Genomic DNA, 672260 nt, shown 5'->3' on the forward strand with positions numbered 1-672260 from the left:
GGCGAGGTAGCGGCGTGCGATGTATGTGACGGCGTGTCCTGCATGAATGTCTCCTGACAGTTCCAAAACGACAAACGTGTGATGACCTGTACGGCAAACCGTTCAGCAGGACGACGTGAATCGCGAGACGCGTGGGGAATTACAGGGCAGGCGGGCGGGGTGCGCAAGGGCGCGGGCGGGACTGCCGGGTCCACGTGGCTATTCCGTCGCTCAACTGACGGAACAGCACGCTCCGGTCAGTTGAGCGACTGTTTTTTAGCTTTGACGAACGCGCCCGGCTGCCGCGTGGCGGCAACGCTTACTGCGTTCAAGAGAAGGGCGCTGAAATTCGTCATGCGGTGACTCTATACGCAGCGCGCGTGTGACGTCAAGCGCGTCGTCTTAAAAGATCACCGTGCGCGACGCGTCTCCCGGCAACCAGCGCCGGCACGACCCGGCATTGAAACTTTGTAGCGGCGGGCGGCACCGCATAGAAAAGTTCGATCACGTGATGACGAACGGTGCCGTTGAATACGTAGTCGAACGGGCATCTATCGTCGCCATCCGTTGTCGTCAACCTTGGGAGGACAGAATGCAGACACGACACCTCAACATGTCCGGCGCGTGCCTCGCCGCCGCAACCTTGTTGTTCAGCACATGGACGTTTGCGCAGGAACTACCGAAAGGAGAGCCAGCACAGGGCGGCGGCGATGAGATTGGCGTCGCTGGTGGCGGCGTCGACGTAACACATGCCGCCGCACAAGCCCAACGCACCGCCCAGCCGCCTGCCGGTCTTGACGCCGAGTTTGTCGACAAGGCGCAGCAAGCAGGCAAGGCCGAAGTGCAGGCCAGTCAGGTCGCGGTGCAGCGCTCCACTAACCCCGCCGTCAAACGTTTCGCGCAGCAGATGGTCTCCGACCATAGCAAGGCGAATGAAGCGCTGCGGCAACTCGCCGCGAAGAAGGGCGTGAGCGTTCCCAACGACACCGCCGTCAATCCCGACATCGAGGCGCTCAAGCAGAAGAAGGGACACGCGTTCGATGTGGCCTACATGGCGCTTGCGGGGCCGGATGCGCACGAGCAGGCCGTCCAGCTTTTTTCGCTCGAAGCGGATAAGGGACAGGACTCAGACTTGCGCGGATTCGCACGTCAGACGTTGCCTACAATTCGTCACCATCTCAGCGAAGCCCGCGAAGTTTCCGCAAAAGTCGAAATGGGGAAATAAGGCGATGTCGCTGCGTCAGACACCCCGGGTGGCCGCCAGCAACTGCCCGCACAGCTGCATCGCGACATCGCGGCCGGTGATGTTGGTGAAGCCGAGGAGCAGACCCGAGCGCGTCGGAAGACGGGCGCGTGAGGTCCCTGATACCGCACTCATCTGCCAATTGCTGACAGCCTGTACCGCGAGTCCGTGTTGCTGTGCGGCGGCCACCAGCGCCTTGTCATTGCGCCCGCGTGGCAGGCTGGCCAAGGCATGGATGCCGCCCGCTTGCGGCGCAACGCCGAGCGTGTCGTCAAACACGTGCGACAGCGCGTCGACGAGAAAGCCGCGCCGCTCGCCGTAGAGCGCACGCATCTTTCGCAAGTGCCGGGCGAAGTGGCCTTGTGCCATGAAGTCGGCGACAGTGGCCTGCAACAGAATCGAGCCCGGGCCGGGCAGGTGCCTCGCCGCATCGCGAAACCGGTCGATTTGCGATGCAGGCACAACCAGATACGCCAGCCGAAGCCCCGGGAACAACACCTTGCTGAAGGTGCCTGTGTAGAGCACACGGTCGTCGCGGTCCAGACTCTTGAGTGCGGGCAGGGGGCGGCCGTGGTAGCGAAACTCGCTGTCGTAGTCGTCTTCCACGATCCACGCGTCGCGCTGGCTGGCCCACTCCAGCAGTTGGAGCCGACGCGGCAGCGACAGCGTGACGCCCGTCGGACTCTGATGCGTGGGCGTGACCACGGCAAAGCGCGCGTTGCCCGCGTGCTTGAGGCCTGCGGCCACGTCGAGACCTTCCTCATCGACCGGTACTGGCGCCAGACGCATACCGGCGCGTTCGAGAAAATGCCGCGCGAATAAATAACCGGGGTCTTCATACCAGCCGGTATCGCCGGGGCTCAGCAGCGTGCGGCAGACCATTTCGAGCGTGCCAAGGTGTCCTGCGGTGACAAAGACCTGCTCATGTGTGCAGGCAATGCCACGCGAGATGCCCAGATAGGTGGCAATGGCGCGGCGCAACGGATCGTAGCCGGTGATATCCGGGTAGATCAGTGCGGCGGTATCCATGACCCGCGCATTGCGGGCTGCCAGTCGTGACCACGTCTTGCGCGGAAAGGCATCGAGCGCGGGCAAGCCCAACTGGAACGGGCGGGGTGTCGCGACCGCCGGTGCGTTCCGTGACGCGGTGTTGGCAGCAGTGGCGGGCGGCGGTGGCGCGGTGGCTGGCCCGGGCTCGCCAAGGCTTTCAAGGCGGGGCGAGATGAAAGTGCCTGCGGCGCCGCGCGCGGTGAAATAGCCTTCACTGGTGAGCATCTGATAGGCCAGCTCGACGGTGCCCCGCGCCAGATTCAGTTCGCTGGCGAGGCTGCGCACGGAAGGCACGCGCTCACCCGGACGCAGCTTGCCAGCCGCAATCACGTCGAGATAGCGCCGGTAGAGTTGCAGATAAATCGGGGCGTCCTGCTCCCGGCTCGGCGTCAGCTCAGTCAGCTCATGCAGTTCCATGTGCGATGTCCTAGTCGATCAGTCAATTCTTGTATCTGTTCGATGGGACATGATTTTCCTAAAGTATGGGTACCGCGACAAGCAAATTCCACTTGGAGTCAGTCATGAGCACCCTTCGTTTGCCGTATTACACCCTGTCCGCCGAAGCCTATCAGGGGTTCGCCGCCACCAAGAAAGCGCTGGCGAAAAGCACGCTGGGCAAGCCGCTGGTCGAATTGGTCTACCTGCGCGTTTCGCAGATCAACGGCTGCGCGTTCTGTCTGGAGATGCATTCGAAGGCGCTGCGCTCGGACGGCATGGCCGATGCCAAGATCGACAGTCTGGCCGGCTGGCGTGTGAGTTCGCATTTCGACGCGCGCGAGCGTGCCGCGCTGGCGTGGACCGAATCGCTGGTGGATGTGGCGCATACCCATGCGCCGGATGAAGATTTCACGCCGCTCAAGGCACATTTCAGCGATGCCGAAATCGCCGATCTGAGCTTCGCCGTTGCGCTGATGAGCGCGTTCAACCGTCTGGCGATCGGTATGCGCCAGTAAGTGAGGCGGCTTACCCCAGCGTCTGCGTCGGCCAGACCATCTCGATCTCGATGGCGATGGAGCGGGCCAGTCCGTCGAGATCGGGGAATAGCGAGGCGTTGGTGACGTTCATGCGGTACAGCCACTTCATCGCTTCGGCCCGTAGCGCAACGGGCAGCACGATCTTGCGCAGCAACGGCTCTTCGCTCTCGTAACCATCGAGAATGCGATGCAGCGGGCGGTCGATCACGCCGGGCACGACGAACGTGCCCGATTGCGCGATCAGCCGTCCATCCATCTCTTCGGGCTCGCCGAACCACACCACCTCGTTGTCGTTACTGAGGAAGTACTTCTCCATATTCCCCTTCACGCGCGGGTCGATCGTGTCGCGGGTGAGCCACGGGGCATGACGCGGCCGGGCGCTGTCGTCATAGAGCGCGGGCGTGTTCAGGGCGAAGATGGCCGCGTCGCTGGTGGCGCGTTCCAGTGCAAAGAAGGCCGCCACGAACGGCGATTTGGTGAAGTCGAGCATGCGTGTCGGCGCACCGTGGTGCTGCATCAGGCCGAGGCAACGCAGGTCGTCGTGCAGCATCTCCGGCAGCTTGACGTGGTTGAGCGCCTTGCGGCGGAAGATGCGAATCGCCCGGGCTTCGCGGCTGCGCCATTGCTCCTTGTCGGAGACATAGGCGTGCAAATAGCGCGACAGCGAGCTTTGCGGATGCCAGCGGGCGTCCTGCTGGCCGCGAAAGGCCCACCCTTCGAAGCGGGAGGACAACTCCATGAAATCCTTCCAGCTCGAAATGACGGTGGTTTCCATGGCGGACGCAATCCTTGTAGTGGCTTTCTTATTGGGGTGAAGCGCCATGCCCCCGGCAAGCGGGACATAGCGTCGGCCACTATAGTACGGCGCGTGTGACAGCTCAAGCGCGTCGCCTTATTTCGATGCGGCGCTCTCCCATCAGTTGCCCGCCACGACCGAAACGATTTGCGCCCCAAGATACAGCCCGACGCCAAATACGCCGTGGGTCATCAGGCTGCGCAAACGTGCCTGCGCAGGGGCGGGTGTCTTCGATGCGGCCACGCCAGCGCCGAAGGCGGGTTGCATGACGAAGAACGGCACGGCGACGGTAGCGATGCCGAAAGCCAGTGCGGGCAAGATTGTCGGCGCCTGAAGCCAGCCCGGCCCGGTCAGCGCAACGAGGCACACGCCAAAGCCCGCGCCGATGGCGTAATGCGCGAACCAGCCTAGCGCGCGTTCCCCGGCAACCGGTGTAGCCCGCCCGATACCCGCGTGCGCGAATCGCCCTGCGGGCATGTGCCCCAGCCAGCGCCCAACCATGGCGTAATCCAGCGATGCCATGCCAAACAGGCGACGCAGCAGCCATGCCCAAAAGTCCACCGCCACGGTGGCGAGCACGCCCATCGCTGCGGCTTGGACGGCCAGCGCAAGCCAAGTTGAAGTCATGTTTGAAATCTCTCTCTCGTAGGCGTTGAGACGGCGGCAACCTGCGCGCCGTGATTGAGGCACTATACGAACTCAAGTCAACTTGAGGTCAAGCGGAGTGACTGACATGACACTGGACATTGGGGAAGTGGTCGAGCGTGCGGGCGTGCCGCCGTCGACCTTGCGGTACTACGAAGAGAAGGGATTGATCGCCGCGACGGGCCGTCACGGCTTGCGCCGTCAGTACGACGACTCGGTACTTCAGACGCTGGCGCTGATCGCACTGGGCCGCACGGCGGGATTCTCGCTGGACGAGATTTCAGGCATGTTGATGCCCAAGGGAAAGGCGAGCATCGACCGGATACGGCTGCAAGAGAAAGCCGAAGAGATCGACCGCAAGATCCGGCAACTGAGTGCGTTGCGCGACGGCTTGCGTCACGCCGCGCAATGCCCGGCGACCGAGCATCTGGCGTGCCCGCAGTTCCGGCGGTTGATGAAACTGGCAGGCACGCGGCGCGTGGCACATGAGCCGCAGGTACTGCCACGCGCCAAGCCCCGCGTTTCCTCCCGGGCGACAAGCACCAAGGGCGATTGATCGCCCCGGTGCTTGCATCCTTATTGCATCGGGCAGACCGCCGAGAGACTCCCCGGTGCTTCCGGCGCGGCATGCAATGCCGTTTGCGTGGCCGGTGTGCCGATGAGCGCCATCAACCCGCAGGCCAGCGACCCCCGCCAGTGGAAATAGTCGTGGCCCGTGGGCGTCGAGGCATACATCACGCGATAGCCCTTGGCGCGCAACACGTCGCGCATGTGCCGGCCTGAAGTGCCGATGCCGGTCGGTCCGCGCCGGTCTTCGAATTGCCCCGACTCCAGATAGAACGTCACCGGCAGCTTCGGCCCATTCGCATACTGACGAATCAGCCAGCCCGTCTCGCGCGTGGCCGCATCGCCCTGCGACGGCGCCCACCAGTACGAACCCGACTGCGACAACACGTTGCCGAACCACCGCGGTGCCTGTGACGCCGCCCACGCCGATGCGAGGCCGCCGTAGCTCGATCCGGCCACCACCGTGCGCGCTGCGAGGGCCGACACGCCTTGCGCTTTCGCCCACGGCATTAACTCATCGGCGAGAAAGCGGGCAAACGCCGGGTTGGGTGGCAGTTCCTTGCCGCGCGTGTTGCCATCGATGACGCCGACAATCAGTGCGGCCGTACGCGGAATCCGGCCTTCGGCAATCAGGTTGTCCAGAATCACCGGCGTGGGCACGGTGTTCACATAGGCGTGCGCATCGAAGACGACGAGCAGGCCTTGCGCCTCATCTCCGGCGCGATAGCCTGCCGGCCGATAGACGTAGACGTCACGCGTGTTGCCGAGTGCTGCGCTGGTGAAGCGTGTCGCCTGCACCGTGCCGGCCGGCACGTTGTCACGCCGTGCGATCCACGGTTGCGGCGGCGCGCCGGGCAGGGTGACCGACGACTTGGCGTTGCGCTTGCCGTCAAAGCTCTCGACTTCGAACGGATGACGATTAAGCGGATCGACCTGCAAGGTCTTCAGGATGGCGCGACGGCGTTCCATGGCCGTGCCCTCGATGTCCGGCACGTCGGGCGCGAGCTGATACGAGAGGCGTGTGCTGGCGGGCACGACGTAGCTGCGATACCAGACATCGCTGTTGCCGAGTTGACGCATGTCGTCGTAATCACCCGACGGCGCGCCGAGAATGCGCACGCTGCGCGGGCGGCCGCGCCAGAGGAACGTGACCAGCGATGTGTTCTCGGTCTCGCGGCCGAGCAGCGAGGCGGGTTCGTCGCCGGTGACTGCACCGGCAGGCACGGTCTCGATCAGTGGCGTTTCCTTGATGCTCACGTCCTGCCAGAAGGCATCCGTATTGGCGCCGGAGCCGCCGGAACATAGCGTCGCATTCAGTGCCAGCAGACGCGGGCTCACAAGGCCCAGACGGTATTTCGGCGCTGCCGGATCACCGGCGCAGGCACCTTGCGGCGAGGCTGGTGCCACGTTCACTGGTGCCGCGAGCGCCGCATGGACGGCGAGCGAGAGGAAGAGTGCGGCAGCGGCGCTGGCGGCCAGCGCAGCACGAGGTGTCTGAGGTGTCGAAGGTGTCGGATGAGTCATGTCGAACCTCAGAAGTCGATGCTGGTCGAGAGCTTGACCGTGCGGGGGGCGTTCTGAATCACGTAACCGTCGTTGAACGTGCCCGACCACGCGATGCGGTTGGTCACGTTTTCAACGGCAGCACGGAACACGACGGCCTTGCCGTACACGCGGGTGGCATAGCGCGCGCCGATGTCATAGCGCGTAAAGCCACCGATGCGCTGTGTGTTCGACGAGTTCACGTATTGGGCGCTGGTCGTGATCATGCGGCCCGAGACCGTTACGCCGGGCACCCACGGCAGGTCCCATTCGGTGCCCAGGTTTGCGGTCCACTTGGGCACGCCGTACGGGGTGTTGCCGTTGTAGAGATTGCCGGCCGTCTTGGTCAGCTCGCCACGGGTGTACGCCACGCCGCCCAGCACACGCCAGTGCGGCGTGAATTCTCCGAACAGATTCCATTCCACGCCCCGGTTGCGTTGTTCGCCGTCCGGGTTGTAGGTGTTGGTCGCCACGTCCTTGATCATGCTCGGCTTGGTGATCTGGAAGAACGACAGCGTGTTCGAGAAGCTGCCGGCATCCCACTTCACGCCGACTTCCGCCTGCTTGCTGCGGTACGGCGCAAAGATTTCACCGTAGTTGGCGGCGCTCACGTCGGTGACCATGCCGCCTTGCGTGAGACCTTCGATGTAATTGGCGTAGAGCGACACATTCGGCCCGAATGGCTTGAGCACAACACCGAACGCCGGGGTGATGGCGTTCTCGTCATAGCTCGACGTCTGCTTGCCGGTAGCGGCCGCAAACGCCTGCGCCCGCACGCGCTGACTGCGCACCCCGGCGATCAAGGTGACGCGGTCTTGCCAGAACGACATCGTGTCGGCCAGCCCGAAGCTCGACAGCGTGGTGGTCGACGTCTTGGGCGCACTGCCCGGGTCTTTGGCCAGCGCCGGATTGACTGGCGCGTAGATGTTCGAGTTGTAGTTGGCGCTCGTGGTGAAGACGTTGCCGCTCGTGATATCGAGCGAGGTCGCCGAGAGTGTCAGTTCGTGCTTGACCGGCCCGGTGCGGAACTTGGTCCGCACACCGGCATCGAGCGAGAGCGTGTCGGTCCAGCCGCGTTGGAAATACGTGGCGCCGGTGTAGCTGCCGTCAGGTTTGATCGGGCCCGTGCGCGTGCCGGTAATGAACCCGGAGTAGCGGTAGCTGAGCGCACCCACGCCGGCGTAAGCCGTAATGGCGTCAGTTACGTCCACTTCGCCGCGCAGTTGCACACCGGTGCTTTCGATATCGCCGAACTCGCCGCGCAGCACGTTGGTGCCGGCCGCGGGCGGGGCAACGACTTTGGTCGCGAACGTTGCCATCCATGGGCTGCCGCCCCTGAATTTCTCGGTGTCGGTGTAGACATCGAGGCCGAAACGCGCGCGGTCGGTTTTCAGGTCAAGGGCCAGCGAGCCGAACTGGCGTTGCTTGTTCTGGCCGTCGAGCGTGGTGCGTCCGTCGCGCAGCGAGCCGTTGAAGCGGATGCCGAACTCCTCGTTGTTGCCGAAGCGGCGCCCGACGTCGGCCTGCACGCCGAACTGCGAGTCGGACAGGTAGTCGGCCGTGATGCGCGCCAGCGGCGCACTCTCGGCTTTCTTCGTCACCACGTTGATGGCGCCGCCCACAGCGCCCGACGGCGACATGCCGTTAAGCAGCGCGTTTGGGCCCTTGAGCACTTCCATGCGTTCGATGAATTCGACCGGCAGGTGGCCGTAAGGCGACACGCCATACATGCCATTGAGCGAGACTTCGTCGGCCGTCAGCGGAAAGCCGCGAATGCTGAAGTTCTCGTACATGTGGCCGCTCGACGTGGTGAAACGCACCGAGGGGTCGTTATCGAGCACATCGGCGAGCGTGGTCGCCTGCTGGTCCTGAATCGTCTTCGCGGTGTAAGACGTGATGCTGAACGGCACGTCCATGTAGTCCTTGTTGCCGAGCAGGCCGAGGCGGCCGCCACGCGCGACCTGACCGCCGTCATAGGCTTCCGGGAGTCCGACCGCCTGCGCCACGACATGAGTGGTCGGCAGCAGCACGCCGCCTTCGGCACCGGGCGTCGCGGCGGCGTTGTCTTGCGCAGCGGCGCGCAGCGTGTACACGCCGTTGCTGCCGCGCATCGCCTGCAACTGATGCGGCGCGAGCAGTTGATGCAGCGCGTCGTTCAGCGTGTAGTCGCCGTTGATGCCCGGGCTTTGCCGTCCTTGCGTGAGTGAGGCGTCCACGGCCAGTTCGATGCCGGCTGCGTTGGCGAAGCGGTTCAGCACCGCGTCGAGCGTGCCGGGGGCGACTTGCCAAGCGCGTCGCACCTCGGAGGCGGCTTGAGCCGACGGCGCCGCGGCGGGGGCGGCGTTTGCGTGTGAGGCAGCACCGGCGGCGGCAAAAGCGATGAGCAGAGCAATCGCCGGACGCAGAGCGGCGGCAGAGGCGGTAGGGCGCAAGGGAACGGCTTCGGAAATCAACATCGGCATGCCTGTTGGTTCGGATCAAGGGATACCGGCGGCGGTTGCGGTGACACGAAGTCACACGTTGGCGCCGGTGCATGCTTGGTATTCCGAACGAGATCGGCAAACCCGCAATCGAAAATGCAAAAAAGTTGAAATATTTTTGAGAGGCGGCGCTCCCGCTGCTGCACCGGCTCCTGCACCCACTACTTCGCCTTGACGGTCACCCAGTAGCGGGTGCGATACACCGTTTCGACCGGCAGGCCGACAGCCAGACTGGCCAGCGCGCGGTCGGTGTCGGCCAGCGAGAACACGCCGCTCACGCGCAGGTCGGCGACGGCGGCGTCGCAGCGCAGCACACCATGCCGGTAGCGGGCAAGCGTGTCGACGAGATCGCCAAGGCGAATGCGCTCGACGATGAGCTGGGTGCGCGTCCATGCGGCTGCATCGGCGTTGGCGGCTTCGGGCGGGTCGATCGCATCGGCCGAGAACCGTGCAAGCTGTCCGGCATCGAGTCGCTGCGTGCGACCGGTCTCGGCGGTACGCACGAGCACGATGCCGTCATAGACGGCGACCTGCGTGCGCTCGCCTTCGTCGCGTACCGAGAAGCGGGTGCCGATGTCGCGGATTTCGCCTTGGCGCGTCGCGACGATCAGTGGCACCTGCGAAGCGCCGGAGGCGGTTTCGATGCAGATTTGTCCGCGTCGCAACGTAATACGCCGTTCGCCGGGCGTCATGCGAACGTCGACCGCCGATGCAGTGTCGAGCCACAAACGCGTGCCGTCGGCGAGCATGAGGCTGCGAACTTCTCCAACCCCGGTGGCGTAATCGGCGGCGGCGTATTCCCAGACGGAAGACCGCTGGAGCGCATAACCGGCGCCCGCGAGCGTGAGGAAACCGCCGAACACGCGCAGTGCCCGACGGCGTCCGGCGGGTGAGACGCGCGGCGTGGGGCGGGCGGTCAACGTGTCGAACGCGACGCGTGACGGCACCGTATCAAACTTGCGGCCAATGGCGCCGAGCCGTTGCCAGGCGCGCTCGTGGTCGGGATGCGCGGCACGCCAGCGGTCGCACGCGGCAACATCGTCGGCGCTTGCCGAACCGGACCAGAGCCGCGCCAGCCAGACACTGGCCCGTTCAATCACTTCGGGGGAGAGCGGTGTCTGAGGTGCTTGCTGCGAGGCGGATGCTGGAGAAGCCGGGCGGCCTGCGCTCATGTGTCACTCCCGTATTGCACGGCATAGCATTCGCGCAGGGCGTGTGCGATGTACTTCTCCACGGAGGAAACGGAGACCTGCAACCGTTCGGCAATCTCGCGGTATTCGAGCCCTTCGAGCTTGCACAGCAAAAAGGCACTGCGCGCCTTGGTCGGCAGGCGGTGGAGCAGGGTGTCGATTTCAATGAGGGCTTCGAGCACGAGCGCACGGGTCTCGGGCGAGGGCGCCACTGGCTCCGGCAGGGCGGCCAGCGTTTCCAGATAAGCCGCTTCGATATCGCGACGGCGAAACAGGTCGATCACCAGACAGTTGGCGATGCGGGCGAGATAGCGGCGGGAGTCTTCGGGTTGCGGCGCGCGTCCGCTCGAGAGCACGCGCAGATAGGTGTCATGCGCCAGATCGGCCGCGTCGAGCGTACTGCCCAGTTTCTTGCGTAACCAACCACGCAGCCAGCCGTGATGATCGCTATAGAGCGCACTCACCTCGCGCTGAAAATGACTTTCCATGATTCCCCGTGTTCGCATGGCGCGAATGCCTCGGACGACGCCTTAGCGTGCTCGGGACAGACCGCTTGCGCGGCCAGCCAACGGCGGGATTGCGCTTCTCTGCGAATGATAATGATTCTTATTTATTCTAATCGGGAATGACGGGGCGACGCAATAGGCGTGACAGGCGATACGGGTGAGGCGGGCGCGGCGCGTGGGACATTACGGCGCGATCAGGCCAAGCCCGATGGCGCGGGCGACGGCGGCGCGGCGATTGGTGGCGCCGAGCTTCTTGACCGCATTGGTGAGATGAAAGGTCGCCGTGCGCTCGGAAATGGCGAGAATGCGCGAGGTCTCCCAAGCGGTCTTGCCCGCAGCGGCCCATTGCAGACATTCGGTTTCGCGGGGCGTGAGGTGGATCGCGGGCGGTGCACTGGCGCTGGAGCCGATCATGTCCTGAAGGCGAACCAGCGTGAGGAGAGCGAGTTGTGCGAGTGCAAGGGCGGGCGCGTCAGCGCTATGGGGTGCCTCGGCGACGCCGGACGTTTCACGCGCCAACGCCGCGATGGCTTTGTCGATGGCGGTGTCGAGCAGGCGGTATTGGGGTTGTTGGCGAAGCGTCTTGCGAAGGCCGTCGGTCATGGCGTCTCACGAATCAGAGAGTGTCGATACCCTCTATTCGGCGTGCCGGGAGAAAAGCGGAAGAATTTTCGCGATGAATGTTTCGTTTCTGCGCGTCACGCCGCCCGCGCCGGTGCCAACTGCTGCGTGAGCGTTGCGAGCACGTCGTCTTGCGAGAGGTCTGACGTATCCACCGTGACATCGGCCAGCCGGTACAGGGCCTCACGGGCGTCGAGCATGCGGTGGATATGGTCGAGCGCTTCTTTGCGCAGGGCTTCGGTGGCAATACGGGCGTCGTTCTGCTGCATCACGCGCTGGAAGTGCACTTCGGGACGGGCCTTCATCCATACCGTTCTGAATGTTCGCAGCACCCGCTCGTATGTAGCCGCTTCGGAGACGATGCCGCCGCCGGTGGCGAGCACCACATGCTCGTGCCCGGCAATGATTCGCTCGATGCACTGGCGCTCGATGCGGCGCATGGCCGCCTGACCGTACAGCGTGATGACTTCGCCGATGGCGATGCCCGCTTCGCGCTCCACTTCTTTATCCAGTTCGATGAACGGTGCCCCAATGGACGCTGCCAGTCGAGGCCCGAGTGTGGATTTGCCCGCGCCGCGCAAGCCGATCAGCGCGATACGGTGGCCGCGTGCGGGCACGCCGACAGCGCCGGGCGTCACAATCTGGCGTCGCAGGCGGGACAGTGCCTCGGGTGATTGCTGGCGAAGATACTCAACCAGCATCAACAGATCGCCGTCGTAGGCCATGCGCTCGGCGACCAGCGTTTCGACGGCGACGTTCAAGGCGTCGGCCAGCTTGTGCAGCACGGTCAGCGACACATTGCCCGTGCCGGCTTCCACGCGCGCGAGATAGGGCAGCGAGACGCCCGATTGCGCCGCGAGTTGTTTGCGCGTCATGCCGCGCTGGGCGCGCAACGTGCGCACCCGCTGCGCCAACGAAGCCAGCCGCGACGTGACGGTGGCGTCGACAGCGGCGTCACTGGCATCAACAGTTTCGGCAGCGTCGGACAGGCGTTTGACCATGGCGAGAAAAGGGGGCGATAGCCCCTCTGGGAATTTTCGATAAATATACTATGAGATATCACGCTGGCGATGCGTGATGTTGCCAACAGGCGTGCATACGTTGCCTGAAAATGCATTAAATTGCCTAATATGCGAAATTATCCCTGTTAACCCTGAATTGCATTGCACAAGTCGCGCAAGATGAAAAATATCTTATAAGATACTTTTCACGATTTGGAGCTGATGCAAAACATGACCTATCCCCACCTGCGAGTGCGCGTCGACGACGCCATCGCGTATGTCGAACTCGACCGCGCCGCCAAGCGCAACGCCTTGTGCAATGCCGCCATCGATTCGCTGGAAGCGGCCTTTCGCGATTTCGACGACAGCGTGCGTGCCGTTGTGCTGACGGGCGCCGGCGAACACTTCTGTGCCGGGCTCGATCTGGCGGAGAACAGCACCCGCGATCCGCTTGACGTACTGCGCGTCTCCCAGCGCTGGCACAAGGTCTTTCACGACATGCAGTTCGGTGGCCGTCCGATCGTCGCGGTGCTGCAAGGCGCGGTGATCGGCGGCGGCCTCGAACTTGCGCTGGCCGCCCATGTGCGTGTCATCGAGCGCAGCGCATTTTTCCAATTGCCTGAAGGCAAGCGCGGCATCTTCGTCGGCGGCGGCGCGTCGGTACGCGTCGCGCGTATTCTTGGTCCTGACCGGATGACGGAGATGATGCTGACCGGCCGCCGCTACGACGCCGTGGACGGCGAACGGCTTGGTCTCGGCCACTATCTGGTCGATGCGGGAGCAGGACTCGCGCTCGCATCGCAACTCGCCCGCGAGACGGCGGCCAACAGCCCGCTGTCGAACTGGGCGACGATTCACGCACTCTCGCGCATTCACGACATGTCGATGGCCGACGGCTTGTTCACCGAGTCGGTCACCAGTGCGCTGATGCTTGCCACGCCGGAAGCGCGCGAGCGGATGGAACGATTCCTCGGCGGCGCATGACGCTGACGCCTGCCGAGCCGCCCAAACCCGGGCGGCATGCCTTCAGGAGACGAATGTGAAATACGACAGCATTGAACAGGTCGCCGTCATCGGCACCGGTGTGATCGGTGCGAGCTGGGCGGCTTACTTTCTCGCACGCGGCCTGCGCGTGTCGGCTTGGGACCCGGCGCCCGGCGCGCGTGAGCGGCTTCGCGAGACCGTCGACGCGCATTGGCCGACGCTGGTTCGCATCGGCCTCGTCGCCGACGCGTCACGCGACGCCCTGACGTTTCACGACACCCTCGAAGAGGCGTTGCAAGGCGCGGACTTCGTGCAGGAGAGCGGCCCGGAGCGCGAAGACCTGAAACAGGATCTCTTCCGCCGCATGGACGCGGCGTTGCCGCCGTCGGTGGTGATCGCATCGAGTTCGTCGGGCTTGCTGATGAGTCGCGTGCAGTCGGTGTGTCAGCACCCCGGGCGCGTGGTGCTGGGCCATCCGTTCAATCCGCCGCATCTGATTCCGCTGGTCGAGGTCATTGGCGGCGAGCAATCGTCGGCCGAGGCTATCGCAACGGCGATGGAGTTCTATCTCGCGATCGGCAAGCGTCCGATCCATGTGCGCAAAGAGGTCAAGGGCCACATTGCGAATCGCTTGCAGGCGGCGCTCTGGCGCGAGGCGATTCATCTGGTCGATACCGGCGTGGCGTCGGTGGCCGACATCGATGACGCCATCGCCTACGGCCCGGGGCTGCGCTGGGCAGCGTTCGGTCCGTTCCTGAACTTGCATCTCTCGGGCGGCGCAGGCGGCATCGGTCATCTGCTGGAACATCTCGGGCCGCCGATCGAATCATGGTGGGCTGATCTGGGCGAGCCAACGCTGACCGACGAGCTCAAGGCCCGCATCGTTGCTGGTGTCGACGCCGAACTGGCCGGACGCGGCAACGCGCGCATCGAAGCGCAACGCGACGCGGTCATTCTCGGCATTCTCGCCAGCAAGCCATAAGTCGCAAGTCGAACGTCGTCGGTCAAAAAAAGATAAGCCATAAGCCGGGCTGCCTCGCGAAGCCGTCGCGCCCGTACACCTCAGGAGACAGGCATGAGCAAACCGAAGGTCATCGTCACCATCGCGCCCACGGGCGGCATGGCGTACAAATCGCAGAACCCCCATCTGCCCACGCAGCCCGACGAGATCGCGCGCGATGTCTACGACTGCTACAACGCCGGTGCCAGCGTCGTGGCGATTCATGCGCGGCGTCCGGGCGACGACGGCGCTACCTGCGACCCGGCGATCTATCGCGACATCAACCGCCGCATTCGCGACAAGTGCGACATCGTCATCAACAACTCCACCGGCGGTGGCGTGCACGGCGACATGATCGGCCAGCGCGACAGCGGCTACTGGGAAATCCTCTGGGAAGAGCGCCTCAAGGGCATGGATGCCGGCGCCGAGATGTGCACGCTCGACGCCACCACGATCATCGCGAGCTTCGGCGGCAAAGAGCTGCTGATGCATACCTCGCCCGAGCGCTCGAAGCATCTCGCCATCGAGATGAAGAAGCGCGGCATCAAACCCGAGTGGGAAGTCTTCAGCCCGACGCACATCGTGCAGGATCTGGCCACGCTCACGGCGGCCGGCTTCGACGACGAGCCGTTCTTCGTGAATCTGGTGCTGGGCGTGCATCGCGGTTTCCAGAACGCCATGCCGTACACGCCGCGCGTGTTGCAGTCGATGGTCGATCTGTTGCCCAAGGGCAGCATCTTCTGCGTGAGCGGTATCGGTCCGGCGCAACTGCCGTCGGCGATGAATTCGCTGCTGCTCGGCGGCCATGTCCGTGTGGGACTGGAAGACAACCTGTACTACGAGCAAGGCGTGGTCGCGACCAACCAGCAACTGACCGAGCGCGTCGTGCGTCTCGTTCGCGAGATGGGCTATGAACCGGCGACCCCGGCCGAAGCCCGCGAAATCATGGGCCTGCCGCGCAATCGCGAAGTGTTGCCGGAGTTTGCCGTGCGTTGATGTTTCGTCGCGCGTCGCACGCTGTACGGCCCCAAAAATACAAGACAAGGAGACATGTCACATGGCGGCAAACAGGTTCACACGCAGTTATTCGTTTTCGTCGGCGTTTTCGTTGGCGTTCTCGCTGAGCGCACTGTCGCTATGCGTCGCCGCGTTGGCTGCGCCGACGCTGGCGCATGCACAACCGGCCGCCGTCACCATCGGTGTGACGTTGTCGACGACGGGGCCGGGCGCATCGCTGGGCATTCCCGAGAAGCAGGCCATCAGCATGTTGCCGCAGACATTGGGCGGTGTGCCGGCGCGCTATATCGTGCTCGACGACGCCACCGATCCGACCATGGCGACGAAGAACGCGCGCCGTCTGGCGACCGAAGACAAGGCTGACGCGATCATCGGCTCGTCCACGACACCGGCGTGTCTGGCGGTGGCGGCCGTGGCGCTCGACACGCGCACGCCGCAGTTGGGGCTGTGTCCGTTCGTGCCGAGTGCGGCGCAGATGCGCTACGTCTTTTCGCTGCCGCAGTCGGTGGCCGTGATGGCCGATGCCGTGCTCGACGACATGAAGGCACACAAGGTCAAGACGCTCGGCTTCATCGGCTTCTCCGATTCGTATGGCGAAGCGTGGCTGAAGGACATTCAGGCACGGGCGGCGGCCCGCCAGATTCAGGTGGCGCCGGTTGAGCGTTATGGCCGCAACGACCAGTCGGTCACGGCGCAGGTGCTCAAGCTGCAAGCGGCCAACGTCGATGCCGTGATCATCGCCGCGAGCGGCACGCCCGGCGCGTTGCCGATGAGCACACTGCGCGAGCGCGGCTACAAGGGACGGATCTATCAGACGCACGGCGTCGCCAATAACGACTTCCTGCGCGTGGCGGGCAAAAGTGCCGAAGGCGTGATCCTGCCGGTGGGCAATATCCTTGTCGCCGAACAACTGCCCGGCAATCACCCGGGCAAGGCCGTGGCGACCGATTTCGCCAAGCGCTACGAAGCGCAATACGGGGCCGGGTCGCGCAACCTGTTTGCGGGCTACGCATACGACGCTTATCTGGTGCTCGATCACGCGGTGGCCGTGGCGGCCAAGCAGGCGCAACCGGGCACGCAGGCGTTTCGCGATGCACTGGTGACGGCCATCGAACAGACGCGCGGGCTGGCGGCCACGCACGGCATGATCAACATCAACGCACAGGACCACTCGGCGTACGGCCAAGACGGTCGCGTGCTGGTTACGGTCAGGGGCGGCAAGTGGACGATCGACTGAACGTACAGCAGCGCCGTCTCGCCGCGCCGGACATCGAGCGCGACATGCGGGCGGACGGCAGCTTCGTGATCCGCTCACGCGCCACGCTGGGCGAATTCTCGCGCAGCCCGGCCGACTGGCTCGTGCAATGGGCCGGGCGCACGCCAGACGCGACGTTCGTGGCGGAGCGATGGTTCGGCGGCGCTGATGCCGCGCGTGGGTTGTGGCGGCGGGTGACGTACGGCGAAGCCCTCACGGCGGCACGGGGTATCGGTCAGGCGCTGCTCGATCTCGACGTGCCCCGCGACCGGCCGGTGGTGATCCTGTCGGACAACAGCGTGAACCATGCCCTGCTGGTGCTGGGCGCGATGATGGCGGGGCGCCAGACTGCCATTGTGTCGTCGGCGTACTCGCGCATCGCCCGCGACATGAGCAAGTTGCACGGTATTCTGGCGCGGCTCGACCCGGCATTGATCTATGTCGAAGATGGCGAGACGTACGCCCGTGCGCTCGACGGCGCACCGGTGCGCTGCCCGGTGGTCGCCACTCACAATGCGCGCCCGGGGTGGCTGCGCTTCGACGATCTGTCGTCGACGCACGCCACTGCCGCACTCGACGCCGCCTTCGCGCAAGTGACGCCCGACGACACCGCCAAGTTGTTGCTGACGTCGGGCTCGACCGGCAAGCCGAAGATCGTTGTCAACACGCACCGCATGCTCGCGGCGAATCAACAGATGATTGCGCAGTGCTGGCAGTTCATCGACAACGCCGCACCGGTGGTGGTCGACTGGTTGCCGTGGAGTCACACGTTCGGTGCGAATCACAACTTTCATATGGCGCTGCGCAATGGCGGGGCGTTCTATGTGGACGATGGCCGCCCTGTGCCAGAGTTGATCGGCCGTTCGGTGGAGAGTCTGCGCGACGTATCGCCGACGCTGCACTTCAACGTGCCCAAGGGGTTTGAGGCGCTCGCGCCGTATCTGGAAAGCGACGACGATTTCGCCGCGCTCTTTTTCGATCGCCTGCAAGTGTTGTTTTACGCGGCGGCGAGCCTGCCGCCTGCGGTGTGGCAGCGTTTCGAGCGGCTGGCGGCACGGCATTGCCGCGAAGGCAGCGCGTTGCCGTTCTTCACCTCGGCGTGGGGCGCGACAGAAACCGCACCGCTCATCACCAGCGTGCATTTCCCGATTCCGGGGGCGGGAAACATCGGTGTCCCGGCACCGGGCAATGAACTCAAGTTCGTGCCTAATGGCGACAAGCTGGAAATGCGCGTGCGCGGCCCGTCGGTGTTTCGCCGCTATGCAGGCGACGAACAAGCCACCGCCGCCGCGTTCGACGACGAGGGCTTCTATCGCACAGGGGATGCCGGGCGTTTGAGCGACCCGGGCAATCCAAACGCGGGCGTGATCTTCGATGGCCGCGTGTCGGAAGACTTCAAGCTGACGAGCGGGACATGGGTGTCAGTGGGCGCATTACGGTTGCGCGCCGTGACCGCACTCGCGCCGTTTGCCTCGGACGTCGTGATCACCGGTCACGACCGCGACGAAATCGGTTTGCTGATTTTCCCGTCCCCCGCGCTGCGCAAGACGGCAGGCGATACGACGGCGCAGCACACAGGCAAGTCGCTGGCGTCGCACGAAGCGGTGCGCGCGCTGGTACAGCAGGCGCTTGCGGGACTCGCCGAGGACGCCGGCACGTCGCAACGTGCCGCACGCGCCGCCATTCTTTCGTCGCCGCCGTCGCTGGAGCAAGGGGAGATTACCGACAAGGGCTACGTCAATCAGCGCGCGGTGCTGAATCTGCGTGCCGAGGATGTGACACGGCTGTATTCCGATTGCACATCGGTGATCCATCTGCCGGTGCCACTATCGGTGTGAAGCAAGGTTGGGGGAAGCGGGGCAGAAGCGGCAGCGCGCCGGCGGCAATCTGAGCCGTCGGCGCGCGAAGTCGCTTGAAGTTGAATAGACGAAACTTGTCAGGCCAAGGCTTCGCCGTGACTTTCCGGCAGGAAGAAGTAGACGATGATGGCCGCGAGCAGGAAGAACCCGGCCGTTGCGCCGAGGGCCGCACTCACGTTTTCACCCCGTGACAGCAGACCGACGGCAGCCGGCGCCAGCGCACTGGCCGCGCGCCCGGTGTTGTAGATGAAGCCCTGCGCCGTGGCACGCACTTGCGTCGGAAACATCTCCGCAAAGGTCGGTGCAAAGCCGCTGTAGAACCCCGTTCCGAAGAACGCCACGACCGGGCCGAAGGCGAGCAGCAGGATCGGTTCGCGAATCGCCACGTACAGCGGCACCGTCACCGCCGACACCAGGAAGAAAAGCAGAAACGACTTGCGGCAACCGATGCGGTCGGCGATGTAGCCGAAGCACACAAAGCCCGCCGCCGCCCCGATCTGCATGATCACGATCCACGTGGTCGAGCGCATCAGGTCGAAGCCCGGGCCGCCCTGATCGATCGGCGTCGACAGATACGCCGGAATCCACGTGAACAAGCCCCAGTAGCCGCACATGGCAGCCGCCGTGAAGGCGAGTCCGACGAACGTGCTGCGTGCATAGGGGCCGAACAACATGCTGAGCGTCTGACCGAGCGTGAGACGCACGCGCTGTTCGCGCCAGATCGCGGGCTCTTCCACATGGCGGCGCACCCAGAACGCGAGCACCGTCGGCAACAGACCGAAGGCAAACACCCAGCGCCAGCCGAAGTGCGGCAGGATCACCGCCGCGACGATGGCCGCCACCGCATACCCGACGGCAAACGCGCTCTGCACCCACGCCATGACTTTGGCGCGATGCTCGGCAGGCCACGTTTCGGTAATGAGCGCTGCGCCGGCCGACCATTCGCCGCCAATCCCCAATCCCAGCAGAAAGCGGAACACGAGCAATTGCGTGACCGAATCGGCGAAGCCGCACAACGCGGTGCCGATGGAGTAGCAGAGGATCGAGAGAATCATCGAGCGCGTGCGGCCGATACGGTCGGCGAGAAAGCCGAAGAACAGGCCGCCGAACGCTGTTGCCAGAAGCGTGAGCGAGGCAATCATGCCCGCGACGCCCTTGTCGAAATGCAGATCGACGCTGATGTAGCGAATCACCATCGCGAAAAGCATCAGATCCATGATGTCGAGCATCCAGCCGATATAGGCCGAACCGAATGCCCGCCATTGCGCCGGGCTAGCGCCGCGATACCACGCCCGGCCCGCTGCGCCCGCCGGTTTCAGGGCGGTCGTACCAGTGTCCATTCTTGTCTCCTTCATGAAACTCATCCTAATGTCATGTCTCGTGTATCGACTATCGATACGCATGGACATGATTTCGTTTGAATGGTAGCAGGTCGCTTCGAAGCGGTGTCTCGTGGTAAACCATAAATAGTGCTTTGCGTATCGATAGTCGATACTAAATGCGAAGATTGTTCCGGTAGTGGGGCAGTCAGGGTTCAGAAGGATTCAGCGCCACGCGGACGGGTTGTCTTGCGGGCAGGTCTTAGGAGATTGAGAAGTGAAGCCGTTTCAATTGCGTTTGTATGAAGATGTCATTGCGCCGAACCATCCCCCGGTGTATCTGCCGGCGGCCCGTCGGGCGATTTACGTCGTGCGTGGCGATGTGGCGATCGAGTTCGACACGGGCGCGCAGCATCACGTGGCGGAAACCGCGTGGCTGGGTGAGGACGATGTCGCGCTGATCGCGGGTGGCGAGGGTGTGACGTTGTGGCGTTGGGAGTTGATGTCGGGCGACGCGCCGACACCGGGAGAAATCGCTTCGGCACCGGGCGCGTCGTCGACGCTCAAGCTCGATGCGCCGATCGAGCTGGACCCGCGCCAACGCTGGCTCATGCGCTGTGACAAGGTACAATTCCCCCCCGGCGGCGTGGCACATACGCACGTGCATCAGGGCCCCGGTGTGCGATGCACGCTCGAAGGCGAGATCACGATCGAGACGCTCGGTGCGTCGCACACGCACAAGGCGGGCGAGGCTTGGCTGGAACTTGGCCATGCACCGGTGCTGGCACCGACGACCGAAGCGCGCGATACGACGTTCATCCGCTGCTTCATCCTGCCGCGCGCGTGCCGCAATCGCAGTTCGATCCGGTACGTGCGCCCCGAAGACGCGAACAAGAACAAGCCGCAGCGCTATCACGTGTTCGGCGAGCGTTTCATCTCGCTCGACGCGCAATAGCCGCTACGCGACAGTGACAAAGGACACGCAGTGAAACGATCGAAGGACACTCCGGCAGACGTCATGTCGACGCCGCGCAGCACGCAATCGACGCGCCCGCCCGAGCAGGGCGGTGCGATGACGGGTGTTGCCGGCGATGAACCCAACACGTCGTCGACTTCGGTCATTTCGCTGCGCATTCTGGAGTTGCTGGCCGAGCGCAACGCCGAGTGCGGCGTGACGCATCTCGCCGAAGCGCTCGGTGTACCCAAGGCGCGCGTGCACCGGCATCTGACGGCATTGCGGCAAGAGGGTTATGTGGTGCAGAACCCGCGCTCGAGCCGCTATCGCATTGGCTGGCGTCTGTTCCTGCTGGGTCAGAAACTGGTCAAACAGTTCGACGTAGTCGGGCTGGCGCGTCCGGTCATGGAGGAATTGCGCGATGCGGTCGGCCAGACCATCGTCATCAGCTCATTCACCGAGACCGATGTGGTGGTGCTCGACGTGATGCGCGGTCGCAGTCCGCTGGAGATTCTGTTGCACCCGGGCACGCAGTTCAAACTGCACAGCGTGGCGCAGGGCAAGATCGCGCTGGCGTTTGGTGCACCCGAACGGCGTGATGCCGTGTTGGCCGGGCCGCTCGATGCTTGCACGCCGCATACGATCACCGACACGATGCGGCTCTCGCATGAGCTGGCGTTGGTGCGCGAGCGCGGCTGGGCCGATGCGCCGGAAGAGGTTTTTCTGGGCGTGAATGCATTGGCCGCGCCGATCGTGCAGGACGATGGGTCGCTATTCGGCACGCTCGCGATCGTGGGCTCGATCCACTATCTGCCGGCGCACCCGAATCCTCAGACGGTGGCCGCGTTGACCGACGCCGCCAAACGCATCTCGCGATTGCTGGGTGGTGAGCGGGGCGGTTGAAGATACGGCAGTGATGCGGCGCGCAGCTGGCGCCGCTGTCGCTTACATCCGCAGCAGGGCAGCGGCGGCGATCGTCAGCACGAGCAACATCATGTGCGTGAGTTGCAGCCCTTCCTGACGAATCCAGTACCCGAACCACAGGCCGCCGATCATCATCAGCAGCCAAGCGGCAGCCAGTGCCGTGAGTCCGAACATTCCCCAATGCATTCCAGCGGCGTCCGACCCTCCGGACGCCAGCGCAATGGCCAGCTGCATGCCGCCATAGGCGAGGCAGATCGCCGCCATCCCCTGCAAGACAATCATCACGATCAGGGCCATTACGGCCAGCCCTTTGGCATCGACTGCGCGGCGCACTATGGGGATGTCGATGGCGGGCGCCTCGCGCAGTGGCGCCATGCTCAGGGTTCTGCCGATGGCCCCGCTGGATGCGCCGAATGCGACGAGATTATTGAGTGCCGCGATCGCTGACCAGAGCGCGAGGCCGAGGATCACTACGCATTTGAAGACGACAAAGGCATCGACCGAATCAAACATCCAAATCACTCCTGCGGCGGAAAAGGCTCGGCTTTTGTGGGTAGGCCAAAGCATAGGGGAGTGAGGAAAATTATGCAATATGATGCTTGGATAATTGATGGGGAGTGAATATCGGTACTCAACGAGCCTGTGCCGGCGAATCGAGTACCGCCTTTGTACAAGTGCGTCTGAAGATTCAAGCGGCTGCCGACCGGTGATTCTTCGGCAAACACCCCAACCCCTTGAGCGTCGCATGCACCGCTTCATCGAGCGGGGTATGCGGTTCACGCCCAAGCGCATTGAGAAGGTGCGTGTTGTCCATGCGCACCGGGCGCGACCACAGGTAACGCATCTCCAGCAACTCGCGCAGCGTCGTGACGAACGGCGCGGCGGCCCACACGACCCACCACGGAAAGCGGCGTGATTTGACGTCGACGCCGTACCGTCCCATCACGCGTGTAATCGCTCCCGCCATTTGTGAACCGTCGCTATCCCAATGGCCGGCCATATGGAAGTTGGAAAACGTCGGCAACGTGTCCCGGCGCTCGATCAGCGCAACCATCGTGCGTGCCACGTCCGGCAGATACGACCATTGATGACCCACACCCGGCGCGTTCGGCACTTGCACGATCTTGGCTGTCTGCCCCGGCTTGACGAGCCCCTGACCAAACCAGCTATTGCCTGCGTGCGGCCCGAAGAAGTCACCGGCGCGTACGATGATCGTCGCCACACCCTGACGGCTGGCAGCCCGCAGACGTGATTCCATTTCCACGCGAATCTTGCCCTTGCGCGTCAGCGGGCGTTGCTCCGCATCTTCACGCAACACTGGAAAGGCGTCCGGCCCGAAGTTGTAGACGGTACCCGGCAGCACGATCGTCGCGCCATGGGCCGCGGCAGCCGCGATGGTGTTGTCGAGCATCGGCAGCACCTGCGTCGACCAGTTGCGGTAGCCCGGCGGGTTGACGGCATGCACGATCACGTCGCAATCCCGCGCGGCACTCAGCACGTCCTCGGTACTCATGGCGTCCCCATCGGTCCATTCAATACCGATATTCGGCGCATCGTTGCGCGGCGCACCGCCACGGCGCATGGCCCGAACGCGCCAGCCGGCCGCCAGCAATTGCACGGCGACTTCGCCGCCGATCCCGCCCGTTGCCCCCAACACCAACGCGCGTGACGCTTTCTCGTGGTTCATGATGCCGCTCCCAAAACGTTGTCGATGAGGCCATTCTCCGCGCGAACGGATTCGAATAAAATTGCCTAAATCCGTCCATCGGCTATACATTTTTGTATGACATCAAATCTCAGTTGGGATCTCTGCCGGACGTTTCTTGCCGTGCTGACCGAAGGGTCGCTCTCGGGCGCGGCACGCGCGCTGGGCATAACACAACCCACTGCCGGCCGTCACATTGCTGCGCTGGAGGAGGCACTGGGCCAGACGCTGTTTACGCGCTCGCAAACGGGGTTGATGCCGACCGACGCGGCAGAGTCGCTGCGCCCGCACGCGCAGGCTATGCAGCACACGGCGTCAGCTTTCGAGCGCGCGGCGGCCAGTCGCGACGATGGCGTGAACGGGGTCGTGCGAATCTCCGCGAGCGAAGTGGTCGGGGTAGAAGTGCTGCCGCCCATGCTGACGGCGCTGCGTCGCGCCCATCCGCTGCTGTCGGTCGAACTGGTGCCGACCAACCGGATACAAGATCTGTTGCACCGCGAGGTCGACATTGCCGTGCGCATGGCGCCGCCGCAGCAAGATGCCTTGATTGCGCGTCGCGTCGGCAGCATCGACATCGGCCTGCATGCGCGCGACGACTATCTGGCCCGCTACGGTGCGCCGGCCACGCTGGCCGATCTGGCCAACCACACGCTGATCGGCTTCGATAGCGTGACGCCGTTCATCCGGGCGGCGACGGCGGGGGTGCCGGAATGGTCTCGCGACGCGTTTGCATTTCGTGCGGACAACGATGTGGCCCAACTGGCCATGATCCGGGCAGGGTATGGCATCGGTGGCTGTCAGGTGCCGCTCGCGCGGCGCGATACACGACTGGTGCGCGTGCTGCCCAACGCCTTCCGCTTCAAGCTCGTCACTTGGGTGACCATGCACGAAGACCTGCGCCAGAGCCCCCGCTGCAAGGCCACGTTCGACGCACTAGTGGCCGGATTGTCTGCCTACATGGCCGTTTGAGCCTAAATATCGCGTGTCAGCCGTTAAATTTGATGATATACAATATATCAATAATTTTAACGATCACGAGACACTCACTGCGCCATGTTCGATCCCGCATTGTTCGGTCGGATGTCGCCCGGGGTATTCACGCCCGGGCGTTCCTTGGCGGCGTCAGCGCAAGACGACGCCACTTCAGCCAATTCAGCCACCCCGGCGCCGACACTCGCCGCGTCGTCATCACCCTCTGAATCATTACCGCCCGGGCGTCATCCCCTTGGGTTGAGCGACGTGCGTGACGCGGTGCTGTACGTGCCGCCCAATCTGCCGACGGACAAGCCCGTCCCGCTGTTCGTCATGTTTCATGGCGCGGGCGGCTTTCCCGAGAAGGTGTTGCCGTTCATCGAGCCGCATGCCGACCGCCACGGGTTTCTCGTGCTCGCGCCGCACTCCACGTTTCCCACATGGGACATCGTGATCGGCGGCAACGGCCCCGATCTCGAGCGCTTGCAACAAGCCCTCGGCCTCGTCGCCGCGCGCTATTCGATCGATACCTCGCGCGTCGCGTTTGCGGGCTTTTCCGACGGGGCAAGCTATGCGCTGTCCATCGGCGTCACCAATGGCGATATCGCGAGTCACGTCATCGCGTTCTCCGGCGGCTTCATGTCGATCTTCGTGCAGGAAGGGCAGCCGCGCGTGTTCATCGCCCACGGGTTGATCGACGAACAACTGCCGATCGCCACGAGCGGGCGCAACAACGCCAATAAGCTCAAGGCGTCGGGCTACGACGTCGAGTATGTCGAGTTCGATGGCTTGCACATCATCGAACCGGGTGTGGTGGCACGCGCCATCGACTTCTTCCTCGCCTGATCGCACGCGGCCGTCAGGCCATGCGGGCGCGGGCTCCACGCATTACGGGGAGTGCCGTACATGGATTTCGAAATTCCGGAGTCGTTGATTCATCCGCTGTTGCAACTGATCGGTACCGACTCACCGCTCGGCAAACAGATGACCGCCTATGGCGTGTGCCGAGGCAACATTCTGGTGTCGAGCGAATGGTTCGACGCCAAGTCGCTCAACACGCTCTACGTGCTCTGCAAATCGCAGAACGAGCGCGCCCTGATGTTCCAGATGCTGGCGCTCGATAACGTCTACAACGCCCCGCAGGCACGCGTGATTCCGAGCCTCGACAAGTTGGTGCCGGGGCTCGTCGCCTATCTCGCACGTGACGTCATCGACGGCTGGTTGTATCAGCGGCATCGAGACGGTGCGCTGTTGCCGTGGCTGGTGCGCCGCCTGCGTTATGTCGAGCCGGAGCAGGGCTCGCCGTATGTCGTGTTGGACATGCTGGCCAACACGATGCAATCGGCCAATTTGAATGCGTCGGAACATCGCCCGCGTCGCTCGGGCATGACGACCTCGCTCGTGTTCACGCGCGACGACATCGTTAATCGAACCATTCCCGAGTTGCTTGCCGAGTTCGGCTTCTACAAGGAATGTGCGGAGTTCAAACACGAATACGAGCAGCACGCGCAGCGCTTTCTCAAGTTGCAGCGCGCATTCGGTGCGCAGTTCGTAATGCGCCGTGCGGCGTTTTCCGTCGATCCGAAAGGCGTCACCGAACTGGTGCGTGTGGTCGAGGGCGTGACGGCCAAATGCGTGAATGACGAGGAGCGGCTGGAGCGGAATTTCGAAATGGCCTGCGATGCGGATTTCTGGCGCAATGCCGAGATCGCCTCGGCGTTCGAGACCATTCCGCTGCACTGCTATGTGCACGTCTTCCATCTGGACTGGCACCGCAATCTTTGGGTGCACGTGCAGAACATCACCGAGTACGAATACCAGCCGGCATTGCGCGACAAGCTGGTCCTGCCCGCACATCATCACGATCTGATCGACATCCTGACGTCGAATATGGACACGATGATGCCCGACTTCGTGCCGGGCAAATCGGGCGGCGCGACGATCCTGTGCCAAGGCGCGCCGGGGCTGGGCAAGACGCTCACCGCCGAGATCTATTCGGAAGTCGTCGGCAAGCCGCTGTACCGCGTGCATTCGGGGCAATTGGGCACGACGGCGGCGTCGGTGGGCGCCACGCTCATGGGCATTCTGCGGCGCGCCATGCGCTGGAACGCGATCCTGTTGCTCGATGAGGCCGACGTCTACATTCGCCGCCGCGACAACGACCTCGAACACAACGCCATCGTGGCGGAGTTTCTGCGCTCGCTGGAGTACTTCCATGGCCTGCTGTTCATGACGACCAACCGGATCGGCGACGTGGACGACGCGATTCTCTCGCGCTGCATCGCGACGATTCACTACGAGACACCATCGCCCGCCGACGCGCGGCGTTTGTGGCGCATGCAGGCGGATCAGGTCGGTGCGTATCTCGACGACGGGCTGATTGAAGTGCTGGCCAGCCGATATCCCGATGCGAGCGGGCGCGACATCAAGGAACTGATGAAACTCGCGAGCCGCTATTGCAAGGTCCGAGACCTGCCGTACACGGAGGATGTGTTCCGGCTGTGCGGGCTGTTCCGGGGATATCCGGGGTAAGGATCCAACGGACGAGAGGCGCGTGAGTCTCGCTGACCGCGCATCAGGCCCGCACGTCCGCCTTCGACCGGTCAGCCTTTCGCGGGCGTCTGTCGCCGAAGCACGACGTGCGTGGCCTTCTCCGAGGCGACAGATTTCACGCATTCGTATCCCAGCGTTCGCAAATCAAGGCCTTCGAACAGCGCCTCGCCACGGCCAAGCAAGATCGGCGAGATAGCAATGTGAAGCTCGTCGATAAGGCCCTCGCGAAGATATTGTCGAAGGGTGTCCGCGCCGCCGCCGATGCGCACGTCCTTGCCGCCTGCGGCCTCGCGTGCGCGATCCAGCGCCTCGTGAATGCCGCCCGTGACGAAGTGGAACGTCGTGCCGCCGGCCATCTCGAGCGACGGGCGGGCATGATGGGTCAGGACGAAAACGGGCACGTGATACGGCGGACTGTCGCCCCACCAGCCTTGCCAGTTCAAGTCGGGCCAGTCGCCACGAATCGGGCCGAACATGTTCCGCCCGAGAATCCATGCGCCGACATTCTCGAAGCCACGGGCGGCGAATTCATCATCAACGCCGGTGGTTCCGCCGTCTTTGCCGAACAACTTCTGCTGGAAGGTGCGTGTCGGCAGCAGCCACTGGTGCAGGTCGGTCCCGCCGATACCGAGCGGATTGTTGATGTCCTGATCGGGCCCGGCGCCGTAGCCGTCGAGCGAAATGGTGAAACCGTTAACGCGAACTTTCGTCATCGTTTGCCTCCGTTGGGCGTCTGGCAATGCATCGCCAGCGGTGATTGGATACCGTTTTACGGCTCATGACAATAAGTCATGAAACACCGCAACATCCTGATATGCGGGAAAACTAGAGGCGCGCGCGAGCGCGGGTCTGGATATATTGAAGCCAGACCGGCGCCGGCATGACGGCCAGCTCTCGCAAGCCCCTCAGCCAGCGCCCGGACGCTCCCACAGGAGACGAGTGGCCGCCATGACGGCGGCCCGGCGAGGAGACGCAGTGGAAACGCATGGCGAACTGCACCGGGCGATACTGAACAATATCCCGGATCAGGCGTGGCTCAAAGACACCGAGTCGCGCTATATCCTCGTGAACGACGCCTTTATGGCCGCTTGCGGCCGTCCCGAGAAGGACATCATCGGCAGCACCCCCGACAAAGTCTGGTCGTCCGACTGGGGGCGCGTCTATCTGTCGACCGACCGGGCCGTCGTCGTGAGCGGCGTGCGGCGCCGTTACGAGGAAAGCCGCCCCGGTGCCGACGGTGCCCCGCGCTGGTTCGATACCGTCAAGATGCCCGTGCGCGACGAACAGGGCCGCATTGTGGGCACCGTCGGCATCTCGCGCGACATCACCGACCGCAAGCGCTCCGAAATGGCGCTGCTCGATTCCCGCGCCCAATTGCGGCAACTCTCCGCTTATCTGCAATCGGTGCGGGAAGCCGAGCGCACCCGGCTATCGCGCGAGCTGCACGATGAACTTGGGCAATGGCTGGGCGGACTGCGTCTCGGCCTCAATTACCTCGAAGCCCAGCCGGGCACCGTGCCGCCCGATCAACCGGCCCATGTGCAGATGCTCAAGGAACTGGTCGACGCCACCATCGACGCGGTGCATCGCATTGCCGCCGACCTGCGTCCGGCCGTACTCGACGAACTCGGCCTGCATGCCGCGCTGGAATGGCTCACCGAATCGTTCACGCAGCGCCACGGCCTGCCATGCGCGCTGCATATGGCCGAAGACGTGACGACCGGGCTCGACAGCGAATGCAGCACGGCCATCTTCCGCATCGTGCAGGAGTCGCTGACCAACGCGAGCCGCCATGGACAGGCGTCGCAGGTGACGGTCACGCTGGATATGCGCGACGGCCACTGTCACGTCACCATTGCGGACGACGGTCGCGGTATGGACACCGCTCTCGCAGGGCATGGCCAGCGACTGGGCCTGATGGGCATGCGTGAGCGCGCCCTGATGCTCGGCGGGGCGTTCGAGATTGACAGTCAGCCGGGGCAGGGCACGCGTGTAGTTGCGCGCATCCCGCAGCATCCGGCAGGCGCTGACGGAGTGCCACGGTAATGCGCATCATGATCGCCGACGATCACGCGATCATTCGCGACGGCCTGAAAAAGATCATCTCGACCTCACCCGACATGTGCGTCGTGTCCGAAGCCGTCGACGGTGCCGACGTGCTCAATCGGCTTCGTCTGACCACCGTCGATGTATTGCTGCTCGATATGTCGATGCCCGGCAAGAGCGGCATCGCGCTGATCCAGCAGATCAAGGCGACCTATCCGGCATTGCCGATCCTGGTGTTGAGCATGTACCGGGAGTCGCAATACGCGGTGCAGGCCATCCGGGCGGGCGCCGCCGGTTATCTGACGAAAAACGCCGAGTCGGAGCAACTGATGGGAGCGATCCGGCGCGTGGCACGCGGTGGCACCGTCGTCTCGCCGCTGGTGGCCGACAAGCTCGTGCGCCAGTTGCAGCAACCGGCGGAAGTGCTGCCGCATACGCGGCTCACCGCGCGTGAATTCCAGATCTTCCAGATGCTCGTCGAAGGCAGTGGCATCAACGACATTGCGCGTTGCCTGTCGCTCTCCAGCAAGACGGTCAGCACCCATAAGGCGAACATCCTGACCAAGATGGACATCGCCTCCACCGCCGGGCTCGTGCACTACGCCATCGAGCACGGGCTGATCGTCGCCGGCACCGACGCCTGAGGGCGTTGTTCGTACGTTTCCAACGCATTGCTACGTTGCCCCGACGCTCGTCGGCGGCCAGCGTATGCACGCCCATTTCCCTCGCAAACTCCCTCGCCAACCAATGCTGCACCGCGTCTAGGGAAATTCTTAGACGAAAACCAGCAAATCCCGATGCCCCGCGTCGAGGCACTCCCATAACCTGAGTATCAGTACAAACCAACCAAGGCCAGTCCAGTCCCGCCCCGCGGGGCGAATGCCGAATGCCACCCCGGCCGCCGTTACACCGCACTTGCATCCCTATCAACAACAACATCGACAACATTCGAGACCTGAGGAGACCGCACCATGCATGTGGACCTGCTGATCAACAACGTGTGCGTGCGCGATGAAGCGCCGCTCGTGGACATAGCAATCAAAGGCGGGCGCATCGTTGCGCTGGAGCCCGGTATCGACGCCTCGGCGGACGAGATCATCGATGCACAGGGGCGGGCGGCGATCCCCGGTCTCATCGAAGCTCACCTGCATCTGGACAAGGCGCTGCTGCACCGCCGCCTGCCGGCGCGCTTCGGCACGCTCGACGAAGCCATTCGCGTGACCGGCATTCTCAAGAGCAAGCAAGAGCGCGAAGACGTGCTCGACCGCTCGCGTCAGGTGCTCGACATGGCGGTGAAGCACGGCACGGTGGCCGTGCGCGCTCACCCGGACGTCGATCTGATTCAGGGGCTGATCGGTGTGGAGACGCTGCTCGCGCTCAAGGACGAGTACAACAGCCTGCTCGACTTGCAGATCGTGGCGTTTCCGCAGGAGGGCATTCTCAAGTCGAAGGGCACCTACGAGTTGATGATCGACGCGCTGCGCATGGGGGCGGACGTGGTCGGCGGGTGCCCGTACAACGAACTGAACTGGGACGACACCAAGCGCCACATCGACATCGTGTTCGAGCTGGCGCAACGCTTCGATGCGCCCGTCGACATGCACGCCGATTTTGCCGACGACACCAGCGATCAGCGCTTCGCCGCCATCTCTTACATCGCGCAGAAAACCATCGAGACGGGCTATCAGGGGCGCGTTTCACTCGGGCACGTGACGAGTCTCGGGGCGCTCGACAACGACACGCTCGCGCCCGTCATCGAACAGATCCGGCTCGCCGGCATCAGCATCGTGACGCTGCCGGCCACCGACCTTTATCTGGGCGGCCGCAAAGACCAGCAGAACCAGCGTCGCGGGCTCACGCCGGTCAAGGCACTGCACAGCGCAGGCGTGAACGTCGCGTATTCGTCGAACAACGTGCGCAACGCGTTCACGCCGTTCGGCAAGGCCGACATGCTGCTCATCGGCAACCTGCTCGCCCACGTGGCGCAATTCGGGGTGCCGGAGCATCAGCAGGCCATCCTCGACATGGGCACGCATAACGCCGCGCGCGCCATCGGTCTGTCGCACGACTACGGCATTGCCGTGGGCAAGCAGGCCGACCTCGTCATTCTCGATACCTACAAAGTTGCCGACGCACTGCTCGATATCCCGCCTCGCTCATGGGTGATCAAGCGCGGGCGCATCACGGTGGTGACAGAGCATCGCTGCGAAATCCACCGCCATTCATGTTGTTGTGCGCAATGAAGTGCTTATAAAACTCAAGGAGACAATCATGAAGAAGCTGCCTGCGGAAGTTGTTGCCTCGCTACTTGCTGTCACGACCATCCCGATTGCCATGCTGCCGCTGCACCTGCCGCCGTGGGCGATCTTCATCAGCTGGGCCGCCACGTTCGCCATGGGCGGGCCGAGTCTGGTCAATCTCAAACGCATCTGGGCCACGTTGCCGGTCGGGTCGTTTTTCGCGTTCCTGATCGTGCTCGGTTTCAAACAGGCCTCGACGCAGTTCACCGGCAACACGCTCGTGCTGGCCGAGATGGTGATTCTCTTCACCGGTAACGGCACGATGATGGCGCTCGCTCGCGTGTTCCCGGGCCTGAACTTCATTCCGGGCATGTTCTTCGGCTTTGCCACGTACTTCGCCACGTTGTTCGGCGGCTTCGGTCCCGTGCCGCAAGACCCGATGGCGGCGCTCGGTGCGGCCATCGCCATGAACGCGCTCGGCCCGGTGTACGCGTGGGTGAAGGAGCGCTACTCGGCCCCGGAAGTCACGCATCACCGCAACTGGAAGGGCTGGAAGGCCGAAGTCTGAAGCCCACGACTGAGGCACACGGCTGAAGCACATCAGTCTGCATGTCATCGCATGTGGCGGCGGGGCGCTTGCCGGTGTCGGGCGCGTCTCGCCGCGAGATAACACCACGCAGGGAGGGGGTATGACGTTCGCAGGAAAAACGGCCGCCAGGCCGTCGACGACACAGGCAACGGCCGCAGGGCTGTCAGCGACACATTCGGGCATGACGGGGGACGGCGGGACCACGCGCCGCGATTTTCTGATGAGCACGGCGGCACTGGCCGGCAGCGCAGTGTTGCCCGTCGCAAATGCCGCAACTGCCGCAACTGCCGCGACCGCTGCGACCGCCGAGGCGGCTACGGCAGCACCGGCAACTGCGGCGTCCGCAGCATCCGCCACACGTGGCGATCCGCGTCTCGCGCAGTCGACGCGCGGCATGGTTACCAGCCCGCACGAACTGGCCAGCGAGGCCGGTCTTGAAGTGTTGCGCGCAGGCGGCAACGCCATCGAAGCCGCCATTGCCATCGGTGCCGTGCTGAGCGTGACGTATCCGCATTTCACCGGGCTGGGCGGCGATGCGTTCATGGTCATCAGCGATCGCGATGGCAACGTGCGCACGCTGTCCGGCATCGGGCAATCGGCGGCAAAGCTGCCGGCCTATCGCGGGGAGATCCCCGTGCGCGGCCCCGGCGCGGCACTGACGACGGCCGCCACCGTCGCGATCTGGGAGAAGGCGTTCGAATTCGGCCGCACGCAATGGGGCGGCAAGCAGGCGTGGTCGTCGTTGTTCTCGCGTGCGACTGAATACGCGGCCAATGGTTTTCCGGTCACGCCGTCGCAGCAATTCTGGCAGACGCTGCGTGCGAACGAACTATCGGGCTGGGAAGGCTTCGCCTCGGTGTACATGCCGAATGGCCGCATTCCTCAAGCCGGAGAACAGTTTGTCCAGCCGGCATTGGCGCGCAGTCTCGACAGCATTGCGACCCACGGCGGACGCGAATTCTATGAAGGTGATCTGGCCGCCCGTGTCGCGGCGGGACTGAAGCGGGTTGGCTCGCCGCTTACGCTCGACGATATCGCCAAGACGCAGGCGCGCGAGGAAGTGCCGTTGCGTGTGCCGTATCGCGACGGCGAGTTGATTGGACTGCGTCCGCCCACGCAAGGGGTGACGACGCTCGAGATCATGGGCATTCTCAATCGCTTCGATCTGGCATCGATGCCGGAGGGGAGCGCGGACTATTACCACGTGCTGGTCGAAGCGGTGAAGCTTGCCTTCATCGACCGCAACCGGTATGTCGCCGACCCGGACTTTGTCGATGTGCCGGTCGATCGTTTGCTGGCGAGCGCAACGCTCGACGCCCACGCGAGAAGCATCCGCATGGATCGCGCGATGCCTTGGCCGCATGTGTACAAGACGGGTGATACGGTCTACATCGGCGCCACAGACAGTGAGGGCAACTGCGTGAGCATGCTGCAAACGGTCTATTTCGACTGGGGCAGCGGCGCGGTGCTGGGTGACACGGGCGTGCTGTGGCACAACCGGGGCGCGTCGTTCAGTCTCGACGAGAGCAGTCCGAACGTGTTGCGTGCCGGCAAGCGCCCGTTCCACACGCTCAATCCGGGCATGTATCTCAAGCAGGGGCGTCCGCACCTGCTCTATGGCACACAGGGTGCCGACGGTCAGCCGCAGACGCTGGCCGCGGTGCTCACCCGCCTGATCGACTACGGCATGGACCCGCTAACCGCGCTCGGCCGTCCGCGCTTTCTGCTGGGCAAAACGTTCTCGGACAGCCGCGATAGCCTCAAACTGGAACAGGATGCCGGGGCGGCCGTGTTCACGGACCTTGCTGCGCGTGGGCATGAGATGAGTCCGTTGCCCGCGCAGAGCCAACTGGCCGGGCACCCCGGCGCCATTCGTATCAGCGCGCAAGGGCAGATGAGCGGGGCGCACGACCCGCGCAGCGACGGGCGTGCCTTGGGGGTGTAACGCCGCACGATTCGAAATTCAGCGGAAATCGCAGGAAAGGGTGCCCGACAACGCCGTGAAACCCCAGTTGTCGGGCACCTGTCGCGCGTGATACAAGATCGACTGCCCATCGACAATTCAAATAGTAACTATGGCCGGCAGTGCGAAATCGAATCGACCGCTTTTCGATCTGGATCTGTTGCGCTCCATCATCATGGTGGCTGACTGCGGCAGTTTTACGACGGCTGCCGCACGGCTGCACTCGACCCAGTCCACCGTCAGTCAGAAGGTGCGCCGGCTCGAAGACATGGTCGGACACAAGCTGCTGGATCGCGGCAACCGCGAAGTCCACGCCACCGATGCCGGTGAAATGCTGCTCGGCTACGCGCGTCAGATGCTTGCGCTCAACGATCAGATGTTCGAAGCGCTCTCGGGGGCCGTGGTTGCCGTGACGGTGCGCCTCGGCGTGCCGGAGGATTTCGTGACGGGGGCGACGACGCAGGTACTTGCGGGTTTCAACCGGCAGTATCCGCAAGTCAAACTCGAAGTTACGAGCGGCCTGAGCCGCGATCTGCTCGGCAGCTACGATCACGGCGAGCTGGATCTCGTGCTCGTCAAACAGCGGCGCAACAGCCGGGAATCGGTGGCATGCCGGCCGGAAAAGCTGGCGTGGATCGACAGTGCGACCCATCCCTCGTTTCAACTCGACCCCGTGCCGCTCGTCACGTTTCCGACGCGTGGCCTGTATCGCGACGACATGATCAACGCACTCGAAGCCATGGGCCGCAACTGGCGCATCAGCTTCACGAGTTCGAGCCTGAGCGGTATTCAGGGGGCGGTGGCCGACGGTATGGGCGTCAGTCTGGTGCCGCCGCGCGCGGTGTTGCCGGGCCACGTCGTGCTGGGGCGCGCACAGGGGCTGCCGGTGGTCGACACGTTCGAGCTGGCGATCTTTCATCGACCCACGGCGGACGCGATGGTCAAGGCACTCGCCAAGGTGCTGGTCGGTATGCTGGAATCGAAAACACGATCCGCGAAGTCGTGCCGCAATGCATGAAAAAAGGCCGGTGCGGCGTGTCGCCGACCGGCCTGATCCATCGCGATGTGCCGCTAATTTGCGACGGCTCCATCCTGCATGATCCTTAACGCGGCTGTGCGCCCAGCGTCAGATTCATGTGGCGATTGACATCCTTGTACAGCAGGTAGCGGAACGGGCCGGGGCCGCCGGCGTAGCAAGCCTGCGGGCAGAACGCGCGCAGCCACATGAAGTCACCGGCTTCCACTTCCACCCAGTCTTGATTCAGACGGTAGACGGCCTTGCCTTCGAGCACATACAGGCCGTGCTCCATGACGTGCGTCTCGGCAAACGGGATCACGCCGCCCGGCTGGAACGTGACGATGTTCACGTGCATGTCGTGGCGCATGTCCTGCATGTCGACGAAGCGCGTGGTGACCCAGCGGCCGTCGGTGCCCGGCATGGCAATCGGCTCGACGTCCTGCTCGTTCTTCACGAACGGCTCCGGATACGGCAGACCTTCCACGGCTTGATAGTGCTTGCGAATCCAGTGGAAGCGCGCCGTGCTCTGGCTCTGGTTGCGCAGTTGCCAGTCGGTGGCGGGCGGAATGAACGCGTAGCCGCCCGGCGTGAGCGTGTTCGCCTTGCCCTGAATCGTCACCGTGATCTCGCCTTCGACGACGAAGAGCACGCCTTCGGCCTTGTCGTCCTGCTCCGGCTTGTCGCTGCCGCCGCCGGCGCCCACTTCCATGATGTATTGCGCGAACGTCTCGGCGAAGCCCGAGAGCGGACGGGCCAGCACCCACAGGCGCGTGTTGTCCCAGAACGGCAGATGGCTCGTCACGATGTCGCGCATCACGCCCTTGGGGATGACGGCATACGCTTCGGTGAACATGGCGCGGTCGGTGAGCAGTTCCGTTTGAGCCGGATGCCCGCCGTGCGGCGCGTAATACGTGGTCTTCGACATTGCTAGTGACTCCTGATAACGCTAGTTTTTCTCCCCATCGCTCGTCTTCGACTGCCTCGGCTACACCCTGCGCCTGGGGGCGCGCGCAGTGTGCTTCACCTCGGCGCGACGAACGCCAACGGTGCCATGACCTCGCGCAGGCCCGGCACCGCGCATGACAGTCAGGTCGGGGTGGACCCTGCTGTGTCCTTCAACAGGGCGGCGTCCAGCGCGAGTTGCGCCGGGCCGCCCCAATAACGTCCGTGACGAATCACCGCGCGGGCAGCCGGTGCGGCAGCAACGGCAGCGGCAGCGTTGGGTGCGTCGAACACGACGAAGCTCGCTTCACTGCCCACTCGAAGACCGTAGTCGGCCTTGCCGATCACGGCGGCGGCGGCATATGTGCCCATATCGAGTGCGACTTGCAGGTGTTCGTCGGTATAGAAGCCCGAGCGATAGCCGATCAGCATCGCGCGTTGCAGCATGTCGCCGTTGCCGTACGGCCACCAGCTGTCCTGAATATTGTCGTTGCCGGTGAACACCCGTACGCCCGCTTCGCGCAGCCGCAGAATCGGCGGGAACGCGCGGTCGCCGGGGGCGTTGGTCATGATCGAGACACCCGCATCGGCCAGCGCACGGGCGATCACGTCGAGTTCTGCGGGGCCGATATCGCCCAGCCCGTAGGCATGACTCACCGACACACGGCCTTGCAAGCCTGCCGCCTGCGTCCGGGCGGCGATGCGGTGCAGTTGCGCGAGGCCCGTCTCACCCGGTTCGTGCAGATGAATGTCGATCTTCGTGCCGTGCTTCTCGGCAATGCCGAACACGACGCTCAGTTGCCCTTGAGCGTCGCCATCGAGCGTGGTCGGATCGATACCGCCCACGACTTGCACGCCTTCGCGAACGGCGGCTTCGAGAACCTCGGCCGTGCCCGGGCAGGTCATGACGCCCGCTTGCGGGAAGGCCACGAGTTCGATGTCGAGCAGATCGCGCCATTGATCGCGCATCGCCATGACGGCGTGCAGATGCGTGAGGCCCGTGCTGGCGTCGACATCCACGTGGCAGCGCATGGCCACGGTGCCGAAGGCGACGCACTGGCGCATGAGCGCGTCGGCCCGTTGGGTCATCGGCGCGGCGGCGGCGATTTCCTCTTTTTCTGCGGCCAGCCGGTCGCGCAGCGTGGCGGCCGGACGATGCGGTCGCCAGCGGTCACCGAGAAAGCTCTTGTCGAGATGGATATGCCCGTCGACAAAGCCGGGCAAGACCAGCTTGCCTTGCAGATCGATGACTTGGGCACTGCCTGTGTCGGGGGCTTGAGGGCCGACGTACGTGAAGCGTCCGTCGCGCGTGGCGAGGTAGAGGGGACTGCCGTCGGCACCAACGGCGCCGACGAAAACGCGGTGAGTCATGGAGCGGCCTCTAAGCTGCCCGGGGCCTCGCTGGCGCTGCCTTCCTTCAGGTTGGCTGGGGTTGGCGCAATAGCGCCGCGGGGTCGCGTGGGGGCGTGAAGTGCGGGGAAAGACTTACAAGATAGCGAACGGACCGCGCATCGACAAATTAAATATCAAAATGCATGGCATTCGATTTCTAAATAGTTGAGTGATGCCCGGACCTCCCGGGCGATGACCTCAGCCGACGACGATGCTCAGTGGCCATTCGAACGTACCGGCGATTTCCGCGTCGCGATCCGTCACGATGGCCTTTAGCGTCAATTCCACGCTGCCTTCGGCGGCGACGTCGAGTTGCCAGAACGCATCGTGTGCGGGACGCGCTTCAAACTCGATCGGTTCTCCCATCTGCGGCACTCGGACGGTGGCCTCGGGGTGACTTTGCAGTGTCAGATTCGTCAGCACGTCCTCGTTGGCCAACTGCAAGTTGAGCAGTACGGCGTGCTCGCCGCGTACGGCGGTCGGCGACCACCTGACGCGTACCTGCCCGCCGGCCACGGCATTGAGATGAAGTTGCCCGTCGTTGCTTGTCAGTAGCGAGTCCAGGCCGTTGCATAGTGCGTAGCAACAAGCGGGCTCGGATTCCCCGGCGAGCAGCGCGCCGGTATCGATGACGAGCAATACGTTAGCACCGGCGGCGCTCGCCTCGCGCGCGTGGGGCGGCTTGTCTTTGGTCATCGTGAATTCCTTGCCGTGAGGCGTGAGGTCGCGCGATCCACCGAGCGGTGGATCGCCGCCAAATGAGGAGCGGGGGTTCAGTCAGCGCGCTCAGTCGTTACGAATGCTGATGAACGGATCCCATTGATAGCAGCCGCAGAGATTGCCGCTGCGATCCAAAATTTGAAACTGGAAGTGATACGTCACGCGGCCGGTCTTGAGCGTTTCGCAAGACCAGAAGTAGTTCGAGACCTGTTGTTTCTTCGGCTTGGACGGGTCGTCCGGATTGGGCACGGGAATTTTGACTTCGGCCTCGCGCGGCGAGGGATCGGAGATCAACTTGACCTGAGTGCTCACGAATTTGTAGAAAATGCACGACTCTTCGAAGCCCAGCGAGAGCGAATTTTCCCGCCAGCGAATCACGTCGCCGATACGTGCGGCGACATCAAGCTCGCCGCCGGCTTGGCCGCTGACAACGTTCTTCTGCGTGACGATCATGAACACGTGCTTGGCGTCGATCAACGGCGGATTCGACATGCTGCTGTTCCGGCCATACCGATCGAGAACCGCCTTGGTGTCGATCGCGACGAGTACATCAGTAACTTCAGACATATAAGTCTCCACAAATGGGTAGAGCGAGATGCCGTCAGTCCGAGAGGCGACGGGCACGACGCGCGGCGAAAAGCGATGCCTCGCGTTTCATTTGTGGAAGCTAGAAGGCGGGAAAGGGCGCGACAACCTATCGGCGTTGCACTGCGCTGAGACTCATAGGCGACGTTTGCGAGCAATACGTTGAGAACGTTGGCTTCGCGCGTCGTGCGGTGCGATCCGTCAAAAACTACAAAACGGCGGATTGAAACGACGCCGCCCGGACCGATGCGGCCCGGGCGGGTATGGATGAAGGCTTACGAATTACGGTTGTGTTGCAGGCGGTCGAGCACATGAATGCTCAATCGCGCGGTGTGGCTGCGCATGGCGTTATAGGCGCCCTCGGCATCGGAGGCGAGCACCGCTTCGACGACTTTCTCGTGCTCGTCGAACGACACGGTGAAACGTTCCTCGACATCCGATTGCGCGGCGCGGAACGGCGCCAGACGTTCGCGATGGCTGTCGATCAGTGCCATCAGCGTCTTGTTTTGCGTACCGGCGCTCAGCAACTGGTGAAACTCGCGGTTGAGCGCGAGGTACCCGGCTTCGTCACCGGCATCCATGCATTGCTTGCTCTGAACGTGGAGCATTTCCAACTGCTTCTTCTGCATGGCGCTCATGCGTTGGGCGCTCAGACGGCAGCACAGCGCGTCGAGTTCGCACATCGCTTCGAGCATGTCGGACAGATCGTCGACGCTGATGCTGGCGACGACCCCGCCCTTATGCGGCGTGAGTTCAATCAGGCCGCGCGCGTTCAACTCGCGCAGGGCTTCGCGAATCGGCGTGCGCGAGGCCTTGAAACGTTCGGCCAGCACAACTTCTTCCAGCTTCCGTCCTGGCGGCAGGCGACCGTCGATGATCTCGTCGGTCAACTCCCGGCAGATTCGGGCGGCAATGGTTTCGGCCATGGTTAGTTATCTCGTTGCGTGGACGTGCATTATTTTTTGAATCGACTTGAATTGGCTCGGATTGTATACATGCGGATTATAAGGGTATTTTTTCCCGAAGTTGTGGCCTGACGCCCCATTCGAAGGGAATGGCAGGAGATTTTGTTGATCGGTATCGCAATGTTGTATTCAAAAATGCATTTTGGAATGCAATTCACTGAGATAGTATACATGTGAGTTTGCCGGCCCCCGGCAAGCCTCTGTTCGTCACACACGTGACCTATCGATACGAAGGAGACATTCCATCATGGCCAAACTGCGTCATATCGCGCTTTCCGTGCCCGACCCCTGGAAGGCGGCCGAGTTCTACATGCAGGCGTTCGACTTCAAGAAAGTTGGCGAAACCGACTCGTCGCTCGCCCGTGGCGTGTACCTGTCCGACGGCGTCATCAACCTCGCGTTGCTCAATTACAAGAACGATGAAGCCGCCGGCGACCGCGGCCGCGAGTTCGTGGGCCTGCATCACATCGGCATCTGGGTCGATGACGTCGAAGCCACGCGCGCCAAGATCGAAGCGGCCGGCGGGCGTTACTACATGGGCGAAGTGCCGGTGAAAAGCAACATCTTCTACGAGGTCAAGTTCTTCGACACGAACGGCGTGATCTTCGACGTGACTGCCCACGGCTGGGGCGGTGCATCGAAAGACGGCACGGGCAACGATGACGCGCCCAAGCTGCGTCACGAGGGTCTGCAAGCCGACCGCAAGGGTCTTTGACCCGCATCACGCGCCGCTTGTTTTGGGGCGCCATTTCCCCGCCGGCCACGGTGTGCCGGCGGCGGACACCGCATATCAGGGGTAACCCGCTATAAAAAAACAGCCCGTTTGTATAAACAAATAGCGGTAGAAATTCAATTTCTTTGCTATGTATAATCATTCGAAAGATTGTATACATACAACGGGCGAGCGGCAGACACCCAACAAGGGGCGCCGCAAATAAAACGAGAATTCTGAGGAGACGGCATGAAGAAGCGAGTGTTAGGTGCATTGCTACTGGGCGCAATGCAAGGGGGCGCATACGCGCAATCTTCCGGAGGCGTCACGCTCTCGGGTTTTGTGGACTTGAACATCGAGCAGTTGTGGCAATCGGGCGCTAATGGCGGCAAGGTCACCCGCATGTCGAGCGGCGGTCTGAACAACTCTCGCTTCAATTTGAGCGGCTTTGAAGAACTGGGCGGCGGCAATCGCGCCTTCTTCACCTACGAGCCGATGTTCTCGGCGAACAACGGCACCCAATCGGCACAGGCGCGTCAGTCGTTTGTCGGCCTCAAGGGCCCGTGGGGTGAAGTCTCGCTGGGCCGCCAATTCACGCCGTCGTACTGGATTGCCGGTTATGCCGACCCGAGCTGGGCGGCCGACTTCAGTATGGTCAACAACATGGAGTTCTTCTACGCGTCGTACCGCGTGGACAACGCCATTTCGTACAACACGCCGCGCTGGAACGGCCTGATGGCGCGCTTCATGGCGACCACGGGCGTGGGCGATACAACGCGCGCCGGGCGCTTCCTGTCGGCCGCCGTCGAGTACCGCAACGGCGGCATCTTCCTCGGCGCCGTGAGCGAGCTGCAATACACGCGCGACATCTACTCGCCGAGCCAGATTCACTCGTCGCGCGACAACTACTTTGCCGCGACCTACAAATTCGGCAGCGTCGAGCCGACCCTGATCTATCACACGTACAACGGCTACTACGCGTACCCGCCGTACGTCGCGTTCAACGTGCGCGGCTGGGACGTACAGGCCGGGGTTCGCTACGCGCTGACCGACCGTCATCGCTTCTACGCGAGCTTTGTCCACCGTCAGGACGACGACAACAAGGCGCTCTCGAACGCCAACGGTTTCGTGATCGGCTACATGTACGGCATGTCCAAGCGCACCACGCTTTACGCGACCTACGCGCACGTGCAGCACAGCAACGACACGACGGTGCATTACCCGGTGACGTTCCAGGTCACGCCGAACGGCAATCAGAATCCGTCGGGTGTGCAACTGGGTATCCGCCACGCATTCTGATCCACGTATCTGAATTCACCAGAATCCACGCCGCCGGCACGCGCTGTGCCGGCGAGAAGACTTTGAAACGAAGGAGGAAGACATGTTTCGCAAGCCCACACTCGGCGTATCGCTCACCGCCACGGCGGTACTCGCTGCGCTGACGATGACGCTCGCTGCCCACGCATCGGCACCGGAGTCCGAACCTGCCGCGACCAATGCAGCCCCCGCAGCACAAGCCGACGCGCAACCGTCGGGCACGCCCGGCACGCCGAACGTGAAAGACCCGTATCTGGCCGGCTGGCTGCGCCTGACCCCGGATCGCTCCCCCAAGCCGCTCAAGCCCGGCGTCGACTACGGCATGGACCCGGCCACCGGCAAGTTCATCTGGCCGAAGGCCACGCCCGAAGTGCACACCGGTCAGAAATTCCCGGGTGAACTGCCGTACTGGGACAAGAAGAGCTACACCAAGAACGTGAAGGTGCTCGCCTTCTACCCGGGCGTGGATTCGCCGTTCCATGCGTGGAACAACATCGCCGACTTCAACGGCAAGCGCTATCTGTACATCCACGACCGCGACTACCTGCGCATCATGGACGTGACCGATCCGGCCAACGGCAAGGTCGTGTATTCGAAGGGTGGCGTGTGGGGCCCGAAGGGTTCGAGCGAGAAGTTCGACCCGAACAACGTGCACGACTATCTGGGCGGCGCGACCATCGTCTGGAACAAGAAGCTCGGCAAGCCGATTCTCGTCGCGTCGTTCGAAATCGGCCGCTATGGCCTGATGACCGACAAGTCGAAGCAGCCGGACAAGGTTGCCGCACAGCGCAGTTACAACGATCTGAAGGGCTTCAAGGTCTTCGAGATGAACGGCCCGCTGCCGTCCGACTGGAAGCTGATCGCCACGCGCACCACCGACTACACGCGTCCGAATGCGCCGGTGGGCGAGCAACGCGGTTCGGGCTCGCTCGATTCGCCGGAGTTCTACGGCGGCAAGTACATGATTCTGTCGGCGGCACCCGACGACAGCTACGCGCTCTCCGAATACCCGAACTATCTGTATTCGCCGGGTTATCAAGTGTGGGATATGTCGGACCCGGCCAACCCGAAGTTCGTCTCGCAGATTTCGGTGCCCGGCCAGATCCTCGGCAACGCCGAGCATGAGCAGGCATATCTCCAGAACGCGCGCGCAGGCAATCGCACGTCGTGGATGGGCTCGCGTATGCCGATCTTCCTGCCCAAACCGCTGGAGCAGGGCGGCAAGGTGGGCTTCGGTGCGATGGGTGGTCTGGGACTGTGGTCGTTCGATCTCGCCGATCCGGCGCATCCGAAGGTACTCGGCAACGTGAATACGGCCCCGAGCTTCGCAGGCACCGAATACGACAACGCGGACGTCAGCCAGTACGAGCGCACCGGTTACGTGCTCACCAGCGGCTACCCGATGAACCGCGATTGCTACGAGCCGTACAAGGACATCTTCGTCGTCGACGCGCGTAACCCCGCCAAGATGAAGGTCGCGGCCAAGCTGCCAGAGCCGGAGGTGCCCGAAGGCGCACCGTTCACCAGCTTCTGCCAGCGCGGCGGCAACTACGGTCCGAAGCGTTCGAACTCCATCGGGCAACCGGGGACGTGGCGTCAGGGCATCGTGCCGTACTCGTTCTATAGCGCGGGCGTGCAGATCTTCGACGTGAAGGACCCGGCCAAGCCGACCATCGCGGGCTACTTCGTGCCGGGCCTGGCCGATGAAACCGAGCTGCCTGTGTACACGTTGGGCAAGGGCGTGTTCGCGATGTACACCGAGTACGACCGCAACATCATGTGGGCTTTCACCGAAAACGGCGCATATGCACTGTCGAGCCCGCTGCTGGGCGAGCCGGTGATGGGTGCCCCGGCCAAACCCTGGCCGGCACGGTAAGCGCAGTTTGATTGAATTGGTGTGATTTGGCGTGACGCTGCGGCACGCGCTGGCGAAGTCTGCCAATGCGTGCCGCCACCGCTGGCGACTTCACAGGACCTCCAAGGTGAAGTGTTGAGGCGGGCAACCTCCGATGGTCTCCCGGTTGCCCGCTTCTTTTTTTATCCGGACGTTCTGTTACCGCGCACGGTGTTCACCGCAGCAAACAACGGCAGACGAGAGAGATGGGCGCGCACGTTGGCCAGCAGGACGTCGATCTGCGCTTGCAAGGCGGCAGGTGAGCGGCCTGAGATGTGCGGCGTGAGCACCACGTTCTCGAGCATGCGCAGTGCCGACGGCACCTCGGGTTCGGTCTCGTAGACGTCGAGCGCGGCACCGGCGATGACGCCGTCGCACAGCGCTTCGATCAGCGCCACGGTATCGACCACGCTGCCACGCGCCACGTTCACCAGAAAGCCTTTCGGGCCGAGTTGCGCCAGCACCTCGGTGCTGACCAGATGATGCGTGGCGGGGCCGCCGGGGCAGGCCAGTACGAGGAAGTCGCTGTCGCGGGCCAGTTCACTGACGTTGGCGTAGTGCTGCCATGCGTGGCTTGGACCGTCCGTGCGTGGCGTGCGGGTGTGATAGCCGATCGACATGCCGAAGCCTGCCGCGCGCAGGGCGATCGCCTGACCGATGTTGCCGAGACCGACGACGCCGAGTCGCGCGCCGTTGAGCGTCGGACGAGGCGCGCGATGCGACTCCCAGCCACCGGCTTTCACGGCGCGGTCGAGGGTCACGAGGCCGCGCGACACGGCGAGCATCAGGGCCAAGGCGTGATCGGCCACCGTCTCGCCGTTGGTGTTGGGCGCATGGGCGACGGCAATGCCGCGTTCCGTGGCGGCGGTCACGTCGATGTTTTCGAACCCAGCGCCAAAGGCGCAAACGAGTTCGAGCTGCGGCAGCGCCTGCATCTGTGCGGCGGTGAGTCCGGTCGTGCCGTTGGTGAGCACCAGACGCGCCGAGGCGATGGCAGCGCGATCGGCGGCATCGGTGGCGTGGGCGAGCGCACTTGAATCGGCCAGCGCGCGCGGGTTCACGTCGTGCATCCGCACGCCGGCGGCCAGCAATTGCGCGCGTGCCTGCGGGGCCAGTGCGATGAGATTGAGCATCAGGGGAGCGTCGTTCATGGGTGCCTTGTTCGCTGGTTGATCGCTGTGTTAGGAAGGATTGAAAAATAAAATACAAATTAATTGCCATGTATACATATGCTATGTATTGTATGTTCATAGAGCAATCAAAAAGACAACCGATGCGCGTAAGCGACATCGAATTTCAGTAAAGAGATAGGAGGAAGGTGTGACTTGGTTTGGTATCGCAACTTATGAATCGCTGGCACCGGGAGCCGGTGCTGATCGCCGTACGGCACTGGTGCAACATGGCCGCCTGTACGATCTGGAAGCCGTGCTGCGCCACACGGGCGCAGGTAACGACGACGGCGCACTGGCGGCGCAGAATCTGACGGCGCTGCTCTCCGACTGGTATGTGCATGGCGAGACCGTGATGACGGCCGTGCGTCAGGCGCTGGATGCTGGTGTGGTGAACAAGGTCAGCGCGTTGGAAACGAGTCAATACCGCCTGTGCGTGCCGTATCAGCCGGGCCGGATCTTCGCCACGGCGTCGAACTTTTACGAACATGCGGCCGAAATGGGCACGAAGCTCGCGCCGCGCAGCGAAAGCTCGCCCTACATGTTCATGAAAGCCGAGACCAGCGTGACGGCCACCAACACCGACGTGGTGCTGCCGCCCAATGCCGAGCGCGTCGACTGGGAGGTCGAACTGGCCGTGGTGATTGGCCGTCCGGGCCGCCACGTACCGGTGGAACAAGCCCACGAGTGGATCGCGGGCTACACGGTGATCAACGACGTGAGCGCACGAGATCTCAACCGCCGCACCGACTATCCGTTTACGCACGACTGGTTTCGCGGCAAGAGTTTCGATACCTTCGCTCCTCTGGGGCCGTGGTTTGTGCCGCGCGATGTCATTCGCGATCCCCAGAACCTGCGCATGACGCTGTCGGTCAACGGCGAGTCGATGCAGGACGACACGACGGCAGGGATGATCTTCAACATTGCGGAGCAGATCGCTTACCTGTCCGGCATCCTCACGCTCAAGCCCGGCGATCTGATCGCTACGGGCACGCCGACCGGCGTGGGCATGGGGCGTGGCGTGTATCTCAAGGCGGGTGACGTCATGGTGGCGGGCATCGAGGGCATTGGCGCCATCGAGAACCGCGTCGTGGCACAGCGCAAATAACAAAGGCCGCTAGAGCGGCGGCCAGGAGGAGGCAGCAATGCAGCAGTGGCAGTGGGCAAAGCGTTGGTGGACGGCGCTCGCGTGCGTCGGAACTCTCGGATCCATCGGAACCATCGGCGCCGTGGGCGCTGGCGCCCTGTGGGCGACGCCGGTCGCCGCGCAGGAGAAAGTGAAGTTCAACCTCTCATGGCTGCCGCAGGGCAGTACCGGTGGCGTGCTGGTCGCCATCAACAAGGGCTTTTACCGCGAGGCCGGGCTCGATGTCTCGGCCATCGCCGGTCATGGCGGTCAGCGCACCGTCAACGAAGTCGATCAGGGACTGTTCGACTTTGGCTATGGCGACCCGATCAGTGTGATGCTCAATCGCGCGCAGGGTGGCAAGACGGTAATGGTCGGTTCGGTCAACGTGGCTTGGCCCGGGGCGATCTGCTATCTCGTCAAACCCGGCCGCACGATTACCAAACCGGCTGACCTCAAGGGCCTGACGATGGGCGGCGGCGGGGCATCGCCGCTGCAAAATATCGTACCGGCATGGCTGAAGGCCAATGGCTTGCCGCCGGCGTCGGTTAAGCTGCTGCGCCTTGATCCGTCGACCATCAATCCGTCGTTCCTGCAAGGCCGAATCGACCTGACCGAGTGCTGGGAAGGGGCGAACCTGCCCGTGCTGCGCGCGTTGGCAGCCAAACAGGGCCGTGAGATCGGCATGCTGCGCTATCGCGACTTCGGTCTCGACATGGTCGGCAACGGCCTCGTGACGACCGAAAAGCTGATTGCACAGAAGCCCGACGTTGTGCGCCGTTTCGTGCAGGCGACGTATCGCGGCTACGCGTGGCTGCGTGAGCACCCGGAAGAGTCCGCCGGCATCATCGCGTCGCAATACCCGATGCTCGACAAGCAGGTCATGTTGGAACAGGTCAAGCAGATCAACGGCTTGGGCAGCGACGCGGAAACCAAGGGCCATAAGCCCGGCTGGGTGCCCGTGCCGCGCATGGAGGCCACCGCGAAGTTCGTGCGCGACGCGTTCAACCTGCCGCCCACGCTGAAGGCCACCGACATCTACACCAATCAGTTCGTCGAGTGAGGCGCCGCAGCAAGCCTCTCGTAACACCGTAATACCCTTCGCAAGCCCCCGATTAGAAGCAAAGCAAGGAGTGGAGATGACAAGCCTCAAACCCAAGCGTCTCGGCCATCTGGTGCTGGTCGTGCGCGATATCCAGAAGTCGGTGAAGTTCTACACCGAAGTGCTGGGCCTGACCGTGTCCGACTGGATCGACGATCAGATGGTCTTTCTGCGTGCCGGCAGCGATCACCACGATCTGGCGCTCTCGCAGATTCCGAAGAACTCGCCCGACATCGATGACCTGCCGCGCTACAGCCGCCCGGGCATGGAGCACTTCTCGTACCTCGTCGAGAGTGTGGAAGAGATGGAGAAGGCGGTCGACGTGCTGCGCGCGCGCAACGTCGAGATCGTGCGCGGCATTGGCCGCCACGGCCCGGGCGCGAACTACTTCCTCGTGTTCAAGGACCCGGACGGCAACAACGTCGAGCTGTATTGCGAGATGACCCAGATCGACGCCGAGCACCCGTACGAAGCGAAGGTGTGGGAGCGCAATATCGAGAGCTTCGACCGGTTCCGTTTCGAGCGTTTTGTGGTGCCGCCCCCGCCGGGGATGGTCAAGGATAAGTCGGGCGGCAAGTCGTAACGCGCCGGCAATCTGGAGGAGACATCACATGAAACGCATCGCACAGACGATCGTATTTTGGGGCGTACTGCTCGCCCTGTGGGAACTGGCCGTGTCGTACTTCAAGGTGCAGTCGTACCTGATGCCGCCACCGTCAGCGATCTTTCGCGCCGCCTGGGAAATCCATCCGCAGATGCTGGCCGATACGTGGGTCACGACCGTTGAAGTGCTGACGGGCTTCGTGGCGGCGGTGGCGGGCGGCCTGCTGATTGGCGTGGTGATCAGCTACAGCGCCTTCGCGCGCCGCACGCTTTACCCGCTCGTCACGGCGCTGCAAAGCATGCCGAAGATCGCGCTCGCGCCGCTCATGATCGTGTGGTTCGGCTACGGCTTCGCGTCCAAGCTGGCGTCCACGTTCCTGTTCGCTTTCTTCCCGGTGGTGGTCGCCACCATGGGCGGCCTTGCCTCGGTGGCACGGAACCTCGACGAGCATTTCCGGGCGCTGGGTGCCAGCCCGTGGGACACCTTCTGGCGGCTGTATCTGCCGGCGGCGCTGCCCGCGTTTGCGGACGGTCTCAAGATCGCCATGCCGCTCGCGGTGATCGGCGCCATCGTCGGTGAGTTCATCGGTTCGGAAGAAGGGCTGGGGCATCTGATCGTGTTCGCCTCGGCGGCGGCCCGTACCGATGTGATGTTCGCGGCGATCCTGATGGTGACGCTGCTGGCCGTGGTGCTGTACTGGGTGATCGAGCGTCTGGCACGCATGGTCTGGTGGCGAGGAATCAACGTATGAATACCGTGACGAAACTGCACTCGGCGGCGCAGGCCGCCCCTTCGGTGGATGCCGGTCACGCACCGGCGGCCCAAATCGATGAGGCGATGATCGAGATTCGCCACATCGACAAGACGTTCGCGGGCAAGGCGCGCAAATCGGCACCGGTCCGAATTCTCGACGACGTGTCGTTGTCCATCGCCGATCAGGAGTTCGTGTCGATTCTCGGCGCGAGCGGCTGCGGCAAGAGCACGCTGCTGCGCATTGTCGCGGGGCTGGTGCCGCACGACGGCGGCGAGATTCGCGTGGCGGGGCAGCGCGTGACGCGCCCGGTGCCGGAGATCGGCGTGGTGTTCCAGACGAGCAACATGCTGCCATGGCTGACCGTGCGGCAAAACATGTTGCTTGGTACGAGCCTGCGCAAGATTCCGAAGGAGAAGAGCGAGCCGCGCGTGGCCGCGCTGCTGGAAATGCTAGGCCTGTCGCAGTTCGCGGATCACCATCCGCACGAACTGTCGGGCGGCATGCGCCAGCGTGCGTCGATTGGCCAGATTCTCGCGCTTGAGCCGAAGGTTCTGCTGATGGACGAACCGTTCGGCGCGCTTGACGCCCTCACACGCGACAACCTCAACGTCGAGCTGCTGCGCATCTGGCAGGAGCACCGGCAGACGGTGCTGCTGGTCACGCACAGCATCGAAGAGGCGGTATTCCTGTCCGATCGCGTCATCGTGATGTCGGCGCGTCCCGGCAAGATCGTGGAAGAAGTGACGATCGATCTGCCGCGCCCGCGCGCACCGCAGACGATCAAACAGCACCCGCGCTACGCCGGCTACATCGCGCAGCTCTCGCAATTGATGGGAGTCTACTGATGTCGCAGGCAACGCCCCCGGTGGCCGACTGGCAGATCGCGCGCGAGGTGATGCGCGCGCTTGGGCGTGTGTGGACAAACGATATTGCTGCCGGCCGCCGCGCGGTACTCGACGCTTACACGCCGCTGCTTGAAAAAGCCGACGCCGCAGCGACCGATGGCTACGACGTCGTACGCGACGTCGCTTACGGCGCGCATGCCCGGCATCGGCTCGACGTGTATCGGCCGAACCCGATGCCCGATGCGCCGATGCCGATCGTCGTCTTCGTGCACGGCGGCGGGTTCGTGCGAGGGGACATGAGTGCCAACACGCAGATCTATGGCAACGTACCGCGCTATTTCGCGCGTCATGGCTGTCTGGCGGTGAATGTGGAATACCGGCTGGCGCCGGAAGCCGCATTCCCGGGTGGCGCGCAGGACGTGGCCGACGCCATGCGCTGGGTGCATCGTCACATCGGCGAGTACGCGGGCGCAGCGGGTGCCGATATGTCGCGCATTCTGCTTATCGGCCATTCGGCGGGTGGCTCGCATGTGGCCAGCTATCTGTGCGATCCGCGTCTGCGTCCGGCCCAACCGGAAGTGGCGGGCACGGTGTTGATCAGTGCGCGACTGCGTGCCGATGTGTTGCCCGACAACCCGAATGCGCCGGGTGTGGTGGCGTACTACGGCGCTGACGCGGCGCGTCATGAGGCGGACGCGCCCATGGCTCATGCCGATGCACTGCCGGTGCCCGTGATGGTCGTCGTCGCGGAATTCGAGAATCCCCATCTCGATACCTACGCGCTCGAGTTCTGCCATCGACTGTCGCAACGTGACAAGCGCGCACCGCGTTTTGTTCAGGTGCGCGATCACAACCACACGTCGGTCGTTGCCCACATCGATACGGGGGATGACGCCCTCGGTCGCGAAATTCTGCAATTCCTGCACGAACTCAACCCATCGCCTTGATGCGGTCCGCGTCTGCCTGACGTGATGAAAAAGCGGTAGCAAGCACACAGGCAGCGCAACACCTCTCTCCCTACCTCCAAGGAACTGTCATGGTCGATCAAGCATTGACCGGGGCGTTTGCGCCCGTCGTCACGCCGTTTCACGCGGATCTGACGCCGGATGCCCCCCGTTTTCTCGCGCATTGCGCATGGTTGCTGTCTCACGGCGTCGGGCTCGCCCCGTTCGGCACGAACAGCGAAGCGAACTCATTGGGCACGCAAGAGCGTATGGCCTTGCTCGATCATCTGATCGATGCGGGGCTGGATCCGCGACGCATGCTGCCGGGCACCGGCTGCTGTGCACTGCCGGAAACCGTGGCGCTGACGCGTCATGCCGTGGCGCGCGGTTGCGCCGGCGTGCTGATGCTGCCGCCGTTTTTCTACAAGGGCATTACCGACGACGGTCTGTACAGCTACTACGCACGCGTGATCGACGCCGTGGCTGACGACCGTTTGCGGCTGTACCTGTATCACATCCCCGCGCTGTCGGGCGTGCCGATCACGCTGCCGGTCATCGAGCGCCTGATTCGTGATTTCCCGAGCACAGTCGTCGGCATCAAGGACAGCTCGGGCGACTGGCAGAACCTGAGCGCGATGCTCGATGCCTTCCCGGGCTTCGGCATTTTCCCCGCGTCGGAGTCGCTGGTCTCGCGCGCTTCCGCGAAGGGCGCGAAGGGCTGCATCTCGGCAACGGTCAACTTCAATCCGGCCATCATCGGTCAACTGTGCCGCGAATGGTCCGGCGACAACGGCCCGGCATTGCAGGCGCAAGCCGATGCCGTGCGCAGCGTGGTGCAATCGTTCCCGATGATTCCGGCGCTCAAAGCCGTGCTCGCGTCACAGCGCGACGATGCCGCGTGGGCCCAACTGCGCCCGCCGCTCTCGCCGTTGAGCGAAGCACAACACGCGGCCTTGCACGCGCAATTGGCGGCGTGCGGTTTCGCGCTGCCGGGCTGACCGGCGATGCGCGGCGCGTTGCGGTTTTCTCAAAGGCCGGGCCGGCAGTCGACGCGGCGACGGACCATGGCCGGGCACGCGGGGGCGCGTGTGCTGGGTGTCGTGCTCGGCATGAGCGTGTATGAGATGTCGCACGCGCAGGTGCAGATCTACGGGCTACTCACGCCCATGACCGATGGGGTCAGCGTGAGCGGGCGCCATGTGCCCGCCGGGACGCCACGTCCGACACAAGCGCCGGCGGGCGCCATCAATGTCGGCGAGGCGACCAGCACACGCATGATGTCGAGCATTTCGTACTTCGGCATGCGCGGCAAGGAAGATCTTGGCGACGGGTATTCGGCGATCTGGCAGATCGAGACACCGGTCGCCATCGATGGCAAAGCGGCGGGCGTCTCCATTGCGGGTCGCAATACGAACGTGGGGCTGGCGGGGCCGTTCGGCACGGCGTTTCTCGGCAACTGGGATACGCCGTATCAATGGTCCACGCTGTCGGTCGGCTCGCCCGTGCGCAATCCGTACACGGGCGATCTGAGCACGATTCTGAGCAACCCCGGGTTCAACGTGCCCAACACGACCACGCAATCCGGGCGCGTGAACAACGCGGCCGATGCGACGTTCAACCGTCGTCAGGGCAACAGCATTCAGTACTGGACGCCGGATTGGGCCGGGCTGCATTTGCGGTTCTCGTACTCGCCGTCGCAGGGCAAGGTGACGACGCCTGCGGGCGATATCTCGCCACAGGTCTTCGGTGCGGGTCTCGAATACCTGAATGGTCCGCTGCGTGTGCGCTACGCCTATGAGCTGCACAAGGACTATTTCGGGCTGGCATGGCTGGGCGCACCGGCATCGGGCAATCCGTCCAACGCAGGTTCGCGCGCGACGGGCTCGACCGACGACGCGCACAAGGTGCTCATCACGTTCACCTATGCGGGAACGAAATGGGTGGCCGGGTGGGACCGCCTGACGTATCGCACCGACGACGGCACCGTCGGCAACCTGAATCGCTACCGGCGCGATGCGGTCTACGCGATGGTGCAGCACTGGTTCGGCGGCGGCCAGCATTCCGTCTGGATCGGCGGGGGCTATGCGATGGACGGCGCGTGTTCGCGCAGCGGCGGCGGGGCGTGCAGTACCGACGGGTTAGGGGCCACGCAAATGAATCTGGGCTATCGCTACGACTTTTCGCGTCGTACCGATGTGTACGTGGCGTATTACCAGGTGATCAACCGCGCGTGGGGCAGCTACGGATTCTCACCGAGACCGATCTCCGGCAACGGCGGCAACGCACCGCCGGGCACGCATTATCGCGGCGTGGGTGTGGGTATCGAGCACAGCTTCTGATGGCGGAGTTTCATCCACGAAAACCATGGCGTTCAGCTATTCCCAAACCCCATACCCACCGATGATTTCTTGATTGTACATAGCGAAAACGGCTGACTAGACTTGCCAGCACGGTAGTGGGTGAATTTTGTTCGCATTCCTTATCGATGATGCGACAGCCCGCCACGCAACAACCTGACGCCGCACTGGCGTGAGTACTGAAAGACAGAAGAACAGGAGACGAAATTGAGTACAACCAAACCGGGCTTCGACAGCATTGTCGAGCGGGAGAAGGGCCTGCACCGCGGCCTGACGAGCGGCCAGTTGTCGATGATCGCCATTGGCGGCGCCATCGGCACGGGGCTGTTTCTCGGCAGCGCGTTTGCCATCGGCTTTGCCGGACCGAGCGTGCTGCTCAGTTATGCCATCGGCGGTGCGATTGCGCTGTTGCTGATGGGATGTCTGGCGGAAATGACCGTGGCGCACCCGACGTCGGGCTCGTTCGGCGCTTACGCGGAACACTACATCGGGCCGCTGGCCGGCTTTCTGGTGCGTTACGCGTACTGGTCGTCGATCGTGTTCGCCGTGGGCACGGAAGTCACGGCGATCGCCGTGTACATGAAGTACTGGTTTCCCGCAGTGCCGGGCTGGTACTGGATCGTCGGTTTCTCGGCGGGACTCATCGGCATCAATGCCGCCAGCGTGAAAGTGTTCGGCGCGGTCGAGTATGCGTTCTCGATGCTCAAGATCGTGGCCATCGTCGCTTTCCTGATGCTGGGCGCTTACGTGGTGTTTCACGCACCGGCCGAGAGCGGCATCGGTATCGCCAACTACACGTCGCACGGCGGGTTCTTCCCGAAGGGGGCGTGGGGCATGTGGGTTGCCGTCATCGTGTCGATCTTCAGCTATCTGAGCATCGAGATGATTGCGGTGGCGGCGGGCGAGGCGCAGGACCCGCAGCGCGCGATCACGCAGGCATTTCGCGCGACGATGTTCCGCCTGGTGTTTTTCTATCTGCTCACGCTGGCGTTGACGCTGGCCATTGTGCCGTGGAGCGCTGCGGGCGAAGATGGCAGCCCGTTCGTGAAGGTGATGGCCGCCACGCATATCCCGGGTGCCGCCGGGGTGATCAATCTGGTGATTCTGGTCGCGGCGCTCTCCGCCATGAACAGTCAGCTCTATATCACCACGCGCATGATGTTCAGCCTGTCGCGTGCCGGTTATGCACCGCGCCGCTTCGGTGAAGTCAGCCGCAACGGTGTGCCGGTGGCCGCACTCCTGCTCTCGACCATCGGTATCGCGCTCGCCGTCGCGCTTAACGTCATGGCGCCGCAGGCATCGTTCACGCTGATGATGTCGGTGTCGATGTTCGGCGCGATGTTCACGTGGCTGATGATCTTCGTCACGCACCTGTACTTCCGCCGCCGTCATGAGGCGAAGACGCTGAGCTTTCGCATGTGGGGTTATCCGTATGCGAGTCTCACGGGGGCGGTGTTGATGCTGGCGACGCTCGTCACGACGTATTTCACCGACGAGTTCCGCATGACGCTGGTCTACGGCGTGCCGTTCATCATCGCGCTGTCGGTGGTGTACTTCGTGTGGTATCGCGGACGTGCCGTGGCAGCCGCGCCTGCTGCGGAGATTCAAGGGCAGGGGAACTGACGGAAGTCGATTTCCGTTCCCCTGTTTTCCCTTCGTCCGCTACTGCATCAGACAGACCCGGCAGGTCTTACGAGATCTTCGCCGGGTCGATTTCCAGCGAGATGAGTGCCTGAGCTGCCCGACGCGAGGCGTTGTCATTCTCGACGTTGGCTACGTCATTAGCCGACTTGCCCGCCTCGCGCTGCATGGCCGATTGCAGCAACGCCGTCAGGTTGCTGATGTGCGATGCCGATGCGGGCGTGGTCACGTCGCTGACCAGCTTGGCCAGCTCATAGCGTTTGACGTTCTTCGACTGGCTGGCCGAGCGGCTGGCCGTCGCGTGGTCGAGCAAGCCGTCGCGATAGCCGATGTCGGTGACGCTCTGCGCCGAATCATTCACCGTCACGTATTCGTAATTCTGCGTCTTCGGGTCCGTCGTCAAGTTCAGCGGCACGCCCACCCACAACGAGCGATGGTAGCTCGCGCTCAAATCGGCCTGTGTCTGCTGCTTGATCGTGCGGTTGAGCATGTCCTTCCCGCCGATCGCCGTCTGCTGAGAGATCTTGTAATCGAAGCCGTCAACCTCGTTACGGTGCAGCGGGTTGGGCGAGTGCTGCGTTTGCGAGATCGATGCCGTGAAGTCGGCCAAGCCGCTCAATGTGGCGCGGTCGGTGCCGCTCAGGGGAATGCGCGGCAGGGGCGGGGCGGGCGGGTAGTTGCTGTTCATGGCAGAGAAGGCCGACTTGAACATGGCCATCGTGGCCGCGTCGCCGTTACCGCGCGTCTGTGCCGTGTCGAAGCGGGTCAGCCACGCGTCGATTGCTTCGGCCTGTGCCTGCTTGCTGCCGATCACCTGAAGATTCGTCAGGTCGACCTTCACATCGAACGTGCCCACTGCGCCGCTTGCGCTGAGCGAGCGCTGCGTCGCGTCGGCATGAAACGCGAAGGTTTGCGGCGTACGGTTCGCGTCCAGTGTTGCGTTGAGATCGACCGACGTCAGCACCGAGGTGTCGAAACCCGTCAGTCCGCTGAAATCCACCGTAGGCGGTTGCTTGGCCAAACCGGTCACGGCGTTCTGGAACGCGTCGGCGAGTTTGCCGATGGCATCGCGCTCCGTGTCGGTCAGCGTGCCGTTGGCGACCGAGAACGTCGCCGACAACCCGTCGTCGTTGCTGCCCAGACTTACCGAGACCTTGGCGCCGCTTGCGGTCGTGATGGTCAGCGCGAACCGATTGTCGGCGTTGGCCTGCAATTGCGCTTGCTGCACGGCCAGATCGGTGTCGCTCGGCGGTACGGCCGAGGTCGAACGGATCACCGTCTGCGTATAGGACGTGCTGCCCTTCGCAATGGCATTCAACATTCCCGAACCCAACTTTTCGAGGCGATTGCCCAACGCGGACGTGGTGACGTTGCCCGACATCAGCAGGGAAAGCGAATCGGAGGGCACCTGCTGCCAGAGCAGCGTTGCGCCATTGGCAACGGGTTGGCTGTAGGTCGGCCAGTTGGCCGCCGACGGGGGAGGGGAAATCGTGACGCGAGTCGATTCGGGCACGGAAGACGCGTTGGCATCCTGAGTGCCCGCCGTGACGGCGGCCGTGTTCGAGCGGGAAGCGACTGCGCCAGTATTCAGGGTGTTCAGTGCATTCGTGGCATTCAGCCCCGAAAGGGAAGTCAGTGACGTCATCTGGGGGGATCGTCGGAAGCGCCTCGTCTCAGCGCGCCTCACCGTGATGGTGCGGTTTTCGTAAGCTCCGGTAAGGAAACGGAGTGCCCACACGGTTTATCGACATCTCGCAGTCGTTATTTAGGGTTCGCCTGATGAAATCAATTCACTTGCGCGTGAATCCTTTGCATGACGTTTGATGGACGGCGCGCTTGCTTCGGATGATCGGTGCGTGGCATTATGCAACATTAGAAGTTACGTAAACCGCACGGCGAGGGCGAAATGGACCAGACAATGCAGCAAGACGTGGATCACAAGGCCAATCAGGAAGCGACGATTGCGATGTTCGACCAGCACGCGGCGAACTACGACAACACGTGGCGCGCCATGTTGCCGCTGCGCGAGGCGATGCAACTGGTCATCGGCTACGTGTTTGCCGGGCTTCCCGCCGATGCGCATGTGTTGAGCGTGGGCACGGGGACTGGCGCCGAGATTCTTCATCTGGCCGAGCGCAATCCCGGCTGGCGCTTTACGGCGGTCGAGCCGTCTGGGCCGATGTTCGATGTGTTTCGTCAGAAGGCGGAAGCGGCGGGCATAGCCGATCGATGCGTCTTTCACCGTGGCTATCTCGACACGTTGCCGCCGAGTGAGCCTTTTGACGCGGCTACATCGTTGTTGGTGTCGCAGTTCGTGACTGACCCCACGGCGCGGCAGGGGTTCTTCCGTGGCATTGCCGAGCGGCTGCGCCCGGGGGGCTATCTGGCCAGTGCCGATCTGGCTTGCGACATGACCACCGACCCCGGCCGAAGCCTGCTGGATGTGTGGTTCAACATGTTGTCGGTGGCGCCGGAGATGCGTGAGCGCTCGCGCGAAATGTACGGCCGGCAGGTGGCGGTGGTGCCGCCGGATGTGGTGAGCGAGATCATTGCCTCGGGCGGCTTCGACGCGCCGGTGCGGTGTTTCCAAAGCGGCTTGATTCACGGCTGGTACGCCCGTCAGGCACTTGACGCGTGAGGGCACGATGAGAAGCGATAGCCGACTCTCCCGCATGTTGCACGTGCTGTTGCACATGGCACGGCACGACGCGCCGTTCACGTCCGAGCAACTCGCTCAGATGTTGCGCACGAACCCCGTGGTGGTCAGGCGGACGATGGCAGGTCTGCGCGACGCCGGTTACGTTCGCTCGGGCAAAGGTCACGGCGGCGGATGGTCGATTGCCTGCGACTTGCGCGACATCACGCTGCTCGACATTCATCGCGCCGTGGGCGGCCCGCACCTGTTCGCCATCGGCGTCGAGAGCGACAACCCCGAATGCGCCGTCGAGCGTGCCGTGAATGCGGCGCTCGACGGGGCATTGCGCGACGCGGAGGCCATCCTGATTGCGCGCCTTGGCGCGATCACACTGGCCGATCTGGCGCAGAACTTCGACGCCATGTGCCGAGACGGGGGCTGGACAGCCGAGGGACCCGCCGCCTGACCATCGGTGCGGCGCGACTTACTGCGCCGCGCTGAGTTGCGCCTTGATGGCCGCCTCGGTCTTGTCGTAATCGCCTTCGCCGAAGTGCGTGTAGACGATCTTCCCCGTCTTGTCGATGAGGTAGAAGCCCGGCCAGTACAGGTTGTCGTAGGCTTTCCAGGTTGCATAGCGATTGTCTTGCGCCACCGGGTACGTGAGGCCAAAGCGGCGAATGGCATCACGCACATTGCCGGTGTCGCGCTCGAACGCATATTCCGGCGTGTGCACGCCGACGACGACCAGCCCCTGATCCTTGTACTTCTGATACCACTGCTGCACGTGCGGCAGCGTGTGGATGCAGTTGATGCACGAGTAGGTCCAGAAATCGACGAGCACGACCTTGCCGCGCAGTTGCGACATCGTAAGCGGCGGGCTGTTGAGCCATGTGTCGATACCGGTGAACTCCGGCGCGACGGTGTTGCGTGCGGGGCCCGCAACCGAGGGCGTGCAGGCGGCGAGGCCGGTGAGGGCGAGGGCGGCAAAGGCGCTTCTGAGCAGGGATAGCATGGCGTGAGTCTCCGGGGTAAGTCGGGATGAGGTGACTGCCACCGTGGATGGCAGCGCATCGATTCAGAAGAATCAGTGACGCCATTTCACCGCCCGGGCGTATCCGGCATGTGTGCGCCAGACCACGTTCCTGCAATGTCATGTATCGGGGTACAGGCCAGATACACAGAGATACAAACCGGTTTTCCGATTGGGCTATAAAGCAGACATCGAGTGCGCTGCGAGCGCACCTTCCCCATTCAATGTAAGGAGGCAAGAGATGTCGTCCCAACCGCTGCAAGGGTCCTGCCACTGCGGGGCCGTCCGTTTTGAAGTCCAAACACCGGTCGAGCCGGCCGCCCGCTGCAATTGCAGCCTTTGCCGTCGCAAGGGCGCTCTGATGTCGCCGACGTTTCCCGAAGCGAGCCTGCGCATTCTCAGCGGCGCGGATGCATTGACCTGTTATCAGTTCAACACCCGCGTGGCCCGTCACTATTTCTGCAAGCACTGCGGCATCTACACTTTCCATGCGTCGCGCACAATGCCCGGCATGTGGCGGGTGAACATCGGATGCTTGGAGGGGATCGATCCGTACGCGCTCGATGCGTCCGTAGCCGATGGCCAATCGCTTTCGGTGGTGGGGGACGCATGAGACGCTTGCTGAGTCTGTTCGCGTTTCTGGCGGGTGGCGTTTGCGCGGAACTTGCGCATCCGCTGCAATGTGACCTTGCGCCTGCGAGCCGGGGCATGCAGCCGGTGCCTGAGCGCAGTCGTCGGCGTCTGCCGCTGGATCCGACCGGTGATGCCGACGGCAACCCGGCCGAAAACTCGTCGCTATAATCGCCCGCATGGACAAGATCGATCATGTGTTGATCGTCGACGACGATCGCGGTATTCGAGAGCTGCTCGCCGACTATCTCGAAAAGAACGGCATGCGCGTGAGCGTCGCCGCCAACGGGCGCGAGATGCGCACGGTGCTGGCCGATGGCGCTCCCGACCTCATCGTGCTGGACCTCATGCTGCCCGGCGAAGATGGCCTCGTGCTGTGCCGGGAACTGCGCGCGGGCAAGTTTCGCGCCGTGCCGGTGCTGATGCTCACGGCGCGCAGCGAGGAGACCGACCGCATTGTCGGGCTCGAGATGGGCGCGGACGACTATCTGGCCAAGCCGTTTGCTGTGCGCGAATTGCTCGCCCGCATCAAGTCGGTGCTGCGCCGCACGCGCATGCTGCCGCCGGGCATGCAGATCACCGAGACGGCTGAAGTGTTGGGCTTCGGCGAGTGGCAACTCGACACCACGGCACGCCATCTGCTCGATACCGACGGCACGCAGGTGGCGCTCAGCGGCGCGGAGTACCGGCTGCTGCGCGTGTTGCTCGATCACCCGCAACGTGTGCTGACGCGCGACCAGTTGCTGAACCTCACGCAAGGGCGGCAAGCCGATGCCTTCGACCGCTCGATCGATCTGCTGATTAGCCGTTTGCGGCAGCGCTTGCGTGACGGCGCTCGTGAGCCCCGCTATATCAAGACACTTCGCAACGAAGGCTATGTGTTCTGCGCGAACGTCACTGTAGTTTCTGCCCCGGAATGACCCAAACGACTTCGATTCGCCAGGCCGTCTGGCATTGGCCGCGTTCGCTGTTCGCGCGCCTTGCGCTGATTCTCTTTGTCGGGCTGGCGTTGGCGCAGGGGCTTTCGTTCTGGCTGACGATGACCGAGCGCAATCGCGTGACGAACAACATGATGAGCATTTACATCGAGAGCGAAGTGGCCAGCTCGGTGGCGCTGCTCGATCATTTGCCCCCGGCAGAGCGTGCGAAGTGGTTGCCGCGACTGGCTCGCCGCAGCTATCAGTTCGAGTTGGGGCAGGGTGTCCCGGGTGGTCATCCGGATAGCGAACTGGCTGCGCAGGTCGCGCGCGTCATCGACGATGCGATTGGTGTTTCGTATCCGCTGACGGTCAATAGCGTGCCCGGCGACCCGGACCGGCTGCAAGTGCATCTGCGTCTGACGGATGGCTCGCCGCTGACCATTGACGTGCTGCCGATGCCAACGATGCCGCTTTCCGGTTGGTTGCCTGCGGTGCTGGTGCTGCAACTGCTCATGATTGCCGCATGTTGCTGGATGGCAGTGCGCGTAGCGACGCGCCCATTGAACGCGCTCGCAAAAGCGGCGGACACGTTAGGGCCCGATTTGCGCGCGGACCGATTGAGCGAGAAGGGCCCATCTGAAGTCGCACGTGCGGCGCGAGCGTTCAATGCGATGCAGGACCGCATAGGCAGTTACATGACCGAGCGCATGCAGATTCTCGCGGCGATCTCGCACGATTTGCAGACCCCGATCACTCGCATGCGCTTGCGTGTGGATACGATGGACGATCAGACGTCAGCCGTGCGATTGCAGCAGGATCTGCGCGAGATGGAGACGCTGGTCAAGGAGGGCGTGACGTATGCGCGCACGTTGCATGGTGCGTCGGAAGCGCCGTGCAAGGTCGACCTCGATGCGTTGCTGGAGAGTCTCGTGTACGACTACGTCGACGCGGGGGAACCTGTCACGCTCACTGGCCAGATCGGCCGGCCGATGGTGACGCGGCCGCAGGCGTTGCGCCGCATCGTCGGCAATCTGATCGATAACGCGCTGAAGTACGGCGGTGACGCGCAGATGGAAGTCTCGACGCATGCGCAGGGTGTCGACATCGTAATCAGCGATAAGGGCCCCGGCATTCCGGACGAGATGCTCGAAGCCGTGTTCGCGCCGTTCGTGCGGATCGAGACGTCGCGCAACCGGAGTACGGGGGGCACCGGGCTGGGACTGGCCATCGCCCGGCAGTTGGCGCAGGCGATGGATGCAACGCTCACGTTGCGCAATCGTGATGGCGGCGGACTTGAGGCGCGGCTTTCGTTGCGTTAGTCAGGGTATTAGCGGTGGTCGGGGCGTTAGCGTTTGCCGCGGCCGCCTGCGGGTTTGCCAGCCGGTTTGCGTGGACCTGCACCCGGCTTGCGTTGACCCTGACCAAGTTGTGGGCGCGGCTTTTTACTCGGCGCCGGTTTGGCGCTCGGCAGGGGTTGCAGCACCTTGGGCTTCTTCGGCTTCTTGGGTTTCTTGATGATCTCGCCCGTCGCGCTGGTTTGCGGCACGCGGTGTTCGGCTTCAAAGCCGGGTTCTTCTTCGCGGGGCAGTGTCTGCCGGATCAATGCTTCGATCGCAGCCAGTTGCGGCGCTTCATCGGCACACACGAGGGACACCGCCACGCCGCTGGCGCCCGCGCGGCCGGTGCGGCCAATACGGTGCACATAGTCTTGCGCGACGATGGGCAGATCCACGTTGATCACCAACGGCAGGTCATCGATATCCAGACCGCGCGCGGCCACATCGGTGGCCACCAGCATCGACACTTCACCTGTCTTGAAGCGCTCCAGCGCGCGCATGCGCGCGGGCTGCGGCTTGTCGCCGTGGATGGTGTCCACTGAATAGCCCGCCTCATCCAGAATGGCCGCCAGATAATCCACGCCATTGCGGGTTTTGACGAACACCAGCGCGTGCTGCCAGTTGTTCTCCGCCACCAGATGCATGAAGAGGTCCGGCTTGTTCTTCTTGTCGACCGGCACGACCCATTGCTTGATCTTGCTGGCCGTTGCATTGGGCGGACTGACGCTGATGTTGATCGGATCGCGCAGAATGCCGGCCGCCATGGTGCGAATTTCGTCGCTGAACGTGGCGGAGAACAACAGCGTCTGGCGCTTCGCCGGCAGGCCAGCGAAGACAGCGTTGAGTTCGCGCTCGAAGCCCAGATCCAGCATGCGGTCGGCTTCGTCCAGCACGAGTGTTTGCACCTGATCGAACTGCACGGCGTTCTGGCGGTTCAGATCCAGCAGACGGCCGGGCGTGGCGACGAGCACGTCCACACCTTTACGCAGCTTCATCATCTGCGGGTTGATGCTCACGCCGCCATAAGCCGCCAGAAATCGCAGATCGAGGCCCTTGCCGTACTCAACAAAGCTTTGCAGCACTTGTTCAGCGAGTTCGCGCGTGGGCACCAGCACGAGAACACGCGCGCGGTTGCTGGCGACCGCCGGGCCGTGTTGCACCAGCCGTTGCAACAGCGGCAGTGCGAAGCCTGCTGTCTTGCCCGTGCCCGTCTGTGCCGCAGCCATGACATCACTGCCACTGAGCACAGCCGGAATCGCCTTGGCCTGCACCGGCGTAGGTGTCTGGTAGTTGCGTTCCCGCAAATTGCGCAGCAACGGATCGATCAGGCCAAGTGAGGCAAAAGACATGGACGTATTTCCGGCTAAAACCGTAATTCTAGCGGTTAGTCGTGGGGGCGAGCGCTCCGGCAGCTTCCACCCGGAAGCTGCCAGCGGCGTGATAACTCAGGCGAGTGCTGCCTCTTCGCGCATGCGGCGGGCTTCGTCGCGCAGGAACTGCTGGTAGTCGTCCAGATCGCCGTCGAAGGGTTCGACGCCGCCCTTGGTCACGAGCCAGAACTCATCGCACACCGCACGCAGCAGCGACCGGTCGTGGCTGACCAGCAGCACCGTGCCTTCGAATTCGTTGAGTGCCATGCCGAGCGCTTCGCGGGTGGCCAAGTCGAGGTGGTTGGTCGGCTCATCGAGCAGCAGCAGGTTGGGGCGCTGCCACACGATCATGCACAACACGAGGCGTGCCTTTTCGCCGCCACTCATCGTGCCGACCGCCTGATGGACCATGTCGCCACTGAAGTTGAACGTACCGAGGAACGTGCGAAGCGATTGCTCGGTACCACTCTGGCCGGGGGCGCGCATGTGCGATGGCGTATCCCGGGCGAGGCGGATCATGTGTTCCATCGGCGTGTCGAGCGGGCGCAGCACGTCGAGTTCCTGCTGGGCGAAGTAACCGATGTTCAGGCCCTTGCCTTCACTGATTTCGCCGGCAATCGGTGCCAACTGGTGCGCCACCGTCTTCACCAGCGTGGACTTGCCTTGGCCGTTGGCACCCAGAATGCCGATGCGCTGCCCGGCCAGCACGGAGCGGTTGATGCCTTTGACGATGACCGTCGGCGGCGTGTTGGCCGGTGCGTCGGTCGGTGCCGGGTAGCCGAAGCTCGCGTCCATCATCGACAGCAGCGGGTTAGGGACGTTGAGCGGTTCCTTGAACTCGAAGGTGAACTCGGCGTCGGCGAGCACCGGCGCGATCTTCTCCATGCGTTCGAGCGCCTTGACACGGCTCTGCGCTTGCTTCGCCTTCGAGGCCTGCGCCTTGAAGCGATCGATAAACTTTTGCAGGTGGGCGATCTTCTCCACCTGCTTGGCCATGGCAGCCTGCTGCAACACCAGTTGCTCGGCGCGCATGTCTTCGAACTTGCTGTAGTTGCCGCCGTAACGCACGAGTTTGGCGTTATCGACGTGCACCGTGACTTGTGTCACCGCGTCGAGGAATTCGCGATCGTGGCTGATCACGACCAACGTCCCTTGATAGCGCTTGAGCCACGCTTCCAGCCAGACCAGCGCGTCGAGGTCCAAGTGGTTGGTCGGTTCGTCGAGCAGCAGCAAGTCGGACGGGCACATGAGTGCGCGCGCCAGTTGCAGACGCATGCGCCAGCCGCCGGAGAAGCTGTTCACCGGCTGGCTGAGCTGCGCATCGCTGAAGCCGAGGCCAAGGATCAGTGCTTGGGCGCGTGCGGGCGCATCGTGTGCGCCAGCGTCGTGCAGCGCCATGTAGGCGTGCGCCATGCGCATGCCGTCGTCGCTGGCTTCCGCCTCGGCGACTTCGGTCTGCGCGGCCAGCAGTACGGTATCTCCCTCGATGACGAAGTCCGTCGCGCTCTGCTCGGTCTCGGGCATGTCCTGCGCGACCTGCCCCATTTTCCATGCGGCGGGGATCGAAAACTCGCCACCTTCCTCGTGCAGCGTGCCGTTGAGCAGGCCGAAAAAGGACGATTTGCCGGCGCCGTTGCGGCCGACAAGGCCAATCTTTTCCCCGGGGGTGAAGGTGACGGACGCGCGGTCGAGCACGACGTTGACGCCGCGGCGCAGCGTGACATTACGGACGGAAATCATAGGGGGCTACTTCGAAGAGGATAGGCATGATAGCCGACTGGACGTGCAGGGCGCTGCTTTTGTGGTCGTGCGAGTGACGAGCCGGGGGGTATTTTGCGCTGTCGATCGACCGGAAGGCCCCGTGGAGACTGGCGCACCGAGTGTTCCGTCTGTTGACGCCTACCGTCGTCCGGATCCTCGGTGCGCTGGTTTCGACCGGTTTTGGATCGAATCAGTGGTTCTCTTTACAGCCCCCAGTGCCCCAAGTCGGGATTGACCGGCCCCGGAGCTTGCAATGCGGGTGCCAGCGCGGCGGCGACAGCCAGCAACTGACGGTCAGCCAGTGGCGGTGCCATCAGTTGCACGCCGACGGGCATGCGGCTGTCGTCAAAGCCCGCGGGGAGCGCAATGGCGGGCGTACCAAGGAAATTGCCCGCGCGGCAGAAGCGGCCGATGCTGACGTGGGCGCTATCGGCCGGGTCGAGTGGCAGGGCACCGTGGCCAGTGGCCGGAAGCAGCAGCCTCCCTTCGGGGCCGATGGCCTCGGTGAATGCAGCAACCACCCGCGCGCGGCGGGCAAGCGCCTGTTCGTACTCGGCGCGGGGAATCTTCCCGCCCGCCAGAATGCGCTGGCGTACCACGTCCCACAGTGGCTGCGTGGCGTCTTCCGCCAGATGGCCGTGCAGTTGAAAACCTTCGTAGCCGAGGATCACCGAGTTCGCTTCGGAGAGATCGCCGATGTCCAGACCTGCCGGTGGCGTCCAGAATTGCAACGTCCATCCGTCCGAGGTCAAGCGGGCGAGCGCATCGTCCCAGACACGCTGCGCACCACTCGACAGCGTTGCCGGGAAGGCGCGTGGGTCTAGTACATACAGCACGGGAAGCGTTTGTGGTGTGACGATGGGCAACGCGTCGCGCAGGCCTTTGCTGATGGCTGAGGGAATCTGCTGCGATAGCGCATCGTCGGCGTCCGGGCCAGCCAGAATGGCGGTGAGTGCGTGTGCATCGGCGACGCTGCGTGCGATCGGTCCGAGCACGTCCAATGTTGGTGCGAGCGGCACGACGCCCGCACCGCTGATCACGCCGCTGGACGGCTTGAAGCCAACCAGATGATTGAGCGTGGCGGGTGCGCGCACTGAGCCGCCAGTGTCACCGCCGACGGCAATGGGCGCCAGACCCGCCGCGACTGCGGTACCGCAGCCGGACGATGAGCCGCCCGGCGCGCGATGTTGTGTGGCGTCCCACGGGTTCCACGGCGTGCCGCGTGTGGGATTCTGCCCGGCAAGACCAAAGGCGAACTCGGTCATGTGGGTCTTGCCCAGAATGACCATGCCGGCGGCGCTCATGCGCTGCACGGCGGTAGCTGTGATGTCGCTGGTAATGTTCAATCGGCTGAGCGAGCCGGCCGAGGCCGTGCTGCCAGCGACTTCGATGCTGTCTTTGATCGCGACCGGTACGCCGTGCAGCGCGCTGCTCGGGCCGGGGCCGCCGGGGCGCAGCGCTGCGTCGGCGGCATCGGCTTGGGCCAGTGCCTGTTCGGCGAATACCACCGTGAAGGCATTGAGTCCGTGGGCGCGAGCGATGCGATCAAGGAAGTGCTGTGTAACTTCACGCGAAGTGACTTGTCCGCTGGCGATTTGGCTGGCGATCGACAGGGCGCTTTGGAAATGAAGGGGGGCGGAGGTTTCGCGCATAACAATTGGCATGAAATCGGAACCCGCCGCCCCGGTGTAGCGGGGCGACGGGCGGAAGGCTGGCGTCGCGATATTCGCGATGGTCGCGTTACTTCAGCGGCCGGCCATTGGTTTCCGGCATGCGGATGAACGTGAGCAGCGTGATGACTGCGCCTGCCAGCACGTAGTAGAAGAACCAGCGTTCTTGGCCGATGCTTTGCAGCCACGTCAGCAGGTAAGGCGTCGTGCCGCCCAGCAGGGCCACCATGAAGTTGTACGGGGCGCCAATACCGACGGCGCGCACGCGGGTCGGGAATTGTTCCGACATGATGGCGGGCGCGATCGACGTATACAGTGCGTACAACACCAGACCGAACAACTCCACCGCCAAGATCGAGGCGAACGTCGGCTGCATGCTGGTGATGACCGGGTAGAAGAACAGCAGGTAGCCAGCGGCGAACACGATGAGCTGCGGCTTGCGGCCAATGCGGTCGGAGAGCATGCCGAGCAGCGGGTGCAGCAGCATGAACACGATCATCGCGATGGTGTTGGCACCGAAGGCGACCCGGGAGTCGGCGTGCAACGCGCGGATCGCATAGGTCGGCACATAGGCGACAAACAAGTAGAACGCGAACGTCGTCAGCACGGAGAAACCGATGATGCGCAGCGTTTCGCGCGGGTACTCGCGCAGCAGCGTGCGCAGCGGTTGCTTGACGGGTTGCTGCTTGAGTTGCTCGGCGGAGGCTTCCGTCTCAGGGATGGAGGTGCGCAGCCACATGCCGGCCAAGCCACCCAGCGCGCCCAGCAGGAACGGGATGCGCCAGCCAAACTCCTTCATCTGATCGACGGAGAGATAGGTGGTGAGCGCCCAGCCGATGGCCGAGGCAATGAGGATGCCGGCTGCCGAGCTGAAGAACGCGAAACTGGAGAAGAAACCACGGCGGTGGTTGGGCGCCATCTCGGCAAGGAACGTCGAAGCCGATGCATACTCACCGCCCAGCGACAGACCTTGGATCAGTCGCGCGATCACGAGCAACACAGGCGCGGCGAGGCCGATGGTTTCGTAGGTCGGCGTGATGCCGATGATCAGCGAGCCGCCGGCCATCATTAGAATGGTGGCCGCGAGCGCAGCCTTACGACCGTAGCGGTCCGAGAAGATGCCCAGTGCCCAGCCGCCGACGGGGCGCATGAAGAAGCCCACGGCAAAAATGGCGAAGGTTGCGAGCAGCGAGGCTGTCTCATCGGTCTTCGGGAAGAACTGCCCGGAGAAGAACACTGCGAAAGACGCATAGATGGTCCAGTCGAACCATTCCACGGCGTTGCCGATGCTGCCCGCGGCAATCTTGCGTGCGTTGGATGCCTCGGCCCGCACCGGGGGAGCCATCGAGGTTGCTTGGGTCATGGAAGGAGCCCTTGTCTCTGTTCGGTTGTTGAATTTTGTCTTTGAAATGCCAAATTACGTTTAATATCGACATTTAGTATGAATGCTACATCGAATATGGACAATCGTGTGGAGACTTTGTCAGAAGAAGGGAATGTCGAGATCGACGCCACCGATCTGGCGTGTCTGGCGGCGCTTCAGGTCAACCCGCGCGGGACGTGGCGCGATCTGAGCGCTACCTGCGACGTGCCGGAGCGCACGCTGTCGCGTCGGTTGCAGCGACTGATGGAAGGTGGCTATGCCAAGGTGATCGGCGAACTGGACCCGGTGGCGGGCGGCAGCGGCCCGGTGCTGCACGCTTGGTTACAGGTGGAAAACGGCAAGGAGCAGCAGGTCGCCTGCCATCTCGCGAGCCTGCCGCAGACGCAGGTGGTGCTGGCGACGACTGGCGCGTCGGACTTGTTCGCTGAGATCAATACGCAGAGTCAGGACCAGTTGTCAGATCTGGTGGTGCGGGTGCTGCCGCAGGTGCCGGGATTAAGGCAGGTGGAGTCCCGCATCGTGCTGCGTTCGTTCCGGCGCGCGAGCCGCTGGCGCATTGACGGCTCGGTACCAGTGGAACCTGTGCCGCCGGGTGATGGACGCTTCGAACTCAATGCCGAAGAGACACGTTTGCTGGCGGTGCTGGCGTCAGACGGACGGGCCAGTTTGGGCGTGCTGGCGGAAGCTTGCGGTGTTAGCGAGCCCAAAGTGCAGCGAATGATTAGCGGGCTGGTTGAACGCCATGTGCTGACGTTCCGTGTTGAGCTTGAGCCTTCGCTTGTGGGTTACGGTGTTGAGGCAATTCTGTCGGTGCAGACCCGCCCGGGACAAGCCGAATGCATCGCGATGGAACTGGCGAAGGACAAGCACACGCGCTGCCTGTTCGGCACCAGTGGCAACACGCAGTTGTTCTGGCACGTGTTGTGTCATGACATCCATGACCTGTGGATGGTTTCTACCGAGCGAATTGGTGCGCTGGAGGGGGTGCTGTCTTGTGATGTGAGTACGGTGGTTAAAGCGTATAAGCGCGCCGGGCGGTTGAGGCACGGGTTGCGGGTGGAGTAGGGGGCTGGACGTTTCTTCTGACGCCAATGGCGACACTCATCAACTCGCACCAGTATCACTCGCTAGGAAGCGAGCATAGTTTTCTGCCAATTTCTTTCTGGCGGACTTAAGTGTTTTGGTCGGTTCGGCGATTTTCTTCAATCGTTCTAGCCGCCTTATTTCTTTTTCGGGTTGGGTGATATTTTCTTTTTGCCTCAACCACTCAAGATTTGATGCACGATTGTCTGCCGGATTCCCATTCTTGTGATTGATAACAACCTCGTGCGAATTTCCCGGCGTGACCCACGCTTTTGCAACCAAACGATGCACGTAATGAGATTTTCGTTTTCCGTTCTTGTTAAATAATCCAACTTGTCTGTGGCCTGCGGAAAGTACGGACTGAGACAGCATTTTTCCGGTTTTTTTGTTAGTGATGTTCCCAAGATTGGAAACCTGATATAGGTCTTTATATCCCCATATGTCTTGCCACTGCTCTGGCTCGGTTTCTTTGCTCAAATCAAAATCGGGAAATCTTGCTCTCAGTGCAACTTGGCTCGTATCTTTGGCCGCATAAAACTCAATGGCCCAGTCCAATAGCTCGTCACGCTCCTGAGAGCTGAGCTTATCCAAGAGCTTTTCGGAAAGCTTGGACTGCTTAACGGCAAGTTTGTCGTTGTTAGTTTTTCTTTGTTTCATCACGTGCACTCTGTTCCGTAAGGCGGGTTCTTGACCGAGAGGGGGAATCATAGCGTCCTGCTGTCTGATTTGTATCCCCATGTGTCCCGCACCCCCACCGCTACATCCACTAACACCCGACACCTTCCCAGACAAACGGCAGATACCTCCCGAAGTTTAAATAGCAACAACGGCGGATCGATGCGGTGGTATCGCAAAGCAGCCCACGATCCGGGCGTTGCTCTATTTGAACCTTTTGGAGAATCACCATGAAAGCACTGATGATCGCTGTTACCCTCGCTACCCTTGGCACCGCAGGCGTGGCGTTTGCTGCTGGCACGAACGACGTACTCACGAGCACTGGCAATGCTGTGCAAGCGGCACACTGGACGCCGGAAAACGGTCCGGCACTGAGCGCTTCGCAGGTCCACAACCAGCTCGTCGCAGCTGAAACGTCAGGTCAGATCGATCACCTGAACATGACGCTGTACAAGGGGGCGTGAGCAACCACAAGTTTCGAAACGCAGGAAACGGCTGTCGCTCACGCCGCGGCAGCCACCCGAAACAAAAAAGGGCGGGACGACATGAAAAATATGTCGTCCCGCCCTTTGTGTTTCCAGCAACGCCGCAATAAAGCCGTCCGGTGCCACCTCCCCATCAACCACTCAACGGGAAACAGCACCGAACGATCCCACATCACACCAGCGTAATCGTCACGCCAATATTCCCGCGCGTGGCCTTCGAGTACGGGCAGGTGTTATGCGCGGCATCCACCAAAGCCTGCGCCGTGTCTCGCGGCACGCCGGGCATGCTCACATTAAGACGCGCTTGCAGCGCATACCCATCGCCCACACGGCCAAGGTCGACCTCGGCATCGACCGACAAATCTTCCGGCAGCGCCACCTTGGCAGCTTGCGCCGCCAACCCGATGGCACCAATGAAGCATGCCGACCAGCCAGCCGCGAACAATTGCTCGGGATTCGTGCCGGTGCCCTTGGTGCCGGGCGACGACAGGGCGATATCGAGCCGTCCGTCGTCGCTGCGTGCAGTGCCGTCGCGTCCGCCCGAGGTGGTGTGGGTGCGGCCGGTGTAGAGAACTTTGTCGAGTTGGGTCATGAGGTGCCTCCGCTGAGTACTGAGTAACGAGTAATGCGCCATGGATCGACGCGAAAACGATGTCCGTGCCGGGAACGTCCCGGCCCTTGCAACATCGACTTCTCGCATTGAACTAAGCGGCTGTATCGGCCATGTGTCTGCACAGCGCTCGCAGGCAACGCTTTGTGTCCGTGCCCGCGTCAGATACATGGCGATACAAACTCAGCAGGGTCAGCGGGGCTGCCTCACAGCAGGTCGGTTACTTGCGGGTGCGATTTGACCGGCGAAAATTCGATAACGCGGTAGTCCGCCAGACCGTGAATGTGGAACGGGTCCTGCGCGATGAGCGCATCGAGCTCGGCGCGAGACACCTTGCCGGAGACGACGATCACGCCGCCGTCGCGCGGGTTCTTGGGGCCGGACGCGATGAACAACCCGCGCGCATATTGCGTGGCAAGAAACTCACGATGCGCTACGAGTTGCACGTCGATCGCGCTCGTGGGTTGCAGGTAAGTCAGTTCGACGATGTACATCCTGTGATCCTGTCCGAGTGGGGAGTGAAGTGCGCCATGGCGCCGCAGTCGGCCAGTGTATCAAGCCGGGTTGCAACGCGTGCAACCCGGGGCGTCATCCACCCCATGAGCCGGTTGTATCGTCCGAGCCATCGCCTCAGCACCCCGAACCACCTCGCCTTGTTACCTTGTTAATTACTTGGCATGCCTGACGACCGTCCCGAAAACCACTATCACGGCGAATGAATGATGAACATAGGTCGTCATTCGCTTGCCAAGATTTTTACTTTCCCCTACGCTGCCTCCGCCGTTGTTTGTTTCATACGGCGCAACCGCGTCCGCGCGATCCGCTCCCGATTTGCCACCACCGGACCCTGAAGGGTTCTGGCGCGTCGTTTCGCGTCCGGCATTTCGCGCGACTATCGTTATATAAGTCGATATATAACGACTAACAACAAGACGAAGAGGGGACAAAGCAGTGCGTTTTACGATGAAGAAGTTGTCGAAGCGTAAGCTTCCGTTGATGGTGGCGGCAGCGATGTCGTCGACCATGGGGTATGCCGTAGAAGAACCGGTATTCGAGTTGGGCCGCGTCGACGTGACCGCGAAAAGCGATCGCATGCCGATCGGCACGCAAACGCTCGACGCCGACCAGATCGAGCAGGCCAACCGCGTCACGGTTGGCGCCGCCCTCGACATGATGCCCGGCGTGAACATCTCGAAGGTCGGGCCGCGCAACGAAGAGATGGTGTACGTGCGCGGTTTCGACATGCGTCAGGTGCCGGTGCTCATCGATGGCATCCCCGTCTATGTCTCGTACGACGGCTACGTCGATCTCGCGCGCTTCACCACCTTCGACATCGGCGCGATCGAAGTCCAGAAGGGCTACAGCACGGTGCTGGCCGGTCCGAATACGCTGGGCGGCGTGATCAATCTGGTCGGACGCCGTCCGCAAAGCACCTTCGAAGGCAACATCGGCGGCGGCCTCGTGTTCGACCGCAAGTTCGCCAACAACGGCTATCAAGGCAACTTCAACCTCGGCAGTAATCAGGGCCTGTGGTACTTCCAAGTCAGCGGCTCTTATCTGGAGCGCGATTTCTACACGCTGTCCGATGCGTTCAAGGGTGCCCCCGCGCAAGCCCCGGGGCGACGCAACAACTCGGACAACCGTGACAAGAAGATCAACGTCAAAATTGGCTTCACGCCGAACGCGACCGACGAATACTCGCTGAACTACATCAATCAGGTCGGCAGCAAGGGCAACCCGCCTTACGCCGGCACTGACCCCACGCAGAACGTGCGCTACTGGCGCTGGCCGTACTGGGACAAGGAAAGCCTCTACTACATCTCGCGCACGCAACTGGGCAGCGACAGCTACCTGAAAGTGCGCGCCTATTACGACCGTTACAAAAACGGTCTGAGCATGTACGACGACGCCACGTATTCGACGCAGCTCAAGAAGTCATCGTCCAACTCGTCGTATGACGATCACACGTGGGGCGCAAGCGCCGAAGTCGGCACCAAGCTCTTCACCGCCAATACGGTGAAGTTCGCGGCGCACATCAAGAACGACTTCCACCACGAAATCAATCCGGGCAAACCGGACCAGCATTTCGAAGACGCCACGCTGTCGTTCGGTCTGGAAGACACCCACGAATTCACCGACCGGTTTGCCGTGCAAGGCGGCGTGAGCTACGACAAGCGCATCACGCGGCGTGCTGAAGACGTCAATGCCGCGAACCAGATCATCGGGTTCCCGAAAGACAACGTCGACGCGTGGAATCCGCAACTGGGCATGGTGTACAAGACCTCGCCGACCGGCAAGCTGCACCTCGGCGTCGCTGAGAAGAGCCGCTTCCCCACGATCAAGGATCGCTACTCGTATCGCATGGGCACAGCCATCCCGAACGCCAGCCTGCGCCCCGAGCACGCCACCAACGTGGAAATCGGCTACAGCGAGCGCATCGCGCCGGGCACCACAGGGGCGGTGAACCTGTTCTACAGCGATATCCGCAACCTGATTCAGGCCGCATCGCTTCCGGCCAGCGCTTGCAGCAGCCCGCCGTGCACGCAGATGCAGAACGTCGGGCATGTGGTGGCGCAGGGTATCGAAGCCTCGGTGAATAGTCAGATCGGCGACGACATCGAAGTCGGCGGCAACTACACGTACATCAATCGTCAGAACCGCAGCGATCCGTCGATTGTGCTGACCGATGTGCCGCGCCATAAGCTGTTCCTGTATGGCAAGTGGAACATCACGTCGAAGGTCGCGGTGAGCGGCGATACGGAATTCACGTCGTCGCGCGTCAGCTCGAGCGACGGGCGTCGCGTGGCCGCCGGGTTCGGTATCGCCAACGCAAAACTCGCGTGGAAAGTGGTGCACAACGTGACGGCGGAATTCGGCGTGCGCAATATCTTCGATCGCAACTACGCCTACACCGAGGGATACCCGGAAGCCGGTCGTAACTACTACGTGAATCTGAATTACGCGTTCTGATGGAGCAGGGTATGCAGGCAGTGGCAGGCAAGACGATTCGAACGTTCGCATTGGCAGCATTCGCGGCGATCACGGCATTTTCAACACTCGCGACTATGACCGGCGTCGTGGCAACGGCCCGTGCGGCCGATGCCCCGGCGACAGTCGCGCCACCGAAGGCCGCGAGTGCATCACAACGCGAAACCCTGACGGTGCTCACGAGCTATCCGGAGGAGGTGGTCGCGACCTTCGAGCGTGCATTCGAGAAGCAGCATCCGGAGATCGCGCTGCAAATTCTGTGGCGTCAGCATCGCGATGCCTACGACTACCTGCAAGGCCCGAAGCAGGGCGGGGTCGACGTTTATTGGTCGCCCGCCGTGCGCAACTTCGCCGATCTCGGGCAGGAGGGTTCCCTGCGCAAGCTCGACGTCGATCTCACGGGCTTGCCGTCTCACGTCGGCAAGTTCCGCATCTCCGATCCGGACGGGCGATTCGTCGCGTCGGAAATTGCCGGGTTTGGCTTCATGCTCGACCCGGCGGCGCTCGCCCGTCAGGGCCTTCCCGCACCTAAAACGTGGCAGGACCTCACGCTGCCGCGCTATCGCGGACACATCATGTTCCCGGTGCCGAGCCGTGTGGGTTTCGCGCCCACGTTGCTCGACGTCGTGCTGCAAGCCGAAGGTTGGGACAAGGGCTGGGCATTGCTCTCTGAGGCGGGGGCGAACTTCGTGTTCGCGGAGACAGGCGGCGCGTTCGCCAGCTTGTCGCATGGCATGCGTACGCCGATTTCGGTAGCGGTCACCATCGATTTCTTCGCGAGTTCCGCCATTGCGAATGGTGCGCCGCTGACCTTCGTGTACCCGCCGGGCACGGGCTATTCACCGGCGCACATCGGCATCTTGCGCGATACGCCGCACCTCGGCGCGGCGCGCACGTTTGTCAGCTTCGTGCTATCCGACGCCGGGCAACGGCTGCTGTTCGCACCGGACGTGCGCAAGCTCCCGGTACGCCCGAGCGTGTATCGCGATGCCCCGAAGGGGACGTACGACCCGTTTGCCGCCAACGCGGCCACAGCAGGCGTGACGTATGAGGAGACGCTGGGCCTCGCGCGCTATTCACTCGACAACGCGCTGTTCGACGTATTCCTCACGCGTCGCAAGGCCGAACTGACCGAACTCTGGACACGCTGGCATCAACTCGCTGGCACGGAAGGCAACGGTACCGTGAAGCCGGTGGCGGGCGTCGATGCCGTGTGTCTCGAGAAGGCGCACGCGTTGCTGACGCAGCCGCCGATCGACGCCAGCACGGCCGCCGATCCGGCGCTGCGATCAACGTTCGACCGTAGGCGCCAAGACCCCGCTGCACAGACGAAGGCCAGTGCGCTGGAGACGACTTGGTCGCAGGCATTGAACGCTCGCACGGCACACGTGCGTGAATGGCTCGCCGACGGGGCAGTATGTTCAGGCAAGTAGCGCAGGCAGGGCAACGCCGGTGGCGAGGACGTCTGTCGGCAATTGTGGCGAGCATGGTGAGTGTGACGGGCGTTGCAGGCGGTCTGACGCCGCTCGATGCCGCGTCGCAATCCGTTGCCGCGCCCATCACAGCGCCCACGACAGCACCCGTGACACGCGAAGCGTTCGGCATGCCGATGGCGTCCGTAGTGGACGACGACGCGTCACTCGCGCAATTTGCCGAAGGACGTTCGCTGTTCCGGCAGAGTTGGGTGGTGTATCCGTCAGCCGACCGACGTATTGCCGGACTCGGTCCGGTCTACAACCAGATCTCGTGCATCGCGTGTCACGTGAAGTTCGGACGCGGCAACGCGCCGCTTGGCCCGGACGAAGCGCCTCGTGGCCTGCTCGTACGTTTGAGCGTGCCGGGCAGCACGCCGACGGGCGCCCCGCGCGAGCATCCAAACTACGGCGATCAACTCGGCGACAAGGCCATTCCGGGCGTACCCGCAGAAGGGCAGGTGCGCGTGCGCTACACAGAGCGGATCGAGCGGCTGGCTGGCGGAGAAACGGTTCGCCTGCGCGTGCCGCAACTCGTGTTCAGCGATCTGGCGTTCGGACCGCTCGGGCACGGCACGACGACATCGGCGCGGGTGGGTTCTCCGGTCTACGGACTCGGCTGGCTTGAAGCCATCGACGACGCGACACTGCACGCCTTGGCCGCTCGCCGTTTGCCGGATGGCGTGCGTGGGCGCGTCAATCGCGTGTGGGACGTGGCCGCCAAGCGGCAGGTCGTCGGGCGTTTCGGCTGGAAGGCCAATCAGCCGTCGATACGTCAACAGATCGCAAGCGCCTTCGTCGGCGATCTGGGCATTACGTCGCCACTGTTTCCCGAGAAGACTTGTCCCGCAGTGCAGACCGCGTGCCGTGCGGCCCCGACCGATGGCCAGTCCGATCTGAGCGCCACGCAACTCGACGCCATCGAATACTTCCAGCGCACGTTGGAAGTGCCACCGCGTCGCGATATCGATGACGTGCAGGTCAAGCGCGGCGAGCGGCTCTTCGCGCAGAACGGATGCGCCGCATGCCACACGCCCAGCGTGCGCACGGGGGCGTTCCCGCCGTTGGCTGCCATGGCCAATCGCGAGATATCGCCTTACACCGACCTGTTGTTGCACGACATGGGGCCGGGGCTGGCAGATGGCCGTCCGGACTTTCTCGCCGGGCCGCGTGACTGGCGCACGCCGCCGTTGTGGGGGCTGGGATTGGCGGCGCTGGTGAATCCCGACGCGACCTATCTGCACGATGGCCGCGCCCGTACGGTGCAGGAAGCCATCCTGTGGCACGGCGGCGAAGGGCAGGTCGCACGAGAGCGGTTTCGCGCCATGTCGCCGCAGGCACGCGCCGATCTGTTGCGATTCCTGATGTCGCTATAAGCGATCCGGTCGCGAAGCCTTCAGGGGGTGGCGACCGGCGCCCGGTTGGCCTGCGCCATTTCCATCGACACCGTCTTCGCGACATCGATGAATGCGCGCAGTGCCGCCGGCATGCGCACGCGGCTCGGGTGATAGAGATAGAAGCCCGGCGTCAGCGGCGACCACGCCTCAAGCAGCGGCACCAACCGGCCGGACTGCAAATGCGGTTTCATCCAGTCTTCGGTCCAGACGGTCACGCCAAGACCGTCGAGCGCCGCTTGCAGGGCGACCGCGCAGTCGTTAACGATTAGCGTGCCTTTGACGGAAATGTCGAACCATTGCCCGTCCTTCGCAAATTCCCAGTTGTACACACCGCTCTGACCCGCGCGACGCCAGTTGATGCACTTGTGCCGGTGCAGGTCTTGCGGCGTTTCCGGGCGGCCATGCTTGCTCAGATACTCGGGTGAGGCGACGGCAATTTGCCGCAGGTCCGGGCCAACGCGCACCGCGACCATGTCCTGATCCACGTGCCGGCCGAGTCGAATCCCCGCGTCGAAGCCGCGCGCAACGGTGTCGCCGAGGCTCTCGTCGCTGGTCAGATCGAGCACGACGTCGGGGTACTTCTCCTGAAACACGCCGAGCATCGGCTGAAGCAAATGGATGATGGCCATTTGCGGCGCGCAGACCTTGAGCGTGCCGGCCGGGCTGTCGCGATAGTGATTCACCTCATCGAGCGCAGCGTTGAACTCGGCCAGCAACGGTTGCATGCGCTCGAACAAGGCGTTGCCCGCCTCCGTGAGGCTGATGCTGCGGGTTGTCCGGTTGAAGAGACGCACGCCCAGACGCTCCTCCAATGACCGGATCGTCTGACTGAGCGCCGACGGCGAGACGGCCAGCGCATTCGCCGCACGAGCAAACGCGCCTTGCTCGGCGACCGTCACAAACGCCCGGATGTCCGCAAATTCGCTGCCTCGCATTATGTATTCCCAGCTTCACAAAGTATGAAAAGTATAGGTGATTGTCGCGCCACACGCCGGTCTTTACATTGAACCCTGTCGCCATCACGGGCCGCCGTCCGATTCCCGGTGGCGCCCTGCCTCAAAGGCAAGACAGGGTTTCGCTTCCGGCAGGCCGCCACCAGTCACACAGGGTGCCACCGCCTGACGATGAAATCGCTCTCGTGCCGATTATTCGCTCAGGAAGAATAATGTCAGCCAATTCGTACCCTTCGACGTCGTGGGATGTCTTGCGTCACATCGTGGCACCGCTTGCGCCGGTCGCTGCCGGTAAGCGCCTTCTGATCAAGGGAGCCGCCATCGTCAGCATGGATGCCGCCGTGGGCGATCTGGCGCGCGGCGATGTGTTGATCGAAGGCGAGCGCATCGCCGCCATCGGCGCCGAGTTGAGCGGGGAGGCGGTCGAGGGCGCTGAGGTCATCGACGCGTCGAACATGATCGCGATGCCGGGTTTCGTCGACTCGCACCGCCATGCGTGGGAAGGCCAGTTGCGTCGTCTCGATCCGAACTCACCGACGCTGCTCGACTATCTGCGCTCGACCCATTTCTCCGTGGCGACGCATTACCGCCCGGAAGACATGTACGTCGGCAATCTCCTGACGGCGCTCGGCGCACTCGACGCAGGCATCACGACGCTGGTCGACAACTCGCACAACGCGCGCAGCCCGGCGCATTCCGATGCGTCCATCGACGCGCTTCAGGATGCGGGCATTCGCGCCGTCTATGCCCCGGGCAAGCCGTTAGCCGGGGCATGGGCGCAACACTGGCCGCAGGACCTTGCACGACTCAAGCAGGAGCGCTTCGAAGACGACAACGCGCTGGTCACCATGGCGATGATGTCGCAATGGGATCGCGACACATGGGCCGAAGCGCGCCGTCTGGGCTTGCGCATCGTCACCGAGTTTCTGGGGGCGGACATGGGCAAGTTGCTGCCGGAATTGCGTGACGAAGGTCTGCTCGGGCCGGACAACATCTTCAACCACTGCACCGGGCTGACCGACGAAGAATGGGAAATCTTGCGCGAGACCGGTGTGAACGTGAACGTCTGCCCGCGCTCCGACGCACAGTACGGTCTTGAAGAAGGGCTGACGGTCTATCAGCGCGCCATCGATCACGGCATCGCGCCCGCCATCAGCATCGACGTCGAGGCGTCGTACGGTGGCGACATGTTCGGTGAAATGCGTGCCGCCTATGTCATGCAGCGCGGCTTGGCGCAGCACCGTCGATATCAAGGCGATGCCTCGGCGCCGGCCCCCGTGTCGGTGCGCAGCATTCTGGAGACCGCCACCATCAACGGCGCCCGCGTCGCCGGACTGTCGCACGCGACCGGCTCGCTCGCGCCGGGCAAGCAGGCGGACCTTGTCCTGATTCGCGCCGACGACATCAATCTCTATCCGTCGAACAACGCCATCGGGACCATCGTTCACGCGGCGGAGCGCAGTAACGTCGACACGGTCATCGTCGGTGGCCGGACTCGCAAGTCGGGCGGCAAGCTGCTGGGACTCGACATGCAGGCACTCAGGCACGCGACGGAAGCGTCGCGCACGCACTTGTTCGCACGCGTCGGTTACGCGCCGGACATCTTTGCCGATACGCCGCCGCAACTGGTGCAGGCATGAGCGTCAGGCAAACGAGTCAGCGACTATGAACCTCATTCTGTTTCTTCTGGCGTTTGCTGCGGGCTCTGCCATTTCCGTGCAGGCAGCCGTCAACAGCCAGCTTGCCGGCGGGCTTGGCGGCAACGTGGTAGCAGCGGGGCTCGTCTCGTTTGCCATCGGCACGGTGGCGCTGGCCGCGATTGCGATTGGCAAAGGCGGCCTTGCCGCTGCCATTGCGAGCGTGCCGTCGCAACCCGTGTGGCGTTTCGCGGGCGGGCTGTTAGGCGCGGGGGCGATCTTCTGCACCGTGCTGCTCGCGCCGCGCATCGGGCTGGCGAACATGCTGGCGCTCGTCATCGCCGGGCAGTTGTTGTCGTCGCTCGCCATCGACCACTTCGGACTCATCGGCGTGGTAACGCGTCAGGTGTCGGCGATCAAGCTCGCGGGCGCAGCGTTGATGCTCGTCGGCGTATCGCTCACGCTCTTCGGCAACGCCTTAGTGCAGGCGCTGAGCAAGTCATGAAGCTCCCGCAGAAGTGCGCGTCGGACCCCCGTGTCTTTGCCGAGGCGAAAACACAAGCGAGCTCAATCGCGAACGCGTGCGAATCACCTTACGATGGGTTGGGCCTACTCCAACATATCCGATCAAATCCATTCCCCTGGCGGCGCTCATTCGCAATTTGGACGCCCAATAACCTCCGGTACATCGCATAAACTCGCTCGTGCTGGACGCGTCCGACCAAGACAATTTCTGCCCCGTACACATGACTGAGTCTAGTAACGGTCCATCGCAGAATGGAGGAACCCGCGCCTCGATGATCGGGATGAACAGCGAACGGTCCAAGCCAGAATAGATGGCTGCCTACTGGCACCGCGCTGAGAAAGTGTCTCTCCGCCGGCAGAGGGTAGGGGATCTGTTGAATCCCCAGAAATGCCGCAATTTCGCCATCGACCTCCATCGAAGAACAAAGTCCTGATAAGACCATTTTCTCTATGCTTGATTTGGTCAATATTTCAGGAAGAAATCCGACCCCGCATCGGCGATCGATCGAGTCAATCGGCATTATATAGCGTTCGCATATCGAAAAAACAGCATCGCAGTCTTCTTCGACTGCTAGGCGGATATGCCTCACGGGGCCCCCGATTTCCGGACGACTTCCCCACTGGCTACACGATTGACGTCATCAATTGACAGGTCGAACGTATCCATCAGAAATGCCACCCCGATCCAGTGCTTAGCCGACGCGGCCGTCTGCTCGCCAAAGTGGAGATAGTAGTATTTGAGCCACCACACTTGCTCATCCGCCGCGGCGTCCGCTCCATAGCTCATTACGTGCTCCGGGTACCCGCCTGACAATGAACTGTGATGGATAAAGGATTTCCCCGGGAGGCGTTCACATAGAAGCGCGTAGTCCTGAGTTTGAAGAATACATTCGTGCCATACTTCGTCAATCAATCTACTCACGACAGCATATGTATTTTTATATTGTTTTATTCGAATTGATGTGAGAAATAGAAATTTCAAGCATTCATCAATGCGAATATTCTGCTCAATATCAGGTAGATGCGCTAGCTTGGTGTGAAGATGATTCGTAAGAGATGTTGGGGCAAACTCTCGAACATTTTGATTGGGCGCCATAGATTAATTTTTTGATAAAAAATAAAGGCTGCCATTTTTGGCAGCCTTTATTGTCTATATTATTTGGAGGTGTAAGGCATGCACAAGACGGACCCACACTCGGACATGCTGCGGTATTCGAAGATCTTTTGGAGAACTTCTTTTTTGGCTAGGGCCGAACGTAGAGTGTCAAGGGAAATAATTCCATTCATAAATCACCTCATAGAATAAAAACCATGATCCACCATCAATATCGACAGTGGCGACCGCCAAATCGCACCAGAAGCTTATTGCCTTAGATAGATCCGGCGAACTCAGGCTACTGGAGTCCGGTTGACTGAGTCAATGCGGTATCGGGGTTTCGATCTATCTTGTGAAATTTGCCTTTGTAATTTCAATGATTTGGCTGGAAACGTGGTGGAAACTATATGGGAAAAGTAGTGTTATAAAGAGGTCGGAATTTGGCGGAGGGAATTAACGTTTCGCTAAAAGAGGTGCCGGCGAGACGGTCGCCAATCTGTGCGGAAAACGCGACATTTCGGACGCAACGTTTTATAACTGGCGTAACACTCACTTCGGCCTGGCGGTCGCGCAGGCCCGGCGATTGCACCCATGGGAAGAAGCGAGCAGGGGACTCAAACGGTTGGTCGCCGACAAGGCGCCCGACATCCGGGGCGTGATGGCTGTTCGCGGAAGAGCCGCTCCAGCAAGGCGGTAGTCCGGACTTGTTGCGGGCGGCGACGGCCCGGAATTCATCAGTAACGCACTTACGCATCGGCGCACTGACACCGGGCTAGGTTGCGATTCATCCGGCCAGTCGGCACGATGGCATCGACGTCGACTCAAGGAGCCCGAAGAATTTGCTGCCCGCAATCACGCTGCCTTGGCCAGCTATTTCGACGAAAGCGGTTGCCCCGTTCGGGCAACCGCCGAACGCCAATGCTCGATTACCGCTCCAGCCCGGCGCGATGCTTCTGATACTGGATCGCCGAGACAATCGCCACGCGCCGGATCGGCTCGGGCGGCAGCCACGAGGGGCGCTCGAACCCCAGCGCGTCGGCAAGCTCAGGCGATTGGTGTCCGCACGCCATCTCCCCCAGCAGCTTGCCGAACATGCTGCCCTTGAGCACGCCCGCGCCATTGCAACCCAGCGACGTGAACAACCCCTTGCGCACTTCGCCGAAGTACAGCGCACCGTTGCGGGTGAGCGCTGTCACGCCGCCCCACACGTGTTCGAACTTGTGTGATGCCATTTGCGGATAGCGGCGACGATAGGAATCGGTCAGCATGGCCGTCACATCGGCCATCGGGCGTTCCTTCTCGTAGGAATAGGCACTGCGCACAACGAAGCGGCCGCCGAGCGTCTTGCGCAAGGTCGTGCCCAGACGATTGGCCGGAATCACGCCCCATTCCTGCGCCGGACCGAGCTTTGCCAGTTCGTCTGCCGCCAGCTCCGGGGTCATCGCGGCATAGGTGTAGATGGTGAAGACACGGTCGCGCGCCAAGCCCAGCTTTCGCGCAAAGCCGTTGTTAGCCACGATCACCTGTCCCGCGCTCAACTGGGTCGTTGCTGTGGTGACCGTGAACGGCCCGTTGCCATCGAGCGCCACCACCGGCTCGTTCTCCCACAGACGCACATTCGCGGGCAAGGTGTCGGCCAGCCCGCGCACCAGCGCCGCAGGCTGCACGAACACATTGTTCTCGGAGTGATAGCCGTAGCCGTAATAGTCGGTGCCGATCTCGCTTTGCAGTGCGTCGCGAGAGAGTTCGCGAAACGACACGCCCCACTCGCGATACTGCGCCAGCGTGTCGCGCAGACGTTGCTCGCCGTCGGGCGTCGCTGCCGCGTGATATTTGCCGACCGGGTTCCAGCCGCAATCAATGCCGTGCGTGGTGATCAACTCGTGCAACCACTTCAACCCGATGTCGTAAAGCCGGATCTGCTTGCGCGCCACCTGCACCGGGCTGCCGTGGCCGCCCATGCCGGTGTTGTGCGGCAGGTTGATGAGAAAGCCCGAGTTGCGCCCGGACGAACCGTTGCCGGCCGTGGTGGCGTCGATTACCAGCACGCTGGCCTCGGGCCGCAGTTCGGCCACGCGCCGGGCAGCCGCCAGACCGGTGAACCCGGCGCCGATGACGATGACGTCAAAACTGCGCCCGACGGGCGGTTGCGTGCGCGGGACACGGGCGGGAAGCAGAGCATTCCAGCCGGCACCCGCCTGATAGGCGGGAAAGCTGCTGCGAGCGGATCGGGAGGCGTTGACTTGATTAGACATGACTATACGTATGCGGGCATGCATGGGGATTCTCGCGGCAGGCCAGACTGGCAGGATTGGCCGGATAGGCCTGTGAGGGTAGGCCGCCTAGGCGGCGCGACTCTCCAGACTGCGCATGACCTCCGTTTGCACGGTGTTCCAGATTTGTGATTTGAGTTCGTTGTAACGGGGCGAAAGCTGCACCTGCGCGTTGCGCGGCATCGGCAGGTCATTGGTCAGATCGCAAGCCACACGCCCGGGGCGCGCGCTCATGATCACCATGCGCGTCGAGAGCATCAGCGCTTCGTCGATCGAGTGCGTGATGAACACGATGGTCTTGCCGCTCTTCTGATAGATCTGCAACAGCTCTTCCTGCAACACCTGACGCGTCATCGCGTCGAGCGCGGCAAACGGCTCGTCGAGCAGAATCACGTCGGGGTCGTTGGCGAGCACGCGGGCAATCGACACACGCTGGCGCATGCCGCCAGACAGCGCCTTGGGGTAACGATCTTCAAAGCCGGTGAGGCCGACCATTTCGATATAGCGACGCGCGGTGGCATAGCGCGTGGCCTTGTCGATGCCCTTCATCTTCAGGCCGAACGCCACGTTGTCCAGCACGCTGAGCCACGGGAACAGGGCGTATTGCTGAAAGACCATGCCGCAGTGCGGATCGATGCCCTTGACCTCACGCCCGGCGACGACGATGCGCCCGGTGGTCGGTTCGTCGAAACCGGTGATCAGGTTGAGCAGTGTCGACTTGCCGCAACCCGAGGCACCGAGCAGCACCACGAACTCGCCGCGTGCAATGTTCATGTCCACCCGCTCCAGCGCCTGAAAGTCGCCATAGCGCTTGGAGATCCCTTCGATGGCGATCATCGTCTGCCCTTGATCGATGGCGGGCGAGGATGGGGACGGGGACGGAGAAACCTTCGAATCGATGCGATCGTTCATGCCTGCCACCTCAACACTTTGCGCTCGATGGCGCGAAACACCACGTCCGTCACCAACACGGTGACACTGATCATCACCATGCCGAGCACGACGACTTCCGTCTGGAAGAACTCCTTGCCGTTCATGATGAGAAAGCCCAGCCCTTCGCGCGCGGCGACGAGTTCGGCGGAGATCACGCACGTCCACGACAGGCCGAGAATGATCTTCATGCCCGAGAGAATCTGCGGCAGGCTCGCGGGCAGAATCACTTCACGCATGACTTGCCAGTTACCCGCGCCCAGATTGCGGGCCGCACGAATCAGCAGCGGGTCGACGTTGCGCGTCGCTTCGATCACGTAGACCAGCGCCGGGGCGAACGTGCCCATGAACACGATGCTGTACTTCTGCGTCTCCGAGATACCGAACCACAGCAGCGAGAGCGGGATCCAGCTCATCGACGGCAGCGGGCGCAGGAACGACAGGATCGGATCGAACGCGGCGCGTGCGTACGTCGACGTGCCGAGAATGATGCCCAGCGGAATGGCGACGACGGTGGCGGCGATAAAGCCGGTCATCACGCGACGCGTGGAAGCGAGCACGTTGGCGACGAGGGTGCCGTCGCTGAGCATGGCCATGATGCGTTCGCCGACAGCGGACGGGGGCGGCAGGAACAGGGGATCGATGGCCCCGGTGCGGCAGGCGAGTTCCCAGACCAGCAGGAACACCACGATGGACGCAAACCCCACGCCGAGCAACGTGGCGCGGGACGGTTGACGATGATTCACAATCAGACTCCTCGAACTTGCGCCGGCCTCGTGAGGCTCACGAACACCGGCGCGACGGCACAGCCGCAGGGCTTACAGATACGACGTGTTGATCCACTGGCGCACGGCCGGCGCCTTGTCGATCTGCTTGTACGTCACGAGCATTTCCGCCAGACGCTGAAGCCCGTCGACATAGCTGCCTGGCGACTTGAGCAACTGCGTTTGCTGCGCGAGGGTGTACCACTCCGCGCCCTTGATCGTTTCGATCTGGTCGAGCGCCGACATGCCGGTCAAGCCGATCAGCGAACGGGCGGCCTCATCCGGTTTGTCGCGCAGCGTCTGGCAGGCGTCGAAGTAGACCTTGAGGTACTTGCGCACCACATCGCCGTTCTTCTCGGCCCACGCATTGCGCACGATCAGCACGTCCGGACCGGGCGTGACGTTGTAGCGCTTGTAGAGCGAGAACTGCGTGTCGTCGGCAAGCAGCTTCATTCCCGACATGGCGCGAATGCGGTTGAACTGCGGCGTCCACGCGGCGGCGGCATCGATCTGGCCCGACTGGATGGCGCCGGGAATTTCCGGGGCGGGCACGTTCAGCACCGTCACGTCGTTCGACAACCCCGCGTTGCCCAGCAGGTCGAGCACCAGCAGATGCGCGCTCGACGCGAAGGTCACGCCCAGCTTCTTGCCCTTGAGGTCTTGCAGCGAATTCACGCCCTCACGCACGAACAGACCTTCAACGCGGCCAAAGCTCTCCGGCACGGCCACGATCGAGAAGTGCTTCGAGCCACGCGCCATCAGCGCCAGTGCCGAGACGATGCCCGTGCAGGCAATGTCGATGCCGCCGGAGAGCACCGCGCTCATGCGCGCCGACGACGTACCGAACGACTGCCATTGCTGATCGATGCCGGCAGCGGTCAATGCGCCCGACTTCATCGCGAGATAGGCAGGGTAGTGACCAAGCCATGCCGAGCCGCCGTACTGGACGGTGGCGGCGTCGGCCGCGCGGCCGATACCGGGCACGGTCAGACCGGCGGTGGCGGCAACGGCTGACATGGCGGCGCTGGTGTGAAGAAACTTGCGTCGTGACGGGTTCATGCGTGTCTCCTGTTGGATATGTGTTATTTCGCGGTGAACGATGCGCGCGGGTGTTGCGGTGATGGCGGTATGGGATTAGCGGGCGATGGGGGAGGAACGTAAGGGGAAATCAGCACAAGGCGAGCCGCTCGCCCAGCCATGGCATGAGGCGTTGCAACTCGGGGAATGCCTCTTGCGCCAGCGCGAGACGCCCGGCAAGAAAGCACTGCGAGGCCATCTCCGAGACTTCGCCTTCGCGAGAGACCTGATAAATCGTGCGCGATAGCGCTGGGCCGGGCAGCGGCAGTGCGGCCACTTGAGAGAGCGACGCGCGTCCCTGCAACAGACACAGCGGCGTGGCGATCGTGAAGCCCAGATCGGCGGCAACCATCGACATGACCACGTCGGATGTGTCGATCTCCAGATGCATGCGCGGCGAGTGACCCGTGCGGCGCAGATGGCGCTCGATGACGGCACCAAAGTGCGAGCGTCCCGAGAACCGGATCAGCGGCAGGGTGCGAATCAGTTCGCTCAGATCGGCCTGGGCAAGCTCGGCCTCGCGCGCCTTGGGCACCACGACGATGAACGGCTCGGTGAAGATCGGGCGGCGTACCAGCCGCTCCATATCGTGCATGGGGTCGCTGGTGACGATCAGGTCGAGCTGGCGGGCGAGCAGCGCTTGCGCGTGTCCGTTGGCCAGCCCGGACCAGAGCAGCAGTTCGCTGGTGCTGCCCGACATCTGCCGCACGATCGACGGGCCGACGGTGGCGGCAAACGAGTCGATCATGCCCACGCGCACGGCGGCACGGCTGGCGACATCGGCGTCTTGCACCTGCGCGATGAGGCGGTCCATGTCGTCGACGATCTGGCGGGCATGACGCGAGAGCGCCAGACCGGCCGGCGTGAGCTTGAGCGGACGGCGCGACCGGTCGAGCACTCGCGTACCCACGGTTTGCTCGATCTGGGCGATGGCCTGCGAGATGGCCGATTGCGTGACGCCCAGCGTATCGGCGGCGCCCGAGAGGCTGCCGGCCGACGCGACGGCTTCAAAGATCCGCAACGATCTGACGTCGAGGTCTGCACGCTTTTTCATCAACCTGTCTCCGGTCGGGCGGTGCGTGCCGGTGGCGCGAGAGGGCGTTTTCCGGTGCGCAGCGATGCATCGATATAAGAATTTCTGTGGATTGTAGGGATTCAGGCCCTAAAAACAAAAACGAATTAAGTAAAACTAATACTTTGTATTAGCCCGTGAGAATCCGGGTAGGGGAAATCGCTTAGGGGCAGGGCTGAGGGTGTTGACGTGCGGAACGAACGCGTTCGCAGATGGGGGCGAGGGCAGGGACGCGGGAGGTCAGGTGAATCTGGCGAGGGCGCCTGTTGAGGGAATCTTATTATTTCCTTTACGCGCGCACGGGAATAATCGGTGCCGTGCATGCTGCACGAGCGCTTGGTGATGACGATGCTGGACTTCGAACGCGACACGAGTTTCGCGAGCCTTTTACCCCCGATGCTGCCCAAACTCTGGACGTTCGCTTTGCGTCTGACGGGCGACCGGCACGACGCGGAAGACCTCGTCCAACGCGCCTGCGTGCGGGCGCTGGAGCGGGCCGATGCCCACTTGCGTCCGGACAGTGCGCCGCTGAACTGGCTGTATTCGATCGTCCACTCATTGTGGGTCAACGAATTACGTGCCCGGAACGTGCGCAGCCGCAGCGGCGTGGCGTGGGACGACGAGATGCTCGAGAACGTGGCCGATGGCGTGTCGGGGCTGCCCGACGAGCACGCCAGCCATCAGCAGATTGTCGACGCGGTGGAACGCTTGCCGCAGACCCAGCGCATTGCACTGCTGCTCGTGGCAGTCGAAGGGTTCAGTTATCGCGAAGCTGCCCAGATTCTCGATGTGCCCGTGGCGACGGTGACCGGCCGCCTGTCGGCGGCGCGTCAGGCCATTGGTGTGCAGTTCGGCATTGCGCCGCGTCGCTTGCGGCCGGCGCTGGCAGAGACATCCAAATAATGGTGATCAACGACCAGACGCTCCTGTCCTATGTAGAAGGGGCCTTGTCCGACGATGCACGTCTACAGGTCGAAGCCGCGATTGCCCGCTCGAAGGACATGGGCGCGCGCGTGGCGGCGTTGCGGGCCTCGGCGTTGCCGTATCGCGAGGCGTTCGACGATCTCGTGGCTCCCCCCGTGCCACCGGGGCTCAAGGCGAGTGTGCTGGCGCTGACACGGGGACGCACGACGCATGGGTTGCTGCGCAAAGCGTCCAGCGCCAACGACGCCAGTTTCGTGCGCACGCATGCCACTCGTATGTTCGGCGGCGAACTCGCGGCGGGTGCCATGCCGGGCGTGGTCCATTTCGCCGCTCCCCGTGCGCGGCCGCTGGTGTGGTGGTCGGCCGGCACGTTTGCCGCCGCTGCTACAGCGTGTGCCGTATTGTTGTCGTTCGCCGGTGCGCGCTTCTTGGCCGACGAGCCATCCTCTTCCTCGTTGTCATCGCTGCTGCTGACGCCCTCGGTCAGCAACGCCGCGACGACCATGTGTAGTGAAGGACGCCCGACACGATCGCAGTCCGAGGATTCATCCGGTCGGCGACCTGGTTATGGCGATGTGCCGATGGCACCCGGTGGGCGCGACACATGCGAGGTATGGCGATTGCCCTGACGCTCCAGCGTGTAGCCGCCACCGTAGACCGTGCGCAGCGTCAAGCCATGATCGCCTCGCAGACCCAGCCGGTTGCGCAGCTTGTAGACGTGCTGTTCGATACTGCGGGCCGCTACCTTTTCGTCGCTTCCCCAGATGGCTTCGGCAATCTGCTGCCGGCTGATGCGCATCTCCGGTTGGCTGAAGATCAGCCATGCCACGGCGAACTCGCGTGCAGTCAGCGGTACGTCGAGACCGTGAATCGCGACGGTGTCGCGGCCACGATCGACGACATAGGCACCCACTTCCAGAATCTCGTTGCTGCGCGCCGCGGTTGACGTCGCGCGGCGCTGCATGGCGAGCGACAGCCGGACGCTAAGCTCGCCCACGTCGACCGGATACATCACGACGTCGTCGCAGCCTGAGCGAAACGCGAAGTCGAGCATCCATGCCGGCGTGCCGAAGCAGATGACCGGCGCCCCGTCACCCCGCGCACCCCGGCGACGGGCCAGTACGCCCTGCATTTCATAAGGGCCGAGCGCGGCGTCGATGAGGACCGCCGAGTAACCGATGCGCGTCGCGGCAATCGCGTACTGCGCGGCGTCGTCGAAGTGCTGACAGGACCCGTCCGTGTTCAGGCTGGTGCGAATGGCTTCGTAAAGCGCGACGTCTCTCGTCAGAATTGCAAACTTCACCGGAATCTCCAATTACCCGTCTTAAATACGTTCTTACATGCTTCGAGTCACCGTGCTGTCTTGCAGCGCTCCCTACATAAACACCTGAACCGGCGATATGAAAAGTGAGGATTTCGCATCAGGTTGTTGAGAATTCAGCAGGGTATGGCGTTCTACCTTGAGTTACCTGCCACTCCCCCCGAAAAGCGAACCTCATGAACGCACGGATCTACTTCGCATTGATCGCCAGTGCGCGTATGCGTAACGCTATGCCACGCTGCGCCGATGCCTTGCTCGCCGGCGATTGGCCGCGTGCCTATGCGGCCATTTGCGGCGCTGCCGACCAGAACGAAAAGCACTGGCAAGACGTGCAAGGTGCCAATCTCGGCGCGCTGGCCGACGTTCAGGTGCTGCGCGAACTTGAGGAAGAAGCCGAGCAGAGCTATGCGAGAGCGCAGCGCGGTTGCCGCGCCGGTGGCGATGCGTTGCGTCTGATGTCGGCGCGTAATGCGGGTTGGCAGGCGTTGCTGCGCGACCGATTTGCCGTGGCGCGCAACTGCTTCATCAGCATTATTCGTGATCGCGCGAGCGATGCTGCGCAGGAAATTGAGGCGCGTGTGGGGCTGGCTATCGTCGACTATCGGCTGGGGCGGCCGCATGCGGCCATGCAAGTGCTATTGCAAGCCGACCGGTCGGTTAATGAGCTTCTTAATGCGCTTCATCCGATCTGGGAAAGCATCGTTTCGCTATTGCTTTCGGACATCACGCTGCATTCGCGCATTCGCCGCTCGTCGGCATTGTCCGATCATGTGTTCTGGCAATCCGCGTGGCTGAGTGCAGAGTCAGCGCCGGGCGCTACGCATCAATGCGAAGCCACCGATGGGCTCGATGTGTTTGGCAATCGTGTCGCAGCGGCAGACACCAGCTCGGCCACCGACGGGGTGCTGGTGTGCCGGTATCGCACCTATATGCGCCATCTGGGCGAGTTGTCGGATGGCGGCCGTGTCCATGCAGGTGCATTGAACGACTTGATCGACGGCTTACGTGCGTGCGGCAGCCCGCAGGTGCTGATGAATCTGAGGCTTAACGCCGTGCTCGCGGCATTGGCGGGCGGGCAGGCCGACGTCGCGGTGCGGCTCTTCGATGCCATCGGCGCCCGCGACGTGCATCATGCCGCGCGGCACTCCGATCTCGAATGGCTGTACGTGAGCGCAAAGCTGGCGTTCCAACGCGGCCAGATCCATCAGGGCATTTCGCTGTACACCAGCTATTCGTTGCAGGCGTTGTTCTGCCTGCGTTCGCAGATCGCCCCGACGCGCAGTCTCGACCCGCAGGCGGATGCGGCACAGATGGCACGCGGCGACGATATCGCCACGCGCTTGCCGGCCAAATATCGCAAGGCCTATCGCTACATCATCGAGCACATTGCGCACAGCGAACTCACCACGCGTGAAGTCGCGGCACAGGTCAACGTGACGGAGCGTGCACTGCAAATGGTGTTCAAGCGCTCGCTGGGCATGTCGCCGGGCGCACTCATTCGCAAACTGCGTCTCGAAGGCATTCGTAATGAACTAATGGACGACGCACGCGTCATGGGGTCCGTACTGGGCACGGCAAATCGTTGGGGGGTGACGAGCCGCTCGGCGCTGGTCAAGAGCTATCGCAAGCAGTTCGACGAATCGCCCTCGGAGACGATCAACGCCTGAGCGTCATCAACGTGGGGGATGTGCACTGGTTTCGGCGTTGCAGGGCACCCCATTGGTGCGTGTAAGAGGACGTAATATGACGCGCTGTTGAGATTTTCGGCGTGTCCGAGGGCCTGAGGCAGACTCGCCGCTGTTTCCCTCGAAAGGCCCCGGCATGGTCATCGTGCTTCTGTCTCGCAGCAAAGCGCTTCGCGCCGTCTTCTCTGCACTTGAACAAGGCTCAGGCAATTGCCGGGTCATCGATTTCGACAATCGCGTGGAGCTGATCCGTTATCTCTCGGTGCGCGCCAATGCCGATCTGGTGGTCATCGATGCCGATACCGACGCCGAGGCCATCGCGTTTCTCGCGACGTGGCGCACCTGCCACGCGCGCCACGATCTCCCCATTCTCGTCACCGGCCACTATCTGAGTGCGGCTGCCATGCGCGATGCGCTGGCTTGCGGCGGCGACGACATCGTCGCGGGTGCGCTATCGCTAGACGAGTTGCAGGCGCGGGCGTATCGCTGCGTGGCGCGGCGGCGCACGTCGGAGCTTGAGGCGACCGTCATCGAATACGGCGGCTACCGGCTGGATAAGCTGAACTGCCGCTGCACTCGCGAAGGTTGTCCGATTCACCTGACAACCCGCGAGTTCGCGACAGCATGGCTGTTCTTCTCGCATCCGGGGTCGGTGCTGAGCCGCCCGCGTATCTCCGAAAAGATCTGGGGGGAAGCCGCACAGGCCCGTGAGCCGGGTGCGCTGACGCGCTATATCAACCAGATACGCCGCAAGCTCGGGCTTTCGGGAGGCGGCCCGGTGGCACTGCGCGCCGTGTATGCCTCGGGCTACCGGCTTGACGGTCCGCAGCCCGCGAGGCTGTAAGCTTTGCTATTCGGGCACATGGCCCATGACAGTTCCGGAGAACCCATGAAAAAGATTTGGATGAGCGGCGCGGCGGCGCTGATGTTGACCGGCCTGACGAGCGCCTCCGCGTGGGCTGCCGATCCCTGCGACAACCCGCAGGATCAGACCACCATGAACGCTTGCGCGGGCAAGTCGCTTGCTGCATCTGACAAGAAGCTCAACGAGACGTACAACGCGCTGGTCAAGAAGGTCGGCCCTGCGGGCAAGAGCAAGCTCCTGAGCGCGCAACGCGCATGGCTCGCGTGGCGGGATGCCCAATGTGCGTTCGAGACCATGGGGACCGATGGCGGCAGCATTCACGCAGCAATGTACGCCTCGTGCGCCGATGAACTGACGCAGGCGCAGACCAAGCGACTCGACGGTCAGCTTCACTGTCAGGAAGGGGACCTGTCCTGCTCGAAGTAAGACGCGCCGAGTCAGCTCACATCTGCCGGTCAAAGCAGGCGGTAGGCGAGCCGGGCCGCGACACGGGCCCCTGACCCTTGGGGATCGAAGTGCGGGTTGTATTCCGCAAGATCGGCCACGCGGAGTTTGCCCGAACGGCGCACGTGCGTGGCAATCGCCTCGACCACAGTGATGGGCACACCATAGACAGCCGGTGCCGACACACCGGGCATGACTGCCGCGGGCAGGACGTCCAGGCAGATCGTGAGGTAGACGTGCGACACCTCCTCGATCAGCGCATCGATCTGCGCGAGACGAGCGTCCAGATGCCTGTCCTGCATCTCAATGTCTTCGGCGTATGTCACCCCCAACTCGTTCGCACGCGCAAATAGCGACGCAGTGTTGCCCAGACGGCTGACGCCAAGGCAGACGTAGTCAAAAGGCAATCCGGCTGCCTCACTGGCTTGTGCAATTTGATCGAAGGGGGTCCCGGACGTGCCGGGCCGGGCAGTTCGCAAATCGAAATGCGCATCGAGATTGAGAATCAGCACCCGGCCGCGGTCGCCTTTTGCGTCGAGATGTGCGCGCAGCCCCTGCCATGTACCCCATGCAATCTCATGACCGCCGCCGAGCACGACGGGCCTTGCACCGGCGTCCAACTGATGGCGGACAGCGGTGGCGAGCGCGGCTTGCGCGGCTTCGAGCGCGTCGCCTTCACAGGTCACGTCCCCAGCATCGTAGAGCGGGGCGATGTCGTGGGCAGGGAGGTTCGCGAGCGCACGGCGAATGGCTTGCGGCCCTTCGGACGCACCCACACGCCCTTGATTGCGTTTGACGCCGGCGTCGCATGCGAATCCGAGCAGTACGGGAGCGCCCGGCACTGCCGAGTGTGCTGGGCCGTCGAGCACTTTCACGACGTTGAAAAGCCGGCGGGTGTCGCCGCGCTCGTTCGCGTCGGTACGACCTTGCCAGACGGTGGGCATCGCCGTCTGCGCGGGGAGGGCTGTCGCTGAAGTGGGCATGGGAGCGGGTACCGTGAAGGGGTTATGCGTCGACGGACACGTCGCGCCATTGTCCGTGGCGGATGGTCCGGCAGGGCAGTTCGCCGCCAAGCCAGTACGCCAGTTCGGCAGGCCGTTCAATTTCCCACGCGACGAAGTCGGCTGTCTTTCCAATTTCGATCGTGCCGTGGGTATCGAGCATGCCGAGGGCTTTGGCGGCGTTGCGTGTCACACCTGCCAGCGCTTCTTCAGGCGTCAGGCCGAACAATGTGCACGCCATGTTCATCATCAGACGTAGCGACAGGGCAGGCGAGGTACCCGGATTCAGATCGGAGGCCACGGCAATATCGACACCGTGCTGGCGCAGCAGGTGCACCGGCGGCCGGCGCGATTCCTGAAGCATGTGGAATGCGCCCGGCAGCAGCACGGCCACCGTACCGGCCCGGCCCATCGCAGCCGCGTCTTCCGGCGTCATGTATTCGAGATGGTCCGCCGACAGTGCACCCAGCTCCGCCGCAAGGCTGGCACCACCCAGGGGCGAGAGTTGCTCGGCGTGCAGCTTCACGGGCAGCTTCAGCTTCTGCGCACGCAGCAGCACGCGCATGACCTGTGCGGGCGAGAAGGCAATCGTCTCGCAGAACGCATCGACCGCATCGACCAGCCGCTCTTCGGCGAGCGTCGGCAGAATTTCGGCGCAAACGTAGTTCACATACTCGTCCGCCTTACCGGCAAACTCCGACGGCACGGCGTGCGCGGCCAGACACGTCGTCTTGACGGTAACCGGCAGTGCTTCGCCAAGGCGTCTGGCCACGCGCAGCATCTTGCGCTCGCTGTTCAGATCGAGTCCGTAGCCGGATTTGATCTCGACCGTCGTCACGCCGTCACGCATCAACGTGAGAAGCCGCTTGCGCGCCGACTCGAACAACGCGTCTTCGGTCGCATCGCGTGTGTGCCGCACGGTGTATTTGATACCACCGCCCGCTGCCGAAATCTCGGCGTAACTCACGCCTTGCAGGCGCTGCTCGAACTCGAGACTGCGGTTGCCGCCGAACACCAGATGCGTATGACAGTCGATTAGCCCCGGTGTGACCCACGCGCCTTGCAGATCGACACATTCGTCGGCTGCGGTGGCGGAGCGCTCGCTGCGCGGGCCGACCCATTCGATTTGCTTGCCGTGCGTGACGATCACGGCGTCTTCGATCGCGTGGTAGCGGCCGTCGCGCATCGTGGCGACACGGCAGTGCTTCCAGTGGATACGTTTCATGAGAGGCTCGTTTGGCTGGTGTCGTCGCGCGCTTCACGCGACGCCTTGGGTTTGACGCCGAAGCAGTAGGCCGCCGACATCAGCGCGATCCAGCCCGCGCCGACATACAACGCCACCCGCGTGTCTTCCATATAGCCCAGCACGCCGATCACAAACAGCATGAACGCGATGGCGAGCGCCGGGCCGACCGGCCACAGGGGCACCTTGAACTTGAGCGCAGCGACTTCATCGGCCGACAAGCGACGACGCATGGCGACCTGCGAGAGCAGAATCATCAGCCAGACCCAGACCGTCGCGAACGTGGCGATCGACGCGATGATCAGGAACACGCCTTCCGGAATCAGGTAGTTCAGCACCACGCCGCCAAGCAACGCGCCGGTCATCACCAGCACCGTTACCCAAGGCACGCCGTGGCGCGACGTTGCGCTGAATGCCGCCGGCGCCTGACCGTGCTCGGCCATGCCGAACATCATGCGGCCCGCGCCGAAGATATTGCTGTTGATGGCCGAGATGGCTGCCGAAATCACGATCACGTTGAGGATCGCTGCCGCCGACTTGATGCCCAGACCCGAGAAGATCTGCACGAACGGGCTGCCCTGATTGCCGATGCCGGTCCACGGGAAGATGGCCATCAGCACGCACATCGTCAGCACGTAGAACAGCAGAATGCGCAGCGGCACGGCGTTGATGGCACGCGGAATCACCTTCTCGGGGTTCTTCGCTTCGCCGCCGGTGATGCCGATGATTTCAATGCCGCCATAGGCAAACATCACAACCGCCAGCGACGCCATCAGGCCACCCCAGCCATTCGGCAGGAAGCCGCCGTGCGACCAGAGGTTGCTCACTGCCGGGGCATGTTCGCTGTGGATATGCACGCCGGTGAACAGGATCACGGCCCCGCCGACGATCATGGCCACGATGGCGAGAATTTTCACCAACGCCAGCCAGAACTCCATTTCGCCGTACACCTTCACGTTGCACAGGTTCAGCCCGCAGATGACCATCACGATGCCGAGCACCCAGATCCATTGCGGCACGTCGGGAAACCAGAAGCCCATGTAGATGCCGAACGCCGTCACGTCGGCCAGACACACGATGACCATCTCGAGGATGTAGGTCCATCCGGTGAGAAAGCCGGCGAGGGGGCCGAGGTTGTCGCGGGCATAGCGGCCGAACGAGCCCGATACCGGTTGGCGAACGACCATTTCACCGAGCGCGCGCATGACCATGTAGACGGCGGCGCCACCGATGATGTAGGCGAGGATGACGGCCGGACCGGCCAGTTGAATGGCGGAGGCCGAGCCATAGAACAGGCCGGTGCCGATGGCCGACCCGAGCGCCAGAAAGCGGATGTGCCGCGCGCTCAGATTGCGTTGCAGGTTTTTCAAGCTGTCTCCTGAATATGCGTAATTTGCGCAATGAACCGGCCCGCCCATGGGGCAGGCGGTATGACGATTAGCCCGCGATCAGGCGGGTTGCCGGTGCGCGAATCGCTGTTCGTTTCGCACAGGCAGGGCGCGAATCAAACGCGAATCAAGCGCTCGGCAGAGTGCCGGAAGGCACGAGGGCAGTCAGGTGGCGCTGCGCGATCAACGCGCTTGCCCCTTCGATGTCCGGTGCGAAATAGCGGTCCTTATCGTAGAACGGGACTGCGGTGCGCAACAGGGCGCGGGCACGTTCGAGCACCGGCGTCGTCTTCACCCCTTCGCGGAAGTCCAGGCCCTGACAGGCGCTGAGCCATTCGATCGCGATGATGCCCTTGACGTTATCGGCCATCTCCCAAAGCCGCTTACCGGCGTTGGGGGCCATCGAAACGTGATCTTCCTGATTTGCCGAGGTCGGGAGACTATCAACGCTGGCCGGATGTGCCAAGGCCTTGTTTTCCGATGCGAGTGCGGCGGCGGTGACCTGCGCGATCATGAAACCGGAGTTGACTCCCCCGTTGGCGACCAGAAAAGCCGGCAACTGGGACATATGTTGGTCCATCATCAGCGAAATGCGCCGTTCGCTCAAGGCACCAATCTCAGCCAGTGCCAACGCCAGATTATCGGCTGCCATGGCCACCGGTTCGGCGTGGAAGTTGCCGCCGGAGATGACGTCGCCCTGTTCCCAGAACACCAGCGGATTATCCGACACCGCGTTGGCTTCCACGCCCAGCACGTCGGCGGCTTGGCGAATCTGCGTCAGGCACGCGCCCATGACTTGGGGCTGGCAGCGCAGCGAGTAGGGGTCTTGCACCTTCTCGCAGTTGGCGTGCGATTGGCCGATTTCGCTGGTTTCGCCGAGCAGATGGCGATACGTGGCGGCCGCATCGATCTGACCGCGCTGGCCACGCGCTGCGTGAATACGCGGGTCGAACGGGGCACGCGAGCCGAGCATGGCTTCGACCGTCAAGGCGCCGCACACGCTCGCGGCGGCGAACATGTCTTCCGCTTCGAACAAGCCGCGCAGGGCATAAGCCGTGGAGACCTGCGTGCCGTTGAGCAGCGCGAGCCCTTCCTTGGCAGCCAGCGTCAGCGGTTCGAGCCCCGCGACGGCCAGTGCTTCGCGGGCGTCGAGCCATTGGCCGCGATAGCGCGCATGGCCTTCGCCCAGCAACAGCAGCGACATATGGGCGAGCGGTGCCAGATCGCCCGAGGCACCCACCGAGCCTTTCAGCGGAATGCGGGGATAGACCTCCGCGTTGACCAGCGTGACCAGCGCATCGATCACCTTGCGGCGGATACCGGACAGGCCACGGGCCAGACTGTTGATCTTGAGCACCATGATCAGGCGCACCAGCGCGTCGTCGATCGGGGCGCCCACGCCGGCGGCATGCGAGAGCACGAGCGAGCGTTGCAGGTTTTCCAGATCTTCGTGGGCGATGCGCGTTTGCGCCAGCAGCCCGAAGCCGGTGTTAATGCCGTAGGCCGTGCGGCCTTCGGCGACGATGCCTTCTACACAGGCGACGCTCTTATCGATGGCTCCGTAGGCCTTCTCGTCGAGCGTGACTTTAGTCGGCTGCTCGAAGACCGCGCGCAGTTGTGCGAGCGTGAGCGTGCCGGGCGTGATGAACAGGGAATTCAGGGGGGCGTTGTTTTGATTCGACATGGTGAGGTTCACTTCGAGGTATTCAGCATCGGCAGGTTCAGGCCGTTTTCGCGGGCGCAATTGATGGCGATGTCGTAGCCGGCGTCGGCGTGGCGCATGACGCCCGTCGCCGGATCGTTGTTCAGTACGCGGGCGATGCGTGCGGCGGCGGCGTCAGTGCCGTCGCACACGATCACCACGCCCGAATGTTGCGAGAAGCCCATGCCGACACCGCCGCCGTGGTGCAGCGACACCCACGTCGCGCCGCTGGCGGTGTTGAGCAGGGCGTTGAGCAGCGGCCAGTCCGACACGGCGTCGGAGCCGTCGCGCATCGCTTCGGTCTCGCGGTTGGGGCTGGCAACCGAGCCGGAATCCAGATGGTCGCGGCCGATCACGATGGGTGCGGAGAGCTCACCCGAGCGCACCATTTCGTTGAACGCCAGACCGAGCTTGGCGCGCAGGCCGAGGCCGACCCAGCAGATACGGGCGGGCAGCCCTTGGAAGCTGATGCGTTCGCGGGCCATATCGAGCCAGCGGTGCAGGTGCGCGTCGTCGGGAATCAGTTCCTTGACCTTCGCGTCGGTCTTGTAGATATCTTCCGGGTCACCGGACAGGGCGACCCAGCGGAACGGGCCGACGCCACGGCAGAACAGCGGGCGGATGTAGGCCGGGACGAAACCGGGGAAGTCGAACGCCTTCTCCACGCCTTCTTCCAGCGCCATCTGACGGATGTTGTTGCCGTAGTCGAACGTCGGCACGCCCATCGCCTTGAAAGCGAGCATGGCTTTGACGTGGACGGCCATCGATTGCTTGGCGGCCTTCACGACTTCGGCGGGCTTGCTGCGGGCGCGTTCGCGGTATTCGTCCCATGTCCAGCCGATGGGCAGATAGCCGTTGAGCGGATCGTGCGCGCTGGTCTGGTCGGTGACCATGTCGGGGCGTACGCCGCGACGCACCAGCTCCGGCAGAATCTCGGCCGCGTTGCCGCACAGGGCGATGGACACGGCCTTGCCTGCTGCCGTGTACTTGGCGATACGGGCCAGTGCGTCGTCGAGATCGGTGGCTTGTTCATCCACGTAGCGCGTGCGCAGGCGGAAGTCGATGCTGGTTTGCTGGCATTCGATGTTCAGCGAGCAGGCACCGGCGAGGGTGGCGGCGAGGGGTTGCGCGCCGCCCATGCCACCGAGGCCGGCGGTGAGCACCCAGCGCCCGGCCAGTTTGCCGCCGTAGTGTTGGCGGCCGGCTTCCACGAAGGTTTCGTAGGTGCCTTGCACGATGCCTTGGCTGCCGATGTAGATCCACGAGCCGGCGGTCATCTGGCCGTACATGGCGAGACCCTTGGCGTCGAGTTCGTTGAAGTGTTCCCACGTCGCCCAGTGCGGCACGAGGTTGGAGTTGGCGATGAGCACGCGCGGTGCGTCGGCGTGCGTCTTGAAGACACCGACCGGCTTGCCCGACTGGACCAGCAGCGTTTCGTCGTCGCCGAGGGTCTTGAGGGTGGCGACGATGCTGTCGAAGCATTCCCAGTTGCGGGCGGCACGCCCGATGCCGCCGTAGACGACGAGAGCGTTCGGGTTCTCGGCCACGTCCGGGTCGAGATTGTTCATGAGCATGCGCAGCGGCGCTTCAGTCAGCCAGCTACGGGCATTGAGTTGCGTGCCGCGCGGCGCGCGGATCGTCACATCGCGGTATCGGGTAGGTTGGCTCACAGCATTCCTTTCGTTCAGACCAAGTAGTGACCGGTACAGTATTGTATATACAGGTAAGTATGTATTAGGGTTTGTACGAACGGTGGGCGTGGGGAGGTTGGCGGGAGTATGCGAGTGCGGCCGATGAAAGCGCCGACTTCACCGAAGGACAAAGCGATGACGAAATACCTTATCTCGTTTCCTGCGCGGGCGATGGTCGTCCCCGTCGAGGACTTTGCCGCCGTGGGCGAAGCGGCGCACCGAGTGATACGCGAGGCGAAGGCTGCCGGTGTGTACGTGTTCGGTGGCGGAATCAACGGGGGTGTCGCTCCCCTCATGGTCGCCGCAGACGGCAGGACCACAAACGACACATATCCCCAGACGAAGGAGTTCGACGGCGGCTTCTGTGTCCTGCAACTCCCGTCGCGCGAAGCCGCCATCGCGTGGGCGGCGAAGATCGCACAGGCTTGCCGCTGCTCGCAGGAACTCCGCGAGTTTGGAGATGACCCCGAGAGTTGATGGCATAAAAAAAACACACCACCGCACGAAACAACGTTGTGCGAGGGTGTGCCAAGGGTGAGCCGGGCCATTACGCAGTGCCACGCCATGTCGAAGGCCGAGCGCAAAGTACCGGTTCTCGCGAAGTCTCCGAGATGAGACCGATGAAACTCAAGCACCCCCTCGGCGAGCGAGGGGGGAACAACCGAAGATCAGAACGTCTGACGAATACCCATGCGGACCAGCGTCTGCGTCGAGGTGGCTGACGAGATGCCGTTGCCCACGTCGCCGACCGATGCCGTTGCCGACACCACGTTGCCGAAGGTGTCGAGCGTGTTACCCGACGCCTTCTGATAGCCCACGAGCGCGTACAGCGACGTGCGCTTCGAGAACGCGTAATACGTGGCGAGGTTGACCTGCTGATACTTCGGACCGCCGGCACCCTTCACGTCGCTGCCTTGCGTGTAGTTGTACGCGGCGGCCAGTCGAATCGCCGGCGACCATTGATACGCCACCGTGGCACCGATCGAGTTGAACGTCATCGCGCTGGCGAACGTCGAGAACGAACCCGGCGTGTAGTGCACGTTGCCGTACGACAGACCCACTTGCGTGTTGCCGAACGTGTACGTACCGGCAGCAGCGAGAATGCGCTGGCTGGCGGCCGAAGCGAAGCCTTCGTTGATCGACGACGCGAACGTGCCGTCATACGCGCCGCTCCACGTGCCGCCCGTATTGCCGTAAGCATTCGTCGCTTGCAGGTAAGCCACGCCGAGGGCGAGCGGGCCGCTGGCATATTGACCGCCAAGACCCCATGCGTTCTGGTTCTTCACGCTGCCCGGCTGGCCGCCAAAGCCATAGATCGCGCCGAACTGGAAGCCGCCGTACACCGGGCTGGCCCACTTCACCGAGTTGTTCACGCGTGCCTGGTTATCGATGTTGTCGATATCGCCCGGGTGCGCACCCATACCGGTGACGAACGTGCCCGCGCTGATCGCGCCCACATAGTCGACGATCGGATCGTACTGGCGGCCAAACGTAATCTTGCCCAGCGTGGCGCTTTGCAGACCCATCCACGATTGACGGCCGAACTGGCGGCTGCCTTGGCCCGACTGACCTGTACCGATGTTGAAGCCATTCTCGAGCTGGAAGATGGCCGCGTTGCCGCCGCCCAGATCCTCAGTGCCTTTCAGGCCCCAACGGTCGCCCGACCACGTGCCGCTGGCAAAACCCCAGTTCGAGGCGTTGGAGTAGACGATCGGGGTGCCTACGCCACCCTTTGTGGTGGCGGTGCGTTGACCGCTGGTGTAACCCACACCGGCGTCGACGATGCCGTACAGAGTCACGTTGCTTTGTGCTTGTGCCGCGATGGCGAAGCCGCCGAGCCCAAGCGCCGCGAGAAGAATACGCTTCATAATATTAGTAATCCTAAATATATGTGACAGGAACGTCACGAGAACGCGCCGTCGATACCCCGTTGAACCGTGTTTTTCCCGATCCTTTTCCCGATATGGGGCGGGGGGGGGGAGGGTACCGCTGGCGTGGCTTACCGGGGGGCGTCACCTCCGGGAAGTCCGGTGACGCTGAGCCAGGTCGCAACCGCCACGACCAGCGCGTCGATATCGTCGAAGTTCTCGGCACCCGGCACGGCCGGCGCGTCGAGTACCGTGAACACCGGCTTGCGCCATTGCAGGCCAAGCGCGATTTCCGAGAGCGTACCCAGTCCGCCGCCAATGGCGACCAGACACACCGAGGCACGCGCGATCAACGCGTTGCGCGTGATGCCCAACCCCGTGGGCAGCGCAACGCTCAGATGCGGATTGGCGTCGTTCGCATGGTCTTCCGGCAACAGCCCGATGACGATGCCGCCGGCCGATGCCGCCCCTGCCGACGCCGCTTCCATCACGCCGCCCTTGCCGCCGCACACAAGCGCAACACCGGCGGCTGCCAGTGCTTCGCCGACACAGTGCGCGGCTTCGAGCTGCGCCGCCGTGGCTTCGCGCGGACCAATCAGCCCGACCGGCGTCACGTGCCGGTGCGTGCTTTCCTGGCGGGCGGCCAGACGATCGAGGGCGTGGCGGGCCGCAGCCGACCACTCATTGAGGATGACGCCGTACAAGACACTCTCCGAGAGCGAGCACACCGCTGCATACCGCCATCAATACGAGCGACAGCGCGGCGGCTTGTGGGAAATCCGTTTGCCCGTCCGACATCTTCAGGAACATGAGCAACGGCAGAATATTGATTTGGGTGCCGGCCAGCGCGAGCGCCGTGCCGTACGTGCCCAAGGCGATAGCGCTAACGAGACACCACGCGGCGGCCAGCGTCGGCCAGAGTTCGCGCAACGCCACGTCCGCGATGGCCCGTAGCGGGTGCGCGCCCAGCGTGAGCGCAGCTTCGAGCGGCCGGCGGTCCAGATTGGCAATTGCCGGATAAACCATCAACGCCACACGCGGAATCAGGTAGTACGCGTAGGCTGCGATGAGCCCCGGCGCCGTGTAGATCAGCGCGCCGACACGCGCTGGGTCGGCACCGAGCGACGCCAGCCCGAGCGTGACGAAGCCTGCACGGCCGAACGCCAGAATGAAACCGTAGGCGATCACCAGCCCCGAGAACGCGAGCGGAACACCCATCGCGGCCAGCCAGAAACGGCGACGACGCGGCGTCTGACGGGCGAGCGTGACGGCGAGCAGCGCACCGACCACCAACGACACGGTGCCTGCGCCGACCGCCAACGCCAGCGAGTTCACCAGCGCGTCGCGCACCAGCGGGTCGATGGCGATGGCGAGGAACGCTTCGCCATGACCGTCGAACGCTGCCACCACGAGCGCGCCGAGCGGCAGTCCGAAACCGAGGGCGAGCAACACGGCCGCAGGCAGGCCGCCGAAGCGCCGCACCCAGCCACGCGGGGCGAGCGCCCCACGGGGGCTTTCGGCGGCGATCTCGTTAGCCGGGACCGGAGTGGCGCGGACGGAAGTCATCTCGTGCGATCTCACTTGGCGAGTGCGGCCGCTGCCCACAGGCGATCGACTTCCGCCTTTTGGGCCGCTGCGCGCACGACGTCGAGCGGGTGCACTTGCGGCGCGTCCGGCATGCGCGCACGCATTTCCGGCGAGAGCGGCACGCCAGGCACTGCCGGACGCACATAGCCTTGTGCGAACAACGCCTGACCGACCGGGCTCATGATCAGGTTCAGCCACAGCTTGGCGGCGTCCGGATTCGGGCCGTTCTTCACGAGACTGATCGCGTACGGGGCCGAGACACTGGCTTCCTTCGGAATCACGACTTGCGCTGCGTCGCCCATGCCGTCGGTGTACTTCGCCTTCAGGCCGTCGTTCTCGTAACCGATCAGAATCGGGATCTCGCCCTTCACGAACTTGGCATAGGGCGTGGTGCCCTCCACACGCATCACATTGCCGGCCTCACGCAGCTTGCCGAAGAACTCGGCACCCGGCTTCGGGTTGTCCACGTTGCCACCGAACGCATACGCCGCGGCAAACACAGCCACCTGTCCCTGACCCGTCGAACGCGGGTCGAGATAGACCACCGCGTTCTTGTATTCCGGCTTGAGCAGGTCGGCCCACGACTGCGGCACATGCTTGACCAGCTTCGTGTTCACGAGAAACGCGATGTTCAGCGAGTGAATCGTGAACCAGCGGCCGTCGTTATCGCGAAACACCTTGGGCAGCGTGTCGAAATTGATCGGCTTGAACGGGGCCACCACGTCTTTCTGCACGGCATCGAGTGCGGAACCGGCGAAGTAGTAGGCCGTATCGGCCTGCGGACGGCGGCGTGCCTTGTCGAGCGAGACCACCGTGGCGGCCGAACCGATGTCGTTGTAGGTGATCTCCACCTTCGGATACCGCTTGCGGAACTCGGCGAACAGCGCCTTCCAGTTGGCCCACTCGGGGCCCGTGTCGAACGACACGACGAGGCCTTCGTCGGCGGCCTTGGCGTACAACTCCGTTTCACCGGGGTACAGCGGCGCATTGCTTTGCGTTTGCGCATGCACGGCAGCGGTCGTGCCGGCGAGCAGCGCGAACGAGACGGCCAGCGCGGAGAGTGCCGGCAGGACGGCACGAGACAGCAGGCGCGGCGAAGAGGTGAGGCGAATCATCGACATAGCTCCATCGGGGGCATGGGGTAAGGAAATCAGGGAAATCATTTCGACGCCGGGGGCAGCACCCGGAGCAGTGCCGGGTCAAGCGCCACCGCGTGCGTGGCTGGCCGACGGTGCTCGCCCAACAGCGGCGTGGTGGCGCCGTTTGGCAGAAAGTCATAGCGGCAGGTGGCACCGAAGAAGCGCACTGCACCTGCACGGCCAGCCAGCCGGTTGATCGCATGCAGCGGCGGATCGGCGTCGATGTGCTCCGGGCGAACCAGCAAATTGACAGCGTCACCGGTGCGCCACGCACCGGTATCGGCGAGCAGTTCCGCGAAACCGACGTCGACCGCACCCGGGCGCACCACGCGTGCGGGCAGTACCGTCGACAGGCCGGTGAAACTGGCGACCGTGGCACAGGCCGGGGCATCGTAAAGACGTTGCGGCGTATCGATCTGCAACAAGCGTCCGCCGTCGATGACCGCGACGCGATCAGCGAGGCTCAGCGCTTCATCGCGATCGTGCGTGACGATCAGCGTCGTGGCACCACTCGCCTGTTGCAGTGCGCGAATTTCATCGCGCAACTGCTGGCGAATGCCGGCATCGAGCGCGGCAAGCGGTTCGTCGAGCAGCAGCACACGAGGTGACACGGCTAACGCGCGCGCCAGCGCAACACGCTGTTGTTGTCCGCCCGACAGCGACGCCGGACGGCGCAAGGCACAATCCGCCAGTCCCACGCGATTGAGCATTTCCAGCGCGACGCGCTGACGCTCGGCGGCGATGATGCCGCGCATGCGCAGGCCGTACGCCACGTTATCGAGCACGCTGAGGTGCGGGAACAGCGCGTATTGCTGAAACACCATGCCGACCTGACGTTTCCAGACCGGCACGCCCGCAACGTCTTCGCCACCGATAGCGATGCGGCCGCGATAGCCGTCGAGCAGCCCCGCGACGAGCCGAAGCACCGTCGACTTGCCCGAGCCGCTGCGTCCCATGACGGCAAGCAGTTCGCCCTGACGCACTTGCAGGCTGACGTCGTCGAGCCCTTGCGGCGCACCGGCGTAACGGAAGCTGACGTTTTCGAGAGTAAGACTCATGAACTGACCTTCTGGCGGGACGCCGCAACGATCGATGCACCGGTCGCGATCAACGCGAGTACGAGCAGCACGACGGTCGCGGCGCAGGCAAAACCGGTGGCGCCGTAAAACGCCTGGAGCAGCACCACCGGGTAATTGCGATAGCGGAAACCCGCGATGAGATTGGAAATCTGGAACTCGCCGATCGACAGCGCCGCGACCATTACCAGCCCGGCGACGAGGCTATGCGTGAGGTTCGGAACGGCGACGGTCAGAAACTGCTTGAGCGGCGAGGCACCGAGCGTGGCCGCGCAGTCTTCGAGACGCGCGATGTCGAGATGGCGCAGATCGGCGAGGAGCGTTTGCGTGAGATACGGCAGCGTCAACACGGTGTGGGCCAGCACGAGTAACCAGAGCGAGCCGAGCCACGGCAGCGTATCGCCGCTGAACACTGCGATGTAGCCGAAGCCGAGCGTGAGGGCCGGCACGGCCACCGGCAGCAGTGTCACGAGGCGGGCAATCGCGCCCCGGCCGGTACGCGACCGATGATGCAGCGCATACGAGAGCGGCAGACCGACCAGTGCAGTCATCACGCAGCAACTCAGGGCGACGATGAGACTCGTGGAGAAGGCTCGCCGGAACGACGGGTCACCGGCCAGTTCGGCAAACCAGTGCAGCGTGAAGCCGGTCGGCAACACCGTGTTGGTCCATGCCTGACCAAACGCGCCCACGAGCAGCAGAAGCACTGGCAGGCACAGGTAGATGAGAAACAGGGCGGCAACGGCGCGCACGATCCACAGCAGTACGCTGGTGCGTGAGCGCTGCGGCGCACGTCCCGCCTGGCCGGCGTCGGCAGGGGCGGGGCTGTGCCGGGATGGCACAGATCGGGCGAGGCGCTCAATGTGGACGTCGGACATCGGGTGAACTTGATCGGCGGGTAACGACAAAAGGGTTGCTGCGACGCTGAAGCCTTTATTTCCCTTACAAAAAGGGCGGGCGATACGTTTTGCATTGGGCGCCAGTGTCGCGACGGGACGTGTCATCGTCATGAAGAAAACACACAAATCGGGCATCGTTCTGTGCGAAAACGGAACAGTTGACGGCCTCGCAGCCGCCGCTGTCATCTCTCTTTATCGCCCGCTGTTACCCGGCAAACCCACGCCAGCCCTATGCCTGCGCTACGTCATTGCTATCCCAATGTTGCGGAACTTCTCGCGTTCGCGAGTGCCGCGCGACACTTGAATTTTTCTCGTGCTGCCCGTGAGCTGGGTCTGACGCCGAGCGCCGTAAGCCGCCAGATCGCGGCGCTGGAGGCATTAGTGGCCACGCCGCTGTTCGTTCGGGAGGGCAGAAATCTGACACTCACCGATGCCGGGCGTCGCTATCATGAGCGCGTGGCCGAGCCGTTGCGCGAGATCGGCAATGCGTCGCTGGAATTGATGACCTCTCGCGGGGAAAGCGACCTGCTGACGATTGCAAGCGTGCCGACTTTTACGACGAAGTGGCTGATTCCGCGACTCCCGGATTTTCTGGAGAAAACGCCGGGGGTGACGCTGAGTTTCAGCCGTCATTTGTCGCATGGCGACGCTTTTCCCTTCTCGCTCGATGCCGCCATTCGTTACGGCGACGGCACGTGGGATGGGGTGGTGAGCGACTATCTCGACGGGCGTTGCTTCGTGCCGGTCTGTGCGCCGTCGTTTCTCGAGCGTTACCCGCTGGTGGATGTTGCGGACGTCGCGCGTGCGCCGCGTCTGGTGCACAGTCAGGCGGAAGATGTCTGGGGAACGTGGGCGCGTCGTCATGACGTAGGCGAACAGGCGCAGCGCACCGGGCCGCGCTTTGAGCAGTACTCGGTGCTGCTTCAGGCGGCCGAGGCGGGAATGGGCGTCGGCATGGTGCCCGCGTTTCTCGCGCGCGAGGCGCTGACGGCCGGGCGTCTGGTCGAGCCGGTGGACGCCGGGGTCGACGTGCCGCATCACGGTCACTACCTGTGTTACCCGCGAGAGCGGTTGCAGCAACGCACGGCCTTGCAGCACTTTCGCGAGTGGATGCTCGCGCAGGCAGGGCAGAGTCAACGGTAAAGGGACGCATGAAACATCAACGCATCAGTCAACGACGCCTGCTCACGGCGCTCATCGCAGGCGCATTCACCATGACAGTTCACCTCAGCGCTTTCGCCGCGCCGCACGAGTGTCCCGCGCCGCCGCCGGGCAATCCCGACATCCGGGCGCTTGGCTACTACACCGACAAGGCCAGTTCGCAAATCGACCCGCAGCTTCAGGCGCAGAACGAGGCGGCCGTGAAGCCATTGAACGACTTCACGGCCCATATCGCCAAAATGACCGACGCCTATGCCAACGCGGCAGGCAAGGGGGATGAGGCGGATGGGCGCTGCACGCTTTCGTGGCTGGAAGCATGGGCCAACAGCGGTGCGATGCTCGGCCAGATGATCCATGTGAATAACGACCAGTCCGACTACATGCGCCAATGGACGCATGGTGCTGCCGCCATCGCCTATCTGCGCACGCAGGCATTGGCCACGCCTCAGCAGCGGCAGGTGATCGAATCGTGGCTGCGCCAGTTGTCGAGCGCGAATCTCGCTTACTGGAACAACTCGAAGCACAAGCGCAACAATCACTACTACTGGACGGGCGTCGGCATCATGGCGACGGCGCTCGCCACGCACGACGATGCATTGCTGACGACGGCCCAAGGTATCTACCGCACCGGTATCGACGCTATTCAACCCGATGGCAGCCTGCCGATGGAGATGGCCCGCAAGCGTCGCGCGCTGCACTATCACGACTACGCCACGGCGCCGTTGGTGCTGATGGCGGAAATGGCCCGGCTTCATGGTGACGACTGGTATGCGTATCGGCAAGGCGCGATCGAATTGCTGGCGGCACGTGTGGCCGATGGTTATCGCGATCCGGTGTGGTTCAACGCGCAGTCGGGCGCCGTGCAGGAAACCGCCCAACCGCGTGGATCGAGCGGATGGGTGGAGTTTTACCGCCTTCGCTCGCCGCATCCCGAGCGCTACGATGCCATGCACGCTTTCGCGCCGTTCAAAGACCCGCGCATGGGCGGCAATCTGACGCTGATGGCGCAACACGGTATTGTGCCGACGCGCTGAGGCATACCAAAACGTCCCCGGGCGCAACGCTAGGGGACGCTTCAGCAGCACATCCTCCGCACCTAATGCGGCGCAGTGCTGGCGACGATCAAATCGTAAAGCGCCTGCGCCGCTGGCGATAGCTGCGCCCCCCGGCGTGTGACGAGCACGAGCGTGCGTGCAATCACTGGCTCGACCAGATCGACGACGCGTATGTGTGGATACGCCCCTTTCTGGATCGCCAGCCGCGGCACCACTGCCGCCGCTACACCTTCCGCCACCATCCCGACTGCTGTGGAACTGCGCTGCACTTCGAAGTGCGGTTGCAGATTCACGTCCGTCAACGCGCCATCGAGCAACGAACGATTTGCGCTTACTTGTCCGGCAAAGATCAACGGATACGGCGAGAGACTGCGCCAAGGCACGCGCCGGCGACGGGCGAGCGGATGTTTTTCGTGGCAGATCAGCACGAATTGATCTTCTGCGACCGGCAGACCTACCAGATCGCTGTGCCCCGGTCCCGCGATATGAATGCCGAATTCGACCTCTCGCCGCAGGATGGCGTCAGTCACTGCCACTGACGAGTGATCGAGCACGCGCACGCGGTTATGCGGAAATCGCTGCGCATACGTCTGCAAAATGCTCGGCAGAAACTGCACACCCGCCGTCGGCACGCATGCAATCGACACGTCGCCACGCGCGGCTTGTCCGCTTTCCTTGATTTCGGTGAGTGCGTCGGAAAGCTCATCGAGCAAGCGTCGCGCCTGCGGCAGAAAATCCCGCCCGATCTGTGTGAGCGACACCGACCGTGTGGTGCGCTCGAAGAGCATGACGCCCAGATAGTCCTCCAGCTTGCGCAGCCGCTGCGTGATGGCGGTTTGCGTCACCGAGAGCACGTCGGCTGCGCTCTGAAAGCCGCCGCGATCGGCAATCGCGACAAAGGCCTGCACGCCGAGGATGTCGATTTTCATAAGAAAAATTGAGTAATCGGACAGATAAATTCATTTTACGGGAATTGCCGAGGGTTTCAGAATCCGTCCTGCGATCGCACCCACCCACCCCACAAATGCAGTCAGAGAAGTTCAGAAAAGGAGTGATCGATGTCTCAATTCATTTCTGCGGAGACGCTCACGCGTCTCTATGCGGCCATGGACGACAAGCTTGCTATCGTCCGTCAGCGGCTTGGCCACCCGCTCACGCTGGCCGAGAAGGTGCTGTTCAGCCATCTGGCCGATCCCGACAGCCAGCCGCTCGTACCGGGCAAGAGCTATCTCGCGTTGATGGTCGACCGGGTCGTGTTTCAGGACGTGCTCGGGCAGACCGGCATGCTCCAGTTCATGCAGACAGGACGCGACCGTGTCGCCGTGCCGGCCAGCATTCATTGCGACCACCTGATTCAGGCGCGGGTCGAAGGCCGCGCTGATCTGCGGGCGTCTATCGATGAGAACCGAGAGGTCTATGCGTTTCTGCGCAGCGCTGCCGCCCGCTATGGGCTGGGCTTCTGGGAGCCCGGTGCGGGCATCATCCATCAAGTGGTGCTCGAAAACTACGCGTTTCCCGGCGCGCTCATCATCGGCACCGATTCGCACACGCCCAATGCCGGTGGCCTCGGTGCTTGCGCCGTGGGTGTCGGCGGTGCCGACGCCGTGGAGGCGCTGGCTGGCCTGCCGTGGGAAGTGCTCTATCCCAAGCGCATTGCGGTGTATCTCACGGGCGAGTTGAGCGGCTGGACCGCACCGAAGGATGTGATTCTGCGTGTGGCGGGGGAGCTGACCGTATCGGGCGGCACCAACGCCATCGTGGAGTACATCGGCCCGGGTGCCCGCACAATCAGCGCGACCGGCAAGGCGACCATCACCAACATGGGCGCTGAGCTGGGGGCGACGACATCGATGTTCCCGGTGGACGAACGCATGCTGACGTACCTGCGTGCGAGTGGCCGTGCCGATCTGGTGCCGGTGATCGAGGCAAATCTGTCGTTGCTGGCACCGGATGCTGCGGTCGAAGCCGATCCGGAGCGTTTCTACGACCGTGTCGTGCGCATCGATCTGTCCACACTGGAACCGCACGTCGTTGGCCCGCATTCGCCGGATCGTGCACGCACCGTGTCGCAACTCGCGGCGCAAATGAAGCAGGCGAAGCCGGGCGACGGACTGGCCGCGCACGATGTCGAAGCCGACGCCCTGTCGGCGGCGCTCATCGGCAGTTGCACAAACTCGTCGTATGAAGACATGAGCCGTGCCGCCGATGTGGCGAAGCAGGCGCACGCGCATGGCGTGAAGGCGGCCGTGCCGTTCATGGTCACACCGGGGTCGGAACAAGTCCGCGCGACGATTGCGCGCGACGGCCAACTCGATACACTCGCCGCGATGGGCGGGACGGTGCTCGCGAATGCTTGCGGCCCGTGCATCGGCCAGTGGCGGCGCGAGTCGGCGGCGGTGGCGGCACCGAACACCATTGTTACGTCGTATAACCGCAATTTCCCGCGCCGCAACGATGGCTCACCCAATACAGTGAACCTGATCGCCAGCCCGGAAATCGTCACCGCGTGGGCACTGGCGGGGCGTATTTCGTTCGATCCGCAACACGACACGCTGACCGGTGCCGACGGCAAGCCATTCCGTCTGACGCCGCCGGCCGTCGCCCCCGAAGTACCGTCGCAAGGTTTCACCCGCGGCGCGACGCATTACATTGCGCCGCCCGACGATGGCACGAGCGTCGAAGTGAGTGTCGATCCGAAGAGCGAACGCATTCAGGTGCTCAAGCCGTGGCCGGCTTGGAATGGCCACGACCCGAAGGGCATGCCCGTGCTGATCAAGACGCGCGGCAAGACCACGACAGACCATATTTCACCCGCCGGTCCGTGGTTGAAATTGCGCGGTCACCTTGAGCGCTTCAGCGACAACCTGCTGAACGGCGGAACGAACGCGTTCACCGGTGCCACCGGGCGCACGATCGATCTGCTGAGCGGCGCACAGGACGTCACACCCGCAGAAGCGGCGCGCGCGTATCGGGCGGCAGGTGTGCCGTGGGTCATCGTGGGGGACTTCAATTACGGGGAAGGCAGTAGCCGCGAGCATGCGGCACTCTCGCCAAGATTGCTGGGCGGCATGGCCGTCATCGCACGCAGTTTCGCGCGGATTCACGAGACGAACCTGAAGAAGCAGGGGCTGCTGGCGCTGACCTTTGCCGACCCTGACGACTATGAGCGCGTGCGTGCCGACGACCGGATCGACTTGCTCGGGTTGGCCGACCTCGCGCCCGGACGAAACGTCGAGTGCGTGCTGCATCACGCTGACGGCAGTCAGGAGACGGTGCAGTTGAAGCACAGCTACAGCGACGTGCAGCTTCAGTGGTTCAAGGCGGGTTCGGCGCTGAACGTCGTGCCGAAGGCAAGCAAGTAATACGGAAACGGCAGTCGTGGGTAGCGCGGGGCATACGGCATGAAGCAGGTGCTGCATGCCCCGCGCTTTTTCTATCGAAGCCGAGTTCTTGCGCCCGCACCCGCAACCTTACGCGCGGTAGTACTCCGGCTGCGCCAGATCATCCAGCAGGCCGGGGGCTGCCGGTTGCCACCGGAGTGCGGCGCGGGTGGCGTCGCTGGATGCCGCCATATCCGCACTTGCGAAGTCCGCGAACCAGCCGAAATGTTCGCGCTCGCACGAGGCGACGGGCAAACCGAGGCCACGTCCGATGGCTTCGGCGATGGTACGCAGGGTCACGCCTTCCTCCGCGACGGCGTGATACACCGATGCCGGTGCAGTTTGTTCAATCGCTAGCCGGAACACTTTCGCCGCGTCGAGGCGATGCACTGCCGCCCAACGGTTGCTGCCGTCGCCGGGATAGGCAGCCACGCCCGTCTCACGTGCCAACCGAATCAGGATCGGAATGAATCCGTGATCGCCGATGCCGTGCACCGTGGGCGCAAGACGCACGGTAACGGCGCGCACACCGCGCTCGGCCAATGCCCTCGCTGTAGTTTCAGACTTGCGCACGAAATCCGCGCTGGGGATGTCCGCCTCGCTGGCGAGTCGGCCGGGCGCAAGGCGTGCGAGCCCGGATGTGACAACTAGCGGACGTGCCGAACCGAGCAATGCCTCGCCCAAGGCTTCGATGGCGCGCTGGTCTTGCGCGGCGTTCTCCGCAAATTTCGAGAAGTCGTGATTGAACGCGGTGTGGATGACGGCGTCGGCGGCACTGGCTGCGGCGCGTAAAACATCCAGATCATCCAGCGATGCGCGCACCACTTGTGCGCCGGTTGCCGCCAGCGCGGCAGCCTTGTCGTCCGAGCGCGCCAGACCGGTCACATGATGACCCGCAGCGAGCAATTCCTTCACAACCGTCGCGCCGACCCAACCGGTGGCGCCTGTGACGAAAACGTTCATTTGATGACCCTCATGCGCCGAGGCGCTGTGATAACTCCACGTCGCCACCGAACGGCACGGAGAGATAGCCATGCTCCGGGGAGCGCACGCGCGCCAGATACTCAGGGCTGGAGTCCGCGTTATCCGCAACGATCAACGCGCCGGGGCGCAGTCGCGGCTCAAGCAGGCGAAGTATGTCGGGGTAGAGCGGTTTGGCCCCGTCGAGCAGCACCAGATCAATCTTGCCGGGCAGGTCGGCACTCAGCGTTTGCAGCGCATCGCCCGCGCGAATTTCCACCAGATCGTCGAGGCCACCCGCCACGAGATTGGCCTGCGCACGCGCAATTTTCGAGGGCTCGAACTCGCTGGTAATTAGCCGGCCGCCGCCGTTGTCGCGCAGCGCCGCAGCCAGATGCAGCGTCGAGATGCCGAACGATGTGCCGAATTCCACGATCGACGTGGCACGGCAACTCCGTGCAAGCATGTAGAGCATGCGCCCGGTCTCGCGCGACACCGGCAGCGGGAAATCCTTCATGCGCGAATACAACTCGAGATACTCGGTGCGGCTGCTCATCAAGCGGGAGATGCTGCCGTCGGGCCCATCGAGGGCGTCCCAGTCAATGGCCCGGGCGGTGGCGTCGGCTTCCGTAAAAAGCCGCTCCAGCAACGGTGCGAGCGGGCTTTCAGTCAGTGTCGTCATGGCAAACCTTCGTGTGAGAGACAGTGCGTCTATAATGCGACGAATTCGTCACATTTTCTATTCGCATTGCGATTCCGCTCATGACCGAACCCCGAAAAGCCCGTATTTCCTCGCGAAAACAGCCAAAACAGGCTCGCTCGTCGCAGCTGGTTTCTGCGATTCTCGAGGCGGCGATTCAGGTTTTGGCGAAGGAGGGTGCGCAGCGTTTCACGACCGCGCGGGTCGCCGAGAAAGCGGGGGTCAGCGTGGGGTCGCTGTATCAGTACTTCCCGAACAAGGCGGCGATTCTGTTTCGCCTGCAAAGCGACGAGTGGGAGCAGACGAGCGGCATGCTGCGTCGCATTCTCGAAGACCGGGCGGTGCCGCCGCTGGAGCGTCTGCATGTGATGGTGCATGCGTTCATTCGCTCCGAGTGCGACGAGGCGCAGGCCCGTGTCGCGCTCAACGACGCCGCGCCGCTCTATCGCGACGCACCGGAGGCGCATGCGGCTCGCGCGTCGGGCGAGCGCCTGATCCAGACATTCATGGCGGAAGTGCTGCCGAAAGCGTCAGATGAGACGCGGGCGTTAGCGGGAGATTTGATCGGCGACACGTTGTCCGCCGTGGGCAAGCAATTTTCCGAGACTCCGAGAACGCCGGCGGAGATCGACGTCTACGCCGGCGGGGTATCGCGCATGTTCTGCGCTTATCTCAAAGATCTTGGTTGCCGGTGAAAAGCATGCACGTGGGCTTCAACGCGCCGCCGTCTGACGCGAGGCTTGTCCCTGCGCTTGCAGCACCTGCGTGAACGACGTATCGACCACCTTGCTCACATCGAAGCGGTTAGGCAGCGCGCCGGTTTGCGTCAGGAAGTCGCTGGTGCCCTGATAGTCGGCCACGGCTTGCTTGTCGATCGCTTCCACGGTCATGCCCGCTTGTCCGATCCAGTGACGGGCGACATCGCGATCCAGCCCGGCTTTCTTCGCCCACTGATCGGCGTAAGCCTCCTTGTGTGTCTCAACCCACGCCCGTGCTTTTTGCAGACGCACCAGAAAGTCGGCGATGGCTGCGCGTTTCTCGGTCACTGACGGCGCATAGGCGGCCACGCTGCTCAGACCCGGCATCAGATTGCGCGCGGTGATGACGGCGCGCGCGCCGTTATGCACCACTTGCTGCGAGATGTACGGTTCCCAGACCGGGAAGGCGTCGATGGCGCCGTTCGGCAACGCCACGGCCGCATCCACCGGCATCAACTTCACGAACTGCACGTAATCCGTCGGCAGGCCTGCTTTTTCAAGCGCGCGCAGCGTCAGTTGCTGACTCCACGCACCGGGCCAATAGGCAACCTTCTTGCCTTTGAGATCCTGAATCGACTTGACCGGCGAATCCTTCGGCACGAGCAGCGCGATGGTATCCGGGTTCTGGCGCGAGACGGCAATCAACTTGACCGGTGCGCCCTTGGCGGCGAGAAACAGGAAACCGGAATCACCGAGAAATCCGAGATCCAGTGCGCCGGCGTTCAGCCCTTCAGCGACGGGTGCGGCCGACTGAAAGTGTTTCCATTCGACCTGATAGTTCGCGCCTTCCAACGCTCCGGAGGCCTCGATGGAAGCGCGCACGTTGTAGTAGTTCTGATCGCCAATTCGCAACGTGACCGGTGGCGCGGTCTGCGCGGTGGCGACAGACGTATGCATACCGGCGAGCGCGACTAACGAGAGTGCGGGGAGGGCAAAGCGGGCGCGGCGAATCCAACGCAACAGCATCATGACACCTGTATAGAGCAAGAGTGGGGGAAGAAAATCAGGCGGCGCGACGCACGCCATCTGGCGCGCCGAGGCTTGCGATGTGCCGGCGAATTGCCGGAATCAACGTTTCGCCGTAGCGGATCGTGTCGCCCAGTGGGTCGAAACCGCGAATGAGGAACGTGTCGACGCCGAGTTCGTAATAGCGTCCGAGTGCATGCGCTACCTGCTCGGGCGTGCCGACCAGCGCCGTGGAATTCCAGCGTGCACCGGTCGCTTTGGCGACACCCATCCACAGGCGTTCGTCGAGCACGTTGCCTTGTTGTGCGGCAGCCAGCAGGCGTTGCGAGCCCACGTTCTCGGGGGCCTCCACATGGAGTCCGAGACTCGCACGGGTGGCTTTGACCTGCCGCAGCACTTCGTCTGCGCGTGCCCATGCCTCGGCTTCGGTGTCGGCAACGATCGGGCGGAACGAGATCGAGAAGCGCGGCGTGCGGCCGTATTTCTGTGCGGCCGTGCGCACGCGGCCGATCAACTGTTCAACGGCGTCGAGCGGTTCACCCCACAGCATGTAGGTATCGGCATGGCGCGCAGCCACATCGATGGCCGCTTCGGACGCGCCGCTGAAGTAGATCGGAATATGCGGTTGCCGCCATGTTTTCACGGCAGGCGAAGCTTGTTCGAAGCGGTAATGCTTGCCTTCGAAATCGACGGGCGAATCGGCGGTCCAGATGCGCTTCAGGGCGTCGAGATATTCGTCGGTGCGCGCATATCGCGCATCGTGTTCGAGGAAGTCGCCGTCGCGGCGCAGGTCGGCGTCGTTGCCGCCGGACACCACGTTGAGCGCGACGCGTCCCCGCGAGAATTGATCGAGGGTCGCCAGTTGGCGAGCGGCCAGCGGCGCGGCAATCACACCGGGGCGATAGGCCAGCAGAATGCCGAGGCGCTGTGTGGCAGCGGCCACATAGCTGCTCACGATGGACCCTTCCGGGCCGTTGGAGAAGTACCCGATGAGGGCCCGGTCGAAGCCGGCAGTCTCGTGCGCTTGCGCCATGCGTGTGACGAAAGCCGGGTCGACGGCAGCGCCCGACGGCTGGTCGACTTCGGAGCCCGGGGCCGCCGTGATCATGCCGATGATTTCTACGCTCATGGGTGCGCTCCAGTGCAAGCAGACGAAAATTGGCCGCGCGTCATACCGGTGGGCACCATCGTTTGACGATCCGGTATGAGGCGAAGCCGTTCAGCTTGGCATTGCAGGGCAGCGTAGGGAACGAAGCAAATCGGGAAACGTTATGCGGGGTAGTCGCATAAGCATCCCGATTCGCTTGAGATTACCAGCCGTGAAGCCGTGACCATGTGCCGGTATCGGCGTGAGGATCGATGGCGTGATAGCCCGGAAATTGCGCACCGGTGGCGCAGGCGTGATTCGGCAGAATGCGCAGCAACGTGCCGATGGGAAAGCGCGACACGATATCGGGATCGGCGTCGCCTTCGCGCGAGAGTACGCCATGCTCCTGATTGGCGCCACTAAGCACATAGCCCGGCACGACCGTGCCGTCGACACGGCACACCTGTCCGTAGCCGAAGTCGTGCTTCTGCTTTGACGTGCCCCGGTCGCGGCTCATCGCCATCCAGCCCGCGTCGACGATCGCCCAGCCCTTGTCAGCCTGATGACCGATCACCGTGGTGAGCACGCTGAGCGCCAACTCGTCGGTCGTGCAGACGCCGATGTTGTGCATGACGAGATCGAAGAAGACATACACGCCTGCGCGCACTTCGGTCACGCCTTCCAGATGCGTGGCCGCCAACGCCGTGGGTGTCGAACCCACGCTGACGACCGGGCAGGGCAGGCCCGCATCGCGCAAGCGGGTAGCCGCGAGCACACATCCGGCGCGCTCCTGTTCCGCCATCGCCGCGAGGGCTTCGGGGGTGTCGAGCTCATAGCTTGAACCAGCGTGCGTCATCACGCCGCCCAGCGTTGCGCCGCCTTCATGCAGCACGCGGCCCACGTCGAGCAGGGCGGCTTCGTCCGGACGGATGCCGGAGCGGTGGCCGTCCGTGTCGATCTCGATCCACACTTCGAAGGTCTCGCCGTACTCCGCACCGAACGCGACGATGGCCTGTGCCGACGCGACGCTGTCGGTGATGATCTTCAGATCGCAACCACGGCGACGCAATGCCAGCGCAGCGGGGAGCTTGCTCGCCACCATGCCGACGGCATAGAGAATGTCGGTGACGCCGTCGTCAAAAAATTGCGCGGCTTCCTTGAGCGTGGAGACGGTAATGCCCGCTGCACCAGCGGCGATCTGCGCCTGCACGACTTGCGAACACTTGCTCGTCTTCACGTGGGGACGAAAGCGCACGCCGAGTGCGTTCATCCGGTCTTGCATGCGACGGATGTTGTGCTGCATGCGCGGTACGTCGATGACAGCCGCCGGTGTTTCCAGCGTCTGCAACGTGAGCGCCGAGGCCGTCGTCTCTTGAATGGTCGTCATGACGGGTCTCCTCAAGCCGTTGCGCCGAACGTGCGCAGCCACGGCAACACGGGCTCGAGTGTGGGGGCTTCGCGCTCGGGCGATGGCGCGCCTTCGGGCAAGGTCAGGCCGATGCGGTTATGCCAGAACGTGCGCATGCCGACCACCGAGGTGCCGAAAAGGTCGTAACCGGAGCCCGCAACGAAGGCCGCTTCGTCAGCCGATACCCCCAATTGCGCGAGGGCCAGCCGGTACGGGCGCGGATCGGGTTTGTAGAAGCCCGCTTGTTCGGAGGTCACCACCACGTCCCAGTCGATACCGAGCAGGTCGGCCGCTTGTCGGCCCAGCCGCTCGGAGCAGTTCGTGACCACCGCCAGCTTGCAATGGGGGCGCAGCGCCTGAAGCAATTCGCGGGCGCCGTCCCAAGCGGGCAGCGTGGCCCATTGCGCTTCGAGGGCTTCAGGTGCAGATGCGGGCAGGCCGACGTGTTCGGCGGCCTCACGCACCAGTTGCTCATAGCTCACGTAAGCCCCGCAGCCGTAGGTGCGGCGCAGATACTCTGCGCGCCACGCGCGGCCGGTGGCTTCGCTGCCAGCGGCGGTGTTCCACACGGTCCATGAATCGAGCAACGCGGTGAGCAGGTCGAACAAGACGGCACGCGGCCAAGCGGCGGGAGCGGAAGCGTCGTGAGTGGGCATTCGGGGGCCTTTTGTCGTTGGGTTTTCGATGAGGGAAGACGGTTGACGGCATCGTCACTGGCCTTAAGTGTAGAAACGATACCGTTACCCGTGGTTAAATTCCGGAACATCAATGCTTAAGCACAGGTTAATGATCCAGATCGAAGACCTACGGCTCGTCGAAGCGCTGGCACAGGCGCCATCGCTCAGCGCAGCGGCCCGATTGCTCAATGTGACACCGCCTGCGTTGTCCGCGCGCTTGCGCAAGCTCGAAGCCACATTGGGGCTTGCGCTCGCCACGCGAACGTCGCGCCAGCTGAGCCTGACCGCAGAGGGCGAACGCTTCGCTCGCGAGGGGGCGGCGCTGCTTGCGCAGCTCGACGCGTTACCCGAATCGTTTCGACGTGACGACAGCCGGCTGACCGGTACGTTGCGCGTTGCAGCACCGTTCGGTTATGGACGTCATCACGTCGCCCCCGCATTGGCGCGTTTTGCCCAGTTGCATCCCGATTTGCACTTGCAACTGGATTTGCGCGAGACGCCGTGGCCTGACAAGCACGATTCCGACGCCGTCATCCATGTGGGCGCGGTGCGGGACTCGTCATGGATTGCACGTCCGTTGGCACCGAACGCGCGCTGGTTGTGCGCGAGCCCGGCGTATTTGCGCCGCTTCGGTATGCCCGCCGAGCCGCACGATCTGCTGCGTCATCGATGTATCTGCATTCGGGAGAACGATGAGGACGTAACGCTGTGGCGTTTTCGGCGACCGGGCGTGGCGAAGGGTGTGCGTGGCAGTCGAGCCACCGCACGCGACAGTGTGCGCGTGGTGCCTGCCTATACGAGCAACGACGGGAGTGTGGCGCGTGAGTGGGCGGAGCAGGGGCTGGGACTGGTGCTGCGCTCAGAGTGGGACACGCGTGAGGCCGTCGCGGCCGGCACGCTGGTTCGCGTGCTGGCCGACTGGACCTTCGACAGCGCGCCGGTCACCTTGCTGGTGCCGACCCGGCGTGGCCGGACGGCGCGGCTACAGGCGCTGATGGCATTCCTCGACGAGACGCTGGGTACGCCGTCAAGGCGTTGACCGACGTCGGCGGCTGCCGCCAGCCACTGAGGGTTTGCGCGTCTCGGCCACGGCTTCGAGCAAGTAGTCGACAAAGACTCGGGCGCGCGACGGCAGCGTCTTGCCATGCGGATACATCAAGCTGACCGGGCGTGACCGGCCGCCGATGCTGGCGAGTACCTCCACCAGCCGTCCGGTAGCGAGATCGTTTTCCACGATGAAGCGGTAGGTCTGGAACAGTCCGGCACCGGCCTTCGCAAGCGTCACGCCCGAGAGGACGTCGTCAGCACATCGATAGCTGCCTTGCGCGGCGTACTCCACGTCATTACCCGCCTCGCGAAACAGCCACGGAATCGGCCGGCCAGTGCTCGGCAAATCAAATTCGATGCAATCGTGATCGGCAAGATCGGCGAGCGTCTTCGGTGTGCCCGCGCGTTTCAGATAGTCGGGGTGGGCGATGACGACGAGGGTGGCGTCTTCGAGATGTCGGGCGACCAGACTCGATTCGGGCTGGGCACGAAAGCGAATCGCAAAGTCGAAGCGCTCCTCGTGCAGGTCGACGTTGTGGTTACTGACCTGCACGTGCAGCTTGATAAGCGGGTATTTCGCACGAAAGGCCGGGAGCAGCGGCAGCAGCCGGTAGTGGCCGTAGGTGGTGGGCACGCTGATACGTACCGTACCGGAGGGCTGGACCTGCGCGCCGGAGACACGGCGCTCCGCCTCGGTCAGCAGGGCGAGCGCGGTACGGCATTCCTCGAAATAGGCGCTGCCGCCCTCGGTCAGCCGAATGCTGCGCGTGGACCGCACGAACAGGCGCACGCCCAGCCGTTGCTCGAGCCGGGCGACGGAGCGGCTCACGGCAGCAGGTGTTACCCCGGCCAGATTGGCAGCCGCCGTGAAGCTGCCTGCCTCGGCCGCCAGACAGAACAGTTCGATGCTGCCGAGCAGGACGTCGTCGAATTGCCGCTGCATATTGATTACACGATGTAAAAAGACAAGTGTAGCGGCATGTGTTTTTCGCGTCTTGATTCATCAATAAAGTGGCTCTCAACCCGCGGGGCGTTCGCAGAGGGCGATGCACTGGCAGGGCAATTTTTACGAGAGGGTCATCATGAGCAAATCGGACAAGACGGTTGTCATCACGGGCGCATCCAGCGGCATCGGGCTGGGGCTGGCGCAACGTTTTCTGAAAGACGGCTACAACGTGGTCGGCACGGGCCGCAGCCAAGCGCGGCTTGACCAGACGGCCGCGCTTCTGGATGCCGGTGAGCGATTTTTACCGCTGGCAGGCGGCGTGGCAGAGCCGGGCGTGGCAAAAGCGGTGTTCGCCAGCGCCATCGCGGCATTCGGTCACGTGGATGTGCTGGTGAACAACGCCGGCATCTTCGCCGCGAAGCCGTTCGTTGATTTCACGCCGGAAGAGATCAACGAGCAGATCGACACGAACCTGAAAGGCACGCTGTATTTCTCGCAGGAAGCCGCACGCCACATGAGTGAGCGCCGTGCCGGGCGGATCATCAACATCACGGCGGCGGTGGCGATGCAAGCGAATACGGCGGTGCCGGCGCTCATGGCCGCTGTCCTCAAGGGCGGGCTCAATCAGGCGACTCGCGCACTAGCACTCGAACTGGCGCCGTTCGGTGTGACGGTCAATGCGGTGGCACCGGGCGTGGTCGATACGCCGATGCACCCGGCCGCGACGCACGAGGCACTGAGTCGCATCCATCCGCTCGGCCGGATTGCGAAGGTCGAAGAGATTGCCGACGCCGTGGCTTATCTGGTGAACGGCGCATTCGTGACGGGCACGGTACTGCCGGTCGACGGCGGATACAGCGCAGGCCGTTGAGACAACCGGGAGCCAATCATGCCATTCGTGAGCATTCGTATTACCCGTGAAGGGAACACCGCCGAACAAAAGGCGCAGGTCATCCGTGAAGTGACCGAAACGCTGCAACGCGTACTCAACAAAGCACCGGAAAAGACGCACATCGTGATCGAGGAAGTCGACACGGATAACTGGGGTTATGCGGGGGAGACGACGACCGAATTCCGGCGGAAGTCGGGCGGTCGCTGAGGCAGCGGGCCGCCGCGTCGCGCGCTCACGACAAGCGAAGCGACAGCGGCGGCGTCACACTCAGAACGGCTTCGACATTGCGAGATAGAAGGTGCGGCGCGGCCCGAACTGCGGCGCGCCTACGCCGATGCCCGTGCCGTCGCGCAGTTCATACACGCGGTCGAACAGGTTGATGACCGAGAGCTTCGCGTCGAACCGGCCCAGACCCGGCAGGTCGATCTTCTGGCCCACGCCAAGGTTGACCTGAAAATACGCTGGCAGGTGCCCGGTGTTGGCAAAGCCGCTGCGCAGGCCCGAACCGAACAGGACATCCGTCGACAACAGGGTCTTGCCCCATTGGTACGACGCACCGGCTGACGCCGTCAGTTGCTGGTCGTGATCCAGATGCACCCAGTGGCTGTTGATGTAGGCAAGCTCGTCGGCGCCGAAATTGAATTGCCCGGTTTCGATGCCTTCACCCATCGCGCGCGACACCGACACATTCAGATACGCCCCCACATTGCCCTGATGGAAGTTGACCGTACCTTCCACGCCGTACACGCGTCCCTTGTCGTAATTGAACGTCGAATAGATCAGCGCATTGCCAAACTGCCCTTCGTCCTGAAGATGGCGCACGTGCCGGTAGTACGCATCGAGCCCCACGGTGATCGACGAGGTCAGTTGATGCGAAATCCCCAGATCGAAATAGTCAGAGCGCTCGGCCTTCACCGCCGTGTTGGCATCGGACGGCAGCGCGTTGGTCGTGTTCAGAAATTTGGCGACTGACGTCGTATCGATCTTCTCGGTGGCCGGCGGCGTGAAGTAGCGCGCATAACCGGCGTGCACCCGGGTTCGGCTCGACAAGTCGTACGTCAGACCCAGACGCGGCGAGAGCTGCCCCTCGTCGGTCACCGTGTTGACGTGGTCGTAGCGTGCGCCGTAGTTGATCGTCAGGCGCTCGGTGGCCTTCCACTCGTCTTGCAGGTAAAGCCCGTAGGTGGTGCCGCGATCGCTCGCGTTGTCCACGATGGTGAAGGGGGTGCCGCTCGATTGCTGACCGTCCACGGCCGGAAACACGCTCGACGTGTTGTTCACGCTGAACTGTTCCTGCTGCACGAACAGACCGAAGCGCAGCGTGTGGCGGTCGTTGAGCTTGTAGCTGCTGTCGGCCTGCACACCATAGGCTTCATTGCGCCGGGTAATGTCGGACGCGACGCCGTTGTACGCCAGATCGCCGAGCGGGTCGGGGGTGTAGTCGACACGGGTCGTGCGGTGGAACAGCGAAATCTGTGTGTCCAGTTGCGGCGACAGATGACTCTGCCACGACAACACCTGAAAGTCGTTACGTTCCTGCTGATGGGCGTTCAGGCTGGCCGAGTCGGGGATCACGCCACTGTCGAGCGTGTACGACGGTGCGACGCCCGGCAGATTGGGAATCTGAAAGCGATTATTGGCCGTGCCGAACATGAACGACACACGGTTATCGGCGTTGAGCAGATACGACATCATGCCGAACGCGTTGGTCTGGTTCGTGTGATCGTGAATAGCGTTGCGATCGCCGGTCGGATTCTCGATGCCGAGGTCGTTGGCCGACACGCGCGCGCTGAAGTAATACGACAACGCCCCCTTGGTGCCGTACAACTGGGTGTTGACCTCGCGGTCGGCGTGGCTGCCGAAGACGACGCCGACTTCACCGCCGAAGGCCTTCGGCGGCTCGCCGCTGTCGGCGGCCTCACCGGGCGATCCCTTCGTATGGATATCGACAATGCCTGCGGTGCGATAGCCGAACTGGGCCGGTAGTGCGCCTGTAATCAGGTTGATCTGCGAGGCAATACGCGCATCGATCGCCTGACCGAAGCCACTGATGGCCTCGGGAATGATCACGCCGTCGATCCGGTACTGCAAGTTGGCATGGTCGCCACGTACGTGCAGTTGCCCGTAGGAGTCCTGCACCACGCCGGGCGCTTGCAGCAGGACTTGATTGAGCGGCGTGTTGGCGCCGAGCGGCAGCGTCTCGATGTCGGTGCGGTCGAAGTTGTAGACCGAACTGCCGGTGTCGGGGGAGAGCGCGTTGCGCGCCGCATCGAGCCGCTTGGCCGAAATCGTGGTGCCGGACAGCGAGACGTTGGGGTCGCTCTTGGCCGCGTCGTTTCCGGCGGGGGCCGGTGTGCTTTGCGCGTGAACGTTGACGACGAAGGCCGAGGCTGCGGCGGCAGCAATGGCGTGGCGGGTGAGCGCGGCGAACCGCGCGCTTCTGAAGCTGGTTCCGGAGTTGGCAATCATGCCGATCCTCAGTGTGCGTGACGTGTGGACGCCGTGCGGTCGAACGCGGGCGCAGGCAGGCGCTCGCGCGGCATACCTCGCGTTATCCACGAGTTACCGGTGAGTTATCGACGACGGCGAATCTTCTGGTTCAGGCGAACAACACTGAGACGGCGGGCGGGTCGCGGTTACGGGTAGGGCCCGGGGAGATCGAACGCACGCGCACGGGCGGCGCTGGCGGGTAATGCCATTCACGCACGGCTGCCATCGGTGTGATGGCAGGGACGCTGGTCAGGGCGACATCGACGGCGATGAATGCCAGACATTCTTCACAGACACCATCGTCGTGCGGGCTGGCGTGCTGATCGGCGCGTGGACTACCGGCGCTGGCTTCGAAGGCATTGTCGAGCGCGTTGTCTAGCTGAGCGCGTGCGGCACTGATGCCCAGCGCCACGGCCGTGTGCGCCACGATATGGCGTGCGAGCGCGGCCTGCGAGACAAGCAGGCAAACGACGAGCCAGAGGGGAAGCCAGCGGCGAAACATGGGCCGGTGCGCGCAATCGAAGACGAAGACGGTGACAGGAGGGTGCTGTCCCAAGCAGGACGCACGCGATAATGCAACTCAATTACAATGCAACTGAGTTGCGAATTCTGTCACATTCGCACCGGCTTTGCCAAGCGGAAAGCCGTTTTATCGGGGATGTCAGCCGATGGCGTTGGGAAGTGTCGCATCTGCGACACGGATCGGGCGGGGGATGAGTTTGAGTTGCAGGAAGGTGTCGGCGATGCGCTGTTGCGCCTCCAGCACCGGTTTCGAGACGGGTTTGTAAATGTGGGCGTAGTGCCGCAGTCCCTTCTCGATGATCTTCGCGTCCAGCCCCTGAATCGGCGCGAGCTTGGCGGCGGCCCCGGCGTAATCCGCGCGAATCTGCTGACCGGTTTCACTCAGCGCGTCGAGCGTTGCCTTGATGACATCGGCGCGCTTCTCGGCGAAGGTCCGCTGGCTCAGGAAGAACTGATGGTGATCGGCCGCGCCCTCGGCATTGGCCAGCAAGCGCACCGGACTCTGTTCGAGCACGGCGGAGAAAAACGGATCCCAGATCGCCCACGCGTCGACCGAGCCACGCTCGAGCGCGGCGCGCGCGTCGGCCGGGGCGAGATAGACCGGTTCGATGTCGCCGAAGTCGAGTCCATGTTTGCGCAGCAGGGCGATGATGAACCAATGGACATCCGAGCCCTTGTTGAACGCGACCTTGCGCCCCTTGAGATCGGCGACTGTCTTGATCGGCGAGGTGTTGGCGACGACGACCCCTTCGGCCAACGGCGTCGGAATCTCATAGGCGCTGTAGACGAAGTCGGCCCCGGCGGCCTGTGCAAACACCGGCGGCGCTTCTCCCACGTAACCGAAATCGATCGCGCCGACGTTCAGGCCTTCGAGCAACTGCGGCCCGGCGGCAAACTCGGCCCATGTCACCTGCACGCCCAGCGGGCGCAGCCTGGCTTCCAGTGAACCGTTTGCCTTGGCGAGCACCAGCGTGCTCGCGGCCTTCTGATAGCCGATACGGAATTTGCCCGCTTCGAAGGCGGCGCGTGCCGGCAAGGCTAAGGAGGCGGTGCCGGCCGCAGCGCATGCGCCGAGCAGCGTGAGAAATTGTCGACGAGTCGGATTGCCGGAGTGCGCCATATGCGTTGCCCGTATCAGAAGAGACTGTGGACGTCCGATTATCCATACCGGTCTCGCACGGGCAACGAAGCGATAGTGCTTTAGATATTCAGCGCTGCGGCGCAATGTAGGCAACGCACATCGTCACCGGTTCTGCGCCGCCGTGATACGAGAACGGCACCGTCTCGTACGCGTCGATTTCCAGATCGGGCCATTGCACCAGTGTCTTGCCGAAACCGGCTCTGCGGCATGGCCGCCCCGGGTGGCCCAGCAGCATTGCGCCGTGAGCGCGCACCTCGGCGGCGTCGATATCCTTCGTATAGATGTTGGGCCGGTGTTCGGGTGACCAGCGCATCAGCAAATGCGGATTACCCCGCGCATAGAACGTCACCCACTTGGCGACATTGTCATGACCGACGTAGCGCAGCGGCGTGTGATAACGCGTCTGCCAGCGCTGTTCCAACGCGAGACTCGCGGTCTTCAATCCCACGAATTTCTGCCCGGCGTTGCGGAAATTGGCGCTCAGGAATATCGCGTAACCCGCGAGCACCAGCACCCCAGCCGCAGGCAACCAGCGCGTGGTTCGCCACAAACGCGCATTCGTGCCGGGCCACACACACGCGGCCAGCAGCGCTGGCGCGGGCACGGCAAATGGTTGCAACCATTCGGAGATGCGGCCGCCTTCGTGCCATGTGAAGTAGAGCAGGATCGGCACCAGCGGCGGCAACAACACGCACGCGGCAATGGCGACCGGTGAGCAGGCGGGGCCCGTCGTATTCTGCGAATCGTATGGCACTCGCCAAGGCCAGGTCAGGCGGCCGCCCGTCAAACGCACGATCAGCGCAAGCACGATCAGCGGATAAAACGCGCTCAGTGCCCCGCACAGCGCACGCGAGTTCAGGCGCGGCTTGATCTGATCGTCGACCCAGCGAAACGCGGCGAAGTCGTGTTGCGCTAGCCAGACGATATTCGGCAGGACGATCGCGGCGAAGAGGGCAAGGCCCAGCAGAAACGCCGGGTGCCGGTAGTGTCGGCGTGTCTGCGGTGTACAGAGCGTGACGATGAACATCGTGCCGAGTAGCGCGAACGTCGAGTATTTCGTCATCGCGGCCAGACCGGCGACGAGTGCAAACACCGGCCAGAGGCGCGGCGTGTCGTACAGCGCCCGAATGAACAACCACAGCATCCATGGCCAGAGCATGACCAGCAGAAAGTTGTCGTTGTACGGGAGGATGTCGATGTTGATGGCTCCCGAGACATGCAGGGTCAACATGGCGAGCCATGCGAGACGCCGGCTGCCCGACAGCCGGTGCGCAAGGTGCCAGACACCGAGCATGCCGATGGCGACACCCGCAAAATGCGACGCGTACCAATAGAGACTCAGGGCATTGCCTTCCAGTCCCAGCGCGGGCCACATCGAGAGGCCGACGAGCCACGGATTCTTCGGCGTACCCCATTCGGCATTGCGTGCCCAGTTGAACGCTTCGACGGCGTCGAAGGGCACCGTGGGATCGAGCATCGCGCTCACCAGCGACCAGATCACGGCATAGAGCGCAACGTAAGCGGCGGGCGATCTTATGGCCGCCGCCGCGAATCGTCTGATGCGGCTCGGGCGGGCGGCTATTGGCCGGGGGCGTGACGACAGATCGGCGAGGCCTCCCGACGCAAAGCCGGCAGCCATCGAGGCCGAAGGGAACACGGGTTCCGAAGCGGAGATTTGGGTTTTTCGCATGGGCGCTTGGACTCCGCGCGCGAGAACCTGTTCGTGCAGTTATGTCGCAATCCGAACTAGATGAATCGGATGATGAATATTGCGAAGCGCCTTGTTCTAATTGGATTTTTTGACGCTTCGTTTGTCGCAGATTTGCTGTTTTCGTTCATGCTCGTTCACAAACGAAAACACATCAAAACGAATGAAAACCAATGGCAACAATTCTGCGCCGGGTTTTGCCGCCCGTGTGGAATTCAATGCGTGTCGTCGGCGTCGACGAGGGCGTCGACCATCAGCGAAGGATCGACGAGTCGTACGCGCTGATCGACAAAGTAGCCACCGCCTTCCTGATAGCGAAGGTACAGACGATCGCACTCGCGGCAGCGGCAGACTTGGCTTCGGTTGTAGGGGAAATAACGGGGTGCGATCGGCGCATCGACTGCCCAGTACGACGTGCCATTCGGATGAAACTCGGCGAACGTCGGTTCCTGTGTGTCGTTCGGCGCCATGAGTGTTGCGATGGGTTCCAACTGGGCATCGGGCAGCGAATTTGGCAGGCTGGCCCAGCCGTCGAGCGGGGTCCGGGTGCACGAGCAGGGGGCTGTCGCAGACGGGAGATTCGCCGCCGATTGGGCGAGCGTCAGCAACGCCGTGTAATCAAGGTAGGGTAGATCGCTCATCAAAATCTAATATATGATATTCGTTATATAACAACTTATATAACGGAGTTCCGGCTGTGAAGAAGAAGTGGTTTTCTGCGCGCGTCGTCGCGACGATGAAGCATACCCTGTGTCTCACGGCGGCGGCACTGGCTGTCGCACACGCCAAGGCGGACGAGACGTTCCGTGTCGCGTACGCCGGGTCGATGGGTGTCGTGATGGACAAGGCCTTGGGGCCGGCGTTCGCGCAGCGCGAACATGTGACCTATCAGGGGCAAGGCGAGGGCGCCTATGGGCTGGCCCGTTTGCTGGCGTCGGGACGCTCGACGGCCGATGTCTTCGTCTCGATCACCCCCGGGCCGATGGCCATTCTCAAAGACGCGGGGTTGATCGACGAGGCGGTACCGGTCGCCAGCACGCGCATGGTGATCGCGTACAACCCGAAGGGCCGCTTTGGCGACGCGTTGCGGCTTGCCGGCAGCGACGCTGCGCACCCGGCTTGGTGGAAGGTGTTGCAGACGCCGGGGCTGCGCTTCGGCCGGACTGACCCCGCGACCGATCCGCAGGGGCAGAACATCGTGTTCACGCTGATGCTTGCGCAGAAGTACTACGACCAGCCGGGGCTGGCCCAATCGGTGCTCGGCGATATTCGCAACCCGCAGCAGGTGTTCGGTGAAGGTGGTCTGCTCACGCGGCTGGAAGCGGGGCAGGTCGATGCCGCCTCAGGCTATGAGAGTGCCACGCGTTCGGCCAAGCTGCCCTACATCGCGCTGCCGGACGAAATCAACCTGAGCAATCCCGCGTTTGCCAAGGCTTGGTACGACACAGTCGATTTCTCGCTGCCCGGTGCCGATGGCAAGACCAAGACCGTGCGTCCGCAACCGCTCGTGTTCTACGCCGCCAAGCTGAAGAATTCGCCGCACCCCGAGGCCGCCGAGCGATTCATCGCGTTCATGACGTCGACACAAGGCCAGCAATTGTTTGATGCGAATGGATATGGCAAGCCGAAGGGCGACGCGCTGTACCCGCAGCACAACTAAGCGGCGCACAAGCACGTGTTGAAGTGGATCCGTGGTACGCCGCGCGCCGTGGCGCGTCTGAGCGATGGCATCACGTGGATGTTGCTCGCGATTCCATTTGTCGCGCTGGTGGCGCAAACGCCGTGGCGTCATTTCAGGCTTGCTTATGGCGACTGGGATGCCGTCGCGGTGTCGCTCGGGCTGTCGTGCCTCTCGACGGCGATCGTCGTCGCGCTCGGCACACGTGTGGCACTTTGGCTGGCTACCACGCGCTCGCGCATGGCACGTGTGGCAGAAGTGCTGGTGCTCGTGGCGCTGATGACGCCACCACTCGCGATGGGCATTCTGCTCGCGTCCGCCTATGGCCCGGTCGGCACCTTTGGTTCGCTGCTGTCGCGCGCCGGCATTCTGCTCGGCAACAATGCCCCGGCCTTTGTGCTGTCGCAGGTCTACGGCGGACTGCCTTACTTCATTCTCGCGGCGCGCGCAGCCTTCGAGGCCGTGCCGCCCGTGCTGCCGATGGCCGCCAGCACGCTCGGTGCGACGCCATGGCGTGTGTTCCGGCACGTGACGTTGCCACTCGCGCGCGGCGGTCTGACCACCGGTCTGGTCATCGCGTGGGTGCGTGTCATCGGCGAGTTCGGCATCGTGATGATCTTCGCGTACTTTCCGCAAGGCATTCCGGTCAAGCTCTACGTCAACCTGCAAAACGACGGGTTGGGCGCTGTCTACGCGTTGCTCTGGTTGCTGCTGGTAGTGGCGTTGCCGCTGCCGATCGTGGTGTTGATGCGCGCACGCCGCAGCCACCGGCGAACCACTGGCGAGGATGACACGGTGTACTGAACATGCGCGCCGGCCATCGATTCCATCCCCTGAAAATCATTTCAAATGTTAATCTTTCGGGCGCCCGGCATTCAGAGCCGGGTGTTCTGGATAACTAGACAGCGTCACGATTTCCCCCAGGAGGGTATGTGTTCAAGATGTTCGGTCAAACCGGTGCGAGCTTCGCACGACAAGTGGCGACGGGTGTCATCGCCGCAGCAGCACTGAGCAGTTCGTTCGCCAACGCGAGCGAGGTGCTTTCCAGCGAGGTGTACAGCAAGAACCTGTCGCGCCCGCTCACGTATAACGTCTATCTGCCGACGGGCTATGAATCGTCGGGCAAGACCACGTACCCGGTGCTGTATCTGCTGCACGGCAACGATGGCGTGCGTAACGACTGGGTGGTCAAGGGCCATATGCAGTCGACGATGGACAAATTGATCAGCCACGGCGACATTCCCCCGGCCATCGTGATCATGCCGGACGCCAATACCAACTGGTATGTCGATCTGAAAGAACGCATGGAGACGGCGTTCTTCAGCGAGTTGATTCCCCACGTCGAGAAAACGTACCGCACGATCACGACCCGCGATGGCCGTCTGATCGGCGGCCTGTCGATGGGCGGGTATGGCGCGCTGCGTTACGTGCTCAAGTACCCGGAGAAGTTCAAGGCGGCGGCGCTGCTCAGTCCGGCGATCTACAACCCGGAACCGCCCAAGGATTCGTCGGCCCGCTTCGTGAAGGTGTTTGCCGAACCCAATACGGGCGGCGAGTACAGTGCGCGCGTCTGGCAGGCGAACAACTATCCGGTGTTCTTCGACGCGTTTCTGAAGAAGGGCATCAAGGTGCCGATGTACATCAACTCGGGCGATGACGACGACTTCAACATCGAGTCGGAAGCCACGCGTTTTTATGAATTGCTGCGCGCCAACAAGCAACCGGCCGAGCTTCGCATCGTGGATGGCAAGCACGAGTGGCCGGTCTGGTCGAGCACGCTGCCCGACGCGCTGAAGTACATCTTCCGCGACGTGCAACGTCCGCAACGTCAGGACTAAGCTAGCCGTCAATCGCTGGCTGAAGAAAAGCCCCGTGCGCTTCGATGAAGCGAATCACGGGGCTTTTTTACGACTGAAGCAACGCGTCAGAGCGATCGTTCGATAGCCTGCCCGAGCAGTGACAGGCCGAGGTCGATTTCCGCTTCGCTGACGGTGAGGGGCGGGGCGATCCGGAACACGCCGCCCATGCCCGGCAGTTGCACGATGTTCATGCTCAGGCCGAGGTTCATGCATTCGCGTGTGATGCGCGTGCCGAGGCCATCGGCCGGTTCCTTGGTGCGGCGGTCCTTCACGATTTCCATGCCCAGCAACAGGCCGCGGCCGCGCACGTCGCCGATGCATTCGAAGCGTTCCATCAGGTCCAGCAAGCCGGTCCGCAGGCGCTCGCCGATGACGTTGGCGCGGGCAACCAGACCATCACGCGCCACGACATCGAGAACACGCAGACCCACCGCAGCGGGTAACGGGTCGGAGACATGGGTCGTGTAGAACAGATAGCCGCGTTCGTGCGCACGTTCTTCGATCTCTGCGGACGTGACCACGGCGGCGAGGGGCAACCCGGCCCCGAGCGTCTTCGACAACGTGAGGATGTCGGGCGTGACGCCGTGGTGCTCGAACGCGAACATCGTGCCGGTGCGGCCCACGCCGGTCTGGGCTTCGTCGAGGATCAACAGCATGCCGCGCTCCTCGCATTTGCGTTTGAGCGCGGCCAGATAGCCCGGCGGCAGTTCGATGATGCCGCCCGAGCTGAGAATGGGCTCCGCGATAAAGGCGGCAAGATTGCCACTTGATTGCCGATCGATCAGGTCGAAGGCGTAGTCGAGTTCCGCGAGGTAATCGTACTGACCGTCGCGCAAAAAACGCGGGCGATACGTGAACGGGGCGGGGATCGCGAACGAGCCCACCGCCGCAGGCCCGACGCCCTTGCGGCCTGCGCTGTAGGTCGCCGACGCCGCCGCGCCGGTCATGCCATGCCACGACTGGGCAAACCCCACGATTTCGTACTTGCCGGTCACGAGCTTGGCCATGCGAATGGCCGCTTCGTTCGATTCCGCACCCGTGCTGAGCAACAGCGCGCGGTCGAGGCCCGGCGGCGTAATTTCCGCCAGCCGAGTGGCCAGATCGACCACCGGACGCGACAGCATGCCGCTGAACAAGTGATCGAGCTTGCCAACGTATTCCGTCACGACCGACACGATATCGGGGTGGCTGTGCCCGAGCACAGCGCTCATCTGTCCCGAGGTGAAGTCGAGAATCGCTCGGCCGTCGGCGTCGTAGACAAAGCTGCCCTGCGCACGCTCGATGATCGCGGGTTCGAACGTGCCGCCGTAGCGGATCAGATGTTGCCGGGCGTTCTGCCAAAAGGCAGCGTCTTGGTTCTTGGACACGCGGGATCTCCGGTAGACGAACGACGAAAGCTCAAGAGAAGGGCATCAACCGCTTGCAGTCTAAGCAGCGCTCTGCTTTCATAGAAGCGAATAATGCTAATGAAAGATAGAAGGGAATCTAATACCTTGAGCCTCTCACTGGACATCGATCTGCTGCGCTCGTTTGTCGCCATCGCGCAAGCGGGCTCGCTGAGCCGTGCGGCGCAGCGCATTTCGCGCACACAGTCGGCGCTGAGCCAGCAGATGAAGCGGCTGGAAGAAGTGGTCGATCAGCCGCTATTGCAGCGCACCGGACGTGGCGTGGTGTTGACGGGGGCCGGCGAGCGCTTGCTCGGGCACGCCCAGCGCCTGCTTCGGCTGCATGACGAAGCGCTGGCCGATATGACGGGGAAGGGCCTGAGCGGCACCCTTCGGTTTGGGTGTCCCGACGACTACGCCGCAGCGTTCCTGCCCGATCTGCTGCGGCAGTTCGCCAGCCAGCATCCTCAGGCGCTGGTGGAAGTGATCTGCGAGCCGACGCCCCGGTTATTGGAGCAATTGGCGCGCCACGCACTGGATCTGGCGCTGATTTCGCTGCCGGACACCTTGCCGCCCGGCGCCGTTGGCGACGACATCATCCGCCGCGAGCCGCTGGTCTGGATCGGCAGCCCGGGGCTCGAAGCGGCACTTTTCGATCCGCTGCTGCCGCGTGAGCCCGTACCCTTGGCGCTATCCGATCCGGACACGCTGGACCACATCGCCGCCTGCGAGGCCCTGCAAGCGGCGGGCGTGCCTTACCGAATCGCCTATGCGAGCAGCAATTTGGCGGGACTGACGGCACTGGCACGTTCCGGGCAGGCGCTGGCGGTCATGACCCAGACGGCGGTGCCATCGGACCTGCACGTGCTGAACGGTGTTCCCGGGCTGCCGCCGCTGCCGTCGGTCGGGATTACGGTAAAGTTCGACCGGGCCCGCCCGAATCATCTGTCGCAGGCGTTTGCCGATCACATCCGGCACACCCTGCCGATGTTGTAACCGAAGGTAAAAGACGCCGGTGATGGCCCCGGCGGACGGCATTTGTTGGACAATTGCGGGTTGTTTCAGCGCGCGTCGGCGCGTCTGGCTGTTTTGTTGAAGCGCGAGCGTCCGCTATCCGGAAACTCGTTCCCCATCAGTTCTGTATCGAAGAGGTCGATATGCTGTCGCGTTGCCTGGCGTTTTTCTTGTTGGTCGGTTCGTTGTTCGCGCTCGCGGGCTGCAACACGGTGGATGGCGTCGGTCAGGATATCTCGGGTGCTGCACGCACCGTGAAGAAGGCCCTCTAAGCCGTTCCGAAACCGTTGTTGTATCTGGCGGAACGGCGATTGCCAACGTGAATATCTTAATGAAAAGCCGTTGGTTCCGTTTCGCTGAACGCGTGCCTATAGTCGCTGCCACGGTTGCGCAGACGAATGCGCGAACCCGCCGAGGTGCGGGTAGCGTCGTCTTGCTGCCGGCATCGGGCCGCCCGGCCCGGTGAGTTCACCGACGGCAGGCACGATGGCAAAACGCGTTCATCTCAATTTGTTCATTCACGGCCGCGGCCACCATGAGGCCGGCTGGCGTCATTCGGGCGCGACGCGCCTGCCGCTGACCGATATCGACTATTTCGCCGGGCTTGCGCAAACCGCGGAGGCCGGGCGTTTCGATTCGGTATTTCTCGCCGACGCGCTGGCGCTTGCCGAAGCCGCCGAGCACGTTGCGACCGCGCAACTCGAACCCATCACTACCCTCGCTGCGCTGGCCTTCGCCACGCGGCATATCGGGTTGATTGCCACGGCGTCGACCACCTACACCGAGCCGTTCAATCTGGCGCGTCAGTTCGCGTCGCTCGATCACATCACCAAGGGCCGCATTGGCTGGAACATCGTCACGTCGTGGGTCGGTGCCGCCGCCAAGAACTTCGGACTCGATCAGCCGATCAGCCATGCCGAGCGCTACGCCCGTGCGAACGAATATCTGGAGGTCGTGACCGGCCTCTGGGATAGCTGGGCCGACGACGCCATTGTCGACGACGCCGCCACCGGCCGTTTCGTCGTGCCCGGTAAGGTGCGCAGCATCGATCACCGGGGCGACTACTACCGCGTGGCGGGGCCGCTCAATCTGCCGCGTTCGCCGCAAGGCTGGCCTGTGCTGGTGCAGGCAGGGTCGTCGCCTGACGGCAAAGCGTTCGCCGCGCGTTTTGGCGAAGCGATCTTCACCGCACATCTGACCAAAGCCTCGGCCCGCGACTTCTATCGCGATCTGAAGTCGGCGGCCGAAGCGCGTGGACGGCGTGCCGATCAGGTCGTGATCCTGCCCGGTTTGAGTGCCGCGATTGGCGCGACCGATGCCGAAGCCGTGGCGCTGCTCGAAGAACTCAATGGCCTGACCGACATCAGCGTTGGCCTTACCCGGCTTTCCGACCGCTTTGGCGGCTACGACTTCTCGCGTCTGCCACTCGACCAGCCGCTCTCTGTCGATGACTTCCCGAATCCCGCCACCGTGCAGGCTGCGAAAAGCCGGGCGGAAGTCATCGTCGGTCTCGTCGCTCGCGAGCGGCCGACCCTGCGTCGGCTGCTTCATCAACTCGCGGGCGCGCGTGGGCACTTCACATTCGCCGGATCGCCGGAGCGCATTGCCGACGTCATCGAAGACTGGGTCGACGATGGTGCGGCGGATGGCTTCAATCTCATGCCCCCGGTATTGCCTGCCCAACTCGATCTGTTCGTCGAGCACGTGGTGCCGATCCTGCAACGTCGCGGGCGGCTTCGCACGGAATACGACACGCACACTTTGCGCGCGCACTACGGGCTCGAACGCCCCGAAAACCGTCACTTCTCACGCTGAATTCATGAAACACCCCGTCTGCACGGGGCGACGCAAGCATTTCAAGGTTTGACATGGCAATCACTCGACGTACCGCACTTTCCTGGCTGGGCGCTACCACCGCCGCCGCGCTCGCAGCGGGGCAGGTGCCGCGCGCATTGGCCGCCGAAGCATGGCCCGGCGCAATTCGTATCGGCATTCAGAAAGGCGACCCGCTGGTGGCGCTGCGCGCGTCCGGCAAGCTTGAGGCGGCGTTGCGACCACACGGTGTGGCAGTGAAGTGGATCGAGTTTGTCTACGGCGCGCCGATGGTCGAGGCGATCAATTCAGGCGATGTCGATGTCGGTGTGGTGGGTTCGCCGCCGCCGATTCTCGCGCAAGCGGGTGCCGCACCGTCAGTGGTGTACGTCGCTGCCGGCAGCCGTTATCAGAATGGTTACGCCATCGTCGTGCCCGCCAATTCCACCGTGCGCACGATCGGCGATTTGCGCGGCAAAAAGATTGCTTTCGCGAAGGGCTCGCAAGGCCATTTGTTCGTGCTGCGTGCGCTGGCAGACGCGGGCGTTTCGCCGTCGGAGGTGCAGTTCGCCTACCTCTCGTATAGCGATGCGCGCGCGGCCATCGAACGCGGTTTCGTCGATGCGTGGTCGGTGCCGGACCCGCGCTATGCCGACGCCGAGATCGCGAGCCACGTGCGCACCATTCTCAAGATCGGCGAAGTGTCGGTGCCGCAGTACGCCTTCTACATCGGCGCGCGTACGTTCGCCGAGAAGTATCCGGCCACGCTGCGCACGCTGTTCGACACGCTGAGTACCGACATTACGGCGCGTCTGGCAAAGCCGGACGAAACGGCCGATTTACTGGCGCAGAACACTGGCGTGCCGCTCGACGTATGGAAGCGTGCCATCCCGCGTCTGGAATGGGGTGTGCAATACCCAATCACCCCTGACGTCCTCAAGGCACAGCAGGCGAACGCCGATCTGGCCTTCCAGACCCGTCTGATACCGCGCGCGGTCGACGTGCGACAGGCGGTCGTGGACATTCGTAAGGGCTGAACCCGGCAGGAGATAACAAAAGCCGGGTCACCCGGCATCGTCAAACACACTTCACGTCATTTGAAGGGGAATGCAGTATGGAGCAAGCCTCAACCACACCAGAGGTCTCGGCCGCCAAGCCGGTGAGCGAAGACTGGCTCGCCGTCATCATCGGCCTGATCATCGTTATCGCCGGGCTCACGGGCGTATCCGGTGCCGACCCGATCGGCTGGGTCGTCACGACACGCGTCTGGACCGACCCGGCAACGGCACTCGCGCCCGCGGCGTCGGGATACGCCCGCCTTGGCGGATTCACGGCCTTTGTCCTGACATGGATCGTTCTGAGCGCCGTGCTCTCGCTAGGCGTGGCCGCGTTACAGCAAGACGTTCGCCGCTTCGTCGTGCGCTTTTCCGTGTTGTTCTGGCTGGCGTATGCGAGCTGGTTTCTCGGCAGCTACGCCTATCTGGCGGCGGTTACGCCCGCCGAGCAAACCAAGTTCGGTATCGACTGGTCGCTGCGCCTCACCAACGAGGGTGGCTATATCGTCGCGCTGGTGGTCGGTCTGATCATCGCCAATGCCTTCCCGCGTGCTAGCGCGTGGCTCTCGGATGCGGTGCGTCCCGAGTGGTACATCAAGACAGCGATCGTCGTGCTGGGGGCGTTCATTGCTGTCACGGTGGCCGACCGGCTGACGTTCGCGTCGTCGATTCTGCTGCGTGGCGTAGCCGCCATCGTCGAGGCGTATCTGATCTATTGGGCGGTCGTCTATTACATCGCGCGCAAGTGGTTCCGCTTCCCGCGCGAGTGGGCGGTGCCGTTGGCCTCGGGCATCTCGATCTGCGGCGTCGCAGCGGCCATTTCAACCGGCAGCGCCATTCGTGCGCGGCCGGCGATTCCGGTGCTGGTGTCGTCACTGGTCGTGGTGTTCGCCGTCATTGAACTGCTGATTCTCCCGTTCCTCGCCCAGCATTTCCTCGCAGACGATCCGCTGGTCGCAGCGGCGTGGCTCGGGCTGGCGGTCAAGACTGATGGGGCGGCAGTTGCGGGTGGCGCGATCACCGAGGCGCTGATCAACGCGAAAGCGGCTGCGGGCGGCACGCACTACGCGGCAGGCTGGATCGTGGGCACGACGGCCACGATCAAGGTGTTCATCGACATCTTCATCGGCGTGTGGTCGTTCATCCTCGCGTACATCTGGACCAATCACATCAACGTCACCGACGCCTCGCAACGGGCTCGTCCGCGCGAGATCTGGGAGCGGTTTCCGAAGTTCATCATCGGCTTTGTCGTGACGTTCGCGCTTGCACTGGGCCTGTCGCTCGCCGCCGGACCGGAAGCCGCAGCGAAGATCAAGGGCGCTGTGGGGGAGGCCAACAACTTCCGCGTCATCTTCTTCGTCCTGACGTTCTTCTCGATCGGTCTGCTGTCGAACTTCCGCAAGCTTTGGTCCGAGGGCATCGGCAAGCTCGCAGCGGTGTACGTCATCAGCCTGTTCGGCTTCGTCATCTGGGTGGGCCTGTTGATCTCGTGGCTGTTCTTCCACGGGGTGAAGCCGCCGCTGGCGTAAGTCTTGCCGCCCCAACGTTCTCACATCACAGGAGTCTCACCATGTCTGACCTCGACAACCTGTCGAAAGCCATCGCGCAAGCGCCGGAGGAGCCGCTGCTGCCGATCGAGAAGAAATTGATCGGCTGGAGTCTGGGCATCGGCATCGCGCTGCTGGTCGTGCTCGGCATCATCAATCACTACCTGCCGGTGGCGACGGTATAGCGTCGCAAGCGTGTTTCTGTTTGTGTGAATTTGCTTAGCAGATATTCGAATTTGTCATCAGGCAACCGAACTCTATACTGGGTTGCGACTGCGTGCGGGGCGGCTTGTGCCGCCCTCGCCGCCGTCACTGTGGTCCGGGAAGACAACTGAGCAGGCGCTGCCAACGAAGTTACCCGCGCCGGTCTCTTACTCCGTTTTTCCGAATACCTCGCATGCCTACGAATGCCCCGCGACAAATGAACCTGGCCGCCTACGTCATGGCGGGCCCGGTGTCTGGTCACCATGGCGGCTGGCGCTATCCCTCGGCGCAGCACGACATTCTCAACGTCAAGTTCTATCGCGACATCGGGCGTCTGCTCGAAGCCGGCAAGTTCGACATGATCTTCCTGCCGGACATTCAGGCGTTGCCGCGCCGTCTCGGCGACAGCCTCGACTCGCAACTGCGTCACGGTGCACTCGGCGCGCTGCGTCTCGATCCGCTTGTCGTACTGTCGGCGCTGGCCGCCAGCACCGACAAGCTCGGGTTGGCCGCCACGATTTCAACGTCCTACTTCACGCCGTTTCATGTGGCCCGCGCACTGGCATCGCTCGATCATTTGAGCGCCGGGCGCGTAGCGTGGAATATCGTGACGTCGTTTCAAGATGCCGAAGCGCGCAACTTCGGCTTGGCCGAGCAACTGTCGCGTGAAGACCGTTACGACCGCGCCGACGAGTTCGTGGAAGTGGCGTGCAAGCTCTGGAATAGCTGGCACGACGACGCCCTGACGCTCGATCGCGCCACGCCGCAGTTCGCCGATCCGTCGCGTGTGGCGCCCATCTCGCACCATGGCAAGTGGTTCGACGTTGAAGGGCCGCTGAACGTGAGCCGTCCGCCGCAAGGCCGCCCAGTGTTTATTCAGGCGGGCGCCTCGGCCCGCGGCAAGGATTTCGCGGCGAAGTGGGCCGACGTGATCTTCGTCACACACTCATCGCAAGAGTCTGCGCAAAACTTCTATCGCGATATCAAGGAGCGTGCGGTGCAACACGGCCGTAACCCTGACGACGTGAAAATTCTGCTAGGCATGGTGCCCGTCGTAGGCGAGACCGATGCCATCGCGCGCGACAAACAAGCGTTGCTCGACGAGTTGTGCGATCCCGAAGCCGGACTCTCCACGCTGTCGTATCAGTTGGACATCGACCTGTCGCCATTCCCGCAGGACGGCGTGCTGCCCGATCTCGAAGTCGGCGGCGTGCAGGGTCACTACAAGGAAGTGGCGGAGCTCACGCGTAAGCAGGGGCTGTCGCTGCGCGAGATCGGCAAGCGTTACGGCATCGGCCCGCTGCGCGACTTCAACGGGTCGGGCGCTGCCGTGGCCGACACGATGCAGCAATGGTTCGATGCGCGCGCCTGCGACGGCTTCATGGTGCAGATGCCGTATCTGCCGGGCGGCGTGGAGGACTTCGTGCGCCTCGTCGTGCCCGAACTGCAATCGCGCGGCAGCTTCCGTGCCGAGTACGACGGCGCGACGCTGCGTGACCACCTCGGTCTCGCGCGCCCCGCGCACTAAGCCATTTGCGCCATTTGCGCCATTTGCCAACGCACACATAACAACGACTTCTCGCACACTGCCATGTCTTCCCATTCCTCTTCGCGTGACTCGTCGGTCAATGGCCGACGCAACTTTATCAAGCAGGGCGCCGCAGTGGCTGCGGCCTTATCGCTACCGGCATTCCCGATGATCGCCCGTGCGGCACCGCCCGTGATTCGCTATGCCAGCGCTGGCGTCGTGGGGCCGGGTGAGCTCGAAACGGTGATCTTCAGCGACTGGTTCAAGGCGAACGTGCTGAAGCGTCACGGCAAGGAATACGTCATCGAGACGACCACCGCGCGCGGTACGCCCGGGGTGGCCACGCTGCTGGCTGCCGAGCAGGCCGATCTCGGCACGCTCGCGTTCACGAGCCTTGCCACCACGGTTGCGCAGGACGCTGTGCCGGGTGGCGTGACGGCCGTTGCCGAAATCCACCGCGATGCCGTGCAGGGCTATGCGTCCAATCCGTTTGTGGTGCTGGCCGACAGCCCGATTCGCACGATTGCCGATCTCAAGGGCAAGACCGTGGCCGTGAACGCGTTCAACGGCAGTGTCGACATCATTCTGCGCATCGCGCTTCAGGCCCACGGTCTGGACCCGCGCAAGGACGTGCGTGTGGTGGAAATGCCGTTCGGCAACATCGGTCCGGCATTGCGTCAGAAGCGCATTGACGCCGGTGTACTGGCCATGCCGTTCCAAGTCGACGAGGCGAAGAAGGGTGGCATTCGTACGGTGTTCGATGCCGTGGGCGTCGTGCCGCCGTACCCGGTCCTGTTCCAGAGCGCCCGTACCCGTTTCCTGAAGTCGCAGCCCGCCGCCGTGCGCGCTTGGCTGGCGGACTACGTGGATGCACAGCGCTGGATCTATGACCCGGCCAATCGCAAACAGGTCGTGGCGCTCACAGCTGATCTGGCGAAGACACCTGCGGCGTCGCTAGACGAGTATTTCCTCACGGCAAAGGATTTTTATCGCGACCCGAACGCGACGATCTCGGCGGCGAGCTTGCAGCCGCCCATCGACGCGATGGCCAAGCTCGGGTTGCTGCCCAAGCCCGTGACGATTGCGCCGTACGTCGACGCGTCTTATCTTCCGCATCGCGTATGAGCGACGCAGCCTCCCACGACAGCCTGCCGGCGATTCACGTCGCCGGATTGTCGAAGTCGTTCGACAAGGGCGGTGAATCGGTGCTCGCGCTCGATCGCATCGATCTGGACGTGCCGGCGGGCAAGCTCGTGTCGTTGGTCGGGCCTTCGGGCTGCGGCAAGAGCACGTTGCTCTACATCCTCGGCGGCTTCGTTCAAGCCTCACAAGGGGTTTGCTCGACATTCGGCAACGCCATTACCGGCCCGGGTGTCGACCGGGGCATCGTGTTTCAGGAATACGCGCTGTTCCCGTGGCTCACGGTGTACGACAACATCGCCTACGGTTTGCGCCGCAAGGGCGTGGATGCCGACACGGTGGCCCGCACCGTCGAGCGCTATATCGCACTGATCCATTTGAAGGGATTCGAGCGTCGCTTTCCCCGCGAACTGTCGGGCGGCATGCGTCAACGTGTGGCGTTGGCGCGCACGTTCGCGAGCGATCCGAAGATTCTGCTGCTTGACGAGCCTTTTGGCGCGCTTGACGCACAGACCCGCGAGTTCATGCAGGACGAACTGCTGAGCTTGTGGTCGGCGTCGGGCAAAACCGCCGTATTGGTGACGCACGATATCGACGAGGCCGTGTACCTCTCGGACACTATTTATGTGATGTCACGCCGTCCGGGGCGGATCGTCAAACGCATCGACGTCGATCTGGACCGCACGCTGGGCCGCGAGACCACCATGCTTTCCGAGCGCTTCGCGGCGTTGCGCAACGATGTCTGGCTGACTGTCCGTGAGCAAGTGCGCGGCACCGAGCATGAGGAGATCGCATGAGCGGGGCAACGCTACCGGCGCCGGTCGTCCGCCGCTTGCCCGGCGCGCGCGCGCTGACGGGCGTGGTGTCGGTCGCATTGTTGTTCGTCCTGTGGCACGCCGCGACGCGCTGGCAGTGGTTGCCGGAGGGTTTCGTGCCGCCGATGGGTGACGTCTGGCGTGCCATGCTGCATCTCGCTCGCACGGGTGAACTTTGGGACAACCTTGCCGCGACCCTTCGCGCGAGTGTCTGGGGGCTGGCTGCCGGGTTGCTGATCGGCGTGCCGACGGGCTTGCTGATGGCAACATCGAGCGTGTTCGAGCGCATCGTATCGCCGGTGGTGCGCTCCACTTATGCCTTACCGAAGACGACGCTGATTCCGTTGCTCGTGCTGTGGTTCGGCGTGGGCGGCTTGACCAATATCGTTGTCATCGCCGTGACGACTACGCTGCCGCTGATCGTCTACACCTTGCGGGGTGCGCAAGAGGTGCCGCACGTGCTGCTGTGGAGCGCACGTTCGCTCGGCACGTCGCGGGCCGAGTTGCTCTGGCGTGTGGTGTTGCCGGGGGCGATGCCGCAGATTCTCACGGGCGTTCGCGTCGCGTTCGGCTTCACGCTGCTGGTCGCCATCTCGTGCGAGATGATCGTGGCGAATCAGGGCATCGGTAAGTTGATATCGCAATACGGCGACCAAGGCAGTTACGACTATCTGTTTGCCGCGCTACTGGTGACGACAGTGATTGCCTATCTGGCCGATCTTGCACTCCGGCGGGCCAGTCAGTTCTGGCTGCGCTGGCATGAAACGACACAACATCATGACTAAGGCGACCATATTGAATGGTCCGGTGGCGGCACAGGCGGCACAGGCGGCGCAGAAGGGCGACGCCCCGGGGCGGAAGCGCCCCGCGGGCCTGCTTCACTGGATTGAGCGCTGGATTGCGCTCGCTGTGCTTTTGGCGCTCTGGCAAATTGCGACGCATTACGGCTGGGTGAGGGCGGTCTTTCTGCCGTCACCGTCAGTCGTGTTCGGCACGCTGTGGCAACTCGTCTCGACCGGGGAGTTGTTCTCCACGCTGGGCACCAGTCTCTGGCGAGCTTTCGCGGGCGTTGGGCTGGCGGCACTCGTGGGCATTCCGGCGGGCTTCCTGATGGCGGAGTCCCGGTTCTGCCGCTGGTGGCTCTCGCCCTATGTCGCGTTTGGTTTTCCGTTGCCGAAGATTGCACTGATCCCGGTGCTGACCGCGTGGTTCGGCATGGATAGCCTCTCGAAGGTGATTCTGGTGTTTGCCACCTGCGTGTTCCCGTTCATCGTGGCGGCGCAGTCCGGGGCATCGCTGATTTCGCAGAAGCTGCGCTGGGCGGCGTTTTCGCTCGGCACGAAGCGCAGCGAATTGTTCTGGCTGATTCTGTTGCCTGCCACGGTACCGTCGATGTTGTCGGGGCTTCGTATCGCGCTGCCGATCGGACTCATTACGGTATTTACCGCCGAGATGGTCACGGGAGGAGGGCTTGGCGAGGCGATTGTGCAAGCGCAGCGATACTTCCAGTCGCCGCAGGTATATGCCTATGTGATCGTGACGATGGTCGTCGGTTATTTCGCCGACGCGGGCATCGCGTGGTTGCAACGGCGGTTTGCCGCATGGGCTACCGAGTGAATTTTCGGTCCGCCGCGACCGCATTCTGACTTTCGATTTGAAAATGACTGCCACATCCCTAACACCGGTCATTGAACCGGGCTATCTCGTGAACACGGCGTGGCTCGCCGAGAATCTGCATCGTGCCGACCTGCGTTTGTTCGATTGCAGCGCGACGATGGTAGTCGATCCCGTCATCAAGCAACGTGTACAGCCGGAGCGTGCGGCCTTTGAAGCGGCTCACATTCCGGGCGCTCAGTTCATTGACATCGATGCGCAGCTGTCGGATCGCAATCACCCAATTCACCTGATGCTGCCGCCGCCGGAAGCCTTCAAGTCAGCAGTGGAAGCGCTGGGCATTCGCAACGACAGCCTCGTCGTCATCTACAGCACCGGCACGCCGTGGTGGGCCACGCGTGTGTGGTGGATGCTGCGTGTCTATGGATTTACCAATGCGCATCTGCTCGACGGCGGTCTGGCCACGTGGCAGGCCGAGGGGTATCCGGCAGAGCGAGGCGCGGCGGCTGCCCCGGCGCGCGGTGAGTTCACGGTGGCGCCGCCGTTGCCCTATGTGGCCGAGCGTGCCGACGTGGTGCAGGCACTACATGCAACGGATGTTCGGCTGATCAATGCGCTGCGCCCCGCGCAGTACAGCGGCGAGGAAGTGCCGCGCAAGGGCCGTCCCGGTCACATTCCCGGCAGTATCAACGTCTCTGCGGCGAGCCTGCTCGATGCTTCGACGGGGCAGTTGCTTGACGACACCGGGTTGCGGGCGCGCTTCGCTGCGGCAGATATCGGGCCGGAACGCGCCGTCATCGCTTACTGCGGCGGCGGTGTGTCGGCAAGCCTCGTCGTCTTCGCGCTGATGAAGCTGGGGCATCCCAATGTGCGCCTGTACGACGCGTCGCTCGGCGAATGGGGGAGTGCGCCCGAGTTGCCGATGCAGGTCGACGTTTAAGAGCAGCCTGGCGCGAGTGTGTCGTGAGCTTGGGGGCGGTCATCGCACCCCGGACTCGCGCGTTCACAACATTGCGTCCGCCGGGCGTGCAATCCCTAGCTTGCCGATATCAACCGCGCGGCGGCGGGCAAACTGCCGGCATTCCTGCAAGAGCCATGCGTTGAACACGCTGGCCGCCGGGGAATTCGCACTGCGTGAAATCATCCAGTAAGAGGCGGGCGAGCGCACCGCGACCGGTACAACCGGCACCAACCGCCCGTCACGCAACTCATTCGTCAAGAGCGACACCCGGGCAATTGCGACGCCCTGATGGTTGAGCGCCGCGCTGAACGCCATGCTCGCGAGATTGAAATGGGGCCCGTCCACGTGGCGAATCGCTGCGGGCTGCACCGCCGTCATCCATGCCCGCCATTCGGCAGAGGCATCCGCCCCGGTCCACGCGGCGGCGTCATGCAACAACACACACGACTTGTCGATGCGCCCCTTGGCCGCTGCCGGATTGCGTTGCAGATAGGTCGGCGTGGCGACGGGCAATAACCACTCGTCGAGCAACAGCGCATGCACGTCGGTCAGCGGGAAATCGTCCACCGAGTAACGAATGGCGACGTCTACGCCGGTCGTGTCGTCGTCAGGCATGCCGACCGCAGTGAACTCCGCGTTGAGCTGCACCGGGTTTCGCTCGAAGTGCTGATGAAAATCCGGCAGTCGCGACACGAGCCAATGCAGCGCGAACGACGGGCAGCAACCGACGCGCACCGGCTCGTCCGTGCTGGCAATCCGCACGAGCGTGGTCTCGATCTCGTCGAAGGCCCGCTGCGTGCCTTCCAGCAGCATTTCCCCCTCTCGAGTGAGCGTCAGGCTGCGATGGCCGCGCACGAATAACGCATAGCCCAGCCGCTTTTCCAACTGCCGGATCTGTTGACTGATAGCGCTTTGGGTCAGGCTGAGCGCATCCGCCGCGCGGGTGAAGCTCAGCAACCGGGCAGCAGTGGCAAAGCAACGCAGGGCGCCGAGCAAAGCGGCGTCGATGGGTTTTCGCATTAGCGTGATTAATGCCTGAGTAAGGAAATATCGCTTGTCCGTCGCCCGGCGCTTCGCAGAGTATGGCTGCCGGGTCTGGCTGATTCTTGGCGATTCATGCGGATTGTAGAGCACCTCTCTCGCGCTCGTATGGCGTGCCATCGGTGTTCTCGTGACATCCATACATTAGCCAGACTTGTCGATTGGTTCGGTTATTGAAGGAATGGTTCACGGATGAATGAAAGGAATTTCGACGCGCACGCGCAGGGCCCCGAAGGCGGTGGCCCCACGCCACCCCCGGCGCGAAAGGCCCGGCGTTGGCTGAAGTGGTTGTTGTTCGTGATGGTGGCCGGAATCACGGCGTTCGGTGCGCTTGCGGCCTATGTGATCGTGGTTGTGTACCCGGAACTGCCGCCCGTGGCCGTGCTTGGCGAATATCGCCCGGCCCAACCCTTGCGCATCTATTCGGCGGACAACCAGCTGCTGGCCGAATACGGCATCGAGAAGCGTATTCCCCTGACGTATGACCAGATTCCCGCACATCTGCGCGATGCGCTTCTGGCCACCGAAGACGCCGATTTCTTTGCCCACGGTGGCGTCGATTTCCCCGGTCTGATTCGCGCCAGTGTTGCCAACGCGATGCACGGCGGCAAGGCGCAGGGCGGCAGCACGATCACGATGCAACTGGCACGTAACTTCTTTCTCACGCGAAAGAAGACCTACGCGCGCAAGTTGTACGAAATTCTGCTCGCCATCAAGATCGAGCGCACGTTGAGCAAGCCGCAGATCCTGACGCTGTACATGAACCAGATTTATCTGGGCGAACGTGCTTATGGTTTCGGGGCTGCGGCGCGCGTCTATTACGGCAAGCCGGTCGAAGCACTGACGCTCGACGAATGCGCCATGCTCGCAGGGCTTCCCAAAGCCCCGGCAGCGTTCAATCCGATCGTCGATCCGGCGCGGGCACGCACGCGGCAGCTTTACGTGCTCGGCCGCATGTTGCAATCCGGTGTGATTTCGCGCGAAGACTTTGCCGCTGCGTCGGCTGCGCCGCCGTTCTCGCCACGGGCCGTGACCGGCCGCGATATTCCGGCCGATGCCGTCACCGAGACGGTGCGCAAGATGATCGTGAAAGATTACGGCGATGAAGCCTACGAATTGGGGCTGCGCGTCTGGACAACTGTCGACACGCAACGTCAGCGCGCTGCGGCCGATGCCGTGTTGCGCGGCGTCGAGGCATATCAGGCGCGCCAGCCGTATCCCGGCGCAGAAACGCGGGTGCGGGAAGACCTGCGCGCACAACTCGACCTTCGCGCCGGACTGACACCGGCGCTCGCGGCGTACCTGAAGCAGCGGCCCGACTACCCGGGCTTGAGCGTTGGCGTGGTGGTCCATGTCGATGGCGCGGCGAAAGGCGCGAACGCTGGCCGCGTCACCGTGCTGATGGAAGATGGCCGGCACGCCACCGCTGCGCAGGCTTCGACCAAGCAACGTGTCCATGTCGGCGACGTCGTGCGCATGCGAACGCTTGCGAACGGCGCCTTCCAATTGAGCGCGATGCCCACCGTGCAGGCGGCGCTCATTTCGATCTCGCCCGAAGATGGCGCGATTCTCGCGATGATCGGCGACAGCGGCATGTCGGGCCAGCATCTCAATCACGCGACGCAGGCGTGGCGTCAGCCGGGCTCGGCGTTCAAGCCGTTCCTGTATGCGGCAGCGATTGCCAAGGGGTACGGGCCTTCGACGCAGGTCTTCGACTTGCCGCTGGAGATCCGGCCGGCGCCCGGTGCACCGATCTGGCGACCCAAGGCGGGCGGCGCCCCACTTGGGGAACTGTCGTTGCAGACAGCGTTGGCCAAGTCTCGCAACCTCGTCGCGATTCGTCTCGTGCAGGCGATTGGTCCGGCTTACGCGCGCGACTTTGCCGTACAGACCTTCGGTTTCGACAAGGACAAGATTCCGGCCAACTTGCCGATGGCTTTGGGGGCGGGGGCCGTCACGCCGTTGCAGATGGCAGTGGGCTACGCCGTGTTCGCCAATGGTGGCGAGCGCGTGGCGCCGTATCTCGTGTCGCGCATCGTCGATAGCCGCGGGGCAGAGCTGTTCCATGTGCGTCCGGAACGTGTGCGCGTGATGTCGCCGGCGACCAGCTATCTCACGTCGCAGATGCTGCGCGAAGTTGCGCAACACGGCACCGCGTCGGCCACTCGCGTGCTTGGCCGCAGCGACATTGGGGGCAAGACCGGCACCACCAACGACTATCGCGACGGCTGGTTTGCCGGTTTCCAGCAAAGCGCTGCGACGGTGGTCTGGATGGGGCACGACACGCCACGCTCGTTGGGGCGCAGCGAGTGGGCCTCGCGCACGGCATTGCCGGTGTGGATCGATTACATGAAGCAGGCTCTCGATGGCGTTCCGCAGGCAACTGTCGTCGTGCCCGATGACATTACCGTTGCCGGCGATGTCGCTTACGACAAGGCGTTTCAGCCGGGCAATGGCTTCGTGGAGAAGCTGAGTCCCGACGGCGTGGCGCTGTCGCAACCGGCTAGCGGGGATGACGAGGAGGGTGACGACGCTCAAGCCGCGACTGCCGCGAAGTCCGAGCGCGATCGCATCTTGCAGTACTTCATCAACGAGTGAATGACGCGTCGCGGCGAGGGTGCCGCCGGACCACGGAGACAACATGATCAACACAAGCTCGCAAATCGCCAGCCACTTTCCTACCGTTCCATTGATCGAGGGACCGACGCCGATCCGGCGCTTGTCCCGGCTCGAAAGCCAGTGCGGCGCGGACCGGCAGGACATCGCCATCTACGTGAAGCGTGACGATCTGGGCGAGATCGGCGGCGGGGGCAACAAGCTGCGGAAACTGGAACTCCTGTTGGGCGCAGCGCTGGCAGACGGCGCAGATACCGTCATTACGATTGGCGGCATTCAGTCCAACCATGCGCGGCTCACAGCGGCCGCCTGTGCGCGACATGGTCTTGCCTGCGAACTGATGCTGGCGGACATGGTGCCCCGGCATGACGTGGCTTATCGCAACAACGGCAACGTCATGCTGGATGATCTTTTCGGCGCGAAGGTGCATCGCCTTGCGCCGAACGTCGATGCGCTCGCGGCGGCGCAGGACCGTGCGGTGGCGTTACGTGAGCAAGGGCGGCGGGCGATGGTGGTCCCGTCAGGTGGCTCGTCGCCGCTAGGTGCGCTGGGCTATGTTCGCTGCGCACTGGAAGTGATTGAGCAGGAATCGGTCCTCGGGACGACGTTCGATCGCGTGGTCGTGCCGAACGGAAGCTCGGGCACGCAGGCGGGGTTGGTCGCTGGGTTTCATTCGGCAGGGCGGGGCGCGCAGACGGTCAACGCGTATTCGGTTTTGGCAGATCGAGACGCGACACATGCGCGCACGGTGCAATTGGCCGGGGAGACGCTGGCGCTGTTGGGGCATTCGGCATCCGCCCTCTCAGTGGACGATGTAGTGATCGACGGTGCGCACCGTGGCGCGGCCTACGGCATTCCGACGCAGGGGATGCTCGACGTCGTGCGCTTGCTGGCGCGCAGCGAAGGGCTGCTGCTGGATCCGGTCTACTCCGGCAAAGCCTTTGCCGGACTGCTCGCCGATATTCGTGCCGGGGCGGTGCCCGCGGGCACTAGCGTGCTTTACGTGATGACGGGGGGCACGCCGGGATTGTTCGCCTATCGGGAAGCGTTTGCCGGGTAAGTGACAGTGAAGGGGCGCGCGAGTGCGGCCCTTTTCACTTCAATCACCTCACTCTGTTGTTGCCGACGTCGAGAAAGCACGCCATTGGTTCAGGTGGCGATAGACGACGGCGCACAGGCCTTCGGCGTCGCGTTTGCGCAGCGTGTCGAGCATGGCGATGTGATCGGCATTGCTCGCGCGCAGCGAGGCGACGGTGTCCCACGTTCCCGTGCGTCCCGGAATACCGCGCTCGCGGTTCTGACGGATTTCTTCGGCAAGCAACGTGTTGCCTGCCATGGCGTAGAACGCCTCGTGCAGGCGGAAGTTGATGACGCGCAGTTCCTCGCGGCTGCCCACCTCGACGGCCGTGTCGAACTGCGCGACCAGAACGCCAAAGCTGTCGATTTGCTCCGGAGTGGCGCGCACGACGATCAAGCGGCACGCCGCCAATTCCATGATGGTGCGGACTTCATAGAGCTGGTCACGTTGAATCGACGAATGGCTCGCAATGCGATAACCGCGGTTCTGAATGTGTTCCAGCAGGCCGCGCACCGCCAGCTCGTTGAGTGCCATGCGCACTTCGAAGCGATTGGCCCCGTACCGCTGCTCGACATCCGTTTGCTTGAGCCAGTCGCCGGGCGAGTACTTGCCTGCGAAAAGGTCGCTCCGGATCTCGCGGCTGAGATCGTTGAGGGAATCAAATGTGAGCGGGGTCGTTTCCATTCGCCTTTAGTAGCCAATTTTGTTCGCGGATTATAGCATCGGGCCGATGCCGTTCCGATGTCGGTTTAAACGTTTTGGTGTGCCAACAACGTGGCACCTTGGCGCAGAAATCCGACGTCACAGCCCAGCGTGACAAAAGCGTGCCCACGGGCGTACGCGTGCGCCGCCAACTCGTTCGGGCGCAATGCCAAACCCAGACAGGCGCCACTCGCGCGCACCTGTCGCTCCACCGTGTCGATGGCAGCCTGCACCGCGGCACTCGCCATGTCGCTGCCGCAGCCGAGACTCTCGGCGAGATCGAGCGGGCCGACGAAGATCATGTCGAATACCTTCTCGGCGAGGATCTCGGGCAGGGCGTCGACGCCACGGAGGCTTTCGATCATGCCGATCAACAACAATTCCTGCTTTGCCCGAGCGCGATAGTCGGCGGCTTGCCCACCCCATGCCGCCGCGCGAGACACGGTGTAATGCGCTCCCCGTGTGCCGTCCGGCGGATACCACGCCGCGTTCGCCAACGCACGCGCTTGTGCCGCCGATTCCACGTTCGGCAGTAGCAGGCCTTCGACCCCGGCGTCGAGCAATGGCTTGATCACATGGGCGTCATGGGCGGGCACTCTCGCGAGTACCGTGCTCGCCCCGGCAGCCCGAATAGCGCGGATCTGTTCAACGGTGGTCTGAACGTGTCCGGCCGTATGTTCGTGATCGATGATGAGCGCGTCGTAGCCCAACGTGCCGAGAATCTCGGCGGTGTCCGCGCTGGGGACGAAAAGCCACGCGCCCGCACACGGGTGTCCTTCGGACAGGCGCTGCTTCAAGCGGTTGGAGCGAAACATGAGGGATTCCTTGAAGAAGATAAATAGTAGCCAAAATAGTAGCCTTTAACAATTCGCTCGTCTATCCTTGGAAATTCCTCACACCGGAGATTTCCATGTCTGTGCTTTCCTCTGCGCTCTCGACTCCCCCTGGCGGCCCGGTCGCCGAGCGCCTGCGCGTTGCCTGCGTGCAGGTTTGCGCCCGCAATGACGTGAAAGAGAACGTTGCCGATACCCTTGCGTGGATTCGTCAGGCAGCGCTCGGCGGCGCGCAACTCATAGCGCTGCCCGAAGCGGTCGACTATCTCGATGCCGACTTTCAGCGCACGCGGGACTACGCCCGGGTGCCGTCCGAGCATTTCGCGCTGGCGGCTTACAAGGCCGCGGCGCTCGATCTCGGCTGCTGGATTCTCGTGGGGTCGATCACGACGCGCCACACCGATGGCGAACTCGTCAATCGCAGCATGCTGATTTCGCCGCAGGGCGAGGTGGTGTGCCATTACGACAAGATCCATCTCTTCGATGCACTGCCGGGGTCGTCGAGTTTTACCGAATCCAACCTGTATAAACGCGGCGCCCGTGCGCAGCTTTGGGACGGTCCGTGGGGCCGTCTGGGGTTCTCGATCTGCTATGACGTGCGCTTTGCGCAGTTGTATCGGGCGCTTGCGCAGGCAGGGGCCAACCTGATCGCGGTGCCGGCGGCCTTCATGAAAATCACGGGAGAAGCGCACTGGCACACGCTGCTTCGCGCGCGGGCCATCGAGACCGGCTGTTATGTCATCGCGCCGGCGCAATGCGGGCATCACTATGGCGGGCGGTATAGCTACGGGCACTCGTTGATCGTTGACCCGTGGGGCGAAATTCTGGCCGATGGCGGCCTTGCGCCGGGCATCGTGATGGCCGACATCGATCCGGCGCGGGTCGATTGGGCGCGCACGAGTATTCCGAGTCTCGGGCAAGACCGTAGTTTCGATGTGCAGGTGGGTGCATGACGCAGCCATTCGAAACGGTGCGCGTGCGCCTTACCGAGGGGTATGACGTTCAGGCTTACGTTTGCGGCGATGTGTCTGCCGCTGGCGCGCGCATATTGTTCGGCCTGAACGGCGGACCGGGCCTGCCCAGCGAGTATCTGCGCGAAGGCCATGCGTGGTTAGCCGACGAGGGATTTGCGCTGGTTTTCTACGACCAGTTGGGCTGCGGCGCGTCGGATCGTCCGGACGATGAACAATTGTGGACGTTGGCCCGCTATGTGGAAGAAGTCGAACAAGTGCGCGCGGCGCTGGGCATTCAGAGGTTCCACCTGTTAGGGCATTCGTGGGGCACGTGGCTTGGCACCGAGTACTGCCTGACGTATCCCGAACGCGTCGCCAGCTATATCGTTGCCGACGGGGCCTGCGACATCCCGCATCTGCGCACGGAACTGGAGCGCCTACGCGCAGCGCTCGGTGCGGAAACGGTCGCGATGATGCGGCATCACGAGGCAGCGGGCACGCTGACCCATCCTGAATACGCCGCCGCGTTGACCCTCCTGAACTATCGCCACGTGTGCCGGCTGCCCGTCTGGCCTGAGGCACTGACGCGTTCGCTGGCGCAGTGGAACGAAGGCCCATACCGCACGATGCAGGGGCCGAACGAGTTCACCTATACCGGCAATATGCGCGAGTGGAACCGGGTGCCGGACATGCACGGCATCACGGCGCCGGCGCTGGTGATCTGCGGCGCGTTCGACGAACTGACGCCGGCGTGTTCGCGCGCGATGTATGAGGCGATGCCGAATGCGCAGCTGGAAGTGCTGGAAGAGGCGTCGCACATGCCTTTCTACGAAACCCCCGAGGTGTACCGCCACGTGGTCGGTACGTTTCTGAAGGCGCAGCGGGAGTAAGCATATCGGGGCCGTCGATTGACGGCCCCTTCGGTCTTTGCCGGAAGGGGCCGTGAAGCGAGGCCTCGATGCGTGTGTCAGCGCGAGACCGTGGCGAAGAATGCCTGCGCCGCGTCGACCAGTGGTTCCATTTCATGGCGCACGCCGGGCAGCGCTTCGTATCGCGTGTCGACGCCGAGCGCGACCATCGCGTCGTACAGGTGGCGCAGTCGTTCGACGCGTGTCTTGCCGAGCGCATCGGCACCCGGCATCCAGTAAGGATGCGAAGGACTCTGAATCATGCCCTGCGGGTTGGTGTCGTCGGCGCCGACGACCAGATGCATGACGATGCTTTTGAGCGCGGCCCAGTCAACGGGCCGGCCGAAGCGTTTTTCAAAATCCTGCAAGCCGATCCACCACGGATGCTCCGCATCGGGCAACGTGATCCCGCCGGGCGCTGCAATCGACGCAGCCCGCACGCGCGAGGCGTGCCCATACAGAAAGCGATGGGCGAAATGCGCGCCACCGGAAAACCCGAACACGAGCATGCGATCCGCCGACACGTCGTAGGCATAGGCCACCTCGTCGATCATGTCTTTGGCGATGAGGTCGTAGCGAAGGTCGCCCTGCGCCAGATATTTGTAGGCATCGATGTTGTCGTCGCCCGTCATGCCCGCAGGGAACAACGGCGCCAGCACGATGCAATTGTCGCGCTCGGCAAAGTCGGCAAATCGATCGCGCAGCCGCTGGTTAGCGCGCTCGGTGCCGTGCACGGCGAGCAAGATCCGGCAGCGCGGCCGCGCCGGGTCGGCATAGCCGCGCGGCACATACAGGCAGTATGAAAAGCGCGGGTCCAGGCGGCACGAGAACGACATCGTCGGCCCGACGTGATATGGCGTGATCTTCACGAACGGTGATCCTTTCCGAGGGAGGGTGAAGGAAAAACAGGGCAGCGTCGCCGAAGCATGGCCATACGCGTCGTCACGTATTAGGGATACCCCGGGGTCGCATCGCTTATTGAACGGTTGTGAGTGTATCTCAAATTGGCTACTATTTGCATCAAGGTGATCTTGCGGTGAAATGGCAGGGTCTCGAAGTTCTGGGATGTTCTGGAATTTGGCTGGCAATCGATTGGAGGAGCAGTTGAAAGCGAATAACGAAGGTAAGAACGGCACGGCGCCGGAAGGGCTTGTGCAGGAGGCAATGCCCGATGTCACGCGGCGCCGTCTGTTGGCGGCAGGCATGGTGGGCGTGGCGGGCACGGTCAGCGGATTCGGCTGGGTGGGCACCGGCACGGCATTTGCAGCACCGGCCGCCCCCGATCTGGAGACGAAGGCGCGCAGCGAGCAGGGCGTGCTGATTTACTCGAATTTGTCGAATGCCAACATGGCGCCGTTCCTCGCCGGATTGCGCGCGAAGTATCCGTGGCTCAAGGTCGATGCGCTGCATCTGGGACCGGCCGAGGTGTTCGAGCGCTATTACAGCGAGTCGTCGGTCGGACGCCGTAGCGCCGACCTGATCATCACGGCCGCGCCGGATGCCTGGCTGCGCTTTCATGAGAAAGACGGCATCGAGCCGTACAACGTGCCTGACGCGGGCGCATTGCCCGCGTGGAGCAAGCCGCTGCCCGGGCTCTACACGTTCTCGACCGATCCGCTGGTGATGGTCTACAACAAGCTGCTGTTGCCGCCGGACAAGCGTCCCCAGTCCATGGCCGATCTCGCACGCCTGAGCCAGCAATTCCCGGGGTTGTTCAATCGCAAGATCACCACGTACGACGCTGCCAAGCATGCGTTCGCCTACGTGTTGCAATGGACCTATGCTCGCGAGCGCGGCTGGCCGGCGCTGGAAGGCGTAGCCCGTGCCACGCAACTGGAGAGCAGCGGGGCGACGATGATCGAGAAGGTGACCACCGGCGAGTACTCGGCGGTGTACTTCGCATCAGGCGCCACCTTCTTCGAACGGTTGCGGCAGGAAAAGCGCGGCGACATTCTCGGCTGGAACCTGATCAAGGACGGCACACCGCTCATGCCGCGCGGCATGGCGATCACGCGACGCTCGCAAAGCAAGGCGTCCGCGAGTCTGGTGATGAACTGGCTGCTGTCGCACGACGGGCAGGTGAGCATTGCGAACGGCGGCCTCGTGCCGTACCGCAGCGACGTCAAGCCGAATGAAGTGCCCGTGATTACCTACGCGCAGATCGTCGAGCAACTGGGGGCGAAGAACGTCATCCAGATTGGCTACCCGCCCGAGATGTTGCGTGAGCAGCCGGCCTTCATCGCCAAGTGGCAAGCCACGTTTACCGGCGGGAGGAAGTGAGCATGGCATCGCTCGCCAATGTGTTGCCGGAAGGCAGCGCACGCCGTCGCGTCGACCCCGAGCGCTGGGTGCCGCGATTCGTGTTTGTCGCCGTCTTGTTGCTCGTGGCAACGCCGCTGTGCCTGATCGTCTATCAATCGCTGATCGACCGCCCGTTGTACGACGGGCACGGCGTGCTGACTTCGCAGAACTACAGTGGGTTGCTGACCAGCCGCGCATTTCTTGAGGCGGCGGCCAACTCGTTCTATCTAGCGGTCGTGTCGACGATAGTCGCCACGGTCGTGGGCGTGCTAGGCGCGTTCTGTTTTACGCGGCTCGAACTGCCCGGCCAGCGCTGGCTGCGCGGCGTGATGTCGCTGCCTGTCTATTTGTCGCAGCTTGTGTTGGCGTTCGGCTGGTATGTGCTGTACGGGCCGTCGGGCTATGTGACATTGGCTGTGCAGCGCTGGCTGTCAGATACGCCATGGAATCTGTACTCGATTCTCGGCATGGGCGTGCTGGCCGGGGTGTCGCAGGCGCCATACGTCACGGTGCTGTGTTCAAGCGCGTTGTCGCTCTCTAACGGGTCGCTGGAAGATGCCGCCCGCACTACGGGGGCGAAGCCGTGGCGCGTAATGACCACGATCACGTTGCCGCTCATGCGTCCGTCGATCTTCTACAGCGCGCTGCTGGCGTTCGTGGGCGGGCTGGAGCTGTTGTCGATTCCGCTGATCTTCGGCGCACCGTCGAATCTGGAGTTCTTCACCACGTTCCTGTACCGCGAAGCGCTGGGCCAGACGTCCCCAAATTACGGCATGTTGGGCGCGGCGGCGGTCTACATGCTGATCTGTGTGGCGCTGCTGGTCATCGTGCAGCAACGCATGCTCGGCAACACGCAGCGCTTTGTCACCTTGCGCGGCAAAGCGCAGCGTCACCGGGCAACGCGCGTGGGCGGCTGGCGTTTCGTGATCGCGATGCTGTGGTGGCTGTACCTCGCCATCAGCGTGCTGTTGCCGATTGCCGGGCTGGTGGCACGCTCTGCCGTGCAGTTCCTGAGTCCGTTGGTGTCGCCGCTGGATTATCTGACGGCGTCGAACTACCAGCAGCTCTTCACGCAGTCGGAATACTGGCACGCCATCACCAACAGCCTTTTCGTGGCCGGCATCGGCGCGGCATTGGCGACGGCGTTCGTGGCACTGGTGGTGCTTTGTGTGCAGCGCTCGAACTTCCGCTGGCGCCGGTCGCTGGAAGTGTTGTGTCTGGCGCCGCGCGCCGTGCCCGGCATCGTGGTGGGCATCGGTTTCCTCTGGCTCACCTTGTGGCTGCCCGGCATGGGCGTGCTCTACGGCACCCTGTGGCTGCTCATCATCGCGTTTTCGATGCGCAACCTGCCGACGGCATTCGCCGCGATGGCGCCCACGTTCATGCAGATCGGTCGCGAACTCGATCAGGCCTCGCGCGCCTGCGGGGCGACGTGGTGGCAGACCAGCCGCAACATCGTGCTGCCGCTGGGGCGCCGCGCGATGGCCAGTAGTTATCTGTTGCTGTTCGTGAGTTTTCTGAAGGAGTACGCCGCTGCCGTGTTTCTGGTCGCGCCGACGAGTCAGGTCATCGGCCCGACCATGTTGCGGCTGTGGACCAATGGCGATTTCGGACCGGTGGCGGCGCTGTCGATCGTGCAACTGTTGCTGACCTTGGCGCTGGTAATGGTCGCCAAGGCGCTTGGAAAGGGTAAATAACATGGCTGCATTGCAAATCGACTCGTTGTGCAAGCGTCACGGCGATGTCGACATTCTGAAGAACGTTTCGCTGGAAGTTCGCGATGGCGAATTCCTGACGCTGCTCGGCCCCAGCGGCTGCGGCAAGTCCACCACGTTGTTCTCGATTGCCGGGCTTGAAACACCGACGAGCGGGCGCATCACGCTTGGCTCAGTGCGGCTTTTCGATCGCGACGAGAACATCGAGCTTGCCCCGGAGGCACGCAATTGCGGTCTTGTCTTTCAGTCGTACGCGCTTTGGCCTCACATGACCGTGCGGGAGAACGTGGCGTATCCGTTGCGCTTACGCGGGGTGCGCAAGGCCGTGCTCGATCAGAAAGTGGACGACGCGCTCGGGCTGGTCGAAATGCTGCCGTTGGCCCAGCGCTATCCGCACGAACTTTCCGGCGGGCAGCAGCAACGCGTCGCACTGGCCCGCACGCTGGTCTACGAGCCGACGTTGTTGCTGTTGGACGAGCCGCTCTCTAATCTCGATTCGACGTTGCGACTGCGCGCGCGCGGCTGGTTGCGTGAATTGCAGCGCCGGCTGCGGATCACGACCGTGTATGTGACGCACGATCAGGACGAAGCGCTCTCGTTGAGCGACCGCATCGCCGTCATGAGCGCGGGCCGGATCGTGCAGATCGGTACGCCGCGCGATATCTATCAAGCCCCGCGCAACCCGTTTGTGGCGGACTTTGTCGGGCACAGCAACCTGCTGTCGTGCACCGTCGAGTCGGTCGGTGTTGCGGGCGACCGGACCGTGCGCTTGGCTGACGGGCAGTTGTTGCGCGCGCAGACCGGCGCGGTGGCACTGGGCAGTGCGGCACAAATCGCGATCCGGGCCGATCACGTGGAGATCGTCGATACGAACGACGCGCTGCCGAACGTGATTCGCGGCAACGTGCTGCAACGCGACTTTCTTGGCACGCACATGGAGTATCTCGTCGCCATCGGCGGGGCCGAGGTGCGTGTGCGCGCGGCGCGCGAGATTCAGGCAGACAGGGTCTGGCTGCACTTGCCGCAGGACCGCTGCATGCTTTTCGATGCACCGGCCGTGCCTGCCTAGTGGGCACGGACGTGATCTCGCAACCGAAATTCGCGCTTGCCGCCAGCGATGGCGACAGGCGCGGGTAGGGTAGGGGTAGTTGTTTTGGCAGTAGGTGCCGCATGCCTTCGCTCCCGACATCAGGGCGCCCTGTCGGGGGCGTTGGCAGGCGCATTTCTCTTCTCGCTCGTGACCCGTGGTGTTTGCACGGCGATCGATTGTTTTTATCAATTAGGACTGCGTATTATGAAAAAAAGAAGTATCGCGGCTGGCGCTCTGCTCACATTCAGCGGGTATGCGGCGGCGCAGAGTCAGGTGACGATCTACGGGATTCTGGACAACGGCGTGAACTACACGACGAATCAGGGCGGGTCACACAATGTTCAGGTGGCGGGCGGCGCGCTTAACGGCAACCGCTGGGGACTGCGGGGCACGGAGGATCTGGGCGGCGGGCTGCAAGCGATCTTCCGTCTGGAGAACGGGTTCGACATCACTAACGGCAAGCTCGCCAACAACAGCCGGGAGTTCGGCCGGCAGGCGTTCGTCGGGCTGTCCGGTGACTTCGGCTCGGTCACGATCGGCCGGCATTACGACTCGCTGGGCACCTTCCTCGGGCCGCTGGCATCGAGCAACAAGCTGGTCGGTTTCATGAGCTCTCACCCGGGCGATGCCGATAACGTCGATTCGACCGCCCGTGTGAACAACTCGGTGCGCTTTAACAGCGCCGACTACAAGGGCTTCACGTTTGGTGGCGTGTACAGCTTCGGCGGCGTGGCCGGGTCCTACCGCACGAATCAGATCTACAGCTTGGGGGCCAGCTATCTGCGCGGGCCGCTGCATCTGGGCTTCGGTTACCTGAATGCACAGAACCCGCTCACGTCGATGTACGACGGCAGCATGACGAGCCCTGTCACTAGTGGCTATTCGAACGCGAAGTCGTTGCAGGTGATCGGGGCCGGGGGCTCGTACCAGTTGGGGCCGGTCAAGTTGGGACTGCTCTACACGAACACGCAGTTCAAGGACGTCAGCTTCTCGAGCACGACGCCGTTCAGGGGCACGGCGAAGATGAACAACTACGAGCTGAACGCCCAGTACACGTGGTCGCCTGCGGTCGTGATCTCCGGGGCCTACACGTACACGCGTGCCGAAAACGCGCGGTATCAGCAACTGAGTGCCGTGTACGACTACTTCCTGTCGAAACGCACGGACGTCTACGCCCTGGCGATTTACCAACGCGCCACCGGCCGGGATTCGACGGCCGGGCCTGCGGTTGCGCAGATCTATGGCGTGGCAGCGTCGTCGAGCAATGGGCAAGGGCTGCTGCGTGTTGGTGTGCGTCACCGCTTCTGAGTGCGCGTGTGACTCGTGGCGGCACCTTTGACTCTTGAGATCACGGGTGCCGTCCCGCGGGTCATCAATTTGCGGGCAACTTCGCGATTACCTTGATTTCGAACTGAAAGCCGTACAGCCACGTCACGCCCACGGCGGTCAGTGTCGGGTGGGGCGCCTCGCCCCAGTACTCGGGCACGATTTTCCACACGCGCTCGAACGTCGCCGCCGGGTCGACCATGAACACCGTCACGTCGACCACGTCGTCGAAGGTGCAGCCGGCCGCTTTCAAGATGGCGTTGAGATTATCGAAAGCACGGCGTACCTGCGCTTCGAGATCGGGCTCCGGCGACCCGTCTTCCCGGCTGCCGACCTGTCCGGAGACGAACAGGAAACCGTCGGCGCGAATCGCCGGGGAGTAACGGTTGCGGTCATACAGGGCCTGACGGCCGGCAGGAAATACCACGTCACGAATCGTCATTCATCCACTCCATCGATGGGCCGCAGGCGGCCCGGGTTATGTGATGAAGGCACTCTAAGCGGGCAGGCGAACGCGATAAACGGGCAACTGTATCCTTCACTGTTTGTAAAATGCAAACAATCGAAAGTCCCGAATATCTCGATCCCGATCGCTCAGGAGGTGCCTTTGGACCGATTCGACGCCATGCAGGCGTTTGTGCGTGTGGTGGAGGCGGGCAGTTTCACCAAGGCCGCCGAGACGCTGCACATGAGCAAGACCAGCGTGACGCAACTGGTCCAGCAACTGGAAGCGCGGTTGCGCGTGAAGCTGCTCAACCGGACCACGCGCAAGGTCAACGTCACCGCCGACGGCGCGGCCTATTACGACCGTGTGGTGCGGTTGCTGGCGGATATGGACGACGCGGAGACCAGTCTGTCCGATGCGTCGACGCTGCCACGCGGACGTTTGCGTGTCGATGTGCCGAGCCCCTTTGCCAGCCTGATTCTGATGCCCGCGCTGCCGGCGTTTTACGCGCGCTATCCCGACATTCAACTCGATATGGGCGTGAGCGACCGGATGGTCGATCTGATCGGAGAGAACGTCGATTGTGTGGTGCGCGGTGGCGAATTAACCGACCAGTCGTTGATGGCGCGCCATGTTGGCGACTTGCGGCTGGGGGTTTATGCCGCACCGGACTATCTCGCGCGCGCCGGTGCGCCGCTTCACCCGAGTGATCTGGAAGACTCGCACCATCGGATCGTCGGCTTCCGCTGGTCGCGCATCGGCAAGCCGCTGCCTTATGCCATGCACCGAGGTGCCGAGCAGGTCAATGTGCATGGCAAATACGCGTTGGCGGTGGATGACGGCAATGCCTATCTGGCCGCCGGATTGGCGGGCATGGGGGTGTTGTGGCTGCCGGAATACATGGCGAGGGATGCGGTGGCGCGAGGGGTGCTAGCGCCTCTTTTCGAGGACTGGACGCTGGAGTCCATGCCGATGTACGTCGCGTTTGCACCCAATCGGCACGTCAGCGCCAAGCTTCGGGTGTTCATCGACTGGATCGTCGAGGTAATGGAGACCCATGGGATGGCGCCGGTCAGGACGGTGCGAGTTTGACGACTCCACCCCCGAAATAAGGAGGTTTGTACCGTAACCGGCTGTTTTCTCAAGTTTTTTACGTTTTCGCCGTTGGAGCCCTTAGGGGCCTTTGCGGCCCTTTGACCCGTCATGTCAGCGCGGCGACGAGGCCGTCTCCGGGCTAGCCCAGACAACAATGACACGCGTGCGTTTGTCACGCATTTCGGGCAGCATGACGGGCGGCGGATTCCGGGGTCGGATACCGCCATTCCGAAAGAAAGGCGAAAGCGCAAATGTTGAAGAATTGGACGATTCGGTGGCGGTTACGGTTGGCTGTGGCGGGGCTCGCCACGCTGGTCGTGGTGGTGGGCGGCCTGACACTCGCGGGGTTGCGCGAGACGGTCGGCAGTCTGCGAGAGGTCTACAACAAGGAACTGGCCAGTACCCGGTTGCTCGGCGAGGCGGAAATTCAGATTGGCCGCGCCCGCGCGGTGGTGCTCAGAGCACCGCAGGCACCCACGGCCGATCTGAAGTCCGACGACATCAAGAAGGGCACGACCTACTGGGGCGAGTCGGAGAAGGCATGGCAGGCGTATCTGGCCTTGCCGGCTGACGCTGACGAGCAGCGGCTGGCCGCGCAGGTGACCAGTGCCCGACAGGCGCTGAAAGACGCATTCACGTTGGTGCAGAACGGCATCTCGGCCGGTCAGACCGATGTGTATTACGAGCAGGCGGCGGTCCTCGGCAAGCGCTATACGTCTTACGTGAATGCCAATGAAGCGCTCAAGCAACTTTACGACGCGCGAGCAAAGACGAGCTTCGAGTCGGCCGAGTCGGCCTACGACCGCCAACTGGTGCTGACGCTGTGCGCCATCGGGTTCGCGATCATCGCGGCATTCCTGACGGCGCGTGCCTTGAATCGGGCGATTACGCGACCGCTCGACGACGTGCTCGAACACTTTCAGGAAATCGCGGACGGCAATCTGCGCCGGGCGGTCCAAATCACGTCGACCGACGAAATGGGGCGGCTGCTTGAGGCGCTTGCCGCCATGAAGGCGCAGCTCGGCGATACGGTCGCACGCGTGCGCAAGAGTGGCGAGGCGATTGCCGCAAGCGCTCGCGAGATCGCGGCGGGCAATCTCGATCTGTCGTCGCGCACGGAGCAGCAGGCCGCGTCGCTCGAAGAGACGGCCGCGAGCATGGAGCAACTCACCGGTACCGTGCGTCAGAACATGGAGCACGCGCATCAGGCGAATCAGTTGGCGCGTCAGGCCAGCGAGCAGACGAGCGCGGGTGACAGCGCGATGGCGCAGGTGACCGACACAATGCGCCAGATCGACGCCGGTTCGGCCAAGATCCGGGAAATCATTGCGCTGATTGACGGCATCGCCTTCCAGACGAACATCCTCGCACTCAACGCGGCGGTGGAAGCGGCGCGGGCGGGTGAGCAGGGTCGGGGTTTTGCTGTGGTGGCTAACGAGGTGCGGACGTTGGCACAGCGTTCGGCGAGCGCGGCACGCGATATCAAGACGTTGATCGAGACGTCGGCCGAACGCTCCGCCGCAGGCAGCCGCATCGTCGGCGAGGCGGGGGCAGCGATGCAGGAGATCGCCGGCAGCGTTCGCCGGGTGACCGACATCATGGCGGAGATTTCTGCCGCGTCGGAAGAACAGACGACGGGAATTGATCAGGTGGCACGCGCGGTCACGCAGATGGACGAAGTCACGCAGCAGAACGCCGCGCTGGTCGAGCAGGCATCGGCGGCCGCGCAATCGCTTGCGGAACAGGCGGAATCGCTAAAGCAGGCCGTGGCGGTGTTCCAGTTGGCGCAGTCCGACGAGCCGCACATGGGCCGCTTCGATTCGCTTGGGCAAGGTGGTGCGAGTGCTGCTGCGGCGCGCGGGCGGTTGCATTCGGTGGTTTCTTGAGTTGATGCGGGGTGATGCGTCGCTGCATGTGCGCATCACCCTTGTCACTCGCTACGCGCGGTTCAAATTCCACTCGCCCCAGCCGCGACTCCGCCCGATGTTGAACATGGCGCCGAACTCCGAGGCCGGCATCGGTTTTCCGAACAAGTAGCCCTGTCCTTCATCGCAGCCAAGCTGGCGCAAATTGTCTCGTTGCTCGGCTGTCTCGACACCTTCTGCTGTGGTTCTCAGATCGAAGCTTCGCGTCATGTCCACGAGCGCGCGCACGACTGACGCGTCTCGCTGCGACTCGACCATCGCCTGCACGAACGAGCGGTCGATCTTGATGCGGCTGAGCGGATAGCGCCTCAGCAGGCTGATCGACGCGTAGCCGGTGCCGAAATCGTCAAAAGCAATGCCGACGCCATAGTCGCGCAAACGTTGCAACGCATCGAGCACCACGTCGTCATCGAGCACGATGCTTTCGGTCACTTCGAGTTCTAGCGCCTGCGGTGGCAGGCCATGCCGGTTGAGCACCGCGATCACCTCGTCGACGACGCTCCCGATGCGGAACTGCAAACCAAACAGATTCACGCCGATCCGGAAGGCCGGCGCCCCATGACGGCGCCAAAAGGCAGCCTGTGAACACGCCTCGTCGAGGACCCACGCCCCCACGGCAGCCGCTAAAGGCCCCCGTTCCAGCGCAGGAAGAAACGCCGCCGGGGACAGCAATCCGCGCTGTGGATGCCGCCAACGAATGAGCGCTTCCGCACCGGTCAGCGAGCCATCCGCAAAGTCCACCTGCGGCTGATAGAACAACACGAACTCGCCGTCGTTGACGGCGCGGTGCAGCTCGATGTTATACACACGGCGCTCGACCGCTTCCATGCGCAAGGATTCGACGAACACGAACACCTGACTCGGCCCGTGATGCTTGGCCCTCGACAGCGCGAGATCCGCGTTGCTGATCAGGCTCAGGGCCTCATGCGCGTGTTGCGGCGAGACGGCGATGCCACAACATGCGGTCACGCGAACGTCGAAACCCTCGATCACCATCGGCTCGGCGATGGCCGCCGCTGCGGCATCCGCAAAGAGACGCGCGTCCGCTGTCTTCGTCACGCCCGGCAGCAACAGGGCGAACTCGTCTGCGCCGATGCGCGCTACGGTGTCGTCTGGCCGGGCGAGGGCCGTCAGTCGTCGCGAGACTTCACAAAGGATGCCGTCACCGACTTCATGCCCCAAGGTGTCGTTGACGTCCTTGAATCCGTCGAGATCGATAATCACCACCGCTGCGCCTGTCATGGACGCTGACGTGATTTCCGTATTGCGGTAGAAGCTTGCGCGGTTCGCCACCCCGGTAAGCACGTCGGTGCTGGCAAGTCGTTTGAGCGCGTCCTTCTCGTCGCGCAGTGCGCTCAGATCGTGCACGTGGGCATTGAACGTCAGGACGCCGTTTTCGTGCCAGCAGAACAGCGATGCGCTCAGCAGAAACTCGGCGCCGTCGCGGCGCAGTCCATACACCACAGACGGCATCGTGACGCCGTCGACCGAGCCTGCCGCCACCACTTGTGCGATCCGGTCGCGTAACGAGGGCCGGCCATGTTCGGGCACGAGCGTCTCGAGCGTGAGGCCCGGGCCATCGGCGACGTCGTAGCCATAGAGGGTGGCAGCCGCCAGATTCCACTCGAGAATCTTGCCGCTTTCGTCAAAACGGATCATCGCCGTCGGCGAACGGCGCTCGGGTTCCGCGAAAGTGCGCCGGTCGCGCTCGACGAATAGCTCGACGCGCCGCAGCTCCAGCCGGTCGGACGCCATCCTCGCCAGTTCGCGCAGGCGTTCGCCGTCGACGGCGGAGAAGTTGTGATTCGGTTTGGTGTCGATGACGCACAGGGCGCCAAGCGCATGGCCGCCGACGGACATGAGCGGCACGCCCGCATAGAAGCGCACTTGAGAGGGACCGGTGACGAGCGGGTTGTCGTGGAAGCGGTCGTCGCGGCTTGCGTCGGGCACGATCAGCACCGCATCCTCGAGAATGGCATGGGCGCAGAACGAGGCATCGCGGCTCATGTCGACATCGCCGCCTGCAAACCCGGCCGCCGCGGCAAAGAACACGTGATCGTTGCCGACCATGTTGACCGCCGCCACCGGCACGTCAAACATGTGCGCAGCGATACGCACGACGACATCAAGGCTGGGCAGCGGACGGTCACTACCCAGTCCGTATTCAGCCAAAGCAGCGAGTCTCTCGGTTTCCATCGGCAATACAGGGGGACACTTCATCAGTGGTCTCCTCGCCTGAAAGCGGCTTTATCGACAAAACTTGGGGTGTATATGCATGCGTTCAGACACGAAACGTCCCGGTCTTAATGCCGGTGAGGTACGTTCGAGCAAAGGAAGCCCCGTTAATGATGCTTTTCACTATATCGATCGGGATAGTCATCCGGTCGAAATCGGATAATTCGTTTCCGATTAGGCGGATTATAGTGCCAAGACAATTTCTTTTGCATCTGTGCTGATTCGGTATGCGAACCGTATTGCAATGCGATGTTGCGCTACGGCATTCCATACTGTTGTTTGAATCGTGATGATATTAATAACCAATATCAATGTGGCTTACGCAAGCCACGCTAAGGCATCGGGGAGCGACAGCACGTGAGTTCGCGATTCGAATGCGGTCGAGAACAGGTGATCGTGCACGACTTGATCGGGGTCGTAACAGCAGTCTTTCACGGTGAGTAACCGGAAGTCCGCATCGCTTGCATAGGCAATCGATGACAGCATGACTCCGGTCGATGCGATGCCGACCATGATCAGGGTGTCGATTCCTTTGGCGCAGAGGCGTACTTCAAGATCGGTGCCGTGGAACACGCTGGCACGATGCGCAATGATCTGCGGTTCATTGGCCTGCTGGCCCAGTTCCGGTGAAATCCGATCTTCCACGAAAAGCCCTAATTGCTTGATGCCTTGTCCGTTCTTGTTCAACGGACTGACTTCCGGATAGCCGGGGCTAAAGTGAATTTTGGCGAAATAGAGCGCGACACCTTTCGCGCGGGCAGCGTCACATAGCTTGCGCGTATTCGAGAGCAGGGTGGGGGCGACAGAAGGGAATAACGCCAGAATGTCGGTCTGATAATGCATGACCACTAGCGCGGTTTTCTCGGGAAGAATGTCCGGCATCGGCATAGTCGCGTTGGGCGCTTTGCATGCGCCTTGCAAGGAATGATGCGCGACTTTAGCACGCCGGTTATGGCTTCGGCGACGAGGGCGGAATGTAAAACGGGCGCCGAAGCGCCCGTCTATGTTGTTAATCCCGGTTGATCAAATCGAGAGGCGTCCCAGCCATTCGCGCACGTGGTCCGCGCGCTCGGCGCGCGGGTTGACTTCGGCGTCGGCGGGCGGCGAGCCAACGAACAGGAAACCCAGAATCTTTTCATTCGGCTCGAAATCGAGCACTTGATGCAGGTCGGCGTCATAAGCATCGGGGCCGGTCGCCCAGAAGCCGCCGTAGCCGAGAATGTGCAGCGCATTGAGCATGTTCATGGTCGCGGCACCGACCGACAGCAGTTGCTCGCCTTCCGGCACGCTCGTCTGCGTCGAGACGGACGCCGCGATCACGATGATTGCCGGCGCCGCGAATGCCTTGCGACGACGTTGCTCGTGAGTCTCTGCCGGGGCATCAGGATTGCGCTTGGCAGCGATCTCGACCAGTGCCTGGCCCAGATCCTCACGCGCCTCGTCGCGCACGATGACAAAGCGCCACGGACGCAGGCGGCCATGGTCGGGCGCGCGCAACGCCGCATCGAAAACCAGATTCAGTTCCACATCGTTCGGTGCCGGTTCGACCAGCGGCCAGTGCGACTGGCGCGAGAGCAAGGCATCGAGCGCCAGCTGACGCGATGCGGTAACCGGGGCGGCAAAATCGGTGGACGTACCCATCAAGAACTCTCCAGAAACAGATGAGCCATCATCCCCGATTCTTCTCCAAAAAGCAAAATGATTCTCATTTGCGATTATGTCTTGCGTTTATGGCAAGACCGCCTGCGCGGGGGATCTGCGGGGAGCGTGCCGGAATGAGGCGCGGTGGAGCGTGGCAGGCGTCAGGCAAGTTAGCTGGCCGGATGTCCGGCGCAAAAGCTTGTAATCTAGCGCTTTGCCCAGCCGCCAACTGAAAGGCCTATCCATGAGCCAAGCCCCTGTCGAGTACGCCAACGCCACGCCGGAAGTCAAGGCGGTCTTTGACGACATCATGACGACGCGCGGTGTCCCCGACGTCAACAACTTCTGGAAATTCATCGCCCAACACCCGCCCACGCTGGCCCGCACGTGGGACAGCATCAAGGATGTGATGGCACCGGGGGCGCTCGACCCGCTGATCAAGGAATTGATCTACGTTGCCGTGAGCGTGACGAACAACTGCGGGTACTGCGTGGCCAGCCATACCGCCGCCGCCCGGCGCGCGGGCATGACAGACGAAATGTTCGGCGAGTTGCTGGCGGTGGTCGGCATGGCCAACGAGACCAATCGGCTGGCGGTCGGCTACCGGGTGCCCATCGACCCGGCATTCGAGCTGCCAGCCAAGTAACGCGTCATCGCGCGGCGCTTCGTTCCATCCACTGGCGATAGCGCCGCGTCTGACATGCCGTTGCGATCTGCTGCAAGATCAAGGCCCTGAGTGGCGACACGTCGGGTTTCGTCGTGCGCCCGGCGCTCAACCGGTTGAGCTGGAATTTGACGACGGCCATGTTGGCCAGCGAGCCGAGTGTCTTGCTCTTCCACGTGATCGGTCGCAGGTTCGGCTCGCTATGCTTGCCATCGCGCCAATGACGGGGCAGCGCAGGGTCGATGGACAAGGCCGTGGCAATGCCGACCATCGCCACGCCGGAATCGATTACCCGCTCGGCCACGGTGCGGCGCCGCACGCCCCCCGTCACCATCAGCGGCATGCGTGCCACGGCCGTGATATCTCGTGCAAATTCCAGAAAATAGGCTTCGCGGGCCAACGTACGCCCGTCGCGCGCTTGCCCCTGCATGGCAGGCGCTTCATAACTTCCCCCAGACAGTTCGACCAGATCGACACCCAGCGGGTTGAGCAACTCGACCACACGCTTGGCGTCGTCCGCGCTGAAGCCGCCGCGTTGAAAATCTGCCGAATTCAGTTTCACTGCTACCGCGAAGCCCGGTGACACCACTTGTCGAACCGCCCGCACGACGTCGATCAGCAAGCGGGCACGGTTCTCCAGGCTGCCGCCCCAGCCGTCCTGACGCTTGTTGGTCAGTGGCGAGAGAAACTGGCTGAGCAAATAACCGTGCGCCGCATGAATCTGCACACCGTTGAAGCCAGCCCGCTCGGCAAGCTCGGCGCTGCGAACAAAACGGGCCTGCACGTCAGCAATGTCGGCCGGGGTCAATTCTCTGGGCACGGCGAAGCGCTTGGACAGCGAGCCGAGATCCAGCGCGACTGCCGACGGGGCGACCGTCGGCTGCCCAAGTGCCGATTGCATCTGCCTGCCCGGATGGTTGAGTTGCATCCAGATTTGCGCACCCTGCGCGCGCGCCGTGTCCGCCCAGCGGCGAAAGCGCTCAAGGTGAGCGTCGTCTTGCAGTACGACGCCATTGGGACCGGTCATGGCTTGCGCGTCGATCATGACGTTGCCCGTCAGGATCAAGCCCGCGCCGCCGCGCGCCCACGCGTCATAAAGGCGCAACAGCGCGTCGGATGGCGCGTGGTCGGCGTCGGCCATGTTTTCTTCCATGGCGGCCTTGGCCAGCCGGTTCGGAATCGTGGTGCCGTTGGGCAAGGTAAGGGGAGTGAAGAGCTTCATCGCGTCGCTTCCTCAGTTGACGATGAGGGGACGATAACCTTAAAGTAAGCTTTAATGTCAAGTGCCCGGAGACGGATGATGAAGATTGGTGAACTGGCGAAAGTCAGCGGCTTGGCGGCGTCGAAGATCCGCTTTTACGAAGCCGAGGGGCTGCTGCCCGACGCGCAACGGCAGGCCAACGGCTACCGCGACTACGGCGACGATGCCCTGACAAGGCTCGATATCATTCGCCGCGCCCAGAATGCCGGTTTTTCGCTCGACGAGATTCGTGCGATTTTGCCGCCCGATCTCAGCGCATGGCCGCACGACGTACTGCTCGAAGTGCTACGCCGCAAGGTCGGCGAGATCGAGCAACTGGAACAGAGCTTAGCGCAGAGCAAACACAACATTTCGGCGCTGATCGACGCGATCGAGCAGCGTGGGGAAGGCGAGGGATGTGGGGAGGCGGCGCAGCGCGTGCTGACATCGCTGCGCAACACCCCGGTGGAACCACCGCTCAAGAACGGGCGGGCACGCAAGCGGGCCTGAGCTGCCTGCGGGTGCACTTATGCCAACGCTATCGAAGCCGCGACCTATGATGAATTGGGAGCTGGTTTTGCAACGGTTTCCGTTTCGCGGGTGAACCGATACCAATTCTGATGACGAGACGCCCGCAGGAGGCGTTTCTTCATGAATCCGATCACATCATTTCTCGTACTGGTCCTGCTGCTGATGGGCGCGGTGGCCGGTGTGTATGTCAGCCCCTATCTGGCGGCATGTTTCGTCGTCGCGGCCATGCTGCTCGCGTCGACATTGAAGATGGCCAACGCGTGGCAGAAGTTCGTCATTTTGCGTGCCGGCAAACTCCAGAGCGTGAAGGGGCCCGGGCTGTTCATGATTCTGCCGGTTGTCGATAACGTGACCGCCATCATCGATACCCGCATTCAAACCACGGCGTTCAACGCGGAACAGGCGCTGACGAAAGACACGGTGCCGGTGAACGTCGACGCCATCATCTTCTGGCATGTGCACGACGCCGAGCGGGCGGCGCTCGCCATTACGGATTACCGGCAGGCAATCGACCGGGTCGCGCAGACGTCGCTGCGCGAGATGATCGGTGCGTCGATGCTGTCGTCGCTGCTCTCGGACAGAAAAGCCTCGGACGAGCAGTTGCGTGCCGATATCAGCGCTAAGACAGCGGCGTGGGGGATTGCGGTGATTTCGGTGGAAGTACGGGACGTCGCGATTCCCGTGGCGCTTCAGGACGCGATGTCCAGACAGGCGCAGGCCGAGCGGGAGAAGCAGGCTCGCATGATTCTCGGGTCGGCGGAAGCGGTCATTGCGGCGCGATTTGTCGAAGCCGCGACGATCTACGAAGGCCATCCGCAGGCTTTGCAGTTGCGGGCGATGAACATCATCTACGAGACGACCAAGGAGCGTGGGGCTACCATCCTGATGCCGTCATCGATGGTCGACAGCATGAATCCGGCAGTGCTGGCCTTCGCGGTGGGCAGTACCGATCCGTCCACGACGGCGCCGACGCTGAAGACGGCGGCTTGAACGTTGGATGTGATGAGCCGTCAGGTGGCGATCGTATCGGGGAGGAGTCGTGTGAATTCGCGTCTGACCACGCTATAGCACTCGCAGACGCGTTTCTCGAGACCCTCCCGATCGAGCACCTTGATATGGCCGTGGCTGTATTGAATCAACCCCGCCGTCTGGAGTTTCAGGGCAGCTTCGGTGACGCCGGAGCGGCGTACGCCGAGCATGTTGGCGATCAACTCCTGCGTCATCTGAAGCTCGTTGGACGGCAGAAGATCGAGGCTCAACAAGAGCCAGCGGCAGAGTTGCTGATCGATGGAGTGATGGCGATTGCAGACGGCCGTCTGGGCCATTTGCGTAATCAATGCCTGTGTGTAACGCAATAGCAAGCGTTGCAAGGGACCGGCGCGTCTGAATTCGTCTTTAAGTACTCGCGCGCTGAGGCGGTAGGCATAACCGGCGCTTTGCACGATGGCGCGGCTTGGGGTGGTTTCACCGCCCATGAATAGCGCGATACCGATCAGTCCGTCGTTGCCCACGATGGCGATCTCGGCCGATGCGCCGTCTTCCATCACATAGAGCAGGGAAACAATGGCGGTCGTCGGGAAATAGACGTGAGCCAACTGATCGCCCGACTCGTAAATCACCTTGCCAAGCGGCATCTCAACCAGCATCAGTTCAGGCGCAATCCGATTCCACTCGTTCGGAGGCAGCACAGCCAGCAGACGGTTCGCACCCTGATTCGGTTGCGGCGACATTCGTTTTCCCCTTCATGAACGCAAGCGGGTTCATGCCTGTGCATTCTTGTCTGCCAGCGTGGGCGTGTCAATCCTGCGTATACCGCCGGTCTCGCTGGTCAGGCGTGCGGTTTGGGAGTGCTACGAACATGCCGCTGCTGCATTCGATGGATAAGCAGGCATGGGTTGGCGGAGGGCGGCGCTGTCAACGCCGCCTCTTCCCCGCGACCATTACCCCAACCGATAAACCTTCGTCACCGTCTCACGGAACAGGGCGGCGCGTTCCGTGGGGCTGGCTTGTGCCGTCAGGCGCTTGAAAGCGTTCCAGCCGTTGTTGAACGTGTATGAACCCTTGTCGACCGGGAAGTTGCTCTCGAACATGCAGCGATCGGCGCCGAAGGCTTCGATACACGTGTGCATCCACGGCTTCCACGCTTCGGCGAGGGCTTCCGACGACGGCGAGCGCTCTCCTTTCTCGAAGTCAAAGCCGTTGATTCGCATCCCCAATCCGCCAACTTTCACGTAAACGTTTGGCAACTGCGCCAGCTCGCGCATCGAACGTGACCACCGCGTGAACACCTCGTCGCGTGCATTCTCGTAGCTGGCAATACGAACCACGCCGCCGCAGTGATTGACGACGAACCGCGTCTCCGGATACGCCTTTGCCAAATCGAACAACTCCGGCAACTGTGGGAAAAACAGCCACGCATCGTACGACAGACCCAGCGGCCCCAACTGCGCGACACCGGCACGGTAGTCCTTGTCGAGCAACAGCCCGCGCGGTGCTGCGGAGAGCGGATTGACCAGCGTCTGGTCCGCGTCCCACGTCACCAGATGCCGCACGCCCTTAAAGCGGCCTTGTCCCACGGCGAGATGCGCTTCCAGTACCTCACGCACCGCAGCCCCACGTCGCAGGTCGGCATACCCGACCATGCCCTGCGCCACACGCGGCGCGGCATGTTGCAGCGGCGCCGTGATTTCTGCGACGTATTGCGTTTCCCCGACCGGGCGCAGCGCCTCCGGTCCCGACTGTCGATATCGCGTCAACGCCTGCATGAACACAGACGCCGTGATGTTGTGCCCGCCGCGTGCGTCTTCCAGATACTCGTCAAGCAGGTAGATCCAGCCCGGGCGCTCGTAAAAATGGTGATGCGCATCGATGATGGGCATCGTTGGCTCAAGGGCCGCTTCGTTGCCCGCGGCCAGCCATTCGGCGCGCACGGGCAGATAGTTGCTGGTCGCCGACATGGGGCGGGATTCCTCTTTTGCGAAAACACGGGTGGCCGACAGTGCCGCCGACGCCGCCGCAGCCTGCAAGAGCTTGCGGCGCGCCGGTGATTGAATACCGCGCATTATTTCTCCTCCTGCGGAAACGCGAACAACGCGAGTGTGAGCAACGTGGTGACGCCGAGTACGATCGACAGACCCAACATGCCTGCCGTGAACGTGCCGAAACTGTCTTTCAGATAGCCCACGAGATATGGCCCCGCAAAGCCGCCCAAGGCACCAATCGAATTGATCAGAGCGAGCCCGCCCGCAGCTGCCTGACCCGACAGAAAACGCGCCGGCAGCGTGAAGAAAATCGTGCGGCCCGCGATGGTGCCGATCAGCGCAAGCGTGATGCCGGTCATGGCAGGCAGGAGCTGATTGAAATACGTCGAGACGCCCAACGCCACCGCCCCGATCAGCAACCCCGCCGCCAGATTCGCGATGTGCCCGCCGCGACGGTCCACACGCTTGGCCCACCACAGCAGCGCAATCGTGGCGAAGAAGTACGGCACCGCCGAGAGCCAGCCCGTCTGCGTGACGCTCATACCGTGCGCCTTGAGCATCTGCGGCAGCCAGATACCGATGCCGTACGAACCCATCGTGAAGCCGAACGAGATCGAGGCGAGCAGATAGACACGCACGTCTTTGAGCGCCGCGCCAAAGTCCTTCTTTTTCTTGCTGGCCGAGCCCTCACGTTCGAAGGCTTGTTGCAGCGCCTGCCGCTCGTCGGGTGTGAGCCACTTAGCGTCGGCAGGCTTGTCCGCGAGAAGCTTCAACACGAGATAGCCGAGCAAACATGCCGGCAAGCCCTCGATGATGAACATCCACTTCCAGCCCGCGAGACCGAGCATCCCGTCCATTTGCAGCAACCACGTCGACAACGGGCCGCCGACCAGCGACGACAACGGTGTGGACACCGTGAACCACGCCAGCACCCGCGTGCGGTAGTTCGCGGGAAACCAGACCGCAAGGAAGAAAATCACGCCGGGGAAGAAGCCGGCTTCGCCAATGCCCAGCAACAGCCGAATCACATAGAAGCTCATCGGGCCGGTAGCGAACGCCGTGGCCGCCGCGAAGATGCCCCACGTGATCATGATTCGCGCCAGCCAGCGGCGCGCGCCGAAGCGATAGAGCGCGAGATTGCTCGGCACTTCGCACAGGCAATAACCCGCAAACATGATGCCCGCACCCCAACCGAATTGCGTGGCCGTCAGGCCGAGATCGCGATTCATCGTGAGCGCGGCGAACCCGACGCTGGTGCGGTCCAGATAGTTGAAGAAATAGGCGAGGGCAAGCAACGGAATGAAGCGCCACGCGGCTTTTTGCACCGCGCTCTGCTCCAGGGAGTCGCCCAGCGGCATAGCCGCCGGTGTCGTACGTGATAACGAGGTCATGGTTGTCTCCTGCATATTGCCGGGCGTGCGTGCCGCTATTGCGGTCGGCACGGCCCGGCGTTCTTGTGTGTCACTTCACGAAATCAGGGGTTCAGGCGCTGGCAAGTTCAGTCGGTGATGGCGGCGCTGCCGACACTGCGTCGGCGTGTGATGCCGCGCATCGGACGACACCGGCATCGGCAAGACGCCCGATGTCGTCCGGCGAGTAGCCCAGTTGGGTCAGCAAAGCCTGTGTGTCTTGCCCAAGCGAAGGCGGCGCGGCGCGCAGTGGCAACCGCTCGCCCGCCAGCGTGATCGGCAGCAGCGCGGTGCGCGTTGTGACCGATTCCCCTGCGGCACTGGCGTCAGGGGGCAACGTGACTTCAGCCAGACCGCCGGTGGCCAGCAAATGCGGATCGTCGAACAACGCCTGCGGCTTCGTGATCGGCGCATAAGGCAGTCCGGCACGCTCGAAGACGGCGCCAATGTGTGCCGCGCTGAACGCTTCCATATGCTGGCGAAGTTGCGGCATCAGCCACTCACGCGCCTGCACACGCTGGTTGTTCGTGGCGAGCCGTTCGTCCGCCTTGAACGCAGGCAAGCCGAACGCGTCGCAGAACAGTGCCCACTGCGTATCGGAGACCACCGCCAGAAAGATCTGTTCGCCATCCTTGACGGTGAAGACGTCGTACACCGCCCACGCGGAAATACGGCTCGGCATCGGTGCGGCGGGGCGCCCCGTCACGGCGAACTGCATCATGTGCTGCGCCATCAGGAAGACGTTGTTCTCGAACAGCGCGCTCTGCACTTCCTGCCCTTGGCCAGTGCGCTCGCGCTGCGCCAATGCTGCCATCGCGCCGATGGCACCGAACATGCCGCCCATGACATCGTTGACGCTGGCACCGGCTCGCAACGGCTTGCCTTCCGGCCCCGTCATGTACGCCAGACCGCCCATCATCTGCACGACTTCGTCGAGCGCCGTGCGATGGTCGTACGGGCCGGGCAAAAAGCCTTTGTGCGATACGTAGACGAGTCGCGGATTGAGCCGGGAGAGCGTGTCGTAACCCAGCCCGAGCTTGTCCATCGTCCCGCTCTTGAAGTTCTCACTGAAGACATCGGCGTTGGCGAGCAACCGGTGCACGATCTCGACGCCGCGAGGGTCTTTCAGATCGACGGCCAGACTCTTCTTGTTGCGATTGAACGTACTGAAGAACCCCGCACCGGACCCGCGCAGATTGCGCGTGCTGTCACCGGTGATCGGCTCGACCTTGATGACTTCCGCGCCGAGGTCGGCCAGCACCATGCCACACGTCGGGCCCATCACCATGTGCGTCATCTCGACGACGCGCACGCCGCTGTACGGCAGCGATTGTTCGCTTTTTACCCCGCTCATTGCGCGTCTCCGAGCAAGCAGCCTTCCGGTTGCGGTGCGCTGGGGGCGCGTCCGTCGGCGTAGTGGAAACCCTTCGGCAGCCCGGCATCCTGCACGTGGCCGTACAACGCTTCACCGGGCAGGGATTCGGCCAGCACGGCACGCGCTGCGGCAAGGGCGTCGACGTCGATACCGGTGTCGTAGCCCATCGCTTCGAGCAGAAACACCAGATCCTCCGTCACGATGTTGCCGGTCGCGCCGGGCGCGTACGGACATCCGCCAAGCCCGGCCTGACTCGCATCGATGGTCGTCACGCCGGCATCGAGTGCGGCAATCACGTTGGCCAGCCCTTGGCCGCGCGTATTGTGAAAATGCGCGCCGCCCGCCTTGCTGCCCACTTCGGCCTGCAAGCGACGGAACAGCCGGCGGACCTGCACCGGGTTGGCGTATCCGCTGGTATCCGACAAGCCCACTTCGTCGACACCGCACTCGGCCACGGCGAGACACATGCGCAGGGTCTGGTCATCGGTGACGTTGCCCGCAATCGTGCAACCAAATGCCACCGAAACCCCGGCTTCGATTTCGATGCCGGGGAAACGCGCGTCGCGCAGCGCCACGATTTCGCGCACTTCTTCGATCATCTGCGCCGTGGTCTTGCGAATGTTGGCCATCGAATGCTCGTCGGTGACCGAGACGGGCAACGTCAACTTATGCACGCCGGCTTCGAACGCCGCTTGCGAGCCACGCAGGTTTGGGGCGAGCACGGCCACGCGAAGGCCCGGAATCGACAGGGCATGGGCGACGACGTCGTGGATGTCGGCCATCTGCGGCAACAACTTGGCCGGCACGAACGAGCCGACTTCGATTTCTTTGAGACCGGCGGCAGCAAGCGCGGAAATCCAGCGCAGCTTGGCGGCGGTCGGCATCACGCGCTTCAAACTTTGCAGTCCGTCGCGAGGGCCGACTTCGCTCACGAGGACTCGCGGGGCGGAAGATTGTGTCATTCGGAGACTCCTGTTAGTTCTATCAGAAAGAACTACGTTCTATTTGATAGAACTATACGGGCATCATCGGCGGTATTTAAGTTGGGTAAACCCGTATTTTCCTCATTTTATGGAACTTGTGTTCTATCCGATAGAACTGTAGAGTGGCCGCATTCAACGAATTCATGACAGGGGACGCGAGTGGCACACGAGGAATCGGACATGACGGCGCAAGCGTCGGACGGTGGCAGCGGGGTGGCCGTGCTGGATCGAGCATTCGCGATCCTCAACGCGTTCGGCCCATCTGAGGATGGTTTGACGCTCACCGAAATCTCGCTGCGCACCGATCTCTACAAGAGCACGGTGCTGCGATTGCTCGGTGCGCTTGAACACGGTGGTTTCATTCGCAAGCTCGGCGACGGGCGCTATGCCATCGGGCCACAGCCGCTGCGTCTCGCAGCGCGCTATCAGCGGTCGTTTCAAGTCGGGCCGGTGATCGAGCCAATCCTTCAGCAGTTGAGCCGTGAACTGGGCGAGACGGCTTCGTTGTATGTCCGTCAGGGCGACCAACGATTGGTGCTGTACCGGGTGGAGCCGACGCGCGCGGTGCGCGTGTCGATCCGAATCGGCGAAGAGTTTCCGATTTCGAAAGGCGCTTCGGGGAAGGTGTTGCTCGCGTTCACGGAGAGCGACGATCCGCGTTGGGACGACGTGCGCGAGCGTCTCTGGGCCGTCTCGTTCGGCGAACGCGATCCAGAAACAGCCTCGGTGTCGGTGCCGGTGTTTGGGGCGAGCGGTGAGTTCGTCGGTGCGCTGACGCTCTCGGGACCGAAAGCGCGCTTCGACATGGCGTCAGCGGTTAAACAGGCGCTGACGGCGTTACTCGATGGGGCACGTCGCGCAACGGTCGCGCTGGGTGGCATGGGCGAGCGCTACGACGCAAGTCTTGCGGCGACGCGCCAATCGGGATTTACGGTGCCGGGGCAGGGCGCAAACGCCTGAACGTCTGCCCCTGAACGGCCGGCGATGTTAATCGCCCTTGCGAATCGCCTCCGCCACGACGGTGAGCACCTCCGTGGCCGTATTCTCGGAGTGCGCCTTGAGCACTGCACCCAGCCGCGGGCGGCCATCCTCTCTCAGCGCACGCATGATCTGCTCATGCTCTTCGTGCGATTCCTGCCAACGCAAATGATCGGCATTTGCCGCACCACGCGCGCGGTGAACCTTGCTCATCAACGCCGCATAAATCGATGACAGCACCGGGTTGGCCGCACCGTCGACGATCAGTTGATGAATCTCCTGATTGATGCGGAAGTAGTCGGTGCGATTCCCCTTGCTGTGCGCGTCGAGCATCTGAAGATGCTTCTTTTCAAGCGTCCGTAGCGCCACATCCGTGAGGCGTATCGCGGCCAATTCGCCCGCGGTGCGCTCCAGTCCATGCAGCGTCTCGAAGGTGGCGCGCAACTCCTCCAGATCGAGCGGTGCCACGCGGTAGCCGATGTACTGCCGGTGCAGTACCAGTCCCTCCGACACCAGTGTCTTCAACGCCTCGCGCAAGGGCGTCTTCGAAACATCGAAAAGCTCGCAAAGCGCCTTCTCATCGATGCGTTCGCCGGGCGGGAGTTCGCCTTCTTCAATCATCACGCGAAGGCGGGCAGCGATCTCGGCGGACATACCGAGCGTGCGAAGTCTGGGGGAGTGCTGGAGCGGGAGGGCCACGGTGTCTCGTTATCAATTATCAGTGTCGAAAAGATCCTACCATATAGGGAAATCCCTACGTATCATCTCAATAAAATCAATTATTTACCGACGTTGTAATTACAGATTACAGATTCTATACTCACTCCCAAGTTGCGCGACGACGGTACTCAAGTCATCTAATCGGGAGATTCACCATGCAGTCGACAAGCAGGGCCGCAACGCTGACCGGCGCGAAGAGCACGGTTCGCTGGAAGATCTTTTTTCTGATGCTGTTCCTCATCGCCGTGAACTACATCGACCGCGCGTCGTTGTCGGTGGCGATGCCGTTGATCTCGAAAGAATTCGACCTCACGCCGGCGATGGAGGGGCTGATTCTGAGCGGCTTCTTCTGGACGTATGCCGTCATGCAGATTCCGGGCGGCATGCTCGCCGACAAGTACAAGCCGCGCATCGTCATTGCGCTGGCGACCGTCTTCTGGGGGCTGTTTCAGGCCGCTGCGGCGTTTTGCACCAGCGCCACCACGCTGCTGCTGACCCGCTTCGGGCTGGGCGCCGCCGAGGCACCGATCTATCCGGCGGGCGGCAAGCTCAATGCCATCTGGATGACCCAGAACGAGCGCGGCCGCGGCGCCACCTTGCTCGACGGCGGCGCGCCGCTGGGGGCGGCACTGGGCGCGATCATCATCACGTGGCTGATCACCGTGTTGGGCTCATGGCGTCTCGCGTTTGTCGTGGCAGGTGTCGGCACGATGCTCGCGGGGTATCTGGCATGGCGCTACATCCGCAATTCACCGCGTGAACACCCGGCCGTGAACGAAGAAGAGGCCAACTACATCGAGATGGCGCAGGCGTCCGAGCACCGCGCCGAGCCGGAGAACCTGTCGGGCCGCTCGATGGATTTCTTCAAATACCGCTCGGTCTGGTGCATGGCCCTCGGCTGGATGTGCTTCAACACTGTGTTCTACGGCTTGCTGACGTGGATGCCGAACTATCTGCACAAGGTGCACGGCTTCGACATCAAGCAGATGGGCGGCGCGAGTTTCATCATCTTCTTCTGCGGTTTCGTCGGTGAGTTGATCGGCGGCTGGATCGGCGACAAGTGGAAAGCGGCCGGCGGCTCGCCCAACAAGGTGATGCGCACGCTCTTCGGTATTGCCGCTGTCATCGCCACCGCATCGATCTTCTCGGTGGCGTATGTCACCAGCGACGTGGTGACCGTCGTGTTGCTGTCCTCGACGCTCTTCTTCCTTCGCTGGTGTGGCTTGTACTGGTGCATTCCGTCGATTCTCGGCACCCGCAACAAGATTGGTTTCCTCGGCGGCGTGATGAATCTCGGCGGCAACATCGGCGGTATCAGCGTGCCGCTGATCGTCGGCCTGATCGTGCAGACCACCGGCTCGTACTTTCTCGCGCTGATGTTCTTTGCGGCCGCCGGCGTGGGCTTGCTCGTGTGCTCCACGTTGATCGATTACGAAAGAAAACTCCCTGTCTGATTCACCGATTTGCCGGATCGGCTCGCGCTTGTAGCGGCCGATCTTTGCCTCTCCGCTTTTTGCTTTGAAACGACAATGACAAAAAACTCCCGCACTTTGCTTGGCATGCTTACGCCGTCCTCCAACACCGCGCTGGAACCCATCACCAGTGCCATGGTTGCCGGGCTGCCCGATGTCAGTGTCCATTTTTCACGCTTTCGTGTGACCGAAATTTCGCTGGGTTCGACGGCGCTCGGCCAGTTCGATCTCGACAAGATTCTCGACGCCGCGAAGTTGCTTGCCGATGCCGAAGTCGACGTCATCGCCTGGAACGGCACGTCGGCGGGCTGGCTCGGGTTCGAGACCGATGAAGCCCTGTGCCGCCAGATCACCGAGGCGACGGGTATTCCTGCGACGACGTCCGTGCTGGCGCTCAACGAGATTCTCGAACAAACCGGTGTCAAGGAACTCGGCCTCGTCACGCCGTATCTGGAGGACGTGCAGCAGCGGATCATCGCCAACTACGCGCGCAAGGGCATTCAGTGCACGGCGGAGCGTCACCTGAACCTGCGCAAGAATTTCGAATTCTCCGAAGTCGACGGCGACACGCTCACGCGCCTCGTGAATGAAGTGGCCGGGCAACGTCCGCAAGCCATCACCACGTTCTGCACCAATCTGCATGCCGCGCCGCTGGCACGCGCACTCGAAGCGCAGACCGGGATTCCGGTGTACGACACGATTTCGACGGTGATCTGGAAATCGATGAAGATCGCCGGCTTGGATACCCGTGCGTTGTCCGAGTGGGGACAACTGTTCGCCACAGGGGAGTGATGCGATGACGAATGCGTATTCAGGCGACCAACCCTTTGATCTGGTCATTCGCAATGCCGACGTGGTGACCGCGTCCGATCGCTTCCAGACTGACATCGGCGTGAGCGACGGCGTTATCGTTGCCCTCGGCCGTCGACTCGGCCCGGGCAAGCGTGAAGTCGATGCGACGGGCTTGCTTGCCATGCCGGGTGGTGTCGACGGGCACTGCCACCTTGATCAACCGATGCCCGACGGCCTACGCATGGCCGATGACTTTTTCACCGGGACGCGGGCGGCCGTTTGCGGCGGCACGACCACAGTGATTCCGTTCGCCGCGCAGGAGAAGGGCGGTTCGCTCAGGGCCGCCGTCGAGGACTATCACCAGCGGGCGAACGGGCGCGCTGTGGTGGATTACGGCTTCCACCTGATCGTTGCCGACCCCACGGAGAAGGTACTGCGCGAAGAACTTCCGCAGCTGATTCAGGAAGGCTACACCTCGTTCAAGATCTACATGACTTACGACGATCTGAAGCTATCGGATCGAGAAATTCTGGAGGTGCTCTCGGTGGCCCGCGAGCATGGTGCGCTGGTGATGGTGCACGCGGAGAACTCGGATTGCATCGCGTGGTTGACGGACAAGTTGGTCGGGCAAGGCCGTATCGCGCCGAAGTTTCACGGGCTGGCACGCCCCGCCGCGGTCGAGCGCGAAGCCACCCATCGGGCGATCACGTTTGCCGAGCTGGTCGATGTGCCGATTCTGATCGTGCATGTGTCCGGAAAGGATGCGATCGGGCAAATTCGCTGGGCGCAAGGGCGTGGCATGCCGATTCTCGCCGAGACGTGTCCGCAGTATCTCTACCTCACGGCTGACGATATGGGGCATCCGGGCGACGACGGCTATGCCGGTGCGAAATGCGTGTGCAGCCCGCCGCCGCGAGATTCCGACAATCAGGAAGCGGTCTGGAAAGCGTTGAAACAGGGCGTGTTCTCGGTGTTTTCATCAGACCACGCACCGTTCAACTACGACGATCCGCAGGGCAAGAAGCCGGGCGGCAACGCGCAGTCGTTCGAACACATTCCCAACGGCATCCCCGGCATTGAAACGCGGTTGCCGCTGCTGTTCGACGGCGTACGTCAGGGGCGATTGTCGCTACACAAGTTTGTCGAGCTGACGTCGTATCGTCCGGCACGGCTGTATGGCCTGTACCCGCGCAAAGGCACGATTGCCATCGGGGCGGACGCCGACATCGTGTTGTGGGATCCGGATGCCCGCGTGCAGATCACGAACGACGCGTTGCATCACGCCGTCGACTACACGCCGTACGAGGGCAGGGAAGTGACCGGCTGGCCGGTGCATTGTTTCTCGCGGGGCGAGCAACTGGTTGCCAATCGCCAATACCTTGAACCGACGCCGGGACGCGGGCAGTTTTTGCCTGCCGACGCCCCGTCGCTGGTGTGACGCACAGACAAGGAGACGACGCGATGCGCTTGCTCGTGATCAACCCCAATATTTCCACCAGCGTGACGGCGCTGATCGAGGCGGAAGCCCGCCGGGCAGCTTCACCTGACACGGCGCTGTCGTTTGCCACCGCGCAATTCGGTGTGGCGTATATCGAAACGCGCTTCGAGGCGCTGACGGGTGGCTATGCGACGGCATGTGCCGCAGCCGAGCGCGCAGGAACGTTCGATGGCCTCGTCGTGGCGGCCTTCGGCGATCCCGGCTTGGGCGGCATCAAGGAGTTGTTCGATGTACCGGTCGTCGGCATGACCGAAGCCGCGCTGGCGAGTGCCTGCCTGCTCGGCAACCGGTTCTCGATCATTGCCATTTCTCACCGCATTCAGGCGTGGTACCGCGAGTGCGTGGCAGCAAACGGTTTGTCGTCGCGGCTGGCGAGCATTCGCAGTCTCACGTCACCGCTGAGCGACATTGCCACGGTTCAGGAAGATCATGCGGCCCGGCTCATCGAGCTGAGCCAGATGGCGGTGGAGCAAGACGGGGCCGACGTCATCATCGTCGCCGGGGCACCGCTGGCCGGGCTGGCACGCCAGTTGCGCGGGCAGATTCCGGTGCCCGTTGTCGATGGCGTCTCCAGCGCGGTCAGGCACTGCGAATCGTTGATGGCGCTGCAACCGGGGACGGCGACGGGCGGCAGCTTCCAGCGCCCGCCGAGAAAAGACAATGCCGGATTGCCGCCTGCATTGCGGGCGTTACTCGAGTGACAGGAGGAGGAAGGGAAGGAAGTGAAAGGCCGGCGCGCAAACGTTGCCGGCCTTCGTTTTTCTATCGCCGAGCAAAACGCCGTGCTCATGTGCTACAGTTCCGCAGCAAAAAATGAAAGCGGGACGCTGAAACGCTCAGGAATGCCGAACATATCGGATATTTCGTTTCGCTAACCAAGACGGCGTAGGAAAAATAACGACAAAGCAGTGCCGGTAGTCGTAAGTGTTGTACCGAATCAGATAAGCAACTGGATTGCGAACGGTATCGGGGAACCATGATTAACGCTGCTGTGGGCCACCTGGCGGGGCGGCTCAACGAATATTTAAAACAAGCCTACACACTCACCGAAGACATCGTGACGATGTCCGGTCTCGTGGATATGCACGGGCATGCCATTGCCGACACGAACAACCGTTTGGTCGTGTTCCTCACGCATATCGAACGAGACACGGGCCCCTATCGCCAGTCTTTGCCGGGTGACGCCGGCGCGTCGCGCGTGACGGCCACCGTCGCGCCGCTCTACCTGAATCTCTACGTGATGGTGGCTGCCAACTACACCGGCGGCAATTACGAGGATTCGCTCAAACTGATCTCCGGCGCGATCCAGTTCTTCCAGCGTTATCCGGTCTTCGACCACCAGTCGTCGCCATCACTCGATGCGCGCATCGACCGGCTGGTACTTGAGATCGAGAACCTCAATATTCGCGAACTCAGCAATCTGTGGACGATGCTTGGCGGCAAATATCTGCCGTCGGTGCTGTACAAGGTGCGCCTGATGGCCCCCGATACCGGCGATGTCGTCGGTACCGTGCCGACGGTGCGCACGCCTGTACCGGCGCTCAATCACTGACCCGGCCCGGAGAGCGCCCCATGTCCGCTACGTCCACCGGGACAGCCGCGTTACCGTATGCGTGCTTGTTCACCGTTGATCTCGCCCACGCCTACTGGCCGCAGCCAAACGCTTCGCTGCCATGGGCGCGTTTTGCCCTGACACCTGAGACCACGGATTGGGTGCGTCGCCGCGACCTGCTCGTGATTCCACACCGGCATGGCGTTGCGTTCTTTTGCGAAACTCGCCGTCGCGATGTTCTGCTGGGCGGTTTGAAGCCCGGCGAGGCCGTCGCCACCGTCAAGTGGTATGCGAAAGACGATCACTTTTCCCGCTACACAGCACCGGCGTTGACCGGCGGCGCAGCCGTCTATTTCCTGCAAAGCGCGGCGAGCGTGCGAATCGACGGTGCACTCACGCAGCGGCTGCATGCCGGCGAGACCGTCGATGCGACGAACGCCTTGCCGGTCATCGCGCCGTCGCTGGCCCCCCATCTGGAACGCGCCGACAGACTCAGTCCTCCGGTGCTGGTCGTACAGATCGATCTCGCCGATCAGGTGGCGAACACTTCTGTCAACAAGGCCGGGGTCGACTACATCGCCAACTTCGCCGCGCGCTCGACCCGCTGGCGCTACTACTACGTTTGCGATGCCGAGAACGACGCGTTGGCTATTGTCGATCTCGACGAGAAAGTCAGTTTTGTGGCCACCGGTAGCGAGCCGCGCAGTGGCGGCCGTCGTGCGCTGGTGTTCGAGAGCGAACAGGAAATTGCAATGCAGCAGCAATACCCGCAGCGTTTTCAGTTGCGGGAACGGGGCCGGTCGGGTGAACGCGTGTTGATCCGGAGACTGCCCAATGCCGAAGTTGGCAGCGTGATTCAGCAGGGGATGGAGACAAAGCAACGGCAGGAAGGGCAGGCGCGGCAGAAGGCGGCAATGACCCCGGCAGTTCGGGTGTCCGAGATCTACATCAATTGATATCGTTGACCGAGGTGAACCATGGCGCAATACAAAACACCAGGCGTATACGTAGTCGAACAAAATGCGTTTCCCAACTCCGTGGTGGAAGTCGCCACGGCCGTCCCGGCATTCATCGGCTATACCCAGTTCGCCGATAACAAGGGCACGCCGCTGGCCAATACGCCGTGGCGTATCAGCTCGATGGCGGAATTCGTGACGTACTTCGGTGGCGCACCTGCCACGAGCTACTCGCTCGACGCGGTGCCGGCAGCACCGAGCGCACCGGCGGCTGCCAAGAAGGCGGACGGCGGCGACGCAGCGGCTGCCGATGCGGGTGGCGACGCCAAGCCGGCACGCCCGGTGGTGACCGATCTCTTCATCGGCGCGACCGGCGCGCGCAAGCCGTTCAAGTTCACACCGCAGGGCACGGAATACCTGCTGTACTACAGCATGCTGCTGTTCTTCCAGAACGGTGGCGGCCCGTGCTACATCGTGTCGGTCGGCACGTACGCCGACGGCGAAATCGACCCGGGCAAACTGACCGCTGGTATCGATACGCTCGTCAAGGAGCAGGAACCCACCATGGTGGTGGTGCCCGAAGCCGTGCGCCTGTCGAGTCAGGACTGCACGACCGTGCAGCGCGCGATGCTCATGCACTGCGGTTACACGATGCGCAACCGCTTCGCGATCGTCGATGTCTTCGACGGATCTTGGGACCGTCAGGCGCCCGGTGGCGATGCCATCACAGCGTTCCGCGATTCGGTGGGCTCGGAGTTTCTGGACTTCGGCGCGGGCTATTACCCGTGGGTCAACACGTCGATCGTGACCGAGAAGGATCTCGACTTCACGCGGATTTCGAACCCGGCACAGCTGCAAACGTTGATCACGGCAGAACTGGCGGCTGTGCTCAATCCCGTGCCCGCATCGCCCGCCGCGACGGCGAAGGCCAAGCAGATTCAGGAAGTGCTGACGCAACTCGGCGGTACGGCCGCCCCGGCAGCGCCTGCCGGGGGCGATGCCGCTGCGGCGAAACCGGACGCCGCCGCTGACGCCGGTGGTGCCGACGCAAAGCCCGCTGCCGATGCGGGCGGTGGTGATGCGGCGGCAGCAGCGAAGCCTGCCGCCAAGCCGGCGGTCATGTCGCCGAACGACATCGAAACGCTGCACAAGACGCTGGCCGCGCTCAGTAATGTGTACGTGCAGGTGCTGCAATCGCTTCAAAAGAAGCTCAATCTGCTGCCGCCGTCGGCGGGCATGGCAGGGCTGTACACGCTCGTCGACAACACGCGCGGCGTATGGAAGGCACCGGCCAACGTCAGCCTGAATGGCGTGGTGTCGCCCAGCGTGAGCATCTCGAATGCCGATCAGGAAGACCTCAACGCACCGACCAACGGCAAGTCAGTCAACGCCATTCGCAGCTTCATCGGCGAAGGCGTGATGGTGTGGGGTGCCCGCACGCTCGACGGCAACAGCCTCGACTGGCGATATCTGAGCGTGCGCCGCACGATGATCATGATCGAAGAATCGCTGCGGCTCGCGTGTAAGGCCTATGTGTTCGAACCGAACACGGCCAACACGTGGGTCACGATCAAGAGCATGGTGCGCAACTTCCTCACCAGCGTGTGGAAGCGCGGCGGTCTGGCGGGGGCGAGCCCGGACGACGCATTTCAGGTCTTCGTCGGTCTCGGCGAAACCATGACGGGCGACGACATTCTCGAAGGTCTGCTCAAGGTGTCGGTGCTGGTGGCGGTGAGCCGTCCGGCCGAATTCATCGAGCTGACGTTCGAGCAACAAATGCAGAAGTCCTGATGCCACACATCTGGGGATCTCACCCGATCGCCCCGATTGGCAGGTTCGTGACGATGTTGCGGCGCGCCGCAGAGCGCGCTGGCCCGGCACGGCATTTTTCGCATGCAATCTTTAGACGAGGTATGTGATGGCAGACGACGGTTCGAAACAATCCACCACAGTTTGGCCGCTTCCCAAGTTCTACTTTCAGGTGAAGTGGGATTCGCAGGTCATGTCGTTTCAGGAAGTGAGCGGCCTGGACGTGCAGTCCGAAGAAATCAAGTATCGCCACGGCGACAGCCCTGAGTTCTCGGTGATCAAGATGCCGGGCATGAAGAAGTACGGCAACGTGACCATGAAGAAGGGCGTGTTCAAGTCCGATAACAAGTTCTGGGACTGGTTTAACCAGATCAAGATGAACACCATCAAGCGGGTGCCGGTGACGATCAGCCTGCTCGACGAGGCCGGCAAGCCGACGATGGTGTGGACGCTCGCCAATGCATGGCCGACCAAAATTACGGGCACCGATCTGAAGTCCGAAGGCAACGAAGTGGCCATCGAGACCATCGAGATCGTGCACGAAGGGTTGACCATCGCCAACAGCTAACCATCGGTCACCGGTACCGGGGCGCCAGCAGTACGGCGCCCCGGTACCGGCCCGCGCGCGCCCGACATGCCGTCATCGCCTTTCGATCCGTACCCGCCTGCTGCTTTCCACTTTCGCGTGATGTTCGCCACGACCGGCGGTGCGGTCGACGCGTCGTTTCAGGAAGTCTCCGGCATCAGCACCGAACTCGATACCGAATCGGTCCCCGAGGGCGGCGAGAACCGTTTTGTGCACACGTTGCCGAAGGGCGTCAAACACCCGCATCTCGAACTCAAGCGGGGCATTGCGTCGTTCACGTCGCCGCTCGTCATGTGGTGCCGCTCGGTGTTCGAAGGCGAGTTCATCGTGCCGATACGGCCGCAGTCGCTGATGGTGCAGTTGCTCGACGAAATGCATATTCCGATTCGCATCTGGACCTTTGCCAATGCGTATCCGGTGAAATGGGAAATTGAAGGTTTCGGCTCGACGAAGAATCAGGTGGCGATCGAGAAGATCGTTCTGAGCTACACCTACGCGAACCGCATGGAGTGACACGATGTCGATTGAAATCGGCCAGTTGAGCATCAAATCGAACTTGGTGCAGCGAGCCGCCGGTGAGAGTGACGTCGCGCCGCCGGCCGACGATATGACAGAGGCCTTGCCAGTACTCGACGCTCAGGCGCGCGCAGAGCTGCTCGCGGAGTGCCGTGCGCTCGTGCTCGACCTGCTCGACCGCGCGAAGGAGCGTTGATTCGTGGCGACCAGCCTGAACCGCAGAAAATTCAACATCGCCCCGTGCAAGGTCTCGGGCGGTCAGATTTCGGTCGACACCAGCCGCACGGCGTTCGAGGCGCTGATCAATCCGGTTGGCTACAAGCGCAAGCTGAGCATCGAGTACAACAAGAAGCAGACGCTCGGGCAGCCGAGTGCGACGCCGCGTTTCAGCGCCATTCGCCCCGAGAACATCACCATCGAGAACCTGGTGCTCGACGGCACCGGCGTGGTCGACGGCACCGGCTCGCGCAGCGTGAAAGACATGATCGACGCGCTGCTGGCGGTCATCTACAAGTACGACGGCAAGAAGCACGAGCCGAATTACATCCGCCTGCTGTGGGGCACGTTCATCTTTTTCGGCCGGGTCGAATCGATCGCGCTCGACTACACGATGTTCAAGCCGACTGGCGAGCCGTTGCGCGCTCGCGTGACGCTCGGCATCGTCGGCTGGATGAGCGCGACCGAGAGCGCGCTGCGGGCCAACCTGAGTTCGCCCGATCTGAGCCATCTCGTCGAAGTGACTGCGGGCGACACGCTGCCGTTGCTGTGCAACCGCATCTACAACGACCCGTCGTACTACCGCGAGGTCGCGCGCATTAACAACCTGACCGGCTTTCGCAAGCTGGTGCCCGGCATGATGCTGCGCTTTCCGCCGCTCGTCTGACGCTATGGCCACGTCTCCCGCCGCTAACGCCAATGGTGTCCTGACGCTCTCGATCACGAGCGCGGGCAGCCCCATTCCCGATACGGCGGGCGTGATCTCCGTGGAGATCGATCGCGCGGTGGGACGCGTCAGCAGCGCACGCCTCGTGTTGCGCGACGGCGATATGCCTAACGACGACTTCCCGGTGAGCGACACGGAGGTCTTCGCACCCGGCAGCGCGATTGTCATCAAAGCGGGCTATGGCGGCACGACCGCGCAAATCTTCGACGGCATCGTCGTGCGGCACGGCATCAAGATCGCGGGCAATAACGACGCGCGGCTGATCGTCGAGTGCCGGCACAAGGCGGTTGCCATGACGATCGGCTGCAAGAACGCCAACTATGTCCAGAAGCAGGACAGCGCGATCCTCAGTCAACTGATTTCCGATGCCGGTCTCACGGCAGATGTGACCAGCACGCAGACCCAGCATCAGGAGATCGTGCAGTTCTACAGCACCGACTGGGACTTCATGGCATTGCGTGCGGAAGCCAACGGGGCACTCGTGATCGCCGACGATAACGGTACGGTGAGCGTCAAACCGCCGCAGACCAGCACGGCAGCGGTCCTCAAGGTGACCTATGGCATCGACCTGATGTCGTTTTCCGCCGATGTCGACGCGCGCACGCAGTTGCAGAGCGTGGTAGCGGCCGCGTGGGACCCGGCAACGCAGGCGATGGTGCAGCAAAGTGCGCCTGCGAAAGCGCTCTACGAGCAGGGCGACCTCACACCGGCGAAGCTTGCTCAGGTGGCCAGTCCGAGCACCTTCCGGCTGCAATCGACGGTGCCGCTGCAAAGCGACGAATTGAAATCATGGAGCGAGGCGCGTCAGATGCGCGCCGCCCTCGCGTGTATTCGTGGCCGCATGTCGTTTCAGGGCAATGCAGCCGCCAAACCGGGCGTGATGATCGAGTTGGTGGGCGTGGGCAAGCGTTTTAGCGGCAACGTCTACGTGAGCGCCGTGCAGCACCGCATTGCCGACGGCAACTGGATTTCGGATGTTGAATTCGGCCTGTCGCCGGAGAGCTTCAGCGAGCGTCACGGAGCGGGCAACGTTCAGGCATCGGGGCTGGTGCCGGGCGTCGGCGGGCTGCAAATCGGTGTGGTCACGAAGCTCGATGCCGACCCCGAGGGACAGTACCGGATTCAGGTGGCGGTGCAGGTCTTGCAAGCGGAGACGGCCGGTGTGTGGGCACGTCTCGCTAGCTTCTACGGATCGTCGGGCGTGGGGGCATTCTTCATTCCCGAGATCGGTGACGAAGTGATACTGGGCTACCTCAATGGCGACCCGTCGCATCCGGTCGTGCTGGGCAGTCTGTACAGCAGCCAACGCAAGATGCCCTACGAACTGACGGCTGAAAACTACACCAAGGCGTTGTGGACGAAGGGGCTGCTCAAGATCATTTTCGATGACGACAAGAAGGTCATCACCGTCATCACGCCGCAGAAGAACACCATCGAGATGAGCGACGACGCCAAGTCGATCTGCCTGACCGATCAGAACAACAACAAGATCCAGATGACGCCCGACGGCATCACGCTCGACAGCCCGAAGGACATCGTGATCAACGCCAAGGGCAAAGTCAGCATCAGCGCGGTATCGAACATCGAACAGACCGCACAGGCGGATATCAAGAGCGAGGCGCTCAACATCACCGGCACGGCGAAGGTGGGCTTTACCGCAAAGGGTTCGGCCACGGCAGAGCTTTCGGCCAGCGGCCAGACGACCGTCAAAGGCGCGCTGGTCATGATCAACTGAAGCGACGCGTTTGCGTTCATTCGCTCGATAAATAGCGTGATCACAAGGAGACAGGAACATGCCACTCGCCGCACGACTGACTGACATGCACGTGTGTCCCATGCAGACGCCGGCCGTACCGGTGCCCATTCCGCACGTGGGCGGCCCGATTCTCGGTCCGTGCGTGCCGACGGTGCTCGTCGGCAAACTGCCGGCGGCTGTCGTGACCGACAACTGCCTCTGCGTCGGGCCGCCGGATTCCATTGTCATGGGGTCGACGAGCGTGCTGATCGGCGGGAAACCGGCCGCACGCGTCGGCGATACCTGTGCGCATGGCGGTGCGATTTCGATGGGCTGTCCAACGGTGCTGATCGGCGGCTAAGGCTGGCGGCGCAGACAACGCAAGCAAGAACGAAAGTCAAAACAAAACGGATCGGGGGAAAGCACGCGTGAGCACCGACAAATCGTTTCTCGGCACTGGCTGGGCGTTTCCGCCGCGATTCGGCGACAGCGCCGCGCGGGGGCGCACGCAGATGGTGGAGGCCGAAGCTGACATCCATGAAAGCCTGCGCATCATCCTGTCGACGGTGCCGGGCGAGCGGATCATGCAGCCGACCTTCGGATGCGGCATCAAGGCCTACGTGTTCGACGAGATCAGCGAGAGCGTGCTCACCGAGATACGCGATGCGATCGAGCGCGCCATTCTGTTCTTCGAGCCGCGGATTACTGTCGAACAGATCGTCATTGACTCGTCGGCGGCCATGGAAGGGCGTATCGACGTGCTCATCGACTACACGGTGCGCGGGACGAACACGCGCAGCAACATGGTCTACCCGTTCTACTTCCTTGAAGGGACCAACTTGCCGGACAAGCAGATGGATCGCTGAAACCTGCGCTGAGAACTGCACTTGGCACTGATACCGACAGAAAGAACGAGCCGACCACCCGATGTACAACCTCATCATTCGCGATGGCACCAGTCAGGCGATGCGGGCACTGCCCGCGTTGCAGGACGGCTATTTCCATCTCGATGAGCTGTCGTTCCACGAGTTGCTCGCGATCGTGACGGAGTTTGCTTCACTGGTGCACTTTCACAACGCGGAGAATGTGCCGGAAGGGGACTGGACACCGTTCTTCCGCGCCGACGAAACCGTGGTCATGAGCCGCATTCTGGCGTTCGATCTGGCGCGTGAGACCGCGCGCTTCGCCCAGTGGTGGCGCAACACGCCCGAGCATGTCGGCGTCAGCGCCAATGGAGACAGTTCGGGCTGGACGCTGCAAGCCTCGCCCGTCACCGAACTGGTGATCACGCTCAACGACTGGTATGCCGCGCTGGCGCAGGCGCAGAGCGACAACGGACTGGGCTTGCGCACGGTGCTGCGCGCCGTGATCGTGCAGTTGAGCGTCGACCGGTCCGGCATTCTTGGCGCCTTACGGGCAGTGGGGGGACACGTACCGCTCGATCCGATCTGGTCGGCCGGGTTGGCGACGCCGATCACGCTCTCCGGCAGCGATACCGGTGGCCTCGACGCCGACCGCATCGCACGTGCGGGGGCGCAGCTCACCAAAGCCGATGTCCGCACCGACTTTCACGCGTACATGAAGGCAATCGAAATGGTCCGCAGGGAGGCTCTTGCACGGCTGCCCGCATCGTTGCACAACGGCGTCCACGATCCGGCCATCGGCCTGCTGATTGCCTTCGTGCAGCAATTCCAGAAGCTGCAAGGCAAGCTCAACGGATATACGCGCCGTTTCATCGACTTCTACTACGACCGCATGCTCGGCAGCGCGCCGCGCGCCACCATCCCCGATCACACGTGGCTGGTTTTCAAACGTATCCCGGACGCGCGCGACGTCGTCGTGCCGGCGGGCACCGAATTCCCGGCCGGGGTCGATGCCCGGAGTCGCGACATTCTCTATGTTGCCGAGAACGAGTTGCAGGTGTCCGACGCCCGCGTGGCGCAGGTGCAAACGCTTTACCTCGATCACAACGGCTACAGCGCGCCGGAAAACCTGCTGGCCGACGACGACGCTGTGCCAAGAGGCGCTCCGGTAACCGGGCGGACGTGGCCCACGGCGGCGTGGTTCCAGCCGGTGCCGGTCGCACCGCCCGGTGCCGATCACACGCAAGCCTGGCCGGTGCTGGGTGCACCCAAAGCCGGCATGGGAAGCGGCCCCCATCGGGACGCTCGCATTGGCTTCGCGCTGTCGAGCAAGGTGCTTTTGCTCAAGGAAGGCGATCGCCGTATCACGGTGACGGTCACGTTCGCCGACGACACGCTGATGCAGCGGCTGGACCGGGTGGCCGACGCGATGCTCGGCATGACGCCGGCGAGCCCGGAGGGTGTTGCGCCGGGGCAGACGGCAGACGACGTCGACAACAGCCCGGTCGCGGTAGAACTGCGCCGCAACGACATCTTCCTGAAAATCTTCCGCAGCATCTTCGTAGTTGGGCTGACGGGCGAATTCGGCTGGATCGACATTCCGGGCTACGTGCCGTTTTTCGACGGCGGCGTGCTTAGGCTGAGCTTCGAGTTGCCGCCCGAATCGCCGAGCGTGGTGGCCTATTCGCCGGCGCTGCATGGCGAGCAGTTCGACGTCGATACGCCGTTGCTGCGTTGCGTGATCAACCCGGGGGCGTATCTGTTCCCGTACGGCATGCTGCGCGATCTGGCAGTGACCGGGGCGCGTATCGATGTGGAAGCGCGAGGCTGCCGCGACCTCGTTCTGCAAAACAACATCGGGCAACTCAGCGCCGCGACGCCATTCGCACCGTTCGGGCCATTGGCCCGGCTGGGCAGCTACCTGATCGTCGGCAGTACCGAGATGGCGTCGAAGCGCATCACCGACTTTCGCGTGGAAATCGAGTGGGCCGACCTGCCGCGCGTCACGGGCGGGTTCGGCGCTTGGTACGACGGCTACGACGTGCGCCTCGCCAACGAGGATTATCTGGCTACGGTCGCCGTATTGGCCAAGGGGGTGTGGACGCCCGCCAGCGAATTGTCACGTCCGAGCGTGCCGATGTTCCGCACGCGGGTACAGCCGGGGCAGGGTGAACGTATCGACACGCGGATCGTCTGGCGCGCCGGTCAACTGGCACATTTGTTCGAACCGGACGCAGGCGTGAGCGCGGCCCAGCCGCTGACGTGGGGGCCGGGCGCGAAGAACGGTTTCTTCAAATTCACGTTTGCGGCACCGGCCTTTGCCTTCGGTCATGAGACCTACGCGCAGGCGCTGTCGGCGACGATGATGGCCAACGCACGCCGCCGGCGCTGGCGTGGGCAGCGCGCTGTGCCGCGTGCGCCGTATACGCCGTTGATCAATGCGATCTCGATCGACTATTGCGCGACGGGGACGATTCGTGTCGACCGGTTGCCGAATGGCGACGACGACGGCCGCTTCCTGCATCTGTTTCCGTCGGGATGGGAGACGCTTGGCCTCAAGAGCTATCCGGCGCCCGCACTGCTGCCGCGTTTCGAGGCGGCCGGTAATCTTTACGTCGGCATTGCCGCCGGTGACCTCGGCAAGACGCTGACGCTGCTCTTCGAGCTTCGCGAAGACTCGCAACCGGTGCCGCCGACCAACGAAGACACCGAAGACGGATCTGCCGACACCGCAGGACTGCGCTGGAGTTACCTGACGAACAACGTGTGGAAGCCCTTGCCGCGTCGCTACATCGTGGCCGACGGCACGCATCACTTCATGACCTCAGGCATCGTGACGCTGCGGGTGCCGGGCGACATCGACTGCCACAACACCGTCATGCCGGATGGGCTTTACTGGCTGCGTGTCAGCGCCGATCGCGACATGGAGAAGTATTGCAGCCTGTATGCCATCCATGCGCAGGCCGTGCAGGTGCACCGTGGGCAGGACGTGCCGCCCGAAGTGCCGATGGTTTTGCCTGCCGGCAGTATCGTGCGCGGCCGCCGTCCGCTGCCGGGCATCACGGGCATCGTGCAACCGCTGCCATCCTGCGGCGGCCGGGCAGCCGAGACGCGTGAGCAGATGCGCACACGCATCAGCGAGCGCCTGCGGCACAAGCAACGCGCGATCTCGCCGGCCGATTACGAGTCGATGATTCTCGAAGCGTTTGCCGATGTGTTCAAGGTCAAGTGTTTTGCGAATCTCACCACGGCGCACGGCCCGTTCGACTGCGTGCGACCCGGTCGTGCGCTGGTCGTGCCGTTGCCTTACTGGCCCGCGTTACCGGCCGACGAGCAGATGCCGATGCTCGACGGCAACCTCATGCAGGAGATCGCGGCGTTCGTGAACACGCTGTCCTCGCCGTGGGCCCATGTGTCGGTAGAGAACCCCGTCTACGAACGCATTCAGGTGCGTTGCAAGGTGCGCTTTTCGGACGTGTCGGGCAATGGGCGCTACATCGCCATGCTCAACGCGGCGATCTCGCACTACCTCACACCGTGGCAGGACGACGTGGGCTATCGCACGCACTTCGGCTGGCGTATCCGGCAGCACGATCTGGAGGCGTTTATCGGCTCGTTGCCTTACGTGCAGAACGTCTCCGGCTTTTCGATGCTGCGTATTGCCGCCAAACCGTCTGCCGTGCCGCCGGCGTCAGCTACGTCACCGGCCACGCCTGTCGTGTGGACCTCGGCAGATGTGCAAACGTATTCGCTGTTCGATACGGCAGACCCCGCCAACACCGGCAGCACGAAGGGCCAGACCGATATCACGCCGCTCTACCCGTGGAGCATTGCCATTCCGGTCGCCCGTCACGCCATCGAAGCGGTCGACGACGGCGTTGACTACCCGGGCGTACCCACTGCGCTCAGCCGCCTCGAAATCGGCACCACTTTCATCATCTCGGACGACCCCCATGACCAATAAGCCCATGGCCCGCCGTAATCGCGACACGCTCCGGAGCAAGTTCGGCAACGGTGAAATGCCGTCCGCGACGGCCTTCTCGGAACTGATCGACTCGATGCTCAACATCGTCGATGAAGGGTTCGACAAGACGCCCGTGGATGGCCTCAAGGTCTCGCAACTCAATCAGGGCAAGCTGCTCAGCTTCTATCAAAACATCGACGTGAAGAGCCCTATCTGGTCGGTGCAACTGGATGGGCCGGGCGGGGGGCTTGCCTTCGGGAACGCGCGCAATCCCGCCGTGCTGACATTGCGCCAGTTGCCGGGCGCATCGGACGCGCAGTCGGCGCGGCAGGCCAGCGATGCGCCGGACTTTGAACTAGATATGGCCGGGCGGATTGTCGCTGACGGACGGCGTGGCCGCCCGGGCAGCCGCAGCGTGCCCGCCGACGGCAAGTGGCACGACATCACCGACACGCTCACCGGCTGTAATGCATTCGAGATCATGGCGGGCGTGGGCAAGCGAGGCAGCGGCAAATATGCGTTGATGCACGCGTATGCCGTCATGGCCTTCAATGGCAAAGGCGACATCGATTACCGTCAATCGCACTTCGGCAGCAAGTGCAACCGGCTGCAATTGCAGTGGATCGATGCGCCCGATGGGGCCAAGCACAACTACATTTTGCAAATGCGTGTCGGCTGTCCTTACGACAGTACGCGCGACAGTGCAGGCGCTGACCGGACGTGGGTGACCTACTACCTGACCAATCTGTGGTTCGACCCGGACATGCAGACGAGCGCCGTCGACCCCGAACCGAAGGTGCAGGCATGAGTACGCCGTCCACCACCTTCGACATCGTGCTTGCGGCCGACGACGCGCAATTGGTCATGGCGGCGTTGGCAGAGTTGCCGTTCAAGCGCGTATACGAACTGATCGGCACACTGAACCGGCAAGCCAACGAGGCGGGCGCGGGGGAAGCCATTGCGTGTGCACTGAGCGCGCCTGCCTTCGCGCTGATCGTTGAAGCATTGGGGCACCTGCCGTATCACCGGGTGCATACACTGATCGATGCGATGAAGGCGCAATTGAACAGCGCCCGCATCGCGTTGGACGAGGCTGGCGACGACGCCACGCGCGCACGCGGCATTCGGGGTGTGGTCAGCCGATGAACGCGCCTGAGTCCATCGCCCGATTCGCCCCCGATCCCCATGGGCTCGATTTCGATGCGCTGCGCCGCGCAGGCATTGCCACGCTGCAAGCCTTGTGCGGGGATCGCTGGACTGACTACAACCTGCACGATCCGGGCGTCACGATTCTCGAGCAGCTTTGCTACGCGATCACCGAACTCGGCTATCGCTCGGACTTCGCACCTGAGGATTATCTGGTCGGTCCGACGGGCGAAATCGATTACCGGCGGCACGCCTTGCACCCGGCAGACGAGATTCTGCCGAGTCAGGTGCTCACGGTCGACGATTACCGCAAGCTGTTCTACGACTCGATTCCCGAGCTGGAGGATGTCTGGCTGAGTTGTGAGCCCGATGCGTCGGCCGGCGCGGGCGGGGCTCGCGGACTGTACCGGGTACTGGTCAAGCTCAGCGAAACCTTGACAGGGGAACTGTCGGGAGAGGCGCAGGCCGCGATGGAGGCCGACGTGCGCAAGCGCATCTTCGAGGTCTTCAACGCCCATCGCAACCTTGGCGAAGACTTGGCCGGCGTGCGCGTGGTGCCTGCGCAGGCGGTCTACCTGAGTGGCGACGTGCAGATTCACAGCGAGCGCGACCCGGCGTCAATCTTCGCGGAGATCTACTTCCGGTGTGCGCAGGCGGTGCTCTCGGGGTTTCAGGTCGAGCGCTACGTCAAGGCCTTTGCGGCAGGGGTACCGCTCGATATCCTGTTTTCCGGTCCGCGCACGGTGCACGGATTCATCGCGAGTACCGGGGCGCAGGCGCCCGGCTCACCGATTGCGATCTCGAAACTGGTCGGACTGGTGCAGGAGGTCGAAGGCGTGGCGCACGTGCAGCGGCTCGCCCTGTGCGATGCCCACGGGCACCCGATTGGCACGGACATGGCGGCGGACGCCGTGCTGCGCCTGCGATTCCCGGGGGATGCCCAGAGTGCATTTCTGCGTTTGCACTTTGCCAGCAGTGCCGTCGGCACCGATACGACGCCCGCCGCGCATGCCGTCGAGCAACGGCGCGAAGACAAGGCACGTGTGGTGCTGGACGATGCGCGCGTGGCACTGGCGAAGGCGCGCTTCGAGTTCGATACCTTGCGTAACACGCCGCAATCGGTGGTGGGGATCGTACCCGCACCGCAGGGCGAGACGCGCGAGCTGAGCGATTATTTCTCGATTCAGCATCAGTTTCCGGCGATCTACGGCATCAACCATTTCGGCGTGCCGCCGTCCGCACCGCTGGCGCATAAGGTCAGCGCGAAGCAACTGAAGGCCTATCTGTATCTGGCCGAGCAGTTGATGGCCAACTATCTGGAGAACCTGCAATCGGTCGGACGGATGTTCTCCGTTGACGATCTGCACCAGACCTACTTCTCGCAGTTGATCGGCGACGATGCACTGCCGGATATCGAATCGCTGTATGTCGAGGCGCCGGAGGACGTGCGCAAAGCCCTCACGCATATCGTGTCGCGCAAGGACCGGGCGGAGGACCGGCGCAGCCGGTTGCTGGATGTGTTGCTCGCGATGTATGGCGAAACGTTCTCGCAGAAGTCGCTGCGCCGTTTCGACGACTACCAGGACAAGCACGCGACGCACTGGCTGGTGAACAACAAGCTTGAATTCTTGCGCCATATCGCGACGCTCTCGCGTGACCGGGCGACGGCGTTCGACGTAGGTGTGCCCGAGCGGCGTCTTGATGGCCGGCCCAACGTTGCCGGGGTCCACGCCAAGATCGCGATTCTGCTGGGGTTGCCTGCCGAGCCGTCAGAACATCCGCTGAGCGAGACGCTGTTGCAGTGGCGGCTGCGCCTGCGGGCCGACAACGTGGCCACGGCTGACGACTACGAGCGCGCGGCTGCCCGGTTGGTGGTGCTGGCGGGGCGGGGCGCTCCCGGTGCGGAACCATCAAAGGGCGAGTCCCGGCAAGAAGATTTGCTGCCTGTGGGGCTTCTCGTGCATGGCGTACGGCTGGAAAACTACGTGCTTGAGCAGCATGGCGAGGAAGTGCATGTGCATTTCCGCACACATGACGAGCGCTTGGGTGACGTGCGACTGGCGAAGTTCAAACGCGCGGGCGCCGTCACGCATGCCGATAGATACGTGCAGACGTTGCGCAGTTTTCTGTGCAAATTGAATGTGCAGTCCGAGGGGTTTTATCTGGTCGAGCATGTGTTGCTTCGCCCGCGCTATCGCAACGCTGAGGCGGCAGCGGCAGCTGAGCGGGGGCAAGTGCCCGATGTGGCGTTCTTCGATGCCCGCGTGAGCATTGTGTTCCCGGCGTGGACGGCAAGGTTCAGCGATCCCGACTTTCGAAACCTTGCGCAGGAGACGGTTTGCCGCAATCTGCCGGCGCACTTGCTGCCGGAATTCCACTGGATGGATTTCGTGACGATGCGCGACTTCGAGCATCGCTACGACTTGTGGCGGACGCGCCTGCGCGAAGACATTACCCGCACCGACTCACGCCGCCTCGATGCCACCAGCGCGAGTCTCGCGTCGTTGCTCATGCGTCAGCGGCATGAGCGGCATGAGCGGCGTGATCAAAGTCTGACGTTGTGGGTGTAGCGATGAATATGCGACATCGCATCGATCATCTGGCGTTCGACCTGACCTTCACGGCAGGCGGGCTGGACATGTCGCAAAGCGATGCGCTGCGCGCACTGGTGGTTGACCGGCTATTACCGGTGGTGGCGTCTGTGTTTGACACGCGTGCGCCCGGCGATGCTGTCGTTCGCATTGACCAGCTCGAAGTTGATCTTGGTGATGTGGCGATGGCTGACTTGCCCGAAGCGCTGGCGGAAGGCTTGTCCGACGCGCTTGAGCAGGTACTGGCGGGGCGTGAATTTTCCACGCGCGGGCAGCGCAATTCCGTGGTTTCACACTTTTCGTCTGCCGTGGAAGCCGACGCTGCGGAACTGATTCAGTTCTTGAGGGACGGCCGGTTGCCGGCGCATGCGGCGACGGCAACCGCACTGGCGCACGACGGACGCGAGGCATCTTTGCACGCCCCGGCGTCAGGCGGGCACGGCACTGAGCAGCGAAAGGCGAGACCTGATGCGGCGGGCGCTTCGTTGGAGGCGCTGCTCGCGAGGGTACTGTCGGGCGACGTGGAGGCGGTACGACGCTTGTTGTGGGCCAGTGGGGATCGCGATGTGCAGATGGTGCGGTTGGCGCGGCAGTTCCCTGCTGCGCAGATCGAAGCGCTACTCCATGCATTAAGGCCTGCGGATGCCCAGCGCTGGTTAGCGGACTTGTACGCACTGGACCGCGCGCTTGCCGTCGCAGGTTGGGGGCGGGATGCGCGGGCTTCTGCACGGGTTGCTGCGAGCGAGAAGCTGTTGACGGTCGGCCTGACGCCGCTGGACGCCGGGACACTGCAAATGCCTTGGCACGACGTGTGGCAGGCCGTGTTGGGGTTTTCCGTCAACGAAACTGGCGCGATGGACAGCGGTGGCCTGAACGATGGCGTTGGCAGGCGAGCTATGCACGTCTGGCGGTTGGTGAGTGAGCGGCTCATCTCGGATGCACCCGCCATGCTGACGGTGCTGAGACGATTGGCGCGTGCTGGCGAGAGGGAGAGTGCTGCTCTCGACGGTATGGCGCGTCGGGAGGGGGAGATACTGCGAGCCGCAGAGGGCGGGATACGTCGTCCCCGCGAAACGCTAGCTCAAGCTGGTGCGACGGAAGCAACCGATGCTCCGGGTGGCTCACTTCACGATGGTGTTGTCGACCCGGCACGTGTGGTGCGGGCCGTTGCGGAAACGGAACCATCATCGCGAAGCGCTACGGCTTGGGGAAAATCAGACACGCGCCGTGAGGCTGCGGCCACCCACACTGACGCCGACACCGACACCGACACCGACACCGACACCGACATCGCTATTGCCAGAGACAATCTCGCAGTGCACGACGTCTTGCCGACCAAGACTGACGCAGTGCGTCCAATGGATGAGAGCGCCGAGACGTTGCTGCCATACGGCCCGTCGGCTGCACGCTCGCTTGCCCGCTTACGAACGCTGTTGGCGAAGGCGTTGACGCTAGGACAAGCGCAAGCGCTTTACGACATTTGGCCGCAGTTGATGTCCGACGCGCCCGCATTGCTTCGGGACGCGCTACGCCATTACGCGGCATACCCGGATCTACGCGACCGCATGGCGATGTCGCTTCCTGTGTCATTGCTGACCGATATGTTGTCGCTGCTTCAAGAGGAAACCGTTGCAGCGCGCCACGTCGGTGACGAGTCAATATCGGCGAAGGAATGGGACCACAGTTCACTTACCGGGTGGGCGCGTCGGCGCGCATGGTCTGAAGCGATTGAATCCGTCGTCACCGGGTTATCGGGTCATGCTGAGTTGCCTGCCGACGAAGGAGAGTTCGGCACGACGCCGACAACAAATCCGTATGTTCTCCAATCGTTGGCAGCCGAAGCCGAAGCCGAAGCCGAAGCCGAAGCCGAAGCCGAAGCCGACACTGTGTCGCTATCGACAGGCGCAGGGCGGGATCGACTGACCTCGGTGATGGCCGAGGATCGCGCGAGCGCTGAAGAACTTCGGCAAGCCCGGGACCTCGTCGAAAGTCCTGATCTGAGCCGACCTCCCCCGTTAAACGCGGCACCGGCATCGGAGACATCGTCAGAATTGCCGGGAACGCGCGCCTCTGGAGCCGCTAGCGTTATCGATGGCGAGCCCCCGACCCTCGTAGACGATGATTCGCCTCTCGACGCCGAGTCTTCGTTAAGTGCGTCGCTAATCTCCATCGGCGGACCGAAAGCGAACACGAACACTTCGAACGAGAACGAGAACGCGTTTGGGAGCGGGAGCGCTGAAGCGCCGGGAAGCCCTTCATCGGCGTCGGCGATTACGCCGCCAGCGCAAACGACAACACATACGCCCGCGCCAACGCCCACACCCATCGCGGACGGCGAAGCGTTTTCTACACAGGAGGGGGCGCAATCGTCCTCGGCAACTGAGTCGCCGGTCGCGGTGAACCCCGGCCAAGATGGTGGCGTCGGCGCGCGTGGACGGTTGATCGACGCATTGCTCAGCGGTTCGCCGGCCCGACTGTATGACGACTGGCCTGTCTGGTTGACTGAGCATGGCGAAATGCTTGTCGATGCGTTTCGGCACTACGGTCAACACGACGACGTGTTGAGTCGGATCGTAGCCGTGTTCCCTGAAGACATGCTGCTGGATCTGGCGGTGCTGTTGAGCCCGGGCGCGACGATGCACTGGCGCAGACTCAGGGCACTCTCTCGGCAGGATGCATTGACCGATCTTGAGCGTGCAGACGTTGACGCTGTCGTCGGAAACCCGCAAACCAATCACAGTGGGTCCGGTGCTGATCTGTCCGTTGGCACCACGGGTTCCGATTCAACCAGCCGCACGACGGGCCGCCAGACTGCTGAAGCAAGCAACGAACCGGAAGGCGTTGCGCAACGGGCTTCATCGCAGGGAGTGTCGACGACATTGTCCAACGCGTCCGTGGATGCTTGGAAGCGGGCGGTCTGGAAGGCGATATTCGGAAAGCTCATCCGCAACTCGTCCAATGTGTCGTCTACATCCGAAGGGTTGCATCACGTAGCACTCGGTGTGAGCCCTGTCGCATGGCAGCTTCGGTTGCTGGATCTATGGGAGCTGCGCTCAGCGTCCCACGTCGATCAGCCGACTGATGCCGATACCCGTCCAATGAGACACGTGGACGACCGCACCCAGCTTGAGGCTCACGCCATCCGCGCAGATATCGGAATGGAAGGATTGAGCGCTGGAACGGTCGACGCGGGGGCTACCGAGCCCAACGTGCCCAACGTGCCCAACGAGACCGCCGCCATCACCGAGATCAACGCGACCCGCGTCGCCAACGCTCATGACGCGGTGCCGCGGCTGTTGCACTTCCACCAGAGCGAAGTGCCGAAGGGCGCGTCGTTGGTGAGCCGAGCGGGGCGTTTATCGCAGGAGGCGCGCACGGTATTGCAGCGCTCACTTGACGAGAGCCGCGTGCAACTGACGTCCGGGCCAGATGGCATTTCGCCAGACGCATGGGCCAGCATCGTGGATATCGTCGTCACGGTGAGTGACGACATTCCGGCGGCGCATCGGGAAACCTTTTACGACGCCATCGTGGCGCACGCGCCCACTGCGCCACTTGAATCGCATGTGCCGCATGACGCTACCCGTGCTGTTGCCCGCTACTACGCCAGCGTTGCTGCCGGATTGGTGACCGGTGCGACGCTCGACCTTGAAGCGTTGAGCGAAGAGGCGTCGGCTGGGAGTACCGATAACGCCCGCACCGCCGACAGCATCGGTAACGCCAATAACGCCGACACCACCGACACCACCGACAGCGCGGTCCCCATCACAGCACCGGCAACGTTCACCGAATCCAGTCCGCCCCCCACTCAGCCGCATGCGCTGCCTACCGCGTCGCACCCCACTCAAGAGCCTCACCCAGACATGGCATCGACACCGCCCATCGATTACCTCGACTATCTCTCGTCGCCGGACTTCCGCAATGGCCGCGGGGCGCCGCCGGCCGGGCTGGATATCTGGTTGCGGCAGGCGATGCAAGCGGGGGCGTCTGCCTTGCGTCCCATCCTCTCGGCGGCGGCCAGCGACGACACGCTGGCAGCGCAATGGCTGGATCTCGTGCCCCCCGATCTGTGGCGCGGATTCGCCCGTCTGTCGCCGCGTGATACCGACGAAGTCGACCGGATGCTGCGCCTGTCGTCAGACGTCACCGACCTGTTCGCTCTGAGTGTCGACACCAGAGCGCCTGCCCAGTTGGAACGTACCCGGTGGCGACTGTTGTTCACGTGGTTGTTCGCCCCGCAGCGCGCCTATGCCCCAGCGAAATTGGCCGCCGCGCTCGTGGCCCGGCTGGCACAGGTAACCGGCAGTCAAATTCCGCCCGCGCTCGCAACCCGCGTGCGCGAACAAACCGGCATCGATCTCGGCATTGCTGCCGTCAGCGCGTCGGACCCGTCGCTCACACCCATGCAGGTCACGCACGCGGGGGCAGTCCTTGTCTGGCCATTCCTGCCACGCCTTTGGGACATGCTGTCGCTCGTCGAAGCATACGGGGACGGCCATCCGAAGCGGAGCCGATTTGTCAGCGATGCGGCGGCTGAGCGCGCCGTCTTGCTCCTGCATTACCTCGTCAGCGGAGACGACGAAGCGCCGGAGCCCCATTTGACGCTGCACAAGCTGCTCTGCGGCGTCGCCTTGAACGCGCCCGTCGCGCGTCGTATTGAAGTGACCGATGGCGAGCGCGAGATCATCGACCAGTTGCTCGTCGCGATGATTCAGCACTGGTCGGCGTTGGGGCATACCTCGCCGGCGGGACTGCGCGAGACCTTCCTGCAACGCCCCGGTAGATTGTCGATGGGGGAAAACGGCTGGCATCTCGATGTGCAACGCAGTGCTTTCGATGTGTTGCTCGACCGGCTGCCGTGGAGCTTCTCGACCGTGCAGCTGTCATGGATGCCGCTTCCGCTATGGGTGCAATGGACATGATCGATTCGACAACCCCGCCGACGGACGCGCTCATCGCCAACGCGGACAGTCTGTCGCGTGAAATCGCGTGGTTCAATGCGGTGCTCGAGACGCGCATGCATGCCTATTTCATGCATGAAGGCGGTCCGCATGACATCTACGCGCACGTACCGCCGGATCTGAAGGATGACCCGTCGCCGTTTGCTATCGCACTGCTAGGCTTGGGACTCGACTCGAACTTCGACGCGCGCGTCGTGTTGATGCTCGCCTTGTTGCCGCACATCCGGCCGCAGGCGCTCGACCTGTTGTTCACACAAAACAAGAACACCGAGCGGCAGTTCACCGAATTCGGCGGCTGGCGCGGTCAGCATCACAGCGGGCTGTTGCCCACCTGCGAAACTGCCGCGTTCGTGCTCGCCGGTGACGACCTCGCGCGTCGTTTCGAGATACTGCAATTGTTCGACGCCGATCACACGTTTGCCCGTGAGTCCGTCTTGCGTCTTGAGCGCCGCGCCGACGGTGAACCGGCACTCGCTGCCGCCTTGCACGTGGAACGCGACTTTCTCGAGCGATGCACCTCCGGCAGTGAACACAAGCCCGACTACAGCGCCGGATTTCCGGCCAAGCGCATCACCACGATGCGCGACTGGGACGACCTTGTTCTCGCACCTGAAGTCATCGACGAGATCGACCAGATCCGCCAATGGCTCGACGGTGGCGAAGCCGTCATGCGTCGCTGGCATCTCGATCGCATGGTCAAACCGGGCTTCCGGGCGCTGTTCTACGGACCGCCCGGCACCGGCAAGACGCTCACGGCATCGTTGCTCGGCAAGGCGGCTCACGTTGACGTCTACCGGATCGACCTGTCGAAAATCGTCTCGAAGTACATCGGTGAGACGGAGAAGAATATGGCCAACGTGTTCGATCAGGCGCAGAACAAGCGCTGGATTCTGTTCTTCGACGAAGCCGATGCGCTCTTCGGCAAGCGCACGGAAGGCAGTAGCGCGAACGATCGTCATGCGAATCAGGAAGTCGCATATCTGCTCCAGCGGATCGAAGACTACCCGGGTGTGGTGCTGCTGGCGACCAACCTGAAGGGCAACATCGACGAAGCCTTCGCACGACGGTTTCAGAGCGCTATCCATTTTCCGTTGCCCGACAGCGAGCAACGTCTGCGTCTCTGGAAGAGTTTGTTTCCCGAGCGACGCGGTCTGGCGGCCGATGTGGATCTGGTGACGCTGGCCGAAAACCATGTGCTTTCAGGCGGCGCACTGCTCAACGTCGCCCAGCACGCGGCCATGCGCGCCGAACGCGACGGTCGCGACACCGTATGTCAGGCCGACCTGCTGCGCGGCGTCCGGCGAGAACTCATCAAGGAAGGGCGGACGATCTGATATGAGCATCCTGTTCTCCACCCACGGGTTCGCCCGCGCGTTTCGCCTGCATCGACTCTCCGGGCGGGCCAGTATCGCCGCACTGTGTACCGCACTCGCCGGGGCGATGCTGCCTGTGCAGGGGCACGCAACTGCGTCGGGCGCGATCGCGGCATCAGCGCCGCAGGCCGCTTCGGTTGCCGCATCATCTTCAGCCTCGCCGGCCTCCGCACCAGCGGCCTCATCTGCACCCGCGACCGTCACGACGCCATCGTCCGCATCGACCTCATCGGCAGCATCTGCCGCAGCGGTCGCGCCGGCCGTTGCCCCCGTCGTTGCGCCGAAGCCTGCGGCGCCGGTGACACCGACGGCGCCAGCAGCGCCTGTCGAGCCCGTGGCAGCCCCGGCCGCTATGTCCCCGGTGGCGCGCTCGGCGAACATGGCACCGCCCGTGGGCAGCGACGGCAAGCCGATGACACCACAAGACGCATGGCGCATCGTCAACACCGTGCAGGTCGCGCCGGAGCCGACGAGTGGTGCCGCCGCCGTCCTGATCTCGGCCGACGTCGTCCGCCATCTTGCGCCTGCCACCCGCCGCGCGATTCAACAGGCGCTGCTGACCATCTATTCGGACGACCCGGCGTACCTGCAAGCCTATCGAGAGAGCACACGTCCGCTGTCAGACAATCTGGTCGGCCCGATCACGCTGTCGTGGCTCAACCGGTTCTGGCTCGACTTCAAGATGCAGCCCGTGGGCAATCTGACCAACGCTTCAGTGCAGGCGTTACTGAAGTTCGCCACCATCGTGCGGGCACATCCGCAGTGGAAGACCGACCTCGTCGGCGCAGACCTCGGGCGCTGGATCGACGGTTTCGATCCCCGTGAGCAAGCGCGCTATTACCAGATCCGGCTCGCCGGTACCGACGACGAGATCGCGGCGATGCTGTGGCTCTACCATCTGGATACGGATGGCAAGCGCAATGCCGGGCCCGACCCCGACCGTGCGCTGCTGACGATCTACAACTACACGCTCGACGCGAATGACTTCCGCCTGCTGGCGTCCAAGTCGAAGGTGATCGACAAGCTCTCCGCGCTTCAGGACAAGGTCTATCTGAACCAGCCGCTGTTCGACGCGGCCGTACTCGACGCGCTCAAGGATCTGGGCACGCAAGCTGACGCGTATCTGCCCGAAGCCCGCGCCGCCGCCGTCACTACCACCTATCAACTGGCCGACATCTCGGTGCAGCAACTCCGGCAAGCCGGCCGTGTACCTGCGCCGATCATTGATGCCGTCTCAGGTTTGACTGAGGAATATGCCAGTCAGGCGGATTTCAACGAAGCCATTCTCGATGCCACTGCGGACATCAAGACGCCCGTCGACCCTTACGTCGCCGACATCATGCGCGCGGCGCAGACGCAAACCACCTACGTACTGACGCAGCAGGCGCTCGCCGAACTGGCCACGAGCCGCCGCAACGAGGCCGTGCCGCCGGTAGTGCTTGACATGCTCAAGGGGCTGCAAGGTCTGCAATACCCGCAGTTATGGCTGTTCGACCGGGCAGTGATGGCGCGTCTGCGTCAGGGTGTCGGCGCTTGCCCGACGGGTATCCCGGGCAGCGTGGCCGACGCGCGCAAGATTTCTGCCGAGCAGATGCAGCAACTGGCGGCGGTGCTCAAGGACCCGGCGCTGTTCGCACAACTCGATGCCCTCTGGAAGAAGGGCCAATGCAGCAACGTCGACGTGCTGTCGCTGCCGCAACTGTTGCAGACGCTGTACGACCGGTTCAGGCCGTCGCTCGTCGCCACGGCACGCAAGCGTCCGGCATTCGATCCGACGCGTCAGGTGCATTGGGACGGCAACGGTTGCGGCTGTGTGCTCGACCAACTGCAAGGCGAGATCTACGGCTTCTTTCCGTTCTGGATGGCCGGTCCCTCGCAAGTCGTCAATTTCAGCACGCTCACGAGCATCGGCTACTACGGCGCGACATTTGACGATACGGGCAAGCTGCAACAAGCCAACGACGGCCGGGACTTTGTCGAACTGGCGCAGGCCGGGGCGTCGTTGCCCGGCGATTTCGTCAGCGTTGCCCAGCGGCATCAGAGCAACGTGCAATGGGTGATTCAGCGCAACGACTGGCGCACGTGGGCGCGACTCGACAAGAACCGCAAGGAACAGGTGCTGGAGCGAGTGGGCGAAGACATCGTGCGCTTGCTCTCCACGCGGCTTCGTAACTGGACTGCAACGGTATCGAATCACCTGCCGTTCGGCGCGCGCTTCGCGCCGACCAATGGCGGCGGTGTGGTGATTTTCTTCGATGGGTATCCGGAGGACCCGGTGTCGGTGCAGGCGTTCAATCAGTTCATCGACCAACTGCGCACCAAGCTGCGCAAAGCGGGTGCGGGCGATCGCATCGACATCATGATGCGGCACGATCGGGTGGGCCACGGTGCCTATGACTACGAAAACCTGCTCAAGCTCGTCATGGAGAACGATCGCAATCCGTCGACCGATATGCTGGCGCGCGTCGAACGTGAGCGCAATCGCAGGCCTCACTTTCTGGTGCTGCTCGACGAGCCGACCACCGATTCCAAGAAGGCGCTTCGACTGTCGGTGGAAGGCGGCCTGCACGGCGAAGAGCGTCAGATGGTGTTGCGCCAGATCGTGCCGGTCATTACGTTCGACAACGACAACTGGCAGCAGCTTCAGGACGACATCATCTACGCGCAGGACAACTTCGGCGGCATCGGTTTCTGGCCGATGCCGATGCGTACCGACGCGAAGGCGGGAGACGCCGCGGGCGATAAGTCTGGTGGGGCGAGTGGTGCAGGGGCCGCCGACGCCACTGCTGCGACCGTGGCAGAACTTGACCCGACGCCGGGCGTGCAGGCTTGCACGATGACACGCAGTATCAGCGAATGTCTTGCCGACTACTATCAAAAGCCTGCGGGAGCGCAGGCCTCCGCCGTCTGCAAGACCGTATGCGAGAACCTGTATGCGTTCCGGCTGGCGACGAAGATTGTGTTGCTGCTTCTGCTCGGCTGTGCTGTGGCGTACTACGTATCGTGCCGCTGGCGTGAGCTCATGGCGCGCTATCGTCATGCCCCGGCAGTGGTGATCGCGGCAGTGTGGATTCTGCTCGCGCTGGCGCTGCTCTTCTGCGACCCGTTCCTGCGATGGCTGGCGCGCGGCTACATGATCCCGATCTTTCTGGTGCTGTTCATCATCGCGCTGATCGCCTGGTACCAGTACCAGTTGAAGGCGCGAGATGAACAGCCGTGAAGCCAGATAGACCGCCGGAAGGCGAGGGCGCTACGTCTTACTGGGCGGCGGCGTGCAGGCGGGACGCGACTTGCGCGACGCGTGCCGCATAGCGCTTGACCGTTTCGAGATCGCCGGTGGAGATCTCGTCGGTCGAGGCGTCGGACGGTGACTGCACCAGTGCGCCGACCGAACCGCCCAGATTGTTGATGTCTTCACGCGTGGCGGCCTTGGTGTTCGCAGGCAGCAAGCCGAGGCTGACCCAGATGCCGCCGTGCTGCGAGGCGAGCGTCTGCAAATAGATCAGCGTGACCTGCTTGTCGCCGTTCAGGCTCGCGCTGTTCGTGAAGCCGCCGAACACCTTGTCCTGCCAGCCGCGTCCGAACCATTGCTTGGACGACGCATCGGCAAACTTCTTGAACTGCCAAGGCACCGAGCCCATGTAGGTCGGCGTGCCGAAAATGATGGCCTGCGCTTGCGCCAGCGTGTCCCAACCCGCTTCGGTCACGATGCCGTCTTCGCTGATCTCGATGAGATCGGCGCCGCTGCCCTGTGCGGCCGCTTCGGCGGCACGCTTCGTATGTCCGTAGCCCGAAAAATAAACGATGGCCGTTTTTGCCATGACAACTCCTTACACATCGAGAAAATGCCGGATTGGCACTGGAGCGTCGATAGTATATTTTGTATAGCAGCCAAACAAGAAGTTACCTGGTGGTAACTGGTTACCGGAGGGATATCATGCCGCGCACTGCCGCGCTTGCGACGCCGAGCGAGATCGAGAGTCGTTACAACGTTTATATGGAAGGCTGTCCGGCCCGGCTGGTGTTCAGCCGGCTGGCGGACAAATGGTCGCTGCTGATCGTCAAGATTCTTCGGGACGACGTTCAGCGGTTCAACCAACTGCGTCGTGAAATTGGCGGCATCTCACCCAAGGCGCTAAGCCAGACGCTACAGAAGCTGGAGCGCGACGGGCTGGTGCATCGCGAGGCGTTCGCCACGGTGCCGGTGACCGTCGAATACTCGCTGACCGAACTCGGACACACGCTCTCGGAGCTGGTCGAGCCATTGGTCGCGTGGGCGGAAAACCACATCGAGGAAGTCTTGCGCTCCCAGAACAGTTTCGATGATCATTAACACCGCCCGTCGCAACGCGGGTTGTGCATCGAAAATCAGTCTTGTGAGCGTTTTGAAGGATCGGAATCTGTAATGGCAACGACCGGCTTTGAAGTTGACGATTTGCGCACCACGCTGGTGGGTAACAGCGTTGAACTGCACCCCCTTGAAGCCGGCCACCGGTCGGCATTGATCGATGCAGCCGCCGACGGCGAGCTATGGAACCTGAAGTTCACAGTCGTGCCCGGGCTCGAAACCATCGACGCCTATCTCGACAAGGCACTCAAGGGAAGAGAGGACGGCACCGTCATGCCGTTCGTGGTGGTGGCACGCGATACCGGCCGGGTGGTTGGCAGCACGCGGTTCTGGAAGATCGATCGCGCCAACCGGAAGCTGGAAATCGGCCATACGTGGCTCAGTCAGTCCGTCCAGCGCTCTCCCATCAACACCGAAGCCAAGTACTTGCTGCTGACGCACGCGTTCGACGTGATGCAGTGCGTGCGCGTGCAATTCACCACCGACGAAACCAACGAGAAATCCCGCGCCGCCATCCTTCGCATTGGCGCGACGCAGGAAGGCATTGTCCGGCACGAACGCATCATGCCCGACGGCCGCAAGCGCAACTCGGTGCGATTCAGCATCATCGATACCGAATGGCCTGAGGTGAAGGCCATGCTGGCCCGGAAACTGGCGGGCGGTACGCCACCCGCCTGACGCTTGCCCGGGCCGCCTTCAATTGGCCACCACGCCGTCGCCCAGCGTATCGAGCGCATACCGCCTGACATGGGCGACGAACGACTTAAGCAAGAGAGGCGTCGGCCGCTGTGACGGCGTGAGCACCGCCGTGTCGGTCAGGATAGCGGGCTCAAACGGCTTGAACACGACGCCGGTGCCGCGATAGCTCCACGCACTGAACGCGTCGATCACGGCCACGCCAGCCCCTGCTTCCACGAACGAACAGATCGCATACGAGATCTGGCTTTCCATCTGCATCTTCACTTCGACGCCATGGGCGGCGAGCAACGCATCGATCTGCAAGCGGGCTTCCACGCTTCTCGGGTGCGCCACAAAGCGCTCGCCTGCCAGATCCGCCGGTCCGATGACGTCATGCGAACACAGCCGGTGGCCCGCCGGTAACGCACACACCATCTTCGCGGCCACCAGCCGCTCGCCGTGCGACGTCGTCCGGTTGAGCGACAGTCTGGCAAAACCCACGTCGCACCGCTGTCCCATCACCATATCCACGATCGAGCGCGTCGAGTGCATGGCCATGGAGACGTGCGCCTCGGGGCGTGTCTTCAGGTAGTCCGCAATGGCATGCGGCAGAAACGACAGCGCCAGCGCGGGCGCCGCCGCGATATGCAGCGTGCCGCGCTGCAAGTTTCTGATCTCGTCCGCCGCCCGGGCAATCCGGTCCACACCGGCCAGTGATCGCTGTACTTCCTCGAACAACGCCTGCGCCTCGACCGTCGGGTAGAGCCGCCCCTTCACGCGATCGAACAGCCTGAACTTCAGCGAGCGCTCCAGATCGGCGAGCAACCGCGTAGTCGCGGGCTGCGAGATGTGGAGCATCTCGCTTGCCTGCGTCACCGTCTGGTGAAGCATCACCGCCCGGAACGCTTCCAACTGACGAATCTTCATCCATTCACCCAATAACAAAACATTATCGATTGCCGAAAAGAAAGCATTTCACAAGGGCTTTTTGAATTTCTAACCTTTCGCTATTCCCCATTCTATTTGGATGGATGCCGGAATCGCCAGCAATAACTAATTGTGCTGAAAGCGGGGTTAACCCCAACACTTTGGAGGGTGTCTCACCATATGAATAACGAAACCGTCTATCCACTTTCGGCGGCAAGGCGCGACGACAGCATCGACGGACCGCCCGCAACGCTGCGTATTCACGCGCGCCCCAAGAAGTCCGATTGGCTCTGGTACGGCCTGTCCGGTGTTGCGCTGGTGCTGTTCTATCAGGGTGTGATCGACAACCCGCGCTGGCAGTGGGACGTGGTCGCGCATTACTTCTTCAACGTCCGCGTGCTTGCCGGGCTCGCCAATACGTTGATCCTGACCGCGTTTGCCAGTGTGTTGGGGCTGGTGCTGGGCGGCATCGTTGCGGCTTGCCGGATGGCAGAGAACCCGGTGCTTCGCGGGGCGGCGCTCACCTACATCTGGATCATCCGCGCCACGCCCACGCTGGCGATGCTGCTGTTCCTGTTCTTCATCTCCGCGCTGGTCCCCCGCCTGTATCTGCCGATTCCGCTGTTGAACGTGAATCTGTTCGACATCGATACGAGCAACGTCATCTCGCGCTTCAGTGCCGCGATGATCGGGCTCGCGATCTACCTTGGCGGGCATAGCGCCGAGATCTTCCGCAGCGGGCTGGCGGCCGTCGACAAGGGGCAACGCGAGGCGTGCAAGGCCATGGGCATGAGCGACCTTCGCATGATGTGGCACGTGGTCATTCCGCAGGCCGTGCGCGTCATCATCCCGCCGCTCGCCAACGAGCTCATCACGATGTTCAAGAACACGTCGCTCGCGTCGGTAATCGGCTACGTCGAGTTGCTGACGACCGTGCAACTGATCTATTCGACGACCTTCGAAACCATCCCGCTGCTGACCGTGGCCTGTCTCTGGTACCTGCTGCTGACCAGTCTCGCGATGTGTGGGCAGAGCCTGCTTGAACGACGCTTCGGCAAAGGAGTGCAACGATGAGCGCGACACCCGAAAACCATTCCCTGCATGCCAATGCGAGTCACGAGCCGCTGCTTCAGATGCGCTCGGTGACGAAGCAGTTCGGCGAGTTCGTGGCGCTACACAGCATCGACTTCACGCTCTACAAGGGCGACGTGGTGGCCATCATCGGGCCATCGGGCTCGGGCAAGAGCACGTTGCTGCGATGCATGAACATGCTCGATCTCATCGATGCGGGCGAGGTGACGTTCAAGCGCGAAGTGCTCGGCAGCGAGTTGCGCGGCGCGCGGCGTGTGCGGTTACCGAACAAGGAGCTGGATCGCCAGCGCCGCTATTTCGGCATGGTGTTTCAGGGCTTTCACCTGTTTCCCCATTATTCGGCGCTCGAAAACGTGCTGGCCGGCCCGCGCATCGTGGGTGGCGCGGCGCGAAAGGACGTGCTGGAACGCGGCAAGTATCTGCTCGCCCGTGTCGGGCTTGCCGACAAGCTGCATCACTACCCGTCGCAACTCTCCGGCGGACAGAAGCAGCGCGTGGCAATTGCGCGCGCATTGGCGATGGACCCGGAAATCATGCTCTTCGACGAACCGACGAGCGCACTCGACCCTGAGCTCGTGAACGAAGTGCTCGACGTGATGAAGGAGCTGGCGATGTCCGGCACCACGATGGTGGTCGTCACGCACGAAATGGACTTCGCCCGCAAGGTCTCGAACCGGGTGGTCTTCATGGACGGCGGCCGCATCGTCGATCAGGGCTCCCCCGAACACATCTTTCAGGGCACCGGCACCGAGCGCAGCAAGCGCTTCGTGGCGAGCATTCGCGGGTAATGCCAACCGCATGGCGCGCCAATTTCAATCTCCTGACTTCAATCCTCCGACTTAAATCCTCCGACTTAAATCCTCCGACTTAAATCCTCTTATCCAACAGGACAAGCAATGGCACACGATGGAAAGATGAGACTCGGTCTCTCAATGCGTTATCTGGGCTATCACATGGCGGCATGGCGGCACCCCGAAGTACCGGCCGCCGGGGCCATCGACTTCAAGTATTTTCTCGACACGGCACGCAAGGCCGAAGCCGCCAAGTTCGACATGATCTTCTTCGCCGACGGGCTTGGCGTTCGTACGGCCGACAACCCCAAGGGCTCGGCGTCGCGCGACGCGAAAAATGCCGAACTCGAGCCGCTCACGCTGCTGGCGGCGCTCGGCGCGTGCACGTCGAACATCGGGCTGGTCGGCACTGCTTCGACCACATACAACGAACCCTTCCACATCGCGCGCAAATACGCGTCGATCGACCATATCAGCGGCGGTCGCGCGGGCTGGAACGTCGTGACGTCGTGGTCGCAGCAAGAGGCGTGGAACTTCAGCCGCGATGAGCATCTGGGTTATGAAGAGCGCTACGAGCGGGCCGACGAATTCGTCGATGTCGTAAAGAAGCTCTGGGATAGCTGGGAAGACGACGCGTTTCTGCGCGACAAGGCATCCGGCATCTTCTACGACGAAGCGAAGCTGCATGTACCGAACCACAAGGGCAAGCATTTCAGCGTGCGTGGCCCATTGAATTCGGCGCGTACGCCACAGGGCCGCCCGTTGATCGTGCAGGCGGGGGCGGCGGAAGCGGGGCGGGAGATTGCGGCGAAGAATGCCGACGTCGTCTACAGCGCATCGTTCGACATTCAGTCGGCCCGGAAGTACTACGCCGATTTGAAAGGACGCCTTGAAAAGTATGGCCGCACGCCGGATCAGTTGTTGATCATGCCGGGCCTGACGCCCTATGTCGGTCGCACGCGGCAGGAAGCGCAAGACAAGTTCGACCAGTTGCAGGAGCTGATCGACCCGCTGAGCGGATTGTCGATTCTGTACAGCACCTTGGGCGACCTCTCGGCCTACGATCTCGACGGGCCGGTGCCAGCACTCAGTTCGGGGCCGGTCAGCAGCATCGGCAACGGGCTGATCGAACTGGCGCATCGCGAGAACCTCACGATTCGGCAACTGTACAAAATGCGCGCCGCTGGCGGGCGTCAGTTGATCGGTACGGCGGAGGACATCGTTGACGACATGGAGGCGTGGTTCCGGGAGGGGGCCGCCGATGGCTTCAACCTTTGTCCCGCGACGCTGCCCGGTGGACTGGACGACTTCGTCGCGCTGATTCTGCCGGAGTTGCGCCGGCGCGGCCTGTTCCGCGAGGAGTATGCGGCAAGCACGCTGCGCGGCAATCTCGGCCTCAACCCCTTGCGGTTCGGTGACTGAACGGACTGACGGCCGTGATCGCGCAGGCTGCGCGCCCACGGCCGGATCACGCATTCGCCGCCCCGCCCAATTTCGAGCAAGAGATACCAGAGGTAAGCCCATGACCGCCCAAGTTTCTGCTGACGTCTTTCGCCACGCGATGACGTGCTTCGCCAGCGGCATCACCGCCATCACCACACAGGAGGCCGGTGTGCCGTTCGGCCTGATCGCCACCTCCGTTTGCAGCCTGTCCGCAGACCCCGCCACGATTCTCGTGTGTGTCAACAAGACGGCGTCGGCGCACGACGTCATTCTGCGCACGCAACGGTTCGCCGTGAACCTGCTGTCCGCGCAACACCTGAGCGTTGCCAAGCGTTTTACCTCGCTGCGCGGTGCCGAGCGTTTCGACGCCGAACATTGGCAGGGCGGCAAGCTGGATGTCCCGACGCTCGTTGATGCTGTCGTTGTGTTCGAGTGCCGGCTTGCGAAGGTGCACGACGGGTTCACTCACAGCATCATCGTCGGCGAGATTACCGAGGCAAGCGTCAACGATGAGGGCGCATCGGACTGCCTGCTCTGGCATCACCGCGACTTTGCGCGCAGCACGCAGCAGGCGGCGTGATGCGGCACCTGTCCTCACTTTCCTCGCGAGGTTCCATGCGCATTACCCTTCGAATTCCCGCCGCCACGGCGATTGCCACCACGGCATGTCTTCTTGCGCTATTCGGTGGCGTGAGCCACGTGCGCGCAGCCGAGGCGCCTCCTGTCGCCAATATCAAGGCCGACGACAAGCTCGCAGCGATGGTGCCGAAATACTATCGGGACCACGGCACGCTCACGGCTGGCGTGAACCCCGACGTCGCACCGATCAAGTTCGTCAACGGCGACGGCGAGATCGTGGGCTTTACGCCGGAGCTGCTGTCGGCGGCGGCGCAGGTGCTGGGTCTGAAGATCAAGCTCGCGCAATCGTCGTTCGACGCGCTGATTCCGGGGCTGAGTGCGAGCCGCTTCGACGTGCTGCTCTCGTTGGCTGACTTTTCCGCCCGCCAGAAAGTCGTGACCTTCGTCGACTACCTCGACATGGGGTTGACGGTGGTGACAACGCCCGCGAGCGCCATCACCGTGAAGTCACCCGACGATCTATGCGGTTTGCAATTGGCTTTGCCACGCGGCACGGCGTCGATGGAAAAGGCGAGGGCGCTTAGCGACAAGTGTGTCGGCAATGGCAAGAAGCCGTTGACGATCGCCACGTATCCCGACTCGAACATGACGATGCTGTCGTTGTCGACGGGCGCCAGTCAGGTCGCGTGGGTCGACTCGCCGGTAGGCTATTACAACGCCACCCGATTTCCGGCGAAGTACAAGATCGTGCACTACAACCGGGAAGCGCCCTATGGCATCGGCTTCGGTGTCGACGAAAAGGGCAAGCAATTGGCGCTCGCTATCCAACAGGCGCTCATCAAGCTTCAGAAGGACGGCGTCTACGATGCGCTGATGAAGAAATGGGGGCTGGATATCAAAGATGCCAAGCCGTTGTTTCCGATCAACGGCGGAGAGCGGTGAAAGCCGAGATACTTAACATATCAACGGTCGGTGAATTAATTAACCGACCGGTCGGTTTTTGTTGTGATAACGTCAATGCGCTCTACCCATAAGAACTACGGAGACATTGATGACTTTGCCTTCCCGCTCGCCGCGCGGTCTGTCGCTCGCGCTCGCCGTTTCCCTTCTGAGTCTTTCGTTCGCCGGGCCGGTGGTCGCCAAGACCGCGACCGCCAGCGACAATGCCGTTGGCACAAGCGGCGTCTCGCCAGCCGGCAAGGCTGTGCCGGGGCGCGCTGACGTCACGATCAAGCGTGACGAGTTCGGTGTGCCGCACATCTATGCGGCGACGACTTACGCGCTGTTCTACGGCTACGGTTACGCGGTGGCACAAGACCGTCTGTTCCAGATGGAGATGGCACGCCGGAGCACGCAAGGCACCGTGTCGGAAGTGCTGGGCGAGAAGTTCGTGGATTTCGACAAGTCGATCCGTGGCAACTACTGGCCCGCGTCGATCCGGCGCCAGTTGGCCGATCTGCCGCAGCGGGAGCGCGACATCGTCGAGGGATACGCCGCCGGCATGAATGCGTGGATTGCCCAAGTGCGCGCGCAACCGGACAAGCGCATGCCGAAGCAATTCAACGACTTCGGTTTCCAGCCATCCAACTGGGACGCCTTCGACGTGGCGATGGTTTTCGTCGGAACGATGGCCAACCGGTTCTCCGACGCGACCAGCGAGATTGATAACTTGGCGCTGGTGACGGCGCTCAAGGACAAATACGGCGCTGACAAGGGCATGGCGCTGTTCAACGAACTCAAGTGGATCGTGAACCCCGATGCGCCGACGACCATTCCGGCATCGGAAGGCGTTTATCCGGTCAAGGTCGGTCCGCTGTCCAAAGTAGCGGCCGCCGCAACGCAGCCGCTCGCGCGCTACGATGGCCCCGCGCCGATGCTGGCACGTCTCGCACGCGACAGCGATGGCGCGTTGCTGCATCAGACGCCCGAGGCCAACGCGGCAACGATGCTCGCCCAGTTCGCCGAATACGGCCAGCCGGGGCCTGCCGGGTTCCCGACGACCAGCAACATGTGGATCGTCGGCAAGAACAAAGCCCGCGATGCCAGCGCCATCATGCTCAACGGCCCGCAGTTCGGCTGGTTTGCCCCCGCGTACACCTACGGCATCGGTTTGCATGGCGCAGGCTTCGATCTGGTCGGCAATACGCCGTTCGGTTACCCCTGCATTCTGTTCGGCCACAACGGCAAGATTTCTTGGGGTTCCACGGCGGGTTTCGGCGATGACATCGACATGTTCGCCGAGAAGCTCGATCCGGCGAATCCGAATCGCTACTTCCATAACGGCCAATGGCACGACATGGAAAAGCGCGTCGAGATCATCCGCGTGAAAGGCGGTGCACCAGTCGTGCAGGAGGTCTATCGCACAGTGCACGGCATTGTCATGCAGCGTGACGACAAGCAACACATCGCTTATGCAAAAGCGCGCGCATGGGATGGCCTTGAAGTGCAATCGTTGCTCGCGTGGACGCATCAGGCCGAGGCGCAAGACTGGAAGTCATGGACCGCGCAGGCCGCGCGTCATGCACTGACCATCAACTGGTACTACGCCGATACGGCCGGCAATATCGGTTACGTGCATACGGGCGCGTATCCGGATCGCCGCCCGGGCCATGATCCTCGTTTGCCGGTGCCGGGCACCGGGGAATGGGACTGGAAGGGATTGCTGCCGTTCTCGACCAACCCGAAGGTCTACAACCCGAAGCAGGGCTGGATCGCCAATTGGAATAATTCGCCGCAGAAGGGCTATCCGGCAAGCGACCTGTTCGCGTTCGTGTGGGGTGGTGCCGATCGCGTGGTCGAGATTGACGAGCGCATCAAGGCGCACGACAAGCTGAACGTCGACGACATGTGGCAGATCCTGAAGGAGACGAGTGCGGTCGACGTGAATCGTCGTCACTTTCTGCCGTTCATTGAGCGCGCGACGGCCAACCTGCCCGCCACTGATGCCCGCCGTCAGCTGGCATTGCAATTGGCGAAGTGGGACGGCCTGAATCGTGATCCGCAGCACACCGGGCATTACGATACGGCAGGCCCGGCGATCATGGACGCGTGGCTCACCGCCATGCTCAAGCGCACGCTGGGCGAAGTGGTGCCCGCGCCGTACGACAAATGGTTCCTCGCCAGCGGCTATGCCACGCCGCAGGACGGACCGACGGGCTCGGCCAACATCGGTAACGGCAGCAAGGTGCTGTACGAAGGTCTGCGGGGCGACAAGGCAGGTGTGCCGCAGACCTTCGATATCTTCGGTGGCAAGCGGCAGGACGATGTGATTCTCGCCGCGCTGGACGATACCGTCACCGCACTCAAGTCCCGGCTGGGTCCCGACATGACGACATGGCGCGCGCCGACGGTGCCGTTGACCTTCCGCGCCAACAACTTCTTTGGCGTGCCGCAAGCGAACGCCGGAGAAGCGGTGCGCACGCCCGTCTACATGAACCGTGGCACTGAGAACGATCTCATCGTGTTTGGCCCGAACGGCGCACGCGGCAAGATCGCAGCTTACGACGTGGTGGCGCCGGGGCAGAGCGGCTTCGTCGCACCTGACGGCACGCCATCGCCGCACTACGCCGATCAGGTCGAGATGTACACCACGTTCGGGCGCAAGCCGCTGTGGCATGACAACGCGGACGTGAATCGCACCACCAAGTCCGTCGAGCACCTGCGCATCGCGCCCGAGGCCGTTAGCCAGTAGAGCCGAAGCGGTCGTGGTTGTGGATCAAGGCGCCGATGTGATTGGCGCCTTGATCCGGCACATGAAAACTAATATGATTAGGCAATTATCTAAATCGGTTAGTTTTCAGTGCGAGAAATCCTATGGTCAGAGCCGGGCTGACGGTCGAGCGGTTGGTGGAGGGCGGTGCCGAGCTAGCCGACGAAATTGGCTTCGAACAGTTGACCGGGGCGGCATTGGCACGCAAGTTCGACGTGCGACTCGCCAGCCTCTATTCCCACGTCAGGAATCTTGACGATCTCAAGAGTCAGATCGCGTTGTTGGCGTTGCGGCAGTTGGCAGACGCCACATCGCACGCCATGGCGGGTCGCGCGGGCAAAGAGGCGTTGTACGCGCTGGCCAATACCCATCGTGACTACGCGCGTCGCCATCCGGGGCGCTTCGTTGCTGCTCGGCATCCGTTGTCGTCCGAGTTGGCCGCCGCGAGCGCCGGGCCGCAATTGACCCAACTGATCCGGGCGGTGCTGCATGGCTACGCGGTGCCCGAGGCAGAGCAGGTCCACGCCATTCGCTTTCTCGGTGGCTTCTTCATGGGCTACATCACATTGGAATCAGCGTCGGCGTTTGCGCACAGCACGCCCGATGCCGACATCTCGTGGCTACGCAGTCTTGATGCGCTCGATACGGCGCTCACGCACTGGCCGTCCACATCAGCCACTCATTAGTTCTATTCCTCATGACGCATCCCATCGACGGGGTCCGGGTTCCGGCCCGTGTGATTCCTTTTCCCGACAGCATTAGCACGCAGGCGCAGGCCGCATTGCGTCGTCTGGTGAATGCCGATGGCGAGCCATTCAACGCGATGTACACCGCCCCCTCGCCCGACGACTTTGAAGGCTGGATGCAATTCAAGGCGGATGCCGACGCCCAATACGGCGCCGCGATGGCACAGGTAGCAGGGCAGTTGAAAGCGGCGGTGGAAACCGTCGCAATCGGTGACGCCACCGTTCACGTGGCGACGCCGGTCGATCTCGTGGCCGACGACGTCATCTATATCGACCTGCACGGTGGAGGACTGGTGTTCGGCGGCGGCACCGTCTGCCGTATCGGCGCCCAAATGCAGGCCGACCAGTTGGGCCTGTGTTGCTGGGGCATCGACTATCGCATGCCGCCCGAGCATCCGTATCCTGCTGGGCTAGATGACTGTCTGACGGTCTACCGGCGAGTGCTGGAGACGTACCCGGCAAATCACGTTGTCATTGGCGGACGATCTGCCGGTGCCAATCTGGCGGCGGCGATGGTGTTGCGCGCACGCGATGAGGGGCTGCCGTTACCGGCCGCGCTGGTGTTGTTATCGCCGGAAGTCGATCTCACGGAATCGGGCGACAGTTTCGAACTGAATCAGCTTGTGGACGTGCTGCTGCCCAAGTCGCTGATGCCGAATAACGTCTTGTATGCGGGCGGTGCGGATCTCGCTCATCCGTATCTGTCGCCGCTGTTCGGCGACTTCTCTCAGGGCTTCGTGCCGACGTTCATTCAAAGCGGCACGCGCGATCTGTTCCTGTCGAACGCAGTGCGTATGCATCGCGCACTGCGCCGCGCCGACGTGCCGTGTGAGCTTCATGTGTTCGAAGCCATGCCGCACGGGGGATTCATGGGGGCGCCGGAAGACAGGGAACTGCGCGCGGAGGTGGCGCGATTCGTCCGCGCCCATCTGCCGGGCGCGCGGTAGGCCTTCCGGCCGAAAGCTACATCCCGAATTCGCGCAAACCTTCGAGGTCGAGAATGGTCAGGACACCGTAATCGACCTTCACCAACCCGGCCTGCTCCAGCACCTTGAGTGCGAGATTGACGCGCTGGCGCGACACGCCCGCGAGGTAACTGAGTTCTTCCTGCGAAATCTGCACGGTCGTGTCGTCGCTCGGGTAGAGATCGGGATTGAACATCGACGACAACGAGCGCGCGACACGCGCATCGGTATCGAGCAGACGCTCGTGTTCGACGGCGGCAATGAACTGACCGAGACGTTCGTTGAGTTGCAGCGTCAGAAAGCGATTGAACGGGATGCTGGTGTCGAGAAGCCAGTCGAACGTGGCGATCGGCATATGCGCGAGCACCGAGTCGCGCAATGCCATCACGTCGTATTTGCGGATCTCGCGCTTCAGCAATGACCCTTCGCCGAACCACGCGCCCGAGGGCACGCCAGTAAAGGTCACCGACTTGCCGCTGGCCGAGGCGGTCGCAATCTTGACGAGCCCGTCGATGACGCCAAACCAGGCGTGCGACGGGTCACCTTTGCGGCAAACGTAGCCGCCACTCTCCACTGGCCGTACCTGAATCTCTGCCGTCACGCGCTCGCGCTGTGCCGGCGTGAGTCCTTGTGCCCATACGCTGCGCTGCAACAGGGTCTCTAACGACATATAGGGACTTTCCCTTGATTGTCATCCGGGTGACAAATCCGTCGTGGGTCATGGGGTATCTTCGCCTTGCCATGCGCAGGGTGAGACAAGCATCCACGGTGTTGCAACACGACGCCGAAGCACAAGTATAGAAGCTGCCTGCCGCGCGGCAAAGCGATCGTCACTGCACTACCCGCCAACGAATAAGCGTCGTGAAAAATGACGCGAGCAGGATGGCGTGCGCCATCGCGCACGCGCCGACCGAGCCACGCCACGCCCCCCTCGACGGATGTCGAAGCGTGGTGAGACACAGGAGACAGGCATGCAGGAGCGGACCACTTTCCCGCGTTTATTGTTGGCACACGCCGCCACACGTGGCGCCAGCACGGCGTACCGGGAAAAAGATCTGGGTATCTGGCAAAGCTGGAGCTGGCAGGACGCCGCGCATGAAGTGCGCATGCTCGCCTGTGCACTGGCCGCCGCCGGATTCTCACGCGGCGACAATCTCGCCATCATCGGTAATAACCGCGTGCGCCTGTACTGGGCCATGACGGCCGCGCAGGCACTGGGCGGTGTCGCGGTGCCGTTGTATCAGGACGCGGTCGCGGCAGAGATGATTCACGTGCTCGAAGACGCCGAAATCAATTTCGCCATCGTTGAAGATCAGGAACAGGTCGACAAGCTGCTGGAACTGCGTGAGAGCGTGCCGCATCTGGCACACATCATTTACGAAGACCCGCGCGGTTTGCGCAACTACGATGCACCCGGCCTGCAATCGTATGCGTCGATGGTGGCGCAGGGGCGAGAGTTCGACGCAAAACATCCACGCTATTTCGACGATGCCGTTGCGGCAGTAGCTGCCGACGATACGGCCACGATTCTCTACACCTCCGGCACGACCGGTAAGCCGAAAGGGGTTTGCCATTCGCACGCAGGTTTGATCGGTGCCGCGCATCACGGCAGCCAGTTCGACAAGCTCTCGGCCGACGACGAAGTGCTGTCGTACTTGCCGATGGCTTGGGTGGGCGACCATCTGTTTTCCTATGCGCAAGCGTTGGTGACGGGCTTCACGGTGAACTGCCCGGAGTCGCCGGAAACCGTCGCGACCGACATGCGGGAGATCGGCCCGACGTATTACTTCGCGCCACCGCGCGTGTATGAGAACGTGCTGACGCAGGTGATGATTCGCATGGAAGACGCGAGCGCGATCAAGCGAAAGATGTTCGCGCATTTCATGAATGTCGCGCAGCGTTGCGGTGCGGCCGTACTCGACGGTCAACCGGTGGCGCTGCTCGACCGGCTGCAATACGCGCTGGGCAATCTTTGCATCTATGGCCCGCTGCGCAACACGCTCGGCATGAGTCGCATCCGCACGGCGTACACCGCTGGGGAAGCCATCGGGCCGGATCTGTTCCGGTTCTATCGCGCTATCGGCATCAATCTGAAGCAGTTCTACGGGCAGACCGAGACGTGTGCTTACGTCTGCCTGCAACCGGACCGTCAGGTGCGTTTCGACAGCGTCGGTCCCGTCGCGCCGGGCATGGAAATCAAGATCGCCGAAAGCGGCGAGGTGCTGGTGCGCGGTGTCGGGTTGCTCAAGGAGTACTACAAGCGCCCTGACGCCACGCGTGAAGCTTTCGACGAGAACGGCTATTTCCGCACGGGCGACGCGGGCATCATCGATGCCGACGGGCACCTGCGCATCGTCGATCGCGCCAAAGACGTCGGCAAGCTGTCCTGCGGCTCACTGTTCGCGCCCAAGTTCATCGAGAACAAGCTGAAGTTCTTCTCGTACATCAAGGAAGCGGTGGCATTCGGCGATGGCCGCGATAACGTGTGCGCGTTCATCAACATCGATATGGATGCCGTCGGCAATTGGGCGGAGCGCCACAACTTGGCCTATGCGGGCTACGTCGATCTCGCGGGCAACGAACAGGTTGCCGAGTTGATTCTGGGCTGCATCGAGCAAGTGAACGCAGATCTCGCCAAGGAATCGGCCTTTGCCGCCGCGCAGATTCATCGCTTCATGATCCTGCACAAGGAACTGGACCCCGATGACGACGAGCTGACCCGCACGCGCAAGGTGCGCCGCACGTTCATCGCGCAGAAGTACGACGTGCTGATCGACGCCTTCTATTCGGGCAAGACGGCGCAGTTCATCGAAACCCGGGTGAAGTTCGAAGACGGGCGGGAGGGCAGCGTGAGTGCCACGTTGACTATTCACCCTGCGCGCGTGCTTGGCACCCGCGCCCCCGTCGACGACCCTGCGCCCGTCGGGTTGCGCTGCGCCGCTTAGTCAGCGCATGAACCAATGAACGTGGTGTGCGCCGCCACGCTGCCCGTCGCAGTGTCATCCGACATCCGCCAGATTTCACCGGACATTCCTCAGGAGCAGGCATGAACGACAAACGCAAGGCCGGCGATGTGTTGATCGATTTGCAGCACATCAGCCTGTCGTTCGGAGGCGTCAAGGCGCTGACCGATATTTCGTTCGACGTCCGAGAACACGAGATACGGGCCATCATCGGCCCGAACGGCGCGGGCAAGAGTTCGATGCTCAACGTCATCAATGGCGTCTATCACCCGCAACAGGGCAAGATCGTTTTTCGCGGCCAAGTGCGCCAACGCATGCACCCGACATCGGCCGCCAGGCAAGGCGTGGCACGCACGTTCCAGAACATTGCGTTGTTCAAGGGCATGACGGTGCTCGACAACATCATGACGGGCCGCAACACCCGCATGCGCTCCGGCCTGTTGGCCAACGCGCTGTGGTGGGGACCGGCGCGCCGCGAAGAGACGATCCATCGCGAGAAGGTCGAAGAGATTATCGACTTCCTCGAAATTCAACACATCCGCAAGACACCCGTCGGCCGGTTGCCGTATGGCTTGCAAAAGCGTGTCGAGCTGGCGCGCGCACTGGCGGCCGAGCCTGAGTTGCTGTTGCTCGACGAGCCGATGGCCGGCATGAATCTCGAAGAAAAGCGCGACATGTGCCGCTTCATCCTCGAAGTGAACGAGGAGTTCGGTACGACCATCGTGCTCATCGAACACGACATGGGGGTGGTGATGGACATCTCGGATCGCGTCGTCGTGCTCGACTACGGCAAGAAGATCGGCGACGGACCGCCGGCCGAAGTCAAGCAAGACCCGGAAGTCATCCGCGCCTATCTCGGATCGGCGCACGGCGAGCCCGTCGCAGCCTGAGCGGCACGCGGCGACGCCTCTGCGGATTGCGAATTGTCGAATTGGAGACATCGATGCAGTTCTTTCTGGAAATTCTGATCGGCGGGCTGCTCTCGGGCGTGATGTATTCGCTCGTGGCGCTGGGCTTCGTGCTGATCTTCAAAGCGTCCGGCGTATTCAACTTCGCTCAGGGTGCCATGGTGTACTTCGCGGCGCTGTCGGTCGTCGGACTCATGGAGCGGGGCCTGCCGTTGTGGGCGGCTGCCATCGGCGCATTCGGCGTCATGGTGCTGGTCGGCGCCGCGACTGAGCGGTTCGTATTGCGCAAGCTGGTGAACCAGTCGCCCATCACGCTCTTCATGGCGACCATCGGTCTGTCGTTCTTTCTTGAAGGCTTGGCGCCGTTGCTGTGGGGCAATGAGGTTCGTCCGCTGTCGCTGGGCATCGTCGACGAGCCCATTGCCTCGATCATGGACTCGACCGGGCTGCTGGTGAGCAGCTTCGATCTGGCCGCGGCCGGCATTGCGGCGGTGCTCGTCGCGCTGCTCGCGTTGTTCTTCAAGGCCACGAGCATCGGCCGGGCTCTGCGCGCGGTGGCCGACGATCATCAGGCGGCGCTGTCGCTGGGCATTCCGTTGCAGCGCATTTGGGTGGTGGTGTGGAGTGTGTCGGGGTTCGTCGCGCTGGTGGCGGGCATGCTCTGGGGCTCACGCAACGGCGTGCAGTTCGCGTTGACCATGACGGCACTCAAGGCATTGCCCGTGCTGATTCTCGGTGGCTTCACGTCCATTCCGGGCGCCATTGTCGGCGGCCTGATCATCGGCGCGGCAGAAAAGCTCGCCGAGATCTACCTGCCCCAACTGCTGCAAAGCCAGTTTGGCGGCAACTTCGGGGGTATCGAGGGCTGGTTCCCCTATGTCTTTGCGTTGCTGTTCCTGCTCGTTCGCCCCGAGGGGTTGTTCGGCGAGCGCCATATCGACCGGGTCTGAACCGGCGATCGATGAACCAGCAAGCACGCACAAGCACTTAACGCAGAGGCCAACATGTTCTATCGCGAAGCGGGTCAGTTCAAGACATCGTACGTAGCCGACAGCCAGATATTCCCGATTCGTCAGGATCGTGTCGCGGTCAGTGCCGTACTGGTGATCGCCTTCGGCGTGTTGCCGTGGATCGCCTCCGAGTACTGGTTTTCGGCCATTCTGGTGCCGTTCCTCGTGTTCTCGCTGGCTGCGCTCGGCCTGAACATTCTGACGGGCTACGCCGGGCAACTCTCACTGGGGACGGCGGCTTTCATGGCGGTCGGGGCCTACGCGTCGTACAACTTCCAGTTGCGCATTGAAGGCATGCCGATCCTGGCATCGTTCGCGATGGGCGGCGTTTGCGCGGCGCTCGTGGGGATTGCCTTCGGCTTGCCGTCGCTGCGCATCAAGGGCTTCTATCTCGCGGTGGCGACGTTGGCGGCGCAGTTCTTCGTGCTGTGGGTGCTGACCAAATTCCCTTGGCTCTCGAACAACAGTTCTTCGGGCGTCATCACCGCACAGAAGATCACGATTCTCGGGCTCGACATCAACACGCCCGTGCGCAAGTACCTGTTCGTGCTCGGTGTCGTGTGCGTGATGGCGTTGGTGGCAAAAAACCTCGTGCGCTCGCACATCGGCCGCGCGTGGATGGCCGTGCGCGACATGGACGTGGCGGCCGAAGTGATCGGCATCCCGCTCATGCGTGTAAAGCTGCTGGCCTTCGCGGTGAGTTCTTTTTACTGCGGCGTGGCCGGGGCGCTTTATGCCTTCTGCTATCTCGGCTCGGTGGAGCCGGACGGCTTCTCGCTCGATCTGTCGTTCCGCATTCTGTTCATGATCATCATCGGCGGCGTGGGCAGCATTCTGGGCAGTTTCTTGGGGGCGGCATTCATCTTGCTGCTGCCGATTCTGCTCGACCTCACGTTGCCGCCGATCGCCACGTTCCTCCACCTGCCGTTCACTAACGCGACTGTCTCGCATATCCAGTTGATGCTGTTCGGCGGTCTCATCATCTTTTTCCTGATTGTCGAGCCGCACGGTCTGGCGCGACTTTGGCAGATCACCAAGGAGAAGCTGCGCATCTGGCCGTTCCCGCACTGAGATTCGACTTGAGTTCGATGTATTGACGCACCGGTACACGGGCGTCGGCTGACCACGTATCGCTATCGACAAGACCACAAGGAGACACAGCATGAACACGAAACAACTGGCGGTATCGCTAGGCATGAGTCTGGTGCTCGGCATGGGCTCGGCGGGCACGGCGCTCGCACAGACCAACGATCAGTTCATTGCGCTGGCCGACTACCGCGTGGGGCCGTACGGGGCCAACGGGCAGTCGTTCTACGGCGGCTTCATCGACTACCTGCAATACGTGAACATGAAAAACGGCGGCGTGAACGGCGTCAAGCTGACATGGGAAGAGTGCGAGACCGAATACAACACCTCCAAGGGCGTGGAGTGCTATGAGCGCCTGAAGGGCCGTAACCCGGTCACCAAGGGCACGGCGTACCACACCATGGCCACGGGCATTTCGTATGCGCTGATCGACAAGACCGCCACCGATCAGGTGCCGCTCGTGATGATGGGTTATGGCCGTACCGATGCCGTGGACGGCACCGTGTTCCCGTGGGCGTTCCCGCTCGTCACCACGTATCAGATGCAGGCGTCGGCCATCATCAAGTTCCTCGCCGACAAGAACGGCGGGTCGCTCAACGGCAAGAAGATCGTGTTCCTGTATCACGACTCGGCTTACGGCAAGGAGCCGATTGTCGCCATGCAGGCGGAGTCGAAGATCAACAAGTTCAATCTGATCGAGATTCCGGTGGCGCACCCCGGCAATGAGCAAGGGGCGCAATGGCTGCGCATTCGTCAGGAGAACCCCGACTACGTGGTGTTCTGGGGTTGGGGCGTCATGAACCAGACCGCCCTCAAGGCTGCGCAGAAGGTCGGCTATCCGCGCGAGAAGATCGTCGGCAGCTGGTGGGCCGGCTCAGAAGAAGACACCATTCCGGCGGGCCCGGCGGCCAAGGGCTACATGAGCGCGACGTGGAACGTGGCGGGCAAGCAAGTGCCGTTGATCGCCGATATCGACAAGGTCGTGTACGGCGCGGGCAAGGGCAATATGCAAGACCCGTCGAAGGTGGGTTCCGTGCTCTATAACCGCGGCGTGTCGGCGGCTGTGGCGACGGTCGAGGCGCTCAACACCGCGCAGAACAAGTTCGGCAAGGGCAAGGTCATGACGCCGGTGCAAGTGCGCTGGGCGTTCGAGAACCTGAACATCGACGGGGCGCGCCTCAAGGCACTGGGCGCGACCGGCCTGCTGCCCGACATCAAGACGAGCTGCCAGGATCACGAGGGCTCGGGCAAGGTGCGCATTCAGCAATGGGACGGCACGAAGTGGGTGATGGTGTCCGACTGGATCGAAGGCAACCGCCGCCTGATTCACCCGTTGTTCGAAGCCTCGGCCAAGCAGTACGCCAAGGAAAAGGGCATGACGCCGGCCTGCTATCAGCAGATGTAATTGGCACGACTGGCACGCTCGCCCGCAACGCGATTGGCGATGTGGGCGAGCGCCGGGCCTTCGACGGCCCGGCAGGCGATATCACTTTGAATTAGTACCGCAGCACCACAGACTCCGGAGTCACGCGGCATGGAAGCGAGTTTGCGCGTCAACAATATCGAAGTCATTTACGACCACGTCATTCTTGTGTTGAAGGGCGTGTCGCTGGTCGTGCCCGACGGCAAGATCGTGGCGTTGCTCGGCGCGAACGGCGCGGGCAAGAGCACGACGCTCAAGGCTATCTCGAATCTGCTTCAGGCAGAGCGGGGTGAGGTGACCAAGGGCACCATCGACTATCGCGGCGAGCGGGTTGAGAAGCTCACGCCGAACGGGCTGGTCAAGCGTGGCGTCATTCAGGTGATGGAAGGCCGCCACTGCTTCGGGCACTTGACCATTGAAGAGAATTTGCTGACCGGCGCCTATGTCCGGCATGCATCGCGCAGTGCTCAGCAACATGCGCTGGAGCGTATCTACGCGTACTTCCCCCGGCTGAAGACGCGCCGCAAATCGCAAGCCGGTTATACGTCGGGCGGCGAGCAGCAGATGTGTGCGATCGGGCGGGCCATGATGGCGCAGCCGTCGATGGTGCTGCTCGATGAGCCGTCGATGGGGCTCGCGCCACAGATCGTGGACGAGATTTTCGCGATCGTGCGAGATCTGAACGAGCGGGAAAACGTCAGCTTTCTGCTGGCGGAACAGAACACCATGGTGGCCCTGCGCTACGCGGACTATGGCTACATTCTCGAAAACGGGCGTGTAGTGATGGACGGCGACGCGGCGTCGTTGCGCGATAACGAGGACGTCAAGGAGTTTTACCTCGGCATCGCCAAGGATGGCGCGAACAGCGAGGGGAGCTTTCGTAACGTCAAGAGCTACCGGCGGCGCAAACGGTGGATTGCGTGAGCTGCATGGGCTGCATTAGCCGCATGCGCGTTTAGCCGACTGTCAAACATCAACGTCCTTTCGTCTCTATGAACGACTACTTCGACGCGCTTGAAACCCGTGCCCCGGAAGCTCGCGAGAAGGCACTCCTGGCGGCGTTGCCGGCGCATGTATCGCACGCCCGCACGAACGCCTCGTATTTCACCGAGACGCTCGGCGCCTTCGACGTACGAGGCGTTGACTCACGCACCGCGCTGGCCGAATTGCCCGTGACACGCAAATCCGATCTGGCCGCCTACCAGTTGCGTGTGCCGCCCCTGGGCGGATTGAACGCGACACCGATCGGCGGTCTGGCTCACGTTTATCAATCTCCCGGGCCGATCTACGAACCCGACGGACGGGGCAGCGACTGGTGGCGCTTCGCCCGCGCACTGTACGCCGCAGGCTTGCGCTCGGGCGATCTGGTCTACAACACGTACTCGTATCACTTCACGCCGGCGGGCATGATGATCGAGACCGGCGCGGCACGGCTGGGGTGCTGTGTGTTCCCGGCGGGCGTCGGACAGACCGCGCTCCAGATCGAGGCGATCCGGCATCTGCAACCGGGCGCGTATGCAGGGACGCCGTCGTTCCTGAAGATCCTGATCGAGAAAGCCGAGTCGATGGGCACCGATATCAGCAGCATCCGGCGGGCGACGTTGTCGGGTGAAGCGTTGCCACCGTCGTTGCGGCAGTGGTTCAACTCACGGGGCATCGTTGCGCGCCAGTTGTATGGAACGGCCGATCTTGGGCTGATTGCGTTCGAGAGCGACGCGCAGGCGGGGTTGATCGTCGACGAGAACGTGCTGGTGGAAATCGTGGAGCCCGGTGGTACCAAACCGGTGCCGGAGGGCGAGACGGGCGAGGTGGTCGTCACGAACTTCAACGCCGACTATCCGCTGATTCGATTCGCCACCGGGGATCTGTCGGCCGTGGCGGAGGGCATCAGTCCGTGCGGGCGCACCAACATGCGCTTGAAGGGCTGGCTGGGCCGCGCCGATCAGACCGTGAAGGTGCGCGGCATGTTCGTGCACCCGGGCCAGATCGGCGAGATTGGCAAACGATATCCGGAACTGGGACGCATGCGTCTGCGAGTCGAAGGGCGCGTCGGCGATGACCGCATGACCCTCGTTTGCGAGACCGCCGAGACACCGCCCGAAGGGCTGGCCGCGCGCTTGCAGGAAACGCTGCGCGATGTGACGCGGTTGCGCGCCGAGATCGACTTCGTCACCGCAGGCACGCTGCCGGACGACGGCAAACTGGTGGAAGACGCGCGCGCTTACGATTGATTATCGAGGCGGCATCGGGGCTGTTGACCGGAGGGGGGGATATCCTCCGGATCTCGCTCAGATCGGCAGATGCTCGATGATGTGGCGAACTTGCGCCAACACCGGATGGACCTGCTCCAAAGGCATCGAACTCAAGCCCAGCCGCAACGCGTGGGGCGCGTGCTGTGTCGTTGCATACGCTTCCGCCTTCGACGCGGCGATGCCACGGGCTGCCAGCGCGGCAACCACCTGATCCATGCGCAAGCCCTCCGGCAGCGGCAGCCAGAGGAATTGCGACGACGGATGCGCCACCACGCCCATGCCGTGAAGTACCTCGCGGACGATCGTCTGGCGGCGTCGGGCGTCTTCACGCTGAAACTGCTCCTGCTGCGTTACGGTGCCACTTGCAAGCCAACGCGTTGCGATCGCGCTCACCATGCTGGACAAGCTCCAGAAACTGGCGCGCACCACGCGCTTCATCCGGGTCGCGTGCTCTTGCGGCACCACCACATAGCCGAATCGCAATCCCGTTGCCACACTCTTGGAAAGGCTCGACACGTAGATCGTGCGCTCAGGCGCGAGCGTGACAATGGGCCGTGAGGCGTTATCCACGAGATACGCGTAAGTGGCGTCTTCGATAATCAGACAGTCGTGGCGGCGGGCGATGTCGACCAGTTGTTTGCGCTGGGCCGCGCTCAGTACCCAGCCGAGCGGGTTGTGCAGTGTCGGCATGACGTAGATCGCGCGAATGGCACCACGACGGCAAAGGTCTTCCAGGGCATTAAGGTCAGGGCCATGGTTGGCAGACGGTACAGGTCTCAGGGCAAGCTCGCTCAGCGCGGCTGCCATCTTGAAGCCGGGGTAGGTCAGGGCGTCGACAGCGACTTCATCATTCGGGCGAAGGAACGCCCGAATGGCCACATCGAGACCCTGCTGCGCACCGCCTACGAGAAACACCTGTTCGGCGGTAGCGCGAATGTTTCGTGCTTGCGTCAGATGGTCCGCGACGATTTGCCGCTCGTGAAGCCGTCCCCCCGGCGGCTGCTGGTGCATCAGCGCGCTCAAATCGCCTGACGACGCCAACTCTCTGAGCGTGGTGCGTAACAGGTCGCTTTGCCCGGGCCATGTTGGGTGGTTGAACGACAGATCGACCGATTGCGAATTCAGCCGGGCCTCGTCATCGATATCCCACTCCCGCTGTGCCGGGCGGTCTCGCACGAACGTGCCGCGTCCGACTTCCCCAACGACCAGACCCATGGCCTGCAATCGGCCGTAGACCTTGCTCGCGGACGCAATTGCGATGCCGTACTGCGCTGCCAGCTTGCGGTGCGTCGGCAAGGCAGTGCCGGGCGGCAGCGCGCCGCGCCGGATTTCGCCGGACAGATGCTCGACCGCTGCTGTCACAGGGGATTCGGACATGATTGTACGTAGGACAATTTCTTGATTGTCCGATTCTAGGCAGACAGACTCCCGAGAGCAATCTTTCAATGGGAGCTGTCATGTCCGATGTGTTCGACGGGGCCGGGGAAGCGAAACACCTGCCAGTGCTGAATTATCTGCGTCGCCAATTGGCAGGCACGCTTCGTGCCGAAGATCAGACGCACATGCGCTATCCGACCGCGATTTCCAATCTGCTTGGATTTCGCATTGTCGAGATCGATGCGGCAAAGGCGGTCATCGAACTGGAGGCCAATGCAGAAATTCACGGCAATCAACAAGGCACGGTGCACGGCGGCTTGCTGTGCGAACTGGCCGACGCGGCCATCGGAACAGCGCATTCGACGCTGATGGCAGATGGAGAAACGTTCACGAGCATCGACCTGAAGGCGACGTTTCTACGCCCGGTCTGGGTGTCGCGGCTGACGGCTCACGCATGGGCGACACACCAAGGGCGAACCGTGTCTCACTATCTGTGTGAAATCAAGCGTGACGACGGCAAGGTAGTCGCCCGGGTGGATAGCGCTGTGATGACGTTACGAGGGGAACATGCGAAGGGCAGGTGATGCTGGCAAGACTTGCCAAGCTGAAAGCAAGATCATGTTGCGGCAGGTAAGTGGCGACTTTGATGCCAACCACGTGCGAACATTTCAACCGCATATAGTCTGACAATAATGGGCATGGAATCGCAGTGATGATGCGAAATTCGCCCGATAGCACGTTTGCAGGCATCGACGTCTATCCATCCTGACGTTGCGCAAATGCCATTAAGGCAGACGTCTTCGACATGCTGTCGATTTGCCGCGATGCTTGCGCTTACGTGTCCGGTTGTTGCGCCTTTGTCACGCCGCCAAAGATTCGGCAGACCGCTAACGCGGTATGCGGCATTGCGTAGCAGCAGACGGTTGTGAAACGCATTAAATAGCCGATATGTGGGCGTTTTCAACCCTAGTTCAATGATTGGCTGGGTCAGAAATGGGGATGCCGAACCGAGTGGCGCAAGCAGGAGGTCAACGTCACGATCACGAAGATTTCCGAGAATTGTCAGAATTTGCATTCGCCTTCCAGGACGAACGCGATTCCCCCATTTTTCAAGCCATGCCGTTGCCAACGGTTCGGTGCGTCCGGCTACTTCAGCGCAAACATCGGGATGCACCAGATCGTGAAGCCCCACGTTGACGGAAACTTTTGTTTGCCCCAACTGCGCGAAAGCACTGCGGGCGATCGACCAGATCGGCAATCGTTTCATGATGGCCAAATCTCGCCAGGCACTTAGGGACCTACGCCATTGACCGTCCGCCAGGGCGTCGATAAAAGTGCCGTCGGGCGGCGGGGCGAGAAAAATGGCGTCTCCCCCATGGCCATTGAGGAGGCGTTGAGCACCACACGCACTGAGGCGATGCCGCAAGGCGCTGGCCTGTTTGAGCCAGCATAATTCATGGGCTGGCCTGGCGAGACGCGGGATCGATTCACTCGGGGCAAAGGCGGTGGGATGCAGATCCACGACTTCGATCGGAATACCGACGTGTTGTGCCACAGCGCGTGCATGATCCGATTCGTTGCTGCCAGGTGAAAGCAGGTCACGATAGTTGATAGCGTTCGTGTGCTGAGCGTGCCCCAATATCTCTAGCGCAAGTGCTAGTGAAGTCGATTCCAGGCCGCCTGATAATTCGAGCACCACCGATTGTTCTCCGACGCAACTGCGAACGGATTGGAGCAGCGCAGTTAATAGCTGCTGCTCTGCGTCCACGTCGTTAAGCTCCTGATCCCTCATTTTCCACGCCGGCCACCAGACAATACGGCACACTGGTGCGCCATGATGAGGAATCCGTAGCGAGTGTCCGATCGGAACGCGCTCGATGCCGCGCAGTGCGCATTGCACAGATCCGGCGTGCCCATGGACGAGAAATGACTTCATCTCGATATGGTCGAAATCTGGTGTCTCATCGGCGAGATGAGATGGATCGCCGGACACATGGACTGCGCCATTTTCCAAAACCCTGAAGTACGTCGGACAACTTCCACAGGGGTCACATAGGACGAGTGTTATGGCTTGTCGCCGATCATGCACGATGATCCGGTAATGACCCCAATATCGGACAACGAAGGCCTCCGGAGTGAGAAACGCCAGCTGAATCAGCTCGAGATCAGGCGCTATCGCTTGACCATCCGATCTGCGAAACAACGTGCCCCACACGTACCAATCGAAATCGTCGTTTAGCTCATGGGTAAAAGCTGACGTTGATTCAGCGGCCGGGGAGATCAGCCCTACGGCTGTACCATCGAGTCCCCGGAGCACGAGCAGGGGTTCTGCCATCTCCTGCTGCCTTGTTGTTCCAATTCTCAGACGCGCGAGTTTCATCTGCGGTTCCTGCCGAGTTGTCGGGGGAGATAACAAACGTTTGGGAGATTTAGGCGGGCGTCTCGAAAATAACTGCGAGCTGACTGCGCCGCCGTTCATCGTCGCCGATAACACGCTCACGATTCTCTGTCCACGCGTGTGCAGTGAACGGTTGACGTTGTACGCCTATTGCCAAACGCAGGTGTAGACCGTCCATCGCGCACCATGTGGCCAATGCCGTGTGCCAAGGCAAACATGGGGAGCATTGCGGATATATGAGTGCGGCGCGATACATCGCAGCAAAGTAGGGCCGATAGTCTTCCGGCGTGCCATACCGAATACCTTTTGCGGCTTGCGCTTGCAGCACTGATTCGATTGCCCCACGCATTCGAAAGAGACGAGTCACCCGTTGGGCCCGATGCAACCAGTAAATGGCGCGTAGGACGTCCAGCGGGCGTGACGCGTATGAAACGTCGTCGGCAAGTGCCAGCCAGTCGTTGAAAGGGAGTAGGCCTGTTACGTCCTGTCCGGAAGTCAGGGTAGTTGGTTCGCAGAATTTTTCAGGCGCAAATAGACACTTTCCATCGAGTCTTGCTTCCACAGTGGCTAACACTTCGGGAGAGATGTCGTCTTGGTAAGGCCATCCGATCAATTTTCGAAAGGCTTGAGAGTCATCGTAGGAGAAGTTGAAATACCGGTCGCTTGAAAAGTCCAACATTACTATGTGATGGTCAATTCCGATTGCATAGGCGTTATAGGATAAATGGCGAAACTCTCTAATTTTTTTTTGATGGATCATTTTGAGACTTTTTTTCTATAAAGATTGGCATGGTGTTTGAATATGGTTCACATATCAATTTTGGTTTTGTAAATTTCTTAGGCTTGTTGTTTTAGATTAATTAATATTAATTTTCTGATTTTAGTTTGATCGTAATAAAATGTCGGCGCGAAATCGCTGGCGCCGACGTTAATTTTTTAGATGATGAGCGGGTCAAGTGGACTTGTCCGCATCGATTGCTGGAATTTGCGGCGCTAGGTTGAACGGGGCCGCGGTGAGAACCCCTTCAAACCAATTTCCGTCATACCCTTTCGTGGCTTGGGTTGCATCGGTTGATGAGTATTCATGAACAGTGCTCACGATATTTACTTCAGATAGGGTGCCTTCGCTTTTTAATTTCGGAGGTATGCTTACCGAAATCGTCCAGTATCCATACATTCCTGCATAACTTTCGTTTTCTTGACCTCCACCACCTTGTGTGGCGTGTGTCGCATCTATCGATGAGAGTATGTTTAAGTCGGTGATCTCATTATTTCTAGAGTGTTGATTTTTCATCATTGATTCTCGGTGAGTTTCGGATTTCATTATCCGAAACTTGATATTAGATTTGGCTAAATGATTTAGATGTCATATTTGTCCCAATCAGCCGTAGGTCATGTCACAAGCGAGTAGCAGACGGCGAGTGCCGAACATCCTGCTAGCACAAACCCTTATCTCCTAGTCCCTTGACAGCGCAAATTTGTCGTCAGATGGTATACAGAATACTGAAATGGGTATTCCACGATGACAGATTCCACGGTCGACGCTCGCAGCGCCGGTACGTCCTCAGGATCGGGGGCCACGGATACGCAGTGGCACCACGCCTCGATTTCAGCCGCTCAGGCAGCACTGGCGCGGCAAGACATCACTTCGACAGGCCTTGTTGAGGCCTGCGAAGCCGCATGGCATCGCGACAATCCCCGCTTGAACGCCGTGGTTGTCAGCGACTTCGACCGCGCTCACGCCGTGGCGCGCGAGCGCGACGCTGAACGTCGCGCAGGCAACGTGCGTGGGCCGCTGCACGGCGTGCCGTTCACGATCAAAGAGTCATTCGACGTCGCGGGCTGGCCGACTACCGTCGGCGATCCGGCGTTCACGGGCAACGTCGCATCGCGTCACGCAACGGTGGTGCAACGTCTCGAAGACGCCGGCGCCATCTTGCTCGGCAAGACCAATGTGCCGATCTGGCTGCGCGACTGGCAGAGCTACAACGACGTCTACGGCACGACGCGCAACCCGCACGATCTCACGCGCACACCGGGTGGTTCGTCCGGCGGCAGCGCCGCAGCCGTCTGTTCCGGCATGTCTTTCTTCGATGTGGGGTCGGATATCGGCTCCTCGATCCGCAACCCCGCGCATTACTGCGGCATCTTCTCGCACAAGAGCACGCACGGTCTCGTGCCCCTCGATGGGCATGGCTTGCCGGGCGGCGCTACGTTTCCCGACATCAACGTTGCCGGTCCGCTCGCCCGCAGCGCGCACGACCTGCAATCGGTGCTCTCGGCCATCGCAGGCCCCACGGCCGACGCTGCCTGCGCCGTGCGTTTCGAGTTGCCGCGCTCCCACGCCAAAGACCTCAGCGAGATTCGTTTCGGCATTCTGCCCAGCCACCCGGTCGCAGAGGTCGACACCGACGTGGAGCAATGCATCGTGGCGCTCGGCAAGGACCTCGAACGACGTGGCGCACGCGTGCAGTGGAATGCCAAACCCTCGCTGGACGCCGCCGAGTTGCTGCGCGTCTACATGTTGCTGCTGCGCGCCGCCACCAGCGGTTACCTCGGAGAAGACGCCTTTGCCGCCTCGGTTTCGTCCGCCGCCGAGGCGTCTGCCGACGATCGAAGCTATGCCTCGCTCCAGCACGTGGGCGCCGTCATGCGGCATCGCGACTGGCTCAAGCTCCAACCGCAGCGCGAGCGCTTCGCCGCCGCTTGGCGTGCGCTGTTCGAACAAGTCGACGTGTTGTTGTGCCCCGTGGCCGCGACGGCCGCGTTCCCACTGAACGAACAGGGGGCGCCATGGCAGCGCACGCTTGACGTGAACGGACGCGCACAGCCACTCACCACACAGCTTTTCTGGGCCGGGCACTCCGGCCTGTGCGGCTTGCCCTCGACCGTCGCCCCCGCAGGGCGCACGGCACAGGGGCTGCCAGTGGGCGTTCAGATCGTGGCTCCGCTGTATCACGACCTGCGCTCGATTCACGTAGCCAGATTGCTTGAAGCCGCCGGCTACACCTTTCAACCACCGACCTGATGCACCGGAAATCTCACCCACTCCACAAAACCCAAGACACCTAAGGAGGACACCGCTATGTCCTGGCTGAACTCACTGTCGAAGAACGAGAAGCGTGCCTTCGCGGGCACCTTCATCGGCCACACGGTCGACGTCTACGACTTCATGATTTATTCGTTTCTCATCCCGGTGCTGCTGACGACCTGGAGCATGAGCAAGGCGACGGCGGGCAGTATCGTCACGTACACGCTGATTGCTTCGCTGGTCGGGGCTATCGGGGCAGGGCTGCTCGCCGACCGTTACGGCCGCGTGCGCATTCTGCGCTGGACCATCGCCTTGTTTGCGCTTGCCTGTTTTGCCTGCGGTCTCACCAACTCGCCCACGCAATTGGCCGTGTTCCGCATCATTCAGGGCTTGGGCTTCGGCGGGGAGTCGTCGTTGTGCATGGTGCTCGTCATGGAGACCATTCGTAACCCGGCCCATCGCGGCAAGTTCTCGGGCTTCACCGCCAGCAGCTATTCGTTCGGCTGGGCGCTCGCGGCCATTGCGTATAGCGTGATCTTCAATTGGCTGTCGCCGGAATGGGCATGGCGTGTGTGTCTGTTCATCGGCGTGGCACCCGCACTGCTGGTGTTCTGGCTGCGTCGCAATCTCGAAGAACCGGAGGCCTTTACCCGCACGCTCGCGGAACGTAGCAAGACAAGCCCGCTCAAGACATTGCGTGGCGTGTTCAGCGGCCCACTGCTGGCTCGCACGTTCCTGTGCAGCCTGCTCTCAGGGGGCATGCTCGGCGCGTATTACGCCATTGCTACGTGGATGCCGACTTGGCTCAAGACGGAACGGGGCCTCTCGGTGACCGGCACCGGCATGTGGCTGGCGATCACCATCGTGGGCTCGATCGTGGGTTACGCCGTGGGCGCCTGGTGCACGGACAAGCTGGGCCGCCGGCCGACGTACATCCTGTTCGCGCTCGGGGCATTTGTGATGAGCATCGCGTACATGCTGATTCCGGCGCCCATGCCCGTCATGATGGTGCTCGGCTTCCTGATGGGCGTGTTGATGCAAGGCACCTTTGCCGGTGTGGCAGCAACGATTTCAGAGACGTATCCGCACGAGATTCGCGCAACCGGCTATGGCGTGGCTTACAACGCCGGACGTGTCATCGGCTCGTTCTTCCCGTTCATGGCAGGCTGGCTTGCCACGGGGCATACGACGCTCACACTGGCCATTCCGATCGTTGCCGCAGTGGGTTACGGCATGGTGATCGTCGCTGCGTGGCTGCTGCCCGAGACAAACGGCATTGCGCTTGACGCGATCGAACCCGCATACACCGGCACGGCAGACACGGCCAGCGCCACGTCTTCGCCCATGGCCCACGCCGTCCGTAACCGGACATAAAGCGGTCGACTGATTTCCATCGTTATCGCGGAATAGACCCCGCACACGTAATTCACTGGATTGGCATTTTTCCAAAAACTGTATACAGTGTACGAAATGACAATTCGAAGCCCGGCATCCCACGATGCGCAGGCTTATCCACTTGAAACCAAGGAGTCTGAAATGGCAGAGCTGATGGACCGCGAGACTTTCCGTGCGGCACTCGAAGAAGCAATCAAGGGCAAGAGCGCGAACAAGGCACCGTTCAGCGTGGCGTGGGCGAGCGGCAAGCTCTCGCGTGCGCATCTCGCTCGCTGGGCTGAAAACCACTACCACTACGTGGGGCCGTTCGCCGATTACCTCGGCTATCTGTATGCCCGCACGCCGGACCATATGACCGAGGCGAAGGATTTCCTGCTCGCCAACATGTACGAGGAGGAAATCGGGGGCGATCGCCACACCGACTTGCTGATCCGTTTCGCCGAAGCCTGCGGGACGACCCGTGAGCGCGTGGTGAACCCCGACAACATGTCGCCGACCACGCGGGGCCTGCAAAGCTGGTGCTACGCCGTCGCCATGCGCGAAGACCCGGTGGTCGCGGTTGCCGGGCTGGTCGTCGGGCTGGAGTCGCAGGTGCCGTCGATTTATCGCAAGCAGACGCCCACGCTGCGCGACACGTACAAGTTCACCGACGAGGAAGTCGAGTTCTTCGACCTGCACATCGTCTCGGACGAGATTCACGGCGAGCGTGGCTATCAGATCGTGCTGGAGAACGCGAACACGCCGGAGTTGCAGCAGCGCTGCCTGAAGATTTGCGAAATCGGTGCGCAAATGCGCCTGCTCTATACGACGGCGCTCTACTACGACTACGTCGAAAACGAAATTCCGCTGCCCGAACTGGGCCTTGCGGCTTAAGCGGCATCCGGCGACCCCGCGCCGTCGTGGCGCGGGTTTTCAAGCCCTTTTGCAGGACCGTTGCATTCATGACAACCGTTCCAACGTTTCTGAACTACATCGACGGCGAATGGTGTGCGAGCCGCTCGGGCACCACCTTCGAGAACGTCAATCCGGCCGACACGCGCGACGTGGTCGGACAGTTTCAAGCCTCGGGCGAGGCTGACGCACAAGCCGCCGTGCGCGCCGCCGCCGCCGCGTTCGCCAGTTGGAAACGCCTCTCGACGGGAGCCCGCGCCAAGATTCTGTTGAGCGCCAGCGCCTATCTGGAACAGCACGCCGCACGCTTTGGCGAAGAGCTCACGCGCGAGGAGGGCAAGCAGAAAAGCCTCGCGACCGATGAGTTCATGCGCGCGGCCCAGACAATTCGGTACTACGCGATCGAAGCGCAGTCGTACGGCGGTGAGACCTTCCCCAACGATGACGCCGACATGACGGTCTATACGGTGCGCGAGCCGTTGGGTGTGGTGACGGTCATCTCGCCATGGAACTTCCCCGTGTCGATTCCGGCGCGAAAGATTGCCCCGGCGCTCATCTGCGGTAACACCGTGGTATTCAAACCGGCTTCTGACGCACCGTTGAGCGGACTGCGTCTGACCGAAGCCTTCGTGCAGGCCGGTATCCCCAAGGGCGTGCTGAACTTCGTCACGGGCAGTGCCAGCGCGGTGGGGCCGGTATTGGTCGGCGCTCGGGAAGTGAAAGCGATCTCGTTCACGGGATCGACCTCGGCTGGCGAACAGATCCACCGAGCGGCGTCGATGTCGACGCGTACCCAGATGGAACTCGGCGGCAAGAACCCGCTGATCGTGCTCGATGCGCAAGACATCGAGCGCGCCGTCGATCTCACGGTCAAGGGCGGTTTCTCTCTCTCCGGTCAGGCATGCACCGGCACGAGCCGTGTGCTCGTTGCGCGGCAGATTCGTGCCGCGTTTGTCGAACGCCTGGCCGCTCGAACCGCCTCGCTCAAGATCGGCAACGGACTGCAACCCGGCATCGACATCGGCCCGCTGGCCACGGCCGGGCAGTTGCGCACGGTGCTTGATTACATCGAGATCGGCAAGCGCGAAGCGACGCTGGTCTGCGGCGGTGAGCAACTCACGCACGACGTCTACGCGTACGGCTATTTCGTCACGCCGGCCATCTTCACTGACGTGCCACGCGATGCGCGGATTGCACGGGAAGAGATTTTCGGCCCGGTCATTGCGGTGATCGATGTCGACGGTTACGACGACGCCCTCGCGGTCGCCAACGATAGCGACTACGGTCTCGCGGCCTCGCTGGTGACTCAGGACGTCCGCCTGATGCATCGCTTCGCCAATGACATCGAAGCCGGCACGGTGAAGATCAATCGCACGACCACCGGCAATCTCGTCAATGCGCCGTTTGGCGGTCTCAAGCAGTCGAGCACGGCCACGTTCCGTGAATCGGGGCGCGACGGGCTTGAGTTCTATCAGCAGATCAAGACGGTCTATCGCGGCGTCTGACGCCCATTTTCTACGACATTTCTCATCAGCCATGAAGCCATTTTTCAAACTCGAACTTGCCGAAGCCCGGCACATGATTGCAGCCGCCGTTGCCCGCTCGCAGAACATCGGTGTGCTCGAATCGATCTGCGTGGTCGACGAAGGCGGGTTCCCGCTGGCGCTGGAGCGCATGGACGGCGGGCGCATTACCGGGCCGCAGATCGCATGGAATAAAGCCTTTACGGCCGCAGGTCATAAGCGCTCGACGCACCTGTTCACCACGCCGCCCAATGGGCCTGCGCTGCCGGGCAATGAAGCGTTTGGCATCCAGTGGAGCTTCGAAGGGAAATTTGCCGCCTTCGTCGGGGGATTCCCGATCGTGGTCGACAACCAGGTCGTGGGCGGCATCGGCCTGTCGGGCGGCAATGGCGAACAGGACACACAGGCCGGGCTCGCAGGCCTCGCAGCATTGCAGGATCTGCTGCGCCAGAGTGGACGGGAAGTGCTCGTCCAGGCCGATATCAAGCTTTGACGCAGGGGGCGCGCGTGAGCTATCGAATCACATGGATCGAAGCGCAGCAAAGCTTCGAGGCGACGCCGGATGAAACCGTACTTGAAGCGGCGCGGCGCGCTGGCGTTGTGCTGCCGTCCGAGTGCGAGTTTGGCGGTTGCGGCACCTGCCGCGTCAATGTGCGGCAGGGGCAAGTGCATTACGACGAACATCCGCCCGCGTTGTCGCAAGAGGAAGCTGACGCCGGTGACGCACTCCTGTGTCAGGCGCATGCATGCTCCGACCTCGCGATCAGTACCGAGCGGGTGCTCGCGGCGCCCGAACCGGCACGCCGCCGGAAGGCGAGGGTGCTGCACAAGGAATCGTTGACGGACGACGTGACCCGTCTCGTGCTCACCTTCGCCGACGATACGCCGTGGGGGTTCCGCCCCGGGCAGTACCTCAACGTGTTGCCGGGCGATACCGGGCCCCGGAGTTTTTCGATCGCGTCCGCGCTTGATGCCGCCCGGGTGGACGGTGCGAATGCGGCGACGTCACTGGAACTGCATATCCGCAAGATCGACGGAGGCCTCTTTACTCAGACGCGTCTGAGCGCACTTCGCCCCGGCGACACGCTTGACGTCGAGGCGCCGCTCGGCGGGTTCGGGTATCACGAGGATGACTACCGGCCCATCGTGATGGTCGCGACGGGCACGGGGATCGCACCGTTGCGCAGCATGCTCGCGGGCATGCTGGCCAGTGGCGATACCCCGCCGATCGATTTGTATTGGGGCGGGCGGACACCGTCAGCGCTTTATCTGCATGACGAACTGACGCAACTCGCCGAACAACACGAAGACTTCCGCTATGTACCGGTGCTGTCGCGGCCGGATAGTGCGTGGCAGGGGGCTCGCGGGTATGTGCAGGACGCCGTGCTGTCAGATCATCCCGATCTGTCGGAGCACGCGCTGTACCTGTGTGGCTCTCCGGTCATGATTGAGGATGCGCGTCGTGCGTTCATCGCCCAAGGGGCCAGCGTCCGCTATGTATATGTCGACAGTTTCACGTTCCAGCACGTGCCGGTTGACGTCGCTGCGTGAGGGCGTCGGGCAGGCAATGTTGTGTTGTATAGTCATTATATAAACGGTATACAGTATACGTAATGACGTTTGAGTCTCAGGAGGATGCATGCCAGTCGTCGTGTTTCGCCGGAACGGGCAAACGTACCGGGAAGAAGTGAAGGCCAATACCAACCTCGTCGTGCGCGCGGGCATCAAGCAGTTCCCGTTCCCGCATTTGCGCTACGAGTGCGGCATGGGCAAATGCGCTCGCTGCGCCTGCCGGGTTTTGTCTGGTGAAGAACATTTGCCGGCGCCCAACTGGAAAGAGAAGAAGCAATTGGGCGATCGGCTCGACGCGGGTTTCCGGCTTGTCTGCCAGCTTTGGATCGAACACGACATTGAACTGGAGCAGGCCGACGACCTGCCGGCGGCGCTCTGATCGCAGCCCAGAGCAGGGTATCTGCAACGAGGAAAGCGAATGTACATCGTATTGACGAGCCGGCCGGGCGAGTATCGCAGCGAGCCGACTACGGGCATCACCCCCGTCGAAACCCATGACTATTTCTACGGCACGCGGCATGTCGCGGCGTTTGTCGTCGCGAAGCTGGACGGGCAGGCACGCGTGAAGATTGTCGAAGAAGCCTCGCCGCACGGCGAAAATCTGGTGCCAACCAAGTTCTTCGAAAAGTTTGAAAGCGTGTCTGCTGCCGTGGCCTCGCTCGAAGGGCTGGTCGGGCACGGTCACGCGCAAGCCCGGCTCAGTCGCCGCGAGCCGGCGCCACCGGTCGCCGCCACCGTGCAGATCACCTTTCTCAGCAATGGCAGCAAGTGCGTCGAGGCACCGCCGAACAGCAACCTGTTGCGTGTGTCCTTGCGCGAGAAGGGGGGCATTCCGTTCAAGTGCGGCGGTGGGCTGTGCGGCACGTGTCGTTGCCGGGTCGAGATCGGCCGCGAACATACGGATGAAGTCAAACAGAAGGAGCGCCGTCACCTCAGCCCAGAAGACCTTGAGAACGGCTACCGGATGGCGTGTCAGACCTTTATCAACGGCGACGTGAGCGTGTCATGGTGAGCGAAATGAACCGTTTGACCGAACCGTTCGGGGCATTGCCGCTTGAGCAACAACGCCAGATGCTGGATCTCGGGCCGCGTTGGAACGACGACATCATGGCGCACCGCAAGGCCGTCATCGACTGCTATTCGCCGGTGCTCGCCGTGGCGCCGAAGAGTCCTCATGTGGCGCGGGATCTCGCGTACGGGACGCATCCCCGGCAAGTCCTCGATGTTTTCGCACCGGTCGTAGGGGCAGGGGCGAGCGACGCCGAAGGCTTGCGTGACGCCGTGCTGTTCGTGCACGGCGGCGCGTTCGTGCGCGGAAACAAGAGTGTGAACGGCGAGATTTACGACAACGTTTGTCACTGGTTTGCCCGGCAAGGGTTCGTTGCCATCAATGTGGAATATCGGCTGGCCGACGATGCACCTTGGCCGGGCGGTGCACAAGATACGGCACAGGCGCTCGCCTGGGTGCGCGAACATGCGGCTGAATTGCGCATCGATCCCGCCCGTATTTTTCTCATCGGCCATTCGGCGGGCGGTACTCACGCGGCAGGGTGTCTGTTCGATCCTGCGCTGACGTCGGCGCATGGTGAGCGGGGAGCAGACGTCGCGGGGCTTGTCCTGATCAGCGCACGCTTGTTCGCCGACGTCGACCCGCGCAATCCCAATGCCAACCCGGTGCGCGCCTACTTCGGTACGGACGAGACGCGATACGCCGAACGGTCGCCGCTCATACATGCTGCGCGCCACCCGGTGCCGACGATGATCGCCGTCGCCGAGTATGAAAACCGGTTTCTCGACGACTACGGCGCGGCATTCTTCCAGCGGCTGTTGCGCGAGCGAGGTGTCGCGCCCCGGTTCGTGCAACTGCGCGGTCATAACCATACGTCGATCGTGGCCCACTTCAACTCCGGCGAAGACTGGCTGGGACGCGAGATTCTGGCATTCATGGCAGCGGTGCCGCGCCGCGACTGAGCCCACCGGCACACCCCGTATCGTGTACAGTCTACAAAATGCCGTGCGCTGCTAGAATGCTGCGCAATATCGTCGTAACGACAGGTTTGTGGAGATTGGAATTATGGTGCGGGGAGCCACAGGGGCAAACGGACGCGAGCCGATCATGCATCAGCAATTGTCGGATCTGGTGATCAGCCGTTTGCGCGCCTCGATTACGTCGGGAGAGTACAAGCCGGGGGACCGGCTGGTCGAAGGCCGCATTGCCGAAGAGCTCGATGTCTCGCGCGTCCCGGTGAGAGAGGCGTTGCGTGCATTGGCGGTCGAGGGGCTGGTCGAGGTACGGCCGCGCCACGGTGCGGTGGTCGCCTCGTTCGACCCGGCCTCGGCGCGCGAGCTGGTGCAGATTCGCGCCACGCTTGAAGGGCTCAACGCCCGTCTGGCAGCGGAGCGTTGCACACCGGAACTGGTCAAGAAAATCGAAAAAGTCTTGCAGGAAGGCAACGCCAAAGTCGCCGCAGGAGAGACCGCCAGTCTGTTGGAGCTCAATGCCCGCTTTCACGATCTGCTGTACACCGCAGGCGCCAACTCGATGCTCGCCGACCTGATGCGCTCGATGCGTGATCGCTCGCGCATGCTTTTCGTGAATGCCAACGACGAAGAAGTGCGCATCACGTGGGAAGAGCACGCCGCGATCCTTCGGGCGGTCCAGTCCGGTGACGCGGCATTTGCGGCGCTGCTCGCCGAGCGGCACGTCACGCGGGCGGCTCAGTACTATCTCGATCATATGGCGCGTTGATCGTCGATATCCGAAAAAGAGAATTAAAAGATATTTTCGGTAATTTAAATTATCTCCTTGCCTTTGAATGGCGGAAACACTTGCCATTCAAAACAACGGCAACCTAGAATCGGCAAAGCCTTCAAGGCGCCAATGGCTTTCTATTAATTAGAGGTGTTAATTAATAAGCCATGCCGGGCGCGTCTTTCATCTTGGTCTTCATCTCGCCACGGATCCGTGGCGCATTGCACGAACATCGCCACGTGTACGGTCATGCGTGGTTTTGTTTTGCGAGATACCAGGTATCAGGGAGACACCGTCATGCTCGTACGCGTGTGCAGTTTGTCCACGGCGTGGCCGTTCAAGCCGTCCGTCATCGCGCTGGCAAGCCTCCTGTGTGTGAGCCTCGCCGCAGGGAGCGCCAAAGCGCAGACATTGCCTTCGACAGCGCTAAGCGTCGGCAACGGCAAGACCCTGACGTACACCGACGGCAGCATGAACGTATCGACCGCGGTGCGCATTTCCGCGTCCGGTGGCAATCAGGCCTCTCTGACCTTTGCGCCGGCAAGCGCCATGTCGGTCACCAGCCCGACGAATACGGCCATTCAGGTCAGTGCTTCGGGAGCCGGGTCGGTGGCGAGCTTCGTCATCAATTCGTCCAGCGGATACGGTGTCGCCATTGCCGGCGTCGGCAATTTCTCCTATGGCGTTGTCGTCAGCGGAACCACGGGCGGGCAAGCGAGCGCGGATCTTGGTTCGGGCACAACGATCACCACGGGAGGCGGACAGAGCGGCGCAGGGCTTTGGGCGACCACTGGCGGCACGATCACCGGCAATGCGGTCACGATCAACGCGTCCGGACCGTTTGCACAGGGTGCCGGTGCGGTCGGCGGCGGTGCCATATCGCTGACCAATTCAGCTATCACGACCACTGGTATTAGCGGCTACGGATTATTGAACCGGGCGAGTCACGGGGCCTATGAAGGCACGGCGGCCCTGTCGTATCGCAACGGCACTATCACTACCAGCGGTGCCTCTGCGCATGGCGTGGATGCCGAGGGCAATGGCGGCACCGTGCTGCATAACACGACAATCGTCACGAGCGGCATCGGAGCGTACGGGATTCGTCTGGTCGACTCCGACTCCGGCAGTGTGTCGACAGGCAGCCCTGAAGTCACCATCACGTCGGACGCGGGCGCCACGCCATCGACGGTCACGACCTCGGGCGCCAACGCGCATGCGGCGATGCTCGTCAATCTCTTTGCGGGCGATACGGCCCGCCTGAGCGCGTCGGGAACAACGTTCCATGCACAGGGCGCCGGTGCTTACGGCATGTATCTCACGGGCGTGCCGGGGTCTGATGAAATCGTGGCGCTGGCCGGCTCGGTGGTTCGCAGCGACCAATCGGATGCGATTCACGTGACCGGACCCACTGGCACGATTTCGCTGACAGCGGGGTCATCTCTGATCGCGGGGCCCGGCGCTGCGGCGCTCAATGTGAACGCGGACGGCACGTCTGCGGGCAACGTGGTGTTTTCATCCGACGCATCGACGCTGACAGGAACGATCCTCGTCGACGCGGCGAGTACAGCGCAAGTGGCGTTGCGCAACGGCACGGTCTGGAACGTGACCGGCAACTCGAACATGACCACGCTGGAGAACACGGCGAGCTCGATCAACGTGTTGCCGACGGCGGCGCAGGCGAGTGCTCCGACATCGGCGTCGTCGTACACAAGCATCAGCACGTCGGGCAACTACACCGGCAACAGCGGCACGCTGGCACTCAACACGTATCTCAACGCCGGGGGCGCGCTATCCAACCAGTTCACCGACCGTCTGTTGATCGGGGGCAATGCCACGGGCACGACGCTGGTCGATGTTCGGCCGGTCGATGCCAGCCCCGGGCCCGTCGCGACGTATCAGGCGCATCTGAACCGAGGCTTGCTGGGGGCGCCGACGCTGCATCTGTTCTCGGCGACCGATGGCATCTCGCTCATTCAGGTCGCGGGCACGTCCACACAGAATGCTTTTGTGCTGAAGAACGGCTACGTGACCGCGGAGAACCTGCCGTTCCAGTACCACCTGTACGCCTATGGTCCGGGCTCTGAGTATGGTGCGGCCAGTCCGGGACAGTCGCTGGTTGGCGCGAAGGGGACATTCTGGGATTACCGGCTTCAGGGGGCTTTTGTCGACCCGGGCGGCGAGGTTGACCCGATTGATCCGGGGGTGCCGGAGCCAATTCCGCCCAACGCCCGCCCCGAGGTCGTGCCGCAGGTCGCGGCGTACCTGAGCGCACCGGTGGCGCTGCTGTACGCGGGATTGGTGGATATCGATACGCTGCATCGCCGGCTGGGCGAAATTCGCGACGACCGCGATCTCGGGCGAGACAGTGGCGACGGGGAAGCTTTCGTCCGTGTCTATGGCGGGCACTTCAACTACCGCAGTAACCGCACGTTCCAGCAGTACGGCTATAACGCGGACGGCGACTACAGCGCGGTGCAGTTCGGCGGCAATCTGTTCAAGCGCCGCAACGAGGACGGGCTCTGGCGTTTCGGGCTGGCGGGTGCCATCGGTTGGCTGCATTTCGAACCCGATGCGGTTGACGGGTACAGCAGCGCATCAGGCAACACCTATCGGGTATCGGGCTACGCGACGTACCAGAGCACGCAGGGATGGTATGTCGACAATGTCCTGTCGTTCGGCTGGTTCGATGGCCGGGTGAGTACGAATGCCTATGCCACTGCCTCGAACCTGAAGGGGCGCGATGTCGCGTTGTCGGTGGAAGCTGGGTATCCGGTCGGTATCGGTGCCGGGTTGCAGCTTGAACCGCAGGTGCAACTGGTCGGCCAGCATGTCGGGTTCAACAATCAGGTCGATGCCGACGATCTCGCTGTCAATATCGGCAGCCAGAATCAACTGCTCGGGCGCATCGGCATGCGGCTGACGCGCGCCTTTGATGTGGGCAAGGGGAGGGTGACGCCATATTTCGCCGTCGACTATCTGCACGCGTTTACCGACGGGACGCATGTCACGGTCGGTGGCGTCGATTTCACCAGCGGCAAGCTGGGCGATGCTTTGCGCTTATCCGTCGGCGCCAACGCCACCATGTCCGAGACGATGTCGCTCTATGGCCGAGCTTCATGGTCCAAAGACATCGGCAATGCGGGCGTGCGCGGCTGGCTGCTCAACGTCGGCGCGCGGTTTCTGTTCTGAGCGAGACGGCGAATTTGATCAGGCATGCCAATGCGCTGGTGGCTTATCAACGAGTACAAGCCGCGTCGTGAGTTGATCCAGTAATATCAGCGCTTACCGATCAATACACGACGCGGGGAATGGCATGAACCGAGATAATCAGTGGCGGCGCGTTGCCGATCGATTCGGGTTTCCGGTCGATGACGAGATCAAGGTCGGCGGGAAATACACGCCGGTGCTCATCGATGGCGATATGGCGTATGTCGCCGGACAGATCCCGAGAATCGGCGAAACGGTGCATTTCGTTGGTTGCGCGGGTGACAGCCTATCGCTGGAAGATGCCCGGCAGGCGGCCGGGGTTTCTGCGCTGCGGGCACTTTCATTGATCCACCGTGCGTGCGGCAGTCTCGATGCCATCGTCTCGGTACCCCGCATCAGCGTCTTTGTGCGAAGCGCACCCGGCTTCACGTTGCAAAGCGAAGTGGCCGATGGTGCTTCGGATGTCCTTTTTGAAGTCCTCGGAGAATCGGGTGTGCACACGCGCACGTCGGTCGGCGTTCTTCAATTACCCAAGGGCGCTGTCGCCGAAGTCGACTTCATCTTCAGAATTCGCCCGTCGAGCAAGTAAGCACGACCTGTCGGATGCCATAAGCAAATCCATATCGGCACATAGCCAAGTGCGATCAGCACCGCACGCCGTCGCGCCCACAATGCAAGCAAGACGCGCATAGACGGGGGACGACAATGGATTCGGTGTATCTGGTGGTGATCCTTGGCACGATCGTGGCGGGCTTCATTCAAGGCTTGTCGGGCTTTGCCTTCGGGCTCGCTGCAATGTCCTTCTGGGCTTGGGTGCTCGATCCCCGGCTCGCCGCCACGTTGGCCGTCTTTGGTGCACTGTCCGGACAGATTCTGGCCGCCGTCACGATGCGGCGCGGCGTTGACGTCAAGCGACTGTTGCCATTTGTGCTGGGCGGTTTGCTGGGGATTCCGCTCGGCGTTGCGTTGCTGCCGCGACTCGATATGGACTGGTTCAAGGCCATCCTCGGGACGCTGCTCGTGATCTGGTGTCCGACGATGCTGCTGGCGAGAAACCTGCCGCGAATCTCGTCGGGCGGCCGCGCAGCAGATGCGCTGGTGGGGATGGCGGGCGGGGTGCTTGGCGGCGTCGGCGGGTTTGCCGGCACGTTGCCGACATTGTGGTGCACGTTGCGTGGCGTCGACAAAGACGTGCAGCGCGCGGTGATTCAAAACTTCAACTTGTCGATGCTGCTGGTCACGATGGGCACCTATCTGGCCACCGGCATCGTCACGCGCGACATGCTGCCGTTCTTCGGCATTGTCGCGCTCGCTATGCCCATCCCCACGCTGCTCGGCGCAAAACTCTATATCGGCATCAGCGAAGCCCGTTTTCGTCAGGTGGTGCTGGGTCTCTTGACGGCGTCGGGCGTGACGTTGCTGGCGTCGTCACTGCCGACGTTGCTGGCGCGGGCGCTATAGCGATCCTAAAGCACAAACTATTGGTAATTAACGCCAGAAATCGGACATAGGACCCAAAATTTTGGGTTTTATCGAGACCGGTCTACAGACCCGGTTTGTGCCATCTACCTCACAGCAGCGCTCCCCGCCAGATCACCCGCCCAACGATGTCTAGACGCTCGAGGGGTGCCTGTATCGGCGCGTACTGTGCGTTGTCCGACGTGAGCGACACCATGCCGCCCAACTGTCGTTGAAGCCGTTTGATCAGCAAATCACTGCCGTCGCGCAGCACATAGACTTCGCCATCGGCGACGTTCGCCACCTGACGGTCGACGACCAGCGTGTCGCCCGCGCGAAAGGTCGGCGACATGGCATTGCCTTCGACGCGCATGGTGGCCAGATGCACGGGATCGTACCCGTGACGTGCCAGCCATTCCTGACAGAACGCCAGTTGAACCAGTTTTTCCGGTGAGGACTCCGGCACCAGGCAGTCCGGCTCGCCGCCACGATAGAGCGGCAAGAGCGTCAGATGGTTGTCAGGCCAAACATCTCGTACCACCGTCTCCATCGGGCCACGCCCCGTCAACAGCCATTCCAGTGTCACGCCACCCGCTTGCGACAGGGCAATGAGCACGCGCCTCGAAGGCTCGGCACCGTTCAGGTACTTCTGAAACCCACTCGCTGAAATGCCCGCCTGACGCACCAGTGCGCTCGCATTCCCGGCGCGTGCCACCAACAAACGCAGGCGCCCGATGAAATCGTCATCGGTCTCGTGCGCCGAGGCCACGACTGTCGTCTCGTCGATCTCCGCCTTCTGCACTTTCTCCGCTTTTGTCATGTGCCTCTCCCGTCGCAGTGCGGCGCTGGTATCCCGCTGCGGCGATAACCATAGTGAAAAATATCATTAAGAACGTTCGCTATCAGGCAATAGAATCACCCCATAGCGAATTTCGTGTTGCATGATGATAGCGCAATGCGGATGTTTCAACACACTCGGTTGATGAAGGAGAGCACCCATGGCCGCATTGCGTATCGGCGTCCATCCCAACAATTTGCACCTGCAACTGGCCGCGCTGACGTGGCCGCTGCGCTGGCCTGAAACGCTCCTCACGGCGGACGGATCGCCTGCCGTGCAGTTCGTTGCCTACAGGGAAGGGCGCGACACGGGCCGGTTGATTGCGGACAACGTTATCGACGTCGGCGGTACCGGATCGACGCCCCCTGTGCTAGCCCAGCACGACGGTGTGCCGCTCGTCTACGTCGCGGCGTCCGCGCCGAGAGGCACCAACGGGGCCCTCGTCGTACGGGCGGAAGACGGCCCCGATGATGTACCCGGCCTCGCTGGCCGTCGCGTCGCACTGCTCGACGGGTCCTTTCACACATCGTTTCTTGCCGCCGTCCTTGAGCGCGAAGGCCTGTCGTTGCGTGACGTCGAACGTGTGGAGCTGGCACCTGCCGATGCCTACCGCGCACTTAGCGATGGTCAGGTCGACGCGTGGATCGCCATGGCGCCCTGGCTTGAGCGCGTGCGCAGCGAGGCGTCGCAATGGCGTGTGCTGACGGATATCGGCCCCTACGTGCCCAACCGCTCCGTGTTCTGGGCACGCCGTGAGGCATTTCATCAGCACACGGCGGCGCTCGACGCGGTGTTTTCCGCCCTGACCGCATTGGGCCGCGACGTCGCTAACGATCCCGCTCCCTATGCCGAGCGCCTGGCAGCGGCGGGTATTTCAGGTGCTGACGCAACGTCATGGCACGCCGCACTTGCCGCGCGCGATTGGCAATTGCTGCCCTGCGATGCAGCGTTCTACGCCGAACAGCAAGGCGAAGCGGATCTGCTGCATCGACATGGCGACTTGTCGCACACCATCGATATCCGGCAGTCCGCCTCTGCGGCACCGCTGAATTTTTCAAGCGCTACCCACGCGCGCTGATTCTCCCAACACTTGGCTTCACGAGTCTTGCAATGAATGTCTACTGGTATCTCACAGCCCCCGACGGACACGCGCCGTGGACGACCGATGGCGCACGTACGATCAATTACCGTTACCTCCAGCAACTGGCGCGCGGCTATGACCACCTCGGCTTTACCGGCGCATTGTTTGCCACGGGGGCGCACGACGTCTGGGTACTTGGCGGCTCGCTGCTCTCCTACACGGAGGACATGAACTTTCTGCTGGCGATTCATCCCGGGCTTATCCAGCCGACGTTGCTCGCCAAAATGGCGGCGACGTTTCAGGAATTCTCAAAAGGGCGGTTGCTGCTCAATGTCGTCTCGGGTGACGCCAAAATGCTGGGCGCCTACGGCATGAAGATTCCGCATGACGAGCGCTATCTGATGGCCGACGAGTACCTGACGATTTTCAAGCGCTTGTTTGCGGGCGAAACAGTGACGTACGAAGGCAAATACTTCAGCGTCGACGGCGCAAAGCTGGCGTTGCCCGCGGGCAAGTCGATCCCGATCCCGCCGCTGTGGTTCGGCGGTTCGTCCGAACCGGCCATCGAAGTCGCGGCCAAGCATGTTGATACTTATTTGTCATGGGGAGAAACACCGGACGAGATCGAACAGCGCGTGAACCACGTCAACGCACGTGCGGCGCATTACGGCCGGCGCTTGTCGCACGGTGTTCGGCTGTACGTGATCTTGCGAGACACCGATGACGCCGCGTGGGCCGAGGCCGATCGCTTGCTCAGTTTGATGGATGACGACGCCATTGCCGCGAATCAGCGATTTGTCGGCGGCAGCGACTCCGTCGGGCAGCGGCGCATGAGTGCGCTGCATCAGGGCAAACGTCCCGCGCGCGCCCGCGATCTCGAAATCGCGCCCAATCTCTGGTCGGGCCTCGGCCTGGTGCGCCCGGGCCCGGGTACCGCCATCGTCGGTTCGCCCGCGACCGTCATCAAGACGCTCAACGATTACGCCTCCCGGGGCATCGAGACATTCATCCTGTCCGGCATGCCGCTGCTCGAAGAGTCGTACCGCTTCGCCGAACAAGTGCTGCCGCATCTGCCTGTGCGACGCCGTGAAGTCGCCGAGAAGACATTCACGTGGTCGACGTTGTTCGATCGCGATCCCTCCACGCTCGCCACCGCCCCCGTGCCGCCACAGGCCTGAGCATTACCGCGTTCATTTCCATCGGAATCCACCATGAATTTCACTTTCAACGTGCGCCGGGCTTTCCGGCGCACGGGAGGGCGTCTTGCCTTCGCGGCCACCTTCATCGCATCGGCGCTTGCCGTCGCGGCGCTGCCGGTCAGTGCGCAAACCCGTGCCGACAGCATCACGTTACGCATCGCTTATCTCAAAGGCACCTCCGATCTGACGCTGGCGAAAGCCAAGGGCTCGCTCGATAAGGCATTGGCCGGGCAGGGCGTCAGAGTCGTCTGGGCCGGGCCATTCCCTGCGGCGGCACCGGCGTTCGAAGCGCTCAACGCCAATGCCGTCGATCTGACGAGCGGCAGCTCCACCTCGTTCGTGACATCGATTGCTGCCGGCGTGCCGATGGCAATCTTCGGCTACCAACCCATGACGGCGCGCAACGAAGCCATCGTGGTGCCGCGGGATTCGGCCATTCGTTCGCTGGCCGATCTGGCGGGCAAACAGGTCGCGGTCAACAAGGGCGGCACCGGCGAATATCTGCTCGTGCGCGCGCTGGTCAAGAACGGCATTGCGCCGGAGACGGTCAAGCGCCGCTATCTGTCGCCGAGCGATACCGGCAGCGCCTTCGTCGGTGGTGGCGTGGACGCATGGGCGACCTGGGACCCGTTCCTCTCCATTGCGCAGAACAACTACAACGCCCGCGTGCTGGCGGACGGTGCGGCCATCGGTTCGGACAACGCCGTGGGGTACTTCGTCCGGCAGGATTACCTCAAGGCCCACCCCGAAGTGGTGAAGACGGTATTGCGCGTGCTGCGTGCAGAGAACGTGTGGACCGCAGCGCATCCGCGTGAGGCCGGACGCATCTGGGCGACGGAACTGAATCTCCCGGCGTCGCTTGCCGACAAACTCGGCGAGAACAACGTGTCACCGCTGCGGGCCGTGCTCCCTGACGACGCCACACGCATCGAGAAGGTCGCCCACTGGTACGTGGACAACCGGATCATTCCTGCCTTGCCCGACGTACGCGCCCATGTCGCGACGGTGGCTGACTGAGTTGAACTGACCTCCTCGGACTGACTTCGTCGGACTAACTTCGACGCCTTCGCAATAGCACAAGCCGGCACTGATCGGCTCACTCAACATGACTACGCAAAACTACACGCTCGCATCCTCGCAGGCGGGGCCGGTCTCGCCCGTTCAAAACAAACGCCCGGTATCTGCGGCAATCGCCACACTCGCTCTCGCGACCGGGTTGGCGCTGCCAAGCGCCGCGCATGCCCAATCGAGCGTGACGCTCTACGGTCTGCTCGATCTCTCGCTCGACTGGTCGCACTCGGGAAACCAAAGCACGTATCGCATGCTCTCCGGTGCGCAAACCGGGTCTCGCTTCGGTTTGAAGGGGTCTGAGGACATTGGCGGCGGCAACCGCATCAACTTCACGCTCGAGAATGGCTTCAACCTGAACAACGGCACCGCCAGCGATTCCACGTCGATCTTCAACCGGCAGGCGTGGGTCGGCGCATCCGGTCGCTGGGGCGAGGTCCGCTTCGGACGTCAAAACTCGCCGTTGTACGTGCCGCTGGAAGGAAAATTCGACGCCACTGGCGCGTCAACGATCGCGTCCGGCCTGAACAGCTTCGCGACGTTGTCGGTGCGTGCAAGTAATGCCATCTACTACGGCACGCCCGATATTGCGGGCTTTTCGGCGCAGGCGATGCTCGGTTTGCGTGACAGCACGACGACACCGCGCAGCGGCATCAACAACTATCACCTCACGGCGTCTTACACACGCGGTCCGGTAGACCTGGGCGTCGGCTATCAATCGGTGGACAGCGCCACGAATGCGAGCACGCTCAAAGCCTTCTTTGGCGGCGGCTCGTATGACTTCGGCACGGTGCGGCTGTACGCGGGCTTTCACCACGCCCAGCAAAGCGATGGCTCGGTGGACAAGAACGTCTATACGGTTTCCGGTGCGTACCGCTTCAACCCGGCGTCGACACTGGCGCTTGTGTACAGCCACCTCGATGACCGCACGCCCGCCGCGCGCAACGCCGATCACGTGGGCCTGATGTATGCCTATTGGCTGTCCAAGCGCACGTGGCTATATGCGAGCGGGGCAGTGCTGCTCAACAAGGGCACGTCGGCCTATGCGCTGGCCGGGTCGACCACGCCCGGCGTGGCCGTCGCCTACCCGGGGGCCGATGCGCAAGGCGTGCAGATCGGCGTCCAGCATCGGTTCTGAGATCGGGGGGCAATCCCCTGACAGTAACGGGCCCCATGCCTTGTCGGATGGGGCCCGTTGTCTTTACGGCTGATGGTGTTCAGGCGATCTTAGTTTGGCTTAGAAGCCGAAATCAGATCCACCCGCGCCGCCGGCGCCGGGTAGCGCCGGTGCGCTTGCCTTCGGCGATTCGACGATAGTCGCGTCGGTGGTGAGCAGCAAGCCGGCGACAGAAGCCGCGTTCTGCAACGCCGTGCGTGTGACCTTGGTCGGATCGAGCACCCCCAGTTCGACCAGATCGCCGTATTCGCCAATCGCGGCGTTGTAGCCGAAATTGCCGCTGCCTTGTGCCACCTTCGCGACGACGACGCTCGGCTCATCGCCCGCGTTGGCCACGATCTGACGCAACGGTTCTTCCAGCGCACGCAGCACGATCTTGATGCCGGCGTCCTGATCGGCGTTGTCGCCGCGCACTTCGCGCACCTTGTCGCGCACACGGATCAACGCCACGCCACCGCCCGGCACAATGCCTTCTTCCACCGCCGCCCGGGTGGCATGCAGGGCGTCGTCGACGCGATCCTTCTTTTCCTTGACCTCGATTTCAGTGGCGCCGCCGACTTTGATAACGGCCACGCCGCCCGCCAGTTTGGCCACGCGCTCCTGCAACTTCTCGCGATCGTAGTCGGACGTGGCTTCTTCGATCTGCACGCGAATCTGTTTGACGCGTGCCTGAATGTTGACGGCCTCACCGGCGCCGTCGATGACGGTCGTGTTTTCCTTGCCGACTTCGATACGTTTGGCTTGTCCCAGCTCGGCGAGCGTTGCCTTTTCCAGCGACAGCCCGGTTTCTTCGGCGATCACCTGACCGCCAGTGAGAATGGCAATGTCTTCGAGCAACGCGCGACGGCGGTCACCGAAGCCCGGCGCCTTGACGGCAACCGTCTTGAGAATGCCGCGAATGTTGTTCACGACCAGCGTGGCGAGCGCTTCGCCTTCCACGTCTTCCGCGATGATGAGCAGCGGACGGCCCGCCTTGGCGACTTGCTCCAGCAACGGCAGCAGATCGCGGATATTGCTGATCTTCTTGTCGTGCAGCAGCACGAACGGCGATTCCAGCGCCGCAATCTGCTTGTCGGGATCGTTGACGAAGTAGGGCGACAGATAACCGCGATCAAACTGGAGCCCTTCGACCACGTCCAGTTCGTCAGCGAGCGTCTTGCCGTCTTCGACCGTGATCACGCCTTCCTTGCCCACGCGATCGATGGCCTCGGCGATGCGCTGGCCTATCGATTCTTCGCCATTGGCGGAGATAGTCGCGACCTGCGCGATTTCTTTGCTGGTGGTCGTGGGCTTGCTGATGGCGCGCAAGGCGTCGACCGCCACGCCGACCGCACGGTCGATGCCGCGCTTCAGATCCAGCGGGTTGAGCCCGGCGGCCACGTACTTCTGGCCTTCACGCACGATGGCCTGTGCCAGTACGGTCGCCGTCGTGGTGCCGTCGCCCGCGAGATCGCTGGTCTTCGAGGCGACTTCCTTGACGAGCTGTGCGCCAATGTTCTGAAGCTTGTCGGCGAGCTCGATGTCCTTCGCGACGGATACGCCGTCCTTGGTGACGACCGGTGCGCCGAAACTGCGTTCGAGCACGACATTGCGGCCCTTCGGACCGAGGGTGACCTTCACGGCGTCGGCGAGGATGTTCACACCCTCAACGAGCTTCGCGCGTGCGGCGTCGCGCAATACGATGTCTTTGGCTGCCATGAGTTGCGCCTTTTAAATAGAGAAATGAATGGGGATTAGTGAACGGCGACGACAGCGATGATGTCTTCTTCGCGCAGGACGAGCAGTTCGTTGCCGTCGACCTTGACGACCTGACCGCCGTACTTGCCGAACAGCACACGGTCGCCGATCTTGACGTCGAGTTCGATATGACGGCCATCTTTGTCGCGGCGGCCGGGTCCCACGGCGAGCACTTCGCCTTGATCCGGTTTCTCTGCGGCGCTATCGGGCAACACGATGCCCGAACTGGTCTTGGTCTCTTGATCGAGACGCTTGACGATGACGCGATCCTGTAAAGGACGAAGGCTCATGACGTTTCCTTTTGCTTCTGCTTGATGGTGGAGAGAGATAAGAAATCGGTAGTGATTGGCACTCTCGATCACCGAGTGCCAGACTGGTTTGCAGTATAAAAATGACATCGGGCTGCAATCCAATAATCGATTCTCGGATCGATATCTCTAAGCGGCATTAGCAGGTCAAAAGCAGGTCAAAAGCGAGGCATCTCCCTTCACCTCACGACTCAGGTCGTTCGCAACGCTGCGCTCAGTGTCTGAAGCGTGCGTCTGGCCTGCGCATCGGTGAGCCCGGTGTGCAGCACCACGTCCCGCTCGGGTAACGGCGGGAGGCCAAGACGCTGCCCCACGTCGACCGTCCCGACCGGGGCAACACGGTGAGCGAGTGCCGCGACGGCCAGCCCGGCGGTCACGGCGGCCCCAATTGTGCCGACACCGCCCCCCACGAAGACTTCGTGCCACGCGACGCCAGCAGCATCCAGTGCGCTCACGGCCATCGCGCGCACGCTGCACGGCTTGGCTTGCGTCGCGAGCGGCAGCCCGCCGTTGGCACTCGGTTCGAAGTCCGTCGCCGCCATCCAGCCGAACGATTGCGCCATGATACGTTCGCCGTCGAGACGCCGCGTGTCGTGGCGCAGCACAATGCACGCGTCGATCTCGGTCGCGTCGTAGCATTCGAGCAATTCGCGCGACGGTGCGATGCGAAGCTCGACAATCACGCCGGGGTCCGCGTCGTGCATGCGTCGTATCAACAAGGGGAGATTGGCGCCGACCAGATGGTGGCTGATGCCGATGGTCAATCGCCGGGTCTGAACGCTGAATGCCTGTAGCGCCGTTTCATGGGCACTGACGAGCGCGCGGGCGGGCGCCAGAAAGGCGAGTCCGCTTGCCGACAGCCGCACCTGACGCGGCGTGCGGTCCAGCAGCCGGTGTCCGAGTGTCGCCTCCAGCCGCTTGATCTTGACGCTGACCGCCGACTGAGTGGAGTTCAGCACTTCGGCCGCCCGGGTGAAGCTCTTGAGTTCAACCGTCAGCACAAAGGCCCGCACGGCATCGATATCTAACGCATTCATGATCAGTCATTCGAATTTGTCATCATTGAAATATCCTGCCATGTGCTGTTCGAATGGTCGAGCGCTAATTACGATGGCTCCATCAAAGGAGCTACGTCATGCCTCAATTTCAAATCGACTCGCCGCAAGAGCCCAGGCGCAGACATTCACCGGATCAGTCCCCGGTATCGGCAAACGCGTTTGTGATGGCGCATGTTGTCAGCGTGGCGGGCGTCGCACTCGCCGTCGCCTTGCTGACGGCCGTCGTGGTGTCGGTGTGGCGGTAGCCGCAGGACAGACGTATCAGGACGGAAACAGGCACTTCCGAATGATGGCGTGCACGCCCCAGTTGCCGTTCACCACTTGCGTGACGCCGAAGTCGACACCAACGGAGAGGATCGCGTTCGCCTCGTCTTCCGTCAGCCCGTTCACTTGCATCAGAAACCGGCGCGCCTTGTAAAAGGCGTCACGCAGGGCGCTGTCCAGCGTCGACTTCAGGTAGATCTGGCTTTGCGCCTTCTGCCCCAGCTCGGCGAGGTGGTTCGGTGAACTGAAGCCGTGCACGATCCACTCCTGCGCGGTTTCCACCAGCGGATACGTGAGGTCGGCAAACGGCGCATTGGCGGGGATCGCCGCCTTCTTGTGCAAGATCAACTGAATCTTGCCAGTGAGCGAACATTCGATGGCCGTGCCGCCCAGCTCGGCATCGCCTTGCGACGCGTGCGGGTCGCCGATCGACAGCAAGGCATTGGGCACCGCCACTTTCAAGAACACGCTGGCCCCGCGCGTGACACGCCAGTTGTCCAGATTGCCCGCATAGCTCGACGGTGGAATCGAGTCGATCAGACCGTCTTGCGCGGGCGCAACGGCGAGTACGCCGAAGTGCGGCCGCAGCGGGATCTCGACATCCTTCAGTGCGCGGTAATTCTTCGTTATCTTCGTATGGTCGACGGGCACGCCCGGGTAGTCGATGGTCGTGTGCACCACACCGAACGGGTCGCGCTGCGGCGTCCAGCGGAAGCTGTAGAGCGCGCGGGCGACGCCATCGTTACGTTCGCAGTCGATCTCGAAGACGGTCACGACTTCGCGCTCACGCGGTGCCGTCAGCATGTCCTGATAGTGAAATCCCCACCACGCCGACGCGTGCGCGCCGAAGGCCTTGCCCGCATAGGCCGGATTGGCGCTGGGGCGCGGCTGCAAGTCGAGAATGCGGACTTCCAGCACGTCGCCCGGCATGGCGTCCTCGACGGCGATCGGGCCCGTGCAGATATGCACGCCGAAGCCTTCTCCAGCGCCGCGCCCGTAGACAGACGCATCCATTGGGCCAGCGCCTCGCCGGTCGACGTTCTTCTGCGTGGCCGTCCAGTGAAAGACGCTCTCGGCACCCGGGTCGCCCTGCACCATGCGTTCCCAGTCGTCGGTGGCGTGCTGGGTCAGCGTCTCGATCGTGACGGTATCGCCGGAGTCGACCGTCAGCACCGGTGGCAGATCATGGCTCAAATATCCCCAGTGCACCGACTCGCGTGTTGCGCGCAAATAGTGATGCTGTCCCGCCGCGTGAGGCAAATTGGCATGCGCTGCGTTACCGTCATGGCCTTCGGTAGCGGAACGGTGCGCAGTGCGTACCGCATCTGCCGTCAATCCGGCACCGCGTTGCAACGTCGCCGAGGGAAAGTCGGGATGCCCCCGGGAAATACGTGCGCGGGCGGGCAGGGTGCGCGCCTTCACGCTTTGCTCGCGATAGGCTTTCGGCGACACGCCGAATCGTTCCCGAAATGCTTGGCTGAAATACGACGGATCGTTGAAGCCCCATCGGTAGCAAATATCCGACACGGACAACTGGTCGTAGACCGGGTTCGCGAGATCCGCGTGACATCGTTCCAGACGGCTATTGCGCAGATACGTCGAAAAGCTGTGACCCGAGTCTTCGAACAGTTTTCGCAGATAGCGATCCGAGATGTGCTCGTCACTGGCAATGGCCGACAACGACAGGTCGGGCTCCGCAAGCCGCGCCTGAACACGATGACAAATACGCGCGAACATGGCCGATCGCGAGGATGACAGTCCCGACGTCGCATGGGGCTTGGCAGCCACCAGCGCCGACGCCAGCAACTCAAGCAAGACGCCTTCGACCGGTTCGAGAGCCTGCGCATCGGGCTCGGCCATTGCGTCGAGTTGATCGGCAATCGTTCTGAGCAGACTGCCGAAGAGGCCGCCGACCGACGGCGGCAGCTTGCAGGTGCCGGCCAGCGGCGCGCTTGCCAGTCGAGGCGCGATCAGCGCGTGCCGAATATGCAGCGTGACGATACGAAAAGGCGTCCGCGCCACGAAATCGACGCTTTCCATCGCCGGAATGCAGGCAATCTCGCCCGTCGCCAGCGGCTCGTCGATCACGCTTCCCGTGAGTTCTGCCTGCCCGTCGAGCAACATGATGAGCAGATAGCCACGCTCGCCGCCCGCGCGGGCGGATACGACTTGCGGCGTGGCAGCGATGACGGACACCTCGATGCCTGCGGGTGTGCGATGCGAGAGCAGGGTGCCGTGCAGCGGTTGCTCAGGGGCAGGCGAGCGAAAATGCAGACGCGCGTCGAGCAACCGGGCTTGCCACGCGGGGCCCCGCTGGTCATGAGCGTAGGACTCGGTTGAAAAGTGCGCGCGATCCAAGACCAATCTCCTGCATGGGTGACATGGACGCCGGGCCGGGGCAACCTGCGATGCCACCGGCCCGGGAATTGCCGTCAATGATGCAATCCCGCTAGCCGAAGTGCAATTGGCCTCGCATCGCGGCGACGAGCACAAAGCCGACAAACGTACCGAAGATGGCGAAAATACCGCCGAGCACATTTGGCGCGGGAATCGGTGCCCGCACGCTTGTGTAGACGATGCCGGTGACCAGACCGACGGCGGCCGCCTGAAGCTCGGTGGCGCCCAGCGTGAGCTCTACCATGATGTTTTCCTCAGGATGACCGGACCGGTCGCGTGTGCGGCACGTCCTCGGCGGGCGGGCGGCCGAACGTTACCGAGCGTCGCCAAGCCTGAACAATGAGATAGCCAAGGTAGGTGAAAACGATGGCGAAAATACCCCCGGCGACGTTCGGCGCCGGAATCGGCAGGTTGAGCCACGAGTACAGCGTGCCCGTGACCAGCCCGACGAGCAGGGCGACGATTTCATTGCGCCCGATGTAGACGTATTGCATGGCGTGGGTTCCTTACGGTTTCGTCGATGACTTTGTCGATTGCCGGGCCGCCGCCATCGCGTCCGTTTCTTCGGGCGGGAAGATGCTGCGCGGCATCGTGCAATGGATACCCTGTGTGCCGTCGACCACCTGCGTGACGCCGAAGTCGGCGGCAACGCTCATCAGCGAGTAGGCGTCGTCGCGCGAGAGGCCCTGCTGCTCCGTCAGCAACTGGACCATATCGCGGCCAGCGTTCTTGCCTGCCTCGTCAAGGTCGGGATGGAAGCCGTGGACGATCCAGCAGTCCGGCGTCTCGAGCAGGGGCGACGGGAAGTGGAAGTCCTTGCGCAGCACGATCTGGAACAGCACATTGAGCGAGGCCTCAATGGCAGTGCCGCTGATCTCGCCGTCGCCTTGTGAAATATGCGGGTCACCGATCGAGAAGAGTGCGCCGTCGACCTGCACCGGGTAGTACATCGTGGCACCGGCACCGATGCGCCAGTTATCGATGTTGCCGCCATGCAGTCCGGGCTCGACCGTGGTCACGCGCCCCTTGGCATCCGGTGCAACCCCGGCAGTGCCCAAGTGCGGGCGCACAGGGACGCGTACCCCTGCCAGTGCGGGTTGTTTGCAGCACTCCCGGTGATCGACGATCTTGCCCGGCGTGGTGAGCTTGCCCGGGTAGTCGAAGGCGAAGAGGGCGTGGGCGGTGTTCGAGCGATTGTCGAGCTCGTAGATGGTGACGCGCTCTTTCTTGAAATCGTCGTACAGCTGCCCCCAATGGGCGGCCACGTTGGCGCCGTATCGGAAGCGGGGAATCATCTGAAGGTAGCGAACTTCGAGCATATCGCCCGGTTTCGCGTCTTCGACAAAGATCGGGCCGGTCATGATGTGCACGCCGGGGTTGCGATCTTCGTGGGGAATCGTGTCGTAGATGGCACGCACGGCGGCGTCCATCATCAGATCGGGGGCGTCGCCCGCGTGATGCGTGACGGCTTCGGCGCGAATCAGATCACCGCTTTTCACCGTCAGTGCGGGTCGCTGGGTCGCGTCGAAGTAGCCCCAGTGCACGGTCTCGGGCCGGGCGGGAAGGTCGTGAAGCATGCCATGTCTCCTGATTTTCGTTTTAGGGTGAAGTCATGGTAGTGCCCGACAAAACCCGACGATTAGGAGCGTTTGACACGTTCTCTGTTGCTAGGTGGAACTAACGTTAACCCCCGTTATCCGGGGGTGCCCGTCATTGGAAGCCTCAGGCGTCGGCAAGCGTTGATGCCGCCTCGTCGATGAGCGCGGCGACGTCGACCGGCTTCGACGCCAGCGATGCGTGACTTGCTGCCAGGGTGATCACCTTCCTCGCGTTGAGCCGCGCCGACATCATCGCCTCGTTCTCCGGTGCGATCATCCGGTCGTCGCTGGAGATCTGATACCACGACGGTTTTTTCTTCCACGCCGGTGCGGTAATGGTGTCGCCGAATGTCGACGCGAGGGGGGCCTTCTGGGTGACAGCCATCACGAGGCCTTCTTCCGGCGTCAGATCCTGACAGAAGCTCTCGTGAAACTTATCGGCCTTGATCCACAGATAGCCATCGCTGTCCGGCGCGAGATTCGGCACGGCGACGGGGGGATGCTGCTCGGTAATGCCGCCGGGGCTCTCCCCCGCGTCGGGTGCGAACGCGGCAATGTAGACCAGCCCGATCACGTTCGGCTGATCACCGGCCTCGGTGATCACGGCGCCTCCATAGGAATGGCCGACGAGCAAGACCGGACCTTTCTGCTGCGCGATCATTTTGCGCGTACGCTCCGCATCGTCGGCAAGCGAAGTGAGTGGCATTTCAACCGCGTGAATCGACGTGTAGCCCTTGCGCGTCAATTCGACAATGACTTTCGCCCAATGGGCCGCACCTCCCCAGAAACCGTGAACCAGAATGACTGTCGGTTTATCGCTCATGCTCTGCTCCTAGTCGATACTGCCCGCCAGCGAGTTTTCGAGGCATAGCCTGCCGGCGGAGGGGGGCTATCCGGCGCTACTGGAGTAACGACTATAGGTCATGATTTCGCTCGGTGTGAGCATCGATTGACGCGTCATGCGATGGTCATCTTTGGCTTGTCGCTCCTTGTCATCTTCATGACAAATAAGTAATCCCCGGTTCATCTTGCTGTTTGCCGCCGCTGCTTACGATGGTACCCAACAGTTCCACAGGGACTGACGTCTTCCCGAGTCATCTCAACCCAAGGGGTATCACCATGATCAAACGCATCCTCATCATCTCCACCCTCAGTGCCAGCGCGTTGCTGTCGATGTCCGTACAGGCCACTGCCCGCTATGACAACAGTGTGCCGCCGTTCGCCGCCGACACGGGGCCGGCCGTCGCGCGTGACGATGTGGCGAAGCAACTGAAGGACGTGCATGCCAACGGCGTGCCGGTGCCGTCGAACCTCAAGGCACTGCAAGGCACGCAGTCGCCGTCGAAGATGACCCGCGAGCAAGTGCAAAAGGAGCTGGAAGCCGCGGCAGAACAAGGCCTGCTGAACCAGCCCGATTCGGTGTATCCGAAACTGCCTCTGGTCGAGTGACGTCATGCGTCGGCGTCTTCTCTCATTCGCGCCCGCCGCGACGCTCGTGGCTGTCGCGCTGGCAGCAACGGCACAAAGCGCGCAGGCCGAAGCCTTCGTCCCATGTCGCTGGTTGGGCAAGCCATCGCAATGTGTCTCGGTGCCGATGGAGAGCCGCGACGCCGATGGGCAAGCCAAGGCATTCGTGGCGCCGCCGGCCGACATCGCGCGCGTTTATCTCGTGCGCTCCCGTACCACGGACCCCCGGCGCACCACGCCGGTGGACGTGGGCAGCACTCACGCCGGTGATCTCGCGCCCATGACCTATCTCGTGCTCGACCTTCCACCGGGCGAGCACGAGTTCACAGGGCGGGCAGACGGTACGTTCGGCCGCAGTCTGCACTTAGAAGGCGGTCAGGTGTATTTCGCCGAACTGCGTCTGACGCAGTGGCTGAACACCATGTACGGCGCCATCGACCCGATGCCAACTGAGGCCGGTCAGCGCGCCGTTGCCGGGGCGCGTCTCGCCCGGGCGTCGGACGGCAGCGGCCATCCCTGACGGCCGTCGTCTGAAGATGACAAAAATGTAATCCCCGTTTCATGTTGGTGATCGCCGCGGGTGCTTAGGATGCCCGCTGTCCGGTCCCTCTCGTCCGGGCTCCCCTTTCCCTGTCCGACCGCGCTCGCCGATCCGCCACGATCGATTCCCGCCTGCGCGCCGGCTCTCTCTGCGCCCATGAAGACCACCCTCTACGCAACGTGTGTTGCCGTGCTGTTGCTCGGCATCGCCCCGGCAAATGCACAGCCCGCCGTCAGCGCACCCGGCTCCGTCACATCGCTCACGCTGGCGCAAGCCATGCAGAGCGCGCTCGAGAACAACATCGGACTGAAAGTCGCACGCCGCGAAATCGATGCGCAGTCGAGCGCGCTCATGCAAGCTGGCGCGCGGCCGAATCCCTCGCTGTCGGTCCTTCAGGAAGACTTTCGCAGCACCGCGCGCACGACGACGACACAACTCACGCAGCCGATCGAACTCGGTGGACAGCGCCAATGGCGTGTCGAGGCCGGATCAGCGGCGCAGCGAGCGGCCGAGCTGGACGCACAAGCGAGCGAAGCCTCGGTACGCAGCGAGGTCGTCGTGCGCTATTTCGAGACGCTGGCGAGCACCGAACTGGTCGAGCTGGCCACGCAGACGGCCAGCATCGCGCAGGAAACTTTCGTGGCGGTGCAGCGGCGAGTCAAAGCCGGGAAGGTCTCGCCCGTCGACGAAGGGCGCGCACAAATCGCCGCGAACAATGCACAGATCGAACTGGCCAGCGCGAATGCCGCCCGGGACCGTGCTCGCGCACGGCTCGCGCAGGTACTGAGCGTGGCCGAGGGACAGTTGCCCGGCACGCTGTCCGGCAGTCTGGAGTCGCTGCCGATGCTGCCGGAGTGGTCGCGCCTCGCGGCGGCGCTCGACACCACGCCAGCGGTGCGATCGGCGAGTGAGGAAATCCAGCGTCGTGACGCGCTCGCAAAACTTGAGCGCGCGCAACGCATTCCCGACCTGAGCGTCACCCTCGGTCTGAAGCGCGTGACCGACGGGGCACGCACAGACAATCAGGCGGTCGTCGGGCTCTCGATTCCCTTGCCGATTTTCGACACCCGGCGCGGTGCCACGCTGGAGGCAGCACAACGCGCTGACATCGCACGTGACGCCTACCTCGGGGTTCGCCAGCAACAGCAGCAGACGCTCACGAGCGCCTATGCGGAGTTCACGGCGGCGCGCGAAGCCGCCCGCAGGCTCCGGGAAGACATCCTGCCTCAAGCCCAGAGCGCCTATGACGCCACGCGGCGCGGCTTCCTGCTCGGGAAATTCGGTTTCCTCGACGTGCTGGACGCGCAACGCACGCTCGCGATGGCTCGCTCTCAGTACATCACTTCTGTCGCTGGCGCGTACAGCGCCTACGCCACCGTCGGTCTTGCCGTGGGTGGCAGCGTCGACGGCGTTTCGCTCCTGTCGGCCGATCGCCTGACCCAACCGCAATATCAGTGAGGAATCCTCGTGCAACGAGCAAAGAAGTGGATCGTTTTTGGCGGCATCGCCGCACTGTGTGTGGGTATCGGTGTCAGCGTCATGCGTGCCGACGGGCGTCAAACGCCGTCGACGCCCGACCCGAAGGTCGCCAACGCGGCGAAGCAGGACGGGCATGCCGGTCACGGCGACGCGAAGGCGTCGGGCGCCGCCCACGGTGAGGGCGACGACGATCATGACGACCATGCCGACGAGGCCAACGCCGGTGGCGAGGAACGTGTGACGCTGACCGACGCGCAGCAGGCGGCTGCGGGCATCGAGATCAAGACAGCGGGGGCGGCTCAGATATCCGAGCAAATGGAATTGCCCGGCGAAGTTCGCTTCAACGAGGACCGGACGGCGCACGTGGTGCCGCGCGTGCCGGGCGTTGTCGAGCGGGTCAACGTGAGTCTCGGGCAGCAGGTCAAACGGGGTGACGTGCTCGCGGTGCTGTCCAGCACACAAGTGTCGGAACAGCGCGCGGAACTGCTCACCGCGCAGGAACGCAGAGCCGGTGCGCTCAAGACATACGAGCGTGAAAAGATGTTGTGGGAAGAAAAGATCTCGGCGGAGCAGGACTTCATCGCGGCACAACAGGTCTTGCGGGAAGCGGACATTGCGGTGCGCAATGCCCGGCAGAAGTTGAGTGCCGTGGGCGCGAGCGCTGCATCCGGTGACGGGTTGAACCGGATTGAACTGCGTGCGCCGTTCGACGGCACCGTCGTGGAGAAGCACGCTGCGCTGGGCGAAGCCGTCACGGAGACAGCCAACCTGTTCACGCTGTCCGACATGGGCACGGTGTGGGCAGAGATCGCCGTGCCGTCGCAATCGCTCGGTGCGGTGCGCGTGGGTACCCCCGTGACCGTGCGCTCGTCCGCTTTCGACTCGCAGGCGAAGGGTACGGTGGCCTACGTCGGCTCGCTGCTGGGCGAACAGACTCGCACCGCCAAGGCGCGGGTATCGCTTGAGAATCCGGACCGCATGTGGCGTCCCGGCGTGTTCGTGAACGTCTTCATCGGTACGAGTCAGGTCAATGTGCCGGTGGCGGTTGCCGAGGCGGCGATTCAGACCGTCGAGGGCCGCACGGTCGTCTTCGTCAAGACCGCACAGGGGTTTGTCGCCACGCCCGTGAAAACCGGGCGCCGCGACGACACGCACGTCGAAATCGTCAGCGGGCTGGCACCCGACACTCCCTACGTGGCCGCCAACAGCTTTGTACTCAAGGCCGAACTCGGCAAGAGCACGGCTGAGCACAGCCACTGAACCCCGGAGCCAGACGCATGTTCGAACGCATTATTCAGTTCTCGATTGCGCACCGCTGGCTGGTGTTAATCGTCACGCTCGCCGTCGCCATTGCCGGTGTCTTTGCCTATCAGCGGCTGCCCATCGACGCGGTGCCTGACATCACCAACGTGCAGGTGCAGATCAACACCAATGTGCCGGGATACTCGCCGCTCGAAGCGGAGCAACGTGTCACCTATCCGATCGAGACCGCGATGTCGGGTCTGCCGGGGCTTGAGCAAACGCGCTCGATGTCGCGCTACGGCCTGTCGCAGGTCACGGTCATCTTCAAGGACGGCACCGACATCTATTTCGCCCGTCAACTCGTGGGCGAGCGCATCGCACAGGCCCGCGAGAAATTGCCTGCCGGCATCAACCCGGAGATGGGGCCGATCTCCACCGGGCTCGGGGAAATCTACCTCTGGACAGTTGAAGCTGCGCCCGACGCGCGCAAGCCCGACAACACCCCCTACACGTCGACCGACCTGCGCGAAGTGCAGGACTGGATCATCAAACCGCAACTGCGCAGCGTGCCCGGCGTCACCGAGATCAATACGATCGGCGGCTTCGCCAAGGAATATCAGATTGCCCCGGACCCGGCGCGGCTGATCGCTTACGGGCTGACGTTTACCGACGTCGTGCGCGCATTGGAGCGCAATAACGCCAACGTCGGGGCGGGCTACATCGAGCGTCGCGGCGAACAGTATCTGGTTCGCGTGCCTGCGCAAGTGGAAAACGCGGAAGACATCGGCAACGTCGTCCTCAACAACGTCAACGGTGTTCCGGTACGGGTGAAGGACGTTGCAGAGGTTTCCCTCGGGCGTGAGCTACGCACCGGCGCGGCCACGGAGAACGGCCGCGAAGTCGTGCTCGGCACGGTGTTCATGCTGATCGGCGAGAACAGCCGCACCGTGTCGCGCGCGGTGTCGGAAAAGATGATCTCCATCAACAAGAGCCTGCCGCCCGGCGTCTCAGCCATCCCGGTGTACGACCGCACCGTGCTGGTAGAAAAGGCGATTGCGACCGTCAAGAAGAACCTGCTCGAAGGCGCGGCGCTGGTGATCGCGATTCTCTTCCTGTTCCTTGGCAATCTGCGCGCCGCACTGATCACCGCGCTCGTGATCCCGTTGTCCATGCTGATGACCTTTACCGGCATGGCGGCCGGCCGGGTCAGCGCCAATCTGATGAGCCTTGGCGCACTCGACTTCGGCATCATCGTCGACGGCGCGGTGGTGATCGTGGAGAACTGCGTGTTACGGCTCGCGCATGCCCAGCGGGCACATGGCCGGCCGCTCACCATGCAGGAGCGTTTGCATGAGGTCTACGGCGCAGCGCGTGAAGCCAGACGCCCGTTGCTGTTCGGACAGGCCATCATCATGGTGGTCTATCTGCCGATCTTTGCGCTCACGGGTGTCGAAGGGAAGATGTTCCACCCGATGGCGATCACCGTGGTCATGGCGTTGGGCGCGGCTATGGTGCTGTCGGTGACATTCATTCCTGCGGCGGTGGCGGCCTTTATCGGCAGTCGGGTTGAAGAGAAAGAGAACCGTGTCATGGGCGCGGCGCGGCGCCTGTACGAGCCCGCGCTTGACTGGGCTTTCGGGAACGCTCGCATCGTGCTGGCGGGTGCCGTCGTTGCGGTGCTCATGACGTTCAGTCTGGCATCTCGCCTGGGCAGCGAATTCATGCCGAATCTCAATGAAGGCGATCTCTCGATTCAGGCATTACGCATTCCGGGCACCAGTCTCACGCAGTCGGTGCAGATGCAGCAGCAGTTGGAGAAGGCGTTGATTGCGCAGTTGCCGGAAGTCGAGCGCGTGTTTGCGCGAACCGGCACCGCAGAAGTCGCCTCGGACCCGATGCCGCCGAACATCTCCGATGGCTACATCATGCTCAAGCCGAAGAACGCATGGCCGGATCCGAGCAAGACGCGCGAGCAACTGATTGAAGAGGTTACCCGCGTCGCGCAATCGATCCCGGGCAGCAACTACGAGTTCTCGCAACCGATCCAGCTTCGCTTCAACGAGTTGATTTCCGGTGTGCGCAGCGATGTGGGCGTGAAGATATTCGGCGACGACATGAACGTGCTGAACGAAGTGGCCGGGCGCATGAGCACGCGTTTGCAGGCGATTCCGGGCGCGACGGAAGTCAAGGTCGAACAGACGTCGGGGCTGCCGATGCTGACGATCAACATCGACCGGGCAAAGATCGCGCGTTACGGCATCAACGTCGCAGATGTGCAGGACACGGTTGCCGCCGCGCTTGGCGGGCAGACCGCAGGTACGCTGTTTCAGGGTGACCGTCGGTTCAGCATCGTCGTGCGCCTGTCGGACAACGTGCGCGAGAACCTCGATGCAATTCGGCGCTTGCCGATCTCGCTTCCCGCAGCAACGACGGCAACGCCACGCGGTGACGGTGTCGTGGGCGACCCGGCAATGCAACGTGCCGCGTTCATTCCGCTGTCCGAAGTCGCCACGCTGGATCTGAGCCCGGGCCCGAACCAGATCAGCCGCGAGAACGGCAAACGCCGAATTGTGGTGAGTGCCAATGTGCGCGGGCGCGATCTGGGGTCGTTTGTGGAAGACGCGCGCGTCGAGATCGAGAAGGTGGCGCTGCCTGCCGGGTACTGGACGGCCTGGGGCGGCCAGTTCGAGCAGTTGCAGTCGGCGTCCGACCGGCTGAAGATCGTCGTGCCGGTAGCGTTGTTGCTGGTGTTTGCGCTGCTGTTTGCCATGTTCAATAACGTGCGTGACGGCCTGATCGTGTTCACGGGCATCCCGTTTGCCCTGAGCGGCGGGTTGGTCGCGCTGTGGTTGCGCGGCATTCCGCTCTCCATCACGGCGGCGGTAGGGTTTATCGCGCTTTCCGGTGTGGCGGTGCTCAACGGTCTGGTGCTGATATCCTTCATCCGGAATCTGCGCGACGGTGGAAGTCCGCTGGACGTGGCGGTTCGGGAAGGTGCGCTGACGCGTCTGCGCCCGGTGCTGATGACGGCGCTGGTCGCGTCGCTCGGTTTCGTGCCGATGGCGATTGCCACCGGGACCGGTGCCGAGGTACAGCGCCCGCTGGCGACCGTCGTCATTGGTGGCATTCTGTCGTCCACCATGCTGACCTTGCTGGTGCTGCCCGTGCTCTATCGCGCCGTCTGCCGGCGCGAGCCGCAGGGCGGTATGGCCAATCGGTGGGTTGCCCGGATGGGACGAAAATTCCGTCGGCCGAGTTAGTAGTTCAACGTCACCTTAGGAACGAAATGCGCATTCTTGTCGTCGAGGACGAGCACAAGACGGGGCAGTACCTGAAGAAGGGGCTGACGGAGGCCGGCTATGTCGTCGACCTCGCCGTCGACGGCATTGACGGTCTTCACATGGCCACGACGCTCGCGTACGACCTCGTGGTCCTCGACGTCATGCTGCCGGGCAAGGACGGCTGGCAGGTACTGGCTGAACTCCGGGCGCGCCGCCACACGCCGGTGCTGTTTCTGACCGCGCGTGACGACCTCGACGAGCGCATCAAGGGGCTCGATCTGGGCGCCGACGACTATATGACGAAGCCGTTCGCGTTTGCCGAGTTGCTGGCGCGCGTGCGGACCATTTTGCGACGCGGGCGCACACGCGAGCCCGACGTCTTGCAGATCGGCGATCTCGAATTGAATCTGCTCGGTCACAAGGCGGTGCGTCAAGGCACGAGCATTACGCTGACGGCCAAGGAGTTCCTGCTGCTGGCGTTGTTGATGCGGCGCCACGGCGAGATTCTGCCGAGAAGCTTGATTGCGTCGCAGGTGTGGGACGTCAACTTCGACAGCGATACCAATATCGTCGACGTGACGATGCGACGCCTTCGCGCCAAGATCGATGATCCGTTTGCCACGAAGATGATTCATACCGTCAGAGGCATGGGCTACGTGCTGGAACTTCGCGAGCCTCGCGAATCATGACGAACGCTGCCGAACCGCTGCGACATGCCCGGTCGATGCGCGCCAGACTCACGCTGTTTATCGCTGGCTGCATGTTCACGGTGCTGGCGCTCATGGGCCTGTATCTCTACTTCGCATTGGCGGAACAGCTGCGCGCACGCGCGCATCAGGATCTTCTCGGCACGGTCAGTTCGTTGCGCTCTGAGCTAAGGGGGATCACGGACAAGTCGGAGATCGGTGCCAATCCGCGCCGATGGTACGACGCGACGCACGGGCATCAGAACCTCGATTTTGCTGTGCTCGATGCCAGCGGGAAGACGTTGATCGCGAGTCGTGGCTATCGCCCCCCGGCGACGGCGCTGACGTACGTCGACAGCCACAACATTCCGCACGAGCGCCATGTGCAGAAGATCGCCAACGCCGAACTGGGCGTCCGGCTGCGTTACGTGGCGGCTGACGACGTCATCGGACAAGGCGGCGAGCACGTCATGATCGTCGTGCAGCTCGACCCGAGAGAGCAGGTCAACGTGCTGGCCAGCTTCGCGCTCACGGCGGTGGTCGCACTGATCGTGGGTACGTTGCTGGTGGCGGCCATGGCGTATTGGCTGGTGACCCTCGGGTTGAAACCCTTGCGCACACTCACGCAGGCCGCCGAGCAGGTGTCGAGCGAACGCCTTGGCCAGCCGCTGGCGGATGACGACACCCCAGCAGAACTGCGCGACCTGTCGCACGCGTTCAATCGCATGCTCGCCCGGCTGAACGATTCGTTCACGCGGCTTTCGCAGTTCTCGTCCGATCTGGCGCATGACCTGCGCACACCGCTATCGAACCTGATGGGCGAGTCTCAGGTGGCCCTCTCACGGGAACGCACGCCTGCGGAATACAAAGCGATTCTCGCGTCGAACATCGAAGAGTGCGAGCGCTTGTCGCACATGATCACGTCGATGCTGTTTCTGGCGCGTGCCGATGCCGCCCACGCGAAATTGCAACGGGAACCCACGGCACTGCATGACCTTGCGGCGTCGATTGCCGAAGACTTCGCGCCGATGGCCGAGGAGGGTGGTCTGACGATGCAAGTCAGCGGCGATGCCGTCTGCGTCGTCGATCACGGGTTGGTGCGCCGCGCGCTCGCCAACTTGCTGACCAATGCGATTCGCCATTCGCGCCCCGGCAGCACGATATCGATACGGTGCTCGGCGTCCCCCGAAGGCGCTGAAATTGCTGTCCACAATCAGGGCGACGTGATCCCCGAAATACACTTGCCGAGAATCTTCGACCGCCTGTACCGCGTGGACCCGTCACGCCATAACGACGGCAGCACGCGAACCACAGGCACCGGCTTGGGACTCGCCATCGTCAAGTCGATCATGGAGCTGCATGCCGGCTCGGTGTCTGCGACAAGCGACGCCACTGCTGGCACGGCATTTCGCCTCAGATTCCCCGCCAAGCCGCTCGATGGCCTCACGTCGTCGGTACCGCGCGCCCTATAGACAGGATGGGCCCTGTCGGACGCCCGATCAGCGACCCGTTGGGCGGCTCGAGCGTGATCTCGAACAATTGATTGGGCTGCATCGGCGGCAAGCGGTCGAGTGAGATTTCCAGCGATTCGCCCGCTTGCACCAGCCCCAACGACATCGGCGCAGACCAGCCATCGGCCTTGGTCCAGAACTGCAACGCCTTGGCGGGTTGCACTTCCTGCGACTTCAGCGGTATCAGCCGCAATTTTCGATTGGCGCCGACTTGCACCAGCCATGCCGGTGTCTTGTCCTGCGGCGACATGAGCACAACGACAAACTGCGGCACCGGTGCCGGCGTGCGCAGCTGGACACCGAGAACCACCGCAAGCACCAGCGTTGCGAACGACACGGCAAGAGCGCTGGTCCGCCAGAAACGCACGTCGTTCCACCAGCGACGCCATCCTTCGGCGCCTATGGTCGACGTGCTTCTGCGGATTCTCGGCCAAAGCTGTTTTGAAGGTGCCAAGGGCGCCACGGTGTCGGCCAGTGGCTGGAGTCGCGCTTCCCACTCGGCGACTTTGGCAGCCAACACGGGTTCGTGGCGCAGCCGCGCTTGCACCGCTTGCCGTTGCGCCCATGGCAAGGTGCCGACGACGTATTCGCCAGCCAGATCGTCGAGCGCGTTAAGTTCTTCTGGCGTCATCCCATGCACTCACGTAGCGATTGCAGACCGCGCCGTACCCACGCTTTGACACTGCCGAGGGGTGAACGAAGCCGCTCGGCGATTTCGCTGTGGGTATAGCCGTCGAGATAGGCGTGAAGAATGCTGGCACGTGGCGACGCGTCGAGCCGTTCCAGACATTCACCGAGGCGGCCCAGCATCAGAGGATCGACTGAAAATGAATTCGAAGCTTCCGCATGCATGGCGTCGGCACTCACATGGGCATCGAGGGTCTCGTCGTCCACGTCGACCTCACGCTCTCGGCCCCGAATGGCATTCAGCGCCTGATGACGCACGATGCTGAAAATCCAGCCCCGCCCCGAGCCACGGGCGGCGTCGAAGCTGGCCGCGTTGGTCCAGAGGCTGACAAAGGCATCGTGCAGGACATCTTCGGCCAACTGCCGGTCGCGCACGATGCGCTGGGCCACGCCGAGAAGGTAGGCGCCATCGCGCTCATAAAGCCGCTGGAGCGCCTTACGATCCTTGCCGCCACACGCGGCAATCAATGATTCGTAGTCAAAATCATCCTTCTCGTCGTGCACGGGCACCTCTCGGAAACCATCGGCGATATGTCGAAGCACGCGAATACAGATCGACTACGTCTTCCGCAAAATGCCCGTCGCTCAGAGATGTGTCAAGCGGCTTTCCAGAAAATGTAGTCGGCCTGGTACTTCACCTTCTCCTTGGCGCCCTTCGTTGCCGTGGCGCAAGCGGACGTCGGCGCGACCCCGCCTTGCGTGGCAAGCCGCTGGATGTACGTGACCCCCTGCATGGCACCGGGGCCGGAGGCCGGGTTTGCCTTGACCAATTGCAATGGGATGCTGCCGGCACCCGCGGGCGATATAGCTACCTGTGTGGCCGTCACTTTGGAGCCGTCATTGGATTCCCACGTTGCGGGCGGGCCATAGTATTTGCCGACGGCGTTGCCGCTCCGGTCCGTCAACACCGCATCCGGGCCGATGAATGTCCATTCCCACTGGCCTGCGGCGTCTTTCTTTTCCCGGCATTCGTAAAGAATTTCGCCTTTGCCGACGGTTTGCAGCGCAATCGTGTGGCCGTCGGGGACTTTGACGGCTGCTGCCACCGGGGCGGCCGTACCTGAGGTGCCGGCCATCGGCATGTTCTGGGCGCAAGCGGCGAGCAGGGTGGAGGCGGCGAGGCTGACTGAGACTATGCGCATCATGGCAAAACTCCTGTGTCGGATCGAGTCGTTTGGCGCCCTGAATATCGGGTCGCTACCTTCTCTACACACGAGATGTCGATTCGGATGCAGCCGAATGCAAATTTTCCGAAATCAGTTGCTGCCGAGCAATTGCTTGCGAAGCGACGGCGCGCGGGTGCGTGGGTCGAGCCAGATGCCGAAGAACGCCTGCGCGAAGGCGGGATCGTCAATTTCCGCCGAAACGTTCCCGTTGAGATAGAACCGCGCCCCACGCCCGGGCAGATAGACGCCACACAGTTCGTCCCCGCGAGACACATCACCGAACGCCCGTCGCATCGCGTCACGCCAAGCCGAGAGCGTCGCGTCAGCGATCGGCTGTGTCGCCAGTCGCTGAATCTCGTCGATGCCCGTCGAGACGATGCGCGCACCGCTAAGGCTACGTTCGTAGGTCAGCGAGAGCGCAAACGGGATGTCGAATGACAACGGTGCAAGGGGTGCCACGGGCGCCTTGGGGGCCCAAAGCTCAGCCCGGTAAAGGCAGAAGCCCAGCACGCAGAATTCTCCCGCACCGATGTGGCGAGCCCCGGCGATGTCGTCGCGGCACCCGGCCCGCGCATTGGAAACCGAGCAGGCAGCGATCAGCGAGGCCGCGCACACCCACGAGATGGCGAGGCGGCGGGTGGTCAACAAAGGGGAGGTCAGGATCACCTGTCAGTCCTTTTCGCCGGGCGAAGCGAAGCCCGGCTGCCCAAGTTGCTCGCTCACCTGCGGCACACGTCGAAAACGGGACGTGTCGTAACCCATCGCCTCAAAGCGCGCCAGCAGCCCGTGATAGGTGGCGTCATCCATCATGGGTTCGCGCGAGAAGACCCAGCCAAGCGACTTGTCGGGGTAACCGAGCAACGTGTAGCGATAGTCCGGGTCGACATACAAGGTGAGTTGCGAGACGTAAATCGGCCAGAAGAGTCGAACGCTCCAGCGCCCGCCGCCGCTGCCCGGCACCACACTGTCGAGGAATTGATAGTGGCGTTCCGGTTGGTCGAAGCCGTCTTTGCGTCCATAAAAGTGATCGTCGATCCGGCCGTCTTCGCGCAGATACCACTCGGCGCGGCTGCCCACGAAATCTCGTTCGGCAAAGTACGGGATATTGGCTATCACGTACCAGCGTCCCATATAGCGGGGCAAATCGACGGGCACCACCTGTAGCGGGGTATTCGCAAGGGGATTCGGGTTGGCGGGCGCGCCCGAGCAGGCGCTCAGCAGCAGGCCGGCGATCGCACTGAATACCAGCAAAGCGTTTCGCAGCATAGGGTCTCCTGCATCGGACAGGGGCGATGGGGGCAATGTGTGTGTATACGAGTGGCGCAGCCCGGCGGATGCAGATGTCGTCAAGAAAATGGACATTTTTTTGTTCATCCTGCATCCGGAACCCAATCTGGCACGTATTCGAACCTGTGCGCCCGGTGCCGTGGCTATTGGCCTGCCGATGAAGGCGGGCGCGCGTGCGTCATCGTCCAGTTCGTAAGTCAACAACCCAAGTCACGGAGCCAAAATGTCAGGCACCTTGCTCAGCAAGCTGCTGTTGGTCGCCTCAGCCGGTGCGGCCCTTACCGCGTGTAGTCCCGCCTATCTGGTGAATGCACTGACGCCACGATCCACCTATGAGGCGTCGACCGATCTCGCCTACGGGCAGTCAGATCGTCAACGGCTCGACGTTTATGTGCCAACGCAGCGCGCAACCTCACCGGCAGGCACGCCGGTCGTGGTGTTCTTCTATGGGGGAAGCTGGCAGAACGGGGAGCGCGCGGACTATCGGTTTGTGGGCGAGGCGCTGGCGTCGCGGGGATTTCTGGTGATCGTGCCGGACTACCGGACGTATCCGGAGGTGATATTCCCGGGGTTCATGGAAGACGCGGCGTTGGCGGTCCGTTGGGCGAGGGATCATGCGCGTGCGTACGGCGGTGATACCGGACGGCTTATTTTGATGGGCCATTCGGCAGGGGCGCAGATTGTTGCGCTATTGGCGACCGATCCGCGCTACTTAAGCGCACAAGGGATGGCACGGAACGAGATTGCGGGCGTAGTCGGTCTTGCTGGCCCCTACGACTTTCTGCCGCTGGAAAGCGACGTGCTGCGCAAGATATTCCCCGAACCAGTCCGCGCGGCAAGCCAGCCGATCCACTTCGTGTCGGGGCACGAGCCGCCGATGTGGCTAGGGGTTGGGGACAGCGATAGCGTCGTCGATCCGGGCAACACCGAGCGCTTCGCGCAACGGCTGCGGGCCGCAGGCGACGACGTGGAAGTTCGCCACTACAAGTTGGGACACGTCCTGCTGGTGGGAGCGCTCGGCATACCGGTCAGGCAGTTCTCGCCGGTACTGGACGATATCGCGACGTATGTGAATTCGGTTCGACCTGCTAATTGACGCCAACTACCGTCGTTCGGCGGTTTCGCTAGAAATTTCCCCCGTATTCTCGAATACCCTCCGGCAAAAATCATTATCGCTTTTGCCCGAAACCCCTATGTCGTTGGCAGCGTCAATCGCCGAGAATCATTTGCGCGGTTCTTTTCTCTCGGCGGAGATAGCCAATGACGAGCATTTCCCGAAACCGATCTATCCTGGGCCGAACGCTCTCACTGATATTTGCGGCTGCGTGCAGTGTCACGGTCGTTGGCGGGTGCGCAACTTCGCCTGACGCCGCCGCAGCGCCCGAGGCGTCGGTTACCGCGCAACCGGCCGTGCATTCGGTCGCACCGCTCACCCCGGTCGATCCGGTCGCGGCATCGTTGCCGTCGTGGCGCGACGGTCCATCGCGCGACACCATTCTCAAGTTCGTAAGCGATGTCACCCGCGTGGGTGCACCGACGTTTCTCCCGGTCGAATCGCGCATTGCCGTGTTCGATAACGACGGCACGCTATGGAGCGAGCAGCCCATACCGTTTCAGTTGATCTTCATGATCGATCAGGTAAAGGCGGCAGCGCCGGCCCATCCCGAATGGAAGAAGCGCCCGGCGTTCAAGGCGTTGATGAGCAATGACGTTGCTGCACTCGCCGCCAACAAGAAAGATGCCTTCGCGTTGATCGCGGAAGCCAACAGCGGCATGTCGACCGACGTGTACGACGCGGCCATCCGCGATTGGCTGGCAAGCGCGCGTCACCCCCGGTTCGGACGCGCCTATACGGATCTGATCTACCAGCCGCAACGCGAACTGTTGGCGTTGCTGCGCGCCAACGGCTTCCAGATATGGATCGTCTCGGGTGGCACCGCCGAATTCATGCGCGTATGGGCGAGTGATGCCTACGGTATCCCGTCCGAGCGAATCGTCGGCAGTCAGGAGAAGCTTCAATATCAATCGCGCGACGGCAAACCTGTTCTCGTGCGCAAGCCCGGTTTCGACGTATTCAACGACGGTCCCGTCAAACCGGTCAGCATCTTCCGGGCGATCGGACGGCGGCCTGTGCTCGCAGTCGGCAATTCGGACGGCGACCGGGAAATGATCGAGTACACCACCGCCGGCAACGGCCCCTCGCTGGGCGTGTTGATCCACCACGACGACGGCGTGCGCGAGTTCGCCTACGACCGTTCATCGAGCACCGCGAAGCTCGACAAAGCCTGGGATCAGGCCAAGCGGGCAGGGTGGGTCGTCGTCAGCATGCAGAACGACTGGACGACGATCTTCCGCTTCGAAACGGCCCCAGCGGCCAACAAATAGAACCGCAATACGGTGTCGGGGACGGCCATTGCCCGAAGGGGCAATCCGGTTGCCCCCAACACGGATTGCGTCTGTCTCGTGATGAAAAGATGATGCCCTCACCGGGCTGAAGATTTTGTCCGCCTTTCCTATGAGGTGTTGAATGAAGCCCTGCCTCGACGCCAATCGCACTCGATCGACCGCTAGCGCCAAGCCATCGCAATCCGCCAAAAAAAGTGGCACTGCGAACGGAACGGCCACGCGGTGGACGCCCCCACACGGCAAGCTCATCGTCCTGGCGGCCGTCGTCATGGCAGTGGCTGCCGGAACCGTCTGGAAAATCCGGACGGCCGCACCCTCCGTGCCGACCGTCGTAAGCGGTGACGGCATACGCGGCCCGAGCGGCATGGTCCATATCCCGGGCGGTCCGTTCCAGATGGGGAGCGACAGCCGTCTGGCGCAGGCCAACGAGCGTCCGGCGCATCAGGTACGCGTGCATGGTTTCTGGATGGACACGCATCACGTCACGAACGCCGAGTTCCGCAAGTTCGTCGAGGCGACTGGCTATGTCACCACGGCGGAACGCAAACCGGAATGGGAGACGTTGCGTGTGCAACTCCCGCCTGGCACCCCGCGCCCGCCTGACAGCGCGATGGTGGCCGGCGGGATGGTTTTCGTGGGGACGTCGGCACCGGTGCCGTTGCAGGATTACTCGCGCTGGTGGCGGTATATGCCCGGCGCGGATTGGCAACATCCGGGCGGCCCACGCACATCGATTGCAGGCAAGGACAATCACCCCGTCGTGCAGGTCTCGTACGAGGACGCACAGGCTTACGCCAAATGGGTCGGCAAGCGATTGCCGACCGAAGCGGAGTGGGAGTTCGCAGCGCGCGGCGGACTTGAACAAGCCACCTACGCGTGGGGCGACCAGTTCACCCCCGACGGCAAGCAGATGGCCAACGTCTGGCAGGGACAGCAAAACCGGCCGTTCCCGGTCGTCAGCCCGAAAGCCGGAGGCGCAGTGGACACGAGTCCCGTCGGCACGTTCCCGCCCAACGGCTACGGGTTGTCCGATATGACTGGCAATGCGTGGCAGTGGGTCGCCGACTGGTATCGCGCCGACCAATTTCGGCGTGAGGCAGGACAGAAGCAGGCCATCGTCGATCCTGCGGGTCCGGTCGCATCGTGGGACCCCAGCGAACCGGGCGTGCCCGTTGACGCCCCGAAGCGCGTGACACGCGGTGGCTCCTTCCTCTGCAATGTCGACTACTGCCTGAGCTACCGGCCCAGCGCCCGGCGCGGCACCGACCCCTACAACAGCATGTCGCATCTGGGATTCCGCCTCGTCATGGACGACGCGCAATGGGCTGCCGTGCGCCGTGGCACCGCTGTCGCCAGCAGCAGCGGGTCTGCCAACTAAGCGCAGACACCGCGCGAAGGGCGGACAAACACGGGCAAACACGGACAGACGAAGGCAAGCGGGCAAGTCAGCACGTTCCGGCGGCCGGTGGCCGTCACAATTCCTGTGGAGGCGGTAATGATTCCAATGCGAAGCTTCAGTGGGCGCGCACGTATCCCACGTGGCGCTCTGGCCATACTGGCGCTGGCGGTCGCAGTGCTGGCCGGGTGCGGAAAGTCGGACGAACAGAAGACCCAAGCCCCCCAATCGTCGGCAGCGCCGGCGCCAGCTGCGGCACCCGACACCACGGCGAACGCCAATGCGACACCTGCACAACCGCCAGCCGAATCGAATCTGCCCGCCGCAGCAGGGCAGACGTCCGGCGCTGCGGCACCGGCCACAACGGCAAGCAACAACGGTGCGAAGCCGAACATTCTCGTGATTTTCGGCGACGACATCGGCCAGACGAACATCAGCGCGTACAGCATGGGTGTGGTGGGCTATCGCACGCCGAACATCGATCGGATCGCCCGTGAGGGCATGATGTTTACCGACTACTACGCAGAGAACAGTTGTACTGCGGGCCGGTCGTCGTTCATCACCGGCCAGTCGCCGCTGCGCACCGGTTTGTCGAAAGTCGGCGTGCCGGGTGCGAGCGTCGGTTTGCAAGATCGTGACGTCACCATGGCTCAAGTGCTCAAATCCATGGGCTATGCCACCGGGCAGTTCGGTAAGAACCACCTTGGCGACCGCGACGAATACCTGCCGACCAAACACGGCTTCGACGAGTTCTTCGGCAACCTTTACCACCTGAACGCCGAAGAGGAGCCTCAACGTCCGTATTGGCCGAAAGACAAGAACGACCCGATGGTCAAGGCCATGACCCCTCGGGGCGTGCTGCACAGCACCGCCGACGGGAAGATCGAAGATACCGGACCGCTCACGACCAAGCGCATGGAGACCATCGACGACGAGACGACGGCCGCCGCGCAGAACTTCATCACCAAGCAGGTACAGGCGAACAAGCCGTTCTTCGTCTGGATGAACACCACGCGCATGCACATGTACACGCACGTGCGTGATTCGATGAAGGGTCAAAGCGGTATGGAGGGCAACGAGTACGCCGACGGCATGCTCGAGCACGACGGCGACGTCGGCAAGCTGCTCAAGACGCTCGATGACCTGAAGATTGCGGATAACACCATCGTCGTGTACACGACCGATAACGGTCCGAATCAGTTCTCCTGGCCTGATGCGGCGACGACACCGTTCCGCAGCGAGAAAGATTCGAACTGGGAAGGGGCGTTCCGTGTACCTGCCATCGTGCGTTGGCCGGGCAAGATCAAGCCGGGTACGGTCAGCAACGAAATGTTCTCCGGCATGGACTGGTTCCCGACGCTGGTGGCCGCCGCGGGCGACAACGGCATCAAGGACAAATTGCTCAAAGGGGCATCGGTGGGCAGCACGACGTTCAAGGTCCATCTCGACGGCTACAACCAGTTGCCGTATCTCACCGGCCAGACCAACAAAGGTGCGCGTGACGAGTTCTATTACTTCAACGACGACGGTGTCCTCGTGGCGACACGCTTCGGCAACTGGAAGCTTGTCTACTGCGAGATGAAGTACCCCGGTGGGTTCGCCGTATGGCAACAGCCGTTCACTTGCCTGCGCGTGCCGAAAATCTTCAACTTGCGCATGGACCCGTACGAACGGGCGGACATTGTCTCTAATCAGTACGACGATTGGCTCGTGAAGAACGACTATCTGGCCTTCCTCGGTACCGCCAAGGCCAGCGCGTTCCTCCAGACGTTTGTCGACTATCCGCCGAGCCAGCGTCCGGCCAGCTTCAGCATCGATCAGGTGCGCGAGCAGGTCGACAAGCAAATCGCGGCAGCAATGAGCAAGAAGGCATCGAAGTAGTGCGCTAGAAGTCAGGCAACGCATCACTTCGTAGTTCCCGGGCGGACGGCCGATTACCTCGGTCGTCCGCCGCTCTACCAAGGCAGACCTATGCGAAGCACCCCGGCAAGCCCTTCGTTGACTCGCGCCTCTAAAGCATCGAAAGCCGTGACGAAGGCGGCGGTGCATGCGCGCGAACAAAGCCGGCTGGGCCGGCTGAGCCGGTTGAGCCAGTTGAGTGCGGCGGTAGTCGCCGCGACGCTGCTGTTCATGTCCGGCGCGGCCGGACTGATTTATCAAATTGTCTGGATTCGGCAGCTCTCCCTCGTCGTCGGCGTGGATGTTCACGCGGTGGCGCTCGTGGTGGGCGCGTTCTTCGGCGGATTGGCGCTCGGCGGGTGGTACTTCGGCAGGGTCGCCGATCGCGTGCCGAACCCGCTTCGGCTATATGCGCAACTCGAATGTGCCGTGCTCTTGCTCGGCGTGGCAGCGACCCTCGTGCTTCCGTATGCCGCCGCTCCCTTTGCGTGGATGGACGCCCACCTTGGCGTGCTCGCGTGGGGGCTTCCGCTTGCGCTGGTGATCGTCCCGGCCATCGGGATGGGCGGCACATTGCCGGTGATCATGCGTTTGGTCACGGCCCCCACTGACGGGATCGGGCGGGCCGGCGGACGATGCTATGCGGCAAACACCGTCGGCGCCATCGCCGGCACGCTGCTTGTCGGCTTCGTATTGATTCCATCGCTCGGCATGACCGGCAGTGCACTGGTGGCAGGCGGTTTGAATGGCCTCGCTGCGCTGCTGGCATGGCGGCTTTCTCGCCGCTTTGCCGAAGAAAGCGCCCGCGCTCAAGTCTCCAACGCCCCGGCTGTGGTTGCGCCGGAGGACACGGCCGGCAACCAGGCGCGCCTTGCGCTGGCTCTTTACGCCGTCGCCGGTGGTATCGCGTTGGGATACGAAGTCGTCTGGTCGCAAAGCATCGTGCAATTCATGAGCACGAGAACCTTCGCGTTTTCGGTCGTACTCGCCACTTATCTCGCCGGGTTGGCGCTCGGCAGCGGGGCGGCAGCGCGCTTTGCCGACCGGGTGCGAGATCCATGGAGCGCGTTTGGTGCGCTGGTGAGTGCCGCCGGGCTCGTTGCGTTGCTGGAAACGGTGCTGCTCGGCGGATGGCTGATGCGCACACAGTTGGCACTTCAGGCGTGGGTGGTGGCAACGACATCGCAAACCTCGTGGGCCATGTATGCCAGCTTTGCACTCGCTGCCCTTTGCATTGTCTTTGTGCCGACGTTGCTGCTAGGGGCAGCCTTCCCGTTCGTCTTGCGTATTGGCGTCGACCGTGCCCGTGTGGGCGCAGATGTCGGGCGCGTCGTCGCCTGGAACACCATCGGGGGCATCGCGGGCTCGGCACTGGCCGGGTTCGTGCTCGTGCCCTCGATCGGGCTCGTTCGTACGCTAGCGGTGCTGGCCGGCGGCGCGTGCGTCATCGGATGTCTCGCCGTGTGGCGGGGCAAAGGCGCGCACTCGCGCTCGCGCTGGCTCGCGCCTGCGCTCACCGCCGCCGTCGTGGTGACGTCGCTGGGTGCGTCGCCTGAGCGCTTTGCCTCGCTGCTCACCCAGTCGCGTGGCGGCGACGCCGTGTTTTACGAGGAGGGCAGAGGGGCCACCGTGGCCGTGCTTGAACAGCGCTCGTCGTCAAATACCTTCCGCCGTCTCTACATTCAAGGCGTTTCCAACTCGGGAGACGCGATGACGTCGCTGCGCTACATGCGATTGCAGACGTTGCTGCCGTTGATCGTGCACAACGGCGAACCGAAGTCTGCGCTGGTCATCGGACTCGGCACGGGGATCACGGCAGGCGCCATGCTGGCCTATCCGGGCCTTCAATACCGTGTCGTCGCGGAACTGCTCCCTGCGGTCGCTCGCGCTGCGCCGAGCTTTTCCGGCAACTTCGACGTCGCGTCTAACAAGCGTGTCGATATTCGGCTACGCGACGGCCGCCGGGAGTTGCTGCAAAGCCAGCAGGCTTACGACTTGATTACGCTGGAGCCGCCGCCCCCGTCCGCGGCCGGTGTCGCGAGCCTGTACTCGACGGACTTCTACCGACTGGCCGCCAAACGCCTGCAACCCGGCGGGCTGGTTGCGCAATGGCTGCCGCTGCCCACGCAGAATGACGCTGACACGCGCTCGCTCGTGCGTAGCTTTCTCGACGTGTTTCCGTACGCCTCGCTGTGGACTACGGAGTTGCACGAAACCATGCTGATTGGTTCGCTCACGCCGTTGGACCTCGACGTGCAGCGCATACAGCGCCGCTTTGCCGAGCCGAAGACGCGAGATGCGCTTCAGGCCGTCGGCGTGCGCTCCGCCGAGGCCCTGCTCGCCACGTGGGTGACGGATCGGGCAGGGCTGGAGTGGTATGCCGCAGACGCGCTGCCCGTGACGGACGACCGCCCGCGCATCGAATACGCCGGATGGGTGAGCCGCACCGCGTTCCCTGAAACGCTGACCAACCTGATGGCGCTCCAGAACGACCCGCCGTTGCGTGGCGCGGACGATGCGATGTGGCGCAGCATCCGGGCGGAGCGCGAGGTGCTTCACACCTTCTACCGGGCGGGTCTCGATGCGTACCGGGGGGATCGTCAAGCGTGGGCGGAACACATTGCCGCCGCCGTCGGTGCCGATCCTGAAAATCCGTATTACGCGTGGTTCATTGGCCGCTCGGCGGCGCGTCCGGCCGAACCTCAAGCGACTACCTCTAACAAGAGAACCGGCACATGAGCCATCACGACGACGTTCTCGCACTTCAGCAAGCGATGGGCGAAGCCATCGTCGGTCAGCAGGCCATGATCGAACGGTTGCTGCTGGGCATGCTCGCCAACGGCCATTTATTGGTCGAGGGATTGCCAGGTCTGGCAAAAACACGCGCGATCAAGGTGCTGGCGCGGCATCTCGATGCCCGTCTCTCACGCATACAGTTCACGCCGGATCTGCTGCCCTCGGACATCACGGGCTCGGAAGTCTATTTCTCGGAAGGCGGTAAAGGCGAGTTCCGGTTTCAGGCCGGTCCGATCTTCGCCAATCTCGTCCTCGCCGATGAAGTCAACCGCTCACCCGCTAAGGTGCAGGCCGCATTGCTCGAAGCGATGGAAGAGCGGCAGGTGACCGTGGGCGGGGTGACGCACAAACTCGATCCACTGTTTCTGGTGATGGCGACCCAGAATCCCATCGAGCAAGAGGGCACGTACCCGTTGCCCGAAGCGCAGATGGACCGCTTTCTCATGCACATCAGCGTGAGCTATCCGCAGCAGGATGCCGAGCAGGCGATCGTACGGCTCGCGCGCTCGGAAGAGGCCGACGTCTCGGCGTCGGCGAACGTATTGCGACTCGCGCCGGCGGTCATTCTGGGGGCGCGCAATGAAATTCACGAAGTCCATGTGAGCGATCCGGTCGAGCGTTATCTCGTCGCGCTGGTACAGGCTACGCGCGTCGCCAGTACGTTGGACGACGAGTTGGGCCGGTGGATTCAGGTGGGCGTCAGTCCCCGCGGTGCCATCGGATTGGACAAGGTGGCACGTGCCTATGCTTGGCTGCGCGGCCGCGATTATGTCACCCCGGAGGACGTGCAAGGCATCGTGCACGACGTGTTCCGTCACCGCTTGATCCTCTCGTACGAAGCGCACGCAGCAGGTATCGACGCGGACACGGCGATCGACCGGCTCGTCGAGCGGGTTGCGGTCGCCTGAACCGGCATCCCGATATGACCGTGGATCTGACCTCTGAGACGCCCCTTGCGGGCGTGAGCATCGACATTGCCGCGCTCAATGCATTGGAAGGCGCGGCCCGTGATTTTCACTTTCAACCGGGCCAACCGGTGCACAGCGTGCTGGCAGGCAGGCACGGCTCACGCGTGCGCGGGCGTGGGCTGGCGTTCGAGGAACTGCGTCGATACGTTGCGGGCGACGACATTCGCAGCATGGATTGGCGTGTCACGGCGCGAACCGGCAAGCCTTACGTGCGGGTGTACACCGAGGAGAAGGACCGGCCGGTGGTACTCGTCGTCGATCAACGCATCAATATGTTCTTTGGCAGCCGCCGCGCGATGAAGTCGGTCACGGCGGCCGAAGCGGCGGCGTTGGCGGCCTGGCGTGTGCTGGCCGATGGTGATCGTGTCGGCGGTGTCGTCTTCGGCGACACGACGATCGATACCTTTCCCCCGAAGCGCAGCCGGGCGGCCGTCGAACAACTGCTCGGCGGCGTTGCCCGGCACAACGCCGCGTTGCGCGCCGATACGCCGACGCGCCGGTCAGCCGGGCAATTGAATCTGGCACTGGAACGATGCGCCCGCATGGTGGCGCACGACAGCCTCATCATCGTCATCAGTGACTTCGACGGCCACGATGCGACCACTCGAGAAAGGCTGCTCGGCATCGCCGCACGCAACGATGTGTTGACAGTACTGGTGCACGACCCATTTCTGAGTGCGCTGCCCACCTCGGGCAATCTTGTCGTGAGCGACGGGGAGTTGCAGGTTGAGCTCAGCTTCGGCAAAACCTCGCTCCGGCGCAGCATTGCCGACTTCTTCGCCGCGCATGGCAAGCATCTGGTGGATTGGCACGAAGCGATAGGCGTACCGATGCTGCCGCTCTCGGCGGCGGAAGATACGACGGCGCAAATTCGGCGCCTGCTGGGCGGACAACCCGCGTATGGCAATGCCTTCAGGCGCGCAAAGGCGGGGGCAGGACGATGACGGATGTTGCGGCAACCGCCACCGACTTGCCGACACTGAAGGCGCTGGCCGACATCGTGACGCCGCCGGCGCCCTCGTGGATGCCACAAACGATTGGCTGGCCGATAGCGGCCGCGTTACTGCTCGTTGGAACGCTCTGGTTCGCATGGCGGACATGGCGGCGCTATCGCGCCAACCGCTATCGCCGGGAAGCGCTGGCGCAGTTGGAACAGTGGGCTGTCGCACTACGCTCGCCAGATCCGAGTGCCGCGGGGGATGCCGATACCGCGAGTCGCGCGCGCGCCTTGCGTGAAATTGCAGTGCTGCTTAAGCGCGTCGCTTTGAGCGCATGGCCACGCGAGACGGTCGCCAGTCTGACGGGCAATGCCTGGGTGGCATTCTTGAGAACGAGTCATGGCGGCCAGAGCACTGGGACTGACGCGATGGCGACGCTCGTGACCCGTGCCGCGTATCAGTCGGACGAATCGTTGAGCCGGGAGTGGGACGCCCCTCGCACGGACGCGCTCGTGTACGCCTGCCGTAACTGGATCGAGCACCATCATGTTCCAGTTTGAATACCCATGGGCCTTTGCGCTGCTGCCACTGCCGTTGCTGCTGTGGTGGTGGCTGCCGGCCTATCGGGAAGAAAGCCCGTCGGTACGGCTGCCGTTCTTCGGCGAGGTGGCCGAGGCGGCGGGTCTGCGCCCGGCATCAGGCGCAGTCGTGCCACGGCGCAACTGGGTGCAACACGTGCTCGCCCCGGTGGCGTGGGTGCTGATCGTCACTGCACTGGCCCGTCCACAGTTGCTGGAAGCGCCTATCGAGAAGATGCAGCCGTCGCGCGACATTCTGCTCGCGCTGGATCTTTCCCAGTCGATGGATACGCCGGATTTTCCGGATGCGTCGGGAAAGCGCATCGCGCGCGTGCAGGCGGTCAAGCAGGTCGTCAGCGATTTCGTGACGCAGCGCCCGGATGACCGCATCGGTCTGGTGATCTTCGGCGACGCGGCCTATCCGCTGGCACCGTTCACGCAAGATCACGATCTCATCCACACGTTGCTCGACGATATGGCGCCGGGCATGGCGGGCAACAGCACGGCACTGGGCGATGCCATCGGACTGGGCGTGCGGATGTTCGAGCACAGTGAAGCGCCACAGAAGGTCATGATCGTGCTCACCGACGGCAACGACACGGCCAGCCGCATGCCGCCCGATCGCGCAGCGGACGTCGCCCACGAGCAATCAGTGATCGTACACACCGTCGGCATCGGCGACCCGGCCGCGCAAGGGGAAGCGCGTGTCGATCTCGGACTGTTGCAGCGCATGGCCAAGGTCACCGGAGGGCGGTACTTCTTCGGTGCCGACCAGTCGGCGCTTGCCGAGATCTACGCCACACTCGATCGCATCACGCCGCACGACCACAAGACACTCTCCTGGCGTCCGCAACGAGAGCTGTTCATGTGGCCACTGGGCGTGGCGCTTATCATCGTGCTGCTTTACGAAATAGCGCTGGCGATTCATGCGTCCTACGTCACACGTGCGGCGGTGGCCGGCAGCGGTAACGAGGAGGCTTCATGACGGGCTTCCTTTCGAGCGTTGCCGACTTCCATTTCCTGCGCCCACTTTGGTTGTGCTTTGTGCCGGTGGCTGCGTGGCTCGTCTGGGCCGTCGGGCGGCATACCGACGTGCGCAGGCGTTGGCGCAAAACCATTGCACCGCACCTGCTCGATGCGCTGATGATCCGGGAGCGGCGAGGCCTTCGGCTGCGTCCGGTGCATCTGATCGCGCTCCTGCTCGTTCTGGGCGGCATTGGCATGGCGGGCCCGGCGTGGAAGCGCGAGCTGCCGCCGTTTCTCGACGACAAAGCGCCGCTGGCCATCGCCATCGACCTCTCGCCGACGATGGATGCCATTGATGTCACTCCTTCACGGCTGGAACGCGCCAAGTTGAAAGTCAAGGCGCTACTCGCGCGGCGCGAGGGCGCGCGTACGGCCATCTATGCCTATGCGGGCTCGGCCCATCGGGTCATTCCGCTGACCGACGACCGCGCGTTGCTGCAAACCTATGTCGACGCGCTGCAAACCAGCATCATGCCGGTTCCCGGTCGAGACATGCGGCAAGCCCTGAAGGTGATCGACAACGACCTGCGGCGTGAACCGGTCCCCGGCACCATCCTGTTCATCACCGACGCGGTCGACCTCAACGCCGCGCGCGCATTTCAGGACCACGCCGGTGCCCAGTCAGCGAGTCAGCCTATCGTCCTGGCCATTGGCACGTCTCAAGGCGGGCCATTGCGTAACCCGGACGGCAGCTATGCGGAACGCGACGGTGCCCGCGTTTTTGCACGTCTGGATGAGGGCGCGCTGAAACGATTTTCGAAGGATAGTGACGTGCCGGTAGCCACCTTTACGCCGGACAGCGACGCCGATATCGACTGGGTGCAACGGCATGTGCAGTCGCACCTCGAACAATCGCAGGCGGGGACGACGGCACGCTGGCGCGATGAGGGATGGTGGCTCATGTTGCCGATTGTGGCGTTGGGGGCGCTCTGGTTTCGCAAAGGCTGGACGGTCAGATGGGTCGTCGGCCTGCTGCTGGCCATCACGCTTCACGTGCCCGTCGCACCGTCGTACGCGCAGTCACTCACCAGCGCCACTGCCACACAAGATTCCCCCGACGGTGCAGGCACCCCACGGCGATGGCGCTTTGCCGATCTCTGGCTGACGCATGATCAGCAAGGACGCCTTGCCTTTGAGCGCGGAGACTTTACAACCGCCGCCGAGCGCTTCGACGATCCGATGTGGCGCGGCGTCGCGCAGTATCGCGCCGGTCAATATGCGCAGGCAGCGCAGAGTTTCGCGCTGGTCGATTCCCCGGAAGCGGACTTCAATCAGGGCAATGCGCTGGCCCGCATGGGAAAGTACGAGGCCGCGCAGGCTCGCTATACACAGGCGCTCAAACGCGCGCCCAACTGGGCGGCCGCGCGGGCCAATCTGACGTTGATGGGAAAGCTTATCGCGGCGTTGCCGAAACCGCCGGAAAAGTCGGGGGACGACGAGATTCCGCCCGATGTCTCTCCCGATGAGATTCAGTACGACGCGAAACGGCCAACCGGGCCAGGCGAGCGCTCGTCGAAGGTGGGCCCATCGCTTGAGACACAAGCGTGGATGCGCACGATCCAGACGACGCCCACCGCTTTGTTGCAACGCGAGTTCGCGTTACAGCAAGGGCAGGGCGCAGGCGGAGGGCAGACACAGTGACGTTGTTATCGTATGCGTTCAACGCCTTAGGTATTGCCCACCGGATGCGCCGAGCGATGCCGATCGCGATTTGCGCGGTGTTGTTGGTGGTGCTCAGCAATGCCATTGCCGCGCCTGCACCGATGGTGCGTGTCGAAGTGGCGGCCCCGCAACCGATTCGCGTCGGGCAGCAAGTCAGTGTCGATGTGACGGTGCTCGCCCCCAACTTTTTCATGTCCGCACCGGCATTTCCAACGCTGGACGTGCCCGGTGCCATCGTGACGCTCCCGGACGCGCGGGCGCTGAATGGCACGCAGTCCATCGACGGCGTGACCTTTGCGACGATCAGCAAATCCTATGCGTTTGTTGCAGGACAAGACGGCGACTTCGATCTGCCGCAGGCGACGATTTCGCTTACCTATGCCGGGAACGACGGCGCACCGCAGCAGGCCACGGTAACGCTCCCGGCGACGCGGATTCGGGTCGGGGCAGGCGGCGTACCCAAGGACGCGTCGAGCGGTGCACCGAGCGGCAGTGCGATGTTGCCTGTGGCGCAACTGAATGTCACGCAGACACTCGCGCCCGCGCCTGATCACGACGTGGTGCAACTGAAGGTGGGCGATACGCTGGTGCGCACGGTGGCGACATTTGCCCCGGGCACGCAGGCGATGCTGATCCGGCCCCCCAAATTGGATGCGCCCCGTCGCGTACGTGTGTTTGCCGCCGATCCGAAGTTATCGGACGGGGTGTCGCCGAATTCGGGATCTTCCGCGACGGGCGGGCTGCGTATCGATACATTCTCGTACGTGTTTGAGCGCAAAGGCACTTACACCTTGCCGGCGATCACACTCGACTGGACCGACCCCGCGACGGGACGCGCGTCGCATTCGGACGCGCCCGCCATCCGTGTCGTTGTGGCGACAGGGGCGGCGGCCGGAGAACTCACGCCGGGGACGGCGTGGCTGAATCTGTCTCAGGATGCGGAATCGATAGGGGTCGTCTTGGCGAGTGTGGCTGGGCTGGCCGTCCTTGGGCTTGTGATCTGGCGAACACATTCACGGTGGCACACCGTTCGACGCCGACACGACGAGCGCCTGAAGCGGGTTCGGCAAAACGCAAAATCCCTGCATGCGGAGGTGATTCAGGCTTGCCGTGCGGGCGACGCCATTGCGGCGTATCGCCTTGCGCAACGCTGGAGCGAGGACGTCACCGGACTCGGGCTCGCTGCGTGGGCGCAAACGACTCAGGATGTCCCGTTGATCGACGCGGTTTCAACGTTGGAGCGGCGGCTGTTTTCACCGGCAGACGATGCTGCCGCGAAGCCCGTCTGGGACGGCGGGCCACTCGCGACAGCGTTCAATCGATGTGCGGCGATAGCCATTACACCTGTGCATCGGACCGGGCCCTCGTTTCTGGCGCCGTTGAATACGTTCTGAACTGCCGTGAGCGCCGTGGGAGGTCGGTGGGGCCGGCATTCTCATGGTTGCGGGTCCACTGGTTTTCCGCGAATCAGCGCCTCCGGATGAAGCTGAAGGTATTCAGCGAGCCCGTTCAACGACCGCAGCGTTTGATTGAGCGCCTTCATGGCGCCGCGAACGTCCTGCTGCATTGGGGCGTCTTCTGAGAGTGTCCGCTCGGCAGTGCCAAACGTCTTCTTGGCCTCGCCTAGCGCGGACTTCGCCTCTGGGGCGATCTCGGCATCGAGTTGCTTGAACAATCCCTGCGCACTCTCCATGGTCTTGTCGAGCTTGCGAAGCGAGTTGTCGAGGTTCTGTCCGATGGTGTCAAACGGAATCTTGTTGAGCTTCGCGGCGATATCGGCGACCTGCAACTGTAATTGGTCCAACGTATTGGGCACCGTCGGGATCGTGGTTTCACCGTCAATCTCCGTCGCCTGAGCGGGCGCCGCGTTCGGAAAGAAGTCCAGCGCAATATAGAGTTGGCCGGTTAGCAAATTGCCGGTTCTGAGTTGGCCGCGCAGGCCGTGGGCAATCAGCGCCGTGAAAACCTCTCGCCGTTCCGGTCGCGTCGCCGGCAATTTTCCCGTCGCGTCACGGCGTCGCAGGCGCTCCGGATAGATGACCACGGTCACCGGCATGACCAGACTCTTGCTCTTCGCATCGAACTCAACGCCAATCGACGTAACCTCGCCCAGTGTGATTCCCCGGAAATCGATGGGCGCGCCCACGGACAGCCCGCGCAACGATTGCGAAAAACGGAATACCGCGCGTACCGGCTCCGCATCGGGAAACTTCATGGCGCTCGTTTCGTCTTCGGCGAGGAAAAACGCCTGATCGGGTTTTGCCATGACGCCGGCACCGCTGTCCGCCGGTGCTTGAAACGCGATGCCGCCAATGACAACCGACGCAAGCGATTGCGTGTTCACCTGAAAGCCACTCGAATCCAGCCGCAGGTTGATGCCGCTGGCGTGCCAGAAACGCGTGTTGCTGCCGACGTATTGATCGAAGGGCGCTCTGACGAATACGCGCAGGGTAACGCCCTTGCCATCGGCATCGAGCTTGTAGGTTTCGACTTGCCCGACCTGAATGCGCCGGAAGTAGAGGGGCGATCCGGAATCCAGAGACCCAATCTCGGCGCTGTGCAAGACGAACGATTTCCCCGCTTGCCCGCTGGAGACGACCGGCGGCACCTCCAGTCCGACGAAGCGGGTCGCGACGTCGCGCGATTTGCCGGCGTCGGCACCGATGTACGCCCCGGATAGCAGGGTCGAGAGGCCGGAAACGCTCCCGCCCGCAATGCGCGGACGGACTACCCACCAAGTGGAACCCCGGGAGGCGAATCGTTTCGCGTTCTTCGTCAGATCGACGGTGACGTGTACTGAGGCGAGATCCGATGAGAGCTCGATATCCTTGACGACACCGATATCGACTTCCTTGAACTTGACCTTGGTTTTGCCGGCTTCCAAACCATCTGCACTCTTGAATTCGATGGTGATGGTCGGTCCCCGATCAAGTATCGACCTCGCGACCAACGTCATCCCGATAACGGCAGCCACCAGCGGCACCAGCCAGACGAGCGACAACGTCCAGCGCTTGCGCGGCTCGATGCGAGGCGAAGGGAGTGGCGTTATCGGATCCGGCAAGCTCACTTGACCGTGTATCCACGGCCCTCCATGCACGCGCCATAGGCGTGCCAGTAGGTGGTCATCTGCGAGCTTTGGTTGTTTTGCGCTGCCTGCGCCTGCGCTGCGTGCTGACGGCGCGAGCGAACACCGCCGGCGACGGCGCCTGCGGTGGCGCCGACGGCAGCGCCGTGTCCCGGGTCGTCGTGCGCGACGTCGCCGATGATTGCCCCGGCAGCCGCGCCGCGCGCCGCGCCGCCGACGCGCGCTCCCGTCGGGCCCTGTGGGGGCGGTGCCTGTTGTGCCACCACGGCGGGGTCGACGCCGGTGTTCTGCTTGGCCCAGGCGTAGCACGCACCATCGTCGCTACTCTGTTTGTCGGCACTCTGGCCATGGGCGGGATAGATCGCGGGCTTCTGGGCGAACGCGAGCCCCGACAACACCAGGCCTGCACACAAGATGACGGATCGCATGAGTACCTCCCGTTTTGGAGAAAGGGAATACATCAGAAAATAAGTGTCGCCGTGGCCATGAAGGTGGCCGTGCTCTTGAGGCGATTGGTGCTGCTCACGGTAGGCACCCAGCGCGCCGAGAACGACAACGGATGCTTGCCGTCGAGTTTGGTGTCGTACGTGACGATCGGCCCTAGCGCAATGTCGTGCCCGCGAAAACCGTTCAACTGATCGGCCGTCGGGCCGCTATCGCTTCCCAGTTGCTGGACCGTGCCGACGATCAGGCCAACGCCAAGCCCGTTTGAAAATCGCTTGAGCCCCATGACATCGAGCGTGAACAAGGGGGCGTTCTGGTAATTCGTAGCGGTGTTACGGGTATAAAACTGAACGCCGGCGACCACATCGAATTCGAGATCGTACGACGGCAGAATCTTGGTATAGGCAACCTGCGGAATGAACGTCCAGTTGTTCAGGCTGGGATTGGCAAGCGCATTCGGATCGTACCGGCCGGTCGGTGCCCAGACGTTGACCGAGAACGCAATGTGTTCGGTCTTCGAGAAGTGGTAGCCGGCAATCAGCGGGGTGAAGCTGATGTCGAAGAGATTGGACGCATTCTGCGAGGTCGTGGCACTTCTTCGGTCGGTGCCGAGCGTTGCCGATACCTTCGTCCACACATACGGCAGGGTGAAGCTGGAAGCGAAATTCCAGTTGCCGGTTCCCGTGTCCCACGTCTTCAGGATGGTTGCGAGGGTGAAGGCAATCTCGCCATCCAGGCCGAGTGATGTCTTGCCCGCCACCGGCACCGACTTGCTGCCGCCTATGCTGCCGTCAAAGTAGATCTCGGCAAAGTTGACGGCGACCATCGGCGTGGGCGACACGACGCCCGCGTCGGGCTGCACAGTGGCCCCGCTGATCGGGCGGCCCAAGCCCCCTTCGGTTGCCAGTGCATGCGTACACGTTAGCAACGATGCCGCGACGCCAGCGACCCATCTCGCGAAGCGTTCGCGTGGTCGGGGCGTCAAAAAACCACCACTGACGCGTCGCCAGGTCACATCGTCTTTGAAAGATCGAAAGGCGGAATGTGACATGCCATGAACAATTAATGCTCTTATGAGTGTCATCTGATTCTGAATGAACGGGAATCGAGAGTGCCTTAGGCTATCCTTAATTTAAGACGAGTTCAACGTTAATTATTCAATGTCGCAATATTGTTTGACGGAGATGTCTTATTGCCTTAGCGTCATGTCCTTGAGGGCAATTTGTCGATTTATTTTATTCGGGTAATTTAAATTATCTGAAATTTGTTTATTTATATCTGCAAGGCGATGGCGTGGTTGCTGGAAGGGAGTTCTAGTGATCTAGACGCCTCAATCTGATGTGATTGGAAAGTGGCTTTTTTGATCGGAGGTTTTTGATTCGGATTGGTCGGGCCGGCGATTGTTATCAGGTCAGCTTTAGCGAGTTGATGCGCTTGGTGCATCCACAAAGACATCCCTTTGCCGTGGAGATGGGGTTTGATGGATTTTTATGGCCAGACATGCCTTACCGCAGTGCGGGGTTGGCCAACGATCCTGCGCACAATTCTGATTCTGGGCTTGGCGTGGCCGTTGTCGACAACAGCCGAAACATCCGCTGAACGCGCAGGTGATGCGGACGAAGTCACCGGAAATGGCGACAGTGACAATTCGACCGGGCCAGGCGTGCCCATATCGGAGGCATCCAAATCGACGCGCCCTTCGGAATCAGCCAAAAGCAGCGTCGTTTGGCGAGACCCTGTCGACAACAAGATCGACGCCAGTGATTTCTTGCTCGGCCACAAAGGTGCGCTGCCTGTACCGGTCGTCATTACGGAGCCTGCCATCGGCTATGGCGGCGGCGTGATGCTGATGTTTTTCTCGGAGTCGATGGCCGAGGCAGCGGAGTCTGCGAAAACCACCGGAGAAATGGCACCACCGAATATCACCGGCGTCGGTGGCGCGATGACGGAGAACGGCACGTGGGGCGCGGGGCTCGTTCATTTCCACACGTGGGGCGGCGACGCCATTCGCTATCTCGGGGGGCTGGCCAAGGTCAACATGAAGACCGACTACTACGGGCTTAGCAACTCCGCACGCGCCTATCAGTTGAACGGCTGGCTCACGGTACAACAGTTGCTGTTCCGGATCGGGCACTCGCATTGGTACATCGGGCCGCGCTATACCTACTTCGATTCGAATACGCATTTCACCGGACAGGTAGCGCAGGAACTCAGTGTGCCGGATGTGGCGCGGCGTATCGGCAAGGTCGGCCTCGTCATCGATTACGACACGCGCGACAACATGTTTTTCCCGAATCGGGGCAGTTACGCCGAGCTTGAACTTCAGGCTGCCAGACCTTGGGCGGGCAGTTCTCAGTCGTTCGAAACCTACAACGGACGCGGCTACACGTGGCTGCCGATTGCCCATACGTGGGTGCTGGGGCTGCGTCTTGACGGGCGGCTCTCCAGCGGCGACGTGCCGTTTTATGAGCAGCCTTACGTCAAATTGCGCGGTGTCCAGCAGGGGCGTTATCAGGACCGCAATGCCGCGATGGTCGAGGCCGAGCTGCGCTGGAATGCCACGCCACGCTGGTCGCTGCTGGGTTTCACCGGCGCCGGACGCGCGTGGGGACGATGGAAATCGTTCTCCGAAGCGGATGCCGTGGTGAGTGTGGGCGCGGGCGTGCGCTATCTGATTGCAAGGAAGTTGGGGCTGGCCGTGGGCATCGATGTGGCTCACAGCAAGGGCGAGAACGCTTTTTATATTCAGGTCGGCAGCGCGTGGCACTGACGCGCATCCGTTATCCGGAGGAGGGCACATGGCACGTAGCGCCCCAAGCTTTGATCAGGCAACGCAACATTTGCTCAGCGATGCCGCCGTGCGTGTCGGTGCGGAATATGGTCACGATGCGACCGCACTGCTTGATCACTTCATTCTGGCCGCTTACGACATTACGCATGGCATACACAGCGCGAAGGTGTATCTGAATCTGTTGGCGCGGGCGGGTGTCGCCGGACTCCCGAGCGAAAGCACCGTACAGCGCGCGATTACGCGCATGCGTTCAAAGCTGAAACAGCAGGCGACGGCAAGCGGATCGACGCTCACAGCAACCTCAACCGCCCCGACGGGCTCTGCTTTCGTATCCGAGGATGTGGTTCGGCATCTCGCCAAGGCGATGGCGTTACTGAGCACGAATATCTTCGATGCCAACGATCTGGAGTTTCCTCACCGCGCTGACGCCAAGTCCACGCCGGAGGATCGCAGCGCCGTAGAACGCCTCGAACTCGAGATTCATTCGCTGCGAATGCAGGTGGAGGGATTGAGAGCCCAGCTCATGGCGGCACGCATGGCGTTGGCGCAGTTGCTCAATAGCGGCCTGCCTTCTGCATCGAGCGACAGATTCCGGGGAACACGGCTTTGACGCCGCCAAAGCGGGAGACGCGCAGGGCGAGCACTGAATCACCGATCGCCGGGTGGCAACGTATGGCGTCGCAGGCGATTGCCGCCGTCGTGCTCGGGACCGTGTGTGCCGGCGCCTTTGGCTGGACCGCAGGCGGCACCGGTGCCACGGTCGTCGCGCCGACACCGGCTGTCGGAGCGGACGGCACTGAACTGCCGGTAAGCGAACGGCATGGGTGGTATCGCGGCATTGTCGGGCCGACCGGTGTGCCCGCGTCTGCCTCGAGTCCGAGCGTTGATCTGAGCGTTCCCGATGCGACGGCGGATGCGAAACCTGCGAGGCAATGGGACCGTGCGCTGCCGTTCTTCGCCCAACGGGTGATCGACCGCGGCTACGACTTGCCCAACCCGTACGACGTCGGGTACTCGTACTTCAATGGCACACAGCGTTATCAGTTGTCGAACCTGATGGTCGGCGCCAATGGCAACGGCTTGCGTTCGGCAGATTTCGTGAAATTCGATCAATCGCGCATTCGCAGCGAATCGAACCAGTTTCAGTTCGGCGCGTGGCTGTTCCCATTCATGAACGTCTACGGCATTTTCGGCAACGTGCGCGGGCACGGCGACATCGGCATCAGCTTCTCTTCTCTCACCGCGCTTGAACAGTTCTTCGGCATCAACGTGGGGTGTGGCGGGCGCCGGCCAGGGCCCGAATGCAGCAAGTCGATTCGGTTGCCGACTCAGCAGGCGAACTACAGCGGCACCACGTATGGTGCGGGTTTTACGCTGGTCGGCACCTACGGCAACCTGTTCTTCTCGCTGCCGGTGACCTACACCGTGTCGAACATCTCGATGTCGGACAGCAGCATCCAGTCGTGGAACATCTCGCCGCGCATCGGGTGGAACGTGCACCTTGGGGGCTACGGCATCCTCACCCCTTACATCGGTGCCACGTGGTTCCGTACGCGCGCCACGATTACGGGGCACTTCGATATTCCGATCGACGCCGCCGGTGGACAAACCCAACGGCTCGACTATCAGATCGACGAATCGGTGGTCGGCGCATGGAGCGGTGTGGTGGGGGTGAGTTGGGCGGCAAGCAAGCGCTTCGGGCTGCTCGCGGAGATCGGCTACGGGTACAACCGTAGCGACGTGATTCTCACCGCCTTCCTGCGGTTCTGAGGTGCCGATGCCGGAATCGACTGAATCGTACAGAGTGAAACGCTCGCGTTGGCCGTGGTGTGCCGCAAGCCGATGGGTCGGCGGCGGGCTGCTGGCATGGTCGGTATTGTCGGGCGCGGCGCACGCGGCCGAGCCGGAAGGATGGCTCGACCGGTTGCTGGCGAAGTTAGGGGCGGCCGACAAAGTCGACGTGAGCCACGGCATGGATTGGGGTGTCATGCCCGGCCCGTTTTACAACCCTGAGATGGGGTTCGGCATCGGCGCGGCCGCCGTCGGGCTATATCGGGCACCGGGTGCGCTTGAGAGTACGCAACTCTCCACGCTGACCCTGCATGGGTTTCTCACAACCACCGGGGCCGTCGGTATCGGGGCGGACAACACCACGTTTTTCGGCGACGACAGTCATCGGTTTGTCTTCGCTGGGGCGCTCGTGAATATGCCGACTCAGTATTGGGGCGTCGGATACGCGCGCGCGAGCGACGACGCGAATCGGGAGAAGTACACCAAGCGGAGCATCTTTATTCAGCCGAAGTTCCTGTGGCGAATCGTGCCGCAAACGTACGTCGGCATCGGGCTCGACGCACATTACGACGCGGCTGCCAATCGCGACAAGGGCGACGCCAGTGCGTTTCTCAGCGACCCCGGCGGCCCCTATGTGCGCAGCATCGGCGTGAGCGCCAATTTCTCCTACGACACGCGCGACTTCCTGCCCAATCCATATAAGGGACAGGCGTTCATCATGACCGGCACGGTCTACCGGCGCGCCTTCGGCAGCAGCACGGCGTTCGAATCACTGGAATGGTCTTACGACCACTACACGCGCTTTCGCGAGCGCGACGTGCTGGCGCTCGATGTCTACGGCAAGTTCAGCTGGGGCGACGTGCCGTGGAGCATGATGCCGACCTTTGGCGACGGCAAGCGGATGCGAGGCTACTTTCTTGGCCAGTACCGCGATCGCAACATGCTTACGGTGCAACTGGAATATCGCGCACATCTGGTCGGCCGCCACGGCATGGTGGTGTGGGCAGGGACGGGTGCCATCGCCAACCAGCCCGGCGATCTGGCGTCAGCCCACTGGTTGCCCAACGCCGGTGTGGGCTATCGGTTCGAGTTCAAGCCGCGCGTCAATGTGCGCTTTGATGTCGGTTTTGGCAAAGGCACACGCGGCGCGTATTTCCAAATTAACGAAGCGTTCTAGATGGGTTGACGGCGCCTCGGCGCTCACGGATTTCCCACTGTGATGGTTGACGTGCTCAGGAGAGAGAGATGACAGCAGCACCGAATTGTGGCCTGCCGCTCCGAAAGGCGGTGTACGCCAGTGTCCTGGCCCTGTGCTCTCCCTTGGCTGGGGCGCAAACGTCGGCAGAGGATGCGAACAAGAGCAACAACCCGCTCAATCTCGCGCCTTCGTTCAACGTGCAGAACTTCTACACGCCTTCCATCTTTGGCACCGGCGGCCACACAAACGACTTTCTTCTGCGGCCCACGATACCGCTCGGTCCGAACGGGTTGGTGCCGGTCCCGCAGATTCTTCGCGCAACGATACCGATCAGCACGCGGCCGGACCCGAACGGGGGCTACAACACCGGGCTGGGGGATATCAATCTCTTCGATATCTTGTTGCTGAATGCGGGATCGTCTACCGAGATCGGTGTTGGGCCGTTAGTCACCATGCCTACCGCTACCGACAAGACGCTGGGCACAGGGAAGTGGCAGGCCGGGCTGGCCGCCGTCGCCATCAATGCCGACAAGCAACGCTTGTTGGGGGCGTTAATCCAGTGGCAGCACTCGTTTGCCGGTCAGTCGGATCGCCCGACGGTTCAGTCGCTGACCGCACAGCCGGTCGTGATCTGGAATCTGCCGGAGGGCTGGTATCTGCGCTCCACGGCCACATGGACGTTCGATCTACAGCACGGCACGTATTACATTCCCGTGGGCTTCGGTGCGGGCAAGGCGTGGAAAGCGGGGAAGACGATTCTCAACGCCTTTATCGAACCGCAGTACTCCGTGGCGCACTCCGGTAACGTGCCGAAGTGGCAAATCTTCGCGGGACTGAATATGACGTTTGGTCATTGATCGCGGCGTTTCGCCACGGCGGTGCATCGACCGCCGGGCGAAGACGGGCGCTTAATTCGTGCCGGTAAAGCCTGCCACAGCGACATCCAGTCGTTTCCCGGCCGTCGACAGTGCTGCCGTGCGTTGTGACAGGTGGGCCTGCTCCTGATCCAGTTCCTTGCGAGCTTGCGCAATCATGCGTTTGACAGACGCCGGGGCAGGTCCGCCGATGCCGTCGCGACGTGCCACATTCCGCACGGGGTCCAGCGCGTCGCGCACCGACGCTTCCGAGATGCGGACCGTGTGGCCGAGTTGCTGCTCAGCCGCCCGCCGAATCATATCCACGGTGATCTGGTCGGCGCTCAAATTCGCCTGAATGGCCGAATCCACCACTTTCGCTACGATTTCATGCGCGTCGCGGAAGTCGATGCCCGAGTCGCGCACGATGGCGTCGGCCAGATCCGTCATCGTCGAATAGTTCTTGGCCGCGTCACGCAACATCTGCGCCTTGTTCACATGCAGCGATTGCACGACACCCGTCATTGCCTGCGTGGCAGCGATCATGCCGTCGATGGAGCGCGGCTCCAGCGCAACACGTGCCACGCTGTGTTGATATTCGATGCCATCTAGCGACACCAGAATCGACGTCAACGCGCCGACGCTATTCGCGACGATGGCCCGGGTGCGCTCGATCGAATCAGGATTCTTCTTCTGCGGCATGATGCTGCTGATGCCTGCGTAGGCGGAATCGAGCTCTGCCAACCGGTACTCGTCGGTGGTCCAGAGCTGGATTTCAGAACCGAGCCGTCCGAGGTCGCTCAGGTAGATGGCGTTATCGGCAGCGAATTCCGTAATGTGATCCCAGCCGGCGGTGCCTTCAATCGTATCGACGACCAGACTGTCGAAGCCGAGAAGACTGGCGGTGCGCTCACGATCCAGCGGCCAGCCGGTGCCTGCGGAGGCCGCTGCGCCGAGCGGGCTCTGGTTCATGCGGACATAGAGCTCCTCGTATCGGTCGATGTCCTTTTTCAAGGCTTCCGACAGGGCCATCAAGTAGTGGCCGAGGGTAATCGGCTGCGCTTCCTTTCGGTGGGTGTAGACCACCATCACCGTATCCATGTTGGCTTCGGCTTTATCGATGACTGCGCTGCGCAGCGCGATCAATGCCGTGACCGTGCGGTTGATCTGGTCGCGATAGAACATGCGATTCACGGTGTTCGCGAGGTCGTTGCGGCTGCGTCCCGTGTGCATACGGCCTGCCACTGAGCCGATCTCCTTCACGAGCGCTGCCTCGTAGGGCAGGTAGGTGCGCAGGCTGGCGTCCTTTTGCGCACGCGCATCGATGGTATCGAGGCCGGAGAGGATCTTTCGCGCGTCATCCCGGCTGATGATCCCTTTCTCCGCGAGCATGACGACGTGCGCACGGTGTACCCGAACTTCATACGGAAACGTGGCGTCGGGCAGCGTCTTCGCCGCAGCGTCGAAGTCATAGAGCGCTTGAAAACCCGGCGCCTTGGGCACCGACGTTCTGCCGATGCGGCTGGCATCAGGCGTTTGGGCTTGTACGGCCCATGAAAGGCAGAGCACGGCTGCGGTGACGAGACGCAATGCGAAAGGTGTACGGTTCATCGATTTTCTTTTTGAGTTAAGTATGGGTGAACTGACCATGGGGCGTTGTCTCCGGTCAGTACGCCAGCACAGCAATTCCGTGCAGGCCTGCGGTATTCTTTCGCATAACGATCGCTTGAAATAGCGATACTTTCTCTACCATTGGTTGAGTTTTGCTATACCTAATCGCCCATGAAAACCCTGCCCAAACATTTGCCGCCGCTGCCAGCGCTGAGAGCCTTCGAAGCCGTCGCGCGTCTGGGCAGCGTCAGTCGTGCGGCAGATGAGCTACACGTCACCAAGGGCGCTGTGAGCCAACAGATCAAGGCGCTGGAGCTCGATATCGGCGGCACGCTTTTGCGGCGAGGCACTCGGGATCAGAAGGCTGAACCGACTGAGCTCGGCACCGAATTTCTCAAGTCTGTGCAGCGCTCATTGGGATTGCTGGAGATTGCGTGCCGGGAAACACGGCTGGCGGCGAGTGGCTGCCAGCGGCGGCGCCTCTCCCTTTCGGCCAACGCGTCATTCAGCGCGCTTTGGCTGGTGCCGCGTATCGGACGCTTCATGGAGCAACGGCCCGACATCGACATCGAGGTGCACCTCCACACGAACCAGAACCCCAGTTGGAAAACGCGCGATATCGATCTCGCATTTCTGCATATCAATGACCGGGGTTCGCGCGTTGCGCAGGCGGATGATGTGCCGTTGGTGGGCGAGACGATTGTGCCGGTTTGCAGCCCCTCGCTGATCTCCCGGTCCCGGCACGACGATCCGGCGTTGTTCACGCGTCATCGACTGATTGCCGAGGACCATGCGGCCAGCCCGGAAACGTCGTGGAACGCGTGGCTGGATCGCATGGGGGTTGCGACTAGTGCTTCGCGCGACCCGCTCATCCTGCATGGCATGAGTGCAGTCGTGTCGGCCGCCGTGTCGGGCGTCGGCATTGCGCTGGGCCGCACGCCGCTGATTGACGAGGAGGTCGCGGCGCGCCGGTTGGTAGTTCTTGTGCCGGATCTCAGGCTGGCGGGTTCGTGGCGTTATGTCATGCGGCGTCATCCTGAGCGAGCGCCGGATGAGGCGGTGATGGCATTTGTCGAGTTCTGCGGCAACGAGGCCGCGCTATCTCGCTAGCCGGCCAATGGCAATCACGGCAATCGCGAGCAGAACACCCGCGACTACATCCACCAGATAATGCCCGCCTCGGCTGGGTGTCGCGATCAGCATCAGCAGATTGAGTCCGGCCCAATAGTGGAATCGAGGTGTGCGCCGTAACGAATAGGTGATGAGAACGGCAGTGGCGGCGTGAAAGGACGGAAGCGCAATTAGCCCTTGCCTTGGAATCGCGGCAAAACCGGGGAACGCGCCTTCTCGCAAAAGCCTGAAGTCGGAGTACCACGCAGCGCCCCCGATATCAGCAATGTCGTAGTGCAGGAACAGGCTGGCAGCGGGGATCGGCAGGGAAATCAACACACACAAAACCGCCGTAACCATCATGTTGATGACGAACTCGGGCAGTCGATCGGCGTCTCTGTGATAGCCCAGAAGCACGGGAATGATCAGTAACTGCACCCAGAAACTCGCGTACGCCAATACGAACAGGAATTCGATCATCGGGTGCGAATGCACCCATCGGTAGTGCGCCAGCCAATCGAAGCCGATAAGTCTGTCGAGCGCCATCAGACGCTCGTCGATCAGCGGTGCGCCGACAGTGACCGAAAGGTACTGGAGTACGTCGGCAGCAAAGAAGAAGCATTGCAACACCGCAAACCACGCAAGTCCACGGGCCAATTCCCGGCATCGCAGCCTTTCGGCATAAGGTGAAAACCGGGCGGTGTGCGAGATGCGGAAGAGGGCAGCGGCGATCAGCAATAGGCAGGCCATGGCCATGCCGATGCGTGCGACTAGCGTCAGCGATAGCGACCATTTCAACTGGTCAATCCACCCCAGATCCAGCAGGGCCAATGCAACAGTAAAAGCCCACGCGAAAGCATACTGCCGGGCGCTGGAGGGTCGCGAGCGATGGGGCGTCGGGTCACGCCGGCGAAACCGTGAGGCCGGGACTTGCTCGACGTCAGAAGGGAAATGCCTCACTGCCAAGTCCCCCGTGATATGAGGCGAAGACCTGCCGTTGACGATGTGAATGACTTCAGTTCGCTATTGTATTTAGAGGCGAAAGATTGTCAACGCGGTGCCCGACGCTCATCGAGGCGCTGGCCCAGTCACGTCAAATCATTGAAGCACGATGCCGCTCAGGGCTTGTGCGCGGGCAGCCGCTGCGGCCAGCCGTTGTGGGTCGTTACCGTGCACGCGCAGCAACACGTCACCGGCAAGCACCGATTGCCCTGCGGTGCATAGCAGATCGACGCCCGCGCCCATATCGCCCGGCGCGCCAGCGTCGCGGGCAATGCCGGAGACTTCCCAGCCATCAATGGAAGTCACAACGCCATCGGTCTGCGCAACGATGTCGACGAATGACGCGGCGGGCACGGCGAAATCTTTCCGGCCTTGGGCATCGACAATTTTCTCGAAGGCACGTCGCGCGTCGCCGCTCGCGAGCAGTTGTTCTGCGGCGGCGTGCGCCTTCACAAGATCACCGCCCAGCGCCGGGTGCCACGACAGAATGCGGGCGGCAAACGTCAACGCCTTGGCGCGCAGATCCTTGGGGGCAGTGGCATCGTTGTCGAGTACTTGTAGCACGTCGCGCAGTTCCAGCGCGGGGCCGATGCCTCGGCCTATCGGTGCGCGTCCGTCGGTGGCGAACGCCTGCACGGTCATGCCCAACGCCGCGCCCACACGTTCGAAGAGTGCGCCCAACTTTCGCGCCTGCGCCTCATCCGTCATCTTCGCTTGCGGCCCCCAAGGGAGATCGACGACGACATGCGTGGCGCCTGCGCAAAACTTTTTCGACAGAATCGACGCGACCGACCAACGGCGCGTATCAAGCCGGAGCGGTCGCACCATCGCGTTGGTCACATCGTCCACGCGAGAATGATTGAGCCGGCCGTTCCATACGATGCAGCCGCCAGCCTGCTCGACGGCGGCACACACCTCCGTGGCATCGAGATCCACCCGCGCCGCCGCTTCCATCGCGTCGGCAGTCCCGGCGGCAGAAGTGATGGCGCGTGATGACGTTTTCGGCATGCACAGTCCGTACGCTACGACGAGCGGTACGACGATCAGCGTGATGCGGCTGCCGGGCACGCCGCCCATCGAGTGCTTGTCGACGACCATCGGCCGCCCCCAGTCGATGCGAGGCATCAACCGTGTTCGCGCCCGGGTGAGCGCAACGATCTCGTCATCGTCGATATGCTCGATCAGCAGTCGCAGCAGCGCTTCGCCCTCATCCAGGGCGTAGCGGTCATACATCAGATCGTCGAGCAGTTGCCCCCATGAGGCTTCATCAAGCGATACCCCTGCACGCTTGGCGTCTGCCAATTCGCGGCTTTTCGGCGGCTGTGCGCAGGACTGCAACGCAGCGGTGAAGCGTGCGATGCCAACGTCGCTCGTGCTGTCATTCGACACACGCATGAGTGGCACGCCAGCGGGATAGGCTGTCACGGTGCGAGCCAGCCGTGCGGCGATCTGCTCGGGTGTTTCGCGTCCGCGTCCTGCGATGCGCGCGGCGAGGACTTCCACCGGCGCGCTGACTTCCACGATGACCAGCCGTTGCACGCGGCCGATGAGTTTGGGCAGGATGGCCCGCGAGCCATTGGCGACGACATGACGGCCTTGTGCAAGTACGTCACGCAAGCTGGCATCGAGCCCGTAATGCAGTCCGTGGGCTTGCCAGGTCACCAGAAACGCGCCCGCAGCGTCGCGGGCGGCGAATTCAGTCTCGGTGACGCCGATGTGTGCTTCCCCCGGGGCATCGTCAGCGCGAGTGATGGTGCGCGTCGCGAAGACGAAGCGGCCGCCATCGGTCAGGCACGTGCGTGCACCGTCGATCAGCGTATCCTTGCCGGCCCCGCTGGGGCCGACCACGAAGAAGAATATCCCGGGGAGCGTCATCGTCGATATCCCTTGATCAGGCTTCGTCCAGACCAATGTCGACGGCCGGGGCCGATTGCATGATCTTGCTCGTCGAAATGTAGTCGACGCCGGTTTCGGCGATCGGGCGAATCGTCTCCAGACGAATGCCGCCCGAAGCCTCGACCTTGCACTTGCCGCCAATCATCGCGACGGCTTTGGTCATGTCTTCGACCGACATGTTGTCGAGCATGATCACGTCCACGTCGGTATTCAGCGCTTCAGCAACCTGATCGAGACGATCGCATTCGACTTCCACCTTGGTCAGCATCGGCACGAGCTTGCGTGCGCGCGCCACGGCGGCCGTGATACTGCCGGAGACGGCGATGTGGTTGTCTTTGATCATCACGCCGTTATCCAACCCCAGACGGTGGTTCAGCCCGCCGCCGCAGCTCACGGCATGCTTTTCCAGCATGCGCAGACCCGGCGTCGTCTTGCGGCTGTCGAGCAGACGGGCACGTGTGCCTTCGATGGCAGCTACGTAGCGGGCCGTCTCATTGGCGATGCCGCTCATGCGCTGCACGATGTTCAGTGCGGTGCGCTCCGCCGTGAGGATGCTGCGAGCATTGCCCGAGACATGCAGCAGGATGGCGCCCTTCGGGGCGTGCTGCCCGTCGCGCACCTTCACGTCAACCTTGAGCGTCGGGTCGTAACGCAGGAAGATTTGTGCCGCAACGTCGATGCCGGCAACGATTACCGGCTCGCGGGCGTTCATCACGAAGGCACCCGTGGCAGATTCGTCGATCATCGTCTGCGCCGTGAGGTCGCAATAGCCGATGTCTTCGGTAAGCCAAAGGTCGATCAGGCGGTCAACAGCAAAACGGTCGTACATGGCAGCTCCTCGGTCAGGACTCGGAAGGGTTGATTCGTAGCGTACACACTTAATATTTGCGCTTCAAGGAAAACAATTCCATTCAACGGTAGAGGAAAACCCTAGGACTAGGATGTGGCGTTATACGTCCGCCTTTGTGGGGCTTTGTGCGGCGTGCTGAAGGGCATTGCGCAGGCGTGTTTTGCCACTTATTTTTCTAGCGCATACGCTTTTTATTCATGCTATACATCCGTCAGTGCCGAGCGCACACGCCCGAATTCTCGCCGGGCGGACGATCCACCCAGACTCTTACGCTACCCGGGAATCGCCATGTCCTCTCTCTCTACGCCAGACCTGGTCACGCAAGCGGCCGCGCCGAACACCGACGCCGATGCGCTGTACCGCAAGGTCACGGTGCGGTTGATCACGTTTTTCTGCCTGTGTTATTTCGCCGCCTATCTCGACCGGATCAATGTCGGACTGGCCAAATTGCAGATGCTCAGTGCGCTGCAATTCAGCGACACTGTTTATGGCCTCGGGGCCGGATTGTTCTTCGCTGGCTATATCCTTTTCGAAGTGCCCAGCAATCTGATTCTTCAGAAGGTAGGCGCCAAGCTGTGGATTGCCCGCATCATGATCACGTGGGGCCTGATCTCGGGGGCGACCGCGTTTGTCACCACGCCCACGCAGTTCTATGTGCTGCGCTTTCTGCTCGGCGTCGCCGAGGCGGGGTTCTTACCCGGCGTGCTGCTGTATCTGACGCGCTGGTATCCCGATGAGCGCCGTGCGCGAATCATCGCGTTGTTCATGGTCGGCTTGCCGCTCTCCAGCATGATCGGTAGCCCCTTGTCGGGCTGGATCATGCAGATGTTCGACGGCGCGCACGGTTTCGGCGGCTGGCAGTGGCTGTTCGTCATCGAGGCCATTCCGTCGGTCGTGCTCGGGGTGGCGATCTTCATGTACCTGCCGAACGACATTGCATCGACCCGATGGCTCACGCCGCAGGAGAAGACGGTGCTGCTGGCCAATCTCGACAAGGACGCCGGCGTTCACAAGCGCCACAACCTGGGCGCGGCGTTCACCGATCTGAAGGTCTGGGTTCTCGGGCTGGTTGACCTGTGCGTGCTGCTCGGCTTGTACGGCGTGAGCTTCTGGCTGCCGACGATCCTGAAGGACACGGGCGTGCGCGACACGTACACGATCGGCTGGCTGATGGCCATTCCGAATGCACTCGCCGTCGTCGGCGTGCTGGTGTGGGGCGCGCGCTCGGATCGCCTGCGGGAGCGACGCTGGCACATCGTGCTGCCGTTCTTGCTGTCGGCCGTGGCGATGTTCATCTTCGCCAGCGGTAACCATGGCACCGCAATGACGGTGGCGCTGTTCTCGCTGATCAATCTGGGCGCAGCCGCCGCCATGCCGGTGGTGTGGGCGTTGCCGTCGACCTTCCTGAAGGGATCGGCGGCAGCGGCAGGCATTGCCTTTGCTTGCTCGCTGGCCAATCTCGGCGGCTTCTTCAGCACGTACTTCATCGGCTGGCTGCGCGACACGTTCCACTCGCAGTCGGCCGGCATCTACGGCTTTGGCGTCTGCATGGTGATTGGCTGCGCACTCGCGCTGTCGTATCCGAAACACGTGGTAAATCGTTGAGCGCAGCGCGGGCACCGGACGGTGCCCGTATCGCGATACAGGAAAGTAAAAAGCCGGCAAAAGCCGGCTTTTTTGCGCGTTGCTGATCGCGATCGGTTTGCTTAGCCGGCGAGCGCCTTGCCGGCCTGCACATCCATTAACGACATCACCGGCAAGCGGTGCCGCCGCGCGGTCAATTCCGCGGCAATCGATACGGCAATTTCCGGCGGCGTGCGCCCGCCCAAGTGCAGCCCCACGGGGCCCCGCAGGCGCGCGAGCGCGGCTTGCGTCACGCCAAAGAGCTGCAACCGCTCGCGACGCTTGTCGTTATTTCTGCGTGAGCCGATCGCGCCGACGTAAAACGCGGGCGACATGAGGGCTTCCATCAGCGCAAGGTCATCGAGCTTGGGGTCGTGCGTGAGTGCAACGACCGCCATGCGCGAGTCGGGACGCATGCCGATGACGGTATCGTCCGGCATGGTGCGCACCAGCGTGACGCCCGGCATGTGCCAACCATCGCGATATTCCTCGCGCGGATCGCAGACCGTGACGGCGTAATCGAGCGTGAGTGCAATGTTGGCGACGTATTGGGTGAGCTGCCCTGCGCCGATAAGCAGCAGCCGCCAGGTTGGGCCGTGGGTGGTAACGAGCTTTGACGCGTCGAACACGCAAGCGTCGCCGTCGACGTGCTCGGCGAGCGGTGTCAGCGTGACGCGTCCCGTGGTCATGTCGAGCGTGCGACGCATGGCGCGGCCGTTGCAAATCGCTTCGATAAGGCCGGGCAGGGCGCTGGCGCTGGACAGCGTTTCGCGCACCAGCCGCATCGTGCCGCCGCAGGGCAATCCGAAGCGATGCGCTTCGTCGGCACTGACGCCATACTCGACGAGTTCGGGGAGCGGTCCGGGCGGGCCGTCGCGTTGCAAGCGGTCGATCAGATCGTCTTCAATGCAGCCACCCGACACCGAGCCGACGAGCCGGCCGTCATCGCGAATCGCCAGCGTGGCACCCGGTGGGCGCGGTGACGAGCCCCATGTCGCGACGACGGTGAACAACTGCACACCACGCCCCTGCGATAGCCAGCGTGAAGCGGTTTCGAGAACTTCGCGATCGACGCTGTGCATGGGCGGGGGCTCCGTGGCGGGTCAGTGGCGGGTCAGTGAGAGGGTGCGGTGCGGGCGCGTGCCGCCGCGGCGTCGAGGTCTCGCCACGCGGGCTGGTCAGGTGCATAGCGTGCGCGAATATACGACGCGAGCTCGGCGATCTGACGATCGTCGAATGCATCCCGGAAACCCGGCATGTAGCCGAGCGCTTCGGTAGCGGGCTGGTCGATGCCATTCATCAGGACATGCATGAGGTTGTCGGGCTTGGCCTGACTCACGCTCGTGTTAAGCCCCATGAGCGGGCGCACGCCGAAGTGTCCGACGCCGCCCGACTCCGTATGGCAGACGGCGCATGCCGCCTCGAAGGTGCGCCGTCCATTCTCCATGCCTAGCGTTGTCGCCAGATCGACGCCGCTGGCGCGTTGCCGCGCAAGGTCGGCGACTTGCGACGCATCCGCCTGTGGTGAGAGCGAGGCGATGTAATGCGCAATCGCCCGGACATCCGTTTCGGGCAGCGCGGCGAGGCCGGACACGACAGGTGCCATCGGCCCGGCGGCGACCCCGTGCTCAGGCGAGAAACCGGTTCGCAGGTAGTCGAACAGCGCGGCTTCTGTCCACGGCACCGGCGCATCGGGGGAAGCTACAAGCGGCGGTGCGCGCCAGCCTTCGGCCTCGCCACCGCGCAAATACAGCTTCTCGCGTTCGGCGCCGAGCATGTTGCGTGGCGTGTGACAGGCGCCGCAATGGCCCGCCCCATCGACGAGGTAGCGGCCGCGATTCCATAACGTCGATTGCGCAGGATCGGGGCGATATTCGGCCGTGTCGTGATACAGCCAGTTCCAGCCGGCCACCAGACGCCGCTGGTTGAGCGGGAAGGGCAGCGCAGTCTTCGGCGGCGTATTCGCGACGGCGGGCTGCGACATCAGGTAGGCGTAAAGGGCGAGCATGTCGGGCTCGCTCATCTTTGCGAACGCGGTGTACGGGAAGGCCGGATACAGATGAGCGCCGTCGCGCGAAATGCCCTCACGCATGGCACGCGCGAATGCGGCGTAAGACCACCGCCCGATGCCGGTCTCGGCGTCCGGGGTGAGGTTGGTCGAGTAGACGGTGCCGAATGGCGTCTCCAGCGCGAGACCGCCTGCATTAACCGCGCCGCCCGCGGCCGTATGACAGACGGCACAGTCGCCGGCCAACGCGACCTGACGGCCGCGCTCCAGCGTTGCGCTGGACCATAGCGTGTTGTCTGCCGCAGCAATCGGCGCAAGCGCGGGTGCACCGGGGAACATGGCACACGCCAGTCCGATCAGGCCGCCAACCACGCCGCCAATCCCTCCGCCCGCGAGCCAGCGGCGCCAGCGGGCCGGGCGACGCTGATTGGCGGGAGCATTTTCCGGTGACACGTTCGCGTCGCGAAGTGCATCGCGCAGACTGGCCGGATCGAAGGGCGGCCGTCGCAGCCGAACGCCGGTGGCATCGAACAACGCGTTGGCAATTGCGGCGGCAGCCGGTGCCGCAGAGCGCGCCAGACGCTCGGCGTCGAGGCTTGAAAGGGGAGTGTCGGCGCTGTCCGGCGTAGTGCTGGCCTGCGTCAAAGCGCGTCGGAGTGCGAGTGCCAAAGCGGCCTGTCCGTCGTCGGCGCTACCCGTTTCATCGTGCGTCGGCGCGGCATTCCACGCCATTCCCAACGCGCGCTGCATCGCGTCAGTGATCTGCCATGCAGGCAGGCCGCCAACTTCTGGCGCTGCACCAGGCTCGCCGGTGGCCTGACCGGCAACCACGCGGCGAATGGCGATTTCACCCGACTGCGGATTGACGTCGAGATCGACGACCCATGCCGACCATGTATCCGGGGCAGCGCCCTCGTCAGCAATCGATGCCTCGCCATCGAACGCGAAACCCCGTCCGCGCTGCCAGCCGGTGGGAGCACTGATGGTGTCGGCCCGTTCCGGCATCCCCCACGCAGCGCGCTGCGCCACCATGCGAATCACTTCGCGGGCGCCGGCGTCGCGCTCGGGGTCGAGATGATATAGCCGGTAGCCGACCGGGTCCTGATCGGCTTCGGCGGCCACTTCATCCATGAACGATTCGCGCGCGAACGTATGGGCTTGCGGTGGAATGCGGTGGCCCGCGTCACTCACCTGCATCGCGCTCGCATCGAGGCGATACAACTGCGGCGGCAGTGCGCCGGCATCGTGGGAAGGCAGCACGGGAAGCGCTGCGTCGCCGGGGGCGATGTCGCTGCCAACGTCGGCGCGATAGTGCCAGGTGCGGAGTGTGCCGTCAGTGCGCGTTTGGGCCGCCACATCGAGATGCGCGACCGCATCGCCGTCACGCGTGGGCCAGCCGTAGGTGGCATGCGGCCCGTCACCTTGTGGCGATGTCGCATCAGCCTCGCTCAGTGCGGCACCACGGGAGCTGCCGTCAAGCGCGCGATGGCGCGCGTCGTCATCGAACCGGGTCATGTCGCAGATATTGCGCCGCGCGGTGCACGGCCTTGACGATTTCGTAGTGCGTGCCGCAGCGGCACAGGTTGAAGCGCAGCGCGTCGTGAATCGCAGCGTCGTCGGGCATCGGGTTGCGGTCGAGCAACGCCTTGGTGCTCATGATCATGCCGTTCAGGCAATAACCGCACTGAGCCGCCTGCTCGTCGATGAACGCGCGCTGGATGGGGTGCAGGTCGTCGACGCCGCCCAAGCCTTCGAGCGTCGTGACTTCGCGTTCGCGTGCCACGCTCACGGGCACAACGCACGAGCGGGTCGGCTGGCCATCGACCAGTACCGTGCAGGCGCCGCACTGACCCAATCCGCAGCCATACTTGGGGCCGTTAAGCGCAAGATCGTTGCGCAACACATAGAGCAGCGGCGTATCGGGCGTGGCGTCGGCCACGGTGTGCCGCGTGCCGTTTACGCACAGCGCGATCGGTCCTGCAACAGAATTCGGTACAGCCATGGGCAGGCTCGCAGACGAAGAATCGGGGTGACGTCATCCGGACTGCATACGTCGGACACATCACCCCGCAGGTTCATGCAAGTCCCGTGCCCGGCACTCAGGCGGCAGCCGTCAACGGCGGCGCCACCGTAAGCGACGAGGCGGGAACGAGGGGAATCTCGAACACATCGTAGCCGAATACCCAAGCCGGATCCTCATTGGTGCGCAGCCACGTATTGTTGTGGGACACGCGCTGCACCTCGGAGGCGCGCGCCGCGCGATTCGCTTCGTAAAGCGCAAAGGCGTTGCCGTAGTCCGTCACGCCGACTTCATCGAGGCAGCGCGTGAGCATCGCGGCGTCTTCAATGGCCATGGCAGCGCCTTGTGCCATGTGCGGCTTCATCGGGTGGCAGGCGTCACCCAGCAGCACCAGACGGCCGCGACTCCACATCGGCAACGGGTCGCGCTCCAGCAGCGGCCATTTGGTGATCGTCGGCGAGACTTCAATCAGGTGCTGCACGTCGGCGTGGTAACCCGCAAACGCCTCGAGCATTTCCTCGCGGCTGCTCGGCAGCATCGATACGCCCTCCGGCCATTCCTTCTGCGGCACACCGGTCACGTAGTAATACTCGTCCTTCTTCTCGGTCACGTAGTAGACCATCATGTGACGATCTTCGGACCACCACTTCACGCACATGTCGTAAGGCTTGTTGGCCAGCAACGACGCCGGGAACACGGCACGGTGTGCCACATAGCCCGTGTAGCGCGGGGGCTCGGCGCCCAGCAGATGCTCGCGAATCTTCGAATTGACGCCGTCCGCACCGATCAGGATGTCGGCCGTCTCGGTCGTGCCGTCCGTGAAGGTCAGGCGCACCTCATTGCCCGTGTCTTCCACCGATTGCAGACATTTGCCGAAACGGATCGTGCCGGGGGCAACCGCCTGCGTCATCAACGCGTGAAAGTCGCCACGGTGTACGGTCAGGTAGGTCGCACCATAGGTCTTCAGCGCAAAGTCACCCAACGGAATCTGGGACAGCGCTTCGGCCGTCTTCCAGTCACGGCTGTACCAGAAGTCAGGGTGCGAGCCCATCACGTTCAGCGCATCTTCGATACCCAGGCGACGCATGATCTTCATCACGTTGGGCCCGAGGTGAATGCCAGCGCCCAGGCGGGAGAAGGCGGGTGCCTGCTCGTACAGCGCGACGTCGTAGCCGCTGCGTTCCAACAGGCCGGCTGCGGCCGTGCCGCCCAGGCCGGCGCCAATGATGGCGATGCGTGGTTTGCTCATGGAGGCTCCTGATCGTACGCCCGGCACGGTCATGGACAAGAGAGATGTCCGGGCTGGTTGAGTTCGGTGATTCGTAGCGTACACACGATAAATTTCAATCGCAAGCGAAAAAATACCGTCTCCGTGTTTACCCGAAATCAAATGACTGATTTTCTTTTTCAGTAAGGGTTTTCGCGGAATTTACCGGCTTCGCAATGATTTTGTCTTGTATTGCGAAAATCAAATGTGTGCGCTAGAGTTTCTCGCACCTTGACCATTTATCGTGTGTGCACGACAAATTTGCCGCACGCCAATCAGGTCGCCACCCCCCTCGGGAGAATGCCCTTATGAGCAAGCGCTACCGCATCGGCCAGATCGTGCCGAGTTCCAACACCACCATGGAAACTGAGATCCCCGCGATGCTGCGGCTGCGCGAGACGATCCGGCCGGAACGGTTCACGTTCCATTCAAGCCGGATGCGCATGAAAAAGGTCGTGAAGGAAGAGCTCGCCGCGATGGATGCCGAGTCGGATCGCTGCGCCCTCGAACTGAGCGACGCGCGTGTGGACGTGCTGGGCTACGCCTGCCTCGTCGCGATCATGGCCATGGGACACGGCTATCACCGCATCTCGCAAAAGCGGCTGACCGAGCAGACCATTGCCAATGGCGGCGCAGCGCCGGTGCTCACCAGCGCAGGGGCGCTTGTCGATGCACTGCGCGTGATCGGCGCGAAGCGCATCGTGGTAGTCGCGCCGTACATGGTGCCGCTGACCGAACTCGTCGTCGATTACATCCGCAACGAAGGTTTCGACGTCATTGCCTACCGCGCGCTGGAAATCCCCGACAACCTCGACGTCGGCCGCCACGATCCGAGCCGCTTGCCGGATATCGTCAAGACACTGCCTTATCAGGAGGCTGACGCGATCGTCTTGTCGGCGTGCGTGCAAATGCCGTCGCTGCCGGCCGTCGCGCAGGTTGAGGCCATGACGGGCAAGCCGGTGATCACCGCCGCCATCGCCACGACCTACGCGATGCTGCGCGAGCTGGATCTCGAGCCGATCGTGCCGGGGGCGGGTGCGCTGCTGTCTGGTGCGTACTGATTCGCCGGCCTTTCCTGTTCGACGTTCTGACTATCCCGGAGTCTGTTTTATGCCCTCGACTTTTCAGTACGGCGCGAATGTCGCCGCCAACGGCATTCGTCAGCATTACCTGCGCTACGGCGGCGTGCACGGCGCTCGTGCAGCGCGTCCGGCCATCGTGCTCATTCCCGGCATCACCAGTCCCGCGGTGACGTGGGGCTTCGTCGGCGAAGTACTCGGCCGGGAGTTCGATACCTATGTACTTGACGTGCGCGGGCGCGGACTGTCGAGCGCATCCCCGGAACTGGACTACAGCCTCGACGCACAAGCCGACGACGTTGCAGCCCTGATCGCTGCGCTCAAGCTGGACCGTGTGATCTTCGTCGGCCACTCGATGGGCGCACGCATTGCCGCGCGCACCGCAATGCGCGAGCCGCGAGGTTTGGTGTCGGTCGTGCTGATCGATCCGCCCGTGTCCGGCCCGGGCCGTCGCGAATATCCCGGCAAGTTGCCGTGGTACGTCGACTCGATGGCACTCGCCCGTGCCGGCACGGACGCCGAGGGCATGCGCGCGTTCTGCCCCACGTGGACCGAAGAAGAGCGCACGCTGCGCGCCGAATGGCTGCATACCTGCGACGAGCGCGCAGTGCTGGCGTCATACGAAGGTTTCCACACGGACGACTTCCACGCCGATGCCGCGCGCCTGCACGTGCCGTCCTTGTTGATCACGGCGCAGAACGGCGACGTCGTGCGCGACGACGATGTGGCCGAGTTGCAGCAGGCCACGCCGACGATGCGCCACGTGCGCGTGCCCAACGCCGGGCACATGATTCCCTGGGACAACGCGGCCGGCTTCTACGCCGCGTTCGGCGATTTCCTCGGGGCAACGCTCGGCGGCCCGGTCAGCGCCTGACGTCACACAGAAACAGGAGCCACCCCATGGCGATTAGCGATTTCCAATTGATCGAAGCGTGGAAAGAGGTGCTCACGCTCTCGAAGCTAGAGCGCGGCCAGACCGTCACGATTCTCACCAGCGCGTCGACGCATCCGCAAACGCTCCAGTGCGCATTGATCGCCACGCAGTCGATGGGCGCCATCGTCAACCGGCTCGATCTGCCGCCGGTCAATGGCGATAAGGCATTCAGCCGCGACTCGCTGGCGTATCTCGGCACGACACCGCTGACCGGCAACCGCGCCGCGATTGCTGCGCTCAAGGAAAGCGACCTCGTGCTCGACCTAATGACGCTGTTGTTCTCGCCGGAACAGCACGACATTCTCAAAAGCGGCACGAAGATCCTGTTGGCGGTGGAGCCGCCGGAGGTGCTGGCGCGCATGGTGCCGACGCTGGCCGACAAGGTGCGTGTGCTGGCGGCTGCGGCCAAGCTGAACGCCGCGCGGGAGATGCGGGTGACGTCGCCGGCAGGCACATCGTTCATTTGCCCGATGGGCGAATTCGGTCCGACGGCGGAATACGGCTTCGTCGACGAGCCGGGGCGATGGGATCACTGGCCGAGCGGCTTTGCGTTGTCGTACCCGAATGATCACACCGCGCACGGCACTATTGTCATCGATCGCGGCGACATCCTTCTGCCGCAAAAGCGCTACGTCACCGAGCCGATCGTCCTGACCGTCGAGAAGGGTTATGCGACACGCATCGAAGGCGGCGTCGATGCCGCGCTGCTGCGTGACTACATGGAGACGTTCCGCGACCCGGAGGGCTACGCCATTTCGCACATCGGCTGGGGGCTGCAACCGCGTGCGCGCTGGTCAACGCTGGGCCTGTACGACAAGGAAGCGACCATCGGCATGGATGCACGCGCCTTCGAAGGCAACTTTCTGTTCTCGCTCGGCCCGAACAACGAAGGCGGCGGCAGCCGCACCACGACGTGCCACATCGACATTCCGCTGCGCAACTGCACCGTGTCGCTCGATGACGCTGTCGTAGTGAAAGACGGCCGAGTGATCAACGAATGAGTCGTGCGGCACGACGCCCCGCAGCACATCCCGGGCCACGACCCGGCCAGCATTTCACCGCGAGACAACCGACATGAGTGATACCCCGCAACACGCCGAAGCCCACGTCTATCAGCGGCAAGGCTTCGGCACGCCGCTGCCGGTGCACGGCAACATCGGCTTGCTGATTGTCGATCTGGTGGTCGGCTTTGCCGATCCGAAGACCTTTGGCGGCGGCAACATTCCCCAGGCCATCGCACGAACGGTCGATGCGCTGGCATTGGCGCGCCAGCACGGCTGGCCCGTGGCGCATAGCCGCATCGTCTACGCCGACGATGGCAGCGATGACAACGTTTTCTCGCTCAAGGTGCCGGGCATGGCAACGCTCACGGAAGATCACCCGAACAGCGCCATCGTGCCCGAGCTCACCCCGGCGCCGGGCGAACTGGTGGTTCGCAAGGTCGTGCCGTCGGCATTCTTCGGCACGCAGCTCGCGCCTTGGCTGTCGCAGCGCGCCGTGCAGACGCTGCTCGTGGCCGGGGCGGTGACCAGCGGCTGCGTGCGGGCCAGCGTCGTCGACGCAATGTCGTACGGTTTTCGCCCGCTCGTGTTGTCCGACTGCGTGGGCGACCGCGCCATTGCGCCGCACGAGGCGAATCTGTTCGATATGCAGCAAAAATATGCGGCAGTGATGCCGCTGGCGGATGCGATCGACGAGATCGAGAAGCGCACCCGCTGACAGGAAGGCTGCGCGGCGGTGCCGGCGTCACCGGCGGCCGCGCGCCATTCCGAACCGAGGGCAGTGGATGCTGCGGTTGACGCGCCAATATTGTCCCCCTAGCGTGATGACTGGCACGGTGCGAGGGCACCTGCCGAACCACAGGAATCTCCGCTCGTGAACCGCTCTGAATTGCTGGCGCGCGACGGCTGCCTGACGGTAATCCGCCAGCCTGCCGTGCCGATCAAGCCTGCGCCCGGCCAGCCCGGCAGTCATTCGACTTTCGTGCCCGTCGTGCCCGAGGTCTTTGTCGCCGTGCTCGACGACGGCCGGATACTTGCGTTCAACGGTCACGTCGACCTCGGTACCGGCATCCGCACATCGCTCGCGCAGATCGTCGCGGAGGAACTTGACGTCGAGGCCGCGCAGGTTCAGATGCAGTTGGGTCACACCGACGCCACGCCGAATCAGGGCCCGACCATCGCGAGCGCGACCATTCAGATATCCGCGGTACCGCTGCGCTGCGCGGCGGCGCAAGCGCGCCACGCGCTGATCGAACTGGCGGGCCGCCGCTTCGGCATTCCGGTAAAAAATTTGCGCTGCGACGACGGCCGTGTCTTCGGCGAAAACGATGCCGGCGCCGCGTGCAGCGCTTCGTTTGCAGAGCTGGTAAAAGGCGAGCGCGTTGCCCTCACGCTTGATCTGCAAACGCCCGTCAAAGACCCCGCGACGTATCGGATCGTTGGCAAATCGTCGCGCCGTGTCGATTTGCCTGCCAAGGCGAGCGGGCAACTGACGTTCGTGCACGACATGCGCGTGCCGGGTATGCTGCACGGCCGTGTGGTCCGGCCGCCCTACAGCGGCATTGATACAGGGGCGTTCGTCGGCACGTCGCTACTATCGGTCGACGAGTCGTCCGTCGCGCATTTGCCGGGCCTGAAGGCCGTTGTCGTCATCGGAGACTTTGTTGGTGTAGTCGCGCTGCGTGAGGAGCAAGCCATCCGTGCGGCGCGCGAACTTCGCGTGACGTGGAAGCCATTGCCCGCGCTACCGTCGATGGATGATCCGGCGGCAGCCATTGCCTCGGCACCGGCAAAACGCCGGGCGTTGCTGGAGGAGGGCGATGTCGATGCCGCGTTCGCTCGCGACGACGTCGTGACGCTTGAGCGCACCTATGTCTGGCCCTATCAGATGCATGGTTCGATCGGGCCATCGTGCGCGCTGGCAGATTATCGCGCCGCTGATGCCGGGCGAATCACCGTCTGGTCCGGGACGCAGAATCCGGTGTCGTTACGTTACGACCTCGCGCAGCTGATTTCGCGTGACGAGGCGGACATCGATATCGTTCGCATGGAGGCGGCAGGCTGCTATGGGCGTAATTGTGCCGACGACGTATGTGGCGACGCCTTGCTGCTTTCGCGTGCAGTCGGTGCGCCCGTGCGCGTGCAACTGTCGCGTGCCGACGAACATCTGTGGGAGCCGAAAGGCACGGGGCAGGTGGTCGAGGTGCGCGGTGCGGCCACCCGGGCTGGTGAATTGCTCGCCTACGACTTTGCCGCGCGCTACCCGTCAAATGACGCACCGATTCTCGCGGCACTGTTGACGGGGCAAGTCGCGCCGACCGGCGGCGTGTTCGAGATGGGCGACCGCACGGCGGTGTCGCCTTACGAAAGCCCGAACCGGCGCTTTGCTTGCGACGACATGGCGCCGCTGGTGCGCGCGTCATGGTTTCGCGGCGTCTCGGCACTCCCCAATTCGTTTGCACATGACTCGTTTGCCGATGAAATGGCTGCCGCCACCGGCGTCGATCCGTTGCAGTTCAAGCTGGCTCACCTTAAAGACCCGCGCGCCGTCGAGTTGGTGACGGCGGTCGCCGCACGCGCCGGCTGGACGCCGCGCTCGCAAGAATCGTCGCGCTGGGAAACGGAACAACGCTACGTGCGCGGGCGCGGCGTGGCCTATGCGCGCTACGTCCATAGCCGCTTCCCGGGCTTCGGTGCGGCATGGTCGGCGTGGATTGCCGATGTGGTGGTCGATCGTGTGACGGGGGAGGTTCGGGTCGAGCGAGTGACGGTCGGCCAGGACACCGGCACGATGATCAATCCCGATGGGGTGCGCCATCAACTGCACGGCAACGTCGTGCAGGTGCTCAGCCGCTCGCTCAAAGAGCGCGTTCGCTTTGTCGATGGGCGGGTGGCGAGTCGCGAGTGGGGCAGCTATCCGATTCTGACGTTTGCCGAACTGCCGGCACTGGATGTCGTGCTCATGCCGCGTCAGGGGGAGCCGCCGATGGGCGCAGGGGAGTCGGCATCGGTGCCTGGCCCGGCGGCACTGGCCAACGCAATCTACGACGCGACGGGCGTGCGCATCGTTGCACCGCCGTTCACGCCGGAGACCGTACGCGGCGCGTTGGCGCAGGCTGGGCGGTTGCTGCGTTCATCACAACCGACGGCCACGTCAACGTAACCGCAGGGGCGCCCAGTGTGCGCGCCTCATTCTGCCGCATCGGCATCCATCATCTTTCGCATGAGGAATACCAGCGCCACGCGCTCGGCCGGATTCAGCGCACCGTAAGTCCGCTCAGTCACTTCCTTGGCAAAGGGCACGGTGTGATTGATCAGGGCCAGCCCTTGTTCGGTAGCGGTCACGAGCAGCTTGCGCCCATCGCTGGGGTCGGCCGTGACTTCGATGAGCTTTCGCGCCTTCAGCCGCTCGATCACGCCGCGAATGGTCGCCTGGTCGATCGCCGTCGTCTTGACGATGTCGTTGAGCGAGCAAGATTGCTTTTCCTTGACCGTGCACAGCGCGACAAACTGGGCCGCCGTCAGATCCGAATCAGGGATGGCGTCCTGAAAGATGGCGACGTGGCGCTGATAGGCGCGCCGAAGCAGGTGGCCGATCTGATCGTGGAAGTCGTAAGAGTCTTTTCGCGACGTCATGAGGCGGTGCTCAGGTTGGAGTGAGTGAAGTGTACACCCTGTAAGCGCTGCCACTAAAGCGCTGTTATCAGGGGATTTGCGCTGCATCAAACGCGTGATGTCGCTGCAAATACACCACGCTTCATCGGGGTGCATGCGGCGCGGCGGGGCACCAAACACGGGACGGTATGCACCGATGCGTGACGTTGGCGGCAATTTATAACGTACACATTAATTTTCCGGTTAAAAAATACGCGATGATTCGGTGACGTTGCGTGCATTGATAAGCATCGATATCACGATGAAATGCCTTGATTCATAGGTGTTTAAGCATTGTGCAGCGCAGCTGAGTGCAAACCCCTAGGCGATGGCATGAACATTGCGTTGCAATGATTATTTGAGTGTCTACAATGTATTTGCGCAAACAAGATGCGCGCAAAATCCGACGAACCATTTGCATGTTTGACCCGGAGCTGAAGATGACGAATCTGTTTAAGCGCGCTTGCCTGACGTTGGGCGCCGCTGCCATGTTGCTGCCTGCGGCGCGCGCGGTTCAAGCCGAGGAGATCTCGGTGACGCAGTGGGGTAACAGTCTTTACGGGCTGCCGTACGCCGTGGCGATGGACAAGGGATTGTTCAAGAAGTCCGGCATCGACATTACCGGCATCCTCAGCTCGGGTGGTGGCGGCACCACGGTGCGCAATATTCTCGCCAGCAAGACGCCTTACGGCGAAGTCGCTGTGTCGGCCGCCCTCGCGGCCGCCCGTCAGGGCATGGACGTCGTGATCGTCAACGTTGGCACGCGCAGCGTGGCCGAAGCGTCGATGGTGACGATGCCCAATAGCGACGTGAAGTCGATTGACGATCTGGTCGGCAAAAAGGTGGCGATCACCTCGCCGAAAAGCGTATCGGAAATGCTCTTCCTGATGGCACTGCGCGACAAGGGCATCGATCAGAGCAAGGTCACGCGCGTCGCCTCGGGCGGCTACGTCAACGGCATGACGATGCTGGAGCAGGGCGCCGTGGCCGGTGCGGTCGCCATCGAGCCGCTGTCGATCGTGCGTAAGGACAAATATCGCGTGGTGTACCGCGCGGGTGATCTGCTGCATCCGATGACCACGTCGGTTGGCATCACGACCCGCGAATTCGCCAAATCGAATCCGGATACCTTGCGCGCAATCATTGCAGGCCGCCGCGCGGGCGTCGATGCGACGTATGCCGATCCGGCGGGCGCGGCGAAGATTCTCGAAACCAGCTTCAAACTCACCCCGGCGGTCGCGAAAGAAGCGGTCGACAACATGGTGCGCTCACGGATGTGGAGCACCGGCGAGTTTGATCGCGCCGAACTGGATCGCATGGTCGACGGCCTCAAGCTCGTCGGCGAAATCAAGGACAACGTCGACTGGTCGAAACTCGTCGACACCCGCTTCCTGCCTGCCGACCTGAAGACCAAGGGGACCTTATGAACCTGTCGTACGCGAATCCGATGCTGCACATCGTCGAAGGGGGCGCCGCGCGCGTGCCTGTACCGGTAGAACAACCCGAACCGCACGCGGTACTGACCGGCGTGACCCGCTACTTCAGCAAACCCGGCGAGCGCGAATTGTTCCATGCGCTGGGCCCCATCGATCTGACGTTGTTCAAGGGCGAGTTCTTTTCGGTGGTGGGCCCGTCCGGGTGCGGCAAGTCGACGTTGCTCGATGCGCTCGCCGGGCTCGCCAAGCCCAGCAGCGGCACGGTGACGTTCGAGGGCATGCCTGTGAAGGGCGTTCCTGACGGCGTCGGCGTGGTGTTTCAGGAAGATGCGTCGTTTCCGTGGCTCACTGTGCGCGACAACATCTCGTTCGGCCTGCGCATGGCGGGCGTCGACGGGGCAGAGGTCAAACGCCGCGTCGACTATGCGATGGGCTTCATGGGGCTGCGCGACTTCGCCAACGCTTATCCCGCGCAACTCTCGGGCGGCATGCGCCAGCGCGTTTGCATTGCGCGCACGCTGGTCATCCAGCCGCGCCTGATTTTGCTCGACGAGCCGTTTGGCGCACTGGATCAACAGACCCGCCTCTTGATGGGCGACGAGTTGCTGCGCCTGTGGCGTGAGACGTCGGCCACGGTCTTGTTGATCACACACGCGCTTGATGAGGCAGCGATGTTGTCGGATCGCGTCGGCGTGATGTCGTCACGCCCGGGCCTGTTCATCGATATCGTCGAGACCGGCTGGGAGAGAGAGCGCGACAGCACCGTGGTGTCGACGCCGCGCTTCGGCGAGATCACCGCACGCCTGTGGGAGAAGTTGCGCATCGAATCGCTCAAGGTCATGGGCGCAGACCGCGCGGCGCACTGATGGCCTGGCACCAGGAGTCATGATGAAACGAGTGATCAAGCGGGAAACCGCGTGGCGCAGCGGCGTGGTGATCGGCTTCGTGCTGCTCATCGAGTTCCTTTGCCGGGTGGGCACCATTCCCACATCAGTGATGATTGCCCCCAGCGCGATGGCGGCACATGCGATCGAGATACTGCGCGAAGGGCGCTTCATGCACGATATCGTGACGAGTTTCGTCAACATCGTGGCGGCATCGGTCGTAGCAGTCGTGCTCGGCTTCGTGCTGGGTCTGGCGATTCATGTGATGCCCAGCGTACGGCGCGCCGTCGAACCCATCATGGCGAGCTACTACGCGGTGCCGACGTTCATCTTCTACCCGGTGTTCATCGTCCTGTTCGGCGTCGGCTCGCTGCCGATCATTGCCATTGCCGTCATGCTGGCCGTCGTCACCATGATTACGGCCACGTTGACCGGGCTCGATCGCATTCCGCGTTCGCTGTCGAAGACCGCGAGCGTGATGCGGCTCTCGCCCTGGCAGTCGGCGCTGCGGGTCAAACTGCCGGCAGCGCTGCCTTATCTGTTCAGCGGCGTGAAATTGTCGGTGGCGTATGCGTTCATTGGCGTGATTGCGTCCGAGTTCATCCTGTCGGGGTCGGGCATCGGCTACGCCATCGGTTATGCCTACAACAACTTCCAGAACGACGACATGTATGCGCTGATGCTGATGGTGCTCGTCGCGGTCACGCTCATCAATCTGGTGCTCAACCGCCTCGACACGCGCTTTCAGGCGCGGCGTCAGCGCTGAGCGGGTCACGGAGAATTCGTATGAAGAAGCTGATCGGACCGTTGGGCGTGGTGCTCGTTGTGGTGCTTGCATGGGAGGCATTGCATCTGGCGGTAGGCAGTGCGTCACTGAGCTCACCGGCAGCCACTGCCGTGGAGCTTTGGCAGATGCTCGGCACGGCGTCGTTCTGGGATAACGTCGCAGAAACCGGACGGGCGTTGATTTATGCCCTGATCATTGCCATTACCGGCGGGATTGCGCTGGGCGTACTGCTGGGCATCAATCGCATGGCCGGCACCGTGGCTGAGCCGCTGCTCGTCAATCTGTACTCGTTGCCGAAAGTCACGCTGTATCCGCTCGTGTTGCTGATTTTCGGGTTGGGGTTGTCGGCCAAGGTGGCATTTGGCGTGATGCACGGCCTGATCCCGATTCTCGTGTTCACGATGAACGCCATTCGCCAGATGAAGCCGGTGTATGTGCGTGCGGCCCGCACGATGGCCATGCCGTTTCCGCAGATCGTCTGGCATATCGTATTGCCGGCGATCTTTCCGGAGATCGTGGCCGGCATGCGGCTGGGCTTTTCGCTCACGCTGCTGGGCGTGTTGATCGGGGAGATGTTCGCGTCGCAGAAGGGCTTGGGCTATCTGCTGACCAATGCCATGAACCTCGGCGATATCGGCACGATCATGTCGGTCGCGCTGTTCCTCACGTTGTTCGCGCTGACGTGTAACGGCCTGCTCATGGCCGCCGACAAGCGTCTGAAGCATCGGTAAAGCGGATCGTCCGCCGGGCGCGCCGTTCACGACATTGTGAACGGCGCGCTCGTTCGCATTGATCGCAACGCGCCGACCGATTATCATCTCGTTCCAGCGAAAGAGCGGGCAGGACTCCTATAGACGTCCGGAACCGCCGTGCCCATCGCGCTTCGCCACTTCCCCATGAACCGTGCATTGATCCAGTGCATGCGCTTCGCCTATTCGCTTCCTCGCCCTTCAGCCTCTCGCCGCTAACGTCGGCGTGACAGGCGGGCGACGCCGATTGATTGCCCCTCATCCTCGCGGAACCGTGCATCGCCGAAATGGGCCGTGCTGGCCGCCGGTCGAGTATTTGATCCACAACGCACGCCATGCCCGTACCCATGAAGTTCCGAGATACCGGACCGAAACACGCCTCGCGTCAGCGCGTTAAATCGCCCAAGCCCCATGTCATGACCTTGCTGCTGGCCACGGCATTCTCGTCGGGGGTGTCGGCACAAACCCCGTCCGCTGCCGATACCGCGCTCAGGCCCGACGTCGCGCACAGCGAAGGCCAACTAGCACCGACGACAGTGAGCGCCTCTGCGTTGAGCGATACGGACCCGGGGCCGGGCGGTCAGGTCGCCAGAGGCGGGCGCGTCGGCATGCTCGGCGACAAAAGCACCATGGAGACACCGTTTTCGGTGACCAGCTACACGTCGGAGCGCATCGAGAATCAGCAAGCCGTGACGCTTGCCGAGGTGCTGAACGCCGACCCGTCAGTCCGATTCACGGGGCAGATTGGTGGCGTCACGGATTCCTTCTTCATTCGCGGCTTCCCGATCAATGAGGGCAATCTCTCCGAAGTTGCCTTCGACGGTGTTTACGGGGTGTCGCCGAACTATCACCTCTTTACCGAATACATCGAGCGTGTCGAAGTGCTGCGCGGTCCGGCAGCGTTGCTCTATGGGATGTCGCCGAATAGCGGCGTGGGTGGCGTCGTCAACATCGTTCCCAAGCGCGCACTCGCCAAAGATCTGACGCGAGTCACCGTCGACTACGCCACTAAGAGCCAGGCAGGTGTCGCCGTCGATGTCAGCCGTCGATTCGGCGATGAACGGCAATGGGGCATTCGCTTCAACGGCTTGCACCGTCAGGGCGACACGGCGCTGGACAACCAATCGTCGCGCGCCGAGGTCGGCGCCTTGTCCTTGGACTACCGTGGGACACGTCTGCGCGCGTCCCTTGACGTGATTGAGCAATACCAATGGGTCGACGCCCCGACCCGCCCATTTCTCGTCGCCGCCGGCATTCCGGTGCCGTCGGCCCCGAGCGGCGCACGTAACGTGACGCAGAAATGGGGGTGGTGGAAGTCCAACGATCTCTCGACGCTGGGGCACGTGGAGTACGACCTGTCCGACAACGTGACGGTCTTCGCCGACGCAGGCACGGCAAAATCCGACGTTTCGCGGCTGTCGGATCAAACGCCGACGATTCTGGACGGGTTCGGCAACACCTCGGCCGTGCCGCAGAACTGGAAATTTCAGGTCAATCGCACCACGCTCGACACCGGCGTCAGGGCGAACTTCCATACCGGCGGCATCTCACATGCCGTGACCGCCCAAGCCAACTACTACACCGATCGTGTCGCCTCCGGCGCGAATTCCGGCACGGCGGTGCTGTCGAATATCTACTCGCCCGTCGATCGGCCTGAGCAATTCATTGGTGCCCCAACGCGAGTCCCGCTGGCGTCCACGTCGACGCTCTCGGGCATCGCCTTGGCCGACACCATCGGCATGTTCGCCGACCGATTGCAGCTGACGCTCGGCCTGCGCGGACAACAGGTCCGGTCGAACAATTACAACGCCGTGACCGGTGCCGTTTCGACAGCCTACGACAAAAGCGCCGTCACGCCGTTGGCCGGTGTGGTGTTCAAGGCAACGCAAGACATTTCGCTGTACGCCAATTACATCGAAGGTCTGAGCAAGGGCGACGTGGCACCGACGACCGCGAGCAATGCGGGTGAAGTGTTCGCGCCGTACAAGACGCGACAAAAGGAGGTCGGCGTCAAAGTCGCCATGGGCGGCGTCATTGCGACGCTCGCGGCGTTCGAGATTACCAAGCCGAGCGGGTCGCTGAGCGGCACGGTGTACAGCGTGAACAGCGAGCAGCGCAATCGCGGTCTGGAACTCACGATGGCCGGCGAACCTTATGCTGGTTTGCGGCTGATCGGCGGGATGACGTGGTTGAACGCGCAACTGACCCAAACCCCGAATCCCGCAACGCAAGGCAAGCGTCCTGTCGGCGTGCCGCAACTCATGGCAAACGCGGGCGTGGAGTGGGACGTGCGGTGGATGCCGGGCCTCACGCTGACCGGCGCGGTGACCTACACCGCGGACGAGAACGTCAACCAGACCAACACGCAGTCGGTGCCCTCATGGACGACGGTCGATCTGGGCGTGCGATACAAGACGAAGCTGGTCGGGAAAAGTACGACGTTCCGGGTGGGCGTGAACAATGTGTTCGACCGGCACTACTGGTCGGGCGTGGCTTCCTACGGGACGATCTCGCTGGGTGCGCCGCGCACGCTTTACGCCTCGGCCGCCGTCGATTTCTGATCGTCTGACCTTCTGAATTGGGCGCGGGCTGCCTCAGCCCGTCGCCACGCCCCAGATGCGTTTGCGGTTCAACAGCAGGGGGATGGCACCGATGGCGATGCCGCCCATCCCGACGATGTTCGTCACCCAGTCGAAGGTCGGGATGCTGTAGAGCGCGATAAAGAACAGAAACGCGCCGCTCGCCACCGGCCAGATCACGTGGGTCACCGCGACCCACGGCCCCTGTGTCAGTACCTTGCGGTAGTACCAGCCGCAGGCGAATCCGGTCAGTCCTAAATAGAAGCAGATCTGGAAGCCGATCGCAGTAATCGAGTCTTGCAGGATCACGTTGATGGTCGGGAGATAAGACGACATCAACAGCAGTACGAGTCCGGTGATCCAGATGAAGAAGATGGCGATGTGGGGCGTTCGCCAGCGGGGATGCAGCCGCGCATAGCGATGGTGGAGGGCGCCGTCGCGGCTCTTGGCGAACAGCGTGCGCGTGAACTGCAACATCTGCGTCTCGACCGTGCCCACCGTGCTTAGTAACACCGCGATGATCGCGACGTAGCCCCACGTCGGCCCGAGCAGCTTCTCGGCGATCGCGAAAATGATGTTCGTGTTGTAGTGCTGGATCTCGGCGTCCGACAGCCCGAGCAGCGCGATGACAATGAAGACGAGGAAAAACACCATCAGGAACACCATCGACCAGAATGCCGCCCGGCCCGGGGTACGGTTCGAATCGCGGGTTTCCTCGCTGAGGTTCATGGTCACGTCCCAGCCATAAAAGAAGAAGATCGCCACCAGCGCACCGCTGGCAAACGTCTTGGGCGTGAACGCCAGCGGCCAGAACCAGCCCCACGAGAACGCATGCTGCTGCGCGTGCGGAAACACGAAGAAGCTCGCGACGATGATCACGAGCAGGATGATGCCCTCGACGACCGTCATCAGCACCTGCACATAACTGGTGAGTTTGATGCCCTTGACGACCACCGCACTGACGAAGGTGAGCCACGCGGCCGCGATCAGCGTCACGTAGTGCACGTTATTCATCATGGGGCGATTGAAGATCAGCAATGTGGCATTCGCCGCCGGAATCATGGCGGACACCATGAACACGCAGCACAGCACCAGCAGCGCCCAGCCCGCAAAGAAGCCGAGGCCGCGCCCGAAGACCATGCTGACCCACGAATAGGACGTACCGGCGCTCGCCAGCGCGCGGTTCATATTAATGAACGCGTAGGCAATGCCGAACATGATGAGGCCGCACACCAGAATGCTGGCCGGCGAGAGGGTACCGGCCGTCCCGATGATCGTGGATGTCGTGATCTCGATGCTGTAGGCGGGTGCCGTGCCGGCGATGCCCATGATCACGGATTCGACGATACCCAGCGAGTCGGCGTTGAGCTTGGCGGGTGAGTCCATGGGCACGCAACTCGCGGTTGTCGTCGATGGGTCGACTTTTACTCCGAGCCGGAACAACAGACAAGTCAGGTTGTCCCGCGAATCGGCCAATTCCACACAATTTCAATCAGAAAGAAATTTCACCAAAATTCATCGAATAATTTCACATAGGTGAAATCTCTAATATCGACGTGGAATTCGGCTGCTCAGAATGCAGGCTCAGATCACTGCAACGCCTCGCCCTGGAAGGTCGCATATGGATACCACCGAAATCGGCTGTTTCACTACCCGGCAGCCCCGCAAGGGAAACCGGACCCGCGATGTGATCGCGGCGAACTTTGGCACGTTCTTCGAGTGGTTCGATTTGCTGGTGTACGCGATGTTCGCGATCACCATCTCGAAACTGTTCTTCCCGCAGGGCGATCCGCAGTCGGCACTGCTGTTCAGCCTGATGACGTTCGCAAGCTCCTTCCTGATCCGCCCAGTCGGGGCGGTGGTGCTGGGCATGATGGCCGACAAGGTTGGCCGGCGTGCCACCTTGAGCTTCGCGGCCATGCTGATGCTGGCCGGCACGGTGCTGATCGCCGTATCGCCGACCTATGACACGATCGGCGTCTGGGCGCCGGTGATTCTCGTCACGGGGCGTTTGCTGCAAGGCTTCTCGGTAGGCGGGGAGTTCGGTACCGCCAACTCGTATCTGACGGAGCAGAGCGCCTCGCGCAAGGCGTTTTTCGCCAGCTTGCAATTCTCGGCGTCGGGTCTTGCCGTGCTGGCCGCGTCGTTGTTCGCGTACTTCCTGAACCACTTCCTCACGACGGACCAGATCAATTCGTGGGGCTGGCGTCTGCCGTTTCTGTTTGGCTGCCTGATCGGGCCGGTGGGCCTGTATATCCGCTCGAAGATCGAAGAGACGGCTGACTTCGAACAGGTCAAGCGCACGGGTGCCACGGTGCAGAACCCGCTGGCCGAGACGTTCCGGTCGCACAAGCGTTTTGTGCTGATCGGCGCGGTGGTAGCGGCCGCCGGCGTGGTGGCCAGCTTCCTGAACCTCTACATGCCGACGTTCGCCATCAACAATCTGGGACTGACCAAAGACGACGCCTTCATCGCCTCGATTTGCAGCGGTGTGGTCTGCACGTTCGTGCCGATGCTCGGTGGTATCGCCGCTGACCGGCTGGGCACGGTGAAGGTCATGCGCACGGCGTTGATCCTCGGCGTGATTCTGGTGTTCCCGCTGTTCCAGATGCTCACGCGCTCGCCATCGCTGCTGACGCTGGCGGTCTTCCAGTGCACGCTGTCGTTCGTGTTCTACAGCTTCTACTACGCGCCGATCGGCTCGCTGCTCTCGCAGTTGTTCCCGACGTCGTGCCGCACGACCGGGGTGTCGATCGCCTACGTGGTCGCGCAGACGTTCTTCGGCGGCATTACGCCGCTGGTGGTCGGCTTCATGGTCAAGGCGACGGGCAGCGTGATGGCCCCGGCGTACTACATCGTGATCATTGCCGTGTTCGCGTTGATGGGGCTGTACGCCAGCCGCAAGCATGTGACGTGATGGCCTGACGTAAGACCTGGCGAGACCCGGCAAGGCCTTGTAACGCCTCGCACAGTCCCGACTGACTGACGTTTCAGCCCGGCCGCCCCTCAGGGGTTGCCGGGTTTTTGGCCTTGGCGAGGCCACAGCAGGTCGACGGGTGCAAGTGCGCCGGCCGTATGCAGTTTCTGCAATGACAACGCTTATTGATGCCATTGTCTGCACGGCAACGCTGCGCCAAGATGATTTCACGTGCTTGTCACCCGATGCCTCACATGGCACGAGGGCGAGCCCTCTGGAGTTCACGATGAACATTCGACAACTGGAAGCCTTTCGCGCCACCGTCATGGCCGGCACCGTCAATGGGGCGGCGGAGATGCTCGGGACGTCGCAATCGACCGTCAGCCGGCTGATCGGTCACCTTGAGCGCTCGCTCGCGCTGCCGCTGTTCGATCGGGCCAATGGCCGGTTGGCCGTCACGCCCGAGGGGCAGTTGATCTTCGAGCAGGCCGAGCACGCTTACCGGTCGTACGAGCGCATCCGGGAGTTGGCCGGCGATGTCCGGCAAAACCGCGTGGGTCATATCGCCATCGCGTGCATGCCGGCGTTGGGCCTGAGCTTTCTGCCGGGCGTCATCAAGGCGTTTTGCGAGAAATACCCCGGCGTGACGATCTCGCTGGAGATTCAGTCATCGACGCGCGTGGAGGATTGGATTGCCGCGCAGCAGACGGATTTCGGTCTGGCCGAGCTGCCGTTCTCCCGCGCCGACGTCGCCGTCGACGAGTTCTGCCGGGTGCCGTACTACGCCATTCTGCCGCCGGGCCACGCGCTGGCGGCCAAGCACGAGTTGCAGCCGCGCGATGTCGACGGCCTGCCGTTCATCTCGATGACAAGCGTCTGTCAGGTGCGCCATCACGTCGATCAGTTCTTCGACGCGCATGGCGTGCGCCGTGTGACGTCGCTGGAGACGTCCTATCTGCAAGCGGTCAGCGAATTCGTCCATCTGGGCATGGGCGTTGCGCTCGCCGATCCGTTCACGGTGCACGCCAATCTTGATCGGGTCGTGGCGCGACCGATGCGTCCCAGCCTCGATTTCGGCGTGGGCCTGCTGTATCCGCGGCACCGGCCGCTCCCAAAGGTGTGTCGCACCTTCATTGCGTTCATGCGCGAATACCGCGACCGGTGTTTCGCCGAGGTTGCGGCGCGCTGCGGTGTCTAGCGTGCTGCCAGTCAACCCATCACCCCCATCCGTCAGCTTTTGAGAAGAGACCGCCCCATGACGACTGATCGCAAAATGAAACTCGGCCTGTCGATGCGCTACCTCGGCTACCACGTGGCCGCGTGGCGCCACCCCGACGTACCGGCCGCCGGTGCGCTCGACTACCGTTACTTTCTGGCAAACGCGCAGAAGGCCGAAGCCGCTAAGTTCGACATGATCTTCTTTGCCGACGGGCTGGGCATCCGGGCGCAGGACAACCCGCGCGGCGCGCTGGCCCGCGATATGCGCAACGCCGAGCTGGAGCCGCTCACGCTCTTGGCCGCGATTGCCGCGCACACGTCCAATATCGGTCTGGTCGCCACCGCCTCGACGACCTATAACGAGCCGTTTCACGTGGCCCGCAAGTACGCGTCGATCGACCACATCAGTGGCGGCCGTGCCGGCTGGAACGTGGTGACGTCGTGGTCGAACGAGGAGGCGCGCAACTTCGGCCGCGACGAGCATCTGGGCTACGAGGAGCGCTACGAGCGCGCCGACGAGTTCGTCGAAGTCGTCAAATCGCTCTGGCAAAGCTGGGAAGACGATGCGTTTATCCGAGACAAGGCGAGCGGCGTGTTCTACGACGAAGACAAGCTGCATGTGCCGAACCATGCGGGGAAGCACTTTCAGGTCCGTGGCCCGCTGAATTCCGCGCGCACACCGCAGGGGCGGCCGCTCATCGTGCAGGCGGGCGCGTCGGAAGCCGGGCGGGCGCTGGCAGCGCGCGAAGCCGATGTGGTCTACAGCAATTCGCACAACCTTGCGCACGCACAGGCGTACTACCGCGATTTGAAGGGGCGTCTTGCCGCCCATGGCCGTGCGCCGGACGACCTGTTGATCATGCCGGGGCTGACGCCCTTCGTCGGCCGAACCCGGCAGGAAGCGCAGGACAAGTTCGATCAGTTGCAGGAACTCATCGACCCGATCAGCGGGCTGGCCAGCCTGTATGACGCGCTGGGTGATCTGTCGGGCTATCCCGTGGATGGGCCGGTGCCGCAGGTCGAGCCCAGCCGCAACATCCGCAGCATTGCCGACAACCTGCTCGCGATGGCGCGCGACGAGAACCTGACGATTCGCCAGTTGTATCAACGCGTGGCCGCCACTTACACGGTGCGCATGGTAATCGGCACCCCCGCGGACATCGTCGATCAGATGGAGGAATGGTTCTGCAACGAGGCCGCCGACGGTTTCAATATCTGCCCGGCCACGCTGCCGCACGGCATCGACGACATGGCAGAACTGGTCGTGCCCGAGTTGCGCCGCCGGGGACTGTTCCGCACCGAGTACGAGGGCAATACGCTGCGCGCCAATCTCGGACTGACGCCGTTGACGTACCGGCAGGGCTGAACGACATCATGACTTCCACCGTCCAGATTCCAGACTTTCAGCGGGCAATGGCGTCGTTCCCCGGCGGTATCACGGCCGTGACGACGCGTAGCGCCGACGGCCCCATCGGCATCATTGCGACCGCTGTGTGCAGCCTTTCGGCCGAGCCGCCGTCGATTCTCGTCTGTGTCCATAAGCGCGCGTCGGTCCACGACAGCATTCTCGAGGCCGGGCGTTTCGCAGTGAATCTGCTATCGACCGGCCATCGCGAGCTTGTCGTGCGCTTTCAGCAGGAGCGAGGAGCGGCGCGCTTCGAGGCCGATCTGTGGACGCAACTCGAGACGGGGGCGCCGATTCTCGCCAGCGCTGCGGTGGCGCTCGACTGCACGCTGCTCGACACCCACGACGGCTACTCGCACACGATCATCGTGGGCGCCGTCGCGGCCACCCGTGTCGGCACCACGCCGGACGCCAGTTGCCTGCTTTGGCACGACCGGACGTATGCGCAAAGCACGCCGCTGATGGCATGAGGTGACAAATAACGACAGAGGGGTGGGGGGATCCGGATTGACGCCACATCGAAATCACTCTAATCTTTTTGAAGTGTGATTGAAATTCACCGGGCGTACGTTTCACACGCCCCGGTTTGCGTCTCTCTGGTGTTTCCGATTCCTTTTCGTCCTTTGCGTCCTTTTCGCCATGCCATCGAAGCCGAAAGCCGTCACCGCCGCGCCGCTGTCTGCATTCTCCGAGTCTGACCCCGAGGCATCTGGCCGTATCGCCGATGATCTGGACCCCGAGGTTCAGGCGAGCGATATGGAGTTAGGTATGCGTTTGCGTGCGATGCGCACCGAGCGCAAGTTCACGCTCAAGGACCTCGCGGCGCGCGCCAACATGTCGATCGGCATGCTGAGCCAGATCGAGCGCGGCGTGAGTTCGCCATCGATGCGCTCGCTGCGTCAGCTTTGTCACGCGCTCGGCGTGGATGGGGCGGCGCTGTTCACGTCGATGCCCACCGTCGCAGAAGACGCACCGAGCGCCAGCACCGAGCCGAACGAGTTCGTCGTCTGGGCGAGCCAGCGCAAACCGCTGCGGCTGGCGGGCTCCGGGGTCACGAAGTCGCGCATCACGCCGCTCAATTGCGCGTCGCTCGAGGCTTTCATGATGGAGCTCGAACCCGGCGCCGCGTCCGATTCGAATCTGTTGGTGCAAAGCGGCGACAAGGTGGGCTACGTGCTCTCCGGCAAGTTGCGCGTGTTCATCGACGACACCACGCTGGTCCTCGGCCCCGGCGACACCTACGGATTCACCGGCAACCGCCCGTATCGCTGGGAGAACGCGTGGGACGAGCCCACGGTGTTCATGGTCGTGAACAGCAACCACTTCTACGTCTGAGCGCAGCAGCAGTGCAGAGGCTGTGCAGATTGCGCGCGAACTCCCGAATTCTTTCTCCTATTGTCGGCAGGTAATTTATGGCTAGCGTTCTCCCCAAACAGGTCGATGTCGCGATCATCGGGGCAGGCATCATCGGAATGAGTACCGCGTGGGCGTTGGCCAAAGCAGGCTTGCGCGTGGCGGTGTTCGAGAAGGGCGTCATTGCGGGCGAGCAGTCGTCGCGCAACTGGGGCTGGATTCGTACCGTCGGCCGCGACCATAAGGAGCTGCCGCTGGCGATGCAGGCGATTGGTCTGTGGAAGGAAATTCAGGCACAGCACGACGTGGGCTACCGCCAGACGGGCGTGGCGTATCTGGCAGAATCGCAGGACGATCTGGATGGCTATCGCAAATGGCTCGACAAGGCGCTGCCGCTGGGCGTGCCCGCCGAATTGCTGAACCGCGACCAGTTGCCCGATTTGTTCAAGTCTCGCTCGGCGCGTCACTGGATTGGGGCGCTGCATTGCGCGTCGGACGGTGTGGCTGAGCCCGAACGCGCGACGCAGGCGATTGCCAAGCTGGCGATCGCGGCCGGCGCTCAGGTGTTCGAACAGACGGCCGTACGCGGTCTCGATCGTGAAGGCGGACGCACGAGCGGCATCGTCACCGAACAGGGTCGCGTCGCGGCTGATGCCGTGGTGCTGGCCGGTGGCGCGTGGTCGCGTCTGTTCTGCGGCAACACGGGGGTGAGCTTCCCGCAGTTGAAGGTGCACGCGTCGGTGCTTCGCACGACGCCCGTGGACGCCGGACTCGATCTCGCGATCAACGGCAAGGATTTCACGTGCCGCAAGCGCGCGGACGGTGGCTATTCGGTGTCGCAATTGGGCGCGTCGGTGGCCGACCTCACGCCGGACAGCATTCGTCTGTGCCGCCAGTTTTTCCCGGCATGGCTCTCGGAGAAGAAGTATCTGAAGCTGCGCGTCGGCAAGCGCTTTCTCGACGAATTGATGATGCCGACCCGCTTCGGGTCGGATGCGGCGACGCCGTTCGAAGCGCATCGCACGCTCGACCCGGCCCCCGGCATGAAGTCGATTAGTGTCGCGCTCGACAAACTCAAGCAGGCCTTCCCGGAATTCCAACCAGCGCAAGTCGCGCACGCATGGGCCGGTTTCATCGACGTGACGCCCGACGCCATTCCGGTGATCTCGGGCGTCGACAGCGTGCCCGGCTTTTATCTGGCATCCGGCTTCTCGGGCCACGGCTTCGGCATCGGGCCAGCCGCCGGTGCACTGATGGCCGATCTCGTGCAAGGCAATACGCCGTTGGTCGACCCGCATCCCTTCCGCTTGTCGAAGTACGACAGGCATTGATTCCTACGTCATTCCCAATTGATAGAACGAGGTAAGTTGTGGCCGAAAGTCATTCGCATCTGGTGCGCTTCAGCGCAGGTCCTTTGCAAAACCCGGAGATCGGCAAGCCGCGCCGTCCGATGGAAGGCGATACCGTGTTTCGCAGCATGACGGGCTTCGAGGGTAACGGCGGCCGTGCGTCGTCCGGTATCTGGGAAAGCACGGCAGGCAAGTTTCGCTCGGATACCACCGGGTACATCGAATTCGGCTACATCCTCGAAGGCGAGTGCCGCATCGTCGACCCGGACGGCACCGTGCATGCGCTGAAAGCCGGTGATCCGTTCGTGATGCCTGAAGGCTACAAAGGTCACTGGGAAGTCGACGCGTTCGTCAAGAAGGTCTGGTTTGTCTCGCTGACGAACTGACGAGCTCACCTGCCGGTGGCGGCTGCCAGCCGCCGCCGAGCGCCTTGTATAACGCCACCGATGCCTGAAGTCTTGCGAGTCGCAACTGCACTTGCAGATCGAGCGAGGCAAACAAAGTGCGTTGCGTATCAAGCAAGGTGAGCATGGTGTCGGCACCGGCACGGTAGCGCGATTGCGCCAGCGTGAACGCCGTCCGCGCCTGCGATAGCTCGCGTTGCTGTGCCGCTTGCTGACGGTCGATGCCGTCGATGGCGTTGAGCGACGCCTCGACGTCACCAAACGCCGCGACGATCGTGCGCCGGTAGTCCGCCAGCAGCGCCTCACGCTGCGCAACCCGCAGATCACGCGCACCCGCCAGCGCACCGCCATGAAAGATCGGCGCGCTCAAGGCTGCCGCGACGCTATACACAGGATTCTCCAAAACCGTATTCAAGCGACCGCCCGAAAACCCGATGCCGCCCGTGAGCGATACGGACGGCAGCATGCGCCCGCGCGCTTCGAGCACGTCGGCGTCGCTGGCGGCTAGCAATGCTTCGGCACGCGCAATGTCGGGACGTCGCGCAATAAGATCGCGGGGGAGCGAGGCCACCGTGGGTGGCGCGGTAAGTGTATCCAGCATCGGCGTGTTCAAGGCAACGTCGCCGAGGTGGTGTCCGATCAAAACCGCCAGTGCATTCTCACTATCGGTTGCGTCTTGGTTCCGGGCCGCGACATTACGTAGCTGCGCCTCGTAAAGCCCTTCCTGCTGTGCGAGATCGAGGGAAGTCGCTTGTCCAGCCTGCGTCTGCGAACGAATTAGGCGCAACACCTGTGCGGCGATGTCGCGTTGCTGTATGGCGATGGACACTCGCTCGCGCGCCGCCGCCAGTGATAACCAGAGATTGGCAGCGCCCGCCGTCACGGTCAGTCGAACGGTGTCGCGGTCAAAGGCGCTGGCGCGCAGTTGCGCGAGCGCGCTGTCTCGGGCGGCGCGATTCGCGCCCCAGAAGTCCAGCTCGTAAGTCGCCGTCAATCCCAGCGCCAGCATGTTGCCGGACACGTCGGCCCGACCACTCATGCGTCCTTGCCTCGACGCAGAACCGCTGCCATCGAGCGCAGGCAGCAATGGGGCACCCGCAATCCGTGCCAGCGCCTCTGCCTGCCGGACGCGGGAATACGCGGCGGCCACGTCGAAGCTGTCGCGTTCAGCCAGCGCCACGACCTGATCGAGCGACTCGCTCCCGAAGGCATGCCACCACGTTTGATCGACGGTCGCGACCTGAGATGGCACAACCGACGTCGCGCCGGAGCGCCAGACGGCAGGCGTTGCCACGTCACGCGGTGCGGGCGGTTCGTGCAACACGCACCCGCTGACGAGCAGTGCCGCGCACGCGAGCGACAGGCATTGCGCTGTCGTACGGCGAGTGATGAATGAAATGAGCTGGCGGTGCATGGCGGTCAATCGCTGGCAAGCGCGACGATGGGATCGAGGCGGGCGGCCTGACGTGCGGGCATGTAGCCAAACACCAGTCCGGTGACGAGGGCGCACCCAAACGCGGCGAGCATGGCGCGCACGGAGAAGACCAGATCGACGCCCCAGAGAATGAGCGCCACACCGAAGGCAAGGCCGACGACCGTACCCAGCACGCCGCCCACCGTCGACACCATGACTGACTCTGTCAGGAATTGACGCAGGATGTCGGCCTGCCGCGCGCCCGTGGCCATGCGAATGCCGATCTCGCGCGTGCGCTCGCGCACCGTCATGAGCATGATGTTCATCACGCCGATACCGCCGACCACCAGTGAAATCGCGGCAATCAGGCCGAGCGTCAGCGTCAGCGTCTGCTGCGCCTCGCTCTGCGCCTTGAGCGACGCCGCCTGGTTATAAACCTGAAAGTCCTTCACATGATGGGCGTCGGTCAGCACCCGAGTGATCTCCGCCGCCGTGTCGTCGACCTTGTCGAGATCGCGCACGAGCACAGAGATCCACGAGAGATTTGCCGTGCCGAAAACACGTCGGCTGCCGGTGCTGGACGGCACGAGCACGACGTCGTCATCGTTCGACTGGCCGGACGTAGCGCCTTTCTCCGTCAACACGCCAATGACCTGAAACGGCACGTTGTTCACCAGCACATATTGGCCCAACGGATCGGCCGGACCGAACAACTTCATGCTGATGCGCTTGCCCAGTACGGCGACGGTGGCCAGTGTGCGCACGTCCTGCCGGGTGAAGAACGTGCCACGCGACACGTTCCAGTTCAGCACGTGGGGCGCATCTTCGGTCACGGCCCACAAGCGCGTGCCGACATCGACGTTGGCCGCGCGAACCGTCGTTTTTCCAGCAAAGAAGGGCATGGCGATATCGACGTTGGGCACTTGCGCGAGCAGCGCGGCGTCCGCTTCGGACAACGTGCCGCCGGGACCGCGCTCGGTATCGCCTCCCGGTGTCACGTACATCCGGTTGGTGCCGAAACTCGCAATCTTGGCCATGACGGTGCGCTGCGTGCCGGTGCCGATGGCGAGCATCACGATCACCGACGCCACACCGATGATGATGCCCAGCAGCGTGAGCAGCGTGCGGAAGCGATTGACGAGCAGCACCTGCCATGCGGCTTGCACGGCTTCATGGATATCCGCCCATGGTGACGCGGCGCGCGAAAGCCCGTGCGCCATGGTGGTGGCGAAGTTCTGCGCGTTGAGCGTCCATCCAGCGCCGTCGCTTGGCGCAGACGATGACGGCTCGGCAGGCGAGGGGAGGGACTCGGCGTCACGCGGCGCTTCACCGGTGTCGGACACAATCAGCCCGTCACGAATCTCGATGACGCGTCGCGCCTGACTGGCGACGCCCCGATCGTGCGTGATGAGAATCACGGTGTGGCCCGCGTCGGCCAGTTCGCGCAGCAATGCCATGACCTCGGCCCCACTGCGGGTGTCGAGCGCGCCGGTCGGCTCGTCCGCGAGAATGATGCGGCCGCCATTCATGAGCGCGCGGGCAATCGATACCCGTTGCTGCTGACCGCCGGAGAGTTGGTGTGGCCGGTGATGAACCCGCCCGTCGAGACCCAGACGGGTCAACAATTCCGTCGCCCGGCGGTGCCGGTCCGTGCGGGACATACCGGCATAGACGGCGGGGACTTCAACGTTGTGCAGGGCGTCAAGCGTGCGGATCAGATGGTAGTTCTGGAACACGAATCCGAACGCTTCTCGGCGCAACCAAGCAAGCTCATCGGCACGGAACGACGCGATGTCCTGACCGGCAAAGCGGTATTGCCCGGATGTCGGCCGGTCGAGGCAGCCGAGCAGATTCATCAGCGTCGACTTGCCCGAGCCGGAGGCGCCGACAATCGCGACGAACTCGCCCGCATCGATTTGCATCGAGACGCCACGCAGCACCTGTGTTGCCGGTGTACCGCCGGCGCCCCCGTAGCTGCGGCAAATATCGACCAGTTCGATCAGCGGAATATGCGTCGGGCGTGGCGAGGGCGGCGGTTCACCGCCTGCCACCGGGGCGTTGGTTTCGGTTACCACTGGAATCTCCCCGCGCCCGCGCGGACGTTGCTGATCGAGGTGATCAGCGCGTCGCCCTGCTCGAGCCCCTCAAGCACTTCACCATCCAGCCGGTCCCGCAAGCCGATGCGCACCTTGCGCTCGACGCGCTTGCCATCGACGAGCACCTTGGCCATGAAGAGGCCGGCCTGCGCATTCACGGGGACGAGCGGCGTCATGGGCGACAGCAGCACATTTTTCGCCGAGGCGATGACGAAGAACACCTGTGCCGTCATCTCCGGCATAAGGGCGCCGTCTTGATTGTCGACGTCGACCAGCACGGTATAGAGCACCACCTTGCCGGTGCTGCCCGTCGGACTCTGCTGCGACGCGTCGCCACCGCTCTTGTCGAGTGGCGTGGGCGGCGCGGGCAGCACCTGTCGCACAGTGCCGTGCCAGCGTCGCGGCCCGCCGTCGGTCTGGCCGCCCAGTGTCGTGAAATAGACCGGCATGCCCGCCTTCACGTGACTGATGTCCGCCTCGGAGACCTGCGTCCACACGGTCATGTGCGACAGATCGGCGATGCGCATGATCAGCGGCGTCTGATAGGTGGCGTTCAGCGTCTGACCCTCGCGGGCGTCGAGCGTGACCACGGTGCCGGTCATGGGGGCGTAAATGCGCGTGTAGCCAAGCTGCGCCTCGTCCCCCTTGAGCGTCGACGTGGCGCCGTTGATCTGCGCATGCAAGTTGTCGATCTTGGCGAGAGCGACATTCAGGTTGGCTTGTGCGGTCTGAACGTCTTCAAGGCGTGTCGATCCGTCGGCCATCATCTGATGTTGACGCCCCGAACGCTGGCTGGCCAGCACACGTTCGGCCTGCGCCTGTGCAAGCTGCGCATGCAGGCTCGCGAGACTGGCGCGATCGGCGTCGACCTTGGCCTGCTGGACCGCAGGATCGATCTCGACGAGCAGGTCACCTTTGTTCACGCGCGTGCCGGGCTGCACATGGAGACGGCGAATGGCGCCGGACGCCTGTGCCCCGACGTCGACATAGCTGCGCGGGCGCAAATTGCCCAAGGCAGTGACCGTCAGTTCCAGATTGCCCCGGTTGACCGTGGTGGTTTCGACCTGTTCCACGCTACGAAATATCGTGAACCACAGCACGAATGCCAGCAGCACGACGACAAGGAGGAGCAGGGTGCTGCGAATTCGCTTCGGTTTGAATGGCATCGGCTTCGATAGCGTGCACAGCCAACGCCATCGTGGCGCCGGCAAATCATTTGGATGGCGAAGCGGTGGACGGCAGCGATCACCGCACGAGCGGCGCCAAGTATAGAACGATTCTCATTTACAGAGAAATCCTATCGTCTTCAGTGTTTTGATATCTACGGCGCGTTGTCATAAAAATATGACGAAGATGAAGGATATTTAGGCCGCAATGATCAGAATTCGATTGACAGCCGTGGTGTCTCTTTTGTAGATTCACCATCTCTAATGAGTAATGATTCTCATTAACTAGCCATAAATCATTGGCTGATTCGGTACGTTTCCGGGTGACATCCGGATGTCAAAGTACTAAGGAATTCGAACCTTTTGGGAGCAACGCGATGAGCTGGGACGACGAAAACGCGGAATTCGAAGTTGTGATGAACCACGAGGCGCAGTATTCGATCTGGCCAAGCTACAAGGCAATTCCGGGTGGCTGGCACGCGGTCGGCATGAAGGGCAACAAGGCGCAATGCCTGGCCTACATCGAGGAGCACTGGACCGACATGCGCCCGTTGAGCCTGCAAAAGGCGATGGCCGAGCAGGCGGGTCAGCCGACGAGCGCCGGTGCCTCTGCCTCGGTGCACTGATTGCGCCCGAACCGCGTCCTCTTGACTGGCGCCGCCTGAATGCCTGCTCCTCTCACCTTGTTCTGCCTGCCATATGCCGGGGGCAGTGCTGCGATCTATCGCGAATGGCCTCGTTCGCTACCCGACGCGATTCGTCCCGTCATGTTGCATCCGGCGGGGCGGGGCGTGCGCCACGGTGACGCCCCTGTGCATCGTTGGCCGGAATTCATCGACGACATGGTCGCGCAGGCGCTGACGCACCTCATGGTGCCGGGGCAGGCGCCACTGCCGTTCGCGATCTTCGGCCATAGCATGGGCGCGCTCGTGGGGCTCGAAATGGCTCACGCGCTACGGGCACGGCTGGGTGTTAGCCCGCGCTGGTTTGGCGCGTCGGCCAGTCTCGCGCCGGCCTTGCGTCAGCGTGAAACACATTGGCTGACCTGCGACGACGCGACTTTCATTGCCGAAGTCCGGCGGCTGGGCGGTATGCCGGACAGTCTGCTGAACAACCCCGAGTTCATGGCGCTCGTCATGCCGGCGCTGCGCGCCGATTTTCACCTGTGCGGCACCTACGATCCGCCTGCGCGTGCGCCATTGGCTTGCCCGTTGCTGGCGATCAATGGTGACGACGACGCGCGCTGCGTCGTGCCCGCCAACGACCCGGCTTGGGCCAGCGAGACGACGGGGCCGTTCGCCTCGGCGCGAGTGCCGGCCGGGCATTTCTTCATCAATACCCACCGCGACGCGCTGCTGGCGCACGTCATTGCGCCATTGCGCGAGGTGGCTGGTATCACCGAGACGCCTGTCCGGGCGCTCGTCTGACGTCAATACGGAGATGGACATCGTGCAAGGCCTCCCCCCGCTGTTCGATTTCGCCCCCTATCTCGAAGTCCGCGACGACACGTTGCCGCTGATTCGGGAATTCGCGTCGCATATGGCGTTTCGTAGCGCCGTCGTCGAAGAACTGGAACTGGACGAAGACTTCTACCGCCGGCCGTTGCGCCCGGAAGATCTCGAGTTCCTGCAATTCAAGAAGGCCGTGCGCGCCGAGACGGTGAGCCGCCTCCCGATGCTGGCATCGCAACGCCTGCTCATGTGCATCAACGAGGTGGGCATTGCCCGCATGCCGCGCCCCGGCGATGCGGACGGCGGTGTGGACATTTTTGCCAGCGCCGACGCGTTCTACAGCGAGCGCAACCAAGTGCTGGGCGCTCGCATCCGGCCCTACCTTGAGAACTACGCGTATGCGTTTCTCGGTAACGAAGGCAAGGCAGACGCCACGCCCGGCGCGCTGACGGATACCCTCGACGCCATCGTGCGCACTGAACACGCGTGGTGGAGTGAAATCTTTGCGCTGCTGCAACGTAACGAGTATCTGCCCGAAGGACTGCGCTTCATCATGATTCAGCGCTGGAGCCTCGCTCCGTCGCGTCGTGCAGCGGTTGCGCGTGCGGTGGCGTCCGGCTATTTCGATGCGGTGTCGCCCGACGCGCGTCCGGTCATGACGGACGCGGCGCAAGACGCGCTGCTGACCCGTGTGGCCGGTGCACTGGACCTGACGCGTCGCGAGCATTCGTACTGGCAGTTCTATTTGCCGACGAGCCTCGCGAAGTGCAATTTTCTCTACGCGCTGGGCGCACGCCCGGATCGCGCATTCGCGCTGCTCGGTGCCGCGTTTGTGGCTGAGGCCGAGATGCTGGCGTTCTGTCAGGCCGCCGCGGCTGCGTGCCCGCATATGCTGCACGGCCTGCCGATTCAACAGCCGCCGTTGGAAGATGCCGTCGCGGATCTGCTCCGCCGGGCGGCCGCCGCGACCACGCAAATCGACGCGCAGTACGGCGCTCAAGGACTGGGCCGTGTGAGCCAAGGGCTTGGGGCGGCGGAACTCATGGGCGCGCGCGGGCGTTGGGATCTCGGTGAACAACTGCGCTGGCTCTCGGCAATCGAGCGCTATGTGGCTTTCGCGAAGCAAGTGGAAGGGCGTATCGAAGCCGAGTGCCCGGGTATCGACCGTGAGACGTTTGTCGAGCCGCGCGAGATGTGTTCCACCACGCACGTGCACAACGACCACCGGCTCGTGGTGATCGAATCGGGCGACATGATCTTCTGGGGCAATCTCGGCATGCAACTGAAGATGAAGCAGGGCGACAGCGTACTGATTCCCGATGGCCGCCTGCATGGCTCGACGGTCGTCTCGCACGAGTGCACGTATCACCAGCCGATCATTCCGGACGCGTGGTTCGAAGCCCTGCATACCGGCAACGCGCCAAACGCACCGGCACCGAAGTCTTCTGCCGCGCTCGCCTGAGCCGGTACACCCCATGCCCGTTCGCGGCAACGCCGGCGCGCCCACGTAGCGCCGGCGACCTGATTGTCTCGAGGCTATCGACACGAATAGCCGATTACGAATTTTCTAGGCACGTTCATGCGTCCCGCCGCGACTCGTCTCGACTCGCGGTGGTCGATGCGTGACGCAATGACAGCCGGCCCGGGCCGGCGCGCGCAGTTTCGACGGAGAAGCTCATGCAGCTCGACCCCCGCGATGTTCTTGATTCCCCCCGTTCGACCGAGTCATCCCCTGCGCCCCGGCGCGCCACGGCAAGCGACTGGCGCTCTCGCGTCATTCTCGGCGAGCAGGTCGGCGGCATCGACCTGCCCGACTGGCTGGAGACCTCGTACGAAACGCTTCGTTCGCAGGTCATGCACCCGGAGTATCCGTGCTTCTTCGGCACCATTGCCGAGCGTCGCGGCGAGATGTTTTACACGTTCGTGAACGGCAAGGACAACGCGACGCTGCCCGCGACGATGCTCACGTTCGCGCGGCTCGCGTCGCAGCCCGAGTTCCGTCGCAACAACATCGCGATTTTTTATGAACCCGACGCCACGCCGCTGACGCACAACGCGTATCACGACCTGTTCTGGGGCACGTTGCAGTATCTGCATGACGTCGATCCCGATCCGGAAGCCGATCAGCAAGTGCCGCCGTCGCACGAGGACTGGGAATTCGGCTACGGCGGGCTACAGATGTTCGTCGTCTGCGCGTGCCCGTCGTTTTCGCAGCGGCACAGCCGCAACCTCGGGCCGGGCATGGTCCTGCTGTTCCAGCCGCGCGCGGTTTTCGTGGACACCATCACGAACAAGGTGATCGGCCGTCAGGCGCGCGAACAAGTGCGCGAGCGGCTGCGCAAGTGGGACGCCGTCGGCCCGCACCCCGATCTTGGTTTCTATGGCGACCCGGGCAATCTCGAATGGAAGCAGTACTTCCTCGAAGACGAGAACGTTGCGGCAGCGGATCAATGCCCGTTCCTCAAACGGATGCGTCGTGCCCCCGAAGACGCCTCCGCCACGTCAGTCCACGCCGTAGCGGCACCGCCCGCACCGCTCACACCGATGATCGGCAAGATCCCCGTGCATCCGAAGCCGCATCCGATCGAAACACCATCGACTGCCCATGCCATGCATTTGTCGCACGCAAATCATGTGGCGCGCCAGATGCACGCCGATGCCGGTCACGCCCGACTGATCGAACAGGGTGACGCCAGCGTGCGCGAGAGCGCATCGCATGGCCAGCACGCGGGCTCGCAGGCCCCTGCGCCGTCGCGCAACGACAACGAACAACCCGAGTAGCCGGCGTTTCCCCCAAGCGGGAAAGCAAAGCGCGGCCGGTGGGCTGCGCGAATCGACCGATCCTCGAAACGCAACGAATTTCAGGCATACCGATGTCCCAGACTCCCAAGCACATGGTCGAGCAGCTGCAATCGCTCGCAATCGAACGCCCTGACGATATCGCGCTGATTTGCGTGCAGACCGGCGGCGAGACGTCGCACAGCTACGCCGAACTCGATCAGCGTGCCAACGCGCTGGCGCAGCGTCTGGGCGGCGGGGCGCGCAAGGGCGAGCGAGCGATTCTGCTGATGGACAGCGGCCTGTCGTATTTCACGGCGTTCTTCGGCTGCCTGTATGCGGGCGTGCTCGCCGTGCCCGCGTTCGCCCCCGGGCGCACTCGCGATGCCTACGCCGAGCGCCTGCGCGTGATGCTTGCCGACGCCGAAGCCCGATGGGTGCTCGTCACGCCGGAACACGCGCAGATCGCTCGCTCGTTGTTAGCTATGTATGGCGAAGCGGCGGAGCTGATCGTCATCGACGACTCGGTCGATCCGGAACTCACCGAGCGCGTCGCCATCGAGCTGGCGCCGCACGACATTGCTTTCCTCCAGTACACGTCCGGCTCGACGTCTGCGCCCAAGGGCGTGATGGTCACGCATGGCAACTTGATCGCCAACGAGGTCGCCATTCAGGAACGCCTGGGTGTCACGGCATCCGACGTATTCGTCAGTTGGCTGCCGCTGCCGCACGACATGGGCATGATTGGCACGATGCTCCAGCCCGTCTACACGGGCATTCCGCTCGTGCTCATGTCGCCGAATCACTTTCTGGAACAGCCGATCCGTTGGCTCGAAGCCATTGCGCGGCACGGTGGCACGATCTCGGGTGGGCCTGACTTTTCCTACCGGTTATTGACCGAGCGCGTGCGCGATGCGCAGATGGAAGGTCTGGATCTGTCGGGATGGCGGGTGGCGTTCTCGGGCTCCGAACCGGTGCGTCACGACACGCTGTGTGCATTCGTCGAGCGGTTCAGCGCGTGGGGTTTCGATGCGGCCGCGGTGTATCCCTGCTACGGACTGGCCGAGGCGACCCTGCTGGTCACGGGCGTGACGCGCGCGGGCGGCATGTCGGCTTTCAGCGTCGATGGCGCGGATGGCGAGTCCAAGCATCTGGTGAGCTGCGGCAACGTTGCGCGCGATCACGAGGTCAGAATCGTCGATCCGTCCAGCGGGCGAGCGCTTGGCGACGGTGAGATCGGTGAGATCCGTTTCAACGGGCCGAGCGTGACGGCAGGCTACTGGCGCAATCCGGCCGCGAGCGCAGCTACGTTTGTCGAAGACGACGGACGTCGCTGGCTGCGCACGGGCGATCTGGGCATGACGCAAGGCGGGCAACTGTACGTGACCGGCCGCGTGAAAGACATGATCATCGTGCGGGGCCAAAACGTGTATCCGCAGGACGTCGAACAGGCGATCGAGGCGGAACTCGACGTGGTTCGTGCAGGCCGCGTCTCGGCGTTCCCCGTGGAAATCGACGGACGTGAAGGGATCGGTCTGGCGGCCGAGGTCTCGCGCCGGACGCAGAAGTTGCTCACACCGGCGCAGATCGTCGACGAACTCGACGCCATCGTCGCCCCGCGCTTCGGCGAAGCCTTGGGTGTCGTGGTATTGCTCAATCCGGGCGGACTGCCGAAAACATCGAGCGGCAAGTTACAACGCTCTGCGGCCGCACGCGGCTGGCGCGAGCGCACGCTTGACGCTTGGGCCGTCTACGCGAACGGTGTGTTCGACGACGCTTATGGCGCCTCGCACAACCATGCCCCGGGGGCTGAACCGCAAGGCGGGCAGAGCCAATCCGGCAACGGCGCTACCGCAGAGATCGCAACAAGACTCGCCGCGATTTGGGCGGAAGTGCTCGGCCGACAGGTTGACCCAGCCAGCGCGCATTTCTTCCGTCTTGGTGGCAACTCGATTCAAGCGGTGCAACTGGCCGCGCGTGTGCAGGCAGCGTTTCATGTGCCGTTCGACGTGCGCGATGTCTTCGAGCAGTCGAAACTGCCCGACGCGGCGGTAACCATCACGCAGCGCCAAGGCGCGTCAGGACAGACCGACGCCGCCGTCGCCGTACCGCCGATTTCCCGCCACGCCGACAGCGACGCGGCGGCACCGCTGACCCACGCACAGCACCGTCTCTGGTTCCTCTGGAACCTCGATCCGTCGGATACCGCGTATCACGTGGGCGGGCGGCTGACGTTTGACGCCAGCCCCGACGTGCCGGCATTGCAGGCGGCGTTGCGCGCTGCCATCACACGGCATTCCGCATTGCGGACGACCTTCGACACGGACGCGCAGGGCGAACCTGTCCAGCGGGTGGCCGGCGCCAGTGTTGCGTCCCGATTTGAACTGACGCATACGACGCTCGAGAGCGGCAACACCCTCAACGACGCCGCTCAGGCATGGATCGACGCGCCTTTCGATCTGCGCAACGGTCCGGTGGTGCGTGCGACGTTGTTTGAGACGCCGGATCGCCGGGCGCATCTTGTCGTCGCGCTTCACCACATCGTGTGCGACGCATGGTCGATGCAGGGTTTTGTCGACGCATTGGCGGATGACTATCGCACCTGCCTGACGGGCGAGTCGCCATTGACGGGGCTCGAAAGTGATCTGAAGTACACCGATTTCGCTGTCTGGCAGCGCGACCTGCGCGACCACGAATCGCGCAAGCGTGAACTGGCTTACTGGTGCGCTCGACTGGGGGACGAACCCGCCGCGACGATCCTTGGCGATCGCACGCGCACCGGCAATGCCGCGCGCCGCGCCGCAACGCACTCGTTCGACCTTCCGCCATCGGTGCTCTCGGGGCTGGCTGCGGCGGCGGCATCGAATGGCGTGACCCCGTCGATGCTGATTCTCGCTGCGCTGGGTCTCGTGCTGCGCCGACACACGGCCAGCGATGACGTGAGAATCGGCATGCCGGTGGCGAACCGGCAACACGGCGGCACGGCCTCGCTCATGGGCTTGTTCGTCAACACGGTGGTCATGAAGCTCGACGTTCAGGCGTCGGGCACGCTATCCGGGCTGATCTCGCAGGTGCGCGAGACGGCGCTGGAGGCACAGCAGCATCAGGACCTGCCGTTCGACGTGCTGCTCGATACGCTGGCACCGCGCCGCAGTCTTGGCCAGACACCGCTGTTTCAGGTGATGTACAACCACGTGCAGCAGGACGAGCGTTCGCTCTCACGCTGGCCGGCGCTAAGCGCGACGCTGCATGGTCTCGATGCCAGCGCCGCGCAGTTCGACCTCACGCTGGACGTGCAGGCATACGGCGATGGCCATCTCCTGCCCAAATTCCGGTACGACGCCGATACGTTTGACGCCTCGACCATCGCCCGGCTCGCCACCCACTTGTGCAGTGCCTTGCAAGCACTGGTACAGCATGCGGACACGACCGTCAGCGCACTGGCCTTGATCGACCGCGACGAGCGCGATCGACTCGTGCAATGGAGCGCCAATGCGCAGGTGTCACCGGGGTTGCCGTTGCATCGACGCATCGAAGCGCATGCCGCCCAAACGCCGGAGGCCGTGGCCCTGACGTTCGAAGACACCGCCATGACCTACGGCGAGTTGAACGCTCTCGCCAACCCGCTTGCCCATGCGCTGATCGCGCGGGGCGTTGGGCTGGAAGCCCGTGTCGGTATTGCGCTGGATCGTTCGCCCGAGATGGTGGTCGCCATTCTGGCGGTGCTCAAGGCCGGTGGCGCCTACGTGCCGTTGGACCCGCAGTATCCCGCCGAACGTTTGAGTTTCCTGATGTCGGACAGCGGCATGACGCTGCTGCTGACCCGCGACGCACTGCGCGGCGAGTTGCCGGTGCCGGACGGCGTCGCCACGTTGTTGCTGGAGGATTTCGCGACCGGGACGAACCGCACGCGGGAGGGCGTTGTTTCCAACCCTGATGTGCCGGTCTCGCCGTCGAATCTGGCGTACATCATCTACACGTCAGGCTCGACCGGAAAACCGAAGGGCGCGCTGGTCACGCATGCCAACGTCGGGCGCCTGCTCGATGCGACGCAGGCGGATTTCGACTTCGGCCCGCAGGACGTATGGACGTTGTTCCACTCGTACGCCTTCGACTTCTCCGTATGGGAAATCTTCGGCGCGTTGTGTTACGGCGGCCGGTTGGTCGTCGTGCCGTACCTCGTGAGCCGCGCCGCCGACGACTTCCTGACGTTGCTCCGCCGCGAACGGGTGACCGTGCTGAACCAGACACCGTCCGCGTTCCGGCAGTTGCTGCAAGTCCCGGCGCTGGCAGAGGCTGACGATCTGGCGCTGCGCTTCGTCGTCTTCGGCGGTGAAGCGCTGGAACCGCAAACGCTGCGGCCGTGGTTCGACCGCTTCGGCGATACGACGCCGCGCATGATCAACATGTACGGCATCACCGAGACGACGGTTCACGTGACGTTCCGTCGGATCACCCGCGACGACCTGAGCGTGACACGCAGCCCGGTCGGGCGAGCCATCGGCGATCTTGGGCTGTACGTGCTCGATGCGCAGGGGGAACTGGCACCGATCGGCGTGCCCGGTGAGCTGCATGTGAACGGGGCGGGTCTTGCTCGCGGGTACTGGCACCGTGCGGCGCTGACCGCACAACGTTTCATTCCGGACGGTTTTTCGGGCGATGGCGGACGGCTCTATCGCACCGGCGACCTTGCACGTTGGCGTGCCGACGGCGAGCTGGACTATCTGGGGCGCATCGACCATCAGGTCAAAATTCGAGGCTTCCGCATCGAGCTGGGCGAGATCGAGGCGCAACTGCTGGCGCTGCCCGGCGTGCACGGCGCGGTCGCGAGCGTGCAGGAGGGGCCGGGTGGCGCGCGTCTGATTGCCCACGTGGCGGGTGATGCCCACGTGCCGACGCTGCGCGCGGCGCTGGGTGCCGTGCTGCCCGACTACATGGTCCCGAAGGCCATCGTGGTCATGCCCGTGTTCCCGCTCACGGCCAACGGCAAGGTGGATCGTCGGGCTTTGCCAGCGCCGGAATTCGGTCGCGGCATCGACGCCGCACCGCGTGCGGGGACAGAAGCTACTTTGGCGCAGGTCTGGCAGAGCGTGCTGGGCGTGCCGTCGGTGGGGCGTCACGACAATTTCTTCGCCATTGGCGGCGACTCGCTGCTGACACTGAAAGTTGTGAATCGGGCAACGCTGGCCGGACTCACGCTGTCACCACGCCATCTGTTTGAACATCAAAGTCTGGCCGATCTGGCGGAAGCCCTCGATAGCGCAGCGGCAGTCACAGACGAGATTGCCGCGCCCGCGTTGCTCCCGCTGGAAAGAACGGCCGGCCTGTCGCTGCCGTTGTCGTACGCGCAGCAGCGGCTGTGGTTCCTGTGGCATCTGCAACCGGAAAGCTCGGCGTATCACATCGCAGGCGGGCTGCGGCTGCACGGTGCGTTCGACGACGCGGCGAAACAAGCGGTGCAAGCCGCGTTCGATACGCTCGTCACACGCCACGAATCGCTGCGTGTCACGTTTGCACAGGGCAAGAGTGACGGTGGCGAGGGTGGTGAGGGGAGTAAGGGCGAGTTGGCCGTGCCAGTCGCCGCACGGCAAATCGTGCACGACACGATGCCAATTACCGTGCGCCATCACGATGTCAGCCACGCCGACGATCCCGAGGCCGACGCCGCGGCGCTGGCCGATGCGTTCGCACGCGAGACGTTCGATCTCTCGCAAGGCCCGCTGTTGCGTGTCGGTATCGTGAAGCTGGGCGAGCAAGCGCACCAGTTGCTGATCTCGATGCACCACATCATCTCGGACGGCTGGTCCGTCGATCGCATGCTCGACGAGTTTGTCGCCTGCTACCGTGCCCATCGGGATCACACGACCGCGACCCTGCCTGTGCTGCCGGTTCAGTACGCCGACTACGCCGTGTGGCAACGCCGCTGGCTCGATGCCGGTGAACGCGAACGTCAACTGGCGTGGTGGCGCGCCGAGTTAGGCGATCAACATCCGGTGCTGGCGCTTCCGGCAGATCGCGAACGCCTCGCGCTCGCCGATTACGCCGCCGCGCGGCACACGTTTGTGCTGCCGTCCGAATTGACCCGCCGCCTGCGAGCCAGCGCCCAACGCCACGACAGCACGCTTTTCGTCGCCTTGCTCACGGCCTATATGGTCATGCTGCATCGGCATGCCGGGGCAAGCAACATTCGCGTCGGGGTGCCCGTCGCGAATCGCGAACGCCCGGAAGTCAACGACGTCCTCGGCTGCTTCGTGAACACGCAAGTCATGCGGGCGCGGGTCGGGCCTGCCCAGTCGCTGGGTGCATTGCTGCAAACGGTTCGCACCCATGTTGCCGGGGCGCAGGCGCATCAGGACTTGCCGTTCGATGTCCTCGTCAACGCCCTGCAACCGGAGCGAAACCTTCGGCACACGCCGATCTTCCAAGTCGTACTGAATCACCGTCAGCCCGACCATCGGGTCTTCGATGCGCTCGACGGCCTCACGGTGTCCCGCATGGATATCGCGGGGCGCAATGCCCAATTCGAACTGACGCTCGACACCGAAGAGGCGGACGACGGCTCGGTGAGCGCCGCGATGACCTACGCGAGCGAGCTCTTCGACGCTACGACCGTGGCTCGTTGGGCCGACCACTTCGTGACCCTCTGTGAGGCATTGGCAGCGGATACGTCTGTCGCCGTGGGTGATGTCGTGCTTCACAACGCAGACGGCAGCGTCATGCCGGTGGCCGCCGATGCGGTTGAGGGAGGTCAGGGCGAAGGCAGCGGCCGCGAGGTTGATGTTGCCGTTCGTTCTACGCAACCCCAAGCCGGGCGAAACGCCTTCGAAGCGCCCGTTTCGCCCGCAGAGCAGGCGGTCGCATCCGCATGGCAAGCCGTGCTGCAAATCGACCGCATTAGCCGCCACGACAACTTTTTCGAGATCGGTGGCGACTCGATCCTGAGTCTGCAAATCGTGTCGGCACTGGCAAGACAGGGCTGGAAGATCACTGCGCGTCAGCTGTTCGAAGCCCAAACGGTGGCAACCCTTGCGGCGTTGGCGCAGCCACTGGACGCGGGATCGCAGCCCGTTGTTAAAGCAAAGTCTCAAGTGCGGACACTGGTTGGGCAGGCCGACGACAACGTCGAAGCGGCCTATCCGGCGACGCCGCTGCAAAGCGGTCTCCTGTTCCATAGCCTGATGCAGTCGGGGCGCGGCGTTTACGTCAATCAGAAGCGTCTGACGTTGCGCGGTTCACTGGATCACGAACGCATGCGTGATGCGTGGACGCGGGTAATGGCACGCCACGCGATCCTGCGAACCCACTTCAGTTGGGCGCACGGTGGCGATGCGATGCAAGTCGTCTCCCGTCATGTCGTGCTGCCTTACACCCGGCATGACTGGTCAGCCGGCCCGCAAGCGACTTACGACGCGCGCCTGCACGCATGGCTTGCAGACGACCTCGCGCAAGGCTTCGATCTCGCCGTTGCCCCGTTGCTGCGAGTGAACTTGTTCGCCCGTCCCGATGGCCTGACCGATCTTGTCTGGACCGACCATCACGTGCTGCTCGACGGCTGGAGTGCCGCGCAACTGCTCGCGGAAGTCCTCGCGGTCTATCGGGGCGAGACGTTGCCCGAGGCTGCTGCGACGCCGCAGTATGGCGATTACGTGCACTGGCTCACGACACAACCGGACCACGCCGGCTATTGGCAAGGCCGCATGCAGGCGCTGGATGAACCGGCGACGCTCGTCGCAAGCCTGCCGTCCGGTCAGACCGGGCACGATGCGACATTGGGTCCGATGCTGCAAGTCGACGACGTGCTCGACAGCGCACTGGACCGACGGCTGCGCGACGCCGCCCGCCAGCACCGCGTCACGCTCAACACGATGATTCAGGCCGCATGGGCGCTGCTGACCTCGCGCTACGGCCATCGGACGCAAGCCGCCTTCGGCGTTACCGTTTCCGGCCGGGAGAATGATCTGCCCGGGATCGACCGCACCCTCGGCCTGTTCATCAACAGCCTGCCGATGTGGGTCGACGTGCCCGCCGCCGCGACGATTTCAGCGTGGCTACAGGACGTGCAGCAGCGCGGCACGGCATTGCGCGCGGTGGAAACCACGCCGCTGCGTCAGGTACAACAATGGACCGGGCGCGCCGCCGAGGCGCTGTTCGACACGCTCGTCGTCTTCGAGAACTACCCGATCGACGCCACCGTGCGCGCCGACGACGCGTCGCTCTCGCTGGCCGCTTTCGCCACCACGGAACAGACGCATTACCCGCTCGTGCTCGCAGTACTGCCCGGTGACACGCTCACGTTGCGCTGGAAAGCGAAAGCCTCGCGCATCGACGCGCACACGCTGGCGCAATTGCAAGCGGATCTGCGCGCGATTCTCGATCAACTGTCGAGCCCATCGGAAGCCGGATCGACAAACGTGGGCACGATAACGCTGGCCGGTCAGGCCCAGCCGTCGTCGCTGACCCGTCATGATTTCGCACCGGTCATGCATCGCATTGCGGCGCAGGCAAAGGCCACGCCGCAACGTCCGGCCATCCATTGCGAAGGGATGCGTTGGTCGTATCGCGAGCTGGACGCCGCCGCCAACCGCATCGCCGTGGCCCTTGCCGCCGCAGGCGTGCGCGCCGACGAACGCGTGGGCCTGTGCGTCGAGCGCTCGCCGTGGATGACCGCTGCGTTGCTCGGCGTGCTGCGGGCAGGCGGCGCATTCGTGCCACTGGACCCGTCGTATCCGTTCGATCGTCTGGCCTTCATGATGGAAGACGCGGGCGTACGCCGTGTACTGACAGACGCCAGCACGGCGCAGACGATGGCCTCGGTACTCGACGGGCATGAGGTGATCGTGGTCGACACGCTGGTCCCGGCCGATAGCGGCGTGGTGTGCCACGACGTTCATCCCGACCAACTGGCTTACGTGATCTATACGTCGGGATCGACCGGACGGCCGAAGGGCGTGGCGATCTCGCATGGCGCCTTCAGTGAGCACATCGACGACTTTCTGAATACCTACGCGATCACGCAGGACGACAAGCAGTTGCAATCGTCCACGATCAACTTCGACGTGGCGTTGCACGAAATGCTGCCGGCGCTGTGCAAGGGTGGACAGATCGAAATGCGCGGACCGCAGGCTTGGGATCTGGCCACGACAAGCCGCCACCTGAGCGAGGAGGGCGTGACCTTCTCGCGCATTCCGACCGCCTATTGGCAACAGTGGTTGCGCAATCCGCCGCCGCGCGAGGCGCTTGCCGCGCTGCGTCAGATCACCGTGGGCGGGGAGGGACTGCCGGGCGATGCGTTACGCCAGTGGCAGGACGGCCCACTGTCGGGCATTCAACTGGACAACCTGTACGGACCGACCGAAACCACGGTCGCCTGCATGTATCGGCGCACCTGCGAGGCCGATACCCAACACGCGATCGTCTCCATCGGCGTGCCGTATCCGTCGCGCCGCGTGTACGTGATGGATGCCCATGGCAACGAGGCACCGGTCGACGCGCTGGGTGAACTCTGCATTGCCGGTCACACGCTGGCGCGCGGCTATCTGGGCCGGGCGTCGTTGACCGCCGAGAAGTTCGTGCCGGACCCGTTTGCGGGCAATGGCGCGCGGATGTACCGCACCGGCGATCTGTGCCGGCGCCGCGCGGATGGCCGGATCGACTTTCTGGGCCGCCTGGACGCTCAGGTCAAGCTGCGCGGTCTGCGCATCGAACTCGGTGAGATCGACGCTGTGCTTCGGCAAGTGCCGGGCGTGCGCGACGCCGTGGTGGCATTGGTGGGCGCAGGTGAGGGGGCGCGGTTGGCCGGTTACGTGGTCGGCGACGTGGCCGACGTGGTGCTGCGCCGCTCGCTCGAACGCAAGTTGCCGGGGCATATGGTGCCGTCGGTGTTCGTCCACCTCGATGCCTTGCCGGTCATGCCGAACGGCAAGACCGACCGTGGTGCATTGCCGCTGCCGCAAGACATGGCGTCGCGCGAGCGGCAAGCGCCCGTCGGCCCCGTGCAAATCGCGCTGCACGACATCTGGCGCGATGTACTCGGGCGCGACGACGTCGGCGTCACCGACAACTTCTTCGAGATCGGTGGCGATTCGATTCTGAGTCTGCGCGTGATCGCGCAGGCGGCACTGGCCGGGCTGAAGCTCACGCCGCGACATCTCTTCGATGCGCCGGATATCGAACGTCTCGCCCTGTTGGCCGAGCCGCTGCATGCGCGACCCGCGCACGTCGAGTCTCGCGAACCGTTGCCGTTGACGCCGATTCAGGCCACGTTCTTCGATCGTCACCCGCACGGCAAGGCGCATTGGAATCAGGCCGTGCTGTTGCAAAGCGAATCGCTGCCAGACGCCGCCGCGCTGCGCCGCGCTCTGGATGCCCTCGTTCAGGCCCACGACGCGCTGCGGCTCCGTTTCGTGCGTACGCCGTCGGGCTGGCAGCAGCAGGTGGTCGCCGTGGATGCGCACAATTTGCTCGAGACGCTCGACCTTCGGGGCGAAGCCGACTGGCGTGCCGCTATCGAACGCGAGGGCACGCGGGTCCACCGGTCTCTCGACATTGGGCAAGGGCCGCTGCTCCGGGCGTTGCTCATGCATACCCCGGATGGCGCCTATTTGCTGATCACGATTCATCACCTCGCCGTAGACGGTGTGTCGTGGCGCGTGCTGCTCGACGAGCTTGAGCGTGGGTATCACGCGGCGCACGAGGGCCGAGCCATCGAGCTTTCCGGCAACACGCCGTGGAGCGTGTGGGTGCAGGCGGCGACCGCCCATGCGGCGTCGGCAGACGTCATCGACGAGTTGCCGTGGTGGCGTAATGCGTTGACCGGCGCGAGCCCGCTGTTCGGCGCCACGTCGAAAGGGCGGCCGCGTCAGACCCGTCACGCATTACTCGGGGCGCAAGCCACGCGCCGACTCGTCGCGCAGACACGCAGCCATTTGGGCCTGCAAATCGACGAAGCGCTGCTGGGCGTGCTCGCGCGCGCATTGGGTGACACCGTCGATTGCACCGACGCGGTAGTCGCCGTTGAAGGACATGGCCGAGAATCACTGGGACGCGAGTCGGGCACAGAACTGGACCTGAGTGGCACGATCGGTTGGTTCACGACCCGATATCCGGTTCGTCTGCCTGCGACCGGCACGCTTGCCGAGCAGCTCATCGCGACGAAAGACGGCCTGCGCGACGTACCGAACAAGGGCCTGCATTGGGGCCTGCTGGCATGGCATGCGCGCGACGACGTCCGCCGTGCCGCAGCCGCGCTGCCCGTGGCACAAGTGGGCTTCAACTATCTCGGCAATCTCGACCAGGCGGTCGCCACCGGCAGCACGTTTGCGCTGTCCACGCTCCCATGCGGCGAGATGGCCGCCCCGGCACCGGCGCCGTTCGCGCTCGATCTCAACGCCCGCATTCAGGACGGCGCGCTGTCGATCACGTGGGACTTCGATCCCGATATCGTCGATGCCACGCAGGTGGAACGCTGCATCGAACGCTTTGATGCCCACTTGCAAGCTGTCATCGAAGCAACCCGGGATCGCACGCGAATCTTCTCGCGCAGCGATTTCCCGCGCGCCGCGCTGAACGCCGAACAATGGCAGCGGCTCGCGTTGGACGCCACCGGGGTCGAGGATGTCTATCCCGCCACGGCGGTACAACAAGGGTTGCTGTATCACGACCTGTCGTTGCCGGGCGAGGGCATGTACATCACGCAGAAGCGTGTGACGCTGATCGGCGACCTGAACGTCGCCGCGCTGCGTCAGGCTTGGGAGCAGGCTGCCGCCCGTCACGCCGCTTTGCGCACTCGCTTTGCGTGGCACCACGGCGGCCCGATCCTGCAAATCGTGCAGTCACACGCGGCATTGCCGTTCACGGTGCATCCGGTCCCGGCAGGCGTCACCGATCTCGGCGTCTATGAGCGCAGTTTCACGCAATGGCTTGCGAGCGATCTGCGTGCCGGTTTCGATGTGGAACGCGCGCCGCTGCTTCGCGTCAACGTCTTCCTGCGCCCGGACAACGCGGCGGATCTGGTGTGGACCGCCCATCACGCCATCACCGACGGATGGAGCAGCGCACTGCTGATGGCCGAAGTCGTCGGCACCTATCGCGCCGTGCGCGACGGTGACGAACGGCAAGCGAGCGCGGCACCGGCCGTGCCTTACAGCCGTTACGTCGACTGGATCGCGCGTCAACCGTCGTCGCGCGACTGGTGGGTAGAACAGGCCGGAGAGGTCGCGAATCGCGGGCAGTTGCTCGCTTATGCGTCGTCCGCATCACCGGAGGCAAGCACGGATGCGCTGACTTTCGAAGACGTCTTGCCCGACGCACTGGGGATCAAGCTGGTCGAAGCCGCGCAACGTCATCAGGTGACCATCAATACCTTGATGCAAGGCGCATGGGCGCTGCTGATCGCGCAGCAGAGCTTCCGTCAGGACGTGACGTTCGGCGTCACGGTCTCCGGGCGTCCGGCCTCGTTGCCCGGTGCGCAGGAAATGCTGGGGTTGTGCATCAATTCGCTGCCGCTGTTCGTGACGGCGAAGCCGTCGCAGGACGTTGGCGTTTGGCTTCGCGCGGTGCAGGCACAGAACGTTTCGCTCCGTGAACACGAGCACACCCCGTTGGCGTCCGTCCAGCAATGGCTCGGTTTGAACGGTACGGCACCGTTCGATAGCCTGATCGTGTTTGAGAACTACCCGGTCGCGGCCGGTTTGCTCGACGGCGACGCCACGCTGCGTGTGGGGCAGGTGCAAGGCTGGGAACGTACCCACTATCCCGTCACGCTGACGGTCGCCACACGCGGTACGCCGACGTTGGGCTGGCGCTTTGACGCCAACCGTTGCTCACGCGATGACGCCGCGCAGTTGCGTCGTCAGTATCTGTGTCTTCTGGAGGCGATGGCGAACACGCCGGCAGTCGGCACCCGAGTAGCGGACTGCCTGACGCCGACGGTCGACGCTGCGGAAACGCTTGCCGCCTTGGGCGTCGCACAGGCCACGGCCTTCGATACCGCAACGGTGCCCGCACGCATCGCGCGTCAGGCGAGCCTGACGCCGGACGCCGAGGCCCTTGTGCTCGACGGCCAGACCTTGACGTTTGCCGATCTCGACACCGCCGCCAATGGCTTGGCACGTCGCCTCGCCAGCATGGGCATTACGCCCGAGGCGCGCGTCGGCGTGGCGATGATCCGCTCCATCGAAATGGTGGTCGCGCTGCTTGCCGTCATGAAGGCGGGTGGCGCCTACGTACCGCTCGACCCGGCGTACCCGGCGGCCCGCATTGCCCACATGATTGAGGACAGCGGCGTATCGGTCGTGCTGTCGCAGGCGGAAGTACCGCTTGCGTTGGCCGGCGGCGTGCGGCGTCTGGACGTCGACGACGCCGTGCTGGCCGTACGTCACCCGCTGCCACCGGAGGTCGCGCTACACGGCGACAACCTCGCGTATGTCATCCACACGTCCGGCTCGACGGGCGTACCGAAGGGCGTGGCGATCTCGCATGGCGCACTCACGCGCCACGTCGACGCGACGATTGCCTATGCGAAGCTGAGCGTCGCAGATCGGGTGCTGCAATTTTCCACCGTCAACTTCGACGGATTCGTCGAACAGCTTTTCCCGAGTCTGTGCGTGGGCGCGACGGTCGTGTTGCGCGGCCCGGATATCTGGTCGAGCGACGAATTTGTTGCACGCGTGCGCCGTCATGGCGTCACGGTGGCGCACTTGCCCACGGCCTACTGGCATGCATTGACGCAAGATCTCGCAGGCAGCACTGAAAGCCTCGCGCCGTTGCGCGAGTTCCACGCCGGTGGCGAGGCCATGTCCGCGCAGGCGCTGCGGCGCACACGTGAAAGCGCGGCGCTGGCCCCCGTCACGCTCATCAACACGTATGGTCCGACCGAGGCCACGATTACGGCCACGGTCTTCGATGCCGATGAGATCGGCGCCGCTGCGCTGCCGGCGCTGTCGGCCTTCGTACCGATCGGGCGGGCCTTGCCGGGACGCAGCTTATATGTCGTGTCGCCCGATCTGTCGCTGGTGCCGCACGGTGCGCCGGGCGAACTGCTGATCGGCGGCGAACTGCTCGCCCGCGGCTATCTGAACCGTCCGGGGCTCAGCGCCGAGCGGTTCGTACCGGATGGGTTCGGGGGCACGGGTGGGCGTCTGTACCGCACGGGCGATCTGGTGCGCTGGCGTGACGACGGCTCGCTCGACTACCTCGGCCGCATCGATCACCAGATCAAACTGCGCGGCTACCGGATCGAACCCGGTGAAATCGAGGCGGCATTGACGGCACAGGCTGGCGTGCGCGAAGCCGCCGTCGTGGTTCGTACGGAAGGGGCACGAGCCCGTCTGATCGCCTACGTTGGCCGTGATACCGCGCAGCCGGTCGACGGTGCACAACTTCGCGAGGCATTGGCGAACCGGCTGCCCGAGTACATGGTCCCCGAAACGGTCGTGGTGCTCGATGCATTGCCGCTCACCCCGGGTGGCAAGGTAGATCGCGTCGCGCTGCCGGACCCCGGCTCGGCCTCAGCGGCATTCGAAGCGCCGCAAGGCGAGGCCGAACGCGTGTTGGCCGAGCTGTGGCAGACCGTGCTGACCTTGCCGCAAGTGGGACGTCACGACAACTTTTTCGCCCTCGGAGGCGATTCGATCCTGAGCCTTCAAGTCGTCGCGCGTGCCCGTCAGGCGGGGCTGACGGTGTCGCCGAAGCAATTGTTCACCGCGCCGACGCTCGCCGCACTCGCTGCCGTTGCCACGCAGGCCGGGACGGCCGGTGCGGTGCGTGCGCCGACCGACGACACGCCCGGTGACGTGCCGCTGCTGCCGATTCAGCAGGCGTTCTTCGCCACGGGCATGCGTAACGTCAACCACTGGCATCAGGCGTTGCTGCTGACACCTGCCGAGCCGCTCGACGTCGAAGCGCTGCGGCAGTCTTTCGTGAGTGTCGTTGCGCATCATGCGGCCCTGCGGATGAGATTCGTGCCGGATACGGCTGCGGCAGGCGGATGGCGTCAGTCGTTCACCCCCTTCAACCGCGAATCCGCCGAAGGCATGCTGTGGACGCGGGTTGCGGCAAATACCCATGACGTCGAAGTCATTGGGAATGAGGCGCATGTCAGCATTCATCTGACCGACGGCCCGGTGCTGCGTGCGGTACTGATCGCCATGCCGGACGCCAGCCAGCGTCTCCTGCTCACGGCACACCATCTGGTGGTCGACGGCGTGTCGTGGCGCATTCTGCTGGGCGATCTACGCATAGCGTATGACGCGTGGCGCGCAGGACGGGCGCCTGCGCTCGCCGCAACGGGCACTAGCTATCGCACGTGGGCGGAGCACCTTGTTGCTGGTGCGTCGCGCAGCGCACAGCGTGACGAGCTGCCGTACTGGTCGGGCATTCGCGGCGCGACGCACCTGCCTGTTGTCGATGCTGACGCACCGTCGCTGGCCGGTGATCTGACGCGTGTCGAGCGTCGTTTCAATCGCGACATTACGCAACAGCTTCTGCAAGACACCGGTGTCGCCTATCGCACGCAAACCGGCGAGCTGCTGCTCGTCGCCGTCGCCCGCGCATTGCAGGCGTGGGCCGATGCCCCGGACTACGTTTTGGCGCTGGAAGGCCATGGCCGCGAACCGTGGAGCGACGACGTCGATCTGTCGCGCACCGTGGGTTGGCACACCAGCCTTTATCCGTTTGCGGTGCAGGCGCAGGGCGATCTCCGGGACGCCATCCTTCGTACCAAATCGGCCCTGCGTGCCGTGCCGCAACGCGGTCTTGGCTTCGGCGTCATGCGCTGGCTCGGTGACGACGCGACCCGGGAAGCGCTTGCCGCTGTGCCTGTACCGGCGGTCGTCTTCAACTACCTCGGGCGCTTTGACGGTGCGTTGGGGCAAGACTGGCAACCGGCCGGGGAAGCCCTCGGACAGACCGTCGCCAGCGACACGCGGCTCACACATGACCTCAGCATCGATGCCAAGGTCGTGGGGGGAGAACTGAACGTGGCGCTGTCGTTCAGCGCCCGTCGTCTCAAGCCGCAGGACGTGGAGGCGTTGGCCGCCGCGATCGACACCGAGTTGTCCGCCATCCTCGCGCATTGCCTCGACGAGACTGCCGCTGGCGTGACGTCAGGCGACTTCCCGCTGGCGGCGTTGGACGATGCAGCCCTCGCGACGTTGCCACTGGCATGGCGCGACGTCGACGATCTTTATCCGCTGGCGCCGATGCAGGCAGGGTTGTTGTTCCACGCCATGGTCGACGGGCAGGGCGGTGCGTATCTGAACCAGATGCGCGTCGATATCGACGGGCTCGACCCGGTACGTTTCGAAGCGGCGTGGCAGACGGTGTGCGCACGTCATCCGATGCTGCGCACCGGCTTTGTCACGACGGGCAGCAAGTTGCTGCAATGGGTGGCCCGCCAAGCCCCGGTGCCGTTCCTGCATCTGGACTGGCGGGAGCAGAATGCGGCGCCGTCTGACGCGATAGCTGCGCTCGACGCCCTTGCATTGGCACAACGCGAGACACCGTTTGATCTGGCGGTGCCGCCGCTGCAACGCGTTGCGCTCGTTCGAACGGGGGTGTCGAAATATCACCTGATCTGGACTTGTCACCATCTGCTGCTCGATGGCTGGAGTACGTCTCGCCTGATCGGCGAGGTCATGCGGCACTATCACGGCGAGCCGGGCAGTGCGATCAATGCGACCCCGACGGCGACGTTCCGCGACTATGTCGAATGGCTCGTGGCACAAAGCGCCAGTACCTCGGGTAGCGCAACGGCGTTCTGGCGGGAGACGCTGGGCGTGCTGGACGAACCGACACGTCTCGCGCCTCGCGAGTTGCCGGTTGCCGCCGCCCGTGACGACTTTGCGACGGAAATCACTGAACTCGATGCCGCCACGGTCAGCCAACTGAATCGCTTCGCCGCGCGTGAGCGCGTCACCGTCAACACCCTCGCACAAGGGGCTTGGGCGCTGATGCTGCATCAAGCCACCGGCCATGCGCACGTGGCATTCGGCACGACGGTCGCCGGTCGTCCGGCATCGCTGCCGGGTGCCGATACCATCGTCGGTCTGTTCATCAACACCGTGCCGGTGGTCAGCCACCGCCCGGAACGCGATACGGCAGGCGACTGGCTGCGTGACTTGCAGTCGCGCCGGGCACAGGCGGGCGATTTCGAGCACACGCCGTTGCACGACATTCAACGCGCTGCCCCGGTGACGGGCGCGCTGTTCGACACGCTCTTCGTCTTCGAGAACTTCCCGGTGGACGGCGCACTGGCCCAAGCCGCGTCGCATGGCTTGACGCTTTCGGGCGCCAGCACTGACGAGTCCACCCATTTCCCGCTGGCCGTTACGGTCGTGCCGGGCGAGCAATGGCGCATTCGCTGGAGCTACCGGACGCAGGCGTTCTCGCCTGCCGAAGTCTCGGCGCTGTCATCGCGCTTCGCCGAGACGCTCCGTGCGTTGTCGGGCGACGGCTCACTTGCCGCCGCCGATGCGTTACGGATGACGTCGGACGCCGCCCTGCGCGTCGCCACATTGGGCGCGCCACGGCCGCTGCCTACGCATGACGCACGATGCCTGCACGAGCGGATTGCCGCGCAGGCGTTGCAATCACCGAACGCAACGGCCTTGCGCGACGGCGACACGATCGTCACTTACGGTGAACTCGACGCGCAGGCGAATCGGCTGGCACATCGCTTGCTGGCACGCGGTATCGGTCACGAAGCACGCGTCGGTATCGGCATGACGCGTTCGCCGCAGATGATCGTGGCGATGCTTGCCACCCTCAAGGCGGGCGCCGCCTATGTGCCGGTCGATCCGGCGTATCCGGCGGAGCGGTTGTCGTACCTGATGGCCGATTCGGGCATGCGCTGTTTGCTGACGCGTTCAGTGGATCGCGATTTGCTGCCGGTGCCGGAAGGGCTGGCAGTCGTCGATGTCGCGGACGAAACATCCCTCGGCGGCGAATGGCCGTCCGACGCGCCTGCGGTTGCGGTCGATCCGCGTCAGCTCGCGTATGTGATTTACACCTCGGGCTCGACGGGCAAGCCGAAGGGCGCCCAACTTACGCACGCCAACGTCATGCGGCTGCTCGATCAGACGCAGGCACGCTTCGGGTTCGGCGAGCGTGACGTCTGGACGCTGTTCCATTCGTTCGCCTTCGACTTCTCGGTGTGGGAAATCTTCGGTGCGCTTTGCTACGGCGGCACGCTGGTCATCGTGCCGCATGCCGTGTCGCGTGCCCCCGCCGAATTCGCCGCCCTGTTGCGCGACGAAGGCGTGACGGTGCTGAACCAGACGCCGTCGGCGTTTCGCCAGTTGTTGCAGATGCCGTCGATGTACGAACCCGGGCTTCATCTGCGCACGATCATCTTCGGCGGCGAAGCGTTGGAAGTCCGCGCGCTCGCGCCGTGGTTCGCTCACTACGGCGGCCATGGTCCGGCGCTGGTCAATATGTATGGCATCACCGAAACCACCGTCCATGTCACCGCCCGCGAGCTGACGCCGCAGGACGTAGATGCCGAACGCAGCCCGGTGGGGCGCCCGATCGGCGATCTCGGTCTGTACGTGCTTGACGCTTGGGGCGAACTCGCGCCCGTGAACGTGCCCGGTGAACTCCACGTGAGCGGAGCCGGGCTGGCGCGCGGCTATCTGGGACGTGCCGGACTCACGGCGGAGCGGTTTGTACCGAACCTGTTTGCCAATGATGGCGGCCGTCTGTACCGGACCGGCGACTTGGCCAGTTGGACCGACACGGGCGAACTCGTCTACCTCGGCCGCATCGATCAGCAGGTCAAGATTCGCGGGTATCGCATCGAACTCGGCGAGATCGAGGTGCAGCTGCTCAAGGTGCCTGGTATCACGAACGCGGCGGTCATTGCGACCGGCGGCGGGGCCGATGCACGCCTGCTCGCCTATGTCTGCGGTGCCGATACGCTCAACGCCGCTTCAGTACGGGCCGCGCTATCGCAACATCTGCCCGACTACATGGTGCCCGCCAGTGTGAGCGTGCTGGCCGCGTTGCCGTTGACCGCCAATGGCAAGCTCGATCGTGCCGCACTGCCTGCACCCGAGGCGCAGCACGTCGCCGGTCCGGCACCGGAAGGCGAGACGCAGCTTGCGCTGGCGGCCATCTGGTCCGATTTGCTCGGTGTGGCTGAGGTCAGCCGCGACGACAACTTCTTCGACCTCGGTGGCGACTCGATTCTGGTGCTCAAGGTGGCTGCCCGCGCCGCACAGGCCGGAATTGCGCTCACCGCCCGGCAATGTTTCGAAGCACCGACGCTGGCCGCACTCGCTGCCGCGGCTGACGTCGCCCTCGATCTGCCGGTCGACGAGGCCGCCGCTTCGCCGATTGTTCGCCTGACGGATCGCACGCAACTGCCGCTCTCGCACGCGCAGCAGCGTCTTTGGTTCCTGTGGCAATTGCAGCCGCAAAGTACGGCGTATCACGTTGGCGGGGCTTTGCTCATGCGCGGCGCCTTCGATGCCGCCGCGGCGCGCGACGCGTTCGGCTGGCTCGTGCAGCGACACGAAGCGCTGCGCACGACGTTTGCCATGTCCGAGCGCGGTGAGGCGACACAGGTCGTGCACGACGCGCTGCCTTGCGCGTTCGAGCACCGCTCAGGGGACGAAGCCAGCGCCCGCGCGTTCGCCGCCACATGGATGGCTGCGCCGTTCGATCTCGTGAACGGGCCGCTGCTTCGCGTCGGTGTCGTGAGCATGGCGGACGACGCGCACGTGCTTGTCGTGGGCATGCACCACATCGTGTCCGACGGCTGGTCGATGGACATCTTGCTGAGTGAATTTGTCGACGCCTATCGTGCCGCGTTGGCGGGCGATGCTCCCAAGGCACCGGACCGGGCACCGCTGCCCGTGCAGTACGCCGACTATGCCGTCTGGCAGCGCGAATGGCTCGACGCCGGCGCGCGCGATGCCCAACTGACGTGGTGGCGCGACGCGCTGGACGGCGCGCCGGGCAACGTGCAACCGGTGCTGGATCTGCCGACGGACCGTGCCCGCCAGTCGCTCGGCGACTATCACGCAGCGCGCGTGACGGTTGAACTTCCGACGAGCGTGGCGTCCGGCGTCCGTACGTTGGCGCGTCGCTTCGGCACCACGCCTTATGTCGTGTTGCTCGCGGCGTTCCACGCCTTGCTTCATCGGCATACGGGGCAGGACGACATTCGTGTCGGCGTACCCGTCGCCAATCGCGAGCGCGCCGAAGTTGCCGGTGTTATCGGACTGTTCGTCAACACACAGGTACTGCGCGCACAAGTGGATTCGCGTGTGACAGCGGCCGCGCTGATCGGGCAGGTCGATGAACGGGCCCGACAGGCGCGTCTTCATCAGGACCTGCCGTTCGATGCGCTGGTCGATGCCCTTCAGCCGGAGCGCAGCCTGTCGCATACGCCGCTGTTCCAAGTGATGTTCAACCATGAACGCGATGACCAACGGGCGCTGGCGCAATTGCCCGGCGTTCGCGTGGAGCCGTTCTCGCTCGGTATGGGCGAAGCGCAGTTCGAACTGTCGTTGACGACGAGCGAGTCGCCGGAAGGGGCGATCCGCGCCGATCTCGACTATGTGCGGGAGTTGTTCGACGCCGAGACTGCGGCGCAGTTTGCTGCGCAATACGTACGCCTGTTGTCCGGATTCGCCGAGGCACCGGATCGGGCAATCGGCGATATCGCCCTGCACGACGCACAAGGGTTGGAAGTCTTGCTTGCGTGGGGGCGTAACGACGACGGCCCGGCGCACGCGTCACCGGTGCACGAGACGATTGCCCGTCAGGCGGCGGCAACGCCCGACGCCATCGCCGTGATCTTGGACGACACCCGGCTCACCTATGGCGAGCTGGAGTTGCGCGCCAACCGCCTTGCCCAGTACCTGCTCGGCGTGCGCTCCGCAACCGGGGAGGCGCGGGTCGGCATCGCGATGCGACGCTCGCTCGACCTCGTTGTGGCAGTGCTGGCCGTGTTCAAGGCTGGGGCGGCTTACGTGCCGCTCGACCCGGATTACCCCCAGTCGCGGCTCGCCGATATCGTGACGGACAGCGGACTGGCCGCCATTCTGGCCCATGCGGACGTGCTTGACCGGCTGCCGGCGGACGTGGCATTGCCGGTGCTCTGTGTCGATACGCTGGCGCTCGATCAGGGCGACCACGTTGATGTGTCCGCGCCGGACATCCGCGTCCACCCGGCGCAGTTGGCCTACGTGATCCACACATCGGGGTCTACCGGCAAACCGAAGGGCGTCGCGATTTCGCATGGCGTGCTCGCCCGTCATGTCGACGTTTCAGCCCGCTTCGCAGGCATCACTGCCGCCGATCGCGTGCTTCAGTTCTCGACCATCAACTTCGATCCTTTCGTGGAGCAACTGTTGCCGTCGCTCTGCCTCGGCGGCACGGTGGTTCTGCGCGGTCCGGCGGTGTGGAGCGCAGCGGAGTTCCGTGAGCAGGTCGAACAGCACGGCATCACGGTGGCTGACCTGCCGACGGCGTACTGGCAGATGATCACGCGCGAACTGGGCGATAGCGAAGCCTTCGCCGGTCTGCGCGAAGTGCATGCCATGGGTGAAGCGATGCCGCTGGAGACATTGCGGCAATGGCGCGCCAGCCGTGCCTTCGGCGGCGTGCGGTTGTTGAACACCTACGGGCCGACCGAAGCCGCGGTCACGGCAACGCTGTTCGATGCGTCAGCGGCCGATGTCGACGCGCTGCCCGCACTGGTGCCAATTGGTGTGCCGCTGGGTCAACGCGCGCTGTATGTGGTCGACGCCGACTTCCAGTTGGTGCCGGCGGGCGCTATTGGCGAACTGCTGATCGGTGGCGACTTGCTCGCACGCGGCTATCTGAATCGCGCGGACCTGACGGCCGACCGCTTCGTGCCCGATCCGTTCGGCACCGGCGGCGGGCGCTTGTACCGCACCGGCGACCGGGTGCGCTGGCGGGCCGGTGGCCAACTGGAATACCTCGGCCGGACCGATCACCAGATCAAGATTCGCGGCTTCCGCATCGAACCGGGCGAGATTGAAACGGCATTGCTCGCACAACCCGGCGTCGGTCAGGCGGTGGTGCTGGCGCGGGACGTCGATGGCGCGACGCGTCTCGTGGGATATGTCACGCTCGCCAGCGAGCACGCGGGCAGTGCGCCGGATGCGGCGGCGTTGCGACTCGCCCTCGGCGCAGTGCTGCCGGACTACATGGTGCCGTCCACCTTGATGGTGCTCGACGCACTGCCGCAGTTGCCGAACGGCAAGCTTGATCGCCATGCGCTGCCGGTGCCGACATTCGCGAAGCCAACGTTCGAAGCACCGCAAACGGTGTTTGAGCAGTCGCTGGCCGATCTCTGGCAGGAAGTGCTGTCAGAGGGCCGTCGCGACACGTCCAGCGGGGTGCGCGTAGGCCGTCACGACAATTTCTTCGCGCTCGGCGGCGACTCCATCCAGATCCTGAAGATCGTGGCACGGGCCGCCAACCGTGGGATCGCGCTTTCCCCACGCCAGATGTTCGAATCGCAGACGGTCGCAGCACTTGCCACTTCGGTGGTGTCGGCGCAGGGGCAACAGGCCGGGAGCGCAAGCTACACTTCGGCGTCGTCGATCCTGCCGCTCTCGGATCGGTCGCACCTGCCGGCGTCGCACGCCCAACGGCGCATGTGGGTGCTCTGGCATCTCGATCCGCAAAGCAGCGCGTATCACATTGCCGACAGCGTGCGGGTGCGTGGCAAGCTCGACATCGATGCGCTTCAGGCGACATTCGATGCCATCGTGGCGCGACATGAGAGCTTGCGGACGACGTTCTCGCAGGACGCCGATGGCGACGTGCGCCAGATCGTCCACGCGGCGGCAACGGTAGCCATCGTGCGTGGCACGCATGCCCCGGCACAAGCCCGGTCATGGGCGGCCGCATTCATGGCGCAGCCGTTCGATCTCACACAGGGGCCGCTATTGCGTGTCGGGATCGTCTCGCTCGGGACGGACGATCACCTGCTGGTGGTGGCGATGCATCACATCGTCTCGGATGGCTGGTCAGTCGACGTCATCCTCGATGAGTTCGCCATCGGTTACCGGGCAGCGCTTTGCGGCGAGTCGCCTGAATGGCGCGCGTTGCCGGTGCAGTACGCCGACTATGCGTCGTGGCAGCGCACCGTGTTGAACGACGCGGAGAAGGAACGTCAACTGACCTACTGGCGGGAGGCGCTCGACGACGGTGCGCAGACGCTGGCGTTGCCTACGGACCGCCCGCGTCAGGCCCTCGGACGCTATCGCGCCGCGCGGTTCCCGGTCACGTTGTCGCCGGCGCTGGCGGCACAACTCGGCGCGTTGGCCCGTCAGTACGAAACGACGGTGTTCACGGTGCTGCTCACCGCATTTCAGACGGTGCTGCATCGCCATACCGGGCAGCAGACGATCCGCGTCGGTGTGCCGGTCGCAAACCGCGAGCGTGCAGAAGTGCAGGGCCTCATCGGTCTGTTCATCAACACGCAGGTGCTCGGCGCGAAGATCGCACCGCGCATGACGCTTGACGCGTTGCTGCTTCAGACGCGCGAGCGCGTGAGCGGCGCGCAGCAGCATCGCGAGTTGCCGTTCGATGTCCTCGTTGAAGCCATGCAGCCCGAGCGCAGCCTCGTGCATTCGCCGCTCTTCCAGGTGATGTTCAATTTCGAGCAGGAAGACCGCCGCGTGCTGTCGTCGCTGCCGGGGCTGACGACCGAGCGTTTTGACGCGGTCGACCAAGCGGCCCAGTTCGATCTGACGCTGAACCTGCGCAGTTCGCCGGACGGTGTCATCGACGGCAGCTTCCAATACGCCCGGGAATTGTTTGACGAGACCACGGTGGCGCGCTTCATGACGCATTACGTGGCCGTGCTGACGGCGTTTGCGGCATCGGCCGAGACGGCAGTCGGCGATATCGCGCTCGCCGACAAGGCGGAAGTCGAACGACTGCGGGCATGGGGTCAGGGCGAAAGCACGGCCGAGGGCAGACCGGTCGCCGTACACGTCGCGATTGCCGCGCAGGCGGCCCGCACGCCATTGGCCGTCGCGCTCGTGCTGGACGACGACAGCCTGACCTATGCCGAACTGGACGCTCGCGCCTGCCGCCTTGCGCGTCATCTGAGCAGCGCGGGCGTGACCCCCGATACCTGTGTCGGTATCGCCATGACGCGTTCGCTCGACATGGTGGTTGCCATGCTGGCGATCCTCAAGGCGGGCGCCGCCTACGTGCCGCTGGACCCGGATTATCCGTTGGCGCGTCTGACCTACATGATCGAAGACAGCGGTATCCGGGTGCTCGTGAGCGACGCCGCCGTCATCCGCAAGTTGCCCGCACTGACGCAAATGGCGGGTGTGAACACGCTCGATGTCGACTCGCTGGATCTGCACTCCGACGCGAGCGCAACCTCAGCACCGGCGATCCCGCTGATGCCGCAGCGACTGGCGTATGTGATCTATACGTCCGGGTCGACGGGACAGCCGAAGGGCGTGGGTATTGCGCATGACGCGCTCGCCGGGCACATCGACGCGACCATTGGCTATGCGCGTCTGACGCCGTCGGACCGCGTCCTTCAGTTCTCGACCGTCAACTTCGACGGCTTCGTCGAGCAGCTTTTCCCGCCGCTCTGTCTGGGCGCGACCGTTGTCATGCGTGGCCCCGACTTGTGGACCACCGACGAGTTCGTGGCTCGCGTGGCACGTCACGGTCTGACTGTGGCGCACTTGCCAACGGCCTATTGGCACGTGCTCTCGCAGGATCTGGCCAACAGCAAGACGTCGCTGGCTCCGCTGCGGGAGTTCCACGCGGGTGGCGAGGCAATGTCGGCACAAGGCTGGCGGCGCACGCAAGCGAGTACCGTGCTGGCGCCGGTGACGTTGATCAACACTTACGGGCCGACCGAAGCGACGATTACTGCAACGGTGTATGACGCCACGTCGGTGACTGATGCCACGGCCGCGACGTTCCCCGGCACGGTGCCGATCGGGCGGCCGTTGCCCGGACGCCGCGTGCAGGTGGTCGATTCCGACATGACCGCGGTGCCGCAAGGCGCTGTGGGCGAACTGGTCATCGGCGGCGATCTGTTGGCGCGTGGCTATCTTGGCCGCCCGGCGCTGACGGCGGAGCGCTTTGTGCCGGACCCCGAGCGCAGCGATGGCGGCCGCTGCTACCGCACGGGTGATCTCGTGCGTTGGCGCGCCGACGGACAACTCGACTATCTCGGCCGTATCGATCAACAGGTCAAGATTCGCGGCCTGCGTATCGAACTGGGCGAAGTGGAAGCCGCGCTGCTGGCGCTCGCCGGTGTGCGGGAAGCCGTGGCGTCTGCCGTGCAAGCCACGTCCGGTGAGGGCAACCGGCTGGTCGCATGGGTGGTGGCGGAGGGGGGCGCTTCACCGGAAACGCCGGTATTGCGTACGGCACTGGCCCGAACCCTGCCAGCGTACATGGTGCCGGAAGCCATCGTGGTACTCGACGCGTTGCCCATGACACCCGGCGGCAAAGTGGATCGTCGCGCACTGGTGATGCCACAGGGTGATGCGTCGCACTCTGCCACCACGGCAGCGATCCCGAGTGGAGAGACTGAAACCGCGCTCGCCGCGCTGTGGCAGTCGCTGCTCGATGTGCCGTTCGTCGGCCGCGACGACAACTTCTTCGCGCTCGGCGGGCACTCGTTGACGGCGCTGCAACTCGTTTCACGTGTGAAGTCAGCACTGGGCCGCCAGTTGTCGTTGCGCGATGTCTTTGCTGCCCCCACGCTCAGCGCGCTGGCGCAGCAGCTCGAATTGGCGCCGCACGTTGCGGTTGACGGGCCGGCGCTGGTCCGTGTGCCGCGCGCAGAACGCATGCCGCTCTCACCGACGCAATACCGCCTGTGGCTGGCCGACAAGCTGGCCGGCCCAGAGGACGCTGCGTCGTACACGCTGGCGACCGCCATGCGGGTCACGGGCAATTTCGACGTGGACACCGCCCGGGCGGCGATGGCAGCGCTCGTCGCACGACATGAAGTGCTTCGCACGTGCTATCCGGATGACGACGGCGTGCCGTATGCGCGCATCGCACCGATGGGTAAGGCAGATATCGAGGTTGTCGATCTGGAAGGGGATTCGGCAGACGCGAAGGAAGCCGCCATCGCTGACGCCATGGCCACCCAGTCGCAACATCGGTTCGTTCTTGCTTCCGGACCCCTTGCCCGCATTCGGGTGCTGCGACTGTCGCCGAACGAACACGTCGTGCTGTTCGCCGTGCATCACATCATCGCGGACGGTTGGGCTATGAGTGTGTTCGTCGGCGAGTTCGCGACGGCCTATGCCGCCATTCGCAGCGGCGAGGTGCCTGAGTTCACATCGATGCCGGTGCAATACGTGGACTACGCCGACTGGCAACACAAGGCGCTCGATGGTGTGTCCGGCGAAGCGCTACGCGGCTACTGGCGCGATGCCTTGCAAGGTGCGCCCGCTGCGTTGCGTCTGGACACGGATCACCCGCGTGCGGTGGCGACATCGACCGCAGGCGCGGGTGTGCCGTTCGTCCTCCCGCAATCGCTCAACGCACCGCTGCGGGCATTTGCCCAACGTCACGGCACGACGCCGTCGACCGTGCTGCTCGCCAGCTATCAGGCGTTCCTGCACCGGCTGACCGGCATGGACGATCTCGTCGTGGGCGTGGACTCGGCTGGCCGCAACGATGCAGCGCTCGAACCCATGCTCGGGTTCTTCGTGAACGTGCTGCCGGTGCGCTCGCGTCTGGATACCGGTGAGCCGTCGTTCGGTGCACTCACGGGCAGAACGCACGACGCAATGCTCGGCGCCATCGCCAACGAGGCGCTGCCGTTCGAGCGCATCGTCGAGGCATCCGGCGTGGCCCGTGTGTCAGGGCGGAGTCCGCTCGTCCAAACCCTCTTTGTCATGCAGAACACGCCACGCGGCGCGCTCGCCATTGACGGTCTGCACATCGACCCGATCGGGCAAGCGACCACGTCGTCGAAATTCGACATGGCGTTGTTCCTGAATGAAACCCCGCTCGGCTTTGCCGGCGAATGGGTGTACGCGACCGATCTGTTCGTGCACGCCAGCATCGAACGCTTTGTCGCCACCTGGCTCAAGCTTCTGGAGACCTATCTCATGGAACCCGATACCCCGATGCCCCCGACGCCCCCGATGACCCCGCCGCCGGCGCAGGACGCCGCACGTACGCGTGACGCCGCGCGCGCCGCAAAGCTCGAAAAGCTCGGCGCATTGGGCGGTGGACGCAAGCTCGCCCGTCCGGCGGCGGATGCCGCTCCCGGAAATGCCGGCACGCCGGACTATCAGGTCCGCATCACGCCGATGCAGGCAGGCACGGGCTTTCCGGCCCTCATCGAACCGCTGCACGCAGACCTCGACCCGTTCGTATGGGCGGCACGGCATCGCGAGCAGATCGATATCTGGCTGGCACGCCACGGCGGTCTGCTGCTGCGCGGCTTCGCCATCGAAGGACCGCGCCAGTTCGAGCGCTTCGTAGAAGCCATCGTGCCCGAACTTTACGGCGACTACGGTGATCTGCCGAAGAAGGAAGAGGGGGACCGGACGTATCGGTCGACGCCGTACCCCGAGAAGGAAATGATCCTCTTCCATAACGAAAGCTCGCACCTTGAGCAATGGCCGCGCAAGCAGTGGTTCTATTGCGAGTTGCCCTCGCAGGTGGGCGGCGCGACACCGATCGTCGACGGCCGCGAGATGCTGCGCCGGTTGCCGCCTGACGTCGTGGATCGCTTCGCGCGGCTCGGCCTGTGCTACGTGCGCACATTCATCGAAGGGCTGGACGTGCCGTGGCGCCAGTTCTTCCATACTGATAGCCGGGAAGACGTCGAAGCCCGCTGCCGCGCCGTCGGCACACAGGTGCGCTGGTTTGGCGACACATTGCAGACGGTCTCGCGCGGCCCGGGTGTGCTGCGGCATCCGGTCACCGGCGAACTGGCGTTCTTCAATCAGGTGCAACTGCATCACCCGTACTTCCTCGCGCCGGACGTGCGTCAGCATCTGATGGACATTGCCGGTGAAGACCGCTTGCCGCGCAACGTCCTGTACGGCGATGGCACGCCCATCGACGACGAGACGATGGCGCTGATCGGCAACGCCTACGAGGCATGCGCGTTCCGCTTCGACTGGCAGCGGGGTGACGTCGTCATGCTCGACAACCTGCTGGTCGCCCACGCCCGCGACCCCTATCAGGAGCCCCGCAAGATCGTGGTCGCGATGGCGCAGATGATGTCGCGCGACAGCGTTCCCGCGACGAACGTGAATGACGACGCGGCGAGTCCCGTCAATCCGCCGATCCCGATGCCGCAGGGTGACGACCATGCATGAATCGCCCCCAACACCGCAAGCCATGACCAATAACGGATTCGGACTGACGCCGGAACAACGCGCACGGGTTGCGCTTGGCATGGAGACGGCTTGCGTGGCCGTCGTCGTGGAGCCCGACGCCGCGCTCGGACCGGAGGCGGTGCGTGCCGCTTGGGCCGCGCTGCCGGCGCGGCACGAGATGCTGACGATGGCCACCGGTCAGGTCGAGGGCTTTCGTGGCGTACGTCATTTGCCGGAGGCACCTCCCAAGGGGCTGCCGTGGATTCAGATTCACGAGACGGGCAACTCGGCAGACGCAACCGCGCTGGCGATGGCGTCAGGGCCAATGCCGGCGCAAGCCGCATCGCAGCAGGCCAATGCCTGCGCCATCTGGCTCACGTGTGATAGCGGCACGCGGCTCATCCTGATGGCGCGCGCGTGGATGTTCGACGAGGCCAGTCTCGTCGTGCTCGCGCAGGCATTGCTTGCCGATGCGCAACATTCGCAAGGGCGCGGGGTAACGGACGACGACGCGCCGTTGCGCTACGAAGACTTCGCGTCATGGCGAGACAGTCTCGTCGAGGGCGAGGATGGGCTCGACGGACAAGCCTACTGGCGCCGCTATCTAGATGAGGGCGGCACGCCACATGACGGCCTTCGACTGCCGTCTCGTCAGTCTCGTCATCAGGCAGCAGCGCCAGTGGCACCGGCACAAGACGCGCCATTACATGCTGCACGGCGCACCGTAGGGCCAGAGATCGGACAAGCGTTGGTGGCAATCGCCCAAGCACGTGGCACGGCCCCCGGCCTGTTGTTGCAGGCAGCATGGTGGGCGCTGCTCGCGCGGATCGGCGGCCAGACGGTGGTGGACGGCACGGTATGCCACGACTGCCGCACCGACTACGGCCCCCTCGCGGGCTCAGTCGGTGTCTTCGAGCGTCGGCTGCCAGTGCGCGTGCGCCTCGACGATACGTTTTCGCTCGTGGACGCCGCTTGCCACCTGAACGAGACCATCGAGGAACATCGTCATCGGCAGGAGTCGGTGCCGGCCAGCATGACGCGCCACGGGCTCGCCTCGATCCGCACGCTGGTGTGGGATTCGGCCATCGTGCCAGCGCGTCTGGTTGGCCTGCACGCGCCGCTCGGCAAGGCGGAATGCCATCTCGATCTGGTGACGGACGCGCGAGGCGCGCTCACGCAATTCGCGCTGACCGGCGACGCGGGGGCTTATCCCGCCGAGGCCATCGAGGTGCTGGCAGACCAGTGTCTGACGATGCTTGCGTCGCTGGCCGCACAAACGTCCCGAGCCGATGCGCCGTGGCGGCAACTCGACGTCACGTCGAGCGTTCAGCGATCACGCTATATGAGTTGGACAGGGCCGGAACTGACCGTGCCCGACGAGACGGTGATTCACACGCTGCTGCGGCACGCGCAGGAAACGCCCGGCGCCAATGCCATCGAAGGCGAGGGCAAGTGCCTTACATGGTCCGAACTCGCGAGCGAAGTATTGACCGTGTCGGCCAATCTTCAGGCACGCGGCGTGCGTACGAGCGACACGGTGGCGCTCGCCATGCCGCGCACCGTGGATATGGTGATTGCCTTGCTGGCGACGATGCGGGCAGGCGCCGCCTATGTGCCGCTCGATCCCTCATGGCCGGCTGCCCGTATCCACGCGGTGCTGTCGCAGGCCAAGCCTGTGCTGGCGATCGCGGCACCGCCGTTCGAGCCTGAGGCGGAAGGCGCACCCGTGCCCGTCGTGTCGTTCTCGACGCTGGCGCTGCCAATGACAGGTGACGCCACGTTGCCTGCCCCTCGCGCGGCAGATTGTGCCTACGTGATCTTCACTTCGGGATCCACCGGCGTGCCGAAGGGCGTGCCGATCGGGCATCGTCAACTGGCGAACTACGCTCATGCAATCGCCGACCGGTTGTCGCTCGGCCCCGGTCATCGCGTCGCCCTGAGCTCCACGGTGGCGGCCGATCTCGGTAATACGGCACTGTTCGGCGCCATCGCGGCCGGGGCGTGTCTGGTCGTCGCCACTGAAGCCGATATGGCGGACGGCGCCGCCTTCGCTCGATTCATCGGCCGCACCGAGGTCGATCTCGTCAAGATCACACCGTCTCATCTCGACGCGCTGGTGCAGATCGCCTCGCCCGTGTTGCCCGCCACCGTCGTGCTCGGCGGTGAAGCGGCGCCGCAGCCGTTGGTTCGAACACTGCGGCAAATCCGGGCAGACGTACGCGTCGTCAATCACTACGGACCGACGGAGACCACGGTCGGCGTGCTGACCCACGATTGCGCTGTTGAATCGTCTATCGGTCTGGACAGCGCCACGCTGCCTTTGACCCAGCCGCTCGCGAACTGCTATGCACGCGTGCTTGACGATGACCTGTCGATCACCCCGGTCGGCGCACGCGGGATGCTCTATCTCGGTGGCGCGCAGTTGACGGATGGTTACCTCGGTCGTGACGCCGGGGAAGGGTTCGTGGACGACCCGTTCAAACCGGGTGCGCGACTCTACCGCACCGGCGACGTCGCCCGATGGTTGCCGCAAGGCGGGATTCAATGGCTTGGCCGCGCCGACGAACAGGTCAAGATCCGCGGCCACCGCGTTGAGCCGGCGGAAATCGAAGCCGCATGTCGCGACATTCCGGGCATCGCGCAAGTGACCGTGCGCACGTGGGGCAGCGGCGCACAGACGCTACTCGCGGCCTACGTGGTGGCGCCCGGGGTAACCGATGCATCAACACTCGTCGGCGAAACGCTCGCCAATCGACTGCCCGGCGCATGGGTGCCAGCGTTTGTCGTGGCGCTGGCGACGATGCCGCGTCTGGCTAACGGGAAGGTCGATCGGCAGGCCTTGCCTGACCCGAGAGTTGCGGAACAAGGAGGCGGGGGTGCGGCTGTCGACGAATCACCACGAACACCGCTTGAAGTCTGGCTGGCCAAGCGGCTCGAAGACTTGCTGGGACGCGCCCCCATCGGCGTGACACGCAGCCTTTTTGCGCTGGGCGGCGATTCGCTGACCGTCATCCGCTTTGTCGCCCGTATCGGCGAAGGGCTGCATATCGAGGTACTGCCGGGGCAGGTATTCGCCACGCCAACGATTCGCGCTCTGGCAGACGCCCTCTATGCACGTCAGGACGGTGGCGATGGACTCGTTCGCCGCGCACAGGCCCGGCTGGCGTTCGATGCGTTGCCGCCCGAAGCCCAGGCGGCATGGCTGGCGCGTGCCCGTCAGGCGAGTAACGCGGCGACCTGAGCGGCGGCGCAACCCAACAACCCATGGGATCGCCCGGGCACGTGGCTCGGGCGGAATCCGAAATCATTTCGTTGTCATGACGGTCCGGCCCGTTCTCATTGTGAATGCAAATGAGAACGGTTATTATTTCACTTCTATTTTTACGTCGGGCGGAATTCCTGATCCCGATGCAGCATGCGCCGCTGAGAGCGCGCCACCACACGTCAAGGGGAAGGTTGCACATGAAGTCGATTCACGGGCAGTACCGAACAATACGGAGGGGCGCACTCACACCGAGTCGTACAAGTCTGGCGGTTATGTTGCTGCTTCTGGGGCAAGCGGCTGCGGCACAGGCGCAGTCTCAAGCCACGCAGGGCAACAGCGCGGCGCAACCGGCGAACAATGCCGCAAGTGACACCGCAACAGCGCCCGGGGCCGCACCGGTCGCGGCACTGCCGGCAACCAACGTGGAAGACCAGCGCGACGCGGTGGCCGAAGCGCTGAACCCTCCCACGACGGTTGGCTCGAAGATTCCGATGACGGCACGCGAAATCCCGCAAACCGTGTCGGTGATCACACAAGAGCAAATCAAGGAGCAGAACTTCCAGACGCTCAAGGACGCCATGCAGTACGCGCCCGGCATCACCACCTTGCAGAGCGACTCGGACCGTGTGCAGTACTACGCACGCGGCTTCCCGATCACCTCGTTCCTTGTGGATGGCACGCCGTCCTACGTGAACAGCAGCATGTCGGTCACCGCCGATACGTTCCAGCCGAGTCTGGCGATCTACGACCGGGTCGAAGTGCTGACCGGGCCGTCAGGCCTGCTGAATGGCTTCGGCGCACCGGGCGGCGCGGTCAACCTCGTGCGCAAGCACGCGCAGAAAGAATTCGAGGCCAGCGCAACGCTCAGCGGCGGTACGCGCGGTAACAGCGGCGCCACCATCGACGTGGGCGGACCGCTCAATCCGGCAGGGTCGCTGCGTGGGCGCGCCGTCGTGTCGTATACCGGCGCCGATGGCGTGCAGGACACCACCAACACGCGCAACAAAGTGCTGTACGGCACGCTGGAAGCCGACCTGACGTCTACGACGCTGCTGCGCGTCGGCGCGAGCTACAACGAGTACACGTCAAACGAGCCGTGGATCTGGGGCATTTACACCGACGGCACCTACGGCAATCTGCCGCGTGGCCATTACTACGGCGCCGGCTGGAACCGCGACACATTCCGCACCACGGATCTCTTTGCCGAATTGCACCAGAAGCTCGGCGGCGGCTGGACGGCCAAGGCCGTGTTCGATTACGTGTACTCACGCTCGAACACTCTGCAAGCTAGCCAGTTCAATGCGTGGGACCCGGCAACCTACACCGGCGACATCAGTTCGACGAACAACGTGGTGAGCGAGGGCAAGACCAATATCGACGTGTCCGCGACGGGCCCGTTCACGCTGTTCGGGCGCACGCATCAGGCCACCATCGGCGCCAACTACATGCGCATGGTCGAGCACCAGTCGCAGTACTACGGCACGCCGGACAACCTGTTCAACGTCTCCAACGTCAACCTGCTGAACATTCTGTACCCGATGCCGGTGTTCCCGGGCACGCCCGACACGGTGAGCCGCAACAACACCTATGCCAAGCAGTACGGCATCTACGCGCAGACGCGTCTCTCGCTGCTCGATCAGTTGACCCTGATTCTCGGCGGGCGCGTGAGCTGGTACCAGTCGAAGTTCGCAGTCGATCCGACCTACAACGTCTTCAACATGAACGGCAACTCGCTGGGCAACGCCGGCAAGTTCACGGGCTATGCGGGGTTGGTGTACGACCTGAACAAGACGTGGTCGGTCTACGCCAGCTATACGAGCATCTTCCAGCCGCAGGACAACTTGCTGACGACCTCCGGCACGCTGATCAAGCCGATCACGGGTGATCAGTACGAAGCCGGGATCAAGGGCGAGTTCATGGACGGCCGCTTCACGACGGCGTTTGCGGTCTATCAGATCAACCAGTCCAACCGCGCGATGATCGACCCGAACGACCCGACCCAGTCGCACTACGTGGCGCTGGGCAAGGCGCGCACGCGTGGCTTCGAGGTCTCGGGCACGGGTGAGTTGCTGTCCGGCTGGAAATTGTTCGGCAGCTACACGTACAACAACAGCCAGTTGGAAGACTCGAACAGCTTCGACACGATCGCGTCGCCGTTCTCGTCGATTTCGCCGCACAACATCTTCAAGCTCTGGACCAGCTATCGCCTGCCGGGCAGCTGGAACGGGCTCACCGTGGGGGCGGGCGTGACTGCCGTGAGCGAGACATCGACGACGCGTAACGGCTTCACCGCCAATCAGGGCTTCTACGCCGTGGTCGATGCGTCGATCAGCTATGCGTTCACGAAGAAGACCTCCTTGTCGCTCAACGCGAACAATCTGTTCGATCGCGATTACTTTGCTGCGGCTTACGCCCGAGGCCAGCCGCGCACCGTGATGTTGACCCTGCGAACCGCCTATTGATTGACGGATCGACGGTTTGACGTAAGTGCAGGACCTCTGGCGCGCGCCGACGTGCGCCGGATCGCTGTTCCGGCCCGTGCGCGTTGCGCGGGCCGTTACCGGAGGATGCTGGCATGGCCATGGAAGATCTCGACCGCGCGCTGCTGGAACTGTTGATGCTCGACACGCATGCGTCGGCGGCCAGCGATTCTGAGAGCGAACACGAGACCGAACGCGAGCGCGCGGGCCATCTCGCCGCCCGCCACGCCGAGCCTGCATCGCCGTCATCCGCCGTGCCACTGTCGTTTGCGCAACGCCGGCTCTGGATGGCGCAACAGTTCGCCCCGGACGACGATGCGTATCACATCGCGCGCGTATTCCGGTTGAGCGGCGGCACTGCGATCGATGCGAACGCCGTGGAGCAGGCGATCCGCGCGGTCATCTCCCGTCACGATGTCTTGCGCACCGCCTTTGCCATGCAGGATGGCGAGCCATCGCAAACGGTACTGCCTGAAGTGCCGTTCGCCATGACACGTCTGGACTGGCGCAACCTGCCAGCCTCTGACATCGAGACACGCGTTGCCGCGTTCGCCTCGGAGAGCGCCCGGACACCGTTCGATCTCGCCGCCGCCCCCTTGCTGCGCGTGAGCTGGATTGATTTGCCGGACCGCCAGCACGTGCTGGCCGTCACCATGCATCACCTGATTTCGGACGCCGCGTCGAACGACGTCTGGGCGCGCGAGTTTGCACAGGCCTATCAGGCCGTCGTGCAGGGCGCCGACCCGATGGCGGCACTGCCGTCGCTGGCGATTCAATATGCCGACTACGCGCAACGCCAGCACGCTGGGCTTATCAGTGGGCGATGGCAGGCAGCGCTCGACGGGTGGCGCCGCGATCTCGCGCACGAGTACGGGCCGTTGCAACTCCCCGCGCTGTCGGCACGTGAGGCCGGAGTGCGTCGCGGTGTGTTACGTCATCCCCTGGATGCGCCCCGGCACGCCGCACTGACCGCGTGGTGCCAGCAAGCGGGTGTGACACCGTTCGTCGCGCTGCTCGCCCTCTGGCAACTGACCCTGCGCCGGTATCACGGCGAGGGCGATTTTCTCGTCGGCGTGCCCGTCGATGGACGGCATATCCCCGGCACGCCCGATTTGATCGGATGCTTTGTCGGCACACAGGTGTATCGGGCCCGTCATCGTCCGGCACAGTCGTTGCGCGCTTGCGTTGACGATGTGAGCCGCACCCGGGTGGCGGCGCTGGATCGCCTTGACGTGCCGTTCGAGCTGGCACTGGATGTGGCGCGGCGTAGCGGCGGCAGCATTTTCCAGACGATGTTCAACTTCAGCCAGTCGGACGCTGCCCCGCAACTGCGGGTCGGCGACGTACAGGTTGACGTGCTGACGCTGGCCAACGACACGCCGCAATTCGACCTGACGCTGGCGGTCGACTGGCATCGACACGGCGCGGATCTCGATCTCGAATACGATCGCGACCGCGTCGATGGCGCGCTCGTTCATGCCTTGCTCGATGACTTCGGCCACTGGCTCGATACGCTGGTGAGTGCGCCTGAGAGGGCGACCGGCGCCGTCGTGCTGACCCAACGCGCTTCGCCGCACCTTGCTGCGGATTGCCTGCCCGATGAACTCGCGGCCAACGCGCACGATGCGCGGCTCGACCCGGTGCCTATACGCATTGCGTCGCGGGCGACGCAAGACCCATCCCGATTGGCGGTCGTCTGCGGCGAATCGCGTCTGACGTATAGCGAATTGCTGCATCGCGCCGATGCGCTGGCGCGACGCCTCATCGCTGATGGCGCGGGGCCTGATACTTGCATCGGCGTCGCGCTTGAACGCTCGGTCGATATGGTCGTGGCAGTGCTCGGCGTACTCCGCGCGGGTGCGGCTTACGTGCCGCTCGATCCTGAATATCCCGCCGAGCGTCTGGCCTACATCGTGGCGGACAGTGGCTTGCAACGGATCGTCACCTGCCCCGAAGTCGCCACGCGGCTGGCATTTCCGGCGGAAATCCGGACTTTTGAGGTGATGTCCGCAGACATTCCGGCCGACGAGGCAGAGGTTGCCTTAGAAGCCCTGAACGTGACCGTACTGCCCGAGCATCTGGCTTACGTGATTTACACGTCGGGATCGACCGGGCGGCCCAAGGGCGTCATGGTGCGGCACGCCGCGCTATCGAGTTTCATCGCGAGTCTGGGCGAGCGGCCCGGGCTAACGGCGGAGGATCGCTGGGTCGCCGTGACGTCACTGTCGTTCGACATTGCGGCGCTGGAGCTGTACCTGCCGCTCGTCACCGGTGCGCAATTGATCGTCGCGGACAAGCACACGACGCGTGACGGCGCAGCGCTTTCGCGATTGCTTACGGATTCCCGGGCCACGGTACTTCAAGCAACGCCAGCCACGTGGCGCATGTTGCTCGATGTCGAAACGCATGCCACGTCAGCCGGACGGTCGACGCATCAGGCCCTTCAGGGACTGAAAGGGTTATGCGGCGGCGAAGCGCTGCCGCCCGATCTGGCGCAGTCGTTGCTGGCGCGCGGCGTAGCCCTCTGGAACATGTATGGACCTACCGAGACGACGATCTGGTCGTTGGTCGCTCGCGTCGACGGCGATAAGACCCCCCTTGGTGCGCCGATTCGTGCGACACAGGCGTGGGTGCTCGACGCCAGTCTCAATGAGACGCCGACCGGTGTTCCGGGCGAGCTTTATCTTGGCGGCGAAGGGCTGGCACGCGGGTATTGGCAGCGCGCCTCGCTCACGGCGGAGCGCTTTGTTCCGCATCCGTTCGCCGCCGAAGGCGCAAGACTGTATCGCACCGGGGATCTGGTGCGGCGTCGTGCGGATGGCGATATCGAGTTCATCGGCCGCATCGATCAGCAGGTGAAGATTCGCGGGTTCCGCATTGAGTTGGGGGAGATCGAAGCGGGTTTGCTGGCTTGCGAGGGCGTGCGCGAAGCCGTGGTGACGGCACACACGGGGCCGGCCGGTGTGCGTCTGGTCGGCTATGTGACGGCATTGCCCGGCGCCCAGCTCGATGAAGTCGACTTGCGCCGTGCCATCGGCCACACGCTGCCCGACTACATGGTGCCGGGGCGCGTGCTGGTGATTCCTGCCATGCCGCTCACGCCAAACGGCAAGATCGACCGGCGAGCCCTGCCAGTGCCGCAGCAAAGTGACACTGTCTATGAAGCACCGACAGGAAACATCGAAACACGGCTTGCTGACGCGTGGCGCTCGGTGCTGCGTCTCGCAAACGACACGCTCATTGGCCGCGACGACAACTTCTATGCCCTCGGGGGTGACTCGATTCTGACGCTCCGGGGCGTCGCCCATGCGGCAGCGGCGGGCGTTGAATCGACACCTCGGCAATGGTTCGAGGCCGCAACGCTGCGTGCACTGGCGGCGTTGGTAACTGACGACGTGCCGCCGCAGAGTCGCCCCGACATGCTGGTTCGTGAGGATGGCCGATTGTGTATCGCCGCCTCACACGCTCAGCAGCGCCAATGGTTCCTGTGGGCGCTGCAACCCGAAAGCTCGGCGTATCACATTACCGGTGCCATGCGGTTGAAGGGCGCATTGAACGCCAACGCTGTCCGTCAGGCGTTCGCGGGCATGGTGGCGCGGCATGAAGTGCTTCGCACCACGTTCAGCGACAAGTCCGTCGGCGGCGACGACACCGAATTGCTTCAGATCGTGCACGCCGATCTGCCGTTTGAATGGCAGCACGTTGATGTCGCCACGCAAGATGAGGCGAACCACAGGGCGCAGACGTTCAACGACACGCCGTTCGATCTGCGCACCGGACCGCTGTTACGCGTGGCACTGCTGGCACTTCCCGGTGAGCCGGTCTCCGAACACATCCTGCTGGTCGCGATGCATCACATCGTCGCGGACGGCTGGTCCATCGATATTGTGCTTCGGGAATTTGTCGCCGGTTATCAGGCCGCTGTGGCTGGGCAAGCACCGGACCTCCCCGCGTTGACCCTGCAATACGCTGACGTTGCCGCATGGCAGCGGGGCCGACTCGCGGCGGGGGAACAGCAACGCCAGCTTGACTGGTGGCGGGCAGCGTTAGGGGAAGGCGAGACAGCACCCGTATTGCTGCTGCCGTCGGACCACCCGCGCGAACCGCTGGCGCAGTACACGGAAGCGTCCGTGCCGTTTTCGTTGCCGCCCGCATTGACGGCCGGTGTCCGCGAGCTTGCGGCGACCCATCGTGCGACACCGTTCATGATCGTGCTCGCGGCGTTCCAACTGCTGCTGTCGAGACACAGCGGCCTGCGCGACATTCGCGTGGGCGTGCCGATTGCCGGACGAGAGTTGCCGGAAAGTGCGCCACTGATCGGCTTGTTCATGAACACGCAGGTGTTGCGCGGTCGGCTCGACGCATCACAAACCGTTGCGGAACTCCTCGACCGAACCCGTGCGCACGTGCTGGAGGCCTCAGCCCATCAGGCATTGCCGTTCGAAGCGCTGGTCGAGGCACTGGCACCCGAGCGCAGCCTGACGCACACGCCCTTGTTTCAGGTGCTGCTCAACTATCAACGCGATGACGCGAGTGCCGTGCAGGCGCTCGATGGCCTTCACGTCGAGCGGTACTTGCCGCGCATGCGCGCCGCACAATTCGAATTGACGCTGAGTGCGCATGAGCTGGCGTCTGGCGGGCTCACTGGGAGCGTTGATTACGCGCGGGAGCTTTTTGCGCCGGAAACGATGGCTCGGCTGTGCGATCAGTTCGTGTCGCTTCTCGCGTCGTTCGTCGCCGCACCGGACACGCGACTGGGCGATCTCGCGATACTGACGGGCGATGCGCACGCGCGCCTTGTCGAGCATGGGGAAACACGGCTCGCACTTGAAACGTTCATGCCGGTACATCGTCGCTTCGAGGCCCATGTGGCGAGTGGTGCCGAGGCGGTGGCGCTGGTGCACGACGGCGTCACGCTCTCCCGCGCGGCGCTCGATACCCGCGCGAACCGACTGGCCCACCATCTGATCGCGCTGGGCGTCAAACCCGACACCCGCGTCGGTGTCGCCTTGACGCGCTCGGTCGACATGGTCGTCGGCATTCTCGCCGTGCTCAAGGCCGGTGGGGCGTACGTGCCGCTCGATCCGGACTATCCGCCGCAACGGCTCGCCGACATGCTTGAAGACAGCGGCGCGGGACTGGTGCTGGGCCACGCGGCGAGTTCGCACGTCGCGCTGCCCGAGGGTGCCGTGCGTGTCGATGTCGATGCGCCGCTGAACACGCCCGATACCGCCCCCGACGTGCCGTTATTGCCAGCGCATCTGGCTTACGTCATCTACACGTCAGGATCGACGGGCAAGCCCAAGGGCGTCGCGATCAGCCACGGCGCGCTCGCTGCGCAGGCGCGCGTCTGGGCGTCGCTGTGCGAGTTGTCTGCCGCCGACCGGGTATTGCAGTTCTCGACGATGAACTTCGACGGGTTCGTCGAACAGCTTTTCCCGGCGCTGCACGTCGGGGCCGCCGTTGTTCTGCGCGGTCCGCAATTGTGGAGCGCGGACGAGTTTGTCGCCAACGTCGCGCGTGACGGCGTCACCGTGGTCGATTTGCCGACGGCGTACTGGAACGTACTGGTTCAGGCGTTGGATGAGGGCTTCGACCAGCGCTCCCACGCGCGACCGCTCGCACAAGTTCGCCAATTGCACGTGGGGGGCGAAGCGATGTCCGCGCAGGGGTTGCGGCGCTGGCGCGACCAGACGCATCTCGGGCACATCCGCCTGCTCAATACCTACGGGCCGACTGAGGCGGCAGTCACAGCATCCGCGTGGGTGGCATCCGGCGAGACCGACGACAGTGCCACCAGCGTGCCGATCGGACGTGCACTGCAAGGACGACGGCTATACGTCGTCGCGCCCGATATGACACTGGCGCCGCAGGGCGCGATCGGCGAGCTGCTGATCGGTGGCGACCTGTTGGCGCGCGGCTATCTCGACCGTGCCGCCCAGACGGCTGACCGTTTCGTGCCCGATCCGTTCGGCGCGCCGGGCAGCCGGGCCTACCGCACCGGTGATCTGGTTCGTTGGCGGGCAGACGGGCAACTGGACTACGTCGGACGGGTTGATTTCCAAGTCAAAATCCGCGGCTTCCGCGTTGAGCTTGGCGAAATCGAGTCTGCATTGCTCGCGCAGCCGGGCGTGCGAGAAGCGGTCGTGACCGCCTTCGAAAGTGACGCCGGCACGCGATTGGCCGCGTACGTCACCGGGCAGGGCGGCCGCGCGCCCGATACGACGACGCTGCGCGCCGCGCTCGAAGCTGCCTTACCGGCACCGCTCGTGCCCTCGGCCATCGTGGCGCTCGATGCATTGCCGATGACGCCGGGCGGCAAGCTGAACCGTCGCGCTTTGCCCGCGCCGTCGTTCGAACAGGGCGGCTACGTGGCGCCCAGCGGCGAGCGCGAATCAGCGCTGGCGGAAGTCTGGGCCGAGGTGCTTGGCCTCGCGCGCGTTGGCCGCAACGACAACTTCTTTTCGCTCGGCGGCGATTCGATTCTGGTACTGCGAGTGGTGGCGCGTGCCGCCGCACGCGGTATTGCCATCTCGCCCCGGCAGATGTTCGTCCATCGTTCATTGGCCGCATTGGCGTCGGCATCGCTGGAAATGACCGACGCGGCGCTACCGCCCATCGCACGCACGCGCCGGTCGCGTTCGGCACTGCCCATGTCACATGCGCAACGCCGGTTGTGGTTCCTCTGGCATCTGCAACCGGATAGCAGTGCCTATCACGTTGCCGGTGGCATTGGCTTGCGCGGCATCTTGGACGAGACAGCCGTGCGCCATGCCTTCAGGGACATCGTGGCGCAGCATGAGGTGCTGCGCACGACGTTCGAAGTGCCGGAGGGCGCAACTGAGGCCGTGCAGGTCGTTCACGATCTGCCGGATTTTGTGTGGCAGGTGTTTGATGCCCACCCCGCCGATGCACCTGCTCGCGCGCAGGCTTTCACCGACGCCCCGTTCGATTTGCAGCGCGGGCCGTTACTGCGTGTGGGCATCATGCGACTGAAGGGCGTGCCACCCGAGGCAGACGCGGCGGATCACGTACTGTTGATCGCCATGCATCACATCGTGGCGGATGGCTGGTCGGTCGGCGTGCTGCTCGATGCATTCGTCGCCGCCTACACGGCGCATTGCCGGGCTGGCGCTCAAACGTCTGCCCCGTCACGGGTCGAATTACCTGTCCAGTACGGCGACTACGCCGCGTGGCAGCGCGACACGTTTGACGGTGCCGAGCGCGACCGGCAACTGGGGTACTGGCGCGCGCAGCTGGGCGACGCCCACCCCGTCGCCGATCTCCCACACGACCACCCGCGTCATCCGACCGGTGTGTACAAGGCCGCACGCCACCCGTTCCAACTCGATACGGCGAGCGTCACGTCTGTGCGCGATGCCGCCCGTCGCCACGGCGTCACGCCCTATGTCCTGCTCTTGTCGGCCTTTCAGGCACTGCTGCACCGCTGGTGCGCACAAGACGAAATTCGTGTCGGCGTCCCGGTCTCCGGCCGTGACCAGCCCGAGGTCGCCAACCTGATCGGCGTATTCATCAATACGCTCGTGATGCGTGCGGACTTCCCGGCCCGCATGTGTGTCGCGGAACTTGTGAGCATGATCGGCGAGCGCACGCAGCAGGCGCTCGGTCACCAGACGCTACCGTTCGACAGTCTCGTCGACGCGCTGTCGCCCACGCGCAGCGTCAGTCACACACCGTTGTTTCAGGTCATGTTCAATCACCAGCGCGAGGACTATCGCGTGCTGCGTGAGCTGCCCGGTCTCACGACCCGTCATTTCGACACGGGGGGCGAGGCTGCCCAGTTTGAATTGACGTTAAACGTCAGCGAAACGTCCGGCGGCGCCATCGCGGGCAGCTTCACGTATGCCCGCGAACTGTTCGAGCCGTCGACGATGGCACGTCTGTCGAGCCAATACGAAACTATGTTGTCCGCCCTGTGCGCCTCGGACGATGCCGTGATTGACGACGTCGTGCTCGTCGACACGGAGGCAGCGGCGCAACTCGACGCGTGGGGCGTCGCGACCGAAGACTTCTCAGCCGACGCGCCGGTGCATGTCCGCGTTGCTGCGCAAGCGCGTCGAACGCCGGATGCTGTCGCCGTGCGCGGGGATGACGAATCGCTGACGTATGCCGCGCTGGAACGCCGCAGCAATCAGTTGGCGCACGCCCTGATCGCGCAGGGCGTCGGGCCCGATGTGCCGGTGGCCATTGCGCTCGACCGGGGTGCCGGCATGCTCGTGGCGCTGCTTGGCGTGCTCAAGGCGGGCGGCTGCTATGTGCCGCTCGACCCCACGTATCCGGCGGAACGCCTGCGCTACATGCTCGACCACAGCGGTGTGACGCGGCTCATTACTCAGTCGCCGCTTCAGGCAACGCTGCCGTCGACTGTGGGCTTGGAATATCTGCTGCTGGATGGCTTCGACGGCGATGCATACGCCGACACTGCGCCCGAGGTTCAAGTCGGGGCGGAGCATCTGGCCTATGTGATCTACACCTCGGGCTCGACCGGCAAACCGAAAGGCGTGATGGTGCGCCACGGCGGGCTGTCGAACTTTCTGTCCAGTCTGGCGCAGCGCCCCGGGCTCGCAGCGGGTGACCGATGGGTCGCGGTGACGTCGCTTTCCTTCGATATTGCCGCCCTCGAACTCTTCCTGCCGCTCACGTTGGGTGCGCAAGTGATTGTGGCGTCGAGTGAAACCGCCCGTGACGGCTTCGCGCTCGCTGCGTTGTTGCAGGCAAGCCGGGCAACGGTCCTGCAATCGACACCCGCGACATGGCGCATGTTGCTCGCGGCAGACCAACCGTGGCCGGCGTTGCGCGCGTTGTGCGGCGGCGAGGCCCTGCCGCCGGATCTGGCCGATGCCCTGCGGGCGCGTGGCTGCGAACTCTGGAACCTGTATGGGCCGACCGAAACGACGATCTGGTCGATGCTTGGCCGCGTCGTCGGCAAGCCGGTGTTGGGCAACGTCATCGCCGGTACGCAGGCGCGCGTGCTCGATACCCGGCTTCAAGCAGTGCCACCGGGCGTGGCGGGCGAGCTATACCTTGGCGGCAGTGGTCTGGCGCGTGGCTACTTCGGCCGGGCAGACCTGAGTGCCGAGCGCTTTGTCCCCGATCCTTTTTCGCCAGACGGCAAGCGGCTTTACCGCACCGGGGATCTCGCACGCTGGAAGCACGACGGCACGCTCGAATTCCTCGGCCGTACCGATCATCAGGTCAAGATTCGTGGTCATCGCATCGAACTCGGGGAGATTGAAGCGCGTCTGGCCGCGTGTACAAATGTCGGAGCGGCCGTGGTCGTCGCCCACGAAGGGACGTCCGGCGCACAACTGGTCGGGTACGTCACGCTGGCAGACGGGGTGCCGGATACCGATGCGCTACGGCGTGAATTGGCCGCGCAACTGCCGGACTACATGGTGCCGGCAACCATCCTTGCACTGCCTGCGCTGCCGCTGACCCCCAACGGCAAGATCGACCGCAAGGCACTGCCTGCGCCAGACATCGCATCGCGAAATTTCTCAGCCCCGCAGGCGGGCGACGAGGCATTGCTCGCGGACGTCTGGCGTGACGTGCTGGGCGTCGAGCGCATCGGTCGCGACGATAACTTCTTCGCTTTGGGCGGCCATTCGCTGCAAGCCATGCAGGTCGTTTCGCTGCTGGCCACGAAACACGCGAGGGCACTCGCACTGCGCGATGTCTTTGCTGCCGCGACGTTATCTGCGCTGGCCGAACGCCTTGGGCAGGCCTCGCCGGATAGCGATGCACCGTTTGGCACTACGCCAACGCCCGCGATCATCGCGCCAATTCCCCCGCGAGCCGACCGCCAGCGTGCGCCGCTCACGCAGGGTCAGGCGCGTCTGTGGTTCCTTTGGCAGCTTGATCCGTCGAGCGCCGCGTATCACATGACGGGCGCGTTCCGGCTTGACGGGCAACTCGACTCGCAGGCGCTTGAACTCGCTGTGACCGACGTCGTCAAGCGCCATGACGTGCTTCACAGCCACTTCGAGGCAGTCGACGACACGCCGTGGCAAGTTGTGGATGCCGCCAATGCGTTCGGCTGGGCCGTCGAAGACCTTGAGCGCAGCCGCGGCGCGCTTAGTGAACGCCTTCAGGCACTATCGTCCAAACCGATTGACCTGACGCATGGGCCAATCCTTCGGGTGACGCTCCTGCGTCTTGGCACCACCTCACATGTTCTGCACTTTGCGACGCATCACATCGTCGCCGACGAGTGGTCGGTCGGGGTACTGGCGCGCGACTTCGGCAATGCCTACACGGCACGCCTGGCTGGCGGCGAACCCGCCTTCACGCCGCTGGCAGCGCAATACGGTGACTTTGCCGCATGGCATCGCGAATGGCTGGACGACGCGCGCGAGTCGGCGCAACTGGCGTATTGGCGAGACCGATTGGGTGACGAACATCCGGTATTGGAGTTGCCCGTGGCACGTAAGCGGACCGGCTTGCGCGCCGATCGCGGCGCACGCATCACCGCCGAGTTGCCGGGCGATGTCAGCCGCCGTGTCCGTTCGCTGGCACGCCGGCATGGCACGACACCGTTCACCGTGCTGCTCAGCGCGTGGCAACTCACGCTCTCCCGTTACGCTGCACAGAAGGATGTGCGCGTGGGCGTGCCGGTTGCTGGACGCGTCCACCCGGCCACCGATGATCTCGTCGGTTTCTTCGTCAACACGCTCGTCATCCGCAGCGCGTTGACCGGCCTGCAAACCCTCGGCGACCTGCTCGCGCAGACGCGCGACCGCATGATCGAAGCGCAAGCGCATCAGGATGTGCCGTTCGCACGCGTTGTCGATGCGCTGCAAACGCAGCGCAGCCTGAGCCATACGCCGCTGTTTCAGGTGATGTTCAATTACGGCGCGCGTGCCGGCAAGCCGACGTCGTTACCGGGTGTTCAATTCGGGCTGCTGGCCAATGAAGCGGCGACTGCCCGGTTCGATCTGGTTCTCAACGTCTTTGAAGATGAAGCGTTCGGCCTGTCGCTGACTTACGCGTGCGACATTTTCGAACGGGATACCGTTGGCGAGATGCTGGCGGGTTACCGCGCGGTGCTCGACCGGCTGGTCCGGGACGAAGCGATGCCGACGCCACCAGAGGTTGCGCTGGGTGACGTACGTCTGGTCGAAGCCCCCGTCCGGGTCACTGCAAAGCCGAGTCGTGCCGAAGGTGGCAACACGACGGACAAGCCGTGGCGCCCGGTCACGCAAACGTTGCTCGAAAAGGCGCGCTCACACGCGGGCGAGAACGCGGTTCACTGTGAAGACGAACACCTGACGTACGGTGAACTGGACGCATGGTCGGCGCGGGTTGCCCGGCGGCTCATCGTGTCCGGCGTGAAGCGTGAGGAGCGGGTGGGGCTGTGCCTGCGGCGGTCTGCGGCAGTAGTACCCGCGCTAATCGGTGTGCTGCGCGCCGGTGCCGCGTTCGTGCCGCTCGACCCGGAGTATCCGGCCGACCGTCTGGCTTACATGATGGAAGATGCGGGCGTCTCCCGCGTGTTGACCGATGCCGAAACCCGCCATGCGCTGGCAGCACTGTTTGTGCAGCGCGATGAGATCGATATCGATCAATTCAGACCGGCGCAGGGTGAGGGCGACGAAGCAGAGATTGACGGCGCGCCGCGCGACATCGATGCGCACGCGAAAGTCCAGGGCGACCAACTGGCGTACGTCATCTACACGTCGGGCTCGACCGGGCGTCCGAAAGGGGTGGCTGTCAGCCAACGCAGCCTCGCGCTGCACCTGAGTGACTTCATCACGACGTACGGCATTGCTTCGTCCGACCGTCAGTTGCAGTCATCGACCATCAACTTCGACGTGGCGTTGCATGAAATGCTGCCATCGCTCATGCAAGGCGGCAGCATCGAAATGCGCGGTGCGAAGCCGTGGGATCTTGCGACCACCAATCGCCAACTGGTTGCGCGACAAGTGACGTTCGCCCGGATTCCAACGGCGTATTGGCAGCAGTGGCTGCACGAGCCGCCTGACCCGGCGTCGCTCGCCTTGCGCCAAATTACCGTCGGCGGGGAAGGCTTGCCCGGTGATGCTCTGCGGCAATGGCGCAACGGGCCGCTCGCTCACATCCGTCTGGACAATCTCTACGGACCGACGGAGACCACCGTTGCCTGCATGTACCGGCCCACGCAGGACGCGGATTGTGCGCAACCCATCGTGTCCATCGGCGGCCCGTATCCGTCGCGCGACGTCTATGTCTGTGATGACACGGGCAATGCGCTGCCTGCCGGTGCGCTCGGCGAGCTGTGCATCGGCGGTGAAACACTGGCCCGGGGCTATCTTGGCCGCGCGTCGCTCACCGCAGAGAAGTTTGTCCCGGACCCACACCGTCACGACGGCGCACGCCTGTACCGATCCGGCGACCTTTGCCGTCAGCGACCGGACGGGACCATCGACTTCCTCGGCCGTATGGATCAACAAGTGAAGCTGCGCGGCTTCCGGATTGAACTGGGCGAGGTGGAATCTGCACTGCGCAGCGTTCCGGGCGTGCGAGAGGCCGTCGCTGAACTGCGAGGGCAGGGCGACGAGCGCCAACTGGTGGGCTACGTCACGGGTGATGCCTCGCTGGTCGATACCGACACGTTGCGCGATGCGCTTCAGACGCGTTTGCCGGGCTTCATGATCCCGGGCGCGTTCGTGCGGCTCGATGCGTTGCCGCTGATGCCCAACGGCAAACTCAACCGCGCTGCGCTGCCGGAGCCGACCGTACCGACGGCGGGCGAGACCGCGCAAGGGCCGATGACGCCGACCGAATCGCTATTGTTCGACGTCTGGCGCGACACCCTCGGCCACGACGGCTTCGGCCGGCACGACAACTTCTTCGCCATCGGCGGCGACTCGCTCGCGGCGCTCAAGGTGGCCGCGAACGCGCAGCGACGTGGCTTCGGTCAGTTCTCACTGGAAGGTCTGTTCGCACATCCGACGCTTGCCGTGCTCGCATCGTGGCTGGACGAGACCGCGCAAGGACGGCCGGCCAATATCGTCACGCTCAACCGTTCTTCGGCGACCACGCAACTGTTCGCGATTCACCCCGGCTACGGCCTCGTCGGCGAGTACCGGCCGCTGGCCAGCGCGCTCGATGACGTGGCACAGGTGCACGGCGTGCAATCGCCGATGTATACAGATGCCACGTGGGCCCCCGATTCGCTCGGGACGCTGGCAGAGGATTACGCGACGGCGATTCGCCGGGTGCAGCCCAATGGCCCGTACCGTTTGCTGGGCTGGTCGAGCGGTGCCGCCATCGCGCGTCATGTGGCGGGTGTGCTCGTCGCGCAGGGGGAAGTCGTCGACTTCCTTGGCAGCGTGGATGGCGAAGCGCCCCAAAGTGCAGCATCGTCAGGTGAACCAGCGACTACCGTCGATATCACGCACGCCATGCAGGTCAATGACGCAGAGATCGACCACTTGCTGGCCGCCATGCAGGCAGACGCCGGGCGGTGGCAGGGCGTGATTCCCGAAGGCGACGACGGACGGCAATGGCTCGCCACCGTACTGCGCATCGGCAAGCATTTCGACGCCGTATCGGCGAGCGGGCACGACGCGGCGCCGTTGCCGGTGCCGATGCACCTTTGGCTCGCACGCCGCGACGGCGACACGACGAATGCGCTCGATGCGATCGCCGCCACCCGCGCGTGGCGGGCTCAGGCCGGACACGTCACCGTCGAGACTTTCGACACCGATCACACCGGCATCGTGCGTCATCCGGATTTCATCGCGTCGCTGCATCGTGCTTTCGATTCGCTGCTTCAACAGAACACCTCGGCAGGCAATCACTCATGACATTTCGCATCAACCATCCGGATCGTCGTCGCCCTGTCGGTTCACGCATCATGCTGGGAGCGCTCTGTCTTGCCGTGCTGGGTGGCTGCGCGGCAGACGCGTCGCACTCGCCAGCGGTGGCCGGTAGTCCGGAGCCGCAGCGCTATCGCGCCCAAATCGAGCGGACGACGGACGGCATGCCGCATATCGTCGCGAACGATTGGGGAAGCCTCGGCTGGGGCGCGGCGTATGTGCAGGCACAGGATGACCTCTGCACGATGGCGCAGGCGTTCGTCACGTATCGCGGCGATCGGTCGCGCTACTTCGGCGCGCAGGGCACGCAACCGACCGCCTCGACGCTGGGTGACACCGACAATCTGGATTCCGATGTCTTCTTCCGGCTGGTGGCCGACAACGCGCGGTTACAGGCGTACCGCGAGGCCCAGACGCCGCAATTTCGCGAACTGGTCGATGGGTTTGCCGCAGGCTACAACCGCTACCTGCAAGACTGGCAACGCAACAAGAGCGCGCCGTCGCACGCGGCTTGCCGTAGCGAACCGTGGGTGACGGCCATCTCGCCGGACGATGTCTACCGGCGCTTGTTCGCTGCCAATCTGGCGGGGGGAATGGCGCGATTTGCCGGGCGAGTGGCGGGCGCGATGCCGCCGGGAAAAACGTCAGGAATACCTCGGCAGCCCCAAGTCAGCACGTCGCCGGTCGAAAAGCTCGCGTTGCGTGACGGGGAGTTCGACGTCGGCGGCGGGCGCGGCATCGGCAGCAACGCACTCGCGTTTGGCGCGCAGGGTAGCGCAGGCGCACAGTCGGTGCTGCTGGGCAACCCGCACTGGTTCCTCGAAGGGCCGGACCGCTTCTATCAGATGCGACTGACCGTGCCGGGACAGCTCGACGTCAGCGGCGTGTCGTTTCTGGGCGTTCCTGTGGTCATGATCGGCTTCAACCACGACATCGCATGGACGCACACGGTATCCGCCGCGCGGCGCTTCGGCCTGTTTCAGTTGTCGCTCGCGCCGAATTCCGAGACCACTTATCTGGTCGACGGCAAACCTGTCGCCATGACGCCCGTGACCGTGACGGTCCCGGTCCGCGAGGCGGACGGCACGGTGCAACCCCGAAGCCGCACGCTCTACCGCACGGCGCTGGGGCCCGTCGTCAATCTCGGTGCGATGTCGCCCGCGTTGCAGTGGCGGGCCGGTGCTGATGGCAAGCCCGGTCAGGCATTCGTGATTCGTGACATCAATGCCGACAACTACCGGGTGTTCGCGAACTTCCTCGCGTGGGGGCGTGCGACGTCGCTCGACGATTTCGTCTCGATTGCCCGCCGGGAAGCGGCCACGCCGTGGGTCAACACGGTCGCTATCGGTCGCGGCGATCCGCGTGTGTGGTTCGGCGACGTCGGTGCGGTGCCGAACGTGCCCGACGCGCTGGCCGCACAATGCACGCCGCCGCTCGGCAAGGCGTTCGCCGCACAGGCGCCGGGCGTGCCGTTCCTCGATGGGTCGCGTTCCGCGTGTGGCTGGCAGTCCAGCCCGGATGCCGCCCAAGCGGGGGCGTTGCCCGCCGACGCCATGCCGCAGCTGTTCCGCCAAGACTACGTCGCGAACATGAACAACACGCATTGGATCGTCAACCCCGCGCAGCCGCTGACCGGCTTTGCCGCCGTGACGGGCGGTGAGCGCACGGAAATGGGGCTGCGGCCGCGGCTGGGTTTCCGTCTTGCCGGCCAGCGCATCCGTGGCAGCGACGGCCTCGGGTCGGCGGGGGCAACGGCCGACAGCGTCGCACGCGCTGCGCTCGACGCACGTTCGATGTCCGCGCTGCTGTTCAAAGCGCAGGCGGTCGCGAGTGCCTGCAAGCCCGACGGTGGCCGTCAGATCGTGTCGGTGCAACCCGTCGAAAAAAATCAGAGCGCAACGCCCGCGCGAGATGTCGACATCGCCGACGCGTGCCGTGTGTTGCAACGCTGGGACAACACCGCCAGCCCATTCGCGCAAGGCGCGGTGCTGTGGGATGCGTGGTGGGCTCAGATCAAATCGGTCCCGGAAGACAAGCGGTTTGCGGTGCCGTTCGACCCGCAGCGTCCGCTCGATACCCCCAACACGCTGAATGTCGACGGCAAGACACTCGCCAAATGGCTCGGCGTCGCGGTGTTGCGACTGCGGGAGGGGGGCTTCACCCCTGACGCGGAAACCGGCTCCGCCATGTACGCAGTGCGCAACGGCGTACGAATTCCGTGGTTCGGCGGCTGCGACGACGAGGGCTATTTCACGTCGGGCTGCAATAGCGACGCCCGCATCGAGGACGGTGCGCTCAAGATCGACGCGCACGCGTTTTCGAACAGCTACTTGCAAGTGGTCACGTTCGGTGCGAACGGCGGGCCGGTGGACGCCCGCACGCTCATGGCGGGCTCGCAGTCCGATGACCCGGCCTCGGCGCACTTCGCCGACGGCACGCTGCGCTACAGCAAGCAGGCATGGGTTGCCCGCCCGCTTGACGCGACACGCACCGGTGACAGCGGGCTGTGGCTGGACAGCGTTCAGGCAACCCCGGCATCGTTGTCGGATACGACGCAGGTGAAGACCATCGCGGTGCGTTGGCAGGCGTTGTCAAAGCAGGACATGCCAGCGCGCGAAGCCAGTGAGTTGCTTGCTACATCCGAAGGCGAACTCGTGGCGGCAGAGCAGGACAGCGTGGTCGTTCCGCTGCGTATGACGCCCTCGGATTTGCAGGCAATGCTCGCCCGGCTTCACCGCTTGGGGCGTATCGAGGTAATGGTGCGCACGGAGCATGGCATTGCCGAGCAGGTCATTCGTTCGTCGAAGCCGTTCTTTGACGCTAGCGGCAAGGCGACCGGGGCGCTGGACATGACGGTCGATGCGTCGCGCTGGGCATCCGCGTATGCCGTCACGCGCTACTACGGGGTGAAGCGCGAACCCTATCGTCAACTGCAATTCTTCGACGCGCAGGGGCGCAATATCGCCAAAGTCACGTCCATGGACGAGCAACACGTGACGGACTACGATGCATTCGTCGTGGCATTTCGTTCAACGGGGACGCCGGGCACGGCGAACGACGTCGCAGTCCCAGCTTCGCCCGGTGTATCGCGGGAACGTACCGCGGACAAGCTTTGCCAGCGCTCGGATCAGGATGGCCGCCGGGCAAGACTGGCCTTGGCCGATGCGCTCGACGCCGCGAAGTCTGGCGGATGGCCGGTGCGGATCGACGTCAGCAACGACGGCGCGTCGTTGGCGCAAGCCGGGCGCATCAAGCAAATCAGGAATATCGGCGGTGGATGGTTGAGCGTGCAGATTCGGGATTTCACGCTGCACGTGCGCGTGTCGGGAATCGCCGCGAAGTGTGATGACTTCGGCAAGAACGACGGGCAAATCACGTTGCTGGACAGCCGGGGCGTGCCGTCCGTCTCACTGACGCTTACGCGGCAAGCCACCCCACAACAGCACCAACGCTGGCTTGCCCTGTGGCAGGAGAACCCTTCAGCCAGCGGCAAACAAGCTGTCTCGCAGAACGCAGCCACTAGATAACCCCCAATGACATTACCGCTCGCGCCGGTCCTACCGAACGCCGCAAGCGGACAAGAACCACTGGAAAGTTGCATGAAACGTCGTAGTTTTTGTGCTGGCGCGGCTGCCATATTGGCCGGAGCCGGTCCTTGGGTCCACGCGGCCGGACGCCCGACGACGGCGTCCGCGTCCACGTCCACGTCCGCGTCCACGTTACGCATTCTTGCGCCTGATCGCGGCGCCGTGTCGTCGTTGCTGGCGCTGGGCGTCGAGCCAATCGCAGGGGCCGACCGCGCCTTTTACGATTCGATGGGTGCCGAACCGCGCATGCCGCCGGGCATGAACATCGTCAACAGCGGCGATCCGATCGAGCCGAACCTCGAACTGATGATCGAGTTGGGCATCAACTGGTGCGTCACCGTGACCACACCGCAGATCGCTCGCGAGCGCATGGGCGTGGTCGCACCGGTCACCCATCTCGACATCTTCACCGGGGCGACCGGTGCCCTCGACCGTGCGGCCGAGGGGCTGCGCACGCTCGCGCGCATGACCGGCCGCGAGGCGCAAGCCTCTGACTACATCACACAGGTCGAAGCCCATATGGCCGAGGTCGCCAGAACGCTGGCGGCGAGCGGCCGTCCGGCACAACGTCAGACCTATCTGGTGACGCTCAACGACGGCGGCCGCTCAATGGTCGCGTATGGCCGAAACAGCATCATGTGGGACGTGATGACGCGCGTTGGCCTGCGCAACGCGTGGACACGCGGCACCAACGAGTACGGGTTCAGTGTGGGCGGCGTAGAGCTATTGGCGGAAGTGCCGGACGCCGATATCGTCGTCGTGGATTTCGGGGCGTCGACAACGGCCGCGTTGCGTCAACTCGCCGTCAGCCCGTTCTGGAACCGGCTCGCGTCGGTGCGGGCGGGACGCGTCTACCGGATTCCGCTCATCGATCTGTTCAACTCGTATCCGTCGGCATCGACACTGCTGCGCGGACTTGACGGGCTCATTCGCCGGGAGGACTTCCGTCATGTCTAGCATGGTCATCCCGACCCCGATGCCGCCGCGCGAGAAGTCGCCGCTGTCATTCGTCCTGCTCCTCTTAGGGCTTGCGCTGGGACTGACGTGGCTCAACCTGCACAACGCGCTGCCTGCCACCGGCTGGCGCGGCTTGTTGCCCGGCGCCGATCCCGACGACATGAAGCGCGTCGTGATCGAGTATTCGTTCGCGCCGCGTCTGGCCGTCTCATTGCTTGCAGGCGTCGCGCTCTCGCTCGCAGGGGGGCTGTTCCAGCACGTGTTGCGCAATCCCCTCGCGGAACCGACGACGTTGGGGGTAGCGGCGGGCGCCAACCTCGCGATGACCGTCACGACGTTGTGGTTTCCGTCGCTGCTGATCGAACATCGCGACGCGGTCGCGCTGGGCGGTGCCGTCGCTGCGTTTGCGCTGGTATTTGTGATCGCGTGGGCGCACTCGCTCTCGCCGCTAGTGCTCATTCTGTGCGGTCTGGTCGTGACGTTGTGCGCCGGGTCCATCGGCTCGGTGTTGTCGTTGTTCTTCCACGAAGGGCTGCTCGGCGTCTTCGTCTGGCAATCGGGTGCACTCAACCAGAACAGCTGGACCATTGCCGAGCAGTTGCTGCCACGCGTCGCGCTGGGTGCCGTTGCGGCGGCATTGCTGGTCAGGCCGCTGTCGGTGATGGCCGTCGGTGACGATGCGTCCCGCGCGCTGGGGGTATCCCTGCGCTGGTTGCGGCTGGGCGCGCTCTTCGTCGGCACGTTGCTGTGCGCATGGATCGTGAGCGCGCTGGGCGTCATCGGCTTCGTGGGGCTCGCCGGACCGGCGCTCGCGCGCCTTGCCGGGGCCCGCACGCTCGGACGGCGCCTCGCGTGGGGGCTGTCATCGGTGCCTTGTTGCTGTGGCTTGCCGACCAGATCGTGCAGTGGCTCGGTCTGTGGATGCCGGAGATTCCGACCGGTATCGCCACGGCTTTGTTGGGTGCGCCGTTGCTGTTGTGGCTCCTGCCGCAACTGCACGACAGCGCACATGTGCATCGCCATGAGGGCCCAGTGGTCCAGCGCGCACAACGCAATTTATGGGTTGCAGTGATTGGCGCGTTGCTGTTGCTCGTCGTCATGACGGTTGCCGCCATTCTCGTCTCGCGCGGTTTATCGGGCTGGCGTCTGGACACCGTCGAGTCGCTCGGCCGCCTGAGAGCACTGCGCATTCCGCGCGTGGTCGGCGCACTGGCCGCGGGGGCGATGCTGTCGGTGGCAGGCATTCTGATCCAGCGTCTGACGGCGAACCCGATGGCTAGCCCGGAAGTACTGGGCATCTCGTCGGGCGCATCGCTCGGGCTGATCGTGCTGCTGTTTGCGGTGAATTCGCCGTCTCAGGCGATGCAGCTTGCTGCTGCGTCAGCCGGGGCATTTGCCGCCCTCGGCGCGATGTTTTTGTTGGCCCGGCGCAGCGGCTTTTCGCCAGAACGTCTGATTCTGACGGGCATCGGCATCAGTACGGTCTTCAGTGGCCTGGCGTCGCTGATGATGGCCAGCGGCGATCCGCGCATGGCGATGATGCTCGCGTGGATGGCTGGCTCCACCTACGGCGTGGGCGCGACGCAGGCCACCGTGGCGCTGGTGATTGCGGTCGTGCTGCTTCCGCTGGTGTTGTTTGCCGCACGCGCGCTCGACATTCTGCCGCTGGGCGAAGCCGTCGCCCGGTCGGTCGGCGTGAATGTCGGACGCTCCCGGTTCGCCTTGCTGCTGGCCGCCGCCGTGTTGAGCGCGGCCGCCACGCTCATCATCGGGCCGATTTCGTTCGTCGGACTGATGGGGCCGCACATTGCCCGATTGCTGGGACTGCAACGTCCCGTGTCGCAGATCTTCGGCGGCGCGTTCGTCGGTGGCGCGATGCTCGTGCTGGCGGATTGGATCGGCCGCAATGCGTTGTTCCCTGACCAGATGCCGGCGGGCCTGTTGGCCACGTTCGTCGGCGGGCCGTATTTCCTGATGCTGATCTGGCGGGACCGCGCCTGACGCGACCGCCGACGATCACATCCTATTGCGCAAGACCGGATGAAACGATGATGGAAGATACCGAATTCGCCGCCACACCATCGCAGGTGGCCCAAGTGGCACAACCCGAGCGCGAGGCCCACGCGGTGCCGTCGCCGATGTACGACCTGCGCGACGTGTCGTTCAAGGCGGGCGAGCGTACGTTGCTGCAACCACTCACGCTCACGCTGGCACCGCGCCGCGTGATCGGATTGATTGGCCACAACGGCTCGGGCAAATCGACGCTGGTCAAACTGCTGGCCCGTCAGCAGGCGCCGGCCAGCGGCGAGATTCGCTTCGAGAACACGCCGCTGGGCGACTGGCAAGGCAGGGCGCTGGCGCGCAAGATCGCGTATCTGCCGCAGCACACGCCGCCTGCGGCGGGACTGCGCGTACGCGAGTTGGTGCGCTTTGGACGCTATCCGTGGCATGGGCCGCTGGGGCGTTTCTCCGCGCACGATCTGGCGCGTGTCGACGAAGCCATGGAGCTCACCGGCGTATCGCGCTTTGCCGATCGTCTGGTCGATACGCTCTCGGGCGGCGAGCGCCAGCGCGTCTGGCTCGCCATGCTCGTCGCGCAAGACGCCGACTGTCTCTTGCTCGACGAGCCCATTGCCGCGCTGGACGTTGCGCATCAGGTCGAGGTGCTGTCGCTCGTCCAGTCGCTCTCGCGCACTCGCGGTCTGGGTGTGGTGGTAGTGCTGCACGACATCAACATGGCTGCGCGCTTCTGCGACGAGATCGTGGCGTTGCGCGGCGGGCGCTTGTGCGCCCGGGGTACGCCGGCCGAGCTCATGACGAGCGAGCGTCTGGAAGACATCTACGGTATTGCCATGGTGGTGATGCCGCATCCGCAGACCGGTGAGCCGGTTTGCGTCGTCCGTTAAGTTTCACGATTGGGGAAATTGCCATGACCGACCGTTCCATGGGTCAATCGCCGGACTCGCCTGACAAGACGCGTATCGGCCACGAATTGTTCCGGCTGTTCCGGCCCTTCCTGCCGATGAGCCTGTTCTCCACCGTGATGGGCGTGGTGGCAGGTCTCACCACGGCATGGCTGCTCGCGACGATCAACGACGGCCTTCACTCGCCCGACGGCATTACCGGCAAGACCATCGTGACCTTCGTCGTGCTGTGCGCGGTCACGCTTTCCGGCAACGCCATCTCCGGCGTGGGCAACAGCGTGATCGGTCAGAAGATCATTGCGGCGCTGCGCAAGGACCTCTCGGCGCGCATCGTCTGTGCGCCGATCGCCGAAGTCGAGCGGTACCGTGTTCACCGCTTGCTCGCGACGCTCAATAGCGACGTCGATACGGTGAGCGCCGTGACCTTCAACTTCCCCGGCTTCATGACGGCCGTGGCGATTGCGCTCGGTTGCGTGGCCTACATGCTGGTGCTCTCGCCGTTGCTGTTCCTGTTTGCGCTGGCCGCGATCCTGATCGGTCTGGGCATCAATCACTACGCCTCGCTGCGCTGGGACTTTCACTACCGTGGCGTACGCGGCGCGCAGGACGAGCTCCAGAAGCAATACCGCGCCATTACCGAAGGTGCCAAGGAGTTGCGGCTGAACCGCGCGCGCCGTCAGCGCGTGTACGGCGAGCAGTTATCGGGTGCCGCCGATCTGATCGGCGAACTCAAGAGCCGCGCCATGCGCCTTTACTACGCGGCCAACGCGATGGGCGGCATGCTGTTCTTCGTCGTGATCGGGCTCATTCTGCTGCTTCAGTCGAAGCTTGGCGTGGACTCGCGTGTAGTCAGTGGTTTTGTGATCGTGCTGCTGTATATTCGCGGCCCCATTGAGATGATTGCGGGCGGCTTGCCGACGTTGATTCAGGCGCGCGTCTCGTTCCAACGCATTGCCGAGCTCACGAGCCAGTTCCGGAATCGTGAGCCGCGCCTGCTCGAAGGTCCGGCGGCGGGAGAAGCGGCATTCCCCGCGATGCAGACGCTGGCCCTGCGCGGTGCTACGCATGCATTCCCGGCGGCGGGCGACAGTGCGCCGTTCCAGCTTGGGCCGATCGATCTTGAAATTCGTCGTGGAGAAACGCTCTTCATCGTGGGCGAAAACGGCTGCGGCAAGACGACGTTGATCAAGACGCTGCTCTCGCTCTATACCCCGGGGCAGGGTGAGTTGCTGGTCGACGGCAAAACGGTCCCGGCGGAGCAACTCGACGGCTTTCGTCAGCAGTTCTCCACGGTGTTCTCGGATTACCACCTGTTCGATGACCTCGTGGCGAGCGATGCGCAAACGATGACGCACGCGCAGGCCTATCTTGAGCAGTTGGGGTTGGCGCACAAGGTGAGCATCGTCGATGGCGCGTTCTCGACCATCGACTTGTCCGCCGGTCAGCGCAAGCGTCTGGCACTGGTGCATGCGTATCTCGAAAACCGTCCGTGGATGGTGCTCGATGAATGGGCCGCCGATCAAGACCCGACATTCCGCCGCTACTTCTATCAGGAGATGCTGCCGGACTTCAAACGTCAGGGCAAAACGCTGATCGTTATTTCACACGACGACCGGTATTTCGGTTTGGCGGACCGCGTGGTGCGCCTCCATCAGGGACGCATCATCGAAGAAGCCAGCGGCAGCACGTTCGCCTACGAGACGCATGTCGGTGCGTCTGCGAATGCGCCAGTGGATGCGCCGGTGGAGTGAGCCGGACGATGCGGGCACGACAGCTACTGTGCAATGGGCGCTGGCCGGTGGATGTCGACGTCTGGCATGTGGCGCTCGACGGAAGCCGTGAGCCCGATGCATATCGCTATCTCGACGCGGACGAACTGGCGCGGGCAGGGCGGTTTCGCTATGACGTCGACCGTTATCGCTTTGCCATGACACGGTCGGTACTGCGGGAACTGTTGGGCGAGTACACCGGGGCGAGGCCCGCGTCGGTGGGTTTCGCACAGGGGCCATATGGCCGTCCGGAACTGGCAACGCGCCCCGGTGAGCTGTCGACGTTATCGTTCAACGTCTCGCACACGGGCAACGACGCGTTGATCGCCGTCTCCCGGACTCGGTGTGTCGGCGTCGATATCGAGGTGAAACAACGCGCGCTTGACTGGCGCGAGCTTGCACCGCTCGTGTGTACGGCCCCGGAGCGTATGCAGATCGAGGGCTTGCCCCCGGCGGCACAATGCGACGCGTTCCTTCGCTGCTGGACGGCCAAGGAAGCGATCCTGAAAACCATCGGACTGGGCATTACGGAAGGCTTGCTGTGCCTGCGCGTCGATATCGATGATTTCGCCGAGCAGCGACCTGTTGTCGTCGAAGCACCACGCTTCGAAGCTGCTGCCCGGCTGAGGTTCCGGTGGCTTGACGATCTACCGGCTTGTCAGGCGTGTCTGGCATGGGGACAAGACGCCTGAAAATCCCCCACGGCCTCACGCGTCGCTAAAAATCACCCTCACTTTGAACGTGTTCAGCTTACCCGCAAGATTCGGCGGGGGAGACGGCATGGCCGCGTGCTGCACGGCGGCGATGGCCGCCTGATCGAGCGTCGCAACGCGCCCGGGCCGGGAGACATGCACATTCGACACCACGCCATCCTGATAGGCAAACTCGACGTCGATATTTGCTGCCAACCCCATGCCCCGTAACGCCATCGGATAAACCACGGCCGCTTGCACAGCAGCGCGGAGTTTCGCGATGAAACGATCGTCCGGCCCCGGTGCCACGTTCGATGGCGAGGCCACCGGCGTTGGCGCTGCGGCAGCAGAAGGCGCAGGCGGAGCATCCGCGCCATCCACCGTCTTGACCGGTGGCGCGTCTGCATGCGTCGTTTCGTGGGCGGGCTGGGCGGTCTTATTCACCGGCGAAACGACTGGCTTTGGCAGCGCTGCGTGCTTCACCGGCACGACCGGCTTGACTGGAGATGCCACCGGTTCCACAGGCTTCACCGCGGGTGCCGCGACCGGCTCCGGCGCAACCATCGCCAGCATCACCGGCGCGTCTGCCCGAGCGGGCGGCGACGACGGGCTGCCACGCGAAAGCCAACCGGTCGTCAAGCCCAGCAGGATCGCCTCCAGTGCCAGCGCCGTTGCCATGGCCCGCCACGGCCAGCGTCCCTGTCCCTGAGCCGTCGCCGAACCGGGGGTGGGCAGTGCGCCGCCGGCCGCCTGCGAATGGCCCACAACATCCGACTGAAAAATCGTGGTCATGGCGCCTCTTTCGCAGCGATGCCGATCTGCGTGACACCCGCCGCACGGCACGCGTCCATCAACTGGGTCAGTTGCTGCACGTTGGCGGCCTTGTCGCTCGCGATGGTCACGACCGTGTGGGCAGGATCGTGCGCACGCAGCGTAGCGCTCAACGCGTCGAGCGTGACCGGATGCTGGTCGGTTTCAATGCTGCCGTCAGCGTGCAAGGCGACAAGCACCTTGGGGTGAGGCAAGTCCTGCGCCGTCGAGCTTCCCGGCAGCTTGGCCGACATGCCCATCGACGGAATCATCTTGAGCGTGATCATGATGAAGAACACCAGCAGGAAGAACATGATGTCGATCATCGGCACGACTTCGATGCGTGCCTTTCTCGTTTCGAAATATCGCATCGCGGGCTCTCAGGCCGAAGCACGTTCGTGGCGCAACACCACACCGGTCGGCTCAACCGCCTGCTGTGAGGCGCTGTGACGGTTGAGCAGCAGGCGCTTGAGCGTATCCATCTGATGCACGGTCTGACGCACGGTGTCCTGCATCGCATTGAAGAACCACAGGTGGCTCATGGCAATCGCCAGACCGCACGCCGTCGCGATCAGCGCTTCGGCTACGCCCGAAGTCACTTGCGTAGGATCGCCCCCCGCAGCGCCCAGCACGTCGAACGCGTGGAACATGCCGACGATGGTACCGAACAGGCCCAGCAGCGGCGCGACGGTGATCACCGTATCGAGCACCCACAGGCCGCGATCGACACGCGGCACTTCCAGATAGATCGCTTCGTCGATCACCGCCTCCATGTCGCCGCCGTGCACGCGCTTGAGGTTGTGCGCGTAGGCGTCGAGCAGGCGGCCGTGCGGCAAGCCCGCAGCAGCGGCGCGCAGTTCGTCGGCGTCGTGGACGTCGATCATCGGTAACGCGCTGACCGCCGTCACGATGCGCTCACCGCCCCGGAACGTACGACGCAGGCGCAGTCCGCGATCCACGATCACGGTGATACCGACGAACGCCAGCAGGACCATCAGATAGAGCGTGCCGCCCGATGACATGGCTAATTGGTTGATTTGACTCAGATCCATGAAAATCTCCTTGCAATGAAATTCGCACCGGCCGCGCCAACCGGCGGCCGGTGATCGGCCGATCGATCAGATTTCGGCGCGCAGGTTGACGTAGAAGCTGCGGCCCGGCACGAAGTAGTAGAGGAACTGGTTCGCGTCGGTGCCCTTGCTCGTATCGGTCGCGGCCGGGCCGAGGTTGTCGGTGATGCGGTGGGTGTCGAACAGGTTGTCGACGCCGAACGACACCCGAACCTTCTTCAGGACCGAGCTGAGGTTGGTGAAGTCGCGCGCGACCATCATGCTCGTCACGCTATAAGGGCCGACCTTGTAGATCGAGCCGTCCGCCGCACCGTTGCTGCCCTGATACATCGAGCCGACGAACTTGGTGTTAATGCCCGCGTGCCACGGTCCCTGATCGAAGTTGAGGGCAATGGCGGCGGTGTATTGCGGCACGAAGGAGATGCGCTGCCCGGACTTCCATATCTGCGAGCCCGTGCCGTCTTGCGTGTAAGTGGCGTTGTTGAGCGAGCCGTTGGCGTAGAACGAGAAGCCGCTGCCGAGCAACACGTTGCCTTCCGCTTCAAGGCCGGTGTAACGCACGCCGCCGGCGTTGAAGTACGTGGCATTCGCGCCCGAGCCGTTCTTCGTGATGTAGTTGCTGAACTCGATCAGGTACGCGTCGGCGTTGAACGTGAATCGATCCGCCTTGAACACCGTACCGATCTGGTAGGCCATCGAGGTTTGCGGCTGCACGTTGTTGTTACCCGACGGATTGGCCGAGTACAGGGTGTTCAGGTTAGGGCCGAGCGCACCACGCGAAACCTGCGCATAGCCTGACCACAACGACGTAAAGCGGTAGTTGACGTCCAGACTCGGCAGCACGCTGTCCCACGACTTGGTGGCGGAGGTGCCCGGCAGGTTGTTCTGCAACACGCCGGCCGACAGCGAGCGCTCGAAGTGCTGATAGCGAATGCCCGGCGTAACGGTCAGGGCGTTCGTCGCCTTCCACGCGTACTGCGAGAACGCCTGCGCCGTGTTCACCTCATCGACCATGTCGTAGTAGGTGTTGCCGTAAGTGGCGTTCTGTTTGACCGACTGACCGGTAGTTGCGTCGTAGGCGAAACGATTGCGCGGATTGCGCGTGTGTTCGACCCAGAAGCCGCCGGTGAACGTGCCATAGGCGTCTGTGTGCGTCGCCGCCAGCGTATCGCCATACGTGCGGTATTCATTGAGCTTCAGTGCGCCCGCAATATCGGTACCCGACTGACCGGCAGAGAACGGCTTGGCCGCGCTGAGTGCCGAGAGCGGCGACGACGTGTTGTCGCCATTCAGTTCATGGCTCAGGTTGTAGTAGTAATACGTGTAAAGCTTGTTGCTCAGGCCCCAGCCGTTGTCGAAGTCGTGTTTGACGTCGATATAGGCGAATTCGGTGTTCTTGTCCTGATAGTTGTAGCCGTAGTAGTTCGGGCTCTTCGGATCGGCGTTCAGGCCGTAGTTGTAGCCGTACTGCGCCACCTGATTGAGCGTGGCGCCGCCCGGATTGTTGAAGTGGATCTTGTCGTATGCGTAGACCCACGTCACGAGCGTGTTGCTGCCGATCGGCGTCACGCCCTTGAGGAAGATGTTCGTGTTACGCACGCCGCTGTTGCTCAATGCGCCGTTCGAGTCGGTACGCTGAATGTTCAGGAAGACATTCGAGTCAAGCAATCCCGGCATGATGCCGGTTGTGATGCCGAGGTTTTCCTGCCACGTCGCGTGCGAGCCGATGGTCTGCGAGTACTCGATCTTGCGCACGGGGCTCAGGGTCGGCGAGAACAGGTTCACCGAGCCGCCGAAGGTCGCATAGCCCAGCGTGGTGGCATTGCCCGGGCTCCGGTCGATGGTGACGCTACCGATGGTGGCGGCCGGAAAGTACGACGTGGTGTGGTGCGAGAAGTCGTTGGTGTCGCCAAACGGAATGCCGTCGTACGTCACATTGAACTGACCGTCCGGAAAGCCGCGCAGTGTCTGGTTCTTGGCTTCCGACAAGCCGAGACCGTTGGGCGACGAGCTGCTGTAGCTCGGCGCAATGCGCAGAATCGTGCCGTAGTCCGCCTGCGGATTGATCTGATTGGCGATGTAGTCGCTGCTGATCTGTGTCTGGGGCGACGTGGCTTCAAGCGGGGCTTGCGTGAGCGCCTTCGCGGCGGCGGCGGTCGGTGCGTTGCGCGATTTGACGGCAGTGACGTTGACGGGCGCGCCCACGTCGGAGGCCGATACGTCACCGATGTCGGTGGTCTGGGCCTGCGCCGTGCTGGCCAGCACGGCAAGCGCAATGGCGGTGAGCGTCAGATGCGGCGTACTGATGCGATGAAGACTCGGTGTGCGCGTCGTGTTCAGTTTCATGGCTTGGGTTCGTTCTCTTTGGAAGTTGTGCCGGCCAACGCTGGCCGGCAGCCCTGATTCGTGATGCTGCGGGGTGCTGTGTCGTGACAGGTGCTACGGAAGGTTCAATCGGTCCCTTTGCCAAAGTTCAAGCCCGGCAGCGAGGTCGTGCCTTCGCGGCGAACGGCGTCGAGGGCGGTGGGCTTGAGGGCCAGTGCCCGCAGCAGCGTCGGGGCGACCTGACGTGTCGAGACCGGCGCATCGATTTCCTTCGCCTGAATATCCGGGCGCGAGAACAGCAGCGCGACGTGACGATCGTCGTCGTGAAAGCCACCGTGCTCGGCGACCTTGCTGCCGTGTGTGTAGATCACACCGTGCTTCGTCTCGATGGCGATATCGGGCACCCGGCTGTCGCGGCCGACGCGGCCCCAGCCCGCCGGCATGTCGTTACCCGCGTAGACGTGTTCGATACCCAGCGCTTCGGCATTGGCGCGCAGCCCGTTGACGATGGCCTGTGTAAATTTCGGCTGTTTCAGCCACAGGAGGCCGACATCGTCGAGCGTCGCTTTTGCGAGCGCGTCCGGCGCGCTTTGTGCGACGACATCGAGCACACGCTTGCCGTCGATGCGGCGCAGTTGGCCCGGGGCGATGGGCGATTGACCGTGTTTCGCGGCAATGACGACGAGCGTCGACGTTTCCAGATGCCGTGCGGCGAGGGCGTCTAGCACGCGTTGCAGCGATCCGTCGATCTGATCGAGCGCAGCGCCGATGGCGGCGCCGGGTGTGGCATGGGCATCGCGATAGCCGTCACCAGACTTTTGCGCCACGCTCAGTTGTTGAAAGTTCATGCCGAACAGACGCGGCACTCCCGGCGTAGCACTGCCAGTGGCGTCACGGCCATCGATCTGTTTGAGCAGCGCGTCGACCTTCAGGTTGTCGTAAGCGGGGAAGGCGGCGAGCTTTTCACCGACGGCGGCAATTTCCGGGGTGTAGAGATCGTCGACACCTTTTCCGCTCGGACCTTGCACGAAGTCATAGGCGAGATGCTTGTCGGCCCAAGCGGTGCGCCCGCCAGCGGCGCGCACGACTTCGAATACGGTGTTCACGCGCATGTAGTTGTGCGGATAGACCGGGGCGCAGTGGCGCGCCGGGTCACGAGGCAGGCGCTCGGCATTGATGGCACCGCCACCGTCGATGCGCTTCGGATCCAGATCGATGGAATCGTCGAAAACGACTTCGGCACCGCGCACCGTCCCGTTGCCGCAGTTCGCCCCTGCGGGGACAAGTCGCCGGTCGAAGCTGTCGTCGTAGTACACGCCTGAGCTGACAGGACTGGCACCGCTGATCAGCGCGACCATGCCCGGGAATGAATCCGAGGGCGTCGGCGTGAGGGCGTTGCGATACATCACGCCGTGACGCGCAAGCGCGGCAAGGGCAGAGGTCGGATGCACGGCAACGTAGCGGGAGAGATCCTCCTCGTGCATGCCGTCGATGCTGATCAGCAGCACGTTTGCCGCCGGGGCGAGCGCAGCGGGTTGGTCAGCATGCGTCATCCCCGGCGCCAGCGTGGCGCAAGCGAGCACGAAGGTCGGAACAATCGTCGGGGCAAGGCGAAAGGTCTTGGAAGTCTGGAGCTTCATGGAGGTATTGCATCCTCGGCGCAGCGCGCTCGGTTGGGTGGACCGGCCTGCTCGCCGGTGATCAGCGAGGCGAACTTTAGGCGCCGCCCGTGATGCGTAGATGAAGCAAAACTTGCCAACATGAACAGACTGCCAAGTGACGCCTGGCGCGTCCGATCAACCTGTCCGGACGGAAAGGTTGGCGCCATTGGCGGGTCACGGGAGTCTCGTAGCCTCCTTCCGCGCATTTACCCGAGAACCTGATCCATTAAGGAATAGACCGATGCTTCCTGTTTCGACCCGCTACGGGCGTCCCTTCATAGCAACCGTGCTGTTGCTGAGCGCACTGCACGCAGTGCAAGCGGCTGAACTGCCCCATGCCGACTATCTGAGCGGCACCGTTCCCGACCTGACCGTGCTGGTGGCGCCGCCGCCCGCGCCGGGCACGCCGGCTGCGGCAGACGATCTGCGTCAGGTGCTGGCGCTCCAGCAATCGCGCACGGCCGCGCAACTGGCGCTGGCCGATGGCGACACGCACAAGAGCGTGTTCCGCTTTGCGGATGTGATCGGCCCGGACTTCCGTGCGGAGCGTCTGCCGTTCACCGAAGCCTTCTTCAAGCGTCTTGCGAAGGAGGGTGCAGGGCCGCTCAAAGCGGCAAAGGATTACTGGAAGCGCCCGCGTCCGTACAACGTCAGCGCCGAGGTGCACCCGGGCATCGTGACGGAGGGCACCTCACCGGGCTACCCGAGCGGGCACGCCACGTTTGCGTACCTGAGCGCGGTAGTTCTCGCGGAGATCGTGCCGGAAAAGCGAGCAGAGATCTTTGCGCGCGCTCAGGCCTATGCACAGGGACGCGCATTGGGTGGCGTGCATTACGTGAGCGATGTCGAGGCAGGGAAGGTGAGCGGTACCGTGATCGCCGCCGCGATGTTGGCCAACCCGGCGTTTCGCGACGATCTTATGCGTGCGACGCGCGAGACGCGCCAAGCCCTGAGTCTGCCGCCGCTGCGGTAATCCGTCGATCAGACGCTCGCGACTTCGGCGGCCCGAGTGTCGTCCGCCGTCTCGGGCACTTCTGGTGCGACCGGCGCCGCAGCAAATCGCAAGGCGACGCGGCAACCGGGCGCAGCGTCGTCGATCCGCATCACGGCGTTGTGAATACGGGCGGTTGCCGCCACCACACTCAGCCCCAGCCCGTGACCGGGCGTCGGCATACCGCTGACGCCCGCACCGCGATAGAACGGTCTCAACACCGCGTCACGCTCGACGCTCGCGATCCCCGGTCCGGTGTCGCACACTTCCACCACGGCATGCTGCGGCGTCGCCATCACACGCAGGCGCACCGTGCCGCCCGCTGGCGTGAATTTCAACGCGTTGTCGAGCAGGTTCTGGATGGCGCCAAAGATCAGATCGCTGTCACCCAGCACCGGCGCGCAACGTTGTGTCTCAACCAGCAACGTGACCGTGCGCTCTTCGGCCAGCGGTTCGTAGAGATCGACAACGTCTTCGGCAATACGGGCGAGATCGACGTGACGGAACTGCTCGCGACGCGAGTGGGCATCGATCTCGGCGATTCTCAGCAGCGCCGAGAAGCGACCGAGCACGTGGTCGGTTTGCTCAAGGGCGCGCTCGACGGCCATGTCGTATTCCTTGGCCGACGTCGCACCGCGGCGGGCACGTTCCAGTCCGGCGCGCAAGCTGGTCATCGGCGTGCGCAGATCGTGCGCGATCCACGCACACACGCCGCGCAGCTCCGAGACGAGGCGTTCAATGTCGTCGAGCATCGTGTTGACGAAGCCCACGAGCAGATCGATGTCATCGCGACGGCCGCGCGTCGGCAGGCGGCGCGTGAAATGGCTCGAGATGATGTCCTGACACGACTCCCGCAACTGGCGAACCCGCTGATTGGCGGCCCGATGCAATGCGTAGCCGCACAAGGCGCCGAGCAAGATCGTTGCCAGCAGGCCGCCGAGCGCTACCCGCACGAGCATGTGATCGAATCGGTCGATATCGTCGACGGCCTGCCCGACGATCACGCGGTTGCCATCGGGCATGGTCGCCATCATGGCGCGATAGGGGCGCGCCCACGTATCGCCTTCCTTGTCGACGACCGACTGGACGTAGCGGTAAGCGTGCCAGTCGGGCTGACCTTTCGGCATCACGTCGATGTTGCCGGCCAGCCGTTGCCCGCTCGCGGTGAACAAGCCGTAAGGGCGCATGTTGGCCGCCTCACGGTGGCTGCGCTCCGTAATGTTGGTGCGGGCATCGGTGGGCGTGCGCCGGATGAGCTGTGTGCTTTCGCGCTGGAGGCGGGCGTCGACCAGATCGGTCAGGTAGCTCATCGTGAGCCAGTAGACCACGGCGAACAAGGTGACGACAGACACGATGAAGATCGCGAAGATCGGCCCGGCGCCCCAAAGGCTGCGCAGAAAGCTGCGCTCAGTCATTGGCATGGAGAACATAGCCCGTCCCGCGCACGGTGTCGATCATTGCCGAGCAGGCGCCGTCCAGAGAAATCTTCTTGCGCAGCCGGGCGATGTGCACATCGATGACATTGGTCTGCACGTCATGCTGATACTTCCACACCGATTCGAACAACAGCGCGCGCGTGACCACTTGATTGGCGTTGCGCATCAGATACTCGAGCAGGCGCATCTCGCGCGGTTTGAGCACGACCGGCACGCCCGCACGCGTCACGGTGCCGTTGTGGCTATCCAGATAGAGATCGCCGACGCGCAGGGTCGCGCTCACGTCCGTATCGCTGTGCCGGCGCAGCAGCACGTCGATGCGAGCGGTCAGTTCGTCGAAACTGAATGGCTTGGTGAGGTAGTCGTCGGCACCGTTGCGCAGGCCGCGCACACGTTCGTCCGTGGCGCCAAGGGCAGACAGCATCAATACAGGCGTCTTGATGCCGACGTTGCGTGCCGTCGTGAGGATCGACATACCGTCGATCTCGGGCAACAACCGATCGAGGACCACGCAGTCGAATTGCCCATGCAGCATTTGCTGCAAACCCACGCCCCCCGTGCCGGCGAGTTCGACGGTGAAGCCATGCTCACCGAGCGCCGATACGATCTCGTGCGCGACCTTGGCGTCATCCTCCACCACCAGAACACGATTGGCCGCACAGGCCCCGCCAGCGTGCGTGAACTCAACGGTAGGCGCGCGCATGGATCGTCTCAGGTCTGTAGGGTGACCGGAGACTCTATGGCAACTGTGTGAAAAATTCGTGACAAGAAATTAGACGTTGTGCAATGAAACGTATACGAATTTTAGTAATTGTATAATCCGTGCATCCTTCATCCCCTGCTTGGTGCGCGGCCTTCCGCGCGGACTCCCGTGACCACCAGCGATACCGCTTCAATCTCCACCGCCGAACGCGCCTACGACGCCATTCGCCAACAGATCCTGTCGGGCGAATTGCAGGAAGGGGCGCCGATTCGTCAGGACGATATTGCCGCGCAAATGGGCGTGAGCAAGATCCCGGTGCGCGAAGCGCTGATGCGTCTGCAATCCGAGGGCTGGGTGACGCTCAAGCGCAATGCGGGTGCGTTCGTGACGCCGCTCACCGCGAGCGACTGCGTCGAGATGCTCGACCTGCGCATCGCGCTGGAATGCCGCGCGCTCGAAATCGCCGTGCCCAACATGGCGCCCAGCGATCTCGCCCTCGCCCAAGAGTTGCTCAAGCGCTATGAGAAAGCCGATACCCCGCAATCGTGGAGCGACTTGAATCTCGCGTTTCACCAAGCCCTGTATGCGCCCGCCAATCGCCCCCGGCTGGTCGCCACCGCGCAAGCCGCGCAAGAGCGCATGGGCCGTTTTCTGCGCACACATCTCTCCGCCGTCAACGACCATCAACGCTCCTACGACGAGCACTTCGCGATTCATGAGGCCTGCGCCGCCGGCGATACGAAAACCGCCGTCCGGCTACTGCGCAAACATCTGGAACAAACGCAACGCGAAGTGATGGCGTATTTCCGTCTGAGCGGCAAAACGTCCGCCTGATTCCCTGCGCTTTCCCTGCATCCCGCACTTCACACCGCCCCCGTTTTCAGCAGTGTGAGAAATTGATTTATTCAAATCGTATACGAAATGAATAAATGATATACGGACGCAATTTTGTTCGCGTATAGTCGAGTCGACCGGGAGTCCACGTACCCGGGAGTTCGGGTCGTCCCGCTAGGGATTTCGGACCCGCGATTCGCCGCGTCTGCCTTACTGCGCAAGGCGTTGCGAGTCGCCATGCCACTGCGCAAACATGCCTCGTGAGCCTGTTGTTTTACGAGGCTAGGACTTTCCCTGATTGGACGTCGCTCCCGATTGTCGGACTTCAAATGATGGGTGTAATGTCCTTACATGTATATACAAAGTAAGGCGTACTACTCATCGTATCTATCAGGAGAATTTCATGGCCGAGTCGCAGAGTCTGCAAGGCGCCAGTGTTTGGCAGGGGACCGAAATGGTCAATCACGATCGTTGGGTGAAGACCTTCCCGGCCATCGTGCTCGAACAAATCGACGCCGCGCTGAAAGCGACGGAGAACGTCGATTGGCGCGAAATCAACCGTCACAACTTCCCGCTGCCTGACGCCACGGCGTTCTTTGACGACGTGCGCGAAGAACTGGAAAACGGTTCCGGCATGGTCAAGATTCGCGGCCTCGACGTCACCCGTTACAGCACAGAGCAACTGCGCCGCATGTGGTACGCGCTGGGTGCGCATCTGGGCACGCCGATGTTCCAGAACTACCGCGGCGAAGTCATGCGCGAAATCAAGGACGAAGGCATGGGCGTCGGCGCGAAGCTCTACGGAGCCACGGTCGATAGCTCGGGCAAGCAATTCCTGTCGTCGGGGGCTCGCACGCTCTCGCCGGGACAGTTGCGCTTTCACACCGATCGTTGCGACGTTGTCGGCCTGCTGTGCGTGCGACAAGCGTCCGAGGGCGGCGTGAGCAAGCTGGCCAGCAGTGCCACCGTCTACAACGAAATTCTCAAGCGCCGTCCGGACCTGCACGCGCTGCTGTGCCAGCCGATTCCGCGCAGCCGCTTCGGCGAAGAGGCCGGCGGCGAGCACGTTGCCTACGACCTGCCGATCTTCGGTGTGCGCGACGGCAAGCTCACCAGCCACTTCTCGCTGACCTACATCGAGAACGCCCAGATGCTGCCGGGCGTGCGTAAGCTCTCCGAAGCCGAACACGAAGCCATTCGCATGCTGATGGCCGTGGCGGAAGAACAATGCTTCGAGATGCGTTTTGCGCCGGGCGACATCCAGTTGCTGAACAATCACATCGTGTATCACGGCCGCACCGCCTTCAAGGACGATGTGCAAACCGGTCAGGACCGTATGCTGATGCGTCTCTGGCTGTCCATGCCGAACTCGCGCGCGCTGCCGGAAGACCACGCGGTACTCTGGGGCGATGTCGCCTCGGGCAAGCCGCATGGCGGTATTGCTCAACCGGCCGCAGCACTGCCCGCATGACCGATAGACTCAACCCCAAGACGCTAGGAGACACCCCCATGAAACTGATCGAACGGCAAGACAAGATTCGCGCAACCCGCAAGACGGCGCCGGCGCGCATGCTGCTCGCCGCGCTCATGCTCGGCGGCCTCTGCACGACGGCCGTCGCGGCCCCGGACTTCGGCAAATGCGAAGTCACCGGCACGCGTGGTTCGGTGAAACTAGAGACGGTCACGCCGGGCGCGCTGTCGGTACGCCCCGTGCTGCCTGCACCGGGCTGGTGGAACGGCGACTCGCCGGAGACCATCAAAGACGGCTTCGAATACTGCATGGCCGCGAACATGGCCTACCGTGCCGGACTCGACCGCGTGATCGTCGTTAATCGCTCGTTCGCGCAGGTGATCGGCGGTCAGGCCAAAGGCTTCGACATCGCGCTCAGCGAAATCACGATCACGGACGATCGCAAGAAGGTCGTGAACTTCACCGATCCGTACTTCAATTCCGATCAGGGCATTCTGGTTCAGACCGGCACCAAGGTCGACAAGGACAGCATCAAGAAGCTGCGTCTGGGCGTGAAGCAGGGCACCACGATCCTGCCGTATCTGACCGACAAGGTTAAGGTCGCCGAGCACCCGAAGGTCTATCCGGACGCTGCCGCGATGTACGCCGCACTCGCCGCCAATCAGGTTGACGCCGTGCTGTACGACACCCCGAACGTGCTGGCCATCGCGAAGAAGTCCGCCGGCCGCTTCGAAGTCGTGGGCCGTTACGACACGAGCGAGCAGTGGGGCGGTCTCGTGAACAAGGATTCGCCAAATCTCGCCGCATTCAACAAGCTGATCGCCGAGATGAAGAAGGACGGCACGTTCGACCGTCTGGCCACTCAGTATCTGGTGCCGAGCCTCGGTGCCGATCCCACGAAAGTGCCGGTACTGACGCCCTGAGGTCAACGAGTCCATGAGCGAACCCTCTTCTCAAAAGGCGCCCGGCGCGCTGATTGGTGCGATAGGACGCGAGCGGCGGCTGAACATCGGCGGCATGCCGTCGTCACCGTTCACGCTGTTTCTCATCGCATTGGTCGGTGCGCTCGTCGCCATCGTGGGCAGTGCCTTCACGATTGCCGCATTGCGTGAAGGCCTGCTCGGGAACCAGCTCGACGGCTGGTGGGTGCCCGTGGGCGCCGTGCTGCTTGGCCTCGCCTCGCTGATCGTGCTCGCGCCGCTGGCGCGTGCCTTTCAGCGCTGGCGGGCGTTCAGCGATGCCGCAACCCGTCGCGACATTACGGCGGCGCGCGTGGCTCGCGCCGAGGCGGACGTGCAAAGCTGGATCACGCTCGGCTACACGCTGGCACAACTCATCATCGTGCTGGCGTTGCAGTTCGTGCTGGCAAACCATCTGGCCGTCGCGAAGACCTTTATTTTCCTGCCGCTGATCATCGAGACGTTCCCGCTCGTGCTCACCGCGTTTTGGGTCAACGTGAAGATCTTCCTGATCGCCGAAGTCTTCGTGCTGATCTGGGGGCTGATCGTGGCACTGGCGATGTTTGCGCCGGGCAGGGCAGGCAAGCCGCTGCGCTTCATTGCCACGGCCTATGTCGACATCTTCCGTGCCATGCCCGCGGTGCTGGTGATCTATCTGGTCGGCTTCGGCCTGCCGCTCACGGGCGTGCCGATTCTCAAGGATCTGTCGCTCACGACGTATGTCGTGATTGCGCTGACTCTGACGGTCGGGGCCTACGTGGCGGAAATCTATCGCGCCGGGATTCAGGGCGTGCACTGGAGTCAGGTCGCCGCCTCTCGCTCGCTGGGGTTGTCGTACACGCAGACGCTGCGTTTCGTAGTGTTGCCGCAGGGCATCCGGCAGATCATTCCGCCGTTGCTCAACGCCTTCATCGCCTTGCAGAAGGACACGGCGCTGGTCAACGTGGTCGGCGTGATCGATGCTTTCAATCAGTCGATGATCATCGCGTCGAATCACTACAACCTGTCGGCCGCCACGACCGTGGCCGTGCTGTTCATCATCATCTCGATTCCGCAGGTGCGTTTCGTGGAACGGATGGCGCAACGCGACCGGGCCCGCATGCGTGCGGGCGGGGCCTGAAGGAGCGAACGACATGTCATTCATCGAGATTCGCGACATCGCCAAGTCTTACGGCGAGGTGCCGGTCATCAAAGGGCTGACCCTGACGGTAGAGGAGCATCAGGTGGTCTGCCTCATCGGCCCGTCGGGTTCCGGCAAGTCGACACTGCTGCGCTGTATCAACGGGCTGGAGCCGATCGAGTCGGGCGAGATCCTGGTGCACGGCGACCGCATTACGGGACCGGGTGTCGATGTCAATTCGCTGCGCCGCGACATCGGCATCGTGTTTCAGGGCTATAACCTGTTCCCGCACATGACGGTGCTCGAGAACATCACACTGGCGCCGATCCGGGTGTTGAAACAGCCCCAGCGCGACGCCGAGGCGCGTGCGATGGCGTTGCTCGAACGCTTTGGCCTGGCACACAAGGCGAAGGAGTATCCCGACCGCATGTCGGGCGGACAGCAGCAGCGCGTGGCGATCGTGCGCGCACTGGCCATGGACCCGATGGTGCTGCTGCTCGACGAGATCACGTCGGCACTCGATCCCGAACTGGTGTCGGAGGTGCTGAACATTGTTCGCGATCTGGCGCAGGAGGGCATGACCATGCTGCTCGCCACCCACGAAATGGGCTTCGCACGCGAGGTGGCGTCGAAGGTCTGTTTCCTGTGTGACGGCGTGGTGTGTGAGGAAGGGCCGCCCGAGCAGATTTTCGGTGACCCGCAGCAAGAGCGCACTCGCGCGTTTTTACGTAGCATCCGGCAGGCCAAGCGACTCTGAGTACGAGATTCGATTGACCGGCTCACCCATATTGGGGGACCTTCGGGTCCCCTTTTTTTGCGCCCAAGTTTTACGCCAAATTCAGCGAAAGCAATTTCATCGCGACGGCATAAGCAAGTGCCAATCGATTGGCACGCGGCCTCGCCCCCCTGTCTATAGTGGGTCGTCTCTTCCAACTAGAAGAATGGGGATTTCAATGAATCGACTGCTTCGCCCGCTCGCCATCCTGACGGCCTTTGGCGCCTTGGCTTTTTCCACGACCTACGCAGCGCCCGCAATCGCGCAGTCCAAGGAAGTCGTGATTGCGTATCAGGACATGGTGGTTCCGTGGCGCTATGCGCAAGCGACCGGCGAAGTCGAGCGCGCCACCGGTTACAAGGTCACCTACCGCAAACTGGGGAGCGGCGCCGATGTCATTCGCGCACTCGCCTCCGGGTCGGTGCAGCTCGGCGAAGCCGGCTCCAGCCCGATTGCCGCCGGTCTGTCGCAGGGTGTCGATCTGTCGCTGTTCTGGATTCTCGACAACATCAACGACGCCGAAGCGCTGGTGGCTCGTGACGGCTCGGGCGTCACATCGGTCAAACAGTTGAACGGCAAGAAGATTGGTGTGCCGTTCGTCTCCACGTCCCACTTCCACACGCTGGTGGCCCTTCAGGCGGCAGGCGTCGACCCGGCCAAGGTCAAGATCGTCAATCTGCGTCCGCCCGAAATCGCCGCCGCGTGGGAGCGGGGCGATATCGATGCGACTTACATCTGGGACCCGGTGCTCGCCAAGGTCAAGAAGAACGGCAAAGTGCTGACAACGTCGGGGGCCATCGCGAAATCGACCGGCAAGGCCACGTTCGACGGCTTCGTCGTCGATCGCAAGTTCGCCCGCGAGAACAAGGACTTCGTCGACGGCTTCGTCAAGGTGCTCGCCGCCACCGACGCGAACTATCGCGAACACAAAGCGGCGTGGACGGCGGGGTCGGCACAAGTGGCCGCCGTTGCCAAGGAGTCTGGCGCGAATGCCGACGAGGTTCCGGCGAGCCTCGCGTTATATGCGTTCCCCACGCCGGCACAGCAGGCCTCGAACGTCTGGCTGGGCGGTGGCGCGCAGTCTGGTGCGGCCAAGTCGCTTGCCGCGACGGCAGCGTTCCTGAAGGCGCAAGGCACGATTCAGACGGAACTGCCGGACTACTCCGTCGGCGTCGATGCCAGCTTCGTGCAGCGTGCCGCACGTTGAGTCGAGTGATATGAGCCTTGCACTTGGCACCGCTCACGCTGCGGAGGCACAGCCGGGCGTGAAAAACGGCGGGCTGGATATCCGGCGGCTTCGCGTCGCGTATGACGGTGTAAGCGGTGTGGGCGGTGTAAGCGGCGCGGGCGGCGCAACAGGCGGCGGGCAGGGCAGCGCCGCCACCCATGTCGCCCTCGATAACGTCAACCTGCGCATCGATACGGGCGATTTTGTCGTCGTACTCGGCGCGTCCGGCTGTGGCAAGACCACGCTGCTCAACTGCATCGCGGGGTTTGTGCAGGCCAACGAGGGTGAGGTGCTGCTCGATGGCGTACCGGTCTCCGGCCCGGGGGCCGAGCGAGGTGTGGTGTTCCAGCGCTACGCCTTGCTGCCATGGCTGAACGTGGTCGATAACGTCGCGCTCGGCCTTCGCTTTCAGGGGGTGCCGAAGGCGCAACGCCGGGCGTCGGCACGCCGCACGCTGGCGCTGGTTGGCCTTGAGCGGCATGCCGAGGCCCGCGTGGATACGTTGTCCGGCGGCATGCAACAGCGGGTCGGCATCGCGCGCGCACTGGCCAACGATCCGCGCGTGCTGCTCATGGATGAGCCGATGGGCGCGTTGGACGCCATGACCCGGGAAACGATGCAAGAGCTGGTACTCGACATCTGGGCGCGCACGCACAAGACAATCTTCTTCATCACGCACAGCGTCGAAGAGGCCCTGTTTCTCGCCACACGCATCATCGTCATGACGCCCAGCCCGGGGCGTATCGCCGAGAGTCACGACCTGCCGTTCTCGCGGCAGTATCTGGCGACCCGCGATGCCCGCGCCGTCAAGTCATCCGCCGACTTCATTGCGTGGCGCGAACGACTGGTGCACCGCCTGCGCGAGTCGGTCCCCGACGCTTCGACCGCTTCGACAGTCTGATCTCCATGGCATCCGAAACTACTGTGTCAAACGTGGCGAACGTGCCGAACACGCATGTGACGCATCCCGCGCAACCGGCATTGCACTCCAACACCCAGCGGGCGCGCATCTGGCGTATGCCCGGCGAAGGGCCGACGGCCGGTCTGAGCGTCGCCGCGATCGTGACGATCGGTGCGCTGTGGTGGTTATCGACGCATTTTCGATGGATTCCGCCGCTTTTCCTGCCGGCGCCCGAAGCGGTGTGGCGCGCGTTCCTCGACGCCGTTCATGGGCGGATTCAAGGCGGACTGCCCTTATCCGAGCATTTCGCCTGGAGTGCCTTGCGTGTGTTCGGGGCATTTTTGCTGGCGACCGTCACCGCCGTCCCCGTGGGCATTCTGATGGGGGTGAGCCGCGTCGCCCGTGGCCTGCTCGACCCGGTGCTTGAGTTCTACCGGCCGTTGCCGCCCTTGGCCTACCTGCCACTCGTGGTCATCTGGTTCGGGATCGACGAGACCGCCAAGATCGTCGTCATCTATCTGGCATGCTTTGCGCCGATTGCGATGGCGGCGCGGGCCGGCGCCCGAAGTGCCACGACCGAGCAGATCCACGCCGCATATTCGCTGGGCGGGAGCTTCGCGCAGGTGGTTCGCCACGTGATCCTGCCGGCGGCATTGCCGGAAATCCTCACGGGGTTACGCATATCGATCGGCTTCGGCTGGACGACGCTCGTCGCGGCTGAAATGGTGGCCGCAACGGCAGGCCTCGGTCAAATGGTGCTCAATGCATCGAGCTTCCTTCGCACCGACGTCGTGGTCATGGGGATTGTGCTGATCGGCGGCATCGCGTGGTGCTTCGATCTCGGCATGCGCGCACTCGAGAGGCGTCTCGTGCCGTGGCGAACGCGCTGACTCACGTCGGCCGCCGCGCCGATCAGGTTTGATGGCGGTGTTGTTCGCCTTGGGACAACCGCCAGCGCACCAGATCGTCCGCGCCCGGTCCTTCCTTGACGGCCAGATCATCGGCGCTCACCGGCTCGCCCGTCGCCTGATCGATAAACGTCCACCGGACCTCGGCCCCGGTGTTTCGGTTCACGAACGTCATCGGCGGGGCCGAGGCACCAGACATCTCCAACTTGTCGCCGATCTGAGCGAGCACCGGCAGTAACGCAGCAACCGCTTTGCCGCTGGGCGTCAGCAGATATTCGAATCGCTCGGGGTTCAGCTGATAGCGCCTGCGCTCGACGAGGCCGTTAGTCTCCAGATGCTTGAGACGGTCGCTGAGCGTCGCATTGGTGATGCCGGACGACTGGCGTAGCTCGTCATATCGCCTGAGCCCCACGACGAGATCGCGCAGAATCAGCACGCCCCATCGATCGCCGAGCGCCGCCATGACACCAGCGATCGAACACACCATGCCGTCGAAACCTTTTGAGCGCATGCGCAGTTTTCCCTGAGTAGGCCGACCGTCGTCAGTCAGCGGATCTCATTATAAGAGTCACGTTCGCTTCGCGTCATCGAAAGTGCTTGCCGTGCGAATTAGTCACTCTTATTATAAGAGTAACAAATTCACCCGAGGACGCGTCTTTTGGTCCGGGGGTGTCCCGTCCAGCTACGTAAGGAAACACGCATGTCCTCCCATTCCATCTCCCGGATCTTCGTCGTCGGCGGCACTGGCGCGCAGGGTTTGCCCGTCATCAACGCGCTCGTAGCCGACGGCAAGTACGCCGTGCGCGCGCTAAGCCGCGACCCCGAGTCCCGGCGGGCCAAGGCATTGCTCGCGCTCGGCAACGTATCGATCCTGAAAGGCACGTTTGCCGACGAAGCCGTGCTGCGGGAAGGCTTCCGGGGCTGCGATGGGGCCTACGTCAATCTCGACGGCTTCAACACTGGCGAAAAGACAGAGATGTATTGGGCCATCCGGGCCTACGAAATCGCACTGGAGGAGGGCGTCAGGTTCTTCGTGTACGGCAACCTCGACTACGCATTGAAGAAGGCGGGCTACGACTCGCGCTTCCGCGTCGGCCACTATGACGGCAAAGGGCGTATCGGCGAGTGGATCCTGTTCCAGAACCAGACCAACCGTGAGCGTATGGGCGCGGCAGTGTTCACGACCGGGCCGTATATGGAGATGGCCATTTCAGCCATGACGCCGATGATGCCGTTCGTGGAAGACGGTGTGCTGACGTGGCGCGTGCCACTCGGCAACGGCGCCGTGCCACACGTTGCCTTGGCCGATTGCGGCTACTACGCGCGTTGGCTGTTCGACAATGCCGAGCGTGCGAACGGGATGAACCTTGAAGTCGCGATCGAGCCGGTTGGGTACCACCAACTCGCCGAGGCGTTCGAGCGAGTGACGGGGCATCCTGCGCGTTACATCGACACGGATCTGGACACCTACTGGAACGGCCCGCTCAAGACCGCCGCACTCCGTCCCGCCGGCTACAACGCCGATCCGAACGACAACAGCACGATGAGCTTCCGGGACAACTTCACTGGCTTCTGGAATGTCTGGAAACACAACGTCATCCAGCGCGACTACGCATTGCTCGACGACATCCATCCGAACCGCATCCGCACGGTTGAACAGTGGCTGCGGCATGAGGACGAGCGCGGCCGGCAGCAAGGACTCGGGAGCCTCTGGGAACGGGTGCAACCGGAGACGATGTTCAAGTCGCCGCCGCTCCTGAAGTTGCTCGAAGACGGCGGAAAGGGCGCGCTGTGATACCCAGAGTGCGCGCCCGTCCGATTTAACCAACGACGTCAGAACGTATGACGCACCCCGGCCATCACCCCTAACTGGTTCACCCCCGCGTTCGGCGAAGCCCCCGCGCCACCTTGGCTGAGGGTGTACGCCGCACGCGCACTGTTGAACAGATAGCCGGTTTGCAGGTACACCGCCGAGCGGCGGGAGAGCAGCCACGTGCCACGCAATGCGGCAATGGTCCCGCGGGTATCGTGTTGCGCATTCACGATGCGATACACGCCGCCGTCTATCACATACTGCGGTGCCAATGTGTACGACGCCGTCAGATAGAACATGTCCGAGTTGACGCCGGGCAGCCCGGCTGCGTCGGTAGTCACGCGCCGCCCGAGCCACCCGCCGCCGACTTTCCAGCTGCCGCCTTTGACATAGCCGTTGACCTGAATGCGCGTGTCGGTCGCGCCACTGCCTGCGATAGCGACGGGGGCCACGCCGTCGAAGAAGTTTGCCGCTGCGCCCGGCCCGCCGCGCTGTTGATCGTAGGCAGTGGCAACGCCGAACGACGCCGTGTCGTAGCGCAGCATGGCCGACCATTGGCGGCAAGCCGGTGAACCGTTCGCCCCCGTGCCGTTCCCCGCGCAGGTGCCTTGCCCCGGCGAGTTGCCCGTGCCACCGTTGTCGCGCCCGAACGACCATGTCGCGCCGAACGTCAGGCCCTGCCACGTCTGTTTGTAGGCAATGGTGTTATCGCTGCGGGCATTCGGGATATACGCGTCGAACGACCCCAGTCCGCCGTAGATGTCCGGCCCGAGAATATCCGCGTCGGACAGCGCCCAGAACGTCATCGAATACTGGCGCCCGAAGCTCAGCGTTCCCCAGTCGTTCTGCAACCCGACCCACGACTGGCGGCCGAACAGCCGTCCGCCCTGATTCACATCGCCAGCGCGCACATTGAACCCGTTCTCAAGCGTGAACAATGCATGCAGGCCGCCGCCGAGATCCTCGTTGCCGCGAATGCCCCAGCGTGAGGGCATCGTCCCTGTGATGCCGGGTACGCGCCAGAGGCTATCGCCCGTCGGTCCGGCGTGCGTGACGAATTCGATGCCCGTGTCGAGCACGCCATATAGCTGGATGTTGCTCTGTGCGAATGCCGGACTCGCGTTCAAACAGGCGAGCGCCGTCGCCGTTACGCCCATCAGGCGCACCGTTGCTGCTTTCATTGCTGTCTCCTCAGTCGATGCCAGTGTGTCTGGTCTGTTGTGCCGACGCGCTCAGGCGCGAGGGGTATCTATAGGTGTGTCGGCAGGGGTATCCGTATTGCGAATGAAATCGGCGGGCACCTCAGGGCCCCACAGGTACAGCGAGTCTTCGGGGTCGAAGTCACCGGCGGGCCATGTCTGGTCCTTCGCGACGTAGTCGATGTCGGCCGAGTACTCGCTGAACGATCCCCACGGGTCCTGCACGTAGTGGAAGTAGTTCGAGCCGAGCACATGCCGTCCTGTGCCCCAGCCGTGGCGGTAGCCCGCCGCCGCCATCTGCGCAGCGCCATTGCCGACTTCGTCCAGGCTCGCAACGTCCCATGAGCAGTGGTGCCAGCCGCGCGCATGGCTCTTCGCGAAGGCCACCAGATGGTGGTCGCAGCCGTGCGGCGCATGTGTGAAGGCGATGAGATCCTGCGAGCGGTCCGACAACCGTAGCCCGAGTGCGTTGCTGTAGAACGCCAGCGAGCCCAGAACGTCAGGCGTAAAGAGCAGCACATGCGACAGGCGGCGTGGCCGCACCTGCACCACGTCGTGCCGGCAGTGCGTGCCTCGCGCACCGTTGGCCGTGGAATTCAGCGTGAACGACGGTTTCGCGTCGGGCGATGTCTTCACGCCGGCGCGCACGCCGATCAGGTTGCCGTCGGGGTCGTGGAACCAGAAGCCCGCTTCGGACGCGCGACCGCTGGCCTCCGCGAGCGACGCCGGTCTGTCCGCAGGCGTTGCCCCCGCTCGCACTACCTGTGCACGCAGCGCGTCGAAATCCTGCGCAAAGCAGTTGAATTGCAGATAGGCAAGCGACTTGCCGTCCGCCGGCAGCACGCGCGCCCAGCGATGGCCGTCCGCCGCGCGGAGGTCGAGTGCTTGACCGGGCGCCGCGGCTTCGCTCACTTCCAGACCGAATGCTGTGAAGAAATGCTGCGCTTGTGCCAGCGACGGCACGTTGAGTGCAAAGTGATCGATCGAATGCACGGCGCACGGCGCGCCGGGCAATGGCGATGCTGTCATGACGTCCTCCGGGCAAAGACCTGCCGGCATCGCACGCGGTTCGCGCGATGCCGGCAGCAGGTAAGCATCAGGCGCGCGACTTGCGCAGCGTCACTTCGTCGGCAATCGCGTTGCGCAACAGGCCCACGCGTTCGATTTCGACTTCGCATACGTCGCCTTCGCGCATCAGCAGCTTCGGCGTGCGTGCCCAGCCAATGCCCGACGGCGTACCGGCCACGATCACGTCGCCCGGCTCCAGCGTGATGGCCTGACTGATGACCTCGATCAACGTGGCAACGTCGAACACCATGTCGTCGGTGCTGGCCGACTGCACGACTTCGCCGTTCAGACGCGTCTGCAACAGCAAGCCACGTGCGCCTGCCGGCAATTCGTCGGCCGTCACCAGATCGGGGCCGAACGCGCCGGTGGCGTCGAAGTTCTTGCCCATGGTCCATTGGGGCGTCTTGAACTGGTATTCGCGAATGGACCCGTCGTTGAACACCGAGTAGCCCGCGACGTGATCCAGCGCGTCTTCGTGACGGATATGGCGGCCGCCGCGACCGATCACCACGGCCAACTCGCCTTCATAGTCGACGCCTTCGCTGTCGGGCACATCCGGCCGGACGATCGGCGCGTCGTGCGCGACGAGGCTCGTATTCACACGAGTAAAGAGCGTCGGATAGTCCGGCTGGGCGTATTGGCTCTCAGCCGAGTGGTCGCGGTAGTTCAAGCCGACGCAAAGGATCTTCGGCGGGCGGCGCAACGGCGCCAGCAAACGCACGGCGTCGGCGCTGACGTGACGCGAGGACGGATTGGCCTTGGCAAACGCGACGAGATCGACGCCATCGGCAAGCAGGTCTTCGAGGGCATATTCGCCGAGCACGCGGATGCTCTCGGCATCGCGCACACCGAGGCAGGACTTGCCGTCGAGTTCAAAGCTGACAAAACGCATGGTGACTCCAGAGGAAGAAAGATTGAATGTGAGGAGCAGCGGTGACCGCCGTTACGCGGACGCCATCTGACGGCGGTAGCGCAGACCGTTGGCGATCATGGCAATGCCGGCGATCACGGCCGGCACCGCGAACACGACGAACGACACCTGCACGGACGACAGGGCGGCGAGCAGCAAACCACCGGTCATCGACCCGATGATCGAACCGACACGCCCGACGCCAAGCGCCCAGCTCACGCCCGTGGCACGCGCCCCGGTGGTGTAGAAGCCCGCGACGAGCACGTTGGCGCCGGTCTGCGCCCCCGACAAACCGAATCCGGCGAAGAACACGGTGACGAAAACCAGCGTGGTCGAGTGCAGCGACGTGCCGATGAGCGCAATGGAAACGGCGGCGACGACATAAGAGAACGCGAGCACGACAAACGGATTGAACCGGTCCATCAGCCGCGCATTGAGCAACGACCCGAGCGTGCCGCCGATCGGCAGCATTGCGCCCACTTGCGCCGCATGTGCCACGCCGATTCCGCTTTCAGTAAGTACCGTCGGCAGCCAACTGCTGATCTGGTAGTAGACCCACAGCGTGCAAAAGAACGCCAGCCACAGCAGCAGCGTGCCGGTGCGGTAGTGGGCATTGAAGAGCGTTGCCACCGGGCGCTCTGCGACGGCGTTCGTGCCATGCGCGCCATTCGCCCCTTCGGCCTGCTGGCGTTCCGCCATGGCTTCCGCCGCAAAGGACGCTGCGCCACGTTCGCCCAGACGGGCCAGCGTGCGTCGCATCTGCTTCGCGAAAGCCGGTTTGCCCGCCATGAAGCGCAGCGACTCGGGCAATTGCCACGCGACGACCGGCACCAGAACGAGCGGTGCCAGCCCGCCGAAGATGAAAACGCCTTGCCAGCCGAAGTGCGGAATCAGCCACGCCGCGACATAGCCGCCGCAGGCGAGTCCGAGCGTAAAGCCGCAGAACATCAGCGTGACGAGCCATGCACGGTTATGCGCTGGGCTGTATTCCGACGACAGCGTGATGGCGTTGGGCATGGCGCCGCCCAGTCCCGCGCCGGTCAGGAACCGAAGAAAGACGAGCCAGCCGACGGAGGGCGACCACGCGCACGCGAGGCTGCCGATACCGAACAGAAACATCGAGATCAGGATGACGCGCTTGCGGCCGATGCGGTCGGCAAGCGGGCCGAAGAGAAAGCTGCCAATGGTCAGGCCGAACAGGCCCGCCCCGAAGACCGGCCCAAGCTCTGCGGGGCTCAGCGACCATTGATGTTTGAGCAGCGGCGCGACATAGCCGACGCTGGCCACGTCGAAACCATCGGCCGCGACGATCAGAAAGCAGAGGAAAAGTGTAAGCCGTTGCAGTGCCGTCATGCGCTCGCGCGTCTGGCCGCGCACCGCCGAGTCGGCACGCGTGGACGCTTGCGACGTCGAATCTACGTACATCGTTGTCTCCTGAAGGTAGCCGGCAATGACGCCACCGGTCTGCGACTGCCAGCGTCTGTTGTTCAAGCGCGTGGCTGGCATGTCGCAACTGAAAAGCGATTAATGGAAGTGAGGCGGGGTTCCTATCGTTGGTCGGTCAGGACTGCAAAATCGAATCCGGAGCGGCTTGTGCGGTGGCGCCAACCGCATCGCGTGGGTCCAGTGCCAGACTGCGGCGAGCGGCGTTCACGAAGGCGTCGTCGAGGGCATCGCCGCGCCACGCGACGTGAAGGTCGGGGCGGATCAACACGTAGTTGCGTTCGTAAAGTCGCTTGAGCATCGCGGCGTCGGCGGACGTCGGTACGACAACGGCAATCTCGCCGAGCACGTCTCGGGCGGCTTCTACCGCGCTGGCATCCGGTGTCTGACCATCCGCGCAAAGCAGCGTGAACTGCTGTCCCATCGCGTCATACAGAGAACTGCCGTCGGCGAGCCACGCGTGTGGGGCGCGATGCCCGGCGCGCGCGCATGGCACGTAGAGATTGGCGTTGTCGGCGGGCGGGCTGCCGGGTTCTGCCGTCAGGAGCGGCGATGTTTCGTATCGTGTGCCCAGATGGACACCGGGAATCACAAACTCGTGGCGCGCGTGAAACGCGAGGTATTCGCCGACCGCGCGCCTTGCCGCGTCGCCTGCCGGGCCTTGTTCGTAGGCTTCGCGGGGCAGGGCGACGTAGCCGATGCTGTCGGCGAAATTGCGTGCGAATGCGGTGTTGCGCTCGCCGGCCGGGCGTCGTTCGGCGTCGTAGCTCTGAGCGAGTGCTTCACCGCCACTTCCGCGCACCAGTGCGACGAGCTTCCACGCCAGATTGGCCGCGTCGTCGATGCCGGTGTTGTAGCCCAGCCCGCCGGTCGGCGTGAACAAGTGCGCCGCGTCACCGCAGAGAAACACGCGGCCGACGACCAGGCGCTCCGCCACGAGGGCGTGTCCGGCCGTCCACGCGGACGAACTCTTCACTTCGAACGCAATATCGGCACCGAGCGCCTGCGCGATGCGTGAGCGCACGACATCCGCCGACGGCGTTTCATCGTCGTGGAGTTGCACGTTCATGATGAAGTGCCCCCGGCCGTCTACGGCCACGATCAAGGCACGCTGCGTGGGGCCGAAGGTCCAGTATTGCCACGCCGGTGCCTTGCCGCTCGCTTCGACGAGCGTTGGCGCGTAGAAATACACGGCCTCCATCTGACCGCCCATGAACGATCGCTTCTCACTGGCCACGCCGCCGTAGCGAAGCCCCAGCGAGCGCCGCACGAAACTGCGCGGGCCGTCGCAACCGACGACGTAGCGGGCGCGTACGCGACGCACCTGTGCCGGGCGATCCGCCGTGTGAGCCAGCGTGACGACCGCGGTTACGCCCTCGGCATCTTGCGCAAGGTCGGTGACTGTGGCGTCGAAGTGGACGTTACACGTCGATTGGCGACGGGCAGCGTCGAGCAGCACCGGTTCTATATAGAGCTGCGAGCAACGATGCGGCGGCTCCGGCGTGGGCCACGTGAAGCTGTGCGCCTTGGCATAGGCCACGGCATCGCGCGACGCCGGTTGCGAAAGCCGTGCCAGTTCGTGTCCGGAAATGGCCGTGAAGTAAGCCACGTCGGGGGACTGCTCCGGGGGGAGCCCCAACTGGCGAATATGGGCCGAGACGCCGATGCGCCGGAAGTGCTCCATCGTGCGCGCGCTGTTGGCATTCGCGGCAGGGTGCTGGCTGGTACCGGGTTTCGTGTCGAAGACTTCCACACGCAGGCCTTGTTGCCCGAGAGACGCCGCCAAAAACAAACCCACGGGGCCAGCGCCCACGATCAATACATCGCAATCCATCGCCATCGTCTCCTGATGCTCATCTTTGTCACGTCTGTCGCGACGTGTTGATGCAAAGGTACGCGGCCACGATGTATAAATCTATAAAATGGAAATCATAGAGATTATGAATTCAATGCATATTGCGGCGATGGCATAGTGGCGGCATCGCGGCGCACAGACGCCATCAGGAGACACGAGTGGAATACCCCGATCTGAACTTTCTCTATGTCGTCGAGGCGTTGATGGCGGAGCGCAGCGTGTCACGTGCGGCGCAGCGCCTCGGGCTGACACAACCGGCGGTGAGCCACGCGTTAGGACGGCTGCGCACGCGATTCGGCGACGATCTGTTCGTGCGGGCGGGCGCCGTCATGGCACCGACGCCGACCGGCGAGCGCGTGGCGGATGGCGTCTCCCGCGCATTGGCGTTGATCCGGCAGGACGTGTTGGGCGCCCGCGCGTTCGAGCCGACGGACACGCGCCGCACGTTCTCGGTCTGTCTGAGCGACATGGGCATGATTGTCCTGCTGCCGAGGCTGCTCGCGGCACTGGCCGAACATGCCCCGATGGCGACGCTGCGCCCGATTCAGGTGCCCGCCGCCGAACTCGGTGCGGCCTTGCAGGACGGCGAACTGGATCTGGCGATCGGCTATCTCGACCGGATGGGCGAGCATCTGCATCAACAACGCCTGTTCACGCGGTCGCTGGTGGGCATCCGTCGCGCCGGAGAAAGCAAGCGGGGCAAAGCGGGGAAGGGAGCGGCCATGGACGCCGAGACGTTCATGAATACGCGGCACGTGGTGGCGGCCACGCTGGCAATGACCAACGAACTCCTCGCCAAGGAACTGCACAAGCGCGGCACCCGGTTGAACGTGGGGGTCGAAGTGCCTTACCTGCTGGCGGTACCCAGTCTGGTCGCGAATTCGGACTTCATCGCCGTGATTCCGAACGAGTTGGCCGACCTGTTCGGCAAGATGGCCCACGTCGATGCGTTCGAATTGCCGATTGCCCTGCCGGACCTCACCGTGCGGCAGTTCTGGCATCCCCGGTTTCACAACGACGCGGCGCACCGCTGGTTTCGCAAGCTCGTGGCGGATGCCTTGCGCTGATCGCAATACGGCACGAATCCGCCTCGATTCCGCCTCGATTCCGCCGCGATATGCGTAGTCTGACTTTGTGACCTCCCAATAAACGTGTCGATATGCCCATTCTCACCCTGCGGCTTCCAAGCGCTCGACCGTGGGACTGCGTTACAATCCGGGCCTCGCGTCACTCGGCAACCGGCATCGCATCTGAGCCGCCGACCCTAAGACGTCTGCCAGTGTGGTAAAGGCAGGCGCCCATGAGAGAAGAACGCATGTGAGAGGAGACCGCTTGTCCCCGGGACTGTTCGATCCGGCGACTCCACACGGTTTTTTTGAAGGTGATTGATTCTCATGGATAAAACGGACAACAAGACGACGCCTGGTGGCGGCCGCAAGCCATTCTCCCGACGCAAGTTCATTGCCGCCGCCGTAGGGGCCGCGGCCGTCTGGGGTGGATACTCGTACCTGTTTGGTAGTCAGTATCGTGCCGCCAAGGCAGATCGCAAGGTTGACGTGCTGCTCATCGGCGGCGGCATCATGAGCGCAACGCTGGGTGTTTATCTGTCCGAATTGGAACCGAACTGGACCTTCGAGGTGTTCGAACGTCTGGACAAGGTCGCGGAAGAAAGCTCGAACGGCTGGAATAACGCCGGCACCGGTCACTCGGCGCTGTGTGAGCTGAACTACACCCCGATGGACGACAAGGGCAATGTTCATATCACCCAGGCCATCGGCATCAACGAGAATTTCCAGATTTCGCGCCAGTTCTGGTCGCATCAAGTGCGCAAGGGCGTGCTTGGCAATCCGCGTGAGTTCATCAACTCGACGCCGCACATGAATCTTGTCTTCGGACAGGAGAATCGTGAATTCATCCGCAAGCGCGTTGAGGCATTGAAGGCATCGCCGCTGTTTGCCGGGATGGAGATGACGACCGACCCGGCGAAGATCGCCGAGTGGATTCCGATCATGATGGAAGGCCGCAAGCCGGACGAAGTGGTGACCGCCACGCGCTCGCCGCTCGGGACCGACGTGAATCTGGGCGAGATCACGCGCCAGTTCTACAAGCATCTCAGCGGTAACTCGGTCAAGGTGACGACCGGGTATGAAGTGCGCTCGATCACGCGTAACGAAGACGGTTCGTGGCGTGTGTCCGCCTTCGACGTCAACGACAGCTCGAAGATCCAGACGGTCGATGCGAAATACCTGTTTATCGGTGCGGGCGGCGCTGCTTTGCCGCTGCTGCAACTGTCGGGCATTCCGGAAGGCAAGCAATACGGCGGTTTCCCGGTTGGTGGCGAGTTCCTGGTGACGGACAAGCCCGAGATTGCCTCGCGCCATCTGGCAAAGGTCTACGGTCTCGCGGATACCGGTTCGCCCCCCATGTCGGTGCCCCATCTGGATACCCGCGTGCTCGACGGCAAGAAGGTCATCCTGTTCGGACCGTTTGCGACGTGGTCGAGCAAGTTCCTCAAGAACGGCTCGTACTTCGATCTGGCCAAGGCAACGACGCCTTCCAACGTGATTCCGCAGTTGCAGGTCGGCGCTCACGAATTTGCGCTGGTGAAGTATCTGGCGCAGCAGTTGGCGTTGTCGCAATCGCAAAAGATGGATGCGCTGCGTCACTACATGCCTGAGGCCAAGGACGCAGACTGGCGTCTGTGGGAAGCCGGTCAGCGCGTGCAGATCATCAAGAACGATCCGGTGAAGGGCGGCATTCTGAAGCTTGGCACGGAAGTCGTGGTGTCGGGAGATCGCTCGGTATCGGCGCTGTTGGGCGCGTCGCCGGGTGGCTCGACCTCGCCGGCGATCATGCTGTCGCTGCTGGAACGCGTGTTCCCCGAGCAGATGAAAACGCCCGCGTGGCAGCAAAAGATTCGTGAGATCGTGCCGAGCTATGGCAAGAAGCTCAACGAAAATCCGGAGTTGCTGGCGAAGGAATGGGCAAGCACGGCCGAAACGCTGCAACTCGCCATCGCGTCGCCGAGTCTGGATGGGTTCGTTCCGAACACTGCACCGGTCGCGAATCCGGGCGTGATCAAGAAAGTGCCTGACATGGCGCTGTAAGTTTTGACGCGGCGCCTGCGCAGGGCGCCAGTAGTGGTGATTGAAACAAGGGTTACGAGTTTTCTCGTAACCCTTTGTCGTTTACGTCCTTCTTTTATGGAGTGACATCACGGTGTTGCGCACACCTCGCGCACCAGCGCCCGCAGCCAGATGTGTGCCGGGTCTGCGTCCATGCGTGGGTGCCACAGCATCGAGACCGTCAACACCGGTGTCGCGACCGGCAATGTGAAGGTGTGCATATCGGCACGAAGGCTGCGAGTGTGCCGCTCGGGCACGCCCGCGATCAGATCGGATGCGCGCGCGATCGCCAGCGCGGTAGAAAAGCCACCAACGATGGCAGCCACGCGCCGGTGCAGTTGCATGGCGTCCAGTACGTCGTCGACTGGACCGCGATCGAGCCCGCGTCGCGACACCAAGACATGGTCACCGGCGGCGTAGCGTTCCGGCGTGAGCTTGCCCCGGGTCAGAGGATGGCCGAGGCGCACCACACCAACGAAGCGGTCACGAAACAACGCCTGTGTGCGCACTTCCGGCCCTGTGTCCTTGCCGATCACGCCCGTCTCGAGATCCACGATGCCGTCACGCAGCGCGTTGCTTTGCTTGTCGGGCTTTTGCACGAAGCGCAGTCGTACGCCGGGTGCCGTCTCCGCCGCGCGGGCGATCAATTGCGGCCCGAAGGTCTCGACGAAGCCCTCATTGCAGCGCAGGGTGAAGCTGCGTTCCAGTGTTGCGAGGTCCACCTGTCGGGCCGGTCGCAGCACCGTGGTTGCGTCCTGAACGAGCTGGCTGACCTGATCGCGCAAGGCCAGCGCACGCGGGGTGGGCACCAGACCACGCCCGGCGCGCACCAGCAAAGGGTCGCCAGTGGTCTCGCGCAGGCGGGCCAGCGCCCGGCTCATCGCGGACGGACTGAGTTGTAACCGCCGTGCGGCACGCGCCACGTTGCCTTCGGCCAGCAAGACGTCGAGGGTATGCAGGAGATTGAAGTCAGGCTTTTGCATGATGGGGGCCGCACGAGGGGGCTCGTCATAGGAATGAGAGATGGCGTCTGATGCATTTATAAAGTGCAAATGCTGCGTCTTCCGCCACATATTAAGCGCCGATATGCTTTGTTGCATCGTCAATATGAACAGGCACCGGCTATGCAACCCAAGACAGTCATCGTCCCACCTTCGACGGCTTCGGCCGTTACACCCAATACGCCCACCACGCCCAATACGCCAAGCGCTCCCGCTACGCCCGTCACCGCCAGCACGCGCATGGCGCTGGCGGCGTTATGCCTTTCGATGCTGATGTCGTCGCTGGATACCAGCATTGCCAATGTGAGCCTGCCGACGCTGGCTCAGGTCTTCGGCGCGAGCTTTCAGGCCGTGCAGTGGGTGGTGCTGGCCTATCTGCTGGCGATCACGTCGCTGATCGTCAGCGCCGGGCGTCTGGGGGATATGGTCGGTCGGCGCCGCTTGCTGTTGGGCGGCATCGGCTTGTTCACCGTAGCGTCGATCGGATGCGGCTTGGCGCCAAATCTGCCGTTGCTGATTGCGGCACGCGCGCTGCAAGGCGTGGGCGGCGCGGTCATGATGGCGCTGACCATGGCAATGGTGGGTGCCACCGTCCCCAAAGAGCGCACTGGAAGTGCCATGGGACTGTTGGGCACGATGTCTGCCGCCGGCACGTCGCTGGGGCCATCGTTGAGCGGCATCGTGATTGGTGCTATTGGCTGGCGGGCGATCTTCCTGATTCAGGTGCCGTTGGGGTTGCTGGCTTGGTGGCTGGCCTATCGCTATCTGGCTGAGGATGCACGCCGCACAACGCCGCGCCCGGGGTTTGACCACGCAGGCACGCTGGTGCTGGCGTTGACGTTGACGGCTTATGCCTTGGCGATGACGCTGGGACGTGGCCATTTTGGCGGGCTTAATGTGGGTCTGCTGCTGGCGGCGCTGGCGGGTGCGATCTTGTTTGTGGTGGTGCAGGGCAGGGCACGGGCGCCGCTGGTGCAATTGGCACTGCTGCGACAACCGCGACTCATTGCCAGCCTGATCATGAGTGCGGTGGTCGCGTGCGTGATGATGACGACCTTCGTGGTCGGACCGTTTTATCTGTCTCACGGGTTGGGGCTGGCGGCAACGCTGGTGGGGCTGACGATGTCGGTGGGACCGTTGTCGTCGGCATTTTCGGGGGTACCGGCGGGACGTCTGGTGGACCGTTTCGGTGCGCAACGCATGACAATCGTGGGCCTGAGCGGCATGTCGTTGGGTGCGGGGTTGCTGGCGTGTATGCCGTTGCGTTTCGGGGTGCTGGGCTATCTGGCACCGCTGGTGCTGATGACGATCCATTACGCCACGTTTCAGGGGGCCAACAATACGGCGGTGATGCGCCAGATCGATCCGGCGCAGCGGGGTGTCGTCGCCGGCATGCTGAGCCTGTCACGCAACCTCGGACTGATTACCGGCGTCTCGGTAATGGGCGCGGTGTTCAGTGCCGCGAGTGGAAACGGGGCGCTGGAAATGGCTTCCGCACAATCCATCAGCGGCGGCATGCGCGTGACGTTTGCAGTGGCAGCGGTGATGTTGGTTGGTGGGTTGGTGATGGCGGTGAGGGTACGGGCGGCGGCGGGGAAGGCACCGCACGGGGCGTGATTTGAGATGGCTCCCGCCGAAAGCGCTGGCGACAACCGCGCTGCAATGCCCCCTTGGAGTAGCGTGTTTTTCGGATTTTGCGCATATACAGGGTGCATGGCGACTTGTTAGCCTTTCGAACAGCCCCAACAGTTCGGAACTCACTAGCCACGCATGCGAGATACCACCTTCGAGATTGCGCTTACTGTCGACGATATTCCCTCCCACGGCCCGACCACTCAGGCGTGGGGCCGAACATTGATTTGCCACCGCGTCCTCGAAGCTTTCTCACTTAACTCACTGCCACCCGTCGTCGGATTTGCAAACTGCAAACCCGCTGCCAAAACGCCAGAGCAAAACCAGATTCTTCATGCATGGGTACAAGCGGGAAATCTCCTCGGAAATCACACGTTCAGACATTCCGATATTCGTGAGGTGAGCACGAAGGAGTTCATTGACGATATCGCGAGAAACTCCCGCTATCTAAAGCGTTTCGAAGCCACAGGAAGCAAGCGCTACTTCAGATTCCCGTTTCTTCTCGAAGGGGAAAGTGAGGGAAAATTCGACGCAGTGCAGGCCTATCTTCGCCAAACGGAACACATCATCGCTCCCGTTACGGTGGACTTTCTCGATTTCTTGTGGAACGTACCGGTTGCCGAGTGCGCCGACGCAAACAACAGTTCCGCGTTGTCTGCGTTGAGGCATTTGTATGTCGCTAGTGCCATGCAAAAGATATTGCATGCCAGAAAGACGTCGATAGCCCTTTATGGGCGAAACATCAAGCACATCATGCTCGTGCATGCAGGTATCGCCACAGCGCATTTCCTAGGTGATGTCATCAAGGCATGTGCGGATATCAGCGTGACCTTCACTTCCTTGGATCGCGCGCTATGCGATCCGGTCTATCACAACACACCTGTTTTCCACACTGATTCCGGGCGCACCTTTCTGCACCAATCAGCATTGGTCGCGGGCATGGACATGTCCGACCATCCATCAGTTCCGAGGTCTCTCATCCAAAGCATGTCACCGTCCGCAACGAATCACTCAGCAAGAGCGAAGTCGCTGTAACGCCAAAATCGCCCTTAACCAAGGACACTTCATATGCGGGATCCCGTCGTTGTAGGCATCAACCGAACTCAGGATGGAAGCATTGCAATCATGCACGGGAGTTCAATGAAATGCTGCGTGCAGAAAGAGCGACTGACGAAACGACGTCACGACTGGGGAAAGCTCGGCGACGTTCCACTCTATCGCTCGCATCTACCAGACCTGCGGCAACCAGTTGATCTGATTGTAGAGAGCTACTCATCAGACAAGGAATATTCGAACCTCGATAAATACCACGACGAGCTCCGCGAGCATCTCACGTTCCAGGGAGCCCCGAGGATCATCCAGATATCGCATCACTTGTCCCATGCCCTAAGCGCATTTCCGACCTCACCATTCGAGGATGCTGCGACGATGGTAATCGATTCCGTCGGTAGTCCCCTCTCGCTATGCGACGATCCTGATTTCGTCGTTCCTCAGGGCGCGGCTAAACATTATGAAGTCGCCTCGTTTTATATAGGGCGTGCGTCGAATCTAAGTTGCATTCACAAACAGCTTTGGGACGGAAACAGACGCAATCCAGTAGGTTTAGGACAGTTCTATCACCTGCTTACCCAGCGATTGTTCCCAGGGGAGGGACATGAAGGTACGGTCATGGGACTCGCCCCGTTGGGTGCTGCACACACCACTGGCTTACCCAGACTGCGGGTTGAGGGTGGGGACGTATTCATTCCGCCTGAGTGGATTGCAGTGCTTACGAGTGAGGCATGTGACGAAGCGGCCGTGAGCTTTCAACATCGAGCTAATCTTGCAGCGGCTGGGCAACGAGTTTTCGAGCAGGCACTGCTTGCCGTGACAAATTGGCTTCAGCGGGAAACGGGAGCGAAAAATCTGTGCTACGCAGGTGGTTGCGCATTGAACTGCGTCGCAAATGGTGTTCTGCTCAGGGACAGTCAATTCGATCAAATTTACATCCCACCCGCCCCCCATGACGGGGGGACTGCGGTCGGCTGTGCGATATTTGGGTTGACCCAGGAACGGAAGCAATTGAGTCGGTGGAGATGGACATCCGATAACCTTGGGCCTCACCAAGATACGTCTCAGGTAAGCGAAGTTGCGGCACAACATGGTGACTTACATGTCAGTCGTCCCACTGATCTAGTTGAAATTGTCGCCAGCATCGTTTCTGACGGCAACATCGTCGCCGTCTTTCAAGGTGGGAGCGAGTTCGGTCCACGAGCTCTTGGAAATAGAAGCATCCTTGCGGATCCGCGCTATTCCGTAATGACGTCGTGGATCAATCAGTCCATCAAGGGTCGCGAGTGGTTTCGTCCCGTGGCTCCGATGGTATTAGAGTCCGACGCAACGACCATTTTCGATCTCACCAAACCATCCCCGTTCATGCAGTTTGCTGCGAGCGTTCGATCCCCATTTCGGCGCCAGATTCCGGGAGGCACGCATTTCGATAACAGTGCCCGTCTTCAGACCGTATCAGAGGACGACAACCCATTCATTCACGATCTATTGAAATCATTCAAAAGCAAGACCGGGGTAGGCGTACTTCTGAATACGTCCTTCAACGCACAAGGAGAAACCATCGTTGAAACGATTGAAGATGCGGTCCGGTGTTTCAAGGACACAACTATCCACACACTGGTCGTGCCGCCGTATCTCATCCAAAAATCAACGCCTCCGATTTCCCCGATTCATCTCAAAAGCATCCACACCCCCGATACGCAAATTAGTTCACCGGCCAACAGTCCAAATGTTGTCACCCTCGGCCAAAAACATGGGGAATAGCGTAATCGATCAAAGAAACGTCGTGGTCACCGGGGGTGCGCGAGGGTTGGGCGCGGCTATCGTCAAGCAGTTCTCGGCAACTGGAGCCAATGTGTCGGTCCTTGACCTGACGTCACCGGAACTACCCCCCCTAGGTGCTCTATCGAACGAAGGCTCCATTGTCTGGTATCGGACAGACGTAACGAAGGAGAGAGAAGTTCGCAATTCCGTCCGAGAGATTCTCGGCACTCACGGTCCGATTGACGTGTTGATCAACAACGTCGGAGGCGCGGTCTGGCCAAATCTTGATGTTTCGATGCGGTCCCTCGATATCCCAACCTGGGAACATACATTTCAGCTAAACGTGCACGGCGCTTTTTACTGTTCCCACCACGTCATCCCGTACATGACCCGAAGCGGCAACGCGTCCATCGTGAACATTAGCTCGGTAAATGCGTTGATGGCTCTCGGACACCCGGCATATAGCGCATCCAAGGCGGCCTTAAGTGCTATGACACGCGCAATCGCAGTCGAGTATGGGCCGCAAGGCATTCGTTGCAACGGCGTGATTGTCGGGACAATGAATACGAAAGCGTGGGCGACGCGTCTCAATTGCTACCCCAACCTCCTTGAAGACATCGCATCTGCATATCCGTTGCGCCGTATTGCAACCCCTGATGAGATAGCGAGCGTTGTTCTTTTCCTCTGCGCCCCCGGATCCAGCTTCATCAGCGGTACGGATATCGTCGTCGACGGTGGTCTAACCGCTGGTCGGGAGGACCTTGCCAACCGTTTGATGCCAGATTTTTGCGGCCCGAACGTTGACAACGAATTCTCGTGAGTCGCTCCATGCCCAGTATTGAATCTCAGCAGCTTTACCCTATAGGAAATCGTCACCTTGACAGCCTACCCGAAAGCATTCGGCTAGCAGCCGAAACGGTGTGGGCATTTCTCCACATAGGTTGCCCGCTACAAAGCAGCGCCGACTACATTGTTGGGTTAGGAAGCTATGACCCCCGTGTGTCCACATATTGCGCAACGCTTCTACTCGATGGTTGGGCTCCTGCGATTATCTTTTCCGGGAGTTCCGGAAACTGGACACGAAACGTCTGGCACGATTCGGAGGCGCAGATATTTTCGGGCCATGCCATCGCTGCAGGCGTTCCGAAATGCAAAATCGTCACGGAAGACAAATCGACAAATGTCGGCGAAAACATCGTATTCACAAAAAGGCTCCTTGCGCGCGAACATCGGGCGCCGAAGAGCGTAATTCTGGTTACCAAACCTACGTCAGAAAGGCGTGTTCTCGAAACCGCCCGCTACGCATGGCCGGAGGTCGCAATCGCAGTCTCGTCGCCCCGTTTGTCGTTTCGAGAGCAATTTGTCGGGAGTCCACGTCCGGAAATACTTCTTGATGAGATGACTGGTGAAATTCATAGATTAATCGAGTATCCAAATCGAGATTATTTTTCAATCCAGTCAATTCCCCCTAATGTGATGCATGCGTACGAGCATCTACTGGACAGCGGATTCACAAATCACTTATCCATATGATTTTCAAGCACTCCGCCAATTTCCCGTCAAATAAATCGGATTATTTAATATGAGCATCAACCCAGCGCAGAAACTGAAGCTCGAAAATTTTAATTACTGGCTTGGTTGCCATGGATTTTTGGACGAATGCCTACAGCAGCAGACACAAAATGCGCAGGAAATTTTTTGGACGAACAATCTTCCTTATTTTCCATCTTCCCTAAGAGCATCAGTCGAAATATTTTCTCTCGGACTAGCGATAGAAAGCGAAACTCTCCGGAGAATTTATCCGATAGAAATCATAGAATGTTTGATAAATCTAGAAATCCTTTGTGAATCCGGAGGAAGGATTCAAGCCAACGGATTCACGCTAGTTCCAAATTTTGGATCACCGATTTTTTGTGATTCGAAAAACGTGTACCGCGATTACTACTACGGCACTGATTCAATGATGCTTGGGCAACTCGTGCGAATGTCAGGAGCTCGTGTCTTAGACATGTGCTCTGGAATAGGCAGTCAAGCTATTCTTGCGGCGAAGTTGTCGAATCAGGTTATCAGCGTGGAACTACAGCCATCTGTCCGTCGGGTATTCCAACTCAATGTGGCCATGAACTCGCTCGACAATCGAATTGAACGCTTCGAAGGCGATTTATTTTCACCGTTGGCCGGCGAAACCTTTGACTACATTATCTGTAATCCTCCCTTTCTTCCAGTTCCACCAGAGATCCAACTTCGTTCGATTGCACATGGCGGTGAAGACGGCCTCTCATTGATGGAACGATTGTTGATAGAGGGTTCCAGCCATTTGAGCGAACAAGGGCGGATCGTTGCTGTCGGCATGGTATTGGGAGACGAAAGCACCCCGCGACTTAACGCAATCCGACAGGCCGCCTCCACGCGACATCTCAACATCCACATAACCTTACAGTTCAAGGCTCCTCTTACTGCCAACACTAGGATTACAGCGGCACTGCGGTCCATGTGTGCCCCGTCGCAGCAGGCCACCAAACGCGAAACTACGGACGCATACGACCATCATTTCGAGAAGTTGGCTGCGACGCACCTGTACTCGTTCACGCTTACCGCACGAAAAGCCGATTGTTCTGGAGTTGTGTGTGTTACGCGAGCTCATCACTCCCCTTACCAGCTCGAATTCCCCGATCGACAGGTGGCCTGATATCCCGGAGTGACGTCGATGTGGATTTTGGTAAGCCTAGTCTCGCTATCGCAATTTGGCATGATGCTTCCTGCGCCTTCAATTGCTGGAATTTCGCATCATTTTTCGGTCGATGTCGGCGCCGGGGGCTCGATCATCACCGCATATGTCGCAGGCGTCTGCTCGTCACAACTCGTATATGGCTATATTTCCGACAGATTTGGACGTAAACCAGCAGTGACTCTCGGTCTGAGTATATTTCTTGCCGGATCCATCCTCGTCGTTTGCGGAAACACCATGGGGCTCGTCCTCGGAGGGCGCTTGCTTCAGGGTGGTGGCATGGGTTGCGCCACGACCGTCGCGCGTGCCGTATTGCGGGATACTTGCCTTGAAGGCGGAGCATATACAGTTGCTAATGCCCGATTGGCTTCAGCACTATCAATAGCGCCAATTGCGGGCCCAGTTCTCGGTGGATACCTCGAAAGCGCTCTAGGCTGGCGTGCCGGATTCATATTCATGCTGGCAATGGGTGTCGTGATGGCCGCGATCTGGCTGATGAGCTTCCGAGAAACTCGCAAATTGGACGTACCTGCGTCCACGCAAAAGCACTCGATACTAGTCAACTGTGGTGCCATCGTCGGTTCATCACGCTTTTGGACAGCCACAGTCAGTGGCGGACTGATCTATGCCGGCGAAGTCGTCTTCCTAGCCAACTCTCCTCATATCGCGCTGGGGGATATTGGCCTGCCGAGTGAAGTGTATGGATTACTCTTGATGACCATCATCATTGGCTACTTGCTCGGCGCACGAGTCACATCGCGAGTCTCACGACGATACGCGAATGATCGGATTCTGCTCATAGGGTTGAGTGGCTGCGCACTTGCAGGCGTATTAATGGGCGCTATGGGTGCACGGTGGCCGAATTCTTCCGCCGCTCTCTTTCTGCCAATGGGGCTGTACATGGTGGGTGCTGGCGCTGTCTATCCGTGTGCGGCAGCGAGTGCCATCGGCCCATTCGCGACACGAGCGGGCACGGCAAGTGCGGTCTTCAGTACGACACAGGGGGTGATGGTCGTGCTTATTGGCGTGTTGTCTAGCACCGCCAACGTAATCAGCACAGTCAGCGCGTTGGGCGCCGCCCTGACCGTACTTGGCGCCACCGCTTGGCTGCTCTTTTTCCGGAGCGCTGGTCCGATAGAACGACCTTCAACTCAAGGGTAGCGGGAGCTGCCTCTCGATGTAACGTCTTATCTCTCACCGTCCATGCCTGTTTGGTTGCACCTAACGGCATAACCGGACTTAAATGTTGCAGAGAGATGCGACGTGACAGGGGAAATGTCGGGAGAACATTTGCAGTCGAATTTTGTTCGCAACGTTGGAGAACCCCACGATATGCGGGTCAAGGAATCAGCGCTCCAACGGACCGAGCGGCGCCCAATCATCTCAGAATACTTCAGGGTGCGTCACACCCAAACCGCCTGTTATAGTGCGCGAGTTCACGTCGCACTAGCTCCAGTCACCTGTTGCCCATAGTAAGTGGATAGGCATTGAAAGGCCGCCACCGCTACCACGACTAGGAACAGTTGGCTAAGGACACTGGACTACCTGTTACACTGCGCCAGTTCGCGAGTCGCCTCAGCTCCAGTCATCTGCTCACTTGTTGACCATAGCTTGTGTTGTGCAACCCACGGTCAGTATCTCAAGCGAAAGCATTGCCACGATGTAAGGACAAGCCTAACGGCCGTCAGCGTGGCGCTTGAATTCGCCCTCCAACGTTGGCCCCCAGAGGGAAAACTCACCGTGAAACGCCTCAGCCTCGCGCTCATCGTGGCGTTGCTACGCGTATTGTCCGTACTGCCGTATCCGTTGGTCGCAAGGCTCGGGATGGTTGTCGGCACAGTCCTGTATGCACTCCCGAGCCGCCGCAAGCATATCGTCCTCGTCAACCTGCGTCTTTGCTTCCCCGACAAGACCAGCGCCGAACATCAGACGCTCGCCAGAACCCACTTCCGCCATGTCGTTCGCAGCTATCTCGAGCGCGGTATCCAGTGGTTCGGCAGCGCCAAGTCGATCCAGAATATCGTCCAGCTCGACAGCAAAATCGATCTCGACGACCCCGACGCGCCGCCCACGATCTTCATGGGGTTCCACTTTGTCGGCATCGAGGTCGGTTGCATGCTCTATTCGACGCACCTTCCCGTGGCATCGCTGTACACACGCATGTCGAGCAAAGGTCTGTGCGATCTGGCCAAGAAGCAACGCGGCCGATTCGGTGCAGAGATGATCGAGCGCGCCACCAGCGGCAAAAAGATTGTGGCGTTGCTGCGCTCCGGCAAACCCGTCATGATCGCCGCCGATATGGATCAAGGCATCGACAACTCCGTGTTCGTCCCTTTCTTCGGCGTTCCGGCCTGCACACTCACGGCCGTTTCGCGTCTTGCGAAACTGGGGCGTGCGCGGGTGGTGCCGTTCGTGACCGAGGTGCTCCCGGATTATCAAGGGTACAAGCTGACGATTTTCGAGCCGCTCGCCGACTTCCCGTCAGGAAGCGATGAGATCGACGCGCGTCGCATGAACGCCTTCCTTGAGGAACAAGTGGTCCGATTCCCCGAGCAGTATTACTGGGTGCACCGACGCTTCAAGCATCGGCCGACAGGCATGGCACCGGTTTATTGACGGCTCCGGAAGTGGGGCAGTGAAGCGCCAGACGGCGTGATGTCCGCGTTGAATCAGTCAGATCAGTAAGCAAAAAGCCACCTCGTCGAAGGTGGCTTTTTTTATACGCTTCAGAACTCGAGTCTGTTCAGCTCGCTACACGTTCACCACACGCTCACTTCTCGCCGTCGGGTGGTACAAGCGCCGCGTCGGGCGCGCCGTCGTGTGAGATGAGAATCGCCAGCCACCGGCTGCTTTGAAACTGCGCGGCGATTACCATCACGAGCACCGTCAGCGGTGTCGAGAGAATGGCCCCCGGCACACCCCAGACCAGCGTCCAGACGCCAAGCGCGAAAATCCCGACCAATGGGTCGGTGTTGGTGCTTTTCGCCTGAAGCTTGGGTTGCACAAGGTTGTGCGCAATCTGGAAGATGGCAAGCGTGACGACAAACACCGCGAGCGGCACCGAAATCGAGTCGCTATGGATCGCGGCAAACAGGGCGGGCACAACACTCGCCACAAACGGCCCGATGACAGGCATGAACGCCAGCAGGAATACCGTCACGGCCCAGAATGCCGTGTTGGGCAGTTCCGCGACACGGAAGACCAGCGCGGAGATCACTGCAATCGCCAGATTGATTGCCGTCTGTGAGATCAGGTAAGCCTGCACGCCATGCACGATCTTGTTGAGCACGATGCGCTGGGAATTCGCCCGGGCCTCGCTCGTCGTGATGCGCAGAATTTTCGGTTCAGTGTTTCGTGAGGCGCCAAGCAGCATGAACACGAGAAACATCAGTGTCAGAAACGCCATCGACACGGCGTCGCCCAGCCACGTCGCGATGGTGTGTTCAAACTTCGGCAGATCGATCAACCCGAGCACCGTCGCCAGATCGAACTTCCGCCCGAAACCCACGGTGGCCGTCCGAATGAGGCGATCGAGCTGCGCGGGAAGGTCAGCCGCTTGCTGGATCAGATCACTGATGCCCTGAAGGGTAATGATGAAAATGCTATAGGCGCTGAAACCTACAATCGCGGCCGTCGCCACGAGGATCAGCCATTTCGGCGCGCGCGGGAGGAGGCGAACCACTACCAGAACGATGCCCGAAATGAGAATTCGCAGGAGGACGGCGAGAAAGAAAGGGATGAGTACCGGGCGAAGGAAATACAGGAGTGCCAGACCTGCGGCGACGCCCGTTGTCGTCTGTGCAACAGACCCAGGTGTTGAATTCATTGGTGGATGTTCTTAACGGTAAAGGCAGAAAACGCGCCTCAGATCGCGCGCCTTTCGTCCGCAAGAATATCAGGCAAATTTGTTTCCGGGGTTTCAGGGCGGTGGCGTCAACGCCACGGTGCTACGATGCCGCCGGCCATGGCAGATCGGCGCGCGACCTGCCATGGCTCAGCCAACGCGCCGAGTTACTGCACTTCTTCGATTTCGCCTGGCTTCCACGTCTTGTCGAACCATGCGTCAAGCGGGCCATACAGTCGCAGGATCGTGAACCAGCCTTTGCCCGGCACGGTCTGCATCCAGTTGGCTTCCTTGCCCTTGGGCGCCACCGGCCCGAAGTACAGGTCGACGGACCCGTCAGCGTTGGTGATCAGCTTGTCACGCTTGTTGTTCTTGCTGGGGAACGGCTGCGAAGTCTGTAGCTCGGAGCGGGTCTGCGGATCGTAGATGACCACCGACCAGAAGTCCTTTGCCGGCACGTTGGCGGGAATGCGCAACCGGTAATGCTTCGCACCGTCGAACGGTTTGCCCGTCGCGTCCGCGCTGGAGAGGGCATATTGCGACCCTTTGCCGACCAGTTTTGCCGCCATCGCCGGCGTATTGACCGTGGCGACATAGAAGAAGCCCGTGCGGGCATCGAGGTCGCGGCCCGGGGTGCCATCACCGCCGAGCCAGCGGTAGTCGTCACCGATAAAGCCGACCCGCCACTGGCTGTTGGGATACAGATAGGCGCGCGGATCGCGATTGCGGAAGCTGATCGCTCGGGCAGTCGCGTTACCGACGGCGACGGCTTCGGTGAGCGTCTTCGTCATTCGCTCATCCGGCGCGAATGCCTTGCCCTTGCGGATGCCGATCGAGGCGACCAGTCCACGCAGTTCGGGATCAATGAAACCGATGGGTTCCTTCTGGATGACGTGATCCAGTTCCTTGAAAAACTCGAAGTTGTTGGCGTGCACTGTGTTGAACGCTTGCTTCGAGGAATTGATGAACTCCATCTTCGGCGGGTGCTTTGCCTTGCTGAGTGAATAGACCTTGAAGCCGTCGCGGAACATCTTCGACGCTACGTCAGGTTTGCCGTCGACGAGGAAACCGCGCAAGACCACGATGTTCACATAGGACGGCGAGCGTGCAATGTAGTACTCGCCGCCATCTTTCACATCCTTCGGTAACTTGCCCGTGTAGTCTGCGGGCACGATCAAGTACTTGCCGCCCTTGCCACGATCCGGTCCGGGCACGCCCATGTCGACGACAAAGCGGAAGAATGCATCGTTGACGGTTCCCGGACCACTGCCCGGCGGCACTTCGACCACAGTCGGGCCATCGGTCTCAAGGTCGAGCACGCCGAAGGCATAGACCGTGTCAGTGTTGGCGGTAAGCAGCAGCGGATTCGAATCGGCCAGTTGATCGTAGATCGTGGCCTGATGGCTCTTCGTCGCACCGAGCGCAACGCTTGAGCGGCGGATCGCTTCAATGCTCGCAGCGGGCATGAGGTTGAGGAACACCTCCACGCCACGAAGGAAATCGAGGTTGTCGAAGGCCCGTTTGGCCGTGTCTTCCGTCGGCACGCCATCTACGAAGTTGAGTGTGCCGATTCGCGTCTGGACGGTGTCGGGCGTGAGGACATCCGGCGGGATATAGGTATTGAACCCCTTCGTAGCGGCGGCCCCATCCGGGGCCTTCTGCGCATGAGCGATCTGGACGCACAGCGCGCCGATCAGCGTGGCGGTGACGAGCCCGCGGGTGCCGTTGAAAACCATTCACTTCTCCATCTCTGATGCGAAAAATAGCCACAAAACGGTCTGTAGAACTGGCTGTGGCAGAGGTTCCCGGACTGTACTCCGGGACCTTTCGCGAGAGACGGGGATGACTGTGAAATGAGGCAAATTGGCGGTAAGAATGAGACGAAATCGAGGGGTGCTCGCGCGACTAACACCACGAGTATGTTTTTCAATCCCGCCTTGCCCCGTGCATTACAGCTTGTAGCTAAGTGTCACCATGAAATTGCGCGGCTCACCATATAGGGCCTGATTGTAGAAACCCGTCATGGCGTAGTACCGCCTGTCGAAGACGTTATTGACGTTCATCGATACTGTCGCGTGCTTCGTCAAATCGTATCGAGCCATCAACGATGCGGTGGCGTAAGCGCTCTGTCCCACTTCCACGGTTCCGTTGGGGCTGACGGCGGACTGATAGAAGCGGCTTTGCCAATTGAGCCCGCCGCCGATCGTGAGCCGAGCCCAAGCGCCGGACAAGCGGTAAGTGGTGAACAGCCGAGCGGTGGTGCGCGGAATCTGGCTGCTCATCCGGCTGCCATCGCCATTGGATGCCGTGAAGTGAGACCCCCCCCCGTACACATTCCATCCTTGCGCTACCTCGCCTTGCACATCGACATCCACGCCCTTCGATTGGGTGCCGCTGGCCGCGTAATAGGCTTGTGTCCCATCAGGCAGAAGCCGGCCGGCGTCGATCTGGGCGACGCTATCGAGCTTGGCTTGGAAGAGGGCAATCGAGGCATTGAGCCGGCCATCGAGGTATTCGCCCTTGAGGCCGACTTCCATATTCTTTCCGGTCGCGGGCGAAAGAACGTCACCATTCCTGTCTCGATATGTCTGCGGGTTGAAGATCGCCGTGTAACTTGCATAGGCGGAGTACGTGTCGTTGAGGTCATAAACCAGCCCCACATAAGGGACGAACTTCGCGGCCGTCTTGTCATGGAATGAACTGGTCTCTGAATTCTGATCAACTTCGTAATTGCTGAATCGACCGCCTGCGATCAGCTTCGCCCGATCCGACAGCGAGAATCGTGCTGCACTGTAGAACCCGCTTTGCTTCACGCGAGTTCGGGTCAACGAATAAGACGCCGCGTTGAAATCGGGTTCCGGATAGTTGCCGTTCCAGTCATAGAAGTTGCCGATCGGCGTGCCGGGAAAGACAAAGCCCGTTTCGTGATCGTCCGAGTTAAGGTTTGACGCCATGGCCCCAATGACCAGTTCATGTTTTCGGCCGAAAAGCCGGAAGGGGCCGGTGGCCATCACATCGAAGTTATTTTGCCGGGTGTCGAGCAGCCCGGCGGCCGTCACAGGAATCAGCCCCTGACCGGTGAGCTTATCGGGATAGCCCAACACCGACAGCAGCCGGGAATCCGCATTCGCCCGCTTCTGACTGAATTCCGCCCGCAATTTCCAACCGTTGTCGAATCGCTGCTCAAGATTGGCAAAGGCGGTTTGCAGGGTGCTGTCCCACGTGCTCCAGTTCGCGGCCATGTTGGTGGAACGAGGCCAGTGCGTGGTCGACCCATCGCTGAAAAACAGCGGCTGACCGCCCCACGGCATTCCCTTGGGCACCGAGTGTGAATACTGGTAGCCGATGGAAAGGGTCGTGCTCGAAGTCAGGTCTGCGTCCACCACGCCATAGAGCGATTGGCGTTTCAATTTGTAGCGATCCAGAAACGAGTGCGAATTCTGATTCACTGCCACGAGGCGAGCGCGGATGCGTCCGTCGACGGTCAATGGCGTCGATATATCGGCGGCCTCGCGGTAGTTATCCCACGAACCTGCGCTTATCGATGCTGAAGCGGCAAAGTCTTTCGTCGGTCGCTTGCGCACCAAATTGATGGACGCCGACGGGTTGCCGGTCCCGCTCAGTAACCCCGTTGCGCCCCGGACAATCTCGACTCGGTCGTAAAACGCGGCGTCCTGAATACCGTCTCCCGGAACGAAGGTATTGGGAAGTGCCGCCGTTGGCACGCCGTCGTAATTGAAGTTGGTGATTTCGAATCCGCGTGAATAGAACGACACCCGCCCGCCGGCGCCATCGAGCGCGTAAGAGGAGATACCCGTGCTGTTGTTGAGCACATCGGTGATGGCGGTCATCTGCTGATCCTCCATGCGCTGTTGGGTCACGACCGTCACCGATTGCGGTGTGTCACGCAACGACAGCGGCAAGCCGGTTGCCGCCGAGGTCTGGCCGGTGGTGTAGGCGTGGGTGCGTTCTGTGGAAGCTTCCGGCTTGTCGGCGCTGACCTCGACCGCCGGTAAGGTGACCGCCGCCGCGTCGGCGGGCGGCGCTTGTACAGCATCGTTGTCGCCGGCAGCGGGCAACGCCCACACTGGCAACGGTGCGGCGAGCGCGAGCGCCAAAGCAGCAGCCAGACGAGTGTTTTGCAGTGAATGACGCGCGACGGGTTGCCCCGCACGCCGGTGGTGAATCAGAGAGTCGGTCATGGCAGATGTCGTTAATATGTCGCTAATGCAAACGACAATCATTCTCATGTTCGAGTCAAAGCGGGTAAATGCCGCGCCATGCACTCCATGAATGCGCCAAACGCACCGGTTTCAAATTGGCGTTTTATGTTGTGATCTAATGGAGTCCGCAATATCTATGCTTTTGATGTTTCAGTACGTCATCGAATACCTCTCTGTGTAAATCCGGTGCCGCAAGGCGCCTATCAGAACGCCGGTGTTTCAACACTGGCTTTGACACCAGGAGCGAGCGCAATGGCAGAAACTCTCATCAAGGTCGACCTGAAGCAGTCCGCGTACGAAAACGAGCAGGTGCATAACCGTTGGCATCCCGACATTCCGATGGCGTGTTGGGTGAAGCCCGGCGACGATTTCATTCTGGAGACGTACGACTGGACGGGCGGCTTCATCAAGAACGACGACAGTGCGGATGATGTGCGCGACATCGACCTGTCGATCGTGCATTTCCTGTCGGGCCCCGTGGGTGTGCACGGCGCGGAGCCGGGCGATCTGCTTGTGGTCGATCTGCTGGACATCGGCGCGAAGGCCGACAGTCAGTGGGGCTTCAATGGCTTCTTCTCAAAGACGAACGGTGGCGGCTTCCTGACCGATCACTTTCCGCACGCGCAAAAATCCATCTGGGATTTCCACGGTCTGTACACGAGTTCGCGCCATATTCCGGGCGTCAACTTTGCCGGGCTGATTCACCCGGGGCTGATCGGGTGTCTGCCGGCCCCGAAGCTGCTGGAGACGTGGAACGAACGCGAAACCGGGCTGATTGCAACCGCGCCCGAGCGTGTCCCGCCGCTGGCAAATCCGCCGTTTGCCGCGACAGCCCATATGGGGAAATTGTCCGGCGCTGCGCGCGAGAAGGCAGCTGCGACGGGCGCACGGACCGTGCCGCCGCGTGAGCATGGCGGCAACTGCGACATCAAGGATTTGTCGCGCGGCTCGAAGGTGTTCTTCCCGGTGTATGTCGATGGCGCGGGCCTCTCCGTCGGCGATCTCCATTTCAGTCAGGGTGACGGCGAAATCACGTTCTGCGGCGCCATCGAAATGGCCGGCTGGGTTCACATGCGCGTGAACATCATTAAGGGCGGTATGGCCAAGTACGGCATTCGCAACCCGGTGTTCCAGCCCAGCCCGATGACGCCGTCGTACAACGACTACCTGATTTTCGAAGGCATCTCGGTGGACGAGCAGGGCGGCCAGCACTATCTGGACGTGACGGTGGCCTATCGTCAGGCGTGTCTGAATGCCATCGAGTATCTGAAAAAGTTTGGATATTCGGGCTCGCAGGCGTACTCCATCCTTGGCTGCGCGCCGGTGCAGGGGCATATCAGCGGCGTGGTGGACATTCCGAATGCCTGCGCGACGCTGTGGCTGCCGACGCAGATCTTCGACTTTGATATCCGCCCGAACGCGGACGGGCCGGTGCGGCATGTGAAGGGCGGCGTGGATATGCCGTGTTCGCCCGATCTCGTGAAGTCCTGACGCATCGCGTCGAACGGAGGAAACCATGCCGATATACGACTTCGAATGCGGGCGTTGCGGGCCGTTTGCGGTGATGCGACGGATCACGGATCGCGACGCACCATGTCATTGCCCGGAATGTGGCGGCGAGGGGGCGCGGGTAATTTCAGCGCCGTCGCTGGCCTTGATGGGCGGTGCAAGCCGCAGCGCGCACGCAACGAATGAGCGCGCGGCGCATGCGCCACGTCAGTCGGGCGATGGGTCCGCGAGACGCCACCGGGCGGGATGCAGTTGTTGTTCCGGCGGCAAGGTGGCGTTGGCGGGGGCCAGTCAGGACGCATCGGGCGGACTCAAACGGCCTGCTGGCAGGCCTTGGATGATCAGTCATTGACACGCTGTTTTGCACGGCGCAACGCCCCAACCATGGGCGTTGCGCCGTTTTTGTTCCGTCCGCCATTTCTCTACAATAGCGCTGGCGCCGATCCCCCTCGGACGCCTCGACGATCAGGAGACATGCGGTGCACAAGAGAAGAATTGCCGGGTTGGGACTGAGCCTTATCACGATGCTTGCCGCGCCCGCTATGGCGCAAAACACAACCGACGCCGCGACGACCACAGCGGCCACAGCCATTGCGCCGCAACGCGACGCTTTCTTCTGGCTGGGAGAAATCAACAAGGCTTCGCTGGTCATCAATACCCGTCAAGGCTTGCTGGATGCGAAGCTCGCACCGCACATCGCCAGTGGGCTCGATACGGTGCTTCGCGCGGGGGATCAACCCGGCGGTGCGCGTCCCGATCTGGTCATCACGTTCGAGCCGTTGCTGATCAAGGCTGCCGGTGTCGAAGCCACGCTGTTGCACGCGGGTCGCTCCAGTCAGGACATGCTGGCGACGGTGCGTGCCGCGATGTACCGCGACCGGTTGCTCGTCCTCGCCGCGCAGTTGCGCACCACCACGGCAACGCTGCGCCGGCTTGCCCAACAGTACGAAACGACCATCGTGCCGAACTACACCAATGGTGTAGCGGCGCAACCGAACAGCTACGGCCACTATCTGCTGGGGCACGTCGCGGGCCTTCAGCGCGATTCGCAGCGCTTGCACGAGTTGTACGCACGCGTCGACCTGTCGCCGATGGGCACGACCGTGCTCAATGGCACGAGCTGGCCGCTCGATCGCGACAAGATGGCGCATTCGCTCGGCTTTGCCGACAAGGTCGATAACGCCTACGACGCGTCGCAGATTGCGGCAACGGACTTGCCGGTCGAGATCGGCGCGCTTGCGACGAGTATCGCGCTGCATACGTCGGCCTTCGTGCAGGACGTCATGGTGCAGTACGCGCAACCGCGGCCGTGGATTTTGCTGCGTGAAGGGGGCGGCAATACCTACGTCTCGAGCGCCATGCCGCAAAAGCGCAATCCGGGTCTGCTCAACGACACGCGCACCGCAGCGTCGATGGTCGTGACGCTCGGCGTGGGGCGCGCAATCGCCGCGCATAACATCCCGCCGGGCATGAACGATGCGAAGCATATCGACGAAAACATGGCGGTGCTGGATCGGACGACCGCGCTGCTCAAGCGCTGGGATCGCGTGCTCAACGCGCTGGTGATCGACCCGAAGCGTGCGCTAGAAGAACTCGACAGCGACTGGACGGCGTCGCAGGAAATTGCCGACGTGCTGATGCGCGAGCACGGCCTGCCGTTCCGCGTGGGACATCACTTTGCCTCGGAGATCGTCGACTACGCAAAGGCCAACGACCTTCGTCCGAGCAACTTCCCCTACGCCGAAGCGCAACGCATCTTCAAGCAGACGCTGACGGAAATGCAGGTGAACGGCGGCGAGCTTCCGATGAGCGAAGCGCAATTCCGCGCAACGCTTGATCCGACGGCAATCGTCATGCATCGCGCGACGTCCGGGGGCCCTCAGCCTGCGGAAATGAAACGCATGCTGGCACGCACCGATCGTGAGCTCGATGCCGACGGCAAGTGGATCGATACCCATCGCCAGACCATCGACCGGTCGCTTGCGTCGCTCGATAGCGATTTTCAGCGGTATTTGCCGGCGAAGTAGGGAAGGAGCGGGCGAGGGCAGGGCAGCTCAGGCTGCCTTGACCGCGTCGATGTTCAGGGCATAAGGTGTGATGTCACTTCCGGTCATCGCCAGTGTTCGGTTTGTCGCCGAGACCGGCACTCCCATGCCCCGCAACGCTGAATCAGACGATAGGAGAACACCATGTCCCAGCCGTCATCGACGCTAGACCCCGCCTTCATCGAACAGCAACGCAAACGTCTGGAAGCCATGCGGCGGCAATTGCTTGGCGGCGAAGAGAATACGATCGCCGACGAGGCGTCGTTGCAGTCGGAGCACGGCGACGAAGCCCACGAATTCGAAGACGATGCGCAGACGCTGGCACAAGACGAGGTCAACCAGAACCTGCGCAACGTGAACAACAACCGTATCGGCGATATCGAACGCGCGTTGCAGAAGATCGCCGACGGCACCTACGGTTTCTCCGACGAAAGCGGTGACCCGATTCCCAAGGCGCGACTGGAAGTCGCACCGGAAGCCGTGCTGACTGTCGAGGAACAAGGGCGTCGTGACGTGGGGAATTGACCCCAGCGTTAATTCGGGGCCGCGGCTTCAGCCTCGGTCTGCTCGATGGCTTTGATGATGATGTGCAGCGTGGCGTCCAGGTGATCCACCGTGTGACGCCTGCAAGCCGTAATATCGCGCGCCCGGTACTCGTCGAGCATCTTCTGATGCTCCTGATTACTCACGTCGACGTGCACGGGACGCATGTACAACGACAGCGCAATGTAGGGCCCGGAGGCGTCACGCAAGGTCTTGATCAGGTGGGCCAGACGCGACTCGTCTTGTGACGCCCAGAGCGCCGCGTGAAACGCCTGATTCAACTCGGTCCATTTGACGACGTCCGACGTCGCAACCATCTCAAGGTGCAACGCCTCTGCCTGCGCGATATCGTCTTCCCGAAGCGTGGCCATCGCTTGCTCGGCCATCATCGGTTCGAGTGTTTTACGCAGTCGGTACAACTCGTTCACATCGTCGATCGTCAGACCGCGCACCACGGCACCGCGGTGAACGTCGAAAAACACCAGCCCCTCGGAGACGAGCGTGCGCAGCGCCTCACGCACGGGCGTCGTCGACATCTCGAGACGGCGCGCGAGATCGTCCTGCCGAAGGCGGTCTCCTGCCTTCAACTTGCCTTGCAGAATCTCGGTGCGTAGTGTCTCGATGGCATATTGATATGCCGTGAGTCGACGACGGCCAGACGAGCCGGACGCGCTGGCAGATGCGGAGGACATGCTTTTCAAAGGGGTGCCATGTGAAGATTATTGACGCGTGAGTTTACTCCAATTTGCCAGCGCTTCTCCGAGCGCTCCGGGTGCAACGCCCGAGGCAATTAGCGCCACGACCAACAAACGCGCCTTGAGCGCAGACAGCCAGCCGGACAGATGCGCGCCGCGCCGGGCAAGATCGATTTCCGCACCGACATAGCCGTAAGTTTTCGATGCCGTCGACCCGCTTGCCGCACGGCTGGCGATCACCACCGGCACTTTCGCTGCCAGACGGCCGATGCGCTCGGCGAAGTCGAATGAGACATGGCCGGCACCCAGCGCCGCGATCACAACGGCCTCGCAGCCGCCGTTGACCGCCATTTCCGCCAGTTCGCCATCGTCACCCAACGCTGCCGTCACGAGTGCGACCTTGGGCCAATCACGCACCGGGCGCGGCAACGGTTGCGGACGAACCGGCTTGGCGTGGAAAAACATCGGACGCCCTTCAACGATACGTGCCGCGACGCCTCCGTCGAGCGAGACGAATGCCTGCACCGCCAGCGCGTCGCCCTTGCTGACCCAACGCGCGTAGTGCGCGGTGTCGTTCATCAGCACGAGTACGCCGCGGCCCACGCTGTCGGGATGCACCGCAGTACTCACGGCCGCCAAAAGATTCGCAGGACCGTCCGCGCCGGCGGCCTGAGGCGCACGCATCGCGCCAGTCACGATCAGCGGTTCGGGCAACTTCCAGAACAAATCCAGCAGGAAAGCGGTTTCCTCAAGCGTATCGGTGCCCTGCGTGAGCACGACGCCGGTGGCGCCGTCGGCGATCTGCTGCTCAGCCCAGGTGAGGGCGGCCATCAGGTCGCCATAACCCAGCGACGCGCTCGGCAGTTGGCGAAGCGATGCCGCCTTGATGGTCGCCACATCGGACAACCCGGGCACGGAACGAGTCAACTGCGCAGCGTCGAGCGTAGGAACGACGCCGCCGGCAGCGTCTGACGGCGTCATGCTGATCGTGCCGCCAAGGGAGGCGACGGCGACCACGGGAAGCGAGTTGGGCATGGTGGATTCGGTGGATTGGGTAGGCAAGGTGGAGAGTTTATTGATTTCAGTTGAAGTGCATTGTGCATTATATATAATCGACAATCGTTTGCGAAGAGCATCGGGCGCTTCGCAGAGAAATCAACACCTAGGAGACGTCATGGAACCAACAACAGCAGGGCATCCCCCCGTCGCAGCGACGCGATATCGGTTCGCGATATTTGCGCTGATCGTGGTGATCGCCCTCGTGAACTACATCGACCGCGGGGCGATTTCGTACTCGGCGGCGCAAATCACGTCGGAATACGGGTTTGATCGGGCAGGGTGGGGCGCCGTCCTTGGATATTTTGGCTACGGCTATATGTTCGGTGCGCTGTTCGGCGGGGCACTCGCCGATCGCGTTGGCGCCAAGACGGTATGGGTGATCGCGGGCATTGCGTGGTCGGTGTTTGCCATTGCCATGATCTGGGCGGGCGACCTTGGGCTCGCCATCTTCGGCGGCTCGGCGCTGACCGGCTTCGCGGCGATCCGCGTGCTGTTCGGCTTCGCTGAGGGACCGGCGTACTCGATCATCAACAAAACGATGGCAGCGTGGGCGTCACCGTCGGAGCGTGGTTTCGCGGTGTCCATCGGGCTGCTGAGTACGCCGCTCGGCGCGCTGCTGACGGCACCGGTCGCTGTCGGTCTGCTGCTGCTCACCGATAGCTGGCGAACGATGTACGTCGTGCTCGGCTTGGCGGGTTTCGTGCTGATTGCCTTGTTCGCGCGTGTTTATACGAACCACCCGGAAGACAATCCGCGCGTGAATGCTGCCGAAGCGGCGCTGATTCGGGCAGGGCGTCCGGCGCAGAGTCCGTCGGCTGCCGCAGCCGCCGATGACATGCCGTGGTGGAGCTTCTTCAAGAGCAAAACGCTGGTGTTCAATTCGATCGGCTACTTCGCGTTCGTCTATGTGAACTTCATGCTGCTCACCTGGACGCCGAAATACCTCGCCGACGAGTTTCACTTCACGCTGTCGTCGCTTTGGTACATCGGCATGATCCCGTGGACGGGCGCATGCGTGACGGTGCTGCTCGGCGGCCGCATTTCCGACTGGCTGTATCGCAAGACGGGCAAGCTGGTCATCGCACGCAGCTGGTTCGCGGCGGCGGCACTGACGTGTACGACGTTGTGCTTCCTGATGGTTTCGCAGGCGACGAGCGTGTGGGCAGTGATTGCGCTGATGACGCTGGGCAACGCCCTCAACGCACTGCCGAACTCGGTGTATTGGGCGGTGGTGATCGACACGGCACCGACGCGCGTGGGGACGTTCAGCGGGTTGATGCACTTCATCGCGAACATCGCTGCCGTGCTCGCCCCGACGCTGGCCGGCATTTTGTCGGCGAAGTACGGCTACTCGTCGATGTTTGTCGCGACCGCCGTGGCGACGGCTGTGGGGGTGTTTGCCATGCTGCAAGTGCGTCCGGGTGTTGGGCCGAATAGCGGCCGGCAGGAGGGGAAGGCCGTATCGGCTTGATCGCACTCAATGGCTGAGGGGTCGGAGCAGACTGATCTGTCCGGGCCGGCGAGCAGGGCTCGCCGGCAAAGTGGCATCACTGTGCCGACGCTTGAGCTGGCGTGCGAAGCTATCTTAATATGCGTCCCTTGAGAGGTTAATGCGCACGGATAGCGTTCGCACCAGACCGGTGGGTCACACAGGAGAAATCACCATGCCCAAGAAGACCGATGAACAAGTACAAACCGAAATCGGCGCGTTGACGCAGTTGCAGCCCCAACTTCCTCAGCGTGCACGACAGGCGGTGGATGCTGCACTTCAGGTTCTGAGAGAAAACCTGTCGAACGACGCGGTGTACGACAGGTTTGAAGAGGGTACCGAGGAATTCGAGGACGCGTTGACGGCGTGCATGTGGCGTGACGGCGTCCCCGGCTGCCAAGCACTGTCGGCGCAGTATCGCGATTTGATTTAACGGGAAAGGCAATGGCGCCAACCTACACGGTCACGGCGTTAAGCGTTCTCTTCTGCACGTGCACCTCACCACGTATATTTGAACCCGGCGCGTAGGGCGTATTGGGAGTAGTTTTGTGACCCCCATGCGCCTGATACATTTGTCCACCCGGTCCATCGCTTGCCGAGATCGGCGTTCACACCAAGCTTCACTTCATAACGATTGAGCGGATAAAGATTGCCCATTTCGATGCCGTCGAACGCAATACCAGAGCCGTTGTTGTTATGCCACCAGTTAAAGCCGATGAATGGCTGCACCTTGCGGTCATCGTCGCGAACGAACGTGCGATAGAAGCGCGCGCCCAAACGCGTAATTACACTGCTGCGGCTCGCCGCGGTGACCGCCGTACCGTTAACTTCGGTTAGCCCGCTTTCGCTATAACTGACGTTAATAATCTGCGCCTGCGGCTCGATAATCCACCCGGCGCGAATCGGTATCGCATACCCCGCTTCACCTGATACTGCCCATCCATGTGCGTTGTACGACACGTCGGGCAGCGTATCTCCTTCGACCTTGCTGTTGAACCAGCCGTACTGGAACCACGTGTCGACGTACAGGCCAAGCTTGTTGGCGTCGTTTTGGTACCACGTGCCATAAAGCCCCATGAGCCAGCCGTTTACCTTGCCCCGAGATGTCGCCGGATTGCCCGCAGCTGTGGCGTCGGTGGTCGCACTGCCGTAACTGCCCATCATGCCCAGATGAACGCGATCCGTGTCGGTGAATAACGACCACTTCGCAATATCACCACCTAGATTGAGCAACACCGAGTTGGTACGAACATCGAAGTCTCCGGACTGACTCGTCGATCTTTCACGCTGGCCCACAACACGCAGCCACGCAGAACGTGCCGCATCCGAAGACCCGTCAGCGCTTCGAAAACCCTGGCCTTCGACATACTGCGGTTCCCCGAGCCGGTCATGCAGCGTATGCACGAACATCTGCATCGCCACTCGTTGATTGGCGAGATACGAAGCGACCTCGGGCCGGTACAGCGGGCGCGGCGAAGGAGGAGGGCTCGGGTCCGGCGGCGGGTCCGGGTCGGGCGGCGCCGGTGGCTCAGGTTGCTGCTCCGAGCGCAGGTACCAACTATCAACCGAGCCGCTCCCTTGAGCGCCACGGTACAACCGGTATTCATACGGCCCTGCCACCACGCGCGACGCCAGCGAGAATGCCGACGCCTGCGTGGTACCGCCATTGATCGCATCCACCACCAGAATGCCGTTGGACACTGTCAACGCTCCCGGGCCGCCAGTGTTTGCAATGCTCAAGCGCGTGGTGCCTGTCGCACTGCCGCCATCGATCACCAATTTGTCGGAAGGCGCTCCATCGCTGCCGAGATAGGTGTTGAGGCCAATCAGTCCGTTGACACCGGCATAATTCGTCACCGTCAGCGTCTTGTATGCGCCTGCCGACGGGGCGGTGAACAGGACTCGGCTCGCGTCGTTCGTCAACGACGTGAGTGTGGAATTTCCCGTCATATTCCATACCGAATTCTGCGCTAACGTGACCGTTGTCGTCGTGTCGGCATCGGTGGTTGCGGTGCCGGTGAGCGTTGCGCCATTCGCCACCACGGTAGCCACGCTGGTGAGTCCCGCTGTGGGCGTGATACCAACGCCACCAGTCACATTGACGCCGACACTGGCGGGAACTGCGGCGTTATCACTTGAAACCGTCGTCACGGCGTCTGGCCCGAGGAGCGGGTCAGCGGCCACGGAAGCAGCGCCGATGGTATGCAACCAGTTAGGTGCACCCGACACTGTTGTCCCGTTGATCGTGATGTTTGCCGTACCGCCGTTGACAGCGATGGCATCCGATTGCGCCGAGTGCAGTGTGCCGCCAGTCAACGAGACGTTGGCAGTTACCCCGGCGTCACTGCTGATCCCGAGCGCCGTTGCATTCGTGCCGTTCGCAACGATCGACGAATTGTTGGTGCTCAGCGAGCCATTGATGACACGGGCGGCGAAGGTCGACGCGCCCGATGTCGTGACGGACGTTCCATCCACCGACATCTGCGCCAGATTGCCTCGCACGTACAGACCGTGTGAGCCTTGTCCGTCGGTCGTCACGGAGCCACCTGCGAGGGCCAGACGAACATCATCCGTTGCCGTCGTTCCCCATGCCGTGGCACCCGGTGCAGAACTATTCTGCGTGCTCGTCGTAACGTTGGTGGCATTGAGGCGAGACCCTGCGCCGTAACTGAGCAGGCCGTAGCCCGATGCGCCGGTTGTTGTGACTGATCCTCCCGACAGATCGATTGTCGACCCGGTTGCCGCATAGGCCCCATAGCCGCCGCTCCCCGTTGCCAGCACCGTGAGATTTGTACCGGAGATAACACTCGCATTGCGGCCGAACACGGCGTAAGCGCTGGTGCCGTTGGTCGTCACCGACGTGCCGGTTGCCGTAATGTCCCCTTGGAGTGCGAACAGGCCGTACGCGGTGTTGCCTGCGGTGGTAATCGAGCCGCCGTTGACGGTCAACGAGCCACGAATGTTATTGAGCACCGCCGAGATCCCGCCATAGGCGCCATAGGTACCACTCGCATCGACGGCGGCGTTCCCGGAGGTCTGCATGGTGACGTTGGTCAGCGTCATCGTGCTGCCGTAGGCATAGGCGGCGGCAGCGCCCGGGCCTGTTGTCGTGATGGAAGCGCCGGTCAGCGAAATGGAGCTGTTGTGACTGGCCACCGCGCCAAACGAACCCACCGACAGCCCGTTGACGGTGCCGTTGCCGCCAGACGTCGTGATCGTAAGCCCGCCCTGTGAAACGAAGTTGACGCCGGTGTTCTGTGTCCATAGGGCGGCAGACGCGTTGCCGGACGTCTTCAGCGTGATGCCCCCCGGCCCGCTCAGCAGCGACATGGTTCCCCCTGTCGCATAGATGGCAAACGCGTTGAACGCCGTAGCGCTGGCAGAGATCGCGCCGGGTGACGCGCCAGCATTGGGGTCCATGACGAGTGCACCACCGGTCACGAAAATGGCGGTGCCGCTCCCCGCGACGGTGGTGCTGCCGATCACTGACGTGGTACCAGACGACACCGTGAAACCCGGCACCGTACCTGGGCCGACCACTGACTGTGCCGCAACGTTCGCCACGGCACCCGGCACCAATGCGCTGACGGTTCCTACGGACCACAGCCAACGCCGGGAGGTAAGAGAAAAAATAGATCGAAGCAGTGAGTCGTCCGGGATCGATTCTTCTCGCATGAGCAACATCTCCCTCTGGAACTGGCCCGCCTCTATAACGGCCCTGGAGCGCTATTGATCGCTTCTGGCAACGAGCGCCACTTACCCACGAAATTCCACAAAAAATAACAACTTCATATCAGCACTATCTTCGACACATTAAATACCATACAGCCAAATAGAGGCGCAATAAAATTCATTAGGGATAATGAATATTTTAATTGAAAGACACAAAAACTGAAAAATTTCGCCCGCTCCATATGCCAACAATCGATCCGCAAGGATAGGTAATCTGATAATAAAAATTATCAATACTCATCATAATTTTCCCGGAATTTTTCGACTTCAACGGAGATGAAAGCCCTGATCTTTCGGCTTTTCATCAGCGTCATTTCGAGTTGATTTCAAAAATTCTCCAAGATCATTATTGGAATAACTATTTGAATAACTATTACTGACAGTTCAGATTTTGCATAAGGAAAATCAATATTCCCGCTGGATTCGAACGTTTCTTTGGCGTGCGTGGATTGGGTGTCGGTATGGCAACGCTTCCGATTCGCCGTTTAGCTATGGCGGAGCAGCAACCGCTCGTTTCTTCAGTACGGCTATAACGCCGACATCGACTACAGTGCCATCCAGTTCGGCGGCAACCAGTTCAAGCGACGCGACCCATCAGAACGCGCAGGGTTGATATGTCGAACACGTGAGCCTCAAGAATCAGGTGGACGCCGACGGGTTCACCGTCAACATTGGCAGCCAGAATCAATGGGTTGACCGAAGCGGCATGCGTCTCACACGAGCGTTCGAGGAGGGAGGAGGGAGGAGGGAGAGTGACGCCGTATGCTGCCGTGGATTACCTGCATGCCTTTTCCGACGGAACGCAGGTCACCGTAGGCGACGTGGATTTCACAAGCGGAAAGCTCGGAGACGCCTTGCGCTTTTCTCTGGGCGCAAATGCGACGATGCCGGAGCGCATGGCCATGTACGCTCGCGTGTCCTGGTCAAAAGACGTGGGCAGCGCGAGAATACGAGGCTGGTTGTTCAACGGCGGCGGGCGGTATCTGTTCTAAACCCTGTTACGCCAGAGAGCGTTATTCAAAGCTCAGTCGCGCGTCCTTCAGCACATCGACATCCCCCCATTTGAACGAACAGACCCGAGCGACTTCTACGCCGATCATTTTCCCGCCGGCGGGCCTCTTTTCGCTGACAGGCACGCAACCACCACTGATGCGAACGACTGTCCCGGCAGCACGGCTGGCCGAAGCCGGGAATTCAATGGCCGCGTCCTCTGGGACACGGTGGGTCAGGACAATGTCTTCAACATAATCGTCAGGAAGCGTGAACAGAACGTTCTTGTCCACGACGAGCGTGTAGTAATCGTGCGAGAACTTACCTGAATTCACGCAGATATTGGTGCTATGACCGTTGAGGTTCTGCGTCTCGCACTTGACCGAGGCCATTGCGGGGGCGGCGACACAGCACAGAAGCATCAGCAAATGTTTGCTCATCGAAAATCTCTGAAAGGTAAAAGGGGGATTAGCGCTCCGCATCCGGCCCGGTCTTGACCGCTTCCACCACCTTGCTGGGGGTGCAATCGGGAGCTCGACTTGCAACGACAGGAATGTCGTGACCGCGGGCATCGATTTCGCGGATTTCGATCCAGCACCTCCCGCCGCCGCCCTCTTCGAATGCCTCATAGTCCTTGCCGGGTTGCGGCGTGAACCGGGTGGGGGGTGGCGTGCACGTCTGGGCCTGCCTTGAGCCGCCGTAGTTGATGGCCCGATTGCTACTGAGCAGCACGACTGTGGGGGCGTCTGCCGGGACGACATATTCCACGATGTAGTCCTTGAACTGGAGTCCATCGGCACGCATCCACTTTCGGGGGCTCTCCGGCATGCCGATCAGCACGCTCGTTGCCGAATACTTGTACGCGGTCAGAAAGCCGCGACCTTGCCCGAAAACCGTCTTCCCGTCGTCGTCGTACGCGGGGCGGTAGCAAGCTTGCCCGAAACGCAATGCAACGAGCCCCCCGGCATTGGAGCCCTGCACCCGGAGCCGCGCCGATGCGGCCGGATCATATGTGGGATTCTGCGTGAGGATATGACGAGTCGGTTCGAGTGCCGAACATGCGCTAAGAATGCTGGCTGATACTGACAACGTGACAATGCGTCTGACCGATTTATTCATGTCGCGTGGCTTGATGTAGTTGCCGATTCTTGTTCCATATATCGGAGTCCATGATATTGATACGAGAAAATCCAGTAATCATAACCATCCAATGGGGAGCGAGTCCATGGATCTGACTGACGAGGTACATGGATATCGGCAAGCGACGCCATTGTCTTTAACGATTCGATATGAAAACTTGTTATTGGCGTACACGATCTGGAAAGACCGCGCATCGCTCGCCGCCGCGATCCGGCCGATCTATACGCCGACTCTTGACACGGGAAGAGATCGGTGCCTCCGGGAAGATTTCTAAACGGAATCCTCCTCGAAAACACGATTTAACATAATGTACATTATGCGAATGTTGAGTGTGTGCTTGAACGGTAGAATCTGAGCCCGTTCGGTTAGATCACACAGGCCCCCGCACTAATTTCGGTAAACTGTCGGTTTCCAGGACGCCTCACGTCCCGCAGCTTACTTAGTCCGCACATGTCGAATACCCACGAAATCCGCCCCGGTCAGTCTATCGAGCTGCTCAAGGAACTCCATATCCTGACGCGTGACGGCAAGATGAATCAGGACAGCCGGCGCAAGCTCAAGCAGGTCTACCACCTGTTCCAGTTCATCGAACCACTGCTGCAAGAAGTCAAAACCGAAAAAGGCCGCGTGACGCTGGCCGACCACGGTGCGGGCAAGTCGTACCTCGGCTTCATCCTCTACGATCTGTTCTTCAAAGCACTCGCCGACGACTCGCACATCTACGGCATCGAAACCCGTGAGGAACTCGTCACGACCTCGCAAGCCCTGGCCGCACGGCTGGGCTTCTCGGGAATGTCGTTCCTCAACCTGTCAGTCGCCGATTCGATCACGTCACCCGCGCTGCCGTCGACCATCGACGTCGTTACCGCGCTGCACGCCTGCAATACGGCCACCGACGACGCCATCCGTTTCGCGCTGGCCAAACAGGCACGCCACATCGTGCTCGTGCCGTGCTGTCAGGCCGAAGTCGCCGGCGTGCTGCGCAAGCACAAAGGCAAGCAACTAGCCGGCAACGCACTCACCGAAATCTGGCGCCACCCGCTGCATACGCGCGAATTCGGCAGCCAGATCACCAATGTGCTGCGCTGCCTGCAACTGGAAGCCCATGGCTACCACGTCACGGTCACCGAATTGGTCGGCTGGGAACACTCGATGAAGAACGAACTGATCATCGCGCAATACAAGAACCTGCCGCGCCGCCGTCCCGCCGAACGCCTCGAAGAAGTGCTGGCATCGCTCGGTCTGGAAGAACTGCGCGAGCGTTTCTCCACCGCACCGGCGACGGCCGCAGTGGCGCAACCGGCATAGCCACACACCCTGCCCTCAACTCCCTCGACGCCGATACCCCGCTTGCTCGAACGGATGCGCCTGCGCAAACGCCGGCAGCTTGAAACACCGCTTCCCTAATGCGGCGACCTTCGGAAACGCGATGAGGTCCATGTCGTACACATGGGCCAGCGCGATCTGACTGGCGATGCCGATATCCGCGAGCGTCGGCGCGGCGCCCAGTGCAAACGGTTCAGCGGGACGTTGACTCAATAGCCGCTCGTACGTTGCCAGCCCTTCCCTAACCCAGTGCCGGCACCACGCCTCAATGGCCGCGCCGTCAGCGCCAAACGCCTGCCCGAGATGCTTGCGAACACGTGGCACGGTCAACGGATGCGAGTCCGCAATCGACACGGATGCCAGTGCCCGCGCATAGGCCCGTTCCTTCAAATCTTCCGGCAGCAATCGCGGCTCGGGGTACGCCTCGTCGAGGTACTCCATGATCGCCAGCGACTGAAACACACGATGCCCGTCGTGGACCAACGTGGGCACCACGTGCTCCGCGTTGACCGCCGCGTACTCGGCGTCAAACTGACGCCCCGACAAAATGTCGACTTCAATTTCTTCGAATGGCAGGTTCTTGAGCGCAAGCGCCACCCGAACGCGGAACGCCGCATTCGATCGCCAAAAACCATAGAGCTGGATTGTCATCGGATCAGTCCTCTTTTACTTTTTTAACGATTGCAATTGCAACCGACAAGATCATGCCACCCTACAATTGCAGTTGCAACTCTCCAGAGTCGAGAGTATCCACACATCGATTAAGGGACGCTTGACATTACCTGACTTATCAAATACTGTTCAGGCAATTAAAATCCGAGTCCGGGTCTGGCGTGAATCATTACGACCGCAACAACTTCCAACTGACGCAGAGCGTCGGCTTCTACCTGAGCAAGGCCCGCAACCTGTTGGCGGCAGAAATGGATCAGGCACTGAAGCCGCTCGACATCACCGGGCCGCAGATGGGCATCTTGCGCACACTCGGGGTCGGCGAGATCACCACCCCGCTTGAAATGAGCAAGATGCTCGGGATGGATTCCGGCTCGACCACGCGGATGCTCGACAAGCTCGAAGCCAAAGGTCTGATCTCCCGCCATCGCAGTACCGATGACCGCCGCGTCGTCAAACTGGCACTGACCCCTGCCGGCAAACAGGTCGACGAACAGATTCCCGACATTGCACCGCACGTCCTGAATCACCGGCTGAAGGACTTCTCCGCCGAAGAGTTCAAGCAGTTTCTCAACTTGCTCAAAAAATTCGTGGGCGACTGACCCACGCGTTTTTTTCGGAATTTATCTGACATGTCAGACATTGATAAGACAATAAGCTCCCCTTCAGCTCCTGCGCCGGCACCGCGCAAGCCTGTCGAACTGCCACCCCTCAAAGGCGGCAAACTGGCCCTCGCCAGTTTCGCGGTGGCGCTGGCAACGTTCATGAACGTGCTGGATTCTTCGATCGCCAACGTGGCCATTCCAACCATCTCGGGAAATCTCGGGGTCTCAGTCGACGAAGGCACCTGGGTCATCACGCTGTTCGCAGCGGCCAACGCCGTGTCGATTCCGCTGACCGGCTGGCTGACGCAGCGCGTCGGGCAAGTGCGGCTATTCGTGATCTCGATTCTGCTTTTCGTCTTGTCGTCGTGGCTGTGCGGCATTGCGCCGAACCTGCCCACATTGCTTGCCGCGCGCGTACTGCAAGGGGCCGTCGCCGGCCCGATGACACCGCTCTCGCAAGCGATCCTGCTTGGCTCTTATCCCAAGCAGAAAAGCTCGACGGCGCTGGCGCTCTGGGCCATGACCGCTACCGTCGGCCCCATTGCCGGCCCAGCCCTCGGCGGGTGGATGACCGACAACTATTCATGGTCCTGGATCTTCTATATCAACATCCCTGTCGGCCTGTTTGCCGCTGCCGCGACGTGGATCATCTACCGCGATCGCGAGTCCGAGCGCCGCAAGCTGCCGATTGACGTGGTCGGCCTGTCGTTGCTGGTGATGTGGGTCGCCGCGTTGCAGATCATGCTCGACAAAGGCAAGGATCTCGACTGGTTCCACTCGACGACCGTCGTGGTGCTGGGACTGGTCGCCGTGATCGGCTTCGCCTTCTTCATCATCTGGGAATTTACCGACGCCCATCCAATTGTCGATTTGCGGCTGTTCAAAGGCCGCAACTTCCTCGCTGGCACGGTGGCGATTTCCGTGGCGTACGGCATCTTTTTCGCGAATCTCGTCGTGTTGCCGCAATGGATGCAGCAATACCTCGGCTATCCCGCCCTGCAAGCGGGTCTCGCCACCGCGCCGCTCGGGATCTTCGCCGTCCTGCTCACACCCATGCTCGGACGCATCATCCCGAAAACCGACCTGCGCATACTCGCCACACTGGCCTTCGTGGGCTTTGCCGGTGTGTTTTTCATGCGCGCGCAATTCACTACGGGCATCGACATGCGCTCGCTGGTACTTCCCACGTTATTGCAGGGCATTCCGACCGCACTCTTCTTCGTCCCGTTGACCGCGATTTTGCTGTCCGGATTGCCCCCGGAGAAGATCCCTGCGGCGGCTGGTCTGTCGAACTTTGTCCGCACATTCTGCGGGGCGATGAGCACCTCGCTGACGGCCACGGCATGGAGCGACCGCACCATCCTCCACCATGCGCGTCTCACCGAGCAGATCGTGGTCGGCAGTCCATCGGTTCAGTCCACCATCAACACTTTGCAGACCGTGAACGGGTTCTCGTACGCGCAGGCGCTGGCGTCCATCGAGAACAGCCTGAATCTTCAGGCGGTCATGCTGGGACTGGACGATATTTTCTGGATCTCCGGCGTGATCTTCATGCTGATCATTCCCCTGATCTGGTTCACGAAACCCGACAAGAACGCTGCGAGTGGTCCGGTGGCAGCTCACTGAGGTGCCGTTGTTGATATATTTCCATGTTTCGACTATATTCGAAACATGGAAACGAATAACGCCCTCGAAGCGCTGGCTGCGCTTGCTCACTCCGTCCGTCTAACGGTGTTCCGGCTGCTGGTGCAGGCCGGACCTGACGGTTTGCCTGCGGGCCGCATCGCCGAGTTGATGGACATGCCAGCGTCGTCGCTGTCGTTCCATCTCAAGGAACTGCACCGCGCCGAGCTGCTCGCGAGCCGCCAAGACGGCCGCTCCATCATCTACATGGCGCGCTTCGAGACCATGAACGGCCTGCTCGGCTATCTCACGGAAAACTGCTGCGGCGGCGTCCCGTGCCTGCCCGATTCGGCGTGCACCGTCCCGATGAAGCCGAAATCATGAACACCACGCCAACACCCGCATCGCCAGCCTCGGCAGCCGCGTCCAATGCCATCGGTTTCTTCGAGCGCTATCTGACGGCTTGGGTCGCGATGTGTATCGTCGTCGGCATTCTACTGGGGCAATGGCTGCCGGGTCTTTTCCACGCGGTCGGCGCGATGGAAGTTGCACAGGTGAATCTGCCCGTGGGCGTGCTCATCTGGGTGATGATCATCCCGATGCTGATCAAGATCGACTTCAGCGCGATGGGGCAAGTGACCGGCCATTGGCGGGGCATCGGCGTCACGCTGTTTGTGAACTGGTTCGTCAAACCGTTCTCGATGGCGCTTCTGGGCTGGATCTTCATACGCCATCTGTTTGCCGCGTGGCTGCCGTCCGATCAGATCGACAGTTACATCGCGGGTCTCATCTTGCTCGCCGCCGCGCCCTGCACCGCCATGGTCTTCGTGTGGGCGCAGCTTTGCAAAGGCGATCCGTACTTCACGCTGTCGCAGGTGGCGCTTAACGACGCGATCATGATCGTCGCCTTCGCCCCGGTGGTGGCGCTGCTCCTCGGGCTGTCGTCGATCACCGTCCCGTGGGACACCTTGATGATCTCGGTCGGCCTCTACATCGTCATCCCCGTGGTGATCGCTCAGATCCTGCGAAAGGCGCTGCTTGCCCGTGGAGAAGCGACTTATCAACGCGTCGTCAGTGCCTTGGGGCCGTACTCGATCACGGCACTGCTCGCCACACTCGTGCTGTTGTTTGGCTTTCAGGGCAACGCCATCGTCCGGCAGCCGCTGATCATCCTTCTGCTGGCGGTCCCGATTCTCGTGCAGGTGCTGCTCAATTCCGGGTTGGCGTACTGGCTCAACCGCAAGCTGGGCGTGGCGCACTGTGTCGCCGGTCCGTCCGCGTTGATCGGCGCGAGCAATTTCTTCGAACTGGCCGTTGCCACGGCGATCAGTCTCTTCGGCTTTCAGTCCGGGGCAGCACTCGCCACGGTCGTCGGCGTGTTGATCGAAGTGCCCGTCATGCTCCTTGTGGTCGCCGTCGTCAATCGCTCGCAACGCTGGTACGAAACGCAATAAGTCCGCGCAATAAGTCTGCGCAGCAAGGCAAAGCACTAAGGAAACGTCATGTCCGTCACCATCTTTCACAATCCCGCGTGCGGCACGTCGCGCAACACGCTGGCGATGATTCGCAACGCGGGTATCGAGCCCGTGATCATCGAATACCTGAACACGCCGCCCGACCGGAATACCCTGCAAACCATGATTCGCGACGCGGGACTCACCGTGCGCGAGGCCATTCGGGAGAAAGGCACGCCCTACGACGAGTTGGGTCTTGCTGCCCCGTCGCTTAGCGATGATCAGTTGCTCGACGCCATGCTCGCGCATCCGGTCCTGATCAATCGTCCGTTCGTCGTGACGGACTTGGGCACGCGCCTCTGCCGTCCGTCCGAGCGCGTGCTCGATATCCTGCCGTCGCCGCAACAAGGCGCGTTCACCAAAGAAGACGGTGAAGCCGTCATCGACGCCCAAGGCCGGAGGGTCGAATGAACCTCGATATGCCCAACGTCAACCACCCAGCCCTCGACGTGCCCGACCTTCGCAAGCTCGAACCCGCCAAGGTCGGCACCCATCCGCCTCGCATCCTTCTGCTCTACGGTTCGCTGCGCGAGACGTCGTACAGCCGTTTGCTGGTACAGGAAGCCGAGCGCATCCTTCAGCACTTCGGGGCTGAGACCCGCATCTTCGATCCGCATGGCTTGCCGATGACGGACAGCGTGTCGGCCGATCATCCGAAGGTGGTCGAACTGCGCAAGCTCTCTGAGTGGTCGGAAGGCCAAGTGTGGTGCAGCCCGGAACGTCATGGCACCCTGAGCGCCGTCTTCAAGAATCAGATCGACTGGCTGCCGCTCGAAATGGGCGGTATTCGCCCGACGCAGGGCCGCACGCTTGCCGTGATGCAGGTCTGCGGCGGCTCGCAGTCGTTCAATTCGGTCAATGCGCTGCGCGTGCTCGGGCGCTGGATGCGCATGGTGACGATTCCGAATCAGTCGTCGGTCGCGAAGGCGTATCAGGAGTTCGATGCGAATGGCCGCATGAAGCCGTCGCCCTATTACGACCGGGTTGTCGACGTCATGGAGGAACTGATCAAGTTCACATTGCTGGTGCGTGACCGCTCCGACTACCTGACGGACCGGTACAGCGAGCGCAAGGAAGCAGCACCGGCCGTGGCAACGGCACTCGCCACGGCGGCCATGAGCCACGAGCAAGACAAATAAGCGCTGCGCCATCAAAGAGAAAGCCAACGTGGCCACCCACGTTGGCTTTCGTGCTTCATCCCGTCGTCATCGCCACGGCCACTATTTGCCGCAGACCTTCATATCGGCGGGCTTGCCTTGGCTCATGCAGCTTTTGGTCTCCGTACCGCCTTTGTAGTTGACTGAGAGACCGTCGGGCGTACCGTTGGCATCGGCATGATCGACGGCAATCAATGTCGTGCCGATGTAGAACGCCTTTTCAAGGCGCGGACCGCGCGCCGTCTTCACGGGCCGCTTCAGGAAGACTCTCGAACCGTCTCCTGTCACGAGAATCGTCGCGCTATTCATGAAATCGCCCACCGGCGCTTCGGCGCTACTGGCAACCGCCGTCGTCGGTATAGCGGTCCCGCCGCCGTCCTTCGACCCCTCGACCGATTTACGCAACTCCAGCCGATGCACCAGCTTGCCGTCTGCGATCTCCGCGACGATGCGCCCGGTCTGCTGAGAACTCCCGCGATAGCTCGGCCCCCACGACTCGCGCACCGCTTCGTAGACCAACTCGACTTGTCCGTCCAGCTTGCCGGCTTTGCAACTGGCCGACACCGGGCGAACGACCACGTTGGTGTAGCGATGACCGTAACCCGTCGGGCCGTCACCTGCCGAGTAATCGGAGGTCCCCGTCAGCGACGTCAGTTGGGCCGCAGGTACCTGACACGGCCAATCGCCTGACTTGGCGGTGTCGACGTAGAAGAACACGTTCTGCGCATCCGCATAACGTTGGTACTGAGCGTCGGCTTCCCGCAACAATCGTGTTTGCGTTGCGTCCTTTACCGTCGGCAGTTGCAGCGGCTCGGCCTGCGCGCCGACGCTTGCCAACAGCAGGCCGGCGGCGAAAGCACCCAACACTTGTCTTGCCACATCGCGTTGTTGTACTGGCATCTCACACTCCCTGTGAATTGACATACACGACCTACGAGTTGCGGCCCTGCGTCCGGTTTGGTTTTCCGCCGTCTGCGCGCGATTCACCGAACCTGAGCACACATTACGGAACCGCAGTCACTCACGCAATACTCGCTTTCAAGGTAGTTGGTCTGGCTTTGGTGCACTACGGCTCGCTTGAGGTGCGCGCGCGTGTCCATGGTGCCCACGCGCACCAACACGAACAAAAACTGCGCGGCCACAGCGCACCAACTTCGCCCGCAAAACCGCCAAAGCCTTTACCCGCAAGCCTTGGCACGCTTCTTGTTAATACAAATGCAAACTTGTACACAAGAAGGAGTACCAAATGCGTGGATGGACCATCGGCGAGTGGCTTGAGGCGTATCGCGGCGGGGCAACCCCGGAAGCTTTGCTCACTGCATTGCGCCAGACGTTGCTTGCCCCCGACCCGGCATGGATCTCCGTGGTATCGGAAACGGCACTCGCGGACCAACTCGCGCGTCTTGCCGACCGGCTGGCCGCTGCGGGTGGCGACCAAGGCAAGCTGCCGCTCTACGGCGTGCCGTTTGCCGCCAAGGACAACATCGACGCGCTCGGCTTCGACACGACGGCCGGCTGCCCGGCCTTTGCCTACACCCCGGATCGCGACGCGACCGTTATCGCACGACTGGTCGACGCCGGCGCCATCGTCATCGGCAAGACCAATCTCGATCAGTTCGCCACCGGACTCGTTGGCGTGCGCTCCCCGTACGGCATTCCCACCAACGCGTTCGATGCCGACTACATCAGCGGCGGCTCCAGTTCAGGCTCGGCCTCGGTGGTCGCACGCGGCCTGGTTCCGTTCTCGCTCGGCACCGACACGGCAGGCTCCGGGCGCGTGCCGGCAGGGCTGAACAACATCGTCGGCCTCAAGCCCACGCGCGGCGCGTTCAGCAATACCGGGGTGGTGCCCGCCTGCCGCACGCTCGACTGCGTGTCTGTTTTTGCGACGACGCTCAGCGATGCCACTCGGGTGTATGACGTCGCCGCTGCGCTCGATCCCGCCGATGGCCTGTCGCGTGAAGCGCCATCGTCCGCCTTGGTTTGGCGCGTGCCCGATGCCCCGCGTTTTGCCATTCCCCAGCAGCCCGAATTCTTCGGCGACGCGTTGGCAGAACAAGCCTTCCGCGACGCAGTGGCCGCCATGCAGGCGCAAGGCGCGACCTGTGTGCCGATCGACTTCTCGCTGTTCGACGAGGTCGCGGCGTTGCTTTACGACGGCGCATGGGTCGCCGAGCGGTACGCAGCGGTGCGGGACTTCGCACAGGCCAACGAGGCCGACATTCATCCGGTCGTGCGCGACATCATCTTCAAGGCGACGCAGTTCTCCGCCGCCGATGCGTTCGACGGCGTGTATCGCCTCGCGGACCTCAAGCGCCGTGCCGACGCCCTCCTCGCACAGTTCGACGCCCTGCTCGTGCCTACGGCCCCCACGCACTACCGAATCGCCGAACTGCTCGACGATCCCGTGCGCCTGAACAGCAATCAGGGCAAGTACACCAACTTCGTCAATCTGCTGGACTGGAGCGCCATCTCCGTGCCCGCCAGTATTCGAAGCGACGGCCTGCCGTTCGGCATCACGCTGATCGCCGACGCCTGGCGCGAACGTGCGCTCGCCGCCTACGCCGCCAAGTGGCATCAACGCACCGAGCTGCCGCGCGGCGCGACCGGCCTGCCGCTGCCGAAGGACGTGTCGCTCCCTGCACGTGCCGAGGGTGCAGCAACCATTCGGGTGGCCGTCGTCGGCGCCCATCTGCGCGGCATGCCGCTCAATCACGAGCTGACGTCGCGCAACGCGCGCTTCGTCGAAGCCACGACGACCAGCGCGGACTACCGGCTTTACGCACTCGCCAACACATCGCCACCCAAACCCGGGCTCGCCCGCGCCGACAGCGGTGCGCCGATTCGCGTCGAGTTGTGGGATGTCCCCGCCGAAACCTTCGGCACGTTTGTCGCAGGCATTCCGGCGCCGCTCGGCATCGGCACGCTGGAACTCGCCGACGGGCGACGCGTGAAGGGCTTCATCTGCGAGCCGTTTGCGCTCCGCGAGGCGAAAGACATTACCGAATTCGGCGGCTGGGCCGACTACCTGCAAGCGATGCGCAACATCGCCACCGCGACCGCGCACTGACCCCGGAGCCCGCCATGTTTCATACCGTTCTGATCGCCAACCGTGGCGAGATCGCGTGTCGCATTGCCCGCACGCTGGCGCGCATGGGCATTCGCAGCGTGGCCGTCTATTCCGACGCCGACCGCAACAGCCTGCACGTTGGTGCCGCCGACATCGCCGTACCGCTCGGCGGCAACACGGCGGCAGAGAGTTATCTGCGCACCGACCTGATCCTTGCTGCGGCAAAGTCGAGCGGCGCGCAGGCCATCATTCCCGGTTACGGGTTCCTCTCGGAGAACGCCGAATTTGCCGCCGAGTGCGAAGCGCAAGGCATCGCGTTCGTCGGACCGACGCCCGCGCAGATGTCGCAGTTCGGCCTGAAGCACGCCGCCCGAGCGTTGGCAGAACAAGCGGGCGTGCCGCTGACGCCGGGCTCAGGCCTGCTCGAAGACATCGACGCGGCACACGCAGCGGCCGACGCCATCGGCTACCCGGTCATGCTCAAGAGCACCGCCGGAGGCGGCGGCATCGGGCTCACTCGCTGCGACGACGCGGCGGAACTGACGGCGGCCTTCGCCTCGGTGCAACGTCTGGGCAAATCGTTCTTTGCGAACGCGGGCGTTTTCGTGGAGCGCTTCGTCGACCGGGCCCGCCACGTAGAAGTGCAAATCTTCGGCGATGGCCAAGGGAACGTCATCACGCTGGGCGAGCGCGACTGCTCGTTGCAGCGGCGGAACCAGAAAGTCGTCGAAGAAACACCCGCGCCCAATCTGCCCGCCGAGATACGAGAACAATTGCTGGCCGCTGCCCGCCGACTCGGTCAATCGGTCGCTTACCGATCCGCCGGCACGGTGGAGTTCATTTACGACGCCCCGCAGGCCCAGTTCTACTTCCTCGAAGTCAACACGCGGCTTCAGGTGGAACACGCCATTACCGAGGCAGTCACCGGCATCGATCTCGTGGAATGGATGATCCGGACGGCGGCGGGTGAGCCGCCATCGCTGACGCAGGACATCACCGGGCGTGGCGCGTCCATCGAAGTGCGCGTCTACGCCGAGAATCCGCTGAAGCACTTCGCCCCGAGCCCCGGCGTATTGACGGAAGCCGTATTCCCGGCCGGCGTTCGCGTCGATACATGGGTGTCGACCGGCACGGAAGTCTCGGCACATTACGACCCGATGATCGCCAAAATCATCGCCTTTGGCGACGACCGCCCGGCCGCCATCGCCAACCTGCAACAGGCCTTGTCGCAGACGCGCCTTGGCGGCATCGCGACGAACCTTGACTACCTTCGCGCCGTGGTCGCCTCCGAGACCTTCGGCACCGGCAATGTCTCGACGCGCGCGCTCGACACGTTTGCTTACGCGCCAAACGCCATCGAAGTCATCGAGCCGGGCACTTACACCACCGTTCAGGACTATCCGGGACGCGTCGGCTATTGGGACATCGGCGTGCCGCCGTCCGGCCCAATGGACGACTGGGCATTTCGCGTGGGCAACACCATCGTCGGCAACGTGGCGCAGGCCGCGGGCATCGAGGCGACCGTCGTCGGCCCAACGCTGCGCTTCTGGCAAGACACTGTCATCGCGCTGACCGGCGCACCGACCGACGCCACGCTGGACGGCGAAACCGTCGCGTTCTGGGCCCCGATTACCGTGAAGTCCGGCCAGACGCTGCGCATGGGCAAGACACTCAGCGGCTGCCGCACCTATCTCGCCGTGCGCAATGGGCTCGACGTGCCGGTCTATTTGGGCAGTCGTGCCACGTTTGCGCTGGGGCAATTCGGTGGACACGGCGGGCGTACCTTGCGCCCCTCCGACATCCTGCCGATTGCCGACCCAACGGCGCCGGCGACCGCCGGCCTCGCGCCCCGGCATGCACCGGTCGCGTTACCGCAAGCGTTGGTGCCGGCCTACGGCAAGACGTGGGACATCGGCGTGCTCTACGGCCCTCATGGCGCGCCGGACTTCTTTACACCCGCGTCGATTACTGCGTTCTTCGAAGCCGAATGGGAGGTGCACTACAACTCGAACCGGCTGGGCGTCCGGCTCAATGGCCCGTCACCCGAGTGGGCGCGTGCCGACGGCGGCGAAGCGGGCCTGCATCCGTCGAACATCCACGATTGCGAATACGCCGTCGGCAGCATCAACTTCACGGGCGATATGCCGGTGATCCTCACCCGTGACGGCCCCAGTCTTGGCGGCTTCGTTTGCCCCGTCACCATCGCAAAAGCCGAGTTGTGGAAGGTCGGGCAGGTCAAGCCGGGCGACAAGATCCGCTTCCGTCCGATGTCGTTTGACGATGCGCTTGCCCTCGAACGCGAACAAGATGCGCTGCTCGACCACGGCTTCGACACGGGCGGCATTGCGACCGCTTTGACTCCAAGCTTCACCTCACCCGGCACGTCGCCGATCCTGCATGAGACGGCCGCCCATGGCGAGCGCCCCAAGACCGTGATCCGCCAAGCCGGTGACAAGCACGTGCTCGTGGAATTCGGCGAGAACGTGCTCGACCTCAACCTGCGCTTTCGTATTCACGCGCTCATGACCTCGCTGCGCGAGCAGGCGCATGACGGCATTCTCGAGCTGTCGCCCGGCGTACGCTCGCTGCAAATTCGCTACGACAGCCGGGTGATCGACCAACGGGCGCTGGTACGTGTCGTCGCGGCGACCGATGACGGCTTGAGCGACATCCGAACGATGCGCGTACCCAGCCGCGTCGTGTACCTGCCGATGGCCTATGAAGACTCCGCCACGCTCGACGCTGTTGCCCGCTACCGGCAATCGGTGCGCGATACCGCACCGTGGCTGCCGAGCAATACCGAGTTCATTCGCCGCATCAATGGGCTCGCGACGCCAGACGACGTGCGTAACACCGTGTTCGAGGCCAGCTATATGGTGCTGGGGCTGGGCGACGTTTATCTGGGCGCCCCGTGTGCCGTGCCGGTCGACCCGCGCCATCGCCTGATGACGTCGAAATACAACCCTGCGCGCACCTACACCGCCGAGGGCACCGTGGGCATCGGCGGCGTGTACATGTGCATCTACGGGATGGATTCGCCGGGCGGCTATCAGCTCATTGGCCGCACGCTGCCGATCTGGAACAAGTTTCTCAAGAACGAGGTGTTCATCGACGGCAAGCCGTGGTTGCTGCGGTTCTTCGATCAGGTGCGCTTCTATCCGGTCACGGAAGCCGAACTCGACCAGCTTCGGCAGGACTTCCGCGAAGGCCGTCAAAGCGTGCGTATCGAAGACGAGACCTTCGATCTGGGCGAGTACAACGCGTTTCTCGAACGCATTGCCCCCGAGCTGCAAACCTTCAAGGCCGCGCAAAAGACCGCGTTCGATGCCGAGGTCCAGCGGTGGAACCATGAATCGGCGCACGCGCCCAAGGCCACCGAGCGCGGCGACCCGGCTGCCGAGATTCGTATCGACGGCTCGGTGGTCGCAGCCGATATCAGCGGCAGCGTCTGGAAGCTGGTCGCACAACCGGGCGAACGGGTGAGCGCAGGCGATCCGCTGCTGATTCTGGAGGCAATGAAAATGGAGTTCCATATTGCAGCGCCCCGCGACGGCATCGTCGACACGTTCCACTGCCGTCCCGGCATGATGATTCACGCGGGCGATCCGCTCGTCTCGATTAGCTGACCCTTTCTTAGCTGCCCCTTCACTACCTGTCTTTGCCATGAACGAAAACAATGCCCTTCTGCCGGAGAAGCAAGGTCCGGCGAGCAGTGCCCACTCGATTGCGGCACAGGTCTATGCGTCGCTCAAAGCCGACATCTTCGACTTTCGCCTGCTGCCCGGCGACCGCTTCAGCGAAGGCGACGTCGCAACCCGCATGCAAATCAGCCGGACACCCGTGCGGCAGGCGCTGTTCTGGTTGCAGCGCGAAGGGTACGTCGATGTTCATTTCAAGAGCGGGTGGCAAGTCCGCGCGTTCGACTTCAAGTACTTCGAAGACCTGTACGAGATTCGCATCGTGATGGAGTCGGCCGCCATCGCCCGCATCATCGAAGGTGCGATGGTGCCGTCGCTGGCGGCCTTGCGCGCCATCTGGTGCGTCGCGCCGGAGCAGCGCGAGGCCGACCCGGCAACGGTGGCTTCGCTCGATGAGGCCTTTCACGCCGGACTGGTCGCGGCGACGGGCAACATCGAGATGTCGCGCATGCATCAGGACGTCACCGAGCGCATCCGCATCATCCGCCGACTCGACTTCACGAAAGTGCCACGCATCGCCGCCACCTACGAGGAGCACGCGGCCATTCTCGACGCCATTCAGGACGGCAACGTCGCGCTGGCGCAATCACGGATCAAGGCGCACATCGCCGAGAGTCAGGCGGAGGTGAAGCGCATCACGCTGTACATGCTGCAATCGGCCCGGCAGCGCTATGCGGCCGACGAGTGAGCGATTCAACCCAACGATGAATCATCCACAACAGGCCATGGGCACCAAAATCCCCGACAACGCAGATAACGGACTGCTATACTCCGCACGATGAAATTCCTGCGGATTTGCTGCCTCTTTCTGCTTTGCGCCGTGCTGCCCATCAGTGGGCTGGCGGCCAGCGGCTTGACCGGCGCTTGTCCGATGCAGATGTCACCGTCGGTGGACGATGGCGACATGGCCGCCATGGCTGCGGATATGCCCGGCTGCGATTCCATGAAAGCCCCCGACGGCGTCAAACTCAAAGCGCCGTTCTGCAAGGCCACCACCCAGTGCCAACTGGGCAGCCTGTATCACCCGGTCGACCTGCCGTCGGCCACCCGCCCTTTCGGCCCCATGACCGCCGTCACGTTCGCTTACGCCGACACCCTCAGCGTGCGCGCCCCCGACGGCCCGTGGCGCCCGCCCACATCGCTCTGACCCCAGCCAGTTGTTAATCAAGGTTCGTCGCGCAAGCGGCGAAGTTGCTCCATGCGGAGCGCGAATCCCTATGGGGTTCGTCGATTCGGGGTTCTACCATGCATCCGATTCCCGGTGCGTCCATTCGCTGGCGCACCCGAACGCACTCGTGCGTTCTCTTCATCATGCTCGCTCTCGTTGGCGCCAGTGCACCCCGTGCATTCGCACAAGAGACCAGCGCGTCACAATCCGTTCCCTTCACGCTTGAGGCCGCGCTTCAGTCGGCGGTGACACGCTCTGCCAGCATGCAGGCGGCGCAAGCGTCCGTCCGGTCCAGTGCCGAGGCCGCCGTGAAAGCCGGGCAACTGCCCGATCCGACGCTCAAAGCAGGCATCGACAACCTGCCCATCAACGGCGACCAGCGCTTTACCGTCGGGCAAGACTTCATGACGATGCGCCGTATCGGCATCGAACAGGAGTGGGTCTCGTCAGAGAAGCGGGAACTGCGCACCGCGCTGGGCAACCGCAGAGTCGACCGCGATCGCGCGGCGTATCTCATGCAAGTGGCCAATGTCCGGCAGCAGACCGCGACGGCGTGGCTCAATGCCGTCTATGCCAAACGGGCCCTCACGTTGCAACAGGCGCTGGTCATGCACATGACCCACGAACTGGGCGCGACGCGGGCGTCGTATCGCGGTGCCAAAGCCTCGGCCGCCGACGTGGCGCAAGCGCAGGCGATGCTCGGTCAGGCGCAGGATCAACGCCTCAAAGCGCAGCAAACGCTCCAGTCCACGCTCATCGCCTTGTCTCGCTGGACCACGGCCACGGTCGGCGACGTGGTCGGCGACCCGCCCGCCACCGACTCGGTGGTGCCGTCGTTACCGCCGGAGCAATTGGATCGGGTGCAACCCGCCCTGATTTCGGCCGAAGCCGACATCGCCGCCGCTGACGCCGATACCTCGGTTGCACGCAGCGACCGCACACCGAACTGGAGCTGGGAGGTCGCGTATCAGCAACGCGGCAGCCAGTACTCGAACATGGTGTCGGTCGGCGTGAGCATTCCACTGCCCATTCACCGTGGCAGCCGGCAAGACCGCGATGTGGCGGAAAAGGCCGAGTTAGGCACGCGTGCACGGCTGGTGTACGAGGACACGCAACGTCAAGTGCAAGCCGACATCCACAACCTCGCCACTCTCATCGAGAACGGCCACCAGCGTCTGACTAATCTGAACGGAACGCTGCTGCCTGCCGCCGATCAGCGCGTGCAGTTAGCCACCGCTGCCTATCAGGCGGGCAACGGCGCACTGACCGACATCTTCGCGGCCAAGCGGGCGCAGTTGGAAGCGCAGTTGCAAGCGCTGGACGTGCAGCGCGACACCTCGCTGGCGTGGGCACAACTCGAATATCAAGTGGTCCCGCCCAGCATGGCGGCGGACCAATGAGGGAGACGAACATGAACAAGAAACCTCTGGTCATCGGCATCGCCGGGTTATTTGCCGCCGCTGCGCTGCTTGGCACGGGCTACGTCGCAGGCAAACGCGAAGCGGTGCCGATGTCGGTAACTGCAATGGCTGACGGCAAGGCCGACGCCGCGCCGACCGGCACTGCCGCGCGCAAAGTGCTGTACTGGCACGATCCGATGCAACCGAATCAGCACTTCGACAAGCCCGGCAAGTCGCCCTTCATGGACATGCAACTGGTGCCCGTCTATGCCGACGAAGCGGCCTCGAACGGCATCAAGATCAATGCCGATCTACAGCAGAATCTGGGCATCCGCTACGCCACGGTTCGCCGGCAGGCGGTGAGCGAAAGCTTCGAGGCCGTGGGCAGTACGCAGTTCGACGAGTCGCAAGCCGATGTTGTCCAGTCACGCGTGACCGGCTACATCGACCGACTGTATGCGAGTGCGCCGATGCAACGGGTGAAGCAAGGGGCACCGATTGCGTCGCTGTACGTGCCGGACTGGCTGCCGCCGCAAGAGGAATACCTCGCGCTCAAACGCAGCCACATGGACGACGGCATGCTCGCCGCTACGCGCGCCCGCATGCGTGCCTTGTCCATTCCCGACGGGCTGATTTCGGCGCTGGATCGGACCGGCACGGTGCAAACTCACGTCGTGTTGCCGGCCCCGCGTGCCGGGGTGCTGACCGAGTTGAACGTGCGCAACGGGGCGATGGTCACGCCGGGACAGACGCTGGCGAAGGTCGCCGGTCTGTCGAAGCTCTGGGTCATCGTCGACATTCCCGAGGCGATGGCCGCCCGCGTGCAGCCGGGCATGACCGTCGACGCCACGTTGGCTACCGACGCCTCACAACACCTCACCGGCCGGATTCGCGAAATCCTGCCCGGCATCAATCCGAACAGCCGCACGCTGGCCGCCCGCCTCGAACTCGACAACGCCGACGGCAAGCTCACGCCCGGCATGTGGCTCCGGGTTCGCATCGCGGGCCAAGCAGCCGCCCCGCGCTTGCTCGTGCCTTCCGAGGCAATCATCGCCACCGGCAAACGCACAGTCGTCATCGTGCAGAACAGCGACGGCCGTCTTCAACCGGTCAACGTCACGGTCGGCAGCGACTTCGGCAACGACACGGAAATCGTCAGCGGACTGAGCGACGGCCAGCGCGTCGTGGCGTCGGGCCAGTTCCTCATCGACTCGGAAGCCAGCCTGAAATCGGTGTTGCCCGTTGCAGACGCCCCACCGCCCATGATGCCCACGATGCCCATGACACCGGACAAGCCTGCCAGTGCATCGGCGGCAGCCGCGGCGAGTGCATCACCAACGTACGAAACCACGGGCAAAGTCGAATCGGTTACCCCCGAGGGCATCACGTTTTCGCATCAACCCGTACCGGCGCTCGGCTGGCCCGCGATGACGATGTCATTCGGCAAAGCATCGCCCACGGCCTTTGCCGAGGTGAAGCCGGGCCAGACGCTGCACTTCGTGTTCCGGCAAACGGACGACGGATACCAGTTGACGAAGGTCGAGCCTGTCGGCGGAGGCCAGCGATGATTGCCCGCATCATTCATTGGTCGATCCACAACCGCTTTCTGGTGTTGCTGGCGACCGTACTCGTCGCGGCGTGGGGGGTGTACTCGCTCGCCCGAACGCCGCTCGATGCCCTCCCCGACCTGTCGGACACGCAGGTCATCATCAAGGCGTCGTATCCGGGCAAGGCACCGCAGGTCATCGAAGATCAGGTGACCTATCCGCTGACGACGACGTTGCTCGGCGTGCCCGGTGCCAAGACGATTCGCGCGTATTCGTCGTTCGGCGATGCATTCATCTATGTGCTCTTCGACGACAAGACCGACCAGTACTGGGCGCGCTCGCGCGTGCTCGAGTACCTCAATCAGGTGCAAAGCCGCTTGCCGCAAGGCGCGACCGTAGCCCTTGGGCCGGATGCCACCGGTGTGGGCTGGGTCTATGAGTACGCACTGGTCGACCGCACCGGTAAACATGATCTGGGACAGTTGCGCGCGCTCAACGACTGGTTCATCAAGTTCGAGCTGAAGTCGGTGCCGGACGTTGCCGAGGTGGCGTCGCTTGGCGGGATGGTCCGGCAGTATCAGGTGGTCCTAGATCCGGACAAGCTGCGCGCCTACGGCATCACGCACAGCGCCGTGATCGACGCGTTGAAGAAGGCCAATCAGGCGTCGGGCGGCTCGGTGGTGGAAATGGCCGAATCGGAATACATGGTCCGCTCCACCGGCTATCTGCAAACGCTGGACGATTTCCGCCACATCCCGCTGCGCAGCGACGACGCAGGCACGCCGGTACTGCTCGGCGATGTCGCGCGCATCCAGATCGGTCCGGAAATGCGGCGCGGCATCGCCGAATTGAACGGCGAAGGCGAAGTGGCCGGCGGGGTCATCGTCATGCGCTCGGGCAAGAACGCGTTGACGACGATCGACGGCGTCAAGGCTCGACTGGCTGACCTGAAGAAGTCGCTGCCGCCGGGCGTCGAGGTGGTCACGACGTACGACCGGTCACAACTGATCGAGCGCGCGGTCGACAACCTCAAAGACAAGCTGATCGAAGAGTTCATCATCGTCGGGCTGGTCTGCGCGGTCTTCCTGTTTCATTTGCGCAGTGCGTTTGTCGCCATTCTTTCGTTGCCGCTGGGCGTGCTGGCCGCCTTCATCGTCATGCGCTATCAGGGCGTGAACGCCAATCTGATGTCGTTGGGCGGTATCGCCATCGCCATTGGCGCCATGATCGACGCGGCCATCGTCATGATCGAGAACGCCCACAAGCATCTGGAAGCGTTCGAGCACGCGCACCCCGACACGCCGCTCACCGGTGCGAAGCGATGGCAGTTGATCGCCGGCTCGGCGGCCGAAGTCGGGCCTGCGCTGTTCTTTTCGCTGCTGATCATCACGCTGTCGTTCATCCCGGTGTTCTCGCTCGAAGGACAGGAAGGCAAGCTGTTCTCGCCGCTCGCGTTCACCAAGACCTACACGATCGCGGCGGCGGCCGGGCTGTCGGTAACGCTCGTGCCGGTGCTGATGGGCTACCTGATTCGCGGGCGCATTCCACACGAGGCGTCCAATCCCATCAACCGGGTCTTGATCCGGCTTTACCGGCCATTGCTGGAGCGAACTCTGCGGCGTCCATGGGTCACCATCGGCATCGCCGTCGTGGCGCTGATGCTGACGGCGATCCCCATTTCGCGACTGGGTGGCGAGTTTCTGCCGCCGCTCGACGAAGGCGACCTGCTCTACATGCCGACCGCGTTGCCGGGCATTTCGGCAGCCAAAGCCACGGAATTGCTCCAGCAGACGGACCGCCTGATCAAGACCGTGCCGGAAGTTGCGACCGTCTTCGGCAAATCGGGGCGAGCGGATACGGCCACGGACCCGGCGCCGCTGGAAATGTTCGAGACGACGATTCAGTTCAAGCCGCGCAGCGAATGGCGGCCGGGCATGACGCCGGAGAAGCTGGTCGACGAACTGGACCGCACGGTCAAGGTGCCGGGCTTGTCGAACGTCTGGGTGCCGCCGATCCGGAACCGGCTCGATATGCTCTCCACTGGCATCAAGACCCCCGTGGGTGTGAAGATCTCCGGCCCGGACCTGACGCAGATCGACAAGATCGCCACGCAAGTCGAGGCGGCGGTGAAACCTGTGCCGGGTGTGACGTCGGCGCTTGCCGAGCGTCTGAACGGTGGCCGCTACATCGACGTGGACGTCAACCGGCAGGCGGCGGCTCGCTATAACTTGTCGGTGGCAGACGTGCAGTCGGTGGTGTCGTCGGCGGTCGGTGGCGAGAACGTCGGTGAAGTGATTGCGGGCCGGGAGCGGTTTCCCATCAACGTGCGCTATCCCCGGGAAGTTCGCGATTCGCTTGAGTCGCTTCGGCAACTCCCGGTCGTCACCGACCGGGGCGCGCAGATCCGGCTGGCCGATGTGGCCGATATCAAGCTGACCGACGGGCCGCCGATGATCCGCAGCGAAAACGCCCGGCTGGCCGGCTACGTCTATGTGGACATTCGGGACACCGACCTCCAGTCGGCGGTCAAGGCCATGCAGCACGCAGTCGCACAGAAGGTCGTGCTGCCGCCGGGCTATTCCATCGCGTGGTCCGGTCAGTTCGAATATCTGGAGCGAGCCGCCACGACACTGCGCACGGTGATTCCGATCACACTCGCGGTCATCTTCATCCTGCTGTTCCTCACGTTCAACTCGGCGGCAGACGCCGCCCTGCTGATGTCGACGGTGCCCTTCGCACTGGTCGGCGGCTTCTGGCTCATCTGGATGCTGGGTCACGCCGTGTCGGTCGCCACGTCGGTCGGCTTCATCGCGCTGGCCGGTGTCGCGGCGGAATTCGGCGTGGTGATGCTGCTGTATCTGAAAGGCGCCCTCGACCGCCGGCTGGCCCTTGGCGAACCGTTGAGCGAAGCCATGCTCAGTGACGCCATTCGCGAAGGCGCTGTGTTGCGGGTGCGTCCGAAAGCCATGACGGTGGCCGTCGTCCTCGCCGGTCTCGTCCCGATCATGGTCGGACATGGCACCGGTTCGGAAGTCATGCAGCGCATTGCCGCGCCGATGGTCGGCGGCATGGTCACGGCACCGCTGCTGTCGATGTTCGTTATTCCCGCCGCCTGGTTCTTACTCCAGCGTCGCCGCTTGCGACAAGCGCAACGCGCTGGCCCCGATGCAACACCCCCGGCTGTTTCCTCTGGCACGGACGTGCCTTCCCTTACCTCTGGAGAAATGCAATGAAGATGAAGTCAATGACGATGCTTGCGATGGCGGTGCTTGCCGCGAGTTCCACCGCCGTCTTTGCCGCAGGCGATATGAGCAATATGGGCAACATGGGCAATATGAACGGCATGGCCATGTCACCGTCGGCGCAAGGCACCAAACCCGCCGCCGCAGGGCAGCTCACGGATGCCGTGGTGCGCAAGACGGACACCGCGACGGGCATGGTCACCATCAAGCACGGGCCGCTGGAGAACGTCGGCATGCCGGCGATGACGATGGCGTTCAAGACCCGCGATACCGCCATGGCCGCGCAGGTGCATGAGGGCGACAAGGTCAAGGTGCGCGTGGAAAACGTCAACGGCACCATGACCATCGTTCGGATGGAAAAGCAGAACTAAGACGAGGAACCGGGGGCGACGTGCCACAACGTGGCGTCGCCGCCTGGTTCTGTCAGTTGATGCGCAGCAACGACAGGATTAAAGCCGGTCGCTCTCGTCCCGCGACGACGCACCGGCTTCGCTGCGCGACTTGGCCTGTGTGATGTTGCTGTACGGCGGCACGTCTTGCGTGAGCCAGACGTTCCCGCCAATGGCCGAACCCTGACCGATGGTCACACGACCGAGAATCGTCGCGCCCGCGTAGATGACGACGTTGTCTTCCACAATCGGGTGGCGCGCGAGGCCCTTGCGCGGATTGCCGTCGTCGTCCGCCGGGAAGCGCTTGGCACCGAGCGTCACCGCCTGATACACCCGTACGCGCTGGCCCAGAATGGCCGTCTCGCCAATCACCACGCCCGTGCCGTGATCGATGAAGAAACCCGCGCCGATCTGTGCGCCCGGGTGAATATCGATGCCTGTTTCGGAGTGGGCCTGCTCGGCAATGATGCGGGCGAGCAGCGGCAGTTCGAGCCGGTACAGTTCATGCGCGAGACGATGGTGAATCATCGCGAGAATGCCCGGATAGCACAGCAGTACCTCGTCGACGCTGCCCGCCGCCGGATCCCCCTGATAGGCCGCCAGCACGTCGCAGTCGAGCAGTTCGCGAATCTGCGGCAGGCGCCGTGCAAACTCCTGAACCGCCACATGGGCGCGCTCTTCCACCAGCGTCGCGTCGATGTCGGTGTCGTGCCTGTCCTTGTATCGCCACTCGAGCCGCACCTGCTCCGCCAAGCCGTTCAGTGCACTGGCAAGCGCATGACCGACGTAGTAGTTTTCGCCCTGCTGATGGAGTTCGAGCGGGCCGAGCCGCATCGGAAACAGTACGCCCTTGAGCAACCCGACAACGTCGGCGAGTCGCTCGCGCGACGGCAGGTCGCGCCCGCCGGGTTCGAGAAAACGCCGCTGCCGTTCGCGCCAACGAACACGTGCGGCGTGCAATGAGGTAACGACGTCGTCAATATCAAACGCTGCCACGAGTGATGCTCCTGCTTTTGAAATTGCCGTCGACGGCAATCAAATGTCGAATTGATGCGCGTGCCGCTACCGGTCGCCGGGCGTGGCGCTCACTTCACGCCGTCTGCATGCCCCAGCGCCGCACGGTCACGCGCGCCAGCGTGTCGAATACGAGATGCTCGACGATGAGCCCGATCACGATCACCGTCAGCAAACCGGCAAAGACGCGATCGGTATAAAGCTCGTTGCGGTTCTGGTAGATGTACCACCCCAGTCCGCCACCGCCCGTATTCGCACCGAACACCAGTTCCGCAGCGATCAGCGTGCGCCATGCAAACGCCCAGCCGACCCGCAGCCCGGACAGTACCGAGGGCAATGCCGCCGGGGTGAGAATCCACGCCACCTGCCGCAATCCGGAGAGTCCGTAGTTGCGCCCGATCATGCGCAGCGTCGGCGAAACCGCCTCGAAACCTGTGTAGATGCTCAACGCCAGCGGCCATAGTACCGCGTGTACGAGAACAAAGAGCAGGCTGCCTGTGCCCAGCCCAAACCACAGCAGTGCCAACGGCAGCAACGCAATCGAGGGCAACGGGTTGAACATGCCGGTCAGCAGCGCCAGCAGGTCACGCCCGGTCGCGCTGGCCATCGCCAGCGACGTCAGTGCGAAGGCGCAAAGCACCCCTAGCGCATAGCCGCGAAGCAAGACCCATAGCGACGCGGCGGTACGGCTCAATAGCTCGCCGCTGACCCAGCCGTCCCACCACGCGCGGGCCGTGGCGCCCGCCCCCGGCAGGAGCAGATCGTTGTCGACCAGACGTGCTGCGACTTCCCACAGCACGATCAACACGATGCCGATGGCGAGCTTGCGCCAGACGGAGACGGGGATCGCCCAACGGTTCGGCTGGGTATCGACGGAGACGTTCGACTCAGCCGCCGTCTCGACGACCGCTTCGCGCGTGCTGGCACGACGCGGTGTACGCGGATAAATGCGCTCCTGACGCTGCGCGGGCCGCAGGCGGACGACTTCGGAGGGCAACCGGCTCACAACGCCTCCTTGGCGTACTGGCGCGGCACGGGCTCATCCTCGCCGAACAACAGATCGTGAATGCGGGTTGCGGCTCGCTGAAACGCGGGTGTGCCCACGTCGTCGAGCGCGAACGCACCCGCATCGAGTTCTGCACGCAGACGGCCGGGCTGGGCGTCGAGCAAGACAATACGGTTGCCCACGATCAGGGCCTCTTCAATGGAATGGGTGACGAAGATAAGCGTCACGCGCGTGTCGTCCCACAGCCGCAGAAGCTCCTCCTGCATGCGGGTGCGGGTCAGCGCATCGAGCGCGGCGAACGGTTCGTCCATGAGCAGCACACGCGGGCGCACCGCGAGCGCGCGGGCAATCGCCACGCGCTGCTTCATGCCGCCGGACAGCGTGTGCGGAAACGCGTTGGCATAGCGCGAGAGTCCGACCTTATCCAGCGTCTCCAGTGCCCGCTCACGCGCGTCCGTCCGGGAAAGCCTCAACGCCGCGCGCAACGGAAACATGACGTTCTGCACGACCGTCTTCCACGGCGCCAGTTGATCGAACTCCTGAAACACGACCATGCGGTCGATGCCGGGCTTGTCGATGCGCTGCCCGTCGAGGCGAATCTCGCCGCGCGTCGGGCTCACAAACCCGGCAATCGTCTTGAGCAAGGTCGATTTACCGCAGCCCGACGGCCCGAGCAGCACGAAGCGATCGCCGTCATGGACATCGAACGACACATCGCTCACGGCCTGCACACGCCGCCCATGGCTGCGAAACTCGATATCGAGGCCACTGACCTCAAGCACCGCCGCCATCTCAGCTCCCTTGCCCCAGCGCGGGTTCTGCGAAGAAGTAGTCACGCCACGACGCCGGCTTGTGACGCACGGCACCCACGCGTTGCATGAACTGCGCCAGTCCCAGCGTGTTTTGCGGCGTGATCGAGAAGTCGACCTTCGGGTCTTTGATGATGCTCACCAGCAGCTTCTTGTCGGTCTTCGCCTGATTCACCCGGATGTAGATATCGGCGGCGGCCTCGGGCTGGTGTTTGACGAAGTCCGCCGCCCGGGCGAGCGCGAGCACGAAGGCGCGATACGTCTTGGGGTTGTCGTTGCGGTATTTCTCGGTCGTGTAGAGCACCGTGGCCGAACTCGGGCCGCCGAGCACCTCGTACGAATCGAGCACGATGTGGGCGTTCGGGTTGGCGGCCAGTTCCTGTTCCTGAAACGGCGGTGTGCCGAAGTGGCCCGTGATCTCGGTGCCGCCCGCAATGATCGCGGCGGCAGCATCAGGATGCGCCATGGTCTGCGTGAGCTTGTCGAGCCGGTCGAATGCCCCGTCGCCCCATTGTTTGGCTGCCGCGTATTGCAGCACGCGCGACTGGACCGAGACGCTCACGGCGGGCAGCGCGATGCGGTCCTTCTCGGTGAAGTCGGCGATCGTGCGCACCTTCGGATTGTTGCTGATGAGGTAGTACGGCAGGCTGCCCAGCGACGCCACGCCCTTCACGTTCTGGCGGCCATACGTCCGGTCCCAGACGGTGATGAGCGGCCCGACACCGGCCCCAGCGATATCGATCGCGCCCGAGAGCAAAGCGTCGTTGATGGCGGCCCCGCCCGAAAGCTTCGCCCAGTCGACCTTGACGTCCACGCCCAGCTTGCGGCCCTCCTGCTCGATGAGCTGCTGATCGCGTACCACATTGAGCAACAGATAGACGATACCGAATTGCTCGGCAATACGGATACGGCCTTCCGCGTGCGCCGCAGGCACTGCGGTGGCAAACGACAGGCCCACCAACAACAGGCGTAGCGCGTGTCGACGAAAACCGGACGGTTTGAAACGTTGGATCAGATGCGAAGGCGCGAGCTTGTGCAGCGTGTGCAGGAAGGAATGGGCAAAACGCATGGCGGAGGGCGTCCTCAAGGGCGTGCGGGATGTGTGCAGAGAAGCCCGAAAGTAGCGGCCCCGCGCTGTCGCGGTCAACGAAGCAAATCAGACAAGGTTATGGCGCTCAGGCATAAGCCGTGAGCCCTTTGCCCGCACCATTCGGCCGCCCCGGCCCATCGGTCGCTCATGGCCACCGCAAAGTCGAATCGGTGCTTTGCGTAGCAGAAATCACGCGAAGGACTGTCGGCTTGGTGACAGATCGTTACGCGTCATCGCGCCCAGAATGACCTTCATCGACGCCCTCACTGATGGCGCGCAGTTGCGCCAGATCGAGCAGCGTGACGCGGCCGTACCGAATCCGCACGATGTGCCGGTCCAGAAACCAGCGGAATTCGCGATTGAGGTACTGGCGCGAGGCCATCAGCAGTGCCGCGAGGTCTTCCTGCGACAACCGCAGGCTGAGCGCGATACCGCCAGCCGCGCCGTGGGTATCGGCCGTCTCGGGCACGCCGTAGCGCTTGGCCAGCGCGAGCAACTGATAAGCAAGACGCGCTCGGAACGGGGTCAGGCTATGGCGCCCCAGACGGTCATGCAGCCCGCGCGCACGGCCGGCAATCAGGCGCAGCAACGTGGCCGTGAGCGCCGGGTTGCGCGCCAGTTGTGCATTGAGCACATGGGCAGGGATATGAAACAGCCGCGTAAGACCCCGCGCCCGCTGATTGTGGACTGAGGTTTCGCCGGTCAGGACGGCAATGAAGTTGGCGACCTCGCCGGGCGGGATGAAGTCTTCAACAGCACGTCCGCCCTCGGGGCTCGACCACTCCCATTCGAGCACGCCGCTGAGGATGACGTGAATGTCCGGGCAGGCCTCGCCCGCGCCGTAGATGAGCGTGCCATCGGGATAGGTCCGCAGATGGCCCGCGCAGACAAGCGCTTCGAGCACGTCGTCAGGCCAGTTGCGCAGGCCGGCGTTGTTGCGAAACGCGGTCCAGACGATGTCGCGCTGTTGCGCCGTCAGGTCGCGCCCGCTCGACTGCAACGGCAAATGGCTTGCCGCCTGAAGGGCAATTCGCTGACCGGCATTGGCGTAGCCCGGTGCAGCGTGAGGGTCGGTCGTGAGGGGCGTATCAAGTGCGTCGGGTGCGGGTGCTTCCATGTCGCCACTGGCTGATAGAGAGAGAGGGTCGGTGATGCGGGGAATTGACCACATTACCCCGTTTCGCACGCCCGCCAAGTGACGAATCGGCATATGGAAATTCATGCGGGACGGGTGCCGTCCTGCGTTTCGAATAGTGATCATCAGGAGGTGGTGCCAATGAGTGAAACCAATGCGCAGGTGAGAAAACCCGCAAATGCGGTGTCCGATGCCTTCGTCGGCAAGCGTCTCGACGCCGACGTGCTGGTGATTGGCGGCGGCCCCGCCGGGACGTGGGCCGCCATCAGCGCGGCGGCCAACGGGGCGCGCGTGGTGCTGGCCGACAAGGGCTATTGCGGCACGTCCGGGGCGACAGCACCGTCAGGGACCGCGGTTTGGTATGTGCCGCCGACGGGTGACGCCCGCGAACGGGCCAAGGCGAGCCGCTTCGAGATGGGCGGGCAACTGGCCGAATCCGTCTGGATGGACCGCGTGCTTGAACAGACATGGACCAATGTTCAGCAACTGGCGCAATGGGGTTATCCGTTTCCGGTCGATGAATTCGGCGAAGAACAACGCACCTCGGTACAGGGACCGGAGTACATGCGTCTGATGCGCAAGCGCGTGAAGGAAGCCGGTGCGCGCATTCTCGATCACAGCCCTGCCCTCGAACTGCATGTGAACGATGACGGCGCCGTCGCGGGCGCGGCGGGCGTGAACCGTCAGACCGGCGAGACGTGGCGCGTTCGCGCTGGCGCCGTCGTCATCGCCACTGGCGGCTGTGCGTTCCTGAGCCGGGCGCTGGGCTGCAACGTCCTCACCGGCGATGGCCAACTGATGGCCGCCGAAGCCGGGGCCGAGCTCTCCGGCATGGAATTCTCGAACGCCTACGGGCTCGGGCCGGCGTTCGCGTCGGTCACCAAGTCGATGTTCTACAAGTGGGCGACGTTCTACGACGAAGACGGCGTGAAGATCGACGGTGCGGGCTCGGCACGCGGGCGTGGTGTCATCGCCCGCGAGCTTCAGACCCGCAAGGTGTTCGGTTGCCTCGATCTGGCCGACGAACAAATTCGTGCGTGGATGCGCACCGCCCAGCCCAACTTCTTCCTGCCTTTCGACCGGCTGGGTATCGATCCTTTCACTCAGCATTTCCCGGTGACCTTGCGATTGGAAGGCACCGTGCGCGGCACGGGTGGCTTGAACGTCACGGGCAACGACTGCGCCACCTCCGTGGCCGGGCTCTATGCCGCAGGCGACGCGGCCACGCGCGAACTGATTTGCGGCGGCTTTACCGGGGGCGGCAGTCACAACGCGGCATGGGCAATGTCGTCGGGCTTCTGGGCAGGGGCCGGTGCCGCCGGTCACGCCCGGGCGAATCGCGACGCGACCCCGGGCACGCTGTATCACGCGGGCACCGTTGCCCTTCAAACCACCTCGGCGCATGCCCGCATCGACAGCGAGCACATCGTGAAAGCGGTGCAAGACGAAGTGTTCCCGTATGAGCGCAATTGGTGGCGCAGTGCCGACGGGCTCGAAGACTCGCTCGGGCGGCTCGACACGCTGTGGGCACAACTGCGCGCGAGTGCCCCGGCGCAAACGGCGGCCGAAGCCGTGCGCGCCCGCGAGGCCGCAGCCATGGTGGCGACGGCGCGCTGGATGTACCGCTCGGCGCAGCAACGCACCGAGACGCGCGGCATGCATCGCCGCGTCGACTATGCCGCCACCGACGACGGCCAGCATCACCGCCTCATCAGCGGCGGTCTCGATGACATCTGGGTGCGCCGGCAAGCGGTGAAGTCAGCGGTTCTCACCCCGGAAAACGACGGAGTGTTCGCATGATCGAAATCGTGAACGAAGCGCGCTGCACCGGCTGCAACATCTGCGTGCGCGCCTGCCCGACGAACGTGTTCGACGCGGTGAAGGACGGTATTCCGCAAATTGCCCGGCCCGACGACTGCCAGACGTGCTTCATGTGCGAACTGTATTGCCCGGAAGACGCGCTGTTTGTCGCCGCCCACGCCGACCGGCACATCACGGCCGACGAGGCGAGCGTGCTGAAAGAGTCGCTGTGGGGCAGCTACCGCGATGCGGTCGGCTGGGGGCCGGGGCGGCGCTCTACGGCGGCGCTCGACGCCAGTTATGTTCTGTTGACGAAGGCACATTGATGACGCAAAACAAGCTCTCCCCGGTCTTGCTGACGGACTCGCAAACCGATGATCTGACCGCCCACGAGGCGGTCTCCACCACGCGTCGCGCCCTGCTCAAAGGCGCGCTCGCCAGTGGCCTGCTGCTCGCTGGCGGTACCGCACGCGCCGCGACCAACAACGGCAAGACGCTGCGCTTCGGCGTGATCGGCCCGGCACGGGCGCCGGCGGCACCCACCGGGTATGCGCTCTCACGCGGTTACTTGCTGCGCGAACTGGCCCCGCTCGGCTTCACGGAAGTGCGGTTCGACATGTTCCAGAACGGCCCCGATCTCAACGAAGCGTTCTTCTCTGGCACGCTAGACGTGGGCATCTACGGCGACACGCCTGCGGTCGTCGCACGCTCACAGGGGCTCAAGGGGCGCCTGATCGGCTTTGAGGAAATCGGGCTGGCGAGTTGGCTGCTGACACCGCGCGGTGGCGTCAAGAGCATCAAGGAACTGGAAGGCAAGTCAATCGGCGTGCCGCTGGGCTCTTACATCCACCGGTATCTGCTCGGTGTGCTCGATGGCGCAGGCCTCACGGGGCGCACGCGCGTGGTTCACATGCTCGGCCGCGACGCCGGTGCAGCGCTGGAACACGGCTCATTGGGGGCGTATGCGGCGCAATCGGATCTCGGGCCGACACTGGCCGCGGCAGGCTATCCAGTGATCGACCGCGCCAACGACCACCCGGAGTTGCTGGGGTCGTCAGTCATCGTAGCGTCGAACGACGTGCTGGCTCGCGCACCGCAGTTGCCCGCCGCGTGGAACCGCGCCCGGCGTGCTGCGCTCGCCGATATCGACCGCGACCCGCAGGCGTATTTCAACTTCCACAAGCAAACGAGCGGCATCGCGGAGGACGCGATCCGGATCTCGCATCCGATCTCCAACTATCCGGCCGATCCCCTGCCCGCCTCGGGAATTCAGATTCTCGACGGGGTCAAACGCTTCCTGCTGAACGGCAAACTCATTCGCAACGATTTCGCGTTGCAGCAGTGGCAAACCTGACGGCAGCCACCGGCGGCCCCACCCGGCATCAAGCCGGATGGATCGCGCCGGTCGCCACCACCGGACCGGTCGGCTGGCCGGTCGGTGATCCGCCCGGTGGCTCGATCGAGACGGCGAAGACCGCCTTCGTGTCGATCTGCGCGAGGATGGCCGGCGGCAGCGCCATGGACGCCGGTTGATCTGACGCGAAGACGCCCAGCGGAATCGGTTTCGCGTTCGGCGGAATCAGCCAGAGTTCGGTCGCGCGGTCGGCGGCGATGGCCGGCTTGTCGGCGGGTACCACCACCATGCGGGCGTTCTGGACGTCGACGGTTGCCGTCCAGTGCGCCACGCCATCGGCACGCGCCAGCGTCGCCACCATATAGGTGCTGGCCACCGTCGCGCTCGGGGCTTGCGGGCCGACATGGGTCGTCAGATTCACCGCCAGCAATGCCAGTGCCGCAACGCTCGCACCGGCACCCACCCAGCGCCAGAGCGCCAGGTTGTTCCACCAGCTTTCGCTGGCCGGTCGATTAGTGCTTTGATTGACGGTTTGATTGGCGGCCTGATCGATGCGGAAGCCCAGATCGCTCCGGATACGCAGCCAGACACGCGGCGGCACCGCTTGCGGCGGCAAGTCTTCGACGAGGGGCGCAAAGTATTGCTGCCAGCGCTCCAGCACCGCTTGCAGTTGCGGGTCGGCGTTTGCGGCCTGCTCCAGCGCACGGCGCTCGTCCAGGTCGAGAACACCCAGCGCGTACTCTGCGCAGCGCACTTCGTCATCGCGGTTGATCGGCGTATTCATTGTTCGAGGCACACTTTCAACTGCATCAGACTGCGGCGAATCCAGCTTTTCAACGTGCCGAGCGGCACGCTCAGATGCGCCGCCAGTTCGCTATACGTTGCACCGCTGAAAAAGGCCTCGCGCACGGCGGCGCGTTGCTTGCCCTCGAGCTTTTCCATGCACGCCTCCAGCCGCTGGCGATCTTCGCTCGCTTCGGCAAGGGCTGCGGGGCTGGGGTTGTCGTCGGGAATTTCGATGGCCTGCTCGTCATCGAGCGCGGCCTCGCGGTGTTGGCGCAGACGGTCGATCGTCCGGTTGCGCGCCAGGGCGATCAGCCAAGTCATCGCGTTGCCACGGGTCGCGTCATACGCGTCGGCGCGTCGCCAGACGGTGACGAACACGTCCTGAAGCATGTCTTCGGCTTCTGCCTGCTCGCGAACCATGCGCAGGATCACGCCAAACAGGTGGGACGACGTCAGCTTGTACAACTCGCCGAACGCCTCCTGACTGCCCTGCCCGACCTTTAACAGCGTCTGGTTCAGGTGCTCGCGCCGCACATCTTGTGGGTCAGACGCCCCGGCGCGGGACGTCTCGACATCGCCTGGCCGTCCAGTGGTACCTGGTATGTCAGTCATGTCGTGAGGGCGAACGGAATCGCCGTGACGTGTTGGTTTCCGGAAATATAGCACCTTCGCGTCGGACTGCCGCCGCCGGGATCGACTGGAGAGTTGGAGATCGGGCATGGTCGTCGGGGCATGGTGTGGATGCCCATACATACGTGCCGGATCCCCATTCGGATGCAACCACCGGTCACATCACGCCGATCAGAGCGTCACGACCTCCAGAATGGCGTCGGCAAAGGCTTTGGGCGCTTCCTGCGGCAAGTTATGGCCCACGCCATTGCCAATATCGCGGTGCAGGTACTTGCCGGTGAACTTCTTGGCGTAAGCGGCGGGCGGCGGATGCGGTGCGCCATTGGCCTCGCCTTCCAGCGTGATCGTCGGCACGGTGATGACCGGCGCGCCTGCCAGACGTTGCTCGAGCGCATCAAAACGCGCCTCGCCCTTCGCCAGCCCCAGCCGCCACCGGTAGTTGTGGATCACGATCGCGACGTGGTCGGGGTTGCGGAACGACGCCGCCGAACGCGCATAGGTTGCATCGTCGAAATGCCACTGCGGCGATGCCGTCTGCCAGATCAGCTTGTTGAATGCGTCGGTGTTCTCCGCATAGCCCTTGGCACCACGCTCGGTGGCGAAGTAGTACTGGTACCACCATTGCAGTTCGGCCTGTGGCGGCAACGGCTGGCGATTGGCCTCCTGGCTGCCGATCAGATAACCGCTCACGGACACCAGCGCCTTCACACGCTCGGGCCAGATCGCAGCAACGATATTGGCCGTGCGCGCGCCCCAGTCGTAACCGCCAAGCACGGCCTGATCGATTTTCAGCGCGTCCATGAGGGCAATGACGTCTGCCGCGACGACCGCCTGCTGACCGTTGCGCGGTGTCGCCGCCGACAGCAGACGCGTGGAACCGTAACCCCGCAGGTACGGCACGATCACGCGATAGCCGGCCGCCGCCAGCAACGGGGCAACGTCCACATAGCTGTAGATGTCGTACGGCCAACCGTGCAGCAGAATCACCACCTTGCCATCCTTCGGACCCGCTTCGGCATAGCCGACGTTCAGATCACCGGCGTCGATCTGACGAATGGCGTCGAACGAGGTGTGCCCGCCCGCCAGCGCGCCGGAAAGCGACGGCGTTTGTGCGCGGGCCAGATTGCTGAGACCGAGGTCGGCGAGCGTCATGCCCGCGAGGGTGGTACCGAGAATGCGACGACGGCGAAGGTTGACCGGATTCGACATGAGTGATGTCCTCTCTGAGTTGGGTGTCGGGGGCGTCCGGCGCATCGTTCGGGAGAGCCCCCGGAAAGGGCCATCGGGATGCGTCCCGGACGCCTGATCAGAGTTATATCCGGCCCCGCCGGGCCATTTATGTCCGAATGTATCTGCCGTTACCGACGACACATACGAATTCAAAAAAGCCCGTCTGGCGGCTTACTTCACGGAGGCCACGGCGTCGAGAATGACCTTGGCCACATCGGCGGGACGCGATTGCTGCGGCACGTGACTGGACGGCACCTCCGTCACCTTCGCCCCGATACGCTTGGCCATGGCGCGCTGCGCATCAGGCGCGATCATGCGATCGTTCTGGCTGATGACGAACCACGACGGCTTCTGATGCCACGACGCGACGCTCACCTTTTCGCCGAATGCCGTCGCCTTGATCGGCCCCTGCGTGGCAGCCATGACGTTCGCTTGTTTGACCGGCACGTCCTGCGCGAAGTATTGCGCCACGTCCGCCGGGGGCAGGCTGAGCCAGCCGCTGGCATCGGCCGTAATGTGGTCGGTGCCCGGCGCCTTGGGCAGCGTCTCACCCAGCGTGGCGACGGACTCCCCGGCGTCCGGTGCGAATGCCGCGACGTAGACGAGGCTTGCCACCTTGGCGTCTTTGCCTGCCTCGGTAATCACGGCGCCGCCCCACGAATGGCCGACCAGCACGACTTTGCCCGGTTGATTGTCGATGGCGCGCGTGGCGGCGGCAACGTCGCCCGCCAGCGAATCGAGCGGGTTCTGTACGGCGGTGACCTTGACGCCCTTGTCCTGCAACAGGGCAACGACCTTGGCCCAGTCCGAACCGTCGGCGAACGCGCCGTGCACGATCACGACGGACGGTTGGGTCTCGGCAGCGCTGGCCGGGACGACGACACCTGCGAGGCCCATCAGGCCGGTGCTCAGCAAGAGGGCTGCGATAGAATGGCGTTTCATCGAAAACTCCTTTGATCAGGGGAACGAACCACGACGTTGGCTCGACTGGTTGCCAGTGTCGTCGCGCGGCGGTCCGCCCGGTATCGGACGATTGTCCGATGCGAGCAACGTCGCCACGCCCCTGCCTTCTCCCCCGCCACCTCGCCTGCCCCCACTCACAAATCATGTCTTCGAGCACCGCGGGACTCACCGATGCCGTTCTCGCGCTCGCCTTCATCGGCGACCTGAGCATGGGCCGTTCAACGGACCACTCGCGCCGCGCCGCCTGTCTGGCCGGTTGGCTGGCCGACGCCTCGGGCGACACGACAGCGGCACAGAACGACGCACGGGCAACAGCGCTGCTGCGCTGGTCCGGCTGCACGGCCAACGCGAGCGGGTTTGCCGAACTGCTCGGCGACGATGTCGCTTCGCGCGAAGCGATGATGGCGCAGACGCTGCCGCCGCTCAGTGCCCACACGCAATCGCTGATCGTGCCGTTGGCATTGATCCATTGCGAGATTTCGGGCGACGTGGCGGTCACGCTTGGCATGCCCGCGCCGGTGGTCGACGCCTTGCGCCAGATATTCGAACGCTTCGACGGCAAGGGCATGCCAGCCGGGCGCCTTGGCGATGCCATCCCATCTACCGTCTTCATCGTCAACGTCGCCAGCGATCTGGAAATCCTCTCGCGGGCGCATGGTCGCGAACACGCTTACGCGTTCCTGCGCAGTCAGGCGGACGCCAAGTACCCCGGCAAGCTGGTGGATCTGGCACTTCGCCACGCCGATCAGTGGCTCGATGCGCTGGAGGCGGCCGAACCCGATACCGCCGCATGGCAACTCGCCGACCCGGCATCGACCGCGCGCGTGCCGCTAAGCCTGCTCGCCGACGTCACCGAGCTCAAATTGCCGTGGATGGCGGGTTTCTCTCGCCGCGTGGCCGGGCTCGCGACACGTACCGCACAGTGTCTCGGCATGAGCGTCGACGTGCAGGCGCAACTCGACGCGGCAGCCTTGTTGCACGGTATCGGGCGCGCCGCCCTGCCGAACCGGCTTTGGGACACGCCGGGCAAACTCTCCGCCGATCAGTGGGAACAGGTGCGTCTGGTGCCGTACTGGAGCGCACGGGCGGCCAAGCAGATCGAGGGCTTGCGAACGGCGGCCGATCTCGCTTCACACGCCTACGAGCGTCTGGACGGAAATGGCTACTTCCGGGGCGTGTCGGGCGACGCGTTGAGCGCGCCGGCTCGCGTGCTTGCCACGACCGTTGCCTTCGAAGCGCTTTGTGCGGTGCGGCCATGGCGCCCCGCCTATTCGGTCGACGCCGCCGCGCGCTTACTGACAGCCGATGCGAGCGCGGGCAAATTCGACGCGGCGGTGGCGCAAGCGGTCATCGCCGTGGCAGAAGGTAAAGAAGGTCAGGCAGCGGTACGTCCTGCGCCATCGACGACCGGTTCGCTGCTCTCGCCGCGCGAAGTTGAAGTGCTGCGCCAGATCAGTACCGGCATGAGCAACAAGGAGGCCGCGCGCGCGTTGGCGTTAAGCCCGAGCACGGTGCGCACGCACGTGGAAAGCATCTTTCGCAAGCTCGATTGCTCCACGCGCGCCGCGGCCACGCTCAAGGCGCTGACCGCAGGTTTGCTCTGAGTGTCGTGATAGCATTCACGCTTCTTGCGGCCCCCGGAGTCGGGCGCCGCGCAATACCCCTCTAGCCCCCGACCGAGTCCGATGACCCGCACCTCACGCAGACGCTTATGCGCATGGCTCGGCCTCGCCGCCATGTGGCTCGCTATCTGCGTGCCTGCGATCAGTCAGGTGCTCGCGGCACATCGCGCCGCCGCTGAGCGGCCCATCGATGCCGCGTTCTGTACGGTCGACGGCAAGACACAAAGTGTTGTGCTGTTCTCACGTACGCAGGCAACCGACGGCGTATCCGGCACAGCCCATCACGACCCGGCCAGTCACGCCACACATGAGTCGCACGCTTCACACGCCGATCAAGGCGATGTTTGCGGCTATTGCTCGTTGCTCGCGAATCATCCGCCGCTCACGCTGCCTGCCCTGACGGGGGCACTGTCGTTCGCGTGGATTGCACGCGCCGGCCCCGCTGTCGTCGTCACGCCCTCTGCCTCCCGCCTCGCCTTTGCGCCGCCCGCGCGCGCGCCGCCCGTCTTTTCCTGAGATTGCCTCCCGAACGACCCTCCCCCAATGACGGTGGCGGTGCGTCGTTCCCTTGCTACGCCCGGTGTCGCCGCATGGCGCGACAGACCGGCGTTAGCTCACACAATCGTCTCGGAATCGACTCATGCAAGTTCCCTACACTCCGGCGCGAGAAGCGCAATCGGCCGTCGCGGCCGGTCAATATCGCACCCTCTGGCGCTGGCATTTCTACGCGGGCCTGTTCGTCATGCCATGGCTCATGGTGCTGGCAATCACCGGCACGCTGTATGTCTTCCAGCCGCAAATCGAGTCGTGGCTGTATCACGACCGTTTGATCGTCGCCGCACAGAACACACCGCAACTGGCCCAACAAACGCTGATGGAACGTGCCGCCGCGTCGTTGCCAACGGGCGCGCAAATCAGTTCGGTGGAGGTCAATCGCGACCCGGCACGCAGTGCGGAATTCATTTTTAAACTGCCCGGCGGCGAGCGCGAAAGCGTCTACGTCAATCCGTACACGGGCACTGTGCTCGGCACGCTGAGCGTGCAGAACCGGTTGATGGCGCAGGTGCGTCAGTTGCATCGATCGCTCATGCTGGGCAAGCCGGGCGAATTGCTCATGGAGCTCGCCGGCTGCTGGACACTCGTGATGCTGGCGACCGGCGTCGCGCTCTGGTGGCCGCGCGGTGGCACCTCATGGGCCAATGCGTTGCGTCCTCGCTTGCAGTTGCGCGGTCGCCCGCTGCTGCGGAATCTGCATGGTGTTGCGGGCTTGTGGCTCGCGGCGGGTGGGCTCGCATTCGTGCTGACGGGCCTGCCATGGTCGGGCTCGTGGGGCAAGCAGTTCAAGGCGCTGGCGACGCAAGCGGGCATGGGCTCGCCGCCCGGCGCTTGGGGCGAAGCACCGGTGCGCTCGCAAATTCCCGCCCGGCCGATGAAGATGGACGATCTTCCACTCGCGCAAATGCCGTGGGCGGTCGGCGATACGAACGTGCCGACATCTGCGCCCATGGGCCATGAAGGCCACGCCGGGCACGAAGGTCATGCGGGTCACGAAGGCATGGGCGCGATGGGCATGTCACCGACACAACTGCGCGCCGAGGGCGCACTGCCGATCGATCGCGTCATCGATATCGCCGCACGCAACGGCGTCGGCAGCGGCTACAGCCTTGTAGTGCCGTCACGCCCCGACGGCGTCTATACGGTGTCGTACTTCCCCGCCGACCCACGCGTGGAGCGCACGCTGCACATCGATCAGTACAGCGGAAAAGTGTTGAACGACATCGATTACGACGCCTACGGCGGCGTCGCTCAAGCGATCTCGTACGGGACCTCGCTGCACATGGGACGGTATTTCGGCGCGGCCAACCAGTGGCTGTGTGCGCTGATCTCGATGGGGCTTTTTGCGATGGCGGCGACGGGGGCGGCGATGTGGTGGATCCGGCGTCCCGCGCGCTCGCTGGGGGCACCGTCACGCAGTCAGACGCGTCCGCCCATGCGCGGCTGGACGCTCAGCATGTGGGTACTGGGGTGCGTGTTCCCGCTGATGGGCGCGACGATGGCAGTCGTCTGGGCCGTCGACCGGGTGATCTTCAAGCGTCAGCGCACGTCCGTGCCGCAGTGATCTCGGTGCTGCCGATCATGCGGCGTCAGTCGCCGTGCGAAGGCGGCGCACCGACGTAAGCCGCGCGGGGTCGAATCAGGCGCGTGCTCTCGCGTTGCTCAAGGGCGTGGGCAATCCAGCCGATCGTGCGGCCTAACGCGAACAGGCCGAACGCTGCGCCCAGCGGCAGTTGCAAATGCCGACGCACCGCCACGAGTGCGAAATCGAGCGATGGCCGCTGGCCCAGCAGCGCGTCGGCGGTGTCGATGATGGTTTGCCATGCCGGATGCGCGGGCAGCACGCGTGCAAGCATCGCACTCGCGCGCACGTCACCTGCCGGATAGAGGTGATGGCCGAAGCCGGGCAATTTCTCGCCGCGCGCCAGTCGCGCGCCCATGCGTGCCGCGATATCGACTTCGCCGACCTCCTCCCACATCGCCTCGTTGCGCGCCGTCGTGCCGCCGTGACGCGTGCCGGTGAGCGCCGCGAGCCCGGCGATCACCGATGCACGCAAACTGGCGCCGGTCGACGCCACACATCGCGCCGTGAAACTCGACGCATTCAACTCGTGATCGGCGCACAGCACGAGCGCCATGCGAATCAGATCAGCGCCCTCGGCATCGTCGATCCCCCAGGCGCTTGCACACTGCTCGTGAATCGGCGCAGTGCTTGGTGCCGTACCCAACAGGCATGCCGTCATCAAGCGCAACAGCGCGCCGCTGCCCTGCGCAACGCGTGTGGGGTCGCGCTGCCAGATCGCCGTCGGCGCATCGTCACTGGCAACGGTAAAGCACGGCAGCAGCGCGGCTTCGGCGCGTCGGTCCCGGTAGCTCTCCAACGTCAACACGGGCCATTCGGACGCCTTTGGCAAGCCACCCTCACCAAACGCCGTCGCCTCGCCGCATTGCCATAACCACGCTGCCGTGGCTTCGACGGTCGCCGTTTGCGCCATCGTCAGCGCATCACGTCCCCGGTAATAGCAGCGGCCGTCTTCAATCAACGTGATCGCCGATTCGAGCACGGGCGTGCCCCAGTCCAAAGCCGCTTTGGCGACCTCTTTCGGTTTCCGTCCGCGCGTGCGCTGTGCGGCAAGTCGCTCAACGTCTACGACGCGGTAACGCCGTTCGCGATGTGTCTTGCCCGGTTCGGCATGCAGCAGCCCCCGGCTCACATAGGCGTAGAGCGTTTGCAACGACACGCCCAAGTGCTCGGCAGCTTGCTTCGCAGTGAAATAATTTGTCATGACATCAATGGCTTAGCAATTTTTTTGAAGACATCACTTCACAGATGAATTCGCAATAGATTGACTAAGTTAATCAATATTGACAATAAAATCCATCGGCATAAGCTTCAATGCGCCGGCAGTCTCGCATCGCGACTCATGCGATGTTTCTATCGATTCACTCGAGGACTTCCTCATGCGTGTTACCGAATCCAGCGGACATGGCGCCACCCGGCGCCCCGATGCCGTATCGCTCGCCGAAGATTCCACTTTTGTCGTCAACTACTTGCGCGAGATGCTTCGTGCAGTCGATCAGGGCGCGTCGTTGCCTTCGCTCGCCACCCCATCGCTCACGCTCAGCGGTCATGGCGCATTGCCTTGTGCGTTTCCGTTCACCGATTTCGCGACCGCTGCCATCGCCACGGCGAGTCTCGCGGTTGCAGCGCTCGGCACAGGTGAAGCGGGCAACTATGGTCTTGCGAGCGACGTCGCACTGCCTGCCGTGAATGTCGATCGCCGTCTTGCCTCGTTCTGGTTTCAGACGTCGTTCCGGGCGCAGGGTTGGGCGTCGTCGCCCCTTTGGGACCCGATCGCGGGCGACTACCGAACCGCCGATGGCTGGATTCGGCTGCACACCAACGCCCCGCATCACCGTGCTGCCGCGCTCGCTGTGCTCGGCGTGCCGGGAGAACGCGATGCCGTGACGCAGGCCGTGTCCACATGGCAAGCCGATGCGCTGGAAGCGCAAGTCGTCGCCAGCGGTGGCTGTGCTGCCGCCATGCGAACGCTCGCGCAGTGGGATGCCCATCCGCAAGGTCTGGCCGTGGCGGCAGAACCGCTGCTGCACTGGCAGACATTTGACGCAGGAGCAGCGACGACGCGCACCGGCGCATGGCGACCGTTCGCGGGCCGTCCGCTCTCCGGCATTCGCGTGCTGGACCTCACACGCATTCTGGCCGGGCCGACTGCCACACGTTTTCTCGCGGGCTTCGGCGCGCAGGTACTGCGCATCGATCCGTTCGGCTGGGATGAGCCGGGCACGGTGCCGGAAGTGGTTCTGGGAAAACGCTGCGCGCGACTGGATCTGAAGCAGGCGGACGGTCGCGCCACGCTTGAGGCGCTGCTGCGCGACGCCGACATCGTCGTCCACGGCTATCGGCCCGATGCGCTGGAAAATCTCGGACTGGGTGCCGCACGCCGGCGTGAGCTCAACCCGGGCTTGATCGACGTGTCGCTGGATGCCTACGGCTGGCAAGGGCCGTGGCACGCGCGCCGGGGCTACGACAGTCTGTTGCAGATGAGTGCGGGCATTGCGGATGCAGGCATGAAAGCCGCCAACGCGGCGCGCCCGGTGCCTCTGCCCGGGCAAGGGATCGACTATGCGACGGGATATCTGATGGCAGCGGCCGCCGTGCGTGCGCTGGCGATGCGTCAGACGCAAGGGCTCGGGGTGACGATTCGTGCGTCGCTGGCGCGCACCGCGCGCCTGCTGGTGACGCACCGTACGGAGACACCCTTGCCGCCACTCGCCGATGAGACTGCCGACGATTTGTCACCGCGGATTGAAGATACATCGTGGGGCCCGGTACGTCGGGTAGCAACACCGATGACGATTGCCGGGACACCGGTCGATTGGGCGCTGCCCGCCATGGCGCTGGGCACCGCAACGCCTGAGTGGCCCTAAGCGCCCGCCCCTGCCAGCCGGGCCGCACGCAGTTGGCGTTCGGCCTGGCTGAGCAATGCGGAGATGTCCGCCACCGCCGACGACACGACGGCACGTTCACCGACGGAATCAATGTCGTCCGTCGCCGGTTCGGCCATGGCAATACCGAAGCTCGCCGAGACGGTCAACACCTCGCCGTCGCCTAGCGGCAACGTACTGGCTTCGATACGTCCGCGCAGCAGTTCGGCGAATTGCTGCGCACGCGATTCGTCGAGCACGCGCGCGAGCACGATAAACGCGTCGGCGCCCAAACGCCCTACGACGTCGCCCGGCTGACAGGTATTCAGACACACCGCACTCACGCGGCGCAGCACATCGTCGCCGACATGGTGCCCCCATGTGGCATTGATCTGGGTGAAGTTATCGATATCGAACTTGATCAGCGCCACGCGCCCCGGCGCGGGGATGGCGCATAACGCTCGCGCATGCCGCTCGAAGGCACGCCAGTTCAGCAATCGTGTGAGCGGGTCGGTGTCGGAGAGCATTTCCAGTTCGCCGACCAACCGTGCGCGCTCGCGACGCAGTTGCATCAACTCGATGCCGCTGAGTTGCAGAATGCGCAACGCCTTGAACATCGTGCGAACTTCCGGGCGATGCATCGAGAGCTCTTCGCCGACCACCGCCAGATGCGGATCGCCCTTGGCTAGCGCGTCGATGACGCCTGCCGCGGTCTCCAGCGGATAGACGACATTGCGCCGGAAGTTGCGCATGACCAGATAGATCAACAGCACCACGGCAATCTCGGCCACAGCGGTCGCGATCAGCAAGTGCAACGCCGAGGTACGCCGGGCGTCGACCTTCTCCTGCGCCAGCGTCAGCATGGCATCGCGAAAGTCGGTGATCGAGCGCATCGTCGGGACGTACTGGCGGGCGAACGTTGCCGTCGAAAACGGCGCGGGTTTCGGCTGACTCGCCAATGTCCGTACCGTCGCGACGTAATGCAGGCCGGCACCGAAGTACTGGGAATTGAGCGCCGAGACGATGCCCGCGGGCAACTCCGACGGATCAGACAGACGAGACGTGATCATCTCGCGCAGTTGTTCGATGCGACCGAGAATCCGCTCCATGGCGCGCTGATCGGCCTCGGTCAGCGTTTGACCGGTGGTGAGCGACGCGGTGAATTGGGAGCCGAGTTGCCCGGCGTATTCGCGCAGATCGGCCGCCAGACGGGCAAGAATGATGTAGTGCAGGGCCTCGGGGGCGCCGCGCGCAACGATATCGATTCGGGTGGAAGCAACCGGTGTGAAATCGGCGATCACGCGAATCATGCGATCGACGGCGTCTCGCACGGCGGCGTCGCTGCGCATCTCGCGCGGACGCTGCACCAGCAGGTCGACGTTGGCGCTGGCCGCCGCGAGATCCAGCCGCGCTTTCTCCACCGCGCGCAAACTGGCGCCGCAGCGCTCGCAGTGGTCGGACGAGAGCACGTAAAGGAGTCGATCGAGTTGGGAGTTCGTGGCCTCGCGCGCGGTTCTCAGGGCGGTGACGGCCTCCTGCGGCAACGGCAGGTCGGCACCCAGTACCGCATTGGCGGGTCCGCGTTCGGCAGACGCCTTCTCCATCGCCAGAAGCGTGGCACGCAGCGCGTCGAAACCCTGGGCAGCGTCGCTGGCACGTTGATACGACCGCCAGGCTAAGGTCAGCAGCCCGGCGCAAAGCACGATAACGACAAAGACGATGGCCAGATTCTGCAACCGCAGACGGCCCGTCAGTGGCGAGGCAGACGGTAAATTACGCTTCATTCACGATCACACCGTCGGCCAAACGGTACGTACTCCCCTTGAAACTGTCACTGGCGGCGAGCCGTGACAGCGGCCAAACGGCTGACGGCGACAAGGCACGCCCGGCACACGGCGTTCACGCGTTGACGCCGCGAACGCCCCGGAACGGGGCATTCAGCGAGACGGCGCATTGTCTCATAGTGCGTTTCACCGTCGGGGAGACATCCCAAATTGCCGGACACCCAGATCGTCGATCACAGATCCACGGCCAGCTCGGTCCCCTGCTTGATGGCACGCTTGGCATCGAGCTCGGCGGCCACGTCGGCACCGCCGATCACATGAACGCGGGCACCTGCCGCTTTCAGACCCGCTTCCAGCTCGCGCAGCGGCTCTTGGCCAGTGCACAGCACGACATTGTCGACCGGCAGCACGTGCGGCAGCCCGTCCAGCGTCACATGGAGGCCTTCATCGTCGATGCGCTGGTAAGTCACACCGGGGATCATTTCCACACCGCGATGCTTGAGCGACGTGCGGTGAATCCAGCCGGTCGTCTTCCCCAGCCCGTCGCCGACCTTCGATGTCTTGCGCTGCATGAGATAGACCTTGCGCGGCGAGGCTTCCAGCGCCGGGGCGCGCAGACCGCCTGCGTGGGCGTACGTCGGGTCGATGCCCCATTCCGCGTAGAACTTCTCGGGCACCAGCGTGGCGCTTTCGCCGGATTGCGTCAGAAACTCCGCCACGTCGAAACCGATACCGCCGGCGCCGAGCACCGCCACCGTCTTGCCGACCGACGCGCCACCACGCACACCACGCAGCACATCGATATAGCTGAGCACCTTCGGATGATCGATGCCTTCGATTTCCGGGGTGCGCGGCACGACGCCGGTGGCCAGCACGACGTCGTCGTAGCTGCCTGCGGTAAGCGAATCGACGCTGGCGCGGGTGTTCAACTGGACCTTGACGCCGGTCGCCGCGAGTTCGTGACGGAAGTAGCGCAGCGTCTCGTAGAACTCTTCCTTGCCGGGGACACGCTTGGCCATGTTGAACTGGCCGCCGATCTCCACATCGGCTTCGATGAGCGTGACGTCATGCCCTCGGCGGGCAGCGACCGTGGCGGCGGCAAGCCCTGCCGGCCCGGCGCCGACGACGGCCACGCGGCGCGCGCGCCCGGCCGGCTCGATGCGCAACTCCGTCTCGTGGCAGGCACGCGGATTGACCAGACACGACGTGATCTTGCCGCTGAACGTGTGATCGAGACACGCCTGATTGCAGCCGATGCAGGTGTTGATGGCGTCGGCCTGCCCGGCAGCGGCCTTGTTCACGAACTCGGGGTCGGCGAGCAACGGGCGCGCCATCGACACCATGTCGGCCTCGCCCGCCGAGAGAATGCGCTCGGCCACATCGGGCATGTTGATGCGGTTGGTCGTAATGAGCGGAATACCGACGTGGCCTTTGAGCTTGCCGGTCACCCACGCAAACGCCGCGCGCGGCACGCTGGTGGCGATGGTCGGAATGCGCGCTTCATGCCAGCCAATACCGGTATTGATCAACGTGGCGCCTGCGGCTTCGACCGCTTTGGCCAGTCGCGCAACCTCGTCGAACGTGGAGCCGCCCTCGACCAGATCGAGCATCGACAAGCGGTAGATGATGATGAACTCGCGGCCCACGCGTTCACGCACACGACGCACGATTTCCACTGGGAAACGGATGCGGTTCTCGTAGCTGCCGCCCCATTCGTCGGTGCGGTGATTGGTGCGTGCGGCGATGAATTCGTTGATCAGATACCCTTCCGAGCCCATGATTTCTACGCCGTCATAACCTGCGCGCTGCGCCAGCGCGGCGCAGTTGACGAAGTCGTCGATGGTGGCTTCGACGTCCGCACCCGACAATTCACGGGGCTTGGCGGGCGTAATGGGCGCTTGCAACGCGCTCGGCGCGACGAGATCGGGGTGGTAGGCATAGCGGCCGAAATGCAGAATCTGCAAGGCGATCTTGCCGCCGGCAGCGTGCACGGCCTCGGTCACGACGCGATGCTTGTCCGACTCGTCTTCCGTGCTGAGCTTGGCGCCGCCGGCGTAGGGCCGGCCTGCGTCGTTCGGGGCAATACCGCCGGTGACCATGAGTGCGACACCGCCGCGTGCGCGTTCGGCATAGAACTCGGCCATCCGGGCGAAACCGTTGCGCGCTTCTTCCAGCCCGACGTGCATCGAGCCCATCAGCACACGGTTACGCAAGGTGGTGAAGCCCAGATCAAGGGGTTGCAACAGGTGGGGATAGCCGCTCATCGCTGTCTCTCTCGCTTTTCGGCAGGTTTTGGGGGTGCATCCGGGAAGCATAGGACACGTCGATGCGTATCTCGGTTATGCAACCAGTTGCATAGTTTGATGGCGATTCTAAGGCGACGGCGGCCACTATGCAACGGGTTGCATAGGTGGAATAGAGTGCCTACACTGCCGGGCATGCCGCTCGCCCACGCCCTAATGACCTCGCTGCTGGAGAAATCCTCTTCGGGGTACGACCTTGCCCGCCGTTTCGACAAATCGATCGGTTTCTTCTGGCACGCCACGCATCAGCAGATCTATCGGGAACTGGCCCGCATGGAGGCGGCTGGGTGGATCGTCTCGACGGCCGCGCCGGACGGGGGGCGAACACGCAAGCGCGTCTATCGGGTGGTGGATGGAGGGCGGGACGAGTTGCTGGCGTGGGCGGCGACGCCGACGGAGCCGTCGGATCTGCGCGACGACCTGATGGTGCGTCTGCGCGCCGATGCCGCGATGGGGACGTTGGGGCTACAGCCGGAATTGCGCCGGCGTGCAGGATTGCATGCGCAAAAACTGGCGGCCTACCGGGCGATCGAAGCCCGTGATTTCCCCACGGGGGTCGACCTTTCGCGGGAGCGGGCATTGCAGCGCCACATCCTCATGCTCGGCGTGAGGTATGAACAAGGCTGGCTGGACTGGGCGCGCGAGGCGCTGGCGTTGCTGGAACAGTGGGATGGGGTGGAAGTCACGGCGGCCAGCACGGAAAACGATCACACTTCGTCGAAATGAGCACTAATAGCGTCGCCTACCTGCCAGACGGTTCCGACGTCGATCGACAAATCGCCTAACCGCTCACATGCGTCGCTTTATCCACAATAAACGCTCACATGTGAGCGTTTATTTTTCACACATCAGCGAGATCATTGCTCGTCCCGTCGACTGCACGCCGTCCACAAACGTCGGAAAGCTCGCACTGCCGCATTCCCTTTCGTCCCATTTTCTTGTCAACGGGCCGGCTCGGTGGTGCGTTTACCTCTCAAGTCGGCGGTCCGCATCCCGGCGGAGCGTCACCGTTGTCGGCTTCATACTGGTCTTACCCTACGGCATTCATGGTGTTTTCTTCCAAGCTTTTCGGCCGCATGCGCGCTCTGGCGTCCATCTCGGCCCTGGTTGTGGGTGGTTTCCACCTCTCGCCTGCCTTCGCCAGCACGGTCATCGTGCTCGACTCCGGCGCCGCCCAACTGTCTCTGATCGATCAGGCCACGCATAAGGTCATCGGCACCATGCCCACCGGCAAGGAGCCGCACCACCTGATGATCACCCCCGACAAACGCTCGCTCATCGTCGCCAACTCGGTCTCGAACAGCCTCATGTTCCTCGACCCGTCCAGCGGCAAGCTCCAGCGTCAGGTCGCAGACATCGACGATCCGTACCAGCTCGGCTTTTCGCCCGATCGCAAATGGTTCGTGACCGCCGCACTGCGCCTCGACCGGGTGGACCTCTATCACTACGACGGCGAAAACGTCACGGTCGCCAAGCGCATTCCGCTGGCCAAGACGCCCAGCCACATGACCTTCTCGTCCGATAGCAAGACGGTCTTCGTCACCTTGCAGGACTCGGGTGAGCTCGTCGCCATCGATCTGCCGACGCAGACGGTGAAGTGGCGCATGAATGTCGGCAAAACCCCCGCCGGCCTGTGGATGACGCCCGGCGATAAATATCTGCTCGTCGGCATGACCGGTGAAGACGATGTCGCCGTGGTCGACTGGCGCACGCAGAAGGTGATCAAGCGTATCCAGACCGGACGCGGCGCGCACAACTTCCGCTCGCTCTCCGATGGCCGCCACATCGCCGTGAGTAACCGCGTTGAGAGCACCATCAGCATTCTCGATTACGAATCGCTCACCAAAGTCGCCGACATCACCGGCCTGATGCCGGGCCCGGACGATATGGAACTTTCCGCCGACAAACGCTATCTTTGGGTAACGTTCCGCTTTGCCCGCCACGTCGGCGTGATCGATCTGACCACACGCCAACTGGTCGACCGCATCGCGGTGAACCGTTCGCCGCACGGCATTTTCTTTGCCGACCGAGCCCCCGTACTCTCCCCGAATCCGGACTGACGAGGCCACCCGATGATTCAGGAAGCCATCAATTTCGTCGACAGCGGCATCTCGGCCGTGCAGACGCTCATCTATGTGGACGTGATCCAGCCGCTGCTGTTTCACTTCAACTTCATGGGCTATGACGACGATATTTACGACGCGCTCTACTTCGTCCTCATCGGCGTGCTGCAAATCGGCGTGTCGTACGCGTTGCTGCGCCCGCTCGAAGCCCTGCGCCCCGTCGAGAAGTGGCAGGACCGTCGCCAAGTGCGCGCCGACGTGATCTACACATGGATCGCCAAGCTCGGCATCCTGAATCTGCTGTTCTTCGTGGTGCTCCAGCCGGTCTTCAACGAGCTGCAAAGCCAGATGGTGATCCACGGCCTGCCGAGCATCGATCTCGACGGCCTGTACCCCGGCGTCACCGATCAGCCGCTTGCCTCGTTCCTGATCTACCTGATCGTGCTCGACTTCGCGGGCTACTGGTATCACCGCTGGCAACACCGGTTCGGCGTCTGGTGGGAACTGCACGCCGTCCACCACAGCCAGCAGCAGATGTCGCTGTGGTCGGACGACCGTAACCACTTCCTCGACGACGTACTGCAAGCCGCATTCTTCGCAGGCATCGCGCTCTTCATCGGCGTGCAACCGGCGCAATACGTCGTGCTGGTGGCCGTGAGCAACTTCCTGCAAAGCGTGCAGCACGTGAATGCCCGCCTGCCGTATGGCCGGGTACTGGAACGTCTGATCGTGAGCCCGACGTTCCATCGCCGCCACCACGCCATCGGCTACGGGCACGAAGGCACGCGCTACGGCTGTAACTTCGGCGTGCTGTTCCCATGGTGGGACATGGTGTTTCGCACCGCCTCGTGGGAGCACGCCGTCGAGCCGACCGGCATTCGCGACCAGTTGCCCGCACCGGAAGGCCGTTCGCGCCGCTACGGCATGGGCGTGATTGCACAGCAAGTCCGTGCGTTCGGCCGCATCGCCCGCCGTCTCATGCCCGGTCGCGCCGCAGGCCGTCCGACCGCATAACTGGGCATCGGTCAGCACAAGGGTGCTGAAAGACCGTCCGGCGATCTTGCGCCGGATTACTTTCAGCACCCCTCAGTAACACGATGTAACAGGGGGCCTGTCACTGGCACCCTGCCCGCAAGCCCCCTTCCCGCCCCCTGATTTCCCTGCAATTTCCCTTGCCGTTACGGGCGTTTACGTCCCCCCGCGCCACGCTTGTGAACGCGAGCGGAGGTAAGATGCCGTAACTTCCAGCGCCTGTTCGGCCCGCCAAAACGGGCACCCCCGTCGCTAGACTGCTAAGCGTGGCAACCCGGGCCTCTCCCGGGTGCATGGGCGGCGCATTTGCGTCGCGCTGGAGGCAGATATGGAAGCAGCACCGGATACCGGATCGCAACCGCCCAAGAAGCGGCGTCGCACCGCCCTATGGATTGGCATTGTCGTGCTCGTGTTGGTGGCATGGGTTGCCTGGCACCTCGCGCACCGGCCCAATACCAAGCGTGGTGCGCAGCCGCAAATCGTCTCGGTGGCGCAGGCGGCCTACGGCGAAATGCCGGTGACGATCACCTCGCTGGGCACGGTCACGCCCGAGGCGACGGTGACGGTACTGCCGCAGTTGAGCGGCTACCTCACGCAGGTCGGCTATCAGGAAGGTCAGGAAGTCACCAAGGGCCAGTTCCTCGCGCAGATCGACCCGCGACAGTACGAAATCAGCAAAGAACAGGCGCAGGCCCAACTCGCCAAGGACCGCGCCGCGCTCGCCCAAGCCAAGGCCGATCTCGCGCGCTACACCCAACTGCACCAGCAGAAGTCGATTGCCGAGCAAACCTTTGCCGATCAGCAATTCCTCGTGGCGCAAGATGAAGCCGCCGTCAAAGCCGATCTGGCCAACATCGCCCAGTTCGAGCTCGATCTGACCTACTGCCGCATCACCGCCCCGGTCGCTGGCCGTGTGGGTCTGCGACTCGTCGACGCCGGCAACTATGTGACGTCAACGAGTACGACCGGTATCGCCGTCATTACCAGCGTCAAGCCGACGACGGTCGAATTCACCGTGGCCCAGAACGCACTGCCGGCCGTGATGAAGCAGTACCGCACCGGCAAACCGCTCACCGTGACCGCCTTTTCCAGCGACAACAAGGAGAAACTTGCCACCGGCGCGCTGTACGCCGTGAGCAATCAGATGGCCACGTCCACGGGTACGGTCACCTTGCGCGCACGCTTCGCCAATGACGACGAGGTGCTGTTTCCGCAGGAGTTCGTCAATGTGACGCTGCTCGTCGACACGCTCCAGCACGTGGTGCTGGTGCCGACACCCGCTGTCCAGAGCGGCGCACCGGGCGAGTTCGTCTATGTCGCCACACAGAACAACACGGCCTCGCTGCGCAAAGTCACCATCGGGCCGAGCGACGGCAAACACACGGTCATCACAGCCGGTCTGAATGCGGGCGAAACCGTGGTGACCGACGGCATGGACCGCCTGAGCGACGGCGCACACATTGCCCTGCCTGGCGCGGCGACCCCGGCAAGCGGCGCAGCGGCTGCCAGCGAACCCGGTTCCGGCGCACAGGCGTCGGGCGCGGGACGCCACGGCGGACATCGCGGCGCGTCGGCACCGGCGGCAGTTGAAGCTTCGGCGGCTTCGGGGGCATCAGGCGCATCGGCTCCGTCCGCAGCCCCGGCCTCCGCCGCTGGCGCCCAATAACGCCATGCCCGTCCGACCGAGACCCCGCACCCCCGGCGCCCGCTCATGAATTTCTCTCGCATCTTCATCCTGCGCCCGGTCGCGACCTGGCTGCTGATGATCGCGCTCGTACTCGTCGGCCTGGTGGCCGTGCGCGTACTGCCGGTCTCATCGCTGCCCAGCGTCGATTACCCGACCATTCAGGTGCAGACGTTCTACCCGGGGGCCAGCCCTTCGGTGATGGCCACCACCGTGACCGCACCGCTCGAAGTGCAGCTCGGCCAGATTCCCGGCTTGCAGCAAATGATTTCGTACAGCGCCGAAGGCTCGTCGGTCATCACGCTGCAATTCGATCTCGCGCTCAATCTCGACGTCGCGCAGCAAAACGTCCAACAGGCCATCAACGCCGCGACCAGCCTGCTGCCGAGCGGCCTGCCCGCGCCGCCGACGTACGCCAAGGTGAACCCCGCCGACCAGCCGATCATGACGCTGGCGGTCACCTCGAAGACGCTCTCGCTCACGCAGTTGCAGGACGCCGCCAACAACCGCCTCGCTGCAAAGATCTCGCAGGTGGCCGGTGTCGGTGTGGTGACGCTCGCAGGCGGCAACGTACCGGCCGTACGCGTCGAAGCCGATCCGCAGAAGCTCGCCGCCTACGGCCTCAATCTCGACGACCTGCGCACGCTGCTCGCCAACGTCAACGTCAGCCAGCCGAAGGGCAACTTCGACGGCCCCGAGCTCGACTACACGCTCGACGCCAACGATCAGATCTCCGATCCGCAGGACTATCTCGACACGGTCATCGCCTATCAGAACGGCTCGCCCGTGTATCTGCGCGACGTCGCCCACGTGTCGAAAGCCGCACAGGATGTGGAGCGCGGCGCTTGGTTCAACAAAACCCCGGCCATCGTGCTCAACGTGCAACGCCAGCCCGGTGCCAACGTGATTGCCACGGTCGACCAGATCAAGCGCGCACTGCCGCAGCTCGAAGCCACGCTGCCCGCCGGCATGGAAGTGAGCGTGGTGTCCGACAGCACGGGCGTGATCCGCTCGTCGGTGAGCGACGCCGCGTTCGAGCTCGTGCTCGCCGTGGTGCTCGTGGTGGCCGTGATCTTCGTGTTCCTGCGCAACGTGCCGGCGACCATCATTCCGAGCATTTCAGTGCCGGTCTCGCTGATCGCCACGCTCGCGGTGATGTACGAACTCGGCTACTCGATCGACAACCTCTCGCTCATGGCGCTGATCATCGCCACCGGCTTCGTGGTGGACGACTCGATCGTCATGATCGAAAACGTGGTGCGCTATCTGGAACAGGGCATGCCACCGCTGGAAGCGGCACTGGCAGGTGCCGGGCAGATCGGCTTCACGATCATGTCGCTGACGATCTCGCTGATCGCCGTGCTGATTCCGCTGCTCTTCATGGGCGGCGTGATCGGGCGGCTGTTCGGCGAGTTCGCCGTCACGCTTGCGGTCACGATCGTGATATCGGCCATCGTGTCGCTCACGGTGGTGCCGATGCTGTGCGCGCGGATTCTGCGGGCGCAGGAAGACCGCCATCCGAGCCGCTTCGAGCGGGTAAGCGAGCGGTTGTTCGACAAGACGCTCGCCGCCTATGAGCGCGGCCTGCGCTGGGTGCTCGATCACCAGTTGCTCACGTTGATCGTGGCGCTCATCACGGTGGCGCTGACCGTCGTGCTCTACGTCGTGATCCCGAAGGGGCTCTTCCCGGTGCAGGACGTGGGCGTGCTGCAAGGCATTACCGTGGCCGACAACTCGGTCTCGTACTCGGCCATGGTGAAGCGCCAGACGGCACTCGCCGAGGCCGTCCTGAAAGACCCCGATGTGACCTCGATCACCTCGTACGTCGGCATCGACGGCATCAACACCACGCTCAACAACGGCCGGTTCCTCATCAACCTGAAGGCGCGCGACGACCGGTCGGAGACGGCGACCGAGATCGGACGTCGGATACAAACGGCGACCGCCGGGGTGCCGGGCATCAAGCTGTATGTGCAGCCCGCACAGGATCTGACGCTGGACACCACGGTATCGCCTAACCAGTACAAGTTCGTGCTGCGCGGCCCCGATCAGGCGACGCTCGCCAAATACGTGCCGCCGTTGATCGCCCGCATGAAGAAGATTTCGTCGATCACCGACGTGGCGAGCGATCTGGACACCAGCGGCCTGTCGATTCAGGTGGAAGTGAACCGGCAACTGGCGGCGCGCTACGGCATCACGCCCGCGACCATCGATAACGCGCTGTACGACGCCCTCGGCCAGCGCATTGTGTCGACGATCTTCCAGCAGTCGGCCCAGTACCGGGTGATTCTGGTGGCCAAGCCCGAAAGCCTGAACACGATCAACTCGCTGGGCGCGATCTATCTGCCGAGCCAGACGAGCTCAAGCGGTCAGGTGCCGCTCTCGGCCATCGCCACGCTGAAGATCATCAGTACGCCGCTCGCGATCAGCCATTTGCAGCAGTTCCCGGCGGTGACGGTGTCGTTCAATCTGGCAAGCGACGCGTCGCTCTCCAGCGCCGTGAAGGAAATTCGCGCCGCCCAGCAGGCTGTGAACTTGCCGCCCTCGATCGCTTCGTCGTTCCAAGGCGCCGCGCAGGCGTTCGAAGATTCGCTCTCCAGCGAGGTCTATCTGCTGATTGCGGCGCTCGTCGCGGTGTATATCGTGTTGGGCGTGCTGTATGAGAGCTTCATCCACCCGGTGACGATTCTCTCGACACTGCCGTCGGCAGGCATCGGGGCATTGCTGGCGTTGATGATCACCGGCAGCGACCTCGACGTGATCGGCATCATCGGGATCGTGCTGCTCATCGGTATCGTCAAGAAGAACGCCATCATGATGGTCGACTTCGCGCTCGACGCCGAGCGCAACCATCACAAGCCGCCGCGCGAGGCCATCTTCGAAGCGTCGCTGCTGCGCTTCCGGCCGATTCTGATGACGACGCTCGCGGCCATGCTCGGCGCGTTGCCGATGTTGCTCGGCACGGGCACCGGCTCGGAACTGCGCCGCCCGCTCGGGCTGGCGATCATCGGCGGGCTGATGCTCAGCCAGTTGCTCACGCTCTTCACCACGCCGGTCATCTACCTGTACTTCGACCGCATGGCCGAGCGGGTGCGCGAGCGCCGGGCGGCGCGACGTGCCGCACGCGGTGGCACCCCGCCGCCAGGCCCTGACCAGACGAGCGGCCCGAACGGCCCAAGCAGCCCAAGCGGACCGACCGCACCGAAGGCACCGGACGAACCGCCCACAGGAGATGCGCCGTGAACATGTCGGCGCTCTTCATCAAGCGCCCGGTCGCCACCACGTTGCTGGCGATCGCGGTGCTGCTCTCCGGCGTCCTCGCGTATCTGCGGCTGCCGGTGGCGCCACTGCCTAACGTGTCGTTCCCTGTCATTGCCGTGCAGGCGAGCATGGCCGGGGCCAGCCCGGAGATCATGGCCTCGACCGTGGCCGAACCGCTGGAGCGCCGGCTGGGTGTGATCGCCGACGTGACCGAACTGACTTCCACCAGCACCGTCGGCTCGGTGTCGATCCCGGTGGTATTCGGCCTGAACCGTGATATCGAAGGTGCGGCACGCGATGTCGAAGCCGCCATTCAGGCGGCCCGGGCCGACTTGCCGACCACTCTGCGCAGCAACCCGAGCTACCGCAAGTTCAACCCGGCCGATTCGCCGGTGATGGTGATTGCGCTCACCTCGGCCACGCTGACCACGGCGCAGCTCTACGACTCGGCGGACTCGGTCATCCTGCAACAACTCTCGCAGGTCGATGGCGTCGGCCAGATCACCGTCGGCGGCGGTGCGTTGCCGTCGGTGCGCGTGGAACTGGAGCCGGGCAAGCTCAACAGTTACGGCATCGGGCTGGAAGACGTGCGCGCGGCGATCTCGGCGGCCAACGCCAACAGCGCCAAGGGGCATCTGGATCAGGGCGACCAGCGTTTCGAAGTCACCTCCAACGACCAGATCAGCAAGGCGGCCGGTTACCGCGACCTCGTGGTGGCCTACCGCAACGGCGCACCGGTGATGCTGCACGACGTGGCACTCGTGCGCGACAGCAACGAGAACATCCGCAACGCGGGGCTGTTCAACAACAAGCCGTCGGTGCTGGTGATCGTCTACCCGTCGCCGGGCAGTAACGTGGTCAAGACCGTCTCGCAGATCCGCAGTATTCTGCCGCTGGTCGAAGCCACGCTGCCCAGCGATATCAAGCTGAACGTGGCGCTCGACCGTTCGGTCTCGGTCGAAGCGTCGCTGGGCGACACCGAGCGCACGCTGATGCTGGCCGTGCTGCTGGTGATCGGCGTGGTGTTCGTGTTCCTGCGCTCGCCGCGCTCGACGCTGATTCCTGCGGTGGTCCTGCCGCTGTCGATCATCGGCACGTTCGGGCCGATGTATCTGCTCGGCTACAGCCTCGATAACCTCTCGCTCATGGCGCTGACCATCGGCACCGGCTTCGTGGTGGACGACGCGGTAGTCGTGATGGAAAACATCGTGCGCCATCTGGAATTGGGCGTGCCGCCCAAGGAGGCGGCGCTGCAAGGCTCGGCGGAAGTCGGCTTTACGGTGCTCTCGATGAGCCTGTCGCTGATCGCAGTGTTCCTGCCCATTCTGTTGATGCCGGGCATCGTCGGCCTGCTGTTCCACGAATTCGCCGTCACGCTCTCGATCGCCATTCTGCTGTCGCTGGTGATCTCGCTGACGGTCACGCCGACCTTGTGCGCCTACGTGCTGACACGCGAGTCGGCCACCTCGGAAGCCCGCTGGTCGGTCTGGGTCGGCCGCCAGTTCGACCGGTTCCGCGATGCCTACTCCCGTTCGCTCACGGCGGTGCTCGATCACGCCGGGCTGGTCGGGCTGGTCATGCTGGCGCTGCTGGTCGGCAACGTGTTTCTCTTCCGCCTGCTGCCGGCCACGTTCTTCCCCGAACAGGACACGGGCATTCTGATCGGCCAGATCATGGCCGATCAGAGCATCTCGTTCCCGGCGATGCGCAAGAAGCTCGAACAGTTGCAGACCATCGTCCAGACCGACCCGGCCGTCGCCTCGGTCGCGGGCTTCACCGGCGGGCGCTCGCTCAACTCAGCGACGGTCTTCGTGCAGTTGAAGCCGCTGGCCGAGCGGCACCTCTCGGCGGACGCCGTCGTCAACCGGCTGCGGCCCAAGCTCAACGCGGTGTCAGGTGCGCGGCTGTTCCTTCAGGCACAGCAGGATCTGCGCATCGGGGGGCGTTCGTCGGCAGCCGAATACCAGTACACACTGACCAGCGACGATGCCGACGCCCTCTACAAATGGGTGCCCAAACTCGTCACCGAACTCAACAAGCATCGGGCCACGATGCTCGACGTGAATACCGATCTGCAACAGAACGGTTTGCAGATGTATGTGGATATCCATCGCGCGACGGCGGCACGCTTCAATCTGCAACCGAACCAGATCGATAACGTGCTCTACGACGCCTTCGGGCAGCGCACCGTCTCTACCATCTACAACCCGATCAATCAGTATTTCGTGGTGATGGAAGTCGCGCCGCAGTACTGGCAATACCCGAATTCGCTCGACCAGATCTATCTGAGTACGGCGGCGGGTAACGCCAACGGTTCGGCGCAGACGCAGATGTCGAGCAAGACGGTCAGTGGCGTCACGGCAAAAACCGCAGCATCGAGCACCAACCCGCTCAATGCGAATGCGGTGGCCAATCAGCAGAACAACGCCATCGCGAACAGCCGGGGCGGCAGCTCCAGCGGCAGTGCGGACAGTACGGCCTCGGAGACGATGGTGCCGCTCTCGGCGCTCGCCAGCTTCTACCCGCGCCATACCGCCACGCAGGTCAACCATCAGGGCGGCATGGTGGCGGCAACAGTCTCGTTCAACCTGCCGGCGGGCGGCTCGCTGAGTCAGGCGCAGGTCGCCATCGACGATGCCGCGCGGGCCATCGGTATGCCGGCGTCGATTCACGGTGCGTTTGCGGGCGCGGCGCAGGCGTTCTCGCAATCGATGGGCACCGTGCCGCTGCTGATTCTCGCGGCGCTTGGCGTGGTGTACATCGTGCTGGGGGTGCTGTACGAAAACACGATTCACCCGCTCACCATTCTCTCGACGCTGCCGTCGGCGGGAATCGGCGCAACCCTCGCGTTGCTGATCTTCGGCACCCCGTTCTCGGTGATCGCGATGATCGGCATGATTCTGCTGATCGGGATCGTCAAGAAGAACGGGATCATGATGGTGGACGTCGCGATCCAGTTGCAGCGCAATCAGGGGCTGGATGCCAAGCGCGCCATTCACGAAGCGGCCGTCGTGCGGCTGCGCCCGATCATGATGACGACTGCCGCTGCCGTGCTGGGTGCCGTGCCGCTGGCCATCGCGCTGGGGCAAGGCGCGTCGCTGCGTCAGCCGCTGGGCGTGACGGTCATGGGCGGGCTGCTGCTCAGCCAGATCTTCACGCTGTACACGACTCCCGTCATTTATCTGTATCTCGACCGGCTGCGCGAACGTGTCGCACGCTGGTCGAAACACCTGCCCTGGAACCGTCGCCAAGGCACGGAGGCATGACCATGAAACCGATGACACTCCCCTCGCAAGCCTCACCGCCCGCGCACCGGTGGCCGCGGCTGACCTTCGCCTGTCTCGCCAGTCTGATGCTGCTGAGTGCCTGCGCCGTTGGCCCGGATTATCAACGTCCGGCGGTCGCGATGCCGACGCAATTCACCGAACTGGAGGGCTGGACACAGGCCCGGCCCGATGCGGAAGGCCCGAAAGGCGAATGGTGGAAAGGCTTCCACGATCCGCTGCTCGACGAGTTGATGCCGCAGGTGGAGATTTCGAATCAGACCGTGCGGCAGAGCTACGCCAACTATCAGCAGGCACTGGCAGAAGTGCGTGTGGCGCGCGCGGGGCTGTTCCCGACGGTGGGCATCGACGGCTCGGCCACGCGCTCGCGCGGCAGCAGTGGCGGCGCCAGCACCAGTGCCGCGCTGGCGTCGCACGCGGGCGCGAATATCGTCAATGCGGCCGCCGCCGAAGGCACGGTGAGTTGGGCGCCTGACATCTGGGGACAGGTGCGTCGCACCATCGAACAAAGCAGCACGACAGCGCAGGCCAGTGCGGCAACGTTAGCCAACGCGACGCTGTCCGCACAGATTTCGCTGGCGAACGCCGTGATCGACTTGCGCATCACCGATGCCAATATCGCCCTGCTCAAGCAAACCGTCGACGCGTACACCGAGTACCTGCGCGTGGTGGCCGATCAGGATCGCGCGGGCACTGTGCCGCCGTCGGACGTGATCACGGCCCGCACGCAGCTCGAGAATGCGCGATCGAGTCTGATTGCCTTGGGGGTATCGCGGGCGCAGTACGCGCATGCGATTGCGGTGCTGGTCGGGCGCAATCCGGAGTCGCTGACGATTGCGCCGAACAACGCATTGCCGACACTTCCCGATGTGCCAATCGGTTTGCCGTCCACCCTGCTGCAACGCCGTCCGGACGTCGCGGTGGCCGAACGTCAGATGGCATCGCAGAACGCCGCGATTGGCATTGCCGTCGCCGCGTACTACCCGAATATCACGCTGTCGCTGTCTGACGGCTTCTCGGCGGCACCGGTCGCCGGGTTGTTCAAAATTGCGAACTACGTTTGGTCGCTGGGGGCGAGTGCCAGCGAAACGATTTTCGACGCCGGGCAGCGCAGCGCCAAGGTGGATGCGGCAAAGGCTGGCTACGACGCGGCAGTGGCCAACTATCGCGGCACGGTGCTTACCGCGTTGCAAGGCGTGGAGAACGATCTGGCGTCGCTGCGTATTCTTGAGCAGCAGTCGCAGGTACTGGACTCTGCCGTGAAGGATGCGACCGACGGCGCGCGCATCGCGCTCAACGAATATCAGGCGGGCACGGTCGACTACACGACCGTCGTCACGGCAACGACCACGCAGCTCAATACGCAGCAGAATGCCCTGAACGTGCATGAGTCGCGCCTGCTGGCCGCGACCGCGTTGATCGGCGATCTCGGCGGCGGCTGGTCGGATACCGCGCTTTCGGAGAATGATCCGGTGAAGAAGTGAATTACGCCGCCTCTCGCGCCAGCCGCTCGCGCAGCCAGCGCAAGAAGTTGTCGAAATCGGGCGGCGGTGCGCCTTCCCCCGGCAGCGCCATCAGGCCGAACGGTAGTTCCATGAAGCCCCAAGGCGCCACCAACTGCCCTTCACTGAGCTCCTTTCGCACCAAGCGCCGCTCGACGAGTGCGACACCCAGCCCGGACAATGCCGCCTCGATGCACAGGTGCGTGTGCGGAAATGCAATCTCCCCGCCCGCCCCGATCTTGTCCGCCGACTGCCCATCCCAGTAGGTCCACGCGCTCGACGTGAAGTCGTGCGTGATGCGCGTGCCCGTGGCCGCCCGGCGTCGATAGCCGGGCACGCATACCGGCCCGAAGGCCACCGGCGCCAAGCGAATCGCACGCTGGCGATCGACTTCCGGGTACGAGGTCAGATCCCACGCAATCACCAGATCCGCGCCTTCGCTGCGAATCTCCCGGGCCGATGTCATCGACAGCCGAATCCCCACATCCGGGTACTGCCGATAGAAGTCAGCCAGATTCGGCACCAGCCACCGCATCGCAAACGTCGCACTGCAAGCCACGTGCAGCCCCGAGCGCTTTGCCTGTGTGCGAATGCGCGTGTAGCCCTGTTCCAGTTGCTCGAACACCGACGTGACGAGTGCAAACAGGCCCTGTCCGTGGGCATTGAGCTTCAACCCTGTCCCGTCCTTATCGAACAGCGGCGCGCCCACGTGCGACTGAAGCAACTTCAACTGACGGCTGACCGCGCCGTGCGTGCGAAACAGCTCCTCGGCGGCCTTCGTCACCGATTGGTGCCGGGCCGTCGCTTCGAATGCGCGCAGCAGCGATAGCGGCGGCAAGTCTCGCATTTCGCCCTCTTTCGTTAAATAAACTATCGAATATGACGAAAAAACTCGATTTTCGGCGCGTGCCGAAAACCCTATCCTTTCATCGCATACACGGTTGAATATCGTCACATTACGGCAAAACCGGGTCGTTACGATGACGGCATGGACCGATAGCGATTCTCACACAACGTCAGAAAACGTCAAAAAGGGCCGTTTCAATGGATAAGCGATTTAACGATGGGAGTGCCGGCGACGCGAACTACGGCACGATCGGCATCGGCTATACCCGGTACCGTCAGCCCGAACCCCATATCGAAGGGTTTATCCGGCAAGCCTTGGGCGATGCGCATTCGGTGCTCAACGTCGGTGCAGGCGCAGGCTCCTACGAGCCCGTCGGCCGCAGCGTCGTCGCGGTAGAGCCGTCGGCGTCCATGCGGGCCCAGCGGCCGTCGCACCTGCCCGTCGCCATTGATGGCGTGGCGCAGAATCTGCCCTTTGCCAATGCCTCGTTCGACGCCAGCATGGCGACGTTTTCGGTTCACCAGTGGCCCGATCTCGCCGCCGGACTGCGCGAAATGCGGCGCGTGACGCGCGGCCCGGTCCTGATCCTGACCTGCGCCCCTGCCCGCCTGCATATGTCATGGCTGGCCGATTATGCGCCGGAGATGATTGCTGTCGAAGCGCGCCGATACCCGTCGATATCCGCGATCGAAGAAGGGCTGGGCGGACGCGTGGACGTGCAGCCAGTGGAGATTCCGCTGGCCTGCACCGACGGTTTCAGCGAAGCGTATTACGGCCGCCCGGAGCGGCTGCTCGAACCGGGCGCACGCCGCGCCAATTCCGCATGGAGCTTTGTCGAACCTCACGTGGAAGACAACTTTGTCGAGCGCCTGCGCCGCGATCTCGACAACGGAACGTGGGACGAGAAATACGGCGCACTGCGCACGCAACCGTTTTTCGACGGGTCGCTGCGGCTGATCGTCGGACATCCGGTCTGAAGCCCATGCACAGGCGGTCCCGCCTCGCTGGGCCGCCGCGCCGATTGTTTTCAATCTGGCCGTGATTCCATAGGACTGCGCTTGTCTGCTGGTATTCTTCGGGGCGAACTCAAGAAATGGGTCGTACACCGCGCCGGCTGGGCCGCGTGGCCGGCAGGACAGTCAGGTTTCAGATCAGCAAAACATGGTGCAACTGCAATCTCACGCCGGCGACGCGCTCGCCGGCCATCACATCGCGTGGTACGTCTACGTGCTGCGCACCTTCCTCGCCCTCATCGTGCTGGGCGCGTGCGCCTGGGGCGCAATGGCGCTCGCCTACCAGTGCCCGGGCCCCGCGCTCGTGCGCTACGCCCTCATCGCCTTGTGGGTTGCGCTCGGCGTCCTCGCCATCGTGGCGCTGCTGCGCGTGCGGGCCGGTGCGCCGCTGCGAGGCTGGCCGCTCGCGTTCCTGATCGTGGCGATTCTGGTGATCGCCTGGTGGCAGACGCTGCGGCCATCCAATGACCGTGACTGGGCGCCCGATGTCGCGCAACTGCTCGACCCGCACTGGAACGGCTCGCAGGTCACGCTGCGCAATGTGCGCAACTTCGAATGGCGCACCGAGACCGACTTCACCCCGCGCTGGGAAACCCGCCGCTACGATCTGGACAAGCTCGTGAGTGCCGATCTCGCGCTGTCCTACTGGATGGGACCGGCCATCGCCCACACGCTGGTGTCGTTCGGTTTCTCTGACGGGCAACGCGTGGTGTTCTCGATCGAGATTCGCAAGAAGCGCGGTCAGGCCTTCTCGGCTGTCGGCGGCTTCTTCAAGGACTTCGAAGCCACGCTGGTCGCCGCCGACGAGCGTGACATCCTGCGCGTGCGCAGCAATGTGCGCGGCGAAGACGTGCATCTCTACCGCCTGAATATTCCCGCCGCCGAGTTGCGCAAGGTCTTCATCGGCTATCTGGAACGCGCCCGCGACCTGCAACGCACCCCCGAGTGGTACAACACGCTCACCAGCAACTGCACCACCATCGTGTTCGAACTGGCCCGCATCATTGCCCCCGGCCTGCCGCTGGATTACCGCCTGCTGCTGTCCGGCTATTTCGCGCAATACGCCTACGATCAGGGCGGCCTCACGCCCGGCTTTACCTACGAGCAATTGCAGACGCGCGGCGATTTCGTCAAACGCGCGCTGGCGGCCGGCGATTCCCCCGACTTCTCGACGCTGATTCGCCAAGGTGTGCCCGGCGACGCCCCGAAGGTGACGCCGTGATCGTCGTGATGCGTACCCCGGCGACGCCAGCCGCAGCCGCCCCCACGCGCACCGTCTGGCGGCGTCTCTTGCCGTATGCGGCGCTCATGGCGAGCGCGGTATGGCTCAGCGGCTGCGCCATGGTGGAAGTGCGCTCGCTCGGCCCGGATCAGTACATTGCGATGAAACGCGGTGACATCCTGTCCACGGGCAAGCTCAGCGCGGCCACCGACGAGACGATTCGCGTGGCGGGTCTGGACGAGACGATCTGCGCCAAGCCGTCGCTCGACTGCATCGACGCGCTCGGCCGTGCCAAGGAAATCGACATCGACCGGCGGCTGGCCGCCATGGCCGAAATGTCGATGCAGTTGGCGATCGCGCAAACGCCGACCGGCGATACACTCTGGAACGACTCGCAGTTCGATCTCTGGCTGCGCTCGGCGCGTTACGCCTACGCCTACCTGTTCTACGGTGACCGCCCCTCTAGCGAGCGCGCTTTCGAAGACCGCCAGACGCAGGTTCGCGACTATTACAACTACGCGGTGCAGATGTTCTCGGTGGCGCTGTTCCGCCGCGTACAGCGCACTGGCAGCGACAAGATCGCCGGCTGGACGCTGCCAGTTGACGCCAGCAGCGTGCGTTTTGCCAACAACCGCACCCAGCCACGCGAAGTGCTGCCCGCATCGACACTGCGCTTTGCAGGCCTGCGCAGCCCGTATCGCCGCGACGGTTTCGGCGCAGAACTGGTGGCCGTGCTCGATGAAAAATCGGCCGCCGAGGCGGTGGTCGCCACGGGCCGCACCCCGGCACCGCGTGGCGACGCCTCGACCGGCCCTGACAACGACAACGTTTATTCACAGAACGCGAATGACCGCCAAGGGGGCAGCAGTCGTGCCCGCACCAGTCAGGAAAGCCTCGCGTCGCGCGATTTTCACCGGGCGACCGACCCGAACGCCGGCCCCGAGTTCAGTGAAATGTCGTCGCCGTCGCTCACGCTGCTGTTGCGCTTCAACGGCAACACGCTCGACGAGATTCTGACCACCCAGGTCGCCACGCTCGTCGTGTACGACCCCTACCGTCAGACGTCGATCGAGTTGCATGGGCAGACCGTGCCGCTGGCGGGCAACTTCACGGCGGGCTACGGCCTGTGGCTCGCCCGCTCGGGCTTTGCCGAGCAATCGCTGCGCACCCTGTTCGGGCGCGACCGGGGCATCGTACGGCCGCATATCTACCTGATGCAGCCGTTCGACCCCAGCCGCCGGGTGATCCTGATGCTGCACGGCCTCGCCAGCAGCCCGGAGGCATGGGTGAATCTGGCCAATGAAATTCAGGGCGACGCCGCACTGCGCGAGCATTTCCAGATCTGGCAGGTGTACTACCCAACCAACGCGCCGCTGCTCGTGAACGCCATGGCGATTCGCAACGCCTTCGACGCAACACTCAAGCACTTTGACCCGGACGGCCAATCGGCTGCGTCGCACGACGCCGTGGTCATCGGCCACAGCATGGGCGGTGTGATCGCACGGCTGATGGTGTCGAGTGCCGACGACCAGCTCTGGAATGCGTTTCAGGCGGATTACCACCTCGATGGCGATCAACTGACGCGCGCCCGCGACCGGCTCGACCCGCTCTTCCACTTCGCGCCGATGCCGCAGTTCGAGCGGGCGATCTTCATCGCGGCCCCGCATCGCGGCACCCCGTTCGCGCGCAACCGGCTGGGCCGCTGGATCTCCAACCTCATCAAGCTGCCCGTCACGCTGCTCTCGGGCATCGACGACGTGCTGCACTACGCGACCGGTTCGGAAGACAACCCCTCGGAAGGCAAGACGCGCTACGTGCCCAACAGCATCGACCAACTGCGCGACAACGATCCTTATGTGGTGGCGGCGGCCGGACTCGGCATCTCGCCCAAGGTGCAATATCACTCGATCATTGCGCGCCGCAATGCCGCGGGCCCGCTTCAGGAATCGAGCGACGGCGTGGTGCCGTATGCGAGTGCCCATCTGGAAGGGGCGCAATCCGAGCGCGTGATTGTCTCGGGCCATAGCGTGCAGGAGACGCCGCAGGCGATTCTCGAAATTCGCCGCATCCTGCATGAGGATGTCGACGAACTCGATCCGGTGAAGTCGCTCAAGGGCGTGCGGGCGTTCCAGAGCATCGACCCGCCGCCGCGCGTCACGCCGACGAAGGTCACGAAGCCCAACGTCACGACGGCCCCGGCGAAGTAGCGCCCGGGGCATTGCCACATCGTGACGCTCAGGAAACCGCGTTCACCTGAATGTGATACACGCCCCACGGACACAGCGTGAACTGCTCCTTGAGCGGTTTGCCTGCGAGGGCCGGGATGGCGGCCGGATTGTAGACGGCCCAGAGCGGCCCGAGGCCGCCCAGCGCGAGCGGCTTGTCGTCGATATGGGTGGCCAGCAGGAATTGATAGTCGTGTAACTGACCCAGCGTCGTCGCCACCACGTAGCCGTCGATAGCACGCAACAGCACCTGCGTGGCCGGGTTGGATGGCATGCCCGTCTGCGCAAGCACCTCGGCGAGACGCGGGCCGCGAAGTGTGTGCGGCTTCGCGTCGTATTCCAGCGTCGGGCGAATCGTTTGCGCCGGCAGACGCGCCAGCGCGCCGAAATCGAACGCATAGGCCGCGTCGAACTGCACCAACTGCTTGTGGAAAAGCTGATCGAGCGCCGGATCGACCGGGCCACGGTTGTGACGCTGGATGGCACCGCTGACAGTAACGAGCGGTGTAGTCGCCAAGGCCACGGGCGCCTGCGGCTTTGCCAGCACGGGAGCCGAGACGCCGAGCGCCACGGCGCTGGCCAGAAATTCACGTTTCTTCATGCGAGGTCGTGACGAGAGGTGAAAGGTGCGAAGCAACGAGCGGCGGCGCACGCGGAAACAATCTCCGCCCACCCCGCCGCAAAGTCGCCCGAGCTTATCACGCAGACGTCACGGCATCGCTCACCGCGAAGATGAGGCAGCCGCCTTCTGGAACGTGAACTGCACGCGTCCGTCGCGAATCGGCAGGATGTCGGGCCGGTCTTCACCGACTTCGGCATCGAGCCGCTCATTCAGGCGCGCGTTCATCGCCATCAACAACTCGCCATTGCCCCGGGCATCGAGTGCCAGATTGCGCGACTCCGTCGGATCGGCGTGCAGATCGTAGAGCTCGACGTCGTTGTTCGCGAACAGGGACTCCAGGGACGTGGGCCGGTTGAATTGCGTCGGCGAGAAATAGCGTGAGAACCGGTAGCGCCCGTCGAACACACTCCGGATCATGCCGCGATGGCGAAAATCCGGCTGTCGCGCCATCACCCGCCGATGGATCTCCTCGATCGCCACGCCCTTCTCGCGCAACGTGGCGTATTCCTGCGCAAGCCATTCGCTATCGTAGAACAGCAGCATCGCGTAGTTGAACAAGGCCGCCGGGCGCACCGCGTCGACGCCTTGCCGCGCCGGCGCGCGCAGCAGCGGCGTCAGGTTGTGCCCATGCGCGCCGTCGCCCGCAATGCGCGCAATCCCCGCCGCGTCCAGCCCGGTGAGCCCCAGCAGCGTCGGCGTGATATCGACGTGCGAACTCAGCGCCGCGCATTGCTTGCCACCCGGATACGCCGGATGCCGGATCACCAGCGGCACGTTGTTCTGTTCGCGATACGTAGTCGGCCCCTTGCCTACGAGCTTATGGGCGCCCACGTGGTCGCCATGGTCTGCACTCATCACGACGATGGTGTTCTTGTCGATGCCCAGCTCGCGCAGGGTGTCGAGCAGCGTCACCACATGCGTGTCGCAATCGCGAATGCAGTTGAAGTAATAGTCCTGATAGACGCGCAGCCGGGCGTCGTCGATCGGGTAGTCGCCCACGAGCACGCCTTCCGCTGCGTTGTACACCCCATGCGCCGCCGGCCGTCCCGGCGCGTCGTAGGCCTGCTTGCGTGTGGCGGCCAGCGGCACGTTCCAATGCGCGTCGTACAGGGCGTCGCGCGGCGGACGGGCATTGCCGAGCGTCGGGCGGTTGGCGTTCTGCTGATCGACGCCGGCCGGATCGGTGTTCAGGAACATCGCGTCGTGCGGGTTGACCAGATTCACCGCCATGAACCACGGCTTGTTCTCGCTCCCCAGTTGCGCGCCCCGGCCACGCAGCCACGACACCGCCGACGAGGTGGTGAGACCGTCGTAGGTATAGCCACCGCGCACCCGGCCGATCAGATCGCCCACGCCGAAGTAATCGTCGAAACCGTACGACTTGATCAGTTCGTTGTATTCCTGCGTCGGCGTGTCGTACGGCGTGTGGTTGTGATGCAGCTTGCCGCTCAGATGCCACTTGCCGAGATACGCGGCGTAGTAGCCTGCGTCTCGCATCATGTCGCCGATGGTGCGAATGTCGGGCGACATATCGGGCTGCCACGGAATGCCGCAGTTATCGAACACGCGCGTGTGCTGGATGTGCTGGCCGGTGTAGACCGTCGAGCGCGACGGTGAACACACGCACGATGCAATCTGGTGATTGACGAAGGTCACGCCCTCGCGGCGCAGGCGCTCACGCCCCGGTACCGGGAACGGCCACTGGTCGAAATGCCGCTCCTGATCCGTGAGGATGAACAGGATGTTGTAACCCTTGGGCGGCACAGGCGGTGCCTCGGCAGGCATGACGTAACCGTCATCCGGCGATGCCGTTGCGCGCGGAGCGGCGGCGGACGCGGCCACGGCCGACGAGGCCAATCCGGCGGACGCCACGGCCGCACCGGCCTGCTTCAGAAAGTGGCGGCGCGACGGTTGTGTGGCGGCGGCCAAAGCCCCGGCATCGGATGCCTCGTTGGGGTGAACCGGGTCGACGGGCGCAGTCGTCGGTGGCTGTTCGCGCTCGGGCATGTCTCTCGCTCCTGTGGGGGCGTCGGCGTCGCTTTCGTGATTTGCGCCGATTGCCGGGATTGACGTTTCTCACCCCGATGCATTGGCGTTTTGTCACGCATCGGGCGGTAACGGAATCCCATTATTTGGCAAGATTCAGCACCCATCGATGAAAAGTGACGCTATATTCATTACCTGAATGACATCAATGATGCGGTAACGCGTCTACGCAGAGCCGCTACGCCGACCACCATGAGCCCTCGTTCCACGCCGCCTGCGCCGCATGTTCCCCATTTGCCGCAGGCGGATAAAACGCACCTGTCCCCGCCGCAAGATCGTTCGTCCAGTGACAATGCTCACGTCGACGATCCGGTCCGGCTCGCGCGCCAGATACCCGCCGTGCTTCGCAAGCTGCGCATTCGCGATCTGGAAACGCTGCGCTGGCTTGGCCGCACGCGCAGCTTCGCGCGCACGGCCGAGGCCGCCGCGATCACACAGCCCGCATTGTCGAAGTGGTTGCGAGAGATAGAGCAAGCGTTAGGGGTGTCACTGTTCGAGCGCACGACGCGCCGCGTGAGTCCTACGCCCTACGGTGACGCACTGCTGGAGCGCGCCGAGCGCATGCTGACCGATCTGGCCGGGGTCACCCCAGCGCTGCAAGCCCTGCGTGACGGACTCGGACTGCCTGTGAACGTCGGCATTCTGCCGGGCATGGCGAGCGTGCTGATGCCGCAGGCGCTCGCCCGGCTCGAACAAACCGGCCCCGCGCTGCGCGTCAACCTGTTTGAAGAAACGCTGGATCGCTTGCTGCCACGTGCCCATTGGCACGAAATCGATCTGTTGGTCTGCCGGCTCGACGCCGACGCCATGAACGCCGGGTTTGGCGTGGTCCCCTTGTATGACGATGACGTGCGGGTATTCGGGGCGCATAACCACCCCCTGACGCGGCATGCAGCACCGACATGGGCCGACGCCGCACGCTACCCGTGGATCGTGCCGCCGCCCGGCACGCCGATGCGTCGCGCCATCGACACCGAGTTCGCGCATCAGGGGCTGCCCGCTCCGCGCGTCATCATGGAATCGACCACGCTCATGACCAATGCGAGCACCGCGCAAGCGATGCCATGCCTATTTCTAGCGTCGACGCTCGGCGTCGCCCGTTCACCGCTGGGCGGCAGTCTGCACGACTTCGGCCTGCGTTTCGCTCACGTGGCGCCCACTGTCGGTGTGCTGCACGGTCAAGCCCCGAATGCCGCAGCACTGGCGCTCATCGACGTCTTGCGGGATGTCTCGCGCACGCTGACGCCGCCGTCATACGGTCGATCCGAGCGCTAACGCGAACCTCTCTCGCACGTCGAATCATGAATGAAATTAATGCGCCCATAAAATATGACCATTTTCATTCATTGATTGAATTCTCTATGATCGTCGTCACTGCTTCACTCATCTGGCGGCGAGGTCACTAGAGAACCATGGCAAAGACACACAATCTGGGATTTCCGCGCATCGGCGCGAAGCGCGAACTGAAGTTCGGTCTGGAAGCGTATTGGAAAGGCCAGTCGTCGCGTGACGAACTGAAGTCGCTGGGCACCTCGCTGCGCCAGCGTCACTGGCAAGATCAGGCGAGTCTTGATCTGGCCCCGGTCGGCGACTTCGCCTTCTACGATCAAGTGCTCGACATGAGCTTCACGTTGGGCAACTTGCCCGAGCGCGTGCAGAACTTCCATGGCGACGCGCTGGACAACTACTTCCGCGTCGCGCGCGGGCGCTCGGCCCAGAGCGCCGACGAGCACGCCGCCTGCTGCGGTGGCGTCGCCGCCGGTGAAATGACGAAGTGGTTCGATACGAACTACCACTACATCGTCCCCGAATTCTCGGCTGCCACGCAGTTCTCGCTCGACGCCTCGCGTCTGATCGAGCAACTCGCCGAAGCCACCGCAGCGGGTGTGAAGGCCAAGCCGGTCATCATCGGCCCGGTCACGTACCTGTGGCTCGGCAAGACCAAGGACGACAGCGACAAGCTCGCCCTGTTGCCGCGTCTGTTGCCGGTCTACGTGAAACTGCTTGAAACCCTCGCCGCACAAGGCGTGGCGTGGGTGCAGATCGACGAGCCGATTCTCGTGACCGAATTGGGCGCCGAATGGCAAAAGGCGTTCGAGACCGCCTACGCCGCCCTCGCCGGCACACCGGTCAAACTTCTGCTCGCGACGTACTTCGGTGAACTGCTCGAAAACCTGCCGCTGGCCTGCCGCCTGCCGGTCGACGGCCTGCACCTCGACGCCGTCAACGCCAAGGGGGAAGTCGCCAAGGCCCTCGCCGCGCTGCCCGCCGACAAGGTGGTCTCGCTGGGCGTGATCAACGGCCGCAACATCTGGAAGTCGGATCTGGCTGCCATTCTCGAATGGCTGGAGCCTATCGCCCGGCAACTCGGCGATCGCCTGTGGATTGCGCCGTCGTGCTCGCTGCTGCACGTACCCGTCGATCTGGCGAGCGAACAGAAGCTGGACGGTGAAATCCGCTCGTGGCTTGCCTTTGCCAAGCAGAAGCTGGCAGAACTCAGCGTGCTGTCGCGTGCCATCAACGAAGGCCGTGACGCCGTGGCCGCCGAGCTGAACGCGAATGCAGGCGCCATCGCCAGCCGCCGCGCGTCGCCGCGCGTGCACAACCCGGCCGTCAAGGCGGCCGTCGCCAAGATCGAAGCCTCGCTGGGCCGCCGTCAGCGTCCGTATATCGAGCGAGCCCCGAAGCAGGCCGCCAAGCTGAAACTGCCGCTGTTCCCGACCACCACCATCGGTTCGTTCCCGCAAACGTCCGAGATCCGCACCGCCCGCAGTCGGTTCAAGGCCGGCGAGCTGGATCAGGCAGGCTACGTCGCCGCCATGCGCGCCGAGATCGAGCGCAGCGTGCGCGAGCAGGAAGCGCTGGGGCTGGACGTGCTGGTGCACGGCGAAGCCGAGCGCAACGACATGGTCGAGTACTTCGGCGAGCAGTTGGAAGGCTACGCGTTCAGCCAGTTCGGCTGGGTCCAGTCGTACGGTTCGCGCTGCGTGAAACCGCCCATCATGTTCGGCGACATCCACCGGCCGAAGGCGATGACCGTCGAGTGGATCCAGTATGCGCAGTCGCTGACCGACAAGCCGATGAAGGGCATGCTGACCGGCCCCGTCACCATCCTGAACTGGTCGTTCGTGCGTGACGATCAACCGCGCTCGGTCTCGTGCTTCCAGTTGGCGCTGGCGATTCGGGAAGAGGTGCTGGATCTCGAGAAAGCCGGTGTGCGTGTGATCCAGATCGACGAGGCCGCCCTGCGCGAGGGCCTGCCGCTGCGCCGTGCGCAATGGCAAACGTATCTGGACTGGGCGGTCGAATCGTTTCGCATTACGGCGAACGGCGTGCAGGACGACACGCAGATCCATACGCACATGTGCTATTCGGAGTTCAACGACATCATTGCGGCGATCGCCGACATGGATGCCGACGTGATCACCATCGAGACGTCGCGCTCAGATATGGAACTGCTCGACGCGTTCGACTCGTTCCAGTACCCGAACGAGATCGGCCCGGGTGTGTATGACATTCACTCGCCGAACATCCCGACGCAAGAGCACATCGTGATGCTGATGCAAAAGGCGGCCGAGCGCATTCCGGCACAACGTCTGTGGGTCAACCCGGACTGCGGCCTGAAGACGCGTCAGTGGGCCGAAGTCATCCCGGCACTGCAAAACATGGTGGCGGCTGCGCAGACGCTGCGTTCGCTGTAGGCGCCCGATTCCGCGCCGGTGGCTGACAGCGATTCTTCAACTGAATCGAGGTTGCATGTTGACGATCCGCTAACGCCACCGGCGTCGCGCTATGTGATGCTGGGGTAACAGGTGTTGAGCCAATTGACATTGGGTGCCAGCGCGAGCTCTCTCGAGCCGGCAACGCTCAGCGCGCGCTGCATGGCCGCGGACGAGCCAGCGATCTGAGGTACCTGCCGACCGGGAGGGTTGGGCCGTTCGGACTGGGTTGCCATTATCAGCGCGCGCCGCTCGTCGTCAATGCCTCGAAAGCGATCCACTCCGTAGCCAGCCCAGCGAAAATGCGGACCCGCACCGGAGCCGGCGAAGCGAAAATGCATCAACGCGCCGCTTATATAGCGAACAAACCTGTGCAGCAGTTCCTCGAACCGGGCGTCGTCCAGAAAACTCCCGACCTCGGACGCCGGATCGCTGAATGCGTCTTCGACCTCCGGACCGAATACATCGCCGCCAAAATTGAGCCACCCCTCTGGTTCAGGCCGGGATACCGGGCGACTGGCCTGCATCGCCGCCGCATACCGGCGCTCCCCGATTGCCGCAAGGCCGTCTGCCAGCCACAACACATCGGGATTCAATCGTGCCCGAACCCGATCTTGCGTGAGACGCATCAACGCTCTGCCAGCAAGCCCTTCCGACAACGGGATCAATGGATCGATCAAGTTGAGGCCCAGTGAGTTCTCCACTACATGTAAAAAGCGCGAACGATCGGCTTCGGACATCTCATCTGGCGTGAACACCTCATTGCCAATCTCAAAACCCTGATCATCGAAGCGGGTGAGCGCGCCCAGAATCTGAGAGCAAATGGCGTTTAACGTCTGTTCGATTCGACGCGACGGCTCAACCGGCAAGGTTTGCGTCTGCGCATCCACTGTCAGGGCAGACGGTCCGGCAGCCGATGGGCTCTCGCGCGGCGGTGCCATTGTTTGCCATTTCACTGCCGCTCCGGCAGCGCCTGGCGTGGCATTTATCATGTCGATCTCCTTGCGCTTGTGTTTACGATGACGAATCAATAGTCAGGGCAGCGCTCACCCGTCACTTTCACATTTCGCCGGGCAACGGCGCGTCGATCGGGTCGCCTATCGCGTTTGTGAATCAACCTAAGTGCCCCCATCACGCGCCTCAGCGCAATCGACATAAAAAAGATCGTCTAAGTGTTTGTTTAATCGTGTCATTTCATGGCATAGTCGCGCCGGCACGTGCCGATCTTCACTAAGTTTCTCCTAAGTTTCGCGCGCTATCGTGCTCCCCAGCCGTCGCCAAACGCGACGGCCGGTGAATTGGCGCCTTCCACAGTCGCGCCGTGAACATTTCAGAGAACCATGCGGATATTGCTCGTAGAAGACGACGAGATGATCGGTGAGGCCATGATGCAGGCGCTCAAAGACGCCTCGTATGCCGCCGATTGGTGTCGCGACGGCGAGTCGGCCCTCTCGGCGCTGGCCGCCCATACCTATGACCTGATGCTGCTCGACCTCGGCTTGCCCGGGCGCGACGGCTGGGACGTGCTGCGCGCCCATCGCGGCGCGGGCGGTCGCACGCCGATCATCGTCGTGACCGCACGCGACGGCGCCGAAGACATCATTCAGGGCCTCGATCTCGGTGCTGACGACTTCGTCGTCAAACCCTTCGAAGTGGGTGAACTGCTCGCGCGCATGCGCGCCGTCATTCGCCGCAATGCCGGTGTGGCCGTCCCCGTGCTCACCAACGGGGCGCTGGCGCTCGACCCGGCCACGCATGAAGCGACTTACGGCGACAACAAATGTGTGCTCTCCGCCCGTGAATACGCGCTGCTGCATGCCCTGATGCTGCGCCCCGGCACGATCCTCTCGCGCGACGCGCTGGAGCATCGCCTTTACGGCTGGGGCGAGGAGATCGAGAGCAACATGATCGACTTCCTGATTCACTCGATTCGCAAGAAGCTCGGCGCCGACGTCATCCGCAATATTCGCGGCGCCGGCTGGCTGGTGCCCAAGGCATGACGATGCGCTCGTTGCAGTCGCGACTGGTCGTCACGCTCTCCGCTTGTGCGGTGGGGCTGGGCATCGTCGCCGGTCTGGTCTCGTATGCGGCCGCCTTTAGCGAGGCGTATCGCTTTCAGGACGACCAACTGCTGCAACTCGCCGCGCTCGTCGACACCCGCAACCTGTCGAGTGCCGACGACGCCGTGCACGGCCTGCCCATCAAGGATCACGATTACCGCCTCACCGTGCAGACACTCGGCGGCACGTTTCCGGTCACGCTGACCGACGGCTTCCACACTGTCGAAGGAACGGCACGGGGCGACCACACGTGGCGCGCCTTTGTCCGCACGATCACGCCGGAACTGCGCATCGTGGTGGCGCAGCCGACCGAAGGCCGCAACGAGATTGCACGCAATAGCGGTCTGCGCACCGCGCTGCCGTTCGTGGTCTTCGTGCCGCTGCTGATCGGGGCGATCGTGCTGACCGTGCGCCGGGCGTTCCGGCCGCTTCAACGACTGGCCGATGGCGTCGATGCGCGGCGCGAGACAGATCTGCACGCGCTCGATACGGCCAGTGCCCCCAAGGAGATCGAACCGTTCATCGTGTCGATCAACCGGCTGCTGGCCCGTCTGGCGAAGGCGCTCGACGAGCAGCGCCGCTTTGTCGCGGACGCCGCCCACGAATTGCGCTCGCCGGTCACGGCGCTGGTGATTCAATCGGAAAACCTCGACCGGGCCCTCGCGCCGGTGGAACTCGAGACCGAGACACGCGCGCGCCTCACCAAACTGAAAAGCGGCTTGCAGCGTACGCGCGGGCTGCTGGAACAACTGCTGACCCTCGCCCGTGCCCAGAGTGCACCGACGGCCGAGGCCACACCGCTCGCGCTGCTGCCGGCGGTACACGAGGCACTGGAAGACGTATTCGTACTGGCAGACCGCAAGATGATCGTGCTCGACCTGATCGACACCGCGCCGGGTTTGCGGGTCGCGAGCACCAAACGCGACATCGTCACGTTGCTGAGTAATCTGGTTGGCAACGCCGTGCGTTATACCCCGGGCGGCGGCACGGTGTCGGTGCGGTTGTCGGCGACGGGTACCGACGCCGCCATCGACGTCATCGATTCCGGCCCGGGCATCGACGCCGACAAACGCGAGCGTGTATTCGACGCGTTTTACCGGGCCACCGAGGTGCGTGACTCTCATGCGCCCGGGCTCAGCACGGAAGGTACCGGCCTGGGGCTGGCCATCGTGCGGGCCATTGTCGATCGCCTCGGCGGTCAGGTATATCTGAAGGACGCCAACCTGGTGCCGCCGCGCGGACTGCATGTGCGCGTGACGCTGCCGAACCCTGACGTTTCGTAACACCCGTTCCATTCATCCAACAAGACCGGAAGTTTCGCATTCATGTCCACACGCCCTCAACGTGACGCCGGGTTAGAACCCTGGCCGATCTCTCCCGCCGCCCTCCTCTGGCTGCTGGCCGCGTTCGCGCTGGTCTGGTTCGGCCTGCTGAACTGGCGGCATCTGATCTCCAGCGACGAAGGCCGCTACGCGGAGATGGCTCGCGAAATGCTGGCCACCGGCGATTGGGTCACGCCGCGCTACAACGGCTATCTCTATTTCGAGAAGCCGCCACTGCAAACGTGGATGAACGCGCTCACCTTCATGGTGTTCGGTCTGGGTGACTGGCAGGCGCGCCTGTGGACGGCACTCACCGGCTTTGGCGGCGTGCTGCTGGTGGGCTATACGGGGCGCCGGATCTTCGGTGCCCGTGCGGGACTGTTCGCGGCCATCGCACTGGCGAGCGCGCCGTTGTGGGCCTTGCTCGGACACTTCAACGTGCTGGACATGGGCCTGTCGTTCATGATGGCCGTTGTGCTGTGCGCCTTGTTGCTGGCGCAACGCCCGGGACTCACGGACACGCAGACACGCAACTGGATGTGGCTGTGCTGGGCCGCGATGGGCCTGTCGATTCTGAGCAAGGGGCTGATCGGCATCGTGCTGCCCGGTGCTGTGCTGGTGGTCTACACGCTGGTGGCGCGCGACTGGGCGTTGTGGAAGCGCCTGTATATCGTGAGCGGATTGATCGTGCTGCTGGCGGTCACCGTGCCGTGGTTCGCGGCCGTGATGGCGCGTAACCCGTCGTTCTTCGACTTCTTCTTCGTGAACGAGCACTTCAACCGTTTCCTGAAGCCGGACCACAATCGCAACGGGCCGCTGTACTACTTTGTGCCGGTGTTCATCGTAGGCTTCCTGCCGTGGCTGTCGATGCTGCCGCGTGCGATTTCGGCCTCGCGCGCGACGCCGCGTCAGGCGAACGGCTTCCGCCCGGTGACGATGCTGTGGGTCTGGGCGATCCTGATTTTCTGCTTCTTCTCGGCCTCGCATTCGAAGTTGATTTCGTATGTGCTGCCGATCGCACCGGCCGTCGCCATGCTCATCGGGCTGGGGCTGGCCGGGATGACGCGCGAGAGCCTGCGCAAGCATCTGATCGTGTCGGTAGTGTTTTTCGTGGCCACCATCGTGACGTGTCTGGTGTTTCTGTCGCATCACTCGGACAGCCGCAACCCGGTCGAGGCGTATCGCGCGTTCTCGTACTACCTGTACGCGGCGAGCATTGTCGGCTTGATCGGCATCGGCTTGACGCGCTGGCTGGCCAAGCGCAGCACGAAGCAGGCGCTGATCGCGTTTGCCGGTACGTGGCTGGCCTTCACGATGATCGGTGGCTCGGGACATGAGGCGTTCGGGCGGGGCAGCTCGGGCGTCGATCTGGTACCGGCGGTGCGTGCTGAGATGCAGCGTCTCGGCCCGGATACGCCGTTCTACTCGGTGGGCACACTCGATCACACGATGCCCTACTACCTGCAACAGCCCATGATCATGGTCGCGGTACAGGACGAGCTGGAGTTCGGCATCTCGCAAGCCCCGGATAGCTGGGTTCCGACACTCGCCAAGTTCGCCGATGTGTGGATGGCGGCCCCCAAGGCGCTCGCGCTGGTCGACCCGGAGAAGTTCACGGTGCTCGAAACGCTCGGCCTGCCGATGAAGATCATCGCTCGCGATAACCGTCGCGTGATAATCGAAAAGCCGATGGCGGGCGATGCGCCGGCACCGGCGTCTGCCCCTGCGGCGAACTGACCCGTTCCCGTTTCCGTTGTTCTCGTGCCAGCGCGGCGACTTGAAGCCGCCCGCTGGCACCGTCTGGCCGCGAAGAACTCAAATCGCGTACACTTGGCGACGCACGATCCTTCTCCGTGCCTCCCCGTAGCTATCCCGCAGTTTGTCGATCGTTGTTGTCGGCGAGGGTCTTCCGTCGCCATGTGAACAAGGACGTTTCAACATGCAGACGCAGGACCAGGCGGCACGCCAGACACCCACCGACGCTCCCGAGCAACGCAAGGCGTCAGATCAGGCTGGCGAGATCACCGACAACAGGCCGGCGGCTGCCGTACAACGCCGTATCGATCAGTTGGCCGAGAACCACGTTGCCGACTCGTCACAGCAGCAACTCTCCCAAGCCATTCAGAACAGTCCGCGCATGCAGATGCAGCGGCAACAGCGCGACTCGACGATCGGCACGGCCAGTGCACCCCGCGCATCCGCAGGCGTGGTTCAGGCGCAATGGGATTCGACCGGGGTCAGTCCCGGCAATGGGCAGCAGATCCGCGCACTGGCAGCCATGGGGGAGAAATACATTCAGGCGGCATTCCGCAAGCTCACCGCCGGCTCCCCAGAGCTCGCCCGACGCTTCGAAGCCGTCGTCGGCGATGCCCTGACGGGCACCACTAAGCCCATCATCGACAAGCTGCTGCTCGATGCCTTCAACGACGGCGAAAACCACACGGCCGCGGAGTTGATGGCCATGGTCGAGGAGGCAGCGATCAAGTCTCCCCAGATCCGGGGCGCACATCAACAGACGCCTGCGTTGGCTGAGCGGCTCACAGGCTGGACGGATCGGCTTGGCAGGCGCGAGGACAAATCGTCGACCGCCATCACGAAGCGCCAGAAGGAACGTACTGCCACGGGCGCGTACCCCCTTCTGATGTTCACGCATACGGCCCCGATGGCCGAAGCCGACGATAACGACCACCATCAGGGCAAGGAGGTCTATCCGGCCGCAAGCAGCATGGATTACTTCCGTACGGGCGAGAATCGCCAAAGCCTCTACTTCACGACGCCGGGGACGAAAAAGCAAAAGCAGTACGTGTTCGTCAAATCCATCTACGACTTTTACAAAGAACTCGACGACTCGCTGACGTTCGACGACGAGAACACCGAGATCATCACGCCGGGTGTGATGTATGCCCATAGCGGTACGGGACGGTACCAGCATTCCGGCTATGGCTCGGAGGTCAATTCCTATGCCAAAGAAAAGTTGCTGAGCGCTGCGGGCAAACCGATGCGCGGCGAAAAGCTTGCGAAATCGAAAGCCACGTCGAGTCGTTATTTCGACACCCGTGATCCGGGACGAACCGCGGCCTATCTCGATGCCGCGAGCAACGTCGACGCAGAAGGTGAATTCTCGCAAACCTACGGGGCCACGATTCTCGAACATTGCCGCGCCATCGTGCAGGGACTGGCTGGCGTGCGCAGTACGCACTTTCGCATTGTGGTCGCCGACGAGCAAAGCGGCTATCTGACGTATCCGTGTCCCATCATCGAACCGGTGATCAAGGGCAAGAAGTCACCGACCAAATCCGACATCCTGCCGCACATGCAATTCATCATGACCGAGTTCAATGCGGACTCGAAGGTCAAGATGTATCAGCGCAACAGCTTCGGATTTCTCTATCCGGCGATTTCCGATCTGGAGCGGTCCATCCGCTTGTGGCCGGGGCAGCTCGACGCACCGTACTTCATCGCTAAGGTGAAAGAAGTGCTCAAGCGGTACGACGCTTGGGTGGAGCGCAGCGAAAGAGACGACGAAGAGGACGAAGACGCCGCGATCGAGATTGAAGCGCCGCGCGGGCATCCGTCGGCAGCCGTTGCGTCGGGCCGCACGCCCAATGCAACGCTCTATTCCACGTTGATCCGGGCGATGAGTTACATCCGCGGCGTTTGCCGCAAAGGCGGATTCCAACCGGGCAAGACACTGGATTTCGTCCAGCAGCGGCTGATTACCAATCTGACCAAGGGGCAGTGGCTGCTGCGTATGCGCCGCTACGACACTTATCTCGGCATGGATAAGGCAGATCTGTTTCTCGAGATTACGCAGGTCATTGAAAATCTCAATGAATTCGGGCTCCAACTGGTCGAATTACAAACCTGGGCACCGAGTACCGACGAGTTCATGAGCGTAGTGAAGCAAGGCTACAGCGCGGGGGCGCTGGCATCCGGGCACCACGTGACGGGGGCGGCGCTCACCCATAGCGGCATGCAGGCAGGGATGGTGGCCATGAACCTGCGCAAGAAGTCTACGTTCAGGCTAGGGCCCGCCTATTTCGAATTCCCGCGTGACGTGCTGAACAGCAAAGTGAGGAAGTCGGCTTCGCAGAAAAATACCCTGCACTACGACCCTGCCTACAACTTCACGCATCAGGCGGAGCTCACCACGTATCGGGCCGTCCCGTCGCATGGCGCGGACGATCTGTGTGCCATCATCGACATCACCAACGTCAAGCCGTCCGAGCTCCCGGGCATTCTTTCGCGGCACGCGGCGACACCGTCGATCTTCCTGTACGCCAGTCTTTCAAAACACTTCCAGTTCGGCATGGACCGGTTCACGCTGGGCCTGATTCTCGAACTCAACAAGACGGGTACGGTCGCGCCTGCACTCGGTTCCTATTCCATACCGGTGGAACTGATCCGGTATTTCATTCAGATGCAGGCGTCGCACAATCTGGGCTTCGAAGCAGAACTGGCGAAGGCGCTGGAGGAGGCACAGTAAAAACCGTGCCTCCTGCGCTGCAACGCCTCACTTCGTCTTACTTGGCCTTTGCCGTCTTGGCCGGTGCGCCCGGGGCGACCGATACGCTGGCTTCGGCCGTCAGCATCAGGAACGTGAACGTTTCTTCCAGATACAGACGGACCGTCTCGGCGGTGTGGTCGAGATAGCCGATCGACACGTCCTGACCAATGTGCATCTCGTAGTCGCCGCCACGCGTCGACACGATGGCACCGCCGTCGATCGCCGGGGCCCAGATGATTTCGCCGCTCACGATGTGACCGATGTGCTCGAGAATCGGGTAACCCTGATCGTTGGCTTCGGCCACGGCCGTGTAGGCATCCGCGCCCAGCAACACACTGTACGGACCATCGACACCCTCAAGGCGCAGTTGCTCCAGTGCCTTGGCGATGACGGTCGGGTAGTCGGCGATGCTCTTCGGCAACGGCAGCACCGGGTTCGACGTGCCTTCGCGCACGCCCGTGATCTGCGCAGCCTTGTAGCCGTCGAAAATGGCGCGGTCTTCGGCGTACGCCAGCTTGATGGCGGCGTCCTTCGCCGGCTGCCAGTCCGAATCGTTGGCGCCGCGCTCGACGTCGTCGATCGCTTCACGCGAGAGCTCGAACGGCACGCGCAATACCACCAGCGGCAACACGGTACGTTGACGCGCATCCACGCCCTTGAGCGGCGATGCGATCGACTTCTGATGCCCCGTGCCTACGCCGGCCAGCGCCAGACCGCCCGGCCCCTTGACGTCGACCACGCGGCGAGCCGCGACGGTGCGCTTGAACGTGCGGGCCACTTCTTCTTCGATCTGCTCCCATGCGGCGTTCGAAATGGGGGCCAGTTCGCGATGCAGGTTATTCATGCCTGAGAAACTCCTTTGAGCGATCCGATATTCAGCGAACCCGCCACCGGGGCGGTGCTCGCATTGGTGAGAGAGGAAACGGTAGCGTCGACCACGGCCGTGTTGCGCGCGTCGCGCGGCTGCGTGTCGATCAGCGTCTTGACGACGGGCGACTCGGTGGCTTCGGCCACCGGTTCGCGATCGGCCAGCTCTTCCAGCAACGCGGCCGACGGGACGAAGAACAACCCGCCCGTCACCGCCGTGCTGAAGTCGAGCAGCCGGTCATAGTTGCCCGGCGGCTTGCCGACGAACATGTTTTCCAGCATCTGCTCGATGGGCGCCGGCGAGCGCGCATAGCCGATGAAGAAGGTGCCGAACTCGGCAGAACCGGGCCGGCCGAACGGCATGTTGTCGCGCAGAATCTTGATTTCCTTGCCGTTTTCTTCCAGCGTGGTCAGCGCGCTGTGCGAATTGCTCGGCTTCACGGCTTCATCGAGCTCGACATCCGAGAGCTTGGTGCGCCCGATGATGCGCTCCTGCACTTCCACCGGCAGCGCATTCCAGCCGGTCATGTCGTGCAGATACTTCTGCACCAGCACGTAGCTGCCGCCAGCGAAGTCGGGATCTTCGTCGCCCATGACCGTGAAGTCGATGGCTTCCTGCCCCGTCGGGTTCTCGGTGCCGTCGACAAAACCGACCATGCTGCGCATGTCGAAGTAACGGAAACCATGCACTTCGTCGACCACGGTGACGGCATCGCCGAGCTTGTTCAGCATCAGCGTTGCGAGATCGAAACAGAGATCCATCTGGTCGGCACGAATGTGCAGCAGCACATCGCCGGGTGTCGCCGGGGCGTGCCGTTTGCCCGCACCGAACTCGCGGAACGGATGCAGCTCGGCCGGGGCCGGGTCGCCGAACAGGCGGTCCCACGCGTTGTCGCTGAAACCGACAACGCACGAGAGATTGCCCGACGGCACGCGCTTGCCCACGGCACGCACGTACGCGGCGGCATCGGCGCACCAGGCACGCACGGTCGCATGCGCAGCGGCGTCATCGCGAACGGTGGCGACGAGAAAAATGGCACTACGGGTGACGGTGCCGGAGACCGGCTGTGGTTCAGGGGGACGTTCAGTCATTGCTTTCCTGCTTGGGGCTGGGGTTCTCGACTGCGTCGCGCCAGCATAAGGACAGTCATTACCGGTGAAGGCACGCTGAACGCTATCGGGCGGCGACTTTTGGTGTGCCTGATTTATAACGCAACACACCGTAATATGCCACTCCCTTTGCACGCTCCTCGCGCAGAGCCTTGCCGGGCGGGCCTCGGCGGGTCGTTCGCCGGAATATGGCAATTGCGCCATTTTGGCGTCATTTTGGCGTTGGCAGTGCGCCACTACCATGGCGTCGTCCCGGGGCCCCGTCCGGTGCGCAGTCATGCGCGCCGGCAGACAACAAGGCCCTAGCCCGGACCGACGCTGCGCGCCCACAGGCTCACGGCCGTCGACCGGCCCTTGACCGTACGTCTGCGACTGCGCCCGAGCGCGTCTGAACCATGTGGATTGTTAACGTTGCGCTCAAACGGCCTTACACGTTCATCGTGATGGCCATCATGATTCTGCTCGCCACGCCGCTGACGCTCATGCGCACGCCCGTGGACGTGCTGCCGGAAATCAACATCCCGGTCATCAGCGTGATCTGGACGTATACCGGGTTGTCCGCCCAAGACATTGCCGACCGGATGATCTCCGGCAACGAGCGTGGCCTGACGACCACGGTCAACAACATCGAGCATATCGAGTCGCAGTCGCTGCCCGGTATCGGCATCATCAAGATCTTCCTGCAACCGACGGCCAACGTGCAGACCGCCATCGCGCAGGTGGTGGCCGTCGAGCAGGCGCAGGTCAAGCAGATGCCGCCCGGGGCCACGCCGCCGCTGGTAATCAGCTACTCGGCGTCGTCGATTCCCGTGATGCAGCTCGGCCTGTCGAGCCCGAGCCTCTCGGAACCCGCCCTCAACGATACGGCGCTCAACTTCCTGCGTCCGCAACTGGTGACGATCCCCGGCGCGGCGGTGCCGTATCCATACGGCGGCAAGACGCGCCTGATTTCCGTCGACATCGACTCGCGCGCGCTGCTCGCCAAAGGCTTGACGGCGCAAGACGTGGTCGCCGCCGTGAACGCCCAGAATCTGATTCTGCCGACCGGTACGGCGAAGATCGGACCGCGCGAATACAACGTGGACATGAACGGGTCGCCGCCGACGGTCGAAGGTCTGAACAATATCCCGGTGCGCACGGTGGGCGGTGCCACGACGTATCTGCGCGAAGTCGCCCACGTGCGTACGGGCTTCTCGCCGCAAACCAATATCGTGCGTCAGAACGGCCAGCGCGGCGTGCTGATGTCGATCATGAAGACCGGTGACGCCTCGACGCTGTCGGTGGTCGATTCACTCAAGGCATTACTGCCGGAAGCCCGCGCCGCCCTGCCCTCCGACTTGAAGATATCGGCGCTGTTCGACCAGTCGGTGTTCGTGAAAGCGGCCGTGCAGGGCGTGATTCACGAGGCGCTGATCGCGGCGGCCCTCACGGCCGCGATGATTCTGCTGTTCCTCGGCAACTGGCGCAGTACCTGCATCATCGCCATCTCCATTCCGCTGTCGATCCTGTCGTCGTTGCTCGCGCTGCATGCACTCGGCCAGACGATCAACATCATGACGCTCGGGGGGCTGGCGCTGGCGGTCGGTATTCTGGTGGACGATGCGACGGTGACGATCGAGAACATCGAGCGGCACTTGCACATGGGCACCCCACTGCACGAGGCGATTCTGGAGGGCGCGGGCGAAATTGCCGTGCCGGCGCTGGTCTCGACGCTGTGTATCTGTATCGTGTTCGTGCCGATGTTCTTCCTGACCGGCGTGGCACGTTACCTGTTCGTGCCGCTGGCCGAAGCCGTGGTGTTCGCCATGCTTGCGTCGTACGTGCTCTCGCGTACGCTCGTGCCCACGCTCGCCATGCTGCTGATGGGCAATGCGCATCACCCTGACCCGAACGCGAAGCCCGGCGTGTTCCGCCGTATCTACCTGCGGTTCGACGCCGGTTTCGAGCGCATGCGCGGCGCCTACATCGTGGTGCTCTCCAACTTGCTGGTCCGCCGCCGCATGTTCGCGCTAAGTTTCCTGGCGTTCTGCGTGCTGTCGATGGGGCTCGTGTTTGCGCTAGGCGCCGACTTCTTCCCGACGGTCGATGCGGGCGACATCCGCATGCACATGCGCGCGCCGACCGGCACTCGTATCGAAGAAACGGCGCGGCTGGCGGACGAAGTGGAAAAGGTCGTGCGCGAAGTCGTGCCCCCGAAGGAACTCGAGACGATTCTCGACAACCTCGGGCTGCCGTATAGCGGTATCAACCTCTCGTACAGCAATGCCGGCACGATCGGTACGCTCGACGGCGAAATTCAGATCGCCCTCAGCCCCGACCACAAGCCGACCGCCGGCTATATCGACAAGCTGCGCGCGATCCTGCCGCAACGCTTCCCCGGCGTGGAGTTTTTCTTCCAGCCAGCCGACATCGTCACGCAGATTCTCAACTTCGGTCTGCCCGCCGCCATCGACATCCAGATCAGCGGCAATCAGCAACTGGCCAATTTCGACATCGCGACGAAGCTGCTCAAGCAGGTGCGGCAGGTGCCGGGCACGGTGGACACCCATATCCAGCAACGCGTGAACGCGCCGACGCTGCACCTCGATATGGACCGCACGCGCCTTCAGCAACTGAACCTGAACGCGAACGCGGTCGCACAGAACGTGCTGATCTCGCTCTCGGGCAGCTCGCAAACGTCGCCGGGGTTCTGGTTCAACAGTCAGAACGGCGTGGAGTACAGCCTCTCTGTGCAAGCGCCGCAGTACCGCGTCAGCTCGATCGACGACCTGCTGCGCACGCCTGTGGCCGGCACGGCCAATAACGGTCAGCCGCAGTTGCTCGCCAACTTCGTGAAGGTGGTGCCGACCGAGCAGTTCGCGGTGGTGAGCCACTACAACATCCGGCCGGTGATCGACTTGTACGTGAGCGTGGAAGGCCGTGACCTCGGCAGCGTGGCGGGCGACATCAACAAACTCGTGGCCAAGGCCCGACAGGACCTGCCGCGCGGCAGCCAGATCGTGGTGCGCGGTCAGGTGAGCACGATGCAAAGTTCGTATCTGGGGCTGGGCGTCGGTGTGGCGATGGCCATCGTGCTGGTCTACCTGCTGATCGTGGTGAATTTCCAGTCGTGGGTCGACCCGCTCATCATCGTGAGCGCCCTGCCCGCCGCCCTTGCCGGCATTGTCTGGATGCTGTTCCTGACCGGCACGCGGCTGTCGGTGCCGGCTCTCACGGGCGCCATCATGACCATGGGGGTGGCCACCGCCAACAGTATTCTCGTGGTCGCCTTCGCCCGGCAGCGCATGGAATCGGGCATGGCGCCGCTCAAGGCGGCGCTGGAGGCCGGTGCGGGCCGTATCCGGCCGGTGCTGATGACCGCGCTCGCCATGATCATCGGCATGGTGCCGATGGCGCTGGGTCTCGGCGAAGGCGCAGAGCAAAACGCGCCGCTGGGACGCGCCGTGATCGGCGGCCTGATGTTCGCTACGGTTTCGACACTGTTCTTCGTGCCGCTCGTGTTCGCCGGGATTCACACCCGCCTCGCGCGTCGCAAAAAAATTGCTTCTTGATGGGTTGACTGACATGACCGAGAAACATCACGCCGAACTGGCCCTTCCCGAGCACGACCCGGCCGACGGACGGCAATTGCCGCCGCGCAAGGGCGAATTCCGCCGCGCCAAGATCGCACTGATCGTCGTGGCCGTGCTGCTGATCGCCGGTGCCGCCCGCACCACCGTGTCGAACGCCCTGCAACGGCGCGACGTCGCCAACGTGACGGTGGAGAACGCCAAACAATATGTGAGCGTCGTCACGCCGGAGACCACGTCGGCCAGCGAAACCCTGCTGCCCGCCACGTTGCGCGGCGCGGTCGAATCGCCGATCTACGCCCGCGCGACCGGCTATTTGCTGCGCCGCTACGTCGACATCGGTGCCCGCGTGAAACAAGGTCAGTTGCTGGCCGATCTCGATACGCCGGAAATCGATCAGGAACTTGCTCAGGCCATCGCCCAGCGCAACCAGATCAACGCAAGCCTCGGGCTGGCGAAGTCGTCACTCGATCGTTGGCAGCAACTGCGCCAGCGCGACGCCGTCTCGCAGCAGGAGCTCGATGAGCGCCAAAGCACCTACACACAGGGCATCGCCAATCTGGCCGCCGCTGACGCCAACGTGAAGCGCCTGCAACAACTCGAATCGTTCAAGCGCATCGTGGCGCCGTTCGACGGCGTGATCACACAGCGCAATGTCGACGTGGGCGACCTGATCGACGCCGGTAGCGGCACCAGCCGTGCGCTGTTCTCGCTCGCACAGACCGACCCGTTGCGCGTCTACGTGCAAGTGCCGCAGGCCTATGCACAGGGCGTGACCGTGGGTCAGCCCGTGGTTGTGACGCAGGCCGAACTGCCCGGCGAGCACTTCCAGGGCAAGATCACACACGTGTCCGGCGCCATCGACGTGGCCACGCGTTCGCTGCAAATCGAAGCGTCGCTGCCCAACCCGGACGGCAAGCTTCGCCCCGGCGCTTACGTACAACTGGCGCTGCCGAGCGCGGCGCGTGCCCATCTGAGCGTGCCGTCCAACGCGCTGCTGTTCCGTGCGGAAGGCCCGCGCGTGGCCGTGGTGGACGATCAGGGCGTGGTGCATCTGCACAAGATCGTGATCGCTCAGGATCTGGGGCAGTCGCTGGAACTGGCCGACGGCGTCGCACCGACGGACCGCGTCATCATCAACCCGAGCGACTCCATCGACGACGGCGACCACGTGCAGGCCAAGGCGCTGGCGGTCAAGGCCGCACCGGGCGGCAAAGCCGGTGGCAAGCCCGCCGAGAAGTCGGAAGACGCGGCTAACGGTAAGGCGCAAGGAGCGCAATCGTGATCGCCAGCGAACGCATGGGTCCGGCGTCGGCGATACGGCAGCGCGTGCCTCGCATGACCGATGGCCGCAGTCTGCGGCTCGGTGCCGTGGTGCTAGGCGTCGCCACACTGCTCAGCGCCTGCGCCGTCGGGCCGGACTATCAGCGCCCCGAAGTCTCCACGCCGCCCGACTGGAAAACCGACAGCTACTGGCGGCTGGCCCAGCCGTCACACGCGCCGTTGCAGCCCGACTGGTGGACCTCGTTCCACGAGCCCGCGCTCGACGACCTCGAGAAGCAGGCACTGGCGCAGAGCCAAACGCTGGCGGCCGCCGTCGCCCATTACGAACAGGCCCGGGCAACGCTTGCCGGCACGTCCGCGCAACGTCTGCCGGAAGTCGACGCGTCGTTCGGGCTTGCACGTCAGCGCATCTCGGCCAACCGCCCGCTCACGAGTTATTCGTCGTCGATGATGTCGACGGTGCAGAACAACGTTCAGCTCGGGCTAGGTGTGAACTACGACACCGACCTGTTCGGACGCATCCGCCGTCAGGTCGAAGGCGCGCAGGCATCGGCCGAGCAGGCTGGCGACGATCTTGCCAACGCCCGGCTGGTGCTCACCACCCAACTCGCTACGGCCTACTTCCAGTTGCGTGCGCTCGACGCCGAGATTCACGTGCTCGACGAGTCGGTCAAGTTGCAGCAGAAGGCGCTCGACTATGTCAGTGCACAGCACGATCTGGGCGCGGTCTCCGGGCTCGATGTGTTGCAACAGCAGTCGGAACTCGACACCACGCGCGTGCAGGCCAAGCTGCTGCATCAGCAGCGCGATCAGTACGAACATGCGATTGCCGCGCTCGTCGGCGTTCCCGCCCCGGCATTCTCAGTGCCGGTCGGCACGCTGACCGACGCGCTGCCAGGCATCCCGCTGGGGGTGCCGAGCGACGTGCTGCAACGGCGCCCCGACATCGCGTCGGCCGAACGGGCCATGGCGGCGGCCAACGCTCAGATCGGCGTCGCCAAGGCCGCCTTCTTCCCGAGCCTGATGCTCAACCCGTCCATCGGCTGGCAAGCGACGGACTTTGCCAACCTGCTCTCCGCGCCCAGCCTGCTCTGGACGCTGGGCACGGCGGCCTCGCAAGTCATCTTCGACGGCGGACGCCGGCAGGCCAGTGTGGATTACGCGAGCGCCGGATATCGCGCGGTTGAAGCCAACTACCGCCAGACGGTACTCACCGCCTTCCAGCAGGTGCAGGACGGTGTGACCGGCCTGTCGGTGCTTGACGGTGCGGCGCACGAATCCCATGCGGCAGTGGTCGATGCACAGCGCTTGCTGAGCCTTGCCAACGACCGTTACTCGGGTGGCCTGACCGCCTATCTGAGTGTCATTACGGCACAACAGAGTCTGCTCGCCAGCGAGCGGCAGGATGTGCAGATTCGCGGGCAGCAACTGGTGTTGTCGGTTGCGTTGGTCAAGGCGTTAGGCGGCGGATGGCTGCCGTCGGATTCATCCACTGACTCGTATAATGCGCAAAGGTGAGGTGACGACATGAAAGTACTGATCGTTGAAGACGAACATAAGGTAGTGGACTATCTGCGCTCGGGGTTGACCGAGCAAGGCTGGGTGGTCGACGTCGCGCTCGATGGCGAAGAAGGCACCCATCTCGCGCTGGAGTTCGACTACGACGTGATCGTGCTCGATGTCATGCTCCCCAAGCGCGATGGCTTTGCTGTGCTCGGCTCGTTGCGTGAACGCAAGTCGACGCCGGTCATCATGCTGACGGCCCGCGATCACGTGAACGACCGCGTGCGCGGCCTGCGCGAAGGGGCCGACGACTACCTGACCAAGCCGTTCTCGTTCATCGAACTGGTCGAGCGCCTGCATGCACTCGCGCGCCGCACCCGTGTGCAGGAATCCACACTGATTTCGGTCGGCGACCTTTACGTCGACCTGATCGGACGCCGCGCCACGCGCGACGGCCAACGTCTGGATCTCACCGCGAAGGAATTTCAGCTGCTCTCCGTACTCGCCCGTCGTCAGGGCGACATTCTGTCGAAGACCGCCATCACCGAACTGGTCTGGGACGTCAACTTCGACAGCCACACGAACGTGGTGGAGACAGCGATCAAACGCCTGCGCGCCAAGCTGGACGGCCCCTTCCACACCAAGCTGCTGCACACCGTGCGCGGCATGGGTTACGTGCTGGAGGTGCGCGAGGCGTAAGCCGAGCGCATTGCCGCCGCGCTCACCATGGTCAAACACTCGATCTCCCGCCGGCTCGCCGCGATGTTCGCGGTGGTGGCGCTATCGGTGTTCGCGCTGGTGGGCACCGCGCTATATATGATGCTGCGCGTGCAGTTGGAACGGCACCTGCGCGAGTCGCTCGACGATCGCGCGCAGATCGCGCACATCATCGTCTATCACGGCGGCACGCCCGAGAAGTGGCAGATCGTGCGCGAGAAACTGAGTGACATGACCCCGCGCGACGGCACGACGACCTACGCCGTATCAAGCGACGACCCACGGTTTACCTTCGGCACCCCCGTGGGCGGCATGTTCGTGAAGCGGCTATCGAACGGCTACGTACGCCTGCGCCCTGACGGCGGCGGCGACGACATGCTGACCACTCGCGAAATCTTGCCGCCCTACGGCGCGCGCCCGGCCGTGACGCTTCAGGTGTCGGCCAGCTACTCCCCCAACGAGCGCACGCTGCGCGCCTTCGGCCTCGGACTCGCGGCGCTGTCGGCGCTCGGCAGTCTGGGTGTGCTGCTGCTCAGCTACTCGGTCACGCGACTCGGTCTTTCACCGCTGACACGGCTCACGCGCGAAGCCTCGCAAATCAGTCCGGACAACCGCTCGCAGCGACTGGATACCCGTTCGCTGCCGGTCGAACTCGACGATCTCGCCCATTCGTTCAACGGCGCCCTCGCCCGGCTTGACGGCGCGTACGAGCGGCTGGAATCGTTCAACGCCGACGTCGCACACGAGTTGCGCACGCCGGTAACCATCCTGATCGGGCAGACCGAGGTGGCGCTCACGCGCGACCGGCCGGTCGAAGACCTCCGTGCCCTGCTGCAATCGAATCTCGAAGAACTGGGCCGCATGCGCACGATCATCAACGACATGCTGTTCCTTTCGCGGGCCGATCAGGGCGAGCGGGCGACGGGCCTGACGGGCGTGTCGATCGCGAGCGAAGCCGCGCACACGCTGGAGTTTCTGGAGATTCCGCTGGAAGAGGCACAAGTGGCGGCGCGGCTGCATGGCAGCGCCTTTGCCCATGTGAACAAGGCACTCGTGGGGCGCGCTGTCGCGAATCTGGTGATGAACGCCATCGAGCATTGCGCCCCGGGCGCCACCATCGACGTGCGGATATCGCAACCGGCCAAATCAGCACACGACGCCGATCAGGTGCGCATTGAAGTCGCCAATCCGGGCGCGCCGATTCCGCCCGACGTGCTGCGGCATTTGTTCGACCGCTTCTACCGCGCCGAACCGTCGCGCACCAACAGCCGCGAGAATCACGGGCTGGGGCTGGCCATCGTCAAGGCCATCGCCGAAATGCACGGCGGCACCGTGTGGGCACACAGTGCGGGCGGCCTCAATACGTTTGGTTTCTCGGTGTCGAAGGGACCGGCGGCACCTGTCGACCCGCTGGGGACGGGCCCCATGGCACAGGCGGGCCCGGCAAGTCCGGCAGTCGCTGGTTCGTCAGAGGCCCTGCCGACCGTGGTTGCCCGCTCGCGATAGGGTCTGCGGCGCAAAGCCGGTCAGCGTTTCACCCAGCGCTTCGCGCGCATAGGCAGCTGCGACAGTCATCTGTGCGAGCCGCGCCCGCAACTCCAGATTCTCCCGTTCCAGATGTTGTACGCGCCGCATGGCATCGGCCACGTCGGCACTCGCATGCCCGTGGGAGAGTTGGCCTTCAGGCAGGGCATCGAGCAATGTCATGGCCCTCGCCAGGTTTTGCTCAAGCTGCTGCGCCCAGACGGAATGGGCATTGGCGGGCAACGATGCCGATGTCGGCACGGCCGGCATTTCGTAGGCGGTGCGCGCACGAACGATGGCCTTTTGCACGGTGCCGGCACTCGGCCGTCGGGCCACACCGGCCAACCCCATCAGCTTCAGATACGTCTGCGCACCGTAAATGCGATGTGCGGCAGACCAGGCGTCGTGCAGGAAAGCGTCGAGAAAGGCCGGATTGTTATGGGGATTTGCCGTGTCCGCGTCGCGGGCGGCGGCGAGCAATGCGGCGTATGTCGCATCGTCAAATTTAAGAGCGGACCGTGCCATGGCGACCTCCGGTCGTGGGCGCTTGCCGTTTGGGGGGATCAGGCGCCGGTCGTGGTGTCACCGGCGCCCAATGGTCAAACCGACTGATCGTCCGCCGCGTGTCTTACGGCTTGGGAGCCGGCGGCGGCGGCGGCGGAGCCCACTTGCGCTTGGCATCCGGGTCTTGCGTCACGGCCACGGCAATCGCTTCGGTGTAATCCACATTGACGGAATCGCCCACCTTCACGCCATTGAGCAGCGAGGGGTCCTGCACGGCGATATCGACGGTGCGCTTCGGACCGCGCAGCGTGATGACGTTGGCCGTGCGGTCGATCTTCTGCACGGTCGCCACGACCTTGATGTTGCGCGCCGCATCGGCAGCCGGACGATTGCCCGGCGTGGCACGGTTCGCTTCTTCAGTGACGACGCTGCTGCGAATGCCACCGCCCGGTGCGACCGAGATGGCAATCGCCCGCTCATACGCCACCACCACCTTGTCGCCCTTGCGCATCTGCTCGAAGTTTCTCACTTCGGGCCCGACCACGAAGGTCACCGGTTTGCCGTGATCGTCGGCAACCTGAATGGTGCGGTTCTTGACGTCCACGCCAAGCAGTGTCGTTCGGAACTCGACGACACCGCCGCGCACGATCGGTGCGGGCGGGGGGGCAGCCTGCGTTTGTGCATAGGCGGCCTGCCCCAGCGACAACAGACCGGCCAGAATCATCGCTTGCGTGAGCTTCATGGTGTGTCCTTTTTGTTATCGCCGAATGAGAATCCGTCATTCGAATTCGGCAAATAGTTAATTATCCGAAACAAATTTCCGATGACCGGCGACCTGCGCCAATTACCGAATGTTTCACGGCGATAGTAACAAAATAATTCATTTCGGCAAGATAATTTTGTTTTGCATACCAAATACCGTTAGCCACCGGATAATTAAAATTACCCACCCCCCGACCTCGCCAAGCCTACAGGCCTTGAGCCCCATAGCCTCCATTGAATTTCGTTGATGAAAATCAATAAACCATTCATGCATGGACGATAAGTACATACCCATTTTCAATCAAATTAGAAACAACTTGTTACAAAGTCATTCATTGAAGTTACGTAATTCTTAATCCGTTCGGATGATGCATTTCGTCTTGACAGTTTGCAATCCGAATCACTAATCTTGTTCCTACCCGACCCGATGGTCACGCGGCCTTGCCGGTATATTTGTGCGGGTCAACGATTCGTGACCCGCCCTGCCTCCCTTGCGCCGATATGCGGCGCCCCAGCACGTTGTTGTCGTCCCGTTCACACCCGCCCTTTGAATGAGGTCACACAGTGCCATCCATGTCTTCCCGACGAACGCTTCCCCATGGCCCGGATCACCCTGATTGCGGGCTGACGCGCATGCTGACTCGCACACTGACATTCGGTGCGGCGGCCGCCATTGCGCTGGCGTCTTACTCAGTCTCCGCACAGGCCCCCGCCTCGGACAGCACGCTCCCGGTGCAAGGCATGCCGGAGAAACAGCAAGGCGCCGTCGATGCGTTGACGAAAATGAGTCGTTACCTGAGAACCTTGCAGCGCTTTCACGTGGAGGCAGATTCGGTCACCGACGCCGTGTTGAGCACCGGCCAGAACGTAGGCTTCCTGCATCACACTGACATGTCGGTGCAGCGCCCCGACAAGGTCCGCGCAGTGGTCACCGGCCAAGCGCGCAATCGCGGCTTTGTCTATAACGGCAAAACGTTCACGCTCTACGACGAGTCACAGGGCAAGCGCTTCTACAGCCGGGTCGACGCGCCGCCGACCATCGATGCACTGGCACGGGATATCGATCAGAAGTACGGCATCGGACTCCCGCTGGCCGATCTGTTTTATTGGGGCATGGACCCTGACGACGCCGCTCAATTGCGCTCGGCGCTGTTCATCGGGCTCGATCGCGTGAATGGTGAATGGTGCAATCACTACGCGTATCAGCAACCCGATGTTGATTGGGAACTGTGGATTCGAGCCGGTTCGCGGCCCCTGCCTTGCCGGTTCGTCATTACCGATACCACCCAGCCGTCGCGACCGCGGCATTCCGTGAATTACCGGTGGAACGTCAATCCGGCGTTCGCGGCGGGAACGTTCACCTATCAGGTGCCCGCCGGCGCGCAGCGTATTGAGATGCGTCCGCCCGGGCCGCCGCAAGACGGACCCGAGCGCCAGACTGGACAAACGCAGGGAGGTCGACAATGACCCGGATGACTTCCTTGCCTTCAGGCACGCCATCGACGGCGATCCACCGCAAGCCCGCAAGCCGCCCCGCGATGCGAGCGATCTGCCTGACGGTCGCGGCCACCTTCGCCGTCGTCTCGACCCATAGCTTCGGATTCGGATTCCGTGGCGGTGCGCGGACCAGTCTGCATGGTGGCGGTGGCGGCGGCGGTTTTCACGGCGGCGGCATGGCAAATGCCGGCGCTGGCGCGGGTGGCATGCAGCGTGGCGGTGCACCGGGTGGCAACACGCCCATGCACGCCAACGCGGGCGGGCCTTCCGGTGGACCGCCCCACAACGGCGGCCAGCCGCCCGGGCCGGGGCCCGGACCTAACCCATCGCCGCAGCCGGGGCCGGGGCCACACCCCGCGCCACCCGGCCCGGGTCCAGGACCGGGACCGGGGCCCCCATCCGCCGGGCCCGGGGCCGGGGCCCGGACCTGATCCGCATCCGCCGCCACCGCCTCCCGGTCCTGGTCCTGGTCCCGGTCCGCATCCCCCGCCGCCTCCGCCGGGGCCCGGACCCGGGCCGGGGCCGCATCCGCCGCCCCCGCCACCGCCACCTCCGCCGCCTCCGCCGCCTCCGCCCCCACCGTATTGGGGAGGTGGCTGGTACGATCCGGTGGCCGCCGCGGTCACGATCGGCATGTCGGCGGCGATCATCGGCTCGACGGTAGCCAGCTTGCCCCCGAGTTGCGTCAGTACTGTAGTGGGCACCGTGGCGTATCAGCATTGCGGCTCGACCTGGTATCAGCCCGTGTACTCGGGCACGGTCGTCCAGTTCGTGGTGGTGTCGCCGCCACGCTGATCTCACCGGCACGCATCGTGCCCGCGTCCATGCCGGCGATCTCGCGTCTCTCGATGCGACATCGCCGGCATGCGCTTATTGATCGCTTATTGATCGCTTATGGGTCTCAACACGATCACGGGCTTTGCCGTTTATGTGCTCACCCGCTTGTGAGCCGCATGGCCGGGACGTTATCCTTCCCCCATGAACCGTCGCATTCTCATCGCCCCCGAAGACGTCGAACTCACTGCCATGCGCGCTCAAGGCGCTGGCGGGCAGAACGTCAACAAAGTCTCAAGTGCCATCCATCTCCGCTTCGACGTCATGCGCTCGTCGCTGCCCGATGACGTCAAGGCGCGCCTGCTTTCCCGTCTCGATCAGCGCATCACCCAAGATGGCGTCATCGTGCTCAAAGCTCAGCAGCACCGCTCTCAGGAACTCAATCGCGCCGATGCATTGGCACGCTTGCAGGCACTGGTCGATGCCGCCGCCATTCCTCCGCGTCGCCGCATTCCCACGCGTCCAACGCTCGGCAGTCAGATGCGACGCCGGGATGCCAAGCAAGTGCGTTCGCGGGTGAAAGCGACGCGGGGCAAGTTCCACGACGAGTGAGAAGCGCCAATCACAAAAAGATAACTATCATTATCTTTTTTACGAATAAGCTATCTTTTATTATCTTTTCTAGCAAACCTGCGTGTGCGATGCTAAGATAAAGCATCATTTCTTTGAAAAAGCACATCAAGATGAGCTTTCTCGACACACTGATCGCCGCACGCAAAGAAGCAGGTCTCACGCAATCCGACCTCGGAGAACGCGCCGGCCTATCGCGCATGACTGTCCAGAAGGCCGAGTCAGGCGCGCTGGATCCGCGGATGTCGACGGTACTGGAAATGGCGCGCGCGCTCGATCTCGAACCGATGCTCGTCCCCGCGAGTCTGCGTCAGGAAGTCGAAGCGTTTCTGCGCTCCGGCGGCAAGTATCTGGGCCAGCCCAGCGGTGTATCTGCCCCGCCATCTATCGTTGAAACGCTGGCCTCGTCCGGCACGACACCGCGTCCCACGCCCTCCCGCTCATGAACATCAAGTACCTGCGCGCCTATCTGCATATGCCCGACGGGAGCCGCCGCCCCGTCGGCTATCTGTCGCAATACGGTGACATTCTTCGCATGTCGTTCGACGAGGATTACATCGCCGACGCGCGCCGCCCGACGCTCTCGCTCGCCTATCGCGGCGCCAGCGAAAACGCCACTCGCGACATTCTCAGATCCCCGCAGGACGCCCGGCTGGTGCGCACGGACGGCCGGTGGCCCGTGTACTTCGAGAATCTGCTGCCCGAAGGCCACAATCGCGAGCGCCTCGCCGCCGAACGGCGTTGCAGCCCCGATGATGAATTCGAGTTGCTCGCTGCGGCGGGCCACGATCTGATGGGGGCGCTCGAAGTCGAACCCGTGCCGCCGCGCGAAGGCGTGCCCGACGTCGTGCATCGCTGGCATACGGCACTCGGGCTCGAAATGATCGAGCCCGGTTTCGTCGACACGCCGGTTGAAGACGCCGCGTCATTGCCGGGCGTCGTCACCAAGTTCTCGGCGGTACGCGATGGCCGGCGCTATGTCGTCAAGCGTCAAGGCCGCGCCGGGTCGGTCATTCTCAAATTGCCCACGACGCGTCACCCCGATCTGGTCGAAAACGAATTCACCGGCTATCGGCTGTGCGAAGCGTTGGGGCTCGACTGCGCCAAGGCAGAGATCATCTCGCGCCGTGACGCCGATCTGCCCGAGCAGGTCCCGTTCGAACATATTCTGGCCGTGCCGCGATTTGACCGGCTGCCCGACGGGCGGCGCGTGCATATGGAAGAGTTTGCGCAAGTGCTTCAGTACCCGCCGCGCAGCAAGTACGGACGCGGGCTCGACGTCGACTATACGACGATGCTGCGTGTGCTCGACCAACTCTCGGCACAGCCCGTGCAGGATGTGCGGGAATTCATGCGGCGTCTGATTGCCTTCATCCTGCTGGGCAATACCGACGCGCACCTCAAGAACTGGGCGCTGACCTATCCCGACGCCCACACACCGCAACTCGCGCCGGTCTATGACCCGGTATGCGTGGCGGCGTTTTTCCACGACGTGCCCGCATCGCACTACGGTGTGAATCGCGCCATCGACAAGACGCTGCGTGCGTTCGGTTGGCCGGCCCTCGAAGCGCTGTTGAAGGGCGCCGGTCTGCTGCGCGTCTCGCGGATGATGACGATTGCCCGCGAAACCGTCTCCGAAGCACAGGCCGCATGGCCCAAGCTGCTGGACGACGCCCCCGCCGCCGTGCGCGCCACCGTGCTCGAACGCCTCTCGGGCGGCGTGGCATTGACCGCCTGACACGCCTTCACTCAATCACTGCCCGCCAAAAACAGCGATCAAAATTATTACCCGGGTAATATTGCAATTCAAATAACACCCGGGTAATATTCGCCGGTACCTGATTCATTACCGGAGATTCGCCGTGTCCGTCACGCCCGCTGCCGTCCCGCCCGCTACCGTCCCTACCTATACCGTCTTTCGCGGCATGCGCCGCATTGCCGTCGGCTCGCTGGCCGACGCCGCCATTGCCTTCCAGCAGGCGTCCCTCATCGACACGCACCTGCCGGTGCTGATCTTCGACGACCTGACCGGCGACACGCGCGATGTGGATGTTCGCGGCACCGCTGCCGACATTCGGGAACGCTATCGCCCCGTCGCGGCACCTGTCGCAGCGAGTGATGCGACGCTTGCGCAACCCGTTTCCGGCGCCATCGACACCACCGACGCCCCCCAAGCTCCCGCCAAAAGCCGTGGCCGCCCGAAGCTCGGTGTCGTCGCGCGCGAAGTCACGCTGCTCCCGCGTCATTGGGACTGGCTGGCCGAGCAGCCCGGCGGCGCGTCCGTCGTCTTGCGCAAGCTGGTTGAAGAAGCCCGCCGCAAGTTCGCCAGTCGCGACCTGATCCGTCGAGCACAGGAGCGCGCCTATCGCTTCATGTCGACGATGGCAGGTGATCTGCCGGAATTCGAAGAAGCCTCGCGCGCGCTGTTTGCCAACGACTTCGACGCCCTCGGCAAACGCATCGCCGGCTGGCCGGACGACGTGCGCGAGTATCTGCTGCGCCTGACGTCAACCGACGATCTCGCCGAACGCATCACCGAATAACCCGCCGGGCCCGCGCGCCCGTCTCCCTGCGATTCCCCGCTCACCGGTCGGACTGCCGCACCGGAGGGCCCCGCTTTGCCCGAAATTCCCCTGAAATTTCATCGCAAACTTGCCTTGAGAAAACCATGACAACCGAAATCAAAGCACCACCGCCCCCCTCACCGGCACCGCCGCGCCCGCTCTGGCGGACGTGGCTCCTGATCGCCGTGCCGATGATGCTGACCAACGCGCTGCAATCGATCGCGGGCACCGTCGACGGCATCTATCTCGGCCACCTGATCGGCACGCAGGCGATTGCCGCCGTATCCGCATTCTTCCCGGTCTTCTTCTTTCTGCTCGCCATCGTCATTGGGCTGTCGGCCGGTGCCACCGTGATGATCGGACAGGCATGGGGGGCACGGGATTTGGTCCGCGTTAGAAACATCGCGGCGACGGCGTTGTTGATGATGCTTGTCGCGGGCGTCGTCACCAGCGTGCTCGGCGGGTGGCTTGCCACGCCGCTCATGCGAGCTCTCGGTACTCCGCTGGAAGTGATCGACGACGCCACGCGTTATGCGCGGTGGATGCTCATCGGCATGCCCATCGTGTATTTGCTCTGGCTGACGACGTCGATGAGCCGGGGCACGGGCGACGCGGTGTCGCCGCTCTTCACGTTGCTGATCGCGACCGTGCTCGCGCTGTGCCTCACGCCCGCCTTCATCGATGGATGGGGGCCGCTCCCGAAGCTGGGCGTGGCGAGCGCCGCCGCGTCGACCCTGATCGCGTTTTCCGTCGCCCTGCTCTGGATGGCGATGTACTGGCGACGCAAGGCGCACGCGCTCGCACCGGGTGCCGGTCTGTGGCGCAACGTCCAATTTCGACCTGATCTTGCCCGGGGCATCCTGCGCATCGGCGTGCCTGCCGCGATGCAGATGCTGACGATGGCCATCGCAGAAATGGCGTTGCTCGGCATGGTGAATCGCCACGGAGCGAACGCTACCGCCGCGTATGGTGCCGTCACGCAAGTGATGAGCTGGCTGCAACTGCCCATCATGACGTTCGGCATCACCGCCTCGATCCTGTGCGCGCATGCCATCGGCGCAGGCAGAAGCGATCGCATCGATGCGATCGTGCGGACGGGTTTCCTGTGTAATCTGGGAATGACGGGGGTGCTGACGGCGTTGGTCTGTCTGACGGCGCCGCTGATCATGCGCGGCTTTCTGACCGACCCGGAAGTCTTGGCGCTCGCGACGCACCTGCTTTACGTCACGGCGTGGAGCGTGCCGGTGATGGGCCTGACAGCGGTCATGACGGGCGCCATGCGCGCTGGCGGCAAGGTATGGGTGCCGATGGCGCTGGGGATGATCGGGCTGCTCGGCATCGAAGTGCCGGCTGCCCTGATCTTCGAGCGGATGGCCGGGCTGACCGGCATCTGGTGGGCTTATCCGCTCGCTTTCGTCGCGATGTTCGTGATGCAGGGGCTGTGTTACCGGGCCTTCCGGCGAGCGTCGTGGCGTGCCCAGAAGAACATCAGCATGCCCGCGCAAGACAGCAAGGCACCGACCCAGCCGGTGGAAGTCCAGCCATAACCGGCCGTAATGGCCACGCCGCCGAGCCATGCGCCGGCGGCGTTGGCCATATTGAAGGCGGAGTGATTGAGCGCCGCCGCCAGCGTCTGTGCTTCACCGGCCACATCCATCAGTCGAATCTGCAAAGCCGGCCCGATGATGATGATGGTGCCGATGGCGAGCACATTGATACCGGCAAGCCACGGACTGGCGGCGGTAAACGTGAATGCGCCAAGCAGCAGCGCCGACCAGATCAACGTGCCGCCGATGGCACGCATCAGCGAGGTGGCACCGACGAGCCGCGGCCCGATGATGGTGCCGCCAACCATGCCGACACCGAACAGCGCCAGATAGAACGGCACCCACGCTTCGGGCACACCCGCCACTTGCATGAGCGTCGGTTTGATGTAGCTGAACACGGCAAACATGCCACCGAAGCCGATCGCCCCGATACCCAGCGTGAGCCAGACCTGCGAGCTTCGCAGCGCCGCCAGTTCACGCAACGGGCTCGCACCGTGCGGAGCCGGCACATTCGGCACCCAGCGCCAGACCAGCACGGCCGTGAGCGTACCAATCGCACCCACGAGGACGAAGGCCGCGCGCCAGCCCAGCCATTGACCGAGCCCGGCGGCGAGTGGCACGCCGAAGAGTGTCGCCAGCGTCAGGCCGAGCATGACCTGACCGACGGCATGCACCCGCCGGTGCGGCGGCACGAGCGATGCACCGACCAGCGCCGCCACACCGAAATAGGTGCCGTGCGGCAAACCGCTCAGAAAGCGCAGACCGATGAGCGAGAGATAGCCCGGGGCGAGCGCACTGGCAAAATTGCCGATCGCAAACATCGCCATCAGTGCAATCAGGAAGAGGCGCCGGGGCAAACGCACGCCGAGCACGGCAAGCAACGGCGCGCCGATGACCACGCCCAGCGCATAGGTGCTGATGGCATGACCGGCTTGCGGAATCGTGATGTTCAGACCACGGGCGACATCGGGCAGCAGGCCCATGATGACAAACTCGCCCGTCCCGATCGCGAACCCGCCCATCGCGAGTGCGACAAACGAGAGCCAGACGGGAATGGACGACGGGGGCAGCGCTTCGGCTGCATCGACGGGAAGGACTTGGGGGGAACTCATAGGGTGCGATTTTACGGCAATCCGCATCATCTTGCCGGACGTGCGCTGCAATGCAGCAACCCCGAAACTTCATGAATCCGGGCAACCACTGACATATCACCCCGCTTTGCCTTGCAACGCAAAATGACGCCATGGCATCGTGCGCGCCCCAAAAAAAACCGGCCTCCAGGGCCGGCAAGGTGCGATTGCTCATCGGCTGCGGGGGCCGGAGCAATCGCATTGGGGGACGGCATTCGATCAGTGGTGCGACTTTTTCGCGTGCCACTGACCGGACGATTCATCCTTTTCGTAGGTCTTCTTCACCGCCGACCAGGCCACCTTGTGCGCGGTTTCTTCGCGCGACTCGTGGCCTCGGCGCTCGGCGGGTTCACGGTATTCGTCCCAAGCGGAATTAAACGCCTTGAGGTAAATCTCCTGCGCATGTGCCGGCAGATGGTCCTTGACGCTGGCCGGCAGCTCGTGGGTCTGGCGATACGGCATGACAGGCGCTCCTTGTTCACAATCTCCACGCGATCATCAACGCGATCGGTACTCGCCCCATCACGCGAGCCCATGCATTGGCAGGCTTACGCGACAGGGTTCGTACGATCCATCAGACGGAGTGACCGTCAGATGTGTCCCATCAGGACGAGTATCAGCACGATGAGAACGATGAGACCGATACCGCCGGACGGGTAGTACCCCCATCCACGGCTATGCGGCCAGGCCGGCACCGCACCGATCAACATCAGAATCAAGACAATCAACAAGATAGTGCCAAGCATGACTTTTCTCCCTTGCCGGTCTGGCTTTGGTCGACGAAGCCCCCTTCACTGATGCTGGCGACGTATTTGCCGGGCGGCCGCAGCGGCGGCTCTTCCACAGGCGGATCAAGCGGTCGGTCAGGCGGGGGCATCGGCGTCGGCTCGTCCTCATTCGGAGGCGATCGCGGCGGCGGTGTCCCGGGCGGTTTGCCCGGATCAAAAGGCTCGGGCAAATGCGCATACAGACGGGGGGCCTGCGTCAGCCGGCGTGTTGTGGATGTGCGCGGCATGAGCAAGTGACCTCCGGGCTCAATGCCAGTAAGGGTCGACGGTGTAATACGTGTGGACCTGTTCGGCCCAGTGCAGATCGCCCATGGTCGGCCAGTGGTCCTTGTCGAACCCGGGGGCCTTCTTGAGCACTTCCTTATCGACGTTGAGGATGAAACGCTTGTTTTCCACGTCGAGTTGCAGGGCATGCCACGGAATGGCGAACAGCTTGTCGCCCATGCCGAGGAACCCGCCGAACGACAACACGGCGTAGGCCACAGTGCCGCGCTGCACGTCGAGCATGATGTGCTTGACCTTGCCGAGGCTATCGCCTGCGGGGTTCACGACGTCTTCCGCGTCGAGCGTGTCGGCGGCCATCACCGACGGGCCCGGACCATCGGGCAGTTGGGTCGTCGAGCCTACGATGCGTGCGCCTGATTGGGGCGCAGGGCCCCGGCCGGTTTGCATAGTCATGATGTATCTCCTTGTCTTCCTGTGGGTTCGCAACGGGCCCTCGGGCCGCGTTGCGAAACTTCTGTCACGGATGTCACGGATTTACTGCGGAGCGATTGGCGGGTTACTGCGCCATCACCTTGATGTCGTCCTTCACGTCCACCACGCCATCGACACCCTTGACGGTATCCACGACGAGCGTCTTCTGGGCCGATTGCGGCACCGACCCCGTGAGGTGAACCACACCGTGACGGGTGGTCACATGCACCTTCGTCGAAGGCACGTCCTTCTTGGCGAGCAACTCTGCCTTGACCTTGGCGGTCAGTGCCGAGTCATCGATCTTGCGGCCCGTGTCGCTCATGGCACCGCTGGCGCTGGCATTGTCGGCAATCTTGATGATCCCGCCTTGATCCAGCGCGTGTGCTGCGATACCGGTGGTGGCAAGTGCGCCCGCAATGATGAGCTTGAGCAGATTGGCTTGTTTCATTTGTTGACCTCCCAAAAGAGTCTCTTGTGATTCCCCTCGCCCGGGGGACATGCCTGAGTGTTGCTTCATTACTGCTTAATTACTGCTTAATTACGGCTTAAGTGCTGCTTCAGACCTGACGCACCGCCGCGTGCATTGAGCGCGGCGCTACGTCTGGAATTCGTTGATCTATCGATCTCAAATCTTGTGGCCTTCCTGGCTTTCGCCCGGACGGCTCATGGTCTTGCCGCGCCGCTCGTGCAGCCGGTTGTCGACACCGGTGACGCCCGCCACCTTCGCGACGACGGTCTGCGCGACGTGCTGCATCCAGCGCTCGGGCACATAGCCCGTGAGGATCACCAGCCCCGAGGTCACGGTCACATCGGCGTTCGTCACGTCGAGATCGCTCGCTTCGGTCAGCGCCCGGCGAACGGCATCACGCAACGCCGTGTCGTCTGCCGACGGGCCCCGCGAGCGGGCATGGACCGTGCGACCAGCCGTCTCTTGCGGCTCGCCCGGCACGCTGTGCACACCCGCTCGCGGTTGGGTGTCCGCGTCTTTGCGCGGATCGTTTCCGCCCCGGCTGCTCCGGCTCCCTGATGCCTGATCGGCGTCGCCTGCTGTCTTTTCCGTCGCCACGATGAATGACTCCTTGAACTGCTGCCCGGCGACGGCTTTGGACTTGGCTTTCACCGCTGTCTGCTGTTGCGTCTGTCACCGGACTTGTTGAAACCGATTGTAGATAGCCGGTTTCGCCGGGCGAATCGGCGGAGTCTGAAAGACGTGTAGGCGAATGCTGGCAAGGATGGCTGCGGCGCGCGCAGGCAGTGAAAATCAACAAAAAAGACGTGCAAAATCAGTTGGTTGAAAAACCAACTGAAAGTGACATGAGATGAAGAAAATTCTGAAGAAAATCGAGAGATCGCTGCCCGGCATCGGAGAATTCCTACGAAACCGGGCAAAACACGGGGCGGTGTGAGACCTATTCGTGAGGCCTTATTCGTTGGCCGGTGCGACGGTAACGCGATTGCGACCGGTAGATTTGGCCCGATAGAGGGCGTCGTCGGCGGCCTTCACCAACCCGTCGACCATCTCGCGTCCGCGCGGGCGGCGCGAGGCCACACCGACGCTGACACTCACACGGCCAAGATCACTGGCGGCATGTTCGAGATTGAGTTGCTCCACCCGCAGACGAATCGACTCCGCCACGCGCTGCGCACCGGCTTCGTCCGTATCGGGCATGACGGCAATGAACTCCTCGCCGCCATATCGCCCCGCGCTGTCCGACGGCCGTTGCAGCGCCGCCCCGATGGCCCCCGCCACCGCTGCCAGTGCCGCGTCGCCAGCCTGGTGCCCGTGCGTATCGTTGTAGCGCTTGAACCAGTCGATATCGACAAACGCCACAGACATTGGCCGCCCGATGCGCCGCATACGCCGCCACTCGTTGGCGAGTGTCTTGTCCAGCGACCGGCGGTTCGAAAGCCCGGTCAGCCCGTCGGTACGGGCCAGCAACCGCAGCTCGCGCTCGGCCCGCAAGCGGCGCCGCAACTGGGCGGCCAACAGAAATGACGTGCCGACGAACCCCGTAATCAGCACGGCGAACAGGCCCCCGAACGCGTAGACACGCTTGCGCCACGGCGCCAGTGCATCGTCGCTCGACGTCACCACGATCAAGGTGATCGGGGCGTTGTCCAGAAACTGCTGCGTCATCAGACTCGGCCGCCCTTCGAAGCGGATCGGATAGATCTTTCGCTCGTCATGCTCCGGCGGCGGCATCGCTTCATAGCGCCCGGTCTGCGCCATGGTCTTGCCGATGACCGACGGGTCGTAAGGCTTGCGCATCAAGATCGCGCCGTCCTTGCCCAGCAACAGAATCACGCCCTGCCGCCCCACTTCGATGTGCTCGAACAACTGGCGGAAATACTCGGTGTCGACCGAGAGCGACACAATGCCGCCAAACGAACCATCCGGCCGGGAGATGCGGCGGCTCAGCACCATCGTCGGTACGTTGTTGCGCAAGCGCGAGTGAATGAAGCCGCTGACATAGAGACCGGCATTGGGATGATCGCGATGCACGGTGAAGTAATCGCGATCGCCGAGATTGGTCGCGCGCGGCACCTCACTGGCGGCATCGATCACCACGTCCCCATGGGTGTCGAGTACTACCAGCGAACCGATATGCTGTGAGGCGCCCGCCCGCTCGAAGATCAGCTCCCGGCGCAACGCAGGCGACAGCGCGTCGATATCGGGGCGTGCCAACACCTGCACGACGGCGTCGAGCGAGGCTTCATAAAGCTGGAAGTTGAGTTCAAGGTCGCGCTCGAGCACCAGCGCGATGTTGCGCTGGTTGTCGGCCGCACGGGCGAGCACCAGCAGGCGCCCCTCGTAAAGCAAGGCGGCCGCCACCACGGTGAGCAGCACCGAGATGGCGACCCCGCTCCAGACAATCAACGTCGGCGTTCGCGACACCCATCGCGCCAACTTGCGAACCGCGAGCACGGTGCGTGCCCATAAACGTTGCATCGGCATTCTCAAACAGCATCCTCAAGCGGCAAAATCGGCAGCCATGTCGGCGTCGGTTCGTGCTTCGAGCCGCCCGTCGCGGCAAGCCTTGCGGAACACTTCGTAGTCGCGCTCGACCTGATCGGCATAGTCGGTGGCGTAATGGATCAGCGCCTCGCCAAGGCGAATGCCCTTGCCCACGTAACCCAGTTGCTCTGCCGCACAACCGCCAGCCTTCGCATGCGCACGGGCGAGCACCCAGCCGCACAGGCCCGCGTATTCACGGAAACCTTCGGCACGGAACAGTTCGAACTGCGCGGAAATCTTCATATCGCGCAACTGCCGCCCGTAGATGCACCGCCCGAACGGCCCGCTGCCCCAGCCGAGAAACGCGTCCGAGGCCGCCTGCATCAGGCGTTGTCCCTCGACCACACGGCGGCCGTCGTGCTTGGGCGTCACGTTCTTGAAGAACCGTGACACCACCGACTTCGACGCTTCCTTGAACTGGAGGAACAGCGGCTGCTCGTGCGCGTCCATCATCAGCAGCACCAGACAGCGTGTGCCGACACTGCCCACGCCCACCACCTTGAACGCCAGATCCTGCTGCGTGTAGTTGGCGAGCATGCGCGCACGATCGGGCGGCAGCGAACTCACGTAACTCTTATAAACAGGGTCGAACAGCGTACGCCAGTCGCCCGTGCCGAGCCAGTCGTCTTCCGGACCGAACAATGTGGTCGCACCGTGCACGTGGAAGACCGTCGGCGGCGTGTCGCGAATCTGCCAGTGGCCGCCGACCTGCTGGGCGAACTTGGGCAGCACGTTTTCGTGCGTGCGTCCGGTCGCACGGGCGATGCCCCGTTTGACGCCCTCCCGCACCCGGTCAGTCTCGGCCAGATTCAACATGCGCTCGAACGTGATCTGCTCGTGCCAGAGCGCAATGGTCGACATCCGCGCATATTCGTCCAGACGACGGGCATAGCTATCGACGGCGGTGCGCACCATCTCGACACCCAGCGTGTCCCCAAACCCGAATTGCCGTGCGGCCAGCACCAGACTGACCACGAGTCGCTTGATATCCCACTCCCACGGGCCCGGCGCCGTTTCGTCGAAATCGTTCAGGTCGAAGATCAACGCGCGCTCCGGCGTGGCAAACCCGCCGAAGTTGGCCAGATGGCAGTCGCCGCAGATCTGCATCGTGAGCCCCGAGTTCGGGGTGCCCGCGAGATCGTGCGCCTGCACGATGGCGCTGCCACGGTAGAACGCAAACGGCGACGCGAGCATGCGGCCATAGCGCAACGGCACCAGCGAGGCCACGCGCCCTTCACTGCTGATGCGCAGCAACTCGACGACATCGCGGTCGGTATTGCCGAGATGCGACTGGCTGCTGCGCGGCGTCTTGTCGCGCAGCTTGCGGCCAGCGGCAACCCGGGTCTCGAACGGAATCACCGGTGCCGCAGGTGCCACGGGCGCGGTCGATGCCGTCTCGGCCGCCGAGGCCGCAGGAGCGCTAGTGCTGGCAGAAGGCGCCCGGCGAGCTGCTGACGACGATGAGGCAGACGAGGGTCTGGATTTAGCGGCCATGAGCTTCTCCTTGTTCTTGTGGTGCCGGCGGTGCCGTGCGCGCCGATGCGGCGCTCGGGGCTGGCGCGGGGGCGGGATGCCAATGTTCCGGACGAATGACGAGCGGCGACTCGGGCTGCTCTTCGAAGTGCGGCGACATGATTTGCACGCCGTAGCGGTTGAATACGTCCTGAATGTTCTCGTGCAACGCAGAAACGGCCGCGAAACGTGTCGACGGGTCACGCAGCGTCGCAAAGACCTCGTACTCGGCGTAGAAGTCGGAGAGCGCGCGCTGCAACACGTACGGCTCGGGATGCGCGGCCACTTGCGGCGTCTCGCGGGCGGCCTCAAGCAACATCGCGTGAACTTGCCGCCACGGCGCGTCATAACCGATCGTGAGCGTGGTGCTGATGGCCACGCCCTGCTGGCGCCCTTGTGCGGAATAGTTGCGCACGGTGGACGCGACCACCACCGCGTTGGGAATGGTCAGCTCTTCGCGCGCCTGATTGAGAATCTTCACGGACAGCGCATCCACGCCCAGCACGACACCGGTGGCGTCGCCGATCGACACCAGATCGCCCTTCTTGAGCGCCCGGCTGTAAATCACCACCATCCCGCTCATCAGTTGGTTGACGATGCCGCTCGATCCGATCGTGACCATCAGGCCCAGCAACACCGACAGCCCTTTGAACACATCGCTCTGCGCGCCCGGCATGTACGGATAGGCAAACGTGATCGCCAGCACCCACACCCCGACCGAGACCACGCGCCGGGTCGCCCCGGCCGTCTCCGGATGCATGCCGGGAATGGTCAGGCGGCCGGTCTGCACGGCGTCGAAGATATTGTTGATCAGGCTTTGCAGGGCCCGCGTGAGCAGAAAGATCACGATCACGGTCATGACGCCCGGGATCGCGCTGGCCACGCCCAGCCCGAAACGGTCGACGAGTGACCAAAGGAAGTCGGACAGCCGGCCGGCCAGCGGCTGACTGGCCGGAAATTGCAGCAGGACGAAGATCAGATAGAGATAGGCAAAGGCGAGCGCCAGACACACGGCGCCGATCTGCACGATCTGATGCACCAGATGCACGGCAGAGCCGGTCCAGTCGAAGGTGCGGGCGGTGCGCTGCAAGACGCGCTTCTCGAGCGTCTCCTGCAACTTCTTCTCAAGCCGGGCACGCATGCGGCCGACGCCCAGCACCAGCAGGGCCAGCACCCCGGTCGCCAGCGCGCTGAGCGCCACGCCGCGCAGAATGGTCGGCCAATGGAGTTGCTCACGGCGCGCCGCAAAGGCCACTTGCAGCCGGGCACGCACGTCGGCGGCGGCCGCATCGAGCGAGCGGGCGTCACCCGGCGCGAGATCGTCAGGCGTGAGGGCAAAGAGAATGCGGTCCTGCAAGCGGAAGGCGATGCCCGACACACCGCTGAGCGAGCCGCGCAACAGGTCGACCGGGGCATCGAACGCGCCGGGCGGCAGGCTTTCCAGCACGGCTTGTGCGCGGGCAGCCCGCACGGCGGGCGTCGCCCCGGCCACCGTGCCATGGAAGGTCACGATGGGACGGTCCATGAAGCGCAGCGCCACCCCGTCCGGCGTGGCGACCGCCGACGTGTCCGGACTTGGCGCCACATCGCCTTGTGCATCCGTGGCCCGTGACGCGTCGACCGGCGTCGCGCCCGTCTGGCTGGCCGCACCGTTCGAGGCACCTGCCTCCGGCCCTGCTGCGGCCACCGGCATTGCCGTCGCGACCGCTATTCCACACACCCACAGCACTTGCAACAGCCCCATGCGAATGCGCATATCACGGCTCCGGCGGGCAAGTTGGCCATCAAGATTGAATGCAGTGCGAGGAAATCCCGCGGAAATCAGGCAAAATCGAGGGCTGTCGAATTCTGCCCCCGGTTTTGCAGCCCGGCACATCCAGGACCGCGCATGAATCCGATTGCGGTCACGGCGGCTGTCTCCCCCGAAAACCACGGGCGGGAGCGGGTATGAACGGATTATTCACTATGGCATGGGTACTGTCGAGATCGGTGCAGGTCGCCGCGCTTCGGCCGATCCCTTGGCGCCCGTCGACCTGGCACGGACGGTAGGTGCCGTGTCAGAAAATTTCTGACGCGCGACCCTCAACTATCGGTCAACGTTGCCGATAACCAGATAAGCGGGACTTTTCGGTCGGTTTTCTTATGTCGAGTTCGTACAGTGGTTGGCTCGTTGCGTTATCGCTCGCGGTTGCCGTACTGGCGTCGTTCACAGCGCTCGATCTCTCGGGGCGCATCTATCTCCTGACCCACCGTGGCATGCGCCACGCGTGGCTGGCTGTCGGTGCGACCGCCATGGGCATCGGCATCTGGTCAATGCATTTCATTGGCATGCTGGCGCTCTCGCTGTCGCCCTCGTGGTCGCCGCTGACGTCGCACGCGTCGATCCCGCTGGGGTACGACCCCTTCATCACGGCCGGATCGCTCGGCATCGCCATTCTCATCTCGTGGGCCGCGCTCTGGCTGGTTGCCAGCGAGCGCTTTACTGCGTGGCGGCTGGCCGGCGCGGGCACCACGCTCGGTGTCGGCATCGCCGCCATGCACTACGCCGGCATGGCCGCGATGCGCATGGAGCCGGGCATCGACTACGATCCAGTGCTCTTCTGCGCCTCGATCCTCATCGCCATTGCCGCCGCGACGGCCGCCCTGTGGATCGCTCAGACGCTGCGCGACGGCAGCCTGCGCTACGTGATGGCCAAGCGCGTCGGCGCGGCGGTGGTCATGGGGCTGGCCATCACCGCCATGCATTACACCGGCATGGCCGCGGCCAACTTCGCCCCGGGCGCAGTGTGCGGCGCGGCCTCGTCGGTCAGCTCGCCATGGCTCGTCACGACCGTGAGCCTGTTCACGTTCCTGATTCTGGCCACCACCCTGCTCGTCTCCCGCCTTGACGCCCGCACCAGCTTCCTCGCCAATTCGGTGCTGCAACTGAACACACAGATCGCCCGCATGGCGACATACGACGCGCTGACCGACCTGCCCAACCGCCGCGCGCTGCACGACGCGGCCGCGCGCATGCTGATCAACTCGCGCCGCGACCAACGCCGCTTCGCCGTGTTGTTCATGGATCTGGACGGATTCAAGACTATCAACGATTCACTCGGCCATAACGTAGGCGACGACGTGCTGCGCGCGTTTGCCAAGCGCCTGCGCAAGAACGTGAACGGCGACGACGTGGTGGCCCGGCTCGGCGGCGACGAATTCGTGGTGCTGTTGGGTTCGCTGTCGTCCTCGGACGTCGCGGGGCGCGTGGCCCAACGCCTGCTCGACGACATGCGCGACGGACTGCGCGTGGGCAACCAGTCGCTGCACGTCATGCCGAGTATCGGGGTCGCGGTCTATCCCGACGACGGCGAGAGCATCGACGTCCTGCTCAAGCATGCGGATACGGCCATGTATGAAGCCAAGCGCGCCGGGCGCGGCATCTTCCGTTATTTCGAGCCGCGCATGAACGCTGCGGCCCAGCGCACGTGGGAGATCCAGCAGGCGCTGCATGACGCGGAAAGCGAACAGTATTTCTCGCTGCACTTCCAGCCGAAGTATCGCGGCGACACCGAAGCGCTGGCCGGCGCGGAAGCCCTGCTGCGCCTGACACACCCGCAGTTCGGTGAATTGCAGCCGGTGGATTTCATCCCGGTGGCCGAGCGTACCGGGCAGATCGTGCAGATTGGTTACTGGGTAGTGCGCGCGACCTGCGAGCACATTCGGGGCTGGGACGCCGCCGGCCTGCCGCGCGTGAAGGTCGCCATCAACCTGTCGCCGCGCCAGTTGGCGCAGTCGCAGCTCGTCGAGAATATTGTGGCGATCGTGGAAGGTGCCGGCATCGAGTGCGACCGGCTGATGTTCGAGATTACCGAAACGGTGGCGATGTTCGATGCGCAGCACACCATCGACGTGATCCGGTCGTTTCAGGATCGCGGCTTCGAAGTCGCCATCGATGACTTCGGCACCGGCTATTCGAGCCTCGCCTATCTGCAACGCTTCCGGGTGAAGCAGTTGAAGATGGATCGCTTCTTCACCAATGGACTGGATACGCACGGGCGCGAAGGCAGCGCCGTCGTGTCGGCCATCATCGCGCTGGCCCACTCGCTGGACATGGATGTGGTGGCCGAAGGCGTGGAAACCGACTCGCAGCGTGCCGCGCTCAAGACCCTGGCTTGCGACGAAATGCAGGGCTTCCTGCTGGGCAAACCGTTGACCAGTGACGCGTTCGCCCGCTTGCTCGCTTCACCGCCCAGCGCCCCGGCAATGGCCTGAACGTCAGGCTGAACGCCGGATCGAGCGGCAGATTACTGCGACGCGGTATCCACCTCGTCGGCCGCTTCACGCGTCGCGACTTCCGGTAACGGCTGGCCTGTGGCGAATGCCGCCGCTCGCGCAAGCCGTGCCCGCATCCCTTCATTCGCCACCGGCCCGGCGGCCGGGATATGGCGCTTCGGATCGAGCCGCACACCCGTCTTGGCATCGACCACCACGGGCTCAACCACCTCGCCGGTCTCCTGATCGATCAGTTGCGCAGCGATGCCTTCTGGCGCGAAATGCCGATTCCCCCATGCGAGCAACGCCCACAGGACCGGGCGGAAATCACGGCCCGCATCCGTCAGCACGTACTCGAAGCGTGGCGGCCGATCGCAATACTGACGGCGCTCCAGCAGCCCTTCTTCAACCAATGCATTAAGTCGGCGCGTCAGCATATTCGGCGCGATATCGAGCCGGCGCTGGAAGTCGTCGAAGCGCGTCGTCCCGTAACCGGCCTCACGCAGAATCAGAATGCTCCACCATTCGCCGACGCGCTCCAGGCTGCGGGCGATGGGACATTGCATGTCGCGGAAAGTCTTTCGTTGCATAAGGGGGTCCTCGCGAGTTCTTGACATCGGGCGCGCCCGGCCATGACTGACACGGGCCGACGCTGCCTATTACCATGCAAGTGAGCATAAGCGCGTCGACGCCGGCGGGCAAGCCGGCCAGCGTCTCCATATGTCACTGCGACGAGAATCGACGCCAGCCGGATGATTCCCGTCAACGACAAATCAATCACTTATCGAACATTTGCGATGTCAATTGTTTAAAGTGAATTCCAATGCACCGCACTCAATGCGCGTCCGCGCTAGGCGCTTTCGGGGGCGCTACCTTGCGCATCAGCGGCACCATCAACGTCACGGCGAAGAACATCAGACTCATGCCGCCGTAGATATCGCCGAACGTGATCGTTTGTGCTTCTCGTAACGTCAGCAGCCAGAGTTGGCGAAGCGCCGCCGTCTGCGCATCGATCGCGTCGAGCCCGGAGGCACTCATACGCGACCCCACACCTGCCAGCCACGCACCGACCGCCGGACTCCCCTCGCCCAGTTGCTCGGCGAGCCGGAAGAAGTGCAGGTTCGTGCGGTCGTTGAGCACCGTGGTACACACGGCAATGCCGATGGCGCCGCCGAGATTTCGCATCAGATTGAACAGCCCCGAGGCGAGCCGCAGCCGCGCGGGCGGCAGGCTGCCCAACGTCAACGTGACAATCGGCGCCACGGCGAACTGCTGCCCCGCCCCGCGCAATGCTTGCGGCAACATCAGTTGTGCCGCGCCCCAGTCATGCGTGATCGGCGCGAACTGCCACATCGACAACGCGAACGCCCCAATCCCGCCCATCATCAGAATGCGCAGGTCCACCCGGTTGGCGAGCATCGCGTACAGCGGAATCGACAGCAGTTGGAAGACACCGGTGGAGAACACCGCCATGCCGATCTCGAAGGCCGAGAACCCACGCACGCGCCCAAGGAACACCGGCGTCAGATAGATCGTCGCGAAAATGCCGATGCCGGTTGCAAACGAGAAGAAGCAGCCGAGTGCGAAGTTGCGCTCCTTCAGCGCCCGCAAATCCACCAGCGGTTGCGCGTACGTGAGACTTCTCCAGAGGAACGCTACCCCGCACAGCCCTGCCAGCCACGCCGTTGTACGAATGGTCGCGTCGCCAAACCAGTCCCAACGCGGCCCTTCTTCCAGCGTGTATTCAAGACAGCCGAGGAACACCGCCATCAGGACCATGCCGAGATAATCGGCGCCTCGCAGCAGCGACCAGTTAGGACGGTCGATGCGCACTAGCAGCGGCACGGTAATCGTCACGAAAATGCCCGGCACCAGATTGATGAAGAACAGCCAGTGCCACGAGTAGTTATCGGTAATCCAGCCGCCGATGGTCGGACCGAGGGTCGGCGCCAGTGACGACAACCCGCCGACCACCGCCGCCGCCAACACGCGTTGCGGACCGCTGAAGAACGCAAACGCCGTCGTGAACACCAGCGGAATCATCGAGCCGCCGAGAAACCCTTGCAGCGCGCGGAACGCGATCATGCTCTGGATATTCCACGCGGCACCGCAAAGCAGGCTCGCGATGGTGAAACCGGCCGCCGAGGCGGCAAAGATCCACCGCGTCGACATCACGCGCGACAGCCAGCCCGAGAGCGGAATCACGATGATTTCCGCGATCAGGTAGCTGGTCTGCACCCACGCGGTTTCATCAGCCCCTGCCGACAGACCGCCGCCGATGTCCTTGAGCGACGCCGAGACGATCTGGATATCGAGCAACGCGATGAACATGCCCACGACCATCGTCATGAAGGCGATGACCTTGGCCTGCGTCGACATCGATTCGACGGAAAATCCTCCGCCTGTGCCCGGTGGCGTGCTGCCAGCGACGACAAGCGGCATGGGCCGGGAGTCGTTCGCGGGCTGTCCGGGCCTTGGGGAGTCGCCGGCACTACCATCCCCCGGTGGCGTCGGCTGCGGCAGCCCGGCCGGTAAGGCCGCGCCGGTATGCGCGGCGCTCATCGTGCCGCCACCTTGGCAGCACCCGGCGCGGCGACAGCATCGTCACCCGCACGGGCATCGACTTCCGCCGTCACGGACAGCCCCGGGCGTAACGTGCCCAGACGGCCGTCAGCCTCATCGAGCAGCACGCGAACCGGCACACGCTGCACGATCTTCGTGAAGTTGCCCGTCGCATTTTCGGGTGGCAACACGCTGAACTGCGCCCCCGTCGCGGGTGCCAGACTCGCCACATGACCGTGGAACACTCGCCCCGGCAGCACGTCGGCTTCAATCTTCACGGGCATGCCCGGCCGCAAGCGCGCCAGTTGCCCCTCCTTGAAGTTGGCGTCGACCCAAAGGCCGTGTGCCGGCACGATGGCAAGCAACTGCGTGCCCGTCGATGCGTAGGCACCCGGTCGTGCCCGCCGATTGCCGACCGTGCCGTCGACCGGCGCCCGCACGACGGTGTCTTCCAGATTGAGTTTCGCAATGTCACGCTCGGCCACGGCCTGCGCCAAAGCCGCTTGCGCCTGTTGCTTCTGGGTCGCGATCACGTCGATCTGGCGCTCTGCGGCGACCGCCCCCGCCTCGGCGCGGTCACGGTTGGCGGCGAGTTGCTTGTAATCGGCGTCCGCCTTCTGTGCGCTTTGCACCGAGACGGCCGCCTTGGCCACGAGGTCCTGATAGCGCACCTGATCGTCATGGGCGCGGCGCGCATCGGCCGCCACCGCGACCACGCTGGCGCGTGCCTGCGCGATCACGGCGGTTTGCAGTCGCGCGGTGGCATCGAGGTTGGCGAGCAACGCCTGCTGGGCCGCCACGGCACCTTCCGCCTTCGCGAGCGCGGCGCGGTAATCGCGGTCATCGAGTCGCACCAGCACATCGCCCGCATGCACGGGCTGGTTGTCCGTCACCAGCACCTGCGCGATGTAACCCGGGACTTTCGGGCCGAGCACGGTGACGTCGCCGCCGACGTAAGCGTCGTCAGTCGACTCGAAGAACCGCGCCGTCGTCCACCAATGCACCCCATAGCCCAGTGCGGCAATGGCCGCCACGGCCACCGCGCCTCGCAGCGCGAAGCGGCGCCGCGCGCCGCTGGACGGAGATACCGAAGATTGCTGATTGGCCGGTGTGGCTTGCGGGGCGGTTGTGCTCGGGGAAGTCATGGAGGTCAATCCTTCTTCATTCAAGTGGCGTAAGCGGTCTTGGAGGCGTGAGAGATGTCAAAGCGACACCGGCAACGAGGGGTTGCTTTCACAATGAAAGTGAGTATAGAGTTGCAACTATCATCTTGCAAGTAACTCGTAATTCAACGCACCCAATCCCTCGCCGCCATGAACACCTTCTCGCCGACGCTCTCGAAAATGCCCCTCCCGATCCGGCCGCCCCGGCCGACATTGCCGACTTTGTTGAATTTCCGAACGGCATTGCTGGCGATATCCGTGAGCGCGCTGGCAGGCTGCGCCGTCGGTCCCGATTACGTTCGTCCCGCAGCGGATCTGCCCGCGCATTTCGCCAACGGCGCCCTGTTGACCCAACGCGACGCCGATCGGAAGTCAGCGGACGGCACCGCCGGGGCCACGGTTGCGCCGGCACTCGACGAGTGGTGGGTGGGCTTTCACGACCCGGTGCTGACCGGCATCGTGCAGCAGGCGCTGGCGCAGAATCTCGACTTGCAGGCAGCGATGGCGCGCGTCGAACAGGCCCGCGCCCAAGCACTGCAAGCCGGTGCGCAGCAACTGCCGTCACTCTCGCTAGACGGCAGCGTGACGCGCGAGCATCAGTCGCTCGACGGGCCGCTCGGCACCGTGGCGCGCACGATTCCGGGCTACAACCGGAACATGACGATCTACGACATTGGCGTGGGTGCGAGTTGGGAGGTGGACCTGTTTGGCGGCCTGCAACGCTCGGCGCAAGCGGCCGGAGCGCTGGCGCAGGCGGCAGAAGCCCAGCGTGACGGTGTGCGGGTGAGCATCGTTGCCGAAGCCGCCGACGCCTACTTTCGCGTGCGTGCCGCGCAGCGGCGTCTGGCCATCGCGCAAGACCAGATCGAGACGGATGCCCGGCTCGTGGAGATCGTGCGCTTGCGCCTGAAAGACGGGTTGGCCACCGCGCGTGAGATGGCGCAGTCGGAGGCCTTGCTGGCGCAGGCACGCACGACGTTGCCGCCGCTGCGCATCGAGCGCGAGACGCAACTCAACCGGCTGGATGTCTTGATGGGGGCCGCGCCCGGTACGTACGCGCGACGGATGAGCGCCGCCACACAGGACGACGATCTGCATGCCCGACCGCTTGCCATTCCGGCGATTGGCGATGCGAGTGCGCCAGCCGACTTGCTGCGCCGCCGGCCCGATGTCATCGCGGCGGAGCGCCAACTGGCCGCGTCGAATGAGCGCATCGGCGCATCGCTCGCCGAGTACTACCCGAAGCTCTCACTGTCTGGTGTGCTCGGGTTCGATACGCTCGCTGGGGGACGCGTCCCCAGCGTGGCGACGTTCCAGCCGTTAGCCGCGCTTGGGCTGCGCTGGCGATTGTTCGACTTCGGCCGGATCGACGCCGAGGTGGCGCAGGCGCGTGGGGCGAACGCGCAGGCGCTCGCGCAATATCGGTTGTCGATGTTGCACGCCACGGAAGATGTGGAAAACGCCGTGGTCACGCTAGTCGAGCTGGAACAGCAACGCAAAGATCTGGCGAGTGCCGTCGAGGCACAGACGCGGGCACGCGACAGTGCTCAGGATGCCTATACCGGCGGCACGGTGAGTCTTTATGAGGTGCTGGACGCCGACCGCCAACTGCTGACGGTGCGCGATGCCGACGCCCGCGTGCAAGCGGACAATGCGCGGGCAGCCGTGGCGACCTTCCGAGCGTTAGGCGGCGGATGGGACGCACCGTTGCCGACGGTGGCGCTGGTGAAGTGAGCTCTATGCGGCGCGGCGCGATGGACGTGATGCGCCCGCCGCGCACGTCCCCTTTGCTCTGCAAGACCAATGGCTATGCCGCCCTGCGCCCACGTCGAAGCACTGACGTGGCAGGTGCGGCTGCATGACTCGCACGTCGTTTCCTCGCGACGGACGCCCCCGCAGACGATAGGCCTGTGCTCGTCGCCGGCACAGCGGCCAACGTGGTCTGATACATCGCGACCAGCGATTCTTGCGCACTGACCTGCTCGCGTAACCGGGCAATCAACGAATCCTGCACCGCCTTGGACGAACGCAGCTCGTGTTGCGCTTCGGTGAGCGTCGCAAGTTCGGTCTCGGTGTCCTGCAACTGCCGCTGATGCTGCTTGCGCTCTTGCTGGAGCGCCTTGATCGACTCGCGCGCAGTGTCCAGTTCCAGCAGCAGGCGACGCTCGTTAGCTTCGGCCCGCTCGTTGAGGCGCTGGCGCTCGACATCCCATTCCGCACGTTGTTCGGCATGAGCATCAAGCGTGGCCTGCGCCGCGACGCGCGCGTCCGCCACCGCCTGACGAGACGTGACAGCGTCAGCCTGCGCATCGATCAACAATGCTTCGGCGCGGCGGGCCTGCGCCTGCGCTTCATCGCGCGCTTGCCGCGCATCCGCCGCTGCCACCTCGGCAGAGGCGACACGCTCATGCAGCACGGCGCGCGCTTGCTCCAACGCTTCCCGGTCGGCGGCAAGCGCCGCCTCGCGAGCATCCAGCACCGCGCGGCGCGATGCCGCCTCTTCCGCTAACGCGTCACGCCCTTCCGTCAGCGCCAACGCCCACAGATCCATGGCCGCGCGCGCCACCGTCTCCGGCATTGCCACACCCTCGGGCAAACCGGCGATACCACCCCCGCCGGACGCCCACTTCAACCGCGCGCCGAGCCCGGCAAACCACGCGTCGAGATACGGGCTGACCGTATTCGGCGAGCCCCGCCCCAATTGCTGCCGAATACGCTCGATGGTCGGCCGCTGCCCCGCCATCAGCAGCGTATCGGCGGCAGACCAGACGTCGAGCTCCGAGATGCCTCGCCCGGCCGAGCGCGGCGCGGGAGCCGGTACGGTGGCGTCTTGCGGTCTCGATGCATTCATAAGGAGCTCCTTCATTGGTTTGGGGCGGTAAATCAACGCCATTGCCAAATAACCCACGATAAGGGAACATTATCGCTAGTTATTTCTTAAATACGTTATATTTATTACATATTACATATGAAATCATATGTCAGGTAGAAAAATTACCTCTCACACCCCATCCGACGGCGCGCCACCCACGAAATCGAGTCGCCGCGACGCATCTGTGACGGCGCCAGCCTCTCGCCTGCCCGCGCCCCTCGATCCGGCCAAACTTGATGCCGATGCCCGCGATGCGGCCCGCGCCCTCGTCCGCGAAGGCGATTCGCCGAATACGCGCCAAAGCTATCAATCGGCCATGCGGTACTGGTTGCGTTGGTATCGGCTGCGCTATGGGGCCGCTGGCAATGCGGAAATGGCCTCGCAATCGCTTGAGATGTCGCTGCCGTTATCACCCGCCGTCATCGTGCAATTCGTCGTCGATCACGCCATGCATCAAGGCAAACACGGGCTGACGACCGAGATGCCCGCCGCGCTGGACGCCGCGCTCGTCGCCGAAGGTGTCAAGGCACGCCCCGGGCCGCCCGCATTGGCGACGCTGCTGCATCGGGTGAGCGTCATCGCCAAGCTCCACACTTCGCGCGAATTGCCCAACCCCTGCGCGGACCCTGCGGTACGTGAGCTGCTCGCCAAAACGCGTCGCGCCTATGCAAAACGCGGTGTACGTACGACGAAGAAAGACGCCCTGACGCGCGAGCCGCTGCGCGCCCTGCTGGCAACGTGTGACGATTCGCTGCGCGGCAAACGCGATCGCGCATTGCTGCTCTTCGCTTGGGCCAGCGGCGGCCGCCGGCGCTCGGAAGTCGTGCGCGCGAGCTGCGAGAACTTGCGACGCACCGGACCGGAAAGTTACGTGTTCACACTCGCGTGGTCGAAGACCAACCAGCACGGCGCCGATCTCGCGGAAAACGACAAACCCGTGACGGGTGCCGCCGCCGCCGCGATGACGGATTGGCTGGCGGCCAGCGGTATTGCCGAGGGCGCGATATTTCGGCGAGTGCGGCGGGGCGGTCACGTCGGCGAACCGCTTTCGGAAGCCGCCGTGCGTGACATCGTGCGCGAGCGCTGCCAACTGGCAGGGCTTGAAGGGGACTTCTCTGCGCACTCGCTGCGCTCCGGCTTTGTCACCGAAGCGGCACACCAGCAAGTGCCGTTGGCCGAGACCATGGCGATGACCGGACACACCAGCGTGGCGACGGTCGTCGGCTACTTCCGCCGTGCCGACATGGCACGCTCACGGGCTGCCGACTTGATGGGAGCGCCCGACACGGCGGACGATGCAGCAGATAACAACGCCGACGATTCGCACGACGCCTGACGCCAATCGCAGCGGCCCGCCACCCCGTTATTTCAGACGGGTGGCTGGCACAAAGATGTATTTCAGTGGTATCTTTTATCGCGATGGACGTATGCCATAGTGGACATACTCCCTGCTTTGTCGGCTCGACCCCGGTGGCCTCATGGCCGCCGCCCCCAACGACCCCACCGACCATTGAAAGGTGCAGATCGCCATGCGTAGCTCCCTCGCTTCTCACCCGCTCACCGAACGTCTCGGCTTGCTCACCCCGATCATTCAGGCACCCATGGCCGGCACCTCCACGCCCGCACTGGCCGCTGCCGTCTCGAACGCTGGCGGACTCGGTTCGCTGGGTGTCGCATCGGGGAACGCCGATACCGCTCGCAAAGCCATTCACGACACGCGCGCCCTCACGCGCAAGCCGTTCAACGTCAATCTCTTCTGTCACGCTCCCGCCAAGCTCGACACGTCGCGCGACGCAGCGTGGCTGGCCTATCTCGCCCCCGAGTTCGCCCGCTTCGACGCCACACCGCCCGCCACGCTCAGCGAGATCTACATGAGCTTTGTCGCCGACGACGCCATGTTCGAAATGCTGCTCGAAGAGCGCCCGGCTGTCGTCAGCTTCCACTTCGGCCTGCCCTCGCAAGCCAAGATCGATGCGCTGCATGCCGCAGGCATCACGTTGTTCGCCACGGCGACGAATCTGGCCGAAGCACGCGCGGTTGAAGCCGCCGGTATCGACGCGGTCGTCGCGCAAGGTTATGAAGCCGGTGGCCATCGTGGACGCTTCGAGGATCTTGGCGACCGCGTGACAACGGATGACGAACAGCTGGGCACGCTGGCGCTGGTGCGTCTGCTCGTAACGCATACGTCGCTACCGGTGATTGCGGCCGGCGGCATCATGGACGGCGCGGGTATCGCAGCCGTTCTGGCGCTCGGTGCACAGGCCGCGCAACTCGGCACGGCTTTCGTGGGGTGCCCGGAATCAGCCGCCGATGCCGCGTATCGCGAACGATTGACGAGTGGTCATCCGCCGCGCACTGCGATGATTCGCGCAATCTCCGGCCGCCCAGCGCGGGGTTTCGCCAACCGCCTGTATGAACTTGAAGAAGCGGCCGAGCGTCCGCTGCTGCCCGCCTATCCGGTGACGTACGACGCGGGCAAGGCGCTCAATGCCGCCGCGAAAGCCAAGGGCAATAGCGATTACGCTGCTCAGTGGGCCGGTCAGGCCGCCCCGTTGGCCCGGGCGATGCCTGCGGCAGAGCTCGTGGGTGTGCTGCGCGCCGAGTTGCATGAGACGTTCGACGCCCTGCGCGAACTTGCCGAATCCCTTTGAGCGCGGAGTCACGCATGACAACAACACTTCGCCTCACTGAGCGCCTTGGCCTGACGACACCAATCATTCAGGCACCGATGGCTGTGGCTTCCACACCTGCATTGGCTGCTGCCGTCTCCAACGCCGGCGGCCTTGGCTCTCTGGCCGTCGGCAATATTGACGCCACGGCGGCACGCGACGTCATCCGGCAGACACGCGCACTGACCGACCGCCCCTTCAACGTCAATGTCTTCACGCACGTGCCGGCCAAGGCCGACGCCGCGCGCGAAGCCGCATGGCTCGACTATCTGGCGCCGGAGTTCGCACGATTCGACGCGAAGCCGCCCGCGTCGCTGCGCGAAATCTATCTGAGCTTCGTGGAAGACGTGGCGATGTACGAAATGTTTCTCGAAGAACGCCCCGCCGTCATCAGCTTCCACTTCGGCTTGCCCCCGCAAGACTGGATCGATGCGTTGCAAGCAGCGGGCATCGTGCTGTTCGCGAGCGCCACGAACGAAGAGGAAGCCGCCGCCATCGAGGCGGCCGGCATCGATGCCATCGTCGCCCAAGGCTGGGAAGCGGGCGGGCATCGCGGACGCTTCAACGACGAAGGCGACCGTCAGCGCACGCAAGACGAGCAGCTGGGCACGTTCGCACTGGTGCGGCGGCTCGTCTCGCTGACGTCGCTGCCGGTGATCGCGACGGGCGGCATCATGGACGGCGCAGGCATTGCCGCCGTGCTCGCACTCGGCGCACAGGCCGCGCAATTGGGCACGGCGTTCTTGCTTTGCCCGGAGTCCAGCGCGGATGCCGCCTATCGCGAAGCGCTCACGCGTAGTGAACCGCCCCGCACCGCGCTGATCCGCGCCATCTCGGGCCGCCCGGCACGCGGGTTCGCGAATCGTTTCTGGGAACTCGAACACGTTGCCGGACGCCCGGCGATTCCCGACTATCCGATTACGTACGATGCCGGCAAGTCGCTCAATGCAGCTGCAAAGGCGCATAAGGACAGCAGCTATGCGGCACAATGGGCCGGACAAGCGGCGCCGCTCGCCCGGGTGTTGCCCGCAGCAGAATTGATCGGCGTACTCACGCGAGAAACCCGCGAAGCGATCACGGCCGCTGCCCGCCTGTCATGAAACGTCGAACGCAGTAACCGACACCCGCAAGTCAGGCAAGTCCCCCTTAGCTTCGGAGACGTCACGGCATGTTCAACGCAATTTTGCTGACGCAATCCGACGGTGCCACACAGGCCGCCGTCACCGCACTGGAAGATGACGCACTCCCTGCCGATGGCGACGTGCTCGTCGCCATCGATTACTCCACCATCAATTACAAGGACGGTCTGGCGATCACTGGCCGCGCACCGGTCGTGCGCCACTGGCCGATGGTCGCAGGCATCGATGGCGCCGGTACGGTGCTCGAATCGTCGCACCCGGCATGGCACAAGGGCGATCGGTTCGTGCTCAATGGCTATGGTGTCGGCGAGACGCACTGGGGATGTCTGGCGCAAAAGGCCCGCCTCAAGGGCGACTGGCTGGTACGCCTGCCCGGGCGCCTGACGCCCCGCGATGCGATGGCGATCGGCACCGCCGGCTACACGGCGATGTTGTCGGTGATGGCGCTGGAGCGTAGCGGCGTGTCTCCACGCCATGGGGATGTGCTGGTGACGGGAGCCTCTGGCGGGGTGGGCTCGGTGGCCATCGCGCTACTCAGTTCGCTCGGGTATCGCGTGGTCGCCTCGACCGGCAAACTTCACGAGGCCGACTATCTGAAGACGCTCGGCGCCGCGGAAGTCATCGACCGCAATCTGCTTTCCGCCCCCGGCAAACCGCTTCAGAAAGAGCGCTGGGCCGCCGTGGTCGACTCGGTGGGGTCACACACGCTCGTGAACGCCTGCGCCCAGTTGCGCTATGACGGCGTGGCAACGGCGTGCGGTCTCGCACAAGGCATGGACTTCCCGGCCAACATGGCGCCGTTCATCCTGCGCGGCATTACGCTGCACGGGATCGATAGCGTGATGGCACCGCACGCACTGCGCGAACAAGCCTGGCAGCGTCTGGCGCGCGATCTCGAACCGCAAAAACTCGGGGGCATTTCGCACGACGTCAGCCTGCACGACGCCATCGGCATCGGGCAACGCATCGTGAAGGGGGAAATTCACGGCCGGGTGGTGGTGGACGTGAACCGCTGAAGCAGGCCACTGAAAAGCCAGCGAAGCAACGCAGAAACCACCGAAACAGCAAACCAAGCGGGCGGCCCTCACAGGCCGCCCGTTTTTCGTTTAGTGGCCGCCGCCGAGGTACGCCGCGCGCACGGCGTCGTCGTTGCGCAGACTTTCTGCCGGGCCGTGCACCGAGATGCGGCCGTTTTCCAGCACGTAGCCGTAGTCGGCGACGGCCAGCGCCGCTGCCGCGAACTGTTCGACGAGCAACATCGTCACGCCCTCGGACTTGAGGTTGCCGATGATGCGGAACACTTCGTCGACCAGAATCGGCGCGAGGCCCATCGACGGCTCATCGAGCAGCACGATGTCCGGGCGAAGCATCACCGCGCGGGCCATGGCGAGCATCTGCTGCTCGCCGCCCGAAAGCGTACCGGCCAACTGGTTGCGGCGTTCTTTCAGGCGTGGGAACAGATCCATCGCGCGGTCGAGGTCGGCGGCCACGTCGCCGCGCGGGCGGCTGCCGGTCAAGCGCGGAAACGCGCCGAGGCGCAGATTATCGGTCACCGACATGGTGGCGAAAACGCGCCGGCCTTCCGGCGAGTGCGCAAGGCCGAGCTTGGCGATGCGATGCGAATCGAGCCCGTCGATACGCTTCTCGCCGAGGGTGATTTCACCGGAGGTCGGCTTGATCATGCCCGACACGGCGCGCATGGTCGTGGTCTTGCCGGCCCCGTTCGAGCCGATCAGCGTGATGACCTGGCCGCCCGGCACATCGATATCGATGCCGTGCAGTACCTGCACTTTGCCGTAGCCGGCTTGCAGATTACGAATGGAAAGCATAGGAGTTCCGTGAGTTCGTGGCTGCCTGATACGTCACGGGCACCGATCCGGCCGGCCCCCGTGACATGGCGCGCGTCAGTGAGTCGTCGTTGCGCCGCCCAGATAGGCTTCGATCACCTTCGGATCGGCCTGAATCTGTGCCGGCAGCCCTTCCGCGATTTTCTGCCCGAAGTCGAGCACGGACACCGTCTGGCACGTGCTCATGACCACGTCCATGTGGTGCTCGATCAGGATGACCGTAATGCCGTGGTCGCGGATCTTGCGAATGATCGTGAGCAACTCGCGAATATCGGGTGCCGTAAGCCCCGCCGCCGGCTCGTCGAGCAACAGCAAGCGCGGATCCAGCGCCAGTGCCCGTGCGATCTCCAGCAGACGCTGCTTGCCGTACGGCAGATTGCGCGCTTCCTCGTCGGCCAGCGGTGCCAGCCCCACGAACTCCAGCAGCCGCATCGCCCGTGCACGTGCCCCGCCTTCTTCGCGCTTGTAACGCGGCAGTCGCAACGACACATCGACCAGCGTCGAGCCGAACGTGTGATGCAACCCCACGAGCACGTTTTCGAGCGCCGTCATTTCGCCGAACAACTGCACGTTCTGGAACGTCCGTGCCACGCCCGAGAGCGCGATGTCTGCCGACGTACGCCCGGCCAGCGACTGCCCGGCGAACTCGATGCTGCCGGCCGTGGGCACGTAAATGCCCGTGAGCACGTTCATCATCGTGCTCTTGCCCGAGCCGTTGGGGCCGATCAAGCCGTGAATCGTGCCACGCTTGACCGTCAGGTCCACCTGATTGAGCGCCTTGAGACCGTCGAACTGCATGAGCAGCTGGCGCACCTTGAGCAACTCTTCCGGGCCGCTGGCAGCCGCTGCCAGTACCGGGTCGGTGGTACTCCCGGCGCCTTCGTCGATCTGCGCCGCCGACACCGTACTTGCCCGGCGGCGATTCATGACCTTGGCACGCAGGAAGCCAACGATGCCATCGGGCAGGTAGTACACGACGAACAGAATCATCAGACCGAAAATCGTCAGACGCCAGTCGGTGATGTTGTCGCGCCACCAGGTCACACTCGCCAGTGCGATCGTGCCGACGATCGGCACGGCGGCTTTGGCGAGGCTCGTGCGTCCGCGTGCGATGGCGGTGACGGCGACACCCGTGGTCACCACGGCGATGGCGGTGGCCACGATACGGAAGGTCGCGATGTCATCGAGCAACTGCGGCAGCAGCACGATGATGGCCGCCCCCAGCAGCGAGCCGCTGCGCGTCTTGCGACCGCCCATGATCACGGCGAGCAGGAACAGAATCGTCAACTCGAAGTTGTACGTGTTCGGCGAAATGTACTGCTCGGAGTAGGCATAGAGGCTGCCTGCGAGACCGGCGAAACCGGCACTGATCACGAACGCATACACCTTGTAGCGATACACCGACACGCCCATACAGTCCGACGCCACCGGCGAATCGCGCAGTGCCTCGAAGGCACGGCCAAGGTGCGACTTCAGGATGCGATGCGCCACCAGCATGCTCAGCAGCAGCAATACCGCCACCAGCCAGTAGTACTCGACTTCATCCATCAGATGCCCGCCGATGAGCGGCTTGGTGAGCTTGATGCCGAGCGGCCCCGAAGTGAGGAAGTCCATCTCGTTGATGAGAATCTGGATGATGGTGCCGAACGCCAGCGTCACCATGGCCAGATACGGCCCGATCACCCGCAGTGCAGGCAACGCGAGAATTGCGCCGAACGCGGCCGTGACCAGAATGGCCGCCGGCAGCGCCAGCCAGAGCGAGAGTCCGAGCTTGGCGAAGAACACGCCCGCCACATAGGCACCGATACCGAACAGGCCGGCGTGGCCCAACGATACCTGCCCCGTGTAGCCCACGACGATATCCAGCCCGAAGAGCAGGATCGCGTAGATCATGATCGTCTCGATCATGTGGATGTAATACGGGTTGCCGACGGCGAGCGGAAAGCCGAACAGCGCGAGAATGCCGACGATGCCCGCGAGCTTCGCGGTCATGCGCAGGCCGCCGAGATCGCCGGCCTCGCGGGAGGTGGTGGTCTGTGCGGTCATGGTTACACCTTCTTGATCGCGGTCTTGCCGAACAGGCCCGCCGGCTTCACGGCCAGAACGAGCAACAGCAGCACGAGGCCCGGCACATCTTTGTAGCCGGTCGACACATAAAACGCCGTGGTCGTCTCGGCAATGCCGAGAATCAGACCACCGACGAGCACGCCCATCCCGCTCGACAACCCGCCGATGATCGCCACCGCGAACGCCTTCAGGCCGAGGACCGCGCCCATCGTGGCACCGGTGAGCGTGAGCGGCGCGACGAGCACGCCCGCAAACGCGGCAGCCATCGACGACAGCGCGTACGAGAACGTAATGACGAGACTCGTGTTGATCCCCATCAGGCCGGCCGCGTCGCGGTCGTTGGCCGTGGCCACCACGGCCTTGCCGTAGATCGAGCGGCGGTTGAACAGCTCGACGGCCGCCATCATCAGCAGTGCGCCGACGACGACCAGCATTTCCATGGGCAACACGTTGGCGCCCAGCACGCTGACGGGGGCTTCGGGCAACGGCGACGGGAATTTCAGATCGTCACGGCCCCAGACGTTTTCCGCCACGTTGCGGAAGATGATGCCCAGCGCAATGGTGGACATGATCCAGCCGAATTCGGATTTGATGCGTAAGGCGGGTTTCACGCCGATGCGCTCGACGAACGCGCCCTGCACGAGGCCGAACAGGCACACGATCGGGATCATCAGCCAGTAATTGAGACCAAGGGTGTCGACCAGGGTAAGGCCGACCAGCGCGCCGAGCATCAGCGCTTCGCCCTGGCCGAAGTTCAGGGTGCCGGACGTCGCAAACGTCAGTTGGTAACCGAAGGCGATCACGGCGTAGATCATCCCCAGCGCGATGCCGCTGAAGATGAGTTGAATCAGGATGGTCATGCGGTCCTCTCTCGCGAGTGCGAGCCTACGAGTGATGCACGGGAGGCATACGGATCACGAGCCTCACGCCGGTCCCGAGTGCCGGCGGCAGGCCGCGGGTGTGGCAACGGCGCGCGCGCCAGACCGTTTGCCCGAGTGTTCCCCGTGGGCTTGGGTCGTGGACGGCGCGCGCCGTGGGTCACCCGTCAGGGCTGCATCTCAGTGCAGCCTGTCGAGCACAGGCGGGCTTACTTGCCAGCCACCTTCTCGCGGACCTTGCTGCCGGCCTTCAGGTCGGTGTCGTAGGCATACACGACGCGGCCGCCCTTCACTTCGCCGAACACCGGAATGTTGGCCGTGATGGCGTCGTGGTCGTCATGCGAGAACGGACGGTCGTAGGTCGTGACCACGCCTTCCACCGGTGCCTTCAGGTCTTCCAGTGCGGCACGTACCTTCGGGCCATCGGTGCCGCCGGCTTGCTTGATGGCAGCAGCCAGCAGGTAGACCGAGTCGTAGCCTTGCGCTGCCGAGACCGCCGAGTCGATGCGGTTGTTCTTCGGCTTGAACATGGCCAGATAGGCGTCGATGAAGGCCTTGCGCTTGGGCGTGTTCGGCTCCTGAATGAACGTCTGCGGCATACGGGCGCCTTCGCCGTTCGCACCCGAGTTGTCGATGTAGTTCGCCATCGCGAGCGTCCAGCTGCCGATGATCGGCAGCTTCCAGCCGAGCTTGGCCATGCCGTTGGCGATCTGCGCCAGTTCCGGGCCAATGCCGTAGGTCAGGATCACGTCGGCGCCGGCCTGTTTGGCCTTGAGCAACTGCGCCGTCATGTCGACGTCCTTGATGTTGAACTTCTCTTCGGCGACCGGCTTGATGCCCTTCGCGGCGAGTGCCTTTTCCAGATCCTCACGGCCGAGCTGACCGTAGTTGGTCGAGTCCGCCAGAATGGCCGGCTTCTTGAAACCACGGCGCGTGATCGCTTCTTCCACGATCATCGGGGCCTGAATGCTGTCCTTGGCGGCGTTACGAAAAACGTAGTTGTCGGGATACTGCGGGGCCTTGAACTGGTCGGTGATCACCGTGCCCGTGGCCACGTTGTTGAACACCGGAATTTTGGCGTCCTGATAAAAACGCTGCGAGGCGAGTGCAACGCCGGTGTTGATGTAACCGACGGTGGCAACGACCTTTTCCTTGTTGATGAGCTCTTGGGCGATTTGCACGCCGCGCTCGTTCTTGGCTTCGTCGTCGCGCTCGACCAGCACGATCTGGCGGCCCAGCACACCGCCCGACTTGTTGATTTCGGCAGCCGCCAGGCGCACGCCGTCACGCATGGACACGCCCATCGACGACGAACCGCCGGTGAACGGCCCGGACACGCCGAGCTTGATCGGGTCGGCGGCGATGGCCAGCGATGCGGTAGTAGCGGAGATGGCGAACGCGACAGCGCCTGCCATGAGCTTGAATCGGAATTGCATAAGGGTCTCCTTCGGTGCGATGCGTTTCGATATGACGCTTTCTTTCGGCGCTTATCCATGTCGCAGGCCCTGCCGTGGGAGGCGCGATTCACGAGTTCGTTCTGACCCCGCCGCACCGCCCCGGTCTTGTAATTTCGTGTCAGGGCGATACCGTAAAGCACGCTTCGAACGACCAACCTAGCGGGCCGATTATGTGACCCCTGAGTTTTGCCCGCAAAGACGGGAATACCCCTACGGTGATGCGGGTTTGCGCGAAGCAAGCCCCATTTCATGCGGGTTTCGAAGGGGTTTTCTTTTGTACGCCATGTACGGCGCGTGTCCGCAAGTCAGAACGGAGTGCGAAAGAATTCGACTCGGATGACGGGTCGTAAGGGAGTTGTAAGCGACGGCGATTAGCAGCGTGCTTTCACAACGTGCGTGAACGCTTTTTTGCACCGGATACGGGCACGAGGGCGAGGTGAGGAGATGTGCGATGCAACAGATGCGCTCACGTAGCGCGCATCTGTTGCAAGATCGGGAAGATCAGTCGGTGCCGCCCGGCGCGAGCACTTCGCGTGTGCCGTTGCGGCCCATCGGCGTGACGAGTCCGGCCGCTTCCATCTGCTCGATGAGACGCGCGGCACGGTTGTAGCCGATGCGCAATTGGCGCTGGACTGCGGAGATCGACGCCCGGCGGGTGTTGAGGACAAAGGCAGCGGCTTCGTCGTACAGCGGGTCGGCCTCGGCGTCGGCAGAGGCCTCGCCGAACAGATCGGCCGAGGCGGCATCGGCAGGATCGCCCGCCAGAATCGCTTCGTCGTATTCCGGTTCGCCGTATTGCTGCCAGTGCTGAACGACCCGATGCACTTCGTCGTCGGCCACGAACGCGCCGTGCACCCGTTGCGGGTAGCCGGTGCCCGGCGGCAGGAACAGCATGTCGCCCTGCCCCAGCAGCGATTCGGCGCCCATCTGGTCGAGAATGGTGCGCGAATCGATCTTCGACGACACCTGAAACGCGACCCGCGTGGGAATGTTGGCCTTGATCAGACCGGTGATGACATCCACCGACGGACGCTGCGTTGCGAGAATCAAGTGAATGCCGGCCGCGCGCGCCTTCTGCGCCAGACGCGCGATCAGCTCTTCGATCTTCTTGCCTGCGACCATCATCAGGTCGGCCAGCTCGTCGATCACCACGACGATGAACGGCAGGCGATCGAGCGGTTCGGGCGCGTCCGGTGTGAGCGAGAACGGGTTGCTGACCTTTTGGCCTGCGGCGTGCGCGTTGGCGATCTTTTCGTTGTAACCGGCCAGATTGCGCACACCCAGTGCGGACATCAGGCGGTAGCGTTTTTCCATCTCGCCGACGCACCAGTTCAGCGCGTGGGCGGCCTGCTTCATGTCGGTCACCACCGGCGCGAGCAGGTGCGGAATACCGCCATAGACCGACAGTTCCAGCATCTTCGGGTCGATCATGATGAGCCGCACGTCGTCCGGTGTCGCCTTGTACAGCAGCGAAAGGATCATGGCGTTGACCGCCACCGACTTGCCCGAACCGGTCGTGCCTGCCACCAGCAAGTGCGGAGCACGTGCCAGATCGGTGACGACGGGCTCACCCGTGATGTCCTTGCCCATCGCCAGCGCAAGGCGCGACGGATGGGCGTCAAATACCGGCGCGGCCAGAATCTCGGACAGGCGGATCATCTGACGCTTGGCGTTGGGCAATTCGAGGCCCATGCACGTCTTGCCCGGAATCGTTTCGACGACACGAATCGACGTCACACCCAATGCGCGCGCCAGATCCTTCATCAACCCGACCACCTGCGCACCGCGCACGCCCACAGCCGGTTCGACTTCGAAGCGCGTAATCACCGGCCCGGCCGATGCACCGACCACCGTCACCGGCACCTTGAATTCGGCCAGCCGTTGTTCGATCAGCTGACTGACGGCCGCGAGCGCTTCTTCGGAGATTTCATGCGCCACATCGGTCACGGCGACCGCGGGCGTCAGCTCGTCAAGCGACGGCAGATCGTAATCGACGGCCACACGCGGCGGGGGTGCTTCGTACGGCGTGTCGTCCGTGAAATTGGCTTGGGGCGGTTCGGCGGGCGGCCGCGCCGCGAAATTCGCAAACGACGGGATGGCGGGTGCCGGCGCAAAGCTCGGCACCACCACTGGCGGAATCGTCGGCGACGCGGCCTGATAAGGGGTATGGGTGACCTGCGGCAACGCTTGCCAGTCGTCGGCGGCGGCATCGTCCACACGATCGACGTCAGGCGGTCCCACGTCAAACGGCGGCTCGCTGTCTGCGTCAGCAGCATCCGTGCGCGCCCAAGTGCCGTCGGCGCGCAAGACGTAATGCGGCTTGTGCTGCGTGTCGCTCAGGTCGTCGTCATCGGGCGGCATGGTGATGTCCGGCGGCGCGACGAGTGCTTCGACGGCACTCCCCTCCCCTTCGAGGGCGGTGTCCGTGTTGATGGTGGTGCTTATGCCGCCAGCGCCGATGTGGTCGTCCCGGTCGTAGGTCGTTTCAACGCTCGCCAATACGTCAGCGAACACGAATGAACGACGCGGCGTGACTGACACCGGCACGGGCAAAGGCGATACCGCGTCTTGTGCCGTGATCGATGCGTCCATCGCCCGCTCGGGTTCAGGCGCAACCGCCTGCTCCACCGGCATCGCCGGCGCGGCTGCCTCATGCGCTACGTCGGCAGGCGGCTGCGGCACGGCGTCCGGCACGCTCTGGGCAATCGCTTGTGGCGCGTCGCCCGACGACCACGAGCGCAGGTCGCGCAGCAGCGCTTCGGCCTCTTCGCGCAAGTCGGCCAGTGCCTGTTGACGCGCCACCTCGGCGGCGCGGGCGGCGACCTCGCGGGCGATCATTTCCGGCGTAGGACCCGGCGGCACCTCGGGGACATCGGGGAGTTCGCTGGACGTGTCGGCCGACGCGATACCGTCGGTATGTGAAAACGACGGCAGCGGTGAAAATTCGGAGAAGTCGGCAGTGATCGGCGTCGCCGCATGCGAAGCCGACCAGGACGCCGCGCCCTGCATGGTGGGTGCGGCGGCGACCGGGGCAGCGATGATTGCCTTCGGCAGCGACGACACTGGCGTGGGCGCAGGGGCGGCCATGGGAGCCGACACGGGTGTCGCCGTTGACGACACTGGCGCCGATGCATCCACCGCGCGCGATCCCGGCAACGCATTGCCCTGACTCACCACCGGCGCCGGTTGAGCGCCACGCGGTGGCATATCTTCTAGACCGAGTTGCGGCTTGCGGAAGGGACTGCGCACGATCGTGCCGCGCAAGTGCGCCGGCGCCGTGCCGACCGGGCGGCGATACGCGGCCGTGCCGGCAATCGACGTGGAGTGCAATGCCGCCTCGGTGGCAGCAACGGACGACGCCGGTGTAACCGCAGCGGTCGCCGTGGTTGTTTTTGCCATCGACGCAGGGGAACGTGTCGCGCCGGGCAATGGTGCCGGACGTCCCTGTCCTTGCCCTTGCGCTTGCGCTTGCGCCCCCGGTTCGGTGCGCACGAATTCCGTCATGCGAAGCGTATCGCCCCGGCTGGTCCCGGCGGCATAGGCACCGCGCGGCAATACCGCTCGGGTACCACCCGCAGCGGTTGGCCGGAACGACGGCTCGGCGCGACCGGCACCGCGCACCGTCGGGGGCGGCGGCTGCATGGCGTCAAGCCGTGCACGCTCTTCGTCGGAAAGTTTCCAGGGCGGTTGCGCCGAGAGTCCACGGCGGCGCGGCACGAGTTCTTCGGTCAGGCTGCCAACGTTGTGATGGCCCTGCCCCACCGTCGGCGTGAAGCGCTCGGCACGCTCGCTGCGATCGACGCGATCACTACGCTCCGGCACGTCGAACGACATTTGCGACAGCCCCCGGGTCGGTTCACTGCGCGTGCCATAGCCGCTCTCGTGACGTGTGTCCGCACGGGAATCACCGCCAAAACCAAAACGGCTGCCAAAATGGCTTCCCAAACGACTGCCGAAACGCGAACCCTGCGGAACGTCGCTCTCCTCATCGTCTTCTGCGCTGCCCGAACCGGTGCGCGCAAACATGCCCCACCAAGTGGTGCCGAAGACAAGCGGGAGGGAGAACAACAGGACAAAGCCGGCGACGCCCATGGCGAGCGTGCCGCCAAGCGTGACTTGCAAAGCGTGGGAGAACGATTGGCCGATGCTGCCACCGGCACTGGGATTGTCGCCGCCGGTCAGTGCGGCAAGCGTCGCGCTCGACACCATGGCGAGCGGAACGCCGAGGAGCATGCGCAGGGTGCCGGGGCCGAAGAGTCGTATCTCACCGCCAAGCAGACCCCGCACGCCAGGCCAGCACAACGCCAGCAACCAAAACGTCGACAGTCCGAACCAGCCAAACCCCATAATCGCTCGTGCTTCAGGAAAACCCGGAGAGCGATTGTAGCAGGTAGACCGTGATGTGGCGGCCTTCTTGGCCCAATTGCGACACGATTATGTCACTGCGGTGACATGGCGGCGGTGCAGCGCGGGAGCCCCCCGCGCCGAACGCCATTCAGACATTGCGTTATTTGTGACCGTGGGTCCCCGTCGGACGGAACGTCGGCGTTGCCGGCACCCCCGCCACGTCGGTGAGCGACGCCGGCACGACATCCCCCGGCACCACCAGACTGAGGTTGCGACGGCGCAGCGAGCGCCAGTCGACCTTGGCGAAAATCTCGTCACCGAGCGCACTCTCGCGAGACAGATTCTCCACGCGAACGCCACGCGAGCGCAGCACTTGCGACGCCTGCCGGAATGACGGCTCGATCAGATCGGCAAATTCCGCGTCGAGGCGCGTCGGTGCGCGCGACTGCATCGTTTCGTAGAAACGCGGCGTCTGTGCGGCATCGCGCAGGTCGACACCATGCAGATACAGTTCGGAGAAACCGAGCCACGTCGCCACTTGCAGCGCGAAGTAAGCCACCGTGCCACCGTGGAAGAATCCGTTGTCGATGTCGAAGCTGTAGCCCAGATGGCCATCGTCGCCGAAGAACGCGGCACTGGCGGCCACGCGCGGGTCGGCGCGCAAGGCGGCAGGCGTGCGCACCGCTTCCATGCCGCGCTTGAAGATGTCATCGACCAAATAGAAGCGACAGCCGAATGCCGACATCGGATAGGTTTCGAGCAGACGGGCCAACACCACCGGCGTGACGAACAGCACGAGGTCGCGCGCCACGATGCGGCGCGCCAGATCCGGACGCTGGCGCACAAACCCCGCATCCAGCAGGCAGTAGTAATTGAATTTCACCGGTGCGCGGTCGACCAGCGCAATCGCCCCGTTCACGCCCATAACGTGATGCATCGGCAGCGCGTTGTAGTCAATGTCGGCCACCGACGGGCCGCTCGCGACGATGTGGCAAGGCAGCCGGCGCAGTTGCTGCAACTCGGCGCGGCGCGCCAGCGGCACGTTGCGGCCCCGCCACGTGAAGCGCTCGATAACACCTGTCGCGTCGCGCACGATCTGCGCGTGCGGCCACAGGCGCTCGTTGTGCCGCCACTTCGCGGCATGGCTGTGACGGTACAGAAGTTTGAGCAGTGTCGAAATCATTGTCGTTTTTTTGGTTAGGTCTACTAGTCGCGCCGCGCACATCTCGTGGATGTACATGGTCCTAACCCCGTTGCCTCTCGCGCGTCGATCGTGTCGCCAATCGCCGGTGCCGTCCTACTCCGCGCTCACCCCCGCCCGCAGAAACCGCCACCGATGAACCGGATTTGTCTCCGGTCGCGTCGATGAACAAATTCTGCCACCCGTTCTTTACGCGGGACAAGATTTATCCCAAGTGGAATTCTTACGACGAGTTACGTCCTGATGACGATTTTGTGGAGGTCACTTGACAGCGCAAAGCCCCATTCTGCCGGGCTTGCGCGGAAATCGACACGTTCAGATAGGCGCCGAAATGAAACTTCGCGGAAATAAATCATTGCGCGGAATACGTGCAATCCGGCAGGCAGAAATACTTCATACGACCGTAGGGGGAACAGACCCTAGTGCAGCGCAGTGCTGCCGCGCTCGCTCGGGTAGTAGGCCTGACCCAGCTCGACGAGCAAGGCGGCCAGTTGCGGGTCGCGCACGAAACTCGCGGCCGATTCGGCGGCAAGTATCGCCTCTGGCGTCTGCGGACGTGCAATCAGGAAGCCCTGCACGTAGTCGACGCCCAGCTCGGAGAGTGCTTCGAGCGTGGCGGCATCTTCCACCCATTCGGCCACGCTGCGAATGCCGAGATTCTTGGCCAGCGCCACGATCGCCTCGACGATGGCCAGATTGGCCGGGTGAGCCGCCATGCTCTTGACGAAGGCACCGTCGATTTTGATCGCGTCGACGGCCAGATCCTTGAGATACGAGAAAGAACTGAAGCCCGCGCCAAAGTCATCGAGCGCGATGCGCCCGCCCATCTGGTGGATGCGGTCGACAAAGCGGCGCGTATTGTCCAGATCGTGGAGCGCCACGGTCTCGGTAATCTCGATGCACAACAGACCGACTGCTCGCTCGTGGGCCGCCAGCGTCGCAAAAATATCGCGAATGAAATGCTCGTCGTTGAGTGATGCGCCTGACAAGTTCACGCACACGAACTGTGTCTTTGACAGCCGCTCACGGTGCGAGTCGATCCACGTGAGCGTGTTCGTGAGCACCCATTTGTCGATCATGCCGATCGTGCCGTTCTCTTCCGCCGCGCTGATGATGCGTGAGGCCGGCACGATATTGCCCTCGCCGTCGCGCATGCGCAGCAGCACCTCGAAGTTGAGCGAGCCGCTGGGCGCAGCCATCTCCATGATCGGCTGCATTTCCAGAAAGAGCGTGTTGGGCGTCAAGCCCGCATCCAAGGCGTCGATGAGGCGCAATTCGGCCAACCGCTCGCGAAACGCCGCTGCGCCGCGCTCGTAGACCACCAATTCACGCCGGCTCTTCTTGGCTTCGCGGCAAGCACGGTCTGCCGACGAAATCGCGTCGGGCACACGCATGTCGGTGGTCAGCTCGATCACCCCTGCCGACGCGCGTACCTGAAACGCGCGCTCGCCAATCTGGTACGGCTCGCCGGCAATCGCGTCGACCAGCCGGCGCGCCACGGCGGCCGCTTCCTTGATGGTGGCGTCGCGAAACACCACGATGAATTCGTCGCCACCGGTTCGCCCGACACTCTGGTCGGCCGACAGGCGCGAGCGCATCCGGTCGCATGCCTGACGCAAGACTTCATCGCCGGACGCATGGCCGAACAAATCGTTGACGAGCTTAAAGCGGTCCAGATCAAGATAGGCCAGCGCCGCGGGGCGAGCGTCCGAGAGCGTGCGAATCGCCTCGCCCAGCGACTTCTCGATGCCGCGCCGGTTCGAGACACCGGTGAGCGGGTCGTTCTCGGCCAAATATCGCAATTGCTCCATCGTCCGCGCGCGCTCGGTGATGTCTTGCAACGAGCCCTCGATCCGACTGTCCGCGAAGATCGCCTTGACCAGATATCGGCTCGTACGGCCGTCGTCGCGCGGCAACGACAGGATTTCCAGCTCCGATTCGTCGCTATGCTGCGCAACGTCGAGCAACATGCGCCAGGTGTTCTGGCCGAAGAACTGATCCCAGCGGTACGTGCGGCCCTCGGTGCCCGGAATACCGAGCATCGTATGCAGCGCGGCATTGCCCCGCACGAACGTGCCCTGATCGTTGAGCGTGAAGAGACCGACCGGCGTCACGTCGTACGCATTGCGCAGTTCTGCCTGCGCTTCCAGCTTGCCCTGATGCTCGGCGCGCATCTGCTCGGCAATCGCCAGCGCCGCCATCAGACTCGAGAACAGCGCCGCCGTCACGCTGTTGAGCGCGGTCGACAGGGCCCGCGCGTTGAACGCAGCGGCAATCACTTCGGAGAAGGTCGCAAAGAGCACGATGGCCAGCGACGCGCTGTACCAGATCGCGACCCGCGAGCGTGTGGCCACGAGAATGCGCACCAGCAGGAACAGCACAATCGCGATACCGAGCGCCGCCACCGCCCACAGCACGGGGATGAAGTGCGCATACGGCAGCGCGATGGCCGCGCAGCAAAGCACGACACCCGCCCACTGAAGAATCATCACGAGCCACTTCATGCCGACGCGGCGCAACTCTCGCTTGAAGAGTTGCGTGAAGAGCGAATACGTGAGGACGTAATAGATGGCGAATGTCGCCTTGCGCACCAGCGCGTCCCACTCGGTGGGAATAGCGCGCTCCAGCCATTGCGTGTCGGCCCCGAGCGAGTTCGCGGCAAGACGCAAGTTGCCGATCAACCACGCCGCAAACAGCACGTACAGCCATTCCTTGTTGATGATGGCCGTGACGAGCACGAACGCCGAGAGCGTCAGCAAGCCGCCTTCGAGCAGCCCGTTACTGCGATGGAATTCCTTCTCGGAGATACGAAGTTCACTGGCTGGCCACGCGACGAGCGACAGATGAGCCGGGCCCGAGAAAGTGCCTTCGCAAAGCAGCGTGACTGGCGCGGTCAATGGTCCCAAATCGATGGCGAAACCGGCCTTCGACACACGAAACGCGCCACTCACATCGCTGCGATCGGCGCGGCCGATGGCCGGGGCGTCCGGATTGCGCCAGCAGGCCAACGTCTGCGCGTGGCGTGAAGGGAATTCGATGACGGTGTGTTGCGCGTCGTCTACCGGTGGCACGGTGACGCGAAACCATACCGGCGTCTCAGACAGATGCGTGCTGTATTGATCGACGTTCGGTGTGCGCTCAAGCGCGCTCTGCACCATCGGCGGCGCCAACGTCGCGGGCAGATCGCCCAGTGCCTGGAAAGCGAGCGGCGTCGCGCCGCGCACGGCATATTGACTGTCCTGAAACAGCAACACGATGCCCGAGACCAGCATGATCGCGACGGGCACGGCATACAGCGATACGGTGCGAAACAGTTCGTCGAGACGCGCCGTCACGCGCCAACGCCGCCGCGGGCTGCCAAAATTGGCCAGCTCGTCGGCAAGATCGTTCGCATTGTGGCCGTGATTGTCACGCTCGTTGCCGAGATCCCCCGCCATATGCCTTTTGTGCCCTTATTTCGTTAGTCGCCCCCGCGTGGTACGCCGGGCAAGGCGAACCCCAGAGGGGCCCGTCTTGCCGGCCGGGTGGGCCCCTGTCCCATGCCAAGCCCTGGATAGGGCCGGCACGGGCAGGCGTCTCACACCCGTACTGCTCGTCACCGCCGGCAGGTTCGACATCGCGTCGTTCACACGCCGGGGCAACGTTAGTTGAAATAACGGCATTACACCGCCAGGCTGTAGCCTGCTGGTACGCATCCTACCGCGTCGGCACCAAAAGATAAATCCCGCAAATGCGCGCCAACACTGGCTTCGCCCGGTGCTGACCGGTCAAACGCGACCGGTGCATCCATGGCAGGCATGCCCAGACGCAAGTCCGGATGATGCGTCAGGCACATATAGCCGAACAACGGATGGCCTGCCGCTTGCCAGCGCGTGCGGGCATTGGCGACATCCAGCGCCAGCACACGGTGACCGATGCCGCCCACATGCGCCATCGGAATGAGCGCCTGCGACGGGAACACATCGACGAACATCAGCGCTTCGTACTGACGATGCAACGGCGGACGCGCGGTGATCACCATCCAGTCGATACGCGAAAGCAGGCAGTACTGATAGAACGCCTTGAAGAGCGCGGTCTTCACTGCCCGGCCCACCGGGCCCGCCACCACACCCAGACGGGTCGCTTCGGCGAGTGCTGCATCGCCGAGCCAGTCCGGCAACGGTGCCGAGTCCTCCAGATGCAACGCCTGATAGCGGTTGGTCTGGATGCGCATCGTGCCGATGACCGCACCGTCCAGACGGGCACGGGCCACGAGCACGATGGAGCCGGGTTCGCGATCGCTCGTCTCGGGCTCGCTCAGCGTCGCGGCCAGATCCGGGAGATGGCGGCCGTAAGCCGCCTGACGCATGGCGACGGCATCGCGCAGTCCGGATTCGTCACTGGCGATGGTGACGATGAACGGCAGCGATTCTTCGCGCAAATCCGCCTGATTGGCGAAGTTCGCCGCTCCCCGGACGGGGAAATTGTCGACTTCGGTGATGGAGAGGACGTCGGAAGCTTGTGAAAGGTCAAACATAATTGACACTCCTTAGGGTCAAGAAAGGGCTAGGTGCCACGCTATGGCGGTCGCGCCTAACGCATCGCACCATTCCTTTCTTGTTCCGCCGAAGCAATGTGTCAAGTGCTTATTTCCTTACACTTTTTACTTTTACTGCGGTTGAGCGCAACGCCGCGCAGCCGCCACCCGCGGAATGCCCGTCGCGCCGGGCAAAACCCGCGAAACGTCCCATGAACGGCCCCGCCGTTCCGTCCGCATGTCACCTATTTGCCACAGTTGCCGTCCTAAGAGAGACTCTGGCAAAATGATAAACCTGTTTACTAATTTGTCTGCCGGCGAAGCCTCGCCGGCGCACGTCCGCCATGCCGAAAATCGATTGGTCGTCCCGCTTCGGCACGCTCGTCCATGACGTGGCCCGGGTGCACTCGCGTTTGTTCGACCGGCGCGCCCGAGGCAATTTCGATCTCACCCGTGCGCAATGCCGCGTGCTGGTGATGCTGCACCGCTACGGTGTACAGACCCAGGCCGAACTGGCCGAACGCATGGAGTTGACGCCCATGGCACTCGTCAGACTGCTCGACCGGCTCAGGGAAAAGGAATTGGTGCGTCGTGAACGCGACCCCAACGACAAGCGCGCTCACCTGCTGTATCTGACCGAGGCGTCGGAAGCCAAGATCGACACGATCGTCGCCTTCGCCGGCATGGTCGAGCGCGACGCGATGGCCGACCTCACCCCGGCGGAACGCGCCGAACTCTCGCGCCTGCTCGGCAAAGTGCTGACCAACCTGACGCGCGCGGAGGCGGCCTGCCCGCCCACATCGCCCGTGCCGAAACGCACGGATCGCACTGACCACACTGACGACGAAACAACGGAATAAGGATTCTTTAAGGAGTTTTGAGAAACCGTGAAGGAGACAGCGCGCCGATGACCTGACGTCGGCGGGCAAGCGCACTGCCAGACGGCCGCTCCCGGCGAACACCCTTGGGACGACGGCAACACGCAGTGCGACAACAACAATAGGTTCGAAGCATTCCACCCGAGGTAATACCGTGTCTTCCCCGCAAAGCGCCGGCGACGCCAACAAGCATCGCGCGCTGGTCAGTATTTCCGTCATGCTCGCGACGGTGCTGCAAACGCTCGACAGCACCATCGCCAACGTTGCCCTGCCCCACATGCAAGGCAGCCTTTCCGCCTCACAGGACTCGATCACCTGGGTACTGACGTCGTATATCGTCGCGGCCGCCATTGCCACGCCGCTCACCGGTGCGCTCTGTGCACGCTTCGGTCGACGCCGGGTGTTTCTGTGGTCAGTCGCCGGCTTCACCATCGCGTCTGCGCTATGCGGTATGGCGCATTCGCTCACGGAAATCGTGGCGGCGCGCCTGTTTCAGGGCATCTGCGGGGCAGCACTCGTCCCGCTATCGCAAGCGACCATGCTCGACATCAATCCACCGCACAAACACGGCTCGGCGATGGCGGTATTCGGCATGGGGGTGATGGTCGGACCGATTCTCGGCCCGTCGCTCGGCGGCTGGCTGACCGACAGCTACAACTGGCGCTGGGTGTTCTACATCAACCTGCCGATCGGGTTGATCGCGTTTCTCGGCATCGCCGCGTATCTGAAAGAGCCACCCGAAGCGAAGGCCGGAAAATTCGATGCGCTGGGTTTCGTCACACTCGGGCTGGCGATTGGGCTACTGCAATTGCTGCTCGACCGGGGTGAACAGCAAGACTGGCTGAATTCGACCGAGATCTGGCTGGAGATGCTCGGCGCGATCATCTGCTTCGCCTATTTCATCGTGCACACGTGGACCGCCGACGAGAACTCGTTCTTCAACCGGGCCTTGCTGCGCGACCGCAACTTCAATACCGGCATCATCTACATCTTCGTCGTCGGGATCATTCTTTACGCCACGCGCGCGTTGCTCCCGCCGATGCTGCAAAGCCTGTTCGGCTATCCGGCCATTCTGACCGGGCTGGTCACGGCGCCGTCCGGCGCGGGCACGATGGCCGCGATGCTGATCGTCGGGCGCCTCGTGGGCAAAGTGGACGTGCGTTATCTGCTCGGGTTCGGCTTCGCGCTCACCGCCTATTCGCTTTACATGATGGCCGGGTACACGACGACACTCAGTCCGTCGGACATCGTCTGGCCGGGCGTCATTCAGGGCTTCGGGCTGGGGTTCGTGTTCGTGCCGCTCACCACTGTCACGTTCGCGACGCTACCGGGCGCACTGCGCGCCGACGGGGCGGCGATTTACAGCCTGTCGCGCAACATCGGCAGCAGTATCGGTATTTCTGTCGTGCAGACGCTGCTCACGCAAAACACGCAGGTCAATCACGCGGTGCTCTCCGAACACATCACACCGTTCACACAGGGACTGGAATCGTACGCACAAACGTATGGATCGGCGGCCATCGCCGCCCTCAATGCCGAAGTCACCCGGCAGGCGGCGATGATCGCCTATCTGGATGACTTCAAGCTGATGATGATTCTCACGCTGCTGGTCATGCCGCTATTGCTGTTTATTCGCATGAAGAAGAAGCAGCCGGGCGAAGTCGAGGAAATGGTGCACGTGGCGGCAGATTGAGCGAAACCGCTTCGATCACGTGCGCCTGCATTAGGGCATCTACATCAGGGCATCAACACCTTGTCGACCACGTGAATCACGCCGTTCGATTGCATGACGTTGCCGATGGTGACATTGGCGACACCGCCTTTATCGTCGGTTACGGTCAGGTGATTGCCTTGTTGCATGACGGTAAGCGAGTCGCCTTCCACCGTCTTGAGCGTCGCGCGGCCACCGCCGTCGCTCACGGCTTTCATCAGATCCTGTGCAGTAAGACGGCCGGCCACGACGTGATACGTGAGGACTTTGTCGAGCGTCGGTTTGTTTTCAGGCTTGAGCAGCGTGTCGACGGTGCCGGCGGGCAGTGCCGCAAAGGCTTCGTTGGTCGGCGCAAAGACGGTAAAGGGGCCGGGACCGGAGAGCGTGTCGACCAGCCCGCCCGCCTTGACTGCGGCAACTAACGTCGTGTGATCTTTCGAATTGACGGCGTTCTGGATGATGTTCTTCGACGGGTACATTGCCGCCCCGCCCACCATGACCGTCTTCTCACCATCCATCGCGGCGGACGCCACAGACACCATGGCGGCCTGCCCGCCCATGACCACGGCAATCGCGAGCACAACACCGGAAAATCCGGACATTTGACGTGTTTTCATTCTTTCACCCGATTCATGGCGCTTCGCAAGTTGGAAGCACTCAGACATACGAGTGGGAATGAATGGCGGATGCGTCGCCTGAAAGAAAAGACTCGCGTGTGCCGGAACGTGTCCGGGTACGCCTGAGATTATGTCTTCTTCCGGGTCGCGCGGCGCTTGCGCGGTTTGGGCTCGACGCCGATGCGGGCATCGCCCGCGAGTACCAGCGCAGTCATGGTGTGTGCGACGGCTTCGAACGCCGGGTCCGATTGCGGCACGTAAAGCCATTTGCCCAACACCGGATGAGGTTGCAACGCGGGAATCTCTGCCATCAACGAAGCGTGATGGGCCTGCGAAGTACAGACCAGCAAGCCGTCCCACGGCGAATCGCGATCAGCGGCGATCAGACAGAGCAAACCTCCCACATAAGCAGCGTCGCTGCCGAACATTCGCTTGTGAATGAACGTCTCGTCTCGCTCGAAAGCATCGAATATCCAGAGCAGCGAATTACGCACGGACGATGGCATAGCGAATACCGGGGAATGAAATGAGGTCAGGATACGGGGATAAACCGAAGTGTATGGGATTCAACGCTAGAATCGCCGCATATCGCCAAATCCACACCTTACCGCGCTTGCGCTGCCCATCACGCCATGACTGATACCCGCCGCGATCGACTGGCTGTAGAGGAAGCAGAACACACGCTTGCACGCGCGCATCTCGACCTAGCGACCGGGCTCGACGTCATCGAGTCGCTGCTGCATCCCGATTACGTCATCATTCAACCGGGCGGCGTGATCGAGACGAAAACCGATGTGCTGGCGTCTTATCGCACCGGCACACGGCATTGGGATACCGCGCAAGTCGATCAGCTTCGCTCGACGCAATACGGCGCGACGATCATCGTCGTCGGCCGCTGGTGCGCGAGCGGGTATAACGGGGCAACGTGGTTTGATTATCAGGCGAGGTTTGCGTCGGTCTGGATCAAGACCGGTAGCCGCTGGCAGAACATCACCTACCAGTCGACGGAAATCACCGTTTAGGCCGCCCAAACGCTTCCGAACACTTCGGATGCCGCCCGCAGTCCACTATGGCGACGAAGTGGCGGCTTGTGCGCGATGCGCGGCAGCAATATACGCCAACCCCGCCGCACTGAGCGCGATCTCGGCGACGCCGCCGGGCGTATGAATCCGGATGAGATACCCTCGCGCGTTGGCCTCTTCCCAGACGGGTAAGCGCGGGCAAGATGTACGCCACGCCTCCATGATCTCGGCATAAGGCTTCCCCGCCGGCCCGATCCACTCCAGCAGGTCGAGGATCAACGGTTCGATCGATGCGTCCATGATCACCTCCAGAATCCCGGCGATATCCAATGCCGGTGAAGTCAGTCGGGCAGGTGCAGCGTCTGGCAGGCGGGCTTTGCCGCGAAAGCTGCGCGTTACTTAAACACGCCGGCCCGGGCATCCTGCTCGAATTGGGTGGTCCACGTGGCCTCGCCGACCGATGAGCGGTAATGCCGGATTCGGCGCATGCCGCTCACATAGACATCGTGAATAGCCTGCGCAAGCGCGCCTTCGCCCGAATAGCTGGTTTCTACCGTCACGATCAGGCGCTTCACGTTAATGCCACTGGCGAGACACGCGGCGAGAAACCGCTCGCGCTGCTCTTCAGGAAGCGCCTCGATCCCCTGGTTTTTCCGATCCATCCTGATCTCCCAGCGCTGTTAAGCATGCCGCGCGCATTGCGCCACACGATAAAGACGTTTCAAAACATTCTGATGCCGAACCCTGTTGCTTGTTTAGCTATCGGCGTTAAAGATTTCGAGCAATGCGGCGTCATAGCGCGCATACTCGATAAAACGGCGGCATCAGGAGAAAAACCATGCTTTCGCTCACCAAACAAGCCATTGCGGCCGCACTTCAATTAATTGCGAAGGGAAGCGACACACCACCTGACGCGGTCATCGACGCGCTACTCGCCCGCGAACTGGTTCGCCGGGTTGGCAAACGCCTGGAAGTGACGCCGTACGGTAAATCCTACTGCCGATCGATGTACACCCCGGCGTGGCACTGAGCGCCTGAACTGAGCACTTGAAATGCGTTTAGCGGGCACGTATGCCCGCTAAATGTCATTCAGATGCCCCAACATTACTGGCTGGTATTGCACCGCCAGTCGACCGGGCAAGTGTGCCCCGACACCCCGGGGCGAATCCGCTTAACGCCAGGCGGGTGCGCGCTCCGAGCGGCAATACGACCGCCCAAACTGGGTGAGTTCCAGCCGTTCGCCAACACGGCAAATCAGCTCTCGCGCAAGTAGCGCATTGATCACAGCTTCGGAGGGACGCGTCTGTCCGGTATCGGAAATGCGTTGAATGGCGGCCACAATGGCTTGCTTCGAAAGGGTCAGCATTCTTGAATCCTCAGCGGTCGGTCAATGACAATGATCGACGATCACGGATGGTTCGTTGTGCTCGTGCGATTTGATACTGGCCGCAATCGATCACGCAGGATCGCGCAGCGTTACTGAATATTCACGGCATTCAAGGCCCACGCGTTAGCGGGAACCGGCAACCAGCTCGCCATCCGCGAGCGCTGCATCAGGTCGCAGGCGGCGCCACGGTAGGCACGGTAGCGCAATCTCATGACAAACGTGATCGCGGCGACGGAAAAAAACCGGGTTCGGTCCGGAGGAAGGTAGTCCGCATACAAAAACCAGCTAGGTGACGCATGCATGTCGACCTCACAAGGTCAGAGGGCTTTGGCGCCACTCTCAACCAGATTATCTACCAGCCCCTGAGCGTATTTATTCCCGGCGCGCCGCGCTTCTCCAATCGAGTCGAACGGAAGGCTCCTCAGTTGGAATGTCTTGGATTCCCCGGAGTATGCGAGATCCTCGATCATCGCACGGGTAAGCCTCACGGAAACGCCGAAAGTCCGGTCATGCTTTCGCGATGTCGAATCGGGATCCTGTGCGCGGAACACGAACGTTTCCAGACGGAAACCCTTATAAAACGGAGTGACGTAGGCCATATTGCCCTCGACGACCGCCGCACTTTCCCCGGCGTCGAGTGCGCGCCCGGGCCAGCACAACGAAAGGAAATGAGATCAGGAGGGTCTGATATTGGAAGCCAGCAACCCCTTCGGACCGCGGGTGATGTCGAAGGACACCTTTTGATTCTCGCTGAGGGATCGGAATCCGTCGCCCTGATCGGATTTGATTTCCGAAAAGTGCGCGAAGAGGTCTTCTCCCCCCTCGTCCGGCGTGATGAATCCGAAACCCTTGCTGTCGTTAAACCACTTTACAGTACCGGTGCTCATGTGAACTCCCAGTTCTCCCGACGTGCTGCCATCGCAGTGCGCGCGGCTGGGCATCGGTGCCGGACAACCAAGAAATTCAGAGATCGGTAGTGTCTCGCAAAGATCGTAGGATCGACGCTCGATAAACGTCAGACTTGATGTTCGATCCATCACTTATACGCGGTTATCGGGGGCGCCGCAATGCTTTTCTACCCCGCTGCGCGCAAGGGCGTACGCGCTTCCGTCATCGTTATTGACGTCTCTGGCGTATATCGCACGCAACGGTTTCGACCCGCCGCTTTGGCCTGATAAAGCGCGCGATCGGCACGCTGCACGAGTGACGACAACTCGCCGCGCGAGCGCTCGTCGCAGGCCACCCCGATACTCACCGTTGCCGCCACCGCTTCACCCTGTACCGTGCGTCCCGCCCGCTCGAACGCCTCGCGTACCCGCTCGGCAATGGTCAGCGCCTCCGTCACACCCACGCCCGGCAAAAACAGGGCGAATTCCTCTCCGCCGTACCGCCCGAAGATGTCGTCCGCCCGGAGCTGCTGCGACGCCGTGCGCGCGAACAGCAGCAACACGGTGTCCCCGAACGGGTGACCGTAAGTGTCGTTGATGCGCTTGAAATGATCGAGATCCAGCAGCAACAATGCCACCGGCGCGCGCGCGGTCCCGTGGCGGCGCATTTGCTCACGAGCGAGCCGGGTGAATTCGGGGCGATTGAACGCCTGTGTGAGCCCGTCGCGCGTCGCCGCCCGGTGCAAGGCGATTTCCGACCGCTCTTTGCCGAGCGACACCATCAGGAAACTCGCCACAACGATCAGCACGAGCATCTCGGTCGTCGCCACCTGCGCCCCGAACCACGTCAAAAACCAGGTATCGGCCGGCCCGAACCAGACCAGCGCCACCGCCCGCGCGGTGTAAAAGCTGCCGTGCAATACCGCCACCACCGCAAGCACGATGCTGCTCGGCAGCCGCATGCCCGAGGCCTGCCAGAACTCCTTGGCCGCCATCAGGCTGTACATCGCGAGCAGGGAAAAGAACAAGGCGCCGCCGCTCCACGCGTCGAGCGGACGCGCAAACAGCCAAGTCCCCCACAGCAACACCGCCGGACCGCCGAACACGGCCACCCACTGCACGCTGCGTCCGTAAAAGCGTCGCGCCCCGCTCCAGACCATGGCAAACGCCAGTGTGGCAACCGCATTCCCCAGCGGATAAAGCACGGCCAATCGGCCGCTTCGCGCGGCCAGCAAATAGAGAACGGGAGAGAACGTCGCGAGCAGGAACGCCAGACTCCACCAGCGCGGAGACTCGGCCTCGTCGCGACGCAAGGCATCGAGCATGAACAGAATGCCCGTCGCGATACTCAGCAAGAAAGTGACGAATTGCAGCGTTGGCAAGTCCAACGCAGGCAACGACAACCCCAGAGCCATAGCTCCATTCCCCCGTGTGCGCTGCCCGCCGGGCAACTAGCCCTTACGCGTATCAGTCGCGCGGATTGAAGGCGCGGGGGAGGCGGCAAATCGCTTGTGCACCGCCTGAGATTCGGATTGGTAAGTACCGCAGTCGCTTGCGCACCCCGTTTGGCGCACCGTCTGGCCGCCCCGGTTCGGCCATCGGTTTCTCTACAGGTCTTCCGTCGCCCTGGCCCAGCCGGCCGTGGCTTGACACGCACTTCCCTGAACACACCGTCAATGCGCGGCTGCGTGTTCTGCGCGGTATCTCGGAATCCTTGGAATTCAGCCCTGCTCCAACCCCATGCGGCGGGATTCTAGCACGCCATTTTGAGACTTCAACCGGACGGGCGGCCGACCGGCTGAAGCGCAAGCCCAGCCGATCTCAGCGCGCCTTACATTGCCTGACAGGACACCTTGGGGTCTATTCAACCCAGTTCCGGGCGCGTGAACGCGTGCTAATCCTGACGCCGACGTGCCGACAACGCACCGGCCGTCTGAATCACGAGATCGGCGAAGCGGCGCTCGTCGCGCCCGGCATTCCAGCGCACGCGCGGCACGGCGATATTGATGGCACCGATCGCGCGGCCGTCGAGATTGACCACCGCCGCCGAGGTCGAAATGTCGCCCATGAAGTATTCGTCTTCGGTATGCGCATAGCCTTGCTTACGAATGCGCGCGAGCCGCTCCTTGATCTTGCGCGGCTGCCAGACCGTTGCCGGCGTGAACTCCACCAGATTGGTACGGGCAAGAATGTCGTCGATCTCGCCGTCTTCGAGCGTCGCCAGCATGGCCAGACCGGGCGCCGTGCAATAGGCAGGCAGTCGCGAGCCGACGATCACGTTCGCGTTGAACACACTGCGGCTCACGATCCGCAGCACGAACACGATATCGGTATCGAGTCGCACGGTCAGGTTGGTCGCCTCTTCGGTCTCGGCGGCCAGTTGCTGAAGGTACGGCGCGGCCCGGCTCACCAGCTCGTTGGAAACCAGATAGTGATAGGTGAAGTCGAGCAGCTTGGGCGAGAGTTCGTACTTCTTGCTCTGCGGATCCTTGAGCAGATAGCCCAACGCCGAGAGCGTGAAGGTGAAGCGCTGCGCCGCGCTGATGTCGAAACCGGTGGCCGCGGCGATCTCTGACAGCGAGAGATGACGCTTCGAACCATCGAAGGCGGTCAGCACTTTCATCGCCTTTTCGACAGACTGCACGTACAACGTCGATTCGCTCGAAGCCGCCGCCGGCATATCGTCGGCGGCCGCCGTTTTGGCACGGGTACGGGGAGTTTTATTGGTGGCCACAATCGTGATGGAATAAGGCAATCAGGCCTGAATTATCTCATAAAAATAAGAGTCTATTTTATATCGATAACTCTAAAATCCCCGTACCAGCGCTCACAAACCCTCCCCTGCACACTCATTTCACCGCAGCGTGATCCCATGCCGGTGCCGTGTCGCGCGACAGCAGATGCTTGCGAATGCGTTCGGAGGGTGTGGTCTCGAATCGCGCGGTTTCGCGATAGTAGCGCGGGCGCTGATAGCTGGCGAGCTTGTCGCCTGCCCATGCGGCGAGCGTCGTCCAGTCGATCGCCTGACCTTCGCGAAACTGCACGTAGAGCAGCACATCCTGCTCGCCGATCGCGCTCGCGACACCGATCGCCGCGCAGGCCGCCACCGCCGGATGCCGGGCAAACACGCGCTCGATCTCCCACGCCGACACGTTCTCTCCGCGTACCCGCATGCTGTCGGTGCGGCGTCCGACGAACACCAGACTGCCGTCCGCGCTGCGGCGCGCGCTGTCGCCCGTGTAGAGCTTGCCGTCGCGCAACGCCTTGGCACTGGCTTCGGGGTTATCCAGATAGCCCGGCAGGAACACCCCGTCGACATCGCTCGACAACACGATCTCCCCCAGTTCGCCATCGGGCACCGGACGCCCTTCGTCATCGAGCAATTCCAATGTGAGCCACGGCAGCGCATGACCGATGGAACCCGGCGTATCGCTGTCGTTGAGCGTGGCAAAGCTGGAGCATTCCGTCATGCCATAGCACTCGCGCAACGCACACTGCAACCGCTCGCGCGTCGCCTGCCATGCGCTGGCCGCCACACCCGCGCCCCACGCCACGCGCAGACTGTTATTCGCCGGCTGGGCCTCGCTGGGCAGTTGCATCAGGATGTCGAGAATGCCGCCGAGATAGTGCAGATGCGTGGCCTGCGCCGCTTCGCACTGCTGCCAGAAGCGGCTCGCCGAAAAGCGTTCCACGACATGCATTTCCACGTCGGCCAGAAACGGCAGCAGCAACATCTGCGCGCCGCCGATATGGCACAGCGGCTCCCACAGAAACAACCGGTCGCCGTTGCCCGCATCGGCCACCTGCATGGCGGCCTCGCTGGCGATGCGCATCATGCGGTGCGTGAAGAGCACGCCCTTCGGCGCGCCTGTCGTCCCCGACGTATAGATGATGCACAGCACCGACGCCGGCGTGACGGGCGCGGCCCGCAACGGCGCGCCGTCGAATGCCGCGGCTTGGGTCTGCACATCGCTCAACCACCACCGGACGACGCTCGGCCCGTGGTGCCCGGGTTGCTGTGCGGCGAGCGCCAGCCCGGCATCGAGCACTTCACCGAACGCCGGCTCGGCGATCAGCAACTTCGGCTTGGCGTGCCCCAGCAGGTATTCAAGGCCGTCGCCCTTGAGACGCGTATTGACCGGCACCCAGACGAGCCCGGAAAGCATCAACGCGTAGATCAACGCGACCTGCGTGGCGCTATTGCCGAGCATGACGGCAACGCGGTCACCGGGCACGAGACCCTGCGCGGCAAACCAAGCCTGCATGGCCGCCACGCGTTGCGCCATCTGCGCGCGGCTGATGGCTTCGCCTTCATAGACGACGACCGGATGCGCGACCGGCGACGCCCCGCGCCCGCTGGCAAGGCCAGCCATCAACAGCGGCACGACATCCAGTTGATCGCCCTCGGCGCGCTGGGGGAAATATCGGGTGTACGGGTGTGACGGCACATTCATCGGAACCACTCGGGCAGCATTGGACATGGACATACGAAAATCCGCAGAAATCAGTAGCTCTTACGTTTGAACATCGAAGACAGCCAGACGCAGAACGCCATCAGGAACACCAGCGAGGTGGCCACGGCAGCGAGCGTCGGCGTGACAGCCAGTTGAATGTCGTCCCACATCTGCTTGGGCAGCGTGGTGTTGATCCCGCCGGACACGAAGATCGCGATCGTCAGATCGTCGAACGAGACGATGAACGCGAACAGGAACGCCGAGCCAAGGCTCGCAGCCAGCAACGGCAGCAACACCGTGCGAACCCGGGTGAAGGCCGACGCGCCGAGCATCTTGGCGGCATCGTCCAGTCGCCAGTCGAAGCGTTTGAAGCTGGCCGAAAGCGTGACCACCACATAAGGGATGGCCAGCACGGTGTGCCCGATCACGAGCCCTGCGTTCGTACCCGCCAGCTCCCAACGCGCAAACAAATACAGCAGGCCGACGGCCACCACGATGCGCGGCACGATCAGCGGCGCGATGAACACGGCAAACAGCGGCTTGCGCCAGCGGCTCGGCAGACGCACCAGCGCAAGACTCGCGCCGAAGCCGAGCACCAACGCCAGCGCCGCCGTAGCGAAGCCCACGCCCAGCGAGCGCAGGAGTGCCGATTGCCAGACACTCGATTCCAGAAACGCGACGAACCACTTCAGCGTGAACAGCTCTGGCGGGAATGCCACGAACGACTGCTTGGTGAACGCGAGCGGCACCACGAACGCAATGGGCAACACGAGTGCCAGCACGATCACCCACGCATAGGCTTTCAGGCCAATGCCGCTACCCTGTCCGCCCGCGCGCCCGGCGCCGGGTGTGAGCTTGCCCGCCAGACGCCCGACGGCCAGCAGCACCGGCAGCAACCGGCCGCCCTGCCCGCCGGCGCGCTGCGGCGCCTCGCCGGCCAGCGACGACAGGCCGACCACGCGGTCGTACACGTAGAACACGACGATCGAACACAGCAACAGCACCGTCGACAACGCACCGGCAAAGCGCAGATCGAACAGCTCCAGCACCGATGAGATGACCAACTGCGCCACCATCGATTCGCGCGGCGAACCGAGCAGCGCCGGCACGATGAAGAAGCCGAGACTCGAGATGAACACCAGCAACCCGGCGGCCGCTGCCCCCGGCCCCGATAACGGCAAAAACACCGTGAAGAAGCCCGTCGCGCGGTCAGCCCCGAGCGTCTCCGCGGCCTGCACCAATTGCATGTTGATGCCACGCATGATCGGCAGCATCGTCATGACGGCGAGCGGCAGCATCGCGTGCACCATGCCGATCAGCACACCGGTGAGCGACGGTGCCAGCGTGCTGGCGTCGCCGATCAGGCCCAGATGCGTCGCGACGATGGTGAGCAGCCCGGTCTTGGAGAGCAGCAACATCCACGCATAGGTCTTGACGAGATAGCTCGTCCAGAACGGCAGCACGATCCACAACAGCCACCGTTCGCGGGAACGGCTAGACAGGCGCGCGAGCAGATACGCCACCGGATAGCCGAGCACCACCGACAACGCTGCCGTGAGAAATGCGATCCAGAAGGTCGAGCCAAGCACCTTCACATAGACCGCCGAATGCGTCATGCGCGCAAACTGGGCAATCGAGAGCACACCGTCGGCGTCGTACAGACCGCCTTGCAGAATCTCGACGACCGGCACGATGAAGAACACCGCGAGGAACAACAGCGCGGGCAAGGCCGGCAACCAGCCTTGCAAGCGCCGCGGCCAGGCAAAGCGGGGCCCCGCCTGGGGCAGGCGTTGAACAAGCCACATGGCAAAAAACTCCTTAGGCGCAAGCCTGACGGGATATCGAATAGCGCATCGGCGCAGTGAGAGCGGTCAGCATGATTCGCGAGCGGCGTTGGCGCGATCAGCGCGTGAGCAACGTGGCACGGCTGTCGTCCCACGAAAGGCCAACCCGTTCGCCCACGCGCGGCGACAGCTCACGCGGACAGCGCACAGTGAAGTCGGCGGCTTCGACACCGTCACCCTCGTGTCCCAGCGTGACGATGGCGCGCGTATCGGCACCGAGGAACACCACTTCGCGAATCGTGCCCGCCAGTGCACCGTCGCCCGGCGGCGTGAGACGCGCCGCTTCCGGGCGCACCAGCAAGCTGGCCTCGCCCGCCGCGGGCAAATCCGGACTCGGGCCGATCGGCACGAGCGTGTTGCCCATGCGCAGCGCCACGCGGCCATCGGGCAGACGCTCCACCACGCCATCGAGCAGATTCGAATGTCCGAGAAAATCGGCCGCAAAGCGCGTCGCGGGCCGGTCATACAGTTGCGTTGGCGTGCCGATCTGTTCGATACGCGCCTGATTCATCAGGCAAATACGATCAGACAGCGTGAGCGCTTCGTCTTGATCGTGCGTCACGTAGATGAACGTCGCGCCCAACTCCTGATGCAAGCGGCGAATCTCCAACTGCATGTGCTCGCGCAACTTCTTGTCGAGCGCCCCCAGCGGTTCGTCGAGCAGGATGATCGACGGACGGAAGGCAAAGCAGCGCGCAAGGGCAATGCGCTGCTGCTGCCCGCCCGAGAGTTCCGACGGCAGCCGCTGCGCAAACGCCTGCATCTTGACCATGGCCAGCGCGGCGTCCACTGCCGGGCCCAGCTCGGCCTTCGGCAGCTTGCGCATGCGCAGGCCGTAGGCCACGTTCTCCCACACGCTCATGTGCGGAAACAGCGCGTAGCTCTGGAAGACCATGCCGATGCCGCGTTTGCCGGGGGCGTCACGTGTGGCGTCGCGTCCGTCGATCAGCAACTGCCCCGACGTCGGCTCGACCAGCCCCGAAATCATCTGCAACAGCGTGGTCTTGCCGGAGCCGGACGGCCCGAGCAGCGTGAGAAATTCTCCTGCCGCGACCCGCAGGTCGGTGGGCAGCAGCGCGGGCGTCTCGCGATACGTCTTGGCAAGACCGACAGTTTCCAGTTTGGTACTCATGTTCGACTCTCATCCTGCAAGGTGCAGCTAACGGCAGACAGCGACGGAGAATGGCCTGCGCCACCCTCCATCCGACAGACGGCTTACGACTGACGACTTACGACAGCAACCATGCGTTGAAACGTTCGGTCGCGCGGGTGCGGTTTTCCGCCCACCACTGCGGGCTCGGCAGACGCATGCCCTTGAGGTTGTCCGGTGCAGTCGGCAACAGCGGCGCACGATCTTTCGGAATGGCGTCGAAGGCCTTGAGGTTGGTCGGGCCGTAAGCGAGGTCTTGCGTGATGAGTGCCTGACGGCTCGCATCCCCACAGAAGCGCACGAACTGGCGTGCAAATTCGGCGCGCGGCGTGCCCTTCGGAATGCCCCACCCTTCAATGGAGTACAGCCCCTGATTCCAGACGATCTTCACCGGCGCCTTGTTGTCGATGGCGGCCTGTGCGCGGCCGTTCCACGTCGACATCATGTCCACGTCGCCGCTCTGAATCGCCTGCATGGCTTGCGCGCCCGACGTCCACCACAGATTGATGTGCGGCTTGATGCGGTCGAGCGATTTGAACGCCCGGTCGAGGTCGAGCGGATACAGCTTGTCGATGGGTACGCCATCGGCCATGAGTGCCTGTTCGATGGTGTCGAGCGGGCTGCGGCGCAGCGAGCGGCGGCCCGGAAAACGCTTCACGTCCCAGAAGTCGGCCCACGTTTGCGGGGTTTCCTTGGTGAACTTGTCGGTGCGGTAGGCCAGCACGGTCGAGTACACATCCACGCCCAGCCAGTCGGGCGTAACCGCCTCGGGCATGATGCCGGGGAAGTCGGCCGCCTTCATGCCGATGGGCTCGAGAAAGCCCTTCGATTCGAGATACGGAATGTCGGCCGAGAGCGTCAGCGTGGTCACGTCCCACACGAAGTTCTTCGTCTGCACCATCGCCGCGAACTGCGCCACCGGCTGCGAATCGCGCGCGACGCTCACCACCTTGATGCCGGTTGCCTTCTCGAACGGGTCGTAGAACGCACGGCGATACGCCGTGGTGTACGGACCACCCGGGTCGGAGACGATCAACTGGCGCGCTTGGGCCTGCGCACCGCGCGAGGCGACGAGCGGCAAGGCGCTGGCGAGGGCAACGGTCCCGGCGGCTTGCAGCAGGCGGCGGCGCGAGGGGTTTTGCGGGTCGTGCGAGAAAGACATGAGTAACTCCGCTAACGTGGGGGCAGGCGCAGCGCGCATGCCGTGTGTGGCGTATGTGGCTTTTTGGCTTTGTGGCCGATGTCGCTTGTCCTGCCCCGCTTCGCGCTCGACCCGATGACGGTGTGCGTTGCGCGGCGGGGCTTGTGATGACAACCGTCCGGTCAGACTTTGGCGGCTTGTGCCTTGGCGGCACGCTTCTCGAAGAACGCGGCCATCATGCGTGCCGGCTCACCCGACTCGTACGACTCGCGCTGAATGCGCATGCCGGCTTCGATGGCGTCCTGGAAGGTGCCTTCGGTCATTTCGCGGAAACGCTGCTTGTCGAGACGCATGGCCACCGGCGGCTTTTCGGCCAGTTCGGCCGCAATTTCCAGCGCCTTCTCGAACACCTTGTCTTCCGGCACGAGGTGATGAATCAGCCCCAGTCGATGACTCTCGTCGGCGTCCATCAGGCGGCCGGTGAGCGTGAGTTCGATGGTGCGCGACAGGCCGAGCATGTGATTCATGATCCACGGGCCGGTCGTGCTGGCGATACCCGCATTGATTTCCGGCTGCCCCATGCGCACGCCCGGATGCCCCACGCGGATGTCGCCGAGCAGCGACACCTGAAACGCCGAACCGGCAGCCGTGCCGTTCAGGGCCATGACCAGCGGCTTTTTCAGGCTGCGGATCACGTCGTAGTAATGCTCCCAGCCCTTGATCCACTCGATGGCCGTATCGCCGTCGAAATGCTTGGCTTCGCCCAGATCCTGACCGGCGGAGAAGGCGCGCCCTGCCCCCGTCATGATCACGGCCGCCACGTTCTCGTCGGCATTGAAACGCTCGAGCGCCGCGATGATCAGCTCGCGCATGGCGATGGTCCAGGCGTTGAGCGCCTGCGGACGATTCAACGTAATCACGGCGACCTTGCCGACCTGCGTGAAAAGAACTTCCTGCTCCGGCTGCTTTGCTGTCTCGCTCATTTGAACTCCAAGGGCACGAACGTGTGCATTGAGATGGCGGTCATGCGAACATCGCATTTCTCGCTAAACAGTTATCTCACTGCAATAACTGTTATCTGAAAGCAATATAGTTATTTCAAAAAGATGGCGCAACCGGAATCGCCTCGGGGTTTACCTCAGGCGGTTGCACCCAAAAGAAAACCGCCACGGGCAAATGCCGGTGGCGGTTTGTTGGGGTGACGGCTATCGCGGCGCGTGCAAGGTGCACGAGGGACGCGATAGCGTCGAGGCGGCTAGCCGATCGGCCAGCCGCTGGGCGGGGCTTACTTCGATTGCTTCTGTTTGCGCATGCGTTTGATCGCATCGAGCTGTGCGACGGCTTCGGCCAACTCGGCCCGGGCCTTCGCGTAATCGATGTCACCCGATTGCGTTTCGATCAGCGCGCGGGCTTCCTCGCGGGCACGTTCGGCACGGGCCTCATCGAGACTCTCGGCACGCATTGCCGTGTCGGCGAGAATTGTCACGCGATCGGGCTGAATCTCGACGAAACCGCCCGCGATGTAGAGATACGTGTCCACCCCGTCCTCGGCTTCGATACGCACGGTGCCGGGACGCACCGGCGTGAGCAGCGGCGTATGCCCCGGCAATACGCCCAGCTCGCCCATCTTGCCGGGCACCGCCACAAACCGCGCTTCGCCTGAATAGATCTCACGCTCGGTACTGACGACATCCACCTTGAGTAATGCCATGCGTTTCACTTCTCCCTGCGATGCCGGGCACATCGCCTTTTTCGTTTGTTACGTATTCAACACCGATCACGCCAGAACATGCGCGGCCCGGTCGCGCATCGGCGCTTACAACGTGCGCGGCGGTACCACGTTCAGTTCGGCGGCCATCTTCATCAACGACTCCCAGATCGGCGGCGTCAGGTCGATGTGATCGTGGTGCTTCTGGCGATTCTCCGCCTCGTACTCACCCGGATACTGCACCCGATCGAAGCCGGGTTGCGGCGGGCACGACGTCAGATAGTCGATGAACGCCTCGACCTCATGCGAGCGCCACGTGGCAGCGAAGTCGACCTGCGGGTTGAGCACGATGGCAAACATGTTGTTCGTGGCCACGCCTGCACGCGGGTGTTCCGGCTGAATCGTACCGCCGCCCGAGAGCACGCCCGCGAGCAACTCCGTCACGATACCGAGCGCGTAACCCTTGTGTCCACCGAACGGCAACAGCGCGCCGAACGGTTCGGTGAAGAGCGCATTCGGATCCGTGCTCGGGTTGCCGTTGCCGTCGATCAGCGAGCCCGGCGGCGCCTGCTTGCCTTCGGCGGCCAGCACGCGCGCCTTGTTGATGGCGATGGCACTGGTGGCCATGTCCACCACAAGCGGCGGCCGGTTGTTCGGCAGCGGCCCGGCGAAGCACAACGGGTTGGTGGTCAGGCGCGGCTCACTGCCGCCGAACGGCGCCACCATCGGCTGCCGGTTCGTCACGTTGGTGAACGCCATGAACACGAGGCCCTGCAACGCCACCATCTCGCCGTACTGACCCATGCGGCCCAGATGGTGACTGTTGCGCAGCGTCAGAATGCACACGCCCTTGTCGAACGCGCGGGCAATCGCATGTTCGACCACGAACTTGCCCACGTGCTGACCGAAGCCGCGATTGCCTTCATACAGCAGCAGATTGCCGTGGTCGGTCATGACGCTCGGACGGCCGGTCGGATTGACCTGACCGTCTTCGAGCACCTTGCGATAGGTCGGCAGAATCGAGAGCCCGTGGCTCGCATAACCCACACGGTCGGATTCGACCAGATGTTGCGCAACGTCGTACGCGATATCGTCCGGCACACCCTGCGCGAGAAGCAGTTGCTTGCCGAAGTCGATGGCGTCTTGGACTGGAATTCGCATGTTGACTCCTTATGACCTCTTGCAATGATTCGCTTTACAACCAGCCCAGCCAGCGCCAGTAGGTCGCGGCAAACAGCATGAGCAGCGCATAACCGACGATGGTGACGATGATCCCCACCTTGGCGAACTGCTTCGCCGTGAAGGTGTCGGTGCCCAGACACACCATGTTTTGCGGTGCGTTGATCGGCAGGATGAAACCGAAGCTCACGGTAAAACCGAGCAGCATCGTCAGACCCAGCCGATTGAAGTCGCCCGGCAGCGTTTGCAGCACGGCGATCAGAATCGGCAACATGGCCGAGGTCAGCGCCGTCGCGCTCGCGAAACCGAGGTGAATCAGGATCAGGAAGGCGGCGAGCACCGCGAAAACACCCAGCGTCGAGAGCGAGTCGAGACCCGTTGCCGCCACCACATGGTTGCCCAGCCATTGACCGGCTTGCGTGGTCAGGAGCGCGGTACCGAGACTGATACCGACACCGAACACGATGACCGTGCCCCAAGGAATACGCGACTGCACTTCCTTCCACGTCATCACACCGAAGCGCGGCAGCATCAGCACGACCAGGCCCACGTAGGTGACCGACGTAGTATCGAAGCGGTGCAACTTGCCTTCCGTCGCCCAGAACAGCAGCAGACCGATCGACACGGCAAGCAGGCGCTTTTGCGGGCTCGTCATCGGGCCCATGTCACGCAGTTGCGCTTCCACGGCTTCCTTGCCACCGGCGATGGCATCGGCTTCGGGCGGCATCAGCTTGAGCACGAGCACGACGAGCACGACCGACATGATGATGGCCCACGGTGCCCCCGCGACCAGCCATTCGGCCCACGTGATGCGGTCGCCGAGCATCTTGTCCATGAAGCCCACGGTAAGCAGGTTCTGCGCCGCGGCCGTCTGGATACCGACGTTCCAGATACTGGTGGCCTGCGCCACGATGATCATGATGCCGGCGGCGATATTCGAGCGCTTGTCCACGCCGAAGGCGGCGATCACGCCCATCATGATCGGAACCACACAGGCGCTGCGCGCGGTTGCGCTCGGCACGACGAGCGAGAGCAGGATGGTCACGGCGATGGCACCGATCATCACGCGGCGCGTACTCGTGCCGATTTTGGAAAGTGTGACGAGGGCGATGCGGCGGTCGAGCCCGGTGAGCGTCATCGCGGCAGCGATGAACAACGCCCCGGCCACAAGCGCCAGTGCCGAATTGGAGAAGCCTGCGAGCGCCATGCTGATGGCACGCGACGTGCCGTATTCGACGCTCGGATCTTGAATCGTAGGCGCGGTGCCGACGAGGAAGGCCATCAGCGACGTGATGATGATGGCGCTGGCTTCGTAGGAGACGGCTTCGGTAATCCACACCACCACGGCGAACGCGAGAATCGCGAGCATGCGGTGGCCGGCGACCGGCAGGTCATCGGGCATGGGGATCAGGAGCACGGCAATCAGGACGACGATACCGGCGATCAGTCCTATGGGAACCGCTTTCTTCTGCTGGGGAGGGCTTTGCACAGAAACTTCAGGCGTGCTCATAAGGGGGCTCCAGAACGGAATGGCATGCCGGCAGTCGGCATGTCTTGAGAAACTGCCACGCGTGAACTGCGGGTTAATCCTAACCGCATTGATCTTGGCGAGGCAAGTGAGAGACAAAGGGAAAAGCAAAGGCCGATGCGCTCGAAACACACGAGTGGCGCGGACCTTGCAAAGCAGGACCTTGGCTGGCATCGGGGGGCCGAGGGTACCGTAGGCATCGGGCACCGGATAGCCCGGTCAATGCTTCGGTGAATTCGGCAAGCGCGAGCGCTGGTGCGGGCAAGCGCACCGTCTCGACCTGCCGAACGTGTCGGGAGAGTCGGGAGAATTAGAAATGCAGTCCGAAGTACTCGGGCGAGGCGACGAACATTTGCTGCGGGTTCTGTGCCGGCCCCGATAACGCGCGATGCCAGACGGTCTGATACAGGCCCGTCAGCCCGGCGCGCGGTCCGGTGATGACCGTGTCGACGTGTTGCGTCACCCCGGCGTTGGCAAGGTTGCCGCCCAGCGTCTTCCCACCCACGATGATCGGCTCGGCAGCCCACGCGCCCGCTGCGCCGAACACGTCGTTCCATGGCGGCGGTACGGCATCGACCAGTGCGGGAGGCGGTGCGCCCGGCGGCGAGTGCGTCGGTGCACGAGCCGAACTGCGGGCCACACGCTTCGATCGTGTGGCCCGCGTCGGCCGGGTACCGGCGTTCGCGCTGGCTGTGTTGCCCGCGGATACGACCGAATGATCCGTCGTACCGGAGGGGGTGGCGGCATGTGCCGATGCCGGCATCCCCACGAACAACATCAACGCCAGCGCCGCAGCGGCGCCCAAGGGGCGAGAGAGCGACTTCGTCATGACTTCCTCTTGTGCCGGCGGTCAGGTCCGCCTGTCTTGCAAGACATGACGCAACTTCCGGGCCATCGAGGACAACGTATTGATTCTTATGCACTTCTATTTCCACCAGTCGCGTGATGCCGGCGCGTTTCCTCAGAAGTGTTTCATTTCAGAAACGTCCGGCAGCCGCGATTGCTTCATCGTTGAAACATTTGGCGCCGCCTTGTGGGCGGGCACCCTGCTTCAACCGTGAAGCATTCATCGACTTTCGACGCTTTCGATTGTCGTCTTGCGTTTCGTCTGGCGCATTGATGCAAATCAATAAAAGTGCACGACCGTGCGAAAACCCGAATTGACGGATGACGCGCCATATGGCCGTTTCCGGTGGTCTCTGATCGCGGTATCGGACGACTCCGAAAGTGCGGCCCGGCTGCCGACGTGGGTATCGGGTCTCTGGCACAATCGCTCATCGCCAGACGCGATGGACACCAGCGCAGCCGCTATCGGCCGTGTTTGCGGATGTGCTCGCAGGGGTGCCCGCAGTTGTGCCCATGCCGTCGCATGACAACAAGGAGTCAGCAATGCCCCAGTTCGATGTGGATTTGTTCGTGATCGGTGCCGGTTCCGGCGGTGTGCGTGCGGCGCGCGTCGCGGCGCAATATGGTGCGCGCGTGAAAGTGGCCGAAGAGTTTCGGGTTGGCGGGACGTGCGTGATTCGCGGCTGCGTGCCGAAAAAGCTGCTCGTCTACGCGAGCCGCTTTGCGGATGAATTCGAAGACGCTGCCGGCTTTGGCTGGAATGTCGGCACGCCCACATTCGACTGGACGACGCTCATTGCCCGCAAGGACAGCGAGATTGCGCGGCTCGAGAATATCTATCGCACCAATCTGGAACGTGCGGGAGCCGAACTGATCGAGGCGCGTGCCGTGGTCGAAGGCCCGAACACCGTGGTGCTGCCCGCGACCGGCGAGCGCATCACCGCAAAACACATCCTGATCGCCACGGGCGGACGGCCTGCCGAACAACCGCACTTTGTCGGACGCGAGCATGCCATTTCGTCCAACGAGGTGTTTCATCTGGACAAGTTGCCTGAGCGCATCACGGTGATCGGCGGCGGGTATATCGCGGTCGAATTTGCCGGCGTCTTTGCCGGACTCGGCGCGAAGGTCACGCTCATCCATCGCGGCCCTCACCTGTTGCGTGGTTTCGATGAAGACGTGCGGACGTCGCTTGAAGCGGCCTACCGCGAACGTGGCATCGACATCGTGCTGGACCGTACCGTGGAACGTGTGGACAAGACGCAGGACGGCTTGCGCATTTCGCTTTCTGACGGCAGCACGCACGAGGCCGACGTGCTGCTCAGCGCGGCCGGGCGCGTGCCGTACACGCAGGGACTGGGGTTGGCGGCGAGTGGTGTGGCGCTCAACGAAAAGGGCGCGGTGATCGTCGACGAGTTTTCACGCACCAACGTGCCGTCGATCTTCGCGGTCGGGGATGTCACCGATCGCGTCAATCTCACGCCGATGGCTATTCGTGAAGGTCAGGCATTCGCCGATACGGTCTTTGGCGAGCGCACGACGCGCGTCGATCACAAGCTCATTCCGACGGCCGTGTTCAGCACGCCCGAAATCGGGGTGGTCGGGCTCATCGAGAGTGAGGCCCGGGCACAGTATCCGCAACTCAAGGTGTACAAGGCCGTCTTCCGCCCGCTGAAAGCCACGCTCTCGGGGCGGCAGGAAAAGATCCTGATGAAGTTGCTGGTGGATGGCTCGACCGACCGGATCGTCGGCGCGCACATGGTGGGCGACCATGCCGGCGAGCAGGTGCAACTGCTCGGCGTTGCGCTGTCGATGGGGGCGACGAAAGCAGACTTCGACCGCACCCTCGCCGTGCATCCGACCGCCGCCGAGGAGTGGGTCACGATGCGCACGCCTGTGGCTGGCTGATATTGGCCCGAGGCTGTTGCGTGAGTCGCGTCGCTTGACGCGACTCGTGTGAGCGCGTCCGCCTGAACGCCGCCTAAACGCTCTGGTACCAGATACCGAGAATGGCGAGCGGCGTGAGCACCAGCAGAATCAGGCGCCATACCGGCAGGAACCATTGCGCACGCGTGCCGATGAGCACCGTGCGCGCCTGCGGCCAGATGCGTGCGCCGACCAGAAACGCGACGCACAGGCCACCGGCGGGCATCAGCAGATTGATCGTCACAAAATCCATCAGATCGAAAATCGTCCGGCCGAACAGCAACACGTCGGACCACACACCGAACGAGAGCGCCGCGGGTGCGCCCAGCGAGAACGTGGCCGCCAGCACGGCCAACACCGCCGGGCCGCGCCGCCACTGATACTCGTCGATCAGAAACGCCGTGACCGGCTCGAACAACGACACCGCCGAGGTCAGCGCGGCAAATAGCAGCAGCAGAAAAAAGGCAATCGCCACCAGATAGCCGAACGGCATCTGGGCGAAGATCGCAGGCATCGTGATGAACGTCAGCCCCGGGCCCGCGTTGGCCGCAACGCCAAACGCAAACACCGCCGGCAAAATCATCAGTCCCGCCAGAATGCACGCTAGCGTCGCGAGTGTCGCCACCCAGACTGCCGAGCCTGCCAGCTTGGCATCCTTGGGCAGATACGAGCCGTAGACCACAATCATTCCCGCCCCGAGCGACAACGAGAAAAACGCCAGCCCCAACGCTTCGAGCAGCGTCTTGCCGCTGATCATCGAGAAGTCGGGCTTGAGGAACCACGCCACGCCTTCCATCGCACCGGGTAGCGTCAGCGCCCGCGCGATCACGGCGAGCATCAACAGAAACAGCGCGGGCATGAGCCATTTGCCCGCGCGCTCGATGCCCTTCTGCACGCCGGCCGCGACGATCAGTGCCGCCAGCCCGAGAAACACCGCCATGTTGGCGAGCGACGCCCATGGGTCGGCAATGAACGCCCCGAATTCGGCTTCCAGTCTCAACGTGTCAGGGGCGAGTACCGAGCCTTTGAGCGCACGCAGCAGATACGCGACCGTCCAGCCGCCGACCACCACGTAGAACGACAGAATGGCAAACGCATTGAACGTGGCAATGCGCCCCACCCATGACCAGCCACGACCGCCTAGTTCACGCATTGCCGTGGTGGCGGATTTGCCGGTCAGCCGTCCGATGGTCATTTCGGCGAGCAGCAAGGCGACACCCAGCGTCAGCACGCATCCCAGATACACCACCAGAAACGCCCCGCCCCCGTGCTGCCCCACGACGTACGGAAACTTCCACACCGCACCGAGCCCTACCGCAGAGCCGGCGGCCGCGAGCACAAAGCCCATGCGCGAGCCCCACGTGCCGCGCACGGACGGGTCCGAATGATCGGCGTGGGTGGCGTGGGTGGAAGCGGTGGAACTGGTGGAAGCGGACGACGCGGGAGCCGTACTGGAAACAACGGAGGCGGTCGCCGTAGATGGCGCCGCCGAGGGCGAGATGGGCAGATGGGACACGTGTCTCCTCCGGGTCTGGACGTGCACGTGCTGCGACTTTCGCGTTGCTCGACAGCACGCCACGACAGTTGTCATGGGATGGCGTCAGGCAGGTTACGGGTGCAAAACAGGGTCACCGGTATGCCCGGCGATACGGCAGACGCGCGAGCGCGAGCCGACAGGCGACGCCATTAGGATGGTCGACGAGTCTACGCGGGAAAAGGTTCTGTCCGGTTTAGGAAACAGCCCAAAACCGTGATCTCGCCCGGGGGTTTGGGCGAGACCGGGTCAGGCGGATGATGTCAGCGCCCGAGTCAGTGCCCGAGTGCGACTTCACCCGCAGAGGCCGAACGCGAACCCGGCGTCGGCGGATTGCTCTCGCCGCGATACGCAAACACCACCGAGAACTTCGTGGTATCGCCCTCGTTGCGCCCGGCGGCATGGAACAACCCGCTGTGGAACAGCACGACGTCGCCCTGCGCCAGTTCGACCTGACGCCCGCGCGAGACGAGGGGTTGATTGTCGGGTTCATCAGGACGCAGAAAGTCCAGTGCGTCGAGCTGGTGTTCGCCGAGTTGCTCGCGGTGCGAGCCCGGGATGAAGCGCAGTGCGCCGTTGGCCAGCGTCTCCGGACCGAGCGCCAGCCACACCGAGATCAGCGAATTCTGCGGGAACGACCAGTAGCGGATATCGCGATGCCACCCCGTCGCCGTGCCGAAGTGCGGATGCTTCGTCATCACGCAGTTGTGATGCGCGAGCGTGAGCACCACGTCTTCGCCGAAGATCTGCGCCAGCGATTCGATCAGGTCGGGCCGGGTCGCCCAGCCACGCAACGCGTCGCCACGGTCATAGGCCTTGAGCAGACGCCGCACGGTTTGCCCGCCTTCGGCGTCACGCGATGTCGGCGCGCCGGCGTAGCCCACATCCGCCTCGAATTCCAGCGGCAGGGTCGCGGCGGCCAACTGCGCTCGCGCGTCGGCCAGAATCGCCTCGCAATCGGCCTGCGACACATAACGCGGCAGGATCAGATAACCGTCTTCACGGAAAGCGTCGAGTTGCGATGCGGTGAGCGCCATGATGGTCAGCCGGACAGGCAGAAATCGGTGTTTTAGGGGAGAGTTCGGTGGCGTTGCAGGGTAATTCGGAGAGACTGAACGACGCTGGCCGTGAAGCGGCGACGGCGCGTCGCGCACTCAGGCGGCGCGTTTGCGTCGTCGGGGCGGGAGTTCGGCGGCGGGCTTGCGTTCGATCTTCGGTTCAGGCTGCGGCACGTCGGTGCCCGGCAGCGAGGGCTGCGGGTTGCCACCGGCCGGGCGCGGCGTGTCGACCACGCTGCGCAAACGATCGAGTTCGCGCGTGAGCTTCGCCAATTGGTATTCGAGCTGGCAGTTCTTGCGATACAACGTCCGCATTTTCTGGCTGAGCGCCTGCGTCTGCGTCCAGTACTCCGGATACATGACGAAACGCCCATCCGGGCGCTCGACGACGCCCAACCCGCTCTGCCCCATCACGTCGATGGTTTCCAGCGCGTAGCGTCGAACTTTTTTTACCGTACCTGCCGCCATTTATTTCCTACAGTCCCAGCCTGAGAGAGTCAGGCGCGGCATTTTGCCATGAATTCGCCCTCGCCGGGCGGCAAACCCGCACCGGGATGGCGATTTATTTTCGCCCGTCGGCCCCGCCAGCCGGGGCTCTGCGTACAACACACCGCGATTGGCGTGCAACACCGCCGCATTGTTACGGCTTCGGCGTCTTACCGGTGTCGATCGAGACGGGGTCGCTTGCCGGAAAGGTCTCTTCGAGGCCCTCGTCCAGACGCTTTCCCGTCGACGGCCTGGGCTCAGGCGTACGCCGCGGCTGTGACGTATCGATGGACACGGGGTCGCTCGCCGGGAACGTTTCCTCAAGGGCTTCGTCGAGATCGCGTTCGACGTCATCCTCTTTGTGAGGCTGCTGTGGCTTGGGCTTGCGCGTGGGGGTATCGCTCATCAAGTCCTCCGCTTCGGGGGCCGCGCCGGTGCGCGACCGTCACCGTAACTATACCGCGACCTGCGTAGGCCCTGCGGCCATCAACTGTCACAAACTGTGACTGTCGAGCGTGGCCCCGCCGGTGTACACCACGCACTGCTCGCCTCTCACGAAGCCCACAAGCGTGACGCCCGCCGCCGCTGCGGTGCGCACCGCAAGCGCCGTGGCCGCCGAGACGGCCGCCACCATCGGAATGCCGACTTGCGCCGCCTTTTGCACGATCTCGACGCTCGCGCGGCTCGTCATCAGCACGAAGCCCGCGTCGAACGCCTGCCCCTCGCGCGCCAACGCGCCAATCAGCTTGTCGAGCGCATTGTGGCGCCCCACGTCTTCGCGCAGACACAGAATCTCGCCTGTCGACGAACACCACGCCGCGCCGTGCACTGCACCGGTCACCGCATTGAGCGACTGGTGCTTCGCGAGCCCCGCGTGCGCAGCGGCCAGCGCCGCATGCGACACGCGCAGAGGCGCGCCTGCGGCGGGTAACGGACGAAGGACCTGATCGAGGCTCTCGGTGCCGCACAGTCCACAGCCGGTGCGACCGGTCAGATTACGGCGCCGCTCCTTGAGACCGGCAAACGCCCGCGACGAGATCTCGACATGCGCCGTGACACCCAGCGTCGTCGCCGACACATCCACGCCGTAACACTCGCCGCGCTGACGCAGAATGCCCTCGGACAACGCAAACCCGAGCGCGAAGTCTTCGATATCGGCCGGGGTGGCGAGCATCACGACATGCGAGATGCCGTTGAATTCAAGGGCAACGGGGACTTCCTCGGCCAGTTCGTCGCTGGCTTGCTGCCAGCCGCCATGCCGGAACCGCCGCACCTCGAAGCCGGCGTGCGTAGCCACGCTCGCCGGGTCGATCGCTACCGGGGCGACATCACACACCGGGCCGCCGTCAGCGCCGTCGCCACCGGGCGTCGCTCGCCCGGTGTGCAGAGTTTCAGACATCGTCAAACCTTCGCTCCACTTGTCATTGCTGCTAATCCAAACGTACTCGGCCTACTTCGCCGAGACGGGTTCCGCAGGCTTTCTCGCCGCCTCAAGCAATTCAAGCTGCTCGCGGTTGAACGCCGAATACTTCGCCTGCCATGCCGACGGCTGCACCACCGGCAGCACTTGGACGGCGGTCACCTTGTACTCGGGGCAGTTGGTCGCCCAGTCCGAGTTATCGGTCGTGATGACATTCGCGCCCGACTCCGGAAAGTGGAACGTCGTGTACACCACGCCCGGCTGCATGCGCTCGCTGATCACCGCGCGCAACACCGTCTCGCCCGCACGGCTGCGAATACCGACCCAGTCGCTGTCCTTGATGCCGCGCTCCTGCGCGTCATGCGGGTGGATCTCCAGCCGGTCTTCGTCGTGCCAGTGCACATTGGGCGTGCGCCGCGTCTGCGCTCCGACATTGTATTGCGAGAGTATCCGCCCGGTAGTGAGCAGCAACGGATAGCGCGGCGTCACTTTCTCGTCGGTCGGCACATAGCGCGTGATGATGAAGCGCCCCTTGCCGCGCACAAAGGTGTCGATGTGCATGATCGGCGTGCCGTCGGGCGCCTCGTCGTTGCAAGGCCATTGCAGACTGCCGGCCTCGTCGAGCCGGGCGTAGCTCACGCCATGGAAGGTCGGCGTCAGCCGCGCAATCTCGTCCATGATTTCCGACGGATGTGCGTACGGCATCTCGTAACCGAGCCGCTTGGCCAACGCGATGGTCACTTCCCAGTCGGCCATGCCGGGCAGCGGTGCCATGACGCGCCGCACCCGCGAGATACGCCGCTCGGCGTTGGTGAACGTGCCGTCTTTCTCGAGGAACGTGGTGCCCGGCAGCAGCACGTGGGCGTACTTGGCGGTTTCGTTCAGGAAAATATCCTGCACGACGATGCACTCCATCGCCTCCATCGCCGCAGACACGTGGTGCGTGTTGGGGTCGGACTGCACGATGTCTTCGCCCTGACAGTACAGCCCCTTGAAACTGCCGTGGATCGCCGCGTCGAACATGTTGGGGATGCGCAGCCCCGGCTCCTCCTGCAAGGTCACGCCCCACGCCGCTTCAAATTCCGCGCGCACGGTCGTGTCGGAGACGTGCCGATACCCCGGCAACTCATGCGGAAACGAGCCCATGTCGCACGAGCCCTGCACGTTGTTCTGGCCGCGCAGCGGGTTCACGCCTACGCCCTCACGGCCCACGTTGCCGGTCGCCATTGCCAGATTCGCAATGCCCATTACCGTGGTCGAGCCTTGCGAGTGCTCCGTCACGCCCAGCCCGTAGTAGATGGCCGCATTGCCGCCCGTGGCATACAGACGGGCCGCGCCACGAATGGCGTCGGCCGGCACGCCGGTCGCTACCGACACCGCTTCGGGCGAATTCTCCGGCAGCGCCACGAACTCGCGCCACTGCGCAAACGCGCGGTCTTCGCAACGCTCGGCAATAAACGCCTCGGCGAGCAGCCCTTCGGTCACGATGACGTGCGCCAGCGCGTTGACCATGGCCACATTGGTGCCGGGGCGCAGCGGCAAGTGGAACGCCGCCTTGATATGCGGTCCGTCGACGATATCGATCCGGCGCGGGTCGATCACGATCAGCTTCGCGCCCTCACGCACGCGACGCTTCAGTCGCGACGCGAACACCGGGTGCCCGTCGGTCGGATTCGCACCCATCACGAGAATCAGGTCGGCGTGTTCGATGGACTTGAAGGTCTGCGTGCCGGCCGATTCGCCCAGCGTCTGCTTCAGTCCATAGCCCGTCGGCGAGTGGCACACGCGCGCGCACGTGTCGACGTTGTTGTTGCCGAATGCCGCACGCACGAGCTTCTGCACCAGATAAGTCTCTTCGTTGGTGCAACGTGACGACGTAATCCCGCCAATGGCATCACGACCGTACTTCGCCTGAATCCGCCGGAACTCGGACGCCGCGTAGTCAAGCGCTTCGTCCCACGACACTTCACGCCACGGGTCGGTGATCTTGCTGCGAATCATCGGCTTCGTGATCCGTTCCTTGTGCGTCGCATACCCCCACGCAAAGCGGCCCTTCACGCAGGCATGGCCTTCGTTGGCGCGGCCGTCCTTGTAGGGCGTCATGCGTACGATTTCACTGCCCTTCATCTCCGCCTTGAACGCGCAGCCCACGCCGCAATAGGCGCAGGTCGTCACCACGGCGTGTTCGGGCTGCCCCATCTCGATGACGCTTTTCTCCTGCAACGTCGCCGTCGGGCACGCACTCACGCACGCGCCGCACGACACGCATTCCGATTCCATGAACGGCTGGTCCTGCCCGGGCGACACACGGGACTCAAAACCGCGTCCGGAGATCGTCAGCGCGAACGTGCCCTGCGTCTCTTCGCAGGCGCGCACGCAGCGATTGCAGACGATGCATTTCGACGGGTCGTAAGTGAAGTACGGATTGGATTCGTCCTTGGCACTCGCCAGATGGTTATCGCCATCGAAGCCGTAGCGCACTTCGCGCAGGCCGGTGACGCCCGCCATGTCCTGAAGCTCGCAGTCGCCGTTTGCCGCACAAGTGAGGCAATCGAGCGGGTGATCGGAGATGTACAACTCCATCACGTTGCGACGCAGATCCTGCAATTTCGGCGACTGCGTGCGCACCTTCATACCCGCCTCGACAGGCGTAGTGCACGACGCTGGATAACCGCGCCGCCCTTCGATTTCGACCAGACACAGACGGCAGGAACCGAACGGCTCCAGCGAGTCGGTCGCGCATAGCTTGGGGATGTTCACGTCGCTCATCGCGGCCGCCCGCATGATCGAAGTGCCGGCCGGCACGCTCACGCGCTGGCCGTCGATCTCCAGCGTCACGTCCTGGCTTGCCTGACTTACGATAGCGGACACGGTGCGGTCCGGGGTGCCGAAATCGGGGCCGTGGCCCGGTTCAACCTGACGAGGCATGGCGTCTCCTGTGGGGATCGGGCGTCGCCTTATATGTTCGCCAATTCATATGAATCGACGCGGCTTTTCAGACGTCCCGGCTTCGACAGTAGTCCATATTTCCCGCGACAGCAAAATTCGGGAAAACCTCACCGGCATAAATTAGCGGCCGGGAAGCCGTCAAAAGACGGCCGGAGTCTGCCGCGACATATAGGCATGCCGTTGCATATGAGCCGCGACACCCCGACGAGCCCTCCCCGGGGCGCGAGTTCAGCCCAGCGACGGAAACGCCTCCGACAGCGCCGCCACCCGCCCGGTGTGCGCCTCGGCGTAACCGGGAATATCGTGCACGACCTGCTTGTAAGGCGCGCTTTGCAAAATATCGAGCAGCGCCCGGACATAGCGATGATCGGCCGCTTCGTCGGGGAAGATGAGGCAATAACGCTCGGTGAGAATCGGCAGAAAATCCAGCCCGAACTGGGTCGCCGCCGCTTCGATGGCGAGCCCGGCGTCGGCGCGTCCGCTGGCGATATAGGCCGCGACGGCGGCATGCGTCAGCTCGATGTTCTCGGTGCCGTGAATCGTTTCCGGATCGAGCCGCGCCTGCTGCAAGAGCAGATCGAAGATCATCCGCGTACCCGAGCCGCGTTCACGATTGGCGAAACGCGCCCCCACACGCGGCAGATCGGCGATGGACTGGATATGCAGCGGATTGCCCCTCGCGACGAGCAATCCAAGTCGACGCGATGCCACGTCGGCGACGCGATAGGCCTTCCCCTTGAGCAAGGGCGCGTACTGCGCCAGCACCGGCTCGGCGAGTGCGCCCTCAGGCACATGGAAGCTCGCCATCTCGCACTCCTGCTTTGCCAGTGCGGAGACCGCCTCGATGCTGCCGCGATAACTCACCTCCAGCGGTAACTCGGCTTTCGCCGCGAAGTCGACCAGCGCCGCCACCGCCAGCCCGTGACTGGCAAAGATGCGCAGCTGATCGTTGTCTTCTCCGAGCAGATCGTCGAGTTCCGTCTGCAACTCCGAGGCCATCGTCTCAAGCAACGGCCCGAGCCGGGCCTGCAATCGCTTCTGCCCCCAGAGCAGCCGGCGGGCGAGCGGCGTCAGGACTGCGCCGCGCCCGCGCGCCATCGTGAGCAACGGTGCGCCGAGCGCCGTCTCGGCCTCTTTCACATGCCCCCACGCCCCGCGATAGGAGAGGTTCAGCGCATGACTCGCCGCCTGCAAATTGCCTAGCGTGTCGACATGCGCCAGCAGCGAAATCAGCTTGTCGAGCGGCACATCGCTGCCGTCATGACGAAAGCGCAGTTGAGGGGCAATCGAGATCCGCATAGGGCTATCCATATGAGAGGGTATTCATAAATGCTTCGCTTCGAAATTCCGCCGGACCGGCATAACACGTTGAAGCACAAGCCTTCTGCGTATCAGCGACTTCCGCTGCCGAGGATTTCCACGCAGCAATTATGCATATTTTTACCTATCCGTCATACGACCAATCGCGTTTCGCACGATCATCGCCCGCCGGCCAAGACAGCGACGCTTTCGTCAAGCTATTGCCGCGCCTTCATATGCTATTAATTGCATAATATGAATCATGAAAATTGCTGATAACATGCGGACATTCGGCCTGATATCAGGAACTAGCAACATGAACGCCTGATCTCACGTTGACGATTCGACGATTATTTATGCATTTATTTGCCTATTTAACGCGCCCGAATTCCCCTCTGAATCACGCGCACAGCGCACTGCAACATGACCACTCCGAAGATCGCCAACTACACGCGCCCCGCCGGCGGCTGGGGCGCCCTCAAGAACGTTGCCATCCAGCTCGTCTCGCAAGGCATCCCGCTCAAGGGCGCACGCACGCTGCTGAGCGCCAACCAGCCCAGCGGCTTTGACTGCCCGGGCTGCGCATGGCCGGACCGCGAGCATGCGTCGACGTTCGAGTTTTGCGAGAACGGCGCCAAGGCCGTCGCCGCCGAGGCCACCAAACGCCGCGTGACGCCCGCCTTCTTCGCAGAACACACGGTCACCGACCTGCTGTCGCTCGACGACTACACGCTCGAAGGGTATGGGCGCCTCACGCACCCGATGCGCTTCGATGCCGCCACCGACCGGTATGTGCCGATCGAGTGGGACGCCGCCTTCGCGCTCATCGGCGAACACCTGCGCGCCCTGCCCGATGCTGATCAGGCGGCGTTCTATACCTCGGGCCGCACGAGCAATGAGGCCGCCTTCCTGTATCAGCTCTTCGTGCGCCAGTACGGCACGAACAATTTCCCCGATTGCTCGAACATGTGCCACGAGCCCACGAGCGTGGGCCTGCCACCGGTCGTCGGCATCGGCAAGGGCACCGTGACGCTGGAAGACTTCGAGCACGCCGACACGCTTCTGCTGTTCGGGCAGAACCCGGGCACCAACCACCCGCGCATGCTCGGCGAACTGCGCGAAGCAGCCCGTCGCGGCGCCACTATCGTCTCGATCAATCTGCTGCACGAGCGCGGTCTGGAGCGTTTTGCCGATCCGCAAAGCGCCGCCGAGATGCTCAGCATGGGCGGCACGGCGATCAGCGGCCACTACATCACCCCCGCGAGCGGTGGTGATTTCGCATTCGTCAAAGGCGTGATCAAGCATGTGCTGGAACGCGATGCCGAGGCCCGCGCCAACGGCGACGCGCCACTGCTCGACGACGCATTCATTGCCGAACACACCCACGGCTTCGATGACTTTGCCGCCGACGTGCGTGCCGAGCGCTGGGACGATCTGGAGCGCGCCGCGGGCGTCTCGCAGGCGCAGATGTGGCAGATTGCCGACGTCTATCTGCGCGGCGAGCGTGTGATCGCCACGTGGGGCATGGGCATCACGCAACACAAGCAAGCCGTGGCGACCATTCAGATGATCACCAACCTGATGCTCCTGCGCGGCAACATCGGCCGCCCCGGCGCCGGTCTGTGCCCCGTACGCGGCCACAGCAACGTGCAGGGCGACCGCACCGTGGGCATCAACGAGAAGCCCAGCGAGGCGTTTCTCGACCGGCTGGGTCAGGTGTTCGACTTCACCCCGCCGCGCCGCGAAGGGCTTGGCGTCGTGGACACGATTTCCGCAATGCTTGAAGGCCGCATCAAGGTCTTCATCGGCATGGGCGGCAACTTCGCCATGGCCACGCCCGACACGCCGCGCACGTGGGAAGGTCTGCGTCAGTGCGACCTGACCGTGCACGTGGCGACGAAGCTCAACCGCAGCCATCTCGTGCATGGGCGCGACGCGCTCATCCTGCCCTGCCTCGGCCGCACGGAAATCGACATGCAGGCCGGTGCTGTGCAGGGCGTGACCGTCGAAGACTCGATGAGCATGGTGCACCTCTCGTATGGCATCAACGCCCCGGCGTCGGAACATCTGCGCTCGGAGCCGGCCATCGTCGCAGGGATCGCGCAGGCCACGATGGGCCGCGCCCTCGCCGGCCACGACGACTGGCACTGGTATATCGAAGACTACGACCGCATTCGCGACGCGATTGCGGCGACGTTCGACGACTTCGAAGGCTTCAACCGCCGCGTGCGCCATCCGGGTGGCTTCCGCCTGGACGTGCCGCCCGCCGAGCGCCGCTGGCTGACGGCCACGGGCCGCGCCAATTTCACGACGCACCCGCTGCCGCACGAATTGCCCATCGACACGGCGCGCCGTCAGGCCGGTGAGCGCGGCGCTGAAGTGCTGCAACTCGCGACCATTCGCTCGCATGATCAATACAACACCACGATCTACGGCCTGAACGATCGCTATCGCGGCGTGTTCGGGCAACGTCGCGTCGTGTTCGCGAATGAGGAAGACCTCGACGCGCTGGGCTTGCGCGCAGGCGAGCGCATCGATCTGGTCGGCGTGTGGAACGACGGCATTGCACGCCGCGCCGACGACTTCCTGCTCGTGGCCTACGACATTCCGCGCGGCAGCATCGCCGCCTATTACCCGGAAACCAACGGCCTCGTACCGCTGGACGCCACCGCCGACGGTGCAGGCACCCCAACGTCCAAGTCGATCCCGGTGTTGATGGAGCGCCGCCATGCCTGATGGCGCCGCCGGCAGCCCGCCACCCTCTCCCTCGGCCACTGGCGAGATCTCACAGGCCGAGCAGGATCTGGCGCGGCTGCTCTTCACGCTCGCACAAGGCCGCCATGAAGGGCGCGATGCGCTGTCGCTGGCACGGCTGGCAAAGCGCAGCGCCCTGCCAATGAGCGACCTGCTGCGCTATCTCGGCGTGCTGGGCGAGGCGGGCTGGGTCGAAGTGGAAGACGGCGAGCGCGGGCTGCGGCTCGCACGGCTCACGGACACCGGACTCGCGCAGTACGACAGCCTCGTGTAAGGCAGCGATAGGACATCGCAGATGCGGCAAGGCGCTACTAAGGCGCTACTTAGGCGCTACTTAGGCGCTGCACTGTCACTCCGGTAAGGCACTGAGATGACATTGCCACGCGACTGACATATTCCCGACCTGACGGACGACATACACTCTTGTCGCCACGGTGCCGGGCTGGTTGCGTACGGATTGGGTAAGATCGCGCTCTGACGCTCGAAATGGCACCCCATGTCACGGAGACCTTATGGAGCATGTCGTCGCACACCCGGCGCAGACCGACACCGACTCATCGCTTTCTTCTCTTGCATCGCCAGCCCTGTGGCGCCACGCGCGCCCCTCGCGCTGGAATCCGTGGCTAATTGCGCTGACTGGCCTCGCGGGGCTCTGGCAGTGGTTCGGGCTCGGCTTGGCGCTGCGTCATTGGGGCGCGACGGCAGCGTTCACGCTCCTGCCCGTGTTGCTGCTCACCCCCATGCACTGGGGGCTGATTCACGAATCGATTCATGGCCAGTTGCGGCTCAAGCCGCGCGATAACGAACGCACCGGCCGCCTGTTGTCGGTGCTGCTGGGCCTGCCGTTCGAGATCATGCGCTTCGGTCACTTGCTGCATCACCGCTTCACGCGGCAGCCGTTTGACCGCCCGGACATCTCCACCCTTGCCGATAGCGCGCCGCGGCTGGCGCGACTGCGGGCGTGGTTCGGCTATCAATCGCGGCTGCTCGGGGGCATGTGGCTCGCCGAAATCTTCGCGCCTGTCATTGCATGGATTCCGCCGCGCCGTCTGCCAGCGCTGGCAGCCAATGCGCTCGGCACCGATGCGCAGGACGAGGATGTACGCCGCCGCGTGGTGATGTTCGGCAGCGACCCGGTGCGCCGCCGCCGGATTCAGCGCGATTTCGTCATGACGCTGGCCGCACTGGCGCTGGCGATCTGGGCGTACGGCCCGTGGTGGCCGGTGTTCGTCGCCGCATTTGCCGCTCGGGGCATCTGGCTGTCGATTGCGGACAACCTGCCGCATTATGGCGTCGAGATGGACGAACCCGCCCGCGCACGCAATTTCCACGCACCCGCCTTCGGTCGCGCATTGCTGCTCAATGCGAATCTGCATCGCGTGCATCATCTTTATCCGACCGCGCCGTGGCATCTGCTGCCCGAGATTAATGCCGCGCAGCCGACCGCCGGTCCGCAAGTGCCTTACCTGCACGCCGCCCTGCGTCAGTTCGGCGGTCCGTTACCGGCCAGCAAGGCCATCGCTGGTCACTGATCGCGGGGTCGCGATCTCGCACAAATCCGCAGGCTTGGCAACGGCGTGCTGCACGCCGTTGCCGCCAAGCCACGACCGGGCTTCGTGATTCCCTTGCCATGTTTTGCAATGTTTCAGGATTTATCCGAAACATGATATAAATGCGAATCGTTTTCGTTAACGTTTGCATCTGGTGTGCAATCCGTTAGCCTTTGAATTGCGCCGGCTTTCACTAGCCCGCATCGCAGCGACGTCGCCCGAGGGCGGCGTTTTTGCTTGTGCCGCCTCGTTTCTCATCGATTCCTCAGCATGTTGATTGCATTGGCTATCGCGCTGGCCTGGTTTGCAGGCGGCGCCTGCTACCTGACGTCGGAGCATCAGCGCCTGCGCACGCAGCGCCTGAACCCCCAACCCGCCCGCGCGCTCTCGCTCGTGGCCGCCGTCGCCAGCCTCGTGTGCTGGCTCGCGGCCGCCGGGGCATCGGCCGGCATTGCTGCCGCCTTCATGTCGCTGTGTTTCGGCCTGCTGTTCTGGCCCTATGCCGCTGGCGGATGGCACTGGCTGCGCGGAGATGCCCATGTGGAGTAGAACCTTTGCGGGTCTCGTGCTCGGCTTCTTCGCCGCCATGGCGCTGTGCGGTGCCATGGCGTACATGACGCCGGCCGGCTGGCACACCGCCGTCATCCCCGTCATCACCCTCTTCCCGCTCGTGTGGCTCGGCCTGTTCGCCGTGGTCTATGCGAGCCGAACCGCCACGCGTGCATGGATCGGCCTCGGCGCCACCACTGTCGTCGCCTGGGTCGCGCTGTGGCTGGCGCGCGCTGTCTGGTAAGGATCGTCCGATGCGTGCCCAAACGCTGCGTCAATATCTGAGCGTCCATACGTGGGCCGGCATCGTCGCCGGCTTCGCGCTGTTCATCGCCATGCTCGGCGGTGCCCTGACTGTTTTCCAACATGAAATCGAGCGCTGGGAGCAACCGGCAACGCGCCATGCGCCGCTCACGCTCGCCCAGACCGAAAAGCTCGCCGATCTGGTGCGCGCGCAGTATCCGGCCGCCCGCGAGCAAATGGGCGTGGTGCTGCCTAACCATTCGCCGACGCCGTTCGCCTACTGGCAAGGCACCGACGGCGAGTGGATGCAGGCACGGCTGCGCGAATCCGGCAGTGGTGCCGATCCGTCGCTCATCGTCGGCAATGCCCGTCCCGGTCTGTCGGCAACGATCAACGCGCTGCATTACTCGCTGTCGATCCCGACGTACGGCCTGTATCTGATGGGCATCGTGTCGCTGTTCTATGGCATGGCGCTGATCTCGGGCGTGATCGTGCATTTGCCGCGCGTGACGCGCGACATCTTCGCGCTGCGCCCGGGACGCAATCTCAAGCGGTTCTGGCAAGACGCCCACAACGCCATCGGCGTGCTGAGCCTGCCGTTTCACATCGTCTTTGCACTGACCGGCGCGCTGCTGTGCCTGAGCGTGCCGTTGATGATGGCGTTCAACGTCATCACGTTCGAAAACAAACTGATGGCGCAGATTCCGCAGGTGATGGGCGCAGTGCCGGCAAAGATTGCCCCGGTCGACGGCAAGCCGCTCGATCTGGCTGCAATCCTCGCTCGCGCCGAGCACGCCGCGCCAGATGTGGAAGCCACTGCCGTGTCGTGGACCGGTTACGGCAAACCCGATGCGGTGGCGGAAGTCTATGGTGAAGCCGGCGATTCGCTCGGGGTGTTCGCAGCGGTCGCCGTACGCCTGAACGACGGTGCCATCATCGGTCAGCACAGCCCGGGCGTACGTGACGCGAACCATGCGGTATTGAGCATGATTTACGGCGCGCACTTCGGTAATTTCGCCGGCATCGGCATGCGCTGGGTCTACTTCGTGCTCGGCCTGATGGGCGCTGTGCTCGTCTACAGCGGCAATCTGCTGTGGCTGGAGTCGCGCCGCAAGCGCAACTCGGCCATTCAACCGGCCAACCTGCGCTGGATGGCCAAGGCGACCGCAGGCGTATTCCTCGGCACCTGCCTCGGCCTTGCCGTCGCGTTCTCGGGTGCGTTGCTCTCGCAAGGCACCACGGCGCTGTCAATCTTTGTCGGCACGGTCATCGTGTCGCTGATCTTTGCCGCTTTGACGGCCCCCGCGATTGCCGCTACAGGGCTGCTCGCCGCCACTGCCCTCGCGTGTCTCGCGATTCCGGTCATTGACGCGCTTGTCACGCCGGACAACGCGCTGCGCTCGATCGCGCGCGGCGACTGGGTGTTGGCCGGTGTCGATCTCGTGGCGATCGTTTGCGCCATCGCGTTCTTCCTCTTTGCGCGTGCGACCTGGCGTCGTGCGCGTCGTGGCGACCCGAACAGTGTGTGGGCACGGCCCGCGCCGGCGGGGGGCACGCCGGAAGCCGGCGGCGCCACGCGTACGACGGTTTAGCAGCACGCCCCGGCGACACCCTCGCTGGCATCGCCGGGGAATACAAGATTTGGCGCGCTGACGCCATCGACCCAGCACACAAGACACCCACTCACTCAGGGAGATTTACCCGAATGCCGCAACTCCGCTCCGTCACGGCGCGCGCCCCCGCTCGCCCCGAAACTTCGCGTCCCGCCTCGCCGATTGCCCGCGCCACGTTCGCGCTCATCGCGACTTACGCCGCGCTGGCCACGGTGACCGCCACGCAGGCACATGCACAAAGCACGCCGGCCGGCACCGACGCGGCCGCCGCGTCATCGAGCACACCGGTACAGCCCACGGCGCAGTTGACGACGACGACGGTCACGGGCGATCGGAGCAACGACTTCGATCCGCTCGCCGTGAAGAATGTGACATCGGGGGCACTCGGCACTCGCAAGGCGGTCGATACGCCCTTCTCGACCACGACGGTGACCAACGAGCAAGCGCAGGACCTGATGGCGACGTCGATCAACGACGTGTTCAAGTACGACCCGTCGGTCGCGCCGGTCATCAGCAGCGCGACCGGTGAAAACGCGGTCTTCAGCGTGCGCGGTCTGGCGATCGACATGCTCAACGGCATCAAGGTCGACGGTCAGAGTTTCCCGGTGTGGGACGCCGACCTCGCGATGGAGCCGTTCGAGAAAGTCGAACTGCTCAAGGGGGCAGGCGGCTTCATGTACGGCTTTGCCACCCCGGGCGGCATGCTGAACTACGTGATGAAGCGTCCGACCGATGACCCGTATCGCTCGGCGACCATCGGGTACACGTCGGCCAACATCTGGGCGGAAAAGCTCGACGTGGGCGGTCGCTTTGGCCCGGACAATCAGTTCGGCTACCGCGTGAATATGGTCAACGAGGAAGGCAATTCGTCGGAGGCGCATCAGCATATTCGCCGTAAGGGTGCATCGCTGGCGCTGGACTGGCGCATCACACCGGACCTCACGTGGTCGGCCGACGTGATGTATCAGGACCGCAAGTCGACGGGCACGATTTTCGGTCTGGGCTTCTATGGCGTGACGCAGATTCCGTCGGCCAAAAGCGTCAAGGATCTGTCGCAGCCGCAGAACTGGTATGAAACCGAATTCCTGTCGGTGGGCACGGGTCTCGACTACCGCATCTCGGACGATTGGCGTGCCAGCGTGAAATTCCGCTTCGCCAAGGAAAACCGCTACAACTTCGACAGCTTCATTGCGGTCAACGACAACGCCGGCAACTACACCAACACGCTGTATGCCGCCCTGACGCGCTACTACTACCAGAACTACGATGCGATGCTGCAAGGCAAGGCCGATACGTGGGGCGTGAAGCACGATCTGGTCGTGGGCGCGAGCTACATGAACCAGTGGAAGGACTATGACGCGGGCGAAGGCTGGCAAAACGGCTACAACCTCGGCAACGGCAATCTGTTCTCGCCGACCCTCTTGAGCAACTCGGCGGCCGGTATTTCGGCTGATCTGTATCGAGCCGGCCGCATCACGCAGGCCGCGATCTACGCCAGCGACACGGTTCATGTGACCTCGCGCCTGTCCGTACTGCTTGGCGCGCGATACACGCAGTATCACGACTGGAGCTACAACATCAACGGCACGCAGTCGGCGAACTACTCGGCCAACCCGGTCTCGCCGACCATCGCGTTGATGTACAAGACGGACGCGAACTCGACCGCTTATGTGAGCTACGTCGAATCGCTGGAAGAAGGCGCGTCGGCCGACAACCGCTTCGCCAACTCGGGCACGACGTACGGTCCGCTCAAGAGCAAGCAGTGGGAAGTCGGCTTCAAGACGGATAACCGCAACTGGGGCGCCAATATCGCGCTGTTCCAGATGCGTCGCGGCTATTCGTATGGCGATTCGAACAACAATCTCGTGCAGAACGGCATCATGCGCTTTCAAGGGCTCGATGCCAGCGGCTGGGTCAAGCCGCTCGACGAGTGGCGCGTGATGGGCGGTGTGTTGCTGATGAACTCGAAGGCGGTCGACATCGACGACCCGAGCGTCGCAGGCAAGCGCGTCTACGGTGCCGCCAAGGTGATCGGCACGGGCCGTATCGAGTACAACCCGTCGTACCTTCGTGAGTTGACGGTGGCGTTCGGCGGCAAGTATGTCGGCGGCATGGCGGTCGATGCGGCCAACACGCAGTTCATTCCGGGCTACACCACGTTCGACCTGAGCGCGAAGTACCAGACGCGCATCAGCGGCAAGGATGTCGTGTTCCGCGCCGGTATCAACAACCTGTTCGATCGCAAGTACTGGACCGAAGCGTGGGGCGGCTTCCTGTTCCTCGGTGCCACCCGTACGTTCGTGGCCAACGCGACGATTCAGTTCTAAGAGGCACCGCCTCGGAAACGACAAAACCCCACGACCCGAAAGTCGTGGGGTTTTGCGTTGTGCTGTCGTGCTGCGCTGCTGGTGTCTTGGTCGACGAACTTAGCCGACGAAATTAGCCAGCTAACTTAGCGGGCCAACTTAGCCAACAAACGCACGCTCAACGAGGTAATGCCCCGGGGCGTGGTTGTGACCTTCGACGAAACCGCGCTTTTCCAGCAGCTCACGGGTGTCCTTGAGCATGGCCGGGCTGCCGCACAGCATGACGCGATCGTTTTCCGGCGTGAATTCCGGCAGGCCGATGTCCTGGAACATCTTGCCCGACTCGACCAGTTCCGTAATACGGCCCTGATTCTCGAACTCTTCACGCGTCACCGTCGGGTAGTAGATCAGCTTGTCGCGCACGTACTCGCCGAGGTACTCGTGTTCCGGCAGATGCTCGGTGATCAGGTCACGGTAAGCGAGTTCGCTCGTGAAGCGGCAACCGTGCACGAGAATGATGTGCTCGTAGCGGTCATACACTTCCGGATCGCGAATGATGCTCATGAACGGCGCGAGGCCCGTGCCCGTCGAGAGCAGATACAGGTTCTTGCCCGGGAGCAGGTTGTCGTTGATCAGGGTGCCCGTCGGCTTGCGGCCCACGATCACCTTGTCGCCCGGCTTCAAGTGTTGCAGACGCGAGGTCAGCGGACCGTCCTGCACCTTGATGCTCAGGAATTCGAGCTCTTCCTCGTAATTGGCGCTCGCCATGCTGTAGGCGCGCAGCAGCGGCTTGCCCTCGACTTCCAGGCCAATCATCGTGAACTGGCCATTGACATAACGGAACGAAGCGTCGCGCGTGGTCTTGAAGCTGAACAGCGTGTCAGTCCAGTGGTGGACTTCCAGCACGGTCTGTTGATTCTGTGTACTCATATTGGCGGTCGATAATGCGGTAATGGCCCCGTAGCCCGGACGGCGGCGTGCAATGCACGCACTATCGGTCGAGGGCGGGAAAACCCGACTATTTTACCTTAATTGGGAATGGCTTTCATTTGTCCCCTGCGCTTAAGCGGGGTTATTGGGACAATTTTTGGGCCGATTATTGATATCCGTCAGGATTCTGGCGCTGCCAGCGCCAGTGATCGGCGCACATGCGCGCCAGATCGTACTCGGCGCGCCAGCCCAGCAGCGCCTGCGCTTTGGCCGGGTTGGCATAGCACGTGGCGATGTCGCCGGGCCGCCGGGCCACGATGTCGTAAGGCACGTCGCGGCCGCTCGCGGCTTCAAAGGCACGTACGACGTCGAGCACGCTTTGCCCTTCCCCCGTGCCCAGATTGACGGTGAAACCCGTCTCGCGCCCGCGCAGTCCTGCCAGCGCGCAAAGATGCCCCCGCGCCAGATCGACCACATGCAGATAGTCGCGCACGCCGGTACCGTCGGGGGTCGGCCAATCGCCGCCAAACACCTTCAGACGCGGCAGTTTGCCCACGGCCACCTGCGCCACGAACGGCATGAGATTGCTGGGCACGCCCGCCGGATCTTCGCCCAGCAGACCGCTCTCATGCGCGCCAACGGGGTTGAAGTAACGCAATACCGCCACGCGCCAGCACGGATCGGCCACGACCGTGTCGGCCAGTATCTGCTCGGCCATCAACTTGGTCTGACCGTAAGGGTTCGTCGCCGACAGCGGGAACGTCTCGTCGATCGGCACCGAGCCCGGGTTGCCGTACACCGTGGCCGACGAGCTGAATACCAGATCGCGCACGTTGTGGCGGCCCATGACGTCGAGCAACGTCACGAGACTGCCGAGATTGTTGTGGTAGTAGCGCAGCGGCTGGCTGACCGACTCGCCGACCGACTTGAGCGCGGCGAAGTGAATCACACCGTCGATGCGGTAGCGGGAGAACACGTCCTCCATGACCGCCGTCGAACAGACGTCCCCCTGCACGAAGACCGGCGCGCGCCCGGCAATGCGCTCGATGCGGGTAACGGCTTCGCGTTGACTGTTGCAGAGGTTGTCGACAATGACGACGTCGTAGCCGCCGGCCAGCAACTCGACACACGTGTGTGAACCGATATAGCCGGCGCCGCCGGTAACGAGAATGGTGCCCTGATTGCTCATGAAAATGCCTTGGCGTCGCCTGCCCGGCGTGCCCGGGGTCGCGCACGGCGCGCGAGGTGACGCATATTACTCCACCGCTGTCGGCTTCGCCAATCGGCCCTTACATCGGCTGGCGCATATAAGTTTCGTACTCGAGCGCATTCAGACGCCGGCCCAGCCACACCACGCCGAGCACCAGCACGCAGAACAGCGCCAACGCAAAACCATAGCCGTACCACGCGGGCCCGAGCCGCAGACTGACCCATGTGAACAGGCCATTGAGCACCACCAGCGACACCGTGAGCACCAGCACGTCACGGCGGCGGTCGAGATAGAACAACACGTTGAGCACGCCCAGCAGCAGCACCTGCATGCCGGCGGCCACCACATCCACACGCAACAGCGGCTGCCACGCCACCGGCATGCCGACCAGACGCAGCATGTCGTCGCCGAACGCAAACACCAGCAGCGTCACGACCGCCTGCACCTTCAGAATTTCGTAGAGCCCGGTGCGCACGGCACGGGTCATCATGTCGCGCGCCGTCGCAATCTGGCGCAGCGTGCCCCCATGCCGTACGGCGTCGAAGAAGCTCGTATAGGCTTCGGCAAAATCCGTCTCGATGCGCAGCAGAAACACCGCCATGCCGGGAATCACACAGAGATACGAGAGAAAGACCGGCAGGTCGTAGACCGGCGACGCGCGCAACGGCCCGATGATCACCATGCCGGTGGCCGGCGACGCCCAGAACATCAGCTTGTCGACCCACACACCGAGCCCGAAACACACGCCGACGCCCACCAGCGACACGTAGATGCTCTTCGGTGCGAACACGTCCCACGACAGCCACGTATCGGTCCGGTACTGGCGCACGACGATCGCCGCCAACCCGAGCAGCAGACACGCATGACCGATCACGAAACCGCCGAGCAAGCCCGTCAGGCCATAGCGGCCGAGCAATACGGCGCTCACCACGCTCAGGCTGTAACCCACGCAAAACACGCCGAGAATCGCGCGGTACTGCTTCACGCTGGTCAGAAACAACACCACGATCCACAAGTTGCCGAGCAGCACAAAGCCAATCCACATCAGCCACCGGTACGCGAGCGGCAAGTCGGCGAAGAGCGTCTGCGACAGCACCAGACCGACGCTGCCGAGCACGACCGTCGTGACCAGCGCCACGGCATTGAGCGCAGGCATGACCGCGCGCGATTCGCCGGCAAACAGCCGGTCGCTCAGATGCCGGGTGAACGCGAGCTGCACCAGTCCGGTCGCGATCACGCTGGCGGCGATCAGATACGTCACCGACACCTGAAACTGCGTCAGTACGGCCGCCGGTTGCACGTTCGCCAGACTCATCAGGCCGACGAGCACGATGCCCACCATCGACAGCACCAGCGGCCCGGCGCTGATGATGCCCGCGTAGCCATACGCCACCAGCGTGCCGGACAGCGTGTCGCTGCGCAGCAACCGGCGCAATTCGAATCCGATGCCCGCCATCAGTCGGTACCCCCGGCAAGCAGTTGTCGATAGAGCGCGCGATAGGCGTCCCGCATGGCGTCGTGGGTGTAGTGGCGCTCGACTCGGGCCATCCCGGCGCGACTCGCCGCGTGCCAGGCGTCAGGCTCCAGCACCTCGACGATGGCGGCCGCGAGGGCCTCCGGATCGGCAATCGGCACCACGCGCCCCGCACGTCCGAGCGCGGGATCGCCGTCAATGCCGCTGTCGCCCTCGATCAGATGGCGGCACGCGCCCACATCGGTGGCGACCACCGGCACGCCTGCTGCTGCGGCTTCGAGCACGACGAGCGGCAACGCCTCCGACACCGACGACAACGCCAGCACGCCGATGTGCGGCAGCACCGACTCGACCGGCCGATAGCCCATAAAACGCACCTGATACTCCATGCCAAGGCTTGCCGCCACGTCGCGGCACTCCTGCGCGTAGGCCGGGTCTTCCGTCTCGGGTCCGATGATCCAGCCCTGCACGTCGGGGCGATGGCGATACGCGATGAAGATGGCGCGCAAAAACGTCTTGATGTCCTTGACCGGCACCACGCGCCCGATCAGCGCCACCACCGGCGGAATCTCTGCCCGATCGGCCTCGGCGGGATCACTGGCGTCCGCCGGGTCGCCACGGCGCGGCACACGCAGCGCGGCAAAATGCGCCACGTCCACGCCATTGGCAATATTGCGCGTCTTGTGTGCGGGCGCGCCGTCGGCCAGTTGCCGCTGCCGGTTGCCTTCGAACAACGCCACGATCTCATCGGCGGCGTCGTAGCACACGCGCCCGATGGTCTCGAAGAACCGCATCCACAGATTCTGGAAGTAGCCGACCTGCGAGATGTCGCGCTCCAGCACGCCCCGGTTGTCGCGCAACCACTCGCTTTGCAGCAGGTCGAGCTTGCGTTCCTTGGTGTAGCTGCCGTGCTCGGTCACCAGCAACGGCCGGCCCGTCGAGAACCGCAGCAATGCGCCCAGCAACCCCGCGTAGCCGGTGGAAACCGTGTGGTACAGGCGCGCTGGCGGCATCGCGTCGGCAATGCGCGCGAGTTGCCACAGCGGCTTGTGCATCGTGCGCACCGTCCAGAAGTAATCAGTGAACGACGGATCGAGGCAGTGGCGCTCGTAACGCTCGGTCATGAACTGCCACGCGGCACGGCTGTGCAGGAACTGCGGTTGCGCCAGTTCATGGCCGTCTCTGAGCATCGGCAGAATTCTGGCGAGCATCTGGCGGAAGGCGTCGTTGCCTGTCTCCGCCCCACCCGCCGCCACGCCCGCCCCGTCACGACGCCGCATCAGGTCGTGCATCTCGCCGACCTGCGCAAACGCCGCAGCGTCTCCATCGTTATGAAGCGCCCCTTGATGGCTGGCGCTCGCCCCCTCCCCCTGCGGCGAGGGCTCGTAAAGATAATGGGCTTCGAAATGCGTGACGTTCGGCGGCAGCGCGTAGACCGGCGTGCCGTAGTCCTCGCGGCGGCTGCCGATAAATACCACCGCGAACGTCCGCTCGGGAAACGCCCGGATCAACTGATCGACCCACGACGACACCCCGCCGCGCACGTAGGGGAACGTGCCTTCGAGAAGCAAAGCGACATCCGCCACCGGGGCGCCTCGCAAGGAGGCTCGGCCGGCCGGCTCGGCCGACGCGCCGTCCTGCGCTCGCATTCCATCGTCAGGGGGCGTCATCATCGGGTCCAGAACCGCACGGCAGGCTGCACCGTAGGTGCGACTGCCGCCAGCGCAGCGTGGCCGCCCAGCCCGCCGAGCAACTGCGTCACGCGGTCGTAGCGTCGCTTCTGAAAGGCCGCTTCGGCCAGCCAGGGCAACAGCCGCTCGCTGGGGAAGCTGTGGAACTGCGCATGCCGAAGATACATTTCCGCCGCTTCGGGCGCTTGGCGAAGCAACGAACAGCGGCCGAGCAGATACCACATCGAGGCGTCGTCTTCGTGCTGCTCCAGCGTGGCGTGCGCAAAAAATTCCACTCGCTCCAGCGTGAAGCGCAGCACTTCGCCGCGCACCAGATTCTGATAGATCAGCTCCCAATACAACTGCGCCAGACGGCGGCTCGTATCCGCGCGCTCATCCTCGTCTTGCGCGGCCTCGTGACGGTCTCGCATGCGAAAAATCTGCTGCATGATGCGTTTTTCCAGTCCGTCGAGGATGCCGTAGGCCAGCAGGCGCACCTCTTCGACCGGGTCGGCCAGCAGGTCGCGGGCGATCTCGCTGGTCACCCGCGACGGCAACGCCTGCACCGAGACGAGCGCGGCCACACGGTCGTCACGCTCCCCATTCACATTGCGCAACCGGGCGCGCAAGCGCATGCCGGTGCCGTGCTGCACGCGGGCGACAAGGTGCGTGACGAACCCCGGGGCAGCCACCTGCACCGATTGTGGCGCCTCGCGCGGCGGCGGAAACAGGTAGCCGATGACCATCACGCCGAACAGGACGAAAAGGCCCACAACGGGCAGGAAGAAACAGATCAGCGCCGCGTGCCACGTGGCACCGCGCCGGTGGCGATAGCTCGGGGGCAAGGCACGCGCGATGAACGCGCCAGCCAAACAAGCCGACACGGCTTGCCATGCCAGCACGAGCCATAGCGGGTGCGTCATGACCGTCAGGTTGCCGGCAATGTCTGGCGACGACAACACGATCCGAGCCGCCTGCCACTGCGCCGCTATCGCGAGGCACGCGACGGCGAGCAGCAGGCTCCAGCGCAGCACGTTTGCCGCCCCGCCCCGCTCGGCGTTTTGCCAACGAGGGGTGCCGTCGCCGCGTGGCATCGCGTCAGCCATGACCGACGCACCGCTCGACAAGTTTCAGCAACCCTTCTCCCGGCGCATGCGGATCGACATGCGCGGTGTGTACGGCGATATGGGCGCTCTGGAAATCGACACCGTACTGTTGGCGCAGGAGGTTTTCCACCCGCAAGAGATAGCCGTCGATGCCATGCTCGTCGGTGATCGGCATCAATGCGATGGCGATCTGCTGGCGCGGCGTGCCCAGCGTCCACAACGCGTCGAGCGCGCGGCGCTGCCGCACGGTCTGTTCGAACAATGAGTCGCCGCGCGCCCCGCGCGGGAACACCAGCGCCACCAGCGACGACTCGATGCTGCTGGCCCGTTTGAGCCGCGCAAGACGCCCCAGCTCCAACGCGAAGTCATACGGCGCCTCGGGCACCGAGGCACGCACTTCGGTCACGAGCGGCTGCTGCGCCACACCGTCGGCGTAGTACGCCAACAGGACCAGCAATAGCTGGAGATTGTCGTGATTGAGCGCGAGAAACGGCATGCGGCGCACGATCAGCACGCTCACCAGTTGCCCGTCGGCATCGACCAGCGGCGCGCACGCGAGATAAGGGCTTGCGTCGCTGGCCGCGTCATCGGTGCGCACGTGGGTCAATGTGCCTTCGCGAAGGCAATGCTGAACCAGCGGGTCGTCGGCGATGGGCTCGAAGCTCTCGCCGACACGTGCTAACGCCGTCGTGCCGAGGCGGTCGCCCCGCACGGGGAATAGCGATGCCACTTCGATCTGACACGTGAGCGCTGCGAACTCGAGCATCGGCTGGGCGTTCGGGAGCGGCGCACCGTTCGTGTGCGCGTCGCCCGCACGCCGCACGGTCAGGTCGCGCAAGCGCGTGATGGCATCGCGCAAGGTGACAGGCCGGGCGAGCAGGTCACGCTCCAGCCGTTCATGCGAGACACGCAGCAGATAGTGGTTGTGGGTGATCGCGACCAGCCGGTCGTTCAGATAGGCATTGATGCTGTGCGCGCGGCGGGTGCGGTAAGACCAGACGTCGCAGAAGTGGCCGGCCACGAGTACGGCGGTCATGCCACCGGCGAAGTAACCGATCGGGAAGACTTCGCCCGCACGGCCGCACAGGAGAACCCACGCCAGCGCGAGTATGACGCCGCTGCCCGCGCCCGCCAGGGCACCGTAACGCAGTGCCGTCACCAGCGCGACGAGCCACAGCCACGGGAACTGCGCGGTGCGCAGCAACGGGTCTTCAGGGCGGAATTCCCAAGCGACGAACACCGCCAGCACCATGACACCCACGATTTCCAGTACAGCGAACGGACGCGCGACGGCGGGGGCAAGCCAGCGGCCCCACACGCCGAGATTGCCGAGCGGTTGCGAGCGGCGAACGCGCGCGGATGCATGGGCATCGCGTGCCGGCTCGGCGTCGTTGGGCGTGGCGGTTGTCACGTGGCGCTTGTGGAAAAAAGAATCAGCCGGGTCGGGCGGCCTGCGGGCTCACGCGCCAACGCTTCGGTATGGCGTCCGCGCAGGCATCGCAATGTCTCGTGGCGGACAACGGCTTTCGCGCAGAACCGGCGCGACGACGGTATTTTTGGATCCCCGGGCAGCCCGTGGCTGCTGATCTGAACAGACTTCTTATGGTTGATACGGCCGCACTGTACACATCGTGAGTCCTACTATCGTCCCCTTTTTTGATCGCTGTCCGATGCGATTCGCGCTGGCGGCTACCGCCCTGACAGGCCGCCTGACAGGGCGCCTGAAACCCTCAGGAGACCAACGCACCGTCGAAGGTGTACGGGCCGTCGTACGGGCCTACGTAGGCCAGATGCGTACGCACCCCGGCCCCCGGTTGCCACAGGTGCATGGCGAAGCCCGGCGGTTCCAGCGTGATCGATCCGGGGGCACCGGGGGCCAGTCCCAGCGAAATCTGGTGCGCGGTCGAAACGCACGTGCTGGCCATGACGCCGGGAGCGCCCTGCACCACTGCGTGAATGCTGCGATGCAGATGACCGCAGATCACGCGTTCGATATGACGGTACCGTGACACGACGGCCGCAAAACCCTCGCGCCCTTGCGCCGAGAGGCCGAGGCCATCCATGAATTCGATGCCGGTATCGAACGGCGGATGATGCATCGCAATGATCGTCGGACGCCCCTCGCACGCCTGCAACTGCGCGTCGAGCCAAGCCAGCCGTGCCTCGCACAAATGGCCGCCCGCGCTGGGCGGCGACTGCGTGTCGAGGGCGAGTACGGTCACCGGCCCCAGGTCGACGCGGTACTGCACGAAATCATCGCCGGAGTGAGCGGTGTCTTGTATGGCGCCTTGGGCATCGCGTTGCATGCCGCCGTGGAGATACGCATGCTCGGGGAACGTGGCGCGCAACGCGGCACGATGGTCATGGTTGCCGACGACGAGATACAGCGGAATTTCCAGCTCGGCGAGACACTCGCGCAATACTTCGTATTCCGATGGATGTGGCGTATCGACGAGATCGCCGGTGGCAATCACCGCATCGGGACGCGGCGACCACCGGTTGATCGTGGCAATCGCATGGCGCAGCGCGCGCGCTGTGTCGACGCGCTCACAAGCGAGCGCGCCCGGGCGGCTGACGTGAAGATCGGTAATCTGGCAAAGCAACATGAAGGCGAATCCTTGATGCGCGCGCAGGCGCATGACATCACGTGTTCAAGTGTAGGCCGCAGCGCCCCGCGCGTGGGCAACACCCATGGTGCGAGAGACGAGGCGAACGACTTAAGGAGATGAAAGCAGAGACAGAAGCCGCGATGAATGCAGGCGGCGCAACGCTAGGCGCCGAAAATGACATCGGGATGACAGCACGACAGAACGCGTGCAAAAGTACGCCAACGCCAACCAAAAGTCGCCCGGCTGCGCAAGCCCCTCAACGCTAGGGAAACCCCCAAAGCCCGCCCAGCAAGGGATTGCGCGACGCTAAGCCCGCAGATGACCGCAGTTACCGGGGTTTTACCATCAAGAACGAGAAAGTACGCGGCATTGCACAACAAAATCGCCGCAAACCGTTGCCAGGACTGGCCCACAGGCCGCCGAAGGCTCTATAATGCGGCTGCCCGGCAAGTGCCGGCGTCTTCTTGAATCATCGCGAGGTACGATCTTCGGATCGGGTTTTTTCGATGTTCCGGGAAGACGACATTCTGGCGCGCGCCGCGTGCCTTATGGCGCGGATACAACACCGACACTCGCCAAATGGCGAAAGTGTTAGAGTTGTCGCCGGTATTCACCACCTCTCAAGGGAAACACACATGAACAAACAGGAACTGATCGACGCCGTCGCTGGTGTTACGGGTGCAAGCAAGGCTCAAACCGGCGAAACCATCGACGCTCTGCTCGAGACCGTCAAGAAGGCAGTCGCAAAGGGTGACGCGGTTCAGTTGATCGGCTTCGGCTCGTTCGGTTCGGGCAAGCGCGCTGCGCGTACCGGCCGCAACCCGAAGACCGGCGAAGCGATCAAGATCCCGGCTGCCAAGACCGTGAAGTTCACGGCTGGTAAGGCGTTCAAGGACGCCGTGAACAAGAAGTAAAACCAGTTGCGCGCAGGCCGGCCTCCGTGCCGGCCTATCTTTTTTGCCCGCGCTGCCGGTCTCCGGTTCGCAGCAAAAGGATACGTCTCACGTCACCCTCTCGCGAGGACCACGACTGATGTGAGCTGCGCGCCTCGCGGGTGTCCTGCGCCGAATCACTTCGGGAACCGGGCGCCCGCGGTAGTCCCGCCTATCTGCAAATCGCGTCGCCCTTCGTACGCCCTTCGTACGCCCCTCTGCAACAGCTTTTCCGACGCTCAACGCCAGGCCACCTATGCTATGGTGCGTGACATGACACGCGAGACGTCTGCGGCCAGCGCCGCCTCCCCCGAGAATTCCTCGCTTTCTGCGCCTGATTCCAACATCGGCAAACCGCTCGATATTGGACAGATGCGCCGAATGCCGGCACCCCATTTGCTCGTCAGTCTGGCGGCCGAATCGATTGCGCAATGGCCGATGCTTTCGGCCACGCATCATGGCGCCGACGTCATTGCTCCCGAAGCCATCCACCACTTGCGCATCGCTACCCGCCGTTTGCGCGCGCTCGTCGATGTGTTCTCGCCATGGCTGAAGCCTCGCTGGCACCGCAAGCTCAAGCAGGAATTGCACTGGCTGAGCCACGCCATGGGACCGGCGCGCGATGCCGACGTGCTGAGCGGTACGACGTTGCCGGCGCTGCGTACCGAACACCCCGATCTCGACTGGGGTTCGGTCGACGCCTATGTCGCGAAGCTGCGCAGCGACGCCCACAGTCAGGCCGACGAGGCGCTGCTGAGCGAGCGTCAGGTAGCATTGCATCGCACGCTAAAGCGCGCGTTCGGCATCGACGAACATGGCGGCACGGATGTACGCGCCGCCAAAGCATTGCGGCGCGCGTCGCGCACACCCGGCAAGCAGCCCCGCGCCGTGGCGAAACACGCACGCGACGTGATTCGCCACCGTTACGTTGCGTTATTTCCGGATTGTCGCCAATTGGCGATGCTCGACACCGATCAGTTGCACGCGTTGCGCGTGAAGATCAAAAAAGCCCGCTACAGCGCCGAAGCCCTGACACCGTGGTTGCGCAAGGCGATGCGCACGCCGTATCAGGACACGCTGCGCGCCGCGCAGAACCTGCTTGGCCAGCTCAACGATGCCGTCGTCGCACAGCAGTTCTGCGAGACGATGCCGCTCTCGCAAGCGCAGCGCGACGTACTCACCGGACGCCTCGACACGTTCATCGTGAACGCGACCAGCCGAGCCGCCCATGTGCTTTGCCGGTTGCCCGATGCGGCCACGCTCGATCGCAGCATTCGAAAACGCTAAGCACTAAGCACTGAGCACTGAGCACAGAACGAAAAACGCTGACGGGATCTCCGTCAGCGTCGTCTAACACCACCAAATTCCGCGTACTTTTCCCACGCTGCCGGTGCCGATACCGCAATAACGCGCTAATGCGCTAATGCACTAACGCCCGTTCAGACCGTGCGCGTACGCAGCAGGCGCATGCCGTTGGCAATCACCAGCAGACTCGCGCCCACATCGGCAAAGACGGCCATCCACAGCGACGCGGCGCCCACGACAGCCAAGGCGAAGAACACGGCCTTGATGCCGAGCGCCATCGCGATGTTCTGCTTGAGGACCGTCGCTGCGCGCCGCGAAAGGGCCAGAAACGCCGGCAACTTGCGCAGATCGTCATCCATCAACGTGACGTCGGCCGTCTCCAGCGCGCTATCGGTGCCGGTGAGCCCCATGGCGAATCCGACATCGGCCGCCGCCAGTGCCGGCGCATCGTTGATACCGTCGCCGACCATGCCGACGTGACCGAACTCGGCGCGCAGTTGCGTGATCGCCTGCCACTTGTCTTCCGGCAGCATTTCGGCCCGCACGTCGGTGACCCCGGCCTGCTCGCCGATGACCTGTGCCGTCGCACGATTGTCACCGGTCAGCATTACCGTCCGGATCCCCATCTGCGCCAGTTGCGCCAACGCCTCGCGGCTTTCTTCGCGCAACGTGTCGGCTACGGCCAATACGGCCAGTGCCTGTGTTTCGCTCGCCAACACGATGGCCGTGCGAGCCTGCGCTTCCAGCCGCGTCAATTCGGCTTCGACACGCGCGTTGCAGACGCCGAGCGACTCGATGAGGCGATGATTGCCCAAGTAGTACAGCGTCTGACCGATGCGGCCTTTCACGCCCATGCCCGGGAGTGCCTCAAAGTCAGTCACCGCAGGCAACGGGCCGAGCCCGGTCGCCTGATAGCCATCGACAACGGCGCGGGCAATCGGGTGCGTCGTTTGCGCATCGAGCGCAGCCGCCAGCGTCAGGACTTCATTGCGTGACGCTTCCGACGCTTCCACCGCTTCCGACGTACCCAACGCATCGCCCAGCGGCACCACATCGGTCAGATGCGGCTCGCCGCGTGTGAGCGTGCCCGTCTTGTCGAGCGCCACCGCCCGAATCAACCGGCCGCTTTCCAGAAACGCACCGCCCTTGATCAGAATGCCGGCACGCGCCGCCGCCGTCAGGCCGCTGACCACCGTTACCGGCGTCGAGATCACCAACGCACACGGGCAGGCAATCACCAGCATCACGAGTGCCTTGTAGATCCACGGCGTCCACGCGAGGCCGAACGCCAGCGGCGGCACAATCGCGACCAGCAGTGCGCAGAGCACCACCACCGGCGTGTAGATGCGCGAGAACTTGTCGACGAATCGCTGCGTCGGCGAGCGCTGTTGCTGCGCCGTCTCCACGATGCGTACGATGCGCGCCAGCGTGGTGTCGCCCGGGGCAACGCTCGTGCGGTAAATGATCAGACCACTTTCGTTGATGCTGCCCGCGAAGACTTCGTCGCCCACGGTCTTGTCGACAGGCACGCTCTCGCCGGTAATCGACGCCTGATTCAGGGCCGAACTCCCCTGCTCGATCACGCCATCGATGGCAACACGTTCGCCCGGGCGGGCCCGCACCCGCGTGCCGACCGTCAATGCGGCCACCGGCTGGTCGGCCCAGCTGCCGTCGGGTTGTTCCACCGATGCCTGATCGGGGGCCAGACGCATGAGCGCCTCGACCGCCCGCCGCGCGCGGGTGAGCGACGCCGCTTCGAGCTTCTCCGAGATGGCGAACAGCACGATGACCATCGCCGCCTCGGGCCACTGGCCGATGGCGAGTGCGCCGATCACGGCGAGCGACATCAGGAAGTGGATGTTCATCGTGAAATGGCGCAGCGCGATCCAGCCCTTCTTGAGCGTCGGCAGACCACACAACGCTATTGCCGCCAAAACGATGGCACCGACCCACGGGCTGTGCTCGGGCACGCCCGACCAGACGGCCGCTTCGCTGGCCGCCGCCAGCACGCCGCCGGCCACCAGCCGCGCGACGTCACCTTTGCCGCTCGGCGGCGGCGGCGCGGGGTTGGCCGCGTCATCGGTCAGCGGCACCGGGGTCATACCTAGCTTGCGCAGCGTCGCGGCCACCACGTCGCTGTGACGCGTGACATCCGCTTCCGACGCCTTCGCACCGAACACAACCGTCAGTTCGCGCTTGAGCAGGTTGAAATACAGGGCGTCGACGCCCGGCTGGCGCTCCAGTTGGTCGCGAATGAGGCGCTCTTCGGTCGGGCAATCCATCTGGTCGATGCGAAAGCGGGCCTGCGGCGCGCCCGTGACCGGGACCACCGCCTGCGGCATCAGGCTCGCCGGATCGCCACAGCACGCCACCGCGTCATGCGCTTGGCCATGGTCGTGGCCGTGAGAATGCGAGTGGCCGCCCGGCGCCGCTTCATGGCTGTGCTCATGTGCGTGATCGTGACCATGGTCATGCCCTGCACGACGGGCCTGAGCACCATGATCGTGCGCCTGCCCGTGGGCATGGCCGTGATCATGGTCGTGGTCGTGGTCGTGGTCGTGGTCGTGGCCATGATCGCGATGATCATGCGTCTTGTCCTGAGGGCCGTGCGCGTGGTCACACACCGCCTCCGGGGCCGTCCGGCGGGCCTGATCCGAGGGATTGGGCATGTTCACTCCTGGTTTCATGATTCGTGTTACTCTCCATTCAAAACCCTGTAGTCACTACGGAGTCAAGCATGAAAATCGGTGAACTGGCGCGTGCGGCCGAGACCGACGTCGAAACCATCCGCTATTACGAGCGGGCCGGGCTGCTGGCCGCCCCGCCGCGTACCGACGGGGGGTATCGCACCTATGGCACGGAGCATCTCGAAGCCTTGCGCTTCATCCGTCACTGCCGCTCGCTCGATATGCCGCTGGCCGATGCCAAGCGGCTGGGCGAACTCGCGCACGACACGAACGTGACTTGCGAGGATGCCAATCAACTGATCGAAGCGCATCTGACGCGCGTTCACGCCCGCATCCATGAATTGCAGGCGCTGGAGCAACAGCTGCTGCACTTGCAGGCGCAGTGCCAGAGCCGGCACGACACCAGCGACTGCGGCATTCTGCGCGCGCTGATGCAAGGCGCCCACGGCGAGGCGTGTGCCTGCCATAACGACACCGATCCCATTGCGGTGGCGTGCGAGCACGATCACCAGCACGCTTGAATGTCGCTGTCGCTGTCGCATTGACGAGACACCCGGCGGCGTGTCTCGACCGCCTACGGCACGCGCCGGTCAAATGGTTCGCAAACCGACAAAGTGTGCCGTGCCCGCCTCGGCGCGAACTGCGGCATCATGCCGCGCCGCCTCCCCCTCTCTCCATTTCGCGCGCCCGGCCGATGCCGGGCCGACGCATTTCGGAGCACGCATTACGTTGAACGCCGCGATGATTGTGATGAATCGTGGGTTTGCAAGCCGAAACACGGGCAAAACCGCATGTTTTCTATACAATGTCCCGGCACGTTTCATGCGGGTTGCCTTACATTCCCTTTTAATGACGTTCGCTCGCCGCTTTTAAATGCGCGTCGATATGTCGTAATCCGTCTCAATTTTCCCCATTTGCCGGAGACCTTATGTCCAGCGACGCATCCGCTACGCCCACTCCCGCGACGGAGCACAGCGCCGACATCGTCATCATGGGAGCCGGCGCGGCAGGCATTTCCGTGGCAGCAAGCCTGCGCCGCCGCCGCCCGTCGCTCTCGATCACGATCGTCGATCCGGCCGACACGCATTACTACCAGCCCGCCTGGACACTTGTCGGCGCCGGCGAATTCGATCAAGCGCGCACGGCGCGCCCGATGTCGAGCGTCATCCCCGAAGGCGTGACCTGGCTTCAGGTCGCCGTCACCGCCTTCGCACCGGAACACCAACAGGTCTTGCTCTCCGATGGCCGCCGCCTGAGCTATCGCTACCTGATCGTCGCGCCGGGCCTGCAATTGAACTGGGAAGCCATCGACGGTCTGACGGAAACGCTCGGCCGCAACGGCGTGACCTCGAACTACCGCTTCGACCTCGCCCCTTACACATGGTCGCTGGTCAATCAGTTCTCCGGGGGCAACGCCCTGTTCACGCAGCCGCCGATGCCGATCAAGTGCGCCGGTGCACCGCAAAAAGCGATGTATCTGTCGGCCGACACGTGGCGCTCGCGTGGCTTGCTCGACAAGACCAAGATCGAATTCCATCTGGTCGCGCCCGCCCTCTTCGGCGTCAAGGATTACATTCCGGCGCTCATGGAGTACGTGAAGCGCTACAACATCTCGCTGAATCACCTCTCGCATCTGCGTGCCGTGGATGGCGAGCGCCGCGTGGCGCGTTTCGAAATTTTCGATGCCGACGGTCAGTCGCAATTCGTCGACAAGCCGTTTGATCTGCTCCACGTGGTGCCGCCGCAAAGCGCGCCCGACGTGCTGCGCGCGAGCCCGCTGGCCGATGCGGCCGGCTGGTGCGAAGTCGACCATGCAACGCTGCGTCACCCGCGCTTTGCCAACGTGTTCGGCCTCGGCGACGCCATCTCGGCCCCCAACGCCAAGACCGCCGCGGCGGCACGCAAGCAGGCCGTCGTCGTCGCCGAGAACCTGCTCGCCGCCATGGACGGCCGCCCGTTGCCGCTGCATTACGACGGTTACGGCGCCTGCCCGCTCACGGTCGAGCACGGCAAGATCGTGCTGGCGGAGTTCGGCTATGGCGGCAAACTGCTGCCGACATTCCCGATCGACGGCACACATCCCAATCGTTTTGCATGGGTATTAAAGAAATACGTGCTGCCCAAGGTGTATTGGGATTACATGTTGCGTGGACGCGAGTGGCTGGCGCAACCCAGTCGCCCGGGCCATAGGTGAAACCCGGACTTAATTTTTAAAGTCGGGTGCCGTTAAAGGTCAAAGGACCCGGTTTTCGCGACCGGGCACGAGCTTCTTGTCGGGCCACGCCTTGCGCGCGGTCTGCCGGAAAACGGGGGTGCCTCGCATGGGGCTGCCAATGCATCGCCTGTTACCGGCCGACACATTTACGCGTCTTATGCAGAACATGATTCAAGGGTTTCCTGGCGGCACGACCTGTTCGACGCGTGGGCTTCACCGGTTCGCCGGCCTGACACGCGAGAATGACCTGCGTTCAACCCTACGGGCGACGTCAGCCTGCCTGCCGAGATGAACGATACCAACGCGCTGCGCCGGCAAGTCGTACTGGCCGATCTGTTGCTGGATCGCCAGCGGCTGCTGCGCGCCCTCAGCCTTGAGCTACGCACGCCCAGCCCGCCCGGCAGTCACAGCGCTCTCGTGGTGCTGCACGTCGGGCGCGGTCAGCGCACGGCCACCAATCAGCAAGCCATTTCCGATGCCGATCTGCTCGCCACGGTGGCGTTTCGCATCGGCTCGCGCATTCGGCGGCGCGACCTGATCGGGCGCGTCTCGGAACAACAGATTGCCGTGCTGCTGCGCGACCTCGGCAGCCGTGAAGCCGCCGTGCAGATCACCCGCCGTTTTATCCGTGCCGGTGAATCGCCCGTGCCATGCGGCAACGGCTTGCTCTACCCGATTGTGTCCGCAGGCATCACCCACCTGCCGCAGGTGCCGGTGTGGCCCGCCACGTTGCTCGAACACACGTCGGAAGTGGCCGATCTGGCCATTCGCGAGAGCGCGGCACGCTTCCTGGTCACCGACGCGCCCAGCGCACCGACCGAAGGCGTCACACCACCGGACGACGCCGGCAACGAGCACTACTGGCGCAGCGCCATTGGCCGCGCGCTTTCGGGCTCGGAATTCCGCCTGCACTACCAGCCGCAAATCGACATGCGCACGCACCGGCTGACCGGTCTCGAAGCGCTGATTCGCTGGCAGCGCGATGACGAACTGATCATGCCCGGCGAATTCATCCCGGCCGCCGAGCGTTGCGACGTGATCGGCCCGATCGGCGAGTGGACGCTGCACGAAGCCTGCCGCCAGCTCGACCAGTGGCAGACCAACGGCGAGGAATATCCGCGCGTGGCCGTGAATCTCTCGGCCCAGCAGATGCGCGTGCAGACGCTCGAGACCGTGCGCTACGCGCTCAAGCATCACCGTGTGCCGCCCGACAAGCTGGAAATCGAGATTACGGAATCGTCGTTGATTTCGCATCTGGACGAGGCGGCCACGCTCATGAACGAACTCGTGGCGATGGGCGTGCGCCTGTCGCTCGACGACTTCGGCACGGGCTATTCCAGCTTTGTGCGCCTGAAGCGCTGGCCGTTCGGTACGGTCAAGATCGACTATCAGTTCGTGGCGGGCGTGCTGCTCGGCGGCTACGACACCGAGTTGATCCGCGCCATCATCGCCATCGCTCGCAAACTTGAAATCGAGACGGTGGCCGAGGGCGTAGAGACGAGCGCACAACGCGATGCGCTTGCGCAACTCGGCTGCCACGCATGGCAGGGGTATCATTGCACTCGGCCCTTGCCACCCGGTCACATCGAGACGTTCATCCGAGACTGGCACGGACGTCTGTAATCGTTTTTGCCGTTGCTCAACGCCTTCAACACCTTCCTGTCGCGCCGCCGCGCCGTGCCTGTCCTCGTTCGCGGCTTCGTCATGCTCCTGTGCGTGTTTGCCGCGTGGGGCCTGGCGCGCTTCGCCGCCGATCAACTGGTGGCGAACCGCTCGGCGCGTCTGCTCGCCGAGGAACGCAGCGTCGCCACCCGGCTCGCGCGCGGCACCGTGCATACGGTCAATCAGGATCTGATCCTCATTCGCGGAATCCCGCAGGTGCTCGCGCAGATCTCGCAGATTCAGCATGCGGCCGCCGACATCGCCGATCACCCCTTGACCGATCTGCCCCATGAGACGGCGCGCGAGAAGCTGCTCGCCAACGCCGCACTCAAGCCCGTGAACGAACTGCTGCGCGCCGCCCAGTTGTATTTCGGCGCCGATCTCGTCTGGCTCGGTACCCCCGATGGCGTCACGATCGCGTCGAGCGACGCCAACAGCCCCAACCCGCTCGTCGGCGACAATTACGGCGACCGGGGCTACTTTCAATCGGCCGTGCTCGGTACGGCAGGCCAGCAATACGTGATCGGGCGCAAGACCCGGCTGCCAGGCATCTACTTCACGGCCCCTGTCTATCAGGACGGCCGGCTCGTTGGCGTCATGGTGGTCAAGCTGGGGTTGCGCCGGTTGTCGCACTGGGTCGATACGGGGGCGTCGTTCGTCACCGACGTCAACGGCGTGATCGTGCTGGCCAACGACCCGACCTTCACGGGGCTGGCCGTGCCCGGCGCGCCGGTGTTCAAGATGTCGCCGGCCGAGCGCCGCCACCTTTATCAGCAGGACTACTTCACGGTCGTGCCCATCGAGGACTACGACCCGGCCCCCGGCACGCCGCCGTTCATGCTGCCCGGCACCGGAGGGGAACCGCAGGCGCAACACGACCCGGATGCCGCCGATCTGGTGCGCGTGCGCCCGGACAATCAGCCTTATCTGCTCGAATCCGCCCCGTCGATGGATAGCGAGCTGGTGATCTACACGATGAGCGAGGTGCCGACGCTGCGCAGCCTGTTCATCGAGCGCCAGCGTTACGCCGTGCTGATGTTTGGCCTGATGTTGAGTTCGGCGGGCGCCCTCGTCCTGCTGATTCGACATCTGCGACGCGGCAAACTTCAGTTGTCCGACACACTGGCCAAGAATGCCGCGCTGGAGCACGAGGTGAAGTACGACGCCCTCACCGGCAGCCTCTCGCGCGGCCACTTCCTGAAACGCCTGCGCAGCGAGGTCAATCAGGCCAACGCCACGGGCGTGCCGGCCTGCATCATCCTCGTCGATCTGGACCACTTCAAGCAGATCAACGACACATGGGGGCACGGGCTCGGCGACACCGTACTCGCCACGTTCGTGCGACTTTGTCACGATTCGTTACGCGAAGATGACATCTGCGGTCGTTTGGGGGGCGAAGAATTCGCTATTATCCTGAGTGGCGCCACCGAAGCCCGTGCCTTCGATGCTGCCGAGCGCTTGCGCGAAGCGGTTCGCGCGGCGCGTATCAATGTCGATGGACGCGCACTTCAGTTCACGATCAGTGCCGGGGTCGCACAGTGGCACGCGGGCGATGACGATAACGCCTGGCTGCAACGTGCCGACGCCGCGCTGTATCTTGCCAAATCTCGCGGGCGCGATCGCTGCGCACGCGAGTCCGACCTCCGGGTGCTCACCCGAGGCGGCTCGTAACTGACTTCGGGCTTGCCGGCCCGGGGTCGACAACCCAGACCGGACCGATGCCCAAGACGAATCTCGCCACGTTCGCCACATCCACCACGTTCGCGCCATGGCCGCTGCGTGCCATGCAGATCGGTGCCGCCCTCTGTGTCGCGTTCAGCACCGCCGCGCACGCCGATCTGTCGCTGCTGCAACCGCCGCGCGCCCTTACCGGCGGCGCACCGTTGCAACTGACGCTGCTCGTGACGCAAGACGCGCCGGGCCGCAAGACCGTCAAGCTGCCCGACGAAATCGTCGTGCGCATTTCCAACGACGATTTCAAGCCGACGCTGCTGCATCTGAAGCGCGCCGCCGTCGTCCCGGCGCAAGTCACGCTCTCGAACGGTCAGTACCGGCGTATCTCCTACGCGGCTGAATTGCCCAAGGAATTGCGGGGCACCGTGCGTCTGGAACCGGTCGACTGGGACGCCTCGATCACGACCATCGTGCTCGATCGCGCCGCCCCCGCCGAGCCGATGGTGGCCGCCGCACCGGCGCCCGCGAGTGGCGCGGCTGTCGCAGCGGCTGCGGCCGGGACCGGCGGCGCGGCGGTTGCCGCTGCCACCGACGCGGCCAGTGCCGCCAATGCGACCGCCGCGCCCGGCACACCCGGCACGTCGACGGCGCCCGCCAGCGCCACCGCCGATGCGATTGCCCCGACGGCCGACACCGAATTCGCGCGCATCTCGTCGCATGAGCCGATGTACATCGCGTTCGGCAAGAACGGCGACGCCAATGCGCGCTTCCAGTTGAGCTTCAAGTTCCACATTCTCAAGCCGGATAATCCGTCGTCCAAATCATTCCTCGACAACCTGTACTTCGGTTACACGCAGTTGTCGATCTGGGATCTGGAGGCGGAATCGGCACCGTTCCGCGATTCGAACTACCGGCCGAGCCTGTTCTATTACATCCCGGATACCGGTCTTCGCGCGGGCTGGTTCTCATCGCTTGGCGTGGCCGCCGGTGTCGAGCACGAGTCGAACGGCAAGGCGGGCCCCGACTCGCGCAGCATCAATACCGTCTTCGTCAAACCGATCTTCACCTTCGGCGATCCGGCGGAGTATCACTGGACGGTGGCGCCCAAGCTGTACGCGTATGTCGAGAAGGCCGACAACCCCGATATCCAGAACTATCGCGGCTACATGGACTTGCTGGTGCTGTGGGGCAAGCCGAACGGCTGGCAGGTCGGTGCCACGCTGCGCAAGGGCATGAAGCGCAACTACGGCAGCGTGGATGTGCAGGTGACCTACCCGCTCGGCAAGCTGATTTCGGGCGCAGGCGGCTATATCTGGATCGGGTACTTCACCGGCTATGGCGAAGACCTGCTCGATTACAACCGCCATTCGCCATCGCAGGTGCGTATCGGCTACAGCGTGTTCCGCTGGTAACCGGACGATACGACGTTACAGCACGAGGACCAGCGCGCCGGCGACGATCAATGCGCCGCCGAGCGCCTCCTTGAGCGAGAACGGCTCACCGAGCACCACCCAGCCGATCAGCATCGCCATCGCGACGCTGAGCTTGTCGAGGGGCGCCACGCCCGAGACGGGGCCGAGTTGCAGCGCCCGGAAGTAACACAGCCAAGACAGCCCCGTCGCCACCCCGGACAGCACGAGAAACAGCCACGTGTTCGCCGTCAGACTAGTGGGGCGCTGCCATTCGCCGCGCATGCCGACAATGGCGAGCGTCACCGCGAAGATGATCACCGTGCGGATCAGAGTGGCCATGTTCGAATTGACCTGCGCCACCCCGAGCTTGCCGAAAATCGCCGTGAGTGCAGCGAAAAACGCCGAACCGAGTGCAAAAAGTTGCCAACTCCGCAGCATTTGAAAATCTCCCGAGCCTGCCGTGGCATCCGCCGGATGCCAGCAAGTAATCAATCTGTGATGGGCGACGTCGGCGATGCGATAATGACGCCTGTCCCACCTCCCTGAATTGCTCCGACATGTCCGAACTGCACGACCGTCCCGACAGCCCCTGCATTGGCATTTGCTCCACCCTGTTCGACGAGGTCTGCAAAGGGTGCGGCCGTACCGCGTACGAAGTGTCGAACTGGGTGTTTCTCAACGAAGAGGAGAAGCGCGCCATCTGGGAGCGCATCACCCGCGAAGGCACGGCGATGCGCTTTTGCGACAACGGGACTACGACTTCGTCGACGCCGTAACCTTGAATTGCAGCGATTTATATTCGAGGAATTCTTCGAATCCATAAACGCCGTTTTCGCGGCCATTGCCCGATTGCTTGAAGCCGCCAAACGGCGCGGCTACGTTGAACTCTCCGCCGTTGATGCTCACCTGCCCAGTGCGGATCCGGCGCGCCACGCGCGCCGCACGTGCCTCATCCGCTGACCACACCCCGCCTGCGAGTCCGTAAATCGAGTCGTTGGCGATGCGCACCGCATCGGCCTCGTCCTGATACGTGATGATCGTGAGCACCGGCCCGAAGATTTCCTCCTGCGCGAGCGTGCTGTCCGGCGTGACACGGCCGAGCACGGTCGCCTGCACGAAGAAACCGGCCTCGAAGCCTTCCGGTACCGCGTCGCCACCGGCGATCAACTCCGCCCCTTCCTCCAGCCCCTTGCGAATGTATGACTGCACGCGCTCGCGCTGTGCCGCCGACGCCAGCGGCCCGAGCCGCGTCGCATCTTCGCGCGGGTCACCCAGCGTGAAGCGCGCAACCGATTCCTTGGCGAGTGCCTTCACTTCGTCGTAGCGCGTCGCCGGGACGAGCAAGCGCGTATGCGCCGCACACGTCTGCCCTGAGTTCAGGTAGCAGGCGTTGAGCGTGCCTTTCACGGCTGCCGCCAGATCCGCATCGTCGAGCACAATCGACGCGGACTTGCCGCCCAGCTCGAGCGCGACCCGCTTGACCGTTTGCGAGGCCACTTCCGAAACACGTTTGCCTGCGCGCGTGGAGCCCGTGAAGGACACCATATCCACGTCGGGATGCCGTGCCAGCACTTCGCCCGCAACCGGCCCCAGCCCCGTCACGAGATTGAATACGCCCGCCGGCAATCCGGCCTGCTCGATGACTTCGGCGAGGATGAACGCGTCGAACGGCGCGACCTCCGATGGCTTGAGCACCGCCGTGCAGCCGGCGGCGAGCGCCGGTGCGACTTTCACCGTGATCTGATTGAGCGGGTAGTTCCACGGCGTGATGGCACCGACCACACCGACCGGCTCGCGCACCACCAGCGAGTTACCAACCTGCGCCTCGAAGACGAAGGTCTGCGCGAGTTCGGCGTAGTGGCGCCAGTGCTGAACGGGCGCCGCGACCTGCACCGCGCGCGACACGCGAATCGGCATACCGGTCTCGCCCGTGATGACCTGCGCGAGTTCCTCGCCACGTGCTTCGAGCCCATCGGCGATCTTGCGGAGATACTCGGCGCGCTTGGCCGGGGGCGTGGCAGCCCACGTGTCGCGCGCCTTGACCGCAGCGGCAACGGCGGCTTCCGTGTCGGCGGCAACACCTTCCGGAATGCGGCCCATCAGCTTGCCGTCGGCCGAATGAAAGACATCGAGCGTGCCGGTGCCGATCGGTGCGACCCACTGGCCGTCGATGAAAAACTTGTCCTGAGTGATCATGTGAGGTCTCCTGCTCGCAGCGTGACAGCAAACGTCAATTGTAGTCGCGCGCGATGAACGCACGGGGTAACGTCACGAGGTAAACGCAAACAGGGCGCCTGCAATGCAAGCGCCCTGTTTGTCGTTGTGAATCTAACGATGCGTTACGACAGTGTGTTATGTCAGCGCGTTACGTCAGATCTCCACGCCTTGGCTGGACAGATACTCGTCGTAGGTACCGGCGTAATCGACCAGCGTGCCGTCGCTCTTCACTTCGATGACGCGCGTCGCCAGACCTGACACAAATTCCCGATCGTGCGAGACGAACACCAGCGTGCCCGGATACTTGTCGAGCGCGATCTGGAGCGATTCGATCGACTCCATGTCCATGTGGTTGGTCGGCTCATCCATCATCAGCACGTTGTGGCGGCCGAGCATCAGCTTGCCCCAGATCATGCGGCCCTTCTCACCACCGGAGAGCACACGCACCGACTTGCGCACGTCGTCGCCACCGAACAGCAGACGGCCCAGCGAGCCACGAATCACCTGATCGTCGTCGCCTTCCTTGCCCCACTGCGTCATCCAGTCGGTCAGGTTCAGATCCTGCGGGAACGCTTCCGACGTGTCTTGCGGCATGTAACCGATGTTGGCGTTCTCGGCCCACTTCACGTTACCTGCATCGACCGGCAGGTCCGACATCAGGCTGCGCAGCAGCGTCGTCTTGCCGGCACCGTTCTCGCCGATGATGGCCACACGCTCGCCGGCGCGCACTGCACCGGTGTAGTTCTTGAAGATCGGACGCTCGTACGACTTGCCGATGCCCTCGAATTCGAACGCGAGGTTGTGCAGCTTCTTCTCGTATTCGAAGCGGATGAACGGGTTCTGACGCGACGACGGCTTGACGTCTTCCACCTTGATCTTGTCGATCTGCTTGAGACGGCTGGTTGCCTGACGCGCCTTCGACTTGTTCGCCGAGAAGCGGCGCACGAAGTCTTGCAGGTCGGAGATACGTTCCTTGGCCTTCGAGTTCGCCGCCATCTGACGCTCGCGAGCCTGTGCCGACGCCAGCATGTAATCGTCGTAGTTGCCCGGGTAGACCGTCAGCGTGCCGTAGTCCATGTCGGCCATGTGCGTGCACACGGCATTCAAGAAGTGGCGATCGTGCGAAATGATGATCATGGTGGAGTTGCGCTCGTTGAGCACATCTTCCAGCCAGCGGATCGTGTTGATGTCCAGGTTGTTGGTCGGTTCGTCGAGCAGCAGCACGTCCGGGTTCGAGAACAGCGCCTGTGCCAGCAGCACACGCAGCTTCCAGCCCGGCGCGACGTTGCTCATCGGGCCCTGATGCTGATCCGTCGGAATGCCCACACCCAGCAGCAGCTCACCGGCACGCGCTTCGGCCGTGTAGCCGTCGTACTCGGCGAACTTCGCTTCGAGTTCGGCCGCGTGCATGTAATCGTCGTCGGTGGCTTCCGGGTTCGCGTAGATGGCGTCGCGCTCGCTCATGGCGGCCCACATTTCCGTGTGGCCCATCAGCACGACGTCGAGCACGCGCATGTCTTCGTAAGCGAACTGATCCTGCTTGAGCTTACCGAGGCGCACGTTCGGTTCGAGCATGACGTTCCCGCCACTCGGCTCCAGGTCGTCGCCGAGGATCTTCATGAACGTGGACTTGCCGCAGCCGTTCGCGCCGATCAGGCCATAACGGTTGCCCCCGCCAAATTTGACGGAGATGTTCTCGAAGAGCGGCTTGGCGCCGAATTGCATGGTGATATTGGCGGTAGACAGCACTGGCGGTATCCGGAAGATGAGGTGCGGCGGCACGAATTTGCGCCACGAAACCTGACATTTTAACACCGATGCGTGTCTCTCGCCGTCACATGGCGAATCGGGAACGTATGAATCGCCCCAAAGAAAAAACCGCCGGGGTCACCGGCGGTTTCTCTGCCCGCAACACCTGCCGGGCCAGCCATTTCACCATCCAACGATGGTAATGGCGTTATTGCTTCGGCAGCGTGCCCTCGACGCCTTCCACGAACCAGTTGATCTGGTGCTTCTCGTCGTCGTTGAGCGTCTTGCCGGCCGGCACGATCTCCTTGCCGTCCTGTCCCTTGAGCGGGCCGGTGAACGGGTCGTACTTGCCGTCGCGAATCGCGTCGTGACGCTCGGTCACGGCCTTGCGAACGGCTTCCGGCACGGCCTTGTCGTTGATGGCCACGAGGTTGATTTCGTCTTCCTTGATGCCGCCCCAGACCGGGGTGTTCTTCCACGAACCCTGCATCACTTCGTCAACCGTGCGGATGTAGTACTTGCTCCAGTCGATCGCGGCCGAAGCCAGATGCGCGTTCGGGCCGAACTTGCTCATGTCCGAATCCCAGCCGAAGGCGTGAATCTTCTTCTCTTCGGCCACTTGCATGACCACGGCCGAGTCGACGTTCTGCATCAGCACGTCGGCGCCCTGCCCGACCAGCGACTCAGCCGCCTGACGTTCCTTGCCCGGATCGAACCAGCTGTTGATCCACACGACCTTGACCTTCACCTTCGGGTTGGCTTCGCGCGCGGCGATCGTGAAAGCGTCAATATTGCGAATCACTTCCGGAATCGGCACCGAGGCCACGTACCCGATCACGTTGGTCTTGGTGACGCGGCCACCGACCACACCGGCAAGATGCGCGCCTTCATACGTGCGCACGTCGTACGTGCCGAGGTTCGGCGCGGTCTTGAAGCCCGTGGCGTGCTCGAACGTCACGTCCGGGAAATCGGCGGCCGTCTTGACCATCGAGTCCATGTAACCGAACGACGTGCCGAAGATCAGCTTGTTGCCCTTGCTGGCCAGATCGCGGAACACGCGTTCCGAGTCGGCACCTTCCGGCACGTTCTCGACACGGGTCACGCTCACCTTGTCGCCGTACTTGGCTTCGACGGCCTTCGCGCCTTGCTCGTGCGCGAACGTCCAGCCAGCGTCGCCCGGGTTGCCGATGTAGACAAACGCCACACCGACCGGGCCCTTGCCTGCCGGAGCGGCCGACGCGGCTTGCGCGTCGGATGCGGCGGCCGGTGCGCTGGCCGTGTTGTTATCCTGCTTGCCGCAGGCCGAAACCAGCATGGCGGCCGCCAGGCTCGCCATCGTGATCAGGACTTTACGTCGCATCGATTTTCTCCTCGGTATCGATTGATTGAGTTACTTCAAGAGCCAGCAAAAAACGGTTTGCCCAGCGACGCCGGGGCATTCAGGCGAATGGTCTGGCGATTGCGTGAAATGATCACCAGCACGACGATGGTTGCCACATACGGCAGACTCGCGAGTGCCTGCGACGGAATACGGATGCCCATCGCCTGCGCCTGAAATTGCAGCGCCATCACCACCCCGAAGAGCAGCGCGCCCAGCACGGTACGCCCCGGACGCCATGTCGCAAACACCACCAGCGCCAGCGCGATCCAGCCGCGCCCGGCCGTCAGGTTTTCCTGCCAAAGCCGCAGATAGCCCACGGAGTAATACGCCCCAGCCAGCCCCGACATCGCCCCGCCGAACAGCGTGGCGAGATATCGAATCCGCACGACCGGATAGCCGATCGCATGCGCCACCGACGGCGCTTCGCCCACCGAGCGCAGTACCAGCCCGGCCCGCGTGCGATAAAGGAACCACGCAATCGCTACCAGCAGTACTGCCGCCAGATAGCCGAGCGGGTTCAGCGAAAAGATCGAGGGCCCCAGCACCGGGATCGACGACAGCCCGGGAATCGGCAGGTCGCGCAACATCGGGATCGTCGCGTCCGTGTAAGGGCGCCCGATATAGGCCGATAATCCCACGCCGAAAATCGTCAATGCGAGGCCCGTCGCGACCTGATTGGCCATCAACGTCAGCGTGAGCCACGCGAACACGGCCGACATCGCCACGCCCGCTGCAATGCCGGCAAGCACGCCGAGCCAGAGACTGCCGGTCACGACCGTCACGGCGAAGGCGCCGATGGCCCCCATCAGCATCATCCCTTCGACACCGAGATTGAGCACGCCCGACTTTTCGGTCACGAGCTCGCCCAGCGCAGCCAGCATCAGCGGAATCGCCGCGATGACAGCACTTGCGGCCAGCGGCGTGAGCAGATTGATCCAGTCCATGCCGCGCTCCTCAGACGCTCTGCGCGGTCGCGCGGGCGCGACGACGCAGTCGGTAATTCACGAAAACGTCGCAGCCCAGCAGGCTGAACAACAACAGCCCCTGAAACACGCCGCTGATCGCCTTGGGCAATTGCAGCGAGGTCTGCACCGCTTCGCCGCCGAGATAGAGCAGCGCCATGAGCAGGCTTGCAAGCACGATGCCGACCGGATGCAGCCGCCCGACAAACGCCACGATGATGGCCGTGAAGCCGTAGCCCGGCGCCCACGTCGCCTGCAACTGGCCCACCGGGCCCGCCACTTCGCCCGTGCCTGCCAGCCCGGCGGCCGCGCCGCCGATGAGCAGCGCCAGCCAGACGGCGCGCGGTTCCGAATACCCGGCGTAGCGCGCGGCGAGCGGCGCGAGGCCCCCCACTTCCATGCGATAGCCCGCAAAGCTCTTGCGCATGAAGAACCACGCGGCGGGCACGGCCACCACCGCCATGAATACCGAAGCGTTCAACCGCGTGCCGCGCCACGGCGCCCAGCGCCAGTCGCCGAAGAAGCGCGGGAACAGCGCGTCACGGCTGAAGTTGATCGACTGCGGGAAGTTCATGCCGTGCGGGTCCTGCCACGGCCCGCTCACCAGATAGATCAGCAATTGCGTGGCCACATACGTGAGCATCAGGCTCACGAGAATTTCGTTGGCGTTGAACTTCACGCGCAGCAAGGCCGGGATGGCCGCCCACAACATGCCGCCGACTGCCCCCGCGAGCATCATGAGCGGCAGCAGCCACGGGCCGCCATGACCGTCGAAATGAATCGCGACGCCCGAGGCGAAGATGCCGCCGAGCAGCAACTGCCCTTCCGCCCCGATGTTCCACACATTGGCGCGATAGCCGATCGCCAGCCCCAGCGCGATCAGACACAACGGCGAGGCCTTGAGCAGCAGCTCCGACCAGCCGTTCAGGCTGCTGATCGGCGCGAGGAAGAACGCCGCCATCGCCTGCGCCGGGTTCTTGCCCAGAAAACTGAAAATGAGCACGCCGCCCGCCAGCGTGATGAGCGTCGCTATCAGCGGCATGGCGAGCCGCATGGTGCGTGAGGGACTTGGCCTTGGCTCAAGCGTGAAATCGAGCATGATGTCTGGTCTTGATGGAAACGTTGCAGTGCCCGCATCGGCGCGGGCGACCGTTAATGCTTGAATGGATGCTTGAATTGATGCCTGACTTAATGCGTGCGTCAGGCCGCGCGCTGACCGGGGCCGCCGGGGAACATCCCCGCCATCCACAGGCCGATTTCGCGCGCGTCGGTCTGTTCGGGCTTGCGCATTGGCGACAGACGCCCCTGCGCGAGCACCGCGATCCGGTCGCAAATTTCGAACAATTCGTCGAGTTCTTCCGAGAGCACCAACACCGCCACGCCGCGCGAGGACAGGTCGAGCAACTGCTGGCGGATAAAGCTCGCCGCACCCACGTCCACGCCCCACGTCGGCTGTGCCACCACGAGCACCTTCGGCTCTTGCAGGATTTCGCGGCCAACGATGAACTTCTGAAGATTGCCGCCCGACAGGCTCTGTGCCGCCGCGTCCGGGCCGCCGGCCTTCACGTTGAAGCGCTCGATGCACAGCGAGGCAAAGCGCCGCAGCGCCCCACGACGAACCCAGCCGCCACGCAGCAAGCCAAGATGCGCCGTCCCCGATGCGCCGAGCAGCGCGTTATCGGTCAGCGACATGCTGGGCACGGCACCGCGCCCCAGACGCTCCTCCGGGACGAACGCCAGCCCGAGGCGACGGCGGGTCGCCGCCCCCATCCGGCCGACGGCCCGGTCGTTGAGCTTCACCGCGTCAGGCCGGCCGGTGCGGGCCTCGCCCGAGAGCGCCGCCAGCAATTCCGCCTGCCCGTTGCCGGACACCCCGGCAATGCCGACGATCTCGCCCGCATGCACATCGAGCGTCACGTCGTGCAGCGAGGTGCCGAACGGGTCTTCACTGGCGAGCGACAAATTCTGCACCGACAGCAGCACGTCGCCGGGCTGATGCGCCCGGCGCTCGATCTGCGGCAATGCCCGCCCGATCATCATTTGCGCGAGGGTCTCGGCCGTCTCGTCGCGTGGCACGGCATGACCGGACACCTTGCCCGCGCGCAGCACGGTCGCGCGGTCGCAGAGATCGCGAATTTCGTCGAGTTTGTGGCTGATGTAGACGATGCTGCACCCTTCGGCGGCCAGCCGGCGCAGCGTCGTGAAGAGTTTCTGTACGGCTTGCGGCGTGAGCACCGACGTGGGCTCGTCCATGATGAGCAGACGCGGGTTTTGCAGCAGACACCGCACGATCTCCACCCGCTGGCGCTCGCCGACCGACAGGCTGTGCACGTGCCGCGCCGGGTCGACTTCCAGCCCGTACTGCGCCGACACTTCGCGAATCCGCGTGGCCAGTGCCTTCAGATCGTGGCCGGCATCGTCGAGTGCCAGCGAGATGTTCTCGGCGACGGTGAGCGTCTCGAACAGTGAGAAATGCTGAAACACCATGCCGATGCCGAGCTTGCGCGCGGCCGCCGGGCTCTCGATGCGTACCGGCTCGCCTTCCCAGAGAATTTCGCCCGCGTCGGGCCGCACGGCACCGTAGATGATCTTCATCAACGTGCTCTTGCCTGCACCGTTTTCGCCCAGTACGGCGTGGATCTCGCCGGGCAAGACGCGCAACGCGATGTCGTCGTTGGCCACCACGCTCGGATAGCGCTTGGTGATGCCGGTCAGCGTCAGACGCGGCGTCGATTGCAAAGGAGATGTCACGGCGGGAAGTCTCGGTCCGGGGCTTGGGCGGTCCGAAAATACCCAATTCGCGGCGAAATGTCGAGCGCGTGTCAATAACATGGCAGTTTCCCGAAGCGAACCAGCTATTGTGGTGATAGGGGCTTTCCGCTATAGAGTCGGCCGGCGCTTATGCCTCATAATGTTTTACTTATGCAATCCCGGGTCCGACATATTCGGATCGTTATATTAGTCATGAGCCAAAACCGCGAACCGATCGATACTTATTTGCTGCGCGTCTTGCATACCTTGCTGATCGAGCGCAGCGTCACGCGTGCGGCCGTCAAGCTGAACCAGTCGCAGCCGGCGATTAGCGCCGCCCTGCGCCGCCTGCGCGACATTACCGGCGACCCGCTGCTCGTGCGCGGCAAGCAGGGCATGGTACCGACCGAATACGGCCAGTCGCTGCTGGAACCGACGCAAAACGCACTGCGCGAGATCGAACGCATTACGGTGCAGCAATCGAACTTCGATCCGGCGACCACGGTGCGCACGTTCCGCATCGGCTCGCCCGACTATCTGAATACCCTCTTCGTGCCGACCGTCGTCGAGCGTTTTCGTCAGCAGGCCCCCAACGCACAGCTTGAACTGCATTCCCTCGGCCCGGCGTTCGACTACGAGCACGCGCTCGAAGACGGCAAGGTCGATATCGTCATCGGCAACTGGCCCGAACCGCCGGAGCAGCTTCACCTCTCGAACCTGTTCGTCGACCAGATCGTGTGTCTGGTGCGCAATACGCACCCGTTCGCCAAACGCGGCCTTACGCTCGATCAGTACCTTGCCAGCCCGCATCTTGCCCCGACGCCCTATTCCGTCGCGCAACGCGGTGCCATCGACATGCATCTGGCCCGCGAGCGTCTCAAGCGCAACGTGGTCGTCACGATTCCGTACTTCAATCTGGCGCCGTACGTGCTGCTGAAGTCCGATCTGATCTTTACGACGACACGTCTCTTTGCCGATCACTACGCCGAGTTCCTGCCGCTGACGGTGGTCGAAGCGCCAATCGACTTCCCGCCGATGCAGTACTACCAGTTGTGGCACGAACGCACGCACTACTCGGATGAAGTGCGCTGGCTGCGCAGCGTCATCTCGGATGCCACGCGCACGCTGCTCGAAACCCGCACCCTGCCCTGATTCTGTTGTGATCTTGTGTTAGCTCGGCCGTAGTTCGGCCGTACTTCTGCGGCACATCGGCTTCATCCTGCTGTAAATCCCAATCTTGTATTCATCGCCTTGCCGGTTTTTACCGGCGGAGCGGCCCCCACCGCTCCGCCGAACCGCAAGGCAGCGTTCCCCATGCACGAGAACGCCGCTAAGGCCTCCTGATATCCATTGCCACGCTCGGCCACACACCATGAATATGCGGCCGGTGTGGCAACGTTTTATCGGGAAGCCTCGGCCAGTTGCCGCGCCAGCGCGTTGTGACGCGTGACGAGGGTCGGCAGATCGAGCGTCGTCAGACGCCCCTCGCGCACCACCACTCGCCCGTTCACCACGCTGTACGCAGCTTGTCCGGGATTACAGAAAACCAGTGCCGCCACGGGGTCGTGCAGGCCGCCGGCCATGCCGACACCGCGCGTGTCGAACGCCACGAAGTCGGCCGCCATGCCGGGGGCCAGCACGCCGATATCGTCGCGGCCCAGTACGCGGGCCCCGCCGATGGTGGCAATCTCCAGCGCTTCGCGCGCCGTCATCGCATTCGGCCCGAAGCCCACGCGCTGCAACAACAACGCCTGACGCACTTCGTTGATCATGCTGGCGGCATCGTTCGACGCCGAGCCATCCACGCCCAGCGAGACAGGCACGCCCGCGTCGCGCATCCGGCGCACCGGCGCGATGCCCGACGCAAGACGCATGTTCGAGCACGGACAATGCGCCACGCCGGTGCCAGTCTTGGCAAACAGCGCAATCCCCGCGTCATCGAGCTGCACGCAGTGGGCATGCCACACGTCGTGCCCGACCCAGCCGAGGTCCTGCGCGTACTCGGCAGGCGTCATGCCGAACTTCTCGCGGCTGTAGGCGATGTCGTTGACGTTTTCGGCCAGATGGGTATGCAGCGACACGCCATAGTGACGCGCCATCGTCGCCGATTCGCGCATCAGGTCACGGCTCACCGAGAACGGCGAGCACGGCGCCACCACCACCCGCAACATCGAATACCGGCCCGCATCGTTGTAACTCTCGATCAGGCGCTGCGTATCTTTGAGGATGTCAGCCTCGCGCTCGACCACGCGATCAGGCGGCAGGCCGCCCTGACTCTGGCCCACGCTCATGCTGCCGCGGCTCGCGTGAAAACGCATGCCGATCTCACCGGCGGCTTCGATGCTGTCGTCGAGCTTGCAGCCGTTCGGATAGATATAGAGGTGATCGCTCGACGTCGTGCAGCCCGAGAGCAGCAATTCGGCCATCGCCGTCTGCGTCGACACGCGAATCATTTCCGGCGTGAGATTGGCCCACACCGGGTACAGATTCGTCAGCCAGTTGAACAGCTCGCCATCCTGCGCCGCCGGAATGGCGCGCGTGAGGCTTTGATACATATGGTGGTGCGTGTTGACCAGACCGGGGATCACGACGTGCCCGGCCAGATCGAGCACCTCGTCGGCGGTCGCGGGCAGCGAGTCGCTGCTCCCCACGGCCACGATGCGGTTGTCTTCGACGTAGATGCCGCCGCGGGCGATTTCCCGGCGACCGGCATCCATCGTGACGACAACTTCCGCGTTTTTGACGAGCAGCGATTTCATCAGTGCGCCTCCAGCCCGAGACCGTTACCGTTCTTCTCGCCGTGGCCGTTGGCTGCCGGTGCCTTGAAGCCATTGAAGTAGGCGTTCAGGATCACCGCCGACAGCGTCGCCAGCAGAATGCCGCTATGGAGCAACGGAGCCAGTTGTTCCGGCATCTTTGCGAAGAACTTGTTCGATGCGACCGGAATCATCGCCATGCCGATGCTGATGGCCACGATGTACAGGTTGTAGCGATTGTTGTTGTAGTCGACCTTGGTCAGGATCTTGATGCCGGTAGCCAGCACCATGCCGAACATGACCACGCCGGCGCCGCCCAACACGAACTGCGGAATCGAAGCGACCACCACCGACATCTTCGGAATCAGGCCGAACACCAGCAGAATCACGCCCGCCGCCGCACACACCCAACGGCTCTTCACGCCGGTCACGCCGACCAGACCGATGTTCTGCGAGAACGAGGTATGCGGGAACGTGTTGAACAAGCCGCCGATGACCGTTGCCACACCATCCACACGCAGACCGGCCACGAGTGCCTTTTCATCCACCGGCTTGCCGACGATTTCGCCCAGCGCGAGGAACATGCCCGTCGATTCGATGAACGTGATCAAAATCACGATGGTCAGCGTAGTAATCGCCCACGGATCAAACACCGGCATGCCGAAGTGGAACGGCATCACCACGTCGAACCACTTGACCTGATCGAGACCGTCGAAGCTCACCTTGTGCAGCATCAGCGCGATGGCGAAGCCGAACAGAATGCCCAGCAGCACGGCGATGTTAGAGAAGAAGCCCTTCACGAAACGTGTGATCAGCAAGATGAAGATGAGCACCGCGAACGACACGCCCAGATAGACCGGATCGCCGTAATCGGGGTTGCCCACGCCACCGGCCGCCCAGTTGATGCCCACGCCAATGATCGTCAGACCGATCGACGTGATCACGATGCCCGTCACGATCGGCGGGAAGAAGCGCAACAGCTTGCCGATGAGCGGGGCAATGAGCGTGCCGATGATGCCCGAGGCAATCGTCGCGCCGAAGATGCCGGGCAGGCCTAGCGCCGGGTTGGTGCCGATGGCAAGCATCGGACCGACCGCCGCAAACGTCACCGCCATGATGACGGGCATGCGAATACCGAAGCGGCCCACGCCCACGCTTTGCAGCAGCGTGGCGATACCGCAGCACATCAGGTCGGCGGAAATCAGGAAAGCAATCTGATCCTTGGGCAAGCCCAGGGCGCCGCCAATGATCAGCGGCACAGCGACCGCACCCGCATACATCACCAACACGTGTTGCAGGCCCAGCATGAACAATTTTGCGATCGGCAGTCTCTCGTCGACTGGATCGACGGTTTTCGTTGTCACACTCATTGCGTCTCCATCCCAGGGGGGCTGTTTGATTGATTTTTTGGGGTGGCTCAATGGTGCAGGTCGACGCCTTTTGCGGCAAGACCACCGGGGGCTATAGTGTTTTTTTCATAGAACGTATGCATGAATGCTTATCTTGAGTTTCGGGTTTTCCCCAAGAATGCACGTAGCCATTGGGCTTTCCGGGCAAATCATCGATGGCCGGGTCACCGCATCATGCGGATACTGTTATAGACCGCATAACAGAACCCCATAGTGGTCCAAAAAATCCTCAATCCGGTGCATGCTGAGCGCGCTTGCCATCTTCAGGCAGTCACTTGATGCGCGTCATCTTTTTGTCTGGCGTGACATGGTATGTGCGCGTTTTTATCTTTGGTATTGCGCGCGTTGCCGGGTCGCCATCTCCCTACAATGCACCCATCCATCACAGGAGACACCATGGGACGACTGACTACCCACGTACTTGATACATCGCACGGCAAGCCTGGCGCGGGCATCCGTGTCGAGCTGTGGCGCGTGGACGGCGAGCGCCGCTCGCTGCGCGACGTGCAGACCAATAACGACGGCCGCTGCGACAAGCCGCTCCTCGAAGGCGAAGAGTTCGTCGCGGGCGAATACGAGCTGGTTTTTCACGCAGGCGACTACTTCGCGGCACAAGGCGTGGATGTTCCGGCGCCGCGTTTCGTCGATCGCGTTGTTTTGCGCTTCGGCATTGCCGAGCCTTCGCAGCACTACCACGTGCCCCTTCTGGTGTCGCCGTGGAGCTTTTCCACGTATCGCGGTAGCTAAACCTAATAACCGCGGACGTGAATGTCAGGCAGTTGAGGAGAACATAAGATGGAAGCGTTTATTACCGACTGGGTCAATCTGCTGTTGCGCTGGCTGCACGTGGTGGCTGCCATTGCCTGGATTGGCGAGTCGTTCTATTTCGTGATGCTGGACAACGGTCTGAAGCCGCCCAAGGCGGCCGAAGACAAGCAAAAAGGCGTGTTCGGCGAGATGTGGTCGGTGCACGGCGGCGGTTTCTACCACGCCCAGAAGTACCTGAACTCGCCGCCGCAGATGCCTTCGGACCTGCACTGGTCGAAGTGGAAGTCGTACACCACGTGGCTGTCGGGCTTTGCCCTGTTCTGCGTGCTGTATCTGCTGCAACCGCAGACGTACCTGATCGACAAGAACGTGATGGATCTGCAACCGGGTCAGGCTGTCGGCATTGCCGTGGCGTTCCTGATCGGCGGCTGGTTCGTCTATGACTTCCTGTGCCGTGCACTGGGCAAGAACGAGCGCGTGCTGGGTATTGGCGTGGCGCTGTTCGTGGTGGCCGCGACGTATGCCACGACGCACATCTTCGCGGGCCGTGCGGCGTTCCTGATCGTGGGCGCGATGATGGCGACGTCGATGTCGGCCAACGTGTTCTTCTGGATCATCCCGGGCCAACGCAAGAGCGTGGATGCGCTCACCAAGGGCGAAGTGCCGAATCCGATCTGGGGCAAGCTGGGCAAGCAACGCTCGGTGCACAACACGTACTTCACGCTGCCGGTCGTGTTCATCATGATCAGCAACCACTACGCGTTCACGTACAGCAACCCGTACAACTGGGTGATCCTCACGATCATCATGGCGGCCGGTGCGATGATTCGTCAGTTCTTCGTGCTGCGTCATTCGGGCAAGAATCTGTACGCGCTGCCGGTAGCGGGTGCGGCGCTGCTCGCCGGGATTGCCGTGTTCGCCGCCCCGCGCCCCACCCCGGCCCCGGCCGCCGGTGCGCACGGTGAAGCCGCCGCCCCTGCCGTGAAGCTCTCGGAGATTCAGCCGATCCTCACGCAGCGTTGCGCGACGTGCCACTCGGCCAAGCCGACCATGATGGGCAGCGCACCGGCAGGTGTGATGCTCGACACGCCGGCCGAGATCTCGCAGAACGCACAGCGCATTTATCAACAAAGCGTGGCGCTCAAGTCGATGCCGCTGGGTAACGTGACCCAGATGACGGATGAAGAACGCCAGAAGATTGCCGCTTGGTTCAACGGCGGCGCACAACAATAACGGCTACGACCGTCTTTCTTGCTGGACCCATGTTGGGGCGCTTCGGCGCCCCTTTTTTATGGATGTACGCGTCGACGCCCCCCCCCAAAGCCAGCCAAAGCTATTTCCCATGACGTTATAAAAATCAAACACTTGGGAACTTTGTTACGCTGGCGCGGGTCTGTTCTACGCGCCCGGCAGTCCGGGGGTGACGTTCAGAAGGTAACCAATACGGGGAATCTCCCCGCAACCTTCCAACGACGTCAGATGACCGGCGCGATGCCTTCACCGGCAGGCGCGTCACGCAAAAACACCATGAATTTCCTCCTGTTTTCCGATTCACGGCAAGGCGTTGTCTGGGTGCATTTGCATCAGGCGATGTTCCCGCCGTCCTTCCTGCCGACCCGATAACGCCAACGCGCGTTACCTCGGGCGGAGCGGGTGCGCCATCGCTTGCGCGCGCCCGGTAATACTCCCCATCTCGCTGTACCTGATGTGCAAGCCACGGTGAGCCGCGTCCCGACACGACGCGGCGATATGTCATCGAGGGGACCATGTCCAACATGTCTCATTCCAATTCTTATTCGTCCACGCAGGGCGTGAGGACGCCTGCGTTCAAACAACTTTTCAAGCAGTTCACTGCACTCGCGATTCCGACCATCTTGTCCGGATGGGTCTACACGATCTACACACTGATCGACGGGATCTTCATCGGCCGCTACGTCGGCCAACAGGCACTCGCCGCGCTTAACCTCGTGGTGCCGCTGCTGTATGTGCCCTACGCCTTCAGCGTCATGGTCGGCGTGGGCGGTGCCACGCTCATCGCCCGTTTGCTGGGCGAAGGCCGCGAGGCCGACGCCCGCCGTGCGTTCTCGCAGGTGCTTTGGGCGATGCTCGCCTTCGGCATCATGATGAGCGCTGCCGTCTTGCTGTTCCGTCATGAGATCGCTGCTGCACTGGGCGCAGAGGGTGCCATCGCCGCCGACGTGGTGGCCTATTTGTCCGGCTGGGGCTGGTTCGTGCTGTTCGCGAACGGCCTGTACGCGATGGAGCTCTTCCTGCGTGTGGAAGGCGCACCGGCTGCTCGTTTCGGCTTGTACGCGATGTTTCTTGGCGCGCTGGCCAACGTGGCGCTCGACTACTGGTTCATCGCCGTCAAGGGCATGGGCATGTACGGCGCGTCGCTGGCGACGGGTCTGTCGATGATGGTGTCGAGCAGCGTGATGCTGGCGTATCACTTCGTATTCGCGAAGCAGGTCGTGCCAGCGCGTCGCGCGTTCGGTGCAGGCGAATCGTATGTGGGGCGCGTGATGTACAACGGCGCGTCGGAGTTTCTCGGCGCCATCGCCCCGGCGATCACGGTGTTTGCGTTCAACCGCGTGATTCTGTCTAACTTCGGCGAGTCTGGTCTGGCGGCGTATGCGATTCTCGAATACATGACGCTGGGCGCGACGGTCACGATGGTGGCGCTGGTGCAGAGCATGCAGCCGATGATCAGCTACTATCGCGGCGCTCGCGATATGGCGGCCCTGAAGGGATCGTTCAAGCTTGGCGTAATCGCGGTGATGGGCTTTTCGGTGCTGGTGGCCATTGCCATGGCGACACTCTCGCGCCCGCTCACGTTCCTGTTTCTGCCGGAAGGCGGCAATGCGTGGTCGATTCTGGAGCACGCGGTGCTGTGGTACGCGCTGGCGTTTCTACCGGCAGCGGGCAACCTGATCGTCGCGGGCTTTCTGACGGCGATCGAGGCCCCCGGCCCGTCGGCGGCCATCGCTACGTTGCGTAGCTGGGTGTTGCTGCTGGGCCTGCTGTGGTTCCTGAACGTCTGGTTCGGTGGCGCGGCCATCTGGTACACGCTGCTGATCACGGAAATACTGACGTTGGGCGTGAGCGCGTGGCTGTACTGGCGCACGGTCAACGGCGGTGAAATGCTCGCCCCGCAGATGCAGGCTTGATGCCGGATCGGTAGCATCCATCGGCAAGACAAATAAGAACGGCGTGACTTGAGTCACGCCGTTTTTTCATGCGGCGCTGGTTATCCGATGGCCTGCGTTCAGGACGGCATCTTGAGCTTGAAGGTCTGCGCAAGCGACTGCACGGTGCCCGGCTCGGTCGCCCCGGGCACGCCATCGGGCGGCACGGCCAACGGCGGCAGCCCGGTCGGGGTATCCGGCACGGTGGCGGCCCACTGCGGCTCGGGCAGTTCGTCGAACACCTGACGCAGGCGCTCGCCCCACGTGTCGTGAATCATCTTGTAGTAGACGTTCTCGTCGTTGAGCGACGCGAAGCGCGTCACGCGCAGCGAATTCTCTTCATACACGAGCAGATCGAGCGGCAGCCCCACCGACACGTTGGAGCGCAGCGTGGAATCCATGGAGATCAGCGCGCACTTGGCACCGTCGTCGAGCGACGTGGCTGGCGTGACGAGCCGGTCGATGATCGGCTTGCCGTACTTCGATTCGCCGATCTGGAAATACGGGTTCACGGACGACGCTTCGATGAAGTTGCCCGCCGAATAAAGCTGAAACAGGCGGCTCGGCGCCCCGGCAATCTGGCCGCCCAGCAGGAAGCTGCAATTGAAGTCGACGCCGAACGCTTCGAGCGCTTTTGCATCGCGCTCGTACACGTCACGAATGGCCTGCCCCACGACGCGCGCTACGTCGGTCATGGTTTTGGCATTCCAGAGGGTATTGGCGTCGCGCGCTTCGACGAGGTGCTGGCGCACGGCCTGCGTGACGGCGAGGTTACCCGCCGAGAGCAACACGAGCACACGCTCGCCCGGGCGCTCGAACACCAGCATTTTGCGGAAGGTGCTCACGTGATCGACCCCCGCGTTGGTACGGGTATCGGAGAGAAAGACCAGCCCGGCATCGAGCTTCATGGCCACGCAATACGTCATGTCGTTCCTGTCTTGCAAAGCAGGGGCACCGTCCAATTCGGTGCCCCTGCGAGTGAATCTTGTTAGGGTACTGCCAGTGACTGATAGTGACTACTGGTCGAGCGGCGCCGCATCGACCTTGACGGACACATGCAGCGCTTCGGTCGCCCCGCCGCTGCGCATACCGCGCACCGGGGCGGCGGACTCGTAGTCGCGCCCCACGGCCAGCCGGCAATAGTTGCCACTGGCGAAGCACGCGTGCGTGACGTCGATGCTAACCCATCCGGCCCCGTCGACCCAGACGTCGACCCATGCATGGCTTGCCGCATGGGGCACGTCGCCCGGATCGATGTAGCCGCTGACGTACCGCGCAGGCACGCCGCGCGCCCGGCAGATGGCCAGCATCAGATGCGCATGATCCTGACACACGCCCCGCCCCAGCGCCAACGCTTGCGCGGCGGTGCTGGTCACGGCAGTGATGCCCGACTCGTATTCGACGTTGTTGCAGATGATTGCCGCCAGCGCCAGCAGCTCGTCGGGCGTGGTAAGCCCAGTGTCTGCGGCCATGGCGTCGATGGCCTCGCTACGGGCGGTCAGCGGCGTCGGGCTGGCGAAGGATAACACCGGTACGGTGTGGGCCGTCTCGCCGAGCCGCCCGTCGACCAGTGGGGTGGTTTCGATTTCGCCTTCGGCGAGCAGGTGGATTTCGCTATGCGGCTGGTGCAGCACCAGCGTGTGCATGTCGTTGCCGTAAGCATCGCGCGCGGCGGTGAGCTTGCCGGGCGCGTTGAGCCGCCAGTGCACGACGCGCTGCACTTCCGACGACGGCGGCGTGAGCCGCAGTTGCTGGATGGTGTAACGCACCGGCGTGTCGTAGCGGTAGGTTGTCTCGTGACGAATAGTCAGGCGCATGGCATCAGGCCGCGAGCGGGATCAGGAACGTCTGGCTGATCTTGTTGCCGAGCACGGACACGCGCTCGAGAAACTCGGTCAGAACCGGGTGCAAGCCTTGCTGCTGAATCTGCTGGATATCGGTGTATTTGAGTTCGGCGTGCAGTTTGCCCGCATACCGTTCGACGTCGCCGGACTGCGCGTTGGACAAGGTGGCGAGGTTTTCGCACACGCCCGTAAGTGAGGCGAGCAGCGAGCGCGGCATATGGGCGTTGAGCATGAGCAATTCGACGACGCGCTCGGGGGTAATCACGTCGCGATAGACCTTCCGGTAAATTTCGAAACCGGACACGCTGCGCAGCACGGCCGACCAGTAGTAAAAATCGGTCGGATGCGACGCGTCGGGGCCCGCCCGGTCGGTGCGCACGGCCTCGTGAAAGCGCACGTCGAGGATACGGGCGGTGTTGTCGGCGCGCTCGAGAAAGAGGCCGAGCCGGGTGAAGTAAAACGCGTCGTCCTGAAACAGGGTGCCGAAGCTGACGCCGCGCGAGAGATGCGAGCGCACTTTGACCCACTCGAAGAGGTGCGCCGGGTCATGCTCGAGCAGGTCGATCATGCGGGGGAATTCGAGCCACGTGCTGTTGACGGTTTCCCACAGTTCGGTAGTGAGCGTGCCGCGCACGGCGCGGGCGTTTTCGCGGGCGGCCGCGAGGCAACACGCGATGCTCGACGGGTTGTCGCGATCGCGCACAACAAAGTCGAGCACGTTGGCACGCGTGGCGCGGCTGTGTTTGCGATTGAAAGCAGGTTCGAGTTCTGAAATTCGCAACGTGGCGCGCCAGCCGGCTTCGTCGTTGAGACCGGCCAGCGAGATGGGAGCGTTGTCGTCTTCGTCGTCGATGACGTCTTGCGGGAGCAGCAGGTTCTGCAAGTTGACGTCGAGCAGACGCGCGGTATTTTCGGCCCGCTCCATGTAGCGGGCCATCCAGAACAGGTGGTCGGCGGTACGGCTGAGCATGATCTCTTCCCGAGTTTGATGACGTAGTTCTGGCTGTCGATTCGGTTACTTCTCAAGCACCCACGTGTCTTTGGTGCCCCCGCCCTGCGATGAGTTGACGACGAGCGAGCCCTCGGTCAGCGCCACGCGCGTGAGGCCGCCCGGCACCATGGTGATGTTCTTGCCGGATGACAGCACGAACGGCCGCAGATCGATGTGTCTCGGGGCGATGCCGGCTTCGACGAAGGTCGGACAAGCGGACAGCGCCAGCGTGGGCTGGGCGATGTAGCCGTCGGGCTTGGCAAGCAAGCGTTGCCGGAAGGCTTCGATCTCCGCCTTGGTCGACGCCGGCCCGACGAGCATGCCGTAGCCGCCGGCGCCGTGCACTTCCTTGACGACGAGCTCGCCGAGGTTATCGAGGGTGTACGCAAGATCGTCGGCGCGCCGGCACTGGTAGGTAGGCACGTTGTTCAGAATCGGCTTTTCGCCGAGATAGAACTCGATCATGTCGGGCACGAACGGGTAGATGGACTTGTCATCGGCGACGCCAGTGCCGATGGCGTTGGCCAGCGTGACGCGGCCCGCACGATAGACGCTCAGCAAACCCGGCACGCCCAGCGTGGAGTCGGCACGGAACGCCAGCGGATCGAGAAAGTCGTCGTCGATACGACGGTAAATGACGTCGACGCGCTTGGGGCCGTTGGTGGTGCGCATGTAGACAAGATTGTCTTCAACGAACAAATCCTGCCCTTCGACCAACTCGATGCCCATCTGCTGGGCCAGAAACGCATGCTCGAAGTACGCGGAGTTATAAATACCCGGGGTCATGACGACGACGGTCGGGTCGTCAACGCCGATAGGCGCGACGGCGCGCAGGTTGTCGAGCAACATATCGGGGTAATGCTCGACCGGTGCGATGCGGTTCCGGGCGAACAGCTCCGGGAACAGCCGCATCATCATCTTTCGGTTTTCTAGCATGTAGGACACGCCGGATGGCACGCGCAGGTTGTCCTCCAGCACGTAGAACACACCATCGTCGCCGGTTCCCGCTCTGACGACATCGACCCCTGCGATATGCGCGTAGATGTTGCCGGGCACGTCGACACCCTGCATCTCCGGCCGATACTGAGCGTTCATCAACACCTGCTCAGCCGGGATGACGCCCGCGCGCAAAATGTCCTGATCGTGATAAACGTCGTGAATGAACCGGTTCAGCGCATCGACCCGCTGACGCAAACCAGTCTGCAAGGTCTGCCACTCATGCGCTGGAATGATTCTCGGGATGAGGTCGAAAGGTATGAGCCGCTCGGTACCCGCCTCGTTGCCATACACGGCAAAGGTGATCCCCACCCGTCGGAACGCAAGGTCAGCCTCGGTCCGCTTATGGTGCAAAACATCGTCGGACTGACACTTGAGCCAATCGTCAAATCGACGGTAGTGCGAGCGAGTCGTGCCTGTGATGCTCGCCATCTCGTTATAGCTCTCGACCATACGCTTCTCCGCAGATTGCTGTGTCGAGATCGAGCAATATCCATGCCCGAGCTTTTTTGATCACTTTCGGCACGATTTCGGTGCGGTTTCCTCCACTACGCACCATGCCGGTGATTTTGAGTATAGGTCGGCGCGTTCGTTGGCACAGGATTTAGCCTTTTAGACCTCCTCGCTGGACACACCGAAACCTCCCCGCTGGACACGCCGAAACCTCCCCGCTGGACAGACCGAAGCCCCTTCCCGCTGCTCAGACAGTGTTCAACTCGCCTCGGGAAGGGGCTCCGGTCTATCCCTACCCACGTCGCTGGTCCCTCCGGCGACACCGCCCCCTCCGCTCTTCGTTTCCTCTTCCCGCCAAACAAAAACGCCAGACATCGTCTGGCGTTCTTGTTTGATTCCCTGCAAGGCTGCCTGTTATGCAGCCTTCTGCCCGCCCTGCACTTTGTCCAACTCGGCCTGCGTCAACCAATACGATCCCGGCAAATCCTGCTCGTCACAGTTGTGACCCTCT

535 protein-coding genes and 1 pseudogene (1 of these 536 only partly in view) are annotated in these 672260 nt (G+C 63.3%); 308 read left to right on the forward strand and 228 right to left on the reverse strand.

Going from position 1 to position 672260, the window contains the following annotated elements; translation table 11 throughout:
• A protein-coding gene (gene dapA, locus CDV46_RS24055) for a 4-hydroxy-tetrahydrodipicolinate synthase (RefSeq protein ID WP_087725447.1) crosses the window boundary here: on the reverse strand, positions 1 to 44 show its 5' portion. The gene continues 982 nt to the left of window position 1, outside the view; 44 of the gene's 1026 nt are visible here — the first part of the coding sequence; it begins with the start codon at positions 42 to 44; the stop codon falls past the left edge of the window.
• A 350-nt stretch (positions 45 to 394) separates the two neighbouring features.
• Between dapA and CDV46_RS24060 the strand changes: the two genes are divergently transcribed.
• Positions 395 to 1204 carry a DUF4142 domain-containing protein gene (locus CDV46_RS24060; RefSeq protein ID WP_254916203.1) on the forward strand — a complete coding sequence of 270 codons (810 nt, stop codon included), beginning with the start codon at positions 395 to 397 and terminating at the stop codon, positions 1202 to 1204.
• A 15-nt stretch (positions 1205 to 1219) separates the two neighbouring features.
• On the opposite strand, the gene pdxR is transcribed toward CDV46_RS24060, so the two are convergent.
• The gene (gene pdxR, locus CDV46_RS24065) at positions 1220 to 2689 is read right to left on the reverse strand and encodes a MocR-like pyridoxine biosynthesis transcription factor PdxR (protein ID WP_087725449.1); all 1470 of its coding nucleotides are present in this window, start codon (positions 2687 to 2689) and stop codon (positions 1220 to 1222) included.
• Positions 2690 to 2793: 104 nt separating this feature from the next.
• On the opposite strand from pdxR, the gene CDV46_RS24070 reads away from it, so the two are divergent.
• The gene (locus CDV46_RS24070; RefSeq protein WP_087725451.1) at positions 2794 to 3225 is read left to right on the forward strand and encodes a carboxymuconolactone decarboxylase family protein; all 432 of its coding nucleotides are present in this window, start codon (positions 2794 to 2796) and stop codon (positions 3223 to 3225) included.
• Positions 3226 to 3235: 10 nt separating this feature from the next.
• Here CDV46_RS24070 and CDV46_RS24075 read toward each other — a convergent pair whose 3' ends face one another.
• Complete coding sequence (locus tag CDV46_RS24075) at positions 3236 to 4021, reverse strand: FRG domain-containing protein (RefSeq protein ID WP_058378458.1); 786 nt, start codon at positions 4019 to 4021, stop codon at positions 3236 to 3238.
• A gap of 141 nt (positions 4022 to 4162) precedes the next feature.
• Entirely contained in the window at positions 4163 to 4669 is a 507-nt protein-coding gene (locus CDV46_RS24080; RefSeq protein ID WP_087725453.1) for a DUF2938 domain-containing protein, read from the reverse strand.
• Positions 4670 to 4775: 106 nt separating this feature from the next.
• Here CDV46_RS24080 and CDV46_RS24085 point away from each other — a divergent pair, with 106 nt between their 5' ends.
• Complete coding sequence (locus CDV46_RS24085) at positions 4776 to 5243, forward strand: helix-turn-helix domain-containing protein (protein WP_087725455.1); 468 nt, start codon at positions 4776 to 4778, stop codon at positions 5241 to 5243.
• Between the two features lie 20 nt (positions 5244 to 5263).
• Here CDV46_RS24085 and CDV46_RS24090 read toward each other — a convergent pair whose 3' ends face one another.
• The 6 genes from CDV46_RS24090 to CDV46_RS24115 all read right to left on the reverse strand — a co-directional run bounded on the left by CDV46_RS24090 (position 5264) and on the right by CDV46_RS24115 (position 12594).
• Complete coding sequence (locus CDV46_RS24090; RefSeq protein ID WP_087725457.1) at positions 5264 to 6778, reverse strand: enterochelin esterase domain-containing protein; 1515 nt, start codon at positions 6776 to 6778, stop codon at positions 5264 to 5266.
• A gap of 8 nt (positions 6779 to 6786) precedes the next feature.
• Entirely contained in the window at positions 6787 to 9258 is a 2472-nt protein-coding gene (locus CDV46_RS24095) for a TonB-dependent receptor (RefSeq protein ID WP_254916204.1), read from the reverse strand.
• Between the two features lie 179 nt (positions 9259 to 9437).
• Positions 9438 to 10448: a FecR domain-containing protein gene (locus CDV46_RS24100; protein WP_087725458.1), complete on the reverse strand. Its 1011-nt coding sequence runs from the start codon at positions 10446 to 10448 to the stop codon at positions 9438 to 9440.
• The gene (locus CDV46_RS24105) at positions 10445 to 10954 is read right to left on the reverse strand and encodes a sigma-70 family RNA polymerase sigma factor (RefSeq protein WP_087725460.1); all 510 of its coding nucleotides are present in this window, start codon (positions 10952 to 10954) and stop codon (positions 10445 to 10447) included. The genes CDV46_RS24100 and CDV46_RS24105 overlap by 4 nt, the downstream gene beginning before the upstream one ends.
• Positions 10955 to 11155: 201 nt before the next feature.
• Entirely contained in the window at positions 11156 to 11575 is a 420-nt protein-coding gene (locus tag CDV46_RS27585) for a helix-turn-helix domain-containing protein (protein ID WP_087687750.1), read from the reverse strand.
• A gap of 95 nt (positions 11576 to 11670) precedes the next feature.
• Positions 11671 to 12594, reverse strand: a complete 924-nt coding sequence (locus CDV46_RS24115) for a helix-turn-helix transcriptional regulator (protein WP_087725462.1) — start codon at positions 12592 to 12594, stop codon at positions 11671 to 11673.
• Positions 12595 to 12825: 231 nt separating this feature from the next.
• Here CDV46_RS24115 and CDV46_RS24120 point away from each other — a divergent pair, with 231 nt between their 5' ends.
• The 5 genes from CDV46_RS24120 (at position 12826) to CDV46_RS24140 (ending at position 18688) form a co-directional block, all read left to right on the forward strand.
• Positions 12826 to 13578: a crotonase/enoyl-CoA hydratase family protein gene (locus CDV46_RS24120; RefSeq protein WP_058378464.1), complete on the forward strand. Its 753-nt coding sequence runs from the start codon at positions 12826 to 12828 to the stop codon at positions 13576 to 13578.
• Positions 13579 to 13633: 55 nt separating this feature from the next.
• Complete coding sequence (locus CDV46_RS24125) at positions 13634 to 14560, forward strand: 3-hydroxyacyl-CoA dehydrogenase NAD-binding domain-containing protein (RefSeq protein WP_087725465.1); 927 nt, start codon at positions 13634 to 13636, stop codon at positions 14558 to 14560.
• 93 nt (positions 14561 to 14653) lie between these two features.
• The gene (locus tag CDV46_RS24130) at positions 14654 to 15574 is read left to right on the forward strand and encodes a 3-keto-5-aminohexanoate cleavage protein (RefSeq protein ID WP_058378466.1); all 921 of its coding nucleotides are present in this window, start codon (positions 14654 to 14656) and stop codon (positions 15572 to 15574) included.
• A gap of 61 nt (positions 15575 to 15635) precedes the next feature.
• On the forward strand, positions 15636 to 16832 hold the full coding sequence (locus tag CDV46_RS24135) for an ABC transporter substrate-binding protein (protein WP_087725467.1): 1197 nt from the start codon (positions 15636 to 15638) through the stop codon (positions 16830 to 16832).
• Positions 16817 to 18688 carry a feruloyl-CoA synthase gene (locus CDV46_RS24140; RefSeq protein ID WP_087725470.1) on the forward strand — a complete coding sequence of 624 codons (1872 nt, stop codon included), beginning with the start codon at positions 16817 to 16819 and terminating at the stop codon, positions 18686 to 18688. Before CDV46_RS24135 ends, CDV46_RS24140 begins: the two co-directional genes overlap by 16 nt.
• A gap of 98 nt (positions 18689 to 18786) precedes the next feature.
• Here the strand turns inward: CDV46_RS24140 and CDV46_RS24145 are convergent, their stop codons facing one another.
• On the reverse strand, positions 18787 to 20049 hold the full coding sequence (locus tag CDV46_RS24145) for an MFS transporter (RefSeq protein ID WP_087725472.1): 1263 nt from the start codon (positions 20047 to 20049) through the stop codon (positions 18787 to 18789).
• Positions 20050 to 20305: 256 nt separating this feature from the next.
• Between CDV46_RS24145 and CDV46_RS24150 the strand changes: the two genes are divergently transcribed.
• Together CDV46_RS24150 and CDV46_RS24155 are read left to right on the forward strand one after the other, a co-directional pair.
• On the forward strand, positions 20306 to 20983 hold the full coding sequence (locus CDV46_RS24150) for a hypothetical protein (RefSeq protein WP_087687744.1): 678 nt from the start codon (positions 20306 to 20308) through the stop codon (positions 20981 to 20983).
• A 30-nt stretch (positions 20984 to 21013) separates the two neighbouring features.
• Positions 21014 to 21886 carry an IclR family transcriptional regulator gene (locus tag CDV46_RS24155; RefSeq protein WP_140413477.1) on the forward strand — a complete coding sequence of 291 codons (873 nt, stop codon included), beginning with the start codon at positions 21014 to 21016 and terminating at the stop codon, positions 21884 to 21886.
• 42 nt (positions 21887 to 21928) lie between these two features.
• Here CDV46_RS24155 and CDV46_RS24160 read toward each other — a convergent pair whose 3' ends face one another.
• The gene (locus tag CDV46_RS24160; protein WP_087725474.1) at positions 21929 to 22420 is read right to left on the reverse strand and encodes a DUF2165 family protein; all 492 of its coding nucleotides are present in this window, start codon (positions 22418 to 22420) and stop codon (positions 21929 to 21931) included.
• 175 nt (positions 22421 to 22595) lie between these two features.
• The gene (locus tag CDV46_RS24165; protein WP_087725476.1) at positions 22596 to 23594 is read right to left on the reverse strand and encodes an NAD(P)H-binding protein; all 999 of its coding nucleotides are present in this window, start codon (positions 23592 to 23594) and stop codon (positions 22596 to 22598) included.
• Positions 23595 to 23690: 96 nt separating this feature from the next.
• Here CDV46_RS24165 and CDV46_RS24170 point away from each other — a divergent pair, with 96 nt between their 5' ends.
• From CDV46_RS24170 to CDV46_RS24180, 3 genes are all read left to right on the forward strand, one after another.
• Positions 23691 to 24581 (forward strand): LysR family transcriptional regulator, encoded by an 891-nt coding sequence (locus CDV46_RS24170; RefSeq protein ID WP_087725478.1) that lies wholly within the window; start codon positions 23691 to 23693, stop codon positions 24579 to 24581.
• Between the two features lie 84 nt (positions 24582 to 24665).
• On the forward strand, positions 24666 to 25430 hold the full coding sequence (locus CDV46_RS24175) for an alpha/beta hydrolase (protein ID WP_087725480.1): 765 nt from the start codon (positions 24666 to 24668) through the stop codon (positions 25428 to 25430).
• Between the two features lie 60 nt (positions 25431 to 25490).
• Positions 25491 to 27116, forward strand: coding sequence for an AAA family ATPase (locus CDV46_RS24180; protein ID WP_087687739.1), 1626 nt, complete (start codon positions 25491 to 25493; stop codon positions 27114 to 27116).
• Positions 27117 to 27187: 71 nt separating this feature from the next.
• On the opposite strand, the gene CDV46_RS24185 is transcribed toward CDV46_RS24180, so the two are convergent.
• Positions 27188 to 27850, reverse strand: coding sequence for a dihydrofolate reductase family protein (locus CDV46_RS24185; protein ID WP_087725481.1), 663 nt, complete (start codon positions 27848 to 27850; stop codon positions 27188 to 27190).
• Between the two features lie 262 nt (positions 27851 to 28112).
• Here CDV46_RS24185 and CDV46_RS24190 point away from each other — a divergent pair, with 262 nt between their 5' ends.
• The 6 genes from CDV46_RS24190 (at position 28113) to CDV46_RS24215 (ending at position 34993) form a co-directional block, all read left to right on the forward strand.
• Entirely contained in the window at positions 28113 to 29183 is a 1071-nt protein-coding gene (locus tag CDV46_RS24190) for a PAS domain-containing sensor histidine kinase (protein ID WP_087687737.1), read from the forward strand.
• Positions 29183 to 29827, forward strand: coding sequence for a response regulator (locus tag CDV46_RS24195; RefSeq protein ID WP_058378480.1), 645 nt, complete (start codon positions 29183 to 29185; stop codon positions 29825 to 29827). The genes CDV46_RS24190 and CDV46_RS24195 overlap by 1 nt, the downstream gene beginning before the upstream one ends.
• A 327-nt stretch (positions 29828 to 30154) precedes the next feature.
• A complete protein-coding gene (locus CDV46_RS24200; RefSeq protein ID WP_058378481.1) occupies positions 30155 to 31426 on the forward strand; it encodes an amidohydrolase family protein in 1272 nt (423 codons plus the stop codon).
• A 28-nt stretch (positions 31427 to 31454) separates the two neighbouring features.
• A complete protein-coding gene (locus CDV46_RS24205) occupies positions 31455 to 31991 on the forward strand; it encodes a DUF1097 domain-containing protein (protein ID WP_058378482.1) in 537 nt (178 codons plus the stop codon).
• Between the two features lie 415 nt (positions 31992 to 32406).
• Positions 32407 to 33957 (forward strand): gamma-glutamyltransferase family protein, encoded by a 1551-nt coding sequence (locus CDV46_RS24210; RefSeq protein WP_441339362.1) that lies wholly within the window; start codon positions 32407 to 32409, stop codon positions 33955 to 33957.
• Positions 33958 to 34087: 130 nt separating this feature from the next.
• Positions 34088 to 34993: a LysR substrate-binding domain-containing protein gene (locus tag CDV46_RS24215; protein WP_087725483.1), complete on the forward strand. Its 906-nt coding sequence runs from the start codon at positions 34088 to 34090 to the stop codon at positions 34991 to 34993.
• Between the two features lie 85 nt (positions 34994 to 35078).
• Here the strand turns inward: CDV46_RS24215 and CDV46_RS24220 are convergent, their stop codons facing one another.
• The 5 genes from CDV46_RS24220 to CDV46_RS24240 form a co-directional block, all read right to left on the reverse strand.
• Positions 35079 to 35918 carry a bifunctional allantoicase/(S)-ureidoglycine aminohydrolase gene (locus CDV46_RS24220; protein ID WP_087687734.1) on the reverse strand — a complete coding sequence of 280 codons (840 nt, stop codon included), beginning with the start codon at positions 35916 to 35918 and terminating at the stop codon, positions 35079 to 35081.
• Between the two features lie 161 nt (positions 35919 to 36079).
• Positions 36080 to 37306: an amidohydrolase family protein gene (locus CDV46_RS24225; protein ID WP_087725485.1), complete on the reverse strand. Its 1227-nt coding sequence runs from the start codon at positions 37304 to 37306 to the stop codon at positions 36080 to 36082.
• Positions 37307 to 37525: 219 nt separating this feature from the next.
• The gene (locus CDV46_RS24230) at positions 37526 to 38023 is read right to left on the reverse strand and encodes an AidA/PixA family protein (protein WP_087725487.1); all 498 of its coding nucleotides are present in this window, start codon (positions 38021 to 38023) and stop codon (positions 37526 to 37528) included.
• A gap of 90 nt (positions 38024 to 38113) precedes the next feature.
• Entirely contained in the window at positions 38114 to 38614 is a 501-nt protein-coding gene (locus CDV46_RS24235; RefSeq protein ID WP_087687731.1) for an inclusion body family protein, read from the reverse strand.
• A gap of 293 nt (positions 38615 to 38907) precedes the next feature.
• On the reverse strand, positions 38908 to 39558 hold the full coding sequence (locus CDV46_RS24240) for a GntR family transcriptional regulator (RefSeq protein WP_087687730.1): 651 nt from the start codon (positions 39556 to 39558) through the stop codon (positions 38908 to 38910).
• Between the two features lie 286 nt (positions 39559 to 39844).
• Between CDV46_RS24240 and CDV46_RS24245 the strand changes: the two genes are divergently transcribed.
• The 3 genes from CDV46_RS24245 to CDV46_RS24255 all read left to right on the forward strand — a co-directional run bounded on the left by CDV46_RS24245 (position 39845) and on the right by CDV46_RS24255 (position 43502).
• Positions 39845 to 40312 carry a VOC family protein gene (locus CDV46_RS24245; RefSeq protein ID WP_254916205.1) on the forward strand — a complete coding sequence of 156 codons (468 nt, stop codon included), beginning with the start codon at positions 39845 to 39847 and terminating at the stop codon, positions 40310 to 40312.
• Between the two features lie 246 nt (positions 40313 to 40558).
• Positions 40559 to 41608 carry a porin gene (locus tag CDV46_RS24250; RefSeq protein ID WP_087687728.1) on the forward strand — a complete coding sequence of 350 codons (1050 nt, stop codon included), beginning with the start codon at positions 40559 to 40561 and terminating at the stop codon, positions 41606 to 41608.
• Between the two features lie 82 nt (positions 41609 to 41690).
• Positions 41691 to 43502 carry a hypothetical protein gene (locus CDV46_RS24255; RefSeq protein WP_087725490.1) on the forward strand — a complete coding sequence of 604 codons (1812 nt, stop codon included), beginning with the start codon at positions 41691 to 41693 and terminating at the stop codon, positions 43500 to 43502.
• Positions 43503 to 43663: 161 nt separating this feature from the next.
• Here CDV46_RS24255 and CDV46_RS24260 read toward each other — a convergent pair whose 3' ends face one another.
• On the reverse strand, positions 43664 to 44671 hold the full coding sequence (locus CDV46_RS24260) for a 2-hydroxyacid dehydrogenase (RefSeq protein WP_087725492.1): 1008 nt from the start codon (positions 44669 to 44671) through the stop codon (positions 43664 to 43666).
• A 169-nt stretch (positions 44672 to 44840) separates the two neighbouring features.
• On the opposite strand from CDV46_RS24260, the gene CDV46_RS24265 reads away from it, so the two are divergent.
• From CDV46_RS24265 to CDV46_RS24305, 9 genes are all read left to right on the forward strand, one after another.
• The gene (locus tag CDV46_RS24265; protein WP_087687725.1) at positions 44841 to 45797 is read left to right on the forward strand and encodes a fumarylacetoacetate hydrolase family protein; all 957 of its coding nucleotides are present in this window, start codon (positions 44841 to 44843) and stop codon (positions 45795 to 45797) included.
• A 37-nt stretch (positions 45798 to 45834) separates the two neighbouring features.
• Positions 45835 to 46878, forward strand: a complete 1044-nt coding sequence (locus tag CDV46_RS24270; RefSeq protein ID WP_087725494.1) for an ABC transporter substrate-binding protein — start codon at positions 45835 to 45837, stop codon at positions 46876 to 46878.
• Between the two features lie 76 nt (positions 46879 to 46954).
• A complete protein-coding gene (locus CDV46_RS24275) occupies positions 46955 to 47500 on the forward strand; it encodes a VOC family protein (RefSeq protein WP_087725496.1) in 546 nt (181 codons plus the stop codon).
• 28 nt (positions 47501 to 47528) lie between these two features.
• A complete protein-coding gene (locus CDV46_RS24280; protein ID WP_058378496.1) occupies positions 47529 to 48272 on the forward strand; it encodes an ABC transporter permease in 744 nt (247 codons plus the stop codon).
• Positions 48269 to 49120 (forward strand): ABC transporter ATP-binding protein, encoded by an 852-nt coding sequence (locus CDV46_RS24285; RefSeq protein WP_087725498.1) that lies wholly within the window; start codon positions 48269 to 48271, stop codon positions 49118 to 49120. The genes CDV46_RS24280 and CDV46_RS24285 overlap by 4 nt, the downstream gene beginning before the upstream one ends.
• Positions 49120 to 50067 (forward strand): alpha/beta hydrolase, encoded by a 948-nt coding sequence (locus CDV46_RS24290; RefSeq protein ID WP_087725500.1) that lies wholly within the window; start codon positions 49120 to 49122, stop codon positions 50065 to 50067. Before CDV46_RS24285 ends, CDV46_RS24290 begins: the two co-directional genes overlap by 1 nt.
• Before the next feature lie 89 nt (positions 50068 to 50156).
• Positions 50157 to 51062: a dihydrodipicolinate synthase family protein gene (locus CDV46_RS24295; protein WP_087725502.1), complete on the forward strand. Its 906-nt coding sequence runs from the start codon at positions 50157 to 50159 to the stop codon at positions 51060 to 51062.
• Positions 51063 to 51128: 66 nt separating this feature from the next.
• Positions 51129 to 52403: a porin gene (locus CDV46_RS24300; protein WP_176399176.1), complete on the forward strand. Its 1275-nt coding sequence runs from the start codon at positions 51129 to 51131 to the stop codon at positions 52401 to 52403.
• A 225-nt stretch (positions 52404 to 52628) separates the two neighbouring features.
• Positions 52629 to 54044, forward strand: a complete 1416-nt coding sequence (locus CDV46_RS24305; protein ID WP_087725506.1) for an amino acid permease — start codon at positions 52629 to 52631, stop codon at positions 54042 to 54044.
• Between the two features lie 67 nt (positions 54045 to 54111).
• On the opposite strand, the gene CDV46_RS24310 is transcribed toward CDV46_RS24305, so the two are convergent.
• Entirely contained in the window at positions 54112 to 55707 is a 1596-nt protein-coding gene (locus tag CDV46_RS24310; protein ID WP_087725508.1) for a hypothetical protein, read from the reverse strand.
• Between the two features lie 261 nt (positions 55708 to 55968).
• Between CDV46_RS24310 and CDV46_RS24315 the strand changes: the two genes are divergently transcribed.
• Together CDV46_RS24315 and CDV46_RS24320 are read left to right on the forward strand one after the other, a co-directional pair.
• Entirely contained in the window at positions 55969 to 56700 is a 732-nt protein-coding gene (locus CDV46_RS24315; protein ID WP_249277468.1) for a class I SAM-dependent methyltransferase, read from the forward strand.
• Between the two features lie 7 nt (positions 56701 to 56707).
• A complete protein-coding gene (locus tag CDV46_RS24320; RefSeq protein WP_087725510.1) occupies positions 56708 to 57163 on the forward strand; it encodes an Rrf2 family transcriptional regulator in 456 nt (151 codons plus the stop codon).
• An 18-nt stretch (positions 57164 to 57181) separates the two neighbouring features.
• Here CDV46_RS24320 and CDV46_RS24325 read toward each other — a convergent pair whose 3' ends face one another.
• Complete coding sequence (locus CDV46_RS24325) at positions 57182 to 57709, reverse strand: thioredoxin family protein (protein WP_087725512.1); 528 nt, start codon at positions 57707 to 57709, stop codon at positions 57182 to 57184.
• Positions 57710 to 57968: 259 nt separating this feature from the next.
• Here CDV46_RS24325 and CDV46_RS24330 point away from each other — a divergent pair, with 259 nt between their 5' ends.
• From CDV46_RS24330 to CDV46_RS24345, 4 genes are read left to right on the forward strand one after another with little or no spacing between them, the layout of a single operon-like run.
• Complete coding sequence (locus CDV46_RS24330; protein ID WP_087725514.1) at positions 57969 to 58340, forward strand: GFA family protein; 372 nt, start codon at positions 57969 to 57971, stop codon at positions 58338 to 58340.
• The gene (locus CDV46_RS24335; RefSeq protein WP_140413478.1) at positions 58337 to 58528 is read left to right on the forward strand and encodes a hypothetical protein; all 192 of its coding nucleotides are present in this window, start codon (positions 58337 to 58339) and stop codon (positions 58526 to 58528) included. Before CDV46_RS24330 ends, CDV46_RS24335 begins: the two co-directional genes overlap by 4 nt.
• Positions 58529 to 58536: 8 nt before the next feature.
• A complete protein-coding gene (locus CDV46_RS24340; RefSeq protein WP_087687713.1) occupies positions 58537 to 59277 on the forward strand; it encodes a response regulator in 741 nt (246 codons plus the stop codon).
• On the forward strand, positions 59274 to 60596 hold the full coding sequence (locus CDV46_RS24345) for an ATP-binding protein (protein WP_087725518.1): 1323 nt from the start codon (positions 59274 to 59276) through the stop codon (positions 60594 to 60596). The genes CDV46_RS24340 and CDV46_RS24345 overlap by 4 nt, the downstream gene beginning before the upstream one ends.
• Positions 60597 to 60622: 26 nt before the next feature.
• Here CDV46_RS24345 and CDV46_RS24350 read toward each other — a convergent pair whose 3' ends face one another.
• The 4 genes from CDV46_RS24350 to CDV46_RS24365 form a co-directional block, all read right to left on the reverse strand.
• Positions 60623 to 61963, reverse strand: a complete 1341-nt coding sequence (locus CDV46_RS24350) for a DEAD/DEAH box helicase (RefSeq protein WP_087725520.1) — start codon at positions 61961 to 61963, stop codon at positions 60623 to 60625.
• A gap of 96 nt (positions 61964 to 62059) precedes the next feature.
• Positions 62060 to 63724 (reverse strand): ABC-F family ATP-binding cassette domain-containing protein, encoded by a 1665-nt coding sequence (locus CDV46_RS24355; RefSeq protein ID WP_087725522.1) that lies wholly within the window; start codon positions 63722 to 63724, stop codon positions 62060 to 62062.
• Between the two features lie 224 nt (positions 63725 to 63948).
• Positions 63949 to 65397, reverse strand: coding sequence for an amidase (locus CDV46_RS24360; protein ID WP_087725524.1), 1449 nt, complete (start codon positions 65395 to 65397; stop codon positions 63949 to 63951).
• 88 nt (positions 65398 to 65485) lie between these two features.
• On the reverse strand, positions 65486 to 66778 hold the full coding sequence (locus tag CDV46_RS24365) for an MFS transporter (protein WP_087725526.1): 1293 nt from the start codon (positions 66776 to 66778) through the stop codon (positions 65486 to 65488).
• A gap of 108 nt (positions 66779 to 66886) precedes the next feature.
• Between CDV46_RS24365 and CDV46_RS24370 the strand changes: the two genes are divergently transcribed.
• Positions 66887 to 67864: an Lrp/AsnC family transcriptional regulator gene (locus CDV46_RS24370; protein WP_254916206.1), complete on the forward strand. Its 978-nt coding sequence runs from the start codon at positions 66887 to 66889 to the stop codon at positions 67862 to 67864.
• A gap of 39 nt (positions 67865 to 67903) precedes the next feature.
• Here the strand turns inward: CDV46_RS24370 and CDV46_RS24375 are convergent, their stop codons facing one another.
• Entirely contained in the window at positions 67904 to 68539 is a 636-nt protein-coding gene (locus tag CDV46_RS24375) for an NUMOD4 domain-containing protein (protein ID WP_176399177.1), read from the reverse strand.
• Positions 68540 to 68787: 248 nt separating this feature from the next.
• On the opposite strand from CDV46_RS24375, the gene CDV46_RS24380 reads away from it, so the two are divergent.
• Positions 68788 to 69021: a hypothetical protein gene (locus CDV46_RS24380; RefSeq protein WP_087687704.1), complete on the forward strand. Its 234-nt coding sequence runs from the start codon at positions 68788 to 68790 to the stop codon at positions 69019 to 69021.
• 193 nt (positions 69022 to 69214) lie between these two features.
• Here CDV46_RS24380 and CDV46_RS24385 read toward each other — a convergent pair whose 3' ends face one another.
• From CDV46_RS24385 to CDV46_RS27235, 3 genes are all read right to left on the reverse strand, one after another.
• The gene (locus CDV46_RS24385; RefSeq protein ID WP_087687703.1) at positions 69215 to 69634 is read right to left on the reverse strand and encodes an organic hydroperoxide resistance protein; all 420 of its coding nucleotides are present in this window, start codon (positions 69632 to 69634) and stop codon (positions 69215 to 69217) included.
• A gap of 224 nt (positions 69635 to 69858) precedes the next feature.
• Positions 69859 to 70146, reverse strand: coding sequence for a YciI family protein (locus CDV46_RS24390; protein ID WP_087725531.1), 288 nt, complete (start codon positions 70144 to 70146; stop codon positions 69859 to 69861).
• A 174-nt stretch (positions 70147 to 70320) separates the two neighbouring features.
• Positions 70321 to 70677, reverse strand: coding sequence for a hypothetical protein (locus tag CDV46_RS27235; protein ID WP_176399160.1), 357 nt, complete (start codon positions 70675 to 70677; stop codon positions 70321 to 70323).
• Here CDV46_RS27235 and CDV46_RS24395 point away from each other — a divergent pair.
• Genes CDV46_RS24395 through CDV46_RS24405 form a run of 3 tightly spaced genes read left to right on the forward strand, consistent with a single transcriptional unit; the run spans position 70664 to position 75488 of the window.
• Positions 70664 to 72622, forward strand: coding sequence for a TonB-dependent receptor plug domain-containing protein (locus CDV46_RS24395; RefSeq protein WP_254916207.1), 1959 nt, complete (start codon positions 70664 to 70666; stop codon positions 72620 to 72622). The two genes, CDV46_RS27235 and CDV46_RS24395, sit on opposite strands and share 14 nt — an antisense overlap.
• Before the next feature lie 11 nt (positions 72623 to 72633).
• Positions 72634 to 74073, forward strand: coding sequence for an ABC transporter substrate-binding protein (locus CDV46_RS24400; RefSeq protein ID WP_176399178.1), 1440 nt, complete (start codon positions 72634 to 72636; stop codon positions 74071 to 74073).
• Positions 74058 to 75488, forward strand: coding sequence for a di-heme oxidoreductase family protein (locus CDV46_RS24405; protein WP_254916208.1), 1431 nt, complete (start codon positions 74058 to 74060; stop codon positions 75486 to 75488). The genes CDV46_RS24400 and CDV46_RS24405 overlap by 16 nt, the downstream gene beginning before the upstream one ends.
• Before the next feature lie 20 nt (positions 75489 to 75508).
• Here CDV46_RS24405 and CDV46_RS24410 read toward each other — a convergent pair whose 3' ends face one another.
• The gene (locus CDV46_RS24410) at positions 75509 to 76444 is read right to left on the reverse strand and encodes a LysR family transcriptional regulator (RefSeq protein WP_087725538.1); all 936 of its coding nucleotides are present in this window, start codon (positions 76442 to 76444) and stop codon (positions 75509 to 75511) included.
• A 230-nt stretch (positions 76445 to 76674) separates the two neighbouring features.
• Between CDV46_RS24410 and CDV46_RS24415 the strand changes: the two genes are divergently transcribed.
• Together CDV46_RS24415 and CDV46_RS24420 are read left to right on the forward strand one after the other, a co-directional pair.
• On the forward strand, positions 76675 to 78102 hold the full coding sequence (locus CDV46_RS24415; RefSeq protein ID WP_087725540.1) for an amidohydrolase family protein: 1428 nt from the start codon (positions 76675 to 76677) through the stop codon (positions 78100 to 78102).
• A gap of 25 nt (positions 78103 to 78127) precedes the next feature.
• Positions 78128 to 78604 carry a DMT family transporter gene (locus CDV46_RS24420; RefSeq protein WP_087725542.1) on the forward strand — a complete coding sequence of 159 codons (477 nt, stop codon included), beginning with the start codon at positions 78128 to 78130 and terminating at the stop codon, positions 78602 to 78604.
• Positions 78605 to 78692: 88 nt separating this feature from the next.
• Here CDV46_RS24420 and CDV46_RS27685 read toward each other — a convergent pair whose 3' ends face one another.
• Entirely contained in the window at positions 78693 to 79145 is a 453-nt protein-coding gene (locus CDV46_RS27685) for a GNAT family N-acetyltransferase (RefSeq protein ID WP_369597124.1), read from the reverse strand.
• Positions 79146 to 79210: 65 nt separating this feature from the next.
• Positions 79211 to 79411: a hypothetical protein gene (locus CDV46_RS24425; protein ID WP_087725544.1), complete on the reverse strand. Its 201-nt coding sequence runs from the start codon at positions 79409 to 79411 to the stop codon at positions 79211 to 79213.
• A 796-nt stretch (positions 79412 to 80207) separates the two neighbouring features.
• Here CDV46_RS24425 and CDV46_RS27690 point away from each other — a divergent pair.
• Positions 80208 to 80417: pseudogene (locus CDV46_RS27690) on the forward strand (transposase); the annotation flags it as partial.
• Between the two features lie 229 nt (positions 80418 to 80646).
• Here CDV46_RS27690 and CDV46_RS24435 read toward each other — a convergent pair.
• From CDV46_RS24435 to CDV46_RS24455, 5 genes are all read right to left on the reverse strand, one after another.
• Complete coding sequence (locus CDV46_RS24435; protein WP_087725549.1) at positions 80647 to 81975, reverse strand: NAD(P)/FAD-dependent oxidoreductase; 1329 nt, start codon at positions 81973 to 81975, stop codon at positions 80647 to 80649.
• A gap of 87 nt (positions 81976 to 82062) precedes the next feature.
• On the reverse strand, positions 82063 to 82830 hold the full coding sequence (locus tag CDV46_RS24440) for an ABC transporter ATP-binding protein (protein ID WP_087726075.1): 768 nt from the start codon (positions 82828 to 82830) through the stop codon (positions 82063 to 82065).
• A gap of 71 nt (positions 82831 to 82901) precedes the next feature.
• On the reverse strand, positions 82902 to 83669 hold the full coding sequence (locus tag CDV46_RS24445) for an ABC transporter permease (RefSeq protein ID WP_058378525.1): 768 nt from the start codon (positions 83667 to 83669) through the stop codon (positions 82902 to 82904).
• Between the two features lie 72 nt (positions 83670 to 83741).
• Entirely contained in the window at positions 83742 to 84746 is a 1005-nt protein-coding gene (locus CDV46_RS24450; protein ID WP_087687692.1) for an ABC transporter substrate-binding protein, read from the reverse strand.
• Between the two features lie 109 nt (positions 84747 to 84855).
• On the reverse strand, positions 84856 to 85818 hold the full coding sequence (locus CDV46_RS24455) for a LysR family transcriptional regulator (protein WP_087687691.1): 963 nt from the start codon (positions 85816 to 85818) through the stop codon (positions 84856 to 84858).
• A 339-nt stretch (positions 85819 to 86157) separates the two neighbouring features.
• Between CDV46_RS24455 and CDV46_RS24460 the strand changes: the two genes are divergently transcribed.
• Positions 86158 to 86739, forward strand: a complete 582-nt coding sequence (locus CDV46_RS24460) for an RNA polymerase sigma factor (protein ID WP_249277465.1) — start codon at positions 86158 to 86160, stop codon at positions 86737 to 86739.
• Complete coding sequence (locus CDV46_RS24465; RefSeq protein WP_087725553.1) at positions 86739 to 87389, forward strand: anti-sigma factor family protein; 651 nt, start codon at positions 86739 to 86741, stop codon at positions 87387 to 87389. Before CDV46_RS24460 ends, CDV46_RS24465 begins: the two co-directional genes overlap by 1 nt.
• Here CDV46_RS24465 and CDV46_RS24470 read toward each other — a convergent pair.
• Complete coding sequence (locus tag CDV46_RS24470) at positions 87326 to 88063, reverse strand: response regulator transcription factor (protein WP_087725555.1); 738 nt, start codon at positions 88061 to 88063, stop codon at positions 87326 to 87328. The two genes, CDV46_RS24465 and CDV46_RS24470, sit on opposite strands and share 64 nt — an antisense overlap.
• A 194-nt stretch (positions 88064 to 88257) precedes the next feature.
• Between CDV46_RS24470 and CDV46_RS24475 the strand changes: the two genes are divergently transcribed.
• From CDV46_RS24475 to CDV46_RS24485, 3 genes are all read left to right on the forward strand, one after another.
• Positions 88258 to 89748, forward strand: a complete 1491-nt coding sequence (locus CDV46_RS24475) for a helix-turn-helix transcriptional regulator (protein ID WP_087725557.1) — start codon at positions 88258 to 88260, stop codon at positions 89746 to 89748.
• A 154-nt stretch (positions 89749 to 89902) separates the two neighbouring features.
• Positions 89903 to 90610, forward strand: a complete 708-nt coding sequence (locus tag CDV46_RS24480; protein ID WP_087687687.1) for a response regulator transcription factor — start codon at positions 89903 to 89905, stop codon at positions 90608 to 90610.
• A gap of 45 nt (positions 90611 to 90655) precedes the next feature.
• A complete protein-coding gene (locus CDV46_RS24485; RefSeq protein WP_087725559.1) occupies positions 90656 to 91057 on the forward strand; it encodes a lysozyme inhibitor LprI family protein in 402 nt (133 codons plus the stop codon).
• Positions 91058 to 91086: 29 nt separating this feature from the next.
• Here the strand turns inward: CDV46_RS24485 and hutG are convergent, their stop codons facing one another.
• From hutG to hutU, 5 genes are all read right to left on the reverse strand, one after another.
• A complete protein-coding gene (hutG, locus tag CDV46_RS24490; RefSeq protein WP_254916209.1) occupies positions 91087 to 92019 on the reverse strand; it encodes a formimidoylglutamase in 933 nt (310 codons plus the stop codon).
• Positions 92020 to 92080: 61 nt separating this feature from the next.
• Positions 92081 to 93301 (reverse strand): imidazolonepropionase, encoded by a 1221-nt coding sequence (gene hutI / locus CDV46_RS24495; protein ID WP_087725563.1) that lies wholly within the window; start codon positions 93299 to 93301, stop codon positions 92081 to 92083.
• Complete coding sequence (locus CDV46_RS24500; protein ID WP_087687684.1) at positions 93298 to 94689, reverse strand: amino acid permease; 1392 nt, start codon at positions 94687 to 94689, stop codon at positions 93298 to 93300. Before CDV46_RS24500 ends, hutI begins: the two co-directional genes overlap by 4 nt.
• Before the next feature lie 145 nt (positions 94690 to 94834).
• Positions 94835 to 96391, reverse strand: coding sequence for a histidine ammonia-lyase (gene hutH / locus CDV46_RS24505; protein ID WP_087726076.1), 1557 nt, complete (start codon positions 96389 to 96391; stop codon positions 94835 to 94837).
• Between the two features lie 8 nt (positions 96392 to 96399).
• Positions 96400 to 98079: a urocanate hydratase gene (gene hutU, locus CDV46_RS24510; protein ID WP_087687683.1), complete on the reverse strand. Its 1680-nt coding sequence runs from the start codon at positions 98077 to 98079 to the stop codon at positions 96400 to 96402.
• Between the two features lie 156 nt (positions 98080 to 98235).
• Here hutU and CDV46_RS24515 point away from each other — a divergent pair, with 156 nt between their 5' ends.
• Entirely contained in the window at positions 98236 to 98577 is a 342-nt protein-coding gene (locus CDV46_RS24515) for a YciI family protein (RefSeq protein WP_176399179.1), read from the forward strand.
• 191 nt (positions 98578 to 98768) lie between these two features.
• Here CDV46_RS24515 and CDV46_RS24520 read toward each other — a convergent pair whose 3' ends face one another.
• From CDV46_RS24520 to CDV46_RS24545, 6 genes are all read right to left on the reverse strand, one after another.
• On the reverse strand, positions 98769 to 99968 hold the full coding sequence (locus CDV46_RS24520; RefSeq protein WP_087687682.1) for a porin: 1200 nt from the start codon (positions 99966 to 99968) through the stop codon (positions 98769 to 98771).
• Positions 99969 to 100099: 131 nt separating this feature from the next.
• On the reverse strand, positions 100100 to 100672 hold the full coding sequence (locus CDV46_RS24525) for a TIGR00725 family protein (protein WP_058378539.1): 573 nt from the start codon (positions 100670 to 100672) through the stop codon (positions 100100 to 100102).
• On the reverse strand, positions 100650 to 101534 hold the full coding sequence (locus tag CDV46_RS24530) for an ABC transporter permease (protein WP_087725565.1): 885 nt from the start codon (positions 101532 to 101534) through the stop codon (positions 100650 to 100652). The genes CDV46_RS24525 and CDV46_RS24530 overlap by 23 nt, the downstream gene beginning before the upstream one ends.
• Before the next feature lie 11 nt (positions 101535 to 101545).
• A complete protein-coding gene (locus CDV46_RS24535; protein WP_087726078.1) occupies positions 101546 to 102670 on the reverse strand; it encodes an extracellular solute-binding protein in 1125 nt (374 codons plus the stop codon).
• A gap of 44 nt (positions 102671 to 102714) precedes the next feature.
• Positions 102715 to 103752, reverse strand: a complete 1038-nt coding sequence (locus tag CDV46_RS24540) for an ABC transporter ATP-binding protein (protein ID WP_087725567.1) — start codon at positions 103750 to 103752, stop codon at positions 102715 to 102717.
• Complete coding sequence (locus CDV46_RS24545; protein ID WP_087687679.1) at positions 103749 to 104648, reverse strand: ABC transporter permease; 900 nt, start codon at positions 104646 to 104648, stop codon at positions 103749 to 103751. Before CDV46_RS24545 ends, CDV46_RS24540 begins: the two co-directional genes overlap by 4 nt.
• Before the next feature lie 252 nt (positions 104649 to 104900).
• On the opposite strand from CDV46_RS24545, the gene CDV46_RS24550 reads away from it, so the two are divergent.
• Both CDV46_RS24550 and CDV46_RS24555 read left to right on the forward strand, forming a co-directional pair.
• Positions 104901 to 105812 (forward strand): LysR substrate-binding domain-containing protein, encoded by a 912-nt coding sequence (locus tag CDV46_RS24550; protein WP_087687678.1) that lies wholly within the window; start codon positions 104901 to 104903, stop codon positions 105810 to 105812.
• 71 nt (positions 105813 to 105883) lie between these two features.
• Positions 105884 to 106864, forward strand: coding sequence for an alginate lyase family protein (locus CDV46_RS24555; protein WP_087726079.1), 981 nt, complete (start codon positions 105884 to 105886; stop codon positions 106862 to 106864).
• Between the two features lie 62 nt (positions 106865 to 106926).
• On the opposite strand, the gene CDV46_RS24560 is transcribed toward CDV46_RS24555, so the two are convergent.
• Positions 106927 to 107814: a LysR family transcriptional regulator gene (locus tag CDV46_RS24560; protein WP_087687677.1), complete on the reverse strand. Its 888-nt coding sequence runs from the start codon at positions 107812 to 107814 to the stop codon at positions 106927 to 106929.
• Between the two features lie 129 nt (positions 107815 to 107943).
• Between CDV46_RS24560 and CDV46_RS24565 the strand changes: the two genes are divergently transcribed.
• A complete protein-coding gene (locus CDV46_RS24565; RefSeq protein WP_087725569.1) occupies positions 107944 to 110247 on the forward strand; it encodes an aconitate hydratase in 2304 nt (767 codons plus the stop codon).
• A 108-nt stretch (positions 110248 to 110355) separates the two neighbouring features.
• Here the strand turns inward: CDV46_RS24565 and CDV46_RS24570 are convergent, their stop codons facing one another.
• Both CDV46_RS24570 and CDV46_RS24575 read right to left on the reverse strand, forming a co-directional pair.
• Complete coding sequence (locus CDV46_RS24570; RefSeq protein WP_087725571.1) at positions 110356 to 111228, reverse strand: SDR family oxidoreductase; 873 nt, start codon at positions 111226 to 111228, stop codon at positions 110356 to 110358.
• A gap of 10 nt (positions 111229 to 111238) precedes the next feature.
• Positions 111239 to 111907, reverse strand: coding sequence for an O-methyltransferase (locus CDV46_RS24575; protein ID WP_087725573.1), 669 nt, complete (start codon positions 111905 to 111907; stop codon positions 111239 to 111241).
• An 80-nt stretch (positions 111908 to 111987) separates the two neighbouring features.
• Between CDV46_RS24575 and CDV46_RS24580 the strand changes: the two genes are divergently transcribed.
• Positions 111988 to 112620, forward strand: a complete 633-nt coding sequence (locus CDV46_RS24580) for a TetR family transcriptional regulator (RefSeq protein ID WP_087687673.1) — start codon at positions 111988 to 111990, stop codon at positions 112618 to 112620.
• 18 nt (positions 112621 to 112638) lie between these two features.
• On the opposite strand, the gene CDV46_RS24585 is transcribed toward CDV46_RS24580, so the two are convergent.
• The 4 genes from CDV46_RS24585 to CDV46_RS24600 form a co-directional block, all read right to left on the reverse strand.
• Positions 112639 to 113652, reverse strand: a complete 1014-nt coding sequence (locus CDV46_RS24585) for an ABC transporter substrate-binding protein (protein ID WP_249277462.1) — start codon at positions 113650 to 113652, stop codon at positions 112639 to 112641.
• Positions 113653 to 113686: 34 nt separating this feature from the next.
• Complete coding sequence (locus CDV46_RS24590; RefSeq protein ID WP_217896768.1) at positions 113687 to 114778, reverse strand: LLM class flavin-dependent oxidoreductase; 1092 nt, start codon at positions 114776 to 114778, stop codon at positions 113687 to 113689.
• A 181-nt stretch (positions 114779 to 114959) separates the two neighbouring features.
• On the reverse strand, positions 114960 to 116123 hold the full coding sequence (locus CDV46_RS24595) for a DSD1 family PLP-dependent enzyme (RefSeq protein ID WP_087725575.1): 1164 nt from the start codon (positions 116121 to 116123) through the stop codon (positions 114960 to 114962).
• 11 nt (positions 116124 to 116134) lie between these two features.
• Positions 116135 to 116800, reverse strand: coding sequence for an HAD family hydrolase (locus CDV46_RS24600; protein WP_087725577.1), 666 nt, complete (start codon positions 116798 to 116800; stop codon positions 116135 to 116137).
• A 130-nt stretch (positions 116801 to 116930) separates the two neighbouring features.
• Here CDV46_RS24600 and CDV46_RS24605 point away from each other — a divergent pair, with 130 nt between their 5' ends.
• Positions 116931 to 117860: a LysR family transcriptional regulator gene (locus tag CDV46_RS24605; RefSeq protein WP_087687670.1), complete on the forward strand. Its 930-nt coding sequence runs from the start codon at positions 116931 to 116933 to the stop codon at positions 117858 to 117860.
• Here CDV46_RS24605 and CDV46_RS24610 read toward each other — a convergent pair.
• The gene (locus tag CDV46_RS24610; RefSeq protein WP_087725579.1) at positions 117849 to 118811 is read right to left on the reverse strand and encodes a LysR family transcriptional regulator; all 963 of its coding nucleotides are present in this window, start codon (positions 118809 to 118811) and stop codon (positions 117849 to 117851) included. The genes CDV46_RS24605 and CDV46_RS24610 overlap by 12 nt on opposite strands.
• Positions 118812 to 118950: 139 nt before the next feature.
• On the opposite strand from CDV46_RS24610, the gene CDV46_RS24615 reads away from it, so the two are divergent.
• Together CDV46_RS24615 and CDV46_RS24620 are read left to right on the forward strand one after the other, a co-directional pair.
• Complete coding sequence (locus CDV46_RS24615) at positions 118951 to 119685, forward strand: SDR family NAD(P)-dependent oxidoreductase (protein ID WP_087726081.1); 735 nt, start codon at positions 118951 to 118953, stop codon at positions 119683 to 119685.
• A gap of 18 nt (positions 119686 to 119703) precedes the next feature.
• Positions 119704 to 119913 carry a tautomerase family protein gene (locus CDV46_RS24620; RefSeq protein ID WP_087687667.1) on the forward strand — a complete coding sequence of 70 codons (210 nt, stop codon included), beginning with the start codon at positions 119704 to 119706 and terminating at the stop codon, positions 119911 to 119913.
• A gap of 60 nt (positions 119914 to 119973) precedes the next feature.
• On the opposite strand, the gene CDV46_RS24625 is transcribed toward CDV46_RS24620, so the two are convergent.
• The 5 genes from CDV46_RS24625 to CDV46_RS24645 form a co-directional block, all read right to left on the reverse strand.
• Positions 119974 to 122175, reverse strand: a complete 2202-nt coding sequence (locus tag CDV46_RS24625) for a TonB-dependent receptor (protein ID WP_087725581.1) — start codon at positions 122173 to 122175, stop codon at positions 119974 to 119976.
• 130 nt (positions 122176 to 122305) lie between these two features.
• A complete protein-coding gene (locus tag CDV46_RS24630) occupies positions 122306 to 122698 on the reverse strand; it encodes a hypothetical protein (protein ID WP_087725583.1) in 393 nt (130 codons plus the stop codon).
• 159 nt (positions 122699 to 122857) lie between these two features.
• A complete protein-coding gene (locus CDV46_RS24635) occupies positions 122858 to 123838 on the reverse strand; it encodes an aliphatic sulfonate ABC transporter substrate-binding protein (protein ID WP_087725585.1) in 981 nt (326 codons plus the stop codon).
• Between the two features lie 88 nt (positions 123839 to 123926).
• Complete coding sequence (locus tag CDV46_RS24640; RefSeq protein ID WP_217896769.1) at positions 123927 to 125549, reverse strand: glycosyltransferase family 39 protein; 1623 nt, start codon at positions 125547 to 125549, stop codon at positions 123927 to 123929.
• Positions 125550 to 125782: 233 nt separating this feature from the next.
• Complete coding sequence (locus tag CDV46_RS24645; RefSeq protein ID WP_087725589.1) at positions 125783 to 126208, reverse strand: hypothetical protein; 426 nt, start codon at positions 126206 to 126208, stop codon at positions 125783 to 125785.
• A 56-nt stretch (positions 126209 to 126264) separates the two neighbouring features.
• Between CDV46_RS24645 and CDV46_RS24650 the strand changes: the two genes are divergently transcribed.
• The 3 genes from CDV46_RS24650 to CDV46_RS24660 all read left to right on the forward strand — a co-directional run bounded on the left by CDV46_RS24650 (position 126265) and on the right by CDV46_RS24660 (position 129083).
• Positions 126265 to 127227 carry an extracellular solute-binding protein gene (locus CDV46_RS24650; protein ID WP_249277461.1) on the forward strand — a complete coding sequence of 321 codons (963 nt, stop codon included), beginning with the start codon at positions 126265 to 126267 and terminating at the stop codon, positions 127225 to 127227.
• Positions 127228 to 127242: 15 nt separating this feature from the next.
• The gene (locus tag CDV46_RS24655) at positions 127243 to 128049 is read left to right on the forward strand and encodes a molybdate ABC transporter permease subunit (protein WP_254916210.1); all 807 of its coding nucleotides are present in this window, start codon (positions 127243 to 127245) and stop codon (positions 128047 to 128049) included.
• A gap of 137 nt (positions 128050 to 128186) precedes the next feature.
• Positions 128187 to 129083: an alpha/beta hydrolase gene (locus CDV46_RS24660; protein ID WP_087726083.1), complete on the forward strand. Its 897-nt coding sequence runs from the start codon at positions 128187 to 128189 to the stop codon at positions 129081 to 129083.
• 86 nt (positions 129084 to 129169) lie between these two features.
• Here CDV46_RS24660 and CDV46_RS24665 read toward each other — a convergent pair whose 3' ends face one another.
• Positions 129170 to 130471, reverse strand: coding sequence for an aspartate aminotransferase family protein (locus tag CDV46_RS24665; RefSeq protein ID WP_087687661.1), 1302 nt, complete (start codon positions 130469 to 130471; stop codon positions 129170 to 129172).
• A 99-nt stretch (positions 130472 to 130570) separates the two neighbouring features.
• On the opposite strand from CDV46_RS24665, the gene CDV46_RS24670 reads away from it, so the two are divergent.
• The 12 genes from CDV46_RS24670 to CDV46_RS24715 all read left to right on the forward strand — a co-directional run bounded on the left by CDV46_RS24670 (position 130571) and on the right by CDV46_RS24715 (position 142158).
• Positions 130571 to 131485, forward strand: a complete 915-nt coding sequence (locus tag CDV46_RS24670) for a LysR family transcriptional regulator (protein ID WP_176399180.1) — start codon at positions 130571 to 130573, stop codon at positions 131483 to 131485.
• A gap of 161 nt (positions 131486 to 131646) precedes the next feature.
• On the forward strand, positions 131647 to 131775 hold the full coding sequence (locus CDV46_RS27515) for a hypothetical protein (protein WP_254916211.1): 129 nt from the start codon (positions 131647 to 131649) through the stop codon (positions 131773 to 131775).
• Between the two features lie 214 nt (positions 131776 to 131989).
• Positions 131990 to 133318, forward strand: a complete 1329-nt coding sequence (locus CDV46_RS24675) for an LLM class flavin-dependent oxidoreductase (protein ID WP_087687659.1) — start codon at positions 131990 to 131992, stop codon at positions 133316 to 133318.
• A gap of 53 nt (positions 133319 to 133371) precedes the next feature.
• Positions 133372 to 134352 (forward strand): aliphatic sulfonate ABC transporter substrate-binding protein, encoded by a 981-nt coding sequence (locus CDV46_RS24680; protein WP_087725592.1) that lies wholly within the window; start codon positions 133372 to 133374, stop codon positions 134350 to 134352.
• A 77-nt stretch (positions 134353 to 134429) separates the two neighbouring features.
• Positions 134430 to 135899 (forward strand): putative sulfate exporter family transporter, encoded by a 1470-nt coding sequence (locus CDV46_RS24685; protein ID WP_087725594.1) that lies wholly within the window; start codon positions 134430 to 134432, stop codon positions 135897 to 135899.
• A 41-nt stretch (positions 135900 to 135940) separates the two neighbouring features.
• Positions 135941 to 136102: a hypothetical protein gene (locus CDV46_RS27240; protein ID WP_176399181.1), complete on the forward strand. Its 162-nt coding sequence runs from the start codon at positions 135941 to 135943 to the stop codon at positions 136100 to 136102.
• A 212-nt stretch (positions 136103 to 136314) separates the two neighbouring features.
• Positions 136315 to 137649, forward strand: coding sequence for an LLM class flavin-dependent oxidoreductase (locus tag CDV46_RS24690; RefSeq protein WP_217896770.1), 1335 nt, complete (start codon positions 136315 to 136317; stop codon positions 137647 to 137649).
• A 63-nt stretch (positions 137650 to 137712) separates the two neighbouring features.
• On the forward strand, positions 137713 to 138774 hold the full coding sequence (locus CDV46_RS24695; protein ID WP_087725598.1) for an ABC transporter substrate-binding protein: 1062 nt from the start codon (positions 137713 to 137715) through the stop codon (positions 138772 to 138774).
• Positions 138771 to 139586, forward strand: a complete 816-nt coding sequence (locus CDV46_RS24700) for an ABC transporter ATP-binding protein (RefSeq protein ID WP_217896771.1) — start codon at positions 138771 to 138773, stop codon at positions 139584 to 139586. Before CDV46_RS24695 ends, CDV46_RS24700 begins: the two co-directional genes overlap by 4 nt.
• Positions 139583 to 140389 (forward strand): ABC transporter permease, encoded by an 807-nt coding sequence (locus CDV46_RS24705; RefSeq protein WP_087725600.1) that lies wholly within the window; start codon positions 139583 to 139585, stop codon positions 140387 to 140389. Before CDV46_RS24700 ends, CDV46_RS24705 begins: the two co-directional genes overlap by 4 nt.
• A complete protein-coding gene (locus CDV46_RS24710) occupies positions 140382 to 141221 on the forward strand; it encodes an ABC transporter permease (protein ID WP_176399182.1) in 840 nt (279 codons plus the stop codon). Before CDV46_RS24705 ends, CDV46_RS24710 begins: the two co-directional genes overlap by 8 nt.
• A 43-nt stretch (positions 141222 to 141264) precedes the next feature.
• Positions 141265 to 142158, forward strand: a complete 894-nt coding sequence (locus CDV46_RS24715; protein ID WP_087725604.1) for a sulfurtransferase — start codon at positions 141265 to 141267, stop codon at positions 142156 to 142158.
• Between the two features lie 63 nt (positions 142159 to 142221).
• Here the strand turns inward: CDV46_RS24715 and CDV46_RS24720 are convergent, their stop codons facing one another.
• A complete protein-coding gene (locus CDV46_RS24720; RefSeq protein WP_087725606.1) occupies positions 142222 to 143199 on the reverse strand; it encodes a LysR family transcriptional regulator in 978 nt (325 codons plus the stop codon).
• Positions 143200 to 143412: 213 nt separating this feature from the next.
• On the opposite strand from CDV46_RS24720, the gene CDV46_RS24725 reads away from it, so the two are divergent.
• Both CDV46_RS24725 and CDV46_RS24730 read left to right on the forward strand, forming a co-directional pair.
• Complete coding sequence (locus tag CDV46_RS24725) at positions 143413 to 145818, forward strand: penicillin-binding protein 1A (RefSeq protein ID WP_087725608.1); 2406 nt, start codon at positions 143413 to 143415, stop codon at positions 145816 to 145818.
• A 43-nt stretch (positions 145819 to 145861) separates the two neighbouring features.
• Complete coding sequence (locus tag CDV46_RS24730) at positions 145862 to 146896, forward strand: D-cysteine desulfhydrase family protein (protein ID WP_087725610.1); 1035 nt, start codon at positions 145862 to 145864, stop codon at positions 146894 to 146896.
• 48 nt (positions 146897 to 146944) lie between these two features.
• On the opposite strand, the gene CDV46_RS24735 is transcribed toward CDV46_RS24730, so the two are convergent.
• Together CDV46_RS24735 and CDV46_RS24740 are read right to left on the reverse strand one after the other, a co-directional pair.
• Positions 146945 to 147598 (reverse strand): GntR family transcriptional regulator, encoded by a 654-nt coding sequence (locus tag CDV46_RS24735; RefSeq protein ID WP_087725612.1) that lies wholly within the window; start codon positions 147596 to 147598, stop codon positions 146945 to 146947.
• 65 nt (positions 147599 to 147663) lie between these two features.
• Positions 147664 to 148431 (reverse strand): HpcH/HpaI aldolase family protein, encoded by a 768-nt coding sequence (locus tag CDV46_RS24740; protein WP_087725614.1) that lies wholly within the window; start codon positions 148429 to 148431, stop codon positions 147664 to 147666.
• Between the two features lie 95 nt (positions 148432 to 148526).
• Between CDV46_RS24740 and CDV46_RS24745 the strand changes: the two genes are divergently transcribed.
• Positions 148527 to 149402 carry a carbon-nitrogen hydrolase family protein gene (locus tag CDV46_RS24745; protein WP_087725615.1) on the forward strand — a complete coding sequence of 292 codons (876 nt, stop codon included), beginning with the start codon at positions 148527 to 148529 and terminating at the stop codon, positions 149400 to 149402.
• Positions 149399 to 150292: a proline iminopeptidase-family hydrolase gene (locus tag CDV46_RS24750; RefSeq protein ID WP_087725617.1), complete on the forward strand. Its 894-nt coding sequence runs from the start codon at positions 149399 to 149401 to the stop codon at positions 150290 to 150292. Before CDV46_RS24745 ends, CDV46_RS24750 begins: the two co-directional genes overlap by 4 nt.
• 77 nt (positions 150293 to 150369) lie before the next feature.
• On the opposite strand, the gene CDV46_RS24755 is transcribed toward CDV46_RS24750, so the two are convergent.
• Positions 150370 to 151179 carry a hydrolase gene (locus CDV46_RS24755; RefSeq protein WP_087725619.1) on the reverse strand — a complete coding sequence of 270 codons (810 nt, stop codon included), beginning with the start codon at positions 151177 to 151179 and terminating at the stop codon, positions 150370 to 150372.
• Between the two features lie 235 nt (positions 151180 to 151414).
• Between CDV46_RS24755 and CDV46_RS24760 the strand changes: the two genes are divergently transcribed.
• The 4 genes from CDV46_RS24760 to CDV46_RS24775 all read left to right on the forward strand — a co-directional run bounded on the left by CDV46_RS24760 (position 151415) and on the right by CDV46_RS24775 (position 156724).
• Positions 151415 to 152590, forward strand: a complete 1176-nt coding sequence (locus CDV46_RS24760; RefSeq protein ID WP_176399183.1) for an ABC transporter substrate-binding protein — start codon at positions 151415 to 151417, stop codon at positions 152588 to 152590.
• 2 nt (positions 152591 to 152592) lie between these two features.
• Positions 152593 to 154308 carry an ABC transporter permease gene (locus CDV46_RS24765; RefSeq protein WP_087725624.1) on the forward strand — a complete coding sequence of 572 codons (1716 nt, stop codon included), beginning with the start codon at positions 152593 to 152595 and terminating at the stop codon, positions 154306 to 154308.
• A gap of 1 nt (position 154309) precedes the next feature.
• Positions 154310 to 155395, forward strand: a complete 1086-nt coding sequence (locus CDV46_RS24770; protein ID WP_176399184.1) for an ABC transporter ATP-binding protein — start codon at positions 154310 to 154312, stop codon at positions 155393 to 155395.
• A gap of 225 nt (positions 155396 to 155620) precedes the next feature.
• The gene (locus tag CDV46_RS24775) at positions 155621 to 156724 is read left to right on the forward strand and encodes a porin (protein ID WP_087687640.1); all 1104 of its coding nucleotides are present in this window, start codon (positions 155621 to 155623) and stop codon (positions 156722 to 156724) included.
• Positions 156725 to 156788: 64 nt separating this feature from the next.
• Here CDV46_RS24775 and CDV46_RS24780 read toward each other — a convergent pair whose 3' ends face one another.
• On the reverse strand, positions 156789 to 157184 hold the full coding sequence (locus tag CDV46_RS24780) for a RidA family protein (RefSeq protein WP_087725626.1): 396 nt from the start codon (positions 157182 to 157184) through the stop codon (positions 156789 to 156791).
• A gap of 165 nt (positions 157185 to 157349) precedes the next feature.
• On the opposite strand from CDV46_RS24780, the gene CDV46_RS24785 reads away from it, so the two are divergent.
• Together CDV46_RS24785 and CDV46_RS27590 are read left to right on the forward strand one after the other, a co-directional pair.
• On the forward strand, positions 157350 to 158279 hold the full coding sequence (locus CDV46_RS24785) for a LysR family transcriptional regulator (RefSeq protein WP_087687638.1): 930 nt from the start codon (positions 157350 to 157352) through the stop codon (positions 158277 to 158279).
• A gap of 254 nt (positions 158280 to 158533) precedes the next feature.
• Positions 158534 to 160168, forward strand: a complete 1635-nt coding sequence (locus tag CDV46_RS27590; RefSeq protein WP_087687637.1) for a methyl-accepting chemotaxis protein — start codon at positions 158534 to 158536, stop codon at positions 160166 to 160168.
• 51 nt (positions 160169 to 160219) lie between these two features.
• On the opposite strand, the gene CDV46_RS24795 is transcribed toward CDV46_RS27590, so the two are convergent.
• From CDV46_RS24795 to CDV46_RS24805, 3 genes are all read right to left on the reverse strand, one after another.
• Positions 160220 to 162427, reverse strand: coding sequence for a putative bifunctional diguanylate cyclase/phosphodiesterase (locus tag CDV46_RS24795; protein WP_087725628.1), 2208 nt, complete (start codon positions 162425 to 162427; stop codon positions 160220 to 160222).
• Positions 162428 to 162760: 333 nt separating this feature from the next.
• Positions 162761 to 163330 (reverse strand): isochorismatase family cysteine hydrolase, encoded by a 570-nt coding sequence (locus tag CDV46_RS24800; RefSeq protein WP_087725630.1) that lies wholly within the window; start codon positions 163328 to 163330, stop codon positions 162761 to 162763.
• Between the two features lie 135 nt (positions 163331 to 163465).
• Positions 163466 to 164083 (reverse strand): nitroreductase family protein, encoded by a 618-nt coding sequence (locus CDV46_RS24805; protein ID WP_058378587.1) that lies wholly within the window; start codon positions 164081 to 164083, stop codon positions 163466 to 163468.
• A 244-nt stretch (positions 164084 to 164327) separates the two neighbouring features.
• Between CDV46_RS24805 and CDV46_RS24810 the strand changes: the two genes are divergently transcribed.
• Positions 164328 to 164729 carry a carboxymuconolactone decarboxylase family protein gene (locus CDV46_RS24810; protein WP_087725632.1) on the forward strand — a complete coding sequence of 134 codons (402 nt, stop codon included), beginning with the start codon at positions 164328 to 164330 and terminating at the stop codon, positions 164727 to 164729.
• Positions 164730 to 164733: 4 nt separating this feature from the next.
• On the opposite strand, the gene CDV46_RS24815 is transcribed toward CDV46_RS24810, so the two are convergent.
• Complete coding sequence (locus CDV46_RS24815; protein WP_087725634.1) at positions 164734 to 165969, reverse strand: NADH:flavin oxidoreductase/NADH oxidase family protein; 1236 nt, start codon at positions 165967 to 165969, stop codon at positions 164734 to 164736.
• Between the two features lie 78 nt (positions 165970 to 166047).
• On the opposite strand from CDV46_RS24815, the gene CDV46_RS24820 reads away from it, so the two are divergent.
• Positions 166048 to 166497, forward strand: coding sequence for a MerR family transcriptional regulator (locus CDV46_RS24820; protein ID WP_087726085.1), 450 nt, complete (start codon positions 166048 to 166050; stop codon positions 166495 to 166497).
• Between the two features lie 141 nt (positions 166498 to 166638).
• Complete coding sequence (locus CDV46_RS24825; RefSeq protein ID WP_087687631.1) at positions 166639 to 167508, forward strand: slipin family protein; 870 nt, start codon at positions 166639 to 166641, stop codon at positions 167506 to 167508.
• Positions 167509 to 167528: 20 nt separating this feature from the next.
• Here the strand turns inward: CDV46_RS24825 and CDV46_RS24830 are convergent, their stop codons facing one another.
• The 5 genes from CDV46_RS24830 to CDV46_RS24850 all read right to left on the reverse strand — a co-directional run bounded on the left by CDV46_RS24830 (position 167529) and on the right by CDV46_RS24850 (position 173245).
• Positions 167529 to 168248, reverse strand: a complete 720-nt coding sequence (locus tag CDV46_RS24830) for a Crp/Fnr family transcriptional regulator (RefSeq protein ID WP_087687630.1) — start codon at positions 168246 to 168248, stop codon at positions 167529 to 167531.
• A 210-nt stretch (positions 168249 to 168458) separates the two neighbouring features.
• Positions 168459 to 169580 carry an amidohydrolase family protein gene (locus CDV46_RS24835; protein WP_176399185.1) on the reverse strand — a complete coding sequence of 374 codons (1122 nt, stop codon included), beginning with the start codon at positions 169578 to 169580 and terminating at the stop codon, positions 168459 to 168461.
• Positions 169580 to 170890, reverse strand: coding sequence for an MFS transporter (locus CDV46_RS24840; RefSeq protein ID WP_087725636.1), 1311 nt, complete (start codon positions 170888 to 170890; stop codon positions 169580 to 169582). Before CDV46_RS24840 ends, CDV46_RS24835 begins: the two co-directional genes overlap by 1 nt.
• A gap of 91 nt (positions 170891 to 170981) precedes the next feature.
• Positions 170982 to 172262: a CaiB/BaiF CoA transferase family protein gene (locus CDV46_RS24845; protein ID WP_087687628.1), complete on the reverse strand. Its 1281-nt coding sequence runs from the start codon at positions 172260 to 172262 to the stop codon at positions 170982 to 170984.
• Entirely contained in the window at positions 172259 to 173245 is a 987-nt protein-coding gene (locus CDV46_RS24850) for a hydroxymethylglutaryl-CoA lyase (RefSeq protein WP_087725638.1), read from the reverse strand. Before CDV46_RS24850 ends, CDV46_RS24845 begins: the two co-directional genes overlap by 4 nt.
• Before the next feature lie 201 nt (positions 173246 to 173446).
• Here CDV46_RS24850 and CDV46_RS24855 point away from each other — a divergent pair, with 201 nt between their 5' ends.
• Positions 173447 to 174226 (forward strand): IclR family transcriptional regulator, encoded by a 780-nt coding sequence (locus tag CDV46_RS24855; protein WP_087725640.1) that lies wholly within the window; start codon positions 173447 to 173449, stop codon positions 174224 to 174226.
• A 27-nt stretch (positions 174227 to 174253) separates the two neighbouring features.
• Here the strand turns inward: CDV46_RS24855 and CDV46_RS24860 are convergent, their stop codons facing one another.
• The gene (locus CDV46_RS24860; RefSeq protein ID WP_087687625.1) at positions 174254 to 174898 is read right to left on the reverse strand and encodes a GntR family transcriptional regulator; all 645 of its coding nucleotides are present in this window, start codon (positions 174896 to 174898) and stop codon (positions 174254 to 174256) included.
• A gap of 221 nt (positions 174899 to 175119) precedes the next feature.
• Here CDV46_RS24860 and CDV46_RS24865 point away from each other — a divergent pair, with 221 nt between their 5' ends.
• The 21 genes from CDV46_RS24865 (at position 175120) to CDV46_RS24965 (ending at position 204941) form a co-directional block, all read left to right on the forward strand.
• Complete coding sequence (locus CDV46_RS24865; protein WP_087725643.1) at positions 175120 to 176418, forward strand: MFS transporter; 1299 nt, start codon at positions 175120 to 175122, stop codon at positions 176416 to 176418.
• A gap of 75 nt (positions 176419 to 176493) precedes the next feature.
• Entirely contained in the window at positions 176494 to 177228 is a 735-nt protein-coding gene (locus tag CDV46_RS24870; protein WP_087687623.1) for a maleate cis-trans isomerase family protein, read from the forward strand.
• A 4-nt stretch (positions 177229 to 177232) separates the two neighbouring features.
• Positions 177233 to 178666: a dihydropyrimidinase gene (gene hydA, locus CDV46_RS24875; RefSeq protein ID WP_087725645.1), complete on the forward strand. Its 1434-nt coding sequence runs from the start codon at positions 177233 to 177235 to the stop codon at positions 178664 to 178666.
• Positions 178667 to 178689: 23 nt separating this feature from the next.
• The gene (locus tag CDV46_RS24880; RefSeq protein WP_087725646.1) at positions 178690 to 179427 is read left to right on the forward strand and encodes an aspartate/glutamate racemase family protein; all 738 of its coding nucleotides are present in this window, start codon (positions 178690 to 178692) and stop codon (positions 179425 to 179427) included.
• A gap of 275 nt (positions 179428 to 179702) precedes the next feature.
• Positions 179703 to 180278: a DUF4255 domain-containing protein gene (locus CDV46_RS24885; protein WP_087725649.1), complete on the forward strand. Its 576-nt coding sequence runs from the start codon at positions 179703 to 179705 to the stop codon at positions 180276 to 180278.
• Positions 180279 to 180298: 20 nt separating this feature from the next.
• Positions 180299 to 181234 carry a hypothetical protein gene (locus tag CDV46_RS24890; RefSeq protein WP_087725651.1) on the forward strand — a complete coding sequence of 312 codons (936 nt, stop codon included), beginning with the start codon at positions 180299 to 180301 and terminating at the stop codon, positions 181232 to 181234.
• A gap of 21 nt (positions 181235 to 181255) precedes the next feature.
• Positions 181256 to 183025 carry a phage tail sheath family protein gene (locus CDV46_RS27530; RefSeq protein ID WP_087725653.1) on the forward strand — a complete coding sequence of 590 codons (1770 nt, stop codon included), beginning with the start codon at positions 181256 to 181258 and terminating at the stop codon, positions 183023 to 183025.
• Between the two features lie 127 nt (positions 183026 to 183152).
• Positions 183153 to 183611 carry a phage tail protein gene (locus CDV46_RS24900; protein WP_039398341.1) on the forward strand — a complete coding sequence of 153 codons (459 nt, stop codon included), beginning with the start codon at positions 183153 to 183155 and terminating at the stop codon, positions 183609 to 183611.
• 66 nt (positions 183612 to 183677) lie between these two features.
• A complete protein-coding gene (locus tag CDV46_RS24905) occupies positions 183678 to 184142 on the forward strand; it encodes a phage tail protein (RefSeq protein WP_087687618.1) in 465 nt (154 codons plus the stop codon).
• 4 nt (positions 184143 to 184146) lie between these two features.
• On the forward strand, positions 184147 to 184341 hold the full coding sequence (locus CDV46_RS24910; RefSeq protein WP_087725655.1) for a DUF5908 family protein: 195 nt from the start codon (positions 184147 to 184149) through the stop codon (positions 184339 to 184341).
• 3 nt (positions 184342 to 184344) lie between these two features.
• The gene (locus CDV46_RS24915; RefSeq protein WP_087687616.1) at positions 184345 to 185028 is read left to right on the forward strand and encodes a CIS tube protein; all 684 of its coding nucleotides are present in this window, start codon (positions 184345 to 184347) and stop codon (positions 185026 to 185028) included.
• A 4-nt stretch (positions 185029 to 185032) separates the two neighbouring features.
• Positions 185033 to 186823 (forward strand): type VI secretion system tip protein VgrG, encoded by a 1791-nt coding sequence (vgrG, locus tag CDV46_RS24920; protein ID WP_087725657.1) that lies wholly within the window; start codon positions 185033 to 185035, stop codon positions 186821 to 186823.
• Positions 186824 to 186881: 58 nt separating this feature from the next.
• Positions 186882 to 187184, forward strand: coding sequence for a PAAR domain-containing protein (locus tag CDV46_RS24925; RefSeq protein WP_087687614.1), 303 nt, complete (start codon positions 186882 to 186884; stop codon positions 187182 to 187184).
• Positions 187185 to 187251: 67 nt separating this feature from the next.
• The gene (locus CDV46_RS24930) at positions 187252 to 187689 is read left to right on the forward strand and encodes a GPW/gp25 family protein (protein WP_087725658.1); all 438 of its coding nucleotides are present in this window, start codon (positions 187252 to 187254) and stop codon (positions 187687 to 187689) included.
• 61 nt (positions 187690 to 187750) lie between these two features.
• Entirely contained in the window at positions 187751 to 191650 is a 3900-nt protein-coding gene (locus CDV46_RS24935; protein ID WP_087725660.1) for a baseplate J/gp47 family protein, read from the forward strand.
• Positions 191640 to 192458: a hypothetical protein gene (locus CDV46_RS24940; RefSeq protein WP_087725661.1), complete on the forward strand. Its 819-nt coding sequence runs from the start codon at positions 191640 to 191642 to the stop codon at positions 192456 to 192458. Before CDV46_RS24935 ends, CDV46_RS24940 begins: the two co-directional genes overlap by 11 nt.
• A complete protein-coding gene (locus tag CDV46_RS24945; RefSeq protein WP_087687610.1) occupies positions 192455 to 192796 on the forward strand; it encodes a hypothetical protein in 342 nt (113 codons plus the stop codon). Before CDV46_RS24940 ends, CDV46_RS24945 begins: the two co-directional genes overlap by 4 nt.
• A complete protein-coding gene (locus CDV46_RS24950; RefSeq protein ID WP_087725663.1) occupies positions 192793 to 195366 on the forward strand; it encodes a hypothetical protein in 2574 nt (857 codons plus the stop codon). Before CDV46_RS24945 ends, CDV46_RS24950 begins: the two co-directional genes overlap by 4 nt.
• 2 nt (positions 195367 to 195368) lie before the next feature.
• Positions 195369 to 200309 carry a contractile injection system tape measure protein gene (locus CDV46_RS24955; RefSeq protein WP_087725665.1) on the forward strand — a complete coding sequence of 1647 codons (4941 nt, stop codon included), beginning with the start codon at positions 195369 to 195371 and terminating at the stop codon, positions 200307 to 200309.
• A complete protein-coding gene (locus tag CDV46_RS24960; RefSeq protein ID WP_087726087.1) occupies positions 200306 to 201682 on the forward strand; it encodes an ATP-binding protein in 1377 nt (458 codons plus the stop codon). The genes CDV46_RS24955 and CDV46_RS24960 overlap by 4 nt, the downstream gene beginning before the upstream one ends.
• A gap of 1 nt (position 201683) precedes the next feature.
• Entirely contained in the window at positions 201684 to 204941 is a 3258-nt protein-coding gene (locus CDV46_RS24965; RefSeq protein ID WP_176399186.1) for a hypothetical protein, read from the forward strand.
• 37 nt (positions 204942 to 204978) lie between these two features.
• Here CDV46_RS24965 and CDV46_RS24970 read toward each other — a convergent pair whose 3' ends face one another.
• Positions 204979 to 205542, reverse strand: coding sequence for a flavodoxin family protein (locus CDV46_RS24970; RefSeq protein ID WP_087725668.1), 564 nt, complete (start codon positions 205540 to 205542; stop codon positions 204979 to 204981).
• A 116-nt stretch (positions 205543 to 205658) separates the two neighbouring features.
• On the opposite strand from CDV46_RS24970, the gene CDV46_RS24975 reads away from it, so the two are divergent.
• Entirely contained in the window at positions 205659 to 206054 is a 396-nt protein-coding gene (locus CDV46_RS24975) for a winged helix-turn-helix transcriptional regulator (RefSeq protein ID WP_087687605.1), read from the forward strand.
• Between the two features lie 72 nt (positions 206055 to 206126).
• Positions 206127 to 206747, forward strand: coding sequence for a GNAT family N-acetyltransferase (locus CDV46_RS24980; protein WP_087725670.1), 621 nt, complete (start codon positions 206127 to 206129; stop codon positions 206745 to 206747).
• Between the two features lie 18 nt (positions 206748 to 206765).
• On the opposite strand, the gene CDV46_RS24985 is transcribed toward CDV46_RS24980, so the two are convergent.
• Entirely contained in the window at positions 206766 to 207674 is a 909-nt protein-coding gene (locus tag CDV46_RS24985) for a LysR substrate-binding domain-containing protein (RefSeq protein WP_087687603.1), read from the reverse strand.
• Between the two features lie 180 nt (positions 207675 to 207854).
• Between CDV46_RS24985 and CDV46_RS24990 the strand changes: the two genes are divergently transcribed.
• From CDV46_RS24990 to CDV46_RS25025, 8 genes are all read left to right on the forward strand, one after another.
• Positions 207855 to 208748 carry an amino acid ABC transporter permease gene (locus CDV46_RS24990; protein WP_087725672.1) on the forward strand — a complete coding sequence of 298 codons (894 nt, stop codon included), beginning with the start codon at positions 207855 to 207857 and terminating at the stop codon, positions 208746 to 208748.
• Positions 208745 to 209554, forward strand: coding sequence for an amino acid ABC transporter ATP-binding protein (locus tag CDV46_RS24995; protein ID WP_369597126.1), 810 nt, complete (start codon positions 208745 to 208747; stop codon positions 209552 to 209554). The genes CDV46_RS24990 and CDV46_RS24995 overlap by 4 nt, the downstream gene beginning before the upstream one ends.
• A gap of 108 nt (positions 209555 to 209662) precedes the next feature.
• The gene (locus tag CDV46_RS25000) at positions 209663 to 210979 is read left to right on the forward strand and encodes an LLM class flavin-dependent oxidoreductase (RefSeq protein ID WP_087725674.1); all 1317 of its coding nucleotides are present in this window, start codon (positions 209663 to 209665) and stop codon (positions 210977 to 210979) included.
• A 100-nt stretch (positions 210980 to 211079) separates the two neighbouring features.
• Positions 211080 to 211580 (forward strand): flavin reductase family protein, encoded by a 501-nt coding sequence (locus CDV46_RS25005; RefSeq protein ID WP_087687599.1) that lies wholly within the window; start codon positions 211080 to 211082, stop codon positions 211578 to 211580.
• 35 nt (positions 211581 to 211615) lie between these two features.
• Entirely contained in the window at positions 211616 to 212521 is a 906-nt protein-coding gene (locus tag CDV46_RS25010) for an ABC transporter substrate-binding protein (RefSeq protein WP_176399187.1), read from the forward strand.
• Between the two features lie 109 nt (positions 212522 to 212630).
• Complete coding sequence (locus CDV46_RS25015; RefSeq protein WP_087725678.1) at positions 212631 to 215270, forward strand: penicillin acylase family protein; 2640 nt, start codon at positions 212631 to 212633, stop codon at positions 215268 to 215270.
• A 122-nt stretch (positions 215271 to 215392) separates the two neighbouring features.
• The gene (locus CDV46_RS25020) at positions 215393 to 215974 is read left to right on the forward strand and encodes a TetR/AcrR family transcriptional regulator (protein WP_087725680.1); all 582 of its coding nucleotides are present in this window, start codon (positions 215393 to 215395) and stop codon (positions 215972 to 215974) included.
• A 50-nt stretch (positions 215975 to 216024) separates the two neighbouring features.
• The gene (locus CDV46_RS25025) at positions 216025 to 216981 is read left to right on the forward strand and encodes an alpha/beta hydrolase fold domain-containing protein (protein ID WP_254916212.1); all 957 of its coding nucleotides are present in this window, start codon (positions 216025 to 216027) and stop codon (positions 216979 to 216981) included.
• Positions 216982 to 216997: 16 nt separating this feature from the next.
• Here CDV46_RS25025 and CDV46_RS25030 read toward each other — a convergent pair whose 3' ends face one another.
• The gene (locus tag CDV46_RS25030) at positions 216998 to 217669 is read right to left on the reverse strand and encodes a Crp/Fnr family transcriptional regulator (protein ID WP_058378627.1); all 672 of its coding nucleotides are present in this window, start codon (positions 217667 to 217669) and stop codon (positions 216998 to 217000) included.
• Positions 217670 to 217970: 301 nt separating this feature from the next.
• On the opposite strand from CDV46_RS25030, the gene CDV46_RS25035 reads away from it, so the two are divergent.
• From CDV46_RS25035 to CDV46_RS25065, 7 genes are all read left to right on the forward strand, one after another.
• Positions 217971 to 219944, forward strand: a complete 1974-nt coding sequence (locus tag CDV46_RS25035; protein WP_087725684.1) for an AMP-dependent synthetase/ligase — start codon at positions 217971 to 217973, stop codon at positions 219942 to 219944.
• A gap of 101 nt (positions 219945 to 220045) precedes the next feature.
• Positions 220046 to 220852, forward strand: coding sequence for an ABC transporter ATP-binding protein (locus CDV46_RS25040; RefSeq protein WP_087725686.1), 807 nt, complete (start codon positions 220046 to 220048; stop codon positions 220850 to 220852).
• Between the two features lie 53 nt (positions 220853 to 220905).
• The gene (locus tag CDV46_RS25045) at positions 220906 to 221820 is read left to right on the forward strand and encodes a branched-chain amino acid ABC transporter permease (protein WP_058378630.1); all 915 of its coding nucleotides are present in this window, start codon (positions 220906 to 220908) and stop codon (positions 221818 to 221820) included.
• Between the two features lie 54 nt (positions 221821 to 221874).
• The gene (locus tag CDV46_RS25050) at positions 221875 to 222951 is read left to right on the forward strand and encodes a branched-chain amino acid ABC transporter permease (protein WP_087687592.1); all 1077 of its coding nucleotides are present in this window, start codon (positions 221875 to 221877) and stop codon (positions 222949 to 222951) included.
• A gap of 124 nt (positions 222952 to 223075) precedes the next feature.
• Positions 223076 to 224371 carry an ABC transporter substrate-binding protein gene (locus CDV46_RS25055; protein WP_237172183.1) on the forward strand — a complete coding sequence of 432 codons (1296 nt, stop codon included), beginning with the start codon at positions 223076 to 223078 and terminating at the stop codon, positions 224369 to 224371.
• 129 nt (positions 224372 to 224500) lie between these two features.
• Positions 224501 to 225313 (forward strand): ABC transporter ATP-binding protein, encoded by an 813-nt coding sequence (locus tag CDV46_RS25060; protein WP_058378633.1) that lies wholly within the window; start codon positions 224501 to 224503, stop codon positions 225311 to 225313.
• Positions 225314 to 225381: 68 nt separating this feature from the next.
• Complete coding sequence (locus CDV46_RS25065) at positions 225382 to 226620, forward strand: phenylacetate--CoA ligase family protein (RefSeq protein WP_087725688.1); 1239 nt, start codon at positions 225382 to 225384, stop codon at positions 226618 to 226620.
• A 57-nt stretch (positions 226621 to 226677) separates the two neighbouring features.
• Here CDV46_RS25065 and CDV46_RS25070 read toward each other — a convergent pair whose 3' ends face one another.
• A complete protein-coding gene (locus CDV46_RS25070; protein WP_087725690.1) occupies positions 226678 to 228018 on the reverse strand; it encodes an aminotransferase-like domain-containing protein in 1341 nt (446 codons plus the stop codon).
• A 2-nt stretch (positions 228019 to 228020) separates the two neighbouring features.
• On the opposite strand from CDV46_RS25070, the gene CDV46_RS25075 reads away from it, so the two are divergent.
• Positions 228021 to 228602, forward strand: coding sequence for a PaaI family thioesterase (locus tag CDV46_RS25075; RefSeq protein ID WP_254916213.1), 582 nt, complete (start codon positions 228021 to 228023; stop codon positions 228600 to 228602).
• A gap of 32 nt (positions 228603 to 228634) precedes the next feature.
• Here the strand turns inward: CDV46_RS25075 and CDV46_RS25080 are convergent, their stop codons facing one another.
• From CDV46_RS25080 to CDV46_RS26970, 3 genes are all read right to left on the reverse strand, one after another.
• Complete coding sequence (locus CDV46_RS25080) at positions 228635 to 230398, reverse strand: asparagine synthase-related protein (RefSeq protein WP_176399188.1); 1764 nt, start codon at positions 230396 to 230398, stop codon at positions 228635 to 228637.
• 49 nt (positions 230399 to 230447) lie between these two features.
• Positions 230448 to 231176, reverse strand: a complete 729-nt coding sequence (locus tag CDV46_RS25085) for a lasso peptide biosynthesis B2 protein (RefSeq protein WP_087725696.1) — start codon at positions 231174 to 231176, stop codon at positions 230448 to 230450.
• Positions 231177 to 231368: 192 nt separating this feature from the next.
• On the reverse strand, positions 231369 to 231713 hold the full coding sequence (locus CDV46_RS26970) for a hypothetical protein (RefSeq protein ID WP_140413481.1): 345 nt from the start codon (positions 231711 to 231713) through the stop codon (positions 231369 to 231371).
• A 225-nt stretch (positions 231714 to 231938) separates the two neighbouring features.
• Here CDV46_RS26970 and CDV46_RS25090 point away from each other — a divergent pair, with 225 nt between their 5' ends.
• The 13 genes from CDV46_RS25090 to CDV46_RS25155 all read left to right on the forward strand — a co-directional run bounded on the left by CDV46_RS25090 (position 231939) and on the right by CDV46_RS25155 (position 246248).
• Positions 231939 to 233444 (forward strand): amidase, encoded by a 1506-nt coding sequence (locus CDV46_RS25090; RefSeq protein WP_087725698.1) that lies wholly within the window; start codon positions 231939 to 231941, stop codon positions 233442 to 233444.
• Positions 233445 to 233501: 57 nt separating this feature from the next.
• Positions 233502 to 234821: an MFS transporter gene (locus tag CDV46_RS25095; RefSeq protein WP_087687585.1), complete on the forward strand. Its 1320-nt coding sequence runs from the start codon at positions 233502 to 233504 to the stop codon at positions 234819 to 234821.
• 162 nt (positions 234822 to 234983) lie between these two features.
• Entirely contained in the window at positions 234984 to 235715 is a 732-nt protein-coding gene (locus tag CDV46_RS25100) for a TenA family transcriptional regulator (RefSeq protein ID WP_058378638.1), read from the forward strand.
• Positions 235716 to 235783: 68 nt separating this feature from the next.
• Positions 235784 to 237238, forward strand: a complete 1455-nt coding sequence (locus CDV46_RS25105; protein WP_087725700.1) for an aldehyde dehydrogenase family protein — start codon at positions 235784 to 235786, stop codon at positions 237236 to 237238.
• 31 nt (positions 237239 to 237269) lie between these two features.
• Positions 237270 to 237749 carry a GlcG/HbpS family heme-binding protein gene (locus tag CDV46_RS25110; RefSeq protein WP_087725702.1) on the forward strand — a complete coding sequence of 160 codons (480 nt, stop codon included), beginning with the start codon at positions 237270 to 237272 and terminating at the stop codon, positions 237747 to 237749.
• Positions 237750 to 237763: 14 nt separating this feature from the next.
• The gene (locus CDV46_RS25115; RefSeq protein WP_087726089.1) at positions 237764 to 238807 is read left to right on the forward strand and encodes a 2Fe-2S iron-sulfur cluster-binding protein; all 1044 of its coding nucleotides are present in this window, start codon (positions 237764 to 237766) and stop codon (positions 238805 to 238807) included.
• 88 nt (positions 238808 to 238895) lie between these two features.
• Positions 238896 to 239207, forward strand: coding sequence for a 2Fe-2S iron-sulfur cluster-binding protein (locus CDV46_RS25120; protein WP_058378641.1), 312 nt, complete (start codon positions 238896 to 238898; stop codon positions 239205 to 239207).
• Between the two features lie 357 nt (positions 239208 to 239564).
• Positions 239565 to 239840 carry a 2Fe-2S iron-sulfur cluster-binding protein gene (locus tag CDV46_RS25130; protein WP_087687964.1) on the forward strand — a complete coding sequence of 92 codons (276 nt, stop codon included), beginning with the start codon at positions 239565 to 239567 and terminating at the stop codon, positions 239838 to 239840.
• Between the two features lie 5 nt (positions 239841 to 239845).
• The gene (locus CDV46_RS25135) at positions 239846 to 240799 is read left to right on the forward strand and encodes an alpha/beta hydrolase (RefSeq protein WP_254916214.1); all 954 of its coding nucleotides are present in this window, start codon (positions 239846 to 239848) and stop codon (positions 240797 to 240799) included.
• A gap of 103 nt (positions 240800 to 240902) precedes the next feature.
• Entirely contained in the window at positions 240903 to 241577 is a 675-nt protein-coding gene (locus CDV46_RS25140) for a GntR family transcriptional regulator (RefSeq protein ID WP_058378642.1), read from the forward strand.
• A gap of 300 nt (positions 241578 to 241877) precedes the next feature.
• On the forward strand, positions 241878 to 244769 hold the full coding sequence (locus tag CDV46_RS25145; protein WP_176399189.1) for an autotransporter family protein: 2892 nt from the start codon (positions 241878 to 241880) through the stop codon (positions 244767 to 244769).
• Between the two features lie 124 nt (positions 244770 to 244893).
• A complete protein-coding gene (locus CDV46_RS25150) occupies positions 244894 to 245376 on the forward strand; it encodes a RidA family protein (RefSeq protein ID WP_087725708.1) in 483 nt (160 codons plus the stop codon).
• A 116-nt stretch (positions 245377 to 245492) separates the two neighbouring features.
• Positions 245493 to 246248 (forward strand): sulfite exporter TauE/SafE family protein, encoded by a 756-nt coding sequence (locus tag CDV46_RS25155; protein ID WP_087687579.1) that lies wholly within the window; start codon positions 245493 to 245495, stop codon positions 246246 to 246248.
• Between the two features lie 109 nt (positions 246249 to 246357).
• On the opposite strand, the gene CDV46_RS25160 is transcribed toward CDV46_RS25155, so the two are convergent.
• The gene (locus tag CDV46_RS25160; protein ID WP_087725710.1) at positions 246358 to 247065 is read right to left on the reverse strand and encodes an XRE family transcriptional regulator; all 708 of its coding nucleotides are present in this window, start codon (positions 247063 to 247065) and stop codon (positions 246358 to 246360) included.
• A 178-nt stretch (positions 247066 to 247243) separates the two neighbouring features.
• On the opposite strand from CDV46_RS25160, the gene CDV46_RS25165 reads away from it, so the two are divergent.
• From CDV46_RS25165 to CDV46_RS25180, 4 genes are all read left to right on the forward strand, one after another.
• Positions 247244 to 248161, forward strand: a complete 918-nt coding sequence (locus CDV46_RS25165; protein WP_217896772.1) for an ABC transporter substrate-binding protein — start codon at positions 247244 to 247246, stop codon at positions 248159 to 248161.
• A 32-nt stretch (positions 248162 to 248193) separates the two neighbouring features.
• A complete protein-coding gene (locus tag CDV46_RS25170; protein ID WP_087725712.1) occupies positions 248194 to 249342 on the forward strand; it encodes an LLM class flavin-dependent oxidoreductase in 1149 nt (382 codons plus the stop codon).
• A 33-nt stretch (positions 249343 to 249375) separates the two neighbouring features.
• On the forward strand, positions 249376 to 250380 hold the full coding sequence (locus tag CDV46_RS25175) for an aliphatic sulfonate ABC transporter substrate-binding protein (protein ID WP_087725714.1): 1005 nt from the start codon (positions 249376 to 249378) through the stop codon (positions 250378 to 250380).
• A gap of 88 nt (positions 250381 to 250468) precedes the next feature.
• Positions 250469 to 251569: a porin gene (locus CDV46_RS25180; protein ID WP_087725716.1), complete on the forward strand. Its 1101-nt coding sequence runs from the start codon at positions 250469 to 250471 to the stop codon at positions 251567 to 251569.
• 99 nt (positions 251570 to 251668) lie between these two features.
• Here the strand turns inward: CDV46_RS25180 and groL are convergent, their stop codons facing one another.
• From groL to CDV46_RS25195, 3 genes are all read right to left on the reverse strand, one after another.
• Positions 251669 to 253306 carry a chaperonin GroEL gene (gene groL, locus CDV46_RS25185; protein WP_087725718.1) on the reverse strand — a complete coding sequence of 546 codons (1638 nt, stop codon included), beginning with the start codon at positions 253304 to 253306 and terminating at the stop codon, positions 251669 to 251671.
• A gap of 35 nt (positions 253307 to 253341) precedes the next feature.
• Positions 253342 to 253635: a co-chaperone GroES gene (locus CDV46_RS25190; RefSeq protein ID WP_087725720.1), complete on the reverse strand. Its 294-nt coding sequence runs from the start codon at positions 253633 to 253635 to the stop codon at positions 253342 to 253344.
• Positions 253636 to 253844: 209 nt separating this feature from the next.
• Positions 253845 to 254690 (reverse strand): LysR family transcriptional regulator, encoded by an 846-nt coding sequence (locus tag CDV46_RS25195; RefSeq protein ID WP_087725722.1) that lies wholly within the window; start codon positions 254688 to 254690, stop codon positions 253845 to 253847.
• A 98-nt stretch (positions 254691 to 254788) separates the two neighbouring features.
• On the opposite strand from CDV46_RS25195, the gene CDV46_RS27245 reads away from it, so the two are divergent.
• Positions 254789 to 254956: a hypothetical protein gene (locus CDV46_RS27245; protein ID WP_176399190.1), complete on the forward strand. Its 168-nt coding sequence runs from the start codon at positions 254789 to 254791 to the stop codon at positions 254954 to 254956.
• 16 nt (positions 254957 to 254972) lie between these two features.
• Here the strand turns inward: CDV46_RS27245 and CDV46_RS25200 are convergent, their stop codons facing one another.
• From CDV46_RS25200 to CDV46_RS25220, 5 genes are all read right to left on the reverse strand, one after another.
• On the reverse strand, positions 254973 to 257333 hold the full coding sequence (locus tag CDV46_RS25200) for an acetamidase/formamidase family protein (protein WP_254916215.1): 2361 nt from the start codon (positions 257331 to 257333) through the stop codon (positions 254973 to 254975).
• A 91-nt stretch (positions 257334 to 257424) separates the two neighbouring features.
• Positions 257425 to 257616 carry a DUF1427 family protein gene (locus CDV46_RS25205; RefSeq protein ID WP_087687569.1) on the reverse strand — a complete coding sequence of 64 codons (192 nt, stop codon included), beginning with the start codon at positions 257614 to 257616 and terminating at the stop codon, positions 257425 to 257427.
• A 10-nt stretch (positions 257617 to 257626) separates the two neighbouring features.
• On the reverse strand, positions 257627 to 257866 hold the full coding sequence (locus CDV46_RS25210; protein ID WP_087687568.1) for a XapX domain-containing protein: 240 nt from the start codon (positions 257864 to 257866) through the stop codon (positions 257627 to 257629).
• A 12-nt stretch (positions 257867 to 257878) separates the two neighbouring features.
• Positions 257879 to 258949: an acetamidase/formamidase family protein gene (locus CDV46_RS25215; protein WP_087687567.1), complete on the reverse strand. Its 1071-nt coding sequence runs from the start codon at positions 258947 to 258949 to the stop codon at positions 257879 to 257881.
• A gap of 145 nt (positions 258950 to 259094) precedes the next feature.
• Positions 259095 to 259793, reverse strand: a complete 699-nt coding sequence (locus tag CDV46_RS25220) for an alpha/beta hydrolase (protein ID WP_087725726.1) — start codon at positions 259791 to 259793, stop codon at positions 259095 to 259097.
• A 296-nt stretch (positions 259794 to 260089) separates the two neighbouring features.
• Here CDV46_RS25220 and CDV46_RS25225 point away from each other — a divergent pair, with 296 nt between their 5' ends.
• From CDV46_RS25225 to CDV46_RS25255, 7 genes are all read left to right on the forward strand, one after another.
• On the forward strand, positions 260090 to 260419 hold the full coding sequence (locus tag CDV46_RS25225; protein WP_176399191.1) for a DUF4148 domain-containing protein: 330 nt from the start codon (positions 260090 to 260092) through the stop codon (positions 260417 to 260419).
• A gap of 4 nt (positions 260420 to 260423) precedes the next feature.
• A complete protein-coding gene (locus CDV46_RS25230) occupies positions 260424 to 260957 on the forward strand; it encodes a DUF2846 domain-containing protein (protein WP_087687564.1) in 534 nt (177 codons plus the stop codon).
• Between the two features lie 177 nt (positions 260958 to 261134).
• On the forward strand, positions 261135 to 262436 hold the full coding sequence (locus CDV46_RS25235) for a TolC family protein (RefSeq protein WP_176399192.1): 1302 nt from the start codon (positions 261135 to 261137) through the stop codon (positions 262434 to 262436).
• A 9-nt stretch (positions 262437 to 262445) separates the two neighbouring features.
• Positions 262446 to 263717 (forward strand): efflux RND transporter periplasmic adaptor subunit, encoded by a 1272-nt coding sequence (locus CDV46_RS25240; protein WP_254916216.1) that lies wholly within the window; start codon positions 262446 to 262448, stop codon positions 263715 to 263717.
• 17 nt (positions 263718 to 263734) lie between these two features.
• Positions 263735 to 266959, forward strand: coding sequence for an efflux RND transporter permease subunit (locus CDV46_RS25245; protein ID WP_087725731.1), 3225 nt, complete (start codon positions 263735 to 263737; stop codon positions 266957 to 266959).
• A gap of 26 nt (positions 266960 to 266985) precedes the next feature.
• Entirely contained in the window at positions 266986 to 267669 is a 684-nt protein-coding gene (locus CDV46_RS25250; protein WP_087687561.1) for a heavy metal response regulator transcription factor, read from the forward strand.
• Positions 267666 to 269138, forward strand: coding sequence for a heavy metal sensor histidine kinase (locus CDV46_RS25255; protein ID WP_087725733.1), 1473 nt, complete (start codon positions 267666 to 267668; stop codon positions 269136 to 269138). The genes CDV46_RS25250 and CDV46_RS25255 overlap by 4 nt, the downstream gene beginning before the upstream one ends.
• On the opposite strand, the gene CDV46_RS25260 is transcribed toward CDV46_RS25255, so the two are convergent.
• The 5 genes from CDV46_RS25260 to CDV46_RS25280 all read right to left on the reverse strand — a co-directional run bounded on the left by CDV46_RS25260 (position 269110) and on the right by CDV46_RS25280 (position 272296).
• The gene (locus tag CDV46_RS25260) at positions 269110 to 269808 is read right to left on the reverse strand and encodes an anti-sigma factor (protein WP_087725735.1); all 699 of its coding nucleotides are present in this window, start codon (positions 269806 to 269808) and stop codon (positions 269110 to 269112) included. The genes CDV46_RS25255 and CDV46_RS25260 overlap by 29 nt on opposite strands.
• A complete protein-coding gene (locus tag CDV46_RS25265; protein ID WP_249277454.1) occupies positions 269805 to 270407 on the reverse strand; it encodes a sigma-70 family RNA polymerase sigma factor in 603 nt (200 codons plus the stop codon). Before CDV46_RS25265 ends, CDV46_RS25260 begins: the two co-directional genes overlap by 4 nt.
• Positions 270408 to 270460: 53 nt before the next feature.
• Positions 270461 to 271006 (reverse strand): DUF3455 domain-containing protein, encoded by a 546-nt coding sequence (locus CDV46_RS25270; RefSeq protein WP_087726092.1) that lies wholly within the window; start codon positions 271004 to 271006, stop codon positions 270461 to 270463.
• Between the two features lie 114 nt (positions 271007 to 271120).
• Entirely contained in the window at positions 271121 to 271693 is a 573-nt protein-coding gene (locus CDV46_RS25275; RefSeq protein ID WP_441339363.1) for a chalcone isomerase family protein, read from the reverse strand.
• Positions 271694 to 271699: 6 nt separating this feature from the next.
• Entirely contained in the window at positions 271700 to 272296 is a 597-nt protein-coding gene (locus CDV46_RS25280; RefSeq protein ID WP_087725737.1) for a lipocalin family protein, read from the reverse strand.
• A gap of 244 nt (positions 272297 to 272540) precedes the next feature.
• On the opposite strand from CDV46_RS25280, the gene CDV46_RS25285 reads away from it, so the two are divergent.
• The 11 genes from CDV46_RS25285 (at position 272541) to CDV46_RS25335 (ending at position 287380) form a co-directional block, all read left to right on the forward strand.
• Complete coding sequence (locus CDV46_RS25285; protein WP_087687555.1) at positions 272541 to 273413, forward strand: alpha/beta hydrolase; 873 nt, start codon at positions 272541 to 272543, stop codon at positions 273411 to 273413.
• Positions 273414 to 273577: 164 nt separating this feature from the next.
• Positions 273578 to 274702, forward strand: coding sequence for a haloacid dehalogenase-like hydrolase (locus tag CDV46_RS25290; protein WP_087687554.1), 1125 nt, complete (start codon positions 273578 to 273580; stop codon positions 274700 to 274702).
• A gap of 289 nt (positions 274703 to 274991) precedes the next feature.
• Positions 274992 to 276101, forward strand: coding sequence for a formylglycine-generating enzyme family protein (locus CDV46_RS25295; RefSeq protein ID WP_087725739.1), 1110 nt, complete (start codon positions 274992 to 274994; stop codon positions 276099 to 276101).
• A gap of 117 nt (positions 276102 to 276218) precedes the next feature.
• Positions 276219 to 278000, forward strand: a complete 1782-nt coding sequence (locus CDV46_RS25300; RefSeq protein ID WP_254916217.1) for an arylsulfatase — start codon at positions 276219 to 276221, stop codon at positions 277998 to 278000.
• Between the two features lie 249 nt (positions 278001 to 278249).
• Complete coding sequence (locus CDV46_RS25305; RefSeq protein ID WP_254916240.1) at positions 278250 to 280757, forward strand: fused MFS/spermidine synthase; 2508 nt, start codon at positions 278250 to 278252, stop codon at positions 280755 to 280757.
• Positions 280754 to 281722 (forward strand): AAA family ATPase, encoded by a 969-nt coding sequence (locus CDV46_RS25310; protein ID WP_087687551.1) that lies wholly within the window; start codon positions 280754 to 280756, stop codon positions 281720 to 281722. The genes CDV46_RS25305 and CDV46_RS25310 overlap by 4 nt, the downstream gene beginning before the upstream one ends.
• A 14-nt stretch (positions 281723 to 281736) precedes the next feature.
• A complete protein-coding gene (locus tag CDV46_RS25315; RefSeq protein WP_087725743.1) occupies positions 281737 to 282726 on the forward strand; it encodes a DUF58 domain-containing protein in 990 nt (329 codons plus the stop codon).
• Positions 282723 to 283280: a DUF4381 domain-containing protein gene (locus CDV46_RS25320; RefSeq protein WP_087725745.1), complete on the forward strand. Its 558-nt coding sequence runs from the start codon at positions 282723 to 282725 to the stop codon at positions 283278 to 283280. Before CDV46_RS25315 ends, CDV46_RS25320 begins: the two co-directional genes overlap by 4 nt.
• Positions 283267 to 284283 carry a vWA domain-containing protein gene (locus tag CDV46_RS25325; protein WP_087687548.1) on the forward strand — a complete coding sequence of 339 codons (1017 nt, stop codon included), beginning with the start codon at positions 283267 to 283269 and terminating at the stop codon, positions 284281 to 284283. Before CDV46_RS25320 ends, CDV46_RS25325 begins: the two co-directional genes overlap by 14 nt.
• Positions 284280 to 285965 (forward strand): VWA domain-containing protein, encoded by a 1686-nt coding sequence (locus CDV46_RS25330; RefSeq protein WP_087725747.1) that lies wholly within the window; start codon positions 284280 to 284282, stop codon positions 285963 to 285965. The genes CDV46_RS25325 and CDV46_RS25330 overlap by 4 nt, the downstream gene beginning before the upstream one ends.
• Before the next feature lie 56 nt (positions 285966 to 286021).
• Positions 286022 to 287380, forward strand: coding sequence for a BatD family protein (locus CDV46_RS25335; RefSeq protein WP_176399194.1), 1359 nt, complete (start codon positions 286022 to 286024; stop codon positions 287378 to 287380).
• A 41-nt stretch (positions 287381 to 287421) separates the two neighbouring features.
• On the opposite strand, the gene CDV46_RS25340 is transcribed toward CDV46_RS25335, so the two are convergent.
• The 3 genes from CDV46_RS25340 to CDV46_RS25350 are packed head-to-tail and all read right to left on the reverse strand — an operon-like array spanning position 287422 to position 290443.
• Complete coding sequence (locus CDV46_RS25340; protein ID WP_254916219.1) at positions 287422 to 289053, reverse strand: PqiB family protein; 1632 nt, start codon at positions 289051 to 289053, stop codon at positions 287422 to 287424.
• Positions 289050 to 289499, reverse strand: a complete 450-nt coding sequence (locus CDV46_RS25345) for a glycine zipper domain-containing protein (RefSeq protein WP_087687545.1) — start codon at positions 289497 to 289499, stop codon at positions 289050 to 289052. The genes CDV46_RS25340 and CDV46_RS25345 overlap by 4 nt, the downstream gene beginning before the upstream one ends.
• A gap of 32 nt (positions 289500 to 289531) precedes the next feature.
• Positions 289532 to 290443 (reverse strand): SphA family protein, encoded by a 912-nt coding sequence (locus tag CDV46_RS25350; RefSeq protein ID WP_249277450.1) that lies wholly within the window; start codon positions 290441 to 290443, stop codon positions 289532 to 289534.
• A 552-nt stretch (positions 290444 to 290995) separates the two neighbouring features.
• On the opposite strand from CDV46_RS25350, the gene CDV46_RS25355 reads away from it, so the two are divergent.
• The 5 genes from CDV46_RS25355 to CDV46_RS25375 all read left to right on the forward strand — a co-directional run bounded on the left by CDV46_RS25355 (position 290996) and on the right by CDV46_RS25375 (position 296152).
• Positions 290996 to 292285, forward strand: coding sequence for a BamA/TamA family outer membrane protein (locus tag CDV46_RS25355; RefSeq protein WP_140413483.1), 1290 nt, complete (start codon positions 290996 to 290998; stop codon positions 292283 to 292285).
• Positions 292286 to 292313: 28 nt separating this feature from the next.
• The gene (locus tag CDV46_RS25360; RefSeq protein ID WP_087725752.1) at positions 292314 to 292916 is read left to right on the forward strand and encodes a hypothetical protein; all 603 of its coding nucleotides are present in this window, start codon (positions 292314 to 292316) and stop codon (positions 292914 to 292916) included.
• Between the two features lie 62 nt (positions 292917 to 292978).
• The gene (locus CDV46_RS25365) at positions 292979 to 294076 is read left to right on the forward strand and encodes a hypothetical protein (protein WP_254916220.1); all 1098 of its coding nucleotides are present in this window, start codon (positions 292979 to 292981) and stop codon (positions 294074 to 294076) included.
• 34 nt (positions 294077 to 294110) lie between these two features.
• Positions 294111 to 295274, forward strand: coding sequence for a hypothetical protein (locus tag CDV46_RS25370; protein ID WP_249277447.1), 1164 nt, complete (start codon positions 294111 to 294113; stop codon positions 295272 to 295274).
• Between the two features lie 68 nt (positions 295275 to 295342).
• Positions 295343 to 296152 (forward strand): hypothetical protein, encoded by an 810-nt coding sequence (locus CDV46_RS25375; RefSeq protein WP_087725754.1) that lies wholly within the window; start codon positions 295343 to 295345, stop codon positions 296150 to 296152.
• 51 nt (positions 296153 to 296203) lie between these two features.
• Here the strand turns inward: CDV46_RS25375 and argH are convergent, their stop codons facing one another.
• Positions 296204 to 297760, reverse strand: a complete 1557-nt coding sequence (argH, locus tag CDV46_RS25380) for an argininosuccinate lyase (RefSeq protein ID WP_176399195.1) — start codon at positions 297758 to 297760, stop codon at positions 296204 to 296206.
• A 171-nt stretch (positions 297761 to 297931) separates the two neighbouring features.
• Here argH and CDV46_RS25385 point away from each other — a divergent pair, with 171 nt between their 5' ends.
• The gene (locus CDV46_RS25385) at positions 297932 to 298870 is read left to right on the forward strand and encodes a LysR substrate-binding domain-containing protein (protein ID WP_087725758.1); all 939 of its coding nucleotides are present in this window, start codon (positions 297932 to 297934) and stop codon (positions 298868 to 298870) included.
• On the opposite strand, the gene CDV46_RS25390 is transcribed toward CDV46_RS25385, so the two are convergent.
• From CDV46_RS25390 to nadC, 3 genes are all read right to left on the reverse strand, one after another.
• On the reverse strand, positions 298859 to 299701 hold the full coding sequence (locus CDV46_RS25390) for a phosphatase PAP2 family protein (RefSeq protein WP_087725760.1): 843 nt from the start codon (positions 299699 to 299701) through the stop codon (positions 298859 to 298861). The genes CDV46_RS25385 and CDV46_RS25390 overlap by 12 nt on opposite strands.
• Before the next feature lie 267 nt (positions 299702 to 299968).
• The gene (phnN, locus tag CDV46_RS25395) at positions 299969 to 301747 is read right to left on the reverse strand and encodes a phosphonate metabolism protein/1,5-bisphosphokinase (PRPP-forming) PhnN (protein ID WP_087725762.1); all 1779 of its coding nucleotides are present in this window, start codon (positions 301745 to 301747) and stop codon (positions 299969 to 299971) included.
• A gap of 16 nt (positions 301748 to 301763) precedes the next feature.
• Positions 301764 to 302597 (reverse strand): carboxylating nicotinate-nucleotide diphosphorylase, encoded by an 834-nt coding sequence (gene nadC / locus CDV46_RS25400; RefSeq protein ID WP_087687537.1) that lies wholly within the window; start codon positions 302595 to 302597, stop codon positions 301764 to 301766.
• 309 nt (positions 302598 to 302906) lie between these two features.
• Between nadC and CDV46_RS25405 the strand changes: the two genes are divergently transcribed.
• Entirely contained in the window at positions 302907 to 304223 is a 1317-nt protein-coding gene (locus CDV46_RS25405; RefSeq protein ID WP_087725764.1) for an MFS transporter, read from the forward strand.
• Positions 304224 to 304324: 101 nt separating this feature from the next.
• On the opposite strand, the gene CDV46_RS25410 is transcribed toward CDV46_RS25405, so the two are convergent.
• The 4 genes from CDV46_RS25410 to CDV46_RS25425 form a co-directional block, all read right to left on the reverse strand.
• Entirely contained in the window at positions 304325 to 305323 is a 999-nt protein-coding gene (locus CDV46_RS25410) for an XdhC family protein (RefSeq protein ID WP_087725766.1), read from the reverse strand.
• Positions 305324 to 305355: 32 nt separating this feature from the next.
• Positions 305356 to 307764: a c-type cytochrome gene (locus tag CDV46_RS25415; RefSeq protein ID WP_087725770.1), complete on the reverse strand. Its 2409-nt coding sequence runs from the start codon at positions 307762 to 307764 to the stop codon at positions 305356 to 305358.
• Entirely contained in the window at positions 307748 to 308251 is a 504-nt protein-coding gene (locus tag CDV46_RS25420; protein WP_087725772.1) for a (2Fe-2S)-binding protein, read from the reverse strand. Before CDV46_RS25420 ends, CDV46_RS25415 begins: the two co-directional genes overlap by 17 nt.
• A 97-nt stretch (positions 308252 to 308348) precedes the next feature.
• Positions 308349 to 309518, reverse strand: a complete 1170-nt coding sequence (locus CDV46_RS25425; protein WP_087687532.1) for an FAD-dependent monooxygenase — start codon at positions 309516 to 309518, stop codon at positions 308349 to 308351.
• Between the two features lie 326 nt (positions 309519 to 309844).
• On the opposite strand from CDV46_RS25425, the gene CDV46_RS25430 reads away from it, so the two are divergent.
• From CDV46_RS25430 to CDV46_RS25450, 5 genes are all read left to right on the forward strand, one after another.
• Positions 309845 to 310597 carry a maleate cis-trans isomerase family protein gene (locus tag CDV46_RS25430; protein ID WP_087687531.1) on the forward strand — a complete coding sequence of 251 codons (753 nt, stop codon included), beginning with the start codon at positions 309845 to 309847 and terminating at the stop codon, positions 310595 to 310597.
• Between the two features lie 49 nt (positions 310598 to 310646).
• Positions 310647 to 311489, forward strand: coding sequence for an alpha/beta fold hydrolase (locus tag CDV46_RS25435; protein WP_087725774.1), 843 nt, complete (start codon positions 310647 to 310649; stop codon positions 311487 to 311489).
• 26 nt (positions 311490 to 311515) lie between these two features.
• On the forward strand, positions 311516 to 312550 hold the full coding sequence (locus CDV46_RS25440; protein ID WP_087725776.1) for a 2,5-dihydroxypyridine 5,6-dioxygenase: 1035 nt from the start codon (positions 311516 to 311518) through the stop codon (positions 312548 to 312550).
• A gap of 73 nt (positions 312551 to 312623) precedes the next feature.
• Positions 312624 to 313268 carry an isochorismatase family protein gene (locus CDV46_RS25445; protein WP_087687528.1) on the forward strand — a complete coding sequence of 215 codons (645 nt, stop codon included), beginning with the start codon at positions 312624 to 312626 and terminating at the stop codon, positions 313266 to 313268.
• A gap of 156 nt (positions 313269 to 313424) precedes the next feature.
• Positions 313425 to 315713 (forward strand): xanthine dehydrogenase family protein molybdopterin-binding subunit, encoded by a 2289-nt coding sequence (locus tag CDV46_RS25450; protein ID WP_087725788.1) that lies wholly within the window; start codon positions 313425 to 313427, stop codon positions 315711 to 315713.
• A gap of 26 nt (positions 315714 to 315739) precedes the next feature.
• Here the strand turns inward: CDV46_RS25450 and CDV46_RS25455 are convergent, their stop codons facing one another.
• Entirely contained in the window at positions 315740 to 316186 is a 447-nt protein-coding gene (locus CDV46_RS25455) for a MarR family winged helix-turn-helix transcriptional regulator (protein WP_058378695.1), read from the reverse strand.
• Between the two features lie 458 nt (positions 316187 to 316644).
• Here CDV46_RS25455 and CDV46_RS25460 point away from each other — a divergent pair, with 458 nt between their 5' ends.
• The 5 genes from CDV46_RS25460 to CDV46_RS25480 all read left to right on the forward strand — a co-directional run bounded on the left by CDV46_RS25460 (position 316645) and on the right by CDV46_RS25480 (position 322621).
• Positions 316645 to 317631: an ABC transporter substrate-binding protein gene (locus CDV46_RS25460; RefSeq protein ID WP_087687956.1), complete on the forward strand. Its 987-nt coding sequence runs from the start codon at positions 316645 to 316647 to the stop codon at positions 317629 to 317631.
• The gene (locus tag CDV46_RS25465) at positions 317628 to 318506 is read left to right on the forward strand and encodes an ABC transporter ATP-binding protein (protein ID WP_249277446.1); all 879 of its coding nucleotides are present in this window, start codon (positions 317628 to 317630) and stop codon (positions 318504 to 318506) included. Before CDV46_RS25460 ends, CDV46_RS25465 begins: the two co-directional genes overlap by 4 nt.
• 22 nt (positions 318507 to 318528) lie before the next feature.
• Entirely contained in the window at positions 318529 to 319290 is a 762-nt protein-coding gene (locus CDV46_RS25470) for an ABC transporter permease (protein ID WP_176399196.1), read from the forward strand.
• Positions 319291 to 319310: 20 nt separating this feature from the next.
• Positions 319311 to 320042 (forward strand): ABC transporter permease, encoded by a 732-nt coding sequence (locus CDV46_RS25475; protein WP_058378697.1) that lies wholly within the window; start codon positions 319311 to 319313, stop codon positions 320040 to 320042.
• A gap of 434 nt (positions 320043 to 320476) precedes the next feature.
• The gene (locus CDV46_RS25480) at positions 320477 to 322621 is read left to right on the forward strand and encodes a TonB-dependent receptor (RefSeq protein WP_254916221.1); all 2145 of its coding nucleotides are present in this window, start codon (positions 320477 to 320479) and stop codon (positions 322619 to 322621) included.
• Positions 322622 to 322654: 33 nt separating this feature from the next.
• On the opposite strand, the gene CDV46_RS25485 is transcribed toward CDV46_RS25480, so the two are convergent.
• Complete coding sequence (locus tag CDV46_RS25485) at positions 322655 to 324025, reverse strand: APC family permease (protein WP_087687523.1); 1371 nt, start codon at positions 324023 to 324025, stop codon at positions 322655 to 322657.
• 235 nt (positions 324026 to 324260) lie between these two features.
• Between CDV46_RS25485 and CDV46_RS25490 the strand changes: the two genes are divergently transcribed.
• The 7 genes from CDV46_RS25490 to CDV46_RS25520 all read left to right on the forward strand — a co-directional run bounded on the left by CDV46_RS25490 (position 324261) and on the right by CDV46_RS25520 (position 331267).
• On the forward strand, positions 324261 to 325556 hold the full coding sequence (locus CDV46_RS25490; protein ID WP_087687522.1) for an MFS transporter: 1296 nt from the start codon (positions 324261 to 324263) through the stop codon (positions 325554 to 325556).
• Positions 325557 to 325842: 286 nt separating this feature from the next.
• Positions 325843 to 326754, forward strand: a complete 912-nt coding sequence (locus CDV46_RS25495; RefSeq protein WP_087725794.1) for a LysR substrate-binding domain-containing protein — start codon at positions 325843 to 325845, stop codon at positions 326752 to 326754.
• Between the two features lie 57 nt (positions 326755 to 326811).
• Entirely contained in the window at positions 326812 to 328140 is a 1329-nt protein-coding gene (locus tag CDV46_RS25500) for an LLM class flavin-dependent oxidoreductase (RefSeq protein WP_087725796.1), read from the forward strand.
• Positions 328141 to 328148: 8 nt separating this feature from the next.
• Positions 328149 to 328649: a flavin reductase family protein gene (locus CDV46_RS25505; RefSeq protein WP_087725798.1), complete on the forward strand. Its 501-nt coding sequence runs from the start codon at positions 328149 to 328151 to the stop codon at positions 328647 to 328649.
• A 169-nt stretch (positions 328650 to 328818) separates the two neighbouring features.
• Positions 328819 to 329514: a helix-turn-helix domain-containing protein gene (locus CDV46_RS25510; RefSeq protein WP_087725800.1), complete on the forward strand. Its 696-nt coding sequence runs from the start codon at positions 328819 to 328821 to the stop codon at positions 329512 to 329514.
• Between the two features lie 77 nt (positions 329515 to 329591).
• Positions 329592 to 330863 carry an NAD(P)/FAD-dependent oxidoreductase gene (locus tag CDV46_RS25515; RefSeq protein WP_087725802.1) on the forward strand — a complete coding sequence of 424 codons (1272 nt, stop codon included), beginning with the start codon at positions 329592 to 329594 and terminating at the stop codon, positions 330861 to 330863.
• 38 nt (positions 330864 to 330901) lie between these two features.
• A complete protein-coding gene (locus CDV46_RS25520; protein WP_246185632.1) occupies positions 330902 to 331267 on the forward strand; it encodes a cupin domain-containing protein in 366 nt (121 codons plus the stop codon).
• On the opposite strand, the gene CDV46_RS25525 is transcribed toward CDV46_RS25520, so the two are convergent.
• Genes CDV46_RS25525 through CDV46_RS25535 form a run of 3 tightly spaced genes read right to left on the reverse strand, consistent with a single transcriptional unit; the run spans position 331233 to position 335961 of the window.
• Entirely contained in the window at positions 331233 to 332699 is a 1467-nt protein-coding gene (locus CDV46_RS25525; RefSeq protein WP_254916222.1) for an efflux transporter outer membrane subunit, read from the reverse strand. The genes CDV46_RS25520 and CDV46_RS25525 overlap by 35 nt on opposite strands.
• Positions 332700 to 332704: 5 nt before the next feature.
• Positions 332705 to 334774: a MacB family efflux pump subunit gene (locus tag CDV46_RS25530; protein ID WP_303395616.1), complete on the reverse strand. Its 2070-nt coding sequence runs from the start codon at positions 334772 to 334774 to the stop codon at positions 332705 to 332707.
• Entirely contained in the window at positions 334768 to 335961 is a 1194-nt protein-coding gene (locus tag CDV46_RS25535; RefSeq protein WP_087725804.1) for an efflux RND transporter periplasmic adaptor subunit, read from the reverse strand. Before CDV46_RS25535 ends, CDV46_RS25530 begins: the two co-directional genes overlap by 7 nt.
• Positions 335962 to 336338: 377 nt before the next feature.
• On the opposite strand from CDV46_RS25535, the gene CDV46_RS25540 reads away from it, so the two are divergent.
• The 15 genes from CDV46_RS25540 to CDV46_RS25610 all read left to right on the forward strand — a co-directional run bounded on the left by CDV46_RS25540 (position 336339) and on the right by CDV46_RS25610 (position 398003).
• Entirely contained in the window at positions 336339 to 336587 is a 249-nt protein-coding gene (locus tag CDV46_RS25540; RefSeq protein ID WP_087687515.1) for an MbtH family protein, read from the forward strand.
• 39 nt (positions 336588 to 336626) lie between these two features.
• Entirely contained in the window at positions 336627 to 337388 is a 762-nt protein-coding gene (locus tag CDV46_RS25545; RefSeq protein ID WP_087687514.1) for a thioesterase II family protein, read from the forward strand.
• A gap of 13 nt (positions 337389 to 337401) precedes the next feature.
• On the forward strand, positions 337402 to 338874 hold the full coding sequence (locus CDV46_RS25550) for a peptide synthetase (protein WP_087725806.1): 1473 nt from the start codon (positions 337402 to 337404) through the stop codon (positions 338872 to 338874).
• A gap of 215 nt (positions 338875 to 339089) precedes the next feature.
• Positions 339090 to 340193 (forward strand): YqcI/YcgG family protein, encoded by a 1104-nt coding sequence (locus CDV46_RS25555; protein WP_087725809.1) that lies wholly within the window; start codon positions 339090 to 339092, stop codon positions 340191 to 340193.
• Positions 340194 to 340285: 92 nt separating this feature from the next.
• Positions 340286 to 368509, forward strand: a complete 28224-nt coding sequence (locus tag CDV46_RS25560) for a non-ribosomal peptide synthetase (protein WP_087725811.1) — start codon at positions 340286 to 340288, stop codon at positions 368507 to 368509.
• Positions 368502 to 371750: a non-ribosomal peptide synthetase gene (locus CDV46_RS25565; protein WP_176399197.1), complete on the forward strand. Its 3249-nt coding sequence runs from the start codon at positions 368502 to 368504 to the stop codon at positions 371748 to 371750. Before CDV46_RS25560 ends, CDV46_RS25565 begins: the two co-directional genes overlap by 8 nt.
• Before the next feature lie 296 nt (positions 371751 to 372046).
• Positions 372047 to 374236, forward strand: a complete 2190-nt coding sequence (locus CDV46_RS25570) for a TonB-dependent siderophore receptor (RefSeq protein WP_176399198.1) — start codon at positions 372047 to 372049, stop codon at positions 374234 to 374236.
• 113 nt (positions 374237 to 374349) lie between these two features.
• The gene (locus CDV46_RS25575) at positions 374350 to 388062 is read left to right on the forward strand and encodes a non-ribosomal peptide synthetase (RefSeq protein ID WP_087725818.1); all 13713 of its coding nucleotides are present in this window, start codon (positions 374350 to 374352) and stop codon (positions 388060 to 388062) included.
• Positions 388059 to 391601, forward strand: coding sequence for a penicillin acylase family protein (locus CDV46_RS25580; RefSeq protein WP_087725820.1), 3543 nt, complete (start codon positions 388059 to 388061; stop codon positions 391599 to 391601). The genes CDV46_RS25575 and CDV46_RS25580 overlap by 4 nt, the downstream gene beginning before the upstream one ends.
• 72 nt (positions 391602 to 391673) lie before the next feature.
• Positions 391674 to 392618, forward strand: a complete 945-nt coding sequence (locus CDV46_RS25585; RefSeq protein ID WP_140413484.1) for an ABC transporter substrate-binding protein — start codon at positions 391674 to 391676, stop codon at positions 392616 to 392618.
• Positions 392611 to 393690: an iron chelate uptake ABC transporter family permease subunit gene (locus CDV46_RS27535; protein ID WP_087726101.1), complete on the forward strand. Its 1080-nt coding sequence runs from the start codon at positions 392611 to 392613 to the stop codon at positions 393688 to 393690. Before CDV46_RS25585 ends, CDV46_RS27535 begins: the two co-directional genes overlap by 8 nt.
• Before the next feature lie 26 nt (positions 393691 to 393716).
• Positions 393717 to 394619: an iron chelate uptake ABC transporter family permease subunit gene (locus CDV46_RS25595; protein ID WP_254916243.1), complete on the forward strand. Its 903-nt coding sequence runs from the start codon at positions 393717 to 393719 to the stop codon at positions 394617 to 394619.
• 50 nt (positions 394620 to 394669) lie between these two features.
• A complete protein-coding gene (locus CDV46_RS25600; protein WP_087725826.1) occupies positions 394670 to 395524 on the forward strand; it encodes an ATP-binding cassette domain-containing protein in 855 nt (284 codons plus the stop codon).
• A 23-nt stretch (positions 395525 to 395547) separates the two neighbouring features.
• A complete protein-coding gene (locus CDV46_RS25605) occupies positions 395548 to 397293 on the forward strand; it encodes a cyclic peptide export ABC transporter (RefSeq protein WP_087725828.1) in 1746 nt (581 codons plus the stop codon).
• 8 nt (positions 397294 to 397301) lie between these two features.
• A complete protein-coding gene (locus CDV46_RS25610) occupies positions 397302 to 398003 on the forward strand; it encodes a 4'-phosphopantetheinyl transferase family protein (RefSeq protein WP_087725830.1) in 702 nt (233 codons plus the stop codon).
• A 15-nt stretch (positions 398004 to 398018) separates the two neighbouring features.
• On the opposite strand, the gene CDV46_RS25615 is transcribed toward CDV46_RS25610, so the two are convergent.
• The 5 genes from CDV46_RS25615 to CDV46_RS25635 form a co-directional block, all read right to left on the reverse strand.
• Positions 398019 to 398795, reverse strand: a complete 777-nt coding sequence (locus CDV46_RS25615; RefSeq protein ID WP_087725833.1) for an energy transducer TonB — start codon at positions 398793 to 398795, stop codon at positions 398019 to 398021.
• Complete coding sequence (locus tag CDV46_RS25620; protein ID WP_087687500.1) at positions 398792 to 399184, reverse strand: ExbD/TolR family protein; 393 nt, start codon at positions 399182 to 399184, stop codon at positions 398792 to 398794. Before CDV46_RS25620 ends, CDV46_RS25615 begins: the two co-directional genes overlap by 4 nt.
• Before the next feature lie 9 nt (positions 399185 to 399193).
• Positions 399194 to 399865, reverse strand: coding sequence for a MotA/TolQ/ExbB proton channel family protein (locus CDV46_RS25625; protein ID WP_087725835.1), 672 nt, complete (start codon positions 399863 to 399865; stop codon positions 399194 to 399196).
• 66 nt (positions 399866 to 399931) lie between these two features.
• On the reverse strand, positions 399932 to 402229 hold the full coding sequence (locus tag CDV46_RS25630; RefSeq protein ID WP_087687498.1) for a TonB-dependent receptor: 2298 nt from the start codon (positions 402227 to 402229) through the stop codon (positions 399932 to 399934).
• A gap of 104 nt (positions 402230 to 402333) precedes the next feature.
• Positions 402334 to 403848 carry an alkaline phosphatase family protein gene (locus tag CDV46_RS25635; RefSeq protein ID WP_087725838.1) on the reverse strand — a complete coding sequence of 505 codons (1515 nt, stop codon included), beginning with the start codon at positions 403846 to 403848 and terminating at the stop codon, positions 402334 to 402336.
• Positions 403849 to 404110: 262 nt separating this feature from the next.
• On the opposite strand from CDV46_RS25635, the gene CDV46_RS25640 reads away from it, so the two are divergent.
• Positions 404111 to 404842 carry an acid phosphatase gene (locus tag CDV46_RS25640; protein WP_087725840.1) on the forward strand — a complete coding sequence of 244 codons (732 nt, stop codon included), beginning with the start codon at positions 404111 to 404113 and terminating at the stop codon, positions 404840 to 404842.
• 8 nt (positions 404843 to 404850) lie between these two features.
• Here CDV46_RS25640 and CDV46_RS25645 read toward each other — a convergent pair whose 3' ends face one another.
• Positions 404851 to 406281 (reverse strand): sensor histidine kinase, encoded by a 1431-nt coding sequence (locus tag CDV46_RS25645; RefSeq protein WP_176399200.1) that lies wholly within the window; start codon positions 406279 to 406281, stop codon positions 404851 to 404853.
• Positions 406268 to 406999, reverse strand: coding sequence for a response regulator transcription factor (locus CDV46_RS25650; protein ID WP_087687494.1), 732 nt, complete (start codon positions 406997 to 406999; stop codon positions 406268 to 406270). The genes CDV46_RS25645 and CDV46_RS25650 overlap by 14 nt, the downstream gene beginning before the upstream one ends.
• Positions 407000 to 407167: 168 nt before the next feature.
• Here CDV46_RS25650 and CDV46_RS25655 point away from each other — a divergent pair, with 168 nt between their 5' ends.
• The 8 genes from CDV46_RS25655 to CDV46_RS25690 all read left to right on the forward strand — a co-directional run bounded on the left by CDV46_RS25655 (position 407168) and on the right by CDV46_RS25690 (position 415177).
• Positions 407168 to 407833, forward strand: coding sequence for a GntR family transcriptional regulator (locus tag CDV46_RS25655; protein ID WP_254916223.1), 666 nt, complete (start codon positions 407168 to 407170; stop codon positions 407831 to 407833).
• A gap of 403 nt (positions 407834 to 408236) precedes the next feature.
• Positions 408237 to 409304, forward strand: coding sequence for a TauD/TfdA family dioxygenase (locus tag CDV46_RS25660; RefSeq protein WP_087687493.1), 1068 nt, complete (start codon positions 408237 to 408239; stop codon positions 409302 to 409304).
• 38 nt (positions 409305 to 409342) lie between these two features.
• Positions 409343 to 410227, forward strand: a complete 885-nt coding sequence (locus CDV46_RS25665) for an ABC transporter substrate-binding protein (RefSeq protein ID WP_254916224.1) — start codon at positions 409343 to 409345, stop codon at positions 410225 to 410227.
• 13 nt (positions 410228 to 410240) lie between these two features.
• Positions 410241 to 411383, forward strand: a complete 1143-nt coding sequence (locus CDV46_RS25670) for an amino acid ABC transporter permease (protein ID WP_217896773.1) — start codon at positions 410241 to 410243, stop codon at positions 411381 to 411383.
• Between the two features lie 13 nt (positions 411384 to 411396).
• Positions 411397 to 412140, forward strand: coding sequence for an amino acid ABC transporter ATP-binding protein (locus CDV46_RS25675; RefSeq protein WP_058378732.1), 744 nt, complete (start codon positions 411397 to 411399; stop codon positions 412138 to 412140).
• A 196-nt stretch (positions 412141 to 412336) separates the two neighbouring features.
• Positions 412337 to 413365 carry a taurine ABC transporter substrate-binding protein gene (gene tauA / locus CDV46_RS25680; protein ID WP_087725844.1) on the forward strand — a complete coding sequence of 343 codons (1029 nt, stop codon included), beginning with the start codon at positions 412337 to 412339 and terminating at the stop codon, positions 413363 to 413365.
• 10 nt (positions 413366 to 413375) lie between these two features.
• Positions 413376 to 414287 (forward strand): taurine ABC transporter ATP-binding protein, encoded by a 912-nt coding sequence (locus CDV46_RS25685; protein ID WP_087725846.1) that lies wholly within the window; start codon positions 413376 to 413378, stop codon positions 414285 to 414287.
• A gap of 5 nt (positions 414288 to 414292) precedes the next feature.
• Complete coding sequence (locus CDV46_RS25690) at positions 414293 to 415177, forward strand: ABC transporter permease subunit (protein ID WP_087725848.1); 885 nt, start codon at positions 414293 to 414295, stop codon at positions 415175 to 415177.
• 22 nt (positions 415178 to 415199) lie between these two features.
• Here CDV46_RS25690 and CDV46_RS25695 read toward each other — a convergent pair whose 3' ends face one another.
• Positions 415200 to 415706, reverse strand: coding sequence for a winged helix-turn-helix transcriptional regulator (locus CDV46_RS25695; protein WP_087687489.1), 507 nt, complete (start codon positions 415704 to 415706; stop codon positions 415200 to 415202).
• Positions 415707 to 415895: 189 nt separating this feature from the next.
• On the opposite strand from CDV46_RS25695, the gene CDV46_RS25700 reads away from it, so the two are divergent.
• A complete protein-coding gene (locus CDV46_RS25700; protein ID WP_087725849.1) occupies positions 415896 to 416990 on the forward strand; it encodes an NmrA family NAD(P)-binding protein in 1095 nt (364 codons plus the stop codon).
• 38 nt (positions 416991 to 417028) lie between these two features.
• On the opposite strand, the gene CDV46_RS25705 is transcribed toward CDV46_RS25700, so the two are convergent.
• The 5 genes from CDV46_RS25705 to CDV46_RS25725 form a co-directional block, all read right to left on the reverse strand.
• Positions 417029 to 418165 (reverse strand): porin, encoded by a 1137-nt coding sequence (locus CDV46_RS25705; RefSeq protein WP_441339364.1) that lies wholly within the window; start codon positions 418163 to 418165, stop codon positions 417029 to 417031.
• Between the two features lie 75 nt (positions 418166 to 418240).
• Positions 418241 to 419236 (reverse strand): VOC family protein, encoded by a 996-nt coding sequence (locus CDV46_RS25710; RefSeq protein ID WP_087725853.1) that lies wholly within the window; start codon positions 419234 to 419236, stop codon positions 418241 to 418243.
• A 67-nt stretch (positions 419237 to 419303) separates the two neighbouring features.
• A complete protein-coding gene (locus CDV46_RS25715) occupies positions 419304 to 420167 on the reverse strand; it encodes a fumarylacetoacetate hydrolase family protein (RefSeq protein ID WP_087725855.1) in 864 nt (287 codons plus the stop codon).
• A 51-nt stretch (positions 420168 to 420218) separates the two neighbouring features.
• On the reverse strand, positions 420219 to 421610 hold the full coding sequence (locus CDV46_RS25720) for an MFS transporter (RefSeq protein WP_087725857.1): 1392 nt from the start codon (positions 421608 to 421610) through the stop codon (positions 420219 to 420221).
• A gap of 136 nt (positions 421611 to 421746) precedes the next feature.
• Positions 421747 to 423462, reverse strand: coding sequence for an FAD-dependent monooxygenase (locus tag CDV46_RS25725; RefSeq protein ID WP_176399201.1), 1716 nt, complete (start codon positions 423460 to 423462; stop codon positions 421747 to 421749).
• Between the two features lie 179 nt (positions 423463 to 423641).
• Here CDV46_RS25725 and CDV46_RS25730 point away from each other — a divergent pair, with 179 nt between their 5' ends.
• Together CDV46_RS25730 and mqo are read left to right on the forward strand one after the other, a co-directional pair.
• Entirely contained in the window at positions 423642 to 424550 is a 909-nt protein-coding gene (locus CDV46_RS25730) for a LysR family transcriptional regulator (protein WP_087725862.1), read from the forward strand.
• 327 nt (positions 424551 to 424877) lie between these two features.
• Positions 424878 to 426590: a malate dehydrogenase (quinone) gene (gene mqo, locus CDV46_RS25735; RefSeq protein WP_087725863.1), complete on the forward strand. Its 1713-nt coding sequence runs from the start codon at positions 424878 to 424880 to the stop codon at positions 426588 to 426590.
• Between the two features lie 107 nt (positions 426591 to 426697).
• Here mqo and CDV46_RS25740 read toward each other — a convergent pair whose 3' ends face one another.
• Positions 426698 to 427591: a LysR family transcriptional regulator gene (locus CDV46_RS25740; RefSeq protein WP_087725865.1), complete on the reverse strand. Its 894-nt coding sequence runs from the start codon at positions 427589 to 427591 to the stop codon at positions 426698 to 426700.
• Between the two features lie 141 nt (positions 427592 to 427732).
• Between CDV46_RS25740 and CDV46_RS25745 the strand changes: the two genes are divergently transcribed.
• The 8 genes from CDV46_RS25745 to CDV46_RS25780 all read left to right on the forward strand — a co-directional run bounded on the left by CDV46_RS25745 (position 427733) and on the right by CDV46_RS25780 (position 437399).
• Complete coding sequence (locus CDV46_RS25745; protein WP_087725868.1) at positions 427733 to 429226, forward strand: MFS transporter; 1494 nt, start codon at positions 427733 to 427735, stop codon at positions 429224 to 429226.
• Positions 429227 to 429379: 153 nt separating this feature from the next.
• A complete protein-coding gene (locus tag CDV46_RS25750; protein WP_087725870.1) occupies positions 429380 to 430276 on the forward strand; it encodes a polysaccharide deacetylase family protein in 897 nt (298 codons plus the stop codon).
• Between the two features lie 33 nt (positions 430277 to 430309).
• Positions 430310 to 432055, forward strand: a complete 1746-nt coding sequence (locus CDV46_RS25755) for a carbamoyltransferase family protein (RefSeq protein WP_087725873.1) — start codon at positions 430310 to 430312, stop codon at positions 432053 to 432055.
• Complete coding sequence (locus CDV46_RS25760; protein ID WP_176399202.1) at positions 432045 to 432875, forward strand: SDR family NAD(P)-dependent oxidoreductase; 831 nt, start codon at positions 432045 to 432047, stop codon at positions 432873 to 432875. The genes CDV46_RS25755 and CDV46_RS25760 overlap by 11 nt, the downstream gene beginning before the upstream one ends.
• A gap of 8 nt (positions 432876 to 432883) precedes the next feature.
• Positions 432884 to 433588, forward strand: coding sequence for a YdcF family protein (locus CDV46_RS27695; protein WP_087725877.1), 705 nt, complete (start codon positions 432884 to 432886; stop codon positions 433586 to 433588).
• A 49-nt stretch (positions 433589 to 433637) separates the two neighbouring features.
• Positions 433638 to 434744, forward strand: a complete 1107-nt coding sequence (locus CDV46_RS25770) for a methyltransferase (protein ID WP_087725879.1) — start codon at positions 433638 to 433640, stop codon at positions 434742 to 434744.
• Between the two features lie 18 nt (positions 434745 to 434762).
• Positions 434763 to 435944, forward strand: a complete 1182-nt coding sequence (locus tag CDV46_RS25775; RefSeq protein WP_087725881.1) for an MFS transporter — start codon at positions 434763 to 434765, stop codon at positions 435942 to 435944.
• Between the two features lie 579 nt (positions 435945 to 436523).
• Entirely contained in the window at positions 436524 to 437399 is an 876-nt protein-coding gene (locus CDV46_RS25780) for a lipid A biosynthesis lauroyl acyltransferase (RefSeq protein ID WP_087687479.1), read from the forward strand.
• Positions 437400 to 437553: 154 nt separating this feature from the next.
• Here the strand turns inward: CDV46_RS25780 and CDV46_RS25785 are convergent, their stop codons facing one another.
• From CDV46_RS25785 to CDV46_RS25795, 3 genes are all read right to left on the reverse strand, one after another.
• Complete coding sequence (locus tag CDV46_RS25785; protein WP_087725883.1) at positions 437554 to 438609, reverse strand: AI-2E family transporter; 1056 nt, start codon at positions 438607 to 438609, stop codon at positions 437554 to 437556.
• Positions 438610 to 438794: 185 nt separating this feature from the next.
• Complete coding sequence (locus CDV46_RS25790) at positions 438795 to 440363, reverse strand: DUF1254 domain-containing protein (RefSeq protein ID WP_087725885.1); 1569 nt, start codon at positions 440361 to 440363, stop codon at positions 438795 to 438797.
• 213 nt (positions 440364 to 440576) lie between these two features.
• Positions 440577 to 442829, reverse strand: coding sequence for a TonB-dependent siderophore receptor (locus CDV46_RS25795; protein ID WP_087725887.1), 2253 nt, complete (start codon positions 442827 to 442829; stop codon positions 440577 to 440579).
• Positions 442830 to 443102: 273 nt separating this feature from the next.
• On the opposite strand from CDV46_RS25795, the gene fmdA reads away from it, so the two are divergent.
• From fmdA to CDV46_RS25815, 4 genes are all read left to right on the forward strand, one after another.
• Positions 443103 to 444341 carry a formamidase gene (fmdA, locus tag CDV46_RS25800; protein WP_087725889.1) on the forward strand — a complete coding sequence of 413 codons (1239 nt, stop codon included), beginning with the start codon at positions 443103 to 443105 and terminating at the stop codon, positions 444339 to 444341.
• A 25-nt stretch (positions 444342 to 444366) separates the two neighbouring features.
• Complete coding sequence (locus tag CDV46_RS25805; RefSeq protein ID WP_087725891.1) at positions 444367 to 444711, forward strand: FmdB family zinc ribbon protein; 345 nt, start codon at positions 444367 to 444369, stop codon at positions 444709 to 444711.
• Positions 444712 to 444883: 172 nt separating this feature from the next.
• Entirely contained in the window at positions 444884 to 446386 is a 1503-nt protein-coding gene (locus CDV46_RS25810) for a lyase family protein (protein WP_087726105.1), read from the forward strand.
• 162 nt (positions 446387 to 446548) lie between these two features.
• Positions 446549 to 446929, forward strand: coding sequence for a TraR/DksA family transcriptional regulator (locus CDV46_RS25815; protein WP_087687474.1), 381 nt, complete (start codon positions 446549 to 446551; stop codon positions 446927 to 446929).
• An 8-nt stretch (positions 446930 to 446937) separates the two neighbouring features.
• Here the strand turns inward: CDV46_RS25815 and CDV46_RS25820 are convergent, their stop codons facing one another.
• Together CDV46_RS25820 and CDV46_RS25825 are read right to left on the reverse strand one after the other, a co-directional pair.
• Complete coding sequence (locus tag CDV46_RS25820; protein ID WP_087725892.1) at positions 446938 to 447639, reverse strand: GntR family transcriptional regulator; 702 nt, start codon at positions 447637 to 447639, stop codon at positions 446938 to 446940.
• Between the two features lie 27 nt (positions 447640 to 447666).
• The gene (locus CDV46_RS25825) at positions 447667 to 448677 is read right to left on the reverse strand and encodes an asparaginase (RefSeq protein WP_087725894.1); all 1011 of its coding nucleotides are present in this window, start codon (positions 448675 to 448677) and stop codon (positions 447667 to 447669) included.
• A gap of 139 nt (positions 448678 to 448816) precedes the next feature.
• On the opposite strand from CDV46_RS25825, the gene CDV46_RS25830 reads away from it, so the two are divergent.
• Both CDV46_RS25830 and CDV46_RS25835 read left to right on the forward strand, forming a co-directional pair.
• A complete protein-coding gene (locus CDV46_RS25830) occupies positions 448817 to 450172 on the forward strand; it encodes an MFS transporter (RefSeq protein WP_087725896.1) in 1356 nt (451 codons plus the stop codon).
• Positions 450173 to 450365: 193 nt separating this feature from the next.
• Positions 450366 to 450623: a hypothetical protein gene (locus tag CDV46_RS25835; RefSeq protein ID WP_087725898.1), complete on the forward strand. Its 258-nt coding sequence runs from the start codon at positions 450366 to 450368 to the stop codon at positions 450621 to 450623.
• Positions 450624 to 450688: 65 nt separating this feature from the next.
• On the opposite strand, the gene CDV46_RS25840 is transcribed toward CDV46_RS25835, so the two are convergent.
• Positions 450689 to 453697, reverse strand: coding sequence for an autotransporter family protein (locus CDV46_RS25840; RefSeq protein WP_254916226.1), 3009 nt, complete (start codon positions 453695 to 453697; stop codon positions 450689 to 450691).
• Between the two features lie 917 nt (positions 453698 to 454614).
• Between CDV46_RS25840 and CDV46_RS25845 the strand changes: the two genes are divergently transcribed.
• Complete coding sequence (locus tag CDV46_RS25845) at positions 454615 to 454914, forward strand: autotransporter outer membrane beta-barrel domain-containing protein (protein ID WP_254916227.1); 300 nt, start codon at positions 454615 to 454617, stop codon at positions 454912 to 454914.
• A 21-nt stretch (positions 454915 to 454935) separates the two neighbouring features.
• Here CDV46_RS25845 and CDV46_RS25850 read toward each other — a convergent pair whose 3' ends face one another.
• The gene (locus CDV46_RS25850; RefSeq protein WP_249277438.1) at positions 454936 to 455352 is read right to left on the reverse strand and encodes a hypothetical protein; all 417 of its coding nucleotides are present in this window, start codon (positions 455350 to 455352) and stop codon (positions 454936 to 454938) included.
• Between the two features lie 28 nt (positions 455353 to 455380).
• Positions 455381 to 456031 carry a hypothetical protein gene (locus CDV46_RS25855; protein ID WP_140413486.1) on the reverse strand — a complete coding sequence of 217 codons (651 nt, stop codon included), beginning with the start codon at positions 456029 to 456031 and terminating at the stop codon, positions 455381 to 455383.
• Between the two features lie 471 nt (positions 456032 to 456502).
• Here CDV46_RS25855 and CDV46_RS25865 point away from each other — a divergent pair, with 471 nt between their 5' ends.
• A complete protein-coding gene (locus CDV46_RS25865) occupies positions 456503 to 457360 on the forward strand; it encodes a class I SAM-dependent methyltransferase (RefSeq protein ID WP_087725906.1) in 858 nt (285 codons plus the stop codon).
• Positions 457361 to 457375: 15 nt separating this feature from the next.
• Here CDV46_RS25865 and maiA read toward each other — a convergent pair whose 3' ends face one another.
• Positions 457376 to 458029, reverse strand: coding sequence for a maleylacetoacetate isomerase (maiA, locus tag CDV46_RS25870; protein WP_087725908.1), 654 nt, complete (start codon positions 458027 to 458029; stop codon positions 457376 to 457378).
• Positions 458030 to 458211: 182 nt separating this feature from the next.
• Between maiA and CDV46_RS25875 the strand changes: the two genes are divergently transcribed.
• From CDV46_RS25875 to arsH, 6 genes are read left to right on the forward strand one after another with little or no spacing between them, the layout of a single operon-like run.
• Positions 458212 to 458649 carry a MarR family winged helix-turn-helix transcriptional regulator gene (locus tag CDV46_RS25875; protein ID WP_254916228.1) on the forward strand — a complete coding sequence of 146 codons (438 nt, stop codon included), beginning with the start codon at positions 458212 to 458214 and terminating at the stop codon, positions 458647 to 458649.
• 30 nt (positions 458650 to 458679) lie between these two features.
• The gene (locus CDV46_RS25880) at positions 458680 to 460278 is read left to right on the forward strand and encodes a DHA2 family efflux MFS transporter permease subunit (RefSeq protein ID WP_087725910.1); all 1599 of its coding nucleotides are present in this window, start codon (positions 458680 to 458682) and stop codon (positions 460276 to 460278) included.
• Positions 460279 to 460323: 45 nt separating this feature from the next.
• Positions 460324 to 460659, forward strand: a complete 336-nt coding sequence (locus CDV46_RS25885) for an ArsR/SmtB family transcription factor (RefSeq protein ID WP_087688936.1) — start codon at positions 460324 to 460326, stop codon at positions 460657 to 460659.
• The gene (arsB, locus tag CDV46_RS25890; protein WP_087725912.1) at positions 460656 to 461729 is read left to right on the forward strand and encodes an ACR3 family arsenite efflux transporter; all 1074 of its coding nucleotides are present in this window, start codon (positions 460656 to 460658) and stop codon (positions 461727 to 461729) included. Before CDV46_RS25885 ends, arsB begins: the two co-directional genes overlap by 4 nt.
• 48 nt (positions 461730 to 461777) lie before the next feature.
• The gene (gene arsC, locus CDV46_RS25895; protein WP_087725914.1) at positions 461778 to 462200 is read left to right on the forward strand and encodes an arsenate reductase (glutaredoxin); all 423 of its coding nucleotides are present in this window, start codon (positions 461778 to 461780) and stop codon (positions 462198 to 462200) included.
• On the forward strand, positions 462197 to 462928 hold the full coding sequence (gene arsH / locus CDV46_RS25900; protein WP_087725916.1) for an arsenical resistance protein ArsH: 732 nt from the start codon (positions 462197 to 462199) through the stop codon (positions 462926 to 462928). The genes arsC and arsH overlap by 4 nt, the downstream gene beginning before the upstream one ends.
• 81 nt (positions 462929 to 463009) lie before the next feature.
• Here the strand turns inward: arsH and CDV46_RS25905 are convergent, their stop codons facing one another.
• Positions 463010 to 463846, reverse strand: a complete 837-nt coding sequence (locus tag CDV46_RS25905; protein ID WP_140413487.1) for a hypothetical protein — start codon at positions 463844 to 463846, stop codon at positions 463010 to 463012.
• 346 nt (positions 463847 to 464192) lie between these two features.
• Here CDV46_RS25905 and atzF point away from each other — a divergent pair, with 346 nt between their 5' ends.
• The 8 genes from atzF to CDV46_RS25945 all read left to right on the forward strand — a co-directional run bounded on the left by atzF (position 464193) and on the right by CDV46_RS25945 (position 477442).
• Positions 464193 to 466016: an allophanate hydrolase gene (gene atzF / locus CDV46_RS25910; protein ID WP_087725920.1), complete on the forward strand. Its 1824-nt coding sequence runs from the start codon at positions 464193 to 464195 to the stop codon at positions 466014 to 466016.
• A 14-nt stretch (positions 466017 to 466030) separates the two neighbouring features.
• Positions 466031 to 469642, forward strand: a complete 3612-nt coding sequence (gene uca / locus CDV46_RS25915) for an urea carboxylase (RefSeq protein WP_087725922.1) — start codon at positions 466031 to 466033, stop codon at positions 469640 to 469642.
• Between the two features lie 37 nt (positions 469643 to 469679).
• A complete protein-coding gene (locus tag CDV46_RS25920) occupies positions 469680 to 470402 on the forward strand; it encodes a GntR family transcriptional regulator (protein WP_087725924.1) in 723 nt (240 codons plus the stop codon).
• A 90-nt stretch (positions 470403 to 470492) separates the two neighbouring features.
• Positions 470493 to 470861 (forward strand): hypothetical protein, encoded by a 369-nt coding sequence (locus CDV46_RS25925; protein WP_087725926.1) that lies wholly within the window; start codon positions 470493 to 470495, stop codon positions 470859 to 470861.
• Positions 470862 to 471025: 164 nt separating this feature from the next.
• On the forward strand, positions 471026 to 472282 hold the full coding sequence (locus CDV46_RS25930) for a TolC family protein (protein ID WP_087726107.1): 1257 nt from the start codon (positions 471026 to 471028) through the stop codon (positions 472280 to 472282).
• Between the two features lie 11 nt (positions 472283 to 472293).
• Positions 472294 to 473850 carry an efflux RND transporter periplasmic adaptor subunit gene (locus CDV46_RS25935; RefSeq protein WP_087725928.1) on the forward strand — a complete coding sequence of 519 codons (1557 nt, stop codon included), beginning with the start codon at positions 472294 to 472296 and terminating at the stop codon, positions 473848 to 473850.
• On the forward strand, positions 473847 to 477062 hold the full coding sequence (locus CDV46_RS25940) for an efflux RND transporter permease subunit (RefSeq protein WP_087725930.1): 3216 nt from the start codon (positions 473847 to 473849) through the stop codon (positions 477060 to 477062). Before CDV46_RS25935 ends, CDV46_RS25940 begins: the two co-directional genes overlap by 4 nt.
• Entirely contained in the window at positions 477059 to 477442 is a 384-nt protein-coding gene (locus tag CDV46_RS25945; RefSeq protein ID WP_176399203.1) for a copper-binding protein, read from the forward strand. Before CDV46_RS25940 ends, CDV46_RS25945 begins: the two co-directional genes overlap by 4 nt.
• A gap of 78 nt (positions 477443 to 477520) precedes the next feature.
• Here CDV46_RS25945 and epsC read toward each other — a convergent pair whose 3' ends face one another.
• The 5 genes from epsC to CDV46_RS25970 form a co-directional block, all read right to left on the reverse strand.
• Positions 477521 to 478456: a serine O-acetyltransferase EpsC gene (epsC, locus tag CDV46_RS25950; protein ID WP_087725933.1), complete on the reverse strand. Its 936-nt coding sequence runs from the start codon at positions 478454 to 478456 to the stop codon at positions 477521 to 477523.
• A 94-nt stretch (positions 478457 to 478550) separates the two neighbouring features.
• Positions 478551 to 479423 carry an ABC transporter permease gene (locus tag CDV46_RS25955; protein WP_087689113.1) on the reverse strand — a complete coding sequence of 291 codons (873 nt, stop codon included), beginning with the start codon at positions 479421 to 479423 and terminating at the stop codon, positions 478551 to 478553.
• 53 nt (positions 479424 to 479476) lie between these two features.
• Positions 479477 to 480271, reverse strand: a complete 795-nt coding sequence (locus CDV46_RS25960; protein WP_087725936.1) for an ABC transporter ATP-binding protein — start codon at positions 480269 to 480271, stop codon at positions 479477 to 479479.
• Position 480272: 1 nt separating this feature from the next.
• Entirely contained in the window at positions 480273 to 481304 is a 1032-nt protein-coding gene (locus tag CDV46_RS25965; protein WP_441339365.1) for an ABC transporter substrate-binding protein, read from the reverse strand.
• Positions 481305 to 481602: 298 nt separating this feature from the next.
• The gene (locus CDV46_RS25970; RefSeq protein ID WP_176399204.1) at positions 481603 to 482496 is read right to left on the reverse strand and encodes a Crp/Fnr family transcriptional regulator; all 894 of its coding nucleotides are present in this window, start codon (positions 482494 to 482496) and stop codon (positions 481603 to 481605) included.
• 159 nt (positions 482497 to 482655) lie between these two features.
• Between CDV46_RS25970 and CDV46_RS25975 the strand changes: the two genes are divergently transcribed.
• Genes CDV46_RS25975 through CDV46_RS25985 form a run of 3 tightly spaced genes read left to right on the forward strand, consistent with a single transcriptional unit; the run spans position 482656 to position 485668 of the window.
• Positions 482656 to 484314 carry an FAD-dependent oxidoreductase gene (locus tag CDV46_RS25975; protein WP_087725942.1) on the forward strand — a complete coding sequence of 553 codons (1659 nt, stop codon included), beginning with the start codon at positions 482656 to 482658 and terminating at the stop codon, positions 484312 to 484314.
• The gene (locus tag CDV46_RS25980) at positions 484311 to 484640 is read left to right on the forward strand and encodes a 4Fe-4S dicluster domain-containing protein (RefSeq protein ID WP_087688952.1); all 330 of its coding nucleotides are present in this window, start codon (positions 484311 to 484313) and stop codon (positions 484638 to 484640) included. The genes CDV46_RS25975 and CDV46_RS25980 overlap by 4 nt, the downstream gene beginning before the upstream one ends.
• The gene (locus CDV46_RS25985) at positions 484640 to 485668 is read left to right on the forward strand and encodes an ABC transporter substrate-binding protein (RefSeq protein ID WP_140413488.1); all 1029 of its coding nucleotides are present in this window, start codon (positions 484640 to 484642) and stop codon (positions 485666 to 485668) included. The genes CDV46_RS25980 and CDV46_RS25985 overlap by 1 nt, the downstream gene beginning before the upstream one ends.
• A gap of 28 nt (positions 485669 to 485696) precedes the next feature.
• On the opposite strand, the gene CDV46_RS25990 is transcribed toward CDV46_RS25985, so the two are convergent.
• From CDV46_RS25990 to CDV46_RS26005, 4 genes are all read right to left on the reverse strand, one after another.
• The gene (locus CDV46_RS25990; RefSeq protein ID WP_087725944.1) at positions 485697 to 486452 is read right to left on the reverse strand and encodes an anti-sigma factor; all 756 of its coding nucleotides are present in this window, start codon (positions 486450 to 486452) and stop codon (positions 485697 to 485699) included.
• Positions 486449 to 487066 (reverse strand): sigma-70 family RNA polymerase sigma factor, encoded by a 618-nt coding sequence (locus CDV46_RS25995; RefSeq protein WP_087725946.1) that lies wholly within the window; start codon positions 487064 to 487066, stop codon positions 486449 to 486451. The genes CDV46_RS25990 and CDV46_RS25995 overlap by 4 nt, the downstream gene beginning before the upstream one ends.
• A 189-nt stretch (positions 487067 to 487255) precedes the next feature.
• Positions 487256 to 488293 carry an alpha/beta fold hydrolase gene (locus CDV46_RS26000; protein WP_087688955.1) on the reverse strand — a complete coding sequence of 346 codons (1038 nt, stop codon included), beginning with the start codon at positions 488291 to 488293 and terminating at the stop codon, positions 487256 to 487258.
• A gap of 192 nt (positions 488294 to 488485) precedes the next feature.
• Positions 488486 to 489256 carry an alpha/beta fold hydrolase gene (locus CDV46_RS26005; protein ID WP_087725947.1) on the reverse strand — a complete coding sequence of 257 codons (771 nt, stop codon included), beginning with the start codon at positions 489254 to 489256 and terminating at the stop codon, positions 488486 to 488488.
• 164 nt (positions 489257 to 489420) lie between these two features.
• Here CDV46_RS26005 and CDV46_RS26010 point away from each other — a divergent pair, with 164 nt between their 5' ends.
• The 3 genes from CDV46_RS26010 (at position 489421) to CDV46_RS26020 (ending at position 493018) form a co-directional block, all read left to right on the forward strand.
• Complete coding sequence (locus tag CDV46_RS26010; RefSeq protein WP_087725949.1) at positions 489421 to 490881, forward strand: HD domain-containing phosphohydrolase; 1461 nt, start codon at positions 489421 to 489423, stop codon at positions 490879 to 490881.
• 81 nt (positions 490882 to 490962) lie between these two features.
• Entirely contained in the window at positions 490963 to 491415 is a 453-nt protein-coding gene (locus CDV46_RS26015; RefSeq protein WP_087725952.1) for a DUF2946 domain-containing protein, read from the forward strand.
• A 124-nt stretch (positions 491416 to 491539) separates the two neighbouring features.
• A complete protein-coding gene (locus CDV46_RS26020) occupies positions 491540 to 493018 on the forward strand; it encodes a PepSY-associated TM helix domain-containing protein (RefSeq protein WP_087725953.1) in 1479 nt (492 codons plus the stop codon).
• Positions 493019 to 493043: 25 nt separating this feature from the next.
• Here the strand turns inward: CDV46_RS26020 and CDV46_RS26025 are convergent, their stop codons facing one another.
• The gene (locus tag CDV46_RS26025; RefSeq protein WP_087725955.1) at positions 493044 to 494240 is read right to left on the reverse strand and encodes a citrate synthase family protein; all 1197 of its coding nucleotides are present in this window, start codon (positions 494238 to 494240) and stop codon (positions 493044 to 493046) included.
• A 274-nt stretch (positions 494241 to 494514) separates the two neighbouring features.
• Here CDV46_RS26025 and CDV46_RS26030 point away from each other — a divergent pair, with 274 nt between their 5' ends.
• Positions 494515 to 495903 carry a CoA transferase gene (locus CDV46_RS26030; RefSeq protein WP_087726109.1) on the forward strand — a complete coding sequence of 463 codons (1389 nt, stop codon included), beginning with the start codon at positions 494515 to 494517 and terminating at the stop codon, positions 495901 to 495903.
• On the opposite strand, the gene CDV46_RS26035 is transcribed toward CDV46_RS26030, so the two are convergent.
• Positions 495900 to 497684, reverse strand: coding sequence for a GGDEF domain-containing protein (locus CDV46_RS26035; protein ID WP_087688961.1), 1785 nt, complete (start codon positions 497682 to 497684; stop codon positions 495900 to 495902). The two genes, CDV46_RS26030 and CDV46_RS26035, sit on opposite strands and share 4 nt — an antisense overlap.
• A gap of 233 nt (positions 497685 to 497917) precedes the next feature.
• Positions 497918 to 499948, reverse strand: coding sequence for an NADPH-dependent 2,4-dienoyl-CoA reductase (locus CDV46_RS26040; RefSeq protein ID WP_087725956.1), 2031 nt, complete (start codon positions 499946 to 499948; stop codon positions 497918 to 497920).
• Between the two features lie 174 nt (positions 499949 to 500122).
• Here CDV46_RS26040 and CDV46_RS26045 point away from each other — a divergent pair, with 174 nt between their 5' ends.
• The 7 genes from CDV46_RS26045 (at position 500123) to CDV46_RS26075 (ending at position 512795) form a co-directional block, all read left to right on the forward strand.
• A complete protein-coding gene (locus CDV46_RS26045) occupies positions 500123 to 500713 on the forward strand; it encodes a PadR family transcriptional regulator (RefSeq protein ID WP_087725958.1) in 591 nt (196 codons plus the stop codon).
• A gap of 320 nt (positions 500714 to 501033) precedes the next feature.
• The gene (locus tag CDV46_RS26050) at positions 501034 to 502047 is read left to right on the forward strand and encodes a YVTN family beta-propeller repeat protein (protein WP_087688964.1); all 1014 of its coding nucleotides are present in this window, start codon (positions 501034 to 501036) and stop codon (positions 502045 to 502047) included.
• Between the two features lie 12 nt (positions 502048 to 502059).
• Positions 502060 to 503064, forward strand: a complete 1005-nt coding sequence (locus CDV46_RS26055; protein ID WP_087688965.1) for a sterol desaturase family protein — start codon at positions 502060 to 502062, stop codon at positions 503062 to 503064.
• A gap of 346 nt (positions 503065 to 503410) precedes the next feature.
• A complete protein-coding gene (locus tag CDV46_RS26060; protein ID WP_087688966.1) occupies positions 503411 to 504748 on the forward strand; it encodes an efflux RND transporter periplasmic adaptor subunit in 1338 nt (445 codons plus the stop codon).
• Positions 504749 to 504793: 45 nt separating this feature from the next.
• Positions 504794 to 508009: an efflux RND transporter permease subunit gene (locus tag CDV46_RS26065; RefSeq protein WP_087725960.1), complete on the forward strand. Its 3216-nt coding sequence runs from the start codon at positions 504794 to 504796 to the stop codon at positions 508007 to 508009.
• Complete coding sequence (locus CDV46_RS26070) at positions 508006 to 511293, forward strand: efflux RND transporter permease subunit (RefSeq protein WP_087688968.1); 3288 nt, start codon at positions 508006 to 508008, stop codon at positions 511291 to 511293. The genes CDV46_RS26065 and CDV46_RS26070 overlap by 4 nt, the downstream gene beginning before the upstream one ends.
• Positions 511290 to 512795 (forward strand): efflux transporter outer membrane subunit, encoded by a 1506-nt coding sequence (locus CDV46_RS26075; RefSeq protein ID WP_441339355.1) that lies wholly within the window; start codon positions 511290 to 511292, stop codon positions 512793 to 512795. The genes CDV46_RS26070 and CDV46_RS26075 overlap by 4 nt, the downstream gene beginning before the upstream one ends.
• 1 nt (position 512796) lies before the next feature.
• Here the strand turns inward: CDV46_RS26075 and CDV46_RS26080 are convergent, their stop codons facing one another.
• Positions 512797 to 513660, reverse strand: coding sequence for a LysR substrate-binding domain-containing protein (locus tag CDV46_RS26080; RefSeq protein WP_087725962.1), 864 nt, complete (start codon positions 513658 to 513660; stop codon positions 512797 to 512799).
• Between the two features lie 197 nt (positions 513661 to 513857).
• On the opposite strand from CDV46_RS26080, the gene CDV46_RS26085 reads away from it, so the two are divergent.
• The 3 genes from CDV46_RS26085 (at position 513858) to CDV46_RS26095 (ending at position 518102) form a co-directional block, all read left to right on the forward strand.
• A complete protein-coding gene (locus tag CDV46_RS26085; protein WP_087725965.1) occupies positions 513858 to 514637 on the forward strand; it encodes a class I SAM-dependent methyltransferase in 780 nt (259 codons plus the stop codon).
• Between the two features lie 184 nt (positions 514638 to 514821).
• A complete protein-coding gene (locus CDV46_RS26090) occupies positions 514822 to 515895 on the forward strand; it encodes an Lnb N-terminal periplasmic domain-containing protein (RefSeq protein ID WP_087725967.1) in 1074 nt (357 codons plus the stop codon).
• Positions 515892 to 518102 carry an esterase/lipase family protein gene (locus tag CDV46_RS26095; RefSeq protein ID WP_254916231.1) on the forward strand — a complete coding sequence of 737 codons (2211 nt, stop codon included), beginning with the start codon at positions 515892 to 515894 and terminating at the stop codon, positions 518100 to 518102. Before CDV46_RS26090 ends, CDV46_RS26095 begins: the two co-directional genes overlap by 4 nt.
• Positions 518103 to 518130: 28 nt before the next feature.
• Here CDV46_RS26095 and CDV46_RS26100 read toward each other — a convergent pair whose 3' ends face one another.
• Positions 518131 to 518721, reverse strand: coding sequence for a molybdopterin-dependent oxidoreductase (locus CDV46_RS26100; protein ID WP_087725970.1), 591 nt, complete (start codon positions 518719 to 518721; stop codon positions 518131 to 518133).
• A gap of 120 nt (positions 518722 to 518841) precedes the next feature.
• Positions 518842 to 520749 carry a sulfatase-like hydrolase/transferase gene (locus CDV46_RS26105; protein WP_087725972.1) on the reverse strand — a complete coding sequence of 636 codons (1908 nt, stop codon included), beginning with the start codon at positions 520747 to 520749 and terminating at the stop codon, positions 518842 to 518844.
• Positions 520750 to 520980: 231 nt separating this feature from the next.
• Between CDV46_RS26105 and CDV46_RS26110 the strand changes: the two genes are divergently transcribed.
• On the forward strand, positions 520981 to 522063 hold the full coding sequence (locus tag CDV46_RS26110) for a LysR family transcriptional regulator (RefSeq protein WP_087688974.1): 1083 nt from the start codon (positions 520981 to 520983) through the stop codon (positions 522061 to 522063).
• 137 nt (positions 522064 to 522200) lie between these two features.
• A complete protein-coding gene (metE, locus tag CDV46_RS26115; protein WP_087725974.1) occupies positions 522201 to 524489 on the forward strand; it encodes a 5-methyltetrahydropteroyltriglutamate--homocysteine S-methyltransferase in 2289 nt (762 codons plus the stop codon).
• 89 nt (positions 524490 to 524578) lie between these two features.
• Here the strand turns inward: metE and CDV46_RS26120 are convergent, their stop codons facing one another.
• Entirely contained in the window at positions 524579 to 525499 is a 921-nt protein-coding gene (locus CDV46_RS26120; protein ID WP_087725977.1) for a hypothetical protein, read from the reverse strand.
• A gap of 348 nt (positions 525500 to 525847) precedes the next feature.
• Between CDV46_RS26120 and CDV46_RS26125 the strand changes: the two genes are divergently transcribed.
• The 4 genes from CDV46_RS26125 to CDV46_RS26140 all read left to right on the forward strand — a co-directional run bounded on the left by CDV46_RS26125 (position 525848) and on the right by CDV46_RS26140 (position 532375).
• Positions 525848 to 526507 (forward strand): response regulator transcription factor, encoded by a 660-nt coding sequence (locus tag CDV46_RS26125; RefSeq protein WP_087688977.1) that lies wholly within the window; start codon positions 525848 to 525850, stop codon positions 526505 to 526507.
• On the forward strand, positions 526504 to 527850 hold the full coding sequence (locus tag CDV46_RS26130) for a sensor histidine kinase (protein WP_087725979.1): 1347 nt from the start codon (positions 526504 to 526506) through the stop codon (positions 527848 to 527850). Before CDV46_RS26125 ends, CDV46_RS26130 begins: the two co-directional genes overlap by 4 nt.
• A gap of 42 nt (positions 527851 to 527892) precedes the next feature.
• A complete protein-coding gene (locus tag CDV46_RS26135; protein ID WP_087725981.1) occupies positions 527893 to 529626 on the forward strand; it encodes a glycosyltransferase family 39 protein in 1734 nt (577 codons plus the stop codon).
• Between the two features lie 202 nt (positions 529627 to 529828).
• Entirely contained in the window at positions 529829 to 532375 is a 2547-nt protein-coding gene (locus CDV46_RS26140) for a hypothetical protein (protein WP_087725984.1), read from the forward strand.
• A gap of 37 nt (positions 532376 to 532412) precedes the next feature.
• Here the strand turns inward: CDV46_RS26140 and CDV46_RS26145 are convergent, their stop codons facing one another.
• Both CDV46_RS26145 and CDV46_RS26150 read right to left on the reverse strand, forming a co-directional pair.
• Positions 532413 to 533240 carry a family 1 encapsulin nanocompartment shell protein gene (locus CDV46_RS26145; RefSeq protein WP_058378827.1) on the reverse strand — a complete coding sequence of 276 codons (828 nt, stop codon included), beginning with the start codon at positions 533238 to 533240 and terminating at the stop codon, positions 532413 to 532415.
• Complete coding sequence (locus CDV46_RS26150) at positions 533237 to 534355, reverse strand: Dyp-type peroxidase (protein ID WP_087725986.1); 1119 nt, start codon at positions 534353 to 534355, stop codon at positions 533237 to 533239. Before CDV46_RS26150 ends, CDV46_RS26145 begins: the two co-directional genes overlap by 4 nt.
• Before the next feature lie 413 nt (positions 534356 to 534768).
• On the opposite strand from CDV46_RS26150, the gene CDV46_RS26155 reads away from it, so the two are divergent.
• The 5 genes from CDV46_RS26155 to CDV46_RS26175 are packed head-to-tail and all read left to right on the forward strand — an operon-like array spanning position 534769 to position 542952.
• Positions 534769 to 537924: an efflux RND transporter permease subunit gene (locus tag CDV46_RS26155; protein ID WP_087725989.1), complete on the forward strand. Its 3156-nt coding sequence runs from the start codon at positions 534769 to 534771 to the stop codon at positions 537922 to 537924.
• Positions 537925 to 537937: 13 nt separating this feature from the next.
• Entirely contained in the window at positions 537938 to 539227 is a 1290-nt protein-coding gene (locus CDV46_RS26160) for an efflux RND transporter periplasmic adaptor subunit (RefSeq protein WP_087688983.1), read from the forward strand.
• Between the two features lie 53 nt (positions 539228 to 539280).
• A complete protein-coding gene (locus CDV46_RS26165) occupies positions 539281 to 540744 on the forward strand; it encodes an efflux transporter outer membrane subunit (RefSeq protein ID WP_087726111.1) in 1464 nt (487 codons plus the stop codon).
• A 9-nt stretch (positions 540745 to 540753) separates the two neighbouring features.
• Positions 540754 to 541428, forward strand: coding sequence for a heavy metal response regulator transcription factor (locus tag CDV46_RS26170; protein WP_039375692.1), 675 nt, complete (start codon positions 540754 to 540756; stop codon positions 541426 to 541428).
• Positions 541429 to 541455: 27 nt separating this feature from the next.
• Positions 541456 to 542952: a heavy metal sensor histidine kinase gene (locus tag CDV46_RS26175; protein ID WP_087725991.1), complete on the forward strand. Its 1497-nt coding sequence runs from the start codon at positions 541456 to 541458 to the stop codon at positions 542950 to 542952.
• On the opposite strand, the gene CDV46_RS26180 is transcribed toward CDV46_RS26175, so the two are convergent.
• Together CDV46_RS26180 and CDV46_RS26185 are read right to left on the reverse strand one after the other, a co-directional pair.
• On the reverse strand, positions 542914 to 543495 hold the full coding sequence (locus CDV46_RS26180; protein ID WP_087725993.1) for a hypothetical protein: 582 nt from the start codon (positions 543493 to 543495) through the stop codon (positions 542914 to 542916). The two genes, CDV46_RS26175 and CDV46_RS26180, sit on opposite strands and share 39 nt — an antisense overlap.
• 103 nt (positions 543496 to 543598) lie before the next feature.
• Complete coding sequence (locus CDV46_RS26185; protein WP_087688986.1) at positions 543599 to 544216, reverse strand: hypothetical protein; 618 nt, start codon at positions 544214 to 544216, stop codon at positions 543599 to 543601.
• Positions 544217 to 544869: 653 nt separating this feature from the next.
• Between CDV46_RS26185 and CDV46_RS26190 the strand changes: the two genes are divergently transcribed.
• The 7 genes from CDV46_RS26190 to CDV46_RS26220 all read left to right on the forward strand — a co-directional run bounded on the left by CDV46_RS26190 (position 544870) and on the right by CDV46_RS26220 (position 551248).
• On the forward strand, positions 544870 to 545703 hold the full coding sequence (locus tag CDV46_RS26190) for a DUF2092 domain-containing protein (protein WP_176399205.1): 834 nt from the start codon (positions 544870 to 544872) through the stop codon (positions 545701 to 545703).
• Between the two features lie 639 nt (positions 545704 to 546342).
• The gene (locus CDV46_RS26975) at positions 546343 to 546528 is read left to right on the forward strand and encodes a hypothetical protein (protein ID WP_140413490.1); all 186 of its coding nucleotides are present in this window, start codon (positions 546343 to 546345) and stop codon (positions 546526 to 546528) included.
• 183 nt (positions 546529 to 546711) lie between these two features.
• The gene (gene arfB / locus CDV46_RS26200) at positions 546712 to 547119 is read left to right on the forward strand and encodes an alternative ribosome rescue aminoacyl-tRNA hydrolase ArfB (RefSeq protein ID WP_058378835.1); all 408 of its coding nucleotides are present in this window, start codon (positions 546712 to 546714) and stop codon (positions 547117 to 547119) included.
• 131 nt (positions 547120 to 547250) lie between these two features.
• A complete protein-coding gene (locus tag CDV46_RS26205; protein WP_170936014.1) occupies positions 547251 to 547583 on the forward strand; it encodes a helix-turn-helix domain-containing protein in 333 nt (110 codons plus the stop codon).
• Positions 547580 to 548875 (forward strand): type II toxin-antitoxin system HipA family toxin, encoded by a 1296-nt coding sequence (locus tag CDV46_RS26210; RefSeq protein ID WP_087688991.1) that lies wholly within the window; start codon positions 547580 to 547582, stop codon positions 548873 to 548875. Before CDV46_RS26205 ends, CDV46_RS26210 begins: the two co-directional genes overlap by 4 nt.
• A gap of 124 nt (positions 548876 to 548999) precedes the next feature.
• Positions 549000 to 549680: a DUF2239 family protein gene (locus CDV46_RS26215; protein ID WP_254916232.1), complete on the forward strand. Its 681-nt coding sequence runs from the start codon at positions 549000 to 549002 to the stop codon at positions 549678 to 549680.
• Between the two features lie 125 nt (positions 549681 to 549805).
• A complete protein-coding gene (locus CDV46_RS26220; RefSeq protein WP_217896774.1) occupies positions 549806 to 551248 on the forward strand; it encodes an MATE family efflux transporter in 1443 nt (480 codons plus the stop codon).
• On the opposite strand, the gene CDV46_RS26225 is transcribed toward CDV46_RS26220, so the two are convergent.
• The 9 genes from CDV46_RS26225 to CDV46_RS26265 form a co-directional block, all read right to left on the reverse strand.
• A complete protein-coding gene (locus CDV46_RS26225) occupies positions 551146 to 552360 on the reverse strand; it encodes an MFS transporter (protein WP_058378838.1) in 1215 nt (404 codons plus the stop codon). The genes CDV46_RS26220 and CDV46_RS26225 overlap by 103 nt on opposite strands.
• 237 nt (positions 552361 to 552597) lie before the next feature.
• The gene (locus tag CDV46_RS26230; RefSeq protein ID WP_087688992.1) at positions 552598 to 552840 is read right to left on the reverse strand and encodes a ChaB family protein; all 243 of its coding nucleotides are present in this window, start codon (positions 552838 to 552840) and stop codon (positions 552598 to 552600) included.
• Between the two features lie 128 nt (positions 552841 to 552968).
• Positions 552969 to 553124 carry a DUF3309 family protein gene (locus CDV46_RS26235; RefSeq protein ID WP_084656217.1) on the reverse strand — a complete coding sequence of 52 codons (156 nt, stop codon included), beginning with the start codon at positions 553122 to 553124 and terminating at the stop codon, positions 552969 to 552971.
• Positions 553125 to 553412: 288 nt separating this feature from the next.
• Entirely contained in the window at positions 553413 to 553844 is a 432-nt protein-coding gene (locus CDV46_RS26240) for a PRC-barrel domain-containing protein (protein WP_087688993.1), read from the reverse strand.
• 103 nt (positions 553845 to 553947) lie between these two features.
• Positions 553948 to 554310 carry a BON domain-containing protein gene (locus tag CDV46_RS26245; RefSeq protein WP_087726001.1) on the reverse strand — a complete coding sequence of 121 codons (363 nt, stop codon included), beginning with the start codon at positions 554308 to 554310 and terminating at the stop codon, positions 553948 to 553950.
• A gap of 177 nt (positions 554311 to 554487) precedes the next feature.
• Positions 554488 to 554982: a BON domain-containing protein gene (locus CDV46_RS26250; protein WP_087726004.1), complete on the reverse strand. Its 495-nt coding sequence runs from the start codon at positions 554980 to 554982 to the stop codon at positions 554488 to 554490.
• A 303-nt stretch (positions 554983 to 555285) separates the two neighbouring features.
• Positions 555286 to 556812, reverse strand: a complete 1527-nt coding sequence (locus CDV46_RS26255; protein ID WP_176399206.1) for a diguanylate cyclase — start codon at positions 556810 to 556812, stop codon at positions 555286 to 555288.
• Between the two features lie 21 nt (positions 556813 to 556833).
• Complete coding sequence (locus CDV46_RS26260; protein ID WP_087726006.1) at positions 556834 to 558372, reverse strand: DUF2252 domain-containing protein; 1539 nt, start codon at positions 558370 to 558372, stop codon at positions 556834 to 556836.
• Positions 558362 to 560146, reverse strand: coding sequence for a mechanosensitive ion channel family protein (locus tag CDV46_RS26265; RefSeq protein WP_176399207.1), 1785 nt, complete (start codon positions 560144 to 560146; stop codon positions 558362 to 558364). The genes CDV46_RS26260 and CDV46_RS26265 overlap by 11 nt, the downstream gene beginning before the upstream one ends.
• Positions 560147 to 560532: 386 nt before the next feature.
• On the opposite strand from CDV46_RS26265, the gene CDV46_RS26270 reads away from it, so the two are divergent.
• Positions 560533 to 562644, forward strand: coding sequence for a putative bifunctional diguanylate cyclase/phosphodiesterase (locus CDV46_RS26270; RefSeq protein ID WP_087688999.1), 2112 nt, complete (start codon positions 560533 to 560535; stop codon positions 562642 to 562644).
• Between the two features lie 32 nt (positions 562645 to 562676).
• Here the strand turns inward: CDV46_RS26270 and CDV46_RS26275 are convergent, their stop codons facing one another.
• From CDV46_RS26275 to CDV46_RS26285, 3 genes are all read right to left on the reverse strand, one after another.
• The gene (locus CDV46_RS26275) at positions 562677 to 563234 is read right to left on the reverse strand and encodes a winged helix-turn-helix transcriptional regulator (RefSeq protein ID WP_087689000.1); all 558 of its coding nucleotides are present in this window, start codon (positions 563232 to 563234) and stop codon (positions 562677 to 562679) included.
• A gap of 244 nt (positions 563235 to 563478) precedes the next feature.
• Positions 563479 to 565023 (reverse strand): DHA2 family efflux MFS transporter permease subunit, encoded by a 1545-nt coding sequence (locus CDV46_RS26280; RefSeq protein ID WP_254916246.1) that lies wholly within the window; start codon positions 565021 to 565023, stop codon positions 563479 to 563481.
• A gap of 179 nt (positions 565024 to 565202) precedes the next feature.
• Positions 565203 to 566351: an HlyD family secretion protein gene (locus CDV46_RS26285; protein WP_087726009.1), complete on the reverse strand. Its 1149-nt coding sequence runs from the start codon at positions 566349 to 566351 to the stop codon at positions 565203 to 565205.
• Between the two features lie 198 nt (positions 566352 to 566549).
• On the opposite strand from CDV46_RS26285, the gene CDV46_RS26290 reads away from it, so the two are divergent.
• The gene (locus CDV46_RS26290; protein ID WP_087726113.1) at positions 566550 to 568103 is read left to right on the forward strand and encodes an efflux transporter outer membrane subunit; all 1554 of its coding nucleotides are present in this window, start codon (positions 566550 to 566552) and stop codon (positions 568101 to 568103) included.
• Between the two features lie 73 nt (positions 568104 to 568176).
• Here the strand turns inward: CDV46_RS26290 and CDV46_RS26295 are convergent, their stop codons facing one another.
• On the reverse strand, positions 568177 to 569220 hold the full coding sequence (locus CDV46_RS26295; protein WP_176399208.1) for a DNA-binding protein: 1044 nt from the start codon (positions 569218 to 569220) through the stop codon (positions 568177 to 568179).
• A gap of 205 nt (positions 569221 to 569425) precedes the next feature.
• On the opposite strand from CDV46_RS26295, the gene CDV46_RS26300 reads away from it, so the two are divergent.
• From CDV46_RS26300 to acuI, 4 genes are all read left to right on the forward strand, one after another.
• Positions 569426 to 570577: a site-specific integrase gene (locus CDV46_RS26300; protein ID WP_254916233.1), complete on the forward strand. Its 1152-nt coding sequence runs from the start codon at positions 569426 to 569428 to the stop codon at positions 570575 to 570577.
• A gap of 193 nt (positions 570578 to 570770) precedes the next feature.
• Positions 570771 to 571892, forward strand: a complete 1122-nt coding sequence (locus CDV46_RS26305; RefSeq protein ID WP_087726012.1) for an NAD(P)H-dependent flavin oxidoreductase — start codon at positions 570771 to 570773, stop codon at positions 571890 to 571892.
• 14 nt (positions 571893 to 571906) lie between these two features.
• Positions 571907 to 573010: an NAD(P)H-dependent flavin oxidoreductase gene (locus CDV46_RS26310; protein ID WP_087726013.1), complete on the forward strand. Its 1104-nt coding sequence runs from the start codon at positions 571907 to 571909 to the stop codon at positions 573008 to 573010.
• Between the two features lie 68 nt (positions 573011 to 573078).
• On the forward strand, positions 573079 to 574065 hold the full coding sequence (gene acuI, locus CDV46_RS26315) for an acrylyl-CoA reductase (NADPH) (protein ID WP_087689007.1): 987 nt from the start codon (positions 573079 to 573081) through the stop codon (positions 574063 to 574065).
• A 90-nt stretch (positions 574066 to 574155) separates the two neighbouring features.
• Here acuI and CDV46_RS26320 read toward each other — a convergent pair whose 3' ends face one another.
• The 8 genes from CDV46_RS26320 to CDV46_RS26355 form a co-directional block, all read right to left on the reverse strand.
• The gene (locus CDV46_RS26320) at positions 574156 to 574878 is read right to left on the reverse strand and encodes an ABC transporter ATP-binding protein (protein WP_087689008.1); all 723 of its coding nucleotides are present in this window, start codon (positions 574876 to 574878) and stop codon (positions 574156 to 574158) included.
• Between the two features lie 75 nt (positions 574879 to 574953).
• Complete coding sequence (locus CDV46_RS26325) at positions 574954 to 576888, reverse strand: branched-chain amino acid ABC transporter ATP-binding protein/permease (RefSeq protein ID WP_087726114.1); 1935 nt, start codon at positions 576886 to 576888, stop codon at positions 574954 to 574956.
• 56 nt (positions 576889 to 576944) lie between these two features.
• Positions 576945 to 577823 carry a branched-chain amino acid ABC transporter permease gene (locus tag CDV46_RS26330; RefSeq protein WP_058378854.1) on the reverse strand — a complete coding sequence of 293 codons (879 nt, stop codon included), beginning with the start codon at positions 577821 to 577823 and terminating at the stop codon, positions 576945 to 576947.
• Positions 577824 to 578050: 227 nt separating this feature from the next.
• Positions 578051 to 579277, reverse strand: a complete 1227-nt coding sequence (locus tag CDV46_RS26335) for an ABC transporter substrate-binding protein (RefSeq protein ID WP_087689009.1) — start codon at positions 579275 to 579277, stop codon at positions 578051 to 578053.
• A gap of 522 nt (positions 579278 to 579799) precedes the next feature.
• Entirely contained in the window at positions 579800 to 583645 is a 3846-nt protein-coding gene (locus CDV46_RS26340) for a DNA translocase FtsK (RefSeq protein ID WP_087726014.1), read from the reverse strand.
• A 160-nt stretch (positions 583646 to 583805) separates the two neighbouring features.
• Positions 583806 to 584828, reverse strand: a complete 1023-nt coding sequence (locus tag CDV46_RS26345; protein ID WP_087689010.1) for a hypothetical protein — start codon at positions 584826 to 584828, stop codon at positions 583806 to 583808.
• A gap of 437 nt (positions 584829 to 585265) precedes the next feature.
• On the reverse strand, positions 585266 to 588283 hold the full coding sequence (locus CDV46_RS26350) for a putative bifunctional diguanylate cyclase/phosphodiesterase (RefSeq protein WP_087689011.1): 3018 nt from the start codon (positions 588281 to 588283) through the stop codon (positions 585266 to 585268).
• Positions 588284 to 588507: 224 nt separating this feature from the next.
• Positions 588508 to 589362 carry an N-acyl amino acid synthase FeeM domain-containing protein gene (locus CDV46_RS26355; protein ID WP_087726015.1) on the reverse strand — a complete coding sequence of 285 codons (855 nt, stop codon included), beginning with the start codon at positions 589360 to 589362 and terminating at the stop codon, positions 588508 to 588510.
• 344 nt (positions 589363 to 589706) lie between these two features.
• Between CDV46_RS26355 and CDV46_RS26360 the strand changes: the two genes are divergently transcribed.
• Positions 589707 to 590222, forward strand: coding sequence for a MarR family winged helix-turn-helix transcriptional regulator (locus CDV46_RS26360; RefSeq protein WP_087726016.1), 516 nt, complete (start codon positions 589707 to 589709; stop codon positions 590220 to 590222).
• A 172-nt stretch (positions 590223 to 590394) separates the two neighbouring features.
• Complete coding sequence (locus tag CDV46_RS26365) at positions 590395 to 591933, forward strand: MDR family MFS transporter (protein WP_087689014.1); 1539 nt, start codon at positions 590395 to 590397, stop codon at positions 591931 to 591933.
• A 44-nt stretch (positions 591934 to 591977) separates the two neighbouring features.
• On the opposite strand, the gene CDV46_RS26370 is transcribed toward CDV46_RS26365, so the two are convergent.
• Complete coding sequence (locus CDV46_RS26370; protein WP_407668849.1) at positions 591978 to 592553, reverse strand: fasciclin domain-containing protein; 576 nt, start codon at positions 592551 to 592553, stop codon at positions 591978 to 591980.
• 143 nt (positions 592554 to 592696) lie between these two features.
• Entirely contained in the window at positions 592697 to 593074 is a 378-nt protein-coding gene (locus tag CDV46_RS26375; RefSeq protein WP_087726017.1) for a hypothetical protein, read from the reverse strand.
• A 126-nt stretch (positions 593075 to 593200) separates the two neighbouring features.
• Here CDV46_RS26375 and CDV46_RS26380 point away from each other — a divergent pair, with 126 nt between their 5' ends.
• Positions 593201 to 593590 carry a nuclear transport factor 2 family protein gene (locus CDV46_RS26380; RefSeq protein WP_087726018.1) on the forward strand — a complete coding sequence of 130 codons (390 nt, stop codon included), beginning with the start codon at positions 593201 to 593203 and terminating at the stop codon, positions 593588 to 593590.
• Between the two features lie 45 nt (positions 593591 to 593635).
• Here CDV46_RS26380 and CDV46_RS26385 read toward each other — a convergent pair whose 3' ends face one another.
• Entirely contained in the window at positions 593636 to 593890 is a 255-nt protein-coding gene (locus CDV46_RS26385; protein ID WP_087726019.1) for a 3-phosphoglycerate dehydrogenase, read from the reverse strand.
• Positions 593891 to 593985: 95 nt separating this feature from the next.
• Positions 593986 to 594252, reverse strand: coding sequence for a hypothetical protein (locus CDV46_RS26390; protein WP_058378874.1), 267 nt, complete (start codon positions 594250 to 594252; stop codon positions 593986 to 593988).
• A gap of 176 nt (positions 594253 to 594428) precedes the next feature.
• Here CDV46_RS26390 and CDV46_RS26395 point away from each other — a divergent pair, with 176 nt between their 5' ends.
• Positions 594429 to 594620 (forward strand): hypothetical protein, encoded by a 192-nt coding sequence (locus CDV46_RS26395; protein ID WP_058378875.1) that lies wholly within the window; start codon positions 594429 to 594431, stop codon positions 594618 to 594620.
• A gap of 141 nt (positions 594621 to 594761) precedes the next feature.
• On the opposite strand, the gene CDV46_RS26400 is transcribed toward CDV46_RS26395, so the two are convergent.
• The 14 genes from CDV46_RS26400 to CDV46_RS26470 form a co-directional block, all read right to left on the reverse strand.
• Positions 594762 to 594956 (reverse strand): hypothetical protein, encoded by a 195-nt coding sequence (locus tag CDV46_RS26400; protein ID WP_058378876.1) that lies wholly within the window; start codon positions 594954 to 594956, stop codon positions 594762 to 594764.
• Positions 594957 to 595294: 338 nt separating this feature from the next.
• On the reverse strand, positions 595295 to 595576 hold the full coding sequence (locus tag CDV46_RS26410; RefSeq protein WP_087689021.1) for a hypothetical protein: 282 nt from the start codon (positions 595574 to 595576) through the stop codon (positions 595295 to 595297).
• Positions 595577 to 595651: 75 nt separating this feature from the next.
• Positions 595652 to 595864 (reverse strand): cold-shock protein, encoded by a 213-nt coding sequence (locus tag CDV46_RS26415; RefSeq protein ID WP_087726020.1) that lies wholly within the window; start codon positions 595862 to 595864, stop codon positions 595652 to 595654.
• A gap of 188 nt (positions 595865 to 596052) precedes the next feature.
• Positions 596053 to 597279, reverse strand: a complete 1227-nt coding sequence (locus CDV46_RS26420; RefSeq protein ID WP_087726021.1) for a GGDEF domain-containing protein — start codon at positions 597277 to 597279, stop codon at positions 596053 to 596055.
• A 479-nt stretch (positions 597280 to 597758) separates the two neighbouring features.
• Entirely contained in the window at positions 597759 to 598544 is a 786-nt protein-coding gene (locus tag CDV46_RS26425) for an IclR family transcriptional regulator (RefSeq protein ID WP_087689123.1), read from the reverse strand.
• 169 nt (positions 598545 to 598713) lie between these two features.
• Complete coding sequence (locus CDV46_RS26430; protein ID WP_087726022.1) at positions 598714 to 600351, reverse strand: AMP-binding protein; 1638 nt, start codon at positions 600349 to 600351, stop codon at positions 598714 to 598716.
• Between the two features lie 17 nt (positions 600352 to 600368).
• Entirely contained in the window at positions 600369 to 602123 is a 1755-nt protein-coding gene (locus CDV46_RS26435) for an ABC transporter permease subunit (protein WP_087726023.1), read from the reverse strand.
• 97 nt (positions 602124 to 602220) lie between these two features.
• Positions 602221 to 603294, reverse strand: coding sequence for an ABC transporter ATP-binding protein (locus tag CDV46_RS26440; protein ID WP_087726024.1), 1074 nt, complete (start codon positions 603292 to 603294; stop codon positions 602221 to 602223).
• A gap of 97 nt (positions 603295 to 603391) precedes the next feature.
• Positions 603392 to 604474 (reverse strand): ABC transporter substrate-binding protein, encoded by a 1083-nt coding sequence (locus CDV46_RS26445; protein WP_087689027.1) that lies wholly within the window; start codon positions 604472 to 604474, stop codon positions 603392 to 603394.
• Positions 604475 to 604635: 161 nt separating this feature from the next.
• The gene (locus tag CDV46_RS26450) at positions 604636 to 605436 is read right to left on the reverse strand and encodes an enoyl-CoA hydratase/isomerase family protein (protein ID WP_087689028.1); all 801 of its coding nucleotides are present in this window, start codon (positions 605434 to 605436) and stop codon (positions 604636 to 604638) included.
• A 302-nt stretch (positions 605437 to 605738) separates the two neighbouring features.
• On the reverse strand, positions 605739 to 606164 hold the full coding sequence (locus CDV46_RS26455) for a F0F1 ATP synthase subunit epsilon (protein WP_058380317.1): 426 nt from the start codon (positions 606162 to 606164) through the stop codon (positions 605739 to 605741).
• A gap of 105 nt (positions 606165 to 606269) precedes the next feature.
• Entirely contained in the window at positions 606270 to 607322 is a 1053-nt protein-coding gene (locus tag CDV46_RS26460) for an Ldh family oxidoreductase (RefSeq protein ID WP_087689029.1), read from the reverse strand.
• Positions 607323 to 607356: 34 nt separating this feature from the next.
• Complete coding sequence (locus CDV46_RS26465) at positions 607357 to 608850, reverse strand: DASS family sodium-coupled anion symporter (protein ID WP_058378887.1); 1494 nt, start codon at positions 608848 to 608850, stop codon at positions 607357 to 607359.
• A 328-nt stretch (positions 608851 to 609178) separates the two neighbouring features.
• Positions 609179 to 609697, reverse strand: a complete 519-nt coding sequence (locus CDV46_RS26470; RefSeq protein WP_087689030.1) for a hypothetical protein — start codon at positions 609695 to 609697, stop codon at positions 609179 to 609181.
• A gap of 560 nt (positions 609698 to 610257) precedes the next feature.
• Here CDV46_RS26470 and gor point away from each other — a divergent pair.
• Entirely contained in the window at positions 610258 to 611622 is a 1365-nt protein-coding gene (gene gor, locus CDV46_RS26475; protein WP_087726025.1) for a glutathione-disulfide reductase, read from the forward strand.
• A gap of 73 nt (positions 611623 to 611695) precedes the next feature.
• Here the strand turns inward: gor and CDV46_RS26480 are convergent, their stop codons facing one another.
• The 7 genes from CDV46_RS26480 to CDV46_RS26510 form a co-directional block, all read right to left on the reverse strand.
• Positions 611696 to 613156, reverse strand: a complete 1461-nt coding sequence (locus CDV46_RS26480; RefSeq protein ID WP_254916234.1) for a sodium-dependent transporter — start codon at positions 613154 to 613156, stop codon at positions 611696 to 611698.
• A gap of 293 nt (positions 613157 to 613449) precedes the next feature.
• Complete coding sequence (locus CDV46_RS26485; RefSeq protein ID WP_087726026.1) at positions 613450 to 614211, reverse strand: phytanoyl-CoA dioxygenase family protein; 762 nt, start codon at positions 614209 to 614211, stop codon at positions 613450 to 613452.
• A 117-nt stretch (positions 614212 to 614328) separates the two neighbouring features.
• Positions 614329 to 614700 carry a hypothetical protein gene (locus CDV46_RS26490; protein ID WP_058378892.1) on the reverse strand — a complete coding sequence of 124 codons (372 nt, stop codon included), beginning with the start codon at positions 614698 to 614700 and terminating at the stop codon, positions 614329 to 614331.
• Between the two features lie 172 nt (positions 614701 to 614872).
• On the reverse strand, positions 614873 to 615124 hold the full coding sequence (locus CDV46_RS26495; protein ID WP_087689034.1) for a hypothetical protein: 252 nt from the start codon (positions 615122 to 615124) through the stop codon (positions 614873 to 614875).
• Between the two features lie 87 nt (positions 615125 to 615211).
• Positions 615212 to 616117 (reverse strand): formate dehydrogenase accessory sulfurtransferase FdhD, encoded by a 906-nt coding sequence (gene fdhD / locus CDV46_RS26500; protein WP_087726027.1) that lies wholly within the window; start codon positions 616115 to 616117, stop codon positions 615212 to 615214.
• Between the two features lie 51 nt (positions 616118 to 616168).
• Positions 616169 to 619066, reverse strand: coding sequence for a formate dehydrogenase subunit alpha (gene fdhF, locus CDV46_RS26505; protein ID WP_087726028.1), 2898 nt, complete (start codon positions 619064 to 619066; stop codon positions 616169 to 616171).
• A gap of 249 nt (positions 619067 to 619315) precedes the next feature.
• Positions 619316 to 620386 (reverse strand): substrate-binding domain-containing protein, encoded by a 1071-nt coding sequence (locus CDV46_RS26510; protein ID WP_058378895.1) that lies wholly within the window; start codon positions 620384 to 620386, stop codon positions 619316 to 619318.
• Positions 620387 to 620809: 423 nt separating this feature from the next.
• Here CDV46_RS26510 and CDV46_RS26515 point away from each other — a divergent pair, with 423 nt between their 5' ends.
• The 7 genes from CDV46_RS26515 (at position 620810) to CDV46_RS26545 (ending at position 629422) form a co-directional block, all read left to right on the forward strand.
• Positions 620810 to 623122 (forward strand): FdhF/YdeP family oxidoreductase, encoded by a 2313-nt coding sequence (locus CDV46_RS26515; RefSeq protein ID WP_087726030.1) that lies wholly within the window; start codon positions 620810 to 620812, stop codon positions 623120 to 623122.
• Complete coding sequence (locus CDV46_RS26520; protein ID WP_087726031.1) at positions 623115 to 623414, forward strand: helix-turn-helix domain-containing protein; 300 nt, start codon at positions 623115 to 623117, stop codon at positions 623412 to 623414. The genes CDV46_RS26515 and CDV46_RS26520 overlap by 8 nt, the downstream gene beginning before the upstream one ends.
• A 238-nt stretch (positions 623415 to 623652) precedes the next feature.
• On the forward strand, positions 623653 to 624672 hold the full coding sequence (locus tag CDV46_RS26525) for a fatty acid desaturase family protein (RefSeq protein WP_087689040.1): 1020 nt from the start codon (positions 623653 to 623655) through the stop codon (positions 624670 to 624672).
• Between the two features lie 288 nt (positions 624673 to 624960).
• The gene (locus CDV46_RS26530; RefSeq protein WP_087689041.1) at positions 624961 to 625239 is read left to right on the forward strand and encodes a hypothetical protein; all 279 of its coding nucleotides are present in this window, start codon (positions 624961 to 624963) and stop codon (positions 625237 to 625239) included.
• Positions 625229 to 625483 (forward strand): hypothetical protein, encoded by a 255-nt coding sequence (locus tag CDV46_RS26535; protein WP_087689042.1) that lies wholly within the window; start codon positions 625229 to 625231, stop codon positions 625481 to 625483. Before CDV46_RS26530 ends, CDV46_RS26535 begins: the two co-directional genes overlap by 11 nt.
• 10 nt (positions 625484 to 625493) lie before the next feature.
• The gene (locus CDV46_RS26540) at positions 625494 to 627074 is read left to right on the forward strand and encodes a PepSY-associated TM helix domain-containing protein (RefSeq protein WP_176399209.1); all 1581 of its coding nucleotides are present in this window, start codon (positions 625494 to 625496) and stop codon (positions 627072 to 627074) included.
• A 113-nt stretch (positions 627075 to 627187) separates the two neighbouring features.
• Positions 627188 to 629422, forward strand: a complete 2235-nt coding sequence (locus tag CDV46_RS26545; protein ID WP_087726033.1) for a TonB-dependent siderophore receptor — start codon at positions 627188 to 627190, stop codon at positions 629420 to 629422.
• A 138-nt stretch (positions 629423 to 629560) separates the two neighbouring features.
• Here the strand turns inward: CDV46_RS26545 and CDV46_RS26550 are convergent, their stop codons facing one another.
• From CDV46_RS26550 to CDV46_RS26580, 7 genes are all read right to left on the reverse strand, one after another.
• Positions 629561 to 630331 (reverse strand): ferredoxin--NADP reductase, encoded by a 771-nt coding sequence (locus CDV46_RS26550; protein ID WP_087689045.1) that lies wholly within the window; start codon positions 630329 to 630331, stop codon positions 629561 to 629563.
• Between the two features lie 166 nt (positions 630332 to 630497).
• Entirely contained in the window at positions 630498 to 631520 is a 1023-nt protein-coding gene (gene galE / locus CDV46_RS26555; protein ID WP_087726034.1) for a UDP-glucose 4-epimerase GalE, read from the reverse strand.
• Between the two features lie 100 nt (positions 631521 to 631620).
• Positions 631621 to 632997: an exopolysaccharide Pel transporter PelG gene (pelG, locus tag CDV46_RS26560; RefSeq protein ID WP_087689047.1), complete on the reverse strand. Its 1377-nt coding sequence runs from the start codon at positions 632995 to 632997 to the stop codon at positions 631621 to 631623.
• Positions 632997 to 634664 (reverse strand): GT4 family glycosyltransferase PelF, encoded by a 1668-nt coding sequence (gene pelF, locus CDV46_RS26565; protein WP_087726035.1) that lies wholly within the window; start codon positions 634662 to 634664, stop codon positions 632997 to 632999. Before pelF ends, pelG begins: the two co-directional genes overlap by 1 nt.
• 20 nt (positions 634665 to 634684) lie before the next feature.
• Positions 634685 to 635791, reverse strand: a complete 1107-nt coding sequence (locus CDV46_RS26570) for a hypothetical protein (protein ID WP_087726036.1) — start codon at positions 635789 to 635791, stop codon at positions 634685 to 634687.
• The gene (locus CDV46_RS26575) at positions 635784 to 637202 is read right to left on the reverse strand and encodes a PelD GGDEF domain-containing protein (RefSeq protein ID WP_087689049.1); all 1419 of its coding nucleotides are present in this window, start codon (positions 637200 to 637202) and stop codon (positions 635784 to 635786) included. Before CDV46_RS26575 ends, CDV46_RS26570 begins: the two co-directional genes overlap by 8 nt.
• 319 nt (positions 637203 to 637521) lie before the next feature.
• On the reverse strand, positions 637522 to 638397 hold the full coding sequence (locus CDV46_RS26580) for a phosphodiesterase (RefSeq protein ID WP_087726116.1): 876 nt from the start codon (positions 638395 to 638397) through the stop codon (positions 637522 to 637524).
• Positions 638398 to 639035: 638 nt separating this feature from the next.
• On the opposite strand from CDV46_RS26580, the gene CDV46_RS26585 reads away from it, so the two are divergent.
• A complete protein-coding gene (locus CDV46_RS26585; protein ID WP_058378908.1) occupies positions 639036 to 639314 on the forward strand; it encodes an HU family DNA-binding protein in 279 nt (92 codons plus the stop codon).
• 291 nt (positions 639315 to 639605) lie between these two features.
• Entirely contained in the window at positions 639606 to 640619 is a 1014-nt protein-coding gene (locus tag CDV46_RS26590; RefSeq protein WP_176399210.1) for a CHAD domain-containing protein, read from the forward strand.
• Between the two features lie 152 nt (positions 640620 to 640771).
• Here CDV46_RS26590 and CDV46_RS26595 read toward each other — a convergent pair whose 3' ends face one another.
• Positions 640772 to 642979: a heavy metal translocating P-type ATPase gene (locus CDV46_RS26595; RefSeq protein WP_176399211.1), complete on the reverse strand. Its 2208-nt coding sequence runs from the start codon at positions 642977 to 642979 to the stop codon at positions 640772 to 640774.
• Positions 642979 to 643224 carry a hypothetical protein gene (locus tag CDV46_RS27250; RefSeq protein ID WP_176399212.1) on the reverse strand — a complete coding sequence of 82 codons (246 nt, stop codon included), beginning with the start codon at positions 643222 to 643224 and terminating at the stop codon, positions 642979 to 642981. Before CDV46_RS27250 ends, CDV46_RS26595 begins: the two co-directional genes overlap by 1 nt.
• Positions 643225 to 643374: 150 nt before the next feature.
• Here CDV46_RS27250 and CDV46_RS26600 point away from each other — a divergent pair, with 150 nt between their 5' ends.
• The 5 genes from CDV46_RS26600 (at position 643375) to CDV46_RS26620 (ending at position 650287) form a co-directional block, all read left to right on the forward strand.
• Positions 643375 to 643845: a Cd(II)/Pb(II)-responsive transcriptional regulator gene (locus CDV46_RS26600; protein WP_058378910.1), complete on the forward strand. Its 471-nt coding sequence runs from the start codon at positions 643375 to 643377 to the stop codon at positions 643843 to 643845.
• A 407-nt stretch (positions 643846 to 644252) separates the two neighbouring features.
• Entirely contained in the window at positions 644253 to 645518 is a 1266-nt protein-coding gene (locus tag CDV46_RS26605) for an NAD(P)/FAD-dependent oxidoreductase (protein WP_087726039.1), read from the forward strand.
• A 309-nt stretch (positions 645519 to 645827) separates the two neighbouring features.
• On the forward strand, positions 645828 to 647162 hold the full coding sequence (locus CDV46_RS26610) for a putative bifunctional diguanylate cyclase/phosphodiesterase (protein WP_087689053.1): 1335 nt from the start codon (positions 645828 to 645830) through the stop codon (positions 647160 to 647162).
• Between the two features lie 6 nt (positions 647163 to 647168).
• On the forward strand, positions 647169 to 648872 hold the full coding sequence (locus tag CDV46_RS26615; protein ID WP_087726040.1) for a sensor domain-containing diguanylate cyclase: 1704 nt from the start codon (positions 647169 to 647171) through the stop codon (positions 648870 to 648872).
• A gap of 47 nt (positions 648873 to 648919) precedes the next feature.
• The gene (locus tag CDV46_RS26620) at positions 648920 to 650287 is read left to right on the forward strand and encodes a phospholipase A (RefSeq protein WP_254916235.1); all 1368 of its coding nucleotides are present in this window, start codon (positions 648920 to 648922) and stop codon (positions 650285 to 650287) included.
• Positions 650288 to 650302: 15 nt separating this feature from the next.
• Here CDV46_RS26620 and CDV46_RS26625 read toward each other — a convergent pair whose 3' ends face one another.
• Complete coding sequence (locus tag CDV46_RS26625) at positions 650303 to 650725, reverse strand: EamA family transporter (RefSeq protein WP_087689055.1); 423 nt, start codon at positions 650723 to 650725, stop codon at positions 650303 to 650305.
• Between the two features lie 119 nt (positions 650726 to 650844).
• On the opposite strand from CDV46_RS26625, the gene CDV46_RS26630 reads away from it, so the two are divergent.
• Positions 650845 to 651063, forward strand: coding sequence for a DUF1289 domain-containing protein (locus CDV46_RS26630; protein ID WP_087726041.1), 219 nt, complete (start codon positions 650845 to 650847; stop codon positions 651061 to 651063).
• On the opposite strand, the gene CDV46_RS26635 is transcribed toward CDV46_RS26630, so the two are convergent.
• The 6 genes from CDV46_RS26635 to CDV46_RS26660 form a co-directional block, all read right to left on the reverse strand.
• On the reverse strand, positions 651041 to 652483 hold the full coding sequence (locus CDV46_RS26635; protein ID WP_087726042.1) for an aldehyde dehydrogenase family protein: 1443 nt from the start codon (positions 652481 to 652483) through the stop codon (positions 651041 to 651043). The two genes, CDV46_RS26630 and CDV46_RS26635, sit on opposite strands and share 23 nt — an antisense overlap.
• A 174-nt stretch (positions 652484 to 652657) precedes the next feature.
• Positions 652658 to 654253 (reverse strand): ABC-F family ATPase, encoded by a 1596-nt coding sequence (locus CDV46_RS26640; protein ID WP_087689057.1) that lies wholly within the window; start codon positions 654251 to 654253, stop codon positions 652658 to 652660.
• Positions 654254 to 654461: 208 nt separating this feature from the next.
• Positions 654462 to 655613, reverse strand: coding sequence for a BMP family ABC transporter substrate-binding protein (locus CDV46_RS26645; protein WP_058378918.1), 1152 nt, complete (start codon positions 655611 to 655613; stop codon positions 654462 to 654464).
• A 35-nt stretch (positions 655614 to 655648) separates the two neighbouring features.
• Complete coding sequence (locus tag CDV46_RS26650) at positions 655649 to 656578, reverse strand: ABC transporter permease (RefSeq protein ID WP_087689058.1); 930 nt, start codon at positions 656576 to 656578, stop codon at positions 655649 to 655651.
• A 10-nt stretch (positions 656579 to 656588) separates the two neighbouring features.
• Positions 656589 to 657695 (reverse strand): ABC transporter permease, encoded by a 1107-nt coding sequence (locus CDV46_RS26655; RefSeq protein ID WP_441339356.1) that lies wholly within the window; start codon positions 657693 to 657695, stop codon positions 656589 to 656591.
• Positions 657696 to 657796: 101 nt separating this feature from the next.
• Positions 657797 to 659428: an ABC transporter ATP-binding protein gene (locus CDV46_RS26660; protein ID WP_087726043.1), complete on the reverse strand. Its 1632-nt coding sequence runs from the start codon at positions 659426 to 659428 to the stop codon at positions 657797 to 657799.
• A gap of 132 nt (positions 659429 to 659560) precedes the next feature.
• Here CDV46_RS26660 and CDV46_RS26665 point away from each other — a divergent pair, with 132 nt between their 5' ends.
• On the forward strand, positions 659561 to 660499 hold the full coding sequence (locus tag CDV46_RS26665; protein ID WP_058378922.1) for a LysR substrate-binding domain-containing protein: 939 nt from the start codon (positions 659561 to 659563) through the stop codon (positions 660497 to 660499).
• A 248-nt stretch (positions 660500 to 660747) separates the two neighbouring features.
• Here the strand turns inward: CDV46_RS26665 and CDV46_RS26670 are convergent, their stop codons facing one another.
• The gene (locus tag CDV46_RS26670; RefSeq protein ID WP_087726044.1) at positions 660748 to 662106 is read right to left on the reverse strand and encodes an 8-oxoguanine deaminase; all 1359 of its coding nucleotides are present in this window, start codon (positions 662104 to 662106) and stop codon (positions 660748 to 660750) included.
• Positions 662106 to 663473 (reverse strand): nucleobase:cation symporter-2 family protein, encoded by a 1368-nt coding sequence (locus tag CDV46_RS26675; protein WP_087689061.1) that lies wholly within the window; start codon positions 663471 to 663473, stop codon positions 662106 to 662108. The genes CDV46_RS26670 and CDV46_RS26675 overlap by 1 nt, the downstream gene beginning before the upstream one ends.
• 435 nt (positions 663474 to 663908) lie before the next feature.
• Between CDV46_RS26675 and uraH the strand changes: the two genes are divergently transcribed.
• The 3 genes from uraH (at position 663909) to CDV46_RS26690 (ending at position 667447) form a co-directional block, all read left to right on the forward strand.
• Positions 663909 to 664259, forward strand: a complete 351-nt coding sequence (gene uraH, locus CDV46_RS26680) for a hydroxyisourate hydrolase (RefSeq protein WP_058378925.1) — start codon at positions 663909 to 663911, stop codon at positions 664257 to 664259.
• Between the two features lie 48 nt (positions 664260 to 664307).
• On the forward strand, positions 664308 to 665513 hold the full coding sequence (locus CDV46_RS26685; RefSeq protein ID WP_058378926.1) for a urate hydroxylase PuuD: 1206 nt from the start codon (positions 664308 to 664310) through the stop codon (positions 665511 to 665513).
• A gap of 533 nt (positions 665514 to 666046) precedes the next feature.
• On the forward strand, positions 666047 to 667447 hold the full coding sequence (locus CDV46_RS26690; RefSeq protein WP_254916236.1) for an MATE family efflux transporter: 1401 nt from the start codon (positions 666047 to 666049) through the stop codon (positions 667445 to 667447).
• 98 nt (positions 667448 to 667545) lie between these two features.
• Here CDV46_RS26690 and CDV46_RS26695 read toward each other — a convergent pair whose 3' ends face one another.
• From CDV46_RS26695 to CDV46_RS26710, 4 genes are all read right to left on the reverse strand, one after another.
• Positions 667546 to 668391 (reverse strand): proteasome-type protease, encoded by an 846-nt coding sequence (locus CDV46_RS26695; RefSeq protein ID WP_058378927.1) that lies wholly within the window; start codon positions 668389 to 668391, stop codon positions 667546 to 667548.
• 90 nt (positions 668392 to 668481) lie between these two features.
• On the reverse strand, positions 668482 to 669282 hold the full coding sequence (locus tag CDV46_RS26700) for a transglutaminase family protein (RefSeq protein WP_087726045.1): 801 nt from the start codon (positions 669280 to 669282) through the stop codon (positions 668482 to 668484).
• A 4-nt stretch (positions 669283 to 669286) separates the two neighbouring features.
• The gene (locus CDV46_RS26705; protein WP_058378929.1) at positions 669287 to 670279 is read right to left on the reverse strand and encodes an alpha-E domain-containing protein; all 993 of its coding nucleotides are present in this window, start codon (positions 670277 to 670279) and stop codon (positions 669287 to 669289) included.
• A 45-nt stretch (positions 670280 to 670324) separates the two neighbouring features.
• Positions 670325 to 671749 carry a circularly permuted type 2 ATP-grasp protein gene (locus CDV46_RS26710; protein ID WP_176399213.1) on the reverse strand — a complete coding sequence of 475 codons (1425 nt, stop codon included), beginning with the start codon at positions 671747 to 671749 and terminating at the stop codon, positions 670325 to 670327.
• Positions 671750 to 672260: the final 511 nt, after the last annotated feature.

It is taken from the genome of Pandoraea sp. PE-S2T-3 (genome assembly GCF_002179965.1).
Taxonomy (GTDB): domain Bacteria; phylum Pseudomonadota; class Gammaproteobacteria; order Burkholderiales; family Burkholderiaceae; genus Pandoraea.

Bases quoted from the DNA above. Each gene is read 5' to 3' on its own strand.
- pdxR (WP_087725449.1), bottom strand. From the start codon at position 2,689: ATGGAACTGCATGAGCTGACTGAGCTGACGCCGAGCCGGGAGCAGGAC.
- CDV46_RS24070 (WP_087725451.1), top strand. From the start codon at position 2,794: ATGAGCACCCTTCGTTTGCCGTATTACACCCTGTCCGCCGAAGCCTAT.
- CDV46_RS24075 (WP_058378458.1), bottom strand. From the start codon at position 4,021: ATGGAAACCACCGTCATTTCGAGCTGGAAGGATTTCATGGAGTTGTCC.
- CDV46_RS24080 (WP_087725453.1), bottom strand. From the start codon at position 4,669: ATGACTTCAACTTGGCTTGCGCTGGCCGTCCAAGCCGCAGCGATGGGC.
- CDV46_RS24085 (WP_087725455.1), top strand. From the start codon at position 4,776: ATGACACTGGACATTGGGGAAGTGGTCGAGCGTGCGGGCGTGCCGCCG.
- CDV46_RS24090 (WP_087725457.1), bottom strand. From the start codon at position 6,778: ATGACTCATCCGACACCTTCGACACCTCAGACACCTCGTGCTGCGCTG.
- CDV46_RS24095 (WP_254916204.1), bottom strand. From the start codon at position 9,258: ATGCCGATGTTGATTTCCGAAGCCGTTCCCTTGCGCCCTACCGCCTCT.
- CDV46_RS24100 (WP_087725458.1), bottom strand. From the start codon at position 10,448: ATGAGCGCAGGCCGCCCGGCTTCTCCAGCATCCGCCTCGCAGCAAGCA.
- CDV46_RS24105 (WP_087725460.1), bottom strand. From the start codon at position 10,954: ATGGAAAGTCATTTTCAGCGCGAGGTGAGTGCGCTCTATAGCGATCAT.
- CDV46_RS27585 (WP_087687750.1), bottom strand. From the start codon at position 11,575: ATGACCGACGGCCTTCGCAAGACGCTTCGCCAACAACCCCAATACCGC.
- CDV46_RS24115 (WP_087725462.1), bottom strand. From the start codon at position 12,594: ATGGTCAAACGCCTGTCCGACGCTGCCGAAACTGTTGATGCCAGTGAC.
- CDV46_RS24120 (WP_058378464.1), top strand. From the start codon at position 12,826: ATGACCTATCCCCACCTGCGAGTGCGCGTCGACGACGCCATCGCGTAT.
- CDV46_RS24130 (WP_058378466.1), top strand. From the start codon at position 14,654: ATGAGCAAACCGAAGGTCATCGTCACCATCGCGCCCACGGGCGGCATG.
- CDV46_RS24135 (WP_087725467.1), top strand. From the start codon at position 15,636: ATGGCGGCAAACAGGTTCACACGCAGTTATTCGTTTTCGTCGGCGTTT.
- CDV46_RS24145 (WP_087725472.1), bottom strand. From the start codon at position 20,049: ATGGACACTGGTACGACCGCCCTGAAACCGGCGGGCGCAGCGGGCCGG.
- CDV46_RS24160 (WP_087725474.1), bottom strand. From the start codon at position 22,420: ATGTTTGATTCGGTCGATGCCTTTGTCGTCTTCAAATGCGTAGTGATC.
- CDV46_RS24165 (WP_087725476.1), bottom strand. From the start codon at position 23,594: ATGAACCACGAGAAAGCGTCACGCGCGTTGGTGTTGGGGGCAACGGGC.
- CDV46_RS24170 (WP_087725478.1), top strand. From the start codon at position 23,691: ATGACATCAAATCTCAGTTGGGATCTCTGCCGGACGTTTCTTGCCGTG.
- CDV46_RS24175 (WP_087725480.1), top strand. From the start codon at position 24,666: ATGTTCGATCCCGCATTGTTCGGTCGGATGTCGCCCGGGGTATTCACG.
- CDV46_RS24180 (WP_087687739.1), top strand. From the start codon at position 25,491: ATGGATTTCGAAATTCCGGAGTCGTTGATTCATCCGCTGTTGCAACTG.
- CDV46_RS24185 (WP_087725481.1), bottom strand. From the start codon at position 27,850: ATGACGAAAGTTCGCGTTAACGGTTTCACCATTTCGCTCGACGGCTAC.
- CDV46_RS24195 (WP_058378480.1), top strand. From the start codon at position 29,183: ATGCGCATCATGATCGCCGACGATCACGCGATCATTCGCGACGGCCTG.
- CDV46_RS24200 (WP_058378481.1), top strand. From the start codon at position 30,155: ATGCATGTGGACCTGCTGATCAACAACGTGTGCGTGCGCGATGAAGCG.
- CDV46_RS24205 (WP_058378482.1), top strand. From the start codon at position 31,455: ATGAAGAAGCTGCCTGCGGAAGTTGTTGCCTCGCTACTTGCTGTCACG.
- CDV46_RS24210 (WP_441339362.1), top strand. From the start codon at position 32,407: ATGGTTACCAGCCCGCACGAACTGGCCAGCGAGGCCGGTCTTGAAGTG.
- CDV46_RS24215 (WP_087725483.1), top strand. From the start codon at position 34,088: ATGGCCGGCAGTGCGAAATCGAATCGACCGCTTTTCGATCTGGATCTG.
- CDV46_RS24220 (WP_087687734.1), bottom strand. From the start codon at position 35,918: ATGTCGAAGACCACGTATTACGCGCCGCACGGCGGGCATCCGGCTCAA.
- CDV46_RS24225 (WP_087725485.1), bottom strand. From the start codon at position 37,306: ATGACTCACCGCGTTTTCGTCGGCGCCGTTGGTGCCGACGGCAGTCCC.
- CDV46_RS24230 (WP_087725487.1), bottom strand. From the start codon at position 38,023: ATGACCAAAGACAAGCCGCCCCACGCGCGCGAGGCGAGCGCCGCCGGT.
- CDV46_RS24235 (WP_087687731.1), bottom strand. From the start codon at position 38,614: ATGTCTGAAGTTACTGATGTACTCGTCGCGATCGACACCAAGGCGGTT.
- CDV46_RS24240 (WP_087687730.1), bottom strand. From the start codon at position 39,558: ATGGCCGAAACCATTGCCGCCCGAATCTGCCGGGAGTTGACCGACGAG.
- CDV46_RS24245 (WP_254916205.1), top strand. From the start codon at position 39,845: ATGGCCAAACTGCGTCATATCGCGCTTTCCGTGCCCGACCCCTGGAAG.
- CDV46_RS24250 (WP_087687728.1), top strand. From the start codon at position 40,559: ATGAAGAAGCGAGTGTTAGGTGCATTGCTACTGGGCGCAATGCAAGGG.
- CDV46_RS24255 (WP_087725490.1), top strand. From the start codon at position 41,691: ATGTTTCGCAAGCCCACACTCGGCGTATCGCTCACCGCCACGGCGGTA.
- CDV46_RS24260 (WP_087725492.1), bottom strand. From the start codon at position 44,671: ATGAACGACGCTCCCCTGATGCTCAATCTCATCGCACTGGCCCCGCAG.
- CDV46_RS24270 (WP_087725494.1), top strand. From the start codon at position 45,835: ATGCAGCAGTGGCAGTGGGCAAAGCGTTGGTGGACGGCGCTCGCGTGC.
- CDV46_RS24275 (WP_087725496.1), top strand. From the start codon at position 46,955: ATGACAAGCCTCAAACCCAAGCGTCTCGGCCATCTGGTGCTGGTCGTG.
- CDV46_RS24280 (WP_058378496.1), top strand. From the start codon at position 47,529: ATGAAACGCATCGCACAGACGATCGTATTTTGGGGCGTACTGCTCGCC.
- CDV46_RS24285 (WP_087725498.1), top strand. From the start codon at position 48,269: ATGAATACCGTGACGAAACTGCACTCGGCGGCGCAGGCCGCCCCTTCG.
- CDV46_RS24290 (WP_087725500.1), top strand. From the start codon at position 49,120: ATGTCGCAGGCAACGCCCCCGGTGGCCGACTGGCAGATCGCGCGCGAG.
- CDV46_RS24295 (WP_087725502.1), top strand. From the start codon at position 50,157: ATGGTCGATCAAGCATTGACCGGGGCGTTTGCGCCCGTCGTCACGCCG.
- CDV46_RS24300 (WP_176399176.1), top strand. From the start codon at position 51,129: ATGGCCGGGCACGCGGGGGCGCGTGTGCTGGGTGTCGTGCTCGGCATG.
- CDV46_RS24310 (WP_087725508.1), bottom strand. From the start codon at position 55,707: ATGACGTCACTGACTTCCCTTTCGGGGCTGAATGCCACGAATGCACTG.
- CDV46_RS24315 (WP_249277468.1), top strand. From the start codon at position 55,969: ATGGACCAGACAATGCAGCAAGACGTGGATCACAAGGCCAATCAGGAA.
- CDV46_RS24320 (WP_087725510.1), top strand. From the start codon at position 56,708: ATGAGAAGCGATAGCCGACTCTCCCGCATGTTGCACGTGCTGTTGCAC.
- CDV46_RS24325 (WP_087725512.1), bottom strand. From the start codon at position 57,709: ATGCTATCCCTGCTCAGAAGCGCCTTTGCCGCCCTCGCCCTCACCGGC.
- CDV46_RS24330 (WP_087725514.1), top strand. From the start codon at position 57,969: ATGTCGTCCCAACCGCTGCAAGGGTCCTGCCACTGCGGGGCCGTCCGT.
- CDV46_RS24335 (WP_140413478.1), top strand. From the start codon at position 58,337: ATGAGACGCTTGCTGAGTCTGTTCGCGTTTCTGGCGGGTGGCGTTTGC.
- CDV46_RS24340 (WP_087687713.1), top strand. From the start codon at position 58,537: ATGGACAAGATCGATCATGTGTTGATCGTCGACGACGATCGCGGTATT.
- CDV46_RS24345 (WP_087725518.1), top strand. From the start codon at position 59,274: ATGACCCAAACGACTTCGATTCGCCAGGCCGTCTGGCATTGGCCGCGT.
- CDV46_RS24350 (WP_087725520.1), bottom strand. From the start codon at position 61,963: ATGTCTTTTGCCTCACTTGGCCTGATCGATCCGTTGCTGCGCAATTTG.
- CDV46_RS24355 (WP_087725522.1), bottom strand. From the start codon at position 63,724: ATGATTTCCGTCCGTAATGTCACGCTGCGCCGCGGCGTCAACGTCGTG.
- CDV46_RS24360 (WP_087725524.1), bottom strand. From the start codon at position 65,397: ATGCGCGAAACCTCCGCCCCCCTTCATTTCCAAAGCGCCCTGTCGATC.
- CDV46_RS24365 (WP_087725526.1), bottom strand. From the start codon at position 66,778: ATGACCCAAGCAACCTCGATGGCTCCCCCGGTGCGGGCCGAGGCATCC.
- CDV46_RS24375 (WP_176399177.1), bottom strand. From the start codon at position 68,539: ATGAAACAAAGAAAAACTAACAACGACAAACTTGCCGTTAAGCAGTCC.
- CDV46_RS24380 (WP_087687704.1), top strand. From the start codon at position 68,788: ATGAAAGCACTGATGATCGCTGTTACCCTCGCTACCCTTGGCACCGCA.
- CDV46_RS24385 (WP_087687703.1), bottom strand. From the start codon at position 69,634: ATGACCCAACTCGACAAAGTTCTCTACACCGGCCGCACCCACACCACC.
- CDV46_RS24390 (WP_087725531.1), bottom strand. From the start codon at position 70,146: ATGTACATCGTCGAACTGACTTACCTGCAACCCACGAGCGCGATCGAC.
- CDV46_RS24395 (WP_254916207.1), top strand. From the start codon at position 70,664: ATGTCGTCGACCATGGGGTATGCCGTAGAAGAACCGGTATTCGAGTTG.
- CDV46_RS27235 (WP_176399160.1), bottom strand. From the start codon at position 70,677: ATGGTCGACGACATCGCTGCCGCCACCATCAACGGAAGCTTACGCTTC.
- CDV46_RS24400 (WP_176399178.1), top strand. From the start codon at position 72,634: ATGCAGGCAGTGGCAGGCAAGACGATTCGAACGTTCGCATTGGCAGCA.
- CDV46_RS24405 (WP_254916208.1), top strand. From the start codon at position 74,058: ATGTTCAGGCAAGTAGCGCAGGCAGGGCAACGCCGGTGGCGAGGACGT.
- CDV46_RS24410 (WP_087725538.1), bottom strand. From the start codon at position 76,444: ATGCGAGGCAGCGAATTTGCGGACATCCGGGCGTTTGTGACGGTCGCC.
- CDV46_RS24415 (WP_087725540.1), top strand. From the start codon at position 76,675: ATGTCAGCCAATTCGTACCCTTCGACGTCGTGGGATGTCTTGCGTCAC.
- CDV46_RS24420 (WP_087725542.1), top strand. From the start codon at position 78,128: ATGAACCTCATTCTGTTTCTTCTGGCGTTTGCTGCGGGCTCTGCCATT.
- CDV46_RS27685 (WP_369597124.1), bottom strand. From the start codon at position 79,145: ATGCCGATTGACTCGATCGATCGCCGATGCGGGGTCGGATTTCTTCCT.
- CDV46_RS24425 (WP_087725544.1), bottom strand. From the start codon at position 79,411: ATGAGCTATGGAGCGGACGCCGCGGCGGATGAGCAAGTGTGGTGGCTC.
- CDV46_RS24435 (WP_087725549.1), bottom strand. From the start codon at position 81,975: ATGTCTAATCAAGTCAACGCCTCCCGATCCGCTCGCAGCAGCTTTCCC.
- CDV46_RS24440 (WP_087726075.1), bottom strand. From the start codon at position 82,830: ATGATCGCCATCGAAGGGATCTCCAAGCGCTATGGCGACTTTCAGGCG.
- CDV46_RS24450 (WP_087687692.1), bottom strand. From the start codon at position 84,746: ATGAACCCGTCACGACGCAAGTTTCTTCACACCAGCGCCGCCATGTCA.
- CDV46_RS24455 (WP_087687691.1), bottom strand. From the start codon at position 85,818: ATGAAAAAGCGTGCAGACCTCGACGTCAGATCGTTGCGGATCTTTGAA.
- CDV46_RS24460 (WP_249277465.1), top strand. From the start codon at position 86,158: ATGCTGCACGAGCGCTTGGTGATGACGATGCTGGACTTCGAACGCGAC.
- CDV46_RS24465 (WP_087725553.1), top strand. From the start codon at position 86,739: ATGGTGATCAACGACCAGACGCTCCTGTCCTATGTAGAAGGGGCCTTG.
- CDV46_RS24475 (WP_087725557.1), top strand. From the start codon at position 88,258: ATGAACGCACGGATCTACTTCGCATTGATCGCCAGTGCGCGTATGCGT.
- CDV46_RS24480 (WP_087687687.1), top strand. From the start codon at position 89,903: ATGGTCATCGTGCTTCTGTCTCGCAGCAAAGCGCTTCGCGCCGTCTTC.
- CDV46_RS24485 (WP_087725559.1), top strand. From the start codon at position 90,656: ATGAAAAAGATTTGGATGAGCGGCGCGGCGGCGCTGATGTTGACCGGC.
- hutG (WP_254916209.1), bottom strand. From the start codon at position 92,019: ATGCCCACCGTCTGGCAAGGTCGTACCGACGCGAACGAGCGCGGCGAC.
- hutI (WP_087725563.1), bottom strand. From the start codon at position 93,301: ATGAAACGTATCCACTGGAAGCACTGCCGTGTCGCCACGATGCGCGAC.
- hutH (WP_087726076.1), bottom strand. From the start codon at position 96,391: ATGTCGAATCAAAACAACGCCCCCCTGAATTCCCTGTTCATCACGCCC.
- CDV46_RS24515 (WP_176399179.1), top strand. From the start codon at position 98,236: ATGACGAAATACCTTATCTCGTTTCCTGCGCGGGCGATGGTCGTCCCC.
- CDV46_RS24520 (WP_087687682.1), bottom strand. From the start codon at position 99,968: ATGAAGCGTATTCTTCTCGCGGCGCTTGGGCTCGGCGGCTTCGCCATC.
- CDV46_RS24530 (WP_087725565.1), bottom strand. From the start codon at position 101,534: ATGACTTCCGTCCGCGCCACTCCGGTCCCGGCTAACGAGATCGCCGCC.
- CDV46_RS24535 (WP_087726078.1), bottom strand. From the start codon at position 102,670: ATGATTCGCCTCACCTCTTCGCCGCGCCTGCTGTCTCGTGCCGTCCTG.
- CDV46_RS24540 (WP_087725567.1), bottom strand. From the start codon at position 103,752: ATGAGTCTTACTCTCGAAAACGTCAGCTTCCGTTACGCCGGTGCGCCG.
- CDV46_RS24545 (WP_087687679.1), bottom strand. From the start codon at position 104,648: ATGTCCGACGTCCACATTGAGCGCCTCGCCCGATCTGTGCCATCCCGG.
- CDV46_RS24550 (WP_087687678.1), top strand. From the start codon at position 104,901: ATGCCTGCGCTACGTCATTGCTATCCCAATGTTGCGGAACTTCTCGCG.
- CDV46_RS24555 (WP_087726079.1), top strand. From the start codon at position 105,884: ATGACAGTTCACCTCAGCGCTTTCGCCGCGCCGCACGAGTGTCCCGCG.
- CDV46_RS24560 (WP_087687677.1), bottom strand. From the start codon at position 107,814: ATGAAAATCGACATCCTCGGCGTGCAGGCCTTTGTCGCGATTGCCGAT.
- CDV46_RS24565 (WP_087725569.1), top strand. From the start codon at position 107,944: ATGTCTCAATTCATTTCTGCGGAGACGCTCACGCGTCTCTATGCGGCC.
- CDV46_RS24570 (WP_087725571.1), bottom strand. From the start codon at position 111,228: ATGAACGTTTTCGTCACAGGCGCCACCGGTTGGGTCGGCGCGACGGTT.
- CDV46_RS24575 (WP_087725573.1), bottom strand. From the start codon at position 111,907: ATGACGACACTGACTGAAAGCCCGCTCGCACCGTTGCTGGAGCGGCTT.
- CDV46_RS24580 (WP_087687673.1), top strand. From the start codon at position 111,988: ATGACCGAACCCCGAAAAGCCCGTATTTCCTCGCGAAAACAGCCAAAA.
- CDV46_RS24585 (WP_249277462.1), bottom strand. From the start codon at position 113,652: ATGATGCTGTTGCGTTGGATTCGCCGCGCCCGCTTTGCCCTCCCCGCA.
- CDV46_RS24590 (WP_217896768.1), bottom strand. From the start codon at position 114,778: ATGAGCGTAGAAATCATCGGCATGATCACGGCGGCCCCGGGCTCCGAA.
- CDV46_RS24595 (WP_087725575.1), bottom strand. From the start codon at position 116,123: ATGACGACCATTCAAGAGACGACGGCCTCGGCGCTCACGTTGCAGACG.
- CDV46_RS24600 (WP_087725577.1), bottom strand. From the start codon at position 116,800: ATGCCCACTCACGACGCTTCCGCTCCCGCCGCTTGGCCGCGTGCCGTC.
- CDV46_RS24605 (WP_087687670.1), top strand. From the start codon at position 116,931: ATGATCCAGATCGAAGACCTACGGCTCGTCGAAGCGCTGGCACAGGCG.
- CDV46_RS24610 (WP_087725579.1), bottom strand. From the start codon at position 118,811: ATGCAGCGGCAATTCGACGACGTCCTGCTCGGCAGCATCGAACTGTTC.
- CDV46_RS24615 (WP_087726081.1), top strand. From the start codon at position 118,951: ATGAGCAAATCGGACAAGACGGTTGTCATCACGGGCGCATCCAGCGGC.
- CDV46_RS24620 (WP_087687667.1), top strand. From the start codon at position 119,704: ATGCCATTCGTGAGCATTCGTATTACCCGTGAAGGGAACACCGCCGAA.
- CDV46_RS24625 (WP_087725581.1), bottom strand. From the start codon at position 122,175: ATGATTGCCAACTCCGGAACCAGCTTCAGAAGCGCGCGGTTCGCCGCG.
- CDV46_RS24630 (WP_087725583.1), bottom strand. From the start codon at position 122,698: ATGTTTCGCCGCTGGCTTCCCCTCTGGCTCGTCGTTTGCCTGCTTGTC.
- CDV46_RS24635 (WP_087725585.1), bottom strand. From the start codon at position 123,838: ATGGCGCACTCCGGCAATCCGACTCGTCGACAATTTCTCACGCTGCTC.
- CDV46_RS24640 (WP_217896769.1), bottom strand. From the start codon at position 125,549: ATGCGAAAAACCCAAATCTCCGCTTCGGAACCCGTGTTCCCTTCGGCC.
- CDV46_RS24645 (WP_087725589.1), bottom strand. From the start codon at position 126,208: ATGAGCGATCTACCCTACCTTGATTACACGGCGTTGCTGACGCTCGCC.
- CDV46_RS24660 (WP_087726083.1), top strand. From the start codon at position 128,187: ATGTTCGGTCAAACCGGTGCGAGCTTCGCACGACAAGTGGCGACGGGT.
- CDV46_RS24670 (WP_176399180.1), top strand. From the start codon at position 130,571: ATGAAAGATAGAAGGGAATCTAATACCTTGAGCCTCTCACTGGACATC.
- CDV46_RS27515 (WP_254916211.1), top strand. From the start codon at position 131,647: ATGCTGTCGCGTTGCCTGGCGTTTTTCTTGTTGGTCGGTTCGTTGTTC.
- CDV46_RS24675 (WP_087687659.1), top strand. From the start codon at position 131,990: ATGGCAAAACGCGTTCATCTCAATTTGTTCATTCACGGCCGCGGCCAC.
- CDV46_RS24680 (WP_087725592.1), top strand. From the start codon at position 133,372: ATGGCAATCACTCGACGTACCGCACTTTCCTGGCTGGGCGCTACCACC.
- CDV46_RS24685 (WP_087725594.1), top strand. From the start codon at position 134,430: ATGGAGCAAGCCTCAACCACACCAGAGGTCTCGGCCGCCAAGCCGGTG.
- CDV46_RS27240 (WP_176399181.1), top strand. From the start codon at position 135,941: ATGTCTGACCTCGACAACCTGTCGAAAGCCATCGCGCAAGCGCCGGAG.
- CDV46_RS24690 (WP_217896770.1), top strand. From the start codon at position 136,315: ATGCCTACGAATGCCCCGCGACAAATGAACCTGGCCGCCTACGTCATG.
- CDV46_RS24695 (WP_087725598.1), top strand. From the start codon at position 137,713: ATGTCTTCCCATTCCTCTTCGCGTGACTCGTCGGTCAATGGCCGACGC.
- CDV46_RS24700 (WP_217896771.1), top strand. From the start codon at position 138,771: ATGAGCGACGCAGCCTCCCACGACAGCCTGCCGGCGATTCACGTCGCC.
- CDV46_RS24705 (WP_087725600.1), top strand. From the start codon at position 139,583: ATGAGCGGGGCAACGCTACCGGCGCCGGTCGTCCGCCGCTTGCCCGGC.
- CDV46_RS24710 (WP_176399182.1), top strand. From the start codon at position 140,382: ATGACTAAGGCGACCATATTGAATGGTCCGGTGGCGGCACAGGCGGCA.
- CDV46_RS24715 (WP_087725604.1), top strand. From the start codon at position 141,265: ATGACTGCCACATCCCTAACACCGGTCATTGAACCGGGCTATCTCGTG.
- CDV46_RS24720 (WP_087725606.1), bottom strand. From the start codon at position 143,199: ATGCGAAAACCCATCGACGCCGCTTTGCTCGGCGCCCTGCGTTGCTTT.
- CDV46_RS24725 (WP_087725608.1), top strand. From the start codon at position 143,413: ATGAATGAAAGGAATTTCGACGCGCACGCGCAGGGCCCCGAAGGCGGT.
- CDV46_RS24730 (WP_087725610.1), top strand. From the start codon at position 145,862: ATGATCAACACAAGCTCGCAAATCGCCAGCCACTTTCCTACCGTTCCA.
- CDV46_RS24735 (WP_087725612.1), bottom strand. From the start codon at position 147,598: ATGGAAACGACCCCGCTCACATTTGATTCCCTCAACGATCTCAGCCGC.
- CDV46_RS24740 (WP_087725614.1), bottom strand. From the start codon at position 148,431: ATGTTTCGCTCCAACCGCTTGAAGCAGCGCCTGTCCGAAGGACACCCG.
- CDV46_RS24745 (WP_087725615.1), top strand. From the start codon at position 148,527: ATGTCTGTGCTTTCCTCTGCGCTCTCGACTCCCCCTGGCGGCCCGGTC.
- CDV46_RS24750 (WP_087725617.1), top strand. From the start codon at position 149,399: ATGACGCAGCCATTCGAAACGGTGCGCGTGCGCCTTACCGAGGGGTAT.
- CDV46_RS24765 (WP_087725624.1), top strand. From the start codon at position 152,593: ATGGCATCGCTCGCCAATGTGTTGCCGGAAGGCAGCGCACGCCGTCGC.
- CDV46_RS24770 (WP_176399184.1), top strand. From the start codon at position 154,310: ATGGCTGCATTGCAAATCGACTCGTTGTGCAAGCGTCACGGCGATGTC.
- CDV46_RS24775 (WP_087687640.1), top strand. From the start codon at position 155,621: ATGAAAAAAAGAAGTATCGCGGCTGGCGCTCTGCTCACATTCAGCGGG.
- CDV46_RS24780 (WP_087725626.1), bottom strand. From the start codon at position 157,184: ATGACGATTCGTGACGTGGTATTTCCTGCCGGCCGTCAGGCCCTGTAT.
- CDV46_RS27590 (WP_087687637.1), top strand. From the start codon at position 158,534: ATGTTGAAGAATTGGACGATTCGGTGGCGGTTACGGTTGGCTGTGGCG.
- CDV46_RS24795 (WP_087725628.1), bottom strand. From the start codon at position 162,427: ATGAAGTGTCCCCCTGTATTGCCGATGGAAACCGAGAGACTCGCTGCT.
- CDV46_RS24800 (WP_087725630.1), bottom strand. From the start codon at position 163,330: ATGCCGATGCCGGACATTCTTCCCGAGAAAACCGCGCTAGTGGTCATG.
- CDV46_RS24805 (WP_058378587.1), bottom strand. From the start codon at position 164,083: ATGGGTACGTCCACCGATTTTGCCGCCCCGGTTACCGCATCGCGTCAG.
- CDV46_RS24810 (WP_087725632.1), top strand. From the start codon at position 164,328: ATGAGCCAAGCCCCTGTCGAGTACGCCAACGCCACGCCGGAAGTCAAG.
- CDV46_RS24815 (WP_087725634.1), bottom strand. From the start codon at position 165,969: ATGAAGCTCTTCACTCCCCTTACCTTGCCCAACGGCACCACGATTCCG.
- CDV46_RS24820 (WP_087726085.1), top strand. From the start codon at position 166,048: ATGAAGATTGGTGAACTGGCGAAAGTCAGCGGCTTGGCGGCGTCGAAG.
- CDV46_RS24825 (WP_087687631.1), top strand. From the start codon at position 166,639: ATGAATCCGATCACATCATTTCTCGTACTGGTCCTGCTGCTGATGGGC.
- CDV46_RS24830 (WP_087687630.1), bottom strand. From the start codon at position 168,248: ATGTCGCCGCAACCGAATCAGGGTGCGAACCGTCTGCTGGCTGTGCTG.
- CDV46_RS24835 (WP_176399185.1), bottom strand. From the start codon at position 169,580: ATGCGCGGTATTCAATCACCGGCGCGCCGCAAGCTCTTGCAGGCTGCG.
- CDV46_RS24840 (WP_087725636.1), bottom strand. From the start codon at position 170,890: ATGACCTCGTTATCACGTACGACACCGGCGGCTATGCCGCTGGGCGAC.
- CDV46_RS24845 (WP_087687628.1), bottom strand. From the start codon at position 172,262: ATGAGCGGGGTAAAAAGCGAACAATCGCTGCCGTACAGCGGCGTGCGC.
- CDV46_RS24850 (WP_087725638.1), bottom strand. From the start codon at position 173,245: ATGACACAATCTTCCGCCCCGCGAGTCCTCGTGAGCGAAGTCGGCCCT.
- CDV46_RS24855 (WP_087725640.1), top strand. From the start codon at position 173,447: ATGACGGCGCAAGCGTCGGACGGTGGCAGCGGGGTGGCCGTGCTGGAT.
- CDV46_RS24860 (WP_087687625.1), bottom strand. From the start codon at position 174,898: ATGTCCGCCGAGATCGCTGCCCGCCTTCGCGTGATGATTGAAGAAGGC.
- CDV46_RS24865 (WP_087725643.1), top strand. From the start codon at position 175,120: ATGCAGTCGACAAGCAGGGCCGCAACGCTGACCGGCGCGAAGAGCACG.
- CDV46_RS24870 (WP_087687623.1), top strand. From the start codon at position 176,494: ATGACAAAAAACTCCCGCACTTTGCTTGGCATGCTTACGCCGTCCTCC.
- hydA (WP_087725645.1), top strand. From the start codon at position 177,233: ATGACGAATGCGTATTCAGGCGACCAACCCTTTGATCTGGTCATTCGC.
- CDV46_RS24880 (WP_087725646.1), top strand. From the start codon at position 178,690: ATGCGCTTGCTCGTGATCAACCCCAATATTTCCACCAGCGTGACGGCG.
- CDV46_RS24885 (WP_087725649.1), top strand. From the start codon at position 179,703: ATGATTAACGCTGCTGTGGGCCACCTGGCGGGGCGGCTCAACGAATAT.
- CDV46_RS24890 (WP_087725651.1), top strand. From the start codon at position 180,299: ATGTCCGCTACGTCCACCGGGACAGCCGCGTTACCGTATGCGTGCTTG.
- CDV46_RS27530 (WP_087725653.1), top strand. From the start codon at position 181,256: ATGGCGCAATACAAAACACCAGGCGTATACGTAGTCGAACAAAATGCG.
- CDV46_RS24900 (WP_039398341.1), top strand. From the start codon at position 183,153: ATGGCAGACGACGGTTCGAAACAATCCACCACAGTTTGGCCGCTTCCC.
- CDV46_RS24905 (WP_087687618.1), top strand. From the start codon at position 183,678: ATGCCGTCATCGCCTTTCGATCCGTACCCGCCTGCTGCTTTCCACTTT.
- CDV46_RS24910 (WP_087725655.1), top strand. From the start codon at position 184,147: ATGTCGATTGAAATCGGCCAGTTGAGCATCAAATCGAACTTGGTGCAG.
- vgrG (WP_087725657.1), top strand. From the start codon at position 185,033: ATGGCCACGTCTCCCGCCGCTAACGCCAATGGTGTCCTGACGCTCTCG.
- CDV46_RS24925 (WP_087687614.1), top strand. From the start codon at position 186,882: ATGCCACTCGCCGCACGACTGACTGACATGCACGTGTGTCCCATGCAG.
- CDV46_RS24935 (WP_087725660.1), top strand. From the start codon at position 187,751: ATGTACAACCTCATCATTCGCGATGGCACCAGTCAGGCGATGCGGGCA.
- CDV46_RS24940 (WP_087725661.1), top strand. From the start codon at position 191,640: ATGACCAATAAGCCCATGGCCCGCCGTAATCGCGACACGCTCCGGAGC.
- CDV46_RS24945 (WP_087687610.1), top strand. From the start codon at position 192,455: ATGAGTACGCCGTCCACCACCTTCGACATCGTGCTTGCGGCCGACGAC.
- CDV46_RS24950 (WP_087725663.1), top strand. From the start codon at position 192,793: ATGAACGCGCCTGAGTCCATCGCCCGATTCGCCCCCGATCCCCATGGG.
- CDV46_RS24955 (WP_087725665.1), top strand. From the start codon at position 195,369: ATGAATATGCGACATCGCATCGATCATCTGGCGTTCGACCTGACCTTC.
- CDV46_RS24960 (WP_087726087.1), top strand. From the start codon at position 200,306: ATGATCGATTCGACAACCCCGCCGACGGACGCGCTCATCGCCAACGCG.
- CDV46_RS24965 (WP_176399186.1), top strand. From the start codon at position 201,684: ATGAGCATCCTGTTCTCCACCCACGGGTTCGCCCGCGCGTTTCGCCTG.
- CDV46_RS24970 (WP_087725668.1), bottom strand. From the start codon at position 205,542: ATGGCAAAAACGGCCATCGTTTATTTTTCGGGCTACGGACATACGAAG.
- CDV46_RS24975 (WP_087687605.1), top strand. From the start codon at position 205,659: ATGCCGCGCACTGCCGCGCTTGCGACGCCGAGCGAGATCGAGAGTCGT.
- CDV46_RS24980 (WP_087725670.1), top strand. From the start codon at position 206,127: ATGGCAACGACCGGCTTTGAAGTTGACGATTTGCGCACCACGCTGGTG.
- CDV46_RS24985 (WP_087687603.1), bottom strand. From the start codon at position 207,674: ATGAAGATTCGTCAGTTGGAAGCGTTCCGGGCGGTGATGCTTCACCAG.
- CDV46_RS24990 (WP_087725672.1), top strand. From the start codon at position 207,855: ATGAATAACGAAACCGTCTATCCACTTTCGGCGGCAAGGCGCGACGAC.
- CDV46_RS24995 (WP_369597126.1), top strand. From the start codon at position 208,745: ATGAGCGCGACACCCGAAAACCATTCCCTGCATGCCAATGCGAGTCAC.
- CDV46_RS25000 (WP_087725674.1), top strand. From the start codon at position 209,663: ATGGCACACGATGGAAAGATGAGACTCGGTCTCTCAATGCGTTATCTG.
- CDV46_RS25005 (WP_087687599.1), top strand. From the start codon at position 211,080: ATGACCGCCCAAGTTTCTGCTGACGTCTTTCGCCACGCGATGACGTGC.
- CDV46_RS25010 (WP_176399187.1), top strand. From the start codon at position 211,616: ATGCGCATTACCCTTCGAATTCCCGCCGCCACGGCGATTGCCACCACG.
- CDV46_RS25015 (WP_087725678.1), top strand. From the start codon at position 212,631: ATGACTTTGCCTTCCCGCTCGCCGCGCGGTCTGTCGCTCGCGCTCGCC.
- CDV46_RS25020 (WP_087725680.1), top strand. From the start codon at position 215,393: ATGGTCAGAGCCGGGCTGACGGTCGAGCGGTTGGTGGAGGGCGGTGCC.
- CDV46_RS25030 (WP_058378627.1), bottom strand. From the start codon at position 217,669: ATGTCGTTAGAGACCCTGTTGCAGCGCAGCGTATGGGCACAAGGACTC.
- CDV46_RS25035 (WP_087725684.1), top strand. From the start codon at position 217,971: ATGCAGGAGCGGACCACTTTCCCGCGTTTATTGTTGGCACACGCCGCC.
- CDV46_RS25040 (WP_087725686.1), top strand. From the start codon at position 220,046: ATGAACGACAAACGCAAGGCCGGCGATGTGTTGATCGATTTGCAGCAC.
- CDV46_RS25045 (WP_058378630.1), top strand. From the start codon at position 220,906: ATGCAGTTCTTTCTGGAAATTCTGATCGGCGGGCTGCTCTCGGGCGTG.
- CDV46_RS25050 (WP_087687592.1), top strand. From the start codon at position 221,875: ATGTTCTATCGCGAAGCGGGTCAGTTCAAGACATCGTACGTAGCCGAC.
- CDV46_RS25055 (WP_237172183.1), top strand. From the start codon at position 223,076: ATGAGTCTGGTGCTCGGCATGGGCTCGGCGGGCACGGCGCTCGCACAG.
- CDV46_RS25060 (WP_058378633.1), top strand. From the start codon at position 224,501: ATGGAAGCGAGTTTGCGCGTCAACAATATCGAAGTCATTTACGACCAC.
- CDV46_RS25065 (WP_087725688.1), top strand. From the start codon at position 225,382: ATGAACGACTACTTCGACGCGCTTGAAACCCGTGCCCCGGAAGCTCGC.
- CDV46_RS25070 (WP_087725690.1), bottom strand. From the start codon at position 228,018: ATGTCCGAATCCCCTGTGACAGCAGCGGTCGAGCATCTGTCCGGCGAA.
- CDV46_RS25080 (WP_176399188.1), bottom strand. From the start codon at position 230,398: ATGAAACTCGCGCGTCTGAGAATTGGAACAACAAGGCAGCAGGAGATG.
- CDV46_RS25085 (WP_087725696.1), bottom strand. From the start codon at position 231,176: ATGATCCATCAAAAAAAAATTAGAGAGTTTCGCCATTTATCCTATAAC.
- CDV46_RS26970 (WP_140413481.1), bottom strand. From the start codon at position 231,713: ATGATGAAAAATCAACACTCTAGAAATAATGAGATCACCGACTTAAAC.
- CDV46_RS25090 (WP_087725698.1), top strand. From the start codon at position 231,939: ATGACAGATTCCACGGTCGACGCTCGCAGCGCCGGTACGTCCTCAGGA.
- CDV46_RS25095 (WP_087687585.1), top strand. From the start codon at position 233,502: ATGTCCTGGCTGAACTCACTGTCGAAGAACGAGAAGCGTGCCTTCGCG.
- CDV46_RS25100 (WP_058378638.1), top strand. From the start codon at position 234,984: ATGGCAGAGCTGATGGACCGCGAGACTTTCCGTGCGGCACTCGAAGAA.
- CDV46_RS25105 (WP_087725700.1), top strand. From the start codon at position 235,784: ATGACAACCGTTCCAACGTTTCTGAACTACATCGACGGCGAATGGTGT.
- CDV46_RS25110 (WP_087725702.1), top strand. From the start codon at position 237,270: ATGAAGCCATTTTTCAAACTCGAACTTGCCGAAGCCCGGCACATGATT.
- CDV46_RS25120 (WP_058378641.1), top strand. From the start codon at position 238,896: ATGCCAGTCGTCGTGTTTCGCCGGAACGGGCAAACGTACCGGGAAGAA.
- CDV46_RS25135 (WP_254916214.1), top strand. From the start codon at position 239,846: ATGAACCGTTTGACCGAACCGTTCGGGGCATTGCCGCTTGAGCAACAA.
- CDV46_RS25140 (WP_058378642.1), top strand. From the start codon at position 240,903: ATGGTGCGGGGAGCCACAGGGGCAAACGGACGCGAGCCGATCATGCAT.
- CDV46_RS25145 (WP_176399189.1), top strand. From the start codon at position 241,878: ATGCTCGTACGCGTGTGCAGTTTGTCCACGGCGTGGCCGTTCAAGCCG.
- CDV46_RS25150 (WP_087725708.1), top strand. From the start codon at position 244,894: ATGAACCGAGATAATCAGTGGCGGCGCGTTGCCGATCGATTCGGGTTT.
- CDV46_RS25155 (WP_087687579.1), top strand. From the start codon at position 245,493: ATGGATTCGGTGTATCTGGTGGTGATCCTTGGCACGATCGTGGCGGGC.
- CDV46_RS25160 (WP_087725710.1), bottom strand. From the start codon at position 247,065: ATGACAAAAGCGGAGAAAGTGCAGAAGGCGGAGATCGACGAGACGACA.
- CDV46_RS25165 (WP_217896772.1), top strand. From the start codon at position 247,244: ATGGCCGCATTGCGTATCGGCGTCCATCCCAACAATTTGCACCTGCAA.
- CDV46_RS25170 (WP_087725712.1), top strand. From the start codon at position 248,194: ATGAATGTCTACTGGTATCTCACAGCCCCCGACGGACACGCGCCGTGG.
- CDV46_RS25175 (WP_087725714.1), top strand. From the start codon at position 249,376: ATGAATTTCACTTTCAACGTGCGCCGGGCTTTCCGGCGCACGGGAGGG.
- CDV46_RS25180 (WP_087725716.1), top strand. From the start codon at position 250,469: ATGACTACGCAAAACTACACGCTCGCATCCTCGCAGGCGGGGCCGGTC.
- groL (WP_087725718.1), bottom strand. From the start codon at position 253,306: ATGGCAGCCAAAGACATCGTATTGCGCGACGCCGCACGCGCGAAGCTC.
- CDV46_RS25190 (WP_087725720.1), bottom strand. From the start codon at position 253,635: ATGAGCCTTCGTCCTTTACAGGATCGCGTCATCGTCAAGCGTCTCGAT.
- CDV46_RS25195 (WP_087725722.1), bottom strand. From the start codon at position 254,690: ATGAATGCGTTAGATATCGATGCCGTGCGGGCCTTTGTGCTGACGGTT.
- CDV46_RS27245 (WP_176399190.1), top strand. From the start codon at position 254,789: ATGCCTCAATTTCAAATCGACTCGCCGCAAGAGCCCAGGCGCAGACAT.
- CDV46_RS25205 (WP_087687569.1), bottom strand. From the start codon at position 257,616: ATGGTAGAGCTCACGCTGGGCGCCACCGAGCTTCAGGCGGCCGCCGTC.
- CDV46_RS25210 (WP_087687568.1), bottom strand. From the start codon at position 257,866: ATGCAATACGTCTACATCGGGCGCAATGAAATCGTCGCCCTGCTCGTC.
- CDV46_RS25215 (WP_087687567.1), bottom strand. From the start codon at position 258,949: ATGCTTCACGACCTTCCCGCCCGGCCCGAGACCGTGCACTGGGGCTAC.
- CDV46_RS25220 (WP_087725726.1), bottom strand. From the start codon at position 259,793: ATGAGCGATAAACCGACAGTCATTCTGGTTCACGGTTTCTGGGGAGGT.
- CDV46_RS25225 (WP_176399191.1), top strand. From the start codon at position 260,090: ATGATCAAACGCATCCTCATCATCTCCACCCTCAGTGCCAGCGCGTTG.
- CDV46_RS25230 (WP_087687564.1), top strand. From the start codon at position 260,424: ATGCGTCGGCGTCTTCTCTCATTCGCGCCCGCCGCGACGCTCGTGGCT.
- CDV46_RS25235 (WP_176399192.1), top strand. From the start codon at position 261,135: ATGAAGACCACCCTCTACGCAACGTGTGTTGCCGTGCTGTTGCTCGGC.
- CDV46_RS25245 (WP_087725731.1), top strand. From the start codon at position 263,735: ATGTTCGAACGCATTATTCAGTTCTCGATTGCGCACCGCTGGCTGGTG.
- CDV46_RS25250 (WP_087687561.1), top strand. From the start codon at position 266,986: ATGCGCATTCTTGTCGTCGAGGACGAGCACAAGACGGGGCAGTACCTG.
- CDV46_RS25255 (WP_087725733.1), top strand. From the start codon at position 267,666: ATGACGAACGCTGCCGAACCGCTGCGACATGCCCGGTCGATGCGCGCC.
- CDV46_RS25260 (WP_087725735.1), bottom strand. From the start codon at position 269,808: ATGACGCCAGAAGAACTTAACGCGCTCGACGATCTGGCTGGCGAATAC.
- CDV46_RS25270 (WP_087726092.1), bottom strand. From the start codon at position 271,006: ATGCGCATAGTCTCAGTCAGCCTCGCCGCCTCCACCCTGCTCGCCGCT.
- CDV46_RS25280 (WP_087725737.1), bottom strand. From the start codon at position 272,296: ATGCTGCGAAACGCTTTGCTGGTATTCAGTGCGATCGCCGGCCTGCTG.
- CDV46_RS25285 (WP_087687555.1), top strand. From the start codon at position 272,541: ATGTCAGGCACCTTGCTCAGCAAGCTGCTGTTGGTCGCCTCAGCCGGT.
- CDV46_RS25290 (WP_087687554.1), top strand. From the start codon at position 273,578: ATGACGAGCATTTCCCGAAACCGATCTATCCTGGGCCGAACGCTCTCA.
- CDV46_RS25295 (WP_087725739.1), top strand. From the start codon at position 274,992: ATGGCAGTGGCTGCCGGAACCGTCTGGAAAATCCGGACGGCCGCACCC.
- CDV46_RS25300 (WP_254916217.1), top strand. From the start codon at position 276,219: ATGATTCCAATGCGAAGCTTCAGTGGGCGCGCACGTATCCCACGTGGC.
- CDV46_RS25305 (WP_254916240.1), top strand. From the start codon at position 278,250: ATGTCCGGCGCGGCCGGACTGATTTATCAAATTGTCTGGATTCGGCAG.
- CDV46_RS25310 (WP_087687551.1), top strand. From the start codon at position 280,754: ATGAGCCATCACGACGACGTTCTCGCACTTCAGCAAGCGATGGGCGAA.
- CDV46_RS25315 (WP_087725743.1), top strand. From the start codon at position 281,737: ATGACCGTGGATCTGACCTCTGAGACGCCCCTTGCGGGCGTGAGCATC.
- CDV46_RS25320 (WP_087725745.1), top strand. From the start codon at position 282,723: ATGACGGATGTTGCGGCAACCGCCACCGACTTGCCGACACTGAAGGCG.
- CDV46_RS25325 (WP_087687548.1), top strand. From the start codon at position 283,267: ATGTTCCAGTTTGAATACCCATGGGCCTTTGCGCTGCTGCCACTGCCG.
- CDV46_RS25330 (WP_087725747.1), top strand. From the start codon at position 284,280: ATGACGGGCTTCCTTTCGAGCGTTGCCGACTTCCATTTCCTGCGCCCA.
- CDV46_RS25335 (WP_176399194.1), top strand. From the start codon at position 286,022: ATGCCGATCGCGATTTGCGCGGTGTTGTTGGTGGTGCTCAGCAATGCC.
- CDV46_RS25345 (WP_087687545.1), bottom strand. From the start codon at position 289,499: ATGCGATCCGTCATCTTGTGTGCAGGCCTGGTGTTGTCGGGGCTCGCG.
- CDV46_RS25355 (WP_140413483.1), top strand. From the start codon at position 290,996: ATGGATTTTTATGGCCAGACATGCCTTACCGCAGTGCGGGGTTGGCCA.
- CDV46_RS25360 (WP_087725752.1), top strand. From the start codon at position 292,314: ATGGCACGTAGCGCCCCAAGCTTTGATCAGGCAACGCAACATTTGCTC.
- CDV46_RS25365 (WP_254916220.1), top strand. From the start codon at position 292,979: ATGGCGTCGCAGGCGATTGCCGCCGTCGTGCTCGGGACCGTGTGTGCC.
- CDV46_RS25375 (WP_087725754.1), top strand. From the start codon at position 295,343: ATGACAGCAGCACCGAATTGTGGCCTGCCGCTCCGAAAGGCGGTGTAC.
- argH (WP_176399195.1), bottom strand. From the start codon at position 297,760: ATGAACCGTACACCTTTCGCATTGCGTCTCGTCACCGCAGCCGTGCTC.
- CDV46_RS25385 (WP_087725758.1), top strand. From the start codon at position 297,932: ATGAAAACCCTGCCCAAACATTTGCCGCCGCTGCCAGCGCTGAGAGCC.
- phnN (WP_087725762.1), bottom strand. From the start codon at position 301,747: ATGACGCTCCCCGGGATATTCTTCTTCGTGGTCGGCCCCAGCGGGGCC.
- nadC (WP_087687537.1), bottom strand. From the start codon at position 302,597: ATGTACGACCGTTTTGCTGTTGACCGCCTGATCGACCTTTGGCTTACC.
- CDV46_RS25405 (WP_087725764.1), top strand. From the start codon at position 302,907: ATGTCCTCTCTCTCTACGCCAGACCTGGTCACGCAAGCGGCCGCGCCG.
- CDV46_RS25410 (WP_087725766.1), bottom strand. From the start codon at position 305,323: ATGCACAGCGTCGATCGCGAAGTTCTCGAAACCGCTTCACGCTGGCTA.
- CDV46_RS25415 (WP_087725770.1), bottom strand. From the start codon at position 307,764: ATGACCCGGTTCGATGACGACGCGCGCCATCGCGCGCTTGACGGCAGC.
- CDV46_RS25420 (WP_087725772.1), bottom strand. From the start codon at position 308,251: ATGGCTGTACCGAATTCTGTTGCAGGACCGATCGCGCTGTGCGTAAAC.
- CDV46_RS25425 (WP_087687532.1), bottom strand. From the start codon at position 309,518: ATGAGCAAACCACGCATCGCCATCATTGGCGCCGGCCTGGGCGGCACG.
- CDV46_RS25430 (WP_087687531.1), top strand. From the start codon at position 309,845: ATGAGCAAGCGCTACCGCATCGGCCAGATCGTGCCGAGTTCCAACACC.
- CDV46_RS25435 (WP_087725774.1), top strand. From the start codon at position 310,647: ATGCCCTCGACTTTTCAGTACGGCGCGAATGTCGCCGCCAACGGCATT.
- CDV46_RS25440 (WP_087725776.1), top strand. From the start codon at position 311,516: ATGGCGATTAGCGATTTCCAATTGATCGAAGCGTGGAAAGAGGTGCTC.
- CDV46_RS25445 (WP_087687528.1), top strand. From the start codon at position 312,624: ATGAGTGATACCCCGCAACACGCCGAAGCCCACGTCTATCAGCGGCAA.
- CDV46_RS25455 (WP_058378695.1), bottom strand. From the start codon at position 316,186: ATGACGTCGCGAAAAGACTCTTACGACTTCCACGATCAGATCGGCCAC.
- CDV46_RS25460 (WP_087687956.1), top strand. From the start codon at position 316,645: ATGACGAATCTGTTTAAGCGCGCTTGCCTGACGTTGGGCGCCGCTGCC.
- CDV46_RS25465 (WP_249277446.1), top strand. From the start codon at position 317,628: ATGAACCTGTCGTACGCGAATCCGATGCTGCACATCGTCGAAGGGGGC.
- CDV46_RS25470 (WP_176399196.1), top strand. From the start codon at position 318,529: ATGAAACGAGTGATCAAGCGGGAAACCGCGTGGCGCAGCGGCGTGGTG.
- CDV46_RS25475 (WP_058378697.1), top strand. From the start codon at position 319,311: ATGAAGAAGCTGATCGGACCGTTGGGCGTGGTGCTCGTTGTGGTGCTT.
- CDV46_RS25480 (WP_254916221.1), top strand. From the start codon at position 320,477: ATGACCTTGCTGCTGGCCACGGCATTCTCGTCGGGGGTGTCGGCACAA.
- CDV46_RS25485 (WP_087687523.1), bottom strand. From the start codon at position 324,025: ATGGACTCACCCGCCAAGCTCAACGCCGACTCGCTGGGTATCGTCGAA.
- CDV46_RS25490 (WP_087687522.1), top strand. From the start codon at position 324,261: ATGGATACCACCGAAATCGGCTGTTTCACTACCCGGCAGCCCCGCAAG.
- CDV46_RS25495 (WP_087725794.1), top strand. From the start codon at position 325,843: ATGAACATTCGACAACTGGAAGCCTTTCGCGCCACCGTCATGGCCGGC.
- CDV46_RS25500 (WP_087725796.1), top strand. From the start codon at position 326,812: ATGACGACTGATCGCAAAATGAAACTCGGCCTGTCGATGCGCTACCTC.
- CDV46_RS25505 (WP_087725798.1), top strand. From the start codon at position 328,149: ATGACTTCCACCGTCCAGATTCCAGACTTTCAGCGGGCAATGGCGTCG.
- CDV46_RS25510 (WP_087725800.1), top strand. From the start codon at position 328,819: ATGCCATCGAAGCCGAAAGCCGTCACCGCCGCGCCGCTGTCTGCATTC.
- CDV46_RS25515 (WP_087725802.1), top strand. From the start codon at position 329,592: ATGGCTAGCGTTCTCCCCAAACAGGTCGATGTCGCGATCATCGGGGCA.
- CDV46_RS25525 (WP_254916222.1), bottom strand. From the start codon at position 332,699: ATGCACCGCCAGCTCATTTCATTCATCACTCGCCGTACGACAGCGCAA.
- CDV46_RS25535 (WP_087725804.1), bottom strand. From the start codon at position 335,961: ATGCCATTCAAACCGAAGCGAATTCGCAGCACCCTGCTCCTCCTTGTC.
- CDV46_RS25540 (WP_087687515.1), top strand. From the start codon at position 336,339: ATGAGCTGGGACGACGAAAACGCGGAATTCGAAGTTGTGATGAACCAC.
- CDV46_RS25545 (WP_087687514.1), top strand. From the start codon at position 336,627: ATGCCTGCTCCTCTCACCTTGTTCTGCCTGCCATATGCCGGGGGCAGT.
- CDV46_RS25550 (WP_087725806.1), top strand. From the start codon at position 337,402: ATGGACATCGTGCAAGGCCTCCCCCCGCTGTTCGATTTCGCCCCCTAT.
- CDV46_RS25555 (WP_087725809.1), top strand. From the start codon at position 339,090: ATGCAGCTCGACCCCCGCGATGTTCTTGATTCCCCCCGTTCGACCGAG.
- CDV46_RS25560 (WP_087725811.1), top strand. From the start codon at position 340,286: ATGTCCCAGACTCCCAAGCACATGGTCGAGCAGCTGCAATCGCTCGCA.
- CDV46_RS25565 (WP_176399197.1), top strand. From the start codon at position 368,502: ATGCATGAATCGCCCCCAACACCGCAAGCCATGACCAATAACGGATTC.
- CDV46_RS25570 (WP_176399198.1), top strand. From the start codon at position 372,047: ATGTTGCTGCTTCTGGGGCAAGCGGCTGCGGCACAGGCGCAGTCTCAA.
- CDV46_RS25575 (WP_087725818.1), top strand. From the start codon at position 374,350: ATGGCCATGGAAGATCTCGACCGCGCGCTGCTGGAACTGTTGATGCTC.
- CDV46_RS25580 (WP_087725820.1), top strand. From the start codon at position 388,059: ATGACATTTCGCATCAACCATCCGGATCGTCGTCGCCCTGTCGGTTCA.
- CDV46_RS25585 (WP_140413484.1), top strand. From the start codon at position 391,674: ATGAAACGTCGTAGTTTTTGTGCTGGCGCGGCTGCCATATTGGCCGGA.
- CDV46_RS27535 (WP_087726101.1), top strand. From the start codon at position 392,611: ATGTCTAGCATGGTCATCCCGACCCCGATGCCGCCGCGCGAGAAGTCG.
- CDV46_RS25595 (WP_254916243.1), top strand. From the start codon at position 393,717: ATGACGGTTGCCGCCATTCTCGTCTCGCGCGGTTTATCGGGCTGGCGT.
- CDV46_RS25600 (WP_087725826.1), top strand. From the start codon at position 394,670: ATGGAAGATACCGAATTCGCCGCCACACCATCGCAGGTGGCCCAAGTG.
- CDV46_RS25605 (WP_087725828.1), top strand. From the start codon at position 395,548: ATGACCGACCGTTCCATGGGTCAATCGCCGGACTCGCCTGACAAGACG.
- CDV46_RS25610 (WP_087725830.1), top strand. From the start codon at position 397,302: ATGCGGGCACGACAGCTACTGTGCAATGGGCGCTGGCCGGTGGATGTC.
- CDV46_RS25615 (WP_087725833.1), bottom strand. From the start codon at position 398,795: ATGACCACGATTTTTCAGTCGGATGTTGTGGGCCATTCGCAGGCGGCC.
- CDV46_RS25620 (WP_087687500.1), bottom strand. From the start codon at position 399,184: ATGCGATATTTCGAAACGAGAAAGGCACGCATCGAAGTCGTGCCGATG.
- CDV46_RS25625 (WP_087725835.1), bottom strand. From the start codon at position 399,865: ATGGATCTGAGTCAAATCAACCAATTAGCCATGTCATCGGGCGGCACG.
- CDV46_RS25630 (WP_087687498.1), bottom strand. From the start codon at position 402,229: ATGAAACTGAACACGACGCGCACACCGAGTCTTCATCGCATCAGTACG.
- CDV46_RS25635 (WP_087725838.1), bottom strand. From the start codon at position 403,848: ATGAAGCTCCAGACTTCCAAGACCTTTCGCCTTGCCCCGACGATTGTT.
- CDV46_RS25640 (WP_087725840.1), top strand. From the start codon at position 404,111: ATGCTTCCTGTTTCGACCCGCTACGGGCGTCCCTTCATAGCAACCGTG.
- CDV46_RS25645 (WP_176399200.1), bottom strand. From the start codon at position 406,281: ATGCCAATGACTGAGCGCAGCTTTCTGCGCAGCCTTTGGGGCGCCGGG.
- CDV46_RS25650 (WP_087687494.1), bottom strand. From the start codon at position 406,999: ATGCGCGCGCCTACCGTTGAGTTCACGCACGCTGGCGGGGCCTGTGCG.
- CDV46_RS25660 (WP_087687493.1), top strand. From the start codon at position 408,237: ATGGCCGAGTCGCAGAGTCTGCAAGGCGCCAGTGTTTGGCAGGGGACC.
- CDV46_RS25665 (WP_254916224.1), top strand. From the start codon at position 409,343: ATGAAACTGATCGAACGGCAAGACAAGATTCGCGCAACCCGCAAGACG.
- CDV46_RS25670 (WP_217896773.1), top strand. From the start codon at position 410,241: ATGAGCGAACCCTCTTCTCAAAAGGCGCCCGGCGCGCTGATTGGTGCG.
- CDV46_RS25675 (WP_058378732.1), top strand. From the start codon at position 411,397: ATGTCATTCATCGAGATTCGCGACATCGCCAAGTCTTACGGCGAGGTG.
- tauA (WP_087725844.1), top strand. From the start codon at position 412,337: ATGAATCGACTGCTTCGCCCGCTCGCCATCCTGACGGCCTTTGGCGCC.
- CDV46_RS25685 (WP_087725846.1), top strand. From the start codon at position 413,376: ATGAGCCTTGCACTTGGCACCGCTCACGCTGCGGAGGCACAGCCGGGC.
- CDV46_RS25690 (WP_087725848.1), top strand. From the start codon at position 414,293: ATGGCATCCGAAACTACTGTGTCAAACGTGGCGAACGTGCCGAACACG.
- CDV46_RS25695 (WP_087687489.1), bottom strand. From the start codon at position 415,706: ATGCGCTCAAAAGGTTTCGACGGCATGGTGTGTTCGATCGCTGGTGTC.
- CDV46_RS25700 (WP_087725849.1), top strand. From the start codon at position 415,896: ATGTCCTCCCATTCCATCTCCCGGATCTTCGTCGTCGGCGGCACTGGC.
- CDV46_RS25705 (WP_441339364.1), bottom strand. From the start codon at position 418,165: ATGGGCGTAACGGCGACGGCGCTCGCCTGTTTGAACGCGAGTCCGGCA.
- CDV46_RS25710 (WP_087725853.1), bottom strand. From the start codon at position 419,236: ATGACAGCATCGCCATTGCCCGGCGCGCCGTGCGCCGTGCATTCGATC.
- CDV46_RS25715 (WP_087725855.1), bottom strand. From the start codon at position 420,167: ATGCGTTTTGTCAGCTTTGAACTCGACGGCAAGTCCTGCCTCGGTGTG.
- CDV46_RS25720 (WP_087725857.1), bottom strand. From the start codon at position 421,610: ATGTACGTAGATTCGACGTCGCAAGCGTCCACGCGTGCCGACTCGGCG.
- CDV46_RS25725 (WP_176399201.1), bottom strand. From the start codon at position 423,462: ATGGATTGCGATGTATTGATCGTGGGCGCTGGCCCCGTGGGTTTGTTT.
- mqo (WP_087725863.1), top strand. From the start codon at position 424,878: ATGGATAAAACGGACAACAAGACGACGCCTGGTGGCGGCCGCAAGCCA.
- CDV46_RS25740 (WP_087725865.1), bottom strand. From the start codon at position 427,591: ATGCAAAAGCCTGACTTCAATCTCCTGCATACCCTCGACGTCTTGCTG.
- CDV46_RS25745 (WP_087725868.1), top strand. From the start codon at position 427,733: ATGCAACCCAAGACAGTCATCGTCCCACCTTCGACGGCTTCGGCCGTT.
- CDV46_RS25750 (WP_087725870.1), top strand. From the start codon at position 429,380: ATGCGAGATACCACCTTCGAGATTGCGCTTACTGTCGACGATATTCCC.
- CDV46_RS25755 (WP_087725873.1), top strand. From the start codon at position 430,310: ATGCGGGATCCCGTCGTTGTAGGCATCAACCGAACTCAGGATGGAAGC.
- CDV46_RS25760 (WP_176399202.1), top strand. From the start codon at position 432,045: ATGGGGAATAGCGTAATCGATCAAAGAAACGTCGTGGTCACCGGGGGT.
- CDV46_RS27695 (WP_087725877.1), top strand. From the start codon at position 432,884: ATGCCCAGTATTGAATCTCAGCAGCTTTACCCTATAGGAAATCGTCAC.
- CDV46_RS25770 (WP_087725879.1), top strand. From the start codon at position 433,638: ATGAGCATCAACCCAGCGCAGAAACTGAAGCTCGAAAATTTTAATTAC.
- CDV46_RS25775 (WP_087725881.1), top strand. From the start codon at position 434,763: ATGTGGATTTTGGTAAGCCTAGTCTCGCTATCGCAATTTGGCATGATG.
- CDV46_RS25785 (WP_087725883.1), bottom strand. From the start codon at position 438,609: ATGAATTCAACACCTGGGTCTGTTGCACAGACGACAACGGGCGTCGCC.
- CDV46_RS25790 (WP_087725885.1), bottom strand. From the start codon at position 440,363: ATGGTTTTCAACGGCACCCGCGGGCTCGTCACCGCCACGCTGATCGGC.
- CDV46_RS25795 (WP_087725887.1), bottom strand. From the start codon at position 442,829: ATGACCGACTCTCTGATTCACCACCGGCGTGCGGGGCAACCCGTCGCG.
- fmdA (WP_087725889.1), top strand. From the start codon at position 443,103: ATGGCAGAAACTCTCATCAAGGTCGACCTGAAGCAGTCCGCGTACGAA.
- CDV46_RS25805 (WP_087725891.1), top strand. From the start codon at position 444,367: ATGCCGATATACGACTTCGAATGCGGGCGTTGCGGGCCGTTTGCGGTG.
- CDV46_RS25810 (WP_087726105.1), top strand. From the start codon at position 444,884: ATGCTTGCCGCGCCCGCTATGGCGCAAAACACAACCGACGCCGCGACG.
- CDV46_RS25815 (WP_087687474.1), top strand. From the start codon at position 446,549: ATGTCCCAGCCGTCATCGACGCTAGACCCCGCCTTCATCGAACAGCAA.
- CDV46_RS25820 (WP_087725892.1), bottom strand. From the start codon at position 447,639: ATGTCCTCCGCATCTGCCAGCGCGTCCGGCTCGTCTGGCCGTCGTCGA.
- CDV46_RS25825 (WP_087725894.1), bottom strand. From the start codon at position 448,677: ATGCCCAACTCGCTTCCCGTGGTCGCCGTCGCCTCCCTTGGCGGCACG.
- CDV46_RS25830 (WP_087725896.1), top strand. From the start codon at position 448,817: ATGGAACCAACAACAGCAGGGCATCCCCCCGTCGCAGCGACGCGATAT.
- CDV46_RS25835 (WP_087725898.1), top strand. From the start codon at position 450,366: ATGCCCAAGAAGACCGATGAACAAGTACAAACCGAAATCGGCGCGTTG.
- CDV46_RS25850 (WP_249277438.1), bottom strand. From the start codon at position 455,352: ATGAGCAAACATTTGCTGATGCTTCTGTGCTGTGTCGCCGCCCCCGCA.
- CDV46_RS25855 (WP_140413486.1), bottom strand. From the start codon at position 456,031: ATGAATAAATCGGTCAGACGCATTGTCACGTTGTCAGTATCAGCCAGC.
- CDV46_RS25865 (WP_087725906.1), top strand. From the start codon at position 456,503: ATGTCGAATACCCACGAAATCCGCCCCGGTCAGTCTATCGAGCTGCTC.
- maiA (WP_087725908.1), bottom strand. From the start codon at position 458,029: ATGACAATCCAGCTCTATGGTTTTTGGCGATCGAATGCGGCGTTCCGC.
- CDV46_RS25880 (WP_087725910.1), top strand. From the start codon at position 458,680: ATGTCAGACATTGATAAGACAATAAGCTCCCCTTCAGCTCCTGCGCCG.
- CDV46_RS25885 (WP_087688936.1), top strand. From the start codon at position 460,324: ATGGAAACGAATAACGCCCTCGAAGCGCTGGCTGCGCTTGCTCACTCC.
- arsB (WP_087725912.1), top strand. From the start codon at position 460,656: ATGAACACCACGCCAACACCCGCATCGCCAGCCTCGGCAGCCGCGTCC.
- arsC (WP_087725914.1), top strand. From the start codon at position 461,778: ATGTCCGTCACCATCTTTCACAATCCCGCGTGCGGCACGTCGCGCAAC.
- arsH (WP_087725916.1), top strand. From the start codon at position 462,197: ATGAACCTCGATATGCCCAACGTCAACCACCCAGCCCTCGACGTGCCC.
- CDV46_RS25905 (WP_140413487.1), bottom strand. From the start codon at position 463,846: ATGCCAGTACAACAACGCGATGTGGCAAGACAAGTGTTGGGTGCTTTC.
- atzF (WP_087725920.1), top strand. From the start codon at position 464,193: ATGCGTGGATGGACCATCGGCGAGTGGCTTGAGGCGTATCGCGGCGGG.
- uca (WP_087725922.1), top strand. From the start codon at position 466,031: ATGTTTCATACCGTTCTGATCGCCAACCGTGGCGAGATCGCGTGTCGC.
- CDV46_RS25920 (WP_087725924.1), top strand. From the start codon at position 469,680: ATGAACGAAAACAATGCCCTTCTGCCGGAGAAGCAAGGTCCGGCGAGC.
- CDV46_RS25925 (WP_087725926.1), top strand. From the start codon at position 470,493: ATGAAATTCCTGCGGATTTGCTGCCTCTTTCTGCTTTGCGCCGTGCTG.
- CDV46_RS25930 (WP_087726107.1), top strand. From the start codon at position 471,026: ATGCTCGCTCTCGTTGGCGCCAGTGCACCCCGTGCATTCGCACAAGAG.
- CDV46_RS25935 (WP_087725928.1), top strand. From the start codon at position 472,294: ATGAACAAGAAACCTCTGGTCATCGGCATCGCCGGGTTATTTGCCGCC.
- CDV46_RS25940 (WP_087725930.1), top strand. From the start codon at position 473,847: ATGATTGCCCGCATCATTCATTGGTCGATCCACAACCGCTTTCTGGTG.
- CDV46_RS25945 (WP_176399203.1), top strand. From the start codon at position 477,059: ATGAAGATGAAGTCAATGACGATGCTTGCGATGGCGGTGCTTGCCGCG.
- CDV46_RS25960 (WP_087725936.1), bottom strand. From the start codon at position 480,271: ATGGCGGCGGTGCTTGAGGTCAGTGGCCTCGATATCGAGTTTCGCAGC.
- CDV46_RS25970 (WP_176399204.1), bottom strand. From the start codon at position 482,496: ATGGAAGCACCCGCACCCGACGCACTTGATACGCCCCTCACGACCGAC.
- CDV46_RS25975 (WP_087725942.1), top strand. From the start codon at position 482,656: ATGAGTGAAACCAATGCGCAGGTGAGAAAACCCGCAAATGCGGTGTCC.
- CDV46_RS25980 (WP_087688952.1), top strand. From the start codon at position 484,311: ATGATCGAAATCGTGAACGAAGCGCGCTGCACCGGCTGCAACATCTGC.
- CDV46_RS25985 (WP_140413488.1), top strand. From the start codon at position 484,640: ATGACGCAAAACAAGCTCTCCCCGGTCTTGCTGACGGACTCGCAAACC.
- CDV46_RS25990 (WP_087725944.1), bottom strand. From the start codon at position 486,452: ATGAATACGCCGATCAACCGCGATGACGAAGTGCGCTGCGCAGAGTAC.
- CDV46_RS25995 (WP_087725946.1), bottom strand. From the start codon at position 487,066: ATGACTGACATACCAGGTACCACTGGACGGCCAGGCGATGTCGAGACG.
- CDV46_RS26000 (WP_087688955.1), bottom strand. From the start codon at position 488,293: ATGTCGAATCCGGTCAACCTTCGCCGTCGTCGCATTCTCGGTACCACC.
- CDV46_RS26005 (WP_087725947.1), bottom strand. From the start codon at position 489,256: ATGAAACGCCATTCTATCGCAGCCCTCTTGCTGAGCACCGGCCTGATG.
- CDV46_RS26010 (WP_087725949.1), top strand. From the start codon at position 489,421: ATGTCTTCGAGCACCGCGGGACTCACCGATGCCGTTCTCGCGCTCGCC.
- CDV46_RS26015 (WP_087725952.1), top strand. From the start codon at position 490,963: ATGACCCGCACCTCACGCAGACGCTTATGCGCATGGCTCGGCCTCGCC.
- CDV46_RS26020 (WP_087725953.1), top strand. From the start codon at position 491,540: ATGCAAGTTCCCTACACTCCGGCGCGAGAAGCGCAATCGGCCGTCGCG.
- CDV46_RS26025 (WP_087725955.1), bottom strand. From the start codon at position 494,240: ATGACAAATTATTTCACTGCGAAGCAAGCTGCCGAGCACTTGGGCGTG.
- CDV46_RS26030 (WP_087726109.1), top strand. From the start codon at position 494,515: ATGCTTCGTGCAGTCGATCAGGGCGCGTCGTTGCCTTCGCTCGCCACC.
- CDV46_RS26035 (WP_087688961.1), bottom strand. From the start codon at position 497,684: ATGAAGCGTAATTTACCGTCTGCCTCGCCACTGACGGGCCGTCTGCGG.
- CDV46_RS26040 (WP_087725956.1), bottom strand. From the start codon at position 499,948: ATGAGCGGCTATCCCCACCTGTTGCAACCCCTTGATCTGGGCTTCACC.
- CDV46_RS26045 (WP_087725958.1), top strand. From the start codon at position 500,123: ATGCCGCTCGCCCACGCCCTAATGACCTCGCTGCTGGAGAAATCCTCT.
- CDV46_RS26050 (WP_087688964.1), top strand. From the start codon at position 501,034: ATGGTGTTTTCTTCCAAGCTTTTCGGCCGCATGCGCGCTCTGGCGTCC.
- CDV46_RS26055 (WP_087688965.1), top strand. From the start codon at position 502,060: ATGATTCAGGAAGCCATCAATTTCGTCGACAGCGGCATCTCGGCCGTG.
- CDV46_RS26060 (WP_087688966.1), top strand. From the start codon at position 503,411: ATGGAAGCAGCACCGGATACCGGATCGCAACCGCCCAAGAAGCGGCGT.
- CDV46_RS26065 (WP_087725960.1), top strand. From the start codon at position 504,794: ATGAATTTCTCTCGCATCTTCATCCTGCGCCCGGTCGCGACCTGGCTG.
- CDV46_RS26075 (WP_441339355.1), top strand. From the start codon at position 511,290: ATGACCATGAAACCGATGACACTCCCCTCGCAAGCCTCACCGCCCGCG.
- CDV46_RS26080 (WP_087725962.1), bottom strand. From the start codon at position 513,660: ATGCGAGACTTGCCGCCGCTATCGCTGCTGCGCGCATTCGAAGCGACG.
- CDV46_RS26085 (WP_087725965.1), top strand. From the start codon at position 513,858: ATGGATAAGCGATTTAACGATGGGAGTGCCGGCGACGCGAACTACGGC.
- CDV46_RS26090 (WP_087725967.1), top strand. From the start codon at position 514,822: ATGGTGCAACTGCAATCTCACGCCGGCGACGCGCTCGCCGGCCATCAC.
- CDV46_RS26100 (WP_087725970.1), bottom strand. From the start codon at position 518,721: ATGAAGAAACGTGAATTTCTGGCCAGCGCCGTGGCGCTCGGCGTCTCG.
- CDV46_RS26105 (WP_087725972.1), bottom strand. From the start codon at position 520,749: ATGCCCGAGCGCGAACAGCCACCGACGACTGCGCCCGTCGACCCGGTT.
- CDV46_RS26110 (WP_087688974.1), top strand. From the start codon at position 520,981: ATGAGCCCTCGTTCCACGCCGCCTGCGCCGCATGTTCCCCATTTGCCG.
- metE (WP_087725974.1), top strand. From the start codon at position 522,201: ATGGCAAAGACACACAATCTGGGATTTCCGCGCATCGGCGCGAAGCGC.
- CDV46_RS26120 (WP_087725977.1), bottom strand. From the start codon at position 525,499: ATGATAAATGCCACGCCAGGCGCTGCCGGAGCGGCAGTGAAATGGCAA.
- CDV46_RS26125 (WP_087688977.1), top strand. From the start codon at position 525,848: ATGCGGATATTGCTCGTAGAAGACGACGAGATGATCGGTGAGGCCATG.
- CDV46_RS26130 (WP_087725979.1), top strand. From the start codon at position 526,504: ATGACGATGCGCTCGTTGCAGTCGCGACTGGTCGTCACGCTCTCCGCT.
- CDV46_RS26135 (WP_087725981.1), top strand. From the start codon at position 527,893: ATGTCCACACGCCCTCAACGTGACGCCGGGTTAGAACCCTGGCCGATC.
- CDV46_RS26140 (WP_087725984.1), top strand. From the start codon at position 529,829: ATGCAGACGCAGGACCAGGCGGCACGCCAGACACCCACCGACGCTCCC.
- CDV46_RS26145 (WP_058378827.1), bottom strand. From the start codon at position 533,240: ATGAATAACCTGCATCGCGAACTGGCCCCCATTTCGAACGCCGCATGG.
- CDV46_RS26150 (WP_087725986.1), bottom strand. From the start codon at position 534,355: ATGACTGAACGTCCCCCTGAACCACAGCCGGTCTCCGGCACCGTCACC.
- CDV46_RS26155 (WP_087725989.1), top strand. From the start codon at position 534,769: ATGTGGATTGTTAACGTTGCGCTCAAACGGCCTTACACGTTCATCGTG.
- CDV46_RS26160 (WP_087688983.1), top strand. From the start codon at position 537,938: ATGACCGAGAAACATCACGCCGAACTGGCCCTTCCCGAGCACGACCCG.
- CDV46_RS26165 (WP_087726111.1), top strand. From the start codon at position 539,281: ATGACCGATGGCCGCAGTCTGCGGCTCGGTGCCGTGGTGCTAGGCGTC.
- CDV46_RS26170 (WP_039375692.1), top strand. From the start codon at position 540,754: ATGAAAGTACTGATCGTTGAAGACGAACATAAGGTAGTGGACTATCTG.
- CDV46_RS26175 (WP_087725991.1), top strand. From the start codon at position 541,456: ATGGTCAAACACTCGATCTCCCGCCGGCTCGCCGCGATGTTCGCGGTG.
- CDV46_RS26180 (WP_087725993.1), bottom strand. From the start codon at position 543,495: ATGGCACGGTCCGCTCTTAAATTTGACGATGCGACATACGCCGCATTG.
- CDV46_RS26185 (WP_087688986.1), bottom strand. From the start codon at position 544,216: ATGAAGCTCACGCAAGCGATGATTCTGGCCGGTCTGTTGTCGCTGGGG.
- CDV46_RS26190 (WP_176399205.1), top strand. From the start codon at position 544,870: ATGCTGACTCGCACACTGACATTCGGTGCGGCGGCCGCCATTGCGCTG.
- arfB (WP_058378835.1), top strand. From the start codon at position 546,712: ATGAACCGTCGCATTCTCATCGCCCCCGAAGACGTCGAACTCACTGCC.
- CDV46_RS26205 (WP_170936014.1), top strand. From the start codon at position 547,251: ATGAGCTTTCTCGACACACTGATCGCCGCACGCAAAGAAGCAGGTCTC.
- CDV46_RS26210 (WP_087688991.1), top strand. From the start codon at position 547,580: ATGAACATCAAGTACCTGCGCGCCTATCTGCATATGCCCGACGGGAGC.
- CDV46_RS26220 (WP_217896774.1), top strand. From the start codon at position 549,806: ATGACAACCGAAATCAAAGCACCACCGCCCCCCTCACCGGCACCGCCG.
- CDV46_RS26225 (WP_058378838.1), bottom strand. From the start codon at position 552,360: ATGAGTTCCCCCCAAGTCCTTCCCGTCGATGCAGCCGAAGCGCTGCCC.
- CDV46_RS26230 (WP_087688992.1), bottom strand. From the start codon at position 552,840: ATGCCGTATCGCCAGACCCACGAGCTGCCGGCCAGCGTCAAGGACCAT.
- CDV46_RS26235 (WP_084656217.1), bottom strand. From the start codon at position 553,124: ATGCTTGGCACTATCTTGTTGATTGTCTTGATTCTGATGTTGATCGGT.
- CDV46_RS26240 (WP_087688993.1), bottom strand. From the start codon at position 553,844: ATGACTATGCAAACCGGCCGGGGCCCTGCGCCCCAATCAGGCGCACGC.
- CDV46_RS26245 (WP_087726001.1), bottom strand. From the start codon at position 554,310: ATGAAACAAGCCAATCTGCTCAAGCTCATCATTGCGGGCGCACTTGCC.
- CDV46_RS26255 (WP_176399206.1), bottom strand. From the start codon at position 556,812: ATGCAACGTTTATGGGCACGCACCGTGCTCGCGGTTCGCAAGTTGGCG.
- CDV46_RS26260 (WP_087726006.1), bottom strand. From the start codon at position 558,372: ATGGCCGCTAAATCCAGACCCTCGTCTGCCTCATCGTCGTCAGCAGCT.
- CDV46_RS26265 (WP_176399207.1), bottom strand. From the start codon at position 560,146: ATGCGCATTCGCATGGGGCTGTTGCAAGTGCTGTGGGTGTGTGGAATA.
- CDV46_RS26270 (WP_087688999.1), top strand. From the start codon at position 560,533: ATGTCGAGTTCGTACAGTGGTTGGCTCGTTGCGTTATCGCTCGCGGTT.
- CDV46_RS26275 (WP_087689000.1), bottom strand. From the start codon at position 563,234: ATGCAACGAAAGACTTTCCGCGACATGCAATGTCCCATCGCCCGCAGC.
- CDV46_RS26280 (WP_254916246.1), bottom strand. From the start codon at position 565,023: ATGTCGACGCAGGCCAAGGTCATCGCCTTCATGACGATGGTCGTGGGC.
- CDV46_RS26285 (WP_087726009.1), bottom strand. From the start codon at position 566,351: ATGACTTCCCCGAGCACAACCGCCCCGCAAGCCACACCGGCCAATCAG.
- CDV46_RS26290 (WP_087726113.1), top strand. From the start codon at position 566,550: ATGCCCCTCCCGATCCGGCCGCCCCGGCCGACATTGCCGACTTTGTTG.
- CDV46_RS26295 (WP_176399208.1), bottom strand. From the start codon at position 569,220: ATGAATGCATCGAGACCGCAAGACGCCACCGTACCGGCTCCCGCGCCG.
- CDV46_RS26305 (WP_087726012.1), top strand. From the start codon at position 570,771: ATGCGTAGCTCCCTCGCTTCTCACCCGCTCACCGAACGTCTCGGCTTG.
- CDV46_RS26310 (WP_087726013.1), top strand. From the start codon at position 571,907: ATGACAACAACACTTCGCCTCACTGAGCGCCTTGGCCTGACGACACCA.
- acuI (WP_087689007.1), top strand. From the start codon at position 573,079: ATGTTCAACGCAATTTTGCTGACGCAATCCGACGGTGCCACACAGGCC.
- CDV46_RS26320 (WP_087689008.1), bottom strand. From the start codon at position 574,878: ATGCTTTCCATTCGTAATCTGCAAGCCGGCTACGGCAAAGTGCAGGTA.
- CDV46_RS26325 (WP_087726114.1), bottom strand. From the start codon at position 576,888: ATGACCGCGAAGCTCGCGGGCATCGTCGGCATTCTCGCGCTGTTCGGC.
- CDV46_RS26330 (WP_058378854.1), bottom strand. From the start codon at position 577,823: ATGACCATCCTGATTCAACTCATCTTCAGCGGCATCGCGCTGGGGATG.
- CDV46_RS26335 (WP_087689009.1), bottom strand. From the start codon at position 579,277: ATGCAATTCCGATTCAAGCTCATGGCAGGCGCTGTCGCGTTCGCCATC.
- CDV46_RS26340 (WP_087726014.1), bottom strand. From the start codon at position 583,645: ATGGGGTTTGGCTGGTTCGGACTGTCGACGTTTTGGTTGCTGGCGTTG.
- CDV46_RS26345 (WP_087689010.1), bottom strand. From the start codon at position 584,828: ATGATTTCGACACTGCTCAAACTTCTGTACCGTCACAGCCATGCCGCG.
- CDV46_RS26350 (WP_087689011.1), bottom strand. From the start codon at position 588,283: ATGGCGGGGGATCTCGGCAACGAGCGTGACAATCACGGCCACAATGCG.
- CDV46_RS26355 (WP_087726015.1), bottom strand. From the start codon at position 589,362: ATGTTTGACCTTTCACAAGCTTCCGACGTCCTCTCCATCACCGAAGTC.
- CDV46_RS26360 (WP_087726016.1), top strand. From the start codon at position 589,707: ATGCCGAAAATCGATTGGTCGTCCCGCTTCGGCACGCTCGTCCATGAC.
- CDV46_RS26370 (WP_407668849.1), bottom strand. From the start codon at position 592,553: ATGTCCGGATTTTCCGGTGTTGTGCTCGCGATTGCCGTGGTCATGGGC.
- CDV46_RS26375 (WP_087726017.1), bottom strand. From the start codon at position 593,074: ATGCCATCGTCCGTGCGTAATTCGCTGCTCTGGATATTCGATGCTTTC.
- CDV46_RS26380 (WP_087726018.1), top strand. From the start codon at position 593,201: ATGACTGATACCCGCCGCGATCGACTGGCTGTAGAGGAAGCAGAACAC.
- CDV46_RS26385 (WP_087726019.1), bottom strand. From the start codon at position 593,890: ATGGACGCATCGATCGAACCGTTGATCCTCGACCTGCTGGAGTGGATC.
- CDV46_RS26390 (WP_058378874.1), bottom strand. From the start codon at position 594,252: ATGGATCGGAAAAACCAGGGGATCGAGGCGCTTCCTGAAGAGCAGCGC.
- CDV46_RS26395 (WP_058378875.1), top strand. From the start codon at position 594,429: ATGCTTTCGCTCACCAAACAAGCCATTGCGGCCGCACTTCAATTAATT.
- CDV46_RS26400 (WP_058378876.1), bottom strand. From the start codon at position 594,956: ATGCTGACCCTTTCGAAGCAAGCCATTGTGGCCGCCATTCAACGCATT.
- CDV46_RS26410 (WP_087689021.1), bottom strand. From the start codon at position 595,576: ATGGCCTACGTCACTCCGTTTTATAAGGGTTTCCGTCTGGAAACGTTC.
- CDV46_RS26415 (WP_087726020.1), bottom strand. From the start codon at position 595,864: ATGAGCACCGGTACTGTAAAGTGGTTTAACGACAGCAAGGGTTTCGGA.
- CDV46_RS26420 (WP_087726021.1), bottom strand. From the start codon at position 597,279: ATGGCTCTGGGGTTGTCGTTGCCTGCGTTGGACTTGCCAACGCTGCAA.
- CDV46_RS26425 (WP_087689123.1), bottom strand. From the start codon at position 598,544: ATGCCGGCGGCGGCTTCGAGCGAATCGACGTTGTACGTGCAGTCTGTC.
- CDV46_RS26430 (WP_087726022.1), bottom strand. From the start codon at position 600,351: ATGTCCATGTCCAATGCTGCCCGAGTGGTTCCGATGAATGTGCCGTCA.
- CDV46_RS26435 (WP_087726023.1), bottom strand. From the start codon at position 602,123: ATGTGGCTTGTTCAACGCCTGCCCCAGGCGGGGCCCCGCTTTGCCTGG.
- CDV46_RS26440 (WP_087726024.1), bottom strand. From the start codon at position 603,294: ATGAGTACCAAACTGGAAACTGTCGGTCTTGCCAAGACGTATCGCGAG.
- CDV46_RS26445 (WP_087689027.1), bottom strand. From the start codon at position 604,474: ATGTCTTTCTCGCACGACCCGCAAAACCCCTCGCGCCGCCGCCTGCTG.
- CDV46_RS26450 (WP_087689028.1), bottom strand. From the start codon at position 605,436: ATGAGCGAGACAGCAAAGCAGCCGGAGCAGGAAGTTCTTTTCACGCAG.
- CDV46_RS26455 (WP_058380317.1), bottom strand. From the start codon at position 606,164: ATGGCATTACTCAAGGTGGATGTCGTCAGTACCGAGCGTGAGATCTAT.
- CDV46_RS26460 (WP_087689029.1), bottom strand. From the start codon at position 607,322: ATGCGAATTCCAGTCCAAGACGCCATCGACTTCGGCAAGCAACTGCTT.
- CDV46_RS26465 (WP_058378887.1), bottom strand. From the start codon at position 608,850: ATGAGCACGCCTGAAGTTTCTGTGCAAAGCCCTCCCCAGCAGAAGAAA.
- CDV46_RS26470 (WP_087689030.1), bottom strand. From the start codon at position 609,697: ATGACGAAGTCGCTCTCTCGCCCCTTGGGCGCCGCTGCGGCGCTGGCG.
- gor (WP_087726025.1), top strand. From the start codon at position 610,258: ATGCCCCAGTTCGATGTGGATTTGTTCGTGATCGGTGCCGGTTCCGGC.
- CDV46_RS26485 (WP_087726026.1), bottom strand. From the start codon at position 614,211: ATGGCGCTCACCGCATCGCAACTCGACGCTTTCCGTGAAGACGGTTAT.
- CDV46_RS26490 (WP_058378892.1), bottom strand. From the start codon at position 614,700: ATGGCGGCAGGTACGGTAAAAAAAGTTCGACGCTACGCGCTGGAAACC.
- CDV46_RS26495 (WP_087689034.1), bottom strand. From the start codon at position 615,124: ATGAGCGATACCCCCACGCGCAAGCCCAAGCCACAGCAGCCTCACAAA.
- fdhD (WP_087726027.1), bottom strand. From the start codon at position 616,117: ATGTCTGAAACTCTGCACACCGGGCGAGCGACGCCCGGTGGCGACGGC.
- fdhF (WP_087726028.1), bottom strand. From the start codon at position 619,066: ATGCCTCGTCAGGTTGAACCGGGCCACGGCCCCGATTTCGGCACCCCG.
- CDV46_RS26510 (WP_058378895.1), bottom strand. From the start codon at position 620,386: ATGCGGATCTCGATTGCCCCTCAACTGCGCTTTCGTCATGACGGCAGC.
- CDV46_RS26515 (WP_087726030.1), top strand. From the start codon at position 620,810: ATGACCACTCCGAAGATCGCCAACTACACGCGCCCCGCCGGCGGCTGG.
- CDV46_RS26520 (WP_087726031.1), top strand. From the start codon at position 623,115: ATGCCTGATGGCGCCGCCGGCAGCCCGCCACCCTCTCCCTCGGCCACT.
- CDV46_RS26525 (WP_087689040.1), top strand. From the start codon at position 623,653: ATGGAGCATGTCGTCGCACACCCGGCGCAGACCGACACCGACTCATCG.
- CDV46_RS26530 (WP_087689041.1), top strand. From the start codon at position 624,961: ATGTTGATTGCATTGGCTATCGCGCTGGCCTGGTTTGCAGGCGGCGCC.
- CDV46_RS26535 (WP_087689042.1), top strand. From the start codon at position 625,229: ATGTGGAGTAGAACCTTTGCGGGTCTCGTGCTCGGCTTCTTCGCCGCC.
- CDV46_RS26540 (WP_176399209.1), top strand. From the start codon at position 625,494: ATGCGTGCCCAAACGCTGCGTCAATATCTGAGCGTCCATACGTGGGCC.
- CDV46_RS26545 (WP_087726033.1), top strand. From the start codon at position 627,188: ATGCCGCAACTCCGCTCCGTCACGGCGCGCGCCCCCGCTCGCCCCGAA.
- CDV46_RS26550 (WP_087689045.1), bottom strand. From the start codon at position 630,331: ATGAGTACACAGAATCAACAGACCGTGCTGGAAGTCCACCACTGGACT.
- galE (WP_087726034.1), bottom strand. From the start codon at position 631,520: ATGAGCAATCAGGGCACCATTCTCGTTACCGGCGGCGCCGGCTATATC.
- pelG (WP_087689047.1), bottom strand. From the start codon at position 632,997: ATGGCGGGCATCGGATTCGAATTGCGCCGGTTGCTGCGCAGCGACACG.
- pelF (WP_087726035.1), bottom strand. From the start codon at position 634,664: ATGCGAGCGCAGGACGGCGCGTCGGCCGAGCCGGCCGGCCGAGCCTCC.
- CDV46_RS26570 (WP_087726036.1), bottom strand. From the start codon at position 635,791: ATGGCTGACGCGATGCCACGCGGCGACGGCACCCCTCGTTGGCAAAAC.
- CDV46_RS26580 (WP_087726116.1), bottom strand. From the start codon at position 638,397: ATGTTGCTTTGCCAGATTACCGATCTTCACGTCAGCCGCCCGGGCGCG.
- CDV46_RS26585 (WP_058378908.1), top strand. From the start codon at position 639,036: ATGAACAAACAGGAACTGATCGACGCCGTCGCTGGTGTTACGGGTGCA.
- CDV46_RS26590 (WP_176399210.1), top strand. From the start codon at position 639,606: ATGACACGCGAGACGTCTGCGGCCAGCGCCGCCTCCCCCGAGAATTCC.
- CDV46_RS26595 (WP_176399211.1), bottom strand. From the start codon at position 642,979: ATGCCGCAGGCGGTGGTCCCGGTCACGGGCGCGCCGCAGGCCCGCTTT.
- CDV46_RS27250 (WP_176399212.1), bottom strand. From the start codon at position 643,224: ATGATCATCGCGATCATGGCCACGACCACGACCACGACCACGACCACG.
- CDV46_RS26600 (WP_058378910.1), top strand. From the start codon at position 643,375: ATGAAAATCGGTGAACTGGCGCGTGCGGCCGAGACCGACGTCGAAACC.
- CDV46_RS26605 (WP_087726039.1), top strand. From the start codon at position 644,253: ATGTCCAGCGACGCATCCGCTACGCCCACTCCCGCGACGGAGCACAGC.
- CDV46_RS26610 (WP_087689053.1), top strand. From the start codon at position 645,828: ATGAACGATACCAACGCGCTGCGCCGGCAAGTCGTACTGGCCGATCTG.
- CDV46_RS26620 (WP_254916235.1), top strand. From the start codon at position 648,920: ATGCCCAAGACGAATCTCGCCACGTTCGCCACATCCACCACGTTCGCG.
- CDV46_RS26625 (WP_087689055.1), bottom strand. From the start codon at position 650,725: ATGCTGCGGAGTTGGCAACTTTTTGCACTCGGTTCGGCGTTTTTCGCT.
- CDV46_RS26630 (WP_087726041.1), top strand. From the start codon at position 650,845: ATGTCCGAACTGCACGACCGTCCCGACAGCCCCTGCATTGGCATTTGC.
- CDV46_RS26635 (WP_087726042.1), bottom strand. From the start codon at position 652,483: ATGATCACTCAGGACAAGTTTTTCATCGACGGCCAGTGGGTCGCACCG.
- CDV46_RS26645 (WP_058378918.1), bottom strand. From the start codon at position 655,613: ATGCGACGTAAAGTCCTGATCACGATGGCGAGCCTGGCGGCCGCCATG.
- CDV46_RS26650 (WP_087689058.1), bottom strand. From the start codon at position 656,578: ATGGACTGGATCAATCTGCTCACGCCGCTGGCCGCAAGTGCTGTCATC.
- CDV46_RS26655 (WP_441339356.1), bottom strand. From the start codon at position 657,695: ATGCTCGATTTCACGCTTGAGCCAAGGCCAAGTCCCTCACGCACCATG.
- CDV46_RS26660 (WP_087726043.1), bottom strand. From the start codon at position 659,428: ATGTTATTGACACGCGCTCGACATTTCGCCGCGAATTGGGTATTTTCG.
- CDV46_RS26665 (WP_058378922.1), top strand. From the start codon at position 659,561: ATGAGCCAAAACCGCGAACCGATCGATACTTATTTGCTGCGCGTCTTG.
- CDV46_RS26670 (WP_087726044.1), bottom strand. From the start codon at position 662,106: ATGAAATCGCTGCTCGTCAAAAACGCGGAAGTTGTCGTCACGATGGAT.
- CDV46_RS26675 (WP_087689061.1), bottom strand. From the start codon at position 663,473: ATGAGTGTGACAACGAAAACCGTCGATCCAGTCGACGAGAGACTGCCG.
- uraH (WP_058378925.1), top strand. From the start codon at position 663,909: ATGGGACGACTGACTACCCACGTACTTGATACATCGCACGGCAAGCCT.
- CDV46_RS26685 (WP_058378926.1), top strand. From the start codon at position 664,308: ATGGAAGCGTTTATTACCGACTGGGTCAATCTGCTGTTGCGCTGGCTG.
- CDV46_RS26690 (WP_254916236.1), top strand. From the start codon at position 666,047: ATGTCCAACATGTCTCATTCCAATTCTTATTCGTCCACGCAGGGCGTG.
- CDV46_RS26695 (WP_058378927.1), bottom strand. From the start codon at position 668,391: ATGACGTATTGCGTGGCCATGAAGCTCGATGCCGGGCTGGTCTTTCTC.
- CDV46_RS26700 (WP_087726045.1), bottom strand. From the start codon at position 669,282: ATGCGCCTGACTATTCGTCACGAGACAACCTACCGCTACGACACGCCG.
- CDV46_RS26705 (WP_058378929.1), bottom strand. From the start codon at position 670,279: ATGCTCAGCCGTACCGCCGACCACCTGTTCTGGATGGCCCGCTACATG.
- CDV46_RS26710 (WP_176399213.1), bottom strand. From the start codon at position 671,749: ATGGTCGAGAGCTATAACGAGATGGCGAGCATCACAGGCACGACTCGC.